At 54.4% G+C, this 919,657-nt stretch carries 823 protein-coding genes, 15 tRNA genes, 2 rRNA genes and 4 pseudogenes (1 of these 844 running past the window's edge); 494 read left to right on the plus strand and 350 right to left on the minus strand.

Annotated features, from left to right (window positions below; translation table 11 throughout):
* The first annotated feature begins 17 nt into the window (after positions 1-17).
* Positions 18-299, plus strand: coding sequence for a hypothetical protein (locus M5M_RS00520; protein WP_015045512.1), 282 nt, complete (start codon positions 18-20; stop codon positions 297-299).
* A gap of 74 nt (positions 300-373) precedes the next feature.
* On the opposite strand, the gene M5M_RS00525 is transcribed toward M5M_RS00520, so the two are convergent.
* Both M5M_RS00525 and M5M_RS00530 read right to left on the minus strand, forming a co-directional pair.
* Positions 374-907, minus strand: coding sequence for a hypothetical protein (locus M5M_RS00525; RefSeq protein ID WP_144062359.1), 534 nt, complete (start codon positions 905-907; stop codon positions 374-376).
* A gap of 103 nt (positions 908-1,010) precedes the next feature.
* On the minus strand, positions 1,011-1,373 hold the full coding sequence (locus M5M_RS00530) for an HPF/RaiA family ribosome-associated protein (RefSeq protein ID WP_015045514.1): 363 nt from the start codon (positions 1,371-1,373) through the stop codon (positions 1,011-1,013).
* A 302-nt stretch (positions 1,374-1,675) separates the two neighbouring features.
* Here M5M_RS00530 and M5M_RS00535 point away from each other — a divergent pair, with 302 nt between their 5' ends.
* Both M5M_RS00535 and M5M_RS00540 read left to right on the plus strand, forming a co-directional pair.
* Positions 1,676-2,122, plus strand: a complete 447-nt coding sequence (locus tag M5M_RS00535) for an Hsp20 family protein (RefSeq protein ID WP_015045515.1) — start codon at positions 1,676-1,678, stop codon at positions 2,120-2,122.
* A complete protein-coding gene (locus tag M5M_RS00540) occupies positions 2,123-2,761 on the plus strand; it encodes a class I SAM-dependent methyltransferase (protein WP_015045516.1) in 639 nt (212 codons plus the stop codon).
* On the opposite strand, the gene M5M_RS00545 is transcribed toward M5M_RS00540, so the two are convergent.
* A complete protein-coding gene (locus M5M_RS00545; RefSeq protein WP_015045517.1) occupies positions 2,748-3,734 on the minus strand; it encodes a GlxA family transcriptional regulator in 987 nt (328 codons plus the stop codon). The genes M5M_RS00540 and M5M_RS00545 overlap by 14 nt on opposite strands.
* A gap of 266 nt (positions 3,735-4,000) precedes the next feature.
* On the opposite strand from M5M_RS00545, the gene M5M_RS00550 reads away from it, so the two are divergent.
* Entirely contained in the window at positions 4,001-5,932 is a 1,932-nt protein-coding gene (locus M5M_RS00550) for a beta-ketoacyl synthase (RefSeq protein ID WP_015045518.1), read from the plus strand.
* An 86-nt stretch (positions 5,933-6,018) separates the two neighbouring features.
* Here the strand turns inward: M5M_RS00550 and M5M_RS00555 are convergent, their stop codons facing one another.
* On the minus strand, positions 6,019-6,723 hold the full coding sequence (locus M5M_RS00555; RefSeq protein WP_015045519.1) for a TIGR04219 family outer membrane beta-barrel protein: 705 nt from the start codon (positions 6,721-6,723) through the stop codon (positions 6,019-6,021).
* Between the two features lie 79 nt (positions 6,724-6,802).
* The gene (locus M5M_RS00560) at positions 6,803-7,696 is read right to left on the minus strand and encodes a LysR family transcriptional regulator (RefSeq protein WP_015045520.1); all 894 of its coding nucleotides are present in this window, start codon (positions 7,694-7,696) and stop codon (positions 6,803-6,805) included.
* A 169-nt stretch (positions 7,697-7,865) separates the two neighbouring features.
* Here M5M_RS00560 and leuC point away from each other — a divergent pair, with 169 nt between their 5' ends.
* The 19 genes from leuC (at position 7,866) to M5M_RS00655 (ending at position 30,771) form a co-directional block, all read left to right on the plus strand.
* Positions 7,866-9,284, plus strand: a complete 1,419-nt coding sequence (leuC, locus tag M5M_RS00565; RefSeq protein ID WP_015045521.1) for a 3-isopropylmalate dehydratase large subunit — start codon at positions 7,866-7,868, stop codon at positions 9,282-9,284.
* Between the two features lie 9 nt (positions 9,285-9,293).
* On the plus strand, positions 9,294-9,950 hold the full coding sequence (gene leuD / locus M5M_RS00570; RefSeq protein WP_015045522.1) for a 3-isopropylmalate dehydratase small subunit: 657 nt from the start codon (positions 9,294-9,296) through the stop codon (positions 9,948-9,950).
* 18 nt (positions 9,951-9,968) lie between these two features.
* Positions 9,969-11,042, plus strand: coding sequence for a 3-isopropylmalate dehydrogenase (gene leuB, locus M5M_RS00575; RefSeq protein WP_015045523.1), 1,074 nt, complete (start codon positions 9,969-9,971; stop codon positions 11,040-11,042).
* 40 nt (positions 11,043-11,082) lie between these two features.
* Positions 11,083-12,192 (plus strand): aspartate-semialdehyde dehydrogenase, encoded by a 1,110-nt coding sequence (gene asd, locus M5M_RS00580; protein ID WP_015045524.1) that lies wholly within the window; start codon positions 11,083-11,085, stop codon positions 12,190-12,192.
* Between the two features lie 477 nt (positions 12,193-12,669).
* Positions 12,670-15,666 carry a motility hub landmark protein FimV gene (locus M5M_RS00585; RefSeq protein ID WP_015045525.1) on the plus strand — a complete coding sequence of 999 codons (2,997 nt, stop codon included), beginning with the start codon at positions 12,670-12,672 and terminating at the stop codon, positions 15,664-15,666.
* 129 nt (positions 15,667-15,795) lie between these two features.
* Entirely contained in the window at positions 15,796-16,629 is an 834-nt protein-coding gene (gene truA / locus M5M_RS00590) for a tRNA pseudouridine(38-40) synthase TruA (protein ID WP_042455248.1), read from the plus strand.
* Between the two features lie 88 nt (positions 16,630-16,717).
* Positions 16,718-17,365 (plus strand): phosphoribosylanthranilate isomerase, encoded by a 648-nt coding sequence (locus M5M_RS00595; RefSeq protein WP_015045527.1) that lies wholly within the window; start codon positions 16,718-16,720, stop codon positions 17,363-17,365.
* Between the two features lie 42 nt (positions 17,366-17,407).
* Positions 17,408-18,658, plus strand: coding sequence for a tryptophan synthase subunit beta (gene trpB, locus M5M_RS00600; RefSeq protein WP_015045528.1), 1,251 nt, complete (start codon positions 17,408-17,410; stop codon positions 18,656-18,658).
* A gap of 30 nt (positions 18,659-18,688) precedes the next feature.
* On the plus strand, positions 18,689-19,498 hold the full coding sequence (trpA, locus tag M5M_RS00605) for a tryptophan synthase subunit alpha (protein WP_015045529.1): 810 nt from the start codon (positions 18,689-18,691) through the stop codon (positions 19,496-19,498).
* A gap of 39 nt (positions 19,499-19,537) precedes the next feature.
* Positions 19,538-20,401, plus strand: a complete 864-nt coding sequence (gene accD, locus M5M_RS00610; protein WP_015045530.1) for an acetyl-CoA carboxylase, carboxyltransferase subunit beta — start codon at positions 19,538-19,540, stop codon at positions 20,399-20,401.
* On the plus strand, positions 20,401-21,675 hold the full coding sequence (locus M5M_RS00615) for a bifunctional folylpolyglutamate synthase/dihydrofolate synthase (protein WP_015045531.1): 1,275 nt from the start codon (positions 20,401-20,403) through the stop codon (positions 21,673-21,675). Before accD ends, M5M_RS00615 begins: the two co-directional genes overlap by 1 nt.
* Positions 21,676-21,725: 50 nt before the next feature.
* A complete protein-coding gene (locus tag M5M_RS00620) occupies positions 21,726-22,286 on the plus strand; it encodes an SPOR domain-containing protein (protein WP_015045532.1) in 561 nt (186 codons plus the stop codon).
* Between the two features lie 114 nt (positions 22,287-22,400).
* On the plus strand, positions 22,401-22,907 hold the full coding sequence (locus M5M_RS00625; protein ID WP_015045533.1) for a CvpA family protein: 507 nt from the start codon (positions 22,401-22,403) through the stop codon (positions 22,905-22,907).
* A gap of 102 nt (positions 22,908-23,009) precedes the next feature.
* Positions 23,010-24,539, plus strand: coding sequence for an amidophosphoribosyltransferase (gene purF / locus M5M_RS00630; protein ID WP_015045534.1), 1,530 nt, complete (start codon positions 23,010-23,012; stop codon positions 24,537-24,539).
* Positions 24,539-25,777, plus strand: a complete 1,239-nt coding sequence (locus tag M5M_RS00635; RefSeq protein WP_016389128.1) for an O-succinylhomoserine sulfhydrylase — start codon at positions 24,539-24,541, stop codon at positions 25,775-25,777. The genes purF and M5M_RS00635 overlap by 1 nt, the downstream gene beginning before the upstream one ends.
* Positions 25,778-25,781: 4 nt before the next feature.
* On the plus strand, positions 25,782-26,693 hold the full coding sequence (locus M5M_RS00640; protein WP_015045536.1) for an AAA family ATPase: 912 nt from the start codon (positions 25,782-25,784) through the stop codon (positions 26,691-26,693).
* A gap of 140 nt (positions 26,694-26,833) precedes the next feature.
* Entirely contained in the window at positions 26,834-27,682 is an 849-nt protein-coding gene (locus M5M_RS00645) for a hypothetical protein (RefSeq protein ID WP_016389129.1), read from the plus strand.
* Between the two features lie 61 nt (positions 27,683-27,743).
* Positions 27,744-28,718 (plus strand): DUF58 domain-containing protein, encoded by a 975-nt coding sequence (locus M5M_RS00650; protein WP_015045538.1) that lies wholly within the window; start codon positions 27,744-27,746, stop codon positions 28,716-28,718.
* Entirely contained in the window at positions 28,675-30,771 is a 2,097-nt protein-coding gene (locus M5M_RS00655) for a transglutaminase TgpA family protein (RefSeq protein ID WP_081640074.1), read from the plus strand. The genes M5M_RS00650 and M5M_RS00655 overlap by 44 nt, the downstream gene beginning before the upstream one ends.
* On the opposite strand, the gene M5M_RS00660 is transcribed toward M5M_RS00655, so the two are convergent.
* Both M5M_RS00660 and M5M_RS00665 read right to left on the minus strand, forming a co-directional pair.
* Positions 30,718-31,494: a TrmH family RNA methyltransferase gene (locus tag M5M_RS00660; protein WP_029879799.1), complete on the minus strand. Its 777-nt coding sequence runs from the start codon at positions 31,492-31,494 to the stop codon at positions 30,718-30,720. The two genes, M5M_RS00655 and M5M_RS00660, sit on opposite strands and share 54 nt — an antisense overlap.
* Positions 31,487-32,392 carry a Rossmann-like and DUF2520 domain-containing protein gene (locus M5M_RS00665; protein WP_015045541.1) on the minus strand — a complete coding sequence of 302 codons (906 nt, stop codon included), beginning with the start codon at positions 32,390-32,392 and terminating at the stop codon, positions 31,487-31,489. The genes M5M_RS00660 and M5M_RS00665 overlap by 8 nt, the downstream gene beginning before the upstream one ends.
* 286 nt (positions 32,393-32,678) lie before the next feature.
* Here M5M_RS00665 and M5M_RS00670 point away from each other — a divergent pair, with 286 nt between their 5' ends.
* Together M5M_RS00670 and M5M_RS00675 are read left to right on the plus strand one after the other, a co-directional pair.
* A complete protein-coding gene (locus M5M_RS00670; protein ID WP_016389130.1) occupies positions 32,679-34,064 on the plus strand; it encodes an SEL1-like repeat protein in 1,386 nt (461 codons plus the stop codon).
* Between the two features lie 9 nt (positions 34,065-34,073).
* Positions 34,074-34,880, plus strand: a complete 807-nt coding sequence (locus tag M5M_RS00675) for an ankyrin repeat domain-containing protein (RefSeq protein WP_015045543.1) — start codon at positions 34,074-34,076, stop codon at positions 34,878-34,880.
* 51 nt (positions 34,881-34,931) lie between these two features.
* On the opposite strand, the gene M5M_RS00680 is transcribed toward M5M_RS00675, so the two are convergent.
* From M5M_RS00680 to M5M_RS00705, 6 genes are all read right to left on the minus strand, one after another.
* Positions 34,932-35,351: a CBS domain-containing protein gene (locus M5M_RS00680; protein ID WP_015045544.1), complete on the minus strand. Its 420-nt coding sequence runs from the start codon at positions 35,349-35,351 to the stop codon at positions 34,932-34,934.
* Between the two features lie 108 nt (positions 35,352-35,459).
* Positions 35,460-36,224, minus strand: a complete 765-nt coding sequence (locus M5M_RS00685; RefSeq protein ID WP_015045545.1) for a pyridoxine 5'-phosphate synthase — start codon at positions 36,222-36,224, stop codon at positions 35,460-35,462.
* 29 nt (positions 36,225-36,253) lie between these two features.
* Complete coding sequence (locus M5M_RS00690; protein ID WP_015045546.1) at positions 36,254-36,805, minus strand: peptidylprolyl isomerase; 552 nt, start codon at positions 36,803-36,805, stop codon at positions 36,254-36,256.
* 13 nt (positions 36,806-36,818) lie between these two features.
* A complete protein-coding gene (locus M5M_RS00695) occupies positions 36,819-37,505 on the minus strand; it encodes a TIGR04211 family SH3 domain-containing protein (protein ID WP_016389131.1) in 687 nt (228 codons plus the stop codon).
* Positions 37,506-37,577: 72 nt separating this feature from the next.
* A complete protein-coding gene (locus tag M5M_RS00700; protein WP_015045548.1) occupies positions 37,578-37,877 on the minus strand; it encodes a YciI family protein in 300 nt (99 codons plus the stop codon).
* Positions 37,878-37,901: 24 nt separating this feature from the next.
* The gene (locus M5M_RS00705) at positions 37,902-38,609 is read right to left on the minus strand and encodes a VC0807 family protein (protein WP_015045549.1); all 708 of its coding nucleotides are present in this window, start codon (positions 38,607-38,609) and stop codon (positions 37,902-37,904) included.
* Positions 38,610-38,667: 58 nt separating this feature from the next.
* Between M5M_RS00705 and M5M_RS00710 the strand changes: the two genes are divergently transcribed.
* The 7 genes and pseudogenes from M5M_RS00710 (at position 38,668) to M5M_RS00740 (ending at position 45,811) form a co-directional block, all read left to right on the plus strand.
* Positions 38,668-39,558 (plus strand): PHP domain-containing protein, encoded by an 891-nt coding sequence (locus tag M5M_RS00710; protein ID WP_042454793.1) that lies wholly within the window; start codon positions 38,668-38,670, stop codon positions 39,556-39,558.
* A gap of 9 nt (positions 39,559-39,567) precedes the next feature.
* Positions 39,568-40,194: an L-threonylcarbamoyladenylate synthase gene (locus M5M_RS00715; RefSeq protein WP_015045551.1), complete on the plus strand. Its 627-nt coding sequence runs from the start codon at positions 39,568-39,570 to the stop codon at positions 40,192-40,194.
* An 85-nt stretch (positions 40,195-40,279) separates the two neighbouring features.
* On the plus strand, positions 40,280-41,239 hold the full coding sequence (locus tag M5M_RS00720) for a segregation and condensation protein A (protein WP_015045552.1): 960 nt from the start codon (positions 40,280-40,282) through the stop codon (positions 41,237-41,239).
* A gap of 1 nt (position 41,240) precedes the next feature.
* A complete protein-coding gene (gene scpB / locus M5M_RS00725) occupies positions 41,241-42,152 on the plus strand; it encodes an SMC-Scp complex subunit ScpB (protein ID WP_015045553.1) in 912 nt (303 codons plus the stop codon).
* Positions 42,149-43,042 (plus strand): 23S rRNA pseudouridine(2605) synthase RluB, encoded by an 894-nt coding sequence (gene rluB, locus M5M_RS00730; protein ID WP_015045554.1) that lies wholly within the window; start codon positions 42,149-42,151, stop codon positions 43,040-43,042. The genes scpB and rluB overlap by 4 nt, the downstream gene beginning before the upstream one ends.
* A 6-nt stretch (positions 43,043-43,048) precedes the next feature.
* Positions 43,049-45,281, plus strand: a pseudogene (locus tag M5M_RS00735) (YgiQ family radical SAM protein).
* A complete protein-coding gene (locus M5M_RS00740) occupies positions 45,281-45,811 on the plus strand; it encodes a YaeQ family protein (protein WP_015045557.1) in 531 nt (176 codons plus the stop codon). Before M5M_RS00735 ends, M5M_RS00740 begins: the two are co-directional and overlap by 1 nt.
* Here the strand turns inward: M5M_RS00740 and M5M_RS00745 are convergent.
* From M5M_RS00745 to M5M_RS00755, 3 genes are all read right to left on the minus strand, one after another.
* The gene (locus M5M_RS00745; protein WP_015045558.1) at positions 45,798-46,508 is read right to left on the minus strand and encodes a diguanylate cyclase domain-containing protein; all 711 of its coding nucleotides are present in this window, start codon (positions 46,506-46,508) and stop codon (positions 45,798-45,800) included. The two genes, M5M_RS00740 and M5M_RS00745, sit on opposite strands and share 14 nt — an antisense overlap.
* A gap of 83 nt (positions 46,509-46,591) precedes the next feature.
* Complete coding sequence (locus M5M_RS00750; RefSeq protein ID WP_015045559.1) at positions 46,592-47,980, minus strand: ATP-binding protein; 1,389 nt, start codon at positions 47,978-47,980, stop codon at positions 46,592-46,594.
* Positions 47,977-48,666, minus strand: coding sequence for a response regulator transcription factor (locus M5M_RS00755; protein ID WP_015045560.1), 690 nt, complete (start codon positions 48,664-48,666; stop codon positions 47,977-47,979). Before M5M_RS00755 ends, M5M_RS00750 begins: the two co-directional genes overlap by 4 nt.
* Positions 48,667-48,841: 175 nt before the next feature.
* On the opposite strand from M5M_RS00755, the gene M5M_RS00760 reads away from it, so the two are divergent.
* Positions 48,842-49,333 carry a Spy/CpxP family protein refolding chaperone gene (locus M5M_RS00760; RefSeq protein WP_015045561.1) on the plus strand — a complete coding sequence of 164 codons (492 nt, stop codon included), beginning with the start codon at positions 48,842-48,844 and terminating at the stop codon, positions 49,331-49,333.
* A 63-nt stretch (positions 49,334-49,396) separates the two neighbouring features.
* Here the strand turns inward: M5M_RS00760 and M5M_RS20900 are convergent, their stop codons facing one another.
* Positions 49,397-50,695, minus strand: coding sequence for a polysaccharide lyase family 7 protein (locus M5M_RS20900; RefSeq protein ID WP_016389134.1), 1,299 nt, complete (start codon positions 50,693-50,695; stop codon positions 49,397-49,399).
* 752 nt (positions 50,696-51,447) lie between these two features.
* On the opposite strand from M5M_RS20900, the gene M5M_RS00770 reads away from it, so the two are divergent.
* Positions 51,448-53,052: an AbgT family transporter gene (locus tag M5M_RS00770; RefSeq protein WP_015045563.1), complete on the plus strand. Its 1,605-nt coding sequence runs from the start codon at positions 51,448-51,450 to the stop codon at positions 53,050-53,052.
* 43 nt (positions 53,053-53,095) lie between these two features.
* On the opposite strand, the gene M5M_RS00775 is transcribed toward M5M_RS00770, so the two are convergent.
* On the minus strand, positions 53,096-54,466 hold the full coding sequence (locus M5M_RS00775; RefSeq protein ID WP_015045564.1) for a DEAD/DEAH box helicase: 1,371 nt from the start codon (positions 54,464-54,466) through the stop codon (positions 53,096-53,098).
* 374 nt (positions 54,467-54,840) lie between these two features.
* On the opposite strand from M5M_RS00775, the gene M5M_RS00780 reads away from it, so the two are divergent.
* Complete coding sequence (locus tag M5M_RS00780) at positions 54,841-55,320, plus strand: YbjN domain-containing protein (RefSeq protein WP_015045565.1); 480 nt, start codon at positions 54,841-54,843, stop codon at positions 55,318-55,320.
* A 330-nt stretch (positions 55,321-55,650) separates the two neighbouring features.
* Here M5M_RS00780 and M5M_RS00785 read toward each other — a convergent pair whose 3' ends face one another.
* Genes M5M_RS00785 through M5M_RS00795 form a run of 3 tightly spaced genes read right to left on the minus strand, consistent with a single transcriptional unit; the run spans position 55,651 to position 60,126 of the window.
* The gene (locus tag M5M_RS00785; protein ID WP_015045566.1) at positions 55,651-57,231 is read right to left on the minus strand and encodes a phytoene desaturase family protein; all 1,581 of its coding nucleotides are present in this window, start codon (positions 57,229-57,231) and stop codon (positions 55,651-55,653) included.
* A 43-nt stretch (positions 57,232-57,274) separates the two neighbouring features.
* The gene (locus M5M_RS00790; protein ID WP_015045567.1) at positions 57,275-59,122 is read right to left on the minus strand and encodes an ABC transporter transmembrane domain-containing protein; all 1,848 of its coding nucleotides are present in this window, start codon (positions 59,120-59,122) and stop codon (positions 57,275-57,277) included.
* 44 nt (positions 59,123-59,166) lie between these two features.
* Entirely contained in the window at positions 59,167-60,126 is a 960-nt protein-coding gene (locus M5M_RS00795) for a tRNA dihydrouridine synthase (protein ID WP_016389135.1), read from the minus strand.
* A gap of 170 nt (positions 60,127-60,296) precedes the next feature.
* Between M5M_RS00795 and M5M_RS00800 the strand changes: the two genes are divergently transcribed.
* The 3 genes from M5M_RS00800 to M5M_RS00810 are packed head-to-tail and all read left to right on the plus strand — an operon-like array spanning position 60,297 to position 63,666.
* Entirely contained in the window at positions 60,297-60,530 is a 234-nt protein-coding gene (locus M5M_RS00800; RefSeq protein ID WP_024330349.1) for an OadG family protein, read from the plus strand.
* Positions 60,531-60,566: 36 nt separating this feature from the next.
* The gene (gene oadA, locus M5M_RS00805) at positions 60,567-62,351 is read left to right on the plus strand and encodes a sodium-extruding oxaloacetate decarboxylase subunit alpha (RefSeq protein WP_015045570.1); all 1,785 of its coding nucleotides are present in this window, start codon (positions 60,567-60,569) and stop codon (positions 62,349-62,351) included.
* Positions 62,352-62,361: 10 nt separating this feature from the next.
* On the plus strand, positions 62,362-63,666 hold the full coding sequence (locus M5M_RS00810; RefSeq protein ID WP_015045571.1) for a sodium ion-translocating decarboxylase subunit beta: 1,305 nt from the start codon (positions 62,362-62,364) through the stop codon (positions 63,664-63,666).
* Between the two features lie 67 nt (positions 63,667-63,733).
* Here the strand turns inward: M5M_RS00810 and M5M_RS00815 are convergent, their stop codons facing one another.
* Positions 63,734-64,675, minus strand: a complete 942-nt coding sequence (locus M5M_RS00815; protein WP_015045572.1) for a DegV family protein — start codon at positions 64,673-64,675, stop codon at positions 63,734-63,736.
* 141 nt (positions 64,676-64,816) lie between these two features.
* The gene (locus M5M_RS00820) at positions 64,817-65,275 is read right to left on the minus strand and encodes a chemotaxis protein CheX (RefSeq protein WP_024330348.1); all 459 of its coding nucleotides are present in this window, start codon (positions 65,273-65,275) and stop codon (positions 64,817-64,819) included.
* A 137-nt stretch (positions 65,276-65,412) separates the two neighbouring features.
* On the opposite strand from M5M_RS00820, the gene M5M_RS00825 reads away from it, so the two are divergent.
* Together M5M_RS00825 and M5M_RS00830 are read left to right on the plus strand one after the other, a co-directional pair.
* Complete coding sequence (locus tag M5M_RS00825; protein WP_015045574.1) at positions 65,413-66,297, plus strand: MBL fold metallo-hydrolase; 885 nt, start codon at positions 65,413-65,415, stop codon at positions 66,295-66,297.
* Entirely contained in the window at positions 66,297-66,911 is a 615-nt protein-coding gene (locus M5M_RS00830) for a glutathione S-transferase family protein (protein WP_015045575.1), read from the plus strand. Before M5M_RS00825 ends, M5M_RS00830 begins: the two co-directional genes overlap by 1 nt.
* 43 nt (positions 66,912-66,954) lie before the next feature.
* Here the strand turns inward: M5M_RS00830 and M5M_RS00835 are convergent, their stop codons facing one another.
* From M5M_RS00835 to M5M_RS00855, 5 genes are all read right to left on the minus strand, one after another.
* The gene (locus M5M_RS00835; RefSeq protein WP_015045576.1) at positions 66,955-68,328 is read right to left on the minus strand and encodes an HD-GYP domain-containing protein; all 1,374 of its coding nucleotides are present in this window, start codon (positions 68,326-68,328) and stop codon (positions 66,955-66,957) included.
* Positions 68,329-68,417: 89 nt separating this feature from the next.
* The gene (locus M5M_RS00840) at positions 68,418-68,876 is read right to left on the minus strand and encodes an Lrp/AsnC family transcriptional regulator (protein WP_015045577.1); all 459 of its coding nucleotides are present in this window, start codon (positions 68,874-68,876) and stop codon (positions 68,418-68,420) included.
* Positions 68,877-68,910: 34 nt separating this feature from the next.
* Entirely contained in the window at positions 68,911-70,161 is a 1,251-nt protein-coding gene (locus tag M5M_RS00845; protein ID WP_015045578.1) for an HD-GYP domain-containing protein, read from the minus strand.
* Positions 70,162-70,249: 88 nt separating this feature from the next.
* Complete coding sequence (ppnP, locus tag M5M_RS00850) at positions 70,250-70,531, minus strand: pyrimidine/purine nucleoside phosphorylase (RefSeq protein ID WP_015045579.1); 282 nt, start codon at positions 70,529-70,531, stop codon at positions 70,250-70,252.
* A 76-nt stretch (positions 70,532-70,607) separates the two neighbouring features.
* Positions 70,608-70,682: transfer RNA gene (locus M5M_RS00855), tRNA-Asn, on the minus strand.
* Positions 70,683-70,874: 192 nt separating this feature from the next.
* On the opposite strand from M5M_RS00855, the gene M5M_RS19220 reads away from it, so the two are divergent.
* Positions 70,875-71,519 carry a DNA-J related domain-containing protein gene (locus M5M_RS19220; RefSeq protein ID WP_144062360.1) on the plus strand — a complete coding sequence of 215 codons (645 nt, stop codon included), beginning with the start codon at positions 70,875-70,877 and terminating at the stop codon, positions 71,517-71,519.
* Here M5M_RS19220 and M5M_RS00865 read toward each other — a convergent pair.
* Genes M5M_RS00865 through M5M_RS00875 form a run of 3 tightly spaced genes read right to left on the minus strand, consistent with a single transcriptional unit; the run spans position 71,488 to position 73,961 of the window.
* Complete coding sequence (locus M5M_RS00865; RefSeq protein ID WP_015045581.1) at positions 71,488-72,537, minus strand: class I SAM-dependent methyltransferase; 1,050 nt, start codon at positions 72,535-72,537, stop codon at positions 71,488-71,490. The genes M5M_RS19220 and M5M_RS00865 overlap by 32 nt on opposite strands.
* A 28-nt stretch (positions 72,538-72,565) precedes the next feature.
* Positions 72,566-73,258, minus strand: a complete 693-nt coding sequence (gene rsuA, locus M5M_RS00870) for a 16S rRNA pseudouridine(516) synthase RsuA (protein WP_015045582.1) — start codon at positions 73,256-73,258, stop codon at positions 72,566-72,568.
* On the minus strand, positions 73,248-73,961 hold the full coding sequence (locus M5M_RS00875; protein ID WP_015045583.1) for a TetR/AcrR family transcriptional regulator: 714 nt from the start codon (positions 73,959-73,961) through the stop codon (positions 73,248-73,250). Before M5M_RS00875 ends, rsuA begins: the two co-directional genes overlap by 11 nt.
* 100 nt (positions 73,962-74,061) lie before the next feature.
* Here M5M_RS00875 and M5M_RS00880 point away from each other — a divergent pair, with 100 nt between their 5' ends.
* The gene (locus tag M5M_RS00880; protein ID WP_016389136.1) at positions 74,062-75,498 is read left to right on the plus strand and encodes a coniferyl aldehyde dehydrogenase; all 1,437 of its coding nucleotides are present in this window, start codon (positions 74,062-74,064) and stop codon (positions 75,496-75,498) included.
* On the opposite strand, the gene M5M_RS00885 is transcribed toward M5M_RS00880, so the two are convergent.
* Together M5M_RS00885 and folD are read right to left on the minus strand one after the other, a co-directional pair.
* Positions 75,495-76,283 (minus strand): pseudouridine synthase, encoded by a 789-nt coding sequence (locus tag M5M_RS00885; protein WP_015045584.1) that lies wholly within the window; start codon positions 76,281-76,283, stop codon positions 75,495-75,497. The two genes, M5M_RS00880 and M5M_RS00885, sit on opposite strands and share 4 nt — an antisense overlap.
* 36 nt (positions 76,284-76,319) lie before the next feature.
* Complete coding sequence (gene folD / locus M5M_RS00890; protein WP_015045585.1) at positions 76,320-77,165, minus strand: bifunctional methylenetetrahydrofolate dehydrogenase/methenyltetrahydrofolate cyclohydrolase FolD; 846 nt, start codon at positions 77,163-77,165, stop codon at positions 76,320-76,322.
* Positions 77,166-77,390: 225 nt separating this feature from the next.
* On the opposite strand from folD, the gene M5M_RS00895 reads away from it, so the two are divergent.
* The 3 genes from M5M_RS00895 to M5M_RS00905 all read left to right on the plus strand — a co-directional run bounded on the left by M5M_RS00895 (position 77,391) and on the right by M5M_RS00905 (position 77,697).
* A tRNA-Pro gene (locus tag M5M_RS00895) sits at positions 77,391-77,467 on the plus strand.
* A 38-nt stretch (positions 77,468-77,505) separates the two neighbouring features.
* A tRNA-Arg gene (locus tag M5M_RS00900) sits at positions 77,506-77,582 on the plus strand.
* 39 nt (positions 77,583-77,621) lie between these two features.
* Positions 77,622-77,697, plus strand: a tRNA-His gene (locus M5M_RS00905).
* A 128-nt stretch (positions 77,698-77,825) separates the two neighbouring features.
* On the opposite strand, the gene M5M_RS20295 is transcribed toward M5M_RS00905, so the two are convergent.
* The 4 genes from M5M_RS20295 to M5M_RS00920 are packed head-to-tail and all read right to left on the minus strand — an operon-like array spanning position 77,826 to position 79,744.
* Entirely contained in the window at positions 77,826-78,002 is a 177-nt protein-coding gene (locus M5M_RS20295; RefSeq protein WP_016389137.1) for a hypothetical protein, read from the minus strand.
* 19 nt (positions 78,003-78,021) lie between these two features.
* Positions 78,022-78,444: a hypothetical protein gene (locus tag M5M_RS00910; RefSeq protein WP_015045586.1), complete on the minus strand. Its 423-nt coding sequence runs from the start codon at positions 78,442-78,444 to the stop codon at positions 78,022-78,024.
* Positions 78,441-78,956, minus strand: coding sequence for a hypothetical protein (locus M5M_RS00915; protein ID WP_015045587.1), 516 nt, complete (start codon positions 78,954-78,956; stop codon positions 78,441-78,443). Before M5M_RS00915 ends, M5M_RS00910 begins: the two co-directional genes overlap by 4 nt.
* On the minus strand, positions 78,953-79,744 hold the full coding sequence (locus M5M_RS00920) for a hypothetical protein (protein ID WP_144062361.1): 792 nt from the start codon (positions 79,742-79,744) through the stop codon (positions 78,953-78,955). The genes M5M_RS00915 and M5M_RS00920 overlap by 4 nt, the downstream gene beginning before the upstream one ends.
* 386 nt (positions 79,745-80,130) lie before the next feature.
* Between M5M_RS00920 and M5M_RS20905 the strand changes: the two genes are divergently transcribed.
* Positions 80,131-80,259, plus strand: coding sequence for a hypothetical protein (locus M5M_RS20905; RefSeq protein ID WP_016389139.1), 129 nt, complete (start codon positions 80,131-80,133; stop codon positions 80,257-80,259).
* A 184-nt stretch (positions 80,260-80,443) separates the two neighbouring features.
* Here the strand turns inward: M5M_RS20905 and M5M_RS00930 are convergent, their stop codons facing one another.
* Complete coding sequence (locus tag M5M_RS00930; RefSeq protein ID WP_015045590.1) at positions 80,444-81,892, minus strand: ATP-binding protein; 1,449 nt, start codon at positions 81,890-81,892, stop codon at positions 80,444-80,446.
* Between the two features lie 1,169 nt (positions 81,893-83,061).
* Between M5M_RS00930 and M5M_RS00935 the strand changes: the two genes are divergently transcribed.
* The 3 genes from M5M_RS00935 (at position 83,062) to M5M_RS00945 (ending at position 86,594) form a co-directional block, all read left to right on the plus strand.
* A complete protein-coding gene (locus M5M_RS00935; RefSeq protein ID WP_015045591.1) occupies positions 83,062-84,375 on the plus strand; it encodes a hypothetical protein in 1,314 nt (437 codons plus the stop codon).
* A 17-nt stretch (positions 84,376-84,392) separates the two neighbouring features.
* Complete coding sequence (locus M5M_RS00940) at positions 84,393-85,352, plus strand: 1-aminocyclopropane-1-carboxylate deaminase/D-cysteine desulfhydrase (protein ID WP_029879783.1); 960 nt, start codon at positions 84,393-84,395, stop codon at positions 85,350-85,352.
* 129 nt (positions 85,353-85,481) lie between these two features.
* A complete protein-coding gene (locus tag M5M_RS00945; protein WP_015045593.1) occupies positions 85,482-86,594 on the plus strand; it encodes a cyclic nucleotide-binding domain-containing protein in 1,113 nt (370 codons plus the stop codon).
* A 1-nt stretch (position 86,595) separates the two neighbouring features.
* On the opposite strand, the gene M5M_RS19225 is transcribed toward M5M_RS00945, so the two are convergent.
* The gene (locus M5M_RS19225; protein ID WP_015045594.1) at positions 86,596-87,456 is read right to left on the minus strand and encodes a DUF1853 family protein; all 861 of its coding nucleotides are present in this window, start codon (positions 87,454-87,456) and stop codon (positions 86,596-86,598) included.
* Between the two features lie 90 nt (positions 87,457-87,546).
* Here M5M_RS19225 and M5M_RS00955 point away from each other — a divergent pair, with 90 nt between their 5' ends.
* From M5M_RS00955 to M5M_RS00985, 7 genes are all read left to right on the plus strand, one after another.
* Entirely contained in the window at positions 87,547-88,428 is an 882-nt protein-coding gene (locus M5M_RS00955) for an NAD(+) kinase (protein ID WP_015045595.1), read from the plus strand.
* 12 nt (positions 88,429-88,440) lie between these two features.
* Positions 88,441-89,412, plus strand: a complete 972-nt coding sequence (locus tag M5M_RS00960; RefSeq protein ID WP_016389141.1) for a metallophosphoesterase — start codon at positions 88,441-88,443, stop codon at positions 89,410-89,412.
* Between the two features lie 8 nt (positions 89,413-89,420).
* Positions 89,421-90,302 (plus strand): rhomboid family intramembrane serine protease, encoded by an 882-nt coding sequence (locus tag M5M_RS00965; RefSeq protein ID WP_016389142.1) that lies wholly within the window; start codon positions 89,421-89,423, stop codon positions 90,300-90,302.
* Positions 90,299-90,568 carry a YeaC family protein gene (locus tag M5M_RS00970; RefSeq protein ID WP_015045599.1) on the plus strand — a complete coding sequence of 90 codons (270 nt, stop codon included), beginning with the start codon at positions 90,299-90,301 and terminating at the stop codon, positions 90,566-90,568. Before M5M_RS00965 ends, M5M_RS00970 begins: the two co-directional genes overlap by 4 nt.
* Complete coding sequence (locus tag M5M_RS00975) at positions 90,568-91,407, plus strand: DUF2797 domain-containing protein (protein ID WP_015045600.1); 840 nt, start codon at positions 90,568-90,570, stop codon at positions 91,405-91,407. Before M5M_RS00970 ends, M5M_RS00975 begins: the two co-directional genes overlap by 1 nt.
* On the plus strand, positions 91,408-94,020 hold the full coding sequence (pepN, locus tag M5M_RS00980) for an aminopeptidase N (RefSeq protein WP_015045601.1): 2,613 nt from the start codon (positions 91,408-91,410) through the stop codon (positions 94,018-94,020).
* A 175-nt stretch (positions 94,021-94,195) separates the two neighbouring features.
* The gene (locus M5M_RS00985) at positions 94,196-94,864 is read left to right on the plus strand and encodes a DUF4124 domain-containing protein (RefSeq protein ID WP_162141165.1); all 669 of its coding nucleotides are present in this window, start codon (positions 94,196-94,198) and stop codon (positions 94,862-94,864) included.
* Positions 94,865-94,867: 3 nt separating this feature from the next.
* On the opposite strand, the gene M5M_RS00990 is transcribed toward M5M_RS00985, so the two are convergent.
* Positions 94,868-95,359: a pilin gene (locus M5M_RS00990; RefSeq protein WP_029879781.1), complete on the minus strand. Its 492-nt coding sequence runs from the start codon at positions 95,357-95,359 to the stop codon at positions 94,868-94,870.
* Positions 95,360-95,421: 62 nt separating this feature from the next.
* The gene (locus M5M_RS00995) at positions 95,422-95,973 is read right to left on the minus strand and encodes a hypothetical protein (protein ID WP_016389144.1); all 552 of its coding nucleotides are present in this window, start codon (positions 95,971-95,973) and stop codon (positions 95,422-95,424) included.
* A gap of 124 nt (positions 95,974-96,097) precedes the next feature.
* Between M5M_RS00995 and M5M_RS01000 the strand changes: the two genes are divergently transcribed.
* Both M5M_RS01000 and M5M_RS01005 read left to right on the plus strand, forming a co-directional pair.
* On the plus strand, positions 96,098-97,822 hold the full coding sequence (locus M5M_RS01000; RefSeq protein ID WP_015045605.1) for an HDOD domain-containing protein: 1,725 nt from the start codon (positions 96,098-96,100) through the stop codon (positions 97,820-97,822).
* A gap of 63 nt (positions 97,823-97,885) precedes the next feature.
* Positions 97,886-98,641, plus strand: coding sequence for a sulfite exporter TauE/SafE family protein (locus M5M_RS01005; RefSeq protein WP_015045606.1), 756 nt, complete (start codon positions 97,886-97,888; stop codon positions 98,639-98,641).
* A gap of 34 nt (positions 98,642-98,675) precedes the next feature.
* On the opposite strand, the gene M5M_RS01010 is transcribed toward M5M_RS01005, so the two are convergent.
* The 7 genes from M5M_RS01010 to M5M_RS01040 all read right to left on the minus strand — a co-directional run bounded on the left by M5M_RS01010 (position 98,676) and on the right by M5M_RS01040 (position 106,331).
* Positions 98,676-99,200, minus strand: a complete 525-nt coding sequence (locus M5M_RS01010; RefSeq protein WP_015045607.1) for a cytochrome b — start codon at positions 99,198-99,200, stop codon at positions 98,676-98,678.
* 104 nt (positions 99,201-99,304) lie between these two features.
* Positions 99,305-100,978: a BatD family protein gene (locus M5M_RS01015; RefSeq protein ID WP_015045608.1), complete on the minus strand. Its 1,674-nt coding sequence runs from the start codon at positions 100,976-100,978 to the stop codon at positions 99,305-99,307.
* Positions 100,965-102,974, minus strand: a complete 2,010-nt coding sequence (locus M5M_RS01020; RefSeq protein ID WP_015045609.1) for a vWA domain-containing protein — start codon at positions 102,972-102,974, stop codon at positions 100,965-100,967. The genes M5M_RS01015 and M5M_RS01020 overlap by 14 nt, the downstream gene beginning before the upstream one ends.
* Positions 102,971-103,975, minus strand: coding sequence for a vWA domain-containing protein (locus M5M_RS01025; protein WP_015045610.1), 1,005 nt, complete (start codon positions 103,973-103,975; stop codon positions 102,971-102,973). The genes M5M_RS01020 and M5M_RS01025 overlap by 4 nt, the downstream gene beginning before the upstream one ends.
* Positions 103,968-104,444 carry a DUF4381 domain-containing protein gene (locus M5M_RS19230; protein ID WP_015045611.1) on the minus strand — a complete coding sequence of 159 codons (477 nt, stop codon included), beginning with the start codon at positions 104,442-104,444 and terminating at the stop codon, positions 103,968-103,970. Before M5M_RS19230 ends, M5M_RS01025 begins: the two co-directional genes overlap by 8 nt.
* Positions 104,441-105,364 carry a DUF58 domain-containing protein gene (locus M5M_RS01035; RefSeq protein ID WP_015045612.1) on the minus strand — a complete coding sequence of 308 codons (924 nt, stop codon included), beginning with the start codon at positions 105,362-105,364 and terminating at the stop codon, positions 104,441-104,443. The genes M5M_RS19230 and M5M_RS01035 overlap by 4 nt, the downstream gene beginning before the upstream one ends.
* Positions 105,365-105,371: 7 nt before the next feature.
* A complete protein-coding gene (locus tag M5M_RS01040) occupies positions 105,372-106,331 on the minus strand; it encodes an AAA family ATPase (protein WP_015045613.1) in 960 nt (319 codons plus the stop codon).
* 265 nt (positions 106,332-106,596) lie between these two features.
* On the opposite strand from M5M_RS01040, the gene M5M_RS01045 reads away from it, so the two are divergent.
* From M5M_RS01045 to M5M_RS01055, 3 genes are read left to right on the plus strand one after another with little or no spacing between them, the layout of a single operon-like run.
* Positions 106,597-111,471: an NAD-glutamate dehydrogenase gene (locus M5M_RS01045; RefSeq protein ID WP_016389145.1), complete on the plus strand. Its 4,875-nt coding sequence runs from the start codon at positions 106,597-106,599 to the stop codon at positions 111,469-111,471.
* Positions 111,471-111,707: a DUF2835 domain-containing protein gene (locus M5M_RS01050; protein WP_015045614.1), complete on the plus strand. Its 237-nt coding sequence runs from the start codon at positions 111,471-111,473 to the stop codon at positions 111,705-111,707. Before M5M_RS01045 ends, M5M_RS01050 begins: the two co-directional genes overlap by 1 nt.
* A 42-nt stretch (positions 111,708-111,749) precedes the next feature.
* Entirely contained in the window at positions 111,750-112,766 is a 1,017-nt protein-coding gene (locus M5M_RS01055) for a quinone-dependent dihydroorotate dehydrogenase (protein ID WP_015045615.1), read from the plus strand.
* Between the two features lie 135 nt (positions 112,767-112,901).
* Here the strand turns inward: M5M_RS01055 and rmf are convergent, their stop codons facing one another.
* Positions 112,902-113,105 (minus strand): ribosome modulation factor, encoded by a 204-nt coding sequence (gene rmf, locus M5M_RS01060; protein ID WP_016389146.1) that lies wholly within the window; start codon positions 113,103-113,105, stop codon positions 112,902-112,904.
* 477 nt (positions 113,106-113,582) lie between these two features.
* Here rmf and rlmKL point away from each other — a divergent pair, with 477 nt between their 5' ends.
* Positions 113,583-115,751, plus strand: coding sequence for a bifunctional 23S rRNA (guanine(2069)-N(7))-methyltransferase RlmK/23S rRNA (guanine(2445)-N(2))-methyltransferase RlmL (gene rlmKL, locus M5M_RS01065; protein WP_015045616.1), 2,169 nt, complete (start codon positions 113,583-113,585; stop codon positions 115,749-115,751).
* Here rlmKL and M5M_RS01070 read toward each other — a convergent pair.
* Entirely contained in the window at positions 115,724-117,097 is a 1,374-nt protein-coding gene (locus M5M_RS01070; protein WP_015045617.1) for a pyridoxal phosphate-dependent aminotransferase, read from the minus strand. The genes rlmKL and M5M_RS01070 overlap by 28 nt on opposite strands.
* 106 nt (positions 117,098-117,203) lie before the next feature.
* Here M5M_RS01070 and uvrB point away from each other — a divergent pair, with 106 nt between their 5' ends.
* The gene (gene uvrB / locus M5M_RS01075) at positions 117,204-119,192 is read left to right on the plus strand and encodes an excinuclease ABC subunit UvrB (protein ID WP_024330340.1); all 1,989 of its coding nucleotides are present in this window, start codon (positions 117,204-117,206) and stop codon (positions 119,190-119,192) included.
* Between the two features lie 18 nt (positions 119,193-119,210).
* On the opposite strand, the gene M5M_RS19235 is transcribed toward uvrB, so the two are convergent.
* Together M5M_RS19235 and M5M_RS01085 are read right to left on the minus strand one after the other, a co-directional pair.
* Positions 119,211-121,628, minus strand: a complete 2,418-nt coding sequence (locus M5M_RS19235; RefSeq protein WP_015045619.1) for a bifunctional serine/threonine-protein kinase/formylglycine-generating enzyme family protein — start codon at positions 121,626-121,628, stop codon at positions 119,211-119,213.
* A 9-nt stretch (positions 121,629-121,637) separates the two neighbouring features.
* On the minus strand, positions 121,638-122,489 hold the full coding sequence (locus M5M_RS01085; protein WP_015045620.1) for a PP2C family protein-serine/threonine phosphatase: 852 nt from the start codon (positions 122,487-122,489) through the stop codon (positions 121,638-121,640).
* A gap of 197 nt (positions 122,490-122,686) precedes the next feature.
* Between M5M_RS01085 and M5M_RS01090 the strand changes: the two genes are divergently transcribed.
* The 3 genes from M5M_RS01090 to M5M_RS01100 all read left to right on the plus strand — a co-directional run bounded on the left by M5M_RS01090 (position 122,687) and on the right by M5M_RS01100 (position 125,068).
* Positions 122,687-123,556: an FHA domain-containing protein gene (locus M5M_RS01090; RefSeq protein ID WP_015045621.1), complete on the plus strand. Its 870-nt coding sequence runs from the start codon at positions 122,687-122,689 to the stop codon at positions 123,554-123,556.
* A 98-nt stretch (positions 123,557-123,654) separates the two neighbouring features.
* A complete protein-coding gene (locus M5M_RS01095) occupies positions 123,655-124,731 on the plus strand; it encodes a DUF5610 domain-containing protein (protein WP_015045622.1) in 1,077 nt (358 codons plus the stop codon).
* 52 nt (positions 124,732-124,783) lie between these two features.
* Positions 124,784-125,068 carry a glutaredoxin family protein gene (locus M5M_RS01100; RefSeq protein WP_211216997.1) on the plus strand — a complete coding sequence of 95 codons (285 nt, stop codon included), beginning with the start codon at positions 124,784-124,786 and terminating at the stop codon, positions 125,066-125,068.
* On the opposite strand, the gene M5M_RS01105 is transcribed toward M5M_RS01100, so the two are convergent.
* Entirely contained in the window at positions 125,052-126,293 is a 1,242-nt protein-coding gene (locus M5M_RS01105; RefSeq protein ID WP_029879775.1) for an EAL and HDOD domain-containing protein, read from the minus strand. The genes M5M_RS01100 and M5M_RS01105 overlap by 17 nt on opposite strands.
* 116 nt (positions 126,294-126,409) lie before the next feature.
* Between M5M_RS01105 and M5M_RS01110 the strand changes: the two genes are divergently transcribed.
* On the plus strand, positions 126,410-127,348 hold the full coding sequence (locus tag M5M_RS01110; RefSeq protein ID WP_015045625.1) for a chemotaxis protein CheV: 939 nt from the start codon (positions 126,410-126,412) through the stop codon (positions 127,346-127,348).
* A gap of 1 nt (position 127,349) precedes the next feature.
* Here M5M_RS01110 and M5M_RS01115 read toward each other — a convergent pair whose 3' ends face one another.
* On the minus strand, positions 127,350-129,404 hold the full coding sequence (locus M5M_RS01115; RefSeq protein ID WP_015045626.1) for a transglycosylase SLT domain-containing protein: 2,055 nt from the start codon (positions 129,402-129,404) through the stop codon (positions 127,350-127,352).
* Positions 129,405-129,499: 95 nt separating this feature from the next.
* On the opposite strand from M5M_RS01115, the gene M5M_RS01120 reads away from it, so the two are divergent.
* Entirely contained in the window at positions 129,500-131,398 is a 1,899-nt protein-coding gene (locus tag M5M_RS01120; RefSeq protein WP_015045627.1) for an ATP-binding cassette domain-containing protein, read from the plus strand.
* 36 nt (positions 131,399-131,434) lie between these two features.
* On the opposite strand, the gene M5M_RS01125 is transcribed toward M5M_RS01120, so the two are convergent.
* The gene (locus M5M_RS01125; RefSeq protein WP_015045628.1) at positions 131,435-131,875 is read right to left on the minus strand and encodes a universal stress protein; all 441 of its coding nucleotides are present in this window, start codon (positions 131,873-131,875) and stop codon (positions 131,435-131,437) included.
* A 143-nt stretch (positions 131,876-132,018) separates the two neighbouring features.
* Between M5M_RS01125 and M5M_RS01130 the strand changes: the two genes are divergently transcribed.
* Complete coding sequence (locus M5M_RS01130; RefSeq protein ID WP_015045629.1) at positions 132,019-132,420, plus strand: hypothetical protein; 402 nt, start codon at positions 132,019-132,021, stop codon at positions 132,418-132,420.
* 157 nt (positions 132,421-132,577) lie between these two features.
* Here the strand turns inward: M5M_RS01130 and M5M_RS01135 are convergent, their stop codons facing one another.
* On the minus strand, positions 132,578-133,342 hold the full coding sequence (locus M5M_RS01135) for a hypothetical protein (RefSeq protein WP_015045630.1): 765 nt from the start codon (positions 133,340-133,342) through the stop codon (positions 132,578-132,580).
* A gap of 342 nt (positions 133,343-133,684) precedes the next feature.
* Here M5M_RS01135 and topA point away from each other — a divergent pair, with 342 nt between their 5' ends.
* The 3 genes from topA to M5M_RS01150 all read left to right on the plus strand — a co-directional run bounded on the left by topA (position 133,685) and on the right by M5M_RS01150 (position 137,179).
* Positions 133,685-136,375 (plus strand): type I DNA topoisomerase, encoded by a 2,691-nt coding sequence (gene topA, locus M5M_RS01140; protein ID WP_015045631.1) that lies wholly within the window; start codon positions 133,685-133,687, stop codon positions 136,373-136,375.
* A 3-nt stretch (positions 136,376-136,378) separates the two neighbouring features.
* Positions 136,379-136,840 (plus strand): DUF6586 family protein, encoded by a 462-nt coding sequence (locus M5M_RS01145; RefSeq protein WP_015045632.1) that lies wholly within the window; start codon positions 136,379-136,381, stop codon positions 136,838-136,840.
* A gap of 81 nt (positions 136,841-136,921) precedes the next feature.
* Positions 136,922-137,179: a hypothetical protein gene (locus M5M_RS01150; RefSeq protein ID WP_015045633.1), complete on the plus strand. Its 258-nt coding sequence runs from the start codon at positions 136,922-136,924 to the stop codon at positions 137,177-137,179.
* Positions 137,180-137,324: 145 nt separating this feature from the next.
* On the opposite strand, the gene M5M_RS01155 is transcribed toward M5M_RS01150, so the two are convergent.
* The gene (locus M5M_RS01155; RefSeq protein WP_144062362.1) at positions 137,325-137,735 is read right to left on the minus strand and encodes a cell division inhibitor SulA; all 411 of its coding nucleotides are present in this window, start codon (positions 137,733-137,735) and stop codon (positions 137,325-137,327) included.
* On the minus strand, positions 137,732-138,340 hold the full coding sequence (gene lexA / locus M5M_RS01160; protein ID WP_015045635.1) for a transcriptional repressor LexA: 609 nt from the start codon (positions 138,338-138,340) through the stop codon (positions 137,732-137,734). The genes M5M_RS01155 and lexA overlap by 4 nt, the downstream gene beginning before the upstream one ends.
* 143 nt (positions 138,341-138,483) lie before the next feature.
* Between lexA and M5M_RS01165 the strand changes: the two genes are divergently transcribed.
* Positions 138,484-139,134 (plus strand): LOG family protein, encoded by a 651-nt coding sequence (locus tag M5M_RS01165; RefSeq protein ID WP_015045636.1) that lies wholly within the window; start codon positions 138,484-138,486, stop codon positions 139,132-139,134.
* Between the two features lie 9 nt (positions 139,135-139,143).
* Here M5M_RS01165 and M5M_RS19240 read toward each other — a convergent pair whose 3' ends face one another.
* Positions 139,144-139,464, minus strand: a complete 321-nt coding sequence (locus M5M_RS19240; RefSeq protein ID WP_015045637.1) for a DUF6763 family protein — start codon at positions 139,462-139,464, stop codon at positions 139,144-139,146.
* 132 nt (positions 139,465-139,596) lie between these two features.
* Here M5M_RS19240 and M5M_RS01175 point away from each other — a divergent pair, with 132 nt between their 5' ends.
* From M5M_RS01175 to M5M_RS01200, 6 genes are all read left to right on the plus strand, one after another.
* A complete protein-coding gene (locus M5M_RS01175; protein ID WP_015045638.1) occupies positions 139,597-140,226 on the plus strand; it encodes a TetR/AcrR family transcriptional regulator in 630 nt (209 codons plus the stop codon).
* Positions 140,227-140,247: 21 nt separating this feature from the next.
* Positions 140,248-141,267, plus strand: a complete 1,020-nt coding sequence (gene nagZ, locus M5M_RS01180) for a beta-N-acetylhexosaminidase (RefSeq protein WP_015045639.1) — start codon at positions 140,248-140,250, stop codon at positions 141,265-141,267.
* Between the two features lie 5 nt (positions 141,268-141,272).
* Positions 141,273-142,373 (plus strand): mechanosensitive ion channel family protein, encoded by a 1,101-nt coding sequence (locus M5M_RS01185; RefSeq protein WP_015045640.1) that lies wholly within the window; start codon positions 141,273-141,275, stop codon positions 142,371-142,373.
* A complete protein-coding gene (locus tag M5M_RS01190; RefSeq protein ID WP_015045641.1) occupies positions 142,363-142,917 on the plus strand; it encodes a hypoxanthine-guanine phosphoribosyltransferase in 555 nt (184 codons plus the stop codon). The genes M5M_RS01185 and M5M_RS01190 overlap by 11 nt, the downstream gene beginning before the upstream one ends.
* Complete coding sequence (locus M5M_RS01195) at positions 142,917-143,657, plus strand: S-methyl-5'-thioinosine phosphorylase (RefSeq protein ID WP_015045642.1); 741 nt, start codon at positions 142,917-142,919, stop codon at positions 143,655-143,657. The genes M5M_RS01190 and M5M_RS01195 overlap by 1 nt, the downstream gene beginning before the upstream one ends.
* Before the next feature lie 316 nt (positions 143,658-143,973).
* Positions 143,974-144,186 carry a cold-shock protein gene (locus M5M_RS01200; protein WP_015045643.1) on the plus strand — a complete coding sequence of 71 codons (213 nt, stop codon included), beginning with the start codon at positions 143,974-143,976 and terminating at the stop codon, positions 144,184-144,186.
* A 28-nt stretch (positions 144,187-144,214) separates the two neighbouring features.
* Here M5M_RS01200 and M5M_RS01205 read toward each other — a convergent pair whose 3' ends face one another.
* Together M5M_RS01205 and mfd are read right to left on the minus strand one after the other, a co-directional pair.
* Positions 144,215-145,162: a CsiV family protein gene (locus tag M5M_RS01205; RefSeq protein ID WP_015045644.1), complete on the minus strand. Its 948-nt coding sequence runs from the start codon at positions 145,160-145,162 to the stop codon at positions 144,215-144,217.
* Between the two features lie 4 nt (positions 145,163-145,166).
* Positions 145,167-148,595: a transcription-repair coupling factor gene (gene mfd, locus M5M_RS01210; protein ID WP_015045645.1), complete on the minus strand. Its 3,429-nt coding sequence runs from the start codon at positions 148,593-148,595 to the stop codon at positions 145,167-145,169.
* Positions 148,596-148,857: 262 nt separating this feature from the next.
* Between mfd and M5M_RS01215 the strand changes: the two genes are divergently transcribed.
* The 10 genes from M5M_RS01215 (at position 148,858) to sthA (ending at position 159,289) form a co-directional block, all read left to right on the plus strand.
* The gene (locus M5M_RS01215; protein ID WP_016389148.1) at positions 148,858-150,309 is read left to right on the plus strand and encodes a glyceraldehyde-3-phosphate dehydrogenase; all 1,452 of its coding nucleotides are present in this window, start codon (positions 148,858-148,860) and stop codon (positions 150,307-150,309) included.
* 405 nt (positions 150,310-150,714) lie between these two features.
* Positions 150,715-152,061 carry a Na(+)-translocating NADH-quinone reductase subunit A gene (locus M5M_RS01220; RefSeq protein ID WP_015045647.1) on the plus strand — a complete coding sequence of 449 codons (1,347 nt, stop codon included), beginning with the start codon at positions 150,715-150,717 and terminating at the stop codon, positions 152,059-152,061.
* A 1-nt stretch (position 152,062) separates the two neighbouring features.
* Complete coding sequence (locus tag M5M_RS01225) at positions 152,063-153,268, plus strand: NADH:ubiquinone reductase (Na(+)-transporting) subunit B (protein WP_015045648.1); 1,206 nt, start codon at positions 152,063-152,065, stop codon at positions 153,266-153,268.
* Complete coding sequence (locus M5M_RS01230) at positions 153,261-154,022, plus strand: Na(+)-translocating NADH-quinone reductase subunit C (protein ID WP_015045649.1); 762 nt, start codon at positions 153,261-153,263, stop codon at positions 154,020-154,022. Before M5M_RS01225 ends, M5M_RS01230 begins: the two co-directional genes overlap by 8 nt.
* 3 nt (positions 154,023-154,025) lie before the next feature.
* A complete protein-coding gene (locus M5M_RS01235; RefSeq protein WP_015045650.1) occupies positions 154,026-154,682 on the plus strand; it encodes an NADH:ubiquinone reductase (Na(+)-transporting) subunit D in 657 nt (218 codons plus the stop codon).
* A gap of 3 nt (positions 154,683-154,685) precedes the next feature.
* Positions 154,686-155,300, plus strand: coding sequence for an NADH:ubiquinone reductase (Na(+)-transporting) subunit E (nqrE, locus tag M5M_RS01240; RefSeq protein ID WP_015045651.1), 615 nt, complete (start codon positions 154,686-154,688; stop codon positions 155,298-155,300).
* Between the two features lie 18 nt (positions 155,301-155,318).
* Entirely contained in the window at positions 155,319-156,542 is a 1,224-nt protein-coding gene (gene nqrF, locus M5M_RS01245; RefSeq protein WP_016389149.1) for an NADH:ubiquinone reductase (Na(+)-transporting) subunit F, read from the plus strand.
* A gap of 136 nt (positions 156,543-156,678) precedes the next feature.
* Positions 156,679-157,593 carry an FAD:protein FMN transferase gene (locus M5M_RS01250; protein ID WP_162141164.1) on the plus strand — a complete coding sequence of 305 codons (915 nt, stop codon included), beginning with the start codon at positions 156,679-156,681 and terminating at the stop codon, positions 157,591-157,593.
* A gap of 34 nt (positions 157,594-157,627) precedes the next feature.
* Positions 157,628-157,861, plus strand: a complete 234-nt coding sequence (gene nqrM / locus M5M_RS01255; protein ID WP_015045653.1) for a (Na+)-NQR maturation NqrM — start codon at positions 157,628-157,630, stop codon at positions 157,859-157,861.
* A 27-nt stretch (positions 157,862-157,888) separates the two neighbouring features.
* On the plus strand, positions 157,889-159,289 hold the full coding sequence (sthA, locus tag M5M_RS01260) for a Si-specific NAD(P)(+) transhydrogenase (RefSeq protein WP_015045654.1): 1,401 nt from the start codon (positions 157,889-157,891) through the stop codon (positions 159,287-159,289).
* A 48-nt stretch (positions 159,290-159,337) separates the two neighbouring features.
* Here the strand turns inward: sthA and M5M_RS01265 are convergent, their stop codons facing one another.
* Positions 159,338-159,673, minus strand: coding sequence for a hypothetical protein (locus M5M_RS01265; RefSeq protein WP_015045655.1), 336 nt, complete (start codon positions 159,671-159,673; stop codon positions 159,338-159,340).
* 2 nt (positions 159,674-159,675) lie between these two features.
* Positions 159,676-160,293 carry a PilZ domain-containing protein gene (locus M5M_RS01270; protein ID WP_024330336.1) on the minus strand — a complete coding sequence of 206 codons (618 nt, stop codon included), beginning with the start codon at positions 160,291-160,293 and terminating at the stop codon, positions 159,676-159,678.
* Between the two features lie 291 nt (positions 160,294-160,584).
* Here M5M_RS01270 and M5M_RS01275 point away from each other — a divergent pair, with 291 nt between their 5' ends.
* The 3 genes from M5M_RS01275 to M5M_RS01285 are packed head-to-tail and all read left to right on the plus strand — an operon-like array spanning position 160,585 to position 163,737.
* On the plus strand, positions 160,585-161,823 hold the full coding sequence (locus tag M5M_RS01275; RefSeq protein WP_015045657.1) for a lipoprotein-releasing ABC transporter permease subunit: 1,239 nt from the start codon (positions 160,585-160,587) through the stop codon (positions 161,821-161,823).
* Positions 161,816-162,514, plus strand: a complete 699-nt coding sequence (gene lolD, locus M5M_RS01280) for a lipoprotein-releasing ABC transporter ATP-binding protein LolD (protein ID WP_015045658.1) — start codon at positions 161,816-161,818, stop codon at positions 162,512-162,514. The genes M5M_RS01275 and lolD overlap by 8 nt, the downstream gene beginning before the upstream one ends.
* Positions 162,511-163,737: a lipoprotein-releasing ABC transporter permease subunit gene (locus tag M5M_RS01285; RefSeq protein ID WP_015045659.1), complete on the plus strand. Its 1,227-nt coding sequence runs from the start codon at positions 162,511-162,513 to the stop codon at positions 163,735-163,737. The genes lolD and M5M_RS01285 overlap by 4 nt, the downstream gene beginning before the upstream one ends.
* Before the next feature lie 9 nt (positions 163,738-163,746).
* On the opposite strand, the gene M5M_RS01290 is transcribed toward M5M_RS01285, so the two are convergent.
* Together M5M_RS01290 and M5M_RS01295 are read right to left on the minus strand one after the other, a co-directional pair.
* On the minus strand, positions 163,747-164,283 hold the full coding sequence (locus tag M5M_RS01290) for a DUF2062 domain-containing protein (protein ID WP_015045660.1): 537 nt from the start codon (positions 164,281-164,283) through the stop codon (positions 163,747-163,749).
* A 138-nt stretch (positions 164,284-164,421) separates the two neighbouring features.
* Positions 164,422-165,039 (minus strand): coiled-coil domain-containing protein, encoded by a 618-nt coding sequence (locus tag M5M_RS01295; RefSeq protein WP_016389151.1) that lies wholly within the window; start codon positions 165,037-165,039, stop codon positions 164,422-164,424.
* Between the two features lie 348 nt (positions 165,040-165,387).
* On the opposite strand from M5M_RS01295, the gene adk reads away from it, so the two are divergent.
* The 14 genes from adk to M5M_RS01370 all read left to right on the plus strand — a co-directional run bounded on the left by adk (position 165,388) and on the right by M5M_RS01370 (position 180,758).
* Positions 165,388-166,032 (plus strand): adenylate kinase, encoded by a 645-nt coding sequence (gene adk / locus M5M_RS01300; protein ID WP_015045661.1) that lies wholly within the window; start codon positions 165,388-165,390, stop codon positions 166,030-166,032.
* 121 nt (positions 166,033-166,153) lie between these two features.
* On the plus strand, positions 166,154-167,137 hold the full coding sequence (gene hemH, locus M5M_RS01305; protein WP_015045662.1) for a ferrochelatase: 984 nt from the start codon (positions 166,154-166,156) through the stop codon (positions 167,135-167,137).
* A gap of 56 nt (positions 167,138-167,193) precedes the next feature.
* On the plus strand, positions 167,194-167,883 hold the full coding sequence (gene tsaB, locus M5M_RS01310; RefSeq protein WP_015045663.1) for a tRNA (adenosine(37)-N6)-threonylcarbamoyltransferase complex dimerization subunit type 1 TsaB: 690 nt from the start codon (positions 167,194-167,196) through the stop codon (positions 167,881-167,883).
* 44 nt (positions 167,884-167,927) lie between these two features.
* Positions 167,928-168,716, plus strand: a complete 789-nt coding sequence (locus M5M_RS01315; protein ID WP_015045664.1) for an undecaprenyl-diphosphate phosphatase — start codon at positions 167,928-167,930, stop codon at positions 168,714-168,716.
* 25 nt (positions 168,717-168,741) lie between these two features.
* Positions 168,742-169,623: an NAD(P)-dependent oxidoreductase gene (locus M5M_RS01320; RefSeq protein WP_015045665.1), complete on the plus strand. Its 882-nt coding sequence runs from the start codon at positions 168,742-168,744 to the stop codon at positions 169,621-169,623.
* Between the two features lie 31 nt (positions 169,624-169,654).
* On the plus strand, positions 169,655-170,047 hold the full coding sequence (locus M5M_RS01325; RefSeq protein WP_015045666.1) for a VOC family protein: 393 nt from the start codon (positions 169,655-169,657) through the stop codon (positions 170,045-170,047).
* A 16-nt stretch (positions 170,048-170,063) separates the two neighbouring features.
* Entirely contained in the window at positions 170,064-171,350 is a 1,287-nt protein-coding gene (locus M5M_RS01330; protein WP_015045667.1) for a M18 family aminopeptidase, read from the plus strand.
* A gap of 18 nt (positions 171,351-171,368) precedes the next feature.
* Positions 171,369-172,382, plus strand: a complete 1,014-nt coding sequence (locus tag M5M_RS01335; protein ID WP_016389152.1) for a cyclic nucleotide-binding domain-containing protein — start codon at positions 171,369-171,371, stop codon at positions 172,380-172,382.
* A gap of 9 nt (positions 172,383-172,391) precedes the next feature.
* On the plus strand, positions 172,392-173,471 hold the full coding sequence (locus M5M_RS01340) for a tRNA-queuosine alpha-mannosyltransferase domain-containing protein (protein WP_015045668.1): 1,080 nt from the start codon (positions 172,392-172,394) through the stop codon (positions 173,469-173,471).
* 873 nt (positions 173,472-174,344) lie between these two features.
* Positions 174,345-174,959: a hypothetical protein gene (locus M5M_RS01345; protein WP_015045669.1), complete on the plus strand. Its 615-nt coding sequence runs from the start codon at positions 174,345-174,347 to the stop codon at positions 174,957-174,959.
* A gap of 282 nt (positions 174,960-175,241) precedes the next feature.
* Positions 175,242-175,886, plus strand: coding sequence for a transposase (locus M5M_RS01350; protein ID WP_276324574.1), 645 nt, complete (start codon positions 175,242-175,244; stop codon positions 175,884-175,886).
* 656 nt (positions 175,887-176,542) lie between these two features.
* Complete coding sequence (ptsP, locus tag M5M_RS01360; RefSeq protein ID WP_015045671.1) at positions 176,543-178,189, plus strand: phosphoenolpyruvate--protein phosphotransferase; 1,647 nt, start codon at positions 176,543-176,545, stop codon at positions 178,187-178,189.
* Between the two features lie 109 nt (positions 178,190-178,298).
* Positions 178,299-179,186 carry a hypothetical protein gene (locus M5M_RS01365; protein ID WP_015045672.1) on the plus strand — a complete coding sequence of 296 codons (888 nt, stop codon included), beginning with the start codon at positions 178,299-178,301 and terminating at the stop codon, positions 179,184-179,186.
* A 564-nt stretch (positions 179,187-179,750) separates the two neighbouring features.
* Positions 179,751-180,758, plus strand: coding sequence for a tryptophan--tRNA ligase (locus tag M5M_RS01370; RefSeq protein WP_015045673.1), 1,008 nt, complete (start codon positions 179,751-179,753; stop codon positions 180,756-180,758).
* Positions 180,759-180,807: 49 nt separating this feature from the next.
* On the opposite strand, the gene bioA is transcribed toward M5M_RS01370, so the two are convergent.
* Positions 180,808-182,091 carry an adenosylmethionine--8-amino-7-oxononanoate transaminase gene (gene bioA / locus M5M_RS01375; protein ID WP_015045674.1) on the minus strand — a complete coding sequence of 428 codons (1,284 nt, stop codon included), beginning with the start codon at positions 182,089-182,091 and terminating at the stop codon, positions 180,808-180,810.
* On the opposite strand from bioA, the gene M5M_RS01380 reads away from it, so the two are divergent.
* Complete coding sequence (locus M5M_RS01380; RefSeq protein ID WP_015045675.1) at positions 182,090-182,896, plus strand: DUF547 domain-containing protein; 807 nt, start codon at positions 182,090-182,092, stop codon at positions 182,894-182,896. The genes bioA and M5M_RS01380 overlap by 2 nt on opposite strands.
* Before the next feature lie 6 nt (positions 182,897-182,902).
* On the opposite strand, the gene M5M_RS01385 is transcribed toward M5M_RS01380, so the two are convergent.
* Positions 182,903-183,679 (minus strand): flagellar brake protein, encoded by a 777-nt coding sequence (locus M5M_RS01385; RefSeq protein ID WP_015045676.1) that lies wholly within the window; start codon positions 183,677-183,679, stop codon positions 182,903-182,905.
* Between the two features lie 249 nt (positions 183,680-183,928).
* Between M5M_RS01385 and ttcA the strand changes: the two genes are divergently transcribed.
* Complete coding sequence (gene ttcA, locus M5M_RS01390; protein ID WP_015045677.1) at positions 183,929-184,849, plus strand: tRNA 2-thiocytidine(32) synthetase TtcA; 921 nt, start codon at positions 183,929-183,931, stop codon at positions 184,847-184,849.
* A gap of 88 nt (positions 184,850-184,937) precedes the next feature.
* Here the strand turns inward: ttcA and M5M_RS01395 are convergent, their stop codons facing one another.
* Positions 184,938-185,426 carry an Lrp/AsnC ligand binding domain-containing protein gene (locus M5M_RS01395; protein WP_015045678.1) on the minus strand — a complete coding sequence of 163 codons (489 nt, stop codon included), beginning with the start codon at positions 185,424-185,426 and terminating at the stop codon, positions 184,938-184,940.
* A 176-nt stretch (positions 185,427-185,602) separates the two neighbouring features.
* On the opposite strand from M5M_RS01395, the gene ald reads away from it, so the two are divergent.
* Both ald and M5M_RS01405 read left to right on the plus strand, forming a co-directional pair.
* Positions 185,603-186,721, plus strand: a complete 1,119-nt coding sequence (gene ald, locus M5M_RS01400; RefSeq protein ID WP_015045679.1) for an alanine dehydrogenase — start codon at positions 185,603-185,605, stop codon at positions 186,719-186,721.
* Positions 186,722-186,964: 243 nt separating this feature from the next.
* Positions 186,965-189,391, plus strand: coding sequence for a putative bifunctional diguanylate cyclase/phosphodiesterase (locus M5M_RS01405; protein ID WP_015045680.1), 2,427 nt, complete (start codon positions 186,965-186,967; stop codon positions 189,389-189,391).
* On the opposite strand, the gene M5M_RS01410 is transcribed toward M5M_RS01405, so the two are convergent.
* Both M5M_RS01410 and M5M_RS01415 read right to left on the minus strand, forming a co-directional pair.
* Positions 189,380-190,102 (minus strand): 16S rRNA (uracil(1498)-N(3))-methyltransferase, encoded by a 723-nt coding sequence (locus M5M_RS01410; protein WP_015045681.1) that lies wholly within the window; start codon positions 190,100-190,102, stop codon positions 189,380-189,382. The genes M5M_RS01405 and M5M_RS01410 overlap by 12 nt on opposite strands.
* A gap of 102 nt (positions 190,103-190,204) precedes the next feature.
* A tRNA-Arg gene (locus tag M5M_RS01415) sits at positions 190,205-190,281 on the minus strand.
* Positions 190,282-190,332: 51 nt separating this feature from the next.
* Here M5M_RS01415 and arsS point away from each other — a divergent pair.
* Genes arsS through M5M_RS01430 form a run of 3 tightly spaced genes read left to right on the plus strand, consistent with a single transcriptional unit; the run spans position 190,333 to position 192,626 of the window.
* A complete protein-coding gene (gene arsS, locus M5M_RS01420; RefSeq protein WP_016389154.1) occupies positions 190,333-191,307 on the plus strand; it encodes an arsenosugar biosynthesis radical SAM (seleno)protein ArsS in 975 nt (324 codons plus the stop codon).
* Complete coding sequence (locus M5M_RS01425) at positions 191,300-191,998, plus strand: TIGR04283 family arsenosugar biosynthesis glycosyltransferase (protein ID WP_015045683.1); 699 nt, start codon at positions 191,300-191,302, stop codon at positions 191,996-191,998. Before arsS ends, M5M_RS01425 begins: the two co-directional genes overlap by 8 nt.
* Positions 191,991-192,626 carry a TIGR04282 family arsenosugar biosynthesis glycosyltransferase gene (locus M5M_RS01430; protein ID WP_015045684.1) on the plus strand — a complete coding sequence of 212 codons (636 nt, stop codon included), beginning with the start codon at positions 191,991-191,993 and terminating at the stop codon, positions 192,624-192,626. The genes M5M_RS01425 and M5M_RS01430 overlap by 8 nt, the downstream gene beginning before the upstream one ends.
* A gap of 333 nt (positions 192,627-192,959) precedes the next feature.
* Here M5M_RS01430 and M5M_RS01435 read toward each other — a convergent pair whose 3' ends face one another.
* Complete coding sequence (locus M5M_RS01435; protein ID WP_244431051.1) at positions 192,960-193,448, minus strand: flavodoxin family protein; 489 nt, start codon at positions 193,446-193,448, stop codon at positions 192,960-192,962.
* Positions 193,449-193,526: 78 nt separating this feature from the next.
* Here M5M_RS01435 and M5M_RS01440 point away from each other — a divergent pair, with 78 nt between their 5' ends.
* The 18 genes from M5M_RS01440 (at position 193,527) to M5M_RS01520 (ending at position 210,848) form a co-directional block, all read left to right on the plus strand.
* Positions 193,527-195,845 (plus strand): DNA internalization-related competence protein ComEC/Rec2, encoded by a 2,319-nt coding sequence (locus M5M_RS01440; RefSeq protein ID WP_015045686.1) that lies wholly within the window; start codon positions 193,527-193,529, stop codon positions 195,843-195,845.
* A gap of 67 nt (positions 195,846-195,912) precedes the next feature.
* On the plus strand, positions 195,913-196,539 hold the full coding sequence (locus M5M_RS01445) for a MotA/TolQ/ExbB proton channel family protein (RefSeq protein WP_015045687.1): 627 nt from the start codon (positions 195,913-195,915) through the stop codon (positions 196,537-196,539).
* A gap of 1 nt (position 196,540) precedes the next feature.
* Positions 196,541-196,978 carry an ExbD/TolR family protein gene (locus tag M5M_RS01450; RefSeq protein WP_015045688.1) on the plus strand — a complete coding sequence of 146 codons (438 nt, stop codon included), beginning with the start codon at positions 196,541-196,543 and terminating at the stop codon, positions 196,976-196,978.
* Between the two features lie 3 nt (positions 196,979-196,981).
* A complete protein-coding gene (gene lpxK, locus M5M_RS01455) occupies positions 196,982-197,992 on the plus strand; it encodes a tetraacyldisaccharide 4'-kinase (protein ID WP_015045689.1) in 1,011 nt (336 codons plus the stop codon).
* A 43-nt stretch (positions 197,993-198,035) separates the two neighbouring features.
* The gene (gene kdsB / locus M5M_RS01460) at positions 198,036-198,797 is read left to right on the plus strand and encodes a 3-deoxy-manno-octulosonate cytidylyltransferase (protein WP_015045690.1); all 762 of its coding nucleotides are present in this window, start codon (positions 198,036-198,038) and stop codon (positions 198,795-198,797) included.
* Positions 198,794-199,267: a low molecular weight protein-tyrosine-phosphatase gene (locus M5M_RS01465; protein ID WP_015045691.1), complete on the plus strand. Its 474-nt coding sequence runs from the start codon at positions 198,794-198,796 to the stop codon at positions 199,265-199,267. Before kdsB ends, M5M_RS01465 begins: the two co-directional genes overlap by 4 nt.
* Before the next feature lie 5 nt (positions 199,268-199,272).
* Positions 199,273-200,316 carry a UDP-N-acetylmuramate dehydrogenase gene (gene murB, locus M5M_RS01470; RefSeq protein WP_015045692.1) on the plus strand — a complete coding sequence of 348 codons (1,044 nt, stop codon included), beginning with the start codon at positions 199,273-199,275 and terminating at the stop codon, positions 200,314-200,316.
* Positions 200,282-200,887, plus strand: a complete 606-nt coding sequence (locus M5M_RS01475) for an alpha-ketoglutarate-dependent dioxygenase AlkB family protein (protein ID WP_015045693.1) — start codon at positions 200,282-200,284, stop codon at positions 200,885-200,887. The genes murB and M5M_RS01475 overlap by 35 nt, the downstream gene beginning before the upstream one ends.
* Before the next feature lie 297 nt (positions 200,888-201,184).
* A complete protein-coding gene (locus M5M_RS01480) occupies positions 201,185-201,760 on the plus strand; it encodes a response regulator (protein WP_015045694.1) in 576 nt (191 codons plus the stop codon).
* Positions 201,761-201,841: 81 nt separating this feature from the next.
* Complete coding sequence (uvrC, locus tag M5M_RS01485) at positions 201,842-203,668, plus strand: excinuclease ABC subunit UvrC (RefSeq protein ID WP_015045695.1); 1,827 nt, start codon at positions 201,842-201,844, stop codon at positions 203,666-203,668.
* Positions 203,669-203,702: 34 nt separating this feature from the next.
* Entirely contained in the window at positions 203,703-204,263 is a 561-nt protein-coding gene (gene pgsA, locus M5M_RS01490; protein ID WP_015045696.1) for a CDP-diacylglycerol--glycerol-3-phosphate 3-phosphatidyltransferase, read from the plus strand.
* Positions 204,264-204,395: 132 nt separating this feature from the next.
* Positions 204,396-204,469, plus strand: a tRNA-Cys gene (locus M5M_RS01495).
* Positions 204,470-204,526: 57 nt separating this feature from the next.
* Positions 204,527-204,613 (plus strand) — tRNA-Leu (locus M5M_RS01500).
* Between the two features lie 921 nt (positions 204,614-205,534).
* Positions 205,535-206,263, plus strand: a complete 729-nt coding sequence (locus tag M5M_RS20045) for a hypothetical protein (protein ID WP_016389156.1) — start codon at positions 205,535-205,537, stop codon at positions 206,261-206,263.
* 412 nt (positions 206,264-206,675) lie between these two features.
* The gene (locus M5M_RS01505) at positions 206,676-206,960 is read left to right on the plus strand and encodes a DUF2784 domain-containing protein (RefSeq protein WP_015045697.1); all 285 of its coding nucleotides are present in this window, start codon (positions 206,676-206,678) and stop codon (positions 206,958-206,960) included.
* A gap of 360 nt (positions 206,961-207,320) precedes the next feature.
* Positions 207,321-207,683, plus strand: a complete 363-nt coding sequence (locus tag M5M_RS01510; protein WP_015045698.1) for a helix-turn-helix domain-containing protein — start codon at positions 207,321-207,323, stop codon at positions 207,681-207,683.
* Positions 207,677-208,990, plus strand: coding sequence for a type II toxin-antitoxin system HipA family toxin (locus M5M_RS01515; RefSeq protein ID WP_015045699.1), 1,314 nt, complete (start codon positions 207,677-207,679; stop codon positions 208,988-208,990). The genes M5M_RS01510 and M5M_RS01515 overlap by 7 nt, the downstream gene beginning before the upstream one ends.
* Positions 208,991-209,570: 580 nt before the next feature.
* Entirely contained in the window at positions 209,571-210,848 is a 1,278-nt protein-coding gene (locus tag M5M_RS01520) for a DUF1996 domain-containing protein (RefSeq protein WP_211216998.1), read from the plus strand.
* 33 nt (positions 210,849-210,881) lie between these two features.
* Here the strand turns inward: M5M_RS01520 and M5M_RS01525 are convergent, their stop codons facing one another.
* On the minus strand, positions 210,882-211,652 hold the full coding sequence (locus M5M_RS01525) for a substrate-binding periplasmic protein (RefSeq protein ID WP_042455286.1): 771 nt from the start codon (positions 211,650-211,652) through the stop codon (positions 210,882-210,884).
* Positions 211,653-212,041: 389 nt separating this feature from the next.
* Here M5M_RS01525 and hutC point away from each other — a divergent pair, with 389 nt between their 5' ends.
* From hutC to M5M_RS01550, 5 genes are all read left to right on the plus strand, one after another.
* Positions 212,042-212,758, plus strand: coding sequence for a histidine utilization repressor (gene hutC, locus M5M_RS01530; RefSeq protein WP_015045702.1), 717 nt, complete (start codon positions 212,042-212,044; stop codon positions 212,756-212,758).
* A 66-nt stretch (positions 212,759-212,824) separates the two neighbouring features.
* A complete protein-coding gene (gene hutU, locus M5M_RS01535; protein WP_015045703.1) occupies positions 212,825-214,498 on the plus strand; it encodes a urocanate hydratase in 1,674 nt (557 codons plus the stop codon).
* Between the two features lie 62 nt (positions 214,499-214,560).
* The gene (gene hutH, locus M5M_RS01540; protein ID WP_015045704.1) at positions 214,561-216,084 is read left to right on the plus strand and encodes a histidine ammonia-lyase; all 1,524 of its coding nucleotides are present in this window, start codon (positions 214,561-214,563) and stop codon (positions 216,082-216,084) included.
* A 108-nt stretch (positions 216,085-216,192) separates the two neighbouring features.
* Positions 216,193-217,530 carry a serine hydrolase domain-containing protein gene (locus M5M_RS01545; protein WP_162141162.1) on the plus strand — a complete coding sequence of 446 codons (1,338 nt, stop codon included), beginning with the start codon at positions 216,193-216,195 and terminating at the stop codon, positions 217,528-217,530.
* A 9-nt stretch (positions 217,531-217,539) separates the two neighbouring features.
* Complete coding sequence (locus M5M_RS01550; protein ID WP_015045706.1) at positions 217,540-217,830, plus strand: hypothetical protein; 291 nt, start codon at positions 217,540-217,542, stop codon at positions 217,828-217,830.
* A gap of 309 nt (positions 217,831-218,139) precedes the next feature.
* Here the strand turns inward: M5M_RS01550 and M5M_RS01555 are convergent, their stop codons facing one another.
* Positions 218,140-220,950 carry a DUF748 domain-containing protein gene (locus M5M_RS01555; RefSeq protein WP_162141161.1) on the minus strand — a complete coding sequence of 937 codons (2,811 nt, stop codon included), beginning with the start codon at positions 220,948-220,950 and terminating at the stop codon, positions 218,140-218,142.
* A 189-nt stretch (positions 220,951-221,139) separates the two neighbouring features.
* On the opposite strand from M5M_RS01555, the gene M5M_RS01560 reads away from it, so the two are divergent.
* A complete protein-coding gene (locus M5M_RS01560; RefSeq protein WP_015045708.1) occupies positions 221,140-221,679 on the plus strand; it encodes an ATP-dependent zinc protease family protein in 540 nt (179 codons plus the stop codon).
* 37 nt (positions 221,680-221,716) lie between these two features.
* A complete protein-coding gene (locus M5M_RS01565) occupies positions 221,717-223,303 on the plus strand; it encodes a glycerol-3-phosphate dehydrogenase/oxidase (RefSeq protein ID WP_015045709.1) in 1,587 nt (528 codons plus the stop codon).
* Here M5M_RS01565 and M5M_RS19245 read toward each other — a convergent pair.
* The gene (locus tag M5M_RS19245) at positions 223,288-224,091 is read right to left on the minus strand and encodes a spermidine synthase (protein ID WP_015045710.1); all 804 of its coding nucleotides are present in this window, start codon (positions 224,089-224,091) and stop codon (positions 223,288-223,290) included. The genes M5M_RS01565 and M5M_RS19245 overlap by 16 nt on opposite strands.
* A 158-nt stretch (positions 224,092-224,249) precedes the next feature.
* On the opposite strand from M5M_RS19245, the gene M5M_RS01575 reads away from it, so the two are divergent.
* From M5M_RS01575 to M5M_RS01585, 3 genes are read left to right on the plus strand one after another with little or no spacing between them, the layout of a single operon-like run.
* Positions 224,250-225,962, plus strand: coding sequence for a M28 family metallopeptidase (locus M5M_RS01575; protein WP_015045711.1), 1,713 nt, complete (start codon positions 224,250-224,252; stop codon positions 225,960-225,962).
* Between the two features lie 52 nt (positions 225,963-226,014).
* Complete coding sequence (locus M5M_RS01580; protein ID WP_015045712.1) at positions 226,015-226,773, plus strand: TSUP family transporter; 759 nt, start codon at positions 226,015-226,017, stop codon at positions 226,771-226,773.
* Between the two features lie 6 nt (positions 226,774-226,779).
* Positions 226,780-227,241 carry a hypothetical protein gene (locus M5M_RS01585; RefSeq protein WP_016389157.1) on the plus strand — a complete coding sequence of 154 codons (462 nt, stop codon included), beginning with the start codon at positions 226,780-226,782 and terminating at the stop codon, positions 227,239-227,241.
* 27 nt (positions 227,242-227,268) lie between these two features.
* Here M5M_RS01585 and M5M_RS01590 read toward each other — a convergent pair whose 3' ends face one another.
* The 6 genes from M5M_RS01590 to M5M_RS01615 all read right to left on the minus strand — a co-directional run bounded on the left by M5M_RS01590 (position 227,269) and on the right by M5M_RS01615 (position 234,134).
* Positions 227,269-227,952 carry a 3'-5' exonuclease gene (locus tag M5M_RS01590; protein WP_015045714.1) on the minus strand — a complete coding sequence of 228 codons (684 nt, stop codon included), beginning with the start codon at positions 227,950-227,952 and terminating at the stop codon, positions 227,269-227,271.
* Positions 227,949-229,814, minus strand: a complete 1,866-nt coding sequence (locus M5M_RS01595) for a putative nucleotidyltransferase substrate binding domain-containing protein (protein WP_015045715.1) — start codon at positions 229,812-229,814, stop codon at positions 227,949-227,951. Before M5M_RS01595 ends, M5M_RS01590 begins: the two co-directional genes overlap by 4 nt.
* Before the next feature lie 78 nt (positions 229,815-229,892).
* Complete coding sequence (locus M5M_RS01600) at positions 229,893-230,606, minus strand: DUF1223 domain-containing protein (RefSeq protein WP_015045716.1); 714 nt, start codon at positions 230,604-230,606, stop codon at positions 229,893-229,895.
* 169 nt (positions 230,607-230,775) lie between these two features.
* On the minus strand, positions 230,776-232,482 hold the full coding sequence (locus M5M_RS01605; protein WP_015045717.1) for a sodium:solute symporter family protein: 1,707 nt from the start codon (positions 232,480-232,482) through the stop codon (positions 230,776-230,778).
* 10 nt (positions 232,483-232,492) lie between these two features.
* Complete coding sequence (locus M5M_RS01610) at positions 232,493-232,759, minus strand: DUF4212 domain-containing protein (RefSeq protein ID WP_015045718.1); 267 nt, start codon at positions 232,757-232,759, stop codon at positions 232,493-232,495.
* A gap of 100 nt (positions 232,760-232,859) precedes the next feature.
* Positions 232,860-234,134 (minus strand): DcaP family trimeric outer membrane transporter, encoded by a 1,275-nt coding sequence (locus M5M_RS01615; RefSeq protein ID WP_015045719.1) that lies wholly within the window; start codon positions 234,132-234,134, stop codon positions 232,860-232,862.
* Positions 234,135-234,347: 213 nt separating this feature from the next.
* Here M5M_RS01615 and M5M_RS01620 point away from each other — a divergent pair, with 213 nt between their 5' ends.
* Positions 234,348-234,989 carry a response regulator gene (locus tag M5M_RS01620; RefSeq protein ID WP_015045720.1) on the plus strand — a complete coding sequence of 214 codons (642 nt, stop codon included), beginning with the start codon at positions 234,348-234,350 and terminating at the stop codon, positions 234,987-234,989.
* Between the two features lie 7 nt (positions 234,990-234,996).
* Here the strand turns inward: M5M_RS01620 and M5M_RS01625 are convergent, their stop codons facing one another.
* A complete protein-coding gene (locus tag M5M_RS01625; protein ID WP_015045721.1) occupies positions 234,997-238,509 on the minus strand; it encodes a PAS-domain containing protein in 3,513 nt (1,170 codons plus the stop codon).
* 144 nt (positions 238,510-238,653) lie between these two features.
* Here M5M_RS01625 and M5M_RS01630 point away from each other — a divergent pair, with 144 nt between their 5' ends.
* The 8 genes from M5M_RS01630 to M5M_RS01665 all read left to right on the plus strand — a co-directional run bounded on the left by M5M_RS01630 (position 238,654) and on the right by M5M_RS01665 (position 245,343).
* Positions 238,654-239,157: a PaaI family thioesterase gene (locus tag M5M_RS01630; RefSeq protein WP_015045722.1), complete on the plus strand. Its 504-nt coding sequence runs from the start codon at positions 238,654-238,656 to the stop codon at positions 239,155-239,157.
* Positions 239,154-239,594, plus strand: coding sequence for a PaaI family thioesterase (locus M5M_RS01635; protein ID WP_015045723.1), 441 nt, complete (start codon positions 239,154-239,156; stop codon positions 239,592-239,594). Before M5M_RS01630 ends, M5M_RS01635 begins: the two co-directional genes overlap by 4 nt.
* Positions 239,595-239,700: 106 nt before the next feature.
* A complete protein-coding gene (gene htpG, locus M5M_RS01640) occupies positions 239,701-241,623 on the plus strand; it encodes a molecular chaperone HtpG (protein WP_015045724.1) in 1,923 nt (640 codons plus the stop codon).
* 137 nt (positions 241,624-241,760) lie between these two features.
* Positions 241,761-242,819, plus strand: coding sequence for an NAD(P)H-dependent glycerol-3-phosphate dehydrogenase (locus M5M_RS01645; protein ID WP_015045725.1), 1,059 nt, complete (start codon positions 241,761-241,763; stop codon positions 242,817-242,819).
* Positions 242,816-243,130: a DUF4389 domain-containing protein gene (locus M5M_RS01650; protein ID WP_015045726.1), complete on the plus strand. Its 315-nt coding sequence runs from the start codon at positions 242,816-242,818 to the stop codon at positions 243,128-243,130. Before M5M_RS01645 ends, M5M_RS01650 begins: the two co-directional genes overlap by 4 nt.
* Positions 243,127-243,588 (plus strand): phosphohistidine phosphatase SixA, encoded by a 462-nt coding sequence (gene sixA, locus M5M_RS01655; RefSeq protein ID WP_015045727.1) that lies wholly within the window; start codon positions 243,127-243,129, stop codon positions 243,586-243,588. The genes M5M_RS01650 and sixA overlap by 4 nt, the downstream gene beginning before the upstream one ends.
* A complete protein-coding gene (locus M5M_RS01660) occupies positions 243,575-244,435 on the plus strand; it encodes an alpha/beta fold hydrolase (RefSeq protein WP_015045728.1) in 861 nt (286 codons plus the stop codon). Before sixA ends, M5M_RS01660 begins: the two co-directional genes overlap by 14 nt.
* Before the next feature lie 14 nt (positions 244,436-244,449).
* The gene (locus tag M5M_RS01665) at positions 244,450-245,343 is read left to right on the plus strand and encodes a DUF4892 domain-containing protein (protein WP_015045729.1); all 894 of its coding nucleotides are present in this window, start codon (positions 244,450-244,452) and stop codon (positions 245,341-245,343) included.
* Positions 245,344-245,359: 16 nt separating this feature from the next.
* Here the strand turns inward: M5M_RS01665 and folE are convergent, their stop codons facing one another.
* Positions 245,360-245,899, minus strand: a complete 540-nt coding sequence (gene folE, locus M5M_RS01670) for a GTP cyclohydrolase I FolE (RefSeq protein ID WP_015045730.1) — start codon at positions 245,897-245,899, stop codon at positions 245,360-245,362.
* Between the two features lie 131 nt (positions 245,900-246,030).
* On the opposite strand from folE, the gene prmB reads away from it, so the two are divergent.
* The 16 genes and pseudogenes from prmB to M5M_RS01750 all read left to right on the plus strand — a co-directional run bounded on the left by prmB (position 246,031) and on the right by M5M_RS01750 (position 265,956).
* On the plus strand, positions 246,031-246,936 hold the full coding sequence (prmB, locus tag M5M_RS01675; RefSeq protein ID WP_015045731.1) for a 50S ribosomal protein L3 N(5)-glutamine methyltransferase: 906 nt from the start codon (positions 246,031-246,033) through the stop codon (positions 246,934-246,936).
* 62 nt (positions 246,937-246,998) lie between these two features.
* Positions 246,999-248,093, plus strand: coding sequence for a chorismate synthase (gene aroC, locus M5M_RS01680; RefSeq protein ID WP_015045732.1), 1,095 nt, complete (start codon positions 246,999-247,001; stop codon positions 248,091-248,093).
* Positions 248,090-249,239: pseudogene (locus tag M5M_RS01685) on the plus strand (MFS transporter). Before aroC ends, M5M_RS01685 begins: the two are co-directional and overlap by 4 nt.
* Before the next feature lie 113 nt (positions 249,240-249,352).
* Positions 249,353-250,303, plus strand: a complete 951-nt coding sequence (locus M5M_RS01690; RefSeq protein ID WP_016389158.1) for a hypothetical protein — start codon at positions 249,353-249,355, stop codon at positions 250,301-250,303.
* Positions 250,304-250,325: 22 nt separating this feature from the next.
* Complete coding sequence (locus tag M5M_RS01695) at positions 250,326-251,105, plus strand: amidohydrolase (RefSeq protein WP_015045734.1); 780 nt, start codon at positions 250,326-250,328, stop codon at positions 251,103-251,105.
* A 229-nt stretch (positions 251,106-251,334) separates the two neighbouring features.
* Positions 251,335-253,485 (plus strand): fatty acid oxidation complex subunit alpha FadB, encoded by a 2,151-nt coding sequence (fadB, locus tag M5M_RS01700; protein WP_015045735.1) that lies wholly within the window; start codon positions 251,335-251,337, stop codon positions 253,483-253,485.
* Positions 253,486-253,500: 15 nt separating this feature from the next.
* Positions 253,501-254,679, plus strand: coding sequence for an acetyl-CoA C-acyltransferase FadA (fadA, locus tag M5M_RS01705; RefSeq protein WP_016389159.1), 1,179 nt, complete (start codon positions 253,501-253,503; stop codon positions 254,677-254,679).
* The gene (locus M5M_RS01710) at positions 254,680-256,101 is read left to right on the plus strand and encodes a hypothetical protein (protein WP_015045736.1); all 1,422 of its coding nucleotides are present in this window, start codon (positions 254,680-254,682) and stop codon (positions 256,099-256,101) included.
* 26 nt (positions 256,102-256,127) lie between these two features.
* Positions 256,128-257,024 (plus strand): TraB/GumN family protein, encoded by an 897-nt coding sequence (locus M5M_RS01715; RefSeq protein ID WP_016389160.1) that lies wholly within the window; start codon positions 256,128-256,130, stop codon positions 257,022-257,024.
* A gap of 120 nt (positions 257,025-257,144) precedes the next feature.
* Positions 257,145-257,229 (plus strand) — tRNA-Leu (locus tag M5M_RS01720).
* Positions 257,230-257,284: 55 nt separating this feature from the next.
* Complete coding sequence (gene tig / locus M5M_RS01725) at positions 257,285-258,604, plus strand: trigger factor (RefSeq protein WP_015045738.1); 1,320 nt, start codon at positions 257,285-257,287, stop codon at positions 258,602-258,604.
* A 193-nt stretch (positions 258,605-258,797) separates the two neighbouring features.
* Positions 258,798-259,424, plus strand: coding sequence for an ATP-dependent Clp endopeptidase proteolytic subunit ClpP (gene clpP / locus M5M_RS01730; protein ID WP_015045739.1), 627 nt, complete (start codon positions 258,798-258,800; stop codon positions 259,422-259,424).
* An 89-nt stretch (positions 259,425-259,513) separates the two neighbouring features.
* Positions 259,514-260,812 (plus strand): ATP-dependent Clp protease ATP-binding subunit ClpX, encoded by a 1,299-nt coding sequence (gene clpX / locus M5M_RS01735; protein ID WP_015045740.1) that lies wholly within the window; start codon positions 259,514-259,516, stop codon positions 260,810-260,812.
* Positions 260,813-260,992: 180 nt separating this feature from the next.
* The gene (gene lon / locus M5M_RS01740; RefSeq protein ID WP_015045741.1) at positions 260,993-263,401 is read left to right on the plus strand and encodes an endopeptidase La; all 2,409 of its coding nucleotides are present in this window, start codon (positions 260,993-260,995) and stop codon (positions 263,399-263,401) included.
* A gap of 262 nt (positions 263,402-263,663) precedes the next feature.
* Complete coding sequence (hupB, locus tag M5M_RS01745; RefSeq protein WP_015045742.1) at positions 263,664-263,939, plus strand: nucleoid-associated protein HU-beta; 276 nt, start codon at positions 263,664-263,666, stop codon at positions 263,937-263,939.
* Between the two features lie 139 nt (positions 263,940-264,078).
* Positions 264,079-265,956 (plus strand): SurA N-terminal domain-containing protein, encoded by a 1,878-nt coding sequence (locus M5M_RS01750; RefSeq protein WP_015045743.1) that lies wholly within the window; start codon positions 264,079-264,081, stop codon positions 265,954-265,956.
* A 119-nt stretch (positions 265,957-266,075) separates the two neighbouring features.
* Here the strand turns inward: M5M_RS01750 and M5M_RS01755 are convergent, their stop codons facing one another.
* From M5M_RS01755 to gloB, 3 genes are all read right to left on the minus strand, one after another.
* Complete coding sequence (locus tag M5M_RS01755) at positions 266,076-267,098, minus strand: TRM11 family SAM-dependent methyltransferase (protein ID WP_015045744.1); 1,023 nt, start codon at positions 267,096-267,098, stop codon at positions 266,076-266,078.
* 25 nt (positions 267,099-267,123) lie between these two features.
* A complete protein-coding gene (locus M5M_RS01760; protein ID WP_015045745.1) occupies positions 267,124-268,707 on the minus strand; it encodes a lytic transglycosylase in 1,584 nt (527 codons plus the stop codon).
* Positions 268,708-268,823: 116 nt separating this feature from the next.
* Entirely contained in the window at positions 268,824-269,603 is a 780-nt protein-coding gene (gloB, locus tag M5M_RS01765; protein ID WP_015045746.1) for a hydroxyacylglutathione hydrolase, read from the minus strand.
* A gap of 72 nt (positions 269,604-269,675) precedes the next feature.
* Between gloB and M5M_RS01770 the strand changes: the two genes are divergently transcribed.
* From M5M_RS01770 to M5M_RS01795, 6 genes are read left to right on the plus strand one after another with little or no spacing between them, the layout of a single operon-like run.
* Positions 269,676-270,533: a class I SAM-dependent methyltransferase gene (locus tag M5M_RS01770; RefSeq protein WP_015045747.1), complete on the plus strand. Its 858-nt coding sequence runs from the start codon at positions 269,676-269,678 to the stop codon at positions 270,531-270,533.
* Positions 270,534-270,569: 36 nt separating this feature from the next.
* Positions 270,570-271,010, plus strand: a complete 441-nt coding sequence (gene rnhA, locus M5M_RS01775) for a ribonuclease HI (RefSeq protein ID WP_015045748.1) — start codon at positions 270,570-270,572, stop codon at positions 271,008-271,010.
* 5 nt (positions 271,011-271,015) lie between these two features.
* Entirely contained in the window at positions 271,016-271,741 is a 726-nt protein-coding gene (gene dnaQ / locus M5M_RS01780; protein WP_015045749.1) for a DNA polymerase III subunit epsilon, read from the plus strand.
* Positions 271,708-272,427, plus strand: a complete 720-nt coding sequence (locus M5M_RS01785; RefSeq protein WP_016389161.1) for a TIGR01621 family pseudouridine synthase — start codon at positions 271,708-271,710, stop codon at positions 272,425-272,427. Before dnaQ ends, M5M_RS01785 begins: the two co-directional genes overlap by 34 nt.
* Positions 272,427-273,977 carry an alpha/beta fold hydrolase gene (locus M5M_RS01790; RefSeq protein WP_015045751.1) on the plus strand — a complete coding sequence of 517 codons (1,551 nt, stop codon included), beginning with the start codon at positions 272,427-272,429 and terminating at the stop codon, positions 273,975-273,977. The genes M5M_RS01785 and M5M_RS01790 overlap by 1 nt, the downstream gene beginning before the upstream one ends.
* 41 nt (positions 273,978-274,018) lie before the next feature.
* On the plus strand, positions 274,019-274,861 hold the full coding sequence (locus M5M_RS01795) for a hypothetical protein (protein WP_015045752.1): 843 nt from the start codon (positions 274,019-274,021) through the stop codon (positions 274,859-274,861).
* A gap of 40 nt (positions 274,862-274,901) precedes the next feature.
* Here the strand turns inward: M5M_RS01795 and M5M_RS01800 are convergent, their stop codons facing one another.
* Positions 274,902-275,831 carry a GGDEF domain-containing protein gene (locus M5M_RS01800; protein ID WP_015045753.1) on the minus strand — a complete coding sequence of 310 codons (930 nt, stop codon included), beginning with the start codon at positions 275,829-275,831 and terminating at the stop codon, positions 274,902-274,904.
* Between the two features lie 265 nt (positions 275,832-276,096).
* On the opposite strand from M5M_RS01800, the gene imuA reads away from it, so the two are divergent.
* Genes imuA through M5M_RS19250 form a run of 5 tightly spaced genes read left to right on the plus strand, consistent with a single transcriptional unit; the run spans position 276,097 to position 282,880 of the window.
* Complete coding sequence (imuA, locus tag M5M_RS01805) at positions 276,097-276,837, plus strand: translesion DNA synthesis-associated protein ImuA (RefSeq protein ID WP_015045754.1); 741 nt, start codon at positions 276,097-276,099, stop codon at positions 276,835-276,837.
* Positions 276,838-276,843: 6 nt separating this feature from the next.
* On the plus strand, positions 276,844-278,328 hold the full coding sequence (locus M5M_RS01810) for a Y-family DNA polymerase (RefSeq protein ID WP_015045755.1): 1,485 nt from the start codon (positions 276,844-276,846) through the stop codon (positions 278,326-278,328).
* 3 nt (positions 278,329-278,331) lie between these two features.
* Entirely contained in the window at positions 278,332-281,457 is a 3,126-nt protein-coding gene (locus M5M_RS01815) for an error-prone DNA polymerase (protein WP_015045756.1), read from the plus strand.
* An 11-nt stretch (positions 281,458-281,468) separates the two neighbouring features.
* Entirely contained in the window at positions 281,469-282,191 is a 723-nt protein-coding gene (locus M5M_RS01820; protein ID WP_015045757.1) for an SDR family NAD(P)-dependent oxidoreductase, read from the plus strand.
* 2 nt (positions 282,192-282,193) lie between these two features.
* Entirely contained in the window at positions 282,194-282,880 is a 687-nt protein-coding gene (locus tag M5M_RS19250; protein WP_016389162.1) for a serine aminopeptidase domain-containing protein, read from the plus strand.
* A 368-nt stretch (positions 282,881-283,248) separates the two neighbouring features.
* On the opposite strand, the gene M5M_RS01830 is transcribed toward M5M_RS19250, so the two are convergent.
* Both M5M_RS01830 and M5M_RS01835 read right to left on the minus strand, forming a co-directional pair.
* Positions 283,249-284,037, minus strand: a complete 789-nt coding sequence (locus M5M_RS01830; protein WP_015045759.1) for a queuosine precursor transporter — start codon at positions 284,035-284,037, stop codon at positions 283,249-283,251.
* Entirely contained in the window at positions 284,034-284,534 is a 501-nt protein-coding gene (locus M5M_RS01835; protein WP_016389163.1) for a 6-pyruvoyl trahydropterin synthase family protein, read from the minus strand. The genes M5M_RS01830 and M5M_RS01835 overlap by 4 nt, the downstream gene beginning before the upstream one ends.
* 249 nt (positions 284,535-284,783) lie before the next feature.
* Here M5M_RS01835 and M5M_RS20050 point away from each other — a divergent pair, with 249 nt between their 5' ends.
* The 4 genes from M5M_RS20050 to M5M_RS01855 are packed head-to-tail and all read left to right on the plus strand — an operon-like array spanning position 284,784 to position 303,798.
* Positions 284,784-285,551 (plus strand): hypothetical protein, encoded by a 768-nt coding sequence (locus M5M_RS20050; RefSeq protein WP_016389164.1) that lies wholly within the window; start codon positions 284,784-284,786, stop codon positions 285,549-285,551.
* Positions 285,514-286,431, plus strand: a complete 918-nt coding sequence (locus M5M_RS01845; RefSeq protein WP_081640086.1) for a transglutaminase-like domain-containing protein — start codon at positions 285,514-285,516, stop codon at positions 286,429-286,431. Before M5M_RS20050 ends, M5M_RS01845 begins: the two co-directional genes overlap by 38 nt.
* A gap of 16 nt (positions 286,432-286,447) precedes the next feature.
* Entirely contained in the window at positions 286,448-299,458 is a 13,011-nt protein-coding gene (locus M5M_RS01850; RefSeq protein ID WP_016389165.1) for a fibronectin type III domain-containing protein, read from the plus strand.
* 35 nt (positions 299,459-299,493) lie between these two features.
* On the plus strand, positions 299,494-303,798 hold the full coding sequence (locus tag M5M_RS01855; RefSeq protein WP_162141155.1) for an RHS repeat-associated core domain-containing protein: 4,305 nt from the start codon (positions 299,494-299,496) through the stop codon (positions 303,796-303,798).
* A 15-nt stretch (positions 303,799-303,813) separates the two neighbouring features.
* Here M5M_RS01855 and M5M_RS01860 read toward each other — a convergent pair whose 3' ends face one another.
* Positions 303,814-304,293, minus strand: a complete 480-nt coding sequence (locus M5M_RS01860) for a hypothetical protein (RefSeq protein WP_015045764.1) — start codon at positions 304,291-304,293, stop codon at positions 303,814-303,816.
* Between the two features lie 357 nt (positions 304,294-304,650).
* Between M5M_RS01860 and M5M_RS01865 the strand changes: the two genes are divergently transcribed.
* From M5M_RS01865 to ggt, 3 genes are all read left to right on the plus strand, one after another.
* Positions 304,651-305,175 carry a transposase gene (locus tag M5M_RS01865; RefSeq protein ID WP_211217001.1) on the plus strand — a complete coding sequence of 175 codons (525 nt, stop codon included), beginning with the start codon at positions 304,651-304,653 and terminating at the stop codon, positions 305,173-305,175.
* A 59-nt stretch (positions 305,176-305,234) separates the two neighbouring features.
* The gene (locus M5M_RS19255) at positions 305,235-312,827 is read left to right on the plus strand and encodes a putative Ig domain-containing protein (RefSeq protein WP_015045765.1); all 7,593 of its coding nucleotides are present in this window, start codon (positions 305,235-305,237) and stop codon (positions 312,825-312,827) included.
* A gap of 119 nt (positions 312,828-312,946) precedes the next feature.
* On the plus strand, positions 312,947-314,683 hold the full coding sequence (ggt, locus tag M5M_RS01875) for a gamma-glutamyltransferase (RefSeq protein ID WP_016389166.1): 1,737 nt from the start codon (positions 312,947-312,949) through the stop codon (positions 314,681-314,683).
* Here the strand turns inward: ggt and M5M_RS01880 are convergent.
* The 9 genes from M5M_RS01880 to M5M_RS01920 all read right to left on the minus strand — a co-directional run bounded on the left by M5M_RS01880 (position 314,664) and on the right by M5M_RS01920 (position 326,336).
* Positions 314,664-315,557 carry a substrate-binding periplasmic protein gene (locus tag M5M_RS01880; protein ID WP_015045767.1) on the minus strand — a complete coding sequence of 298 codons (894 nt, stop codon included), beginning with the start codon at positions 315,555-315,557 and terminating at the stop codon, positions 314,664-314,666. The two genes, ggt and M5M_RS01880, sit on opposite strands and share 20 nt — an antisense overlap.
* Positions 315,558-315,639: 82 nt before the next feature.
* Positions 315,640-317,655: a GGDEF domain-containing protein gene (locus M5M_RS01885; RefSeq protein ID WP_144062368.1), complete on the minus strand. Its 2,016-nt coding sequence runs from the start codon at positions 317,653-317,655 to the stop codon at positions 315,640-315,642.
* Positions 317,656-317,791: 136 nt separating this feature from the next.
* The gene (locus tag M5M_RS01890; protein WP_015045769.1) at positions 317,792-318,961 is read right to left on the minus strand and encodes an acyl-CoA dehydrogenase family protein; all 1,170 of its coding nucleotides are present in this window, start codon (positions 318,959-318,961) and stop codon (positions 317,792-317,794) included.
* The gene (locus M5M_RS01895) at positions 318,951-320,969 is read right to left on the minus strand and encodes an acetyl/propionyl/methylcrotonyl-CoA carboxylase subunit alpha (protein ID WP_015045770.1); all 2,019 of its coding nucleotides are present in this window, start codon (positions 320,967-320,969) and stop codon (positions 318,951-318,953) included. The genes M5M_RS01890 and M5M_RS01895 overlap by 11 nt, the downstream gene beginning before the upstream one ends.
* Positions 320,966-321,781 (minus strand): enoyl-CoA hydratase/isomerase family protein, encoded by an 816-nt coding sequence (locus M5M_RS01900; protein WP_016389167.1) that lies wholly within the window; start codon positions 321,779-321,781, stop codon positions 320,966-320,968. Before M5M_RS01900 ends, M5M_RS01895 begins: the two co-directional genes overlap by 4 nt.
* Positions 321,782-321,791: 10 nt before the next feature.
* Positions 321,792-322,952, minus strand: coding sequence for an acyl-CoA dehydrogenase family protein (locus M5M_RS01905; RefSeq protein ID WP_015045772.1), 1,161 nt, complete (start codon positions 322,950-322,952; stop codon positions 321,792-321,794).
* 10 nt (positions 322,953-322,962) lie between these two features.
* The gene (locus M5M_RS01910; RefSeq protein ID WP_015045773.1) at positions 322,963-324,567 is read right to left on the minus strand and encodes an acyl-CoA carboxylase subunit beta; all 1,605 of its coding nucleotides are present in this window, start codon (positions 324,565-324,567) and stop codon (positions 322,963-322,965) included.
* A complete protein-coding gene (locus M5M_RS01915) occupies positions 324,564-325,454 on the minus strand; it encodes an SDR family oxidoreductase (protein ID WP_015045774.1) in 891 nt (296 codons plus the stop codon). The genes M5M_RS01910 and M5M_RS01915 overlap by 4 nt, the downstream gene beginning before the upstream one ends.
* Positions 325,455-325,481: 27 nt before the next feature.
* Entirely contained in the window at positions 325,482-326,336 is an 855-nt protein-coding gene (locus M5M_RS01920; protein WP_015045775.1) for a beta-keto acid cleavage family enzyme, read from the minus strand.
* A 114-nt stretch (positions 326,337-326,450) separates the two neighbouring features.
* On the opposite strand from M5M_RS01920, the gene M5M_RS01925 reads away from it, so the two are divergent.
* From M5M_RS01925 to M5M_RS01945, 5 genes are all read left to right on the plus strand, one after another.
* The gene (locus tag M5M_RS01925) at positions 326,451-327,038 is read left to right on the plus strand and encodes a TetR/AcrR family transcriptional regulator (RefSeq protein ID WP_015045776.1); all 588 of its coding nucleotides are present in this window, start codon (positions 326,451-326,453) and stop codon (positions 327,036-327,038) included.
* Between the two features lie 53 nt (positions 327,039-327,091).
* Positions 327,092-327,487, plus strand: a complete 396-nt coding sequence (locus M5M_RS01930) for a hypothetical protein (RefSeq protein ID WP_015045777.1) — start codon at positions 327,092-327,094, stop codon at positions 327,485-327,487.
* 129 nt (positions 327,488-327,616) lie between these two features.
* Positions 327,617-328,873 (plus strand): hypothetical protein, encoded by a 1,257-nt coding sequence (locus M5M_RS01935; RefSeq protein ID WP_015045778.1) that lies wholly within the window; start codon positions 327,617-327,619, stop codon positions 328,871-328,873.
* On the plus strand, positions 328,824-329,558 hold the full coding sequence (locus M5M_RS01940) for an OmpA family protein (RefSeq protein WP_015045779.1): 735 nt from the start codon (positions 328,824-328,826) through the stop codon (positions 329,556-329,558). The genes M5M_RS01935 and M5M_RS01940 overlap by 50 nt, the downstream gene beginning before the upstream one ends.
* Complete coding sequence (locus tag M5M_RS01945) at positions 329,555-330,025, plus strand: hypothetical protein (RefSeq protein ID WP_016389168.1); 471 nt, start codon at positions 329,555-329,557, stop codon at positions 330,023-330,025. Before M5M_RS01940 ends, M5M_RS01945 begins: the two co-directional genes overlap by 4 nt.
* A gap of 6 nt (positions 330,026-330,031) precedes the next feature.
* On the opposite strand, the gene M5M_RS01950 is transcribed toward M5M_RS01945, so the two are convergent.
* Positions 330,032-330,247 carry a hypothetical protein gene (locus M5M_RS01950; RefSeq protein WP_016389169.1) on the minus strand — a complete coding sequence of 72 codons (216 nt, stop codon included), beginning with the start codon at positions 330,245-330,247 and terminating at the stop codon, positions 330,032-330,034.
* Between the two features lie 228 nt (positions 330,248-330,475).
* Here M5M_RS01950 and M5M_RS01955 point away from each other — a divergent pair, with 228 nt between their 5' ends.
* The 4 genes from M5M_RS01955 to M5M_RS01970 all read left to right on the plus strand — a co-directional run bounded on the left by M5M_RS01955 (position 330,476) and on the right by M5M_RS01970 (position 333,552).
* A complete protein-coding gene (locus M5M_RS01955) occupies positions 330,476-330,778 on the plus strand; it encodes a BolA family protein (protein ID WP_015045781.1) in 303 nt (100 codons plus the stop codon).
* A gap of 66 nt (positions 330,779-330,844) precedes the next feature.
* Entirely contained in the window at positions 330,845-331,789 is a 945-nt protein-coding gene (gene trhO / locus M5M_RS01960) for an oxygen-dependent tRNA uridine(34) hydroxylase TrhO (protein ID WP_015045782.1), read from the plus strand.
* A gap of 13 nt (positions 331,790-331,802) precedes the next feature.
* Positions 331,803-333,083 carry a hypothetical protein gene (locus M5M_RS19260; protein WP_015045783.1) on the plus strand — a complete coding sequence of 427 codons (1,281 nt, stop codon included), beginning with the start codon at positions 331,803-331,805 and terminating at the stop codon, positions 333,081-333,083.
* A 184-nt stretch (positions 333,084-333,267) separates the two neighbouring features.
* Positions 333,268-333,552 (plus strand): hypothetical protein, encoded by a 285-nt coding sequence (locus M5M_RS01970; protein ID WP_015045784.1) that lies wholly within the window; start codon positions 333,268-333,270, stop codon positions 333,550-333,552.
* Positions 333,553-333,591: 39 nt separating this feature from the next.
* Here the strand turns inward: M5M_RS01970 and M5M_RS01975 are convergent, their stop codons facing one another.
* The 7 genes from M5M_RS01975 to aptA (M5M_RS02005) all read right to left on the minus strand — a co-directional run bounded on the left by M5M_RS01975 (position 333,592) and on the right by aptA (M5M_RS02005) (position 339,792).
* A complete protein-coding gene (locus tag M5M_RS01975; protein WP_016389170.1) occupies positions 333,592-334,122 on the minus strand; it encodes a hypothetical protein in 531 nt (176 codons plus the stop codon).
* Between the two features lie 164 nt (positions 334,123-334,286).
* Positions 334,287-335,198, minus strand: coding sequence for a recombination-associated protein RdgC (locus M5M_RS01980; protein WP_015045786.1), 912 nt, complete (start codon positions 335,196-335,198; stop codon positions 334,287-334,289).
* Positions 335,199-335,202: 4 nt separating this feature from the next.
* Complete coding sequence (locus M5M_RS01985; protein ID WP_015045787.1) at positions 335,203-335,583, minus strand: SirB2 family protein; 381 nt, start codon at positions 335,581-335,583, stop codon at positions 335,203-335,205.
* Positions 335,580-336,158 carry a DUF4202 domain-containing protein gene (locus M5M_RS01990; protein ID WP_015045788.1) on the minus strand — a complete coding sequence of 193 codons (579 nt, stop codon included), beginning with the start codon at positions 336,156-336,158 and terminating at the stop codon, positions 335,580-335,582. Before M5M_RS01990 ends, M5M_RS01985 begins: the two co-directional genes overlap by 4 nt.
* Before the next feature lie 8 nt (positions 336,159-336,166).
* The gene (gene fnr / locus M5M_RS01995) at positions 336,167-336,901 is read right to left on the minus strand and encodes a fumarate/nitrate reduction transcriptional regulator Fnr (RefSeq protein WP_015045789.1); all 735 of its coding nucleotides are present in this window, start codon (positions 336,899-336,901) and stop codon (positions 336,167-336,169) included.
* Between the two features lie 68 nt (positions 336,902-336,969).
* Entirely contained in the window at positions 336,970-338,460 is a 1,491-nt protein-coding gene (locus M5M_RS02000) for a CoA-acylating methylmalonate-semialdehyde dehydrogenase (protein WP_015045790.1), read from the minus strand.
* Positions 338,461-338,475: 15 nt separating this feature from the next.
* A complete protein-coding gene (gene aptA, locus M5M_RS02005) occupies positions 338,476-339,792 on the minus strand; it encodes an omega-aminotransferase AptA (RefSeq protein WP_015045791.1) in 1,317 nt (438 codons plus the stop codon).
* Positions 339,793-339,878: 86 nt separating this feature from the next.
* Between aptA (M5M_RS02005) and M5M_RS02010 the strand changes: the two genes are divergently transcribed.
* Entirely contained in the window at positions 339,879-340,835 is a 957-nt protein-coding gene (locus M5M_RS02010; protein ID WP_015045792.1) for a LysR family transcriptional regulator, read from the plus strand.
* Positions 340,836-341,034: 199 nt separating this feature from the next.
* Here M5M_RS02010 and M5M_RS02015 read toward each other — a convergent pair whose 3' ends face one another.
* Positions 341,035-341,361 carry a hypothetical protein gene (locus M5M_RS02015; protein WP_015045793.1) on the minus strand — a complete coding sequence of 109 codons (327 nt, stop codon included), beginning with the start codon at positions 341,359-341,361 and terminating at the stop codon, positions 341,035-341,037.
* Between the two features lie 55 nt (positions 341,362-341,416).
* Positions 341,417-342,265 (minus strand): acyl-CoA thioesterase, encoded by an 849-nt coding sequence (locus M5M_RS02020; RefSeq protein ID WP_015045794.1) that lies wholly within the window; start codon positions 342,263-342,265, stop codon positions 341,417-341,419.
* A 217-nt stretch (positions 342,266-342,482) separates the two neighbouring features.
* On the opposite strand from M5M_RS02020, the gene M5M_RS02025 reads away from it, so the two are divergent.
* From M5M_RS02025 to M5M_RS02035, 3 genes are read left to right on the plus strand one after another with little or no spacing between them, the layout of a single operon-like run.
* Positions 342,483-343,118, plus strand: a complete 636-nt coding sequence (locus M5M_RS02025) for a TetR/AcrR family transcriptional regulator (RefSeq protein WP_015045795.1) — start codon at positions 342,483-342,485, stop codon at positions 343,116-343,118.
* Positions 343,119-343,168: 50 nt separating this feature from the next.
* Complete coding sequence (locus M5M_RS02030) at positions 343,169-343,765, plus strand: DUF4823 domain-containing protein (protein ID WP_015045796.1); 597 nt, start codon at positions 343,169-343,171, stop codon at positions 343,763-343,765.
* Between the two features lies 1 nt (position 343,766).
* The gene (locus M5M_RS02035) at positions 343,767-344,297 is read left to right on the plus strand and encodes a DUF1285 domain-containing protein (protein WP_015045797.1); all 531 of its coding nucleotides are present in this window, start codon (positions 343,767-343,769) and stop codon (positions 344,295-344,297) included.
* 52 nt (positions 344,298-344,349) lie between these two features.
* Here the strand turns inward: M5M_RS02035 and M5M_RS02040 are convergent, their stop codons facing one another.
* Positions 344,350-345,984 carry an electron transfer flavoprotein-ubiquinone oxidoreductase gene (locus M5M_RS02040; RefSeq protein WP_015045798.1) on the minus strand — a complete coding sequence of 545 codons (1,635 nt, stop codon included), beginning with the start codon at positions 345,982-345,984 and terminating at the stop codon, positions 344,350-344,352.
* 360 nt (positions 345,985-346,344) lie between these two features.
* Between M5M_RS02040 and M5M_RS02045 the strand changes: the two genes are divergently transcribed.
* From M5M_RS02045 to M5M_RS02065, 5 genes are all read left to right on the plus strand, one after another.
* Entirely contained in the window at positions 346,345-347,094 is a 750-nt protein-coding gene (locus M5M_RS02045; RefSeq protein ID WP_015045799.1) for an electron transfer flavoprotein subunit beta/FixA family protein, read from the plus strand.
* Positions 347,095-348,024: an FAD-binding protein gene (locus M5M_RS02050; RefSeq protein WP_015045800.1), complete on the plus strand. Its 930-nt coding sequence runs from the start codon at positions 347,095-347,097 to the stop codon at positions 348,022-348,024.
* A gap of 129 nt (positions 348,025-348,153) precedes the next feature.
* Positions 348,154-350,940, plus strand: coding sequence for an RNA polymerase-associated protein RapA (gene rapA, locus M5M_RS02055; RefSeq protein ID WP_015045801.1), 2,787 nt, complete (start codon positions 348,154-348,156; stop codon positions 350,938-350,940).
* 8 nt (positions 350,941-350,948) lie between these two features.
* Positions 350,949-351,233, plus strand: a complete 285-nt coding sequence (locus M5M_RS02060) for a hypothetical protein (RefSeq protein ID WP_015045802.1) — start codon at positions 350,949-350,951, stop codon at positions 351,231-351,233.
* A gap of 2 nt (positions 351,234-351,235) precedes the next feature.
* Entirely contained in the window at positions 351,236-352,183 is a 948-nt protein-coding gene (locus tag M5M_RS02065) for a lysophospholipid acyltransferase family protein (RefSeq protein ID WP_015045803.1), read from the plus strand.
* 29 nt (positions 352,184-352,212) lie between these two features.
* Here M5M_RS02065 and M5M_RS02070 read toward each other — a convergent pair whose 3' ends face one another.
* Complete coding sequence (locus M5M_RS02070; RefSeq protein ID WP_015045804.1) at positions 352,213-354,051, minus strand: DEAD/DEAH box helicase; 1,839 nt, start codon at positions 354,049-354,051, stop codon at positions 352,213-352,215.
* Between the two features lie 153 nt (positions 354,052-354,204).
* Between M5M_RS02070 and M5M_RS02075 the strand changes: the two genes are divergently transcribed.
* The gene (locus M5M_RS02075) at positions 354,205-355,023 is read left to right on the plus strand and encodes a hypothetical protein (protein WP_015045805.1); all 819 of its coding nucleotides are present in this window, start codon (positions 354,205-354,207) and stop codon (positions 355,021-355,023) included.
* Between the two features lie 212 nt (positions 355,024-355,235).
* The gene (locus M5M_RS02080; protein ID WP_015045806.1) at positions 355,236-355,841 is read left to right on the plus strand and encodes a hypothetical protein; all 606 of its coding nucleotides are present in this window, start codon (positions 355,236-355,238) and stop codon (positions 355,839-355,841) included.
* An 11-nt stretch (positions 355,842-355,852) separates the two neighbouring features.
* Here the strand turns inward: M5M_RS02080 and M5M_RS02085 are convergent, their stop codons facing one another.
* Positions 355,853-356,356, minus strand: a complete 504-nt coding sequence (locus M5M_RS02085) for a DUF3806 domain-containing protein (protein WP_015045807.1) — start codon at positions 356,354-356,356, stop codon at positions 355,853-355,855.
* 87 nt (positions 356,357-356,443) lie between these two features.
* On the opposite strand from M5M_RS02085, the gene M5M_RS02090 reads away from it, so the two are divergent.
* Positions 356,444-357,451, plus strand: coding sequence for a nucleoid-associated protein (locus M5M_RS02090; protein WP_015045808.1), 1,008 nt, complete (start codon positions 356,444-356,446; stop codon positions 357,449-357,451).
* A 3-nt stretch (positions 357,452-357,454) separates the two neighbouring features.
* Complete coding sequence (locus M5M_RS02095; RefSeq protein WP_015045809.1) at positions 357,455-357,814, plus strand: hypothetical protein; 360 nt, start codon at positions 357,455-357,457, stop codon at positions 357,812-357,814.
* A 21-nt stretch (positions 357,815-357,835) separates the two neighbouring features.
* On the opposite strand, the gene M5M_RS02100 is transcribed toward M5M_RS02095, so the two are convergent.
* From M5M_RS02100 to nhaB, 3 genes are all read right to left on the minus strand, one after another.
* On the minus strand, positions 357,836-358,456 hold the full coding sequence (locus M5M_RS02100; RefSeq protein ID WP_016389171.1) for an acyltransferase: 621 nt from the start codon (positions 358,454-358,456) through the stop codon (positions 357,836-357,838).
* Positions 358,453-358,713, minus strand: coding sequence for a hypothetical protein (locus M5M_RS20055; RefSeq protein WP_016389172.1), 261 nt, complete (start codon positions 358,711-358,713; stop codon positions 358,453-358,455). Before M5M_RS20055 ends, M5M_RS02100 begins: the two co-directional genes overlap by 4 nt.
* 63 nt (positions 358,714-358,776) lie before the next feature.
* Positions 358,777-360,270 (minus strand): sodium/proton antiporter NhaB, encoded by a 1,494-nt coding sequence (gene nhaB / locus M5M_RS02110; RefSeq protein WP_015045812.1) that lies wholly within the window; start codon positions 360,268-360,270, stop codon positions 358,777-358,779.
* Between the two features lie 318 nt (positions 360,271-360,588).
* Here nhaB and M5M_RS02115 point away from each other — a divergent pair, with 318 nt between their 5' ends.
* The 4 genes from M5M_RS02115 to sohB are packed head-to-tail and all read left to right on the plus strand — an operon-like array spanning position 360,589 to position 364,980.
* A complete protein-coding gene (locus M5M_RS02115) occupies positions 360,589-362,301 on the plus strand; it encodes a FimL-related protein (protein WP_015045813.1) in 1,713 nt (570 codons plus the stop codon).
* Positions 362,302-362,318: 17 nt separating this feature from the next.
* Positions 362,319-363,140: an NAD(+) diphosphatase gene (gene nudC, locus M5M_RS02120; protein ID WP_024330275.1), complete on the plus strand. Its 822-nt coding sequence runs from the start codon at positions 362,319-362,321 to the stop codon at positions 363,138-363,140.
* 50 nt (positions 363,141-363,190) lie between these two features.
* A complete protein-coding gene (locus M5M_RS02125) occupies positions 363,191-363,844 on the plus strand; it encodes a hypothetical protein (RefSeq protein WP_015045815.1) in 654 nt (217 codons plus the stop codon).
* 44 nt (positions 363,845-363,888) lie between these two features.
* Positions 363,889-364,980 (plus strand): protease SohB, encoded by a 1,092-nt coding sequence (gene sohB / locus M5M_RS02130; protein WP_015045816.1) that lies wholly within the window; start codon positions 363,889-363,891, stop codon positions 364,978-364,980.
* A gap of 81 nt (positions 364,981-365,061) precedes the next feature.
* Here sohB and M5M_RS02135 read toward each other — a convergent pair whose 3' ends face one another.
* The 3 genes from M5M_RS02135 to M5M_RS02145 all read right to left on the minus strand — a co-directional run bounded on the left by M5M_RS02135 (position 365,062) and on the right by M5M_RS02145 (position 368,483).
* A complete protein-coding gene (locus tag M5M_RS02135; RefSeq protein ID WP_015045817.1) occupies positions 365,062-366,228 on the minus strand; it encodes a cation:proton antiporter in 1,167 nt (388 codons plus the stop codon).
* 112 nt (positions 366,229-366,340) lie between these two features.
* On the minus strand, positions 366,341-366,835 hold the full coding sequence (locus M5M_RS02140; protein ID WP_015045818.1) for a DUF934 domain-containing protein: 495 nt from the start codon (positions 366,833-366,835) through the stop codon (positions 366,341-366,343).
* On the minus strand, positions 366,819-368,483 hold the full coding sequence (locus M5M_RS02145) for a nitrite/sulfite reductase (RefSeq protein WP_015045819.1): 1,665 nt from the start codon (positions 368,481-368,483) through the stop codon (positions 366,819-366,821). Before M5M_RS02145 ends, M5M_RS02140 begins: the two co-directional genes overlap by 17 nt.
* Positions 368,484-369,120: 637 nt before the next feature.
* Here M5M_RS02145 and M5M_RS02150 point away from each other — a divergent pair.
* Positions 369,121-369,600 carry a MarR family winged helix-turn-helix transcriptional regulator gene (locus tag M5M_RS02150; protein ID WP_015045821.1) on the plus strand — a complete coding sequence of 160 codons (480 nt, stop codon included), beginning with the start codon at positions 369,121-369,123 and terminating at the stop codon, positions 369,598-369,600.
* 57 nt (positions 369,601-369,657) lie between these two features.
* Here the strand turns inward: M5M_RS02150 and M5M_RS02155 are convergent, their stop codons facing one another.
* Positions 369,658-369,891 (minus strand): DUF2970 domain-containing protein, encoded by a 234-nt coding sequence (locus tag M5M_RS02155; protein ID WP_015045822.1) that lies wholly within the window; start codon positions 369,889-369,891, stop codon positions 369,658-369,660.
* A gap of 114 nt (positions 369,892-370,005) precedes the next feature.
* Positions 370,006-373,698, minus strand: a complete 3,693-nt coding sequence (gene metH, locus M5M_RS02160) for a methionine synthase (RefSeq protein WP_016389173.1) — start codon at positions 373,696-373,698, stop codon at positions 370,006-370,008.
* A 230-nt stretch (positions 373,699-373,928) separates the two neighbouring features.
* On the opposite strand from metH, the gene nfuA reads away from it, so the two are divergent.
* Both nfuA and M5M_RS02170 read left to right on the plus strand, forming a co-directional pair.
* On the plus strand, positions 373,929-374,513 hold the full coding sequence (gene nfuA / locus M5M_RS02165; protein WP_015045825.1) for a Fe-S biogenesis protein NfuA: 585 nt from the start codon (positions 373,929-373,931) through the stop codon (positions 374,511-374,513).
* 166 nt (positions 374,514-374,679) lie between these two features.
* The gene (locus M5M_RS02170; protein WP_015045826.1) at positions 374,680-375,060 is read left to right on the plus strand and encodes a hypothetical protein; all 381 of its coding nucleotides are present in this window, start codon (positions 374,680-374,682) and stop codon (positions 375,058-375,060) included.
* Here M5M_RS02170 and M5M_RS02175 read toward each other — a convergent pair.
* The 4 genes from M5M_RS02175 to flgA form a co-directional block, all read right to left on the minus strand.
* Positions 375,057-375,776: a flagellar regulator YcgR PilZN domain-containing protein gene (locus M5M_RS02175; RefSeq protein ID WP_015045827.1), complete on the minus strand. Its 720-nt coding sequence runs from the start codon at positions 375,774-375,776 to the stop codon at positions 375,057-375,059. The two genes, M5M_RS02170 and M5M_RS02175, sit on opposite strands and share 4 nt — an antisense overlap.
* A 9-nt stretch (positions 375,777-375,785) precedes the next feature.
* On the minus strand, positions 375,786-376,262 hold the full coding sequence (locus tag M5M_RS02180; RefSeq protein WP_015045828.1) for a flagella synthesis protein FlgN: 477 nt from the start codon (positions 376,260-376,262) through the stop codon (positions 375,786-375,788).
* Between the two features lie 114 nt (positions 376,263-376,376).
* Positions 376,377-376,673 carry a flagellar biosynthesis anti-sigma factor FlgM gene (flgM, locus tag M5M_RS02185; RefSeq protein ID WP_015045829.1) on the minus strand — a complete coding sequence of 99 codons (297 nt, stop codon included), beginning with the start codon at positions 376,671-376,673 and terminating at the stop codon, positions 376,377-376,379.
* Positions 376,674-376,884: 211 nt separating this feature from the next.
* On the minus strand, positions 376,885-377,592 hold the full coding sequence (flgA, locus tag M5M_RS02190; protein WP_015045830.1) for a flagellar basal body P-ring formation chaperone FlgA: 708 nt from the start codon (positions 377,590-377,592) through the stop codon (positions 376,885-376,887).
* 198 nt (positions 377,593-377,790) lie between these two features.
* Here flgA and M5M_RS02195 point away from each other — a divergent pair, with 198 nt between their 5' ends.
* From M5M_RS02195 to flgL, 13 genes are all read left to right on the plus strand, one after another.
* A complete protein-coding gene (locus M5M_RS02195) occupies positions 377,791-378,744 on the plus strand; it encodes a chemotaxis protein CheV (RefSeq protein ID WP_024330273.1) in 954 nt (317 codons plus the stop codon).
* Positions 378,745-378,787: 43 nt separating this feature from the next.
* A complete protein-coding gene (locus tag M5M_RS02200; RefSeq protein ID WP_015045832.1) occupies positions 378,788-379,621 on the plus strand; it encodes a CheR family methyltransferase in 834 nt (277 codons plus the stop codon).
* Between the two features lie 321 nt (positions 379,622-379,942).
* Positions 379,943-380,347, plus strand: coding sequence for a flagellar basal body rod protein FlgB (flgB, locus tag M5M_RS02205; protein WP_015045833.1), 405 nt, complete (start codon positions 379,943-379,945; stop codon positions 380,345-380,347).
* Between the two features lie 2 nt (positions 380,348-380,349).
* The gene (gene flgC, locus M5M_RS02210) at positions 380,350-380,787 is read left to right on the plus strand and encodes a flagellar basal body rod protein FlgC (protein WP_015045834.1); all 438 of its coding nucleotides are present in this window, start codon (positions 380,350-380,352) and stop codon (positions 380,785-380,787) included.
* A 15-nt stretch (positions 380,788-380,802) separates the two neighbouring features.
* Entirely contained in the window at positions 380,803-381,513 is a 711-nt protein-coding gene (locus tag M5M_RS02215; RefSeq protein WP_015045835.1) for a flagellar hook assembly protein FlgD, read from the plus strand.
* 14 nt (positions 381,514-381,527) lie between these two features.
* Positions 381,528-383,990, plus strand: a complete 2,463-nt coding sequence (locus tag M5M_RS02220) for a flagellar hook-basal body complex protein (protein WP_015045836.1) — start codon at positions 381,528-381,530, stop codon at positions 383,988-383,990.
* A 118-nt stretch (positions 383,991-384,108) separates the two neighbouring features.
* The gene (flgF, locus tag M5M_RS02225; protein WP_016389174.1) at positions 384,109-384,852 is read left to right on the plus strand and encodes a flagellar basal-body rod protein FlgF; all 744 of its coding nucleotides are present in this window, start codon (positions 384,109-384,111) and stop codon (positions 384,850-384,852) included.
* A gap of 29 nt (positions 384,853-384,881) precedes the next feature.
* On the plus strand, positions 384,882-385,667 hold the full coding sequence (gene flgG / locus M5M_RS02230; protein ID WP_015045838.1) for a flagellar basal-body rod protein FlgG: 786 nt from the start codon (positions 384,882-384,884) through the stop codon (positions 385,665-385,667).
* Between the two features lie 9 nt (positions 385,668-385,676).
* The gene (gene flgH / locus M5M_RS02235; protein ID WP_015045839.1) at positions 385,677-386,360 is read left to right on the plus strand and encodes a flagellar basal body L-ring protein FlgH; all 684 of its coding nucleotides are present in this window, start codon (positions 385,677-385,679) and stop codon (positions 386,358-386,360) included.
* A gap of 32 nt (positions 386,361-386,392) precedes the next feature.
* Positions 386,393-387,451 carry a flagellar basal body P-ring protein FlgI gene (locus tag M5M_RS02240; protein ID WP_338057816.1) on the plus strand — a complete coding sequence of 353 codons (1,059 nt, stop codon included), beginning with the start codon at positions 386,393-386,395 and terminating at the stop codon, positions 387,449-387,451.
* Positions 387,452-387,459: 8 nt separating this feature from the next.
* Positions 387,460-388,365: a flagellar assembly peptidoglycan hydrolase FlgJ gene (gene flgJ, locus M5M_RS02245; protein WP_015045841.1), complete on the plus strand. Its 906-nt coding sequence runs from the start codon at positions 387,460-387,462 to the stop codon at positions 388,363-388,365.
* 69 nt (positions 388,366-388,434) lie between these two features.
* Positions 388,435-391,605, plus strand: coding sequence for a flagellar hook-associated protein FlgK (gene flgK / locus M5M_RS02250; RefSeq protein ID WP_015045842.1), 3,171 nt, complete (start codon positions 388,435-388,437; stop codon positions 391,603-391,605).
* A gap of 19 nt (positions 391,606-391,624) precedes the next feature.
* Positions 391,625-393,226 (plus strand): flagellar hook-associated protein FlgL, encoded by a 1,602-nt coding sequence (gene flgL, locus M5M_RS02255; protein WP_015045843.1) that lies wholly within the window; start codon positions 391,625-391,627, stop codon positions 393,224-393,226.
* Here the strand turns inward: flgL and M5M_RS02260 are convergent.
* The gene (locus tag M5M_RS02260; RefSeq protein WP_015045844.1) at positions 393,204-393,536 is read right to left on the minus strand and encodes a hypothetical protein; all 333 of its coding nucleotides are present in this window, start codon (positions 393,534-393,536) and stop codon (positions 393,204-393,206) included. The genes flgL and M5M_RS02260 overlap by 23 nt on opposite strands.
* Positions 393,537-393,798: 262 nt before the next feature.
* Between M5M_RS02260 and M5M_RS02265 the strand changes: the two genes are divergently transcribed.
* The 46 genes from M5M_RS02265 (at position 393,799) to M5M_RS02490 (ending at position 439,412) form a co-directional block, all read left to right on the plus strand.
* Positions 393,799-395,934, plus strand: coding sequence for a flagellin N-terminal helical domain-containing protein (locus M5M_RS02265; protein ID WP_015045845.1), 2,136 nt, complete (start codon positions 393,799-393,801; stop codon positions 395,932-395,934).
* 323 nt (positions 395,935-396,257) lie between these two features.
* Positions 396,258-398,348: a flagellin N-terminal helical domain-containing protein gene (locus M5M_RS20915; protein ID WP_015045846.1), complete on the plus strand. Its 2,091-nt coding sequence runs from the start codon at positions 396,258-396,260 to the stop codon at positions 398,346-398,348.
* 67 nt (positions 398,349-398,415) lie between these two features.
* Positions 398,416-398,796, plus strand: coding sequence for a flagellar protein FlaG (locus tag M5M_RS02275; protein WP_016389175.1), 381 nt, complete (start codon positions 398,416-398,418; stop codon positions 398,794-398,796).
* Between the two features lie 95 nt (positions 398,797-398,891).
* Positions 398,892-400,913, plus strand: coding sequence for a flagellar filament capping protein FliD (gene fliD, locus M5M_RS02280; RefSeq protein WP_015045848.1), 2,022 nt, complete (start codon positions 398,892-398,894; stop codon positions 400,911-400,913).
* A gap of 93 nt (positions 400,914-401,006) precedes the next feature.
* On the plus strand, positions 401,007-401,393 hold the full coding sequence (gene fliS / locus M5M_RS02285; protein ID WP_015045849.1) for a flagellar export chaperone FliS: 387 nt from the start codon (positions 401,007-401,009) through the stop codon (positions 401,391-401,393).
* Between the two features lie 73 nt (positions 401,394-401,466).
* Entirely contained in the window at positions 401,467-401,838 is a 372-nt protein-coding gene (fliS, locus tag M5M_RS02290; RefSeq protein ID WP_015045850.1) for a flagellar export chaperone FliS, read from the plus strand.
* A 56-nt stretch (positions 401,839-401,894) separates the two neighbouring features.
* Positions 401,895-402,146, plus strand: a complete 252-nt coding sequence (locus tag M5M_RS02295; RefSeq protein ID WP_015045851.1) for a hypothetical protein — start codon at positions 401,895-401,897, stop codon at positions 402,144-402,146.
* A gap of 69 nt (positions 402,147-402,215) precedes the next feature.
* Entirely contained in the window at positions 402,216-402,605 is a 390-nt protein-coding gene (fliS, locus tag M5M_RS02300; protein WP_015045852.1) for a flagellar export chaperone FliS, read from the plus strand.
* Between the two features lie 312 nt (positions 402,606-402,917).
* Entirely contained in the window at positions 402,918-404,348 is a 1,431-nt protein-coding gene (locus M5M_RS02305; RefSeq protein ID WP_024330271.1) for a sigma-54 dependent transcriptional regulator, read from the plus strand.
* Positions 404,349-404,621: 273 nt separating this feature from the next.
* Complete coding sequence (locus M5M_RS02310; RefSeq protein WP_211217002.1) at positions 404,622-405,842, plus strand: sensor histidine kinase; 1,221 nt, start codon at positions 404,622-404,624, stop codon at positions 405,840-405,842.
* Positions 405,835-407,250 (plus strand): sigma-54-dependent transcriptional regulator, encoded by a 1,416-nt coding sequence (locus M5M_RS02315; RefSeq protein ID WP_015045855.1) that lies wholly within the window; start codon positions 405,835-405,837, stop codon positions 407,248-407,250. Before M5M_RS02310 ends, M5M_RS02315 begins: the two co-directional genes overlap by 8 nt.
* 201 nt (positions 407,251-407,451) lie before the next feature.
* A complete protein-coding gene (locus tag M5M_RS02320; RefSeq protein ID WP_015045856.1) occupies positions 407,452-407,640 on the plus strand; it encodes a PA3496 family putative envelope integrity protein in 189 nt (62 codons plus the stop codon).
* 179 nt (positions 407,641-407,819) lie between these two features.
* Positions 407,820-408,185, plus strand: a complete 366-nt coding sequence (gene fliE / locus M5M_RS02325) for a flagellar hook-basal body complex protein FliE (RefSeq protein WP_015045857.1) — start codon at positions 407,820-407,822, stop codon at positions 408,183-408,185.
* A gap of 11 nt (positions 408,186-408,196) precedes the next feature.
* The gene (gene fliF, locus M5M_RS02330) at positions 408,197-409,882 is read left to right on the plus strand and encodes a flagellar basal-body MS-ring/collar protein FliF (protein WP_015045858.1); all 1,686 of its coding nucleotides are present in this window, start codon (positions 408,197-408,199) and stop codon (positions 409,880-409,882) included.
* Positions 409,879-410,919, plus strand: a complete 1,041-nt coding sequence (gene fliG / locus M5M_RS02335; RefSeq protein WP_024330270.1) for a flagellar motor switch protein FliG — start codon at positions 409,879-409,881, stop codon at positions 410,917-410,919. The genes fliF and fliG overlap by 4 nt, the downstream gene beginning before the upstream one ends.
* A gap of 15 nt (positions 410,920-410,934) precedes the next feature.
* Positions 410,935-411,738: a flagellar assembly protein FliH gene (locus M5M_RS19265; RefSeq protein ID WP_015045860.1), complete on the plus strand. Its 804-nt coding sequence runs from the start codon at positions 410,935-410,937 to the stop codon at positions 411,736-411,738.
* Entirely contained in the window at positions 411,728-413,083 is a 1,356-nt protein-coding gene (gene fliI / locus M5M_RS02345; protein ID WP_015045861.1) for a flagellar protein export ATPase FliI, read from the plus strand. Before M5M_RS19265 ends, fliI begins: the two co-directional genes overlap by 11 nt.
* Complete coding sequence (fliJ, locus tag M5M_RS19270) at positions 413,080-413,508, plus strand: flagellar export protein FliJ (protein ID WP_015045862.1); 429 nt, start codon at positions 413,080-413,082, stop codon at positions 413,506-413,508. The genes fliI and fliJ overlap by 4 nt, the downstream gene beginning before the upstream one ends.
* A gap of 192 nt (positions 413,509-413,700) precedes the next feature.
* Complete coding sequence (locus M5M_RS02355; RefSeq protein WP_015045863.1) at positions 413,701-414,006, plus strand: STAS domain-containing protein; 306 nt, start codon at positions 413,701-413,703, stop codon at positions 414,004-414,006.
* A 12-nt stretch (positions 414,007-414,018) separates the two neighbouring features.
* Complete coding sequence (locus M5M_RS02360; RefSeq protein ID WP_015045864.1) at positions 414,019-415,734, plus strand: ATP-binding SpoIIE family protein phosphatase; 1,716 nt, start codon at positions 414,019-414,021, stop codon at positions 415,732-415,734.
* Between the two features lie 18 nt (positions 415,735-415,752).
* Positions 415,753-416,085: an Hpt domain-containing protein gene (locus tag M5M_RS02365; RefSeq protein ID WP_015045865.1), complete on the plus strand. Its 333-nt coding sequence runs from the start codon at positions 415,753-415,755 to the stop codon at positions 416,083-416,085.
* Between the two features lie 162 nt (positions 416,086-416,247).
* A complete protein-coding gene (locus M5M_RS19275) occupies positions 416,248-417,675 on the plus strand; it encodes a flagellar hook-length control protein FliK (protein ID WP_015045866.1) in 1,428 nt (475 codons plus the stop codon).
* A 209-nt stretch (positions 417,676-417,884) separates the two neighbouring features.
* Complete coding sequence (locus M5M_RS02375) at positions 417,885-418,394, plus strand: flagellar basal body-associated FliL family protein (protein WP_015045867.1); 510 nt, start codon at positions 417,885-417,887, stop codon at positions 418,392-418,394.
* Positions 418,395-418,402: 8 nt separating this feature from the next.
* Complete coding sequence (fliM, locus tag M5M_RS02380) at positions 418,403-419,401, plus strand: flagellar motor switch protein FliM (RefSeq protein ID WP_015045868.1); 999 nt, start codon at positions 418,403-418,405, stop codon at positions 419,399-419,401.
* Between the two features lie 26 nt (positions 419,402-419,427).
* Complete coding sequence (fliN, locus tag M5M_RS02385; protein WP_015045869.1) at positions 419,428-419,862, plus strand: flagellar motor switch protein FliN; 435 nt, start codon at positions 419,428-419,430, stop codon at positions 419,860-419,862.
* A 97-nt stretch (positions 419,863-419,959) separates the two neighbouring features.
* Positions 419,960-420,265: a flagellar biosynthetic protein FliO gene (gene fliO, locus M5M_RS02390; RefSeq protein WP_024330269.1), complete on the plus strand. Its 306-nt coding sequence runs from the start codon at positions 419,960-419,962 to the stop codon at positions 420,263-420,265.
* Positions 420,265-421,032 carry a flagellar type III secretion system pore protein FliP gene (gene fliP / locus M5M_RS02395; RefSeq protein ID WP_015045871.1) on the plus strand — a complete coding sequence of 256 codons (768 nt, stop codon included), beginning with the start codon at positions 420,265-420,267 and terminating at the stop codon, positions 421,030-421,032. The genes fliO and fliP overlap by 1 nt, the downstream gene beginning before the upstream one ends.
* Position 421,033: 1 nt before the next feature.
* Positions 421,034-421,306, plus strand: a complete 273-nt coding sequence (locus M5M_RS02400) for a flagellar biosynthetic protein FliQ (RefSeq protein ID WP_024330268.1) — start codon at positions 421,034-421,036, stop codon at positions 421,304-421,306.
* Entirely contained in the window at positions 421,303-422,079 is a 777-nt protein-coding gene (gene fliR / locus M5M_RS02405; RefSeq protein WP_015045873.1) for a flagellar biosynthetic protein FliR, read from the plus strand. The genes M5M_RS02400 and fliR overlap by 4 nt, the downstream gene beginning before the upstream one ends.
* A 3-nt stretch (positions 422,080-422,082) precedes the next feature.
* Complete coding sequence (gene flhB / locus M5M_RS02410; protein WP_015045874.1) at positions 422,083-423,219, plus strand: flagellar biosynthesis protein FlhB; 1,137 nt, start codon at positions 422,083-422,085, stop codon at positions 423,217-423,219.
* Between the two features lie 26 nt (positions 423,220-423,245).
* Positions 423,246-424,334: an SMP-30/gluconolactonase/LRE family protein gene (locus M5M_RS02415; RefSeq protein WP_015045875.1), complete on the plus strand. Its 1,089-nt coding sequence runs from the start codon at positions 423,246-423,248 to the stop codon at positions 424,332-424,334.
* 146 nt (positions 424,335-424,480) lie between these two features.
* Positions 424,481-426,664 carry a flagellar biosynthesis protein FlhA gene (flhA, locus tag M5M_RS02420; protein WP_015045876.1) on the plus strand — a complete coding sequence of 728 codons (2,184 nt, stop codon included), beginning with the start codon at positions 424,481-424,483 and terminating at the stop codon, positions 426,662-426,664.
* A 20-nt stretch (positions 426,665-426,684) separates the two neighbouring features.
* Positions 426,685-428,142: a flagellar biosynthesis GTPase FlhF gene (gene flhF / locus M5M_RS02425; RefSeq protein ID WP_015045877.1), complete on the plus strand. Its 1,458-nt coding sequence runs from the start codon at positions 426,685-426,687 to the stop codon at positions 428,140-428,142.
* Between the two features lie 30 nt (positions 428,143-428,172).
* On the plus strand, positions 428,173-428,997 hold the full coding sequence (locus tag M5M_RS02430; RefSeq protein WP_015045878.1) for a MinD/ParA family protein: 825 nt from the start codon (positions 428,173-428,175) through the stop codon (positions 428,995-428,997).
* Complete coding sequence (locus tag M5M_RS02435; protein WP_015045879.1) at positions 428,997-429,746, plus strand: RNA polymerase sigma factor FliA; 750 nt, start codon at positions 428,997-428,999, stop codon at positions 429,744-429,746. The genes M5M_RS02430 and M5M_RS02435 overlap by 1 nt, the downstream gene beginning before the upstream one ends.
* Before the next feature lie 117 nt (positions 429,747-429,863).
* Positions 429,864-430,247: a chemotaxis response regulator CheY gene (cheY, locus tag M5M_RS02440; protein WP_015045880.1), complete on the plus strand. Its 384-nt coding sequence runs from the start codon at positions 429,864-429,866 to the stop codon at positions 430,245-430,247.
* 53 nt (positions 430,248-430,300) lie between these two features.
* Positions 430,301-431,077, plus strand: a complete 777-nt coding sequence (locus tag M5M_RS02445; RefSeq protein WP_015045881.1) for a protein phosphatase CheZ — start codon at positions 430,301-430,303, stop codon at positions 431,075-431,077.
* 45 nt (positions 431,078-431,122) lie between these two features.
* A complete protein-coding gene (locus tag M5M_RS02450) occupies positions 431,123-433,372 on the plus strand; it encodes a chemotaxis protein CheA (RefSeq protein WP_015045882.1) in 2,250 nt (749 codons plus the stop codon).
* A gap of 118 nt (positions 433,373-433,490) precedes the next feature.
* The gene (locus M5M_RS02455) at positions 433,491-434,453 is read left to right on the plus strand and encodes a protein-glutamate methylesterase/protein-glutamine glutaminase (protein ID WP_338057835.1); all 963 of its coding nucleotides are present in this window, start codon (positions 433,491-433,493) and stop codon (positions 434,451-434,453) included.
* Positions 434,454-434,456: 3 nt separating this feature from the next.
* Positions 434,457-435,203: a flagellar motor protein gene (locus M5M_RS02460; RefSeq protein ID WP_015045884.1), complete on the plus strand. Its 747-nt coding sequence runs from the start codon at positions 434,457-434,459 to the stop codon at positions 435,201-435,203.
* A gap of 2 nt (positions 435,204-435,205) precedes the next feature.
* Complete coding sequence (gene motD, locus M5M_RS02465) at positions 435,206-436,189, plus strand: flagellar motor protein MotD (RefSeq protein WP_015045885.1); 984 nt, start codon at positions 435,206-435,208, stop codon at positions 436,187-436,189.
* Between the two features lies 1 nt (position 436,190).
* Complete coding sequence (locus tag M5M_RS02470; protein ID WP_015045886.1) at positions 436,191-436,979, plus strand: ParA family protein; 789 nt, start codon at positions 436,191-436,193, stop codon at positions 436,977-436,979.
* Positions 436,976-437,869 (plus strand): chemotaxis protein CheW, encoded by an 894-nt coding sequence (locus tag M5M_RS02475; RefSeq protein WP_015045887.1) that lies wholly within the window; start codon positions 436,976-436,978, stop codon positions 437,867-437,869. Before M5M_RS02470 ends, M5M_RS02475 begins: the two co-directional genes overlap by 4 nt.
* 91 nt (positions 437,870-437,960) lie before the next feature.
* Complete coding sequence (locus M5M_RS02480; RefSeq protein ID WP_015045888.1) at positions 437,961-438,446, plus strand: chemotaxis protein CheW; 486 nt, start codon at positions 437,961-437,963, stop codon at positions 438,444-438,446.
* 1 nt (position 438,447) lies between these two features.
* Entirely contained in the window at positions 438,448-438,891 is a 444-nt protein-coding gene (locus tag M5M_RS02485) for a DUF2802 domain-containing protein (RefSeq protein ID WP_015045889.1), read from the plus strand.
* Positions 438,891-439,412: a hypothetical protein gene (locus M5M_RS02490; protein ID WP_015045890.1), complete on the plus strand. Its 522-nt coding sequence runs from the start codon at positions 438,891-438,893 to the stop codon at positions 439,410-439,412. Before M5M_RS02485 ends, M5M_RS02490 begins: the two co-directional genes overlap by 1 nt.
* 7 nt (positions 439,413-439,419) lie before the next feature.
* On the opposite strand, the gene M5M_RS02495 is transcribed toward M5M_RS02490, so the two are convergent.
* From M5M_RS02495 to M5M_RS02510, 4 genes are read right to left on the minus strand one after another with little or no spacing between them, the layout of a single operon-like run.
* The gene (locus M5M_RS02495) at positions 439,420-440,175 is read right to left on the minus strand and encodes a YciK family oxidoreductase (RefSeq protein WP_015045891.1); all 756 of its coding nucleotides are present in this window, start codon (positions 440,173-440,175) and stop codon (positions 439,420-439,422) included.
* Positions 440,172-440,855 carry an HAD family hydrolase gene (locus M5M_RS02500; protein ID WP_015045892.1) on the minus strand — a complete coding sequence of 228 codons (684 nt, stop codon included), beginning with the start codon at positions 440,853-440,855 and terminating at the stop codon, positions 440,172-440,174. The genes M5M_RS02495 and M5M_RS02500 overlap by 4 nt, the downstream gene beginning before the upstream one ends.
* On the minus strand, positions 440,848-441,567 hold the full coding sequence (ubiG, locus tag M5M_RS02505; protein WP_016389177.1) for a bifunctional 2-polyprenyl-6-hydroxyphenol methylase/3-demethylubiquinol 3-O-methyltransferase UbiG: 720 nt from the start codon (positions 441,565-441,567) through the stop codon (positions 440,848-440,850). Before ubiG ends, M5M_RS02500 begins: the two co-directional genes overlap by 8 nt.
* The gene (locus tag M5M_RS02510; protein ID WP_015045894.1) at positions 441,564-442,892 is read right to left on the minus strand and encodes a TRZ/ATZ family hydrolase; all 1,329 of its coding nucleotides are present in this window, start codon (positions 442,890-442,892) and stop codon (positions 441,564-441,566) included. Before M5M_RS02510 ends, ubiG begins: the two co-directional genes overlap by 4 nt.
* 271 nt (positions 442,893-443,163) lie before the next feature.
* Here M5M_RS02510 and gyrA point away from each other — a divergent pair, with 271 nt between their 5' ends.
* The 40 genes from gyrA (at position 443,164) to M5M_RS02715 (ending at position 488,932) form a co-directional block, all read left to right on the plus strand.
* Complete coding sequence (gyrA, locus tag M5M_RS02515) at positions 443,164-445,725, plus strand: DNA gyrase subunit A (RefSeq protein WP_015045895.1); 2,562 nt, start codon at positions 443,164-443,166, stop codon at positions 445,723-445,725.
* Positions 445,726-445,750: 25 nt separating this feature from the next.
* A complete protein-coding gene (gene pheA / locus M5M_RS02520; RefSeq protein ID WP_015045896.1) occupies positions 445,751-446,860 on the plus strand; it encodes a prephenate dehydratase in 1,110 nt (369 codons plus the stop codon).
* Positions 446,861-447,478, plus strand: coding sequence for an adenylyl-sulfate kinase (cysC, locus tag M5M_RS02525; protein WP_015045897.1), 618 nt, complete (start codon positions 446,861-446,863; stop codon positions 447,476-447,478).
* Positions 447,475-449,697, plus strand: a complete 2,223-nt coding sequence (locus M5M_RS02530; RefSeq protein WP_016389178.1) for a bifunctional prephenate dehydrogenase/3-phosphoshikimate 1-carboxyvinyltransferase — start codon at positions 447,475-447,477, stop codon at positions 449,695-449,697. The genes cysC and M5M_RS02530 overlap by 4 nt, the downstream gene beginning before the upstream one ends.
* Positions 449,698-449,743: 46 nt before the next feature.
* On the plus strand, positions 449,744-451,099 hold the full coding sequence (locus tag M5M_RS02535; protein WP_015045899.1) for a phosphohexomutase domain-containing protein: 1,356 nt from the start codon (positions 449,744-449,746) through the stop codon (positions 451,097-451,099).
* A gap of 147 nt (positions 451,100-451,246) precedes the next feature.
* Entirely contained in the window at positions 451,247-452,125 is an 879-nt protein-coding gene (gene galU, locus M5M_RS02540) for a UTP--glucose-1-phosphate uridylyltransferase GalU (RefSeq protein ID WP_015045900.1), read from the plus strand.
* A 422-nt stretch (positions 452,126-452,547) separates the two neighbouring features.
* Positions 452,548-452,757, plus strand: coding sequence for a ComEA family DNA-binding protein (locus M5M_RS02545; RefSeq protein WP_016389179.1), 210 nt, complete (start codon positions 452,548-452,550; stop codon positions 452,755-452,757).
* A 280-nt stretch (positions 452,758-453,037) separates the two neighbouring features.
* A complete protein-coding gene (gene cmk / locus M5M_RS02550; RefSeq protein ID WP_015045902.1) occupies positions 453,038-453,709 on the plus strand; it encodes a (d)CMP kinase in 672 nt (223 codons plus the stop codon).
* A gap of 169 nt (positions 453,710-453,878) precedes the next feature.
* The gene (gene rpsA / locus M5M_RS02560; protein WP_015045904.1) at positions 453,879-455,561 is read left to right on the plus strand and encodes a 30S ribosomal protein S1; all 1,683 of its coding nucleotides are present in this window, start codon (positions 453,879-453,881) and stop codon (positions 455,559-455,561) included.
* Positions 455,562-455,886: 325 nt separating this feature from the next.
* Positions 455,887-456,183, plus strand: a complete 297-nt coding sequence (gene ihfB, locus M5M_RS02565; protein WP_015045905.1) for an integration host factor subunit beta — start codon at positions 455,887-455,889, stop codon at positions 456,181-456,183.
* A gap of 8 nt (positions 456,184-456,191) precedes the next feature.
* Positions 456,192-456,464: a LapA family protein gene (locus M5M_RS02570; RefSeq protein WP_015045906.1), complete on the plus strand. Its 273-nt coding sequence runs from the start codon at positions 456,192-456,194 to the stop codon at positions 456,462-456,464.
* 7 nt (positions 456,465-456,471) lie between these two features.
* Positions 456,472-457,653 (plus strand): tetratricopeptide repeat protein, encoded by a 1,182-nt coding sequence (locus M5M_RS02575; protein ID WP_015045907.1) that lies wholly within the window; start codon positions 456,472-456,474, stop codon positions 457,651-457,653.
* Positions 457,654-457,873: 220 nt separating this feature from the next.
* Positions 457,874-458,578, plus strand: coding sequence for an orotidine-5'-phosphate decarboxylase (gene pyrF, locus M5M_RS02580; RefSeq protein WP_024330264.1), 705 nt, complete (start codon positions 457,874-457,876; stop codon positions 458,576-458,578).
* Between the two features lie 253 nt (positions 458,579-458,831).
* Complete coding sequence (gene cysD / locus M5M_RS02585; RefSeq protein ID WP_015045909.1) at positions 458,832-459,743, plus strand: sulfate adenylyltransferase subunit CysD; 912 nt, start codon at positions 458,832-458,834, stop codon at positions 459,741-459,743.
* A 94-nt stretch (positions 459,744-459,837) separates the two neighbouring features.
* Complete coding sequence (gene cysN, locus M5M_RS02590; RefSeq protein WP_015045910.1) at positions 459,838-461,256, plus strand: sulfate adenylyltransferase subunit CysN; 1,419 nt, start codon at positions 459,838-459,840, stop codon at positions 461,254-461,256.
* Between the two features lie 69 nt (positions 461,257-461,325).
* Positions 461,326-463,068, plus strand: coding sequence for a glycosyltransferase family 2 protein (locus M5M_RS02595; protein ID WP_162141154.1), 1,743 nt, complete (start codon positions 461,326-461,328; stop codon positions 463,066-463,068).
* 45 nt (positions 463,069-463,113) lie between these two features.
* On the plus strand, positions 463,114-463,995 hold the full coding sequence (locus M5M_RS02600) for a glycosyltransferase (RefSeq protein ID WP_162141153.1): 882 nt from the start codon (positions 463,114-463,116) through the stop codon (positions 463,993-463,995).
* A gap of 2 nt (positions 463,996-463,997) precedes the next feature.
* On the plus strand, positions 463,998-464,861 hold the full coding sequence (locus M5M_RS02605; protein WP_015045913.1) for a glycosyltransferase family 2 protein: 864 nt from the start codon (positions 463,998-464,000) through the stop codon (positions 464,859-464,861).
* A gap of 29 nt (positions 464,862-464,890) precedes the next feature.
* Positions 464,891-465,412, plus strand: coding sequence for a hypothetical protein (locus M5M_RS02610; RefSeq protein WP_015045914.1), 522 nt, complete (start codon positions 464,891-464,893; stop codon positions 465,410-465,412).
* 51 nt (positions 465,413-465,463) lie between these two features.
* Positions 465,464-466,270, plus strand: a complete 807-nt coding sequence (locus tag M5M_RS02615) for an ABC transporter permease (RefSeq protein WP_016389181.1) — start codon at positions 465,464-465,466, stop codon at positions 466,268-466,270.
* Positions 466,267-466,995: an ABC transporter ATP-binding protein gene (locus M5M_RS02620; RefSeq protein WP_015045915.1), complete on the plus strand. Its 729-nt coding sequence runs from the start codon at positions 466,267-466,269 to the stop codon at positions 466,993-466,995. The genes M5M_RS02615 and M5M_RS02620 overlap by 4 nt, the downstream gene beginning before the upstream one ends.
* Before the next feature lie 67 nt (positions 466,996-467,062).
* A complete protein-coding gene (locus M5M_RS02625; RefSeq protein ID WP_015045916.1) occupies positions 467,063-468,469 on the plus strand; it encodes a hypothetical protein in 1,407 nt (468 codons plus the stop codon).
* Between the two features lie 138 nt (positions 468,470-468,607).
* Positions 468,608-469,741, plus strand: coding sequence for a hypothetical protein (locus M5M_RS02630; protein WP_015045917.1), 1,134 nt, complete (start codon positions 468,608-468,610; stop codon positions 469,739-469,741).
* Between the two features lie 2 nt (positions 469,742-469,743).
* The gene (locus tag M5M_RS19280) at positions 469,744-471,012 is read left to right on the plus strand and encodes an FkbM family methyltransferase (protein WP_015045918.1); all 1,269 of its coding nucleotides are present in this window, start codon (positions 469,744-469,746) and stop codon (positions 471,010-471,012) included.
* 69 nt (positions 471,013-471,081) lie between these two features.
* Entirely contained in the window at positions 471,082-472,299 is a 1,218-nt protein-coding gene (locus M5M_RS02640) for an exostosin domain-containing protein (protein WP_024330260.1), read from the plus strand.
* Positions 472,296-473,321 carry a hypothetical protein gene (locus tag M5M_RS02645; protein ID WP_015045920.1) on the plus strand — a complete coding sequence of 342 codons (1,026 nt, stop codon included), beginning with the start codon at positions 472,296-472,298 and terminating at the stop codon, positions 473,319-473,321. The genes M5M_RS02640 and M5M_RS02645 overlap by 4 nt, the downstream gene beginning before the upstream one ends.
* A gap of 12 nt (positions 473,322-473,333) precedes the next feature.
* The gene (locus tag M5M_RS02650; protein WP_016389182.1) at positions 473,334-474,335 is read left to right on the plus strand and encodes a GSCFA domain-containing protein; all 1,002 of its coding nucleotides are present in this window, start codon (positions 473,334-473,336) and stop codon (positions 474,333-474,335) included.
* Positions 474,313-475,350, plus strand: coding sequence for a hypothetical protein (locus tag M5M_RS02655; protein ID WP_144062370.1), 1,038 nt, complete (start codon positions 474,313-474,315; stop codon positions 475,348-475,350). Before M5M_RS02650 ends, M5M_RS02655 begins: the two co-directional genes overlap by 23 nt.
* Before the next feature lie 67 nt (positions 475,351-475,417).
* Positions 475,418-476,533, plus strand: coding sequence for a GDP-mannose 4,6-dehydratase (gmd, locus tag M5M_RS02660; protein ID WP_015045923.1), 1,116 nt, complete (start codon positions 475,418-475,420; stop codon positions 476,531-476,533).
* Positions 476,534-476,588: 55 nt separating this feature from the next.
* Positions 476,589-477,548 (plus strand): GDP-L-fucose synthase, encoded by a 960-nt coding sequence (gene fcl / locus M5M_RS02665; protein WP_016389183.1) that lies wholly within the window; start codon positions 476,589-476,591, stop codon positions 477,546-477,548.
* Positions 477,549-477,553: 5 nt separating this feature from the next.
* On the plus strand, positions 477,554-478,009 hold the full coding sequence (locus M5M_RS02670; protein WP_015045925.1) for a GDP-mannose mannosyl hydrolase: 456 nt from the start codon (positions 477,554-477,556) through the stop codon (positions 478,007-478,009).
* 1 nt (position 478,010) lies between these two features.
* Entirely contained in the window at positions 478,011-479,420 is a 1,410-nt protein-coding gene (locus M5M_RS02675; RefSeq protein ID WP_015045926.1) for a mannose-1-phosphate guanylyltransferase/mannose-6-phosphate isomerase, read from the plus strand.
* 12 nt (positions 479,421-479,432) lie between these two features.
* Positions 479,433-480,320, plus strand: a complete 888-nt coding sequence (locus M5M_RS02680) for a hypothetical protein (protein ID WP_015045927.1) — start codon at positions 479,433-479,435, stop codon at positions 480,318-480,320.
* Between the two features lie 128 nt (positions 480,321-480,448).
* Complete coding sequence (locus tag M5M_RS02685; protein ID WP_015045928.1) at positions 480,449-481,342, plus strand: glycosyltransferase family 10 domain-containing protein; 894 nt, start codon at positions 480,449-480,451, stop codon at positions 481,340-481,342.
* A 47-nt stretch (positions 481,343-481,389) separates the two neighbouring features.
* Positions 481,390-482,556, plus strand: a complete 1,167-nt coding sequence (locus M5M_RS02690; RefSeq protein WP_015045929.1) for a nucleotide sugar dehydrogenase — start codon at positions 481,390-481,392, stop codon at positions 482,554-482,556.
* Positions 482,557-482,682: 126 nt separating this feature from the next.
* Entirely contained in the window at positions 482,683-483,696 is a 1,014-nt protein-coding gene (gene rfbB / locus M5M_RS02695; RefSeq protein ID WP_015045930.1) for a dTDP-glucose 4,6-dehydratase, read from the plus strand.
* 1 nt (position 483,697) lies between these two features.
* Entirely contained in the window at positions 483,698-484,570 is an 873-nt protein-coding gene (gene rfbA, locus M5M_RS02700) for a glucose-1-phosphate thymidylyltransferase RfbA (protein WP_015045931.1), read from the plus strand.
* An 11-nt stretch (positions 484,571-484,581) separates the two neighbouring features.
* The gene (gene rfbC, locus M5M_RS02705) at positions 484,582-485,130 is read left to right on the plus strand and encodes a dTDP-4-dehydrorhamnose 3,5-epimerase (RefSeq protein ID WP_015045932.1); all 549 of its coding nucleotides are present in this window, start codon (positions 484,582-484,584) and stop codon (positions 485,128-485,130) included.
* Complete coding sequence (locus M5M_RS19285; protein WP_144062371.1) at positions 485,102-487,972, plus strand: glycosyltransferase; 2,871 nt, start codon at positions 485,102-485,104, stop codon at positions 487,970-487,972. The genes rfbC and M5M_RS19285 overlap by 29 nt, the downstream gene beginning before the upstream one ends.
* 12 nt (positions 487,973-487,984) lie before the next feature.
* Entirely contained in the window at positions 487,985-488,932 is a 948-nt protein-coding gene (locus M5M_RS02715; protein ID WP_081640091.1) for a sulfotransferase family 2 domain-containing protein, read from the plus strand.
* A gap of 23 nt (positions 488,933-488,955) precedes the next feature.
* Here the strand turns inward: M5M_RS02715 and M5M_RS02720 are convergent, their stop codons facing one another.
* The 3 genes from M5M_RS02720 to M5M_RS02730 are packed head-to-tail and all read right to left on the minus strand — an operon-like array spanning position 488,956 to position 492,807.
* Positions 488,956-490,908: a polysaccharide biosynthesis protein gene (locus M5M_RS02720; protein ID WP_081640092.1), complete on the minus strand. Its 1,953-nt coding sequence runs from the start codon at positions 490,906-490,908 to the stop codon at positions 488,956-488,958.
* The gene (locus M5M_RS02725) at positions 490,862-491,875 is read right to left on the minus strand and encodes an MraY family glycosyltransferase (RefSeq protein WP_015045936.1); all 1,014 of its coding nucleotides are present in this window, start codon (positions 491,873-491,875) and stop codon (positions 490,862-490,864) included. The genes M5M_RS02720 and M5M_RS02725 overlap by 47 nt, the downstream gene beginning before the upstream one ends.
* Positions 491,869-492,807 (minus strand): NAD-dependent epimerase/dehydratase family protein, encoded by a 939-nt coding sequence (locus M5M_RS02730; protein WP_015045937.1) that lies wholly within the window; start codon positions 492,805-492,807, stop codon positions 491,869-491,871. The genes M5M_RS02725 and M5M_RS02730 overlap by 7 nt, the downstream gene beginning before the upstream one ends.
* A 154-nt stretch (positions 492,808-492,961) precedes the next feature.
* On the opposite strand from M5M_RS02730, the gene M5M_RS02735 reads away from it, so the two are divergent.
* Positions 492,962-493,402 (plus strand): REP-associated tyrosine transposase, encoded by a 441-nt coding sequence (locus M5M_RS02735; RefSeq protein WP_015045938.1) that lies wholly within the window; start codon positions 492,962-492,964, stop codon positions 493,400-493,402.
* Positions 493,403-493,711: 309 nt separating this feature from the next.
* Here M5M_RS02735 and M5M_RS02740 read toward each other — a convergent pair.
* Positions 493,712-493,788: transfer RNA gene (locus M5M_RS02740), tRNA-Val, on the minus strand.
* A gap of 198 nt (positions 493,789-493,986) precedes the next feature.
* Here M5M_RS02740 and thrS point away from each other — a divergent pair.
* From thrS to M5M_RS02795, 11 genes are all read left to right on the plus strand, one after another.
* Positions 493,987-495,903: a threonine--tRNA ligase gene (gene thrS / locus M5M_RS02745; protein WP_015045939.1), complete on the plus strand. Its 1,917-nt coding sequence runs from the start codon at positions 493,987-493,989 to the stop codon at positions 495,901-495,903.
* 114 nt (positions 495,904-496,017) lie between these two features.
* Positions 496,018-496,578, plus strand: a complete 561-nt coding sequence (gene infC, locus M5M_RS02750) for a translation initiation factor IF-3 (RefSeq protein ID WP_015045940.1) — start codon at positions 496,018-496,020, stop codon at positions 496,576-496,578.
* Between the two features lie 63 nt (positions 496,579-496,641).
* Positions 496,642-496,836 (plus strand): 50S ribosomal protein L35, encoded by a 195-nt coding sequence (gene rpmI / locus M5M_RS02755; protein WP_016389186.1) that lies wholly within the window; start codon positions 496,642-496,644, stop codon positions 496,834-496,836.
* Positions 496,837-496,868: 32 nt separating this feature from the next.
* Positions 496,869-497,225 (plus strand): 50S ribosomal protein L20, encoded by a 357-nt coding sequence (rplT, locus tag M5M_RS02760; protein WP_015045941.1) that lies wholly within the window; start codon positions 496,869-496,871, stop codon positions 497,223-497,225.
* A 136-nt stretch (positions 497,226-497,361) separates the two neighbouring features.
* Entirely contained in the window at positions 497,362-498,375 is a 1,014-nt protein-coding gene (gene pheS / locus M5M_RS02765) for a phenylalanine--tRNA ligase subunit alpha (protein ID WP_015045942.1), read from the plus strand.
* Positions 498,376-498,472: 97 nt separating this feature from the next.
* Positions 498,473-500,857: a phenylalanine--tRNA ligase subunit beta gene (gene pheT, locus M5M_RS02770; RefSeq protein ID WP_015045943.1), complete on the plus strand. Its 2,385-nt coding sequence runs from the start codon at positions 498,473-498,475 to the stop codon at positions 500,855-500,857.
* A gap of 27 nt (positions 500,858-500,884) precedes the next feature.
* Complete coding sequence (ihfA, locus tag M5M_RS02775) at positions 500,885-501,190, plus strand: integration host factor subunit alpha (RefSeq protein WP_015045944.1); 306 nt, start codon at positions 500,885-500,887, stop codon at positions 501,188-501,190.
* Positions 501,174-501,542, plus strand: a complete 369-nt coding sequence (locus tag M5M_RS02780) for a MerR family transcriptional regulator (protein ID WP_015045945.1) — start codon at positions 501,174-501,176, stop codon at positions 501,540-501,542. The genes ihfA and M5M_RS02780 overlap by 17 nt, the downstream gene beginning before the upstream one ends.
* Positions 501,543-501,687: 145 nt before the next feature.
* Positions 501,688-501,764, plus strand: a tRNA-Pro gene (locus M5M_RS02785).
* A 193-nt stretch (positions 501,765-501,957) separates the two neighbouring features.
* Complete coding sequence (locus M5M_RS02790; RefSeq protein WP_015045946.1) at positions 501,958-502,158, plus strand: DUF2788 domain-containing protein; 201 nt, start codon at positions 501,958-501,960, stop codon at positions 502,156-502,158.
* Positions 502,159-502,224: 66 nt separating this feature from the next.
* Entirely contained in the window at positions 502,225-503,502 is a 1,278-nt protein-coding gene (locus tag M5M_RS02795; RefSeq protein WP_015045947.1) for a Xaa-Pro dipeptidase, read from the plus strand.
* Between the two features lie 68 nt (positions 503,503-503,570).
* On the opposite strand, the gene M5M_RS02800 is transcribed toward M5M_RS02795, so the two are convergent.
* The 4 genes and pseudogenes from M5M_RS02800 to M5M_RS21040 all read right to left on the minus strand — a co-directional run.
* Positions 503,571-507,029: a chitinase C-terminal domain-containing protein gene (locus tag M5M_RS02800; protein WP_015045948.1), complete on the minus strand. Its 3,459-nt coding sequence runs from the start codon at positions 507,027-507,029 to the stop codon at positions 503,571-503,573.
* A 67-nt stretch (positions 507,030-507,096) separates the two neighbouring features.
* A complete protein-coding gene (locus M5M_RS02805; RefSeq protein ID WP_276324575.1) occupies positions 507,097-508,752 on the minus strand; it encodes a glycosyl hydrolase family 18 protein in 1,656 nt (551 codons plus the stop codon).
* Between the two features lie 19 nt (positions 508,753-508,771).
* Positions 508,772-508,993, minus strand: a complete 222-nt coding sequence (locus M5M_RS20565) for a hypothetical protein (RefSeq protein WP_015045950.1) — start codon at positions 508,991-508,993, stop codon at positions 508,772-508,774.
* An 11-nt stretch (positions 508,994-509,004) separates the two neighbouring features.
* Positions 509,005-509,295, minus strand: a pseudogene (locus M5M_RS21040) (hypothetical protein); the annotation flags it as partial.
* 1,487 nt (positions 509,296-510,782) lie between these two features.
* Here M5M_RS21040 and M5M_RS02810 point away from each other — a divergent pair.
* From M5M_RS02810 to M5M_RS02820, 4 genes are read left to right on the plus strand one after another with little or no spacing between them, the layout of a single operon-like run.
* Positions 510,783-511,193, plus strand: coding sequence for a MerR family transcriptional regulator (locus M5M_RS02810; protein ID WP_015045952.1), 411 nt, complete (start codon positions 510,783-510,785; stop codon positions 511,191-511,193).
* Positions 511,194-511,195: 2 nt separating this feature from the next.
* Entirely contained in the window at positions 511,196-511,516 is a 321-nt protein-coding gene (locus tag M5M_RS19795; protein WP_016389188.1) for a heavy-metal-associated domain-containing protein, read from the plus strand.
* Positions 511,517-511,545: 29 nt separating this feature from the next.
* Positions 511,546-513,891, plus strand: a complete 2,346-nt coding sequence (locus M5M_RS02815; protein ID WP_016389189.1) for a heavy metal translocating P-type ATPase — start codon at positions 511,546-511,548, stop codon at positions 513,889-513,891.
* Positions 513,892-513,928: 37 nt separating this feature from the next.
* Positions 513,929-514,282: a cupredoxin domain-containing protein gene (locus M5M_RS02820; RefSeq protein ID WP_015045954.1), complete on the plus strand. Its 354-nt coding sequence runs from the start codon at positions 513,929-513,931 to the stop codon at positions 514,280-514,282.
* Positions 514,283-514,314: 32 nt separating this feature from the next.
* On the opposite strand, the gene M5M_RS21085 is transcribed toward M5M_RS02820, so the two are convergent.
* Positions 514,315-514,689 carry a hypothetical protein gene (locus tag M5M_RS21085; protein WP_476712817.1) on the minus strand — a complete coding sequence of 125 codons (375 nt, stop codon included), beginning with the start codon at positions 514,687-514,689 and terminating at the stop codon, positions 514,315-514,317.
* Here M5M_RS21085 and M5M_RS20920 point away from each other — a divergent pair.
* The 6 genes from M5M_RS20920 (at position 514,668) to M5M_RS02845 (ending at position 516,807) form a co-directional block, all read left to right on the plus strand.
* A complete protein-coding gene (locus M5M_RS20920) occupies positions 514,668-514,952 on the plus strand; it encodes a DUF2933 domain-containing protein (RefSeq protein WP_015045956.1) in 285 nt (94 codons plus the stop codon). The two genes, M5M_RS21085 and M5M_RS20920, sit on opposite strands and share 22 nt — an antisense overlap.
* A 26-nt stretch (positions 514,953-514,978) precedes the next feature.
* Complete coding sequence (locus M5M_RS02830) at positions 514,979-515,632, plus strand: methyltransferase family protein (RefSeq protein WP_015045957.1); 654 nt, start codon at positions 514,979-514,981, stop codon at positions 515,630-515,632.
* A gap of 10 nt (positions 515,633-515,642) precedes the next feature.
* Positions 515,643-515,837 (plus strand): hypothetical protein, encoded by a 195-nt coding sequence (locus M5M_RS20575; RefSeq protein WP_244431052.1) that lies wholly within the window; start codon positions 515,643-515,645, stop codon positions 515,835-515,837.
* Positions 515,834-515,968: a hypothetical protein gene (locus M5M_RS20925; RefSeq protein ID WP_276324569.1), complete on the plus strand. Its 135-nt coding sequence runs from the start codon at positions 515,834-515,836 to the stop codon at positions 515,966-515,968. The genes M5M_RS20575 and M5M_RS20925 overlap by 4 nt, the downstream gene beginning before the upstream one ends.
* A gap of 175 nt (positions 515,969-516,143) precedes the next feature.
* Complete coding sequence (locus tag M5M_RS02840; RefSeq protein WP_015045958.1) at positions 516,144-516,509, plus strand: hypothetical protein; 366 nt, start codon at positions 516,144-516,146, stop codon at positions 516,507-516,509.
* A gap of 46 nt (positions 516,510-516,555) precedes the next feature.
* On the plus strand, positions 516,556-516,807 hold the full coding sequence (locus M5M_RS02845; protein ID WP_015045959.1) for a DUF5676 family membrane protein: 252 nt from the start codon (positions 516,556-516,558) through the stop codon (positions 516,805-516,807).
* A gap of 182 nt (positions 516,808-516,989) precedes the next feature.
* On the opposite strand, the gene M5M_RS02850 is transcribed toward M5M_RS02845, so the two are convergent.
* Genes M5M_RS02850 through M5M_RS02870 form a run of 5 tightly spaced genes read right to left on the minus strand, consistent with a single transcriptional unit; the run spans position 516,990 to position 521,146 of the window.
* Entirely contained in the window at positions 516,990-517,454 is a 465-nt protein-coding gene (locus M5M_RS02850; RefSeq protein ID WP_015045960.1) for a YybH family protein, read from the minus strand.
* 24 nt (positions 517,455-517,478) lie between these two features.
* Positions 517,479-518,069 (minus strand): c-type cytochrome, encoded by a 591-nt coding sequence (locus M5M_RS02855; protein WP_015045961.1) that lies wholly within the window; start codon positions 518,067-518,069, stop codon positions 517,479-517,481.
* A 23-nt stretch (positions 518,070-518,092) separates the two neighbouring features.
* Positions 518,093-518,392: a hypothetical protein gene (locus tag M5M_RS02860; RefSeq protein ID WP_015045962.1), complete on the minus strand. Its 300-nt coding sequence runs from the start codon at positions 518,390-518,392 to the stop codon at positions 518,093-518,095.
* 55 nt (positions 518,393-518,447) lie between these two features.
* Positions 518,448-519,311: a copper resistance protein B gene (locus M5M_RS02865; protein ID WP_015045963.1), complete on the minus strand. Its 864-nt coding sequence runs from the start codon at positions 519,309-519,311 to the stop codon at positions 518,448-518,450.
* Complete coding sequence (locus tag M5M_RS02870) at positions 519,308-521,146, minus strand: copper resistance system multicopper oxidase (RefSeq protein WP_015045964.1); 1,839 nt, start codon at positions 521,144-521,146, stop codon at positions 519,308-519,310. Before M5M_RS02870 ends, M5M_RS02865 begins: the two co-directional genes overlap by 4 nt.
* Before the next feature lie 210 nt (positions 521,147-521,356).
* On the opposite strand from M5M_RS02870, the gene M5M_RS02875 reads away from it, so the two are divergent.
* Together M5M_RS02875 and M5M_RS02880 are read left to right on the plus strand one after the other, a co-directional pair.
* Positions 521,357-522,034 carry a heavy metal response regulator transcription factor gene (locus tag M5M_RS02875; RefSeq protein ID WP_015045965.1) on the plus strand — a complete coding sequence of 226 codons (678 nt, stop codon included), beginning with the start codon at positions 521,357-521,359 and terminating at the stop codon, positions 522,032-522,034.
* Between the two features lie 4 nt (positions 522,035-522,038).
* Positions 522,039-523,454, plus strand: a complete 1,416-nt coding sequence (locus M5M_RS02880) for a heavy metal sensor histidine kinase (RefSeq protein WP_015045966.1) — start codon at positions 522,039-522,041, stop codon at positions 523,452-523,454.
* A gap of 257 nt (positions 523,455-523,711) precedes the next feature.
* Here M5M_RS02880 and M5M_RS02885 read toward each other — a convergent pair whose 3' ends face one another.
* Positions 523,712-524,179 (minus strand): MerR family transcriptional regulator, encoded by a 468-nt coding sequence (locus tag M5M_RS02885; RefSeq protein ID WP_015045967.1) that lies wholly within the window; start codon positions 524,177-524,179, stop codon positions 523,712-523,714.
* A gap of 67 nt (positions 524,180-524,246) precedes the next feature.
* Between M5M_RS02885 and M5M_RS02890 the strand changes: the two genes are divergently transcribed.
* The 7 genes from M5M_RS02890 to M5M_RS02920 all read left to right on the plus strand — a co-directional run bounded on the left by M5M_RS02890 (position 524,247) and on the right by M5M_RS02920 (position 532,298).
* Entirely contained in the window at positions 524,247-524,882 is a 636-nt protein-coding gene (locus M5M_RS02890; RefSeq protein WP_016389190.1) for a cation efflux transmembrane domain-containing protein, read from the plus strand.
* A gap of 123 nt (positions 524,883-525,005) precedes the next feature.
* On the plus strand, positions 525,006-525,365 hold the full coding sequence (locus M5M_RS02895; protein ID WP_015045969.1) for a hypothetical protein: 360 nt from the start codon (positions 525,006-525,008) through the stop codon (positions 525,363-525,365).
* A gap of 84 nt (positions 525,366-525,449) precedes the next feature.
* Positions 525,450-526,790: a TolC family protein gene (locus M5M_RS02900; protein WP_016389191.1), complete on the plus strand. Its 1,341-nt coding sequence runs from the start codon at positions 525,450-525,452 to the stop codon at positions 526,788-526,790.
* Complete coding sequence (locus M5M_RS02905; RefSeq protein ID WP_015045971.1) at positions 526,787-527,728, plus strand: efflux RND transporter periplasmic adaptor subunit; 942 nt, start codon at positions 526,787-526,789, stop codon at positions 527,726-527,728. The genes M5M_RS02900 and M5M_RS02905 overlap by 4 nt, the downstream gene beginning before the upstream one ends.
* An 83-nt stretch (positions 527,729-527,811) precedes the next feature.
* Positions 527,812-530,952 carry an efflux RND transporter permease subunit gene (locus tag M5M_RS02910; protein WP_015045972.1) on the plus strand — a complete coding sequence of 1,047 codons (3,141 nt, stop codon included), beginning with the start codon at positions 527,812-527,814 and terminating at the stop codon, positions 530,950-530,952.
* Positions 530,953-531,028: 76 nt separating this feature from the next.
* The gene (locus tag M5M_RS20580; protein ID WP_015045973.1) at positions 531,029-531,205 is read left to right on the plus strand and encodes a nitrogen regulatory protein P-II; all 177 of its coding nucleotides are present in this window, start codon (positions 531,029-531,031) and stop codon (positions 531,203-531,205) included.
* 211 nt (positions 531,206-531,416) lie between these two features.
* Positions 531,417-532,298: a cation diffusion facilitator family transporter gene (locus tag M5M_RS02920; RefSeq protein ID WP_015045974.1), complete on the plus strand. Its 882-nt coding sequence runs from the start codon at positions 531,417-531,419 to the stop codon at positions 532,296-532,298.
* 32 nt (positions 532,299-532,330) lie between these two features.
* On the opposite strand, the gene M5M_RS21045 is transcribed toward M5M_RS02920, so the two are convergent.
* The 3 genes from M5M_RS21045 to M5M_RS21095 all read right to left on the minus strand — a co-directional run bounded on the left by M5M_RS21045 (position 532,331) and on the right by M5M_RS21095 (position 533,684).
* Positions 532,331-532,780, minus strand: a complete 450-nt coding sequence (locus M5M_RS21045; protein ID WP_081640093.1) for a putative metalloprotease CJM1_0395 family protein — start codon at positions 532,778-532,780, stop codon at positions 532,331-532,333.
* 197 nt (positions 532,781-532,977) lie between these two features.
* On the minus strand, positions 532,978-533,112 hold the full coding sequence (locus M5M_RS21090; RefSeq protein WP_476712816.1) for a hypothetical protein: 135 nt from the start codon (positions 533,110-533,112) through the stop codon (positions 532,978-532,980).
* Positions 533,113-533,450: 338 nt separating this feature from the next.
* Positions 533,451-533,684 carry a site-specific integrase gene (locus tag M5M_RS21095; RefSeq protein ID WP_244431053.1) on the minus strand — a complete coding sequence of 78 codons (234 nt, stop codon included), beginning with the start codon at positions 533,682-533,684 and terminating at the stop codon, positions 533,451-533,453.
* 100 nt (positions 533,685-533,784) lie between these two features.
* Between M5M_RS21095 and M5M_RS20590 the strand changes: the two genes are divergently transcribed.
* The 3 genes from M5M_RS20590 (at position 533,785) to M5M_RS20600 (ending at position 534,709) form a co-directional block, all read left to right on the plus strand.
* Positions 533,785-533,940 carry a hypothetical protein gene (locus M5M_RS20590; RefSeq protein WP_244431110.1) on the plus strand — a complete coding sequence of 52 codons (156 nt, stop codon included), beginning with the start codon at positions 533,785-533,787 and terminating at the stop codon, positions 533,938-533,940.
* A gap of 27 nt (positions 533,941-533,967) precedes the next feature.
* Entirely contained in the window at positions 533,968-534,264 is a 297-nt protein-coding gene (locus tag M5M_RS20595; RefSeq protein WP_024330255.1) for a hypothetical protein, read from the plus strand.
* Between the two features lie 250 nt (positions 534,265-534,514).
* Entirely contained in the window at positions 534,515-534,709 is a 195-nt protein-coding gene (locus M5M_RS20600) for a hypothetical protein (protein ID WP_244431054.1), read from the plus strand.
* A gap of 212 nt (positions 534,710-534,921) precedes the next feature.
* Here the strand turns inward: M5M_RS20600 and M5M_RS02935 are convergent, their stop codons facing one another.
* Positions 534,922-535,722: a SprT-like domain-containing protein gene (locus M5M_RS02935; RefSeq protein ID WP_015045975.1), complete on the minus strand. Its 801-nt coding sequence runs from the start codon at positions 535,720-535,722 to the stop codon at positions 534,922-534,924.
* Between the two features lie 231 nt (positions 535,723-535,953).
* On the opposite strand from M5M_RS02935, the gene M5M_RS02940 reads away from it, so the two are divergent.
* Positions 535,954-539,049, plus strand: a complete 3,096-nt coding sequence (locus M5M_RS02940) for a Tn3 family transposase (protein WP_015045976.1) — start codon at positions 535,954-535,956, stop codon at positions 539,047-539,049.
* Here M5M_RS02940 and M5M_RS19815 read toward each other — a convergent pair.
* Positions 539,018-539,254 carry a helix-turn-helix domain-containing protein gene (locus M5M_RS19815; RefSeq protein WP_015045977.1) on the minus strand — a complete coding sequence of 79 codons (237 nt, stop codon included), beginning with the start codon at positions 539,252-539,254 and terminating at the stop codon, positions 539,018-539,020. The genes M5M_RS02940 and M5M_RS19815 overlap by 32 nt on opposite strands.
* A 129-nt stretch (positions 539,255-539,383) precedes the next feature.
* On the opposite strand from M5M_RS19815, the gene M5M_RS02945 reads away from it, so the two are divergent.
* Positions 539,384-539,908 carry a hypothetical protein gene (locus tag M5M_RS02945; protein ID WP_015045978.1) on the plus strand — a complete coding sequence of 175 codons (525 nt, stop codon included), beginning with the start codon at positions 539,384-539,386 and terminating at the stop codon, positions 539,906-539,908.
* Positions 539,905-541,269 (plus strand): DEAD/DEAH box helicase, encoded by a 1,365-nt coding sequence (locus M5M_RS02950; RefSeq protein ID WP_015045979.1) that lies wholly within the window; start codon positions 539,905-539,907, stop codon positions 541,267-541,269. The genes M5M_RS02945 and M5M_RS02950 overlap by 4 nt, the downstream gene beginning before the upstream one ends.
* A gap of 138 nt (positions 541,270-541,407) precedes the next feature.
* Here M5M_RS02950 and M5M_RS02955 read toward each other — a convergent pair whose 3' ends face one another.
* Positions 541,408-542,040, minus strand: coding sequence for an HAD family hydrolase (locus M5M_RS02955; protein WP_042455342.1), 633 nt, complete (start codon positions 542,038-542,040; stop codon positions 541,408-541,410).
* 253 nt (positions 542,041-542,293) lie between these two features.
* Here M5M_RS02955 and M5M_RS02960 point away from each other — a divergent pair, with 253 nt between their 5' ends.
* The 6 genes from M5M_RS02960 to M5M_RS02985 all read left to right on the plus strand — a co-directional run bounded on the left by M5M_RS02960 (position 542,294) and on the right by M5M_RS02985 (position 549,773).
* Entirely contained in the window at positions 542,294-543,031 is a 738-nt protein-coding gene (locus tag M5M_RS02960) for a tyrosine-type recombinase/integrase (RefSeq protein WP_015045981.1), read from the plus strand.
* A gap of 47 nt (positions 543,032-543,078) precedes the next feature.
* Positions 543,079-543,381 (plus strand): hypothetical protein, encoded by a 303-nt coding sequence (locus M5M_RS02965; protein WP_015045982.1) that lies wholly within the window; start codon positions 543,079-543,081, stop codon positions 543,379-543,381.
* Entirely contained in the window at positions 543,378-544,415 is a 1,038-nt protein-coding gene (locus M5M_RS02970) for an endonuclease/exonuclease/phosphatase family protein (protein WP_015045983.1), read from the plus strand. Before M5M_RS02965 ends, M5M_RS02970 begins: the two co-directional genes overlap by 4 nt.
* A gap of 168 nt (positions 544,416-544,583) precedes the next feature.
* Positions 544,584-546,536, plus strand: coding sequence for an ATP-dependent nuclease (locus M5M_RS02975; protein ID WP_015045984.1), 1,953 nt, complete (start codon positions 544,584-544,586; stop codon positions 546,534-546,536).
* A complete protein-coding gene (locus tag M5M_RS02980) occupies positions 546,537-548,417 on the plus strand; it encodes a UvrD-helicase domain-containing protein (RefSeq protein WP_015045985.1) in 1,881 nt (626 codons plus the stop codon).
* 18 nt (positions 548,418-548,435) lie between these two features.
* Positions 548,436-549,773, plus strand: a complete 1,338-nt coding sequence (locus tag M5M_RS02985) for a hypothetical protein (RefSeq protein ID WP_015045986.1) — start codon at positions 548,436-548,438, stop codon at positions 549,771-549,773.
* 972 nt (positions 549,774-550,745) lie between these two features.
* Here the strand turns inward: M5M_RS02985 and M5M_RS20060 are convergent.
* Positions 550,746-552,608, minus strand: a complete 1,863-nt coding sequence (locus tag M5M_RS20060; RefSeq protein WP_016389192.1) for a hypothetical protein — start codon at positions 552,606-552,608, stop codon at positions 550,746-550,748.
* 797 nt (positions 552,609-553,405) lie between these two features.
* Between M5M_RS20060 and M5M_RS02990 the strand changes: the two genes are divergently transcribed.
* Complete coding sequence (locus tag M5M_RS02990) at positions 553,406-553,636, plus strand: hypothetical protein (RefSeq protein WP_015045987.1); 231 nt, start codon at positions 553,406-553,408, stop codon at positions 553,634-553,636.
* Between the two features lie 119 nt (positions 553,637-553,755).
* Here the strand turns inward: M5M_RS02990 and M5M_RS02995 are convergent, their stop codons facing one another.
* From M5M_RS02995 to M5M_RS03005, 3 genes are all read right to left on the minus strand, one after another.
* Positions 553,756-554,529, minus strand: a complete 774-nt coding sequence (locus M5M_RS02995; RefSeq protein ID WP_015045988.1) for a site-specific integrase — start codon at positions 554,527-554,529, stop codon at positions 553,756-553,758.
* A gap of 489 nt (positions 554,530-555,018) precedes the next feature.
* Entirely contained in the window at positions 555,019-555,252 is a 234-nt protein-coding gene (locus M5M_RS03000; protein ID WP_015045989.1) for a hypothetical protein, read from the minus strand.
* 559 nt (positions 555,253-555,811) lie between these two features.
* Entirely contained in the window at positions 555,812-558,046 is a 2,235-nt protein-coding gene (locus M5M_RS03005; protein WP_015045990.1) for an NADP-dependent isocitrate dehydrogenase, read from the minus strand.
* A gap of 476 nt (positions 558,047-558,522) precedes the next feature.
* Here M5M_RS03005 and M5M_RS03010 point away from each other — a divergent pair, with 476 nt between their 5' ends.
* Positions 558,523-560,622: a carboxy terminal-processing peptidase gene (locus M5M_RS03010; protein ID WP_016389194.1), complete on the plus strand. Its 2,100-nt coding sequence runs from the start codon at positions 558,523-558,525 to the stop codon at positions 560,620-560,622.
* A 61-nt stretch (positions 560,623-560,683) separates the two neighbouring features.
* Positions 560,684-561,496, plus strand: coding sequence for an exodeoxyribonuclease III (xthA, locus tag M5M_RS03015; protein WP_024330254.1), 813 nt, complete (start codon positions 560,684-560,686; stop codon positions 561,494-561,496).
* Here the strand turns inward: xthA and M5M_RS03020 are convergent.
* Positions 561,493-563,694: a response regulator gene (locus tag M5M_RS03020; protein ID WP_015045993.1), complete on the minus strand. Its 2,202-nt coding sequence runs from the start codon at positions 563,692-563,694 to the stop codon at positions 561,493-561,495. The genes xthA and M5M_RS03020 overlap by 4 nt on opposite strands.
* Before the next feature lie 137 nt (positions 563,695-563,831).
* Here M5M_RS03020 and M5M_RS03025 point away from each other — a divergent pair, with 137 nt between their 5' ends.
* Genes M5M_RS03025 through M5M_RS03035 form a run of 4 tightly spaced genes read left to right on the plus strand, consistent with a single transcriptional unit; the run spans position 563,832 to position 565,413 of the window.
* Complete coding sequence (locus tag M5M_RS03025) at positions 563,832-564,350, plus strand: RNA polymerase sigma factor (RefSeq protein ID WP_015045994.1); 519 nt, start codon at positions 563,832-563,834, stop codon at positions 564,348-564,350.
* Positions 564,347-564,706, plus strand: coding sequence for a hypothetical protein (locus tag M5M_RS03030; protein WP_144062372.1), 360 nt, complete (start codon positions 564,347-564,349; stop codon positions 564,704-564,706). Before M5M_RS03025 ends, M5M_RS03030 begins: the two co-directional genes overlap by 4 nt.
* 28 nt (positions 564,707-564,734) lie before the next feature.
* On the plus strand, positions 564,735-564,911 hold the full coding sequence (locus M5M_RS20300; protein ID WP_156025697.1) for a hypothetical protein: 177 nt from the start codon (positions 564,735-564,737) through the stop codon (positions 564,909-564,911).
* On the plus strand, positions 564,904-565,413 hold the full coding sequence (locus tag M5M_RS03035) for a DUF3106 domain-containing protein (RefSeq protein WP_015045996.1): 510 nt from the start codon (positions 564,904-564,906) through the stop codon (positions 565,411-565,413). The genes M5M_RS20300 and M5M_RS03035 overlap by 8 nt, the downstream gene beginning before the upstream one ends.
* A gap of 6 nt (positions 565,414-565,419) precedes the next feature.
* Here the strand turns inward: M5M_RS03035 and M5M_RS03040 are convergent, their stop codons facing one another.
* From M5M_RS03040 to M5M_RS03075, 8 genes are all read right to left on the minus strand, one after another.
* Positions 565,420-565,656: a hypothetical protein gene (locus M5M_RS03040; RefSeq protein ID WP_015045997.1), complete on the minus strand. Its 237-nt coding sequence runs from the start codon at positions 565,654-565,656 to the stop codon at positions 565,420-565,422.
* A gap of 28 nt (positions 565,657-565,684) precedes the next feature.
* On the minus strand, positions 565,685-567,304 hold the full coding sequence (locus tag M5M_RS03045) for a methyl-accepting chemotaxis protein (protein WP_015045998.1): 1,620 nt from the start codon (positions 567,302-567,304) through the stop codon (positions 565,685-565,687).
* A gap of 99 nt (positions 567,305-567,403) precedes the next feature.
* Positions 567,404-568,786, minus strand: a complete 1,383-nt coding sequence (cysG, locus tag M5M_RS03050) for a siroheme synthase CysG (protein WP_015045999.1) — start codon at positions 568,784-568,786, stop codon at positions 567,404-567,406.
* Positions 568,786-570,063, minus strand: a complete 1,278-nt coding sequence (gene serS, locus M5M_RS03055) for a serine--tRNA ligase (protein ID WP_015046000.1) — start codon at positions 570,061-570,063, stop codon at positions 568,786-568,788. The genes cysG and serS overlap by 1 nt, the downstream gene beginning before the upstream one ends.
* 28 nt (positions 570,064-570,091) lie before the next feature.
* Positions 570,092-570,466, minus strand: a complete 375-nt coding sequence (gene crcB / locus M5M_RS03060) for a fluoride efflux transporter CrcB (protein ID WP_015046001.1) — start codon at positions 570,464-570,466, stop codon at positions 570,092-570,094.
* Positions 570,463-571,812: a replication-associated recombination protein A gene (locus M5M_RS03065; RefSeq protein WP_015046002.1), complete on the minus strand. Its 1,350-nt coding sequence runs from the start codon at positions 571,810-571,812 to the stop codon at positions 570,463-570,465. Before M5M_RS03065 ends, crcB begins: the two co-directional genes overlap by 4 nt.
* The gene (gene lolA, locus M5M_RS03070) at positions 571,805-572,464 is read right to left on the minus strand and encodes an outer membrane lipoprotein periplasmic chaperone LolA (protein ID WP_015046003.1); all 660 of its coding nucleotides are present in this window, start codon (positions 572,462-572,464) and stop codon (positions 571,805-571,807) included. The genes M5M_RS03065 and lolA overlap by 8 nt, the downstream gene beginning before the upstream one ends.
* Before the next feature lie 9 nt (positions 572,465-572,473).
* A complete protein-coding gene (locus M5M_RS03075; RefSeq protein ID WP_015046004.1) occupies positions 572,474-574,804 on the minus strand; it encodes a DNA translocase FtsK in 2,331 nt (776 codons plus the stop codon).
* Between the two features lie 229 nt (positions 574,805-575,033).
* On the opposite strand from M5M_RS03075, the gene trxB reads away from it, so the two are divergent.
* The 4 genes from trxB to infA all read left to right on the plus strand — a co-directional run bounded on the left by trxB (position 575,034) and on the right by infA (position 577,731).
* A complete protein-coding gene (trxB, locus tag M5M_RS03080; protein WP_015046005.1) occupies positions 575,034-575,981 on the plus strand; it encodes a thioredoxin-disulfide reductase in 948 nt (315 codons plus the stop codon).
* Positions 575,982-576,012: 31 nt separating this feature from the next.
* Positions 576,013-576,702, plus strand: coding sequence for a leucyl/phenylalanyl-tRNA--protein transferase (gene aat, locus M5M_RS03085; RefSeq protein WP_015046006.1), 690 nt, complete (start codon positions 576,013-576,015; stop codon positions 576,700-576,702).
* Positions 576,703-576,712: 10 nt separating this feature from the next.
* The gene (locus M5M_RS03090) at positions 576,713-577,417 is read left to right on the plus strand and encodes an arginyltransferase (protein ID WP_015046007.1); all 705 of its coding nucleotides are present in this window, start codon (positions 576,713-576,715) and stop codon (positions 577,415-577,417) included.
* A gap of 95 nt (positions 577,418-577,512) precedes the next feature.
* Positions 577,513-577,731 (plus strand): translation initiation factor IF-1, encoded by a 219-nt coding sequence (infA, locus tag M5M_RS03095; RefSeq protein WP_015046008.1) that lies wholly within the window; start codon positions 577,513-577,515, stop codon positions 577,729-577,731.
* A gap of 52 nt (positions 577,732-577,783) precedes the next feature.
* On the opposite strand, the gene clpA is transcribed toward infA, so the two are convergent.
* Both clpA and clpS read right to left on the minus strand, forming a co-directional pair.
* Positions 577,784-580,069, minus strand: a complete 2,286-nt coding sequence (gene clpA / locus M5M_RS03100; RefSeq protein ID WP_015046009.1) for an ATP-dependent Clp protease ATP-binding subunit ClpA — start codon at positions 580,067-580,069, stop codon at positions 577,784-577,786.
* An 11-nt stretch (positions 580,070-580,080) separates the two neighbouring features.
* Positions 580,081-580,464 (minus strand): ATP-dependent Clp protease adapter ClpS, encoded by a 384-nt coding sequence (clpS, locus tag M5M_RS03105; RefSeq protein WP_015046010.1) that lies wholly within the window; start codon positions 580,462-580,464, stop codon positions 580,081-580,083.
* A 307-nt stretch (positions 580,465-580,771) separates the two neighbouring features.
* On the opposite strand from clpS, the gene cspD reads away from it, so the two are divergent.
* Positions 580,772-581,023 carry a cold shock domain-containing protein CspD gene (cspD, locus tag M5M_RS03110; RefSeq protein WP_015046011.1) on the plus strand — a complete coding sequence of 84 codons (252 nt, stop codon included), beginning with the start codon at positions 580,772-580,774 and terminating at the stop codon, positions 581,021-581,023.
* Between the two features lie 31 nt (positions 581,024-581,054).
* Here the strand turns inward: cspD and icd are convergent, their stop codons facing one another.
* Positions 581,055-582,314 (minus strand): NADP-dependent isocitrate dehydrogenase, encoded by a 1,260-nt coding sequence (gene icd, locus M5M_RS03115; RefSeq protein WP_015046012.1) that lies wholly within the window; start codon positions 582,312-582,314, stop codon positions 581,055-581,057.
* A gap of 125 nt (positions 582,315-582,439) precedes the next feature.
* On the opposite strand from icd, the gene M5M_RS03120 reads away from it, so the two are divergent.
* The 9 genes from M5M_RS03120 to M5M_RS03160 all read left to right on the plus strand — a co-directional run bounded on the left by M5M_RS03120 (position 582,440) and on the right by M5M_RS03160 (position 589,718).
* Entirely contained in the window at positions 582,440-583,042 is a 603-nt protein-coding gene (locus M5M_RS03120; RefSeq protein ID WP_015046013.1) for a pseudouridine synthase, read from the plus strand.
* Entirely contained in the window at positions 583,039-583,491 is a 453-nt protein-coding gene (locus M5M_RS03125; RefSeq protein WP_015046014.1) for an NUDIX hydrolase, read from the plus strand. Before M5M_RS03120 ends, M5M_RS03125 begins: the two co-directional genes overlap by 4 nt.
* 13 nt (positions 583,492-583,504) lie before the next feature.
* Positions 583,505-584,620, plus strand: coding sequence for a tRNA 2-thiouridine(34) synthase MnmA (mnmA, locus tag M5M_RS03130; protein WP_420804917.1), 1,116 nt, complete (start codon positions 583,505-583,507; stop codon positions 584,618-584,620).
* A complete protein-coding gene (gene hflD, locus M5M_RS03135) occupies positions 584,613-585,242 on the plus strand; it encodes a high frequency lysogenization protein HflD (protein ID WP_015046016.1) in 630 nt (209 codons plus the stop codon). The genes mnmA and hflD overlap by 8 nt, the downstream gene beginning before the upstream one ends.
* Before the next feature lie 66 nt (positions 585,243-585,308).
* The gene (gene purB / locus M5M_RS03140) at positions 585,309-586,673 is read left to right on the plus strand and encodes an adenylosuccinate lyase (protein ID WP_015046017.1); all 1,365 of its coding nucleotides are present in this window, start codon (positions 585,309-585,311) and stop codon (positions 586,671-586,673) included.
* A 49-nt stretch (positions 586,674-586,722) separates the two neighbouring features.
* Entirely contained in the window at positions 586,723-587,874 is a 1,152-nt protein-coding gene (locus tag M5M_RS03145) for a cupin domain-containing protein (RefSeq protein WP_015046018.1), read from the plus strand.
* A gap of 28 nt (positions 587,875-587,902) precedes the next feature.
* Entirely contained in the window at positions 587,903-588,334 is a 432-nt protein-coding gene (locus M5M_RS03150; protein WP_015046019.1) for a GNAT family N-acetyltransferase, read from the plus strand.
* Between the two features lie 11 nt (positions 588,335-588,345).
* Positions 588,346-588,891, plus strand: a complete 546-nt coding sequence (locus tag M5M_RS03155; protein WP_015046020.1) for a DUF7931 domain-containing protein — start codon at positions 588,346-588,348, stop codon at positions 588,889-588,891.
* A gap of 11 nt (positions 588,892-588,902) precedes the next feature.
* Complete coding sequence (locus tag M5M_RS03160) at positions 588,903-589,718, plus strand: NolW domain-containing protein (RefSeq protein WP_015046021.1); 816 nt, start codon at positions 588,903-588,905, stop codon at positions 589,716-589,718.
* A 33-nt stretch (positions 589,719-589,751) separates the two neighbouring features.
* On the opposite strand, the gene M5M_RS03165 is transcribed toward M5M_RS03160, so the two are convergent.
* On the minus strand, positions 589,752-591,926 hold the full coding sequence (locus M5M_RS03165) for a malate synthase G (RefSeq protein ID WP_015046022.1): 2,175 nt from the start codon (positions 591,924-591,926) through the stop codon (positions 589,752-589,754).
* Between the two features lie 136 nt (positions 591,927-592,062).
* On the minus strand, positions 592,063-593,013 hold the full coding sequence (locus tag M5M_RS03170; protein ID WP_015046023.1) for a LysR family transcriptional regulator: 951 nt from the start codon (positions 593,011-593,013) through the stop codon (positions 592,063-592,065).
* Between the two features lie 254 nt (positions 593,014-593,267).
* On the opposite strand from M5M_RS03170, the gene M5M_RS03175 reads away from it, so the two are divergent.
* A complete protein-coding gene (locus tag M5M_RS03175) occupies positions 593,268-594,863 on the plus strand; it encodes an isocitrate lyase (RefSeq protein WP_015046024.1) in 1,596 nt (531 codons plus the stop codon).
* A gap of 180 nt (positions 594,864-595,043) precedes the next feature.
* On the opposite strand, the gene rraA is transcribed toward M5M_RS03175, so the two are convergent.
* The 4 genes from rraA to M5M_RS03190 all read right to left on the minus strand — a co-directional run bounded on the left by rraA (position 595,044) and on the right by M5M_RS03190 (position 596,857).
* Complete coding sequence (gene rraA, locus M5M_RS03180) at positions 595,044-595,535, minus strand: ribonuclease E activity regulator RraA (RefSeq protein ID WP_015046025.1); 492 nt, start codon at positions 595,533-595,535, stop codon at positions 595,044-595,046.
* An 81-nt stretch (positions 595,536-595,616) separates the two neighbouring features.
* The gene (locus tag M5M_RS03185) at positions 595,617-595,928 is read right to left on the minus strand and encodes a Rieske (2Fe-2S) protein (RefSeq protein ID WP_015046026.1); all 312 of its coding nucleotides are present in this window, start codon (positions 595,926-595,928) and stop codon (positions 595,617-595,619) included.
* A 1-nt stretch (position 595,929) separates the two neighbouring features.
* Positions 595,930-596,274 carry a hypothetical protein gene (locus tag M5M_RS19290; RefSeq protein ID WP_016389197.1) on the minus strand — a complete coding sequence of 115 codons (345 nt, stop codon included), beginning with the start codon at positions 596,272-596,274 and terminating at the stop codon, positions 595,930-595,932.
* Positions 596,252-596,857: an alpha/beta fold family hydrolase gene (locus M5M_RS03190; protein WP_016389198.1), complete on the minus strand. Its 606-nt coding sequence runs from the start codon at positions 596,855-596,857 to the stop codon at positions 596,252-596,254. Before M5M_RS03190 ends, M5M_RS19290 begins: the two co-directional genes overlap by 23 nt.
* A 284-nt stretch (positions 596,858-597,141) precedes the next feature.
* Between M5M_RS03190 and pabB the strand changes: the two genes are divergently transcribed.
* The 3 genes from pabB (at position 597,142) to M5M_RS03210 (ending at position 599,919) form a co-directional block, all read left to right on the plus strand.
* Positions 597,142-598,512 (plus strand): aminodeoxychorismate synthase component I, encoded by a 1,371-nt coding sequence (pabB, locus tag M5M_RS03200; protein WP_015046029.1) that lies wholly within the window; start codon positions 597,142-597,144, stop codon positions 598,510-598,512.
* A gap of 330 nt (positions 598,513-598,842) precedes the next feature.
* Positions 598,843-599,568: a phosphoadenylyl-sulfate reductase gene (locus tag M5M_RS03205; protein ID WP_015046030.1), complete on the plus strand. Its 726-nt coding sequence runs from the start codon at positions 598,843-598,845 to the stop codon at positions 599,566-599,568.
* 15 nt (positions 599,569-599,583) lie between these two features.
* Positions 599,584-599,919, plus strand: a complete 336-nt coding sequence (locus M5M_RS03210; RefSeq protein ID WP_015046031.1) for a hypothetical protein — start codon at positions 599,584-599,586, stop codon at positions 599,917-599,919.
* A 38-nt stretch (positions 599,920-599,957) separates the two neighbouring features.
* Here the strand turns inward: M5M_RS03210 and cysB are convergent, their stop codons facing one another.
* The 4 genes from cysB to M5M_RS03230 form a co-directional block, all read right to left on the minus strand.
* On the minus strand, positions 599,958-600,932 hold the full coding sequence (gene cysB / locus M5M_RS03215) for an HTH-type transcriptional regulator CysB (RefSeq protein ID WP_015046032.1): 975 nt from the start codon (positions 600,930-600,932) through the stop codon (positions 599,958-599,960).
* A gap of 124 nt (positions 600,933-601,056) precedes the next feature.
* Positions 601,057-601,569 carry a universal stress protein gene (locus tag M5M_RS03220; protein ID WP_144062374.1) on the minus strand — a complete coding sequence of 171 codons (513 nt, stop codon included), beginning with the start codon at positions 601,567-601,569 and terminating at the stop codon, positions 601,057-601,059.
* A gap of 66 nt (positions 601,570-601,635) precedes the next feature.
* On the minus strand, positions 601,636-602,538 hold the full coding sequence (locus M5M_RS03225; RefSeq protein ID WP_015046034.1) for a 5'-nucleotidase: 903 nt from the start codon (positions 602,536-602,538) through the stop codon (positions 601,636-601,638).
* On the minus strand, positions 602,535-603,536 hold the full coding sequence (locus tag M5M_RS03230; protein ID WP_244431055.1) for a quinone oxidoreductase family protein: 1,002 nt from the start codon (positions 603,534-603,536) through the stop codon (positions 602,535-602,537). Before M5M_RS03230 ends, M5M_RS03225 begins: the two co-directional genes overlap by 4 nt.
* Positions 603,537-603,600: 64 nt before the next feature.
* Between M5M_RS03230 and M5M_RS03235 the strand changes: the two genes are divergently transcribed.
* On the plus strand, positions 603,601-603,828 hold the full coding sequence (locus M5M_RS03235) for a hypothetical protein (RefSeq protein WP_015046036.1): 228 nt from the start codon (positions 603,601-603,603) through the stop codon (positions 603,826-603,828).
* Here the strand turns inward: M5M_RS03235 and M5M_RS03240 are convergent.
* Both M5M_RS03240 and M5M_RS03245 read right to left on the minus strand, forming a co-directional pair.
* Positions 603,807-604,523, minus strand: a complete 717-nt coding sequence (locus M5M_RS03240; protein WP_015046037.1) for a TetR/AcrR family transcriptional regulator — start codon at positions 604,521-604,523, stop codon at positions 603,807-603,809. The two genes, M5M_RS03235 and M5M_RS03240, sit on opposite strands and share 22 nt — an antisense overlap.
* A 134-nt stretch (positions 604,524-604,657) precedes the next feature.
* Positions 604,658-605,956, minus strand: a complete 1,299-nt coding sequence (locus M5M_RS03245) for an NAD(P)/FAD-dependent oxidoreductase (RefSeq protein ID WP_016389199.1) — start codon at positions 605,954-605,956, stop codon at positions 604,658-604,660.
* A 182-nt stretch (positions 605,957-606,138) separates the two neighbouring features.
* Here M5M_RS03245 and M5M_RS03250 point away from each other — a divergent pair, with 182 nt between their 5' ends.
* The 3 genes from M5M_RS03250 to M5M_RS03260 are packed head-to-tail and all read left to right on the plus strand — an operon-like array spanning position 606,139 to position 610,355.
* Entirely contained in the window at positions 606,139-607,476 is a 1,338-nt protein-coding gene (locus tag M5M_RS03250; RefSeq protein ID WP_015046039.1) for a glutamine synthetase family protein, read from the plus strand.
* Between the two features lie 21 nt (positions 607,477-607,497).
* Entirely contained in the window at positions 607,498-609,492 is a 1,995-nt protein-coding gene (locus M5M_RS03255; protein WP_015046040.1) for an amidohydrolase, read from the plus strand.
* Between the two features lie 14 nt (positions 609,493-609,506).
* Entirely contained in the window at positions 609,507-610,355 is an 849-nt protein-coding gene (locus M5M_RS03260; RefSeq protein ID WP_015046041.1) for a hypothetical protein, read from the plus strand.
* On the opposite strand, the gene mazG is transcribed toward M5M_RS03260, so the two are convergent.
* The 4 genes from mazG to cysM are packed head-to-tail and all read right to left on the minus strand — an operon-like array spanning position 610,342 to position 615,649.
* Positions 610,342-611,142, minus strand: coding sequence for a nucleoside triphosphate pyrophosphohydrolase (gene mazG, locus M5M_RS03265; RefSeq protein WP_015046042.1), 801 nt, complete (start codon positions 611,140-611,142; stop codon positions 610,342-610,344). The genes M5M_RS03260 and mazG overlap by 14 nt on opposite strands.
* Complete coding sequence (gene relA / locus M5M_RS03270; protein ID WP_015046043.1) at positions 611,139-613,385, minus strand: GTP diphosphokinase; 2,247 nt, start codon at positions 613,383-613,385, stop codon at positions 611,139-611,141. The genes mazG and relA overlap by 4 nt, the downstream gene beginning before the upstream one ends.
* Positions 613,386-613,403: 18 nt before the next feature.
* Positions 613,404-614,744: a 23S rRNA (uracil(1939)-C(5))-methyltransferase RlmD gene (gene rlmD, locus M5M_RS03275; protein ID WP_015046044.1), complete on the minus strand. Its 1,341-nt coding sequence runs from the start codon at positions 614,742-614,744 to the stop codon at positions 613,404-613,406.
* Positions 614,741-615,649, minus strand: coding sequence for a cysteine synthase CysM (cysM, locus tag M5M_RS03280; RefSeq protein WP_015046045.1), 909 nt, complete (start codon positions 615,647-615,649; stop codon positions 614,741-614,743). Before cysM ends, rlmD begins: the two co-directional genes overlap by 4 nt.
* 139 nt (positions 615,650-615,788) lie before the next feature.
* Here cysM and M5M_RS03285 point away from each other — a divergent pair, with 139 nt between their 5' ends.
* Positions 615,789-618,593, plus strand: a complete 2,805-nt coding sequence (locus M5M_RS03285) for a response regulator (RefSeq protein ID WP_016389200.1) — start codon at positions 615,789-615,791, stop codon at positions 618,591-618,593.
* On the opposite strand, the gene recO is transcribed toward M5M_RS03285, so the two are convergent.
* The 11 genes from recO to rpoE form a co-directional block, all read right to left on the minus strand.
* The gene (gene recO, locus M5M_RS03290) at positions 618,583-619,296 is read right to left on the minus strand and encodes a DNA repair protein RecO (protein WP_015046047.1); all 714 of its coding nucleotides are present in this window, start codon (positions 619,294-619,296) and stop codon (positions 618,583-618,585) included. The two genes, M5M_RS03285 and recO, sit on opposite strands and share 11 nt — an antisense overlap.
* Positions 619,293-620,180, minus strand: a complete 888-nt coding sequence (gene era, locus M5M_RS03295; protein ID WP_016389201.1) for a GTPase Era — start codon at positions 620,178-620,180, stop codon at positions 619,293-619,295. Before era ends, recO begins: the two co-directional genes overlap by 4 nt.
* Positions 620,173-620,847: a ribonuclease III gene (gene rnc, locus M5M_RS03300; RefSeq protein ID WP_015046049.1), complete on the minus strand. Its 675-nt coding sequence runs from the start codon at positions 620,845-620,847 to the stop codon at positions 620,173-620,175. Before rnc ends, era begins: the two co-directional genes overlap by 8 nt.
* Position 620,848: 1 nt before the next feature.
* Positions 620,849-621,274 carry a DUF4845 domain-containing protein gene (locus tag M5M_RS03305; protein WP_015046050.1) on the minus strand — a complete coding sequence of 142 codons (426 nt, stop codon included), beginning with the start codon at positions 621,272-621,274 and terminating at the stop codon, positions 620,849-620,851.
* A 20-nt stretch (positions 621,275-621,294) separates the two neighbouring features.
* Positions 621,295-622,134, minus strand: a complete 840-nt coding sequence (lepB, locus tag M5M_RS03310) for a signal peptidase I (protein WP_015046051.1) — start codon at positions 622,132-622,134, stop codon at positions 621,295-621,297.
* A gap of 15 nt (positions 622,135-622,149) precedes the next feature.
* The gene (gene lepA / locus M5M_RS03315; protein ID WP_016389202.1) at positions 622,150-623,949 is read right to left on the minus strand and encodes a translation elongation factor 4; all 1,800 of its coding nucleotides are present in this window, start codon (positions 623,947-623,949) and stop codon (positions 622,150-622,152) included.
* 131 nt (positions 623,950-624,080) lie between these two features.
* Positions 624,081-625,466: a DegQ family serine endoprotease gene (locus M5M_RS03320; RefSeq protein WP_015046052.1), complete on the minus strand. Its 1,386-nt coding sequence runs from the start codon at positions 625,464-625,466 to the stop codon at positions 624,081-624,083.
* Positions 625,467-625,496: 30 nt separating this feature from the next.
* On the minus strand, positions 625,497-625,958 hold the full coding sequence (locus M5M_RS19295; protein ID WP_015046053.1) for a SoxR reducing system RseC family protein: 462 nt from the start codon (positions 625,956-625,958) through the stop codon (positions 625,497-625,499).
* The gene (locus tag M5M_RS03330; RefSeq protein ID WP_015046054.1) at positions 625,958-626,830 is read right to left on the minus strand and encodes a MucB/RseB C-terminal domain-containing protein; all 873 of its coding nucleotides are present in this window, start codon (positions 626,828-626,830) and stop codon (positions 625,958-625,960) included. Before M5M_RS03330 ends, M5M_RS19295 begins: the two co-directional genes overlap by 1 nt.
* Before the next feature lie 63 nt (positions 626,831-626,893).
* Complete coding sequence (locus tag M5M_RS03335) at positions 626,894-627,580, minus strand: sigma-E factor negative regulatory protein (protein ID WP_015046055.1); 687 nt, start codon at positions 627,578-627,580, stop codon at positions 626,894-626,896.
* Positions 627,581-627,704: 124 nt separating this feature from the next.
* Positions 627,705-628,298: an RNA polymerase sigma factor RpoE gene (gene rpoE / locus M5M_RS03340; protein WP_015046056.1), complete on the minus strand. Its 594-nt coding sequence runs from the start codon at positions 628,296-628,298 to the stop codon at positions 627,705-627,707.
* Positions 628,299-628,487: 189 nt separating this feature from the next.
* Between rpoE and nadB the strand changes: the two genes are divergently transcribed.
* On the plus strand, positions 628,488-630,119 hold the full coding sequence (nadB, locus tag M5M_RS03345) for an L-aspartate oxidase (protein ID WP_015046057.1): 1,632 nt from the start codon (positions 628,488-628,490) through the stop codon (positions 630,117-630,119).
* Here the strand turns inward: nadB and M5M_RS20065 are convergent.
* Together M5M_RS20065 and M5M_RS03350 are read right to left on the minus strand one after the other, a co-directional pair.
* Positions 630,098-630,484: a ribosome maturation factor RimM gene (locus tag M5M_RS20065; RefSeq protein ID WP_024330245.1), complete on the minus strand. Its 387-nt coding sequence runs from the start codon at positions 630,482-630,484 to the stop codon at positions 630,098-630,100. The two genes, nadB and M5M_RS20065, sit on opposite strands and share 22 nt — an antisense overlap.
* A gap of 37 nt (positions 630,485-630,521) precedes the next feature.
* The gene (locus M5M_RS03350) at positions 630,522-630,767 is read right to left on the minus strand and encodes an FAD assembly factor SdhE (RefSeq protein WP_024330244.1); all 246 of its coding nucleotides are present in this window, start codon (positions 630,765-630,767) and stop codon (positions 630,522-630,524) included.
* Positions 630,768-630,897: 130 nt separating this feature from the next.
* Here M5M_RS03350 and ygfZ point away from each other — a divergent pair, with 130 nt between their 5' ends.
* Positions 630,898-631,848 carry a CAF17-like 4Fe-4S cluster assembly/insertion protein YgfZ gene (gene ygfZ / locus M5M_RS03355; RefSeq protein WP_042454866.1) on the plus strand — a complete coding sequence of 317 codons (951 nt, stop codon included), beginning with the start codon at positions 630,898-630,900 and terminating at the stop codon, positions 631,846-631,848.
* A gap of 23 nt (positions 631,849-631,871) precedes the next feature.
* On the plus strand, positions 631,872-632,708 hold the full coding sequence (locus M5M_RS03360) for an HDOD domain-containing protein (RefSeq protein ID WP_015046060.1): 837 nt from the start codon (positions 631,872-631,874) through the stop codon (positions 632,706-632,708).
* Position 632,709: 1 nt separating this feature from the next.
* Here the strand turns inward: M5M_RS03360 and ung are convergent, their stop codons facing one another.
* From ung to M5M_RS03395, 7 genes are all read right to left on the minus strand, one after another.
* Positions 632,710-633,402, minus strand: coding sequence for a uracil-DNA glycosylase (ung, locus tag M5M_RS03365; protein WP_015046061.1), 693 nt, complete (start codon positions 633,400-633,402; stop codon positions 632,710-632,712).
* Positions 633,403-633,458: 56 nt separating this feature from the next.
* Positions 633,459-634,949 carry a lysine--tRNA ligase gene (lysS, locus tag M5M_RS03370; RefSeq protein WP_015046062.1) on the minus strand — a complete coding sequence of 497 codons (1,491 nt, stop codon included), beginning with the start codon at positions 634,947-634,949 and terminating at the stop codon, positions 633,459-633,461.
* Positions 634,950-634,969: 20 nt separating this feature from the next.
* Positions 634,970-636,065, minus strand: a protein-coding gene (prfB, locus tag M5M_RS03375; RefSeq protein WP_144062377.1) for a peptide chain release factor 2 whose coding sequence is annotated in 2 segments (ribosomal slippage) — positions 634,970-635,992 and positions 635,994-636,065 — 1,095 coding nt in all. Because the reading frame shifts where the segments join, the coding sequence is not laid out codon by codon here.
* A gap of 99 nt (positions 636,066-636,164) precedes the next feature.
* Entirely contained in the window at positions 636,165-637,346 is a 1,182-nt protein-coding gene (locus tag M5M_RS03380; protein ID WP_015046064.1) for a permease, read from the minus strand.
* A complete protein-coding gene (locus tag M5M_RS03385; RefSeq protein ID WP_015046065.1) occupies positions 637,339-637,746 on the minus strand; it encodes a MerR family transcriptional regulator in 408 nt (135 codons plus the stop codon). Before M5M_RS03385 ends, M5M_RS03380 begins: the two co-directional genes overlap by 8 nt.
* Before the next feature lie 85 nt (positions 637,747-637,831).
* The gene (locus M5M_RS03390) at positions 637,832-640,321 is read right to left on the minus strand and encodes an ABC transporter permease (RefSeq protein ID WP_015046066.1); all 2,490 of its coding nucleotides are present in this window, start codon (positions 640,319-640,321) and stop codon (positions 637,832-637,834) included.
* The gene (locus M5M_RS03395; protein WP_144062378.1) at positions 640,315-641,031 is read right to left on the minus strand and encodes an ABC transporter ATP-binding protein; all 717 of its coding nucleotides are present in this window, start codon (positions 641,029-641,031) and stop codon (positions 640,315-640,317) included. Before M5M_RS03395 ends, M5M_RS03390 begins: the two co-directional genes overlap by 7 nt.
* A 91-nt stretch (positions 641,032-641,122) precedes the next feature.
* Here M5M_RS03395 and M5M_RS03400 point away from each other — a divergent pair, with 91 nt between their 5' ends.
* Positions 641,123-641,728 carry an arylesterase gene (locus M5M_RS03400; protein WP_015046068.1) on the plus strand — a complete coding sequence of 202 codons (606 nt, stop codon included), beginning with the start codon at positions 641,123-641,125 and terminating at the stop codon, positions 641,726-641,728.
* Here M5M_RS03400 and recJ read toward each other — a convergent pair.
* Positions 641,710-643,431: a single-stranded-DNA-specific exonuclease RecJ gene (gene recJ, locus M5M_RS03405; RefSeq protein WP_015046069.1), complete on the minus strand. Its 1,722-nt coding sequence runs from the start codon at positions 643,429-643,431 to the stop codon at positions 641,710-641,712. The two genes, M5M_RS03400 and recJ, sit on opposite strands and share 19 nt — an antisense overlap.
* Positions 643,432-643,797: 366 nt before the next feature.
* On the opposite strand from recJ, the gene M5M_RS03410 reads away from it, so the two are divergent.
* Entirely contained in the window at positions 643,798-644,148 is a 351-nt protein-coding gene (locus M5M_RS03410) for a cupin domain-containing protein (RefSeq protein WP_015046070.1), read from the plus strand.
* On the opposite strand, the gene M5M_RS03415 is transcribed toward M5M_RS03410, so the two are convergent.
* The 10 genes from M5M_RS03415 to ffh form a co-directional block, all read right to left on the minus strand.
* Positions 644,139-644,594, minus strand: a complete 456-nt coding sequence (locus tag M5M_RS03415; RefSeq protein ID WP_024330241.1) for an acyl-CoA thioesterase — start codon at positions 644,592-644,594, stop codon at positions 644,139-644,141. The genes M5M_RS03410 and M5M_RS03415 overlap by 10 nt on opposite strands.
* A 45-nt stretch (positions 644,595-644,639) precedes the next feature.
* Positions 644,640-646,034 carry a threonine synthase gene (gene thrC, locus M5M_RS03420; RefSeq protein WP_015046072.1) on the minus strand — a complete coding sequence of 465 codons (1,395 nt, stop codon included), beginning with the start codon at positions 646,032-646,034 and terminating at the stop codon, positions 644,640-644,642.
* 24 nt (positions 646,035-646,058) lie between these two features.
* Positions 646,059-647,363: a homoserine dehydrogenase gene (locus M5M_RS03425; protein ID WP_015046073.1), complete on the minus strand. Its 1,305-nt coding sequence runs from the start codon at positions 647,361-647,363 to the stop codon at positions 646,059-646,061.
* 167 nt (positions 647,364-647,530) lie between these two features.
* Positions 647,531-648,295 carry a DsbC family protein gene (locus M5M_RS03430; protein ID WP_015046074.1) on the minus strand — a complete coding sequence of 255 codons (765 nt, stop codon included), beginning with the start codon at positions 648,293-648,295 and terminating at the stop codon, positions 647,531-647,533.
* Positions 648,296-648,385: 90 nt separating this feature from the next.
* Positions 648,386-649,249 (minus strand): site-specific tyrosine recombinase XerD, encoded by an 864-nt coding sequence (gene xerD, locus M5M_RS03435; RefSeq protein ID WP_015046075.1) that lies wholly within the window; start codon positions 649,247-649,249, stop codon positions 648,386-648,388.
* Positions 649,250-649,327: 78 nt separating this feature from the next.
* Positions 649,328-649,678, minus strand: a complete 351-nt coding sequence (rplS, locus tag M5M_RS03440) for a 50S ribosomal protein L19 (RefSeq protein ID WP_015046076.1) — start codon at positions 649,676-649,678, stop codon at positions 649,328-649,330.
* Between the two features lie 51 nt (positions 649,679-649,729).
* Positions 649,730-650,530: a tRNA (guanosine(37)-N1)-methyltransferase TrmD gene (gene trmD / locus M5M_RS03445; RefSeq protein WP_016389204.1), complete on the minus strand. Its 801-nt coding sequence runs from the start codon at positions 650,528-650,530 to the stop codon at positions 649,730-649,732.
* Between the two features lie 8 nt (positions 650,531-650,538).
* Positions 650,539-651,078, minus strand: a complete 540-nt coding sequence (rimM, locus tag M5M_RS03450; protein WP_015046078.1) for a ribosome maturation factor RimM — start codon at positions 651,076-651,078, stop codon at positions 650,539-650,541.
* Between the two features lie 23 nt (positions 651,079-651,101).
* The gene (gene rpsP / locus M5M_RS03455) at positions 651,102-651,350 is read right to left on the minus strand and encodes a 30S ribosomal protein S16 (RefSeq protein ID WP_015046079.1); all 249 of its coding nucleotides are present in this window, start codon (positions 651,348-651,350) and stop codon (positions 651,102-651,104) included.
* Positions 651,351-651,535: 185 nt separating this feature from the next.
* Positions 651,536-652,915 (minus strand): signal recognition particle protein, encoded by a 1,380-nt coding sequence (gene ffh, locus M5M_RS03460; protein ID WP_015046080.1) that lies wholly within the window; start codon positions 652,913-652,915, stop codon positions 651,536-651,538.
* 168 nt (positions 652,916-653,083) lie between these two features.
* On the opposite strand from ffh, the gene M5M_RS03465 reads away from it, so the two are divergent.
* Both M5M_RS03465 and M5M_RS03470 read left to right on the plus strand, forming a co-directional pair.
* The gene (locus M5M_RS03465; RefSeq protein WP_015046081.1) at positions 653,084-653,890 is read left to right on the plus strand and encodes a cytochrome C assembly family protein; all 807 of its coding nucleotides are present in this window, start codon (positions 653,084-653,086) and stop codon (positions 653,888-653,890) included.
* A 69-nt stretch (positions 653,891-653,959) separates the two neighbouring features.
* Complete coding sequence (locus M5M_RS03470; protein WP_024330239.1) at positions 653,960-655,246, plus strand: HlyC/CorC family transporter; 1,287 nt, start codon at positions 653,960-653,962, stop codon at positions 655,244-655,246.
* 4 nt (positions 655,247-655,250) lie between these two features.
* Here M5M_RS03470 and M5M_RS19820 read toward each other — a convergent pair whose 3' ends face one another.
* Genes M5M_RS19820 through M5M_RS03480 form a run of 3 tightly spaced genes read right to left on the minus strand, consistent with a single transcriptional unit; the run spans position 655,251 to position 656,595 of the window.
* Positions 655,251-655,436, minus strand: a complete 186-nt coding sequence (locus M5M_RS19820; RefSeq protein WP_016389205.1) for a DUF1289 domain-containing protein — start codon at positions 655,434-655,436, stop codon at positions 655,251-655,253.
* Positions 655,433-655,963, minus strand: a complete 531-nt coding sequence (locus tag M5M_RS03475; protein ID WP_015046083.1) for a gamma carbonic anhydrase family protein — start codon at positions 655,961-655,963, stop codon at positions 655,433-655,435. Before M5M_RS03475 ends, M5M_RS19820 begins: the two co-directional genes overlap by 4 nt.
* 23 nt (positions 655,964-655,986) lie before the next feature.
* Positions 655,987-656,595 carry a CoA pyrophosphatase gene (locus tag M5M_RS03480; protein ID WP_015046084.1) on the minus strand — a complete coding sequence of 203 codons (609 nt, stop codon included), beginning with the start codon at positions 656,593-656,595 and terminating at the stop codon, positions 655,987-655,989.
* Between the two features lie 119 nt (positions 656,596-656,714).
* On the opposite strand from M5M_RS03480, the gene M5M_RS03485 reads away from it, so the two are divergent.
* Entirely contained in the window at positions 656,715-657,041 is a 327-nt protein-coding gene (locus M5M_RS03485) for a DUF3135 domain-containing protein (protein ID WP_015046085.1), read from the plus strand.
* Positions 657,028-657,573: an NUDIX hydrolase gene (locus tag M5M_RS03490; RefSeq protein ID WP_024330238.1), complete on the plus strand. Its 546-nt coding sequence runs from the start codon at positions 657,028-657,030 to the stop codon at positions 657,571-657,573. The genes M5M_RS03485 and M5M_RS03490 overlap by 14 nt, the downstream gene beginning before the upstream one ends.
* A gap of 4 nt (positions 657,574-657,577) precedes the next feature.
* Here M5M_RS03490 and M5M_RS03495 read toward each other — a convergent pair whose 3' ends face one another.
* From M5M_RS03495 to purL, 8 genes are all read right to left on the minus strand, one after another.
* The gene (locus M5M_RS03495; RefSeq protein ID WP_015046087.1) at positions 657,578-657,889 is read right to left on the minus strand and encodes a YqfO family protein; all 312 of its coding nucleotides are present in this window, start codon (positions 657,887-657,889) and stop codon (positions 657,578-657,580) included.
* Positions 657,890-659,062, minus strand: coding sequence for a 3-phosphoglycerate dehydrogenase family protein (locus M5M_RS03500; protein WP_015046088.1), 1,173 nt, complete (start codon positions 659,060-659,062; stop codon positions 657,890-657,892).
* 88 nt (positions 659,063-659,150) lie between these two features.
* Positions 659,151-660,266 (minus strand): phosphoserine transaminase, encoded by a 1,116-nt coding sequence (locus M5M_RS03505; protein ID WP_015046089.1) that lies wholly within the window; start codon positions 660,264-660,266, stop codon positions 659,151-659,153.
* A 71-nt stretch (positions 660,267-660,337) separates the two neighbouring features.
* On the minus strand, positions 660,338-661,201 hold the full coding sequence (locus M5M_RS03510; protein WP_029879473.1) for a D-hexose-6-phosphate mutarotase: 864 nt from the start codon (positions 661,199-661,201) through the stop codon (positions 660,338-660,340).
* A gap of 3 nt (positions 661,202-661,204) precedes the next feature.
* A complete protein-coding gene (gene trxA, locus M5M_RS03515) occupies positions 661,205-662,080 on the minus strand; it encodes a thioredoxin (RefSeq protein ID WP_024330237.1) in 876 nt (291 codons plus the stop codon).
* Between the two features lie 3 nt (positions 662,081-662,083).
* Entirely contained in the window at positions 662,084-662,932 is an 849-nt protein-coding gene (locus tag M5M_RS03520; RefSeq protein WP_015046092.1) for a Dyp-type peroxidase, read from the minus strand.
* A gap of 8 nt (positions 662,933-662,940) precedes the next feature.
* A complete protein-coding gene (locus M5M_RS03525; RefSeq protein WP_015046093.1) occupies positions 662,941-663,735 on the minus strand; it encodes a DUF3014 domain-containing protein in 795 nt (264 codons plus the stop codon).
* 67 nt (positions 663,736-663,802) lie between these two features.
* The gene (gene purL / locus M5M_RS03530) at positions 663,803-667,678 is read right to left on the minus strand and encodes a phosphoribosylformylglycinamidine synthase (protein WP_015046094.1); all 3,876 of its coding nucleotides are present in this window, start codon (positions 667,676-667,678) and stop codon (positions 663,803-663,805) included.
* A 417-nt stretch (positions 667,679-668,095) separates the two neighbouring features.
* Here purL and mltF point away from each other — a divergent pair, with 417 nt between their 5' ends.
* Positions 668,096-669,556, plus strand: coding sequence for a membrane-bound lytic murein transglycosylase MltF (gene mltF, locus M5M_RS03535; RefSeq protein ID WP_015046095.1), 1,461 nt, complete (start codon positions 668,096-668,098; stop codon positions 669,554-669,556).
* A gap of 161 nt (positions 669,557-669,717) precedes the next feature.
* On the plus strand, positions 669,718-671,025 hold the full coding sequence (gene aptA, locus M5M_RS03540; RefSeq protein ID WP_015046096.1) for an omega-aminotransferase AptA: 1,308 nt from the start codon (positions 669,718-669,720) through the stop codon (positions 671,023-671,025).
* Positions 671,026-671,076: 51 nt separating this feature from the next.
* Here aptA (M5M_RS03540) and M5M_RS03545 read toward each other — a convergent pair whose 3' ends face one another.
* The 10 genes from M5M_RS03545 to M5M_RS03590 form a co-directional block, all read right to left on the minus strand.
* Complete coding sequence (locus M5M_RS03545) at positions 671,077-672,414, minus strand: alanine/glycine:cation symporter family protein (protein ID WP_015046097.1); 1,338 nt, start codon at positions 672,412-672,414, stop codon at positions 671,077-671,079.
* Complete coding sequence (locus tag M5M_RS03550) at positions 672,411-673,475, minus strand: D-cysteine desulfhydrase family protein (protein ID WP_015046098.1); 1,065 nt, start codon at positions 673,473-673,475, stop codon at positions 672,411-672,413. The genes M5M_RS03545 and M5M_RS03550 overlap by 4 nt, the downstream gene beginning before the upstream one ends.
* Positions 673,476-673,530: 55 nt before the next feature.
* Positions 673,531-673,863 (minus strand): preprotein translocase subunit YajC, encoded by a 333-nt coding sequence (gene yajC, locus M5M_RS03555; protein WP_015046099.1) that lies wholly within the window; start codon positions 673,861-673,863, stop codon positions 673,531-673,533.
* An 84-nt stretch (positions 673,864-673,947) separates the two neighbouring features.
* Positions 673,948-674,661: a helix-turn-helix domain-containing protein gene (locus tag M5M_RS20610; RefSeq protein WP_244431056.1), complete on the minus strand. Its 714-nt coding sequence runs from the start codon at positions 674,659-674,661 to the stop codon at positions 673,948-673,950.
* 626 nt (positions 674,662-675,287) lie between these two features.
* Positions 675,288-675,752: a thioredoxin-dependent thiol peroxidase gene (bcp, locus tag M5M_RS03565; protein WP_015046101.1), complete on the minus strand. Its 465-nt coding sequence runs from the start codon at positions 675,750-675,752 to the stop codon at positions 675,288-675,290.
* A gap of 88 nt (positions 675,753-675,840) precedes the next feature.
* Positions 675,841-676,821, minus strand: coding sequence for a malate dehydrogenase (locus tag M5M_RS03570; RefSeq protein WP_015046102.1), 981 nt, complete (start codon positions 676,819-676,821; stop codon positions 675,841-675,843).
* Positions 676,822-676,969: 148 nt separating this feature from the next.
* The gene (locus M5M_RS03575; protein WP_015046103.1) at positions 676,970-677,596 is read right to left on the minus strand and encodes a dUTP diphosphatase; all 627 of its coding nucleotides are present in this window, start codon (positions 677,594-677,596) and stop codon (positions 676,970-676,972) included.
* 9 nt (positions 677,597-677,605) lie between these two features.
* The gene (locus tag M5M_RS03580) at positions 677,606-678,385 is read right to left on the minus strand and encodes a TatD family hydrolase (protein ID WP_015046104.1); all 780 of its coding nucleotides are present in this window, start codon (positions 678,383-678,385) and stop codon (positions 677,606-677,608) included.
* A 90-nt stretch (positions 678,386-678,475) separates the two neighbouring features.
* The gene (locus M5M_RS03585) at positions 678,476-678,826 is read right to left on the minus strand and encodes a PilZ domain-containing protein (RefSeq protein WP_015046105.1); all 351 of its coding nucleotides are present in this window, start codon (positions 678,824-678,826) and stop codon (positions 678,476-678,478) included.
* Positions 678,827-678,882: 56 nt separating this feature from the next.
* On the minus strand, positions 678,883-679,881 hold the full coding sequence (locus tag M5M_RS03590; RefSeq protein WP_015046106.1) for a DNA polymerase III subunit delta': 999 nt from the start codon (positions 679,879-679,881) through the stop codon (positions 678,883-678,885).
* Between the two features lie 64 nt (positions 679,882-679,945).
* Here M5M_RS03590 and M5M_RS03595 point away from each other — a divergent pair, with 64 nt between their 5' ends.
* The gene (locus M5M_RS03595; RefSeq protein WP_015046107.1) at positions 679,946-680,602 is read left to right on the plus strand and encodes an RluA family pseudouridine synthase; all 657 of its coding nucleotides are present in this window, start codon (positions 679,946-679,948) and stop codon (positions 680,600-680,602) included.
* Positions 680,603-680,617: 15 nt separating this feature from the next.
* On the opposite strand, the gene tmk is transcribed toward M5M_RS03595, so the two are convergent.
* From tmk to M5M_RS03645, 10 genes are all read right to left on the minus strand, one after another.
* Entirely contained in the window at positions 680,618-681,244 is a 627-nt protein-coding gene (tmk, locus tag M5M_RS03600; protein WP_015046108.1) for a dTMP kinase, read from the minus strand.
* Between the two features lie 10 nt (positions 681,245-681,254).
* Positions 681,255-682,280: an endolytic transglycosylase MltG gene (gene mltG, locus M5M_RS03605; RefSeq protein ID WP_015046109.1), complete on the minus strand. Its 1,026-nt coding sequence runs from the start codon at positions 682,278-682,280 to the stop codon at positions 681,255-681,257.
* Entirely contained in the window at positions 682,281-683,126 is an 846-nt protein-coding gene (locus M5M_RS03610) for an aminotransferase class IV (RefSeq protein WP_015046110.1), read from the minus strand.
* 167 nt (positions 683,127-683,293) lie between these two features.
* Positions 683,294-684,532, minus strand: coding sequence for a beta-ketoacyl-ACP synthase II (fabF, locus tag M5M_RS03615; protein WP_015046111.1), 1,239 nt, complete (start codon positions 684,530-684,532; stop codon positions 683,294-683,296).
* Between the two features lie 112 nt (positions 684,533-684,644).
* Positions 684,645-684,881 carry an acyl carrier protein gene (gene acpP, locus M5M_RS03620; RefSeq protein WP_015046112.1) on the minus strand — a complete coding sequence of 79 codons (237 nt, stop codon included), beginning with the start codon at positions 684,879-684,881 and terminating at the stop codon, positions 684,645-684,647.
* Between the two features lie 190 nt (positions 684,882-685,071).
* Positions 685,072-685,809, minus strand: coding sequence for a 3-oxoacyl-ACP reductase FabG (gene fabG, locus M5M_RS03625; RefSeq protein ID WP_015046113.1), 738 nt, complete (start codon positions 685,807-685,809; stop codon positions 685,072-685,074).
* Positions 685,810-685,832: 23 nt separating this feature from the next.
* Entirely contained in the window at positions 685,833-686,774 is a 942-nt protein-coding gene (gene fabD, locus M5M_RS03630; RefSeq protein WP_015046114.1) for an ACP S-malonyltransferase, read from the minus strand.
* A gap of 16 nt (positions 686,775-686,790) precedes the next feature.
* On the minus strand, positions 686,791-687,822 hold the full coding sequence (gene plsX / locus M5M_RS03635) for a phosphate acyltransferase PlsX (protein WP_144062379.1): 1,032 nt from the start codon (positions 687,820-687,822) through the stop codon (positions 686,791-686,793).
* Between the two features lie 10 nt (positions 687,823-687,832).
* Positions 687,833-688,015 carry a 50S ribosomal protein L32 gene (gene rpmF / locus M5M_RS03640; RefSeq protein ID WP_015046116.1) on the minus strand — a complete coding sequence of 61 codons (183 nt, stop codon included), beginning with the start codon at positions 688,013-688,015 and terminating at the stop codon, positions 687,833-687,835.
* A gap of 43 nt (positions 688,016-688,058) precedes the next feature.
* Entirely contained in the window at positions 688,059-688,496 is a 438-nt protein-coding gene (locus tag M5M_RS03645; RefSeq protein WP_244431057.1) for a YceD family protein, read from the minus strand.
* Positions 688,497-688,788: 292 nt separating this feature from the next.
* On the opposite strand from M5M_RS03645, the gene M5M_RS03650 reads away from it, so the two are divergent.
* Positions 688,789-689,394 carry a Maf family protein gene (locus M5M_RS03650; RefSeq protein WP_015046118.1) on the plus strand — a complete coding sequence of 202 codons (606 nt, stop codon included), beginning with the start codon at positions 688,789-688,791 and terminating at the stop codon, positions 689,392-689,394.
* Here the strand turns inward: M5M_RS03650 and M5M_RS03655 are convergent.
* Positions 689,354-690,010: an HAD-IA family hydrolase gene (locus M5M_RS03655; protein ID WP_015046119.1), complete on the minus strand. Its 657-nt coding sequence runs from the start codon at positions 690,008-690,010 to the stop codon at positions 689,354-689,356. The two genes, M5M_RS03650 and M5M_RS03655, sit on opposite strands and share 41 nt — an antisense overlap.
* Complete coding sequence (gene rluC / locus M5M_RS03660; protein WP_015046120.1) at positions 690,001-690,966, minus strand: 23S rRNA pseudouridine(955/2504/2580) synthase RluC; 966 nt, start codon at positions 690,964-690,966, stop codon at positions 690,001-690,003. The genes M5M_RS03655 and rluC overlap by 10 nt, the downstream gene beginning before the upstream one ends.
* A gap of 678 nt (positions 690,967-691,644) precedes the next feature.
* Here rluC and M5M_RS03665 point away from each other — a divergent pair.
* The 7 genes from M5M_RS03665 to M5M_RS03695 all read left to right on the plus strand — a co-directional run bounded on the left by M5M_RS03665 (position 691,645) and on the right by M5M_RS03695 (position 696,989).
* Entirely contained in the window at positions 691,645-694,458 is a 2,814-nt protein-coding gene (locus M5M_RS03665) for an Rne/Rng family ribonuclease (protein WP_024330234.1), read from the plus strand.
* 246 nt (positions 694,459-694,704) lie between these two features.
* Positions 694,705-694,792: transfer RNA gene (locus M5M_RS03670), tRNA-Ser, on the plus strand.
* A 149-nt stretch (positions 694,793-694,941) separates the two neighbouring features.
* Positions 694,942-695,604, plus strand: a complete 663-nt coding sequence (locus tag M5M_RS03675; RefSeq protein WP_015046123.1) for a Bax inhibitor-1/YccA family protein — start codon at positions 694,942-694,944, stop codon at positions 695,602-695,604.
* 58 nt (positions 695,605-695,662) lie between these two features.
* Positions 695,663-696,049 carry a sulfurtransferase complex subunit TusD gene (gene tusD, locus M5M_RS03680; RefSeq protein ID WP_015046124.1) on the plus strand — a complete coding sequence of 129 codons (387 nt, stop codon included), beginning with the start codon at positions 695,663-695,665 and terminating at the stop codon, positions 696,047-696,049.
* A 4-nt stretch (positions 696,050-696,053) separates the two neighbouring features.
* Positions 696,054-696,401 carry a DsrE family protein gene (locus M5M_RS03685; RefSeq protein ID WP_016389209.1) on the plus strand — a complete coding sequence of 116 codons (348 nt, stop codon included), beginning with the start codon at positions 696,054-696,056 and terminating at the stop codon, positions 696,399-696,401.
* A 1-nt stretch (position 696,402) separates the two neighbouring features.
* Entirely contained in the window at positions 696,403-696,675 is a 273-nt protein-coding gene (locus M5M_RS03690) for a hypothetical protein (protein WP_015046126.1), read from the plus strand.
* Positions 696,675-696,989 carry a TusE/DsrC/DsvC family sulfur relay protein gene (locus M5M_RS03695; protein WP_015046127.1) on the plus strand — a complete coding sequence of 105 codons (315 nt, stop codon included), beginning with the start codon at positions 696,675-696,677 and terminating at the stop codon, positions 696,987-696,989. The genes M5M_RS03690 and M5M_RS03695 overlap by 1 nt, the downstream gene beginning before the upstream one ends.
* Positions 696,990-697,008: 19 nt before the next feature.
* On the opposite strand, the gene M5M_RS03700 is transcribed toward M5M_RS03695, so the two are convergent.
* Positions 697,009-697,416, minus strand: coding sequence for a secondary thiamine-phosphate synthase enzyme YjbQ (locus M5M_RS03700; RefSeq protein ID WP_015046128.1), 408 nt, complete (start codon positions 697,414-697,416; stop codon positions 697,009-697,011).
* 73 nt (positions 697,417-697,489) lie between these two features.
* Here M5M_RS03700 and trmA point away from each other — a divergent pair, with 73 nt between their 5' ends.
* Positions 697,490-698,581 carry a tRNA (uridine(54)-C5)-methyltransferase TrmA gene (gene trmA / locus M5M_RS03705; RefSeq protein ID WP_015046129.1) on the plus strand — a complete coding sequence of 364 codons (1,092 nt, stop codon included), beginning with the start codon at positions 697,490-697,492 and terminating at the stop codon, positions 698,579-698,581.
* On the opposite strand, the gene M5M_RS03710 is transcribed toward trmA, so the two are convergent.
* Together M5M_RS03710 and M5M_RS03715 are read right to left on the minus strand one after the other, a co-directional pair.
* On the minus strand, positions 698,565-699,020 hold the full coding sequence (locus tag M5M_RS03710; RefSeq protein WP_015046130.1) for a DUF2489 domain-containing protein: 456 nt from the start codon (positions 699,018-699,020) through the stop codon (positions 698,565-698,567). The two genes, trmA and M5M_RS03710, sit on opposite strands and share 17 nt — an antisense overlap.
* Positions 699,017-700,555 (minus strand): DNA recombination protein RmuC, encoded by a 1,539-nt coding sequence (locus tag M5M_RS03715; protein ID WP_015046131.1) that lies wholly within the window; start codon positions 700,553-700,555, stop codon positions 699,017-699,019. Before M5M_RS03715 ends, M5M_RS03710 begins: the two co-directional genes overlap by 4 nt.
* Positions 700,556-700,658: 103 nt before the next feature.
* On the opposite strand from M5M_RS03715, the gene M5M_RS03720 reads away from it, so the two are divergent.
* Both M5M_RS03720 and M5M_RS03725 read left to right on the plus strand, forming a co-directional pair.
* On the plus strand, positions 700,659-701,096 hold the full coding sequence (locus M5M_RS03720) for a tetratricopeptide repeat protein (protein ID WP_162141152.1): 438 nt from the start codon (positions 700,659-700,661) through the stop codon (positions 701,094-701,096).
* 168 nt (positions 701,097-701,264) lie between these two features.
* Positions 701,265-701,552, plus strand: coding sequence for a hypothetical protein (locus M5M_RS03725; protein WP_015046133.1), 288 nt, complete (start codon positions 701,265-701,267; stop codon positions 701,550-701,552).
* A 5-nt stretch (positions 701,553-701,557) separates the two neighbouring features.
* Here the strand turns inward: M5M_RS03725 and M5M_RS03730 are convergent, their stop codons facing one another.
* Complete coding sequence (locus tag M5M_RS03730) at positions 701,558-702,175, minus strand: NUDIX domain-containing protein (protein ID WP_015046134.1); 618 nt, start codon at positions 702,173-702,175, stop codon at positions 701,558-701,560.
* A gap of 82 nt (positions 702,176-702,257) precedes the next feature.
* On the opposite strand from M5M_RS03730, the gene M5M_RS03735 reads away from it, so the two are divergent.
* From M5M_RS03735 to M5M_RS03745, 3 genes are all read left to right on the plus strand, one after another.
* Positions 702,258-704,900, plus strand: coding sequence for a PD-(D/E)XK nuclease family protein (locus tag M5M_RS03735; RefSeq protein ID WP_162141151.1), 2,643 nt, complete (start codon positions 702,258-702,260; stop codon positions 704,898-704,900).
* Complete coding sequence (locus M5M_RS03740; protein WP_015046136.1) at positions 704,897-708,358, plus strand: UvrD-helicase domain-containing protein; 3,462 nt, start codon at positions 704,897-704,899, stop codon at positions 708,356-708,358. The genes M5M_RS03735 and M5M_RS03740 overlap by 4 nt, the downstream gene beginning before the upstream one ends.
* A gap of 133 nt (positions 708,359-708,491) precedes the next feature.
* On the plus strand, positions 708,492-709,559 hold the full coding sequence (locus M5M_RS03745; RefSeq protein ID WP_015046137.1) for a 3-deoxy-7-phosphoheptulonate synthase: 1,068 nt from the start codon (positions 708,492-708,494) through the stop codon (positions 709,557-709,559).
* Positions 709,560-709,628: 69 nt separating this feature from the next.
* Here the strand turns inward: M5M_RS03745 and M5M_RS20935 are convergent, their stop codons facing one another.
* On the minus strand, positions 709,629-711,980 hold the full coding sequence (locus M5M_RS20935; protein ID WP_015046138.1) for a pre-peptidase C-terminal domain-containing protein: 2,352 nt from the start codon (positions 711,978-711,980) through the stop codon (positions 709,629-709,631).
* Positions 711,981-713,044: 1,064 nt separating this feature from the next.
* Here M5M_RS20935 and M5M_RS03755 point away from each other — a divergent pair.
* From M5M_RS03755 to M5M_RS03770, 4 genes are read left to right on the plus strand one after another with little or no spacing between them, the layout of a single operon-like run.
* Positions 713,045-714,061 carry a proline racemase family protein gene (locus tag M5M_RS03755; protein ID WP_015046139.1) on the plus strand — a complete coding sequence of 339 codons (1,017 nt, stop codon included), beginning with the start codon at positions 713,045-713,047 and terminating at the stop codon, positions 714,059-714,061.
* Positions 714,058-715,227, plus strand: coding sequence for a M24 family metallopeptidase (locus tag M5M_RS03760; RefSeq protein WP_015046140.1), 1,170 nt, complete (start codon positions 714,058-714,060; stop codon positions 715,225-715,227). Before M5M_RS03755 ends, M5M_RS03760 begins: the two co-directional genes overlap by 4 nt.
* 5 nt (positions 715,228-715,232) lie before the next feature.
* Positions 715,233-716,177: a bifunctional Delta(1)-pyrroline-2-carboxylate/Delta(1)-piperideine-2-carboxylate reductase gene (gene lhpI / locus M5M_RS03765; protein ID WP_015046141.1), complete on the plus strand. Its 945-nt coding sequence runs from the start codon at positions 715,233-715,235 to the stop codon at positions 716,175-716,177.
* A complete protein-coding gene (locus M5M_RS03770; protein ID WP_015046142.1) occupies positions 716,174-717,856 on the plus strand; it encodes an MFS transporter in 1,683 nt (560 codons plus the stop codon). The genes lhpI and M5M_RS03770 overlap by 4 nt, the downstream gene beginning before the upstream one ends.
* A 34-nt stretch (positions 717,857-717,890) precedes the next feature.
* Here M5M_RS03770 and M5M_RS03775 read toward each other — a convergent pair whose 3' ends face one another.
* From M5M_RS03775 to M5M_RS03790, 4 genes are all read right to left on the minus strand, one after another.
* Complete coding sequence (locus M5M_RS03775; protein WP_015046143.1) at positions 717,891-718,811, minus strand: collagenase; 921 nt, start codon at positions 718,809-718,811, stop codon at positions 717,891-717,893.
* A gap of 63 nt (positions 718,812-718,874) precedes the next feature.
* Positions 718,875-719,531 (minus strand): GntR family transcriptional regulator, encoded by a 657-nt coding sequence (locus M5M_RS03780; protein WP_015046144.1) that lies wholly within the window; start codon positions 719,529-719,531, stop codon positions 718,875-718,877.
* A 158-nt stretch (positions 719,532-719,689) separates the two neighbouring features.
* Positions 719,690-720,691, minus strand: coding sequence for a 4-hydroxyproline epimerase (locus M5M_RS03785; RefSeq protein ID WP_015046145.1), 1,002 nt, complete (start codon positions 720,689-720,691; stop codon positions 719,690-719,692).
* Positions 720,692-720,725: 34 nt separating this feature from the next.
* Positions 720,726-721,637, minus strand: a complete 912-nt coding sequence (locus M5M_RS03790; RefSeq protein WP_015046146.1) for a dihydrodipicolinate synthase family protein — start codon at positions 721,635-721,637, stop codon at positions 720,726-720,728.
* 122 nt (positions 721,638-721,759) lie between these two features.
* Here M5M_RS03790 and M5M_RS03795 point away from each other — a divergent pair, with 122 nt between their 5' ends.
* The 5 genes from M5M_RS03795 to M5M_RS03815 are packed head-to-tail and all read left to right on the plus strand — an operon-like array spanning position 721,760 to position 728,216.
* The gene (locus M5M_RS03795; RefSeq protein WP_024330233.1) at positions 721,760-723,016 is read left to right on the plus strand and encodes an NAD(P)/FAD-dependent oxidoreductase; all 1,257 of its coding nucleotides are present in this window, start codon (positions 721,760-721,762) and stop codon (positions 723,014-723,016) included.
* Positions 723,017-723,066: 50 nt separating this feature from the next.
* Positions 723,067-724,266 carry an imidazolonepropionase gene (gene hutI, locus M5M_RS03800; protein WP_015046148.1) on the plus strand — a complete coding sequence of 400 codons (1,200 nt, stop codon included), beginning with the start codon at positions 723,067-723,069 and terminating at the stop codon, positions 724,264-724,266.
* Entirely contained in the window at positions 724,266-725,273 is a 1,008-nt protein-coding gene (gene hutG, locus M5M_RS03805; protein WP_015046149.1) for a formimidoylglutamase, read from the plus strand. Before hutI ends, hutG begins: the two co-directional genes overlap by 1 nt.
* A gap of 43 nt (positions 725,274-725,316) precedes the next feature.
* Positions 725,317-726,744 carry an alanine/glycine:cation symporter family protein gene (locus M5M_RS03810; protein WP_015046150.1) on the plus strand — a complete coding sequence of 476 codons (1,428 nt, stop codon included), beginning with the start codon at positions 725,317-725,319 and terminating at the stop codon, positions 726,742-726,744.
* Positions 726,741-728,216: a Ppx/GppA phosphatase family protein gene (locus M5M_RS03815; protein ID WP_015046151.1), complete on the plus strand. Its 1,476-nt coding sequence runs from the start codon at positions 726,741-726,743 to the stop codon at positions 728,214-728,216. Before M5M_RS03810 ends, M5M_RS03815 begins: the two co-directional genes overlap by 4 nt.
* A gap of 36 nt (positions 728,217-728,252) precedes the next feature.
* On the opposite strand, the gene M5M_RS03820 is transcribed toward M5M_RS03815, so the two are convergent.
* Positions 728,253-728,600 (minus strand): helix-turn-helix domain-containing protein, encoded by a 348-nt coding sequence (locus tag M5M_RS03820; RefSeq protein ID WP_015046152.1) that lies wholly within the window; start codon positions 728,598-728,600, stop codon positions 728,253-728,255.
* A 40-nt stretch (positions 728,601-728,640) separates the two neighbouring features.
* Here M5M_RS03820 and M5M_RS19300 point away from each other — a divergent pair, with 40 nt between their 5' ends.
* Entirely contained in the window at positions 728,641-729,318 is a 678-nt protein-coding gene (locus M5M_RS19300) for a J domain-containing protein (protein WP_015046153.1), read from the plus strand.
* On the opposite strand, the gene M5M_RS03830 is transcribed toward M5M_RS19300, so the two are convergent.
* From M5M_RS03830 to M5M_RS03865, 8 genes are all read right to left on the minus strand, one after another.
* On the minus strand, positions 729,313-729,972 hold the full coding sequence (locus tag M5M_RS03830) for an HAD family hydrolase (RefSeq protein WP_015046154.1): 660 nt from the start codon (positions 729,970-729,972) through the stop codon (positions 729,313-729,315). The genes M5M_RS19300 and M5M_RS03830 overlap by 6 nt on opposite strands.
* Positions 729,973-729,987: 15 nt before the next feature.
* Positions 729,988-731,358, minus strand: coding sequence for an ATP-binding protein (locus M5M_RS03835; RefSeq protein ID WP_015046155.1), 1,371 nt, complete (start codon positions 731,356-731,358; stop codon positions 729,988-729,990).
* Positions 731,358-732,029 carry a response regulator transcription factor gene (locus M5M_RS03840; RefSeq protein ID WP_015046156.1) on the minus strand — a complete coding sequence of 224 codons (672 nt, stop codon included), beginning with the start codon at positions 732,027-732,029 and terminating at the stop codon, positions 731,358-731,360. The genes M5M_RS03835 and M5M_RS03840 overlap by 1 nt, the downstream gene beginning before the upstream one ends.
* Before the next feature lie 14 nt (positions 732,030-732,043).
* On the minus strand, positions 732,044-732,295 hold the full coding sequence (locus M5M_RS03845; protein WP_015046157.1) for a PepSY domain-containing protein: 252 nt from the start codon (positions 732,293-732,295) through the stop codon (positions 732,044-732,046).
* A gap of 52 nt (positions 732,296-732,347) precedes the next feature.
* Positions 732,348-732,839, minus strand: a complete 492-nt coding sequence (locus M5M_RS20455; RefSeq protein ID WP_162141150.1) for a hypothetical protein — start codon at positions 732,837-732,839, stop codon at positions 732,348-732,350.
* Between the two features lie 26 nt (positions 732,840-732,865).
* Positions 732,866-733,402, minus strand: coding sequence for a glycine zipper 2TM domain-containing protein (locus M5M_RS03855; protein ID WP_015046159.1), 537 nt, complete (start codon positions 733,400-733,402; stop codon positions 732,866-732,868).
* Positions 733,403-733,474: 72 nt separating this feature from the next.
* Positions 733,475-734,305 (minus strand): methyltransferase domain-containing protein, encoded by an 831-nt coding sequence (locus M5M_RS03860; RefSeq protein ID WP_015046160.1) that lies wholly within the window; start codon positions 734,303-734,305, stop codon positions 733,475-733,477.
* Entirely contained in the window at positions 734,302-734,613 is a 312-nt protein-coding gene (locus M5M_RS03865) for a MazG-like family protein (RefSeq protein WP_015046161.1), read from the minus strand. The genes M5M_RS03860 and M5M_RS03865 overlap by 4 nt, the downstream gene beginning before the upstream one ends.
* On the opposite strand from M5M_RS03865, the gene M5M_RS03870 reads away from it, so the two are divergent.
* A complete protein-coding gene (locus M5M_RS03870; protein WP_015046162.1) occupies positions 734,612-734,905 on the plus strand; it encodes a GIY-YIG nuclease family protein in 294 nt (97 codons plus the stop codon). The genes M5M_RS03865 and M5M_RS03870 overlap by 2 nt on opposite strands.
* Here the strand turns inward: M5M_RS03870 and M5M_RS03875 are convergent.
* Entirely contained in the window at positions 734,862-735,596 is a 735-nt protein-coding gene (locus tag M5M_RS03875; RefSeq protein ID WP_024330232.1) for a DUF599 domain-containing protein, read from the minus strand. The two genes, M5M_RS03870 and M5M_RS03875, sit on opposite strands and share 44 nt — an antisense overlap.
* 163 nt (positions 735,597-735,759) lie before the next feature.
* On the opposite strand from M5M_RS03875, the gene M5M_RS03880 reads away from it, so the two are divergent.
* Both M5M_RS03880 and M5M_RS03885 read left to right on the plus strand, forming a co-directional pair.
* On the plus strand, positions 735,760-738,675 hold the full coding sequence (locus M5M_RS03880; protein WP_015046164.1) for an insulinase family protein: 2,916 nt from the start codon (positions 735,760-735,762) through the stop codon (positions 738,673-738,675).
* A 7-nt stretch (positions 738,676-738,682) separates the two neighbouring features.
* Positions 738,683-739,078 (plus strand): acyl-CoA thioesterase, encoded by a 396-nt coding sequence (locus tag M5M_RS03885; protein WP_015046165.1) that lies wholly within the window; start codon positions 738,683-738,685, stop codon positions 739,076-739,078.
* A gap of 16 nt (positions 739,079-739,094) precedes the next feature.
* Here the strand turns inward: M5M_RS03885 and M5M_RS20460 are convergent, their stop codons facing one another.
* Positions 739,095-740,075, minus strand: a complete 981-nt coding sequence (locus tag M5M_RS20460; RefSeq protein ID WP_016389210.1) for a fibronectin type III domain-containing protein — start codon at positions 740,073-740,075, stop codon at positions 739,095-739,097.
* Positions 740,076-740,311: 236 nt separating this feature from the next.
* Here M5M_RS20460 and M5M_RS03900 point away from each other — a divergent pair, with 236 nt between their 5' ends.
* From M5M_RS03900 to M5M_RS03915, 4 genes are all read left to right on the plus strand, one after another.
* Entirely contained in the window at positions 740,312-741,145 is an 834-nt protein-coding gene (locus M5M_RS03900; RefSeq protein WP_015046168.1) for a 23S rRNA (adenine(2030)-N(6))-methyltransferase RlmJ, read from the plus strand.
* A complete protein-coding gene (locus M5M_RS03905; protein WP_015046169.1) occupies positions 741,145-741,789 on the plus strand; it encodes an RluA family pseudouridine synthase in 645 nt (214 codons plus the stop codon). Before M5M_RS03900 ends, M5M_RS03905 begins: the two co-directional genes overlap by 1 nt.
* 88 nt (positions 741,790-741,877) lie before the next feature.
* Positions 741,878-742,165 (plus strand): YebG family protein, encoded by a 288-nt coding sequence (locus M5M_RS03910; protein ID WP_015046170.1) that lies wholly within the window; start codon positions 741,878-741,880, stop codon positions 742,163-742,165.
* A gap of 75 nt (positions 742,166-742,240) precedes the next feature.
* Positions 742,241-742,777 carry an outer membrane beta-barrel protein gene (locus tag M5M_RS03915; protein ID WP_144062381.1) on the plus strand — a complete coding sequence of 179 codons (537 nt, stop codon included), beginning with the start codon at positions 742,241-742,243 and terminating at the stop codon, positions 742,775-742,777.
* Positions 742,778-742,874: 97 nt separating this feature from the next.
* Here M5M_RS03915 and M5M_RS03920 read toward each other — a convergent pair whose 3' ends face one another.
* Positions 742,875-745,067, minus strand: coding sequence for a TonB-dependent receptor (locus tag M5M_RS03920; RefSeq protein ID WP_015046172.1), 2,193 nt, complete (start codon positions 745,065-745,067; stop codon positions 742,875-742,877).
* Between the two features lie 237 nt (positions 745,068-745,304).
* Here M5M_RS03920 and M5M_RS03925 point away from each other — a divergent pair, with 237 nt between their 5' ends.
* The 3 genes from M5M_RS03925 to M5M_RS03935 are packed head-to-tail and all read left to right on the plus strand — an operon-like array spanning position 745,305 to position 752,050.
* Positions 745,305-746,606, plus strand: a complete 1,302-nt coding sequence (locus M5M_RS03925) for a GntP family permease (RefSeq protein WP_015046173.1) — start codon at positions 745,305-745,307, stop codon at positions 746,604-746,606.
* Positions 746,607-746,613: 7 nt separating this feature from the next.
* The gene (locus M5M_RS03930; RefSeq protein ID WP_015046174.1) at positions 746,614-748,635 is read left to right on the plus strand and encodes a 3-hydroxybutyrate oligomer hydrolase family protein; all 2,022 of its coding nucleotides are present in this window, start codon (positions 746,614-746,616) and stop codon (positions 748,633-748,635) included.
* 19 nt (positions 748,636-748,654) lie between these two features.
* Positions 748,655-752,050: a hybrid sensor histidine kinase/response regulator gene (locus tag M5M_RS03935; RefSeq protein ID WP_015046175.1), complete on the plus strand. Its 3,396-nt coding sequence runs from the start codon at positions 748,655-748,657 to the stop codon at positions 752,048-752,050.
* An 82-nt stretch (positions 752,051-752,132) separates the two neighbouring features.
* On the opposite strand, the gene M5M_RS03940 is transcribed toward M5M_RS03935, so the two are convergent.
* From M5M_RS03940 to M5M_RS03955, 4 genes are all read right to left on the minus strand, one after another.
* Positions 752,133-752,759 carry a response regulator transcription factor gene (locus M5M_RS03940; protein WP_029879456.1) on the minus strand — a complete coding sequence of 209 codons (627 nt, stop codon included), beginning with the start codon at positions 752,757-752,759 and terminating at the stop codon, positions 752,133-752,135.
* Between the two features lie 41 nt (positions 752,760-752,800).
* Positions 752,801-753,589: a 3-hydroxybutyrate dehydrogenase gene (locus M5M_RS03945; protein WP_015046177.1), complete on the minus strand. Its 789-nt coding sequence runs from the start codon at positions 753,587-753,589 to the stop codon at positions 752,801-752,803.
* Positions 753,590-753,665: 76 nt separating this feature from the next.
* Positions 753,666-754,361 (minus strand): sensor histidine kinase, encoded by a 696-nt coding sequence (locus tag M5M_RS03950; protein WP_015046178.1) that lies wholly within the window; start codon positions 754,359-754,361, stop codon positions 753,666-753,668.
* Position 754,362: 1 nt separating this feature from the next.
* Entirely contained in the window at positions 754,363-756,015 is a 1,653-nt protein-coding gene (locus M5M_RS03955; protein WP_015046179.1) for a tetratricopeptide repeat-containing response regulator, read from the minus strand.
* 112 nt (positions 756,016-756,127) lie between these two features.
* On the opposite strand from M5M_RS03955, the gene cmoA reads away from it, so the two are divergent.
* Both cmoA and cmoB read left to right on the plus strand, forming a co-directional pair.
* On the plus strand, positions 756,128-756,862 hold the full coding sequence (cmoA, locus tag M5M_RS03960; protein WP_015046180.1) for a carboxy-S-adenosyl-L-methionine synthase CmoA: 735 nt from the start codon (positions 756,128-756,130) through the stop codon (positions 756,860-756,862).
* A complete protein-coding gene (cmoB, locus tag M5M_RS03965) occupies positions 756,859-757,836 on the plus strand; it encodes a tRNA 5-methoxyuridine(34)/uridine 5-oxyacetic acid(34) synthase CmoB (protein WP_015046181.1) in 978 nt (325 codons plus the stop codon). Before cmoA ends, cmoB begins: the two co-directional genes overlap by 4 nt.
* A gap of 34 nt (positions 757,837-757,870) precedes the next feature.
* Here cmoB and M5M_RS20940 read toward each other — a convergent pair whose 3' ends face one another.
* The 3 genes from M5M_RS20940 to M5M_RS03980 form a co-directional block, all read right to left on the minus strand.
* Complete coding sequence (locus M5M_RS20940) at positions 757,871-758,371, minus strand: methylated-DNA--[protein]-cysteine S-methyltransferase (protein ID WP_042454885.1); 501 nt, start codon at positions 758,369-758,371, stop codon at positions 757,871-757,873.
* The gene (locus M5M_RS03975; RefSeq protein WP_015046183.1) at positions 758,368-759,771 is read right to left on the minus strand and encodes an Ada metal-binding domain-containing protein; all 1,404 of its coding nucleotides are present in this window, start codon (positions 759,769-759,771) and stop codon (positions 758,368-758,370) included. The genes M5M_RS20940 and M5M_RS03975 overlap by 4 nt, the downstream gene beginning before the upstream one ends.
* 61 nt (positions 759,772-759,832) lie before the next feature.
* A complete protein-coding gene (locus M5M_RS03980; protein ID WP_015046184.1) occupies positions 759,833-760,375 on the minus strand; it encodes a flavodoxin in 543 nt (180 codons plus the stop codon).
* A gap of 247 nt (positions 760,376-760,622) precedes the next feature.
* Between M5M_RS03980 and recQ the strand changes: the two are divergent.
* A pseudogene (recQ, locus tag M5M_RS03985) lies at positions 760,623-762,413 on the plus strand (DNA helicase RecQ); the annotation flags it as partial.
* Between the two features lie 45 nt (positions 762,414-762,458).
* On the plus strand, positions 762,459-762,740 hold the full coding sequence (locus M5M_RS20640) for a helix-turn-helix domain-containing protein (protein WP_338057837.1): 282 nt from the start codon (positions 762,459-762,461) through the stop codon (positions 762,738-762,740).
* 9 nt (positions 762,741-762,749) lie between these two features.
* Here M5M_RS20640 and fghA read toward each other — a convergent pair whose 3' ends face one another.
* The 3 genes from fghA to M5M_RS04000 form a co-directional block, all read right to left on the minus strand.
* Positions 762,750-763,589: an S-formylglutathione hydrolase gene (gene fghA, locus M5M_RS03990; RefSeq protein ID WP_024330229.1), complete on the minus strand. Its 840-nt coding sequence runs from the start codon at positions 763,587-763,589 to the stop codon at positions 762,750-762,752.
* Between the two features lie 11 nt (positions 763,590-763,600).
* Positions 763,601-764,707 carry an S-(hydroxymethyl)glutathione dehydrogenase/class III alcohol dehydrogenase gene (locus M5M_RS03995; RefSeq protein ID WP_015046187.1) on the minus strand — a complete coding sequence of 369 codons (1,107 nt, stop codon included), beginning with the start codon at positions 764,705-764,707 and terminating at the stop codon, positions 763,601-763,603.
* A 501-nt stretch (positions 764,708-765,208) separates the two neighbouring features.
* Positions 765,209-765,285 (minus strand) — tRNA-Arg (locus M5M_RS04000).
* A gap of 286 nt (positions 765,286-765,571) precedes the next feature.
* Here M5M_RS04000 and M5M_RS04005 point away from each other — a divergent pair.
* From M5M_RS04005 to M5M_RS04030, 6 genes are read left to right on the plus strand one after another with little or no spacing between them, the layout of a single operon-like run.
* Complete coding sequence (locus M5M_RS04005; RefSeq protein ID WP_015046188.1) at positions 765,572-766,063, plus strand: gluconokinase; 492 nt, start codon at positions 765,572-765,574, stop codon at positions 766,061-766,063.
* Positions 766,060-767,316 (plus strand): ABC transporter substrate-binding protein, encoded by a 1,257-nt coding sequence (locus M5M_RS04010; RefSeq protein WP_015046189.1) that lies wholly within the window; start codon positions 766,060-766,062, stop codon positions 767,314-767,316. The genes M5M_RS04005 and M5M_RS04010 overlap by 4 nt, the downstream gene beginning before the upstream one ends.
* Positions 767,317-767,318: 2 nt before the next feature.
* Positions 767,319-768,227, plus strand: a complete 909-nt coding sequence (locus M5M_RS04015; RefSeq protein ID WP_211217005.1) for a carbohydrate ABC transporter permease — start codon at positions 767,319-767,321, stop codon at positions 768,225-768,227.
* On the plus strand, positions 768,224-769,081 hold the full coding sequence (locus tag M5M_RS04020) for a carbohydrate ABC transporter permease (RefSeq protein ID WP_029879450.1): 858 nt from the start codon (positions 768,224-768,226) through the stop codon (positions 769,079-769,081). Before M5M_RS04015 ends, M5M_RS04020 begins: the two co-directional genes overlap by 4 nt.
* Positions 769,082-769,084: 3 nt before the next feature.
* On the plus strand, positions 769,085-770,152 hold the full coding sequence (locus tag M5M_RS04025) for an ABC transporter ATP-binding protein (RefSeq protein WP_015046192.1): 1,068 nt from the start codon (positions 769,085-769,087) through the stop codon (positions 770,150-770,152).
* Entirely contained in the window at positions 770,142-771,464 is a 1,323-nt protein-coding gene (locus tag M5M_RS04030; RefSeq protein ID WP_015046193.1) for a GH1 family beta-glucosidase, read from the plus strand. Before M5M_RS04025 ends, M5M_RS04030 begins: the two co-directional genes overlap by 11 nt.
* Positions 771,465-771,484: 20 nt before the next feature.
* Here the strand turns inward: M5M_RS04030 and M5M_RS04035 are convergent, their stop codons facing one another.
* Complete coding sequence (locus tag M5M_RS04035; protein WP_016389211.1) at positions 771,485-773,863, minus strand: Lon protease family protein; 2,379 nt, start codon at positions 773,861-773,863, stop codon at positions 771,485-771,487.
* Between the two features lie 229 nt (positions 773,864-774,092).
* Here M5M_RS04035 and M5M_RS04040 point away from each other — a divergent pair.
* A tRNA-Ser gene (locus tag M5M_RS04040) sits at positions 774,093-774,180 on the plus strand.
* A gap of 153 nt (positions 774,181-774,333) precedes the next feature.
* Here the strand turns inward: M5M_RS04040 and M5M_RS04045 are convergent.
* Positions 774,334-774,888 carry a nitroreductase family protein gene (locus tag M5M_RS04045; protein ID WP_015046194.1) on the minus strand — a complete coding sequence of 185 codons (555 nt, stop codon included), beginning with the start codon at positions 774,886-774,888 and terminating at the stop codon, positions 774,334-774,336.
* 113 nt (positions 774,889-775,001) lie between these two features.
* Between M5M_RS04045 and M5M_RS04050 the strand changes: the two genes are divergently transcribed.
* Both M5M_RS04050 and M5M_RS04055 read left to right on the plus strand, forming a co-directional pair.
* Positions 775,002-776,159: a coiled-coil domain-containing protein gene (locus M5M_RS04050; RefSeq protein WP_015046195.1), complete on the plus strand. Its 1,158-nt coding sequence runs from the start codon at positions 775,002-775,004 to the stop codon at positions 776,157-776,159.
* 158 nt (positions 776,160-776,317) lie between these two features.
* On the plus strand, positions 776,318-777,679 hold the full coding sequence (locus M5M_RS04055) for an adenylate/guanylate cyclase domain-containing protein (protein WP_015046196.1): 1,362 nt from the start codon (positions 776,318-776,320) through the stop codon (positions 777,677-777,679).
* An 18-nt stretch (positions 777,680-777,697) separates the two neighbouring features.
* Here M5M_RS04055 and queF read toward each other — a convergent pair whose 3' ends face one another.
* From queF to M5M_RS04070, 3 genes are all read right to left on the minus strand, one after another.
* The gene (gene queF / locus M5M_RS04060) at positions 777,698-778,537 is read right to left on the minus strand and encodes an NADPH-dependent 7-cyano-7-deazaguanine reductase QueF (RefSeq protein ID WP_015046197.1); all 840 of its coding nucleotides are present in this window, start codon (positions 778,535-778,537) and stop codon (positions 777,698-777,700) included.
* A 79-nt stretch (positions 778,538-778,616) separates the two neighbouring features.
* A complete protein-coding gene (locus tag M5M_RS04065; RefSeq protein ID WP_015046198.1) occupies positions 778,617-779,390 on the minus strand; it encodes an ABC transporter permease in 774 nt (257 codons plus the stop codon).
* Between the two features lies 1 nt (position 779,391).
* Positions 779,392-780,315 carry an ABC transporter ATP-binding protein gene (locus M5M_RS04070; protein ID WP_015046199.1) on the minus strand — a complete coding sequence of 308 codons (924 nt, stop codon included), beginning with the start codon at positions 780,313-780,315 and terminating at the stop codon, positions 779,392-779,394.
* Positions 780,316-780,387: 72 nt separating this feature from the next.
* On the opposite strand from M5M_RS04070, the gene M5M_RS04075 reads away from it, so the two are divergent.
* Entirely contained in the window at positions 780,388-780,783 is a 396-nt protein-coding gene (locus M5M_RS04075) for a PA2817 family protein (protein WP_015046200.1), read from the plus strand.
* A 404-nt stretch (positions 780,784-781,187) separates the two neighbouring features.
* Here the strand turns inward: M5M_RS04075 and M5M_RS04080 are convergent.
* Positions 781,188-781,263: transfer RNA gene (locus M5M_RS04080), tRNA-Gly, on the minus strand.
* A 3-nt stretch (positions 781,264-781,266) separates the two neighbouring features.
* Positions 781,267-781,342 (minus strand) — tRNA-Glu (locus tag M5M_RS04085).
* A 232-nt stretch (positions 781,343-781,574) separates the two neighbouring features.
* Between M5M_RS04085 and M5M_RS04090 the strand changes: the two genes are divergently transcribed.
* Positions 781,575-782,348, plus strand: a complete 774-nt coding sequence (locus M5M_RS04090; protein WP_015046201.1) for a hypothetical protein — start codon at positions 781,575-781,577, stop codon at positions 782,346-782,348.
* On the opposite strand, the gene M5M_RS04095 is transcribed toward M5M_RS04090, so the two are convergent.
* From M5M_RS04095 to msrB, 3 genes are read right to left on the minus strand one after another with little or no spacing between them, the layout of a single operon-like run.
* Positions 782,336-783,082 carry a DUF1499 domain-containing protein gene (locus M5M_RS04095; RefSeq protein WP_015046202.1) on the minus strand — a complete coding sequence of 249 codons (747 nt, stop codon included), beginning with the start codon at positions 783,080-783,082 and terminating at the stop codon, positions 782,336-782,338. The genes M5M_RS04090 and M5M_RS04095 overlap by 13 nt on opposite strands.
* A 29-nt stretch (positions 783,083-783,111) precedes the next feature.
* A complete protein-coding gene (locus tag M5M_RS04100) occupies positions 783,112-783,783 on the minus strand; it encodes a DNA-3-methyladenine glycosylase I (protein ID WP_015046203.1) in 672 nt (223 codons plus the stop codon).
* Entirely contained in the window at positions 783,783-784,193 is a 411-nt protein-coding gene (msrB, locus tag M5M_RS04105) for a peptide-methionine (R)-S-oxide reductase MsrB (protein ID WP_015046204.1), read from the minus strand. Before msrB ends, M5M_RS04100 begins: the two co-directional genes overlap by 1 nt.
* Positions 784,194-784,278: 85 nt before the next feature.
* On the opposite strand from msrB, the gene M5M_RS04110 reads away from it, so the two are divergent.
* On the plus strand, positions 784,279-785,496 hold the full coding sequence (locus M5M_RS04110; RefSeq protein ID WP_015046205.1) for a pyridoxal phosphate-dependent aminotransferase: 1,218 nt from the start codon (positions 784,279-784,281) through the stop codon (positions 785,494-785,496).
* Positions 785,496-785,960 (plus strand): hypothetical protein, encoded by a 465-nt coding sequence (locus tag M5M_RS04115; RefSeq protein ID WP_015046206.1) that lies wholly within the window; start codon positions 785,496-785,498, stop codon positions 785,958-785,960. The genes M5M_RS04110 and M5M_RS04115 overlap by 1 nt, the downstream gene beginning before the upstream one ends.
* Here M5M_RS04115 and M5M_RS20645 read toward each other — a convergent pair.
* Positions 785,923-786,858 carry a class I SAM-dependent methyltransferase gene (locus M5M_RS20645; RefSeq protein WP_015046207.1) on the minus strand — a complete coding sequence of 312 codons (936 nt, stop codon included), beginning with the start codon at positions 786,856-786,858 and terminating at the stop codon, positions 785,923-785,925. The two genes, M5M_RS04115 and M5M_RS20645, sit on opposite strands and share 38 nt — an antisense overlap.
* Entirely contained in the window at positions 786,855-788,012 is a 1,158-nt protein-coding gene (locus M5M_RS20650) for an ATP-NAD kinase family protein (RefSeq protein ID WP_015046208.1), read from the minus strand. The genes M5M_RS20645 and M5M_RS20650 overlap by 4 nt, the downstream gene beginning before the upstream one ends.
* Before the next feature lie 87 nt (positions 788,013-788,099).
* Here M5M_RS20650 and M5M_RS04130 point away from each other — a divergent pair, with 87 nt between their 5' ends.
* On the plus strand, positions 788,100-788,303 hold the full coding sequence (locus tag M5M_RS04130; protein ID WP_015046209.1) for a hypothetical protein: 204 nt from the start codon (positions 788,100-788,102) through the stop codon (positions 788,301-788,303).
* Here the strand turns inward: M5M_RS04130 and M5M_RS04135 are convergent.
* On the minus strand, positions 788,271-789,413 hold the full coding sequence (locus M5M_RS04135) for a 4-phosphoerythronate dehydrogenase (RefSeq protein ID WP_015046210.1): 1,143 nt from the start codon (positions 789,411-789,413) through the stop codon (positions 788,271-788,273). The genes M5M_RS04130 and M5M_RS04135 overlap by 33 nt on opposite strands.
* Before the next feature lie 4 nt (positions 789,414-789,417).
* A complete protein-coding gene (locus M5M_RS04140) occupies positions 789,418-790,335 on the minus strand; it encodes a 5'-3' exonuclease (protein WP_024330226.1) in 918 nt (305 codons plus the stop codon).
* Positions 790,336-790,602: 267 nt separating this feature from the next.
* Between M5M_RS04140 and M5M_RS04145 the strand changes: the two genes are divergently transcribed.
* A complete protein-coding gene (locus M5M_RS04145; protein ID WP_015046212.1) occupies positions 790,603-791,298 on the plus strand; it encodes a hypothetical protein in 696 nt (231 codons plus the stop codon).
* Positions 791,299-791,346: 48 nt separating this feature from the next.
* Here the strand turns inward: M5M_RS04145 and tusA are convergent, their stop codons facing one another.
* Positions 791,347-791,616: a sulfurtransferase TusA gene (tusA, locus tag M5M_RS04150; RefSeq protein WP_244431059.1), complete on the minus strand. Its 270-nt coding sequence runs from the start codon at positions 791,614-791,616 to the stop codon at positions 791,347-791,349.
* A gap of 90 nt (positions 791,617-791,706) precedes the next feature.
* Between tusA and M5M_RS04155 the strand changes: the two genes are divergently transcribed.
* Entirely contained in the window at positions 791,707-791,988 is a 282-nt protein-coding gene (locus tag M5M_RS04155; RefSeq protein ID WP_015046214.1) for an antibiotic biosynthesis monooxygenase family protein, read from the plus strand.
* 6 nt (positions 791,989-791,994) lie between these two features.
* Here the strand turns inward: M5M_RS04155 and rlmM are convergent, their stop codons facing one another.
* From rlmM to M5M_RS04175, 4 genes are all read right to left on the minus strand, one after another.
* Positions 791,995-793,053 carry a 23S rRNA (cytidine(2498)-2'-O)-methyltransferase RlmM gene (rlmM, locus tag M5M_RS04160; protein WP_015046215.1) on the minus strand — a complete coding sequence of 353 codons (1,059 nt, stop codon included), beginning with the start codon at positions 793,051-793,053 and terminating at the stop codon, positions 791,995-791,997.
* On the minus strand, positions 793,047-793,685 hold the full coding sequence (locus tag M5M_RS04165) for an alpha/beta family hydrolase (RefSeq protein ID WP_015046216.1): 639 nt from the start codon (positions 793,683-793,685) through the stop codon (positions 793,047-793,049). Before M5M_RS04165 ends, rlmM begins: the two co-directional genes overlap by 7 nt.
* 64 nt (positions 793,686-793,749) lie before the next feature.
* Positions 793,750-793,983 carry a YheU family protein gene (locus tag M5M_RS04170; protein WP_015046217.1) on the minus strand — a complete coding sequence of 78 codons (234 nt, stop codon included), beginning with the start codon at positions 793,981-793,983 and terminating at the stop codon, positions 793,750-793,752.
* Between the two features lie 3 nt (positions 793,984-793,986).
* A complete protein-coding gene (locus M5M_RS04175; RefSeq protein WP_015046218.1) occupies positions 793,987-794,793 on the minus strand; it encodes a class I SAM-dependent methyltransferase in 807 nt (268 codons plus the stop codon).
* Positions 794,794-794,921: 128 nt separating this feature from the next.
* Between M5M_RS04175 and M5M_RS04180 the strand changes: the two genes are divergently transcribed.
* Positions 794,922-795,461, plus strand: a complete 540-nt coding sequence (locus tag M5M_RS04180) for a glycine cleavage system transcriptional repressor (protein WP_015046219.1) — start codon at positions 794,922-794,924, stop codon at positions 795,459-795,461.
* 23 nt (positions 795,462-795,484) lie between these two features.
* Here M5M_RS04180 and M5M_RS04185 read toward each other — a convergent pair whose 3' ends face one another.
* From M5M_RS04185 to pilM, 16 genes are all read right to left on the minus strand, one after another.
* Positions 795,485-799,138: a LamG domain-containing protein gene (locus tag M5M_RS04185; protein ID WP_016389212.1), complete on the minus strand. Its 3,654-nt coding sequence runs from the start codon at positions 799,136-799,138 to the stop codon at positions 795,485-795,487.
* Positions 799,135-799,482 carry an MSHA biogenesis protein MshP gene (locus tag M5M_RS04190; protein ID WP_144062383.1) on the minus strand — a complete coding sequence of 116 codons (348 nt, stop codon included), beginning with the start codon at positions 799,480-799,482 and terminating at the stop codon, positions 799,135-799,137. The genes M5M_RS04185 and M5M_RS04190 overlap by 4 nt, the downstream gene beginning before the upstream one ends.
* A 73-nt stretch (positions 799,483-799,555) precedes the next feature.
* Positions 799,556-800,341 carry a prepilin-type N-terminal cleavage/methylation domain-containing protein gene (locus M5M_RS04195; RefSeq protein WP_016389213.1) on the minus strand — a complete coding sequence of 262 codons (786 nt, stop codon included), beginning with the start codon at positions 800,339-800,341 and terminating at the stop codon, positions 799,556-799,558.
* Entirely contained in the window at positions 800,341-800,808 is a 468-nt protein-coding gene (locus M5M_RS04200; RefSeq protein ID WP_015046223.1) for a type IV pilus modification PilV family protein, read from the minus strand. The genes M5M_RS04195 and M5M_RS04200 overlap by 1 nt, the downstream gene beginning before the upstream one ends.
* Positions 800,798-801,211, minus strand: a complete 414-nt coding sequence (locus tag M5M_RS04205; protein ID WP_015046224.1) for a type II secretion system protein — start codon at positions 801,209-801,211, stop codon at positions 800,798-800,800. The genes M5M_RS04200 and M5M_RS04205 overlap by 11 nt, the downstream gene beginning before the upstream one ends.
* 18 nt (positions 801,212-801,229) lie before the next feature.
* Entirely contained in the window at positions 801,230-801,694 is a 465-nt protein-coding gene (locus M5M_RS20945; protein ID WP_015046225.1) for a type II secretion system protein, read from the minus strand.
* Between the two features lie 243 nt (positions 801,695-801,937).
* Positions 801,938-802,474 carry a type II secretion system protein gene (locus M5M_RS04215; protein WP_015046226.1) on the minus strand — a complete coding sequence of 179 codons (537 nt, stop codon included), beginning with the start codon at positions 802,472-802,474 and terminating at the stop codon, positions 801,938-801,940.
* The gene (locus tag M5M_RS04220; RefSeq protein ID WP_015046227.1) at positions 802,471-803,694 is read right to left on the minus strand and encodes a type II secretion system F family protein; all 1,224 of its coding nucleotides are present in this window, start codon (positions 803,692-803,694) and stop codon (positions 802,471-802,473) included. The genes M5M_RS04215 and M5M_RS04220 overlap by 4 nt, the downstream gene beginning before the upstream one ends.
* A complete protein-coding gene (locus M5M_RS04225; protein ID WP_016389214.1) occupies positions 803,691-805,430 on the minus strand; it encodes a GspE/PulE family protein in 1,740 nt (579 codons plus the stop codon). Before M5M_RS04225 ends, M5M_RS04220 begins: the two co-directional genes overlap by 4 nt.
* Positions 805,430-806,857, minus strand: a complete 1,428-nt coding sequence (locus M5M_RS04230) for a tetratricopeptide repeat protein (protein ID WP_144062385.1) — start codon at positions 806,855-806,857, stop codon at positions 805,430-805,432. The genes M5M_RS04225 and M5M_RS04230 overlap by 1 nt, the downstream gene beginning before the upstream one ends.
* Positions 806,854-807,762 carry an ExeA family protein gene (locus tag M5M_RS04235; RefSeq protein WP_015046230.1) on the minus strand — a complete coding sequence of 303 codons (909 nt, stop codon included), beginning with the start codon at positions 807,760-807,762 and terminating at the stop codon, positions 806,854-806,856. Before M5M_RS04235 ends, M5M_RS04230 begins: the two co-directional genes overlap by 4 nt.
* A gap of 2 nt (positions 807,763-807,764) precedes the next feature.
* On the minus strand, positions 807,765-809,447 hold the full coding sequence (gene mshL, locus M5M_RS04240) for a pilus (MSHA type) biogenesis protein MshL (protein ID WP_015046231.1): 1,683 nt from the start codon (positions 809,445-809,447) through the stop codon (positions 807,765-807,767).
* A gap of 19 nt (positions 809,448-809,466) precedes the next feature.
* A complete protein-coding gene (locus M5M_RS04245; RefSeq protein ID WP_015046232.1) occupies positions 809,467-809,772 on the minus strand; it encodes a hypothetical protein in 306 nt (101 codons plus the stop codon).
* Positions 809,765-810,424, minus strand: a complete 660-nt coding sequence (locus M5M_RS04250) for an FtsB family cell division protein (RefSeq protein ID WP_015046233.1) — start codon at positions 810,422-810,424, stop codon at positions 809,765-809,767. Before M5M_RS04250 ends, M5M_RS04245 begins: the two co-directional genes overlap by 8 nt.
* Positions 810,421-811,029, minus strand: coding sequence for a hypothetical protein (locus tag M5M_RS04255; protein WP_015046234.1), 609 nt, complete (start codon positions 811,027-811,029; stop codon positions 810,421-810,423). The genes M5M_RS04250 and M5M_RS04255 overlap by 4 nt, the downstream gene beginning before the upstream one ends.
* Complete coding sequence (gene pilM / locus M5M_RS04260) at positions 811,026-811,952, minus strand: type IV pilus biogenesis protein PilM (protein WP_015046235.1); 927 nt, start codon at positions 811,950-811,952, stop codon at positions 811,026-811,028. The genes M5M_RS04255 and pilM overlap by 4 nt, the downstream gene beginning before the upstream one ends.
* Positions 811,953-812,120: 168 nt before the next feature.
* Between pilM and trmL the strand changes: the two genes are divergently transcribed.
* Genes trmL through fldB form a run of 3 tightly spaced genes read left to right on the plus strand, consistent with a single transcriptional unit; the run spans position 812,121 to position 813,592 of the window.
* The gene (gene trmL, locus M5M_RS04265; RefSeq protein WP_015046236.1) at positions 812,121-812,585 is read left to right on the plus strand and encodes a tRNA (uridine(34)/cytosine(34)/5-carboxymethylaminomethyluridine(34)-2'-O)-methyltransferase TrmL; all 465 of its coding nucleotides are present in this window, start codon (positions 812,121-812,123) and stop codon (positions 812,583-812,585) included.
* A 42-nt stretch (positions 812,586-812,627) separates the two neighbouring features.
* A complete protein-coding gene (locus tag M5M_RS04270) occupies positions 812,628-813,074 on the plus strand; it encodes a flavodoxin domain-containing protein (protein ID WP_015046237.1) in 447 nt (148 codons plus the stop codon).
* Complete coding sequence (fldB, locus tag M5M_RS04275; protein WP_015046238.1) at positions 813,071-813,592, plus strand: flavodoxin FldB; 522 nt, start codon at positions 813,071-813,073, stop codon at positions 813,590-813,592. Before M5M_RS04270 ends, fldB begins: the two co-directional genes overlap by 4 nt.
* 12 nt (positions 813,593-813,604) lie before the next feature.
* Here fldB and M5M_RS04280 read toward each other — a convergent pair whose 3' ends face one another.
* Positions 813,605-814,006, minus strand: a complete 402-nt coding sequence (locus M5M_RS04280) for an MAPEG family protein (protein ID WP_015046239.1) — start codon at positions 814,004-814,006, stop codon at positions 813,605-813,607.
* Between the two features lie 58 nt (positions 814,007-814,064).
* Here M5M_RS04280 and mnmC point away from each other — a divergent pair, with 58 nt between their 5' ends.
* Positions 814,065-816,083: a bifunctional tRNA (5-methylaminomethyl-2-thiouridine)(34)-methyltransferase MnmC2/FAD-dependent 5-carboxymethylaminomethyl-2-thiouridine(34) oxidoreductase MnmC1 gene (gene mnmC / locus M5M_RS04285; RefSeq protein WP_015046240.1), complete on the plus strand. Its 2,019-nt coding sequence runs from the start codon at positions 814,065-814,067 to the stop codon at positions 816,081-816,083.
* 51 nt (positions 816,084-816,134) lie between these two features.
* Complete coding sequence (locus M5M_RS04290; protein ID WP_042454899.1) at positions 816,135-816,437, plus strand: late competence development ComFB family protein; 303 nt, start codon at positions 816,135-816,137, stop codon at positions 816,435-816,437.
* On the opposite strand, the gene M5M_RS04295 is transcribed toward M5M_RS04290, so the two are convergent.
* Complete coding sequence (locus tag M5M_RS04295; RefSeq protein WP_015046242.1) at positions 816,434-817,045, minus strand: DUF502 domain-containing protein; 612 nt, start codon at positions 817,043-817,045, stop codon at positions 816,434-816,436. The genes M5M_RS04290 and M5M_RS04295 overlap by 4 nt on opposite strands.
* A 25-nt stretch (positions 817,046-817,070) precedes the next feature.
* Here M5M_RS04295 and M5M_RS04300 point away from each other — a divergent pair, with 25 nt between their 5' ends.
* Positions 817,071-817,850 carry a glutaminyl-peptide cyclotransferase gene (locus M5M_RS04300; protein ID WP_162141149.1) on the plus strand — a complete coding sequence of 260 codons (780 nt, stop codon included), beginning with the start codon at positions 817,071-817,073 and terminating at the stop codon, positions 817,848-817,850.
* Here the strand turns inward: M5M_RS04300 and M5M_RS04305 are convergent.
* Positions 817,847-818,932: a GGDEF domain-containing protein gene (locus M5M_RS04305; protein ID WP_015046244.1), complete on the minus strand. Its 1,086-nt coding sequence runs from the start codon at positions 818,930-818,932 to the stop codon at positions 817,847-817,849. The genes M5M_RS04300 and M5M_RS04305 overlap by 4 nt on opposite strands.
* A 119-nt stretch (positions 818,933-819,051) precedes the next feature.
* On the opposite strand from M5M_RS04305, the gene trhP reads away from it, so the two are divergent.
* Positions 819,052-820,362 carry a prephenate-dependent tRNA uridine(34) hydroxylase TrhP gene (gene trhP / locus M5M_RS04310; protein WP_015046245.1) on the plus strand — a complete coding sequence of 437 codons (1,311 nt, stop codon included), beginning with the start codon at positions 819,052-819,054 and terminating at the stop codon, positions 820,360-820,362.
* Here the strand turns inward: trhP and M5M_RS04315 are convergent.
* On the minus strand, positions 820,301-821,968 hold the full coding sequence (locus M5M_RS04315; protein ID WP_015046246.1) for a phytoene desaturase family protein: 1,668 nt from the start codon (positions 821,966-821,968) through the stop codon (positions 820,301-820,303). The genes trhP and M5M_RS04315 overlap by 62 nt on opposite strands.
* A gap of 108 nt (positions 821,969-822,076) precedes the next feature.
* On the opposite strand from M5M_RS04315, the gene M5M_RS04320 reads away from it, so the two are divergent.
* Positions 822,077-822,631 carry a PadR family transcriptional regulator gene (locus M5M_RS04320; protein ID WP_024330219.1) on the plus strand — a complete coding sequence of 185 codons (555 nt, stop codon included), beginning with the start codon at positions 822,077-822,079 and terminating at the stop codon, positions 822,629-822,631.
* Between the two features lie 153 nt (positions 822,632-822,784).
* Here the strand turns inward: M5M_RS04320 and M5M_RS04325 are convergent, their stop codons facing one another.
* The 5 genes from M5M_RS04325 to nagK all read right to left on the minus strand — a co-directional run bounded on the left by M5M_RS04325 (position 822,785) and on the right by nagK (position 829,512).
* A complete protein-coding gene (locus tag M5M_RS04325) occupies positions 822,785-823,660 on the minus strand; it encodes a glycerophosphodiester phosphodiesterase family protein (RefSeq protein ID WP_015046248.1) in 876 nt (291 codons plus the stop codon).
* A 54-nt stretch (positions 823,661-823,714) separates the two neighbouring features.
* Entirely contained in the window at positions 823,715-824,785 is a 1,071-nt protein-coding gene (locus M5M_RS04330) for an acyltransferase family protein (RefSeq protein WP_015046249.1), read from the minus strand.
* 69 nt (positions 824,786-824,854) lie between these two features.
* Positions 824,855-826,201, minus strand: coding sequence for a sugar MFS transporter (locus M5M_RS04335; protein ID WP_015046250.1), 1,347 nt, complete (start codon positions 826,199-826,201; stop codon positions 824,855-824,857).
* 21 nt (positions 826,202-826,222) lie between these two features.
* Complete coding sequence (locus M5M_RS04340) at positions 826,223-828,595, minus strand: beta-N-acetylhexosaminidase (protein WP_015046251.1); 2,373 nt, start codon at positions 828,593-828,595, stop codon at positions 826,223-826,225.
* Positions 828,596-828,615: 20 nt separating this feature from the next.
* Entirely contained in the window at positions 828,616-829,512 is an 897-nt protein-coding gene (nagK, locus tag M5M_RS04345) for an N-acetylglucosamine kinase (protein ID WP_015046252.1), read from the minus strand.
* A 378-nt stretch (positions 829,513-829,890) separates the two neighbouring features.
* Between nagK and M5M_RS04350 the strand changes: the two genes are divergently transcribed.
* Complete coding sequence (locus M5M_RS04350; RefSeq protein WP_015046253.1) at positions 829,891-830,598, plus strand: DUF6445 family protein; 708 nt, start codon at positions 829,891-829,893, stop codon at positions 830,596-830,598.
* Here the strand turns inward: M5M_RS04350 and M5M_RS04355 are convergent.
* The 6 genes from M5M_RS04355 to M5M_RS04380 form a co-directional block, all read right to left on the minus strand.
* The gene (locus M5M_RS04355; protein WP_015046254.1) at positions 830,595-832,112 is read right to left on the minus strand and encodes a tryptophan halogenase family protein; all 1,518 of its coding nucleotides are present in this window, start codon (positions 832,110-832,112) and stop codon (positions 830,595-830,597) included. The genes M5M_RS04350 and M5M_RS04355 overlap by 4 nt on opposite strands.
* Before the next feature lie 123 nt (positions 832,113-832,235).
* On the minus strand, positions 832,236-834,893 hold the full coding sequence (locus M5M_RS04360) for a TonB-dependent receptor (protein WP_015046255.1): 2,658 nt from the start codon (positions 834,891-834,893) through the stop codon (positions 832,236-832,238).
* A 172-nt stretch (positions 834,894-835,065) separates the two neighbouring features.
* Positions 835,066-835,923 carry a type 2 periplasmic-binding domain-containing protein gene (locus tag M5M_RS04365; protein WP_015046256.1) on the minus strand — a complete coding sequence of 286 codons (858 nt, stop codon included), beginning with the start codon at positions 835,921-835,923 and terminating at the stop codon, positions 835,066-835,068.
* 63 nt (positions 835,924-835,986) lie between these two features.
* Positions 835,987-848,523, minus strand: coding sequence for a filamentous hemagglutinin N-terminal domain-containing protein (locus M5M_RS04370; protein ID WP_015046257.1), 12,537 nt, complete (start codon positions 848,521-848,523; stop codon positions 835,987-835,989).
* Positions 848,524-848,582: 59 nt separating this feature from the next.
* Positions 848,583-850,571 (minus strand): ShlB/FhaC/HecB family hemolysin secretion/activation protein, encoded by a 1,989-nt coding sequence (locus tag M5M_RS04375; RefSeq protein ID WP_024330517.1) that lies wholly within the window; start codon positions 850,569-850,571, stop codon positions 848,583-848,585.
* Between the two features lie 6 nt (positions 850,572-850,577).
* Positions 850,578-853,139, minus strand: coding sequence for a bifunctional serine/threonine-protein kinase/formylglycine-generating enzyme family protein (locus M5M_RS04380; RefSeq protein WP_015046259.1), 2,562 nt, complete (start codon positions 853,137-853,139; stop codon positions 850,578-850,580).
* Positions 853,140-853,520: 381 nt separating this feature from the next.
* Between M5M_RS04380 and tagH the strand changes: the two genes are divergently transcribed.
* The 14 genes from tagH to tssH all read left to right on the plus strand — a co-directional run bounded on the left by tagH (position 853,521) and on the right by tssH (position 873,200).
* On the plus strand, positions 853,521-855,095 hold the full coding sequence (gene tagH, locus M5M_RS19310) for a type VI secretion system-associated FHA domain protein TagH (RefSeq protein WP_015046260.1): 1,575 nt from the start codon (positions 853,521-853,523) through the stop codon (positions 855,093-855,095).
* A 19-nt stretch (positions 855,096-855,114) separates the two neighbouring features.
* Positions 855,115-855,618 carry a type VI secretion system lipoprotein TssJ gene (tssJ, locus tag M5M_RS04390; protein WP_016389216.1) on the plus strand — a complete coding sequence of 168 codons (504 nt, stop codon included), beginning with the start codon at positions 855,115-855,117 and terminating at the stop codon, positions 855,616-855,618.
* Between the two features lie 42 nt (positions 855,619-855,660).
* Positions 855,661-856,986, plus strand: a complete 1,326-nt coding sequence (gene tssK, locus M5M_RS04395; RefSeq protein ID WP_244431060.1) for a type VI secretion system baseplate subunit TssK — start codon at positions 855,661-855,663, stop codon at positions 856,984-856,986.
* A 3-nt stretch (positions 856,987-856,989) separates the two neighbouring features.
* A complete protein-coding gene (gene icmH, locus M5M_RS04400; protein WP_015046263.1) occupies positions 856,990-857,811 on the plus strand; it encodes a type IVB secretion system protein IcmH/DotU in 822 nt (273 codons plus the stop codon).
* Positions 857,812-857,837: 26 nt separating this feature from the next.
* On the plus strand, positions 857,838-861,374 hold the full coding sequence (gene tssM / locus M5M_RS04405; RefSeq protein ID WP_015046264.1) for a type VI secretion system membrane subunit TssM: 3,537 nt from the start codon (positions 857,838-857,840) through the stop codon (positions 861,372-861,374).
* Positions 861,371-862,033, plus strand: a complete 663-nt coding sequence (gene tagF / locus M5M_RS19315; protein ID WP_015046265.1) for a type VI secretion system-associated protein TagF — start codon at positions 861,371-861,373, stop codon at positions 862,031-862,033. The genes tssM and tagF overlap by 4 nt, the downstream gene beginning before the upstream one ends.
* Before the next feature lie 225 nt (positions 862,034-862,258).
* On the plus strand, positions 862,259-863,500 hold the full coding sequence (gene tssA / locus M5M_RS04415) for a type VI secretion system protein TssA (protein WP_015046266.1): 1,242 nt from the start codon (positions 862,259-862,261) through the stop codon (positions 863,498-863,500).
* A gap of 48 nt (positions 863,501-863,548) precedes the next feature.
* The gene (gene tssB / locus M5M_RS04420) at positions 863,549-864,067 is read left to right on the plus strand and encodes a type VI secretion system contractile sheath small subunit (protein WP_015046267.1); all 519 of its coding nucleotides are present in this window, start codon (positions 863,549-863,551) and stop codon (positions 864,065-864,067) included.
* Positions 864,068-864,069: 2 nt separating this feature from the next.
* On the plus strand, positions 864,070-865,557 hold the full coding sequence (tssC, locus tag M5M_RS04425) for a type VI secretion system contractile sheath large subunit (protein WP_015046268.1): 1,488 nt from the start codon (positions 864,070-864,072) through the stop codon (positions 865,555-865,557).
* A gap of 63 nt (positions 865,558-865,620) precedes the next feature.
* Positions 865,621-867,132, plus strand: coding sequence for a type VI secretion system contractile sheath large subunit (tssC, locus tag M5M_RS04430; protein ID WP_015046269.1), 1,512 nt, complete (start codon positions 865,621-865,623; stop codon positions 867,130-867,132).
* Position 867,133: 1 nt separating this feature from the next.
* Positions 867,134-867,607: a type VI secretion system baseplate subunit TssE gene (tssE, locus tag M5M_RS04435; RefSeq protein ID WP_015046270.1), complete on the plus strand. Its 474-nt coding sequence runs from the start codon at positions 867,134-867,136 to the stop codon at positions 867,605-867,607.
* A complete protein-coding gene (gene tssF / locus M5M_RS04440; RefSeq protein ID WP_015046271.1) occupies positions 867,604-869,433 on the plus strand; it encodes a type VI secretion system baseplate subunit TssF in 1,830 nt (609 codons plus the stop codon). Before tssE ends, tssF begins: the two co-directional genes overlap by 4 nt.
* Positions 869,397-870,539, plus strand: coding sequence for a type VI secretion system baseplate subunit TssG (gene tssG / locus M5M_RS04445; protein WP_015046272.1), 1,143 nt, complete (start codon positions 869,397-869,399; stop codon positions 870,537-870,539). The genes tssF and tssG overlap by 37 nt, the downstream gene beginning before the upstream one ends.
* Positions 870,540-870,548: 9 nt before the next feature.
* Positions 870,549-873,200, plus strand: a complete 2,652-nt coding sequence (gene tssH, locus M5M_RS04450) for a type VI secretion system ATPase TssH (protein WP_015046273.1) — start codon at positions 870,549-870,551, stop codon at positions 873,198-873,200.
* A gap of 85 nt (positions 873,201-873,285) precedes the next feature.
* On the opposite strand, the gene M5M_RS04455 is transcribed toward tssH, so the two are convergent.
* The 10 genes from M5M_RS04455 to M5M_RS04495 all read right to left on the minus strand — a co-directional run bounded on the left by M5M_RS04455 (position 873,286) and on the right by M5M_RS04495 (position 882,967).
* On the minus strand, positions 873,286-874,140 hold the full coding sequence (locus M5M_RS04455; protein WP_015046274.1) for a Tfp pilus assembly protein, major pilin PilA: 855 nt from the start codon (positions 874,138-874,140) through the stop codon (positions 873,286-873,288).
* A 44-nt stretch (positions 874,141-874,184) separates the two neighbouring features.
* Positions 874,185-874,478: a PAAR domain-containing protein gene (locus M5M_RS19830; RefSeq protein WP_015046275.1), complete on the minus strand. Its 294-nt coding sequence runs from the start codon at positions 874,476-874,478 to the stop codon at positions 874,185-874,187.
* Positions 874,471-875,085 (minus strand): DUF6931 family protein, encoded by a 615-nt coding sequence (locus M5M_RS04460; protein WP_024330520.1) that lies wholly within the window; start codon positions 875,083-875,085, stop codon positions 874,471-874,473. Before M5M_RS04460 ends, M5M_RS19830 begins: the two co-directional genes overlap by 8 nt.
* Before the next feature lie 8 nt (positions 875,086-875,093).
* Positions 875,094-876,980: a type VI secretion system Vgr family protein gene (locus tag M5M_RS04465; RefSeq protein WP_015046277.1), complete on the minus strand. Its 1,887-nt coding sequence runs from the start codon at positions 876,978-876,980 to the stop codon at positions 875,094-875,096.
* A gap of 126 nt (positions 876,981-877,106) precedes the next feature.
* The gene (locus M5M_RS04470; protein ID WP_015046278.1) at positions 877,107-877,595 is read right to left on the minus strand and encodes an Hcp family type VI secretion system effector; all 489 of its coding nucleotides are present in this window, start codon (positions 877,593-877,595) and stop codon (positions 877,107-877,109) included.
* 364 nt (positions 877,596-877,959) lie between these two features.
* Positions 877,960-880,539: a DUF2339 domain-containing protein gene (locus M5M_RS04475; protein WP_015046279.1), complete on the minus strand. Its 2,580-nt coding sequence runs from the start codon at positions 880,537-880,539 to the stop codon at positions 877,960-877,962.
* A 31-nt stretch (positions 880,540-880,570) separates the two neighbouring features.
* Positions 880,571-881,074 (minus strand): tRNA adenosine(34) deaminase TadA, encoded by a 504-nt coding sequence (gene tadA, locus M5M_RS04480; protein WP_015046280.1) that lies wholly within the window; start codon positions 881,072-881,074, stop codon positions 880,571-880,573.
* Complete coding sequence (locus M5M_RS04485; protein WP_015046281.1) at positions 881,064-881,885, minus strand: putative RNA methyltransferase; 822 nt, start codon at positions 881,883-881,885, stop codon at positions 881,064-881,066. Before M5M_RS04485 ends, tadA begins: the two co-directional genes overlap by 11 nt.
* The gene (locus M5M_RS04490) at positions 881,867-882,112 is read right to left on the minus strand and encodes a DUF1653 domain-containing protein (RefSeq protein WP_015046282.1); all 246 of its coding nucleotides are present in this window, start codon (positions 882,110-882,112) and stop codon (positions 881,867-881,869) included. Before M5M_RS04490 ends, M5M_RS04485 begins: the two co-directional genes overlap by 19 nt.
* Before the next feature lie 78 nt (positions 882,113-882,190).
* Positions 882,191-882,967 carry a ferredoxin--NADP reductase gene (locus M5M_RS04495; protein WP_015046283.1) on the minus strand — a complete coding sequence of 259 codons (777 nt, stop codon included), beginning with the start codon at positions 882,965-882,967 and terminating at the stop codon, positions 882,191-882,193.
* Between the two features lie 105 nt (positions 882,968-883,072).
* On the opposite strand from M5M_RS04495, the gene M5M_RS04500 reads away from it, so the two are divergent.
* Positions 883,073-883,960 (plus strand): LysR substrate-binding domain-containing protein, encoded by an 888-nt coding sequence (locus M5M_RS04500; RefSeq protein WP_024330522.1) that lies wholly within the window; start codon positions 883,073-883,075, stop codon positions 883,958-883,960.
* On the opposite strand, the gene M5M_RS04505 is transcribed toward M5M_RS04500, so the two are convergent.
* The 3 genes from M5M_RS04505 to groES form a co-directional block, all read right to left on the minus strand.
* Positions 883,945-884,313, minus strand: a complete 369-nt coding sequence (locus tag M5M_RS04505; RefSeq protein ID WP_015046285.1) for a hypothetical protein — start codon at positions 884,311-884,313, stop codon at positions 883,945-883,947. The two genes, M5M_RS04500 and M5M_RS04505, sit on opposite strands and share 16 nt — an antisense overlap.
* Before the next feature lie 152 nt (positions 884,314-884,465).
* Positions 884,466-886,094, minus strand: a complete 1,629-nt coding sequence (gene groL, locus M5M_RS04510; RefSeq protein ID WP_015046286.1) for a chaperonin GroEL — start codon at positions 886,092-886,094, stop codon at positions 884,466-884,468.
* Entirely contained in the window at positions 886,091-886,405 is a 315-nt protein-coding gene (gene groES / locus M5M_RS04515; RefSeq protein WP_015046287.1) for a co-chaperone GroES, read from the minus strand. Before groES ends, groL begins: the two co-directional genes overlap by 4 nt.
* Positions 886,406-886,434: 29 nt before the next feature.
* Here groES and M5M_RS04520 point away from each other — a divergent pair, with 29 nt between their 5' ends.
* Positions 886,435-887,226, plus strand: coding sequence for a hypothetical protein (locus tag M5M_RS04520; protein WP_144062387.1), 792 nt, complete (start codon positions 886,435-886,437; stop codon positions 887,224-887,226).
* A gap of 30 nt (positions 887,227-887,256) precedes the next feature.
* Here M5M_RS04520 and M5M_RS04525 read toward each other — a convergent pair whose 3' ends face one another.
* The 4 genes from M5M_RS04525 to purU all read right to left on the minus strand — a co-directional run bounded on the left by M5M_RS04525 (position 887,257) and on the right by purU (position 891,568).
* Positions 887,257-887,739: an Lrp/AsnC family transcriptional regulator gene (locus M5M_RS04525; RefSeq protein WP_015046289.1), complete on the minus strand. Its 483-nt coding sequence runs from the start codon at positions 887,737-887,739 to the stop codon at positions 887,257-887,259.
* A complete protein-coding gene (gene nhaC, locus M5M_RS04530; RefSeq protein WP_015046290.1) occupies positions 887,736-889,262 on the minus strand; it encodes a Na+/H+ antiporter NhaC in 1,527 nt (508 codons plus the stop codon). The genes M5M_RS04525 and nhaC overlap by 4 nt, the downstream gene beginning before the upstream one ends.
* Positions 889,263-889,373: 111 nt before the next feature.
* On the minus strand, positions 889,374-890,573 hold the full coding sequence (locus tag M5M_RS04535) for a pyridoxal phosphate-dependent aminotransferase (RefSeq protein WP_015046291.1): 1,200 nt from the start codon (positions 890,571-890,573) through the stop codon (positions 889,374-889,376).
* Between the two features lie 131 nt (positions 890,574-890,704).
* Positions 890,705-891,568: a formyltetrahydrofolate deformylase gene (gene purU / locus M5M_RS04540; protein ID WP_015046292.1), complete on the minus strand. Its 864-nt coding sequence runs from the start codon at positions 891,566-891,568 to the stop codon at positions 890,705-890,707.
* Between the two features lie 162 nt (positions 891,569-891,730).
* On the opposite strand from purU, the gene M5M_RS04545 reads away from it, so the two are divergent.
* The gene (locus M5M_RS04545) at positions 891,731-892,501 is read left to right on the plus strand and encodes a gamma-glutamyl-gamma-aminobutyrate hydrolase family protein (protein WP_015046293.1); all 771 of its coding nucleotides are present in this window, start codon (positions 891,731-891,733) and stop codon (positions 892,499-892,501) included.
* On the opposite strand, the gene M5M_RS04550 is transcribed toward M5M_RS04545, so the two are convergent.
* Positions 892,498-893,037 carry a DUF924 family protein gene (locus M5M_RS04550; RefSeq protein ID WP_015046294.1) on the minus strand — a complete coding sequence of 180 codons (540 nt, stop codon included), beginning with the start codon at positions 893,035-893,037 and terminating at the stop codon, positions 892,498-892,500. The two genes, M5M_RS04545 and M5M_RS04550, sit on opposite strands and share 4 nt — an antisense overlap.
* 151 nt (positions 893,038-893,188) lie before the next feature.
* Between M5M_RS04550 and M5M_RS04555 the strand changes: the two genes are divergently transcribed.
* The 15 genes from M5M_RS04555 (at position 893,189) to M5M_RS04625 (ending at position 911,043) form a co-directional block, all read left to right on the plus strand.
* Positions 893,189-894,451: an MFS transporter gene (locus M5M_RS04555; RefSeq protein WP_015046295.1), complete on the plus strand. Its 1,263-nt coding sequence runs from the start codon at positions 893,189-893,191 to the stop codon at positions 894,449-894,451.
* A 400-nt stretch (positions 894,452-894,851) separates the two neighbouring features.
* On the plus strand, positions 894,852-896,138 hold the full coding sequence (locus M5M_RS04560) for a hypothetical protein (protein WP_015046296.1): 1,287 nt from the start codon (positions 894,852-894,854) through the stop codon (positions 896,136-896,138).
* Positions 896,135-897,334, plus strand: coding sequence for a hypothetical protein (locus M5M_RS20305; RefSeq protein ID WP_015046297.1), 1,200 nt, complete (start codon positions 896,135-896,137; stop codon positions 897,332-897,334). The genes M5M_RS04560 and M5M_RS20305 overlap by 4 nt, the downstream gene beginning before the upstream one ends.
* Positions 897,335-898,498: a hypothetical protein gene (locus M5M_RS04570; protein WP_015046298.1), complete on the plus strand. Its 1,164-nt coding sequence runs from the start codon at positions 897,335-897,337 to the stop codon at positions 898,496-898,498.
* 83 nt (positions 898,499-898,581) lie between these two features.
* On the plus strand, positions 898,582-900,036 hold the full coding sequence (locus M5M_RS04575; RefSeq protein ID WP_015046299.1) for a tetratricopeptide repeat protein: 1,455 nt from the start codon (positions 898,582-898,584) through the stop codon (positions 900,034-900,036).
* Positions 900,037-900,055: 19 nt separating this feature from the next.
* Positions 900,056-902,161, plus strand: coding sequence for a PEGA domain-containing protein (locus M5M_RS04580; RefSeq protein ID WP_015046300.1), 2,106 nt, complete (start codon positions 900,056-900,058; stop codon positions 902,159-902,161).
* Positions 902,162-902,166: 5 nt separating this feature from the next.
* Positions 902,167-902,364 (plus strand): hypothetical protein, encoded by a 198-nt coding sequence (locus M5M_RS04585; RefSeq protein ID WP_015046301.1) that lies wholly within the window; start codon positions 902,167-902,169, stop codon positions 902,362-902,364.
* 17 nt (positions 902,365-902,381) lie between these two features.
* The gene (locus M5M_RS04590) at positions 902,382-903,179 is read left to right on the plus strand and encodes a MotA/TolQ/ExbB proton channel family protein (protein ID WP_015046302.1); all 798 of its coding nucleotides are present in this window, start codon (positions 902,382-902,384) and stop codon (positions 903,177-903,179) included.
* Positions 903,179-904,432 (plus strand): hypothetical protein, encoded by a 1,254-nt coding sequence (locus M5M_RS04595; protein WP_015046303.1) that lies wholly within the window; start codon positions 903,179-903,181, stop codon positions 904,430-904,432. The genes M5M_RS04590 and M5M_RS04595 overlap by 1 nt, the downstream gene beginning before the upstream one ends.
* On the plus strand, positions 904,422-905,504 hold the full coding sequence (locus tag M5M_RS04600) for a vWA domain-containing protein (RefSeq protein ID WP_015046304.1): 1,083 nt from the start codon (positions 904,422-904,424) through the stop codon (positions 905,502-905,504). Before M5M_RS04595 ends, M5M_RS04600 begins: the two co-directional genes overlap by 11 nt.
* The gene (locus M5M_RS04605; RefSeq protein WP_015046305.1) at positions 905,501-906,511 is read left to right on the plus strand and encodes a VWA domain-containing protein; all 1,011 of its coding nucleotides are present in this window, start codon (positions 905,501-905,503) and stop codon (positions 906,509-906,511) included. The genes M5M_RS04600 and M5M_RS04605 overlap by 4 nt, the downstream gene beginning before the upstream one ends.
* A gap of 27 nt (positions 906,512-906,538) precedes the next feature.
* Positions 906,539-907,207 (plus strand): hypothetical protein, encoded by a 669-nt coding sequence (locus M5M_RS04610; RefSeq protein WP_015046306.1) that lies wholly within the window; start codon positions 906,539-906,541, stop codon positions 907,205-907,207.
* The gene (locus M5M_RS04615) at positions 907,204-907,851 is read left to right on the plus strand and encodes a hypothetical protein (RefSeq protein ID WP_015046307.1); all 648 of its coding nucleotides are present in this window, start codon (positions 907,204-907,206) and stop codon (positions 907,849-907,851) included. Before M5M_RS04610 ends, M5M_RS04615 begins: the two co-directional genes overlap by 4 nt.
* Positions 907,852-907,863: 12 nt before the next feature.
* Positions 907,864-909,303 (plus strand): M48 family metalloprotease, encoded by a 1,440-nt coding sequence (locus M5M_RS04620; RefSeq protein WP_015046308.1) that lies wholly within the window; start codon positions 907,864-907,866, stop codon positions 909,301-909,303.
* A gap of 108 nt (positions 909,304-909,411) precedes the next feature.
* Complete coding sequence (locus tag M5M_RS04625; protein WP_016389219.1) at positions 909,412-911,043, plus strand: 3-(methylthio)propionyl-CoA ligase; 1,632 nt, start codon at positions 909,412-909,414, stop codon at positions 911,041-911,043.
* Between the two features lie 74 nt (positions 911,044-911,117).
* On the opposite strand, the gene M5M_RS04630 is transcribed toward M5M_RS04625, so the two are convergent.
* The 4 genes from M5M_RS04630 to M5M_RS20950 all read right to left on the minus strand — a co-directional run bounded on the left by M5M_RS04630 (position 911,118) and on the right by M5M_RS20950 (position 916,662).
* Positions 911,118-911,552: a hypothetical protein gene (locus tag M5M_RS04630; RefSeq protein WP_144062391.1), complete on the minus strand. Its 435-nt coding sequence runs from the start codon at positions 911,550-911,552 to the stop codon at positions 911,118-911,120.
* Positions 911,553-911,686: 134 nt separating this feature from the next.
* Positions 911,687-913,048, minus strand: coding sequence for a DUF4397 domain-containing protein (locus tag M5M_RS04635; protein ID WP_015046311.1), 1,362 nt, complete (start codon positions 913,046-913,048; stop codon positions 911,687-911,689).
* 206 nt (positions 913,049-913,254) lie between these two features.
* Complete coding sequence (gene olsF, locus M5M_RS04640; RefSeq protein ID WP_015046312.1) at positions 913,255-914,967, minus strand: bifunctional ornithine lipid synthase OlsF; 1,713 nt, start codon at positions 914,965-914,967, stop codon at positions 913,255-913,257.
* A 135-nt stretch (positions 914,968-915,102) separates the two neighbouring features.
* On the minus strand, positions 915,103-916,662 hold the full coding sequence (locus M5M_RS20950) for a S8 family serine peptidase (protein WP_015046313.1): 1,560 nt from the start codon (positions 916,660-916,662) through the stop codon (positions 915,103-915,105).
* Between the two features lie 237 nt (positions 916,663-916,899).
* Here M5M_RS20950 and M5M_RS04650 point away from each other — a divergent pair, with 237 nt between their 5' ends.
* A complete protein-coding gene (locus M5M_RS04650; RefSeq protein ID WP_015046314.1) occupies positions 916,900-917,949 on the plus strand; it encodes a methyltransferase domain-containing protein in 1,050 nt (349 codons plus the stop codon).
* 683 nt (positions 917,950-918,632) lie between these two features.
* Here the strand turns inward: M5M_RS04650 and rrf are convergent.
* Together rrf and M5M_RS04660 are read right to left on the minus strand one after the other, a co-directional pair.
* Positions 918,633-918,748: ribosomal RNA gene (gene rrf / locus M5M_RS04655) — 5S ribosomal RNA — on the minus strand.
* A gap of 186 nt (positions 918,749-918,934) precedes the next feature.
* Positions 918,935-919,657 (minus strand): 23S ribosomal RNA (locus tag M5M_RS04660) (it continues 2,164 nt past the right edge of the window).

The raw sequence follows: 919,657 nt of genomic DNA on the forward strand, positions 1-919,657 counted from the left end.
CGCCAGGGAGCAGGGCTATGTCTTACAATGATACAAATTACGGTTTGACGGTGCGCGAAATCTTCCATCGTCACTTCGGACTATCACGTCTTATTTATTTTGCCGCCGGTCGTTTGTGGCTGGGGTTTGGCGAGAAGGGTGAGCTATTAAGCGCCCCGGATGTACGCGGGTACCCGGATTTGTCCAAGCTGTTTTTGGCCACTTACCTTGATGAAGACCAGTTGACCTACCTGCAAGTGCTGGCCCCCGGCTATCAGCCTGAGTGTATGGTATTGCCCAATCGCCGCGCGACGGCCTGAGGACTCTCCGTCTCATTTTTGCCCGGGTCGGTTAAGGGCTCTGCTCCCTTGATTGGCCCGTGTTGGCGCCCGGTCTATTTCTGCATTTCAATCAGCAAGGCAGTTGCGGCCTTTCGGATTTCTTCAATGCCTTCCTGATTTGGCTTAATAATCAGCCAGGGGTCGCCGTTGTGCGGACCTTTGATCCAGCACGCGGGAGAATAGGTGGCCTGCTTACCGCATTCTGATTTGACATAGGGATTCAGGCCATAAACGCTGAACAGGCTGCTGATCTCCCGGCTGTCACCACTGCGCCGATGAGTCACCAGTTCCGTCCCTTTGATTTTCAGTTGGTAGTGGTGGGTCTCTTCGCCGTATGCATAAAACTGGAGCAAGCTATTAATGTGACGGCTCAATGCCAGTTTGGCGTCCTTTGTTTTATACAAGGTTTTCAGATGTGCCACATAGGCTTTGGTGGGATTGGGGCCCAGAATATCCTGGCTGCTGCTGGCCCAGCCGGTTGTCGCAAAGCCGCTTGCCAGCAGGCACAGCATTAGGCGGCAGGTATTGAGGTAAGATCGCATACGGGGTAACAATCGGGCACCATCGGGCATGGGCTTTGGTCTCATACTTTTGCTCAGGCAATGACACGGTGTCATTACCTTAGCATTCAGTATTAAGTCTGTTCCAGTACAGGTTGGCAGATAAGTGAAGGGGCAGAGCCCCTTCTGATCAGGACGCTATGTCCAGGTCTTGATCCAGCAGATCGTCCTTACCCACATGGCGCTTGGCGCGGGTCTTGGCGGATTGTTCTTTGACCACGCGCTCCGCCGCGTTGAACAGATCGCGTACGGCCATATGCACGTTATCGTTGGCATGGCTCAGGCTGGTTGCCTTACCGTTCTGGATCAGCTCAAGGCTGGCAGAGAACTGGCTGCCCTTGTGCTGGTGGTGATGGGGAGCGTTGATAACGACCCGCTGGACGCTGGCGCGATTGCACAAGCGCTCCAGTTTCTGAATCTTTTTATTGATGGTCACATTGAGAGCATCAGAGGCTTCCAAATCTCTGTAAACAATTGTTGCAGCTGACTTCATAGAAGTGCTCCTTCTTGTTTCTAGGCATGTTTTTGGACGTCCTGTCATTCATATTGTCACTCTGGATAAAAAAAACAAGCACTATTTTTCACTTTTTTGATCTGGCTCAGGGGAACTCCCGGGCCAGCCGGTTGTCCCGAAAAAAAATGACAAGTCACCCTTGAAAGGATTTGCCAAGGACCCTATCTAATCAATACGCCGCCTGAATCAGGGGCGTTTTACGGCCATTCGCCAAATGACACCTGGGTGTGTTTAGCGACAGCCAATTAACCCGTTATTGCTCTGAATTGAGGATACAACCCATGCGTAATATCGACTTTACTCCTTTTTACCGTTCATCCATCGGCTTCGATCGTCTGGCCAACGTGCTCGACTCTTTATCGCGTGCCGATCAGGGACCGAGTTATCCGCCCTACAATATTGAACTGACCGGCGAAGACCAATATCGCATTTCCATGGCAGTTGCGGGCTTCGTTGAAAACGAAATTACCATTAACGTGGATAACAACAAGCTGGTCGTTACCGGGCAGAAGAAAAGCGATGAAAAACAAAAACAGTTTTTGCACCAAGGCATAGCTGAGCGCAATTTCGAGCGTCGCTTTCAATTAGCAGACCACGTGCGTGTACAAAACGCGACCATGGAGAACGGCTTGTTACACATTGAATTGCTGCGCGAACTGCCAGAAGCAATGAAGCCCCGTACCATTGCGATTAATGGTGCAAAATCCGCGCAAATTGAAGCGGCTTGATTGACTAATCGTTGTCCGCTGTGCGCCAGTGCGCGCACAGTGTTTTACTTACAGGATAAGAAACGCGAGTACCGGCAGTGTGAGCGCTGCCGGTTTGTGTTTGTGCCCGAACGTTTTTGGCTGTCGGCCGACGCTGAAAAACGTGAGTACGATCTGCATGAAAATAGCTTGCAGGACCCGGGTTATCTTACCTTTCTTCGTCGGTTGGCCGATCCTTTGGCAGAGCAACTGAAACCCAGTTCGAAAGGGCTCGACTTTGGCTGCGGTCCGGCACCGATGCTGGCAAGCTGGTTGACGCGGCTGGGGCATGATGTCGCGGTCTATGACAAATTTTACGCGCCCAATGGGCGGGTGTTTGCGTCCCGCTATGATTTTATCTGTGCAACCGAAGTGGTTGAGCATTTGCGTAATCCGGGGCTGACCTTGAACGGTTTGTGGTCGTGTTTGACCTCAGGCGGGGTCATGGCGTTAATGACCAAACGCGTGCAAGACCAGGAGGCGTTTGGTCGTTGGCACTATAAAAATGACCCCACCCATATCGGATTTTTTTCCGAGCAAAGTTTCCAATGGCTCGCGCATCAATGGCGAGCCGAAGTGGATTTTCCCGCTGCGGACGTGGCGATATTTACACGGCGCTGAACAATTTGGCGCGCACGGTTGTTCGGTACTCCGACGGTGTGGTGGCCAATAATTTTTTAAACAATCCCGTGAAGTGGCCCATGTCATGGTAGCCCACTTTGAATGCCACTTCGCTGATGGAAAGGTTGGTGGTTTTCAACAGATCCTTGGCGGTCTCGATCCGTATTTCCTGCAGGTATTGCAATGGCGATTGTCCGGTTGCCGCTTTGAACCGGCGGTTAAACGTACGCACGCTCATGTCAAAGCGCTCGGCCACGAGGCTGAGTTTGATTTCGCGACCGTAGTTGTCTTGCAACCACATTTGCGCCTGCATGACTTCTTCATCCGGATGGTGGCGGGTGCCTCCATCAAAATAACTGGTGGTTTCGTAGCTGCGGCGGATTTCGTGAGAAAAGTGTCGCTCAACATGAAGTGATACCGGCTTGCCGTACATACGCTGAATAAAATGGACGGTCAGATCGGCCAGAGCGTTCACGCTCGCGGCGCAGTAGAGGTTGCCGGCCTGGGCAATAAAGTATTGGCGTTTAAGCTGCACCTGTGGGTAATCGCGCTGGAACTGATCAAAATAGTACCAGTGGGTGGTTGCCGCCTTATCGTTGAGCAGGCCTGCTTCAGCCAGAAAACACACCCCGGTGCCAACAGCGCTGATGATCACGCCGTTTTCATACTGCGTGCGTAGCCATGCGAGCAGGGCTTTGTTTTTACGGATAATCGGCCGAGGATTACGCCACAAGCTCGGAATGTAAATCATATCCGGCTTGGGCGCATCGTCTAGCGTGAACTCCGGCATCAGACTAAAGCCTGCACGGGTTTCAACCGGTGCCTTGTGCGCAGCGACGGTATTGATTGCCAGGCGTTTTATCTGGCGGTCGTGGCTGAGCGCCGCGCTTTCAGCCGCTTTCAGCATTTCAATGGGCAGCGTGGTTGAGGTGGCGAGCATGTGCTCGCACAGAACAAACAGTATCTGGTGCATGTGTGTACAAGTGTTCCGCAGATTAAAACAAGCGTTTGGCTGATATGCCAAATATTTTGACCGAAGCGACGTGCATCCTATGTCCTTAAAATGGTCACAGGCAAGGGATAAACTGGAAATTTGGCTAAAAATAACTAATTTATGACCACTATGGCCGACTTTGGCTGCTTACTGAGTCGTACACTGGCCACATTGGGCAGCGTCGGGCTGCATTAACCGTTTTATCCATGCCGTGGCGGGAAGCCCGGCGTAAGCAGAGGCGAAACATGGTCAGGTTGCCAGTCATTGTGGGTTTTGGTGGATTCAGTGCGGCGGGGCGCAGTGGTGCCCATCACGCCTATCGTCGGACCATTATCGACAGTCTTGATCCAGACAGCCGGCGTCAGACGCTGGTGGCACTGGCGGCTATGATGAAGCTGGTGCGCCATGATGCGGCATCCGGCGAATGGATTGACCTACAGGCCGAGGGGCAGCCGGTCATCGATGAAGCCACGCTGGTCGAGCGCTACGAGGCCCGTATTCTCGCAGGCAGCCTGATCCGGAAAATTGAACCCAGTTACTTTGATGTGGACGCGGTGGAATGGCACAAGAGTGTCGAGTTGGCGCCCTGCGAGCAGCCGGTGCGTTTCGTCACCCGCGAGCGCGATTTGCCGGAACCATTACCCGCCAGTTGGCAGGTCAAGCCGCTGGCGGACGAGCCTGGCCGCGTGCAAGTGGTTATCGGCGACACGCTTCAGGTCAAAATTGATTCCCGTCGGGAAATGCCGGTCAAAGCCGCGGGGCAATTACCGACGGGCTACGATCCGGCTGATCATTACAACGCCCGTTTCCATCCCCGCGCATTGCAGTTGGCCATCGTAGGCGCGTCGGACGCGGTGCATTCGCTCGGCATCGACTGGCAGACGGTGGTGGATGCGGTTAACCCGGATGAAATCGGGGTCTATGCCAGTAATGCCATGAGTCAGCTGGATGAAAATGGCTTTGGCGGCATGCTGCAGCAGCGTCTGAAAGGCGGGCGGGTGAGTGCCAAGCAGTGCCCCTTGGGCCTGAATACTATGCCGGCGGATTTTATTAACGCTTATGTATTGGGCAGTGTCGGGCAAACCGGTGCCATTGTCGGTGCCTGTGCCACCTTTTTGTACAACTTGCAGGCTGCGGTAAACGATATTACCGCGGGCCGTCGTCGGGTAGCGGTGGTGGGCAACGCTGAAGCGCCGCTACTGCCGGAAGTGATTGACGGCTATGCCGCCATGGGCGCGCTTGCCAGTGATGACAATTTGCGAAAACTCGATGGGCAAAGCGAGACTGACGCACCCGATTACCGGCGTGCGAGTCGGCCGTTTGGCGATAACGCGGGTTTCACGATTGCTGAGTCGACCCAGTATGTGATTCTCATGGACGACGAGCTGGCGGTGTCATTGGGTGCCGACATTCATGGTGCGGCTACCGATGTGTTTGTGAATGCCGATGGCTTCAAGAAATCCATTTCTGCACCGGGACCGGGCAATTACATCACCATGGCCAAAGCGGTGGCCAGCGCCATCGATCTGTTCGGCCCCAAGCTGGTGCGCGAGCGCTCGTTTGTTCAGGCCCATGGCTCGTCTACGCCGGCCAACAGGGTCACAGAGAGTGAGATTTTTGATCGCCTGGCGGGCGTGTTCGGCATCGAGCAATGGCCGGTGACGGCGGTGAAAGCGTTTGTTGGCCACTCGCTGGCGCCGGCCAGTGCGGATCAGTTGGTGTCGACCCTGGGTGTGTTCAAATATGGCATCATTCCGGGTATCAAAACCATCGATAAGCTGGCAGACGATGTGCATCGTCAGCATCTGGATATTTGTGTGGCCGACAAAACCTGCGAACAAGGAATGGATATCGCTTTTCTGAATTCGAAAGGCTTTGGCGGCAACAATGCAACGGCCACGGTGTTGTCGCCGCGCCTGGTAGAACAGATGCTCAGCGCCCGTTACGATGCAGAAACCCTGCAGGCGTATCGAACCAAACGGGAGGGCACGCGTGAAGCGGCAGCGCGTTATCACGCAGAAGCGGATTGCGGGCGGTTCAATACCATTTACAAGTTTGGCGAGGGAATGATCGATGAGGCTGCACTGCACATAACGCCAGACAGCCTGGCGCTGCCGGGCTTTGCCAACGCGGTACCTTTGAAAGTGAAGAGCCCTTACAAAGACCTGGTGAAATAATTAACCGGCAGGGCGGTGTCTCTTGTGGACACTACCCGGAGTGAAGGCTCAGATCAAAAAAAATGGCGCCGATTGGCGCCATTTTTTCAGAAGTGGGCTTTCAGTGTCAGGTAGGGGCCCGAAAAATCGCCATCGAGGTCCAGCCCATCGATGCGGGTCAGATCCTTTTGCTTGTAACCCAGTTCTGCGCCCAGATCCGCAACGCCATCAAACATGTAGCTGATGCGGGCGCTCATTTCCGAAAACTCGGTGTCATTCATGCTGCCTGCGGTCAGGTTGGCACCCACCGACAAGCCGGTGAACGGCAGATCAAAGTTTGCATCGGCGTACACGGTGGGCAGGTAAACGTCCACGGTTCTGTCCTGCACTGTGACACCGCCCGCCGACAGTGTGCTGGTGCCGTCGTAGCGGCGGATGCCCAGACCCAGGTCGAAGCTGATCCAGTTGTCCAGCAGCTCATAGTAGAAGGTGGCGTCGGTATGGCTGATATCGATTTTGGGTTGAATCTGCACCGATCCGCCTTGCGGGAAAAAACTGCCTTTTTGCTCGAGCACCTGATACGCCAACCGCACGTTAGGCAGCAGCGGGATGGGGTGTTCTACCGCAAGATACATGTGGCCGTTATTGGCTTTCTTGAAGTTCTGAATGTCGGTTGAGATGCCACCCAGGCTGCCGGAAATATCAGATTGCCATTGGCCCAGGCCCATGTGGATGCCAGCGGTATCGGCAACGGCTGCCGTGCTGCCAACCAGGCAAAGGGTCATTGCAGAAATAAAACGGGAAGCGGTCATGTGTATCTCCTGATGAACGTGCTTCAGAGGCGTCGGCGACGCGGTTGGGCGGCATTATAGCGGTAAACCCTGTGTAGTTTTAAAGCCCCGGTTCACGCTCGGGCATTTTATTGGCCAGGGTCAGAAACGCGCGGGCGGCGTTATTGAGGCTCCGGTCTTTGTGCCGGATGCAGCCCAGGTCCCGGTGCAGGGGCGCATTAAAGGAGGTGACTTTAAGGGCGGTCAATTGGTCGGTTTTTAGTCTGTTGGGCAACACTGTCCAGCCCAGACCTGCTTCGGCAAGCATGCGCAGGGCGTCGAGTGATTTGGTGGTGTTGGCAATGCCGGGTTCAAGGCCCTGCTGGTTGAATGCCTGCAAGATCAGGCGCGTGGTTTCACTGTAGGGATCGGGTAGCAGGGCTGGATAGGTCACCAGATCCTGTGCCAGGATATTTTTTCTGTGGGCGAGCGGGTGATGATTGGCGCACATAAACACCATGGGATCAGGCCACCAGCGTTCGGTCACAAGGTCCTGACCGGGGTCGGTGGAAAGTGTCACCAGTGCCAGGTCGTGGCGGCCATGCCGGATATCGTCATAGGCCGCTTCGGAATCCAGAAAACTCACCTGGATATCCACCTCCGGGTAGGTCTGGCGGTAACCTTTCAACAGCGCCGGCAGGCGGTGCAGGCCGATGTGATGACTGCAGGCGAGGCGCAGCTGGCCGCCCACGCCGCCTTTCAGGTCAATCAGTGCCTGGCGGGAATCTGCCAGGGTTTGCAATATGTGGCGGGCGTTAGGCAACAGCAGCTGGCCTTCGGCGGTCAGTTCGACCGAGCGACCGATGCGATCAAATAAACGGCAATCCAACTGGTTTTCGAGGTTCGCAATGCGCTTGCTGATCGCCGGTTGGGTGATGAACAGTCGCCCGGCAGCCTCCGAAAATGAGCCGCAGTCGGCCACCGCGCAAAACGCGGCCAGGTTCTGAGTGTCCATAGAGAGCTCCTGCTTGGTCGTCCAGTGTAGCAAATAGATAACCATATGGAATCGATTGAATAAAAAATATGAATTTGAGTAATGGTAATGCCCTGATTACAATCCGCTCAGATAAACAGAGGGGTCCGGTCCGTGATCCCGGTGCGAGATACGACAACAGAGGTTAGCCATGACAGCCAGAACCCTTTACGACAAGTTGTGGGATGCGCATTTGGTCAAGCAGCGCGATGACGGTTCCGCGTTGATTTACATAGACCGGCATATCATCCATGAAGTCACCACCCCGCAGGCGTTTGAGGGCCTGCGTCTGGCGGGGCGCAAACCCTGGCGGGTAGATTCGATTCTGGCTACACCGGATCACAATGTACCGACAACGCAGGTCGAGCGCGCCGCCGGTGTTGAAGGTATTGAAGACCCGGTCTCGCGCATCCAGGTAAAAACCCTGGACGACAATTGCGATGAGTTTGGCATCCTGGAATTCAAGATTAATGACCGGCGCCAAGGGATTGTGCACGTGATCGGGCCCGAGTCCGGTGCCTGCTTGCCCGGCATGACCATTGTGTGCGGTGATTCCCACACCGCGACAAACGGGGCTTTGGGCGCGCTTGCTCATGGCATTGGTACCAGTGAAGTGGAGCATGTGATGGCAACCCAGTGTCTGGTGGCCAAAAAAATGAAAAACATGCGGGTGCAGGTCGATGGCGTGCTGGGCCGCGGTGTGACTGCGAAGGATGTGGTGTTGGCCATTATCGCTGAAATCGGTACCGCCGGCGGCACGGGTTACGCGATTGAATTTGCCGGTCAGGTGTTCCGGGATATGTCCATGGAAGGGCGCATGACGGTCTGTAACATGGCCATTGAGGCCGGTGCACGCGCGGGCATAGTGGCGGTCGATCAGACCACTATCGACTACGTCAAAGGTCGCCCCTATGCGCCCACGGGAGACGTGTGGGAGCAAGCCGTGGCGGCATGGTCCGATTTACATTCGGATGCTGGCGCTCAGTTCGACAAGGTGGTCACCCTGGATGGCGCGCGTATTCTTCCGCAGGTGAGCTGGGGCACGTCGCCCGAAATGGTGGTGTCGGTGGACGCACATGTGCCCGACCCGGAGCAAGAGGCCGACCCGGTCAAGCGCGAAGGCATGAAGCGCGCGTTGCAGTACATGGGGCTGCGCGCGGGGCAGGCAATCACCGACATCAAAGTGGATCGGGTGTTTATTGGTTCCTGCACCAATTCGCGCATCGAAGATATCCGCGCAGCGGCAGCGGTGGTGAAAGGCAAGCGTGTGGCAGCCAGCGTGAAGCAGGCGATGGTGGTACCTGGCTCCGGATTGGTGAAGGAGCAGGCGGAAGCCGAAGGGCTGGATAAAATTCTGATGGAGGCCGGGATTGAATGGCGTGAGCCCGGCTGCTCCATGTGTCTGGCGATGAATGCCGACAAGCTCGGAAACGGCGAACATTGTGCGTCTACTTCCAACCGCAATTTTGAAGGGCGTCAGGGCTACGGTGGAAGGACCCATCTGGTCAGCCCAGCGATGGCGGCGGCGGCCGCTATCGCCGGTCATTTTGTCGATGTGCGTGAGTTTTAAGGAGACACCATGAAAGCATTTACCGTTGTTGAAGGCGTGGTGGCACCCATGGACCGTGCCAATGTGGATACGGACATGATCATCCCGAAGCAGTTTCTCAAATCCATCAAGCGCACGGGGTTCGGCAAAAACCTGTTTGATGAATTACGTTACCTGGACGAGGGGCAGCCCGATCAGGACTGCAGCACTCGCCCGCTGAACCCGGATTTCCCCTTGAACCAGGCCCGTTATCAGGGTGCCAGTATTTTGTTGGCCCGCAAAAACTTCGGTTGCGGCTCCAGCCGTGAGCATGCACCCTGGGCGCTGGATGATTACGGTTTTCGCGCTGTGATCGCCCCCAGTTTTGCCGACATTTTTTACAACAACTGCTTTAAAAACGGCTTGCTACCGATTGTGTTGAGCGATGCAGAAGTGGATAGCCTGTTTGCGGATTTGTACGCCAATGAAGGCTTTTCCCTGACGGTTGATCTGGCGAAGCAGCAGGTGTTGTCGCCATCCGGTGCGGTGTTCCACTTCGAGGTGGATGAGTTCCGCAAGCATTGTCTGCTCAATGGGTTGGATGATATTGGTCTTACACTGCAGGATGCGGACGCCATTCGGCATTACGAACAGCAGCGCCGGCAATCCGCGCCCTGGTTGTTTGATGCCGTGGTAGCCGGTCGTTAATTTTATCAGGACAGTAATGTGACAAAGAAAATTCTGATTTTACCCGGTGATGGTATCGGCCCCGAAATCGTAGCGGAAGCCCGCAAAGTGCTGGACAAAGTCAACGCGCAGTACGATCTGGGGCTCTGTTTTGAAGAGGACCTGTTGGGTGGCGCGGCCATTGACCAGCACGGCGTGCCGCTGGCGGACTCGACGTTAGACAAGGCGCGAGCCGCTGACGCCATTCTGATGGGGTCGGTGGGCGGGCCGAAGTGGGACAAACTTGATCGCGCCATCCGTCCCGAAAAAGGATTGCTGAAGTTGCGCTCCTCGCTGCAATTGTTTGCTAATTTGCGCCCGGCGATTTTGTATCCCCAGTTGGCGGATGCGTCCAGTCTGAAGCCCGAGGTGGTTGCCGGTCTGGATATTCTGATCGTGCGCGAGCTCACCGGCGGCATTTATTTTGGTGAGCCGCGTGGCATTCGCACGCTGGAGAATGGTGAGCGCGAAGGCTTTAACACCTATAAGTATTCCGAAAGTGAGATTGAGCGCATCGGTCGCAATGCATTCGAGATGGCCATGAAGCGCAACAAGCGTTTGGTCAGTGTGGATAAGGCCAATGTGCTGGAGGCCACGGTGTTGTGGCGGGAAGTCATGGACCGGCTGGCGCCGGACTACCCCGAGGTGACGTTATCACATATGTATGTTGATAACGCCGCCATGCAGCTGGTGCGTGCGCCCAAACAATTCGATGTGATGGTTACGGGCAACATGTTTGGTGATATTCTCTCCGACGCGGCGGCCATGCTCACAGGTTCCATTGGCATGCTGCCTTCAGCATCGCTCGATAAGAACGGTCGGGGTCTGTACGAACCCTGTCACGGTTCGGCGCCGGATATTGCAGGTCAGGGGATTGCCAATCCGTTGGCAACCATATTGTCTGCCTCCATGATGCTTCGATATACCCTGAATCAGCCCGCTGTGGCGGATGCGATCGAACTCGCCGTGTCGAAGGTGTTGGATCAGGGCTTGCGCACCGCCGACATCATGTCGGCCGGCATGGTGCAGGTCAGTACCGCCGCCATGGGCGATGCGGTGGTGGCCGCACTTTAATTTTTACAATGAAACTTTTATCACAGGTTGAAATAGAACAATGCGTGTTGGATTTGTAGGTTGGCGCGGCATGGTGGGCTCTGTACTGATGGAGCGCATGGTGGCCGAAAATGACTTTGCCGATATTGAGCCGGTATTTTTTACTACCTCTAACGTAGGTGGCAAAGGCCCGTCGATTGGTAAAGACATTCCACCCCTCAAGGATGCCAACAGCATTGACGAACTGAAAACCCTGGACGCGATTATTTCCTGTCAGGGAGGCGATTACACCAACGCGGTTTTCCCCGGCCTGCGTGCGGCTGGTTGGGACGGTTACTGGATTGATGCTGCATCCAGTCTGCGCATGGCAGAAGACGCCATCATCGTGCTCGACCCGGTCAATCTGGATGTGATCAAGGACGGTCTCGCGCGGGGTGTGAAAAATTACATCGGCGGTAACTGCACCGTGAGTCTGATGTTAATGGCCATTGGTGGCCTGTACCGCGAGGGTCTGGTGGAGTGGGTCAGTTCCATGACCTACCAGGCTGCCAGTGGTGCCGGTGCGCAGAATATGCGTGAGTTGATTGGTCAGATGGGGGCGATTCATGGGGCGGTTAAACCCCTGTTGGATAATCCGGCTTCGGCCATTCTTGAAATTGACCGCCAGGTGGCCGATACCATGCGCGGTGCGGATTTCCCTGTCGACAATTTTGGTGCACCCCTGGCGGGTAGTCTGCTGCCCTATATCGACAAGCAGCTGGATAACCTGCAAAGCAAGGAAGAGTGGAAGGGCAATGCCGAGACCAACAAGATCCTCGGTCGTTCGGCCAACCCGCTGCCGGTGGATGGCTTGTGTGTGCGCATCGGCGCCATGCGTTGCCATAGCCAGGGTCTGACCATCAAACTCAATCGCGATGTGCCCATGGCAGACATCGAGCAGATACTGGCGTCGGCCAACGATTGGGTCAAAGTGATCCCCAATACCCGCGAAGCCAGCCTGAAGGACCTGACGCCAACGGCGGTCACCGGTACCCTGAGTGTGCCGGTTGGCCGGTTGCGCAAAATGAACATGGGGCCGGAATACCTGTCTGCCTTTACCGTCGGTGACCAGTTGTTGTGGGGCGCGGCTGAACCACTGCGCAGGATGCTGCGGGTATTGCTGGCTCGCTGAGTCCGGCGTTGTAAAAAAAACCGCGGCAGTTTCCGCGGTTTTTTTATGCCTGCAGGGTCGGCCTCAGCCGGTCCGGTCCGGTCTGCTGGCGAAGCTGGCGAGGTGTGCTTAAATCCAATGGAAATCAATCGCTTAGCGCGGGGCCCGGGCTGTGATCAAACACGCAGATTCTGCGCAATCGATGCACTATAGTGCCGCTCCGCGTTGCCCGAACCACGGTTTTGGACGATTCCGGTGCCATCTCAGGGCTTGGTCTGCCCCCGAATTGTTGATAAAAAGCTATTTATAATGCAGACTTACGAGCACTATTGAAGAAATATTCTAGGTTTGCAGTCTAACTTCATGACCGTTGTGGCTCCCCGGGGTGATGTGCCGTCGATCAGGCGAAGTACCCCGGGTACGGAATATCGGTTGCCGGAACCTGAAGGCAGTTCCGGTACTGTTCCGGAGTCGGGGAGAAAATAAAAGGATCGTCATATGCGTCTTCGTAAGTTGGCTTTGGCAGTTGGGGCAACCGCCGCGCTGTGCTCCAATCTGGCTTTGGCTCTGGGACTGGGTGAAATCACCCTGAATTCATCCCTCAATCAACCGTTGGATGCTCAGATTAAACTGCTGCAAGTCCGCGACCTGAGCGAGCAGGAAATTATTGTCAAGCTGGCCAGTCGGGAGGCGTTTGAAACCGCCAATGTCGAACGGTTGTTTTTCCTGTCAGGCATCCGGTTTGAGGTGGTTCTGGATGACCCGGCCAACCCCCATGTCCGGCTGACCACGCAGGAAAACGTTCGCGAGCCTTACCTTAATTTTCTGATTGAAACCCAGTGGCCCACGGGCCGGATGCTGCGTGAATATACGGTGCTGATGGACCTCCCCACCTTCAGTGAACGCAATCAGCGCGCAGTCACTGCGCCCGCCCAGCAACAGGCACCCGTAAGTCAGGCCGCCCCACAGGTCAAGCCCAGACCCACCGTCAAAGCGGCTCAGCCCGCGCCCGCCGCACGCCCTGAGCGTCCGATGCAGGGCGGCGCTGGAACTTATGCCGTTGGTGCGGGCGACACCCTTTGGGAAATCGCATTGCAGGCGCGTCCTGATCGCAGTTATTCGGTCCAGCAGACCATGTTGGCGATCCAGCGTCTGAATCCGGACGCGTTCATCAATGGCAACATCAACCTGCTGCGCAAGGGGCAGGTATTGCGCTTGCCGGCGGCGGACGATATCGCCTCTCTGAGTACCCGCCAGGCCATCAATGAAGTCGCTTATCAGAACAGCCAGTGGGATGGTGGAGCAGCGTTGGATGCCAGCCGCCGCAGCGGACGGGTAACCGACGGCGCCGGCAGCCGTGAAGGCCGTGTGCAGTTGTCGTCTGGTGGTGCCACGGAAAATGCCGAAACCGGTCGTGGCAGCGGTCGTGCTGCCGCACTGGAGAACGAGCTGGCCATTACTCAAGAGCAACTGGATGCAGCCCAGCGTGAAAACAGCGATTTGCGTTCGCGCATTGGCGATCTGGAAGAGCAGATAGCAACCATGGCGCGCCTGATCGAGGTGAGCAACGATGAAATGGTTGCTCTGCAGCAGGCCATGGCCAAAGGCGAACCTTTACCTGAGTCAGCACCGGTTGAAGAGACCGCCGAGCAGCCAGCGCCTGAAGCAACACCGGCGCCCGCTGCCGAACCCGAGCAACCTAAGCCGGCCGCCACAACCGTAGTCCGGCAAGCGCAGCCTGAGCCTGGCATCGTGGACATGCTGATCGACAACATTCTCTACATTGGCGTTGCCATTCTGGCTTTGCTGGGTGGTTTGTTGTTCTGGCGCCGCAAGCAGGCCCAGGAGGCTGAAGAGCAGGCCGCCTTCGATGCGTTCCTCGAAGAGGACGAACCCGAGTCGGAAGAGCAGGACTTTGATCTGGCCCACGAGCCGGATTTCGAAGAGCTGCCCGAGGCCGATGAAGAGCCCGAAGAATCGTTTGAAGAGTTGGAAACCGCCGAGGCAGAAACAGCCGATGTGGCTGGCGAAGCCGATATTTACATTGCCTACGGAAAATACGATCAGGCCGAAGAGATGCTGCTCAAGGCCCTCGAGCGCGAGCCCGGCCGGACGGATATCACGCTGAAACTGCTTGAGGTGTATGCCGAAACGCAAAATCTGGAAGCCTTTGACCGCCACTTTGCCGGTGTAATGGATGGCGATGATATGGCGGCCCAGCAGCGCGGAGAAGAATTGCGCGCATCGATCCCGGGCGCCGGTGAGTTTGATCGCACCCAGGTGCAGCCCTTGGCTGCGGCCGGCGCTGCAGGCGTTGCCGCGGCAGTGGCGCTGGATGACGAAGACCCGTTATTGAGCTTGGCGGAAGAGGGTGCAGAGGATGAGGTTGATCCCCTGCTCAGTCTTGCGGAAGAGGGCGCCGAGGATGATGAGTTCAGTGCCTTGCAGGGCCTGGAAGAAGAGGATCTGGCGTTGGATCTGGATCTCGATGCAGAGGACAGCGCTCTCGATGACTTGGATTTCTCCCTGGATGGTCTGGACGAGACTCCGGCGCCCGCCAGCGATGCCGATCTGACCGAGGAATTCTCGCTCGATCTGGATGACAGCGATAGCGCGACTGAGACCGAAGAATTTTCTTTGGATCTGGATGACTCGGGCGCTGACAGTGTTGAAGAAGAGTTCTCCCTGGATCTGGATGAGGCAGTTTCAGCCGACGATGAATTGGCGCTGGATCTGGGCGATGACGACCTCAACCTGGATCTGGGTGATCTGGATGAAGCCGGTGAGCAGCCTGCAGAAGAGGCCTTGTCGCTGGATGATGAATTTGAATTGAGCCTGGATGCCGAGCCTGAGACTGAACTGCCGGCAGCCGATGAGAGTTTCGATTTATCCCTTGAGGACGAAGTGGCTCTCGAAGCCGAGGCGCCAGCCGAAGAGGCATTCAGTCTGGACGACGCACTGTCGCTGGACGAGCCTGTGGCAGACGCTGCGCCCGAGACGCTGGATGATCTGGATGCCGGTGACGCCGACACGTTGACGGTAGAGGCCGATGATTTTGAAGCCGATGCCAATCTGGGCGATATGGATCTGGAGGCGCTGGATCAGGAAATGGCCTCGTTGTCGGCCGATCTTGATCTGGATGATGACTTGTCCGCATTGGATATGGGGGCCGAGGAGCCTGCCACCGACGAGCCGGAGGAGTTTGATATTTCCGCCGATTTGGGCATCGAAAATGGCGCAGATGAATTGCCCCCCCTGACCGATGACGACAGCTTTGATGAAGCCATGATGGCGGACGACGAAGCGGCTGACGAAGACGCGGAATTGGGTTTCCTGGCCGATTCCGATGAAGTTGCCACCAAGCTCGACCTTGCACGTGCCTATATCGATATGGGTGACAGCGAAGGTGCACGCGACATCCTGAGCGAAGTGCTCGAGGAAGGCGACGACAAGCAGAAAGGTGAAGCGGAAGAATTGATGGGCCGTATTGGCTGAGGATTCAACGCTTGAAATCGGGCCCTGCAGGCGTTAGCGTGCAGGGCCTTTTTTATTGTGGCTGCAGAGAGAGATTGCGTGCAGGCTGATCAGAAAATATACACGCCCAACGGTGAGATTCTGCCCGGGATGGCCTTGCCGGAAGGGGTGCGCCGCGTGGCCCTGGCGCTGGAGTATCACGGTGGCAGCTTCCGGGGTTTTCAGCAGCAGGAGGAGGGTGTGCCCACGGTGCAGGCAGCGCTGCAGCAGGCGTTGTCGAAAGTGGCCAATGAGCCCATTACCCTGGTGTGTGCCGGGCGCACGGATGCCTGTGTACACGCCACGCATCAAGTGGTGCATTTCGATACCCGCGCACTGCGGCAGCCCAAGGCCTGGACTCAGGGGGTCAACGCCCATCTGCCAGCCGGGGTCGCGATCAAATGGGCTGGCGAAGTGCCGGGGGAATTCCACGCGCGCTTCAGTGCCCGCGAGCGCACCTACCGTTATGTTATTTACAATTCGCCCACGCGACCGGCGCTGATGCACGATCAGTTAACCTGGTGCCGCGAGCCATTGGATCTGGCGCGGATGCAGGCCGGTGCCGCCCACCTGATCGGCGAGCACGATTTCAATGCGTTTCGCGCGGCCCAGTGTCAGGCACGCCATCCGGTACGGGAAATCAAGCGTATAGACCTGGCGCGACGCGGCGATTTACTCGTGATGGAGATCACCGCCAATGCCTTCCTGCATCACATGGTGAGAAATATCGCGGGCGTGTTAATGCGGGTGGGCAAAGGTTGGGCCGAACCCGGTTGGGTGGCCGAAGTACTGGCGTCCAGAGACCGGACCCGGGCGGCAGAAACGGCGCCGCCCTATGGATTGTACCTGGTGCATGTGGCCTACCCGGACACTTTCAGCTTGCCGGTTTTTGCGCCTGGCCCGAGTTTCTTCCCCGAAGGTCTCGGAGAATTCGGGCACAAGTGAGCAGAATTTTCTGGTAGTATCGCCAATCCTTGCGCGGCAGGCCCCTTTTGCGCCGCCGGGCACTGACAAGACAACAGATAAGTAAACCATGTATCCCAATTCCCGAACCCGCATCAAAGTCTGTGGTCTGACTCAGCCCGACAATGCGTTGGCCGTGGAGGCCTGCGGTGTCGATGCGATCGGGTTGGTTTTTTACGCAGCCAGCAAACGTGCCGTGACACCCGAGCAGGCCGCAAAAATTGGCGAAGTACTGGGCCCTCTGACACACCGGGTGGGCCTGTTTGTGGACCCAGAGCCCGCGTTGGTTGAGGCGGTGTTGTCCACCGGACACATTACCAGCCTGCAGTTTCATGGCGATGAGCCCGAGGCGTTTTGCCGTCGTTTCGGGGTGCCTTATTTCAAAGCCCTGCGTATGCGGCCAGGACTGGATTGTGAGCAGGCAATTGCTGCCTATCCGTCGGCGTCAGGGTTTTTGTTAGACGCCTTTCAGCCCGGGCAGCCAGGTGGGACCGGAGAGCGATTTGATTGGTCGAGGGTGCCCTCACACTGCGGTAGGCCCTTGATTCTCGCTGGCGGGCTCAACCCCGACAACGTGGCTCAGGCGATCCGGCAGACCAATGTATACGGTGTGGATCTCAGCGGTGGCGTGGAAAGCGCGCCTGGCGTAAAAGACGTGGCGCGCGTGCGCGCGCTGGTGGCCGCGGTGGCGGCTGCCGATGCAGCCCGTTCGGGCTGAATCGATTTGTGTAACTGACAAGCTTCCGCCCTGGTGGCGGCAATGGAGTTAATCGTGTCAAAGGGTGAAAAGCAAACCGTGGATTTTGACGCAGTACCTGATGCCAAAGGCCGGTTCGGCGAATTTGGTGGCCGGTTCGTGTCCGAAACCCTGATTCATGCATTGGATGAGCTGGATGCCATGTATCGCCAGCTCAAGGTTGACCCGGATTTTCAGGCAGAATTTGACCGGGATCTGGCGCACTATGTGGGGCGTCCTTCGCCGCTGTATTTTGCGGAGCACCTCACCCGCCACGTGGGCGGCGCACAAATTTACCTGAAGCGCGAAGACCTCAATCACACCGGTGCGCACAAGGTGAACAACACCATCGGTCAGGCCCTGCTGGCCAAGCACTCCGGCAAAAAACGCGTTATTGCCGAGACCGGCGCCGGTCAGCACGGCGTGGCCACGGCCACGGTAGCGGCCCGGCTGGGGCTGAAATGCCAGGTCTACATGGGTGCCGAAGACGTGCGCCGACAGGCGTTGAATGTGTACCGGATGAAGCTGTTGGGCGCGGAAGTGATCGCGGTGAAGTCCGGCTCCAAAACGCTCAAGGATGCCATGAACGAAGCCATGCGCGATTGGGCGACTAACGTGGACGATACCTTTTACATCATCGGTACTGTTGCGGGCCCGGCGCCGTACCCTGAACTGGTGCGGGACTTCCAGTGCGTTATCGGTCGCGAAGCGCGCGCCCAGTCACTGGCGCAAATCGGGCGCCTGCCTGATGCGCTGGTGGCGTGTGTGGGCGGTGGCTCCAACGCCATTGGCCTGTTCCATCCGTTCCTGAAAGATCAGGATGTTGCGATCTACGGCGTAGAAGCGGGTGGTGATGGCGTTGAAACCGGGCGCCATGCGGCGCCGCTGAACGACGGTATCCCGGGCGTTCTGCACGGCAACCGCACTTACCTGATGGAAGATGAGAACGGCCAGATTATCGAGACCCACAGCGTATCTGCCGGGCTCGACTATCCCGGTGTGGGTCCAGAGCATGCATTCCTGAAAGACACCGGCCGTGCGAACTATGTGGCGATCAACGACGCCGAGGCATTGGCCGCGTTCCGCACCCTGACCCGGGTAGAGGGAATTATGCCCGCACTGGAGTCCAGTCATGCGGTGGCTTATGCCATGAAACTCGCCAAACAAATGGACAAGGACAAAGTCATCGTGGTGAACCTGTCCGGCCGTGGCGACAAAGATATCCTCACCGTTGCCGACATTGACGGCATCGAAGTGGAAGGCATTAACCGATAGTGCTCATCCGATAGAGCAGGGAATGTTTGCATGAACCGAATTAATCAACGTCTCTCCCAACTGAAGGCGGAGGGCCGAAAAGCACTGGTCACCTATATCGTCAATGGCGACCCGGTACCGGGCGCCACACTGGCTACCATGCACGCGCTGGTGGCGGCCGGGGCGGACATCATCGAGCTGGGTGTGCCATTTTCCGATCCGATGGCGGATGGCCCGGTAATTCAGCTGGGCCATGAGCGCGCGCTGGCGCATAACACCAGCCTGCGCGATACCTTTGCCGTGGTGCAAGCCTTCCGCGACACTAACCGGGACACGCCAGTGGTGCTGATGGGCTATGCCAACCCGGTGGTGCGCATGGGCTATGACGCCGTGGCCAAAGCCGCGAAACAGGCGGGCGTGGATGGCTTTCTGACGGTCGATCTGCCACCGGAAGAGGCCGCTGATTTTAACCAGGTGCTGAAAGCCTCTGAGTTGGAAAACATTTTCTTGCTGGCACCCACTACCCAGGATGACCGTATCGCCCATGTGGCCGAGTTGGCATCGGGATTCCTCTATTATGTGTCACTCAAAGGTGTCACTGGCGCTGGTCACCTGGACGTGGCCTCGGTGACCGAGAAAACCGCCCAGATCCGCCGTCACACCCCGCTGCCCCTGTGCGTGGGATTCGGTATCAAGGATGCCGATTCAGCCAAAGCAGTGGCCAAGGTGGCCGATGGCGTGGTGGTTGGTAGCCTTCTGGTGGCCAGAATGGGTGATTTGGCCAGCGAAAGTGTGGATACTATCGCCTCTCAAACCGCAGGTCTGATTGCGCCCATGCGCGCAGCGCTCGACAGCCTGTAACCTGCGGCGACACAGAACAACAAAATTGGTGAACGAATCATGAGCTGGTTGGACAAAATCGTAACCAACGTGGTGCGCAAAGAAGGCAAGAAGGGCGAGAGCAAGGTGCCCGAAGGCCTGTGGAAAAAGTGTCTGAAGTGTTCCGCGGTACTCTACCGGCCGGAGCTTGAGCGTAATATGGACGTGTGTCCCAAGTGTGACCACCATATGCGCATCGGGGCCCGTCGCCGGCTGGATATTTTCCTGGACCCACAGGGTCGTGAGGAAATTGCGGCCGACGTGTTGCCCGTAGACCGTCTGAAATTCAAAGACATCAAAAAATACAAAGACCGCCTGACCCAGGCGCAGAAAGACACCGGCGAGAAAGATGCATTGGTGGCTATGAAAGGCCAGCTCAAGGGCATGCCCGTGGTGGCTGTGGCGTTCGAATTCGCTTTCCACGGCGGCTCTATGGGCTATGTGGTGGGCGAGCGCTTTACCCGCGCAGCCCAGGTGGCCCTCAAGGAAGGCATTCCGCTGGTGTGTTTTTCCGCTACCGGTGGCGCCCGTATGCAGGAAGCATTGATCTCGTTAATGCAAATGGCAAAAACCAGTGCGGTGATTGAACGCCTGAAGATGGCCGGTATTCCCTATATCTCCATCATGACCGACCCGGTGTACGGTGGCGTGTCCGCAAGTCTGGCGCTGCTGGGCGATATCAACGCTGCCGAACCCGGTGCCCGCGCCGGTTTTGCCGGCCCCAATATCATCGAGCAGACCATTCGCCAGAAGTTGCCCAAAGGCTTCCAGCGTGCAGAGTTCCTGCTGGATCATGGCGCCATCGACATGATTATCCCGCGCGCTGACATGCGCGACCGGGTCGCCGGTTTGCTGGCCAAGTTCACCAAAAGCCACGCCGCTTAATGCGATTTGCCTGTCTTGATGATTGGCTGAACTGGCAGACCTCCCACCACCCCAGTGCCATTGATCTGGGGTTGGCCCGGGTTGCCGAAGTGGCAACCCGATTGGGCCTTCAGCAGGCAGCCGCCCGCGCCCGGGTGCTGACCATTGCCGGTACCAATGGCAAAGGCAGCGCCGTCGCCACTTTGGAAAGCCTGATGCTGACGCTCGACCAGTCGGTGGGCGCTTATACCTCTCCCCATTTGCACCGCTACAACGAGCGTATCCGCGTCAACGGGGTTGAGGCCGATGACGGTTTGATTTGTCGCGCCTTCGACGCCATCGATCAGGCGGCGGGCGATATCAGCCTGACCTACTTTGAATTTGGCACGCTCGCGGCCCTGTGGATTTTCGCTCAGCTGAATCTGTCGGTGTGGGTGCTGGAAGTGGGGCTGGGCGGACGGCTCGATGCGGTCAACATTGTCGATCCCGACGCCGCGCTGGTGACCAGTATCGGACTCGATCACCAGGATTGGTTAGGGGACGACCTGGAGGGTATCGGGCGGGAAAAAGCCGGCATTTTCAGGCCTGAACAGGTGGCGATTTACATGGATGCCGAGCCGGTAGCGTCGGTGCGCGCACTGGCCGATACCCTGGGCACTTCGCTGTGGGTGGTCGGCACAGAATTAGCGCTGATAGAGCAGGGCAAACAGATTCGGGTGAAGGCACCCGACATTGCGTTAACCATTGCGCGGCCAGCGCTGCCGCTGCCGAGTGTGGTGGGCGCCTGTTTGCTGGCGCATCGGCTGGGGTTTGCGCTACCGCAGTCCTGGCTGGAGGTGACCTTGCCGGCACTGCAGCTATCGGGTCGTCATCAGCACGTGCTGATTAGTGGCCGGACGCTGTTACTCGACGTGGCGCACAACCCGGCCGCTTGCCGTTTTTTCCTGCAGAAAGCCGGGCAGGCGCAGGGCACTGCTGCCGTCAAGCAGATCGTGTTGGCGATGATGGCCGATAAAGACACGGAGGCGGTATTGTCTGTGTTGGCAACGGCGGGGAAGGTGCAGTTGCATTTGGCCGCGCTGCCCGAAAATCCGCGCGCCGCCACGCCCGGCCAGTTGGCAGCACAGGCCCAGGGGCTCGGCTTTGCGCAGATTCAAAGCCACGCCAGCGTGGCCGAGGCCTTGAACGCCTGCTTGCGGGATCACGAGGCCACGGGCGATATCTGGGTACTCGGGTCTTTCTTTACGGTGGCCGCGGCACAGGATTGGCTGCACAATAGCGGTGTGCGCGGTTGACCCCCTGATCAGACCCGACGCAGGCGGAATGTGGAATTTGGAGCAGAGTTTTGGACGATAATGTAAAGCAGCGCTTGGTAGGCGCTGTGGTATTGGCTTCGGTGGCGGTGATTTTTTTCCCCAGCCTGTTCGATGAGCCGGATGATCGTTATATCGGCGGGCAATCCCAGATTCCGGCAGCACCCGAAATCAAACCTGTTCAGATTGCCGAGCCCATCCGCCCCGAAGGTATCGCCCCGGCGCCAGAGCCTCAGGCCATGTACCAGTTGGTCGAAGAGCCCGAGCCTGTCACCCCGTCGGTTGCCACACCGGCGCCGGAGCCCAGCCCCGAACCGCCGACGCCGGTCGGTCTCAATGACCAGGGCGTGTTGCGCGGATGGGTATTGCAGGTGGCCAGCTTCAGCGACCAGGCCAAGGCGGAAGACCTGCAGAACCGCTTGATCAAGGCTGGCCATACGGCTTTCATCCGCCCGCTGGTCAATAGCAAGGGCCAACAGGTGGTGCGGGTCTTCGTGGGCCCGAAGGCGGAGCGCCAGGCCTTGGTTGCCATCAAAGCCGAATTGGACCAAAGCCTTAAAGTCAATTCGCTGATCCGGGAATTTAAACCCTGACAACCCTACCTTTGACTGGCGCCAGTTGTTAGAATGCGCGCCTTGTCACAGCGGACCGGTACAGCCGGCTGCCTGTTAACGGGAAGTGGCAAGCCACTTTAATTGAGGCGAGGCATGAACTGGGCTGACTGGGCCATCTTGGCCATATTGGTAGTATCTAGCCTGATCAGTATCTACCGGGGCTTTGTGAAAGAAGCGCTGTCCATGGTGATATGGGTTGTCGCGATCATGGTGGCTCTCTGGTTCGACGACCGCCTGGCGCCTTTACTGGATGGCGTTTCAGATACCCCTTCCGTGGTCCACTCCCTCGCCTTCGCAATTCTTTTCATTGGCACCCTTGTGGTTGGTGCTATGGTGAATTATCTGATCAGCCAGCTGGTGAAGATGACTGGCCTGACCGGTACCGATCGTCTGTTCGGCATGATATTCGGCCTCGCCCGTGGGCTGGTGGTGGTCATGGTATTGGTGATCTGGCTGCCGCATGTGTTACCTGTTGAACAAGACCCCTGGTGGAAAGAATCGGCGTTGATTCCCCAATTTCAGGGTTTTGAAGAATGGGCGCGGCACCTGGGCAGTGAAGTGGCCGATATGTTCGGCAAACTGTTTAACAAAGTTTCTTAACCCGCGGGCGGATTCCGGCGGGTTCTAATCAGTGTTACCTGTGTCAGTCTGGATGGGATGTTCAGGCGGCGAATGATTTTTTTGTGCTAAGGTGGTCAAGCTATGTGCGGTATTGTAGGAATTGTCGGAAAGGGCAACGTCAACACTCAGTTGTATGACGCACTGACGATGCTTCAACACCGCGGCCAGGATGCCGCAGGAATTGTGACCTGTGATGATGGTCGGTTGGCACAGGTTAAAGCCAATGGTCTGGTGCGCGATGTGTTCCGCACCAGCCACATGTTGCGACTGAAAGGTAATATGGGTATCGGCCATGTGCGCTACCCCACCGCGGGCAGTTCCGGCCCGGCATTGGCGCAGCCGTTTTATGTGAACTCGCCCTACGGCATTGCCCTGGCGCACAACGGCAACCTGACCAATACCGAAGAAGTCAGCCAGCACGTTTACCGGGCTGATCTGCGTCATATCAATACCGATTCTGATTCCGAAGTGTTGATCAACGTGTTTGCGCACGAATTGCATCGCCTTAATAAGCTGAACCCAACGGCCGAGGATTTTTTCACCGCGGTGAAAGAAGTCCATGCGCGGGTGCGCGGCGGCTATGCCTGTGTTGCGCTTGTGGCAAATTACGGTCTGGTGGCGTTCCGCGATCCCCATGGTATCCGCCCGATTGTGTATGGCAAGCGCGATACCGAACAAGGTGTAGAGTACATGGTTGCCTCCGAGAGCGTGGCGCTCGACACCCTGGGCTTCACTCTGGTGGGTGATGTGGCGCCGGGCGAAGCAATTTACATTACCACTGATGGTGAGCTGCACCGCCGTCAATGTGCCGAACAGGCCGATCTGCGTCCGTGTATTTTTGAGCACGTGTATTTTGCACGTCCCGATTCCATCATGGACGGCATTTCCGTGTATAAAGCACGCCTGCGTCAGGGCGAAAAACTGGCAGAAAAAATTCTGCGCGAACGACGCGATCACGACATCGATGTGGTGATTCCTATCCCGGATTCGTCCCGCGTGGCCGGACAGGCACTGGCGCAAACCCTGGGTGTGAAATTCCGCGAAGGGCTGGTGAAAAACCGTTACATTGGCCGTACCTTTATTATGCCCGGCCAGCAACAACGGAAAAAATCTGTGCGCCAGAAGCTCAATACCATTGAGTTGGAGTTCAAAGGCAAAAACGTGTTGCTGGTGGACGACTCCATCGTGCGCGGTACCACCTGTCAGCAGATTATTCAGATGGCCCGCGAAGCGGGCGCGCGCAAAGTGTATTTTGCCTCTGCCGCACCGGCGGTGGCCTATCCCAACGTGTACGGTATTGATATGCCCACGGCCAAAGAGTTGATTGCCCATGGCCGGACCACGGAAGAAATATGCACTGAAATCGGCGCCGACTGGTTGATTTATCAGGATCTCGAGGACCTGATTGCCGCCTCAGCAGAGGGTAACCCAGATGTAAAGGCATTTGATTGTTCAGTGTTCACCGGCGAATACATCACCGGCGATGTGAGTACCGATTACCTGGCTAAAATCGAGGCTGCCCGCAACGATGCGGCCAAAGCCGGCAAAAGCAAAAAGCCGGATGGCGACACGGTTATCGGTTTGCACAATGATATGCAGGAACTCGGTTAATGACCAAAAAGGATCTTGGGGCCGCAGCCTGGCGTGACGCCCAGCGCGAGATTATGGATGAAGCCCTGGCCGGTGCCGGCCTGGATACGCTGGCGGTGCGCGCGGGGCAATTGCGCAGTTTTGAAGGCGAACACACCGAGGCCATGTTCCTGACCTCCAGTTATGTGTTCGATTCGGCGGCTGCCGCTGCGGCGCGTTTCAGTGGTGAAAATCCGGGTAACGTTTATTCCCGCTATACCAATCCAACCGTGCGTTATTTTCAGGAGCGCATGGCGGCGTTGGAAGGCGCTGAAGCGGCGGTAGCCACCTCGTCTGGCATGGCCGCGATTCTCAGCACCTGTATGGCCCTGCTGAAAGCGGGCGATCACGTGGTGTGCTCGCGCAGCGTGTTTGGTACCACCAATGCATTGTTCCAGAAATACCTGGGCAAGCTGGGTATCAGCACTACGTTTGTGTCCCTGACCGACCACGACGATTGGCGCAAAGCGGTGACGCCAGCCACCAAAATGCTGTTTCTGGAAACGCCTTCGAACCCGTTGTGTGAAGTGGCAGACCTCGGCGTAATCAGCCAGATTGCCCGTGCGGCTGGCGCGTTGTTGGTGGTGGACAATTGCTTCTGTTCGCCGGCGTTGCAAAAACCTCTGGCGCTGGGTGCCGATATCGTGGTGCATTCGGCCACCAAATACCTGGATGGCCAGGGGCGTTGTGTCGGTGGTGTTGTGGTTGGCCGGCAAGAACACATGGACGAGGTGCTGGCCTTTGTCCGTACGGCAGGACCCACCATGAGCGCATTCAATGCCTGGGTGTTCCTCAAGGGGCTGGAAACCTTGCGGCTGCGAATGGACGCTCACTGTGCCAACGCACAGCAGCTGGCAGAATGGTTGAACGCGCAGCCTCAGATAGAACAAGTTTATTACGCCGGCTTGCCGTCCCATCCGGGGCATGCGCTGGCGGCCGCACAGCAGCGCGGCTTTGGCGGAGTGTTGTCGTTCAAAGTGAAGGGGGGGCGCGACGCCGCCTGGCGCTTTATCGATGCTACCCGGGTATTTTCCATCACCGCCAATCTGGGCGATGCAAAAACCACCATTGTACATCCGGCTACCACCACGCATGGTCGCCTGTCGGATCAGGACAAGGCCCAGGCCGGCATCACTGAAAATCTTATTCGCTTGTCGGTGGGGCTGGAGGATGCGGCCGATCTGATTGCAGACCTTGAGCGGGGGATTCGTGCACTTTAAAGGCATGGTAGAACCCATTGCGGCTGCCTGTGAGCAAGTGGCCAGTGTATTGCTGGGCAAAGAGCAGCAGATCAAGCTGGCAGTGACCTGCATGTTGGCCCGCGGCCATCTCCTGATAGAAGATTTGCCCGGCATGGGCAAAACCACCCTGGCTCATGCACTGGCCCGGGTGATGGGGCTGGAATACCAGCGGGTTCAGTTTACCTCCGATCTGTTGCCTGGGGATATTCTGGGCGTGAGCGTGTACCAGCAGGGCAAAGGCGAGTTCGTTTTTCATCCCGGCCCCGTGTTCACTCAGGTGCTGCTGGCAGATGAGATCAACCGGTCTACGCCAAAAACCCAAAGTGCGTTGCTGGAAGCCATGGAAGAGGGGCAAGTGACGGCCGAGGGCGAGACCCGCGCCTTGCCCGATCCATTTTTCGTCATTGCGACCCAGAATCCCCAGTCCCAGGCCGGTACGTTTCAATTGCCCGAATCCCAGTTGGACCGGTTCCTGATGCGTATCAGTCTTGGCTACCCCTCAGCAGAGGCCGAGCGGGCCCTCTATCGTGGCGAAGACAGCCGCAAGTTGCTGACCCGTCTAAAGCCTTGCCTGAATCCCGCGCAGATGAAAGCGATTCAGACCAAAGTGGAAGAGGTGCAGGCCTCGGATGCTTTGCTCGACTATCTGCAACGGCTGGTAGATTATACCCGCCATAATCCGGCGTTCAGTTACGGCCTCTCACCACGCGGTGCCCTGTCGCTGCTGCGGGCGGCGCGCACCTGGGCATTGATCCACAAGCGTCGCTATGTGGTGCCGGAGGATATCCAGCTGCTCATGCCTTATGTAGCCGGCCATCGCGTGCGTGGCGCGGGCGAGCATCAGGGCGAAAGCCTGGTCCGCTCCACACTCGACAGCGTGGATGTGCTGGGCTGAAGCCCCGAGCCTTTCTGGCTTATACCTTCTCACCGTCCAAAAGATGATTTATATGCCAAACCCGCGGTCGACACCGTGGGCCCGTTTGGCTATACCTAATACATCGGTGTGTGGCTTGCAGCAGTCGGAGGTCAGGTAGCATGTCAGCAACTCTGTTCGGACAATACCTTCGAGAGCGCAACGTGATATCGCCTGAGCGATTGAAGGCAGCCAGCGATGAAGTTCGTCGGCGCAACCGGTCCTTGGGGCAGCTCGCTATTGATAGCGGCTACCTCACTCAGGCCGAGGTAAGTGAGCTCAATCATGCCCAGCGCACTACCGATATGATGCTGGGTGAATTGGCGGTCAAGCGTGCATTGCTCAGTCAGGATGACCTCGAGCGCCTGATTATCCTGCAGAAAGCCACTCAGGTTTCATTGGCGCAGGTGCTGGTGGAATCGGGTGATTTCAGCGAAACACATATTCGCGAGCTCGAGCTCGACTACCTTGAAAAGCAAAAACTCACGCGCAAACTGTGTGAGCGAATTCTCACCGAAATCCCGCAATCTGAAAGCGTACAACTGTGTCTGAACGAATTGATCAAGGGCCTGCAGCGCATCTGTAAACAGGTGGTGGCGGTGAATGCGATTGAAAAGGAGGGCCAGCTCAAGCAAAGCTTGCCTTACGTGGTTTTGCAAAAAGTATCGGGGCCTAGCAGTTTCCATTTCGGGTTTGCGGTCTGTTCTGATCAAGTGCAAAAAATATCCACTGCGCTCACAGGGACGGAGCAAAACCAGGCCTATATTCCGGTAAAAGCCATCGAGCATTTTTCCGATATAGTGGTTAAAAATGCCTGCGCAAAAATGCAACAAGAAAAGGAAAATGTTGTATCGCATCAGCCCAAGGCTTTTTTTATCGGGGAGCAGATGCCCGCGTACCGCGATATGGTGGGGGTCAATATGGTGACAGAAGACGGCAGCTTCGAGGCCATGTTCTTCACCGACCCATAAGGCTTCATTTTTACCAGCCGGTACAGTAGGGTAGCGATTCAGTCCCTCAGGCTATGGCTACATGAAGTATTGGCTTTCCCGCTGGCAGCAGGCGTTTCGTCGCTGGGTTAACAAACGCATTGCAGGCGCGACGCAGATTCAACTGGGTCAGCGCAATCTGTTTGTATTTCCGGGCAAGACGGGTTTGGCATTTATTGTTCTCCTGTTGCTGCTGTGGCTGCTGGGCACCAATTTTGAAAATACCCTGATACTTTTACTGGCATTCTTGCTCACCGCATTGTTTGTCATCGCCATATTGCACTCTTATAACAACCTGGCGTCCATCAAGGTCAGTTTTCTCGATGCCGCGCCGGTTTTTGCCGGTGATCGGGCTGCCTTCCGGTTGCGTTTCGAGCGCCAGCCCAAATCCCTTAAAGGCTTGATGCTGCAGGTCAGTTGGCCGGGGGGCGGCAATGCCGAAGTGAGCCTGTACGACCCGGTTGAAGAGGTGGTGCTGTGGTTTCCTACAACCCGGCGGGGCTATGTTCAGCCCGGACGTTTGCTGATCGAAAGTTATTACCCCCTCGGCATTATCCGGTGTTGGACCTGGCTTGATCTCTGTTGTCGGGCACTGGTCTATCCCGCGCCGATCGAGACCCAACAGGCGCCCTGGGCGAGTGCGGACGGTGAACTTGATGACCATGCCCAAGCGGATGGCGCCGAGGACTTCATCGGCCTGAAAGGCTACCAGCCGGGCATGTCCCTCAATCGCATTTCCTGGAAGCATCTGGCGCGCGAGCAGGGGTTGCAGGTGAAAGCCTTTGCCGATCCGAAAGGCCAGGCCCAGGCGCTGGATTATGATTTTTTTGCCGGTGTGGATGTGGAGCGGCGATTGTCTTATCTGTGCTACTGGGTACTGTTTCTCGATCGGCGGGGGCTGCCTTACTCGTTGAATCTGCCCGGCTGGCAGGCGGCCATGGGGCAGGGCGACCGTCACCGGGAGAACTGCTTACATGCGCTTGCCCGCTTTGGTGAGGGGGCCGGCCATGCTGATTGACCAGATACCCCGCAACAGTCTGCTGTGGATGATCGGCGCGGTGGTGGCGGCCTGCTTGCCGCACTGGCCGCATGCTCCCGGTTGGTTATGGTTGGCCATGGCGTTGGTGTTTGGCTGGCGGGTGCAGATCTATCGGGGCCGGTTGGCGTTGCCGTCGTTCTGGATAAAGGCCCTGCTGGTGCTCATTTGTGGGTTGGCGGTTTGGCGCGCGTTTGGCAATTTGCGGGGACTTGAGCCCATGACCGCACTGCTGATTGCGGGACTGGTGCTGAAATGCCTGGAAATGCGCAACCGGCGCGATGCCCTGTTGGTAGTGATGCTGGGATATTTTGTCACCGCCGCACAATTACTGTATTCCACCCAATTATTGGCCTCCTTGTACGCGTTACTGTGCATCTGGGCGCTGCTCGTGGCACAACAGCTTCTATTCAGTGGCGCCGGAAATTCGTTCAAGGCCATTGTCAGACACAGCGCGGTGATGTTGTTACAAGCGCTGCCGGTCATGCTGGCACTGTTTATGTTAATGCCCCGGCTGGCCCCGCTCTGGGCAATGCCCAGTCAGCAACACGCGGCGCGCACCGGTATCAGCGACAGTATGGCGCCGGGTGATGTGGTGGATTTAACCCAGTCCGGCAAGCTGGCATTCCGGGTCAGTTTTGAGGGCGATGTGCCGCCGCCGGAAGCGCGTTACTGGCGTGGATTGGTGATGAGCGAGTTTGATGGCCGAACCTGGCGCCGGCACGATTACGATTTTCTGCCGGGTGAGCGGGCGGTGGATTTATTCCGTGATCGACCATCATCGTGGCGCATGAGCAATCTGCTCATGGGCGAGAATGTACCGGTTTACCGGTACGAACTGTTGATGGAAGAAACCCATCAATCCTGGTTGTTTACGCTTGGGTTACCCGTCACAGTGAGTATGTCGCAAGCCTGGGGTATTACCCGAGATCACACGCTGTTTACCCTCAAGCCTATGCGTGAGCGCACGGCGCTGTCGGTTACCAGCGCCGATCTGCCTATGCCCCAATCGACATTGCATGCGTTTGTCCAACGGCGCTATCTGGCCTTGCCGGAGGGCTATAATCCACGCACGCTGGCGCTGGCAAAATCCTGGATGGCGGAGCGCGACAGCGCGGATTTTTTTGTCGAAAAATTTCGTCAATGGGTTGCCAGCCGATTTGTCTATACCCTGCAACCACCCGGTTTAGGACGGGACAGTGTGGATGAATTTCTGTTCACCACACAACAAGGGTTTTGTGAGCATTTCGCCAGTAGTTTTGTGGTGATGGCCCGGGCAGCCGGGATTCCCGCGCGGGTGGTTACCGGCTATCAGGGCGGCGAGCTGAGTGTGGACGGGCAGTATCTGTTGGTGCATCAGATGGATGCGCACGCCTGGGCTGAATTGTGGATTGATGGTCAATGGCGGCGGATTGACCCAACCGCCTTTGTGGCACCGGAACGCATCCGGATGGGGCTACGTGATTCCATGCGCGAGCAACAGGCCTTGCTGGGCGAGCCCATGTCGCTGATGCGGTTCAGTTACATTGCAACGCTCAACCAGCTGCGGTTGCAGTGGGATTATGTGAACTATTTGTGGCAAAGCCGGGTAGCCGGGTTTGATCGAGATGCCCAGCAAGGTCTGCTTGATCAATGGCTTGGCGGCCGGGATCCGCTGCAATTGGCGTTGGTCTTTCTGGCGTTAGTGCTGGGGCCGGTCATTCTGGTCGCGGTGTGGATGATGTGGTCCGGCCGGCCCGCTCCGGAACCGATGATCAGACGCCTGATGCGCCAGGTAACCAAGGGCCTCGGGCCGGAATTGCAGCGCCGACCGGGTGAAACCCTGGGTGATTTTTTCCGTCGCCTGGCACAGGCAATGCCTGAACGGGAGCAGGAATGCCTGAATCTGGCGCGCGTTTTTGATCATCGACTGTACGGCGCAGGGGCAGAAGATGTACGTGCCGAGCAACTATTGCGCCAGTGGGTGGCGCGTTTCAGCAAATCACAGGGCGTGGCGAAACGCGATCAAACTGGCAGTAATCGCCACATTGAGTGATTCCACCCCGTTGTGCATGGGAATGCGAACACCAAAATCGCTCAGTTGCTGAACCTGCTCCGATACCCCGTGAGTTTCGTTGCCTAACACAAACACGCATTTGGATTGAGGCGGCAGTTCGCCGAGTGTGTGTTGTGCATGCGAAGACAGAGTGCCTATGCGGGACCCCGTTTGTTGCAACGTGCGCAGCGCGTCCACGAGTTTTTCGCAGCGGATTATCGGGCAGCGGAACAGGGCGCCCGCACTGGCTTTAATCACCAATGGATCAATTTGCGCGCAGCCCTGGCTTGGCAGTAATACGCCCGCGATACCACTGGCGGCCACCGAGCGCAGAATCATACCCAGGTTTTGCGGGTTGGTGATGCCGTCCACCGCGAGTAACTCAAATTGCGCCGGTTGGTTTGCCAGAAAGTCATCCAGGGTTTGGTACTGCTGCAGGCGCAGGTCGGCCGCAACGCCTTGGTCCTGTTTTGCATTCTTTGAAATACGCGACAGTGCCTGGCGACTGTGGTGCAGTACTTCTGCATTTTGATCTCGGGCGATACCTTCGATCTGATCGAGTATGCCGGCTGGCTTGTTACTGTCTGCCAGGTGCAGGCGATGAATTTTCACACCGGGTTGCTCGAGCGCCTCCAGCACCGGTTTGCGGCCATAGATCGTAAGCAGGCCGTCAAAAAATTGTTTGCGTGCCCGGTAGGCGGCGGAGTCCTCGATTTTATTCATGATGGTTTGATGTAATGTCTGAAAGGGTTGGTTGCCATTGGTCCAGTAACGCATCGATGGCGGCCAGTGCAGCGGTATTGGCGGCAGGTTGCTGTTGCGCCAATGCCAGCGTGGCGCGCGCCAGCGCATGATACAGCGCCTGCGCGGGCTTGTCCTGTGCCAAAGCCTGCCAGTGACTTTGCAGTGTTGCCGCGTCCGCCCGGCTGATGGGCCCTGTCAGCGCCGCTGTTGAAGGCATGGTCAATACGTTGTCCAGGGCCTGCGTCGCCAGCGGCGTTAACAGTGCGCGGGTATGGGCCTCATCCAGGCCAGCATTCGCGGCCAGTGTTTTGGCATAGTGCAGGGTCGTCACCAGATAGTTACTGGCGGCCACCGTGGCTGCGTGGTAGAGCGGTTTACGGTCTGCATCCAGCGTCTGCCACTGACCGCCAATGGCGCTGAACAGGGGCTCAAGCTGTGCCAATGCTTCGGTATCGCCTTCCGCGCAACACAGGCTGCCGGCAAAAGTGCCAAGGGATTTTGCCGGATCCGCAAATGAATGCGCCGGGTGTACGCTGGCCAGTTGAGCACCTTGGGTCGTAAGTGGCGACAATACTCTGCTGTTCAGACTGCCGGAGCAGTGAAACACCAGATTGCCGGGCTCAATGATCTGCCGTTGCGCAAGCCACTGCACAGCCTGTGGGATCTGGTCGTCCGGACAGGCGAGTAGCCAGAAATCCGCACCACGCGCTTGCTGATTGAGGGTGCAGGCCTCGCCGGTACCGATGAACGCAACGGCGTCGTGCGGCGGGTTGCGCGCGAATACCTGTTGGATGGAAAGGATATTTTGCCGGGCCCACACTGCAGCCAGTGTCCGGCCCAGTTTGCCTGCGCCTAGCAGATTTAATGTGGTGATCATTCGGCGATCCAAAAACCACTATTGAACATCAATTCGTTCTGTGTGTTAAGGCTTATTGGTATTGCCGGTAGGCAGTAAGAACAGATTGATGCGAAGCCAGAGTGGACTAAAGCAGCCATAGTCAAAATGACAGAAAAGTGCCGAAAGCGAAAGCTTCTTGTTAATAGTTGTACGTTTGTTTGATATGCTTGCCACTTTGGTTGATTATTCTTGGTGAAGTCTCAAAAGCGTGTGCATGAAGCATGCTGACACGCGGGTATTTGGGAGGTTCTGGGTGGAACGGTTTATGAGACGATTTATTCTATTGGCAGCAATTTTTAGCAGTTCCTTAGTGGGAGTAAAATTGTGGGCGGCTGATGTATGCAGTGATGCCAAGGATATGTGGTCTGTTGTTGCAGAGAGTGGTTCTGAATCGCTTCTTAAAGGTTATCTTCAACAGTATTCTAGTTGTCCCTTGTTCAAAGCTTTGGCGCAAAAAGAGCTTGATGCGCTGGCTGAGCTTCGGGCCCGTGGGCAAGCTGATTCCAACTTAACTGAAGTTGCGGGGCCTGATAGTGACGGTTCGGCGGATCTCGCCAAATGCTACAAAAGTGGCGCCATGCTGGGCCAGTTCCCAGATTACGATCCTGTTGAGTTCTCAAAATTAGACGTTGTTGAAAGCTTGTATTTTTGTCAGATGGCGCTTGAACAATTTCCCGATAATATCGATGTCAGAACCTTGTATGTAAGGGCACTGTTGAAGAAAAAAGACTACGATGGTATCGATAAGATTCTCAAGCCCGGTGTGGATGCCAATGATGGTTATGCCTTGTCCTTAATGGGAACCTACTACCGTGATCTTGGAAAAAATGAGATTGCATTCGATTATTTTTCCCGCTCTGCTGCACAAGACAATGTTTATGGTTATGTCAATCTTGGTTTGGTTTACGATTTTGGAAGGGGGGTACGCCAAGATTATCAAAAAGCCAGAAAGAACTATGAAATGGCTAACTCAAAAGGCGCCATGATGCATTCCAATCTGGCGTTGCTTTATATGAATGGGCAGGGCGTAGAGAAGGATTTAAATAAGGCGATAGCAATATTTGAGGCGCACCTGGCTGCTGGTGGTGTTGATGTGGCCAATTTAGGGCATATTTATCACAAGATGCTGCCCAAGAAGAATATCAAGAATGCGATTAAATACTACACGTTGGCAGCGGAAAAAGATGCCTCTGATTGGTCAATGAATCGGTTGGGAAGTATCTTCGCGAATGAAGTTGGTTTTCTCAGTGCGGAAAAAGCGATCCATTGGTGGGGTAAAGCCGCGGAAAAAGGCAGTTCAACGGCAGCTTATAATCTTGGGTTGTTATATCAGGGTGATTTTCAGGTTGGCAGTGTGGATCATGAAAAGAAAATCCGCTACTTCAAATTAGCGGCAAAGCTGGGTAGTGACGATGCCTACAGGATGCTGGGCTATTTCTATTTTAATGGAGAAGGTGTGGTGCCGAATGTCGATATTGCGAGGGAGTATTACGAATTTGCTGCCAATATGGGCAATGTCAAAAGTCAGAGGGCAGTAGGCAGAATTTATTATGAGCAGAATAATTTTAAAAAAGCCCGTTATTGGTACGAAAAAGCTGCTGAAAAGGGCGATGAAATAGCGCTTAAGCTACTGGCGCAAATGGATGAATAAGGGGGTGTCGTGTTAAGGCTTAGCTTGGTTTTTATTGTTTCGATGTTCTGTAGTGATGTTGTCGCAGATTTTTCTGAGGTGCGACGCCAGCAGGTTGCTGAAGGGTTTGCGCTGGCGCTAACAGATGAGCAGGCTGAGTTGGATGTCTGGTTAGATGCTTCTCAGACACTGGTGTTTGATAGTGTGGAAATGGGGGATTACGGACTACCACTAACGCTTGTCGAACCTCTGGCGAAACTGAATATCGACCAGCCTGCCCTCACGGTAATTGCCCTTTATGTCACTATGGCCACCTATCATGCAATCTATATTGAAACTGAACTGCCGGTTTACCGATTGAAGGCTGCAGCTTATTTGGAGCTTTGGCAGGAGTTTGCAGCTGAGTTTGTCGGTGGTAGGGTCGCCGGTTTGATTGAGCCAGATGTGACAAAACGGAAACTGGGGTGGAGCGAGAGTCTGTTCATTGGGGAAGATTATGTGGCCGATAGCGGTAGCCCCAGCGATTTATTTCAGCTTAAGAAAACCATCCGTGAAGACATGAAGACAAAAGCAATCATGTCATACATCAAAAATGATCGATTGCCCTTGGTTATGCGGTTTATTTATGATCTTCCCCGAAATCACGGTCTCAGCGAGAGTGGGGTAACCTTGCTGATGACGAGTATTGCAGAGAATAAGCCCGAAGCCGTAAAGCTGTTTGCGGCGCTTTCAAATTGTAACCAAACTGATTATCAAGGCGATGACGCCTATGATTATATTGCAAAGCTGGGTCACGAGCATTTGAGGTCCATTCTGGAAAGCAGTTGTAAGTCATAGAACACGCTATGTGATCTAGGTTGTTATAACCGCTTCTGTCTATGCCCTGGGTTAGGCAGGGATTTTCAGATGGCAATCATCGTCGTTTTCCAGCAGGGCGCGCAGTATGTCGCGCCGGTTAATCAGTCCCACCAGCTTGCCGTGTTGGATCACGGGGTAATTTTTGGGTTTGTTGCCCATCATGGTTTGAGCAACTTCCACCACACTGGTGTCGGGTGTCAGCGTCAGAACGTTGGTTTGCATAACCTTGCTCACGTTGACCGCCTCTTCGCAGAAGAAGGCTTCGTTGAGCATTTCCTGGATGCAGTCCTGCTCCGAAACAAAGCCTGCCAGTGCGCCATTGTCATCGAGCACCGGTGCGCCGGTGACTTTGGCGTCAATCAACCGCGCCACCACATCCCGCACATTGTCGCGGGTGCTGAGCACCAGCGGTTGTGGATTCATATAGTCCTTTACCAGAATGGATTTCATAGTATTCCCCCGTATCCGAGACCTTTTCATAGCCTAGAACAGAATCCGGGGGCTGTCTTATAGCAACTTGCTATAGTGCTGATTTGCAGATTAATAATGGTAGGCTGGTCACGACTTGATGCAGGCATCCAGATAGGCGCTCATTGCGCCGGCAATGCCCATCTGGATGCAGTCCACGGTAAATGCGTGGCCGATGGATACTTCGAGCAGGTGTGGAATGGCATTGCGTAACGCGGGCAAGTTATCGAGATTGAGGTCGTGGCCGGCGTTAACCCCCAGGTTAACGGATTTTGCCACCTCGGCTGCATCGGCAAAGCGGGTGATCACCTCCGCCAGCGAGCCATCCTTAGCCTTGTGTGCCCAGGCATAGGGGCCGGTGTATAACTCAATGCGGTCGGCGCCGATATCCGCTGCCCGCCGGATCTGCTCTGCATCGGGGTCCATAAACAGGCTGACGCGAACGCCCAGGTCTTTCAGGCGCCGGATAATCGGTTCGAGCGTTTTGCCGCTGGTTGACAGGTCGAAGCCGTGGTCCGAGGTGAGCTGGCTGTCGGTGTCAGGTACCAGCGTGGCCTGGTCGGGTTTGCTGGCTTCTACCAGCGCCATAAAGCCAGGGTAACTGCCTTGCGCATCGGCAAACGGGTTGCCTTCGATATTGAATTCTACGTTCACCAGTGGCTCGCATAGCGCTGCCAACGGGGCGATATCGCTGGCGCGGATGTGCCGTTGGTCGGGGCGCGGGTGTACGGTTATGCCCGCCGCTCCCAGATCAATGCATTGGCGCGCATATTCAATTAAATCGGGGTAGTTGCCTTCGCGTGAATTACGGATCAGGGCAATTTTGTTGATATTGATGCTGAGGGCGGTGTTCACGGCGATTCCTTTAGGACTGCGGGGCAGGCTTAAAGCCTGCGCGCTTTCAAAATGCGTATTGCCACGTTGGGTGCTTCCGGAAACGCTCTGATGTTTCCGCGTGGCTCGCGGGTAATGGCGTCGACAACGTCGATACCTTCGACGACTTTGGCAAATACCGCGTAACCCGGTTTATTTTTCTGCGGATCCAGGTGAGGGTTCCCGCGCACATTCACATTGATGAAGAACTGGCTGGTGGCGCTATTGGGGTCGGACAGACGAGCCATGGAGAGGGTACCGTAGTTATTCAGCAGGCCATTGTCGGACTCGTTTTTAATCGGGGCTTTGGTTTCCTTGCGTTGGAAGTCAAATGTGAAACCGCCGCCCTGAACCACAAAGTTGGGGATAACCCGGTGAAAAATAGTGCCGTCATAGAAGCCGGAATCCACGTAATCCAGGAAATTCTGTGCCGTGATCGGGGCCTTGTCCTCAAAAACTTCGAGCACGATGGTGCCCATATCGGTTTCCAGTTTGACTTTCGGGTTCCCCGCTAAAGCCAGTGAACTCAGTAATAACAGGCCGATGCCGAAAAGGTTTCGCACAGTGATTGTCTCCTCAGTTAATCCATTCAGACCGACGTTTACGACCACCAAATCCCTGGATGATCAGGGTGATAATCATGCCTGCACCTAAAATGCTGGCACCGTAAATCCATTGGTCGTAGGTTTTTTCTTTGCGCAGGCGTTCGTTGTCGGCTTTTACGATATCGGATTCCGTTTGCAGCATCTGGTGTTTTTCCAGTAAATCCTGATAGCGCTGGTTGAGCTCAATCGTACCGCTGGACAACTGCTTGAGTTCGTTCAGTTCTCTTTCCAGCTGGTCGCGTTGCTCTGACAGGCTGGAAATATTGTTCAATGCTGAACTTTTGTCGCCGCTCAGTGCGCGGTAGTCGTTCTGCAGATTGGCGTACTGGGTGCGCAGTTTTTCCAGCTCGGCTTGCGCAGACTTCAGCTGGATGCCCGCGGTGGGCTTGTCCAGCAGATACTGTGTGCGAATCCAGCCCTGCTCTCCGTTGCGCATTTCCACCAGCGACCATTCGTTGTCTTCGCTGGCTTCAATGAATTTCAGCTCGGTGCCCGACGGCAAGCCACGGTGCACAATGCGGTATTGGTTGCCCTGACCGCTGCGCAATGGCACGAACAGCTCATCGGAAACGTACCGGGTGGTGGTTTGGGCGTTGGCGCCGGATGCCAGTGTGGCAAAGACGGCAAATGCGATGCAGGCAATGAGATATGGTTTCATAAAATGTCTTAGCGCAATTTTTATTTTGATCATTGTAAAGCAGCCGGTGGCAAAATGCCTGTGATGCCGGCCTCAGGGCAACACTTTTTTATAGGGCTTAACCACGACGGATTGATAGACCCCGGCGGTGATGTAAGGGTCGGTATCTGCCCATGCCTGGGCGGCGGCCAGGCTGTCAAATTCGGCAACCACCAGACTGCCACTGAAACCGGCTTCACCAGGATCTTCGCTGTCGATTGCCGGGCAGGGGCCGGCTATCAGTAATCGGCCCTGATCGCGCAGGGCTTCAAGGCGGGCAATGTGTGCGGGCCTTGCTTGTTTGCGCAGCGGCAGGGAGTTGGCGACGTCTTCACTGATGATGGCGTAAAACATAGAAATTCCTTTGTGGGCTCGGCATCAGCCGTGCATGATATCTTCAATATCCAAATGGGTAAGCTGTTTGATGTTTTTGAACAAATAATAAAAGGTGAACATCATAATCACCATCGCTGGCAAGGCAATCACCGGGTAGCTGAGGGCGGTCATTTTACCCAATTCTTCGTTAAAAGCTTCGGTGCCGGGCTGGCTGACCACGATCCACTTGGCCAAGACGTAATTCAGGAATGAGCTCAGGAAAAACGACGCCGCCAGCATATAGGTGGCGTTTTTCAATACGGTTTCGAAAGCCGCATGATTGTTGAATTGATCCAGCGCCGCGTCCACTTTATTCACCTGCAGTACCTGGTCGTTGTACAGAAAGGTGCGCACCAATGGATAGCGCGTGCGCAGTGAAAACAGTGTGGCGAGGCCAATGATGCCGGGAATGGCGGCTTCTTTAATCGCGATGTACTTGGGATCCAACTCCAGCAGGCCGATGCCGCCCGTGAGCAGAACGCTGAAGGTGCCAAGGACAGAAATGAAATTGACTTTGCCGCGCTTAAAGTAGTCCCGTGCACCATAGGCGAGAGGAAACAGCAGCGCGACCACCAGCCCCATTTTGGTACCCAACCATTGCTCATTACTGAATTTGGTCAGGATCAGCGTGGGGATGACAATGTTGAACAGCAGGTTAACCAGCAGGTTTTCACGTTGCGGCGCTGAATCGGTGGGTTTCGCTTGGGTCATTGGCTACTCAGTGGCAAAATGGGATGTTCAGGCCGATAACCGGCCTTGTATAGGGTTCATGGCGGTAGTTTTGTACGATTTGCATACCCATTCAACCGCGTCCGACGGTATTTTAAGCCCAGAATCGCTGGTGTCGAGTGCTGCCAGGGCGGGCGTACAGTTTCTGGCGTTGACCGATCACGATACCCAGCAGGGAATCGCCGCCGCCCGCATCCGTGCCCAGGAGGAAGGTATCACCCTGATTCCGGGGTTGGAACTGTCCTGTGTCTGGCGCGGGCGAGGCGTCCATGTGGTGGGTCTTGGCATAGATCCCACGTCAGACGTCATGCGCGTGCGCTTGGCTGCTATGGCAACCGCGCGGGCCGAGCGCGCTGGTCTCATTGCCCGGGCATTGGCCAGGGCAGGCCTGAGTGATGAAAACACCATTTACCAGCGCGCCCTGGCTCTGGCCGATGGCGGCTCGGTCGGACGGCCGCATTTTGCCCGTGCACTGGTGGAATTGGGCAAAGTCAAAAGCCTGAATCAGGCGTTTAAGAAGTATCTGGGCGCGGGTAAACCCGGCGATATCAAACAGGCATTCCCGGAGTTGGTCGATGGGGTGGCATGGCTGAATGAGGCCAGCGGCGTGGCTGTGCTGGCACACCCGCTGAAGTACAATCTCACCCGCACCAAGCTCAGGGAGTTGCTGGCTGACTTTGCCGATGCCGGTGGTCAGGCAGTGGAAGTGATCAGCGGGGTACAGGCTGTAGCCGACACCCGTGATATGCTCCAGCTGGCACAGGCGGCAGGCCTGGCAGGTTCTCTGGGCAGTGATTTTCATGTGCCGGAGCAGGGATGGCAGGCCTTGGGGTGCGCCGGTGAGCTGCCGGCGGGCATTACGCCCGTGTGGCAATTGGCCGAATTGGCGCCCTGGGTGCAGGGCGCCCGAGCCGAGAATAACCAAGTATAAGGAGGCCAGGTGGCCCAGTTTTTCCAGATACATCCTGAAAACCCGCAACACCGGCTGGTGGTGCAGGCAGCCGAGATCATCAGCAAGGGCGGCCTGGTGGCCTTTCCCACCGACAGCGCCTACGCGCTGGGCTGTCATATTGGCGATAAAAACGCGGTTGAGCGCATCCGGGTTTTACGTCAACTCGATAAAAACCACAACTTCACGTTGGTATGCAGGGACTTATCAGAGCTGGCCACCTACGCCAAGGTCGATAATCAGGTATACCGGATGCTCAAACACCAGACCCCTGGGCCTTACACTTTTATTCTGGAGGCCACCAGCGAGGTGCCTCGCCGGCTCCAGCACCCCAAGCGCAAAACCATTGGTATTCGGGTGCCCGACAACAACATTGTGCGCGAGATTCTCAGCCAGTTGGGCGAGCCCTTGATGAGCGTGACTTTGCAGATGCCGGGTGAGGAATACCCCATGACCGATCCCTACGACATCCGCGATACCCTTCAGCACCAGCTGGATCTGGTCATCGACGGCGGTTATTGCGGCATGGAGGCTACCACAGTGGTGGATCTGACCGGCGATTTGCCCACATTGGTGCGGCAGGGACTGGGCGATTTCAGCCCGTTCGAGCCCGCTTGAGTGCTGGCAGGTCGCGGACAAACGGGGCTATAATGCCCCGTTTTAGCCTGCTGAGAGAGCAACCCGTGCTGAGAGATGTCACCCCGTGAGCCAAGATCCCGAAAACCTGACCCTGTTGGACCCCGCGACCGCGGGTGAGCCTGCCGACCCGAACGGGGTCAGCGATGAGGTTGCCGAAGGTGCCGCCTTAGTCGGCGAAGGCGCAGAGCCTGACCCCCATACCGATGAAAACCCGGATTCCCAGGAGCCGGTCGGGCATCCCGATCAGGCGGAAATGCCGTTTGCCATCGTGCAGGGCAAAGCTTTTACCGATCTGCCCAAAGACCTCTACATTCCGCCAGATGCGCTGGAAGTGATTCTGGAGGCTTTTGAAGGTCCGCTGGATTTGCTGCTGTATCTGATCCGCCGCCAGAATCTGGATATTCTGGAAATCAACGTGGCCGAAATCACCCGCCAGTACATGGCTTACGTGGAAATGATGAGCGCCATGCAGTTTGAGCTGGCGGCCGAATACCTGGTGATGGCGGCGATGCTGGCGGAAATCAAATCGCGCATGTTGCTGCCGCGGTCCAACGAGGGTGAAGAGGAAGAGGAAGACCCAAGGGCCCAGTTGATCCGTCGCTTGCAGGAGTACGAACGCTTCAAACAGGCGGCCGAAGATCTGGACGAAATCCCGCGCGTTGGCCGCGATATATTCCACGCCAGCGCACAGGCGCCGGACCGCAATCTGACCCGGCCCGAGCCCGATGTGGATCTGAAAGAATTGTTGTTGGCGCTGTCCGAAGTATTGCGCCGGGCCGACATGTTCGAAAGTCATCACGTGACCAAAGAAAAACTCACCACGCGTGAACGCATGGGCCAGGTGCTGGATATGCTCAGCCATAAACAGTTCATGCCATTCGTCAAACTTTTTAAAGTGGAAGAAGGGCGACTGGGCGTGGTGGTGACTTTTATGGCCGTGCTGGAATTGATCAAAGAATCCCTGGTGGAGATAGTGCAGAACGAAAATTTTGCCGCCATCCACGTGCGAGTGAGAACCCAATAACATGACAGACGTTGTTGAAACCCCCGAAGCGGAAACAGAAGAAGTCGTCGAGACCGCAGTGGCACCGCTGGACGATGCCATGGTGCGCAAGGTCATTGAAGGCGCTTTATTGGCTGCCGGTCAACCCATGACCGTGGCCAAATTGTTAGAACTTTTTGCCGTTGACGAAGACCGCGAGCCGCCGGCCAAAGACCTGGTGCAGGCGATGCTCGAAGATATCGCCGCCGATTGTGACGGCCGTGGTTTTGAACTGGTGGAAGTGGGTAGCGGTTGGCGCTTTCAGGTGCGCGCCGAAACTGCTCCCTGGGTGAACCGCTTATGGGAAGAGAAACCGCAAAAATATTCGCGCGCGTTATTGGAAACATTGGCATTGATTGCCTACCGTCAACCCATTACCCGGGGTGACATAGAAGAAATCCGTGGCGTGGCCGTCAGCTCGCACATTATCAAGACCCTGACCGAGCGCGAATGGGTAAAAGTGGTAGGGCATCGCGATGTGCCCGGCCGCCCGAGCCTGTATGCCACCACCCGGCAATTTCTGGATTATTTCAATCTGAAAAGCCTGGAGGATTTGCCGTCTTTGTCGGAATTGCGCGATTTTGAAGAATTGAATCAATCGCTGGATCTGGACGACTCTGAAAAAGAAGCGCTGGCTGAAGCGGAAGAGCGCGATGGCATAGAAGAAGCGCAAACCGAAGTTGCAGAGGCCGCCGCTGAAGGCAACACTGAATCAGCAGAAGCAGAAGCAGAAGCAGAAGCAGAAGCAGAAGCAGAAGCAGAAGCAGAAGCAGAAGCAGAAGCAGAAGCAGAAGCAGAAGCAGAAGCAGAAGCAGAAGCAGAAACATCAATAGAAAGTACCGGGCACGACAACCCCGTTGAACACACCGAATCAGAGCAGACGCCACAATCATGAGTAACCCGTCCGAACCAAAAACGCTGCACACGGACAGTGGCGAAAAATTGCAAAAAGTACTCGCACGCGCGGGCGTTGGCTCTCGCCGTGAAATGGAGCGGATGATCGAGGCTGGCCGCGTAGAGGTGGATGGCAAAGTGGCAACACTGGGCGACCGGGTGCAGGCCGATGCGCGCATCCGGGTCGATGGCAAGCCCGTAACCACATCCGATGGTCAGGTGACCCGGCGCGTGCTGCTCTACAACAAGCCGGAAGGTGAAATCTGCTCCCGCTCCGACCCCGAAGGTCGCCGTACCGTGTACGATCGGTTGCCGCCGCTGCGCGGGGAACGCTGGATATCCGTGGGTCGGCTGGATTTCAATACCAGTGGGTTGTTGCTGTTCACCAACGACGGCGAGCTGGCCAATAAGCTGATGCACCCGTCCTCGGTGATCGATCGCGAATACCTGGTACGGATTCAGGGCGAAGTGGATGACGATATGCGTCAGCGCCTGCTCGATGGCGTGCTGCTGGAAGATGGCGTGGCAAAGTTCACCGATATCGTAGACGGTGCCGGTGAAGGTCGTAACCGCTGGTTTTATTGTGTGGTAATGGAAGGCCGCAACCGCGAAGTACGGCGCCTGTGGGAATCCCAGGGAGTGCGTGTCAGCCGCCTGAAGCGGGTGCGCTATGGTAACTGCTTTATTCCCTCGCACGTGCGTGTGGGGCAGTGGATTGAGCTGAACGACAAAGAAATCAAAGATTTGTGCGATACCGCTGGCATCAAGCACAAACGTCAGCGGGAAACCGTGGAGCACAAGGAAACCCGCGAGCGCCACGAACGAAAACTGCGTAAATCCCCCGGTCGTAAACCGCAAGCGCGGCAATTGAAGAAGGCGCGCCCGGAGTAAGCTGTGATCTATCCGACGCAACCGGCTGGTCTGTTTTCATACCCCCGCTTCTGGGCCGAGTGTTACGGCCCGGCGCCATTTTTACCCATGTCCCGGGCCGAGATGGATCAATTGGGCTGGGACAGCTGCGACATTATCATCGTGTGCGGCGATGCCTATGTGGATCATCCCAGTTTTGGCATGGCGGTGATTGGCCGCTTTCTGGAAAGCCAGGGCTTCCGCGTGGGCCTGATTTGCCAACCTGACTGGACCCGAGTTGATCCGTTCCGTGAGCTCGGTAAACCCAACCTGTTTTTTGGTGTCAGTGCGGGCAATATGGATTCCATGATCAACCGTTACACCGCCGATAAAAAAGTCCGCAATGACGACGCCTACACGCCTGGCGGGGTGGGCGGCAAGCGGCCAGACCGTGCCGTGCTGGTGTATTCCCAGCGCTGCAAGGAAGCCTACAGCGATGTGCCGGTGGTCTTGGGGGGTATTGAAGCCAGCCTGCGTCGCATTGCCCAGTACGACTACTGGAGCGATCAGGTGCGCCGTTCGGTGTTGGTGGATGCCACGGCGGATATTTTATTGTACGGCAATGCCGAGCGCGCGATCGCAGACATTGCCCATGGCCTGGCGGCCGGCAAAACCATTGATCAGTTAAGCCATCTGCGCGGCACGGCGGTGGTGCGCAGATCGCCCCCCGGTGGCTGGACCGAAATTGATTCCTCGCGTATCGATTGGCCCGGGCATATTGATCAGCTGCCCAACCCCTACGATTATCAAAGTGGCGACGACAGCAACGACACCCAGGCCGGGAAAAAAGCGGGCGAGTTATCGGGGGCTGTGATGAACACGGCGCCCGCCTGCCAGCAAAATGTGTTGGCTTCGCAAGATGACGTGCAACCGGTGCGCATCATTCCCATGCCCTTAGCCGGGCGTTCGGTGAAAGATGAGAATACCTATATCCGCTTGCCCAGTTTTGAAAAGGTCCGCAATGACCCGGTACTCTACGCCCATGCGTCGCGTGTATTGCACCAGGAATCCAATCCCTACAATGCGCGTGCATTGATTCAGAAGCACGGTAACCGGGAAGTGTGGATTAATCCGCCGGCCATGCCGTTGAGTACGGAAGAGATCGACGGCGTATTTGATCTGCCCTATGCGCGGGTGCCACACCCCAGCTATGGCAAGGCAAAAATTCCCGCCTATGACATGATCAAAACCTCGGTCAATATCATGCGCGGGTGCTTTGGCGGTTGTACTTTCTGCTCGATTACCGAACACGAAGGCCGCATTATCCAAAGCCGTTCCGAAGCCAGCATCCTGCGCGAAATTGAAGATATGCGCGACAAGGTGCCGGGCTTTACCGGCCATGTATCGGATCTGGGTGGCCCCACAGCCAATATGTACCGGCTGGAATGCAAATCAGAAAAAATTCTCGCCAGCTGTCGCCGGTTGAGCTGTGTTTACCCGACAGTGTGCAAAAACCTGATCACCAGTCATAAGCACACCACCGAGCTCTACCGCAAAGCGCGCGCAATCCCGGGGGTGAATCGCATCAGTATTGCCTCCGGGCTGCGTTACGATCTGGCGGTGCTGGACCCGGAGTACGTCAAGGAACTGGTCACCCATCACGTGGGCGGCATGCTGAAAATCGCACCCGAACACACGGAAGAGCGGCCGCTGTCGATGATGATGAAGCCGAAAATGAGCAGTTATCAGGCATTCAAGAAAATGTTTGATAAGTACTCAAAAGAGGCGGGCAAGACCCAGTATCTGGTGCCGTACTTTATTGCCGCTCACCCCGGCACTGAAGACGAGGATATGCTCAATCTTGCGCTGTGGTTAAAGCAGAATAATTTTGAAGTGGATCAGGTGCAGACGTTTTATCCGTCGCCCATGTCGCTGGCCACGGCCATGTATTATTCCGGGCGCAATCCGCTGAAAAAAATTGCGCTACAAAGGCGATAAAATCACCATTCCCAAAGATAAGGATCAGCGCCGCTTGCACAAGGCGCTGTTGCGCTACCACGATCCGGACAACTGGGGCTTTCTGCGCGAATCGTTAGTGCGCATGAACAAAGCTAATCTGATCGACAAATTGATTCCCGCTGAGCAAACCAAAGGGCGTAAGCCGTTTGTGCAGGGCGGAGCACGTCAGAAAGCCAGCGCAAATAAATTTGACAAAATACCTGCCCGCAGCCCCCGGGGCGGCAAGCCGGCCGGCGGGAAACGTAAAGGACCCCGGCGTTAATGGCCCTGAAACCCACCATCTATAAGTTGCAACTGGATGTGGCAGACAGCGATCGCCATCATTACCAGAGCTACAATCTCACCTTGGCCCAGCATCCGTCGGAAACCCTCGAGCGCATGGCGGTTCGCATTCTGGCGTTTGCGCTGAATGCGCACGAGGATCTGGCGTTTACCAAAGGGCTTTCAACCGATGATGAGCCCGACCTGTGGCAACAAACCCTGGATGGCCAGATTGCAATGTGGATTGAAGTCGGGCAACCCAAACCCGAGCGCCTGAAAAAAGCGCAGGGCAGGGCGGCAAAGGTGTTGCTCTATCCGTTCGGAAAAACGGCAGATACCTGGTGGTCGTTAGAACAAAAACACATTGCCCGCTCAGATAAACTGGCCATTGCGCAGTTTGATTGGGCCCAGGTCACGGCGCTCGCTGGCGCCGTGGAGCGCACCATGCACTGGAGCGTGAGTGTGGCCGGGGGTGAGTTGTTTGTTGATACCGGGGCTGCGCAATATCAGCTTCAGCTTAAGACGCTGTGAATAGCCGCTGGTACAGTTTATCTTCCAGATGTTCCAGTGCGCCGGTGAAGTCTTTGTTTTGAGCCAGGCACAAAGCGACCGCCTGATACGTCAACAGGCCTTGCACAATCGGAGAGTGGATTTCAGTGTGTTCCAACTTTCTGGCCAGTTGATCGGCCGCTGCCTCGTCGGTACCCGGGCTGTAAATCAATAACTGGTTCATCCCGTATATGCTCAGCAGTTGCCGGTCATTGAGCACATGCGCGCATTGGTACAGGTAACGCAACAAGGTTTGCTCTGCCACCTGGGCGCCGTAGCGTTGTTGCAGGGCTTCCATTCCGCTCAGATTGACCAGAATTAAACTCAACGGCAGTTCATCCTGGTGTTGTGCCGGGTGGGACAGCAGTCTTTCGATGGCGCGCCGATTGGGCAGCTCGGTGGCCGGGTCGATCATGGAGAGCTCTTCGCAATAACGTTGCAATCGACGGACATCCTGCCAGCGGCGCCAGGAAAAGCCCGCGAACAACAACGCGATCACCAGCGAGGCCGACAGCACTTCGTCTAACTCGTAAAGCTCCAGCTCTTCCAGTGTCAGGTGGAGTAACTCAAAAACATCCAGGCTGGCAAATACCAGAAAGGTGCAAACAGACAGGCCGGCGAGTAGCAGAGAGTCGCCTATGGCGCGCCGGCGCAGGTTTTTTTTAAGCTGGTCAATCAAGGTGTTACAGGGCTTCTTCTGGTCTTGGTTTGCAGTCTACCAGTGTAAAGCACCTGCTCAGCTCTGTAATGGTCTTTTTTTGTTCAATCCGGCACCCGGGATCTGGGCAGGCAAATACGCAGGGCGAGCCCGCCCAGTTTGGCCCGGTGCGCGCTGATCGCGCCGTCATGCAGCTCAACCGTACGCCTCGCAATGCTCAGGCCAAGACCGACCCCGCCACTCATCCGGTCGCGCGCCTCATCTGTGCGGAAGAAGGGGGTGAACAGTTTATCGAGTTCCGAATCCGCCACGCCTGGCCCCGAATCTTCCAGCGTGATCTGCCATTGGTTTTTTTGTTCTTGCAGGTCTATGTGGATGCGCCCACCCTTGGGTGTGTGGCGAATTGCATTGGTGAGGATGTTATCGAAAACGCCCACCAGCGTATTGCTGCGGGTATCCACCAGCGCTTCTTTAAAGCTGCCATGATCAAAGGTCAGTTGAATCGTTTTGGCGGATGCTTGCGGCATAAACTCTTCCATCAGTCCCGACAGCAGCGGCACCAGGTCCACCACATCGTCGCGCGGCCATTCGTCGGTTGGATTCACCGGTAGCGACAAAATATCGGAAATGATGTTGTTCAGGTAATCCGCGGCCTGACGAGCCTTGTTGATATGGTCGTTAGCTGCCTCTCCTGCGTGTTGCTGGGCAAGGCCCAGCGCGAATTGAAGGCGCATCAGCGGCGAGCGCAATTCATGGGAGACATCCTTGATCAATCTGTCTTGGGCGGCGCGTGCCGATTGCAGTTGCTCCGTCATCAGGTCAAAATCGATAGCCAGACTGCTCATTTCATCCTTACCCCGCGGCATTTGCGGCGACACGCGATAATCGAAATCCCCGGCGGCGACGCGTCGTGTGGCTTGCTTCAGTGCTTCGACCGGACGCGTGAGGTAGCGGGCCATCAGATAGCACACCGAGCCGCTCACCAGCACCGCCATCAGTAAAACCGGCCAAAGATTCAGCAAAAACATTTGCAGAAGCATGTTGCGCTGGCCGTCATGTGCCGCGACCACCATGCGCACGTACTGGCCGTCCTCAAGTTGTATCAGGCGGCCGTAATAGGTGCGGTTTTTGCGCTCGAGCTTTTTGAAAGGCCGGTCCAGGTCCAATTTCCGCATCAGGTCTGCCACCGGGCTAGGCAATTCGCGGTCAAATATTTCAAAGCCCTGGGAATCCAGTACAAACACATTGCGTCTGGCCCAGTGCGGCAGGGTGCGGATGCGCTCGGTGAATTCCCTTTCGGTGGCGTTGACTGCGTCGCGGGTTGCAAAGTGGAGTAGCCGCATGGCCTCGGGGTCTTTGCTGAACAGGGGGGCGCGTGGAGGCCGGGGGAAGTTGCTGGGTTCGAGTTCGTGCATCACCCACGCGGTGCCGGCCAGAATCACAATGGTGGCAAGCCAGAAACCAATAAAAATTTTCCAGAATAAGCGGATCATGCATCAACCTTGAGCATATAGCCGGCACCACGAATATTGATGATCAGATCTTTGTCTGCGCCCGTGGCCTGAAGCTTTTTGCGGATGTTGCTCACATGCACATCGATGGAGCGGTCGTAGGCTGTGAGCTTGCGGCCCAAAGCTTGTTCAGTGAGTTCATCCTTGGAAATCACTTCACCGGCTTTGGCCATCAACAGCTCAAGTACCGTGAACTCGGCGCCCGTAAGCTCCAATGGTGTCTGGCGGAACAGTGCGGTACGGTTGCCTTTGTTTATCTGGATACCGCTGACCTCCAGCTTGCCGCCACTGGCAGGGACACTCTGGGTCCGACGCAGAATCGCCTTGATCCGGGCCAGCAATTCGCGCGGATTACACGGTTTAGCCAGATAGTCATCTGCACCCAATTCCAGCCCGAGGATGCGATCCACCGGATCCCCCTTGGCAGTCAACATGAGGATAGGGGTCTGGTTGGCTTGTTGATTGCGCAGGGTTTTCAGCAGGGTCATGCCGTCCATTTCGGGCATCATCACATCCAGCACCAGCAGGTCGGTGACGTGGCGGGCCAGATAGTCGACAGCGGCAACGCCATTGGGGCAGTGGTGCACGGCGAAGCCTTCGGCGCCCAGGTAGTCCCTCAATAACTCCGCCAGCTCCAGGTCGTCATCCACCAGCAAAATACGGTTCATAGTATGAGTCCTCTGCAATTGAGGCTATTGTGGCGAAAAAGCGACACCTTTGTGAACCTGCGATCCCATGAATAACCCTTCTTAACAGTATTTAACCTGCCCACAGCCCTTGTTTACCCGGTCTGGTTCTAGGATAACCCTGTGGTTTGAAAACAGACACTTAGAAGGAGTTCCTATGAACGTACAAGGCAATGTAAAACGTTGGGTGGTAGCGGCGACTTTGGTTGCGCTGGGTGGGATGGCATCGGTGGCGGTGGCCAAAGGTGACCCCTTTGGCATGCACGGGCCGGCCTTGGGTGAAAAAATGATAAAAAAGCTTGAGCTGACCGAGGCTCAGCAGGAGCAGGCGCGCGCAATGCGCGACAAGTACCGCGCTGATCACAAGGCGGCGCGCGAGCAGATGAAGGCGCAGATGAAGCAATTCAAAGTGTTGGAGCGGGCCGGTGCAAGCGTTGCGGAGCTTAAGGCCCAGGCCGATGTGATGGCTGCGTTGATGAGTGAAAAGATGGTTGAACGTGCAGTACAAATGCGTGAGTTCAGGGCGATTCTCACCGCCGAGCAGCTAGTCAAAATGGATGAACTGATCGAGCAACGCCACCAAAAGCATGAAGCAAAAATGAAACAGCGGCATGAAAAAATGGCGGAGCGGGAAAAATCCGCCGAGTAATGGTGAGTGAAACCCGGTCTGCAGACCGGGTTTTTTATTGGCTTGTTTTAGGTTCGTACCGTATTACTTGTGCTCGACCCAAAAATCGTACACAACCACTTCGCCGTAGTTATTGGCATTGCCGGTCTGACTGCCTTCCTTGTCGGGGTTGCTTTGGGTATAGTTTCCTACCTTGAAGTAGGCCTGATCGTAGCTCTTGTTCATCACGTAATTGTTGGAACCGTCTTTCACCAGATAGGCGCTGGCATTCCCGGCTTTGTACGCCGCTTCTAGTTTGCCGTCTTCGCTGTAGTACACATAGTGTTTGCCGTTGATAACTTCAAATATTACCTCGTGTACTTTACCCAGACTGTAGTTGGTTTTGATGGTGTGATCGCTGCGCAGCACGCCGCCATTAAAACTCAGGAACAGGTGCTGGTTTTCCAGCCGCAATACCATGGCGTCATCGATACCGGCGCTCTTGTCACCGTGGATCTGGGTGGCAACCAGGTGTGGTTTTACGATAGGCAGGTGGGTAATGGCCTGTTTAACATAGATAACGTGTGTGCCGCTGGTGGTCCAATAAATATCTGAACTGCCATCCGTTGTGCGTTCGCGCAGTTCCGAGCGGATATAGCTGGAGTTGGGCGTGGTGCCATTGCTGTTTCTGATCGGTGCGAAAAACACGATGCCGTCTTTGTTGTCGTTTACGTGGAAGTATTCATTGTTGTATTCGTCACACAGGGTTTTATCTTCTGCGCCGGTAGGGTAGGTAATCTTCCACTGTTTGCAATTGCGCATCAGGTCTGACGGGATTTCGGCATTGCCGCCAGTGCCACCGCCGGTGTCACCACCGGGTGTGCCACTGTCGGCGACATTTTTGTACTCCCAGTGCTGATTGACATTGCTGTCGGAAGAATTCCACAGATAGATCATCTGGCGCTTGGCAGCGCCATTATTGCCATCGATTGAGTAAGACACACCACGTTTCTTGACCCGGTAAACCTCGGTGCCGGCATAGATTTTCACTTTGGAAAAGTGCTGGTTGTAGTCGTTGTTGTCGCAGGTTTGCAATGTGATAGCCTGGCGCTTGGCGCCGCCATTGCCGCCGTCCCAGCACAGGTTTGTGCCTTCTTTTTTATAAGAGTAATAACCGTTGCCCTGGTCAATCTGGACCCATTTCTGGTTTACGTTGCCGGTATTAGTCGGCCACAAATAAATTTGCTGGCCTTCAATGGCGCCGCCATTGCCATCGATGGAGTAGCCGGTGCCGTATTTTTCGATTACAAACGTGGCTGCGCCCGCAAGGGAAGCCATACCGGTGAAGGCAAAGAGGCTGAGATACTTTGTTACTTTCATTGCGCTTGGAAATGTTATTTTCATTATGTTGTTCTCATGGTTATACCCGCCAGGTCAGCTGCAACTGGCATCGGGCGATTGCAATAACGGCCGTCATTACCTCGGTATTCACCTCTCCGTCGGCTGGCCAGGCAGGCGGGACTGCAGGTACCTCTGAATCTGGATACTCGAGCAGAGCGCGTCGAGCAGGGGCGTTTCGTTATATATAATTGGGCGCCCAAAATACTTTTTGTGTCTGATTTTATCTTAGGGTTGATCGGGGGTTTGCGCAATTGGTTGTCTCTATCTTGCTAATTGGTATGACAATGTTTTTTTGCCTGATTAGATTAAATATATTTAAAAACAGATATATAGGTTTAAATTGCTCATCAGATGCGTTGTTTTTTACACCCTTATTGGTCTGAACTATCGTACCTGTTTTTATTATTGGTCAGATGGTTTGGGCGGAGAGGTTAAAAGTTGGTGGGGTCGTCAGGGGCGTTGGTACACGCTTGCCCAGTGCCTGCACAGTCCGGTATTCATGTTGATTCTCTACAGGGTCAGACATTCAGGGCGTGGATTTCATCGGGCTATGTGGGATACCGCTTAATGCCAAAGCGGCTTCAAGTTGTGGTACATTTTCGATCCTCAAATTCTGGTTGCCGTCTTCATTTCCCGTTTGAAATGTTCGTTTGGTCTTCGCACTTCAGTTAATGAATTGTTGCTGTGAAGGGCGCATTTTTAGCAGGTTTGTCATTTGGTGCCGGTTATAAAACAGCGTGAAAAAAGGAGCCAAAATGGCTGCGAATGAAAAAGCGGCAGTAGTTGATGCCGAAAACGGAAAGCGCGGCTGGTTTACCCGTTTTCTCGATACCGTTGAATACCTGGGTAACCTGCTGCCACATCCTGTGACCTTGTTTGCCTGTTTCGCGGTAGCCGTGGTGTTTGGCAGTGGGATTGCGTCCTATTTTGAGGTGAGTGCCGTCGATCCGCGGCCAGAGGGCGCTGCGGGGCGTGCGGCAGATGGCGTCATCCGGGTGGTGAACCTGCTGAGCGTTGACGGGCTGCAGCGGATTGTCTCCAACCTGGTAACCAACTTCACCGGCTTTCCCCCACTGGGCGTAGTGTTGGTGGCATTGCTGGGCGTGAGCCTGGCCGAACATTCCGGACTCATTTCTGCCGCCATGCGCGGCTTGGTCATGGGCGCGTCCCGTCGCATGGTGACAGTGACGGTCGTGTTCGCCGGCATTGTGTCCAATACCGCATCTGAGTTGGGTTACGTGGTGTTGATCCCCATGGCGGCGGTGATCTTCCACTCGCTCGGCCGGCACCCGTTGGCGGGGCTGGCAGCGGCGTTTGCCGGCGTGTCCGGTGGTTACAGTGCCAACCTGCTGATCGGAACGGTTGATCCTTTATTGGCCGGTTTTACCCAGTCTGCCGCCAATCTGATCGATCCCAACTACACCGTCAGCCCCGATGCCAACTGGTTTTTCATGATTGTGAGTACTTTCGTTATTTCGGCATTAGGTGCCTTTGTGACGGAAAAAATCGTGGAGCCCAAGCTTGGAAAATACGACCGCTCCGAGGCCAGTGTTGATCTGGAAGAACAGAAGTTGGAAGGCTTGCTGCCGATCGAAAAAAAAGGCCTGGCCTGGGCCGGCGTGGCCTTTGCCGGTGTCGCGGTGATGTTGGCACTGAGCGTGGTGCCCGAATGGGGGCCGCTGCGTCATCCGGATACCGGTTTGGTGGAGGGCTCGCCCTTCCTGAAGGGAATTGTGGTATTCATCTTCATCAGCTTTGCCATTCCCGGTTTTGTGTATGGCCGCATTGTCGGCAGCATGAAAAACGAGCGCGATGTGATTAACGCCATGTCCAAGAGCATCAGTGCTTTGGGGCTTTATATTGTGCTGGTGTTTTTTGCCGCGCAATTTGTGGCATTTTTCGGCTGGTCTAACCTGGGTTCCATCATCGCGGTAAAAGGCGCGACCTTTTTGCAGACTATTGGCCTGACCGGGCCGGAATTATTCGTTTTCTTCATCGCCATGTGCGCCATTGTGAATTTGTCACTCGGTTCGGCTTCGGCCCAGTGGGCCATTTTTGCGCCCATCTTTGTGCCCATGCTGATGATTGTGGGCTACTCGCCGGAAGTGATTCAGGCGGCCTATCGCATTGGGGATTCGGTCACCAACCTGATCACGCCCATGATGAGTTATTTCGGGCTCATTTTAGCGGTAGCGGCGCGATACAAAAAAGATCTGGGGATAGGGACATTGATCGCCACCATGCTGCCTTATACCCTGGTGTTTTTTGTGGGTTGGGTGACGTTGTTTTATTTGTGGGTGTTTGTATTTGGCCTGCCGGTGGGGCCGGGGGCGCCGACCTATTATCAGTTTGGTGGTTGAGCGCACTGAATGAAAAAACGCCTGGCATTGCCAGGCGTTATTTTTAATCTTCGTCTACCCCAGGGCCTTTTTTCTTGATGCCCGTAGGTGGCGCAAAACCATCACCCAATTGCACCGCACTGGGCTTGCGCCGCTTGCCGATATTTTTCTGGTCGCGTTCGCGCAGTTTGGGTTTGTTGTCTTTGGCCGCTTTTTTCGCCGCGCGTTCTTTGGCGGCTTTTTTATCGGCTTTTTTCGGGCCGCCGGCTTTGCCGGAGGCTTTGATTTTTTCCGGGCCCTTGTAGCGCGATTCAAAGCCGGGAATTTCGATTTGTTCGAAGCGGGTGCTCAGGTAGCGCTCCACACCGGCCTTCAGGTTCCATTCCTGCGGCGTGATAAAGCTGATGGCGGTGCCTTCGGCGCCCGCGCGGCCGGTGCGGCCGATGCGGTGGGTGTAGTCGTCGCCATTGCGCGCCATGTCGTAGTTGATGACCAGCTCAATGCCGCCAATGTCGATACCGCGGGCGGCCACGTCGGTGGCCACCAGTACCTGCACATGGCCCTTGCGCATCAGTTCCATTACCTTGTTGCGGTCTTCCTGCGCCATTTCACCGTGAATGGCACCGGTTTTGATTTCCTGCGCGCGCAGATACTGGCACAGATGATCCACCTGGGTGCGGGTATTGGTGAATACCAGTGCCTGCTCGTAGCTCAGGGTTTTCAGCAGTTGGGTAATGGTTTTCTGTTTGTGGTTGGCGCCGTCAGACAGGATCACCTGCTGGCGGATATTGGCCTGGGATTCACGGCCGCTGCTCAGATTGATTTTTTCCGGCTCGCGGGTCAGCTCTTTCGCCAGGGTATTGAAACCCATGTGCGATAAGGTGGCAGAAAACAACCAGGTAGAGCGGGTGGCGGCGAGCTTGTTGCAAATAGACACCATGTCATCGTGGAAACCCATGTCCAGCATGCGGTCGGCTTCATCCAGAATCAGTACCTGCAAGTCGTCCATGGCCGGTAGATTACGGTTGAAGTGCTCCAGCAAGCGGCCGGGGGTGGCGATCAGGATCTCCGGGTTTTTGCGCAGCTGCGCGGCCTGGAATTTGTAGTCATCGCCACCGGACACAATACCCACCTTCAGGTGGGTGAATTTCAGCGCGGCTTTGGCTTCCTTCAGGATCTGCTTGGCCAGCTCGCGGGTGGGCGCGAGAATCAGCGCCAGGGTGCCGGTGTTGCGATTGTCATTATTGAGAAGCTTCTGTGCCAGGGGCAATAGGAAAGCCAATGTCTTACCGCTGCCGGTTTCCGACATCACCAACAGGTCTTTGCCTGCCAGGGCTGCAGGAATGGCGGCATTCTGTACCTGGGTGGGATCGGTGATGGACTGGGCGTCCAGGGCCTTGATCAAGCGTTCGTCCAGGCCTAATTCAGTAAACACGGCATTTCCTCGTTGTGGCGCCAGCATTCGGGGGCGCGAGTATACATGAATACACGGTTGAAGCTTAGCAGGCTGTTGATAAACCCCTTGTATTCTCAGCGAGGCATGAAGCGCGCAGATGTTGTGTTTTGCCTCGACGCACAGGGTGGTTCCCTTTGCTAGAGGCAAAGCGCAGCAGGTGTGCGCTTCAGGCCTCGCCCTTCGGGGATTTCAGGCTGGTCCGTACTTGTCGTTGCCGTTTTTCGGTGGGTGGACACACACCTTCAAAACGGCGCCTAAATTACAAGCCAGCCTGAAAACCTGAGCATGCAAGGAGTTTTTCAATAGACTGCTCGTGGTTGCGGGCGTATCCTGCCCGCCCGGAAGGAGGTCCCATGTCTGAATTGCAATTACCCGATATTGATACCATTGAGCAGTGGCTCAAGCGCATGGGCCAGGTGTGTTACCTGTGCGGCCAGTGCCCGGGCCTGCATCTGGAGGCCGTGCAATCCGAGGAGGGCGTGCTGGATGCCCGCCTACTGATGGAGCCGGAAGGGGTGTTGCTGAGCGTGGAGCTGGAAATCCGGCCCTCCATCCTGCTGGGCATGAACGCCGAGCTGAGTTTCCTGAACATGGGCTTCCCCACCATCAAGGCGTTTCTCGACGTGGTTGATGAAGGCATTCCACGGCTGGTGCTGTGCGATACCTTAATGACCGGCGCCGGCGTGAGCTACGAGCAGTTTGCCCACTTCGTGACCGCGTCCCTTGAGCAGATTCACAAGATTATTGTTGATTGCCAGCAGCAGGGTTACCTGATGGGCGACCAGATGGGTGCGCCCATGGGTGACGGGGATGGGGCGGGGAAGTTTCATTGATGGGTGATGGTGGAATGCGCTGCGCTTATTCCACCCTACAGCACACCATAGGTAGGGTGGAATAAGCGCAGCGCATTCCACCATTCGTGTCTGATTACAGATCCCGCAAAATCTCCCTCGCCGCATTGTGTCCCTTGCAGCCCGTGACACCACCACCGGGATGTGCGCCCTAGGGTGGAATAAGCGCAGCGCATTCCACCATTCGTGTCTGATTACAGATCCCGCAAAACCTCCCTCGCCGCATGGTGTCGCGGGCAGCCCGTGACACCACCGCCGGGATGTGCGCCGTAGGGTGGAATAAGCACAGCGCATTCCACCATTCGTGTCCGATTACAGATCCCTCAAAATCTCCCTCGCCGCATTGTGCCCTGGGCAACCCGTGACGCCGCCGCCCGGATGGGTGCCTGAGCCGCACAGGTACAAGCCTTTGATGGGCGTGCGGTAATCTGCGTGGCCCATGAGCGGGCGGTTGAGCCAGAGCTGATCCAGACCCAGCGCGCCGTGAAAAATGTCGCCATTCACCAACCCGAATTTGCGCTCCAGATCCAGTGGCGAATGGATCTGGCGGGCGATCACGCTGGCTTTGAAATTGGGTGCGTAGCGGGTCACGGTATCGATGATGGTGTCGGCCGCGGCTTCGCGGTGGTCGTCCCAGCTGTCGCCATTGGGCAGCTGCGGTGCGAATTGCTGGCAGAAGAGGCTGGCCACGTGCTGGCCCTTGGGTGCCAGCGTATCGTCCACCACCGACGGAATCAGCATTTCCACAATGGGGTGTTTGGCGTAGCCGGATTGCTTGGCGTCCAGATAGGCCTGTTCCAGGTACTGCATGGTAGGGCCGATCACGATGCCGGAGGTGTGGTGCGGCTGTTGCTGGGTGCCCGGGCGGCACAAGAAGTCGGGCAATTCCGACAGGGCCACATTCATGCGGAAGCTGCCGGAACCGGTTTTGAAACTGGCGAGATGGCGGCGGAAGTCCTCGGGCAGATGCTCGGGCGCCATCAGCCGCTCAAACAGCAGCTTGGGGCCCATGTTGGCCACCAGACAGTCACTGGTGTATTCACGGCCATCCTCCAGCTTCACGCCGCGGGCGCGACCGTTATCGACCAGCACCTCACTCACACTGGCGTCGGTAATGATGTCCACGCCCAGGCGTTTTGCCTCGGCCGCCATGGCCTGGGTGATCGCGCCCATGCCGCCGATGGCATGGCCCCAGGCACCGGCCACGCCGTTGGCTTCACCAAATACATGGTGCAATAACACATAGGCCGAACCCGGTGTTGAAGGAGCGGCGTAGTTACCTACGATGCTGTCGAAGGCGAAGGCCGCCTTGATGGCATCGTGCTCAAACCAGGCATCCAGCACCTCGGTGGCGCTCTTGGTGAACATGGCCATGGCCCAGCGGCGCTCATCCATGGTCATGGCCTTGGCGCGCCAGCCCACTTTGCCGGCACGGATCAGGTCCACGATACCGCCACCCACATTGGGTGGGGTTTGCAGCAGCAGATCCTTGATCAGGTCGGCCACGGAATCCAGCATCCGGTAAAAGCCGGGCAGGGCGTCGGCATCTTTCTGGCTGAAGCGGGCGAACTCTTGCTGGTTGGCGGCGACGTTGCCGTAAAAACTCAGACTGTCGCCATTTTCCTGCGGGAACAAATTGGACTGGCCGCGCAACACCACCTTCAAGCCGTGTTCCGCCAGATTCAGATCCTTGATGATTTTCGGATTCAGCAGGCTGACCGTGTAACTGGCGGTGGAATTGCGGAAACCGGGATGAATTTCTTCGGTAACCGCCGCACCGCCTACAATGTGGCGGCGCTCCAACAAGGTCACCTTGTGGCCCGCGCGGGCCAGATAACAGGCGCATACCAGGCCATTGTGGCCGGCGCCCAGGATCAGGATGGGTTGTTTCATGGTGATGCCTTATTCATTATTCTGGCTCCACCATGGAGCCGGCTCAGGCGTCTGTCAATGGCTCAACCGGGGCTGGCGGTTTATCGTTGAACTGCAATTGCGCCAGCCGTTTATACAAGGGGCTGGACTGTATCAGCTCGGCGTGGGTTCCCTGCGCCACCAGTTTGCCCTGATCCAGCACCAGTATGCGATCCGCATGCAATACCGTGGCGAGCCGGTGGGCAATGATCAGGGTGGTGCGGTTTTGCATCAGATTATCCAGTGCTTCCTGAACTTTCTTTTCAGAATCGGCATCCAGGGCACTGGTGGCTTCATCGAGTAACAGAATTTCCGGGTTGTTAAGAATCGCGCGTGCAATGGCCACGCGCTGGCGTTGTCCACCGGACAGCCGCACACCCTGTTCGCCCAGATAGGCACCATAGCCACCGGGCAAGGCCTCAATGAATTCATGGGCGTAGGCGGCTTTGGCGGCGGCGATGATGTCTTCGTCCGAGGCATCGGGGCGGCCATAGGCAATGTTGTAGCGCACGTCGGCGGTAAACAGGCTGGGCTGCTGGGGTACCAGTGCAATGCGGCTGCGGAATTGTGTAGGCGCGAACTGGCGCAGGTCTTCGCCCGCGACGCGAATGCAGCCGCTGGAGGGATCGTAAAAACGCAACAGTAATTCAAACAGGGTGGATTTGCCGGCACCACTGGGGCCCACCAACGCGACAATCTCGCCCGGTTGAATGGTGAGCGTCACATCCTGCAGGGCAGCCACTTCGGGCCGGGAAGGGTAGTGGAAACCGACCTGATCAAACGCAAGGGTGAGCGGGGTTGTGGGGAGCGACCTGGGTTCTGCGGGCGCGGCAATCTCGCTTTCCGCCGCCATCAGTTCCAGTAACCTTTCGGTGGCGCCGGCGGCGCGTTGCAGATCGCCGTACACTTCGGAAATGGTGGCCACGGCACTGGCCACCATAATGGCGTAAAACACAAAGGCGCCCAGATCACCGCCACTCATGCGGCCTTCAATCACATCGGTGCCGCCCACCCAGAGCATGGCCGACAGGGCACCAAAAATCAGCACAATTACCGCCGCAATCAGCACCGAGCGCTGCTGGATGCGCGCGCGCGCCATCTGGAAAGCCGACTCCACTTCGCCCTCAAAAGCGCGGCTTTCGTGGGCTTCGCGGGTGTAGCTTTGCACGGTTTTAATTTGCCGGACGATTTCACCGGCGTAGGTGCCCACATCGGCAATGGAGTCCTGACTCTTGCGCGACAGATCCCGCACCTTGCGGCCGAAATACAGCAGCGGGCCTATCACCAGGGGCACGCACAACAACACCATCAACGACAGTTTCAGGTTGGTGACCAGCAATAAAATCAACGCGCCGGTAAAGGTGAGGCTGGAGCGCAGGGCCATGGAAATGGAGGAGCCGATAATGGTTTCCAGCAGCGTGGTATCGGTAGTGAGACGCGACATGATGTCGCCGCTCTTGTTGGTTTCAAAATAGCTGGGGTGCAACGTGAGCAAATGATTGAATACCTTGCGGCGCAAATCGGCCGTCACCCGCTCGCCCAGCCAGGACACCAGATAAAACCGGGCAAAGGTGCCCACCGCAATCAGGCCGGTGATCAGGCTGATGAATAAAATGGCCTGATTCAACTGGCTGACAGAATCGCCGCCAAAGCCCTGATCGATGAGTAATTTGACGCCCTGGCCCAGCAGCAAGGTAGAGCCTGCGGTAAACAGCAGCGCCAGCAGCGCGCCGAGCAGGCGCCAACGATAGGGCGTAAGAAACGGCAATAGCGCGAGTAAGATGCGCAAGTCTTTAGCGGGTTTTTTCTGTTCTTTAGCGTCCGCTGAAGAAGACGAGGTAGCGTTTGCAGCCGTGTCCTGCGTTGCACTCATGCTGATGTTCCTTGGCATTGATAAGCGGCCACAGTGTGACAGCTTCAGGCGGCGGGTTGCGTGTGCTCAACGCGGCCGTTGGTGAATGGGTCGAAAGCGGCATCGAGCGTGGCCTCATCATTGACCCGCTTGATCTGTTCAAACATCAGGGCGGCGCCCGCGTAATTCAAGCGCAGGTGCGAAAGCCATTGCTTGAGCCGGTTGCCCAGGTATTTGCGCGGGTAGAGCGGTTTGCCCATGTCAAAGTGCAGCTTGACCCAGCCTGCGACAGTGGGCCAGTCCATAGGCGTGTAGTGTTCGCCAGTGATTGAAGCCTTGATCTGCAAGGCCAGATCCGGGCAGCGCAGCAGGCCGCGGCCGATCATCACATCGCGGCAACCGCTCTCCGACAGCGCTTTGTGGTAATCGGCCACGGTGAATATGTCGCCATTGACCACAATGGGAATGGACGCGCGCTGCTCAATCTCTCCCACTTGATGCCAATAGGCCGGCGGCTTGTAGCCATCCACTTTCGAACGGGCGTGAACCACAAGACGAGCGGCGCCGGCGTCTTCCACCGCGCGGGCAATGTCCAGGTAACCGGTGCGGGCGCCAAAGCCCAGGCGGATTTTAGCGGTGACCGGAATGTGGGCGGGCACCTCGCGGCGCACGGCGCTGACAATGTCGTAAATGCGCTGCGGCGTTTGCAGCAGGCAGGCGCCACCGTCGTGGTTGTTGACGGCCTTGGCCGGGCAGCCGAAATTGATGTCTACCTCGTGCGCGCCCAGATAAGCGGCGCGCTCGCCATTCACCGCCATCCATTCTGGTTTACCACCCAGCAATTGCAGCGCCACCGGGGTACCGGCCGCAGTGCGGCTCTGGCTGTCCAATTCAGGACACAGGCGCCTGAATACCTTGTGCGGCAAGCGTTGGTCGGTCACCCGTAAAAATTCGGTGACGCATTGGTCTATGCCGCCAATGGCCGTGAGGATCTGGCGGAAGGGGGCGTCGACCACGCCTTCCATAGGGGCGAGATAAAGCGGGTTGGTGGATTTCACGGTGGCTTAAGTGCGCTAAACTGAGTGGAATTTGGTTTCCTATGATACTGAATTTTGAGGAATTTCCGGAAATTTGGTTTCATATGCGCCGCCAGCCCCATCCGGCTGGTCAATATTTCTATTCTGGAGACAGGCAAATGCAGGAAAGTATCGTCCAGCAGGGCGTCGACCTGATGCTTTTTGGTATGGGCACCGTGTTTGTGTTCCTGACCATTCTGGTGATTGCCACAGTGATAATGTCGGGCCTGGTGGGGCGCTTTTTCCCCGAGGCAGAAAAGCCCGCTGCACCGGTCGCCGTAGCGCCGGGTCAGGTGGATGCGCGCACCCGCGCCATTATCAAGGCCGCCATCGATAAACACCGGGCCGGCTGAGCCGCCCCCGAATAATGCAGATCAAAGGGTAACCCCATGACCACCAACAACAAAAAACTCGGCATCACCGATGTGGTACTGCGTGATGCGCACCAGTCGCTGTTCGCCACCCGCATGCGCATCGATGACATGCTGCCCATTGCCGAAAAGCTCGACAGTGTGGGCTTCTGGTCTTTGGAGTCCTGGGGCGGCGCCACCTTCGATGCCTGTATCCGGTATCTGGGCGAAGATCCGTGGGATCGCATTCGCGAGCTTAAAAAAGCCATGCCCAAGACCCCGCACCAGATGTTGTTCCGCGGGCAGAATATTCTGGGCTACCGCCACTACGCCGATGACGTGGTGGAAAAATTTGTCGAGCGCGCCGCCACTAACGGTATCGACGTGTTCCGCGTGTTCGACGCCATGAACGATGTGCGCAACCTGCAGACGGCGTTGAAGGCGGTTAAGAAAGTGGGCAAGCACGCGCAGGGCACCATCTCCTATACCGTGAGCCCGGTACACACACTGGATATGTGGGTGGACCTTGGCAAGCGTCTGGAAGACGAAGGCGCCGACTCCATTGCCATTAAAGACATGGCTGGTCTGTTGCGTCCTTACGAAGGCTATGAGTTGGTGAAGCGCCTGAAGGCGAGTGTGGATATTCCGATCCAGCTGCATTGTCACGCCACCACCGGTCTTTCCACCTCCACCATTCTGAAATGCGTGGAAGCGGGTATCGACAATGTGGATACCGCCATTTCCTCCATGTCCATGACCTACGGTCACAGCCCGACCGAAGCGGTAGTGGCCATGCTGAAGGGCACCGAGCGCGACACCGGGTTGGATATTGATCTGCTGGAAGACATTGCCAACTACTTCCGCGAGGTGCGGAAGAAATACGCAAAGTTCGAAGGTTCACTGCGCGGTGTGGACAGCCGCATTCTGGTGGCCCAGGTGCCTGGCGGCATGCTGACCAATATGGAGAATCAGCTGCGCGATCAGGGTGCGTCTGACAAGTTCGATGAAGTGCTGGCCGAAATTCCGCGCGTGCGTGAAGACCTCGGTTACATCCCGCTGGTCACGCCCACGTCCCAAATAGTGGGCACTCAGGCGGTACTGAACGTACTCACCGGCGAGCGCTACAAGTCGATTTCCAAAGAGACTCAGGGCGTATTAAAAGGCGAGTACGGTGCCACACCGGCGCCGGTCAATAAAGAGTTGCAGGCGCGCGTGCTGGATGGCGCTGAAGCCATCACCTGTCGCCCGGCCGACAATATCGCGCCCGAAGTCGACAAGCTGGTGGCCGAGCTGCGAGACGTGGCGAAAACCAAAGGTATTAAGCTGGCCGAGGGCGAGCGCGAAATTGACGACGTGCTCACTTATGCGCTGTTCACCCAGATCGGCCTCAAGTTCCTGGAAAACCGCGGCAACCCGGATGCGTTTGAACCGGTGCCCACCGGCAAAGAATCCGCTGTGGTGAAAAACGACAAAGGTGAAGAAGTTTATACCGTCACCGTTGAAGGCAAGCAGTACACTGTCAACGTGGCCAACGGTGGCGATCTGACCGCCATCGTGCCCGTGGGCGCTTCTGCGCCGGCGGCCGCAACCGCTGGTGCGCCCGTCACTGGCGGCGAGCCTGTGCCCGCGCCACTGGCGGGTAATATTTTCCGCGTACTGGTGAAGCCCGGTCAGCAAGTAGAAGAGGGCACACCCATCATCGTGCTGGAAGCCATGAAAATGGAAACCGAAGTCAGCGCACCGAAAGCCGGTGTGGTGGGTGAGATCAGCGTCAAGGAAGGTGATTCCGTGGCGGTGGGCGACACCCTGTTGAGCATAGCGTGAGGGCTGACTGATGGATGCTTTATTAACGCTGTGGCGTGACTCGGGAATTTTCCATATGCAGTCCGGCCAGTTCTTCATGATTCTGGTGGGGGTGGGGCTGCTGTTTCTGGCCATCCGCAAAGGTTTTGAGCCGTTGCTGCTGGTACCCATTGGGTTTGGTGGCATTCTGGCCAACATTCCGGGCGCGGGCCTGGCCATGTCGTCGGTAGAAAACGCCATTTATTTCGCCAAGCCGGCGGTGATGGCGGCCATGGCGGCGGCACTGGGTGTGACCTATGAAGACCCGGCGCAATTGCTGGAGGCCTATCACGCAGCCGATGCCGCGGCCCACGTGGCGGCGGTGCAGGTGGCGACGGACAACAACTATGCCGACGGCATGTTGTATGTGTTTTACAACGTGGCCATTGCCAGCGGCATTGCACCTTTGCTGATTTTTATGGGCGTGGGCGCGATGACCGACTTCGGCCCGCTACTGGCCAACCCGCGCACCTTGTTTCTGGGTGCTGCGGCCCAGTTCGGTATCTTCGCCACTGTACTCGGTGCGGTCGGTTTGTCGGCGCTGGGGGTGATGGATTTCTCCATCAAGGAAGCGGCGGCCATCGGTATTATCGGTGGCGCGGACGGCCCGACGGCGATCTACGTGACCAGTATGCTGGCGCCGAATCTGTTGGGCGCCATTGCAGTGGCGGCCTATTCCTACATGGCACTGGTGCCGTTAATTCAGCCGCCCATTATGAAGGCGCTGACCACCCCGGAAGAACGCAAAATCAAAATGGTGCAGCTGCGCCAGGTGTCGGTGCGCGAGAAGATTGCCTTCCCTATTGTGCTGGTTGTGCTGGTGGCGCTGGTGTTGCCTTCGGCGGCGCCGCTGCTTGGGATGTTCTGTCTGGGCAACCTGATGCGCGAATGTGGTGTGGTAGAACGTCTGAGCGATACTGCCCAGAACGCACTGATCAACATCGTGACGATCTTTCTGGGCCTGTCGGTGGGTTCCAAACTCGCTGCCGATAAGTTTCTTGACCCGAAAACCCTGGGCATCCTGATCCTTGGTATTGTGGCTTTCTGTATCGGCACCGCGGCTGGCGTGTTGATGGCGAAACTGATGAACAAGTTCAGCAAAATGCCCATCAACCCGTTGATCGGTTCTGCCGGCGTGTCGGCCGTACCTATGGCCGCGCGGGTTTCCAATAAAGTGGGCCTGGAGGCGAATCCGCAGAACTTCCTGCTGATGCACGCCATGGGGCCAAACGTTGCAGGTGTGATTGGATCGGCGGTCGCCGCCGGCGTGATGATTTCGATGGTGTCCGGTATGTAATGTTTTACCGGCTGAAACGAAAAAAGCCCGCATAGCGGGCTTTTTTTTCGTCTGAAACCAGCGGCGATCAGTGTTCTTCGCGGGCAAACGCCAGAGAGAATGCTTTTGGCCCCACATTGACTGCGGCGGTGGCAGACATCATGGAGAGCATGGTGCGCACGCCGTGTTGACGGGCGAATTCCCGAAACGCCACCAGATCCGGGTTGTCATGAATCTCGGATAACACGCCACCATAGCTCATCACGATGGTGTCGGTGGCGAGGCCAGACAGAATGGAACTTTTGGCGTGTTCAAACAAATCGCGCAGGGCTTGTGGGTAGCCTTTGCTCTTTTTAAACGAATGGGTTTCGCCCTGGTGCAACTCGATGATGGGATTAATGCCAAAGGTTTCTGCGAGTTTGTAGCTCAGCCAGGAGATTTTGTGGTCGCCTTTGCGCAGGTTGCGTCGTTCGCGCATGTATGAAAGATCAAACGGCACTATGTAACCATAAACTTTGTCGCGCAGTTGATTGATGCGAGCGATGGCCTTGGCCTGTGGTTGGCCTTTGTCGTGGACCAAACGGGCAAATTCACACACCAGCACTGCATGGCCGCTGAACATGGAGTAGCTGTCGAGCATGCGGATGCGGAAGGGTGTTTGGCGCTTGTCGCGGAATTTGGGCTCATTGATCATCGCCGCTTCAGTCACGCGGTTATAGACCTGACTTTTACGGCTGTTGATGGTGATGACGTTAACCCTGTCGTACTTGGGTAAAAACTGCTGTTCGAAAATATCAGACACATCATTGACAGACAGCGGCTCTGATTGCGCGCTGCTGTAGCGCTGGCGCGAGTGCTCCTGATAGAAGCGCGTCATAGCCCCATCGTCGCGGTTGTCCTGATAAGTACCGTCCGCATGATGGATGTAAATAGGCAGAATCTCGATGCCATGTTTGCGAATGAATTCTGGCGAGAGATCGCAGCTGGAGTCTACGGCAATGCCGATCCGGTCAGAGGCTGATTGGGGCATCTTGAGGTGTCCTTTATTCCTGCGTTGATGTTACAGCCAGTGTATGTTCAGCGCGGGAATGGCACTATCAGCCGTGGCGTCAACCGCTGAGCGTTTGTGTCGCAACGCGTTGTACGAAATGTATTACAGGGGCCGGCGGGGTCAAAAGCACAGCTCGAGGGTGGCATCGCCGAGGGAGGAATGAATCCGTTGCGCCAGCACAGTGCCGCTGCCATTGTGAAGAATGTCGTGCGGATTGCCGCTGAAGGTTTGCGGTCTGGTCAGGGCCAGGTCAAAACCGAGCTCCACTAACCTGGGTTTGGCCGCCCCGGTGACCATATTGGTTATTTCACCCGCCAAATCGCAGATTTCGGCGTCAATTTCCGTGTGGGCTTCCCCCAGCATCCGTTCGAAAATAGCCATAATCAGTGGGCCGGAAAAGCTGATGGCCATGCTGCCCTGCTGCTGGTTACACACCAAAGCGATCACCCCGGACACTTCGCCCTGGGCGCTCAGCCCCTGTTTAACGCCTTGTTCCCCCAGCTCAACGTCCAGTTGGGCCATAGTGCTGAGTACGTCCTGCAAGGCCGCGCAAAAAGGCGTGAGAAGGGTATTGTTCATTATCGGGCGACTACCAATGCATCCAAGGGAGGGTGAATTGAGTATAGTTAAGCTCTATTGCACCGGCCTTGGGTCTGGCCTTGGTGTAAGATCAATCGAGAGTAAGAGAATAACTGTATATAACAAAGGATTATGCAATGTTCAGACTGAATCATTGGCTCGGCATGGGCTTACTGTTGATGGGCAGCGCCGCTGTGGCGCAGGAAACGCAAGTGGAGATTGTTGCGACACCGGTGGCGGATCAGGTCTACATGCTCACCGGCAGTGGTGGCAATATGGGGTTGTCCGTCGGTGAAGACGGCGCTTTTCTGATTGACGATCAGTTTGCACCTTTGTCGGACAAGATTCAGGCCAGCATACGCACAGTGACAGACAAACCGGTCAAATTCCTTGTTAACACCCATTGGCATTTTGATCACACGGGTGGCAACGAAAACTTTGGCAAGTCGGGCAGTGTGATTGTGGCGCATAACAATGTACGTACGCGCATGGCGGCCGGTGGTGTTATCGAGGCATTCAAGCGCACGGTGGAACCCGCATCGCCTGCGGCATTACCGGTTATTACCTTCGACACCGCAATGACCTTTCATTTCAATGGCGATGCAATCCGCATCGAGCACCCTGCACCGGCCCACACGGACGGTGACGCAATCCTCTATTTTGAAAAAGCCAACGTAGTGCACATGGGGGATATTTTTTTCAACGGCATGTATCCCTTCATTGATGCCGGCAGTGGCGGCAAGATGAAAGGGGTGATTGATGCCGTGGCTGGTGTGCTAGCCAAGATTGATGACAACACCAAAGTTATTCCCGGACACGGAAAGCTCAGCAACAAAGCCGAGCTGCGTGAGTACCACCAGATGCTGACCGCGGCCTATGAGCGGGTGGCCGCGATGAAAAACGCGGGCCGTTCGGCGGAGGAAGCAGTAGCCGCCAAACCGACCAAAGACCTGGACGCCAAATGGAACGGCGGTTTTTTAAAGGCTGATCAGTGGGTCGCCCTTATCTACGAGGCAATCTGATGCGTATTTTTGAAACCAAAACCGCGCCCAATGCACGGCGGGTACGCATGTTTCTCGCCGAAAAGCAGTTGCTGGACAGTGTGGAATTCGTGCAGGTGGATATTCAGACCGGTGAAAATCTTTCGGCCGATTATCGCAAGCGCAATGTAACCACCAAAATTCCGGTCATGGAGCTCGAGGACGGCACCTGTATAGGTGAGTCGGTTGCTATCTGCCGCTATTTCGAGGCGCTTTACCCCACACCTTCTTTAATGGGGCAAACCCCCTTGGCCCAAGCCACAATTGAGATGTGGCAGCGGCGGGCAGAGTTTCATCTGTTGTTGCCAGTGGGCATGTGTTTTCAACATACCACGGGCTATTTCAAAGACCGGATGACGCCGGTGCCGGCCTATGGTGAGGTGTGTGGAAAACAGGCGCTGGAGTTCATGGCTACGTTGAATGACCATCTGGCGGCCAGCCAGTATCTGGCGGGCGACACCTTCTCTATCGCCGATATCACTGCGCTCTGTGCCCTGGACTTCGCTCGTGTGGTCAAATTGCGCCCGGCGCCGGAGCTGACGCATTTGCTGCGTTGGCATGCCGAGGTGTCTGCGCGCCCGAGCGCTAAAGTCTAGGCAGTTCACCGCAGGCTGATAAAGCCGTGGCGATGACCCTGTTTTAAGGCGTCATCGCCAAAGCTGGCGTTTTACTCACAGGAAATTGACTGAAGGTGGCCTGCGCATCTTCTTTTATTGTCTGCTGTTCTTCAGGGATATCCTCAATAACCCTGTGCAGCAGGTTTTTCAGATGGTTGAGCTGGACGTCGACCTGGTCATACATGACGGCAGTTTCGGTCAGCTGTTCGGTTTCTTCATGGGTGTTTTTGCCTGCCAGCTCAGTCAGCCAATCAACATGTTCATCCTGCATGATCCCGGCGCGCACGATGGAAATGGCCAGGCGGCCAAGCATAGAGGCGATTGACCGATTCAACGGGTGTTTGGTCTGCGCAATCAGCTTTCTGGCCAAGGTTCTGATGGATTCAAAATAACTCACCAGCGATTGATGCCGGTCCAGCAATTGGCGTGCGCTGTTCAATGCCGGTACCGGTGTTGTGGGCTTTGGTGTGCGGCCAAACAGCACGGCAGTGGCTTTGAATACCTGTTCGAAATGCAAGTGATCGTTCAATTTCAGTGCAACGAGAATCATCCGGTGGGTGTGCTCGCCGAACGCGGCGTACTGCCTGAAACCATCGACAATGTCATCGGTAATACCGATGATCTGCGAGGCGATTGTCAGCTCATCACCAAAGCGTTGATGCGGATAACCCGTGCCGTCGGTGCGCTCGTGGTGGTCCAATACGGCTTGGCCTACCTCTTTGGGCAGATGGGGAACCGAGTCCAGGAAGCGTTTGGCAATAATCGGGTGGGCGAGCAGCGAGTGCCATTGGTCGGCACTGAAATCGGTTTTCTGGGTGGCTAATTCATGGGGAATGTAAAGAAAACCGCAGTCATGGGTCAGCGCCGCCATAAATATGATTTGCTGTTCGCGTTCCGAGCGTTGCATCTGCAGCGCAATGGCTAATCCGGCAATGGCGGTAAACAGAGCGTTGCGATAAATATCGGGGAGTCGGTTGGCCAGCACGGTCAGGTTTTGCTTGATGAGCGGAAACTGGCCGTAGTATTTGCACATCTTCCTCAGATTCTGGTCAAAGGGCTCTGCCCCGGCCACCGATTGCAGGCCCGGCACCGTGCGGGCAAATTTTTTCAGGTGCTGGTGCAGTTGCGCAGCATCAAAGGTCTCAGACAGTTGGATGCACTGCTCAATGGGCTTGATCAATTTGTGTTGCACAATGATCTGTGCACGGCGTTCGGTAAAATCTTCGCCTTTCTTGAGTACCACCGCGCCCTGGCGATTGCAGATATCTTCGCTGGCCACCACCTTCTGGGTTTTGTTTAGTGTGGACAGGTGCTGGCAGAAGAACGGATTGCCGTCCTGTTCGCTGGCGGCCTGTACCGCTTTACGCTCCAGTAAGTAGTGTGCGCCGAAGTCCATAGATGCGTCCCTGATACTCGCTGCGGGTCAATTCGCTCCCCTAAGAGTGTAGCCAAGACTTGTAGGGTGGCTAGCAGGACACCGGAGATTCAGGTGGGGAGAACGCGGGACTGCTTGATGGCCTGCAGGCTGAAAGTCGATACGATGTTTTTGACGCCAGGAAATTTGAGGATGCGGCGCATGGAGATATGGGCAAAGTCGTCGATATTGCTGGCCACGACTTTCAGCATGAAATCGTATTCGCCACTGGTTGCATAGCACTCCATGATGCTGCTTTCGGCTTCTACGGCATCCAGAAAGCCCTGGGTTGCGCTCTCCGAGCGTTGGTCCAGTGTTACCTGGACAAAGGCGGTGACATCCAGCCCGAGTTTGCGCTGGTCCACAATGGCGGCATAACCGCTGATGACGCCGGCTTCCTCCAGTTGTTTAACGCGACGGAAACAGGGGGATTCGCTCAGTCCTACCTGTTGGGCGAGCTCTACATTGCTGGTGCGGCCATTTTGTTGAAGCAGTCGTAAAATACGTCGTTCACTGTCGCTGAATTTCATGCTTGGTATCCTTGCAACCCAGCGCATTGTGGCCTCAGCCGATGGCAAAACTCAAGCCGCGGGCCTTAAAATCCCGAATGAAAATCCCGAAACTGCCGTCTACGTGTAGCTGCCTGATCAGGTGGTCCCGGCCCAGTTCGCCCGAGCGTGTGAGCGACAAATCGAGAAACTCCTGCTCGCAGGGTTGTTTGTCCGGACCGCATACTTTGATGATTTTCGGGAGGTGGTGTGCTTCTTCGTTGGTCGCGATGACCAGACCGACCATGCCGTTTTCAAGCTCAACGATACTGCCGGGCGGGTACAGACCGATAAACTGGATGAACTCCAGCACAAGGGCTTCATCAAATTGGCTGCCGCGGGCTTCATAGAGAATCCGCAACGCTTCGGTGACAGGCCGTGCGGGTGCATAACAGCGATGGCTGGTGATGGCATCGAAGGTATCCACAATAGAAATCAGGCGGGTGATTTTACCGATGTCGGTGGCGTCCAGTTTGCGAGGATAGCCCCCGCCATCCAGCCTTTCGTGGTGCGCATGAGCGGCTTCAATGACCTGCTTGGCGATGTTGGGGGTCTGTTGCAGTAAGTTACGCCCATGCACCACATGCGCGCGCATGGCGCGCATTTCCTTCTCGGACAACTCGCCGGGTTTGTTGAGGATCTCTGACGGGACCCTCATCTTGCCCACATCGTGAAGCAACCCGGCCATGCCCAATTGAAATAGCTGTTGTTCGGCCAGTTGCAGATGGCGGCCAAATGCGATGGCCAGAATGCACACGTTGAGACAGTGCTCTGCCGTGTATTCATCCTGATCGCGTATCTTTGACATCCACAGCAGGGCATCGGGGTTGCTCAGGATACTGTCCACGCAGTGCTGAACAGTGCTTTCTGCCTGATCAAAAGCGATAGGGGGGCCGGAGGACGCTTTGGTCAGCAGGTTTTTGGTGACAGTCCGGCTGGTGTCGTAAATCTTGCGCGCCCTGGCGTGCTCAGCCTGCGCCGATTGCTTGATGGCGTGGATTTGTCGTCGGCCAGGATCCTGCGGATGGGTGGATTCATGGCCAACGCCTTCCCACACCTCTTCGGCGACATCGATCCACACGTAACGGCAGTACTCTCTGAGCTTGGCAATGTCACTTGCATGCTCGATGCGAAAGCCCTGAAGCAAGAAGGGGGTTTCGAGCCAGTCACGATCCAGTTTGCAGACAAACATGCCTGGTCGCAGGTCGTCCACCGCGACTTTGCGGCTGCCAAGGCGGGTGGACTTACGGGTGGTGTCGGCGGGCATGAGGACGAGATCTGACTCCGGTAACGCTTGTAGTCGTTGGGAATATCTTACTGCCCGGCCTCATGACTGACCAGTTCCGATCGGCAGTTTATTCGTATTTGCACAAATAGGCGGTTTGCACAGCCACTTTGAGGTGAAATTGCTGGTTGGCTTCCACGATGAAGGTTTCACCGGCATTAAATGTTTGCCAGTCCTCGCGACCGGGCAGTTGCACGGTAAGGGCGCCGCTGACAACGGTCATGTATTCCTTCTGGCTGGTGCCAAAGGTGAACTCGCCGATATCCATCACGCCTACGGTGGCGGGCAGATCGGTAGTCTGAAACGCAATGGAAGCGACTTTGCCGTCGAAATACTGGTTAGTTTTGAACATGTTTATACCTGTGACAGAGTTTGTTGTAGTTAAACGAAAAAAGCCCTGAATACAGGGTATTCAGGGCTTTTAAATATGGCTCCGGTGGCTGGGATCGAACCAGCGACCAACGGATTAACAGTCCGCTGCTCTACCGCTGAGCTACACCGGAAAAACGGCTTCCTCTGTGGAAGTGGCGCGTATCTTATTGTCAGAGTTTTAAGTGGTCAAGCGATTTTTATAAAAAAATTCATGGGCTTAGCGAAAGCCGGCTCTTGCTGTTCACAGGCTATGCAGCTTGGCTAAATCGCGCACAGTGTGGGCAGGTTTTGCATCTGGCAGTGCGTCAGTGCACACTGCAGGCATGACTGCTGTCTCGACTCGCCCGCCCCAAACCAACCCCCTGCTGGGCCCCATTGGCGCCCGCCTGGACATGCTCACGGCGTCGATGCCGTTGGCCGGAGAATTGAAAGAAGGGGACCTGCTCGGTTGGTTGCGCGCAGAGGGATGGGTTGAGGACCGGCTGGCTGACAGCGCCTTGTACAAGGTGCACTTTCTGATGCGCAACGCCCTTTACCGGCTCATGCCGGAATACCCAGGCTTTTCCTGGCATCTGGATGTATTGGGTGTGCGCTGGCAGGCGCTCGACACCGGCACCGGACAGGAGGGGCGGTCACTGGCGCACGCGCCGGGCAGTGCTGCCTTGGCTGAATACTACTTGAACTGGGCCAATCTGGATCTGAGTGCGGACGACGTCGAGCGGTTGCTGGACAGCTTTTGGCGTCGGTACGCCGGGTTTACTGCCGAAGACCAGATCGCGCCGGCATTGGCTGCCTTAGGCTTGTCTGCACTGCCGGAAGACCTCGGTGCGCTCAAACACCATTACCGGCGTCGGGTGGCGTTGGCGCATCCGGATAAAGGTGGCGCGCAGGCCGACACGGCTGAAATGCAGCGCCTGAATGATGCCTACGCCAGGCTCAAACTCGTTCTGAAAGCAAAAGAACCCTGAAGCTGCCGTTATCGGCCAGCGTTTGACACTGCCGGAAACGGCCTGCCAGGCGTTTTTCCACACCGACAAAGCGGTTCACTACCCAGATGGCGCGGCCGTCGCGCGTCAGCCACCGGTGGGTGGCCTGCAGGAATTTATCGGTCAGGTCGCCGGTGGCATCAAATCCCTGGTGAAACGGGGGGTTGCAGAGTATCAGGTCTACCGGCGCGGCCAATGGCGACCCATTGGTGTCCAAGCCGCGATCGCCCGCAAACACCTGGGTGGTCGGGTCGCAATTGGCGGTGGTGCAGGCGAGGGCGGCGGCACAATTGTCGGTGGCAAGCCATTCGATGCCCGGCTCTTGCAGCAGCGCTTGCGCGCCCGCGGTCAGCAAACCATAGCCACAGCCCAGATCGAGGATGCGCCGGGGCTGAATCGTGTCCCGGTGTTCCGCCAGTGTCGCCAGCAACAGCAGGCTGCCCTCATCCAGCTTTTGCCAGCCAAAGGTGCCCGGTTTGCTGCGCAAGGTTTGCCCCTGATAAGTCAGTATGGGGCGCACGCGGGCGTAATCCATGTCATCCACCGGTGGGGAGCCGGCCTGTGCCACCGCGAATGTAGCTACGTAAAGGTTGCCGGTCTTTTTGAGTTTGCCGCCTTGCAGGCGCGCTGCCGCGAGTGTGGCCAGCGTTTTTATGCCCTCGTTTTTCCGCCCGAGCATCAGTATCTCGGTGCCGGGCGCCAGCCGGTCTGCGATTTCGTTGATCAGGTGCGCCACCACCGCTTTTTCTTTAGACACCTGGTACACCACGCGCTGGATGCGCGCAGGCTCTGAGAGTGCGGTCAGATCCCAGTCGCTGAAATGGCGCTGTGGCAGCTGCTGCGCGCGCGCCTGGATATCCCAGCGGTTGGTCAGCAGGGTCACGCTGTCGGGCGCGCGGTGAACCAGGTGCAGCACGTTTTCATCGGCCAGCCACAGGGTGTGTTCCGGTGAGTGGGTCAGTAAGTCCAGCAGCAATTGATCTTCCGATGCGTGGCTCATGCAGTGTCCGTTGGGTGTGAATAGGGGATTATTGCACGCTTGCAATTTCTGCCGCAGTCAGCGGCCGGTATTGACCGGGTGTCAGTGTCGGGTCCAGCAATATCTCGCCGATACGCTCACGGTGCAGGCTGACAACCCGGTTGTTGACCGCGCCCAACATGCGTTTGACCTGGTGATAGCGGCCTTCGGTAATGGTGATGCGGCAATAGTTGTCGGGCAGGCTTTGCACCTGCGCCGGTCGGGTCGGGTGCTGTTCATTGCGCAGCAGGATGCCTTCGGCAAACAGCGCGGGCGCTTCGCTGGCGAGCGGCTCGGCGAGCCCCGCCAGATAGGTTTTTTCACACGCGCGGCGCGGACTGGTGACACGGTGATTCCACTGGCCGTCATCGGTAATCAGTAGCAGTCCGGTGGTGTCTATGTCGAGCCTGCCTACAATCTGCAGGCCGTGCTTATTGGCTTCATCCAGCAGATCCAGCACGGTGGGGTGGTGGGCGTCGGTGGTGGCACACAGGTAGCCAGCGGGCTTGTGCAGCATGAAGTAGCGCGCGCCCGGGGCTTTCAGCAAGTGGCCGTCCAGTGTCACTTTGTCGTTGGCGCGCACGGGAAACGCCGGGCTGTTGATGGCTTTTTCATCCACCTGAATGCGCCCTTGTTTGATGGCAAGCTGAACGGCTTTTCTGGACAGATCGGTGGCCTGTGCCACCCAGCGGTCAATGCGCATGGTCGGGCTCGTGCAGTTCGTCCAGAGCCGTGTAATAGCGATCGGCCCAGGCATCCACCTGCGCGCGCGCTTCGGCGGTCATAAACGCTTTTTCCAGCGCCAACACCTGGTATACCCCTCGATTGATCAGTGCCTGGCTGGCCTCATCACCCACATCCACCTGCGCCGTGGTGCGCAAAAAGCCGATCCAGTTGGTGAGAATGATCCACGCATTGTAGGTGAGGTCGCGCTGTTCCCGGGGCGTGGCGACTATCAGGCCCGCCTGCTCGAGCGCGGTATGCAGTTCCAGCGTCTTGGCAAATACAGCGTGAAAGGTTTGTTGGTGCAGGGTCGCGATGGCGTCTGAAGCGGACAGTATGTGCTCCAGGTCGCGGTAGATATAGCGGTCCTCCCACATAGCCTGGGCCAGCTTGGCCATCAGTTCCGCTTTCAGGGCGATGCTGAACGGGGTTTGCGGGGGCAGGCTCAGCATGGCCAGCATGCGATCGCGGTGAACGCTATAGAGTTCCAGCAAGATGTCGCTCTTGTTGCGAAAGTAGTAGTAGAGGTTGCCTGGCGAGATGTTCAGACTGGCGGCGATGTGATTGGTGGTGACGTTGCGCTCGCCATCGCGGTTAAACAGGCTGCGGGCGGCCGCAAGAATACGGGCGCGGGTGCTGTTGGGCTTGGCGGCTTTGCTGGCAGCTGGCTGTGTTTTTGGCATGGGTCTACTCGCTTGAAGGCGCGATTATAGCGGCTTGACAGGTTAGAGCAAATACTCTAAAAATGCAGCATCCTTTTTCTCAGCTCAAGCTGGAGGCACCATGAATACCGCGGCAAATGCCATTCTCGACCAGGAAATCTCCTCACAGGCGTTGGCCGATCTGTTGGCCGCACAGCGAGCGTCTTACGCGCAAAATCCTATGCCTTCTGCGGCAGAGCGGCGCGCTAATCTGGCCAGGTTGCGCGCGATGGCACTGGATAATCAGGATGCGTTGATGGAGGCCATGAACGCCGATTTTTCTGCGCGTTCACGGCACGAAATGCTATTGGCAGAGTTTCTGAGCGTGTCGGAGCTGACCAAGTATTTGTCTAAGCGCCTGGCTAAGTGGATGAAGCCTGAAAAGCGTCACCTTGCCCTGCATATGCAGCCGGGTAAGGCGCGGGTTTACTACCAGCCGCTTGGGGTGGTGGGTATTATGGTACCGTTCAATTACCCGCTGTTTCTGGCGTTGGGGCCGTTGGCCACGGCGCTCGCAGCAGGTAACCACGCCATGATCAAAATGCCGGAAGCCACGCCGAAAACCTCGGCGCTGTTGGCCGAATTGATCGCTCAGACGTTTTCGCCTGCGCACGTCACCGTGATCAACGGCGGGCCCGCAGTGGCGGCGAATTTTTCAGCCTTGCCGTTTGATCATTTGTTATTTACCGGTGCCGGCAGCATCGGCAAGCATGTGATGCGCGCGGCAGCCGAAAATCTGACGCCGGTGACGCTGGAGTTGGGTGGTAAGTCGCCGGTGATTGTGGCGGACGATTTTCCTATTGAAGAAGCTGCGCGCCGTTTGTGCTTCTCCAAAACCATGAATTGCGGCCAGACCTGTGTGGCGCCGGATTATATTTTTGTGCCGCGCGCAAAAATGGATACCTTTCGTGCGGCCTACAAAAAAGCGTTCAGCACCTTTTACCCCACGGTCAACAATAATCCTGACCTTACCGGCGTGATCAGTGAGCGCCACGCCCAGCGATTGCAGGGTTGGGTTGAAGCTGCAAAAGCCCAGGGAGCCTTGGTTGAGCCGGTAACGGACGAAGTGGTTAATGATGGCAGTCGGCGCACGGTGCCTTTGCTGGTGACCAATGTGAATCGCGATATGACATTGATGCAGGAAGAAATCTTTGGTCCGGTCTTGCCGCTGATCCCTTACGACTCCCTGCAGGAAGCCATTGACTACATCAATGGGGGTGATCGGCCGCTGGCGCTTTACTATTTCGGATTCGACAAGCAGCAGCAACAGCAGGTGCTGGATCGCACTCACTCGGGTGGTGTGGTGTTTAACGAAACCATGTTTCATGTGGCGGTGGACGATCTGCCTTTCGGCGGTGTTGGTCCATCCGGCATGGGTCATTACCACGGTAAGGAAGGATTCCTGACTTTCTCCAAGCCGAAAGCCGTGCTGTATAAACCGAAATTTAACGGCATGCAGATGTTATATCCGCCCTATGGTGGGCTGGTGAACAAGATTCTGAAATTTTTGGTCGGTTAATCGGCGCCCGTTTCAAACCAGACGGCTGGCAGGTTTTTCCGCCAGCCGTTTTCATTCCAGGGCAGGCGATCGATCAGCTGGCAAAAAGCCGGTGCGGCAGGGCAGCTCAACGAGAGTTGTTCGCCTGTCACCGGGTGAATAAATCCGAGGCCCACGGCGCTCAGCAGTAAGTGGCCGGCGTTCAGATGCTCACTGAAGTAGTGGTTGTGCTTGCTTTTGCCGTGCTTGGCATCGCCAATAATCGGGTGACCCAGGTGTTTCAGGTGGCGACGGATCTGGTGTTTTCTGCCGGTCTCCGGCTCGCACAACACCAGCGAATAGCGGGATTGCGGGTAGCGATCGATTTCTACCGGTAACTCACAGGTGGCGAGAGTGGTGAATCGCGTGGCTGCCTCCTGCGCATCTTTATCTTGCTGTCGATGTTTATCGGCAATGCGATCCAGTTTGACCGACAGTGCATAATCCAGCCGCTGGCTCGGCACATACCCGCGCGCCAGCGCCAGGTAGGATTTGTGCACGGTGCGGTCGTTGAATGCATCACTCAATTGGCGTGCTACGTCGCTATTGAGCGCGAACACCAGCAGACCTGACGTGGGTTTGTCCAATCGGTGAATCGGGTAGACATGCTGGCCTATCTGGTTGCGCAGTTCCTGCACGGCAAAACGGGTTTCGCGTTTGTCGATGGGGCTGCGGTGCACCAGTAAGCCGGTGGGCTTGTTGATCACCACCAGGTGTTCATCCTGGTAGACGATGGGCAGGGGCGTGGTAGTTGTTGGTTCCGTCATGCAGGAGTGCGGGGCGGCAATGCCGCCCCGGTACCATCAGCCCAGCGATTTTTCGCCGGAATCCACGGATTGGTAAATCAGGGTGTTGATGGTCATGGGGCCAACGCCACCGGGTACCGGTGTGTACGCGGCCGCGCGCGCTTTCAGGGGTTCGAGTTCAATGTCGCCCACACCGCCTGGATGATAGCCGGCATCCACCACAACGGCGCCGTCTTTGATCCACTCGGCTTTAATGAACTCAGGCTTACCCACGGCGCCCACCACAATATCCGCCTGCTTGATGTGCTCGGCCAGGTTTTGGGTGCGCGAATGGCAGATGGTGACTGTCGCGTTGGCACCCAGCAGCATCATGGCCATTGGCTTGCCCAGAATGGGGCTGCGACCCACCACCACGGCGTGCTTGCCAGCGATTTCGATGTTGTAGGCTTCCAGCAGGCGCATAATGCCCTTGGGGGTTGCACAACCATAGGCTGATTCGCCCATGCTCATACGGCCAAAACCAAGGCAGGTAACGCCGTCCACGTCTTTTTCCAGCGCGATGGCATCGAAGCAGGCGCGCTCGTCAATTTGCTCGGGTACGGGGTGTTGCAACAGGATGCCGTGCACGTTGGGGTTGGTGTTCAGCTCGTCGATTTTGGCCAGCAGCTGTTCGGTAGTGGTGGACGAAGGCATTTCCACCCGGATGGATTCCATGCCAATGCGCTCGCAGGCTTTGCCTTTCATGCTCACATAGGTGGCAGAGGCTGGGTCGTCGCCCACCAGGATGGTAGCAAGTATGGGCGTCTGGCCGTTGGATTTGGCTTTCAGGGCCGCTACGCGGGCGCTGAGTTCTTGTTCGGTTTTCTGGGCAAGGGCTTTGCCGTCGAGTAGCAGTGCAGCCATGGCAGTGCTGGTCCTCTGGTTATGGGGTGGGTGTCATTCTGCGGGGCGCATTGTCCCACAGGGGCTACAGAGCGCCAATAGCCCGTGCGGGCAGCTACCATTGTAGTCGTTGATTTCTATGGCTAATTAATTGAAAAAAGGGCTGTTTTTCCCGTTGACGAGGGCAGGGGGCATGGGTATGATGCGCACCACTCGAAAGGCAGGTGACTGCCGGTTTGGGTATGTCGGAGTGTAGCGCAGTCTGGTAGCGCGCCTGGTTTGGGACCAGGATGTCGGGGGTTCGAATCCCTCCTCTCCGACCAATTTTACTCCTTGTTTGCCATGTCGCCGGCAAGAACAGGCGCCCGTAGCTCAGCTGGATAGAGCAACGGCCTTCTAAGCCGTGGGTCGCAGGTTCGAGCCCTGCCGGGCGCGCCATCTACCGATGGCAGAGAGGCAAGCAAGCACCGCGTTATGGTGGGCGTAGCTCAGTTGGTAGAGCCCTGGATTGTGATTCCAGTCGTCGTGGGTTCAAGTCCCATCGTCCACCCCATTTCCCCTTTTACTTTTCTCAGTATTCTGGCAGTTGATGCAGGTGTCCGCGTATTCCGCTTGCGATGAATCGGTGTACAACGTGAGCCACGATTTATTACCTGGGTAATGCGTTTCGCCTGAATGGCGTCAATGACCAGTCAGAAAGCAGTAGATCCCATAAAGCAATCCTGGAAGTGCCAGGCCAAGTTGTACTGAGTACAAAACAATAATGGCGCGATCAGACCACGCTAAAAACTCGCAAACCACATAGAGTTCCAGTGCCATCGCCAGCAGGATAAAGACGATAATTCGTTTGAAATACATGGGCCGGCGCTCGTGTGTTTTACTGCCAGGGCGTTGTTTGCAGTGTTTTAATGTATTGTTTGTGCTTTTCGGTCAGTGGGCCGCTGGGGTCGCAAGCTGAAATATCAATCAGTTCCTGAGGGTTCTGATCCGCATTGACGAATACAATGTAAGCTTGCTCTGTGTGTAGCGAGACTCCGCAGTAGCTGCTATTTGCCGGCGTAGTCAGGTTAAGGCCGGGCAATTGCTGGCCTTTGATGACCTGTTGCACTACCAGCTTCGCCTGATAGGGCGAGTCCTTGTGTTCGTAGGCTCTGACGGCGGCGTGCTCCAAAATTCCAATGTAAATATGTGTGGCTTCCGCAAACGGGTTGCTGCTGGGTTCCGCACAGCTGCAGGCCCAGGTATTGGGCGAGAAAAGCACGGGGAGCAGTAGATAAAACGCTGATAACTGATATTTCATTGATTTAGCTGCGGTGTGGGCAGAAGCGTTGGTGCGGTGTGGTTCCAGCACGCCAGCCAGTGTGTGTTGGAAAGCGCCTCGATCGTTTCTGCGGCCGGCGAATTCAGGAAGGCAGTTGCCTCTGTCAATTTACACTGGTGTGGGTCTGATTCCTTTTCTTCAATTTCGCTTTGTGGGTGTTTGCTACTCTTCGGATAAGGCACCAACGGCAATGTTTGATAGCGGTTCAAAACCAATGGCGTACAGCTGCCTTTGGTTTGCCGGCTGATACTTGCCCTAACATAGCGGGTGTCAGTGAGGTGCGCCGATTTTTTAACGGCCACAGAGCCTTCTGTGGTTTCAATAAACCATCCTGAGGGTGAGGGCTGTAGTAGGCCGGGTAATTCCAGATGGACGTAGTCACAGGCCCCGCCGGTTTTTTCATAACCCAAACTTGTGTCCGGAGCCGCAATAGTCAGCAATCCAAGTAGCGTTAGAACCTGTGGTAAGGCCTTTGCCTTGGAATTGTTCATTCCTGTTCTCCTGTTGCCGAGAGTGGGTGGGTGACGACTTCGGGCCAGTGACCCACTTCTGCAAAGATTCGTTCAAAAACACGGTCCAAGTGGTTTGATTTCACAGGGGGGCAGCTGGCATAGGTGGCGGCCCAGAGGTGGGAGGCATAGGCCTTTCCCGCTTGGCTATATTCCGTTGTAAAGGTTGAACGTGGCATTTGATTCAGCTTGCGAAAGCTGTTGGTATACGCCAGCGCGGCCTGGCTTAGCTGTTGATCGCATTCACCTAATAGATGATGCGGGTACAGGTAGTTTTGCAATTCGTGGTGGGGTATGCCTTCCGGTGTGCTGGGCGGGGCGATGCTATTGGGTTCGCTGTCGAGAAAAAGCGTACCCATGCTGGCCATTTCAGAGGTTCGCATGTTCTTTGTGCCGTAGGCCGCCAGCAGCAAGGTGCCGTGTTCTGGGTGCCAGGTTTCTGCGCGGTAAAGAGTAAGCGCATGGCCGGGCATGAGTAAAATGGGCGAGGTCAGCGTGGGTGGTGAGGTTTGGAACTTACCCGTGCGATCGGTTTGGCCTATGATTTCAGCTTCGGTGCCCATTACGGCGGCCGCAGTGGTTGATGTGAATACAACCCGGTGGAGGTGAATACTAACACCGCCAACCGGCTTTAATGTTTGTACGGAAAGTAATTGCCCTTGAAATACCGGCCCTGCGGGCCTTGTGCCTATGGAGGGTATACAGCCGGCGACCGCCCAAAGTACAGCGATTATCGGTAGTTTTCTGCGCAGGCTCAGACGATGCTTCATGGGCAAGTGATCAGTGCTCAAAGCTGAAGACTATAGCCAAATAAGTTGGTATTGTCTGCGGATAATTGCATGTTTGTACAGGAGGCTGTGATGGCTGAAACTTCTGGCGATAAACTCTATCTGGGTTTTTTGTTATTGGTGTATTTTGTTATATGGGTGGCGGTATGTTCGCTCTGGTTTAAGCCGGTGTTATTGCTCCAGGCTTCGATTTTTGCGGGCTTTTACCTTGTGTCGCATGCGATTGGTGTTTTTGGGCGCGGAAAAATCGGCCTGTCTGCTGATGGTGTGCAAACCTTGTTGTTGGTACCGGCTTTTTTATTGGTCCGATTGTTAACGAATGGTTTCTGGGCTACCGCCCGGAAGATGCTGCGATGGGGATGCTGGCTATGGCGCCGGCGTTTTTAGCGGGGCATGTTGGCGCCATGTTATTTACGCTGCTCTGGTCTTCAGCGGAAGAAAATTTAAAAAAAGAGCGCGAACAGGCAGCAAAACGCAATAATCCTTATCCGGATTAATGACTGTGATTGGCGTTTGGCTGGATTTTGAAAAAAAGCTGTGTAGTTTGTGTGGCCTTTAATCCAGCTTTTGAGCATTGATTTGCGTTGTATTCATGTCTTTTTTCTGCGCAAACCGCCTGGCAGACGATGGATCAACGTAATTGCAAATAATCGGATATGGCACGGATTTTAGGTCCGCGGCTTAACCAACCGGTAGCCGGATGGAAAACTCTGTACCCTCCCCAGGGGTGGAGTCTACGTGAATACTGCCTCCGTGATGTTCTGTAATAATAAAATAAGAGACCGATAAACCCAGCCCCGTGCCTTGGCCAACGTCTTTGGTGGTGTAAAAGGGTTCGAATATATGCCGGCGCACGTCTTCGGGCATGCCAGGGCCATTATCGACAAACCTCAACAAAAACCAGTCTCCGTCAGTTTCTGCGTGGATGGCGATCGTGGGGTTGCTGGGCGCACCATAGTCCGCATGGGTGAACGCCTGGAATGCGTTACGCAGCAAATTCAGGATGACTTGCTGGATCTCTACCGCGGAGCAGGTCAGTGATGGGAGGTTGGTCTGATAATGTTTTTCAATTCTTGGCAAGGTGATTTCATCGCCCATGTCCAACTGCATACTGTTGATGGCGAGTTCGAGCGAGTTATCCAGCAGGGTGGGAATGTGGGTCGCGGTGTGATCCCGATGGTGTGAGCGGGAGAACTCCAGCATGTTGTTGACAATGCGCGATGCGCGCTCGCCGGCCTCCCGTACATGGGCCAATAGTTTCGGCAGTTCCCTGCGTTGCCAGTAGGCTGAAAACTTTTCCGGATCCAACGCCATTTCTGCGGCAATGTCCAAGCTGGCCTTCAGAGTCATGTCGGTTCGGCGTTGTACGTTCTGGATGTTGCTCAGAATGGCGGCCAGCGGGTTGTTGATTTCGTGGGCCATGCCGGCCGCAAGCTCGCCGAGTGACAACATCTTCTCATTTTGAATCATCATGTTTTCCACTCTTACGCGCAGAGTGACGTCGTCTATACGGATAACGGCGCCACCCGCGGCATTGGCCACCAGAGGGTAAACGGTAATGTCCGAGTAGGTGGCCTGGCTGCCCTGGCCTTGCTTGAGGTTTTCGAGGGTTTGCGGCAATTGCTGGTCAATTGCGGCTTCTACCAGGCTTAGACTGATCGGCAGGTCTTCATAGATTTCGGTAATGATTTTGCCGAGTGCGACTCGCGAAGAAACGCCTATCTGGCGCTCGGCAGCGGCATTCCACAGTGTGATGTGGCCCGAGCGACTCACACCTATCAGAACGGAAGGCATGGAATTGATTATCGAATGCAAGTAGTCCTGGGTTTCCTTGAGGAGGTCCTCTGCGATTTCGCGACGGGCGAGGGTATCGCTTAATTGTGAGTTGATGTCGCGCAGGGAATCAGTTCGTTCTTGTACCCGGCTTTCCAATTCGTCTTTTGCACGTTTCAGTGCTTTGCGTGCTGCTTTGTACTTGAGCCGGCTTTTTTGCAACAGCCCGATCATGAGTGCCTGCAGTGCGGAAAGGACGCCCAAAATCCATAGCAGTGTGTCCATGGAGTTACTTTCGCTGGCGTGCGCCGGAGCCGTGAAGCAGGCGCTCAGAATCAGCAGGGTAAGGGGGTGCAAGGCGGGCGACTCCTTTATGGTTATGAGCCTATTGTACGCGGGCTTTATAAGATTGCCATTTGGCTATAATTTGGTCAAAAAGCGCTTTTAAATCAATTTGTTAGCATTTCAAACAAATTCGTTGACAGGGCCCCTGAAATCGGTAGAATGCGCGGCTTCTGAACAACGGGTGGTTAGCTCAGTTTGTAGTACAGAGTGAGCGGACAAGAACCCGCGCTCGGGTTCGACAAAATCGCCGGGAGCGATTTTGGGCATCGGCGATAGCCGATGGGGCGAAGCCCCGAGGGCCAGGACGGCCCGAGTCACTAATCGCCGGGAGCGATTTTGGGCATCGGCGATAGCCGATGGGGCGAAGCCCCGAGCACATGGGTGAGGCAAGCGTTTACAAAGCGATGCTTTGTGCACAACCGAACGCTATCAATCTATGATTGATAGCCGGCCCCGAAGGGTGCGAGTCATTCCCGTCCGAACCCACCGAGCCATCTAGCGCACCATCCAAATCCCAATACCTACCGACCGCGAAACCGCAGCGCCCCCACCGCCAGCTCACAGGTCCAACCCCACCCCACGCTTTGCCGCTCAACGATACGTCCTGAACCCGTTCGCTCGCAGGCCATCCATGGTCTTTGCAAAGCGTGTGGTGGTGTTGGTCAATCACGTTGGTGCTATTTGTTCCGCGACAAGGCAGGAGGGCTTGCTGGCGAAGACGCTTAGCGCGCCATTAGGCCAACCTGACCCCAATCAGGGAACTTCCCGTTACATTTGCGATCTATTTCGATAATCAAGGAATTTGTGACCCGGTCGGGTCATTCGGTCGTAATTCAGTGATAGTCGTCATCAATTTGTAACTGAATGAGATAACACTAACCCTGAATATCAAAGGAGATATAACATGCAGGACTATCTGGAAGAGTTGTTGGAACAAGGGCAGTTGGATGAGTTGGACGAAGTCTGGGAGGTGGAAATCCTGGAACTTTGACCGATGCCGGTATAGCACCGGTTAATTTGCTACCCCCGTCACACCGACTCCCGCCTTTGTGGATCATACTTTAAGCTTCTATAGTTACAGTCTGCCGGCGTATGCTGGGCAGCTGGGTTTCTACCCACTCGACGCCGGGTGAACAGAAAGCGCACAATCGAACCATAAACAGGCAGGACTACCTTTTTTTATGCCCCTTGCTGAAAATGAACAGGCAGAGGCCATCTATATTTTCTCCGGCAATAAAATTATCCGGGAAATGCTGTATTCCGAGTTTGAGGCAATCCTGGATGGTTACGTTCCAATTCCGGATTTTGCCCGCAAACAGGTTCGGGCCGTCTATGTGCGTATCAATTCTCGTTTGGCGATCGTGGCCGCGGTTTTTTTTCTGATCGAATTTGATGCCGAGGGTTTTCCCGATCGGCGCTGGAATATCCCGTTGGGTCAATTGGCAGATACCGCAAGCAGCGGCCCGGATTTGGGGGCTGGTCCTATTCGCCTGGCTTGTGCATCCCAATGTGCTATCGACTGGCATCAGCCCAAGCTCTGGGATCCCAACCTGCAAACCGGCAGGAATAATTTTTCGCAGCTCAAAAAATGTGCAAGTGCCAACCGGTTGGGGTTGATTTTCAAGCGTGACGAAAAAGCCATCGAGCAGGAGACCATCCAGCAAACAGCGCAACAGCAAACCATGGAAGCCCGTTTGCATATGGCGCAGCTGATCAAAGATCAGCGGTTCAAAATGAGCGTGTTGAAAAACCAGTATCAGCAGCAAGTGGATAGTCTGAAGCTGGAGCATCAACAGCGGCTCGGGCATTACCAGTTGCAGCTGGAGGCGAAAAATCATGAGCTGCAAAGAATTCAGCTCGCCAACCAGCAATTAAAAGAGAAGACCGAAGCGCAGCTGGAAAAAATGGCGGGAATTCGCGAGTATTTCGAGCATAAGCTTCAGTCCGCACAGGCGGGTGAGCAGGAATCATTGCAGAGCCTTCAGGCTCAATATCAGGCAGAAATGCAGCTCAAACTTGATTCTGCCACGGCGGAGCTGGAGGAGCAGGTTCAGCTGCTGAATATGGAGCTTACCTACCGCAACGAGCAGGAAGCCAGTCTGAATGAAGAAATTAACCGTTTGAAAGCCGAACTCCAGAATTTGATGAACAACAGTGGCAACGAACTGTTGAGTCAGCTTCAGGAGCAGGGCATCAATTTTGTATCTTATCAACCGGGTGCCGGACACATTACCATTCCGGTATCCGATCTGGCCGATTTCATGGAGAGCCCGGAAGAGTACGCAGCGCGCAAAATTGGTCTGAGCGGTACCCAATACCGCAATTGGCTTGCGCACTACCACAAACCCAATTGCTGCGCATTGAAATCTGATGGCAGTGTGTGCGGCGCCGTTATCGAGCGGGTCCATAATCCCAGAGACTTTCACCCGGGTGAAAATGATCGTTGCGCGGATCACCGTGCACCCGTTACCCAGACGTTTGCCGTCCTTTCGTGAACCGGTCAGGGTCAGGTTTGCCTCCGTTGTCGGCGGTGGCCGACGGTGTTCCGTGTGAATTGCTGAATTGGTCTGTGGCTCGCGCCGCCGGTGTCGAGATATTTGTGCGACGCGACGATCTGTTGCCGGCCTGGGGGCAGGGCAACAAATTCTACAAGTTGTATTACAACCTGCAGGCGCTGCCCAGCGATGCGGTCTGCGTCAGCTTTGGCGGCCCATACTCCAATCATTTGCACGCACTGGCGCTGGTTGCGCAGAAAATGTGTGTGCACTCGGTGGGCATTGTCCGTGGGTATGCCGGTAAATCCCTGACCCCAACGCTGGCGGATGCGCAGGCGGCGGGTATGCAGCTGGTGTTTGTTTCGCGTCGGGATTACGCACGTTACAGTGCGCCGCAAGTGGATGCTGGGCGACATGCCTGGTGCCAGGATAAGATCGGGATCAGAGATCGCCCTTTGCATATCATTCCAGAAGGGGGGGCTAATGCCGAGGGGTTGTGTGGTGCGCAGGTGTTGGCAGAGCGCATTCTGGCGCAACCCATAGTGGGCCCCGGACGCGCGCTGCATGCATTGTGGTTAGCTGTCGGCACGGGCACGACCTTGGCCGGACTGGTGAACGGCATAGGGGGCGATGCACGAGTGCAACAGGTGGTGGGTGTTCCGGTGATCGGGCCGCATCCGGAGCAGGGTTATCATCCGCTTTCAGAGAGCATTAAAGACCGCTGTGGTATCAACAGCCGCTGGCGACTCGAGACGGGATTCAGTTTGGGCGGTTACGCCAAAACCACCCCGGAATACCTTGCATTTTTGCAGGATTTCTATCGGGAAACTGGTGTGCAGCTCGATCATGTATATACTGGGAAACTGTTTTGGGCACTCCGGTCCGGACTGATATCGGGTTCGATTGAGCGCGGCACGCGTTTGCTGGCAATGCACACGGGGGGGTTGCAGGGCTTACGGGGGCTGCAGGGGCAATAGAGGCTGACGGCAATAGAAATTTGGCCTGTGAAAACACCTTGCGCTGAATGTGCACCGGGATTGTGAGCGCGCCGGATTTTGAATCTGGTCGCGCAAAAGTAAGATGGCGACGTTTTTTTGGAATCGGTTATGAATACAGGTGCAGCACTGGATTTTGGATGGGTGAAAACCCTGGTGCCATTGAAGTCCATGGGTGACCCCCATTTGCTTGAGTTGCTTCAGCATTGTCCTGTACAGGCTGTATTCAAAGGGCAGCGTCTGTTTGAAGCGGGTAGTTACGATCGTCAGCACATTTATTTGTTACACGGCGATGTTGAATATCGTTGGAATGATGGCCGGACAGAGCTGGTAAAAGGTCGGGCGACACTGTTTCCATTAATGCATGAACAACCCAGACCTTGCACGGCGACCGCGCTGACGGATTGCTCTGTGTTGCGAATCAATAGTGAGCAGCTGGATAAGCTGCTGACCTGGAGTCAGGTCGCAGAATACCTGCAGATCGATGTGGCGTATCAGCCCGAACTCGATGAAGATGCTGATTGGATGCTGACTGTGCTCAGATCCAATTTGTTTTTTAAGGTCCCTCCCACCAATATCGGTGATATTTTTTCTCGCCTCAAACCGGAAACGGTGGATGCAGGGCAGGTCATTCTGCGTCAGGGAGAGGTCGGTGACCGTTGTTATTTCATCAAAGAGGGGCAGGCGCAGGTGCTGCGCTCACCCGACGGTGTGCAAAAGCCGCAACCCATTGCAGATATCGGTCCGGGGCGTTGCTTTGGTGAGGATGCCTTGGTGCATGAAACAGTGCGCAATGCCACGGTGAAAATGACCTCGGACGGCGTGCTCATGGTTATGTCCAAACCAGATTTTATCCACCTGTTAAAAGAGCCCGAGGTCAATTCATTGCCCCTGTCGGCATTAGAGACGGCAACGGGCGATGCCACCTTGATCGATGTGCGCACAGACGAAGAGTACAGTCGCGGGCATTTGCCGGCAGCGGTTAATATTCCTGTCAGTTTGCTGCGCCTGAAAACCCGGCAGTTGGTCAAAGATCACACCTATCTATTGTACTGTGACACTGGCCGCCGCTCCCATGCCGCGACCCACCTGTTGCAAAAACTCGGCTACAAGGTCAGTTATTTGCAGCGGGGAGTGGGGCAGGATTTGGCTTTGTGGCGTTCGCTTTCAGAGGAAACGGGCGACTATATTTTGCGGGATGGGGTTTCTCAGCGCTCGGCGTGATTCAATAACCTTCGAGTTCGGGCCAGCTGTCAGGTACTATAAACAACCGTTGCTGGCCGCTGGCGGTACTGTACTCATACAAGTGCGCGCGCGGGTGCGCGCGATGCCAATCGGCAATGCTTGATTTGTCTATGACGACTGGCGTTTCCGGTATCTTTCCCTTCGCATGCCCGGCGGCATCGAATTTCGTCTCCGGTGCGCCGGCTATCCAATAGAACTTAGGCAGCCAAAGCAGTTGCTCAGGCAGTTGTGCGGCCAATGCCGCCAGCTCTGACAGACGGCACCAGTGGCCCGTATGGGTGTGATGGTGCGGTTGTGCATTCAGGGCGGGAGTGAACAACCAGCCCTGCATCATGATGCGTGCATCCAGATTGTCTTGTGTGAGTGCCGGATACGGCGGGGTGATCAGATCCTGGTTCAGCAGTGCCCGCGTGTCTGCATGGGCAAGTAGCCGGGATTGAGCATGCCGCATGTGATCCAGCTTTCGGCCCAGTCGATCCTTGGCGTTCGGGCCGATCCAATCCATGGGATTGCTGGCAGAACCGGCCAACAGATAGAATTTTATGGCCACCTCCAGATGTGTATAGCGTTTGCTTGCGCTATCCCAGAGCAAAAAGTCCAGCGCGCCAAGGGTTTTGCCCTGGCGGTTCAATTGAAAGTCACAGGCGAGTAACGTGGTGGATTGATGGGATTCGATCAGCACCTGCCACAGCATTTCGTAGTAGTGTCCCAGTCGATGGCTGGTGCGCTGGCGCCAGATCGCCTCGACCCGCGCGATTAACGCTTCATCGGACGTCGGCGACGCACAGGGGCGTTGCCCAACCAGCGGTTCGCTGGTTCTGCACCAATGCAGATCGCGCATTATTTGTTCCGGGGCGAGGCGGGGTGCCATGGTGGGCCTTTTGGGTGCTCGGCGTTATACTGTGTTTCCAAGGTAGTCGAGTGTCAAGGTATGGCGGAATTTTCCACAATCGGACTCATCGGTCGTTTAGGCGGCGATAGGGCGGTATATACGTTAAAGCGCCTGATTAAATTTCTCGAGCGCGAAAACAAGCATGTGCTACTCGACGATAGCCTGAGCCGGGTCCTGCCCGATCACGCCTGTGAATCGGTGTCCCGCGAGCAGTTGGGCCAGCGTGCCGACCTGGTGATTGTGGTGGGCGGTGATGGCAGCTTGCTTGGCGCTGCGCGTTCGTTGGCGCGCTACAAGGTACCGGTTCTGGGTGTAAACCGCGGTCGTTTGGGGTTTCTCACCGACATCTCCCCCGACGATATCGACGAAAAAGTCTCTGAAGTGCTGGCCGGCAAGTTCATGATGGAGTCGCGTTTTTTGCTGGATATGGCGGTGACCCGCAACGGTAAACCGGTAGGTCAGGGCGACGCGTTGAATGACGTGGTGCTGCATCCCGGGCAGTTTATCCGCATGATCGAATTTGAGCTGTATATCGATGGTCAATTTGTGTACAGCCAGCGTTCCGATGGTCTGATTGTGTCCACGCCAACCGGCAGCACAGCCTATGCACTCAGCGGCGGGGGGCCCATCATGCACCCCCGGTTAGAAGCCATTGTTCTGGTGCCCATGAACCCCCACACATTATCCAGCAGGCCGATCGTGGTCGATGGCAATAGCGAAATTAAAATTTTGATTGGCGATCACAATACCACGTCACCGCATGTCACCTGTGACGGCCAAACGCATGTGGTTGCCGAACCGGGTGATGAAATTCATATCCACAAAAAACCACATCGGTTGCAATTGATTCATCCGCTCAACCACAACTTTTACGAAACCTGTAGAACTAAACTGGGATGGGGTAGCCACCTGGTGGATTAATGCGGTAATACCATGGCAGAGGTCTGTGTCCAGAGCCCGCAGGGCTACGATATTATCGGTGATGTGCACGGTTGCGCAGATGCGCTGGTGCGCCTGCTGGATAAGCTCGGCTATCACGAAATAAACGGCGTATTCTGTCATCCCCATCGTCAGGCTATTTTCGCGGGCGATATTCTCGATCGCGGTCCCGGTATTCGTGAGGCCTTGGCCATCGTAAAGCGTATGTGCGATGCAGGTTATGCGCGCATGATAATGGGTAATCATGAATTTGACGCGATCGGTTATCACACCAAGGCGCCGGCCGACTCCGGTCGTAATTATCTACGGGAACACACTGAACGACATACGCGCCTGATTGCAGAAACGCTGGCCCAATTCGAAGATCATCCGCAAGAATGGCAGGATTATCTGGCGTGGTTTAAATCCCTGCCGCTTTTTATCGAGCATCCGAATTTCCGTGTAGTGCACGCCTATTGGGATCAGCCCTTGATCGATGAAATGATCACGCGTTACGGCGGGCCCTGCATAAATGATGATTTTATTGCCGCTACGGCCGATCAGACCTCATTTGAATGGCGCTGTATTTCGCGCCTCACCCGGGGTGCGGATCTACCGCTGCCCGAGGGCCACGCTATGGTCAGCGCAGAAGGATTCGAGCGTCGCTCGTTTAGGGCCAGATTCTGGGGCAGGAAACCCAAAACCTATGGAGAGCTGGCGTTTCAACCCGATCCTTTGCCAGAGCACATCGCCAGTCAGCCTCTGGAGCCTAACGATGATTTTCAATTGGTCCGTTACGGGCGCAATGAACGCCCGCTGTTTGTTGGCCATTACTGGCTGTCTGGCAGGCCGGCACCGGTGACGGATAATCTGGCCTGCCTTGATTACAGCGCCGTTAAATACGGTCGTCTGGTGGCTTATTCCTTCGACAATGAAACCCAGCTGGATGCCAATAAATACACTTGGGTCCACGTGGACAATCCCTAGGTTTTATTGTGAATTGGTATCCCGCTAAGCGGTTTGCATTGCAGCAGGATCTGCGGCCTTATTTGCAGGCCTTTCAACGCCGTGGATTTCAGGTGCACGTCACCGAAGACGCCGGAGATCAGGTTTTGTGGTTAAACCAGCCCGTGACTGAAGATGAACTGAATGAGGTGTTGCGCACCGCTGAGCCACATTACACCCCACCTGAAACCGAACGCCGACGTGGTGTGTCGCCTCTGACTATTGCCAGGCTCTTGCGAGGTCAGCCGCTCACATTGTTACTCATTCTTTGCAGTGTTTTGGGTGCGCTTCCGACCGCGTGGGACGGAGGCTGGAGTCTGGTGCGGATTCTGAGTTTCACCGATATCGGAGCATCACAAGGCAGGTTGTATTTTTCCGATCTGACCAGTGTATTGCGCCAAGGCGAGTGGTGGCGGCTGCTTACGCCGATGTTTTTACATTTTGGTGTGTTGCATGTGCTGTTCAACAGCTTGTGGGTTTGGGAATTGGGTCGCCGTATAGAGCGAATGCAATCGTGGCGCCGGTTGCTGTTAGTGGTTACCGTCACCTCCCTGGGCGCTAATCTGCTGCAGTATGCGCTCTCCGGTCCTTCGCTTTTTGGTGGCATGTCGGGCGTGGTGTATGGGCTGGTGGGTTACATCGCACTTTGGCAACGGCTTGAAGGTCAACACAGCTTCAATGTCAGTCCGGCGCTTCTGGGATTTATGCTGTTGTTTCTGGTGCTTGGTTTTACCGGTACGGTGGATATTTTTATTGATGGCGCCGTAGCCAATGGCGCACATTTGGGCGGGCTCTTGTCCGGTGTGGGTTTGGCGGCGACTCTTCTCCTGATTAAACGAATAGTGCTAACGCGTAAAGGTAGCGAACGATGAATTATGAGCAATTGTTGGATTCACTGACGCCCGAGATTTACCAGAATCTCAAACGGGCGGTTGAGCTGGGCAAGTGGCCGGATGGCCGGGTGTTGAGTGCAGACCAAAAAGAGACGTGCATGCAGGCCATCATCGCGTACGAGCATAAACACCTGCCTCCCGAGCAACACACGGGCTACATCCCGCCAAAGAACCATGATCATTGTGGTGGCGAAGGTGATGTCGCTGAGCCCGAGGCCGAAAAACCGTTAACCTGGAAACATTGATGGAAGTAAAGCTGAAAGGCTGCATTGAAAAAATGCGGGCTGAATTATCGAGCGATGGCAAGGTCAGCTATTTTTTTCGTTTGTCCGCAGGCGAGTTACCGATGGCCGATCTGTTGGGTAAGTCAATACAGCTGGAATTCAGCGGGCAGATAGCCTGTATTCATTGCGGTGCCGGCACCAATAAGAGCTTCAGTCAGGGCTACTGCTTTACCTGTTTTAATCAATTGGCTCAATGCGACCGCTGTATAATGAGCCCCGAGTTGTGCCACTTTCATGCCGGTACCTGCAGGGAGCCGGATTGGGCCCAGACATTTTGTATGACCGATCATTTGGTTTATCTCGCAAACGCGTCCGGGGTGAAAGTGGGTATTACCCGGATCAATCAGATTCCCACCCGCTGGATTGATCAGGGGGCCATTGAGGCTGTGCCGCTGTACCGCGTGGCTACACGGCAACTCTCCGGCTTGGTTGAGGCCGCTGCCAAAACCCACGTGGCAGATAAAACCAACTGGCGGCTCATGTTGAAAAACGCCCAGCCGGACACCTGTTTAAAGACTGCGGCCGCAGACTTGCAGGCAAAGCTGATGCCGGCGGTGCAAACCTTACAAAGCCAGTATGGGTTGCAGGCGGTACAGGCCGTACGTAATCCAGACAGTGTTTCCCTGAGTTATCCGGTGTTGCAATACCCGGACAAAGTGTCGACCCTGAATCCGGAAAAAACACCGTTGGTGAGCGGCCGACTGGAGGGTATCAGGGGGCAGTACCTATTACTGGATTCAGGTGTTATCAATATCCGAAAATTTTCCGGCTACGAGCTGGCATTGAGTGTAGGGGCCTAAATGAGCGAGCCAAAAGTCATTTATCTGAAGGACTATCAACCACCTGCATTTGCCATTGAACAAACCCAGTTGAATTTTGACATCGGGCCTGACAGTGTCATCGTGTCGTCCCGGCTGCGGGTAGTGCCCTGTGGCTCAGACACTGATCTGGTTCTGCAGGGGGAAAATCTGACCACGCTGGCTGTCAGTCTGGATGGGGTGCCCGTGGACGCGGCACGCATGACCGAAACGGAGTCCACGCTGACTGTCAGAGGCATTGACTCCGCCTGCTGGCTTGAAACCCGGGTAGCAATAGACCCCTGGGGCAACAGCTCTTTGGAAGGACTGTACAAATCCCGAACCATGTTTTGTACGCAGTGTGAAGCTGAGGGATTCCGTAAAATCACCTGGTTTCTGGATCGGCCCGATGTGCTGAGCGTGTACACCACGCGGGTAGAAGCCGACAAGTCTGACTGTCCGATCTTATTATCCAATGGCAATTGCATTAACCGGGGGGATTTGTCCGATGGCAGGCACTTTGCCGAATGGCATGATCCTCATCCCAAACCCAGCTATTTGTTTGCCTTAGTGGCCGGCGATCTGGAATGCGTGACGGATGAATTTGTCACCGTTTCAGGCCGGCGTGTGGTCATAGAGGTCTATGTAGAGCCCAAAGACCTCGATAAGTGTGCACATGCCATAGCTTCGTTGAAACGCGCGATGCGATGGGATGAAGAAAAGTATGGGCGCGAATACGATCTGGATTGCTACATGATTGTGGCCGTCGATGATTTCAACATGGGGGCGATGGAAAACAAGGGACTCAATATTTTCAATACTTCCTGTGTCTTGGCGCATCCTGCGACCACCACTGATGCTGGTTTTCAGCGCGTAGAAGCAGTCGTTGCCCACGAGTATTTTCACAACTGGTCGGGCAATCGGGTGACGTGCCGGGATTGGTTTCAATTGAGTCTGAAAGAAGGCTTTACGGTGTACCGCGATGCCTGTTTTTCGGCGGATATGAATTCTGCCACGGTTAAACGCATCGAGGATGTCAATCTACTGCGCAGTGCCCAATTTGCGGAAGACGCCGGTCCGCTGGCGCATGCGGTGCGACCGGCATCGTTTATTGAAATCTCCAATTTTTATACGCTGACTATTTATGAGAAGGGCGCTGAAATCGTCCGCATGCTTGCAAATATGCTGGGCCCGGAAACGTTCAGGCAAGCCACCGATCGCTACTTCGAGCGATTTGATGGTCAGGCGGTTACCTGCGATGATTTTCTCTCGGTAATGGAGGAGGTCAGCGGCAGGGATTTGTCCCGCTTTGCTCGCTGGTATTCTCAGGCCGGTACGCCGGTGATTGACGTGCAGGATGAGTATAATGCCGAGTCGCAAATCTACCGGATGACGTTGCGCCAAAGCTGCCGACCAACCCCTGAAACACCCGATAAACAACCCTTTCATATACCGGTACGCATAGGGTTGCTGGGCGAGGCGGGTGCTCTGGCACTGTATTGTGACCAGTTGGCCACGCAGGAGTTGGCGGATAACACCGACGTTGTTCTGGAGCTCACTGATACTGAGCAGACCTTTGTGTTTACCCGGGTACCCGAGCGCCCGGTGCCGTCACTGTGCCGGAATTTTTCGGCGCCCGTGCATGTGCGTTATCCCTATGATGAGCCCGCATTGGTCCAGTTACTGGCCCGGGATGATGACCTGTTCAATCGTTGGCAGGCGTCGCAGGAAATTGCAATCCGCCACATTGCGGCTGAACTGGATGGCAATCCCCTGTCAATGGATCGCTGGACTGGCGCGCTGGAGCAATGTCTTGCAGATGCCGCTTTGGATAGTGCGGTGATGGCGGAGCTTCTGCATTTACCCACCATGAGTTATCTCATTGACCGGTTGGAAGGCCATGATGTTCTGGCATTGCATGCGGCGCGAAAGACGGTTGAGGAAAAGCTGGCCATCGCGTTAAAACCAAGACTGCATAAAGCGCTACAGGCCTACCATCCGCCCGCACAATATCAACCGGAAGCTGGCCAGATCGCGCGGCGTTCTCTGCGGAATGTGGCGGCCAGGCTTTGTGTGATTGCCGGGTGGGAGCAGGCGGCAGATTGGATCGAGGCCCAGGTGCGTGCGGCAACCAATATGACCGATCAACTGGCTGCTTTGCGTATGTCGTTACTATTGCCCGATGCCGATGTGTCTGCACGCTGTCTGGATTATTTCTTCCAGCAGTGGTCGCACGAAGCGCTTGTGGTTAATCAATGGTTGGCCGTTCAGGCGGCCGATGAGCGCGGCGATACTCTGGTCCGTCTCCAGCGCCTGACCGAAACCGCAGGGTTTCAATGGGGGAACCCCAACAAGGTCAGGGCGTTGGTGGGCACCTTTGCCGGTCAGAATTATCCCCAGTTTCACCGCAATGACGGCCAAGGCTACCAGTGGCTGGCCGACGTGGTGGGTAAACTGGATCAGTCCAATCCCCAGCTGGCATCGCGCCTGGTGACGCCTTTGACCCGGTGGAAGCAGTATGGCGCGCGCGGCACTGCAATGCGCAATGCCTTGCAGGGGTTGGCGGGACAGGATCTGAGTCGGGACCTGTACGAAGTGGTGCATAAAGCGCTCTAGGGTTTTAGTTGGTACCTTGGTGCATGGAGCGGCATTGGGGTCAGAGGCTGTGGTATATTGCTTAGTTATGGCAAGTTACGCGCAGACGGAACTGCTGATCTGAAGGATTTGATGTGAGGGGAGATAGAAAGTGGGCAAGAAATTCCTGCTTGTTATGCTTTTAGGGAGCCTGGCTTTGCCTGCTTTGGCCGGTAAGTTATATAAAATTGTGGATGAAAACGGCAATGTGACGTTTTCCCAGTTTCCGCCTAAAGAAAAAAGCGAGAACACCACGGTCGAAGGTGTGGAAGTCAATTCCGGTGGAAAAGCTGCGTTGAGAGAAGTGGGCAACCGGGTTTATTGTGGCGATATGGTCGTGTCTTACCGTTCCACTTCGAGCTCAGATCGCTATGCGGAGCGACGGGCGGAATCCTTAAGGGAAGATGTGCGCTACTGGCAGGAACGGCTCAACCGGTTGGAGCGCAATGCCAGCGAGCGGTCGAGAGATAAGCTCTCTTCCGGCGGAGGCTATGGTATTTCCAGAACTGCTGAGCGCAACAGCAATTATCAGGAACAAATGCAGGAAGACATAGAAGAGATGCGTGAGCTGCGCTGCGCGCTCGCGTGGGCGCAAGACAGCCAAAGCACCCAGGTTACCGCAGCCACCGAAGGCCGGTCTGAAACCAGTCGTCTGCAGGATGTGCGCGCGGGCTTGGAGCGGGACATGGAGCAGACCTGTGGCCGTGAACCCCTGCTGGATCCCACCGACTCAACCAACGCGCTCAAACGCCGGCAATGGCGTGCCTGCACGAAAAAATTCCGCAAAGGGCTTGATGACGTAGATAACGAATTGCGGTATCGATAAACGTCAGAATTTGCAGCTGTTGGGCAAGTAAGCCGGCTCAATATCAGTCAGGTTCTCCCCCGCAGCCCGCATGCCATCGGGAATGCGGCTCACGCCGCACACCCACGACACCGGGCTTTTGGGCGAGCCGGGCACGTAAACCGGTGTCAGCGATAACACTCTGCCGGTCAGGCCTTCGCCAATTTTATTGCCCAGTTCTATATGCAACGCGCCCTGACTTAAGGTGACTGCCACAACATAGTTGCCAATAATGCGCTCGGGGTCCGGCATATGCAGCGTGTTGTTATTCTCCGGCCACTCGCCACTCATACGATAGTAAGCCTCTACCTGAGATTTGAAATCTTCGGTCAGTGACAAACTCTCTTCTATTTGCACCCGGCTCAGCCGGCCTTTGGTGTTGGGAATGGCCATCATAACCAGGATGGCGATGATCGAGAGCACCACCATCATTTCGATGAGGGTGAATCCAGTGTGTTTGTTGGGTGGCAATTTCATGGCCACAGCATAGCGGGCGGGCTGAAAAAAAAACAGGGCTCCGAAGAGCCCGAAAACTAGCGTTACGCACACATAAGATACTTGTCCATTTTCGCGCGGATGGTTTTTTGTAAACTTCCGGCGTCAAAATGTGAGAGGTCTTTTAACAGGTCGGGGCGAACCCGATGCAAATGGAGAATGGGGGCGTGTTTGTTTAACTCCCGCAAATCATTGTTGGTAATGACCGGTAAAAAAGGTTCATTGGCCGGCATCTGTTCCGCAACCTTGCGTAAGCCCGAAGCCAGAGGGGCAAATTGCAGCTTGCCGGTGGTCGCCTGGCGCTTGGCCAGATAAAGACCGGTCTTGCCAATGGCTTCGCCCGGAACAATAAACAGGCCGGTTTTTACCACGGCATCTGCACTCACAGCCTGGTAGGTGTCGTGGTGGTTGTTGGGGTTCGGCAATACCAGCAGTTTGCTGTTGTCGGCAGTGACAGGCCAAATGTTGTAATTTGCATATACTTGTTCAACAGAGCCTGAAAACACGCACAGTGAGGCTTCAAAGCGCTTCAGAAAATTGACCGCTTGCTCCTTATAGACAATTCCGGCCAGGTTCCATATGAGTTGTTGAGACATAGCAAATTCCTCTTTGATGTTGCCAGTATCGGGCATTTGTACAAGGATGTGCATGACAGGTAACGCCGCGTTTATGATGAAACCGGCCATTTGGATGACTATTAACGATGACGGAGTCACGTAATTGATTGCACGCGAGCTGTTGGCGAGCACTGATATCGCCCAACCCGGGGCCGAGCGGGTGGCCGTTGACGAGCTGTTCTCAGTGCTGGGGACACGGGGCTGGGGCGACTACTTCAGCCATCTGCAGGCTGCACAATTGGGGATTGCGGGTTACTGGTTTCTTGCCAATGCCAGCCTGGAGCCCTGTCTGGTGCAGCAGGCCGCGGTATTGCGCCACTGGATTGATGGATTGAGGGTGACCGGAGGAGGGACCCGCCACCTATTGATTGAGCATCCACAGATAGAGCTGGCAGCTTTTGCCGCCGCACTGCTGTGGCGTTTGCATAATCAGGCCGCCAGCCGGCGCATTCCTATTGATCGCGTGCTGGTGCCAGAGCTGCCGGCGGGTATCAGGGCGTATTTGGAGGGCCAGTGTCTGAACCTGGTCGAAGATCCGGCAGCCACCGGCGTTACGCTCGATATTGGCGAGGATGCCTGGCAGGCGCCTTTTGTCACTCACAACCGGAAATTGCTGCCGCTGTTATCCGAGAGCCTGGTTTTTTTGCAGGGCGATGAGGATGACAGTGTGGCGGGCAAAGTCTATCGGCAGCTGGAGTCCATGGTTTCGTTGGCAGAGGTGAATCAGGCCCAACTAGCACAATCCCTGGCCATGAGCGATCGCACCCTGTCACGCCAGCTGGCCGACGAGGGCACAAATTTCAGGGAACTACTGACGCGTCAGCGCAATGCGCGTGCGGTGGCGGGGCTTTGTCAGGGCGATGCCATCGATGTCTTGAGTGCGGCACTGGGCTTTTCTGAACGGGCAGCGTTTGAGCGTGCCTTCAAGGGCTGGCAAGGGGTGACGCCGGCCAAATTCCAGGCGCAGTACCGTAGATTATCCCGGGACGTGGATATTGAACGTCTGATTTCGCCGGAGCAGTTGCCGGCATTGCCCGCAATTGCATCCGAACTACTGGCGATGGCTCAGGATGATCAGGCCAGCCTCGAGGACATGGCAGCCTTGGTGGAGCGGGACCCTGTACTCACCGCCAAATTGTTGAATATCGCCTGTAGCGCCTACTACGGGTTGCCGCCCGGGACCCGGATTCGCGATGCGGTTATCCGCGTTTTTGGTGTGGATCGGCTGCGCTATCTGGCACTCTCGGTGCTGGCAGCGTCGGGCTTTTCCACCAGCCATTGTCCGGCTTTTTCTATGGCGCAGTTCTGGGTCGTGTCTTTGTCGGTCGCGCAACTCGCCTGTGAGTGTGTTCGGTTACAAGGTCAGCCTCAGGAACAACAGGCGGATATCTATCTCGCCGGCTTGCTGCACGCCATTGGCCGCTTGGTCTTGGTGCAATGCTTTCCGGTTAAAATGCAGCAACTGCTGGCACAGCTCAATCAGGCGCCTGCGCCGCAGGAAATGCTGGCGATGGAAAAACTCCGCTTGGGTGTCGATGCCAGTGAGGCAGGTGCGTTATTGGTCGCCAAATGGCAGCTGCCGCGCGCGGTCAGCGTATTTATGCGGCAATTGGCGAGCGAAAAAAACAATATGAGTGCTCAGGCGGGGCTTATTCTGGTATTGCATGAATATGTACTGGCCTGCTTAGCCGAAGACCAGGAGCGCACTCAGGTTGCCAGCAGTCAATTGATCCAATTGCTAGGCATTGATGCTGGAAAAATCGAACGCATGCTGGAGGCATTCAATCAAAAGCTGCCCGGGTTGAACGCTGCGGCCAATGCGATCTGAAGCACGGAATTGGTTGAAAGACCAAATTTCTGTACACTGCCCGCTTTCCTGAGGGGCAGGCCTGTGGCAATTGAGTGGTTTTATCTGTTATTGCTGATCACCGGGTTTATTGCAGGCATTATTAATACGCTTGCCGGCGGAGGCAGTAACCTCACGGTGCCAGCGCTGATGGTGTTAGGCATGCCCGCGGATGTCGCCAATGCCACCAACCGGGTAGGCGTGTTCTTTCAGTCGCTGTCTGCCAGCGCAGGCTTTGCCAAACGCGGTAAGCTACCGCGCCAATCTATAATCCCCGTGTTATTGCCCACCTTGTGCGGTGGATTGGTCGGTGCCGGCATAGCAGCGATTGCGCCTGTCAGTATTCTCAAACCTTTGCTGCTGGGTACCATGATTACGATGGCGGTGGTCATGTTGGTCAGCCCCGGATTGGTGGCGCCTGAGCCACATGAGCAACCGCGACGGGTGACCGAGTCACCGCTGGCATTGTTTGGTCTGTTTGCTGCCGGTGTATACGGTGGCTTTGTTCAGGCCGGAGTGGGATTTGTATTGTTGGCCGCGATTGCAGGAGGTCTGCGCTATGACCTGGTGCGAGCCAATGCCTTGAAAGTATTGTGTGCGCTGGGATTCACCGGGGTCGCGTTGGTGGTGTTTATTGCCGATGGGCTGGTGCAGTGGTTGCCGGGTTTGGCATTGGCCGCGAGTGCTTCATTGGGTGCTGCCGTCGCTGTCAAATGGAGCCTGAACGTATCGCAGCGGACGCTGAAGTGGTTTCTACTGGTTATGACACTGGCCGCCAGTGCGGCGGCCATGCTCAGCTAGAGTGTATTATCTGCCACCTGTCAGCTGACGTCGCTCAAAGCATACGGCGGAGAATGTCTTTTTCGCCACCTTCCAATTTGTGATAAATCACCGCCGTCAGGTGCGCGACAACAAGTGCCAGCAATACCCAGGGCGCATATTCGTGGATCTCGTGGAAAAGGTCGGCCAGCCCCTCGTGTTTGCCAAAAACCAACGGCACGGCGAAGTCGCCGAGCTTGATCGGGTAGCCGTTAAAATTACTCATGCCCCAGCCACTCAGCGGCACCAATACCAACCCCAGGTACAGAAGGTGCTTGGTGCTTTTTGTCAGCTTGCGCTCGGTGTTGCTGAACGCGGCGGGTAACTCGGGTGCCTTGACGAAGGCCAGCATCGCCACACGGATAAATGCCAGGCAAAGAAAGATAAAGCCGGTGGCTTTGTGCCAGCCGAACAAAGTGCCCCGCAAGGGGTCTTCGCGCGGAATATCGCCCATGGTATAGCCGATTGCAATCAGGCCAAAAAACATCAGGGCCATCAGCCAGTGCAGAATGCGCGTACTCAAGTGATAGCGATTGTTCATAGTCTCTCTCTGGAATTATTAGAAGCGTAAACGCGGCCAATGTAACCACTGCCGCGCGGGCCTGCAAGTCATTACGGGCTGTGCACATTCCCGCCCGGTGGCAGTCAATGCGGGTAGCAGTCAGGTACAGGTTCGTCTGTGCCAGCCGCCAGTGGCTGAGTTTCAATCAATTGGCGAATTGTCGAGACCACCGCAACCAGGTTCCGGCTCTCAATGTCTTTAGCGGCATCGCCTGCGCGCCAGACCTGTGCCTGAAACGCTTGTAATGTCTGCAGGCAGGATTGCGACTGGTATTGTTGCAGGACGGCGGTTGCATCGGCATATCCCGCGGCGCGCACCAACGCATTCAGATGATTCAGGCAGCTTGCCAGATCGGATGGGCTGTCGACCCGACCTGCCCGGTTCATCAGCGCCGACCAATCGCGGGTGTTACTCGGGATCGCAGGCGATTCAGCGAGCCCGGTGCTGGGCTTGCGACGCCAAAACAGCCAAAGGCTCAGCAGGTTGGTTAACAAAAGCAATGCGGTGAGCCAGGGCCAGAACCCCGCGTGGACTGATGCGGAGCTTGTATCAATAGCGGGTGTGCCCACCGCAGCAGGCGCTGAGTTTGCAGGGGCGGGCAGTGCGGATTGTGGCAAGCTGCCTTCTACGCTGATGGTTCTTGCAGGCAGGGTGGCGGTGCGCGGTTGTTGTGTATTGGTATCCCACCATTGCAAGGTGACGGCAGGCAATTGCATTTGCCCGGGGGCGGTGGGTACCAATGCGACGGTTTCAGTGATCACCGCGTTGACCCCATTCAGATTTTTTTGCTCGCTCTTGTCCGGTGCTTCGCGGTATTGCTTAATCTGGCTCACTTCGGGCAGTGCGAGTACGGGCAGCTGGTCGGCGGTAACGCCCTCTGCGCGCAGAGTGATTCTTCGTGTGATGGGTTCGCCGACCTGCCAGGTCAGGCTGTCATTCAGGTTATCTTCCAATTGGACATTGCTGGCGGGCAGCCAGTGTTTGCCTTGAAACTGGCTGGCCTGGGGTTTGACTTCGAGCGTCAGGGGCTGGCTTCTGATGCGTTTGATCTGGCCTCGGTTGAAACCGCCCCAGTTATTGCCTCCGCTGGTCACCGTAAAGGTTTGAATGGGGATTTCCAGCTCGCCCGATTGCTGCGGGAACAGTGCATAGCGCAGTTCACTGACCGAATAGACCTTGTCGTCAACGCGTTTCTGAAACTGGCTTTGGTTGAGTGGAATCACCAGAGCACCGGGTACGTTCAGCTCCGGCGCGTCTTCGATCCGCAGCGCAACGGCGGTGTACAAGGTGAGCGTGGCCAGCACCTGTTGTTGCACATAAGGTGTTTTCAGGTCGGCAGTGAGTTCCAGAAAGATATCGGGTTTGATCCCGCCGAGTGCGCTGTTGGTGTCGTGGACCTGAATTTCAATGGCGTCACTGAATTGATTACCATACTGGAAGGAGGGGATGAGCAGTTTGCCCGCGTTTTTGGGGGCGAGTATCAGTTGCCACTCGGTGAACGCCTCCACCTGACCATTGAAATTCCGGTACTGACTGCTTTGGTTGCGACTCAGGACATCAAATTGGTTTTCCAAAAGACTGAAATCCGGTGTCTGGTTCGCTTGCGGGGAAACCCTGACCAGTAAACGCAAGGTTTCATCGAGATTCAGTTCGCGCCGATCCACGGTCGCGCTGATGGTGTCGGCCAATGTTACTGCGCTGCACAGCAGCAGTGCTAAAGCCGCCAGCCAGCGTAATCGGTATTTACCAACGTTCATGGGCATTGTTCTCGGGCGCTGTCCATTCATCATTGCGAATTGCCTGTTTTCTCTGGCGATATTGGTACTCGAACTTTCGTTTCAACAGATTGGAGGGGTCGTCCTCAATTCGGTTCAACCACTGTTCTGCGGCCTGGCGTTGCTCGTCATTCAGGTCTGAGAACGCATCAATGGCCGCTGACGACTGATCGCCGTCGGCTTGTTGAGGTTCATCGGGCGCGGATTGCGGAACAGGATTTTCCGCCGAGGGCCTGGGCTGTTGCTCTGGCAAAGCGTCCTGTCTGCGGCGATCGGATTCATTGCCCCGGCGGGCATCGAGTTCACCCTGGTCCTGCTCACCCTGGCTGTCACCGGCTTGATCATTAGCGGGATCAGAATCGGTTGGTGGTATTGAATCCGCTTCCTGGCTTTTCGGTTTTTGCTGCTGTCCAGCCGTGTTGTCGCCCTGTTCCTGCGACGGCTGACCATCGCCTTGTTGACCGGCGTCGGATTGGTTCTGTTGCTGGCCGGCTTGTGGCTGGTTCTGATCCTCGCTGTGATCCTGATCCTGATCCTGATTTTGATTTTGATTCTGCGATTCCTGCTGTTGCTCAAGCGCCTGTTGCACCACCTGTTTGTTGTGAAGCGCGTCTGCCATATCCGGATTGATTGCAAGCGCCTGATCGTAACTGTTCAGTGCGGCTTGCAGGTTGCCGGCCTGTGCTTGCGTATTACCCAGGTTGTACCAGTCACTGGCAGAACCCGGTTCTACTTCACTCAGTGCGGATTGTGCCGCCGGGAAATTGCCGGCCTTATATTGCGCATAGGCTTTCCAGCGCGGATCAGTAAACGCGTCGGCCGCCGCTGCCGGATCGTCGTTTTCGAGCGCCTGAGCACCGCGCTGATTGTTGTTTAGCCAAAGCGACGGCCATAGCGCAGAGGGCTGGTTGGCGCCGGCCGGGTCCTGCGCAGACGCGTTCGGACTGACCACGGCAGAGACCATTATCCCGCACAGCATCAGACTCAGTAGTGCTTTCTGCCGGAATGCCATAAACGCCAGTGGCAGGGCAATCCATACCAGCCAGTGACCGCGGTCGATCCACTGATCAAACTCCCGCTCCACCTGGCGCCCGTCGGCCTTGGGAGTCTGATGCTTGCGTTGCAGAAAAATCAGGTCGCTGTCATCCAGCGTAATGTCGCGGTATTCGCCACCGGTCGCGCTGGCGAGTTCCCGCAGTAATGCGCGATCGTTGCGCGCGATCACCACTTCGCCGTCGGGCGTTTTGGCAAAGCCTTGTTGGCCTAAGGGAATCGGGGCGCCGGACTCATTGCCCAGACCAATAATAAACAGGGGATAGCCCGCTTTCAGCAAGGCACTTTTGGCGGCGTTCAGGCTATCGGGTGTTATGCCGTCCGTCAGTAGCACTACTTGCCCGTTCTTGATCCGGCTGCTGGTCAGGGTGTCATTGGCGAGTGCCAGTGCCATTTCAATATTACTGCCGGTCAAAGGCATGATGCGTGGACTGAGTGACGGAACCAGTGATATTAAGGTGCGTGCATCATCGGTGAGGGGGGTTACCAGGTGCGCTTCTCCCGCATAAACCACCAGCGCTTTCAGGCCTTCCGTGTCTGCCTTCAATGCGTCGGATAATTTCTGGCGGGCCCGAACCAGCCGGCTTGGTTTCACATCTTCGGCCAGCATCGAGGGCGATAAATCCAGTATGTAAACGGTGGCCGCCTCACTTTTCATCACCGGCAGGGGTTTGCGCTCCCAGCTGGGGCCGGCCGCTGCAATCACCAGCAGTACCATAACTGACGCCAGTAAGGGCGCCTGCAGCTGCGAGCTGCGGGTGTTTGATGGCATTGCCAGAAAAGGCAGCAGCGACGGGTCGATATAGCGATGCCAGTGACCGCGGCGCTTCCGGGTCCGGACAAACAACCACAGCACCAGCGGGATCACGAGCAGCGCAAGTAACCACAAGGGGCGGGCGAAGTGCAGGGCGTCGGGCATTGTCATACCTGCGCCTCCCGCCATTGTGTAAACCATTGGCCCAACAGCTTCAGGATCATCAGGCACAGCGCCAGGCCGATTGGCCAATGGGTTAACGTCCGGGTGGGCCTGAAGACTTCCTTGTCGTGTTCATTCGGTTCGAGTGTATCGAGCAGTGTATAAATGGTATCCAGTTCCTGCGGGTTGCGTGCACGGAAATAACGGCCACCGGTTTTTTCGGCAATGTCCTGCAGGCTCTTTTCATCCAGATCCTGCGAGGGATTGATCACCCGAGAGCCAAACTGCGAACCGAACAGGCCGGGTTGGATTATCTGTTCTGCGCCCAGACCGATGGTGTAGATTTTCAAACCCGCCTGCTGCGCCAGCGTGGCCGCCTGCGCCGGTGTTATCGCGCCGGCGGTATTTGCGCCATCGGTCAGCAGAATCAACACCCTGGATTCGGCCGGCCGTTCGCGCAAGCGCTTTATCGCCAGGCCAATGGCATCGCCAATGGCGGTTTTTTCCCCGGCAAAGCCAAGTTGCGCTTCTCGCAGAAGCTGGCCAACGGTCGCGCGGTCGAAGGTCAGTGGCGCCTGTAAATACGCGTGGGTACCAAACAGAATGAGGCCCAACCGATCGCCGGCCCGGCGCTCGACAAAGTCGCTGACCACGGCTTTGACCACCTGCAGGCGATTGGCCTGCTGATCGTTAAACACCATATCCGGGGTTTCCATCGAGCCGGATATGTCTACCGCGAGCATCAGATCGCGACCGCTGGCAGGCAGTTCAATCGCCTCACCCTGCCAGCGGGGTACGGCGGCCGCGGTCAATAGCAGCGCCCACAACAGCAGGCTGAATAGCCAGGGCAGGAGCCGGGTGGCGTGTTTGTCTGCCTGGCTCACCGGCTGGGTATACCAATCGGATGGAATGACAATGGCCGCTTGTTGTTGGCTTGAGCTACGTGCCAGCAGCCAGATCAACGGCAGGGGCAGGAGCCAGAAAACCATTGGCCAGTCAAAACTAAACACCGGTGAACTCCCGCGAGTGAGCTGTACGGGCAAAACGCATCAATGACGCTTCGATATCCTTGAGCGCTGCAGCGTCGAGGAGTGGCTTCGTCTGATAGGCCTGTTCAGTTAAAAATAGGCCCACCGATTGCTCCAGAGGCTGGGGGCTGTGCTGTTGCAGGAAGGCGAGCCAGGGTTTGCCCTGCAGTCCGGGTGCGGCACCCTGACTCAGGGCCCAGCGTTTCAGTAAGCGGTTGCAGGCCTGCGCAGTAGCGTGAGCGTCGAGTTGCTGTTCAAACAGCGCCTCGAGCTGATGTCTGAGCCAGCGATTGGGTGCCTGCCTCCGTTGACGGCGACGCCACGCGCGCCAGCCCAGAAAAAGACCCGACAACAGCAACGCCAGCAGTATCCACCAACCGGGTGCCAGTGGCCAAAGTCCCACGTCAGGCGGCAGATGCATAGGCTTGAGGGGCAGGGGCGTTGCACTCATCGATGGGTCCGGCTGCCAAAATGTTGTTGAACGAAGGGGGCCAGCGGAGTCGCCGTGTCCAGTAAATAATACCGGATGCCCAATCGAGCACAGCAGGCTTCCACAGCTTGTTGTCTCGCTAACCAATGTCGGTTAAAGGTTTTGGCCAAAGCGGGATTCAGCGCAATGGCTTCACCGCCGGCGCTGACAGACAGCTCGCCATCGCCGGGCCAGTGACGCTCCAGTGGGTCGTGTATCTGAAACACCAGGGTGTCGTTGTGGCGCTGGATCAATGCCAGCGACTTTTCACAGTCCGCATCCCAGTCATGAAAATCGCTGATCAACACCAGGGTGGCGCCCGGTTTGGCTGCACGCCGTGCATCAGACAGCCAGCTGGCGAGACTCGACTCTTGGTCACTGGCGGTGGGCGAGTGCAACTGATGGTTGCATTGGTGCAGCCGATGAATGAGGGCCAGCGCCGCGTGTTGGGAGCCTTGTGCCCGGTCGTCCTGGACGCCGCTTGCGTGTGCGATCAGGCCGCCAACCTTGTCGCCGCTGGCGCTTACAGACCAACTGAGTAATGCGCCCAACTGGGCCGCGTAGACCGATTTAAAGCAGCGTCGGGAACCAAAAAACATCGCTGCCCGCTGATCAATCATAAAAAACACCGGGCGCTGGCGCTCTTCCACAAATAATTTGGTGTGTGGTTTCTGTGTGCGCGCGGTCACCCGCCAGTCGATACTGCGGACATCATCGCCGGGTTGATAGGGCCTGACCTCGGCAAATTCCATGCCCCGACCCCGCAACCGGCTGGCGTGGCCACCCGCCAGGGCTGAACGCGGTTGGCGCCGGTGGAACAGCGACAAACCCTTGGCGGCTTGGCGGGTGGCCAGCAACAGAGGCAACTCGGTGTAGGCGCCTTTCGGCTCTAACGTATCCATAGTGAACTCAGGCCGCAGTCACAACCCCAAGCAGCTTTTCAATGACCTGATCAGCATTGATGCCTTCGGCCTCCGCTTCAAACGTGAGGATAATACGGTGTCGCAAAACATCGGTTGCCAGCGCCTGGACGTCATCGGGGGTGACAAAGTCCCGACCTTGCATCCAGGCCCGGGCTCTGGCCACGCGCTCAAGCGCAAGTGTACCCCTTGGACTGGCGCCATATTCCAACCACTGGGCCAATTGACTGTCGTATTTTGCGGGTTGGCGGGTGGCGTCGATCAGGTGCACGATGTAGTCCTCAATGGCCTCGGCCATGTGGATTTCCATCAGTTCGCGGCGCGCCTGCAACAGCGAGGTCTCAGAAATTTTGACCGGCGGCTGTGCGATCTGTGCCAGGTTTTCATTGCGCACCAACCGCAGGATCTGGCGCTCGGCCTCGGGACTCGGATAGGCCACCTTGACGTGCATGAGGAATCGATCGAGTTGGGCTTCGGGCAGCGGGTAGGTCCCTTCCTGTTCAATCGGGTTCTGGGTTGCCATGACCAGGAACAGTCCCGGCAAAGGATAAGTCTGCCGGCCCACAGTGATTTGCCGTTCCGCCATGGCTTCAAGCAGCGCTGACTGCACTTTGGCGGGCGCACGGTTGATTTCGTCTGCCAGCACCAGGTTGTGGAAGATAGGACCTTGCTGGAATTCGAAGGTTCCGGTCTGGGCCCGGTAGATATCGGTACCTGTGACATCGGACGGCAGCAAGTCGGGCGTGAATTGGATGCGGTGAAAACTGCCTTCGATGCCATCGCTCAGAAGCTTAATGGCTTTGGTTTTGGCCAATCCGGGCGCACCTTCCACCAACAAATGACCATCGGCCAGCAGTGCAATAAATAGCCGGTCTACCAAGGCCTCTTGGCCAACAATTTGATCGTTCAGCCAATTTCTTAAATTCAGTACATGCGCTTGTGTGGTCATGGGTCCTTCGTTCGTTATAGCTGTCAAAATGGCCCATCGGTCACGTTGGGTCCCTCAAAGCTAATGTTGGGTCTTCAAAGCCGGTTACAAGGTCTTGAATTCTCTTAAGTGGTCTATGCTTTGTAAAGCGCGAATCTGGGGTTGATTTGTGGTTAATTTCCACCTCCGTAGGCGCCAGGGACCTGCAGTTCAGAACAAGCAGGGCAGGTCAACTGCCAAAATCAGGTGCAACTACGGGGTGATGGACACCCTCTGGAGTCGATTCGTGGATACAAGTTTGGTGGCAACCGACAGCAAGCAAGCCTTTATGGAGCAATTGCTTGGATTGATCAAGCAGCGCTACAGCGCCGAGGAAGCTGAGCCCCTGGCTGCCTTTGCAACCGATTATTACGACTTATTCCCCATTGATGAGCTTGAAGGCCGCAAAATCAGCGATATCTGCGGGTGCCTGTACGGTTGGTGGAGCATGATCGCTGATCGGCCGGACGACGGCAAAGCCAAGGTCCGTGTGTTTAACCCCAATCTTGATGAGGACGATTGGCTGTGCCCGCACACGGTGGTGGCGGTGTTGCAAAAGGATATGCCGTTCCTGGTGGATTCCTTGCGCATGGAGCTGAACCGTCGCGGCATTACTGTGCACGGGGTGTATTCCAGTATTCACCTGATCGGGCGCGACAAAAAAATGCAGCGGGTGGCCACCTTGCCGCGCGCGGCAAAGGCGCCCAACACCAAGGGTGTGGAGTACCACAAAGAGGCGTTGGTTTACTTTGAGGTCAATCTGCACACCGACCCCAAGGAAATGGCCGAAATTGCCGGTAGCTTGTCCGATGTGCTGGAAGATGTATCTGTCGTGGTGGCCGATTACAAACCCATGCTTGCCGCGGTTGCCAATGTGGTGGCAGAGCTGGAGAAAGTGCCCGACAGCGAGCACGTGGTGGACCTGGAGGAAAGCCGCGAATTTGTGCGCTGGCTGGGTGAAGGCCATTTCACCTTTATGGCCTATTCGGAATACGAATTTTTTGACCAGGACGGTAACCGGGCGTTGCGTGAAGTCACCGACAAGCGTTTGGGGCTGTTCCGCCATCACGCCAAAGATACCGGTCCGGTCTCGATTGACGACTTCAACCCCGGTATGGCCCGCTTCCACCTCACACCCAAGGTGTTGGCGTTTTCCAAGTCATCGGTGCGCTCGCGTGTGCACCGTCATGCCTACTCCGACTATGTGGTGGTCAAGCGTTATCAAAAAGGCAAAGTGGTGGGCGAGTGCCGTTTTATGGGCTTGTATACCTCGCCGGTGTATACCTTGAGCCCCACCCGTATTCCGCTGATCCGCAAAAAAGTCGAGCAGGTCGTGAGTCGTGCCAACCTCGACCCACAAAGCCACGACTGTAAAGCGTTGAAGCAGGTGCTGGAAACCTTTCCGCGCGATGAATTATTCCAAAGCAGTGGGTCCGAGTTGTTTGAAACCGCTGTCGGCGTGGTGCGGATCAATGAGCGCTATCGCGTGCGGCTGTTCATGCGCCGCGATCCCTATGGCAAGTTTGTCAATGCACTGGTGTATGTCCCGCGCGATATTTTTTCTACGGCCATTCGCGTGCGCATTCAGGACCTGATCAGCAAAGCCATCAACGCCAAAGAGTGTGAATTCACCACCTATTTCAGCGAGTCGATTCTGGCGCGGGCGCACCTGGTTTTCCGGGTCGATCCAAATAAGCCCATTGAGTACGACGTTAAAAAGCTGCAGGATAAAATTGTCGACATCACCCGCACCTGGGAAGACCACCTGCATTCCGCACTGGTCGAGAATCATGGCGAGGAAAAAGGTGCAAGCCTGTTCAAGGCCTATCAGCATGCGTTTTCGAGTGCTTATAAAGAGCACTTTGATGCGCGCGCCGCGGTGTTTGATATCGAAACCATGCGCAAAATCGACAGCCCCGAGTCGCTGGGGATGAGTTTCTATCAGCCTGTGGGTTCCGAGAAGCACGAGTTCCGGTTCAAAGTCTTTCAGCGCAACAAGACGTTGGAGCTGTCCGAGGTTATTCCGGTGTTGGAGCGCATGGGTATGCGTGTCATCGGCGAGCATCCCTATCTGATAGATTTGGGAGAAGAACGCTATTGGATGCACGATTTCGAACTGGTCTATGATTTGCCGGCAGATGTCGACATCCAAAGCGCACGTTTCTTGTTTCAGGAAGCGTTTGCAGCGGTATGGTCCGAAAAAACAGAGAGCGACAGCTTTAACCAGCTGGTGTTGGGTGCGTCCCTCAATTGGCGCGAAGTGCTGGTGCTGCGGATTTATGCGCGTTACATGAAACAGACCGCATTCAATTTCAGCCAGAGCTACATTGCCAACACGCTGGCCAATCACATGGGGATAACCCGCAATCTGGTGGCTTTATTCAAAGCCCGGTTTGATCCGTCTGAAACTGAATCGCTTTCGGCGTCGAAAAAACGCTGTGCGGAATTGCAGGCCAATATTCTCGATGCGCTGGATCAGGTGGATAACCTGAACGAAGACCGCATTATTCGCCGCTATCTGGATATGATCAACGGTAGCTTGCGGACCAATTTCTTCCAGGTCAGTCAGGACGGTGGATTCAAGGATTATGTGTCCATTAAGTTTGCGCCGCGCACCATTGCCGAGATTCCCGAACCGCGGCCAATGTATGAAATCTTCGTCTACTCGCCGCGTATAGAAGGCGTACATTTGCGAGGGGGGGCGGTCGCCCGCGGTGGCCTGCGTTGGTCCGATCGCTTACAGGATTACCGCACCGAGGTGCTTGGGCTGGTCAAGGCACAACAGGTAAAAAATGCGGTCATCGTGCCGAATGGTGCAAAAGGCGGTTTTGTTTCCAAACAGAAACCCAAAGGCGGTGACCGCGAAGCGATTCAGCGTGAAGGTATTGAGTGTTACAAAATTTTCATCCGTGGTTTGCTGGATGTCACCGATAACCTGATTGACGGCGAATTGGTGCCGCCCAAGGCTGTGGTGCGTCACGATGGTGACGATCCCTACCTGGTGGTGGCGGCCGATAAAGGCACGGCGACCTTTTCCGACATTGCCAACAGTATTTCTGCCGAATACGGCCATTGGTTGGGCGATGCTTTTGCGTCTGGCGGCAGCCAGGGATACGACCACAAGGGCATGGGCATTACTGCCCGCGGCGCCTGGGTGGGTGTGAAACGCCATTTTATGGAGAAGGGGATCAATACCCAGACGACGGATTTCACCGTGATCGGTATTGGCGACATGGCCGGCGATGTGTTTGGTAATGGCATGCTGATGTCTGAACACATTTGTCTGACGGCCGCCTTTAACCACCTGCACATCTTCATTGATCCTACGCCGGATTCGGCCAAGTCGTTCAAGGAGCGTAAGCGTTTATTTGAACTGCCGCGCTCTAGTTGGACTGACTACGATCGCAAACTGATTTCTGCTGGCGGTGGTATTTTTGAGCGATCGGCCAAATCGATATCGATTACCCCAGAGATGAAAAAGGCGTTCTCGATCAAGGAAGACAAGCTTACCCCCACCGAATTGATTTCTGCGTTGCTGAGGGCACCCGTGGACCTGATCTGGAACGGAGGCATTGGTACTTATGTCAAATCCGGTACTGAGTCACACGCCCAAGTGGGCGACAAGGCCAATGACGGCTTGCGTGTGAACGGTGGTGAGTTGCGCTGCAAAGTGTTTGGTGAGGGCGGCAATCTGGGCATGACACAGTTGGGCCGGATTGAATTCTGTCTCAATGGCGGGGCCTGTAATACCGACTTTATAGATAACTCGGCCGGCGTGGATTGTTCCGACCATGAGGTTAACGTCAAGATTCTGCTCAACGAAGTGGTGTCTGCCGGCAATCTCACGGAAAAACAGCGTAATGCCTTGTTGGAACAAATGACCGACAACGTAGCCGACCTGGTGTTGTACAACAATTATCGCCAGACTCAGGCAATCAGTATTGCCCAGTTCCAATCGCGCCAGCGCGTGGGTGAATACCGTCGCTTTATCAATGCACTGGAAGCCAATGGCCGCCTGAACCGCGCGCTGGAGTTTTTGCCGCCGGATGATGTGTTGGTAGAGCGCCAGTCACAGGGTAAATCCCTGACCCGGCCTGAATTGTCGGTATTGGTGTCCTACGCCAAGGTTCAGCTTAAAGAGGAGCTGGCGGTACCCGAAATTACCGAAGATGTATTCATCGCCCGTTTGGTGGAAACCGCGTTTCCGCTGGCCGTGCGCGAACGCTACAGCGAGCAGATGTACAACCACCGTCTGCGGGCAGAGATTATTGCGACCCAATTGGCCAACGACATGGTCAATATCATGGGCATTAATTTCTGTCAGCGGCAAATGGAGTCCACCGGTGCCAAGCCTGCGGAAGTGGCGCGCGCTTATGTGGCCGCTCGCGAAGTGTATGCATTGGATGATTTCTGGCGCGACATTGAAGCACTCGATTTCAAGGTTGATGCTCAGATTCAGCTGGAGGTGATGAGCCGCATGATGCGCCGTATCCGGCGCGCTACCCGCTGGTTCCTGCGCAATCGTCGGGCCACGCTGGATGTCACGACCGAGGTCAAAGCGTTCGGTGAACCGCTCACCAAACTGCGCAAAGCGTTACCCGGCATAGTCCGGGGTGAGCCGAAAAAGCAGTGGCAGCGCGAGTCCAAGCGCCTGAAGGCGGCCGGCGTTCCCGAAGATGTGGCAGCCCGCGCGTCCATTCCCATTAACGTGGCGCCCGGTCTGAGCATGGTGGAAGCCGCAGTGCAATCCGGCACCGATATTCTGCGGGTGGCCGAAATTCATATGGCGGTCAGTGATTATCTGGGACTGGATTGGTTCGCCGACCAGATTTCCGACGTCAAAGTGGAAAACTACTGGCAGTCCATGGCCCGGGAGGCATTCCTGGATGATCTGGACTCTCAACTACGCACGATTACGGTTTCGCTTATCAAGGGCAGCGATGCCAAGCAGGCAATTGATACGACTATTGAGACCTGGGCAGAAAAGCATAAGGTATTAGTGGATCGCTGGCGCACCATGATTGCCGACCTCAAGGGCAATACGGGAACCGATTACGCGATTTTCTCCGTAGCCCTGCGCGAACTGCTGGACCTGGCGCAAGCGAGTCACTTTTCCAACTGATGGCGTCGGTGGTCGTCGATCTTCAGATCGGCCCTGAGGCACTGAAAACACTCTACCGGGGCGGTGCCCCGGTGGTTGTGGCGCGTGCTCTGGACGGCCGCCGAATCCGTTTTCCCGCCAGCCACTTGCGCCCCTATATATCGGCGCACGGGGTGGCGGGGCGTTTTTGTCTCGAATTCGACCACAATTTCCGTTTGACCCGGTTCTATCCGGTGGATCCCCAGTCGCACCCCTGAACAGATTCCAGTATCCTTGCGCGGTCCAACGAGGAGATATTCATGTACGCTCTGGCCCGTAAAGTACTTTTTGCTATCAACCCTGAATCATCCCACCATCTGGCACTAGACATGCTTGGTGCGCTTGAGCGCATGCAGCTGCTGGGCGTATTTGCGCCGGCTGTGGCCGCCAGGCCAACCGAGGTGATGGGCCTCCAGTTTCCGAATGCCGTGGGTATGGCCGCGGGCCTGGATAAAAATGGCGACTACTTCAACGCGCTCGGCAAGCTGGGATTCGGCCATGTGGAAATCGGTACAGTCACCCCACGGCCACAGCCTGGCAACCCGAAACCCCGCCTGTTTCGTTTGCCCGACCAGCAAGCCATCATCAATCGTATGGGCTTTAACAACAAAGGTGTGGACCACCTGGTCAGCCAGGTAAAGCGTCGCCGCTTTGACGGCATACTGGGAATCAATATCGGCAAAAACGCTGACACGCCCGTAGAATCCGCGGTAAACGATTACATTATCGGCATGGAAAAAGTGTATCCCTATGCCGATTACATCACGGTGAATATCTCCTCCCCGAACACGCCCGGCCTGCGCAATCTTCAGTACGGTGAAACGCTCACCGCATTGTTGAGTGAGTTGAAAGAACAGCAGGCCATGCATGCGCAGACGGTGGGTAAATACGTGCCGGTGGCCGTTAAAATTGCGCCGGATATGACCGCAGAAGAAGTGGGACAGGTGGCGGAGACCCTGTTGGCGGTAGAGGTGGATGGCGTGATTGCCACTAACACCACCATAGGCCGCGAAGGCGTGCAGGGGGCGTTGCATGCAGAAGAGGCTGGTGGGCTGAGTGGTGCCCCCGTGCGAGAGAAATCCACTACCGTGGTGCGGTTGCTCAGTGCGGCATTGGACCAGCAGATTCCGATTATCGGCGTTGGCGGTATTTGCTCGGGTGAAGATGCGGCGGAGAAGATTGCCGCAGGCGCGGCCTTGGTCCAGATTTACAGCGGGTTTATTTATCGGGGACCCGAGCTGATCGCCGAAGCGGCGGATGCCATTGCATCGCTCTGATCGCTCCGTCGATACCGACGGCGACCCCTGGTGCACGTAATTTGCTGAATGTCAGAGCGGCATCAGCGTTTTTCAGCGGTGTCCTGGAAAAAGGGCGAACCCGTGTTCGCCCTGTGAATGAATAAGTTCAGCGTTTTACAGGTTGCTGAGTTTCTGCGCACAGGCTGCGCGGTTGTAACCGTTCCACTGATCTTCTCGCGCTTCGCGCCACCCGCTCATCCATTCCTGTCGTGCCTCGCCGGTGAGATGGGGGCAACCGTCGCGTGAGCGGCCTTTGATAGCAGCGCTATAGCCTCTGTTGAAGGCATGTTCGATCTGGCTACGTTTTTGTCTCTTCATATAAACACCTGTGCTTGTGGAAAGTTGGAGTTCTGGTGTGCGCAGACGCACAGAGAGCCTGTGTCCTCCGGGACGGCCTTAAGCGAGTGTTGTGTGAATAGGCACGCACCGGTCATTGGTGCGGGCAATGAGAAGTCGTCTGTCAGTATCCTTGTTGCTAATGCTGCTGTCCCCGACCATAGCCCTGGGTGCGAGTGACCGTCGGGCAGGCTTACCTTGATTAACTCTGGCGACAGCAACCACGACCGCGAACGCGGGGGCTGCTTCGCCAGAGGGGGTGTCCGTCATGACCGGCCACCAAGTCTGCTTTACGCAGGCATAGCGGGCGTTAACCCGTTACAATGGCGCCTTTTGACGGCGCGGGGTTCAGTACACCAAATTGCCGTCGGCTTGTGAATGAATTTAATGGTCTATGCTTAGCGCCTTTTATGGCATGTGAGCATAAACTCGGAGCTTAGAGGCTCAGGAAGTTAAAACATGGTTTCTTATGAATTTTTTGCCGCTTGTCCAAAAGGCCTGGAATCACTCCTGTTAGAGGAATTGACCGGCCTTGGGGCCAGCCCTGTGCGAGAAACAGTGGCAGGAGTGTACTTTACCGGTGGCTTGGAGCTCGGCTATCGGGCCTGCCTCTGGTCCCGTCTGGCAAATAAAATTTTGTTGCCATTGGCCAATTTTGATTTACAGGACGCCGAGGATTTGTATGAGGGCGTCAGTGCCATTGCCTGGCACGAGCATCTTTCGCCCAGCAGCAGTTTTGTGGTGGATTTCGTGGGGACTAACGCGGCGGTACGCAACAGCCAATTCGGCGCGTTAAAGACCAAGGACGCTATCGTTGACGTAATCCGCAATGCGACCGGCGAACGTCCATCGGTTGCGCGCGATAATCCCGATCTGCGTATCAACGTACGGCTCAGTCGCGGTAAGGCGGCGGTCTCGCTGGATTTATCCGGCGACAGCCTGCACCGGCGGGGCTATCGGCAGAAACAAGGGGCGGCGCCACTGAAGGAAAACCTGGCCGCGGCACTTTTGCTGCGTGCCGACTGGCCCGCCATCGCTGCCCGGGGCGGCGCGTTACTCGACCCCATGTGCGGTTCCGGCACGCTGCTGGTTGAAGCGGCGATGATGGCAGCCGATATTGCGCCGGGTCTGTTGCGCGCGCGTTTTGGTTTTGAGCGCTGGTTGCAGCACCGCAATGATGTCTGGTTGACGATTCGGGAAGAGGCGATCGAGCGCAAACGAGCCGGTCTTGCCAGAACGCTGCCGGAAATCCGCGGCTATGATGCCGATATTCACGTGATCCGAAGCGCAGAGGCTAATGTGCTGGCGGCCAAGCTGGACCATTGGGTACGCCTGAGCCGTAAAGAACTGAAGGATTTCACCCTGCCCACCCACAAGCAACTCGAGGCGGGCCTGGTGATCACCAATCCGCCCTACGGCGAGCGCCTGGGCGATGCCGATGCGTTGCGCTATCTGTATGCCTACCTGGGCGATCGCATGCGTTCGGCATTTCCGGGTTGGTCGTTGGCGGTGTTTACCGGCAATCCCGATCTGTGCCATGAAATGAAACTGAAGGCGCACAAGAAGTACAAGTTCTTTAACGGCAAGTTGCCGTCTGAATTGCTCTTATTTGATATTCGCGAACAGCAGGCTCAACCCGAACGCAAGCCCGATGCGCCAATCGAATTGCGCCCAGTGGTTTTGTCGGCCGGCGCGGAAATGTTTGCTAACCGGTTAAAGAAAAACCAGAAGCAGTTGGCCAAATGGATCAAGCGGGAAAATATTCACTGCTATCGCCTGTATGATGCAGATATGCCCGAATATGCCGTGGCGGTGGATGTGTACGAAGGCTATGCCCATGTGCAGGAGTATCAACCTCCGGCAAAAGTGGACGAGACCGCAGCACGGCGCCGGATGGAAGAGGTGCGCGATGCGCTGCCGGGCGTGCTTGGCATCAGCCAGGATCACATCAGTTACAAAACCCGTCGCCGTACCGCCGGCAAACAACAGTATGAGAAACAGCAGGTGCGCGCGGTCCACCCGCTGGTGCCAGTGCGTGAAGGGCAGGTCCGGCTATTGGTGGATCTGTGGCAATACCTGGATGCCGGCTTGTTCCTGGATCATCGCCCGTTGCGGCTGCGCATTGCCAACGAGTCGCGCGGTAAACGCTTCCTGAATCTGTTTTGTTATACCGCAACGGCTTCTGTGCATGCGGCGGTAGGCGGCGCGCGTTTTACTCACTCGGTGGACATGTCGCGCACCTACCTGGATTGGGCCCGCAAGAATTTTGCCGAAAATGGCCTGGGTGAACAGCAGAATCGCCTTGAGCAGGCGGACTGTTTGCAGTGGTTGGCAACGGCCAAAGGCGAGTACGACATCATCATGCTCGACCCCCCGAGTTTTTCCAATTCCAAACGCATGGAGGGCGTACTTGATATCCAGCGCGATCAGGTTCAGCTGATTGATGATGCCATGCGCTTGCTGGCGCCAAAAGGCGTGCTGTATTTTTCCAATAACCTGCGCAGCTTCACCCTGGCACCGGAGATCGAGACTCGCTATCGGGTGGAAGATATTACCCGCGAGACACTCGACCCCGATTTTTCACGCAACAGCAAAATCCATCACTGCTGGTCGATCCGGCACTCCTGACGCAGGGCGCTGGCAAAGGCATTGCTGGCATCCAGCAATTGCTGCCTGCGCGCCGCGCCTTCGCCTTCGCTGAAGCAGAAGGACAGGCGCAATTGGTTCAGTCCAGCCATCGGGTTGCGTGCACGGGCATCGTCCGGATAAAAACTGAAGGTGGGAATGGTGACCACGCCATAGTCTGCCACCAGTCGCTCGGTAAAGGCGGTATCACAGTGCAAGCTCGGGTGATTGAGCGTAAACACGGAAAAAAAGCCGGCGCCGGGCTCTGTCCATTGAAACAAATCCGGGTGGTCGCCCAGGCGCTGTTTCAGCGTCGACAGCAACAGGTCGCGGTTCTCGCGGTAGAGCGCAATTTTTTGCTCGGCCATGGGCCAGAGGCTGGCGCGGGTGGCGAAACTGTCATCGCCCAAAAATGCGGCAAAGGCCATCAGCGCTTCCGGATTGTGCAGCAACGTCTGGCTGCTGGCTTCTGTGAGCAGCAAGTCGGTTAAAGCCTTATTGCTGCCATCCTTGAGTGTGATCCGGGCCTGGGTGAAGGCAAAACCGATACGCGGGCCCGGTAGACCGACTTTGGACGCGGTAAACAGATGTACCGTCTGCTCTGGCGCCAGGCTGTAAAAAATGTGCGGGCGGTCTTCCGGCGCATCAAAACTGATGTAGTTGTAGGGTGCATCTTCAACCACTAACACATCTTCGTCTCTTAGCACCTCGAGAATCGCGCGGCGACGCGCGTTGCTGAAGGAGATGCCGCCCGGGTTGTGACCATCGGGCACCGTGTAGTAGAAGGGGACAAAACGGCCTTCTGCGCGCGCGCGGTGGATCTGGGCGCGCAGCTGTGCCGGGTCTGGCCCTTCCGCATCCATATCCACGCTGTAGATTCTGGCTTGTTGACACAGACCAGCCCGGGCCAGAAATCCAGCATAGGTCGGGGCGTCGGTGATGTAGCCTATTTTTTCCCCGGCCCGTTCGAACAAGGAGCACAAGAGGTTGATGCCGCCGGTGGAGCCGATGGTGGGGATGCAGCTGTCGGGGTCGATGCTGGCGTTGAAATCGCGACCATAGACCTCGGCAAAGCGCTCGCGGGCAATCCTCGGGCCAAGCGTATCCGTATAGCCGTAGAGTGGCCGCATCACGTCCCGCAAGCTGGTGTCCTGGGCCAGATGGTCAAACCAGGCCTTGCTGCGCGCAATGTAATCCGTGGGGTCTGTGACCTCCGGGTGCGGGTAGCCTGCGCCCAGGTGATGCAGTTGCAGGCCTTTTTCGGCGGCGAGTTTGGCCAGTTTGGGCAATGCCGCCGCCATTTTACGGGTGACACTGACGGGCTGGGCGACGAGGTGAGGCGCTTTCATCGGGGGTATCCTTGTGGCTTTGCGGTATTGTCGCGTGCGGCTTGGCCGACTACAAGGAGGCCGGGGCTGAATTTGTTATGATGCGCTCTGGTGAATCGGGATATAGATGATGAAGCAGTTCGAGGTACACAGCGCGTTCGCGCCGGCTGGCGATCAACCCAATGCAATTGCGGCCCTGGTCAAGGGGTTGGAAGCGGGCTTGAGTCACCAGACCTTGTTGGGTGTTACCGGCTCGGGAAAAACGTTCACCATTGCCAATGTGATCGCCGCGTTGCAAAAGCCCACCATGATCATGGCGCCGAATAAAACGCTGGCTGCACAACTCTATGGCGAGTTCAAGGAGTTCTTTCCCAATAATGCGGTGGAGTACTTCGTGTCTTACTACGATTACTATCAGCCGGAAGCCTACGTACCGTCGTCTGATACGTTTATTGAAAAAGACGCATCCATCAACGAACACATTGAGCAAATGCGGCTATCTGCCACCAAAGCGCTGATGGAGCGGCGCGATGCCATTGTGGTCGCCACTGTCTCGGCGATCTATGGTCTGGGTGATCCGGATGCCTACCTGAAAATGGTGATTCACCTGGATCGCGGCGACCCGATGAATCAGCGCACCTTACTGCGTCGATTGGCCGAGCTGCAGTACACGCGCAACGACGCGGCGTTTCACCGAGCCACCTACCGCGTGCGCGGCGAGGTAGTGGATATTTTCCCCGCCGATGCCGACGATCTGGCTGTGCGGGTGGAATTATTCGACGATGAAATTGAACAAATCAGCCTGTTTGATCCGCTCACCGGGCGGGTGCAATCGAAAGTACCGCGATTCACTATTTACCCGAAATCTCACTACGTCACCCCGCGCGAACGCGTGCTGGAAGCGGTAGAGCAGATCAAGGCGGATCTGGCTGAACGATTGACGTTTTTACGCAATGAAAACCAGCTGGTTGCCGCTGAACGGCTGGAGCAGCGCACCCGTTACGATATTGAAATGATGGTGGAGCTGGGTTACTGCAACGGCATTGAAAACTATTCGCGCTATTTGTCCGGGCGGGAGCCTGGCATGGCACCGCCCACCTTGTTCGATTACCTGCCGGCCGATGCTTTGCTGGTGGTGGATGAATCTCATGTGGCAGTGCCACAGATCGGGGGTATGTACCGCGGCGATCGGTCGCGCAAAGAAACCTTGGTGGAATACGGTTTTCGACTGCCATCGGCGCTGGATAACCGGCCCATGCGCTTTGATGAATGGGAAAAACTCGCGCCCCAGACGATATTTGTTTCCGCCACACCCGGAGACTACGAAAAGCAGCATGCCGGTCAGACAGTGGAGCAGGTGGTGCGTCCCACTGGTCTCGTGGATCCGGTGGTGGAGGTGCGCCCGGCCGGCAGCCAGGTGGATGATGCGCTGTCGCAGATTCGGCAACGCGTCGGCGCCGGCGACCGGGTATTGATTACCGTGCTGACCAAACGCATGGCCGAAGACCTGACCGATTATTTACAGGAGCACGGTGTCAGGGTGCGTTATCTGCATTCCGATATCGACACGGTCGAGCGCATGGAAATCATCCGCGACCTGCGCCTGGGCGAATTTGACGTGTTGGTGGGAATCAACCTGTTGCGTGAAGGTTTGGATATGCCAGAGGTATCATTGGTACTGATCATGGATGCCGATAAAGAGGGTTTCCTGCGTTCGGACCGTTCCTTGATCCAGACCATCGGGCGCGCGGCCCGCAACTTGAACGGCAAGGCGATTTTGTATGCGGACAAAATCACTGGCTCCATGCAGCGCGCGATTGACGAAACGGATCGCCGGCGGGAAAAGCAGTTGGCGCACAATGAAAAGCACGGCATTACCCCGGTAGGGGTTAAAAAATCCATCGCCGATATTCTGGAAGCCGGGCAGGCACCTGGTAAGAAAAAACGTCAGAAAGTGGCCGAAAAACCTGCCGATTACGCATTGGCTGAGGGCGAAGATATTTGGAAAACCATTGCTGAGCTGGAGCAAAAAATGTTTCAGCATGCCAAGGATCTGGAGTTTGAGCAGGCGGCACAATTGCGCGATGCGATTCACAAGCTCAAAGCTCGCGCCTGACGCGAGCGTGAGCTGTGGTTAGTAAAGCTCGACGACTACTCTGAAGCCAACATCGTTATAGGCTTTGCTGGCATCGCGGCCTTCCCGGTGATGGACGGTAATATCTTTGGCGGAGTCCTTCATGGATCCGCCGCGCACGCTGCGCAAATCACATTGGGCTAATTTAACTGCACTGGCGTCCCTGGGGGCGCTCAGATAATGATTCTGGAAACAATCCTCAACCCATTCTGCCACGTTGCCGGCGGTGTCATGCACACCAAATGCATTGGGGTTGTAACTGCCAACCGGTGCTGTTTTGGTGGTAAACAAGCCGGCGTAATCACTTTGGCAGCCGTTGCGGCAGTTTGCACGCTTTTTGGCGTCGCCGGTCCACCAGTAATCGCCTTCACTGTTGGCGCGCGCCAGAAACTCCCATTCAGCCTCGGTGGGCAAGCGGTATTTCTTTCCGGTGGATTCAGACAGCCATTGCGTGTACGCGCGCGCCTGCTCCCAGCTGACATTGATGACCGGTCGGCTGCCTCGTCCCCAGCGTTCATCGTCGGGTTGCCCCAGATTATTGGCACTGAGGAATTTGTCGAAATCGGCAAAGGTGATTTCAAATCGGCTGACGGCAAAGGGCTGATCAATGGTCACGCGTCGCTCGGGCATGGTAACGCTCGACCCTTTATCACCCATGGTGAAGGTGCCGGCAGGAATGATCACCATTTCCGGCCCTTGGTCACCGTTGGCGAGCTCGTTTTTAAACAGAGTCCCGGGCACCACTACCTTGCGTAAACTCACATCCAGTGACCGGTCCTGTGTGCCAAGGCGCACCCATTCCTTGTAGGTGTGGTAACCCTCCGCGGTAACTTCGACCAGATAGCGATCAGGCAGTAACGCTATACCGGGTTGATACTTTTCTTTGATATTAAGAATGCGCACGCGTGCTGATACCGGCTCTGGATTAACGGTCAACGCAAATCGAGGGGCGGGCGGCGGTTCAGGTATGGGTTCAGGCGCAGGCTCTGCTACCTCGGCTTCAGGCGTGTCGGTATCGGGCAAGGTATCCGTTGGAAGTGCTTCAGATTCATTGATTTCAGTCTCAGCGACTTCTGGTTCTGGCGTGCGCAAAACGGGTTGGGGTGTCGAGGTCATCTGTGCCAGGGGTTCAGGTTCACTGGCTTCGATGATAATCGGGGCTGTCAGGTCACGTTGATTGAGCAACGCTGCACTGAATATTGCCGCATTGCGCAGTGCAATCGGGTAGTGATTTTCACCCGGTAAGTGAAATCGGATCAATGCAACACTGAAGGTAAACCAAAGGCTGCCGACCACCAGCACAATCGACAGCACGCGGGCAATGCTGAAACCCGTCCGGTGATTACCCGCCTGAAAATAGGCCGCCTTCTGAATGCGGGTGGATACCACGGTGGTCCGGTCGTTTTCGCCACTGTCCGGATTGGTTCTGATTTCTGTGACAGTGGAGTCAGGCCGACGATAAAAACTGCGCTTCGGTGACCAGCGCCAGCGGGCTATCTCGGTGACGGCGGCTTTGGCCTGGGCTGACAGTGCCGCGTAGCTGGTCAATACCAACGCCTTGAACAGCGATGCAATATGCATGGCGGAGGGCTCGGTATTCGACATATAGCGTGGCCGGCTGCCGCTGAGTGTGGCATCAAGCTCGTCGATGGCATTGACAATCTCGCGACCACGCTGAAACCTGTCGTCGGGATCTTTGGCCAGCAAAGTATTCAGTAATTTCTGATAAAGCGAGTATTGCGGGGGTAACTTGGGAATCGGTGCCGTCAGGTGTTTGATGGCGATGGCAACCGCTTCTTCGGCCTTATAGGGCACGGTGCCGGTGAGCATTTCATAAAAAACCACGCCCAGGCTGTAAATGTCGGAGCGGCCATCAATGGCCTTACCGCGTGCCTGTTCCGGGCTCATGTAGTGGGGCGTGCCCACGACCATGCCGGCGTTTGTCATTTGTGACGCGCTGCTGACAGTTTTCGCCACGCCGAAATCCGAGAGCACGGCTGAATTGTTTTCCCTGAACAGAATGTTTTCGGGTTTGATGTCGCGGTGGATGTAGCCTTTTTCATGGGCCAGGTCCAGCGCGAGCGCCATTTCACGCACGATCCGTAAAATTTCCGATGTGCTCAGACCGGTGGCCATCTTGTCGTGCACCGAACCACCGGGCAGGTAGTCCATGGCAATGTAATTCAGGTTTTTATAGCGGCCAATATCGTAGATAGAGACGATATTCGGATGTGACAATTGGCCAACAATATTGGCTTCCCGTTGAAAGCGCTCACTGAAAACCGGGTCGGCGTTGAGGGCAGGGGACATCACTTTGAGTGCCACCTCGCGTCCAACGCTGAGTTGGATTGCAAGGTACACGGTCGACATGCCGCCCTGATTAATTTTGCGAATAATGCGGTAACCGGGAATTTGCATGGCGTGTGATTAACCTATCACCCAGAAACACAGCAACGCCAGCGAGGCAGTGGCCAATGTGTATAAAGAAAAGTCCAGTCCGGCATTGCCCGTGAGTGCGGGCAGCCAATCGGTGATGGGGGTATAGAAATAGCGTTTGGTCAGAGGCGACTCAATCACCTGTAGCGTGATGTTGTCGTTGCCACCCTCATCCAGTGCGGCATCCATCAACTTGGCGGCGGCGTCGCGAGGAGAACGCGCACTGCACAAGAGGCGGGCCAGGGCTTCGTCATTCAGTTCATCCGACAATCCATCGGAGCAAAGCAGAATCCACTGGTTTTTCTCCCAGATACCGTGGATGGTATCGACTTTCACCCGTTGTAAATCGGTTGAGCCCAGACATTGGGTAATGACATTTTTATCGGGATGCTTGTCCATATCCGAGGCGCTGATAGCGCCCGTGTCTACCAGCATCTGGACGTAAGAGTGGTCCAGCGTCAACTGCTCAAGGCTGCCGCCTTCATCGGTAAACGTCCATAAATACGCCCGGCTGTCGCCTACCCAGGCAATTTCGTATTCTTGGCCAACACACTTCAGCGCCACCACAGTTGAGCCCATTCCGGCGGCACCTTCGCCGCGGGCGCTGGCCTCCAGAATTGCTTTATGTGCCTGTTCGATTGCGGTGGCGAGCGGAACCTGGGCCCGGGTCTGAACACTGATCACGTCGCGGGCAATAGCGCTTGCCACCTCTCCGGCTTCGTGGCCTCCCATGCCATCTGCCACCAGCCAGACACCGGCATCGGGACCGGCAAAGTAGGTGTCTTCGTTGTTATCCCGGCAATGGCCTTTATCGGAAGCTGCGCTATAGTTCAGTGGTGGCATCTAGGCCCCTGTGGCAGTTGTTATCGTTATCATCCTTGCCTGTTTAACGGCATTCAGTGGATGGATTCACAGTTTACCGGTTAAATGTAAACGGTAAAGCCATTTTTCGCTAACCTATTGAAACGCTTTGCTCTTTTGCGGCATTATCCACTAGAAATCGACCCTTATGCTCAGCATCAGGTATGGGATAGCAGTTTATGTTAAAACTCCGCTTTAAAAACAATAAGCACAATGCGGTTTGGCTCGTGGAGCCCAAGGTTACAATCGGGAAAGCAGCGAAAAACGATCTGGTAGTTGACGATGCTGATGTGGCCGAATTCCACGCAGAAATTCTCGTAGACCATGAGCAATTGACGCTCAAAGTGGTGGATGCCGCGTCGCCTGTTTCAGTAAATGGGACGCAGGTCACATCCGAACAGCCGTTGAGCGTGAACGACGTATTGGTCGTGGGCCGCGCGCAGTTGCAAGTGGTCGATCCCAAGCAAGAGCCCAAAGCAGCGCCCACACTGGTGCGGGCCGAGGCCACTGGCTGGAGTTTAAAAGCCAATCATCCGGCGTTATCCAGCAAGGTCTTTAATCTCGGGGTTAACACCGTAGTCGGACGAGCAAATGATTGCGACATCGTGTTGGCTGCGGCGCACCTCTCCCGTCGGCATGCACAGTTAACGGTGAAAGATGGCTTGCTGTACGTTAAGGATCTGGGCAGTGCCAATGGCACATTCGTCAATGGCAGTCAGGTGAACGAAGCCCGGGTCAAGCGTGGAGACGAACTCAGGTTCGACACCTTGAGCTTCGGCGTAATGGGGCCTGCGGACGACCTGGATAAAACCACGGTTCGGGAAATGCCCAAGAAGGTCGCCGGACAGAAGCCGGCGGCAGCGGCCGCCAACAAAGCGCCGCGCAAGCCCGACCTCAAATTCCGGGAGGAGCTGAAGGCCAGCATGGCGTCATCAGCAGAACCGCAGGTTGAGGATAAACCCCGCTCATCGGCGTTCACCGGCCTGTCTGTGTTAGTGCTGGTGCTGGCCGGTGTGGGCTACTGGGCGTGGCAGCAGGGCTGGTTCTGATCCCAGGACAGGGCAGATTTAGCCTGAAATTGCGCTAAAGTTTTCCGGATATCGGTCGATACCCCGGCATGGCCCACATGCCACAGGAGGTACTCACCATGTTCGCTGCACCTTTTGCCCCGCTGAACCAGTTCGCTCCCGGACTTCCCCCCGCGCCCAGAATGCCGACCTTCACGCCCCCTGTGGAGGTCACCAGGCCAGCGGAAACCCAAGCCACCACCGCTGTGGGGCAGGATGCCCGCGTTAACAGGGCGGCCGGCACCATCCTCAATTTTGTCCACAATCAACTCAAGGTTGACGCAGAGGCCGGCAGGTCGTCAGAGCAGCTGCAGTCCCGCTTTGATGCCGGTGCCGAGGGCTTTCTGAAAGGCTTCAATGAGGCGCTGGAGGAATTGGACGCCAGGGGCCTGCTATCGCCTGAACTGGAGGCAGAATTGGGCGCCACGCGCGACAAAGTTCTGCAGGGTTTGCGCGATATGGCACAGGAATTTGGTTTGAATACAGATGCGCTACCTGCAGAAGAGGCGCCGGCCCCGGTTGAACCGCCAGTAACGCAGCCCCCGTCTGCGATGAGTGGTGTGGTTTTCGGTCGCAACAGCTTTTCCTTTTCGCTCACCACACAAGAGGGCGATAAGGTCACCATTTCCAGTGTCAGCCGTTTTGGCCAGGCTGCCAGCGTATCTGATCAGGGCTTCGGTTTTTACCAGCAGCAATCGCAGCGCTTCAGTTTCAATGTCGAGGGTGACCTGAACGAGAACGAGATGGCCGCGCTCAATGATCTGCTGGGTCAGGTCAACGATCTGAGTGAAATGTTCTACAGTGGCGATCTGGAGGGTGCGTTCGATGCAGCGCTGGCGCTCGATTTTGACGCCAATGAAATCGCCGGCTATGCCCTCGATTTGCGTCAGACGATGGTCACCAAAGTGCGTACTGTCTATGGTCAGCCGGCCGCAGAGACCAGTCCCGTGCGCCAGCAGATGCAGCCTTTTGCCCAGCTTGCCGATCAGATTGAACAAGCGCTGGAAAAAGCAAAGGAATTCCTGCAGCCGTTGGCTTTGCTGGGCGATTTGATGGAGCAAACAGCGCCCGGTATTGACCATGAGGGCCGGGCGGGCAAGCATAAACTGTTTTCAGATGTTGGGCAGGCGATGGCCCAAAAACTGCTGAATGGCTGAGCACGCGGGAGCGGCCTGAGGTAAACTATCGCCTTTTAGGGTGGGCCTGAACGTGCGTGTTGAATTATTGGGTACCGCTGGTTGTCATTTGTGCGACGTGGCAGAGAGTCTGATTTACCACTGCATAGAAACCGACGCCAGTGGAGTGCTTCGCCAGCATTGCACGGTCGACATTATCGATATTGCGGATGATCAGGTCCTGATGGAACGTTTTGCCACATCGATCCCGGTATTGCGCACAAGTTCCGGTGAGTCCTGGTGTTGGCCGTTTCCCGAACCGGCAGAGCTGCAAGCGGACTTATTGGCGTTGGTTGGGGCTGTCAGTCAAACACCATAGACTCCAGCGCGCTGGTCACCCACACCAGACTCTCGGTGTAAAAATGGCTCAATGCCGATTCATCTACGCCGCGTTGTTCCAGAAACTCCCAGTTAATTGCGTCCCAATCAGCCTTTTCATATTGCATCACAATACGCAGCACTTCGCCTTCGTTGCCCCGATAATGCAGTAATGCCTCGGAAAGGGTCTCGCTGATGGAGATTTTCTTCAATAGTTCTTCAAGCGGGCTGTCCATGAAGGCGTCGAGTGTGGAAAGCAGACCTGCAGTGAAGTAGGTGTCGCCGCGTTTGGTACCGGTGACGGCCTCTCCCAGAGTCTGACAGAATCGCGCGCGGACCATGGTGGTTACGCACAGTTCCCGGGGTTTGTCGTCGATATTTGCCATTGACAGCAGCGTCACCCAGCTGCGGATCTGAATAAGCCCAAGCAAGGTGATGGCCTGACGCAGGCTCTCGATTTTGCACACAAAATGAAACGCGGCCGAGTTGATTAATTTCAGCAGCTTGTAGCTGATCACCGGGTCCTGAGCGATCAGTTGCTCGACCTTGTCAATTTCAGTTCGCGGATCGTTCAAGGTGGCCAGAAGCTGGATGATTGTCTGCCGGTTCTCGGAATAACTCTTGCCCGACATGATCTGAGGGTGAGACAGAAAATAGCCCTGAAACAGTTCAAACCCAAGATCTTTGCAGTGTTCAAGCATTTCATGGGTTTCGATTTTCTCGGCGAGTAGTGTGACGCCTAACGGTTGCAGGTATTTGATGTGATAACGCAGTTCCTGGTCATTCAGGGCCAATACATCCAGTTTGATGATGTCGGCATATTCCAGCATCTTGAAACTGCTGGAGTTCAGTGTGAAATCATCCAGAGCGATGGTGTAGCCCTGTGCGCGGATTTGCCCCAACGCCGCCAGTAGGCGGTTGTCTACCAACTGATCTTCCAGTACTTCTATCACCAATTGATTGCGGCTGAAGGGCGGGGGTGTCAACAGCAGGTTGCGGGTGAAGTTGATAAAAGCTTTATGCGGGCCCACCACATCGGTAATGGTCAGGTCGGTAAAGGTGCGCAACAAGACCTGCGAGCTGGCCTGATCTCCATCTTTGATAATGGCCCGGTTCTCTCTGCTGTCCCGGCAAAGCAGCTCGTAGGCAATAACGGCCATGGAACGGTCAAAGATCGGTTGCCTTGCCAGCAGAGGCTGGTTATTTGTGGGGTCGTCAGCGGCCATTCCTAATTCACTAATACAGGCTTAAGGGTAAGTGTAGCTGTTGTGGAGTGTGTTGCAGGCCACGCTTGTGTTGGCGGCTGCTAAGCTCTTTACATGGTCCTGAAAGGTGGATGTGCATGTCCAAGCTGTTAGAGAGTGTAGATGCGAGAACGCAACTGGTGGGGGAAAACCGGCTTGAGCTGTTGTTATTCAGGTTGGCGGGGCGCCAGGTGTTCGCGTTGAACGTATTTAAGATCCAGGAGGTGGTGCAGGTGCCACCGGTAACCGCCATGCCGCACCGGCATTCGGTGGTTGTCGGCGTCACCCATCTGCGGGATCAGACCATATCGGTCATTGACCTGAGTGCCGCCATCGGGCTGAAGCCACTGGGCGATATAACAGGTTGCAATATGATCGTCACCGAATATAACCGCTCAATACAGGGTTTTCTGGTTAAGTCAGTGGACAGGATCGTCAATCTGAACTGGGAAGTGATTTTGCCGCCACCGTCGGGTTCGGGCCGGTCACACTTCCTGACCGCCATCACCCACGTGGACAACCAGATTGTCGAGGTGTTGGATGTGGAGCGGGTACTGGCAGAAATTATCCCCTATGACACGTCGGTTTCGGACGAAGTGCTGGATCAGGATCTTGCCCGTATGGCGCGCCAGAGGCATTTGCGGGTGTTGATGGCGGATGATTCCCCCACTGCCATGAGCCAGGTGCGCGACACCCTCAAGCACCTGGGCGTGGAGGTCATCGGTGTGCAGGATGGCCTGCAAGCGCTGAATTTACTGAAGCGCTGGCAGTCGGAGGGCATCAATCCGCTGGAGCACATATTCATGCTGATCACCGATGCCGAAATGCCGGAAATGGACGGCTACCGGTTAACCTATGAGATCCGGAAAGATCCCGGCCTGCGGGATCTCTACATAGTGCTGCACACATCGCTGAGCGGCAGCTTTAACAAGGCAATGGTGGAAAAGGTGGGGTGCAACGGCTTCCTGTCCAAATTCCAGCCAGACCAGTTAGCTGATCTGGTTCAGTCGCGCGTGCGCGATGTGCTTCAACGCTGACTCAGGGAGACGCCTGAAGCTCTGGCGGCCGCTGACCCTGGAAAGAGCTGACAGGATTGGTGGGCAGGTCCAACGATACCGGCATCCGGCCTTTGAGTGACTCAGGCTCAACGCCACCCCGATAGGCATAGATGACACTGAATACCATGACGTTTTGCACGTATCCCCGGGTTTCAGTGAACGGAATGGTTTCGATCCATACATCTGCCGGCAATTGGTCCCTGCCATCGGCTAACCAGCGATCAACCCGATGGGGCCCGGCATTGTAGGCCGCTGCCGCGTGGGCTGCGTTATTCTCGAACCGCGACAGCATTTCTTTGAAATAACGGCTGCCCAGCGCGATATTGGTCTCAGGCGTCAGCAGGTCAGGCGTGTTGTAGCGGATGCCGGCTTTCCGGGCGGTTTGACGTGCGGTAGCGGGCATGAGTTGCATCAGGCCCATGGCGCCGGCACTCGAGCGGGCATCTGGTGCAAAGGCACTTTCCTGTCGTGCGATGGCAAATAACAAATTAGGGTCCACATCCTGACTGTGAGCCTGGCGCTCGACAATGTCCTCGTAAGCACGTGGAAAGCGCACTTGCAGGTCGTTCCAGGCCTGAGCATCGATCATTGCCTGGATACCGGAGCGGTGCCAACCCCATTGAGCGGCCAGATTGCCGGCGGCCTGCAGCTGAGCCGGCGAGAGGCTGCGCGAAGCATAGAGCCACTCCTGACGTGCTTCGTGTACCTGGTCTAGCGCGTAAAGCTCGCGCGCGCGCGCTAAACCATCATGATTGGCGACCCATTCCTGATCGGCGCGTTCAACCATGGAGGGTTCGTCTTCCATGGCGTAGCTCAGGCCCAGGCGATCTGCCGCCAGAAATCCGTAGAAGCTGCGTTTTTGCGCCAGTTGTTGCCATTCGTTTTCAAGTTTGGCGAAAGGGGGGTGGTTCTGCCCCAATTGTTCGGCTGCCCGCAGTTGCCAGTAGCGCCAGCGGTCACTGTCCTGAAGCGGCGCCGGTAATTCTCGGATGCCCGCCTGCACACGCTGCCAATGACCGTTTTCCAGCGCCTGACGCAGCAGGGTTTCCTGCAATTTTTCACTGCTGCCATCAGTCATGCTGCTCGCCAGTGCGTGGGCGTGATCGTCATGGCCCTGACGGCTCAGGTAGAGCGTCAGTTGTTCCTGCAGTTCACGCCTGGCCTGGTCCGGATAGAGACCATTGGCATCGTACCTTTCCCAAAGCTGAAGTGCCTGTTTGGCATCCGTTCGCGCCAGGCGGGCAATGGCATGCATCACCACATACTGGCTGCGGGAATCATTGCCGCCGTATTTCCGGGTATGCCGTATTTCCGAAGGATAGCGGTCCAACCACACCAGACGTTCAATGTCGGCCTTTGCAGGTTCAGGGGCGTATTTGCCAATGAACCTTGCCAGGCTGCGGTTGCGCGATTCAATGGCTTTGACGGCGCGGCTCCAGGCCAGTGCCGGGGTGTAATGCACAGATGCCTGCCATTGCTTGAACAGTGGATCGCAAACCTTGGGTTGTGAGCGCCCCACGTTCCAGAGCGGTTCAACCTCGGCCAACGCAGCTTCTTCACCGGTGTTCAATCGGGCCATCAGCCAGGTACAGGTTTGCGCTGTATCTGCGCGGGCGGGGTCAAAATAACTCTGGTATTCATGCCAGCGTTTGCGCGCCGCGAGCAGGCTCAACCACTGCCGTTGCAATCGGTCGCCCAGATAGGTGTTGCGGTGTTGATCCAGAAAGGCGTCCACCTCTGGGTAAGGCAGGCTGCCGAGTTTCCGGCTGAGCTGGTAGTAGGTCAGGTAAGGGTAGAGCGGGTACTGCGTCAGGGCGGCCATGTGCTCAAGCGCATCGGCTTCGCGATTTTGCTGGATAGCCTTGCGGGCATCGATGAAACGCTGGCGGTCATCCGGGGCTGAATCAGATTGCGCCTGGGCGGGTAGCCCACCACAACATAATAAAAAACACAGCAGCAGCCCATTGCCTTGTCGGGAATGCCACGATTGGTGCAGCTTTTTTGATAGAATGCGCGCCGTTGAAAACAGAACCATAGATACCCCTGTAGGCCCACTGCAGATGCTCATCTGTTATATCACCATACCTGTTTACTATAGAACAGCCAAGCCCGGCCGGAGATGTTTGAACCATGCCCCTGATAAAACTGGATAACGCCGCGTTGCATTTTGGCGTCAATACCATCCTTGATGGAGTCTCTTTGCAGGTGGATGCGGGTCAGCGGGTGTGCCTGATTGGCCACAACGGTGCCGGCAAATCTTCTTTGCTCAAAGTTATCAGTGGCGATCTGGCGTTGGATGATGGTGAAGTATGGCGTCAGCCCGGGTTGCGCCTTGCTCGCCTTGAACAGGATCTGCCCGACCCGGATCACCTGACGGTATTCGATGTGGTCGCGCGTGCCTTTGCCGACGTTGGCGAACGCATCGCCACTTATCACCGGTTGCTGGCAACGGGGTCGGATGATCTGGAGCAGATCGGTCGTCTGCAATCGGAAATAGAAGCCAAAGATGGTTGGTTGATCGAGCAGAAAGTGACCGCGATCCTGACCCGGTTGCAATTGCCTGCAGATGAGTCCATGGGCTCACTCTCCGGCGGTTGGCGGCGGCGGGTGGCGTTGGCGCGCGCGCTGGTAACCGAACCTGATGTGTTGTTGCTCGACGAACCCACCAACCATTTGGATATCGAAGCGATTGAGTGGCTGGAGCAACAAGTGCTGGCCTACCGGGGCGCAATTGTTTTTATCACCCATGACCGCGCGTTATTGCAAAAGCTTGCCACCCACATCATAGAGTTGGATCGTGGGCATCTGCGTTATTGGGAAGGGGACTACGCCAGCTTTCTGACCTTTCGCGAAGCCCAGTTGGCGGAAGAGGCACGCCACAATGCCCTGTTTGACAAACGCCTGGCCGAAGAGGAGGTGTGGATCCGACAGGGGATCAAGGCGCGCCGGACGCGCAACGAAGGTCGGGTAAGGGCACTCAAGGCGATGCGGGTTGAACGCAGCGAGCGGCGTGAGCGCCACGGTCGGGCGCAGTTTGAAGTTCAGCAAGCGGATAGCAGTGGCAAACTGGTCGCGGAGCTGCACAACGTGTCGCACAGTTGGGACGAGAAACCCGTGATCAGGTGTTTATCCACCCGGATTATGCGTGGCGATAAAATTGGCATCCTCGGACCCAATGGGGCAGGAAAAAGTACCTTGCTCAAAATTTTGCTGGGTGAATTGGCGCCCCAGCAAGGCCAGGTGCGACTCGGGACCAACCTGACCGTTGCGTATTTCGATCAGCTGCGCAATCAATTGGAACTCGATAAACACGCGGTGGACAATATTGCCGAAGGGCGCGAGTTCATCGATGTCAACGGCAAGCGCAAACACATCATTTCTTACTTATCCGATTTTCTGTTTACCGGTGAGCGTGCCCGCACGCCCCTGTGTGCGTTATCCGGTGGCGAGCGCAACCGGGTATTGCTGGCCAAGCTGTTCAGTAAGCCTGCGAATCTGCTGGTCATGGATGAACCTACCAATGACCTTGACGTGGAAACCCTGGAACTGCTGGAAGAGTTGTTACTCAACTACGAAGGTACGCTGTTGTTGGTGAGTCACGATCGTGCTTTTCTCGATAATGTCGTGACCTCCTGTCTGGCGTTTGAAGGTGAGGGGGTTGTGAACGACTATGTGGGCGGTTATCAGGATTGGTTGCGACAAGGTGGCAGCTGGCACAAATACGAGAGGGATGAGTCCGGATATTCCGGCTCGGAGTCGCCCGAGGTGCCAGAGGCGAGCGTAAAATCGGAGCCTGAAAAAACAGAAAAACCGAAAAAGCTGAGTTACAAATTACAGCGTGAGCTCGACCAGCTACCCGGGCTTATAGAGTCATTGGAGAGTGAAATCGAAGGCTTGCAAGGTCAGATGGCCGACCCCGCGTTCTTCAACCAGGATCGATCGGTAACCGAGCCGTTGCTGTTGCAGCTGGCAGAGAAAGAAGCTGCGTTGGAACAGGCCTACGAGCGTTGGGCGGAATTAGGCGATTGAGTTGGCGTTGATCTGGCCGGCTGCCCAGGGGTTTAATTAATCTGCTTCGTTCACGCGCACGGCAAGCACATCGCAATTGGCACCATGCAGAACGCCATTGGCGGTGGAGCCTAAAAGCAACGCAAGGCCCTGCCTGCCGTGGCTGCCAACAACAATCAAATCGCAGCCCTGTTGTGCTGCCAGTTGATGTAACTCCGCCGCCGGTTGGCCAATGAGTAACTGACAGTCGTCCTCTGAGATTTGTGTGCGCTTGGCCAGCTGCTTGAGTTGTTCGTCGGCTTGTGCCTGGAGTTGCGTTTGGACTTCGGTGAGATCCATTGGGATGTCACCACCATAAGCAAAGGTCAGCGGTTCAAGCACATGCACCAGCGTGAGCCGGGCATTGTGATTTCGGGAAATCTGCCGGGCCCGCTCGATAATCTGGGCTGATTCGGGCGACAGATCTACGCCGACGAGCAGGTGAGAATAGTTATTCATTGGCATCTCCTGATAAGCTCAGTCTCAGTCCATACTAGCCTGCGCAGATCCGCAGAAAAAGGCAACTCATATTTGGGGGTAGCGTGAGCTATACAACCTGGCTTGTAATTTTAGCGGTCATCGCGCTTTGCATAGGGCCTGTGATGATGTTTCAGCCCAGTGCGCGCGATAAACGTCTGGCCAGCCTGCGCAGCCAGGCCATTAGCCGTGGCGCCCGTGTATCACTGGGTTCGGGCCAGGCGCAGGGTTTTACCCGCTATTCGATGCCGTGGCAGGCCAAGCGTCGCGATCGGAATTTCTGGCGTCTGATGCGGAAAAACTACTCGCATCCGGTGCATTTAGCGGAGTTCTGGTCGGTGGAGTCTACGTCCGAACCCGACCCGTCGGAGCGCGAATGGCTGACCCAGCAATTGCATGCATTACCTGCGTCCATAGGCTTTGTGGAAGCTGCGCCCGACGGCGTGGCGCTATTCTGGTCTGAACCGGCAGGCAAGGAGGAGTTGGCGTTTATTCTGCAATGGCTTGAGGTCGCGGCCGGTCGTTGACTTGGCGCTTCAGGCCTTGCCCTCCGGGGCTTACAGGCTGGCCCGTACTTGTCGTTGCCGCTTTTCGGTGGGTGGATACACACCTTCAAAACGGCGCCTAAATTACGAACCAGCCTGTAAGCCTGAGCATGCAAGGGGTTTTTCAACAGCCTGCTATCTATCGGTGCTGGTCGTCATTATCCGCAAGCATATCGTCCAGCATGGGCTCTGCTGTGTTGGCCTGTTTTTCGGGATTGAATTGAGATTCAGGCATGAGCGTTTCGCTGATTGACTGTCGATTGCTCTCGATAATTTCCACCAGCTGTCGGCTCATCTCGTGCCGTCGCGGATCTGAATGGGTCGACTGTACCAACATCTGGCGCGCCTTTTTGTAGTAGGCCTGGGCCGAAAACAGATTGCTTTTGTTGGTGGCCTTGTGACCTTGCGCCACCATGGATATCACGTCCACCATCAGGTGTTGGTAGGCCAGTTCTTTCAGAAACGCCTGCATTTCCTCGAGTGTGATTTTATTGTGACTCTGACGGTGCCGGATCACTTTGGCTGCTTCCGTCAAATGCTTTTGTGCCATGGCGATTTTTACGTCAGACTCCATGATCCTGTTGGGGCGCGTTTGTCTTTCCGTGATTTGCTGGCTGCGGGCTTCAGCGGAATTGAGTGCCGATTCCAGATAAGGCAGGGAGGAATCCAGTTCTATCATCATTTTGTACATATCGATGATTTCATCGTTGATTTGGGTGAGGATATCCGGGCTCTCCACCAGTGGACTCACCTGGAGCAACAAGGATTCCAGCTCGTCGACCCGGAGCTTTAATTTGTGCAGCCGGATCCGCCGCGAGCGGAGTCGTTCCTCGCGTTGGTTGGCAATGCTGACCACGAGTAAGGAAAGCAGTGCGATAGAGCAAAAAATGATCAGGTAGGCCAATTCTGGGTCCTGAAGCTAAAAATTTTCACAAGGCTGTCGGCCGGTTCCGCTAAAGCTTGAAGGCTTGCGGGATAAATTTTATAAAAATCAGTAGGTTAAGTGCCGTTTTGTGTAGTGACTCCAGACTCAGTTTAGACCCTGATTCTGGGCTTTTTGTGCCGATGTGCTAAACACTTATCACTTGACCCTGTGAGTTTCAGGTTTTATATATGCGCACCCTGAGTTGCTGCCAATGGCGTTTGCGGGGCCTGTTCGCCTTGTACAAGTCCCGATGGGGTCTTATAAATAGTTTTGTCAGTTGCGCGTATATAAAGAACAAAGAAGCAAAATTCGAGAATTTTTATGGCTAAAGCACTTGTCATCGTGGAATCCCCGGCCAAGGCAAAAACGATCAATAAATACCTGGGCAGTGATTTCGTCGTTAAGTCCAGCGTGGGGCATATCCGCGACCTACCCACCAGTGGCAGTGCAAAGGGTGCCGTAGACCCAAAGGAGCGGGCCAGGCAAGCCGCCATAACGCGCAAAATGTCGCCGGAAGAAAAGGCCAGGCACAAGGAAACCAAAGCCCGGGAACAACTGATCAACCGCATGGGCATCGACCCTGAGCATCATTGGCAGGCCCAATACGCAATCTTGCCGGGCAAGGAAAAAGTGGTTGCTGAATTGCGCTCACTGGCGGCCAAAGCCGATGAAATTTATCTCGCAACGGACTTGGACCGCGAAGGAGAGGCCATTGCCTGGCACCTGCGGGAAGCCATTGGTGGTGATGAATCACGCTACAAGCGCGTAGTGTTCAACGAGATTACCAAATCCGCTATTCAGGAGGCGTTTTCGGAACCCGGCTCGCTGGATATGGACCGCGTAAACGCACAGCAGGCCCGCCGCTTTCTGGACCGGGTGGTGGGTTATATGGTGTCTCCCCTGTTGTGGGAAAAGGTTGCACGCGGGCTGTCTGCCGGGCGGGTTCAGTCTGTTGCGGTGCGTTTGTTGGTCGAGCGTGAACGTGAAATCCGCGCCTTTGTTCCCGAAGAATACTGGGATATTTTTGCCAATCTGACCAACCAGCAACAGCAGTCATTGCGCTTTGAAGTCAAACGCCATGCAGGGCAGGCATTCAAGCCGTTGAACGAAGCCGATGCCATGGTGGCGGTTAAGGCTTTGCAGCCGGCCGAGTTCAGGGTGGCAGAGCGGGAAGACAAACCCACAAAATCAAAACCGTCGGCGCCGTTTATCACCTCTACTTTGCAACAGGCTGCCAGTACGCGGCTTGGCTTCTCGGTCAAGAAAACCATGATGATGGCGCAACGGCTGTATGAGGCGGGCTACATCACCTACATGCGAACGGACTCGACCAATTTATCTGCGGAAGCCGTGAACGCCTGTCGTCACTACATCCAGTCACAGTTCGGGGATCGTTACCTGCCCGAAGCGCCTAATACCTACGGCAGCAAAGAGGGTGCACAAGAGGCTCACGAAGCCATCCGGCCGTCCGAAGTAACCTTGATGCCCACGCAACTCAAAGGCATGGAGCGGGATGCCGAGCGCTTGTATGCCTTGATCTGGCAGCAATTTGTGGCCTGTCAGATGACGCCAGCTGAATTTACATCGACCTCCGTTGTGGTACATGCGGCGGACTACGAGTTGCGCACCCGCGGGCGCGTGATCCGGTTTGATGGTTTTATGAAAGTCATGCCGCCGCAAGCCAAAAAAGACGAAGACGTGGTATTGCCCGACGTGAAAGTGGGCGAGCTGTTGAACCTGGTCAAACTCGAGCCAAACCAGCATTTCACCAAGCCGCCCGCACGATACTCGGAAGCGGCGTTGGTGAAAGAGCTTGAAAAGCGCGGTATTGGCCGGCCTTCAACCTACGCTGCGATTATTTCCACCATTCAGGATCGGGGTTACGCGCGTCTGGAAGGGCGGCGGTTCTTTGCTGAAAAAATGGGGGACATCGTCACCGAGCGCCTGGTCGAAAGCTTCGATGATCTGATGGCTTACTCCTTTACCGCAGAGTTGGAGCAATCGTTGGATCAGATCGCGACCGGTGAGCGCGGCTGGCAGGACGTACTGGACGAGTTTTACCAGAACTTTTCCAAGAAACTGGCAGAAGCCAAAGCGGCCGACGGCGGTATGCGCGCCAATGATCCCACCGATACCGATATCGCCTGCGGTCAGTGTGGCCGCCATATGCAGATTCGCACTGGCTCGACGGGTGTGTTTCTGGGTTGCTCGGGCTACGGTTTACCACCCAAAGAGCGATGCAAAAATACCATGAATCTGGTGTCCGGCGATGAAGTGATCAGTGCCGATGACGAGGACGCAGAGACTCAGGCATTGCGCAAAAAGCGGCGCTGCAAATTGTGCCGTGCGGCCATGGACAGCTACCTGCTGGATGAAACGCGCAAGCTGCACATCTGCGGCAACAACCCCGATTGTTCCGGTTTTGAAGTGGAAGCCGGTAGCTTCAAGATCAAAGGTTACGATGGGCCCACGCTCGAGTGCGATAAGTGTGGCAGCGAAATGCAGCTCAAAACCGGCCGCTTTGGCAAGTACTTTGGCTGCACCAATGAGGCCTGTAAGAACACCCGCAAGCTGCTTAAAAATGGCGAAGCGGCACCCCCCAAAATGGATCCGGTGCCCATGCCGGAACTGGCTTGCCAGAAAGTGGACGACACCTACATCCTGCGCGATGGTGCTGCAGGTTTGTTCCTGGCTGCCAGTCAGTTTCCGAAAAACCGCGAGACCCGGGCACCGCTGGTGAGCGAATTGCTACCGCACAAGGATGAGATCGATTCCAAATATGCGTTTCTTATGAAGGCGCCTGTTGTGGACGACGAAGGTAATCCCACGCTGGTCCGGTTCAACCGGAAAGAAAAAACCCACTACGTCCAGTCTGAAGTGGATGGTAAGGCATCGGGTTGGAAAGCCGTGTACGAAGGCGGCAAGTGGGTGACCGAGGTGGCACGTAAAGCCAAAAAAGCCCCGGTCAAGAAAAAGGCAACCAAGAAAAAAGCCCCGGCCAAAAAGGCCTGAGCCATGGCCGCCAGCCTGAATCAACAATTTGCCTGGTGTGAGCTGCTGCTGGCCCAATGGGGCGCTGACAGTCTGCCGTGGCGACAGGACGCGTTGGTGCAGTCGCTCAGCTGGCACCTGCACATCGCCTATTGTGCGTTGCTGCGCGATATGGCGGGCGCTGCGCGTTTGCCGCTGACGGTGGCGCCTACCAGTGTTCTCGCCCTGATCGAACGAATCCCGGACGGCCGTAACTGCCCTGCCGAGTGGGAAGAGCTGGCGCAGCTGGAGTCCGGGGATAGTTGGCTTTCGGCTTTACGCTCACAGCCGGCGACGCCCGCCCAGGTATTGGACACAGGACAAGCGCAAAACGCCTTGATTGCCTCGAGCCAGGGTGCGGCTCTGGATGTGAATGGTTGCCGCGAGGCGCTGGTGGCGCTCAAACGCTTCACCGAGCGCTGGCGAGAACTCGGGCAGGAGTACTAGCGGCTTTCGCTGCCTCCAGACCGGCGCGCATGATATGCAAAATACTGTTAGACTAGCGTCTGAATGCAGTCAGGAGTAAGCATGTCCTCTGATTTATACGAAATCATTGAGCTCTCAACCGGTGAAATCGCATTGCGGCGGGCAGCGGAAGAGGGTGAGCCGCTGGTGGTGATTAAGTTCTCCGAGGAGTCCTTGTATTTCTTGAAGGATGCTAAGTACGAAGTTGCCAAGGCCATGATTGAAGCCGGTATGGAAGCCGCCGGTGAGGCAGCTATAGCGTCCGGCATAGAGCCTGACGGTGGCGATATCACCCGCGATCAAACCAAAACACTGCATTGATCTCAAGGGGCTGATGGTGACACGGCTGGCCAGCCGCAATGGCCGGCATTAAAACCACCCAAGCCTTAATTAATCCCGGGATTCGCGATCCCAGTTCGTGCGGCTTACCTTTCAATATTGCCCTGACAGGGTTTTTAACCGTGTTCTAGTGCAAGTTGCCTTTTACCAGGAGCGCCCTGCAATTCCCAATGCTTGCGGCTTGCTCCATTTCCGCCGTAATGGCCGATTCAGCGTTGATTTCAGCAACCACCGTATGGCTGTTCCCTGCGGCGAGAGCCTCCCAGGTCATCCACAGTGCACTTTCGGGCGAGTCGGCCCGGATTACCCTGATGCTGCGAGGGTTTAATCCTTGCTGTCGTAACCACGCCTGGCTGATGCTGCCGTGGCTGATGATGGTAAGCCAGCGCTGGTCATCTTCATTGCCCAGAAAGCGCAGCATGGGCAGTAATAGCGCCGATTGCTGGCTCCAGGGAATGATCAGCTCGGTGACCCGATGCTCTGGGGCATGGGGCTGGGTAAAGGCGTTGGGGGATTGTTGCAGCGCCAGATTCATCACAGTTTACCCCGGCGCATGACACCCACGCTCAAGCCTTCGATGGCAAATTCTTCCGATTTAAGGTCGACTTCAATGACCTCAAAGTCCGGGTTTTCCGGGTGCAGTCTCACGCTGGCACTGCCGCGCTTGTGCTCAAACCGTTTGACCGTCACATCATCGCCAATGCGCGCCACCACAATATCGCCATTGCGGGCGTTCTGTGTGCTGTGTACCGCTAACAGATCCCCATCGAGTATGCCGATGTCTTTCATACTCATCCCATGTACGCGCAGCAGGTAGTCGGCGCGGGGGCTGAAAAAATTGGCGGGCACTTCGCAATACTCTTCGATATTTTCTTCGGCCAGTATGGGGTTGCCCGCGGCCACCCGGCCCACCAGAGGCAGGCCGGTTTCTGACTCCGGTAACCGGATGCCCCGGGATGCGCCGGCCACCATCTCAATGGCACCTTTGCGCGCCAGCGCCTTCAGGTGTTCCTCCGCGGCATTGGCCGATCGGAAGCCCAGTTCTTGTGCGATCTCGGCACGGGTTGGCGGGTAGCCGGTTTCATCAATGCAGCGTTTGATCAGGTCGAGCACTTCCTGTTGACGGGCGGTGAGTTTGATCATCCGTAGCTCCTGAGGCTGGTCTGTTTATTTGTACAGTTGCTGTGATTATATACAGTAAAATTTATTCGGCAAGCAGTTGCGGGGAATAGCTATACTGAATTGGAAGGAAAAGAGAATAGTGCATTGATATATAAGGAGTTTTTATGTTTGATGCAAAAATGCCAGAAGCCTGGCGGGTGCTGCGAATTCAATCTGAACTGGTGGATGGGATAGAGCAGCTGATCAAAATCAAAGGTGCTGTGACCGTATTCGGCAGCGCCCGTACGCCGGAAGAACATCCCTATTATGCGGCGGCGGAAACCCTGGGTCGCCTGATGGCAGAAGCCGGGGTGCCGGTGATTACCGGTGGCGGACCCGGCATCATGGAGGCGGCCAATAAGGGCGCGAAGGACGCCGGCGGCGTCAGTATCGGGCTCAATATCACTTTACCCATGGAGCAGGCGCCCAATCCCTACCAGACCATCAGTCTGACTTTCCGGTATTTCTTTGTCCGCAAGCTCATGTTTGTCAAACACGCGGTCGGGTTTGTAATCATGCCGGGCGGTTTTGGTACCCTCGATGAGCTGTTCGAAGCTCTCACCCTGGTTCAGACCGGCAAAGTGGCCAGCTTTCCGATTGTGTTGGTGAATCGTGAATACTGGGCCGGGCTGGTGGACTGGTTAAAAAACCGGATGTTGGCCGATGGCAATATCAATCTGGAGGATATGGCGCTGGTGCAGGTGGTCGATACGCCGGAACAGGCCGCCGATATTATCAAAGCCCACCTGGTGGCACGCAATGCGGGGTCCAGTTAAGGGGGTGTTTCAGGCATCGTCAAAGCCCTCGAACGTATCGCCCTCTAGCAGGTCGATGACGCTGTCGGGATCAAACGGTGTGGTGGAATCATTATCTGGCGCGTTGGGTAGGGTTGCGGTGTCACCAAAGCCCGCCATCGCATCTTCGGGCTCTGCGGCGTATTGCAGCGCCAGTGCCTGCCAGTTTTCTGCATCCAGCTCGTCGAGGTCGCCATCAACGTACTGGATGGCGATGCTGGCGGTATGCTCGTCGATCGCCACAATCTCAAAATGCTGACCGGTTTCGACGTTCAGATACCATTGTCCGGTGCGCGCCAGTATTTTCATCATTGCCACCTCCTCAAACACTATACGCCCACCGGTGATTTTTTACACAATGGGTATCCTTGACAGAAAATTAATGTAAACGTATGTTCGAAAGCTTATATTGACTGCCACGCCTGAACATTCAAGAGACTGTCCATGTCACAACCCGATACCGTAGCCCGCATTCTCGATGCAGCCGAAGCGCTGTTTGCCGAGCGGGGTTTTGCGGAAACATCACTCAGAACCATTACCAGCACCGCCGGTGTCAATCTGGCTGCGGTTAACTACCACTTTGGGTCGAAAAAAGAACTGATTCAGGCGGTTTTCGCCCGCTTTCTCACGCCATTCTGCCAGGAGCTTGAGCGTTCATTGGTCAAGCTGGTTGACCGCAAGGGAACCGAGCTGTCGCCGGAAGATTTGCTCGAATGCCTGTTTTCCACCATATGTGACGGTTCGGAGGAGGGCAGTTATGCCGCCCAGCGCTTTATGCGGTTGTTGGGGCTCGCCTATGCCCAGTCGCAAGGCCATATCCGGCGGTTTATCATTGCCCGTTATGGCGAGCACTATCAGCGATTCACCGGCTTGCTGAAAAAAGCGGCGCCTGAAATCGACCCGGTGACTTTTTACTGGCGATTGTATTTCATGCTGGGGGCCACCATTTTTACCTTGTCGAGTTTTGATTCCATCAGTGGCATCCTGAAAGAAGATTTTGGTCAGGACAGTACCGTACTCGGCACAACCCAAATGATGGTGCCGGCACTGGCCGGTATGTTTACCGTAAAATAATTCAGTATAAGAGATCATTTCATGACGGTTGGTGTTGTCATGCTCGACGTGGCGGGCCTTGCGCTTACGCCGTACGATAAAGCCCTGCTGAAAAATCCTCAGGTTGGCGGCTTGATCCTGTTTTCCCGCAATTACCGCGACCGTGAGCAGCTCATGGCGCTGGTTACCTCAATCCGTGCTTGCAGTCCGGACATTGTGATCGCTGTGGACCATGAGGGTGGGCGCGTGCAGCGGTTTCGCGACGGCTTTACCCGGATTCCCGCTATGCAAAGCTTTTTGCCCGCCTACCGGACGGCGCCGGCAGCGACACTTGCGCGAGTGCGCGATGTGGGCTGGCTGATGGCGAGTGAATTACTGGCGTGCGGGATCGATATCAGTTTCGCACCGGTGCTGGATGTGGATGACCATCACTGTCAGGTCATTGCCGATCGCGCGTTTTCGCCCGACCCCAGTGAGGTGGTTGTGCTGGCAGGAGCGTTTATGGATGGCATGCATGAAGCGGGTATGGCGACCACGGGCAAGCATTTTCCTGGCCATGGCTCTGTAACCGGCGACAGTCATTTGGTCCAGCCGATAGACGACAGGCCCCTGGCACAAGTGACCGCGCATGATTTGATTCCTTTTGCCCGGCTTGCACCAAAGCTGGACGCCGTTATGCCTGCACATATCGTTTTCAGTCAGGTGGATGACCAGCCAGTGGGATTTTCCGCGCATTGGTTAAAAACCGTTTTGCGCGGGCAGTTGAATTTCAATGGGGTCATTTTCAGCGATGACTTGTCAATGGCTGGTGCCGAGAGTGCGGGCAGCTATGCCGCGCGCGCGGATGCCGCGTTGAAGGCGGGCTGTGACATGGTGTTGGTGTGCAACCAGCGCGAGGCGGCGCAGGAAGTGGTGCAGCATTTGTCCGAGCTTGCTCAACCCGGCTCTGAACGTTTGCCTGCGATGCGCGCGCGCAAGCGCTGTCATTGGCAGGATCTTCACGATAATCCACGCTGGCAGCGCATGGCTGCCGAACTTTCACCCGAGACTATGGAAGGCTAGTGGCCATGGAAACGTTTAATCAATGGATCAGGTCCTGGGCCGGGCATGCGGATGCCTGGATGGTGCAGGTGTTTTTTGTTGTGACGGCGACCTTGCTGGTGGCGTATCTGGTGCGCCGGCTGCTGCGCCGTTTGGTTAATCACGCAGGCGCCACTAAAAGCTTGTGGGACGATGCATTATTTTTGTCGGCACAAAAGCCGCTTGAGTGGCTGTTCTGGCTGTTGGGTTTGAGTCTGGCGGCCGAAATTGTTGAGCGGGCGTCCAGCTCAGAAATTCTGGCTTTGGTGGGGCCTGTGCGCGAGGCCGGTCTGATCGTACTGCTCACCTGGTTTGTGGTGTCATTTATCAAACGCGCCGAACAAAACCTCATGAGTCCGGAATTCATGGAGGCGCCCATTGATGAAACCACGGTCATGGCGCTGGGCAAACTGTTGCGTCTTTCCGTCATTATCACTGCCGTGCTGGTGGGCTTGCAGACCTTCGGTTACAGCATTTCCGGTGTGCTCGCGTTTGGTGGTATCGGCGGTATCGCGGTTGGCTTTGCTGCCAAAGATTTGCTGGCGAATTTTTTTGGTGGCTTGATGATTTATCTGGACCGCCCCTTTGCCGTGGGTGACTGGGTGCGTTCGCCGGACAAATCCATCGAAGGCACCGTGGAGCATATCGGCTGGCGCCTGACCCGTATCCGCACATTCGACAAGCGGCCCTTGTATGTGCCCAATTCCGTGTTTACCCAGATTGCGGTGGAAAACCCCTCGCGCATGACCAATCGGCGCATCTACGAGACCATCGGCATCCGTTACGCGGATGCGGCGGCCATGCCCGCCGTGGTGCGTGACGTGGAGGCCATGTTGCGCGCGCATGAGGCCATCGACACCGAGCAAACGCTGATAGTGAACTTCAATGCCTTTGCCAACTCCAGCCTCGACTTCTTTGTTTACACCTTCACCAAAACCACCAACTGGGTTGAGTTTCATCAGATCAAGCAGGATGTGTTGCTGAAAATTCTGGCGATCATTGAGCAGCACGGCGCTGAGTGTGCCTTCCCGACCCGCACGCTGCACATTCAATCGGATGCGGAGCCCGAGGCTAGCCATGCAGGCTGAGGCGGGCTGGGCATTACCCGAAGGCGCGCTATGCCTGCTGGACGCAGATGCCATGCAGCGCCACATTGAGGCTGCTGCACAGGCCCTCAACGCCCGTTTTGCCGGCATCCAGGAGCCGGTGCTGATGCTCGTGGTGATGAATGGCGGGCTATGGTTCGCCGGCCAGCTGCTGGGACGTTTGCACTTTCCGCTGGAGCTCGATTACGTGCACCTGAGCCGGTATCGCGATACCACCCGTGGCAGGGAGCTTGAGTGGCGAACCTTGCCGTCCAAATCACTCACCGGTCGGCGGCTGCTTTTGATTGACGATATTCTCGATCAGGGCGTTACCGCGCAAGCGTTGGTGGAGCACTGCCGGCTCCAGGCCGCCACCGAGACCACGCTGGCCGTGATGTTGGAAAAGCCGGCGTCCTGCCGGTTGGTGAATGTGCAGGCGCAGATTGTGGCCTGTCAGATACCGGATCACTATGTGTTTGGCTGTGGCATGGACCTCAATGGTCTCTTGCGCAACCTGCCCGCGCTTTATTATTTGCCGGAGGCCTGATGCTGGCAGTTATTGGTGGCAGTGGCTGGGAGGCGCTGCCCGGGTTCAATCCGCGTGGGCAGCATCGCCCTGACACTCCCTATGGCGAGATCGCCGGCGACATTGTGGAAGGCGAATTGGCGGGGCGGCCGTTGATGTTTCTGTCCCGGCATGGTCAGGGGCACCGGCTGGCACCTCATCGGATAAACTACCGGGCCAACCTGTGGGCGCTCAAACAACTAGGGGCCAGAGAAATTCTGGCCATTAATGCCGTCGGCGGCATAGGGCCCGATTCTGGCCCGGGCCAGCTGGTATGCCCAGATCAGTTGATTGATTACACCTGGGGCCGGGAGCAGACCTTTTTTGCAGACCCGGTTGAGCATATCGAGTTTGCCGATCCGTTTGATACCGCTTTGCGTCGGCGTCTTTTGCAAGGCGCGAAAGGGGCCGGTATAGCGCTGGTTGACGGCGGCGTGTACGGGTGTACCCAGGGTCCCCGGTTGGAAACCCGGGCTGAAATTGAGCGCCTGCGTCGCGATGGCTGCACGCTGGTGGGGATGACCGCCATGCCAGAGGCCGCGCTCGCGCGGGAACTTGGGCTTGCCTACGTCAGCCTGTGTATCTCGGTCAACTGGGCGGCGGGTTTGTCAGACCTGCCTATCACCATGGACGCGATATTGGCGGTGCTGGCGCAAAGTCGTACGCCGGTTTTAACCCTGATTAGCGCGCTGGCCGCGGCCGGATCGGTGACACCCGAATAAGGTGTCGGAAAAATAGACAAGCTGGCGTTTTTTCTTTACAGTCGGTCAAATATGTCGGATCGATTCGTCAAGTGTTGATCCGCCTGCATTGGGGCAGGTATAGCGGGCGAAAGCCACTGCATAGAAGAGTATTCGGGGTATTGTCCTTTGGGGGTTATACCCGTTTTTTTAGGGATGGCAGTGTCGGTATCACACTGTTCTCTAAAACACGTTCAGGCCTGGGCCTGAACCACTTGGGGCAAGGTCGATCCTGCGTCGACTCGATTACCTTGACCGGCAAGCGTTACACACATAACAATAATGAGGTTTTATCACAATGGCTGATCGCGCAGTCGGTGTTGTTAAATGGTTTAACAATGCCAGGGGCTATGGCTTCATCTCTTTCGGCGAACAACAAGAAGACGTGTTTGTTCACTACCGCAATATCCGTGGCGAAGGTTATCGCTCGCTGGCCGAAGGTCAGAGCGTCGAATTCGATTTGCTCAAAGGCGACAAAGGCTTGCAGGCTGAAGACGTCGTCTGCGTATAAAAAAATACCGGCCAGTGGCCGGTATTTTTTATTGCAAACCTGAGGGCGGTTCGCTCTCGGGTGTTACCTCCAGCGCCGGCTTTTCATACGGCGTAATCAGTACCATTACCCCGATTTTGGGGTGATCGATGTAGTGCACCTCGCCACTGCGCATTCTGCGCGTTTGTTTCAGTGTTGCCAGCTCGCTGATCACAAACGGTTTGGTCAGAATACTTTGGTAGGTGTTGTCGATCGCGACCTGCTGGTTCCACAAATCCTGTCCCTGGCCATTGAATGTCTGACTCGCCATGAAATTGAATGCGCTTTCTTCCTGTTGGGCTTTTTCCAGGTGAGGCTTAACAGGCAAGGGAGGCCAGCCCTGGTCTCCCTGACCGAAGTTTTCGGCGAAGGAGGCCATCCAAAGGTCGGTATCGAAGTGCAGGTAGCGCGATACGCCAACGCCGATTTGTCCGGACAATTCGGTGTCTTGATCAAAACTGTCCCCGCCTTCAACGACAATGGCCTGCGGTGTTTCATTGACTGGTTGTCGCCAGGCCTGATGAAACAGAATCCGTTGCCGGTTGCGCCTCGCCAGTGCGGCGATGGTGTCATTCAGCCCCCGCTCGGCTTCGGGGAGCTGGATGTAAGGTTGGTGTGCCAGAATCTGCGCCAACTCCTGCTCTGAGGGTGCCAGAGGTGCAGTGGGTGCCGATTCCAGCGGCAAGGTCCCATCGACCGTCTGGGCCGGTAATGCCGGCGTCTGTTGCGCTTCGAAATAGGCTTCAGCGGTTTTGAGGTAGCGGGCGCCCGGACGATACGCCAGTGTTACGTCCTTGCGGAATGTTTCTATGCCTGAAACCAATTGACTGTTGGCCGGTTGGGTAAAGATCGCCACTTCTACCTGATACCAGCGCGGCTGGTCTGGTGCCGCTGTCTGGGCCCATGCAACATTGGCGAACAACAGCATTCCGAAGGTGATAACGCGAAAAAAAATCATAGTGTTAAACCAGGTTGGCAAGTAAGGCCTCGGTGGTGGCCAGTCGGATTTCAGTGCTTTCCATATCATGCAGGAATTTCAAACCATTGGCACCGTGCATTTGGTATTTTTGCGGTTGAGTTTGCACCAGCTTGATGATTTTCAACGGGTCGACCTTGGGCTCTTTGTTGAAACTGATTTTGCCCCCGGTGGGGCCCGCCTCGAGTTTTTCGATGCCCATTGCCTCTGCGGTGAGTTTCAGGCCGGTAATGCGGAACAGGTTTTTGACCGGGTCAGGCAAGAGCCCGAAGCGGTCGATCATTTCCACTTGCAGTTCTTTTAACGCGCCTTCATCGGCGGCGTTGGCGATGCGCTTGTACATGATCAGACGGCTGTGCACATCGGGCAGATAGTCGTCGGGGATCAGTGCCGGTATGCGCAGGTTGATTTCTACTGCGCTGCCTAATGGCGCATCGAGGTCAGGGGTTTTACCCGCCTGAATGGCTTTGACCGCGCGATTGAGCATGTCCATGTACATGCTGAAACCGACCGCTTCAATTTGACCGCTTTGCTCGTCGCCGAGCAGTTCGCCGGCGCCGCGGATTTCCATGTCGTGGGTCGCAAGGGTAAAGCCGGCACCCAGGGTGTCGGCCTGAGCGATTGCCTCCAACCGCTTGGTGGCGTCGCTGGTCAGGGTTTTCGGATTGGGGGTCATTAAATAGGCATAGGCCTGATGGTGCGAGCGACCCACGCGCCCACGCAATTGGTGCAACTGCGCAAGCCCGAATTTATCCGCGCGCTCAATGATGATGGTGTTTGCGCTCGGAACATCAATGCCGGTTTCAATGATCGTGGTGGCCACCAGTAAGTTGAACCGTTTGTGGTAAAAGTCTGCCATGACTTTTTCCAGGTCCCGTTCGCGCATTTGTCCATGGCCGATACCGATGCGGGCCTCGGGAACCAATGCCTGCAATTCGCGCGCGGTTTTTTCGATGCTTTTGACTTCGTTGTGCAAATAATACACCTGGCCGCCGCGCAGGAGCTCCCGCAATATGGCCTCTTTGATCAGTGCATCGTCATGCACGCGCACAAAGGTTTTGATGCTCAGGCGTTTGTTCGGCGGCGTGGCGATGATGGACAGGTCGCGAATGCCCGCCATGCTCATGTTCAGCGTGCGGGGAATTGGCGTTGCGGTCAGGGTCAGAATATCCACTTCCGAGCGAATGGATTTCAGTGCTTCTTTTTGACGAACACCAAACCGGTGTTCTTCGTCAATAATCAGAAGACCCAGCGACTGGTAATTGAAGTCGGGCTGCAATAATTTATGGGTGCCGACAATGATGTCCACCTTGCCGTCTTTGAGTTTGTCGGCAATGGCATCAATTTCTTTGCCGGTCTTAAACCGTGAGACCACTTCGATATTTACCGGCCAGTCGGCAAAGCGGTCTTTAAAGCTTTCATAGTGCTGTTGTGCGAGCAGGGTGGTGGGCACCAGCATGGCCACCTGTTTGCCACTTTGCACGGCGATGAATGCGGCGCGCATGGCCACTTCGGTTTTGCCAAAGCCCACGTCGCCGCACACCAGACGGTCCATGGGTGTGGAGGCGAGCATGTCCTTGCGCACGTTGGCAATGGCCTGTTCCTGATCGGGGGTTTCCTCAAACGGAAAGGAGGCTGCAAACGCCTGGTAAGCAGCGCCGGGGTCGGCAAATGCGAAGCCCTTGCGTGCGGCCCGCCGGGCATAGATATCGAGCAGTTCTGCGGCGGTATCGCGGACTTTTTCAGCGGCTTTGCGTTTGGCTTTATCCCAGCTGTCGCTGCCTAATTTGTGCAGTGGTGCCAGGTTGTCATCGGCGCCCGAATAGCGGCTGATCAGGTGCAGGTTCGCAACCGGTACATAGAGTTTGGCGTCGTTGGCGTAGCTGAGCTGTAAAAATTCCTGTGGCTGACCATCGAGGTCCAGCGTAATCAGACCCTGATAACGGCCCACGCCATGATCGATATGAACCACCGGCGCGCCCGGGTTCAATTCGCTCAGGTTTTTGACCGCGAGCTCATTTTCCTGTGTGACCCGCCGGCGCCGGCGCTGCTGAACCCGCTCACCGAACAATTGGTTTTCGGTGATGATTTGTACCGCTGGCGTGCTCAGCGCCAGGCCCTGGTCGAGGCCGGCGATGGCAATGCAGGGTGAATTTTCGGCCGCGATAAAATCGGACCAACCGTTGACGGCAGTAGGTTTTATGCCTGCTTTCGCCAACATTTCCAATAAGATTTCCCGGCGGCCGGCGCTATCGACTGTAAACAGGGTTTTGCGGTCCGAGCGCAACAGATCCAGCAGCGCCTGCAATGGCTGGTCTGCTTTGGCGTCCACCGGCGCTTGGGGTGGCGTCAGGGCCGGAATGACGGGAGCATCATCATTGAGTTCGGTGCGTGGCAGGCTGTTGATATGTTCGAACAGCTCGTTGACCGGCACAAATACTTTGGCCGGTGGCAGCAGGGGGCGCTCGGGGTCCACGCGCCGGCTTTCATAGCGGTTGCTGGCTTCAGTCCAGAACCGGTCAGCCTTTGGAATCAGGTTGTCGTAGGTAAGGACACGGCTGTTCTCGGGCAGGTAGTCGAACAGGGTGGCGCACTGGTCAAAGAACAGGGGCAGATAATATTCGATACCGGCCGGTGCAATGCCATCGCAAATATCCTGGTAAACGGGACAGGCTTTGTGGTCCACATCAAAGGCGTCATGCCAGCGCAAACGGAAGTCGCTGATGGCGGCTTTGGTGAGCGGAAATTCCCGCGCAGGCAACAACTCGATGCTGTCTATCTGTTCCAGTGTGCGCTGGGTATCGGGGTCAAAACTGCGCAGGCTTTCGATTTCATCATCGAACAGGTCGATGCGCAGTGGCCAGTCGCTGCCCGCCGGGTAGATATCCAGCAGTGCCCCGCGAACGGCAAATTCGCCGTGTTCATACACAGTGTCTACCCGGTGGTAGCCGTTGGCCTCCAGCACCCGGGCCTGAGCATTGAGATCGAATGTCTGGCCTTTGTTGAGCACCAGGCTGTGGCCCGCCACAAATTGCTGAGGCGGCAGTCGGCACATCAGGGTGGTGAGCGGGGCCACCAGAATGCCCTTGCGGGTAGTCGGCAACCGGTACAGCGCTTTGATCCGCTCGGAAATAATGTCCTGGTGAGGGCTGAACGTATCGTAGGGCAGGGTTTCCCAGTCCGGCAGGGTCAGTATCGGCGTGCTATCGCCACAGAAGAACCGCAATTCATCCTGCAGTGCCAGGGAACTGGCAGTATCGGGTGTGATGACCAGCAGCAGGCCGTCGAAAGCCCGGGTGGCCTGGCTGACGGCGAGAGCGACTGCGGCACCGGGCAGCTTGCCCCAGCGCTGATTGAATTTGGGTTTGTTTGAGAGAGGCGGAGATAGCTGGCCCAGGGGCTCTGTAAGATCCATGCTGCCTTGTCTGGTGGTCCAAAAAGCCGGCTATTGTAGCGTCTGGCGCCGGCTTTGGCAGCAGGCGTGAAAAAATAGTAAAAATTGTAACTAAACGGCCGTTTGAATCTTGCTCAATGGGCGTGCAACCGCGATAATGGCGGCCTCTGTCACATTTCGGTGGTAGGGGTTAAAAGAATGACGGAACCCGCCAAAAGAGCAGGTACAACGGTATGGCGTCGACCATACTGAAACTTTCTTTTACTTTAAAAGGTGCATATCTGTGAATCGTCCTAAGCCCGTAGACTTCTTCAAGGACTGGAAAGAGCGCGAAGCGCTAGCCGAAGCCATGATTCCCATGGTGGGTAAGCTCAATCGTGAGCAAAACGTCAGCGTCTATATATACGGCCGCTCGTTGGTGAACAGCTCCGTCATTGACATCATGAAAACCCACCGCTTTGTTCGCCAGGTTGAGGCTAACGAACTGTCCGAGTTCGAGACCTTCCCGGTGCTGCAGGCGATTGCCGAGCTGGATCTGGGGCGTGCCCATATCGACATCGGCCAGATTACCGTCAAATACATGAAGGACTCGCGCGGTCTTTCGGTGAAAGATTTCGTCAAGCAGGAGTTGTCGAGCGCGATCGGCTCCGAATTCAAGCCGCTGCCGCAGCCCCAGGACGTGGTGCTTTACGGCTTTGGTCGTATTGGTCGCCTGGTGGCTCGCCTGCTGATCGAAAAGGCGGGCAGTGGTGACGTATTGCGCCTGCGAGCGATTGTGGTGCGCAAAAGCAAGTTGGACAACGACCTCGAGAAGCGCGCCTGCCTGTTGCGCCGCGACTCGGTCCATGGCCAGTTCAAGGGCACTATCCGGGTCGATGAAGAGACCCAGAGCCTGATCTGCAATGGCAACGTGGTTAAGGTGATTTACGCCGATAACCCGGCAGAAATCGACTACACCGCCTACGGCATCAACAATGCCACCATCGTGGACAACACCGGTGTCTGGCGCGACGAGGCCGGTCTTGGTCAGCACCTCAAATCCAAAGGTGTTGCCAAAGTGATGCTGACGGCGCCGGGTAAAGGCGATATCAAAAATATCGTTTACGGTATCAACAACAAAGATATCACTGCCGACGATGCCATTGTGTCTGCCGCTTCCTGTACCACCAATGCCATTGTGCCGGTGTTGAAAGCGGTCATGGACAAGTTTGGCGTACAGCATGGCCACGTGGAAACCGTGCATTCCTACACCAACGACCAGAACCTGATCGATAACTTCCACAAGGGCGAGCGGCGTGGACGCAGTGCGCCGTTGAACATGGTGCTGACCGAAACTGGTGCCGCCAAGGCAGTCGCTAAGGCCCTGCCGAGCCTGGCCGGCAAGCTGACCGGCAATGCGATCCGGGTACCTACACCCAATGTATCTATGGCGATCCTGAACCTGGTGCTGGATAAGGAAACCACCAAGGAAGAGCTGAACGACTACATGCGTGAAGTGGCATTACACTCGCCTCTGCAGCAGCAGATTGACTTCACCAACTCGACCGAGGTGGTGTCGTCGGATTTCGTGGGTTCGCGTCACGCCTGTGTATTCGACAGTGTGGCCACCATTGCTGATGGCAACAACGTAGTGCTCTACTGCTGGTATGACAATGAATTCGGCTACAGCTGCCAGGTAGTGCGCTGTCTGGAAGACATGGCCGGTGTCAAATACGACATGTATCCCAAGCTCTGATTGAGCTGAGTGAGACCGAAGCCCGCGCAAGCGGGCTTTTTTATTGGGTTGGGATGGTTTTGGTTAAAAACTGGTCAAATTGCCGGCGTGGCCCGTAAGGAGTTGAGCGCAAACGTTTTTTTACCCCAATTATGCCCAGTTTCCGGGCGTGATGACTGGCAAGTATCAGACCGCCTCTTTATAATGCCGCCGTTTATCTACCGGCCAATGCGTTTTTGGGGCTTTCGTCTAAACTACAACGGGATTTGTAGCTCAAAAAACACCCAGATCTGGTGTGCACGACGAAGCGACGCAAAGGACAGAAGTATTTATGAGGGCCCGGTGATCCGGGCTTTCACGCAGATTTCGAACGAAAACGTACTTTTAACCACTACTTATAAACTACCAAGTAACTAGGCAGGACGTATGATCAAGATCCGTCGGGGATTGGATTTACCTATATCCGGTGCTCCCGAGCAGACTATTCATGACGCCCCTAAAGCCAGGTCTGTTGCAGTGATTGGCGTGGATTACCACGGCATGAAACCGACCATGGCGGTAAAGGAGGGCGACAAGGTCAAGCTTGGGCAGCTGCTGTTTACTGACAAAAAGACTGAAGGTGTGCGTTACACGGCACCGGCAGCGGGTACCGTGGCCGCGATTAATCGCGGTGAGCGCCGCATGCTGCAGTCCGTTGTCATCGACGTGGAAGGCGATGAGGCTGAGCAATTTGCCAGCTACCCGGCTTCCGAGCTCGCCAGTCTGTCGGCTGAAAAAGTCGAAGAAAATCTGGTGGCCTCCGGCCTCTGGACCGCGCTGCGAACGCGACCTTATTCCAAGGTGCCCGCGCTCGGCAGCCGTCCCAAGGCGATCTTCGTGACCGCCATGGATACCAATCCGTGTGCCGCCGATGCCGCGCTGATCATTGCAGAACAGTCCGAGGCCTTCAATCAGGGGCTGGTGCTGCTGTCCCGTCTGACCGACGGCAACGTGAATGTCTGTAAAGCCGTTGGCGCCAATGTGGCCGTAAACAACGCTGACCGTATCGTTGTCCACGAGTTTGGCGGCGTGCATCCGGCGGGCAACGCCGGCACCCACATTCATTTCATCGACCCTGCCAGCGTCAACAAAACCCTGTGGAGCATTGGCTACCAGGACGTGATCGCCATTGGCAAGTTGTTTGAAACCGGCACCCTGTACACCGATCGCGTGGTGGCGTTGGCTGGCCCACAAGTCCAGCAGCCCCGTCTGGTGCGTACCCGTCTGGGCGCGAACCTGGACGAGTTGACCGCCGGTCAGCTGAAAGAGGGTGAAAACCGGGTGGTATCTGGCTCTGTATTCGGCGGGCGCACCGCGCGTGGTGCCTACGCCTACCTCGGCCGTTACCACCAGCAGGTCACCGTATTGCTGGAAGGTCGCGATCGGCCTTTCCTGCATTACCTGCGCGCCGGTTTCAACCTTTTCTCGACTACCGGTATCTACATCTCCAAGTTGCTGGGCGGCGGTAAGAAGTACGACTTCACTACCACCACCTCGGGCAGTGAGCGTGCCATGGTGCCCATCGGCACCTACGAACGCATCATGCCTCTGGATATTCTTCCGACGCAGCTGCTGCGCGCCATAATCGTGGGCGACACAGACACTGCGCAGAAACTGGGCGCTCTGGAATTGGATGAAGAAGATCTGGCGCTGTGTACTTATGTTTGCCCCGGCAAATACGAGTACGGCCCGATCCTTCGCGACAACCTGACCCGCATTGAGAAGGAGGGCTAAGGTGAAAGCATTACGCAACTGGTTCGACAGCCTCGAGCCTCACTTCCACAAGGGTGGCAAGTACGAAAACTGGTACGCCCTTTACGAAGCCATTGACACCGGTTTGTTCCGTCCTTCTGACGTGACCAAGACCACTTCACATGTGCGCGACGGTATCGACCTGAAGCGCATCATGATCACTGTGTGGGCCTGTACTTTCCCCGCCATGTTCTACGGTATGTACAACCTCGGTTTCCAGGCCAACACGGCCATGGCAGACCTGGGCATTGCCGCCGTTGAAGGCTGGCGCGGTGGCCTGATCGAGTTGTTTGCCGGCTACGATGCCGCCAGCATTTGGGACAACCTGATCCACGGCGCGGCGTATTTCCTGCCCATCTACATGACCGTGTTCGTGGTCGGTGGTTTCTGGGAAGTGTTGTTCGCCATGAAGCGCGGCCATGAAGTGAACGAAGGTTTCTTCGTAACCTCCATTCTGTTCGCCCTGATTTGCCCACCAGATATCCCTCTCTGGATGGCGGCGTTGGGTATTTCCTTTGGTGTGGTGATTGCCAAGGAAGTGTTCGGCGGTACCGGCAAAAACTTCCTTAACCCCGCACTGGCGGGTCGCGCGTTCCTGTTCTTTGCCTACCCGGCCGAGTTGTCCGGTGATCAGGTATGGACTGCAGTGGATGGCTTCTCCGGTGCCACCGCACTGTCTGTCGCTTACACCGACGGCATGTCAGCGCTGACCAGTCAGATGACCTGGCTCGATGCCTTCTTCGGCAAGATGCAGGGCTCAATTGGTGAAGTGTCGACATTGGCCATCCTGCTGGGTGGTGTAGTGCTCGTCGCCTGCAAGATTGCTTCGCTGCGTATCATTATCGGTGTCATGGCGGGCATGATGGCAACGTCCTTCCTGTTCAATGTGACCGGCAACCCCGAGACCAACCCAATGATGGCCATGCCCTGGTACTGGCACCTGGTCGTCGGTGGTTTTGCTTTCGGCATGATTTTCATGGCAACCGACCCCGTGTCTGCAGCCATGACCGAAACCGGCAAATTGTGGTTCGGTGCGCTGATCGGTTTCATGGTGGTTGTGATCCGTGTTGTGAACCCTGCCTTCCCGGAAGGCATGATGTTGGCCATTCTGTTTGCCAACCTGTTTGCGCCGCTGATCGACCACTTTGTTGTTCAGGCTAACATCAAGCGGAGGTTGGCACGTGGCTAATAACGATACAATCAAGAAGACAGTTATTGTTGCCTTGTCCCTGTGTATTGTGTGCTCCGTTGTGGTGTCTACCGCGGCGGTCATGCTCAAGCCCATGCAGGTAGCCAACAAGGCGCTGGATTTCAAACGCAACATTCTGTTGGCCGCCGGCCTGATGGAAGAAGGTAAGTCGGTTGATGAGCTGTTCAAGCAAGTGAACACCCGTCTGGTTGACCTCAACACCGGTAAATTTACCGATGCGGTCAATGTCGACACTTACGATCAGCGTAAAGCTTCAAAAGACCCTAAGCAGTCTGAGAAGCTGTCCGCAGATACCGACATAGCCAAAATCGGCAGCCGTGAAAATATCGCCAAAGTTTACCTGGTGGAAAAAGACGGCCAGCTCGACAAGGTTATTCTGCCGATTAAAGGCTACGGCCTCTGGTCTACCCTGTACGGCTTTATCGCACTGGAAGCAGACCTGAACACGGTTGTTGGCTTGGGCTTTTACGAACACGCTGAAACCCCCGGCCTGGGTGGTGAAGTGGACAATCCCAAGTGGAAAGCACTGTGGGTTGGCAAAGAAGTCTATGACAACGGTGACGTAGCGCTTGATGTGATCAAGGGCCAGGCACCTGCAGGCGACGCGCACAAAGTAGACGGTATTTCCGGTGCTACCTTGACCAGCCGCGGCGTGGGCAATCTGGTGCAATTCTGGATGGGCGAAAATGGTTACGCCAGTTTCCTCACTCACCTGAAAAACGGGGAGGCTTAATTCATGAAGACTAAAGAGCTTCTGTTTAAACCGGTCATCGAGAACAACCCCATCGCACTGCAGATTCTGGGTATTTGTTCCGCGCTGGCAGTGACCACGTCGCTGAAAGTAACGCTGGTAATGTGTGTGGCCCTGACGCTGGTAACGGCGTTCTCCAACCTGTTTGTGGCGCTGGTGCGCAACCACATTCCCAACAACATCCGTATCATCGTGCAGATGACGATTATTGCCTCGCTGGTAATTGTGGTAGACCAGATCCTGAAGGCCGTGGCTTACGACATCAGTAAGCAGCTGTCGGTATTCGTGGGTCTGATCATTACCAACTGTATCGTGATGGGGCGTGCCGAAGCCTTCGCCATGAAGAATCCGCCACTGCCCAGTTTTCTGGACGGTATCGGTAACGGGCTTGGCTACTCTGCATTGCTGATTGTGTTGGGTGTGATCCGGGAGTTGTTTGGCGCGGGCTCATTGCTCGGCTACAAACTGCTGCCGCTGGCTACCGAAGGTGGTTGGTATATTTCTAACGGCATGCTGCTGTTGGCACCTTCTGCATTCTTCCTGATCGGTTTGATCATCTGGGCAATTCGCGCTTACAAGCCTAACCAGGTTGAAGAAGAAGAGTTCAAAATCTGCCCTAACACCAAAGCGCAGGAGGCTTAATCGATGGAAGCATTATTGGGTTTATTCGTTAAGTCGATCTTTATCCAGAACATGGCGTTGGCCTTCTTCCTGGGTATGTGTACCTTTTTGGCAATTTCCAAAAAGATTGAAGCTGCCTTTGGTCTGGGCGTGGCAGTTGTTGTGGTGCTGGGTATTACCGTGCCCGTCAACAACCTGCTTTACACCTACCTGTTAAAAGACGGTGCGTTGGTGTGGCTGGGTCCACAATTTGCCAGCGTTGATCTGAGTTTTCTGGGTCTGATTACCTACATCGGCGTGATCGCCGCCATGGTACAGATTCTGGAAATGCTGTTGGATAAATACGTGCCGGCGTTGTACAACGCGTTGGGCGTGTTCCTGCCGCTGATCACCGTTAACTGTGCCATCATGGGTGCATCACTGTTCATGGTAGAGCGCGATTACAACCTGGTGGAGTCGACCGTTTTCGGTATTGGTTCCGGTATTGGTTGGGCGCTGGCGATTACCGCATTGGCGGGTATTCGCGAAAAAATGAAATACAGCGATGTGCCAGAGGGCCTGCGTGGCCTTGGCATTACCTTTATCACCGTTGGTCTGATGTCGCTTGGCTTTATGTCATTCGGCGGCATCGACCTGTAAGCGAGGTAAGGACTACAGATGGACATTACAATTATCGCTGGCGTAGTCATGTTTACAGTTATCGTGCTGTTGCTCGTAGCTGTGATCCTGAGCGCTCGCGCAAAACTGGTTAACTCGGGCGATGTGACCATCATCGTTAACGACGAAAAAACCATTACCGTGCCCGCGGGTGGCAAATTGCTGCAAACCCTGGCAGGCAGCGGGCTGTTTTTGCCCAGTGCCTGTGGTGGCGGTGGTAGCTGTGCCCAGTGCAAGTGCATTGTGAATGAGGGCGGCGGCGAAATGCTGCCCACGGAAGAATCCCACTTTACCAAGCGCGAAGCCAAAGAAGGCTGGCGCTTGTCCTGCCAGACGCCCGTCAAACAAGACATGAAAGTGCATGTTGAGGAAGACGTATTCGGTGTTAAGCAGTGGGAGTGTGTGGTTGAATCCAACCCCAACGTGGCCACCTTCATTAAAGAGCTGACGCTGCGTCTGCCCGAGGGCGAGAACGTGGACTTCCGCGCTGGTGGTTACGTTCAGCTGGAAGCGCCACCCCACCACGTAAAATTCAAGGACTTCGATATTGAAGAGAAGTTCCGTGGTGACTGGGAACACTTTGGCTTCTTTAACCTTGAGTCCAAGGTAACTGAGCCGGTGATCCGCGCATACTCCATGGCTAACTACCCCGAAGAAAAGGGCATTGTGAAGTTCAATATCCGTATTGCAACCCCACCGCCACGCACGCAGGGTTTGCCGCCAGGTCAGATGTCGTCTTATGTGTTCAGTCTGAAGCCCGGCGACAAGATTACCGTGTACGGTCCCTTCGGTGAGTTCTTCGCCAAAGAAACCGATGCCGAAATGATCTTTGTTGGTGGTGGTGCGGGTATGGCGCCCATGCGGTCGCATATTTTTGACCAGCTGCGCCGTCTTAAATCCAAGCGTAAAATCAGTTTCTGGTACGGTGCCCGTTCATTGCGCGAGCTCTTCTATAAAGAAGACTACGACATGCTGGCCGCGGAGAACGATAACTTTACCTGGAACATCGCGCTGTCCGACCCGCAGCCGGAAGATAACTGGAATGGGCTGACCGGCTTTATCCATAACGTATTGTACGAGCAGTATCTGAAGGACCATCCGGCGCCGGAAGATTGCGAGTTTTATATGTGTGGCCCGCCCATGATGAACGCGGCGGTGATCAAGATGCTGAAAGATCTGGGCGTAGAGGATGAAAATATCCTGCTCGACGACTTTGGTGGCTGATTTGATTGCAACGTGTTACACAAAAGCGAGGGCGCTTCGGCGCACCTCGTTTTTGCTTTTTGGGCTCTGCATTTTTCTGCTGGGCTGCAGCGATACGGTATCGGTTCTGCCGCACGTCAAGGTCGCCGGACAGACCATGGGTACCCAGTACCATGTTACGCTGGTGGCCGAGACGGATGCGGATGCACTGAAAGCGGCGTTTGACAAGCGCCTTGCGGAGATCAACAAGGTCATGTCTACCTACGATCCCGAATCGGAGCTTATGCAAATCAATCGCGCGCCAGTGGCACAACCCTTACCTATCTCCGACGATCTGGCCGCGGTGTTAGCGCTCAGTTTGCAGATATATTCGCAAACCGCCGGTGGATTTGATGTCACCGTAGGCCCGTTGGTGAATCGCTGGGGCTTTGGCCCTGTAGAGGCCAAGGGCAAGCCCGATGAGGCTGAGGTGGCAACGTTGCTGGCATCGGTCGGCAGCGATGCCTTGACGCTTGAACAGGCTGACAGCGGATGGCAACTGGTCAAACACAAACCGGTATTCATCGACTTGTCTGCCATCGCCAAGGGGTGGGCGGTTGATGAGCTGGCCGGGATGCTGGTCGCGCGTGGTTACCAGGATTTTCTGGTGGAAATTGGCGGTGAGCTCCGGGTATCCGGCAAAAACGCGCGTGGCGCCAACTGGTCTATTGCGGTAGAACGACCCAGCCTGGCCCAGGGTGGCGTGCAGGCAGCCATCGGTGTCAGTAATCTGGCGGTGGCCACCTCCGGCAGTTACCGGAACTATCAGATGTATAATGGTGTTCAGTATTCGCACACCATTGATCCATCAACCGGGCAACCCGTGACCCACAATATGGTGTCGATCACTGTGCTGGCGGACACCTGCGCCGAGGCCGATGCGCTGGCAACCGGTTTTAATGTGATGGGGCCTGAGGCAGCGCTGGCCGAAGCCGAGGCCAGAGGCCTGGCAGTATTTATATTGGTGGATGAGGGCGGAGAGATCCGTGAATTGTCATCCAGTCATTTTTTGCCTTACCTGTCTCAGCACTGAGCAGGCGGGCTTTCGACTAAAGAGGTAATTACCCATGGCAACCTTATTGGTAACCTTTGTGGTGTTGGGATTGGTGATTATTGCGATGTCTGTTGGTGTGTTGTTGGGCCGTAAGCCCATCAGCGGTTCCTGCGGCGGCATGAGTGCACTGGGTATGGAAGTGGCCTGCGACATCTGTTGCGGTGACAAGCAGAAGTGCGAAAAAGAAACCAAAAAGGCAGACAAAACTGCTGCTGAAGATCTGGCCTACGACGCCACAAAAGACTAAACAGAATTTCGCGTGGGAGTGAACGCAATGGCGAAGAAGCATCACTATGATGTATTGGTGATCGGTGCTGGCCCCGGGGGCGAGGGTGCAGCAATGGCAGCGGCGAAGGCCGGCAAGCGCGTGGGTGTTATCGAAAACCGACCCGGCGTAGGTGGCGGTTGCGTCCACAAGGGCACGATTCCTTCAAAGTCTCTGCGGCATGTGGTCAAGCAGGTGATTCGTCACAAAGTTTACCCCTTGTTCCGCGCCATGGGCGATGCCCAGCGTCTGAGTTACCCCGAGGTGCTGGCAGAAGCGTCACGCGTCATTCCCCGCTATGTTGATTTGCATACGGATTATTACATTCGCAATCGCGCCACTATTCACATGGGTGAGGCAAGTTTTGTGGATGCCAACACCGTCTCGGTGAAACTGCCCGATGGCGCCCGCGAGCGCTTGACCGCCGAGCACATTGTCGTGGCTACCGGCTCGCGCCCTTACCGGCCCTCGGATATCGATTTCGGCCACCCGCGCGTGTACGACAGCGATACCATCCTCAATATGAAACACACACCGCGCAACCTCATTATTTATGGTGCCGGTGTGATTGGTTGTGAGTATGCATCGATTTTCTCCGGTCTTGGTATCAAGGTGGATCTGATCAACAGCCGCGAGCATCTGTTGACCTTCTTGGACGATGAGATTTGTGATGCGTTGAGTTATCACCTGCGTGATATGGGCGTAACAGTCCGCCACAACGAAGAATACGAATCGGTTGAAGCCACTGAACGGGGCGTAACGCTCAAGTTGAAATCCGGTAAGCGCATTCACGGCGACGCGTTGCTCTGGTCTAACGGGCGCACCGGCAACACCGACACGCTGGCGCTGGATAAAATTGGCCTGAAGGCCGATGGACGGGGTCAGCTGGAGGTGAACGAACGCTACCAGACCAATGTGGAAAACATTTACGCGGTTGGCGATGTCATTGGCTGGCCCAGCCTGGCCAGTGCCTCCTATGATCAGGGGCGTGCTGCCGCTTCCAACATTCTTGGGCAGGCCAGCCGCTATGTGACCGATGCGCCCACGGGCATTTATACGCTGCCGGAAATCAGTTCAATCGGAAAAACCGAAAGTGAATTGACCGCGGCCAAAATACCCTATGAAGTGGGCCGGGCCTTTTTTAAGAATACTGCCCGTGCGCAGATTTCCGGTGAAAAGGTCGGTGTACTGAAAATATTGTTCCATGCGGAATCTTTGGAGATTCTCGGCATTCATTGCTTCGGTGCTGAGGCGTCAGAGATTATTCACATTGGTCAGGCCATCATGAATCAGGACGGTGAGGCCAACTCCATCGCCTATTTTGTGAATACCACCTTTAACTACCCGACCATGGCTGAGGCCTACCGCACAGCGGCACTGGATGGGTTAAACCGCGTGCAGCGGATTTAATTGCCAGTCCTTGTCGCGCAATGGATTGCGCGACTGGACCCGGATAAATCAGTTCTGACCATCTTCTATCGGGGCGGTCGGCTTCTGGTATTGGGCTTTGGGCTTGTGGCGCAAGACCGAGTGAATCACGTGTTCACCCTCGAAGTACACCACGAAATTTTCGTATTCCCAGCGTGTGATGGGTGGCGTGCCGCGGGCGGGCAGCGCTTTGGCAGGTTCGCCGAAATTGTCGCGGACCTTGGTCATGGTCAAGCCTTTGACCGGCATCTGCAGTCCATCAATACCCTGTTGTCCCACGGGAATAGCAATCTCTTCGGCATGTGCAGCGGTCACAAGCAGTACACATAAGCTCAGGCTGGTGCCGATCGCTGTTATCTTGTTCATGTCTAAGCCCCACGTTTTCGCTGGGATTGAAGCACCTGGCGCGCAATCATGTCGCGCGTGGATGCACTGATATCCACAAAGCCTACCGCTACCAACGAAGACTGTCCACGTGTGTCGGTCCCGGGTGTGATCCTCACCACCTGACCATAACAGAACAAGGGTAGCGCGGTGGTGTTCAGCAGTATCGCCAGGGCCAGCATTTGCCCTGGTATCAGGGTTGCGTTGGTTTCGAAAGACAGGCCGCCTTCGCTGAGGTTGGTTAAAGTCAGCTCTGGCTGCACCTGACTTTTCATGAGTGCGCCTGCCAACAACTCGTTTTGTCGTAGCAAAAGTTTAATAGCGTTGGCAGTATCCGTGCTCAGCGAGACTATTTCGCGTTGCAAATCGCGCTGTAGCGCACGGAATTCTTCCAGCCAAATCGGCGCATTCAGATCGGGGAACCATTCATTCGGCAGCCGATCGGTGTCGGCATCGGGCGGCAGGGGAACCAGATGTAAACTCAGGGTCTCAGAGACCCGGTAGTAATTGCGTTTTTCATCCGCCTGATCCATCGCGTTGGCCCGTGTGAATTTGCTCAATTGAGTCGGTGTATTAACAGGCTGTTGAAAAACCCCTTGCATGCTCAGGCTCTCAGGCTGGTTCGTAATTTAGGCGCCGTTTTGAAGGTGTGTGTCCACCCACCGAAAAACGGCAACGACAAGTACGAGCCAGCCTGAAAGCCCCGCAGGGCGAGACCTGAAGCGCACATCTGCTGCGTTTTGCCTCTTGCAAAGGGAGCCACCCTGAGCGTCGAGTCAAACCACAACATCTGTACGCTTCAGGTCTCGCTGAGCATGTAAGGGGTTTTTCAACAGCCTGTTAAAGTATAGCGCCCACTTGTGGTCACCGTAGAGCTCAGGTTTAATGCCCGGATGAATTTTACGCCTCTGTTTATTGGTCTGCGCTACATCCGCGCGCGCAGAAGGAACCAGTTTATTTCCTTCCTGAGCGGCTTTTCCATGCTGGGCATGCTGTTGGGCGTGGCCGCGTTGATCATCGTGCTGTCGGTGATGAACGGCTTTGATCGCGAGCTCAAGGGCCGCTTGCTGGCAGCAATTCCACACGGCGTCCTGGAAGTCGAGGCTGGCATCGAAGACTGGCAGCCGCTGGCCGATCAGGTGACCCAGCATCCGGGAATCGTGGCTGCTGCCCCCTATATTGATGGCTTTGCCATGGTCGGTTTTGGTCGGGCGCTGCAGGCGGTCGCTTTTACCGGGGTGGAGCCTGAACCCGAAAAAGCCATTTCAGATCTCGCCAGTCATATGGTCATGGGCGATTTTGATGAATTGCAGGCGGGTACCTACGGCGTTGTTATCGGGCGGTTGTTGGCCCGCCAGTTAGCGGTAGTCCCCGGCGACAAGATCCAGCTCACACTGCCGCAGTTAACCATCACGCCGGCGGGCATTTTTCCTCGCGTCAAACGGTTCACCGTTGTGGGTGTGTTCGAGGTGGGTGCAGAAGTGGATCAATCCTTGGTGGTGATGCACCGCGCGGACGCGCGCCGGTTGTTGCGGTATCCCGCACAAGCCCAGGGGCTGCACTTGCGTACGCCCGATATGTTCAGTTCCGCTTCGGTGTTCAGGCAGCTTCAGCTTTCCCTGCCCGAAGGGCAGGTGGTGCGTGACTGGACCGACACCCAGGGCAGTTTGTTCCAGGCCATTAAAATGGAAAAAACGGTGGTGACTGTATTGTTACTCATCATTGTTATGGTGGCCGCATTTAATATTGTGACCAGTCTGGTATTGATGGTGGCCGACAAACGCGCGGATATTGCCGTGCTGCGCACGCAGGGCATGAGTGCGGGCCAGATACTGTGGATCTTTCTTGTGCAGGGTGTGAGCGTAGGGCTGGTGGGCATACTCATCGGCGTGCTGATTGCTTGTCCCGTGGCGTTTTATCTGGGACCAATCGTGGCCTGGTTTGAAACCATTACCGGCCTGTATGTGTTTGATCCCGCGGTCTACTTCATCAGTTATTTGCCGTCCCACCTGCAATGGGCGGACGTAGCCCTGGTGGCCTGTGCCGGTGTGGTCTTGAGTTTACTGGCGAGCCTTTATCCTGCCTATCGGGCTTCCCGCGTGGAGCCTGCGGAGACTTTACGATATGAATGATCATGCACCTGTGCTGCAAGCCCGGGCACTGGGCAAAACCTATAGCGAAGGGCCGGAACCGGTGGTGGTACTGGAGCAGCTGGATTTTGCACTTTATCCGGGCGAGCGGGTTGCCGTGGTCGGCAGTTCGGGATCCGGAAAATCCACACTGCTGAACTTGCTGGGTGGTCTGGATAAACCCACCACCGGCGAAGTCGATCTCATGGGGCAACCGTTTTCTTCCTTGTCTGAAACGGCGCGCGGTCGATTGCGTAATCAGCATATGGGGTTTGTGTATCAGTTTCATCACCTGTTGCCGGAATTTACTGCGCAGGAAAATGTGGAAATGCCGTTGCGTATCGCGGGTCAATCCCGCAGCCAGTTTCAGGCACGAGCCGCGGAATTGCTGGCGCAAGTGGGATTATCCAAGCGTTTGCAGCACAAGCCAGCTGAATTGTCCGGCGGCGAGCGTCAGCGCGTTGCCATCGCCCGTGCGCTGGCCATGCAACCGGCCTGTGTTTTGATGGACGAGCCCACGGGCAATCTCGATAAGGACAACGCGCTGGCGATCGAGCAGCTGATGCTGACATTGACCCAGCAGCACAAGGTAGCATTTGTGGTGGTGACCCACGACCCGCAACTGGCGAAGAAAATGGACCGCGTATTGCGGCTGGAATCCGGTCGCCTGCAGCCAGAGAGCGTCGGTACATGAGCCTGCCCTGGGTCATCGGTTTACGCTACACCGCCAGCAAGCGGCGCAACCAATTGGTGAGTTTTATTTCGCTGCTGTCCATGCTGGGTTTGGTCATGGGTGTTGCATTGCTGTTGATTGTGTTGTCGGTGATGAACGGCTTTGACCGGGAATTACGGGAGCGCATTCTGGGCGTTATGCCCCAGGCGACGGTGTTTCATCGTCAGGGTATTACCGACTGGCGCACGCATGCCCAGGCGTTCAGTCAGCACCCGGATGTATTGGCGGCCGCGCCGTTCGTGCAGCTGCAGGGGTTGGCATCAAAGGCCGGGCAGGTCACGCCGGTGTCACTTTATGGTGTCGATGCCAGCCTGGAGCACCGCGTGTCGCGGCTGGATGAATTTATTACCGGTAAAACCCTGCGGCAATTGAGCGCCGGGGACCTATTGCTTGGTGCTGGTGTGGCGCGGCAGTTGGGTGCAAACGTAGGCGATAGCCTGACCTTTGTTGCGCCGAGCCGGGAAGATGCCAGCGCCATGCCTGCGGTGGCCACTTTTATCGTCGCAGGTATTATCCGCACCCGCACAGAGGTGGATAACGGCTTGGCGGTTGTGCGTCTGGTGGATGCCCAGCAGGTGGCTGATCTGGGTGAGGCAGTCACCGGGATCCGATTGAAGATTGCCGACCTGTTCAACTCGCGTCAGGTATTGCGCGATCTGATGGCCAATCTCAGCTACGGTTTTTATGGTTCGGATTGGACTCGCAGTCACGGTAACTTGTTTCAGGCAGTGCAAATGTCGCGCAAGCTGGTGGGCTTGTTGCTGTTTTTGATTATCGCCATCGCCGCATTCAACGTCGTGTCTACCCTGGTCATGGTAGTGGTGGACAAACAGGGCCAGATTGCCATTTTGCAGACCCTGGGGGCCAGTCGCGCCACAATTATGGGTATTTTTGTGGTTCAGGGCGGCCTGATCGGTCTGGTGGGTACCGGTGTGGGGCTGGCATTGGGTGTGCTGGGGGCTCATTACGTGACCGATGCTGTGGCCGCATTGGAAAGTGCGTTGGGTATCCACTTTCTGGCATCAGATGTCTATCCGGTCAGCTATTTGCCGAGCGATTTCCGTTGGTCGGATTGCCTGGAGATTGGCCTGGTGGCACTGTCCATGAGCCTGGTGGCGACCTTGTACCCCGCGTGGCGTGCGGCAAGAGTTCAGCCAGCCGATGCTTTGCGTTACGACCGCTGACGCAGACCGCTATTTCAACTGTTTGAGTTTTTCCAAACGCAGCGCAATGCGGCGCTGCCAGCTGCGGGCCACATGCCAGCGCCAAAGCTGATTGACCACTAAAAAGCTGAGGCAGCCAAAGAACGCCGCACTCATCAGCGAACCCACCAACAATGGCGGCACCAGTGCGCCGAGTTCGGCGATAATCCAGTCGAGTGAAAGCTCAAATTCGAACGGGCGGCTCGGTGCGCCCAACACCCACAGGCCGAGCTGATAACAGGCATAAAACATGGGTGGCATGGTGACCGGGTTGCTCACCCACACCAGGGCGGCGCTGATAGGAAGATTGGCCCTGAGCCAGAGTGCGCCAAACGCGGCAATCGCCATTTGCCCGGGCAGCGGCAGAAAGCAAACAAAAATGCCTACAAAAAACGCCCGGGAGACGGACGACCGATTCAGGTGGAACAGGTTGGGGTCGTGGAGCAGGGTGCCGAGAAATTGCAGGGATTTATGATTCCGGATCTTGTAGGGATCCGGCATCAGCCGCTTGAACAATTTCTTTGCCATGAATACGTCTCGCACCTTTGCTGGCGCGCATTATGCCTAACCACGTCAGTAAAGACTATGGTTTAACTTTGGCGGGCTTGCAAATCGTTGTGGGGCGGAGGGCCGGGCGCCCGCTTAACAGGGCGCCCGCGGGGCGTTTCAGTGGGGCAGGGGATTACCTGATCCGGGGCCGGGTTTGGTTGCTGTGGGTTCGGGGCGTGCGCTGGCAGGTTGCGCATCTGGTGCCGCTGATTTGGGTGCAGCCGCACTGGTTGCGGGGTTGGGCGCTGCCGGTTTAGGTGCCTGCTTGGGTTTATCCAGATTGATCGCCAGTTCCAGTCGCTCGCGCACGCTCACGGTTTCCTTGTGATCTTCCAGCAGGGCTGCAATTTGCGATTTGCGATCCGCAATTTGTTGTTGCAGCTGTTTTATTTCCGTTTCAAGTTGGGTGTTCTTGTTCAGCAGGCGCGATTCTTTATCGGTGGCGTCCGCAATGATGTCCTCCACGCTGATGTGCGTGGACTCCAGTGTCTGTTTGACCACCGACACGACAATTTCCTTGTTGTCGGCAGGCAGTTTCCGCATCAGGTCAATGGCGTCCTGAATGCCGTAGGTAGGGCTGCGTTTGGGGGCCGCGGCCTTGGGGCTGGCGGCTACTACCGGCTCGTTCTCGGGCTCAAACAGTTTGTGATCGAGATCGCCGCTGTTGGGCAGCTCGTCGCTGTCGAACAAGTTGGTGGTTTCTTCCTCTTCTGTCTTGCGGGAAAACAGACCCATGGTGCACTCCTTTCCTGTTGATGGTTGGGGGGCAACGCCCCATATAACAGCATAGTTGACTTCAATGGCTTGTTTACTAACCTTTGGGAATAACTACTCGGAAGATAGTTCGCAAACGCTATATATACTGCGATGCTGAGCAAATTTTATGCAAAAGGGGCGAGTTGGCTGCAAAATAAGCAAGAAAAGGCCCCAAAACACCCCCGACAATAGTCTGGCTTGAGTGGTCTGGCTGCTGCGTGTATCTTATGCCACCCAAAATCCCAAGGTGTTCCTGCGGCGACTGCGATCGTGATTGGTAGCGGCATCTGGCACAAAAATTAGACGAGAACTGTAGGAGCGAGACAAATGCGAGTGATACTGTTAGGCGCCCCCGGCGCTGGGAAAGGCACTCAGGCAAAATTCATCATGGAGCAATTTGGCATTCCCCAGATCTCCACGGGTGATATGCTGCGCGCGGCAGTAAAAGCCGGCACCCCATTGGGTTTGAAAGTAAAAGACATCATGTCCAGCGGTGGTCTGGTATCTGACGATATCATCATCGCGCTGGTAAAAGAGCGTATTGCCCAGCCCGACTGCGCCAAAGGTTTCCTGTTTGATGGCTTCCCCCGCACCATTCCGCAGGCAGAAGCCATGGTCGAGGCCGGCGTGGACATCGACTATGTGCTGGAAATCGACGTTGCTGACGAAGAAATCGTCACCCGCCTGAGTGGCCGTCGCGTGCACGAAGGTTCAGGCCGTGTGTACCACACCGTATACAACCCGCCCAAGCAGGCTGGTGTGGACGACGAAACCGGCGAGCCTCTGGTGCAGCGCCCCGACGACCAGGAAGACACCGTGCGCAAGCGCCTGGCGCTCTACCACGAGCAAACCAAGCCACTGGTGGGTTTCTATGCCGATCGCCAGGCCACGTCGTCCGTTAAGTGCGCGAAAGTTGCCGGTGTCGGCAGCGTGGATGAAATCCGCCAGCGGGTGCTGAACGTACTCAGCTGAGTGTGTATCAAGAGTGTCAAACACCCGCTTCAGCGGGTGTTTTTTTTAGCGCCCGCGGTGTTGCCCTGAATCTACAGGGCGATGCGGCGGGTGTTCAGCAACGGATTTTAAGCGGAGCAATATGAACAAGTCTGCCACGGGGGTTTTGCTGGTTAATCTGGGGACGCCGGAAGCGCCCACGCCTGGCGCGGTCCGTGCATTTCTGCGCGACTTCCTGAGTGACCCCCGGGTGGTGGAGATTCCCCGGCTGATCTGGCTGTGCATTCTCTACGGCGTGATACTGCCGTTTCGCCCCCGCAAAGTGGCCCATGCCTATGCCTCGATCTGGACAGAGCAGGGGTCGCCCCTGCGGGTGTTGACGGAATCTCTGGCCGCCCGGCTGCAAGCGCGCCTGTCGGCAGAATCCGGCGAAACCGCACCCAAGGTCGCCGTTGCCTATACCTATGGGGAGCCTTCTGTGGCGCATCAGCTGTCGGTGCTGCGCGAGGCCGGAGTGGAGCGGACGTTGGTCCTGCCGTTGTATCCGCAGTACTCGGCCACCACCACCGGCTCCGTGTATGACCAATGCGCGGCGGTGATGAAAGCCAGCCGCGATATCCCCGATCTGGTGATCCAGAAGCACTATTATTCCCGCCCTGATTACGTACGAGCGTTGGTTAACAGTATCCGCACGCATCGCGCCCAACACCCGGGTGCCGATTGCCTGTTGTTTTCGTTTCATGGGATTCCACGTCGCAATGTGGATCTGGGCGACCCTTACGAACAGCATTGCCTGCACACCGCGCGCGACGTGGCCACCATTCTGGGGCTGGAAGAGCACCAATGGCGGGTCAGCTTCCAGTCCCGTCTGGGGCGGGCTGAATGGCTCAAACCTTATACCGACGAAACTCTGCGCCAGTTGCCGTCCGAGGGTATTAAGCGTCTGGATGTGATCTGCCCGGCCTTTGCGATTGATTGTCTTGAAACGCTGGAAGAAATCGACGTGGAAAACCGCGAGGTGTTTCTGGAGTCCGGCGGCGAAGATTACCAATACATTCCGTGCCTGAACGATTCCGAAGATCAGGTGTTTTTCCTGGCCAATCTGGTGGCCGAACGTTTGGGTTGATGCTGCGCAGGCGACGCATTTCTGGGACAATAGCGGCTTTTACCTAAGCGATTGAAATGAAAAATCTACTCGCGCTCGATAGTTCCTCCAACGCCTGTTCCGCCGCGCTGTTATGCAATGGCTCGGTCACTCATCGCTGGGAGTTGGCGCCGCGTGGCCACATGCAACGGCTGCTGCCAATGGCGGACGAATTGTTGCAAGCAGCGGGGCTGGCTGTGAACCAGCTGGATGCAATAGCCTTTGGCCGAGGCCCTGGTTCGTTTACCGGCTTGCGGGTGGCAACCGGCATCGTGCAGGGCCTGGCGTGGGGTGCAGATCTTCCAGTGATACCGGTGTCGACCCTGCGGGCAATTGCGGCGGGCTTCCAGCGTACCCAGCCCGACGTTGACGGCAGATTACTGGTGGCGGTGGATGCCCGCATGGGCGAACTCTACGCGGCCCATTTCAGGCTCGAGGGGCAACGTCTGGTGAACGACGGTGCCGAGCAATTGGTGCCGCTCGCCGATGCGGCTGCCTTGCTGGAAAACGTCGATGCTGGCGCGGGCAGTGGCTGGCAATTGGCCCCGTTAAACCAGCAGCGGCCTGCAGTGTGCCTGCCGGAATTGGAGCCCGATGCGTTGGATATACTTCACCTCGCCCGGCAGGCGGATGCTGTGCCAGTGCAAGCCCATGAAGCCAAGCCCGTGTATCTGCGCGACAGCGTGAACTGGCAGAAGCGCACACGCATTCGCACCGAAAGTTTGTAAATTTCTGCGGGCACTGCCCGCACTCTTTGTTCAGAAGGATTCCCATGGATTGGCTTCAAACGCTCATACTCGCCCTGATACAGGGCTTGACTGAGTTCTTACCCATTTCAAGCTCTGCCCATCTTATTTTGCCGTCCGAATTGTTGGGCTGGCAGGATCAGGGCCTGGCGTTTGATGTGGCGGTTCACTTTGGCAGCCTGCTGGCGGTTATTCTGTACTTCCGTCGCGATCTGACCCAGTTGGCAGGCCAGTGGTTTGCCAGTTTTGGCGGCAAAACAAACCACGAGAGCCAGTTGGTGTGGATGATCGGCTTCGCCACCATTCCCGCCGGCTTGGCCGGTTTACTGGGCAAGGAATTCATAGAAACCCACCTGCGTTCGGCCGAAGTGATTGCCTGGGCCACCATCGGGTTCGGCCTGCTGTTGGGCCTCGCCGACCGGCAGGGGCGGGGCGTTAAGACACTGATCGACATGACCTGGCCTCTGGCGTTGGCCATCGGCATCGCCCAGGCGTTGGCGCTGGTGCCGGGTACTTCGCGCTCGGGCATCACCATGACCGCGGCCTTGCTGTTGGGCTTCAGCCGTACGGATGCGGCCCGGTTTTCGTTTTTATTGTCCATCCCCGTGATCGCCTTGAGCGCGGGCTATCTGAGTTACAAATTGATAGGGGTGGCGGATGTGGACTGGGCCACCATGGGGCTGGGCTTTGTACTCTCGGCCCTCAGTGCCTATGCTTGCATTCATTTTTTCATGCAATTGATTGAGCGCATCGGCATGATGCCTTTTGTGATTTATCGCTTGGTGTTGGGTGTCGCCCTGTTGTGGTTGTTATAGCCCGGACCTGTAGGAGAAACGAATAATGAATCTTGCGTTTATCGGCTTGGGTGTTATGGGCTTTCCCATGGCAGGGCACTTGCAGCAGGCGGGTCATTCGGTACGCGTATACAACCGCACCACCGCGAAAGCATTGGATTGGGTGGCCCGCTACGGCGGTAGCCACGGCGAAACCCCCAGAGCCGCCGCTCAGGGGGCGGAGATCGTGTTCTTGTGCGTGGGCAATGACGAGGACCTGCGCTCGGTGGTGTTGGGTGCCGATGGTGTGCTGTCCGGCATGGCGCCGGGTTCTGTCATCGTGGATAACACCACGGCCTCGGCGGAGGTGGCGCGCGAGCTGTGCGGACTGGCGGCAAAACAGCAAATCGCTTTTCTCGACGCGCCGGTGTCCGGCGGCCAGGCCGGCGCTGAAAAGGGCCAGTTGACCGTAATGGTGGGTGGCGATGCCGTCGCCTTTGCGCGCGCCGAACCGGTGATTGCGCATTTTGCGCGTTCAGTGAAATTGCTGGGCCCGTCGGGCAGTGGTCAGTTGTGTAAAATGGTTAACCAGATCTGCATCGCCGGGCTGGTACAGGGCCTCGCGGAAGGCCTGCATTTTGCCGGCAAGGCCGGGCTCGATGCGGCGGCGGTGGTCGAGGTGATCTCCAAGGGCGCGGCCCAGTCCTGGCAGATGGAAAACCGTTACGCCACCATGCTGGCGGGCGAATACAACCACGGTTTCGCGGTGGACTGGATGCGCAAGGATCTGGGTATCGTTATGGATGAATCCCGTCGCAATGGTGCCCGTCTGCCGGTAACGGCACTGGTGGACCAATTTTATGGCGAGGTGCAGGACCTGGGCGGCGGTCGCTGGGATACTTCCAGCCTGCTGGCCCGCTTGGAAAGCGCGGGCAAAACTAGCAGGTAAGGATCGATCATACAGACGGGGGCGACAGCCAATGTCACATCAGCAGGGCAGGGTACTGGGCTTGGGCGGCGTGTTTTTCAAAACTGCCGATCCCGCAGGGTTGCGGGCCTGGTACAAACAATGGCTAGGCCTGCCCATGGACGAGTACGGCGCTTGTCTGCCCGTAGCGAGCTTGCCGGCTGACGCCTATAGCGTGGTTTCGCCTTTCAGTGACAGTACTGATTATTTTGCACCTTCACAGCAACCGTTCATGATTAATCTGGTTGTTGATGATGTGCAGGCCTGCCTGGCCCGCCTTGCGGGTTCGGGTGCCCAGATTCTGCCCGAGACCGAAAACGGTGAATTCGGGCATTTCGGTTGGTTTATTGATCCGGCCGGCAACAAAATTGAATTGTGGCAGCCGCCGGTTGCCACTGGCGCGTAGCCTAACAAGGAATTCTATGGACCAGACAACATTGCTCAACGGCCTGGCAGACTTTATTGCCAGTTCACCCACCCCATTCCATGCGGTCGATACCATGGCCAGGCGCTTGCGTGCCGAAGGCTATCAGGCGCTGGCGGAGGGTGAGCGCTGGCAATTGCAGGCCGGCGGGCGTTATTACGTGGTGCGCAACGGCGCCTCACTGATTGCCTTTAAATACGGCAAGGATCTGGACAAAGGGATCCAGATGGTGGGTGCCCATACCGACAGCCCTTGCCTGAAAGTCAAACCCAATCCGGTGGTGAACAGCCAGGGTTATTTACAGCTGGGCGTGGAAGTCTACGGTGGTGTGTTGCTGGCGCCCTGGTTTGATCGCGACCTCAGCCTGGCCGGCCGGGTCAGCTACCTGACCAAAAAGGGCGAGCGCGCCAAAGCCCTGGTGAATTTTTCCCGCGCCATTGCCTTTATTCCGAGCCTGGCGATTCATCTGGACCGGGAAGTGAATAAGAACCGTACCATTAACCCGCAAACGGATATTCCGCCGGTGCTGGCGCAGTTGCCGGGCCCGGATGCCGGCGCCGATTTCGGGCAGATACTGGCCGATCAGCTGGCCGCCGAAGGCGTCACCGATGTGGCCAGCGTGCTCGACTACGAACTGTGTTTTTACGATACCCAACGGCCTGCCGTACTGGGCTTGAACAACGAATTTTTCGTGGGTGCTCGGCTCGACAATCTGGCCAGCTGCTATGCCGGTCTGGAGGCGCTGTTGGCGGCGCCCGAGGGTCAAAGCCAGCTGCTCATCTGCAACGACCATGAAGAAGTGGGTAGCAGCTCTTGCTGCGGTGCGGCCGGCCCCATGCTGCGCCAGTTCCTGGAGCGCCTGGTGCCGGATGTGGAGCGCCGCAACCAGATTATTCACCATTCCCTGCTGGTGTCGGCCGACAATGCCCATGGCATCCACCCGAACTACGCTGACAAACACGAGCAGAACCATGGTCCTTTATTGAACAAGGGTCCGGTAATTAAGATAAATGCGAACCAGCGCTATGCAACCACCGGTGAAACCAGTGCATACTTCCGCCACCTTTGTCAGCAGTTGAACGTGCCCGTACAGGCCTTCGTGGTCCGCACCGATATGGCGTGCGGCAGCACCATCGGGCCGATTACAAGCGCCGAAATCGGTGTATCCACCATCGATGTAGGCTTACCCACCTGGGGCATGCATTCCATCCGTGAAACGGCCGGTACCGCTGACTTAGGCTATTTGATTGCCATTTTGCAAAAACATTTTGCCGAACCGGCCTGATGGTTTTTTGGAGTTAACATGTCGTTTGATCTTGCCCAGCTTGCCAAATATGAACCCTTCTGCGACCTCAGCGAGGAATACCTCCAGCGCTTGATGGAGCATATGGACCTGTTTGAGCTTGAGAAGGGCACCTTGGTGTTCAAACGCGGCAAGCCTCTGTCTGAAAATTTTTATCTGGTGTCGGGCACGGTGGATCTGATTGCCGCCGATTTTGAATCGGAAGAAATCATGGCAGGCAAGCCGCGCAGCTATCAGCCATTGAATTTACAGTCTCCTTCGCCGGTCTCTGCGGTGGCCAAGGAGACCGTCATCATCATGCGCATCGACAAAGAGTTTGTCGATCTGGTGCTGGCTTACACCGAATCGTCGGATGATGACATTCCCCAGGACCCGACCACCGAAGAGCATCAGGACTGGATGTCGTGCCTGCTGGAGTCTCCCCTGTTTACCAAAGTGCCGCCGGCCAACCTGCAGCAGCTATTTGCCAAATTCGAGTACGTTGAATTCGAAGCCGGTGAAGTATTGATTCAGGAAGGCGCGCCCGGGGACTTTTTCTATGTGCTGGAAAAAGGCCGGGTGGCCATTGAGTCGCGCGGGCAATCGTTGGACGTGGTGTTGCGTCCCGGCAGTTACTTCGGCGAAGAAGCGCTGGTGGGTGATGCGGTGCGCAATGCCTCGGTGATCGCGCAAACCAAAGGCGGTGTTATGCGCCTGACCAAAGAAGATTTCAAAACCCTGTTGCAGGAGCCCGTGATCCGCTACGTGGATGCCGCCGAATGGACCAAAATGGAAAAGCAGGGCGGATTCAAATTGGTGGATGTGCGGTTGCCGATGGAATTCAAATGCGGCCATGTGGCCGGTGCTGCCAGCATGCCATTGGGTGCACTGCGCAAACGACTCGACGGGCTGGATTTCAGCCAGCAATACCTGATCACCGGTGACGGCGGTCGTCGCGCCGAGGTCGCCGCTTACCTGTTTAATCAGGCTGGACTGGACTGCGCTATCCTGACCTGTGCGGCAGAACTTTACTGATCTGCGATCATGCGGTGCCTGCTGTTATCGGCCTATGATGCACCCAGTCACCGCTATTGGCGCGAAGGCTTAATCGCCGCCTTTCCCGAATGGCAATGGACCTGCCTCACCGAACCTCCCCGGTTTTTCAATTGGCGCATCCGGGGCAATGCGTTGTCGCTCGCGGAAAAAATCAACGGGCTGGGTCAATCGTTTGATTGCATTATCGCCACTTCCATGACCGATCTGGCAGGCATTAAAGCATTCTGCCCACAGCTAGCGTCAGTCCCTACGTTGCTGTATTTTCACGAAAACCAGTTCTGTTATCCGGCCAATGAAGTGCAGCGCAACCGACTGGAACCGGCCATGATGACGCTGTTCAGTGCCCATGCCGCCGATAAATTGGTATTTAATTCCCGCTACAATCGCAACACCTTCATGGCCGGTGCCCGCGCACTGCTCGGCAAATTGCCGGATGCCGTGCCCGCCGGCCTGGTCGAGTCATTGATCAACAAAACGTCCGTGCTGCCCGTGCCGCTGCGGGACGAAGCGTTTAGGCTTGCCGCAAAGCGTAATGACTCAAAGCCTGGAAGGCGAACGTTTATCTGGAACCACCGCTGGGAACACGATAAAGGCCCCGAGGGATTGCTCGCTGCGGTGAGATTGCTGTTGGCGCAAACGCAAAACTTCACCCTGCATGTGGTAGGCCAACAATTCCGACAGCGCCCCGCGTGTTTTGATGCGTTGAAAACCCTGCTTGAAACTTCCGGCACGCTCGGTCGCTGGGGTTTTATTGAATCACGCGCTGAATACAATCAGTTGCTGGTGGAATCCGATGCGGTCATCTCGACGGCACTGCATGATTTTCAGGGGTTGGCCGTACTCGAAGCGGTGGCGGCGGGGTGTTATCCGCTGGTGCCGGACCGGTTGGTGTATCCGGAGTGGTTTCCCGTTTGCTATGCGGCAGCTACGCCGATACAGGAAGTTGAAGCCTTGGTGCAGGCGATGTCGGCAATAATCGATCGGGGCCCGGAAGCCGCGCCGCCTGTGAATTTTTTACGTTGGTGCGAGCTTGGGCAAAAGTATGCTGCGTTAGCCAGACCTATGTGATTTCACTGTTGTGCGCATCTGGATGCCAATCGGCGGGGTAGGGCAGCGTGAGCCGTTTTCCTGAGGCTGATCCTAGTTCTGGCTGAACGCTAATTATCTTGCTGCTAAGGGGCTGTATGGTGTTTTGAGGATAATAACCAGGCTGAACTTGATAATTCATAGGTCGAAATATTCAGCTAATTCCCTCCGAACCCTCTATTTTCTTGAGAAATAAATTGAATGAAAGAGCAATAGAGCAACATGGCGTGGGAAATAGATTTATGATCAATTACAAATGCAGGGGCTTGGATTTTCTATAATGAAATTTGTATATCCATTATCGGTAGTAACTTATTTTGTTCTAATCTAGGGGTGCTTTAGCTCCAAGTATGAGCTGGATTTTTCCGATGACGAATATAGAGGGGTCAGGGATATAGGTACCGGTGAGCTGGTTGTTGAACCCGCTGTGATTGAGTTTTAGAATGAGGAAAATCATTATTTTGGTTATAGATTTCCTAAGCATGATGTCGATTGTGATTGGATAAAAAATGGCCGAAGTAAGAAGTTCACTGCTGCGAAGTTAGACTTAATTCCTGTATTTTTTTCCCTTAGCTTGGAAGCTGGTTTGGTTGCTGAATTCACCGATAGGTCTAAATTTGATGAGCATCTTGAACTGTTAAGTATCGATCTTGGGGGTAAGTTTGTAGATATTGAAAATAGTTCGTTTGTTTTACATTATAAAAGAATATATGAAGACTACGATTTTTCGAGGTGTTTGCCCTTGAATAAAGCGGATATGTAAAAGAAGGGCGATAAAATGGGTTGGTGGCAGTGATTGACATGCCATAAGTTTCATCTGACCCCACTTATTCCTAAGACTGTGGAGGGTTAAGCATGAATATGAAAGAAAAGAGCTATGAAATGTGTCGCGCTCTTGCTGCTGAATACGACGGTTGGGAATTTCAAGGAGGAGGGTTCGTCTGCAAGAGACATAAGCCATTTGTTCTGGGGTTAGATGTGTTCGCTAAGGTGGCAATGAGTCACGTGAGTTTGCAGGCTATTGAATGGGTTAAGGTGGGGCCTATAGTGAGGTCAATAAAAGTTCTATTTCCAAAGTACAAAATTCCATGTCACTTTACTCGGCAACCAAAAAATGAGGACGGTTCAATTTTTGTGGGGGTCTATTCCGATATAAGTCAACTGGAGCCGGTAATCGAAAAATTTGTTAGGTCAGCAATCCCGAATGCTAGTACGCGATATTGTCTAGATGGAATCGAAGAATTTGCTGAGCAATTTCCGCAAGATAATCCATTTAACTTTATTGGGATGCAGGGTGTCCATTACTGTTTGCTGAGGATGTTGGTTGGTGATTTTGACTATATCAAGAAGTGCTACGAAGAGGCTTTGGCTGGAAACAACGATTATCGATTTGATGAGCTTGGTCAGATAATGCCTTTGCTGGAAGAAATGGAATCAAACTTGAAGAGGACTGGACGCTTGATGAAATAAGTGGGGTCACCTATAAGTCGTTCTCCGTCAACAGGGCGAACGCGTTCGAAGCGTTGACGCCCCTAGTAAATTACTTGCTCTGCCTTTGGGTGCACCCGATTTCTACGTGCTGTTTTCACTGGCTAAGAGAATTAGTGGGGTCAGATGAAACTTAAGGCGCGCAATTCATCCTTGTATAGGGCGCCGGTGCCCCTCTAAACTTCAGTTCTCTGTTTCGGTTAAAAGGACTTAACCATGGCAAGACTTCCTCGTATCAGCCCTTTGGGCGTTCCTTAACATATTATCCAGCGCGGCAATAATTGGCAGGTTTGCTTTGCCTCAGAACAAGATTTGGCTGCATATATCCACTGGTTGGATGAGTACGCTCGCCAATTCTTTGTGTCGGTTCACGCTTGGGTTTTGATGACCAACCATGTGCACCTGCTGGTCACGCCCAATAGGGAAGGCGGCGTTTCAAGCATGATGCAGGCTTTGGGGCGGCGATATGTCAGGTACTTTAATCGCGAATATCGCCGAACCGGTACGTTATGGGAGGGCCGTTTTAAAGCAAGTCTGGTTCAATCCGAGGTCTATCTGTTGGTCTGCCAGCGATACATCGAATTGAATCCCGTAAGAGCGGGTATGGTCAGCGATCCGGCTGACTATGTCTGGTCTAGTTATCAAGCACACGCCTTGGGCAAATCGATAAACGTGCATACGCCGCACAGTGAATATCTGAAGTTGGGTGAAGAGCCTAAAGAGCGCCAGTGCTCGTACAGAGCGCTATTTGATGCGCATGTTGATTGCAGCTTAATAAAGGATATCCGTGCAGCGGTAAACAAGGGTATGGCGTTGGGTAGTGCACGCTTTAAAGATGAAATTGAGTGTCTGCACGGGCGACGGGTTCGGCCTGCCGCAATGGGCAGACCAGTGATTGACGTGCCATAAGTTTCATCTGACCCCACTTATGCATACACGCTTACGAGCAATTGATCTAAGAATGCGCGCGCGCCCGAATCATTAATCTGCTATGCTCTGAATCTTAGCAGCGTTTTTGGCAAATTCATGCCCCGGCTGATTCCTTGTGTATAGGCGATTTTTCGCTGGTTGAGTGGTGTTCTCAGTAAGCGATAGACATCCAAGGGGATCTCTCACGGACCACTGTCTGCTGTGTTTTTATTTTTTATAATAATAATTTATGTCAGAGGCGCTTATAGGCTAATTCATATTCCCAGCAAATCGATGCGAATGGGTCGGTTGCGTGGATAACATGAGTTGGCGCCTCGTGCTCCAGTTCTATCTGGCAGCAGAATTCATCTATGAAAGCCTGGTTAAATTTTCCCTTCTGTCTGTACATGATGGCGTCTCGATTTTTTCTGTGCATTTTTTACTCATGATTTCTGGTTTGAAGTTATCTGCATTCAAGAAATTCAGGGTTTAGGTTGACCTTCTGAGCGCGCTGAATTATGTCCCGATGCCTGACATTTCGAGTGTTTTATGGCTGGATATCTCATTGCCCTGTGTCTTGGTAATGTTTGTCGGTGGTCAGATTAAACTAATTTTATCTGTTGGTCAGCTTTGTTGGTCGATGAGGAATGACAGTGATGGTAAGTGCAATTGATACGAACAAAGCTGCGATTTTACTTAGAGGGAAATCTATCTCAAGAGGGCTTTCAAGCGGCATTCTTTATAGTAATCCTGGCATTAGGTTTCACTCTAGTAGGCAGGTACCGAGTGGTGGCGTAGAGTATGAGTTGGCAAGATTGGAAGTTGCAAATGGTCAGGTTTTTGATGATCTTTCAGTTCTTTCCGAACGGGTAGAGAGGGAAATTAACGGGAAATACGCCGAGATATTTGATGCTCAAATTGCGATGATAGGCGATACCTTGTTGCAGAATGAAATACGCAAAGAAATAACTACCAGTTTGGTTAGCGCATCCTGGGCGGTTAAAACTGTGTTGCTTAGATGGGAAAGTAGGTTGTTGTTGTCTGGATCGCAGATGGCCAAAGATAAATGTGATGATATGAAGGATATATCCTATCGTTATAGGGATGTTTTTTCTGGGATTAGTGTCAATTATCTGGATAATCTTCCAGTAAATTGCGTGTTGGTTTTAGATCGATTGCTGCCTTCAGATGCGATAAATCTAACCGCCAAATCTGTCTCTGCAGTGCTATTGCAATATGGTGCGCCAGGGTCTCATGCAGCGTTATTTGTCCGGGAAATGGAGTTGCCCGCAATATCCGGAATTCCTAATCTGACATCTACTATTGTTGGTCGGGATTGGGCGTTGGTCGATGCAGATCGTGGCGAGGTAACGGTTAATCCCAGTTTGACAGAGAAAAAGGCCTTTAAAATAAGGTGTATTGATCGGTTGGCTGAAATGGAGTTGGCGCGAGCGAATGCTCACCAGAAGGCAGCTACAATTGATGGAATGTCAGTGCATGTTGAATCCAATATCAGTGGCGTTGATGAGGCAAGGAAGGCTGTACATTATGGAGCAGACGGTATTGGGTTGTATAGGACAGAAAGACACTATTTAGGCAGGAGTACTCCTCCTTCCAGAGGGCAGCTCATTGATGAGATGCGGAATGTGCTCTTTGCAACGAGAAAGCTTACAGTTAATATTCGGCTCCTGGATTTTGGTGCAGATAAATCATTGAGCTATTTGTCATTTTTATCTGAAAAAAATCCTGCGCTCGGTCGGCGTGGTGTCAGGTTTCTTTTTGATAATCCTGAGCTTCTAGAAACCCAGCTGTCAGCGATATTGGAAGTTTCAAAGTCATTTAATGTGAGAATTTTGATTCCAATGGTAACTGTGCCTGGAGATGTTCAGAGAGTAAAGGAGGTGGTACATAAGATTGCGCGGGAAATGGGTGTAGATGAAGTTCCTAAAATCGGTGCCATGATTGAGGTGCCGGCGGCGGCTTTGTCAGCTTGTGAAATTTCAAAGCATGTGGATTTTATGTGTTTTGGTACAAATGATCTCGCGCAATATTCGTTCGCGGCTGATAGGGATAGTGTGGCGGTTGAAGAGTACTTCGACGATTCGTCTGATGTGATTTTCAGGTTGCTTAGTATAGTGCATGGTGATGTTAGGGGTATGCCTCTCTCTTTGTGTGGTGATCTTGCGGCAAGGCCGGAATTTGTAGCCAGACTACTGCAGTGTGGTATTAAGTCGTTTAGTGTTTCTCCAGCATTAGTGCCGATCATCAAGCAAGTTGTAAGGGGAAGTAAATGGATATCGTAGGTTTCTATATTGGCTGTCATTCGAATAGTGATTCTCTGATTAAAGCCGATGTTCGAACTCTGTTTGTTGTTAAAATCCATGTTTTGAACGCTCGGTGTTGGTCTTCTTCATGAAGATCTGGTGGATTATTATTTTTGGTATTTTATGGGCTTTGATTTTTACCTCTTTTTCATGTGGGAACGTTCTGGCTGCTAAAAAAGATCAAATTCCTGAAAATTCTTATGTAAAGAATGCTGGCGATGGTTGGCGCTGCGTGTGGGGTTATATAAAGCGGAGGAATCATTGTGAGGCAATCCGCTTGCCGGCAAATTCATTTTTAGACTCCGATGGATTTGAATGGCAGTGCGAGCGCGGTTTTCTGAGAGACAAGGAAGATTGTATAGAGATTGTTGTTCCTAAGAATGCTTACTTGATTGAAGAGGAATATGGCAGAGGCTGGGCTTGTGAGCGAGGCTTTCTTGTATATAAGACGGCGTCTTCAATGTATGAGTGCATAAAAATTGCGGTTCCGGAAAATGCCGTTTTGATTTCGTCAGCTATGGGTGACTATTGGCAGTGTCATAGTGGATATGTCGAGGGGGATAACGGTTGTGAGGAAGAGGACGTGCCGTTGTCTGGTGCCGCTTCCAGAAATAAGTTCGATGATAATTTGTATTGTGCCTGGGGGTTCATGGATAGTGGCTCTGATTGTGTGGCGATTGATCTGCCCAGTAATGCATATATGGATAAAGATGGCCGGCGTTGGCGTTGCAGTCGTGGCTACAGAAAGTTAGATCGCCAGTGTGTCGAAGTTACAGTGCCAGAAAATGCCTACTTGAAGGACAGTGGGGACGATTGGCGCTGTCTTAGAGGGTATAGAAGGGATCACGATTCTTGCCTGCTAATTCAAATACCGGAAAACGCCCACCTCAATACCGCTGGTACTCGATGGTTATGCGATAAGCCCTATGTTAGCAGTGGAAAAACCTGCGATTTAATTGATAAAGGGACGAAGTGATTTAACCTTAAATCCCATACTCCTTCCCCATCACTCAGTCCTAATTCTCATCGTTTCCGGGCCAAGGCCTGGCCCGGTTTGCATTGGTCAAGTTTGCGTTGAATGGCGGCTTTTAATTCAGCATTAAAACGTACATTGCCCATAGGGTAATTGTGTTGAATACAATTGCGGATTGCATGTAGCTGATCATCGGGAATCGTGCTGCTGAATAGCTCCCGGTAGGCATGTCGCTTTTCATCATCAGTCTGGCCCAGATTGAGATAACTGGGGTGCGGCTGAATGCACTTTATCTTTTTAATGCCCGCGTTTTAGGGATAGCTGGACCAGCGGTAGTCACCCGGGTGGTCTACCATGCCCGCCCTTACCGGATTCAGGGTTGTCTGGTAGGTAATAGCGGGGCTTTCTAGGCATTTTCCTTCCTTGGTCGCTGGCTAGTCTGGTGATGTTAGCATGAAATCTCGCCATGTAATTCACTCAGACCCCTTTAGGAGAGCGGGGAATGGGGTATCATACTGGCCCCTGAGTGCAGGGCGTTGATCAAAATATAAGCAAGGCAGAGGCAGTATGAAAAAGCAGCGGGTTCTCACCGGTATTACCACCACGGGCACGCCCCATCTGGGCAATTATGTGGGCGCGATCCGGCCGGCGATTGAGGCGAGCCATGATACCAACAACCTGGCGTTTTACTTTCTGGCCGATTTCCATGCGCTGATCAAGTGCCACGAGCCCGATCTGGTGCATCAGTCAACCCGCGAAATTGCCGCTACCTGGTTGGCGCTGGGTCTGAATACGGACAACGTGGTGTTCTATCGTCAGTCTGACGTGCCCGAGATTCCGGAACTCTGCTGGCTGCTCACCTGTATGGCCGCGAAAGGTTTGATGAACCGCGCGCACGCCTACAAAGCGGCAGTTGCGGCCAATGAAGAAGCCGGTGAAGACCCGGATTTCGGCGTCACCATGGGGTTGTTCAGTTACCCGGTGCTGATGGCGGCGGATATTCTGATGTTCAATGCCAATAAGGTGCCGGTGGGTAAAGACCAGATCCAGCACGTGGAAATGGCGCGCGATATCGCCGCCCGCTTCAATCACCACTATGGTGAGCATTTCGCATTGCCAGAAGCGCAGGTGGATGATCACGTAGCGGTGCTGCAGGGCCTGGATGGCCGCAAGATGAGCAAGAGCTACAACAATACCATCCCCCTGTTTCTGGATGAAAAGCCGCTGAAAAAGCACATCAACAAGGTGAAAACCAATTTGCTGGAGCCGGGCGAGCCAAAAGACGCGGATGACTCCACCGTATTCCAGCTGTGGCAGGCGTTTGCCACGCCCGAGCAAACCGCTTATATGCGCGAGCAATTCGCCGCCGGTATTGCGTGGGGTGAGGCTAAGAAGCAGTTGTTCGAGCTGATCAATGGCCAGTTGAGCGAGGCGCGCGAGCGTTACCGCGAATTGATGGCTAACCCTTCCCATGTGGAAGCGGTATTGCAGGCAGGTGCAGAAAAAGCGCGCAGTTACAGTACGCCGTTTTTGCGGGATTTGCGCAGTGCGGTGGGTATCAGGCCCATCAAGTAATAAAAAACGCGGGCAATGCCCGCGTTTTTTTTGGTATTGATGAAAGGTATCACGCAACCCCGGCGATCACCTCAATCATTGCAGTTGTCAGCTTTTCCAATTGGGCATCGGTAATCACCAGCGGCGGCATCACGTAAATGAGTTTGCCGAACGGGCGCACCCAGATGCCTTTGTCCACAAACGCTTTCTGGATCACGGCCATCTGCACCGGTTGCTGCATTTCTACCACACCAATGGTGCCCAAGACCCGCACTTCAGCCACACCGGGCAAGTCACTGGCCGGAGCCAACCCCTGTGTTAATCCTGTTTCAATGCGCTTCACCACTGCCTGCCAATCCTGTGATAACAATACGTCAATACTGGCATTGGCCACGGCGCAGGCGAGTGGGTTGCCCATGAATGTGGGGCCGTGCATGAACACGCCGGCTTCGCCTTCACAAATGCCGCGCGCCACTTCATCGTTGCAAAGGGTGGCGGCGAGTGTCATGTAGCCGCCGGTTAGCCCCTTGCCCAGGCACAGGATGTCGGGGCTGATGCCCGCGTGTTCACAGGCGAAGAGTTTGCCGGTGCGGCCAAAGCCGGTGGCGATTTCATCGGCAATCAGCAATACACCGTATTGATCGCACAAGTCGCGCACGGCTTTGAGGTAATCCGCGCTGTAAAACTTCATGCCACCTGCGCCCTGTACAATGGGCTCGAGAATCACCGCCGCCAGTTCGTGGTGGTGTTGCTCAATCAATGCGCGGATGTCGGCCAGATCATCTGCTGTGCAAGGCTCGCCAAAGCGCGCCGCCGGGGAGGGCGCGAACAGGTGTTGTGGCATCACATCGGCAAACAAGTGGTGCATGCCGGTCACCGGGTCGCACACCGCCATGGCGCCGAACGTATCGCCGTGATAGCCATTGCGCAGGGCCAGCATGCGGTGTTTTTCCGGCTTGCCGCAGGAGCGCCAGTATTGCAATGCCATTTTCAATGCCACTTCCACGCTCACCGAGCCGGAATCGGCCAGGAACACGCGGTTCAGACCCACTGGCGTCACATCCACTAGCTTTTTGGCCAATGTCACGGCGGGCGCGTGGGTGAATCCACCAAACATCACGTGCGATACTTGGTCCAGCTGCGCTTTGGCGGCAGCATTGAGGGCCGGGTGGTTGTAGCCGTGCAGTACCGACCACCAGCTCGACATGCCATCGATCAATTGCCGGCCATCGGTGAGCGTGATGGTGACGCCTTCGGCGCTGGCCACCGGGTACACCGGTGGCGGGTTGGTAAACGAGGAGTAGGGATGCCACAGGTGTTGGCGGTCCAGGTTTAATAATTCGGAGTCTTGCATGGGAAATTATCCGGCCGTTGTGCGCAAACGGGTATTTTACGGGGCGGGGGCGTTACTCGCCAGATTGGTTGTGCTCTTGTGCCTGCTGGGCTATGCCACTTTGTCCTGCGCCAATGAACACATGGCAGAACTCAACGCCGGATTTGATCGCTGGCTCGCCGAATACTTGGTGCAAAACGATGACGGTATCAACCGCTTGCCCTACGGGCGGATACCCAAGGATTCCCTTGATGCATACGTAAACGCCATGGCAGCGCTCGAACCTTCCGCCATGTCACAGGATGAAGCCTTCAGCTACTGGGTGAATCTCTACAACAGCCTGATCATCCGTCTGGTGCTGCGCGAGCAGCCGGCGTCCAGTATCCGGCAGATAAAGCCGGGGCTCACCGGCTTGCTGGCGGGCGGGCCCTGGAAACAGGATCAGGTGGTTGTGGAGGGGAAATCGCTCAGTTTTGACGACATAGAGCACGGCATCCTGCGCGTGCAATGGCGCGAGCCGCGGGTGCACTTTGTGCTCAATTGCGCGAGCCTGGGTTGCCCGAATCTGCCGGCCGTCAGCATCAAACCGGCGCAGCTGGAGCAGCAGTTGACCGAGGCTGCCGCTGCATTTCTTCAGCATCCACGCGCGATCCGTCTGGAGCAGAAGACGCTGGTGGTGAACCAGATTTTTAATTGGTTTGCGGAAGACTTCGGCCGTAATGAGACCGAGGTACTGGACTGGATTGCGCAGTTCAAAGGCCAGCCGCTACCGGCACATGCGTCGGTTCGCTACGAATACGATTGGGCGCTCAACCGGGCGCCCTGAGCGTGTTCAGGCCGCCACCGCCATGGCCAGCAGCCGGTCTACGTACTGGCTCAGCAAACTGTACTTCTCGGGCGTAAGGCCCACAAACTCCACCGAAATTTCCGTCTGGCGCGATGGCCGGCGCAAAAACCGGAAGCTTCGTACCCGGCCTTCACACTGAAACGGCAAGTTATTGCCGAGTGTCAGGTCGATACTGGGCAAGCGACTGCCGCGATTGAGTTCGCCGGTCTTGTCGCCATTGATCTGCAGGCGGATGCCGCTGGCGGATAAGTTGATCACCCGGGCAAACCAATGGGCGCGGTTGGGCGACTGCAGGCGCACCGGCACGATGCGGTGTTCCAGCGCAAGACGCGGATGCCGGCGACGCTGGCGGTAGGCCAGGGTATCGGGCAGTGCCACCAGGTAGCAGGGGCTGCCGCCAATGCTTTGTTGGTTGAGCAGGGTGCCGGCGAAATGCAGTACCTGGCCGTGGCGCTGATGGTTAAAGTGCAATACCTGGCCTTGCGCAGGCCGGGGTTGGGTGGGAAACAGTTCGTCGATAATCAGCAGGTTCTGGCTGAAGTTAATGTCCAGCACCAGGGTCTGAAAGGTTTGCGGATGGCCGTCCAGCTGTACGCTGATGAGCTGGCGCCGCTGCTGCAACTCAATCAACGGGGCAAAGTGATCCATCACGCCTGACAGTCGCCAGTCGCTGTCGCCATTGGCGGCATCCTGTTGTTGGTTGGGTGTCGCCGGGGGCGTTTCAGGGGTCAGTTTTTGCATAAATGCGTGCAAAAAATTCATGGCGTTGGGGCTTCCGCTACTGAGTCTGTAAGGCCTGCAGATAGGCGCTGCTATCTGTTTTCCTAGGAGACAAGAGCAAGGGCTGTGCCAGTTTTCATATGGCCGGATTGTCGGGCTTCCCGCAGGTCAAAGCCCTGCGGCGGATGGTGTAATCGGCAGACCCTTGCCGGCATTGCCGCCGAGATTTCCTCTGGCGGCCAAAATCCGTACAATGGCGCCCCTTTTCCATCCAGATGCACCGGACTACCCATGGCGACCACAGGCGAACGCAAAGACAAGTTGGAATTCAACAAGTTGCAGAAGCGGCTGCGCCGGCTCACGGGCAGCGCCATTGTCGACTTCAATATGATTGAAGAAGGCGACAAGGTCATGGTGTGTCTGTCCGGTGGCAAGGATTCCTTCGCCATGCTGGACCTGCTTATGAGTCTTCAAAAGACCGCGCCGGTGAATTTTGAGCTGGTGGCCGTCAATCTGGACCAGAAACAGCCCGGCTTCCCGGAAGAGGTGCTGCCGGCTTATTTGCGCGAGGTGGGAGTACCCTTCCATATCCTTGAAAAAGACACTTATTCGGTGGTGAAGGAAAAGATCCCAGAGGGTAAAACCACCTGTGGTCTGTGCTCCCGCCTGCGCCGGGGCACCTTGTACAGCTTTGCGGAAAAGATCGGCGCCACCAAGATCGCACTGGGGCACCACCGCGACGACATGGTGGAAACCCTGTTCCTGAACATGTTCTACGGTTCCAAACTGTCGGCCATGCCACCCAAACTGCGCGCGTCCGATGGTCGCAATATCGTGATCCGCCCGTTGGCTTACTGCAAAGAATCTGATCTGGAAGCCTATGCCAAGGCTAAGCAGTTCCCCATCATTCCCTGCAACTTGTGCGGTTCGCAGGAAAACCTGCAGCGGCAGGCCATCAAGCAGATGTTGCACGATTGGGAGCGGCGTTTTCCCGGGCGTATCGAGCAGATCTTTGGTGCCATGCAGAATGTGGCGCCCTCGCAACTGGCCGATCGTGGCCTGTTTGATTTTGAAGGGCTGACGCTGGACCGTACCGGCGAACGCGATCCTTACGCGTTTGACGAGGCCTCGGTTACCGATTGGAGTGAGGGGGTTGCTGCTCCTGTCGCACCTGCCGGAGTGCAGATGATTGAGGCGGTGGAAATCCAGTGATTTTCACTGGGTCTTTGTCTGGCTGCAGGCTCCCCAGATTGGTGACTGGGAACCGGGGGGCTGGCGCCCAATCCCGCATCTCTTAATCCTAGCCCCGTTGGTATTTCACCGGTACCTCAAGGGTTTCCTTTACCTGCTCCATCACCACATAACTGGTACAGTCCTGCACGCCCGGCAGGGTGAGCAGCGTTTCGCCATAGAATTGGCGATAGGCGGTCATGTCGGCCACCCGGGCCTTGATCAGGTAGTCGAAATTACCCGATACCAGATAACACTCCTGAATCTCGGGCAGCGCGGCGGCGGCCTTGCGGAACTCATCAAAGATATCCTGTGACGAGCGGTTCAGACTGATCTGCACAAACACCACCAGCGCGGCATCCAGAAACTCCGGGTTTACCAGGGCGGCATAGCCCTGGATGACCCCGTCGCGCTCCAGTCGCTTTACCCTTTCCATACAGGGGGTCGCACTCAGCCCCACCTGCCGTGCCAACTCGGCATAGGTGGTCCTGCCTGCCTTTTGCAGTACCCGGACAATGTTCTTGTCGATGGTGCTCAGCTCTTTGGCACGTTTTTTCATAATGAATGGCCTGCGTATTACCAAAATAACCAGTGAAAACCTCTGTCGAAATTATAATGGCAGATGATTCAACTTTAAAAGTTAAAAAATAGCCAAGGAATCACCTGTGTGCTCTGACTATACTGCGCCCATAAACCCCACCCCAGAGTGGACAGTCGTAACGAGAGGCAAGAGCTATGTTGATTGGTGTACCTAAAGAGATTAAAAACCACGAATACCGCATTGGTTTGACCCCGGCGGGCGTGAAAGAGCTGGTGATGAATGGTCATCAGGTGATGGTTGAAAACAATGGCGGCGCCGCCATCGGTTTTGACAACGATCAATACGTTGCCGCAGGTGCCACCATCATCGATACGCCGGAAGAAATCTTCGCCAAGGCCGAGATGATCATCAAGGTGAAAGAGCCTCAGCCAAACGAATGCCGCATGCTGCGCAAGGGCCAGGTACTGTTCACCTACCTGCACCTGGCACCCGATCCACAGCAGACCGAACTGCTGGTGGCATCCGGCGCAACCTGTATTGCTTATGAAACAGTGACCGACGCCCGCGGTGGTCTGCCGCTGTTGGCGCCCATGTCTGAAGTGGCTGGCCGCATGTCTATCCAGGCCGGTGCGCACCACCTGGAAAAAGCCCAGGGCGGTCTGGGTGCGTTGCTGGGCGGCGTGCCTGGTGTAGCCCCTGCCAAGGTATTGGTTATCGGTGGTGGTGTAGTGGGAACCCAGGCCGCGCGCATGGCGGTAGGTATGGGTGCTGACGTGACCATTCTGGACCGTTCACTGCCGCGTCTGCGCCAGCTGGACACCGAATTCGACGGCCGTCTGCGCACTGTTTACTCAACCGCTGATGCGGTAGAGCAGTACGCCATTGAAGCCGACCTGGTGATCGGTGCGGTACTGATCCCCGGTGCCGCTGCACCTAAACTACTGACCCGTGACATCCTCAAGCGCATGAAGAAAGGTGCGGTTGTGGTGGACGTTGCCATCGACCAGGGTGGTTGTTTCGAGACCTCCCGTGCCACTACCCACCAGGAACCCACTTACGTGGAAGAAGACGTGGTGCACTACTGTGTGGCTAACATGCCCGGCGGTGTTGCCCGTACCTCCACCATGGCTCTGACCAATGCCACGCTGCCTTTCGCGGTTGCGCTGGCTAACAAAGGCGCCAAGAAAGCGCTGCTGGACGATGCCCACCTGCTGAATGGCCTTAACGTGCATGAAGGCAAGGTGACCTACAGCGCGGTAGCCGACGTGCTGGGCTACACCTTTGTTGACCCCAAGCAGGCCCTGGGCGCTTAAGTTTTAACCCCTCCTGAATCTGTGAGACTTTGCCGCCCCTTTGGGGCGGTTTTTTTTGTCTTGCCGTTTACCTGCTAGCCTTTGTCATCCCGCCATAAGCCAGCTACTCTTATAAGCACATCTTCTAAGCCATTGATAACCGGTGTCTTATTGAAAAGCCGGTAGACAAGACCGGGCACGGCAGGCATGGCATTCGGGTCGCCTCATATACAAAGGATGAGTCAGTAAGCAGTGAAACCTTCGATGGCTGAACAACCCTTCAGTGGAATTTCATTCCGCCTGGCGAAGGTCGGCGTAGTACTGGCGTTTATGCTCGGTTTGTTCATGAGCACCGTTCAGCTGTATCTCGATCTCAAGGGCAATGAAGCCGAGCTGGAAAACTTGGTGAACAGGGTTATCGAGGTGACGACGCCGCCGGCTGCACGCGCGGTTCATACCCTGGATGATGATCTGTCTCTGGAAGTGGTCAACGGCCTGCTTGCCTATGACTTTATCTATGAGGTTACTATTTCCGATGAGCTGGGCAGTGTGCTCGCTTCGGGCACTGAACCCCGGCCGGCATCCTCCACCCGTTGGTTGACCAAATTCATTGCCGAAGACAGTAAAACCTACGTGGCGCGGCTGACCATTCCCGGTTATGGCGAAAGCGTGGCCGGCAGTATTCAGTTTACTGTCGATGTGGATTCTGCGCTGGCGCCTTTTTTTGAGCGCTCGGGCCTCATTCTGGGTGCAGGCATGTTGCGCAATACCTTGTTGGTGTTGCTGCTGTTTGTGGCATTTCATCTCATGCTTACCCGGCCATTGATTCAGATTGCCCGGGAAATGGCTGACATCGATCTGGACAAGCCCGGCAGCTCGCGCCTGAGTGAATTACCGAACCATAAGCACGACGAGGTCGGGCAATTGGTGGGCACCACCAATAAGATGCTCGATCTGATGGAGCTGTCGCTGGCCAAGCGCCGAGCCGTTGAGCTGGCGCTGCGTCGCAGTGAAGAACATATTCGACAGATCATCGACAGCTTGCCGGTGATGGTGGGAGCCCGCAACCGCGAGGGGCAGTATATTTTCGCCAATAAGGCGCTGGCCAAGTTCGTGGGCCGTAAAACCGATGAAATGCAAACCTGCCACGTAAGCGAACTGTTGCCGTTTTACCTCAATGATGTGTCCAGGCTATTGGAGTTGGACCGGCGCATCATCGAAGGCGAAGTGGCCGGTGAAATGCTGGAAGAAAGCTTCCGCGGTAACGATGGCAAACCGGTCTATTTGCAAACGCACATCATGCCCATGGAATTTTATGATGAGCGGGTAGCGTTGATTGTTTCCACCGATATCACCGAGCGCAAACAAGCCCAGTTCAAAATGGAGCACATGGCCTACCATGACTCCCTGACCAATTTACCCAACCGTGTCCATCTGGTGGAGCGGTTGGAGCACGAAATCCGCCGCGCCAAACGCCATGGCTATCATGGCGCTTTGTTGTTTATCGATCTGGACCATTTTAAAACCATCAACGATTCGCTCGGCCATCCGGTGGGTGACGAGGTGTTGATTCAAGTGGCTGCGCGATTGCAAAATGCCGTGCGCGAAGAGGATCTTGTGGCGCGCCTTTCCGGTGATGAATTCGTGGTGGTGCTGACGGTGCTTGACGCCGACATTTCGGCCGCCGCCCTGCGCGCGGCTGAGGTAGCCGATAAAATCCGTCAGAAAATTTCCGAGCCATACCTTTACGATGAAATGGAACTCCGCGTCAGTGGCAGCGTGGGGGTGGTGGTTTACCCGGACGATAACAGTAGCGTGCACGAACTGATCCGCTTCGCGGATACAGCTATGTATCAGGTGAAAGAGCGGGGCCGCGACGCCATCGAATTTTTCAATACCGATATGGCCGACAAGGTCAGTCAGCAACTCCTGATGGAAGGGGATTTGCGCCGGGCATTACAGGAAGATCAATTCGAACTCTATTACCAGCCCAAGATTGATTGTAAAACCGGTGCGGTTGTGGGCGCTGAAGCCTTGTTGCGTTGGTTGCATCCCGAGAAAGGGCGCATTTCGCCAGCCGATTTTATTCCTGTGCTCGAATCATCCGGGCTCATTGTGGAAGTGGGTGAGTGGCTGTTAAAAGAGGCCTGTAAGGCCCTTGGGCGCTGGTATAAAAAAGGCTTGTGGCCGGCCAACATGAAATTGTCGGTCAATATCAGCCCACGCCAATTCCGCCGTAAAACCTTTGTTGAAGATGTGAGCCGCATTTTGCATGAGCATCCCATTCCGGATGCCTCACTTGACATGGAAATTACCGAAGGCGTAGTGATCCAGAATATGGAGGAAACCATCAACACCATGGTGAGGTTAGAGTCCTTGGGTGTGAGTTTCTCTCTGGATGATTTTGGTACCGGCTATTCGTCCATCAGTTATCTCAAATCGCTGCCGGTTAGTACCTTAAAAATCGACCGCAGCTTTGTGCGCGATATTGTAGAAGACCAGAACGACCGGGTGCTGGTGGAAACCATTGTCACCATGGGGTGTTTGTTGGGCATGGATGTGGTGGCCGAAGGCGTGGAAGAGGAAGCCCAGTTGCGCCTGTTAGTGCAATACGGTTGCCATTCCTACCAGGGATTTCTTACCAGCCCGGCCGTGCCCATCGAAGAATTTGAAGCGTTTTTAATTAAATAGACGGGCCAGTGCCACGGGTACCGCCGTTTCCACTCTTAATATCCGTTCGCCCAGGCTGACCGCCGAGAAGCCCTGGGCTTTCAATAAATCAATTTCGAACGGAACATATCCACCTTCCGGTCCAATGGCCAGTGCCACCGGTTGATTGCCCGGCAAGCCAACGGGGCAGGGGATGGCATCATAAGGGTGCGCCACCAATGCGCGGGTATCCTTCTCCAAAAAGTCGGGTAACCGATCTTCCACAAACGGCCGGAAGCGTTTTTCTACCACCAGTTCCGGCATCACCGTGTCCCGCGCCTGTTCCAGGCCCAGTACAAATTGCTCGTGTACAGACGCGGGCTGCAAAAACGGAGTTTGCCAGAAGCTTTTTTCCACGCGCGCGGCATTGTGCAGAACCAGTTTTTTTACCCCCATGGTGGCCACGGTTTGCAGCAGCCGGCGCAGCATTTTCGGTCGTGGCATGGCCAGCAATAAGGTGAGAGGCAAGGCCGTGGGCGGGGGTTGGTCGAGACTGATGTGTGACAGCGTGACGCAGTCTGCACTGATGTTTGTAACAATGCCTTGTCCATGGCATCCATTCACACGGCCCACGCGTAAGCGTTGGCCCAACTCGGCCCGATGAATCTCAACAATGTGCCTTGCCTGACGACCGCTTACCTGTGCGGTGTCATCGTTCAGAAATTGGTCAGCTGTGAGTAGCAGCAGGTTCATGAGTCAGGTTTTGATTGGCTGGCGCCTGATGAGGCCGCGCAAAATGGGACAAAGCGTGTGCTGATGGCTTACTATCGGTACAAGGCTATGGGTCAAAAAACTTGGCGTCCCCGAGACGATTTGAACGTCCGACCTGCCGCTTAGGAGGCGGCTGCTCTATCCAGCTGAGCTACGGGGACCCGGCGCCAATTGTAATTAAAATGCCCGTGGGCAACAACCTGAGGATTGATATGCAAGACACCACGCCATTGCTGCGGCCAACGGATTTCCCCGCCATATCCCGCTCTGCTCTGACTTTGCTTCAGGTCAATCTGGGCTATTTGTGTAACCTCAGTTGCACCCACTGCCATGTCAATGCCGGGCCCAAGCGCACCGAGCTGATGGATAAAGACACTCTGGCTCTGGTGCTCGAATTTGTGGATCAACACCAGATTCAATGTGTGGATATGACCGGCGGCGCACCGGAAATGAACCCCCATTTCCGTGCCTTGGTTAAAGCGCTGTATGAGCGCGATGTGGCCATGATTGACCGTTGTAACCTCACCATCCTGAATGAGCCTGTCTACGAAGACATGGCTGAATTCCTCGCCCGGCACCGGGTCAATGTGGTGGCATCGCTGCCGTGTTACTCGGAAAAAAACGTCGAACAGCAGCGTGGTAAAGGTATTTTCAATAGCTCCATCAACGCCTTGAAAAAATTGAATGCCTTGGGTTACGGCCGTGACCCTGCGTTGAAACTCGATTTGGTCTACAACCCTAACGGCGCTTTTTTGCCGCCGTCTCAACAAATGCTGGAGCGCGATTACAAACAGCAGTTGAAAGACAATTTTGCTATTGATTTCAATCAGCTGCTCACCATTACCAATATGCCGATAAGTCGTTTTGGTGCGCAATTATTGGCCAAAGACGGTTTTGATCAATACATGCGTTTGCTCAAAGAAAATTTTTCCGAGGCAAACCTGGCCTCACTCATGTGCAAATCACTGATCAGTGTGGATTGGCAGGGTTTTGTTTACGATTGTGATTTCAACCAGATGCTGGCTATGCCGATGCACAATCCCGCGATGATCGCATCCAGCGAACAGCGATTGCATCTGCGCGATTTGTTGGCAGCGGATACTGAAGGTTGGCCCATTGCCATTGGTGAACACTGTTATGGTTGCACTGCCGGCCAGGGTTCCAGTTGCGGGGGCGCGCTTGGTTGAGCAACCGGTCTTAAGCCTGGTTATTCCCACCTGGGATGAGGGCGATTCTCTGCTCGCGCTGTTACAGAGCTTACAGCCCTTGCGCACGCAAGGCGTTGAAATCCTGGTGGCTGATGGCGAAGGCAGCGATCTGGCGCGATTTGCCGGCTTACCGCTGGCCGATCACTGGCTCGCCACCAAACCGGGCCGCGCCTTCCAAATGCAAGCCGCGGCAACCATTGCCCGCGGCAACACTCTGGCGTTTGTGCACGTGGACACCCGGGTCGATCTGGCGTTGTTCCAATTGTTGCTCACTGCGCCCGACGGCTGGGGGTTTTTTCCGGTGCAATTACTGCCCGAGACTTCCGCCATGCGACTGGTGGCCTGGAGTATGAATCTGCGTTCTCGCTTGAGCGGGATTGGTACCGGGGATCAACTGTTGTGGGTGAGCCGTTCCCGGTTCTGGCAAGTAGGGGGCTACCCCGCACAGAAATTGATGGAAGACATCGCCCTTTGTCGGAAACTCAAACGCACGGGCGCGCCGGTGTTTTTACCGGGCAGGGTGGGTAGTTCTGCAAGGCGCTGGCAACAGCGCGGCTGGTTGCGCACGATTGTGCTGATGTGGACGCTGCGAGCGCGCTATTGGCTGGGTGCAGACCCGGATCACCTGGCGCGTATTTACTACCCGGAACACAAGCAGCTCAATGAATAAATCTGTCATCACACCCACCGGTGGCGTGCTCCAGTTCGCCAAGGCCCCTGTACCGGGTCGGGTGAAAACACGCATGCAACCTGTATTGAGTCCGGCGCAAAGCCAGGCACTGCACGAGGCTTTGTGCCAGCACGCCGCCACTCAGTGCTCGCAAGCGGGCGAATGGCGCTATCGCTTGTGCGTCACCGAACCCGGACACGGGTTCTGGCCCGAGACGTTGGCTCGTTATCAGACTTGGCCTCAGGCCGAAGGTGACCTTGGCCATCGGATGGCGCAGGCCATTGGCCAGGCTCTGGGACAGGGCTGGCGATGGGTGGTGGTGATTGGCAGCGATTGCCCTGAATTGGATCGTGAGTGTATTCGGGCGGCCCGGGACCAACTGGCAGCGCATGATCTGGTGCTGGCGCCGGCCCACGATGGCGGCTATGCACTCATTGCCATGACCCGCCCGCTACCGGTCTTTGATGGCATTGATTGGGGCACGGAGCAGGTGTTGGCGCAAACCCTGGCATTGGCTGACCAGCGGGGGCTGTCTGTGGCCTTGTTACCCACGGTCAGCGACATCGACCGCCCCGAAGATCTGCCACTGCTTGGGCAATGGCCAGCATTGCGTCAATTTGTACGTTAACTGTTGGCTTTGTACACGGCGTGATCTGTTACCTTTATGCACATGCAGTCCAGTTGATCATATCTTCGCCATATTGTGCTTGGAATAGCCGCAATCTTTGTGGGGGATATGATAACTCCATGATAAATAAAGAAAAATTGACAGGTCAAAAGATCGGCAATGTGTAGGGGTGCCAGAGCTGGCGCGGCTTGGGTGCATGTGTCCCAAAAACATCCCCAGACTTATCCACAGCTTCTGGGGACAAGTTTTGGCGAGTGTTACGTGACTTGCTGGTCACGTTACCAATCTGTTGCATAGCCAATAAGCGGTACCATCAAGTCTGATGGGGGATGATCAGAAAATACCCAAGGCCAGACCTGCAGCCATGGCTTGGCCCAGTGCCTCGGCCTCTGCCAGGTGCTGCGGAGTAATTTCGCCACGGCAGATCAAGGGCTCGGCCACCGGCACCAACGGGTAGCCTTTGGCAATGCGGGCGACTTCGCGGGCAGCACCGGAGCCGTCGTTACCGGCCGAAATAAACAGCGCATAGGGTTTGTTGAGTTGGTAGGGCTCCGCCGGGTAATAGGTGCGGTCGAAAAAATCTTTCAGCATTCCGCTCATGTAACCGAAGTTTTCCGGCGTGCCCAGTAGTACGCCATGGCACCACAGCAGGTGATCAAGGCTGGCATCGGCGGCCATGAGGCATTGCACCGCACAGCCCGGTTCCGCCTGCACCCCTCGTTCTGCTGCTCTGGCCAGCTGTCCGGTATTGCCGGTTTGCGTGTGGTACACGATTAGGATATTTTTCTGTTCAATCGCCATGCGCGCTTTGTCTGAGTCCAATCATTTCAGCATATCGCAAGCGCTCTGGCAGTTGAACCGGCGCGTGCCGGTGACTCACACAGCACAACAGGGATCGTTATGCGCTGGGTTTTTCTCGCTGCCAATGGCTTGGCACTCTCGTTTATTTCCTGGTCACAGTTGCCCACCACCGTGCAGTGGCTGGGGTTGTTACTGGTGCCCGGTTTTGCCGCCGTGCGTTGGCCGGCCTTGCGCCCAGCCGCCGGCGTATTGGCGGTAACCCTGGCAGTGCTCTGGTTGCAGGGCATCCGATTGCAATCCGCGCAGTTACCGCATCCGTGTGATGAGGTGGAGCTGCAGATGACCTTTCAGGTTGAGCGACTGCTATCGCGCGAAAATCTGCCCCATGTGCAGGGTATCCGTTTTGATGCGATACCAATCAGCAGTGCACATCATTCGGTGTGCGGGTCTTTGGCATTTGCCGGGCGTCGTGTGCGAATGGGCTGGTGGCATGCATCGCTGCCCGACCTTCAGGTAGGTGAAGTCTGGCGTGCGAATGTGACACTCAAACGCCCGCGCGGGCAACGCAACTGGTATGCCGATGATTATCAGTTGTGGCTTTTGCGCGAAGGCATCTACGCGAACGGCAAAGTCGCCACCGCCCAAAAGCTTGATGGCGAAAACCGGCCATCCTTGCGCGCGCGTTGGCAGGCGATGTTACTCGATCAGCTGCCGCTGGATCAGGCGGCCATTCTCATTGCGCTCAGCACCGGCGACAGGCTTTGGCTCAGCGATGCATTGAGCGAAGCGTTGATTCATTCGGGCACTGCCCATTTGCTCGCCATCAGCGGTCTTCATATCGGGCTGGCAGCCATGCTGGGCTTTTGGTTTGGTCGGCTTTTTTTTGCTGGCTGGGTTCTTTGTTTGCCGCGGATTTGGCGCAGTGAATTCAACCAGATTCATGCCGCGCGTTGCTGTGCAGTGTTGGCCGCCGCAGCCTATTGCTGGTTTGGTGGTGCAGGCGTATCGACGCAGCGCGCGTTAATGATGTTGTGCCTGTATTTTATCGTGCAGCTGTGTTCGCGACAGTGGCGGGCATTGGATGTTTGTCTGGTTGCCATGTGGGTCTTGCTGCTGGTCAACCCGCTCGAGGCCAGTGCGCCGGGTTTTTATCTCTCGTTTTTTGCCGTGTTCTGTTTGTTGTCTGCGGCTCCTGCAGGGCGCGGTGCGTGGCAAAAATGGGTTGCGCTATTGCGATTGCAAGTGTGGTTAGTGTTCGCCATGTTGCCACTGTCATTGTGGTTTTTTTCGGGTTTCAGTTTAGTCAGCTGGCTGGCTAACATTGTCGCCGTACCCTGGGTTTCATTGATTACTGTGCCGGCCACTTTGATCAGTGTTGTGTTGCACTTGTTGGGTTCTGATGCTCACATTTTTACGCTCTGGATAGCAGCCAGCAGTGTGCAGTTTTTTTTGGATTTTCTGGCGCTTCTCAGTAAGGGGATGACCTGGTTTGGGTTGCCGCAATGGCACGCGTTGCCGCTATCGCCCTGGACATTGTTTTTGGGGGCGGTGTGTTTGTTGGGGTGGGTAGCCCCGCTACCTGCGCGGATAAAATGGCTGGGTGTTGGTGTTTCTGTTGTTTTCCTCAGCTGGAGTTGGCAGCAAGAGATCCGCTTGGCCGATGGGCGTGAGCGCATTCTGGTGTTCGATGTCGGGCAGGGGCTGAGTGTGCTGGTGGAGTCGGGTGGTCAACGCCTGCTGTATGACACCGGTCCGCCCTTCGGTCGCCGCACCTCGGCCATGGCCCGTATTATGTTGCCGTTTTTTTATCGCAGCGCCGTAACCGGGTTGGATTACACCGTGGTCAGTCATGCGGACCTGGATCACGCGGGCGGCGTGGCTGATTTGCGTGCATTGGGTCCGTCGGTAATGCATTGGATCGCCGGGGAGCCAATAGACGGATTGAGTGCAACAGGTTGCGAGCAGCCGCGCACTTTGCCTTTCGGGCAGCGTGGCCAACTGCGTTTCATTGCCGCCGGCCGCACCCAGGAAGGCAATGACAGTTCCTGCGTGATCGAGGTGCGTTTGTCCTGGGCGTACTTACTGCTGACCGGCGATATTTCAGTGGCGCGCGAATTGATGCTCAGCCGGCGCCTGTCGCCCTACAGGCCTGCCTATGTAATGGCAGGGCATCACGGCAGCCAGACGTCCTCGAGCTTTGGTCTGTTGAGTCGTTTTGCCGGTGCCCAATTTATCATCAGCGCGGGCTACCAGAACAGTTACGGTCATCCGCATCCCGCTGTTGTGCAGCGTGCGCAGGCGTTGGGTTTGCAGCCAGTCAACACAGCAGATGCGGGCGCCATTATCTACCAGCCTGACGGGGCCGGTGGGGTGGACGTCATCCGGTTGCGTGAAGCCTCGCCCAGGTTTTGGCAATAGGTATGCTCTGGTGTGAAACCTTATGGTAGAGTGGGCGCGCAAATTACCGGTTTCTCAGGAGTAGTGTGTGTTAGAAATAATCCAGGCTGGCGGTTGGTTAATGGTGCCGATCATTCTTTGCTCAATGGCGGTCGTGGGAATTGCGCTGGAACGCTTCTGGACGTTGAACCCGGCCAAAATTGCGCCGCGCCATTTGCTGGCGCAGGTGTGGGGCTGGATAAAGAATAACCAGCTGGACGCGCAGCGCCTGAAAGAGCTGAAGCAGGGCTCAGAGTTGGGCAAAATACTGGCGGCCGGTCTCAGTAATTCCCGTCACGGCCGCGACGTGATGAAGGATTCCATCCAGGAGGCGGCCAGCGAAGTGATCCATTCGCTGGAGCAATACCTGGGCGCCCTGGGCACCATTGCCGCGGTGGCACCGTTGCTGGGCCTGCTCGGTACAGTGATCGGTATGATCAAGGTGTTCACCACCATTACCTTGCAGGGCACCGGCAATGCGGGCGCGCTGGCCGGTGGTATCAGTGAGGCATTGGTGACCACGGCCGCGGGCTTGTGTGTGGCGATTCCGGCCATGGTGGCGCACCGCTACTTCACCCGCAAAGTAGATTCCATTGTGGTGATCATGGAGCAGGAGTCCATCAAGCTGGTGGATGCTTTGCATAGCGACCGTCGCGTGGAAGGGAAGGGCAACTAAGGTGAGTGGTGCCGTTCAGTTCCGGCGCAGTAAGCGCGAAGAGGAGTCGGTTAATCTCACGCCGCTGATCGACGTGGTGTTCCTGCTGCTGATTTTTTTCATGGTGTCTACCACTTTCACCAAAGAAACCCACTTGTCGGTGGACTTGCCCGAGGCCAAAGGTGAAGCCGGGCCTGCACCGGAGACCACCTATGAAATCCTGATCCATCCCGATGGCAGCTATGCGCTCAATGGTGAATCGCTGGTAGATAAAAAGATCGCCACCTTATTGCGCGCATTGCAGGCTAACCCCGTGGATGCGGCCAACACACCCTTGATTATCACCGCCGATGCCAACGCGCCGCATCAGGCTGTGATCACCGCCATGGATGCCGCCGGTCAGTCGGGCTTCGTGAATTTAAGCCTTACCACGCGCCGGCCGGAAGGTCAGGCAGAGTAATCGGTGCGGGCATTTGCCGAAGCCGGTTGGTACGGCAAAGACAAACGTTGGTGGCTGCTGTGGCCGTTGCTGGCGCCGCTGACCTTGTTATTCATCGCCTTGGCGCGCGTCAGCAAGTGGCGCACGCAGGCCCACAGTAAACCGCTGGCAAAGCCTGTGTTGGTGGTGGGTAATATCACCGTGGGCGGTACCGGTAAAACCCCACTCATGGTCAGTCTGGTCAAAGGGCTGCAGGCCCGTGGCTGGAACCCTGGCATTGTCAGCCGGGGTTATGGCGCCAGACCGGATGCGTTTCCCTACCGTGTTACCCTTGATTCTCCCGTGTTTGAAGCAGGCGATGAGCCGCTGATGCTGGCCCGGGCCACCGGTGTGCCTCTGGTGATCGATCCCGATCGCCGACGTGCGGCAGTGCAATTGTGCGAAGAGACACGCTGTGATGTCATTCTCTCTGATGATGGTCTGCAGCATTACCGCTTGTGGCGCGATGCTGAGATCTGTGTGTTGGATGCCGGTCGCGGTATTGGTAACGGCTGGCGCCTGCCCTTCGGGCCGCTGCGGGAATCTGCGCGCAGGCTTTCGCAGGTAGACTGGGTGGTGCTCAATGGCACGCCAGCGCAGGATCTTACCGGCGTGAAAGACAGAGCTCCCTTGCAGTCAATGCAGGTTGTACCGACAGCGCTGGTGAACCTTGCCACAGGTGAAACCCGGTCTTTGTCGGCGCTGGCCGAAGGCCAATGGCAGGCCATTTGTGGCATCGGTAACCCCGGCCGTTTTTTTGACAGCTTGGGTGCACTCGATTGCCGGTTTCACGCTGAGGTTTTTGCCGATCACCACGCATTTGCGCCGGCTGATTTTTCCGGACTGAATCCGGCGTTGCCGGTCGTGATGACAGAGAAAGATGCGGTAAAATGCCGCGCTTTTGCCAAAGCCCATTGGTGGTATCTGGCCATCGAGGCGCAGGTAGACAGTGCCTGGCTGGATGCGGTGAGCGACCGGCTGCGCAACGCGCGCTGACCGTTTACATTATCAACAACAGATTATTGAGTTCGGATAGTCCATGCAATTTACCGTCATTATTCCCGCCCGTTACAGTTCTTCACGTTTGCCTGGCAAACCTTTGGCCGATATTGGCGGTAAGCCCATGATCCAGCGGGTGGTAGAGCAGGCGCGCTTGAGCCAGGCCGCGCGCGTGGTAGTGGCAACCGATGATGCCCGTATCGCCGATACCGTGCGCGCGTTTGGCGCCGAAGTGTGCATGACCAAAGCTAGTCATGTGTCCGGTACCGACCGCCTGCAGGAAGTGGCAGAGCAGCTGGGCTTGGCGGACGACGCCCTGGTGGTGAACGTGCAGGGCGACGAACCGTTGATTCCGCCCGAGGTGATCAATCAGGTGGCGGGCAATCTGGCAAGCAACCCGGCAGCGCGCATGGCGACTTTGTGTGAGCCCATTGAACACTTGGCCGATGTGAAAAACCCCAATGTGGTCAAGGCGGTATTCGATCGCAACGGTATGGCGCTTTATTTCAGCCGCGCCCCTATGCCCTGGGCCCGGGATGCCTTTGCCAGCGCGCCCGATGACATGCCGGCGGGTGTGGAATTCTATCGTCACATCGGGCTCTACGCCTATCGCGTTGGTTTGCTGAACGATTTTGTGACCTGGCCCCAGTCAGCGCTGGAGAAAACCGAATCCCTGGAGCAGTTGCGGGTGTTGGAGCAGGGCGAGCGTATTCACATTGCCCCGAGTCTGTTGCCGGTGCCCGGTGGCGTCGATACCCCGGCGGATCTGGAGCGGGTGCGCGCCCGGTTGGCTGCCTCATGACCCGGGTGTTGCTGGTATGTTTGGGCAATATCTGCCGGTCGCCCACGGCCGAAGGGGTGTTGCGCGCGCGCCTGGCACAAGCGGGCTTGGAGCATCGGGTTGAATTGGATTCCGCCGGCACCGCCGGTTGGCACCAGGGCAAGTCTCCCGACAGCCGTAGCCAGGCTGCTGCCGCCAGGCGGGGTTATGACCTGAGCCCCCTGCGGGCGCGCCAGGTCATTGCTGCCGACTTCGATCATTACGACCATATTTACGCCATGGATGCGAATAACCTTGCCGACCTGCGCGCGATCTGTCCGGCGCATGCCGAGGGTAAGTTATCTCTGTTTCTCGCGCTGATCCCCGGCGCCGATTGCCTGGAAGTACCGGACCCCTATTACGGTGGTGGCGAGGGTTTTGAGCGGGTATTGGATTTATGCGAACAGGCCTCCGATGCGTTCATTGCCGGATTCCAGCGTCGCCATGGTTGAGCGAAATGATTGAGCGAAATCCGGAAAAAAACTGGCCTGCGTGCCTTGAGCACAACAAACCTCTGGGGCCTTTGATCAGCATGGCCACGCCCGCCACTGCCCGGGCTTTCTGCCGGGTGGAATCGCTGGCTGACCTGCAGGCAGCCCTGGCCTGGGCAAACGCCGAATCGCTGCCCTATATGGTGCTGGGGGGCGGCAGCAACCTGTTATTTGTGGACGACTACCCGGGCCTGGTGATTCAGCCGGGCTTCAGTCAGCTTGCGCTGGCGCCCGGGGCAGAGGGGCAGTATCAGCTGGTGGGGGGTGCCGGTGTGCCCTGGCAACAGGTGGTGGATTTTGCCGTTGCCCGTAACTTGTGGGGGCTGGAAAATCTGACCCGCATACCGGGTTCTCTGGGGGCCGCACCAATCCAGAATATCGGCGCCTATGGCGTAGAGCTGGATCAGGTATTCGACTCGCTCACCGCGCTGGATGTACAGCGTGGTGAGGTGGTGGCGTTCAGCCGGGAGCAATGCGGCTTTGGCTATCGCCAGAGCGTGTTCAAAGGTGACGGCAAAGGGCGCTATATCGTGCTGGAGGTGCGCCTGAACCTGAGCGCGGAGCCGCGGCCGGTACTGAGTTATCAGGGGTTGGAAGACCTCGCGGGTGAATCCGCCTTGACGCCCGCCAAGGTCGCGGCCCAGGTAGCGGCCTTGCGAGGTCAGAAGTTGCCCGATCCCGCGGCGTTGCCCAATAGTGGCAGTTTTTTCCACAACCCCCTGGTCAGTCATGCTCAGGCCGACCGCCTGCGCGCGCGTTATCCCGCCTTGGTGAGTTACCCGCAACCGGATGGCCGGGTTAAGCTGGCGGCGGGCTGGTTGATCGAGCAGGCGGGTTTCAAGGGCTTTGCCGAGCAAGGGGTGGGAGTGCACCGCGCGCAGGCGCTGGTGCTGGTCAATCCCGGGCGCGAAAGCGGGGCGCGGGTATTGGCGTTAGCGGTCCGGATCCAACACAAAGTCAGGGAGCTGTTTGACGTTGAGCTCGTTATTGAACCAGGCGTTTACCCCTGAACCGTTGTTGCTCGGCGGCCACAGACTGCTGTACCAGGCGGATTACCTCAAACCTGAAGCCGCCGACTGGTTGCTGGCCTATTGCAAAGGCTTACCATGGGTGCAAAGCCGCATACGGCTGTATGGCAAATGGCACCCTATCCCACGGTTGAACTGCTGGTTTGCCGATCCGGGTCTGCGCTATGCCTACTCCGGCGCGTCGCTGGCGGGCAATGGCTGGACTGAACCACTGGCGCGGGTACGCCAGGCGCTACAGCAACATGTGCAACTGGATTTTAACAATATGCTGGCTAACTACTATCGCGATGGTAATGACAGCATGGGCTGGCACAGTGATGACGAGCCTGAATTGGGCGCCGACCCGGTCATTGCCGCGGTGAGTCTGGGCGTGGAGCGGCCAATCCGGTTCCGCCCAAAAGGAGGCGGGAAAAGTGTAGGGCTGGCGATGGCCCATGGCAGTTTGCTGGTGATGCCAGCCGGTTTTCAGGCCGAATGGCAGCATGGCCTGCCTAAACGGCAAGGCTCGGGGGAGCGGGTTAGTCTTACTTTCAGGTATATTGCGCCACAATGATTGCAAAATGTGAACCAAGTCACATTTGCTGGTCATTTCAAAACCGGAGTGATACATTATCCTGTCGCGGGACGGCGAGCGCCGCTAATCTTGCATAGTGTGACCACTATTGCGAAATCACGTGCGGCCGCTGTTTAGGGGTTTTATAAGCCCCGGGCAGTCAATGACGCAAGGGTAGGCAGAAGAAGAACACAAGCGCAAAGCCAGCGCGGTCTTTGGGGACACTATCTTGATCAAAGTACTGGTAGTCGACGACCATGATTTAGTGCGTACCGGAATTGTACGCATGTTGTCGGATTGGAAGTCGTAGGCGAGGCAGACAGCGGGGAAGCTGCCATTAAGCTGACCAAGGAACTGGCACCCAACGTAATTCTGATGGATGTGAAAATGCCCGGCATTGGCGGTCTTGAGGCCACCAAAAAGCTGTTGCATTGGCATCCCGATGTGAAAATTGTCGCCGTTACAGCCTGTGACGACGACCTTTACCCCCAGCGCTTGTTGCAGGCGGGTGCGGCCGGGTATATCACCAAGGGTGCAGACCTCAATGAAATGATTGAGGCGGTGCGAACGGTGACGCGCGGCGATATTTATATGAGCAATAATATTGCTCGCCAGCTGGCCATGAAGAACTTCGGCGGCCGCAAGGGTGAGCAGTCGCCCTTTGAGTTATTGTCCGAGCGCGAGCTGCAAACAGCGCTGATGATTGCCAACGGTCAGAAAGCGCCGGATATCGCCAATACCTTCAATGTGAGCCCGAAAACCGTTAACACCTACCGTTACCGGATTTTCGAAAAGCTGAATATCAACAGTGATGTGGAGCTGACGTTGTTGGCGGTAAAGCATCATGTGCTGGACCCGGAATCAGTGGTGTAACGCCTGCATTTGCTTTTAAAATAACGCCCGGCAACGCCGGGCGTTGTTGTTTTCAGGTTCCAGCAATTTTGTAGGAAAGCTATGACCGCACCGGTCGAATTTGACAGCAAAGCCTTTGTTAAAAGCCTGCCGGGCCATCCTGGCGTTTATCAGATGTTCGATGCGGACGGCAAAATCCTGTATGTGGGTAAAGCCAAGAACCTGAAAAACCGGGTGGCGAGTTATTTCAGGGCCACCGGCCTCACGCCGAAAACCGAGGCGCTGGTGGCTCGCATCCGTTCGATGCAGGTCACGCTTACGGAAACCGAGGTGGAGGCTTTGTTGCTGGAGCAGAGCCTGATCAAGGCCCAGCGCCCGCCCTATAACATTCTGCTGCGGGATGATAAATCCTACCCCTATATATTCTTATCCGATCGCGACGACTTTCCTCGCATTGTCGCTCACCGTGGCAGCAAGCGAAAACGTGGCAGCTACTTTGGGCCTTTCCCCGGCGCGGCGGCGGTGCACGAATCGATCCAGTTCCTGCAGAAAACATTCCGCCTGCGCAGCTGTGAAGATTCCGTTTTCGCCAATCGCTCGCGCCCCTGTTTGCAATACCAGATCGGTCGCTGCTCGGGCTCCTGTGTGGATTTAATCAGCAAAGAAGACTATGCAGAGGATCTCAAGCATGCGGTGGATTTTCTCAAGGGGCACAGTTCGGCACTGATTGTTGAGCTGGCCGACCAGATGGAACAGGCGTCGAACAATCTGGCGTTTGAGCGGGCCGCGATGTTGCGCGACCAGATCGCAAATCTTAAAAAAGTCCAATCTGAATCCGCCGTGGATAATCAGGCGGGCGATGTGGATGTGATTGGTTGCGCGCTGCGGGACGGGCGATTGTGTGTGCACTTTTTGTTTGTGCGTGCTGGCAGGGTGCAGGGCAGCCGGAGCTTTTTTGTCAACGCCGGCCTGGATGAATCGGAAGCGGAATTGTTGCTCGCGTTTCTGGCTCAATGGTATCTGGCGGGCGGTGAACGGGACTGGCCTAAGGAAATCCTTGTGCCTCAGCTGCTCACCGAAACGGATTTATTTGCCCAGGCGGTCAGCCGGCAGGCAGAGAAAAAGGTGGCGGTGGTGAATCAGGTACGCTCACACCGGGCCCAATGGCAGCAGTTGGCTGCTCAGGCTGCGGAGCAGAATCTGGCGTCTGAAGCGGCCAATAAGGCCAATATGCTGGATCGTTTCGAATCGCTCCAGCAGTTGTTGAACCTGGAGGCGGTGCCTGAGCGATTGGAATGCTTTGATATCAGTCACACGGGCGGTGAGCGCACCATCGCGTCTTGCGTGGTGTTTAATCGCGAGGGCGCGCTCAAGTCCGATTACCGGCGTTTCAATATTGATGGTATCACTGGCGGAGATGATTATGCGGCCATGTCACAGGCGCTAAACCGGCGGTATTCGAGGGTATTGGAAGAAGGCGCGCAGCTGCCGGATTTGTTGATCGTCGATGGCGGTAAAGGCCAGCTGAGTATGGCGCGGGAGGTGCTGGCCGAGCTGGGCCTCTCGGACCTGCCTTTGCTGGGCATCGCCAAGGGCACCACCCGCAAAGCGGGATTCGAGACGCTGCTGTACGCGGGTCGCGAGTTCGCACTCGATAGCCGCCATGCGGCGCTGCATCTCTTGCAGGCCATTCGCGATGAGGCACACCGGTTTGCAATCACCGGCCATAAGCAGCGCCGGGATAAGGCCAGGCGGACGTCGAGACTTGAGGATATCGAAGGGGTGGGTCCTAAACGCCGGCGCGAGCTGCTGCGTCATTTTGGTGGCTTGCAGGGGGTGCAGGCGGCCTCGGCGGCGGATCTGGCCAAAGTGCCGGGAATCAGTAAAAAATTGGCCGACGATATTTACAGCGCGCTGAACAGCAGGTAACGTCCCCCGATTGATTTTGTAACAAGTTGTAGTTATGACACTGGCCAACCAGTTAACCCTTGCCCGCATTGCACTTATTCCGCTGTTTGTGGTGGTGTTTTATTTACCCTATAAGTGGAGCTATCCGGCGGCGGCTCTGATTTTCTTTTTTGCAGCCCTCACCGATTGGCTGGATGGCTACATTGCCCGCAAATACCAGCAATCCACGCAGTTTGGTGCATTTCTGGACCCGGTGGCGGATAAGCTGATGGTGGCAGTGGCGTTGGTGTTGTTGGTAGGTGCGCACAAGAGCGCGCTGATGGCGTTGGCCTCAGCGGTGATCATCGGCCGGGAGATCGTGATCAGTGCGCTGCGGGAATGGATGGCGGAGCTGGGCAAGCGGTCGTCGGTGGCGGTGTCGTTTCTGGGCAAAGTAAAAACGGCGGCGCAGATGGCTGCATTGATTACCTTGCTCGCATTCGAACCTGAATCGCACCCCACTGCGCAATTGGCGGGTTACTTTTTGCTCTATTTGGCGGCAGGATTAACACTCTGGAGTATGTTCCTGTACCTGAAGGCGGCATGGCCTCTCATGATGCAGGAAAAATCCCAATAATCCCTTGACTCCTACTTCAGTCCCCATAGAATAGGCCGCCCTGAGAGAGGGCAGCCAGCATGGCGGCAATTTTCTCTAAGTGTCAGAAATCATTGCGTTTTTTGACCAAATACGGCTAAAATGCCGGCCTTTGGCGCGATAGCAAAGCGGTTATGCCACGGATTGCAAATCCGTTGAGCCCGGTTCGACTCCGGGTCGCGCCTCCACTTTTCCTCCCGAAGCTTTCAAGCTCCGGATCTGTCTGAACCCCGGTTCCAGACCCTGCCCGAGTGGTGAAATTGGTATACACAGGAGACTTAAAATCTCCCGACCTTTAGGTCGTGCCGGTTCAAGTCCGGCCTCGGGCACCATTTATACTTCGCAAATAATTCCGCAGTCCAACCCTAATCAATGCACTGTTGTCCGCCGGGGACTTGAACCGGTGAGGTTCAGCATTTGTGCATACAAATGCCAACAAGGAGCGGAGCGACGACAAATCGTAGGAAACGATTTGAGCAGCTTTGCTGGCCGAAGGCCGAGCTACGGGGATGTGGCGAGTTCACCCCGAAGGGCGCTAATAGCCCTTAGGCTATTAGCGTTAACCCGGCCACGGATCCTGGCACCTTTCTCTCTGATTTAGTTAGGCGAATCACTGTATTCCGCGAGTAAGTATTCAAGCTCATAGTACGTGCCACGCTCCCACTCCCATGTACTTTTTGCCGCTTAATCAGCCCGTCCCTGGGCTGAATCGCTAGTCGGGCGTCCTGCCCTTTGCAAAAAGCACATGGGAGCGTGCGCTTCACTGGCGAGATGGCTCACGCGATTGGGTGTTCGGGGGAAAATTTGGTCTACTAAAACGTTAGGAGTTTCTGATTTTGGGAATTAAAAAAGTTTTCCCCGGAATTTCCCATGTACTTTTTTCCGCTTAATCAGTCCATTCTCGGGCTGAATCACTAGTCGGGCATCCTGCTCTTGGCAAAAAAGCACATGGGAACGTGCGCTTCGTGGGCGGGTTAGCGACCGTGGAGTATTTTCTACGATAACTTGGGAGTGGTAATAGTAATAGGTTGGGCGTTACCAGTGGAGGGTATTAAGCAGGCTGTGCTTGGAGCTGGGAATAAGTCTGAATATATATGTGAAATTTGCTTTTATATGTCGATTTTACTTACAGATGAAATGTGCGGAATTATCTACCCTATTGAAAATTATACATTTTTTTGTTATGGCATTAATTTTGCTGAAAACTCTGGTTGAAGCATTGACAATGTTAATTTCGAAAAGGGATCTTAAAAATGTTGAATAATTTTATACGGTCAGTGGTGTTAGCTTTTGGTTTTTTGTCTGTAAATGCCTCCGCAGGAACCATTTTGTTTAATGATCAAAGTGCAGGTTCTCTGGGTGATTTATCTGCCACAAACTTAAATGTTTATAATGCTGTTATAGGTGCGGGAAACACCGTATCGACAGGATTATTAACGGATGTTTCAGCTTTAGATTCTTCTGACTCGCTGTGGCTATCAACATCCACATTTAATGACAATTTGTCTGGGGGCGAGCTGTCTAACTTAAATGACTATATAAATTCTGGTCGTCGAGTAGTTCTGCATGGTGAAAACTCTAACTGGTCAGGATGGAATACCAGCTTGTTGGACTTGCTCGGTGGAACATGGGGAGTTGGATGTGATAGTTGGTTAACGCCTGTTGTTGGTAACAGTAACGGTCTGACAAATGGTGTTTCAGAAATTAACATTCCATGTGATGCTCATGTTACGTCTGGTGATCGAATCGATTTGGTTCTCGACGGAAGTATTTCGGTTTGGGGTGCGCATGAAAATGTTCTTTTGATTTTGGATGGTAACTGGCTTGCAGATGGATTTTCGGCCCCCAATCTGGATTTTGCCAAAAACATAGGTAATTGGCTCGCCGATAGCTCGCGCGTATCTGTTTCTGAGCCATCTGGTCTCGTTATTTTCTGTATTGCTCTGTTGGGTTTTGGTATTTCAAGAAGAAAATTAATTTAGCAGTAATTCGGAATCCGGGAATCCGGGGACAGTTTACTTAACAGTCAACTATCGGACCTCCGAAGTCTCTGAGCTTTTTGTGGAATCCCTATCGCGGACGCCGCTCCGCCCGTGGAGCTCCCGCCACCCTGTGCTTTTTGCAAAGGGCAGGACGACCGACTAGCGATTCAGCCCAGGGACGGGCTGATTGAGCGGCAAAAAGCACAGGGCGGCGGGAGCCTGGCAGTTAGCTCAATCACAAACCACTTCCGCGGAATCAACCGCTCTTAGACCTCTCCTCAGTGCAGCCATGAATCGCTCTCTGAATAATTCCAAATTTAGAATGAGGGCGGCTAGGAGTAGGCTAAATTCATCCCAACCTGTGCGGTTGGTAAACTTCATCCCGCACCCGAGCAACCCAGCCAGGTAAAAAGTGTCCGAACAATCCCATCTCATCTTACTCGCCGACGCCATACTCATCACCCACGTATTGTTTGTCTGCTTTGTGGTATTGGGCCTTTTTGCCATTTACCTGGGTAAGTGGCTTGCCTGGTCGTGGGTCAGGCATCGGGTATTTCGCATAGTCCATTTGGTCGCGATCGGGATTGTGGTGTTGCAGTCCTGGGTTGGTGTGGTTTGCCCGCTGACTACCTGGGAGATGATGCTCAGGGAAAAAGCCGGCGGTGCGGTTTACTCGGGTTCTTTTATTCAGCACTAGCTGCACGATTTACTTTATTACAGCGCGCCGGACTGGGTGTTTGTTTTGGTGTATTCGGTGTACTTTTCTCTGGTTGTTCTGAGTTGGCTGTGGGTGCGTCCCGACTGACCAGGCGGCAAGGGCGGGTCGCGCGATGTTTGGGCGTTTGCGTGCGTTGCAATAGTGTGTTGGCTATCTTGATTGGTTTTTTAACGCACAATAAAGTATGCATAGAGATAATATTAACTTTCTAATGCACAATATTTTGATCGTTGACACTTTCTGCTGGTAAGGCTAATCTTTAGTCAATTCTACAGTGCTCATAAATTTGTGCATTACTACTCGAAATTACATATAAGCCCAATATATTGTGTGTTATCTATGAAGCCAAGCTACGAACTATCCGATCAGGCACTGCTGCGTCAGATCGGGGAGCGGATCAAGCAGGAGCGGTTGCGGCGTGACTGGGGGGCGGAGTTTCTGGCCCAGCGGTGTGCGATCAGCCGCAATACGCTGGGCAATATCGAGGCGGGGCGATCCAGTAACACACTGAACCTGCTGGCGGTATTGCGGGAGTTGCGGTTATTGGATGTGATGTTCAGTCTGGCCGAGCCAGCGCCGGAAAGCCCGATGGCGCTGGCCGCCAAGCAGGGGTCGGTGGCGCGAAAGCGAGCGTCGGGCACTCGCACGCGCAAGCCGACAGCTCGGGTGAAAAAGCCGGCCAGAGGGGAGGCTGAATGGTGACGCCATCCACGCTGGCAACTGTGCACCTTTGGGATCGTTTGGTGGGCGCCGTCAGTTGGGACCCTAAGCGGGATGTGGCAGCGTTTGAATTCAATCCCGCGTTTCTGGCAGAAGGGCTGATTGATCTGGCGCCCATCACCATGCCTGCCGAATCGTCCGAGGGGGTGGTGTACGCGTTTTCTGCGCTCAACCCAACCACCTTTCGCAAGTTGCCGGGAGTGTTGGCGGATGCTTTGCCGGATAAATTCGGCGAGGTCTTGATCGATACTTGGCTGGCGCAACAGGGGCGGCCGGCGGGTTCCATGAATCCGGTCGAGCGCCTGTGTTACACCGGCAATCGCGGTATGGGTGCGTTGGAATTCAAGCCGGTGATGGCTGCCGATGATATGAATGCGTCTTTGCAGGTGGATATCAATGCGTTGGTGAATCTGGCGGGGCAGGCGATTGCGCGTTACCAGAATCTGGAGGCCACATTGGATGGCGCGCAGGATGCCAATGCCTTGCAGGATATTTTGCGGGTGGGCACCAGTGCGGGAGGTGCGCGGGCAAAAGCGATTGTTGCGATTGATGACAAAGGTGAAGTCCGCAGCGGTCAGGTGGCGGCGCCGCCAGGCTTTACCCACTACCTGTTGAAGTTTGACGGGGTGACAGATCTGGAGCTGGGCCGGCCGCAGGAATTTACCCGCATTGAATACGCCTATTACCTTATGGCACAAGCCGCTGGTATTCACATTATGCCGTCCAGATTATTGGAAGAAGGGGGGCGGGCACATTTTATTACCGAGCGGTTCGATCGCCAGCGGGGTCGGAAAATTGCCATGCAGTCCCTGTGCGGCATGGCTCATTTCGATTTTAACCAAGCGGGTGCCTACGGGTATGAGCAGGCGTTTGCGGTGATGCGCAAACTGGTTTTGCCCAAAGAAGATGCCGTAGAACTGTACCGTCGCATGTTATTCAATGTATTGGCGCGCAATCAGGACGACCACACCAAAAACATCAGCTTTGTGATGGATAGTCAGGGGCCGGATGCCTACGCCTGGCGCTTGTCGCCGGCCTATGATGTGACCTATGCCTACAACCCGGCCGGGTCCTGGACGTCATCGCATCAGATGACCATTGCCGGTAAGCGCGATGGGTTTACCCGGGAAGAGCTGATTGCAGTGGGGCGGTCCATCAGTTTGCGCAATCCCGCAGAAGTCATTGATGAAGTATCTCAATCCATCGGTGATTGGATGGTCTGTGCAGAGCGTGCGGGCTTGTCAGAGGAAATGGCTCTTTCAATCATGCGCACATATCGGAAAATATAAAGGGATAGAGCGGTTGGAGTGAATTGATCTTTGCTCTTACCAGCTGTGCCTGCAGTTATCCGGTACTCACTCACTGAATAATCCCTCGCCGGGCGGCAACAATTTCATCCATCTCTTTTTCTCATCTAATACCGACTTTTTTCTTAGCGAAACTTTACACAGTCTTCGGTCAACTGGCCTGCCTCTATCGCGTTAAAACACCTGAATTCTTGTTTTTCAGGATTAACCATGAAATTGCCCATCATTCTATTTGGTCTGCTTGGCGCTGCAAGCGTCGGTAGCGGTTGTGCTTCACAACCACAACATAATAGTCATGTAGCCCATCCTGTGCATCTTGTGATACATGCTAAAAAACCACCGGCACAACGCGGGTGCTTCCGCCATCAAAATCATTGGGATTGTAAGCGCTGAGTGAGATCTAAATATGAAAATAAAATACCAAAAATCAGTACATTATTCAGTGAGGCTGGCCATCCAGTGGATCTTGCCGTTCTGGTTGGTTGCTTGTGGCGGAGACGAAAGTAATGGCGAAAATACAAGCGAGAGCGATGGGCTCGTCATATCGGTTCCGACACTAAGTTTGCTTGAAACACCAGCTGCAAATAACACTGATGGTTTTGCTCGCATCACGTTTGAATCCTCCGCTGCCACCCAATGCCAGCTTAATGGCGACGCTGCATTTGACTGCACGTCACCGCTGTTTCTCACTGATATCGGTGCCGGTGATCAAACGCTTGTCATTCGGACTGCTGAAAGTGAGCCCGAGACTGCGGTCACGGTTCAGTGGACGGTGGCCAATATCTTCGATGCAGGGCATGAGGATCTGGTGCTTACCAATCAATCGCCTGAGCCGGTGGAAGCCTACAGTTGGCGCGGTATCGTGCGGATTAACTGCGATTTTTCGCACAGCAGCTATAACGACCCTATTGTGTATCCAGGCCAGGAAAATGCGGCGCATCTGCATCGGTTTTACGGCAACATGCTGGTGGATCATATGCTCACAACGGAATCATTGCTGAGCAGTGGGGATTCATCCTGTCAGGGTGGCGAATTGAACCGGTCGGCCTATTGGGTGCCCGCGTTGCTGGCCCCACTCTATGATCCGGATACGGGCGAACGCGCGTTGGATGCAGATGGTGAACCCGCCTGGCAAACCGTGCCTGCGGTGGTGGGTAATGATGAAGAGGCTCACGAAATTTTTTACTACTCTGCCGGCATCGATGATTTGAGTGCTATTCAACCTGTGCCTGCCGGACTCAGAATGATTGCAGGAAAAGCCACAACTCAACCGGAGGCACCTCAGGACACCAGCATTGTGCGGTGGCATTGCCAGAGTTGGGAATCTGATGATGCGGAAAATCCACAGTTCAGCGCTACAATCCCGGAGTGTGTTGCGCCTGACCGGGTGCGCATGGATATTTTCTTTCCCAGTTGTTGGAATGGCGAGGATCTGGACTCGGCGGACCATCAAAGCCATATGGCGTACCCGATAAGCGAGGGTGGTCCGAACGGTACCCGATGCCCGGAGTCTCATCCCGTTGCGGTAGTCCGCCCAAGCTATCACTATGCTTTTGGGGTAAAGCCTGAGGTTTTTGATCCGGTAACCCAATCCAGCCGCGGTTGGCGCTTGGCTTCAGATATGTATGCAGTAACCGTCAGTACACCGGGAGGGCTCTCTTTGCATGCAGACTGGATTAATGGCTGGCACCCACAAATCATGGCGGCTTTATTGGATGTATGTATTAAGTCCGGTTTTGATTGCCATGACGGCAATCTCGGCAATGGCTTACGGCTCTCTGGTACGCAGCCCGGGTCACAGTTTGAGCCAGAAATCATTAATCAGGGAATGGGGTACTAACAGCGAATAGTGTTCGAATAGGGGCGGAGTGAATCAGTCTTTGCTGTCGTTGCTTGATTTGATCCGGCCCTCGATCACGGCATCAATCCCGCGCTGCATGGCAGCCACCACTTTGTCGTCGATATCCAGGCTGAACGCGAAGTAATAGTCGTTGGTTTTTAACACGTACACCACTTCGTAGTTCTTGGAATCAATACCGGAATCTTCCAGCGCCTGCTGCCAGCCATCCTCGCCAAAGGCCCACATATCGATGCGGCCGGCTTTGAGCATTTTGCCGAGGTAATTGACGTTGTTGGCAAGCGTAATCACGTGCTTGGGAATCTCCAGCTCGCGCAGGTAGTACTCACCGGCATCATCGCGAATAGCGCCGATGCGATATTGGCTGAGCTCGGCCGCTGTTTTGATATGCAAATTGTTTTTTCTGGGAGCAACGATGACGTAACGTTCGGTCCCGGTGGGGCCCGCCCATTTGAACAGGGTTTCGCGGCTTTCTGTGCGGATGGTGTTGAATAAAACGGTATTCGGTCCTTCCAGTGCGTTGCGATAACCGCGCGCCCAGGGTTGCACCAGAATGTCGCTTTTATTGAGCGGGCTGCCGGCCTTGGCTGTGGCGGCCAGTAACAGATCGACAGCGGGGCCCTGTAGTTCACCGTTTTCCACAAAGTTGTGGGGCGGGCTGTGTTCGGTGATATAGCGCAGCTGGTTGAGCGGCAGTGGCTCGGCCATACCCGTGGCGGCGTGCAGCGGGGCGATCAGCGCGACGCAAACGCTTATTAGTGTGCAAAGGGATCTGAAAGCCAGCATGACAGTTTCATTGCAATGTACTTCGCCGGAGTATATCGCAAGGCTTTGCTGAGATTGGCGCTTTGCGTTGAAGTTAATCAGCATACGGGGTCTGTCTAGCACTTTGGTACCAGGTTCAGTGCTGTTGTCGAAGTGACCTACAGGCGTGTGGTTTACAGGGGCGCCAAGGCGCAGCCTGAAGCCGGCTTTCTCATCGCGGCGAGCGATGCACCTCGCAGATGCCTTTCCCCACATGAAGCACAGTCCAGCGGTAGCCTGGACGAGCTGAACGACAAGCCTGTCGTTTAGGAATGTCAGCCACGCCGCGAGCTTCCCCTAGGCTTCCTGCAGCAGTCGGGTCCTTCATTATCTCTCTTGTATATACATGTATATACAAGTAGTATGCCCTCATGAACAACACGACTCAGCCTCGTTATCTGGCCATTAAGCAGGCCCTGCTCACCCGCATAGAAACCGGGCGGCTGCCCTCTGGCAGCAAGGTGGCGTCTGAGAATGCGCTGGCGCAGGAATTCGGCGTCAGCCGGATGACTGCCCGGCGGGCGTTGGATGAGCTGGCGGATGAGGGGGTGTTGGTACGTAGCCAGGGGCTGGGCAGTTTTGTGGCAGATGAGCGGCCCACCGGCAGCCCGGTGGAAATCCGCAATATTGCCGATGAAATCGCTGCCCGGGGCCACGCCTGGCGCTGTGAGGTGTTGGTGTTGGAGTCACAGGTGGCTCTCGCCAAGCGCGCGCGTCAGCTGGGCGTAGCGGAAGGGCAGACGGTGTTCTTTTCCAGCTTGTTGCACTTTGAGAACGATGTGCCGTTGCAGATAGAAGACCGTTGGGTGAACCCCCAGGTGGCGCCCGATTACCTGCAGCAGTTGTTCGGTGAAGACAACAATACGCCCAGCGCTTATCTCTCGCGCGTGGCGCCGTTAACGGAAGCCGATCATTTGATCGAAGCGGTTGCCGCCAGTGCGCGCCAACAGGCGCTGCTGCAAATAGCTGCGTCCGAACCCTTGCTGAAGGTCAGTCGCCGAACGTCCGCCGCGCAAGGTGTGGTGAGCTACGCTCAGTTATTTCATCCCGGTTCGCGCTTCCGCTTGGGCGGGCACGTGAATTATTGAGTATTGATAAAAACCGATTGCCACAAGCAATCCCTCGTTTAACTGCCGATGGAAGGAGACCCCGCCATGGCCGATTCCCGTACCGATAACAGCCGCGTGATCCGCGCGCCCCGTGGTAACCAACTTACCGCCAGGAGCTGGTTGACCGAAGCGCCGCTGCGCATGTTGATGAACAATCTGGACCCGGAGGTTGCCGAACATCCGCAATCGCTGGTGGTGTATGGGGGCATTGGCCGCGCGGCACGGGATTGGGCCTGTTACGACAAAATTGTTGAAACGCTCACCCGTCTGAACGACGACGAAACCCTGCTGATCCAAAGCGGCAAACCGGTGGGTGTGTTCAAAACCCACGAAAATGCCCCTCGGGTTTTATTGGCCAATTCCAACCTGGTGCCGCATTGGGCTAACTGGGAACACTTCAACGAGTTGGATAAAAAGGGCCTGATGATGTACGGCCAGATGACCGCCGGCTCGTGGATTTACATCGGTTCGCAGGGCATTGTGCAGGGCACTTACGAAACCTTTGTGGCGGTAGCGAAACAGCATTTTGGCGGCGAAGCCAAGGGCCGTTGGATCTTAACCGGTGGTCTGGGTGGCATGGGTGGCGCTCAACCGCTGGCCGCCACCATGGCGGGCTTTTCCATGCTGGCCGTTGAAGTGGATGAAAGCCGCATCGACTTCCGTTTGAAAACCGGTTACGTGGATAAAAAAGCCACCAGTCTGGATGAAGCGCTGGCCATGCTGGATCAGGCTAAAGCCGAAGGCAAAGCGATTTCTGTTGGCTTGCTGGCCAATGCGGCCGACGTATTCCCCGAGTTGGTGGCGCGTGGTATCACGCCCGATGTGGTGACCGACCAGACATCGGCGCACGACCCGCTCAACGGTTATTTGCCACGGGGTTGGTCGTTGGAACAAGCCAAAGCCGAACGCGCCCGCGACGAAGCGGCGGTAGTGAAAGCGGCCAAGCAATCTATGGCGGTGCAGGTGCAGGCCATGCTGGATCTGCAAACCCGAGGTGCGGCCACGCTCGACTACGGCAACAACATCCGCCAGATGGCGCTGGAAGAAGGCGTGAAAAACGCATTTGATTTCCCGGGCTTTGTGCCGGCCTATGTTCGCCCGCTGTTCTGTGAAGGCATTGGGCCCTTCCGTTGGGTCGCGTTGTCCGGCGATCCCGAAGATATTTATAAAACCGATCAGAAAGTCAAAGAGCTGATTCCCGATAACCCGCACCTGCACAACTGGCTCGACATGGCGCGCGAGCGCATCCAGTTTCAGGGTTTGCCTGCGCGCATTTGCTGGGTAGGCCTGAAAGACCGCGCGCGATTAGGTCAGGCATTCAATGAAATGGTGGCCAAGGGTGAACTGAAAGCGCCCATTGTGATAGGCCGCGATCACCTTGACAGTGGCTCTGTTGCGTCGCCGAACCGCGAAACCGAAGCGATGAAAGATGGCTCTGATGCCGTGTCCGATTGGCCGTTGCTGAATGCGCTGCTTAATACTGCCGGCGGTGCAACCTGGGTGAGTTTGCATCACGGTGGTGGTGTAGGTATGGGTTTCAGTCAGCACTCCGGTGTGGTGATTGTGTGCGACGGTACTCAGGCTGCCCATGAGCGGGTAGGGCGGGTGCTGCGCAATGATCCGGGCACCGGTGTGATGCGCCACGCGGATGCGGGCTACGACATCGCCATTGATTGCGCGAAAGCGCAGGGGCTGGATCTGCCGATGATTGGCAAGTAATAAAAAAACATCTGTTGCGCGCCAACGGCGCGCGTTGATAACCACATTTACCAGGCAAAAATATGGACAATTTTGAAATCAAACCCGGCAAATTAACTTATGCCGACCTGCATCGCATCCACAGCCGCCCGCATACCTTTTCATTGCATTCCGATTGTGTCGAAGCAGTGAATGCGTCTGCGGCCGTGGTGCAGAAAGTGATTGATGACAACCGCGTGGTTTACGGCATCAATACCGGTTTCGGGCTACTCGCTAATACCCGCATCAAGCCCGAAGAGCTGGAAGACCTGCAGCGTTCTATTGTGTTGAGCCACGCCGCCGGCATCGGCAAGTTCATGAAAAACGCCACCGTGCGTCTGCTCATGGTACTGAAAATCAATGCGCTGGCGCAGGGATTTTCCGGCATCCGCCTGGAAGTGATTGAGGCGTTGATGACGCTACTCAATCACGAAATTTATCCCTGCATCCCTATCAAGGGTTCCGTGGGCGCATCCGGCGACCTGGCGCCACTGGCACACATGAGCGCTGTGCTCTTGGGCGAAGGCGAAGCGTTTTATAAAAAAGAGCGGGTGTCGGCCAAAACGGCGCTGCGCATTGCCGGTCTTAAGCCCATGACACTGGCGCCCAAGGAAGGTCTGGCCCTGTTGAATGGCACCCAGGCGTCCACCGCGCTGGCGGTAGAGGGTTTGTTTTACGCTGAAAACGCACTGGCCTCTGCCACTGTGATTGGTGCGCTCTGTGTGGAAGCGGCCAAAGGTTCGCGCAAGCCGTTTGATGAACGTATTCATCTGGCCCGTGGTCACGCAGCGCAAATTCATATGGCGGCAGCCTATCGCGATCTGTTGGAACATTCCCAGATTGAAGAAAGTCATGCCAATTGTGAAAAGGTACAAGATCCGTACAGCCTCCGCTGTCAGCCGCAGGTGATGGGAGCCTGTTTACAGCAGATGCGCAACGCGCGCGATATTATTATTACCGAAGCCAATGCGGTGTCCGATAACCCGCTGGTATTTATTGACGATGGCGACATTATTTCCGGCGGTAACTTTCACGCCGAACCGGTGGCCATGGCAGCCGATAATCTGGCGTTAGCATTGGCGGAAATTGGCTCTTTGTCCGAGCGCCGCATGGCATTGCTGATCGACAGCAAATTGTCCGGTTTGCCGCCGTTTCTGGTCAATAATGGCGGTGTGAATTCCGGCTTCATGATCGCTCAGGTAACCTCGGCGGCACTGGCCAGTGAAAACAAATCCCTGGCGCACCCGGCCAGCGTGGATTCGCTGCCCACCTCGGCCAACCAGGAAGACCATGTGTCCATGGCCACCTTTGCAGCCCGTCGCCTGCGCGATATGTACGAAAATACCGTGGGTATTCTGGCGGTGGAATGGCTGGCGGTGTGTCAGGGACTGGATTTCCTGGAAGGGCTGTCTACCTCCGGGCCGCTGGAAAAAGCCCGTGCTGAGTTGCGTGCTCATGTGCCGTTCTACGACAAGGACCGCTATTTTGCGCCGGATATCGAGCGGGCGGCTGAGTTGATCAGCTTGGGTGTGCTGAAGAATCTGGCGAGTAAAACGATTCATCTCTAAGACCTTATCCCCTGATCCCGTGGGTGGCCGGCCGGTCACCCACATTTCCTCCTTTCCTGCTCACCGTTTCGCGTTATGATGCCCAAAAACCAAAATGGGGTAGGGCAAGTGGTAAAAAAAGTTTCCATTGTGTTGGCCGTGCTGGTACTGCTGAGCGCTGTGGCAATCATCGCTATCGGGCCTGCGTATGTGACTCACGCCCCCAAAATGGCAGCGGGCATGGCCGCCAAACTGGCCTGTTCCAGCCGTTATGTGAGTGGCTTCAGTGAACATCTGGCCGCGGCAGATCTGGAAAGCTATTCGCCGATTCTGGCACAGGTATCGCTCGATTTTAATGATACTGACCATGCCGTAACGGCACGCTTTCTGGGCGCATCGCCTTCTGCCCACTTTGTGCCAGGCCTTGGCTGTGCGCTCGATTATGCAGATAAGTCCATTCGTGAAGCGGTGCAAGTACCAGCGCTGCCTGTGTCCGATGCCCTGTGGCCCGCTGGCGATGGGGTTAACCCACCGCACCCGCAGGCACAAACCCTTCTGGACGAGATACTCAAACAGGATAACGCCGAGGGCCTGCAAACCCGTGCTCTGGTTTTGATAAAAGAGGGCGAATTGGTGGCCGAGGCCTATGCCGAAGGTATCGATCCGCAAACCCCTTTGTTGGGTTGGTCCATGGCCAAGAGCATGACGGCTGTGGCCATTGGTCGATTGGTACAACAGGGGCGGGCTTCGGTGGCATCGCAAACACTGTTTCCGGAATGGCAGCAAGACGTGCGCGCACAGCTGTCGCTGGAACATCTGCTCACCATGACCGATGGATTGGATTTCGCCGAACGTTACGAGCCTGGCACCGATGCCACCCGCATGTTGTTCACGGAGGCCGGCAGTGCCCACTATGCGTTGACCCGACCGCAGATTCATCCGGCCGGGCGCCGTTTCAATTATTCCTCGGGCACGGCAAACCTATTGGCGTTGTGGTTGATGAATCAGGTGGGTGGCAGTCCGCAAGCGGTGCAGTCGTTTTTGTTCAATGAGCTGTTTATTCCCATGGGAATGCAGCACACGGTTTTTGAAACCGATAGCCTGGGTGTGCCGGTAGGCAGTTCTTACGTATACGCCTCCGCGCGCGATTGGGCGCGCATGGGACAATTGCTGGTGAATGGTGGTGAAATCAACGGTGAGCAATTACTGGCACCTGACTATGTTCGCCATGCGTGCAGTCCGAATCCATCCGATAACGGCCGCGCTTACGGTTACCAGTTGTGGCTGAATGAGGGCGATGCGGCCTTGCGCTGGCCTTCGTTGCCTGTCACGGCTTGCGCCGCCATGGGTAACCGGGCGCAAATGGTGATGATGATTCCAGAACGCAAGATCGTATTCGTACGGCTCGGTTGGACCGCCGGGGATTACCCTACCGATGACCGCGTCAGTCGCCTATTGGCGTTTTGAGGTAATAGCATGGACGCATTGAGAACATTGTTGGCCCTGTGTTTGTTTTTGCTGGGCTGCGCCTGTTTGTTTTATTTTTTCCGCGGCGATGCAGGTTGGAGTGCTGTCGCGCTGGCACTCGCGTTTTTTGTGGTTGCCCACTGGGTCATTCCCAAAGACCGCCGGCGGCGTGAAGAAGGCTGGGATTGGCTTGAAGTCGCGTGTGAAATTTCTGACCTGCCGTTCCGGGTCCTCTGGTGGTTTTTTCGCTCGCTCGGGCGATTGCTCAGCAATAAAGTGGATCTGGATATTGATGTCTGATCGGTTCAGCCTGCTAGGGAACCTCTGAATAACTCTGGTGCCGCTCTGGCTACCAGCAAGTTTCGTGCACTAGGCGCGGCTTCGAAGGCATACCGGGGTCTGTCGAGAAGTCGCAACACCGCGCACGGAATTTGCTGGAAGCCCCGAAGGGCGTGTCCTGTAGCGGCCATCAGCTGGGGCCGGCCATCCGGCGTTGAGCTTCTTGCTAAGGGCTATCGGAATGCCGCCCAGACCATTAACTACGAAACTCGCCTTGCGGCTGACCGCTACAGGTCGCGCAGAGCGGTACCAGAGTTATTCAGAGGTTCCCTAGTTACTGATCTCAAATTTTGCCATAGGCCCTTCACAGCGCGCTTTTTCGCTGCAGTCGATTGAAACTGAATGAACAAACACGCGATCGGGCGCCAGGCCGAGTTGATTCAGGAAGTGTTGCTTGGTGGCCAAGGCGCGGGTTTGACTGAGTTCGTTCAGTGCCGCCACAGGCATGGGCTGGCTTTGCAGCAACGCTTTCTGTAACGCCGCTGGTGTGTCCGGTACGGCCAGGTTGCGCTCCGACAGAAGGGTTGCAGCGCCGCTTGCCCAGCGATTGTTCAGCGCGTCGGTATCGGCGGGGCTGACCCCTTTTTCGGTCAGCATCGCTTGCAATGCCTGCGTGCGCAGCTGACGCATCTCGGCTGCAGACACGTCACCGACAATGCCAATACGCAAACTGGGGCGTTGGTCCAGCGCGTTTTTTAGCGCGTCCAGTTTGTTGGCCGCGTCGGGGGTGATGGACGAGGACAGTTCGGCAAATTCGATAAACCCTAAGTCTTCTTCGCTATCCACAAGCGATGCCAGCAGATTAAACGGTGCAGTCACCAGCTTCATAATACTGTTGCGTAAGGCAGCCCAGATAATACTACCCACACTGAAGTCCGGGTCGTCGGTTGTGCCAGAGACCGGTACCGCCAGATCTGCCACACCGTTTTCATCGGTAAGCAATGCCAGTGCAAGCCGCAGCGGAATATCCACCAGACGTTTGCTGTTAATGCGCTCACCCAGTTCTAGCTGGTCGAGCACCACGCGGTTGTTGCCCACGATACGCTTTTGGTCGAGGCCATAATCCATTTCTACGGTGAGCAGCCCTTTCTCAATTTGCCAGCCGGTAAAGGTAGTGGAGTAGGGATTGAATACGCCCAGGTCCATGGCGGCAAATTTCAAGGACAGATCAATGGCCGGATCGGCCAGCAGTGGTTTGGCCCAGCCTTTCAACGTGACCGGCGCATAGCCATCGACGTTACCTTTGAAATTGACGGCGATAGGTTGGTCGGCATTGCTGCTGACGGGCGTTAATTCACCGGTAAAGTTTTGTATCTGCGCGCTGAAGGGCGACAGGGGTGTTTCATCGGTGAAGCCAATCGCGGCATCCTTTAATGCCACGCTGTTTATCTGCCAGCGCCAGGTGGGTGCAGGCGCGTCTGGTGGGGTTTGTTGGGTTTCCGGTGGCGTGTCATTGCGCACCAAGGCATTCAGGTTGGTGGTGCCGTCCTGATTGATGGTGAGACGGCCGGAGAGTGAGTCAATAGCGATCTGTTCAATCGTCAGCTCGCGCTCGGCAAGGCTGACCTTGGCGCCATTCACCGCCAGTTGACTGAATCCGGTCAGGGCGCGCCCGCGTGCGTCGGAGGTGCGCAGTTGGTTGATCAGCGCCTCGGATTGGATTTGCTTGAGTTCTCCGCCCTCTATCTGCAGATTCACCTGGGTTTCGAGTTCGCCGTCGGTCACTTTGAGTGCCAGATGATCGTCAATCACCGGATTGGCCCAGGCGAGTGGCAACCGATCCATCTGTAGTTTTAAATCCAGCTGTTGTCGGGGCGTTTGCCATTGGCCGGTGGCCGCGAGCCGGGCGGTGTTATCCACCAGAAACCCCAGTTGAATGTCGGCCGGTTCCTCGCCGCTGTTGAGCGCGCTTACGCGAAGGTTAATGGGCGCAAGCTTCAGCACCCGCTGGTCCAGTTCGGGCACGCGCCATTGGACTTCGGCATCGGTTACAGCCAGCTGATTGATACGCCATTGCCAGGGTTGCGTTGCAGGATCTGCAGTCTCAGCCGCCGTCGCTTGTGTGGCGGGCAGGGCAAACATTTGGATCAGTCCAACGGTTTGGTTTTCGTGCCAACTCTGTAAGCTGAGTTTTTCCAGCGTCACCTGCTCGAGCACAGCTGACTGCAAACGGTTGCCCAGCGATTGCAATCGGACGGAAAACCGGTCGAAACCAAGTTGGCTGTCATTGCCGGTATCACGGGCAGAAAGGGCCAGTTGGTTAACATCAAGAGCGCCCTCGCTCAACTGCCAATGCAACTGGTCTTTCCAGTTCACCGTGTAGTGGCCATTCAGATTGAATTGGCCGCGGTGGAGTTCAAACGCCAGTTGTGGTTCGGCAAACTCCCACAAGGGCATGAGTGACATATTGTGAATAGAGAATTCGCCCCAGGTTCGGGTGCCGGCCGCGGAAATGTGACCGCGCCACTCAATCACGCCGCCGGCAACACCTTCGGCGCGCAGGGCGTAGCCGTCGCCATCATCGGATAATGTAGAAAAATCCTCTAATACGAAGGCGATGTCGCGCAGCCCATTAACATAGGGTTTCGCCCGGGTGGCATCGGTGTACTGCAGTAATTTGGCCTGCAGGGATAAGGTATTGATCCTGACCCGCGGCAAACCTGCCGCGGCGTCATCGGCGGGCGTAGCGGTGGCCGATGATTGCGCAGCGCGGAAGTCGATAATATCGCTGAAGTTAAACCGGGTCTCGCCGGTTTTCTCGGGTTTTAACTGCAACCCGGTCAATGCTATGGCGTCAAAGGTAATGGCCGCTGTGGTCAGTGTTTGAAGCAGGGAGAGATTGACGGTCGCGCTGTCGAGCCGCCACAAGACGCTGCCATCCGGGTTGCGATCCTCGGCGCCATATACAAACACGGACAGGGTCAGGGGGTTAAATCCTGCCAGATCGTAGTGCAATGCCCTGTTAGTCTGGCTTTGGTAAGCGGGTGCCAGGAAGGCATTGAGCAGTGGCCAGACAAGGGCCAGGGAACCAAAGAAGTAAACGGTGGTCAGTTTAACCAGCCATTTTGCTATGGTTTGCAATCTCGAGCTCATAAGGTCGCTTGTTCCCTGCGTGTACGTCACCGGCTGCGTCCCAGTTTACGGCAGCGCCGGCAGAGGTGCCACCGTTGCTCACCATCGCAAGGCTATTGAGTATGGCAGGTTAAGCTGTTTATAGTGGGCGCCGTGCCGTGTGGCGTGCCGGTGATGATCATTGCGTGAGGTTGTTGAATGAAGTATCCCTTTTTGGCTGTAATGGGTGTGTTGCTTTGTATTTGCGCCAGTCCGCTATGGGCGGCCAAGTCGCCCAAAATGATACTGGGTTGGCTGGAGTCCGTGCGGTTGCAACAGGCCGACATGCGCATTAAAACCAAGCTGGACCCAGGCGCCAAAACCTCTTCCATGCAGGCCAGCAATATCGAGTATTTTAAAAAGGGATCCAAAACCTGGGTGCGGTTCGATTTTACAGACACCAACCTGGATACCAAGAAAGAAGAAACGCACCGTTTTGAGGCGCCCTTGACCCGCGAGGTGATTATCAAGCGCCACGGCGCGCCCAATATCACCCGTCCGGTGGTGGCAATGCAATTTTGTTTGTTCCATCAGGTCTACCGCGCCGAATTCAGTCTTGCCGATCGGGACAAATTCAACTATTCAATCCTATTGGGGCGGTCGTTTTTATCCACGGTGGCGTTGGTGGATTCCGGTGAAATTTTTTTGAGCAGCCCCCAGTGTGAAGGCAATACACTGATCCAGGAAGCGCTCGAATAAGGTGCCATTCATCAAGACAGGGAATTGGAGATAAGGATTGCAAAGCCGCACTGCTATTTTGGAAGCGCTAGCCGGGGATCAGCAATGGGATCTCGTGGTTGTTGGCGGGGGTATTACCGGTGCAGGGGTGTTGCTTTCGGCGGCGCGAGCGGGGCTGAAGGTGCTGCTGGTTGAGCAGCAGGACTTTGCCTGGGGTACCTCAAGCCGGTCTTCTAAAATGGTTCACGGTGGGCTGCGTTATCTGGCTCAAGGTGATATCAGTCTCACCCGCCATTCGGTACAAGAGCGCGAATACCTGCTGAAAAGCCTGCCCGGACTGGTGCGACCGCTGGAATACCATTATGTGCTGGGCGCTGATACCCCACCGAGAATCGGCGTCAAACTGTTGTTACTGGGATATGACTGGTTGGCGGGGGTTGCAAACCATCGTTACCTTAACCGGCAGGCATTCGGCATTGCCAATCCGGGTTTTAACCTTGCGCATACGCACGGTGCTTATGCTTACTATGATGCGGGCACTGACGACAGCCGTTTGGTCATCAGGGTATTGCAGGAGGCGGTCGACCAAGGCGCCCGGTGTCTCAATTACTGTCAGGTAACCCAACTTCACTGCGAGGCCGGGCAGGTTTCCCAGCTTGAACTGCTTGATCAGGTTTCAGGTCAGGGTTTTAAGCTGAATGCGAAGGTGGTGGTCAATGCCACCGGTGCCTGGGCCGACCGGCTGCGCAATGTGCTCAATCCTGAGGTGCGTGTACGACCCCAGCGGGGCAGTCATATCGTCCTGCCTATCAAGCGCTTGCCGGTAGACCATGCGTTAACCCTCCGGCACCCGGATGACGGCCGCTACCACTTTATCTTCCCGTGGGCGGGCCGCACGATCGTGGGCACAACCGACCTCGATCATCGCGCGGATCTGGACGCAGAAGCCCACATAACCGCGGAAGAGATCGACTATTTGCTGGCCTCGGCCAACCATTTTTATCCCCAGGCCAGACTCACGCGCGACGATATCTTGTCCACCTGGTCCGGTGTCCGCCCGATCATTGGCTCGGAGAATGCGGTTGATCCGTCAAAGGAACGACGGGATCACGCGGTATGGGTTGATGGCAACCTGGTGACAGTGAGTGGCGGGAAACTGACCACTTTCCGCTTGATTGCCGGGGATGTCCTGGCCGCGATTGGCCCGCTGATCGGTCGTGAGCAGGTAAACGAGCAGACCTCGGGTGCCGACTGGATATCACCGGTGGATATGGATCCCACCTCACTCTATGAGCAGGGCGCCGAGTTGGCACCTCAGTATCTGGCGCGCTATGGCGCACATGCCGCTGCATTGGTGCAGGGCGCGTTGGATGAGGGCAGGGTAGAGGAGCTGCTACCCATCAGTGATACCGGCTACAGCCTGGCCGATTTACGTTGGGCGCTACGCCATGAGCAGGCTCTGACGCTGGCCGATGTATTGTTGCGCCATTCCCCTTTGGGGTTGGTTTTACCGGACGGTGCAGAAAGCCTGATGGAATCCCTGGCGGGATTGTTCGAAGACGAGTGCGGCGTTGGCAAAACCGAATTCGCCAAGTTGGTGATTGCCTATCGCGATACTTACCGCCAGTCCTATTCGGTTTCGTGAAAAAAACTCTTTGCCTGTTGAGCTTGCTTCAGTTGCTGCATCAGGTTCACCTCAAGCAATTCACCCATGTTGCGCACCTGCGGTGCAAAGCCCATCAAGGGTCGTGTTAGACGGGTTTTGCCGGCCAATATCACGTAATTAAGCGCATCTACCGACACCACAACCAACTCTTCGAAATGACGTTTCAGACTTTCGAACACCGGGTCCCGGTATCCTGGCAGACGGGTAAAATTAAGGGCTAACCAGCCCTGTTCAGACAGTGCGCTGGCACAGGCTCTGATGTAGCTTTCGCTGGCCTGTTTAATATCCATGCCTGAGGCAAGGTATAGATCCGAGCTGATGTAATCGAAGCGACCGGCCTCCACAGCCTGTATATAACGGAAGGCATCGTCTGCCACCACCTTTACAGCCAGAGAAGGATCGTCAAGGAAGTAGGTGGCGCACACGCGCCTGACACCGCCGCGCAACTCCACAGCCGTTTGCTGGCAGGTGGGGGCCAGCTTGTGCAGGCTGCGCACCAAAGCGCCGCCGCCCAGCCCCAAATGCAGGGCGCGGCGACAGTCGTCAAATGCCAGCGGCAACAACATGGCGCGAATATAACGGTGCTCCGGCCGGTGAGGACGGCGCAGGTCCATCACGCTTTGCTCGAATTTTTCATCGAAGGTCAGCAGGCGCTTGCCATTTTGCTCATACACATACAGGTCGCCTTGCTCATCCCGGGTGTGAAATACCTGGGTCCTGCGCAGGCGGTCAATGGCGTACTTAAGCTGGGCGGCAAGCTCTGACATGGGGTATGCGGCTTTGTGGGTGAACTCGCTATTGTAGGCATTGGGGTTGTTAACGCCAGCACAGATTGCCCCCTCAACAGGTGAAACGGGTTGCCCCGTATGAGGCACTTGCCGGTTGAACCGTCTAACAGGCTCAACATAAGAAAAGAGGTTCTCCCATGAAACTACGCCTATGGGCTGCACTGGCTATGTCTGCGCTCGGGCTGGTGGCTTGTGACCGCGCCGAACAAGCGGAATCCGGTGACAGGCCCGTGGATGCTCGCGCCGCACAAGTGCAGCAATTTGCTGATCGCCTGCACCAGCATGTGGCCGTGTTGGCTTCCGATGAGTTCGAAGGCCGCGCGCCGGCGACGCCCGGTGAGGAAAAAACGGTTAATTATCTTGCACAGGAGTTCGCCAAACTGGGGCTGGTACCCGGTAACGATGGCAGCTGGTTCCAGAATGTACCGGTAGTGGCCAGTACGCTGACCAACACGCCTGTCCTGAACCTGACCGCAGGCGAGCAAACACTGGCGCTGCAATACGGCACCGACATGATGGCCTGGACCAAGCGCGAAACGGAGTCAGCTGGTCTGGCGGATAGCGAGCTGGTGTTTGTGGGTTACGGTATCGTGGCACCGGAATACAACTGGAACGATTATCGGGATCTGGACGTCAAGGGCAAAACCGTGGTGGTGCTGGTGAATGACCCGGGTTATGCCACCCAGGACGATAACCTGTTTACCGGCAATGCCATGACCTACTACGGGCGCTGGACCTACAAATACGAAGAGGCCGCCCGCCAGGGTGCATCCGGCGTATTGATAGTGCATGAAACCGGCGCAGCGGGTTACCCGTGGGAAGTGGTATCCGGCAGTTGGTCGGGCGACCAGATCAGCCTGGCGAGTGACAGCAAGGGTGCAGAGCGGGTCGCGGTAGAAGGGTGGTTGCACAACGATCAGGCGCGAAAGCTGTTCGCTATGGTTGGTCAGGACTTCGATGCTTTGGTAAAAGCTGCCGCCAGCGCAGAGTTCAAACCCGTGCCTCTGGCGGCGAGTGCCAGTATCCGCCTGGAAAACGAACTGCGTTATTCAGAATCCCGCAACGTGGTAGCACTGGTACCCGGCCACAAACGTTCGGATGAAGTGGTGATCTATACCGCGCACTGGGATCACCTGGGTAAGAAGCCCGGAGCCGAAGGCGAAGACCATATCTTCAATGGCGCAGTCGATAACGCCACCGGTACCAGCGCATTGCTTGGGCTGGCGGAAGCCTTTATGGCGGTTGAACAATCCTTGCAGCGCAGTGTGTTGTTTGTGGCTGTAACCGCAGAAGAGTCCGGTTTGCTCGGCTCTGCCTATTATGCGCAGAACCCGGTGTTTGCCGCCTACAAAACAGTGGGTGGCATTAATATGGATGCGATGAACGTCAATGGCCCCACGCGCGACGTGGTGGTGATTGGTTATGGTGCCAGCGAAATGGACGACTTGCTGAAAGCCGCCGCCGACAAACAGCAGCGGACCCTGGTGCGTGAACCCACGCCGGAAAAGGGCTTCTTCTACCGTTCAGACCATTTCAATCTGGCCAAAGTCGGCGTGCCGATGCTGTACGCCAAAGGCGGTAACGACAATCGCGACCACGGTCACGATTATGGCAAGGCCCAGGCTGCCGATTATGGTGCACACCGTTACCATAAGCCGGCGGATGAATACGATCCTGAATGGAATCTGTTGGGCGCCGCTGAAGACATGCAGTTGTACTACGATATCGGTTACCGTTTGGCAACCGGCGCAGAGTACCCCAAGTGGCGGGCAACCAGTGAATTCAATGCACCCCGTGCATCGTCAATCGAGGCTTGCAAGGCCGCAGGTGAAACCCGCTGCCCTCAATAGGCAAGCGTAACGTAAGGGCCCATCGGGCCCTTTTTTATTCCGAGAGCAATAGATGGAAATTGACAGCCTTCTGGCCATCAGTCTGGTGTTGGTGGCGTTTCTCGCAGGTGCGATTGATGCCATAGCCGGAGGGGGCGGATTGTTGACCGTGCCTGCGTTAATGGCCGCGGGTCTTTCACCGGCACAGGCGTTGGCAACCAACAAACTGCAGGCCAGTTTTGGCTCGTTCTCGGCGGTTTTCTTTTTCTGGCGTCGGGGTTTGCTGCAACTGCCTGCGCTCTGGCCGCTGGTGGCCATTACCTTTTTGGGCAGCGTATTGGGTACGTTGCTGGTGCAACGTATCGACCCGGGATTTCTTGCCTGGTTGTTACCGGTATTGCTGATTGCCATGGCGGTATACTTTACGTTTTCGCCGCGCATGAGTGACCAGGATGTGGCGCCCCGGCTTACTGGCTATGGGTTCGCCTTTGGTGTGGCTTTGCCGCTGGGATTTTACGATGGTTTTTTCGGCCCCGGTGTGGGTAGTTTTTATGCATTGGGTTTCATTGCATTGGCCGGAATGGGGCTTCGCAAGGCAACCGCGCACACAAAACTATTGAATTTCAGCTCCAATGTTGCCTCGCTGATCTTTTTTGCCTTGGGCGGTCAGGTGGTGTGGACGATTGGTTTACTCATGGCCTTAGGGCAGTTTGCCGGCGGGCGGGTCGGGGCGAAACTGGTATTTTCCAAAGGCGCGGCGTTGGTGAAACCGTTGCTGGTGACCCTGTCGCTGGTACTATCGGGTAAACTGATCTGGGATTTGTGGAGTTAGGTCTTTATGTGGCTATATTTCCGACGCGCAATGATACCGCTGGTGGCGATGCTCACTGCCTGCAGTCAATCGGGCGCGCCGTCGCTGGATACTGCCAAATGGCTCGCATTTCAGGCGCGATTTTGCACTGAATCCAGCGAGCTGGAAATCTGGGAAACCCGGGATACCGACAAACTGGCGCTGTTGCAAAGCGCGTTTGTTCAGGCCCAGCCGATCGCCCTTGATTCCGTCATCAAGAGCCCGAACCACGCACTGATTGTGGTGGTGAAGGGTGAGGAGGCGCCTGAAACCTGGCACCTCACCTTGCGTCTGGACCAGGAAACGATGGCGCTGTTTAACGTCAAACAGCCCGAGCGAAGCTTTCAGATAAGCACTGATCCCATGTTGTATCGCACGCTCAATACCATGCTGTTAACCCACATGGGAGACAGTCTGGATATCTTCCGGCGTTGCGAAATGACCCGGTGAGCCTTAGCAGGTTTTTTCAACAGCCCGTCAGATGGCTTCGTCCCAGCAAAAGCTTTCGCTGCCAGCCCGATGGTTGGCCCAGGCCAAAAACAGTTCTGCCGTTGCCAAGGCGTCTTCCAGTGCGTTGTGAGCGGGCGCATCGGGTAAGCCGTAGCGACCGCGGCAGGCATGGAGTCGCAAACTGCCGGGCCCGATGAGTGCGGTTTGGGCCAGCAATTTCTCTTTTTCCAGCTGCAATGTGTCGATAAACGGCGTGATAAAGGCGTTATTGAACGTGCGTAAACAGGCGTTGTTGATAAACCCCATATCCAGATTGGCGTTGTGAAAGATGGGAATCTTGCCGGCGCAATCAGCCAGCAATTCGGTCAGCACCTGTTCAATGCGCAGCCCTTCGCTGACCTGGGTGTCTGTCAGGTGGTGGATAGTGGCGCTTTGGCCCACGCCGCGCTGGGTTTTCACCAGGCGGTGTTTTGCGGTACTGAGTCGGATCGCACCGGCGTCGATACAGACCCAGCCAATACTGGCAATTTCATGTGAGACCGGATTCAATCCTGTGGATTCGAGATCAATGGCGATATATTGAACCGCATCCCAACTTTTGCCCCGGTCTGGCAATTCACGCTGCAGAAATTCGGTCAGTGCGTTGGTTTCGCCTTTATTGCATGCGGCAGACCGCTTCCAGGTCAGCCAGTGGTAGCTGATATAGTTCATGCGCTCAGCCCTCTGCCGAATTTCAGAATTAACGCTTCCTGGGCCTCATTGACCGCAGTGAAGGCATCGCGTAACTGCTCCCGCTGCAATTCGGGCAAACTGGCCGGATCCAGATAGTTACTGGTTTTCTGGTGATTGCTGAGCTGTCTGGCCTGCGCTAGCAGCCTCAGGCTCTGGATGTATTCCAGCGCATCTGAAATATTGCGACTATCGGCCAGGGTGAGGGCCTGGATTTCGCCCAGCTTGCGAATTCTCTCTCGCGTGTTGACCGCCGAAACCCCGTGCGCGAGCGCGTACACGCGCGCGAGATCCACGATGGGAATAATGCCCCGGTGCTTGAGGTCTAATTGGTGGGCGTGTTCGCCATTGCGTTCCAGCACGAAGCGACGGAAAAAGCCCAGAGGCGGCCTGTGCGTGCCTGCATTGCGGGCGAGCGCCGCCAGGAATATGTCGTTGCTGCCGGCCATTTTGAGCATATGCGATTGCAGTGATTGAGCCAGCGCCTGATCGCCGTGAATCGCGCGGATGTCGAAAAAAATACTCACGCGCATGACGGCATCAAGCGTCGGTTCATCAGTCCATTGGTTGACGGTTTGTTGCCACTTCGCCAACGGCTGTCGCCAGGTATCGGTAGTGGCCATGATGCCGCCCGGGCAGTAGACGTAGCCGCAGGCGTTGAGGCCATCGCACACCTTGTGCGCCAGAGCCTTGAAATAAGTGTCTGCGTCTTTTGGCGCGTCATCGGCATAAACCAGCGCATTGTCCTGATCGCCGCCCAAGGCCTGCTCGGCCCGGCCTTGTGAACCAAACCCCAACCAGGCAAAGGCGGCGGGTGCCGGTCCCAGTTCTTCCTGTGCCAGTGTAATCAGCCGTCGGGTGATGGCGTCGGACACGCTGGTAAAAATCTGCGCCAATTGGTAGGCCCGTACGCCAGAATCTGTCCACTGAGTGAGCAGACCGGGAAGGCTTGCGGCGGCGCGCTGTAAGCCGGCCAGGCTGGTTTGTTTGTGAATGAACTGGACCAGGTAAACCGGGTCCTGCTCCCGGTTCCTGATCAGGTCGCTCATGGTCAGCATGCCTTTGGGGCGGCGATCGTGATCGGCGTCCTCAACCACTGGCAGGTGGTGAATACCATGCTCACTCATCAACAGCATGGCGTCAAACATACTGGCTGTTCTGGAAATGGCGGTGGGCGCCTCGGTCATGATGGCGCTGATCGGCGTATCGTAGCTTAAACCTTGCGCCAGTAAGCGCGAGCGCAGGTCGCGATCGGTGGCAATGCCAACCAGTTGGTCGTGCTCGCAGATCATGACTGACGACACCCCTTCGGCCACCATGGTTTGTGCCACCTTGCGCGCATGCGCCTGCGGCGCCACACAAATGGTTTTATGGCTCATCACATGGTCTATGGGGCCCATCAGCAGGTTGTTGGCAGGTGTCAGCATCACCGCCCGGCGCAAGCGTCGGTTGCGCTGGGAGTGAAAAAAACGGTCGAAATTACGGTTTTGCGTGCGCAACTGGCTGTGGATGTCATTGTCGAGCCGGTAGATCAGGCTGTCTTCGATGACAATGGCCCGGATGTCGGGTTCTTCTGCAGCCAGGTTACACAGGTTGAAGTTTTCTTTTTCGCCCAACCGGTCCAGAAGCTGGTCTGCACCTGACCGCAACTCGAGCGCGCCCGAGCGGATGATACGAATATCCTTGTGGTTGAAATCCGGGTGCAACTCCGAACCGGCACGCAGGTAAAGGATTTCCATCTGGTGACAGGCAAATGCCAGCTGTTCATCCGACAACTCATTGAATGGCAGGCATTTTTGTACAAATGCTTGTATGGCACTGATTTCGGGCGATACGTCAGGCATGTGAGTTACCGGTTTACGAGCATGCAGCATTTATAGCAGCCCGATCGAGGCCAGAACTTGTGTTAAATCAATCGGTGCTCAGTTTTTAAGTTTTCCGCCCGCAATGGCCAACGGCGTCGGGTTACCGGGGGCGGTGACCCAGATCACAACGGCGTCTGCGGCAATTTCAGCGGTTGTCGCGGGCAGGGGGGATTGCCACAGGCCGTCCTGGCTCGGGACCTGGGTATAGCCCAACACCACAAAGGGTTGCTGCAAGCGCCGGCCCGCGTTTTCACCGCGGTAAATCCGTTGCGAATAATCGGTGCGCACCAGCGCGATATTCAAAAGGCCCTCGCCCTGTGCGGTTAACACGCGGTCGCTGATTGTGGCTTGGAATGCCGTGCCGGTGAGGGCGCCGACCAAGGGCAGCTCCGCGCGAGGAGTCGTCAGCAGACCTGTCCATTCCTTGCCGTCCACAATGATCTGAGGCGTGTAGACCGATTTCGTGTTGCCCTGATGGTGATACAAATACTGGCGGCGCGAAAACGCCGGCTGGGAAAACTGATCTTTCCAGCCCAGGTGGTCCCAGTAATCCACGTGCCAGGCGAGCGGAAAGAAGGTTTGCCAGAGCGCAGGATGCTGCTGGTACTCGCTCAACCAGCGTTCTGCCGGCGGGCAACTGCTACAACCCTGAGAAGTATATAACTCAATAAACTGGGCCTGCCCGGGTGCAGCAGAATGAAACACTTGCGGCTGCTTTGTTGCGGCAAACGTCAGAAGGGGAGTCAATAGCAGTAGTACGGCAAGGCGCATGAAAAAAATCCCGTGAGTGCTCCCGCAAGTATGACAAAGGCCGGACCCAAGCTCCAGTGCCCGAGTGCCTGATATCAGACCGCTGTCAGGGACTGATATAAGACACTATGCAAGGATCATTTTTGGCGCAAAAAAAGCGGCCCGAAGGCCGCTTGTGATGGAGCTTGCTTCAGTGACCGGTAGCGCCGCCCGCACCTTTGGGGTAGCGGATAGACTCAACCAGATCCTGCACCTCTTCCGGGGCATCTTTGGTCATCTTGTTGACCGCGATAGCGACTGCGAAGTTGAGCAGCATACCCAGTGTGCCGATACCTTCTGGCGAAATACCAAACAGCCAGTTGGCGGGCACGTTGGCACCGGGATTGACGAACTTGAAGTAGATAATGTAGGCGGCGGTGAAAACGATACCACTTACCATACCGGCGATTGCACCTTCTTTGTTCATCTTCTTGTAGAAGATACCCAGGATAATGGCAGGGAAGAAGCTCGACGCTGCTAACCCGAAGGCAAATGCCACCACCTGGGCCACAAAGCCTGGTGGATTTATCCCCAAGTAACCGGCTACACACACACCCACCGCGGCGGCCAGTCGTGCGTAGAACAGTTCTTGTTTGTCGGTGATTTGTGGCATCAGATTCCGCTTGAGTAAATCATGCGAAACCGATGTGGAGATCACTAACAACAAGCCTGCTGATGTAGACAAGGCTGCGGCAATACCACCGGCTGCTACCAGAGCGATAACCCAGGCTGGCAAGTTGGCGATTTCGGGGTTGGCCAGTACCATGATGTCGCGGTCAACGCTCATTTCGTTGCGCTCATCTTTGGCATAGAAAATACGGCCGTCCTCGTTTTTATCTTCCCACTTGATCAGACCGGTTTGTTCCCAGTTGGTGATCCAGCTTGGTGCTTCAGTGTACAAAGTGCCCTGACCGTCAGCGCCGTTGATGGTTTCAATCATGTTCACCCGGGCGAAGCCCGCTACTGCAGGCGCCGTGGTGTACAGAATGGCGATGAACAGCAGCGCCCAGCCCGCGGATTTGCGCGCATCGCGCACCTTGGGTACGGTGAAGAAGCGAACAATCACGTGGGGCAGACCCGCAGTACCCACCATCAGGGCCGCGGTGATGAAGAACACGTCCACGGTACTCTTGGTGCCGTCCGTATAGGCCGCGAACCCGAGTTCCTGACTGAGCCCGTCGAGTTTATCGAGCAGATAGACCCCCGGTTCATTGATCAGCTCGGCACCAAAGCCCAGTTGCGGGAACACATGCCCGGTCATCATCATGGAGATGAACACCGCCGGTACCATGTAGGCGAAAATCAGTACGCAGTATTGCGCCACCTGGGTGTAGGTGATGCCTTTCATGCCGCCAAGAACAGCATAGAAAAACACAACGGCCATACCGATGATGACACCAGTGGTGATGTCCACTTCCAGGAAGCGCGAGAACACCACACCTACGCCACGCATCTGCCCGGCCACATAAGTGAAGGACACGAAGATGGCACAGATTACCGCTACGGTACGCGCTGTCTGCGAGTAGTAACGATCACCAATGAAGTCAGGCACGGTGAACTTGCCGAACTTGCGGAGGTAGGGAGCCAGACACAGCGCCAGCAATACATAACCGCCGGTCCAGCCCATGAGGTACACACCACCGTCATAGCCCATGAACGAGATGAGACCCGCCATGGAAATGAACGACGCCGCACTCATCCAGTCGGCAGCCGTTGCCATACCGTTGGCAACAGGGTGTACGCCACCGCCGGCAACGTAGAAGTCCGTAGTAGATCCCGCACGAGCCCAGATCGCGATGCCGATGTAGAGCGCGAACGACAGGCCGACGATGATTAACGTCCAGAGTTGAATATCCATCGTCGTCTCCTCAGTCTTCGTGAACGTGGTATTTGCGGTCGAGTTTGTTCATGAGTGATACATAAACAAAGATCAACACCACAAAGGTGTAGATGGAGCCTTGCTGGGCAAACCAGAAGCCGAGTTTGAAGCCGAAGAACTTGATGGCATTCAGTGGTTCAACCAACAAAATGCCAAAGCCGTAAGAGACCACGAACCAAATGGCGAGGAGAATGAGCATGAGTCGCACATTTTCCTTCCAGTAGGCCACCTGATCTTCTTTGGTTTTGAAAGCCATAGTGAAATCCTCATTGTTATTGTCAGAATCATCTTCCACCCGTGTCGCGACCGCCGCCATTGGACATTGGTCTAGGCCCGGGTGGGAGTTGAGGTGATCGTCAGAAGGAATACATCGCCATAAACTGGAGACGGGTCATGTCGCCTTTGGCCCCGCTTTCCAGTGTTTTTTCGCCGTAGATCACTTCACCGCCCAGATTCAGTTTCTTGGTGGGCGAGTAGATCAGGTTGACGTGCATGCTTTGGTATTCCTTGGGCGAGGAAGGGTCAGCCCACTCGGGATTGTCCGAAGCGGTTGCAGACACGACGAGACTGGAGCGCCAGGTGCTGTTCCAGGCGTGTTTGTAGGCGATGTAACCGCCCATTTGGTCGGCCAGTTCTATGCTGCCATCGGTATCAATGAAACCGTCACGATAGGATTGCAGACCCATGTAGCGGCCCAGATTGCCGTAGTTGAGCATGACTTTCAGATCGTCGGCGCCGAATTTCCAGATGGCCGAGCCCGACAATCCAAATCCGAATTCCGCTTCGTCAACATTGGCACCATTGTTTTTGTAGCGCAGTTCGCGGCCGACTGCTGCGATGCTGTAGCTGGCATCACCGGCCGACATGTCAAAGCGGGCGGTCACGTCGGGCAGGTTGCTGCTGTCGATATCACCCGCGCCGCCTGCGCCATTCAGGCTGGTGGACGGGTTTTCCAGGCCAATATGGAAACTGTTGCCGCCACTCAGTTTATGGCTCCAGCGCACCATGGCCTGACGCTGGAAGATGGTGCCGGCTGGGCCCACGAAATCCACGGTGTTAGGCAGCGCAGCGACGTTGAAGAAGGTGGACCAGGTCTGGCCGGCCAGGAAGCTTGAGCTGTCGGAGTAGTCCCAGCTCAGGAACGCGTGCCGGACGCGGGGCGCATAGGAGTTGCTGATGCGCTCGTCACCCTGGCTGCTGAGTTGGAAATCTATTTCAAGAAAACCGGTGATTTTTCCCGCGTCGGTATTGCTTACGCCTTTGACATTAAAGCGCGACTGCTTGGCGTGCATGTCAAATTTTTCGCCACTGTTTCCGCCAATGGGTACAGTGGAGGGGATGTAAAAGTCATCACCGATGGATGCAGTGGCACGATCGCCATCGGAATACATGGAGTACATAGCATCCAGCTTTATGAAGCCGCCAAAGGAGAATTCTGTTCCACTGGCGTTGGTGCTGGTGGATTTACTGGCGGCGACTTCGGTTTTGAGTGCGTTTATCTGTGCTTCAAGATCGGCTACTTTCTGATCGACAGATTGAGCTTGTACAGATTGGGCTGCCAGTCCCAGCGCGGCGGGAGCCAGAGCCAGTGCGAGCAGGGTTTTTCTGGGTGTGAGCGTCTTGCTTAGCATAGAGTTCCCCTCTTGTTATAGTGAAATGCTCACGGTAGAACATAGGCCAAGCGAGGCGGGGGCTGTATTAGCGAATAGTCGAATATCGACTAAAGTCTAAGGAACCTTTAATCTGCAAGAGTTGATTTTTTGCCGTTGCGCGGCATGATAAAGCGTGGGCGGATTCATACTACTGCCTGATACTCTAAAACAATAATGAAGGCGAAACGCCCAATGCGAGAGCACACCATCATCATTGCAGATGATCATCCCTTATTCCGTGCTGCACTGTCTCAGGTCATCAGCACCGATTTACCCGATGCCATTGTGCTGGAAGCCGAAGATGTCGATGCGCTGCAGCAGCAGGTGGCACAACACCCCGAGGCTGCATTGGTGCTGCTGGATCTTCACATGCCCGGCGCACAGGGGTTTTCCTCATTGATCCATCTTCGCGCCTGTTATCCCGCATTGCCCGTGATGATGGTTTCCGCTGACGCAGCACCCGACGTACTTACCCGGGCACTGCGTCATGGCGCGGCCGGCTTTTTGCCCAAAAGCTGCAGTATGGAGCAAATCAGCGATGCAATCAGAGCGGCGCTGGTCGGTGAGCGCTGGATGCCGCAGGATTTTGAACCGGTTGATATTGATACCGAGGGTGAACAGGCGGTGGCGCATATACTGGCAACGCTGACCCCACAACAGTTCCGGGTAGCCACATTGATATCCCAAGGCCTGCTCAACAAACAAATTGCCTATGAAATGTCGGTGACCGAGGCCACGGTCAAGGCCCATGCAACCGAGATCTATCGCAAGCTGGGTGTGAGCTCCAGAACCCAGGCGGTATTGGCACTGCAGCAACTTGAAGTGCGCTGCTAGCAGCCCGCTAGCTGCACAGTGCCCGCATGGCGGCTTTAAGTGCTGCTGGCTGTACCGGTTTGTTCAACAGAGTAAAGCCCGAGTCCCGGACTGCGCTGCAGACCTCGTCCGTATTGTCTGCGCTGATGATTATGGCTTTGAGGGGTTGCTGCCAGTGCAGCTCTAAGGCTTGTAACAAGTCCAGCCCGTTTTCGCCCGCGTCCAGGTGGTAGTCCGCCAGAATAATGTCCGGTGGCGACGGCTGTCTCCATTGGCCCAATGCTTCACCGAGGTCTGGCGCGATAGTGACCTGACAATCCCATTGTGAAAGCAATGCCAGAAGCCCTGCACGAATTTGCGCTTCGTTATCGATACACAGCACCCGCACGCCCGAGAGTTCGCTGCCCGAATCAACGGGTTTGATGGCGTGCAGGATTTCTTCGCCTACCGGCACTGCCACTCTGAAACAGGATCCGTGCCCGGGCCAGGATTGAACGTCGATTGCATGGCCCAGACGCTGTGCCATCCGTTGGGCGATGGATAGCCCCAGGCCCAGTCCCTTGCCGGCATCGTGCTGGGTGCCGGGCAGGCGTTCAAATTCATGAAAAATGCGTTGCAGATCATTGTCTGCAATGCCCGGTCCGGTATCCCACACTTCAATCCACACATTGTTTCCTGCGCGGCGGCATCCCAGCAGTAATTTGTTCGGCCGTCCAGGCGAGCGTCGTGTGTAGTTCACCGCATTCGACAGGAAGTTCTGCACAATGCGGCGTAATAATTGTGGATCGGTGTAGAGCCACAATCGGGTGTCTACGGTTCGGAGTTGCAGTTTTTTTTCGGCTGCAATGGCGCGGAATTCGTGGGCCAAAGGCTGCAACAGGCTTGCTGCAGATACATGCTCCCGTTTGGGTACCAGTTTGCCGCTATCAAGGCGGGAAATTTCCCGCAAAGATTCGATCAGCTTTTCACTGGATACCAGTGCATCGCCAATATGGCGTACATCTTTGAGCAGGTCTTCATCACCTTTTTTGCGGGCTTTTTGTTCAAGCGCGGCGACAAACAATCGCGCCGCATTGATAGGCTGTGCCATGTCGTGGCTGGCGGCGGCGAGAAACCGGCTTTTCGACGCGTGCACAAGGCTGAGCTCCCGTTCAACCCGGGCGCGCAGCTGGTTTTCCCGGGACAGAGATTGGTTTGACTCTATCAGTTCGGCGGTGCGTTCGGCGACACGATCTTCCAATTGATCGCGTGCCTGTTTCAGCTCGGATTGAACCCGGTGGTATTCGGTGATGTCTGTATAGGTGGTGACATAGCCGCCGTTGGCAAGTGGAATGCCGCGGATTTCAATAAACACCTGATTGGGCAATTCGCGCTCGAGTCGGTAGGCTTTTCCATCTTTCAGCCACGACAATCTGCGCGCGATTGCGGCATCGAGGTCTGCATCGGACTGCGCGAAAATTCCGCGCGCCGCATTGAATTCATAAACCCGGGAAATGGGGCAGCCTACGTAAAGCAGCCTGGGCGGATAATTAAAAATGTCTTCATAGCGGGAATTCCAGGCCACTAACTGCAGGTTCTGGTCCACCACGCTTACGCCTTGTGGAATGGTCTCCAGAGTTGTTTGCAGAAGTTCTTGACCGAACTGCACCTGGCGGGAGGTGTTGCCCACCAGCGAGACCAGATCTTCCAACTGCAATGGCTGTTGCCGGCGCAACAGCTCCATGGTTTTGTGCGCACTCACGGCGCCCACAATCGCAGCCAGTGCGGATTCTACTTTCCGGAGAATGAAGCGCGGCGCCTTGTCGTGTGGCAACAACCGATGCCCTAGGCTTTGTTCAAATTCCTGCCACAACACGCGCGCGCGGTCTTCGCCCATCAGCGGTGTGATCACCTGTTGCAATTGCCGCACCTCGATACCGCTCAGGTCAAAGTCCTGCTGATGGGAATGAAAGCGTTTGTGCAATTGGGTGAAGGCATTGGCCTGGCGTATGTCCAGCGCTTTGAAACGGCTGAATTGGGATACCAATACAAACATCATGATGTTGACAGAGAGAGACAACATAACACCCAGTGTTAACGGATCAAACCAGGTGATTCCCAGCAGTTGGGTCGGTGCCAGCCATTGAATACCGCCCGGCCCGGCTGTCAGCCAATCGTGGTTAACCCCAAGTAATGTGGGCAACAATAAGCAGTAAAACCAAACCGCGGCACCGCCCATTAATCCCGCCAATACACCGTTGCGATGGCCGCGCTGCCAATAGAGTGCCGCCACGAGGGAAGGCAAAAACTGCGCCGCTGCAGCAAAGCTGATGAGACCGATCGACGGCAGTGAATTGTCATTGGAAATCAATTGCTCCAGTACCCAGCCCAGTAACAGGACGCCGGCAATGGACAAGCGGCGAACAATGCGCAGGCGCTGCGCCAGGGTTTCCGCACGGAAGCCCTTGTTGTGCGTGATGCGTAACCACAAGGGCACAACCAATTCATTGGAAATCATTATGGACAGGGTGATGGCTGCCACAATGACCATGCCCGTTGCCGCCGAAATACCGCCCAGGAAAGCCAATGCCGTGATGCCCACCCGATCCTGCGAAATCGGCAGCTGCAGCACCAGTTCGTCGGTGTTGACGCCGGTGCCGGCAAACAGGCTTTGCCCCGCCAACGCGATAGGGACTACCAACAAACTGAACGCCACCAGATAGGCAGGCAGTAACCAGCGAGCGGTACGCAGACCCTTGCGATCGTGATGCTCAACGAACATCAGATGAAACTGGCGCGGCAAACAGATGATGGCCGCCAACGCCAACAGGGTTTGCGTGACAGCATTGGGTGTAATGGACGGGGGAGATTGCAGGCTGGTGCTTTGGGTGAGGGCGGCGGCCAGTCCCCCGTTGTAACGGTTGAGCACTTCCATGGCGAGCCAGGCCACCAGCACGAACGAGAATAGTTTGACCAAGGATTCGACCGCGATGGCGGATATCATGCCCTGGTGCCGATGCGGGCCGTCGAGCGTGCGGGTGCCGAAGAGAATGGCAAACCAGGCCATGATCAGCGCGGCGATGAGCGAGTTGCTGGCCTGCAGGTCGCCGGTCATGGACGGTAGCTGGGAGTCCACGGTTTGCCAGGCCATGGACACCGCCTTCAACTGCAGGGCGATATAGGGCAGGGTACCTATGACCGCCAGCAGGGTAACCACGGCCGCCAGTGGTTGATGTTTGCCGTAGCGGGAACCGATGAAATCGGCGATGGAGGTAACGCGATTGCGCTGGCTGATGACCGAAAGTTTGCGCAGAAAGGGCCAGCCGAACAAAAACAGCAGCACCGGGCCAAGGTAGATGGGTAAATAATCCCAGCCCGATTCAGCGGCGCGGCCGACAGCGGCAAAATAGGTCCAGGAGGAACAATAGACGGCGAGCGAGAGGGCATACATGGCGGCCTTGATGGCCGGCGATAGTTTCTTGATGCGCTCGGCTTTCCACGCCACCAGAAACAACAGGCCGGCGTAGACAAAAGCCAGAAGCAGGATAAGCTGGCTGTTCATTATTGTTCCTTTTGTTGCCGCTCAGTCTACCGAAAATCCGGCGCCTTGGCTGTTGGCGATTGTTCGACTTTGGTCGAACCCGTAGCAACCGCCGATCAGATCGCTATAATCTAAACAGTTGTTTGAATAATGGAGTACAGAGCCATGGTTAGGTTTACCCCCGAAGATGGCCGACGGCTGTTTGACCTGATGCTCACCGCCAACCCCGGAGATCATTTCCATCAGTTGGGTATGGCGCTTGAAGATGTGGGTGCGACCACCTGCAGGATTAGTTTGCCCTGGGCTGAGCATCTGATCGGCAATCCCGATACAGGCGTGGTGCACGGCGGTGTGCTGACCACCATGCTGGACACCTGCTGTGGCTTCGCCGCGGTAATGGCGGCCGGGCTGGGCGAGTTGTGTCCGACTATGGATCTGCGCATTGATTACATGGGCGCGGCGACGCCGGGCGAGCCCCTGATTGCCGAAGGCGAGGCCTATCGGGTGACGCAACACGTGGTGTTTACCCGGGGCACAGTATACCAATCAGACCCAAACCGGCCGGTGGCGCATTGTGTCGGTAACTTTTCCCGCCTGGACCCCGCATTGGCGGGCCCGATGGCGCAGCAGATTGCCGCTCTGTTGGGTAAAACGGAGGCCGGTGCATGACATCCCCCTTTGCAGAAACCGTGATCAGGGCCCGCGATACCGGCGACAGCCGCCTGATTACGCAAGCCATTCCCTACGCCCGCATGTTGGGTCTGACGCCAGCACCGGCGGATTCCGGTGCTGATTTTCTGGTGCCTGCCAAACGCAGCAACGTGGGTAACCCCACGCTGCCGGCATTGCATGGCGGGGCAATCGGCGGTTTTATGGAGTTGTCCGCCGGCGTCCACCTGTTGATGCACATGGACACGCTCAAATACCCGAAAATCGTGGATTTCTCCATCGACTATGTGCGGGCGGGCAAGTTGCTGGACACCTGGATCAGCTGCGAGATTGTGCGCCAGGGCCGGCGCCTGGTGAATATGGGTATGGTGGCCTGGCAGGCTGACCCCGAACAGCCCATCGCCAAGGCCCGTGCGCATTTTTTGCTCAGCGATTGAGGCTTGAAAAGCCGACGACAGCCCCCATCTCTGGTTCATCTGGCCGGCCCGTAAGTTTCGGGCCGGTATCGACACTGTACGCCAAGATTGAAGGAGCTTGTAAACAATGAGCGTAGCGGCCAACAAAGAAACCCGGGGGTTTCAAACCGAAGCCAAGCAACTGTTGCACCTGATGATCCATTCCTTGTATTCGAACAAGGAGATCTTCCTGCGTGAGCTGGTGTCTAACGCGTCGGATGCGGTGGATAAGCTGCGCTTTGAGGCTCTGTCTGACGATAGCCTGTTCGAAGGCGATTCCGACCTGCGTGTGCGGGTAAGCTTTGACAAAGACGCCGGCACCCTCACCATCGCTGACAATGGCATTGGTATGTCGCGCGATGAGGTCATTGAGAATCTGGGCACCATCGCTAAATCGGGGACCGCTCAATTTCTGGAAAAACTCACGGGTGATCAGAAAAAAGACGCGCACCTGATCGGACAGTTTGGTGTGGGTTTTTATTCTTCCTTTATTGTTGCGAAAGAAGTGGAAGTATTTACCCGCCGCGCCGGCCTCGATAAGTCCCAGGGTGTTCACTGGCAATGCACCGGCGAGGCGGAATTCACGGTAGAAGACGTGGAGCTGGAAAACCGCGGCACCCGTATTGTGCTGCACCTGAAAGACGAGCAGCTGGATTTTGCCGATAACTGGCGACTGCGTTCGATCATTAAAAAGTATTCCGATCACATTTCCATCCCGGTGGAAATGCAGAAGGTCGATTATGATGTCTCGGACGATGAGTCTGAGAAAAAAGCCGACGCTGCGGCGCCAGAATGGGAAGCGATCAATAGTGCTACCGCGCTCTGGACCCGCTCGCGTTCCGACGTGTCAGACGAGGAATACAAAGAATTTTACAAGCACGTGTCCCACGACCATTCCGACCCGCTCGACTGGAGCCATAATCGGGTTGAGGGCAAGCTCGATTACACCAGCTTGTTGTACGTGCCGGCGCGCGCGCCTTTCGATATGTATAACCGCGATGCCGCGCGTGGCCTGAAACTTTATGTGCAGCGCACATTTATCATGGATGACGCCGAACAGTTTTTGCCGCTGTACCTGCGTTTCATCAAGGGTGTGGTGGATTCCAACGACCTGTCGCTGAACGTATCGCGCGAAATTCTTCAGAAGGAAGCCAATATTGATGCGATGCGCTCGGCTCTGACCAAGCGCGTACTCGATATGCTGTCGAAAATGGCCAAAAATGACGCTGAGAAATACGCGACATTCTGGAAAGAATTCGGTCAGGTGCTGAAAGAGGGACCGGCAGAAGATTTTGCCAATCGCGAAAAAATTGCCAAGTTGCTGCGGTTTGCCACCACACATAACAACACGGCAGAGCAAAACCAGTCGTTGGAAGATTACGTCGCGCGCATGAAGCCAGAGCAGAAGCATATTTACTATGTGGCGGCCGAGAATTTCAATACAGCCAAGAGTAGTCCACACCTGGAAGTGTTCCGCAAAAAAGGTATCGAAGTCCTGCTGTTGTCCGATCGCGTGGATGAATGGCTGATGGGTCACCTGATGGACTTTGATGGCAAGTCCTTCCAGGATGTGGGTAAGGGCGCGTTGGACCTGGGCGACCTGGATACCGAGGAAGAGAAAAAAGCCCAGGAAGAGAGCGCCAAGGCGCACGCTGACCTGATCGATCGGGTGAAAAAAGCCCTGGATGCCCATGTATCCGAAGTCCGCGTAACGCACCGCCTGACCGAGTCGCCTGCGTGTCTGGTCGTGGGTGAGCACGACATGGGGGCACAGATGCGTCGCCTGTTGGAGCAGGCGGGCCAGAAGGTACCGGACAGTAAGCCGATTTTTGAGATCAACCCCGAACACCCGTTAGTGACCAAGCTGGATCAGGAACCGGATGAAGACCGGTTTGCAGATCTGGCCATGGTGTTGTTCGATCAGGCTCACCTGGCAGAGGGCGGGCACCTGGAAGATCCGGCTTTGTATGTGGCACGCCTGAACAAGCTGTTGTTGGAGCTGAGTCATTAATACCCGGTAACACGGGGTGCGTTAAAGGCCATAAACCCTGCGTTTATGGCCTTTGTTTTTTCTGCCGACTTTTGCTTGAATGTGAAAGTCTTATTCATTCTGTAACAGACGAAGTATCAAAGAGACAACAATAAATCATGAATGCTGAGCATCAGGCCGGTCAGGTGCAGCCGGTAAGCGAGAAGGTGAGGGTGGCGGTGTTGGGTGGCGGCAGTTTTGGTACTGCCATTGCCAATATCAGCGCCACTAACGGCAACCCCACCCGGTTATGGATGCGCGACAGTGCGCGCGCGGCGCTGTGCCAACAGGAGCGGGAAAATCGCCACTATATTCCCGGTTATCGATTTGCCGAATCACTTACCGCCACTGCCGATCTGACTGCTGCCGTGGGTGATGCTGACATCGTGTTTGTTTCGGTGCCCAGTTCCGGGTTCCGCGAAGTGGTCAACCAGATTAAGCCACTGGTGCGCTCCGATGCGCTCATGGTCAGTACTACCAAAGGCATTGAAGGGCTTGGGTTTACACTGATGAGTGAAATACTGGCCGAGTGCATGCCGGGTCACAAAATTGGTGTGCTGAGCGGACCTAATTTTGCCAAAGAGATTGTAGAGCGACAGCAGACCGGTACCGTGATCGCATCGGACCATGCAGACCTGATTCAACGGGTTCAGAAAACCTTGTCTTCCAGCTACTTCCGGGTTTATGCCAATGCAGATCGGCGTGGCGTCGAGCTTGCGGGTGCGCTGAAAAATATTTATGCGATTATTTCCGGGATGGCCTATGCGCTGGGCGCCGGCAGTAATACACATGCCATGTTGATTACCCGTTCACTGGCGGAAATGAGCCGATTGGCGGTACAGTTAGGTGCCAACCCCATGACATTTCTGGGACTGGCGGGCGTGGGTGATCTGATCCTCACGTGCACCAGCGATCTGTCTCGTAATTACCGGGTAGGGTATGCCCTTGGCAAGGGCGAGGCATTGGAGGATATTGTGGCGTCTTTGGGGCAAGTGGCTGAAGGCGTCAATACGCTGCAGGTGGTTGCAGAAAAAGCCAAGGCCATGGGGGTTTATATGCCCTTGGTAGCGGGGCTTTATGCCGTGATTTTCAAAGGAATCCCTATTTCAGAAGTGGCACACAAACTGATGGTTGGGGAACAAAACACTGACGTGGAGTTTATGGGGAGCGCATCATGAGCGAGAACGAAACAGGCGAGAAAATAAAGCAGAACCTGCTGACAGTGGATCACTGGATCCGCTTGGTGTACATGATTCTGTTTGCTTTTGTGTTGCAGATTGCGAGTATCGTGATTGGTGCAGTGGTAATTCTGCAATTCATTTTTGCGTTGGTCACAGGCAGTTCCAATACCAATCTGCGACAGCTGGGCGCCAGCCTGACCTGCTACATCAGCGATACGCTCCGCTTTCTGACCTACAACAGCGAAGATAAACCCTTTCCGTTTTCTGATTGGCCCGAGCCGCCTGCTGATCAAGACCCGACCGCATGAAGCTCTACGTGCTGCGCCACGGTCAGGCGGCGATGCAGGCAGGGTCTGATTTTGAGCGACCCTTGACCCGCCAGGGGGAAGCGCAGGTTGCAGGGCAAACCGAAAAGTTTGCAGGCGCCTGGTCTTCGCTCAGCGCCGTTTACGTGAGCCCCTTGGTGCGTGGCCAGCAGACCGCGGCGGTGGTGGCGCAGACCTTGTCTTTCTCGCCGGGCGTTGTTTCGACGGTAGAATGGTTGCGACCTGAAACGCCTCTGGCCCATGTCTACGAGCAACTTTTGCACTGCACTGGTGACGTGTTACTCATCAGTCATCAGCCGTTGGTCAGCACCCTGAGTGCAGGTCTGGCTGGCCGCTCACCCTGGCAGCTCGGTATGGATACAGCCAGTGTCGCGGTGCTGGAAGGCGATTGTGTGACCGCCAATGGTATGGTGCTGGAGGCCGTTTATGACGCCCGTTGACTGCCGGTTTCCCCTGCGTGATGGCCGCCACCTCGCGGCCCGGCATTGGCACAAGCCCGGTCGGCCGTTAGTGCTGGCGTTGCATGGCTGGTTGGACAACTGCGCCAGTTTCGATAAATTGGCGCCCTTGCTCGATGTGTCCTTGTTGGCGCTGGATCTGGCGGGCCACGGCCATAGCAGCCACCGTTCTCCTCAGGGCCCTTATCACATCTGGGACGACCTGCTGGATCTGGATCAGGTGATTGCCCAGTTGCCCGAAGCCCCCGTGGGTCTGTTGGGCCATTCGCGTGGCGCAATTATCAGCACTTTGTACGCGTCGGCTCGACCAGAACAGGTACCCTTGCTGTGGTTGATTGACGGCATTTTTCCGGAGCCCGTTGAAGCCGATGGTACACCGGCACAATTGCGTAAAGCGTTGGACGAATTTCCCCGTCACGCCAACCGCCGCTTTGCGGTTTACGATTCGGTGGCTGCTGCCGCCAGTGTGCGCCAGGAAGGTATGTTCCCTGTAGGGCCTGACGCCGCGTTGGCGCTGGCTGAACGCGGTACTCAACAGGTAGAGCAGGGTTATTCATGGCGTGCCGATCCGGTATTGTTGGCGCCGTCCATGTTGAAACTGACGCGCGCCCAGATGCTATCGTTTCTCCAATCCGTACGATCCCGGGGGCTGTTGATTGTGGCCAGTGAGGGATTGCCGCGGTTTTTCCCCACCGTAGTGAGCTCGGTGTGTGAATTAAACGTAATCAGAGTGGAGCAGTTGGATGGCAGTCATCACCTTCACATGGAAGCGCCTGCAGCGGAGGTTGCGGCACTGTTCAACCGCGAATTGGAGCACCACCTCAAGTGACAGGAAAATTATTGATGCTTAATGGTAACGCCCGCTTCTGGCGCGTTAGTTGGCTTGGGTTGTTGGCTGCGGGCATGTCAATGGCAGTGCAGGCGGCACTCGATTTGCCGGTGCCCGATAATGTGCGCGTGGTTTATCAGACTCAGGTAGAAGCCCCGGATTATGTTTTGGTGCTGGGTACCTACCGGCGTATCAACAACGAATGGCGCATACAGAATCAATCGCGCGTGACCGGCATATTGTTGAGCAAAACCCTGGAGTTTCCGCGCAACAGTTCAGAGCGTTCCGCTTACGTCCAACTGCGCGATGCGATACCGGCGGAGCGGCGCCGGGAGTTGTTTTCCTGTCAGGGGCTTTTGTGTGGCAGCAGCAATGCCTGGGCGAACACGCATTTCAAAAAAGCCACGCTTTATGGCATCGATGCCAATCAGTCCTACGGCGTGTATGAAACCATCAGCGAGTCGGGGCAGCAGATTTTTACTGTGATCTACACCACCCAGCGGGGCAACGGTAGCGTGTTTGCGCAAGTGGATCGATTGCAGTCGCTGGCGCAAACCAGTCAGGCGCTGGTCACGCCAGCAGCCTCCATAGCCAACAGCCTGGCGGAGACCGGTGCATTTAATGTGCCCTTGCGGTCAAAAGACGATCATTGGGTGCTGGGCGCAGATCAGGCGCGTGAGCTGGTTGAGTTTATCAATGATCAACCCACCCGGACGCTGGTGTTGGTAGGGCATTGGGATGAGCCGGGTGAGGCGTCGGTGGTACGCAGTTCGGCATTGGCCGAGCGTATTCTGGCAGACCTGAAAACCCGTGGCCTCAAGCGTGAAGTGTTGGTGCTGGGGGTTGGAAACAGGGCGCCGGCGGGCAGGGAAGTGGCGCCGGCCAGGGTGGTGCTGGTGCGCAATTAGCGCACCGGGCAGGCAGCTACCGGATCAGGCTCAGAAATTCGGCCCGGGTCGCGTGTTCATCGCGGAAGGAGCCGAGCATTGCCGACGTCTTCATCGCGGAATTCTGTTTCTCCACTCCGCGCATCATCATGCACATATGTTTGGCTTCAACGATCACGCCAACACCTTCTGCGCCGGTAACAGATTTAATGGTTTCCGCAATCTGAACCGTCAGTTGTTCCTGAATCTGCAGGCGACGGGCAAACATATCCACAATGCGCGCCACTTTTGACAACCCAAGTACTTTACCGGTGGGGATATAGGCTACATGCGCTTTGCCGATGAACGGCAGCAGGTGGTGTTCGCACATGGAGTAAAGTTCGATGTCTTTGACGATAATCATCTCGCTGGAATCGGACGGGAACAGCGCGCCATTAATGACTTCATCCAGATCCTGATGGTAGCCGCGGGTCAGGAATTCGAACGCCTTGGCTGCCCTGGCCGGTGTGTCCTGCAGGCCGGGTCGGTTCAAGTCTTCGCCAATGGCGCTGATGATCTGTGCGAACTGCTCTTTCATGGTGCCTTTCTGCCTCGGTCAGTCGGGTGGCTATTATCGCCATTCTCGCCATAAGTACCAGCGCAAAATGGTTTTTCCCTCGCTTTAGCGAATACAATAGCCCGGCTACCGACTCAACGCAGGAATACTGAGTGAACGAATTAACCAGCCCCCCCATAGATGATTTAGTGAGCGTACAGGACTGGGTCCGTTGGGGTGCCAGTCAGCTGCACGCCGCCGGTGTTTTTTTCGGGCATGGCACCGACAATGCGTGGGACGAAAGCCTGCAGCTGGTGTTGCATGCGATTCATATGCGTTGGAGCGAAGACCCGCGTCTGTTGAGCTGCCGTTTGTCCCGGTTCGAACGCGAAGCGGTGGCGGCATTGGTGGCCCGGCGTATCAACGAGCGCATCCCCGTGGCTTACCTGACCGGGGAGGCCATGTTTGCTGGCCTGCCTTTCAGTGTGGATGAGCGGGTGCTGGTGCCTCGCTCACCCATCGGCGAGCTGATTGAGCGGGAGTTTCAACCCTGGCTGACACAATCGCCGGCGCGAATACTGGATTTGTGCACGGGCAGTGGTTGCATTGGGATTGCGTGCGCGCTGGCCTTCCCGAATGCACAGGTGGTACTGAGCGATATTTCATCGGACGCCCTGGCAGTTGCAGAATCCAATATCGACCGTTATCAGCTTGACGGCCAGGTCTATACCGTGCAATCCGATGGATTTGCGGGACTGAAGGGGCAGGTGTTTGATCTGATTGTGTCCAATCCTCCCTATGTGGATGCGCAAGACTTAGCCAGCATGCCGCCGGAATACCTGTGCGAGCCGAGTATCGGCTTGGGGTCGGGCCATGACGGTCTGGACTTTACCCGTCAGATATTGGCCCAGGCAGCCAACCATCTGACGGATCAGGGCGTATTGATTGTCGAGGTGGGCAACAGCTGGGAGGCGTTGGAGCAGGCGTTCCCGCATCTGCCTTTTACCTGGCTCGAGTTTGAGCGCGGAGGGCACGGTGTATTCATGCTCGCGGCGGGCGATCTGCGCGCATCGCAATAATCGTTTTATTTGGCTTATAATTCGCGCCCTTTGTTGCGCTAAAATCGATTTTTGGAAAGTCTATGTCTGGTAATACCCTTGGCAAACTGTTTACGGTCACCACCTTTGGCGAAAGTCATGGACTCGCGTTGGGCTGTATTGTGGATGGTTGTCCGCCTGGTCTCGTTATTTCGGAAGAGGATATCCAGTCAGAGCTGGACCGCCGCAAGCCGGGTACTTCCCGTTACACGACCCAACGCCGCGAGGCTGATCAGGTGAAAATCCTGTCCGGGGTGTTTGAGGGCAAAACCACCGGCACCCCAATCGGTATGGTGATCGAGAATACCGATCAGCGGTCGAAGGACTACGGCAACATCAAAGACCAGTTCCGCCCGGCGCATGCTGACTATACCTACATGCATAAATACGGTACGCGCGATTACCGCGGCGGTGGGCGGAGCTCTGCCCGCGAGACTGCAATGCGGGTAGCGGCAGGCGCCATTGCCAAGAAATACCTGCGTGAGCAGTGGGGCATAGTGGTGCGCGGCTTTCTCTCACAATTAGGTCCGATCAAAGCCGAGGCGTTCGACTGGGCGCAAGTGGCTGAAAACCCTTTCTTTTGCCCCGATGCCGTCAAGGTGCCGGAAATGGAGGCCTATATGCAGGCGCTCAACAAGGAGGGCAACTCCATTGGTGCGCGCATCAACGTGGTGGCAGAAGGGGTGCCACCGGGTTTGGGAGAGCCTGTGTTTGATCGCCTGGATGCGGATCTGGCGCACGCCCTGATGAGTATCAATGCGGTCAAGGGCGTTGAGATCGGCGCCGGTTTTGAAAGCGTTATCCAAAAGGGCACGGAGCACCGGGACGAACTCACGCCGGACGGTTTTTTATCCAATAACGCGGGTGGCATACTCGGGGGCATTTCCTCTGGCCAGCCCATTACCGCCAGCATCGCGCTGAAGCCCACCTCAAGCCTGCATTTGCCGGGACGTTCCATTGACGTGCACGGCAACGAGGTGGAAGTGGTCACCAAAGGGCGTCATGACCCCTGTGTTGGCATACGCGCAACGCCCATTGCGGAAGCCATGATGGCCATTGTGCTTATGGACCACCTGCTGCGCCATCGCGGCCAGAACGGTGGTGTACAACACTCAATTCCAGACATCACCCGCCGGTGAGTCCAGCTGCGCGCCCCTACGGGCGCCTCGCTTTTTTTTACCTCTCTTACTTTGCCTTGGTCGGCGTTTTGCTGCCTTACTGGAGTCTCTATCTCCGGTGGCTGGGTTACAGCGCCTCGGACATTGGTTGGGTTGCCGCCGTATTGATGGTGACCCGCATGGGTGCCCCCAATTTATGGGGTTGGCTGGCAGATCATCATTATTCCCGGCTCAGCCTGATCCGCTGGGGCAGTTTCGGTGCCTTGCTGGCGTTTTCCGGTTTGTTGGTGTCGCAAGCGCTGGTCTTCATGCTCGGCCTGGTATTCGTTTTTCGTTTTCTGGAATGCGGTGCTGGCGCAATTTGAAGTGTTGACCTTGCAGCACTTGTATCCGCACACAGGCCGCTATGGTCTGGTGCGCATATGGGGATCTGTGGGCTTTATTGTCGCGGTTCTGGGGCTCGGATTTGGCCTGGAGTTTCTGTCACCGGCCTGGATTCCACTCGTTGGTTTTGGTTTGTTTTTAAGTCTTTGGCTGGCTTCGCTCTGCTTGCCGGTCGCGCCCGGCACAAGCGATGCCTTGCGAGAACCGGCACCGGTGAACATGGGTTGCCGGCAGCTGTGGTTGTTTATGTTAGTGATGTTTTTGCTGCAACTGGCACACGGCCCTTATTACACTTTTTACACCCTTTACTTGCAGGATGCCGGCTGGGCAGAAGGCGAAATCGGCGTTTTGTGGAGTTTGGGCGTGGTGGCGGAAATTCTGGTGTTTCTGGTCATGCATCGCTTGCTGGACGGGGTATCGTTGCGTCTTTTGCTGTGGATCGCGGTGCTCCTTACCGCCGTGCGTTGGTTATTGATCGGCTGTTTCCCAGGGCTGCTGTCTGTGCTGGTGCTGGCGCAAGTGTTGCACGCGGCCAGCTTCGGTGTTGCCCATGCCGTTGCCATCGAGTGGGTCAGGCGACGATTTCCCGCCTCGCAGGCAGGTCAGGGGCAGGCTCTGTATTCATCGGTCAGTTTCGGCGCGGGCGGCGCTGCAGGTGCCTTGCTGAGTGGGCTGGTATGGGACTATTCACCCGCCGGCGTGTTTCTTGGGGCCGCACTGATATCGGTTTTGGCCCTGTTTTTTATTCCAAAGCTGCAGGAACCCCTGCTTCAAAAGAAATAAAAAATTGGTTTTCTCATAACCTGTTGCGATTCCAATGTGCATTCTTTAATGTGATAGAAGAGACACAGAAAGTGTGCTCCCCATCATAAAATGTTCAAAAACAGGGGCCTGCCATGAAAACCAAGTGTGAAACATTCGCCCGGGGGCTGTTAGCAAAAGGACTGGGTGCGTTTGTATTTTTTGGTACATTGTTACTACCTTTGCACGCCAGTGCCAACCAATGCGATGCGATCCAATGTGATTGCGACACCTTGCTGCAAGCATCTGATCATGCACTCTGCCTGAAGCAGCAGGCGGAATTGCGCAAAGACTGTAATCTTGCGGGCAGTCATACCGGCTATTGCCGGGTCGCGGGATTAAAAGCCTATCCGTTACCCTTCTCAATTGATTCCAGCCTGGATCTCATTGCCCGGAGCAAAGACATCGAAGCCAGCCTGGCGCAACGCGAAGCGCTGAATTGGTCGGCAGAGCAGGATTTGGCGACCGCGGTCAAATACCAATCCCGGTCGGCCTATGGCAACGCGCTCACGGCCTACAAAAACCTGGCTGCAACCCTGGACAAGCTCTACGCCTTGCAGCGCCAGGCGGTGGACAGTTTCATCGCCAAGGATGACGCAGGCGAAGCTGAGGATGTCGCCGGTGATGCGTGGGAGCCCTTGAGCGAATGGTCTGACAAGCTTTACGTGCAAGCGCGTGGGCTCTGGGCGGATAAGCCCGAATCCGACCCTAAATTGCAGCGTAAGCGTCAGGTATTGGCCATGAATGTCATGCGCTATGCCAGTTCTGCAACACAGCAGGCGGCGGAAATGGCGGCGCTGGCGGACGAGCCGGAGGATGCGGCCACATTGTGGCGTAAAGCTGCAGAAAATGCTGAATTGATGTTGGGTTGGCGAAAACAAACCCGTTCTAAAGCGCAATACATCAACTATTTTCAGCAGCAGGGAATTGCTGCCTGGCACCGCGCGGCCATGTACTACGACCAGCTCGAAGAGCCGGAATTGGCGGCTGAGTCGAGGTTGAAAGCCGACCAGCTGGCTAAAACTGACGTGGCATCCCGTTCATGATCGGGCCGTTGAGTGGCGCTCTATGAGAGAGCGGCTGGCAGTTGGGTTATTGCAGGCCGATCTGGTGTGGCAATCGCCGGCCGATAATTATCTGCAACTAGCCGATTTGCTGGCAGAACAGGCCCTGGGTTTGCACCTGGTGTTGTTGCCGGAGACGTTCACAACCGGGTTTACCCAATCAACCCAGGAGTTTGCCGAAGCTTTCCCGGGGCCAACCCTCCGTTGGATGCAGGCCCAGGCCGCGCTGCACAATTTCACGCTTGCCGGCAGTTACCATGTGCGTGAGGACGGTCGCTACTATAACCGCTTCGTCTGGGTACATCCCGATGGTGATTACGGTTATTACGACAAGCGCCACTTGTTTTCCATGGCCGGTGAGCATGAGGTGTTCACGCCCGGGCACGCACGCAAAATCTTCGAATGCCAAGGGTGGCGTTGTCTGCCTCAGATTTGTTACGACTTGCGGTTTCCTGTCTTCTCCCGTTCCCGGGGCGATTATGACCTGGCGATATACGTGGCCAATTGGCCGGAAGCGCGGACGGCGCAATGGCAGCGCTTGTTGCCCGCACGGGCCATTGAAAACCAGGCTTTTGTGGCCGGGGTGAACCGGGTTGGTATCGACGGCGAGGGGTATGTCTATCCCGGTGACAGCCAGATATACGATCCCTTAGGCGAGCCTATGTGTGAGAACGAGGGTGGGGTAACGCTACTGCGGGCAGAGTTATCTGCGCTGCAGTTGGCCAGGCTGCGGGATCGATTCCCCGTGCATGATGATGCCGATGAATTTACTTTACGGCTTTAATGGGTTTTCTGCTTTATTTGTGTGTCCCGCCTCTTGTTTTAATGTCATAAGCGACTGTTGATCTGCTGCTAAACTCTTGGCTGAATCTTATCCAGTGCCGCGCGAGGCTGTTATTTAAGGGGCTGGCGTCGGTGTCTGAAAGTGGTTATAGTAAATCAAACATACGTTTGAACGAATGCTCGCGAGACCATTCGTTCTACTCATTTCAGTTATCTAGCAAGAGGTTTCCATGGTCTACCAGGGCAAATCGGTATCTGTGCAAATGCTTGACGACGGTATCGCGGAGCTGTGTTTTAACGCTTCCGCCGAGTCGGTTAACAAATTTGACGTGGCTACGGTCAATGAGCTTTCAGAAGCCATCACCGCGCTGGAGCAGTGCGAGGGCCTTAAGGGTGTGATCGCGACATCGGTCAAAGGCGTGTTTATCGTGGGTGCCGACATTACCGAGTTTGGCGGTGTGTTTGGTGCCGGCGAGGATGCCGTGATTGGCCATCTGGCCAAAAATAACGAGAACAACAACCGCCTGGAAGACCTGAAGGTGCCCGTTGTGGTGGCGATCAATGGCTATGCCTTGGGTGGTGGCCTGGAGTTCTGCCTGGCGTGTGATTACCGCATTATGGCCTCCGGTGCCAAGATCGGCCTGCCGGAAACGAAATTGGGGCTGATTCCGGGGTGGGGTGGCACCGTGCGCTTGCCGCGTATTGCCGGTGTTGATACCGCCGCCGAGTGGATTGCATCCGGTAAAGAGCAGCGTGCCGATGCCGCGCTCAAAGCCGGCGTGGTGGATGCCGTGGTGGAAGCCGATCAGGTTCGCGACGCCGCGCTGCACACACTGGCGCAATGCATCAGTGGCGCATTCGACTATCAGGCCCGTCGCGCGCAGAAAACCGGCCCCATGGCACTGAACGATACCGAAGGTCTGATGGCCTTTGAAACCGCCAAAGCTTTTGTGGGCGCGCAAGCGGGAAAAAACTACCCGGCGCCGGTTACGGCGATCAAGTGCATGCAGAAAGCCATGAAGCTGGACCGTACCGGCGCACTGGCGGCTGAGGCCGCGGGCTTTGCCAAACTGGCGGCCACCACGGCGGCGCAATCCCTGGTGGGGCTGTTTTTGTCGGATCAGTTGATCGGTAAGAAAGCCAAAGGGTGGGAAAAACAGGCTGATAAGCGTATTGAGCGTGCGGCGGTATTGGGTGCAGGCATCATGGGCGGTGGTATTGCCTACCAGTCTGCGCTCAAGGGTACGCCGATTAAAATGAAGGATATCGCGCAGGCGGGTATCGACCTTGGACTATCGGAAGCCTCCAAACTGTTGACCAAACAGGTAGAGCGCGGGCGCATGAAGCCGGCTCAAATGGCAGAAGTACTGACCCGCATCGAGCCGTGTCTGGCATACGACGGTTTTGACCAGGTAGACATCGTGGTCGAGGCGGTGGTGGAAAATCCGAAAGTCAAACACGCGGTGCTGGCCGATGTGGAGACGCGCGTAGGTGAGGATGCCATTATTGCGTCAAACACTTCCACCATTTCCATTTCCTATCTGGCGCAGGCACTCAAACGCCCGGAAAATTTCTGTGGCATGCATTTTTTCAATCCGGTACACGCCATGCCGTTGGTGGAAGTGATCCGGGGTGAAAAAACCTCCGATAAAGCCGTCGCACGCACAGTGGCCTACGCCAATGCCATGGGCAAGAAAGCGGTTGTGGTGAAGGATTGCCCGGGCTTTTTGGTGAACCGGGTACTGTTTCCCTATTTTGCCGGTTTCTCCATGTTGCTGCGCGACGGTGCCGACTTCCAGCAGGTAGACAAGGTCATGCAAGCCTGGGGATGGCCCATGGGGCCGGCCTATTTACTCGATGTGGTGGGTATTGATACTGCGGCCCATTGCGAGCAGGTGATGGCGGAAGGTTTCCCCACGCGCATGGGCAAGACGTTTAAAGCGTGTACAGACATCATGTATGAAGCGAAACGCTTCGGGCAGAAAAATGCCAAAGGGTTTTACCAGTATCAGCCCGATAAAAAAGGCAAGCCGGCCAAGTTGGTGGATGACGAAACCTACGCCTTGCTTGCGCCCCATGTGGCAGAACGCAAGGATTTTTCAGAGCAGGAAATCGTTGCCCGGATGATGATTCCCATGCTGACAGAAATGGCGCGCTGCCTGGAAGAGGGTATTGTGGATTCGGCGGCCGAAGCCGATATGGCATTGATTTATGGCCTCGGTTTTCCGCCCTTCCGCGGCGGTGTTTTCCGTTGGGCCGATAGCCTCGGGTTGACAGCCGTTGTGGAAATGGCGAAGGCCTATGAAACGTTGGGCGAACTGTATCAGCCCACAGAAGGCATGCTGGCGTTAGCCGGCGCTGGCAAATCTTATTACGCGTGAGTTGGGGGCAAAGCAATGACGATTAATCCAAGAGATGCAGTGATTGTCGATTATGGACGCAGTGCCATGGGGCGATCCAAAAATGGTTGTTTCCGCAATGTGCGCGCTGATGATATTTCAGTGGCTGTTATAAAGGGGTTGCTGGCCCGCAATCCCGAATTGAATCCGGCGGAAATTGACGACGTGATCTGGGGTTGTGTGTTGCAGCGCGAGGAGCAGGGCTTCAATATCGCCCGCAATATTGTTCTGCGTGCAGGTTTGCCACACTCGGTACCGGCACAAACAGTGAATCGCTTATGCGGTTCTTCCATGAGCGCGTTGCACACAGCCACCGCTAACATTCGCGCGGGATTGGGCGATGTCTATCTGGTGGGGGGCGTCGAGCATCTGGGCCATTTACCCATGTACGAATCGGTCGACCCCAATCCGTTATTGGGTCTGTCGGTCGCAAAAGCGGCGGGCAATATGGGTATGACAGCTGAATACCTTTCGCTGCTGCATGGCATTCAGCGCGAACAGATGGATGCCTTTGGTGCTCGCTCGCACCAGTTGGCCGCCAAAGCCACCGAGCAGGGTATTTTTGCCCGGGAAATTATTCCGGTAGCCGGTCACGACAGTCGCGGATTTCCCACGCTGATCACCGCCGATGAAACCATTCGTCCGGAAACCACGGTAGAAGCACTGGCTGCACTGAAGCCCGTGTTTGATCCGAAGAACGGTACGGTAACGGCCGGCACCTCTTCGCAATTGTCCGATGGTGCTTCTGCCATGCTGGTGATGAGTGCCGAGCGCGCCCAATCCCTGGGGCTCACGCCTATCGCCCGGATAACCTCGCTGGCACTTGCCGGCGTTGATCCGAGTATCATGGGTTATGGTCCGGTACCGTCAACTGAAAAGGCGTTGAAGCTTGCCAATCTGAGCATGGACGACGTCCAGATGGTAGAGCTGAACGAGGCGTTTGCAGCGCAGGCATTGCCGGTGTTGAAAGATCTCAAGTTGATGGATGTGATGGACGAAAAGGTCAATATCTTTGGCGGTGCCATCGCCTTGGGTCATCCGTTCGGCTGTTCAGGCACGCGCATTACCGGTACTTTGTTGACCGCAATGAAACACAAGGATGCCGCCATCGGCGTGTCCACCATGTGCATCGGTTTGGGGCAGGGTATCTCTACCGTCATCGAACGCCTGAATTGATTGCTGCAGACCGGCGGTTTCTGGCCCGCCGCCGGTCTGGTAAACTCCGCCGGTTTCGAGTTTGTGGGCCTGTCCATGCATGTAATCAATTCTCTCGCTGCTGATTCCGTTGAAGCCTGCTTGTTGGAGGCTTTGGCGCGTCCCGGTGTCGGGATTTTTGAGTATCGGCTGCAGCAGGATTTTCTACCTGGCAGGCCCCCGCAGGACGTGTTGGTGGTCACATTGTCTGAGGCTTCGGTCTCACGTCTGGCGGTATTGCCTGACGATCAGGATGCCAGACAGTTTTTTGCGCTCACACGGACAATCGACGAAATTCAGGCGTGGTTGGCCGCGCGTGGTGTGGGTTGTTTTTCTATCGCCGACGCCTGGTGTCTGGGGCCGGTAATCATCGCCAAGCCCTGGGGCCGTGAAGTCTGGTTTACCGGTGTTGAGGCGAGGGGGCAGTCTGCATTCGTGGATCCTTGTGGGTCTGAAACGCCCTTGTCCTGGTTGCTCTCTTTGTTGCCCCGGTCTTTGTTGGGCGCGCGCCAGCCTGCGCTGACCTTGTTAAAAATTCTCGACCCTTTGCCCGAGCCCGTATTCGGCGATCTGTATTTCGAGATGCACGAGCAAAAGCAAGAGGTTTACGTGGTGACCCGGGTTGATGCGGCTGCCTGGCCGGGCGGGCAAGGGGGCATTCGATTTGGTTTTAACCAGCAGGTTCGCGACCAGTACGATTCGGATGACACTTTCCGGTTGGCTTACCTTGAAGCCGTTCGCGACTACGAGGCAATCAGGCGCAGAATCGATGGCCAGGTAGATGCTCTGCGGCTCAAGGATGGCGTGGGTGTGAACGAGCCAGTGGCAGCCGATCAGCAGAAGGCCTGGCTGGCGCAGCTCCCGCCTGCGTTGATGCAAGAGGAGTCAGAAGCGCGCGCGAGAATGGACGGTTTTGCTCACGTACTGCCTTTGCAAGTGGGTGATGTCGTCAAGGTACCGTGTTACACGCCGCATTCATTGATGCACGGCGTCACGACCGTAGAGTTCCAGACGCCGGTGTACGAGCGCAAAATTCTGTCATTTGCCCAAAAAGTATTAACCCAGGATCACTGGGATACCGCCGAAGCGCTGGAAAAAATCAACCTGGATACACCGGTAAATCCACCCTTGGCGTGTGTATTTCAACGCGACGGCGTGTTGTGTGAGCAGGTGGTGCGTTTTGATGATTTCAGGGTATTACGCCTGCGGCTGGACGCCGGTTGCAGTTTTCCGTTGACCGGTGATGAATATGCCCTGCTTATGATTGTTACAGGCAGTGCGCAGTTGGATGACATGATACCGAAAGAGGGCGCTGCTTACTTTTTACCGGCGGCGAGTGGCGCGCATACACTGAAAAACCGGGGGCTGTCGCCCTTGGTCGTATTGTTATCAGAGCCTGTGTGAGTGGGCCAAACCGGACGGACAACGTAATGGTGAGATGGATACTGCTTCTCCCTCTGTTGGGGTGGGTCTGGCTTGCGCAGGCAGAGCCCCTGTCCTGGCAATTAACGCGTGGTGATGCCACGGTGACATTGTTTGGCTCGGTGCATGCCGGCGCGGCTGATTTTTATCCGCTACCCACTCCCATCGAGCGGGCTTATGCGTCGTCCAGTCGTTTACTGGTGGAGCTGGATATTACCCGGCTCGATGTGTCGGCCTATAACCGACTGATTGCTGAATTGGGTTTTTTTGGTGAAAGCACCGGGGAGGAGGCTGCGCTGGCTGCGTTTCATCAAAGCCGGGGCTGGCAATCGTTCAAATCCCTGTGCCAACGAAAGCCGGCCTTGTGCGGGCCTCATCAGGAGAGAATGAAGCCTTGGTTGCTCAGCCTGCTGCTGGCCAATCGGATGGTGGCGGAGTCCCGTTTCAGCGCAGCCTTAGGCGTAGACAGCTACTTCCTCAATCGCCGTGGTCAGCGGGAGGTGGTTGAACTGGAAAGCCTTGGCCAGCAAATCAAGGTGTTTGCTGGTCTGAGTGCTGAGGACCAAGAGGTGTTGTTCAGCCAATCGGTGCAGGATTATGCTGATGGAGACGCTGCGCTGGCGCGCTTGATGAACAGCTGGGTAGCCGGTGATGCCGCCGATTTGAGCGCGCAGGCGCTGGCGCCCCTGCAGCAGAACCCGGCGGTTTTCGACGCGCTTTTTGTCGAGCGCAACCGCGCCATGGCGCGCAAGATCGGGCTGGCCAGTGAAGCGGGCGGAGCGATATTCGTGGTGGTGGGCGCCGGTCACCTGCTGGGCCAGCAGGGCTTGGTACAGCTCCTTTCCCACATGGGGTTTTCGGTTCGGCAGTTGACCGGTGAAGAGTGTGTTGAACCGGCCTGTTGACTGTGGCACAATCTGCACCCCTTGAGCGCTGCCACTGGAAGATTTATATAATATCCCCAGTAAAAACAAAGGCTTAGCGCTGATATTTGAAGCTTTTGCAGAAAACTGCGAAGCAGCCATGCGAAAGTGGTGAAATTGGTAGACACGCTGGATTTAGGTTCCAGTGCCGCAAGGCGTGAGAGTTCGAGTCTCTCCTTTCGCACCATTAATTATGATTTATCCGGATGCGGGTCATCCGCCCTGAGTTCACGAGGACAAAGATGCAGGTTTCCATCGAAACGACTTCCGGCCTTGAGCGTCGCCTGACTGTTGGCGTTCCTGCCGAGCAGATTGATACAGAAGTCAATAAGCGCTTGCAGCAGGCTGCTAAAAGCGTGCGCATTAATGGTTTCCGCAAGGGCAAGGTGCCGTTGAAGGTCGTTAAGCAGCGCTTTGGCGCCGGCGTTCGCCAGGAAGTTCTGGGCGAAGTGATGAGCCGCAGTTTCTACGAAGCTGTGCAGAAAGAATCCGTTAAGCCAGCCGGTCAGCCCGCCATTGAGCCTAAGCAAATGGAAGAGGGCAAAGATCTAGAGTTCGTGGCCACTTTCGAAGTGTACCCCGAAGTTGCATTGGCCGATTTTGCCGATCTGGAAGTGACTCGCCTGCAGGCCGAAGTGACTGATGCCGATGTGGACAAAATGATCGAAGTGCTGCAGAAGCAGCAGGCAGAGTGGGAAGACACCAAGCGCAAAACCAAAAAGGGCGAGCGCGTAAACATCGACTTTGAAGGTACCATCGACGGTGAGGCTTTCGAGGGCGGTTCTGCCAAAAACCAATTTCTGGTACTGGGCTCCGACTCAATGATCCCGGGCTTCGAAAAGGGCCTGATTGGCTGCAAGACCGGTGAAGAACACGTGCTCGACCTGACCTTCCCCGACGACTATCACGCCGAAGAATTGCGCGGTAAGGCCGTGCAGTTCAAAGTGACTGTGAACGGTACCTCAGCGCAGAAGCTGCCCGAGCTGAACGACGAATTCTTCGCCAAATACGGCGTGGAAGAGGGTGGTCTGGAAAAATTCCGCGAGGAAGTTAAGGCCAACATGGCGCGCGAGCTGAAAAATGCCCAGCAATCCAAACTGAAAACCCAGGTAATGGATGCGTTGGTTGCCAAGCACGAGCTGGATCTGCCAAAAGCCCTGGTTCAGTCTGAAATTGGTGCCTTGCGCAATCAGATGATTCAGCGTTTTGGCGGTGCCCAGAATGCGCAATTGGATTTTGCTTCCATCCTGCCAGACGACATGTTCAAAGAGCAGGCCGAGCGTCGTGTAAAGCTGGGCCTGGTAGTGGGCGAGCTGGTAAAAGCCAACGAAATCAAAGTGGATGCCGATCGCGTTCGCGGCATGGTAGAAGAGCTGGCCTCGACCTATCAGGAGCCCGAAGAAGTGATTCAGCACTACATGAGCAACCGCGACCTGCTGGCATCAGTTGAGTCGGCGGTACTGGAAGACCAGGTTGTGGACTTCCTGCTGGCCAAAGGCAAGGTGGTTGATCAGGAAAGCACCTACGATGACGTGATCAAACCGGCGGAAAAAGACGCCTGATTACGCAACGTTAATACATTTCCGAAGCCGCGACGTAAAAACTCGCGGCTTTCTTTTCTCGGCTATGCTATTGATGCTAGCGAACAAGCCGCGCTCAGGGTAAGCTGAGCCCAGAACTGCATCGCCTGTTTTGGTCAAAAAATAGTCGATAGCCACGGATTTCCGGAACTAAAAATAAGGATTTAGTATCCCAATGGCAAAAATTGATACTGCCCCCGAACTCATTACCAACAGCTTAGTGCCTATCGTGGTGGAGCAGACTGCCCGCGGTGAGCGCTCCTACGATATTTATTCACGCCTGCTGAAAGAGCGGGTGATATTCCTTGTGGGTCAGGTAGAGGACCACATGGCCAACCTGGTGGTTGCGCAATTGCTGTTTCTGGAGGCAGAAAATCCGGACAAGGATATTCATCTCTACATCAATTCTCCCGGTGGTTCAGTGACGGCGGGCATGTCGATTTACGACACCATGCAATTTATTAAGCCAGACGTAAGTACCATGTGTCTGGGGCAGGCCTGTTCCATGGGCGCTTTCCTGTTGGCCGCCGGCGCGCCGGGCAAGCGCTACTGCTTACCCAATGCCCGCACCATGATTCACCAGCCCAGCGGTGGTGCTCAGGGGCAGGCCAGCGATATTCACATCCAGGCGCAGGAAATTCTCAAGATCCGCGAGCGCCTGAATACCCTGATGGCAGCGCATACCGGGCGCAGTGTCGAGGAAATTGCCCGCGATACCGAGCGTGACAATTTCATGAGCGCTGAAGAATCCATGAAGTATGGGCTTATTGATAAGGTGCTGAGCAACCGCCCAGGCGCTTGATCCATAACCCGTTGGGGTGCATTGGGCTTGAAATATCGGGCTAAAGCTTGCATCTTGTAACCTATTAGACGTTGTATTGGAGTGGGTCGATGACCGATCGCACAAAAGAAGGCGGAGAAGACAACGGGAAACTGTTGTATTGCTCTTTCTGTGGCAAAAGTCAGCACGAAGTGCGCAAACTGATTGCCGGACCTTCTGTGTTTATCTGTGATGAGTGCGTGGATCTTTGTAACGACATTATCCGCGAAGAAATCCAGGAAGCCGTATCCGAGGGTGATAGCAGTAAGCTGCCGACGCCCCAAGAGATATCTGAGACGCTGGATCAGTATGTTATTGGCCAGAAAGTGGCTAAAAAAGTGTTGGCGGTCGCGGTTTACAACCATTACAAGCGGCTGCGCACCAGTGATAAGGGTGGTAAGGACAAGGAGCCTGTCGAGCTCGGCAAAAGCAATATTCTGCTCGTGGGGCCTACCGGAAGCGGTAAGACACTGCTGGCTGAAACGCTGGCCCGCATGCTGAACGTGCCCTTTACCATCGCCGATGCGACCACGCTGACCGAAGCGGGGTACGTGGGTGAAGATGTCGAGAACATCATCCAGAAGTTGCTTCAGAAGTGTGACTACGATGTCGAGAAGGCCCAGCAGGGCATTGTCTATATCGATGAGATCGACAAAATCTCGCGCAAATCCGACAACCCATCAATCACCCGCGATGTGTCCGGTGAGGGCGTCCAGCAGGCGCTGCTGAAGCTGATTGAGGGTACCGTCGCCTCTGTGCCGCCTCAAGGTGGTCGCAAGCACCCGCAGCAGGAGTTCCTGCAGGTCGATACTGCCAATATTCTGTTTATTTGTGGTGGTGCTTTCGCTGGACTGGACAAGGTTATCCGCGACCGGTCCGAGAAGGGGGGTATTGGGTTCGGTGCCGAGGTCAAGAGCAAGGATGACAAGCGCAATGTGGGTGAAGTCCTGCGCGATGTCGAGCCGGAAGACCTGGTGCGTTACGGTCTGATCCCCGAGTTTATCGGTCGTCTACCGGTCATCGCCACGTTGGAAGAGCTCGATAAGGACGCGCTTATCACGATTCTGACCGAGCCACGCAATGCCCTTACCAAGCAATACAGCAAACTGTTTGAAATGGAAGGCGTAGAGGTGGACTTCCGCCCGGACGCGCTGTCGGCTGTGGCCCAGAAAGCCATGGATCGCAAAACCGGCGCGCGCGGCCTGCGCTCCATTATGGAAAACGTTCTGCTCGACACCATGTACCGGATTCCGTCCGAGAAAGGCGTGAGCAAGGTGGTTGTGGACGAAAGCGTCATCAAGGGCGAATCCGAGCCCCTGTTAGTCTATGAGTCCGCCGAAAAGCCGGCCAAGGTCGCGCCTCAGGACTGACTTTTTATAATGTGCTGGAATATCAGCCTGTTCGTTCAAAAAAGGAGCCTTAAAGGCTCTTTTTTTGCCTTAAAGTGGCTGCAACGCTTGTAAAAGCGAGGTTTCGCCCCCACTCTTGAAGCATTCCCAGACAAATCGGGCCCGGCGCCTAGACCCGGACCCAAGGTATACGAGGCTCCCATGGATTCTGATGTAAACGTGGTCAATGCCACTGAATTGCCCCTGTTGCCCCTGCGTGATGTGGTGGTTTATCCCCACATGGTGATTCCCTTGTTCGTTGGTCGGGCCAAGTCCATTGAAGCGTTGGAGGCGGCCATGTCCGCCGACAAACAGGTACTGTTAGTGGCCCAACGCAACGCGGCTGACGACGAGCCGGATGCGAAAGACCTTTACAGCATAGGGACGGTGTCCACCATTCTGCAATTGCTGAAGCTACCCGACGGTACCGTTAAGGTGTTGGTGGAGGGCGGTGAGCGCGCCCAGCTGGATACGATTACCGACATGGGCGACTACTTCCAGGCGTCAATCACACCTTTGGCTGCTGAAGATGTTCCGGAGCGTGAAGCCGAGGTGCTTCTGCGCAGCGCCATGTCTCAATTTGAGCAGTACGTGACCCTGTCCAAGAAGGTGCCTGCCGAGGTGATGACATCGCTGTCGGGCATTGATGACCTGGGGCGTCTGGCCGATACCGTTGCTGCCCATATGTCGCTTGAGCTCGCGCAAAAGCAGGAAATCCTGGAAATGGTGTCCGTGCGGGAGCGATTGGAGCATTTGCTGGGGCTGATGGAAGCGGAAATTGACCTGTTTCAGGTGGAAAAGCGCATTCGCGGCCGGGTCAAAAAGCAAATGGAGAAAAGCCAGCGCGAGTATTACCTGAACGAGCAGATGAAAGCGATCCAGAAAGAACTGGGTGACATCGGCGAAGAAGGTAATGAATTTGACGACCTGGAAAAGAAAATCGCCGATTCCGGTATGCCGGAAGATGCCGCGAAAAAGACTAAGTCAGAATTGGCAAAGTTGAAAATGATGTCGCCCATGTCTGCCGAGGCATCGGTGTTGCGGTCCTATATCGATTGGATGGTGAATGTACCCTGGACCAAACGTTCCAAAGTGCGTCACGATCTCGAACGTGCGGAGCAGATTCTGGAAGCGGATCATTACGGTCTGGAAGAAGTTAAAGAACGTATTCTTGAATACCTGGCCGTGCAAAAGCGGGTGAAAAAAGTCAAAGGACCCATCCTGTGTCTGGTGGGCCCGCCCGGTGTCGGTAAAACCTCTTTGGGTGAATCCATCGCACGTGCCACCAACCGCAAGTTCGTGCGCATGGCATTAGGCGGCGTGCGCGATGAAGCGGAAATCCGCGGCCATCGCCGTACCTATATCGGTTCGCTGCCCGGTAAATTGGTTCAGAAAATGTCCAAGGTGGCGGTCAAGAACCCGCTGTTCCTGTTGGATGAAATTGACAAGATGGGCATGGATCACCGCGGTGATCCGGCCAGTGCGTTGCTGGAAGTGCTCGATCCGGAGCAGAACAGCAAGTTCAACGATCATTATCTGGAAGTCGATTACGATTTGTCGGACGTGATGTTTGTGTGCACATCTAACTCCATGAACATTCCAGGTCCATTGCTCGACCGTATGGAAGTGATCCGCATCCCGGGTTACACCGAAGACGAAAAGCTCAATATTGCCAAGCGTTACCTTGTGCCCAAGCAAATGAAGGCCAATGGTCTGAAAGAGCAGGAAATGAAGGTAACCGACGACGCAATCCTCGGCGTGGTGCGCTACTACACCCGTGAAGCGGGCGTGCGTGGACTCGATCGTGAGATCGCCAAGCTGTGCCGGAAAGTAGTTACCGAACACGTAAAAAACAAGTCGGTAACCTGCGTCACGGTCGACGCGGAATCGTTAGAAAAATATCTGGGCGTAATGAAATACGACTTCGGTCGCGCCGATCAGGAAAACCAGATCGGCCAGGTGACCGGACTGGCGTGGACTCAGGTGGGGGGCGAATTGCTCACCATTGAATCGTCTGCGGTGAAGGGCAAAGGCCGTATGGTAAAAACCGGTTCTTTGGGCGATGTGATGCAGGAATCGATTCAGGCGGCATTGACCGTTGTGAAGAGCCGCGCGCAGGCCCTGGGTATCGCACCTGATTACCATGAGAAAACGGATATTCATATCCATGTACCGGAAGGCGCTACGCCAAAAGATGGTCCCAGTGCCGGTATTGCCATGTGCACAGCGTTAGTGAGTGTTCTGACCAATATTCCGGTGAAAGCCGAGGTGGCCATGACCGGTGAAATCACTCTCAGAGGTGAAGTGTTGCGAATTGGCGGCTTGAAGGAAAAGTTGTTAGCGGCGCACCGTGGTGGTATCAAGACCGTTATCATCCCGGCGGATAACGAGCGTGATTTGAGGGATATTCCCGATAATATCAAAGCAGATTTGCAGATTGTGCCTGTCAAATGGGTCGATCAGGTGTTGGAAGTCGCATTGGCGGATATGCCCAAGCCCTATACCGATGAGGAATATCAGGCGCTTGAGCAAGCCGCTCAGGAAACCAGCAAGCGAATCAGCACGCATTAATGGCGGTTAAAAATCATTCAAACTGGCGAGCCTGTGCTCCAATCGGCAAAAAACAGCCGAATGTGCTGCAGGCCGCGTCATTTCTGCGATTCACGCCTTGACCCTGCTCAGTTCAGTTGGTATAAATCGCAGTTCATTACGTGATGAAAGGCGGTAGTCGGCAAAAGCCGGTAGGTTTGTGTAATTGCGTAGCACGTTGATTTTTGGCTGTGACAGTTTTCGTAGTAAAAATTGGAACTTGCAATAATAAAAGGGGTTTAGTGTGAATAAATCTGAATTGATCGAAGCGATTGCTGCTTCTGCGGACATCCCAAAGGCTGCCGCCGGTCGTGCACTCGATGCAATGGTTGACTCAATCACTGGTGCGCTGAAGCAAGGTGATCAGGTTGTTTTGGTAGGTTTTGGTACCTTCGCAGTGAAAGATCGTGCAGCGCGCACTGGTCGCAATCCGCAAACCGGTAAGGAAATTCAGATTGCTGCTGCTAAAGTTCCAGGCTTCAAAGCGGGTAAGGCACTGAAAGACGCGGTTAACGGTTGATGTAATCGCCGGCGCTTGCGGCTGTTGCCGCATTCGCAAGAAGGGCGCATCTCTGATGCGCCTTTTTCGTATAAGAGAACTTCATTTTTGTTTACACCGGTATGTTTCGAGCATGCCGATAAGAAAGCAGGGGAACACCATGCTGCAGAACTTCCGCGACAACCTGAAAGGTACCGTTGCGATCTTTTTGGTTGGGATTATCTCAGTACCGTTTATATTTTTTGGTGTCGATAGTCTTTTCACCGGTGGCGCACAAGCGGGTAAGGCGGCTGAAGTCAATGGCGAAGCCATTGCCAACACCGATGTTGAGCGAGCCATTCGCATTCAGCGCGATCAGATGACGCAGCGTTTTGGCGATCAATTGCCTGCCGACTTTTTATCCGATGAAAAGCTGCGTGGTCCTGCACTTGAAGGTCTGGTGGATCGTCAGCTGAAGATTCAGGCGGCGCGAGATGGTCGCATGACGGTGAGCGACAAGGTGCTCGATGATCTGATAGTGTCTGCACCGACCTTTCAGACCAATGGTCAATTCGATGCGCAGCGGTTTACCTATATGGTGCAATCGATGGGCTATACCCCTGCGGGCTACCGTGAAATGATCCGTCAGGAAATCATTGCCCAGCAGTATGGCAGCGCCGTCGCATTTTCCGGTTTTGTTACCGATCAACAACTGGCCGATTTCGTAAAAATTTCCGAGCAAACGCGCGATTTCTACTACGTGACTTTGCCCGTAGCCCCCGTGCTTGAAGCAACTGATGTGAGTCAGGACGAGGTGCAAGCCTACTACGATGCCAATCAGGCGCGCTTTCAGGAGCCGGAAAAAGTGGTTGCCAAAGTGGTCGAGCTGAATGTGGCCGATCTGGCGGCAAAGGTGGAAATTACCGATGCACAGGTTGCGGCCCAGTACGAACAGAACATGAAAGCGTTTGAGTCCGCACCGGTGCGCCAGGTGGCACATATTCTGGTGGAAGCCGAATCGGAAGATGCTGCCAAAGACAAGTTGGCAGAAGTCCGTGCGGCGCTGGATGCCGGCGAAGAGTTTGCCGAGGTTGCCAAGCGTTTGTCAGACGATATCGGTACCAAGGAGTTTGGTGGCGACCTGGGCTTCACATCCGGTGATACATTCCCTGAGCCGTTTGAGCAGGCAGTGGCTGCGTTGGCTGTCGGTGAGGTGTCTGCTCCGGTACAAACCGATGCAGGTTTTCACGTCATTAAGCTGATCGGCATCGACGAGGCCGAAAAGCCCAGTCTCGAAGAAGAGGCGCCTTTGATTCGTACGGCACTGGCTGATTCTACTGCTCAACAGCGATTTGTGGAGCTGCTTGAGGAACTCAAGGAGAAGGCCTATAACACGTCCGACATCAATGAGGTGGCTGAAGATCTGGCGTTAACCGTACAGTCATTTCCGCCATTCACCCGCAGTGGTGGTGAAGGTTTGGCAGCAGATCCGCGAATCGTTAAAGCAGCCTTCAGCGCAGACGTGCTGAAAGATGGTCATATCAGCCCCGTCATTGAGCTGAATGAGACCAGTGTTGCGATTGTAAGTGTAACTGAGCATATCCCCGCCGCGGTTAAACCGCTGGATGAGGTCAGCGATCTCATCATGGCGCAACTCAAAGATGAGAAAGCCAAAGCCGCACTGGCCGAACGTAGTGTGACTGTAATGGCCCGCCTGCAGGCCGGTGAAGATGTGGAAGCTGTGGCAAAGGACGCCGGGCTGGAGTGGCAGGTCAGCTACGGTGTGAAGCGAGCTGACGCCCGCTACGACCGCGCACTGCTGCAGCAGGTTTTCGATTTGCCGCGTGTGGATGACGCCCCGGGCTTTGGCCAGGTAACCGTTGCCTCCGGCGACCTGGTACTGGTCAAACTGACCAAGGTTGCGGATGGCAGTCTCGACCAGTTGCCGGAAGAACAGCGTCAGGCGCTCAAAAACCGGTTGGCCTATCAGTTGGCCGGCGCGGAAATGGCTGCTTTTGACGAAGCACTGAAAGCTTCGGCGGAAATCAGTATTTACTGATTTGCAGACCGAAAAAAAGCCCGCTTTTATCCGATAAAAGCGGGCTTTTTTTTAGGTTTGGCGTTTCCTGGCCGGCAAAAACGACTGTCTTGGCACGGCGTCCACCATGGCAGATCTCGTCAGTCCTGCTTTACCGCGACGATCAGGTCGCGCCGGATAGCGTTGTCCACCCGATGTATGAGTTGGTCGTAAGGCGAGTGGTGCAGCACCCGAAAACCCGTTGCCTGCAATGGTTCAGCCAGCGCCTGGCGGGAAATCAGGTGCGCGTTCCAGGCCAGTGCCAATACGCCGCCAGTACGCGTGACCCGGTGCCAGCCGGGGGCGGCGCTTGCGACCAACTCGACCGGATTGCGGCTGGTGTGTACCTGGCCTTTGTTGCCATGGGCAATGCCGTAGGGCAGGTCGCCTACCAGCAGGTCAAATTCATTGGGTTTACAAAATTCCGCCGCACGCAGTGTGTCGCCCTCAATGAGGCTCAGGGTCTGCGGGGATTGTGCGAGTGATTTTTTATCCCCCGCAAAACTGAACTGCTCTGCGAATACGGCTTCCTGTTTGTTTTTACCGGCCACCCGTTGGCGTTTGTGGGCATGCTTGATCCGCTCTTGTTCCAGGAATTTTTTGAAAAACACCTGGGTTTCATGTACTGAGCGTGACTCCAGCTCTATGCCGGTGGCGTGCATGCCCAGTGTGAGTGCTTCAAACAGGGTGGTGCCGCGACCCGCGACAGGGTCGAGCAGGCGCAGGGGGCGATCATCGACAGTGGGCTCCAACGCATAGCGCGCCATGTTGATCATCAGCCGGGTGAAATGTTCATTGGTCTTGCCTGCGTATTTCTGCAGGCTGCTGATTTTGTCTTCAATGAGGTGGGTATTGCCAAATGGCTCAGGAGTGAGCTGCTTGCCGTCAGTGGAAAAGAGAGCGTAACTGGCGGACAACTGGGCTATCGCCAGCCGGTCTGCTGCGTTGAGCGGCTCAGGGGTATCAAATTGAAGGTAACGAATGCCGGCCAGCTCACAGTCGGTGGGCGCAGGCCAGTGACGGGATTGGCACAATACCGACAGTTCCGCCGTCGCCATGCCAAGCGAGGCGTTGAAATAGACCCGGTTGTGTCCCGGGTCTTGCAGTATCAGGTAGCGTGGCATCGGTCCGGGCCTATTCTGCCAGGCCTCAGTTGACCCGGGTCACATCAACGAAGAGGGTGATTTTCTGGCCGGGGTGGATATAACCTTTGGTATCCATTTTGTTCCATTTGAGGATGTCGGATACGGTCAGATTGAATTTGCCGGCAATCCGGGCCAGCGAGTCGCCCCTGCGCACCCGGTAGTTGACCTTGCGGATTACCCCGTTGCTCTGGGCCGTCTTGTAGCTGGCCTGGGGATTCTCCGACCAGATCACCAGGGCCTGGCCGGGTTTTATCGGGTCTTTGGGTGCCATGCCGTTCCAGCGCGCAATATCGCGTACGCTGACGCGGTGCATGCTGGCAATTTTCCACAAGCTGTCACCGCGCTGCACGGTATAGGCGGACTTACTCGTGCCGGCTTTGCCTTTGGATCGGGCCTGTTTGGACTTGATGCGCTGGTCGTGGCTGTAGGCATAGCTGTCTACCGGTTGGCTGGCGACCGGAATGACCAGCGTTTGCCCCACCCGAATCGTGCTGGAGCTGAGGTTGTTGGCGGATTTGAGCGCGCTGACCGAGGTGTGGTGGCGCTTCGCAATCAGGTTCAGGCTGTCGCCTGAGCGCACTTTGTAGCTGGACCAGCTGACGCGCTCGGTGGCTGGCAGGTCATCCAGGTTTTCGACAAAGGTCTCAACCTTGTCCACCGGCAGCAGGAAGTGATAGGGGCCGTCGGGGTCAGTGGCCCAGCGGTTATAGCCTGGGTTCAGGTGGTATAGGTCATTCAGCTCCATACCGGCCAGCTCGGCGGCCTGAGCCAAATCCATCTGGCTGTCCAGATCAACCCGTTCGAAATAGGGCTGGTTGGGGATTTCGGCGAGCGTAATGCCGTATTGGTCCGGGTTTTTCACCAAGGTCGCCAGTGCCAGCAATTGGGGCACATAGGCACTGGTTTCGCGCGGCAGTTTCAGCGACCAGAAGTCCGTGGGTTTGCCTTTCTGCTTGTTGCGGCGGATGGCTTTGCGCACGTTGCCGCCACCGGTGTTATATGCCGCCAGAGCCAACAGCCAGTCGCCATCGAATTGGGCGTTCAGGTTGGTGAGGTAACGGATCGCGGCATCGGTTGAGGCTTCAATATCGCGGCGGCCGTCATACCAGTAATTCTGCTTGAGCCCGTAATGTTTACCGGTGCCGGGAATGAATTGCCAGATGCCAGACGCCCGGCCATGAGAGTAGGCAAAGGGATCAAAGGCGCTTTCCACAATGGGCAGCAGCGCTAATTCCAATGGCAATTCGTTGGCGTCCAGCTGCTCCACAATGTGGAACATGTAGCGGTTGGCGCGCTCCGATACCCGCTCCATGTAGGAGGTGTTGCGGGAATACCATTTGATGTAGGTTTCGACCCGTTCATTGGTCACGGTGTCCAAGGCAAAGCCCCCGCGCATCCGCTCCCATAGGCTGATGTGATCAGCCGGTGCAAAATTCGACCAGGCGTCGTCATCGACGGGGCAGTAGGCGTGGGAAACGGCGGGCGCCGGAACGGCGACCAATTGCGATTCAGTGGGGGTCTGGCTGCAGCCAAAAAGCAGCCCCGTGGCGGCCGCGAGGGTGGCCACGTACAAATTCTTTAAGCTCATTAATACCTGGAAGCGATTGCGAATCTGGGTGAATTTTAGGTGGCCGGAGGGAAGCCGGTCAACAAATGATCATAAAACCGGCGCACAATTATAGCTTTTTGCTTGATAAGGCTGCCTCAGCCCCGGAAGTTATCCTTCCAGCGGCGCAGTGCAGCCAGTGTTTCCAGGGCGTTTTGGGCGTCGGCTCCGGTCATGGCGTTCACCTGGCGCTGGATTGCGGGCTCATGAGCGCGCATAAACGGGTTGCTGGCCAGTTCATCTGCCAGGGTGGAAGGCAGGGTAGGTAACCCAGCTTCGCGCTGACAACGGGCACGCTGCAGGCGCTCATTGATGGCGGGGTTGTCGGGTTCGGCGGCCAGTGCAAAGGCCAGATTGGCCAGCGTGTATTCGTGCGCGCAACACACCAGTGTGGCGGGCGGCAGGGCGGCAAAGGCTGCCATGGCGTTCGCCAGCTGGTCGGGGGTGCCTTCAAACAGGCGGCCACAGCCTGCCGCAAACAGGGTGTCGCCACAGAAAAGCGCGCCCGGGTGGTCGTCAGCCGGTTCCAGGTAATAGGCAATGTGGTCGAGCGTGTGTGCCGGTACTGCAAGTATCTGCAGGGTCATATCGCCCAATGCGAGGGTCTGGCCACCGGCAACGGGGTCGGTTATGCCCTTGATCGGGCCCGGGCCAAACACCTGCAGCGCCGGCCAGTGTTGCTGCAGATCCGCGATGCCGCCCGTGTGATCGGCGTGGTGGTGGGTGATCAGCAGTCCCTGCAGCTGTTTGTTATGGCTGTTCAGCCATTGTCGGGCAGCCTCGCCGTCGCCGGGATCTACCAGCCAGACCTTGTCGTCGATCCCCAGCGCCCAGATATAGTTGTCCTGGAATGCCGGAATGGGCGTGATATGTAGCATGTGGACCTCAAACTGGTGTGCGCGCGGATTTTGTGCCCATAATTATACCTCCGAGCCTGCAGGATTCATCCCATGAGCTACCTGACGCCGCCCGAACGCTTCAAGCGCTTGCCTGGTCTGACCCATTGGGGTCGGGGGCTGCCGCCTCTGGGGGATGCCGTGCCCGCCATGGAGCGTTGGTTCCGGACGCCAGCGGGGCGGGAGTTGCTCAGCCGTGAGTTGGTGCAGGTGGACGAAGTCTTGTCCTGCCTGTTTGGCTACCACCTGTGTCAGATGAGCGTCTGCCGGGATCTCGAACTCACTGCCACCAGCCGGATTCTGCACCGGTTCAACCTGAACCCCTTGGGCGCCGACCCGGGCGGGCGGGGCCCCACTGCGCTGGCGCGACCGGAACAGCTGCCATTGCCTGCCGAATCCATTGACGTGGTCTTACTGCATCACATCCTCGAATTCGCCAACCAACCGCACCAGGTCCTGCGCGAGGCAGCGCGGGTGTTGATTCCGCGCGGGCACCTGGTGATTGTCGGTTTCAATCCCTGGAGCCTGTTGGGTATCTGGAAAACGCTCGCAGCCCTGGGCGGGCAGTCGCACTGGCGTTACCAGGCGCTCAGTGTCAGGCGCCTGTCCGACTGGTTGCGCTTGCTTGAAATTGAACCGACCAACCTGAGCCGGGGTTTTTATCGCTTGCCCGTGCAGGGGCAGCGCCTGTTGTCGAGTTTTGGCGGTTTTGATGATTGGTGCGAGCGCTGGCAATGGGCCGGGGGGGGCTTCTATGTGCTGGTGGCCCGCAAGGAGATTATTCCGCTCACACCCATCCGCCCACTCTGGAAAGCCCGCGAATTGATGCCCGGCCTGGGGGCCGTTAAGCGTTCGGTTCCGGCCAACCAGCGGGCACATAAAAACACCCACAGGAAAAATCCCCCCGATTAATCTGGTATTCTTCGCTCCTTGGTTTGAGGAGTCAGAGTGAAAAAGGTCGAGTTATTTACTGATGGAGCCTGTAAAGGCAACCCCGGACCGGGTGGTTGGGGCGTATTGATGCGTTATGGTCAGCAGGAAAAGGCCCTGTGCGGCGGCGAGCCGGATACCACCAATAACCGCATGGAACTGATGGCGGCCATCGAGGGGCTCAGGGCACTCAAGGAACCTTGTGAGGTACTGCTGACCACCGACTCGCAATACGTACGACAGGGCATCACCAGCTGGTTGGCCAACTGGAAAAAAAATGGCTGGAAAACCGCCAGCAAGCAACCGGTAAAAAATGCTGATCTGTGGCGCGCACTGGATGAACAGAATGGGCGGCACAAGGTCAGCTGGGCTTGGGTCAAAGGCCATGCCGGGCATCGAGAAAATGAAATCGCCGATAGCCTGGCCAATCAGGGTATCGAGCAAATGCAAAAGGTCTGATCGCCATGCGCCAGATAGTATTGGATACCGAAACCACCGGTCTGGAACCCGCGCAGGGGCACCGGATTATTGAAATCGGTTGTGTTGAACTCGTGAACCGCAAACTGACTGGTAGGCACTTTCACGTGTACATCAATCCCGACCGGGAAGTGGAGCAGGGTGCCATCGAAGTTCACGGTATCACCAATGAGTTCCTCGCAGACAAACCCAGGTTCCATCAGGTAGCCGATGAATTTCTGGCCTTTGTGCAAGGCGCAGAATTGGTGATTCACAACGCACCATTTGACGTGGGTTTTATCAATCACGAGTTCGCGTTGTTGGCAGATGGTAAACAGCCCATTGGTCATTATTGTGGGATTATTGACACCCTGGCCATGGCGCGTGCCAAGCACCCGGGTCAGAAAAATAATCTCGATGCGTTATGTAAGCGTTACGGCGTAGACAACTCCCAGCGCGATCTGCACGGCGCCTTGTTGGACTCGGAAATTCTTGCCGACGTCTATTTATTGATGACGGGTGGCCAGACCGATTTGTCCCTGTCTGCCGACTCGGAAGATAAAAAGGCCGGCGGGGTCACGGGTATCCGCCGTTTGCCGGCCGGGCGCAGGCCACTGACGGTGGTGATGGCGTCGGAGCAGGAATTGGCGCTGCACGAGGCCAAGCTTGATGGTATCGATAAAAAATCCGGTGGTGCTGTGTGGCGCAAGTCAGCGCAAGTTTCTCCCTCCTAACGACCGATCCTGATTTTTTCCTGATTCACAAAGCCCCGGGCGTTAACTTTCACACGGAAGGTGATGTCCCGGGCGTTGTTACGCAGGCAGAAGCGTTCCTCGGTGAATCCCTGTGGCCGGTTCACAGGCTCGATAAAATGACCTCGGGGCTGCTGTTGTTGGCCCGTTCGGCATCGGCCGCGGGCGAGTTCGGCCGTCTGTTTGAGCAGCGTGCCATGGAAAAATACTATCTCGCTATCGGGCGTGGTAAACCCAATAAAAAGCAAGGACTGATCGCCGGTGATATGAGTAAAGCCCGGCGGCGCGGTTGGAAACTGTTGCACGCTAAAGCGAACCCGGCCCTGACGCAGTTTTTCAGTGCGGCCTGTGGGGAAGGGCATCGGTTATTTGTATTAAAGCCTCACACCGGTAAGACTCATCAGTTGCGCGTTGCACTCAATAGCCTGGGTTGCCCCGTGGCGGGCGATGATATTTATGACGCCGCTCACGCCAGCGCGTATGACCGCGGGTATCTGCATGCCTGGCAACTGCAGTTTACCTGGCGTGGTCAGCCGCGCCTTTTCACCTGTGCGCCCTGCGCGGGTGAACGATTTGCCGGACCTGCCTTTGAACAGGCGCTGGCCGGTTTCGCATCGCCGGAAACGCTGCCCTGGCCGGCGCTGAAATATTCGGGAGTCAGTTTGTGATGAAATGGTTTGTGGCGCTGGTGTTGGCGCTGGGTTGTGCGCTTTGGGTGTTCCTGCGGGGGCCTGCGTCTGTTGCACCTTTGCCACCTGATCAACGTGAATTGGTCTCGGTTGCCTGTTGGTTTGAAACCGATCAGCGCTGGCCCGAACAGTGTTTTCAATTGCATGTGACAGATGCCGGTTTCGAATTTGAGTTGCCGTTAGTGGTATTGCCCGGCCGCATGGCGTCGGCGAATTCAGAAGCCTTGCTCTACCTCTCGGGCGGCCCCGGCGGCAGCGTGTTTATTTCATCCGATGACATCGACTATTGGCGAGGCCTGCAAGACCGGTTGAATGGCCCTTTGGATCTGGTCCTGGTGGATCGGCGCGGTACCGGTCTGTCGGCGCCATTGTTGCAATGTGATTTTGCCAGCCGCGAATACCGCCGGGCGTTGTCGGAAGATCTCAATGCGTTCGAAGAGAGCGGTCGCCTGTTTCAGGCCTATCAATGGTGTTTTGAACGCCAGTTGGCGCATGGGCCAGATGCACAAAAAGTGCCCCTGCAAACCCTTGGCACCCGTGCCGATGCAGACGATATTCAATCTTTACCAGCCTTACTGGGCTACGAGCAATGGCATTTATGGGGCGTGTCTTACGGCACCCGGCTGGCCATGCAGGTGGCCCTTGATCAACCCGCAGGCCTGACCAGCCTGGTATTGGATTCGGTCTACCCGCCAGGCTTTGGCAAAGCCGAAGAGTGGCCCGGGCTTATGCAGATGGCCATGCACCGGTTTTTTCAATGGTGCGACAATAATGCCTGTATAAGCGATACGGACATGAATGCGGAAACGGTGTTCCAGCAGGCGTTGCACCATCTCAGCCAATCGCCCCGTCGGCTGGAATTGCCCAGTTGGTATGGTGATGCCCCCTTTGTGTTGATGGCCAATGATCAGCGCTTTTTGCAAATCGTTTTTGGCGCTATTTACGACCCCTATCTCTGGCCGGACATCGGTGCCAGCGTGGGTGATATTTATCGCGGTGATTCATCGCCTGCTTTGCGTGGACTGGCTGAAAACTTTGTCAACAATGCGTTTGATCCGAGTTTTTCAGATTTGGTGTTTTACGCCGCGGAATGTAAAGACAACGCGTTGTCGGATCCCGATGCAATCGATACGGCAGTACAGCAGCATCCGCGCTACCAGCGTTACATGGAAGGCCTGGCGCAATGGGATGTGTGCCAATTGCCGTTGTTTGAATCCCTGCGCGGATCTGAATCCATGACGCTGGATAATCTGGCCCGGATCGAGCAGCCGGTATTGCTGATTGCCGGTGAGATAGACCCCATTACACCGGTGGAGTGGTTGGCGCCGGTGCGCGCGTTGCTTCCGCGCTGGCAGCAGGCCCTGTTCGCCAACGAAGGCCATGCGGTGGTGGCATCGAGTCTGTGTGCCGAACAATTATTGGCACAATTCATCCGTTCATCTGCGGGTTTTTTGACCAATTCCGATGAAAAGTGTACCGGCGAATCCTTTGTGTTGTCCCGTGCTGTTGATGCGTTTGCCTCGCCCTGATTTCCCGTTAGAATTGCCGCCTTTTTTCAATAGTCCGTAGCATGAAGTTAGTTGTAGCCATTCGCGAGCAGTCTGCCAGTAAAGCCCGGGATTATCTGGAGCGGCTGGGGGCTGAAATCATCAAGAGCCGGTTTGAAACGCAGGACCCGGCGCTGCGCAATCTGGTGGATGGGCTGGGTGCGCGCGGGCTTGAATTGGAGCGCGAAGGCACCAGCCTGTATTGGTACCTGGTGGCCTCGCCGCTGGCCGCTGAACATTGGCTGGCACACGAGTCGGTCGCTGTCTGTTTCACCCACGACTGGTTTCATCAGCAAGCCATGGGCATCCGCTACCTGAAGGGTATGGCCTATTGTGATGCGGCCGCGTCCTGGGCGGATTTTTTACCCTTTGATCAGTGTCCGGCAACGCAGCAGGCCTGTCAGGGCGATATCGATTGGCGCGGGTTACCGGTGATCAGTGCAGTTGCGCCAGATGCGGTTGTACCCGATGCAGTTGTACCCGATGCAATTGTATCTGATGCGGTGGAGCCGGTTGCCGACAAGGGCGGGCTCGAGGAGACGCGGCAGAAAGATGAGACTCGCCAGAAAAAAGTCCGCTCCGGGCGTCAGGCAATGGCGAGCGGGCTTTTACTTCCGGATGCCGCAGAGCCTTTGGCTGCGCCTTCGGAAACCGCAGTGGAGATTCAGGTTAAACCCGCGCGTAAGCTGTCGCTGAAAAAGAGCCGCGCTGGTGGGCCGACCGACGGTGCAGGTGATTCGTTGTCTACCGGTGCGTCTGAGCCCCTGAACACTGCCGCAAAGCCTGCCGTAAAACCGGTATCAAAAACACGCTCACGCAAGCCGCCAGCGCGTGAGCGGGAAGAGCAACTGGATCTGTTTGGCTAGCAGTGCTCGCCGCGCCTTTAAGGGGTTGATTAACAACCTGTTAGGCACTTGCCTGCGCTTCGGTCTCCGGTGCCGTGACCACGCAATTGCGGCCCCGGCGCTTGGCTTCATACAAGGCCCTGTCGGCTTGGCTGAACAGGTCTTTGGCCTGGGTGGCGGGCAGGTATTGCGCCAGCCCAAAGCTCGCAGTAATGGCCAGTTTCTGGTTGCCCTGTTCGATCTCCAGCGTTTCCAACGTTTCCCGCAGTCGTTCCGCGATATTTGCCGCCCCTTCCAGGTTGGTATTGCTGAGCAGTAAGGCAAATTCTTCGCCGCCGTACCGGAACAACATGTCGGTCGTGCGGGCCACCCGCATCAGGGTTTGCGCCACTTCGTGCAGGACTTCATCGCCCATGGCGTGGCCATAGGTGTCGTTGATGTGTTTGAAGTGATCGATGTCGATCATGACCAGACTCAGCGGCTGGCGGTAGCGGTTGGCCATTTGCAGCTCCCGCCGCACGGCGGTATCCATAGCCACGCGATTGCCGGCACCGGTCAACGGGTCCTGCAGGGCCGCCTGCAACGCGTCTTTGTAGCGCAGGCCGTTGTGCAAAGGGTGTATCAGGGTACCCAGTAAGGACTCTATACAGGCCAGTTCGGTTTCGCTGAACCGGCGTGTGCGGTTAAAGCGGATCTCGCCCAGATTGTCCCTCGGTGTGATCAGGCGGTAGTCGCAGTGGTGCAGGTTGTCGTTACCTAAGTGCAGTTGAATGGCGCGCGCCGGGTGGCGGTAATGCAGACCGCCAATGGGCACTTGCCGGTTCAGGTGCTTGAGAAATATTTCCAGCAGCTCGCGTAAGTCCAGCGTGGTTTGCAATTCGTGTATCAGTTTATGGCGCAGGGCCGGGTCTTCCTGCACAGCAAGTCGGGTGGCTTTGCGCGTGGGATTGCTGCGCACCTGCAGTGGTGTCACCTGATTGGATTCCTGCATCTGTTGCCTCTCTCATGGCGGGTGCTCGGTATGCACCGTAATTTGTTGAGGTTTAGCGATATTCGTGCCACTTTTTGCCATCCCTATAAAACGTTTTAAAAACAATGGGTTACGTGTTAACAAAATATTTTTGATGGTTTTTTAGTCAATTTTATGGCGCCGCTCCCCGGCAAAGCGGCCGTTACAAGCGGCGGTTTTTTGCCGCTTGCAATACTGTATATAAATACAGTAATCTGGTTGGCCCGGATAGATTTTGGTGTCCTTCATGCCGTCTGCCAACGTGATTGATCAACTGCTCAGCACCCGTCGCGATTTGTGGCGTGCCCGTACCCAGGGCGCGGGACGACAGGTGCTGCCCACCGGATTCAGCCTGCTGGATGAAGCCCTGCACGATGGCGGCTGGCCACTGGGCGCCAGTACCGAGCTCTTGGCTGAGGGCCTGAACTGGCCGTTGTTATTGCCGGCCTTGCGGCAACGTTTGCCCGGTTGGGTGATGTTGATTAACCCCCCTTGGTTGCCGGGGGCGCATTGGTTGGCCGGACAGGGGCTGGTGCCCGAACAATTACTGGTGCTGCGCGACGTAAGTCCGCGCGATGCCCTGTGGGCGGCGGATCAGAGTTTGCGCGCGGGCTGCTGTGCGTTGGTCTGCCAATGGCTGCCGGCACGGGGTATTACCGACCGGGATTTGCGCCAGCTGCAACTGGCTGCCGCCAAGGGGGGGGCCTGGCATCTGTTGGTGCGCTCGCCCGCGGCGGCGACGCAAGCGGCGCCCGCAGCCCTGCGTTTGCAGCTGGCCGTGGATGCCCGGGGATTGCAGCTTCAGGTGTTGAAACAGCGGGGGGGCTGGGCCGGTCAATCCCTGCTGCTGCCGCTCTGGCCTGAGCTGGCGGGTTTGCAACGGCAGCCGGTACAAACGTGGCCGGTACACCTGACCGAACTGCCTCAATTGCGTCGTGCACGGCCCTTGTCGCGCAGTGCCAGTGTGGCAGCCCTGGCGCGGGCATGAGTGGCGATGACCCGTTGGCAATCCACCGGCCAGTGTTGGCTGTGCCTTCGTTTCCCGGCGCTGGTGCTGGATTACTGGCTGAGCGGCAGTCCCGATGCCTGCCTGGCTTTGCACCATCAGGACCAACTGGTGTCCGTATCGCCCGCGGCGGAAACCGTGGGCGTGCAGGTGGGGATGGGCTTTACCAGTGCGCTGGCCCTGTGTCCGGATTTGCAGCTGCGCAGCTACGAGCCGGCACTGCAGAGTCAGTTACACACTCAGCTCGCGCACTGGGCCTACAGCTTCACGCCGCATATCCACACCGAGCCGGAACTGTTGTTGCTGGAATTATCGGCCAGCCTGCGCCTGTTTCATGGCTTGGATCAGTTAATGGCGCAGATCACCGCAGCGCTGGATGCGCGTAATCTCCGTTGGCGGGCGGGGCTGGCACCGACAGCGGCGGCCGCGCGTCTGTTGGCGCAAACAGACCTCCCGTTGATGCAACAGCTGGCCCGCTGGCAACAACCGGGTGAGCTGATAGAGCCGTTGCCGTTGGCCTTGTTGGATAGCCCCGAACGCTGCCGGCAGCGATTGGCGCGGGCCGGTTTCCAGCGCATTGCCCAGGTACTGGATCAGCCCCGCGCGGCGTTAGGCAAGCGCTTCGGTGAAGGCCTGGTATTGGCACTGAATCAACTCACCGGTGCCCAGCCCATGCCCGTGCCCACCTTGCCCATGCCGCAGGCGTTTGAGGCCAGCCGGGTATTCATGTACGGCCTGTCCGATGTGGCGCACCTGCAGCCAGTGATGCAACAGCTGCTGGATGAATTCCGCCAGTACCTGCTGCGCCATCAGCAGGTTTGCCAACAGTTGTGCTGGCGTTTTGTGGCGGAAGACAAGTCGGTACAAACCTTGTCGGTAGCCGTGCAGCAGGCCCATGCTGACACGGGCGAGTTTGCCGGCCTGAGTCAGTTGCGCATGGAGCAGCTGACACTGACTGCCGCAGTGGAAATTGTCAGTTTGCAGGCGCCCCTGTTACAGGCGGCACACAATCGCACGGGCAGCTTGTTCCGCGAATTGCAGGACAACAACGAAGATCTGGCGCGCCTGGCGGATCGGTTGTACCAGCGCTTTGATGAGCACCAGTTGTACTGCCTTGGCCGGTTGGCTGAACCGGTGCCCGAATACAGTCAACAACATCAACGGGTGCAGGCGTTGACTCAGGCCCGTGTTGCGCGCTTGCGGCCCACGCCGGCGCAAGGGCCGCTGGACCCTTTGCATTGCCCTTGGTTGTTTCCGGCGCCCGAGCCTGTTGCATTGCGGGGTGATGCGCTTTACTGGCGGGGGCAGCCATTGGAACCTGTCACGGAACATCGGCGTATTGATAGTCGCTGGTGGACCCGGGAGCGGGTGCGGCGGGATTACTGCATCGCCCGGCAGGCATCCCGGTTTTATCAGTGTTTTTTTTGCCACCGCCAGCAGCGCTGGTTTGTGTCTGGCTGTTATGTGTGCTGAGCCATGTTTGCCGAATTGCATTGCCTGAGTAATTTCAGTTTTTTGCGCGGTGCCTCGCGCCCGGAAGAGTTGGTATTGCGTGCCCATCAGCTCGGTTACCAGGCGCTCGCCATTACCGACGAATGTTCGTTTGCGGGCATCGTGAAGGCTTACGTGGCAGCGCGCGCGCTCAATTTTCATTTGATTGTGGGCAGTGAGTTTATTGTGCACGATCAAACCGATCAGTTGCCGCCGGTCAAGTTAGTCTTGTTGGCCACCAGCCGGGCTGCCTACAGTGAAATTTCCGCGCTCATCACCCGCGCCCGCCGGCGGGCAGAAAAGGGCCACTATCAACTGTTTTTGCAGGATCTCCAGTTTGGTACACAACAATGCCTGGCGATCTGGCTGCCGAATACTGAACACACCGAAAGCGGGTGGCAGGCGCAGGGGCAATTATTACAACGGTTTTTCCGGGGCCGGGTCTGGCTCGGCGTTGAGCTATTGCAGGATTTTTCTGCGCAGGCGCATTACGCACAGCTTTTGGCCACGGCACAAGCGCTGAACATCAGCATGGTGGCTTGTAACGATGTACACATGCACGCGGCCACGCGCAAGCCGTTGCAGGATGTGCTGACGGCCACGCGACACAATTGCTCGGTGATGGAATTGGGTGAACGGCGTCAGTGCAATGGCGAACGCTATTTGCGGCCGCTGGAAATTTTATCCCGGTGTTACCCCGAAGCACTGTTGCAGGAATCGGTACATATTGCCGGTCTGTGCCAGTTTTCCATGGATGAACTCTGCTATGAATACCCGCCGGAAGTGGTGCCCGATGGATTGTCGTCGGCGGACTACTTGCGCGATCTCACTTTCAGCGGTGCGCACAGGCGTTGGCCTGCGGGCATAACCCCGGCCATGCAGGCTCAGCTGGAAAAAGAATTGGGGCTGATTGCCGAGCTCAACTACGAATATTATTTCTTAACCGTGTACGACCTGGTGCGTTACGCCCGCAGCCAGCATATTTTGTGTCAGGGTCGCGGCTCGGCGGCCAATTCCGCCGTGTGTTTTTGTCTGGGCATTACCGAAGTGGATCCGGCCCAAAGCGACCTGTTGTTTGAACGGTTTATTTCCAAAGAGCGCAATGAGCCGCCCGATATCGATGTGGATTTTGAGCACGAGCGGCGCGAGGAAGTGATCCAGTATATTTACCGTAAATACACCCGCGAGCGGGCTGCGCTGGCGGCCACGGTGATCACCTACCGGCCCAAAAGCGCCATGCGCGATGTGGGCAAAGCACTCGGGCTCGACAGCCTGCTGCTTGAAAAAATGAGCAGTCAGTTGAGCTGGTGGGACAAGTCCGGCCAGATGATGGAGCGGTTGAAAGCGGCGGGGGTGGCCATTGAGGGCCAGGTGGTGCAGCAGTTTGTGGATCTGGTGCAGGAAATTCTCGGTTTCCCGCGCCACTTGTCCCAGCACGTGGGCGGGTTTCTCATTACCAAAAGCCCCGTGAGTACGCTGGTGCCGGTGGAAAATGCCAGCATGCCCGAGCGCACGGTGATCCAGTGGGACAAGGAAGACATTGAAGCGCTGGGGTTGTTGAAAGTGGATGTGCTGGCGCTCGGCATGCTGTCGGCCATCCGCAAAACTCTGGATCTGATCAACACGTATCAGACGCCACCAATGACCGTGGCCCGGATACCGCCTGAAGACCCGAAAACCTATGCCATGTTGTGCCGGGGCGACAGTGTGGGTGTATTTCAGGTGGAGTCGCGCGCGCAAATGGCCATGCTGCCACGGCTGAAACCGCAGACGTTTTACGATCTGGTCATTGAAGTGGCCATTGTCCGGCCCGGGCCGATTCAGGGCGATATGGTGCATCCCTATTTACGCCGGCGTAATGGCGAAGAACCGGTGACTTATCCCAGTGAGGAAATCAAAGCCGTATTGTCGCGCACCCTGGGTGTGCCGATTTTTCAGGAGCAGGTGATTAAGCTCGCCATGGTGGCGGCGGGGGTTTCCGGCGGTGAAGCGGATCAGCTCCGGCGTGCCATGGCCAGCTGGGGCCGCAATGGCAACCTCTACGGTTTTCGCGACAAGCTCATGCGCGGCATGGCCGAGCGCGGCCACAGCCAGGATTTTGCCGAGCGCCTGTTCCGGCAGATGCAGGGCTTCGGCGAGTACGGCTTTCCCGAATCCCACGCCGCCAGTTTTGCACTGTTGGTGTATCAGTCGGCCTGGCTCAAGTGTCATTACCCGGCGGCTTTTTACTGTGGCCTGTTGAACAGCCTGCCCATGGGATTTTATTCACCGTCACAGCTGGTTCAGGATGCCCGTCGTCATCAGGTGGATGTGCGCGCGCTCGATATCAATGCCAGTCACTGGGATCACAGCCTGGAGCTGGATGACGCAGTGGCGGCGGTGGAATTTTCACCGGCAGTGCGTTTGGGGTTCCGGTTGGTCAAAGGCATGCGTGAAGACACGGTGGCTCGCTGTGTGGCCGCCCGTGCCGAGGGCCGCTTTACCAGCCTGGCCGATCTGCAGGCGCGCGCCCGGGTGAGTCAGGGCGAGTTGGAGTTACTGGGCGCTTGCGGTGCGCTGCGGGTGTTCAATGAAGACCGTTTCCGGGTGCAGTGGGATATTCTCGATCTGGACGCCGCGCCACTGTTCAGCGCAGACAGGGAGCCGGGCGATGAAACACCCGCGCCGTCGCAGTCAGCGTTACCTGCGGCTACCGACCGGGACAGTCTCATACTCGATTACCAGACCCATACACTCACCACTGGCCGGCACCCCATGGCGTTTTTGCGTGCCGAGTCCTTGTACCGGCAGTGCAAAACCGCACAGGATCTGCTTGGCATCAATCACGGCCGTTTTGTCCGGGTGGCGGGTCTGGTCACCGGGCGTCAGCGACCGGGTACGGCCTCCGGAGTGTTGTTCATGACGCTGGAAGATGAAACCGGCAATACCAATGTGGTGATCTGGCAGGCACTTCAGGAACGTTACCGGGCTGCTATCATGCACGGGCGCTTGCTGTATATTAAGGGCGTTGTGGAGCGCGAGGGCAGGGTGGTACATCTGATTGCCGGCCACGTAGAAGATCACAGCGATAAACTGCCCGAGCTGTTGCAACGCTCGCGCGATTTTCATTGAGGGGGTAAAAAATGAGCACAAAAATTCTGGTGATTACCGGGGGCAGCAAGGGCATCGGCCGGGCTGCGGTAGAGCAATTCCAGCGCAAGGGCTATCAGGTGCTCAATATTTCCCGTAGCCCGTGTGATCTGGCGGAGGTCAAGAACCTCGCCCTCGATATGAGCGATGCAGGCTGGGATACCCGCGCGAGTGCGTTGATACACGATGCGTTGAGCCCCTGGATGCCGGAAGGTCGCGCACGCATAGCATTGGTCCACAACGCCGCGCGACTGGACAAAGACAGTGTGGAAAACGTCACGGCCCAGGCGTTTGCCGACGTGATGCAGATCAACGTGATTGCGCCCAGCCAACTGAACCAGATTCTTCTGCCGGTAATGGCCAAAGGTTCAGCGATTGTCTACATAGGTTCTACCCTGAGTGAAAAAGCCGTGGCGGGCAGCTGCACCTACGTCACCTCAAAACATGCGCTGGTAGGCCTGATGCGCGCCACCTGCCAGGATCTGGCCGGCCGCGGTATCCACACCAATTGTATATGTCCGGGCTTCACCAATACCGAAATGCTGCGGGCACACGTGGGCAACGACCAGTCCATTCTGGATGCCATCGCGTCAGGTGTGACTTATGGGCGTTTGATTGAGCCGAAGGAAATGGGCAAGTTCATCTATTCTGCCGCCACACAGCCGGTGCTGAATGGTGCAGTGTTGCACGCGAATCTGGGGCAAGTTGAGCGCTGAGTTTGAAATATGTCCTGTTGCCCGGCATGGATGGTACGGGTTCGTTATTTGAACGGGCGCTCAATAAAATGCGGCACTTGGACGTGCAGGTTTTGCCATTGCCTGAGCGCGTTTTCTCAACCTACTCAGCATTAGCGCAGGCTATTAGGCCTGAACTGCCCGATACGCCCTATATTCTGATTGCTGAATCTTTTTCTGGCCGGGTGGCTGCTGAAATAGCAGGGTCAGGATCTGAAAATCTGAAGGGAATTATCTTCGTTAATTCATTCTTGGATCCGCCTTCTAAGGCTTTGCTGAATCTAACAACACTATTGCCATTGAATAGCGCATGGCTGTGGACAATTGCCAAGCCGTTGATTAGTTATCTGTGTTTGCACGGCAAGGGCGGAGAGATCTATCAACGACTGAAATCAGTGGTTGCTGGTGTGCCTGTTTCAGTACTGAACTCACGCTTGCGTATGATGGCTGACATGTCTCCACCCAGTGTTAACCTGGCTCTGGAAGTAAAGGTGTTAATCGGTAAACAGGACAGGCTAATTTCGCTCGCCAAATCTGAACGGATTTCAGCATCTTATGATGTGAGTGAAATTCAGGTGTTGGATGGGCCGCATATGCTTTTGCAAACCTCGGATGAGGCGTGCGAGGTGTTGGTTGAGATGTTAGGCCATGGGTTTGGTGCCATGGAGTGAGAAATTACTCAGGAAACAGGTAGGGTGGATTAGCGCCAGCGTAATCCACCAAAAGTAACGCATTTCATCCCTGTTGCTTGCGAGGCAGACGTCTTGAAGGCCCTTTCAACTTAGCGCGAAATCCCCCGAGTAACTGATTCTGAGGTTAATAGAGGAGGATAGCCAGGTAGCGAGAGGAGCATAAATTAAGACAGCCCAAAGAATCTGATAAGGTACATCATCTGCCCAACTACGTGTGGTGGTTCGCTGGGGTAACTTGCAAGCCACAGGGATGTGGCGGGAGCGAATCGGTACAGGACGTATCGTTGAGCGGCAAGTTACCCCAGCGAACCGCCACCCAGCGTGCGGTCTGATCATTCGATTACCTCCTACAAAGGAATCTCATCCTCAACCCGCAAATACCGCCGTAAATAATGCACCGCGGCATAAAACGGCAAGGTATCGGCTAAGGCTACAACCATCTTGAACAGATAGTTACTGCCCATCAGCACCATGAGTTGCGCCAGGGTGATACCACCGGCCAGGTAGGTGGCGCCGAAGGTGACGCCGATGACCATGAAGGAATCCACGCCCTGGCTTACCAGCGTGGATAAATTATTTCTTAACCACAAATGTTTCCCGTGGGTCAGGCGCTTCCAGAAATGGAACAGTTGCACATCGCAATATTGTGCCGCCAGATAAGCCAGCATGGAGGCAAATACGGCCCCTGAAGTACAGGCAAAGATCAGCTGGAATAATTCCACCTGACCGGAGACCACCTCACCGCTGGGCAGAATAATATCTTCCGAAATCTGCAACACCTGCCAGGGTGGCAGGGCTTCGGGCGCGACGGCAGGCATTTGGCTGCCGAGCCAGAGTACCCCGATGACAAAAAAATTCATCACCAATCCCAGCGTAACCATAAAGTTGGCGCGCCGCTTGCCGTAAATCTCGCTCACAATATCGGTACACAGAAATGTCAGCGGGTAGGGCAATACGCCTATGGCCAAAGCCATGGGGCCCATTTGCACAAACCGGGTGATACCGATGACATTCAAAAGCGTCATGGCACACAGGAAAAAACCGGCCAGCAGCATAAAGACTTTTTCGCGCCGCCAATTCAATTCGCTGTCACTCAAGCCGGCGTCCGCTGACGGGTTTTGTGCAATCACACTCATATGTCAGACGCTTCACGCCAGATGCAGGAGCCCCACTGACCCGGGCCGGAAGAAACTTTCATCTCAACCTGGGCGATATCGTAGCGCGACACAAAATCGTCGTCGTGCAGGAACCTGTCCAGTAAATAGGTGGCAAAGGCTTCCACCGTGGTATTGGGGATTGGCAGCAACTTGCAGTCGGACTTGGCAAACCAGAGCGTCTCGCCGTTGAAGTGTGCAACGATGGCATCGCCTTCGTGTTTGAGTGCCAGATATTGGGATTGGGCCGGCAGCAGAGTGTATTCATCCAGCTCGTCACACAGTGCGCGCATTTTGTCTTTCAGAATCTTGTAGCTGAAAGCGAGGCCATTGCGATTGGCGGGTGAGCTGATGCTCATGGATACCCTGAAATTGTGGCCGTGCAATCGTTCCCGCTCGGTGGCAGAAAAAATCGTGAAGTGAGCGGCGGAGAACTTCATGTCCTCCTTGTTAACTTCGATGGTAATCAGGCTGCTCATTTTATGATCAATTTGTCCGGCTGATGTTGAGGGATTATATACACAATCGTATTAACCGTGGTTTCGATGCGTGTTGGGTAGACAATAACCCCATAAAAATCAAGGTCTATAAAGGTTCTATCGTACCAATTGTCGGGTTGAAGAGAGGATGTAAGGCGATGAAAGCCGCATTCTGACCACAAAAGCTTGTTACGGTCATAAATTGCATTTAGATTTCGCGATGGTTGTAAATATGGCTAGGTCTTTAGTATGAAGCGGCGCGCGCGATTAGGGCTATTTGCCGTAGTTCTGGCATTTGCGCCGACTGCACTGAGTGACTCGGTGATGACCAGTGAGTCTGGTTTCGCCTCTACCAACGCCTGCCCGCTAGTGTCCCAATACCTGGCGGCATCAGGTGCTACCGAAAGCCATGCTCACCGGAGTTGTCGTCCGGTATCTGCAGTCCAGCCACCGCGCGACGCTGCTTGGAAAGTAAAGTTATCGGGGGTTGGGAGCAGCAGTTTCGATCAAAGCTTGCCCAAAGATACCCAGGTGCTGCAGTTAACGCCCAACGAGTTATTGGTAACCCGGTTTTTGAAGGGTAAACCTATAGATATTGCTTGGAATCATAGCCTGCATAGCGCCCTGCATTATTGCCAGAAACTTGAATGGGCGGGATTTACAGACGTGATTGTTTATCTGGAGTCGCCAACCGTCAGGCCCGGTTTGTTGGCTCCAGAGGTTGTATTGGCTGAGTGGTTCGCGGGTGCGGCAATCCTCTATACGTCCGACGAGTCAGGTATTGCATCGCTTGGAGATTATGAAGGGGTTCCTGAAAAGGCATCACTCGATCCTGCATTTCGATTGCTTATGCAGGGTACATCAGCTGAGATACCACTGAACGGTAAAAAGGGAATCGGTCGACAATTTCAATGGAAAGGCGGAATGACAGCCTTGCAGCAAGAGTTGTTGAAAACACAATGGACGAATTTCAGGCGAAATGCGACTACTGAACGCTATCTTTGCTCATCTTACTAAGCACATGTTTCTAGTGGTGCTGCTGATTATTTCAGTTGGTGGCGTTACCTATTGGCTATTGCAGAAGCCCACAGGCACGAATTTTCTGGGCAAGAAACAAATATTGCTTTCCTATCAGTTTGAGCTCGCCAATAACAGCGACCAGCTGGTCAGTTCGGCATATTTTGATGTGTTTGCGCCATTAAAACAAAGTGCTACTCATCAAGTGTTGGACATTAAGACCGATGGTGAATTTGAAGTTGTTTCAGATCACTACGGGCAACAACTAATCCGGTTCAAAAATCTGACGCTTCCTCCTAATGGTGCCCGAATACTCACAGTCAGGGTGCTGCTTGCCGTTAATGCTGTGGGTCAAGGCCAGTGGCCAAAGGCTATTGTTCAGGCAGCCCGCGAGAAAAGCAGAAACAGTTGGGCGGGTCCGGAAGTATCGCGATTGATATCAATTTTGCAACATCAGCAGCAAGACTCACTGCGGGACATCAGCGAATGGCTATATACACACGTCGAAAGTGTTGATTATATGGCCCAGGACCGCGGCGCCGAATATGCGCTGAAGTATAAGCGTGGTGATTGTACTGAATTTATGTCTGCTTTTAGCGCGCTTGCACAAGCTGCCGAGTATCCAGTGTTCGGTGTTGGTGGGTTTGTTGTGTCTGAGTCATCAGGTGTTCTGCTTAAAGCTGATGCCTATCATAACTGGAATCAGGCTTTCGAAAATCAGTCTTGGGAATTATTCGATTCGCAGCGTAATCTGCGTTCGGCGCACAACACAAGCTATGTGGCATTCAGGCTGTTCGGGTTGCCAGAAACAAATTTGAAAACATCTTCCTCTCAGCGCTTTGTTGTTCATGACGAGCGCCTGACAGCAAAAATGATTTAGTTTGGGATAACTATCAATGAATTTGCGTGCTTTCTTCGTGGTGTTAATGGCTCTGGCAATCGCGTCGCAGGCCTTTGCCGATGAAATAACCATTACTGAAGACACCTATATTGGCGTTGACAACCAAACTTATGATGGTCACATATTGATCCTCAGTGGTGCCAAGGTGACGCTGGATGGCTATCACCAGTTTGAAGAGTTGCGCCTTATCAATGGTGCGCAAATCACCCATACTGAAGCGGCATCAGAAACTTCCCCATTCGTCAATATAGAAGCCAATCTGATAAATCTTGCCTACGGAACACGTATCTATGTAACAGGAAAAGGGCGTAACCCAACCCCGGAAGTGTCTGCCAGTGGCTCGGGGAGTCACGGTGGTGCGGCGGGGAGTCTCAATGGCAGTGTATCCAATGCTGTATTTGGTCACTATAAGGAGCCTTCCAGTTTTGGTATAGGCGGTCGGAGCGGTGGTGTTGCGGATGACAGTATTTATAACCACAGGGGTGGCGGCAAAATTAAGCTGGTGGCAAATACCCTTGTTTTGGATGGGGAGTTGCACGCCGATGGGCTTGGGTACTACTACGCGCATGATGGTGCTGGTGCGGGTGGTTCTATCTGGCTGGATGTGGGTGTACTTAAAACCACGCGAACGGCTGGAGATTATAGAATTCATGCCAATGGCGGCAATGGCCACATTAACGGTGCTGCTGGCGCAGGTGGGGGTAGGGTTGCTATCTATTATGAAACGCTGGATGGATTCAGTATTGCCGGTATGGTGTTAGCCAATCCAGGAATTGCTGTTGGTGGAAGCGTAAATCCTGAAGCTAATGGTTTGTCAGGTACGATTTATCATAAGAACAAACAAACGCAATCAGATGAGTTGCGTTACGTGTTGAATAGTCAAACGCCCGATTCCATCAGAGCGCAATCCTTGTCCGGCGATTACGGCAACACAAATCTGGCCGTGGTGGGCCAGCGCGTGCATTTGGATAATGTTGTATTCGGTGGCTTATCTGTTACCGGTGGTTCACGTATCACCAGTAGCGGCAGTGTGCAATTCTCAGGCGCGATCAATGTGAAAGGTGCCACCTTGATCAATGTGAAAGGTGCCACCTTGAATGGCATGCGCCATTGGATAACGTCACTCGGCGATGACTTGGTGATTGACGGCTTTACTTATGAGATGCAGGGCGATGAGAGCTGGAATTCGGTCACTGTTCAGAATGCCGGTGTACTGACTCACGCCATTGGTGCAACCACCAATGCTGGTGCTGAAGGTGTGGTACTCACCGCCAGCCTGATCGATATCAAAGCCGGTGCGAAAATCGACGTATCGGGCCGTGGCCATTTGCCCAATGCGGATGTGACCTTCAGCGGTTCGGGCAGTTACGGTGGCGCAGCAGGAACGTTTAATGACAATGCTACCAATGCCACCTTTGGCGATTTCCGAGCACCTCAGCACTTCGGCATTGGTGGGCGCCGGCTCGATCAACCAGATGACTCAATTCACAGTAAGCGCGGTGGCGGTGCCATCAAGCTGATTGCTGACGATCTGGTTGTTGATGGTGGTATTTACGCAGATGGGCTCGGTTACTATTACGGTCAAGATGGCGCAGGCGCTGGCGGCTCCATTTGGATTGATGCAGGGGTGCTTCGCACCAATCGATCAAACCTGGATAACAGAATTCATGCCAATGGCGGCAATGGGCATGTCAGTGGTTCTGCGGGCGCGGGCGGTGGCCGTGTCGCGCTTTATTATAATGTGCTGGATGGATTTAACGTCGCCGGCATGGTACTTGCGAATGCCGGCATTTCATCCAGTGGTCCATCGGGTTCTGACAGTCACGGGCAGCCCGGTACCGTTTACCATAAAAACAAACAAACGCAAGCGGAAGAGCTGCGTTATGTGTTGAGTGGGCTCACTTCAGATTACATCAAACCACTCACTGTGTCCGGAGACTACGGCAATATGAATCTGGCCGTGGTCGGCCAGCGTGTGCATTTGAATAATGTTGTGTTCGGTGGTTTATCTGTAACCGGAGGTTCACGAATCACCAGTAGCGGCAGTGTTGAATTTACGGGTTCGCTTGATATCAAAGGCTCGACGCTTTATGGCATGCGCCATTGGATAACGTCACTCGGCGATGACTTGGTGATTGACGGCTTTACTTATGAGATGCAGGGCGATGAGAGCTGGAATTCGGTCACTGTTCAGAATGCCGGTGTACTGACTCACGCCATTGGTGCAACCACCAATGCTGGTGCTGAAGGTGTGGTACTCACCGCCAGCCTGATCGATATCAAAGCCGGTGCGAAAATCGACGTATCGGGCCGTGGCCATTTGCCCAATGCGGATGTGACCTTCAGCGGTTCGGGCAGTTACGGTGGCGCAGCAGGAACGTTTAATGACAATGCTACCAATGCCACCTTTGGCGATTTCCGAGCACCTCAGCACTTCGGCATTGGTGGGCGCCGGCTCGATCAACCAGATGACTCAATTCACAGTAAGCGCGGTGGCGGTGCCATCAAGCTGATTGCTGACAATCTGATTGTAGATGGTGGTATCTATGCAGACGGCAAAAGCCACCAGGCGGGCTACGATGGCGCCGGTTCAGGCGGCTCTATTTGGATTGATGCAGGTGCAGTGCGCACCTCTCGGTCAAACCTCGATTATAGAATTCATGCCAATGGCGGCAATGGGCATCTCAGTGGTTCTGCGGGCGCGGGCGGTGGCCGTATCGCGCTTTATTATAATGTGCTGGATGGATTTAACGTCGCCGGTATGGTTCTGGCAGATGCCGGACTTTCCTCAAGCGGTGCAGCGAGCGCTGAAACTCACGGCCTGCCAGGGACTATTTATCACAAAAACAAGCAAACGCAGAAAGAAGAGCTGCGCTACGCCCTGAAAAGCGCTGCGGCTGATTACATCGGTACGCTCACCTTAAGTGGTGATTTCAATACACTGGATTTAGCCTTTTCTGGTTTAAATGTTCATTTGGAAAATTTGGCGTTCGGCAACTTAACGGCTTCAGGTAGTGGCAGAATCAGCAGCGGTGAAAATGTCACCATGGCGGGGACGCTCAACGCAAATAATGTAATCCTCACCAGTATTGGGGCATGGAATAAACCACAACTAGGGGCAGAGCTCACCGTCGATGGTTTTACCTACGAACTGAACCAAAACGAAAGTTGGTCAAAGCTTGTAATTAAAAACCAGGGGGTGGTTACCCATACGGCCGGATTGGTTAAGTCAGATGGTACTGAAGGCGTTACGCTGAGTGCGGATACATTAACCATCGAAAAAGGATCTAGCATCAATGTGTCTGGTAAGGGGCGACTGTATGCTCCTGAAACCAACAATCGCGAAGCCGGAAGCCATGGTGGTAGAGCCGGCGCAAGCGAAGGCCAACAACCCATAGCAGCATACGGCAGTATGAAACAACCCGCGAATTACGGTACGGGAGGGCAGGGAAGTTCGGATGCAAATCATACCCGCGGTGGCGGAGCAATTAAGATAATCGCTAAAGACCTCACGTTGGATGGTGTAATCCTTGCGGATGGAATGGCAGGTACCAACACTAACCGATCAGCTGCTGCGGGTGGTTCCATTTGGTTGCAGGTAGATAATCTGATTGCGACGCAAACCCACAACGGTTTCCGTCTTAGGGCCGATGGCGGGGCGGTAAATGCGAACCCTGGTGCAGGGGGTGGGCGCATCGCAGTTTATTACAAGCAGTTGCATGGATTTAATCTCGCTGGCTGGGCTAACGCTCAAGGTAGCGGCAGTACTGTTTATCTGCCACCGCCCGGTGAACCAGGTACGGTGTATTTCCATAATGCCATTACCGGCAAAGAATCTATGATATTTGCCGTTTCCAGTGGCGATGCAGGCTATTGGCCAGAGGTCAGATTTTCAGGCGATTACGGAAATTTGGATTTACATGTCCGGGGATTGAAACTCATCCTGGGGGATAGTTCGCTTGATAATGTCTTTCTGGAAAGTGGCGCAATTCTGCAAACCGCAGGGGAGGTCAATCTTACGGGCAGAATATTTGCCAGTAACTCAACCGTTGCTTCTCTGAATCAGTGGAACTTACCTGCGGGTCGACACCTTGTTGTAGACGGCTATACCTACGAAATGCAGGGTGATGAAGTCTGGGACTCTGTAACCATTAAGGCGGGTGGTACTCTCACCCATGCCATAGGCACCAAGACCTCCGGCGGAAAAGATGGTGTTGAACTGCAGGCGAACCTTTTTAACCTTGAGCGATATGGGCGTATAGATGTAACGGGCAAAGGCCGTCTGCCACTGGAAACCATGATTAACAAAGAGTCAGGCAGTCACGGTGGTCGGGCCTGGCAAGTGGATGGTCAGCTGGTTCCTGATGCCTACGGGGACTACCAGCGGCCCCAGGAGTTTGGGATCGGCGGCCATCACCTCACCGCAGGCAGCGAAGTCCGCGGTGGTGGTTCGATAAAAATCGTAGCCGATGAATTCCTTCTGGATGGTCAGATTGCCGCTGATGGTAAGGTTGGCAACAGCGGCGGGGGCGCGGGTGCGGGAGGCTCCATTTGGCTCGATGTGAAAACCCTGCGTTCGACCCATAATAGTAATGGCCGTCGACTGAGCGCGGTAGGCGGGCATGTCTCCTCAAATCTGGGAGCCGCGGGTGGCGGACGTATCGCAGTATATTATGACCATGCTGAAGGTGTGAGCTTGGCGAGCTGGAGCTCTACAGAAAGTGGTAGCTACTACACGACGTTGATGGGCGAGCCCGGTACTCTATTCATTAAAAATAATTTAACCGGTGACACACAGCTTCATTTCAGCCGACAATCCAAGAACCCCTCGATACAGCCGGTGTTTAATATTTCTGGCGACTACAGCAACGTAGACCTTTGGTTGGGCGGCATCAACGCACGTTTAACTGACGTGAAGCTGACAAACCTGATGCTTTATGGTGCCAGTACCGTTGACAGCGGGCTTAGCGTAGAGCTGAGCGGTGAAGTTAATAGCCAGAGCACTACGGCGGTCCTGCAAACCATGGCGCACTGGGATTTTCTTGCGGGTCGCCATCTGAACGTTAATGGTTTTATTTATGTACTGAGCGGTGCTGAGCATTGGGATACCGTTAAAGTCAGCAACTCTGGCCGAATCACCCATAATCCCGGCGCGGCCGTGCATGAAACGGCAGACGGTGCAGAACTACACGCAAAAAGTATCCATGTGGAATACCCCAGCTGGATTGATGTCAGCGCTAAAGGGTTGCTGCCCAATGACGAGGTGACTGGCAATGCATCCGGTAGCCATGGTGGTTTAGGCGGTGCTCCAGCGGGCGATGCCACCAACAGTGTTTATGGCAATGAGCTGGAGCCGCAGCAGGCAGGTGTAGGCGGTCGTTATCAGAACATGGACGATTCGCATACCAATAATGCACGTGGCGGTGGTGCTTTGAGGTTGGTGGCCGACGATGTACTTATTAACGGATTTGTTTATGCCAGGGGTGAAGGTGGCAAGTACGGTGGTGGTGCCGGTGCCGGCGGGTCTGTCTGGATTGAAGCCGGTCAGCTTCGTACCAACGGCGGGGTAGGCAATTCATCGCTTATTGATGCCAGCGGTGGCGCAGCGTCATCTCGTCCTGGCGGCGGCGGTGGCCGTATCGCAATTCATTACGACAGTCTCCAGGGCTTCACCGAGAATCATGCCAAAGTTGTTGCCAATGGCAATAACGGCAGTGGCGTCGGCAGCGTGCAGTGGGTAAAACGGGAATCGGCTCCTTTCGTCTTGGGGCAGTCCATTGGTCCTGTTGTTTCTGCCTGGCCGGGTTCATTTACCATCAATTTCAATGTGCCACTGAATGTCGATTCTGTGGATATAAACGACGTGCAATTACTGGGGGCAGATGGCGAGCCCTTGCAGGTCATCGATGGCGTGTCCTTGATAACCGAAAGCAGTTTGCAAGTCTATACCCAGGCCAATTTCAGCCACGGCGTTTACACCTTGTTGGTCGGACCCTATCTGAACGGCCAGAACGGTCGGGGTATGGATCAGAACCGGAACGATATTGAACAAGAGCCTGAGGCCGATGTTTATCAGTTCAGTTTTGAAATTGACAGTGCCGCGCCGCTTTCACCGGTGATTGATCAGTTACTTGCCCCAGCGGTAAACCCCAGCAAGTACAAATCCTTCTCATTAAGTGGTCCAAGGTCTGAGCCACTCGCGGTCTATGTGAACAACGCGGAAGTGGCACCGCTGGGCACTGGCGCCTGGACTTACGCTTTCTCAGTATCAGAGGGCATGAATAACCGCACCCTCTATGTTAAAGACAGTGCAGGTAATGTGAGCGACACGGTCACCGTGCTGATCAATGTGGATTCTGTAGCGCCCGTCATCGGCAGTGCGCAACCCGGTGGCTACATCAATCAGTCACCCGAATCCATTGTGCTTAACTTTACCGAAGACGGCAGTGGTGTGGACTGGAACGCAAGTGTGCTCACTGTTTCTATGAATGGTTCAGTGCTTGTCGGCGACTGGGTCAACGAAAGTAACAGTGCCAGCTTTACGCCGGCTGCCAGCCTGCTGGATGGCGACTATGTCATTGATGTAGTACTGCAAGACAAGTACGGCAACAACAGTGGTGCTAAACAATTCACATTCAGCCTGGATCGTATCGCACCTGCTTCGCCTACCCTGGCAGTACATCCTGCCGTCACCGCGATCAACCAATATGAATTCAGTGGTACCAAGCCGATTAACACTGGCATCTGGCTGGGTGACCAACAGTTGGTGCCCGCATCTACAGCCTCTAATTGGTCTTACACACTGCCGTTAACAGAAGGCCAGAACCATTTTGAGTTCAGTGCCGTGGATCTCGCGGGTAACCGCAGTGTATCCGTGCCGGCGGATATTCGCTTCGATAACACAGCGCCCGGTATGGTGCCTGTGAGCATCAATGCGCAAGGCAATGGCACCGAAGCCTGGTTGAATTGGACCAGCTACAACGAAATAGCCAATGGCAACGACATTGCCGAATACCGCGTTTATCTGAGCAGCAGTGCGTTTGCCAATGTGATGCTGATGCAACCGGCCTACACGGTGGCCGGTGGAACGCAACAACTGCATCTGCAAGGTTTGGTGCGCAATGCACAACGCTTTGTGGCCGTAGTGGCGGTTGATGAGCAAGGGCTCAAGCTCGACAATGTGCTCGCACAGGCATTTACACCGGTAGATGTGCAGGCACCGGAAGATGTTTCGGCCTTCAGCGTAACGCCCGGTGCAACCAGTCTGCACCTGCAATGGCTGCCGTCTGTAAACGCTGCCGGAGACCTGGAAGCCTATGTTATTGAAATTCAGGATGCGGTTACCGGTCTGCGGGAAATTTCCCTGCCGCACGATCCGCAAGCGGAACCCTCTGCACCGATTGCATTCACGGTTGACAATCTGGCGCCCGCCTCGGGCAATGCGCTGCGCGTTTACACCCGCGATCTGGCGGGGAACAAGAGCAGTGGCCGCAATAATCCCGGTGTCACCTGGCTGGCCAATCCCATCCCTAATGAAATAGAAGAATTGAGCGCACAGCTGCGCCTGCATTGGCCGTCGGCCGTGCCGAATAATCTGGTCAAACACTACCTGGTTTATGTGAGCACGTCAGATTTCAATTCGGTGCAGGGCTTGCAACCTGCATTGCAAGTCAACAAATCATCTAATGGCAGTGTGCTGGTGCAGGCTATTTCAGGTCTCACCAACGATACGCCTTACTATGTGGCCATTGTTGCGGTTGGCATGTCAGACGGTTATTCGCCACAGGTGCAAACCGTGATGGCAACGCCCACGGAAGACAACACGCCACCGGCGGTGGAACTGGTGCAGTTCAAAACCAGTCTGGATCAAACCAGTTTGTTAACGCCAGCCACGCTCGACCGGGCCGGCAAATTGCAAGTAGCTGCGACCGATGTATCCGGCGTTTCACGGATTGAACTGCAGCTCGATGGGGTGCTCCTCTCCAGCCTCTATACCAAAGATGCGGAGGGTTTCTATAGTCTGGCGATGAATTGGGACGGCGTGGTCGAGGGTGAGCACACCCTGAGCATCACCGCCGTCGACAACTGGGACAACAAAGTCACGCACCAATATCCCTTTACGCTCACCATGGCAGCGCCTGCTGCACCTCAGTGGTTGGCGCCGGCTGCGCCCGCATTAACCAGTGCCGCCAGTGTCAGTTTGGTGGCCAAAGCGGCGCTTAATACTCAGGTGCAATTACTGAATAACGGCGTGGCGCAAGGGGCGGCTAAAGCGGTTGATGCCAGTGGCACGGTGAAATTCAATGCCAGTCTCGCTGAAGGCGATAACGTCTTTACATTGGTGGCCAATTTCACTGGCCGAACGGCGCAGAGTGTGCCCAGTGCCCAGGTCAGCGTGCGTCGCGACAGCAGTTTGCCGGCGGCGCCCGGTCAGCTCAGCGCCCAGAGTGGCAGCGCAGGCCAGGTGTTCCTCAACTGGAATAAGGTCACCAGCAACAGTGCCCAAAACCAGATAGTGGGTTATAACGTCTATCGTTCAACCGCCGAATTCAATCAGGTTGGTGTGGAGGGCGTGGTTAAAATAAACACCCAACCGCTCGCGACCAACCAGTATAAAGACATGCCGGTTGAGGATGCGCAATATCTTTACAAAGTCACCACGGTTAATCAGGCCGGTGCAGAAAGTCCGTTGTCCGCTGGCGCCACGGCAATTGCCGATAGTACAGCGCCAAAAGCATCGGCCATTCGTTACCAGAGCCTGGGTCAGGTGGATCAGGTCAGTGGCCGGCATGCGCCAGCCAAAATCAATGTGGAAGTGGATTTCTCCGAGCCGCTGCGCAACAAGCCTTACCTGGCCATAGCTCCGGTGGGTGGTGTGCCCATGGTGGTAGAATTGGCGTTGGCCAGCAACAGCGAAACCCGCTACCTCGGCAGTTTTAATCTGTTGGATGGCACGCCGTCAGGCACGGCATACGCGGTACTCTCTGCACACGACAAAGTGGGCAACCGCGGCACAGAAGTCGAGCAGGGCGCAACGCTGCTCGTGGATGCGCAAGGACCGGATCTGGTATCGCTGGTGTTATCCCCTGCGCAGCCACTGCAGGTCGATCCGGTAGAAGGCCTGGCCGTACAACTCCAACTCCAATTGAACGATGCCACGGCGGGTCAGGCCGCGCCGCTGCTCATACCGCAAATCAATGGCGTGCCACTCCCCGGCTATAGTCAGGGCATCAGCCTGACACTGGCCGAAGGGTCGCCGGTAGATGCGCCTGTCTATTTGGGCAGCCTGCAACTCCCAGTGAGCGCGGGCCAGGATGACCAAGGTGCCGCCGCAGTAGAAACCCTGAGTTTCAGTTACAACGCCGAAGATACGTTGGGCAATGTGGGCAAAATCAAGCCCGGTATCAATCAATTCCAGGTGTACCAGGGCGATCTGCCGCCGCTGGCGATACCCCATGGGTTGAGCGCGCGCGCGCAATCCGGTGGCAAAGTGGCGTTGGCCTGGCAAGCGGTAAATGCTGCGGCCGGTTATCAGGTCTACCGGAAAACCGCGTTGGAAGCCACGGGCGTCTGGTTGGAAAGCACCACTGGGCCGGAGTATCTGGATACACCACCGGCCGATGCCACCTACTACTATGCGGTGTCGAGCCTGCGCCAGGATAATGGCCAGAGTGCCGAGAGTGCACAATCTGACTGGGTACAGGTCAGCGCCGATTCGGTGGCGCCGGCTCAGCCAGCCAATTTAGACGCCCAGCTCAACGGTCAGGGGATTGTATTGCGTTGGGATACCCCGCTCACCGATGCGCTCGGTCAGCCGGAAAATCAGGCCCAGCTGCAGTACGCGCTCTACCGCCTGAACCTGGCAGAAGGAGAGCAGGCCACAGCGGAAAATCTGGCCGGACTCCAGGCCTTGCAGGCCGACATTGTTGGCAACCTGGCACTGGATACCAGCCCCAGCGAAACCGAACATGCTTATGTACTGGTGGCGTTGGATCAGGCTGGCAACACGTCGGCGCCATCCAATACGGTGTATCTGAATGTGGATTTGTTGCCGGTACAGCAATTGTCTGTACAGCTGGCCGAGGCCGGTCATCCGTTGCTGCAATGGTTCCACAACGGCAGCAGTGTGGAAGGCTTCCGCCTGTTCACCGGCCCGGATGACGCCTTAGTGCCACTCACCACTGAGCTGGTGGCTGCCACCGGTGGCGCGGTGGCATTCACCGATGAAAGCCTAAGCGGCAATGCCACCGAACGCCGTTATTCGGTGGTGGCCGAAGACGCCAATGGCGCGCAGAGCATTGCCAGCGGTATCACCCTGCCGGCACTGTCGGTGGAACTGGTTGAACAAAACGAGCCGCAATCTTTGCTGCGCGGGGTGATGAACCGCTTGGTCTTCCGCGTGTTCAACAAAGGCCAGGCCGACGCCACAGCGCTCACGCTTTGGGTGGATGCCCCCATTGAAGGTGAAGTGTATCGCCACAGCTCCGCAGCCTTTGCGGTGGCGGCGGGCAGCTTTACCGATGTGCCCGTGATAGTGGGTGGCTACGATGCGCTTACAGGTTATGCGCCACTGAATTTGCAACTGGTGCAAACGCCAGCCGCCGGCCAGCAGGTCAGCCTGTCACAGTCCACCGACATTCCCGTGGGCAATGCCAGCCTGCTGGCGCAATTGGAAGTGGGCAATTTCACCCGTGGTGGTGTGGGGCAGGCTCGCTTCCGGCTGGAAAACACCAGCGCGGTCGAGGCCGAATTGTTAATGGCCACCGCCAGTGGCAAGCAGGCGTCAACCGAACTGCGGTTTGTGCTGCGGGATCTGGCGGGCAATTTACTGGCCAAAGCCCCGGTGCACCAGTTCACCGGCGATGTGCTGACGGTTAACGATGGCAATACGGTTGCGCGCATTCAACCGGGCGAACAATTTGTTTCCGAGTGGTTCGAGCTGGCGGTGCCTGAGGCCGCACCCGATGTGGTAACACTCGCGCTGGAAATCGATCGCTACCGCTATCATTCAGGCCGCAACGATCAGGTCATCATCGAGGGTACAGGCACCAGCACTGAGGTATCGCTGACTGAAACGCCCTACGTGGCAACGGTCAACAGCGTGTCGCCGTCGGTGGTGTTTGGTCGCTCGGCAGAAGTGGTGATCACGGGGCAGGCAAGCGCGCGCGACTCCGGTGAGCTTATGTCGCAGGTGCCGGTGGTGCTGGCGCTTTACGTCAACGGGTTTGAGCGCTTGATCAATGTCTCCACCGACGTGGACGGCAACTTCACCTACACCTACCTGCCCAATGGCATTGCCGGTCACTATCAGGCAGTCGCACGCCATCCGGACAGTCTGCTGCAACAGAGCCAGGCCCAGTTTACCGTGCAGGGCGTCAAGGTCAGCCCCACTGAGGTTAACGTTAAGTTGCCACGCAATTACACCCACAAGGTGGACGTAAAAGTGGAAGCGGCCGCTGCAACGCCGTTAACCAATCTGCGCCTGCAAGCGGTAGACGCCAACGGCGAGGTCACCACGGTATTGCCCGAGGGCATCAGTGTCTCCACCCCACAAGCGCTGGCTGTTGCCGCTGGAAAAACCGGCTATGTGTCGCTGTCGTTTACCGGCAATAACCTGGCGGCGGACACCGGAACCCTGCGGTACCAGTTGCTGGCCGATACCGGTGTACAAGCGGCACAAGCCATTGCGGCGGTTACGGTAAATTACCAGCTGGTGGAATCAAAGCCGGCGCTGGTACTGGCCAAAGGTTTTGTGCAAACCGGCGTGGGTTTGGGCAAGCAGGTGCAGGAGTCGGTCACCTTGACCAACAAAGGCCTGGATCAATGGATCAATCCACACATCAGCCTCACTGGCCCCAATGGCGAGGCCGCACCGGCCTGGGCCTATCTTGCGTCGCCGGCCCAACCTGGCACGGTGGCCATTGGTGCGGCGCTGAATATCCAACTGGGCTTTGCGCCACCGGCCGGCACGGCACAGGGCAGCCATGAGCTGCGCCTTAAAGTCACCGGCGATAATGCCGCCGATGCCGAATTCCCGGTGTTTGTGCAGCTGGTTTCCAGTGAAGTGGGCAGCGTCTTCTTCCATGTGGCCGACATTTACACCGCCACTCTGGATGAAAACAATCAGCCGATTCCGGGCCTGGCAGGCGCCAAAATTGAACTGCAAAACGAACTGGTACCCGATCTGACCTACGCGCTCAGTTCCAATGCCCAGGGTGAAGCGCTGTTCACAGACTTGCCTGCCGGTCGCTACAGCTTCCGTGCCACCGCGTTTGAACACGACAGCCAAACCGGCCGCCTGTGGATCAAGCCCGGCCTCACCGAGGCCCAGGATGTGTTCCTGCTCAACCGCCTGGTGAGTGTGGAGTGGGAAGTACAAGAAGTCACGCTGCTCGACCGGTACGAAATCAAACTGGAAGCCACTTTCCAAACCAATGTGCCGGTGGCCGTGGTGATGTTTGATCCGCTCAACGTCAACCTGCCCACCATGACCAAAGGTCAGGTGTTCCAGGGCGAGCTCAGCCTTACCAACTACGGCCTGATCCGCGCCGACAACGTGAGCGCCAATCTGCCCACGGAGAACGAGTTTGTCCGGTTCGAATTCCTGGCCGGGGTTCCCGATACCCTGCAAGCCGGTGAAGTGTTCTTCTTGCCGTATCGCATTATTGCCAAGAAGGACTTCACCCCTGGGCTGGATGCCGATGCCACCGGTGGCGGCAGTTGCGGCTTCTCCGCCTGGGCCAGCGTTAACTATCAGAGCGAGTGTGCCAATGGCAGTACCGCCGGTGGCAGCGCGCAATCGGGTTGGTATTACTCCGGCACTATTGCCTGCGGGGGCGGTGGTGGCACTGGTGGTTCGGTGAGCCAACAGATTTCCTGGCCGCAGGGCAGTGGCGGTGGCGCCAGTTGGGCACCGGCGGCTGCAGCAACCATTGGTGAGGCCGGCTTCTGTGAAGCGCCGCCACCTTATTGTCCCGAGTGTAATGCCGCGCGAGGGAAACAGTAATGCAATCTATTGCTCAAACCAGAGAAAAAATTTTAATGAACGTTGGTTTTATTAATAGCCTCAAGCAGTCCTGCATTGGCTTATTCCTGCTGATCGGGCTTGGCCTGCTGTCGGGCACTGCAGCAGCAGCCCCAGGTATTCATGAACAGCAAAATATGCCATCCGCTATGGATGGTTTTAATCAGGATGAATTCCAGGATATGGTCGTGACAGCGCAGGGCGGTAATGTACGCCTAACCCGGCGCTGGCAATACAATCAGTGGGTTTGGAATCCACGCTGGGAAGATCTGAAGTTCCTTCGGCGTAGGTCAACATTACTCGAGTATTTTAAAACCGGAGAATATAGCTACGAGGAATTCAAGCAGTCACTAGAGATAAGCTACGGTAACGTAGGTACCAGCGGCGCCAGCATCCCGGTGGCGCAATATACCATTGTGGTTGCCCGGGATATGTATGTGCCTCGGGGTACAGATCAGTGGGAAAACCAACAACGTTTTACCATCGCACGCAACAGCGATAAAACTTTTACCTGGCGGGATCGCGAGGGCAATGAGGCCCGCTATAGCGAAACCGGTGTTCTGCAATGGTACACCGATGCCAGTGGCAATAAAGTCAGCCTTTCATACAATTCCGACGGTAACCTCCAGTACGTGAAGGATGTCGATGGCACCGTATTATTTGAATACCACTGGCAGGCTCTGCCACTTCCCGACGGAGAGCCAGCGGAAGGCGAAGAGACGCCCACCCCACAGTACCAGCTAACATCCGTGTCAGACTACCAGGGTCGTAGCGTGCATTACGCCTACAACCCAGACAGCGGCTTGCTTGAACAGGTAACAGATGTGAACGGTAACCTGTGGCGCTACCAATATGGCGGTAATAATCTTCAAAAAATTATTGATCCGCTAGAACGTGAAACCAGCGTAGCTATATCGGCCCAAGGCCAACTGATCCGTCGGGTAAATCAGGATGGCGTGGGGCAGTACTTCAGCTATTCCCGCAATGCCGATGAGGAATTATTTACTCTCTCTGTACGGGATGGTGCCGGTACTGTGACAGAAACTGTGTATAACGGATTTGGCATGCCTGAGCGAAAAGAGCGCCAGGGCGATCTGCTGTTTACCGCCGAATACGTGCTGAATAGCGATAAAGACGTGTATTTTGGCCAGGGTAGAGCGCCTGGTGTGGCTGCTGCCGCGCGTACCTATGCGCCAAGCAGTGGCGGTGGCGGGGGAGGCAAAGGTGGGGTCTCTGGTTCGGTCAGTATGGGCAGTCCCGAGCCGGATTATGTTGAGATTGGTGTGCGTAAATACCCGGATGGCAGCGAAGAAAAAACCACCTACGACCGTTGGCGCAATCCACTGAAACAGGAATACAAAGACGGCAGCGTAACAACCACCAGCTACAACAATCGCAGCCAACCCTTGCTGCACACAAACACACGCGGCATCAAAACCCGCTACGCATACGATGCTAAGGGCAACTTGCTGACGTTAATCGAAGCCGAAGGCCTGCCCGAAGAGCGCACCACCCGCTACGAATACAACGCGGCCTCGCAGCTCATTAAGCTCACCACCGGTGAATCGGCGGCCGGCAATACGGCGCTGGCTGTGACCCAATGGGATTACGATGATTTTGGCAATGTCACCAAAATCACCGATCCGCTCGGCCACGAGACCCTTTACACCGATTACAATGCCCTGGGCCAGTGGCGCACCATGACCGATGCCAATGGCAAGGTCTGGACCCGCACCTACGATAACGCGGGTAACCTGCTTACCGAAACCACGCCCGAGCAAAGCGTTACCCAGTACCAGTACGATGCGGCCGGCCAGATGGTCAGCATCATTCTGCCGAGCGAGCGCAGTTTCACAATTACCTACAATGCCTCGGGCATGCCGCTGACGGTGACCGATAACAACGGCAACCGCCAATTGCTGACCTACGATGCCGCCAACCGGTTGACCAAAGTCACCGACCCCAGCAATCACAGCCACCAGTTGGTGTTCGATGAGCAGGGCAGGCTGGCGCGCCAGATTGATGGCGAAGGCAATGCCACCCAATTCAGCTACGAACACCAGTTGCTGAAAACGGTCGCTACACCTGGCTACACGGTAACGCAAAGTTACGATCAACGCCGTCGGCCGGTGAGCGAAACCATCAGTGCGGCGACTATCAACCAAAACCGCGCCACCCAGTACGATAAAAACGGTAACCCGGTGCAGTGGACCGATGCCAACGGCAAAGGCTCGGGCGCGCAATACGATGGCCTTGGCCGACTGGTGGCCAGCACCGACACCGCGGGCCATACCACCCGCTATGCCTACGATGCGCGCGACAATCTGCTGAGCGTGACCGATGCAGAAAACCGCACCACCTATTTCACGTACACGCTGCGCGATGAAGTCGCATCGGAAACCAAGCCCGCCTATGTCGGTACCGAAATGCAGCGCCGCTACCAATACGATGGCAACGGCAACCTGATTCAGGTGCTCACGCCCGAACAGGAGCGGTTGGTCTACGCCTACGATGGCCAGAACCGCTTGACCCGCCGCCAGGTGTTTGCCCACAAAGACCGCGAACACCCGGTAAAAGTGGTGACCTACCATTACAACGCCAAACAACAGTACGCCGGTTACACCCAGGCAGCCGGCGCCGATACCGAGCGGCTCACGGTCGATATTATTGCTCTAAGCGAAAGTATCAGCTACGACAGCAATGACCGTATCAGCAGTGTGACTGTCTCACTGGGCGGTTTCAGCAAAAGCTACGGTTACACCTATTACCCCAACGGCCAGAAAAAAACCTATACCAATCCCGAGGGCGTGACCTACAGCTACCAATACAACAAAAACAGCCAGCTCACCGGGGTGGAAATTCCCGGCGAGGGCCAGATTGCCTGGGCCAATCACCAATGGCTGGCGCCACAATTGCAACTATTGCCGGGCGGTGCCCGCATCAACAGCCAATACGATGGTCTGTTGCGGTTGAAAGAACGTGAATTCCGCGATGCCGCCCACAAGCTCCTGGGCAGTGCCGGCTACAGTTTTGATGCAGAAAGCAATATCACTGCCATCGATACCGAGCACGGACGCTACAGTTTTGGCTACGATGATGCCTACCGGCTGACCGATGCCGACTACAACGCCCAAGCGGAAGCGCCAGAGGCGCAGGCCACCAATCCGAATCCGCCTGCGGCCAATCCGTTTGCCGCCGAGGCCTTCAGTTACGACGGCGTGGGTAACCGCCTCACGCGTGCGCGCGGTGGCGAGAACCTGAGCTACAGCTACAACAACCACAATCAGCTTACCGCTATCAGTGGCGATCGCGCAGAGAGCTTTACCTACAACGCCAACGGCCACACGGTCAATCATGTGGCGGCAGGTATCAGCACGGACTACCGCTTCAACGCGGAAGAGCGGTTGATTGCGGTGGAAAAAAACAGCGCTGTGGTGGGCCGTTATGCCTACAACCCCTATGGTCAGCGGATCTATAAATATGCGGGTGGGCAGGCGACTTGGTTTGTGTATAACGATACCGGGCTGGCGGCCGAATACGACGCCAGTGGTGCATTAATTAAGGAATACCATTTTCATCCGCAATCCACCTGGATGACCGAGCCGTTGTTTCAGCGCGTGGATGGTCAGGTGTATTACTACCAGAATGATCACCTGGGCACGCCACAGAAAATCATCGGCAAAAATGGTGCACTGGTGTGGGAAGGGCGCTGGAGTGCGTTTGGGGAACTGGCAGTGGTTGATGGGGCCACTGTGGAGAATTTATTGCGCTTTCCTGGGCAGTATGGGGATGAGGAGAGTGGGTTATATCAGAACTACTTCAGGGATTATTGGAGTGGGTTGGGGAGGTATTTGCAGGAAGATCCTATTGGGTTGAGGGGTGGGGTTAATTTTTATGGGTATGTGGGGGGGAGGCCGCTGATCTTTATCGATCCCCTTGGGTTAAATAATGTTCGACCGCCCAATAGATGGAATCAGTTTCAACGTAGAGTTTCCGGCCAAGGGTTAACCAGAACTGAAGTCAGGCAAGCCTATCAACAATACTTGTCGCAGCTCCGTCAGGGGCAACTTAAAAAACTAGGTGGCCCTAGAAACCCTGAGTTGCACAATATGCTTTCAGAACTACCAGATGAAATGCCGGATGCATTCAAAGAAGCCTTAGATCGTATGGACTGTAACTCTTTTGGAACTTGTGAATTTTTGGATCTTGTGTGTGAGTGCGATGGACCTAAATACTGCCCATCTGGCCCCGAAATGAAAGTAATGTCAGAAGATGATGAAAATTGTTATTGTTACTATGTTACAAGAACAATAAATACGTGAGTTCTCATTGTTGCTTCATGGATGGTCATTTGGTTGGCTTTGGATCTGATTGTATAAGTGCTCTATGAAATCATGAATTATTAGAATTGAGATCCCTAGTAAAAACAGAGATAAAGGGATGAGCCAGTCGAATCCGCGCTTTAATACGGATACTTCAGGGATGTGCTTAAAAACATATGCTGTAGTTTTGTCGCCGATTTTTGGAGGGGAGTTATCGAAATTTTTGTAAAAATATATTCCATAAAATTTAGAATCGTATGTCTTATTGAAAATATCGTATTGATATTTTATAGCAATTGATGTGGGCGGTTTTTTATGGGTGTGGTGAATAATCGGGCCTCTTGTGATGGGGGTTCCAGGTGGCGCATTGACTGTGATCTTTACTTCAATAATGGTGGCATCAGTCGCGATGAAGCCAAATGTAGAAAAGCCTACCGCTACAACTACGAGTGAAAGTATGATTAGGAGTAGTCCAAATATTTTAGCTGTACGCATCTGAATTCCAAGATATGAAATCATCAAAAAAGAAGGTGGATGGTTAATTTTCCGGTGGCGGTCAGTAATAATCAAGCCAAATGGAAAAAATGGGGGAAAGGGGACAGATTTATTTTCTGTCTTTAGTCCCCAGTTGACCCTGTTATAAAGGCAGATAAATAAATCTGTCCCCAATAAAAGGAGAGAACCATGCCAAGGAAGGCAAGACTGATTCTACCTAACACCCCGCACCACATAGTGCAGCGTGGGCATAACCGGAATGCGGTGTTTGTAGAGGAGGGGGATTACCAGTATTACCTGGACAATCTCATTGAGTGGAAAACGGCGCTTGGTCTACAGGTATATGCCTACTGACTGATGACCAACCATGTGCACCTGGTAGTGGGTGTGAGCGACTATCCCACTGATGTTGGCGCGCTGATGAAACGATTGGCGGGGCGCCAGACCCGGTGGGTGAATAAACAAGAGCGGCGCACCGGGTCTCTGTGGGAGAGCCGCTACAAAATCAGCCCGATAGATACCGATGCCTATCTATTGCAGTGCTGCCGCTACGTGGATCTGAATCCGGTAACGGCAAAGATGGTCTCCGCTGCCGCGCAGTATCCGTGGTCCAGCGCGGTCTGGGCCACGGGTAATGCGTTGGCCGATTGGTTGGACGAAAGCCCGGTTTACCGGGCGCTGGGTGGCACGACCCGATCGCGCCAGCAAGCCTACGAACGGTATCTGGGTTTACAGGGCGACGCGCAAAATGCGCACGGTTTTATTCAGGCTGCGGTGGAGCGCAATCAGCTCACCGGCGGCCAGCGATTTATAGACGAGGTCGCCAGACGCACGGGCATTCGCATTGAATGCCGTGGTCAGGGGCGACCGGCAAAGCCCTGAATGGGTAAGAAAAGAATCAAGTTTATCTATGCCGGAGCATAGGGTCAGGAGATAAAGGAATGCAGGTTGGGGTTATGGGCCGCTGGTTAATGGTGGCATCGCTTGTGCTGTTCAATGCAAGTGCGCAGGCGCAGGACGAAGCCTTATGTGCTGAAGTCAAGATTGAGATTGCGCAGGAACTCACTTTGGAGCGGCAAGGCTTCGAAGCGGTAATGCGCATCACCAACCCGTTGGACACTTTCGCGCTGACCGATGTGAGTGTAAACGTATTGTTTACCGATGCCGATGGCAATCCGGTGGTGGCTACCTCTGATACCCAGGCCAGTAGCGCTGCTTTCTTTATCCGCGTTGATGATTCCCAAGGTTTCAGCGTATTGCATACTGCCGACGATGGTCGTGTAGAGGGCGGTGAAATTGCTGCCAAATCCGTGGGTGAGCTGCGCTGGCTGATTATCCCCACTGCCAATGCGGCTGCGCAAAAGCCAGAGGGCAAACTCTACTATGTGGGTGCTGAGCTCCGTTACAGCTATGGCGGCAAAGATGAACTGGTGACCGTGGCACCCGATGGCATTACGGTGAAACCCCAACCCAAGCTTGCGCTGAATTACTTCCTCACGGAAGAAGTGATTGCAGACGACGCATTTACCCAGGCCATTGAGCCGCCCGTTCCCTATACATTGGGTGTGCGTTTGCTCAACAGCGGCCATGGGCCGGCAGGCAATGTGAGCATAGAATCCGCACAGCCCACCATAGTAGAAAACGAACAAGGCCTGGCCATCGATTTCCGGATTACCGACAGCTATGTTGGCAATGCACCGGCGGTTCCCAGTTTGCTGATGAATTTTGGTGATATCGCCCCCGGTGGTGTGGTGGTTGGCCGATGGGTCATGGAATCCAGTCTGTCGGGTAAGTTCACGGCCTTTAATGCCAGCTTTGCTCATGCCGACGAGTTCGGCGGGCAGTTGACGTCGCTGGTGACCGGATTGAATACCCAATTGTTGGTGCGGGATGTGCAGGTAGACCTGCCCGGTCGCGACAATGTCCGGGATTTTCTCGCGAGTTCTGGCGTGGGCGGCCTGCGGGTTTTTGAATCGGAAGCCACAGGTCTGGATGAAGTGGATTGTTCCCACTGCATTGCGGTGGAAACGCTGGATGGTCAGTTGGGCGGCGGCAATAGCGGCGTTCATTCGCTCACTGCCAGTAGCATCCAGACCGCGGCCTACATCAAAGTGGCCGACCCCTATGCCGGGGCTCAGGCTTTGGTTCGCGTTCAGCGCAGCGACGGTAAACTGTTGCCCGCCGCCAATGCCTGGCTGTCCAAAGAACGGGCTGATGACAAGATTAATTTCAACTATTTCATCAATGTGTTTGACACCGCCGGCCCCGGCAATTACACGCTGACTTTTGGTGATCTGACCGAGCAACCTGCCGCACCCGTGCTTCAGGCAATTAATGACCGCACCAGTTATGAAGGTGGTCAGGTGGGCTTTCTGGTACAGGCATCCGATCCCAATGGTACCGTGCCCGCATTGACTGCCAAGCAATTGCCAGCGGGTGCGAACTTTAATGACAAAGGCACGGGCACCGGGGTTTTTCAATGGTTTCCAGCCGTTGGGCAAGCGGGTAGTTATCCCATTACGTTTGTGGCGTCTGATGGCAAGTTGCAGGCGGAGCGTTCCCTGCTTATTCAAATTAATCCTGCGGATGATAAAGACGGCGACGGTCTGAATGACGCCTGGGAGCTGAGTTATTTTGGCGATCTGAGCCGCGATGGCAACGGCGATTACGACGGTGACGGGCTTACCGACAGGCAGGAATCTGAGCTGGGTACTGACCCAACCATCGCGCAATCGGTCCCGGGTGAGCCAGGGTTGGTATCGCCCGAATTCAATCAGGAAATTCTTGCAGGCGCGCAATTACCTTTGTTGCCGCTTCTGACAATCAGCAATGCACCTCATGCACAGGATGCAGTGGTCAGCTATCAGTTTGAGATGTATAGCGATGCGGCTTTAAGTCAAAAGGTGGCGGCTGCCGCAATCCCTGAAGGCGTTGTGCAAACCGAATGGCAATTGGCCGCGGAGCACTTTGAGGAGGGGCAGAGCATCGCCGATAATCAGCGCTATTATTGGCGTGTGCGTGCCTTTACTGCTGAGCAGGTGCCAGGGCCTTGGGTGCCGGGCCAGTTTTTTGTCAATACACAAAACGATGCACCCACTGGACCGGTGATTGTCAGCCCGGTGCATGGCGCTACGGTAGCAACACTCAAACCCACGTTACTTGTTGCGAACGCGACAGATCCCGATGGCGATACGCTCAGCTATCGGTTCGACCTCTATCTGGCCGGTGACAATGACCCCATGCAATCCTTAGCGGGCGTGTTACCCGGCGCTGAAGGTCAGACCCAATGGACACTGCCAAACAGCCTGGCAGAAGACAGCTACTATCGCTGGCAAATCACGGTGACCGATGAGCATGGTGCCAGCAGTCACGCCAGTGCAGAATTTCTGGTGAGCACGGCTAACCACGGTCCTGCCGCCCCCGCGGTATTGGCCCCAGTGGATGGCGCCCGGGTCAATAGCCTGCCGGGTGGCGTTTTGCTATTAACCGCGGTGCCGGTCAATGATCCCGAAGGTCAACCGGTCAGCTATGTGTTTGAGCTGGATACCCAGACCGATTTTACCAGCGCTGGCAAACGTCAATCCCCCTCATTGTCGTTGCCCGAATGGCAAGTGGATGCGCTGGAGGAAAACCAGCGTTATTTCTGGCGGGTAAAGGCGAGCGATGGCGCATTGGATTCCAGTTGGCAGCAAGCACAATTCCAGCTGAATCTGGTTAATGAGAAGCCCGGAATCCCCACGCTCAATAATCCGGGTCAGGACCAGGTGGTTGAGACGTTGCAGCCCACCTTTGATGTGAATCCGGTGATTGATCCCGATGGTGATCTGGTGCAGTACCGCTTTGCCTTGTACGACGATGCGGCGCTGACCTCGCCGTTGTTGACCGTGGTAACCAGCAGTACCCAATGGCAACCGGATTTTAATCTTGCTGATAACAGCCACTTCTATTGGCGTGTTCAGGCGCAGGATGAATTTGGCCTGGCGGGGGATTGGAGTGCGGCCCAGCATTTTATGACCAATTTAAATGGCATCGACGACGCGCCCCAATTCAGTTTTGTGAATCCAGACAGCGACCAGCTACTGGGGAATGAGTTGCTCATTCAATGGCAGGATCAGGACCCGGATTCCGCCGCCACGATTGCACTTTACTATTACTTCGCGGGCATAAAGGGATTGATTGTGGCTGGTTTGCCAGAGGACGGAGATGGCGCAGCGGACCAATACTTGTGGGATACCAGTGGACTGCCGTCCGGCAGCTATCAATTGTCTGCAGAAATTACCGATGCCAGCCAAACAATAATCGTGAACCATTGTTGTACGCTCACTAAACCGGGCGCTAATAAAACCGTGGTGGCCAGCCTGGCCAACGACGGTGTGATGGATGAAGCCGATAGTCGCTGGGCAGCAGTGGACGTGGTGCTGTCTGAAGCTGTGGCTGCGGGCGAGCAGGTGACGCTGAATCTGCAGCTGAGCAATTCCGCCAGTGCGCGCATTGTGGGGCTGCAATACCTCTATTTTGATGCCAATAACTGGCAGATACCGCAGCGGGTATATGTTGCCGGCAAAGACAACTGCAGCGTCGAAGGTGATCGGGCGCTTCAATTGCAGTTTTTACCCGCCATCAGCGGCGATGCTGCCTATGATGGGGTCGAAACGGAAGCCATCGACCTGACGCTTGTGGATAATGAACTCGCGGACCAGTCACTCTATGTGTGTGCGCCAGAGTTGGTCGCACAGTCTTTGCCGGATGCCGATGGCAAGGTGGTAAGCAGCTATCGGGTCCGTATCAAAAACCAGGGTGTGAGTGTGACCGGCGCCAGTGCGCAAGCCAGCTTGCTGTCAAATACACACGACCCTGTCCTCGCGACCCTTGTTGAAGGCTCTGATACCCTGTCATTTGGTGCACTGCCAGCCAATAGCGCGGCTTACAGCAGCGATCTGCTCAAGGTTCAGCACCCGGCGGGTGTGGTCTGGCCCGCAGCGCGAACGGCCTACTTTGTGTTGGCGGGCTCGCCAACCGATGAACAGGAAGGCAGTGAAAGCAACAATGTTCTGCATGGCACTGCCGGCAATGACATCATCAATGGGCATGGCGGCAACGATACCATTTACGGGGGCGATGGCGATGATCTGATCGTGGGTGGCAGCGGCGCCGACACCCTTTATGGCGAAGCGGGCAACGATACCTTTGGGATCGAAGGCAATGACCCTTATGCCGACAAAATCTCTGGCGGTGATGGTTACGATCGCATTGTTGGCGCGGCAGGTGACGACAGTATTCGTCTGTCGACGTTTACCGGCGACTGGACGGTGGAAGAAATTGATGGTGGCAGTGGCCTCAATGTAATTTATGGTACCGACAGCAATAACACGCTCGATTTCAGTTTAACGTTATTGCGCAATATTGATCATATTGATGCGCTGGCAGGCAACGATACGGTAATTGGCAGCGCCGGTGATGATCGCATTGTGGGTGGGGCAGGCAATGACACCATCAATGGCGGCGCAGGCAATGATGAGTTCTGGGTGGCAGGTAGCAACCAAGGGTTCGACCAGTTTATGGGTGGCGAGGGCGTTGACCGGATAATCGGCAGTGCCGGCGATGATGTCATCGGTTTGAGTCGCTTTGAAAACGACTACACGGTTGAAGTGATAGATGGTTCTGGCGGGGTGAATACGCTGATTGGGACGAATAGCAACAACCGCTTTGATTTCAGCGCGACAGAGCTCGTGAATATTCTGCACGTGGATGGCGCTGGCGGCAATGACACGATCAGAGGCAGCCAAGGTCCGGATACCCTCATTGGGGGTATGGGCAGTGACAAACTCTATGGCGAGGCGGGTGATGATGTTTTCGTTCTGACACAGGGTGACGAAGGCTTTGATCGCTATTCGGGCGGTGACGGTACCGATAGAATTCTGGGCAGTGGATTTGATGATGTTATTCGTTTGGTCGAGTTCAACGGCGCGGCGTCGGCAGAAATTATCGATGGTGACGGCGGCTATAACACCATAGTTGGCAACGATAGCCGCAATATTCTCAAATTCCATGATGTAAGCTTAATTGGCATCGCCATGATCAATGGTGGTGGCGGGAATGATCTGATCCATGGCTCGCAAGCGGATGACGTCATAGAAGGCGGCGCCGGCAGCGATACGCTTTATGGGGAGGGCGGTGACGATCTGTTTCTGGTGACCGCAGGCGATGAGGGTTTTGATAAATATTTTGGTGGCGATGGGGTTGATACCCTGCAAAGCCCCGCGACAGAAAGTCTTATCCGCATTGCCCGGTTTGAGGGCAGTGGCCGCGTAGAGCGCATAGTTGCACTGGGCTCACCTCAGTGGATTGTGGGTAAAAGCGATAACACGATTTTCGATTTTGGCGGTACGGAACTGATCAATATTGCCGGCATTCGAGGCGAGGCCGGTAATGATCAACTCTACGGCAGTTCAGGTAATGATGTGCTGGTAGGCGGTGATGGCAGTGATTGGCTTTATGGTCAAGAGGGTGATGACACCTTTTTGCATGTTAGCGAGGAAACCGGATTTGATCGGTTTGACGGTGGTCCCGGATACGATCAACTGTTGGGTACGGATGCTGATGATCAGTTGCTCATGTCGTCACTCTACCCATCCAACGCATTGGAACTCATTGATGGGCGGGCCGGCCACAATGAAATTGTGGGGAACGACGCTAACAACCAATTGAACTTTACCGATACCGAGCTTCGCAATATCCATTTGATTGATGGCCGCGGCGGCAACGATACCATCCGTGGAAGCCAGGTCGATGACATCATTCGGGGAGGGGTCGGAAGTGATTTCTTGTCTGGCCAGGGGGGGGACGATACCTTCCTGCATGACAACGATGACGCGCATGCCGATACCTACAATGGTGGTGATGGCTTTGACCAGTTGTTGGGTACCAGTGGCGATGACCTCATCCGCCTGAAGAAATTCGTGGCAGATGATAGCGTTGAGCGCATAGACGGCCAGGGCGGCAATGACCTGGTTCTGGGTACCAATGCCAATAATCAGTTGGATTTCACTTTGACGGAAGTCATCGGTATTAGCCGGTTTAATGCGCTGGATGGTAACGACACATTAAAAGGAACAGCCGGTGATGATTGGCTCGAAGGCGGTATGGGAGCCGACTGGGTAGTAGGAAATGCCGGCGATGATGTGATAGTCCACACTGCTGGCGACCTGAGTTATAACCGCTACAGTGGTGGCGAAGGGACAGATCGCATACTGGGAACAGATGAGGATGATGTGATTGGATTATCCGTATTCAGCGGTGCGGATACAGTGGAGATTATTGATGGCGGCGCCGGCTCGAATATTATCCAAGGGAGCAGCAGCAATAATGTCTTCGAATTTGGTGGAACCCAGCTGATCAGCATACAGCGCATTGATACGGGCGCTGGGAATGACTATCTGGAAGGCTCCGAACAGGATGATGTGTTAGAAGGTGGGTTGGGGTCCGATCGGGTTTATGGCCGTGCGGGCGATGATACGTTTCTTATCACTGCGGGTGATACCGGTGCAGACAGCTACTTTGGTGACGAAGGCTTTGATCAGATACTGGGTACCGAAGGAGATGATGTTATCCGGTTGTCTGGTTTTGCTCCTGCTCGCAGTATTGAGCGTATCGATGGCGGAGCAGGAGTGAATACTATACAGGCTCCCGATAGTAATACTGTGTTGGATTTCAGCGCGACAGCTCTGCTCAATATATCGGCTGTCCTTGGCGGAGCCGGCAATGACTCGCTTACCGGGTCTGTCGCTGATGACATCATGGCAGGCGGGGCCGGTGCAGATTATCTGAAAGGCCACGATGGAAATGATACGTTCCTGCTGAGCGGCGCAGACGAGCAAGCCGATCGCTATAACGGTGGGGAAGGAATAGATAGCGTTCTTGGCACAGAAATCGACGATTTTTTGATACTGTCACACTTTGCTGGCGACGATTCTGTCGAAGTGATTGATTTGGGTATTGGCACTAATTTCATTCGCGCAACCAGCGGCAATAATACGCTCGATTTTTCCAATACCCAATTATTGGGTATTACCGGTATTTATCTGTTGGAAGGAAATGATCGCTGGACGGGTAGTGCCGACGCGGATACCGTCGTCGGGGGCAAAGGCAATGATTATCTGGTTGGCGGTCAGGGTGATGATGTCTATGTGTTCGAGCCTGGGGACGGTCAGGATACGATGGTGGAAACGGGATCAGGTAATCGGATTATACTGCCATACCATGCACCAGAAGATGTGTGGTTAGTGGCTAATGGCGCGGGGTTGACGGTTTATCTTCTCGGTTCGAACGATCAGATTAAGGTAGCCGATTGGACAGCATCCTCTAATGCGCTGATTAGTGCCATTGATGTGGGTGGGCGTTTGTTGGATGCGAGCGGGATTGAGCAGTTGGTTACCTGGATGACCGCACACGGAGTGCCAACAGGCGGAGTTGTGAATCTGACACCAGAACAGCTGACGGAACTAACGGCATTACTGGACACTGTGTTTCAATAGGCTTTGTAATAATCAAATGGGCCCGCACGGCCCATTTGATTAAAGCTGTCCCTTTGCCTTTAAGTCCTTTTGTTTAGGCAGTATTCTTAGACCATCCAATAATTCAAGGGGTTGTTTGAATGCCTGTACTCACTGGCCTCCGTCTGCTTTTTTGCCTCGTGTTGTTGTTATGGTGCACTGTTGCCCATAGCCAGCCAGCAGATGAACCTGCATATGCCCAAGCCAATACCCGCGGCGCCGTCGCAACGGTACATCCATTAGCGACCCGAGCGGGCATGGATGTGCTGGCCAAAGGTGGCAATGCCGTCGATGCGGCGGTGGCTGCAGCCGTTGCGCTGGGCGTGGTGGATGGTCATAACTCTGGCATTGGCGGCGGCGCATTTGTACTGATCCGCACCGCCGATGGCAAACTGCTGGCTTTGGATGGGCGGGAAACCGCACCCGCCAAGGCACACCGCGATATGTATGTGGTGGACGGCGAGGCCGATACCAGCCTGAGCCAGATGGGTCCGTTGGCGTCGGGAGTGCCGGGCTCGGTACTGGCATACGAGATGGCGATTGAACAGGCCGGCGCCAAAGTCTATGCCGATGTGCTGGCGCCCGCCATCCGCCTGGCGGAAGAAGGCTTTGAAATAGACAATATTTTTGCCGGGCGCCTGGCGCGCTCAGCCGATCGACTGGCCCGCTTCGATGGCAGCCGGGCGGTATTGCTGGGACCAGACGGCAATCCCTGGCCGCGCGGTCATACCCTGGTGCAAAAAGACCTGGCCAACACCCTCAAAGCCATCGCCGATGAGGGCAGTGACTACTTTTACCAAGGGGGCTTTGCCCGTGCGGTGGATCAATGGATGGCTGCCAACGGCGGACTGTTAAGTGCCGCTGATTTTGCCGGCTACAAGGTGATCGCGCGCAGCCCGATTCTGTTTGACTACCGTGGCTACCAGGTGGTGGGGTTTCCGCCGCCCAGCAGTGGCGGCGTACACACGGCCCAGATTCTGGGCATGCTGGAAGGCCATGACCTCAAAGCCCTGAAAGACGGGGAGCGTTACCACCTGATCGGAGAAGCCATGAAGCTGGCCTTTGCCGATCGCGCTCACTGGTTGGGCGATCCGGATTTTACCCAGGTGCCGAAGGCATTGGTGAGTCGCGACTATATTGCGGCGCAGGCGGGGCGTATTTTGCTGAACCGCGCATTGGATGTGACCGAACCGGGAGATCCGCTTGCTACTGCCGAGGGTGAGCCGGCTATAACCGACGAACCTGCATCCGAACAAGATTTGTTTTTCAAGCATACGACCCATATTGCCGCTGCAGATGCCGCCGGCAACTGGGTGGCAATCACCACTACGGTCAATACGGATTTTGGCTCCAAAGTCATCGTGCCTGGTACCGGCGTGGTCATGAACAATCAGATGGATGATTTTTCGGTGCAGCCAGGTGTGCCGAACGCCTATGGCCTGGTGGGCACGGAGGCCAACAGTGTTCAGCCCGGCAAGCGCCCCTTGTCGTCGATGTCGCCCACCATCGTATTAAAGGATGGTAAACCGGTGATGACGGTAGGCGCAGCAGGTGGGCCAACTATCATTACCCAGGTGGTGCAGGCGATCATTAATCATCTGGACCTGGGCCTGCCTCTGGAGGAGGCCTTGGCAAAAAGCCGGATTCATCAGCAATGGCGACCGGACATGTTGTTTGTTGAAGCCAATATGCCGGCCGGTGTCAGACAAGAGCTGGTGAGCCGGGGGCACAAACTGAAGGAAATGGGGCCCTATGGTTCGACTCAGGCGATTGCGTTGGATGCGCAGGGAACCCTGATCGCTGTTTCAGAGCCCCGGCTCAAGGCGCGCAACAAGTAATCCATAGCCGTCTATCATGCAACGGCGTTTGTTCTGGCAGGGTGGGATTGTTAAGCATGAACACCCGCCTGTTCGTGAGCGCGGCGCTTTCCAGTACGGGCTTGATGGAGGGGTGGTTGAGAAACAGCGTGTCCATCTCACCACTGTCAATGATCATGTTCAGTCCCTTTTCAATACGCTGGGCCAACGCGCTGTCTTCGTGCTTGACGAAAAAGTACATGGGGGCAGGGTACTGCAACAGCAATTCGCTTTCGATTGCCAGGCCCTCATCTGGGTGGGCAGCAAGTTCCGGCCAGGCCTCGTTAATGCCCCGTGGGAAATAATCAAAACGCCCCCCTTTGAGCATGGTGAACAGCAGCTCATAGTGAGGTGAGGTATGCACATTGAGGCCATTGGCCCGCAGTATTTCGGTATCGGGCCAGTGACTGCCCTGGCCCGCTCTGAGTTGCGCCAGCTGGGCGATGGTTTTAATGCGCGAAAATTCCGCCTGCCGGTCAGCCCGGATCAGAAAGACCCGTTGACCAAGCAAACCTTTCAGTATCGGAATCCTGATTGGCCGTATCAGCGCTTCCCGTTCGCGGGATGTCATGGTCCAGATGACGTCCAGGTCGGGGCTGCGAATCAGCTCGGCAATTAACCGGGCCTGGGTGAGATCCTCCTCGATAGGCACCAGTTCAATGCGTTCGTGCGGTTGTTTACTCTTCTCCAGCGCCAATTGAAGCAGTGCAATCACGTAACTGAGGTGACCGCTGTTGCTGATTTCGCCGCGTGGAATATTCACTTCCAGGGTGACCTGTGGCGGGCTGTCGCTGGCAGCGGTCGTGGCCATGGCAAGGCAAGGAAGGAGCAGCAAGGTTTTGAGTAGCTGGCGCAATCGTCAGGTCCGGTCGGGTGTATCGCTGTAAGTCTAGCAGGCCAGGCTGGAAACTGGGCCTAACTCACCAAGAAAAGGGGCCTCAGGTTCGCTCAGGCCCTGTTATTGTGGCGACCTGAATTTTGGCAGTGTCAACCAGGGCCTGGAAACGCTCGGTGAGGTGCTGACAGTCCTGCTCATTCAGCTGGTGGCTCAGCACGGCGATTGCCCGGTTCCGCCCCTGATTTTTGGCAAAATACAGCGCTGCATCCGCCACCGCCAGTTGCCGTTCAAAGTCCGACTGGCTTGCGTTTGCCCCAAGGGCGGCGAGCCCCATTGAGGCGCTCACCTGCAGGCTGCGATGGCCTACCAGCGTTTCGCGGGCGTGGATGGCATGCAATAGCTTGTCTGCTAAAACCAATCCCTGTTGCAAATCGGTGCCGGGTGTCACGACAACAAATTCTTCACCGCCCCAACGGGCGATATAGTCTGTTCCGCGCATGCAGTCTGTCAGAGAAGCCGCAAGCTGCTTGAGCACGCTATCGCCGGCAGCGTGTCCCCAGGTGTCATTTATCTGTTTGAAATGATCGATGTCGATGAGGAAGAGAATGCCGTCTTCCGTGTATTGGTCATCGTGTCGTCGTTGGCGATCATTGGCAAACAGGGTTTCCAATAAGGCGCCGCGATTCAGCAGGCCAGTGAGTTTATCAATCCTGGATTTTTCTGTGAGATTACGATTGGACATGTGCAGTCGTTGGTTGCTGAGGCGCAGTCTTTGTGCCACCAGCACCAGTAGCATGACACTCAATAACAGCAGCGCAGCAAACAGCAGCAGCCGTTGTTGTTGTAAGCCGGATTGCTCCAGCGCCGATTGTTTTAATTGATTGCGCAGTATCAATTCTGCAGCCTGTTGACGCAATCGATTGGTTTCCAGTTGTGTTTGGTATTGGTTGAGTAGCCAGCGATGGTTGGTTTGCTGCATTTCATCACTGACTTTCCGATACTCCTGCATTGCCCAATTGGCTTGCTCGAAAGCACGTTGATGGGCAAGTATGTCGGCCAGCTGACCCAGTATACGCAGTTTGATCCGGTAGCTATCCGTTTCCGCTAGTGCATCCAGTGCTGGCGCAATCGTACTCAGGCCCGCAGCGATGTTGCCGCTCTGTATTTCTGCCATGCCCTGATGGCTGGTGGCGATCCAGAACGGCAGCCACAGACCGGCGCTTTCGGCGACAGACTTGGCACGCAGACTGGCTGTCAATGCTTCGGCTGCCTGATGTTGGCGCAGGTAAAGATCGGCAAGGACCGCAAGGACATGTAATTCGGACTTGGTGCTTTGAACGCCTTTGGCCAACACCAATGCCTGCTGTAAATGATTGGCTGCCGATTGGTTTTCGCCCATGGCTAAGTGGAGTTGGGCCAACTCAACCAGTGCTTCGACTTCATCCATTCGGGCACCTGATGCGCGCGCCAGATTCAATGCCGATTGTATGTTCAATCGCGCTTCCGAAAAGCTTCCGCTGTGACGCAGTAAAGCGGCTGCGCTGATGAGTAGACGGGTGCGGCGGTATTCCTGTGACGAATCATGCTCATCCAGCCAACTGAAAGCACGTTCCAGCGCAACACCTGCCTGATCTAATTGGCCCAGGTCTTTGTGCAGCTCGCTGGAAACTTCGTGTACTAAAAAGAGAATGTAGTCGTTTTTCCAATCAGAGGAAGATCGCTGCAATTGTTCAATTTGGTATTGCGCACTGAACAGCTTGCCGGCCAACCGCAACTCTTCTATCTCGATGAGTTGAATCAGTGCACTCAGAGAAGGCGTGGGCAACTGTGACTGAAACTGCAGAATCTGTGCGCGCAGTTCAGCGATTTCACTCGGTTCGCCTTGATTGCGCAACAACATATAGCCTTTGGCAAAATAGCGTGGGATTTCCTGTGCCGGCAATTGTTCAGGATCGATTTCACGCCAATAGGCCAAGGCCAGCTGAGGTTGGCTGCGCGATGCATTTTCTGATGCCTGGAGCGAATGCTCGTCCGATCCGGCGGAAGCGCAGCACGCCCCGGCAAGCAGGCCACCAATGGCCAGCAGGAGCGGGATAATTACAATGTGCCTAACCAAAGCGGACACCAGCCTACCTTGTCATTCTGCATCAGAAGTACACAGTATGGCACCGTTTAGGCTACTTAGAGGATGTGGATGAAACGTGAATGGCTGGTTGCCGCCGTGACCCGACGGGTCTGCGACACGCTGCCGGTCAGCGCCCAAGCCACTGGCGCCAGGCCAGATCGCGCATGATCTCCTCCGAGCCACCGCCAATGGCATTGACCCGTACCTCCCGGTAGATGCGCTCAATCCGGCAATCGCGCAGATAACCCGCACCCCCTAAGATCTGCATGGCTTCACGGGCGCAGAATTCCATGGTCTGGGTGGCCTGTACCTTGAGCAATGCCAGATCGGCAGGGCGGCTGCAGTGGTGTTTTACGGCCCAGGCGCAGGCGTCCAGGTAGCCTTGTGTGGCATTGATCTGGCGCGCCATCTCGGCAAATTTGTGGCCGATGACCTGATGCCGGATGAGGGGCTTGCCAAAGGTTTTGCGCTCGTTGGCCCAGGCCCAGGCATCTCCAAAACACACGCGTGCGGCTTCCAGGGCACTGGCGGTAAGCGCGATCCGCTCATTATTGAAGTTGTGAACGATGGGCAAAAATCCGCCGTTTTCCGTGCCGATCAGCCGGCTTTTGGGCACCCGGACATTATCGAAGTAAATCGTCGCGGTATCGGAGCACCACCAGCCTTGTTTTTTATCCAGTGGCGTGCGGCTCACACCCGGTGTGTCGGCATCAATTAACAGCAGGGAAATCCCGCCAAAGCCAGGCTCGCCGGTGCGCACGGCAGTGGTAAACCAGTTGGCGCGCATGCCGCCGGTGATAAAGGTTTTGCTGCCGTTGACAATAAACGCGTCGCCATCGGATTCGGCCCGGGTGCTGACATTGGCCACATCGGAGCCGCCGCCAGGCTCGGTAATGGCCAGACTGATGTGCTTCTCGCCCTTGAGTACCGGGGGAATTACCTCGGCCTTGAGGGATTCGTTGGCATAGTGCACCAGTGGCGGCAGGGCGATACCGTGAACCAGCAGCGTGGCGTAAACACCACCGGCGCCACAGGCGGAAATTTCTTCTGCGGCCACAATCATGTGATGGATGTCGGTGTCTTCCAGCATACCGCCATAGGCTTCCGGGTAGCCCAGTTGCAACAAACCGATATCGGCAGCGTCGCGCCAGAGGGTTGCGGGCAGTTCACCAGCCTCATCCCACGCATTGACGTGCGGCATAATTTTTTCGCTGACAAATTTCCGTAATTGGGTGCGCCAGGCGTGATGGGTGTCATTGAGGTGCGGATTGGGTAGCCGCAGGTCATCACGATGCATGGGTGGCTTCCTCAGGGGATTGTGTTTCTGTGTGATTGGTGTGAATCACCGCCAGTGCCTGGCCGGTGCGGATCTGATCGCCTGCGTTGCATAGCAGTTCCACGCAACCGCTTGTGTTGGCCCGAATGGGCATTTCCATTTTCATGGCTTCAATAATCATCAGGGTATCGCCTTCTGCTACCGTGCTGTCCGGCGCCACCAGACAAGCTACCACCCGCCCATCCATGGGGGCGTTCAGGCCACCGGTTTTGGTGTGCGTTGTGGCTAATGGATTACTCGGGTGTATTTCGAAACTCTGTCCGTTCAGTTGCAACCAAAGGCCGTTGCCTTGTTGTGTTATCCAGGCCTTATACGAAACGCCATCGATACGACAGTGCAATAATATGGCCTTGTGGTTCTGGTATTGGTGAATCTGATCAATCTTGTATTCAATGTCGGCGTCAGTGAGCAAGAGCTCGCCCTTCGGCCAGTTTTTGCTATCTAACGTAATCGTTGTGTGTGCATCATCCGCGTGCAGTTTAAGTTTGTAGCGTGAAGGGAAGGCGAGGGCGGACAGGTTTTTATACCAGTTGCCAGTGCCTGAATCCTTTGAAGGTTGCGCCTGCAAGAAAAAATTCAGTGCTGCCAGCTGCAGGGCGGCTTTCTTCTCCGCGCTTTGGGAGAGTATTGCCGCATGGCGACTGAGAAAGCCTGTTCCGAGATCGGCGGCTTTGAACGCGGGTTGCGAAAGAACCGAGCGTAAATAGCCCAGGTTGTGGTGTAAGCCCAGTAGCGGAGTCTGTTCGATCAGTTGGATCAGGCGCTCAATGGCTTGTTCGCGTGTAGCACCATGCGCGATCAGTTTACCGAGCATGGGGTCGTAGTGATTGCCGATGGTCAAACCCGTAAACAGGCAATGGTCAATTCGCGCGTCGCGAGTCTGGCCGTTGTCGTCAGGCCAGTGCAATATTTCGCCCGTTTGCGGCAAAAAATCGTTCAGTGGATCTTCGGCGTAGAGCCTGACCTCTATGGCGTGCCCCTCAGGTCTGAGCGCTGCCTGCGAAAGCGGCAGGGGGGTTCCTTGTGCGACAGCCAATTGCCATTGCACCAGATCCAGCCCGAATATTTTTTCGGTGACCGGGTGTTCCACCTGCAAGCGGGTGTTCATTTCCAGAAAGTAAAAATTCTGATCGTGGTCTAACAGAAACTCCACGGTACCTGCGCCCACATAATTGCAGGCCTGTGCCGCGCGTACGGCGGCTTCGCCCATGCGTTGGCGCAAGTCGTCAGAAAGCCCGGGCGCGGGCGCTTCTTCCACCACCTTCTGGTGCCGGCGCTGCAATGAACAGTCGCGATCACCCAAGTAGACACAATGGCCCTGCTGATCGGCAAACACCTGGACTTCCACATGCCTGGGGTCGATCAGGGCGCGCTCAAGCAGTAATGTATCGTTGCCAAAGGCCGCTAAGGCTTCGCGTTTGGCGCTGGCTATGGCGTCTTTCAGCGCCTGTTGATCTGTTGCCAAGCGCATGCCTTTACCGCCGCCACCTGCAGATGCCTTGATCATCAATGGCAGGCCGATGTCAGCAGCCTTGGCCAGTAAGGTATCAAGTGATTGATCGGCACCGTTATAGCCAGGCAACAGGGGAACAACCACGGCTTCAACCGCCTGCTTGGCTGCGCGTTTATCGCCCATGAGCTCGATAGCATCAGCCGGAGGCCCGACAAAAATCAACCCCGCATTGCAGACAGCGCGCGCAAATTCCGCATTTTCTGACAGGAATCCGTAGCCGGGATGAATGGCATCGGCCTGGGTTTCGCTGGCAGCTGCGATGATTGCGGGGATGTTGAGGTAAGACTGCGCGGCTGCCGCAGCGCCGATACACACGCGTCTGTCGGCCAGCTGGGTATGCAGTGCATGTTGGTCTGCCTCGGAGTACACGGCGACGGTTTCAATGCCAAGCGATTTGGCGGTGCGGATAATCCGGCAGGCGATCTCGCCCCGGTTGGCAATCAATAATCGCTTCATGCGTCAACCTCGGCCCACTGGGGTTTGCGTTTTTCCATAAACGCGCGGCTGCCTTCGGGGCCGTCGCCGCGGGTAATGGCATAGGAAAACGCCTGCGCGGCATGATCCAGTAACTGTTCGCAATCCTCACCGGCAAACCGGGAGAGGCTAAAGCACAATTGTTTTGTGCTTCTGAGCGCTGCCGGCGAAGCAAATTGAACGGTATGAAGTGCTTGTTGCAGTCGATGCTCTGCTTCCGAGGCGCCGGAGAATATTTCATCCACAAGACCCAGTGCCTGTGCGTCGCGGCTGCTGAGCTTTTTGCTGAATAGCGCCAACTGACGGGCTTTGACCAGGCCAATTTTGTCAGCCACAAAGGGCGTAATTTGTGCGGGCGGCAGTCCCAGGGTGACTTCTGGCATGGCAAGCTTTGCCTGCTCGTGTGCAATCACCAGATCCGATACCGCCGCCAATCCCAGACCACCACCCATGGCTGCACCTTCCACAAGGGAAATCACCATGCAGGGCAAGCGGGTCAGTGCCAGCAGCAATTCGCCGTAGCGGCGGTTGACGGAAAAAAAGGCCTCTTTGTCGCCGTTTTCAAACGCTTGTGCTGCCGTGAGCATATCGGCCAGATCGCCACCGGCACAAAAATGACCGCCATTGCCGCGCAGCACCAGCACGCGGCAAGCAGCGTCTTGTTGAATTTTTTCCGCCAGTGCCAGCAGTTGTTCCACCATTGCAAGGTTAAGTGCATTGCGTTGGGCCGGGCGGTTGAGGGTAACCTGGTAGCCCAGTGCAATGGGTTCAATGATCAGGGCGTTGTTGTCCATAAAGCGCCGCCTATTGTTTCTTTTTCTTGGGCAGGATGCCCATGAGTTTGCAGATAATACCGAGCATGATTTCATCGGCGCCGCCGCCGATAGACGTCAGCCTGAAATCGCGATAAAGGCGGTTGACCAGACTCGATTCCATATAGCCCATACCACCCCAGAATTGCAGGCATTGGTCCGGCAAGGTGCGCGATAGCCGGCCCGCCTTGAGCTTGGCCATGCTGGCGAGCAGACTGGCGTCTTGCCCTGCCAGATAATTTTCGGCTGCGTGATAAACCAGCGCGCGCAGGGATTCGATTTCCGTGGTCATTTCCGCCAGGGCAAAGTGAATGGTCTGGTTGTCCAACAGAGGCGCACCAAAGGCTTTGCGTTCGCGGGTATAGTCGATGGTGCTGTGCACACAGGCTTCGAAGCCTCTGAGCGTGAGGGCTGCGCCAAACAAACGTTCTTCCTGAAACTGCAGCATCTGGTACAGAAAGCCCGCGCCTTCATCACCGATGCGATAGCGTTGGGGAACGCGCACGCTGTCGAAAAAAACTGGCGCGGTATCAGATGAACGCATCCCCAGTTTTTCGAGCTTGGGGCCTATGCTTAAGCCAGGCGTGTTGGCTGGCACCACAATCAGGGATTTATTGCTGTGGGGTTTGTCATCGCTGGTATTGGCCAGCACGCAAAAATAGTCTGCCTGCGGTGCGTTGGTGATCCACATTTTACTGCCGTCAATCACATAGTCGTCACCGTCTTTGCGGGCGCGGGTTTTGATGGCCGCCACATCCGACCCAGCGTCGGGTTCGGACACCGCAATGGAAAACACGGCATCACCGCTGATCGCCGGCGTGAGAAATTCGCGGCGCAATTCATCGCTGCCAAACTGCGCCAGCGCCGGTGTAGCCATGGAAGTCTGGACGCCAATGGACAGGGGCACGCCGCCGCAATGAATCGCACCCAGTTCCTCCGCCAGCACCAGTTCATAACTGAAATCCAGCCCCATGCCGCCATAGGCTTCAGGCTTGCTGATACCCAATAAACCCATGTTACCCAAACGCTTCAGCACGTCATGCATGGGGAAATGCCCGGCGGCTTCCCAGGCCTCAACCTGCGGATTGAATTCGACCTCAACCAACTGTTGGATGCTACGGCGCAGGGCCTGATGTTGTTCGGTAAATTGCATAGTGGCTCCGTTACAGGCGGGCGACGCCAAATTGATTGGTTCGGGTTGTGACCTTGTCTGCGTGTTTACACAGGTGAAACAGCAAGCCCAGCAGGTCGCGGGTGTGGCGCGGGTCGATGATGCCGTCATCCCACAGCCGGGCCGTGCAGGCGAGCGCCGTGGAAGCATCATCCACAAAGGCGGCGGTGTCGGATTCAAGTTTTTCAAGCATGGCCGCGTCGGAGGCAGCGCCCATTTTTGCTTCAGTGACAATGCGTAAAACCTTGCCCGCCTGGGCGCCGCCCATGACTGCTGTGCGGCTGTTGGGCCAGGCGAAAATAAAGCGGGGATCAAAGCCGCGGCCACACATGGCGTAATTGCCGGCACCGTAGGAGCCGCCCATGACGATGCTGATTTTCGGCACGGTGGCATTGGCCACCGCCTGAATCATTTTGGCACCGTGTTTGATAATGCCCGATTGTTCCGCATGGGTGCCTACCATGAAGCCGGTGGTATTGTGTAAAAACAACAAGGGTGTGCCCGATTGCTCGCACAGTTGGATAAACTGCGCGGCCTTGTTGGCACCCTGGGCCGTGATGGGCCCGTTGTTGGTGATAATGCCTACCGGTTCACCATAGAGTTGACCATGCCCACACAGAGTCTGGTTGTCGAAACCCGCTTTGAATTCCAGAAATTCCGATTTATCTACCAGGCGCGCAATGACCTCGCGCGCATCGAATGGCGTTTTTGTGTTGGCCGGAATCACGCCTACCAATTCCTCGGGCGAGTAGCTGGGTGCGGGTATATCCTGCTTTATGTCTGCCAGCAGCGAAGACCAATTGAGTGAGGAAACAATCGCACGCGCCATGGCAATGCCTTGCGCATCGTCGTCGGCCACATAATCGCCGGTGCCGGCGCTGGCGTGAATGTCACTGCCACCGAGCGCTTCATCCGTGGCAATTTCGCCGGTGGCCGCTTTTAACAGGGGCGGGCCGGCCAGGTACATGGTGGCCTGGTTTTTAATGAGTACCACATAATCGCTGAGTGCGGGCTGATAGGCGCCGCCGGCGGTGGCGCTGCCGTGCACCACGGTGATCTGGGGAATACCGGCGGCAGACATGCGTGCCTGATTGGCAAAGCCACGGCCGCCCGGTGCAAAAATTTCATTGGCGTAGAGCAGGTTGGCGCCGCCACTTTGCGCCAGGGTCACGAAGGGTAGTTTGTTTTCCAGTGCGATGGTCTGCAACCGCAGGGCTTTTTCCATGCCCGCCGGAGAAATAGTGCCGCCTTTGATGGCGTAGTTGTCCACCCGTACCATGCAGGCGACGCCTTCAATAAATCCGATGCCGGCAATGCAGCCGCCACCGGCGCCGGAGCCGTCTTTGTCATCGTACATTTTGTAACCGGCCAGTGCGCCGATTTCTACAAAGGGGCTGCCCGGATCGAGCAGCAACGACAACCGTTCACGTGGCAGCAGCATGCCGCGCTGGGCGTATTTTTCGCGCTTGGTTTCGGCACTGGTTTGCTGATGCCGGCCCACGGCTTCAACCGTGGCGAGTTGCGCCAGCAGTTGTTCGCGGTTGGCCGCAAATGCCTCGCCGTTTACATCAAGTTGACTGTGCAAACGTGGTTTCATTCGTTCGCCTCATCGTCGCGTAACATCGCCGGCAGCTCGGCGCGATGAAAGCCATTGTAGGGACTACTGTTTACGGCATTGCCCTCGGGTAAGGGCCATATAGCGGGTGCTGAGCCGAGTGATGAACCGCCATCAATGCGCAGGGTGTGGCCGTTGATAAAGGCACCGCCGGGGCTCAGTAAAAAACAAATGACCGAGCTGATTTCTGCTTCATAGGCGAGACGTTTCAGTGGTACGTGATTTTTCACGCCTTTGATCAGCGATTGAAAATGCGGGTCATAGGTATCAAAGCCGGAAGAGGCCACCCAGCCGGGCGCTACGGCATTCACGCGCACACCGAAAAAGCCCCATTCCCAGGCGCAGGTTTTAGTGAGGTTTTCCATGCCGGCCCGGGCTGCGCCCGAGTGGCCCATGGCGGGCATGCCGTTCAGGTTGTCGGCGGTGATGTTGACAATGGCGCCGCCGTGGGCCTGAAAACAGTGCTTGTAAAATTCGCGCGACATGAGAAATCCGCCCACCAGATTGGACTTTACCACCGCCTCAAAGCCTTTCAGGGATATCATTTCCAGCGGCGCCGGGAATTGGCCACCGGCGTTATTAACCAAGCCATGAATACGGCCGTGGGTGTTGACGATATCGGCCACCGCTTTTTCAACTGCGGCTTCATCGCGGATATCAAAGGCATAACTTGTGGCAGATCCGCCGTCTTCGGAAATTTCGGCCACCACCTTGTCGAGCTTTTCCTGCTTGCGCCCGGTGATGATGACTTTGGCGCCGAGCGATGCGAGTTCGTGCGCGGTGCAACGGCCAATACCACTGCCACCGCCGGTCACCACATAGGTTTGTCCGGAAAAAATGCCGGGTTTCAGTACCGATTGGTAAGTCATAATAATTCCTTTATTGGGTTTGCCGGCTTACAAAAACAGCTCGCGTGCCTGAGCAGGCGTGGCGACGGTCCGGCCGGTCTCGTGCGCGATACTGGCGAGCGCGGCAATCAGTTCACCATTGGAGCGCGCGCGCTCGCCATTGGGTAAATAAAACGTGTCTTCCAATCCGGTTCTCAAATGCCCGCCCAACTCGGCGGCTTTGCGGTGTACGGGCCAGATGGCTTCCCGGCCAATCAGTGTGGTTTGCCAGGGGTTGTTCTGGGGTAGGTAGCGCAACAGCAGTGCCAGCAGATCCGCATCGGCAGGCATGCCGGAATCCACGCCCATGACAAAATTGAAACTGGCGCGGTCGATCATTCCCACCTGTTCGAACATGGCCACCGAACGCACGATGCCGGTATCAAAGCACTCAAATTCCGGCCGGGTATTGGTTTGCCGCATCACCGCCAGCAGTTCTTCGATTTTTTCCACGGTGTTTTCAAACAGCATGGGCGGCCAGGCCCATTGGCCGTTACTGCGGGCCTTCAGGTAGTTGAGGCTGCCGGCATTACAGGCACCGATTTCCGGTTTGCAGCGCTCCAGACAGGCAATGGGGCCGGATTGATCTCGGCCGATGGTGCCTGTGGAAAAATTAAGCAGGACGCCGGGGCAAGCGGCCCGTATGGCATCGGCCACTTCGGCTGCCACCTCCGGCTCCCAGCTGGGCAGGTGGCCCAGTTCTGGCGCCTGTTGGCGGAAATGCACATGCATAACGGAGGCGCCTTCATCAAACGCGGCTTTGGCTGATGCAGCCATTTCCGCGGCGGTAACCGGTACCGGGTGCTGCTTGGGGTTGGTCAGTACGCCGGTGAGTGCGCAGGTGATGACGGCCAGATCGCTCATATCCAGGCTCCAGTGAAAATTGTGTTGGAATGAATCTACCAAGCAAGCGCTTGGTTGACAAGTGCCTGGTGGATTCTATGTAATGACCGCCAGTCCACAGTTTAGATACCGACCATGACCGCGTTACTCAATGACCCCAATTCCGCCAAAGGCAATATTCTGCGTGCCGCTGCTGCCCTGTTCCGGGAAAAGGGCTTTAACCGCACTACGGTGAGGGACATCGCCGCCGATGTGGGTATCCTATCGGGAAGCTTGTTTCATCACTTTCCCAACAAGGAGGCCATTCTGGCGCAGTTGATGGAGGAGCTGATTCTGTTGGTGGATGCCGAAATGCAGAAGCAGATGGCGTCTGTGGACGATCCGGGTGATCAGCTGACCGCTTTGGTGCACTGTGAGTTGCGGGCCATTTATGCAGAAATAGGCACCGGCCTCAGTATTCTGGTGACTGAATGGCGGGCGCTCAGCGAAGCCAGCCAGGCCCGTATTCTCGGCCTGCGGGCGGACTATGAGGCACGCTGGCTGTCTGTGCTGAGCCAGCTGGCGGAGCAGGGCAGGCTGACCACGGAGCCTTTTCTGGCCCGGCAGTTTATCCGGGGGGCCGCCATGGAAACCTGGCATTGGTACAAGCCGGATGGTCGTTGGAATCTGGCTGAACTGGCGGCTCAGTTAAGCGGAAGTTTTATGACGCCTGTCAACGCCTGAGCCGGGACTGCGTTTTAAAGGGTACAGATACCAATAAAACGCGGAGACATCCCATGAAAACCCCATTGATCGCAGCTTGCCTGTTTTGTTTATCTGCTCCCCTGGCCACGGCTGACAACCTGAGCGATCGTGCCGACCGGCTGGAGCAGCGTCTCGACAAAAAAGGTGACCGAATCGAGACCCGTCTGGACAACAAGGGCGATCGCATCGACCAACGTCTGGATAATAAGGGCGATCGTATAGACCAGCGTCTGGATCGACGTGCAGATCTGGCCGAGGCCAATGGCCATGAGCGCAAGGCTGATCATCTGGACGCCAAGGGTGACCGCATCGATGCGCGCCTGGATCGCAAGGGCGACTGGATTGATCAACGGCTTGACAATAAAGGCGAGCGAATCGATCAGCGACTGGATAATCGCGGACAGCGTGCCAAACGGCGCGTCGATTGATCAGACGTCGATTGTAAGTAGGGGGAACCTGGTTCCCCTCATGGCAAAGGCCTTGGCTGAACCGCCTGACAGATGTTGTAAGTTAAATGGCAAGTAGCTATAAAGGTACCTAAACAATAAGGTACCGCCATGGATTTCTGGGCCCAGTTGCCGCCTTTGACCACCGGTTTGCTGATTCTCATCAGTTGCCTCTCACTGTACTTTGCCGGCCCCGGCTACAACAGCCACAGCGCCGCGCAGTCGCCTGCGATACTCACCAGCACCGGTATTTTCGGCACCTTTCTGGGTGTGGCACTGGGTTTATTGCATTTTGATACCGCCGATATCAGTGCCAGTGTGCCGCAACTGATTAACGGGCTGAAAACGGCGTTCTGGACGTCCATTGCGGGCCTGCTGGGCGCGTTGATGGTGAAGTTCAGGCACCTGTTTGCCATCGCCCGCCAACGGCGTCGGGCTGAAGCGTTTCAGGCGGCCAGCCTTACCGATGTGGCGAATTTACTGACTGATATTCACCAGGCACTCACCACCGATGAAGTGCAGGGCGTGCGTGCCCAGTTGTTGTCCCTCAAGCAAGAACAGAAAGCCAGCTTCAATCAGCTGGTGAATCAACTGTCGGATTACCAGGCGGGCATGGCCCGGGCCAATGCCGAAGCGCTGGTTAAGGCAGTAGATAAGGTCATGCGGGATTTCAACGCGGAGATCAACACCCAATACGGCGAAAACTTCCAGGCCCTGAACGACGCCGTGGGTAAGCTGTTGCACTGGCAGGAAAGCTACCGTCATGAACTGGATGCCTTGTTGCAAGCACAAAAAGCTAATGGCGAATTGTTGGACAAGGCAGCCAGTGCCTATGGCGACATGGTGGCGCACGCCGATGTATTTACCAAGGTGTCCCAATCACTGGGCGATATGTTGGCCGGGACTGAGTCACAATCGAAACAATTGGCGCATCACCTGGAATTACTCGCCGAAGTATCAAGTCGGGCCGCCGAGGGTTTGCCTGCCATGGGTGAAAAACTCCGGCACATGACCGACGAGCTGGCAGACAACCTGGCGCGCAGTCAGCGCGAAGTGAGTGAGAATCTGCAAGCGGCAACCCAGGCGTTGGCGAATACGTCGCAACAGGTGCATGCCACTCTGGCCGAGCTGGCCAGTGGTACAGACCAGCGGGTGGCTGATCATCTTGCCCGAATTGAGCGGGGACTTGAGCAGGAACTGGTGCAGGCACTCAAGACTTTCGGTTACCAGATGACGTCCTTGTCGGAAAAATTTGTTAACGATTACACGCCGCTCACCGAGCGATTACGCACATTGATTCAACTTGCGGAACAGGCCAATGGCAGTCGTACCGGAACCAAACCCAGAACTGGCGTCCTCGCCGACTGATTTTACCGAACAGGAAGAGCATTGGGTTTCTGTCAGCGATCTGATGGGCGGGCTCATGATGGTGTTTCTGTTGATTTCCGTGATCTACATGGTCCAGTTGGAAATTGAGTCGCGCAAAATAAAAGATGTTGCCATTCTGTACGATCGCTTGCGTACGCAACTGTATCAGGACTTACAGGCGGAGTTTGAAGCGGATCTGCCCCGTTGGGGGGCTGAATTGAACCCTGATTTGAGTTTGCGTTTTTACAATACGGAGCTTTTATTTGAACGGGGTGATTCAGATCTTAACCCTGCGTTCGCGGAAATTCTGGCCGATTTCTTTCCGCGTTACATCAGAATTCTCACCGCCGAACCCTATCGCAACGATATTCTGGAAGTGCGCATAGAGGGCCATACTTCCAGCGATTGGGGGCAGGGCGCACCGGTGGATGAGGCCTATATCAAAAATATGAACCTGTCCCAGGCGCGCACGCGATCGGCGGTGGCGTTTCTGTTGGCGTTGGACGCCGTGCAGACAGAAAAGGCCTGGCTGATCCGTCACCTGACGGCGAACGGATTGTCCTCCTCCAAGCCCGTTTTGCAAGCCGATGGCGCAGAAGACGAGGTGCGTTCGCGCCGGGTGGAATTCAGGGTGCGGACCGATGCGGATTCTCGTATCGCGACCATTTTGCAGGACGTGCGATGAACCTGCCGGACTTCGATAACTTTGCCCCGCTACAAGCACTGCGGGAAAAAATGCAGGCGGTGGCCCTTGGTCATTACGAGTTTTTTGACCCTAAACGCCATCTCACGGGAGACGAGCGTCTGGCGTTGGTTCAGGGGCTGCGCTTGCCACTGCAGGCGATCCGGCCTTTGGATGACAAAACCTTTGCGTTCAAAAACGCCCGGGTCATTCTCTGGTCCGCCGATGTGATGCAACAAAGCGTGTATCACCTGTGTTTTTGTGACCAGATGACATTGAGTGGCGATGTCGTGGTGGGAACCCAGCCGCCTGATGTCGCCCAGGTCTGTGCCGCCTGTCTGGATCATTTACAGTACGAGGGCCACAATTCACATCGTCACCGGCATCAGGATTACTATGCCCAGGTAAGGAAAAATTTCAGCGCGCAGGATTTTTTCAGCCGGTTTGTCCACTACCCGGTAGATGGTTAATGGTGTTCAGTGCACCGGGGTATCTTTGGCTTCCGTTTCCTGGGCTGAGTAAAACGCCACTATATCCTCGGTAAGCGAGCGGCCGACGGCGCGCCGATCTTTGGAGCGACGGCGTTTGCGGTGGTAGAGGTCAAATGTCATACCGGCGCAGCGGTCAGGGTCTTTTCTGCGGTCAGCGCCAGACCGGCGCTCCACGAACAGCGGTTTGTGTTTATCGTTCATTCCTACACCTAAGACAGAGTTTTTTTAGTTACACCTTGTCCTTGGTGTTGCCGTATCATACGTTTTTCCGGTTCCTAAACTGGTACCTGCGTCGCAATATTGGCGATGTGCGCGCCGTTATCGGGACGTACGGCATCGTAGTTGGTTCTTGCGTGCCATTATGCTGGCGACCCGCGGGGCTCCAGAGCCGGGTGATCGGCGGATTCATTGGATGTAACGAAGGTAGATATGACCAAGCAACAGCGTTTAATCGACAGCCTGACAGCGGCCTTTTCACCCTCCCACCTTCAGGTGGCAAACGAGAGTCATATGCACAATGTACCGCCCGGGTCGGAATCTCACTTTAAGGTGCAAATGGTTTCCGAGAAGTTCTCCGGTAAGCGTCCGGTTCAGCAACACCAGATGGTTTATGCGGCGTTGGGTAGTCTGATGCAGGAAATCCATGCGCTGGCCCTGCACACCTGGGCGCCAGAACAATGGGCTGGAGAGCAGGCGGCAGCCTCGCCCCAATGCCTGGGTGGCAGTAAGTGAGTTGTGCATTTATTGCTCAATCACTACAATGCGCGCCTTTTTAAGATTTAACCATTTGGTAGACCAATGACCGCCGTAGTTTGTGCCCTCTATAAATTTGTCACCTTGCCCGAATATGAATCGCTCCGTGAGCCACTGCGCCTGGAAATGGAGCGCTTGGGGGTCAAGGGCACCTTATTGCTGGCATCCGAGGGTATTAACGGCACGGTTGCTGGGTCCCGTGAGGCCATAGACGGGCTGTTGGCGTATCTGAAGGCCATACCGGCCTTTGCCGAGCTCGACTATAAAGAGTCCTATGAAGACGCCGTGCCTTTTTACCGTACCAAGGTCAAACTCAAGAAAGAAATCGTTACCATGGGCGTCGAGGGTATCGACCCGCGCCAGGTTGTGGGCACGTATGTTGAGCCTGAAGACTGGAATGCACTCATCTCAGACCCCGATGTGACCCTGGTGGATACCCGCAATTACTACGAGTATGAAGTGGGCAGTTTCAAGGGCGCTATCAACCCTGAAACCGAGAGTTTCCGGGAGTTTCCTTCTTATGTTGCAAAAACCCTCGATCCGGCCAAACACAAGAAGGTTGCCATGTTCTGTACCGGAGGTATCCGCTGCGAGAAGTCCACGGCGTTACTGAAGCAGCAAGGCTTTGAAGAGGTGTATCACCTGAAAGGCGGCATTCTCAAATATCTGGAAAAGGTGCCGGCCGAGCAAAGTCTGTGGAATGGCGAATGCTACGTGTTTGATAACCGGGTTACCGTGAACCACGCCCTGGAAAAGGGGTCGTTCGATCTGTGCCACGGTTGCCGCCATCCCATTACCGATAAGGACAAGCAGTCACCTCATTATGAGGAAGGGGTTGCCTGCCCCCGTTGCCACGATAGCCTCAGCCCGGATCAGCGCAGACGCTTCAGCGAGCGCCAGCGCCAGATCCAGATAGCCAAAGCGCGCAACGAGGCGCATATTGGCCGGGCACCCACCGAGCGCCAGCTCAAGTCGGGCCAGCGGGGCTGACGGCGCGGTGGCAGTGCGCTGTACGCTTCTTTGCCTGTCACTGCTGCTACTGAGTGCCTGCTCGGACCTGCCGGTTAAACATCCTTCCTGTTCAGATCTGTTACTGAAAGATCCCGTTTATGCGCCTGTGGACGCGCATGGGCGCTACGCCGTAAGCCGTTATCTGGCCTCCATTGCTGACGGTTCTGAGGCTTGGTGGGATTGGAGTGCTGCGATGGCAACCGAGGCTACCAGCGTGCACGACCAGTCCGCCGATTGTGCTTATGTCGGGCCACTGACGCTTGCCGGACATACACCCCGATACCCCGATGAATACCGGCTTACACTGAGGGCGTTGGGCGTTTATCCATTGACCCGGATTCCTTTTGTGATGGGGGTCGAGCGGGAGTTGATTAAAACCGAACAGCACTATTCGGCGTTTGCGCAGGCGGCGTTGAGCGATGAGCGTTGGTCGGTATTCGGTATGGATACGTCCTCCCTCGGGCTGATCGTCAGTAATCCACTGTTGGCGCCCCCGTTCAGACAGGCGTTAACGCAGGATGTATTGCGTCAGTTCGCCCCGCAATTTGCGGTTGAAAAGGGCGCTGATGTCTCACTGAACCGGCCCGGATTACCCGTGCGTGACCCGGCGGGCGAGTTGCAATGGCAGGCGCAACCGACCCTTTTGGTGTTCGCCTCCGTGGGCGAATTCCAGGGCCGGCAAACGCTGCAGTTAAACTATCAGGTGTGGTTTGCTCAGCGCCCCGCCAATGGCCGCTGGGACCCGCTGGCCGGCACGCTCGACGGCTTGCATTGGCGAGTGCATCTGGACCAGTCGCTGGAGCCGCTCGCGTTTGATGTGATGCACACCTGCGGGTGCTGGTATCAGGTTTTTCCGGCCTCGGGTTATCGCATAACTGCCGAGGACGGCTATTGGCAGGAGCCGGTGTATGTCGGCCCGTCGCTGAGCCACCCGAATCCGCTGTTACTGGTTACGGCGGATAGCCACAGTGTGGTGGGCGTCCGGGCGCCAATCGATAAGTATGAGCCGATGGCGGCTTTGCAGTTGGCACCCGCCATGATTGGCAGTAAACAAGGCCTCTCCCAGCGGGTTAAAGCGCATCGGCGTTTGTTCAATCCGCAAGGCTATATTCCCGAGTCCGGGCGACTTGAGCGCTATTTCTTCTGGCCCATGGGCATACCTTCCGCTGGCAGTATGCGGGCACCGGGACGCCATGCCATTGCGTTCACCGGCCGGCGACACTTTGATGACCCCAACCTGCTTGATCAGCTGGGGTTGGTGTCTGTCAGGTGAATTGTGGCGCATGTGGTTGAATTTGATGCCAAATTCAGGGACTCAGTTGGCGTGGTCGGCGCTGTTAGGCAAAGGTCTAGTATCGTCTTATGGGTATCTGTGGTCTAATGCCCCCACTGATAAGCGGTAGCCAGTTCGAAGGCGGTAATGTGACCCTGTGCGATCAGAAGGGAAGGTGGTATTGATGGACTTTGATGATTGGAAAGTGGGTGGCGATGGTCGCTCGGCTTCGCACCCGAGTGGGTTTACGCTCACCATTGAAGGAAACCCTAAAGATCCTTCGGCCGTAAATCCTGGCCGCTTTCCGCCCGGTTTAAGTGCAATTGAACAGGTTCGTTTATTGCGCCATGGTGTTGAGGCGATAGCCAGTGCCGCCAAGCGGGTGGCGCCGGCAATGCCCAAGTCACCCTCTGACCGACCGGTGTTGAGCATAAAGCGAAAAAGCCCGGACGCAAAAACGCCAGCATAAGCTGGCGTTTTTATTTGTGCTGTAAAGTGAAATCAGGCGTCAGCGAGAGGTGATCATCTGGCCTTTCAGCAGCAGGCGGTTCTTGTGATTCTCCACCTGGGTAAAAAGTTGCTGGAACTTCTGTGACGCTACCGCCGTGTCCGACTCCTGTCCTGCATAGGTCACGCCACTGAGCAGTGAATCGAGCTCGGTGTTTACTTCGTCCATCGCAGTGAAAATCGTATTGGTGGTCTTGTCGTCATTAAACACCCGGCCGCGATTGGTGGCCTGCATGTAGCCATCGCACTCGCTCAGCCAGTCTTTGCGCTGTCCCAGGTAATCTTTGATATTGCGCATGCTCTTACGGTAATTCATGTCCAGGCGGGAATCTGCATAGGTTTGCAGGCTCTTCATGGAGGAGGTCATGAATTCGTTCCGGATGCTATCGCAATACTTCCAGCTCAGGTATCCGGGAAATTCAGTGCCGGATGCTTGTTCTGCTTTGTCCCTAAGGCAGTCTTCGTTGCACGCTAAGGTGGCGGGGGCTGAACACAGTCCTATGAGCCCCAATGCAAAAATTATCTTTTTCATGATTAGCCGCCGCAGTTATTATTCTCTGGCGTTATTTACGCCGCTGACTTTCAGTGTATACGTCAAGCATTAGCGAATGTCAACGGGTAAAGGTGTGACCTGCTAGTCAAATGGTATGAGCAGCAGGCCGCAGTTTGGCTCATATAGTCGAACTAAAGTCTCATTTATACGGCGTTTTGTTTCAGATCGCCCAGGGCACTGGCCATTTCCGGTAAAAGCTGGCGCAAGCTCAACAGCAGCAACGAGAACTCCGCATCCAATTGGCTGAGAGGGTCTTCCGCGCTGTCTCGGGCCTCTTGCTTGAGGTCGTCACCCAGGCTCAGTCGTTTGATGGTGCCTTCCTGGGTCAGCAGGAACTGGAGTTGTTCGCGCCAGTTCAGGGCCAGTTGAGCGACTTGCTTGCCGGCGGCTAAATGGCTTTGAATCTCGTCGCACAGCAGGTCGTGCCGCCGGCAGCGCAATATGGCCCCTTCTTCACCGGGTTCACGTAATTCGCACTCCTGTCCCAATTTCCACTCCTCTGGGAGAGGCTCACCATTAACCCATTGGGTCATCACGGTGGCGGGACTGTAGTTGTACTGAACCGGTGTCAGCGGCAAGCTGCCCAGCGATTGACGCAGCGTACTGGTCAGCTCTTCCGCCCGGTTCGGGCTGGCGGCGTCGACGATGATCAGCCCGGCCTCCAGGTCGATGATGGCCTGGGTTCTGCGGCTTTTGCGCAAGGCTCTGGGCAGGCATTCAAACAGAATCTCTTCTTTAAACTGTTCTTTTTCCTTGCGGTAAACGCGGCGTTGCTCTTCGGCTTCAATCGCGGCGGCTTTCTCTTCGACCATTTCGCGGATGACGGCGGCAGGGAGCACCTTGTCTTCACGGCGCAGGCTGATGAGGGCTGCATTCTGGCCCAGGTGAGCCAGGCCGGGGTGGTGCTTGCCATAGGGTGATGCCCAGCCCAGGCTGAATTGTGCCTGTTGGCTGCAGGGGGCAAACCGGTCTTGTTCCAACTGTTCAGCCAACGTTGATAAATCGATGCTGTGACCATCGCCAAGGCGATAGACCTGTAAATTTTTGAACCACATAGTTTTAAATCAATAACAGCGAAGGGGATTTGGTGAGGGCCACTCCAAGCAGGTAGCCGATGATTACGACGGCTGTTGCAACAGCCAGCACTTGCTCGCGTTTGTTGCGCGCCAGCCGAAAGGCATAGATGCCCGCACCGATGTACGCGAGCAGGGCAAAGATTTTTGCAATCAACCAGGCATGATCCAGCGGGTTCCAGTGGTACAACACCAGTAACGTAATGGCGCTGCCCAGCAGGGCGGTATCAATGACATGGGGCAGTATTTTAGTGAGCCGGGCCGAGAACCAGCGGGACTCATTCAATAACCAGTAGCTGCGCAATAAAAAACCTGCAATCGACAGCATAGCGAGGCTCATGTGCAGATGTTTGATGGCAATAATCATGCTTGCAGTGCCTTGCCGACCAGTGTGCTCAGGTGCGCTGGCAACGTCAGTGCCAGGGCCGCTTTCTGGCCGTTGTCGGACATCTTGCGCCAGGTTTTACGCAGAATATCGATCACTTTTTCTTCTGGGTGTTTGGCGCTGAAGTCGGCGAAATAATGGGACAGAAAAACCAGACAGGCTACGTCTTCCAGGCACTGGGTGTCGGGATTGGTTTTCAACTTTTCCTTTCGCAGCAGGGCGCTGGTTTGTTCGATCAGCGTGGCGGGTGCATCAAACTGTGCCAGGATTTCCGCGCAGCGGTCCGCGTGGTGTTTACCGAGCTCTGTGCGCCAGCGATGGTAGCCCTGACGATCCATTGGGTAGTCTTTGCGCGCGATAACCCAGCGCTCCAGGTGCTGGGCCCGGCAAGCGATTTGCAGCGCGGTGCCGGCAGCGGGATACAGGGCCTGTTGGCATTGGGTCATGCGTATGCCATACAGCTCACAGGCGCCCAGCGGCTTACCGTCGTGGGTTACTTGTTCGGGATCAGCGTGGTTGGCAGCGTCGATGGCTGCAAAGAGCGCGTCTGTATTCACGGTAGGCGTTACTGTGCGGAGGCGGCGCTTTTCAAGGCGTCGAGATCGGCAATTTCGATCTCTTTTTTGTCCACCTCGATAATGCTGAGTTTTTGTAATCGGCTGAAGACGCGGGACACGGTTTCAACCGTTAAACCGAGAAAGTTTCCGATATCCGCACGGGACATGGACAGCCGGAAGCGGGTGCCAGACAAATGCCGGCGCTGATTGCGTGACGAAATACTCAATAACAGAGAGGCTACGCGTTCTTCTGCCGTGTTTTTCGACAGTAGTGTGACCAGCTGCTGCTCATAGGTAATCTCTTTGCTCATCAACTGGAAAAAATGCTGCTGCAAAGAGGGCAGTTGCAGGCTGAGCTCTGTCATCTGAGTAAAGGGAATTTCGCACACTGCACAGGTTTCCAATGCGATGGCGGAGTTGGTGTGCTTGCTGTGACCGATGCCATCCAGGCCCATGACTTCACCCGGCAGGAAAAAGCCGGTGATCTGCTCGTCGCCATTGTCTGTGATGGTGAGGGTTTTGAGGCTGCCTGAACGCACGGCGTAAACCGAACTGAATTCTTCACCGGCGCGGAACAGGTATTCGCCTTTCTGCAGGGGGCGACCGCGCTTGATAATGCCGTCGATGCGATCGATATCATCAATTTTGACACTGATGGGCAGACAGATTGAGCTGAGCCTGCAATCGCCACAGGATACGGCGTTGTTGTGGGGGCAATGATGATTGGCAAGGCTGGCTGTCATGGTTGCTTGGTCTCTCCCTTATCAGGCGATTATAACCATGCCAGCCAGTTTTCGATACCTCGGCGCAATCAGCTGGGGAAGCTGAACTGGGCGCCTTCGCGTACCCCGGCGGATGGCCAGCGTTGAGTCAGGGTTTTGCGGCGGGTGTAAAACCGCACTGCATCCGGGCCGTAGGCCGACAAATCACCGAACAGCGAACGCTTCCAGCCGCCGAAGCTATGGAAAGCCATGGGTACCGGCAATGGAATGTTGATGCCCACCATGCCCACCAGGATGTTGTCGCCAAAGTAGCGCGCGGCCTCGCCATCGCGGGTGAAAATGCAGGTGCCGTTGCCGTACTCGTGGGCATTGATCAGGTCCATAGCTTCCTGCATGGTCTTGACCCGCACCACACACAGTACTGGCCCGAAGATCTCGTCGGTATAGATGCTCATGTCTGACGTGACATGATCAAACAGGCAGGGACCCAGGAAGTAGCCTTGTTCATGACCATCCACGGCGAGCCCACGGCCATCCACTACCAATGACGCGCCCGCAGCAACGCCCGCGTCGATGTAGCCGGATACCCGTTGCTTGTGTTCAGCAGTGATCAACGGGCCCATATCGTTGCTGTTGTCCAAACCGTTGCCCACTTTGATAGCGGCCATTTTCTCCTGCAGGCGGGCCACCAGCTCGTCGGCGGTTTTATCGCCCACCGCCACGGCCACGGAGATGGCCATACAGCGTTCACCACAGGAGCCGTATGCCGCGCCAATGAGTGCATTGACGGCGTTGTCCATGTCCGCATCAGGCATCACGATGGCGTGGTTTTTGGCGCCACCAAGCGCCTGTACGCGTTTGCCTTTGGCGGTGGCGCTGGCATAAATGTATTCGGCAATGGGGGTCGAGCCCACAAAGCTCACGGCCTGCACGCGGTCGTCCTGCAGCAGGGTATCCACGGCCTCTTTATCGCCATTGACGAGATTGAGTACGCCGTTAGGCAGGCCGGCCTGGTGCGCCAGCTCTACAATAAACCGTACCGCGCTGGGCGCCCGCTCGGACGGTTTCAGCACCACGGTATTGCCGCACACCACCGCCATGGGCCACATCCATAGGGGCACCATGGCCGGAAAGTTGAACGGGGTAATGGCAGCAACAACGCCGAGCGGTTGGAATTCAGACCAGCTGTCGATGTTGGGGCCGGCGTTTTTGCTGTGTTCGCCTTTGAGCAGCTCGGGCGCCGCAGTGGCGTATTCCACGTTTTCGATCCCGCGTTGCAGCTCGCCCATGGCATCGTTCAGCACCTTGCCGTGCTCGTCGGTGATCAGGGCACAGATTTCGTCGGCGTGCTGCTCCAGCAGGGCTTTAAAGTTGAACATGACACGTGCGCGTTTCAACGGGGGTGTCTGGCGCCAGGCCGGGTAGGCGGCCTGGGCGGCGGCAATGGCCTGCTCAGTGGTAGCCTGGCTTGCCAGCGCCACGGTTTTGGTGCTGACGCCGGTGGCCGGGTTGTACACCTTGGCGGTGCGCTCGGCGGGGGTATGGGGTTCGCCGTTGATGATGTGTCCGATAACTGACATGGGAAATCCTGTTGCTTAGATGGAATTGAGTGTGTCCGACAAGGCGTTCAGTAGCTCGTCTATTTCGTGTTTTTCGGTAATGAACGGCAACCCGAGCTGGACAGTGTCACCGCCGTAGCGCACGTAAAAACCTTTGGCCCACATGGCGCTGGCCACTTGCCAGGGGCGTTTGGCGGGCTCGCCGGGCGCGTGGGCCAGCGATAGGGCACCGGCAAAGCCATAGTTGCGGATGCCGGCCACATGGCGGCAATCCCTGAGCTTGTGCAATTCGTTTTCGAAGTAGGGCGCGTACTCGGCAACCCGCTGCACCAGTTTTTCTTTTTCCAGCAGCTCCAGTGCGGCCAGGCCAGCAGCACAGGCCAGCGGGTGGGCAGAGTAGGTGTAGCCATGGGGAAATTCGAGCAGGTACTCAGGACCACCGGCGGCCATGAAAGTGTCATAGATCTCGGCTTTGGCGACCACCGCGCCCATAGGCACGGCGCCATTGGTGAGTTGCTTGGCGATATTGATGATGTCGGGCGTAACACCAAATGCCTCGGACCCGGTCATGGCGCCGCAGCGCCCGAAGGCGGTAATCACCTCATCAAAGATCAGCAGGATATTGTGCTGGTCACAGATTTCTCTCAGTCGCTGCAGGTAACCCACCGGCGGAATAATCACCCCGGCACTGCCGGCAAAGGGCTCGACAATGACCGCAGCAATATTGGATGCATCGTGCAGGGCGATAATTTCCAGCAGCTCATCGGCCAGTTCGGCACCGGTTTGCGGCTGGCCTTTCACGAAGGGCTGGTCTTTGAGCATGGTGTGGGGCAGGTGATCACTGGCAATCAGATCGCCATAAAGCGCGCGATTGGCACCGATACCGCCTACGCTGATGCCGCCAAAATTAACCCCATGGTAGCCCTTAGCGCGCCCGATCAGGCGGGTTTTGGAGGGCATGCCTTTTTTGCGCCAGTAGGCGCGAGCCATTTTCAGTGAAGTGTCAGCGCTTTCAGAGCCGGAGCCGGTGAAAAACACATAGTCGAGCCCGTCGGGCATCAGGCTTTTGATTTTGTTGGCCAGCTCAAAACTCAGTTCGTGGCCGAACTGGAAGGCGGGGCTGTAGTCCAGGGTTTTGGCCTGCTTGGCGATGGCATCGCTGATTTCAGTGCGGCAGTGGCCCAGACCGCAGGTCCAGAGTCCGGACAGTCCGTCGAAAATTTTCCGGCCATCGGCGCTGGTAAACCACGCGCCTTCGGCTGAAGCGATCATGCGGGGATTGGATTTGAACTCACGGTTTGCCGAGAACGGCATCCAGTGCGCTTCGAGCGATTCGGGCGTGTAATTGGCCATGGGGTATCCTCTATCTGGTTGCGGCCAGTCTAGGGGCTTTGTATAGTTTCATAAATGACAGAATAAACACCTAAAGTGTGATAATTATGAAACAAAAGGCGCTGTTGGGGCAGTTGGCGGACCCGGATATCCGGCTCCTGAGGGTCTTCAAGGTGGTGACCGAATGTGGTGGAATTTCGGCGGCGGAGCTGGAGCTGAATATCGGCCGGTCTACCATCAGTCGTCATATCAAGGATTTAGAGCAGCGCCTCGGCATCACCTTGTGTCGCCGGGGGCGTTCAGGTTTTGGCTTAACGGCCGAAGGGCGCGAGGTGTATGCTTCTACATTGCGTTTGCTGGGCTCGTTGGATGATTTCCGCTCGGATGTGAATGACATCCAGCGCAAGCTGACCGGCACCCTGACCATTGCCTTGTTCGATAAGATCGCCACCAATCCCGAGTGCCATCTGTCGGACGCGCTGTCGGAATTCCATGCGCAGGCGCCTGACGCCGGTATCGAAATTTTTGTGGAACCGTTGAATGAAATTGAGCGGGGTGTGATCGAAGGCCGCTTTCAGTGTGGCGTGATTCCCAGCCACCGACCATCAGCGAGCTTGTCTTATTTGCCGCTTTTTAACGAGCAGATGTATCTCTATTGCAGTAAAGCGCACCCGATACTGGCACTGCCCCTCATCGATCGTACGGCGATACTGCAAGCGGCCTATGCCGGTTTGGGCTATCACTCGCCCAATATGGAGGTCGCGCACGCCACCGGGCTTCGTCGACAGGCCACCGTGTATGATCAGGAAGCCATTGTGCACTTGCTTTTATCCGGTGCCTACATCGGTTATCTGCCGGATCACTATGCGCAACAATTCGAAACGGCCGGTTTACTCCAGCGCATTGATCATGACGATTTTAATTACCGCTGCCAATTTGAAGCTATCTGGCGACTGTCGCCCAAGCCTTCGCGTTTATCGGCGCTGTTTATCGAATGCCTGCGCAACGCGCATAAAAAAAACCCGGCGTTTCTGGGGGAGAGCGCCGGGCCAAGACCATTATAGGAGTGAAACATAAAGGATAAAATCCTAGAAACCAGCTATTCGCATAGCCACCGGCATTGCTGTTCAGGTTGGGGGATTAGCGCCGCCGGTAAATTAAGTATTGTTGAAAACGGTGGCTTTGCCAGTGTGCGCCGGGTGTTTATTAAACAAATTTGTTCTGGATATGGAAGCCATGCGTTTGCTTCTGGTATATGGCGTTTCAGTTAATCAGCTGGCGCAAGCTTTTCAGTGCTTCAGCCAGTCGCAGGGCCGTACGGGCACGCAATACTGAGTCTTCTAACCCTTCCTCCAGATCCCCCAACTTGTGCACAGCCATCTGGAATTCCCGGCTGACCAGTTCATAGGTAAGGTCGTGGTCCTGAATGCTCAGCTTTCCCAATTCCGACATTTCATGGTTGGTTGCACTGATCAGGCTGTAGAAACGGTCTTTGGTATCGACGGATGACGCTTCCCAATAGGCGTCGTCAAGGCTGCTGTACAGCTCTTCCAGAACGGAAATGGCGTCGGCAATGCAACGGTCAGACATATAAACGGCTCCTGCACTCATGCTTATCTGCAATTGAGTATAGAAGCCGCTGGCGTTATTGGCTTTTTATTGGACGGATTAATCCTTCCTGTGCGGTGGAGGCGACCAGATGACCTTCGCGGTTATAGATCAGCCCCCGATTCAGGCCACGGGCACCGCCGGCCCAAGGGCTGTCGGTGCTGTACAGCAACCAGTCATCAATTCGGAATTGGCGATGAAACCACATGGCGTGATCAATGCTGGCGGGCATAAGACCGGCAGACATGATGTGGGTGGGGTGGGGCAGGGTTGAGGTTGCCATCAGGCCAATGTCGCTGGCATAGGCGAGTGCCGCGCAGTGAATCAACGGGTCGTCGGGTAATTTGCTGGCGGCGCGCATCCAGAACTGGCTGTGCGCCGGATACTCATCCTCGGAAAAGTACATTTCCGGCGTGGCCGAGCGCAGGTCGAAGTACATGGCGTGGGCGTCCGGCGATTGGTCTTTGTCGGAAACTTCGCCTTTCACAAAACCGGTTTTAGATAAGGACTCTGGCGCTGGCGGCATAGGGTCGAGGGCCTTTTCGTGCTCGAACCCGGATTCTTCAATATGGAAGCTGCAGGCCATGTTGAATATCGGGCGCCCTTTTTGCCGTGCGACCACCCGCCGGGTGGAAAAGCTGCCCCCGTCGCGCACGGGTTCAACGTCGTATATTACCGGCATTTCGGATGTGCCGGCGCGCAGGAAATAAGCGTGCATAGAGTGGGGCTGACGACCGCTCACCGTGCGCGCTGCGGCCATCAGAGCCTGCCCGAGCACCTGGCCGCCAAATAAATGGCGCCGGTGGTTCTCCTGGTGCTGACGGGAACGGAACAAATTCAGATCCAGTTGTTCGATATCCAGAATGTTGAGCAGGGGGTTGGTCATAAATGCAGTCACTTTTCGCTATGAATTCGGTGAATGGGCGCGGGTAGGACCCTGCGTCAAAGTGCGCTGAGGCCTCTGTTTTATAGCCGGCAGGCTAGCCACGCGCTCAAGCTTGGCTATGCTTGACAGACTGATTGCGACTCGGTGGTCAGAAATTTAGAAGTTTTGCGACTTATATATTACTATTAGTCACGTTTACGAATCGAGAGTGTGAAGCATGGATAAGGCCCGCGAGAAAGTCCAGAAATTCCGCCAGCGCGAACAGCGCATTCTGGATGCCGCTTTGCAGTTGCTGTTGGAGCACGGCGAAGAAAAGGTGACGGTGGAACAAATAGCCGAGTCGGTGGATATCGGTAAAGGTACTATCTACAAGCACTTCACCTCGAAAGTCGAAATCTATATGCGCCTGCTGTTCGATTATGAGCAGGCGCTAGCCGACCGTCTGAAAGAAAGCTTTAAGCTTGCTCAATCGGGCGATTTTGCGGCGACAGCGAGGATTTATTTTGAATCCCGTATTGCCGATCCGCAACGCGACCGGTTGTTCCAACGCTTGGAAGAAAAAATCATTTCGCTGAATCTGGCGCCGGACGCCATTGACGAGTTGCATGCAATCCGCAATTCCACCAAAGATACGTTAAACGAGATGTTTGAAAAACGTATCGAGGAAGGTCGCCTGAAGCGTGTGCCGCCTTACTACTATTACGCGGCCTACTGGGCACTGACTCAAGGTGCTGTCGAGTTGTACCACTCCCGTTCGTTCCAGCCGCTGGTGGAGGATATGGAAGGGGTTATGAACTTTATCAAGGATATCGGGGTTCATATCGGCAATCTGGATAGCACCCGTAAACTCTGAGCCGGCACAGTCTTTGCGTATCGCTTTTCACATGCTGAAGGAAAGCCGTTATGCGTTGGTTATTGTTACTGTGCTTCCCCCTGTGGGGCTGTACCTTTCATCACACGGTGGACACCACCCGCTCGGTGCTCACCGATCTGCAAATGCTGGACGGCGCGCAGATTTATGGCGGCCGCGATTGGGTCGTGCCACGCACCAGTCATTGGCTGGTGGTGCCGCCCGAGGCCAGCCCAGAGCCCGCCGCTGATTTGCGTCTGACGAAAAGTCTCGCTGCCGCCTTGCGGCAGGAATTTGCCGTTGTGTCACTCGCCGCCGAACCGGTTTCGCTGGCGGGCGCGCTCAGAGTGGCGCGTACGCAGGGCGCGTCGATCGTGATTGTGCCGTCACTGCTTTACCACGGCGATGGCGCCTATTCCTGGCAGGAATGGCGTGCGGATACGCCGGACCAGGCGTTTGGTCGGGACAGGCTGGGTGTCCAGCTCAGGGTCTACGATGCCTTGTCAGGCAGAATGGTAGATACAGTGCGGGTGCTGGCCAAGGAAAGCTGGTTGCCGTCTTTGGATGACGATAAATTTGAACTGTTTGATCGGGGGTTTCAGACTTTTGCCATGAATCATGCCTACCAACAACGGGAGCTTCCCCGCTGAAATGACGCAATCACCTGAGTCCCTCGAGCAACAGGTCGAGGCTTATAAGAAGGCGCCGCCGGTGCACAAGTGGTCGCCACCGATCAGTGGCGACATCGACATCCGTATTGACCGCGAAGGGCGTTGGTTTCATCAGGGTGATGAAATCCGGCGGCGTCCTTTGGTCAGGTTATTCGCGTCTATTTTGTGGTACGAACAGGGTGAATATTTTCTTGTGACGCCGGTGGAAAAATGGCGTATTCAGGTGGACGAAGCGCCGTTACTGGTAATCGCCATGCGGCGGCAAGGGCAGGGACAGGAGCAATCGGTCAGCTTTGAAACCGCGACCGGCGACAAGTTAGTGCTGGATAAATCGCACCCGCTGGTGGTGGAGCACAATGCCAAAGGTGAGCCGCTGCCCAAAGTCCGTGTGCGTTACGAACTGGATGCGCTGATACATCGCAATGTGTTTTACGAGCTGGCTGATTTGGCAGACGAGCACCCGGAAATGGGCTGGGGCGTGTGGAGCGCGGGTGAATTCTGGCCGTTATAACCTAGCGCAGGAAAAGTTAACGCAAAAAAAGGGGCCGTTGGCCCCTTGTTTTTTACATGTTCGGATAATTCGGGCCACCGGTGCCTTCCGGCGCTACCCAGGTAATATTCTGGGTAGGGTCCTTGATGTCGCAGGTTTTGCAGTGCACGCAGTTCTGAGCGTTAATCTGCAAGCGGCTTTCCCCGTTGTTTTCCACAATTTCATAAACACCCGCTGGGCAGTAACGCTGGGCCGGTTCGTCATATTGCGCCAGATTGATCTTGATTGGCGTATCCGAATCCTTCAGGCGCAGGTGGCAGGGCTGATCCTCTTCGTGGTTGGTGTTGGATAAAAACACCGAGGACAGTTTATCAAAACTGAGTTTGCCATCGGGTTTGGGGTACACCGGCTTTTTGCATTCGGCCGCGGGTTTCAATTGCGCGTGATCGGGGACCGGGTCAGACAGCGTCCAGGGCAGATTGCCGTTGAAAATGTTGATATCGATAAACGCATAGGCCGAGCCCAGAATATTGCCCCACTTGTGTTGGGCCGGGCCGAAATTGCGCTGTACCCACAGTTCTTTATAGGCCCAGCTGGCCTGGTAGGCGCTGGCGTAATCCAGGTCTGTACCAGACTGCCCAGCGGCCAGAGCCTGCGCAACCACTTCTGCACCGATCATGCCGGATTTCATTGCGGTGTGTGAGCCCTTGATCTTGGCAAAATTGAGTGTGCCGGCGTTGTCGCCCAGCAGCAAACCGCCCGGGAAGGACATTTTGGGTTGCGACTGGATGCCACCTTTGGCAATCGCGCGTGCACCATAAGATACCCGTTCGCCACCCTGCAGGTATTGGGCAATTTTGGGGTGGTGTTTGTAGCGCTGGAATTCGTCAAACGGGCTCACGTGCGGATTGGAATAGGACAGGTCGGTAATCAGTCCCACCACCACCTGGTTATCTTCAATGTGGTAGAGGAAGCTGCCACCGGCACTGCCGGTTTCGCTCAGTGGCCAGCCGGCGGTGTGAACCACCAGACCCTGTTCGTGCTGTTCGGCCGGAATGGTCCACAGCTCCTTGATGCCAATGCCGTAATGCTGGGGCTCTTTGCCCTGGTCCAGGCTGAACTTTTCAATCAGTTGTTTACCCAGCTGACCGCGGCAGCCCTCGGTAAACAGGGTGTATTTGGCATGCAGTTCCATGCCGGGCATATAGCTGTCTTTTTGTTCCCCATTGGCAGATACACCCATATCGCCGGTGGCAATACCTTTGACACTGCCGTCCTCATGGTAGAGCACTTCGGCGGCGGCAAAACCGGGGAAAATTTCCACGCCCATGGCTTCGGCCTGCTCGGCCAGCCAGCGGCACAGGTTGCCCAGGCTGATGATATAGTTGCCTTCATTGTGCATGGTTTTGGGCACAAACAGGCCGGGGATTTTGCTGGCGGCCTGGTCGTTTTTGAGCAGGTAAATATCGTCTCGCTTTACGGCGGTATGCAGTGGCGCGCCTTTTTCTTTCCAGTCGGGAAACAGTTCGTTCAGGGCCTTGGGCTCAAATACCGCGCCGGAAAGAATATGGGCACCCACTTCCGAACCTTTCTCCACCACACAGACGGTGATGTCTTCGTTGAGCTGACGCAGTCGACAGGCAGCTGCGAGGCCGGCGGGACCTGCGCCTACGATCACCACATCGTATTCCATGTATTCTCTTTCCACGTGCGTCTCCTCGTGTCTGGCGTTCGCGCGCCTGTATCGGCGCCGCGATTGGCTGGTTGTTAGGTGAAATCTGCTTGGCAGTATAGAGCCATAGTATCAATAATACCAATGATTAAAACAAGTGTTTTAATTCGTGTGTTTGTCTGCAGGCCTTGAAATCCGTGGCTTATGGAGAATTCGGTAGGGTTGGTCTAGGCTGTAGGCGGTCGCCTCAAACGTGCGTTCGGCTTGATTTTACGCGCGATAGGGGTCAGTATAAGCGCCATCCTCAAACGCTTGTTCGAATCCGGGCAGGCACCGAGTTGGTGAGCAGGGTAGGCACCTTGCTCGTGTTCTCATCAGCAGAGCGAATGGAAATCCATGAAAATTTTAGTAGCTGTGAAGCGCGTTGTTGACTACAACGTCAAGGTTCGCGCCAAGGCAGACGGCACCGGTGCCGACACTGCCAACGTGAAAATGTCCATCAACCCCTTCTGTGAGATCGCTGTAGAAGAAGCGGTTCGCCTGAAAGAAAAGGGTGTAGCCACGGAAATCGTTGCGGTATCCATCGGCCCGAAACAGGCGCAGGAGCAAATCCGCACCGCGCTGGCACTGGGCGCCGACCGCGGCATTTTGGTAGAAACCGATGCAGAACTGGAACCGCTCGCCATTGCCAAGACATTGAAAGCGCTGGTGGAGAAAGAAACGCCCGATCTCGTCATTATGGGCAAGCAGTCCATCGACGGTGACAACAACCAGACCGGTCAGATGCTGGGTGCGCTGACCTCTATGCCACAAGGTACCTTTGCATCCGAAGTCAGCGTTGCTGACGGCAAGGTCAACGTCACTCGCGAAATTGACGGTGGTCTGCAGACCGTTGCACTGAACCTGCCGGCGATTGTGACCACCGACCTGCGCCTGAACGAACCCCGTTACGCGTCGCTGCCCAATATCATGAAGGCCAAGAAAAAGCCGCTGGACACCATGTCTCCGGCTGACCTGGGTGTGGATACGGCTGCGCGGGTAAAGCTGCTGAAAGTTGCGCCGCCGGCCGAACGCCAGGCTGGCATCAAGGTGGCTGACGTGGCTCAGCTGGTGGAGAAACTGAAAACTGAGGCGAAGGTGATTTAAATGACAATTCTGGTTATTGCTGAACACGACAACGCCAGCCTCAAGGCCGCAACCCTGAACACCGTGGCGGCTGCTCAGGCTATCGGTGGCGATATTGATCTGTTGGTAGCAGGCAGCGGCTGTGCCGCCGTGGGCGAAGCCGCGGCGAAAGTCGCCGGTGTCGCCAAAGTGCTGGTTGCCGACAACGCTGCCTACGGCCATGCGCTGGCGGAAAACCTGGGTCTGCTGATTGCGGAGCTGGGTAAAAACTACAGTCACATTCTGGCACCTGCGACGACCACGGGTAAAAACGTTTTGCCGCGCGCAGCAGCACTGCTGGATGTGCAGGCGATCTCCGATATTATTGCGGTTGAATCGGCCGATACGTTTCAGCGCCCGATCTACGCAGGTAACGTCATTGCCACCGTGCAGAGCAGCGATGCGATCAAAGTCATTACCGTGCGCACCACGGCGTTCGACGCGGTAGCCGCTGAAGGTGGTTCCGCGGCAGTAGAGCAGGTGGCCTCCGCCCACGATGCCGGCATCTCTGCTTTTGTTGGCGAGGAGCTGGCCAAGAGTGATCGTCCCGAACTCACCAGTGCCAAAATCGTCATCTCCGGTGGTCGTGGCATGCAAAACGGCGACAATTTCGAGATGTTGTATAAAGTGGCCGATAAGCTCGGCGCGGCTGTAGGTGCCTCACGTGCCGCGGTTGATGCGGGCTTTGTTCCCAACGATATGCAGGTCGGTCAGACCGGCAAGATCGTTGCGCCTGATCTCTACATTGCGGTGGGCATTTCCGGAGCGATTCAGCATCTTGCTGGTATGAAGGATTCCAAAGTCATTGTTGCCATCAACAAGGACGAGGAAGCACCGATCTTCCAGGTGGCCGACTATGGCCTGGTAGCCGATCTGTTTGACGCGGTGCCTGAGTTGGAATCCAAGATCTGATTCAGCCTTTGGCGATAAAACCGGCTCCGGCCGGTTTTTTTTCGCCTAAGCTGCCGGCCGGCAGGTATAATGCCGACCCTTTTTCGCCAGTACAGCAGAGGTTTTTGGGTGTCCTTGCAAGAATTCGAGATGGGTCAACGCTGGATCAGCGATACAGAGGCTGAATTGGGCCTGGGGTTGGTGCTGGATGTGGCCGACCGGTTGGTGACCCTGAGCTTTCCCGCCGCCGGTGAGCGCCGCACTTACTCAATCAATAATGCCCCCATCACCCGCGTTCGCTATCAGAAAGGCGACACCATCCGCTCGGCCGACGGGCTCAAGTTGCAGGTCACCCGGGTGGAGGACCTTGACGGCATATTGATTTATCACGGTCTGGACAACCAGGGTCGGGAGCGTTTACTGGAAGAAATCGAGCTGGATTCGTTTGTCCAGTTTTCCACGCCGGCAGACCGGTTGTTCTCGGGCCAGGTAGATTCCCAAAAGCGCTTTGATCTTCGGCTTGAAACGCTCGAGCAGGTGCGCAAGCAGCAATCATCTCCCACTTATGGCTTGTTGGGCGCGCGCGTGCAGATGTTGGCACACCAACTCTACATTGCCCATGAAGTGGGCAACCGCTATGCACCGCGCGTGTTGTTGGCCGACGAAGTGGGCTTGGGCAAGACCATTGAAGCGGGTCTGATTGTGCATCAGCAGCTGGTCAACGGCCGCGCCAGCCGGGTATTGATTCTGGTGCCGGATTCACTGGTGCATCAGTGGCTGGTAGAAATGTTGCGTCGCTTCAACCTGCGTTTCACGCTGCTGACTGAAGAGCGTTTGCGCGCTGAGCCAGATGAACTGGACGTTGATGAAGCGCCGACACAGGAAAACCCGTTTGAATCGGCTCAGCTGTTTATTTGCCCGCTATCACTGATGACGGATCACCCAGCGCACCTGGCGCAGGCACTGGCCTGTGACTGGGATTTGTTGTTGGTTGACGAAGCGCACCACCTGACCTGCGATGCCGGCAATGAAAGCGATGCCTATCGGGTGGTTGCTGCACTGGCTCAGCAAGCGCTCGGACTGCTGTTGCTCACGGCTACGCCAGAGCAACTGGGTGTCGAAAGCCATTTTGCCCGCTTGCGTTTACTGGATCCCGATCGTTACCACGACTTAGCGGCATTTGTTCAGCAGGAGTCGGATTATCAAAAGGTGGGCGACCTGTTGCAGTCGGTGCAAGCAGGTGAAGCACCAGAACCGGAGCAGCTGGTGCAATGGGTGTCGCCCGAACTGCTGCAGGCCTGGTCGACCGCCGAATCGCCTGAAGAAAAGTCGGAAGTAACGCAAAAAATAATTGACCGCGTGCTGGATCAGCATGGCACTGGCCGGGTGTTATTCCGCAATACCCGCCACGCAGTAGAAGGTTTCCCTTCGAGAATATTGCATGCCGTTGAACTCACAGGTGATGTGGCCGATACGGACCAATCCGATTGGGCTCGCCAATGTGCCAAAGTCCATTGGCTGGCTGGCTGGTTAAAACAACACCCGTCAGAGAAAGTGTTGGTGATCTGCCACAGTGCCAACACCGCACTAGACCTAGAAGCACACCTGCGGTTTGAAGAGGGCTTTGCGGTGAGCGCCTTTCACGAAGGCCTGAGCCTGGTGGCGCGCGACCGCGCGGCGGCGTATTTTGCCGATCAGGAGGCGGGGGCGCAGGCGCTGATTTGTTCGGAAATCGGCAGTGAAGGTCGCAACTTTCAGTTTGCCAGCCATCTCATCATGTTTGATCTGCCGGACAATCCCGACCTGCTGGAGCAGCGCATTGGTCGCCTGGACCGGATTGGCCAGCGCCGGGATGTGAATATCTGGGTACCCTTTGTGCCCGCAAGCGAAACCGCGCGGTTGCTGGAATGGTACCATCAGGGCTTAAATGCATTTGAGCAGGTGTGTCATATCGGCGCGGGTGTTTATGCCGAATTAGGTGATGCATTGCGTTCGGCATTGCAGTCCGATAGCAGCGGCGACTGGCAAACATTACTGGAACAGACGCGTGTGCGGGCTGGTGAGCTGCGTGAAAAAATGGAGCAGGGCCGCAACCGTTTGCTGGAGATGAATTCTTGCCGGACTGAAAAGGCCGATCAGGTGATCGAATCGCTTATTGAGCAGGAAAACCGGATTGAGCTGGAAGATTACATGAGCCGGGTGTTTGATGCCTACGGCGTCGATCAGGAAGCGCACAGCTCGGTCAGCCAGGTATTGGTGCCCAGCGATCATTTACAATGTGCGCATTTTCCCGAGCTGCCAGCCGATGGTGTCACGGTAACCTATCAGCGTGAAATGGCCCTGTCGCGGGAGGATGTGGAGTTCCTGACCTGGGAGCATCCCATGGTAACCGGCGTCATGGATATGATCCGCAGCAGCGGTTTCGGTAATACTGCAGTCGCTACGGTGAAGCTTGGTCCGATCAAGCCGGGTACTCTGCTGCTTGAAGCGGTATTTCTTGTCAGCGTTGCGGCACCGAGCGCTTTGCAGCTATTCCGGTATTTGCCGGTCACGCCTCTGCGGGTGCTGGTAGATTCCCAGGGGCGGGATTTGTCCGCCGTTTTACCCCAGGACAAATTGCAGCCACTGTTGCAGAAAATTCCGCGCAATACAGCCCAGCAAATTGCCAAGCAGGCGCGCGATCCCATCGCGTTGCTCATCAAGCGCGCTGAGCAGGTGGTAGAAGGCGCGCGCACAGGTCTGATGTCGCAGGCGGTCAGCGCGGTGGAGGAAAAGCTGGGCGCAGAAATTGAGCGATTGCAGGCTTTATCAGTGGTGAATCCCGCGATCCGACCGGTAGAAATCGAGCGTTTGTCTGAGGACAAGTCGTTACTCAAAGAATACTTGGCCAGCGCATCGCTCAAACTGGACGCCTTACGCGTCATTCTTGCAACCTAGGTTAGTGTATGTACGTATTTTCGATTTCTGCGAAAGCCGTTAAGCCCCGTGAAGGGATTGTTGCGGGTCAACAAGTCCCTTTTATCGTTTACATTAATTTTCTGGACCTTTTCGGTGCGGAAAATCTTGCCAAAATCTATTTGATGCGCGCGGGTTTTGCCGAGGCTGTCATAGAAAACCGGAAAAAACTGCCCGCTAATGTGGCGGCGGACAAGCGTGTGCTGGCCGCTGATAAAGCCCTGCGCGACGCCGTGGAATCTGGTTATCACATTCAGTTGTTTGATGAGGCCTGATTGTGGCGAGTGGTATTCAATCCAATACCAGTGAGCAACACCTCGCCAACCAGGTGTTTCGTTGGCGCTACATGTTGCCGCAATTCTGGTTACTGTGGCTTTGGTTTTTCCTGCTTTGGTCTGTTACCCGGCTGCCATACCCGGCTATTCGGGCCGTCGGGCGTGGCATCGGTGTCGCGCTGTTTTATCTGATAAAGAGCCGGCGGCGCATCGCGTTGCGAAATCTGGAGCTGTGCTTTCCCGAAAAATCCGAAGCAGAACGTTTCAGAATCGCGCGCGACAGTTTTGCCGGCGCCGGGCTGACGCTGTTTGAGTCGGGACTGGTGTGGTGGCCCAGGTTCGGCTCTCCTGGAAAATTTATCCGCGTGGAAAATGGCGGTCTGTTGGAGGATCTCGCAGGTAAGCCGGTATTGTTTTTCGGGCATCACAACACCTGTGTTGAGATGGTGTTCGCTTATATGGCGACGCTGCGCCCGTTCCATGTGTTGTTCAGAGTGAATAACAACCCCTTGTGGGAATACATGGCTACGTGCAGCCGCAAACAATACGGGGTCACTTTGGTGCCGCGCAAGCAAGTGCCGGAGTTTCTTTCACATTTACGCGCAGGGCAGGCAGGTCTGTTGGCGGCTGATCAGGATCTGGGCCGCAAGCGCAGTGTATTTGTACCTTTTTTCGGCGTTAACACGGCAACGGTCACAAGCGTGCACGATTTTGCGGTGGCGACGGGGGCTTCGGTGGTTTTCGCCGAGGCATTTCGTGAGGGGCAAAAAGGCTATGTATTGCGACTGACGCAGCTGCAGAACTACCCCACAGGTGATGCAGTGGCGGATACTGCAATGATGAATCAGATGATTGAGCGGGCGGTGCGGGAGCATCCCGACCAGTACTTGTGGATGCATAATCGCTTCAAAACCCGGCCGGACGGCGAGCCCAGTTTGTATAAAAAATAAGCCCGCGTTGCGGGCTTATTTATAGGGGCCTATTCGCCTTTCGGTTTGCGCTTGCGCGGACGAGGTGCATCGTCGTTACCGCGGCGTTTTCCCTGCGGCTTATCTTTGTAGCCGCCGGCGTCACGATCCCGTGGTGGGCGTTTGCCACGTGCAGGTCGCTCATCATGATACGCGGGCCCTTCGTCCGGCGCCATGCGAATTGCCTGGCCGCGTATAAAGACTTTATTGCGCATGTGGTTCAGCGTTTCCGGCGGCATACCCGCTGGCAGCTCTACCGTTGAAAACCCGTCAAACAGTTTAATGTTGCCGATGTATTTGCTGTCGATATTGGCTTCGTTGGCGATGGCACCGACGATGTCGCCGGGGCGAACGCCATGCTCTTTGCCCACCTGCAATTTGAAGCGTTCCATCGGGACATCGGGTTCTGGTCGACGGCCGCGCGGGCGATCACCGCGTTCGCTACGCTCGCTGCGCTCGTCGCGCGGGCGGCGATTGTCGCGGTCACCTTTGTTGCCACGTTCCTGAAACTTGGGAATATCCGGCAGTTCAACCTGGAGCGGGCGGTCTTTCTGGCAAAGATAGGCCAGCGCGGACGCGATTTCTTCTGCTGACACATCCTGACTGACACTGAACTCGGCCAGCAGGTCGTAGAAAAATTCCAGCTCTTCGCGTTTTTCGGCCAGTGTGTCGGCTAATTGCTTTTTGAAATGATCGATGCGGTGCCGGGTGACGGTATCGCCCGTGGGCAACTCCATCATTTCAATTTTCTGCTGAGTGGCGCGCTCGATCGCAAACAGCAGTCGCTTTTCTCTCGGTGCGACAAACAAAATCGCCTTACCGCTCCGGCCGGCGCGGCCGGTGCGGCCAATGCGGTGCACGTAGGCTTCACTATCGTAAGGAATGTCGTAGTTCATCACGTGGCTGACGCGTTCGACGTCGATACCGCGTGCGGCCACGTCGGTGGCGACCAGGATATCCAGGCTGCCGCGCTTGAGTCGGTCGATGGTGCGTTCTCGCAGATTCTGGGCCATGTCGCCGTTAATCGCGGCCGCAGAAAAACCACGGGCTTCGAGTTTTTCGGCCAGTTCCACGGTGGCGGTCTTGGTGCGCACGAAAATGATCATCGCATCAAAGTCTTCCACCTCCAGAATGCGGGTCAATGCATCCAGTTTGTGGTGCCCGCTGACCATCTGGTAACGCTGCTCAATGTTGCTGCCGGTGGAGCTTTCCGGAGAAATCTTTACTTCTTTGGGCGCATTCAGGTAGCTGTCAGCGACTTTTTTGATGGGCGGCGGCATGGTGGCTGAAAACAGCGCAGTCTGCCGCTGTTTTGGCGTGTGCTCGAGAATCCACTCGACGTCGTCAATAAACCCCATGCGCAACATTTCATCTGCTTCATCGAGTACGATGGCCTGCAGCTGATTCAGTACCAGGCTTTCACGGCGCAAGTGGTCCATCACCCGGCCAGGGGTGCCCACGATGACTTGTGCGCCACGCTGCAATTGGCGCAGTTGGGCACGCATATCCTGACCGCCGTAAAGCGGCAGAACATGGAATCCGGGCATGTGGCAGGCATAGCGTTGGAACGCCTCGGCCACCTGAATCGCCAGTTCGCGTGTGGGCGCGAGCACCAGCACCTGGGGGGCCTGGATGGCCGGGTTGACGCGGGTCAGCAAGGGCAGGGCAAAGGCGGCGGTTTTTCCGGTGCCGGTCTGGGCTACACCCAGGATATCGTGGCCTTCCAGCAGAAGGGGGATGGCTTGTGCCTGAATAGGTGAGGGTTGTTCATAGCCGAGTTCGGCAACGGCTTTCAGAATGGCAGGGGTGAGCGCGAGCTCGGCAAAACTGGTGGGTAGGGACATGTACATTCTCGGTGATGTCGGTAGCCCATCCAGTATTGCGGGCCTCCAACGAAAAAAGGGCGCGCATTGTACAAAAAATGCTCGGCAATAGCGATAGCTTTGACCCATTGTTTGTGAGTGCGTATTGTGTCCGGCAAATATCCCGGCGAGTTGCCCTGTATGAGTCACCCAGGCCCGTTTTTATCGACCACTGCACTGGCAAAAGCATTGCAAAAGGAGCCCAAAGAGGTGTTTGCATTGCTGGCCCGCGCACATTGGATGGTCAAAGTGGATGGGCGCTGGCATTTAACTGAGAAAGGGCGGTTTGAGGGCGGCATTTACCAGCAGCACCCCAAATACGGTGATTATGTGGCCTGGCCCGAAGCGGTGGCCAATCATCCTATCTGGGCGGGTTTGCCGGAGGCGCCGCTTTCTGCGACCCAGCTTGGCAGGCATTTCGAGCTGCCTGCCAGACTTGTCAATCTGTTACTGGCGTACCTGGGTTGGCAAACACGGGGACTGAAAGGATGGCTGCTGACAGATTTCGGGCGATTGCAGGGTGGGGAGCAGCAACGAACGGAGGGCGCCAATGTGCCTTTTGTGACCTGGCCGGAGCGGCTCAAGGAGGATGGCGAGCTGGTCGCGCTAGCGCAGGCTCTGCACAGCGGCCCGGCATTCGATGGGCGGCAATACCCTGATCGACGCCATATTGATGTAGCTAACTGGTTGTATTTACACGGATTTGTGATTGCTCCGGAAAAAAAGATGGCTGGGGCGCCTGGTTTGGTCAGTTTTTGGATCCCTGCCGTTGCGGTCCTTTTGCACCTTTGGCCATCGGCTAAAGGGCCGGATGACATACAGCAACGTATGGAGATGGATACCTGGTTGAAACGGCAGCGCGCAATAGTGCTTCCAGATGACTTCTGTCAGGGTATCACGGCACTGGATGAGTGGTTGCCAGGACAGTTGCTCCTGCAAGGTGTCGATAGCCACCACTGAGGCGCACTGCCGGGCGCTTGCGGAGTGTTAAAGGACGCTGGTACTATGGTGCTTAATATGTCCCGGCACATAGTGTGATAGTCTGAATTTGACGGGATATCTGGAATTAGTTGTAGTCCTGGCGCTGGCGGGGGCTATCCGGTACCGGAATCCTCGTTATAATGATGACGCTGGTTCCTTAAATTGGGCTTTACAGTTGCAGGCATAAGGAAATGACCTTACTCATTCCCCACAACAAGCAGTTGGGCTTGCTGTCTGAAGCAGAGTCTCAGTGCTTCCAAATCGCGCGCAGACACCAGCGTCGCCAGTTGGTGGCTAACCTGTTTAACCTCAAACGACTGTTCTGGTCTCCCAGTTTTGAGCGTCTGGTGTGGTCCGGTAATGTGGGCCGCTTTATCATGCAGTGCCTGATACTACTGGTTTATATACCCGTTAATTTCCTGGTGGAACTGGTCCGGTTTCTCCACAATCTGGTGTTGTTCCCAGCGCGTTTTATCCTGACGTTTTTTAACCCTTCCGGGCTGCATGCCCCGGGTGAAAAGAATCTGGTTGGCCTGTACAACGCTTTTTTCCCGTTCCTTGAGCTCAGTGTAGAACGTACCCAGCGCTGTCTTGAGGATTGGGTGCCAGTGTTGTACGGGGCGGATAAAGCCAAGCGTCATCGCCTGGCTTATTACGTGGAAGATGAACGTCAAAAGCAGCAGCGAGCGGCTTCACAAAGCGGTGTCATGGCTGCATCGTTCCGATCCTATCGGGCGATTGCCCGGGAGCGACTGTCAAAAGACCTTGGTCACTACACGGGCGCACGCTGCGACTAGCGTTTGTCTTGTCAGGCGTCGTAAGGGTTTTGAGGTAATACTGGCGCCACCATCTCTAACGCTTCGTTATAAATCTTGTTGACGTCAGGATAGAGGCCTACGGCCATGCGTCGGGACAGCATTGTCACCGGAAACAGGCAGTGCTCGGTTTGGGGCACGCACAAGGCTCGACTTCTGCCGTCGCCATCTTCATAGACAAACCATTGCATGCCAGTTTCCTGCGCCAGCACATTGCCTAAAACCATACCCAATGCTTGCTGCCGTCGGGTATCCGTTTTATCGATCAGTCCCCGATTGATAATGCGTTGCAGATAGTCCAGATCGGTCTTGGATTGCCGGAGTTGGCCACCAAACTCATCCCGCACCAGTTCCTCAATATTGGCGACTTGCGCCGCCATATACTGCTTGTCTGTCCAGCCCAGGTCGGAGACAGGAGAGGACTCAGCCATGGCGGGCAGTGTGGTGCAAAGGGTGCCCATGGAAATGAGGCGTACGAAGCTTTTGAAATGCGGCATAATAGGCGACCTTGAATGCAACTGAAGGTTTCAGGACTATAGCGGCTGAAGCCTTTGGTGTGAACGATTTTACGAGATGATGTTTGAATGACCATTAATGCGGTATCGCTTTTACGATTCAAAACCGATGGCGACAACACCAGTTTTCAGGCCCGGCCTGAAGCACACCCGGTCACCGGCTTGGTTCAGGCGCTGGGCCAGGAGTTGAAGCTGGCGTTTATCGGTAAGGCAGGTAAGCAATTCGGGTTCTTTTCCAGTGACACTGGTGCCTGTCCTTTTCCGGCGTTATTGCGCGATTACCTGGAAGGGCGGCAAGGGTTTGAATCGCTTGCTAAACGCTATGCTGAGCAATTGCAGTTGGCCCTCGCCCAGTCGGATGCCCAATACGACGGCTATGTTCTGCTCATTCATGAAACTCTGGCAGACATGGATCACGTGTACATCTATCTGGTGCAGCACGAAGGTGGGCTGTGGATAGATTCCTCCATGACTATCGCTGAAAGCAAACTGGTGGATGTTCGGGGTCTGAGAGCCGGCATTAAAGTGGATGTGCCCGCTTTTCTGGCGCAATCTACCGAGCCCTATCTGGCTCAGCTGAAAGCGCGTGGAGACAAAGCGCTGGCGGATGCGTTTGAAATGGCCTGTGGTTTTGTTGACCCGGTAGATAACGCTGCCCAGACCAGCGCGTTTTTGCAGCTGGTTGAGCGGTACAGTGCAAACCTTGAGCAGGAGCGTGCGGTGGCTTGTCGCAAGCGCGCCGCAGAATACTGTATTGAACAGGACAAGGTCGGGAATGCCGTGGACATTGCGAACCTGTCTGAAGAGCTGGATGAGGAGTCACCTGCGGCCTTTGAGCAATTTGTTCACTCTGCTGCGCCGGATGCGCCTGCTCATTTTTTTGCTGATCGCAAGCAGGTGCGACAGTTCGTGCGTATCTCCGGTCGCTCGGATAATCTCAGCCTGAGCTTTTCTTCCGAGTGCCTGGGCCAGACCATCGTGTACGACTCCGGAACTGATACGTTACTGGTAAAGGATATCCCCAGCGCTTTGAAAGCCCGGTTGATAAAGTTTATGAAAGAGTCTCAGGAGGGCTGACGTATGAACAACCGGTTATTGTTGTTGCTGATGATGCTGGTGGTCATGGTATGCGGTTGGCAGTTGTATGAAGGGCACAAACGCGAGCGATTGTTGAGTCAACAGGTGCAGCAACTTACACAAGATGTAAACCGGCTTGAGCAGCGATTGCTGGTGGTAGAGGCAGAGGCTGAACAGCTGCGCAGCGAAAGCATGGGGGAGGTTGTTCGTAAGGCCAATGGCGCTTTGCTCGATGCCTGGAAAGGATTGTTACAAAAGCTAGATCAGGAAGTGGATGAAGCGCGTGAGGAAATTGAGCGCCGCTATCAATCGCCCGAGGAATCACCCGAGGAAACGTCCTCGGATACGTTGAAGCGCACCTGATAACAGCGGGTGAAAATGAAATTATTTAGAATCTCGTCTGTCTCCGATTTTTCTGGCGGGTGAGCCCGCCATGATTGACCATGGTGCCACATTGCGGGTTACGGTAGAGTTCATCCCGATAATGGCGTGATCCCCGATCTGCACGCCGTCAGTAATACCGCAATGCGCACCTATCCAGACGTCTTTGCCGATAGTAATGCCCTTGGATGTGATGGGTTGTGTCGAAATCAAGTCCAGAGCGCTCGTGCCATGGTTGAACGCGTAAAGAGCGCAGCCAGCGGCAATGCGCGTGTAATCGCCTATAACGATGCCGCCTCTGCTGCCCTCAAGTTTGCAGTCCTGATTGATGGAAACCGATCGCCCGATTTGAATCGGACCGTGAAGAAAACAGTTTGCCGCAATGAAACTACTGTCGCCCAGTTGTATCGTTCGTCCCGGTTCCGCAAACAGGTTGGCGTTTTCTGCGACAAAGCAATGCTCACCAAACGTCACGGTTTCTAGAGCTGCCAGTCTTTGCTGGAGCGCATTCTGCCATTCGGTAGCCCAAAGCTTATGCTTGTCTTTCAGGGTGAAATACAGCCACGGCATGAAGTTCAACCGTTGTTTATGCTGCTCGCGGTAGGGGGCGTTGTTGTCAGTCAATGGCTGTGCGGTTCATCAATAATGACTTCACCGTCCATGCACGTGATACGGATTTTATCCAGCCGGGGATGGGCGTGGCTGGACAGTCTATGGATCATGTCATTGCGGTCGAGGGTCATGGTGCCAAGATGCAATACACGTACGCATACGCCTTTGCACTGAGCGTGAGTCAGCAGGCTTTGTAGTTGAAAACTGTCGACCTGATAGCGACCTACAGGGAATTGCGGATGGATTTCGGTAAAGTCATCGTATTTCACGACATGTCTCCAAGTCTAAATGCCTTAGCCTAATCCATCCGGGTGTTTATGCATTGATCTCGATCAGCCGAGCGCCACCGTGTAAAGGCCTACACCGCCCAATACAATGGTGTAAGGAAGTGCCATTACCACCATTTTTCCGTAAGACAGGCGAATTAAGGGGGCCAATGCAGAGGTTAGCAGGAACAAGAAGGCTGCCTGTCCATTGGGCGTGGCCACGCTGGGCAGGTTAGTGCCGGCATTGATCGCGATGGCAAGGTTCTCGAAATGCGGTCTGTCGATGGTGCCGGCAAGCAACGCATCCTTAACTTCATTAATGTAGACAGTGGCAACAAAGACGTTGTCGCTGATCATTGAAAGCACGCCGTTGGCGATGAACAGCATAGGTAATTGATCGTCTGGCTCCAGGCTTAGTACCCACTGGGTGATGGGCGTGAACAGGTGGAGCTCGTGAATCACTGCCACGATGGCAAAAAAGACCACCAACAGCGCTGTGAAGGGCAATGCTTCTTCAAACGCATGACCGATCTGGTGTTCTTCAATGATGCCGTTGAAGGCTGTAAGGAATACGATAATCATCAGGCCTACCAGGCCGACTTCCGCCACGTGGAAGGCCAGTGACAGCATCAGGATAATGGCGCCGATACCTTGCACCCATAGTTGGGCTTTTTCTGCCGGAGTACGCTTTGCATCCATTTCATCTGAGTAGGATTTTAATACGGTGCGTACATTTTCAGGCAGTGTGGCGCCGTAGCCGAACCAGCCGGTTTTTTCGAGTACAAGGCAGCACGCCAGGCCGGCTGCGAGAGTTGGCATGGTGACGTGGGCCATCTTCAGGAAAAATGTCACAAAATCCCAGCCGGCTTTTTCCGCAATCAACAGATTCTGGGGTTCGCCTACTAGCGTGCATACACCTCCGAGCGCCGTGCCGACCGCGCCGTGCATGATCAGCGAGCGCAGAAACGCGCGGAATTGATCGAGGTCGGTACGGTGATATTCGACGACACTGCTGTCATCGCCGTGGTCGTGTTTGGAGGCAGTGTTGCCCGAAGCAACCTTGTGGTAGACCGCGTAAAACCCGACGGCCACGCTGATCAATACGGCGGTGACTGTAAGTGCGTCCAGGAAGGCTGAGAGAATCGCGGCGACCAAAGAAAACAGCAGCGACAGGATCATCTTCGAGCGCACGCCTATGAGTATCTTGGTGAACAGAAACAGCAGCAGATTCTTCATGAAATAGATGCCAGCTACCATGAACATCAGTAGCAGGATAACCGGGAAGTTGGCCACTACCTCGGCGTAGATTACCTTGGGGCCAGCCATGCCCAGTATTGCGGCTTCAATTGCCAGCAGGCCACCCGGTTGCAAGGGGTAGCACTTAAGTGCCATAGCCAGGGTGAAGATGAACTCGCCGATTAACAGCCACCCCGCCGTAAAGGGGTGCAGGGAATAGACAAGGGGATTGATTAAAAGGAAGCCGATAATGGTGAGCTTGTACCATTGGGGGGCTTGGCCCAAGAAGTTCTTGAGCAGGGCTTGGGGTACCGTTTGCGACATGTTGAATCCTCGTGTGCCAGGGGGGCTGGCAGTTCTCTCCTGATGGGTATTGATCGAGCCGGTTGGCTCTTTTCAGGCTTCGTATGGCCTTTATTCGCCCTGATGATCTTGACTATCGGGTCTGGTGCTTCGCTGGCACCGACGAGAGCCTACTCATTTTGTTAAAAAATTCAATATTTTCAACAAGATCGCTGGCGAAATGAAAGCATTTGCTTGATTATAGTCAAGTTAATTCAGAGCCATACTATAGTTGAATCTGGCCCCGGCGATGACGCCCGGCGTACGTCCAAGGCTCAAGCATGCAGAGTAGGTGAATTTGTGACCAATACAGCATCCAATACGATAAATCTGACGTCTCTGAAGCTGGTGCGAGATGAACTTCTGGCAACCATTGAGGGCGCTGCCAGTAAATTAGAGCAGTTTGTGGGCGACCGGGAGAACGGCGAGTTGCTGCAGGGCTGTATCGATGGCATCAAACAGATCAGCGGCACGCTGGCGGTTGTTCAACTGAAGGGCGCCGATTTACTGGCTCAGGAGATTCTTGCCTTGGCGCAGGAGATCACCACGGGGGTCAATCAGGAATCGGACGACCTGATTTCCGCACTGACCTCGAGTTTCTTCCTGCTTCCGAGGTACCTGGAGTATGTTCTCCAGACCAAGCGCAACATGCCGGTATTGTTGATCCCTGCGATCAATGAACTCCGTCAGGCCAGAAAAGCGCCCCAGCTGCCTGAAAGTCACTTTTTCAGTGCTACTTTAAACCTCAAGCAAACCAATGCGGGGTCCGCGTCGGTGCTGTCCGAGGATGTGTCCGCGTTGGCCCGTCGCCTGCGGCATATGTACCAAGTGGGCTTGTTGGCGGTTTTACAGGGGCGGCAGGTTAAGCCTTCGCTGGGCATGATGCAGCGTGCATTGGAGCGCATGGATATCATTTGCGCGGGCCGCCCGCTTTCCAAAATGTGGCATCTGGGTGCGATGGCGATCGGTACGATTGCGGAAAAGGCCATGGATGTCAGCCGGTCCCGTAAGTTGCTGTTGAGTGCGCTCGATAAAGAATTCAGGCAGCTGCAGAAAGCCGGCAATAAAGGTTTGGACAGGGTACCCGATGAAGCGCTGCTGATGGAGCTTTTATACCTTATTGCCGTATCCGGTAGTGAAAACGCCGAAGTGATGAAAGTACTTCAACAATGCAATGTGTCCTCCCTTGGGTACAACGACGCTGAGCTACGGCGGGAGCGGGAAGCGCTGCGTGGCCCCAGTGCAAATACTATCAGCTCCATGGCTGCAGTGTTGAAGGACGAGCTTAACAGCGTCAAAGATGTCATGGAGCGCGCCTCCCAGGCCGGTGGCTGGAGCCCGGAGGAGGGTGCCGAGTTGGCGTCTAATCTGGGTAAAATTGCCGACATCCTGTCTGTTGTGGGTTTGGTAGCCGCATCCTCCACGCTGCGTGAAGAAATCAACCGGATCAATGGTTGGTTAGAAGCGAAAAAGAACCCAGAAGGACAGGAATTGTTGTCGCTTGCTGATGCGCTGTTGTACGTAGAGAGTACGGTATCTGGTATCGGAAACCTGAATCTGTCAGATGATCAGCTCGCACGTATCAATGCCGGTTCGCGCAATGAAATCATTGCCACTAACCAGTTAGCGGAAGCAGAACTGTTGGTTTTCCAGGAGGCCGAGGCAGGCCTGGCACTGATAAAGCGCGCGCTGAGTTCCTTTTCCGAGTCAGGGTTTGATCGCGGACATATTAAAAATGTGTCGACCACATTGGCCACCATCCGTGGCGGCATGGGTGTGATTGGCCTCAAGCGCGCGTCTGCAGTTACCGCAGCCTGTCAGCAATTCGTGTCGGACTCGCTACAAACCAACGAGCACCCTGAAATGTTACAGCAGATGCTGGAAACCTTTGCCGATGCCATTATCGGCCTCGAGTACTATCTGGATGCCGCTAAAGCGGATAAAACGACCGATGATGGCGTGCTCCAGTTTGCCGAAGAGAGCCTGGAGGCGCTGGGTTACCCGGTACACTGAATATGTTTGTACCAGGAATGGAACACCCACAGGTTGCGACGTCCAGCCGTTGGCTCGGTGTTTGGCAGGGGCACATCTTGGTGCGCGAAGGCGAATATTTGTTTGCCGATAAACCGGAACCTTTGTCCGGTCTCACGGTGTTTGGCACGCACAAGGTCGGCCAGCTGGATGGCCAGGATGTTTTTGTTCAGTGTTATTCCGGTCGGCCGCAAGACTGCCTTTTTGAAAAAGGCCAATCGAGCCGGTTAATTGGCCTGCGTAGTTTTCTTTCCAGCACGAGCGCTTCAACGTTCCAGATGCTGGGTGCCGCCTGCCAGCTGTATGCCTGGGAGATTGATCACCGCTACTGCGGGCGTTGTGGTAAGGAAACCGTTCTGCGTACAGACGACCGTTGCCGCTATTGCCAGCCGTGTAATCACCGTTACTATCCTAAGGTTTCACCCTGTGTCATCATGCTGGTAACCCGGGGTGATCAATGCTTATTGGCAGTTCATGAGCGCTCAACGGTGCAGATGTTTACTGCGTTGGCGGGGTTTGTGGAGCCCGGGGAAACCCTTGAACAAGCGGTTGTCCGGGAAGTCGAGGAAGAGGTCGGCTTGCAGGTTCAGGGCGCTGAGTACATCGACAGCCAACCCTGGCCATTTCCCGGCCAATTAATGGTGGGATTTCTGGCCGAATATAAAAGCGGTGAGATTAGTCTTCAGGATCAGGAAATCACCCGTGCCGAGTGGTTTCATTTTAACGAACTGCCCGAACTCATTCCTCCGCCAGAAACCCTGTCGGGACAGTTGATTCGGGCCTATGTTGCTCGCCGGCAGGGCGGGCAACAATATGAATAATTTGAATCAGAAGCAGATTAGCTTGTGTTTGTGTTAGCAAAGGACTCGCTATGTTTTATTACATTATTGCGCTGTTAGTGGTTTTAGCCGGAGCGGCGTCGCTGGTTTATTCCTCTCGTTTGTTGTTGGACGGCAGTTGGTGGCGAGGTTTCTTGCGCGGGTGCGGGGGCTTGTTGCTGGTTGGCGTTGGTGTCATAGCGATTCTTATCGCGCTCGATATCCTCGGCTATAAGCATGCTTATACCGATAGGCCTGTGGCCACAATCAGTTTCGAGCGTTTGGGTGAACAATCCTACCGCGCTGTGCTGGTGGAAACCGATGGCACTGAACAACGTTACGATATTCTGGGTGATCAGTGGCAAATGGATGCCCGTATTCTGCGTTGGAGCAGTTTTTTCGCCAGTATGGGCGCGCAACCCGCTTATCGATTAGATCGTTTGGGGGGGCGGTATTTTTCGTTGGAAAAAGAGCGTCAGGCGAATCGGTCAGTCTATGCGTTAACTGAGCACGAAACCCTCGGTATGGACCTGTGGCCATTAATGCAATCCGTGAGCAACTGGTTACCGATCAGTGCCCAATACGGGAGTGCAACCTACATGCCGATGGAGGACGGTGCACTTTATTCCGTTTCTTTGACTTCCTCCGGCTTGATAGCCAAGCCGATGAATGAGCCTGCGAAAGCGGCGCTCAAACGCTGGCAATAATCTGACGTCCAGTAATTGAAATTAAACTGTTTGAAGGTAAACCATTGGAATTTTTAACTGACTACGGCCTTTTTCTCGCTAAAACCTTAACGCTGGTCGTTGCTGTTGTGCTGGTGATCGGATTTGCCGTCGCCGCCGGCATGAAGAACAAGCGGCAGCCTGAAGGGCAGGTTGAGGTTCGTCGGCTTAATGATCACTACGATGACATCAAGGATATGATGGAATCGGCATTGCTGGATGAAGAAGAATATAAAGCGTTTATAAAGCAGCGAAAGAAACAGGAAAAAGCCGAGGCCAAAGCTAAAAAGGCGGCTCGCAAATCGGCTGCAAGCAGTTCAGAAGACGGCGGTCAGTCGCCAGAATCGAAATCTGGTGATGAAAAATCGCGCGTTTTCGTGCTGGATTTTGACGGTGATATCCGCGCATCGGCCACCGATGCCATGCGGGAGGAAATTACTGCACTGCTGTCGGTGGCAGAACCCGGGGATGAGGTTGTCATACGGCTGGAAAGTGGCGGCGGCATGGTACACAGCTACGGTTTTGCGGCCAGTCAATTAAAGCGGATCCGCGATGCAGGACTCACATTAACCGTCTGCGTGGACAAAGTGGCTGCCAGCGGCGGTTATATGATGGCTTGTGTGGCGGACCGGATTTTGGCAGCGCCTTTCGCCATCATCGGTTCCATTGGCGTTTTGGCGCAAATGCCTAATTTTCACCGGTTGTTGAAAAAGCACGATATCGACTACGAGTTAATTACCGCTGGAGAGTACAAGCGTACTCTGACCATGTTCGGTGAAAATACCCGTAAAGGCCGCCAGAAGTTCACCGAAGAAATCGAGGATGTACACGGCTTGTTCAAAGCTTTTGTGGCCGAGCATCGGAGCCAGGTCGATATTGCCGAAGTGGCGACCGGTGAGGTGTGGTTTGGTCAGCAGGCGATCGATAACAAGCTCGTGGATGAGCTTAAAACCAGCGATGAATACATCACCAGTAAATATGCGACCGCTCAGGTGTTTGAAATGCGTTACGAGCTGCCCAAAACCCTGCCGCAAAAACTGGGGGTTGCCGCAGAGGCCGCCGTGGACAGGCTGCTGGTCAAAACCTGGAGTCGGGCGACGCAACGGTTTTACTCCTGATATAAAAAAAGGCTTTCCTCGGAAAGCCTTTTTTTTGACGGTGACGATTGCTGTGTTTTCGATCCGGCGGCCCGCTTTGGTTCAATCCCGCCGCAATTTGTCTGACACCGCAATGGGATTCGGGTAGTTAAATATCACAATATAGCTTGAGACGAGAAAGGTAATTATCGCTGTGGCTTCAATCAGCGTTGACGCCCGCGCGCCGATCAGGCCGGCATTGAGTGCCACAAACGCGATCAGCAGGCTGAATTCACTGATCTGGCCTAGCCTGAACCCTATGTCCCAGCTTAAACGGTTTTGCTCGCTGTGATGACGCAAGAGCAGGCGATAGGTGACGGGCTTCAGCGCGAGTACGATTGCTGCCATAACCAGCGCCGCGAACGCCACTTCGGGTAATAGCGATAGGTCAAAGCGCGCACCGATTGCAAAGAAGAATATGATCAGGAAGAAATCCCTGAGCGGTTTCAGGCTGATGGCGATGTATTGTGAAATCGGGCTGGTTGCCAGCGTAATACCCGCGATAAAGGCGCCGATTTCAGCGGACAAGCCCAGGTATTCGCACAGCTCTGCCAGTCCCATGCACCAACCGATGGCGACCAGAAAAATGTACTCGTGAAAACGGTCAAAAGTTTGTATCAGCCTCAACAATATCCATTTGACAAAGGCCCACGCGGCCAGTGCCACCAATGGCAGCGCCGCGAAGGTTTTACCCAGCGTGGGCAGGTCTACGCGCCCGAGGTCACCGCTCAGCAGGACCATCAGGCAGATGATGGCAAGAAAGTCTTGTAACAGCAGCAGACCAACCATGAGATCGCCGGTGTGTTTGTGGTGAAGCACGGTGGTTGGTAACAGTTTGATGCCGATGATGGTAGAGGAAAACATCATGGCCATGCCGATAATCAGGTTTTCCAAATGGCTGAAACCAAACAGCCAACCCACGGCATAGCCTGCACCAGCGAAAATCGCCGAGCTGATCAGACCGATATGGGTAGCCTGTTTGAGCACTGCAAACAGTGCTTTGGGCTGCATGTCGAGCCCCAACAGGAACAACAGAAAAATAATACCTACGCGGGAAATCTCGCTGATGACTTCTACGTTGGTGATGAAGGCAAAACCAAAGGGCCCCAGTAGCATTCCCAGTAAGATATAGGCCACCAACAGGGGCTGGCGGGTATACAGTGCCAGTGACGCGACGATGGCAGCGCCTGTAAAAATCAGGAAAAAAGACTGAAAGAGCGTGGGTTCCATGGTGTTCCTTGATTCAGTGCAGTCTTAAGTGTAAACAAGATTTGTGCCGAGCGGGTGAGGGTCGGGTGAGAAGGCACAAAAAAGCCCGCCTAGGCGGGCTGTGATCTCGGCATCAAGCGCTACGCCGCAGGAACAGGGGTTTATCCTGAACGACCGCCGCCTGATAGTGCTCGGTAAAGTCCTGCAACGAAATGAGGGCAGATTCAAGGTCTGTGCCCTCGCGCAGCGCAAAGGCATTGAATCCGCACCGCAACAGGTAGTGCATCTGATCCTGGATGACATTGCCGAATGCACGGATTTCGCCCGTGAATCCCAGCCGCTCGCGCAGAATCCGCCCGGTTGAAAAGCCCCGGCCATCCATAAATGTGGGGAAGTGGATGGCCACCAATGACAGCTCTTCAAGGGAAGGAGCCAGAGGCTCCGTCAATTCATCACTGTCCACCCACACGGCGTCAATGCCGCGCGCTTTGCACTGGTCGAGGTGTTCGAGCCACAGTGAGAGGGGCACGACATCATTGCTGCGGGTAATCGAGTCCAGCGTGGCGTCCTTGGCAAGGAAAGCACGCCCACAGTCAGCGAGTGCATTGTCTTTAACCAGCTTTGGCATAAACGCGCTCCTTAAAAGGGGTTACGCCTATGCGGCGGTAGGTATCAATAAACTGTTCTTCCGGGGTCCGGTTCTCAACATACACGTCCAGAATCTTCTGGATAACAGCTGGCATGTCATCGCGCCCGAACGAGGGGCCCAACACCGTGCCCAGGCTGGCGTCATTGGCGGCAGACCCGCCCAGCTGGACCTGATAAAACTCTTCGCCTTTTTTATCCACACCCAGTACCCCGATGTGACCAACGTGGTGGTGTCCACAGGCGTTCATACAGCCGGAAATGTTGAGCGTGAGATCACCCAGATCGTAAAGGTAATCCATGTCGTCAAACTTGCGTTGTAATGCTTCTGCGACCGGAATCGATTTGGCATTCGCAAGAGAGCAGAAATCGCCTCCCGGGCAACAAATCATGTCGGTCAACGTACCGATATTGGGCGTGGCAAAACCGTGCGCTTTGGCCTCTGCCCAAAGCGAAGGGAGGTCCGCTTTTCGCACATCGGCCAGAACCAGGTTCTGCTCATGGGTGGCGCGGATTTCGCCGAAACTGTATTTGTCCGCGAGCTCTGCAACGGCCTCCAGCTGTTTGTCTGTGACGTCGCCCGGGGCTACCCCGGTTGGCTTAAGCGAGAGCACAACGGCTGCATAGCCTGGCTGACGATGGCCTTTGACATTGCGCGCGAGCCAGCGTGACAGCGCCAGGTTGTCCTGTGCCGCTTTTGCCAGTGCGTCGCTGGCGGCCAGGTCATCAATCGCCTCATAGGCGGGCAGGGTAAAGAAGCCTTTCGCGCGTTCAATTTCGTTTGCCGGTAAGGTGCTGGCGTTGTCCTTAAGGTGCAGCCATTCGGCCTCAACCTTTTCGGCAAATACTTGCGGCCCCATGGCCTTTACCAGGATTTTAATCCGGGCTTTGTATTTGTTGTCACGGCGACCATAAAGGTTGTAGATCCTTAATATGGCGTCCAGATAAGACAGAATGTGGCGCTCCGGCAGGAATTCACGAATCAGGCTGCCGATGACCGGGGTCCGTCCAAGGCCGCCCCCCACAAAGACTTTGAAGCCGGTTTCACCTTGGTTGTTGCGCACCAGTTGAAGGCCGATGTCGTGGACCAGGATGGCCGCCCGATCCTGCTCAGACCCGCTGACCGCAATCTTGAACTTGCGCGGCAGGAAGGCGAATTCAGGGTGAAAGGTGGACCATTGACGGATGATCTCACAGTAGGGTCTGGGGTCGGTGACTTCGTCTTCGGCAACGCCGGCATACTGATCAGATGTCACGTTGCGGATGCAGTTGCCCGACGTCTGGATTGCGTGCATTTCAACGTCCGCCAGCTCTGCCAGAATATCGGGCACCTGCTCGAGTTGTGGCCAGTTCAATTGTACGTTCTGGCGAGTGGTGAAATGGGCGTAACCTTTATCGTATACGCGGGTAATGTGTGCCAGTTTGCGCAGCTGTTTACTGTTCAGCAGGCCGTAGGGGACTGCAATCCGCAGCATCGGCGCCACGCGCTGGACGTAGAGTCCGTTCTGTAACCGCAGCGGCAAGAATTCTTCGGGCTTCAGGTCGCCGGCCAGGTAGCGCTCGGTTTGACGGCGAAATTGTGCCACCCGTTCGCGGACTATCTGGTGATCATGGGCGTCGTAAACGTACATGGTGTATCACTACCTTATATCTCCGCCAAAGGGCGGACTGGGTTATAGCGCAGGGTTATTTGCACCATTCTTGCAAATAGCCCGAAAATGGCTGCGCAGATTACCTTAAAAGCGTCTGTTGATCGAGCTAACCCCCTGTATTTAAAGGGGTTGCGCGAAGGTATCAGAGTTACGCGGGCGCGAGATTACCAAGCATTTAGGGTGCTTGATACTAATTGTTAGCGCTATCGTAATATGTTTTTGGAATAAGTGTGTTGTAGGCGCTTGATTCCTTGCTTATTAATGTGGTTAAAATCAGTCTCGCACTAACGCGAACCCCCTCCCCAAAAAAAATAACAGAGGAGTAGTACCATGCACGATGAAATCCAAATGCAAGAACAAGGTGACAGCATGGCCGATGCGGTTGCTGCAATCGCATTGATCGCTATTTTTGTGGCGACATGCGTGTTTTGGGTTAGCGGTCAGTAGTAACACCCTGAAGCCCATCGCAGGATGCGGTCAGGAGTGTGGTTAAACTACATCTCCTCTGGAAGCCAGGGCTTGGGCCCTGGCTTTTGTGTTATTGGGTTCTACATATGTGTACCGGGGCATTCCCCAGAGGGACTGCATACGGCATGATGTAGCCTTGGCCCGTTTCATGGACATCAATATGCCTGACAAGGATTTCCACCTGCACAACAGCTTCGCGTTTTGGATCGGAAGGCTGGCGCAACAAATGCAGGAGCAATTCAACCGAGACCTGAAAGAGCATGATATTAGCTGGCACCAATGGGCACTGCTCAATGTAATGCTGCACGGCGTCGCCAAGACGCCAGCGCAAGCAGCCGATGCGATTGGTGCAGACCGATCAACGGTAACCCGGATGCTGGATCGACTGGAAAAGCGCGGGTTGACCACAAGGGAGCATGATGGTCTTGACAGGCGGGTGGTTAAAATTGCCTTAACTAAGGACGCGATGGCGCTGATGACACAGCTTAATCAATTGGCACAGGCTCACCAGACCCAGTTTCTGTCTGAGTTGCCGAGTACGGAGTACCGCAGTCTGCGTGGTAGTCTGGTAAAGATGCTGCGAGCAGGCGGCGTCGATGCCACTAATCTGTGGCAGCGGGTGAATTGACTACAGTTGCTTTTTTCACTATGGCGTAAGCAATTATATTATCTGTAACGACTGCCTCTACAGCCCACTGGTTTCAAGCACCTTTTGGACAACTAAAACAAGCCCTACTACGAAAGCCACTGTGAAGATGATTCCGGCGGCGATGTAGTGGCCCACTTTTCCCTGACTGAAATCCCTTGCCTGGTTACGTCCGGACTGTACGCCCACTGCGGCGGCCAGGGTACTGAGTGCAATGGCAAAAAAGCCGGGCGGAGTGTCTTTATCCTGGGTTTTGGCGTTATTGGCATCCATCTGGTGTTGCTCCTCTAAAGCCTGAAAGGCTAACAGATCTTTGGGCCGTGGATAAATGCGGTTTGCTCAGATTTGGAAGGGAAGGGCTGGTGGTTACGCCAGCCCCTGCAGTCCTTAGCTTGGATCGTAATCCAGTACCGGCGACAACCAGCGTTCCATTTCGGCAAGAGTCAGATTTTTGCGTGTGGCCAGGCTTTCCACCTGATCTTTGCTGATTTTACTGGTGTTGAAATAGCGGGAGTCCGGGTGCGAAAAATACCAGCCGGAAACTGCAGCCGCCGGGAACATGGCGAAATGCTCGGTCAGGGTCACACCGGTGGCATGGGTGGCATCCAGTACCTGGAATAACGTGGCCTTTTCCGTGTGATCCGGGCAGGCTGGATAACCCGGAGCAGGGCGAATTCCCTGATAGGCTTCCTTGATCAGGGCTTCGTTGTCCAGCGTTTCATCTTTAGCGTAACCCCAGAACTCCTTCCGCACCCGCTGGTGCATGTGTTCGGCAAAAGATTCGGCCAAGCGGTCTGCCAGTGCCTTGACCATAATCGCGCTATAGTCGTCGTGGGCTGCCTCATATTGTTTGGCCAATTCTTCCGCGCCAATGCCGGCGGTTACCACGAAACCGCCGACGTAATCCCGGTAGCCAGCGGGTGCCACATAATCGGCCAGGGACAGGTTGGGGTGGAGATCGCCGGGTTTTTTATTTTGCTGCCGGATGTGGTGCTGGGTGGCGATCGGACGGGTGCGGCTTTCGTCCTCAAACAGCGCGATATCATCGGCGCCGGCCCGATTGGCCGGCCAGAATCCGATCACAGCCCGGGCTTTCAGCAGTTTTTCGTCAATGATCTTCTTCAGCATGGCTTGTGCGTCAGCGAACAAGTTACGGGCCGCTTCGCCCACGACGTCATCTTCCAATATGCGGGGGTATTTGCCAGCCAGATCCCAGCTGATGAAAAAGGGTGTCCAGTCGATGGTGTCCACCAGTTGTGCCAGCGGGTAATCATCGAATATACGGGTGCCGGTAAATGCAGGCACCGGCGGCGTGTAATTGTCCCAGTCGGTTTTGAAGCCGGCTTTTACAGCATCGGGATAGGCGAGGGTGGTGCCCCGGGCTTTTCGCCCGGCGGTGCGTTCACGCACCGTGTCGTATTCGGCACGGGTCTGGTTTACCAGTTCCGGTTTAAGGGTGGGAGACATCAACTTGGTGGCCACCCCCACTGCACGCGAGGCATCGGCCACATAGATGACCTGGTCACACTTGAATTGGGGTTCAATCTTAACCGCGGTGTGGGCCTTGGAGGTAGTGGCACCCCCAATGAGCAATGGCAGGCTGATTTGCTGACGCTCCATCTCGCGCGCGACGGTGACCATTTCATCCAGCGATGGAGTGATCAGGCCGGACAGGCCGATGATGTCGCATTGTTCATCCTGAGCCACCTGCAGGATTTTTTCACAGGGGACCATGACCCCCAGGTCGATGACCTCAAAGTTATTGCATTGCAAGACCACGCCCACGATATTCTTGCCGATATCGTGCACATCGCCTTTCACCGTCGCCATCAGGATTTTGCCGTTGGGCTTGGCGCCTTCACTCTTTTCAGCCTCGATAAAAGGCTGCAGGTAGGCTACAGCCTGTTTCATGACCCGGGCAGATTTGACCACCTGTGGCAGGAACATTTTACCGGCACCAAACAGGTCGCCTACGACGTTCATGCCATCCATCAGAGGGCCTTCAATGACCTCGATGGGTTTGTTGGCGTTTTGGCGGGCGGCTTCCGTGTCTTCTTCAATAAAGCTGGTAATACCCTTGACCAGCGAGTGTTCAAGGCGTTTTTCCACCGGCCATTCGCGCCAGGCCAGATCTTCTTTTTTGGGGCCACTGCTGCCGTCGCCGCGGTAGTTGTCGGCAATGGCCAACAGGGCATCAGTGCTGCCTTCATGCCGGTTCAGGATGACATCCTCAACCTTTTGTTTAAGCTCTGCTGGCAGGTCGTCGTACACGGCCAACTGGCCCGCATTGACGATGCCCATATTCATCCCGGCCTGAATGGCGTGGTAGAGGAATACCGAGTGAATGGCTTCGCGCACGGGGTTGTTGCCCCTGAATGAAAAGGACACGTTGGATACACCACCGGAGACGCCCGCATGCGGTAAATTGGCCCGGATCCAGCGGGTGGCCTCAATAAAGTCAACCGCGTAATTGTTGTGTTCTTCAATACCCGTGGCGACCGCAAATATATTCGGGTCAAAAATAATGTCCTCGGGTGGAAAACCGACTTTATTCACCAGCACGTCATAGGAGCGCTGGCATATTTCAATCTTGCGGGCGGCAGTGTCGGCCTGACCGTCTTCGTCAAAGGCCATTACAATGATGGCAGCACCATAGAGGCGGCACAGTCGGGCCTTTTCAATGAAATCAGCTTCGCCTTCTTTGAGCGAAATGGAGTTCACCAGAGGTTTACCTTGCACGCACTTGAGCCCGGCCTCAATCACGTCCCACTTGGACGAGTCCACCATGATAGGCACGCGGGCGATATCCGGTTCGCTGGCAATCAGGTTCAGGAAACGGACGATGGCTGCTTCTGCATCAAGCATGGCTTCGTCCATGTTGATGTCGATAATCTGCGCACCGTTTTCCACCTGCTCAAGCGCAACTTCAAGTGCTTCGTTGTATTTTTCTTCGAGAATCAGGCGCTTGAATTTAGCCGACCCGGTGACGTTGCAGCGTTCACCCACATTCACAAACAGGGAGTCGCGTTGGATGTTGAAGGGCTCCAAACCGGCCAGCCGGCAGGCGGGTTCAAGCGCCGGTAGCGGGCGTGGCGGGTATTTGGCCATGGCGTCGGCTATGGCGCGGATGTGAGCGGGTGTGGTGCCGCAGCAGCCACCGATAATGTTCAGGAACCCGCTGGCGGCAAACTCTTCCACCACCGCCACCATTTCCTCTGGTGTTTCATCGTATTCGCCGAATTCATTGGGAAGACCGGCATTGGGGTGAGCCGACACATTGCAGGCCGCCACCCGCGACAGTTCCTTGACATAGGCGCGCAGTTCTTTGGCGCCCAGTGCACAATTCAGACCGATGGAAATAGGTTTGGCGTGCGCCAGTGAATTGTAAAAGGCTTCTGTGGTCTGGCCGGACAGGGTGCGGCCCGAGGCATCGGTAATGGTGCCGGAGATCATGATGGGCAGTTCGATACCTTCGCGTTCGAAATAGGTATGAACGGCAAACACCGCGGCTTTGGCGTTGAGTGTATCGAAAATGGTTTCGATCAGAAGAATATCCGCGCCGCCCTTAACCAGACCGTCAATGGCTTCCAGGTAGTTGTCTACCAATACATCAAAGGTAATATTGCGCGCACCCGGGTCGTTGACATCGGGCGAAATCGAGCAGGTGCGGGAGGTCGGACCCAGTACACCGGCCACGAACCGGGGTTTATCCGGTGTTTTGGCGGAGTATTCATCGGCGACTTTGCGGGCCAGTGCGGCGGACGCCTGGTTGATCTCCCACACCACAGATTCGAGGTGATAGTCCGCCTGAGACACCTGGGTGGCGTTAAAGGTGTTGGTTTCAATGATATCGGCGCCCGCTTCCAGGTAGGCCGCATGAATACCGCCGATAACGTCCGGGCGGGTAATGGATAGCAGGTCGTTGTTGCCTGCCAAGTCATAGGCAAAATCGGCAAACCGGGTCCCCCGGTAATCTGACTCGCCCAATTTATGGGATTGAATCAGCGTCCCCATGCCGCCATCCAGAATCAGGATGCGTTGTTTGAGGGCTTGGTAGAGGAGGGTGCTGCGATCTGCCATGGAGCTGCGGGTCCGGTAGTTGACGGTTGTTTGATTCAATCTATATCAAAATATTTTGATGTAGGTTGGCCATTCTAACAGAATTGTGAGATTTGGGGGCCGTTTTTGCCCATTTATATCCGGCCGTTACGCTGTCAGAAGATTTGTGTTCATCTATTTAGCTTGCGCGCGCGTTCCATTAGAATACCCGACCAGTTTGATCAGGAATTATCCAAAGGCAGTTGCAACCCATGGTAAACGTCAATATTACCGAGTCCGCCCAGCAGTACCTGCGCGAGTTATTAGAGAAGCAGAATACGCCCGGTATCGCCATTCGCATGTTCGTGTCCAATCCCGGCACGCCCCAGGCGGAGACCTGCATCGCGTATTCTCGCCCGGGCGATGACCGGGATGCGGACGTGGAAGTGCAGTATGAGGGGTTTAATGCCTATTTTGAGGAGCGCAGCCTGCCTTACCTGGATGAGGCCAAAGTGGATTACTCGCCAGACAAGATGGGCGGTCAGCTGACAATCAGGGCGCCCAACTCCAAAATGCCAAAAATCAGTGACGACAGCCCGATCGAAGACAAGGTCAACTATGTGCTGTATAACGAGGTGAATCCGGGGTTGGCTTCTCACGGCGGTGTAGTCAGCCTGGTTAAGATCGATGATGCAGGCTATGCCGTGCTGAAATTCGGCGGTGGTTGTCAGGGCTGTTCGGCAGTGGATATCACGCTTAAAGAGGGCGTTGAGAAGACGCTGATAGGTAAGATCCCCGAATTAAAAGGCGTCAAGGACATGACCGATCACACGGACAAATCGAATGCCTACTATTGATGGTGTTCAGGTAATGAAAAGCGGGTTCAGGCCCGCTTTTTTTGTCTGCGGTATTAGCCTTGGCGACATTTACCGTCGTTAAGCAGCGATTAACCGAAATGTCCGGCAGCACTGATAGCGGCAGGGTAGACTCCAAACACGTGAATTTTCGCTCGGGATTTAGCAGATGATTACCTATACCTATTGGGTGTTGTTTTTCGCGCTCGCCGCCGGCGCGCTGTATCAATTTGGTAAACGCGGGGCTTGGAAATGGGGCTTTATTTCCGCTTCTGTCGTGATGGTCGCGGGCTGGTGCGCCTACTTTTTCCATTTTGAACAGGTCTTCGTCAAGCGCTTTGGTGGCGTAATGACTATCAGCGTCCCCAAGGGGCAGCAGCACATCGCGACTACCTGGAAGGACGACAATCTGTGGGTGGAAAATTACGACCCGGCCACCAATACCTGCTATTTCTATGAGTATTCCAAGGGCAATCTGTTAGAGGGGAAGGTGGTCATCAAACACTGTAATCCGGTGGGCCGCCAGGCCACTGTGCCGTCTGCCCCTTAGCGTCGACGGCTCATTCGTTGCTTGCGCTGCTCGGCCAGTACCCATTGGCTGATCCGCTTGGCATCGGCCGCGTTCATATCGACAAGGCTGAAGCCGCACCGGTATTTGTCATTCATCTTGTCATATTGCGGGTGCTTGGCCATCAGCTGCCAGTGCTGTTGGGGCAGTGCGGGGTGCAACTGGGCGCAACTGAACAGTTCGCCGGGTTCGATGGGTGGCCGGATAAATTTGTCAAACAGCACGCCCACGCCGTCTGCCGAGATGTCAAATACCTGCCCGTGTAGCGGTTCCGGGCGTTGATTGGATTCCAGCTGTATGTGGGGTCTGTCGGCGGCGGCAATATCTGCCCGGAATGCGGCGCGCCGTTGCCGGTGCAGCATTTTTTGCGGCAGCGTGAGTTTAACGGCAGGTAAATAGTCCCACTCTACCTGGTCCTGAACCTTTGCTTCACAGGATACCTGGATGCCGCCATAGGCCGCGCGAATCAGAATCGTTTGCCCCGACCTAAGCTGATGTTGCAGTGTTTCGTCCGATAACGCATCAATGAGCCAGTAACCAGTCTGGTCGTCTATGGCGACAACCATGCTTGAAGCCAGTGCCTGGGTACCCGGTTGCGCCACGGTGAGCAGGCTGCGGTTCAGTAACAAGGCCTGCAGTACCCGGAGAATGTCTTCGGGATTACTCAGATGCTGGCTTTCGGCTAATTGTTCATCCATCAGGTTTTATCAGGCCTGAGTGTAGGTAAGGGCCGCGCGCTGGGCCTTGTATGTACCTTTGGCGGTGTACAGGTTCTCGGCGGGTTTTTGCCCCTTAAGTAACTGCGTCAGCTGGCTCAGGCTGCGCTGGCTGCGGTTCAGTAGTTTACCGTTAGTTTCGTTTGCCGCTTTACATTGCTTAATGAGCTTTTCCAATTTGGCCCAGTTCTGCATGAGGGCCTGATCCCGACCTTTAGCCATGAGGTTACGCCATCCCACATCATTGGGTGGCAGCTGATTGGCGTCAAGCAGGGCCTTGCGTTTGCCTCCCGCTTGTTCCAGCGCCACCAGTAATTGGCTCTTCTGTTCGATAATCTGGCCCAGTTGATCCAGTTTGCGCTGCGCCAGCATGCCGGCTTCCTGCTGGAGCAACCCCAACAGCTGCCCGGCGTCCTTCAGCTCGGCCTGAATCAGGGACATGATTTGAAAACTCAGGGGTGTGGCCATTTCTCTATCCTGCATGTGATTCTGTCAGAACAAAGAAAGCAATATGAGTGCCATCAAAGAGGGGGATGTGGAGGGGCGTTCAAATACCGGCCGTGGAAGAGGGGATTACAGCGGTCAGATCCCCTCTGCGCCTAAAATGCGCTCTGCCAGGCGCTCCGGATCGATTTTATAGCTGCCGTCGGCAATCGCCGCTTTCAGGCTGGCGACCTTGTCCTGATCTACCACAGGTGCCTTTGCGATATTGTCTTCCAGCTTTTTGAGGCTGAGCGCCTCTTTGCTCAGATTAACGCTATCGACCGGGTTTGCTGGCGCATCGGCCTGGTTTGCCCGGTTCTCAGCCACGCGGTTATTGCCCCGTTGGCTCTGCTGAGTTGCCAGATTACCAAGTCCGGCTTTGGGATCAATCATCATAATGTGGCCTGCTTTATCGTGAGTGCGCACTGTGTTTGGGTCATATGACCCGCTGGCGTGCGGTTTGTCATACCCGGAAACAATACTATCAATTTAGTCGTTGTACACCGGAATCACTACTGTACATTGGGTTGTCGGCGGGTTTCGCAGAAGCTTTAGGCTTTTTTTACCCTCCGCAGGAATTCCTTACCCCGAACCCTTACCATGCCCCTTACATTGGTACTTCAACACGTCCCTCAGCCACCACCTTTGCCCGTATCTTTCGCTCCGAACGCAGGTTCTCTATGGGAATCTGCTGGCCTAGTCGGCCATTGCTCAAGGCGGTACCCGGTGCAATCACGGTTAACCCACCGATATTGGCGGCGACTACCACTCTGTCACCCCGCTGGATAAGCATTGGTTCAATCAGATCCCGCGCGCGGAGTGCCTGTTGCGGGCGTAATGAGCGCCGCGTCTCCATGCCGATGGCCTCTTCTTTAAGCAGTAAAAAGCCCCTTGGCGCCTGATCCAGTGGCACTTCAATCAGCACCAGGTCGGCGTCCGTCAGTTGCTCGCCCTTGGGCAGACTGGTCGATGCATGAACCACAGGGGCCCGGATAGTGACGTCGGCGGAGACATACAAGTTCCAGGGGTGCGCGCCATTGCAGCTGACTCTGACGGTGCTTTGCCCCCCGGCTGGCGAGAGCGAGGAGTGCGATGGTGTCAATTCTTTGTCGCAACGACGCAGTTTCAGCCGGTCGTCTGGTTGATTGACCCTGATGCTCAGATTGTATGCAGGATAGAGCCCCTGATAGTACGCCGTCAGGTAGTCCTGCGCGGTCCGGGATACCGGCTCTAATGCTTGCCACTGTTCCGTAGCCACACACACCTGTGATAGCACTGCCAGTACACCGAAAGTCAATGTACGCAAACAGGTCATAGGGGCGCCTCTCGCTATTGTGTAACTAAAGTAAATGCCGGGTTCGCCGACAAGCTTTCTGGTAGCTATCCTTGTCAGAGCTTTGACAGTACCGGCTTTGTTAAGGGTTGATGCAACATACATGCCGGGCGGCGAAAGCATTGAACATGGGCTATGTTTAATGGCAGCGGTAATATCCGGCTAGTTTTGGGGGCCAGAATGGCAGGTGTTTTAGACAGTGTTAACCAACGTACACAGCTGGTAGGCCAGAATCGCCTGGAGCTGTTGCTGTTCCGGCTCGCAGGCAAGCAGCTGTATGGTATTAACGTGTTCAAAGTCAAAGAGGTGCTGCAATGCCCACCTCTGAACGAAATTCCTAAGCGCAACCCCGTCGTTCGTGGTGTGGCGCACATCCGCGGTGGCACCATTTCCATAATGGATATGAACCTGGCCACGGGTCATGGGCCCTTGCGGAATCTTCAGGAATGCTTCGTCATCATTACCGAATACAACCGTTCAACCCAGGGCTTTCTGGTCAATAAGGTCGAGCGGATTGTCAATATGAACTGGGAAAGTATTCATCCGCCACCCAAAGGTTCTGGGCATGAAAACTACCTCACTGCGGTTACCGAGGTCGAAGGCCAGCTGGTTGAGATTATCGACGTTGAAAAAATTCTGGCGGAGGTGTCGCCAATCAACGAAGAAATATCTGCCGGGGTTATCGAGGACGGCATTGCTGAACGCGTAGTGCAGAAGCACGTGTTAATTGCCGATGATTCCACCATTGCGCGCAAGCAAATTCAGCGTGTGATCGAGTCCATGGGGCTGAAAACGACGCTGTGCAAGGATGGCAGGGAAGCGCTGGAATTTCTGGAGGGTCTGGCCAAAGAAGGCAAAAAGGTTTCTGAGGAACTGCTGTTGGTTATTTCAGATATCGAGATGCCTGAAATGGACGGTTATACCTTTACTGCGGAAGTCCGTGCCAACCCGGCGCTGAAGGATTTGCACATCATTCTGCACACCTCCCTCAGTGGTGTCTTTAACGAGGCGATGGTGAAAAAGGTGGGTGCCAATGACTTTCTGGCTAAATTTCATCCCGATGACCTTGCCCGTAGGGTGAATGACCGGGTCAAAGAAATGTGTGGTGAAAGTATCCTGGATGAGGAGCCATAAGGCTCCTCGTGTGGATTGATTGACTGTTGCTAAGGGGTAGCACGTGAGTGCACAAAGCAGTTTAGATCCAGAGCATTTCAAAAAATTCCGTGATTTCCTCCATGCTGCCTGTGGCATTTTTCTTGCCGAAAACAAACAGTACCTGGTGACCACGCGGGTGTTGCCCTTACTGTCACACTTTGGGGTGGCCGATCTGGGCGCGCTGGTAGCCGAACTGGAACGCCAGCGTTACTCGCCCATGCGCGATGCTGTTATCGATGCCATGACCACCAATGAAACCTTCTGGTTTCGTGATACTTACCCTTTTGATGTACTAAAAGACCAGATTTTGCCTGAGCTCTGTAACAGCGCAACGTCGGTCAAGATCTGGTCTGCCGCGTGCAGTTCAGGTCAGGAACCGCTGTCCATCAGTATGGCGGTAGATGAGTTCCTGCAAGGCTCGCCTGGTGCATTGCGCGCGGGCGTTGAAGTGTTGGGGACAGATCTTTCCCCCTCCATGCTGGAGGTGGCCCGGCGAGCTGAGTATGACCGGGCTTCGGTATTGCGCGGTTTATCCAGTCAGCGGTTGCAGCAATACTTCGATGCAATCGACGACAATCGCTGGCGCGCCAAGCCTTCGATAGCCCGCAGGATCCAATACCGGGCGCTCAATCTTCAGGAGAGCTATGGCGGATTGGGGCGTTTTCATGTGGTTTTCTGCCGTAACGTGCTGATTTATTTCAATCACGACCTGAAGCACGACATACTCACGCGCATACACCGTTCGTTAGAACCTGGCGGGGTACTGTTTTTGGGTGCCTCCGAAGGGTTGGCAGGTGCTTCAGATCTCTATGACATGGTGCATTGCAATCCCGGTATCATGTACCGCGCAAAATAGCAGAGCGGCCAATAGTTGCCGCTTTGCTTGCCGCCACCGGTTCCTTTTTCCGCACTTTGCGCTCCGCGAGGGTCCATTTACTTTGCGGTAGACGCTCGCCTGAGCTTTTTTTTTGGCTTTACAAAAGCAGCAAAATACTGAATTTTCGCCAGTGAATTACGCTTTCCCCTGTGTTTTTCGTGCGAAAACACGCTATCCGACTCAGCGTTGCTGTCGCTGTAAACGCCCAGCCGGGCCGCACACCGTACAACTTTATTAATCTGGCATAGCTATTGCAAAACAGAACCAGTGAAAAGTGTTAACACGTGGTGGACTCAAGCAATGGCTATCAGTTTCAGTAATGCTACCGGGTATTTCGAGCACACCTTGGGCTTGCGTGCCCGTCGCGCCGAAGTGCTTGCAAACAATCTGGCCAATGCGGATACGCCGCACTACAAGGCGCGCGATATCGACTTCGCGGCCGCATTGCAGCAGCGTTTGGAGGGAAGTCAGCGGCAACGCTTTGACCTCAAAACCACCTCAGACAAACACCTGGAAGGCAGCACCATTGTAGCGCTCGATGACCTGCTGTACCGCACGCCAAATCAACCGTCGGTCGACGGCAATACGGTAGAAGAGCAGGTTGAACACGCGGCTTATATGAAAAACGCACTGGCTTTTCAGGCCAGCTTCACCTTCCTCAACAGCAAGTTCAAAGGCCTGACATCGGCAATTAAAGGAGAGTAATCATGTCTCTTGACGCAATTTTTGGCATTGCCGGCTCCGGTCTGAATGCGCAGAGCCTGCGACTGAATACAACCGCCAGTAATATGGCCAATGCCCAGTCGGCCAGTAGCAGCTACGACGAAGTTTACCGGGCGCGCCATCCGGTATTCACCGCTGCGCTGAATCAGGCGAGAGGCGGCATGATGCCGGTCTCCAGCGCGCGGGAAAACACCGGTGGTGTGCAGGTATTGGGTATTGTGGAAAGCGATGCGCCACTGCAACCGCGCTATGAACCCGAACACCCGCTGGCCGACGATGACGGCTATGTCTACTACCCCAATGTCAATGTGGTCGAAGAAATGGCCAATATGATCTCTGCGTCGCGCAGTTTTCAGGCCAACGTGGAAGTGATGAACTCTGCCAAGCAAATGATGCAGCGTGTTCTCACCATCGGACAGTAAAGAATAGGTGTCGCTATGACTGGCATATCAACCACCGGCAACGTACTCGACCATCTGACTTCCACGTCAAAATACGCGGAAGAACCGAAGACTAACGAATTGGGGCGGGCAGAATTCCTGAACCTGCTGATGGTCAAAATGCAGAACCAGGACCCACTCAATCCGCAGGATGATACTGCATTTATCGCTGAGTTGGCCCAGTTCAGTGAGCTCGAGGAAATTGAGAAGCTGAATAAGAACTTCTCTGGTTTTTCCGCGTCGATGATGTCGAACCAGGCATTGCAAGCCTCATCGTTGGTCGGCCGCAAAGTGACCGTGCCGGGCGATGAGTCCTACCTGGCGATGAACGATGTCATCAGTGGCAGCGTGACGTTGCCCGCCACCACCACCGATTTGCAGGTGGATATTTATGGCGAAAATGGCTCATTGCTTGAGTCTGTGCCATTGGGACTGCAGACGCGCGGTGATGTGGTGTTTCGCTGGGATGGCAAATTCATGGAGGTCAATGGCGAGTTGCTGGACTGGCAATCAGGCGAAGAGAACGGCCGTGCACCGGGTAAATACCGATTTGAGGTCACCGCCAGTATCGATGGAGAGCCCACGCGGATCGAAACAGCCCTGAGTGCCAACGTCAATAGCGTTACCTTGGGGGCTGATGGAAAACTGACTTTGAATTTAGCGGGCATTGGCCCGGTCGCCATGAGCGATGTGAAGCAATTTAACTGAGGCGGGAATAGATTATGCCATTCAATACAGCACTCAGCGGCATCCGTGCTGCCAATTCCGACCTGAAAATTACCGGCAATAACATTGCCAACGCAAGTACGGTAGGGTTTAAAAGTTCCCGTGCGGAGTTTGGCGATGTCTATGCCACCACGATTCTGGGCGCCGGTGTTAATACCATTGGTGGCGGAGTCCGATTGCAGGATGTGTCCCAGCAATTTTCCCAGGGCAATATCAGTTTTACTGAGAACGAGCTTGACCTCGCGATCAGCGGTGCGGGTTTCTTCATTCTGAATCAGAACGGCGATGCCTTCTATTCGCGGGCAGGCACCTTCTCGCTTGATAAAGACGGATATATTGTCAATAACGTTGACGCCCGACTGCAGGGGTTTGCAGCGGACATTAACGGAGTGGTAGGGGGGGTTATCGGTGATCTGCAGATCCAGACCGGCAATCAGCCGCCGCGTCAGACTACTCTGGTGGAATCGGCGCTTAACCTGAATGCCAACGCGCCGGTATTACAACGCTCTGGCTCCACCCTGATAACCGATGGCAATGCCATTGCCGTGACGCAGGTGGGCTTACAAAACGACACTACGTCCACGGCTAATTCAACCAGCTTTGCACTGCCGGGTGCCGGTTTTGATTTCAATACCAACACCATTACTTTTGATGTCCAGATTGCCGGTGCGTCTTCGGGGAATAACGGCACCGTCAGTATCACGTTGAACACAGCCAATGGCGTTCCGGCCAATGTTAATAACTTCAATGATTTGCGTACGCTGGAAGGCGTTATTAACGGCCAGATCTTTTCGCCCACGCTACCGCAAACTGCAATCGACGTCATCGCTGTTGCGGTGGATGACGGGGGTGGCAATTACCACCTTGAATTTCAGGCGCTGCAAAGCGGTGAGCCCGCCCAGGTGACGCTGACGAATGCCAGCGGCAATGCCGGTACCATCGGACTGGCAGGGGCTATTGGTGCGGGTACTATCCAGGACAATTCCGGTACCCCGGCAGTCACCAATGGCTATCCGCAACAGTCCATCGATGTGGTCGGTCCGACCCAGACAATCACCTATACCAGCCCGGCCGGTTCCACCGCGTCGGAAATAGCATCGGAAATGAATGCGCTCGCCGGTGTCACCGCCACGGCTACGTCAACAGCCTCCATTATTGCCGCGGGCTACAACAACAGCGCCGGCAACATGATTATTTCGCTGAATAACGTTCAGTTGACTGGTAACGACCTGACAGCGCTTGAAGCCGAAATTAATAATCTGTCTTCTTCAACGCTGCCCGGCATCACTGCCCAGTTGGATCCTGTAACTGGGAACCTGCAGATTACCTCGAGTATCGGTGACGATTTGCGGTTTACCATCTCGTCACCCAATGACGGTGACACGCTGGAAGTGCAGGGTAACCCGGCGGTGCCATCGCAAACACTCGAGGCGGATCCCTCCAACAACGGGGTGGGGGCCGGCAACAGCGATGCGGCGCTCAATGCGATCATGGTAGGCGGCGAAATCGATATCGTTTTGGACCAGGGTTATACACTGACCAATCCCAATCCGCCGGCCATCGGCCTGTACAGCCCCTTTACCGCTGGGACATTTCAGCCTTTTGTGATTAACCAGTTTGATCCAACTGATCAGGGGACTTACAACCACGCGACATCGGTTACCGTGTATGACTCGCTGGGCAACAGTCATGTCATGACCCAGTACTTCGTGCGCCAGCCGTATGATACGACGGATCCATTGACGTCACCCAACCACTGGCTGATGTACGTACAGATCGACGGCGAAGATGTGGGCGATCCGGATACCACATTGCCGCCGCCCGGCAATCTTTTGCCGACCCAGGCCTCATTCAATCTGCATTTCAACTCAAACGGCAGTCTGGACCCGCTCTTGAGCGACGATATTCTGGTGTCGAACTGGGTGCCGTTGGACCGTAATGGCAATCCTAACGGCGCTTTACCGCCCTTGAATGTATTGCAGGGCGGAGCCTTGCCGGTGGTTGAGCCGCCAACCAGCAGTAACTTCGAGATCGATATGGTGGGAACCACCCAGTTTGGCAGTGACTTTGCCGTGAATAACGTCGATCAGAACGGCTACGCCACTGGCCGGTTGTCCGGTATTAACATTGATGATGGCGGTGTGATCTTTGCTCGTTTCACCAATGGTGAGGCGCAGGTACTGGGTCAGCTGGGGATTGCCGATTTCGCCAATGTGCAGGGCCTTCAGCCGGTTGGAGACACCATGTGGGCGGAGAACTTTGAATCGGGCATTCCCCAAATAGGCACGCCTGGCACGGCTGCCTTGGGCGCGATTAATGCGGGCGCACTGGAAGACTCCAATGTGGATCTTTCGCAACAGCTGGTGAATCTGATTATCGCGCAGCGCAACTTCCAGGCCAGCGCGAAAACCATCGAGACTGCCGACACCGTCACTCAAACCATCATCAATATCCGTTAATTGATTTATGCCCCGCCTGTGCGCGGGGCTGTTCTTTCCCCGCTTTAACCTTGGCATTGTCCTTGCAGTACTAATAACAGACGTTTAGGCCGACTGTTTTTTGGCTCTGGGAGGCATGATGGACAAGGCTCTATATCTGGCAATGACTGGCGCGAAGCACAATATGCGCGCGCAGACTGCCCATTCCAATAATCTGGCAAACATAAACAGCACCGGGTTTAAGGCTGACTTTGCCCAGGCCCGGGCCATGCCGGTGTTTTATGGTGAAACACATCCTACCCGAGCGTATGCGCTGACGGAAAATCCGGCATCTGATTTTTCTGCCGGCGCGATGCACGAAACTGGCAGAGAATTGGATGTTGCCATCAATGGCGCCGGTTTCTTTGCTGTGCAATTGCCAACCGGCGAAGAAGTCTACACAAGGGCGGGTGAATTTCAGATTGATGCCGAAGGCGTACTGCGCAATGGCGAAGGGTTGGCTGTGCTGGGCAACGGCGGCCCGATTACCATTCCGCCACAGGAAAAAGTCGAAATCGGATTGGATGGCAGTATATCCGTCATCAATGCCGGTGAGGGGCCGCAAACGCCTGCCCAACTCGACCGTTTACGATTGGTAAACCCGGATTTAGCTAACCTGGAAAAAAATCCACAGGGTTATTTTGTGACCCGCGATGGCAATGTGCCTCCCGAGGACGCCAACATCACCGTCACGTCCGGGTTTCTGGAGACGAGTAACGTCAATGCAGTCAATGAATTTACTCAGGTATTGAGCTTGTCCCGTCAATACGAATTGCAAGTAAAAATGATGAGTACCGTACAGGGGAACTCGGAAGCCAGTGCACGCATGTTGCAAATTGGCTAAAGATACCGGTAGTCGGTAGGGAGAAAACCATGCATTCAGCACTATACGTGAGCAAGACCGGCCTCAGCGCCCATGATAAGCAGCTCACCACGATTTCCAACAACCTGTCCAATGCCTCCACGGTGGGTTATAAGCGTGATCGGGCGGTCTTTGAGGATCTGCTGTATCAGATCCAGCGTCAGCCAGGCGCGCAAACCACGCAAGACACCCAGCTGCCCTCGGGCTTGCAATTGGGCACCGGCGTGCGGGTGGTGGGCACTCAGAAACAATTTACCACCGGCAGCCTGCAAGTGACTGACCAATCCCTGGATGTGGCTATTAATGGCCGCGGATTCCTTCAGATTCTGAGACCGGATGGCACTATCTCATATTCCAGGAATGGCCAGTTACACCTCAATGCAGATGGCCAGCTGGTGAATGCCAATGGCCTGCTGCTGGAACCTGCCATCACTATTCCCGATGATGCCAATCGTATCACCATCGGCACTGATGGCGTAGTGAACGTGTTTGTACCGGGTGACCCCAACCCTCAGCAGGTGGGCGATATTCAGTTGGTGGACTTTATTAACCCCGCAGGCCTTGAGGCCATCGGTGGCAATCTGTTCCTCGAGACAGCCGCCAGCGGTAATCCACAGCCGGGCACGCCGGGCGAAAACGGTTTGGGTGAAGTGTTACAGGGTACTTTGGAAAATTCCAACGTCGATATCGTGGAAGAAATGGTCAATATGATCACCACCCAACGTGCCTATGAAATGAACTCAAAAGTCGTGTCCACTGCGGATCAGATGTTGCAGTTCATTACCCAGAGTCTGTAGGTGAGCGCTATGGTTAATCGATTCCTTAACACCGTGTTGGTGCTGACGCTGTTGGCGACAAGCGCCGCCTGTACCGTTCAGGCGCCGCCAAAACAAAATGATCCGTTTTATGCACCGGTGATGACCCATACACCACCCGCACCGGTACCGGAAAGCGGGTCTCTGTACCGCGGTGATTACAGTCTCAGCTTTTTTGATGACCGCAAGGCCACGCGTGTGGGCGATATCATCACCATTGTGCTGTCGGAACGAACCGTCGGCAGTAAAAGCTCCGGCGTGTCGGTTAAGAAGGAGTCGGACAACAGTTTTTCGGGCACCATACTGGGTCGAACACCCATGGCCGGTGGCTTTACGTTAGATACCGAAACGCAGCACGACCGGGATTTTTCCGGTGAATCCGACGCCGACCAGAGCAATAGCCTGCAAGGCAATATCACCGCTACCGTCACCGACGTATTACCCAATGGCAATCTGGTGATACGCGGCGAAAAATGGATCACGCTCAATAAAGGTGAAGAGTTTATCCGGGTCAGTGGCATCGTCCGGCGAGAGGATATCGGGCTGGACAACAGCGTCGAATCCACGCGTCTGGCCAATGCCCGCCTGAGTTATGCCGGCACCGGTGCTCTGGCTGACTCCGGTGAAATGGGCTGGCTGCAGAAATTCTTTAACTCCGGGGTGTGGCCGCTATGAGACTACTACTTGCCTTATTACTGCTGCTAGGGATGCAGTCAAGTTACGCTGAGCGGGTGAAAGACATAGCATCAGTTGAGGGCGTGAGGAGTAATCAGCTCGTGGGCTATGGCCTGGTGGTTGGTTTGAACGGTACAGGTGATCAAACCAATCAGACACCGTTTACGGTGCAATCCTTCCAGAATATGTTGAATCAATTTGGCATCGCCTTGCCCCCGGGCATCAAGCTGCAGCTTAAAAATATCGCCGCAGTGACGGTGCATGCGGATATGCCCGCGTTTTCAAAGCCAGGGCAAACACTGGATGTCACTGTGTCCTCCATTGGTAACGCCAAAAGCCTGCGCGGTGGCTCGCTGATCATGACGCCATTGAAAGGGATCGACGGGAAAATTTACGCCATCGCGCAAGGTAATCTGGTTGTCGGCGGGTTTGGTTCCGAAGGGATAGATGGGTCCAAAGTCACCGTCAATGTGCCAAGTGTCGGCCGGATCCCGGGCGGTGCCCTGGTAGAAAAAGAAGTCCCTACTGCATTCGACAATGGCAAGGCCATTGTATTCAATTTGCACCGGGCCGACTTCACCACAGCCAAACGGTTAGCCGAGAGTATCAATAATAAACTGGGTCCGGATGTGGCTTCGCCGATTGATGCCGTATCGGTTTCAGTAAAAGCACCGCTGGATGCCGCCCAACGCGTCAATTACCTGTCGCTGTTGGAAAATATTGACGTCGTGCCTGGGGAAGAGCCGGCAAGGGTCGTGATCAACTCCCGTACCGGCACCATCGTGGTCGGGCAGCATGTGCGCGTTTCGCCGGTGGCTGTGACCCATGGCAGCCTGACGGTTACGGTGTCGGAAGCCATACAAGTCAGTCAGCCCAATGCCCTGGGGGGCGGGCAGACCGTGGTGGTCCCGCAAAGTAACGTCAATGTGGAGGAAGACATAAACCCCATGTTCAAATTTGACGCCGGAACCAGCCTCGATGACATCGTCAGAGCCGTCAATCAGGTCGGCGCTGCGCCCGGTGATTTGATGGCAATACTTGAAGCGCTTAAACAGTCCGGTGCACTGCGCGCAGAACTGATCGTGATCTAGGGGGCGCCATGGGTCCGGATATTTCATTTCGCGATAATTTCACCGATCTCAATAGCCTCGATGCGGTCAAAAAAGCGGGCAGAAAAGGCGACAAGCAAGCGCTGCGCGAGGTGGCCCGCCAGTTTGAGGCGATGTTTGTTCAACAAATGCTGAAAACCATGCGCGCTACCGAAGACGTATTTGCCGAAGGTAACTTCACCCAGTCCAGCGAAATGAAGTTCCACCGTGACTTGCTGGACCAGCAAATGTCTCTGCAGTTGACTAAAGGTCGGGGCATGGGGCTGGCGGAAGTGTTGTACAGAGAGTTGGATCGTAGTTACGGCAAGATGTTGCCGCAGGCCGGCAAGTCGTCCACAGGAATTTCTGCAGCCGAATCTTCGCCGAAGACCATTGCCCCGGCAACAGCTGCCACCATCGACACTGAAACTACGAAGCCGGCAGACAAGGACGGTTTCATCGACCGGATTTTTGAACAAGCCAGGCAGGCTGCAGAAAAACTGGGTGTTGCCGTTGAGGGGATTCTCGCTCAGGCGGCGTTGGAAACCGGTTGGGGCAGGGCCGTCATTCATAACGAAAAGGGTGAAAGCTCCAACAACCTGTTCAATATAAAAGCCGGTGGTGACTGGCAAGGCGATGTGGTATCGCGTAGGGTCAAAGAATTCCGGGGCGAAGAGGCTTATCAGGAACAGGCCCAATTTCGTGATTATCCGGATCTTACCGCGGCTTTTGAAGATCTGGTCCAGTTCTTGTCCAAACCGCGATACCAGCATGCAGTCAATACCGGATCGGCGGCCCATTACGGGCAGGCGCTGCAGCAAGCCGGCTACGCAACAGATCCCCACTATGCAGAAAAGATCGCCCGCATTGCTACCGATCCGGAATTCAAGCAAGCAGTGGCCCGCAATTTGCTTTAAATGAAGATGAAACGTGGCGTTTGTCAGATTGACGCTTGCCACACATTTAGCTTCAGTGGCGATTAACTTATGGCAGATTTACTTGGCATCAGCATCAGTGGCCTACGCTTCAGTCAGGCAGCGCTTAAAACCACCAGCCATAACATTACCAATGCTGATACCGCGGGCTATTCGCGGCAGCGGGCGCTGGCCGGTACCAATGGCGCGACCTTTCTCGGGGGCAGTTATGCAGGCAACGGTGTTAATCTGCAAACCATTGAGCGGGTTGCCAGTCAGTTCGCCATCGATCAGCTGCGCACCGACACCACGCTGTTCAATGAGCTGGAAACATTTAATGACAGCATCCGGCAAATAGACTCGCTGTTGTCAGATCCGGCTACCGGTGTGGCTACGGCGATGCAGAGCTTTTTTGCGTCTGTGCAGAATGGTGCGAATGACCCCACGTCCATTCCCAGCCGTCAGCTGATTGTCAGCGAGGCGGAAAATCTCGCTACGCGTTTCAATACGCTGTACGACCGGCTAGACGCCATCAATATCGGGGTCAGTCAGCAATTGAATACTGCGATTTCACAGATCAATTCACTGACCACCGTGATTGCAGATCTTAACGACAAGATCGCGCTCGCAGTGGGACAGGGGCAGGGCGCACAACCTAATGATCTGCTTGACCAACGTGATGAAGCCTTGCGTCAGTTGGCAGAGTTCGTTTCAGTCAGCACGTTTCAGCAGGACGGCAGCCAAATCAATGTGTTGGTGGGGAATGGGCAACCGTTGGTGGTTGGCAACCAGTCCCGCCAGTTACGGCTGGAAGATGGCCTGTTTGATGCTTCCAAGTCCGACATTATTTTTGACGGAGAAAAAGGTGCCCAACGGATCACCGATCTGATTTCCGGTGGTCAGCTAGGCGGTTTGTTGACCTTTCGTTCGCAGGTGCTGGATCCGACCATTAACGAACTGGGCCGTTTGGCAATCGTATTGGGGGAGAGTTTCAACGAAGTGCATTCCCAGGGCGTAGACTTAAACAGCCTGTATGGTAAACAGTTTTTTGCCGATGCAAACCACCCGGATTATCTCAGTACCCGGATCAAAGGCAGTGCCAATAATGCACTGCCGGACGACCGGCGCTTGTCCCTGCAAATCACCGATGTGAGACAGATGACCGCCTCAGATTACGAGCTGTCTATCACCTCAAACGGTGTGTATACGGTTACCCGTCTTTCCGATGGTGTGGTGTCCGAACAGGGAATCATGGGTAGCACCTTTCCTTATTCTGTGGAGTTTGACGGCTTGACCCTCAGTTTCGAGGGGGGCAGTTTTCGTTCTGGTGACAAGTTCCTGATACAACCCTCTCGCCAAGGCGCGAGAACCTTCAATAACGAAATCTCCCGCACGGAAGATATCGCTTTCGGTTCTCCTCTGCTAACAGACATGAGTCTGAGCAATAAGGGCTCGGGTGAGATTTCCGCGGGCGAAGTCCTGGCGACAAGGGATGCAAACGGCGATTTGTTGCCTTTGTTTGCCAATCAGGGCAAGTTTTCGCCGCCGTTAATCGTCAAATTCACATCGCCCACAAGCTACGACATTCTGGACAATTCTGATCCGGGTAACCCGGTTCAGTTGGATCCGCCCTTGCGCAATCAGCGTTATGTCCCCGGGTTATCCAATTCACTGTTTGGTACCGATCCCGGCGCGACCCAGGCCAGTACAAATGGTCGCGCAATCGGGTTGCCGGCCGGTAGCACCCCATTATTACAAGCGGCACTTAAACCCACGGGTGCGGCGCTGCCTAACTATGCGGTGACAGATTTCTCCGGTTCGGCAAATCAGTTTGCATTTGATGTAGTGGTGTCCAATACACTCAATGGCGCATCTGACGGCACATTTACGGTATTGATTAACAGCCCGGGGATCGTCGATAACGCTACGCTTTTGGCGGATATTAACGATGACCTCGCGTCCACCGCAGCTGAGGCGTATATAGACGAGAACGGGGAGCTGGCATTCCGGCTCCGGTCCATGGGTTACGGTGATATTACGCTGCAAAACTATGATGCCGATCCCGATGGGGGATTGGATCCAGCGCCGGCGGGGCAGGCGAACAACCTGTTAGGGTTTAATGTTGAGGGCGCCAGTTTTACCACGGTGGGCGGATCAAGTGGTGTCAGTGGCCAGGGTGTTGTGGGTAACCGTTACCCGGCTGAAATATTGCGGGTGATTCACACCAGCCCGACAACCGGGCAGCCGGTAACGCAGCAGATTACCACCAGCCAGAATGGCAGCGCCCGTTTACTCGCCAGTAGCCTGTCGAATATCCCGGGCGTGACGGCGAATGCCCATACCAGCGCATTATTGGATAACTTCAACCTGAGCCTGGCTGAGCCGTTACAAATAACGCTGAACGGTGAAAGTCTGTTGCCTTACACCACAAACCCGGTCACCGGCCAGCTGGAACTGGATCCGGCCATCCCGGATCCGGCGTCAGACCTCGTTGGTTTTTTAACCTTTGTCGCCAAACAGGTTAACGACAATACCACCCTCGATCAGAGTGGCACTTACGCGCAGGTCACTGTAGACCAGGCGACGGGCAGAGCCGGCTTAAGGATAATTTCCAGTCTGGGCGATGATCTGGATGTCCGGCTTACCGCTCAGCCGGGCGAATACATGGATGTGGGCGATGGCACTAATCCTCAGGTTCGCATCACTGCTAATGGTCCCGCGGTACAGACCGGTGTGGTCATTGGTGGCCGGGTCGATGTGACCTTGGCTGACGGTTACCGGCTGGAAACCTTGCCCACCGTCAGTCAGTTGTTTGGCAATAGCCAGGCTGTGGATTTCCAACAAAGTAACTACTGGGGTATTCAGGCCAGTATTGATGGCAGCCCGCAAACGGGTGACACATTTACGCTCGACTTTAATCAGAATGCCACGGCCGATAATCGCAATGCGCTCGATCTGGTCGATCTGGAACTGGAGAAAACCATCGATGGGGGCAACACCTATGCCAATGCCTACGGCCGTGTGGTGGAGGAAGTGGGTACCCGGACGGCAGCGTCACAGATTAATCGGGATGCAGCAGAAAAAATATTGATTCAAAGCCAGTCCCTGAGGGATTCCATCGCGGGTGTGAATCTGGAAGAAGAGGCCGCTAATCTGATTCGCTATGAGCAGCTCTACAATGCCAACGCGCAGGCTATCTCAGTTGCGCGCCAACTGTTCGACCGTTTGCTGAACAGTTTCTAACCTATTGAGGCTAAAAAAAATGCGTGTTTCTACCTCGGAGATTTTCAATGTTGCCAACCGGGGCATCAGCGATGCCAATTCGGCCATGGTAAAAACGCAAGAGCAGCTATCCACCGGCCTGCGCGTATTACGGCCATCGGATGATCCGGTCGCATCGACAAAAATTATGCAGTTAAACGACACCATCGCGCGTATCGGGCAATTTACCAAAAATATCAATTCTGCCGAAAACGACCTTCAGCTTGAGGAAACAACGCTGAACGGTGTGCTCGAACTCATTCAGCGGGTCCAGGAGCTGACGGTGCAGGCCGGTAATACAGCGACGCTGACGCCTTCGGATTACAAAGCGCTGGCGGCGGAAGTCGATGCGCGCCTGGAGGAGCTGCTTAATCAGGTCAATACCCGCAATGCCAACGGCGACTACATCTTTGCCGGCTATAAAGGTGGCACACAACCGTTCGAACGGCTGGGACCTGGTCAATTTACCTATTCGGGTGACGAAGGACAGAAACTGGTGAAAATCAGTGAGAGCGTCAAAGTGCCTGTGAGCGACAGCGGTAAGGCCCTGTTTATGGATATTGCTGCGGTTGAAGCCACATTGCGGACACACGTAAGTGCCGCCAATAAAAGCGTACCACCCATTACCGTAAGTGTCGGGCAGGTTTACGATCAGGATGTGTTTGATCAGTTCTACCCCGGCAATATGGTCGTCACGTTCAATCATGAATCGGCGGTAACGCCTGCGGCGAAAAATTTTACCATTACGGAGCGGGATACGGGCAAGGTACTGCTCTCTAATCAGCCGTTCATCAGTGGTGCATCGATTCAGGTGGCGGGCGCGAGCTTCACCATCACCGGTCAACCAGCATCGGGAACACCGCCGGTGCCTGCCACGCGACCTTTTGGGGCCGACGCCCCGGTCGCATTGCCGTTTGATTTTACGCCGCCGGCGAACGAGAGCCTGATTGTTGAAGTGAATGGTCGGCGGGAGACTCTGGTACTGGATGCGAACGTGACCAGTACGGCTGATATCGCCGCGATTCTCAATAATGCCGGTAATGGCAACGCGGCACGGCTGGCAAATCTGGGTGTAACGGTGACTGCGGCCGGATTCAGCATGTCTGCTGGCGTGAATTTTACGGTTTTGGGGGGCACAGGGAATATTGATGCTGTCATGGGGCTGAATACCAGCCTGGGAACATCTTCGGTTAATGGCCAGCGGGCGATTGGCGGAGATCAGGTGTTTGTTGACAGTGCAGACAATCAGGACCTCTTGCTTACACTGGCACGCTTGTCGGATGCAATGAAGACCGTGGGCTCAGATGCGCAATCCAAAGCGGTGCTTAAATCGGTAGTGGATCTGACGCTGGGTAACCTTACCAATGCACAAACCAACTTATTGGAAGTCACCAGCCGTCTCGGGGCACGTTTCAATACCATCGCCAGTACCAAGGATCTGCATTTGGATACCGAATTGGTGGGAAAAGAGGTCTTGTCGGAACTGCAAGACCTCGATTATGCCGAGGCCGCCAGTCGGTTATCCAAGCAAGAATTGGTTCTGCAAGCGGCGCAATCCACGTTTGTACGAATCAGCCAACTCAGTCTGTTTGATCGCCTTTAGGCGATTGATAGTGTTTTAAGTTTTTCCGGGCTTTAGCACTGGTCGAGACGTTTTGTTTCGCACTGGCCGCCTGCCGGTATTTTTTCAGAGCTGCTTCCAACTCATGCTCCAGTCGGCGGTAACGTTCCCACGCATCCGCCAGCGCCGTTGTTGCTTCTTCATCTGTCAATACGATCTGTAGCGCGGTGGCTTGTCTTTGCGTAGACAACTGCTGAGCCAGCACCCAATCGCCGTCATTGATCGCACCAATCAACTGAGCCGAGGCTTCATTGACCTGATTCAGTAATTGCAAATTGCGTGTGGTTTTCATCGACACTCTCCTTACGTAACAGGCTAGCCTGTTGCCGCTTTTGCGGCAACGAATTGCCGCCATAATTCTGACACCGGAGGACGATTCGGGCGTTTCCTGGATAAACCGTGAAATGATGAGTGAGTAATTCCTTGTAAGTGTTTAAAAATCAACAGCTTACAATATGAATAGAAAGTTGGCATGGCTGTTGCTCAACCCAGATTAAGTTTCCTCGGGGATTATCCCGAAACGACATAGTCTGTGAGTTAACAGGAGAAGCAAGATGCCATTAGTCATCAATACCAATGTGCAGTCATTGAATGCACAACGCCAATTGGTGAAGTCCGGCAATGATATGAGCCAAGCCATGGAGCGCTTGTCTTCGGGCAAACGCATTAACACGGCTGCGGATGATGCGGCAGGCTTGTCCATTTCTAACCGGATGACATCACAGGTTCGGGGCCTGAACCAGGCCATACGAAATGCCAACGATGGTGTGTCACTGATACAAACTGCAGAAGGTGCGTTGGATGAAACCACCAACATCCTGCAGCGTATCCGAGAACTGGCGATTCAATCGTCGAACGGGATTTACGATGACAGTAACCGCAAAACGCTGGATGCGGAAGTGCAACAGCTGAAGGCGGAACTGGATCGGATCTCTGAAACGACGTCGTTCAACGGGCAAAAGCTTCTGAACGGCAGCCTCGGCCAGGTGACATTGCAGGTTGGTGCGCAGGCAGGTGAATTTATTGACCTGAATGTTGGCGAATTGTCGACCGATACTTTGGGCGCTGCCCAGGATGCGGGGCTCAGCAATACCAGCCGCTTCTATGATAACCCCACCGCAGGCGCCCAAGGCTTAACGGTGGGTGACCTCACCGTCAATGGCATCGCGATCGGCGGCACCAGCTCTGCAGACGATTCTGCGTCCACTTCGAACGCCGATGCCAGTGCCATTGCACTGGCCGCTGCAATCAATAAAGTGTCTGATCTCAGTGGTGTAAAGGCCACGGTTAATTCAACGGTGATGGCCGGCGCCAGCATGACACCAGCGGCTGGCACCAGCGGAACCTTCACCATAAACGGGGTAACCACGGCGTCGATCACAACCACTGCAGATGGCGCAACCACGCGTTCGGCGGTTGTCGCCGCGATTAACGCGGTAGCAGCGCAAACCGGTGTAACCGCGATCGATACCGGTGAGGATGCCACCGGTGTGAAATTGGTCGCAGAAGATGGCCGGAATATTTCTCTGACCGCCAGTGCCGCTGGTTTAACGCCAGCTATCACTGGCTTGCGACTAGCCGCTACGTCTACGAACGAAGCGCTGCAGATTGGTTCCGTGACCTTGCAAAGCGTGAATGGCGCTGAGGTGGTTATCGGTGGCGACACCAGCCTGACACCGCAATCCGGATTTGTCGCCGGTACTTTTTCCGGCGTTCTGGCCCAGGCCACCAGTGCGTCTCATGAAGGCGCAGACGATGCAACCACCCAACTGCAAGCCGGTGATCTGGTGATTAATGGCATCCAGATTGGTGGCGCAAAAGCATTGGATGATACCGCCAGCACGGTCGGTAAAACCGGTAGCGCCATCGCCATTGCCGCCGCCATTAACCGGGTGGCGGAAGCCACGGGTGTGACCGCCGATGTGACGGGCACGACCATTAAAGGTCAATCCTCGACAACCGCGGAAACCTTGGGTAATACCCTGACGTTTACAGTCAATGGTATTTCCATCGGCACCGTAACGTCTGTGGGCGAAATCAGTGCTGACCGGGTTGCGCTGGTAGATGCTATCAATAAAGTCTCTGGCCAGACCGGCGTGGTTGCTCGCGATACGGGCAGTGGCGTTGAAATGTTTGCTGAAGACGGCCGTAATATTACCCTGGGTGCTGCAGGTGGTACCGGTGCCGCGCAGAACTTCGGACTGGGTAACGCCGCGGGTACTGCCGCCAGTACAGCCTTCGGGCAAACGACCTTCGGTGCGGTGACCCTGGGGTCCGGTGCGCAAATTGAAATCACAGCAGGTGCCAACGGCGTTGCCGGATTGGAAGGCGTTGGCTTCCGTGCAGGCACGTTTGGGGCGACAGAAAGCGGGCAGTTACTGAAGGATGTGAGTATAGCCACGCTCAAAGGCGCGCAGGAAGCGATTCAAGCCGTGGACAATGCGCTGGAAACCATTAATGCGGTCAGGGCAGATCTGGGTGCGATCAACAACCGGCTGGACTTTACCACGTCCAACCTGATGAACGTGGTGGAAAATACCGCCGCTGCGCGTAGTCGGATTATGGATGCGGATTTTGCCGCTGAAACAGCGAATCTCAGCCGGGCTCAGGTGCTGCAACAGGCGTCGCAGGCGATGCTGGCGCAGGCCAACGCGTCAACCCAACAGGTGCTGCAACTGCTGAATCAGTAATCCGTTAACTGCCTCCGTCTACAAACCCCGGACTATCCGGGGTTTTTTGTTACATCAACAGTAAGTAGCAAGAATCCTCTGCATATAAAAAACTGATATAAGAGAAAAGTGTGGTTGGCAGCCCCGTATAATGGCGATTGTGCAATAAAATCAACAAGTTAAATATAGAATCTAAAGCGGCAAATCATTGCCGCTGGGTGGCTAAAGGTTTCCGCTACAGGGTCGATAACCCTGTCAGAAGTGCTTCGATGTGATCGGGCCTTTACGACAGGCTGGTATCTAACCGGTCCCAACATCATGTGGAACTGTGATAGGAGGCAAACATGCCCTTAGTCATTAACACCAACGTTCAATCGCTGAATGCACAGCGGCAATTGGTGAAGTCCGGTGCAGATCTGGCCCGCGCGCAAGAGCGTTTGGCCTCCGGTCTTCGTATTAACAAAGCCGCCGACGACGCCGCCGGTCTGGCAATTTCCAACCGACTCACCTCGCAGGTACGCGGTCTTAACCAGGCCGTACGTAATGCCAACGACGGCGTGTCTATGATTCAGACTGCAGAAGGTGGTTTGAACGAAATTACCAACATTCTGCAGCGTATGCGCGAGTTGTCGATCCAGTCTGCTAACGGCATTTATTCCGATGCCGACCGTTCGACCCTTAACGCGGAAGTACAGCAGCTGAAGACGGAAGTTCAGCGTATTGCGGATACCACTTCTTTCAATGGCCAGGCGCTGCTTGATGGATCGCTGGGTAATGTTGCTTTACAGATTGGCTCACAAGCCTTTCAAACTGTTGACGTCAATATCGCCGAAGTAAACAATCAAAAGCTCGGCGTAAGTGCTAAAGCTGGATTGAGTTCATTCTCGCAAACCGACTTAACCGCAAACTTGAATGGTTTGGGCACCGGAGATCTTGTATTAAATGGCGTAGCCATTGATGCTGCGAAAGCCAGTGCCGACACGGCATCGAGTGTCAATAAGACCTCCAGCGCGATTTCCATCGCAGCTGCTATAAACGAGAAGTCTTCTTTGACTGGTGTGGTCGCTGAAGTTGAAGGTACAACATTGCAAGGTGCCGCCGCCTCTACTGGTACTGCGGTATCTGGTGCGCTGACAATCAACGGTGTTTCCATCGGGACGCTTACCTCCACAACATCAACAACCGCTGCTGAAGGGCGCGCGATAGCGGTTGCTGCAATTAACCAAAAATCGGATTTGACTGGCGTTGTGGCAATCGACACCGGCGACGATAATGGTGGTGTTACGCTTTACGCCGCTGATGGTCGCAATATCTCTGTTTCAGCAACCTTTGCGGCTGGTTCTATGGCAGCGTTCGGATTGTCTACAGGTGCAACCACTACCAACACTGTGACTACGGGTACAGTGGCCCTTCGCTCTGTCAATGGTGGTGATATAACCATTGATCAAGGTGCTACAGGAAATACAGAAGATGCTGGATTTTCGATAGGTACTTTTAGCGGCGTGCAGGCCCAAGTATCAAGTGATCTCAACAATAACACTGCCATGGCAGCGGGTGATGTGAAGATCAACGGCGTTATTATCGGAGCTTCGGTAGCTTCAGATGATACAGCGTCGTCCGGCTCTAATGCATCCAGTGCAATTGCGAAAGCAGCAGCTATTAATAAGGTTGCGGATCAGACAGGTGTTACTGCAGTAGTTCGGGAAAACGTCGCGGTTAACAATGTGGCTCAGGATGCCGCTTCAGATGCCGTCAGCGGTACTGTAAATGGTGTTTCAATCACCGGATTTACAACGGTCGCAAACGATACGTCCGGAAGCCGGCAAGCATTTGTAGCGGCAATCAATGCAATCTCTGGCCAAACTGGAGTTACGGCAATTGATACTGGTGAGAACGGTTCGTTGACCGGTGGTGGTATCAGGTTGATTGCAGAAGATGGCAGGAATATCGAAACCAACTTTACTAATGCTGATCATGCCGGATTCATTAACGGTGCCCAGACGTTTAATGGCGAGTTCACCTTGGTTTCGGATAAGGAAATCGTGATTGAGCGTGGCACCACTGCGAATATTGCGAACTCGGGCCTTAAGGTAGGTACTTACGGTAATGCAAAAGATGGTATTTCGGTTGCAAATATCGATATTTCAACCGAAGCAGGTGCTCAGCAAGCGATTCAGGGCCTGGACAATGCCATCGACGCAGTAAACGCCACTCGAGCCGATCTGGGTGCGATTAACAACCGGCTCGATTTTGCGGTCGCCAACCTGCAAAACGCCTCCGAAAATACCGCGGCCGCACGGTCACGTATTCAGGATGCGGACTTTGCAGCTGAAACCGCTAATCTGAGTCGTGCGCAGGTACTGCAGCAGGCCTCCACCGCCATCCTGGCGCAGGCCAACGCAGCACCCCAGCAGGTACTGTCACTGCTCCAGTAATGGAACAGGGCAGCATAACAAAGCGCGGGCGGGGTAGCCCCCCGCCCACTAGCTGAGAGGTGAACCCATGAATGAAGTTAGAGCAACACAAGTGGCTATGACGATAGCTACCGGGTCTGCTTCATCAAAAGGGGCTGCTGGCGCACCAAGCAGGGAAACCGGCAAGCAATTGCCGGTGGAACAACCCGAAAAACCGCAAGCCGAGGTAAAGCCGCAACCTGAAGTGGATTTGAGGGAAGCGGTAGCCGATATGAACGACTATATTCAGTCTGTTCAGCGGGACCTGCACTTCGCGGTAGATGAAGATCTCGATCAAACGGTGATCAAAGTCGTAGATCGTGATACAGGTGAACTGATTCGCCAAATACCCGAAGAGGTATTCCTTGATCTGGCACGAAAAATGAAAGCGGAACAAGAGCCCTTTCATTTGGTTAACGCCCAGGGCTGAGGAAATGACCTTCAGGGACGACAGGGTGCTTCGGCACCCTTTGTCGCACCTGTAAAGCAGCCAAGGCTGCCCACCGAATACTATGAGGTACTGCCATGATCGATTCGAATATTCCGTATCTTCTGGGTGCTGGGTCGGGCGTGGATACCAAAAGTCTGGTTGAACAGTTGGTGTCTGTTGAGAAATCCGTACGCCAGGGCCAGATTGATACCAAGCGTGAGAATTACGAAACCCGTCTGTCAGATTACGGGCTGTTCAAAAGTGCATTATCAACACTGCAAAGTTCGCTTGCCGCACTGAAAAACCCTGAAACATTTACCGCAAAATCCGTTTCCTTCCCCGACAGTGAAGTGGTCATACCCACTGCGATAGAGGCGGGCGCCGCCAGCGGTACCTACAGCATTGAGGTTACCAATATTGCCAGCGCTCAAAGTTTATCTTCCGGCGTATTTGCCGCCGTGACGGATGAAGTGGGGAAAGGCGTATTGACCTTTGATTTTGGTGCTTGGGATACCGGCGTGCCACCATCGGTATTTACCCAGAATACCAACAAGTCTTCCGTGCAAATCACCATTGATGACAGTAACAACAGCCTGGAAGGGCTTAGAGACGCGATTAATGGTGCCAACATGGGTGTTCAGGCGTCGATCGTAAATGATGGATCCGGCTTCCGGCTGTTGATGAAGGCGGAATCCGGTTTGAATAATCAACTGAGTATCAGTGTGGCGGAAGATGAAACTACGCCCACTAACAATGATGCGAACGGGCTTTCACGTTTTACCTTCAATGAAACGGCTTTACAGCTGACACAACAACAGCAGGGCCGAGATGCCAACTTGTTAATGAACGGCTTGGCCGTTACTCGCACAACTAACGAGATTTCCGATCTGATAGAAGGCTTTACTTTCACCATAGCGAAAGACGCGCCGGGTCAGGTGGTGAATATCAACATTCTTGATGATAAGGCCACCAGTGAGGAGGCTATCCGTGGTTTTGTTGATGTATACAACGAGTTCCTGACGGCGACAAAGAATCTAACTGGGTTTAACGAAGAATCGGGAGACTATGGCAGCCTGGCACGAGATGCATTGGCAAAATCCATGCTGACCAAAATCAAGAATACAATCACACAACCCGTGGCCGGTAACAATGGGGTGCTGAATGCATTGACCAATATTGGTATACGCACCGAGTTGGACGGCAGCATGGCCATTGACGAAACTGTATTTAAAAAGGCTTACGCTGATAATTTTCCTGCAATCAAAGGTCTCTTCGCGCCTGTAACCCAATCCAGTGCAGACAAGATCAAGGTCACCGGGTTTGGTAACGATACCATCGCGGGTGATTATGACGTGGTGATTACCCAGGCGCCGGAAAAGGGCTATTTTACTGGCGCTACTATTGGCAGCTTCCCGGTTGACACCACCGGGAAAGACTATGGATTGGTTTTGGAGGTGAATGGTAAAGCGAGTGGTACCATCAACCTGCCTGCGGGGCAGAGCTACGCCAACGGCACTGATCTGGCTGCGGCCTTGCAGCAGGCCATAAACAGTGACCCAGCGTTGAGTGCCAATAAGGTCAAGGTGAGCTTTGATACCGATCACCTGGTGATTACCAGTGACGCTTATGGCGCTACATCATTAGTCTCGTTAACGTCCGTGGGCGCGGATGTGGCTGAACTGGGGCTGTCGGCCGGTACCGGCACCAACGGCAAAAATGTGGCGGGGACAGTCAATGGTGAGGAGGCGTTTGGTTTAGCAGATGTGCTGTTGCCAGCATTTGGCAGCAACGCTTACGGTCTCAAGCTGCGCATATTACCTGGCGCTACCAGTGGGACGGTAAGTTTCAGCCGCGGCATCGGCGACACCCTCGATATGTTGGTTGCGGATTTTCTTGGTAGCCAAGGGCCCGTCAGGACCCGGGAAGACGGCATCAACAAAGAACTGAGTGAGCTTGATGATGCACAGGATGCGCTGGATCGTCGAATGGAGGCCTATCAAGCCCGCCTTCAGGCGCAGTTCACCGCCATGGAGGCCATCGTCGATCAGCTCAATAATACCCGCGACTACCTGGAAGGCGCCTTTGAAAACATGCCGTTTACCGCGCAACGGCGTTAAGACGATTGCCAGACTAAAGTTGACCGGTTGCCGGCCGATACAATGGATAGAGCCGCTAATGGCAGTTTTATCCGGGATACAGAGGTGAGCAACATGATTGGCCGCAGTAATATCAATGCATACACCAAAGTCAAAAACGAAACATCGGTTGAATCCGCTGATGCTCATCGCTTGATCGAACTCCTTTACGACGGTGCGCTTGAACGCATTGCGCAGGCGAAGGGTGCGCAAACGCAGGGGCGTATCGATATACGCGGAGCAAAAATTTCTCACGCAGTAAATATTGTCATGGGACTACGCGATGCACTTGACCCCGATCAGGGAAAAGACATTGCCGATAACCTTGATGCCTTGTATGACTACATACAACGATTGTTGCTTTCCGCCCATCGTGAATCCAGCCTCGAAAAGCTCGATGAGGCGGCTGGTTTGTTGACCCAGCTATCTGCCACCTGGAAAGAAATTTCCCCCACCCACTGATTTTTGGCATTATCTTCGCATTAATCCTCTGTAGTCCGGTACATGCCGGTAATTTGACGCAGAGGATTTTTTTATGGGCGTTCAACAAACCCAAGCGGCGGTGTCCATGGCGAAGGCCGGTGACGATATTTCACCGCATCAGGTCATCTCATTATTGCTTGAAGGGGCATTGGAGCGGATCCATCAGGCCAAGCGGAGTCTGGAAAACAGCGACCAGGAAAACTTTGATCTGTTGGTTCTGAAAACCATTGGTATCCTGAATGGTTTGAGGGCGAGCCTTAATTTTGAGCAAGGCGGTGAAATCGCAACCAACCTTGATGCCCTCTATGATTATGTGGCGGCGCAATTACAGACGGCGCCCGATGAGGATAAGTTGGTTGAAGCATCAGCCTTGCTGAGCCAGGTAAAATCCGGCTGGGACGGGATTGCGCCCTCGGCTAACTAAAGTTATCTGAATCGTGCCGATAACCTGTGTGATCAACCTTTGCACTGGAGTTCGGCATGGCAGTTATTCCTCATTCACAGATGCGTCTGGCACGGATGCGTCGTTCCCTTGCTCAGGCGTTAAGCACCCAGGACTGGGATCAGATAAAGGCGTTTGACCTGGAGTTAATGGATGCGCTCGACGCCGCCAGTGAAGACGAACAACGTGATTCAACCTCCTTGTTGGCCGAGCTGAATGCTATAGTGTGTCTCTACAAAGATATTGTGCTCAGCAGCGAACTGCATACCCGCCGCAATTCCGGACTGTAGTCCCGCCCGGTCCGCGCATGAATCCTGTCGTGAACAGGGCTGCATTTACGGGTTTGCATTGGAGGTCCGATGTTAAAACCCAAGTCAGCTGAACTCTATCGCCAACTCGGCCTGGAGGCTCAGATAACCGGCGCGAGTCCCCATCGCCTGATCGGATTACTCTATGCGGGCGCCATTGGCGAATTGAATCGGGCTATTGCTTGTGAGTCTCAGGGCCAAAGACAAGCCCGCATCAACGCCATCGCCAAATGTGTCGATATATTAAATGGCTTATTGGAAAGCCTGTCTTTTGAGGTGGAGAGCGATCTTCCATATCGCCTTGAAAGCCTCTACGTCTATATGATCCAACGCTTGTTGACTGTTCAGGCTTCCTTTGATGGTGAAACCTGCAAAGAAGTGCAGGGGCTCTTAGAGGTACTGGCAGACGGCTGGCAGCAAATGACCCCGGATTCCGCCTGACTCCACCAAAGTCTGTTCACTGACGGCTTGAAAGCCTATTTATATATGCGTTTAAACCAGCTGTTTTGGCGTTTTTATTCCTTATGCACCAAAGTCGGTAACTCCCCGATTATCTATAAATAAATGTTCCAACGTTATGGGTGCCAATAGTTTGACCCCTGACGATGTTTTGACTATTACTTTGTTCAAAGTGTCAGAAGTTTTGACTCTGGCAAAAAAATGGCGGGTAGTGGTCAGGTTTATTGAGAATCTTCGCGCCCGGTGTAATAAACGGATTGCAGTAATCCCTAGCGTTATCAGGAAATCCTCATGTTGCTTGACCCCATTAAAATTCTGGTTATTGATGACAACCCAGACCGCCGACGGGATCTGAAGGTCATATTGGACTTTATGGGCGAATCAGCCCTGAGTGTGGAGACCAGCCATTGGGAGCAGGAAGCTGATGTGGAGAAGGTGGCGCACGGCTTCAGTGCGGTGTTCCTGGGTGAAAACGCACAAACCCCCAATTTGCTATCCCGCTTAGAGCGTGTGCACCAGTGGGACCAGGGTCTTCCGGTGGTTCTGGTCGCCCAGGAGGCGGACCTGCCTGAAGATACCAACCCCTATCTCAAACACAAAATCATCGGCACCTTGCCCGAGCATCCCACCTATAACCAGTTGCTCGATATCCTGCACAGGGCCCAACGGTTCCGCTCCATGCTGAGCCGGAATGCCCGCGCAGGGCTTCGCCGAGCGCCCCATTTGTTCCGTAGTCTTGTGGGGTCCACACCCGCTATGGAAAAGATGCGCGAAATGATGACCCGCGTGGCAGACCGGGATGTAACCGTGCTGATCACGGGCGAATCGGGCACGGGCAAGGAAGTGGTTGCACGTAACCTGCATTACCATTCCGACCGTCGCGACATGCCCTTTGTGCCTGTCAATTGCGGCGCTATTCCGGCGGAACTACTGGAAAGTGAGCTGTTCGGCCACGAGAAGGGTGCCTTTACCGGGGCGATTACTGCCCGCGCGGGGCGATTTGAAATGGCGGAAGGCGGTACTCTTTTTCTGGATGAAATCGGCGACATGCCGCTTAACATGCAGGTGAAAATTCTGCGGGTACTGCAGGAAAAATGCTTTGAACGGGTTGGTGGCAATAAAAGCCAGCCCACCAATGTGCGCATCATTGCGGCGACGCATCGCAATCTTGAAGACATGATTGAACAGGGGAATTTCCGGGAAGACCTCTATTACCGGTTGAATGTGTTCCCCATAGAAGTACCTGCACTGCGGGAGCGGGCGGAAGATATACCGGCCCTGATCAGCGAGCTGGTCAGCCGGTTGGAAGTTGAACGCCGGGGCACGGTGCGCTTTAACTCCCAGGCCATAGTATCGCTCAGCCGACATAACTGGGCGGGTAATGTGCGGGAGCTGGCCAATCTGGTGGAGCGGATGTCAATCATGTATCCAACGCAAGTGGTCGGCGTTCAGGACCTGCCGCCCAAGTATCGCCATGTGGATGTGGTAGAGGATGAAACGATTGAAATGCCCGAGGCGCCTGCAGGCCTTGTCAGTCTCAGCGATAACCCCTTGCTGCCAGAGGCCGGTATCGATCTAAAAGAGTATTTAACGAATCTGGAGTGCAGTCTGATACAGCAGGCACTCGACGATTCCAATGGCGTGGTGGCCCGCGCAGCAGACCGGCTGGCAATCCGTCGCACAACCCTGGTTGAAAAAATGCGTAAATACGGTTTGAACCGTTAATCGTTCACCGCTAGCCCTTTAAAGCCGCCTTCAGGCGGCTTTTTTTATGACTCTTCCAATGACCTCCCGGCAGTGTTCAAAATGCTGACGCGACAGGCAGGGTTTATCAGCAGTCTGCCAGATCAGAATCTTATCCCAGCCAGGAAAGCCAACCTGTGTGTGTCTGAATTGGGCCTTGGCGGCAGTTTTTTGCCGTATTGGCATTGGCCTTGCAATAACCGGTTAACGTTGCAAACAGTGCGGAAATTTTGACGCATTAACCGGTGAGGATTCATGAACCCAATGGCAGAAACCATGAGCCAACCTATTCCCCCGGAAGGGCTGCGCTCGGCTTTCGAGCAATTTAATGCCATGTCGGCACAATTAGCAGAGTCTTACAATGCACTTCAGGACCGGGTAAACCAGCTAAACAATGAACTGACAACCGTCTCGGAACAACGGCTAAAGGAACTGGCGCAGAAGGAAATTCTGGCTAACCGCATGGAAACCCTGCTGAATCTTTTGCCCGGCGGGGTAGTGGTGATCGATGCGCAGGGTAAGGTTTCCCAGGCCAATCCAGCCAGCAGGGAGCTTTTGAACGGTCCCTTGTTGGGGTGTCCATGGCGGCAGGTGATTGAGCGGAATTTTTCACCCAAAGCGGATGACGGTCATGAAGTTTCAACCCTGGATGGTCGCTTGTTTTCGATCGCGACCCGCTCTTTGGAGGCCGAGGGCCAACTGATTCTGTTAACCGACCAGACCCAGACCCGCAAACTTCAGGCGGAGGTGAGCCGCAACGAGCGTCTATCGTCCCTTGGCAAAATGGTGTCTGCGCTGGCCCACCAGATTCGCACGCCCTTATCTGCCGCCTTGTTATATAACAGCCATATTGTCAAACGGGCCGATCAACCTGAAGCGGTATTGTATTCGGCGGAAAAGACCCGTGGCAGGCTGCTTGATATGGAACGGCAAGTCAGGGACATGTTGTTTTTTGTCCGCGGTGACCTGGTGTTGTCCGATTGCATCAGTGTGGCTCAACTTTACCGCGCATTGCGCGAAGCCACCGACGCCACCATTAAAGACCAGAATGTAGAGTGCCGTTGGCATATCGAAGCGCACGATAAAATAGTCAGAATCAATACCCACGCACTGGTCGGTGCGGTGAGCAACCTGGTGGAAAACGCCTTGCAAGCCGATCCGCAAAAGCAGCCCATACAAATCCGTCTGGAAGTGTTCCTGAATCGCTCCCTGGCCATTTCGGTTATCGATCAGGGGCCAGGAATCCCGCAGGAAATTGCAGAGACCTTGTGCGATATCTTCGTTACCACCAAACCGCAGGGCACCGGCATCGGACTGGCGGTGGTGCAACAAGTGGCCAAAGCACACGGCGGTAATTTTGTTATCCGGTCTATGGCAGAGCGGGGTACAAGAGCCTGCTTGCTTTTACCTGTCATTCAGATTGAGGACAGCGCCCCATGCGCTGTCGCTACAGCTTCAGGAGAGAACAATGAATAATCTGGCATCAGTGTTGCCTAGCTCTGATCATAAGGCCCAAAGTCCCGTGCTGATCGTTGAGGATGATCCCAGCCTGCGTGAAGCCATTGCCGATACCCTGAGCATTGCCGGCATAGACAACCTTGCCGTAGACAGTGCTGAAACCGCAGCCCATACGCTGGGTTCCGGTCAGTCGGTGAGCATGATTGTGTCCGACATCAACATGGGCGCTATGTCCGGCCATGACCTGCTCAGGCATGTACGCCAGCAACATCCGCAAATACCGGTGTTGCTGGTGACTGCCTACGGCAGTATTGCTGACTCAGTGCAGGCTATGCGCGAGGGCGCCGTTGACTATCTGGTTAAGCCTTTTGAGCCGGAGGCGCTGGTGGAACTGGTTACCCGGCATCAGGGCCGCAACAGCAATAACGACGAGCTACCGGTAGCGGAATCGCCCCAGTCCCGGACGTTGCTACAATTGGCGGACCGGGTGGCCCAGTCAGATTCCACAGTGTTGATACTCGGCGAATCGGGCACCGGTAAAGAAGTGTTGGCGCGCTACATCCACACCCGATCACCGCGGGCGGACGGGCCTTTTGTGGCGATCAATTGTGCTGCCATACCTGAAAACATGCTGGAGGCGGTGTTGTTTGGTCACGAGAAGGGCGCCTATACGGGTGCCCATGCGGCCAGCCCGGGCAAGTTTGAGCAGGCCAATGGCGGTACCCTGCTGCTGGATGAAATCTCTGAAATGGCGCTCGGTTTACAAGCCAAGCTGTTGAGAGTACTGCAGGAGCGCGAGGTCGAACGTCTGGGGGGCCGGAAAACCATAAAGCTGGATGTCCGTGTCATTGCCACTTCAAACCGGGCCATGGCTGAAGAAGTCAGTGCCGGCCACTTCCGGGAGGATCTTTACTACCGGCTCAGTGTATTGCCCATGCAATGGAAACCCTTGCGCGAGCGGGTTGAAGATATTGTGCCGTTGGCCGAGCGATTGCTGGCCCGGCACGCCAGCAGGCAGGGTAGGCGTCAGGTGAGTTTGACGGCCGCTGCAGCCCGGGCGCTGCAAGCCTATGCCTGGCCGGGTAACGTGCGCGAGTTGGACAATGTGATGCAGCGGGCGCTGATTCTTCAAGCGGGGCAACGTATCGACGAGGCCGATCTGGGGCTGGAATTTGGCCTGGGTCGGGTTAAAGCCCCGGTCAAAGAGCCGGAACCAGCGCCCTTGGCCGTGACCGATGGATTATTGGGTGACGATCTGAAGCGTAGGGAGTTTGAAGTGATTGTAGACACCCTGCACAAGGCCCGCGGCAGCCGGAAGGACACCGCAGCAATGCTTGGTATCAGTGCCCGCACGCTGCGCTATAAGGTGGCCAGGCTGAAGGAAGATGGTCTGGATGTGGATGCTGCATGGCGTACCGGGCCCTGAAGCCTGCGAGGTTAAACGTTGCGTCAAAAAGTTGTTGACCTGGGCGCCTCGCAGGGTTTATTTTCCGCGCCAGAGGCTCAGGTCAGTGCCCTTGGTTGGGGAATAGTCAGTTGGCCCGCTTCTTATAACCAATGTGGCCGCTTTTCCTAAAGAAACGGTCTGTTTAATAACCAGATTTTATTTCTATGAATGAGGTAGGTTATGTCTGGTATTGAATTAGCGAATTTCGAGTCCGACGACGATATCTATGTCATGGACTCAGGTGACACCGAAGTTGAAACCAAGGCGGTGGCCGGCATGACCGATCCTCGCAGACGACTGGAAGACCGGCTTGAAGAAATGCGCCTCAAGCGGGAGTTACGCGAGCTGGAAATGGATTACAAAATCTGATTGCAGTTGATGTCACGACAAAAAGCACCTTCGGGTGCTTTTTGCGTTTAAGGGGCCCCTGATTCAATGTCGCGGTCCCGCGCTCAAGCGGCAAATATTCTCCGGCGGCAATTTTTGGCCTGATTTGTGCAAACCCTAGAGGTGTGCCATTTGAGAGTCAAAAAACTGTCGGAGTACCTATGGTGGATCGCGTTGATATAAATCGTTTGTTGGTTGAAATGCGTGCTATGAAGCAGCAAACCATGCCCACCCGCGCCCGAGAATTGGATCAGGTCAGTCATGCGCTGAAACCGGGCCAGGTAATCAATGCGCCCGAGTCAACAGACAACTTTTCGCACTTGTTCAGTCAGGCGATTGATAAGGTCAATGCAACCCAACAGCAAGCCAATCAATTGGCAAAGGCCTATGAAACGGGCCGCGAAAACATCGACATCACCGACGTGATGATTGCCTCCCAAAAAGCCTCTGTTTCCTTTCAAGCCATGGTTCAGGTTCGCAACAAACTTGTTGAGGCCTACCGTGACGTCATGAACATGCCCATCTGAGATCTGACTAAATGGCTTCTGCAGCAACCGATATTGATGAGCTGAGCACCGGTCGGGATAAGCCCACGAACGATCTGGTAGAAGGTTTTAACAATCTCAATCTGATTCGTCAGGCCGGCCTCATGGTCGGACTGGCCGCCTCCGTTGCCATCGGATTTGCGGTGGTGCTCTGGACACAGGGCGAAGACTATCGCCCCCTGTATGGCAGCCTGGATCGACTGGATTCATCAGAAGTGGCACAGATTCTTGAACAGGCGGATATCGCGTTTAAAGTCGATGGCAGCACCGGTGCGCTATTGGTAGAGGCAGACCGGATACATGACGCGCGCCTGAAACTCGCCGAGGCAGGTATACCCGGCGATAAATCCGTGGGATTTGAATTGCTCGATCAGGAGCAGCCACTGGGAACCAGTCAATTCATGGAAGGCGCGCGTTATCACCGCGGTCTTGAGGGTGAACTGGCGCGTACCATTACCAGCATTAACGCTGTGCGCAGCGCCCGTGTTCACCTGGCACTGCCCAAGCAGTCGGTATTTATCCGCGATGCGCGAAAACCCACTGCGTCTGTGTTTGTGGAACTCTATCCCGGCCGGCAATTGAAGCCCGAACATGTGAAAGCGATGGCCAATCTCGTGGCTGCAAGTATTCCCGAGCTGCGACTGGAAGACGTCACGATAGTGGATCAGCGCGGCAATTTGCTCAGTACCGGCGAAGAATCTGAAGAGCTGGTGATGGCAGATAAACAACGCAATTATACCCGTAAGCTCGAAGGCGACCTGGTGGCCAGGATTAACAGCATACTCGAGCCGATACTGGGTGCAGGAAAATTCAGGGCGGAAGTCGCAGCCGAAGTGGACTTCACTCAGGTTGAACAGGCGGACGAGGTTTACAACCCGGATTTGCCCGCACTGCGCAGCGAACAAACCATGGATGAGGCCACCGTTGGGCAAGGCATGGTGGCCGGGATTCCGGGCGCGCTCACCAATCAACCCCCCAACGATGGCGCAGCGCCGGAAGATGCCGGACCACAAAATGAAGGTGGCGCTCAACAACCCAAGCGCAACAGTAAACAAGCCACCCGTAACTACGAACTTGATAGAACCTTAAGTTATACACGGCACCAGACAGGTACCATAAAACGTCTGACGGTTGCCGTCGTGGTTGATGATAAACTGGTACCTACAGAAGGTGGCAGTCAGCATCAGTTGTGGTCAGAGGCCGAGCTCGAACGATTCGCGATTCTCGTGAGGGATGCGGTGGGTTTCTCGGCGGCCCGCGGTGACAGCGTCAATGTGATTAATTCGCGATTCCACGGTGTGGAAGAGTTTATTCCTGAAACTCAGGAAATCTGGGAACAGGCCTGGTTCCAGAAATTGGCGAAACAGCTGGTGGGGCTGTTAATCGTCGTTATCCTGATTACCGGTTTACTGCGTCCGGTTCTGAAAAATCTCGCAATCGCCGGCCAAAAGGCAAAAGAACTGGAGAATGCCCGTGAGATGGCCGCCTTGGAAGACGCAGGCCTCAGTGGTTTCGAAAATTTATCGGATGAGACAGTGACGTTAACCGGTGGTGATGGTTTGGCGCTGCCCAGCCCCGAAGAATCGTATGAACAACAGATCAATATGATCAAAGGCTTAGTGGCAGAAGATCCCGGGCGCGTAGCGCAAGTCATTAAACGTTGGGTAAATGAAGAATGAGTGATCCAAAAGCGGCCGGCGCACAGGGTGAACAAAAACCTGAACTGAAAATGTCAAAAGTTCAGCAGGCGGCAATCCTCCTCATGTCCATGGGCGAGAACGATGCGGCGCAGGTGCTTAAACATATGGGCCCCAAAGAAGTTCAGAAAGTGGGTACTGCGATGTCCCAGCTGAACAATGTGCAGCAGTTTGAAGTGGAAGGGGTCATTTCCAATTTTCTGGACGAAGTCAGAACCCTGACCGGCCTGGGCATGGGGTCTGATGGCTATATCCGCAATATGCTGGTCAGCGCGCTGGGCGAGGATAAAGCCAATGGCTTGATTGATCGCATTCTCCTGGGCGGCAATACCACTGGTTTGGATACGCTTAAATGGATGGAATCCCGTTCGGTGGCCGATATTATTCGCAATGAACACCCACAAATTCAGGCGATTGTCATGGCTTACCTCGACAGTGATCAGGCTGCCGAAATCATGAGCTATTTCCCCGACAAGGTTCGTCTGGATATTATGATGCGGGTTGCGTCGTTAGATACAGTGCAGCCCAGCGCCCTGCAGGAACTCAATGATATTCTCGAAAAACAATTCTCGGGTAATGCCGGCTCACAAACCAAAGCGATGGGTGGTGTGAAAGTTGCTGCAGAGATCATGAATAATCTCGAGAGCAGTATTGAAGCCGAGTTGATGGAATCCATTAAAGAAGTGGATGAAGATCTTGGTACCCAGATCCAGGATCTCATGTTTGTGTTTGACAATCTCAAGGATGTGGACGACCGGGGCATCCAGGCGTTGCTGCGCGAGGTGAGTTCGGAAATATTGATTGTGGCGCTCAAAGGTGCCGACGAAGGACTGCAGGAAAAAATCTTCAAGAATATGTCCAAGCGCGCCGCCGAGCTGCTGCGGGACGACCTGGAAGCCAAAGGACCTGTGCGATTGTCTGAAGTGGAAGGTGCCCAGAAAGAAATTCTTACCATTGCCCGTCGCATGGCCGATGCCGGCGAAATCATGCTGGGCGGCGGTGGCGAGCAAATGGTTTAACGGGTTCGCGTCCCCATGGCTGATAGCAAAGTATTGATCAAAGCCGAAGAGGCAGATCGGGTTCAGCAATGGCACCTGCCAGATTTTTCGACGCGCGCTAACCGTGTGGCCAGCGCTGAGAAAGAGGCCAGGGAGGCCGAGAAAAAAGCCCGGGCCGCCGCCAAAGAAGTGATTGAGGATGTCGACATTCCGGTCCCACTCAATGCGGAAGAGGTTGAAACCATTCGTGCGGAAGCAGAGGCTCAAGGCTTGCAGGAAGGCAGGGCATTGGGATATGAACAGGGTCTTGCAGAAGGGAAGGAAGCGGGCCGGTTGCAGGCATTGGAAGAATACCGTTCCCAGCTAGATGCACAAATAACGCAATTGGCCGAGATCGCAGCCTCGCTCGGAAAGCCCAGGGAAGATCAAAAAAACGAGCTGCAACAACAGCTGGTGCAATTGATTTCCCGTGTCACCCGGCACCTGGTCAGGGCAGAACTGGCGACACCTGGTGAGCATATCGAAAATATGGTCAAGTCGTGCCTGGATACATTGCCCGCAGTCAAACACCCAACTCGTCTATATTTGCACCCCGATGATCTGGCTTACCTGAAAGGTGAGGCGATGATCAGCCAACAGCTTGAGACAGTAGAGCTTATAGCAGACGATTCTTTGACGCCCGGCGGCTGTCGTGCGCTGCGCGGTGCCAGCCAGATCGATGCCAGAGTAGAGACACAGCTGGACGATATTCTATCGGCGCTCGCCATCGGTTCGGACGACGAGCCCGGCACTGATGAAGGTGGCGTCCAGCCAGATCAGGATAATCAGCATGTGGAGTGACCTGACGGGCTGGACCGCATCCCTGATACCGCCTTTGCCACCGCGCGCGCCTCTGACGGTACAGGGCCGGTTGACGCGCGTGGTGGGTATGACTCTGGAGGCCGAGGGCATCGACGTGGGTATCGGGCAGCCCTGCGAATTACTTACCCTGTCAGGTCCGGTACGTGCGCAAGTGGTGGGTTTTAACGAATCGCGGGTTTTTCTGATGCCTATGGGGCCTGCACAGGGGCTGAAAGTAGGGCTGCCCGTAAAACCACTGGCACATGCGCAGGGTATCCCGGTCGGCCCGGGCTTGTTGGGGCGTGTCATCGACGCCAATGGCAAGCCTTTGGATAACCGGGGGCCTTTGACCCAAATAGCCTTTGCAGAGCCGGACGGCAGGGTGATCAATCCGCTGGACAGGCACCCCATCTCTGAACCGCTGGACGTGGGTATCCGCGCCATTAACGGACTACTGACGGTGGGCAAGGGCCAGCGCATTGGTTTATTTGCCGGTTCCGGTGTGGGAAAAAGCGTCCTGCTCGGCATGATGACCCGATTTACCAAAGCTGATGTGGTGGTGGTTGGGCTGGTGGGTGAACGGGGACGGGAAGTAAAGGAGTTTGTCGATCATATTCTGGGTGAAGCCGGCCTGCGGCGCGCGGTGGTTGTGGCGTCACCGGCCGACGACGTGCCCCTGTTGCGGCTGAACGCATCACACCTGGCCACGGGAATCGCCGAGTACTTCCGGGATCAGGGTAAAGATGTGTTACTGCTGATGGACTCGCTGACCCGCTATGCCCAGGCGCAGCGCGAAATTGCGCTGTCCATTGGCGAGCCGCCGGCAACCCGTGGTTATCCGCCATCGGTGTTCGCAAAATTACCGCAATTGGTGGAAAGAGCGGGCAACGGGCGCGCGGGCGGCGGCTCGATTACCGCGTTTTACACGGTGCTTACCGAAGGCGACGACCTGCAGGACCCGATTGCCGATGCATCCAGGGCTATTCTCGATGGACACGTGGTGCTCAATCGGCGCCTGGCCGACGAGGGTGTCTACCCGGCCATCGATGTGGAAGCCTCTGTGAGCCGGGTCATGCCGTCGGTTGTTTCGGAGTCCCAGCTAGCGATGGCACAGACATTCAAGGGCCTGATGGCAAACTACCGCCAGAACCGGGACTTGATCAGCATGGGAGCCTATCAGGCTGGCGCCGACCCGGCACTGGATGAAGCCATTCAAAAGCAACCGGCGCTCAAGCGTTACGTCAGTCAACGCATGTCTGAAGCCGTCGATATGGCCGCTGCGCAACTGGGGCTGGGTGAATTGCTGGTGAAGTCAGATCCGCCCCGTAACGGCGCTAAGGCATGAACAGTAGCGCCCGGATAGCGCAGGTGATCCGGTTGGCCAAGCGAAGGGAAGATCAGGCGGCCGCCCTGCTGCGCGACTGGCAGACCAAGCTGGCGTCGGCGGAGCAGCAGGTCAGTCAGTTACAGCAGTACCGGCAAAGCTACATGACGCCGGCCAATCAAGGGCATACGCCCCAATCGTTGGCAAACCGGGCCCAATTCGTGGCCCATTTGTCCGATGTCATCCAGGCGCAGGAGCGGATTGCAGAACAGCTGGCAGTCAAGCTCGGGCACTATCAACAGCAATGGCGACTTCTGCACCGTAAGCGTGAGTTACTGGAGGAATACGGCGAAAGACAGGCCCTGGAAGCAATGCGCCAGTTGGATAAATTGTGGGATCGGCTGTGTGATGACCTGGCCTCGCGTAAATACACGCAACCTGATTGAATTCTTATACTAAACTGTCATTAGTGTTGATAAATCCCTTGCGTACTCAGGTTTACAGGTTGGCTCGCCATTTCGGTGCCGTTTTGAAGGTGTGTGTCCATCCGCCGAAAAACATAGGCTAGGCCAGCAAGCGACTGCGTGATAGGGTTTCAGCCAGGATGGGTCTCATTTATAAGGTCTTAAGGAAACAGTATGGGAATCCGCACCGCTTATTCAGCTGATACAGGCGTGCTAACCATCGCCGTCGAAGGGCGATTCGATTTTTCTGCGCATCAGGAATTCAGGGCGGCCTATGAGGGGGCTGATACCAAACCCATGTCTTACTGTGTGGATATGAAGGATACTAATTACCTCGACAGCTCAGCCCTGGGCATGCTGCTGCTGTTACGCGACCATGCCGGTGGTGATGGCGCCGAAATCGTCATTGCTAACTGCAGCGCCGACGTAAAAAAAATCCTGACCATCAGCAACTTTGAACAGTTGTTCACCATCAAGTAACGAGTCAGCGCGATGACCAGCGCACACCCCCTGACCATTCTGGTTGCTGATGACACCAAAACGGATCGGTTGATCCTGGAGACCATCGTCAAAAAGGACGGTCACCGGGTAATCAGCGCCGAAAACGGCCTTCAGGCGGTAGAAAAGTTCACTCGCGATCGACCCGACCTGGTATTGCTGGACGCACTTATGCCGGAAATGGACGGGTTTGAGGCTGCCCGGCAGATTAAGGAAATTGCCGGCGACGAGTTAGTGCCCATTATCTTTCTGACCTCGTTGAACGATACGCAGTCTCTGGTTCGATGCCTCGAAGCGGGTGGCGATGATTTTTTATCCAAACCGTACAATCGGGTGATTTTGCAGGCAAAAATCGGCGCATTCAGCCGCATGCGGGATATGCACTCGATATTGCGCGATCAACGCAACCAGATTCAACTGAATAACCAGCACATGCTGCAAGAGCAAGCAGTTGCCAAACAGGTGTTTGACAATATCGCCCATTCGGGCTGTTTGCACGCGAGCAACGTGCGGACTTTTATGTCACCCCTGGCCGTTTTTAACGGCGACGTACTGGTGGCCGCTATGCGACCCAGCGGCAGTATGTTTATTTTATTGGGGGATTTTACCGGCCACGGCTTGCCAGCAGCCATTGGGGCAATGCCCTTGGCGGCAACATTTTACGGTATGACCCCAAAGGGCTTCTCTCAGGGTGATATCCTGCAGGAAATCAATCAGAAGCTGAAAAGTACCTTGCCTGTAGGCCTGTTTTGTTGCGCTGCAATGGTGGAAATGAATTTTGAGCGCAAATATATTCGTGTATGGAATGGCGGTTTACCCGATTGTTATCTGTACAGAAATAGCGAGAAAAGAATAGAGCGCATCGCGTCAACCAATTTGCCGCTGGGCGTTGTGGCCGGCAAGTCCTTCCGCGAACAGAGCCAGTTTATAGAGCTTGCCGAGGGCGATCGGTTTTTTATGTGGTCAGATGGCATCCACGAGGCCCGCAATGCCACCGGCGAAATGTTCGGCGAGGAGCGTTTACAAGCCGTATTCGAACAAGCGAAGGATGGCAGTGAAATTTTTGACAGCATCCTCAAGGCTGTGCAGGCGTTTGTCGGTGAGGGTGAAAAGGATGATGATCTGTCGTTAGTTGAACTGTGCATGACAACGCCAGACAATGTGGAGCTACTGCAGCAGTTACAGAGTAACTCCGTGCGTAAAGGGTTGAGTGAGTGGAAGCTTTCGTTCGAAATAAAGGCGGCCAGCTTCAAGTTTTTCGATCCGTTACCCATGCTGCTGGATATCTTGCAAAGTGTACCGGGCCTCAGGAAATACGGAGGCAATCTCTACACCATCCTGGCTGAACTCTATTCGAATGCGCTGGAGCACGGTGTTTTGGAGTTGGATTCTGCGATGAAAGACAGCCCGGACGGATTTGTTCAGTATTATCAATTACGCGCTGAGCGTCTGGAAACCACCCAGGGCAGTGTGACCTTTGGCATCAGCCACAAGTTGACATCCGATGGCGGTGCGCTGATTATTCGGGTAAAAGACAGTGGTAAAGGCTTCGATTACCGTGCCGTCAAGCCGCAAAAATCAGGCGATGGCTACTGCGGGCGCGGCATTGCATTGCTGTCTGAACTTGCCGATAGGGTTGAATACATCGGTTGTGGAAACGAAGTTGAATTGGAGTTTCAATGGCACTCCGATGATCCGGTACAAAAATAATCTGGCAGGTTTGGTTATATGGCAAGGCTCGATCAAGATACGATCAATATGTTGAAGGACGTCATGGAAGATGAATTTGTGGCGCTACTGGATACCTTTTTCGAAGACTCGGTCGGTCGGATAGAAGAGCTGGAAGCAGCACTTGCCGGGCAAGACCCTGAGGCGTTCCGCCGAGCCGCCCACAGTTTTAAAGGCAGTGCGGGAAATCTGGCGGCGCAGGACCTTGCCGGTCTTTGCCTCAAAGCCGAAAACATGGGGCAGGGCAAAGACCTGACGGCCGCGACAGAATTGATTGCGGAAATCCGCACCGAATACGACGCGCTTGTTCCACTTCTTAATCAGCATCGTTAAGCTGCAGTCGTTTTAACTCGCCCGAGTTGGCCTTCCTTTTGCAATTACTTGTATAGAACGGAAAAAGCAGCCCCGAAGGCTTGCTTTTCACGCACCGGGATTCATTTATTGCCATCGTGCGGCAACCTTTTGCCGCCGGGGTGCCAGCTATACGAGGCGACTATGCAACAGGACCTGACTTCGGTTACTGCGGGAATATCACTGTTTCTGACCATGGGGTCCAAGCCGGAGCGCGGGTCTGCGCCTGACGACGGTTTCAGGTCGTCCTTGCGCACGGAAACCGACAGGTTGAACAGATCCGCAGCCACAGCGCCTGACCAGAAGCACGCACAACAGGAAGTACGACCCAAGCAAGATGACGTCCAACGCAATGCCGCAGTGCAGCAGGACCGGGTGGACACCAGCGCCCGCGCCGACTCAGAGCATGAATCTGCAACAGCGGTGGATGCGCGCGAACAAGAGACCAGTCTATCTGATGACAGGCCAGTACCGGTGTCCGATACTGCCAGCACAGAGCCGGCAGTAGCTGAGGACGTCGGTTCTGCTGAAGGCGTAGAGGCGGGCATTTTACTTGTGCCCGTCGAAACGCCGATGGCGGGTGGCACAGATACTTTACTTCCAATGCAATCCGGTCAACCCCTGAATCCGCAGGCGGGCGTGCTCGCAGCCGCCGCCGCATCCTTGGCGCAGCCTATTGGCCCGACAGCCGGTATGCAGCGCATTACACCGCTCGCAGACGGCACCCTCAGTCTGATACCGCAAACCGACAAAGTGGGCACCACGGGGTTCGCGGCGCAGCAGAACCAGACCGGCAATTTGCAGACCCAGCTGCTGGCCAGCAACATCTCAGCCGACGGTGACGCAGACGTGAAGACTTCGGTCGATGAATTGCTGGTTCAACGGGAAGTCTCGAAAACCACCGTACCAGCACCCATGCTTAAAACCGGAGATCTGTCTGGCCAACATTCGCAAATGAACCCAACAGCGTTATTGCAGGGGCTCGTCAGCGGCGAACGGTTGCTGCAAGAGCGCTTTTCGGCGCTGGGGCAGGGGCGGGAATCGGGAGCTGCCGGCCCGCTCTTAAAAACACCGTCGGTTGAAGGGGCATCGGGTCTTCCGGGGTCGGTTGCCGTTAACACCGCGCAGGCCGGCGCTGCAACTGCAAGGTCCTCACTGACGGTGCCTTTCCACCAGCCCAATTGGGGGCAGGGCGTTGGCGAAAAAGTCGTGTGGATGGTTTCTCAGAAACTCCGGTTTGCCGAAATTCAACTTGATCCACCTGAGCTCGGGCCGCTGCAGGTAAAGGTCAGTGTGGTTAATGATCAGGTGAGCGTCAGTTTTACCAGTCAACACGCACCTGTACGTGAAGCACTCGACAGTCAGGCGATCCGTTTGCGCGAAATCCTGGAATCGCAGGGCCTGAATCTGGTCGATGTAGATGTGTCGGACCAACAGCAGGCAGATCAGCGGGGCCAGCGCAGCTATGCCGGTGACGTTGATGGCGAGACTGCGCAGGGCGAGCTCGCGGCAGACGATCAACACAACACCGTGAGTTATGTGTCCCCCAATCTGGTCGACCATTTTGTGTAGCAGGCGGTAGGCACAGGGCGTAACGCAAATCTTACAACGGCGACACCCGTTGCCTGTTGTTGCCAAGGTGCCAAACCTTTGACGCAAGCGACTGAATCGCCATCTATACTAGCCCGTAAGGCCTTGATTTACGGGCGTCTTTCGGCAATGGCACGGCAATTGCTGCCCGTAAAACAGGGGAATTGAAACCTGTTTTAGCGGAATGTGTGATGGCTGAAGAAGAAACGCCTGTAGAAGAATCCTCCGGTGGTAAAAAGAAGCTGATCCTGCTTGTAGTGATTGGCCTGTTGCTGGTGGGCATCAGCGTTGGCGGCACCTTGTTTGCCCTGAAAATGATGGGCGGTGAGAGTGCGCCCAGCGCCGATGGCGAAACCGAAGAGGCAGCCCCCGAAGTCAAACTGCCCGCAGTCTATTTCCCACTCAAGCCACCCATTCTCGCGAACTTCAATGTCAAAGGCCGGCAGCGGTTTCTTCAGGCAGATATTACCCTCAAGTTGCGCGAACCCGATGCAGTCGCAGCGGTTGAACTCCATATGCCGATGATCCGCAACGCCTTGGTGATGATCATCAGTGGGCAGATTTATGAAGAGTTGCAAACACCGGAAGGGCGCGAGTTACTGCGTCAACAGGCGTTGGCAGAGATCCAATCGATTCTTGAAACGGAAATTGGTAAGCCGGGCGTAGAGCAGGTGCTGTTTACCAATTTTGTTATGCAATAGGGGGCAGGGTGCAGGACTTACTGTCACAAGACGAGATTGATGCGCTCCTTCATGGTGTAGATGACGGTGACATCGACACCGAGTCGGATGACGATCCCGGTTCGGTCAAATCCTATGACCTGACCAGCCAGGATCGAATTGTTCGTGGGCGTATGCCCACGCTCGAAATGATCAATGAACGCTTTGCCCGTTACATGCGCATTTCCATGTTCAATTTGCTGCGCCGTACTGCCGACGTGTCAGTGGGCGGCATCCAGATTCAGAAATTTGGTGAATACGTTCATACCCTTTACGTGCCCACCAGTCTGAATATGGTGAAATTCAGGCCATTGCGCGGAACGGCTTTGCTCATCCTCGATGCCAAGCTGGTGTTCAAGCTGGTAGATAATTTTTTTGGTGGCGATGGCCGGCATGCAAAGATTGAGGGACGTGAATTCACACCCACTGAACTCCGCGTCGTTCAGATAGTCTTGCAACAGGCGTTTGTGGACCTGAGGGAAGCTTGGAAAGCGGTGATGTCGATTGACTTCGACTACATCAATTCAGAAGTTAATCCTTCCATGGCCAATATTGTCAGCCCAAGTGAGGTGGTTGTAGTGAGCACCTTTCACGTAGAGCTTGATGGCGGCGGCGGCGAGTTCCATATCACGCTTCCCTATTCAATGATTGAGCCAATCCGTGAAGTACTCGATGCCGGCCTGCAAAGTGACTCTGACGATCAGGACGAACGTTGGGTCAAATCGCTGCGCGAGGATGTGATGAGCGCAAAGGTCCGGTTGGAATGTGATCTGGCCCGTAAGAAAATCACCCTGCGGGATATTGTAGAACTCAAAGCCGGGGACATTATTCCGATCGAAATACCGGAGCAACACGTAATCACGGCTAACGGTGTGCCCTTGTTCCGTGCCAAATTTGGCCAGTCCCGCGGAAATCTTGCCTTCAAAATCAACGAATTTATTGACCGGACACAGCCTGGGTATCTCAGTGATATCGGGTTTGATGACTAATTGTGTAATGCATCAGGTGGTATGACATGAGCGACGATATTGACGACCTGCCAGAGGAAGAACCCGATCAGGAGGCGATGGCCGATGAATGGGCCGCCGCGATGGCGGAACAAGGCGTAGAAGAGGATGAAGACGAGCCAGAGGTCGCCGCGCCAATGCCGCTCGATGAGTTCGATGAAAAGCCGTTGGCGGCAGCTGCTTCACAGGATCTGGATGTGATTCTCGACATCCCGGTCAACATTTCCATGGAGGTGGGTTCTACCAGTATCAGTATCAGGAACCTGTTGCAGCTGAACCAGGGTTCGGTGATCGAGCTGGATCGGTTAGCCGGTGAGCCCCTTGACGTACTGGTGAACGGTACGCTCATTGCCCATGGTGAAGTAGTGGTGGTGAACGAGAAGTTTGGTATCCGGATGACCGATGTGGTGAGTCCTTCCGAGCGCATTAAGCGTCTGAAGTAAGAGGCCAGCTATGCCCGAGAAAGATCCAGTTACGCCCTTGCTCACTGCCAGTCAGACTGTTCAAGGTGTCCAACCCCAGGCCGCCGATTCAACGGCTATGGCGTTGCAATTGATCCAGGTGGTGGGGGCGCTGGCGTTGATTGTCGGTTTGATTTTTGCGCTTGCGTGGCTGGCCCGTAAAAAACAGGGCTTTTTGAACCGGGGCATGATGAATGTGGTTGAGCGCTTGTCATTAGGACAGAAAGAAAACCTTGTCCTTGTGAGGGTTAATGGTGAACTATTGCTTCTCGGCGTCACCGCCGGGTCGATTAGTCTGCTCAAAACGGTGGATGTGAACGCGCCCGAAAACATCAGCGCAGACCCCGGTTTTGCACTTCAGCTCGCGAAGGTGCTGGGAAATTGATGGCTAATTTCGTCAACCGTTCAGGACCTGCCATAGCCTTTTTGTTGCTCTCCTTTGCGCCCATTTTAGGGTTTGGTCAGGAGTCCGGCACAGGTATTCCGGCATTATCCCTTACCACCAATCCGGATGGATCACAGGAATACTCGGTGACCATTCAGATACTGGCATTGATGACCGGGCTGACGTTTTTGCCCGCGATCCTTATGATGATGACCAGTTTTACCCGGATTATTATCGTATTCGCCATTCTCCGTCAGGCACTGGGCCTTCAGCAGTCCCCAAGCAACCAGATTATGGTTGGTCTGGCGTTGTTTTTGACGTTGTTCATTATGAGTCCGGTATTCAATCAGGTGTATACCGATGCGGTTGAGCCCTATATGAATGAGCAAATGGACTCAAAAACGGCGCTCGACAGTGCCTTGGTGCCCATGCGTTCCTTCATGATTTCTCAAACGCGCGAATCCGATCTCAAGCTTTTTCTGGATATAGGACGTTACCCGTCGCTCGACTCAGTGGACGATGTGCCCCTGGCGGTCTTAATGCCGGCATTTATTACCAGTGAATTGAAGACGGCATTTCAGATCGGGTTTATGATTTTTATTCCATTTCTGGTCATAGATCTGGTGGTTGCCAGCGTGCTAATGGCAATGGGTATGATGATGTTGTCACCGCTCATTATTTCGTTACCCTTCAAGTTGATGCTATTTGTATTGGTGGATGGGTGGGCGATGATCATCGGCTCTCTGGCCGCGAGTTTCGGGGTGTAGCATGACGCCAGAAGTGGTCATGGACCTGTTTGCCAATGCTTTTTATCTGGCTGTATTGGTCATTGCTGTGATCGTCGGACCCAGTCTTGCCGTGGGTCTTTTGGTGAGCATGTTTCAGGCCGCGACACAAATCAACGAGCAAACACTGAGCTTTTTGCCCCGTCTTTTGGTCACGCTGATTACCATAATGATTACTGGTGCCTGGCTGATCGAAAAGTTCAGTGGTCTGTTTTTACAGATCTTTGCGCAGATTCCCTTGCTGGTTGGCGCATGAATTTTCTTGAGGCCGAAGTCTTACAATGGGTGACGGAAACGTTACTTATTCTGACGCGCGTTGGCGCGTTTTTTCTTGCAGCGCCAGTATTCGGTTCGAAGCTCTTTAACGCCCGGGCGCGGCTGTTTCTCGCGCTATTGATTGCACTGCTACTCAAGCCCCATATACAGCTTCCCTCCTTGCCGGATGCATTGAGCCTGCAATTGTGGGTGATGGTGTTACATGAGGTGGTAATTGGTGTGACCGCGGCCTTTGCCATGCAATTGGCTTTCCAGGTGGCAGTACTTGCGGGTCAATACATTGCCATGAAAATGGGGCTGGGCTTTGCATCCATGAACGACCCGAGCAATGGCGTCTCGATTACGGTGATTTCACAGTACTACCTCATGCTTATTACCTTGCTTTTTATCGCAGGCGACGGTCATCTATTGTTAATCAGGCTTCTGGCCGAGAGTTTTGTGGCCATGCCCTTGGGTAGCTCTGTCATGTCGGCTAAAAATTTCTGGTTGCTGGTGTCTGCCGGTAGCTGGCTGTTTTCGGCGGCACTGCTCATTGCGCTGCCTGTGCTGGCATCGTTGATGATCGTCAATATAGCGTTTGGTGTTATGGCCCGATCGGCGCCGCAGATGAACATATTTGCGGTCGGCTTCCCGATTACGCTGATCATGGGTATGTTTATTGTTTACTTCGGTTTTACGACATTTCTGGGTAACTACAATCGCTTTATCCAGGAAGGCTTCAATCAATTACGAACGCTGCTTAATCTGGGGTGATGTATGGCCGAGGAAAATGACAGCAGTCAGGAAAAGACGGAAGAGGCAACCCCCAGGCGACTTGAAAAAGCCCGTGAGGAAGGCCAGATTCCCCGGTCGAAGGAACTGACAACCACCGTCATGTTGCTGGCCGGTTCGGTGGCGCTCTTGGCCAGCGGCCCCTTTATGGGTTCTCAGCTGGGTGGCGTGTTTGAGTCTTCTATGCGCCTCGATCGGGCCAGTGCGTTTGATCCCTCCCAAATGCTCGCGATTCTCACCAGTAGCCTGGCCGATAGTCTGCTCGCGCTACTGCCACTTTTTTTTACCCTGGCCGTTGCGGCCTTCGTCGGCCCCATATTGTTGGGCGGCTGGTTGGTGAGCAGTAAAGCAATGGAACCCAAGTTGAGCCGGATGAGTCTGCTGGCCGGTTTGAAACGGATGTTCTCGGTAAAATCACTGGTAGAACTTTTGAAGGCCGTGGCCAAAGTGGGTGTAATTTTACTGTTGGCGGTGGGATTACTGCGAATGTTGAGACCGGAGTTGCTAGGTCTGGCCAATGAATCGGTAGAGACGGCAATCAGCCACGCGGTCTGGCTGGCAATTATTTCCGCATTGATACTGTCTGCAAGTACTGCACTGATCGCCGCGGTTGATGTGCCGTTTCAGCTGTGGGAGCACGCCAGGAAGCTGCGGATGTCCATGCAGGACATTAAAGATGAATACAAGGAGTCCGAAGGCAAGCCCGAAGTAAAAAGTAAGATCAAACAATTGCAGCGGGAAATGGCGAATCGTCGGATGATGGCGGCGGTACCCGATGCTGATGTGGTCATCACCAACCCGACGCATTATTCCGTTGCACTGAAATACGACCCGAGCCAGATGGCCACTCCGGTGTTAGTTGCTAAGGGGGCAGATGAAATAGCCCTGAAAATCCGTGAAATTGCTAACGCGCACGGTGTGGAATTGGTCGCGTCTCCTGCGTTGGCGCGGTCTGTATTTCATACCACTGATGTAGATGAAACCATCCCCGCGGGTTTGTATATGGCGGTCGCACAGGTGCTGGCTTACGTGTTTCAATTGCGCAATTATCGCACCGGCCGGGGCAAAAAACCTTACCTACCCACAGACATCCAAATTCCCGCAGATTTACGTTACGATTAGCGCTTTTTGGGACGGTGATTCATCCTATGCGGAAATACATCATTCTTTTGCTGGTACCCATTCTGTATCTCTTGTTCTGGCCCACGGCGGTGGACCCCAAATCCTGGCAGCCACCGTTGGACGAGGGTTTCAATGGCGTCTTTGCTCCAAACACCCTGTTGCAGGGCGGTGAGGCTATAGCGTTACCGGAAGGCTACTCGGGACCGGAAGCGGTGTTGGTCAGCCGGCAAGGTGATGTGATCGTCAGTACCCATGAAGGTGCGCTGCTCAGGATGCCGGTGGGGAAATCCCAATTTGAATTGCTGGTCGAGACGGGAGGGCGCCCGCTGGGCATTACTGAGACCGAGACCGGCGACATTCTGATTGCCGACGCCTATCGCGGCCTGTTGAGTTATTCCGGTAATCGCGGTTTGGAAGTTCTGGTTAACGAGGTCGATGGCGAGCCCCTGGGCTACGTTAACGATGTGGCCTATCTCGACGATGGCTGGGTGTTCTTTACAGACTCCAGTGCCAAATTCCACGCGCAAGCCAATGGTGGAACCTATCCTGCAAGCCTGCTGGATATCATGGAGCACGGAGGCCATGGTCGGTTGTTTTCCATGGATTTGCGTACCGGTGTTGTTCTCGAGGTGGCCCATGGATTTAACTTTGCCAATGGGGTGGCCGCAAAAGCCGGCAACTCTGAAGGCTTGGTCACAGTCTTCGTCAACGAAACCGGAAACTACCGAGTGCTGGCATTCGATCTTCTGGATGGGGTGGTGCAAGCCCAGCGCACGGTGATCGATAATCTGCCGGGTTTTCCGGACAACCTTTCTTTGGCTCCCGATGGTGATTTATGGCTTGGTTTGGTATCACCGCGCAGCGCACTGCTCGACAAGCTCGCCGATAAACCGTTTGTCCGTCAGGTTGTGCAACGTTTACCCGCGTTTTTGCGGCCGAAAGCGCAGCATTACGGTGCAGTAGTTAAAGTGTCTGGCGATGGCACTGTTGTCACCCAGATGCAGGATCCAAGCGGCGCTATCTATACCACTACAGGCGTTGCCGAAACCGAAGATCGGTTTTATATCAGCCGGCTGCACGGGGATTTTCTGGTCGCGTTGAGCAAGCGTGACTGATTATTGAACGCAATAGCTGCCCCGTACATTCAAGCATAGCTGTACAGGGGCAGCTGCACTCAGGCGCATCTACCGCCGTTTCTGATTTGTCGGCACGCTTTTTGCGACTCTCGTCCTGAAACTAAAGCGAGTGTCAAAAAAGCGTTATGGCCCTTCCCGGTTTAAGTATCTTTTCCGGTGTTAACCGGCAGTCCCTTGCAGCCGGTGTGACCCAGCTGAAACACGGCAGTATTGGTATTCCAATCCTGCTGCTGATGCTGTTGGGCATGATGACTCTGCCAGTACCGCCGTTCCTGCTGGATGTCTTCTTTTCGTTCAACATTGCGCTGAGTATCGTGGTCCTGCTCGTGGGCGTATATGCGCTCCGGCCTTTGGACTTTGCGGTATTTCCCACCATTCTGTTGGTGGCAACCTTGCTCCGGCTGGCACTTAATGTGGCGTCTACCCGCGTGGTGTTGTTGTATGGCCACGAAGGTGGCGATGCTGCCGGTAAGGTAATCGAAGCGTTCGGTGAAGTGGTTATTGGCGGTAACTACGCGGTAGGCTTGGTGGTATTCCTGATTCTGATGATCATTAACTTTGTTGTGGTCACCAAAGGTGCCGGCCGGATTTCCGAGGTCAGTGCGCGTTTCACTCTGGATGCCATGCCCGGCAAACAGATGGCGATTGACGCCGACCTGAATGCCGGTCTGATCGATCAGGAAGAAGCCAAAATCCGACGTGCCGATGTGGCCTCTGAAGCCGATTTCTATGGCGCCATGGATGGTGCCAGCAAGTTTGTGCGCGGCGATGCTATCGCCGGCATCCTGATTTTGATCATCAACGTGGTGGGCGGACTGGCTGTGGGTATGGCCCAACATCAGCTCGAATTTCAGGACGCCTTACAAAAATATATTTTGCTGACTATCGGCGACGGACTGGTTGCCCAGATTCCGTCTCTGCTGCTGTCTACCGCCGCCGCAATTCTGGTGACGCGGGTTAATTCTTCCGAAGACATGTCGCGTCAGGTGATGCGCCAAATGTTTGACTCGCCCAAGGCATTGGCGGTTTCGGCCTGCGTCCTGTTTGTGATGGGGTCAATTCCCGGTATGCCGCATCTGGCTTTTTTGGGGCTTGGGCTCATCGCCGGCGGGCTTGCCTGGATGATTCACCGTCGTCGGAGTCAAGGCGAACTGGTGGCCGATGTGCCTCCTGGTACCAAATCGGCTGATGCTAAAAAAGCGCCAGTTTCCGCCAAGACCGACCAGACGCCGGCGCTCGAACACCAGCCGGCACCGGTAGAGGTGAGCTGGGAGGACGTAAAACCGGTGGACGTTATCGGGCTGGAAGTGGGTTATCGTCTGATCCCGATGGTGGACAAATCCCAGGGCGGCGAACTGCTTGGCCGGATAAGGGGCGTACGCAAAAAAATGTCGCAGGAAGTCGGCTTCTTAATCCCCACGGTACACATCCGCGACAATCTGGATCTGCTACCCAACCAATATCGTGTGACATTGATGGGGGTTACGGTGGCCGAGGAAGAGGTGCACCCGGATCGCGATCTGGCTATTAATCCCGGCCAGGTATTTGGCGATGTGGATGGGATCAAAACCAAAGATCCGGCTTTTGGTCTGCCCGCCATCTGGATTAAAACCAGTGAGCGGGATCATGCGCAAACGCTGGGCTACACCGTGGTAGATGCCTCAACCGTGGTGGCCACACACATCAATCAGTTACTCAGCCAGCACGTCAGCGAACTGCTTGGTTTGGAGGATGTGCAGAAGCTGGTGGATCTGCTCGCCAAAACCCATCCCAAACTGGCGGAGCACCTGATACCCGATAGCGTTACCCTCAAAATGCTACTGAAAATTCTGCAAATGCTGCTGGCCGAGCGCGTCAGTATCAAGGATATGCGCAGTATTGCCGAAGCTATTGCTGCCAATAGCGAAGGCTCTCCCGGGCCGGTGACTTTACTCACAGCGGTCAGGCAATCATTGTCGCGCCAGATCATTCAGGGCTTGGTAGGCAATGCGGTGGACATCCCGGTCATCACGCTTGATCCGGCGTTGGAACAGTTATTGCTGAAGACCTATCAGCAGAGTCAGAAATCTGGCGATGCATTGGGTGCGTTGGAGCCGGGGCTTGCGCAGAAGCTGAGAGAATCAGTGACGCAGGCCGCACAAAAACAGGAAGCCGCTGGCAACAGCGCAATCCTGTTGGTGGCAACGCAACTCCGGTATGAGTTGTCGCGTTTTCTCAGGACCTTTGCACCGGACCTCAACGTGCTGGGCTACAACGAGATACCCAACAACAAGCAGATTACGATTGTTGCGTCCGTGGGCGCAGACTAAGTTAGGCGGGAGAATCGAATATGGCGACCAAGCGTATTGTGGCAGCCAACATGCGGCGCGCATTGGAAATTGCCCGTGAACAACTGGGCGAAAGCGCCATTATTTTGTCGACCAAGCGTCATCCCGACGGCGTCGAGCTGCTTGCCACACAAGAAACTGGCGGCCAGGTCCCGGAAGACCAGCGGGCGTTTGCGACTCAGCCCCAGCAACCTGAGGAGGCAGCAGCACCGCTTGCCAGCGACAATGCCTGGCAATTTCAGGATACGCTCGACAAACTGATCCGGGAAACGCCATCTGAAGATCAGCCTGCAGGGCTGCAACGGGCGGCAGAAATCGAACGTGCCCGGCGCAAGCTGGAGGCCAAGGCCACCGCACCTAAGCTGAATGTATTCGGCCAGCCCGTCAGTGAACGTTTCAGCGCAGATCAGACCACACAATCGCTTGGGCAGCCCGGTGATCTGTGGGCATCGCAATTGAGTCATCCCGGTCGTGAGCCCGAGCAGGCAGCGGCGTCGGTTACACCGGTTGCGGTCGATGAGCCCTACGTACGCAAACGCTACGATGCCGACGCGGCGACGGAACAGATGGATCAGCTTAAAAATGAGCTGGCCCAGATGCGGCAGCTGTTGGCAGAGCGCCTCTCAGCCGATACCGCCACCCCGGCAACCCAATCCCTGAAAACCAAACTCGGTCACCTGGGGCTACCAGCGTTTCTGTGCGAGCGACTGGTGGCGGGTGTTAATACCGAGTCCGGTTCAGAACAGATGTGGGCAGAGGCACTCGCGTTGCTGGCACAACGGTTACCGGTCAACGCAAAGGACTGGGTTGCACAGGGTGGGGTATATGCCTTTGTGGGGCCCACTGGCGTCGGCAAAACGACTACATTGGCCAAAATGGCAGTACGTTATGCAATGGTGCACGGTGTCGAGTCCATTGGCCTGATCAGCATCGATCAATACCGACTTGCCGCGCATGAGCAATTGAATGCACTTGGTCAGATTCTCGGAATACCGGTTTCCGTTCCCTCGGCCGGACAAACGCTGGCCCAATTGGTGAAGAGTCTGTCCGGTAAGTCCCTGATTCTCATTGATACCGCGGGATTGAGGCCCGGTGATGAACGATTGACACGTCAACAAGCCGCCTTGGCCGCGGTCAAGGGCATGAACACCCTGCTGGTCATGGCGGCAAATAGCCAGATTCAGGCGCAAAAAGCGTGTTTTCATGCCTATTTACCGAAAGAAGGGCGCCAAGGGTTGGTTTTAACCAAATTGGATGAGGCCATTTCCCTGGGGGAAACCCTGGGACTGGTCATGAACAAAAGGACACCAGTGCTCTATACCACCGCGGGACAGGAGATCCCGCAGGATCTGGATGTGGCCAAAGGACACAAACTGGTCGCCTGTGCCGTGCAAAAGCTGGCCGAAGCTACCGCCACACATAAAGCACAGGGGCAGCAGCTTCGGGCTGAGCATCTATAATCAAAGCAGTAACCAGTAGTGGGAGTCATTATGGGGCATCAGCCTGTTCAGGTCATCGCGGTAACCGGCGGAAAGGGCGGTGTAGGCAAGAGCAATATATCCGTCAATCTGTCGATAGCGTTGGCCCAATCCGGCAAGCGCGTCATGCTCTTGGATGCCGACCTCGGGCTGGCCAACATCGACGTATTGTTGGGGATCAGGGCCGACAAAACCCTGTCTGATGTGCTGAGTGGTGGCTGCAGCCTGCGGGATGTACTGATTACGGGCCCTGGCGGTATCCGTATTGTGCCGGCTTCCTCAGGCGTGCAGAAGATGGCCTCACTCAGCCCACAGCAACACGGAGCATTGATTCGCGCCTTCAGCGATCTGTCTGACCAACTCGATGTCCTCGTTATCGACACTGCGGCTGGGATCAGCGATACCGTGATCAGCTTTGTCAGGGCCGCCAATGAAGCGCTGGTGGTGGTGTGCGATGAGCCGTCTTCGGTGACCGATGCCTACGCCCTCATCAAGTTGCTCAATAAAGATGCGGGCATGCAGCGATTCCGGGTTGTGGCCAATATGACCCGGTCTGCTAATGAAGGCAAACAACTGGTCAACCGGCTGCAGTTGGTGTGCGATAAATTCCTGAACGTGACATTGCATTTTGAAGGCGCAGTCCCGTTTGACGAAAACCTCCGCAAAGCTGTGCAGCACCAGCGTGCGCTGATCGAATACGCGCCTTCCAGTAAAGCCGCTACCGCCATCCGTTGCTTGGCAGAGCGGGTCCTGAGCTGGCCTTTGCCCAAAGCGGCCAGCGGTCAACTCGAGTTCTTTGTGGAACGCCTGTTGGCGACCTCAACGGCAGATGTTTAATGGCAGCGCTTGAGGGATTGGCCATGTACCAGCAGGACCCGACGCCAGCTGAGTCACAGATCCGGGTAGAGGACTACGCACCGTTGGTAAAGCGTATTGCCTACCATCTGATGCTGAGAATGCCGGCCAGCGTACTGGTGGATGACCTGATTCAGGCCGGCATGATTGGCTTGCTGGAAGCAGCACAGAAATTTGACGCATCCAAAGGGGCCAGTTTTGAGACCTATGCCGGAATCCGTATCCGGGGTGCCATCATGGATGAAACCCGTAAGGGCGACTGGGTTCCCCGTTCGGTGCACCGCAATGCGCGCAAAATTGCCGAGGTCACGCGGCAATTGGAAGCCAGTCTAGGGCGCGATGCAGCGGAAAAGGAAATCGCCGATGCGATGGCGCTGTCGCTGGATGACTACCGTGCCATGTTGACCGATACGGCGCACAGCAGGCTATTCAGTTATGAGGAATCTGCCGGTGATGATGAGGCTGGCATTGCGGAAGGCGCAGGCAGCATGGGCCTTGAAGCGCCGTCAGACGCCTTTGAGCGACAGGCGCTAAAGCAATCGCTGGCGCAGGCGATAACCCAACTACCGGAACGCGAACAACTGGTACTCAGTCTTTATTATGACGAAGAGCTCAATCTCAAAGAGATTGGCCAGGTACTGGGTGTGAGCGAATCCCGGGTTTCCCAGATTCATTCCCAGGCTGCCGGTCGCCTCCGGGCAAAGCTGACAGGCTGGAAGGGTGGACTTTAGCCTGTTTGGCTACTATTTCGCCGTTCTTATAACGAAATGATAAACAAAACTGGTAGCCGTGATTTCAGCTACTAGACTGATGAAAAGAGCGTCCAGCAGGGTACGACGGAGGTTGCTTTGGACAAGAACATGAAAATCCTGATCGTTGATGATTTTTCCACCATGCGGCGGATTATCAAGAATCTGTTGCGCGATCTGGGCTTTAGCAACACCCAAGAGGCCGATGACGGGGCTACGGCGCTGCCGATGCTCAAGTCTGGCGACTTCGATTTTTTGGTGACTGACTGGAATATGCCCGGGATGACCGGAATCGAGCTGCTTAAGCAGGTCAGGGCAGACGAAAAGCTGGCGTCTTTGCCGGTGTTAATGGTGACTGCAGAAGCCAAAAGGGATCAGATTATTGAGGCTGCGCAGGCCGGGGTCAGTGGCTATGTAGTCAAGCCGTTTACCGCCCAGGTACTGAAGGAAAAGATCGACAAGATTTTTGAGCGCGTAGGCTGATTCTTCACGCAACCGGCTGACGCCGGCGACTTTTCCCTAATGGCATCGATTTCATGGCAAAAGAGCAATACCAAAAAGGCAATGACGAATTCGTTGCGGAGCTGCGGGACTGCGCCAAGCTCCTGATTGAAAAGCTTCAGGGCGATCAATTCGATGAGGCGTCCCGCCTGATCGAACAAATCATCGAAAGTCGCGACCGTCATTTGTTCCATAACGTGGGCAAACTGACGCGTGGACTGCACGATGCGATTAAAAACTTCAATGTCGATTCTGGTGTAACGGATTCCGATGCGATCTCTGACGCTAGCGATCGTCTCAACTATGTTCTGCGCCTGACGCAGGACGCTGCCAATAAAACCATGGATAAAGTGGAGGCCTGTGCACCCATCGCGGTGGAATTGGGTCAGGAAGCAGCGACGCTGGGCGAAAGCTGGCGCGCTTTAAAACGCCGGGAGCTGAGTGCAGATGACTTCCGCGATTTGTATCAGCGAATTGACCAGTTTCTCGGGCAGATCGAGGCCAGCGCCGGCATTCTGAATGGCAATTTGCAGGACATTATTCTGGAGCAAGGGTATCAGGATCTCACCGGCCAAGTGCTGAAAAAGGTGATTGATCTGGTTTCGGATGTGGAAAGCCAGCTGGTTGGTTTGGTGCGCATCGCAGGGCAAGTTGAAGAAATTACAGGAATCGACTTTCCGGCCGATAAACAGGAGGCCAGCGGGAAATCTGGCAGCGAAGCTGAGGGGCCGCAGATTCACGCCGACAAGCGCGAAGATGTGGTGTCCGGGCAGGATGATGTGGACGATCTGCTGTCCAGCTTAGGATTCTGAAATTATCAGACCAGCTATATAACGTTGGTCAACGAGGAGCGCTGAATGGGTTTTGGCGATGACGAAGATATTTTGCAAGACTTCCTGGTGGAAGCCGGCGAGATATTGGAAAAATTGTCTGAACAGCTGGTTGAGCTGGAGCGTCAGCCCGACGACCGCGACCTGTTGAATGCGATTTTCCGGGGATTTCATACCGTTAAGGGTGGTGCCGGTTTTTTGCAGTTGGGCGCCATGGTCGACTGTTGCCACGTAACAGAAAATTTATTCGACATCTTGCGCACAGGCAAACGGTCGGTAACTCCGGAGCTGATGGACGTGGTGTTGCAGGCTCTGGATGCGGTTAACCACCAGTTTGAGGAAGTTCAGGCCAGAGAAGCGCCCACGCCGGCAAATCCGGAATTGATTCACCAGCTCGAGCGTTTGGTCAATCTCGAAGACCTTAACGAATCGAGTGACGGCGCAGATTCCGAGCCGGCAGAGCCGGATCAGAGTGACTCAGATGTCGAAGCGGTGCAGGCAGAGGCTCCAGCACCCGGTGATGATATTACCGATGCCGAATTTAACGAATTGCTGGACGCTATTGATCCGCCATCATCTCCTGCGGCGAAAGATCCGGCGCCAGCGTCGGCTGCCACTGACGATATCACTGAAGAAGAGTTTGAATCTATCCTGGATCAGTTGCACGGCAAGGGCAAAGGCCCGGGTGCTACAGCGCCCAGTGCCAGCCCGGCACCAGCCAGTCAAAGCGACGATATCTCCGAGGATGAGTTCGAAGCTTTGCTCGATCAGCTTCATGGTAAAGGCAAGGGGCCGGGCAAAACGGCACCGCCTCCACCCAAAGCACCCGCTGCTGCAGCCGGGGGCGGAGACACTATCACCGAAGATGAATTTGAAGCGCTGCTCGACGAGTTGCACGGCAGCGGCAAAGGCCCAGGGGCCAAAGGTGGCGCGGTAGCGGCGCCCGCGGCCAGCGCTGCACCAAAACCGGGTCCCACGCCAAAACCGACGCCTGCAGCGGCGCCAAAACCGGCGGCCAAGCCCACTCCTAAACCCACTGCGGCAGCAACACCCGCGCCTTCGGTACCAGCGAAGGCCCCGGCACGGGATAACAATCCACCACCCGCTGCGGAAACCACGGTTCGGGTCGATACACAGCGGCTCGACGATATCATGAATATGGTGGGCGAATTGGTGCTGGTACGAAACCGACTGGTGCGGTTAGGCGCTAATACCAACGACGAATCGCTCAGTAAGGCCGTGAGCAATCTGGATGTGGTTACTGCAGACTTGCAGACATCGGTAATGAAAACCCGGATGCAGCCAATCAAGAAAGTGTTTGGTCGCTTTCCCAGGGTAGTACGGGATCTGGCGCGCAATCTTAAAAAAGAAATCAATCTCGAGCTTCAGGGCGAAGAAACCGATCTGGACAAAAACCTGGTGGAAGCACTGGCCGATCCCCTGGTTCACCTGGTGCGTAATTCGGTTGACCACGGTATCGAGCTGCCCGACGTGCGCGAGAAAAGCGGAAAGTCCCGGGTTGGTAAAGTCATACTGGCCGCCGAACAGGAAGGCGATCATATTCTGTTGTCTATCACAGATGACGGCGGCGGTATGGATCCCGAGAAATTAAAGGAAAAAGCGGTAGAGAAGGGCGTATTGGACGAGGACGCAGCACAGCGCCTGAGTGACGTAGAAGCGTTTTCTTTGATCTTTGCGCCGGGCTTCTCCACTAAAACCGAGATCTCTGATGTGTCCGGCCGCGGCGTCGGTATGGACGTGGTGAAAACCAAAATTACCCAGTTGAATGGCTCCATTGAGATACGTTCAAAACTCGGTGAAGGCACCCGCATTATTATTAAGGTACCGCTTACACTCGCCATTATGCCCACACTGATGATTATGCTGGGCAAGCAAACATTTGCGCTGCCACTGGTGAGCGTCAACGAGATATTCCACATGGACCTCACCCGCATCAATGTGGTCGACGGTCAGGAGTGTGTCACAGTACGGGATAAAGCTGTTCCGGTGTTCCACCTGAAACGCTGGCTGGTCAAAGGCGCAACCAAAGAAGCCCAGCCGAAAGAGGCCCATGTAGTAATCGTCAATGTAGGCACTCAACGCATGGGGTTCGTGGTTGATCAATTAATCGGCCAGGAAGAGGTGGTTATCAAGCCTCTGGGCAAAATGTTGCAGGGCACGCCGGGTATGGCTGGTGCCACCATTACCGGGGACGGCACAATTGCGTTAATTCTCGATGTGCCAAGCATGCTCAAGCGGTATGCCGGTCGCCGGTAATGCCTGCATCTCACGCGAGAAAAGCAGTAGCGTAATAGGATACGGGGGTATTAATGGTCATCAAGGTTCTCATCGTTGATGACTCTAACGTTTTTTTCAGCAGCGGTTAACGGAAATCATTAATGCGGATGCTCGCTTTAAGGTAGTTGGCAAGGCGTCCAACGGCAGGGAGGGCGTGGAGAAGGCTAGAGCACTGAAGCCCGACGTAATTACCATGGATTACGAAATGCCGATGATGGATGGCGTAACCGCCGTTCGCCAGATCATGGCAGAAAATCCAACACCGATTCTTATGTTTTCCTCCTTGACCTACGAGGGTGCGCGCACGACGCTCGATGCGCTTGACGCCGGTGCCGTGGATTTTCTGCCGAAAAATTTCTCCGAGGTGTCCAGTAACTCAGCGGCACTCAAAGCAAAATTGCACCAGAAACTGGCTCAGATAGCGCGAAAAACGGCTGCAACACAGACACCGATGGTGAAGCCGGTGGACGTCCCAAAAGTGGCCAATATCAAAGGCCAGATTCGATTAGTGGTGATTGGTGCTTCAACCGGCGGTCCGCTGGCAGTCACTGAAGTTGTGCGCAATCTGCCCGCCAATTTTCCGCTACCGGTCATTCTGGTGTTGCACATGCCGGAGAATTTTACCCGAGCGTTTGCCGAGCGGTTGGATAAACAGTCCCGGGTTAAAGTAAAAGAGGCCACGGATAATGACCTTTTGGTACCCGGTACGGTGTTGTTGGCACCCGGTGGTAAGCAAACCATCTTGCACCCGGTGAACAAGCAGACCATCAGCGTTATCGATGGTGATGACCGGGTGAATTATAAACCCTGTGTCGATATCACGCTGGCCAGCGCAGCCAAGGCTCAGGGCGCCGGCCTGTTAGGTGTGATAATGACCGGCATGGGCAGTGACGGTCGCGATGGTGCCCGGCTGGTTAAGCAGCAACGCGGGCACATTTGGACCCAGGACGAAGACAGTTGCGTTATCTACGGCATGCCGCAGGCGGTAGTGCGCGAAGGGTTGTCGGATCGGGTATGCAAGTTAGCAGAGCTCAGTCGGCTTCTGAGTACGGAGCTTTAACCTATGGACTTGTTGACCATTCTGGGTGTCATTATCGGCTTTGCAGCGCTGATAGGCGGGAACTGGTTGGAAGGCGGCTCCTGGACCAGTTTGCTCAATGGTCCCGCCGCCATTATTGTCATTGGCGGCACCGTTGGTGCGGCATTGTTACAAACACCGCGCAACCGTTTACGCCGATCGTTGTCTATGCTGCCCTGGATTCTGAAGGCCCCGGCAACCCCGTATCATACCGGCGTCAAGCAGGTGGTACGCTGGGCAGCCGCAGCGCGCAAGGAAGGGTTATTGGGTCTGGAAGCGTTATCTGAATCCGAGCGCAATCCGTTTGCACGCAAAGGGCTGCAGCTGTTGGTCGATGGTAGCGAACCGGAAGACATCCGGCGAGTGCTCGAAAACGACCTGGATATCCTCGAGTCGCGGGATATTGATGCAGTTCGGTTCTTCGAAAGCATGGGGGGCTACGCGCCAACCATCGGGATTCTGGGGGCGGTTATGGGGTTGATTTCAGTCATGCAAAACCTGGCCGATCCTTCCCAGCTTGGGCCGGGTATTGCGGTGGCTTTTGTCGCCACCATTTACGGGGTCGCCCTGGCCAACCTGCTTTTGATTCCGGTTGCCAATAAGCTGTCACAGTGTGTTTTGGAACAAAGTCGTTACCGCGAATTGATGCTCGAAGGTATCGTGGCCATTGCCGAGGGCGAAAACCCCAAAGCTATTGAAATGAAGCTTAACGGCTACACCCAGCAGGCCTGACCGTGGCTCGCCGCAAACATGCCAGTGCTCACATGGCCATCAACCACGAACGCTGGCTGGTGTCTTATGCCGATTTTATAACGCTGCTGTTTGCCTTTTTTGTCGTCATGTATTCGGTGTCGCAGGTGTCGGAAGAAAAATACCGGGTACTGTCTGACACCTTAATGAGCAGTTTTAAGTTTCAGAATCAGACCCTTAACCCCATACAGGTGGGGGAACCAAGCCGTTCGCCAGAAGCCTCCGCCATTGATACCCAAACTCCCGAAACCGGCGAACAGCCGGGCAATGGCGCTTTTGATCGCCAGGTTGATCTGCCGCATATGGCAGAACAACTCCGGGAAACCTTCGGAGACCTGATTAACAGAGAATGGGTGAGTGTAACCGCCAACGAAGATTGGCTTGAAATCGAATTGAAAAGCCAGTTGCTGTTTGGTTCTGCCAGTGCTGAGCCCAATGAAGATGCCCGTGTTATTTTTACCGAACTGGCCAGGGTGCTTGGCCAGGCCGATAATCCGGTACAGGTTGAAGGGCACACAGACAACGATCCCATTGTGACCGACCGTTATCCCTCAAACTGGGAGCTGAGCGCCGCGAGAGCCAGTGCTGCTGTCAAATTATTGGCAGAGTCCGGGGTGGATTCGCGCCGTTTAGCCGCTGTGGGCTATGGAGAATTTCAGCCTATTGCCGATAACAGCACAGAAGCCGGGCGAAGCCAGAATCGCAGAGTGGCGATCATGGTTGCACGCGCGCCAATTAATCGGCCTGTACGAAACCTCGCAGACGCAAACATCGAGCCACGGCCGGCCCAACCTGAAGAGGATCGCCAACCGGAGGTTTCCGAGTCTCAACAAACCGGGCCGGAAGAACCGCCCGCCACCAGCAATGGCTTGCGGGCGATCAAGCTGAAAAGTGGTGGGCTATTGTTTACCAGTGATCCTGAACGTATTCGGGAAGCACAAGATCCAGAGGCTGATCAGCAGCAATAACGTGGAAATTTGGACCGTTGCCAATCAGAAAGGTGGCGTGGGTAAAACCACCACCGCAATTACCCTGGCCGGTTTGCTGGCGGAGCAGGGCCGTCGCGTTTTGCTTGTTGATATGGATCCTCACGGTTCTCTGTCGGCCTATTTCGGGCACAATCCGGATCAGCAGTCACTCAGTAGCTACACCCTGTTTGAACAGCGGGAATCCCTTAATCCTAATCTGGTTTTATCTACTTGCAAGCCTACCGACTTGGACAGTGTTCGTGTTATTCCTGCCTCAATGGCGCTTGCCACTCTGGAACGCCAGGCGATTGGGCGCGACGGTATGGGGCTGGTGATCGGCAAAGCGTTGGCAATGATATCTTCAAATATTGACGTTGCAATTATTGATTCTCCACCATTACTGGGTGTATTGCTCGTAAATGCGATTGCCGCCTGTGAAAAGCTGGTGATTCCTGTGCAGACTGAATACCTGGCATTAAAAGGGCTTGAACGAATGCTGCACACGCTTGAAATGATGGCGCGCTCCAGAAAAAGCCGATTGCAACCCGTGATTCTGCCAACCATGTTTGACCGCAGAACGCAGGCGAGCGTCAGCAGCTTACGGCAATTGAGAAACCAATACGGCGACCAGGTGTTTCCGGGCAAAATACCGGTAGATACCCGGTTTCGCGACGCATCCAAAATGGGGCGGTTTCCCCATCGCATGAATCCCGTAGGCCACGGCGTCACCGATTACCGTCAGTTTCTGAAATGGTTTGCCGGATCTGCGCCACTGGAGCAGGTGTCATGAGCCTGAATAACCCGCAAGACAGCGTGTGCGATTATCTGGCAGAGCTGCTCTACGACGCTGAGGACGTACCTCTGGAAACCGGCCCGGATCGGAACAGTCGGGAGAGCCCACAAGCCGGGTCGGTAGAGACGGATTCCGACACAAAGCCAGTTACCCAGGCTAAACCCGTAGTACGCGAAACACGAGAACCAGATCTGGCGGAATCTGACGCGGTTGATCGGGAAAAACTGAACCGATTATTGAATTCAGCACAATTTGCCAGAACCGCATTGGCCTCTGAAGTCAAGGCCGCGCCACTCACCACCGTAAACCCGCCAGCTGCTCAGGAACCTGTCGATAAAGTCATTGAGACCCCCGACGAGGACACCCAGTTGCTCGTTGAACCGCATGAGCAAGCGGTTTTACAGTGGTGTGAAAACGGCCGACCACAATGGGCCCAGGAACGATTCGATGTGCTCTTGTTCAAGGTTTATGGGTTGACATTGGCGGTGCCTTTGATTGCCCTGGGCCAGATACAGCCTATAGATGAACAGTTGACGCCACTGTTCGGTCAGGCCGACTGGTTTATGGGCATTCAGCCAACCCCCATGGGAAAAATCAAAACGGTTAATACTGCGCTATTTGTTATGCCCGAAAGATATAACAAAGCCTTTCTGGACACGGCTAAATACGTCATCTCTATTCACGGGGTGCCTTGGGGGCTGGCGGTTGACTCGGTGGAACAGCCCAAAACCTTGTCGCCGGAGGATGTGAAATGGCGATCGGGGCGCACGCAAAGGCCATGGTTGGCCGGCACAGTGAAGGAATACATGTGCGCACTCATTGATATTCCCAATATGGCTGAATTGTTGAATGCGTCCGACAAGAACAGCCGCAAACCGCGTCTATAAAGCTGTTGAACTGACTGGCACAGATGCTGCTTTAAACTATATTTAAGAAACAGTCGTTAGTTTTTTGACGCTTTAGCTGAGGAATGTCCGCATGGCTACCAGTTCTACCAAAACCAAGTCCAGTGATGACCCCATTCTCCAGTGGGTGACGTTCAAGCTGGCGGGCGAAACCTATGGCATCAATGTCATGCAGGTGCAGGAAGTCCTGCGCTATTCGGAAATAGCGCCGGTGCCGGGTGCGCCTTCCTATGTGCTGGGGATCATCAATCTGCGCGGCAATGTGGTAACGGTCATTGATACCCGTCACCGTTTTGGTCTTGAGTCCGGTGAAATAAACGACAATACCCGGATTGTCATCATTGAAGCCGACAGTCACGTGGTGGGTATTCTGGTAGATAGTGTGGCGGAAGTGGTTTACCTCCGGCAATCAGAAATAGAAACCGCACCCAATGTGGGTAACGATGAAAGTGCCAAATTCATCCAGGGCGTTTGCCATAAAAACAATGAGCTGTTGATTCTCATTGAACTGAACAAGCTGCTGTCTGATGGTGAATGGGCAGAGCTGGAGAGCATCTGACATGATGGCGTCTATTCTTGCGGGTCTCTCGGATCTCAATTGGATACTGGTAGGGGCGGTGATGGTCAGCTGGATGGCCACCGCATTTGCTTTGATGAGCCTGCGTCAGACCCGCTTGCAGGAGCAGAAAACCCAGGCATTGCTCGCCAGTTTGCAGCACGATCTGATGGCGAACAGCCATGGCTTGGTGGGCATGGGCAAAAAACTGTTGACCATTGAAAAGGCGATAAAACCAAAAACCGATAAACCTCTACGACAGACGGCACCCAAAACGGCTGATAACGTGGTTTCGCTTTCTGATAAACAGGAGAAGCGCTACCGTCAGGCACGTCTCATGCTGGGTCAGGGATTAAGCGTTGAACAGGTCGCCAATGCTTCCGGTATTTCGCTGGCTGAAGCATCGTTGATTGCCATGTTGCGTGAACCGCGACAGGCTATGGTCTGATGTTGCGTGCAACCGGAGTTGCGTTTGTTATCTGTGTGCTGGCCGGCTGCAGTTTTGTCGATCGCCAGAAGACCACTGAGACCCGCTATCAGGAAGTTTCTGTTAACCCGGCTGTCTGGGCCAGTATCATACCTGGTGTGACTGATGAGCAATGGCTTTTGCGCCATCTCGGCCCACCCGCAACCATCGAAAAGAAGCAGCAGACCCAAATTTTTGTTTATCCCTTGGTGGCTCAGACTACCGACCGGTTAAACGTGTTTTTATTTTATAACCGGCGTTCTGTGGACCAGGCCTATTTCCAGAAGCACATCTATTTGGAAGCGGGTAAAGTCAGCCGCATAGAAACGGTGCAGCCTGTGCCTGCCATGGTAGCTACTCAAATCGTGAACGTAGCGCAACAGCAGGCCAGTCCAGTAACAGAGCCGGTCACACCGTCTGCACCGGCTGCAGAACAAGACCCCTATACCGACGGTCAGACGGATCCTTTTGAACACCCGTGGCCATTTGGCAGCTCACGCTGAACCGATTTTAAATTTCGCTATCCCAATCAAATTGCTTGCCTGAGTGCACAGCCGAATCTGGCCCCAACAGCCATAGGTAGGCAGGCATTAACGCATCGGCGGGCTTTACGTCTTCCGGATTTTCCGCCGGGTAGGCCGCAGCTCGCATCGCGGTGCGTGTAGCGGCGGGGTTAATGCTGTTAGCCCTGACCTGGCTGGTTCCATCTTCCTCATCGGCCAGTGTTTGCATCAGGTTTTCTTGCGCGGCCTTACTCGCTGCGTAAGCGCCCCAATACGCGCGTCCCCGGTAGCCCACGCTGGAGCCTGTGAACACTACGCTTGCGCTGGGCGCTGCGCGCAATAGTGGTAATAGCGACTTGACCATCAGAAAGGGGGCTGTGGCATTCACCTGCAGTATTTTCTGCCAGGTGTCGGCGGCATAATTTTCTAATGGCGTTCGTTCACCCAGTTCAGCTGCATTAAACAAAATGCCGTCAATTCTTCCGAATGCGTCGTCAATTTTGTCGGCCATGTCGATGTAGTCTTTTTCCACCGCGCCTTCAAAATTAATTGGGTAGATAGCGGCCTGAGGCAAATTTTCAGCGTCTATGGCGTCGTACACCTGCTCAAGCTTAGCGATGGTTCTTCCCATCAAAACCACGGTTGCGCCGTGACGTGCAAACGTGAGTGCTGCCTGTTTGCCGATGCCGGAACCTGCACCAGTTACAATAATAATTTTGTCTTTGAGCAGGTCTTTTGCAGGTGCGTATTCGGATAATTTCATGAGGCGTATTTCAACAAATTGGGGTGTATGGCATTAATGCTGCTGCGGATAAGCACGGCTAACTCATTGCTGGTATGGGCCACGGCTTTGGCTTGCCATTCGCTGGGTCGGGTGTCAATTTCAAGATAGCCGTAGCCAGCCGCATAGGCAACCATGCCGGCGCGCAATGCGGCCTGGATATCCCTTTCATGATCACCGCAATAAATACAGTTTTGCTCATCGGCACCGAGCAGCGCCGCCGCCAGCTGTAAAGACTCGGGGTGTGGTTTTGGGCTTTTTACCTCATCGCCGCACACCAACACATTCGGTGTCAGGGATAAGCGAGCGAGCAGGTTGTCGGTAAAGCGCTTGGGCTTATTGGTGACAACGCCCCAGGCGATTCCATGGGCGGTCAGGTCGTTGATCAGGTCTGACAGTCCTGCGTAGACCGCTGCCCGCTCACCAATGCGTCGGGTGTAGCCCTCGAGAAACGCTTGCTTCTGGGTCTCGGTCGCCTCGGTCACGTCAAAGGTCAGCGCCGCCATGGCGGCCGCGCCACCATTGATCCGATCGCGCATGTTAACCGGGTCAACGGCGGGCAAGGATAAGGTCTGGCGTAATTCGTCGGCAACGGCAATAAAGTCCGGAGCGGTATCGACCAGCGTGCCGTCGAGATCAAACAGTACTGCTATTTCAGTCATGGGGTTTCCGTGCTTGTACCAGATAATTCACGGACACATCTTGGTCATCGAGCTTGTACTGGCGCGTAAAAGGATTATAGGTCATGCCTGTCATATGGCCGATCTGAAGTCCAGCGCTGCGTAACCAGCCTGCGAGCTCAGAGGGCCTGATAAATTTGGCGTATTCATGGGTGCCTTTCGGCAGCAGCTTCAGGACGTACTCTGCACCAATGATTGCGAAGGCGTAGGCCTTCGGATTGCGGTTAATGGTGGAGAAAAACAGGTGACCACCAGGCTTTACCATCGCCGCACAAGCGCGAATGACAGAAGCGGGGTCGGGGACATGTTCCAGCATTTCCAGGCATGTTACTACATCGAAACGGTTGGCGTTTTCGCTGGCGTAGGCCTCCGCTGTGGTCTGGTGGTAATCGATATCGAGGTTAGATTCCAGCGCGTGCAGCCTGGCCACTTTCAGCGGGGTTTCACCCATATCAATGCCGGTCACCGACGCGCCCCGTTGGGCCATGGCTTCGGTTAACAGGCCGCCACCACAGCCCACGTCCAGTATTTTTTTGCCGGCAACGTTAGCGTGTTTGTCGATGTAATTGGCCCGCAACGGATTGATATCGTGCAGCGGTTTGAATTCACTCGAGGGATCCCACCAGCGATTGGCCAGGGCCTCGAATTTTGCCACCTCGGCCGGGTCAACATTGGTTGAGGTGTGGGTTTTCATGGTTGTCGTCCTGTTACTATCTTCTTCTGCCATTGTTGCGCCCGCTGCGCCAGCTGATCGACGTCCAGCGTTGTGAGGGCGTGATCGATGAGTAGCGCGTTGCCGTCAACCCACAGGTGTGAGGCCGAATGGGCATTGTCGTTGTACACCAACTGGGCGACGGGATCATAGCAGGGCAGGTTGCCGATGCCGGTCAGCGGGAAAGCGGCGATGTCTGCGCGCTTGCCTTTTTCAATACTGCCTGTCTCGTTGTCGATACCCAGTGCCTTTGCGCCATTAATGGTGGCCATGCTCAGGCATTCGTGGGCCGAAAGACTGGCAGGGTTTCCGGAGGCGATTTTCGCCAAAAACGCCGCCGATTTCATCTCTCCGGCCATATTCAGATCGTTGTTGCTGGCGCAGCCGTCGGTCCCCAGTGCGACATTGACGCCATTCTCAATCAATTTTGTCACCGGGCAGATGCCGGAGGCGAGTTTCATGTTGCTCTCGGGGCAATGCACCACATGGCATTGCCATTGCTGAACCAGTTCAATATCCCGATCGGTTAATTGGGTCATGTGCACCAATTGGGTCCTGGGGCCCAGCACGCCCAGCTGCGCCAGTCGCTCCAATGGGCGGATGTCGCCTGCGTTGGCAATCTCGGTGGCGGTTTCGTGCGCGTGAATCTGAATACCTGCATCCAGTTCGGATGCCAGCGTCGCAACCCGGCTGAGTGCCTGGTCATTTACGGTGTAAGGTGCGTGCGGCCCGAAGGCGATGGCGATACGGTCGTAGTTGCGGTAGTCATCATGAAGTTTCAGGCCCTTGCTGAAATACTCGTCTTCGGTCGCTGCCCAAGGGGTAGGGAAGTCTATGATCGGGAAGGTGATCTGGGCGCGCAAGCCCGCCTCGCGCACAGCCTTGGCGGCCGCGTCCGGGTAGAAGTACATATCGGAGAAACAGCTCGTGCCCGAGCGTATCATCTCGGCTGTGGCGAGCAGGGTGCCGTCGTAAACGAAGTCGAAGCCCACATGGCGGCCCTCTGCCGGCCAGATATGCTGTTCCAGCCAGGTCTGTAGCGACAGGTCGTCGGCGTAGCCCCGCAATAGCGTCATGGCCGCATGACCGTGCGCGTTAATAAAGCCAGGGGTGACCAGGTGATGATCCAGGTGGTGCTCAGTCTCTGCCAGGTATTGTCGGGTCGCCTGCGTTTGGCTGGTTATGTCCACGATTTTTCCGTCAGAGATCACCAGAGCGCAGTCACTGAGTACGCGACCCTCTGGTGCCGCCGGTGCTATCCACTTCGCATTGATCACCAGATCGACGGTTTGTTTGCCTGAATTCATGGAATTTCTCACCCTCTATTCTGGTTGCTTTTTGACCAGTTCGTGTGCCGCTCGGGCTCCGGTCGGGCAGTATACCTAGGATGTTCGCTCAGCATCAGGGGCAGTGCCTATGTAATTGAATTTATGGTAGTATCCGGCGATTGTGCGGGCTGTAAAGCCGCGCCTGACTCTGCCAGCGCAGAGGTGCTCGAAAAACCACCTTTGCAGCCTACTTTTTGAGCTGCGCGGGGTTGCAGGGCTAAGACCAACAAGCAAAGGATAAAGAGCCTCCATGGGTGAAATAGCGAAAGAAATATCACCAGTCAATATCGAAGACGAACTCAAGCAGTCATACCTCGACTATGCCATGAGCGTCATCGTTGGCCGTGCACTGCCCGATGTGCGCGATGGCCTTAAACCTGTGCACCGGCGCGTGCTGTTCGCTATGAGCGAGCTCAATAACGATTGGAACAAACCTTACAAGAAGTCGGCCCGTGTTGTCGGTGACGTGATCGGTAAATACCATCCTCACGGCGACTCTGCTGTGTACGATACGATTGTGCGGATGGCTCAACCATTCAGTCTGCGTTACATGCTGGTAGACGGCCAGGGTAACTTCGGTTCCATTGACGGCGATTCCGCAGCCGCCATGCGATACACCGAAATCCGCATGGCCAAAATTGCCCACGATTTACTGGCTGATCTCGATAAAGAGACGGTTGATTACGTCCCTAACTACGACGGTACCGAGCAAATACCCGCGGTACTGCCCACACGCATTCCGAATCTGTTGGTCAATGGCTCTTCCGGTATTGCGGTGGGTATGGCGACCAATATCCCGCCCCACAACCTGACCGAGGTGGTCAAGGGCTGTCTGGCGTTGATTGACAATGCCGATATCACCATCGACGAGCTGATGGAGTACATTCCGGGGCCGGATTTCCCCACGGCGGCCATCATTAACGGCCGTGCGGGTATTATCGAAGCCTATAAAACCGGACGTGGTCGTATTTATATCCGCGCCCGCGCGGAAGTGGAAGTGGATGCAAAAACCAGCCGCGAGCGCATTGTCATTTCAGAAATTCCCTATCAGGTGAACAAAGCCCGCCTGATTGAAAAGATCGCGGAACTGGTAAAAGAAAAGAAAATCGAAGGCATCAGTGAGCTGCGCGACGAGTCCGACAAAGACGGTTTGCGCGTGGTGATTGAACTGAAGCGGGGTGAGGTGGGCGACGTTATTCTCAATAACCTCTACGCTCAGACCCAGCTGGAAAACGTTTTCGGTATCAATATCGTCGCCTTGGTTGACGGTCAGCCGCGCATCCTGAACCTGAAAGAGATGCTCGAGTATTTTGTTCGCCACCGGCGCGAAGTGGTGACCCGGCGTACGGTCTATCTGCTGCGTAAAGCGCGCGAGCGCGGCCATATTCTGGAAGGCCTGGCGGTGGCCATCGCCAACATTGATCCTGTGATCGAGCTGATCAAGGCTTCTGCGACACCGGCGGATGCAAAAGATGCCTTGCTCGCCCGTGGCTGGGAGTCTGGCACCATCAGTCAGTTCCTCGAGCGAGCGGGCAGCGATGCTTGTCGCCCGGACGGTTTACCGGAACAGTTCGGCATGCGCGACGGTCGTTATTATCTGTCGCCCGAGCAGGCTCAGGCCATTCTGGAATTGCGCCTGCACCGCCTCACCGGCATGGAGCACGACAAGCTGTTGGCGGAGTATCAGGAAAAACTCAACCAGATCGCTGAATACCTGGAAATTCTCGGGTCTTCCGTCCGCTTGATGGAAGTGATTCGCGGCGAATTAGAACAGGTACTGGTGGATTTTGGTGATGAGCGCCGGTCGGAAATCGTCACGTCACGTCGCGACCTGACCATTGAGGATCTGATCACAGAAGAAGATCGTGTGGTAACCATCTCCCACGGTGGCTACGCAAAAAGTCAGCCGCTGACCGACTACCAGGCGCAGCGCCGGGGCGGGCAGGGCAAGTCTGCCACTGCCGTAAAAGACGAAGATTTCGTTGAGCATTTGTTGATTGCCAATACCCACACCACCATATTGCTGTTTACCAATGCCGGTAAGGTGTACTGGTTAAAAGTCTATGAAATTCCATTGGCGGGTCGCCAGTCACGTGGTCGTCCAGTGGTTAACTTGCTGCCACTGGCTGAAGGTGAGCGGGTGACATCGATTCTGCCTGTTGATGAATACGACGACGATCATTTTATCTTCATGGCCACGGCTAACGGCACAGTCAAGAAAACGGCGTTAACCCAATTCTCCCGTCCCCGCAGTGTCGGTCTGAAAGCGATTGAGCTCGATGAAGGGGATCAGTTGGTAGAGACGGCCATTACCGATGGTAAGCAAACCATTATCCTGTTTGCTTCTACTGGCAAAGCCGCTCGTTTTGCCGAAGACGATGTACGTTCGATGGGCCGCGTTTCCCGCGGTGTGCGCGGCATCCGTATGCCCGAAGGTGCAACCGTAGTGGGTATGGTTGTGCCGCAAGAGAATGGCTACGTGTTGACTGTCAGTGAAAATGGCTACGGTAAGCGTACTCAGGTAGATGAGTTCCCGACCAAGGGGCGTGGTTCGCAAGGCGTGATCGCAATGGCAAGTTCTGAGCGCAATGGCGCGCTGGTCGGCGCTGTTCAGGTCATGGACGGTGAAGAAATTATGCTCATTTCCGATTTGGGCACGCTGGTGCGCACGCGGGTTGATGAGGTGTCGGTACTGAGCCGGAACACCCAGGGTGTTCGCCTGATTAAAGTCAAAGACGGCGAACAATTGGTAGGAGTCGAGCGCATTGCGGAGTCTGAAGAAGACGAACCGGAAGAAGGCGGCGAAGAGTAAGCCCGTTAAAATAAAGAACATTTGTATGAGTCACGATCCACAATCGGAAACGAAACAGAATCTGATCGCGCTGCGCGACCGGATAGACACTATCGATGAACAAATCGGCGAGTTGATCAGCGAGCGCGCCCGCTGTGCCCAGGAAGTTGCTGAGGTCAAAAAAGCCGCTGGCGAGCCGCAGGTGACGTTTTACCGGCCAGAGCGCGAGGCGCAAGTGTTGCGGCGTGCCATGGAGCGCAATAAAGGTCCGCTTAACGATGAGGAAATGGCGCGGCTTTTCCGGGAGATAATGTCTGCCTGCTTGGCCCTGGAAGAGCCCATCAAAGTGGCGTTCCTCGGCCCGGAGGGCACGTTCACTCAACAAGCGGCAATCAAGCACTTTGGCCATAGTGCGGTTACCCGCCCGATGTCGGCCATCGATGAGGTGTTCCGAGAAGTGGAGGCGGGTGCCGTAAACTACGGCGTCGTTCCCGTTGAAAACTCCAGTGAAGGTGTTGTCACCCACACCCTGGACAATTTCATCGGCTCCAATCTGAAAATTTGTGGTGAAGTTGAGCTTCGTATTCATCATCATCTGATGATTTCCGATGTCACCCACAAGGATGCGATTACGCGCATTTATTCCCACTCGCAATCGCTGGCCCAATGCCGAAAATGGCTCGATGCACATTACCCTAAAGCCGAGCGCGTAGCGGTTAATTCCAATGCTGAAGCCGCCAAGCGGATCAAGGGTGAGTGGAATGCGGCGGCCATTGCCGGTCGCATGGCAGCAGAGCTGTATGGCCTCAATATGCTGCATGAAAAAATTGAAGATGAGCCGGATAATTCCACCCGGTTTCTTATCATTGGTACCGAGCGCGTACCTGCCAGTGGCACGGACAAAACGTCTATCGTCGTCTCGGTGAAGAACTCTCCCGGTGCCTTGCACGATTTGTTGGCGCCTTTCCAGAAACACAAAGTGGATCTTACGCGCGTGGAAACGCGCCCGTCCCGTACCGGTGCCTGGAACTACGTGTTCTTTATTGATTTCAAAGGACATACCGACGATGTGCCGGTGCAGACAGCTCTCGCAGAAGTCGCAGAACGCGTAGCCGATCTGAAGGTATTGGGTTCTTATCCTAAAGGCGTGCTGTAAATGGCTGGGGATTTTCTGACCTGGCACAGCCACAGTGTCGACCAGGAGCAGCATGCCCGTCAAAAAGGCCAGCGCCCTTGTCTGATCTGGCTCACGGGCCTCAGTGGCTCAGGCAAATCCACCATTGCCAATGCGCTGGAACTGGAGCTGCTCAAGGCTGATAGGCACAGCTATCTTTTGGATGGCGACAATGTGCGCATGGGTTTGAACAAGGATCTGGGTTTTTCCGATGCCGACAGGGTTGAGAACATCCGCCGGATTGCCGAGGTGTCCCGGTTAATGGTGGATGCTGGTCTTATTGTGATCAGTGCCTTTATCTCGCCGTTTAATGCCGAGCGCCGACTGGCAAAAAGCCTGTTTCCGGAAGGCCAGTTTTTTGAAGTGCACGTCAACGCACCGCTGGCGGTCTGTGAGACCAGGGATCCGAAGGGCTTGTATAAAAAAGTCAGGGCGGGAGAAATCCGGCAGTTTACTGGCGTAGATTCTCCCTATGAAATTCCCGATTCACCCGATCTTGTATTGAATACTGCAGAGCATGATGTACAAGGCTGTGTAGATCAACTACTGGCTTTTTTAATTGCGCAGGGCGTATTGCCTGCGCCTGAGGGCAGAGTGTGAACGTCGTCAACACACTGGTTGTGGTTGGCCTGGGGTTAATCGGGTCCAGCCTGGCTGCCGGATTAAAACAGCGCGGTAGGGTCGGGCGTGTGTTAGGCGTTGCGCGCCGGACTGAGACGCTGCAGGAAGCACAGTCGATGGGTATCATTGACGCTGGTGCGCTGTCCTTGTCTGAATTGTCAGGTGAGTTGGTGCCGGGCGATGTGGTGTTTATTTCTGTGCCCACGTTGGCCGTCGAATCGGTGTTAGACGAATGCAAAGCCTGCTTACCAGCCGGCATCATTATTACGGACGGCGCCTCGGTCAAAGGCAGTGTGCTTGATGCTGCACGCCGGGTATGGGGGGTTGTGCCCCCCGAGCTGGTGGCAGGCCACCCCATCGCGGGTTCGGAAAAAAGCGGCGTCAGCGCCTGTAACCCGGATTTGTATGTCAATCATCGCGTCATTCTTACGCCGGTGGAAGAGACCAGCATCGGAGCGCATCAGAAAGTCACAGCTTTGTGGCAGGCTGTTGAGGCGGAAGTACTGAATATGCCGGTAGACCTGCATGACGACGTGCTGGCCGCCACCAGTCATTTACCTCATGCCATCGCCTATTCGTTGGTAGATACGCTGGCTCACGATTCCGATAACGAAGATATTTTCCGGTATGCGGCGGGTGGATTCCGGGATTTTACCCGTATCGCGTCCAGCGATCCGGTTATGTGGCATGACATTATGCAGGCCAATCAGGCCAGTGTGTTGGACGCCATTGATTTGTTCAGCGCAAACCTTGGTCGTTTGCGTAAAGCTATCGCGACAGACGATAGCGAATATATGCTCGGCGTGTTCACACGCGCCAAAGAGGCGAGAGATCACTTTACACGGTTAATAAATAAACAGGCGTTTGTTCCCAAAATGCAAAGTAAAGAAGTCACATATGTCATGCAACCCGGTGGTCAGGTCAACGGCCAGATTCGTGTTCCGGGCGATAAATCCATTTCCCATCGCTCCATCATGCTCGGCTCGTTGGCCGAGGGTGTGACCGAAGTCGAAGGTTTCCTCGAGGGTGAAGATGCACTGGCCACCCTGCAGGCCTTCCGCGATATGGGTGTCGTTATCGAAGGCCCCAATAACGGCCGGGTAAAAATCCACGGTGTCGGACTCCACGGTCTGCAAAAACCGGCTGGGCCACTCTATCTAGGCAACTCGGGTACCTCGATGCGCCTGCTCGCCGGAATTCTGGCCGGCCAACCCTTCGATACAGTGTTAACCGGCGATGAGTCATTGTCCAAGCGGCCTATGAACCGCGTTGTGAAACCCCTGCTGTCCATGGGTGCCAGGATTGAAGCCGAAGGTGAAAAGGGTTTTCCCCCTGTGAAAATCACCGGTGGCCAATCGCTTAGAGCAATGGATTACACCCTGCCGATGGCCAGTGCACAGGTTAAATCCTGCGTATTGTTGGCAGGTCTGTATGCGGACGGTGAAACCTCTGTAACAGAGCCTGCACCCACACGCGATCATACCGAGCGAATGTTGCGCGGCTTTGGTTACAAGGTGAGCAGTGAAGGCCCAAAAGCGAGCCTGAAAGGCGGAAGTTCGCTTTTTGCAACGCAAATTGACGTGCCGGCTGATATTTCCAGCGCTGCATTCTTTATGGTGGCTGCATCTATCGCCCCGGGCAGTGATCTCACGCTCACCCATGTAGGCATCAACCCAACCCGCATAGGCATTATCAACATTTTGCGTCTGATGGGTGCTGACATTACCATCAGCAACGAGCGGGAAGTAGGTGGCGAGCCGGTCGCAGACATTAGGGTGCAGCATGCACCATTGAAGGGCATTCAGATTCCGGAAGACCAGGTACCCCTGGCTATTGATGAATGTCCGGTGCTGTTTGTGGCCGCCGCCTGTGCCGAAGGCACCACAGTACTGACTGGAGCCGAAGAGCTGCGGGTCAAGGAGAGCGATCGCATCCAATGCATGGCAGACGGCTTAATTACGCTTGGTATCAAGGCTGAGCCTACGCCAGACGGTATTGTAATCGAAGGTGGGCAGCTGGGGCAGGGCACCGTGGAAAGCTATGGAGACCATCGCATTGCCATGGCGTTTGCCGTTGCCTCACTGCGCTCATCCGGCCCGATTACCATTCTGAATTGTGCCAATGTGGGCACGTCATTCCCTAATTTTGCCGAGTTGGCACAGAATGTGGGTATAAAACTAACAACGCAGGCCCAATAGTCGCGAAAGCCAGGGCTGGCGATGATGTAAATTGATGGAGTAAATAATGACTGCAGCGTTAACCTGCTTTAAGGCCTACGATATCCGTGGCAAATTGGGCGAAGAGCTTAATGACGATATTGCTTATCGCATTGGTCGTGCCTATGCGGAATTTCTGAAACCCGCGCAGGTGGTTGTGGGCGGCGATGTCCGCCTTACCAGCGAGTCACTGAAACTGGCGTTAGCTGAAGGCCTGCGTGACAGTGGCGTGAACGTACTGGACATCGGCCTGTGTGGCACCGAAGAAATTTATTTTGCCACGAGTCACTTGGGTGTCGATGGTGGCATTGTAGTAACGGCAAGCCATAATCCCATCGATTACAACGGCATGAAAATGGTGCGTAAGGATTCGCGCCCCATCAGTAACGATTCCGGTTTGCTGGATATTAAACAATTAGCGGAACACAATGCGTTCGGCGAAAAAGCTCCTACCCGTGGAAGCTATGAGCAGGTGTCTGTGCTGGAGGATTATGTACAGCACCTGTTGTCTTATGTGGATGTCAGCAAGCTAAAGCCGCTTAAGTTGGTGGTTAACGCCGGTAATGGCGCCGCGGGTCATGTTATAGATGCGCTGGAAAAACACCTCCCGTTTACTTTTATCAAAGTGCACCACGAGCCGGACGGCACTTTCCCCAATGGCATTCCCAATCCGCTTGAGCATGACAATCGTCAAGACACCATTGATGCGGTATTGGCGCATAAGGCGGACATGGGTATTGCGTGGGATGGCGATTTTGACCGCTGCTTTTTGTTTGATGCCAGTGGGCAGTTTACCGAAGGTTATTATATTGTCGGTTTGCTCGCAGAAGCTTTCCTTGCCAAAACACCGGGTGCCAAGGTTATTCATGACCCGCGTCTGACCTGGAATACCGTTGAGATATGTGAATCCTCCGGCGGCAAGGCAATCCAATCCAAAACCGGCCATGCGTTCATCAAAGAAATCATGCGGGCGGAGGATGCAGTGTACGGCGGTGAAATGAGTGCGCATCATTATTTTCGCGATTTTTTCTACTGTGACAGCGGCATGATCCCCTGGTTGCTGGTGGCCGAATTGATTTCGGTGAAGGACCAGCCTCTGGAGTCCATGCTGGCCGAGCGCATCGCGAAATTCCCATCGCCGGGTGAAATCAATAGCAAAGTTGTGGATGCCAAAGCGGCGATTGATCGCGTTGCAGCCGCCTACCAGAATGATGCAGTTGCCATTGATAAAACTGATGGTGTCAGTATGACGTTTGATGAATGGCGTTTTAATCTGCGTATGTCCAATACTGAGCCAGTAGTGCGGCTTAATGTGGAAACGCGTGGAGATAAGGCGCTGATGGATAAGGTTACGCAAGAGATTCTCTCGTTAGTAAGGCAGTAGTTGGCATATATATTTCAACCTTGCTATTCGCAGCTGGGAAGCGGATGGCCGCGCCGCCGATCCCACAGTTTTTTCCTGATTATGGTGTAAAGCTGCCTTGTGGGAGCGGCTTCCCAGCCGCGAACTTCCTGAACAAAGGAATAAATTATGAACAATAAACCCGTCACCAAAGCCGTATTTCCCGTCGCTGGCATGGGCACCCGCTTTTTACCCGCAACCAAGGCGATTCCGAAGGAAATGCTGCCTATTGTGGATAAGCCTTTGATCCAATATGCGGTTGAAGAGGCTTATGCCGCCGGCATTCGTGAAATGATATTTATTACCGGCTATCACAAGCGGTCGATTGAAGACCATTTTGATAGCGCCTATCAGCTAGAATCGGAACTCGAAATCGCCAACAAGCTAGAACTTCTCGATACGGTTCGCTCTGTAAAGCCGGATGATATGGAGTGTGTTTATATTCGTCAGCCAAAAGCCTTGGGGTTAGGGCATGCTATATGTTGTGCCGAGAGGTTGATCAATGATGAATATTTTGCCGTGCTGCTTGCGGACGATTTAATGGTAGGAGAAGGCAAACCGATTCTTGCTCAAATGGTTGATGTATATCATCAGACGGGCGGGTCGGTGATGGCTACGCAGGATGTGCCACGCGAAGAAACCTATAAGTACGGTATTCTGGATGTAGCTGGAAGTGCGGAGCAAACTGCGCGCATAGTGGGCATGATCGAGAAGCCTGCCGTTGAGGACGCGCCTTCTACCTTGGCAGTATCCGGTCGTTATGTTCTGTCATCCAGCGTGTTCGGGTACATCAAATCCCAGCCTAAAGGTAAGGGCGGAGAAATTCAGCTCACCGACGGCATAGCCGCCATGTTGAAAGATGAAGGTGTTTATTCGTATCGCTACAACGGTCGCCGCTATGATTGCGGCAGTAAGGAAGGCTACGTAAAGGCCACTATCGATATGGCATTGGCAAGTAACGGTTTGTCTGCGGCAACGCGTGAGCATATAAATAGTCTTAATATCTGAGATTCGCGGCTGGGATCGGAAGGCCGCCCCGCGCTCCCACAGTAGAAGCAAAGTATTGTGGGAACGCGGGTCGGCTTCCCTGCCGCGAAAAGGCTCAAAAAAGCCATAGTTTTAATGCACTCTCGTGCCACCCATCCTCTGAATCATTGACAAATTTTCGCACCCCTTTACTTGGTACAAATGAAGTAGGAAATTCACCTACACGCTTTGACGTATTCACCCACAAGACATTCGCTCGCCGTTTACCTACTCTGTAATCGCCGGTAAGTAATACGGCGACTTAAAGAATGGATTCTTAACTACTGAAAAGGAATTTGGTATGAAGCGTACTACTGCATTGCTGCCGGCATTTTTTTCTCGCCGCGCTCACATCCGCTGTTGTCCCCACCGCATATGTCTCTGCTGACGAAAAACCCCTTGTTGTGGCACAGACCTCTACTGTAAATATCAACACCGCCAGCGCGGAGGAGTTGTCGGCCTCCCTTAAGGGGATTGGCACATCTAAAGCGCAAGCCATTGTAGATTACCGGGAAAAGGTGGGTAAGTTTGTCTCCATCGATCAGCTTGCTGAAGTTAAGGGTATAGGCGCTGCCACGGTTGAAAAAAACCGCGCGCTTATCCGGCTGCAGTAAACCGTTTCCGTACTACCCATAGCCCTGGGTATTTTTACCGTTTGTTAAGGTTTCGGAGGCGGGCAGGGAGCCATTGCCAGTTCATGATGAGTCGGCAGCCTCCTTTAATCTTAGCGAGCGGTCTTTTTTTATAATGCATTCGCGGCTAGGAAGCCGCTCCAACAGTTAGGTGTAGGAGCGGCTTCCCAGCCGCGAATGGCCTGGCACCCAACCCGAGTCCCCATACCCCTGTTTTCCCCGTATAATCCGCCCTCAGTTTTATCAACATCCGGCGCAGTACATGGAAAACACCCCCCTCATCATCACTATCGATGGTCCCTCCGGTTCCGGTAAAGGCACTATCGCCCAGCGTGTCGCTAAATCACTCGGGCTACAGTTGCTCGATAGCGGCGCCTTATATCGTCTGGTCGCTTTAGTTGCCCTGCGTAATAACATCAATGCAGACGACCACGTCGCTCTGGCCCACGCTGCACGGGCTCTGGATATCCGCTTTGAACCTACCGATACCGGCGTGTGTGCCTGGCTCGCCGGTGAAGATGTCAGTTTGGCGATCCGTCAGGAAGAGGTCGGGCTCATGGCATCACAAGTGGCCGCTGTACCCGCCGTTCGGGCAGCGTTGTTGGACCGTCAACGCGCTTTCGCTCAAGCCCCTGGGGTAGTCGCCGATGGTCGCGATATGGGCACCGAAGTCTTCCCGCAAGCAACCGTCAAGGTCTACCTCACGGCCAGTGCCGAGGAAAGGGCCAATAGGCGCTATAACCAGTTGAAAGCAAAGGGGGAATCTGTTAACCTCCGCCGCCTGCTGGAAGACATCCAGGCACGCGATGAGCGGGACATGAACCGACAGGTCTCACCCCTCAAGCCTGCAGCGGACGCGGTGATAATCGACAGTTCGCAAATGGGTATTGATGAAGTGCAGGATGCGGTGCTGGCGTTAGTCGACAAACGCTGACCCAACCTTCGCCTCGCCGAACGTGTTTTCCAGCCTACGGCGTCCCGCTGCTTTGCCAGAAATGAGCAGTTGGCGCTTTATTTTTAACTGGCCCGTGTCACTGGCGATACGGTAAGCAGCGAATCCATAACAACCCCGGATTCCTGTGTCCTCATTATTAGGTAGCCTCATGAGCGAAAGCTTTGCAGAACTCTTTGAAGAAAGTTTGAAATCCGTTGATATGATCCCCGGCACCATCGTGACCGGTGTGGTAATCGATATCGACAAAGACTGGGTGACTGTTCACGCCGGTCTGAAATCCGAAGGCGTGATTCCCGCCGAGCAGTTCAAGAATGAAAACGGCGAGCTGACCCTGTCTATTGGTGACGAGGTTCAGGTTGCTCTGGAAACCGTTGAAGACGGTTTCGGTGAGACCCGTCTTTCCCGCGAGAAGGCCAAGCGTGCCGAAGCCTGGAAAGTACTGGAAGCTGCGCATAATGCTGACGAAGTGGTTACCGGTGTTATCAATGGCAAGGTTAAGGGTGGTTTCACCGTTGACGTGGCCAGCATCCGTGCGTTCCTGCCAGGTTCTCTGGTAGACGTGCGCCCCGTACGCGAAACCGCGCACCTGGAAGGCAAAGAGCTTGAATTCAAAGTGATCAAGCTGGACCAGAAGCGCAACAACGTAGTTGTATCCCGTCGTGCCGTTCTGGAGCAGGCCAACTCGGCTGAGCGTGAAGAACTGCTGGCAAGCCTGCAGGAAGGTATGGCCGTTAAGGGTATCGTTAAGAACCTGACCGACTACGGTGCTTTCGTAGACCTGGGCGGCGTAGACGGCCTGCTGCACATTACCGATATGGCCTGGAAGCGCATCAAGCACCCAAGCGAAATCGTTGCAGTTGGCGATGAAATCGACGTTAAAGTGCTGAAGTTCGATCGCGAGCGCAACCGCGTATCTCTGGGTCTGAAGCAGCTGGGCGAAGATCCATGGGCCGCTATCACCAACCGTTACCCCGAAGGTGCCAAGGTTAAAGCCGTGGTGACCAACCTGACCGACTACGGCTGTTTCGCCGAGCTGGAAGAGGGTGTAGAAGGTCTGGTGCACGTATCCGAAATGGATTGGACCAACAAGAACATCCATCCGTCCAAAGTTGTAAACGTGGGCGACGAAGTGGAAGTGATGGTTCTGGACATCGACGAAGAGCGTCGTCGTATTTCTCTGGGTATCAAGCAGTGTCAGGAAAACCCCTGGGATGCGTTTGGTCGCCAGTACGCCAAGAACGACAAGATCTCCGGTAAGATCAAGTCCATCACCGACTTCGGTATCTTCATCGGCCTGGATGGCGGCATCGACGGTCTGGTTCACCTGTCCGACATTTCCTGGAACGAGAATGGCGAAGAAGCCGTTCGCAAGTACAAGAAAGGCGACGAGCTGGAAACCGTTATCCTGGCCATCGATCCCGAGCGCGAGCGCATCAGCCTGGGTATCAAGCAGCTGGATCAGGACCCCTTCAGTGACTATGTTGCCACCAACGACAAGGGCACCATCGTTACCGGTACTGTGAAAGAAGTTGATGCCAAGGGTGCTGTAATCACTCTTGCCGACGACGTAGAAGCTACTCTGAAAGCGTCTGAAATCAGCCGCGATAAGGTAGAAGATGCGCGCAACGTACTGAAAGAAGGCGAGTCTGTTGAAGCCAAGATCATCAACGTGGATCGCAAGAACCGCGTGATCAACCTGTCTATCAAGTCTAAAGATGTAGACGACGAGAAAGCAGCGATCAAAGAGCACAGCAACAAGTCTTCTGAGTCTGCTGCTCCTGCAACCCTGGGTGACCTGATCAAGGCCCAGATGCAGAGCCAGGACAAGTAATCGCAAGATTACAATGTCTGTAGAAAAGGGCCGCTTATGCGGCCCTTTTTTGTTGGAGCGGCGGGGCGGCCATCCGCTTCATAGCTGGAATGCTCAGCTGTGGGAGCGGCTTCCTAGCCACGAATGAATCCGGCACCAACCCATTCGCGGCTGGGTAGCCGCTCCTACAGTCAAAATCAAACCCTAAACCCTATAAAAAACAGCAACTTACCCTTAATTTTGGTTGCAGATTCTCCAATGCTGGTGTAAAAATAACGCTATGTGATTGAATTTTGGCGATTTTTCGCCGTTCGAGAGCGTAAATCCACCGCCTGGGGGCCAGAAAATGACCAAATCCGAGCTTATTGAGCGTATTGCTCAGCGGCAGGATCAGTTGTCTGCCAAGGATGTTGAGCTTACGGTTAAGCTGCTTTTGGACTATATGTCAGAAGTGCTGGCTGCGGGCGACCGGATTGAAATCCGGGGGTTTGGTAGCTTTTCATTGCACTATCGCGAACCTCGTATTGGCCGCAATCCAAAGACCGGCGATTCGGTAGAATTGGCAGGTAAATACGTCCCGCATTTCAAGCCAGGTAAGGAAATGCGCGATCGCGTTAACCAAAGCCTGCATGAATACCCCTAAGGGGCACCATGAGCGCCATAAAACGTATCATCGTACTGTTTCTACTATTGCTGTTCGGCATTCTCGGCGCCTGGTTCGGCTGGGTGAATCGCACTCAGGTGGAATTGAATCTTCTCGGCGTTACCTCTGTCGAGCTCAGTTTGGGCATTATCGTATTGGGGGCGCTGTCTTTTGGTGTGTTTGCCGGATTGGCAGTCGCACAAATCAGCGTGTATCAATTGCGGTTGAAAAACCGCTCACTCACCAAAAAGCTCAGTTATAACCAGGGCAAAGCGGACTAAAGCCTGAATGACCACTGGCAGCATATTTCTCATGGTGCTGATAGCCTTAATTATTGGCTATGTCATGGGTATTTATCAGCGCCGCGCAGAACCCGAAGAGCTGGAGGAGCAGCGTTCAGACGAGCAGGCGCTGCTGAAAAGTCTGGGCTTGATACTGCGCGATGAGTCAGACGCGGGGCTCGATCAATTTATTCACCGGCTCGATGTGACGCCAGCCACCCTCGATACACACCTGGCCGTGGGCACCTTGTTCCGGCGCAAAGGTGAAGTCAGCCGTGCCATCAAAGTGCATCAGAACCTGATATCCCGCCCGAGTCTTTCCAAGGCGCAGCGACTTAACGCCCAGCTTGAGCTTGCCCGGGATTTCTATCAGGCGGGGTTGCTGGACCGTGCCGAACGGCTGTTGTTGGAGCTGTTCGACGCCGATGACGTCTCGCGCGACGATGTAGCGAATCTCCTGGTGGAGATTTATCAGGACGAAAAAGAATGGCCTAAGGCAATTGATATTGTCGACCGGTTGGGCAAGGGCTGGTTTACGAAGCTGTCGGAGGAGTGGCAGCTCATACGTGCCCACTTTTGCTGCGAGCAAGCAACAGTTGCACTTAAGGCGGGCGATATGCTTGAAGCCCGGCGGTTACTAAAGCAGGCCAGGCTACAGCAAAAAGGACTTGCCCGGGCCTGTTTGCTTTTGGCTGATATTGAAATGCAGGCGGGCAATCGTGCAGCAGCGGTGGGTGCTATTAATCAGGCGGTGCTCAGTGGATTCGATTACGTATTCCCGGCTATCCCTTTGCTGTCTGAGCTGGCACAGGACCCCAAGCATCGCGCGAGTGCTATTGAATTACTGCGCCAAGGCTGGCGGGAATCAGCGCTGGCCGCGTGCCTGCTGAAAGAGTCCGAGCTCGAAGCGTCTCGTGACCTGGAGGAATCACTGAATATTTTGCTGCTGGCGTTGCGCGATCGGCCGAACCTGAGATTGTTGCACCGCTACCTGACCTTGCTGCAGTCTCGCTCGTCAGACGTGGCAGAGCTCAATGAAACGCTCGATAAAGTCGCAGCGCGGCTGGATGCAATGCCCCAGTACCGGTGTGGGCATTGCGGTTTCACTGCAAAACAGCTGCACTGGCTTTGTCCTAGCTGCAAGCGCTGGGGCGGCCTTGCGCCAATCAAAGGCCTGGAGGGCGTATAGCCTCTTCCATTGTTAGCGCGACTTCCATGTAGGAGCCTCGAGCCCCTTCTCTGTGGGAGCGGCTTCCCAGCCGCGAATACCCCCAAGCAAATAGGCGCCCTCCGTTGGCGCGATGGGCGGCCATCTGATTCCTGTCCGAGAAGTCCTGTGCAACCCCCTTAAACCACCCCCCAAAATCCCCTACAATACGGCCTCGTAAAAAAATCACCCGGTTCACTAAATGTCCGTCCCAAACTCCCCCGTTATCGTCGCACTGGACTACCCCAATGCAGAGTCCGCCCTCGCCATGGCAGACAAGCTCGACCCCACCAAATGCCGGGTCAAAGTTGGCAAAGAGCTCTTCACCGCCGAGGGTCCGGCACTGGTAAGAACCCTGGTCAAAAAAGGTTTTCAGGTGTTCCTTGATCTCAAATTCCACGACATCCCCAACACCGTCGCCAAAGCCGTAACTGCCGCCGCTGAGCTGGGCGTTTGGATGGTCAATGTGCACGCCTCGGGCGGCAAACGAATGATGCAAGCCGCGCACGAGGCACTAAAACCCTACGGCGCCAACGCGCCCTTGTTAATCGCCGTCACCGTGTTGACCTCAACGGAAGAGGGGGAGTTGAACGATATTGGGCTGGATTGTTCAATCAATGGACAAGTGTTGCGCCTGGCAACGCTGGCGAAAGATTGCGGGCTTGATGGCGTGGTGTGCTCCGCCCAGGAGGCAGAGATGCTGAAAGGCGCTCAGGGTCCGGAATTCCAACTTGTCACCCCGGGTATCCGCCCCGCATCCGCCACAGCCGATGATCAGCGCCGCATCATGACGCCAAGTCAGGCATTGAAAGCCGGAGTGGATTACATGGTAATCGGGCGCCCCATTACACAGGCAGAAGACCCGCAACAAGCCCTCAATGAGATCCTCAAAGAGTGTGGCGCGTAAAACAACATCGGGTCTAGATTATACATGTGCTCAGACATTTGTCCGGTCAATTTGTTGGGGCCCGCTTCTTGGCCTGCATAACCTGGTTCAACGGTTAACCACCTTTCCAGTTCACGCATACCCTTATTCCCAAATATTCTCCTACCCTAGAGACTAACCTACTGATTTCCCATATAATTCCGTCACATTTTTGACATAAGTTGGCACGAGTGTACAATGCCTGCCAGCCAAGGATAGCGAACCTCCCAAGACCATGACCACCAACTACAAAATGACCCACCTCCAGCAGTTGGAGGCAGAAAGTATTCATATCATCCGCGAAGTAGCCGCAGAGTTTGATAACCCGGTAATGCTCTATTCCGTAGGCAAAGATTCCGCCGTTATGATGCACCTCACCATGAAGGCGTTTTACCCGGGTAAACCACCATTCCCGCTCATGCACGTGGATACTACCTGGAAGTTCAAGGAAATGATTGAATTCCGCGACCAGCGGGTAAAGGAACTTGGCTGGGATTTGATTGTCCATATCAATGAAGAAGGTGTTAAAGCCGGGGTAGGGCCGTTCACCCACGGCAGTGCCAAGCACACCGACATTATGAAAACCCAGGCGCTCAAGCAAGCGCTGAACAAATACGGCTTCGACGCGGCATTCGGAGGCGCACGCAGGGATGAAGAAAAATCCCGCGCTAAAGAGCGAGTATACTCATTCCGCGACAAAAACCATCGTTGGGACCCTAAAAACCAGCGTCCAGAACTGTGGAATATTTACAATGGCCGAGTAGATAAAGGCGAAAGCATCCGTGTATTCCCGCTCTCCAACTGGACCGAGCTGGATATCTGGCAATACATCCACTTGGAAGGCATTCCCATCGTCCCACTCTATTTCGCCGATAAGCGACCAGTAGTCGAAAAAGATGGTGTGCTGATCATGGTGGACGACGACCGTATGCCCATCGGACCAGAAGACAAGGTGGAAGAAAAAATGGTCCGCTTCCGTACGCTGGGATGCTATCCGCTGACCGGAGCAGTAGAGTCACAAGCAACCACACTGCCCGAAATTATCCAGGAAATGTTGCTCACCAAAACTTCCGAGCGACAGGGCAGGGTCATCGATAACGACAGCGCCGGATCGATGGAAAAGAAAAAGCAGGAAGGCTACTTCTAAATCAACTTTAAAAGTCACAGCAATACCTGCCCGAACATAGTCGGGCAGGTTGCGTTTTAGGGGATAGAAAAACCCCACGCAATGCGAGGAAATTATGTCACATCAGTCCAGTTTAATTGCCGAAGATATCGACGCTTACCTTAAGCAGCATGAAGATAAAGAGCTTCTGCGCTTCTTAACCTGTGGTTCGGTTGATGATGGTAAGTCCACATTAATCGGACGCTTGCTGCACGATTCAAAAATGATCTTTGAGGATCAACTGGCAGCGATAGAAAAAGATTCAACTAAGCACGGAACAACCGGTAACAAAATTGACCTGGCGTTGTTGGTGGACGGCCTGCAGGCTGAAAGAGAGCAGGGTATTACCATCGATGTAGCCTACCGTTACTTCTCCACCGAAAAGCGCAAGTTCATTATTGCAGATACGCCCGGCCACGAGCAGTACACGCGCAATATGGTCACCGGGGCCTCAACGTGCGACCTGGCCATCATTCTGATCGACGCCCGTTATGGTGTGCAAACACAGACCCGTCGCCACAGCTATATCGCTTCACTGCTTGGTATCAAGCACATTGTATGTGCCATTAATAAAATGGACCTGCTCGATTTCGATCAAGCCAAGTTCGAATCTATCAAAGCTGATTACGCCCAGCTTGCGGAAAAACTTGGCATGAGTGACGTCAACTATGTACCCATATCTGCGTTGGATGGGGATAATGTGGTTGACCGTAGCACTCGTTGCGATTGGTATATCGGTCAAACGCTAATGGAAATACTGGAAAGCGCACCCATAGCGGAGGATCGCAACCTTTCCGATTTTCGCTTTCCTGTGCAATATGTTAATCGCCCGAACCTGAATTTCCGTGGATTCTGTGGAACTGTTGCCAGTGGTGTTATCGCCAAGGGTGACGAAGTCAAAGTCTTACCTAGCGGTAAAACAAGTACCGTGAAGGCCATTATTACGGCAGGCGGTGAAATTGATGAGGCTTTTGTGGATCAATCCGTCGCCCTTACCCTTGATGATGAAATCGACATCAGCCGTGGCGACATGATTGTAAAAGCTGCAGATCCGGTAAGTGACGTAAATGCCATTAATGCTCATCTAGTGTGGATGAGTGAGAGCACACTCGAAACCAGTAAGGAATACCTGTTTAAATTTGCAGGTAAAACAGTCTCTGGCCATGTCAATGCTATTGAGCACCGTATAGACGTAAACACACAGCAAACCCAAGCTTCTGATGCATTGGCACTCAATGATATAGCCTTGGTAAACATAGAGCTCAGTCAGCGCGTGGTGGTAGATCCCTACGAGCAAAACCGTGCAACGGGTTCATTTATTGTGATTGATCGGCTGACCAACGTCACCATTGGTGCCGGTATGGTGGTATCCGCTGCAGAGCGTGAAAGCCGAGCTGATAATCCGGCTTATAGCCAATTTGAAATCGAGCTTAACGCGTTAGTTCGCAAGCACTTCCCACATTGGGGTGCTAAAAACATTGCCAAAGGCCAATAAAGGTTAACGTCTGTAATGTCCCGGGTCGCGTTGTTTGTTGGAGCAGTGCTTTCCAAGGTGCCAGAAGGCATGAAGGATGTGCTGCGCGCGAGCGCCCGAACCCGGGCGCTATACCTCCGATGTATGGGAGTACTGGGCGTTTTTCCTGGTGTGCCAACTCAGGCAGAAACAGCGGGTCTTTATGCTCGCCAGCTTCAGCGTCGAAGTGAAATGTTCGCACGATTGGGAGACAAGCAGGCGTCCGCTAAGATTGCTGTGGTGATTATTGATCGACCCGAAGATCAAGATTTTACTCGAAGTACTCTTGCGTCGATCGGTGAACAGTCACGTCAACCTGATGCTGTAGTTGTCTGGCGCCAAGGAGACCAAGAACAAAAGGTTACGCCTGAAATAAGTGAAACAAACGCATTCTCGCTGGTATGTGGCGACGCCAAGGCGCTGGCAGCCACACTATCAAATGTCGTTGGTGATGATTGCGGCGGCTTTTTCATCAATGCTGGAGATCAACTGAAATCAGACTCCGTCGAAATGCTGGCGCGTTTGGCCAAGGACGATTTGTCTTGCATCTTTTATGTGGACACAGACTCAACAGGTGAGGCTGGCGAATTAACCCCAAAATACTATCCCGCCTGGAACCCAGATTTGCAGCTCAGCACTGCATACGTACGTACCGGCCTGTGGTTGCCCGCCACTGAATTGCAAAGCCACCTGCTTGATGTGACCGAAGGCCCGGAAGCAATCGCGTTACTGCTCATTCGCACTTATCTGCAAGATCGATATAAAGTAATCCGCCACCTGCCATTAGTACTTGTAGCGCAACCTGAAACTGTTAGCTTTGGATTGGATCGGTTTAATGAAGGCGTGGATCGTGCATTGGTAAGTGCGGGTAAAGCGGAGCTGGCAGAGCAGGGCAATCGCTTGATCGTTCATTGGAATGTTTCGCCTGAACCGTTAGTCAGCATTGTAATTCCTACGCGCAATGCAAAAGATTTGGTGCAAACCTGCATTGATTCCATTGTTACTAAAACCACTTACCCCAACTATGAAATCATATTGGTAAGCAATAATACCGACGATCCAGCGTGTGCTGAGTATTTCTCTGCCCTGGCAGAGCGCGGCACTTTGAAGCTTCTGCATTACAACAAACCATTCAACTATTCTGCTATCAATAATTTTGCAGTTAGTCACGTGAAAGGCAGTGTGCTCGCATTTCTGAATAATGACATAGAAGTAATTTCACCCGATTGGCTGACCTTTATGGTAGGTCATGCTCTGCGGTCTGACATAGGTGGTGTCGGTGCTAAACTTCTGTACCCTGACAACCGGGTTCAACATGCTGGTGTTGTGATGGGCTATGGTGGCGGCGCCGGACATGCGCACAAGTACTATCCCCGGGATCATCAGGGTTACCTACAGAGATTAGCTGCGACCAATAACTACTCTGCGGTCACGGCAGCCTGTATGCTCATTGAGCGCAACAAATTTGAGGCGATAGGTGGTTTCAACGAGCAAAACCTTGCGGTGGCGTTCAATGATGTTGACCTATGCCTGCGACTCACCCAGGCAGGCCTGAGAAACGTTTATTGTGCGGAAGCCGTGCTGTACCACCACGAATCCATCAGCCGGGGTGCGGAAGATACCGCGGAAAAACAGCGCAGGTTCCAAGGCGAAGTAGACTTTCTTAAAACGCAATGGCAATGCATTATCCAAGCAGACCCGGCTTATCATCCAGCATTGACTCTGATGAACGAGGGTTTCGGCCTTGGTGAGCCCGAAGCGATCAACTTCAATTCGCTAGTGAGGCTGCGCTAGATGCAGATTTCACACGCCATATCACACATAACCCCTAGCGCTCCGATGTCTAGTAAGTCGGGGGCCAGCCTGCTGAGCCAGAAAGCTCTGCCTGATCAAGTACGTGCCGTTTGTATCATGGCAGTTTATGCGGGTGATACGCCTATTCAAGTAAACCGCGCGATTGTCAGTATTCTGCGGCAGTCCTCTTCGGCCTGCCTGTTTATTATAGTTATTGACGGTTCCGTTTCGGATGAGATCAATGCGGTATTGAAAGCATGCGATCAATCGGAAGCCAGCGTAATCCTGATTCAGCAGCATGAAAATCGGGGCCTGGCCCACAGTCTGAATCTGGCGATTGACTGGGCCGAGCAGTTTTCGCCTGACTTTTACTTTCGTATGGACGCTGATGATGAAGCGCTGCCGGAGCGATTTAGCCGGCAGCTGGCTTTTTTCAAGGAATCGCCCAATGTCGATGTACTGGGCACTGGCATGATTGAATTGGACGGCAATGGTAAGCAGATTGTCCGCATCCCTCCAACGGCCGGCGATGAAATTGTGGGTGCATTAGCGAGACGATCCCATCTTTACCACCCTACAGTCGCATTTCGCGGCCGGATATTCAGACGTGGTTTCCGCTACCCAACAGCCTTTTCCTATGTTGAAGACCTGAGATTCTGGGCTGAGCTGGCAAAGGCAGGCTTCCGGTTTGCCAACCTACCTGAGGCTCTGCTTAAGTTTACCGTCAATAAGGACTTCTACCGCCGAAGGGGATTACAGCGTAACTTCGCAGAGCTTCAGGCCCGGCTCTATGTGATGAGGGAGTTGACGCAATACAGCACGTTTAACCTGCTTTATGCGCTAGCTGTATTTGCTGTCCGACTTATGCCCGCATGGCTACTGAGGTCTGCCTACTCCTTTGACCGGCAAAAGGGTGGGGGGAGATAATCATGGTTTACGCCGTGGTGGTGCTCTACAACCCGGAATTGACTCTGGCCTTGAGACTTTTAAGGACATTACTCGATCAGGTATCCAAGGTTGTGGTAATAGACAATTCACCGGAAAGTCACGCGCACGATTTTGAGCTTGATTGTGTTGAGTACATCTTCCCAGGGAAAAATACCGGCATTGCCTCTGCTCACAACGTCGGGTTAAAAATGGCCTTGAAAGAAGGGGCGCAATACTGTGCGCTATTTGATCAGGATAGCCAGATTGAATCGGACATGATCGCCCTGCTGGCTGATGATATGCGCCAACTGACAGAGCAGGGCAGAAAGATTGCTGCGGTCGGACCCGTAGTTATAAGCGCCCGTAATGGACGTAGAGATCAGGCCCTGATAGCCAAACCTAGAAATGCAAATGAAGGGTTTGTCTCCCAGCTCATCGCCTCAGGCATGTTGATTAATACCGCTGCCCTCGATGACGTTGGCATTATGGATGAATCGTTGTTTATCGACGCTGTAGACCATGAATGGTGCTGGCGGGCCCGGGCCAAGAGCTATGCTTTGTTTCAAAGCCCTGGTGTCGTTATGCTTCACCATCAAGGAGAAGCTGATAAGCAACTGCTTGGTTTTCGCTACCGGGTGAGCGCACCCTTCAGGCTTTACTACCAATTTCGTAACGTACTGTTGTTGTGTCGCAGGTCTTATGTGCCTTTGTATTGGAAGCTACGCAATCTAGCGCTAATGCTTCCCAAGCTTTTGGTCAATGCAGCGAGGCGTGGAGATGGCGTACAGCGCTTTCGGTGGGGCCTCAAAGGTATATGGCATGGTCTTTTAAACCAATCTGGTTGCGGCCACGCTTTTTCGAAATAGCAGTTAACAAGTTACGAAACTTTGAAATTATGAGCGAGAAATATATGAACATAGCTTACGCGTTAAGGTCCTTGGTGGTAATTGCATCATTTGTAACTCTCGCCGGCTGCGATAGCAAACCAATGACGATTGAAGAGCAATTTGAAGGCAGCTATCGCGTTATGTTCGACGATAACTTTTCAGAGCTTACAACAAATGATCAGGCAAAAATGGGGATTTCCGATGACGGTACTCTGGAAATTGAAGCAACGGACAGGGATCCCATGTTGGTCTTCCCTGTCTTGCCAATCGAATCTGGTGGCAAGTATGTCGTTAAAGTAGAAGTCTGGTCCGAATTTGATGGGATGGCACAGCTGTTCTATTCCAAAGACGGTGGGGCAGAGGGAGCACGCTTTTCAGAGGCTGCATCTATTCGTAAGCAGATTATGAAAGGTGATAATACGTTGTACTACTTATTGGACGATAATGATCTTGGTAAGTGGATTCGCTTTGATCCCAACAATAGGCCGGGACGGCTTGTGATCCAGCGTTTTACTGTTAAGCGAATTTGATAATCTGCCAGTGTTATCGCTAGTGATCTAAATCAAACCATGACTAATTCCATGAAAAACAAAAGCCTATCAATGTTCGTAAGACTGAAGCGGTTTTTGTCCTTAGTAGATACTCAGGCAAAAATGTCGTTACGGGCGAATGCCTCACGCACCTACCTAAATTACATGTGGTGGATACTAGAGCCACTGTTATTCGTTGGCATGTTCTATTTGGTTTTCGAATTATTTCTTCTCCGCGGAAAGCCGGGGTTCTTCTATTTTCTAATTGTTGGCTATGTGCCCTATATGTGGGTGAGTAAAGGTCTTAGTCAAGCATCTGGGAGTGTAGCCAGTAATAAAGGACTGATAAGTCAAACAAGTCTTTCTATGTTGTTGTTTCCGTATATTGCATTTTTGGAAAGCTTTTACAAACAGCTGGTTGTTTTTTTTGTACTGATTGCATTTTTGTTTGTTGTAGGAGTGACAAATTTTAGCTCAGCATGGTGGTGGTTGCCTGTGGTGGTGGCAGTCAATCTTCTATTTGTCGTGGTTATTTCTCTCCCATTTGCATGGGCTTGCGCAGTAGTGCCTGATGTAAAGATGGTTGTAGGTATGGTGACCATGTTTCTAATGTTTACATCTGGCGTCTTTTTTGATGTTCGCGAAATTGCCAACCCTGAAATTCAGGTGTTCGTATTCTCATATCAGCCACTAGCCTTCATCTTAGATTCTTACAGACAGATACTACTTCTAGGTGTAGCTCCCAATGTGATGCATTTAGGAATTTTGGCTGGTACTTTTGTGGCTATGATTGCTTTTTTACATTTTGTATTTCATGTGACGCAGCACTATTTGGCAGAAAAGGTACTGAATTCATGAGTGAATGTTATCCGCAACCGTTAATCATGGCGAAAAATATCGGGCTAAAATATTCTTCGTTCGGTCTATTTAATAGGTTTTACCATCATGCTATCAAAGATTTAAGCTTCGAGGTATATGCGGGCGAAACATTTGGCATTATGGGTAGAAACGGATGCGGAAAGAGTTCAGTTCTTCGCCTCTTGGCTGGGATAATTAAGCCAACTAGCGGTAATGTTCTAATGGCCCAGCCTTTAACTTCAGCACTATTGACCTTAGGGTTAGGGTTTAATCCGCAGTTATCCGGCCGTAATAATGCAATGCTAAGTTGTATGCTTCAAGGCGCGAGCAAGGATTACGCCAGAAGCCTTCTTGATGATATTAAAAACTTCTCGGAGTTAGGCGCGTTCTTTGAACGCCCTGTTAAAACTTACTCTGCTGGCATGCGTTCGAGGCTTGGGTTTTCAACAGCACTCACATTGAAAGTGGATTTACTTCTAATAGATGAAACTCTTAGTGTTGGCGATGCGTCGTTCAATCAAAAGGCTGAGGCCGCACTTTTGGATAGGGTTCAGGGTTCGCAAACAGTGATATTTGTGAGTCACAATGCGGCACAAGTATCTCGCATTTGTAGCCGCGCGATGTGGCTTGAAGGTGGATGTCTAAAGGAATCTGGTGATGTTTCTGTTGTCGCTGATGCATATAAGAATTTTATGGCCCGTCTAAATACGGTTGGTCCCGTGTAATCCATTTTTCCATTAGTTAGCGATATCACCAAGTAGTCGAAACCTGTTTCCGGGGTGGGGAAGGACAATGAAACTAATTATAAGCGTTGCTAGTGTGCCAGCTTGGAAAGATTGGGTTTGTGCCATCAACATAAATACTATCGATAGTATTGACGTTGTTGAATTTCCGCCCAAAACTGACATGCTAGTTGAAGATCCAATAGATGTATTCAGTTTAGATTCGCGTCTAGATGAGCTGAATGTTTTTGATGAGGTGTTTGTTTTTTATCAAACTGCCGAATATTTTATTGTGAACACATTGAAATCCGGTTCAGATATAGAGAAAGCATCAAGGTTGTGGTCCAAAGAGATCAAGCAATTGCTGGATATTCAACGTTTGCAACGCCACAGGATTAAACTTGTTGATATACATTCTCCATATGAAGATTTAGAAAAAACCAGAAGTATTTTGGTTAACCAAGGTTTGAAAATTAGTGGAGCAGAGTTTTTAAAGAAAGGCAATTCTTACGAGCTGTTGCTGGCAAGCCAGTACGTTTCGCAGTGCCAGTACATAAGTGACATGTCATCCATGGTTTATGCTTGCAGTATTCCTGTTAGGGATGATATGGGTTATAGCTTTAACATTTCTGCTTTATTTGACAATCTAAGATTGAAGTCTCAGAAGGTTATCCTGCTCGAGGAGCAGATTTCCTGTTTGCAAAAAGAAGCCGAACGCCATTTTTTTCAGAGTAAGAGACAGGCTGAAACTTGGAGGAGGAATCATGAAGCTTTTAAGCTGGTCGATGAGCGTTGGGTCAAGAGGCTTGAAAATAAAGAAAACGAGATCTGTAAGTTGGATGCAAAACTAAAAGAAAGTTACTCGTACAAGCGACAGCTAACTAAGGTTGAGTCAGAAAAAGCTATCCTATTGGAACAGCTACAATTAGTGCAGGAGGAGCTAGAGTCTTACTTCATCAGGTTTAATTCTTTGGAACAACAAAGAGATAGGCTCCATTTGCTTAAAGAAGCTAATGATTCAAAAAATCTACGACATGAAATTAAGCAGCTAAAGTCAAAGTTGGCTGCTACGGCTTTTCAGCTTTCTATGCAAAGCAAAGAGATGGATTCAGTTAAAAGCTCCTTTGTATGGAAAGGCTTTGCGCCAATTCGCATGGTGAAAAAGGCGCTAAGAGGAGATGGTTATGAAAATATTCTTAGTGATTGCGCTCTGCTACTTACCTCTGAGTACTTTGATGTTCAGTGGTACCTGGAAGCTTACAAGGATGTGGCCGAAGCAGGAATAAACCCCGCCGAACACTATATTAAGTATGGCGCTTCCGAAGGGCGATATCCCAGTCTAAAGTTCGATGGTAATTGGTACTTGAGTCATTATCCAGATGTCGCGAACTCAGGTATGAACCCACTTATACATTTTATAAAGTTTGGTCAGGCTGAGGGTCGACAGCCCTCGTTGCTACGATTGCCTAGATCATAAGGCGGGATATCTAACACTATAGAAAAGAGCAGTCAAACTAGAGTTCTGTTGCCGTTGAGTTATATTTAGCCTGTAATGCAAATTTGATGCTCTAAGATAGCTACCAGTAACAATGTGTATTTCGTTTGGGAGGGAACAATGACCCGGAAAGTTAATTTGGTTCTTTGGATAGGTTCTGGATCCGTAACACGAGACGATGTATGCATCGAAGCTTCAGAGTCAATTTTACTTGTTGACTCGAATGAGGCTTTTTGTAATACGCTCACCAAACGATTCGGAAACGAGGAGCGCGTAAAGGTTCTCCATGCATTAGTTGGTTTCGATGACAGAGAGTGTGATTGGTATGAATATAATTTGAGCCAACTTAGCAGCACATCACCTGCGACCAGTAAGTTATTACAGCTCTACCCAGGTTTAAAGCTAGTGCAAACGAAAAAAGTCTCTGCGTTGCCGATTAGGCGTTTGCTGGAGATTGAGGGTATAGGTAGTGGAAATAACAGGCTAGTTTTAGATTTTATTTCTGGAAGTTGTGAAGTATTGGAGTCTTTGTTCGACGCACCAAAAGTTAGGTTCTCCGAGATCTATGTGCTTAGTGCGCGCAGCAATGTTTACGAGACGATGCAAACCGGAGAAGAACTAGAAGGCTTAATGATGAGGAACGGTTACGAACTTATCGGTTGCATCAGCAAAGATCCAGATTTTCCTCTCTATAAGTTTAAGTCGAGCGCACTTTGGACTCGATTGCAGAATGCCGAGGAACGATACAGTACTTTCTTAACGGAAGCTCAGTTAAAATCCAATGAGTATGAAAAGGAAATAGATTACTTAAGGTTGACAATTTCTAATCTTTCAGAAGAAAAAAAAGATTATGAAAAAAAACTAGAAAGGACAACATCAGATTTAGAGAAGTCCAGAACTGTCACCAGAAGCGAAATGGAAAGACTAGAAAGCGAAGCTAAAAATGCGCGGGATGCTGCGGAAGAATTTCAGGCTAAGTGTAAAGAGCTGGCGAAGGAGCTTGAAAACAAGGTAAGTCTGTTGAGCGAGCATTCAAAATGGAACTCAGGGTTAAAGTCTGAAATTAAATCACTTAACGAAAAGTTAAGTAAATCACAAGCAAATTCCGAATTGCTCGAGTCTAGACTTGAGGAAGTAAATGCTAAAGTCGAGGAAAAAAACTATCGGAACAGCAAGCTTGAGCTTGAAATAGCAAGTTTAGAAGGGCAAGTTGACTTTATCAAAGATTTAATAATTCGCGAAAAGGTTTTTTAATCATGCCTGAAGGTGAATTTTTCCAAGAATTGGCTTCCATTGTGGATGCTGAAGAGAACGTCCTGAGTCAAGCGAAAGCCTATTGGCTGTTTGGTAAATGGGAAGAGCTCGTCAAAATGTCCGCATTAGATTTGCTAGGCTGTCAGGACGGTGCGGCGATTAGTGTATTGATAGGTTCCGCTTACTTTCATTTGTTGGACTGTAATAACGGTCAGCGCTACTTTCGTCAGGGGCTAGCGTTAAACGCAAATAAAACAATGGTGGCTAGAATACTGGTCTCAGGATTGTATAACTCATTGGGTCGAATTTCAGCACTGAGGGAGGATCGAGACTCTTCTAAAGACTACTTTAAATTGGCAGTTGACGTTGGTATACGTAATGCTGAGCTGGTCTCCCATTCTAGGGCTGTAAGTGAGCTGTCTGCACTTGGGCTTCTACCGCAAGCATCAGAATTAGTAGCCGGTAAGTTGAAGGAGGTAAAAAGAGGTGATCAAAAATCTAAAGACCTTCAAGCTCATCTCTTAGTGCTTGAAAGTGAGATATCTCTGCTGAATCATGAACTTAGTTTAAGTTATACGAAAGGACAGTTATACAACACGGATTCTAACGAAAGTTCTTCGATCTATAGCTTAGGATCTGATGAGTGCATTCGTGATTTGCAGAAAAAGTCGCCGTCTCAACTTGGGCAAGACCTATGGGTATTGGAGAGAACAAACTATAAGCGCAATGGCTATTTTGTAGAGTTTGGCGCAACTGACGGTGTACTGCTAAGCAATACATTCTTGCTCGAAAAGGAGTTCTCTTGGTCGGGACTTTGCTCCGAACCAAATCCAAAGTTTTTCAGCAAGTTAAAATCTAACCGAAACTGTGAAGTATCCGACGCCTGCATAAGCGCAACTACCGGCGAGTTGGTCGAGTTTGTGTTTGCGGATGAGTTTGGCGGATTCAGTAAGTATGCTAGCCAGGACGGGCACTCGGATAAAAGGTCTGCTTACCAAAAAGTCAATGGTCTAGTAGAGATTGAGACCATTAGTTTAAATGATTGGCTGGTAGAGCATAATGCTCCAAAAAACATAGATTATATGAGTGTCGACACAGAAGGGAGCGAGTATGAAATACTCTCTAGTTTTCCTTTTGAAGAATGGAACATTCAATTGATCACCGTCGAGCACAACTTTACTCCGCGGAGAGATGATATTTTCAAATTGTTAACTACTCATGGCTATAAAAGAGTAGAGGCGAAGTTTGATGATTGGTATTACAAGAGTTGATCATATTTTAAGTTGAGCTTATAAAATTCAGAATTATACGGTATGACGAAATGTTTTGTGGGTTTGAAAATGACTAATAGTGGTATAAGAATCGTTGGTGTCGACCATAGCTGGCAGTACCCAGCCATTACTGAGTACCACGCATTTAAGAAAGTTCGCGAACTTTGTCCTGCTCGCAATGGAGTAGTTTACTTCGCGTTTCCATGGGCTACCTTGATCGATCGAATAGATAAAGGGGCTAAGGATAAAGACGAGCTTTTAGAGGAGCTCTATTCTTTCAAGGAAGAACTTGCAAAGTTTGATGTTGTGATTTCTGTTTGCCAACATATTAGGATGCTAAAGCATCTATACCTGTTTAAAGATGTAGGTATAACCACTGTATTTTGGAGTCACGCAACTATTTCATCTCTATCTCCTGCCGTAGACGAAGGCGTTGACATATTGCCATTTCCGCTGTATCCAACTCAGGTTGCGTATGAAACCCCTGCCTGGGAGGAAAAAAAGTATCTATTTTCCTTTGTCGGTGCGAGGGCAAATAAATGGTACTTGACGGAATCTAGAAATATTATTATCGATTGCCTGTCGGATTCTAAAGGCGGATTAGTTATAGGTCGTGATTCATGGCACTATAACAATGTTGTTTATAAAACCCAGATTAAAGGTGAAGAACAAACTAAAGAGGAGATTGAGCAGGAGAAAAATAGGAGTGAGGAATATTTACAGGTCATGCTAGATACTAAGTATGCATTGTGTCCTTCAGGAAGTGGGCCAAACTCTATTAGGCTTTGGGAGTGCGTAGAAATGGGGGTGGTGCCTGTTATACTTGCAGACGATTACAAAGTGCCAGGCGACATATCACTCTGGAAGTCAGCGGCATTTTTTATAGGTGAAGATAAGGCCAGCATTGAGCAGTTGCCTGAAACACTTGCAAAGTCTGATAGCAAGGACCTCTATGAAGACAAGCTAAATGCTTTGAGGCTCTTGAAGTTCAAATATGGTCGATCTTCATTTATTACAGATATAATTTCTTTCGTCCTGGAAATTCCTGCACCATTGGGCGATTCTGCCTACGCACTTCTGGCATCTAAAGTGACCGGTAGAAGCGCTGCAGATCTTCATTTTATGCTAATCAGCTTAGTCTCTTACTACTTTAATCATAGTCAGCCTATTGAACAGGGTTTGGGTGTTTTAACGCGCATGGGCTTCTCGCTTCCCGACGGAGTTTACGACTTAGAAACCTTGACGAATTATTTAAAGAGCAATGAGAACTCTGAGGTATTGTCGTGAAAAAAGTTTATTTGATCGGAAAGCATTCAGTAAGGACCCCCTTCTTCTATAAATGTTACCTGCCGCATTTTGCGAACTATGGATATGAGGTTGTCTCGAATGCCTCTTCTGTCGACTATTTAGTGCTAGGATTTAAAACTGATTTCTATTCTTGCGCTGACAAAATCTCTCAAGTTTTAGATGATAACCCAAATGCGAAAATTGTTGTTTTAAGTGAGGAGCCACTTTGGGATTCATTGTGGTCAGATGGTTTCAGTAGTTCTACATGGAACATTACTATTTCTGGAAAAGAGTTTCATTATTACAACATAAACCACTTCACTAGCGACGCTTTTGAATATATTAATATCCCATATTTTATTACTACTGAGGATAAATATTTTCTTCAGTATTGTATGGCATTTAGAAGGAACGCAGCATTAAAGGAGCGTGAAATTATTGAGTCCTGGTCACGCGCAACATCGGTTTTTGCGTCGATTGCAGAAAAAAGATTGGATGATAAATATAACAAGTCATTTCCTGAATTAAATTGCTTTGCGCAAAGTGTTTATAGGTCTAAATTGTCCGAAAAGCTATTTAACCGTAGTGGATTTTTTATTCAGGGTAAAGGTTGGCACTCCGATTTGCCAAGGCAGAAGCTGCATGATTGGCACGCAGATAAGCTGCAAAAACTTACGGGAAATGTAAGGTACGTTAGCGCCATAGAAAATACTGCTGCACCGTTCTATTGTACTGAAAAGCTATTCGACGCCTATGCAGTTCTAGGTGTACCTGTTGTGACAGAAAAACAATTTGAATTGTCGTTGGTCGATATAAGTCGTGACTCCATGCTAATTACATCTGGTGTAGATGTCGATACGGATATCTCTCGTATAAATCGGAAAGTAGAGGACTCAGTATCAGCGCTAAGCTACAAAAATCAAATAGAAAAGTATTCGGACTACTTTTCTAAAGTCGAAAACCTACATGTCGCTAGAGATTATTTTGCAAAACGCTTTTCAAGTGCTATATCAGAACTCTAAATAGGAATAATTATGAATAGTAAGCAAGCCTTGCAGGTGGCATTTAAGAATCGAGCAAAAAGATGGGTCCCTGTGGTTGAAAAGGAAAAAAACAATCCATTAGTCGCAATGAATCGATTTAAAACAGGCGAATATTTTTTTGTTGATTCCAGTCCTAGCTTTAAAATTGGGAGTGATAGTTCTGTCTATACTGTAGGTTCTTGCTTTGCAAGAAACGTAGAAAGATCTTTATTGGAGTGCGGCGTCGATCTAATAGGGCAAGATTTCTCAATTGATTCCAATTATCTACTAGAGTCGGTTGGCTTTATGGGTAATCAAGTGAATAACCGTTCTGCGCTTAACAAATACAGTACATTTTCAATCTGCGAAGAGTTTGAGCGCGTACTCCTACACAAAGAAGTCCTAGATTCTGGCTTTATTAGGATATCTGAGGATGGATGGATCGACCCTCAGTTGGCAAGCGTTCTAAGGCCCTTGCCATTCTCTGAACTGCTAAAGGTTCGACAATCTGTTGACTCATTAGTTGGAGAAGTAGTTAAGGCCGATGTTATATTTATAACGTTAGGGCTAAACGAAGTTTGGTTTGATAATCATACTAAAACCTATCTTAACTCGAGCCCACCACCTAGCTTGCTCCGTTCAGATGACTCAAGATTTACGTTCGCCGCACCGGACATTATAGAAGTGTACGAAAAACTTTCGAGCACTGTGGATCTTATATCAAGAATGTCTGAAAAAGACCCGAAATTCGTGGTTACTGTCAGCCCCGTTCCTATGTCGACCACCTGGACTTCTAGTGATGTCGTTGTGGCGAACACGATATCGAAATCATCCCTCCGTGTCTGTGCGGAAAAGCTAACTAATGATTTTGGTAACGTAGATTACTTTCCAAGTTTTGAAATGGTTTTGAACTCACCCAGAGCATTAGCGTGGGGAGATGACGAGCTACATGTTCGACCGCAGATGGTAGATTTTGTAATAGGAAATTTCGTTGAGCGATATGTTGACCAGTAAAAAGAGAAAAGTGCTTATTTATGGCTTCAGTGTAACTGCAGAAAGTCCCGGCTATGTTGGTCCGCTAATTAAGTTGCTATCCGATTTTGATTTGGTCAAGGTTGGAAATGGCGGAATTCAGCCACACCACGCACTATTTTACATAGTAGACGAGATCAAGAAGCATGCTCCCGATGAGTTAATTCTCGAATTCTCAACTGCTGCGTTTAGAAGTTTCTACGATAAAAACGAGTATAAGAAAATACTATTCTTTATTTGTAGCGCAGCAATCAAGCTTGGTGTTCGGCCGCATATTCTCGACCTTCCTAGGTCGGATGTTTCCTACGACAACGATTGGGTGCTGAATTTTCATAGATGTTTATCGCAACAATATGGTATCGGCTGGGTAGACGTTTGCACTGAGTCTTTCCGTAGTGGAGCTATCTCTGGATACTTAAGAGATGGTATCCATACTAATGAATTGGGGGCCAATTATTATTCAAGTGTGCTTTCTGAATATTTTTTAGATTCTATCGCGACGAATGCTTCAAGCCTGCCAGTTTCGCCAATCTCCAACTTTGGTGCCGATATGCTGGACTGTGCTCGCGCAGTTTCTTTGGCCAGTTTGGCTGAGAATTCTAGTTTAGAGTATTTTGAGCGATCAGGATTTGAAGGAACGTTTTTGCCAATAGATGTGGGCCAGGAAATTCGCGTGTCATTCTCAGAGACCCTGAACGTCAAGGGAGTGTCATTCTTGATGGGCCCTCTCACATCATCATTTCATCTGGATTTTGGTGGATGCACAAGATCAGTGAACGCTTACGATAGGTTTTGTTACTATACACGTTTTAGTGTTCAATGCTTCGATAATCTAAGTGCAGCAAGTGTCATAATTCGTTCAGATGAAAATCGATCCGATGTAGTGCTACTGAAGGGGGTTGAAGAATCTCCTGTAAAAAATTATCTCGGGGACATTTTGGTTCTATCCAATCAATATGATGAGATTAAACTACCCAATGATTACTTGGCCGCTTAATAGCGAATCGTTTAAGTTTGCAAACGTTATTTAGGCGTCTGTTAGACATGAATAGGAAGGTAAAAAATTGAAAAAAGCATTAATTACGGGTGTGACTGGTCAAGATGGATCATATCTAGCGGAATTTCTATTAGACAAAGGATATGAAGTGCATGGAATTAAGCGTCGAGCTTCACTCTTTAATACGCAGCGTGTCGATCACATCTATGAGGATCCTCATGTCGATAATCAGCATTTTATCTTGCACTATGGCGATTTGACTGATACCTCTAATTTGGTACGGATTATCCAGCAAATTCAGCCTGATGAAATATACAATCTTGGTGCACAAAGCCACGTTGCGGTCAGCTTTGAAGCACCTGAGTATACTGCTGATGTAGATGCCATGGGTACTCTTCGCATTCTAGAGGCAATTCGTATTTTAGGCCTTGAAAAGAAAACCCGTTTCTATCAAGCGTCTACGTCAGAACTCTACGGATTGGTACAAGAAACGCCACAGAAAGAGACCACCCCGTTCTATCCTCGCTCACCTTATGCAGTAGCAAAAATGTATGCCTACTGGATTACTGTAAACTACAGAGAAGCTTACGGTATGTACGCGTGCAATGGCATTCTGTTCAATCATGAGAGTCCACGTAGAGGCGAGACATTTGTTACTAGAAAGATTACTCGTGGCCTTGCGAATATAGCCCAGGGTTTAGAGGCATGTTTGTATATGGGTAATATGGATGCACTCCGCGACTGGGGTCATGCAAAAGACTACGTTCGCATGCAGTGGATGATGCTACAGCAAGATCAGCCCGAAGATTTCGTTATTGCTACCGGTGTCCAGTATTCTGTTCGTGAATTTATTTCTTGGTCGGCCAAAGAATTGGGGGTAAGCCTTCGGTTCGAGGGTGAGGGCGTCGAAGAGGTTGCAATTGTAGCATCTATTGAGGGTGATAATGCTCCAGCGTTAGCGGTAGGTGACGTTGTTGTAAGAGTTGATCCGCGCTATTTCCGTCCGGCTGAGGTAGAAACTCTTCTTGGCGACCCTGCAAAGGCCAAGGAAAGGCTGGGCTGGGTACCAGAAATAACCACACAGCAAATGTGTGCTGAAATGGTTGCAGAAGATTTGAAAGCAGCTAAACGTCATGCGCTACTGAAACAGCATGGTTTTGAAGTGCCAGTTTCAGTTGAATAGATTTTGACCATATATCCCGGCCTGGCAAGGTCGGGGTTCTACATACGAGATTGATATGAAAAAGATTTATGTTGCCGGGCATAATGGTATGGTTGGTTCTGCCATCGCTCGCCAGCTTGGAAGGCGCACTGATTGCACTGTGATTACTAGATCTCGCAGTGAACTTGATTTAACCAATCAAGCTGCTGTTCTGGAGTTCTTTTCCAAAGAAGGTATTGACGAGGTCTATCTGGCTGCGGCAAAGGTGGGAGGTATTGTAGCAAATAATACATATCCTGCTGACTTCATTTACGAAAATATCATGATTGAGGCAAATATAATAAATGCCGCGCATAGGCACGATGTCCAGCGGCTTCTTTTTCTGGGGTCAAGCTGCATATACCCAAAGCTTGCCGAACAGCCAATGGCGGAGTCGGCGCTGCTGACTGGTAGACTCGAACCGACAAACGAACCCTATGCAATAGCAAAGATTGCAGGTATTAAACTCTGTGAAAGCTATAATCGTCAGTATGGAAGGGACTATCGTAGCGTCATGCCAACGAACTTGTATGGTCCCAATGACAATTTTCATCCGGATAACAGTCATGTGATTCCGGCACTTTTACTTCGTTTTCATGAAGCAAAATTAAATCATTCAGATGAAGTACTCGCTTGGGGTACAGGATCACCATTGCGTGAGTTCCTTCATGTAGATGATATGGCTGACGCAAGTGTGTTTGTAATGGATCTAGACCGAGAGCTCTACTGTAATAATACAGAGCCTATGTTAAGTCATATTAACGTCGGAACCGGCGTTGACTGCACTATAAAGCAGCTAACGGAAACCGTAGCGAAAGTCGTCGGTTTTGAGGGTGAAATACGTTGGGATACGACTAAGCCTGATGGCGCCCCGCGTAAATTGATGCAGGTTGAGCGATTGAACAAGCTCGGCTGGCGTTTCTCTATATCGCTAGAATCTGGCCTTAGAGATACCTACCAATGGTTTCTTGATCATCAGGAAAGTTTTAGAAAGTAGATGTAATGTTTTTAGATAAAGATACATTTTCTGTAGTAGTGGACAGCACCCCCTTGGTATCTATTGATTTTATAATTGAAGATGGGTTGGGGCGTGTGCTACTTGGACAACGAAAGAACCCGCCGGCTAAAGGTTTTTGGTTTGTTCCAGGGGGGAGAATTCAGAAAAATGAATCAATGAGTAATGCATTCTGCAGGCTTGCAAGGCAAGAGCTGGGCGTTGATTCTTCTTTGGCAGATTCGAGGTTTTTGGGTCCTTATGAACACTTTTATTCTGATAGCGTTTTTCGGAATCATATTTCGACGCATTATGTTGCCTTGGCCTATCGTGTAGATACAAAAATCCCCTATAAGCTGCCTGAAGATCAGCATAGTGCTTTTCGCTGGTTTGAAATAGATCAATTGCTTGAGAGTGCAAGCGTGCACCCGCACACCAAAGCCTATTTTATTAGTAAGGATTAATATGATTCTCCCCGTAATTTTGGCTGGTGGTACCGGCACTCGGCTTTGGCCCTTATCCCGTGATCTGATGCCCAAGCAGTATCTAAATCTGGATCGCAAGCAGACGATGCTTCAAGCCACAGTATCTCGATTGGAAAAGATCAACTCGCTACCTCCATTGGTGATTTGTAACGAGGAGCATCGATTTATTGCAGCCGAGCAACTAAGACAGATCGGCTCGTTAGACCACAATATTCTGCTTGAGCCGGCTGGTAAGAATACCGCACCGGCTATTGCCCTGGCTGCGTTTTCGGCGCTTGCAAAGGGTAATGATCCCCTAATGTTGGTTTTGGCAGCTGACCATGTGATTACTGATACCGTTGCATTTAAGAATGCAATTGAAAAAGCCGTAGAACTTGCTAGCGAAAATAAACTTGTCACTTTTGGAATAGTGCCTACAAATCCCGAAACTGGGTACGGATATATACGGCGTGGCGAACCTGTCAGAACGGGGTTTCATGTCGCTGAATTCGTTGAAAAACCAGATAGAGTTACCGCGCTAAAGTATCTGGAGAGTGGAGAGTTCTACTGGAACAGTGGCATGTTTATGTTTAGGGCCAGTCTCTTTCTTTCTGAGTTGAAGAAGCACAGGGCTGATATCTTTCATGCTTGTGAGCTTGCGATGGCAGATGTCGATCCGGATATGGATTTTGTTCGTGTTAATAAAGAAGCATTTATGACTTGCCCGGCAGAGTCTGTCGATTACGCTGTCATGGAAAAAACAAACGCTGCCGTCGTGCTACCGCAGGATATTGGATGGAACGATGTTGGGGCCTGGTCTTCACTATGGGAGATAAGTAAAAAGGACGCCAACTATAATGTGCACCATGGCGATGTACAAGATGTTGAGTGCACCGGTAACTTTGTTTATGCCGAGAATAGTCTTGTTGTTACTCTGGGTCTTCATGATTCGGTGGTGGTACAAACAAAAGATGCTGTATTGGTTGCAGCGAAAGATCAGGTGCAGAATGTTAAGAGCGTAGTTCAGAAGTTAAAGTCTTTAGGTCGTGATGAATATAGAGTGCATCGCGAAGTGTATCGCCCCTGGGGTAAGTATGACTCGATTGATCGAGGTCGACGTTATCAGGTTAAGAGAATTACAGTTAATCCAGGCGAAAAGTTATCAATTCAAATGCATCATCACCGTTCTGAACATTGGATAGTGGTTTCCGGAACCGCAAAGGTAACAATTGATAATCTTGAAAAGCTACTAAGCGAAAATCAATCGATATACATTCCTTTGGGGTCTGTCCACGCGCTTGAGAATCCCGGAAAAATTCCTCTAGAACTAATTGAGGTTCAGTCTGGTGCATATTTAGGCGAGGATGATATTGTTCGATTTTCTGACCGCTATGGCCGCACTCAAAGCTAAAAGTAGTCTGGTATGATTTTTGAGGTTTTATCATGCAGAGAGTATGCAACTGAGACGGAACTTCTTTCACTTGCAAAGTGTAGAGATTACTTACCATTTTCATTTTGTTACAGCTACATCTTTGTCCCTTGGAATGTTTTTCAACTCGGAACGGTAAAAGAGGTGCAGTTGGTTTCGGATGAAATGCGTGAATTGAAAAATACTATTGAAAAGCATTTTTGCACAATGACTGTGTGTGATGTTGACCGCATGGACAATTTGATTGTTGATCACTTAAAAAAGTTTGAGATTAGTGAGGTCTTCCACCCGTGCCTCGGGGGCGAAAATTTACGAAGTAATGCCATTGGCTTTGGGTTGCACCCATTTCCGCTTTCCCCAGACTGCTCGTCAGATTATGAGCGTAGAGCCCAGCTCTTGAAGATTTGGAGGTCAATAAATAGTTGTCTTAACGAAGAAATATCGGTACCTCAAGACGTTGTACTTCCTGGAAATAGGGCGATTTGGAGCCTTTACTCGGAAGCGCTTTCGAATGCCACAAATGACATTCAGTGCAGCCTTTATCGTAAGCAAATATCAATGCTTTACGGCGTTGACGTGCTTGTTACAGATATTTTGAGTGTTGCTTTGAGGGTTAGTGGTGAATTTGCTCGCCGAACTGCTCGCCTTCGTTTTATAGCAAACAAAGTGAATCTACAAAGAGGGCGTATTCCTGAGGATCTAAAAAGATTTTTTTTGGCAGAATGTATTTTAGCTTATTGTCAGATTGAATTGCCCTTTGATTCGTTGCTTAGGGAGATATATTCGGTCAGGCAAGCTCTACAGAAGATCTTTCCGGAAATGCCACAGCATATACGATTGTTGCTACAAGACTGCGTCAGCCAGGGTCTTATCAAAGCATGACTTATAAGCCTAGATGTTATCTATTTGGTGAGCACTCTTGCCGGACTCCATTTAGCTATCCGGCATATAGAGCGCTATTGTCAAGGTATTTTACATACTCGAATAGTAGTGCAAATGCTGATTTTTTTGTGTTGGGTAGCGATTCAGACATCATAAAAAACCCGAGGGAAATCGAAAATGCGTTGGACGTAAATCCAAACCTAAAATTGTTGGTTATTTCAGAGGAGCCTTATTGGGATTTGGTTAACAGTGTCAGCGGTAGCGATAAGACTACAACCATATATAATTTTAGAGTAAATAAAATTAATCACTCTACATCAAATTTGTTTAAGTTCAAAAAGTTACCATATTTTATAACCACAGAAGATCACTACTTTACTAGATTTAGCATTCTATTTGGAGCTCTTGCCAAATTGAAGGCAAACGAACTAAAGAATCTATGGCGTAATGCTGAATATAGGTATGCTTTCATGGCTGAAAAGCGATCTGATTCTAGGTATGACATATCTAACCGGCAGTTAGAGAGTGTCGGGCTTATGTATTATCGCACAAAAATTATGTCAGCATTTTCTGAAGGGAATAATTTGGTTAAAGGTAAAGGTTGGGCAAACCTTGAGCGGCGACAGAGCTTGCCCGATTGGCACCTAGATAAGTTGGCGAGATTAGACAGAAGATGTTTTGTGATATCTGGCTTGGAAAATACTCACCACAAGTACTACGTTTCAGAGAAGATATTTGATGCCTTCTCGTGCGGCGCTGTCCCAGTATATTACGCTTCAGATGAACATTTGGTTTGGAACATTGTTCCCGATCGTGATTCGGTCATTAATGTCTACGGTCTTAGTCCGGCTGATGCTGAGCGAAAAATTAAGAGTTTCTGCATAACAGCAAGTGTTCTGGAAGCATACCAGCAATCCATTCATAGCATGTGTGAAATTTTCAGCTGTCCTGAAAACCTGATTAGAGAAAGGTGCGAATTTGTTGAGAAATTGGTTGTTGAGATTATGGATCAATTGAATTGAGCTCTCTAATATTTATATTTTTTTGAAGCGCGAGAATTATGAAAAAATTGAAAATTGCCGTAGCAGGTACTGGCTACGTAGGACTGTCTAACGCATTGCTTATGTCTCAGCAGAACGATGTTTTCGCGCTAGATGTATGTAAGGATAGGGTTAAGATGCTATCGGAGAGGAGATCTCCAATTGATGATGGAGAAATTATATCTTTTTTGGAAAGGTCAGATCTAAGCTTTAGGTCTACGACGAATAAATTTGAAGCCTACTCCGATGCGGATTTTGTCGTCGTGGCTACGCCTACTGATTATGATCCAGAAACAAATTACTTCAATACTAGCAGTGTGGAATCAGTTATACAGGACGTCTTGAGTATTTGCCCAGCAACTACAATAGTAATTAAGTCAACTGTTCCAGTTGGTTTTACGAAAGATGCCAATCATAGATTTTGCGTCGATAATATTATTTTTTCTCCAGAATTTTTGCGAGAAGGAAAAGCTCTTTACGACAATCTTTACCCTTCAAGAATTGTTGTGGGTGAACGCTCGGAAAGAGCGAAGCAATTTGCATCTCTGTTAAAGCAAGGAGCTCACAAAAAAGATGTTCCTATGCTTTTCACAGACAGCACTGAGGCCGAAGCAATTAAACTGTTCTCCAATACCTATCTTGCAATGCGAGTGGCTTATTTTAATGAGCTCGATAGCTATGCAGAGAGCCACGATCTTGATTCCCGACAAATTATTGAGGGTGTTGGTCTGGATCCTCGTATCGGTAATCACTACAACAACCCGAGCTTTGGTTATGGTGGTTATTGTTTGCCAAAGGATACCAAGCAGCTTTTGGCAAATTATCGGGACGTGCCAAATAACATGATACAGGCGATTGTTGACGCAAACCGAACGCGAAAGGATTTTATTGCCGACGCGATCTTGAAGCGAAAGCCAAAAACAGTTGGGGTCTTCCGTCTGGTTATGAAAAGTGGATCTGATAACTTTCGGGCGTCTGCCATTCAAGGCATTATGAAGCGCATTAAAGCGAAAGGAGTTAATGTTGTAGTTTACGAGCCGGAGCTTCATGAAGAGGAGTTTTTCAACTCACGAGTAGTTACTGATCTTGAGGAATTCAAGCGGCAGTCTGATGTGATCGTAGCCAATCGTGCTTGTGAACTGCTTAAGGATGTAGTAGACAAAGTGTATACGCGAGATCTGTTTGGTAATGACTAGATTGGCTCTTCCAGCTCTTTCCTTGGCGGATTGGTCTGATCTGATTGTACGCTAATGGAAGGTTCGGCGCTCTAACTGTACAATGCGTCGAATCCTTAGTCCCTAAATCCAGGTTTTTGGATGGTTATGAAATTTTTAGTCACTGGTGGCGCCGGATTCATCGGGTCGGCGGTTATTCGACACCTGATTAATGAGTTTGGGCATACCGTAGTTAATGTCGACTGTTTAACTTATGCAGCCAACTTGGATGCCCTTGCAGGTGTTTCCAAATCCGATCGGTACACATTTGTTCAGGAAGATATCTGTAATGCCAAGGCGATGGCGGCAGTTTTTAGCGAACACCAGCCGGATATCGTACTCCACCTAGCCGCAGAGAGTCATGTAGATCGGTCTATTAACAATCCATCGAAGTTTATACATACCAATGTGCTAGGCACTTACACATTGCTGGAGGCTGCCAGGTGCTATTACCAGGTAGCGCCATTATCAAAACAGGCCAGATTTCGATTCTTGCATGTATCAACCGATGAGGTATTTGGTGATCTTGCAGACTCTAATACGCTATTCACTGAAGAGACGCCCTACGCGCCAAGTAGCCCCTATTCGGCAAGCAAAGCGGGTTCAGATCACTTGGTGCGTGCCTGGGGGCGGACGTTTGATCTTCCAATACTGGTTACCAACTGCTCAAATAATTATGGACCGTACCAGTTTGCCGAGAAATTAATGCCTTTGGTCATCTCGCGGGCTCTCGAGGGTAAGCCTTTACCCATCTATGGCGATGGCAAGCAAGTACGTGACTGGTTGTACGTAGAGGATCATGCCATGGCGTTGGTTTTAGTTGCCACTGAGGGCGTTGTCGGCGAAAGCTACAATGTGGGCGGCCACAATGAGATGACCAATATAGACGTCGTAAAGGAGATCTGTCGGCTACTTGAAGAGTTCGCGCCGGACAAACCTTGTGGTGTTGCACGCTATGAAGATTTAATTACCTATGTGACCGATCGGCCTGGTCATGATACGCGCTATGCCATAGATGCTGGTAAGATAGAGCGCGAGCTTGGATGGCGACCACAGGAAACCTTCTCAACGGGCTTACGCAAAACAGTGGCTTGGTATTGCGCGAACCGGGAGCACAAATAGTATGCGCAAAGGCATAGTGTTAGCTGGTGGTAACGGTACGCGGTTGCACCCCATCACGTTAGGCATTTCAAAGCAACAGTTGCCTATCTACGACAAGCCTATGATTTATTATCCAATCTCGGTGCTTATGTTGGCGGGTATCAGGGACATCTTGATCATATCTACCCCTGAAGACTTGCCTGCGTTTCGGAGGCTTCTAGGCACAGGCGAGGAGTTTGGTCTTAGTTTTAGCTATGCCGTTCAGGACTCTCCAGAAGGGCTGGCGCAGGCATTCCTAATCGGAGAGCAATTTATCGGCAATGATTCAGTTTGCCTGGTTCTCGGCGACAATATCTTCCATGGCCAACATTTTACCGGCCAGTTAAAGAAGGCTACTGCAGCCCAGGAAGGCGCGACGGTGTTTGGCTACTATGTCAAGAACCCGGAGCGCTTTGGCGTTGTAGAGATAGATGCGGAGGGCAGGGCGCTTTCTTTGGAGGAGAAACCCGTTCAGCCAAAGTCCCAGCTCGCGGTTACCGGCCTCTACTTTTATGATAATCAGGTGGTGGATATTGCGAAATCTGTTCAGCCTTCAGACCGTGGAGAGCTTGAAATAACCAGCGTAAACTTGGCCTATATGGAGAATTGTCGACTAAATGTAGAAATACTCGGTCGTGGTTTCGCATGGCTCGATACAGGAACTCATGACAGTCTGCTCGAGGCTAGCAGCTATGTTCAGACAATAGAGCATCGTCAGGGGCTAAAAATTGCCTGCCTGGAGGAAATTGCCTGGAACTCTGGTTGGATTTCAGCGGAGATGTTGCAGCGACGCGGCGAGTTTTTTGGAAAAACACAGTATGGGCAGTATTTGCTCGGCCTGCTTGGTCAGGTGTAGGTATCTGCGTCATGGAATTTGAATCACTAGCTATACCAGAGGTCGTAGTGATACGGCCCAAGGTCTATTCAGATGCGCGCGGTTTTTTCATGGAAACCTTTCGTCAGGAACTTTTTGAGCGGTACTGCGGTGCCTATCAATTTGTTCAGGACAACCACAGTAGATCTTCACAAGGGATTCTGCGCGGCCTTCACTATCAATTGGAGCAGCCCCAAGGCAAGCTTGTTCGCGTAACTAAAGGTGAAGTTTTTGATGTGGCGGTTGACCTCCGAAAGTCTTCGCCAACTTTTGGGCATTGGGTAGGCAGGACGCTCAATGAGGACAATAAAGAACTGATGTGGGTGCCTCCTGGGTTTGCCCATGGATTTTATGTGATCAGCGAAACTGCGGATTTTCAGTACAAATGTACAGACTATTATGCGCCGCATGATGAAAAAGTTTTGCTCTGGAGTGACCCTGATTTGGCCATTGATTGGCCTTTGTTATCGGAACATCCTCTAATGTCAGAGAAAGACTTGCAAGGCTCTTTGCTTGAAAACTGTATTACCTATGGATGCTAGAAACCTCCTAACAAACGAAGCCTTACGATCGAAAATAGAATCTATTTTCGACTCTGAGTGGTATCTCGAGGAGTATCCTGACGTTCGAAGAGCTAAAATATCGCCATTCCAGCATTACTTGGAATATGGGCGCGCAGAGGGCCGATTCCCCTGTGCTTTGACCGCAATAGAGCTCGAGAAAAGACTTTGGTCAGCCGCAGATATAGATGCAGTACTACACGCTCTCAAAGAACTCATATCCGAACCAGGGCTGCAAAATGATTTGGCTGCCTGGGTTCTAGCACGTTGGCACGGCAGCTTTGAACGCTGGGTGGAGGTACAAAATTTTACTGAGACTTTGCTATCGAACTCTAGTGCTTTGACATTGTTGGCCCATCATGGGCCCTACCTTTTGGCTTTTGCCGCTGCTTATAGGCTTGGTGATCTCGAACGGGCAGGGGCGATTTTGAGTCTGACAGGTTGGCCTGAGTCAATGGATAAGTATTTGGCCAGGTCTATGCTGGCAGAAGATACTAAAAAGCCTTCATACTTTTCACTGCTTTGGCAAAACAAACTGGCTAATGTTGTCAAAAAAATTGACGCTAACAGCCCGATATCACTTGATAATTTAACTCTTCATGCCCCACCAGCAGAAAAACAACGAAATATTTTTCGAAGCACGTTGGTTACTGTTATTGTTCCACTGTTTAATGCAGAAGCTACTGTGTCCACAGCATTATATTCGCTATCGAGTCAATCCTGGAAATATTTGGAGATTCTTGTTGTTGATGATGCATCAACGGATGCCTCAGTAGATGTTGTTCAGCGGCATATTCAACAAGATCCTCGTATAAGACTAATTCGACATCACACGAATCAGGGCGCGTATGCAGCCAGAAATAGTGCACTGCAAGTGGCGAAGGGTGAATATATTACCACTCACGACGCCGATGATTGGTCCCACCCTCAAAAAATTGAAATGCAGGTAACAGCACTTCTGAAAAGACGACACTACGCAGCAAGCGTTTCACATTGGGTTAGGTGCTCAACGTCGCTGGAATTTGGAAGCTGGCGCGCTGAACCCTCCTGGGTACACAGGAACGTCTCTTCGATTATGGTTAGGCGCAAGGTTCTGCGAAAGATAGGTTACTGGGATTTAGTTTCAGTAAATTCTGACACTGAATACTACTATCGAATAAAAAGATATTTTGGTGAAAACTCAATTATTGAAGTACTGCCTGGCATCCCGCTGTCTTTTGGACGTACCGAATCGACTTCACTGACGCAATCAAAACTTACACATCTTCGAACACAGTATTCAGGCGTACGGAAGACATACCATGACGCCGCCATGGCGTGGCAGGCAGCGACTCCCAAACGCAAGCTTTATGTGCCTGCATTCCCTGACAGGCGGCCGTTCCCTGCCCCTGAATTGATTATCCGGGGAAATGATAATCAAAAGTCCGACAACCGACGATTGCTCGCGGCCGCATCAGGACATTTTGATGCCGAATACTACCTGTTACGTTACCCTGATGTGCAAAAATCCAAGATGGATCCCTTGGTTCATTATGTTAGTTTTGGTGAAGCAGAAGGCCGTGATCCGTCACCTCTTTTTAGTAGTAGCGGTTATTGCTACTTGAAAGAACTCAGCCCGACAGAGTCGCCGCTCATACATGCTATTGAAAATGGGTGGAATTTTAGCAAGCCGGTCGCTTTTAAAGGTGAACTCGACCCTCGCGATGGAGTCACAATCGCGGTATTCGGACATATGGTGTCAGAACAGCAGTTTGGCGGTGAACGTAGCCTTATGGACATGCTGCGGGCTTTGAATGCCCCAGGCATTAACGTCATTCTTTATTTGCCATCCGCTGGCTCAGCAAATTATATCGATGCCGTGAAGCCTTATTGTCACCAGCTGGTGATTCTACCTTTTCGCTGGTGGGTTAAGGGTAGGGCACTAGATGAGAAAATCATCGATTATCTGGTGAAGACGTTCGACGAGCAGCAGATAAGCTTGGTTTACGTCAATACACTGGTTGTCTACGAACCCCTTTTGGCTGCCAAAGCAAGCAACATTACGGGTGTTATGCATGTGCGTGAGCTGCCAGCCGCAGATGAGGCATTATGCAACGTTTTGGGCGCCTCCGCAGAGGATGTGAAGCAGCATGTTCTGGGCCTGGCGGACGGTTTTATCGCCAACTCCCGAAGTGTTGCTGACTGGCTAGGCGAAGCTGCTCGTTGCTCTATCGTACCCAACTGTATCAATCTCACTGAACAGGTCGCACCGCTACCCAATGGTGAGCGTCTCCAGGTTGCCATGTTGAGTAGCAATCTGGCCAAGAAAGGGCTAGACGACTTTATCGAAGTAGCCAAGCGATGCGCACAGTCCGAATTGCCCATAGATTTTCTTCTTTATGGACCTGAGTCAGTCGACCTGAAGGTTCATATGAGCAACAATTCGCTTCCAGATAGCCTGAGCGTATGCGGCTATGTAGCCAACCCCAACATTGCTTTAGCAAAGGCTGATGTCGTCGTGAATTTGTCACACTTTCAGGAATCTTTTGGTCGCTCGGTATTGGAAGCGATGGCCTTTGGTCGTACCGTGATTGTCTACAATTGGGGAGCATTGCCAGAACTAGTCGGTGAGGATGTGGGATTTGTGGTGCCTTACAATCAGCTTGGCGCCGTTGTGGATAAGCTAGCATTGCTTGCTCATGATCGATCTTTGCTGAAGGCGCTTGGCGCAAGTGCAAGGGAAGTTGCTGAGAAAAATTACGGCTTTGAGCATTATTCGAATTTACTCAGGGCATGCCTTTTTAAATACAGTCAACGTACAGTTGCCTGGCAAGTAATGTATTAATCTAGATATAGTATGCATATAGAGAATTCGCGTTTTTTTATACACATTCCAAAAACTGCTGGAACGAGCCTAAGGGTTGCAATGTATAAACAATTTGGCGAACGGAGAATCTGTTCTGACTATGAGCTGAAAGCTCCCGAAACACATAAATTGGTGCGACATTACATATATGAGCAGGCAGACGTTTTTGGCTTGAAAAACCAGCTCGAGCGTGAACGATTCAATGTTTTGGTTGGCCATATGCCATATAGAAAATATAAGGATATTTTCTATGCTGATGCTGTTTTTACCGTTTTGCGAAATCCTTTCGATAGGGTTGTGTCCGAGTTTAAACATTTCAAACGGCATAACGGTTACACAAAAAGCTTGTTGGATTTTGTGAAAGAAAGAAGAAATATTAATGTGCAATATAGATTCTTGCAGGGTTTGCCTTTACACAGTATTGGCTGTATTGGTATTTCTGAGGATTATGACAACTCAATTCGTCTGCTTAACGCAACATACGGATGGAAGCTTCCTGCTTTGGCATTGAATTCGGCACCAGAGATGCAGAGTTTGGAGACGCAAGACAATGGAGAAGCAGTCAGCGCGTTCTATGAATTAAATAAACAAGACGTTTTGCTCTACGAAGAGGCGAAGGTCAATTATACCCTGCGACTATCCTGCTTATCCAGAAATGTGTCCTACACCTGTGGGTCATTCTCTGTTGACGAAAAAGGAGTTGTTAGAGGAGTGGCATTCAGGCCTAACTCTGCGATGCCAATAAAAGTTAAATTGTGTATAGATGGTGAGGAGAAAGAGTCTTCCCTTGCGAAAGATTATTCCGCTCAAGCAAGACTATCGGGATACCCTAGGATGGGTCACGTTTGTTTCACGTTTGGCTATAGGGTCCCTCCCGACCTGATAGATAAGGCTACGGTAGAAGTAGTCGATTCGGGTCAAAATCTTCCAAAAGATTGATGTTAACCTAGTGAACTTGGAAGTTACGAATTGTAATTGCTTATAGGGTAGATGTTCGATGGTAGGCTTTGCTCACTACTAGCAGCGCGCGAATAGCCGGTGATATCAGACATAATCATAGCCTCCAGTATTGGAATGTCTTTTTCCAAAATCGCTTTTTCTAAGGATTCGGTAGCTCTTAGCCCTGCTTCGTTGATAGCTTGAGGCGAAGAGTCAATCCAGATCCGAGGATGCTCTGTGCCGCTGCAATCTTTCGTCAACAGCAACTCCTCGTACAGCTTTTCCCCAGGGCGAAGACCAACAATTTCTATTTTAGGTTGATTGCCCGGTTTTCCATTTCTGGAAGAAGACAGCGCTATCATTTCTTTGGCGATATCTATTATTTTTACAGGCTCCCCCATATCTAGCACGAAGATATTTCCACCGGTACACATGGCGCCAGCTTGAATAACAAGTTGAGCGGCTTCTTGAAGGGTCATAAAGAATCGAGTGACATCCGGATGGGTCACGGTAATTGGACCACCATTGGCTATTTGTTCTCTGAATTTCGGGATAACCGAGCCAGAACTATCCAATACATTGCCAAATCGGACAGCGGAAAAGCAGGTGTGTGTATTATCACTGGATGCCTGAAGCTCTTGGATGATGATTTCAGAAAAACGTTTTGTGGCGCCCATAACGTTTGTAGGTCTTACCGCTTTGTCCGTTGAGATAAGTACAAAGCTTTTCACTCTGTGCTTCATGGCAGCGCGTGCAGTAAGTAATGTGCCATAGGCATTGTTGCGAATACCTTCCCAAATGTTAGCCTCTACCATCGGAACATGCTTGTAGGCGGCTGCGTGGTATACGGTATCAGGCTGATAGCGGGCAATGGTGTCGCCAATGCTTTTTTCGTTGCGAATATCCCCCAATACAATTTCTAGTTTGTTGGAGGCGGGGTGCTTACTGAAACTCTCGCTGAGTTTGTAGAGGTTGTATTCACTGTTATCAAACAGAATCAGTCTAACAGGGCTGAGCGCCAGAACCTGTCGTGATATTTCCGCACCTATAGAGCCTCCAGCTCCGGTAACCAATACTGTCTTATTCTTAACATTACGCGACAGCAATCCAGGAATAGGGTCCACCGGATCGCGACCCAGGACATCTGTTATTTTTACCTCTCTTAGTTCGGTAATGGAGGTTTCACCGTTAATGATTTCTCCTATTTTGGGGATGGTCGCAATTCTTAGTCCAAAAGGAGAAACGGCCTTGAGGATTTTGGCTAGATGGGTTTTATCGTTGTCGCCAAGCGCTAAGAGCAATGTGGTAGGGCGGTAACGTTCTATCAATTTTTCCAGGCGCTTTGGCGAATGGACGTGCAGGCCCCTGATAGTGCTTTTTTGGACAGATTTGTCATCATCTAAAAACGCGACCGGGTTGTATTCTTCGCCCATTTGTAACGCTGCTGCTAAATGACTCCCGGTATTACCAGCACCGTAGATAATAACAGCTTCTTTATTGCCCGGATTTAACCAATGAATCAGGCTTCTGAAGATTATCCTTGGAGCGCCCAGTGTAATAAATGCGATACTGGCATAAATAATGGGAACCGAGCGTGGCATTTTTCCGCCCAGCATAAAACTGGTCGCGGCAAGAACCGTGGCAGAAAGCGCAACGCCTAACGCGATTGTGATGAAGGCTTGGTGCGTCATGTACCGCAGCACAGCGCGATAGAGCCCTAATCTTACAAACACAATAATTGAAGCACATGCCGCGATTGCTAATGCCAGAAGATCGTAATAGGTGTATTCGTAATCCATTTCTCCTATGCGCAATGCCCATGCCGCCAAAAACGACAGATAAATAGCCAGCAGGTCGTAGGCAACGGAAACCGAGCGCTTGAGCCAGCGTGGAGAGCTGAGGAAGGGGTGAATCAACAGTGTCATCCTTTTACTGAATTCCAGTTCCAACACGGATGGTTGGGTTGGCACAATCATCCGGGCATCCGGCCTTATAGATCACGCAAAACAGGCCATGCACAGTTATAGCTCCAGCCAGGTATAAGATCCAGATCTGGCTTTCCGCCCTCATGGCCAGAAACGCCAGCGGCCATTGTACTAGCGCCCCAATAATTAAGTAAGACAGTAAAGGAGCATAATGAGTTCCTTTGCTGAAGGCCATTTTTTGATAGTAGTGGGTACGGTGTGCTTGTGAGATCCGCTGGCCGGTTATAAAACGTACGAATAGTGTGTAGCTTGCGTCGGTAATGAAACCAGCGAGCAAAATTAACCCGCCTATTAGTGTGGTTATATTTTCGGCAATTAATATAAGTATTATGCCGAACACAAGTCCAATAACCGTACTCCCCACATCACCCATGAAGATCCGGGCCGGTGGCCAATTGAAAACCAGGAAGCCAGAGGTGGCTGCACAGCCGGCAATCAAAAGAAGCTGTAGCGGCAGGCTCGGAGACGGTAGGACTAGCAGAGCACCCAAGCAAAACACCAGTGCCTGTGCAGCGGCGAGACCGTCAGTACCGTCCATGAAGTTATAGAGATTAATCAGCCACATCATGGCCAATACAACGCAGGGCCACCACCAGTGGTTGACACCAAGTTCGTAAAGCAGGGGAAGTGTGCTTGATGCGGCGATTGCCTGTACCAGCAAGCGGGTCTGAGCACTTAAGGGAGTCTGGTCGTCCAGCCAGCTGACAAAGGCAAGAAGCGTTATCCCAGCTGCACAAAGCGCATACACAGCGGAATACTGACTGGCGCCTATATAAAGCAATGTGCATAGGAATGCCAACACTATACCGAGACCGCCCCCGGTGGGGGTTGGGGTGTGATGCGAACTACGATGGTTGGGCTGGTCGAGTCTGGCGAGTTTTTTAACGGCATAAGTCACCAGCAAGCTAAGCAAGAAAGTGGCTGCCCCCAATGTCACGGCTTCCAGTGTGGTTAGCATGGCGGAGTGTGCTCCTTTCGTAGGGGTACTTGCTCCTGCTGGGCTGGCGCGGGCTGCCAGCCGGTAAGCTCGTTAGTTTGGGTGGCATCAACTTCTAGGTTGCCGCTCAGTTTACGCGCTGAATTTCGAGCAAGCGGTATATGTTGCAGTATTTTCCATGCCCGCATGGATAGCGAAAACATTTTAAGCGGCACATTGTTGGCGCGAGCCATTTTTTGGATGGCGTCGCTCGTGCTTAAAGGGGCTGGGTCTGCAATCAGCAGCGGAGGGAGCTCAGCCAGGTTTTCTCGACTGATTGCGAGGTAAGTCAGGAATTCGCACAGCAGGTCAATCGATACCCAGTGGCGTTGATTTTGAATCCCGGCCAACGGCAAGGGGATTCCTCGTTTAGCCCACTTCAATAGGCTGGCAAGATTGCCTTTCGGGTTTTTACCCCAGATTAGCGGTGGGCGAACGATGATAAGTTCGACTGCTGTGTCCTTGAAGAATTGCTGCAATTCGTGCTCTGCTGCCAGCTTGGATTTGCCGTAATTATCCTGTGGGTGAGGCGTGGTTGCATAGTCAAATGGCCGCCCTTTAGGCGTGTTTTCGCCAAGCGCTTTGATGCTGCTCAGGTAGATAAAGCGTCGAGCCCCAGCCATCAGCGCTGCCGTTGCTATCTCAAGCGTCAGATCCACGTTGACGGCACAATAGTCTTGCCATGCATTGGCACTTTTTGAGTGGGCTTTTCCGATCAGGTGAATTACCGTGTGGCAACCACTAAGGTGAGCGCGGAGTTGGTTTTTGTCGCGGTAGTCGGTTTGTCTTAGCGTAGCGACACCGTTGTGTCTGCCGGGGCGAACGAGCCCGATAGTGTCGACATGATTGGCTTCAAGCCGTTCTGTTAACGCTTGGCCCACAAAACCATTGGCACCAGTAACCGCCACGCGCATAAGGAAAATAGCCGTAAATCAATAAGTTGGCTTATTGTACTCAAGTTTTTGGGTAGGTATAAGGTGTTGGTGGGAGCGAAATCATGTAGGAGCGGCTTCCCAGCCGCTGACTGATCTAACTGAATAAGCAAAAGCCAGAGAAAGGATGCTCTGTATGAACCACTTTCACACGCAGGATTTGCGTAAAGGCCGACGTTCGACTGTTGGCCAGATTTATCACGTGACAACGACTACCAAAGCCAGAGAGCCGGTGTTTGAGCGCTTTGATTTGGCGCGCGGCGTAGTGCGTAGTTTGCGGTTTGCTGATGAGCTGGGATGGGTGAGCTCTTTAGCGTTTGTTGTGATGCCGGACCATTTGCATTGGTTGTTCGAGTTGCTGGGGGACAGGTCTTTGCCGGATGTTGTTAAAGGGGTTAAGCAGTACAGCAGCAGGTTTGCCGGAGTCAGTATCTGGCAGTCCGGATTTCATGATCGGGCATTGCGACGCGAGGATGATATCCTTGAGGCCGCCCGGTATATTGTTGCCAATCCAATGCGTGCTGGTTTGGTTGAGAGGATTGGGGATTATCCACATTGGGATGCGGTGTGGGTTTGATTGTTCGCGGCTAGGAAACCGCCCTCGCTACTGGTGGCACTATTGTAGGAGCGGCTTCCTAGCCGCGAATTCCAGATCAGTGCCACACCCTTCGCGGCTGGGAAGCCGCTCCTACAAAAAAGCCAACCTGATCGGCTGACCTCCGGATGGCCGGACCCTTTATTTGGGACACTGGTAGGACTACCCGGATGCGCTCCCGATGGTCGCCCCGATGGCGGTCCCGCGCTACGCGTCGAACCTGCGGTTCGGTGGCTGCGCCACTCCATAAAAAAGGCCAACCCGATCGGCTGGCCTTTTTTATGGAAATCCTGGTAGGACTACCCGGATTCGAACCGGGGACCTCTACCATGTCAAGGTAGCGCTCTAACCAACTGAGCTATAGTCCTGAAGAGGCGCGTACTCTACCACAGGTTTTCGGTAAATCAATAGGTTATGAGGTTTCTAGTAGGCGGCAACTAGTCGCCAGGAACTCATGGCTTGCAGCTTCCCCGCCATTCCTTATAATCCACGGTCCCACCGGCGGTAAGCCGCCAGACATACACGTGGCCTTTGGTAGGGGTCACCACTGGAACCAGGAAGTACACATGCCTGTTATTACGCTCCCCGACGGCTCGGAACGCCGTTTTGATCAGCCCGTTTCTGTTGCTCAGGTTGCCGCCGATATCGGTCCCGGCCTGGCCAAGGCCACTATTGCCGGCCGTGTGGACGGTGTGCGCGTTGATGCCTCTGACCTGATTGAACAGGACGCGCGGCTCGAAATCATCACCGCCAAAGACGAAGATGGCCTTGAGATTATTCGCCACTCCTGTGCGCATTTGTTGGGTCACGCCATCAAGCAGATGTGGCCCGATGTAAAAATGGCCATTGGGCCCACCATTGAGAACGGCTTTTATTACGATATCGACCTCGACCACTCGCTCACCGATGAGGATGTGCAGGCGCTCGAAGCCCGGATGCTGGAGCTGGCTAAAACCGAATACGACGTAATAAAGAAGAAGGTGAGCTGGGAGGAAGCGGTTGCGGCGTTTGAAGCCCGTGAAGAGCCCTACAAGCTGGAAATCCTTGAAAGGGATATCCCCAAGACCGACAAGCCCGGCCTGTACCATCACGAAGAATACATCGATATGTGCCGCGGCCCGCACGTCCCGAACATGCGATTCTGTCAGCATTTCAAGTTGATGCGGGTATCCGGTGCCTACTGGCGCGGTGATTCCAGTAACAAGATGCTGCAGCGCATTTACGGTACTGCATTTGCCGATAAAAAGGCCCTGAAAGCGCATCTGGCGTTTCTGGAGGAGGCGGTAAAGCGCGATCACCGCAAATTGGGCAAGAAATATGACTTCTTCCATATCCAGGAGGAAGCGCCCGGCATGGTGTTCTGGCACCCGCGTGGCTGGGCTATTTATACCGCTGTCGAAGAATATATGCGCAAGGTGCAGCGCGATAACGGCTACCTGGAAATCAAAACCCCGCAGGTGGTAGATCGCACCCTGTGGGAGCGTTCCGGCCATTGGGATAAATTCCGCGACAACATGTTTACCGTGGAATCCGAATCCCGGGATTATGCCGTCAAACCCATGAACTGCCCCTGTCACATTCAGGTGTTCAATCAGGGCCTGAAAAGCTACCGCGAACTGCCGATCCGTTTGGCAGAATTCGGGTCCTGTCACCGGAATGAAGCGTCTGGCACGCTGGCGGGCCTGATGCGGGTGCGCGCCTTTACCCAGGACGATGCCCATATCTTCTGTGCGGAAGAACAGATTCAGGAAGAAGTCAGCACGTTTACCGATCTTCTCTACAAAGTCTATGCAGACTTCGGCTTTACCGAGGTGATTATCCGGCTTTCCACACGCCCTGAGCAGCGCGTGGGCAGCGATGAGGTGTGGGATAAGGCCGAGCAGGCGCTGGCCCAAGCGCTGGACGCCAAAGGCCTGGCCTACAGCCTGCTGCCGGGCGAGGGCGCTTTTTACGGGCCGAAGATCGAATTTTCCCTGAAAGATTGCCTGGGCCGGGTCTGGCAGTGCGGCACCATTCAGGTGGATTTCTCCATGCCAGGCCGCCTGGGTGCCCAGTTTGTGGCCGAAGACGGTTCCCGCCAGGTGCCGGTCATGTTGCACCGGGCGATCCTGGGCTCATTCGAGCGTTTTATCGGGATTCTGATCGAAAACTACGAAGGCGCTTTCCCGCTTTGGCTGTCGCCGGAGCAGGTCGGCGTACTGAATATTACCGACAACCAGGCGGAATATTGCCAAAAAGTCGAAGAATCCTTAAAAAACAAGGGGTTCAGGGCGTTTTCTGACTTGAGAAACGAGAAGATCGGCTTTAAAATCCGCGAGCACACCATACAGCGGGTCCCGTACCTGCTGGTCGCTGGCGACAAAGAGATGGAAACCGGGACTGTCACTGTACGTGACCGCAACGGCAACGACCTCGGCGCCATGACGGTGGAAGAACTGGCAGAGCGCCTGAATGCTGAGATAGCGAACAAAGGCGCTCAATAAGACCACCAGGATCTGCACTATGCCTTCCAGGCCAACGGCGCAAGCCCGAGCGGAAGGCATAGCCAGCGGGTCTGGCGTGGTCTTTTGCTGTTGTAGCCCGTGTGGGCATTCTGAATGGAGGCATTAGCCATCAAACGAGATAGCGCGAAAACCGGCGGTAAATCAAAGAAAAACCGCATTAACGACCAGATTGACGCAAAAGAAGTTCGATTAGTAGGTGCAGATGGGGAGCAGGTAGGCGTAGTCAGCCTGCAGCAGGCACTCGACGCCGCCCAAGCCGCATCGCTTGATTTGGTAGAAATCGCGCCCGACGCCACGCCACCAGTGTGTAAGATCCTGGATTACGGCAAGGAGTTGTTTGAAGCTAAGAAAGCCAAAGCTGCAGCCAAGAAGAAGCAAAAGCAACAGCAGGTTAAAGAAATCAAGATTCGCCCAGGGACGGACGTTGGTGACTATCAGGTAAAACTGCGCAACCTGATACGTTTCCTTGAAGACGGGGACAAGGCCAAGGTTTCATTGCGATTCCGCGGTCGCGAGATGGCACACCAGGAGCTGGGCATGGAGATGCTGAAACGCATCGAAATTGACCTGGCTGAGTACGGTATTGTCGAGCAGCATCCGAAGATGGAAGGTCGGCAGCTGATGATGGTTCTCGCCCCCAAAAAGAAGAAATAGCCGGGCTTTTTTAGCTGCCTTGTTATTTTTATTTATTAACATCCGAATGCGGAGTGTAGTTTTATGGCAAAAGCTAAAGTACACAGTGGTGCTTCCAAGCGCTTCAAAAAAACCGGCGCTGGTTATAAGCACAAACATGCTAACAAGAGCCACATCCTCACTAAAATGACTACCAAGCGTAAGCGTCAGCTGCGCGGTACCAACATCCTGGATAAGGATAACGTGGTATTGGTAGATCGTATGTTCCGCGCCAAGTAATTGGCAGTAACCTTTAAGTAGAGGATTGAATTATGGCGCGTGTTAAGCGTGGTGTCGTGGCTCGTCGTAGTCACAAAAAAGTTCTGAAGGCTGCCAAAGGTTACTACGGTGCACGTTCACGTGTATTCCGTGTTGCCAAGCAAGCCGTTATTAAAGCCGGCCAGTACGCCTATCGTGACCGCAAGGCCAAGAAGCGTAATTTCCGTGCACTGTGGATCACTCGTATCAACGCACAATCACGTGCGGAAGGTCTGAGCTACAGCCGCCTGATTGCCGGCCTTAAGAAAGCCAATATTGCACTGGACCGTCGCGTGCTGGCAGATATTGCCGTGCATGACAAAGCGGTTTTTGCAACTATCGTTGAGAAGGCTAAAGCAGCTCTGGCTTAAGTCGCACGATAGCGGGTCTTAGCGGGCCCGATTGTGTTTTGGAAGGGAAGGGGCGCAAGCCTCTTCCCTTTTTTGTTAAAAAACACGCAGAAAAGAATTTATGTACTGCCGCTTGGCGGCAAACCGGAGACAGACAATGGATAACCTGGGCGCGCTCACACAGGAAGCGCTGGAACTGGTTGAAAAGGCGCAAGATCTGCAAGCGCTGGATTATGTGCGGGTGGAATACCTGGGCAAGAAAGGCAAAATTACCGAGCTGTTGAAAGGCCTGGGTAAACTGAGCGCGGAAGAGCGCCCCGCCGCCGGTGCCGAAATCAACAAAGCCAAACAAGCCGTGCAGGATCAGCTTAACCTGCGTAAACAGGCACTGGAAGAGGCCGAGATTAACGCCAAGCTCGCCAGCGAGACCATCGATGTCACCTTGCCCGGACGCGGCCAGGAAACCGGTGGCCTGCACCCGGTAACCCGCACACTCAACCGCATCTCCGATATTTTCAGCAAAGCCGGTTATAAAGTGGCGGAAGGCCCTGAAGTTGAAGACGATTACCACAACTTCGAGGCGCTGAATATTCCCGGTCATCATCCGGCCCGCGCCATGCACGATACGTTTTACGTGGATAAAACCCATGTCTTGCGCACGCACACGTCACCCGTGCAGATCCGCACCATGGAAACCCAAAAGCCGCCCATCCGGGTGATCTGCCCGGGCCGGGTTTATCGTTGTGATTCCGACCTGACTCACACACCGATGTTTCATCAGGTGGAAGGTCTGGTGGTGGATAAAAAAATCAGTTTCGCGGACCTGAAAGGTACCGTCGACCAGTTTCTCAAAGCATTTTTTGAAGCCGATGTGCCCGTGCGCTTCCGGCCCTCGTACTTTCCATTTACTGAGCCTTCAGCCGAAGTGGACATCCAGTGTACCCAGTGCGGCGGTAAAGGCTGCCGGGTGTGTAAGCAATCCGGCTGGCTGGAAGTCATGGGTTGCGGAATGGTCCACCCCAATGTATTCAGTGCATCCGGTGTTGACCCAGAGGTGTACACCGGTTTTGCCTTTGGCATGGGTGTAGAGCGCCTTGCCATGTTGCGGTATGGCGTCAATGACCTGCGATTGTTTTTCGAAAACGACCTGCGTTTCCTGAAACAGTTCTGATTATTTGAATTTACGCAGGCGCTCTGCCTGCACGCACAGAAATCTTGTAGCTGCCGGCTTATAGCTTGCAGCTTGAAAAACTGGAAAGTTTTTAACCATGAAAATCAGTGAATCCTGGTTGCGGGAATGGGTTAACCCGCAAGTCAACACAAGCGAACTTTGCGAACAACTCACGATGGCCGGCCTGGAAGTGGATGGCATTGAGGCTGTGGCGGGTGAATTTACCGGCGTGGTTGTTGGCGAAATTGTCGAGATTGAGCAACACCCGGATGCGGACAAGTTGCGTGTCTGCAAAGTGGCGGGCAATGGCGACGAATTGACCCAGGTGGTATGTGGTGCGCCCAATGCCCGCGTCGGCATCAAGGTGCCGTTTGCAACCGTGGGTGCTGTTCTGCCTGGCGATTTTAAAATCAAAAAGGCCAAGCTTCGCGGCGTTGAATCCTTTGGCATGCTGTGCGCACAAACCGAGCTTCAGGCGGGCGACGATGATGACGGCCTGTGGGAGTTGCCTGCAGACGCGCCAGCGGGTGTGGATCTGCGCGAATACCTGAAACTCAATGACAAAATCATTGAAGTGGACTTAACACCCAATCGCGCAGACTGTCTCAGTCTTGCCGGTGTTGCACGCGAAGTAGGGGTGCTAAATCAGGCGGCGGTCACGCCTGTTGCCATAAACCCGGTCAAGGCCAGTATTGATCATGCCGTGAGCGCCAGTATCGATACCGATGGCTGCGGCCGCTACAGTTGCCGGGTGATCAAGAATATCGACCTCAGCCAACCAACGCCCCTGTGGATGGCGGAGCGTTTACGCCGCGCCGGCTTGCGCTCCATCGATGCTGTGGTCGACGTGACAAACTACTTGTTACTGGAGCTGGGTCAGCCCATGCACGCATTTGATCTGGCCAGAATAGACGGCGGGATTCAGGTGCGGATGGCGAAAGCCGACGAGCAGCTGAAGTTGCTGGATGGCCAGGAAGTCAAACTCAATACCGACACACTGGTCATTGCCGATAACAGCAAAGCCCTGGCGATGGCCGGTATTATGGGCGGCGACGCTTCGGCCGTGTCGGAATCGACAACCGATATCCTCTTGGAATCTGCGTTTTTTACGCCGGAAATGATCGCCGGCAAAGCCCGCAGCTACGGTTTGCACACAGATTCCTCCCATCGCTTTGAGCGCGGCGTAGATCCTGCGCTGGCCACTCAGGCCATCGAGCGTGCCACCGAGCTCCTGCTCGCCATTGTGGGCGGTGAAGCCGGACCAGTTGTCGTTGCAGAGCGCCCGTCAAGCCTGCCGGAAGTCGCGCGCATCCGATTGCGCCGGGCTCGCATTGAAGAGGGGCTGGGTTTTGCCATCGAGGACAGCCGGGTGCTCGATATCCTGAACCGCCTGGGTCTGGAGAAAGTTGCGGAAGACGCTGATGGCTGGACATTTCAGGCACCCAGCCACCGGTTCGATATGGCCATTGAAGCGGATCTGCTGGAGGAGCTGGCACGCATCTATGGTTACAACAATTTGCCCGTCACAAGCCTCAAGGCAGACTTGCCCATTGAGCCTCAGGCAGAGACACAGACACCCTTGTCGCGCGTTCAGCAGACCCTGACGGCCAGGGGCTATCAGGAAGCAATCACCTATAGTTTCATTGAACCCAAGTTGCAGACGCTGTTTGATCCTGATGCAGAGGCGGTCAGTCTACTCAATCCCATCAGCAGCGACCTGAGTGTCATGCGGACCAGTTTGTTAGCTGGCCTTGCCAATGCACTGGTACACAACCTTAACCGGCAGCAAACCCGCGTGCGTTTGTTCGAGACCGGATTATCCTTCGTAAAAGGCGGTTCAGGGCCTGCAGGCCTGACCCAGAAGCCAAAACTGGCAGCGCTGGTGTATGGCACACGAGATACCGAATCCTGGGCCCATGCTAAAGATCGCGTTGATTTTTATGACATCAAGGGCGATTTGGATGCCATTTTGTCCTTGGGCGGCGCAAGCGCGCGCTATAGCTTTGTGCCCGCACAGCATCCGGCACTCCATCCCGGCCAGACTGCACATATCATCAAGGGCGGGCAGGTCATTGGCGTGATTGGCGCCTTGCACCCGAATACCCAGAAGGCGCTCGATCTGGATCACCCTGCCTTTGTTTTCGAACTGGATCTGGAGGCGCTGCTCAGTGGTGTGCAGCCAAAATTTGCACCACTGTCTAAATTTCCTGAGGTTCGACGTGATCTGGCGGTGCTGATTGACCGCGAAATTGGCGCTAAAAACCTCCTGGAAGCCGTTAAATCCGCGGCCGGAGACTACCTTACTAACTTAAAGGTGTTTGACGTATATAGCGGCAAAGGTATTGATCCACATAGAAAAAGTGTGGCTCTGGGCTTGACGTATCAGCATCCTTCACGCACTCTTAACGACGATGAAATCAATGCTTCTGTCGCTGCAGTGGTAACTGCGCTGGAAGCCCAGTTCAACGCGACCTTGAGGTAAAAGGGCACCGTTATAAGGGGTGATCAGATGCCTGATGGGGCATTAACGAAAGCTGATCTGGCCGAAAAACTGTACGAAGAGCTCGGGCTCAACAAGCGGGAGGCGAAAGAGCTGGTGGAATCCTTTTTCGAGGAAATCCGCCATGCACTGGAAACCAACGAACAGGTGAAGTTGTCGGGTTTCGGCAATTTCGACCTGCGCGACAAGAGTCAGCGCCCTGGGCGCAACCCCAAAACCGGGGAAGAGATCCCAATCACCGCCAGGCGCGTAGTCACCTTCAGACCTGGCCAAAAGCTTAAGGCGAGAGTAGAGGAACATGCTCGAACCGAGTAATAACGATGAATTACCGGTAATCCCGGGGAAGCGTTACTTCACGATCGGCGAGGTGAGCGAACTGTGTGCGGTTAAACCTCACGTACTTCGCTACTGGGAGCAGGAATTTCCACAGCTGAATCCCGTGAAGCGGCGCGGAAACCGCCGCTACTATCAACGCGAAGACGTTCTGACCATTCGCCAGATCCGGTCTTTGTTGTACGATCAGGGCTTTACCATTGGTGGTGCCCGGCAACAAATGTCCGGTGACACTCCGGTGGCAGCGGAATCCGCTGACGACAGCAAATTCAGGGCAATGATCCAACAAATGATCAGCGAGCTCGAAGAGCTGCTGTTGGTATTGAAACCCTGACGTTTCAGCAAGGGGTCTGGCCCCTTGGTACTTAGGTTAGGGTTACAAAATAAGGCTTGCAATCCACTCTGAACAGGGTATTATGCCGGCCTCAGTTGAGCGGAATTGCTGACTTTTATAGTTAAATCAAACGCTTAGCGAGTTTCGGAGCGTAGCGCAGCTTGGTAGCGCACCATACTGGGGGTGTGGGGGTCGTGGGTTCAAATCCCGCCGTTCCGACCAATACGATAAGAAAGCCTGGGCAATGCCCGGGCTTTTTTATGCCCGCAATTCCTGGCGGCGCAGCGTAGGCTTAAAGCCCTGTACAGGCGCGGGAATCCATCCTCAAAGGAGAAGGCGCCACCTTTGTTGACGCGTATTCCCATGGCTGAAGCGCGACAGGTAATCACTAACGCTACCGGAGGTACGAAACCCAATGGATCCAGAAACGTTCGACAACCTGACCATGATTGTGGGTATCTCCGCGCTCATCGGCTTCATGCTCTTTATCGTGTGGGATCTGGCTAAACAGTCCAAAGCGGGGAGATTCGGCACCATCATTCTCTTTATTGTGCTCGGCCTTTGCCTGCTCGGTTTTGTGATCAAAGCGGTGCTCTACGAATTCATTGGTGGCTGACGCAGGTTCGTCTCATACATAAGACTGGTGTAAGCTCAGGCCACATTCGCTCTGAGTAAAAAGCCCATGCACACCGTGTTCAAATCCCTGTTTTTCGGTCTGGCTACCATTATGGCGAGCCAGGCCAGCGCCGATCTGACCTACCTCACCGCCGCAAAAGCCCTTGATGTTGCGTCTGGAACATTCACCGAGCAGCCCGCCCTGATTATCGAAGCCGGACGAATCACCCATGTTGGCACAGCGAAAAGCTTGCCTGCGCCAGCTGGCGCCACGTCGATTCACTTAGAGGGCCTGACACTGCTTCCTGGTTTAATGGATATGCATGTCCACCTGACAAGCGATGCAGAAGACAACTTCCTCGCGTCCATGAATTACTCTATTCCTCGCCAAACGGTTAAAGCCGTCAAGAATGCACATAAAACCCTGATGGCCGGTTTTACCAGCGTGCGCGATCTGGGCGATTCCGGCTATGCGGTGATTGCCGTGCGCGATGGCATCAGGGCAGGAGAGATTGAAGGCCCTCGCGTATGGTCTGCTGGTCACTCGCTCTCGGTAACCGGGGGCCATTGCGACGATAATTTTTCAGCCCCCGAAATGAAGTCGGTAGCCGCCGGTGTGGCCGATGGCCCCTGGGCAGTTAAAGCCAAAGTGCGTGAAAATATTAAGTACGGCGCCAATACCTTGAAAATCTGCGCGACCGGTGGAGTTTTTTCAAAAGGTACCCAGGTAGGTATCCAGCAATACACAGAGGAAGAGCTACGTGCTGCGGCAGAGGAAGCTCACCAGCAGGGCATGATTATCGCGGCCCACGCTCATGGCACCTCCGGTATTAAAGCGGCCATTCGCGCGGGTATCGACAGTATCGAGCATTGCAGTTTTCTCGACGATGAAGCGATAAAACTTGCAAAAAAAGCCGGCACTTTTCTTTCTTGCGATATCTACAATACGGAATACACACTCGCGTTTGGCGAGCAAAACGGTGTGCCGGAAGAAAACATCAACAAAGAAAAGCAGGTGTCGGCGGCACAACGGGAGAGCTTCCGTCGTGCAGTTAAGGCCGGACTGAATATGGTGTTTGGTTCAGACGCGGCAATTTATCCCCATGGCGATAACGGCAAGCAGTTTCACACCATGGTGACTTTTGGCATGTCGCCATTGCAAGCGCTTCAGGCCGCTACAATCAACAGTGCTGCGCTGCTTAAACAAGCGGATTTAGGACAGCTCAAAGAGGGATTTCATGCCGACATTATCGCCGTCAACGGTGATCCGCTGAAAGATATCCGTGTGTTGGAAAATGTGGCGTTTGTGATGAAGGCAGGCGTGGTTTACAAGCGCGTAGAGTGATCGCGAGGAATTGAGAATGGAATCGGGTGTTGTACACCCGATTCCTGTTCTCTTAAGGTGCTATCCGGTCAGAAACTACACACCAGATCCCAATCCGACGTGCCCGGCTCCGATGCCGTCCACCATTTGGCTTGGTACACCGCATTGTTGTGCGTCATGCGGTCACCGCCGTTGGCATGGCTCGGGTTACCGGCCCAGTCTTTTTGCGGGAAGTCAGGGTAGGCCGGGTAAATCACCGGATCCACGTTGGCACTTGCACAGCTTCCGCCGGTGCCGCCACCGGAACCGCCGCCAGTGCCTGCATCAATACTTCCCAGCGGTAATTCCGGGTATTCCTGCAGCAAGGCAAATTCCTGAGCGCCCACTTTCACCACCCAATTGGAAGGCATGGAAACAGGCAAGTAGTATTTCAGGACCACCTTCCATTCCTCGCCTTGGGCCAGGGTCAGGTAGCTTGGGGTACTGATTTTCACCCGATGGAAATTGTTTTCCAGTCCACCCACATTGTTTCCGGCAGCGTTGGAGCCATTGGTAATAACCGTTAAACCTGCCGCACTCTGGTCTGCCATGTTATCCGGCGTAGACGTGGCAAAATCAAAGGTAAACTCGGTGCCACCGGGAAGATCCACACCGGAATTATTGGTGATAATCAGATCGGGGGTAATGGGATAGTTTGAATCACCCAACGCATAGTTGGTGAGTTTTACGCCGATATCAATGGCCTCTCCTGGCATCGCGATTTCTGCCCGCTGATTGCCATAGGGTGTGGCCGCGGCAAACTTCTGAGCAATGGCTTTTGTTAACGTATGACCCATTTCATACTGGCCTTTGGCCGCGTTGAAATCGTAATCACCGGCCAACTCCCAGAACATAATGCCACCGATGCCTTGGTCGATAACATACTCGGCTTTCCGGTTAATGGACTGCTCATCTTCAGTGGATATAAAGACTTTTTTATCGGCATTCCACAGCCAGGGCGCAACCATAGTAGCGTCGTAATGGCGGGTGTAGGTGCCAATAAGTTGGTGCGCGGGATTGTTCACAGGATCCAACCCGTAAGCTGTCAGGTAATCACCTGCGACGCCGTTTTCGAGGTTTTTGGCGTGCCACATGGGGTTAGAGCCTGCACCCATTTCGTTGCCGGCGGTGTCTTTATCGTGCCACAGGTTATCGATACCCATTGCACCGTTGCCGCATTTGTTGGTTTCCCCGGCGCCGGTGCCTTCCGGACATTCAGCCTGATTGGGTAACGCAGCCTGGCCCCACAATCCGTTGGTGCCCCCGGTCACATTCTGCCAACCACGGGTGTAATAGGGCACACCGATATTGATACGGCCTGCAGGCAGCGAGCCTCGGAAGTAATGGTAGGCCCAGTCGGTATTCAGGTAACCAATATTTTTATACTGGCCGCCATAGGCGTTCCACTGCACCAGTTCGGCATCTTCACCATTGTCGAACAAAGCAGCATTTGGGCCCACAAACTGGTTCCAGGCGCCGTGCAGGTCGTAGGACATGATGTTGACGTAATCCAGATACTGCACCGATTCAAACGCTTCCATGCCGCGCAGCAAATAGCCGGAAGAGGGCGACGCAATGGTGAGCATGTAATGCTTGCCGTCGGCTGCGCCCGCCGCATCCAGTTTTTCGCGCAGGGTTTTCATCAACACATTGTAAGACGCATTCAATCCGGCACGGCGCGCATTGGAAATCGCAAAATCGGCTGGATTACCTGCATCCTTCATTGAGGTGGGATATTCATAGTCTATGTCCGCACCATCAAAACCGTATTCACGCAGAAAAGTGACCACAGAATCTGCGAAGGTATTGATCCCGGCGGTATTGACCGAGCCATCGGCATTGGTGGTCATAGTGTAGAAACCCCCTGAAGCCACCCGGCTGCCATCGGCACCAAAATAACCGCCGGTCTCGGCCCAGCCGCCAATGGAAATCAGGGTTTTCACGTGCGGGTACTGCTTCTTGTATTTATTCAGCAGATTAAAATGGCCTTTGTAGGGCAGTGTCGGGTCCATTTCCGCGCCGGCAACACCCGGCCACTCCATATCGGTTGCCGCATTTCCGGCAACGCTCGCGCCTACTGATACCCGGTTGTTACCATCCACATGCGCGAAGGCATAGTTGATGTGGGTCAGTTGCTGCCAGGGTATTTGGTGCGCAAGATAGGCTGGACCGTTAGAGCCGGTACGCCAGCTGGTGAAGTAACCAATAATACGACGTTTGGCGCTGCCCATCAGTTCCCGACCGTCTGCATCGTAGACGGTGCAATAGGGCGTTTGGACCCCGGGCGTGGAATAGAGGCCATCCGGTCTGCAATCTGCATGATTCACGGAACCATCCGGTGTTACGTCAATCGTTGCGCTGCTCTGTGCGGACTTGCCGCCGTTATCAATGGCCTTGGCGATGACCGTCTGCGTACCCGCAACAGCGGTCCAATTGGCTTCATAGGGCACGGAAGTGTCGCTTGCGAGCAATTGTCCGCCCACATAAAACCCCACTTTGCTGATGCTGCCATCGGTATCGCTCGCGCTCGCACTTAACAAAATGGATTCACCCGCCAGTGCCGTGGCAGGCAAGGCGCCCAATGACACGCTGGGAGGAACATTGGTGTCGGCTGCAACCGAGAAGCTTTGCGTGCTGATTTCACTTTCAGCGTTTTTGTCATCAATCGCAATGACAGATACCGTGTGGTTACCTTCTACTGCAATCCAATTTGCGGTGAAGGGTGCACTGGTATCGGTATCGATAAGCGAACCATCAACATAAAATCTCACGCTGTTAATAGTGCCATCTACATCATTCGCGTCAGCAGAAAACGCGACGCTCTGACCTGCCTGCAAATCGGCTGGCACAGTAGCCATCGATACTGTCGGCGCCTGATTGGGCAAGGAAGCTACATTGATCGTTGCCGAGGCAGAATCAGTACTGGCGCCTTGATTGTCAGTGGCGCGAGCCAGCACGTTGTGGGTGCCGGCACTGGCGGTCCAGTTAACACTGTAAGGCGCCGCGGTGTTAACGCCGACGGACTGGCCGTCCACAAAAAATTCAACTTTGACGACATTGCCATCGGCATCCGACGCACTGGCTGACAGCGAAACGGTGTCGCCAGTAGTCGCTGTAGAAGGAGCCGTAACCGATACTGACGGCGGTTGATTCACGGTACCCCCATTAACCACATTGATGGTTACCGTGTTTCCGTCCGTACAGCCACTGGTATTGCACAGCGCAACCTGCAGTTTGTTCTGACCGGCGGGGTAAGCACTGGTGCAACTGCCGCTTTGCTGGTTCTGGCCGTTTGGCGTCAGGCTACCCTGACATTGGACATTGCCGTTGTTATACAAGGTCCAGGTGGTGCCGTTTTCACCCCACCACATATTCCAGTCCACTTTGATGGCACTGCCGGATTGTTGCGTCGCTTCAAGCCACGCGATATTAGGCGTGCCGGGCGCTGCAAACACAGGCGCAGCCAGTCCCGACGCTATCGCCAGCGCGAGAAATTTTTTCGTTAACATGATTGTGTCCTTTTATTGTTATGGCAAAAGCGGGCCAGGCCTTTGTGGCCCGCTTGTTTACACTGAATTACTTTGCCGGATGGCCAAGACCTTCGTGCATGGCGTTCAGCAAGTTTCCGTTGTCTGCATCAATCTCCCAGGCGAAGACGCCCCCCAGGTTGTGCTGCAAAACGAAATTGCCTTTGGCTTTGACAGAGCGTTGGGTGTCGAGGGTCACAAAACGCCCGGTAGCGGCATCCCAGAGATAGGAAGCCTTGGCGGCATCATCCCAGAACAAGGTGAAACCGTTGATGCCGGTGCCGTTAGCGCCGCCCATCATGTGAGCCTCAGCCCCTTTGTAATCCATGATGCCCTTTTCCCAGAAACCTTGTTCCTGACTGCCGGTAATTGCGGTGCCGCCAGTGGCACCGAAAGGACCTGACTGATCGCCGCCTTGAATGCCTTCCCAGCCACGACCGTACATGGCCACGCCGATGGCAATTTTGCCAGCCGGCACACCGCGGGCGATGATGTGACTCACTGCATCGCTGGCATTAAATCCATCCAGTGGTGTCAGGGCATCAGCAGTATCGTAAATACCGGTTTGATGACCGTAAGTCGTACTCCAGGCGCCGTAGTAGTCGTACGTCATCAGGTTGATGTAATCCATCGCCGGATGCGCTTGCTCCCAATTAACTTTGGACAGTTTCTCCACACCGCCACTCATGGCAGCCGTTAACTCGTACTTCCGATTGTTCTTGAGCTCGAGTTCATCCAACGCAGCCCTCAGTTCTATCATCAACGTCGCGAAACCATCTCCATCAGCCGGTGTACCCAGCGCCGGGTTTGCACCACCGCCACCAGGGAACTCCCAATCGATATCGATGCCATCGAAAAAGTCGTAGGTATCAATTAAATCGATAATCGATGCGATAAATGTTGCCCGTGCGGTGGGATTAATGCCGATCTCATACAGCGGGTCAGACAAGGTCCAGCCGCCTACAGATGGCAGGACTTTGATGTGAGGGTAGGTTTTTTTCATGCGGTACATTTCCGCGAAAATACCCTTCACGTCATCATCCCACTTTGCCGTGCCATCAAAATCATTTTTTTCCAACGCGGCAAATTTATCGTGAACAACTACGGTGTAATCCGGTTTTCCGGAACATTGAGAGGTAAGTGCGGATTTGGCGGATCCGGTAAGTGATTCGTTAGGCCCGCATACAGGAATAAAGCCGTAAAAAATATGGGTGAGGTTCTCTACCGGAATATCTTTTGGATAGAACTTTCGTCCGTAAACGCCCCATTCGACGAAATACGCGCCCACCATCTTATTGGTGGTGTTGTCGTAAGGCAGGTTATTGGCGCCCATGCCAGCGGACTTTCTGGCCAGCCATTCGCTGTTATCCAGGTAATCCCAAGGGGAGCTGCCGGCATTGCAATCTGTGGTGCAACCGGGGTCGGTAACGCCACCGGAAACATTGACCGTTACGGCAGAAGAGGGCGTACACACTTCGTTGGCGCCATCACTGTTGCATAATTCGACCACCAAGGATCGACTACCGGTACCGGTAACCTTAATCGTGGCCGATGCACTTTGGGCATTGGGAGAATTAGCGGCGATGGATTGGGTATGTATAACCGCACCATTATCTTTCACCTTCCACACGGTGCCGTTTTCACCCCACCAGAGGTTCCAGCTGAGCGGAAAACTGGTGCTGGACTGATCACCTAACCATGCAATTGCAGGTGCAGCGGGGGCATTAGCCGGTGCTGGAGTAGGTGCTGGAGTAGGTGCTGGAGTAGGTGCTGGAGTAGGTGCTGGAGTAGGTGCTGGAGTAGGTGCCGGAGTAGGTGCCGGAGTAGGTGCCGGAGTAGGTGACGGAGTAGGTGCCGGAGTAGGTGCCGGAGTTGGTGTAGGTGTCGGAGCCCCACTTACAGCAAACGACACGGTATTTGAGCTGGTGCAACCATCGGCATTGCATAGGCTAACGCTCAATTGATGGTTACCCGGTGCGAAATCTGTGGTGCAAGACCCTGATTGTTGATTCTGTCCATTTGGTACCAGGCTACCGGAGCAAATGGCAGAACCATTGTCGGTGAGTTGCCAGCTGGTACCGTTTTCGCCCCACCACATATCCCAGCGGGTGGTTATGTTTGCACCAGAATCTACATTCGAAGGCATCCAGGCAATCGCTGGTTTAGCGGGCGCAGCGGCCCACAATGGAAAGCTGAACGCCGTGGCGACTATTGCCAGCGCGAGCTTGGTTTTTCTGTTTGTGTACATCGTGTCGACCTCGTCAGTTGCTTATTGTTATTGGTTGAAAACAATCTGCCGGCACATACCTCCTCCCTGTGACTACAACAGCCCGCAGAAAGACAACGTTGTATAATGCTAGAGACTGCAGGACAACGTTGTCAATTTTATTTGCGCAATCTGTTAAGTGGTTGGCAAGAAACTACAGTATTTGGTTATAAGGGAAAGCAGGCAGGAAGTTCAGGCAAGTTGCAGCAGATAAATATTTCTTAATTTAAACAGTGTGTTAACCAGGCTTCTTAATGTTAGTAAAAACTAATATTAGTAGACTGGTCGAATTTTCCTTCAGTGTCTTATTCAGAATTGTATTAAAAGAACCAGACAGAGCCGAGTCCAAATGATTCCGTTTCATCCTTAAAACACCCAAGCAAGCGTTTCAACGTATACACCCGAGCGCGTTGGATCTTGAGCAGCCCGAGACAAAACATCCAGTGCTGTTTGTGCTTAATCTCCAGATTGTCGACGTGATTCAGTATCAGGCTTGAGGCTTGAGGCTTGTTGGTGTTGCCTTGTAAGCACAGCGATGGCTCCTGAGGGATCGGGTTTCATACAGTTCAGAAGTACGTGAATCTCTGAGTCAAATAATGATGGGTCTTTCGACATAATCCGCCATAAACTTCCATCATGGCGCTAACATATTGTTTTTATTATAAATAATAGAATTTTGAGCTATTCAGTCCTTCCGCTGGAACACAATGAAGCTTTAGCGACAATTGAAGCTGTCTATAGCCGGGTTTAGGCCAAAAAAGAAGCTCAAACATCTTTACTGTGTCGAAAATGGAATGGGATAAAAACAACTGGCCGATACGCTGGGAGGTTTGTCGCCAACCTGTAATTTCTATGGCGCGGTCGAAATAAGCCCTCTATCTTTCGCTGGCGTTCAAAGCAGCGGCGTCATTCGGCGCCAAAAATTGATAAGAAGTTTAAGCAATAAAGCTTCTGCCTCCCTAGCAGGCTTGTGAAAATTACCAACCGAGTGCAACTTTTAGTCATCTATTAAATTCCCATTGGGCCGATAATGTATGACACCGGGACCGGCTCGGAGGTGATGAGTCGTATTGCCGCGCCCATGGTCGGTGGGATGCGGAGCGCGGTCATTCTGACTCTACTCGTGTTATCAGCCGTTTACCTCCTTTGGAGAAAGCCCTGAGAAAGTGATCTGGCCAGATGTCATTCGAGTTGATCTGGATCAAATAATCTTCCCCAACATTACAGGTGTGTAATGTTGGGGTCATCCAGGTGTCAGTCTCCCCTCAATAACATAGCCAATAGATGGCATGAATCCACGCACTAAAACTGCTTGACCTGTGTCCATGACACAGGTGTATAACTTTCTACAGCACACGGTTATAAAGCAGGGTGTTACTCCTTGGTATATAACCAGTGACTGACTCAGATCAAGGTCCTGATTCCGGCTGAAGCTTAGGGTGGCATGACTGGATCAAGAGGAGGGTGGCATGAAAGTCATCGAGGTTGCCAGGCTATTGGGCATTACGGCAGACACGGTAAGGTTTTATACCCGCATCAATATCCTAAATCCCACCAAAAGCAAGGCCAATGGTTATCGGGAATACAGCGACAACGACGTTAAGCGTTTGCGGTTTGTGTTGAGCGCCCGGCAGTTGGGATTTTCGGTCGAGGATATTCAGGAGATTATCGGCCATGCGGACAAGAAAAAAACACCTTGCCCGACCGTGCGTCGCCTTATTGATCAGCGATTGCATGAAACCGAAGAGCGGCTCGCTGAAACGCTGAAGCTAAAGAATCGCATGCAACAAGCTGTGTTGGAGTGGAATCAAAAGCCGGATAAATCACCGACAGGCCATATGCTGTGCCATTTAATCGAAGAGTTCACCGCGGAGGAATGAATATGAATGCACACCCAATAGCAAACGCCAATCAACAGAAAGGTGGATGCTGCTGTTCCGGAAGGTCATCTATTTCCACTGCGGAAACGGATGCCAGAAGCGTTAGAGAATCATCGCACCCCCTGCACCAATTACAAGTGCAGGGAGCCACCTGTGGTGGTTGCGTTAAAAGTATAGAACAGACGCTGAAATCCGTTTTCGGGGTCAGTGAGGCCTCTATGGATCTGGCAACCGGTGTCGCTTCAGTTGTTGGTGCAGTCGATGCAGATCATCTAGTTGAAGTATTGCAAGTCGTTGGCTTTCCTGCGGCGGTCATCCGATAAAAGTCCTAGAAAATTACTGGGAGTAGGGTATGAGTACAATGAAAACGGAATCTGGCGACGTCTCTTGCCATGAAGGCGGTACGACAACTACGCCTCATGATCATCATGCACATAAGGCTCATCACCACAGTTCAGAGAATAACCCAGGCCCTCAGGAACTTATTATTGAAGGTGCAGGTTGCGCCAGTTGCGTTGGAAAAATCGAGTCGGCGTTAAAGGCGGTTCCTGGAGTAGAAAATGCCGAGATGAATTTCGCTCAGCGCACTGTGAGTGTGACGGGTAATGTCGATGCTGCTGATCTGGTAAAGGCGGTGGAAAAATCCGGTTACAACGCCAAGATCGCGGCTGCTGAGAGCGAAGATGATGCGCTGGCGGAAAAAGAACAAGCAGATTGGGCTTACTACAAACGACTAATGCGTGAGATGACCATCGCATTGTCACTGGGTGTGCCCTTGATGATCTACAGCGTTGTTGTTGGCGAGATGACGGTAAGCACAACTGGAGAGCGTATTGCGTGGCTGGCCGTTGGACTACTGACACTTGGCGTCATGGTATTTTCTGGCAAACACTTTTTTGTGGGGGCCTGGCAGTCCTTTAAAAATCATTCAGCCAATATGGATACACTGATTGCATTGGGTACAGGAACCGCGTGGGTGTACTCCATGGTTGTTGTGTTCGTTCCATATGCCGTCCCTGAAATGGCGCGCCATGTCTATTTCGAGGCCACTGCCATGATTATTGGTTTGATCGATCTGGGGCTGGCTCTCGAGCTCAAAGCCCGCGGGCGCACGTCGGAAGCGATTAAACGGCTAATCGGCCTACAGGCCAAAACGGCCAGAGTCATACGTGACGAAAAGGAACTGGATGTCGCCATCGAACAGGTGCTGATGGACGATGTGGTTCGTGTACGTCCGGGTGAAAAAATTCCCGTGGATGGTGAGGTCATCGAAGGCCATACCGCTATTGATGAGTCCATGTTGACGGGTGAACCCATGCCCGTGGAGAAAACGGTGGGCGATACGGTAGCAGCAGGCACCATCAATAAAACCGGCTCCATTTTGTTTAAGGCCACTCGTGTCGGCAAAGATACGGCCCTGGCGCAAATTATCAACATGGTCAAACGCGCACAGAATTCCAAGCCGCCTATTGGTCGTTTAGCTGATGTGATTTCCGCGTATTTTGTACCCGTCGTAATGATTATCGCCGTCACCAGTGCGTTGGTCTGGCTCAACTTTGGCCCAGATCCCGCTGTGGCGTTTGCCATCGTATCGGCCACCACGGTACTGATTATCGCCTGTCCTTGCGCGTTGGGCCTGGCAACGCCCATGTCGGTCATGGTGGGTGTGGGCAAAGCGGCAGAAGCTGGTGTGCTTATTCGCAACGGTGAAGCCTTGCAAACCGCATCGAAAATATCAGCCATGATTCTGGATAAAACCGGCACCATCACCCTGGGAGCGCCGAAGGTCACCGATATTTTGGTCGCAGGCGAGCAGCACGAGGACACTATCCTGAAACTAGCAGCCACGCTCGAATCGGGTTCTGAGCATCCCCTGGCGCTGGCAATTGTCGAGTCGGCCCAGGAGAAGGGTATCGAAACCGGGAAAGTCTCCAATTTTAACGCTATCGCCGGCCACGGCGTGCAAGCGGAGGTGGATGGCAAAACGTTGCTGTTCGGCAATGAAAAATTGATGCGTGAGCGCAATATTGAACTCGGCGATTTTGTTGAAAAAGCGCAGGGCTTGGCCGCCGAGGCTAAAACACCCATGTATTTCGCCGTGGATAACCAACTTTCCGCGATTATCGCTGTGGCAGACCCCATCAAGGAGGACTCCATCGCCGCCATCAAACGTTTGCAACACAACGGTATTCGCGTCGTCATGCTGACGGGCGATAACCGCGCCACGGCAAAAGCGGTCGCCGAAAAGGCGGGCATTAAAGAGTTCTTTGCCGAGGTGTTACCGGAGGAGAAATCCAAAAAGGTTCAGGAACTGCAGATGGAAGGTGAAGTGGTCGGCATGACAGGCGATGGCATCAACGACGCGCCAGCGCTGGCAATTGCCAATGTGGGTTTCGCCATCGGTACGGGAACCGACGTGGCCATAGAGAGTGCCGATATCACCTTGATGCGCGGATCGCTGCATGGGCTTGCCGATGCCATTGCGGTCAGCAAGGCTACATTACGCAACATCAAGCAAAATCTATTTGGTGCATTTATTTACAACGTGGCAGGTGTTCCTTTCGCGGCAGGTGTGCTGTATCCATTTTTCGGTTTGTTGCTAAGCCCTGTAATCGCCGGTGCCGCGATGGCATTTTCATCGTTGACTGTTGTGACCAATGCCAACCGCTTACGTTTTTTTAAGGCCCAAGAACACTAATGGCAGTCTCGACAGTACCTTTTTTAGGAGAATAGACATGTTATTGATCAATATCGCCGGCATTATTCTAATTGCGCTCATCGTATGGTGGTTTTGGTTGTACAAACCAATAGAGGCAGAGCTGGGAGAAAATGATCTGGTGATTACCGTGGAAAACGGCACCTATTCACCATCCCGAATTAAAGTGCCTGCGGGTGAGCCGGTTGAGCTGAAGTTCATACGTAAAGATGAATCACCCTGCTCAGAAACGTTACTGATCCCCGAACTGCAAATCAGTGACACCTTGCCCCTCAATAAACTGAAGTCCATACAAATACCTGCACTGAAATCTGGTGAATACGCCTTTCATTGTCAGATGCAGATGTATCGCGGCCAACTCACGGTGAATTAGAGAATGTTCAAAAAAGAAAGTAAGGATTGAAATCAGTATGAATATTCAAAAAAGTGACCGCCATTTTTGACGAATTTCGTTAGAAGGACGTAGAAGAAGCACTGATTAGGCATGGGGTTAAAGGCTTCACCCTGCATCCGGTCCGCGGTCGTGGAGAATACTTCAACAGCTTCAACGAGAATCATTTGATTAAGCACATTCAAATGGAGATATACACCAAGTCTGAACAAGCCGGGGATATCGCGCAACTGATTGTGGAAACGGCACACGTCAATGCCGATAGCGAAGGGCTGGTATGTTTTGTTCCGGTGAATGACTTGCTTTGGATTCATGATAAACGCAGTGCGATAGACAGCGATTTTCAATTTCATCCGTGAGGTGTGATATGGCAGCGCAAAAATCATCATTCTGGTTAACACCCAAAGGGCTGGCGGCATTGGGACTTATCGGCGCAGCGACTTATTTTCTGTTGATTGAACACCGCCAGCATGTCTGGCAGTTTTTACCCTATCTAATTTTACTGGCATGTCCCTTTATGCATCTTTTCATGCACGGAGGCCACGGGGGGCATGGTGGGAGCCCTCAGCATGAGGGTGAGTCAGATCAAGATGCTTACCAGCGTGGATTAGAAGATGGGCGCCGGGATAGCGAACATCGGCACCACCATTGACCCGGTAGAAAATAGGAGGGCGACAAATGCACGGTGATTCAGCTTATGGTCTCTGGACTCTGGTGATACTGAATTCGGCAATATTTATTTTCTTTGCGTTCAGTTTTGCCAAGCCACAAACCAAAACCGACTGGCGCAGTTTTGGGGCTTTCTCAGCCTTTATTATTGCGCTCTTTACCGAGATGTATGGATTTCCGCTAACGATATATTTTCTGTCTGGATGGCTGGTGGAAAAGTACCCTGGTGTGGACTTCCTCTCCCATGAAAATGGCCATTTACTGCACACCATGCTCGGTTTTGAAGGTGATCCGCACTTTGATCCACTGCATATTGCCAGCAATGTCCTGATCGTGCTCGGCTTCTTTCTGCTCGCGGCGGCGTGGAACGTGCTGCACAAAGCGCATCAAACTCACTCCCTGGCGACCACTGGTTGGTATGCCCGCTGCCGACATCCTCAGTACATTGCTTTTATCATGATTATGTTTGGCTTTCTATTGCAGTGGCCGACGCTGCCGACATTGGTCATGTTTCCCATATTGGTCGTTGTCTATGTGCGACTGGCCAATCGTGAAGAGCGTATGGCGATTGAGGAATTTGGCGATATGTATCTTCGCTATATGGAATCGACCCCTGGGTGGATACCAAAATTTGCTACCGAAAAAACCATTTCAAACTATTGAGGATATACCAATGAAACGTAATTCTATGAGAACCCTGATTTCCGCCGTCGTTATTGCTACGGCAATCGCTTCACCGGTATTTGCAGAAAATTCCCATGATCACGGTGATAAAAACCAAGGCGCTAGCAGCGGCATGATGATGGGGAAGATGAATCATGAGCAGATTATGCCGATGCATGATCATATGAAAAAATGCATACTATGATGGCAGAAATAAAAGCCGAAACCGATCCTGAGAAGCGACAAAAATTAATGGATGAACATATGCAGGCTATGCAGGACGGTATGAAGATGATGAACAAAGGTATGCGGATAAAATGGAAGAAATGGACATGATGAAACGCATGGAGATGATGGAAGGGTGCATGGGTATGATGCAAATGATGATGGGGCAAATGATGGATCATCAGTCTGAAGCCAAAAAATCTCGCGTGCATAAGCACAAAAAATAGAATTTTGAGTGGCGGAATAGGTTTTACAAAAATTGTAATTTATATGAAGGAGGCAAACGATGAGTAAAAAAGAGCACCGTTTAGGCGTGTCCGAAGTTAACCTCGTGGTTCGCCATTTGAAGATCGACTCTGGAGGTGTTGGCAATATCCAAGAGGCGATAGGCGAAATCGATACGTTGTACGGTCTGGACGGGGTGTCATTCGACGAAAAATCGCAGGTCTTGAATCTTGCCTACGATGCATCGCGGCTTTGCTTGGATGGTATAGAAGACGTATTAGCTAAGCATCACATCGGCGTCGGTCACGATTGGTGGACGCAATTTAAAGAAGATTATTACAAGTTTGTCGATGGAAATGTGAAAGATAACGTGAGTCACGAGGCGTGGAGTTGTCATCAATCACCAATTCCAAAAAAACGTAGGTAGGTCGGTTTATAATAATGAATTGAGTTATGATAGAGAGGATGTTTTTATGAGGCTTAATGAGACTAAATTTGGCATCGCATGGGCTATCAGTGCGTCTGTTTTTTGGATTATATGCAGCGCATTGGTATGGGCAATGCCGAATATGATGATTTCCATGTCTGGTGATATGTTACACATGCAATTACAGGGTATGGGTTGGCACCTTTCTCTCGCTGGTGTGTTACTGGGTTTGGTTGCCTGGGTAGCGGTGGCAGGTTTATTTGGATGGTTGCTTGCGCTGGTTTACAATCGTCTTTAATTCTACGATGTATCATCTGGGTCTGGTTGTTTCGCATTGTTATGAAGCTGATAGAAGAGAGGGAATGCAGGCGAGGGCAGAGCACCCTTGCTTGCAAGTCCCTGTAGATAGCAGCTGGTTTAGGCTGTCGGGTGCACTCGAAATACTTTTCTCATATTTCAGGAATTGCTGAGTAAAGTCGATCAATTAGACCAGTGGATATGTTTTATCTGCCAGTTTCCACCTTTGTTTTCTAACACCATTGTTTCCATTCCCTCATGCTCACGGGGCTTATCCTTGTAGACACCCTTGGTGTGGCTGCGCGACATGGACACCGCGCTGTTACCGCTGATAATGACCTGGTGTTCGAGGGTTTGGGTTTCCATGTGCTTGAGATATTTCATATCTGCCTGCATGTGATGGTGGGCATATTCATCCGCGCTGCGTTCTACTCGCCCACCTTCGAATATGATGACATCGTCTGCCAGCAGGGATCTCGCTGTTTTTGTATCACCACTTTTCAATGCCTTATGGAAAAGGGTTACGACTTTCCCTGGGGCTGACTCTGTGCCTGTCATTGGCCCTGCGGTTTTCGGGCCGTTGTTGTCTGCGAATACGGGGAAGGCGAACAGGGCTAAGGCCATGGCTGCCAGTTGTATTTTCTTCATTGAATTATTCTCCTTATCATTGGTTCAATGGTGGTGAGACTGATCGTCGGATCGTGCCGTTAAAATCTGATATTGCTGTGCGGACAGACTGGGTAGGCGCTGAAGAAAAGCCACCATATTCCATATTCGCTGGTCATCATGCGTCGGCCCCCAGGCTGGCATGCCAGACGCTTTGATACCGTGTTTGATGATCCAGAATTGGCGTTTTATTGCCGCCGCACTTGCATACTCATCATCAGCCTGATCTGCGGCCTGTTGACGGGGATGCAGGGATTCAGTGATCGTGAGATTCGGTGGGACGGGGTATAGGCCGAGCGTGAAATCGCTGCTTTCTTTACCAGGTTTCAGGTGGCAGCCAGCACACATATCATTGTAATCTGCGCCGCCTGCCAACAAGCGATCTGACGTATTCAAATCACCAGGTATCTGGATGTCTGTTGCCGATCTTTCAATGGAACGCTCGCGCAGGGTTTCCAATAGCCAATAGGTGAGCTGATTATGTGGCACGTCTGCGCCCATGGGATAAGAACCCGAATAGATAAATAGCCCACCGCCGATAAGCGTTGTCACAACGATGATAAGAAAGCTTTTTAAAAATGCAGTGGGCGTTGGCATAGACGAGATCCTATTTGGCGGACTTAGTGTTGGTGGCCGGAATGTTCATCGGTTTTGGGTTGCGAATCAGACGCATCACCCGTGTTGCCATCCAGGCTCTTGTGAGGGTTGTCCTTTTTGTGCATGTCCTGCATGCACTGCTTCATCATTGCCTGCATTACGGGATCTTTCATGTCCATTTTGCTGTGATCCATATTTTGCATGGCGGCACAGTCGGGTTTCTCTGCATCCTTCATATGTTCTTTCGGGTCGTGGGCCTGCGCCGTCACGGTGAGTCCTAATCCAGCGATAGCGATCAGGGAAATTGCGAGTTGCTTTTTCATTTCAGTCTTCCTTTCGGATTGATAATTTGGCTTGAATTCTTGAACTACACCAGGGTCAGAACCAGAATCTCAAGCCAGCCACAAACTGGGTGTCGGCAGGTTTTTTGCCGCCCACACGCCGGTAATCTGCTGTACCACCATAGGTATTGGTCCACTCAACGCCAATATAGGGCGCCAGCTGCCGGTTAAACTCGTAACGAAGGCGCACTCCGAGTGCGAGGTCCGATAGCCCGGAACCCAGGCGATTCTCCGGATCCGCCTGGCTGTAGGCGTTGAGTTCTGCGCGGGGCTGAAGGATCAGCCGTTGAGTGAGTAATAATTCGTACTCGGCCTGGGCAGATAGAGCGGCCCGACCGTTATTGCCAATATAGGCTGCCACATCGAGTTCGAACCAATAGGGCGCCAGCCCTTGTACGCCGAGCGCCAACCACTCCCGGTTTGTGCCTTCGTCATATTGATCCAATCGGACACCGAGCTGGGTATCAAAATACGCACTGATTGCATGCCCCCACAGCAAATCGGTTGAGCTTTCTTCAAAAGCCCCGGAAACGATATCGCCTTCGGCCTTGATCACCAAGCGATCATAGGTGGTGCCATACCAGCCTTGCAGATCGTAAACGGTGGCTTGACTCTGCGCCTGATACTCAAGCCGATCACCGAGCACCGACCAGAAGCTGTGTTCATCGGCGAGCTTTAATTGCCGTGGCCCTGGTTGCGCGTAGGGGCCTTCAGTCAAGGTGTAGCCGTCCGCGTAAGCATGCGGATCTCTCGCATCGGCCGGTGCACTGCCGCCTTGCGCGTTCATATTACTGTGATCCATCTGCGCCATCGCTGCGTCCGCGAAGGCGAAACTTGCGCACAGTAATAGGGCGTTCAGTGGCACCCGGATTGATGGCAAATCGACGTTAACCAGCTTCATGACACCACCACCTCGCGGAACATGCCCGCGTCCATGTGAAACAGTAAGTGGCAGTGCCACGCCCATCGGCCCAGATCATGGGGGGTGGTCAGGTAGCTGATGCGCTGCGCCGGTTGCACCGGAATGGTATGGCGACGTACCCGGAGCTCGCCCTGATCGGTCTCAAGTTCGCTCCACATCCCATGCAGATGCATGGGGTGCGTCATCATGGTGTCGTTTTGTAAAATAATCCGGATGCGTTGGTTGTGTGGTAGGGAGACCGGTGTACTTTTGCCAAACTCCAAGCCATCGATCGACCAGCTGTAACGCTCCATATTGCCAGTGAGGTGAAGCTCGACTTCCCTTGACGGTTCACGATCATCTTCGAGAATGCCTGCAACGGATTTAAGATCCGCCAGGGTCAGGACGCGGTGCCCTTTGGGGCGCAGCCCTTTCTCACTTAAGTCACGCAGGCCAATTCCCGGGTCGTTCAGTCGGGTGCTGGGCATATCCACCCGCATGTCTACTGAAGGGCCATACTCTGAGCTCGCATGGCGAACGGTGGAGGAGGGCTTGGCGAGCGCGCCAGGCATCGCGTGACCGCTGTGCTGGCTATGATCCATGGACATGCCACCGTGCATGTGGCTAGTGTGCTTACCGCTCATATCCATGTTACCCATGTCCATCCCACTGTGATCCATGCCATCGTGGTTAATGGCGCCCATCATATCTGCCATGGTCAACCACTCAACCGGGTCGAGTGTTGGCAGGGGGGCCGTCAACCCCTGGTGTGTGGCCAGTGTGCCGCGAGCGTAACCACTGCGGTCCATGCTCTGCGCAAAAACGGTGTAGGCATCATCTTTGGGCTCTACCAACACGTCATAGGTTTCGCCAGGACCAAAGCGGAATTCGTCAATCGCGACGGGTTCAACGTCCTGGCCGTCGGCCTGAATCACGGTCATTCTGAGGCCCGGGATCCGCACATCATAAAAGCTGTTACTGGCGGCATTGATGAATCGCAACCGCACCCGATCGCCTGCCTTATACAGGCCGGTCCAGTTGCCTGCCGGCGCTGTGCCATTCATCAAATAGGTCATGGTTGCCGCCGACAGATCCGCAAGATCGGTTGGGTTCATGCGCATTTGATTCCACATCTGGCGCTTTTCAAGCGCGGCGGCAAAACCCGTGTTTGATACGTCCTGTGCAAAATCAAAGAAGGTGGGCTGGTTAAAATTGTAAATATCGCTCTGTACCTTGAGCTTGCGGAATGCCCGCATGGGGTCTTCATCGGTCCAATCAGACAGCTGGATCACATGATCCTGATCGGCAGGGTGTCGCTCAACTGCGCGTGGCTCGACAATCAATGCACCGTACATCCCGGTCATTTCCTGGAAGCCCGAATGGCTGTGATACCAATAGGTGCCACTTTGGCGGAGCTTGAAGCGGTAGACAAAGGTCTCACCGGGGGCGATGCCCTTGAAGCTGATGCCGGGTACGCCGTCCATCTGGTAGGGCAAAAGAATACCGTGCCAGTGGATGGAGGTGGGCACTGAGAGGCGATTGGAGACTCGAATGGTGACCTCATCGCCCTCACGCAGGCGCAGGGTAGGGGCGGGAATCGAACCGTTAATGGTCGTGGCCATCCGTTGCGCGCCGGTAAAGTTGACCGGTGACTCGGCGACAACGAGGTCAATCACCTTGCCGCTGAGAACGGGGGCCGCCCCTTGGCGAGAAAGGCCACCGACGCCGGCGTTTAACCACGCAGGTGTGGCCGCGAGCACACCACCAACGGCTAAACCCTGCACAAAGCGGCGCCGGGAAATGTTAGGTGGGATAATTTGACTACGGCTCCTCATGGATGGATTTCTCCTGACTAAGATAGGGGCTTGCCTGAAATAGATCTTCCAGATGTCTGGATTGGCTAATTTGTTGGTAAAGAGTAGCGTTAGCCGCCTGTCAGCAGCATGACTTCAACATGACAAAGTTGTAATCTTTATGTCATCTGTTTGATTGCAGTGCTTAAGTATCATGAATTACACCAAGGTACCGGAATAGGGCAAAGTGCCATGCGCTTGTTAGTGGTTGAAGATGAAGTGAAAACCGGTGACTACCTGAAGCAGGGCCTGACGGAGGCAGGCTTCATGGTAACACTGGTACGCAATGGGCTTGATGGCCATCATCTGGCCATGACGGAGTCCTACGATTTGTTGGTGCTTGATGTCATGCTACCGGATGTTACCGGGTGGCGCATCCTGCAATCGATCAGGGAAGCCGGCCATCAAACCCCGGTGCTTTTCCTCACTGCCCGCGACAGCATCGATGACCGCGTCAAAGGCTTAGAGCTGGGCGCAGATGACTATCTGGTTAAGCCGTTTGCCTTTGCAGAATTACTGGCGCGGGTACGCACATTGCTTCGCCGGGGGGCTACTCCAGCATTGACGGATCAGATTAAAGTGGCCGATTTAACTCTTGATCTGCACCGCCACCGAGCGGTTCGGGCCGGCCAGAAAATCAACCTCAGCCACAAAGAATTTTGCTTGTTAGAACTGCTGGTTCGCCGACAAGGTGAGGTGCTGCCGCGTTCGCTGATTGCCTCGCAGGTGTGGGATATGAATTTTGACTCAGACACCAATGTCATCGATGTGGCCATTCGCCGTTTAAGAAGCAAGGTGGATGAGGGATTTCAATCCAAGCTGATCCACACCGTACGTGGAATGGGTTACAAGCTTGACGTTGAGGAGTAATCGCGTGTCGCCGCATGATTCCCTCATCCGTAATTTGTCACTCAAAAATCGGGTGATGGTGTTTGTCGCAATGGTTATTGTCATCAGTTTTATTGCGGTCGGGCAGTTAGTCCTGCATGCCGTTGATCAACATTTTATTGAGCAGGATGTCGAAGAGCTGGTTGTAATTACCCAAGCTGTTGCAAAAAAATTGGAGCTTGAGTTTGACTCAACTGGAGATACAGACCATTCGCTTGCCCATGCCATTACAGGGCATCACGGTGTCTATTATCAGATTTGGAGCGAGTCTGGTAAATTGATCTTTCGTTCACCCGAGATCTCACTGCCTGAATCCCTCGCGCACGATCCTGTTTTCAGGAAAATTCGACCCCAAAACGTGGCAACGTGGGTGATCGGTCAGACCACTTACCGTGGTGCGATAAGCCTTGTCGATATCAATGGTAAAATGTATCGAATCGCGTCTGCTATCTCGATGGAATCTCACATGATATTTCTGAGAGATTTCAAGCGCAATCTTTCGCTGATATTAACGATGACAGGCTTGTTAACCCTGTTTGCCGCTTGGCTTGGTGTTCACCGCGGGCATGCACCATTACGCCTATTGAGTGAATCCATTCGTTCCATCAAGGCAGACCAGCTTGATTTTCGGCTTGAAACCACAACGCTGGCGCCGGAATTGAAACCGCTGGCCGACGCCTTTAACCAAATGATCAGTCGACTCGAAGACAGTTTTTCTCGTCTTTCTCATTTTTCAGCGGATATAGCGCATGAACTCCGTACGCCTTTAAGTAATCTTGCAACTCAAACACAGGTTGGACTGGGACGGGCGCGTTCATCTGAAGAATACCGGGAAATTTTGTACTCCAATCTGGAGGAGCAGGAACGATTGACGAAAATGGTCAATGATATGCTGCTGCTTGCCCAGAGTGAAAATGGATTGTTGAAATACACGTGGGAAACTATTGAGCTGATGGAGCAGGTGCAGGCAGCGGTAGAGTTTTTTCAAGCACTAGCTGATGAATGTAATGTGAAGATATCTGTGCAGGGTGAGAAGACCTCTATTTTGGCGGACAAATCAATGTTGAGGCGTGTGATTTCTAATCTGCTGTCAAACGCAATCCGATACACCCCGGAAAATCAGACGATTGACATAGCCGTCAGGAGCGAAGGTGGGCTTGCTAGGATGACCATTGCTAACCCGGGCTTACCCATTGCGCCGGAACATTTGCCGAAACTATTTGATCGATTCTATCGGATTGACCCATCGCGACAGCGCCATAGCGATGGCGCGGGATTGGGCTTGGCTATTGTGAAGTCGATCGTCGAGGCGCATGACGGTACCATTAGCGCCTCTAGTGAATGCGGTTATACGATTTTTACTGTGCTATTGCCTACCAATTCTTTGGCCATTGACCGATAAAGACGAACGAATCCTGCTACATATACGAATATTTCAGATGTCCAAAGTATTTTGGTGCCGGGTCCTCTGCATTCGTGTTTAGAATAGATTGTCTTCGACATAATTATCTTCTTCCATGCAATCCTGAATGACTGCAAAATAACTCTGCAAACGCACAGATATAGCGATTTGAGCTTTTTCCGAAAAGTGAATACTGGGTGCGATGGATGATGCCTGCCACCGGCATCAAACTTCTATTCAGACGTATTTAAACCACTTCAAACGATACTTTGCAACGCCCGCACATGATGTCCAGACCGGCTTTCCCCCAAACATTGGTTCGTTCTTTCACTTTCTTCACGTCCACTGAGCGAACGCACGATACGACACTCGGACACCGTATCGTAGCGACAGCACTGTGCCAACTCATTCAGGCTTTCTTCCAGGCGCATCAGCTCCTGAATGGTACTGCGAATTTTTTCCAGCTGATCTCGGATAATTTGATCAATTTCAGCGCATGGCGCTTGCTTATCCATTTGCAGCCTAACCAGCACCTTGAGCTCATCCAGCGGAATTTGCAATTCGCGACAGCGACGAATAAACACCATGCGCTCGACATCCCTTTCGCCGTAGTCGCGGTAACCATTTGGGCTCCGGTGTGCTTCCGGCAGCAGGCCTATATCCTCGTAGTAGCGGATGGTTTTGCTGGCCATCCCGGTGCGTTTGGCCAGTTCATTAATCTTCATAGGGTTTGACCTTCCAGTAGGTTGAAGGTTTAGTATAACAGCCTTCAATTTGGAAGCGACCCTTTGTATGTCTGAGTGCTGTGCCGCCGAAGCGAGAAACTGCCAGGAACGTATCCTTCTTTGGATCGTTCTATTATTGAATGCAGTGATGTTTGTTGTCGAATTCGCTGCTGGCTGGCTGGCGCGTTCAAGCGGTTTAATGGCCGATTCCCTGGACATGCTGGCTGATGTGCTCGTGTACTCGGTGAGTCTGTATGCAGTCGGTAAAGCCCTTGCCCAGAAAGCCAAAGCCGCCCTGCTGAATGGGAGCTTGCAAATGCTATTGGGCATCGGTGTGTTTCTGCACATTGGCTGGCGAATCGGGGAGGGAAGTACACCCCAAACGGATATCATGGGCTGGATCGCTGCGCTGGCGTTGGTTGTGAACACGGCCTGCTTTGCGCTTCTGTATCGGTACCGAAGTGGTGATGTTAATATGCGCGCAAGCTGGCTGTGTTCGCGCAATGATATGTTAGCCAATGTGGGTGTGTTGGTTGCTGCCTGGCTGGTGGAGGCTTGTTCGTCCGCGTGGCCGGATTATGTGATAGCGGCGCTTATCGCTGGGGTTGTCGTGCATTCCTCCTCCGGTATATTGATTCAGGCGAAAAAGAGTTTGAAAGAAGGAACTGAGATGAAAGCTGACGGCTGTTGTGATGTGAAGTAAACATTTAAGCCTATGGTGCTAAGGGGTAACGATTGACTACACCACTTTGGAAGTTTACTGTAATCTAATAGTCTATCGAGACTTGTATTTGAATCCTTTTGCAATAAGAAGTCAGCCCGACCCATGATGATCCGCCACGCCATTACATACCTGATGATCGCCCTGCTTGCGGTGCAGTCGGTGGTGGCCTCGGCGGATGCGCACCAATTACATCAATCGGGTACTGAACATCTAACATTTGACCACGAACAAGAACCGACTCATAACCCCGAGACAGACCAAGAAATTAAATCAAGTGCTACATTGGGTAGCATTTCCTTTGATTGCCACCATTGTTGCCATTGTCATGGGCATGGCGCCATGATTTTTGCAGAATCTGAATTACACTTGGTTGCCTTGTTTTTAGGAAATGGACCTGTCAGCTATAACGCCATCTACACCTTGGGTATCCCCCCCTCGCTGTACCGCCCTCCCATCGCCTGATTTTACTGATTAAGTCTTTCCTCGTGTTGCGGTTTTTTCTGCAACGCTCGGCTTGAATTACCTTAAATAAGTAGGATCTACCACATGTTACCAATATGTACTGCGCTTCGTTTAAGCGCATGGGATCGGCGGAATATCAGAAACCGCTGTTTTCTGTTCAGTTTACTATTATTTATTTTTTCTTCGGGGCTTAACGCCGCACCTGGGGACTCAACGATCACGCTGGCCCATGCGGTGCAGCGTTCTTTGTCACAAAACCCGTCTCTTCAAATTTTTCCCTACCGCTATGACGCACTTCAAGGGCTGGCAGAAACGGCCCAGTTGCGGCCAGCCTATGAAGTGGGCTTTGACGCAGAAAATGTCGGAGGCAGCGGGGATTTCACGGGCGTCAGTGGTGCCGAGCTAACCGTTGCTCTGTCTTCGGTAATCGAAATGGGGGATAAGCGCTTGGCTCGGCAGGGTGTGGTATCTCACCGTCGGTCACTTCTCGACGCCCATCGACAAGTGGAATCCCTGGCCCTGTTAGGTGAAGTCACACGCCGCTACGTTGATGTGCTCGCAGCACAGGCGCAGGTTGAACTGGCAAAAGAAGCTGCCCAGCTGGGAAACGAAAGCTTACGCATTGTGCAAAAGCGGGCTGCTGCAGGAGCCACGCCCGAGGCTGAAGTGAAACGTGCGCAGGCCGCTGCTGAGCAAGCAAAGCTCGCTTTATTCGCGGAGCAACAACGACTTACTTATTTGAAAGTGGCATTGTCTGCCCTCTGGGGATCGACCAATCCAGAGTTTGACAAAGTGGAAGGGGATCTATTCCAGTTCGGCGAGGATGTTGCTTTTGAAAGGTTGTATGCAAAAGTGGAAAAGAATCCAGCGATACAAATTTTTGCGGCTCAGTCCCGCCTGAAAGACGCTGAATTACGCCTTGCAAAAACCCAATCCAGCGCCGACATCAGTTGGTCGGTGGGCGTTCGTCGAATGCAGGAAACAGATGACACCGCTCTGGTTGCTGGCTTCAGTATGCCGCTGTTTTCAGCTAAGCGAAATGCCGGCGCCGTTTCCACCGCATTGGCTGAGAAAAATCAGGTGTTAGCAGAGCGTGAGGTGATGTTACTCGATTTGCACACGCAACTGTTTCGAGCTTTTCACAACCGCAAGCAAGCCATTGTTGCGGTAAAAGCCCTGCGTACCGCCATCATCCCAGCCCTTGAACAGGCACTGGTTGAAACTCAAGCGGCGTATCAGCGAGGCCGGTACGGGTACCTCGATTATGTCAGTGCACGGCAGGAGCTATTGAGCGCCAGACGCACTCAGATCGAAGCAGCCGCAGCCGCCTTAACCTATGGCGCAGAAATTGAGCAGCTGACAGCAGAGCCTCTGGCCCTGACCCAGTATGGGGAAGACGACACATTTTCAGGATTACCACAATGAACTCCAAAACGCATATTAAAAAATCCATCACCCATCTTCTTATCAGTTACTTAGCGATCGCACTGCTGTCTGTACAAACCTTTGCAGAGACTGGCCACGAAGAAGAGACAGAGCACGACGAAGAAGGCCACATAGAACTGACACAGGAACAGATGCTGCATGCTGGTATTACGCTGACAACCGCTACCTCGGGGACTATCCGCGATGTCTTACCGGTGTATGGCGTCGTGGCTACCAACGCAGAGCGCGAACAGTCGGTGACAGCACGCTTCGATGGCATTATTCGGGAAGTCAAAAAAAGTACGGGTGATACGATTCGTAAAGGCGAAACCTTGCTGACCGTAGAAGCGAATGAAAGCCTGAAAACCTATTCGATAACGTCCGCACTCGATGGTGTCGTTACTCAGCGTAATGCGAACGTTGGCGAGCAAACTACCGATACACCATTGTTAGTTATTCAGGATCTCTCAACGGTTTGGGTGGAACTGTCGGTTTTCCCCAAAGATGTTAGTCAGGTGAGTTTAGGCCAAAAAGTTCGCGTGCTCAGTCTCGACTCAACCCAAATCGCAGAAGGAGAAATTTTCTATATTGCACCACATGGCCAGGGTGGCAACCAGGCCATTACAGCTCGCGTTTTGATAGACAACCCCAGAGGCCGATGGAAACCCGGGCTGTTTGTCAATGCGCAAATCACCCGTGATGAAGTCCCCGCTCCGGTAGTGATCCGTAACGAGGCCCTGCAGATCGTGGAAGATAACCCCGTCGTGTTTGTTCAGGGTGAGGAGGGTTTTGAACCACGTGCGGTGACGCTCGGACGTACCGACGGCGAATTGAGCGAAGTCTTGTCTGGCCTGGCTGTTGATGAAGTGTATGTCAGCAAAAACAGCTTTGTCCTGAAATCAGAATTGGGCAAGGAGGATGCTGAACATGGACACTAATCAATCTTTAATCGCTCTAACTAGGGTAACGGACAGATCCTTCCCACTGCACGGGTCTCATGAACTCAACTCGGGAGTTCATCATGATTGATAAACTGATTCAATTTTCCATCGCCCGGCGTTGGGTTGTGATGTTTCTGGTGCTAGTCGTTGGCGCCTTAGGCGTCTGGAACTATCAGCATTTACCCATCGACGCGGTGCCCGACATCACCAACGTCCAGGTACAAATTAACACCGAAGCGCCTGGTTATTCGCCACTGGAAGTGGAGCAACGCGTCACCTATCTGGTGGAATTAGCCATCACTGGGCTGCCCCACGTGGAAAGTACCCGATCCCTGTCCCGCTATGCACTCTCGCAGGTGACAGTGGTGTTTGAAAAAGGCACGGACATCTATTTTGCCCGCAACCTGATCAATGAGCGACTGCAACAGGCCAAGAGTGAAATGCCTGCCGGTATCGAACCGGTGATGGGACCAGTAGCAACGGGGCTTGGTGAAATATTTCACTATGCAGTTCATGCCAAACCAGACGCACTGCAGGCCAGCGGAGAGCCGTATGATGCTACTGCGCTACGGACCTTGCAGGATTGGGTAATCCGGCCACAGTTGCGCTTAGTCCCGGGCGTCACTGAGGTTAACACCATTGGAGGCTTTGAACGGCAGTTTCACATTACGCCGGAACCGTCAAAGCTGTTGGCCTACCAGCTCAGCTTTGATGACCTGGTGGCAGCACTGGAGAAGAATAATGCCAATGTGGGAGCGGGCTATATTGAAAAAAATGGCGAACAATACCTGATCCGTGCTCCTGGACAGGTGGCTGACATTCCCGCAATTGAAAAAATCATCGTCGCTCTTCGGGCGGGGGTGCCAATCACGGTTGCCGATGTGGCTGGAGTAGGGTTCGGCAAAGAATTGCGAACGGGGGCCGCAACCCTCGATGGTGAGGAAACGGTATTGGGTACCGCCGTCATGCTGCTGGGCGGTAATAGCCGAACGGTGTCTGAGGCCGTATCGGCCAAACTGAAGGAAATCAACCAAACACTGCCTGAGGGCGTCATCGCTGAACCCGTTTACAACCGCACGGTACTGGTCGATAAAACCATCGCGACCGTACAGGCTAATCTGGCCGAAGGTGCCATATTGGTTGTTGTAGTGCTCTTGATCATGCTTGGTAATGTCCGAGCCGCACTGCTAACAGCCATGGTGATCCCTTTATCAATGCTGATGTTAATGACAGGCATGGTGCAAACCAAGGTGAGTGCCAATCTGATGAGCTTGGGCGCGCTGGATTTCGGATTGATCGTGGATGGTGCGGTCATTATTGTCGAAAACTGCATATTGCGCCTGGCGGGGCGCCAACACCATCTTGGGCGCACCTTGAAATTGGACGAGCGCTTTCAAACGGTGTTTGCGGCGACTCGTGAGGTCTTCACCCCGAGTTTGATCAGCGTGCTGGTGGTCATTCTGGTGAATCTGCCGATTCTGGCGCTGACCGGCGTGGAGGGAAAAATGTTTACTCCCATGGCAATGGCGGTGATCATGGCGCTGTTGTCCGCATTGGTGTTGTCGCTGACCTTCGTTCCTGCGGCTGTGGCCCTCCTAATGCGTGGACACATCGAGGAGAAGGATAACCTGATCGTCCGTTCTTCCAAGCGGCTGTATTCCCCGATATTGGCCTGGGTTGTCCGGTTTCGCGTCTGGGTGCTATCCGCAGCACTAATATTTGTGTCCATCATTGGAGTACTGGCAACCCGGATGGGGACAGAATTTATTCCGAACCTGGATGAGGGCGATATTGCCGTCCAGGCGTTGCGAATTCCCGGCACCAGCCTCAGCCAATCCCTGGATATGCAATTTCGTCTGGAAAAAGCCGTGCTGGAAATGCCTGAAGTTAAAACCTTCTTCTCGCGTGTGGGAACCGCCGAAGTCGCCAGCGATCCCATGGGGCCCAATATCTCTGATGGCTATGTCATGCTGAAGGACAAAAGTGAATGGCCTGATCCCGATAAAACTAAAACCCAGCTGTTGGAAGAAATGGGTGAGAAACTTTCGTTGTTGCCTGGCAATGCCTATGAGATCAGCCAACCGATCCAGCTTCGCTTTAATGAATTGATTTCAGGTGTCAGGTCGGATTTAGGGATCAAGGTATTCGGCGATGATTTGCAGCAACTGCTGAAATCCGGAAGCGATATCGCCGCTGTACTGAACGGTATAGAGGGCGCTGAAGGCGTCAAGGTGGAACAGGTGTCGGGCTTACCCATTTTGTCAGTCGAAGCGGATCGCTCCGCCCTGTATCGCTATGGCTTGAACGTTGCCGATGTGCAGGACGTCGTCGCTGCCGCCACAGGCGGCGAAGAGGCCGGCCTTATCTTCGAGGGTGACCAACGTTTCTCGATCGTCGTGCGCTTGGCAGAACGGTTACGGGCCGACCTGAGCAGCCTGGAGCGTTTGCCCATCCCCTTACCGGACGGTGGTTATGTACCGTTGCGTGAGGTCGCCAGCCTGACGCTGGCACCCGGCCCCAATCAGATCTCCCGAGAAAACGGTAAACGCCGATTGGTGGTCAGCGCGAATGTTCGCGGTCGCGATTTGGGAGGGTTTGTGGCTGAAGTACAAGGCAAAGTGGCGCAACAGGTCAAGCTACCGCCCGGCTATTGGCTGGCATACGGCGGTACCTTTGAACAGCTTCAGTCTGCGTCACAACGGTTAAGTCTGCTGGTGCCTGTGACACTGGTGATGATCTTTGCGTTGCTGATGATGACTTTTAGCTCCGCTAAAGACGCCGCACTGGTATTCAGTGGCGTTCCTCTCGCGCTGACCGGCGGCGTCATCGCTTTGTGGCTGCGTGACATACCGCTGTCAATTACTGCCGGTGTCGGTTTTATCACCCTGTGCGGAGTATCGGTGCTGACGGGGGTTATGATGGTATCCGCTTTCCGGGACGCGCTTAATCGTGGCGAAGCCATCGAGTCAGCGATTCAGAGTGGAGCAATGCTCAGATTACGCCCGATATTGATGGTCGCTTTGGTGGCCGCGCTCGGCTTTTTGCCCATGGCACTCAACACCAGTACGGGTGCTGAAGTACAAAGGCCCTTGGCCACCGTAGTTATTGGCGGAATCATTTCTTCAACTCTACTCACATTGTTGGTGTTGCCTGGCTTGTATCGTCTTGCATGGCGAAAACCGAAAAGAATGAATGGAAATGGCGAACCGGTTGCACAATAACTGACTTGAGCGCGCGGCATGTGATTCATGCCGCGTGTCGTCTTACGTAACAGCTACACTTTATAGGAATACGCACATGAAACTAATCACAGCCTTTATTCATCATGTACGAACTTCAGACGTAATCAATGCGCTACACGATTCAGGCTACAAGAACATGGCAATGCTTGATGTCAAAGGCACCTTGAAACCCTTAGGTGAGCAAGAGCTGGCCTATACGTCTGAAACTGGCGCGGTGATTTCAGAAGTTTAACTATCATTGGCCTGCGAAGACGACCAGGTTGATGCGGTGACAACTATCATCCGTAAAGCTGGAAAAATCGGCGATAACATATCCGGTTGGGTCTACGTCAGCCCCATTGAGCAGGCGCTACCTATAGACGGTCATTAACCCTCCCGGTGTTGTGCGCGCCGGCTGCGTCCTTACCAGCGCCACAGCACTGGAATCGCCTGGTGGAAGAGCCATGCATAATCACGATCACACCAACAGTTCAAAACGTATTGGCTGGGCCTTTTTCCTCAACCTGTGTTTTACGGTCATTGAATTTATTGGGGGCTGGCTGACAAGTAGCACCGCCATCATGGCGGACGCAGTCCACGATCTTGGAGACAGCCTATCTATAGGTCTTGCCTGGGTGCTGAGCAAGGTCAGCGAGAAGGGCTCGAATAATGATTTTACTTACGGATACCGCCGCCTGTCGTTATTAGGTGCGTTGGTCAATGGCTTGGTACTTATTGCCGGTTCAGTTTGGGTCTTGTCAGAGGCTATCCCAAAACTGTTGCAACCTGAAATGCCCCTCGTCGAAGGAATGCTGGGCTTGGCTATTCTGGGTGTCATAGTCAATGGATTTTCTGCCTATAAACTTAGCCATGGAAAAACACTTAACGAAAAAGTCTTGAACTGGCATTTATTGGAAGATGTACTGGGCTGGGTGGCTGTCCTGATTGTATCCATTGTGCTGCTCTTTGTAGATTGGCCTATTCTAGATCCAGCACTGTCTATCGTTTTTACCCTTTATATCGTGTTCAATGTAGGAAAGAACCTTTGGAGTACCACTCGATTATTTCTTCAGGCAACACCTGACAAAACGCTGTCGGAGTCACTTCATCGGAGCCTGTCCTCGCTTGAGGATGTCCGCAGTGTTCATCACCTTCACCTGTGGTCACTGGATGGTGAGCACCATGTGCTTACCGCACACCTGGTATTGCAACGCGCATTAACCTTGGAGCAGCAACTTAGTTTGAAAAGGGCAATTGCCGATCGCCTCGGCGAGTTCGAACTCGCGCATACGACCATTGAATTCGAATTTGAGGAGGAAGCCTGTCGAGATGCAAGCGTTATCTGAAACCGCTGAATTTCGTTAGGAAACTCAAGTTGTCACACAAGTACATCGATGTGTCTACCCAATGGCTCAACCGAAGCGGAGTTAATCTCACCTTTTGCTTGTACTGCCATCATTATTGCTTGTAGAGAGGCGTTACGATCTTGCAGTGTGGGACCAGCGGGTGCCATAGACGCCATTCGTATTAGTTGGGCTTTTTTCAGCGTTGCTTGGGGATTATTGGGCTCAGCTGACGTATCAAACACGATATCACCTGAGACGACAAAAAGTTCTCCATCGAAAGGCCTATAGTGGTAATTGGGTGGTGAACTGTGCTGTGTCGTAACCGCGAGATGAGATTCGACATGACGCTGAATATGAGCCTGAGAAAGCTCTAATCGTTTGCGCTCGTTAGAGTTGCCTCCTGACCTAGTCTCTGTGTCGCGCGCTGAATTGTTGGATGAAGCGCTCAATGACGCTGTGGGTATAGACAAAACTGTTGTCATCGCCCCTCTCCACAAAAATCGGCAATAGCCTCAGTATATCGAAATCTTTAACGACTGGCTTATTTCCAATACTTTCTGCGTTATTCGATTTAAGATTAACTGGAGATTCCCATAGACAACATCATATTAGTCAGCGCAGAGCAAGTATGTTGAGCAGGTAAACCTAATTGCTTCTGCACATCGTTCAGCATGCTGCCTCAACACTCTGGTGACAATAGCGCGGCCATTTTTTCCATCAGGATGATCGCTGCATCGTCGGATAGTTGCTGGCCTTCCTCGATGTATTCCCACACTGTAGCGTCGCTCTTCCAACCACCTTGTTTCTTAATCAACTCAAAATCGACCTTCTCCCGTCCTGCCGACGTGGAGAGGCCTCGCCGAAAGTGTGGCGACTCAACTCAGGCACAAAATCAAACAAACAGGCCCGACCCAAGGTTTTAAGCAAGTCGTTGATGGCCCCAGGATTGAGTTGTTTGGTTTGCACCTGATCCCAGCAATTGACAGGCCGAAACACTGGGCCATTAACAATATCAGCCGTATCTATCCATTGCTTGATTGCCCTGGCTGGGCAACAGACCGGATTCCCTGCAAAGGGCAGGGCTCGCGCTAAGCCGCTCGCCTGCTGATCGGTCCTGGAACGGGGCAGGCTAATGATCAAGCCCTCCGGCTCTCACATGAGATCGCTGACTTGAATAGCAATCAGTTCACTGCGTCGAAAGGCCCCAAAAAAGCCGGTTAACAGCATCGCCATATCCCTATATTTCTTTTTACTGCCTGGCAAAAACCGGAGGCGATTCACCATCTGGGCAATGTGCTCCAGAAGCAGTGCCTTGGCTTTGCGTTTGGGCTGGCCATGGGTGCGCCGAATGCCTTCCATTGCCTTTCGAACCAAGGGATCTTTCACGGGGTAAACAATGCCCTGATAGTGGTGCCACTGGCACTGGCCGTTAGATGGAGATCAGGGTTCGAGAGTTGAGCGACTCGGCACCGGCAGCAAAATCACCATCGCGCCACAGCTTAAACGCTGGCGATCAGATAACGGAGAGGCGGTCGATATCGGCGGGCTACCGAACGACTTGATCGAAGTGGTAAAATCACTGCATGAGGGGGTACAACAAATAGCCGACCATCGTATCGAGCAGGCCCGTCAGGAATTTTAAGGTTTCAATCAAGAGCTACGAAAAGAGTTGACCGATACCAAAAACACTATCGTGCAGCTTACCGCTCGACAACAAGATCTTGAAAACCAGATTGAACGGAAAAACAAGAAAAAAGGTGAAGTAGAAAAGTCTCTGGAAGATGCGCGTATCAGCCTGGTTAAAGCCGAGTCCCAACGAGACGAAGCGATTGCGAGGACTACTGAACTGAAAGGAAGCGTTTCTGAACTCAAGCAGGAAAACAAGGATATTCGAGAACAATTTAATCACTATCAGCAGCGCACTTCGGAAGACCGTCAGCAGGAGCGCCTTCAGTTCCGTAGGTAACCCAAGGATTAAAAGAGCAGATCCAGGATCTACAACACCGGCTTACCCAGGCTGAGTCCAAAGCTTCCGAGTTACTTGATGGTAATGCACAGTTACTCAGCAGCGCCGGTAAACTTGAACAGGCCAATATAACGCTAAACAGGGAGCTCAATGGAAAGATAGAAGATGTCCAGGATCTGAAACGCGATTTTTAAGACGCCGTCAAGAAGTATCTCGATTTCCAGCAAAAAATGAAAAATTGGCGGAAAACGTGGCAGTGATGACCATTCAGAAAGCAGACGTGAGCAAGGAATTGGCTGTGTTATCTCAAGTATTGGAGACCACCAAAGCCGAACTAAAAGCCAGCCAGGACAAGATTGCATTTCTGACTGACGAGAATAAGGTAATACTTCAGGAAAAGGCGATGATACAAGGACAGTTTAAGCAACTACAGGGCTCGCTGTGATCGCGTTAGAGCCAATCTTGTCAAATTTGTCGGTTCTTCCACAGGCACCCATAGAGACTCCGTGGCCATTGACTGATAGAAACGAATTAACCTTGCTACATTACTTATATTTCTGGAGTCTATAGTATTTTGTGCTGGAAGCCTGACATTCACATCTAAGAGGAAATTGTCTTTAACCTAGATGTTGGCATCAAATGTCTATTCAGACATATTCAAATCACATCAAACGGTACTTGGCAACGCCCGCACACGATGTCCAGACCGGCTTTCCCCCAAACGTTGGCCTGGCAACCAGGACATTGGTATTTTGACTTGGTTTTGGGCGCTGGTTTAAGTTGAACTAGAGTGTCCTTCGGTAATATGTCCTGGTAACTGGAATAGAGGTACTGGGTTACGGCTTCGTCACTTAACGCCTCAGGATTGAAGTCCGACATTACAACCGCGGTTTCAGTTTTGATCCGCTCCAGATTGGTGTTAAGTGGCGAGCTCTCTACTGCTTGATGTGCAATTGCATAGGAATTGGGCAGCATGAAACGGTAAATCCAAGGGAAATTGAAACCATTGCTCTTAACCAATGCGTGGCAAGCTAGCAAAAATCGTCCACCCTCGATGGGATAGTCATTCATATGTTGGCCGGTAATCGCGCCACCTGGCAGCCCGGTATCGCTGGGTTGAAGGCCAACATCGATCATTTTGTAAGCCCACTCGGTATTGTGATAGCAACTGCGACTGGGCTTACCGTAGATGTACTGCCAACAATGCACCATCTCGTGGACCAGTGTCTGCAACACCTCAACAACGCGTGATCGCCCCATGTTGGCGGGATTAATCCCTATCTCATGACACCGGGTACCTTCTAATGAAGTCCATCGGTCAGGGGCGAAATAGCCCATCAATTCTTTTTGTCGCTGGACGGTAAACATGACAGGGGGGAGTTTTCCGTCAAACAGCGCGGTATTGAAATGGCCGTAGGCATCTAACAACGATTGATAGAGCGCATTAGTAGGGTTCATAGCGATATCGACGGGAGACACTAAGCGTAAATATACAGAATTCTAGGTACTATTTAATGTTTTCCACGTACAAACTTCCAATTTCGATCAATAAATAACCAAATTTTGTATCGTACGATACAAAAATAGGTTATTTATTGATCAGTTTGGTGGAGTGCCAGACGATGCGGGTCAACAGTTGACGATTTCTGGTACAAGACGAGCTTCAATAATCACAAAAAAGGAAGCTCCATGTCAACGCAACGTGCCATCTTACCTGCCGCCGACGCCCGCGATTTCGATGCAGTCCCCACATTGGGGGAGGCTGATCGTGCGGCGTTGTTTGATTTGCCACAGGCTGCGAAAGCGCACCTAAATTCGCTGAAAAAGCCAGTGAATCAATTAGTGTTTATCGCCAGCTATGGCTATTTCCGTGCCCGGGGGAAGTTTTTTGAGCCCGTTCAGTTTCGCCTGAAAGACCTACAATACATTGCACAGACCTACCATTTGCGGGGAGTTCTACGCAATCTCAGCAAACCCAAAATGAAAACCATGCTGTCATCATTCGGTGGCGCAACGGCAAGCCGATACCGCGCAAAGATCCTAGAACTCACCGGCTGGCGCCAGCCTACCTCCGCGGACTGGCTAACAGCACAGACGCATGCCAAGTGGCAGGCTCGGAAGCAATCCGGCCAGGACACGTTGTTCTGGTCCATGTTGTCATTTTTCGACCAGAATCACTGGGTGATCCCCAGCTACGGGCGACTCTGCGAACTAGTGGCGCAAAGCTATGGTGCCGTCGAGGACGGCCTACTGTCTGTTCTCGGTGAACATATCAATGATTCACAAGCAAACGCGCTCATGGCATTGCTCAATACCGATGAGGACGGCAATACGCCTTTGACGCTCGCTAAGTCGCTGGAACAGTCCGAGAAAACACGAAAGATTCAGGGCGCGGCCAAGCAATTGACTCACGCGCAAACCCTCTATGATGAGGTCAAGCCGGTGCTCGATCAGTTGAATTTGACAGAGCAAGCCACACACTACTATGCCCATTGGGTATTGAAGGCCCGCCCCGCGCAGGTCCGACAATTAAGCGACCGTCGTTTGGCGCACCTACACCTGATGGCGTTTACTAAATACCAATACTTTAAACGGGTAGATCACGCGATGGCGCTGATACTGAAGTCAATTCAGCGTGCCCGCAATACTGCCGCCAATAAAGCCCAAGAGTTACAGCTCAAGGGGCGAAGTGAAAGCCTGGCCGCTATTGGTGCTGTGCATCAGTCACAATCCCGGCTTGCTCAAGTGGCACAGGATCTGCTCGGTATCGCTGAAGACAGCCGATTATCCGATGCACAAAAGTTGCAGAGAATCCGGTCACAACTGATGGATATATTGCTGGAAACGGAAGCGGTGGCCGGCAAGTCTAAAGCCGTCGCACAATACTTGGAAGACAGCGAGGACACGGCAATGTTGTATGCCATGTTGGCAGAACAAGCGAAAGGCCTGCACCAGCGTATCGGTGGTTTGGTGCGGCGCCTGCGTTTCGATCCCGACACCGACGACGCGCCACTACTTAGTGCGCTACAAGCATACCAAGCAGGACGGCCGCTGCCGCTAGCCTTTCTGTCTAAGAAAGAGCGCGGGATAGTAGAGGTCGACGGAGCCGTTTGCCCGGATCGGTTATTTATGGTGCTGATGATCCGATTTTGGGAGGGCATTCGGGGGGGCACAATCAACCTTGAAGAGGGATTCAACTACTTGCATATCAACCGGTACTTGATTGACAAGGCCATCTGGCAGTCCGATCGATCGAGCCTGTTAGAGGCCGCGCAACTCACCCCGTGGGCCGACGGAGAGCACACATTAGGGAACCTGTCAGCCACGCTGTCCAAAGGCTATACGGATATTAACCAAAGCATTGCAGAGGGCAGCAATGGGTATTTAATCGCGCGGCCCGATGGCCGCTACCGGGTGAAGACACCACCGCTAGAGCGAGGGCCTACGGGCTATATCGGGCAACGATTGAAAGAGGAGGGCAAGGTCGCCGTACTGAAAATATTGAGGGACATGGAACACGCGCATCCCTTTTTACACTTGCTAAAACACCAAAGCGCACAGAAAAATACTGAATCCGATCCTCAGGTATTGTTTGCCGGTCTGATAGCGTTGGGCTGTAACATCGGCGTACCCGCCATGGCCGATATGTCCATTGGGATTAATGAGAACACGCTCAAAACGGCCGTCGATCAACGGTTTACCAATGAGAACCTACGCGCCATCAATCAGTATTTAGTGGACACGATTCAGGCACTGCCGTTAACCCGGCTGTACCGCGTGGAGAATAATCGCTTGTTTTCTGGCAGCGATGGCAAGAAAGTGACGGTCAGCGTTGACTCGGTATTGGCCAATTATGCCTACAAGTACTACGGCCAGAAGCGGGGTGTTGCAGTCTATAGCTTTGTGGATGAAGCGCAGCGCCTGTTTCACTCCACGGTAATCAGCGCGGCTGACCGAGAAGCGGCCTATGTACTCGACGGTTTAATGAATAACACGAGCGATATTCAGCGGATTCATGTGACTGATACCCACGGATTTACACACGCGTTGTTCGGCACAGCGTTTCTCGCCGGCATTGGCTTTGCGCCACGCATTAAACGGGTCGAGGAGCAGGTGCTGTCTTCTTTTTCCGCCAAGAAAACACTGCAGGGCCAAGGCTATCGGTTCTTACCCGGGCGGTTGGTCAAGCGACAGCACATCCTGGACCAGTGGGACACGATGTTGCGGCTGGTGGCAACCATCAAGCTCGGCTACTCATCAGGTTCGAAAATTTTTAACCGGTTGAATACGTACAGCCGCCATCATCCGTTGTACCGTGCGCTAACGGAATTCGGCCGGATTATCAAAACCCATCATATTCTGCAGTATTACCAGAACCTGGACCTGCGCCAGTCAATTCAGAAGCAACTCAATCTGGTGGAACTATCCAACAAATTCCACGATGCGGTGTTCTGGGCGCGAGGCAAAGTCTTTCATGTGGCGGAACAAGGAGAGCAGGAGCAGCAGACCCTGTGCCGGTCGATAATTCAAAATGCCATCTTGCTGTGGAACTATTTGACACTCTCAACCCAAGCGCTGGGTTTGGACGATCCTGATCTGAAGGCGGAGATGTTTGAACAGATTCGTGCCGGTTCGGTGTTGACCTGGGGGCACGTAAACTTCACGGGTGAATACGATTTCAGCAAAGGAAGGCGGGCGTTCACGCGTTTTCCGCTAAAGCGGATCGCCAAATTGGCGGTCCCGGAGGCGCCGGTCAAGCCGACGACGGATCTTGCGATGGGCTAGGAGGTAACAGGTCGGCGGGCGCACAGTGCAAGGCGCCCGCCAGGTTATAAAGCTTATCTATAGTGATGCTGACTAATCCGCGCTCAATGCGACTCATATAGCTGCGGTCAAGCCGCGCGAGGTGCGCCAGCTGCTCCTGCGATAAGCCCCGCTGCTTACGTAACCGACGGACGTGTTGTCCCAGTGCCACGGCAATATCGTGCATAACCAATCCCACAGAATGGTGGGTATTGTTATGGCGTTGAGGATTATGTGACCACGGACTATAATCCTCATTTTTAGCAGTCTCTCTCCTTGGTTCTCCATGTCTCTCCCTGATAAATCAGCCCTTTTGATGGCCTTGGTAGCGGCGCAGGGCGCATCGCCGTTTACGGTGACGGCGCTGCGCGATGCCCTGATCGAACAAGCCCCGGCATTAAGTGATGACCCGGCAAATTTGCGCCGCTGGATCAATACGCGTATTCGGGATTGGGTGCGGCGGGGCCTGGTCGTAGCGTCCGCAGGCTCACAGCGTAAACGACAATTCCAGGCGACTTCCGCGTTTGACCAACTGACCTCAGCAACACGTCAACCGGAAAGTAGCCCGCCAGCACCGAGTACGCAAAAGGCGCCCGGTACAACAGCCCCCAGTGGCGAACGGGATGAGAGTCTGGTACTGCTCAGTCGGGAACTGGAGCAATATCGTTTAAGAAGCCTGAGCCAACTGAGTGAGATTGAGGAATACAAGCGCGTGCGCGACCAGTTCCCAGCGCTGCAGTCCCAGGCAACGGCTCGCTTTCAGGCGACACTGGATGCGAACTACCGTTTGCTGGGCAAAGTCCGCGCGCTCGAGGCCTTACTGGCCGAATCGACCCAATGAGACATCTTCGCGCCTGGCAGGCAGAATGCGTCGCCCACGCCCAAGCACGTTTCCTGGCCGGTCAACGGCAGTTTTTGGCGGTCGCCACACCCGGCGCCGGCAAGACGGTGATGGCGGCTGAATTGGCGCGGCGATTGGTCGCCGAGGGCGACATTGACCTGGTGTACTGCTTTACGCCGTCCGTGGCCGTGGCCGCCGGCTTTAGCCAGACGTTGTCACGCCATACCGGTCGCTCCATGGCCGGCGTGGCCGGCGCATTGGGGCGAACTTTCACCTATCAGCAGCTGCCATTTCTGGGGGAAGATTGCTGGCAAGCGTTCCGTCACCACCGGGTGCTGGTGATTCTTGACGAGATTCACCATTGCGGTGGACAGGGGCCTGAGGGCAATCGGTGGGGGCAGCAGGTCATGGCGCAGATCCTGACCGGCGCGCGCTTCACCCTATCACTATCCGGGACCCCGTGGCGGTCCGATAAACGCCCTGTGACGTCGGCACATTATCACGACTCTCAGGTGGTGCCCGATTATGTCTACGATTTACGCCGGGCAATCGCGGAAGGGGTCTGCCGTGCACCACGCATCGTCGCCACCGACTGTGCGGATATTCAGGTTGAAAGTACCCGCGGCCCCACCCAGCATTTTGCAAGTTTTCGCGAGGCGTTTGCTGAATCGCCGTTGGCGTACCGTCAGTTATTGACCCACCCTGGGCTGACTCGGCACCTGCTGGGGCAGGCCGTGGACCGTTTGGCTGTGTTGCGGCGTCGTACCCCTGATGCGGGTGGACTGGTGGTGGCCACCTCTATCGCCCATGCCCGTCAGCTAATACGGTGTTTACGCGACGACCATGGCCAACGTGCCACCCTGGTCGCGAGTCATCAGCCCGATGCACAGGCGCGCCTGGCCATGTTTGCCCAGGGCGACAGCCCGTGGCTGGTGGCGGTGGGGATGGTGAGCGAAGGCACTGACATACCGCGGCTGCAGGTGTGCTGCCATCTGTCCGCAATCAAGACGGCACTGCATTTCCGGCAGGTCCTGGGGCGTATCATTCGGTGCCGGCAGGGGGCAGGGGAAATTGCAGACCTGTTTATCATCGCCGAGCCCACACTGGTGGGTTTTGCACAGGCGTTGGCGCAAACCGTGCCTGAACAAGAGATCTTGGTGCAGGCGCATTTTGAGTCAGTGACATCAGCAGGGCACCCATCACCACCGACCGTCTCAGCGGGTATTGACGTGGTCGAAGAAACGCTTCCGCCACTCGTGTCGTTGAGCGGGGAAGAGTCATCACGCCGCGTCAGCCTGACATTGGCCGATCGTTTTTTTCAAGAAATGGTCGCGCTGCAATCCGACCTCCAGCGTGCGTGAGAAGCGATCGCGCGTCCGACCCAATTTTTTGCCGCCAGTTGGTCAATAGGTAAGGCCACACGGATGGTTCTTAGAGCGCAGGACCGGGTGGTTGATGCCATCCCGAGCCGAGCCACCCATCAGGTGAGCGCTCTGGGATCAGTAGTCGTCTTGAAAAAGCTGGGTCAGGTGCTGCAGCCGTTCGCCCGGCACACCCGGCTGCTGCCGGTCAATGAGACGGACACCGAATCCCGCGCTACGCGGCCCGTCTACATCGGCGGCAGGCGTGTCGCCCACAAACAGTATGTCCGAAGGCGGACACTGCAGCACCTCACTGCAGGCGGCGTAAATAGCGGGCGCCGGTTTGATTGTTCCAACCGCAAAACTCCAGATCTCGTGTTGGATACCGGTTCTGATCAGCCGGTGCAGCGGCGCGCGGTAGGGATGGGCAGCATTGGAGCAAATAGCCACCGGTAGCTTCCGCCGACTGAGCCCGTCCAGTGTCGTCTCCACGTCTTCAAATACCGTGACCGCGGCCAAGTCGTTGTCCAGCGCGGCTGCCCAGGTTTCTATGAGGGGTGCCGGTACTCCCAGCGATCGCGCAAAGTCGTCGAAGGGCAGGTTCTGAGTCATGACCCAGACGGCGTCCATTGCGTTTGGCCGGCGCCCATGGGCAGCAAGCCAGCGCAACAGCGCGCGATAGGGTGCGCTGCGTTGCTCGGGGATGCGCAACAGGGTGCCGTACACATCGAACACAACGGCGCGGTAGCGGCCGAACAGGGGCTTGGACATGGTGATTTCCGATTCCGGGGCGCTCATTATGCCGATCGGGGCCAGTGAGGGCCATCGGCGTCTGTGTGCTCTAAATGCACCATTACCGCCTAGTTTGGAACAGCTCGTTTAAACTGCATTCTCCGGTGCGTTTTTTTGGTTTTTAGGCTAGTTTTTAGGCGCTTTGGCGCCTTAATCATCTTTTTAGCACGGCTGTACAGGGCGCCGCCGGCCGCCTAGAATAGGCCTCTTCTGCACCGAAGGACTGGCGCAAATGGGACAATATTCAATCAGTGACGGGGCATTTCCGGCCCCGCCCAAAAGCCTATTTACCAGCCGCGAATCGCCGGCCGTGCGCTTTCCCATCCAACGGGTCGAGATCGACTGGGCCCGCCTGCAAGCCAAACGCCCGCTCGTGCTCGACACCGTCCAGGCCATGCCCGCCTATTTGCTCTACCCGGAAGTGGTGGGGCTGCTGGCCCAGGCCGACAACCCGGCCCAGCGCCTGGTGCTGGACCTGATGTGGTCTACCGGCGCCCGGGTCTCGGAAGTACTGGCGTTAAAACCCACGAGCTTTGTGGACGACGGCTACGATTTCGGCGTGATCCTGCAGACCCTCAAACAGAAAAGCGGCCGGCCGTCGAAAAAAATGCTGGCGCGCTCGGCCAAGCGCTATGTGCCCATCCAGGACCGGGTGTTAAAAGACCGCATCCAGAGCTTTCTCTGGGCGGGCCATTTTAAAAAAACCGATCGGATTTTTCCGATGTGCCGCCAAACCGTAAACCGCTACATCCATAAGCTTGTCGACCGGGTGGGAGGAGGGGACGTGCCCTTTAATATTACCGCCCATACCTTCCGGCACAGCTTTGCCGTGCATCTGTTGCTGCACGGCCGGCCGCTCAAAGCCATCGGGCAACTCCTGGGGCATCGGTCCCTAAAAAGCACGGAGATTTACACGGAGGTGTTGTCGGTGGATGTGGGGCATTTTCTGGACGGGGTGGCGTTTCACTGATGGAGCGGCCCAACGCATGCTGAAAGGAAGACAACGGAGAATAAAGTATGGACACACGATTCAAAGTTTGGGGATGGGGTCTGATGTTGGGGGCAGTCATCCCGTGGGCGGCTGCAGCGCCCACTGACGCGGAGATCCGCGCACTACTGATTCAGGCATCGATCGCCGCCTACCCGGGCAACTGCCCCTGTCCGTATAACGTGGCACGCAATGGCAGTCGGTGCGGTAAGCGCAGCGCCTGGAACCGGGCCGGTGGCTATGCACCGTTGTGTTTCGACAGCGACATCACCGACACCCAGGTGGCGGAGTACCGCCAAAAACACGGTCTGGCCAAGGCGCGCGCACAATGAGCCGCGCGTTTCTACGACGGGTACTGCTGGGATGGTTGCTGGTGGTCCAGGGCGTCTGGGCCGATGTCATTACGCCGTCTGATCGCGTTACCACCGGTCTGAATGTCCGGGCGCTGGCCTCCGACACCGTGATCGCGGCTCTCGCGCCCGGCGAATCCGCCACCTACGTCGCCACCATCCCGCAATACTACGTGATCGAATTAGCTGATGGCCGACGGGGCAGGGTAGCCAAGGCCTGGGCCCGCTATGTGGAAGGGACCACCCAAAGCATCCTCAAGATCGCAAGCTTTAACATCCAGATATTTGGCATGACCAAGGCCGGTAAACCCGCGGTCATGGCGGAGCTTGCCGACATTGTCCGCCAATACGACGTGGTGGCCGTGCAGGAAATCAAAGACGCCAGCCAACAAGTACCGACATTGTTCCTGAATACCATCAACGCCGATGGCACCCACTACGCATTTTTACTGAGCGAGCGGGGCGGGCAACAACCGGATGACCAGGGCTCGCAAGAGCCGTATGCGTTTTTCTACAACACCGACACGGTCAAACCAGTCGATGCCGGGCAGCTGTTTGATGACGCAGCCGATGACCTGTTTCAGCGTGAACCGTTTATGGCGCGCTTTGCCAGTGTCCAGGGCGGATTAACGTTTGTCATGATTACGGTGCACACCAAGCCGGAAGAGGCAGTGCCCGAGATCAAAGCGTTACACAGGGTGGTACAAACGGCACAAGCGCACTACCTGGGTGAGGACGATTTTGTGGTGTTGGGCGACTTTAATGCGGGCTGTGACTATGCAAGTCCAGCTGAATTTGTGGGCCACGCCATTGCTAGTGAGTACCACTGGCTAATTCCGGACGATGCCGACACCAATGTGTCCACCAACAGCGCCTGCGCGTATGACCGCATCCTGATTACCGAAGGTATGGTGGGCGATTATACGGGGGAGTGGGGTGTCGGGACGGTATCCAGTAAAACCGTGTCGGACCATTTTCCGGTGTGGGCGGAGTTTAAGGTAGGGCACCACAATTAAATAGGTCAAATCCGGTATAGGGTCTGTTAACGACCCAAAGCGGACGTTGGTTGACCCCTTGAGAGAAGTGCAGTTTGGTCATAGAAGCTGACGTTACAAGCAACATCCATGCTTCTAACCGTGAACCCAATAAAACAGACGATGTGATTAATAATAGGAATATCGGTAATGTATGTTTCTGAGCTACATATTCAGAACTTTAGGATATTTGAAAGTTTAAAATTATCTTTGAACCCGGGGCTTAATGTGCTTGTTGGCGAGAACAATTCCGGCAAGACAGCGCTAATAGATGCCGTACGGATCACTCTGGATACGAATTCCGCTGAATGGACCCGCATAACTGAATCCGATTTCCACAATTCTTCTGATACGTTTTCAATCAAACTAAAGTTTGACGGAGTTACGCCGGATCAGGCACGTACCTTTGTAGAACATCTTACACATGAAGAGCGATATGAAGGTGTAAGGCATTCTGTATTGTATGTGACCTTGACCGCCCGACGTACCGATGTGATTAGGCGGGGAAGCCGCTTAATCAGGACTGAACTGAGGTCAGGAATTAATGGTGACGGTCTCCCTATCGAAAGAGAAATTCGGGATTATCTTTCGTCAACGTATTTGAAACCACTCAGAGATGCCGAGGCGGAGCTGTCCTATGGTCGAGGCTCCAGGCTAGCACAAATACTCTCCTCTTCGAAGCACTTCAAACGTGATGGAGTTCATTTCGAGGCATTGCTTAAGGGATTGATAAAAGCAAATAGTGAAGTAAAGAATAATCAGGGGCTAAAAGATAATCGGTCGGATATTGACCGCTACGTTAAAGAGCTTACATTCAATACAGATAAGTTTGATTTGTCTATTCAAATGCTCGGCAGTCAGGAGTTTGACTCGCTGAACACTCTAGAGCGAGAACGTGCGTTTCAGGATATTTTGCAACGCTTGAGTCTGGTGCTTGATGAGTCAAAACCCATGCAAGGGCTTGGATATAGCAATATCCTCTTCATGGCTACAGAGCTGATATTGCTTGAGCAGGAGAATAGTGACTTCCCGCTATTGTTAATCGAAGAGCCCGAAGCTCATTTGCACCCGCAGTTACAAATGAAGCTTTTAAAATTTATCAGAGATACCTACTCGGACACCAAATCGGCCACATTCCAGACGATCCTTAGCACCCATAGCCCTAATTTGGCGTCCAAAGCGCCCCTAGAAAGCATGATCCTTGTTTCAAATGGGTCCGCGTTTCCGCTAACAAAAAGCGAGACATTGCTCGATTCGGAAGACTATGTCTTCCTTGAGAAGTTTCTCGATGTAACAAAGTCTAATTTGTTCTTCGCGAAGTCCGTTCTCATTGTCGAGGGTGATGGCGAGAGCATCTTGCTCCCCACTATTTCAAACTTGCTCGGAAGGCCTTTAGAGAATTACGGGGTAAGTGTGGTCAATGTAGGCAACACTGCTTACACGCGATATGCAAAAATATTCCTCAGAAGGGAGGCTCTTAATGGCAGTATCTCTAAGATACCAATTCGCGTTGCCTGTCTAAGAGACATTGATCTTTGGCCTAAGGATGCCGATAGCAACGTAAATGAGGTGGGATTCAAGACGCTCAAGCCACGGAACAAGCATTTCTGGTTGCCTAGGTCCGACCCCGATGGTGAGACATTTGGGACTGCCGCATTTGACAAAAGAAAGTCACTCCAGTCATTCGAAATCATGCATGAGGATGTAAAGCTCAATCTCGTAGATTTACAAAATACGCATGTCTTTGTGTCAGATGAGTGGACATTTGAATACTGCCTTATCCGAAGCGGTCTTGCAGAAGACATATATGACCTCGTGAAGAGCAAGGATGATCCGGCTTTCGCAGACCTCCCTACTGAACCGGAAATTCGGGCCATAAAAATATACGGGCTCATTGAATCAAGAAGTCTCAAGACCGATGTGGCGTACCGTCTAAGCCAGAAACTGATTGAAGACTATTCCGGCACGGAAGGTAAAGATCGGCTTCTGGAAAAGATACCTGCGTACATTAAGGCCGCTATCGCTTATGTTACTGAGCCGTTCAGCTCGTCTCCCGTTGTTGACGAAACTGCTACGGCAGCAGCCGGTACAGGAAGCGAGTAGATGTCCGAACTAGGGATTACTGATAACGATATCGACGAGTTCCTCCTGGACTACAACCAAAGGCTTTCAGACCCGTTGATGGCCCTCGAATTTGACGAAGTCAGGCGGGCTATTATCAAGTCTTGGGACGATGTTCAGGCCTGCCCGGGCAGCGGTAAGACGACGATTGTTGCGGCCAAGCTCCTCATTCTTGAAAAGAAGCTAAGGTCTGCGGGCTTAGGAGTATGCGTTCTGACGCATACCAACGTTGCCCGTAATGAAATTATCGCTAGAATTGAGACTTATCCTTCGGGCTTTCGGCTCACGCAGTACCCAAACTTTATTGGGACCATTCAGGAGTTTGTTAACAGATTCCTGGCATCACCCTATTTGCGATCAATAGAGATGAATCCTGTCCGGATAGATGATGATGCCTGCGCGGCGCTGATGAGCAGCAGGATTAGTTATAGAACGAAGAACTTCTTAGCTAAAAACAAACACGCATCTATATTCGAGCTAAAGATTCACCATGAGACGGGAGAGATTCAGGTTCCAGGCTTTAAAAATGAATCGAACTCACCTTCTTATAAAAATCTTACGGAAGTATTTCTTGAACGCGTTGATAGAGGATACTTCTTTTACTCAGAGATGTACTATTTCGCAAAGAAGTGCATTCAGGAGAATGCCGAGGTTGTAAGCGCGCTCAGAAAACGCTTTTCCTTTGTCCTTGTGGACGAAATGCAAGATACACAAAAATTTCAGGACGACCTCATTAACGAATTGTTCCTTTGCAATGATGTTATGCTGCAAAGGCTAGGGGATCCCGATCAGGCCATTTTCGACAATATAGGTGGAGAGAGTCCGAATGAGACTTTCAATGCCAATAGCGCGCTCGTTCCCCTCAAGAGCACACATAGATTTACGGCGGATATAGCTGCCAAGATATCCGGTCTGAGCGTTACCGGGATAGGCGAACTTCAGGCGTTTAAAGAAGCCTCACATGACACGCCTCACACGATATTTCTCTATACAGATGCTACAAAAATAAATGTGTTGGAGAGATTTTGCGAGTTGCTCGATGCGTTGGAGATAAACAATCAATCTCGTTATGCAAAGGCTGTGGGGGGCACAGAAGGCCAGGGAGGCTTTATCAGCGAGTATTGGCCCAGCTACGATAGAGCAAAATCCGTTAAGACACCGAGGCCCCAGTTGCTCATTGAGGCAGTATCACGCGAGTGGTGGGCGACGGAAGCTGATGCGGCCTTTCAGTATGCACTACTCATGCAGTGCATACTGGATTTGCTACGTCGAGGCGGCGTTACTGAAAACGTCGGAGCCTATACAAGGCACTATTCCGCGACCAGTCTTGATAGCCATCTAAGGACCATGGGAGCACACGAAGAGTTTAAAGGTCTGCTCACGTCCTGGATTATGGATGGAACCCCCTCTAAGGAACTCTGGAAGACACAATGCACTAAGTTGTTGTCTGTACTGGGAATTGACGGTGAAGAGGGGCTGGTGAAAGAATATTTGGTCTATTCAGAGAGCAATGGCGACGATAACGTTATCTCCCCGGCCGGAACGGCGAATGTATATCGCTCAGCTACCGGGCGTGAAATAGAAATCGGAACGATCCATTCTGTGAAAGGTGAAACACATGATGCGACGTTGGTACTGGAGACAAAAAATCACCAGTTTGATATAGAGACGCTATCCGGAAGGTTGGCCTTCACGGAAAACGGGTCAATTTCCGGAACACGGAAGCAAAAATTTGCCAGACAATTGTACGTAGCCGCTAGCAGACCTCGTAGGCTCCTTTGTATGGCGGCACACCAGGACCGGATTCAGCCTAATGTAAGGGCGCAGCTAGAGCGGCATGGGTGGATAATTCAGCTAGTATGAACATGAGTATTCAAGGTAATGGATGTGCTGAATAATAGGGAATGGTCAATATTGATATGGTTTACGGCCTTAGCACTTTATGTAGGGCTGTCGCCTAGAATGCAAGAAGTTAGGGCTTCATTGATAGATGTTATCCAATCCTTCTTTGTCTGGAAGATTCAGTCGGTACTCTTCTTGGCATTATCTTATGTTTCTATTGTGGTCTATTTTCTCCATGAAATGGATATGTGGCATATAGGGCAACTTAAAAGTACATTAATCTGGTTTTTTGCTGTGGCCTTCTTGTCATTTTTCGATATTGAAAATTACAAAAAAGATAGTGGACTATTTAAGAAGACCTTATTAGACAATATAAAACTTATTGCGTTGGTCGAGTTCTTGATCGGGTTTTATGTGCTGCCATTCTTGGCTGAATTAATTCTGTTTCCAGTATTGGTTCTTATCACCATGCCGCATGCTTATTCTCAAACAGATGAGAAATATAAAAGTGTTGAAACCCTCTTTGGAACGATTTTGGCAATCTTCGGATTTTCTCTTATTATTTATGCGCTATATGAATTAGCCACAAATTTTTTTGTGTTTACTAAACCGGAAACAGCTGAAGATTTTTTGCTCCCGCCTTTTTTAACACTAGCCTACCTGCCGTTCATATTTGCTCTGGTGATTTACACGACCTATGAAAATATATTTGTGAGGCTGCAATTTTCTATAAAAAATAAGTGGGTAAAACGATTTACTAAAGCTTTTGCTCTTATTGTGTTCAACTTCCATATTAAAGACCTTGAGCGTTGGGTATGGATGCTTCAAGTTAGGGATACCAATAATCTTCGGGATGTATTCAAAGCATGGAAGGATTTCAGAGCCATGCGCAAGGTTGAGAAAACCCCGCCCTCTATTTCAAAAAATGAGGGATGGTCGCCATATGAGGCGCAAGGATTTCTCAAAGAACATGGTATTGAAACAGGGTATTATAAGGAATTGCAAGGAGACTGGTTTGCTTCATCCCCATATGTGGAATTTGGGGATGGGCTCATAAAAGCAAATATCGCTTACTATATTGATGGAAATAGCCGCTCTGCCCGGTCTTTGAGAGTGACCGTAAATATAAATGATGGCAAAGATACAGATTTAGCCAGAAACAAGATGCTTGATGCTGTCGAGACATTATTTCAGAAAAGCACCAACCATATCCTTCCTGAAAAGATAAAAGAAGCGATTATCAATGAAAAAAATATTGATGATATCTATGACCTCTATAGCGTGTCTTTTGAAAATGAAGTTTGCGCTAATCATCGTTTAAATGGCTCTACTCTCCGGTTTTGTATCGCTATGCTGGAAGATTCTCAGAAACATTAGGTAGCATAAGTTATTTGGGTACCAATGTCCGCTTCTGGCCAAGGGGAGAGATGCGCCTCTCCTGCAATATTTCGGTTTCGCCCTAAAAAGCTGGTTTTCGATAAACTGATTACGCTAAACCTTACAAATATACGAAAAGGTGCGACGAGCGCTAAGATGAAATCCTCTGATGAGCGCGAGCAGGACAAATCGCCTTTTTATAATTTTTATTAATGTCCGCTCTTGGCCGAAAGAAGACTAATTAATGTTATTTAGAACATCTCAATGTTAGCCGCTCCTCACTAACTGAGGGTGCCGTCGATCCGGTAACCGTGCTGACACGCATATCGACTAGTGCGTGCGCCGCATACTGCAGCACATTTCAGCTTTTTAGGCCATTGCGGCCAATCGGAGTGGCTAAATTAGGAGTATTTTTTCAAGCAGTATAAGGTATGAAGAAGTGGGCCTCCTAGGATCCACTTCGTTGCAATATTCAGTGTGTGTAAAGTTGTTAATCGCAAAGATATCTTTGGAAATAGCTCGCGAAAGATAAATTGCTGCATCCTACTGAATTGCATGAACTTATTTTGACATCGACGTCAGCGGAGTTTTCAGTTAAATGAGGTGATCCAAATACTGTAAAGGAATAGACAAAATTGCTTCCATCTATGCTATACCAATGATCGTATGCGTTGGCATTAGAAGCTTCTTCCCATTCGGAGGTGTATACGGATTTATTATTCTGGCAACTGTACAGCGGAGTGGCTGAAATCCAGCTGGGTGCTGCCGGTGATCCAGGGGCGCCATTAGGGTAGCTTGTTGCACCACTTGCAGACCCTACACTTGCCGCTGCGGTTATTCCTGTTTCTTCGAAAGCGGATCGTATCGCATCTTGCTCTGAAGCGATGTTTGTGCTGGATAGCATGGATATTCTAAAGTCATTAAACATTACTAATCCATCCCCATCTCTATCTGAGAGTACGGTTAGACCTTCTATGAACAGCTCAGCGGCCCTTCTGAATGTAATGCCATTATATTGGTGACCAGTTTATAAAAAAAGTGGGAGCCTATCTGGGAGCTAGCGTGCCAGTCTCCAGTTACCATGTCCTCAGGATAGTGTTTTGGGGTGACCGCGGATCTGTTATCGGGAAGTGTCCAGGTTGGATTGCTGAAAGGTGGAGTTTTGTCGTAGTTTTGAAAAATCAACGTGTGAATGTCGGCAATTACTTCCTGTACCGTTAAATGTTCTAGCTTCTCACTAGTAGAAGCGTTGACTCCATCCAGCCAAATGGTATATACATCTTGAGCCACACTTGCATTAACTGCATGGCCAAGTTCGTGCCCCATATTTACCTTTGAGCTTTCCGTGGTTGGACTCAGCAAAATTGACGCGACTCTTTGGTAAGTATTATTTCTACCTGGTACATATCCAAGGCGGTATGCGGCATTCCCTGCACCTACGTCAGTTGTATTGGGTATTACATGAAGTGATTCCGTTTGGTTGGCTCCCGCATCGCAACATCCTGGGTGCTTCAAATCCTCCCACATCAACGCTGCTTTTCTTGTGTACTCGTAAGCCTTTACAAATTTGTCGGCCGTGCATCTCGGGTCCGTTGGAGTTACATTACATGTGCCCTCTGGAGTAAAAATTGACGTACTCCTACCGCAGCTTAGTGTGTCGCCAAAGGTAGAGTTGGCTGTTTTTCCGTCATTGTAGTCACACACTCTGGGTGCGGTTAGGTGTGAGCTGATATCTGTGGATTTTACTTCGCCGGATCTTACATTAAGGGTGAGTAATTCGGCTTTATCTGTAGGTGAGTTGTCGAAATAGAGAGAATAGTATTCGGCATAAGGTTTCGCGGAGTTGAAAGTTGGCCGAAGTTGTTTTTCCACCCTGTATCTAGGGTCGCTTAGGTCTACAGATTTTCCGTGTTTTAGGAAGAAGTTGTAGAATTTTGTCCTTGCTTCATTCTCGCTAATAAACTCTAGATTGGAGCTTGGTTCATTTGTTGAAATGTTGGATACTATTCTTTTCGGTTTCTTATTTTTGTCTAAAATTATTCTTACTTTTGCTGATCTTATTTTTATACTTTTATAGTATTGTTGGAATACGTATTCGTTAGGGCTTTCACTTTCTAATGAAAATGTCATTGTGTCTGGAATTGGGTTGTATGATAGGAATCGGTTGAGGTTTTTGGTGGCATCATTTTTTGTTTCTATTCTTGTATCAATTCCCAATTTTTCTGGTTTTGGTACGAAGGTAAGTGTTCCGTTTTTTCCGAGTGAATAAGATTCGGGTTTGTGCTCCCCTAAAGCGTCAAAAATTAGCCCTATTTTATTTATTCTTTCTTGTTCATGGCTTTTGCTTTTTTGTTGGGCTGTGTCTCCAAATATATTGGAGATTGTGGAGTTTTCGTTGGATTCTATGGTGATTATTTTATTTTCGTCCACTATTGATCCAGATAATGGTTGATCGCTCGAATCCAAGTTGTTGCCGTAAATCGCAATTGATTTTTGTGGAATTGTTAGCCTGATTTTATTGGATGGCTTATTGTCTAAAAACCCAACGAAGTGGACCGTGGATGTTGTATTATCATAATATGATTCTGATATTCGAAAGGATCTAGATAATCCGTTGACTGTATAATAACTTTCCTTCCTGGATTTTACTGCCTTTATTAACTCATTAAAGTTTAGATCTAAAATTTCACGTGTTGCATCAGAGGGTTGAGAGGAGTCTTTTGAGCTACTGTCTTTTGGTGGGGCATGTGGTTTGGTGACCTGTTCAGCATGCGTGGTAAATGATGCTGTCAGGAGGAAGGCTGAAACTAGGTGTAGAGTTTTCCTGATTATCATAGATCTAGTCCTTAGAGTATTGGTTCTATTCTATTAGAACTTATTTAGCTTGATGTCAACCCCGCAGCTTATTTGATCTCGGTGTTTGTGAGTTTTCTCTCAATGACCAAGTTCTTGTTTTGTAGGGGTTCTAGTGAATCTCCTTCTAGAAAGACAAAAACCCTATCAGTGCCCGTCAATTCTAGCCTGTGGTGGGAAGGTGCATTAATTCTCAGAAAGTGGCACTTACTCCTCGAACGACACCATCAGATGTTCAAATTCTGGAGCTCCCCAATCTGTCAGAACAGGTACTTCCCCTTCAGATTGATATTTTGCCATGCGACCGATGAAGCTCGGTTGATGGCTATCGCCAGCTTGACTTTTCCGTGAGTCATAAAGCTTTGGAATAGATAGTTCAGCACCTTGCTACAGCAAAGTGCTGAACCGAACAACAAGAGGTTCTGATATTTTTGTTGCCTACAGAGTACTCAAGTGGATCAAAGCTTCGGGTATAGATCCGAATCTTCGCAACATGGTTTTCGATTAAATGGTCACCGTCTCGAACCGGCCATATAAACCGCCATGGTGATAGTACCGTTGACATGAACCGGAAGGTGCAGCGGCAGGATTGTCGGATATAGAACGCTTGGAAATAGCTGTAGATTCAATAGGTTATCTGAATTTTTGTGAAAATTTTCAGAATGCCGATTGACCTTCTACGTAACAGCGTAGCCAAATCAGACTTCGGAACCTAGAATGTGGTGTTCTAGCGGGCTCATTTTTCCCGTTTGGCATGGAATTAGATTTAAGGAGGAACTATGGACGATAATATGATTAATAAATTAGTTGAAGAAGCTCAGCGCCTTGCTGAACCCTTAGATTTACAAAGTTTGATAGATCAAGGATTAATTCTGAAAAAAGGTAAATGCTATTACCTAAATTGCGATCCGGCAGAATTGCCAAAACTCGCCAGAAGGAGGATTGTAGGAATAGAGAAAAATAAAAATGGGGTGAAGGTGAACTTCTCTAGGATACAAAAGCAGCTGTAAATGCTACAAAAGTTATAAGTAATATGGGTAAAGAAATTTAAAAACCGCATCTATCGCATCCCATAGATGCCTGTGGGAGAGCTAACTTAATTCAATGACTGGATTTGACCGATGGAAGACTAATTTAGATCATTTAGAGCATCCTCTAAAACTGCCTCAGGCGGATCCTCATAAATCAAAGTGGTTGAAGGGTTTACGTGTCCAGCAATCTTCTGTGCGATTTTCACTGACTTCCTTTGTTTATGAATGATATGGGTGATCAATGCTCGACGCCCACTGTGAGAGCTGGCTTTCTCAATACCGGCCCAGTCTCGTAACATTAGCGCCATGTGCTCCTGAAGCGTATTCGGCGAATATGATCCACCTTTCTGTGTAATGAAAAGAGGGGAGGAGGGCTTTAATACCTCGCCTTTGGCGATGCGCATTTGTATATAGTTCGTCAACGCCTCCCGAAGGCTGCCGTCCACCATGGGTAAATCTCGGGATTTGCCTTTATGCTTCTTAAGCGGCGGATAGAAATCTTCCGGATTAACGGCAGCACCTGATTTGGCCAGAATTTCCACTTGTTTAATAATCTTGTTGAAGGTCTCCACATCAAAGCTGACCGTTCTGCGCTGGTACACCGTTTTGGAACGGTTCATGGCGTCAGCACCTTTGGTGTAGGCAGCCGGCAAGCTCATTACTTCCAGGAGCTTGAATCCCGAACCCAGGGAGTTCAGTTTGGCCACTTCCTTGATCTGCAGTAGGGCAATTTCTTGAGCCCGCAGACCGAGCTTGAAACTGATCTGCATGATCGCCGTATTTTTCTCAGGGTGCCGATGTTCCTGGATGACCTGAAAAAGGTGTTGTTGCTGCTCAGCCGTAGGGACCCGAGCCTGGCCAGATTTTGCCATTGTAGGCCTCAAAATAGGGTACGTTAATAATCCGTAATAATGGTATTTTAACGGATTACTGGCCAAATAGGAGATAGAACTGTCGGAAAATGACGTATCACGCGTCTGATATGGGAGCCTTTGAAAAACCTTCCAGGCAATTGGCAGTATCCACTCGAAGCCCGATACAATGCGTTCTGAAACGAGGCCTTTCCGAATACCGAGCTACGATCATCGCACTAAAGCCAGAACCCAAATTAGCGAAATTCGATCCGAATTTTCTTCCTGCGAGCCCTTACAAGTGCTGCGATGGGAGAAGCTTCGGGTCGTTTGAAATCGTAATCCTGTGCATCAGCGATCTCGATAACACGGCGATCACGCTCGTTCTGTTTTTCAAGTTTCAATCTGCGGATATCCATCATCAACACCTTGGTAAAATATTGTACTACTGAGGCATGCAAAAGAAGACGGCTCGGCTAGCTAGTATTGACTCTGAGATTGCAACCACCCCTAAAGATCAGTGATGGGTACGTCTATTGAAATTGCACTCTCCGTGACCACATGGATATTTGTTAGGTCATGCGCCAGTGCTAATTCAGCTAAATCTATAAATGGAGTTCTGTAACCCTCAGCTTTGACCCTAGGTTCGAGCCAATAAAAGCCATCCTCATCCTGCAGTACTCGAATACCTTGCTCCGGCGGCGTCTCGCTACATTTGCACTGAATTAGCTTAACGAGCTTCATGAGGAGGCCTCCTTATTGGTGCAATTTCAGATCATACCACTGAACGGCGCACCGAGAGACTTACCCAGACAAAGAAGTCGACTGAAGTAACTCGTATCCACGCGCGGCTTCATTGCCAAGGCCAGATATCGTAGTTTTACTAAAATATCAAAAAAATGAAATCAAAATTTCTTGTTAATATTCAATATCTTAGAAAGGTAAATGGAACAAAAAAGCAGATTATGTCGGACAACCCACTTACGTTTATAACGTCCGGTATCCATCCGATCCCGAGCCATCATCCCAGCCTGACCAAGTAGCGACAGCCCTTTGATGGTTACCGGGTGGAAGGAGGAGATCCGACGACGCACACCCGGTAACCATCCAACCCCCGTAAAAGCCTCTGGCAAGCCCTAGGATCGACTTTCCCCACATTGCGCATAATCTATATTATGTTAAATTATATGTTATTCAGTTGCGGTCAAGACAGACAGTCCCCCACGTACACTATCGGTTAACATAGGCCATATGGACATACAAAAAAGCCCGCTTGCGCGGGCCTTATCTTATCGTTGAACTATCAGGCGTTAATATTGCCCAACAACTGATTCAACGTCTGGCTCGGGCGCATGGCCTGTTCCAGCTTCTTGGCATCCGGATAGAAATAACCACCCATGTCTACCGGTACGCCCTGGCAATCTGCCAGTTCTTTCAGGATTGCTTCTTCTTTGGCAGCCATGTCTTTGGCCAGCGGCGCAAAAGCTTTCGCCAGGTCGGCGTCTTCGGTTTGCGCTGCCAGCGCTTCTGCCCAGTACATGGCCAGGTAAAAATGACTCCCGCGGTTATCCAATTCCCGAACCTTGCGTGACGGCGACTTGTCGTTTGCCAGCAACTTTCCAGTAGCAGCGTCCAAAGCGTCGGCCAGGACTTTCGCTTTCTTATTGCCGGTTTTATTGGCAACGTCTTCAAACGACACGGCCAGTGCCAGGAATTCGCCCAGGGAATCCCAACGCAGATGGTTTTCCTCAGCAAATTGCTGTACGTGCTTAGGCGCAGAGCCACCAGCGCCGGTTTCGAACAGACCACCGCCATTCATCAACGGCACAATTGAAAGCATCTTGGCACTGGTGCCCAGTTCCAGGATCGGGAAAAGGTCGGTCAGGTAGTCACGCAACACGTTGCCGGTAACGGAAATGGTGTCTTTGCCTTCTTTCATGCGCTCCATGGTGAGACGCACGGCGGCTTCTGGCGGCAGAATCTGGATGTCCAGGCCGGTCAGATCGTGATCTTTCAGGTAGGTTTGCACTTTCTGGATCATCTGGCGGTCATGGCCACGCTTGGGGTCCAGCCAGAAAACAGCGGGCATGCCAGACAGGCGCGAGCGGTTGACGGCTAACTTTACCCAGTCCTGAATAGGCGCATCTTTGGCGGTGAACATGCGCCATACGTCGCCCTGTTCAACCTTGTCGTGTTGCAGCACCACTTCGCCGGCTTTGTTCACGACGCGAACGGTGCCATCAGCAGGGATCACGAATGTCTTGTCGTGTGAACCGTATTCTTCAGCTTTCTGCGCCATCAGGCCCACATTGGGTACCGTGCCCATGGTGCGCGGATCGAAGGCATCGTGGTGCTTACAGAAATTCAATACTTCCTGATAAATAGTGGCGTAGCAGCTGTCGGGAATAACTGCTTTGGTATCCTGCAGCTTGCCATCGGAACTCCACATTTTGCCGCCAGCACGGATCATTGCAGGCATAGAGGCGTCAACAATGATGTCGCTTGGCACGTGCAGATTGGTGATGCCTTTATCGGAATCCACCATGGCCAGCATCGGGCGCGCTTCATAGCACTTGCGCAGGTCGTACTCGATTTCCGAACGCTTGGAGTAGCCCAGGCTATCGATCTTCTGCAGCACGGCGCCCAGACCGTCGTTGGGGTTAACGCCCAGCTCCTTCAGGGTTTTTTCGTGCTTTTTCCACGCGTGTTTGAAGTAAACCTCAACCGCATGACCGAACACGATAGGGTCAGACACCTTCATCATGGTGGCTTTCATGTGCAAAGAGAACAGCAAACCGGCGTTGCGCGCGCCTTCCATCTCTTCGTCCAGGAACTTACGCAGGGCCTTGGTGCTCATAAACTGGGCGCTGACCACTTCCTTATCCTGAACGGGGACTTCCTTCAGCAGCGTGGTCTTACCACCCTCTTCCACCAATTCAATTTTCAGGCTGTCGGCCTGCGTCATGGTGGTGGAAATATCGGAGGCGTAAAAATCGCCTTCGCGCATATGAGCAACATGGGTACGGGATGCCTGACTCCACTTGCCCATGGAGTGCGGATTTGCACGGGCGTATTCTTTAACAGCCCGCGGCGCACGACGATCGGAATTACCCTCACGCAACACCGGGTTCACCGCAGAACCAAGCACTTTGGCATAGCGGGCTTTAATGTCCTGCTCTTTTTCGTTTGCCGGGCTGTCGGGGTAATCCGGTAAACCATAGCCTTGGCTCTGCAATTCCTTGATCGCAGCCTTCAGCTGAGGAATTGAAGCGCTGATATTGGGCAATTTGATGATATTGGCATTCGGGTCCTGAGTCAGAGCGCCCAGTTCTGCCAAGGCATCGGGGACACGTTGTTCAAACGTCAGGCACTCAGGGAAATGCGCAAGTATACGGGCAGCAAGCGATATATCGCTGGTTTCTACCTCAATGCCAGCGGCCGCCGCAAACGCATTCACAATGGGCAAGAGTGAATAAGTCGCAAGTGCCGGCGCCTCATCCGTCAAGGTGTAGATAATTTTTGATGTTTGACTAGTCATTTGAACCCCGTATTTCGTTAAGTGACCAACCTATCAAACGTGGTCACCATCCTTTGAATTCTGCGTGCGGATCATACAGAAACCTGACCAAAATTTATAGGTTGTAAAAAAACAACAAACCATAATTCACCGAATAAATAGTGGGTATTTGCTGTGAACACCCTTAATCTCGCTGACATCCCGACCATTTGCATATTTTCTAACCAGCCCGCTGGCTTAGCCATACTGCGGATCCGGCAATCAGGCACCTGCGCTCACGACATTCTTGTTCAAAATACGAGCAGGTTGGAGTAAAACTACCTGGGTCTGGTGTATTTGCCGCGTGAAGGTGTTGCAAAGGTCGCAATAAACCGGCGCTCTACCCCGGCAAAGGTGTCGTAATCCCTTGTATTTGCTAAGCTCCGCAGGTGGGCAGAAATTTTCTGCCGTTGTCGAGAACTGACGCTCCCCTCGGGGCTCCGGAGTACCGAGTCATAATGAGATACCTAGCCTTAACTCTAGCATTGGTCATCGCCTGTACCGGCACACTTCAGGCTTCAACAAACACCAAAGATCCAGAGCTGCGATATACCGAAAGCCAATCGCGTACCGCAGTTGAAATAATTGAAAAGCTATCGACACGGCATTATCGCAAACTCAGCCTGGACGATAACCTCTCCAGCGCCTATCTCGATAAACTGCTGGAGACGCTCGATCCGGGGAAAGCGTATTTCTACGCCTCCGACGTCAATAAGTTCGAGAAAAACAGAAAGAAATTTGACGATTTTTTCAAATCCGGCGACCTGTCAATTGGTTACCAGATTTATGGCCTATACCGCGACCGTGTTGCCAACCGGCTGGATTCAATCATTGCAGAATTGGAAGATCCCGAGACCAAATTTGATTTCACGCGGGATGAAGCACTCGACAACGACAGGGAAAACGCAGCCTGGCCGAAGGATAAGGCTGAGGCAGACGAACTCTGGCGCCAGCGGGTAAAAGCGGCGGTATTATCGTTGAAACTGAGCGGCAAAACCGTTGCAGAAGCAAAAACCACGCTGATCCGGCGCTACAAGAATCAGGCAAACCGCCTGGCGCAGCAGGACGGCGAGGATGTGTTTGAGACACTCATCAACGCCCTCACCCTCCTCTATGATCCACACACCAACTATTTGTCCCCGCGTACGCTGGAAAATTTCAACATTAATATGTCGCTTTCACTGGAAGGCATTGGTGCGGTTCTGCAAACGGAAGATGAATTCACCAAAATTGTCCGGCTGGTGGCCGCAGGACCGGCGGAAAAGTCTGGTCAAATTAAACCCTCTGATAAGATTCTCGCCGTAGGCCAGGGTAAAGATGGTGAAATGGTGGACGTGGTTGGCTGGCGGCTGGATGAGGTCGTTCAGTTGATTCGCGGCGAGCCCAGCACCGTGGTCCGTTTACAAATACAGCCGGCTAACGAGGATGCCACTGGCGTAAAAATTGTTTCCATCACCCGGGAACGCGTCAAGCTTGAAGAGCAGGCAGCCAAAAAAGCAGTCTTTGAACTCAAGCGTGGTGACGAAACTTATCGCCTGGGCGTCATTGATGTCCCGGCCTTTTATCTGGATTTTGAGGCCTATCGCCAGCGCGATCCGAATTTCAAAAGCACGACCCGCGATGTGCGCCGGCTTTTGTTCGAGCTGGAACAGGAAAAAGTAGACGGAATCATTCTGGATTTGCGCAATAATGGTGGCGGCTCTTTGCAAGAAGCCACCACACTGACCGACCTGTTTATTGATCAGGGGCCGGTTGTTCAGATTCGTCAGTCGAACGAAACCATCTCCCGTTACCACCGTTCACGTGAACGCGCCATGTATCGCGGGCCACTATTGGTACTTATCAATCGCTTGAGCGCATCGGCCTCTGAAATTTTTGCGGGTGCCATTCAGGATTATGGTCGTGGCATTATTGTGGGGTCTCAGTCTTTCGGTAAAGGTACTGTGCAATCACTGACCGGTTTACAGGAAGGTCAACTCAAGATCACTGAGTCCAAGTTCTACCGCGTGTCAGGTGACAGCACTCAACACCGTGGCGTCATTCCTGATATTACATTGCCCAACCTTATCGACGACACAGAAGTAGGCGAAAGCGCATACGATAACGCCCTGCCCTGGGACAAGATCCACCCGGTGGCTCACGATCGCTATTTTGATATCAGCAACTTCATGGCACAGATTAATCCTGCCCACGAAAAACGGGTAGTTGCCAATCCAGATTTCAACTTTCTGGCCGATCAGATGCAATTGATGAATGAGCTGAAACAAAAAAAGACGCTGTCATTAAATGAAAGCCAGCGACTGAAAGAAAAGGCACAGCTTGACGCACGCAATCTGGCGGCAGAAAACATGCGTCGCAAGGCCAAAGGTGAGGAACCCTACGCCAGCATCGAGGCGCTAAAGGAAGCCAATGATGCCGAAAACGAACAAGCGCTCAGCGGTCCGATCCAAATTGACACTGAGAAAGACAGCCTGCTGTTAGAAGCTGGCGAAATTCTGGCCGATTTCATTGTGACTCAGCGTGAGGAAAGTGCTAACAAAATTGCGAATTTTAACTGATTCGTTCTGCCGTATTTATCAAGCCCCTCTTTAGGGGCTTATTTTTTGCTTGGGGGAAGTTTTGAAGATCGTTTCTTTTAATATCAATAGCATCCGGGCGCGCATGCATCAGCTTGAAGCAATCATTGCACGGCATCAGCCGGATTTCATCGGGTTACAAGAAACCAAGTGCCAGGACAAAGACTTCCCCGAGGAAGCCATACAGGCGTTGGGTTATCATGTTATTTTTCACGGGCAAAAAACCCATTACGGCGTTGCTCTGCTCTCACGCCAGAGGCCTGAAGCGGTTATCAAAGGTTTTCCAACCGATGAGGATGATGCGCAACGTCGTTTTATTGGTGCGAAATTCCAATTCCGCGATAGTCCATTATGGGTCTATAACGGCTATTTTCCGCAGGGCGAAAACCAGGGTCACCCTACCAAGTACCCCGCAAAAGCCCGTTTTTATAGCGATTTAACCAATCTGATCGGCAATAGTCATACCCCATCAGACCAACTGGTGATTATGGGAGACCTCAATATTTCCCCAACGGATGCCGACATTGGCATTGGCGATGCCAACCGGAAGCGTTGGTTGCGTGATGGTAAGTGCAGCTTTTTACCGGAAGAACGTGAGTGGCTGTCAACTTTACTGGCGCAGGGACTGAGCGATAGCTTTCGTGCACTCAATCCCGCTGTGGATGACCAGTTCAGTTGGTTTGATTATCGCAGTCGTGGTTTTGAGGATACGCCTAAGCGAGGGCTGCGTATCGATGGGATTCTGGTCACCGACTCTCTGCTTAATCTCAGCGAATCTGCAGGGATAGATTACGATATCAGGAGCATGGACAAACCGTCGGATCACGCCCCTGTATATCTGCACCTGAAAGATTAATCCTGATCGGTGTTTTTACCTAGCCAACGCCTTAGGTTTTGCTCGAGCTTCTCAAAACTCACGGGCTTGGCCAGGTAATCACTCATACCTGCAGCATAACATTTGGCCTGATCAGATTCGCCGGCATGGGCCGTCATTGCGACTACCGGCAAGGGCTTTGATACGCCCTGCGCCTGTTCCTTACGTCTGATTGCCTGGGTGGCTTCATAACCATCCATTTCCGGCATCTGGCAATCCATCAGAACAAGATCAAACGGCTGCTCTTCAAGCGCCGCGAGTGCTTCGCGGCCATTGTTGGCAATCACCACCTTGTAACCGAGTTTGCCCAACATGCCCTTAGACACCATCTGGTTGACACGGTGATCGTCCACCAGCAGCACGCGCCGGCCATTGCCCTGCGGTCCGCTTTTGTCTTTCTCCAGCGTAGCTTCATCGGCTTTTAACAGGGACTGGCACACAGCCTGATGCAGGTTTTTGCGCAAAACCGGTTTTAACAAGACTGTTTGCCCTGCCGCAATCCGATCAACGCGTTCATCTGCCCGTTGCGCGAGCGTACAGGCAATGACAAAGGGCGTCGCCTGAAAATGCTGATGCTGCGCGAGCTTTTCGGCCAATACTAAACTATCCAGTGACTTAACCAGTGTATATATTAAGAGGCCATCGAAAGGCTTTTCATCTTTTTCGGCATCCTCCATGAGTTGTATAGCCTGATCCGGGTCCTGGGTCATTTCAATATCCATGCCCCAAGCTTCCATTTCAATGTGAAACGACTCTTCTATAGAAGGCGGGATGCCTACGAGCAGCATTTTTTTATTGCGAAGCTGTGGATTCACAGCCAAGGCTTTGGGGGATTTGCTGGTTAATTCAAGCGTAACGTTGAAAAAGTACTGCACGCCCTTCCCCGGCTCTTCATAAACTTGTAAGGAGCCATTCATAAATTCAGCGATACCTTTACACAAGGTGATGCCCAGGGGCTCTTCTGGATCAGCATCCTTTACGTTTTCCTGTTTTTTGTTGGGTTGCGCCGGAAGTGTTGCGCCTTGGTACTCATCGATGATGGTTATCTGCAATTCACCTTGCTGATCATTTTTTAATACAAATTCGGACTTAAACAGGATACTTCCAAACGCTGAATGTTTTATTGCGTGAGAGAGAAGATTGATCAAAACCTGCTCAAGGCGTTGATTATCGCCTTTCACCCGGATCGGGGTGTCCGAATCGAGCACATGATTTAACTCAACATCCTGCTGATAGGCATCGTGTGCGACGTCTTCAACCACATGCTCAATCAGTTTCCATAAATTGAAAATAGACTTTTCAAGCACAAGATTCTGATTGGTCACTTTGGAGAAATCGATCGCAGCGTCCACCATGTTGAGTTGGCGCTCGCCTGCCTTTACCGCCAACGCAATAAATTCTTTTTGCTGCGCCGTGAGTGAGCTATCAGCCAGTAAACTCAGCGAACCCAGTATGTCGTTAAGTGATGTCCGGATTTCTGTACCGAACCGACTGAGAAACGTGTTTTTGAGTTCTGCCGCTGCTTGTGTATCGCGTTTCTCAATTTCAAGATTACGGGCGTGCTGGTCCAGGTTGTATTGTGCTTCGAGGCGATCCCAATAGATGCGGGAATTCACCTCGCCCTGATGATCCAGCAAGAGATAAAACACCAGCATCATCACGCCATAAATATAACCTTCCCAGGTGCCCAGCATGACCGCTGTAGCGCCAGCCGGAATCTGACCGATAAAAAGGTACATCCCCAGAAATTTTCTGTAGGGCGACAGGACACTGGCCACACTGGAATAAAATACGACGGAGTAAAGCCAGATCAGCAACGTATCATTCTGCATGCCAATCGTATAAGTGATGCTGGCAACGATCAGGCTCCACCAGCCGGCTCCGACAAAAGAGGCCCAAAAGTAATGGCTTCGCCAGCGACCAGGCGCTCTTGGGTACAGGCTGTCAAACCGGAACAGGAAATAGCCACGCCACAAGGTAATGATCAACAAGCCGATAGCCAGCGTCAGCGCGAAATTCGGCGCCTCGGTATAAAAATCACCCAATGCGAGGCACAGGCCAAATGCCACCAGGTTCAGAATCAGGCCTCTGCGGCTGTATTTCGCCATGCGCGCATCAGTTTCACGCATGATTTTACGGTCTTTCTGGACCTTGTTTGCCGGGATGAACAACTGCAACATGCGGAATATCCTGGTTGGGCAACGAGCACTGTTCACGGCATTGTAGTGTCAGACCACTAATTAACAAGTCCCTGTCAACCAATTGGTCATCTATGCGTTATATTGGCTAAGAACGATGAAAATCCATAGGGGCTATTTTGAAATCACGGGCACTTGACCAGTTCCTGCAGGCGCACGAGCGTCAGGCATTTGGTATCGCCCGTGCGGCTGTCGGCAATACCGACGATGCGCTGGATCTGGTACAGGACGCCATGATGCAACTGGTGAAGGCCTACAGCGATAAAACCGAAATCGAATGGAAGCCGTTGTTTTACCGGATTCTGAACAATCGCATCATGGATCACTTCAGGCGGCAGAAAACCAAAGGCAAGGTATTGGTCGAGACCGAGGAAAGCCAGAATGCAGAGACCTGGGTCGCCGGAACCCTGCCCGATGGCGCCCAGCAGTTAAAACACGATCGCCAGATGAAGGCCCTTCAGCTCGCGCTGAAAGCACTGCCAGAACGCCAGAAAGAAGCCTTTCTGTTGCGTTGTTGGGAGGGCCAGGATACGGCACAAACCGCAGTCCACATGGGCTGCAGCGAAGGCAGTGTAAAAACCCATTACTCACGTGCCCTGCAGGCACTTCGCAAAGCGTTAGGAGATCTATGGCCATGAGCGATAAACCCGCACCACGCGAAGACGGGATTGATCCCGGCTTTGAACGGTTTTTGCGCCAACTGCCGGAAGAGCAGACGATTTCCGACGAAATCGCCATCCGACTTGCCCATGCGCGAGCCAGTGCGGTTGCGTCACATGCCAGGCACCGCGGTTATTGGCCTTACCTGGCCATAGCGGCAAGCATTCTTCTGGTGGGCGTGATGGGGTTAATAAATTTCTCGAATGTCCCACACAACACAGAACTATCGGTAGAGCTTGCGGCTGAGTTGGATATGATAATGGACGAAAATGAACGGGAATTGATTGATGACCTTGAGTTCTATCAGTGGCTCAGTGAAATGGAGGCTGGTTAAGTGGCTTTTGAGCACTTGGCTTTTGGCAATGCCCGCCTTGGCGAGTCAGGAAGAGGCTGCTTTTCTGGCCTTTTTAGGCACCCTGGAAGACGAGCAGGAGGCAGATTTGACCCCGCTCGACTGGGAATGGCTGCTGGACGACATATCGGCCCCCTCACCTTCAGGCAGTGTAATCGAACCAAAGGAGGAAAAAGCCAATGAATAAATCCCCATTGTTTGCACTTCTCCTCGTTGGCTGCCTGCATTATTCCCCCCTCCTGATTGGCGCGCCGGTGCCCTGGGATCAGCTGTCCCAGGAACAGCAACAGGTACTTTCTGGTGTAAAGGATGACTGGGCGTCATTACCTGAAGCCAAGCAGCAACAGCTCCTACGCGGGGTTGAACGCTATAGCGCCATGACTCCAGAGCAACGGGCCGACGCAAGAGCGAAGCACGAACGCTGGAAAAGCCTGAGTGAGGAACAAAGAATTCAGATCAAAGAACGCTATCAGCGCTTCAAGGCCTTGCCTTCGGATCAGCAGAAAAAAATCAGGGATGCTCACCAACGCTTCAAGGCGTTGCCGCCAGAACAGCAGGCGCGCATAAGGGAAAAATGGTCCGGTATGTCGCCGGAACAAAGACAGCGCGTTATGCTGAGGTTACGAGAAATGACGCCCGAGCAACGCGAAGCCTTCAGGGAGCGGATGCGCCAACGGCGGGATCGATAACCGGCGTCAGGCGTCGGTATCAACCAGGCTGTTGTGTCGACGGTCTTCGCCGCTGCGCAATTCAACCAGGGGCCGCCGATAAGCGCGGCCTTTACGTCGCTCACGCTTTCTGCGCTCTTGGTTGGGCGATTCTGCAGGCAACTCAACCTGCTGATCGACTGGCACTGCTTTCGGCAGTGTCTGGCTAACCGGCTCAACCTTGGTACGGGCCGCCGCTATGGGGGGTATTCGCATGTCGGCCATAGCAATACCTCTGTTCTCACATTCAGACTCACACCTTAAATTGCGCCGCCACAGTTTTCAACTGATCTGCCAATCCCTGCAGGTTGGTACTGAGATTGGCCACTTGCTCCGTGTTTTCCTGCGCCACTTTTGATGCATCCCGCATATTAATCACGTTGCTTTGAATTGACTTGGCAAAGGTCTGCTGCTCTTCAGTGGCAGCCGCAATACGCTTGTTCATATCGGTAATGGAAGTCACTTTGTTGGTAATGGCCGCAAGCGACTCCCCGGTTTCACCCGCCTGGGCTACACTGCGACTTGCGCCGGTTTTACCGGTTTCCATCACTTGCACCGCTTCTCGGGCCGCAGTTTGTAATTGTTCGATTACCGTTTGAATTTCGTGCGTAGACTCCTGCGTACGAGACGCAAGCGTCCTGACCTCGTCGGCCACCACGGCGAACCCCCTACCCTGTTCGCCTGCCCTCGCAGCCTCAATGGCGGCATTCAGTGCCAACAGGTTGGTTTGCTCGGCAATGCCTTTGATGACGTCAAGGATCCCAGCAACACTGTCGGTATCAGATTCGAGTTTGGCAATCACCTCAGCCGCGCGTTCTACTTCGTTCGCCAGACTATTAATGGTTTTTACGGTGTCCTGCACCACGTTGAGGCCAGCTTTGGCTTCCTTGTCGGCATCCTGCGCCGCCTGCGCGGCCGAGCCTGCGTTTTGCGCGACATTATTCACGCTGCGCATCATATCCGACATGGCATTGGTAACTTCTTCGGAGGACGAAGCCTGTTGATTCGACAGGCGTTCAGTCTCATGCGATACGCCGTTCAGGCGTTTGGCCACATCGGTCAGAGGCGAGATTACCTGAATGACTTCGCCAATGGTATTGTGCAACTTATCGATGAAGGTATTAAACCAATGCACCAGATCACCCAACTCATCCTCAGACTTGCGTTGCAGACGCTGGGTTAAGTCACCTTCGCCCTGTGCAATATCCTTCAGGCTTTCGGTAATCACCTGCACATTGTGGGTAATCAGGACGGCAATGCTGATTGAGATCAGCAGCAGTAATGCCACGGTGACGACACCAACCACGAGCCCTACTTTCAGGTTGTCCTGTTCAGTCTCGGTTGCCTGTCGAACGGTTTCGGTGAAGCTGCGATCACTTTGATCCCGGAACTGCTTGAGCGAATTATTGACCTGCTCCAGCGCGCGGTTACGACGTTCGGCGATCTCGGCCAATTTGGAAAAATCAACAGTGCCGTCGATCATACTGGCAGTGAGGCCGTAGGAAATCTCAAGGTAGGTGTTGAGCTGGCTTTCCAGCTGGTTGACCTCAGTGGTTCGCTCTGGCTGCAATTGACGCGCACGATTGAGGTTTTCGGTCAGATTTGCCCCCATGCGTTTAGCGCTGTTGAGCATATCCTCCTCGCCGGTACTGGCGGCGGTGCTCATGGTCTCATTCATGCGATCAAGGGTGACAATGTTGTTGCCCGCGATCTCCAGTACCGGAAAATACACATTCTGAATGAGATTCAGCCGGTTTACGTTCTGGGAACCCGAATTGATGGTAAACAGCAAATACAAAACGAACCCTGTAATGCCCACCGCGGGAATCAATAAGATCTTGTATTTAATACTAATTTTGCTCAACCAGTTCATGGGACCTTGCCTGTGGGGTCAATATTTAAAGCATAGCTAATAACCCCGCGCTTGCTAGGCGTGTGGTTATAAGCGCTATCGACCTGAAACAAGGATTCTTTAACGGGTTGGGCGGTACCAGGCGAGGGATTCGGCCAGGGAAACCACTCCGCCGATGATCAACAGGGTGGGCGCCTGGACCCCGGCAGACTGGGCGATACCCGGCAGTGTCTTCAGCGTCCCCCGGTGTACACGTTGGTCGGGGGTGGTGCCCCGTTCTACCAGGGCTGCGGGCGTTTCCTCCGGGCGTCCATGGGCAATGAGGCCGTCACAAATGGTGGGCAAGCCCTGCAGACTCATATAAAACACCAGGGTCTGATCTTCGCGTACATATTCAGACCACTGTACGTGCGGGGCGTCCCCCTGCAGGTGGCCGGTAATAAAACGGACACTCTGGGCAAAATCACGGTGGGTCAATGGAATCCCGGCATAGGCACTGCAGCCAGACGCGGCGGTGATACCCGGCACCACTTCGAAGGGGATCTGATGCTGAGCCAACAAGGCGATTTCCTCGCCGCCACGGCCAAAAATGAAGGGGTCGCCGCCTTTCAACCGCAATACCCGCTTGCCCTGCTGCGCCAAATCCAGCAACAACTGGTTTATCTCCTGCTGAGGCACAGCATGGTCGGCCCGGCGTTTTCCCACGTAAATACGGTCTGCATCGCGCCTGACCTTGTCCAGAATGGGCTCCGACACCAAACGGTCGTACAACACCACGTCTGCCCGCTGCATTAATTGCAGGGCGCGGATGGTGAGGAGATCCGGCGCACCGGGGCCTGCCCCAACCAGATAGACCTCACCGGCACTGGATTGCGCCTGTTCGGACAACAAGCGTTCTACCTCTACCTCTGCCAGATCCCGCTGGTCGCTGGCGACCCATTGTGCAGCTCTTCCCTCGATCAGAGCCTCCCAGAAATACCGGCGCCGCGCTTCCGGTAATCGCTGCTTAACCCTGTCCCGTAAACTGCGGCAGAATTGCGCCAATTTACCGGTGGCCTCTGGTAGCTGCACTTCCAGCATCTGCTTGATCTTTCGCGCAATGACAGGCGCCGCGCCACCACTGGAGATTGCCACCAGGATCGGACTGCGATCAACGATGGCGGGGGTGATAATGCTGCAAAGTGCCGGATCATCCACCACATTGACGGGTAGAAACCGCGCCTGGCACAGGCTGGCAATGCGGTCGTTTAACGCACGATCGGCGGTGGCACAGATAACCAGATGAACGCCGTCCAGATCATTCTCGGCAAAGCCACGTGCGGTCCATTGACCATCATTCTGTTGCAACAGAGCCTGCAGTTCGGCCACCGCATCCGGTGCAACACAACGGATATGGGCACCAGCACTGACTAATAACCGTGCCTTGCGCAAGCCGACACTGCCGGCGCCCACAAGGAGCACCGGTTTGCGTTTGAGGTCAAAAAAGAACGGAAAGTATTCCATCAGCCAAGATGGGTTTTGCCACCCAGGTAAGACTGGAGCACCTGAGGAATGGCAATGCGGCCATCGGCTTGCTGATTGTTTTCCAACACGGCCAGCAGCGTGCGGCCAATGGCGAGGCCAGAGCCATTCAGGGTGTGCAGAAGCTCGACCTTATTGGTCTCAGGGTTACGGTAACGCGCCAGCATTCTGCGCGCCTGGAAATCCCGGAAGTTGGAGCAGGAAGAAATCTCGCGGTACTTTTCCTGGCTCGGCAACCAGACTTCTATATCGTAGGTTTTTGCGGCAGAAAAGCCGATATCCCCGCCGCACAAAATGACTGTGCGGTACGGCAGTTCAAGCAATTTAAGGATATTTTCGGCGTGGCTCAGCAGCTTCTCAAGCGCCTCATCCGATTCCTCGGGGCGCACAAACTGGACCAGTTCAACTTTTTCAAACTGGTGCTGACGAATCATGCCGCGGGTATCACGCCCGTGTGAGCCGGCCTCACTGCGAAAACAGGGCGTATGACAAACGTACTTGAGCGGCAGCGGTTGTTTGGCGTCGAGGATTTCATTGCGCAACAGATTCGTCACTGGCACTTCGGCCGTAGGAATCAGGTAGAAACCGCGCTCGTCATTAAGCTTGAAAAGATCCTCTTCAAACTTTGGCAATTGTCCGGTGCCGTACAATGAATCGGCATTCACAATGAAAGGAACGTAGATTTCTTCGTAACCGTGCTCGTTCTGGTGTACGTCCAACATAAACTGGATCAACGCACGGTGCAGGCGCGCGATGTCACCCCGCATCACGGCAAAACGGGCACCGGTAAGCTTGGTAGCCGACTCAAAGTCGAGTCCGCCCAGGTTTTCCCCCAATTCCACATGGTCCTTGACCGGAAAATCGAAGGCTCTGGGTGTGCCCCAGCGGCGGACTTCCACATTGTCGTCTTCCGACAGCCCCTCTGGCACCTCATCTGCCGGAATATTCGGCACGCCGGCCAAGAGCTCGTCCAGGGCGGCCTGAACGTTGCTCAGCTCAGTTTCTGCGGCACTGAGCTTGCCCTTCAGGTCTTCCACTTCGGCAAGCAACGGCGCTATGTCTTCACCTTTGGCCTTGGCCTGACCGATGGATTTGGAGCGGCTGTTCCGTTCCTGTTGCAGACTTTCGGTACTGGACTGAATTGCACGGCGCTGTTCTTCGAGGCCTTTGATGGCAGCAACATCGAGGCTGTAGCCTCGCTTGGCCAGTTTTTGTGCAACTTCTTCAGGGTTATTCCTGACGTATTTGGAATCCAGCATGGGCCTAGGTATCTCGTAAATCGGTGTTTTAAAGGAAATAGGCGGTGAATTTGATCGCCAGCAGGGTCGCAATGATACAGGTGCAAACACTCAGTAGTACATAGGCGGCACTGGTGAGCAGGTCGCCATTGCGCAACAGCGCGACGGCATCCATGGAAAACGCGGAAAAGGTGGTCAGGGCACCGAGGAAGCCGGTCATCAAAAAATGCCGTAAGTCGGGGTGAAAGCTGCCCCGCTCTATGAGCAACACATAGGCCACGCCCATCATCAATGAACCGACGAGATTGACCGCCAATGTAGGCAAAGGAAACCGCTGTTCAAATACCGGATACAGCCACAGGTTTACCCCATAGCGGGATACAGCCCCCAGGGCGCCACCTAATGCGATCCAGAGCCAGATCACAGTTTGAGCTCCGGGTACCGTTTCTGCTCGCTTTGCTGGTCGAGATCGCGCAGGCGCTGTAACTTATCGGCGATCTTGATCTCCAGCCCCCTCGGCACCGGTTGATAGTAACGGCGATTGGCAATGGCCTCAGGCAAATAGTTCTCTCCGGCTGCATAGGCATCGGGCTCGTCGTGGGCATAGCGGTATTCTGCACCATGCCCGAGCTCATTCATCAGCTTGGTCGGCGCGTTTCGCAAATGCACCGGCACGTCAAAACTGGGGTCTGCTTTCACATCCGCCATCACTTGCTTGAAGGCAGAATACACCGCATTGGACTTAGGCGCGGACGCCAGGTACGCCAACGCCTGGGCAATGGCCAACTCCCCTTCCGGACTGCCGAGACGGGTTTGCACATCCCAGGCAGACAAGGCTATGTCGAGCGCGCGGGGATCGGCGTTGCCGATATCTTCGCTGGCCATACGCACGACCCGGCGGGCCACATACAGAGGATCACAGCCGCCATCGAGCATGCGGGCAAACCAATAGAGCGCGCCGTCCGGACTGGACCCCCTTACGGCTTTATGCATCGCAGAGATCTGGTCATAGAAATGGTCGCCGCCTTTATCAAACCGGCGCACATCCTGCTGGACAATTTCATCCACAATCGCAGCAGACAACCGGAAGTCAGTTTCGGCATCCACCAGATCCGACGCGATTTCCAATAAATTCAATAATCGCCGGGCGTCACCGTCTGCAGCACGAATCAGCAGATCACGGGCGTCCGCGTCTAATTTAATGGCTGGTAAAGCGGCGGCGGGGTTTGCCAGACAATGATCGATCAGTTCACTGAGGTCCTGGTCATTCAGGCTTTTCAGCACATAAACGCGGCAACGGGATAACAGCGCATTGTTCAGTTCGAAAGAAGGATTTTCTGTGGTGGCACCCACAAAAATAAACGTGCCATCCTCGATATAGGGTAAAAACGCATCCTGCTGGCTCTTGTTGAACCGGTGGACTTCATCCACAAACAGCAGCGCTTTGGTATTGTTGGTTACGCGTAGTTGCTTGGCCTGTTCCACCAGACTGCGGATATCCTTGACGCCAGCCATTACGGCTGACAAGGAAAAAAACCGGGCATCCACACGATGCGCCAACAGCTGCGCCAGCGTGGTCTTACCCACACCGGGCGGCCCCCAGAAAATCATTGAGTGAACCTGCCCGCTCGCCAGTACTTTCTGCAATGGCTTGCCTTGCCCCAACAGATGCGACTGGCCTACATAGTGTGCCAACTCTTGCGGTCTGACTCTGGCAGCCAGCGGCTGCCAGGCAGTGCTATGTTGCACGTCGTCAAACAAATCAGTCATTGTGAATGACATCTGTTCCCGGGGGTGGGGTAAATTCGAACAGGCTGTCTTCCAGCGCTGGATTTACTGCGACCTGTTCAAAGACAAACTCCGTTTGGTTATTCAGCTTATCTTCGAAGCGCATTCTGACCAATGTCTTACCTTTGAAGGTTGCACTGATGTGCCCGAAATTCGCTTGCCCGTCCTTTGCCCGCAAATCATAAACCGCGAGGCCATTGGCTTTATCTGCCGCGCGTTTGACCGAAAAGCTGTCACTTATTTTCGCCGGGTCACCGGACAGCAACAACGCTGGCGTTTGCTGGGCCTTCTGATCAACTTTACTCAGACTGGCCTGCTCCAGATCAGGGTCATATAACCACAGGCGCTTGCCATTACTCACCAACAATTGGGGAAACGGGGATTGAGTATCCCACAGAAATTTACCGGGTTTTTTAACCAGAAATTTTCCCTGACTGGCTTGCAGCAATTTGCCTTCACCGTCGCGCAGACTTTGCTCAAATTGACCGGAGGCGGATTGCATATTAGTGAGTAAGGCTGACAGCTCTACCACAGGCTCAGATGCCAAGGCCGTAACAGCAAGCCCGGAAAGCAACAGGCCCTTCATAGCAACGCCCAGTGCGCGCCAGGCAGGTAAACCTAATACATGAGTCATAGTGTTATCCTAGTGTTTAGGTGGCGGCGGCGCGAGTACTTCCCGGTTGCCATTGGTGCCCATAGCGGATACCACGCCCGCCTCTTCCATTGTCTCAATCAGTCGCGCGGCGCGGTTATAACCGATCCGCAACTTGCGCTGCACCGATGAAATCGATGCTTTACGGGTTTCTGTTACAAACGCCAGCGCCTCGTCGTACAAGGGATCAGATTCGGAATCACTGCCCTCTTCCCCACCTTCTGTGGGTAATCCGGGCACGGGAATCGAGTTAGCGCTCTCATCAATAATGTCATCCAGATAATTGGGTTTTCCGCGTTTTTTCCAATCGTCCACAACCGCATGAACCTCGTGGTCATCCACAAAGGCGCCATGCACCCGCACAGGCACCGAGGTGCCGGGCGGCAGGAACAGCATGTCGCCATGCCCCAAAAGCTGTTCGGCGCCGCCCTGATCGAGAATGGTGCGGGAATCAATTTTTGAAGACACCTGGAACGCCATGCGGGTGGGAACGTTAGCCTTGATCAGCCCGGTGATCACATCCACCGAGGGCCGCTGGGTTGCCAGAATCAGGTGAATACCAGCCGCACGGGCTTTTTGTGCGATACGGGCAATCAGCTGTTCTACTTTTTTGCCCACAATCATCATCATGTCGGCAAATTCATCGATGACCACCACGATGGACGGCAGGGTTTCGAGATCCGGTGCGGGCGCCACTTCTTCGCCGGCGACAAAATTTTCCTCCGGCACCCACAGAGGGTCTTTTAACGGGGTGCCGGCTTTAATGGCGTCCTCTACTTTGCGGTTAAAGCCAGCCAGATTACGAACGCCCATGGCCGCCATCAATTTATAGCGGCGCTCCATCTCACCGACGCACCAGCGCAGACCATTGGCGGCGTCTTTCATGTCGGTGATTACCGGGGTCAGAAGGTGAGGAATGTCATCGTAAATCGACAACTCCAACATTTTGGGGTCTACCAGGATAAGCCGGACTTCCTTGGGGGTCGACTTATAGAGCAGACTCAGCAGCATCACGTTCACCCCGACGGACTTACCGGAACCGGTGGTACCGGCAACCAGTAAGTGAGGCATCTTTGCGAGGTCTGCAATGACCGGCTCACCGGCAATATCGTGACCGAGCGCCAGGGTCAGGTGAGACTTGGCTTTGTCATAAGTGTCCGACGCCAACACTTCACTCAAGCGCACCATGGCCCGATGCTCATTGGGTATTTCAATCCCAACCACCGACTTGCCCGGAATGACTTCGACCACGCGCACGCTGATAACCGCGAGCGACCGTGCCAGGTCCTTGGCAAGGTTAGAAATGCGCGACACCTTCACACCGGGCGCGGGCTGTATTTCAAACCGGGTCACAACCGGGCCGGGCAATACGGATACCACTTCCGCCGTGATGCCAAAGTCTGACAGTTTCAGCTCCAGCAGTCGGGACAGTGCCTCCAGGTTCTCCTTGGAATAGCCCTTATCATTGCTGTGATCGGCCTCATCCAACAGGCCGATCTTCGGCAGCTCGCCATCGACCGTGGTGTCCACAAACAGCGACCGTTGCTTTTCTTTTTCCACGCGTGGGCTGGGCACCGGTTTCTTTACCGGCTGCTCAATCAGAATGGGCTCCCGCTTTTCCTGTTTCTCTACTTGCGCGGCAATGGCTTTACGACGCGCTTTCTGATTGGCCTGAACTTGTTCTTTTTCAGCTTTTGTCTTGCGCCATTCGGTCCACCGGGTCGCGGCTTTGTTTATGCTATCCAGCGTAATCCTGCCGGTGGCGTCCATCAGCCTGATCCAGCTGAGGTCAGTAAATACCGTCAGCCCGAACAGCAAACAGGCCAGCAGAATCAGTGTCGCGCCAGAAAAGGAAAATGCCGTATCGAGTGACGCCGATACAGAAGCGCCTAACAGCCCCCCATGGGAAAATGGCAGCCCACTATCTCCGCTTTGCTGCAATGCGATCAGGCCTGTGCCGCCGATCATCAGCAGCACCAGCCCCAGCGTCCGCAATGCCATCATGAGCCCGTCAAAGCCCCGGCCGGATTTCCGGTCCCGGAAAATGACCCAGGCACGCCAGGCCAGCAATAGCGGAAACACATAGGCCATGTAACCAAACAAAGACATACAGACGTCCGCAAGCCAGGCACCAAAAGGTCCACCGGCATTGGCGACGGCCCGGTTCATACCCGTGCTGGACCAACCGGGATCCACCGGGTCATAAGTGGCCAGTACCATGGTCAGAAAGGTGCAAATAACAACCAACGCAATAAGGGAACCTTCAGTGGCCGCCCTGCCCACGAGTCTGTTTACCGGCTGAGTCTGTTCAGCTGCTTTCAAACGGTTCTCACTCCCGCCCCATCTTGTGAAGGAGCTATTATTACTTAATAATCAGCACGTTATACGCCTTTCTTAATGTAAAGAAAAGCCATTGTTTGAGCCTATAGGCTGCTGCAATCCAATAGATAAGGCCAGACAATTGGCCTATTTTGCTCAAGGCCCTAGAATTCTGACCCTATCGACCCAATCTAAACTTCAGACCTCATTTACTGCCAATCAGGACACATTCATGAGCGACATCAAGCACCATCGCCTCATCATTCTGGGCTCTGGCCCAGCCGGTTACACTGCTGCCATTTACGCAGCCCGCGCCAACCTAAAACCGGTGGTGATTACCGGCATGCAGCAGGGCGGCCAGCTTACCACAACCACCGAAGTGGAGAATTGGCCGGGTGGTGTTCACGACCTCCAGGGCCCCGATCTGATGGTCCAGATGCAGCAACACGCAGAACGCTTCAATACCGAGATCATTTTCGACCATATAGATGAAGTGAAGCTGAACGAACGCCCTTTTCTGCTGAAAGGTTCGTCCACCTACAGCTGCGACGCGTTGATTATTTGCACGGGTGCCAGCGCCCAATACCTTGGCCTGCCTTCCGAAGAGGCGTATATGGGCCGCGGTGTTTCCGCTTGCGCCACCTGCGATGGATTCTTCTACAAAGACCAGAAGGTTGTGGTGGTTGGTGGCGGTAATACTGCCGTCGAAGAAGCCCTGTATCTTTCCAACATAGCCTCTGAGGTGACCCTGATTCACCGTCGCGACACGCTCCGCTCTGAGAAGATTCTGCAGGACAAGCTGTTCGAGAAAGCCAAAAATGGCAACGTCAAGTTGCTTTGGAACCACACGCTGGAAGAGGTGCTTGGCGACGATGCTGGCGTCACCGGCGTGAGGGTAAAATCCACACAGGATGGCAGCACTCAGGATCTGGACGCCCAGGGCGCCTTCATCGCTATTGGTCACAAGCCCAATACCGACATATTTGCCGGCCAGCTGGAAATGAAAGACGGCTACATCGTGGTCAAATCCGGTTTGCACGGCAACGCCACAAGTACCTCCGTGCCCGGTGTTTTTGCTGCCGGCGACGTGGCAGACCACATCTACCGCCAGGCGATCACTTCAGCCGGTGCAGGTTGTATGGCCGCGCTGGACGCTGAAAAATACCTGGACGACCTGTAAAACCTCTTGGGCGCTGGCGTGGAGCTGACATTTGATCCCCTGGCTTGAACCTGGCGCCCCCCACTTTCCACCGGTCTCCAGTGCACTCGATGAACCCAACGGCCTGTTGGCCGCGGGCGGAGAGCTGAGCCCCGAATGGTTGATTGCCGCCTATCAGCGCGGCATTTTCCCTTGGTTTGACGACGAGTCGGTAATCCTTTGGTGGTCCCCTGCCCCGCGCATGGTCCTGCTACCTTCGGCCATTCACCTGAGTCGTTCACTGCGCAAACTCATTCGTCAACGCCGCTTTGAGATTCGGTTTGATACCGATTTCCAGCAGGTAATAAAACACTGCAGTAGTGCTCGCCCGGAAACCTGGATACTGCCGAGCATGATTGAAGCCTATGTGCGCTTGCATCGTCAGGGTATAGCCCATTCGGTGGAGGTCTGGCAGGACAACCAACTGGTGGGTGGACTTTACGGTGTGCATCTGGGGGGCATGTTCTTTGGCGAATCCATGTTTTCCAATGTACCTAACGCCTCAAAGCTCGCACTGGCGGCCCTCGCCCGCCATGCACAGCACTGGGGTTTACACGCGATCGATTGCCAAATGCATACGGAACACCTAGCCTCCATGGGGGCGACGCTTCGGTCGCGTCAGGAATTTAACGCTATGCTTAAAAGCTGTCACCTGCCGTTAAAGCCCGACTGGGTGTACAGTGAACAATTGATGGACGTTTGAATTCGCCAACATGAGCAGTTCTGTAAACCTGAAGCTTTTTGCAACCCATCCGCATGCGTGCAGCTATCTCGACGAGCGCGAAGCCACTACGGTTTTCATCGACCCGGATGCCAAGGTAGACAAATCACTCTATTCGCGCCTCTCTGCACTGGGTTTTCGGCGCTCGGGCCAGCATGTTTATCGACCCCACTGTGCGCAGTGCAACGCCTGTATTCCCATGCGGATCCCCGTGACCCAATTCAGTCCCAGTCGAAGTCAACGGCGCGTACTCAAACGCAATCAGGACCTGAGGCTTGAAGTATTAGAGTCTGGCGATTCCGACGAGTTTTACGCGCTGTATGCTCGCTATATTGCTGCCAGACATAAGGATGGCGACATGTACCCCCCAAGTCGCAGCCAATACGACGGATTTCTGACCAGCCAATGGCAAATAACCCGGTTTCTGGCAGCCTATTTGGATGATCAGCTGGTCGGCGTTGCAGTTTGTGATCTGTTAGACGAGGGGCTATCCGCGGTGTATACCTTTTTTGACCCCGAACTCGATCAGCGCAGCCTTGGCACCTGGTTTATCCTCCAGCAACTGCGTTGGGTCGGGCACCTTGGTCTACCGTACCTCTATCTGGGTTACTGGATCAATGCTTGCGACAAAATGAGCTATAAAGCCAAATTTCAGCCTCAACAGCGCCTGATTGATGGTGTGTGGGTCTTTTCTTAGTCTCCCCTTGGCGTAGACCGCTATTTAGGGCACAATTGCGCCCACCTTGAACTAGGCCTCTCCGGCCGCAAGTGTATTACAGAGGATTCTGCCGGATGGCACGTGAAGATCATATAGAAATGGAAGGTGAAGTGGTTGATACACTTCCCAACACCACCTTTAAAGTTAAGCTTGAAAATGGCCACGTGGTCATTGCCCATATTTCCGGAAAAATGCGTAAAAACTACATTCGCATCCTGACTGGCGATAAGGTAAAAGTTGAGCTCACGCCCTACGACCTGAGCAAGGGCCGCATCACTTATCGCGCGCGCTGATCGTCGACAGGTATGAAAAAAGGCAGCTGTTACGCTGCCTTTTTTGTTGCGGTCAATCGGTCATAGCTGCCTCTTCGTGCGACTCGGTGGTCACACAGAGCTCGCCATCAATGACATCCACGTGCACGGTGCCGCCGCTGTCTGCCAGCTCACCAAACAACACCATCTCGGCCAAGGGTTTCTTGATCTTTTCCTGAATCACGCGCGCCATCGGCCGGGCACCCATTTTTTCATCGTAACCGTTTTCGGCCAGCCACAGGCGAGCCTCATCGGATACGTGCAGCTGCACGCGTTTGTCATCCAGCTGAACTTGCAACTCAACCAGGAATTTGTCCACCACGGTTTTGATGACTTCGACACCCAGAGAGGCAAATTGGACAATGGCATCAAGGCGGTTTCGGAATTCCGGCGTGAACACCTTGTTTATTTCCTCAAGGCCATCCGTACTGTTGTCTTGCTTGGTGAATCCCATACTGCGCTTGCCCAACACCTGAGCGCCTGCATTGGTGGTCATCACCAGAATAACGTTACGGAAATCTGCCTTGCGACCGTTATTGTCCGTGAGGGTGCCGTGGTCCATCACCTGCAGCAGAAGATTGAATACTTCGGGATGCGCTTTTTCTATTTCATCCAACAGCACCACACTGTGCGGATGCTTGGTTACCGCATCGGTCAGCAAACCGCCCTGATCAAATCCCACGTAGCCGGGTGGCGCACCGATCAAGCGCGACACGGTATGACGTTCCATATATTCGGACATGTCAAAGCGAAGCAATTCAATACCGAGTATTTTGGCTAACTGTCGGCAAATCTCGGTCTTGCCCACGCCGGTAGGTCCTGCCAGCAAAAACGAACCAATTGGCTTGTCGGCTGAACCCAAGCCTGCGCGCGCAAGCTTAATGGCAGTGGCGACGGTGGATACTGCTTTATCCTGTCCGAACACCACCATCTTCAGTTGGTCTTCCAGAGTACGTAGCTGCTCCTTGTCTGATGTGGACACGTTTTTCGCTGGAATACGCGCAATCTTGGCAACCATGGCTTCAATGTCTGGCACGCCAATCTGTTTTTTACGTTTGTGTGCGGGCTGCAGCTGCTGGAACGCACCGGCCTCATCGATCACGTCGATGGCTTTATCGGGCATGAAACGATCATTGATATAACGCCCGGCCAATTCCGCCGCGGCGCGCAATGCGGTGTCGGTGTACTTGAGCCCGTGGTGTTCTTCAAAGCGGCTTTTCAGGCCTTTCAGAATGTAATAAGTGTCTTCGATGCTGGGTTCATTCACGTCGATCTTCTGAAACCGGCGGGACAGCGCGCGGTCTTTGTCAAAAATACCGCGATATTCCTGGAATGTCGTAGAACCAATGCAGCGCATTTCGCCTGACGTCAGCAAAGGCTTCAACAAATTAGACGCATCCATCACGCCACCAGAGGCTGCACCGGCACCAATAATGGTGTGGATTTCGTCGATGAATAAAATGGCGTTTTCCTGCTTGCGCAGATCAGCCAGCAAACCTTTGAAACGTTTCTCGAAATCCCCGCGGTATTTAGTGCCGGCCAACAGGGACCCCAGATCCAGTGAATAAACCACTGAATTAAGCAATATTTCCGGAACTTCACCGTCGACGATTTTTTTCGCCAGGCCTTCGGCGATCGCGGTTTTACCGACGCCGGACTCACCGACTAACAGCGGATTGTTTTTTCTGCGCCGGGCAAGTACCTGGGCAACCCGCTCTACTTCGTCGACCCGGCCGACAAGCGGGTCAATTTTGCCGCTGGCAGCCAACTCATTGAGGTTGGTGGTGAAGTTTTCCAGCGGGCTTTGTTGACTGTTGCCTTCAGCCACCATTTCTTCATCAGCCTGGTCGGGCTGCTGCTCTGCGGCATGACCGGAATGCCCGGATACTTTCGAGATTCCGTGGGTAATGTAGTTAACCACATCGATGCGAGCGATAGATTGCTGTTTCAGGTAGTAAACAGCCTGACTTTCCTGTTCGCTGAAAATCGCTACCAGCACGTTTGCACCAGTCACCTCCTTCTTGCCAGAGGACTGGACGTGAAATACAGCGCGTTGCAATACCCGCTGGAAGCCCAGCGTGGGCTGGGTTTCCCTTTCCGGGTCATTTTCTGGAATCAGCGGCGTGGTGGAATCGACAAATTCGATCAGCTCTTTGCGCAGCCGGCTGAGGTCGGCAGCACAGGCACGCAGGACGTTAGCGGCAGATTCATTGTCGAGCAGAGCCAACAACAAATGCTCTACAGTCATGAACTCATGGCGCTTTGACCGGGCGCTTTTAAACGCCAGGTTCAAGGTAACTTCTAAGTCTTTGCTTAACATCTTTGTAACCTCTAAGCCTCGTCACCTTCACCAGCAGCTTCAATCTCGCACAACAGTGGATGCTGATGCTCTCTGGCGTACTGATTCACCTGCGCTGCCTTTGTTTCAGCGATATCGCGGGTGTATACACCGCATACGCCCTTACCCTGCGTATGGACCTGCAACATAACCTTGACCGCCTTCTCCCTACCCATGCCAAAGAAGGATTCCAGCACCTCCACCACAAAGTCCATCGGGGTGTAGTCATCATTCATCAGTACCACCTTGTACATGGATGGCCGTTTCAGTACAGGTTTGGCCTCCTGAACGGCTAATCCATGGTCATGACCCGGATAATCTTCACCTTCATCATGATTACTACTTAATGTTAGTTGAAGAATTTTGAGATTTCCCATGTACACCGGCCGTTGAACTGAAAGGGTTAAATATGCCGCTCCACTATATACCGGTGGAGCGACCAGTGTCAGTAAGGGCCGCGCCATCCCTTGACAGCGACCGCCCAGTTGGTTAAAAGATGGTAACTTGTGTCAAAAATTAACCGTTTAGTATGCTTGCTGTCCTTCGGTTATGAACCGGAGCCGCCTTATTGATATGGGGCTTGCGACCGCAACTACAAGGTGCCCACTGGCCATCCGACACATCCACGGGCGCGCAATAACGATAAAAAGCGTATATTTTTCAAGGCGATAGAAGGATTTAGCTATGCCGACAGGAACCGTAAAATGGTTTAACAATGCCAAAGGCTACGGGTTCATCCTGCCCGACGGCGGCGGCGACGATCTGTTTGCGCACTACTCAGCCATCGAGATGGAGGGGTATCGCACGCTGAAAGCCGGACAACAGGTCTGCTTCGATATCGTAGAAGGTGATAAAGGGCTGCATGCGACCAACATTCAGGCAGCGTCAAGCAATGTTGCCTCATCGCCTGCCGAGCTGAAGGTCGTTGCGAACTAAAAAAGCCCCTTTCGGGGCTTGATTCAATCGTTTAGCCGTTAATTTTTGCCACGATCGCATCACCGAACTCGGAGCACGACAGCAGTTTGGCATCGGTCATCAGCCGTTCGAAATCGTAGGTGACCGTTTTATCTGCGATAGCACCCTCCACCCCACTGATAATCAGGTCGGCAGCCTCGTTCCATCCCATGTGCCGCAGCATCATTTCCGCTGACAGAATCAACGAACCCGGGTTCACCTTGTCCTGACCGGCGTATTTAGGTGCAGTACCGTGAGTCGCTTCAAACAGCGCAACCGCATCGGAGTTGTTGGCACCCGGGGCAATGCCGATACCCCCGACCTGCGCCGCCAGCGCATCTGATAAATAGTCGCCATTCAGATTGAGTGTGGCAATAACGCTGTATTCATCCGGCCGCAGCAGGATTTGCTGAAGCATGGCATCGGCGATGACATCCTTAACGAGAATCTCTTTGCCGGTACGTGGGTTTTGAAAGCTGTGCCAGGGGCCGCCATCCAGAGCTTTGGCGCCGAATTCATCCCGGGCAATTTCATAACCCCAATCGCAGAAGGCACCCTCAGTAAACTTCATGATGTTGCCTTTATGTACCAGGGTCACTGACGGCAGGTCCTGATCCACGGCATATTGCAATGCCTTGCGCACTAGACGCTTGGTGCCCTCGGCTGACACGGGCTTAATACCGATGCCCACGTGGTCCGGGAACCGGATCTTGGTAACGCCCATTTCCTTTTGGAGGAAATCCACCACTTTCTTGGCTTCGGGACTATCGGCTTTCCATTCAATGCCGGCGTAGATATCTTCGGAGTTCTCCCGGAAGATGACCATGTTAACCTTGCCGGGTTCTTTTACAGGCGATGGCACACCTTTGAACCAGCGCACCGGACGTTGGCACACGTAAAGATCCATTTCCTGCCGCAGCGCCACGTTCAATGAACGGAAGCCACCCCCTACTGGTGTGGTTAACGGACCTTTAATGCCAACCACAAACTCCTTGATGGCTTCGAGCGTTTCGGCTGGAAACCAGTCCCCTGCGTACTTTTCGGCGGCCTTTTCACCGCAGTAGACTTCCATCCAGGCGATTTTGCGCTTGCCACCATAGGCTCTCGCCACCGCGGCATCCGTCACTTTTCGCATTACCGGAGTAATATCAACCCCAATGCCGTCACCCTCTATAAAGGTGACTATCGGATTCTCCGGAACAGTGAGGGAAAGGTCTTTATTAACGGTAATTTTTGCGCCATCGGTTGGCACAACGACGTGTTGATACGCCATAAACATCACTCCTTGAGCAAATGTCTGAAGGGAAATTGGCCCAGAGCCAAATTAAAAGCATGATAGCATGCGTGTTCTGACGCATTAGCCTGAAAACGACTTCATAGTCACTATTCATTTCCTCTATGGCCCGATTGATCCTCTTTAACAAACCCTTCCAGGTCCTGTGCCAGTTTTCTGACAAGGAGGGGCGCTCCACGTTAGCCGACTACATAACCACACCCGGGGTCTACCCGGCCGGTCGTCTCGACTACGACTCAGAGGGTTTACTGTTGCTGACCTCCGATGGCCAGCTTCAGCACCGTATCGCGCACCCTTCTCAAAAGCTGCCGAAAACCTATTGGGTGCAGGTAGAGGGCATGGCTGACCAACAGGCGTTACAGCAGCTGCGAACTGGCGTCGAGCTGAAAGACGGCATCACAAAACCTGCGAAAGTGGATATTATCCCGCCGCCCAACATCTGGCCCCGTACGCCACCGGTGAGGTACCGCGCCAACATTGCAGATTGCTGGCTTCAGATCACGCTGACCGAAGGCCGCAACCGGCAGGTGCGAAGGATGACCGCGGCCGTCGGCTTACCTACTCTGCGACTGGTCAGGGCCAGTATCGGACATTGGACTCTGGACGACCTTGCGCCAGGTCAAAGCAAGACCCTGGAAGTCCACCTTCCGAAGACGTCGGGTCGCAGCGCCACTGCACGCCCACAACAAAATCGGAGGCGATCATGACAACTGCCCACTGGCCACCCCACGTCACCGTTGCCACAGTGGTCGAAGACCAAGGCCGATTCCTGTTTGTGTATGAACAAACCGATCAGGGGCCGCGTATCAATCAGCCGGCCGGCCACCTGGAGCCCGGCGAATCACTTACCCAGGCCGCCATTCGGGAAACCTTAGAGGAAACCCGCTGGCGGGTAGAACTTACAGGGTTTCTGGGTGTGTCGACCTACAGTGCAGCCAATGGCGCGCTCTACGTCAGGTCAACCTTTCTCGGCCGCCCGTTGGCGGAAGACACAGCGCTGCAGCTCGATACCGGTATCATCGAGCCGCTCTGGCTGACCCCGGACGAATTACGGACGCGGCAGGCGCAATGGCGCAGCCCCTTGGTCGGCGATGTTATCGATCTGTTCCTGCAGCATGGCGCTGCACCGCTGGAGCTTGGCAGCCTGCACAGGTAAAATCCCCGACCCTTTGACCAAGAACACCGTGGCTATGTCCAAACAGAAAGTCGTGGTCGGCATGTCCGGCGGCGTTGATTCCTCCGTATCCGCTCTACTCCTTTTGCAGCAAGGTTACGCTGTTGAAGGGTTGTTCATGAAAAACTGGGACGAGGATGACGGCACTGAGTACTGCACCGCCAAGGAAGATCTGGCCGACGCGCAAGCCGTGTGTGATAAGTTGGGCATTATCCTGCACACCGCCAATTTCGCGGCGGAATACTGGGACAATGTTTTCGAGCATTTTTTAGCGGAGTACCGCGCCGGGCGGACGCCCAACCCCGACATCCTGTGTAACCGGGAAATCAAGTTCAAAGTCTTTTTACACTACGCCGAATTGCTGGGTGCCGACTTTATCGCCACCGGCCACTATGTGCGCCGCCTGGAAAAAAATGGTCATACCTGGTTACAAAAGGGCCTGGACAACAACAAAGACCAGAGCTATTTCCTCAACGCCGTAGGCGAAGCAGAAATCGCCAAAACCCTGTTCCCTGTTGGTGAACTGGAAAAGCCTGAAGTCAGACGGCTGGCGGAAGAGCACGACCTGATCACTCACAACAAAAAAGACTCTACCGGCATCTGCTTTATCGGCGAGCGGCGGTTCAAAGATTTCCTGGAACAATACCTGCCGGCACAACCCGGTGAAATGGTTACTTTGGAAGGCCACACCATCGGGCAACATCAGGGCCTGATGTACTACACCCTGGGCCAGCGTCAGGGGCTGGGCATCGGGGGGGTAAAAGGCTACCCGGAAGAGCCCTGGTTTGTGGTGGCCAAAGATCTGGACGCGAACCGGCTGATAGTGACTCAGGGCACGGATCACACCGCCCTGTATACCGATGCCTTGACCGCAAGCCAGGCCAACTGGATCTCCGGCATGCCCACGCTGCCCATGAGCTGCAAAGCCAAAACCCGTTACCGCCAGCCCGATCAGGGTTGCCGGGTGGAACTGACCCCGGACGGTTTGCTGCAGGTGGTGTTTGACCAACCCCAACGAGCAGTGACGCCGGGGCAATACGTGGTGTTTTATCAAGGTGATGTTTGTCTCGGCGGCGCCGTTATCGAAAGGAGTTTTAATCTCAATGTCTGATCTGAACCGGATCGATTTTCAGGCTATCGCGTTGGCAGCCCTGTTTGAAGCAGCCCTGCAGGTGGAAAAGCTGGCCACCCAAGGCAGTCGGGACAAGGCCGTGTACACCAATCTGATCGACAGCCTGTTTGTACAAAACCCCAGACAACCCGGCGATATTTACGTCCAACCTTTGCCCGACGGTCTGGCGACGCTGGATGACTTTCTGGCCCGGGGCAAACGCCCCGGCAGCCATGTGGATCGCTATGTCCACGGACTGCTGTATCTGCAGAAAAAACTGGCCAAATCGCCGGGCATGCTGGAGACCATTGGCGCAAGGCTGGCCCAGGCTCAGCATCAGAAAGAGCACTTTGGCAGCGAACACGATAACCTGGCCGCTAATCTGGCAGGCATCTACAGCGACACACTCAGCACATTCACCTTCCGAATTCAGGTGATGGGAGAAATGACCTATCTCCAGCAGACCCGTATCGCCAACCAAATCCGCGCGTTATTACTGGCCGGCATCCGGGCGGCCACCTTCTGGCGCCAGATGGGGGGCAATCGCTGGCAGCTGCTGTGGACCCGCAAGAAACTGCAGGCATCTACGCAAAAGCTGCTGCAACAGGCCCGTAACGGCTGATTTTGGCGGGAATTTCCGGTAATATTCCCGCCCCTGATTTTTACCTTCAACACCTCTGGAGTCCCCATGGAACTGTCTGCGCTGACGGCGGTATCGCCCATTGATGGCCGTTACGGTAGCAAAACCTCAGATTATCGTTCAATTTTCAGTGAATTCGGCCTGATCAAATGCCGGGTTGAAGTGGAAATTCGTTGGCTGCAAAAACTCGCCGCCCATCCCGGCATCCCGGAGGTCAGCCCGTTCTCAGCATCCACCCAAACGTTGCTGAACGATATTGTGGCCAATTTCTCCGAAGCAGATGCAGCCCGGGTAAAGGCGATTGAGTCCACCACCAACCACGACGTCAAAGCGGTTGAGTATTTTATCAAGGAATCTTTCGGCACCAACGAAGAGCTGGCGGAAATCAAAGAGTTTGTACACTTTGCCTGTACCTCAGAAGACATTAACAACCTGTCTCACGGTCTGATGTTGGCCCGTGGTCGCGACGTGTTGTTGGCACAGATGCGCTCGGTAGAGGCCGCCATCGCCAAAATGGCACACGAATTCGCCGCCGACCCGATGCTTTCGCGCACGCATGGTCAGACCGCATCGCCCACGACCGTTGGCAAGGAAATGGCGAACGTGGCCGCACGGCTGCGTCGCCAGATCAGCCAGATCGAAAAAGTCGAGCTGCTCGGTAAAATCAACGGCGCCGTTGGTAACTACAATGCCCACTTGTCGGCCTACCCTGATGTTGACTGGGCTAAAAATGCGGAAGAATTCGTTGAAAGTCTGGGCCTGACGTTCAACCCCTACACAACCCAGATCGAGCCGCACGATTACATTGCCGAATTGTTCGACGCCATCGCCCGCTTCAATACCATCATCATCGATTTCGATCGCGATGTGTGGGGTTACATTTCGCTGGGTTACTTCAAACAAAAAACGATCGCCGGCGAAGTGGGTTCGTCCACCATGCCGCACAAAGTCAATCCCATTGATTTTGAAAACTCCGAGGGTAACCTGGGCATTGCCAACGCGGTGTTCAATCACCTGTCTGCCAAACTCCCGGTGTCCCGCTGGCAGCGCGACCTCACGGATTCCACTGTGCTGCGCAACATGGGCGTTGGTTTTGGCTACTGTGCCATTGCGTTTGCATCGACACTGAAAGGCATCAGCAAGCTGGAAATCAATCGCGCCCGCTTGAACGAAGACCTGGAAAACGCCTGGGAAGTATTGGCCGAGCCCATCCAGACTATCATGCGCCGCTATGACGTGCCGGAGCCTTACGAGAAGCTGAAAGCACTGACCCGCGGCCAGACCATCAGCAAACAGGTGATTCTGGATTTTGTCGAAACCCTCGACATACCCGAAGAAGCCAAAGCTGCCATGCGGGCGCTTACACCTCAAAACTATATCGGCAATGCAGATGCGCAGGCAAAAGCGCTCTGATCCACCACCCAACGGCAGCAATCGCTGCCGTTTTTATTGATGCAGCCCTATGAAACTTACCCGCCTCGGCCATTTATCCCTCGACCAATTTTTTGCTGAATACTGGCAGAAGAAACCCCTGCTCATCCGACAGGCACTGCCAGATTGGCAATCGCCCCTGTCGCCCGATGAACTCGCGGGCCTCGCCATGGAACCCGAGGTGGAATCGCGCATTGTCCTTGAGCAACACAACGCCAAACCCTGGCAGCTCAGGCACGGCCCCTTTACCGAATCCGATTTTCAAACGCTGCCGGAAAACGGTTGGACCCTGTTGGTTCAGGCAGTGGATCATTGGGTCCCGGAAGTCACCGCGCTGCTGGACCAATTCCGCTTCATTCCCAACTGGCGACTGGACGACATTATGGTCAGCTACGCGCCCGACGGCGCCAGTGTCGGGCCCCATTTCGACCAGTATGATGTATTCCTTATTCAGGGCACTGGCACGCGTCGTTGGCACCTGGGCCAGCATTGCGACGAGCAGACCGAGCGCCTGGCGGACACACCATTGAATATCCTCGCTGATTTTAAAACGGCCGAAACCTACGATCTGGAGCCAGGTGATCTGCTCTATGTGCCACCCGGGGTTGCCCATTGGGGCATCGCCATCGGCGAGGCCATGACCTATTCAGTGGGTTTCCGTGCGCCCAGCGCGCGCGAGCTGCTTGACGATTATGTCGCAGAGATTTGCACCCGGCTGACCGAAGACCAGCGCTTTACCGATGCGGCACAACCTTCCGAACGCGCAGGCCACATCGACGCCGTCACGCTGGCGCGGGTGCGCCAGTTGATGCTTGAGGCCTTTGAGCAACCAGAGATGCTCGGCCGCTGGTTTGGTCAATACATGACCGCAAAAAAGTATGCCCTGGATGAGGAGCCTGGCCTGAGGGAACCCTCTGACGACGAGCTGGAGGAGGCGGCACTGGTTCTGTCTACCGGGCCGGTCCTATACCAGGCGCCAGACAGCCGGTTTGCTTATATCGACGGCGCGCTCTTCGTTAACGGCGAGCAATTTGATTGCCCAATGGGTCTGGCCAGTGCCTTGTGCGACAACCTGGAAATCGCCCACTGGGCGGAACAGGTCACAAACGAGCAGCAACACCGGTTGGTCGCCCGTCTGGTTGCGCTAGAATGGTTGTGGACCGAAGACCCGCGCCAGCCCTAGGCGCGCTCAAAACCGAAAGGAACATCCGGTGGCAGCGATACTGAGAGCGAGCCTGCTCAACCAAACAGAATTCGAACGCCTGTCTCAACCCCTGCGCCACGCCGTTTTTGTGCAGGAACAAGGGATCGACGCCGCGATCGAATCCGACGGTAAAGACGCCGAGTGCCGTCACTACGGGCTCTGGTACAACGAACGGTTTGTCGCAACGGCGCGCGTAAGCACCGGTGGTAAGCTCGGTCGCATGGCAGTTGAACGCACTTTTCGCCGCCAGGGGCTGGGTGCCGCGCTGGTGAGGCAGATTATCGAACTGGAAAAGTCGTCGGGCACGCCCGTGATTTATCTTCACGCTCAGGCCGGCGCCATTGAGTTTTATCGGACGCTGGGGTTTACTGACAAAGGCGAACGGTTCATCGAAGCAGGCATCGAACATCAGGCAATGAAAATCGTACTCAATCATTGAGGCCATCAGGCATGGTTAACACCGAAGAATTTAATATTGAAGGTATAACGCCCAGCCAGACCAGTGAGAGCTTATTCCTGACCGAAGATGTCAACGGGCTCATCAGTCTTTCCAGCGCATTGGTTCAAAACGCCAGCAGGCACGTCGCTATCTACAGCCCGGAGCTGGACATCAATCTGTTTGCCAATACCGCCATCGTCGATGCCTGTTCGGCGTTTGCGCGCAGCGATCGAAACGCTACACTGCGTATCCTCGTCAATAACAGCCGCCCCCTATTGGAAATCAGCCACCCGCTCATTCGGCTGCAACAACGCTTGTCCGACAAAATTCAATTGCGCTGTCTGCCAAAGGATTTTGACCCGGAAAACATACACCACCTCAACAGAACCTTTATTGTCGCCGATGACGTCGGATTAATGGTTCAGCATTCGCCAGAAAGTTGGCGAGGATTCGTCAATTTTGACGAGAAACCCAAAGCAAAAGAGTTTGAACAACACTTTTCTTTGTTATGGCGCCACAGCGAAGCGATCATTGAGCTGCAGCGCTTAGGGCTATGAGGGTGCATACAATGAAAGGTTTGATACTCGGGCTACTACTGGCTTTGATGTCCACCCCACTGGTCGTCCCATCGAGTTATGGCGCAGATGGCCAGATTATCTATACGGTCCCCATCCGCCATCGCAGCGCAGAATCGGTTGCCGCCAGCGTCGCCCCGCTGGTAGACCAAGGAGGTCACCTTTCGGTCACGGGCAATAAGCTGATCATTAAAACCAGCCGCCAGAATTTTGAGCAGCTATCACTGTTGATTGACGAATTGGATACACCGGTCAAACAACTGTTGATCAGCGTAAAAACGCTCAGCGCGGGCAATCAATCCAGTGGTGGTCTGAGCACACACGGCAATATTACCCGGGGCACTATCACGCCTGATGGCAAGCCAGTGCAAAAACCCGCAGGCTCGGTGACCGTCACCCGCTCCACCGGCTGGGGGTCCGGCGAAAGCAACTATCAGCTTAGGGCCGAGGAAGGTCAGCGGGTCTACATTCAAACCGGGCAGGAAATTCCGGTTCAAACCCGATACGGCGTTGTCGGCGGTGTCGCTACCTCCGATCACTACCAACCGGTCATGAGCGGTTTTGGCGTTACGGCCCGACTGCAGGGCGATCGGGTAGTACTGCAATTGGATCAACAAGCCAAGCAGCTGGAAGGTCGATATATCGATTCACAATTGATGAGCACGCAACTCACGGGCCAGCGAGGCGAATGGATTCAGGTGGGCGGCGTTACAGAGCAGGACAGCAGCAGAAGCCGCGGCATCGTTGACCGACACAGCACCAGCAGCAAAAGCGACAAACAAATCTTTATAAAGGTCGAGGCATTCTGAAAAAAGCCCCGCGATGCGGGGCTTTTTTTTACGTTAGTGAGCTGCTTTAAATTGTTTCCGGTAGCTGTGCAACAGTGGCTCGGTGTAACCATTGGGCTGGGCTTTGCCCTCCAATACCAGGGCGAGCGCCGCTTTGTAAGCAATGCTCTTTTCCAGCTTATCTGCCATGGTGATGTAGGCAGGATCGCCCGCGTTCTGCCGATCAACGACGCCGGCCATACGCTCAAACGTTGCTTTAACCTGCGCTTCACTACAAATGCCATGATGCAGCCAGTTGGCAATATGCTGACTGGAAATTCGCAACGTTGCACGATCCTCCATCAACCCGATGTTATTGATATCTGGCACCTTGGAACAACCGACGCCCTGGTCAATCCAGCGCACCACGTAACCAAGGATCCCCTGCACATTGTTGTCCAACTCGCGCTGCACCTGAGCATCCGTCAGTTTAACGCCGTCAGCCATCACGGGAACCGTCAGAATGGCATCCAGGGATGCAGGCGTGCGCTTCAGGATTTCCAGCTGTCGATCCCGGACATTGATCTGATGGTAATGGGTGGAGTGTAACGTGGCACCGTTTGGCGAAGGCACCCAGGCAGTATTCGCACCGGATTTAGGGTGACCGGATTTTTGCGCCAACATGGCAGCCATTTCGTCCGGCATTGCCCACATGCCCTTACCAATCTGCGCCTTGCCGGCCAGCCCACAAGCAAGACCGATATCCACGTTCGCATCTTCATAGGCATTAATCCAGGCCTGCTGCTTCATTTCACTTTTTGGAACAAAAGGGCCTGCCAGCATGCTGGTGTGAATTTCGTCACCGGTGCGATCGAGGAAACCAGTGTTAATAAATACCACGCGATCCTTTGCCACCTGAATACACTTTTTCAGGTTGACCGTTGTACGCCGCTCTTCATCCATGATGCCGACCTTCAATGTCAGTGCCGGTAAGGCAAGCGCTGATTCGATTGCGGCAAATAGATCACAGGTAAACGCAACTTCTTCGGGGCCGTGCATTTTTGGTTTTACAATGTACACACTGCCAGTGCGCGAGTTACTGATCGGCGCCGTATTAAGCAAATCATGTTTAGCCGCCAATACAGTGACCATACCATCCAGAATGCCTTCCGGGATTTCATTGCCATTGGCATCCAACACAGCGTCAGTAGTCATCAGATGCCCGACGTTACGCACAAACAGCAAGCTGCGGCCATGCAAGCTCAGCTCACCACCTTTTGCTGCAGTGTAAATGCGATCCGGGTTCAGCTGACGGGTAACGGTTTGACTGCCCTTCTGGAATGTTTCCTGCAAATTGCCTTTCATCAGGCCGAGCCAATTGGCATAGACCTCTACCTTATCTTCCGCATCGACCGCCGCCACCGAATCCTCGCAATCCATAATGGTGGTAATGGCCGCTTCTACCAACAGGTCCTTAACACCGGCCTTGTCGGTCTTGCCAATCGGAGAGTTGGGGTCAATCTGGATTTCAATGTGAAGCGCGTTGTTTTTGAGCAATATGGCATCCGGGCTTGATTCAGCGCCGCGGTAGCCAACAAATTTTTCCGGCTGCGCCAAGCCCACTTCGGTCCCGCTCTCCAGTAAAACCCGGAGCTCTCCAAAGCTAACTTTATAGGCCGTCGCCTCCGCATGACTGCCGGCAGCCAAAGGGGCAGCCTGATCAAGGTGGGCGCGCGCAAAGGCAATAACCTTAGCACCGCGCGCGGGGTTGTAGCCCCCGGCCCTCTCAGCGCCGCCCTCTTCACTGATCGCATCGGTGCCATAGAGCGCATCGTACAGGCTCCCCCAACGGGCATTCGCTGCATTCAATGCGAAACGCGCATTCTTAACGGGTACCACTAATTGAGGGCCTGCCTGAAGCGCGATCTCGTCATCCACATTGGTGGTAGTAATGGCAAAGTCTTCCGGCTCGGCTTCGAGATAACCTATATCAGTTAAAAACCGCTTGTAGGCGCCCATATCGCGAATGGCACCGGGATTGTCCAGATGCCATTGGTCAATCTTGGCCTGCAAGTCGTCGCGCTTTGCCAGCAATGCCTGGTTACGGGGCGCAAAAGACTTCAGGATACCGGCCAAAGAATCCCAGAATGCAGCGGGCTCAACACCCGTGCCCGGCGCGATTTCATCTGCAACCAAGCGGTACAATGACTCTGCGATTTGCAATCCACTGTGTTCAACTCTCTTGGCCATACCCTTTCCTCAACCTGGTATAAAAATCATTCAAGCCAACAATGGCGTATTCGCCAACTGCCTTTTTGCTGAATAGTCATTCTATTGGGAAATGCTTAATTTATGTAATTAATAGTCATAATTACCGGTATATTTTTCATGAATCCCACTTATCCGGGTTTTGGGCCACATCAGCGATCAGTCGACGCATCCACTGGTGGGCGGCATTGTTCTGCAGAAGCGGGCTCCATGCCATCTTCAACTCGAACTGAGGCACCTGGAATGGCGGCTCGGCAATGACCACCCTGGGATTGTTTGCGTGCAATTTGGCCGCCTTCGATGGAATGGTCACGATCAGATCCTTCTGTTCGGCCAGCAACATGGCGGCTTGATAATGACGGGTAAACACACTGATCCGGCGTTTTTTGCCCTGCTTTGCCAGCGCCTCGTCAACCCAGCCGAGTCGCTGCACATCGCGCGGATTCACGCCAACCCCCACGCCCATGCCGGTTTTGCTCACCCAGACATGCTGAGCCTGCAGATAAGGCTCCAATGAAAAGCGGTCTTTAATGGGGTTATCGGCACTGAACATGCAAGAAAACCCGTCCTTCCAGAGTGTTGTCTGGTGAAATGACTGGGGCATGGAATCGAACCGGTTGATGACCATATCCACCTTGCCCTGCTCCACGTCGAGAAAGCTCACGTCACTTGGCGTCATAATATCTAGGGTGACGCCCGGTGCCTCCCGTCGCAGGCGCGTCAGCACATGGGGAAACAACACCGCCTCTGCATAGTCACTCGCCATGATGCGAAAAACCCGGTCCGAGGCTGCGGGATCGAAGTCACTTTGAGGTTGAACCGCCTTTTCGACATTTGCCAGCACATCGCGAATCACCGGCTGTAACCCCAAGGCCCGCTCGGTTGGTGTCATGCCTTCACTGGTGCGCACTAACAAGGGATCCTCAAACAGGTCCCGCAGACGCCTCAGGCCATTACTCATGGCGGGCTGGCTCAGGCCAAGGTGGCTGGCCGCCTTAGTAACATTACGCTCGCGCAACAAAACATCCAGATATACCAGTAAGTTCAGGTCAATTCGGTTAATATTCACGGAGCTCCCCCTCGTTCTGTTTTATTACCGCGCCACCATCCGGCACCACATCAAAGACCCCAATGACTGACCGCATAAGCCTGAACGGTCACACACATTCATAACTGTGATGCCGGGGATAACAACTATAAATTAGGCAAATCATGGCACAGGTCCTATCCTGATCTCAAGCAATAGATGCTTGATGGGCGAAAATTTAGTCAATACTGAAGAGGCGCTCAGATTCATTAACCCGGACGGGAAGGATTTACACCATGTCTCAATACACCAACGACATTGCCGCAATTGCCAAGCTGCGCGACACCCAGGGCAGCAAGTGGGAAGCAATCAATCCAGAATACGCCGCACGTATGCGCGCCCAGAACCGCTTTAAAACCGGTCTGGATATCGCCAAGTACACGGCCAAAATCATGCGTGAAGACATGGCAGCCTACGATGCCAATACCGCTGAGTACACCCAATCGCTGGGTTGCTGGCACGGTTTCATCGGCCAGCAAAAGCTGATCGCGATCAAAAAACACCTGGGTAATACCAAGCGCCGCTACCTGTACCTGTCCGGTTGGATGGTTGCCGCACTGCGCAGCGAATTCGGCCCTCTACCCGACCAGTCAATGCACGAAAAGACTTCGGTAGCGGCACTGATTGAAGAGCTCTACACCTTCCTGCGTCAGGCCGATGCACGCGAACTGGGCGGTCTGTTCCGCCAGCTGGACGAAGCCCGCGCCCAGGATGATCAGGCCAAGGCCAAAGAAATACAGAGCAAGATTGACAACTTCGAAACCCACGTTGTGCCGATCATTGCCGATATCGATGCAGGCTTTGGTAACGAAGAAGCCACTTACCTGCTGGCCAAGAAAATGATCGAAGCTGGTGCTTGCTGCATTCAGATCGAAAACCAGGTGTCTGACGAGAAGCAATGTGGGCATCAGGACGGCAAGGTGACCGTACCGCACGCCGACTTCCTGGCCAAAATCCGCGCTGTGCGTTACGCCTTCCTTGAGTTGGGCGTAGAAGACGGCGTGATCGTTGCCCGCACCGACTCCCTGGGCGCCGGCCTGACCAAGCAAATCGCCGTCACCAAAGAGCCGGGCGATCTGGGCGACCTGTACAACAGCTTCCTGGATGCAGAAGAAGTTGATGCAGCCGACATGAAAAATGGCGATGTCATCATCAACCGCAATGGTAAGTTGCTGCGACCCAAGCGCCTGGCCTCCGGCCTGTTCCAATTCCGCAAGGGCACCGGCGAAGACCGTGTGGTTCTGGATTGCATCACTTCTCTGCAAAACGGCGCCGACCTGTTGTGGATCGAGACCGAAAAGCCACACGTTGGCCAGATTGCAGCCATGGTAAACCGCATCAAAGAAGTGGTACCCGACGCCAAGCTGGTGTACAACAACTCGCCGTCGTTCAACTGGACGCTGAACTTCCGCCAGCAAGTATTCGATGCGTGGAAAGAGGCTGGCAAGGACGTGTCTGCTTACGATCGCGCCAACCTGATGAGCGAAGAATACGACAACACCGAGCTTTCCAAAGAAGCCGATGCCCGTATCCAGACGTTCCAGAAAGATGGTTCACGTGAAGCCGGCATTTTCCACCACCTGATCACACTGCCCACCTACCACACCGCGGCCCTGTCTACTGACAACCTGGCCAAAGGTTACTTCGGTGAGCAGGGTATGCTGGCCTACGTTGAAGGCGTACAGCGCAAAGAAATCCGCCAGGGCATTGCCTGTGTTAAACACCAGAACATGGCAGGCTCTGATATGGGCGACGATCACAAAGAGTACTTCTCTGGCGACGCAGCCCTGAAGGCCTCAGGTAAAGACAACACCATGAACCAGTTTGGTTAAGTGCCAACTTAGATAGCCAAAGGTGTAAATTTCAGGGCTGCTCATGCAGCCCTTTTTTTGCACAAAAATCAGCGTCAAAAAAACCAGCGCGACCAACGAGGACGGGGGCGCACTGGCGATGCCTATAGATAAAGAGGATGTCCGATAGCACAGCCACTGGCCGGCCTGAACAACAAGCAACTATAACTCGACGGCGTGCTCGAGAATCAGAATGCCGCTTTGATCGGCGTAGAGGTATTGACCCGATTTAAATTCCACCCCGGCGAAAGCGATAGTTACGTTGGTTTCACCACGGTCAAGTTTTTCGGTTTTTACCGGGCAGGCATGCAGAGCCCGAACCCCCAAGGGTAACGTTTTCAGGATTTCAACATCGCGCACGCAGCCATTAATAACAAAGCCGGCCCAACCGTTTTTCAACGCATTGGCGGCAATCTGATCACCTAACAAGGCACGACGCAGCGAACCTGCACCATCCACCACCATCACCCGACCAGCACCAGGCTCTGAGGCCAACGCTTTAACCCTGGAGTTATCTTCAAAGCAGCGCACGGTAATCACTTCGCCGCAGAATGCGGTGTGACCACCGAAACACTGAAAAATGGGATGCAACACGCGTATCGCGTCGGGGAATTGATCGGCAATATCGGGGGTGGACCATTGGCGCGGGTTCATTCATGGCTCCTGCAATAGAGTTGAAACGCGGTATTATGCCAACCGGTCGGGCGCGCACATCATTCAGGGCACGGATAGCGGCTATAGCTCAACACCCACGCCACTGCCCTGGTAAACCAGGGGCAAGGTTTCTAACTGCTTCAGGCAATGGGCCATCGGTCCCTCTGCCATGCCGGAGGATAAACTGAACGCAATGCCGTGTACCGGGCAACGTATATGGCCGTTAGCCACCTGTCCGCGATCCATTCGCGCATCCATATGAGGACACCGGTTTATTAACAAACGGGGCACGCCGTCATCCTGCACCAGCAGTAACGGATGTCCATTCAGATCGAAAGCGCGGATATAACCATCGTGCATCCGATGTAATTTTTCCAGCTCCCGATAGGCCAACTCAGTTTTCCTCTGGTTTGAAAAAGCGTTCGAGTTTGTGGGTGATCACCGGCAAAACCAGTGATAACGTGTCCGGCAGACTGAGCCACGCGCGCGCCGTTGCACATTGCTCATTGGCGTCGACCACAAAGTCAGTAGCGACACCACTTAGCCCCTGCCACCGAAGCAACCGGGACGCGAAATGGGCGGGAGCAATTATGTGCATTGCCTCTTTGCCGGTATTGAGGTACGCGCACAAGCCTTTCACTGGCCGATTACGCCAACGGCTCAACAAATCAAAACGCTTGCGCCACACGTTTATCCAATCCCGACGTTCATACTCATCACCGCCAGATTCCTGGCGCATCCGCTTGCGCATGGCCGGCATCAACCAACCGCTGCCCGAGGCTGATGGCGTCCTTATCACAGGGTCCGCCCAATGAGATAAAGCCAGAAACAAGATTTTCGGACAACAGACCGTGGTACAAACCATAGAGAACAGACAAAGCACCGACATCAATACTGATCCATGCGGGTGCCCTCCCGGATTGCTCACGCACAAACAAAGCGAGCGCGGGAATATCAAAGTGGGCGATATCATGGGGCTCATCGATGCGTGGATTTGTTCGCAGCGGCGAACTGCCATGCTCGCGCAACTCCGGCAGCCAGACATCGTAGCCCCGGTTAAGCAACTCTATCGCCAGGCCTTTACCGGAGTCGATCCATTGCTGACGATTGCGATAGAGCCCGTGCAATAACACCACCGGCGCACCGCAGGCCTGCTGGTCGGGCCGGGTCAGTCGCGTCACCGCAAACTGAGTCTGCGGGTCCAGACTGTTGCCAGGCCTGAGGAGATATACATCTTCCGCATAGTCGCCCTTAAGCTCCGCTTCGGTCAGCAACGCTGAAAATAAGCCACTACTGCTTTTTACGCCTAATTGCGCCGGCATTACTACCTATTCCTTTCTTAAAAACGCCTATCGCTCTCGAACGATTCCGGCAAACTCTTGCTCTGCGCTTTACGCGCGACAAACCTTAATGCAATCAGGATGTCGGGCTCGCGCGTCGGCTGTGCAGGCATTAAACCCAAAAACACTAAGGCACTGCTGACTCGGCCTGTAGGGGCAATGGACACGAACCAAAGCCCATTCCGTGCGTGCTGACTTACGCGCTGGTGGTAGGCCTGCGCGAAGAGTAGAATGCGCATCCCAGCACCGGAGACACATTCTCGCCAATGCCATTGGAAATACACCACATTCCCTATCAATCAGACCCTGGCGTCTGGTTATCGGCACTGGCTGATGAACCCTACCCGCTGATGCTGGACAGCAATGACCCCAATCTGGGCCGCTATCATATCATCACCGCCAATCCCAGCCAGTGGCTGACGCTCAATGGCACCCAACTGAGCTGCAATGGCGCCAGTGTTGGCCATTTTACCCAATCCGACGCCAGCCCGGATATATGCTGGCAGGCCATTGATGCATTACGCCAATCCCTTGACCCAGCCAAATCTGAGCTGCCTTTTCCAGGTGGGCTGGCGGGATTTTTGGGCTACGACTTCGGCGTTTGGGAACACCTGGGCACCCCACCCGCCCGCGATTCAATTGCCCCAGCACTGTGGGTTGGCAGATATGATTGGGCGTTGATTGCCGATAAAAAACAACGTAAATCACACCTGCTATTCGACTCCGACCTGAGCGCGACATTCAGAAACAGGATCAGGGACTTATTCACTGAACTGTCCGTTCACCAACGCTCGCCGGTCACTGCCAGCCTCAACCTGTCTCCCGACACCGCCTGGCCTGAGTACCAGCAAGCCATCGAGCAGATCAAAACTTACATAGCTCAGGGCGACAGTTATCAGATTAATTTCACACAGCGGTTCAGCGGTATCTGCCCGACTTTGTCACGGGGCATTGCACTGTATCGGGATCTGAGATCCAAACAGACCGGGCCCTTTTCCGCCTTCCTTGGCCTCAATGATGACAATCAGATTCTCAGCTTTTCGCCTGAACGGTTAGTATCCTGCGATCAGGAAGGCCTGGTACTCGCCCAACCCATTAAAGGCACTATCCGACGCGGCGAACGACCACAAGACGATCAACAGTTGGCGCAAGCACTTTCAGCCAGCGAAAAGGATATCGCTGAAAACCTGATGATCGTAGACCTTTTGCGCAACGATCTATCAAAAGTGTGCCAACCGCACAGCGTCAGCGTGCCGAAGCTGTTTGAATTACAGAGTTTTTCTACCGTCCATCATCTGGTGTCGTCCATCAAAGGAAGGCTTTGTCCTGACAAACAGCCCCTGGACCTGTTGCGGGCCTGCTTTCCGGGCGGCTCCATAACCGGAGCGCCAAAAAAGCGGGCCATGCAGATTATCCAGGAACTCGAGCAAAACAACCGATCGGTCTATTGCGGCTCAATGTTCTATTTGGGCAGGAACAACTGTTTTGATGCCAGCATCACCATTCGGACCTTGATCCGGCACAAAGACAACCTGTATTGCTGGGGGGGCGGCGGTATCACCATCGGCTCCGAAGCTGAGGCTGAATATCAGGAAAGTCTGGATAAAATCGCTCGCCTGACAAATCACCGCGCTTAGCATGTCCCCATGTTTCCCGTGGAACATATAACCCTGAGAGAGCGCCAAAACCGTATTGATACTGATTAAATCTAAGACGTTTCGGTCAATTACAGCGCTTTTCAGTCCAATAAAACACCACATAGGGTATACATCGTTCAACAAAGCACTAGATGTGGTGTAAATTTAACCATTGTTCCACGGCCGCTGCCGTATGGTTATTTATAGTTATATGGCTATAAACAATCATTGTTTATAACCGAACATTCGATTTGCTAGAATCGCGCGTCTAAAAGTCACAGCCAGCAAGGGAGCTCAGCGCCCCATTGCCACTATAAGGAAACGCCCGCCATGACGGATGCCCTGCCCTTGGTCGATCTGAATGCCAGTCTCGAAAAGCAGACACCTTTCGAGATTTTGGAATACGCCATAGATCACTACGCTGATCTGGCCATTTCCTTCAGCGGTGCCGAAGACATCGTGTTAGTGCATATGGCCAAACAGATTGACCCGCAGATACAGGTTTTCAGCCTGGATACCGGTCGACTGCATCCCGAAACTTATCAATACATTGAGCTGGTGCGCAAAACCTACAAGCTTAACCTTGAGATCCTTTTCCCCGATGCGGGACAAGTCCAATCGCTTGTGAATAAAAAGGGATTGTTCAGTTTCTACGAAGACAATCATCAGGAATGCTGCGGCATACGGAAAATTCTACCGTTACAACGCAAGCTGCAGACTCTGGAGGCCTGGGTTACCGGCCAAAGAAAGGATCAAAGTCCTGGCACCCGAGCAAATATTCCGGTTATTCAGGACGACAAGCATTTTGCCGGTGCGGGCAGAGAACTGACCAAATTTAACCCTTTGGCCAATTGGAGTTCGCGCGCGGTATGGGACTATATCCGGGCAAACAACCTACCGTACAATCCATTACACGACCGCGGCTTTGTTTCGATTGGTTGCGAACCCTGTACCCGCGCCGTCGGCCCCAATCAGCATGAGCGAGAAGGCCGCTGGTGGTGGGAAGAAGCCACTAAAAAAGAGTGTGGCCTGCACGCCAGTAACATAGACAAATAAACGAGGTATCTGCGTTTGAAAATTACACTGGTTAAAAAAATACTCGCCGATGGCAGTCCCTGTAAAAAATGTGCAGATGTATTGGAAAAACTGGAGCAATCGGGGCATATGGCCCGAATCGATGAAGTCCTGATTGCCGATGAGAGAGATCCTCAATCGCCAGGTATGGCGTTGGCCACTGAATTAGACGTCAATCGCGCGCCGTTTTTTGTGGTTGAGACGCCGGGCGAAGATACGCAGGTCTACACCGTGTATCTCAAGTTTTTGCGCGATGTGCTCGAGCAGAAAACAACGGACACGGACGTGGCTACCGAGCTGCTCAAAAACAGCCCGGATCTGGACTTCCTATAAAAAAAGGGCCTTACGGCCCTTTTTTTAACGCGCTGCAATCAGTAAGTTGGCAGTTCCATGCCATCGAACAGATCATCCAATTCTGCTTTCGAATGCTTTTGGTAAGCCTCTTCCACCACTTCACGGGTTAAATGAGGCGCAAATTGCTGAATAAAGTCGTACATAAAGCCGCGTAAAAACGTACCGCGCCGGAAACCAATCTTGGTGGTGCTGCTCGAAAATAAGTGACTGGCATCAAGTGCCACCAGGTCTTTATCTGTTTCTTCGTTATAAGCCATTTTGGCGATAATGCCGATCCCAAGTCCAAGCCGCACATAGGTTTTTATCACATCGGCGTCGGCCGCGGTAAACACTACTTTGGGTGCTAAACCTTTCTCGATAAATGCCTCATCAAGCTTCGACCGGCCGGTAAAGCCAAACACATAGGTCACAATGGGGTGCTTGGCGACAGCCTCCAGCGTCAATTGGCTGGATTGTGCCAAAGGATGATTGCGCGGCACCACCACACACCGGTTCCAGCGATAACAAGGCATCATCACCAGATCGGAAAACAACTCCAACGCTTCAGTGGCTATGGCAAAGTCTACCGTGCCGTCTGCAGCCATTTCGGAAATCTGCATGGGTGTGCCCTGATGCATGTGCAGGGACACCTCCGGGTAGGCTTTTATAAACGACTCGATGACTTTGGGCAGCGCGTAACGCGCTTGCGTGTGCGTCGTCGCAATGGACAGACTGCCTTTTTTCTCGTTAGAAAACTCCTGGGCAACCTGCTTGATGCTCTCGACTTTACGCAGTATTTCACCGGCCGTTTTCAGAATGGCCTCACCTGCCGGCGTAATCCTGGTCAGGTGCTTTCCGCTGCGTGAAAACACCTCTACCCCCAACTCATCTTCGAGCAACCTGATTTGCTTGCTGATACCAGGCTGGGAGGTATAGAGGCTCTGCGCTGTGGCTGATACGTTCAGGTCGTGGTGAGCCACTTCCCAGATATAGCGCAGCTGTTGCAATTTCATACAAGCCCTCCAGATGGCTTCCGAAACCGACGTTATAAGAAACTCAAAAAATATTCTAATGGAGAATAGATAGGTTTACTGATATTTGCCAGTCAAGGCCCCCTATTTTGTCGATGGTCGGGCCTTACCACAACTTCATCTGCGGGTTTTCACTCACCCCCGGGTCTTCATGATTGACAAAGGGAACCGTGAACACCGGCTGACGCGCCATTTGTAACACCCGGGCGGTACAGGAGCCCAACAAACTGAAACCATGGCGTGGCCCGGCGCTTGAACCCATGACAATAAGGTCTGCGGAAATCGAATTGGCGCGGCGGACAATCACATCAGCCGGATGGCCCTGCTCTATTACCACATTACACACGGCCCCCAAATCATCCAGGCCGGACATATACTCATCGGCCAGGCGCTCGACCACCGAGTCCTTGATGGATGCCAGAATCTGGTCGGTCGCCTGTCCGGTGGAGGGATTCAGGTCATAGCTTTTGAATAGCGCCATCCCGAAGGGGTTTATGGGCTCAACTGCATGGACTATTTCGACACTTGCACCACACTGGCGCGCCAGATAAACAGCGTGATAAACGATATAGGAGGTGTTGGGCCCCAAATCAGTACCGCAAACTATACGCTCGATCATGCCGACATCGCCGCGCAACCACAGACTCCTAGAGCATAGCAGCCGTGCGCAGAAGCGTGTGCTGAATCAGCCTTCGTTGGCAACCCCATGGGGCACATGCCCGGTGGGCACGTGGCGGCTCGCTTCGCTGCAATGGACTTCCTGGTCGTCAAAAAATACGTCTGCACCATAGGCCTTGAGGAAAGCCGCTTTGGTAAGCCCGCCCAAAAATAGGGATTCGTCAATCCGTATATCCCAAGCCCGCAAGGTCCGGATAACACGTTCGTGTGCCGGTGCAGATCGGGCGGTGACCAACGCCGTGCGAATGGGCGACTGGTCGCGTGGAAACTCGGATTGAATGCTGTGCAATGCGGCCAAAAACGCTTTGAAAGGACCACCCGTCAATGGCTGGCGGGCCGACTGCTGTTCGTTTTTACTGAACGCAGCCAGGCCCTGGGATTTGTAAATCCGCTCCGACTCGTCTGAAAAAAGTACTGCATCGCCGTCAAAGGCGAACCGGAGCTGATCACCGTATTCCCGTTTGTGTCCGCCGGCCAAGAGCGTAGCAGCGGCAACGCCCTCGCTGAGTGCACGTCGGACATCCTGTGGATCGGTACTGAGAAATAACTGGCACCCAAAGGCATTGATGTAACGATAGGGGTCCTGCCCGCCGCAAAATGCCGCGCGCGTAATCGGGAGTTGGTAATGCTGGATGGAGTTGAATACCCGGAGCCCCGTGTCCGCACTGTTACGGGACAGCAAGATAACTTCAACCTGATGGTGCTCCATGTGGTCGTTCAGGCGCAAAAGCTTTTCAACCAGAGGATATGCCTCACCTTTCTCTAGTACCTGCTCTTCATGATCTATCTGGTATTGGGCGTAGGCATCCAGGCCTTGCTCCATGAACACACGGTGGCTGTCGTCCAGATTGAACAGAGCCCGGCTGGAAATGGCGATCACCAATTGTTTTTTATCGGCGGTTTTACTCACTTTTCCTCCACCGTCAGAATGACTGAGCCCGTAGTCTGTCCGGATTCCAAAAGCCGGTGCGCTTCATCTGCCTGGGCAAGCGGCAGCCTGTGTGAAATCGCCGGCCTGACCTTCCCGGATTGCAGCACGTCGAACAATGCGGACCCCAGGGCTTTAAACTCCGCGGGGTCGCGCACATAGTCCGCCAGCGTGGGGCGGGTCAGAAACAACGAACCGTACTTCGCCAACAGCAGCGGGCTGAATCCCTCAACGGCCCCGGAGGCATTACCATAGCTGACCATCAATCCCCTGGGCATCAGACACCGCAGGGAATCTTCAAACGTGTCTTTGCCTACCCCGTCGTAAACCACACTCACCCCCTGCCCGTTTGTACAGGTTCTTACCCAGTCGACCCAAGGTGAAGTACGGTAGTTAATCACACGTTCACAACCCAGCTGCTGAACCACCGCCATTTTTTCGTCCCGCCCGACAGTGGCGATAACCCTGAGATTCAGCGTCAGAGCCCATTGGCAGAGTATCTGCCCGACACCACCAGCGGCGGCATGGATAAGAACCGTGTCTCCCGCCTGATTCTGGCTTGTTTTCAACAACAAATACGCAGCCGTCAGGCCTTTAAGCAGGCTGGCAGCGGCAAGTTCCTCGCTGATCGAATCCGGCAATGGAAGCAGGTTTGTAGCCGGCACAATATTGGACTCGGCATAGGCGCCAATGGGGCCGCTGCAATACGCCACGCGTTGCCCCACAGAAAACTCTGTTACACCTTCGCCGACTGCATCGATCACCCCGGCCGCTTCCAGACCCAGCCCGGATGGCAATGCCAACGGGTAGAGCCCGGTGCGATGATAGGTATCGATAAAATTAACGCCAACAGCCCGGTGCTGCACGCGCACCTGACCTGGCCCAGGCGCGACTAAGGGTACGGATGTCAAAACCAGTTGATCGGCCCCGCCGTGTGCATTTATCTGGATTTTACGTTGTTGCATAGGTTCCTTTGCCATTTGCTGATCGGGGATTGGGGAAAGCTGCTAGTCTGAAAATTCCTGGCGTTACCGGAGCAACCACATGTCCAACTCTTACAGCACCACACAGGCGCTGGCCGACCTTGCCGCCCTGCTTTCGAATCGTTGGGTTGCGATTCCCCTGATTGTGTTACTGAGTGCGAAAGTAGCCACTATAGCCCCGATAACCCTTGTTTACCTGGTGCCATTATTGCTGCTAACAGTGCTTTTCAGCATCAGAACCACTGCGCTTCTGGCGTTGCGTGAATATCAATCCGACAAACGCGATTGAGCGGGCAATAAACCGTCCGGCCCTTCGATATCGTTTTGCCCGGCCAACACCACATCGTCCCGGAAATGGGGCCTCAATAGCTGCAGCACCATTTGTTTCACATCTGCCAATGTACGCTCAGAACGGCGACCCACCTGGTTTACCACCACCAATAACAAGGCGTGGGTAGATTCCAGATAAACCCGACCCAGCCGGTTGAGTTCATTATCGCTGGATACAAACCCCAGTCGGCGGAACATGGCCATCATCCGATCGATTATCATCTGGTCATGCCGCTCATCCAACTCGCGCAATTCGGGCACCGCCCACATCGCCTGGGCGAGCGGCAGTATGGCACGCTCGTCCCGATAGACGATCACCATGCGGTCTATTGCCTGATCGACGAAGCGGTCAAGGTCCAGTTGTTCAAGGGGAAATTGCTCAATGTCACCAAGCGCCTGAGACATGGTCTCCAACCATCGATCGCCCAGGGCATACAGGATGGATTGCTTGTTAGGGAAGTAGTGGTAGAGAGAGCCCACCGAGATGCCAAGCTCTTTGGCAATCAGGATCGTGGTCAGCTCATCAAAACCTGCCTCGCCCAACAAGCGCGCGGTGACATCCAGAATCTGGCGCGTGCGCTGCTTGGCGCGCGCCTGTATGGGCTGGCGACGGGGATTTACGGAGTTAACACGTTTTTCGGGTTTGCTGGTCAATGCTGGCTCCTAACCAAGTGCATATAGCGCACAAACTGATCCACAAACCCGATTATAACCTAAAGGAATCTGAGCGAAGGGTTAAACGATATGTTCATTTTCCCGACACTCTGCGACCGGCACAAGCGAAGGCCTCATAGTTTGTCGAGTAAACTGTAAAACAACATACCTGCCACAAGCCCCGGCCACCTGAGCAAGGTGCCACCCGGGAAACCCGGTTTGGGCAATGAAGCCATGATGTCAAAGCGCTCAGCCGTACCCGAGACTGCTTCGGCCATCAACTTGCCAGCCATCGTCGCCGTGGGTACACCGTGGCCGGAAAAACCCTGTGCGTAGTAGACATTCGGGCCCAGCTTGCCAAAACAGGGCAACCGATTGAGCGTAATGGCCAGCGTGCCACCCCAGGCATAATCAATGCCAGTGCCGGCCAGCTCCGGGTAGACCCGCAACATGTATTTGCGGACAAAACCTTTCATATCAGTGGGAAAACGACTGGTATAGTTTTCTCCGCCACCAAAAATCAGGCGGTTATCGCCGGATAACTTCCAGTAATTAATGACAAACAGCGAGTCCTGCAACGCATAGTCATGGGTAATCAACTTGCGTGCTTGCGCTGGCGACAGCGGCTCGGTAGCCAAAACAAAATTATTGATGGGCATGATTTTCTTCGCCAGACCCGGCTCAAGGCCGGCCAGGTAACCATTGGTGGCAAAGATCAGGTGGTCGGCGCTCACCTGCCCCTTTTCGGTGCGTACTACAACCTTCTGGCCCTGGCTGTAGTCCAGCACGGGCGAATCCTGATAGAAAACCGCACCGGCTTTTTCAGCGGCATTCGCCATGCCCAACAAATAGTTCAACGGGTGCAGATGGCGTGAACCCAGATCGAGGTAGCCTGCATGGTATTGGTCCGAACCGACCTCCTGATCCACCGCAGCCTTATCCAGATAGCGGGCCTGATCATAACCGTAGACCTTTTGAAGGTGCTCTACCCCTGCGCGGAATCCGTCCGCTTCGCGGGCTTTTGACGCGAGATGCAGAATGCCGTGCTTGAGATCGCATTCGATGCCGTGACGCTCGATAATCGACTCAACCGTTTCAACTGCTTCCAAGCCCAGATTCCACAGCGCTTTTGCTGTATCCATCCCCAGCATCTGCTCAAGGTCTTCCTGCTCCTTGCGCTGACCGGTCCCCACATGGCCACCATTGCGACCCGAGGCGCCCCAACCCAGTTTATTGGCCTCCAACAGAACGACCTTGTAACCCTTTTCTGCCAGGTGCAGTGCGCTTGAAACACCTGTATAGCCACCTCCGATGATGCACACATCGGCGCGTACCTCACCCTCCAGTACCTTGACAGGGGGCGCAGTGATGGCCGTAGCAGCATAATAAGAGTCAGTGTGCGGTTGTTTGGTTTGTGGCCAGATCTGCTTCACAGGCACCTCTTGCCCCATTCGGGGTTATTGAGATTAATGACACTCAGCATTAGACTGAATAATAATTCGGTTTTATGTTAGGCATAGCCGGCGTCACAGGCAAGCCCCAATTGGGGCAGTTGCCAAACGGTGACCGGTCGCTCTAGTCTGAATACACAATCCAACATCGCAACAGGTGGCACATGGTTGATTCCATAGATAAATGGTTAAAGGAAAACGGCATTACCGAGGTAGAGTGTCTGGTCCCCGATATGACCGGTAACGCACGCGGTAAATTTATCCCTGCACACAAGTTCATCAAAGAGGATAGCCGACTGCCTGAGAGCATCCTGGTGCAAACGGTGACCGGTGAGTACGTGGATGAGCACTGGGACCTGGTTCAACCTCTGGATTCGGACATGCTACTGGAGCCCGACCCGTCCTCTGTCCGCATCGTGCCTTGGGCGGAAGAGCCCACCGCGCAGATAATCCATGACTGCTACCTGCGTAACGGCGATCCTCACCCTATGGCCACCCGCAACGTGCTCAAAAAGGTCCTCGCACTCTACGAGAAAGAAGGATGGACCCCGGTAGTGGCTCCTGAGGTCGAGTTCTACCTGGTCAGCCAGAATACGGACCCGGACTATGAACTGAGCCCGCCACCGGGCCGCTCAGGTCGTCGGGAATTTGTCCGTCAGTCTTATTCCATTGATGGTTGCAACGAGTACGAACCCATCATCAACGACATGTACCGTTACTGCGAAGCACAAGGCCTGGATGTGGATACCCTGATTCATGAATCGGGTGCGGCTCAATTGGAAATCAACTTCCTGCATGGCAATGCCCTTGATCTCGCCGATCAGGTATTCACGTTCAAACGCACCATGCGCGAGACCGCATTCCGACACGGCATCTATGCCACGTTTATGGCTAAACCCATGACCAATGAGCCCGGGTCCGCCATGCACATTCACCAAAGCGTAGTGGATAAAAACGGCAACAATATATTTGTTAATGCAGACGCTAGCGAAAGCGACTTGTTCCGTTACTACATTGGCGGACTGCAGCGCTATATACCTAATACCATTTCGTTTTTCGCACCCAATGTGAATTCCTACCGGCGTTTCGCCAAGGACATTGCTGCACCGGTCAACCTGGAATGGGGCTATGACAACCGCACCGCCGGCATCCGGGTACCGGACAGTTCACCCGCGGGCAAACGTGTCGAAAATCGCTTTCCGGGTGTCGATGTAAACCCCTACCTCGCGTTTGCCGCATCGCTTGCCTGCGGCTATCTCGGCATGAAAAAGAAGATAAAACCCACACCGCCTTGCGAGGGACATGCCTCGGAAGACGGTGAAATCGAATTGCCGCGAAATCTGTTGCAGGCCCTGAATCTGCTGACCGAATGCCCGGATCTTGACGACGTTTTTGGTGCTGACTTTATCCGGGCCTATGCAGCCGTCAAAATGGAAGAATTTGAAGCCTTCAACCGGGTGATAACCTCCTGGGAACGGGAATACCTGCTTCTGAACGTATAATTAACGCAGCGGAGGCCGGTAATGGCACGCGGAATGTTTTTGGCGGTAATCCTTACCGCCCTGGTGGCTTGCAATTCAAACAATCCACCAGCGGCGGATTGGATAATCATTAACGCGGAAGTCTACACCGCTGACCCGCAACAATCCTGGCGCCAGGCGCTGGCAATCAGAGGTGACAAACTGCTGGTTGTCGGCACCAACGAAGAGGCTCTGGCTTTTAAGGGCGGCCAAACCCAGGTGATTGACGCCAAAGGTAATGCAGTACTCCCCGGCTTGCATGACATTCATATACATCCCTTTGGTCTGATCGCCAGTTCCGCCTGCGACTTGCAAAGCAAAGCCCTCAGCCTGGAATCGCTTGCACAGACCGTTAAAGATTGCATAGCCGATGCCGACCTTGCCCCCAACGAATGGTTGACCGTGGAGCAATGGAACTTCACCAAAGGCAACACACCGAATGATCAATTCAGCACGATCCGCGCTGCACTGGACGCCGCCAGCCCACTGAATCCGGTGTTTTTACGGGGCAATGATGGACATCACGGCGCCGCCAATAGTCTCGCACTGGCCAGCGCCAAAAACGCAACCGGTAACACCGTTGGCATCACTGTCGAGACGATCGAGACAGACTTTGCTGAAATGAGCGCCTACATCGGCACCGACCACAATGGCGAACCAGACGGCAACCTTTCTGAAGCCGCCCGCTATCTTCTTGACCTACCAGGTAATTTGTTGACAGGCGATGGTTCGCCCGAGCAACTGCTGCACAATATGCCGGCCATCGCACACATTCTGGCAAAAAGCGGGATCACCAGCATTCAGGATGCCGCCGCCGATATAGCCTTATTCCCGGTCTACGAGCAATATGCGCAATCCGGCCAACAAACATTCAGACTCACTGGAGCACTGTTTGCCGACTTTTCCGCTTACACAAATGCAACCGGCATTGAGCGCTGGCCCGGGCAACGCGTCGATCTGGACCGACTGATTAATGACTTTCAGACAATCAAAAAGCGTCAGAACAACACCGAATTACTCAAGGCCAGCGGAGCAAAATTATTTGTCGACGGCGTACTCGAAGGTAATCCGCTCTCCATCCCCCCCGGACTGCCCAATGCAGCAGTTTTTGCCGACTACAAACAACCCCGTTTCGCGCTTCAAGACGATACACTGACTTTACTGGGCTATGTCGACCCCAACAGCGAATCGTGCAAGAGCAGGGAAAAGCATACGCAACAGGCATTTATTGAACAATTTGGTTATCACCCGGCACAATGCACACAAAGCCGGGGCGTATTAGAGCATAACGAAAACTTCATTCGCGAATACATTTTCCGCATGGAACAGGCCGGCTTCGCCGTGCATGCTCACGCCATTGGCGATCGTGCTGTGGATCTCGCGGTTGATGCACTGGCTGACTCCCGCGAAAAACTTAATCATACGCGCCCACAGACCATTACTCACATCCAGCAAATGCATCCGACCACACTGGAACGTCTCGCGCAAAACCCCTTGTATCTGACCTTTACGTTTGCATGGGCCGTCCCGGACTATAACTACGACGTGACCGTCACACCATTCATTGATGAGCTACAAAGCCTGGACAAGCTTTACGAACCGACCAACTACGCAATGGTAAATCACTACCCAGTGGCCAGCGCCAAATCGCGCGGCGCCGTTATCACAGCGGGAAGCGACGCTCCTGTCGATACTCGCGACCCCCGGCCTTTTATTAATCTGGCCGGCGCAATCACCCGGGAATCGGAGGGCCATGTGTATAACGCCACCGAGCAACTCAATCTGGAAGATGCGCTGGACGCTTTTACCATCAATGGCGCAAAAGCGCTGGAGCAGGACAGCCTTACCGGTTCGCTGGAAGCGGGAAAAAAGGCAGACCTGATCATTCTTGATCGACCTATTAAAACCGCCGGGCATGAAAAAATACGCGACCATATCGCCAACACTGAAGTTCAAACCACTTTCTTCGATGGCACCCGGATCTATGAAAAACAATAACGATAAATTTTACTATGACAGCAATCAGCCAACATAACAGCCTCCCCTATCTCGCTTATCAGGCGTTCAAATACGTCATTTATAGTTTGTTAGTGGTCAATCTGTTTCTGTTTCTGCAGGAAAACTATGCTGCGGCAGCACACACTTTTGCCAACGGCATACCGCCAGGGCAAATTATTGAAGCCTACTCAGACAGTATTGATACCGCCAGCTGGGTATTGCTTTTACTGTTATTTGAGCTGGAAACCTATGTAATTTCCGACAAATACCTGACACGACGACTGACCATCGGCCTTTTTGCGGTAAGAAGCCTGGCCTATCTATTTATACTTTATTCACTATACGGCTACTTTTCGCGCTATCTCTCTGTGTTGTCGGTTGAGCCGTTTACGGGCGACGCCTGCGCACTGGTAGGCAGCGACTTTACCCGCATCATAACGCTCAATGAATACGTACCGATTACGCTGGAGGACTGTGCTGCCTTACAGGGACCGGACTTAGTTAAACTGACTGGAACACAGATAATCGGCACAATTGACGAGTATCAGGTAATCAATAACCTGGCGCTCGTTGATGTGATAAATGCCAGCACTTGGGTGCTTATCGTCGCAATTCTGGAGGTCGATGTATTTGTACAGTCCAGACATACCATTGACCATCCGTTCATCCGGATCAGCAACTCAATCAAGCTGGTGCTATACAGCACTCTATTGGCATGTGCCATTTACTGGTGGATCGATGGCGATTTTCTGGATTTCTGGGACGCATTTTTGTGGCTGATTGCCTTCGTGTTTATCGAAATGAACATTTTCGAATGGCAAAAAGAAATAGCACAGAACAAAAAAGAAGTTAGCGCTGCTTAATATTTATCCAGGCAGCCTCCATTTGCTCAAGGCTGGCATCTTCAAGCGCCAGCCCTTCCTGGGCCAGCTTTGCTGCCATCTTCTCAAAGCGATGGGCAAATTTTTTATTTGTCCTACGGACCAGGCTTTCTGCATCATACCCGGCAATACGCGCCACATTTACGACTGCAAATAATAAATCACCCAACTCATCCGCCAATGCATGGCGATCACCCGCAGCCACTTCCACCTCGACTTCCGCCAACTCTTCGCGCACTTTATCCATAGCAGACTCAACGGTAGAAAAGTCAAACCCCACAGTACTCGCACGCTTCTGCAGCTTTTGGGCTCGCTGAATAGCCGGAAGCGCCATTGGCACATCGTCCAGAACAGATGCGTAACCCTTCTTCTCACGCTCCATCGCCTTCAGACTTTCCCACTGACCCGACACATCAGTGTCAAACCCTCCCTCCTCCGTACGTACTGATTGCAAATTACCAGAGGGGAAAACATGCGGGTGACGCGCAATCAACTTGCGGGTTAGCTCGTCGACCACTGCATCGAAATCGAAATGATCTGCCTCTTTCCCTAGTTGGGCATAGAACACAACCTGAAACAGAAGGTCTCCCAACTCCTCTTTCAGATGCGCCATGTCGTTACGCTCGATCGCATCTGCCACCTCGTAAGCTTCTTCGAGGGTGCTTGGTACTATTGAAGCGAAATCCTGTTTGAGATCCCAGGGACAACCGGTTTCCGGATCGCGCAACCGCGCCATCAGATACAGCAAATCCTTCAGTGAATAGGTCATGCCCGCTTCCTCCGCGCGGAAGCGATATTGGGCAACTGATTGAGCCGGGTAAGGGCACGACTCAAAGCATTGAAGTTTTGCACTTCGATGGTGACCTGCATATCCACAGTATTAAGATTTTTATTGGACAGTGTCTGCATAGCGATAACATTGATCTTTTCCGCATCAAGCAGTGCTGTCACATCACGTAACAAGCCATGTCGATCAAACGCCTCCACCAATATCTCGACACTGTACACCTTGTGAGGCGCTTCACCCCAGGAAACCTGGATAATTCGCTCCGGCTCGTCGTTTTCCAACTGCAGAATATTGCTGCAGTCCTGACGGTGAATGGAAACACCCTTCCCTAACGTTATATAACCGGTAATTGCATCACCAGGTACCGGCGAGCAGCACTTCGCCAAATGCGTGAGCAGATTACCCACACCTTCTATATATACATCGGCCTCTCCGGAAATGGACGAGGGCTTTGCCAGGGTAATTTTTTCATCTGCAGGTGACTGATCATCCTGCAGTCGCTGCGCCACATTGAGCACCTGAGCAACACTGATATCACTGGCTCCGACGGCGATGTATAAATCTTCGAGCGATCGGCAATTCAGGCGCTTCGAAAGCTCAGCAAAATCAATTTCAACAACACCTAATCGTTTAAATTCTTTATCGAGCAATGCGCGACCGTCGGCAAGGTTAGTATCACGCGCCTGCTGCTTAAACCAATGTTGGATTTTTGATCTTGCCCGTGAGGTGTTGACATAACCCAGCGCCGGACTTAACCAGTCACGGCTGGGGGACTCCCGCTTGCCGGTCAGAATTTCTACCTGGTCGGAAGTGTTGAGCAGGTGGTTCAAGGGCACAATTCTGCCATTCACTTTGGCACCACAACAGCGATGGCCTACATCCGTATGGATCCGATAGGCAAAATCCAGCGGGGTGGCATTGCTAGGCAAATCGATCACATGCCCTTCAGGTGTAAATACATAGATGCGATCTTGATTGATACCGTGAATGAGATCATCAGCCAAGGGATTTTCGCCTTTGGCGCCTAGCTCCTCATGCCACTCGAGTACCTGGCGCAACCAGGCAATTTTTTGGTCATAGCCATTCTGGCTTTCTTCTTTGTCCGTACCTTTGTATCGCCAATGGGCACAAACACCGAACTCAGCATCCTGATGCATACCGTGCGTGCGGATCTGGACTTCAAGGACTTTTTGCTCCGGACCAATGACTGCCGTGTGCAATGAGCGATAACCGTTTTCTTTTGGTGAGGCAATATAATCGTCGAATTCATTGGGAATATTACGCCACAAGCTGTGCACGATACCCAATACTGCATAACAATCGCGTACGGAAGGCACCAAAATCCGGACCGCACGAATATCGTAGACCTGCGAAAAGCCGATATTCTTGCGGCGCATTTTGCGCCAGATGCTGTAAATATGCTTGGCACGCCCAGTTATTTCACCCTCGATGTGCGCCGACTTCAATTCACCTCTGAGCACTTCCAGCACATTGTCTATATATTGCTGACGCCCCATGCGCTTTTCATCCAACAAACGCGCAATGGTCATGTAATCGTCAGGCTCAAGATAGCGAAACGAAAGATCCTCCAACTCCCATTTAATATGGCCAATACCTAACCGATGGGCCAAAGGCGCATAAACATTGGCAATTTCTTTCGCTACGCGCTGCCGACGCTCCTCTGTTGCAGTCTTAAGCGCGCGTATCGCACAGGTCCTTTCGGCAAGCTTTATAAGCGCGACCCGCACATCGTCAACCATAGCCACAAGCATCTTGCGGACATTTTCAGCCTGCTCTTCTGACTCACGCCCTAATGCGATGGACTCATCCAGCTGGGTTGCACTGATGGCGGCCATTCGCAAAACGCCCTCAATCAATTTGCTGATGGTATTGCCAAATGCTTTTGCTACCCGGTCAAGACTGAGCTTGCCCTCTCTGACGGCCCGGTACAGGATGGCTGCGATTAATGATTCATTATCGAGATTCAGGTCCGCAAGAATTTCTGCCATTTCCAGGCCAGTGCGAAAACTGCTTATTCCGGTAACCCAGATGTTTTCTGCCGCTATCGCTTCCTGCTCGGCTTGATTTGCCATCTGGCAGGCTTGCTTGAGACGCGCATGGGCTTCAGTACTGATTTCCACTTGCTTGGACAGACGCGTCAACCACGCATCAATATCGATGTGCCCTTCTGCGGTTGTCGGTTGATCTTCCCGTACCTTTACCATACCAATCCTGAATTCCGATTAACGACGCACAAACAACGCCAGAGTTTCCAGATGCATCGTCTGGGGAAACATATCGTGCGGCTGTAACCGCGCCAAACGATAACCTTGCTGGATAAGATAGGTTGCATCGCGCGCAAATGTGGCTGGGTCGCACGACACATAAACGATGCGCGCAGGGTTCAGTGCGACAACCCTGACCAATGCCTCCTTTGCGCCCGCCCTGGGCGGGTCCAACAAAACCCCATCAATCCGATCTGGTAGCTTTTTGAGCTGTTGTTCATCCTGCAAATCGGCGACCAGAAATTCAGTGTTTGCAACCCCCAACCGAACCGCATTGGCGCGCGACTTTTCGATCATTTCCGGAATCGCCTCTACGCCCCACACCCGCTTCACATAGGGCGCCAATGCAAAAGTAAAGTTACCCATGCCACAAAACAAATCCAGCCAGCTCTCATGCTTTTGGGGCTCAGCTAACGCCATGGCGTTAGCTATCAAATGATGATTGATCGTGGCGTTAACCTGAATGAAATCATCCAATGAAAACGTCAGTGACTTACCGTAGGAATCGATGGTCAATGTCTCGGCCTGATCAGCGGCCTGCTCATCAATATCCTGAATATCCCGCGACCCCGGCCATTGGAAATATAGCTTGGCTTCAGTGAAGGCAAGAAAAGCTTCCCTTTCGTCAGCGTTGGGTCTGGCCGTTAATCGGATCAGACAGGAAGGACCGCCGCTGTGATCAGTAAGCTCCACATGCCCAATGGTTTTCGATCGCATGCGTGCCATAAGACCTTGGAGCGAATTGAGCACCCGATCCAGCACGGGCGAAAGCACGGGGCAGTGATTAATCCGCACGAGATCCGAACCCGCCATTGTTCGAAATCCTGCAAAAACGGGGCCTTTGTGATTAACAGCCAAACGCGCCCGCCGCCGGTAGCCCCATTCGCCGTCCGCAACCAAGGGCTCAATGTGGGTGCAAGCCAGATCCACCCCGGCGCGCACCAATTGGTCGGTCAAAAGCGATTCTTTATAATTGACCTGCGCGGCTTGGGACATGTGCTGCAATTGACAGCCACCGCACACACCATAGTGCGCACACTCAGGAGTCACTCTGTCGGAGGAAGGCTCGCTTTCAAGGGAATGACTTTTGCCAGCCTGATAATTTCGCTTGGTTTCGGTAACCCAGACCCGGTGAGTTTCCGCTGGCAATGCGCCGGCGACAAAAGTAATTTTACCATCGCAGTAACCGATACCCCGGCCATCGTGCCCCAAGCGCTCGATGGTAACCGGCGAGCTTAAACTAAAACCTGTACCTTTTTGGGCCGGCTTGCGACGGCGCGATACCGGCGCGCGAGTCATCCAAACACTCCACTCGATAAGTAGCGATCACCCCGGTCGCAGACAATGGCTACAATAACGGCGTTTTGCAGTTGTTCACTCAAACTGAGCGCAGCAGCCACCGCGCCCCCAGAAGATACGCCACAGAATATACCTTCTTTCCGCGCCAGATCCCGCATGGTTTGTTCTGCCCGTGCCTGATCCATATTGACAATCTGATCTACCCGGGATCGGTCAAATATGCGCGGAAGGTAAGCTTCTGGCCAGCGTCTGATACCCGGAATGCTTGCGCCCTCTTGCGGTTGCAATCCGATGATCTGAATCTCAGGGTTCTGCTCTTTAAGGTATTGCGATACGCCCATGATGGTTCCGGTTGTCCCCATGGAGCTGACGAAGTGCGTTACTTTACCGCCGGTCTGCTGCCAGATTTCGGGCCCGGTAGTTTCATAATGTGCACGGGGGTTATCCAGATTGGCAAACTGGTCCAACACCAGCCCCTTGCCTTGTGCAGCCAGGCTGGCGGCCAGATCCCTGGCACCCTCCATGCCCTCAGACTGCGTCACCAGTATCAGCTCTGCACCGTAGGCCGTCATTGCGGCCTTGCGTTCTGCAGTCGCGTTGTCCGGCATAATCAACGTCAGAGCATAGCCTTTGATTGCAGCGGCCATAGCCAGCGCGATACCCGTGTTACCACTGGTGGCCTCGATCAATCGGTCGCCCGGTTTGATCTGGCCCCGCTCTTCCGCCCGTTGAATCATGGACAACGCGGGCCGGTCTTTCACGGAACCGGCAGGATTCGTGCCTTCGAGTTTCAGCAAAACCAAATTGGAGGTATTGCCAGGTAGCCTTTGCAGTCGAACCAGCGGCGTCTGGCCTACCAGGGCCTCCATCGTTGGAAGCGCGTGCAAATCGGCCGATGACGACATAATGGGGTCCTTTTGAACGTTTTTTGCTCAATATATTGCGCGTACGACCACTGCGGAGGCCGCACTCGGGCTAGGCATAAGCGCGCTATTCTACCGCTGATTGTGGTATCGTTAAACCACTGCCAAGATGGACGCTGGTATGCCAACGATCACTCGAGCGGTCAAGACCCGCTCTCTTAAATACGCACTGATTCCCATTGCAGCAATAACACTCTGCCTGTCGGCCATGCTGACGGTGTTGTATGTCATGCAGCTGGAGGAGTTTGCAAAGGAGCGCGGGCACCACGTAAGTCGCTTGCTATCCCAATTGACCTACCAATCAATGCATAACCGATTATTGCTGCAATCAGTGGTGCATACTGCGGTAACCGACGGCGACATTCTGGCCGTGCGGGTCTACGACCTCAATCGCAATCCGATCATCCACTCAGGCCCCCGGTTTTCCGAAGACTTTCAGCTCGATCCCAACCAATTCGGGCTCGACCCGCAACACCAGGTTGAAAGAAAGAGTTCGCTTTTCACTGTCCCGATTCACGCAGACCACGATACATTTGCTCCCTTTGGTTGGTTGGTGGTTGAAATAGCCTCGGACGACTACACCCTCCTGCAATACAAGACACTGTTAATTGCTTTGCTATTGGGTGCCATCGTCGCCGTTGCCAGCGCATGGATTTCGCTCTCTTTTAGCCGGGATCTGGCCGAAGGCTTACGTTTAGTCAAACAAGGGATGGCCCAATTGCGAAAAGGCCAACTGGACACCCGCGTAAACGCCGACCAGTTTGTTGAATTTGACGACCTGGCCGTCGCATTTAATCAATTGGCCGAAGGGCTGAAACAACAGCAGGAAGACATTCAGCGCAATATGGATCAATCCATTGAGGATTTGCGCGAAACACTTGAAACGATCGAGATCCAAAATATCGAACTTGATCTGGCACGCAAGGAAGCTGTTGAGGCCAGTCGGGTTAAATCAGACTTTTTGGCAAATACCTCGCACGAAATACGTACCCCCCTGAACGGCATTATTGGCTTTACCAGCCTGTTGCTGAAAACCCAGGTCAGCGACCAACAACGAGAGTACTTGCGAACCATACAACACTCTTCACAGGGTCTGCTTACCATCATTAATGACGTGCTCGATTTTTCCAAAATCGAATCTGGCAGGCTCCAGCTTGACTATATCCCCATGCAGTTGCGCCAGGTTATCGAAGAGTCGATGCAGATCATGGCGCCGGCAGCGCATGAAAAAGGCCTCCAGCTTATATTGCATGTGGATCCTGGCCTTCCCGCTAACCTGTTAGGCGATCCCCTTCGGATGAAACAGGTAATGACCAATCTGATCAGCAATGCGATCAAATTCTCCAGCGGGGGCAACATTGAGGTCACCGCGAGTCTTAAGACACAATCCGAAACGCAGGTGGAAGCCAATATCCATGTGAAAGACACCGGTGAGGGAATCCCTGAGTCTGATCGCAAGAAACTGTTTCAGGCCTTCAGCCAACTTGATACCAGTAACAGCCGTAAGCATGGCGGAACTGGGCTCGGCTTAGCTGTTTCCAAAGGGCTGGTGAAACGAATGAAAGGTGAAATTGGCGTAGAGAGCAACGCCGAGGGTGGTTCTTTATTCTGGTTCACCGCCACCTTCGGAGTTGACACCCAAGGCGACGAAGAAAATAAACAGCACCTGCTCGAAGGCAGCCACTTTGTCGCACTTTCCAACAATATGCCTCTGGCACACCAATTGCAGGAAATTGTAGGGTCAGAACGCGGTAAACTCCAGATCATGACCGGCATTCCCGAGCTCATCGGCCTGGTTAAAAACCACATGCAGAATAACCAGCCCATCGAAGCGGTTTTTTACGACATAGATCCGCACCAGGAAAAACTGTTGGATCTGCATAATCTCCGGGAGCTGGTAGATCAGCTCAAACGCTTTTACGCGTGCAAGACTATCTTTCTATGTACGCCATCTGCACGGCGGCAATTAGAACATCACCTGACACCGGATTCGCAGGAATACCTGGAAAAACCCGTCACACTGAATCGCACGCTGCACCTGCTCAGAAAAGAACTTGCACCGCTGAAAGAAGAAACCAGCATCGGCAGAAACAGCTCCCCTTATGAAAACAAACCCAGAATACTGGCGGTGGACGACAACCCCGCTAACCTGCAACTCGTCGGCGAATTATTAAACGGACTTGGTGCTGAGGTCGCGCTGGCATCCGACGGGAAACAGGCTATAGAACTGGCAGAAAACAAACTCTTTGATATGATATTCATGGATCTGCAAATGCCAGTCATGGATGGTCTGGAAGCAACCAAAATTATCCGCAGCCGGGAAAGCGGAAAACGCCGCACTCCTATCGTCGCGCTTACCGCGCACGCCATGGCGGAGCAAAAATCCCAGCTGTTATTGGCCGGCATGGATGATTATTTGAGCAAACCGGTCAGTGAGGCGCAACTCGCTCACATCATTAATCGTTGGCTGAAAACCCGCAAACAGCTCCCCAAAATCGCTGAAAAACCGGAGCCAGAACAGCCACCGACGGATTCATCAGGTCGCGTGGTGGATATCCAGCAATCGCTGAAATTGGCCAACGGCAAACCCGGCCTGGCAAAAGATATGCTGTCCATGCTTTTGGCCAACCTTCCCGCAGATAGCGCAAAAATCCGTAATAGTGCCGACTCCAACGATTACGCCACGCTTGAGGCAACCGTTCACCGCCTGCACGGCGGCTGCTGCTATTGCGGTGTTGCCAGACTGAAAAGTGCAGCGCAGGCTCTGGACAAAGCGCTCCAGAACAAAGATCACTCCCAGCTCGCGGCGCAACTGGACAATCTTTACAAAGAAATAGATACACTGATCGCCTGGTCCCGCGATCATGATCTGGATGCGCTATTTGAAACAGATACCAGTGAAAAGAGCGCCAGTATTACTGGCTAAACAGTGCGCGAGAAGCGAGCGGTTTTCGCCCCAACAAAGGTGCCAGTACCTGCCTCATGAAACGCTTGAGATCGGTACGCGCAGCCTCCGTAAGCTCAGGTGCCGAAAGAAAATTGAGTATGGCATCGCCACCCACAGCGTTTTCAGCATCAATTTCAGCCGCAACCAGGCCCAACCCGTGACGATAAGCATAACGTTGGCCTGGCACCAACGGGCGCTGGGTGTCCGCCTCCTGCTCCAATGAAAAACTGACACCGGCCGCTTGAATCAACTGCCATTCAAATCGTCGCAGATAAAGTTCATGGGCCGGCAACTCCCTGTCGTCAATATTTGCAAGCCTTCCTATGAGCTGCATATAGGACTGAAAAATCGTCTCCTGTGACTCCTGCTCCGGCAACACCCGCATAAGCAGTTCATTGAGGTATAAACCGCAATACAGGCACCTGCCAGACAACTTAAAGGGCGTTGCGACAGCATCAATCATCGTCAGGGACTTGAGTGCGCCACGCCCCTGTGTGGAGACGATCAAAGGGATGAAGGGTGCCAAGGGGTTGGACGCTGATTTTTTGGAGCGCTTGCGTGCGCCACGGGCGTAGGCAGCTAAACGTCCGTGGCTACGCGTGAATAAATCAACGATCAGGCTGGTTTCGCCGTAGTGGCGGGAATGCAGTACAAATGCGGGTTCGCCATCCAGCACGATCACAAATCGTCATACCCAAGACTTTTCAACGCACGCTCATCATCCGACCAACCGGACTTCACTTTTACCCAAAGCTTGAGCATTACCTTGGTATCAAACAATTTTTCGATATCAATTCTGGCCTGTTGACCAATCTGTTTAATCCGATCGCCTTTATCACCAATCAGTATGCGCTTTTGACCGTCTCGCTCAACCAGTATCAACGCGCCAATGTGCAAAACACCGCGATCCTGTTCGAACTGCTCTATTTCCACTGCCATCTGGTAGGGCAATTCTGCACCTAACTGGCGGGTGATCTTTTCCCTGACAATTTCCGCCGCTAAAAAGCGTGAACTTTTATCAGTAATCTGGTCTTCGGGGTAAAAATGCTCTGACTCGGGCAAGTATTTGGCGATGATCGACTCCAGCCGATCAAGCTGCATGCCGCGCAATGCAGAGACGGGAACGATGTCGTTGGGCGATAGGCGTTCTGTCAGTACCTGCAAATGCGGTAGCAACACATTTTTATCGTCCAGCTGATCACATTTATTGACCGCTACGATAAGCGGGAGTTCCAAACCCTCCAACCGACGGGCCACTGCCTCGTCCTCATCTGTCCACACCAAACGATCAACCAGCATCACCACCACATCGACATCGCGGATGGCCGTGCTCGCCGCTTTGTTCATGTACTTATTCATTGCACCCTTCTGGTTGAGGTGCAAACCGGGAGTGTCGACAAACAAAAACTGGTTTTCCCCTTCGGTTTTGATACCCAGAACGTTATTGCGGGTTGTCTGTGGCTTTCTGGACGTAATGCTTATTTTTTGCCCAAGCATATGGTTAAGCAACGTAGATTTTCCCACATTGGGCCTTCCCACCAATGCCACATAGCCGCACTTAGTCATTTTTTTCTCTCAGTTGGTTCAGCACCAGTTTGGCTGCAGCTTTTTCTGCCTTCTTACGGCTGGTCGCGCTCGCCGAAGCAGACAGGCTATGCAACAAGATGGAACACCGCACATGGAACACCTGGGCGTGCCCCTCCCCTTCGGTAAGCTCCACAGAATAATCGGGCAAGGGCAGCTGACGGGCCTGCAGTATTTCCTGCAATTCGCTTTTGGGATCTTTCGCACTGGTGTCCGCGTTGAGCTCAATAATCCGGCTGCCCAACCAACGGTGCACTGCAGCAGAAGCGGCTTCAAGACCACCATCCAGGTATATTGCACCAATCAATGATTCGACCGCATCCGCCAGTGTAGAAGCACGATCGCGCCCGCCGGTTTTCAGCTCACCATCACTGAGTATCAGCTCTGGCTGCAAACACAACGCGCGCGCCACTTCCGCCAATGTCTCACCTTTAACTAAGCGCGACCGCAAACGGCTCATTTGCCCTTCGCGGGCTTCGGTCAGGTGACGATAAAGATATTGGGTTACCACCCAACTAAGAAGACTGTCGCCGAGAAACTCCAGCCGCTCATTGTTCCTTGCACTCACACTGCGATGTGTCAGGGCAAGCTTGAGCAAAGATACGTCGTTAAACTGGTATCCTAGCCGGTGCTGCAACTCGGTAAACATACTACTTCTTGTCTGCTTTCGGGCGGTAATCTTTGGGGGGTTTACAACACTCTTCCGGCTTGGTGGTGTCCATATAATTCTGGAAATCCAACAATACTGAAATGTTGTAAAACAATGGGATAGTTAACTGGTAGTTAATCGTGATAATGGATCGATTACGCTCGCTTTCAATAACGATATTGTTAGCTTCGGGAATGCGGACACCATTAATGGTATAAAAACTAGTCAGATGCTTACGAATTTCCGCGGCCGTCATCTGTGACACAGGTTTATCCCGATCGCGCAAGGATTGCAACGCAGACTGAATATAGCGATTCTCCGCATAGGCAGGAATCAATTTAAAGGCCAGCAAAAGGAAAAAACCGCTTACCACTAACACGATCAAAAGATTTAACGTACTGATACCGGCTTGCTTTCTAAACATCATGTCGCTTGGCTCCATACCTGTTATTGGATAGTACCGACCCGATGAAAACTGGGCACACTAAAAAAGGTTTCCCAATGCATCCAAATGGCGAACGCTTTGCCGACTATCGCCTCTTCGGACACAGGCCCCCATTCCCGGCTATCCGAACTGTTGTCACGGTTATCACCCATCATAAAATAGTGACCGGCCGGAACTTTCCAGCGCCCGGATTGAGTATAGCGACCCAGATGAATATTCTGATGAACAATGTGCTCAACACCGTCCAAATCCTCTTCCAGAACATTAATCTGCGGATTCGACACTGGCAGGGACGCAACAAAGGACTGCGGCATTTTCTTGCCATTAATATAGAGAGCGCCCTTATCGATAATAATTTCATCACCCGGCAAGCCCACTACACGCTTGATATAGTATGTATCGGGTTTATGCGGAGGGAAAAAAACCATCACATCGCCGCGTTCGGGCTCGTTAACGGAAAAGATTTTGGTATTGGTTACGGGTAACCGGATACCGTAGGTGTACTTGTTGACCAGGATAAAGTCTCCAACCTCCAGCGTTGGCACCATGGAAGCGGAAGGGATCTGGAAGGGTTCCACCAGAAAGCTGCGCAAAACCAAAACAAAGGCTAAAACCGGGAAAAAAGATTTGGAGTATTCCACCGGCACAGGTTCTTTAGCCGCGACGGACAAAGCTGTCTGGTAGGCCTCATCCGTTTCCTTCAAGCTGGTCTGGGACAACTGTTGCAGGGCCTGTTCTACCCTTTCCCTTCTGGGCTTGGCCCACAAAAAGATATCCAGCAACCAGATGGCGCCGGAAACCGCAACCAACAGGACCAATATGAGTGGAAAATTAATATCCAAGGCAATTCCTTCTATTTATCCATCAACCTTAAGCACAGCCAGGAAGGCTTCCTGGGGAATCTCTACCCGCCCCACCTGCTTCATCCGTTTTTTACCGGCTTTCTGCTTTTCTAACAACTTACGCTTACGGCTGACATCGCCACCATAGCACTTTGCAGTTACATCCTTGCGCAGGGCTTTCACTGTTGTACGGGCTACCACCTGGCCACCGATAGCGGCCTGAATCGCCACATCAAACATTTGCCGCGGTATCAGCTCCTTCATTTTCTCGGCGATCGCGCGGCCTTTGTAGGCTGCGTTATCGCGATGAATAATCAACGCCAGCGCGTCGACTTTTTCGCCATTAATCAGCAAATCCAGCCTCACCAGACGCGCTGGCTCAAACCGGAGGAAGCTGTAATCCAACGATGCAAACCCACGACTGACAGACTTCAGGCGATCAAAGAAATCCAACACCACCTCATTCATGGGCAGCTCATAACGCACCTGTACCTGTGAGCCAGTATACTGAATATCCTTTTGCACACCGCGTTTTTCAACGCACAGAGTGATCACTGCACCGAGATATTCCTGAGGCACGAGGATATTGGCCTCTACAATCGGCTCTCTCATCTCCTGAATCAAACCAACGTCGGGCAGTTTGGACGGGTTGTCCACGTAGACAACCTCACCATCGGTCTTCAGAATCTCGTAAATAACCGTAGGCGCCGTTGTGATCAGATCGAGATCATATTCGCGCTCGAGCCGCTCCTGGATAATCTCCATGTGCAGCATGCCGAGGAAGCCGCAACGAAAACCAAAACCGAGCGCATCTGAACTTTCGGGCTCATAAAACAAAGACGCATCATTCAACGTCAGCTTTGCCAAGGCTTCGCGAAAACTTTCAAAGTCATCTGACGAAACCGGGAAGAGTCCGGCGTAAACCTGTGGCTTCACTTTTTTGAAGCCGGGCAAGGCCTTGACTTCCGGTGTATTGGCGTGGGTGATGGTATCGCCGACAGGCGCGCCGAGAATTTCTTTGATGCCAGCGACGAAAAAACCAACCTCTCCCGCTTTCAGCTCTTTGGTTTCAGTGAGCTTCGGCGTAAACACACCCACTTTATCGACCACGTGCGCCTTGCCGATGGACTTGGTAATAATTTTGTCTTTCGGCTTCAGGGTGCCTTGGGTAACCCGCACCAATGAAACCACACCCAGGTAGTTGTCGAACCAGGAATCAATGATCAGAGCCTGCAACGGCGCATTCACATCGCCTTTGGGTGGCGGCACGAGACGTACCAGGTCTTCCAGCACATCTTCAATACCAACGCCGGTTTTGGCACTACAACGCACCGCATCGGTTGCCTCAATACCAATAATATTTTCAATTTCTTCGGCAACGCGTTCAGGTTCTGCCTGCGGCAAATCCATTTTATTCAGAACCGGGATCACTTCGAGCCCCTGTTCAATAGCGGTATAACAATTGGCTACCGACTGTGCCTCAACACCCTGGCCGGCATCGACCACCAGAAGCGCACCTTCACACGCTGCCAGAGACCGGGATACCTCATAGGAAAAGTCCACGTGACCGGGCGTGTCAATAAAGTTGAGCTGGTAGGTTTTGCCGTCCCGTGCCTGGTAATGCAGCGTTACGCTCTGCGCTTTGATCGTGATACCCCGCTCACGCTCAATATCCATGGAATCGAGCACCTGCGCCGCCATCTCCCGGTCAGTCAGACCACCGCACAGCTGTATAAAACGGTCGGCAATAGTGGATTTGCCATGGTCAATGTGGGCGATAATAGAAAAATTGCGGATATGGCTTAGGTCAGACACGATAAAAAGACACAAATTAGGTTGAAAAACGAACGGCATCCGTTGGCTGGAGCCATAAACAACAAGAGCCCCTGAAGGGCTCTTGAGGCGCGGCAATTCTACCGCATTTCAATGACTTGGGCTATTTTTCCCTACTTTTTGATCATAAACGACCGATAGGCTGGACGGCCATCGCGATAGAATCGGATGGGCAGTAACGTGTCTTCGGGCAATTCCGCCTGCAACTGCTGGTAGGTATCCACATCCGTCACAGGCTCGAAACCAAGCTGAGCAATCACGTCTCCAGGCCTGATTCCAGCTGCGGCAGCCGGGCTATCCGGGGCCACCTGGGTCACCAGTACGCCACCATCCAGGCGCCAGGCCTGTTTTTGCCGGTCATCCAGTGCTTCCACCACCAGACCTAACCGATCCCCCTGGCTAGCGTCCGGCCCACTGGCCACGTGTGGCTCGTCGCCCACCGGCAGCTTGCCAACGGTCACCGAGACCGTCTTGCGCTTACCGGCCCGCATCACCTCGGCTTTAACTTTGGAACCAGGTGGCAGCAAGCCGACCACATGGGGAAGATCGCCACTACGCTCAATGGCTTTACCATCAAACTTCAAAATCACATCGCCCACCTTCAAACCGGAGTTATCCGCCGGGCTGCCGGGCTCGATCTGCTGGATCAGTGCGCCCGCAGGCTTGCTCAGCCCAAAGGATTGAGCCAGGTTACGATCCACCTCCTGAATCGCCACGCCCAGCCACCCCCGGTCGACGCGGCCTTTTTCCTTGAGCTGGCGTATCACATCCCGCGCCACATTGGCTGGAATCGCAAACGACAAGCCGATAGATCCACCACTGCGGGTATAGATCTGGCTGTTGATGCCAACCACCAACCCATCCAGATTAAACAACGGTCCACCTGAGTTGCCGGGGTTGATTGCGACATCCGTCTGAATAAACGGAACGTAGTTTTCATTGCGCTCGGTGGGGATAGAGCGTCCGATTGCACTGACAATACCGGCACTGGCCGTAAAATCCAGACCAAAGGGCGACCCGATAGCCAATACCCATTCACCCACTTTCAATTTGTCTGAATCTGCGAACTTAAGGGCCGGCAGACCTTTGGCGTCGACCTTTAACAGCGCTAAATCAGAACGGCTATCTGTGCCGACCACGCTGGCTTCAAATTCGCGATGATCGGTTAAGCGGACGGCGATCTCATCCGCCCCATCAATGACATGATGATTCGTGAGAATGTAACCGTCTGTGGAAACAATGAAACCCGACCCCATAGAGCGCTGCTCGCGCTGACGCTGCTCGGGCATTTCGAACAAATGCCTGAATATCTCGGGAATATTTTGCGGCGGCATCTGGCGCTGGCTGTTGCGCTTGGCATGCTCCAGGGTATTGATTTTCACTACCGCGGGCGACGTTTCTTCAATTAACTGAGTGAAATCGGGCAGCGAACGCGCCTGCGACGGCACCGCAAACGCGCACAAGACCAATATGCTCAGCAATAAACCCTTAAAATGCATAGGTGCTACTCCTTAACTTGCTGAATTCAACTAGCGGGATAAATGATTGGAATGATCGGCAAAACCCGATTCAAGTGCGGGGGCGTAATCGGCATTATCTTTCAGCCGCGCAGTCAAACAGCGAACGGCTACACAGCCAGCGATCAACCCGATTCCGGCGCCGATCGCGGCAAAAACGTCCTGTCCAAAAAGAGTCTCGGCGACAAACAACCCCGCCAACAGGCCTGATAAGGGCACGAGATAAACCAAAAGCGCAGCCTTGGCCAACGCATCGGCCGGAACGGATAGCGAGACGGTTTGCCCGACTTCGGGCGGCTCCCCGTGAACAGAAACAGGGATCACGTCTGATGTTTCAAACCAGGACTGTAAACTCGATTGCCCGCAACCGTGTCTGGCCTGACAACTGGCACAACTGCTGCGCTGTATGGTTTTCACCCAAGCGGTGGATTGATCGCAGCGAACCACTACCCCCGATTCAGCAATGCGCTCCATCAGTAAACCCTGGTCATCCCCAACGCCACTCGCTCGAGCGTTGTAATCGGTGCTTCGCCCACCGCCGTTACGCGAAATGACTGGCTACCCGACTGCAGGCGCCCGAGGTAGGCAACCGTTGCGCCGCGCTGGGCTTTTCCTTCGAGTGCTGCGGGCGATTCGATCGACTCGATAAATACCGAAAAAGCAGCCATTCCATCGGTAAACATCAGCATTTCACGCTGCTCTGTGGTTTTGGCCCCCACATAACGAAATCCCTTGGGCAACCAGCCCGCCTGCCAGCTGACCTTCATCAGGGTATCCGGGCAATCTTCAATCGGCCCGGCAGTCTCACCTGAGCCCAGGTTATTAATCTGCACGAATTGAAATCGCTCCAGAACCCGGTTACCGGGACCAACCAGCAGAATTTTTAATGCGAGATAATCGCTCTGATCGATGGTAATTACATAGCCATAGCGATACTGGTCTTTTGGCATTACCTGAACTACGTAACCAGCGCGGCCTGCGACCCGTTCCTGACCAATCAATGAAACATGGTAATAGTCTTCGAGTGCGACATTGGCCTCCAGCCCCTGCAGGAGCCGATCGGAGGGCGTCGAACAAAACGCCTGTTGACGACTCACGCCGCGCAATTGGCCATTAAGGTGCAACAGACGCTCCTGTCTGCCTTGATCAGTGACCTGTTGTTCTATGGCAATGCTGGTGAGATGTGCGCCAAACTCGTAGGTGAGTACGCCCGAATAACTATGGCTGGAGGACGCTTTGGAGAATTGTCGTAACAGGTCTCTGGCATCGGGTGGATTTGCGTCAGACCGGGCGGACGTCGCTACCACCAAGAGAGCAATTAGACCCGCCAGTGTTAAATATCGCATGAGAGCCTTAGGGCGTTACCGATAGCGTTCCACGCATAGAGTTGATCCACAGGTACGGAGCGACTACTTCTGCTCAGGGGCCACAGCGGGCTCCGGACGCAACTCAACTTCAGGCGCCACCCTCGCATAGGGCAACAATCCCTGAGCACTGTTTTCGGCAGCATTACTGGCATGTTCAAGCATCAACTGATTGAGATGCTCCTCCACAACCTGATTCTGAATCTGCTGTTCTGCTGCCGTAGGTACGTAAATGAGCCGCTGGTTTTGCTCAAGTTCGGCCGCTAACGGACTCGCCTCGGACACATTCACAGTACGGGCCGTCAGATCCGGCGAGGCGAAGCCCTCTGGCACTGCCCCTGCGGGCAAGCTGGCCGCAGGCGCTTCTGCCACCAGGGCATGCTCCTGATCGGCAAATTGCTGTGCACCAATAACCACCGCGCCGGCAACACTGGCAGCAACGGCAAACTTGCCTGCCAGCCCCCAGAAGCCCTGTTTTTTGGCGGGTGTCATGCGGTGTGCCGGTTCGGCTTCCAGCGCCGCCATAATGCCGGCTGAATAATCCACTGGCACCCGTGGTGACAGCTCGCCGCGCATGGCAGAAGCCGCCAAATGGTAATTGGACCAGGATTCAGACAGGGAATCCCCGTCCTTCATAGCTTTAAGCAACCGCCGCAGCTCCAGCTCGCTGGCCTGATCATCCATGAGCGCCGAGAGACTTTCCTGCAACTTCTGGTTTGCCTGTTCTGCCATCTGAAACTACCACACCTGTTAAATTCGATTGTTATTGGTTCGGTTTTGACTCTGCAACAGAGGCTAAAAACCGGGCATGTGCCTGAGACTACCGTCACACACAAAAGTTCAAAGATTTGTAAATTTATTTGCCACCCGGGTCCATATAGGCCCGGATCCGGGCATCCAGCGCTTCCCGGGCCCTGAATATTCTGGACCTTACGGTACCCACGGGACACCCCATGATTTCCGCAATCTCCTCGTAGCTCTTGCCGTCGATTTCCCGGAGAGCAACAGCGGTGCGGAGATCTTCTGGCAATGCTTGTACCGTCTTGTCTACCAACGCCTCCAATTCAGTTTTGAAATGGAGCCCCTCCGGGGTGTCGGCATCCTCCATATACTCGGTCGCCAGGTACTCGGCCTCCTCTGCGTCAACACCCTGCGAAGGCGGGCGTCGGGACCGGGAAACCAGGTAATTTTTGGCTGTGTTGGCTGCGATGCGATAGATCCAGGTATAAAACGCACTTTCTCCGCGAAAATTGGGCAGTGCTCGGTATGCCTTGATAAAGGTTTCCTGAACCACATCCTCGATATCTGCTTGATCTCGCAGATATTTTGCTACGTTCGCGGCAACCCGATGCTGGTATTTCAGCACAAGCAAATTAAAGGCATTTTTATCCCCTTTTTGTACACGCTCCACCAACAACTGATCGTTGTCCGGCGCCTGGGGTTCTGCCATACATTCTCCTAAAGACCTGCCTGATCATCCCGGCTCGGATTGAGCCCGGTGTTTAAGTTTGGTGGCCAAGTCACTGTAAAACCGGCGATTTTGTACAGTTTCAGACAGAATGGCAAGGCCGATATGGACTGGTTAGCCCTCATAATTCCGCTATAATCGCGCACTCTTCAGCGGTTGGATTAAGGATTCATGACCAGACTGCACCAGTTTGACGTTCTAGTGATTGGCAGCGGTGCCGCCGGCCTGTCACTGGCTTTGCACCTGTCTGAACATGCCAGCGTGGCAGTATTAAGCAAGGGTGAGCTGCACGAAGGCTCTACCTGGTTTGCCCAAGGTGGTATCGCGGCAGTCCTTGATAATCAGGACACGATCGACGCCCACGTCAACGACACATTGGCCGCCGGAGCCGGACTTTGCCACCCGGACGCCGTTCGATTCACCGTAGAAAGGTCCAAAGCCGCAATCGAATGGCTTATCGCACAAGGGGTTGATTTCACCCGCGAAGCCGACGACCAGCAATACCATCTGACCCAGGAAGGCGGCCACTCCCACCGGCGCATCATTCACTCTGCCGACGCCACCGGCAAGGCCGTGCTCAGCAGCCTGATCGAGCGGGTCAAAGAGTCCGAAGGCATTACGCTGTTCGAAAACCATGTTGCGCTGGACCTGATCACCCAGCCAGATCCCGACAGCCGTAAATTGCGTTGCACCGGCGCTTACGTTTACAGCAAACAGGATGACCACGTGCATACCTTTCAGGCCAAATCCGTGGTCCTGGCCACAGGTGGCGCCAGCAAGGTCTATTTGTACACCTCTAATCCGGATGGTGCTTCCGGCGACGGCATCGCCATGGCCTGGCGTGCAGGCTGCCGGGTGGCCAATATGGAATTCAACCAGTTTCACCCCACCTGCCTGTTTCACCCCAAAGCCAAATCATTTCTGATAACAGAAGCGTTAAGGGGCGAAGGTGCGTTTCTAAAGCTGCCCGACGGCCGGCGCTTCATGGAAAAATTCGATGCCCGTGCCGAACTCGCACCGCGCGACATTGTTGCCCGCGCCATCGACCACGAAATGAAACGCCTTGGCGCGGATTGTCTGTATCTCGACATCAGTCATAAACCGGAAAGTTTTATTGCCAGCCATTTTCCGACCGTAAAAGCCAAGTGCCTTGAGTACGGCATTGATATCACCAAAGAACCCATCCCGGTGGTACCTGCTGCCCATTACACCTGCGGCGGTATTGTTGTAGACAATGCTGGCAGAACGGACCTGAACCACTTGTATGCCATTGGCGAAGCATCTTTTACAGGCCTGCACGGGGCCAACCGCATGGCATCGAATTCGTTACTGGAGTGCATCGTCTATGCACAGTCTGCAGCGGAGCACATCAGCAGCCAGATCAATCAGATCAGCCCTTCATTTCCACCTGCCAGCTGGGATGAATCTCGTGTCACTGACTCAGATGAAGACGTGGTGATATCGCACAACTGGGATGAATTGCGCCGCTTTATGTGGGACTACGTCGGCATCGTGCGCACCCAAAAACGTCTCGAGCGGGCTGCACATCGGATCAAACTGCTCAAGCGGGAAATTGCAGAATACTATTCCAATTACAAAGTCAGGGGCGATCTGATCGAACTGCGGAATCTGGCCATGGTGGCAGAACTGATTATTCGCTCAGCCATGGAGCGCAAAGAAAGTCGTGGCCTGCACTATTCGCTCGATCATCCTGATGCGAACCACGTTGCCAGAGATACAATCCTCGTACCTACCAATTACGCGGCGCAGGAAGTCTTTGTTCAGACCCTTTCTGAAGAGTGAGTAGAGAGTTGTAACCGCATCCGCCTGTGGCTGCCACAGGCGCGCGACGAGGGAAACAGCCAGAGCGTCTCCACACCATCGCGATGGCGAAATTGCGCAACCACCAGAAAGGTACCAAAGCGGCGATGCGAACGCAGCTCGAGCCGACGCCACAACTGCCCGCTGCCCAACCACCAAACAGCGCCATCAAACCGGATGAGCTCGCCTGACCAGCGCCCATTAAGCGGGCACAGCAAAAGCCAGACTAATGGTGCATACAAAGCCAACGCAGACAGAAACATGACCTGCCAATCAGGCCTATACCGCACGATGGCCAATGCCGCTAACAATGACATGGCCAGCAGGATGCCAAAACGATAACGCAATTCACAGGCGCCTGGCGCCAGTGCTATCTGAAAGACGTCAGCTCTGCTTGCCTGTGTTGTCGCGAATGATCTGGACAATCTGAAGAAGCTCCTTATCTTCGGGATCCTGGCGCTTAAGAAACCAGGCAAACATGTCCTGATCCTCGCACTCCAGCAGTCGCCAATAACGTTCCTTGTCGGCCTGTTCTAACGTGGGGTAAACATTCTCCAAAAAAGGCAGCAAGACCAAGTCAAGCTCCAGCATGCCCCTGCGGCTTCCCCAGAATAGTCGATTTCTTTCCACGCTTTTCTCCGCGTCAAATGTGCGCCTGCCATGAGCGGCGCATGCGCCCGTAACTGCACATCGGGCTTGCCAAACAACAGGCGTCCGGCATTATAGCGGCCCAAGCAGAGAAAACCACACGGGCACGTAAATGAACCAACCATGGCCAGAATTCCTGACAAAGCATCAGATGCTATTAGCACCCGAAGGCTTTGCACTGCACCACCAGGCGCACCCGGAACCAGACCTGCAACAGCCGCTATTGCTGAGCCTTGACTGTCTGGCCATATTGCGATTGCAGGGTGAAAAGGTCATCCCTGCCCTGCAAGGCCAGATCACACAAGATGCAAAATTACTGACTCAGGGTAAATCCGTATTCACGGACATTTGCACTCCGAAGGGCCGGGTCATCGCCAGCGCACTGCTGGTACCGGCCGATGACGGCGATGTACTGATGCTGGCAGATACACTGCAGGGACAAAAGCTATGTGATCACCTGAATAAATACCTGATGTTTCACCGCGTTAGGGTAGCACCGGACTCAGCATTGGTGTGCCTCGCAGAAGCCAATGGCGCCATCCTGTCCGACGAATTTCCGTCCGCAGCGCTGAGCCCGCAGCTGACACTGCAACTACTCCCACAAACCACTGCTGAAGCGATCTGGCTACAGGATACGCGCACCAAGGGCGGAGCCCATGCCTGGCAAACCCTGTTGATGCTGCATGGCATTTGCTGGGTAGGCGCCGACCTTAGCGAGCTTTACACCCCGCATCATCTGAACCACCCCGCACTTGCATTTGTTAGCTTCAAAAAAGGCTGCTACATCGGTCAGGAAATCATTGCCCGCATGGAGTACAAGGCCAAGCTGAAAACCCGGTGCGTGCTGCTATCTGGCGAAAGCCAGCCTGAAACCGATGTACTTACCGATACACAGGGAATCCCCTCAGGCAAGATCATCAAGCAACACCGGGCGGAGGCCAATCAATGGCTTGCCTTTGCGGAGGTCCGCACGGACGCCCTCACTGAAGACACCATACTTCAAGCAGGCGATAAAATACTCAGGCCCATTCAGCCTCCCTATGCTATAAACAATGAGTCATAGTCAGATTTAACAAGGACGCCTGCATGAGCCAGCTGGTCGAGAAAGTCAGCCAAGACATCATCACCGCACTCGAGAAAGATCAACTGGTGCTACCAACGCTGCCAGAGGTCGCCTTGCGCGTACGGGAGGTCGCCGAGGACCCAGACGCCTCGATCGACCAGCTGGGCAAAGTCATAGGCTCCGACGCAGCACTTACCGCCCGCCTGATTAAAGTGGCAAACAGCCCACTGCTCAGAGGCTCAAAAGAAATCACTGACCTGAAAATGGCACTGGCGAGATTGGGTATCGAGTACACCTGCAATATTGCCACGGGCCTCGCCATGTCGCAGATGTTCCAGGCCACCAGCGATCTGATAGACCGGCGCCTGAGAGAAGTGTGGACCCGCTCGAGTGAAATCGCTGGCATCTGCCACGTGCTGTGTAAGCACCGCACCCGGTTACGGCCCGATCAGGCGACCCTGGCTGGCCTGACGCACAAAATCGGCGTTCTGCCCATTCTGACCTACGCAGAAGAGCACCCTTCGCTGCTGAAAGACAGTTTTACGCTGGATACAGTGGTAGAACAATTACAGGGCACATTGGGCGATAGAATCCTCGCCCACTGGGGCTTCCCCGAAGCGATTCAGAAAGTGCCCAGCCAACACATGAATTTTGCCCGTGAAGCACCGGAAGCTGACTATGCCGATCTGGTAACAGTGGCCATGCTGCAAAGCTATATGGGCAGTTCACACGCATTGGCACAGGTCGATTATGGCACTGTCAAAGCCTTTGCCCGCCTCGGGCTGGACTCCGACATGGAAAGCGCCGAAGCAGACGATCTGAGTGCCGAAATGGAAGCCGCCATGGCCATGCTGCAATAAATTACCGCCGCCACGCCACGGTTGGCTTGCCCCACTGGCTCAGCTGACGGTTGGCTTCGCCAAAGCAATCCGAGCCCAAAAACGCGACAAAATCACGACCCGCCTTGGTTGCACCCAAGGGGCTCGGGTGTGACGTTTTAATCACCCGATGACGTTTGGCATCTATCGATTCGCACACCTTGTGAGCAAATCGCCCCCAGGCCAGAAACACCACATGCTCACACTGCCGATTGACCGCCTGCAGACAAGCGGCAGTGAACTGCTCCCAGCCTTTGCCGGCATGACTGGCAGCCTGCCCCTGCTCTACCGTGAGCGATGCATTCAACAGCAATACACCTTGTCTGGCCCAATGGCTCAGGTCGCCATCGGGGTATTCCGCCGGCGCTGCATAGAGTTCTTTGTAGATGTTTTTCAGACTGGGCGGCAAGGCCTGACCCACCGGCACACTGAAGCTGAGGCCATGGGCCTGGCCGGGGCCATGGTAAGGGTCCTGCCCGACAATCACGACCTTTACGTCTGCCAGCGGTGTTGTCAGAAACGCATTAAACCACAGCGCATCCGGCGGATAGATCTCAGCACCCGACCGCTTACGGGTTTTAAGAAAGTCCCTCAGCGATTGCATGTAAGGTTTGGCCAGCTCCTGCTCAAAAACAGCGCGCCAGCCGGCATCCAGTTGTTCGACAATGGTGGCCAAAACGTTAACCTCTTTAGTTAGCGTCAAACAAAAAAGGCCGCAGAGCGGCCTTTTTGTTACTCGGGTCGCATGTGCGGAAACAGCAACACGTCACGAATCGAGGGCGAGTTTGTCAGCAGCATCACCAGGCGGTCGATGCCAATGCCCTCGCCCGCTGTCGGTGGCAAGCCATACTCCAGCGCACGCACATAGTCGGCATCGTAATGCATGGCCTCATCATCGCCCGCATCCTTTTCCTGCACCTGCTGCATGAAACGATCGGCCTGATCCTCAGCGTCGTTTAACTCCGAGAAGCCATTGGCGATTTCACGGCCGCCCACGAAAAATTCAAACCGATCGGTGACAAACGGATTGTCGTCGTTGCGACGCGCCAGCGGCGACACTTCGGCGGGGTACTCAGTGATGAACGTCGGCTGGATCAGTTTGTGCTCAGCGGTTTCTTCAAAGATTTCGATCTGTACCTTACCCAATCCCCAGGTTGGCTTAACGTCGATACCCAGTTTATTGGCGATAGCGGTTGCCTGCTCCATATCTTCGAGCTGCGCGCGTTCAATGCCGGCATTGTATTTCAGAATGGCGTCAACCACGGAAATACGGTCGAACGGCTGGGCAAAATCAAACGCCGTGCCCTGATACTCAAACGCAGTTGAACCCAACACTTCAATGGCCAGCTTGCGCAGCATATCTTCGGTGAGGTCCATCAGGTCTTTGTAATCCGCGTAAGCCTGGTAGAACTCCAGCATGGTGAATTCCGGGTTGTGCCGGGTAGACAAACCTTCGTTGCGGAAATTGCGGTTAATTTCGTACACCCGCTCAAACCCGCCAACCACCAGACGCTTCAGATACAGTTCAGGCGCAATGCGCAGGAACATATCCACATCCAACGCATTGTGATGGGTCACAAACGGGCGCGCCGAGGCACCGCCGGGAATCACGTGCAGCATGGGCGTTTCCACTTCCATGAAGTCCTGCTGATTCAGGTAATTGCGGATAAAGCCGATCACCTTGGTGCGGGTGCGGAACACATCGCGCACTTCCGGATTCACAATCAGATCCACGTAACGTTGGCGATAACGGATTTCCTGATCACTCAGGCCGTGGAATTTATCGGGCAGCGGACGCAGGGATTTAGTGAGCAGCTGGAATTGTTCCAGGTTCACATACAAGTCGCCTTTGCCGGATTTGTGCAGCTGGCCAGTCACACCCACCACATCGCCGATATCCCAAAGACCGGAGGTCTCTTTCAATTGTTGCTGTGCGGCTTTGTCGGCGTACAGCTGAATCTGGCCGGAACCGTCCTGCATCAACATGAAAGGACCGCGCTTGGCCATCACCCGGCCAGCCACGGTCACCTGTTTACCCAACGCCTCCAACTCTTCCTTGGATTTATCGCCGTATGCTTTCTGCAGATCAGCCGCTTTGTGCTCGCGACGGAAATCATTGGGAAAAGCATTACCCTGCTCACGAATAGCAGTCAGTTTGGCGCGACGCTCAGCGATCAGGCGGTTTTCATCCTGTTGAGCGGCAGAGGCGTTTTCGTTACTCATGTGATTACTCGTATGGTGGTTTACAGACCGGCCTTAAGGCTGGCTTCGATGAATTGATCCAGGTCGCCATCGAGTACGGCCTGGCAATTGCTCGTTTGTACGCTGGTGCGTAAATCTTTAATGCGCGAATCGTCCAGAACATAGGAGCGGATCTGGCTGCCCCAACCGATATCGGCTTTACCATCTTCCATGGCTTGCTTGTCGGCGTTGCGCTTTTGCATTTCCAGCTCGTATAGACGCGCGCGCAGCATTTTCCAGGCTTTGTCGCGGTTCTGATGCTGGGAACGTTCCGACTGGCACTGCACCACCGTATTGGTGGGCACGTGCGTTAATCGCACCGCCGAGTCGGTTTTGTTCACGTGCTGTCCACCCGCACCGGAAGCCCGATAAGTATCGGTGCGCACGTCGGCGGGATTAATGTCAATTTCAAAATTGTCGTCAATTTCAGGCGACACAAACACCGAACTGAATGACGTATGACGACGATTACCGGAATCAAACGGCGATTTGCGCACTAAACGGTGGACACCGGTTTCTGTGCGCAGCCAACCAAACGCATACTCGCCTTCAAAATGGATGGTGGCACTCTTGATGCCGGCCACATCGCCGGCCGAGGCTTCTTCCAGCGTGGTTTTAAAGCCTTTGGCCTCGCCCCAACGCAGATACATGCGCAGCATCATTTCCGCCCAGTCCTGCGCCTCGGTGCCACCGGAGCCGGCCTGAATATCCAGATAGGCGTTGTTGGCATCCATTTCACCGGAAAACATGCGGCGGAATTCCAGATTGGCCAACTGCGATTCCAGCGACTCGATGTCGGCGGCTACCGCATCAACCGAATCCTGATCGTTTTCCTCGGCGGCCATGTCCAGCAAATCACGACTGTCAGCGATGCCGCTGTCGAGATTTTCGATGGTGGCAACCACCGCTTCTAACGACGAGCGCTCGCGGCCCAGTGCCTGTGCCCGTGCCTGATCATTCCAGACATCGGGTTCGGCGAGTTCAAGTTCTACTTCCGCCAGCCGTTCTTTCTTGGCAGCGTAGTCAAAGATACCCCCTCAGCACGTCGGTGCGCGCTTGCAGATCTTTGAGGGCATTGATGAAAGGATTGATTTCCATGGGGTTTCCAATTTAACAGCATCTGCCGACCCTGCCGATTGCACGGCCGGGCCGGACGAAAGGCGCGGATTGTAACCCAGAGAAGTGCTGTTTTTCCAATCAATTCAGGCTGTTAAGCAACCAGCCCACCACCAGGATTTGGGGCAGCGTATAAAGCGGCAATGCCAGCGCCAGCCGCCATTGACCGGTGGTGTCCTTGAGCGACATGATCTCGGTGTAATCGGTGGAAACGCCCGCCATCATGAATGTAAAGGCATTGCCGGGCGCACCGCCACGGGTCATCAATTCAGCCGCCAACGGGGTTGAGCCCTCGGAGCACACTTCGATGATGGTGGCGGCCACAAGCGTGGCCGCAAGCCCCAGCAACGTGGGCCCGAACCATTGACTGAACAACGCCGGGTCCATCAAGGCCCGCACTAGCGCGGCCAGCAAGACACCTACGAGTAACCAGCGGATGACCATGGCAGAGCCGGTGAGCCCACGCCAGAGCGTCTCCGGTACCAGCCCCCAGCGCCACTCAATCCCGGCCCAGGCAGCCTTGATGGCAGGCCACAAACGGAAATCCGCCGGCAGTGGCTCGTGGTGGGGGTTTGCCGGTAACCGCCCGGTCGCCACCAGACGATCAATCCATAATCCGGTGACTAAACCAATCAGCAGCGAGAGGCCGATGAACGCCAAGGTCCAGGGCAGACCTATGAGTGCAATCATGATGATGGTGAGCGACAAAGAGTTCCAGGGCGTGGCAATCAAAAACGCCATCACCTGCCCAAGACTCGCCCCCCGCTTGTACAACTGCATGCCCACCATCAGCACACCGTGACTGCACAAATCCAGCAATAAGCCGGCAGCGGTGGCCCTGAACACGCCGCGTTTGCTGCCGCCCTGCCCCAGAATACCCATAATGAGCGATTGGGGAATGGCTGCCAGCAGCCCCACAAACAGGGCGGCGATCACCACGCCCCACCACATGGTATTGATCAGCTCAAAAACCGTATGCGCGGCAATGCCGAGGCCATCGTGTGGCAACAGTGCGCTGAGATGCGCACCGTATAGCAATACCACCAGGCATAAGCCGCCCCACAGCAAATAATCCCGGCGCTTGGTTTCCGGGCAACAGCCGGCCGCCTCGGGTGCATGGGTGTGTACGGCGGTCTCCGTTTTGGCCGGCGCACAGCAACCGATTGCAGGCTCTGCTGGTTTCGCCGCCGATTCACAGCAACGGGTTGGTGCAACGTTTGTTTCATTGACGTCGGAATGGCAAGACTTAGGATGATCAGACATGGTGAAACTCCTCTCCCGCGAGCCGTTCAAGAATGGCGCAGCGGTGACAATCATCCCCATCACAGGAGGCCCAGAGATCAGACAAGACCGATTCCAGCCGCTCCAATTCGGCGCGCTTGGCAGCCAGGATCTGCAGTTTGTCCGCCACTAACGCCTTAACCTTGGCGCTGTGGGACTGGGTTGAGCGGTACAGTGCCAACAGCTCACCCGCTTCTTTGACGGAGAATCCAACGCCGCGGGCATGCTGCAAAAAGCATAAATGACTGAGATTCTCGCGACTGTAAAGCCGATAGCCATTGTCCGGGCACTTTTCCGGGACAACCAGTGCCAGCTGCTCGTAATAGCGAATCGCTTTAGGGCTGAGTCCCGTGCGCTCGGCCGCCTGATGGATATACACCATAAATCCCCCAAATGTTGTACTGCCGACAGTATCAACCTTGCCCCTGGGGCAAGGTCAAGTGTCAGCAGACCTCGGGGAATTTACCCTATACCGTTCGCAATACCTGTGCCGGTTCAATTCGCAGCAGATGCTGGCAACGCAGGATACCCAGAGCGCCAATGACCAGTGCCCCGAACAACGGCGTTAAACCCCATACCACCGGATGCCACTGGGGCGCCATTTTGAAAATGAAGGTTTGCAAGGCGAACAAGAAACCTTCGGCGCCGAATGCTGCCAACAGGCCGGCAAGCCCGCCGAGGGCCGCAAACTCGATTACCAGGCGCCAACGCAACAACCCCGGGCTGGCGCCCAAGGCCCGCAACAGACCCAACTCCTGGGTACGGGCTTCCATGCTGGCACTGACCGCTGCCAACAACACCAACAGGGAGGCCACCAGCACAATCCAGAAGACCAACTCCACTGCCCCGCTCACCTGCTCCACCACCTGGCGGATCTGATCAAAAATTTTATCCATTTCGATCACCAGCGCCGTCGGGTGCGCCTTGATGATGGACGCCACAAAACGCCCGCCATCATCCGGTGCATAGAAGCTGGTCATATACATGGGGGCAAAGTTCTGCAATGCGCCCGGAGAGAACAACACATAAAAATTGGGGGTAAAAGAGTCCCACCGCAACGACCGAGTGCTGGCCACCCGGGCATTGAGCTCAAGGCCACCAATGGAAAAGGTCACTGTGTCACCCAGTTCGAGACCGAGATTTTTCGCCAGTTCCTGTTCTACCGAAATGGCAACATCCCCCTCAGCTGAATCTCCCCACCATTCGCCCGATACCAGCTGATTGCCCTCCGGCAGAGATTCGCTCCAACTGAGATTCAGTTCGCGGGTTAACGCCTCCGGCCCTTCACGGTCCTCGCGTTCAGGCCTCAGGGTTTCCACGCCTTCACCGTTAACCGCCGTAATGCGCCCGCGCACCATCGGATAGAGCCCACGGTGTTGCCGGCCCGCTTCAGACAATAGCTGCTCAAAGCCGGTCAACTCATGGGGCGCCACGTTAACCACAAAGTGGTTGGGAGCGTCTTTTGGCAACTGCATGCGCCATTCATCCAGCAAGGAACCGCGCATCACCAACAGACTGGCGAGCAGCATCAGTGCACTGCCGAAAACCACGAGTTGCAATAGGGTCTCGGCTTGGCGCGAGCGCAAAGACGCCGCCGCCAGCCGCCATTGGCTGCCCAGGCGTGAGGCCGACCGGTGCATCCAGCGCAGCCCTAGCAAACACAACCCCACAGAAACCAACGCCACCAGCACCCAGGCGGAAACTACGATCAGCGACAGGGTGATATTCTGGGTGTAAAACCAAAGCAGTGCGAAAAAGCTCGCCACACCCAACAGCAATTGGATTTTGCCAGGCGTGGTCGCCACCGGCGTTTCCCGCCGCAGCACTTTGATCGGAGCCACAGTGGGCAAAGGCCAGAGCGGTGGCAATGCAAACAACGCGAGGCACAAAAAGCCGGCACTGGCACCCAATAAAAACGGCGCTAAGCCGGGCGCAGGCAACACTACATCCATCAGCCGGACCAGACTTTCGGCGATAAACCAATGCAAGGCCCACCCGGTGAACAAGCCTAATCCGGTGGCAATCAGGCACAGCCAAAGTATCTGGGAAAAATAAAGCGCGCGAATGCGATTAGAGACGATGCCCAGACTCTTCAACAGGGCCACCTGATCCACGTGGCGCGCGCAGAATCGCTGCGCCGCAATGGCCACCGCAATGCCTGCCAACAGCAACCCGAACACACTGGCCAACATTAGAAAGCTGCGCGCGCGCGCAAGGTTTTCCGCTACCCGGCCTTGCGCTTGCTCCAGCGTCACCACCCGTTGATGAACGGTAAGCGCGGGATCCAGCGCTTTGATCAACTGGTCGATAGATTCTTTCTCACCCGACAATAGCCAGCGATAGCTCGCCCGACTACCATCCTGGATCACTCCGGTAGCAGGCAGGTCGGCCAGATTCATCAGCACACGGGCGCCAAAACTGGCAAAGCTCTGGCCCCGGTCCGGCTCTTTAACCAAAACCCGTCTGACGATCAGTTCACTTTCGCCAACTTCCAGCCGGTCTCCGAGTTGAATCCCGAGCAAGGGAAACAAGCGCCCTTCTACCCAGACTTCACCGGGCGCAGGCCCACGGGTGATCACTTCCGGCGCTACGGGACTGAACGGCGCGCCGGCGATTTCAAGCTCACCCAATAACGGATAATCATCCGATACCGCTTTCACCGAAGCCAGATGCGCGTGATCGCCGTTGAACACCATGGAGGCAAACTCCACCGTATCGGCCTGACGCACACCGGCAAGATCGGCTTGCAGCCGCCAATGTTCAGGGATCTCGGCGTTGGAACGGACTTGTCGATCGGCGGCAAGAAAATGATTGGCGTTCGCCACCATGGCGGATTCGAGCCGGCCGGCAAACAGCGAAATCGCGGTGACCAACGCCACCGCGAGAATAACCGCCAAACCAAGAATTTGTACCTCTTGCGCACGGGCATTCCTGCGCAGCATGCGCAAACTCAACACGGTTGCAAACTCCCGGTTTCATCAACCGCTTGCGCCACCTTGCCGGCTTCAATCACCAACTGCTGATGACAACGGGCCGCCAGTCGCTGTTCGTGGGTCACCAATACCAGCGTGGTGCCGGATCGCTGATTCATGTCGAACAGCAAATCAATGATCCGCTCGCCGGTCTGCGCATCCAGATTACCTGTGGGCTCGTCGGCAAACAAAATACGGGGTTCATTGGCAAATGCGCGCGCTACCGCTACACGCTGTTGCTCACCACCCGACAATTGCGGCGGGAAATGATGCAGCCGGTCGGCCAGGCCCACCTGGGTCAGATAATGTTCGGCTTTATCCCGTGCGTTGGCGACACCCTTGAGCTCAAGCGGCAGCAGCACGTTTTCCAGCGCGCTCAGGCCCGGCAATAGCTGGAATGACTGAAATACGAATGACACACTCTGTAACCGGATTGTGGCCCGCTCATCTTCCGTCAGCGCTGTGATCGATTGGCCATCCATGATCACATCGCCTTCCGAGGGCGTATCTAGACCGGCCAATATGCCCAGCAGCGTGGATTTACCGGACCCTGAAGCCCCCACAATGGCCAGGCTTTTACCTGCAGCCAGCGAGAGATTGACGTTATCCAGAATGGTAAGCGGGCCGGACTGGGTCATCACGGTTTTACTGATGCGGGTTGCCGATAACAAATGACTGCTCCTATCATAAAACATTCGGTTTACCGGGAGAGGCTTGCAGGGAGCATGTAACTCCCACAAGATGGCCCTCATACCTATTACGTTGAAAGGAAGGGTATCAGATTCCATGAAGTGGTTCTTATCATTGCTCGCGGGCTTGCTGCTGTCTGTCTCAGTTTCAGCGGAACCAGCCCCCCGCCTGTTAGTACTGGGTGACAGCCTGAGTGCCGGCTATGGTCTTGAACACCCGGATCAGGGCTGGGTCTCGCTGATGGCACAGGATCTGAAAAATGATTACAAGGTGATCAATGCCAGCATCAGTGGCGACACCACCGCGGGTGGCCTTGCCCGTCTGCCGGCTTTGCTGGATAAATATTCGCCCGAGATACTGATCATCGAATTGGGTGGCAACGATGGCTTGAGGGGTTACTCACTGGCAACCCTGCGCCAAAACCTCTCCCAGATGGTCAGCCTGGGCCAAGCCGCTGGTGCCGAGGTGGTCGTTATGGAAATCCAGATTCCACCCAATTACGGCAAGCGTTATACAGAAAAATTTACCGCGATTTTCAGTCAGGTGGCGGCCGACAAAAACGCTCGCTTAATCCCTTTTTTCCTCACAGAACTGGCACTGGTTGACGGCATGATGCAAGCCGACGGCATTCACCCCACCGCGGCGGCGCAAAACACCATGAAAGACCAGGTGCTGGACGCCCTTCAACTGGCGCAGAGGTAAGTCACCAACAGCTGCGCCGATTGCTGCCCGCGGAATTCGTTGACGTCCAGCTTATACACCAAACGCACACGCTCAACCGATGCATCGGGCCAAACTGCCACATCCACATTAAACGCAATGGCATCCAGCTGCAGCGTCGGCGTTTGGGCGGGTGAAACGGTCATTTTCAAATGCTTGTTGCCCACAATGCGCGCCTGGCGCAGAATGAACTCACCCTCGAACTGGGGCTCGGGGAACTGTTGCCCGAACGGGCCTGCATCTGCCAGCAAAAATGCCGTATCCAGATTCAGCTCGGTTGGCAGTAACTCACCGTCCGTGAATATCACTGCCTGCAAGTCGGCTTCGGTCAATAACTGCCGGCACACCTGATCGAAAGCGTTTGCAAAACGCTCGAATTCTGCGCGCGCTATGGTCAAGCCCGCCGCCATGGCGTGGCCACCGAATTTTTTAATGAGCCCTGGATTCTTTACCGACACCCGATCCAAAGCATCCCGCAAATGCAGTCCTTGAATGGAGCGACCGGAACCCTTGATCAGCCCATCCCCTGCATCGGCAAAAGTGATAACGGGACGGTGTAATTTGTCTTTGACCCGCGACGCCAGAATTCCAATCACGCCCTGATGCCATTGCTCGTGAAATAAACTCACGCCCCAAGGATTGTGATCATCATCCTGCATCCGGGCCAAAAAGGCTTCCGCTTCTTTTTGCATACCGGCTTCTATCTGGCGTCGGTCCCGATTGAAATCATCCAATTGCTGCGCCAATCCCAGAGCCTCTTCATAATCCGGGGCGAGCAAGCACCGGATACCTAAGGACATATCATCCAAGCGGCCGGCGGCGTTTAATCGCGGACCCACAAAAAAACCCATGTCCTGGGCCGCCACCCGCTGATAATTGCGCCCAGCCACCTGCAACAAGGCGATGATACCGGGCCGACAACGACCTGCACGTATCCGGGCCAATCCCTGCGCCACAAGGAGACGATTATTGGCATCCAACGGCACCACATCGGCCACCGTACCCAATGCCACGATATCGAGAAACTCGCCCATGGCAGGAGCCGAAATACCCATCCGCGAAAACCAATCCGCTTTCTGAAGGGCTGTTCGCAAACAACTCAATACGTAAAAAATTACACCCACGCCCGCGAGATTTTTACTGGGAAATTCACAGCCGCGCTGATTGGGATTGACGATGGCGTCAGCATCAGGCGATTCATCGGCGGGTAGATGATGATCGGTGATCAGCAAGCGGATGCCGGCGGCCTTAACCGCGCTGGCCCCCTCAATACTGGAAATGCCGTTATCCACAGTCACGATCAACCAGGGGTCAAAGGTTTTTGCCACTGCGGCAATCTCAGGCGTCAGACCATAGCCGTAGTCGAACCGGTTGGGTACCAGATAGTCCACCGTCTGCAGGCCCATGGCTTTCAATGCCAATACCGCCAATGCAGAACTGGTGGCACCATCGGCATCGAAGTCGCCCAGAATAAGCACTTTCCTCTGATCGGTTACGGCCTGGGTCAATAACGCAACTGCCGCATCCATGCCCTTCATATTCGGGGGCAACAACTCACTGAGCTTGTCTGGCAATTGCTGTTCGGAACGAATGCCCCGGGCCGCATAAACACGCTGCAACACAGCGGGCATAGCAGGCGAAAACTGACAGTCGTCTGGGGTGTAATGTCGGGTCTGGATTTTCATAGGCAGGACCTGGTCACACTATTTTGATTGTCGCTGCTGGAGCCCAGTTTTGTGCTCAGCAAGGCGGTGGGGGCGCCGTGTAGCAAAAGCTACATAAGCGACCAACAACGATGCTGGGCGCAAAAATGGGGCCAGCCCTCCGGGTTGCGGCTAGAAAAGCGCCACTTGTCGTTGCTCGTCACTTATTTGGAGTAACCAAACTGCGCTTCTCGCGTCGGAATGCCGCATCACTCAATTGACGCTTTTCTAGCCGCAACAGCGGCAACCAAAATAGTGTGAACAGGCCCTAGCATACCACGTCTGGGGCAAAGCACTGGGCGGAGTCTTGCTCTACACTGGCCTTGGAAACACGAAAGAGAGCAAAAAATGACCATTCAATTGTTAACCATTGCCGAAGGCCTCGGTGCACACAGTACCGCACCGGTTGCGGCAGAAAAACGCATAGCAGGCAATCCGCACACGGAAACTTACCACCAGTTCACCAACAAGGCGGGCAACTTTCATGTGGGCACCTGGTCATCGGATGCCGGAAGTTGGCACATCAGTTACAGCGAGGATGAGTTTTGCCATATTCTGGATGGCGAGGCCATTATTACAGATGAGCAAGGCCTACAAAGCCGGGTGAAAACCGGAGACAACTTTGTTATACCGGCAGGCTTTAAAGGGACTTGGGAGACACCCGAAAAAGTCACTAAAATCTACGTGATTTATGAATGAGTGCGCTTGCGCACTCTCGCTGCCCTGCGCTCTTCCGCTTGCTGCCAGCGCCGACGCTGTTCATCGGTTTTAACCTCAAGCGGCTCGACCGGTATCGCCTTGCCATCTGAGTCTACCGCCACCATGGTGAAATAACAGGTATTGGTATGGCGCACCACACCGGTTTCGAGATTTTCTGAAACAACCTTGATGCCGATTTCCATCGAACTGGTGCCGGTATAGTTCACAGAAGCCATCAACGTCAGCAGGTCGCCGATAGCGACTGGCTGCTTAAACAGTACGTTATCCACAGACAAAGTCACCACATAAGATCCGCAATACCGGATGGCAGCGGTATACGCCACTTTATCCAACAGTTTGAGCAGTTCGCCGCCGTGCATCTTGCCCCCGAAATTACTCATTTCCGGTGTAACAAGAACTGACATTTCAGTGGTATGGGTACGCATAATTCACTTACCAATAATAAAAAAGGGAGCGGATGCTCCCTTATATTAGCTCAATTGTCCGCTGATATACTGATGGACGCCGGCCAGGTCATTCGCCAACACCTGGTAGCGCTCTTCTCTGTCGAAAAGATCGGCCATGTGGTGTGGTAAAGCGGGCGTATCGGTAACGCCCGCTTTAGCGACCGCTTTGGGAAATTTCGCTGGATGGGCCGTGGCCAGACACACCATCGGCGTTGAAACATTTGCACGGCACTTGCGCGCAGCCTCGACGCCAATGGCAGTATGCGGGTCGAGCAAATAGCCGGTCGTGTCGTAAACACCAGCAATTACCTTGGTCATGGTTTCATCATCAAGGCGATAACTGCTGAATACTTCTCTCGCCTTCTGCAACGCAGACTCGGACAGGGTCATACTGCCTGACTTAAACGACGCCATCAGTTCTGCGATGGCCTTGCCATCCCGCCCATAGAGATCAAACAATAAACGTTCGAAGTTACTGGACACCATAATATCCATGCTTGGCGACAGACTGTGTATCAATGGCTTTTTGCTGTGATCATTTGCGCTGATACAGCGGTGCAGTATGTCGTTGGCGTTTGTGGCCACAATCAACTGTTCAACGGGCAGCCCCATTTTCCGCGCCAGGTAGCCCGCAAAGATGTCGCCAAAGTTACCAGTAGGCACTGAAAACGAGACTGCCCGGTGCGGTGCACCCAAAGCGACGGCGGCGTAAAAATAGTACACAATCTGAGCCATGATCCGCGCCCAGTTGATGGAATTCACTGCCACCAATTGCCGGCCATCGGGCAGGAAAGATTGATCGGCAAAACTGGCCTTCACCATATTCTGACAATCATCGAAATTGCCTTCCAGCGCGATGTTATACACATTGTCACTCAGAACCGTCGTCATCTGACGGCGCTGCACTTCACTGACGCGATTATGGGGGTGCAGTATGAAGATATCGATATTTTCACAGCGCGAGCAACCTTCAATCGCGGCCGAACCGGTATCCCCCGAGGTCGCACCCATCACCACTACCTTCTGTTTGCGGCGGGCGAGAATGTGGTCGAGCAGATGTCCCAAAAACTGCAGTGCGAAATCCTTAAACGCCAGCGTTGGCCCCTGAAACAATTCCAAGATCCATTCGTTGTGCCCGGTCTGTACCAAAGGCGCGATAGCCTGGTGGCGAAAACTGCTATAGGCCTTCTGGATAATGGTACGCAGCTCTTCGTCGGTCAAAGCGCCTGCCACAAATGGCTTGATCACCTCAAACGCCAGGGCGTCGTAGGATAAACCGGCCCAGCCGGCAATAGTGTCTTTACTGAACTGGGGTAAATTCTCCGGCACATACAAGCCGCCATCACTGGCAAGCCCGGTAAGCACAGCGTCTTCGAAAGACAACGCGGGCGCTTGCCCGCGGGTACTGATGTATTTCACAGTTGAATCCAATTGGTTAAAACGTTAGCCGAGTGATTCCACACGGATATGAGTCACACCACCGTGCACTTCGGACAGCGCTTCGATTTTATCGATCGCCAGCATCAGCTGACGCTCACGTCCGCGTGAGGTCAACAGAATCAGCGGTACTTCTGCAGCACCGTTGATGGGTTCTTTCTGAATCAATGCTTCTACGCTGATGTGCGCTTCCGCCAGAATGTTGGCGATTTTTGCCAGGACACCCGGCCGGTCTTCCGCCAGTAAACGCAAGTAGTAGGCTGTTTCCACTTCATCCATGGAAAGAATGTTGGGATTTGGATTTGCCAAGGCGTGAAAACCCAAATGCGCAACGCGCTGCGACGTGCTCACTGACAAGGTGCGCGCCACATCGACTATATCGGCCACAACGGCTGACGCTGTGGGTTCAGCGCCGGCGCCCGCGCCGTAATAAAGTGTCGGTCCAACGGCATCGCCTTTCACCAGAACGGCATTCATCACACCATCCACATTGGCGATCAGACGCTTGGCAGGAATCATTGTAGGGTGCACTCGCAATTCGATGCCGGCCTCGGTCTGCCGGGCTATCCCCAGATGCTTGATCCGATACCCCAATTCCTGAGCGTAATTGACATCTTCCGGCGCGATCTGGCTGATACCTTCTGTAAACACCTTGTCAAATTGCAGCGGCATCCCGAACGCCAAAGACGCCAGGATGACCAATTTGTGCGCGGCATCGATCCCCTCCACGTCGAACGTCGGATCCGCCTCTGCATAGCCAAGTGCCTGGGCCTCTTTCAATACATCGTGGAAGTCACGGCCCTTGTCCCGCATCTCGGTCAGGATAAAATTACCCGTGCCATTAATAATGCCGGCCAGCCATTCGATCTGGTTTGCGGCAAGTCCTTCGCGCAAGGCTTTGATGATAGGAATACCGCCGGCCACTGCGGCCTCGAACGCAATGCTGACGCCCTGCGCTTGCGCCGCTGCAAATAATTCATTGCCGAACTCGGCAATCAAAGCCTTGTTCGCGGTAACGACATGTTTACCGTTGGCAATTGCCGTTGAAACCAGTTCCCGGGCGGTGGTTGTGCCACCAATAAGCTCGACAACAATATCGATTTCAGGGTCGCGGGCCACATCAAAAATATCGCGGCTGACTTTTACACCGGCCAGGTCACAGGCCGGATTATCGCGACGCGCGCCCACATGGACGATTTCAATCGGTACGCCCGCGCGAGCACTGATGGCTGATTGATTTCGTGAAAGCACAGCAAAAGTACCGCTGCCAACAGTACCGAGGCCACACAGGCCTACTTTGACAGGTTTCAAAATAACTTCCTCTGAAAGGCAAATTGCACAAGAAATTGTTGCGACAATAGGACAAAAACAGGCTTATTCTTGCAAAAGCCGCAACCTTACTGACCCGGGCAGCAACTGTCAATCAGGCTGCCGGGTCAGCTGGGGTATTTACCCCTGGGATTGAGGACAAACCTTGCTCAGGAATCGATGCCAAGCATCTTCAGCAACTCTGGAGCAGGTTTATAGCCGGGAATCATTTCACCAGATTCAAGAAAAATAGCAGGCGTACCACCTACCCCCATCTCCGCTCCCAGCTGGTATTGGGCAGCAATCGGATTGTCTGAGCAGACAGTGCCGCTTACCTGCTGCCCCTGCTTGAGTCGGGTCAGGGTGGCATTGGGGTCATCGGCACACCAGGCGTGAGCCAATTTGTTATAGGATTCACTGGCGATACCGGCGCGGGGGTACGCCAGATACCTTACCTCAACGCCCGCTTTGTTCAGCGCCGGCACCTCCTGGTGCAGCTTCCGACAATAACCGCAATCCACATCCGTGAAAATATAGATTGCCCCTTTTTGCTTTCCTTCGGCGGGGAACACAATCATGTCGTCCTTATTAAGCGAGGCCAACATGGGTTTGCGTACTTTTTGCAGCTCCAGCTCCCGGACGTTGACCAGTTTCTGACCTTTGATGCTGTAAAGATCACCGGCAACCAACATATCGCCCTTTGCGTCCGTGTACAGGGTCGGACCATTGGACAGGGAAACGGCATAGATACCCGGGAAAGGCCCAGGTTGTATACCAGTGACTGCCATATGTGGAATCGCAGCACCAATCTTGCGCTTGAGATGCGCTTCAACGTCAGGTGATACGGGCAACGCCGAAGGCGCGAGCTGGGCTGTTACCTGTCCTGACGCCAGAGCAAGACCGATTCCCATGGCAATCAACATAGGCTTCAACATGATGGTTCCTTATAAAACTGATAATAAACGTCTGAATAATACCTGCTTATGCGCACCTGCGCAGTGACTCCGAACGCGAAAACCTGCGCCCTAACCTCTTGGATGATGCAAACCATGCAATTGTTTCATCCGCTCGCGGGCAATATGGGTGTAAATCTGGGTAGTAGACAAATCTGAATGTCCCAGCAGCAATTGCACCACACGCAAATCAGCACCGTGGTTTATCAAATGCGTTGCAAAGGCATGACGCAGAGTGTGTGGCGACAGCGGCTTTGAAATACCGGCAACCTTGGCCCAGTGTTTAACGCGGTACCAAAAGGTCTGGCGTGTCATTTGCTCCCCACGATTACTGGGGAATACCACCTCGGATTGCCCTTTCAGCAAATCAGGCCGCGCCTCTTTCAGGTAACGCTGCAGCCATTCAATGGCTGCCCTTCCAAGCGGCACCAAACGCTCCTTTGATCCCTTACCCATTACCCGCACGACACCCTGGCGCAAATTGATCTCGGATAGTGCAAGGCCTACCAGCTCACTTACCCGCAGCCCCGTTGCATACAACAACTCGAGCATCGCCTTGTCGCGCAGGCCAACGGGCTCATCAAGGGCAGGGGCTGCCAAGAGCGCCTCTACATCCGCTTCTGTCAGTGACTTTGGTAAAGGGCGCCCCAGCTTGGGGCTGCTGATTGTGGCCACGGGATCGTCGCGCCGAAACCCTTCCCGTACCAGCCAGGCAAAAAAACCTCTGTAACAGGACAGCTGACGCGCGCTGGAGCGGGCGCTGGCGCCCTGTGCGAACCGATGCGCCAAAAATGCCTGAAGCGCCGGGGTTTGTGCATGCTCCAGATTGCCTTGCAGGAATTCCGCTAGTTGACTCAAGTCTTTCCGGTATGCGGCCAACGTGAGATCACTTAACCCTTTTTCCATCCAGATTGCATCGAGATAACGATCGATCATACAGTCTCCTGACTTATGCCCTTATTCTACAGGCATAAAAAAACCGGCCAAAAGGCCGGTTTTTCAGAAACACCCAACTTAGTTGAGCTTTTCCTTGATGCGTGCAGCTTTACCAGCCAGATCACGCAGGTAGTACAGCTTGGCCTGACGCACGTCGCCGCGACGCTTGACAGTAACTGAATCTACCAGCGGGCTGTGCAGCTGGAAAGTACGCTCAACACCAACACCGTAAGAAATCTTACGCACGGTGAACGCTGAGTTCAGGCCGCGGTTACGCTTGCCAATCACAACACCTTCAAAGGCCTGCAGACGTGAACGGTCGCCTTCCTTTACTTTAACCTGTACAACCACAGTGTCGCCGGGTGCAAACTCGGGGACTTCCTGCTTCAACTGCTCGTTTTCGAGGGCTTGGATAATCTTGTTAGTCATGTTGTTCTCCGAAATAACAAGTGTGTAGCTTCACAGCTAGATAGAAAGGCATCAATTACTGCCTTTCGCCTCGAGGTCCCGACGAAAGTCCGTCAGCAGCCGTTGCTGCTCCTCGGTCAGGGTCTTACCTTCCAACAGGTCGGGACGCCGCAATGCAGTGCGCCCCAATGCCTGCTGTAACCGCCAAAGGCGGATTCTTTCGTGATCCCCGGAACGCAAAACGTCGGGTACCACATGTTGTTCTTCACCTGCCGGATAAACCTCCGGGCGGGTGTAATGCGGGCAATCCAACAAACCATCGGTAAAGCTGTCCTGTTCTGCCGATTGGGCATGGCCCAACACACCGGGCAACAGGCGCGTGATCGCATCCAGCATCACCATGGCACCTAACTCCCCGCCACTCAGCACATAGTCGCCAATGGACCACTCACTGTCGACGTCGAGCTCGATGAAGCGCTCGTCCACGCCTTCATAGCGGCCCGCCACCAGTATCAGGTTGCGTTCGCTACTGGCAAAAGCCTGCGCTGCCGGCTGATCGAAGCGCTTGCCCTGGGGTGACAGATACACCACCTCAGCTGCCTCACCGGCCCACGCCCGAGCAGCTTTCACTGCCCGGCGCAGGGGTTCCACCAGCATGACCATGCCGGGGCCCCCACCGTAAGGACGGGCATCCACAGTCTGGTGCCTGTCCTCGGTAAAATCCCGCGGGTTCCAGCACTGGATCTCAATCCGCTGCTGCTTAACCGCACGCCCCGACACACCGTAATCGGTGATCGAGGCAAACATTTCAGGAAACAGTGTAATCACCGCCACCCGAAGTGGTGCCTGTACCGCTGGTGCTGTGCCGGTCATAACCTGACTCAGAAGTCCGGATCCCATTCAACGCGGATGAGGCCTTCCACAAGATCCACCTGCTTCACGAACTGACCTGGTACATAAGGCACCAGCCGTTCGCGATCATCGAGGCTGTCTTCCGTGGGCGCCACGACCAACACATCGTTGGCCCCGGTTTCCAGCAGATGCTTAACGCATCCCAGCACCTGAGGTTCGCCCTCATATTCGTTGATCACTTTCAAACCCTCCAATTGGTGCCAGTAGTATTCCTCTGGCGCCAACGGCGGCAACTGCGATCGCTCGATGGCGATGGTGACACGCGCCAAGGCTTCAGCCCCGTCGCGGTCATCGACCCCTTTAAAGCGGGCGATAAAGCCCTTGCCGTGCGGTTGAAACTCTTCAACCTCCATCGCCTTCACCCCGTGGCGGGTTTTTAACCACCAGGGTGAGTAACCGGCAATGTTCTCCGGCGGCTCGGTATCGGAATGCACCTTTACCCAACCTTTAATACCAAACACCGAGGTAACCCGCCCTACATCAATCAGATTCGACTGTTTGTCGACCATAGCGGCGGCCCCGGAAAGCGCGATTAAGCGGCTTTTTGCGCGTCTTTCAGCAAAGCGGCAACACGGTCGCTCACTTGTGCGCCCTGACCTACCCAGTGCTCAACACGGGCCAGATCCACACGCAGACGCTCTTCCTGACCACGGGCGGTGGGGTTGAAGAAACCTACGCGCTCCAGGTAACGGCCATCGCGTGAGCTGCGGCTGTTGGTTACGGTCAGATGATAAAACGGACGCTTCTTAGAGCCACCGCGAGATAAACGAATGCTTACCATGTAAGTCTTCTTCCTATTTGTTAATTACGTGCGTCTTAAAGACGGCACACGACAAAATGCAGACAGAGCCTGCGAAAGGCGCGGTATTCTAGGGTAAAAAATGCACCCTGTATAGCCAAAAAGCCCCTGAAACCGGGTTTTTTCGCCGGATTTCAGGGGCTTAGCGCGAATTGGGTACTGATAAATCAGCGGAATCCCGGTGGCAGGCCGCCCATGCCACCGCCCGGCATCATACCTCCAAGGCCGCGCATCATTTTGGCCATACCACCACCTTTCATCTTCTTCATCATCTTGGCCATTTGCTTGTGCTGCTTGAGCAGACGGTTCAGATCCTGCACCTGGGTGCCTGAACCCAGCGTGATACGCCGTTTGCGCGAGCCGTTCAACAGGTCTGGATTTTTACGCTCGGCTGGCGTCATGGAGTTGATGATGGCGTCCATCTGCTTGAACTGCTTGTTCATGTCGGCGTTCTGAGCCAGCTGGGACACACCCGCCATGCCCGGCATCTTGTCCAGCATGGCGCCCAAACCGCCCATATTCTGCATTTGCGCCAACTGATCGCGCAGATCCTCAAGGTCAAACCCTTTGCCCTTGGCCACTTTCTTGACCAGCTTTTCAGCTTTTTCCTTGTCGATGGTCTGCTCGGCCTGCTCGATCAGCGACATCAGATCGCCCATACCGAGAATGCGGGATGCGATCCGGTCGGGATGGAACGGCTCCAGCGCATCCACCTTTTCACCCACACCAATGAACTTAATCGGCTTGCCGGTTACCTCGCGCACAGACAGCGCAGCACCACCGCGGGCGTCGCCGTCTGCCTTGGTGAGAATCACACCGGTCAACGGCAGCGCATCATTAAAGGCCTTGGCGGTATTCACCGCATCCTGACCGATCATGGCGTCGATCACGAACAGGGTTTCCACCGGGTTGATCGCCTTATGGACGGCCTGAATTTCCTCCATCAGGGCCTCATCCACATGCAGGCGACCGGCAGTATCCACCAATACCACATCGACAAACTGCTTCTTCGCGTGCGCCACCGCATTGCGGGCGATGTCCACCGGCTTCTGGTCTGCACTGGACGGGAAAAACTCTACGCCCACTTCGCCGGCCAGCGTCTCGAGCTGCTGAATCGCGGCAGGACGATAAACGTCGGCACTGACGACCAATACCTTCTTCTTCTGGCGCTCTTTCAGGAACCGGGAAAGTTTTGCCACCGATGTGGTTTTACCGGCACCCTGGAGTCCTGCCATCAGGACGACGGCGGGCGGCTGTTGAGCCAGATTGAGCGACTCGTTGGCCTGCCCCATCAAGTCGACCAACTCGGCCTGTACCACCTTGAGGAATTGCTGACCGGGATTCAACGCCCGGGCTACCTCTACCCCGACCGCGCGTTTACGCACACGCTCAACGAAGGTCTTAACCACCGGCAAGGCGACGTCAGCCTCCAGTAACGCCTTGCGCACTTCGCGCAAGGTATCTTTGATATTGTCGTCGGTGAGGCGCGCTTTACCGGTGATATTGCGCAGGGTTTTTGATAGGCGTTCGGTTAAATTATCAAACATCGCGTGGCCAAAAAATCCGTATTACTGGGCGTATCCGCCGAAAATTGGCGCACAGTATACCGCAGCCGAGCGGAACTGCGGAAGATTGATGCGCTTGCTTCTCATTGCGCGCAGGCTATGACAAACTGCATGACCACAGGATCAGACCCAGTACACAGGCATAACGGAATGCTGATTTACACGCTTGCAGCCAATCTGGCGGCCATTGTGCTTTACCTTGCCGCAACCGGTTTTGGTGTCCGCCAATTCAGCAATAAACGGCCCGTAGGCGGCCGCACGTTTTACAGCCTGACCCTGACCGCGGTTGTTTTTCACTGGTCGGGCCTCCTGCCGCTGCTGTTTTCGACCAACGGCATCAACCTCAGTTTTTTTGCCACAGGCAGTCTGGTGGCCGCGGTAATGAATGCGCTGGTGCTGATTTCGAGCTTCCGCAAACCCGTGCACACACTCCTGCTCATACTTATGCCGCTGAGCATTGTTTGTGTGAGCCTGTTACTCGGATCGCACCACCCCGATCACTTCACCCCGCTAACCGAAGGTCTGGCGCTGCATGTCATCCTATCCTTACTTGCCTACAGCCTACTGACCATTGCAACCGCCCAGGCCGTCTTACTGGCGTACCAGACGCACCAGCTCAAGAATCATCAGCCCGGCGGCCTGATCAAGGCATTGCCGCCACTCCAGTCCATGGAATCACTGTTGTTCGAACTGCTTTGGCTGGGTTTCATTCTGCTGACCACCGCCCTGGCCACAGGCTGGTTCTTCGTGCAGGACTTGTTAGCACAGCACTTGGCACATAAAACCGTTTTCTCGGTGGCGGCCTGGTTGATCTACGGCTGCCTCTTGTGGGGACGCCATTATCTCGGGTGGCGGGGTTACACTGCTGTCCGGTTCGCTCTGGGAGGCTTTGCGGCCCTGATGTTGGCTTTTTTCGGCAGCAAATTCGTGCTTGAACTGGTTTTGGGCATTCAATAACAATCGGTATTTGCCTATTTTGGCCTTCTACTGCAAGATACCGCCTTTAAAGATACATGGACCCCTCCGTTGAACGATATACCCCTTAGCCTGCTCTTCTGGAGTCTGGCTGGTCTTATACTTCTTTCCGCGTTCTTTTCCTCCTCTGAGACGGGCATGATGTCGCTTAACCGTTATCGGTTGAAGCACCTGGTTAACAAGAAGCACCGCGCCGCACTGCGTGCGTCAGAATTACTGGCGCGCCCCGATCGCCTTATTGGCGTAATCCTGATTGGCAACAACCTCGTCAATGTGCTGGCCACGTCAATCGCGACCATTATCGCCATGCGCTTGTACGGCGATCTGGGTGTGGCCATTGGCAGTGTTTTGCTGACACTGGTGCTACTGATCTTTGCCGAGGTGACCCCCAAAACCGTGGCTGCCATCAAGCCCGAAAAAATTGCCTTTCCTGCCAGCATAATCCTCAAGCCATTGCTGTTTATACTCTATCCCGCTGTCTGGCTGGTCAACACCGTATCCAACGCGCTGGCCCGATTACTCGGGGTAAACCCGGAAGCAGAATCCAATAGCGAGCATCTGCACCCGGACGAGCTCCGGACCGTGGTGGATGAGGCCGGCGATCTGATTCCTGATCAACACCAAGGCATGTTGCTGAACGTACTGGACCTCGGCAAAGCCACCGTTGAAGACATCATGGTGCCTCGCAACGACGTAGTGGGGCTCAATCTGGAAGATGACATTCCCACGCTACTGAAACAGATTCGCACCAGCGACTACACCCGACTGCCTGTGTATGAAGGCGACATCAATAACGTGGTCGGCACGCTGCATCTTCGCAACGCGGCACGCTTTATTTTCGGCGATGACAGCACCATTACCCATGCCGACATACGCCGCTTCTGTCGCAAACCGTATTTCGTGCCAGAATCGACACCCCTGCATACCCAGTTGCTGCATTACCAGAAAGAAAAGCGCCGGATGGCCTTTGTGGTTGATGAATACGGTGACGTGCAAGGCATCATTACGCTGGAAGATCTGCTCGAAGAGATCGTCGGGGACTTTACCAGCGATAAGGCGCGGGAACACGAAGAAGAAATCACCGACAACGGTGATGGCTGGTACATTATCGGCGGCAGTGTTTCGCTACGTGACGTGAATCGTGAACTCGATTGGGAACTCCCCACCGAAGAGGCCAAAACCATCAATGGCTTACTGGTGGATATTTTTCAGGGCGTTCCCGCCACCAACATGAGTATGGCAGTAAAAAATTATCGCTTTGAAGTACTGAGCACTAACACCAAAATGATCGAGCGGGTAAAAGCTACGCGCATCCCGACTGACGACGAAATCGAATAACGCTTCAGCCGGCAAACGGATTATTTTCCCGCTGCCGGTGCCTGACCCGCTCCATCACCTCTGCCCTCTCCCGCTCCGTCATGCTTCGCCAACCGGTAATTTCTTCAACGGTTCGCATGCAGCCAATACACACATCGTCGTCATTCAAAGCGCACACAGAAATACACGGAGATTTAACTACTTCGGTCATTTTTCGACTGGCTTCAGCTCGGCGTTGTAGCGCGCGCCGTGTTTGACATACACATCCGCATTCAGCGATAGCATTTCTGCCATTTTATCATCGAGCGTACGCACAACTTTAGCCGGACTCCCGACGACCAATGAATTGTCGGGAATGTCCATTCTTTCCGTCACCAGTGCATTCGCGCCCACGATACAGTTGCGCCCTATTTTGGCGTGATTCAACACCACCGCACCGATACCAATCAGAGTATTACTGCCCACCTCGCAACCGTGCAGCATGGCATTGTGGCCCACCGTTACATCATCTCCCAAGGTCAGCGGCAGACCAGGATCCGTATGCAAAACGGCGCCATCCTGCACATTGGTTCTGGCGCCCAGAGTAATGGTGGCATTGTCGGCACGGATAACCGCGTTAAACCAGACACTGCTGGCATCATTAAGTACTACATCACCAATCAGATTGGCGCTGTCCGCAACAAAATGACCAGTCCCGATAAATACAGGGCGGGCCTTGCCCAGTTGGTAAAGCGTCATAAAAATACCTGCGAAGAAACCATTCAGTTCCGAACAAAGTGGCGCACGGGTGCACTCGGATGATCGCGGACTATACCGCCTCCCAACGTTTTGTTGAGCAAGTCAATCAGGACGCCCGCGGTGAACCCCCAGATCTCAAAACCTTGGTACTGATAGGCTGGAATCCAACGTTCGACACCTGACTCCTGAAAAACGTCTGTTCGGAAACGTTCGTCTTTTAACAGGTAACTGACCGGCACCTTGAACACATCGTCTATTTCATCGGGATTCGGTGTCAACGGCAAATCAGGGTCAATCAGTCCTACAATTGGCTGAACACGAATACCACCCCGGGCATAACGCGAACGCCAGGGGCCCAGCACCTCCACTGAAGCAGGCTCCACGCCCAGCTCTTCATGGGTCTCCCTGAGCGCGGTAGACAGTAAACTGGTGTCCTCCGGGTCGAGCCAACCACCGGGGAATGCCACCTCACCAGAATGACGCTTAAGTTCCACTGACCGACGGGTCAACAATACCTGCGGATCGGGTTCACGGGTAAAAGCAATCAGGACCGCAGCCTGGCGCGGGAAGGCCCCTTTGGCGTCCAACGTGTAGTCCCGGGCCTGTAAACTCTTCGAGAGCTGCAACAACATAATCTCACCTCAACGGCCATTATAACCACGAGCCCCGAGAAAAATAGCCCACTGCACCCCACCGGCCGGGGCTTCTGGTAGTATAGGGTTAATGCCCAAGCACAACCGTTGTACTGACCATGAACCTGCCGGAATTTAACGACTTATTGGCGCTTTCCCGCGAAAATCCGGAGGCTCTCGAGCGCTTGCGCCGACAACTGGTAGATCAGGTGATCAGTGGTGCGAATCCCGATACACAGGCCCGGTTACGGGGGCTGCAATTCCAGATCGACGCACAGCGCCAGCTTTCCAGCTCGGCCATGGGCGCCTGCGTCCGACTTTCGCGCATGATGAATGCGTCCTTTGCCGAATTGATGACCCAGCTGAACCAACCATCCGACACCCCACCTCAAACTAACGCCAAAATCATCCCGTTTGCCCGGAGCGTGAACGATGAAGTTTTGTAGTAGCTGCGGAGAAGGCGTTGCGTGGTTGATTCCAGAAGGTGATAACCGACACCGGCATGTGTGTAACACCTGCAATACGATTCACTACCAGAACCCCCGCATTATTACCGGCACCCTGCCCATCCATGAGGACAAGGTTCTGCTGTGCAAACGTGCGATCGAACCACGTTATGGGTTATGGACCTTGCCAGCGGGGTTCATGGAAAACGGAGAGACAACGGAACAAGGCGCCAGCCGGGAAACCTGGGAAGAGGCTCGCGCCAACATTGCATTGAGCGGTCTCTACACACTGTTTAATCTGCCGCAGATTAATCAGGTCTATTTTTTCTACCGGGGTCATCTCACGGACCTGGATTTTGGCCCCGGGCCTGAATCTCTGGAGGTTGCGCTTTTTGAGGAACACCAGATACCATGGGAACAGCTCGCTTTTCCCGTGATTACCCGCACCCTGCAACATTATTTTTCAGACCGGAAACACGACCACTACCCGGTGCGGACCGAAGATATTATCCGCCCGCCACGGGCGCGCTAGCGCCTCAGAACTCACACAAGGCCACCACATCATAAGCCGGCTCCTCGTATGGATGCGAGGCCTTCAGAGCTGCGACTGCCGCCTTAATGAATGCATCCGCCACCACCATTTCGACCCGGTACTCCGCAAGTTGTTCCAGCTTGCCTACCGTGCCTATATGTGGATCAGCACCAGTACCGGGGCGGAACTGCCCAGTACCGAGCACCTGCCAGCAACAATGTTCGTATTGGCCGATACGCCCAGCTCCAGCAGCAAACAGCGCCTGTTTCACTGCATCCAAATGACTCTCGGGCACATAGAATCCAAGCTTATACATTCAGATCAGTCGCACACTGGTGACATGCTCGATCTGGCCAATCAGAAATTCGATGTTTTCAGGTACATCGCCTTCCATATCGATGATGTTGTACGCCACATCACCATGGCTTTTGTTCATCATGTCCACCACATTAAACGATTGCTCTGCAAGCACTGACAAAACCTGACCCAATACACCGGCGACATTGTCATTGATGAAGGTCAGCCTTCGGGTATTAGGCACCCGCGGCATAGATACCTCAGGTAAATTGACCGCATTTTTAATATTGCCATTCAACAAATAGTCGGCAAGCTGTTCAGCAGCCATTACCGCACAGTTTTCTTCGGCCTCCTGTGTGGAGGCACCAATATGCGGCATTGCGGTTACGTCTTGCCGATTACGAAAAGCGGGTTCGGGGAAATCGCAGATGTAATGCCTGATCGGACCGCTGTCCAGCGCATTCAGCACTGCCTTGTAATCCACAATCGCTTCACGGGCGAAATTCACCAAAACCGCGCCCGGCTTGAATGCCGGCAGATTGTCGGCGTTGATAAGATTCAGCGTGGCCTCAATTGCGGGCACGTGCAGGGTGACATAGTCTGAAACAGATAACAGATTATTGAGTCCTTCCATACGCTCTACCTGATTGGGCAGGCGCCAGGCCGCTTCAACCGACAGCGCCGGATCGTAACCGACCACCTTCATACCAAGTCCCAGTGCCACCTCTGCGACCATAGAGCCGATTGCGCCCAAGCCAACAATACCCAAGGTTTTTCCGAACAGCTCATTGCCCGCAAACTGCTTCTTTTGTTTCTCCATCAGCGCATGCAAAGCAGCACGATCATCAACGGCTTGCTCACGTGCAAATTGAATTCCGGGCAAAATACCCCTTGAACTCAGCAAAAGGCTGCAGATAACCAACTCTTTAACCGCATTCGCATTCGCGCCCGGGGTATTGAACACCGCGATCCCGCGCGCACTGCACAACTCTACAGGGATATTGTTGACACCCGCACCAGCCCGGGCAATTGCACGCACGGACGGAGGAAAGTCCACGCCGTGAAGCTTTTCACTGCGCAGCAAAATGGCGTCAGCACGGTCTAACGATTCGACGCAAAGAATGTCCTGCTGTGCCAGTCTCGCCAAGCCTCGCTCTGCAATCTGATTATAGGTTTTGATGGAAAATCCCATGTCTGCAACTCCTGTGTTCTGAATTCGGGCAGTTTCTTTGTGACTGCCTTCCAAACAAAAAGACCAGCATTGCTGGTCTTTTCATGTATTACTTTACCACTTGTTCGTATGCCCAGCCGATCCAGGGCATCAGCGCGTCTACATCCGCAGGCTCCACGGTTGCACCACACCAGATCCGAAGACCCGCGGGCGCATCACGATAAGCGCCAATATCAAAGGCAACCTGTTCCTGCTCAAGCAATTTGATGATTTGTTTGACCTGCTCTGGTTCAGCATCCAATGTCAGGCAGACTGAAGTATTTGAACGCAACGCAGGGTCTTCAGCGAGAAAGTGGATCCATGGATTTGACGCAACATAGCGCTCAATCGCAGCCAGCGACTGATGTGATCGTGCGATCGCGGCCTCTACACCACCAATCCCCTCAAGCCAATCCAGCGCATCCAGGTAATCCAGTACGCACAGCATTGAGGGCGTGTTAATGGTTTCGCCCTGAAAAATCCCTTCGATCAACTTTCCGCCCTTGGTCATGCGGAAAATTTTGGGGAGCGGCCACGCCGGCGTGTAGGTTTCCAGTCGCTCAACCGCGCGAGGACTCAGGATCAACATACCGTGAGCGCCCTCACCGCCTAACACTTTCTGCCATGAATAGGTCACAACATCGAGTTTGTCCCAGGGCATTTCCATTGCAAATACAGCCGATGTGGCATCACAAATCGTTAAGCCCTTGCGGTCATCTGCGATCCAGTCGCCATTGGGAACGCGCACACCCGAGGTCGTGCCATTCCAGGTAAAGACGACATCGCGATCAAAGTCCACCGAATCGAGGTCGGGCAACTGCCCGTAGTCCGCGGAGATTGCCCGCGCATCGGGAAGTTTAAGTTGCTTGGTAATATCGGTCAGCCAGCCTTGGCCAAAGGATTCCCAATAGACCACGTCTACCGGTCGCTGCCCCAACAACGACCAAAGGGCCATTTCAACCGCACCGGTATCGGAGGCCGGGACTATGCCAACACGGTACCCTTCCGGCAATCCGAGTAACGACGCCGTTTGTTCGCAGGCACGCTTAAGAATCCGCTTTCCGAGCGACGAACGGTGGGACCGCCCCAAGGACTCGGTGGGCAGTGCCGCCAGATCATAGCCCGGGCGCTTACTGCATGGCCCAGAGGAAAAATTGGGATTGGCTGGCTTGGTTTCCGGACGCATAGATACTCTCAGGCTCTGAAAATCGACTAAAAATTGCGCTCAATCTGAGCAAGGGTGGGAATTATGCCACTTCAGGGGGAATTTGCCAGCGGCAAATAGCTGTATTCGACGGCCATTACGTGCTGCTGACCCGGCTCAAGCAGACGGCTGTCAGCACCGCAATTTGCGGTTTCCACACACAACATACGGAGGTAGTCATCGGGATTAAAATGGCTTAGCCGGGCGGACTTTTCTATCCAAGGATTCCACACTACCGTACTGCCTGAACCCTCGCTTTCAATGTTCAGGCACAGCGTTGGGCTGCACAGCTGCCAGGGTGAGGAACCGTAGTAGATGCGATCCACCTCCTGATCAAAAACCAACTGCTGTTCCGATTCGGTACTCTGGGCTGAGCTCAAAGAATCGGTGTACTGGCGACCGGCCGCCCCAGAAAGCAGCGCTTGCCGGATGTCTCCCACCGGAAAATAACTGTGCAAAGCACTGGAAAACGTGAGCCGCTTCTCTGAACGATTGTGTGTGATCAGCGTCAATCGGAGACGATCGCTCAACTCAAACACCAGCTCTGCACCAAGGCCGGCCATGGACGACTCTGTGATTTGAAATCGGAATCCAAGACAGACGCTACTGTCGGTTTGCTGCGCAAGATAAAGCTGCCAGGTCTGCGTTCTCGCCAGACCGTGCGCCGGTCCAATGCCCTGCGGATCTGGACCAAACCACGGCCAACAGACCGGAATCCCGCCGCGAATCGCTGCGCCCGGCTTGAAAGGTTCGGCTTCGCTGACCCAAAGCATCGGCGGTTTCCCAACCGACTGAAACTGAACAAGTTGTGCACCCTGCTCAAAAATCCGCGCAGACAGCAACGGATGCTGCACCTCAAAATAACGCAGGCCAGATGCGGTATGTGCCACTGAAACACTAGAGGGAAGTGAAACCATGATTCAATATAACAATGTGTATAGCCGACGCTGGTACTGCACACCGATGGCATGCCCCTTACCCAGCGAAGCAATAATGTCGGTAAAACATTTCTTGACTGCACCGTCACCGGCGTTGATATTCTTTTGCAACAGCCCGAACAGCAATGCCAGCGCTTCATCGGGATGCTGATCCTCTGCAAGTGCAACCGCCAGTTGTTGAGTCAACGCCAGATTTTCCGGGTCTGCTTCCAACGCTTGTTCAAGTGCGACAATAGCAGGGCTTTTTCCCGCCTCACGCTTGAGTGCTATTTTTGCCTGTGCAGATTGCCAGGCACCGCCCCGATCTTCCAACTTTACCTGCGCCAACAAGGATTCAGCAGCATCAAGTTGCCGGGACTCTGCCAACGCATCAGCGTAATCAGCAGCCACCAGCGGATCACCAGACGCGTCCCATGCGGCCTTGAACAGCGCCAGTGCCTCGACCCATTTCGAATCATCAGCCATCAACTGTTTCGCAGATAGCCAGTCATCCTTCCATGCTGGCGTGACGTACTTATCCAACATCGCCCTGATTGACTGGGCAGACTGTACGCCCACCAGACCATCGACCGGCTGCCCCTGTTTCATAAGGATAAGCGTTGGTAAACTGCGGACCCCGAGCTGACCCGCGATGGGACCCAATTCATCGGCATTCACTTTGGCCAATAAAAACCGACCCTGATATTCCTTGGCGATGCTATCCAATATTGGCGCGAGTGATTTACAGGGCTCACACCAGTCAGCCCAAAAGTCGATCAAAACCGGGCGTTCGCTGGACGCATCAATCAGAACGGATTGGGCGTTTTCCATGGTAACGTCGACCGTACAAGTCGGCGTGGATTGAACATCTTCTAACACGGTCTATTCCAAATTCAGCCTGCCACCAACACAAGGTGGACAATAAAAATACACACCGGTCATCGGCTCAGAAATTGCGAACAGCGCATCCTCTATGCCGTCATCGCGACCCAACATGCGCCACATCTGCGCTTCAAATGCCTGGGTATCGCAACCAAAAGCGGCAAACATCAGCCCCATATTACCAGATTGAACCCAGGGCATGGAGCGACGCAGTACAAATCGGTGAGGTTCAAACGCTTCCTGCTCGGTGCGCTTGACGTGCGCACTGGCGGGCGCATCCGTCAGCTCGCGGTTCGACGCCTGATCGCGCCCAATGATGTGATTCATTTGCTCTCGCGAGCAATGCTCCACCTCATCCATCCGGTGTCGCCATTGTTGCAGCGCCAGATAACTGGCTCCAGACCCATCCAGTGCTGCCTCAGCTGCCGCAGCACCGTCTGGATTTTCAGTACCATCCTCATAACCGGTGAGATCACGCCCATCGCGGTGTAAAAAAGCATCGACTGATGAAACCAGACTGAAATGCGGTACCAGCCTTTGCTGCCACTGGCGGATTTTCAGCGCCACTTCACCTGCATCGGCACCTCGCACCCATACCAGCAAATCAAACGGTGTTTGCGGCAGGCAGCGTTGGCTATTCGCAAATGAGGGATAATCCAGCGCGTCCGCAACCGTCAGCCCCAATGTCATGGCCAAGGGCTGACCTATCCCCACCAGATCATCACCGGGCGACAACCGCATCAAACACTCAAACAACTGTGCTTTTGTACTTTGGCCTTTAAAAAACACATAGCTGGCAGCCTGAGGCAAAGGTGCAAGAATGGCGGTCTGGGCCTGCGTTTTCTGCATAACAACTCCTAGGATTGGCGGTAAAGCGCGAGCTTGACCTCAGTCAGGTACTGCTTGATACGCGACTGATTATCCGGCCCTAAGCGCCACATCCACTTATGCAGAGCCGGGGCCTTTTCAAATTTCGGATCGATATACTTGTACATCACAGGCTTCATCGCCAGCTGGGCATCCACCGGCCCCGGTGGGACGCTCTGAAGCTGCCGGATCGCCTGCACAACACGATCATCAAAAGTGCCCGGCTTACCCAACTCCTGATAGGCATCCTCAAACAAGGGCTGCCACAGCCGATAATAACGCACCATCGTTTCCGGTTTGATTTTGGTTACTGCATTGATCAGCGCATTGGCACGGGCATAGTTTTCCGCACTTGCCACTGCCGCATCTTTATTGCCGGTTATCGCAAACGGTGCCATAGGGTAATTAATCGGCAAATGTTTGTTCGACACATCGCCATCGGCAATCTGATCAACCAGAATCACCCATTTGCGAATGTGCTCAGCATCTACCATCCACTGGACCAGGGCAGGTGCCACCTCTGCAACCACTTGTTGCCACACCGCATCAGAGTCCGCCAAAGCATCTGGGGGAGCAATCAACGCAGGAGAAGGCACTGGCGCAGGCTCAACAGGTTTTTGCACAGGCACAGGCTCAGGTGCTTCACGCACCACAGGCTCGGGCGCTACAGCTTCAGGCACCGGCACTGCCTGCGTTGCCTCTTTTGCAGGCCGCAATAAAACAAACAATACACCGGCCAATAACACTAAGCCGACACCAATCGAAACAAGTGCTTTCTTATTCATAAATCCTTGACCATCAAGCTCTACAAAAGTTCAGGCAAAAAAATACGGGGGCGTGCCCCCGCATTACTCAACCCACAAAAACCCGCGCATTGCGGAACATTCTCATCCAACCGGAATCCTCACCCCAATCGGCGGGGTGCCAGGAATTGGTCACAGTCCGGAATACACGCTCCGGATGCGGCATCATAATGGTGGCCCGACCATCCTCTGAGGTGACCGAGGTGATACCCAACGGAGAGCCATTGGGATTCGCAGGATAAGCCTCGGTGGCGGACAAATTGTTATCGATAAATCGCAATGCAACCTGGCCACTGGACAGTAGCGCCTGCGGAGCAGAGCCATCGGCAAACTCTGCTCTGCCCTCCCCGTGAGCCACCGCAACCGGCAAATGAGACCCCTGCATACCGCTGAACAGGACAGAAGGAGAGTCGGGAATCTGCACCAAACTGAAGCGCGCCTCAAACTGCTCCGATTCGTTGCGCACAAATCGTGGCCATAACTCAGCCCCCGGTATCAGATCTTTGAGATTGGACATCATCTGACAACCATTGCAGACACCAAGCGAAAAGGAGTCTTTGCGATGGAAGAATGCCTCAAACATATCCCGGGCCTGATTATTGAACAGCACGGTTTTGGCCCAACCTTCACCGGCACCAAGCACATCACCGTAAGAAAAACCCCCACAGGCAGCCAGGCCTTTCATGGTAGCAAGATCAAAGCGGCCAGAAAGAATATCACTCATGTGAACGTCGACCGCGTCGAAACCGGCGCGGTCAAACGCCGCCGCCATTTCCACATGACCATTTACCCCCTGCTCGCGCAATATCGCAACACGCGGGCGCACACCGGTACCGATAAACGGGGCGGCCACATCTTCTGCCGGATCGTAGCTGAGCGCCGCGGATAAACCAGGATCACTGGTCATCAACAGATCGAACTCCTGCTCTGCACAGGCCTCGTTGTCGCGCAGTGCCTGAATACGATAACTGGTCTCGCTCCATAGCGATTGCAAATAAGCGCGCGACTGCTCAAACAGCCAGGCACCGTCTGCCCCTTTGATTCTGACCAGGTCTTCTTCGTTGGGTTTACCGATAAAATGGACAGCATCGACCAGACCGGCAGATTCAAAACGGGCAATGACTGAAGCGCTGTCTTCTGCGCGCACCTGAATCACCGCACCAAGCTCTTCGTTAAACAACACGGCCGCGACGTCGTCACCCAAACCAGCCACATTGGCATCAATGCCGCAGTGACCGGCGAAACACATTTCAGCCAGCGTGGCAAACAGGCCGCCATCACCCTTATCGTGATAAGCCAGCACCTGATCGTCGGCCAACAGTGATTGCATCACGTCAAAAAACGCTTTCAGATACTCGGGTTTATCCAAATCTGCCGGCTTTTCGCCCATCGCATTGTAGACCTGGGTCAGGATTGAACCACCGGTACGGTTTTTACCCATACCGAGGTCGATCAGCAACAAATCGGTATCCGCATCCTGATACTGCAATTGCGGCGTAACGGTTTTTCTTACATCCAGCACTGGCGCGAATGCTGAGATAACCAGCGACAGTGGTGCAGTGACCGCTTTATCCTCTCCCTGTTCCTGCCAGGCAGTGCGCATAGACATCGAGTCCTTGCCCACCGGAATGGTAATACCCAAAGCCGGGCACAGCTCCATACCAACAGCCTCAACGGTCCGGAACAGTTTTTCATCCTCGCCGCGATGGCCTGCTGCACACATCCAATTGGCAGACAACTTGATATCGGAAATTTTTTCTATCCGGCTCGCGGCAATATTGGTAATCGCCTCTCCCACCGCCAATCGACCGGACGCGGGGCCATCAAGCAGCGCAACCGGCGTTCGCTCGCCCATGCTCATAGCCTCACCGGCATAGGTGTCATAAGCACTGGTGGTGACTGCACAATCGGCAACCGGCACCTGCCACGGGCCCACCATCTGATCGCGTGCCACCATACCGGTGACAGAACGATCGCCAATCGTGATCAGGAACTGCTTGCTTGCCACCGCAGGGTGTTTGAGTACGCGCTCGGCGGCATCATTGATATCGACTCCCGTAAGGTCGAACGCCTGGGTGATTGGCGCATGAGCCATGGCTTCGCGATGCATTTTTGGTGGTTTGCCAAACAAAATACTCATTGGCAAATCTACCGGGTTGGCATCAAACACCGTGTCATTTACCCGCAGGTGCTTTTCACTGGTTGCCTCACCGACAACGGCATAGGGTGCGCGTTCGCGTGCGCAAATTGCTTCGAAGCGCGGCAACTGCTCTTTAGTGATAGCGAGCACATAGCGCTCTTGAGACTCGTTACACCAGATCTCCAATGGGCTCATACCCGGTTCATCGTTGGGGACCTTGCGCAAATCAAAACTGCCGCCGCAGCCGCCATCTTTCACCAGCTCCGGAAATGCATTGGACAAACCGCCCGCACCAACATCGTGAATAAAGGCGATGGGGTTCTGCTCACCCAGTTGCCAGCAACGGTCGATGACCTCCTGACAACGACGTTCAATTTCCGGGTTCTGGCGTTGCACAGAAGCAAAATCCAGATCTGCGGACGAGCTGCCACTGGTAACCGATGACGCGGCGCCACCGCCCAAGCCAATCAGCATCGCAGGGCCACCCAGTACGACCAATTGTGTGCCGGCCGTAAACGGAGGTTTATCCACGTGCTCTTCGCGGATGTTGCCATAGCCGCCGGCCAACATAATGGGCTTGTGATAACCCCGCCGCTCGCCGTCAAAGTTCTCCTCAAAGGTCCGGAAATATCCGCAAATATTCGGCCGACCAAATTCATTATTAAAGGCCGCGCCGCCAATGGGGCCTTCTATCATGATGTCGAGCGCTGTCACGATCCGCTCAGGCTTGCCGTAGTGCTGCTCCCACGGCTGAGTGAAGCCGGGAATCTGCAAATTGGAAACGGTAAAGCCGGTTAAACCCACCTTGGGCTTGGAGCCCCGACCGGTGGCGCCTTCGTCGCGGATCTCACCACCGGCGCCGGTGCCTGCACCGGGAAATGGCGCAATCGCAGTCGGATGATTGTGGGTTTCCACTTTCATCAGAATATGAATATTTTCCTGGCTAAAGCCATAGACCTGATTTTCAGGATCAGGGTAGAAGCGACCTGCCTTGTGGCCACGCATCACCGCCGCGTTGTCTGCATAGGCGCTAAGCACATTGTCGCCTGCCACCTCGTAGGTGTTTTTAATCATTTTGAACAGTGACCGGCTTTGCTCGACACCGTCAATAGTCCAACTGGCGTTAAATATTTTGTGACGACAATGCTCCGAGTTGGCCTGCGCAAACATCATCAGTTCAACGTCAACCGGATTACGGCCAAGAGCGGTAAAACTGTCTACCAGATAATCAATCTCATCCTCCGCCAGGGCCAGACCCAGACTGACATTGGCGGATGCCAGCGCTTCGCGCCCGCCTGCCAGTACGTCGACGCTTTGCTGCGGCTTGGGTTGATGCTGTTCAAACAATGCAGATGCTGCATCGAGACTCGGATGCAGCTGTTCCACCATGCGATCGTGCAGCAATGCGTCAACAGCGGCACGCTCGTCGTCTTTGACGGAGCCATTGATGTAATAAGCTACGCCTCGCTCAATCCGTTTGATGGCCGATAACCCAGCATTGTGGGCGATGTCGGTAGCCTTGGATGACCAAGGCGAAATGGTGCCGCCACGCGGCAATGCCAGACGCAACTCACCGGTCAGCGCTTCGTTCCGATCCGACGGACCATAATGCAGCAGCTGCTCAAGCACCTTGTGCTGGGCTTCGCTCAGTGGCTCGTGCACATCGACAAAATGCACATACTCGGTTTGCAGTTCACTGACACCTGGCGCAACGGCCTGAATGGCTGCAAGTAAACGACGATTTCGGAATGGCGAGAGGGCTGGTGCACCGGCAAGTGTCAGCATGGGTCAAAAATACCTGTGGTAACAGTAAAGGTTGATCGGCAAAACCCTGCGGCGCGATAGAGGGAAATGTGGGCCTCAAGGCTCATAAGCACGGGCAATTTGCCTGATTTCGGAAAGGCGGCAATTGTACTCGATTCTGCGCGCTAGAACAGCACGAATCCTCAACCACCCCGATATCTTGCGATGACGGGGCCATAACACAGGGCGCTTGGTCTGAAATACCGTGGGGCACGTACCGCCTCTACTGTATATGGCGCTTACGGAATGAACTGAACACTACATATAGCAGGTAAATATAATGATTTAGGCGCCAATCGAACAATCCCCTACTACAATTAACAGACGCAAACAAGCTATCGGTTAACAGATACGGCCGTTAGAATTGCGCACAATTTGAGCAACCCAGACCCTCGAAGTATGGCTAACCTGTTGATTACACTGACCAAATTGGCGGCATTCGCGGCGATCCTCGCCTCGAGTCTGCACTTGGCTGTGAGTGGTGAACCCAGTCAGCTCGAGCGCGTAAAGCAGGACGGCGTGCTCAGGGTGGGCTCAATCAACGGCCCGGAAACCTATTACGAGACCCAGGACGGCGGCCTTGACGGCTTTGAATATCAGCTGGCCCTGGGCTTTGCCGAAAGCCTAGGCGTCGAACTCGAACTCGTGCCTTTCACCAATCTTGGTGAATTACTGAAAGCCAGCGCAAAAGGCAAAATACACTTGGCGGCCTCCGGGCTGATCGTGACCGACAGCCGTCAGCAGCAGGTGGCGTTTACCACGCCCTACATGGAGATCTCCCAGCTCCTGGTGTACCGCAATGGCACTGGTAAGCCCACCGAGTTGAACCAGCTGTACGGCAAGACCATCATGGTGATGGAAGACTCGAGCGAGGCAGAACGCCTGGCCGTGATCAGCGCCCAGTACCCAGAGCTGACCTGGTCGGCGTCGCCCGAATACAACAGCATGGACCTGATCGAACGGGTTCACAGCGCGGAACTCGACTATGCACTGGTCAAATCCACCACCTACTCCATTACTGAGGCCGTTTACCCCCGGGCTCGCATCGCGTATACCTTTCCCGACCAGCAAAAACTGGCCTGGGCGATGCCGCACCTGAAAGATCAAACGCTTCTCAATGCCGCCAACCGCTATTTGTCAGACGCCCGTGATCAGGGTTATATCAACCTTCTGGCGGGCAATTTCTTTGAGCCCCAGACCACAGTCACCACCGGTGGCGCCCTGGCGTTTACCAACCGGATTCAGGATCGCCTACCCCAATGGGAAGACCTGCTAAAAGACGCAGCCCGTAAATATGACCTCGACTGGATGCTGTTGGCGTCGGCCGCCTACCAGGAATCTCACTGGAACCCCAGAGCCCGATCGCGCACCGGCGTGCGAGGGATGATGATGTTAACCCTGAACACGGCGCGTGAGCTGGGCGTGGATAACCGGCTCGATCCGGCACAGAGCATTGACGGCGGCGCCCGCTATCTGTCAGAGCTGCTCAACCGCATCCCGGAAACTGTCACCGGTGATGATCGCATGTGGATGACACTCGCAGCCTACAACGTGGGCTTCGGACACCTTATGGATGCACGCAAGCTGGCTGTGATTCTCGATAAAAATCCTGACAGCTGGGACGACGTTGCCGAAATTTTGCCCTTGCTGGCTAAACGGAAATATTACACGGGCACCCGCCATGGGTATGCGCGAGGCTGGGAGCCGGTGGAGTATGTGAACAATATCCGACAGTTTTACACGATATTGGCCTGGCACAAGCATGCCGAACAGCGCCGACTGGCCATGGCTGATACGGCCGAACTGAACCCGGTGAACAACGACACTGCCACCGGCCAATCCCTCTCTTCTTCGCTGTAATCCCTTCCTGACTGCTTAGGTCGCCTATGGTCGACCTTAGCATCAACAGTTTCTGATTTATCGACCTGCGTACGGTTTGCTATAACTGTCGCAGTAAAGCCCTGCGCGTGACAACCGGACACGCCCCGGGCGCCCTCAAACAGGACTCAAAGGAAGCCCAAATGACACTCCCCAACAAAGATCAGATGCAAGCCTGGTGGATGCCTTTTACCGCCAATCGCGCGTTTAAGGACAACCCCCGCTTTTATGTTGCCGCCGAAGGCATGTATATGACCATGGGAGATGGGCGCCAGATTCTGGACACCAACGCTGGACTCTGGTGCTGTAACGCAGGTCACGGCCGCAAAGAGATTGCCGACGCGGTCCATGCACAGCTGCTTGAGATGGATTATGGCAATCCATTTACCTACGGCCACCCCAAGGGTTTTGAGCTGGCCAACCGGCTCGTCGCGGATATCGCACCCGAAGGGCTGAACCGGGTCTTTTTCACCAACTCCGGCTCAGAGTCTGTCGACACCGCCTTGAAGATTGCCCGGCAATACTGGCGACTGAAGGGACAAGGCACCAAAACAGCGTTTGTCGCAAGGGTAAAAGCCTACCACGGCGTCAACTGGGGCGGCGTATCGCTCGCGGGATTGACCGGCAACCGCAAAAGCTTTGGCCAGGGGCTGGAAGCAGATTTTCTGCGTCATACCCTGTTGCCGGAAAACGCCTTCAGCAAAGGCTTGCCAAAACAAGGCGCCGAACTTGCTCACGAACTCTCAGACATCATCGCCATGCGCGATGCCAGTAATATTGCCGCGGTTATTGTTGAGCCAATGGCCGGTGCAGGCGGGGTCATTGTGCCGCCGGAAGGCTATCTGCAAAAGCTCAGAGAAATCTGTGATCAGCATAATATCCTGTTGATATTTGATGAAGTCATTGCCGCCTACGGTCGTGTAGGCGCAGCTACCATGGCGGGCAAAGTGGGTGTCACACCGGATATGATCACCACCGCCAAAGGGCTCACAAACGGCGCAGTGCCCATGGGGGCGGTGTTCTGCAAACAGGAAATTTACGACACTTTCGTAAACACTGGTGATGCGTCTGCGGTACCCGAGTTCCTGCACGGATACACCTACTCTGCGCACCCGGTCGCCTGTGCCGCTGCGCTGGCAACGTTGGACATCTATAAGAACGAAAAGCTATTTGAACACGCCAATACCATCAGCCAATATTGGGAGGAAGGCGTACACTCACTCAAAGGACTTCCTGGCGTGAAAGATATCCGCAACTATGGCCTGCTGGCAGGCATCGATTTACCGGCGGGCATTGCCGGAAAAGTTGCGGCGAAAACGCTTGAAATGGGCGTCACAGTGCGGCCAGCCGGTGACACTATTGTCATGTCGCCGCCGCTGATCATCCAGAAAGAACACATTGATACAATCGTCAATACATTGCAGGAAGCGATTCCCGCAGCGCAAAAATAAGCAACCAAAAAAAACGGCAGCCTTTGGCTGCCGTTTTTCCTTCATAGACTATCAATTATTTTTAGGGTCATTGAAATAGTCTTTCGCCAATTTAATCACCACACCTGACAAGGCTAAAACGGCAATCAGATTGGGAATGGCCATCATACCATTGAGCGTATCGGCCAGTAGCCAGACGAATTTCAAATCCATGGTTGCGCCGAACGGCACCGCTATAATGAACAGAATACGGTAAGGCCAGACAAACTTTTCACCAAGTAAAAACTGCGCACAACGCTCGCCGTAGTAAGACCAGCCCAATACCGTTGTGAAAGCGAACAACACCAGCCCCACCGTGATAACCCATTGCCCGCCGGTAATGGCACTACTGAAAGCCGCAATAGACATTGCCGCTCCCTTAGCCTCGCCATTCCAAACACCTGAGGCAACGATTGCAAGCCCGGTAATACTGCACACCACAATGGTGTCGATAAACGTGCCCAACATTGCAATCACACCCTGACGAATCGGGCTATTGGTTGCTGCCGCCGCATGCGCAATAGGGGCACTGCCCAGACCCGCCTCATTGGAAAAGACACCGCGGGCAACGCCAAACTGAATAGCCATCATCAGTGTAACGCCGGCGGCCCCACCCAATGCCGCTTCAGGATTGAACGCACTTTCAATTACCAGCGCAATCGCTGCGGGAAGCTCGGCGGCATGGTAGATCAATACAAACAGGCCACACAAAATATAGGTGACCGCCATAAACGGGACCAATTTACCGGCCACATCGCCAATGCGTTTAATACCGCCTATCAAAACCAACGCAACCAACACCAGCACCACCAAGCCGGTAATCCAGGGCTCAACCCCGGCCGAGTCCTGCACCGCATCTGCAATCGAGTTTACCTGTACTGTGTTGCCAATACCGAATGCCGCCAATGCGCCAAATAACGCAAAGGCCATACCCAACCATGTCCAGTTTTTACCCAGTCCATTTTTAATGTAATACATTGGGCCACCGACGCGCTTGCCCTGGCCATCCGTTTCTCGGTAATGAACCGCGAGGGTCGCTTCGGAAAACTTTGTTGCCATGCCAAGCAAGGCACTGCACCACATCCAGAACAACGCCCCCGGGCCACCGATACCAATGGCGGTCGCCACACCCACAATATTGCCGGTACCGATGGTTGCTGCCAATGCGGTCATGAGCGCATTAAAAGGCGAGATGTCCCCTTCTGCACTTGCAGCCCTGCCCTTAAACAATTGCTTAAAGCCATACCCCACTTTACGCAGGGGCAGCGCCTTGAGCCTGGTCATCATGTACAAGCCTGTGCCCAAAAGCAGCACGAGCATGACTTTGCCCCAGACAAAGCCGTTTACAATTTCTACAGTATTTTCAATCACTTTTTAGTCTCGCCATTGTTATTGTTAAACGCGAACTGTGCCCGCTGTGGAAACACACCAAAGATGCCACCCGTATGCACGAATACCACATCACGTGCGTGGCGCAAGCTGCCAGCACGTAATTCCTGCAACAGGCCGTGAAACGCCTTACCTGTATAGACGGGATCAAGCACCAACCCCTCCAGGCTTGCTGCCAGCTGGATGGTTTCAAACACGTCAGGATCTGCCACTGCGTAGGCAGGTCCCACATAGTTGTCCAATGTAATCGCCTGAAGATCCGAAAGACTCACGCCGGCTACCTCCAGATTGCGCTCAGCCAAAGGCGTGAACTGCTGAAACCACTCGGCCATATCTTCTGCAACTTTACGGTTGAACCAGGCTGCGTCATCACATACGGCCATCCCCAGCACCTTGCAACCCAACCCGGTCAGCGCCGAACCCAACGTCAGGCCGGCTTGAGTTCCCCCGGACCCGGTGGCGGTGACAATGTGGCTTGGCACCAACCCCTGGCTGACACATTGGCCATGCAATTCTTCGGTGCCCGCAATGTAGCCCCAAAGACCAGTGCCATTGCTCCCACCCGTGGGAATGCCATAAGCGCGCAATCCTTGTTCGGCGTAATAGGCTTGCCAGTGCTTGAAATAACTGTCGAGATTGCGCTGAAAACCCGCCGATGGATAGTAGCTGATTGACGCGCCCGACAAGCAGTCGAGCAACACATTGCCGTCCTTTTCCGCGGGCTCTTCTCCGCGCAATAAAAGGTGGCATCGCATACCCAGCTGTGCTGCCAGCAACGCCGTTGCTCTGCAGTGATTGGATTGAACGCCACCGCAGGTAATCAGCACATCAGCGTTCTGTGACTTGGCCTCTGCAACCAGAAATTCAAGCTTGCGGATTTTGTTACCGCTCAGATGCGAGCCAGTGAGATCATCCCGTTTAATCCACAGCCCGCCGTCAAAACCGACATGCCTGGCGATACGGGATAACGGCTGCAGAGGCGTGGGCGCATGAGCCAATGCCATGCGCGCCGGATAGACAAGTGTGTTGGCCGGATTCAGCATGCAATGTGTATCCTGCGTTAAAAAAGAAAAGGCCGCGGGGCGGCCTTTGGATCAATCAGATATTCTTTATGGTGCCTTTGGGCAGTACTGCGTGCACAGCGACCTTCTGAAATTTCAGTTCGATGTTTGTGCCGGTTTCCAGAACGATGTAGTTTTCATCGACTTTGGTGATTTTGCCCAACATGCCGCTGGTCATGACAACCTCGTCGCCTTTATTCAATGCACTCACCAGCTCATTGTGCTCTTTCTGGCGCTTGCGCTGTGGACGGATAATAAAAAGGTACATAAACAGGAACAGGCCGCCGAACATCAGCAGGGTGACGATAGGATTGGCCTCGGGTGCAGCAGCCTGAGTTTGCGCTACGGCTTCGGGAATAAAGAACGACATGAGAGTAGTAACCTCAAGATAATCAGGAACTTAAGGCGGCAACTCTACAGTGTTTGGCAGAGGCAGGCAATTAGCCCTGCCCCATCAGGTGTAATCGCGGAACAGCTTTCTGAACGTAGACGGCGAAAGCCCGGTCCACCGTTTGAACGCATTGGTAAAACTGGTCCGGTCAGAAAAATCCAATGCGTTTGAAATTTGATCAACGGACAAATTTTGATCAACGAGATAACCGATGGCGTAGTGAAATCTGACCTGATCGCGCAACATGGCAAAATTGATCTCTGCCTGCTGCAGCCGACGCTGCAGTGTTCGCTTGGACATACTCAGTTCGCTGGCGATATCATCGATCGACAAAGAAGACTGACCGACCCGGCGTGAAAGTGAATCCATCACGCGACCAGGCACACCAAATACAGCGGGTAAACTCGCCAGCTCTACGTACTCGGGCAATGAACGGATACCTGCTACGGCAAACCCTTCCTGAGCCCTGAGAATTTTGTCTGGTGACGCATTTAACTGAACCATGCGGGCGACTCCTTCTGCCAATAGTGCCAAGACTTCACTATCTTGTGCAGTCAATTGACCGGTTTGTCCTGCCCGGTCATTTTGCGCGTGCAGCGGGGCTTCCTTGACGCTACCCGCCCTTCGGCGAATCAACATCAATACGGCACTGGTCGCCGGTAATGGCGCCACCAGTGCCTGTAGATCAGCTGCACTTTCAGGAGTATATGCTAAACCCGGCAGGTTGCCGGTAATATCAGGCAAAAGTACAAGCATCTTCGGGTTCTTCAGGCACATGAGTGCGTGTAACTCTGCATCCAGAGCGCCCTCGCCTACTTGAAGCGCTTCTCGCCGGGCACCCGCAATGTGACTGAAGTACTGGCACCCGCCCAATGCTTGCTGGTAAAGAATGGCCTGGTCGGCCTCAAACATGGCACAGGCAGCCCCCAGATACGACCAAATCTGTGCATTGAGCCCACCCGATGGCTCATAGGCAAGACGCAATAATAATCGCAGCCTGTCGCTGAACGAATATAGCGACATGCGCTGCCAGGGCGCCGCCGTTAATGCCTGTATCGATTCCGCAGAAGAAATGACCTTTTCCCCCAATCACCCCAAGACGTTTAGGGACATTAATGTCCTCTATTGTGGCCGTCTAACTTATTTCTTATAGCTATTTATCGCCAGTTCCCAGAGCGCCAGCAGGTGGCAATAAGCGACAATAATTTCATTTGCACGGGTTTTAACGCCCAATCGACACTGGTGTGCAATTTACAACTTAATATAATCGTTAGTTATAAGAAATGCCAGTTGTTGTTCTTTATGGCACAAAAAAGCCCGCCAAGGCGGGCTTATCCCATTCGGAAATCCAGAGACGCAAAAGGCGAACGTTCTTACACATCAGCCCTTCGAGATACAGAGGATTACTCTGCCAACAGCTCCGCGATAACGTCGTGATGGTTCGAGGTTTTGAACTTGTCCACAATATGGCTGAGCTTGCCTGCTTCATCCACCACAAAACTGGTGCGGATCAACCCCATAAATTCCCGTCCCATGAATTTTTTCATACCCCAAACACCATACTTGTCGGCAATCTTATGATCTTCATCGGACAACAAGTCAAAATTCAGCTGGTGCTTATCTACAAACTTCTGCAGCTTTTCTACCGGGTCAGGGCTTAGCCCCAACACAACGGTATTAGCATCTGCCAACATTTGCTGGCTATCCCGCATTCCACAAGCCTGTGTGGTACAGCCTGGTGTCAACGCTTTGGGATAAAAGAACAACACCACTTTCTTGCCTCGGAAATCCTTCAGGCTGACTTTCTCGCCCTTGTGGTTTTTCAGGCTGAATGCCGGCGCCAGATTGCCAATTTTCGGGTATGACATGGAAACTCCTTGTGACTGAAGCTGAAAATTGTAGCAGACATAAAAAAGGCGCGATAACGCGCCCTTTTAAACCATCAGCGGGTGCCTATCAAGGCAGCAGCGCTTTCACAGCGTCACGCTCTTCCTGCAACTCTTTTTCGGTTGCCAGCATCTTGGCCTTGGAGAACTCGTTGATCGAAACGCCCTGAACTATTTCCCAATCGCCGTTTTTGCAGACGCAGGGGAAAGAGTAGATCAGGCCTTTTTCAATGCCATAAGAACCATCGCTGTAAACACCCATGCTCACCCAATCACCTTCAGTGGTGCCCAGGGCCCAATCGCGCATATGGAAAATAGCGGCGTTGGCGGCAGAGGCGGCGGAAGAGGCGCCACGTGCTTTGATGATGGCAGCGCCACGCTGTTGTACCACAGGAATAAATTCGTTTTCGTACCAGCTCTGCTCAATCAGACCCATGGCGTCAGCGCCATCAACGGTGGCCTGATGCAGATCCGGATACTGGGTAGACGAGTGGTTACCCCAGATAGTGAGTTTTTTCACATCGTTGATGGTTTTACCGGTTTTTTGGGCAATTTGCGTCTGGGCACGGTTGTGATCCAAACGTGTCATCGCGGTAAACTGACGCGGGTCGATGTCAGGGGCATTGCGCTGAGCAATCAGTGCATTGGTATTGGCGGGGTTACCCACCACCAGAACCTTGATGTTTTTGTTGGCATGGTCGTTAATCGCCTTGCCTTGGACGGAAAAAATCGCCGCGTTGGCTTCCAGCAGGTCCTTGCGCTCCATACCTGGGCCACGTGGACGGGCACCGACCAACAGTGCGTAATCAGTATCTTTAAAAGCCACATTGGCGTCATCAGTGCACACCATGCCCGCCAGCAATGGGAAAGCACAATCGTCCAACTCCATCGCCACACCCTTCAGTGCTTCCAGGGCCGGGGTGATTTCCAGCATCTGCAGGATCACGGGCTGATCTTTGCCGAGCATTTCGCCGGCTGCAATGCGGAACAGGAGGGAGTAGCTGATCTGACCAGCGGCGCCGGTCACGGTAACTCGTACAGGTGCTTTCACGATGTATCTCCGTATCGTTGGTTCTTGTGCCTAATAAGCGGCGCACATTATAGGCGCTTGGGGGGAAAATTCACCTTAAACTGGCTGAATACCCCTATTTACAAAAAGAATACCCTTTATTCTTCCCATGTATATGACTGATGGTTACTCAGGCCTGCTGGTAGCGCGCCGCCAGTGCTTTGTATAACGCATCGGCAAAATCCGGCGCATTAGCGTCCAACCCGGCGACCGCTTCAACCAGATGCTCATTATCCTCTCTGCCAGACCAAAGCTTTTTATAACTGCCATCCTTGTAGCCATGATCCTGCCGGAAGAAGTTAAGCACGTTTTTTCCCACATAGCCGGTATACAAGCTTTCAAAATCCAGTCCGCTGGCGTTCATCAGGGCCGCAAACCCCTCGACGCTGAACTTGCGGGTGTTAAGCGTGGCGCCCGCAAAGGCTTCTACAGCCAATCTGAATTGCTCTTCGCTGCCTTGGGCGCTGCCCAACCCCGCCAGCCCCTGCACCAGATCTTCCAGCAGTGCCTCGCGCGATTTTTCGTCAACCAGTAGCTGACTAAGGCCAAAGTGCCAGATGTCTATCAATTCCAGTTGCACCTGCGCCAGATCTGGCGCCTGCTTTTTCCACCACTTCCAGCCGAAATGATCCAACAACTCAGCGCATTCCACCCAAATTGCCCGATACCACGCAAATCCCTGTGTTCGCCATTGTTCGTTTACTTTGGTGTTCATGCTGTCCTGAAGATCAAGCATGGTGCTCAGTTGCTGACGCATTATGTCTCCCTATACCGTGCGCTCGGCGCGGTTGAATAATCGGTAAAAATTTTCTGTGGTCTTTTGAGCGAAGGCCTCAAAACTCAGGCGTTTCAAATCGGCAAGAAACTCCGCGACTTCGCGAACATATTGCGGCTCATTGGGCTTGCCTCGAAATGGCACCGGCGCCAGATAAGGCGAATCGGTTTCCACCAGTAACCGGTCCATCGGGACGTACTCTGCCACCTCCCGTAATGCATCGGCATTGCGGAAGGTCACAATGCCCGACAATGAAATGTAATAGCCCATATCCATCGCGGACCGGGCCATAGCAACATCCTCGGTAAAGCAATGCAATACGCCGGCACTGTCGTGACGTCCGTATTGTTCGATCAGATCCAAAGTATCTTTACGTGCATCGCGCGTATGCACCACAACGGGCAAACCGGCTTGCCCGGCTACGTCCAGGTGCATGGCAAAGCTTTCGCGCTGTATCGCTTTGGTGTCTTCGGTGTAATAATAATCGAGACCGGTTTCTCCAACCGCCACCACATGGGGCCTGCGCGTCAGCGCCAACAATTGCTCGCGGGTGATTGCACCCTCCTCCACATCCAACGGGTGTGCCCCCACAGACGCCGATACTTGAGGGTATTGCCCGGCAATCGACAATACGGCCTCCACGTTCTGGCTGGAGATGGCAATACACAACAAATGCGAAACACCGCGCTCTGCTGCCGCTTCAATAGCCTGGGCCAAACTCCGGTCGCCCAGCTTCAGGCGATCGAGGTGGCAATGAGAGTCCACTAACACAGGAACATCCTCTCGGTATTTTTGGGGTGATCTTTCTCGCGCACACAAAAAAGGCCAGCATGCTGGCCTTTGGCGCGCGAACAAAGCATTTTACATGGTATGGGTTGGTCTGTCCGAGGTCAGAGAACCCGCCAAGTAGGTCTCGATTTTGCTGACGGCCATGTTGTCCTGATCGTTGAACTGGACACCAATGCCAGACGCCCTTGTCCCCTGCGCACCTTTAGGCGTGACCCACACGACTTTACCGGCCACCGGAATTTTTTCACCTTCATCCAGCAAACTCAGCAACATGAACACTTCGTCGCCAAGCTTGTACGCGCGTGTTGTGGGGATAAACAGGCCGCCATTCTTCACAAAGGGCATGTAGCTCGCATACAACACCGCCTTGTCCCGGATGTTCAGGTTCAGGATTCCGTTACGGGCGCCGCCAATTGCTGCCATGTGACTGTCCTTATTGGGTCAATAGTGCAAGTCTAGTGGTAATTGCCGTCAACTGTCTAGCGCAGCCCGGCACGACACAGTGCCTGCCAATCCAGCGCCAGCTCCTCCAGCAATAGCTGCGCGTTGGGATTGGCGCCACTGGTCAATGCCCTCCGCGCACGCGCCAGTTTGTCATAGTAGCGATGGATATGAGGTACCGCCGCGGCCCCAAGCCGTTCACCGGGAATATCGGCGTCGCCAATGCCCAGCTGTAATTTACGCAACAGGGCGCTTAGCCAGTATTGCAGCCACTGCAGCATTTGCTGATGGTCCATACCGAGCCATTGACCCGCTACGTCCAGCGCAGTTACCTCCCCCGCTGTCAACGACCGCATCAGCGCCATTAATGCGGCATGTTGCTCCAGCCGGTCATCATCTAACAGATCCCGCGCCTTAAGAGGGGCTCCGCCTGCCAAGCGCAACAGCGCTTGGGCATCTGCCCTACCCGTGCATTGAGGCTCAAGCCAGGGTAAGACCTTATCTTCCGCCGGCTCAGGCAGCAGCAACATCCGGCAGCGACTTTTTATGGTGGAGAGCAGTGCACTGGGTTGATGGCTGACCAGAATAATGTGGGCGTTGCCAGCCGGTTCTTCCAGATTTTTGAGCAACGCGTTAGCCGATGCGGTATTCATCGCTTCGGCGGGCTGGATGACTACCACCTTGCGACCACCCTGCTGGGCAGTTTGACTTAAAAAGTGATTAACCTGCCGGACCGGATCAATACGGATGGCTTTGCCCGGGGATTCAGGCTCGACCAATAACAGATCCGGGTGGGTATGGGCTTTCAGCAACAGGCAGGATTTACATTTACCGCAAGCGCTGAAGGCAGCCTGAGTCTGACATATGAGCCGGTGCGCCAGCACCATGGCCAGCTGGGACTTGCCCACTCCCGCCCCTCCGGCGAGGAGGAGCGCATGGTGCAGCCGGTCCGCTTGCAACGCGCTGTGCAGATGCTCCCATTCGGCGGCTTGCCAGGGCAACGGACTCAAATCAACGGGGTAGTCTTCCAGCGCCATTGGTATCTGCTTGTCTGTTCATCAAGGGGGTATTTTGCCATACTCGCGGCTCGCGAGGTAAACCATGCACCACACCCAGTTTCCACATCCCTGGCAGCCAGAACCCTTATTTCTGGACGAACACATCATCGCAGTGAACAAACCCGCCAATATGCTGAGCGTTCCGGGCAAGGGGCCAGACAAGCAGGATTGTCTGGTTGCCAGAGTGAGCGCTGTATACCCGGATTCACTCACAATTCACCGGCTCGATTACGCGACCTCGGGCGTTATTTTACTGGCGCGCAATACAGTCGCCCATCGGGCAATGAGCCGGCTGTTCGAAACCCGCAACATCGAAAAACGCTATGTCGCGGTGGTGGCAGGCCTGGTTGCACAGGAAACCGGAGAAATCAATCAACCGCTGATATGCGATTGGCCCAACCGTCCGCTGCAGAAGGTGGATCACGCGCAAGGGAAACCGGCCACTACCCGTTACCAAAGGATTGATATCAATCCCCATGTGCCCTGCTCCCGGCTTGCACTGACACCCATTACCGGCCGTTCGCATCAATTACGCGTACACCTGCAGTGGTTAGGGCATCCGATTCTGGGGGACGAGTTTTATGCACCTTCAGAAATCAGACAGTTATCGAGACGCTTGCTGCTGCATGCCGAGCGCGTGGCGTTTACCCACCCAATTACCGGTGCAGCAATAGCGATTGAATGCCCTGCTGAATTCTGAACCGGGCACGGTGATTCAACGGGCCAGTAATTGATCGAGCACAGCAGCCAGCTCGGCCTGAACCTGCTCGAGCGACTGACCTGCATCCACCACCCGAAAGCGATGAGGTTCCGCCTGTGCCCGCGACAGATAACATTGCCTGACACGCTCAAAAAACGCCTGCGCTTCCGTTTCAAACCGATCCAGAGCGCCCCGTCGACCGGCGCGCGCAAGCCCTGCAGACACATCGATATCCAGCAACAAAGTGCAATCGGGCCGTAGCGGTCCTTGCACAACCTGCTCTAGCTGGGCAATCAACGACACATCCAGCCCTCTGCCTGCACCTTGATACGCATAAGTTGCATCGGTAAACCGATCGCAAAGTACCCAGTTCCCTTCGGCTAACGCCGGGCAAATGACCTGATTGAAATGCTGCGCACGGGCGGCAAATACCAACAGGAGTTCGGCAGTGCTATCCACCGTTTCATCGCGCTGGGCCAACAATAATTCGCGAATATTTTCGGCCAACGGGGTGCCACCGGGTTCACGGGTTCGCAATACGTTTATACCCCGTGCTTCAAGGTATTGTTGAACAAACGCCATATTGGTGGTTTTACCCACGCCTTCGGTGCCTTCAACAGTAACAAATAAACCGGACTTCACTGAAACTCCTTTACGGATTTTTTGGAACCGAACGGTAGTCGGCCTTGCGCTTTAACTGGTAGTTTTTTACTGCGCGATTATGTTCTTCAAGCGTATCGGAAAACTGGTGATAACCATCACCTTTAGCGACAAAATACAAACTGCTGCCTGCATCTGGATGCAACGCCGCGTAAAGTGATCGGGCGCCGGCCAGCGCGATAGGTGTTGGCGGCAGCCCTTTAATAACATAGGTGTTGTAGGGTGTCGCGGTCTGCAAATCTTTTTTGCGTAAATTACCCTGATAGCGGCTTCCCATCCCATAGATAACGGTGGGGTCTGTCTGCAGCCGCATATTTTTTTTCAGCCGCCGGACAAAAACGCCGGCAATTTCTTCGCGCTCTGCATCAATGGCGGTTTCTTTTTCCACAATCGACGCCATAATCAATGCCTCATAGGGCGACTGATAAGGCAGATCCGGCGCGCGGTCTTCCCATAACTGGTCCAACAGGGTCGCCTGTTTGTTGTGAGCCTGTACCAGAATATTCACATCCGAATCACCGCGCTGGTAGTGATAAGTATCCGGAAAAAACCAACCTTCCGGATGTGCCGCCCACTCCATCCCGAGCAGCTGTCGCTGTGCCTGCCAGCTGAGCCCCGATAATTTTATCTGCAGATAATCCAGGCTTTGCAAATAATCGAGCGTTTGCGCATAGGTCCATCCCTCGAGAATCTGTGCACGGTATTGCACTACATCGCCGGCAATCAGCTTTTCCAGTAACGCCAATCGGGACAGCGCCGGCTCAATTTCATATTCTCCCGCCTTGATCGCAGTGCGGCCGTTCAGGCGTGCATAGATCAACCAGAGCTTCGCCTCCAGAACACCCTGCGCTTCCAGTCGGTTGGCCAATGCGATAAGGGATTGTCCGGCGGGCACCTGGATAGTGGCCTCCTGTTTCAGACCGAGTGGCTGAGTGATCCACCACTGCAGGTAAAAATGTCCTGCCATAACGAGGACAAAACCCACCACCACTAACGATGCCAGCCATCGCTTAATCACTTAGCTTTGCTCCTTTGCGTCGAATACACCGCTTGCGTGCTGCACCAACGCCTGCATTAAATCGTGCTGTCCGAAAGCCACCGCCCGGCCACGCAGATTAACACTGTGGATTGGCAGCACACCATAGTTACTGTTGACCAGTGCCGCTGCCTGCATTGTCTCGAGCGCACCAACGCTAACCGGGGCAATAGTGAGAGCCGGGACATTTGCCAACAACCACTCACGCATAACCCCTGCAACGCCACAGGATTCTACCGGCGGTGTGACCAGTTGATCATTGATCACACACACCAGATTGGCACTGGTGGCTTCTACCAGATTGCCCTGACTATCGGCCACCAACCCCTCAAACACATCGGCACCCAACTCCGCTGCGGCGGCAATTTGTTCAAGCCGATTACAGTGCTTCAAGCCACCGAACATTGTGGGCATCAGACGGGTATTACACAGCGCAACGATCACATTGTCAGGTCTGACAAAGTGCCGTGCAAACCATTGGATAATACGGGTAGGCGCAATCTCCGCAGGGGGCCGGTAACCTCTTGGCCCTTCTCCACCGGTCACGGTAATGCGTACCGTCGCGTCCACTGAACAAAAAGGCGGCCGGTTCAACAGTTGCAGAAACTCCGTTTCGATCTGGACTTGAGCTAACCCAGCGTCGTGGCCACTGTGCAGTCCCAATGCCTGCATACCTTTAACCAACCGCGCCAGGTGCAAGGACCACAGCGGCGCGTACCCCTTAACGACACGGACGGTTTCAAACAACCCCTGGCCGTACAGCAAGCCCCGATCAAGAACAGACACAGCAGAGGCTGGCGCGCCATTAATGAGCGTAAATTGCTGCAATGCCGGCCTCCAGATGAAGTTGACAGGTGTTTAGCGATGAACAAAGTATGTCAGACACGCTATAACAAGGTGTATTAAGAGACAAGGCCTGCCCAGAATGCAGGCAATTCCGAATATGGCAACCACAGCGGGAAAACAGCGCGGCGGGCATGCCCGCCGCGCAATTGCTAAACGCGCTTAAATACCAGCGTGCCGTTGGTGCCACCGAAACCAAAGGAATTGGACAGGCTGACCTCGATGGGCATTTCCTGTGCGGTGTGCGGCACAAGATTTATGTCACAACCATCGCTGGGATTATCGAGGTTGATTGTGGGTGGCGCCACCTGATCGCGGATCGCCAGAACACTGAAGATCGCCTCAACGGCACCGGCTGCACCCAGCAAGTGACCAATCATGGATTTAGTGGAACTAACGGCCACCTTGTCCTGCGCGGCGCCCATCACCGACTTCACCGCCATACACTCGGCGATATCACCGGCCGGTGTCGACGTACCGTGCGCATTGATGTATTGAATCGCATCGGCGTTGAGGCCGGCGTCTTTGAGCGCATTGCGCATAGACATGGCAGCACCCGCGCCGTTCTCGGGTGGCGAGGTCATATGGTAAGCATCACCGCTCATACCAAAACCGATCAGCTCTGCATAGATCTTGGCGCCCCGTGCCTTCGCGTGCTCGTACTCTTCCAGCACCAACACACCGGCACCGTCGCCGAGCACAAAACCATCGCGATCGCGATCCCATGGCCGGCTTGCGCGCACTGGGTCATCATTGCGGGTAGACAGCGCCCGCGCGGCGGCAAAACCACCCAAACCAACCGGCGTGGTGGCCATTTCGGCGCCACCGGCCAGCATAACATCGGCTTCACCGTATTGAATGGAGCGGGCGGCCAGACCAATCGCATGAGTACCGGTGGTACAAGCGGTGACTACCGCCAGATTGGGACCTTTAAAACCGTATTTGATACTCAGGTTACCCGCAATCATGTTGATGATAGCGCCAGGTACAAAAAACGGAGATATACGCCGCGGGCCCTTTTCCTGGATGGTCAATGCGCCATCGGCAATAGAACCAATGCCGCCAATGCCGGAGCCGATAACCGCGCCGATGCGCTCAGCATTTTCATCCGTCACCTCAATGCCGGCATCTGCCCAGGCCTGAATACCGGCGACCATACCGTACTGAATAAATGGGTCCATTTTGCGCGCGTCTTTCACGGGCAAATAGGGCTCAACATCAAAATTTTTTACCGACGCACTGAAGTGCGTGCTGAAGGCGGCGGTGTCAAAGGTGGTAATGGGTGCAACGCCACTTTTGCCTGCCAGGATGGCAGACCAGGTTTCAGATACCGTGTTACCTACCGGTGACACCATACCCATGCCCGTCACTACTACTCGTCTACGCGACACAATGAAGTCTCCAATCAGACGGCAGCGCCGCCGTTATGACAATCCATAAAACAAAAGCCGTACTATCGCGAAATAGTAACGGCTTTTGCGAACCAGAAGTTCTTAACGTTGATTACGCGAGGTGCTCGTTGATGTAATCGATCGCCAGTTGAACAGTGGTGATTTTCTCTGCTTCTTCATCAGGAATTTCAGTTTCGAATTCCTCTTCCAGAGCCATAACCAGCTCTACGGTATCCAGAGAATCTGCGCCCAGATCTTCAACGAAAGAAGCGTCGTTTTTAACTTCTTCTTCTTTTACACCCAGCTGCTCGGCAACAATCTTTTTTACGCGCTCTTCAATGCTGCTCATAATCGTATTCAACTCCTAGTTGGTAAAATCGGTTAAACCGCTGTCGTACATCTGACATCGGACAAATGTTCTGGTGCTACGGCCAACACGGGTCGGCATTTTACATCTATTTTTGAACCGTTGTAACGCAAACCGGCCAAAAAAATACTCAAACACCAATTAACTCAATAAAAACAATAGCTTACATAGCTTACGCCATGTACATTCCACCGTTTACATGAATCGTTTCGCCAGTGATATACGCGGCGGCATCACTGGCCAAAAAGGCCACTACAGAAGCAATTTCCTCTGGCTGGCCCAGGCGTGCCAGCGGAATATTGGCCAGCATCATTTCTTTCTGACTGTCGGACAGCTCTTTGGTCATATCTGTATCAATAAAACCAGGCGCTACCGTGTTGACCGTGATATTGCGCGACCCCACTTCCTTCGCCAAGGCACGGGCAAAACCACCCACACCCGCTTTGGTGGCCGCATAATTGGATTGACCCGCGTTGCCCATCGCACCCACGACCGAGCTGATATTGATGATGCGCCCCCAGCGCGCTTTCATCATACCGCGCAAACAACCTTTACTCAGGCGATAGATTGCACTCAGATTGGTATTGATCACATCAAACCACTCGTCGTCGCCCATGCGCATCAACAGGTTATCTTTGGTGATACCTGCATTATTAACCAGCACCTGGGGTGCGCCATACTTTTCGCCCACGGCTGCCAACAGCGCAGCAACGGAGTCGGCATCGGTGACATTCAACACCATCCCCTCGCCTTTCAGGCCCTTTTCCGCAAGGCGGGCAGAAATGGCGGCAGCGCCTTTTTCACTGGTGGCCGTACCGATAACTGTAGCGCCGTTTGCACCCAGCTGATCAGCAATTGCGGCACCAATACCCCGACTGGCACCAGTTACCAATGCAATTTTGTTTTCCATAGCAGTATCCTCTCTGGGCAGCATTAAACTTCGGCCGCCAATGCTTTTTCAAATTCGGCGACAGAGCCCGTTGTCGTCGCCGATAAACTTTTATCAATGCGCTTGGCCAGACCAGCCAACACGGCACCAGGCCCGCACTCCACGAGCTGTGTCACGCCAGCGGCAGCCAACGCCTCGACACAGGCAACCCACCCTACCGGGCTGTAAATCTGCTCAATCATCAAGGCCTTGATTTTGGCCGGGTCCGCTTCAGTTTTTGCGTGGACATTGTGCACAACGGGTATCTGTGGCGCGGTGAAGGTTGTGGCTTCAATCTGAGCGGCCAGCTTATCGGCTGCCGGTCGCATTAAACTGGTGTGGAATGGCGCACTCACCGGCAAAGGCAGCGCGCGCTTGGCGCCCGCATCCTTACACAGCGCCATCGCTGCTTCTACTGCCGGCGCCTGACCCGCGATCACCACCTGACCGGGCGAGTTAAAATTCACCGCTGACACCACGCCTTGTGCGGACGCCTGCTCACAGGCAGCGACAATGGCTGCATCGTCCAAACCAATGATTGCCGCCATGGCGCCTTCCCCGGCCGGCACCGCGGCCTGCATAAACGCGCCACGCTGCTGTACCAATTTAACGGCATCTTCAAACGCCACCACGCCGGCACACACCAACGCAGACCACTCACCCAGGCTGTGTCCCGCTAACAGGCTGGGTGCTGCACCCTGTTTTTCCTGCCACAGACGCCAAAGGGCAACACTGGCAGTGAGCAATAAAGGCTGGGTCCGCTCAGTGAGGTTGATATCTTCCTGGCTGCCATTTTGTACAAGGTCCCACAAGTCATAGCCGAGCACACCCGATGCCTGGGCAAAGGTTTGCTCGATAACGGGGTTTTGCTCCGCCAGATCGGCCAGCATGCCGATTTTCTGGGAGCCCTGACCGGGAAATACAAATGCGAGATGCGGGTTAGCCATAGGTATATTCTCTTCTTTATTTAATCTGGTCAGCGAGGGGATCTGCAACCGGATTAGGGGAATCGGGGTTTGAAAAATGCTGCGCCAATGCGGTACTGAATCCACTCTCGGCCTGCGCGATAGCCACCGACAGGGCATTGGCAAACGCCGCCGCATCCGCACCACCATGGCTCTTTATCAGCTGACCAGACAGTCCCAAAAAACTGGCGCCATTATAGCGGGCGGGATCAAACCGTGTTCGCCATTTTAGTAAAACAGGTTTGGCTAACTGGCCAACTAATTTGCCGTACCAACTGCCGGAAAAAGCGGCCTTTAACTGCTCAATCAGAAACAACGCGGCACCCTCGCTGGCCTTGAGCGCAATATTGCCGGTAAAGCCGTCAGTCACCACCACATCCACATTGCCGTCGAGCAATTGGTTGGCCTCAATAAAGCCCTGAAAGTGTATCTGCGGCTCTGCGGACAAGGCCGCTGCGGCGGCGCGAATGGATTCACCGCCTTTATTTGACTCGAGCCCGATATTCAACAGAGCCACTGACGGCGCCTCGGCAGGCGACAATACACTGGCCATGCGGGCAAACTGACACAGCTGGGCCGGTGACACATCCACATTGGCACCCAGATCCAATACCAGGGTATGTCCCTTGCGCGTGGGCCAACGCTGACAAATGGCCGGTCGTTCGATGCCGGGCAGCATACCCAGCAATCGTTTACCCGCCACCATTAAGGCACCGGTATTGCCACCGCTCACACACGCATCAGCCTGACCAAGCGAAACGGATTCAACTGCCCGCCAAAGGCTGGCGCTTTTATGACGCAGTATATCTGTGGGCTTCAGGTCAGAATCAATCGACGCACAATCAGATACCAGCTGCACACGCACATGGGAACGCAACTGATCAGGCAACAGCGGCAAGGCGTCTGGAGTGAAAAAAATTGTGAAAAAAAGCTGAGGATGCTGTGCCAAAGAGATTTCACAGGCACGAAAAACAGCGCGGGGACCTAAGTCCCCGCCCATAGCGTCTACGGCAATTCGTAGCTTGGTCAAGCGCGAAAATTTATTCGTCGCTGCCAGTGTCGATCACTTTCTTACCACGGTAGAAACCATCGGCAGTCACGTGATGACGACGATGCTTTTCACCGCTGGTTGGGTCGATGGACAGGGTTGGGCCTGTCAGCGCATCGTGGGAACGACGCATATCGCGACGGGAACGAGACTTTTTGTTTTGCTGTACAGCCATGATAGCTCCTACTTACCAAATGGACTGAAGCCGGGGCGCCTCGTTATTTCGGCGAGCCCTTAAGTTGCTCCAGCACTTTAAACGGGTTGTTTGATGTATCTTCGCTCTGCTCCGGCTCAACTTCGCCAGCTTGCAGCATTGATGCATCGATACACTTCTCTTCGTGATAGGCCACCATTGGCAAGGCCAATAACAGCTCCTCTTCAATTGCCTGATAAAGATCCGCAACACCCTCATCAAGAATCCAGGGATCCAGACTTTTGGGCAGATTTTTTGCCTGATCTTCATTCCACACCACGGCAAGCGCGATGGGGGCAATCAATTCGTACTGCGTTGGCTGCAAGCAGCGCTGACACATCACAGACACCTCTGCTCTGGCCTCGCCCACCAGGGTTTTCGCGCCCTGCTGATCCCGGCCAAAATCGAGGTGCACCTCAATTTCCTTCGCACCACCTTCTACTGCCTCCGCCAGGCGGGGCATGTCAGTCAGCAGTACATAACCAGACAGACTAACCCCCTTCTGCGCGAATTTTCGCGGATCAACCAGCCTTGGCAGGCTCTGTTTTGAGGGGGCATCTGACATAAGCGCGCAATTCTAGGGATATGGCCTATAGCTGTCAAAGGGAAAAAACGGTTTTTTTCAGTAAAATCGGGGGTTTAAGGGCTGTTCAGGCTCATTGGCCGGGCAAATACTGCCATCCACACCCAACCCGTGTGCACAGTCCCTCAACAGCGCCTATTATAGAGCCCTTTTCCAGACCCATTAAAACTCCATGCCCAACAGTACCAACCCGCCCCTGATTCTGGCCTCCAGCTCACCCTATCGCAGGGAATTGCTGGCCCGCCTGCAACTGGCCTTCGATTGCCACAGCCCCGACATTGACGAAACACCGGAACCCGGGGAAACAGCCACCGCCCTGGCCGGCCGGTTGGCCAGGACAAAAGCCCACGCCACCGCCAAGCACTACCCCTACGCATTGATTATCGGCTCCGATCAGGTGGCAGAATGCGAGGGCCGGCTACTGGGTAAGCCGGGCGATGCCGCCACCGCTCGTGAACAATTGCAGTTTTGCCGCGGTAAATCGGTCACCTTCCACACCGGACTTTGCCTGTACAACGCCCACCAACAACGCTTTGCCTGCCAAGTGGTGGAATACCGCGTGGAATTCCTGCCTCTGAGCGACGAGCAGATTGCCTACTATATTGACGCCGAAAGCCCACTGGATTGCGCCGGGTCCTTTAAATGCGAGGGGCTGGGCACCGCCTTGTTTGTACGACACCAGGGCTCAGACCCCACGGCACTGGTGGGCTTACCGCTCATTGCTCTGTGCGCATTGCTCAGGGCCGAGGGTGTTGATCCGCTGTCAGCCAATCCCTGAGCTCGACAAACCGATCCATACACAACACTGGCTCATAGGGTCTTAGCCTGTCGATATGATGGGCGCCGTAGCTCACCGCAGCCCGATGCATGCCGATTGCGCGGGCCATCGCCATATCGTACTCGGTATCCCCTACCATCAATGCCGACCTGGGGCCTTCGCCAAAATACGCCAACAACTCCTGCAACATCAGCGGTTCAGGCTTGGAAGCCGTTTCATCGGCACAGCGCGTGGCATCAAAATAGTCCTGCCAGCCATGCGCCGCCAGCACGCGATCCAAACCACGGCGGCTTTTACCGGTTGCCACCGCCAGCCGATAGCCCTGGCGCTTGAGCTGATCCAGCACCTGCTCCACGCCAGGATAAAAAGGCGACAACTGTTCCTGATCGTCGAGAAAATCGCGGGAATACTGCTCGGTCAGCCGGCGCGTATCAGCGTCACTCAAACCGGGAAACAAGCGGGCCATGGCGACCGGTAGCGCCAACCCGATGATATCCTTCGCCGCCTCATCACCTGGCGCTTCAATGCCGAGCTTATTCGCCGCCGTCTGGATGCAGCGCACGATTTTCCCGGTCGAGTCGCTCAAGGTGCCGTCCCAATCAAATATCAGCAGCACAGGGCCTCCACAAGCTGTTGCATATCCACTGGCAAGGGCGCGATCAACGTTTGAACACTATCACTTTCCGGATGCTTGAATACCAGCTCTGCCGCGTGCAGACACAAACGTTTGAGCCCGAGCGGCTTCAGCCGGCTGTTGACGGAATCGATGCCATACTTCTCGTCCCCCAGCAGGGGGCAGCCGGCGATTCGGGCATGCACCCTTATCTGATGGGTTCGGCCGGTCACGGGCCTGGCCTGAACCAGCGTAGCGCCACGCAACACCTGAACGACAGAGAACTCTGTCCGACTTGGCTTGCCCTCATCCGACACTTTGACCAGACGATCACCATTGGGCAACTCGGTGCGCAGCAGTGGCGCATCAATGCGGCTTTTTTCCAACGGCCATTGGCCATCCACCAGCGCAAGGTAGGTCTTCAGCACACCTTTGAGCGACAGGTTCTCTGATTTTTCCCGGAATTGCGCCTGCAAATGCTTGAGCGCAGTGCGTTTTTTGGCCACCAGAATGACGCCGCTGGTCTCCCGGTCAAGCCGATGCACGAGTTCGAGAAATCGGCAATCCGGTCGCATCTGACGCAAACCTTCAATCAAGCCGAGCTGCACTCCGCTACCGCCATGCACCGCCAGCCCGGGCGGCTTGTTGACCGCCATCAGCCACTCATCTTCATAAAGAATGGCCTGCTCCAGCTTATCCGCTAACGCCGAGCCAATGGGCACCTGATCACCGGCTTGCGCCAACCGGATGGGCGGCACCCGGACCAGGTCGCCCGCTGCCAACTTATATTCCGGCTTGACCCTGCCTTTATTGACCCTTACCTCTCCTTTACGTAAAAGGCGGTATAAACGGGACTTTGGCAGCCCTTTAAGCCTTGCCAGCAGGAAGTTATCCACCCGCTGCCCGGCAAAATCCGGCTCAACGGTAAAAAATTGTACCTGGTGAAAATCCTGCATCATGCCCCTAACCCCATCTGAGGCCGCCATTCTACCCGCTCGCAGCTTGTTTTTCTTTCTAATTGAAGGGCTTAGGGAAGCTTGCTATAGTTCAGCCCGCTGGATGGGCTGGTTTCCGGGCATTGCGAGTTAGGCAAGCCTTGAGGAAATACCGCCAACCAGCCGGCAAGCCGCCGCCATCCCTGCGCGCCTGACCCCGAATGGGCAGCCGGCACGGACGCTCGGCAAGCCGATGTTACCCAATAAACGGAGAAGATTTGCCAGAGCAATTAGCCGGCAACCAACTCCACAGTGACAACGCGCGCGAACAGACGCGCTTTGTACTGGACTGAATGTTTAGAACTCACTCTCTGCCGCCAGGGATGATCGCTCACTCAGCATGCCGCAGCCAGTTGCTGCCCCGTGATGAAAGCCCCCTGTGCCGCAGCGTCAGCAACCGAACTGACAAACCATGTCTGCCAAAAAGCAGACCAATAAAAGACCTGCCGGGTTAACTCGGTACAGGAAATGAGTTTTGAAGAGAGCCGCGACAGACAATCAGGCATGCATCACATCGCACAAGGCGCGATGGGCAGGCCTGCATCTGACTGTTGCACTCTTTGCGACAGCCATTCGCTGCGCAACATAAACACAGCCAGACACAGCAAAACTGCTCGCTGCGCCCTGTAAATTAGGCACAGCATGAAAAGAATGCTCATCAACGCAACTCAACCCGAAGAGTTGCGCGTCGCGCTCGTAGACGGCCAATGGCTGTACGATCTCGACATCGAAAACCGCAATCGCGAACAGAAAAAAGCCAATATCTACAAAGGAAAAATTACCCGGATCGAGCCCAGCCTCGAAGCGGCATTTGTGGACTATGGTGCTGAACGTCACGGTTTTTTACCCCTGAAGGAAATATCCCGTGAATACTTTGGCAAATCACCCAAAGAGCTCGACGGCCGCGCAAAGATCAAAGATCTGCTGAAAGAAGGCCAGGAAGTCATTGTCCAGGTCGACAAGGAAGAACGCGGCAACAAAGGCGCCGCACTCACTACCTTTATTAGTCTGGCCGGCCGCTATCTGGTATTGATGCCAAACAACCCGCGCGCCGGTGGCATCTCGCGCCGCATTGAAGGCGAAGAACGCGCTGAACTGCGCGATGCGATCAATGGTCTGAACGTGCCCCAGGGCATGGGCATCATCGTCCGCACGGCGGGCATCGGCCGTAGCTCCGAAGAATTGCAGTGGGACCTGGACTGGCTGGTTCAACTGTGGGGCAACCTGTCAGACGCTGCATCCGGCAATAAGGCACCCGCCTTCCTGTTCCAGGAAAGTAATGTCATCATCCGCGCCATTCGCGACTACCTGCGTCAGGACGTGGGCGAAGTTATCGTGGATACACGCGAAGCCTATGACCTGGTCAGCACTTTCATCAACCAGGTAATGCCCAACTATCACAGCAAAATCAAGCTGTATGAAGACGACATTCCGTTGTTCAACCGCTATCAGGTTGAAAGCCAGATCGAAACCGCGTTTGAGCGCGAAGTGAAACTGCCTTCGGGCGGCTCCATTGTGATTGACCCCACAGAAGCCCTGGTTTCTATCGACATCAACTCCTCGCGCGCCACCAAAGGCGGCGACATCGAGGAAACCGCGCTGCAAACCAACCTGGAAGCAGCGACGGAAATCGCCCGTCAATTAAGGTTGCGCGATATCGGTGGTCTGGCTGTTATCGACTTTATCGATATGCAAAATGCCAAGAACCAGCGCGAGGTGGAAAACCGCATTCGCGAAGCACTGGAAATGGATCGCGCCCGTGTCCAGGTGGGCCGCATTTCAAAATTTGGCCTGCTGGAAATGTCCCGCCAGCGCCTGCGCCCATCCCTGGAAGAAACAATGTCCAAGGTATGCCCGCGCTGCTCTGGCCAAGGCACGATCCGCTCCACCAAATCACTGGCGCTGTCAATTTTGCGCCTGGTGGAAGAAGAAGCGCAAAAAGAGCGCAGCGCAGAAATCCGCGCCATTGTTCCGGTCAATGTTGCCACCTACTTGCTGAACGAAAAACGCAAAACCATCAGCAAAATCGAAGCGCGCAACAACATTCGCGTAACTGTTGTGCCGAAATCGGAGTTGCAAACACCGCACTTCGAAGTCCAGCGTCTGCGCGATGACGACGAAGGCACGTTCGAGACCAGTTACAAGATCCATACCCCGGCGGAAAAAACCGAAACCGATAACGACATGCAACCGGCCAAGCCCCTGCCACAAGCAGCGGTACAATTGGTTGCGCCGTCTCAACCAGCACCGGCCCCGGCGCCTAAACCCGGCCTGATTGCCCAGTGGATTGCGGCCATCATCGCCCTGTTTACACCCAAGCCAAAACCCAAAAAGACCAAAGCCCGGGATAACGACCGTCGTCGCCAGGGCCGTGGCCGCAACACCAACAATCGCCGTCGCGGTCGTAACAAAGGCGACCAAGAGACCGAAAACAAAAACGACAATAAAACCGACGCCAAGTCCGACAAGCCACGCAACAATCGCAACGACGATAGCGACGGCAATCAGGATGAACAGCGCGGTCGCCGTCGTCGTCGTCGCCGTCGTAACAACGACAATGACAACGCAGAGAGCAACAATCAGGAGAGCAACAACCAGGAACAATCGGTCGCTGCCAACGAAAACGAAGCTGACGACAACAACGGCAACTCGGAAGACAAGCCGCAGCGTCGCCCCAGCTCCCGTCGTGGACGCAATCAGGAGCGCCGTCGTGGCCGCCGCTCGGATCAGGTGGAGCAATTTGAGCAGCAATCCGATGATGAAATTTCGTCGGAGTCTACCGCCAGCACCGAGTCGCCTGTAAGAGAAACGCAGGAGAATAGCGAGCCACAGGAAAATCGCCGCCGCAATCGTCGAACGCCTAAACAGGAAAAACCTGACAACGGCGAAAGCAACGACACGGCAGAGCCGAAATCTGAAACCGCATCAACAGAAGAACGCAAGCCTGAACCGGCAACCCGCGAAGTATCACCTGAAGCGGAAGTAGTGCAGACTACGCCAGCAGAGCCGGTCGCCGCGATCGACGCAGCAGAGACCGAACCTGCCGCCAAGGCCCCTCTTACCGGGGAAGCTGAAGCAAAAGAAGTGATCGAAACACAGCCGCAGGCAACGCAAACCGCCGCTGCTACCGAACCGGACACTCAGCAATCCGCCGAGCAAACCGACGGTGACGCCAGGGTGGAATCTGCAGATGACAACACTGTCGTCCAACAGGACGAGGTTGACGCAGCAGAGACTGTTGAAGCAACCCCGGAAGCGCAACCTGCAAGTTATAGCCGTGCAACTAATGATCCGCGCGCTAACCCAAAACCGGTAAGCAGCGTGCAGATCACCACCGAGACACGCCCCAAATCCGGTGCCCGACCGCTCAACACGGCGCTGCCTGCTGCAGTTGAACGCACACCACGCGACTTGAGCCGCCCGGCCAACGATCCGCGTAACAAACGCCAGGCTTAAAACACCTGACTTGCTGAAAAGACCGGCCTTGAGCCGGTCTTTTTTTGTTTGCTCAAACACTACATTCATAACCCGGTATGGGCCGACGGATGAGCCAGCCAGCGGATTCAAGGCACCGCGCTGCGCTTTTTTCAGCCATACAGCGCGACGATTGATCAGTCTGCGAGTAAAGGGATTTTTTTCATAAAAAATAAATACTTACCGCTTGCCAACTGGCCGGCGGCCTGTATAATCTGCGCCTGCTACGGAAGGGTGGCAGAGTGGTCGAATGCACCGGTCTTGAAAACCGGCGATGTGCGAGCATCCGTGGGTTCAAATCCCACCCCTTCCGCCACTTCCCCCCCCTCGTATTACCAACCACCCCATTGATGCTTTTGGCTTGAAATTCAGCCGCTTAGCCCCAATTTACTCGCTAAATACCTTGCAAACGCCTGCGGCCTTTGTAAGATTGTGCTCATCAACTTGCCTTTCACGGAGATGACCATGCAAGAGCTTTACAACCAAACTGCGACGGCAGAAGCCCAGAGTGCAGAAGTCAGCAAAGTCCTGCGCAACACCTACATGTTGCTGGGTATGACCTTTGCTTTCAGCGCATTGATGGCCGTTGTGGCAATCGCACTGAGCGTGCCCTACCTGGGCTTGTGGATGTTGCTGCCCTATATTGCCTTTCTCTGGTTGACCGAGAAAAACAAGAACAGCGCGATGGGTCTCGTTTGGGTCTTCGCATTGACCGGCTGGCTGGGCTTTACCGCGGGCCCCATCGTGGGCATGGTATCCGCTACCGCGGGCATTCAACCTGTGCTGATGGCACTGGGCGGCACCGCGCTGATTTTCTTCGGTCTGTCCGGCTATGTACTGACCACCCGTAAAGACCTGTCCTTCATGGGCGGCTTCCTGATGGTGGGCTTACTGGTAGCGTTTGTGGCCGGTATCGCCAATGTGTTCCTGAATATCTCCGGCATGCACCTGGCTGTTTCTGCCATGTTCCTGCTACTGTCTTCCGGTGTTATTGCCTGGTACACCAGCGTAATCATTCATGGTGGCGAAACCAACTACATCTCCGCCACCGTGACCCTGTTCGTGGCGCTGTACAATATTTTCATGAGCTTGCTGAGCCTGATCATGAGCTTCGGCGGTGATGACTAACCCCCGCCGTTGATGATAAAAAGCCCCTGACGGGGCTTTTTTTATTTACACTGCAACTATGAAATACGCTCTGCTCATCAACGCATCACCATTCGGCCCGGGTCAACGCGCTGCGCTGGCTTTTGCACAAGCACTGCACCGCCGTGGACACAGCCTGACCCGCGTGTTTTTCTACGGCGAAGGCGTGCTGACTGCCAATCGGTTGCAACAACCGCCGCAGGGCGAAGTGCAGACATACCGCCAGTGGCAGGCGCTCGCCACCACAACCGGCTGCGAACTCGTCGTCTGCATTGCCGCCGCACTCCGGCGCGGCATTGTGGATCAACGCGAGGCCGAGCGCTACGAGCTGAGCGAACATAATCTGGCCGAAGGCTTCACATTGAGTGGGCTGGGCCAGCTGGTCGAGGCCGGTGTAGAAAACGACCGGCTGATCACCTTTGGTTAACACCATGCAGAAACCCTGGCTGTTTATTTTTACCCACTCCCCGTTTGACGGCCGCCAGGCTAAAGAAGGGCTGGACGTGTTGCTCGCCACCGCGGCCTTTGATCAGCCCATTCAACTGGTGTTCTGGGGTAACGGGGTCTACCAGTTACACAAGCACAACCAGCCGGAACAATTTGGTCTGGCACCCGTGAACAAGCAATTGGCCGCGCTACCCATGTACGGAGTAGACGAGATTTACGTGGATAACAGCAAACACCCTGTAGCAGAAAGTACGTTACCGGACGCCAGAGCCCTGGACAAAGACGGGCTCCAGGCGTTGATTCAATCCGCCCTGCAAGTATTGGTATTCTGACATGAGCCGGTTACACCTTCTCAGCCGCCCCCTGCCAGAGGCCTGCGCTCAAAACTGCCTCGATGCGTGCGCAACGGGCGACAGCGTTTTACTGCTGGGGCAGGCACTGCTGTCAGACGCCTTACCACTGCCCGCGGGTGTCAATGTTTACGCCCGCCAGGAGGAGCTTGACGCTTTCGATCCGGCACTGATTAAAACGGCCTGTGAGGCGGTCACCGACGACGTTTTTGTGGCGCTCACTGAAACTCACCAAAGTGTTGTGAGCTGGTACTGATGCAACCCGCCGCACTGGATAAAGACGGTTTTTTGCGCAATCTGTCGGATTGGGATGAGGCCGTGGCACAACAACTTGCCACCTCTGAAAGCATCGAGCTATCCGCCGCCCACTGGGAAATCATCCATTGCCTGCGGAAATTCTATGCTGAATTTGAATTATCTCCCGCAATGCGCCCACTGGTGAAATACGTGGCACAGGAACTGGGCCCTGAAAAAGGCAACAGCATTTACCTCATGCGTTTATTTCCGGGCAGCCCTGCCAAGATCGCGGCCCGCATTGCCGGCCTGCCCCGGCCAGAAAACTGCCTCTGATCACTCCCTTGCAGTCGACTTAGCCACCTATATGAATCAGCACTTCACGCTGCTGGCGGCCGTGACGATGCTCCCACAAATAAACCCCCTGCCAACTGCCCAACGCCAGCTGCCCATCAACAATCGGAATCCCGATCGATACGGCCGTCAGCATTGCTTTAATGTGCGCCGGCATGTCGTCCGGCCCCTCGAGGGTATGGGTATAGAGTGGATCGTTTTCCGGTACCAACCGGTTTAACCAGGCCTCCAGATCACGCTGCGCGCTGGGGTCGTAGTTTTCCTGTATAAGCAAGCTGGCGGACGTGTGGCGAATGTAAAGGGTACACAGGCCCTGATCTGGCAAGCGGCCAGACAGCGCAGACCGGAGATTGCGGGTGATACTGTGTAAGCCCTGACCGGGGGTGGTGACGGACAGGCGTTCAATCATCGGATCATTCCTCCACTTGAGCTGCTATAATCGCGCCCACTATTTATCAGTTCAGCGCAGTATATAAAACAGCATGGCAGTCCACCTAGTCTCCCCCGAACACTACGACGATCAACTGGCCGACAAAGTCGCTACCATCGAGCGCGCGTTCGCGCCACTGGACATACCGGCCATCGAGGTTTTTGACTCCCCCAAATCGCACTATCGTCTGCGGGCAGAATTTAAAATATGGCAGGAAGACGGCAGGGCTCACTATGCCATGTATGAAAAAGGCGAATACAAAAAGCCGTATATCATCGACGGCTTCCCCGTGGGTGCTGAACGGATCAATCAACTGATGCCCCGCCTGCTGGCTGAAATCAATGCCAATGAAACGCTGCGTAAAAAGCTGTTCAGCGCCGAATTTCTGACCACTTTAAGCGGCGACGCACTCATCACCCTGCTCTACCACAAGCCCCTCGACGAACAATGGGAGCAAGCTGCCCGCGTCCTCAGAACCAGCCTGGGCGTGGATCTGATTGGCCGGTCAAGAAAGCAAAAAATTACCCTTGAGCGTGATTACGTCAACGAAACGCTGAGCGTCGACGGCAAGCCTTTTCATTACAAGCAAATCGAAGGCGGTTTCACTCAACCAAACGGGGCTGTCTGCGAAAAAATGTTGGCTTGGGCCGTGGCCGCCAGCAAAGGTTGTTCCGGCGACCTGTTAGAGCTCTATTGCGGCAACGGCAATTTCACCTTGCCACTGGCCCAAAACTTCGATCGGGTACTCGCCACAGAAATCTCCAAAACCTCTGTTGAAGCAGCATTACACAACGCGGAACTGAACCGGATTGAAAACGTTGCCATCGCCAGAATGTCGAGTGAAGAATTCACTCAGGCTATGGACAAAGTCCGTCCGTTCCGCCGCCTGGCCCACATTGACCTGGATAGCTATCACTTTTCAACCCTGTTTGTGGACCCTCCCCGGGCGGGCCTGGACCCGGATACGCTGGCCTTGGCCCAACGCTTCGAACGGATTATCTATATTTCCTGCAATCCACACACGTTACTCGACAACCTGCAGGGGTTATCAAACTCTCACAAGGTTGACCGCTTTGCGGTATTTGACCAATTCCCCTATACAGACCATTTAGAGTGCGGCGCCATCCTCAGCCGTCGGGATTAAACTGCACCAGCTCGCGGGCGGACGCCACCACGAAATCGCGGTACTTTTCTTCCGACTGCAGACGCTCCGCTTCGTAACGGCGCCGGTCCTTAGCCGCCAGATCTTTCCACGCCTGTAATCGCGGGATGTGCAAGGTTTCGTCCGCCAGCTGATAGAGACCTGCGAATTGCTGCCGGCCTTGCGACCCATACCCGAGCACATCCATGAGAGCAGTAATGCGGATAGCCGCTTCGGTGAGCGTCAACTGATCATCCACCACACCCTGTGCCAGAATGCGTATGGAACTGATGCGCTTGGCGCGTTCATCGGTCATCAAGGCTTCAAATTCAGCCAGTTTTTCTTGCTGACGTTGTTGTTGTGTGCGCACTGCCAGCAGCAAATAGACGGCATAAACCCCTAAACCAAGCACGATACCCGCGCCCACAATGACCCAAATCACGATTCAACCTCTTCGTTTTCCGTAGTTAGTTCAGACCCGGCCTGATCTTCCAGCGCCTTGATATCGTCCGCGGCTCCGAGCGCAGAATCTGTCAGCGCGCCCTTCAACTGCTTTTTGGTTTTAGCACCCAGCTTGCGGATATCCTCTACCCGTTTGATCAGGTTCCCACGACCACTGGCAAGCCGCCCCTGCGCCTTAGTGAATGCATCTTGTGAACGGTCAATGGCTTTACCCACCTCATCAAAGGCATCCAGCAACAGGCAAAACTGGTCGTACAGCCCACCGGCCTGCTGGGCGATGCGCTCGGCATTCTTGTTCTGCTTTTCGTAGCGCCAGATATTCTCAACCGTCCTGAGCGTCGCCAGCAAGGTAGTTGGACTGACCAGAATGATATGTTTGTCATAGGCCTCGCGAAACAACCCCGGCTCTTCCTGCAATGCCAACATGAACGCGGCCTCGACGGGAATAAATATAAAAATAAAATCCAGGGTGCGAACCCCTTCCAATTTCTCGTAATCCTTAAAGCTGAGCCCACTGATATGCGCGCGCATTGATTGCAGGTGTGCCTTCAGGTGGCGCTTTTTTTCCTCCGCATCGTCCGTGCTGCAATAGCGTTCGTAATCCACAAGACTGACCTTGGCATCGATGATAATGTCTTTCTGTTCAGGTAACCGGATGACCACATCCGGGTTGCGACGATTACCGGTCTCGCTCTTAAACGCCAGTTGGGTCTCATATTCCCTGCCCTTCTGCAAGCCGGATTCCTCCAACAGCCGCTCGAGCACCACCTCCCCCCAGTTGCCCTGCGCCTTGTTGTCACCCTTCAGCGCGTTGGTCAGATTAATTGCATCCTGGCTGATTTTTTGTGTTTGCTTCTGCAGCTCGGTAATTTGCCCTACCAACCGGTTGCGCTCGGCCGCTTCCTGACCGTAGACCTCATCCACACGCTTGCGGAAATCACTCAACTGCTGTTTCAGCGGGTTGAGTGTGAGTTCCAATGATTCCTTGCTACGATCACTGAATTTTTGCGATTTATCTTCAAATATCCGGTTGGCGGTATTTTCAAACTCCTGCACCAACGTCGCTTTTGCGTCAGTCAGCAACGCAATCTGTTCGGTCATGCGCAAACGCTGTTGCTCTAACGCCGTGTTCAACCGGGCATTTTCTTCCACCGTGGCCAACAACTGTTTACGGTCCGCTTGCCATTGCGTGCGTTCAGATTCCAGTTGCAGGACCTGCTGTGACTTGGAGGCCGCCTGTTCGCGGCTTTGCTGAGCAGATGCCCGCTCGGCATTGAGTTCGCTGCGCAAATCGGAGAGCTGCTGCCGGAATTCATCGCACCGCCGCTCAATCGTGAGCATTTCATGCCGCGACAAACTCAGCGCTTGCTCAGACTCGGCCAGACGCTGCATGGTTTGCTGGGTCAGTAAACTCACGCGATGACGAAAAAACAACCAGGTGATCAACCATGCGATTGCGCCGGCGCCCATGGCCACTGCCGCTAACCACTGCCACTCCAGAGGAAGAACTGCCATTCCTTTACCCTTATGAAAATACCTAATTTCAGTACGTGCCCGGCTGCAGCACAGAAAAAGATTTTGCTATCATGGCCCTACCCATCATCCACATATGGCCGATATGACAGCAATCATCGGAACATTGGACACCGCCCTGGAAAAGAAGCTTAAAGCGCTCTGTGCTCAGGGTTATTCGTTGTACGACCAGGGCGATTTCAATGCTGCTGTGCGCGCATTCTACCAAGCCTGGCTGGTGTTGCCTAAACCCCAGACACAATACCCTCAGGCCAGCTGGGTACTCACCGCACTCGCCGACGGTTATCACCGGGCCGGCAAGCCCAGACAGGCATTGGAAGCGGCCCAGTCAGCGCTGTGCTGCCCGGGCTCTGAAACCAACTTCATCGCCCTGTTGCGCAAAGGTCAGGCGCTGCTGGACCTGGGTGATACGGCAGCCGCCCGCATCGCGCTTTACAAGGTGTTCAACCAGCAAGGACAAACAGCCTTTAGCAACGAACCCCCTCGTTATCTAGAGGCCATTGATGACCTGGTAGTCTCCTGAGGCGAAGTTACAAAAGCCGGCAACCACTGACCAAAAGGTTTTAAGCAGACTTTTTCTCATGTGCTAAATTTATCGGTATAGAGAGTAAAACCCGCCACCCCCCGGGCTGGAAGGCGAGCTCCGACATTCACTACGAGATGTAATACCAGGACCTGCAGGAACATGACTATGAAATCCGTCTATACCGGTTTCTTTATCGCCGCACTTGGCTTCAGCCAGCTCAGCTTTGCATGCACGCGCCCGGATGCCCCGGAGATCCCGGATCCGGCAACTGCGGTGACGCCACAGATGATCAAGGCCAAAAACGATGTGCAAGCCTATGTGGATGCTGCCGAGAAATACCTGAAGTGCAATATCAGCACCACTCAACACAACAAAATGGTTGACGAAATGCGAGAAGTCGCCGACAAATTCAACCAGGCAGTACGGGACTATAAGGCCCGCATGGCAGGCTGAGCCCGCTAACGCGACACCCGCCAGCGCCGCAATGGATATTGCGGCGCATCTATTTCCAGCCACTGCTCCCCGCTTTCCTCCGTTAACCGGGGGCATACAACGGGTAATGGCCCTTCAGCCAACGCATACAAAACCCCCGCAACATCATGATATGCAGCCAGCCAGGCTAGTATTGCCGCCGTGGGAAACATCATTGACGAGATACAATCCCTCAGGGCTAACGCGGGTTGCGACCAGATAACATTGATCAATTCATAGCCATCTGCTTTCAGCGGTCCGTACCCCGCCACGGCCAGATAAAAACGGGTATCAAACCGTTTACTCAGAAATTCCGGCGTGTGCCATTGCCCCAGGGCAAGTAGATCATTCGCGTCGCCCTTCCAGGGGTTATCGGGCACCTCTTCTGCCAATTCACGAATGGCGGCCAGGCGATAGCCGGTTTCGCCGAGCGATCTTTCCGCTGACGTGAGGCCTCCGCCAGGAAACACCCACATGCCCGACGCCACAGGCGTGGTCAACGAGCGCCGGCCTAACAGGACCTGCAACCCCTGCGCCGAATCCTGCACCAATACGATTGCGGCAGATGCCTGTAATGGCGTTTTTTGCTCTGAAATTTCAGTCACAATGCCCCCTTCTTCGTGGCTGCAGGTTACACTCGCCGGGCCATGTTAACCAATGACAATGCAAACGGAATCCGGTGACAACTTGATCAATCTAGGCCCCTTATTTCCATCGCTTTCGTCCGACACTCTGATACTGACCCCGAATAACCGGCTCAAACTGAAAATCTGTGCGGCATGGGGCGAGCAGCAGGCAAACACCGTCTGGCACCAACCTGAGGTACAGAGCCTGGACGAATGGCTGGCCCAAAACGTCGACCAGCAGGCGCGCCTCAACCCCGAGTGGCCACTGGCACATAAAGTTCCTGCCTCTGCGCCAGTAAGACGGCGTTTGTGGGCCAAAACCCTGGCCCATTTTGATGCGACCCACCCGTTGGTCCACCCCGGCAAAACCGCCGAACACCTTGATCAGGCCTACAGCTATCTGACCTTATGGCAGGTCAACGCTGCCCACTTTGAAGCTCTGGGGCTTGACCAGGAACAGCTACGGCTGGCCAGCTGGATTGAGCATTTTCAGGCGCAAATGGACTCACTCGGGCTATACACCCTCGAACAGTCATGGGTTGCTTTGTTGGAACAAGGCCAGGCGGGCCAGTCGTTACCCGATGTGGTGCTTGTGAATGCGGAAACTGTCAGCCCTTTACATCAGTGCTTGCTGGACAGGTTCAGCCGCCAATGGCGAATATTGCACACCAACGATAAGGCCGCCGCACGCATTGAGCGTCAACCGTGCATCGACCGGGACACCGAGCTTGCAGCGGCAGCGCGTTGGGCGAATGACATACTGACCCGCGAACCTGGCGCCCGCGTCGCCCTCGTTGACCCCAACCTGGGTAACCGCCGTGCGCAGGTGGAACGCGCGTTAAACCGCGTCTTTGAACCGCGTGCACACCTGCCGGGCACGCCCCGCTATACGCCGCCTTACAACTTTTCTGCCGGCACCCCCTTGTCCAGCCTGCCAGCGATTCACACCGCGTTATTGGCACTTGGCTGGCACCGGGACATCAGCCTGGACCAGGCCACCCAATGGTTGCTGTCGCCCTTTGTTGGCTGGCCCGGTGACCAGCCACTGCGGCATTGGCTGGCAAGTTGGCTACGCCAGCGCCAAACCGACACGGTCAGCCGCGCCCTGATCGCCCAAGGGCTATCGCTGGCGGGTCAACAGCCCCAATTTGAATCCTCGGCCCACCCCATTGCGCAATGGCAGGCATGGATGAACGGCAATTTTGGGGTAGCCACCTCCGGCGCCAACTGGGGTGCGCGCTTTCTTCAAAGCCTGCAGGCCTGCAACTGGCCAGGTCCGCGCCCGCTCGATTCGGAAGAGCATCAACAAGTGGCCCAGTTTTACCAACTCATGGAGCGGCTCCGTGAGGCTGATTGGCTGGGACAGCATTTATCGCTGAGCGATGCCCTTGGCTGGCTGACGGAGCTGGCCAGCCGACACCCGTTTCAGCCACAGACACCGGAGTCGCCGGTACAGGTTTTGGGCGTATTGGAATCGACCGGATTGCATTTCGACTACGTGTGGATCATGGGGATGGACGATCATCAATGGCCACCCGCACCTGCGCCTAACCCTTTGTTGCCAGCGACACTTCAGCGTCATTTGGGCATGCCGCATGCCAGCGCAGAGCGCGAGCTGCAGTATTGCCAGTCCATCACCCGGCAATTCACCTGCAGCGCCCGACACGCGGTGGTATTCAGCCACCCATTGCGCGATGGCGACCGGGAGCTTGCCCCCAGTCCCCTGATTGCCGCGCTGCACGAGAAAGAAACCATCTCGCCCGAACCCGTGCAATGGCAGCCGGCGGCATTGGAATGGCTGAGCACCCTGTGCGCGCCGCCTGTCAGCGCAGAGGAGTTAGCACAACTGCGCGGTGGCGCTGCGCTGCTGCAGAAACAATCACGTTGCCCGCTGGCGGCGTTTTTTGAAATACGCCTGGGCGCGCGCCGGCCCGATCCCCACAATCCCGGGCTAAATCCTTTGGATCGGGGCAATTTACTGCATCAGGCCCTGTACTATTTCTGGCTCGAAAAACCGGCACTATCTTCCATCACTGCAGAGGAACAGGACCAACGGATCAATGCCGCCATCGACAAAGCCATTGCCGAGGCTATGCCTGCCAATCGCCAGCGTCTGTATCAAATTGAACGAGGTCGGATTCGTTTACTGCTGCAACAATGGTTGGAAATTGAACGCCAACGGCCGCCTTTCTCGATTCAGGCGCTGGAACAGGCACAAGAAATCAAACTGGGGCCTTTGCCCTTAAAGCTGCGCATCGATCGCATCGATCAGGTGAACGGTCAATGGCTGCTAATCGACTACAAAAGTGGCAGCACCAATACCCGACACTGGTTGGCACAGCCGGAAGAGCCCCAGCTACCCCTCTACGCCATTGCACTGGCTGATCAGGGCAAACCCGTGGCTGCTATTGCATTTGCCGAGCTGCGGCAAAAAAATCAAGTACTGAACGGGCTCGGCGCCAGCTTACCCGAAGGGGAAATCGCACCGGGCATTGCCAGCGTCAATGAAAAAACCGCTGGCGCGGCAGACTGGTCGGCACTATTGGATCACTGGCGCCAAAGCCTCTTGGATCTTGCACTCGCGTTGACAGAGGGCGATACGCAACACACCTACAGCAGCCAGCAAAGCAAGGATTACCTCAACCACCTGCAACCCCTGCTGCGGGATGCGGAACAGGCCACAATGGCACAGGAGGCGCCATGACCCTGCCCGTTGATCATTCTGCCCGCGAGCGGGCGCTGGACCCCACCTGCTCCTTCGCCGTGTCGGCACCCGCCGGTTCCGGTAAAACCGGACTGTTGACCCAACGCCTGCTCCGCTTGCTGGTCACGTGTGAGGCACCCGAAGAAGTGCTGGCCATTACCTTTACCCGGAAAGCCGCCGGTGAAATGCGTGACAGGATACTGTTAGCGCTGCGCGAGGCCGCCACCAAAGATTGCCCTACCGATCCCCACGCGGCCGTTACCTGGCGCCTCGCACGGGCGGTGCTGGCACACAATGAAGAAAAACAATGGGCGCTGTTGGATAACCCCAACCGCCTGCGACTGCTCACCATCGATGGCTTATGCCGACAACTGGCGCGCCAACTGCCGTTTGAATCGGGCCTTGGCAGCGTGCCAGAGCCGGTAGAGCAACCCACCCCGCTTTACCGCCGCGCGGTGCGGGCCGTATTCGCTCTGTTGGAAAGCGACCATCCGCTTGCCGATGACCTGGCGTTGATTCTGGCCGAGTTAGACAACCGCTACGACACCTTTGAAAATCTATTGATCAATTTGCTTGCCAATCGCGACCAATGGCTCGCCCTGGCCCTGGCCAGTGGCCAACCGGAAGCGCGGGAAGAATTGGAGGCAACGCTTAAAACGCTGATCTTTAACAATCTGATGGCGATATACGAGGTCTTTTCCGAAGACCAGGCCACCCTGACCTGGCTGGCTCAATACGCTGGCGCGAATTTAACCGCAGACGGCAAAACATCGCCGCTCACGGCGCTGTCAACCACACTGCCATGTCCTTCACCCGACGAGGCAGATTTACGCCTGTGCTGCAGGCACTATTGCGCGCTGGCAGACCTGTTCCTGACCAATTCCAACACCTGGCGCAAACAGGTCAACAAAAACAACGGTTTTCCGCCGGCGCGACTCCCCGAGGTTTCGAAAAAAGACGCGAAAGCGGCGAAAGACACGCTGAGTGGGCTGATTGCACGCTACGCGGAACGCGACGGCTTGCTGGCTCTGCTGCAGACCTTGCGCCAGCTACCGGCTCCCGCTTACGACGAAAATCAATGGGCGCTGCTCAGCGCGCTCAGCCGCCTGCTGCCACGGCTGGTGGCAGAATTAACGTTGGTGTTTGCATCCGAAGGCGCCGCTGATTTCATCGACACTACCCAGGCGGCCTTGCGCGCGCTGGGCCAGTTTGACCAACCCACCGATCTGGCGCTGCGGCTCGACTACCAGATCCGTCACCTGCTGATCGACGAATTCCAGGACACCTCCGCACCCCAGCGCACGCTGGTCGAGCACCTGACGGCGGGCTGGCAACCCGGCGATGGACGCACCCTGTTTATCGTCGGCGATGGCATGCAATCCTGTTACGGATTCCGCAATGCCAACGTGGGCATTTTTCTGCAGGCGCGGCAGGGCGGCATCGGCGACGTGGCGTTGGAGCCCCTCGATCTGACCGTAAACTTCCGCAGCCAGGCCGGTATTGTCGATTGGGTCAACCACACCTTTTCCCAGGCCTTCCCGTCCCGGGATGATATCGCCCGGGGGGCGGTCGCCTACTTACCAAGTCAGGCAGCCAAGCCAGCGCTTGAAAACCGCGCGGTACGCACGACCCTGATCAGTGCAGACAACGATGACGACAGCCACGCCCTGCACGAGGCCGAAGCCAATGCGGTGCTTGAGCGCATCAAACAGCTCAAGCGAGAGGCGCCCACCGAATCCATCGCACTGTTAGCGCGAAACCGCCCACATTTGCGCGCCACCCTGCGCTTGCTCGACCAACACGGCATCCGCTACCAGGCGGCCGAGCTGGATAAGCTGGCGGACCGGATGGCAGTACAGGATCTGGTCAGTCTGTTGCGCGCCCTGCTCGATCCCACCGATCGCATCAGCTGGCTGGCAATACTGCGGGCGCCCTGGTGCGGGCTTGGCAATGATGCACTCCTGCAGCTGGTGCGCCTGCCGGCACACACGCAGTTAGCCGATGGCTGGCCCTCCATCCCGTTGTCGCTGCGCGAACCGTCCCTGCTCGAGTCCTTGCCGGCAGAGACCGCCAGCCGGTTGGCGAGGTTGCTGGATTGTGTGGGGCAAACCCTGGACCAATGGGGCCGGCGCCCCTTGCGCGATGCGCTCGAGGGTTGCTGGCAACAATTGGGCGGCCCACAAACCCTGCGCAGTGCTGCCGACCTCACTAACTGTCAACGCCTGCTCACCCTGGTGGAAGCCCACACAGACGGCGCCGGCATCCGCGATTGGGCTGCATTTGAGGAAGCTATCGAACAGCTCTACGCCGCCCCCGATGCCCAATCCGACCCGGGATTGCAGGTGATGACCATTCACAAATCCAAAGGCCTGGAATTCGACCATGTACTCATCCCGGGCCTGCAGCGCAAGCCACGGCAGGATGAGCGCGAACTTTTGATCTGGCTCGAGCAGATTGATGAAGCGGGCCATTCACATACCTTGCTCAGCCCCATCAGTAACTTTGAGGAAAGTGCACTTTACCAATACATCCGGGAAGAGAAAAAGGCGCGCAACCGGGCCGAAGCTGTGCGCCTGTTTTATGTGGGCTGTACCCGCGCCATCCGGCAACTGCACCTGTTCGCCTGCGTAAAAGCCAAGGACGGCGAACTGCAACCACCACCGACAGAGAGTCTGCTGGCCCCCGTTTGGGAAAGCCTGAAACAGGAAGCGTTGGTGCAGCAGGCTTCAAAGGTAAGCGCAGATCAGTCTGGCCTGCCCCGGCTTCAGGGCACCAATACCATCGCCCGCCTGGGCGATGAATGGCGCTTCAGCCTGCCCGCGGAAAATCCGCTGCTAGCGCAATACCGCGGTCGATATGGCCAGGTCAGCTCAGATCCGCAAGAACACAACCGCATTGTTCAGGATGCGCTCAACCGACCCGAGGCCAGCCTCTATGAGGCCGATGCCCGTTGCCTGGGCACTGAATTGCACCGGATCATTGAACATTGCATTCAAACCAATTCCTTGCCAACACCCGACTTTCTGACCCGGCTGGCGCCCCTGAGCCAGGCCCGTCTGCGTGCCCTGTGCCACAGCCAACCTCACTTTGCCTGGCAGCACATCGAGCAAGCGCTCCTGACCATGGCTGCGAGCGAAACCGGGCGCTGGCTGCTCGATGGCAGCCATGCCCAATCCGCCACCGAACTCGCAATCTGGTCGCGCCCGCGGGCAGCCGGCCTGTCGCCCCGGCAGTTCATTATCGACCGGACCTTCGTGGACAAGGGCGTGCGCTGGGTGGTGGATTTCAAATCTGCCACCCCTGGCGAAGCGCAAACGCAGACGGATTTTCTGACCGAACAACGCGAACGCTATCAGGGACAGTTGGCCAACTATGCCCGGCTGATGTCTGAACTGGGCCCGGAGCCCGTCAAGAGCGCGCTCTACTTCCCCTTTTTGGACGCGTTTTTCCCGCTTTAGCGACACAAAATCACCCGACAAGGGCAGACTTTTGTCTTTTATGCCAAAAGTCTGCCCGCTCACCCTAAAAACTCGCTAGAATGACCGGCCCAAAATCCGCCAACGGCGTGAAACAAACCAGAGATTGAGTTCCATGACTAACCGTGCAGTAGACGATTTAAACGTAGTTTCGCAGGAAGTCCTGATAACCCCGGACGCCCTCAAAGCCGAACTGCCCATTACCGACGCAGCCCTGAAAGCAGTGACCGAAGGTCGCCAGACCATCCGCAACATCCTGGACCGCAAGGATCACCGGGTATTTGTGGTGGTGGGCCCCTGCTCCATCCACGATGTGGACGCCGCGCTGGACTATGCGCGTCGCCTGAAAGTGCTGGCCGAAGAGCTGTCGGACACCCTGTATATCGTCATGCGCGTTTATTTTGAAAAGCCCCGCACCACCGTGGGCTGGAAAGGCCTTATCAACGATCCTTACCTGAACGACTCGTTTAAGATTCAGGAAGGTCTGCACATCGGCCGCAAGCTGTTGCTGGACGTGGCAGAAATCGGTCTGCCCACTGCTACCGAGGCGCTGGACCCTATCTCCCCCCAGTACCTGCAGGATCTGATCAGCTGGTCCGCCATCGGTGCCCGCACCACCGAATCGCAAACCCATCGCGAGATGGCATCGGGCCTGTCTTCAGCCGTGGGATTCAAAAACGGCACCGACGGCTCATTGACCGTGGCGATCAATGCGCTGCAGTCTGTTGCTAACCCGCATCGTTTCCTGGGTATCAACGAACAAGGTGAAGTATCCATTATCCACACGGCCGGCAACGCCTATGGTCATGTGGTGTTGCGTGGCGGCAACGACAAACCCAACTACGATTCCGTCAGCGTGGCCATGTGTGAAAAAGAGTTGGAATCGTCCAAGATCCCCGCCAACATCATGGTGGACTGCTCCCATGCCAACTCCAACAAAAAGCACGATCTGCAGCCTTTGGTGCTGGATAACATTGCCAATCAGATTGTTGAAGGTAACAAGTCCATCATTGGCGTGATGATTGAATCCAATATTGGTGCCGGCAACCAGAAAATGACCGCCAATAAAGCGGATTTACAGTACGGCGTTTCCATTACCGATGCCTGTATTGACTGGGCTACCACAGAAAAATGTTTGCGCAGCATGCGCGACAAACTGAAGACAGTATTGCCTAATCGCTGATTTCAATATCCCATAAAAAAAGCCGGCAGATCACTCTGCCGGCTTTTTTATTGCGCGCTGGTCAGCGACTTATTGCCAATCCAGGTTCAGAGAAACACCGGAGTAAGCACGGTAGCCATAAATGCTGATGTGCCAGGTACCTGCAGTCGGGTTGTTCATGACACACGACTCGGCATTTCCACTCTTGTACGGACGGCAATCGTACGCACTTGATGTGGGTTGAGCACCATAACGCACGTACATGTCAGCATCACCTGTTCCGCCAGCCATGTTGATATTCAACACGCTCATGCCCGCGGGGATTTCAACGGTGTAGTGTGTCCAGGAGCGACGCGCACCTGACACGTCAGTCACTTCCGCGCTGCCCGCACCGCCGTTACCACCACCACCGCCGGTGGAATCGTCGTAGGAACCGGTCAGGCTCACACCCGAGAAGCTTGAGTAAGCGCGAACCATGACGTGGTAAGTGCCCGCCTGTACATTGGAAATGGCACAGGTTTCAGCGTTGCCGGTTTTGTAAGGACGGCAATCGTAAGTGCTGGTGGTTGGCTCTGAACCGAACCGCACGTACAGATCCGCGTCGCCCGAACCGCCGGACATGGCAAAGTTCAGATTGCTGGCACCTGCAGGCACTTCCAGTGTGTAGCGCAACTCGCCACCGGTCGCAGCGCTAAGGCCGGTTTTAGCCACGCCGTTTTCCAGCGCAGTATCACCGCCGCCACCATTGCCACCGCCGGTATCACCATCACAACCAAAGGTGGTGAGGTAATCGCTGGCCGCCTTGGCTTTTACGATACCGTTGCCGAAATACACATCGTGGCCGGCAGCACCGGAATCTTGTGCAGTCGCTTTGAGCGCGTTACGGATTTGGGTACCGGTACACGCCGGGTGGTTAGACCACACCAGTGCAGCAACACCGGCAACCGCTGGTGTCGCCATTGAGGTACCGCTCATGTAGCCGTAGTCACCGGATTCAACCGACACAGTGGCAGAACCGGAAGCCATCAACGCAGCGCGATCTTCAAACGCCGCACCAACGGCAGGAATGGAGGTCGTGTTGGTATCGCCCAGCGTACCGGACAAAGTGCCGGCCACGTTGTTCACGATAATCGCACCAATACCACCGCTGTTCTGACAGTTCTTCACTTTGTCGTGGAAAGAAATGTTGCCGCGATCAATCAGGCATACTTTTCCGCTGGCAGCGGAGTGTGTGGTTTCTGCCGTGCCCATGAAATACAGCGAACCGGACGCGGAACCCACGTTTTCAAATGCAGACGAAGAGTAGCTGATGCCATCGGCGGTCAATACCGGCAGCGTCGCACCACCTGAAGGATAAGTGGACAAGGTGTTAACGCCACCTGCAGTCACTTCCACACAGTTGGTTTTTGCCGTGTTACAGGACGGGAACTGGGAGAAATCAGCGATGACATCGTTGGCGTCGTTCGCGCCCACCATCATTACGCTGTCATAACCGGCCGGGTAAGAACGCACGCTATTGCCGTCGTTACCGGCAGCCGCGAGAACCAGACCACCATTCTGGGTGAAGTTCTTAAACGCGTTTTCTTCTGTTGTGTTGGCAGCACCACCACCGAGGCTCATGGTAATGATATTCGCACCGGCGGCGGCGCAAAGGTTTGCGGCCTGTGCCAGATCAGAGGAGTAACCCCAACCCGCATCGTTGAAAACCTTGATGATATGCATGGGCACACCAGGCGCCATACCGACTACACCAAAGCCATTGTCGACTGCACCGACAGTGCCCGCAACGTGGGTGCCGTGAGGACCGCCGTCGGCATACCAGTTGCCTGTACCTGAGTCGTTATCGCCGGTAATGCTGTTCCAATCAAAATCGTTGTTCAGTCCGCCGGTTTCACCATTGGAGCCGGCAATACCCGAGTCAATTACGCAGACTTTCTGGCCTGATTGCAGCGCCAGTTGATTTGCCTGTGACTGATACACCGCGTAGGGCGTCAGCTGCATCTGCGTAGGGTTACCAACGTCGTCATTGTAGAGCGCCATGAATTTACGTGGCACGTCTTCTTCAACGTATTCAACGCTTGGGTCCATCGCCAATTCAGCAGCAGACTGCGCAGACATTTCAGCCGCAAAGGCCGCTGCCTGTGACATTTTGAGTTTGATTTTGGCGCCTTTGGCGAGGAGCTTGTCCTTGGCCTTGGCGAGATCGCGCTCGCTGAATGAAGCAAAACCCGCGCCTGCCATTGCAGCGTTGGGGTTAGTGTTTTTGTATTTGACGATGTAACGTTTTGGCAGATGCGAGCCGTCGTTCGCAACTGCGTTTGACGCTGCATTGTTCAATGACATGGCCTGGGTTTCATTTTGCGCCGCTGCCTGCGAAGACAGAGCAACACCTAACACGCTGGCGGTAACGGCTGCCGCGATTTTTCTGACAGGGTATTTCATAGAGGTATAGTCCTACTTGAGCTTGTCTTTATAATTATTCCGGCGCGTACCTGCGCCACAAAAAACGAGCAAGCCGACCAGTCCATGGCACGCAAAAAGACCTGAATAAAAACCTTACCCACAAAATCGCACCCAAGTGGTACGATAGCCCCAATGCGTGTGTTTGTGGTTAGGCCGCAACCCTGCGTTTTTATTCCGGCTTCTCAATCGCCCTGAGCCTGAGATACATCGCGTCGATGCCACTCCTTTTTTTGCCGCTCAAATATAAGAAATTAAACCCTGACGAAAAAGCAAAATTCAGAAATTGAATATTTTTAGCATCTTTTTATAACTTAATTGGCAGCTATGATATTAGTTTCGCCCTTTAGAGCAACATAAGCGCAATTGACCGCCTAGTCTGACTAAAAAGTCTGCAACACAAGTCATAAAAAAGCATAAAACCGAAATATAATTCAAAGCACAAAAGTACAATTAATAGGACAGTTATTTTCAAAACTGATAAATATCTAATACTTTTACATCAACGTTTAGAATAAAAACCATCCACACTCTACTTTTAAACTAGCCGTAACCCTTGATTGGAAGGCAGCAAACTCAGGCCTCTTTTTGGCGCGTCCGACCACTCTTTTGCACCAGTAACAGGTAGTCCCGGGGCTACCGATCAACGCCTGCAATTCGCCACCACTTTGCCCTTTTACTCTGCACTTTTTCTCTGCCTGGCAACAAAGCACAGCAGAGATCTCAAGATTCAGTTTTTTCCTTCGCACCTGAAATCGCCAACACAAAAAACCACAAGCGTTGTGCACACGGGCGAACGTCACTTTCCCCCTGGGAAAGACAACACGAGCCGGCACCATTCTGGGGGGACGCCTTTTCTGAAATCCGGCCGGCCCATTGTGCGCATTCCGGATTACCCCCACCTTCAGACCCGCGTCAGGTACCAGCCGCTTGATCGGTGGATGCGCCTTCCAAACCAACCTTTTAAAACCCCGCTCATCCCGATGGCTCAGCATTGAGATTCGAACATAATCGATGTATATTGTATATCTTATACGGAGATCCACATGCCAGCCCAGTTTGATGCCTTTCAAGCCCCACCGCACTACCAATCGATCCGCTGTATCGACATGCACACCGGCGGAGAACCATTGCGGGTGATCCTGAGCGGCTTCCCAGCGCTTAACGGATCAACGCAGCTCGCCCGGCGGGCGGACTGTCTTGCTCGCTGGGATGGTCTGAGGCAAGCCCTCATGCTCGAACCCAGAGGGCACGCCGATATGTACGGGGCGCTGATTACCCCGCCAGAGCGCGCGTCGAGCGATTTCGGGGTTTTGTTCTTACACAACGAAGGTTATTCCACTATGTGTGGGCATGCGGTGATCGCGCTCGCCCGTTTGTCGGTGGATTGCGGAATGGTCCCACCAGGCTTGCCGTTGCGAATCGACACACCGGCCGGCCAGGTGTGTGCCATCAGCGACGAACGGGGCAATGCCTCGTTTATCAACGTGCCGTCGTTTGTAGAATCCACCCAGCTCGCATTACACCACCCCGAATACGGCGATATCAGTGTCGATATTGCTTTTGGAGGCGCTTACTACGCGTTTGTGGATGCCCGCCGGTTCAATCTTACCTTGGTGCCGGCCAATGCCCGACGGTTGATCGACCTGGGCAGCCAGATTAAATCCCTGGCTGCCGCGGCCATCAAACTGAGACACCCCGATCACCCGGACTTGTCATTTCTTTATGGCGTGATTTTCACCGATGACTCGCCCGTTGCGGGGGTCCATTCACGGCACGTTTGTGTATTTGCCGATGGCGAACTGGACCGCAGCCCCACGGGTACCGGCGTGAGCGCACGTGTGGCCTTGCTCCACCATCGGGGCCTGGTCTCGCAAGGTGAATCGATTGTGATCGACAGCATTCTGGGCAGCCCGTTTACGATAACGCTGGAGCAAACGACTCATCACGCCGCCCGGGTCGCGATTATTCCGCGCATTGCCGGATGCGCGCATGTAACCGGCCGGCATGAATTTCTCATTGACCCCGACGATCCACTCGCTACAGGATTTTTTCTCCGATGAACAGGCTCAACATTGCAGTGTCAGACACCCTCACACCGCGCGCTGGTATATCAAAACCGGGTAATGCGACGCCCCCTCTTGAAAATCTCCGGCAACGACAATCAAAGCTGCGCGAACAACTCGCGGCCCAGCATTGTGACGGGCTGCTGGTTTTTTCTGAACAGAATATCCGCTACCTGACAGGTTACACCGGCGAAGCGGCTACGGTTTTGGTGACCCCGGTGGCGGTGCGATTGATCACCGATTACCGGTTCACCGAAGAGGCACGCGAAAGCTGCAAGGCCACGCGCATTTACGAACGCGATCGGGACCAGGAAACACTGGCAAGCTGTGTTAAACGCTGGGCCAAAGAAGACGGTTGCCGCGCACTGGCATTCGAGCCTGAAAAAGTCAGCGTTGCACAATGGGCACCGATAGAGCGGGCGCTCAGCCACTGTACGTTAAAGTCCATACAGGGGCTGATTGAATCTTTGCGAAAAATAAAAGATGACTGGGAACTTGCGCAATTGGTTCTTGCCGCGCAAATTGCCGACTTATCTTTGGCGCAATGCCTTCCTTTGCTAAAGCCGGGCATCACCGAAGCGCAGTTCGCTTTAGAACTGGAATACGCCATGCAGAAAAACGGTTCAACGGGCGTATCTTTTCCTACCATTGCCGCTTTTGGCACTAACACCTCCAGACCGCACGCGATTCCCGGCCGGAAGACGCTACGCGAAGGTGACCTGATCACCGTCGATTTTGGTGCGGTGGTGAATGGCTATCGCAGCGACATGACCCGCTCCTATGTGCTGGGCAACGCCAGTACAAAACAGCAGCGTTTGTTCGACACCGTTCGCGCAGCACAATCCGCCGCGTTGTCTGTCTTGTGTCGCGGCACAACCGGCGCTCAGGCATCTGAAGCTGCCCATGCGGTTCTGCGCCAATCCGAATTCGCACCATTTGCCGGCCCCGGGCTCGGCCACGGACTGGGTTTGTTTTTACATGAACAGCCCTGGCTGGGACCGCATTGCGACGAAACCTTGCAAACCGGCTATGTGGTCACTGTCGAACCCGGTATTTACATTCCAGACTGGGGTGGGCTTCGCATTGAAGACGACGTGCGCATCACGGACACAGGATTCGAACGGATTACTCACGCGCCCACTCTATTTGAACTCATCGGATAACACGCATGCACACGATCAATGGATCAACAGTTGAACAAAGCCTGACATTTCCGAGCCTGATATCGGCACTTGATCAAGGTCTGGCGGCCCCGTTCCATATGCCGCAGCGCCAGCTTTTTCACCTCAACAAGCACGCTGCGTACAATCAAGACTTTGCGTTATTGCCGTGCTGGTCAGAGCGTTTAATTGCAGTAAAAGCCTTCACATATTTTCCGGGAAATGCCGAACGTGGCTTGGGGGGCCTGCACTCACAAGTATTACTGTTTGACCGGCGCACAGGCGAAAGCCTGGCCTGCATTGACGGTCGGTGCCTGACACACTGGCGCACCGCGGCAGTATCGGCACTGGCTTCCCGCTACCTATCCAATCCTGACAGTAAAACCCTTTTGGTCTTAGGCACTGGCAATCTGGTGCCGTACTTGGTGCGGGCACACTGCCATATCAGACCACTGGATAAAGTGATTATCTGGGGGCGCAACGAACAAAAGTCGGCCAGACTGGCAAATCTATTGAACACTGAGCTGGAAAAGGTGGCGGTATGCAGCCATCTGGATATCGAACAGGCCGCGCAGGATGCCGACATCATAGTGTCTGCCACCGGCAGTCCCCTACCACTGCTGTTCGGAAACTGGATTCAACCCGGCACCCATGTGGATCTGCTCGGCAATCACAACCCTGACCAGCGCGAATGCGACACGGCGCTGATCAAACGAGCCCGTTGCTTTGCCGACAGTCTCGACAACGTGCGCCACGAAGCAGGCGAATACCTGTTAGCGTTAAATGAAGGCGCCATAGAATCCACACATTTTTCATCCGAGCTTGCGGATCTGGTACGTGGCAAGTGCCCGGGCAGAACCTCACTGCAGGAAATAACCCTGTTTAAAAGTGTTGGTATGGCTATCGCCGATTTGCTTACCGCCGGCTTGGTGCTGGAGCGTCAGTTCAAATGACGTCGTTTCCTCGCGCCTTTTACGTGGCCAATACGTTGGAGATTTTCGAGCGCCTGGCCTGGTACGGCTTTTTTACCCTTTCTTCCCTGTATATGACCAGCCCTGTGCATCAGGGCGGGCTCGGTTTTTCGGACGCAGAACGCGGCTTTTTACAGGGTATGATCCCCTTTTTACTCTATCTTTTTCCTGTGATTACCGGCGCTCTGGCTGACCGCTACGGCTACCGACGCATGTTCTGGATCAGCTTCATTATTTTGTGCCCGGGCTATTACCTACTCGGACAGGCGCGCGATTTCTGGTGGTTTTTCTTCGCGTTCCTGGCGGTAGCGGTGGGCGCGGCCTGTTTCAAACCGGTAGTGGTTGGCACCGTCAGTCGCAGCACCCATGCGGGTAACCGCGGGCTTGGGTTCGGCATCTTTTATACCATGGTCAATCTGGGTGGTTTTATCGGTCCGTTTGTGGCCGGCTACTTGCGCGCCATCAGCTGGGATTGGGTTTTCATCGCGTCAAGCTGCTGGATTGCACTCAACATGTTGATACTGGCAGTGTTTTTTAAAGAACCTGTATCGAATGCCGACGCAACGCACGAAGACTCCCGGAGCCTTCAACAGGTGCTGGCAGAATGCCAGCAAGTTTTGGGCAATGGCCGGCTGGCCCTGTTAGTACTGCCCTGCCTGATTGCACTGATGCTGTGGGGCAAAGGCAGCTTAAATGCGATCCAGTTCTGGAGCTGTGTCGCGCTTTGGCTGCTGCTCAATGGTTTCTGGAGCCGTCTCTGTCGGCAGTCAAGCCACCCACAGCCCTGGTATAAACAGCCTGTGCGCGTAGGTGATAAGCGCTTTGTTACTTACCTTCTGATTCTCGCCGGCTTCTGGACTGTCTATAACCAATTGTTTTTTACCCTGCCGCTTTATATCCGGGATTATGTGGATACCACCGATCTGGTGCAATGGCTGAATGCGGTTCACCCGCAACTCGCGGCGTTTTTGGCGCCGGTAAATCTTGTTCAGCTGACCGAATATTTACAGCAGGCCGGCAACATGGATGTGGCAAGCTGGCAGGATCAGCTGGTCAATTTTAAAGTGGCCGTGCCCGAAGCGATCAGCGCTGCAGCTCACCAACGCTTAAGCGCCGGTGATATCGACGCGTCTGCCCTTGCACTTCAGTGGCAGCAGGCATTTCGTCAGATCAATCCCGAATACATAATCAATCTCGATTTTGGTGCGATTATTCTGTTTCAGATTTTTGTCAGCCGTGCAGCCACCCGGTTTGCCAGTATGCCGGTAATAATCGCGGGCACAGGCCTGCTCACATTAGCGTGTCTGTTGGGAGGAATACTACACGCCAGCGTCATGGGCGGATTTGTGGCCTGTGCCTGGGTATTGGTCTGGGCCGCCGGCGAAATGCTGGCCTCACCAAAAAGTCAGGAGTATGTGGCCGCCATCAGTCCACCGCACCAGTGTGCGCTGTATATGGGGTATTATTTTATTTCCATGGCCGTGGGGATGCTCTTTGCCGGACTTTTGTCGGGTTGGAGCTATCAGTGGTTTGCCCGCGATTTGCACCAACCGCAATGGATGTGGGTGTTTTTTGCCGCCATCGGTTTGCTCAGTTCGTTGGCGCTGGCGATCTACAATCGGAAGCTCCCCCAACGTATCAGCCTGCCAGCGAGCTGTTGAAAAACCCGGCGCGGCGCGCCGCGCCGGGTAAACATCAATCGAGTGCGGACAACCAACGCGCGAACTCTGCATCCATGCTGGTACCCCAGCCCTTAACCAAGGCCTGATAACGGGCAAAATCACCTTTCCGGGTAAAACTCAGCATCTGCTCAACTTTTTCCGGTTGCTGTTCAATCATAAAACGTACCGCCAGATAGCCCCAGCGGTATACCCGGTCCGTGCCCCTTTCTGTGGTGTTGTTGAACACTTCACTCAATGGCAGTTGCTCACGCCCGGCCAAGGCCAATGCGCCCGGATTGTGCGTTCCATTGGCCACGTATTCCGCCACCCCTTCTGTCCACCAGGTCAGGTGCGGTAACAGCGGCGCAGGTTGTGGACAGTACTCCGGCGCGGCGTGATTATTGTGCAAGCCTGCACAGAAATCGCCGTAAACGTTAAAACGCCCATCCAGGTAATGCACCATCTCGTGCCGTAAATTCCAGATAGTGTCACCACGCTGATAGGCGATAAAGTTGGCAGAATTCTTGTGCCAGTCCGGATAGCCTTCCAGATACATACCGCCATTGTCGGTGTCGATACCAAAGTCTTTGCCAGCGTGGCGCTGGTATTCTTCCGCCGAGGCATAGATATTCGCAACCATGAATTGGTTGTGGTCATGCGCGACCGGTTGACGTTGGGTATTAAACAACTGATGAAACAGCGTTTCATTTTTCGCCATCAGCTGGCAAGCATCTGCAACCTGTTGCTCGCTCAGGGATTGATGACGAATCGCCCAGGCCTCATTGCATTGATGGTAATTGACCAACACACTGTCAATCGGGGCCGGCGCAGGCCGCCAATCACCGGGAAAGGCGTAGTCTGGCGAATCGGGCGGAGAGTGGGTGCAGGCTGAAAAAAAACTGACGCCGACGAAAGAAACCGCGACTGAAAGAGAACGACGAACGTGTTTTGGCATTGAGGCCTCCGGTTAATACGCCGGCTCCTGTAGCCGGCAATCTCTGGAGACCGCCCGAGAAAGTTACAACTCTTGTTCCCGCAAAAGCGCTTTGATTTCATCCTTTGCCCCCAGTATATGGTCTGTGAGCAAGCCGCAGGCTTTCGCAATATCGCGCTTTTTACACGCATCCAGTATGTCGCGGTGTTCACCGCCGGCCTTTTTAATACCGCCGGCCAGCAGCAAGTGCATGCGGATGTAGCGATCAGCGTTCTTATTGAGGTTTTCTACCAGCTCCCGCGTTTGCGGACGATCCACTTTATACAGACCCATGTGGAAACTGGTATTCAGCGATGACCAGCGATCGGCTGCGTTGTCCTCGTGCAGCGCCCTCTCAAGCGCCTCCAGCTTTTCTTCCGCGGCGGCAAAGTCCGCATCCGTCAACGAGGGAATCGCGCGCTTCAGTAGATCGGCTTCCAGCAACGCTCGAAGTTCAAACAGCTCATCAACAAGGTTGAGGTTTAACTCTGTGGCGGTGGCTCCTTTATGGGGTTCAAAACGAACCAGACCTTCGGCCTCCAATTGCAGCAGCGCTTCACGTACCGGAATCCGGCTCACGTTCAACTCTTCCGCCAAGGCCGCCTGCCGAAGAGGCTCACCCGCTTTGATTGCACCCGACAGGATGCGCTCGCGAATGGCTTCTACCACAATCTGGGTTCGCGTTTTGTACTCTATCGCCATGAAACTCAATTCCTGTTGAACTGGCGGCTAGTGTACCTTTTGTCTCAAAGGGTCACAATTGCGCTTCCCGACCTGCAGCAAGGGAAAAAACGGGCTGGAAAACCAGCCCAAGTGCAGAATGGACTGGATATCCAGCCCCAGGGAAACGGTCCGGCGGATCAGATCACCTGAAAACCAAAGGCATAAGGGTCCTCATCGTCCACCGTTATCTGGTTGGCCCCATACACTTTGGCCCAACCTTCAATACTGGGAATAATTGCCGTGCGCCCGGCCACCTCCGTGACGGCTTCCACCCGGCCGGTAAATTGACTGCCGATAAAACTTTCATGCACAAAGCGGTCACCGACCGACAACAATCCTTTGCTGAACCGCTGCGCCATCCGCGCCGAGGTACCGGTGCCACAAGGCGACCGGTCAATGGCCTTATCCCCATAAAACACCGCATTGGCGCTGTCCGAGCCCGGCGTTTTGGGCGCGCCGGTCCACAACACATGGGACAGGCCCCGGATGCCGGCATCCTCGGGATGCACAAAATCCATCAGCTTTTGGCCCGCAGCGCGCAAGCGGGGACTGAAGCGCAGCACCTGGTCCGCAGACCAATGCTCAACCCCGGGAAAATTCGGTTGCGGCTCCACGATGGCGTAAAAATTTCCGCCATAGGCCACATCAAAAACAATGGATCCAAGGCCCTCAATCTCTGCCACCAGCCCTTCGGCATAGAGAAAGGACGGTACATTGGTCAGTTTGACCGACAGCACTTTCTGGCCCTCCTGGCGATAGCTCACCCTGAGTTGGCCCGCCGGTACATCGACGGTCAACTCGCCCGGCACGCGGGGCTGAATCAGGCCGGCTTCAAGCCCGGCGGTGAGCGCACCGATGGTGCCGTGTCCGCACATGGGCAGGCAGCCGGAGGTTTCGATAAACAAAATGGCGCAGTCAGCATCAGCATTCACAGGCGGGTATAAAAATGCGCCCGACATCATGTCGTGCCCTCTGGGCTCAAACATCAACGCCTGACGAATCCAATCAAACCGGTCCATGAAATCGAGCCGCTTTTCTCCCATGGTCCGGCCCCGCAGCACCGGGTGACCCGAGGTCACCAGGCGCACAGGGTTGCCACAGGTGTGGGCATCAATGCAAAAAAATGTTCCCCGTTTCATCGGCTTTGTCTCAATTGCGTGGGCTTCATGCAGATCAAAGGCCGAATTTATTAAGGTCGATGCGGCGATGCATGGCTTCGCCATAAACGGTTTCCACGTAGGCCTTTTCTTCACTGGTCAGCGCCAGTCGGGGAGCGCGGGTGCGTTCGCTGCCGCGACCGGCCAATTGCTCCGCGTACTTGATGCATTGCACCAAGGTCGGAATGGTGTCGAGCCGCAACAAAGGTAAAAACCAACGCCAGATTTCCAGTGCTTCCTGATAGCGTCCCTGCTGGGCCAGGGTATAAATCGCCACCGACTCCTTCGGGAACACATTGGTCAATCCGGAGATCCAACCGGTGGCCCCCAGCATGAGGCTTTCCAAAGCAATGTCATCGACGCCGGTAAACACGGTGAAGCGATCGTCAAACCGGTTGTGCAGTTCGGTGATTCTTCGCGTGTCGGTCGTGGATTCTTTGATAGCCACGATGTTCGCTTCATCGGCCAATACCGCCATGCTTTCGAGGCCGAGGTCGACACCGTAGGTGACCGGATTGTTGTACACCATGATCGGCAGGCCCGTGTTGCGCGCCACCGTTTGAAAATGATGAATGGCTTCCCGTTCGGTTGAGCGATACACCATGCCGGGCAACAACATCAGACCATCCACGCCCGTCGCTTCCGCCGCCCGGGTGAACTCAACGGCAAATGCCGTGGTGGTTTCCGCAGCGCCGCTGATCAGCGGTACACGGCCATTCACGACTTCTTTTGCTGCCGCCAGCACCTGTTGCTTCTCGGTTACCGACAGCGAGCAATTCTCACCCACCGTGCCGCACACAATGATGCCGTGCACGCCCTCATTAATCAGGTTGTCCAGCATGTTCTGGGTTGCTGGCAGATTCAGACTTTCATCGTCGTTGAACTGGGTAGTAACGGCGGGATACACGCCGGACCATGGGCTTGGCATAACAATTCTCCAAAAACTCAGCCACAGATGCACTGAGCAACAAACTGCTCAGTCAGTGATTGCAGCTTACGGTATATTGTATACAATTGTAAACACCTAATTGATTACGTGAGCGAAACAAGGTGCAAAACAAAACGTCAGACGTGTCCGAATTCGTGGTCGCAGGTGCGGGAATTGTTGGGCTGTGCACAGCAATCCGGGCCCAGCGCGCCGGCTACCAAGTTACCCTGATAGACCCCAATTCACCGGGAACCGGCTGCTCTAAGGGCAACGCCGGACACTTTGCCACCGAACAGGTATTTCCACTGGCCGACCCGGCCCTGCTGCCCGCGCTACCGGGCATGCTGCTTAACCCGCTTGGGCCACTGAGCATCCGGCCCCGTTATTGGCTGCGTGCCCTGCCCTGGTTTGCCCGTTTTCTGTTGCAGATGCGTGCATCGCGCCGGCAGCACAACACACGAGTTCTGAGCGCACTGTGCCAGGACGCTATGAACAGCTGGCAGGCGCTGTTGGCCGGGTGCAATTTGCTCCACCATTTACAGCGCGCCGGCAATCTCCTGGTATTTGAGCGGGCAGACTCAGCCACAGTGGCGCGTCAGGCCCGACAATACCAGTCGCAGGGAGTAGACCTCGCCGTGCTCAACCGCGCTGAACTGCGGAGCCTGTGTCCGGGTATCGCAGACTCTGTCACCGCTGCCATCTGGTTCAAAAACACCGGCCACTGTACCGATCCCTTCGCTTTGTCGCGGGCCTTGTTTCAACAGTTTCTGGCAGCGGGTGGCCACTGGCTTGAAACCGGTGTGAGCCGCATCGCCCCGGGGACTCCGCACCGCCTGACACTGCAAAACGGCGCTGTGCTGAACGCAGATCAACTGGTCCTGAGTGCCGGCATCCACAGTCAAGGCTTATGCGAACAACTCGGGTACCGGGTGCCTCTTGAAGCAGAACGGGGCTACCACCTCAACACCCGGCCGACCACAATGCCGCCGATAGCGATTGCCTCCTACGATCGGAAATTCATCATGACGCCAATGGACCGCAAACTCCGCCTGGCAGGAACGGTAGAATTTGCGGGTGCTGATGCAGCGCCGGATTATCGTCGCGCGGATCAGCTCTACCAGCATGGTGTGGCGCTGTGGCCGGCTCTCGCCCAGGCGCCCGACCCCCGCGTGCGCGAAAACCAATGGATGGGCAACCGGCCCAGCCTGCCGGACTCCCTGCCGGTGATCTCTGGCAGCCGTTGGCCCGGGCTCTGGTTTAATTTTGGTCATCAGCATTTGGGGCTGACGCTGGCGGCCATCAGTGCCGAACACCTGATGGCGCTTATTCGGGGGAATGAATCGCCGTTGGCCCGGGCACTCTCCATAGACCGTTTTTGAGGGCGGCCTGCCACTGGTCGTCCTACACTGAACAAAACAGTGAAGATGCCATGACCCAGCCCGTTTCCGCAGATCTTGTGATAACCCATGCCCGCCTGGCGGCACCCGGCGCCGAGGCACAGGCGCCGCTTCAGGCGTTGGCAGTCAGCGCTGGCAAAATCAGCTGGGTCGGTGCCATTGACGCAGCACCCTCAGCCCGCCAAACCCTCGATGCCCGGGGGCAATGGCTCACACCGGGGCTGATCGACTGCCACACCCACCTTATTTTCGGCGGCAACCGGGCGCAGGAATTTGCCTGGCGCCAGCAAGGGGTGAGCTACCAGACCATCGCTGAACGTGGCGGCGGGATTCGCAGCACTGTGACAGCAACGCGTAATGCCAGCGATGCCGCACTGCTCGAGTCGGCCGGCCGTCGATTGCAGACGCTGATCGATGAAGGCGTGTGCACGGTGGAAATCAAATCGGGTTACGGTCTCACGCTCGAGCAGGAGTTGCGCATGTTGCGACTCGCCCGCCAGCTCGGCCGGGATTATCCGGTGAATATCCACACCACCCTGCTCGCCGCGCACGCACTGCCGCCCGAATTCAGCGATAAAGATGCCTATATCGACCACATCGTGCAGCAGATACTGCCCGCCGCGGTCGATGAAGGGCTGGCAGACGCAGTGGACGTTTTCTGCGAAGGCGTGGGTTTTTCGCCGGCGCAATGTGAGCGGGTGTTCAGTGCCGCCTGCGCGCTCGGGCTACCGGTCAAGGGCCATGTTGAACAGTTATCGGATTTAAAGGGCGCGCGACTGGTGGCGCAGTACCAGGGCCTGTCGGTGGATCACATTGAGTATTTGCAGGCCGAAGATGTCGCTGCATTGAAACCTTCGGGAACCGTGGCGGTGCTTTTGCCGGCGGCGTTTTATTTCCTGCGCGAGACCCAATTGCCTCCCATTGCCGCGCTGCGCGAACACGCGATACCGATGGCCGTGGCCACCGATTGTAATCCGGGCACCGCGCCACAGGCATCGCTGCTGACCGCCATGAACCAGGCCTGTATTTTGTTTGGACTGACGCCGGACGAAGCCCTGGCGGGCGTGACCACCCATGCAGCGAAAGCGCTGGGCCTGCACACCACCGGTGAACTCCGGGTTGGCCATGATGCAGATTTGCTGTTGTGGGATATCGGCTCACCGGCGGAAATCAGCTACGGCATTAATCTGGTCAAACCGGTCCGTCGCTGGCTGGCCGGTGTGGAGCAATAATGAGCACGCAATTTTCTGATACAGACCCGCACTACCGTCCGGCCGACCCAGCCCTCTGGAACGGTCGCATCGACGACGAAGAAGCCTTGCCCGCACTGCGCTGGCATCAACAGACGCAATGCATTTCGCTGGCTTCGCTGCCGCCGGTAACGCACCAGCTGGTGCAACTGGGCTTTGCCTGCGACGCCGGCGTGATGCGCAATAAAGGCCGTCCGGGTGCAGTCGCCGGCCCGGATGCCCTGCGCGGCGCACTGTGCAACCTGGCCTGCGACCAAACGCTTTTGTTTGATGCCGGTACCATCGCCTGTGAGGGCGACCAGCTGGAGCCAGCGCAGGCCAGCCTTGCCAGCGCCGTCGCCCGACTCCGTGCCGCCGGCGCAGCGCCGGTGGTGTTCGGTGGCGGGCATGAAATCGCCTGGGGCAGCTTCCAGGGACTGATGCCCGAACTGAACCAGTATCCGCACATCGGCATTGTGAATTTTGATGCACACCTGGATCTGCGCCGACCCGAGCCGGCCGGCTCCTCCGGTACCCCGTTCCGGCAAATTGCCGAGTGGTGCCAGCAGCACCAGCACCCTTTCCATTACCTGGTGGTGGGCGCCAATCAAAGCGCCAACACCGATGCCCTGTGGCAATTTGCCAGCGCGCAGGGGGTGCAATGGCTGGATGACATCAGCGCAGAAACAGCGCCTGCGACCGAATGCTACGCCGTGCTGGATCGCTTTCTCGCCGGTGTGGATGCGCTTTACATTACCGTCTGCATGGATGTATTCAACGCTGCCTTCGCGCCCGGCGTCAGCGCGCCCGCCGCCATGGGTTTATCGCCCGGCCGGTTTTTTCACCTGTTCAAACACTTGCTGAAACTGGCGCACCGTCATCAGAAGCCGGTGCTGCTGCTGGACATTGCCGAGCTCAACCCACACTACGACCGTGACCATCAAACCGCTAAACTGGCAGCCCGGATTGTGTGGGAATACCAAACTTGGCGTAGACAAGCGGCGCCGTAAACGCCACACTCAAACACTTATAAAAACAAAGACTTATCTGACCATGGAAAATTTTGAAGCAAGCCTTGCGGCCACCGTTGGCGCCATTAACGGCGTCCTTTGGGACAAAATTCTGATTGTCATGCTGATCGGTGCCGGCCTCTGGTTCACCCTGCGCCTGGGCGCGGTGCAATTCAGGTTGTTCGGCCATATGTTCGGTGTGATGAAAGGCTCGCTCAGATCCAACAAGCTCGGCATCTCGCCTTTCCAGGCGTTGGCCACAAGTCTCGCGGCCCGCGTAGGTACCGGTAACCTTGCCGGGGTTGCGGTGGCCATCACCTTGGGCGGTCCCGGCGCCGTGTTCTGGATGTGGGTGATTGCACTGATGGGCATGGCCACCGGCTTTGCCGAATCCACTCTCGGACAATTTTACAAAGTCAAAGATGCCAACGGCGAATACCGTGGCGGACCGGCCTATTACATCCAGATGGGGCTGAACAACCGTTGGCTGGCGATTCTTTTCTCCTTGTGCCTGCTGTTCGGTTATGGCTTCGTTTTTTCTGCGGTTCAGGCCAACACCATTGGTGACGCGCTCAATAACGCTTACGGCATTTCGCCCTTCCAGTCCGGTTTGGTGATGACGGTGGTGGCCGGTCTCGTACTGATTGGCGGTTTGCGCGCCATCGCCACCTTCGCCGAAATCACCGTGCCGTTTATGGGCTTGGGCTATGTACTCATGGCGCTGACACTGGTTGCCATCAATATTGCCGAAGTACCCGACATTCTCGCCCTGATTGTTAAATCCGCGTTCGGCCTGGAAGAAGCCGCGGGCGGTTTTCTGGGCGCGGCCATTAACGGCATCAAGCGCGGCCTCTACTCCAACGAAGCCGGTTCCGGCAGCGTGCCGCACGCCGCCGCTGCCGCGGTGCCCTATCCCAATCACCCGGTATCCCAAGGTCTGGTGCAAATGCTGGGCGTCTTTGTGGACACCATTATTATCTGCTCCTGCACGGCCATCATTATTTTACTGGCGCACGACAATCTGGGCTCCGATCTCGCGGCCATCCGCGTGACGCAGGAAGCCATGGTGCACCATGTGGGTAGCTGGGGTATGGATTTCATCGCAGTGACCATCGTGTTTTTCAGCTTCACGTCGGTGATTGCCAATTACGCCTACGCCGAATCAAACCTGCACATGTTCAAACTCGATAACCGTCTGGGCCGGCTGTGTCTGATTGCCGGTTATCTGGTAATGGTTCTGTGGGGGTCAATGGCAAAATTGCAAACCGTGTGGGACCTTGCCGATATGGCATTGGGTCTGATGACAGTGATTAACGTCATCGCCATTGTCTGGCTCACACCCACCGTGAAAGCGCTGCTGAATGACTATCTGGCGCAGCGCAAGGCCAATAAACTGCCGGAATACACACTGGAAAAATCCCACCGCTACCAGGGCGAACCTGAAGCCGGGGTTTGGAGTAAAGCCGATTGAGTGAACACCATTACGCCGCGGTAGACCTGGGTTCTAACAGTTTCCATTTGCTGGTCGCCGAATGGCGAGACGGCCGACTGGAAGTGGTCGACCGCTACAAGGAAATGGTGCAAATAGCCCGGGGCCTGGACGGCCACGGCAAGCTCAGCAAAGACACCCAGACTGCCGCGCTGGATGTGTTGGCCCGTATGGGTCAACGCCTGCGCGACATTCCGGCACACCACATCCGCGCGGTGGGCACAAAAACACTGCGGGCGGCGCGCAACAGCGATAAATTTTTGCGCAAAGCACAAGCCGCCCTTGGCCACCCCATCCACATTATTTCCGGGTTTGAAGAAGCCCGATTGGTGTATCAGGGCGTGTGCTCAACGCTTGAGCGCAATAACCAGAAACGGCTGGTCATCGATATAGGCGGCGCCAGCACAGAGTTTATTATTGGTCAGGGTGACACACCGCGTTTACTGGAAAGCCTTAACCTCGGCTGCGTGGTGCTGGCCGAGCGATTTTTCAAATACGGCCCGGTCACTGAACGCGCGATGCAATCCGCGTACACCGCCGCCTGCGCCATCATCGAGCCCATCGCGCGCGCCTACCGCGCCGAAGGTTGGGAGCTGGCCATCGGCACCTCGGGCACCATGCGTGCAGCCGCCGAACTCATGGACGCCAAAAACAAAGGCCTGATCAGCCGCGAAAGCCTGACCCGGGTAGTGGAACAAACCATCGCCGACGGCGAGGTACTGCACGCCAGCGTTCCGAAACTCCGGCGCGATGTATTGCCTGCGGGTTTAGCCATTATCAGCGCTATTTTTGATCAATTGAAATTAACCGAATTGCACGTGGCTGACGCTGCACTGAAAGAAGGCCTGATTCAGGAACTGTTGGGTCAGGGCGCTGCAACCGATACCCGCGACACCAGCGTCATGCACCTGGCAGAGCGTTACGGGTGCGATCTTCAGCAAGGTCAACGGGTGGCCGGAGTGGCCAGCCAGCTGATCAATCAAATCCCCCTGCCGCCGGTGAATGGCATCCCGCCCGCACAATTCATGCACTGGGCCGGTATCCTGCACGAGATCGGTTTGCATATCAGCCACAGCGGCTACCACAAGCATGGTCACTACCTGCTGAAACACCACGACATGGGTGGCTTTTCGCGGTTCGAGCAACACTGGCTGGCCAGCCTTGTGCGCATGCAACGCAATAACATTAAACAGGCGCTGATCATTGAACAGAGTCAATCGTTACAACCGGTGCTGTTGTGCATGGTCGCCGTTTTCCGGTTGGCGTTAATTTTCTGCCGTGCCCGTAAAGACCCGGACATCATCCCCCAACTCGCGATGCAATCCGCTGGCGACCTGATGCAGCTGCGATTGATACTGCCAGACCAATGGCTCGATAATCACCCGCTGACAGCACTTAACCTGCAACAGGAAGCCGACCTGCTGGCGGAAGCCGGTTTGACCTTAACATTCTGAGGCAGCCGCCTTGCCGGCTGCGCAATCCATACGCGTCTAATCCAACAGGTCGTCGGGTTTAACCGACAACGCCTGCGCCAACCCGCGGATAATCGCCGGACTCGGCGCGCGCTCGCCCTGCTCAATCTGGGCACAATAAACCGGCGATATGCCCGCGTCTTTGGCAATCGCCGCCGTATCCTTGCCCTTATCAGTTTTAATGGCGTTATAACGGGCAAGACTGAATACATGACCGGTTTTGGCTGCCGTTACCGCAGAGTCAGGAGACGCAACGGCTTCCTCCTTTACCGCTGCGCCCGCCCGCGCCAACAGCGCTTCGTATTCCGCATAGGGAATCACGGCCCATTCAGGCCTGCCATCTTTCATAATTACCTGTACACTCATAACCACCTCAGGTTGAATTTTTTGCCTATTGTAACGCCTTATGATTCGTCTGCTGCCCTTTATTATTCTTATAGTCTTGGCCTGGTACGGCTACCGCCGGTTCATGCAACTGCCCGCAGAAAGCCGCGAGCGCCGTCTGTGGCAGGCGGCCGTGGTGGCATTTTTGCTGCTCACACTATTTGCGCTGGTAACCGGTCGGCTTAACTGGCTTGGCGCACTGCTGGTGGGTCTGATTCCCTTTGTCCGTGGTCTCTGGCGACTGTTCACCCACGGACTCACATTGCTGGGCTGGTGGAATACCTATCAACAGGCGCGCGCCATGCGCACCGAATACCTGCGATTGTTTGTGACAAACGGCAAGATGGACGGTGAAGTCCTGCAAGGAGAATTTCAGGGCCAGACCTTAAATGCGCTGGATAAAACCCAACTGGATCGTTTGCATCAATGGCTCAAGCAGCAGGACCCGGTGGCAGCCCGGCTGCTGCACAGCTACCTGCTCAGCCGGTTTGGCGATCAACCCGACACGGACGCCGGGGCCGACAATATGACGTTGGCAGAAGCCCGCACACTGCTCGGGGTTGACGAGACAGCCGATAAGAAAACCATCGTGTATGCGCACCGAAAAATGATGCAGAAATTTCATCCCGACCGGGGCGGGAGTCATGAATTAGCGGCGCGTATCAACGCCGCCAAGGACAAGCTGCTGGAACACTTATAGCGGACGATTCAGCAACCACTGACAAAACTCACCCATGTGGGCGAAGCGTTGATCTGCGGCAGTAAAATCCTGGTGGCCTGAAAAGCGATTGGGTATGACACACGTCACCAAACCGGCCGCTTTGGCGGCCGTAAGCCCGCTGCAGGTATCTTCCACTGCCAGGCAATCGGCTACCGGCAATTGCAACTGCGCCAGCGCATGCTGATAGACATCCGGCGCCGGTTTATTCTCGGCCACTTCTTCGCCACTGGCAATAAATTCAAAATAATGCCGTAGGCCGGCCGCCTCCAGGTTGGCCTCAAGGGCAAAACGCGCGGAACCCGAGACCACGGCCATGCGCACGCCATTAGTCTTAAGCGTTTCCAGAGTTGCTTCAACAAATGGCAAGGTCGGGTAGTGTTTGTGCGCATGATACGCTTTCGCGCGCTCGCGTTTCGCCTGCACCAGGCTGTCTACTGAGGGTGATAGCGCAAAGGTCTGCCGCAGGTGCTGAGCAGTAGCAAGCTCCGACACGCCAGTGTAATGGGTTCGGTAATGCGCTTCGGGAAAGGCTACTCCGAGCTCTGCCAGCACATCGGCCCAGAATTGGTAATGCACCACCTCCGAATCTGCCAAGGTCCCGTCGTGGTCAAATAAAACCGCTTTGTATTGCATTGCGCACCACTTTTGTCAGACAGGAAACCTGCAGCAGACTGCAAGCCCACCCATGTCACTGGTTTCCAATGTGAGCTCGCCGCCCTGTGCGAGCACAATATCCTGCACAAGACTCAGGCCCAGTCCCTGTCCGGCTTTGCTTTCGTCGGCGCGCAAGCCTCGCGCCAGCACCCCGGCGCGCACAGATTCGGGCATACCCGGGCCATCGTCGGACACAATCAGCGACTTGTATTGACCGCCCCGGTACAGGCTATCACCCCCGCTTATTTTTATGGTCTCCGCGCCATATTTGCAGGCGTTTTCCATGACATTGCCCAACAGGTCGAACAAGTCTTTTTCATCCACGGGCAGCATCAATTTATCGGCGCCAAGCTCGATGGTGACATTGGGAAACAGTTTCTTCAGACTGGCGGCCAATCGGCTCGCCACTTGCATCGCGTTCTGGTGATGCCTGATTGCACCGTGTGCCAGTGACGCGCGGGCGAGCTGGCGTGACACTATGTCTTCCAATCGCTGAATTTGCTCGACCATCAGCGCATCATTTTTGGTGGTCTCGTGCATTTCGTTGCGCAACACCGCCAGCGGGGTTTTGACTGAGTGGGCCAGATCCGACAATGCATTGCGGTAACGCTCACGACCGGATTTTTCCTCAACCAATAACTGATTCAGATTATCCACCAACGGTTGCAGCTCGCCGGCAAACTCCCCTGTGATGCTCGCCACCTCGCCGCGATTGAGCGCGGATAACTTACCACTGAGCCAGTGCAAGGGGCGCAAAGACCAGTACAACAACAGCCACTGCCCTAACAGCAACAAGACGCCAACGCCACTCAGCCATCGCCACAAGGTGGTGCTGAAGGCCTGCAATTGCTGGCGGTATTCTTCACTGGCGTGATACAGACTGAAGACCAGACTGAGATCCTCGCCCTCTTCCTGCTCCCATTGAATCCTATAGCGCAGCACAAAAAAATCATCTGAAAAGGGTGCGAAATAGCTCACCACAGGCGCCAGTGCCTGCTGCTGCATAAGCCCCAGATCACGCAGATCCAACCAACGCGACGAGGGCGATTGCCACAACATCTCGGCAGGTTGTAAAACGCCGCTGCTTTCGCGATGAACAAAGGCATAAAGATGACTGCCCGGCTGACTGAAACGGGGCTCGGTGAAGGCAGCAGGCATCTCCAGTTGACCGTTCTCTGTTTCAGCGGCGGCCAGCAGCAGGTAGGTCCAGGTTGTCAGCTGCTGCTCTTCGGCCCGGAGCAGGCTTTGCTTAAAGGCCCGGTCGATGCCCAGACCGGTTGCAAGAATCAACACCGGCAGGATCAACACACTGGCGAAGGCCGACCGGCCGGCAATACTGCGAAAAAAACGTTTAATGGAGTGCATCAACCGCCCACGAATTGATAGCCCTGACCGCGCAGGGTTTTGAGCGGCAGGCGATTCCCTTCAGGGTCCAGCTTCTTGCGCAACCGCGCGACCAGCACTTCAAGTACATTGCTGTCCCGGTCATGGTCCTGCGCGTACAAATGCTCTGTGAGTTCGGTTTTTGAAATCACCCGCGCGGAATGCATCATCAGGTATTCCACTATACGGTATTCAAAGCTGGTCAGCGCGATCACCTCGCCTTCCCGCGTCAGGACTTGCGCACCGGTATCCAGCGCGTAGGATTCCACTTTGATCACCGGGCTGGTTTTACCCGCCGCGCGGCGCGCCAATGCATTGACCCGCGCCAACAATTCTTCTGGATGAAATGGCTTGGTCAGGTAATCATCCGCGCCTGCCTCCAAACCTTCCACCTTCTGCTGCCAGTGATCGCGCGCGGTGAGCACCAGAATCGGCAGCGGGTTATCTTCTTTGCGCCAGGTACGGATCACGTCGAGCCCGGACATCAGGGGCAACCCGAGATCGACGATGGCCACGTCGTAGGCATACTCCCTGCCGAGGTATAGCCCTTCTTTACCGTCGGCGGCCAGGTCCACCGTCCAATGCCGATCGGCAAACAGTTTTTGGATCTGGGACTGAAGCGCGGATTCATCTTCAATGACTAACAATCGCATGGCATATGTCCTGTTTACTTGGCAGCCACTTTGACTTCTTTGACCCGGCCATCGGCGGTGAGCAAACGCACTTTGTAGTGCTTACCGGCTTTCTGAACCTTAAGCACTTCGCCACCGTGGCGCCGGACCGCGATGGCAGCCGCTTCAGAAGGGCTGCCGGCTGCCTGATCCTGGGCTTTCTGTACCGGCACTGGAATGGCTGCCTGCAGCCCGCCGGTAGGCAGGGTAAAACCAAGCATAAAAATCAGAATCCAGAGCCTTAACATGAGTCGTTACCTTTTTGGTTCAGCCAATTCATTCATCGTCGCGATGGCCGGTTCAGTCGTCGCCTCGGTGACGACCCCGATCGTCACCCCTGTGTCGTCCGCGATCATCATGCCCCCGGCCACGGTCATCGCCCCGGTGGCGACCGCGATCGTCATGGTGCCGGCCACGATCGTCGCCCCGGTGCCGGCCGCGATGGTGATCATCGCGATGGCGATCGCCGCGCGGATGGCCATGGTGATCACGACGATGATGGTCGCGTCCGTGCCAACGCTTGTAATGGTGCCAATCATACCGTTTATAGGGGCTGTAGTGGTATGGCACCGGCTTGCCCCAGTAGCGGCCATCCCAACGGTGCCCACAGCCGTGGTGGTGACGGTGATGGCTGTTGTAGTGGCGTGGCTGGTAGTTGCGATAATGCACATCGGCATAGACGCCCGACCAGCGCACATCAATACGGGGCTCATCGTGTCGGTGTCCTGCGTAACTGTTGAGTGTCAGTGTCAATCCCAACAACGCGGCGCACAAGGTCATGAATCGTTTCATCTCAGGCCTCCTGTAAAGGGCGTTTTTCAGTACAAGGGAGTCACTTCAACAGCAACTTTCAGGCGCTTGCCAGGGTCGCGGTCCATGCGGGTGTAATAGTTTTCACCCTGATAGCGGTAGGTCACGTCATAACCCATCAACCGGTCTTCGTAGTGCGTCACATTGCGGGTTTCGCACCGCTGTTCATCCCGGTATTCAACACTGCGATGGCCTTGCTTTTTGCCTATGTCGTGGCCGATGGAGCCCCCCAGCACCGCCCCGATGGCCGTGCCCGAACGGCGGTCGTTTTTACCCACCGCATGGCCGATGGCACCACCGATCACGGCGCCCAGCAGTGTCGGGGTGGCTGAATTACTGCCGTGATTACGCTCATAGGCCACGGTTTCAGTCCAGCATTCCTGCTGCGGGCGGCTGATGGACACCTGCTCGTAAATCGGGGTCGCGGAAATGACCTTGGCATAGTCGTGCCGGCTGTTGTCGTGGCGATTCTTGCCATGGCCTGCACTGGCGGGCAGCGCAATCAACGCCGAGAGAGTAGCTACTGCAAAAAGAGTGGTTTTCATGTCAGTTTTCCTTTGTTGCCCGGTCGTATCTGACCTTGAGCTCAGATTACAAAGGTGAAACTGAATCGATCCTTAACCAACGATTTTTTCCAGCAGCATGTGCTGGTAACGCCCCAACGACCGATAGGGCTCCTGCCTGGAAAGCGTCAGTTCCCATTCCAGCCGTTGCTCAGGCGCCATCGCCTTACCTTCCGGTGTCAACAGATAGTCACTGAATACCCGGATGCCGCTGTGACACACCGGCGTCCAGCGATCCTCGCCCAACCATTGCATTACCTGTGCCGGCGTCACCGGCCGGTTGGGCGTCAGGCTGCCCCGGTGGGGCCGGAATTCTCCGGTCAGAATGGTGGGCGGTTGGCCCCGCAACAGGCTCTTGAAGGCCAGGCCGTGGGCGTTGTAAAAAGTCAGACTGAGGTGACCACCCGGCCGGACCAGACAATAGAGCGCAGTCAGCAAGGCTTCCTGCTCTACCACCCATTCCAGAACCGCATGGCAGATCACCAGGTCGTATTGTTCCCGATGTTCAGGCTGTGCAGCCAGAGACTGAATACTGGTGTGAATAAAACGAATACGTTCGGCGCCGGGCTGTTCTGCTGCCAGCGCCAGCATGCCGGCAGAAATATCGCACAACGTCAGCTGATGTTGCTCAGCAAAGCCGGCCGAAAACTGCCCTTGCCCTCCCCCGGCATCCAGAATCCTGCGCCCGGGAACGGAGCTATCTGTCGCCAGATAGCCCGGTAAGCATTGCTCGAAATCGCGTTGCAGCACTGCCAGGCGCAACTCACCCTTGTGCCCTCCATAAACATTGCGGGCGAAGCGAGGCGCCAGATCGTCAAAGTTTCTGTCGGCCGTTGCCAGCGGTGGGCGCTTGCTGCCGGCTGGATTTTGGTGCGGTTTTTTCATTGCGGGCCATACCGACGTTCATTGGCTTCCATTTTGGACGCCAGCACATTGCCGAGATCAAGACCCAGCGATTGCGACAACGCAATGCTGTACAGCATCACGTCGGCAAGCTCCGCGGCCACCCTGGCCTTTTGCTCGGGCGCCAGCCGGGCCGATTGCTCGTCGGTCATCCACTGCATTTCAGCCACCAGCTCAGCGGATTCCAGCATCACTGCCTGTGCCAGATTGCGTGGACTGTGCAAGGACTGCCATTGATTGTGTGCCGCGATAGCGGTAAAACGTCGGTACAAAGCAAGGTAATCAAGCATGACAACTCCCGGCGACACGCCCTGGACGGTTTATATTATCGAAGCCAGCGACGGTAGATTATACACCGGCATCACCACCGATCCCGACCGGCGGCTGGCTCAACACAAACAAGGCAAAGGGGCAAAGTTTTTCCGGGGCCGCACGCCCAAAGCGATGCGATACACGGAGAGCCAGCCCGACCATTCATCGGCGTTGAAGCGCGAAATGACTATCAAGCGATTAACCCGTAGCCAGAAACTGGCGTTGATCAACGATCAACCACAACCGAATAATCAGCCAGATCCCGGGTAACCTGGACCAAGGTCTTCAGTGCCTTGGACCGGAATTCCCGGTGATACAACATGGCCACGACCGCCATCACAGACAAAATAAAAAGCCAGGGGCTGACTATCCAGGCGAAAAACGACAGGGCGAAGTAATAGGCGCGAAGACCGGCGTTATAACTGTGGCCCGCCTGATCGATAATGCGCGCGGTATTGACCGCGTAACTATCGCGCACCGCCTCGTTGACCTCCTCGTCCACCAGTGGAAATGCGCCCACCAATACGGCGCAGAACCCGTATTTACGCATGGCCCAGGTAAAGCTGAAAAACGCATAAGCAAAGATCGCAAACAACACAATCAGTTTGATTTCCAGGTCATGGGGGCCTGCCTGGCCATGTATATTGAGATCACGCAACAAGCTGCCGGCCTCACCTATACTGCCCAGCGCAGTGACGATACCGGCCAGAACCAGAACGGTGATATTGGCGAAAAAGCTGGTATTACGTTCAAGACTGGCCAGTAAGGATGAGTCTGTGATGCGATTTTCCCGCCGGATAACCCGCTTCATCCAAAGGATGCGCAAAGCGTGCAATTCAGACGCCAGACAGTGGGTTTTCTTGGCCTGTGACTTGGCAAATAACGCATAACTGATCCAAACCACCAACAACCAGACAACACATGCCCCGGTAAGGGCATAGCCTGTCATCCAATCAGCCATAATGTACATCCCCGGTCCATACTGTGTGCGGATGCCATTAAACCGCAAACCGCCACAAAATGCGCCTGCCGGTTACCATCCAGCCAGGTTAATTTTTGACCGCCTCGCGCCCGCTTGCGGGTAGGGGTACAATGAGCCTAATTGAACAGAGATGCTGTAGTCCATGAAAGCACACCCCGCCTTTGAATTTATTAAGCGCCAGACAATCGATTCCCTGAATGTAGAATTGCAGGAGTTCCGCCACCGGGTTACCGGCGCCCAGCACATTCACATCAGCGCCGACAACAATGAAAACGTTTTTCTGGTAGCCCTGCGGACAGTGCCAGAAGACTCCCGCGGCGTCGCCCACATTCTGGAACATACCGCACTCTGCGGCTCTGCCCGTTTCCCCGTGCGCGACCCGTTTTTCATGATGATCCGGCGCAGCCTCAATACGTTCATGAACGCCTTTACTTCTTCAGACTGGACCGCCTATCCGTTCGCCAGTCAGAACAAAAAAGATTTCATGAATCTGCTGAACGTTTATCTGGATGCGGTGTTCTTTGCCAATCTGGATCCGCTCGATTTTGCCCAGGAGGGTCACCGGGTCGAATTCGAACAGCCTGACAACAGCGAGTCTCCACTCGTTTATAAGGGTGTGGTGTACAACGAAATGAAGGGTGCCATGAGCTCGGTGCCCTCACAGCTGTGGCACACCTTGTGTTCGCATCTGTTTCAGACCACTACCTACCATTTCAACTCCGGTGGCGATCCCAAACACATCCCCGAGCTCACCTACGAGCAACTGAAAACGTTTTACCAGACGCACTACCATCCCAGTAACGCCATTTTCATGACCTACGGCGATATGGATGCAGAAACACTGCAGGCCGAGTTCGAAACCAAAGCCCTGTCACGCTTTGAAAAGCTCGACAAAATCATCGCGGTTAATGACGAAACCCGATTCGACGCGCCAAGAATTGCACAGGCCAGTTATCCCCTGCCAGAAGATGAACCGGCAGAGGAAAAAACCCATATCGTTATGGGATGGCTGTTGGGCAAGAGCACCCGGCTGGACGACGTACTCGAAGCACAATTGCTGTCGAGCCTGTTATTCGACAACAGCGCCAGCCCGTTGCAGCACCTGCTTGAAACCACACCCCTGGGCAAATCCCCGTCGCCCATGTGCGGCCTGGATGACTCCCAGAAAGAACTCACCTTCCTGTGCGGGATTGCCGGCAGTGAAGCGTCCCACGCTGATGCTTTTGAGCAATCCGTTATGCAGGTGTTTGAACGGCTGGCCACCGAAGGCCTGCCACAGGCACAAGTGGAGGCGAGTCTGCATCAATTGGAATTACAGCAACGGGAAGTGGGCGGCGATGGCTACCCTTATGGACTGCAATTGATTCTGACGGCGCTCACCGCGGCCACCCACCGCGGCGACCCGATGACGCTACTGAACCTTGAACCCGCCCTCGCCCGCCTGCGCGAGCACATTCAGCAACCCGGCTATATTCAGGGCCTGGTGAAAAAGTGGCTGATTGATAACCCGCATCGCGTACGCCTGACCATGACCCCTGATCAAGCCCAGGCCGAGCGCGAAGCCAAACAAGAACGCGAACGGCTGGACGCCATGCAATCCGCACTGTCTGACGCAGATAAGACACGCATTATCCAGCAGACTCAGGATCTGTTAGCACGTCAGGCGCAACAGGACGACCCATCCCTGTTGCCTAAAGTCGGTCTTGAGGATGTGCCCGCCAGGATGCATTACATCGGTCGCCACCATCACTACGCCGACCAGACACCGCTGACACTGTATGCGGCTGGCACCAATGGCCTGGTTTATCAGCAGGCCATCATGGATATGCCCGCGCTGACGGCCGAAGAACTCGACTTGCTGCCCATTTATACCTATTGCGTTACCGAACTGGGCGTTGCCGACAAAGATTATCTCGCCACGCAACAGTGGCAGTCGGAAGTGGTGGGAAGCCTCAGCATGTATTCCAGCCTGCGCTCCGGCACAGATTCCGTCGAGGGCATCAAGGGCTATCTCACCCTGTCGGCCAAATGTCTGGCGCGAAATCACCCGGGTGCGACGGACCTCATGCGTGCGACGCTTGAGCAGGTACGCTTTGACGAGGTCAACCGGTTGCGTGAACTGGTGGCGCAAATCCGCGCTCGACGCGAGCAATCAGTGACCGGTCAGGGCCACTCGCTCGCCATGGCTGCCGCCAGCAGTGGTCATTGCGCGGCTGCGTACCTGACCAACAAAATGTCCGGTCTTGAGCGCATTCCGTTCATCAAACAACTCGATGAAAAACTGAAGGATGACGCCACTGCCCATGCCACGTTACAAACGCTCGCGCTGTTGCACGCAAAAGTCGTGAGTGCACCGCGGCAGCTTTTGTTAGTAGCCGAACCGCACCGCCTGAACGCATTGACCCAGCAACTGAACGAATGGCGCGCACAAGCGCCGGGCACTAGTGGCCAGGAACACTTCAGCTGGCCATCAACCAGCGAAACCATACAGCAAGCCTGGATTGCCAACAGCCAGGTGAATTTTTGCGCCCGTGCTTACCCCACCGTTGCGATGCAACACGCCGACGCACCGGCGCTATCGGTTTTAGCCGGATTCCTGCGCAACAATTTCCTGCACCGCGCCATCCGCGAACAAGGTGGCGCCTATGGCGGCGGCGCCAGCCACGACAGCAACATTGCAAGCTTCCGTTTCTACTCCTATCGCGACCCGCGTTTGAGCGAAACCCTGGCCGACTTCGATCGCGCACTCGAATGGTTGGCCGAACAAAAGCCCGATGAGCGTCTGGTGGAAGAAGCGATCCTCGGTGTCATTGGCTCCATCGACAAACCCGGATCACCTGCAGGCGAAGCGCGCCAGACTTTCCATGCCGAACTGTTCGGCCGCACCCGCGAAATCCGCGAAGACTTCCGCCGGCGGATACTGGATGTGTCATTCCATGATTTACAGCGCGTAGCCAGGGTCTATCTCACCCCCGATCGGGCCTCCACCGCGGTTGTGTCCCACGCCGCCAAAAAAGACGAGCTGGCCGCACTGGGCCTGTCTATCCACACCTTGTGAGCACCAGATGTTTGAGAAAACGATTGCCCCGCGATTTTGTGAAACCGATGCCCTCGGCCATGTGAGCAATACCACCCTGCCCATTTGGTTTGAGGATGCGCGTCAACCGGTGTTTGAACTGTTTACGCCGGATCTAGATCTGTCTAACTGGCCGTTAATTCTGGCCCGCTTCGAGATCGATTTCCGGGCACAGATTTATTACGGCCAGGACGTGACCCTCAAGACCGGTATTTCAAAACTGGGCAACAGCTCGTTGGAGGTCTATCAGGAAGCCTGGCAAAACGGCATTCTCGCCGCGACCGGTAAAACCGTGCTCGTGCATTTTGACTATCAGAATCAAAGCAAAGCGCCAATTGAGGGCCAGCTCCGGACCTTGTTGGCGCAACACCTTGTCGAGGTTTAATGCCAGTCAATGAGCCTTATGGTTCATTGACCCGCCCGGGCACAAACTGACTGTACAAGCCGTTATTATCGTACACCGCGACTTCAAACTCGTAGCTGCCATACAGGTCACCGACGTATTTGGATAACGCGTAACCATCCTCGACCAATACGTAGGTGTAATCGGTGGCGCCTTCCTCACGATAACGGATTTCATACCCGCCCAACTCCGAGACATCGATAGGATCTCCGTTTTCCCGCGTCGCAGGCGCATCCCAATTGACGGTAACGGGTCCGGCGACAGACACAGGCCCTTCAGGCGCCGGGCTGGGAGTCGGCTCGGGTGTAGGCGTCGGTTCCGGCGTGGGAGTCGGCTCCGGCGTGGGAGTCGGTTCCGGCGTGGGAGTCGGTTCCGGCGTGGGAGTCGGTTCCGGCGTGGGAGTCGGCTCCGGTGTGGGAGTTGGTTCCGGTGTAGGCGTCGGCTCGGGTGTTGGCACAGGCGCAGGTGTTGGCGTGGGTTCCGGGGTCGGCGCCGGTGGTAACCCCACGGGTGGTGGTGTGGGTGTCACGGTAGGCGCTGGAGTCGGCGTTGGCTCCGGCGTAGGCGCCGGGCTCGGTGCAGGCGCTGGAGTCGGCACCGGGCTGGGTGTAGGTTCCGGTGTCGGCGTGGGCGAGATGCCCGGTTTAGGCGGCGCAATGGGCGACTCTATTGCGCCCTTGCCGCCCTCACCACTACCACCACCGCCACCACAGGCCGTGTTCATCAAGGGCGACGCCAGCACCATCACCATGGCGGCTTTGCGCAGAACAATCTGCCAATTAAGGTTGCGTCGCAGTTGCCAGCGGCTGACATAGCCCATATCAACCAGAATGGCACCCAATGCGGTGGATGCATCTTCTGCACCGGCGGCCCGACGACGCACCTGCTCCGCGATGGCATAGCGTAACTGTTGGCGATCAATTATGCCCTTTTCGAGCAGCAAGTCGCCTAATCGGGTTCCCTGTGCACCGTAGACCACAACGCTTACCTCAATACGTTTAGAGAGACCTTCAGTGTAGTGGTTTTCATCGTCCGTCCGACTATCAGTTACTTATTTAAAACGCCCAAAACCTGCAACCTCTGGCATAAGCAGCAAATCAGAATCACATTTTCAGTATTTAGTACCAAATAGCCCCTGAGGGATAATGGGCACAAGTCATTAACAAACAGAAAAGTGGCACGTAGAATAGGTACCCCGCAATAAGTGACTCCCCCATGCTCAGTTACCGCCATGCCTTTCACGCCGGCAATTATGCCGATGTGATAAAACACGCCACACTGGTTGCGCTTATCGACTATCTGGCGCTTAAGGATAAGCCCTTCGTTTACTACGAAACGCACGCGGGTGCGGGCAACTATGACCTGGCCTCGGCAGAGGCCACTAAAACCGGCGAATACCAGCAGGGTTTCGCCAGCCTGGCACGCGCCAGCGGATTGCCCGACTGCCTGCAACGCTATGTATCGCTCATCGATACCTGCCAACAAAGCAACCCGGGTCATTACCCCGGCTCACCGCGGATTGCCAGCCTGCTGGCCCGCCAGCAAGACCAGCTCAGATTGTGCGAATTGCACAGCGCCGACAGCCAAAAGCTGGCGTCGCTTTTTTCCCGGGATAAGCGTGTGCAATGCTTCGCACACGATGGCTATGAAAAAATAATCAGCTTGCTCCCCCCCGCCTGTCGGCGAGGACTGGTCATGATCGATCCTTCTTACGAGGTCAAAACCGAGTATCTTTTGCTGGTCAGACAGTTGGAAAAAATGGTCCGGCGTTTTGCCACAGGCATCTATGCCATTTGGTATCCAGTGGTGGACGAACGCAGAACAGAAGACATGCTTGACGCCATTGCCAACACCGGAATAAAAAATATTCAACGGTTCGAGTTGGGGCTGACCCGGGACCACCAACAACCCGGTATGACCGCAACCGGCATGCTGATCATCAATCCGCCCTGGACATTGAAAGATACACTGGGCGAAAGCCTGCGCTGGTTGAGCACGCAGGTATACACGGGCGGCTACTGGCGTGCCGACCAATGGGTTGACGAATAATGCCGCAGAAGTTTATTTACCGCCCACCCACTGGTGTGCCGCCGCTCGTTTACCAGGATGATCACCTCCTGGCCGTGGACAAGCCGACAGGACTGCTGAGCAACCCCGGCCGGGCGCCGGAAACCCACGACTGTGCCCTCTCCCGCCTGACCGACGCCTACGGTGAACTCTGGCTGATTCACCGACTGGATTGCGACACTTCCGGACTGTTGTTATTGGCCAGAACCAAACAAGCCGAGCGGGAATTGAAAAAACAGTTACAGGCCCGTCAGATCCAAAAGACCTATGAGGCCATTGCCCAGGGCGAGCTCAAACAGGACACAGGCGAAATCCGGGAGCCGTTGGGCCCACAAACGGATAATCCGCCGTTCCAGCAGGTTAGTGCCAACGGCAAAACTGCCCTCACCCGGTACCGTGTATTGGCACGCGCAAATGGCAATACCCGTCTCGCACTCTATCCACACACGGGCAGGACCCACCAGCTGAGGGTCCACATGGCATGGCTTGGGCATCCGCTCCTGGGCGATGCCTTTTATGGCCGTGCCGAAAGCTACACACGCCTGTGTCTGCACGCCAGAGCACTGCAGTTAAACCACCCCACAGACATGACCCCACTGTCGCTGGAGACAGACTGCCCGTTCTGAACCAACCACGCCACAAACCATAATACTGTTTATTAATACAGTAATATGGTTTACAGTACCGGCTTCACACATACCGGAGACCACAGCGATGGCAATTGAAATTGTTTACCGCGTAATCAAACGAAACGGGGAACAGGCAGGAGAATACATGGACAAGAAACTGGCAGACGCACACGATCAGCGCCTGGACTGCGTTTACACCATCGTTGACCTGATCAGTGACGTCGAGACCGGTCTTGGTGAAGACAAGGTAGAAATGATCGCTGAAAAATTGATCGACAACCGCCAGGATCTGATGGCCGCACTGAAAAAGGTGAAAGACCTGCCCACCCCTGCCGAAGACGAAAACGTCACCCCAATCAGCGCAGTGGGCTGACTTTTAGCAGGCCGACGTTTTTTTACCACGCCCCGCCTGTCTTTTCGATTAATCCCCTGTATTATTCGGTGGAAATTGCACTGGGCAATTTCCACATTACTTATAGGGATATTTATGAAAGCGATCGTGGCATTTGGTTTTGTCAGCCTGCTCAGCAGTGCCGCTGTTCTGGCTGAAGACAGTCCATATTACGTTGGCACCTCTGCATTTGCCGCAACGGGCGGCAAACACATCGATACAATCGGCGCTGGGCTGGCACTGCAATTCGGTTACCGTATCTCACCCAATTGGGCAATCGAAGCAGACCATCATGAAACTCTGCAAAAGCTGAAATACAGTGATGATACCAACACCTTCTGTTGCGGCTCAGGTCCCGAATTCGACGTCAATACCACGGCAGTTTTTGGCGTCTTCCGGACTAATGACGACCTTTACTTCAAAGCCAAAGCCGGCTTTAACTTACAAGATTCCAATTTCCAGAACTCTTTGGCACCCGCTTTTGGCCTTGGCGGCGGGTACAAAATAACGCCGAATACGCACCTGGAATTGGAGTGGGAAAAATACAGCAGTTCATTGGACCACTTTTCCCTGGGCATTAAATTCAGCTTTTAAAAAAAGGCCCGCAATGCGGGCCGAGAACTGTAGTCTTAACTACGAGGGAGAGCGGTAACGCAAGGGGTTTATCCTTGCGTTATGGCAAAGGGCTGGTTCAGAAGTTGTAGTTAGCCATCAGCGCAACCGTACGGGGAGCGCCATAAAAGCCGGTGGTGAATGGCGCACCGAAGCTGTAGCCGGCAATGCGATACTCTTTATTGGTCAGGTTTTTACCGATCAGGCCCACATTCCAGTTACCATTTGCGCCGTAGTACATGGCACTCATATCAAACAGGGTATAGGCTTCCTGGTCCAATTGACTGGGCGTTTCAAAAATTTGTGTGTCAGACCGATAGGCAAGCGTCGGATTAATCACGAATTCAGCGCCATTATTGAATGGCAAAGAGTAATTGAGTTGGAACATCGCCGTGGTATCCGGGGTATTCTGCATGTCCCGTTGATCGGACACATCCTGCCCTCCACTGATGAATTCAATGAACTCCGCATCCACGAGCCCCAGCGTGAGATTCGCTTGAAGGTTTTCTGTCAGCGCGGCAGACGTTTCCAATTCAAAGCCCTGAATTCTGGCTTTACCCGCGTTCAATACGGCACTGGCAAACCCGCCGCCGGGCGTAAAGGCCTGCACGGTCACCTGCATATCGGTGTAGTCGGCGTAGAAGGCAGCCGCATTCACCCGCACACGGTTTTCGAACAGGTCCGCTTTCACACCCAACTCATAGGAATCGACGGTTTCGGGATCAAATCCATCAACAGTAGACGGAAGCGCAACGGCGTCGCCGCGCATATCAAAGCCACCGCTCTTGAATCCTGAACTGTAGGTCGCATATACCATCACATCAGAATTCACCTGATAGTCCACGCCCAGATGCGGGGTGAATTTGCTCCAGGTGTCATCGTTGGTGTAATCAGTCAAGGTATTCAGGTAGACCGCCGGCGGCTGACCGGGGTTGTATTTATCGGAAAACAGCGGACTGTATACGCCGATGAAATTGGCTTTGTATACATCCGCTTCTTTTTCGTCCTGAGTATAGCGACCGCCCAGGCTCAAATTCCAATCGGGTGCAAATTGCCAATTGTAGTGTGCATAGACCGAGGTGCTGGTGGTATCAACGGACCCGGCCACCTGCTGGGTTAACCCGGCACCACTCAATTGGAAACCAAGCACCGCGTCAAAAGCGCCAGCCGCGCTACCGGTGTAGTAGTAGACACCGCTCACCAGGTTGGCATTATCGCCTTCCCAGATCAATTGAAATTCCTGCGTTGTCTGATCGTCTTCGTAAAAAGCCGGCACATCAAAATCGGGACGATCGATACTGTCAAAGTCGATGGCCGTTTCGGTGCTTCCTTCGCGGTAGGCGGTGATGGACTTCAGCACCACGCTATCAGACACCGCCCATTCAGCGGTAAGCGAAACCCCGGAGGATTCCACTTTGTTTTCGTGCAGCATATTTGATTGGGTATCATAGACACTGTCGAGCACTGGGGCACCAGTTAAATCGCCATTCAGACGATAACCATGTTTTGGCGAGGAATTGTCTGTGGTCTGATCGGCCGCCAGTCGGATCCATAGCGCATCGGAGGGCTCAAACTCCAGACCGATACGGGCGCTGACCACATCTTTATCGTATTGATCTTTTCCGGTGATCACGTTTTCGCCATAGCCATCGCGCTGGAAGCTGGCAATGGCACCCCCCAGGTACAGTCCATCGGTGAGCTCTGCACTGCCCGCCACTTTCACATCGCGTTGATTGTAACTGCCCAGGGCGCCGCTGATATTGAGCCGGTTGTCGCCGGACATGCGCTTGGTGACGTACTTGACCGCACCGCCGATGGTATTTTTGCCGTACAACGTACCCTGTGGACCACGCAATACTTCAATGCGCTCTACGTCGAGAATATCCATGACTGCACCTTGGGGCCGACCGATGTACACATCGTCCACATAAATGCCCACGCCTGGCTCAAAGCCCCACAAGGGGTCCTGTTGGCCAATGCCACGGATAAACGCGGTCAGCGTCGAGTTAGTGCCGCGCCCGACCTGCAATGTGGTGTTGGGCGAAAGTTTCTGAATGTCAGTTAAATCACTCACGCCATTCTGCATCAGGGCATCTTCGCCAATGGCGGTAACCGCAACCGGCACCTCTTGCAGCGACTGTTCCCGTTTTTGTGCGGTAACGACCACTTCTTCCAATGCCACATCAGCGGCCATCAGAGACTGTGAACTCAAGCTTGCGCCTACGGCTACTGCCAGCGCAAGGGGGTGCAAAGCGAGAGGATTGCGGCTCATGGGATTTCACCTTCTTTATTTGTTATATCTGTCCGTTTCTCTGATCGTTGCTCTCGATCATCTGCTTCCGGGAAGTGCCATCGACTACTCCCATGGAATGAACTCCAGTCTAAGGGTTAATTGCCCTTTTGCCTGCAAGACCTTGGTATGACATGCCTACATACCAAGGTCTAGTTCTGTGGATCCGCGGCATCCGGATAATGAGCTGGCGCTAATAAAAAGATTATGGAATTCACTATGTTAAGCCTGCTCGGTTTGCTGTTTGCCTTGGGTCTGCTGATTTACCTGACCATTAAAGGCATGAACCTGATGATTGCGGCCCCGCTCACCGCCTTGCTGGTGGCCCTGGCGGCTGGCCTTCCACTACTGCCGGGTACGGCCGACGACAGTTTTGTTCAGGCTTATATGCTGGGCTTTACCAATTTTATTGAAGCCTGGTTCTTTATGTTTTTACTGGGCAGCCTGTTCGGCAAGTTCATGGAGGCCAGCGGCGCCGCCGATAAAATTGCCTCCGATATTGTCGGCTGGCTCGGCCTTAAGCACGCGACGGCAGCGGTTGTATTGGCCTGTGCCCTGCTCACCTACGGCGGCGTCTCGGTGTTTGTGGTGGCCTTCTCGGCCTACCCCATGGCGGTGAGCCTGTTCAAAAAAGCCAACCTCCCGCGCCGCTTTATCCCGGCGGTCATGGCCTTTGGCTCGGTCACGTTTACCATGACCTCCGCCGGCAGCCCCGAAATCCAGAACTGGATTCCCATTAAATATCTGGGCACCTCACCTTATGCGGGTTGGCAGGTGAGTCTGGTGGTGGCCGCGTTTATGGCGGTGGCCGGATTTGTCTGGCTGAATATCATGATGCGGCGGGCCACAGCGCGCGGTGAAGTCTTCCTCGCGCGCGCGGACGATCCGGAGCCGCTGGACAAACCCCTGCCCTCGGGCTGGGTCGCGGCCAGCCCGATTCTGGCGGTTTTGGGAGTCACCTTTTTCTGCCACCAGATTTTTGCCCAATATGCACTCATCGTGGCGCTGCTGGCGGGTTGTCTCACCGCCTGGGGATTGACCTTCCGTCAACAATATAACCTCGACACCCTGGTCACAGCGGGCACAACCGGCGCACTGCTGGCGATTGCCAATACCGCGGCGGTCGTCGGCTTTGGCGCCGTCGCCAAAGCGAGCCCGGCCTTCGACCTCGCCGTGGGTGCTATCACCAGCTTACCGGGCAACGAACTGGTGGGCGCGGCTATCGCCGTCACCGTGATTGCGGCCATGACCGGCTCCGCATCGGGCGGACAATCCATCGCACTGCCCGAGCTTGCACCCCACTACCTGGATGCAGGCGTCAACCCGGACGCCCTGCACCGGGTGGTGGCCATTTCATCGGGCGCACTGGATTCGTTGCCACACAATGGTTACGTGGTCACCACCATCCGCTCCATTTGCGGTGAAACCCATCAGGCGGCGTATGCACCCATGGGCGCACTCACAGTCGTGATACCCTTGTTTGGCACCCTGCTGGCGCTGGCATTATTTATTTTATTCTGAGGTCGACATGCACAGGATCATTAGCTGTCTGATATTTCCACTGGCGTTGGCGGGCTGTCTGGAATCCCTGAACCCTGCCAACCTGCAGCCGGCAGAACTGACCAAACCCCCGTTTATGGTGGATGACCCCTACGCACTCCACACCGACGGCAGCACCAATGATCTGGTCAGCGCCGGGCTTGGGCTGGCCGGATTGCGCGCACCGATGCCGGCGCTTACACCGGACAGCACCGAATCGCTCAGACGGCACGCGATCCATCAGAATTTCAACGCCCTGCTGGCCATGAAAGAACAGGATGGTTACGGCACCTTGTACGCAACTCACATGGCCACCGGGGGGCCAGTTGCCGGTACCGAATACCGCCTGCCGGTACGATACAGCGATCACGCCATTGCCGCGATTCTGATGCTTCAGGTGCCGGCAAGCTTCAATGCCCAATCACCGTGTATCGTGGCTACTGCATCCTCGGGTTCGCGGGGCATCTATGGCGCGGCGGGTGTGGTGGGCGCCTGGGCTTTGCATCAGGGTTGTGCGGTGGTCACAACCGACAAGGGCACGGGCACGGGATTTCACCTGCTGGGTGAAAACATGGCCAGCCATTGGCTCGGTGCAGCACTCCCGGCCAACACAGAACATCATCGCGAGCTCCATTATGCGGAAGACATTGCGGCGCTTTCGCCATTCAACGAAAAAAACCCGCACCGCATCGCGACCCGCCACGCCCACAGTGGACGGGTTCCCGAAAAAGACTGGGGTCGGTTCGTGTTGCAGGCGATTCAATTCGGCTTTTATCAGCTCAACCAGCACCACAGACCATCGGAACAACCCGATTTCAGTTTTCTGAGGAACAACACCACCGTCTTGGCCGCCGCGATTTCTAATGGCGGTGCGGCTGTGCTTGCTGCTGCCGAACAGGATGATGGCGGTTGGATTGATGGTGTGGTGGTGTCGGAACCCAACGTGTTTTTACCGGGCGGTACCCAATATCTGCACGGCAACCAAACCCAGAACGTCAACAGTCTGCTAACCACCGCCGCCCGCACGGCCCTGCTCGCACCCTGTGCCGCACTGGCCGAAGATTTGCCCTCGCCACTCGCGGCATACCAACTGCCGCTGTTTCAAGCACATTTCAAGCAACGCTGTGCGGATCTGAAAAAAGACGGCCTGATTACAGGCGATTCGGTTGCAGACCAAGCACAGGATGCATTGGCCCGATTACAGGCCGATGGATTAAACGAGCGCGCACTGCCACTACTCACCACAAGCAGCGCCATCCATTTGTGGGAAGCCATTCTGGTCAACTACACCAACAACTTTACCCGTGCCCGCGTGGAAAATGCCCTGTGTGGATTGAGCTATGCCTACACCGATAGCACCGGTAACCCAACTGCCATGCCACCTGAAAAGCACGAGCGCTTGTTTGGTAACAGCGGTATCCCCCCGGTGGATGGCATCAGTATTGTGAACAATCGCAATCAAAAAGCGCTGGCGTTTTCCGTCAATAATGCACTGCAGCCGGATCTGGCCTACGACAGCATCCGCTGCCTGAGTGAGCAGATCCAGTCTGCAACCCTCCGGCAAACAGAAGCCGACATCGCGCTCACGGGTGCGCTCAAGGGCCTGCCCACCCTAGTGGTACAAGGCGGTGCAGACAATCTGATTCAACCCGCTCATCACGCCAGGGCCTATGCCGTACTCAACCAACGACAGGAGCCCAACAAAAGCCAGTTGCGCTATATCGAAGTCAAACAGGGGCAACATTTTGACGCCTTCCTCAATCTGCCACCTTTGCGCCCGTATTTTGTGCCCTTGCATCCCTATTTTGAACAGGCCATGGACGCGATGCTGGCTCACCTGCGGGATCAGGCGCCACTGCCACCCAGCCAGCTGATTGACGCTCCACCCGCGAAGGATCCAGTCGCCCCCCTTGTCAGCCTGCCCTCGATTGCGTTTAATGCCGAGACTATCGCCGCATCGCCTCAGCATCAGGCGCTACTTATAACCGGTGGCGGTATAACCGAAAAATAACAACGAATAGCACCGCGCCATGCTCAGTTATCTGGCGCTGCTCGCCATATCGCTGACATACCTGCTCGTCCTGTTTGGCATTGCCTGGTGGGGCGACAGTCTGGCCGAGCAGCGCGTCAAACGCATCAAGCCCTATGTGGTCGCCCTCGCGACAACGATTTATTGCAGCGCCTGGAGCTTTTACGGGACCACGGCGCAAGCGGCCATCAACGGCTGGTATTTTCCGCCCACCTTTCTCGGCGCGATTATCCTGTTGGTATTTTTCGGACCCACGCTCAAACGACTGCTGGCCCGGGCCAAGCAAGGCAGCGCCACGTCGCTGGCAGACTTTCTCGCCAATCACTTCGGCCGCTCCCGGCGGCTCGCGGTGGTGGTTTCCATTATTTGTCTGATCTTGCTGGTGCCCTATATCGCGCTGCAGCTCAAAGCCATTACCGAGAGCTTTCATCTGCTGACCGACAGTTGGGTCCAATCCCACTACCTTCTGAGTGTGCCGGTACTCGAAGACACCGCATTTTACTTTGCGATTATTCTGGGCCTGTTTGCCATTGCCTTCGGCACCCGCCACATGGACAGCCGCGAACACCACAATGGCCTGATGATTGCCATTGCCTTTGAAGCCGTGATCAAACTCATGGCGTTCATGGCCATTGCACTGTTTGTGGCTTACGGACTTTTTGATGGATTTGATGATTTGTTATTGGCCGCCGCACAGACGCCCTCAGTAGCGGCACGCATTGCCGGCAACGAGGGCGACCAGGGTTTCATGGCCGCGGTGGTGCTGGGAATGATTGCGGTTGTCTGTCTGCCACGGCAATTCCATGTCCTGGTGGTGGAAAGTGAATCCAAGCGCGACCTGGATACGGTGCGGTGGGTCCTACCCGCCTATCTGATATTATTCGGCATCTGTATTCTGCCGATTGCCTACGGCGGCCTGGTGGCGTTCAGCGGGCAGGATATCAGCGCAGACCATTTTGTCCTGCGTTTGCCACTCGCCAATCATCGCGAAGACCTGGCGTTGCTCGCCTACCTGGGTGGACTTTCCGCCGGCTCCAGCATGGTCATCGTCGCCTGTGTGGCGATGGCCACCATGATCAGTAACGAGCTGGTGGTGCCGCTATTGATCCGCAAACGTTGGTTGCGCGGCAAAGCCCCCAATGACTTTACGCCTCAATTGCGCAACACCCGGCGCCTGATCATTCTGGCCATCATGTTGATTGCCTATGGCTACTACCATTTGTTCGCCAACAACAACGCGTTGGGCGCCATTGGTTTGTTGTCTTTCGCGCTCGTGGCTCAATTTGCACCCGCACTGTGGCTCGCCTGTAACCATGGCCACCAAACCGATCGCGCGGTGCTTGCCGGCATCGCGGCTGGCTTTTTGGTGTGGAGCTACACATTGCTTTTGCCAATGCTGTCACGCGCAGGCTGGATCGCACCCGAACTGATAGACCAAGGCCCATGGCAGCTGGATTGGCTGAAACCAACGGCGCTTTTCTATTGGACCGGCCCGGCAGAAATCACCCACGGCGTGGTCTGGAGTTTGTTGGCAAACCTGCTCACTGTCGCCCTGCTCTATCGCCCCAGCCACCAGCCGTCTTCAAGACACAGAGCGCCGCAGATGAGCGCGAGACAACTTCATCAACTGGCGGTGCGCTTTCTGGGCAGCGAGCAAACACGCTTGGCACTGGCGCAGTTTGAAGGTGAAACCGAACACGGCGACCTGGCCAGCCCGGCATTCACCGACTTTATCGAAAACCTGCTCGCCGGCGTTATCGGCAGCACTTCCGCCCGCCACCTGCTTGAGTACGCCAACCAGACCGATACCCAACCGCTGATTGAAGAAACCACCGAGCTGTTTCATTTTTCCAGGGAATTGCTGCAGGCCAGCATCGACAATATCAGCCAGGGCATCAGTGTGGTGGATAAAAACCTGCGCCTGGTGGCGTGGAACAGGCCTTATCTGGCCCTTTTCAATTACCCGTCAGAATGGGTGCACGTGGGCAGACCGGTGGCCGACTTACTGCGTTTTAATGCCGAACAATTCGATCGCGTTACCGCCGGGGAACTGGATGATTATGTGGCCCGCCGGCTCGAGTTCATGGCCAGTGGCAGCCCCTACGTAGTGACACGGCACCTGGGCGACCAGGTGATTGAACTGCGCGGCAATCCCATGCCCGGTGGCGGCTTCGTGACAACCTTTACCGACATCACGCAATATCACAATACGCTGAATGCATTGGAAGAACACAAGAAATTACTTGAACACAAAGTGGCGGAACGAACCCAAGCACTGGAGCAAGTCAACAGTGAACTGAAACAGGCCAACGAAAGCAAAACCCGGTTTTTAGCGGCAGCGGGACATGACGTGATTCAACCACTCAATGCAGCCAAGCTTTTTGCCAATGCGCTTTTGCAGCAACCGCTGCCGCCGGAGCAAAAACAATCACTCGAGCAACTGGATACTGCACTGGGTGCGGCCGACAACATTATCAGCGAATTGCTGGCCATCGCCAAACTGGATGCCGGCGCCGTTGAACCCCAATGCCAGGCATTTGCACTGGATCAACTCGTCAACCTGCTGGCCCGGGACTACCGCCCGCAAGCGTCGCAACAAGCGTTGAGACTCAACACCCGGACGCGATCGGCCACGGTCTTTACCGACCCGAAGTTGTTGCGTCGCATCGTGCAGAATTTATTGGCCAACGCCTTGCGATACACCAGCAAAGGCGGCGTATTGCTCGCGATCCGCCCCAAAGGTAATCGTTGGCTGCTGCAAGTTTGGGATACCGGCCAGGGCATCCCTGAACCGGATCAGCAGGTCATTTTTGAAGAATTCAAACGCCTGGATCAACATCGTCAGGACGGCGGATTGGGCCTTGGATTGGCCACGGTCAAGCGCTTGTGCAACCTGCTGAAACTCGATCTGACGCTTTCGTCTACGCCCGGCAAGGGCAGCTGCTTTTCGTTGTCTATACCGGCCACAGAGGCGCCTGCGCGGAGCTTCCTGCCCAACAAATCCACTGCCATACCTGCAGCGGCTGCGTTCAAAGGATTGCGCGTGCTCTGTATTGATAATGAACCCACTATTCTGCAGGGACTGTCAGCACTGCTGTCGCCCTGGGGCTGTGACGTTCTCATCGCACAAAACCGGCAGGATGCATTGCAGAAGGTTGCCAACAGGCCAGCGTTGATCCTCGCCGACTATCATCTCGACAATGGCGACAATGGTGTTGCCGCTGTGGAAGCCATCCGACAAGCAATGAAAGAATACGTACCGGCCATTATTCTGAGTGCCGATTTTCAGGATGATGTGAAGCAGGCAGCCAAAGCCGCTGGCCACTATTTTCTTAAAAAGCCGGTAAAGGTGGCAGCACTCAGAGCTCTGATGTCCAGGCACTTCAAACGCGCCTGACCGCCGGTAAAACAAGGCTATGCAGTAATCGAACTACGCATTAAAACCACGCCGGTTCAGCGCGAACTGGCACAACCAACGGTCAATTGAGTTGCTGTGCCAGCAGGATCACTTCGGTGCGCTTGCGCACACCGAGCTTACGCATGATGGCAGTAACGTGGGATTTTACCGTGGGTTCGGCAATCGACATTTCATAGGCAATTTGCTTATTGAGCTTGCCCTCACACAGTTTGGAAAATACCCGGAACTGGTGCGGCGTAAGACTGCCAATACGGCTGGCCACATCGTCGAGCCCAACGCCCTGTGCGTGGCTGGTATCGAGTTCAAACCATTCATCGCCGGCCAACAAATGGCTGATTGCCCGGGCCAGCTGCTCCGGCGTTGCCTGCTTGGAAATAAACCCACTGGCGCCCAACTGCTCAGCGCGCCGGATTTGTTGCGAGGAATCATCGCCGGAAACAATGGCAACCGGGATTTCCGGGTAACAGGCCCGCAAATTGACTAACCCGGCAAAACCCTGCGCACCTGGCATGTGCAAATCCAACAGAATCAGATCTGGCTCCAAGCCCTGTTCCAGCTGGGTCATCACAGCACCGATGTCTTCACACTCAGTGCATTGATCAACCCCGCCCGGCAATGCCATGGACAGGGTCTGGCGCAATGCAGCACGGAACAATGGGTGATCATCGGCAAGCAGTAAATGAGGCATAAATTTATTATAGGTATCGGGATATGGCCTCATCATAACGGTCATTGGGCCGTCCATCCACCGTCAATGGGAATGCTGGCGCCGGTCAGGGTAGCGGCCTGATCCGAGCATAAGAATTGAACCATGGCACCGATGGATTCAGGCGCGGTCATTGCGTGCATCGGCTGTTTGTTCGCCACCAATTGCTGACTGGCCTGAGCGAGTTCCAGCCCTTCCTGTCGCGCCAGATCAGCTACCTGACTCTGTACGATGGCGGTATCAACCCAACCGGGACAAATCGCGTTGCAGGTGATACCGGCATTGGCCGTTTCCAACGCCGTGGCTTTGGTAAAACCGATTAAACCGTGCTTGGCGGCAACATAAGCCGACTTATTCACCGAAGCCACCAAGCCATGCACTGAGGCAATATTGATAACGCGGCCAAAACCTGCAGCTCGCATCGCGGGCAACGCCGCTTGCGTCGCGATAAAGGCAGCCGTGAGATTAATCGACAAAATGGATTGCCAGCGCTCAACAGGAAAGCTGTCGACGGGCGCGGTGTACTGAATACCGCCATTATTCACAAGCACAGCCAGGCTACCCAACTGGCTTTGAGCCGAGGCTACCATCTGCGCGACTTGTTCGGGTACGGCGAGATTGCCGGGGACGAAGCAACAGGTCACGCCGTAGCGCTGTTCGGCTTCGCGGGCCAGTTGCCAGCCATCCGTCTCATCGACCAGGCCATGCAAGGCAACGCTGTATCCATGCTGCATCAGCACTTTCGCGCAAGCCATGCCAATGCCCGAAGTGCTGCCGGTAACCAGTGCGGTGCGATTGTTATTGGCGTTCATAACGATCCGATTGTGGAGATAAGAAACGCCTAGGCTATCAAACCCCCTGCAACCGCGCCCTCATACCTTGGTCGCATCAGGGCAACGTCAAGGTAAATATGCCACCATCCAGTTCGCCCCCATTGGCAAGCGATATGAACCCTTCCTTACCGCCTGAACGGTGCAAACTGGCCACCCGTTGGGCAAAAAACAGCCCCAGGTTGGTGCTGCCGGTTTCGAACGAAATCCCCCGTTGGGCATTGACCGGTTGATCGATCATCACTTGCGGGTAGCCACCGCCGTCGTCGGCAATCTGAATCACCAAGGTTTTTTCTTCGATGACCGCCGAAACCAGTAGCTTACTGCGTGTATAGCGCGCGCAATTGACCAGCACATTGTGTATGACACCACCAATCAGTTCAGCATCAAAGTACCACAGGAGATCTTCATCACAACGCAGCTCGACATCGATATGCCGGCTGGTCAGCAGCAGATCGTTGCGCGCCAGTTGCTCATCGATGAGATCGCGCACGTAATGCTCTTCCACATGTACAGGCATGGACTGTAAGTTAGTGCGGTAAAGTCCAAGTAACTGGATCAGTTCACCGTTGATGCGGGACACCTCATATTGTAGCGTCGCGTACCGACTGGCTTGCGCCGGCGTCTTGGGTGGCATTTCACGCATGGTGTCATCCAGCGTATTTATCAGCATCCCCAAAGAATTCTTCATGTCGTGCACACTGCTGGCGAGTATCAGCGAAAACTCAGCCTGCAGATCTTCCCGCTGACTCATATCACTTCCCCTTTCGCTTCGACTGATTGGCACGGATTTCCATGTCTGCCTGGCGCAACATATCCTGCAATTGCCGGTAGCGCTGGAATTGAGGGTGAGTGCCATTGATGGACGATTCGACCCCCTTCAGGCATTGAATGGCAATGTCCATCCACTGGGGATTTTCATCGCCTGTACGCATCTGGCCCACTAACGCCTGCACCAGATTTAATTGCACGCCTAAATGGCGTGGAAACAATCGGCGCGCCCGCTGAAAACATTCAATCGCGCGCATATACGCCTGCTGCTCATACAGGCGAATACCCTCTTTATTGATACTGGCCACTTGCTTGCACGCGGCTTCGCTGACCGGGTCATCCAGCAACCGGTCAATTTTTTCCAGTGCCGATTCGTCGTCTTTAAACGCTTCCACCAATTCCACCAGACGATCATTCGCTTTCGCGTTCTGTCCCAATGCCTGCAAGGTCATCACCCGATCCAATTCGGTGTCAATGTCCATCAGGCCCAAGGCTTCGATTGCCTGATTTGCCGCCATAAACAATTCGTTGGCGCGCTTGGTATTGCCTTGCTTGAGTTGCAACTGGGACTCGATCAGTTGCAATTGCAGTTTGCGCGTGTCGTCCTTGCCAAACCGGCTTTCCACCTGATCCACAACTGCCAGGGCTTCACGCAATACATCGCGGCCCACTGTTTCATCTTCGGCAAACGCCGCCACTGCTGCCCGGGTAAACGCCATGTGGTTTTCAACTTTGTCGTGTACGGAGTTCTCGGACAACTTAACCACTTTTTTATAGGTTTGCGCGGCCACAATACTATCGTTGTTGGACTGCGCCACCTGCGCCAGTTTTTCCTGCCTCAACAGGGCCACTGGCGACACGGCGACCGCCTGCTCAAGGACTTTCTGACGCTCCGCTTCCTTGCCTTGCCGGCGATACAGTTCTGCCAGTTCATCGTATGCCGGCATGCACAGAGGTTGCAGTTGAATTATCTGCTGAAGCCAGTCCTCGGCCCGGTCATCATTTCCACGTGCCGCCTCCACCTGCGCCATACCGACTTGCGCCCAATCCAGTTCCCGCATTTCCAGCACCTGTCGATACAGCTGCTCAGCCAGATCGTATTGCTGGGTTTTGATATAGAGAGCGCCCAGCAGCTTCTGACACAACACGGCATAGCGCGAGTTCTCGTCGAGTTTGGTCAGGCAAAGCACGATAGCGCGATCCAGGTAGTTATCCTCGATTGCGCGATACACAGACTTCATGGATTGGCGCTGATGCAACACCCGATCGAGTCGCTGGCGCAAGGTTTTGGCGGTAATGGGCTTGGTGAGGTATCCGTCGGGCTCGTAATCCGACGCTGCCAGGACAATATTGCGCGACGACTCGGCACTGACCAGCAAGAACAGATTACTGCGCCGCAGGAGATTTTTGTGGCGCATTTCCTCCAGCAATTGCAAGCCGTTACGGCCTTTGCCAAGGTTGTAATCGCACAAAATCAGGTCGTAATCATTCTCCTCGCACAAGCGCAAGGCTTCATTACCATTGACGGCCGTGTCGACCGTACGGCAACCGAAATCCGACAACATCCGGCTCACCGTCATGCGGAAGCTGTCGAAATCGTCCACCACCAAAACTTTCACTGCAGCGTAATTAACCAAAGATTCCCTACCCTTGACCGTCCTGCCCCCGGAAAACTGCCACTTCAAGCTTAGACCAGTTTGCTAGACCCGCACCCGCTGGCTAGAATGGCGCGTTTTGAGGGGCCTAGCCATGACCGACCAGCGCGACAACATATATGCGAGCCCACTGGCCGAACTGGCCAGCTTCCGGTTTGACCAGCAGGTGGTCAATGTGTTCCCCGATATGATCAAGCGGTCAGTCCCGGGCTACACCACCATCATCAGCATGATTGGCGATCTGGCCGAGCGCTATGCCCGGGCCGATTCCCGTTGTTATGACCTGGGCTGCTCCCTGGGTGCGGCCACACTGGCCATGCGCCATCGCATCCGGGCCGCCAACTGCCGCCTGATCGCGGTGGATAACTCCAAGGCCATGATCGAGCGCGCCCGCCAGGTTATGGCCGCGGATAGCGCCGAAGTGCCGGTTGAGCTGGTGTGCAGCGACCTGCAACAGGTGGCGATTGAACAGGCCTCGGTGGTGGTGCTTAACTTCACCCTGCAGTTTATCGACCCTGCCCAGCGTGACCAGATAGTCAGCAAAATCTATCAGGGCTTGGTCCCGGGTGGCGTGTTGATTCTGTCGGAGAAAGTGGCATTCAAAGACCAGCCCCACCACGATCTGATGATTGAGTTACACCACAACTTCAAGCGCACCAATGGCTACAGCGATATGGAAATCGCGCAAAAACGCACGGCGCTGGAAAATGTCCTGATACCCGAACCACTCGAGCACCACCGCCAGCGGCTGAAAAATGCCGGCTTCACGTCGGTGGATGTATGGTTCCAATGTTTTAACTTTGCCTCACTGATCGCTATCAAAGCATGAACTATCTCGATCTCTACGCCGATCTGCTCGCCTACCTGCGAGACGACGCCCGCTTCAGTGAATGGGCTGCAACACTGCCCGCACAAATCCATGAGGGCCTTTCGGAAACGCGCTTTGGCGACTTGCCGCAATGGCGCGACAGCTACCTGAAACTGCCGGCCATCAAGGCCACCGTAATGGACTTCAAACACGGCATGACGCTGGACGGGCCGATTGAGCAAACGACCCGGGACGCGATAGAGGCCACCTTGCGGGAACTGATCCCCTGGCGCAAAGGCCCGTATTCTGTGTTTGGCACTCATATCAATACCGAATGGCGCTCGGATTGGAAATGGGACCGGGTATTGCCACACCTGGATTCCCTCGCCGGCCGGCATATTCTCGACGTAGGCTGCGGCAACGGCTACCACTGCTGGCGCATGTTGGGCGAAGGCGCACGCCGGGTGATTGGCATAGACCCCTCGCCCCGGTTTGTCATGCAGTTTTACAGCCTGAAAAAATTCACCGGCCCCAAACCCGTGGACGTCCTGCCCATCGGTATCGAACAGCTGCCGGCCAACCTTGGTTGCTTTGACACGACATTTTCCATGGGTGTGTTTTATCACCGGCGATCGCCCATGGATCACCTGCGCGAGCTGAAAGACACTCTGCGACCCGGTGGTCAACTGGTGTTGGAAACGCTGGTAATCGAAGGTGGACTGGGCGATGTATTGGTGCCCGAAGGCCGCTACGCCAAGATGAACAATGTGTGGTTTCTGCCGTCGCCCGACACACTCATCAGCTGGATGCGCAAATGCGGTTTGAAAAATCCGCGCCTTGCGGAAATGAACCGGACGAGCCTGGATGAGCAACGCACCACCGACTGGATGCTGTATCACTCGCTGCGGGAATTTCTCGATCCGGATGACCTGTCAAAAACTGCTGAAGGTCACCCGGCGCCGATTCGGGCAACCTTTATCGCCGAAGCCCCGTAAAACGTTGCAGGCCTGAACCGCAGATCAGTGAGCCCTACAACAACGGCCTTTGCCCAACGCCCTCATGGGCCAGCAACCATTGTTTGCGCGCGAGGCCACCGGCATAGCCGGTCAACGTGCCGTTGGTACCAATCACACGATGACAGGGCACGATAATCGCAATCGGATTGCGGCCATTGGCCGCACCCACCGCACGCACCGCTTTCTCGTTACCAATCGCGCGGGCGATATCCCGATAACTGGCGGTCACACCAAAGGGAAGCTGGTAAAGTGCGGTCCACACCTGCGTTTGGAACGCGGTACCGCGGGCGGCAAGCGGCACAGTAAACGCCTGCCGTTGGCCGGTAAAATAGTCGGTTAATTCAGCCATCGCCTGCGCGAGATGCGCTTCTGCACTGTCACTTGTTGGCGCCGATGTTTGAATCGGCAGTGCATCAAAGCTGACCGCGGTGATACCCCGCTCGTTAGCCTGAATCCATAACTCACCCATGGGCGTTGAAAGCCGTGCCGTCGATGCTGTCAGTGCGTGGGTCATACCAACAATTCCCAAAGTTGCAATGTGAGGTAACTGCGCCAGGGCGCAGCAACGTCTGGCGAAATCTGTGGCCACTGGGCCAACGCATGTTTAATACCGAGATCACCCGCCAGCCAGATATCCGTGTGCTGGGCCCCGCGCATTTGCGCGTAGCTGACCGTCCAGGGCCCGATGCCCTTTATCGCCAACCAGCGCGCCACATCCAATTCGGGAAACTCCGAACAACACGCTGCCAGTGCGCGCAGGCTCGCCCGCCGACTGGCAGGCATCCCGAGAAATAGCAGCTCGTCCGCGGCCACCTGCGCAGGTGCGGGAAACAAATGGTAGTGGCCGCCCCCTTCGCCGAGTGGCCGGGTTTCACCTAGCGTGTGCACCAGCGTCTCGGTCATTTTCCTGGCCGCCGCCACACTCACCTGCTGGCCCAATATGGCCCGGACCCCGGCTTCAAATGCGCTGCAAAATTGCGGCACGCGCATGCCCTCCGTCAATGCGGGCGCGGAGGAAGAACCCTTGAACGCCGCGCGCAGCGCCCGGCCTATCGCGAGGCTGTTGGCGTCCAGATCCAGAATCCGCCGCACCATCGCCACCGCAGCTGACAACCGGCTGGGATCAGCCAGCGTAAATGTGACCCGAAAACCATGGCGCGAAGGCTCATGCACCGCATCAAACCAACCGCCGCCGGGTACAGACAAAGACCGCGAATAACTGGCTTCGGTGACCCGCTCCAGCCCCTCCACCTGGCGTTTTGCTAAAAATGCCTGCACCGAAGACCAGGCATAGGGCGGCCGGTAACTCAGAAACAGCGTAATTCCGTGCGAAGTGACCCGGTCTTGGGCCGATCGCCGGACCTCGCTCGGCGTCAACGCCAGGCGGCGTTTAAACGCATCATTGAAACGCCGTACGCTTTGGAATCCGCACGCGAGCGCAATGTCGGTAATCGGCATCGGCGTTTCATGCAGCAACTGCTTGGCCAACAAGCAGCGTCGGTAGATTTGGTATTCCTTCGGGCCGACGCCCAGGCTCTCAGCAAACACGTTGCGTAAATGGCGATCGGTAATCCCGAGCTCGGCGGCAATGTCCGTTAACGACAAACCCTGCTCCAGCAGTGCGATTGCGCGCGTAACCTGCGCGTTTGCGGGCGAATAACCGGGTGCGGCATCCGGGCGGCAACGCAAGCACGGCCGGTAGCCCTCGGCGGCACAGGCGGCTGCGCTGGCAAAATAGCGAACATTGTCTTCCCGCGGCGCTCTCGCCGGGCAGGTGGGACGGCAATAGATACCGGTACTGAGAACGGCCGTATAGAACAGGCCGTCAAACCGACTGTCGCGCGCCAACCGCGCGGCCTGGCAGGCCTCGGGAGTCAGCGCGGGCGTGGTGTGAATTGATGATGTCGTTTGCATGGCCACTATTATTGCCCGTGGCCGGGTTGGAGACTAGCCAGAACCGGAACTGGCTAAAAAACTAATCGTCGAGATCCTGGATGGGCGAGGTTAGGCCAAGCTCAGCGTGGATCTGCCGGCACCAGCGGTTCAGCCGACCGGCAGTCAGGTCTTCCTGCTGATCCTGATCAATGCCGAGACCCACGAACAGATTCTCACCAGCAACCTGGGCTTTGGAGGCATCAAAATCGTAGCCGTCAGTGGACCAATAGCCGACGATGCGGGCGCCGTTAGGCACGATCACATCGTGCAGCATGCCCATGGCATCCAGGAAGTAATCGCCGTAGCCAAACTGGTCGCCCAGGCCAAACAGCGCCACCGTTTTACCGGTGAAGTCCACCTGACCGACGTCGCCCCAGAAATCCTCCCAATCGGACTGGATCTGGCCGAAGTCCCAGGTGGACAGGCCGAGGATCAGGGTGTCGTAATTGTCGAAGTCCAGCACCGTGATATCAGCCACATCCAGCACATCCACCAGATCAGCTCCCAGGCGGGCCTGAATACGGTAGGCGATTGCCTCAGTATTGCCTTCATCACTGCCAAAAATTAAACCGATCTTTGCCACAATCGCCCCGAATCAGAACCAATAACCGCCATTGCGGTAGCCTTGCACCTGCAAGGAAGCGCCCAATTTGCCTCGGGCAATGATGCGGTGGTTGCGCACCACCCAACGTACAGCCACTTTCACGCTAACCTCGTACTTCTCTACATCTCATAGCGGGCGCGCATTATACCTGTCCCGGGCCAAATTTTAAGCGCCAATTGTTCATTTCAACTCACACCCGGATGACCGGGGCCCGTATAATGCGCCAATGAGCCACGAACCCCTGCACATACTCCAACACACGTTTGGCTATAGCGCCTTCCGCCCCCCACAGGACGAGATTATCGACACGGTGACCCACGGCGGTGACGCCCTGGTCATCATGCCTACCGGGGGCGGTAAATCCCTCTGCTACCAGATACCCTCGCTCGCCCGCGCAGGCTGCGGCGTGGTGATTTCACCGCTGATTGCGCTGATGCAGGACCAGGTCGACGCGTTGGCTCAGCTGGGCGTCAGCGCCGGTTACCTGAACTCTACGTTGAGCCCGACCGAACAGGCCAGTATCGAGCAGGCGCTGGTGGCGGGTGAGCTCGACTTGCTGTACATCGCGCCCGAACGCCTGAACCAGGCGCGCACAATCAACTTGTTGCACCAGGCCAGGCTCGCCCTGTTCGCCATCGACGAAGCCCATTGCGTGTCCCAATGGGGCCACGACTTCCGGGCCGATTATCTGCAGCTGGGCCTGCTGGCAGAAGAATTTCCCGACGTGCCGCGCATCGCGCTCACCGCCACTGCCGATGCCCGCACACAACAGGAAATCATCCATCGCCTGCACCTAGAACAGGCCCGGGCGTTTATTGTGGGTTTTGATCGGCCCAATATTCAGTACCGCATCACGCCCAAGAACAACCCGAAAAAGCAGCTGGTACAGTTTTTACGCAATGAACACCCGGAGGACAGCGGCATTGTGTATTGCCTGTCGCGCAAAAAAACCGAGGAAATTGCCAGCCACCTGCAATCGGAGGGGTTTAACGCCCTGCCCTATCACGCCGGCTTGCCCGCTGAAGTCCGCGCCAGTAACCAGGCCCGGTTTTTACGCGAAGATCAGATCATCATGGTGGCTACCGTTGCGTTTGGTATGGGCATCGACAAACCGGATGTGCGCTTCGTTGCCCACCTGGATTTACCCAAAAGCCTGGAAGCCTATTATCAGGAAACCGGCCGCGCCGGCCGCGACGGCAACCCCGCCACCGCGTGGATGACCTACGGCTATCAGGATGTGATTCTGTTGAGTCAGATGATGGCGCAATCGGACGGCAGTCTCGAACACAAAATTGCCGAGCGGCAAAAACTCGATGCCATGCTGGGTTTGTGTGAGGTCACCAGTTGCCGACGGCAGGTGTTGCTGAATTATTTCGGCGAGCGTGACCACGCGCCCTGTGGAAATTGTGACACCTGCCTGACCCCGGTGGACACCTGGGACGGCACTGAAGCAGCGCGCAAAGCGCTTTCTACCGTGTACCGCTCGGGCCAACGCTTTGGCGTGAGTCATCTGGTGGATATTCTGCTTGGCAAAAGCAATGACAAGATTATCCAGTTCGATCATCAGCAACTGAGTACCTACGGGATCGGCGCGGAACTCGATGCCAACCAATGGCGTTCGGTATTCCGGCAACTGGTGGCCCGTGGTTATCTCGCGGTAGACACCGCAGGCTTTGGCGGACTGAAACTGGATGAAAAGTGCCGGGCACTGCTCAAGGGCGAGGAAACCATCGAACTGCGCCGTGACGTCAAAGACATCAAACAACGCAAAAGCAGCAGAACACAACAACTCGCGGCAGCCGACGAACGCCTGTGGAATGCGCTGCGTGCCACGCGCAAGCGGCTGGCGGAAGAGCACGGCGTGCCTCCCTATGTGGTATTCCATGACGCCACATTGATGGAAATGGTCCGCTATCATCCCACCAGTGAGCAGGCCATGCTGGCCATCAGCGGCGTGGGCGAATCAAAGCTGGCAAAATTCGGCCAAGCCTTTCTCGACACCTTGTGCGAGTTTGACGCACCGGACGACGACAGCAGCGACACCCTGGACGGCACGCTGACATTGCTGCGCTTACACATGACCCCCGCGCAAATTGCTGCGCAACGGGGGCTCACGGAAAACACCATTTACAATCACATGGCAGAGCTGATTCAAAGCGGTCAGATCAGTCTGCGCGAAGCACTCGACATCAATGACGCCGATCTTGCCCGCATGCAGGATGAAATTCTTGCCTATGATGGCGGCGATGAAGGCTTCCGTTTCAAACCTGTGTATGAGGCACTGGACGGCGCGTTTGACTATGGCACATTGAAATGCGTGCGCGCCGCCATCCTGACCGGATAATTTTTCGCTTTATAAATGCGTGTTAAGAAATGCCAGCTGTTCACCCACAAAACTGGCAATGAAAAAATAAGAGTGGTCGTAACCTTCGTGCGCAAAATAATGCAGGGGGTAAGCCTCCGGTGCAGCATCCAGCAGTAACTGTGGCTTGAGTTGCGCGTCCAGAAACTGATCCGCCAAGCCCTGATCAATCCGGATCGGCACGGCTGCCTGATGGTTGCAGGCCAGAATCAATTCGCGCGCATCCCATTGCCTCCAGGCGGCTGAGTCTTCCCCCAAATACGCCGTCAACGCTTTGGTGCCCCAAGGGCACTGACCCGGTGCCACGATCGGCGCAAAGGCGCCAATGGCGGCATAGGTCTGAGGGTTGCGCAGGCCGATAATCAGCGCGCCATGGCCACCCATGGAATGGCCGAAAATCGCCTGCCGGCTGAAGTCCAACGGCAGGTCGCTGTTGCGCAACAGAGTCGGCAGTTCCGCGACCACGTAATCATACATTTGGTAATGGGCAGCCCAGGGTGCTTCACTCGCATTCACATAAAAACCCGCGCCCAACCCCAGATCATAGGCAGCCGCTTCGTCATCCGGCACGCCCTCTCCGCGAGGACTGGTATCGGGCGCCAGAATCGCCAACCCTAACGCGGCAGCGTAGCGTTGCGCGCCGGCCTTGGTGACAAAGTTTTCATCCGTACAGGTTAATCCCGATAACCAGGTGACCAATGGTACCGGCGTAGAAACGGCCTGCGGCGGCAAGTACAGCGAAAACACCATGTCACAATCAAGCACCTGCGACCGGTGACTGAACCGTAGTTGCCTGCCGTCAAAACAGCGTTGTTCACTGATCAGTTTCAAAACACTCTCCATCAATACAGCACCACCGAACGAATACTCTTGCCTTCATGCATCAAATCAAACGCGGTATTGATCTGGTCCAGGGGCATGGTGTGAGTGATCAATTCGTCAATTCTGATCTTGCCTTCCATGTACCAATCGACAATTTTGGGTACATCGGTGCGGCCACGCGCGCCACCAAAGGCCGTGCCCCGCCAGCTGCGACCGGTGACTAACTGAAATGGCCGGGTACTGATTTCTTGTCCGGCGCCGGCAACGCCAATAATACAACTCTGCCCCCAGCCCTTGTGACAACATTCCAGCGCATCGCGCATGACCTTAACATTGCCAATGCATTCAAAACTGTAATCCACACCACCGCCGGTCATTTGCACAAGATGATCAACCAGATTCTCGCAGTCTTTCGGATTGACAAAATCGGTCATGCCAAACTGGCGCGCCAACGCCGCTTTCGCCGGGTTGGTATCCACCCCGATTATGCGCGTGGCGCCCACCATTTTTGCGCCCTGTATGACATTGAGCCCGATACCACCCAGACCGAACACCGCCACCACCGAACCGGGTTCCACTTTCATGGTAAAGGCCACAGCGCCGATACCCGTGGTCACGCCGCAGCCGATGTAACACACCTTATCGAACGGCGCGTCCTCGCGGATTTTCGCCAGGGCAATTTCTGGCAAGACGGTGTAATTGGAAAATGTTGAACACCCCATGTAATGCAGGATGGGTTTGCCGTCGAGGGAAAACCGACTGGTGCCATCCGGCATTACGCCGCGCCCCTGTGTCGTGCGAATGGCCTGACACAGATTCGTTTTCGGGTGCAGACAGTATTCGCACTGGCGGCACTCGGGCGTATACAAAGGAATCACGTGATCACCCGGTTTCAGCGCCTTCACGTCGGGGCCCACATCCACCACCACACCAGCGCCTTCATGACCAAGAATCGCCGGAAATGCGCCTTCGGGATCGTCACCGGAAAGCGTGAACGCGTCCGTGTGGCACACGCCAGTGGCTTTTAACTCTACCAGCACCTCACCGGCCTTGGGGCCTTGCAGGTCCACATCGAGGATTTCCAGGGGCTTGCCAGCGGCTAACGCGACGGCTGCACGGGTCTTCATGACTTTTCTCCTTGTTCTGTTATGGGATACACCATAACGGGTAATAACGCTTAGCGTATAGGGGAAAGGCATGAGATTGCTTGGTGCACAGGGCCGGGAGGAGTTGGTGCTTGCGCGCTGGAGGAAAAGGCGGAAGGCGTCAGTACCACGCCGGCTTGATAGGTGAATCCAGAGGGGTTGATGCGCATGGATGCGCGAATGCCGCGGAGGCAGGACGCCGAGAGCGGCCTCATCCCCGCGGTGTGCCAGCCTATAAACAAAAAGGTGCGACTGGCGTCAGCACCACGCTGTCCTCAGTACCACGCGAGCTTGGCTGGTGCATCGTGAGGGATTGACCGATAAAAGCCTAGGGGCTTTTATCGCCCCTTCGGGACTCGCTTTGCTCGGTCCCAAACGCTGGTCGCGTTTGGTCGAACCCGGAGGGGTTCTCATCCCCGCGGTGTGCCGGCTTAAAAACAAAAAGGCCCCACGCAGTCGCGTGGGGCCTTTTTGTTTTTAAGATGGCGCACCTGAAGGGATTCGAACCCCTGACCGCTCGGTTCGTAGCCGAGTACTCTATCCAGCTGAGCTACAGGTGCGTGTTCAAGCGACGTCGTCGTCTTGAGGCGCGTATACTAGGGATCTGCCCTAGCCGAGTCAAGCACTTTTTTATGGAAAAACTACGTTTTGTTTCAATAGCTTAGGGGCAGATCAAAACACAACCAATCTGGCTGAGCTGCAGCCGGGGTTGCTTGCTTATAGTCTTTATGACATTATGAATACAGAGACTCTCTGCTGCCTTTACAGTCCATAAAACGGTAGCATCGCGGGAATAATCATAAAACTTAGTCGCAGAAAATGGAAAAACCAGTCATAGGGATAGTTATGGGCGTCAGTGGATGTGGAAAGTCCACTCTGGGCGCCGCGTTAGCCGCACATTGGCGCGTACCCTTTTATGAGGGCGACGACTATCACCCGCCAACCAATATAGAGCGCATGCAACGGGGCCAACCGTTGGAAGACTGCCACCGGCTCCCTTGGTTGCATAACTTACGGGAAATCATCCAGAAACACCTGGACCAAAAGTCCTCCGCCGTCATCAGTTGTTCCGGACTTAAACGGATTTACCGGGAATTATTGGGTCGCGAATCCAACCTGTGGTATCTGTGGCTGGACTTGCCTCAACCACTGTTGTCGACACGTCTGCAAAACAGGCACGGGCACTTCATGCCGGCGTCATTACTGCACAGCCAACTAGCCACGCTTGAAGCCCCGACACCGGATGAACAATTCCTGCAACTGGATGCGAGCCAACCCACGCCATTGATGCTTGCCCGTATCGACCAATTGCTGAAGCCCGTCGGGAGCCCATTGTGAAAGCAGTTTTGATTGCGTCGTTTCTGTGCGCACTCGCCGGCTCTTTTTCCTTCGTTGCGCCAAAGCAAACGCAAACAGACACCAGACCCGTGGCCGAGGTAGTCCACTGGTGGACGTCGGGGGGCGAATCGGCGGCCATTCGATCCCTGGCAAGTGCCTATAACACCCGAGGGGGGCATTGGGTCGATACAGCCATAGCCGGTGGTTCAGCCGCGCGCACTACCGTTATCAACCGCATTCTTGGCGGCAGTCCACCCACTGCCATGCAATTTGTTGTAGGCAATGAATTGGACGATCTGATTCATGCGCGCATGGTCAATCACATTGATCGGGTTGCTCGTCAACAGCGCTGGGACCAGGTGCTTTATCCACTATTGGTGGAAAGCGTGGTGCGCAATGGCAAATTCTATGCAATCCCCGTCAATGTGCACGGCGCAAACTGGTTGTTTTACAATAAAAAACTGTTTGATGAACTGGGATTAAAAGAGCCCCGCTCTTGGGACGATTTTTTCCATGCCGCGCGCGTGCTGAAAGCCAATGGTCATATCCCGTTGGCCTTTGGCGGCGAAGCCTGGCAAGAACGCATGACATTCCTCAATATCCTGCTCAGTTACGGCGGCCGGGAATTATATGAAGATGTGCTGAGCTATCGCCGCCCCAGCGCGGTAACCAGTCCCGAATTGGAAAATGTGTTCCGCGCGTTCGCCCGATTGCGGGACCTGGTAGACGAAGGCCATCCGGGGCGCAATTGGAATGATGCTACCAATATGGTGATTACCGGACGCGCCGGCATGCAGTTCATGGGCGACTGGGCAAAAGGCGAGTTCCGGGCCGCCGGCCAGCAAGCCGGCATTGACTATGGGTGTGTGTTGAACCTGGGCAACCAACCGCTGTTCATGGTGGGTGGTGATGCGTTCGGGTTCTCACGCTCTGACGATCCTGCGGTTATACAGGCCCAGGAACTGCTCGCGCTCACCATGATGGACCCACAGACACAGCGCGCGTTCAATCGCGCCAAAGGGTCGCTGCCGGCACGCATGGATATCGAGCCGGAAGGGCTGGACTATTGCGACAAAAAAGGTTTGGACATACTGCGCGATCCAAGCAAACAGGTCCCGGATGTGGTCATGCTGATGACACCGGATCAAAAAGGATTACTGACTGATATCGTGACAGAATTCTGGCACCGGCCATCGATGACGCCAAAAGAGGCGACAGAAAAATTGGCCGCCGCACTGGCAGCGGTAATCTGATCATGCAAGGACCAACATCGCTCCAACGCTGTTTACTTGGCCTGCGCAGAAACCCTGCCTACTGGCTCATGCTGCCACTTTTCGGCATCGCACTGACGGTATTTGTCGGCTGTGTCCTCTACTCGCTGTTATTGTCCTTTACGGATTCGAAACTGCTCCCGAGTTACGTATTTGTCGAGTTCAAACAATACGCGCGGCTGTTTATTTCGTCCAGGTGGACTACCTCGCTGCAGAACCTGATCATTTTTGGTGCCTTGTATATCGTTGGTTGTCTGGTGCTTGGCACCCTGCTGGCCATAGCACTGGATCAGAAAGTCCGGGGAGAAAATTGGTTCCGCACCCTCTTCCTCTACCCGCATGCACTGTCCTATGTGGTAACCGGTCTGGCATGGCAATGGCTCCTGAATCCCGCATTCGGCATACAAGCATTGGTGCGGGATACCGGCTGGGAAAGCTTTACCTTTGACTGGCTGGTTAACAGCGAAACCGTCATTTTTGCCATCATTATCGCCGCGCTTTGGCAGGGCAGCGGTTTTATCATGGCGTTAATGCTCGCCAGTTTGCGCAGCGTCGATCCGGAGATCTGGCGCGCCACGCGCATCGATGGCGTGCCGGCCTGGCGCACCTACTGGTCGGTCGTGCTGCCTTCGCTCGCACCGATGATTACCTTTTGTATTGTACTGCTTGGCGTCTCGGTGGTGAAAAGCTATGACCTTGTGGTTGCCATGACAAATGGTGGACCTGGCATTGCCAGTGAGTTGCCCGCGAAATTTGTGGTAGATCATTTGTTCGAACGCAACAATATCGGCCTGGCCATGGCCGGTGCAGGCATGTTGCTGGTCTCGGTCCTGTGTGCCGCCGCGCCGCTATGGGTATTGGCGGCGATCAGAAAGCGGGGAGCAAACCAATGACAGGCTTTCCACGAATGGGGCGCGTTGGGCTCTACGTTTTTCTATTAATTTCCGCGCTTTACTTCATTGCGCCCTTGTATGTGATTGTCGGCACATCCATGAAAACCATGGCAGAAATCCGTTGGGGCGATATGCTCGCGCTACCGGAATCATTCAATGTCCAGTACTGGCAGCACGCATGGTCCTCAAGTTGCACAGGTCTGAATTGTGATGGTCTGCAGGCCGGCTTCTGGAATTCGGTCAGAATTCTGATTCCCAGTGTGCTGCTATCTGTTTTCATAGGCGCACTGAATGGTTATGCACTCAGCTTCTGGCGCCCGCGGGGTGCCAACTTCCTGATGGCCATTCTCGTGTGTGGCGCCTTCATTCCGTACCAGGTTTTGCTCTACCCATTGGTCCGTATCACCAACGCACTGGATGTTTATGGTTCATTGCAAGGCATCGTACTCGTACACCTGATTTTCAGCCTCCCCATGACCACGCTCATTTTCAGGAACTACTATCTCACTCTGCCGCAGGAGCTGTTTAAAGCAGCAAGGGTCGATGGCGCCGGTTTTTGGCGCATTTTCACCAGTATCGTACTGCCCCTCTCCATCCCTATGCTGGCAGTAGCGACCATTTTACAAGTGACCAACATCTGGAATGACTTTTTACTGGGCTTGATTTTCGCGGGTAAAGAGAATCTGCCCATGACAGTTCAATTGAACAATATCGTGAATTCTCAGTTGGCCGAGAGAACCTACAACACCGATATGGCAGCAACCTTGTTAACCGCTGCCGTTCCTTTGCTGGTTTACTTTTTTTCCGGCAAGTATTTTGTACGCGGCATCGCCTCGGGCGCCGTTAAGGGATAACGCATGACGAACCAGGTCACCATCGAACACCTCTCCATTAAGCACGGCGACCAGTCCATTGTCAGCGATTTATCGCTGACCATCGACGACGGGGAGTTTATCGTTCTTTTGGGACCGTCCGGCTGCGGCAAGTCAACATTGCTGAATGCGATTGCCGGTTTGCTGGATGTAAGCGAGGGCCGGATTTTCATCAGCCAAAAGGATGTGACCCACGCACAACCCAAAGACCGCGGATTGGCCATGGTGTTCCAGTCCTATGCACTCTACCCCACCATGACCGCCGGGGAAAATCTGGCATTTGCATTAAAGGTTGCAGGCCTTAAAAAAACCGACATCAAAGCGCGAGTGGATAAAGCCGCAAAAATACTTCAACTGGAGCCGCTGTTGCAACGCAAACCCAGCCAACTGTCGGGCGGACAACGCCAACGTGTCGCGATAGGCCGGGCACTGGTCAGGGAAAAAGGCGTATTGCTATTTGATGAACCCCTGTCAAATCTGGACGCAAAATTAAGGACCGAGCTTCGACTGGAAATCAAAAAACTTCATCAACTGTTAAAAAATACGTTGATCTACGTAACTCACGACCAAATTGAAGCCATGACGCTGGCGGACCGGATCGCGGTGATGCACAACGGGAAAATAGAGCAGATAGCCACGCCGGCCGTCATTTATCGGGAACCGGCCACCCGCTTCGTTGCGGAGTTCATTGGTTCGCCGGCCATGAACTTTGTTACTGGCGAGGTCTCCGCAGGCAACCCAGCAAGCCAGTTTAATGCTGACGAATTGCAGCTCACGCTCAATGCCGCATACCCGCAAGGGCCTGCGGAACTGGGCATTCGCCCGGAGTCCATTACACCAGAGCTGGATACCCAGGGCGAGTTTACCCTGGAAATTATTGAATACACTGGTGCGGATTGCATTTTATGGTGCAAAAACAACCATCACACCTGGGTCGTCAAAACCCATAGTCAATTCCCAGGCAAAGCCGGCGACAAATTAACCCTGTCATTTGATAACAGCCAGTTTTCCCTTTTCTCTCTCACCACAGGCAAACGGATTTATGCGAACTGAATTTCCGGAATCGTTTCTTTTTGGCGCCGCCACTTCGTCCTATCAAATTGAGGGAGCAACCCATCTGGACGGCAGGGGTGCTTCGATTTGGGATGCTTTTTGCACCCAGCCCGGCAATATCATTGATGCCAGCAATGGCGATATCGCCTGCGATCATTACCATAAAATGGCGACCGACGTCGCGCTGATGCGCGAGCTGAATCTGCAAGCTTACCGCTTTTCCATCGCCTGGCCACGCATCCAACCGGAGGGCAAAGGTAACGCCAATGAGCAGGGCCTGGCCTTTTATGATCGACTGATCGATACATTACTCGCGCACGGCATTGCGCCCTACTGCACGCTTTACCACTGGGATTTACCATTGGCCCTGGGTGAAGCCGGCGGTTGGCTCAATCGCGACACAGCCTACCGCTTTGCTGACTATGCCCACATCATCGGCCAACGATTTGGTGACCGGATTCATACCTTTGCCACGTTAAATGAACCACGCTGTGCCGCCTTCGTCGGGCATTTGGAGGGTCGCCACGCACCGGGTTTAACCTGCCTGAAGAGCACGCTCGTAGCTGCACACCACATGATGCTGGCACACGGAATGGGTATTCAGGCATTAAGGGAAGAAACCCCGGCCAAACTCGGCATTGTGCTCGACCTCAAGCCCTATCACCCCATCGATGACCATCCCGATAATCAGCGCGCGGCTCGCTGCGGTGACGGCATATTCAATCACTGGTTTGCCGACCCACTGTTTGGCAAAGGCTATCCAGAAGAACTGGTGGCGGGATTTGGCGACAACATGATGGCGTTTGATGACGCAGACCTGAAAACCATCGCCCAGCCCATGGATAGCCTGGGTATCAACTACTACACTCGCAGCTTGACGCGATTTAATGACAAAAAGCCCTTCCCTCATGCAGAGGAAGTACGCAACCCAGGTGCAGCCTATTCCGACATGGGATGGGAAATTTATCCCGATGGCTTAACGGAAATGCTTACCCGTTTTCATCAACGCTACAAAGTGAAAGACTATTATATTGCCGAAAACGGAGGCGCCTTTCCTGACCACAGAATTGTCGACGGTCAAGTACAAGACAACGACCGCACGGAATACATGCAGCGTCACCTGCAGGCGCTGGCCGCAGCAATGGGCAAAGGAGTGCCGGTATCGGCCTATCTGGCCTGGTCATTGATGGATAATTTTGAGTGGGGCCTGGGCTACACCAAACGCTTCGGCTTGGTCCATGTGGACTACGACACCTTGGCTAGGACCCCCAAATCAAGCGCTATTTGGTACCGCAATTTTATTGCCGGATAACCGGCAATAAAGCGACAACATTACTTTGCCAATGCCGACAGCGCCTTCAACCTCGCAAGCGCTGCGGCATGGATACTGCCCTTTGTAAATCCGCCAGCCGGCAGGAGCTCACCGGCATCCTTATCAAGTAAAATGGCCAATGCCTGATCAATATGATCGACGGCATAAATGGCAAACCGGCCTTCCGACACCGCCTGACATACGTCATCATCCAGCTGAAGATTAATCAGATTGGTGCGCGGAATTATCACACCTTGCCGTCCGGTCAGACCACGGTCTTCACACAAGCGATAGAAGCCTTCTATTTTTTCGTTGACGCCTCCGATGGATTGCACTTCGCCATGCTGATTCATGGATCCTGTTACTGCCAGGGACTGATCAACAGGTAAGCCGGTAGCCGCTGAAATCAACGCACAGGCTTCGGCCATGGATGCGCTGTCTCCATCCACCAGGCCATAGGACTGTTCCAGCGCAATATTGGCAGAGATAGAAAGTTGGAAGTGCTGACCGTAGGTGTGGCCTAAAAAGCCGGTCAGAATCATGACGCCTTTGGAGTGTATGGCACGCCCCAATTCAGCTTCGCGTTCAATATCGGTCACACCCTGTTTGCCCGCATAAACGGTAGCGGAAATCCGCGCCGGGGTACCAAAGGAAGTGTCACCAACAGATAGCACGGTCAGCCCGTTGATCTTACCAACCGCCCAACCGTCTGTACTGATCAGAATCTGGCGTTCCTGTATTTCTTCTAACATTGCCTCGCTGATACGCCCGGTGCGATTGCGCTTTGCCAATTGTGCCGCCCGGATATGATGAGACCGGATGTCGCCGGTACCGCCTTGCTGTCGCCACAAATAACAAGCCTCGTCCAGCAACTCGTTCCATTGCTGGATATTCGCCGACAGTTTTTTCTGGTGTTCGGCGTGGCGCAATGCCGTTTGTCCCAATACAGCCACCGCGTCATCCGCAATAGGAGGATAATTCAGCCGTTTGCCTCTTTCTCGCACGAGGCTACTGAACGCGGCCAGATTGGCATCATCACATTTCAGTGTGCGATCAAAATCCGCCAGCACCCGGAATAACTCGGAGAACTCTTCATCGTATTGTTGCAACGTGTAGTAGATTTCCGGGCTACCCAATAAAATGACTTTGACTTTCAAGGGGATTTTTTCGGGTTGCAGATTGTAACTGGCACCCGCCGACAATTCCGACAGCGGGTGCTCTATCTGCACCTGCTGGGTTTTCATTACCAATTTGAACTGTTGCCAGATATGGGGCTGAGCTAATAATTTTTCCGCATCAAGCACCAGGTAGCCGCCATTGGCGCGGTGAAATGCACCCGGGCGGATCATCCGATAGTTGGTGTGCAACATGCCTTGCGCCATGGCGTAATCAACCGCCCCGAATAAATTCTGAAAACTCGGGTTCTGTTCATAGATAACCGGCGCACCACCGTGTACATCCCGTTCCTCCAACAGATTGGGAAGGAATTTCCGTTCCAACTTGCGACGGAACTTGCGGTCATCCGGGTCCTCATCCTCCTCATTGGCGAGAATTTCCAGCAAGGTGTCTGCGATATGTTCTTTAACGTTTTTCAGGTACTTCTGGACACCCAGATGGCTACCCCACTCACGGCCCAACTCCTTTAACAAGGGTTTGACCACCTGATCAATGGTGGCGTATTTGAGTTCGCGCAACTGATCGACTGCCTCGCGCTTCCAGAGAGGAAGCTCCAACAGTTGCTCGGTTAAGCGTTCTTCCAACTCGGCCAAAAGGCGGTAAAAATGCTCCCGCTCCTCCTCTGACAAGGCAGCAAACTGGGCGTCATCAATAGCCTGGCCATCCACCAGCGGGGCAAAAGTGACATTGCCCTCCTCCTCGTACAGGCCCACATTGTTAGCCAACGCCAATTGCTCCACGCCGGCAATTGCCTCTTCGTAACGACGCTGAAAATGGCGGTCGATTTGTTTCTTCTTGCGCTGGTAGGCCGGGTTTTCGAATACCTCAGGGAACAACGCAATGAGCTCATCAATAAACCGGTTGATCCGGGTGATCAGCTGTTTGCCCTCACCGGGGTTAAGCCAAAGCGCGAGCGGCGCATGGGGATTGTCAAAATTGTTGATATAACACCACTCGGCGCCGGCTGGCAGATTGGCAGCGTGGGCCTCCAGGGATTGCTTGATCAGCGTTCGCCGCCCGGTGCCGGATTCACCTACCGCGAAGATATTGAAGCCCTGGATGTCCATAGATAGCCCGAACTCAAGCGCCTCCCGCGCCCGCTGGTGCCCAATGACCCTGAGATCCGCCGGCTCGGTTTCCGGCTGTGCTCCACACAGGGAAGGCGTTATGGTTCGTCCTAATTGTTCAGGTGTCAGGAGGCACTGCTGCTTAGCCTTCGACATGGGGCATCCTTATGCGATCACAATAGCCTAAGCATACACCCATCAAGGGCCAGCTTGGCAAGCCCGGCCCCAACAGCACCATTGCACGCTAAGTGTTTATTTTTTAACCCATTTTCATCATTTCATTGATGTAAGTCCGGGTGCCAAGAAGCCTTGCTTTCGCCCCGACCTTTGTGTAGAGTTGCGCCCTCTTTGACAAGGGCCCCATCCGGCCTGGTCAGACATCTTCGGTGAGGTGTCCGAGTGGTCGAAGGAGCACGCCTGGAAAGTGTGTATATCGAAAGGTATCGAGGGTTCGAATCCCTCCCTCACCGCCATATAAAAAAAGGCCCGCCTGCAAAGGCGGGCCTTTTTTTATATGGCGGTGAGGGCGTGATAAGAAACCTCGCAGGGTTCGACTGATTCGCCCGGAGCGAATCAGAGCAGCGGCAACCGCCGCTGGGGCGAAGCCCAGAGCCCACCCTCAAAAATCACCAGGACTGAAAGAAATCCCCAGCATCCAGTGAAGGGGCCTCTCTGAAGCCAGATTCCGGTGTTCCCAAATACAAAAAACCGACAATCTGATCGTCCTCCGCGAGGCCTAATGCCTTATGCAAAGGCCGGCTGAAAGCCAGATCGCCCGTGCGCCAGTAGGCTCCCACACCCAGCGCATAAGCGGCGCTGAGCATGTTTTGTACAGCACATCCCGCAGAAATGAGCTGTTCATCACGTGGCACTTTCGGGTGATCCACGATTCTGGCAACGGCAATGGTCACCATCGGCGCGCGCAATGGCATCGCGCGAAATCGCTCCTGCTGGGCTTCGCTGAGTCCAGGATCACTTTCCAATGCGGCCTGGCAAAACAGATCGCCCAGGGCACTCAACCGATCACCACTGACCTCAAGAAAGCGCCAAGGCCTCAGATTCGCGTGATCTGCCGCTCGCAGGGCCGCCCGACGCAATGCGTCCAATTGCTTGTCATCCGGCGCAGGTGCTTTCAGCTTCCCCACCGATACCCTCTGCGTCAGCGCCCTAATCGCATCCATCATCGCCTCTTGGTTGTTTGGCTCAAAACCGGCATCTTACCAGCGCAAAAAGTGGCTGCGCGACACCTTATCTACCATAATGGAATAAAGCGGCCGTTTTTAAGGTTGGCACAATGGCCATAGACAACTGGATGATATACACAGCTATCGAGGTAATCCTCGTGCTGCTCGTCCTGTGTGGGCTGTTACTGTTTCACGCCAAAGGCCTCAAAGCCGCGATTCAGGCCCTGCAAAACCGGCTGTCTCAGGCCCTCAGTGAGCTGAAGGCGGCAAAACTTGCCCAAAATAGTCAACCTGCTGACATAGATGAGTCTCTGCAAGCCCAGATTGCCGATACCGAAGCGTTTCATGCTCAACAAAACCCCGATCGATCGATCGAGGCTGATCTGGCGCCAGATAGCCCCCCTGCCCGACTCGCCGCGGCCCTGAGACATCGCTTCCTGAAAACGGAGCAAGCGGCGCATCGACAGGGCGTACACGATTGGGACCAGTTGGTCCAGGCTTACCAACCCATGCTGGACAGCAAAAAAGCCCCCTCCCAGGAACCCTTGCAAGATAACCCCACACCTGACCCCGGTGCGTTGAGTTACGAAGAACAGCGCCATGAAATCGCGCGCTTCAAACGACTCTTCACCACCATGGAGGGCCAGTGGAAAGAGGCCAAAAACAAGGCCGAAGGCTATTATCAGGAACTGATCCGTTTGATTGGCAGCACAGAGGACCCGGCACAGCAGGCGCTCAAAGCCCTGGCCGAATCCGAACTGGCCCAGCTGAGCCAACAACAGGTACCTGTGCCTGCCCGATCGGCCGATGGACCCAACCGGGATGACCTCGACCACCTGAAATCAGAAAATGCCGCCCAACGCGAACAAATAGAACAACTCAAGGCCCGACTGGCTGACCTTCCAGAAGGCGATCAGACCGGGCTTATCGGGGATCTCGAGCGACAACTGGAGAAACAGCTCCGCCTGATGCAAGAATCAGAAGTGTGTATAGAACTGCTCGAACAAGAGATAGCCGGGCTCAATAAAAAACTGGCTGAGTCCAAATCCGATCTGCCAGACTCACCCAACATAGACAAATTATTCAAAGAAAAACAACAACTTAGCAAAAAAATCCAACAACTTGAGGGAGAGAACGAACAACTTGTGGGGCTGGCAGAAGCCGCCGATGCAGAACAGCGCCGGCGATTAGCTGAAAAAGACGCTGAAATAGGGAAATTGAAGAAAAAGCTGGTGCAAATGATCAAGGCCAATAAATCGGAAAATTAACGCGAATAACGCATTAAAGCTGCCAGTGCTTATTTCACCAAGCAATAGACTTTTGACGCCAAAACCCATTTAATAGGCGATTGAATAGGGGAAATTCACCAGGGATAGGCGACTCCGGAAAAAACAACTATATTCGGGACTTAGGGCCAACCTGCTTAATGACCAGCTCAGAATCAACGCCGCTGTTTCAGTATTATTTCCGTGCACTCATCTGTTTTGCCGCAGCCGGAACACTGGCCGCCGAAATCGATTGGAATAGCATTGATGTCCTCAAGCCCCTGTTTGTGGTCGTACTCCTCGCCTACACCTACGGCGCCTACTACCTGACCAAGCGCTTCAGCGGCGATCAACTGCTGACCCTGACCAAAGCATTAGCCTGGACCGACGCAGGCCTGATTGGCGTCTCTCTCAGCCTGGTTAACTTCAGCCTGTTACCCTGCATCCTGTTTCTCACCATGATTCAGTTCAATGCGCTACTTAATGGCGGATTGAGAAAATGGGGCGAAGACAATGCGGCCTTTCTTGCGGGCATTCTGCTCAGCTTTCTGATTTACGAACCCCAATGGGTTCTGTCTGGCACCCTCGAAATCAGCGCCGCCAGCCTGATCGGCGTCATCACTTATTTTTGTGCCTACGCCCTGTTCACCCATTCGCGCATGAGCAAGCTTGGCCTTGAGACCCAACGCCTGGAGCAGGAACAACAGCTGCACAAGATGCGAACCTATAAGTTGTCCCGCTACCTGCCCCCGCCCGTATGGAAAGCCATCAATGAAGGCAGAGATAAGTCACTACAAACCGAGCGCAAACGCCTGACAGTATTTTTTTCCGACATCAAGGACTTCAGTGAGCTGGCGGAAGAGATGGAAGCGGAAGCGCTGACCGACCTGCTGAACACCTACCTGACGGATATGACCAAAATCGTTCAGCAGTTTGGCGGTACCATCGACAAGTTTATGGGCGACGGTATTATGGTGCTGTTCGGCGACTCGGCATCTAAAGGTGTAAAACAAGACGCCCTGCGGTGCGTTGCTATGGCCATTGCCATGAAAAAACGCATGAAGACTTTGCAGCAACACTGGCATCACCAGGGTGTTAAACGGCCCCTGCAGATCCGCATGGGCATCAATACCGGTTACTGCACCGTTGGTACATTCGGTACTGCCAACCACCTGGATTACACGGCGCTCGGCGCCCACGTAAACCTCGCCAGCCGGCTTGAATCTGCCGCAGAACCCGGTGAAATCCTCGTCTCACATGAGACCTGGGGCCTGGTGAAAGACACGATCATGTGTCGCGACAAGGGCAACGTATTGGTGAAAGGTTTCAGCCACCCAATAAAGGTGTATCAGGTGGTCGATCTGCGTAAGAATCTGGGCGCCAACCAGAGTTACTTCGAACAGAATCTCGAAGGATTCACCATGTACCTCGACATGGAAAAAATCCGCAACTTTGACAAGGAAAAGGTGCTGGAAGCCCTGGCGGAAGTGTCTGAAAAACTGCGCGACAAAATCATCCCCTGATTGCCACGGCAGTGAATATCACTGACGCACTAACCGCAAAACCTCGGGCTGCTCTCCACAATTGCTTCGCCAGGGATTTATATCCAAGCCGCCCCGCCGGGTATAACGGGCGTAGACCGTGAGTTTTTCCGGCGTACAACGGCGCAGTATGTCCAGAAAAATTCGTTCGACACAATGCTCGTGAAAATCCCGGTGCTGGCGATAGGATACGATATAACGCAGCAGTGAAGTCCGATCAATGGCCGGCCCGGTATAGTGTACGTAGAGACTGGCCCAGTCGGGCTGACCAGTGACCGGGCAATTGGACTTTAGCAGATCCGAACATAGCGCTTCTTGCACGGTTGGTGCGTTCTCAACCCGCGCCAGCAAACCCGCATCCGGCTGATAAACATCACAGTCCACCGCCAGCTCATCGATGGACTCGGCAGCAAAATGCCCCATCCCCATCGACAACCCCTGCTTCATTGACAGGCACCGCACCATGACCGGCGCGCCGCAAGCGTCGGTTAAATCCTTTTCCATCAGCTTCGCCACAGTCTGCATGGAAGAGAATCGCGACTGATTGAAACTGTTCAGATAGAGCTTGAATGATTTGGACTCAACAATAAATTCGCTGGTGCAGGGAAACTCGAACTCGGCCATGGCCACACACGGTTTTCCTCTGTCATCCAGCCATGAAAGCTCATAGGCGGTCCAGCGATCGGCACCCTTGAACGGCAGCAAGTCTCCCTCTAACTCAAGCGCCTGACGGGCAAGCGCGCGGGGAATAGGATCCAGCAGTGACGCGTCGTAACTATCCTTGTAATCCGAGGATTTCCCCAAGTGTGACGGACCGTGGTTTTCAATAACACCAGACATGACATTCCACTCTGTAAACCGGCTATTGCACCAGTAAATCGGCACAATGAACCAAAGTAAAGTAACTTGGGATTAACGGCTAACTACGCAGACGCTTACCATGGTTCAACAACCACAAAGACCAGACAAACAGCCCAAGAATAAACACCAGCACCCCCCCTATGGACAAGGCCACACTGACATCGCTCACGCCCAGAATACCGTAGCGAAAACTATTCACCACATAAAGAATCGGGTTCAGCTGCGACACACCCTGCCAGAACTCAGGCAATAAATCGATGGAATAAAAAACACCACCCAAATAAGTAAGAGGTGTAAGAACAAACGTCGGTATAATGGAAATATCATCAAAGCTGTTGGCAAACACGGCATTGATCAGCCCCATCAGACTGAATAACACACTGGTTAACACCACAATGGTAACCGTGACCCCCACATGATGAATTTTCAGGTCGGTAAACAGTAATGATAACAGCGTAACAATCACACCCACCGCCAGACCACGGCTGACACCGCCGACAATATACCCAGCCAGAATGACGTAGTTCGGCGTCGGAGATACCAACAGCTCTTCAATACTGTGCTGGAATTTGGCACTGTAAAAACTGGACACCACATTGGAATAACTGTTGGTCAGAACCGACATCATGATCAGACCGGGCACCACAAACTCCATGTAGGAAAACCCGCCCATCTCGCCAATCCGCTCGCCAATCAGGGCCCCAAAAATCACAAAATAGAGCGCCATGGTAATCGCGGGCGGCAATAAAGTCTGGACCCATATGCGGGTAAAGCGGCGAATCTCTTTGCGGACGATGGTTGAAAAACTGATCCATTGGGCTTGAGCCTGCATGTCATTGGCCCCCTTTTGCAATCAAGGATACAAACATTTCTTCCAGCCGGTTGGCCTTATTGCGCATACTCAACACCGTAATCGAATGTTGCTCCAATGCGGCAAACACCGCATTCAGCGACTGTCCTTTTTCGACTGCCACCTCAATACTGTGCTCATCGCGTAGTTGAGTACCGTAGCCCTCAATGACGGGCGCAGCAGTCAGCGTCTCTGCCACATCAATAATAAACACCTCTTTATTGAGTTGTTTAAGCAACGCTTTAATGCTCGTCTGCTGAACGATTTCGCCCTTATCGATGATCGCCACATTACGACAAAGGCTCTCCGCCTCCTCCAGGTAATGAGTGGTGAGAATGATCGTGGTGCCCTGCGCATTAATACCCTCCAGGAATTCCCACATGGAGCGTCGCAGTTCGATATCAACGCCCGCGGTCGGCTCATCGAGGATTAACAACCTGGGTTCATGGATCAGTGCTCGGGCAATCATCAGCCGCCGCTTCATACCACCCGACAAATTGCGCGAAGGCTCGTCGCGTTTATCCCACAATCCGAGTTGACGCAGGTATTTTTCTGCACGCTCGCGCGCGAGCCTGGCGGGCAACCCGTAGAAACCGGCTTGATTAATGACAATATCCTGCACTTTCTCGAACTGATTGAAATTGAACTCCTGCGGCACCACACCCAGCAACTGCTTAGCACCGGAGAAATTTTCGTCGATATCGATACCAAACACCTTCACCGAGCCCGCAGACTTGCGCACCAAAGAACAGAGAATACCGATGGTGGTGGACTTGCCGGCACCATTGGGCCCCAGCAGCGCATAAAAATCACCAGGCTGAACCGATAAACTGATTCCTTTCAGAGCCTGAAACCCATTAGGATAGATTTTCTGCAAGTTGTCGATGGTCAATGCGGACTGTGTCAAAATAGCTCCTTTGGCCGCAAGGTATTTGCAACCTTGAATTAATGCCTGAACGCTCCATCAGAGGATTCAAAATTGGAAACCCGGCTAGATTACCTGGCGTACCATAAACACCTGATCGCCCAACTTGCCCAAAGAGCAACTGAATTGCTTGAATCCGCGCCTTTTCGCGAAGAAGCTCACAGCGATCTGTCTAAACGTCTCACCGCACTGGTCAACGCAAGCCCGGATGATGCATTTTACACCGAAGGCCAAGCCTGTCTCTGTAAAATCATTGCGGCCTGGCCACAGTTGACGTCCTCTGTTGCCCGGGATTTGCTGTGGTTTTTCGGCGGAGATTGTCTGCAATTCATGCCGGACGATGAGATCAGGCAATTCCAGACGTTAGACGAGGCCCGTTTCGAGGCCGAGTCCACAGGTGATACGCCGGATTATGGCAAACTACGCCAACAGATATTTGGGCTGCATTGAGAATATCAAGGATCAAAAAGGCGGCTGGTCACTCGTGACCCGTTGCTGACAGATTTGAGGGTACAGCGCTGGTGCGCCCTTTCGAACTGGTCGGCCCGAGAGCGTGATACACAATTTGTGAGAAGGAGATCGAAGTGGAAAACACGGTCGCGGCACGTAGCCGTTGTACGTCGCCACGAACTACCAGGCCAGCAGCCTGATACCCAATTTCTGTAGGAAAATTGGAGCGGGTAACACGGTCGCGGCGCGCAGCCTCGAACTCGTCAGGCCCAGGGCCTGATACCCCATTTCTGTAGGAAAATTGGAGCGGGTAACGGAAAAACCGTTCCTAGGAACACAAGTACATTCTGGCAATGTACTCAGGGCTTTCGCCCTACCCCCTGCACTACGGCCTGGAGTTAAATTGGAGCGGGTAACGAGGTTCGAACTCGTGACCTCGACCTTGGCAAGGTCGCGCTCTACCAGCTGAGCTATACCCGCAAATGGCGTCCCCTAGGGGAGTCGAACCCCTGTTACCGCCGTGAAAGGGCGGTGTCCTAGGCCTCTAGACGAAGGGGACCCTGGACCTTCCACAGCAGCCTCTGCCGTCGAAGTGGGGCGCATTCTAAGTAGGTGGTGCGAACCTGTCAACTCCTTTGTAAAACTTTTTACACTTTTGGAAACAATGACTTACGGTGCACAGCCAAACAGGAGTATGGCGCGAAATCCCACCAACGCGCCAGAAAATGACTATACTGACAGGCAAAGTCTGCACAGACCGCTCAGAGCGCCAAAAAGGAACCCCCTACCGCATGTCAGCTATCTATATTGTTGCGGGCATCATCGCCGTCATCGGGGCGATCATCTGCTACCTGTTCATCACCCAGAGTCTGGAGAAAAAGCGCAAGCAGCGCGAACGGCTGATTCGGGCACTGCACCAGCGCGCAAAAGTTTTCCGCTATATCCTGAGCGGTTTTCCGCCCAATTTCCTCACCAAAGAACTGACGCTACTGGTGCAACGGTGTCTGACCGACGTGCTCCAGCAACTGGCGCAGCTGGAACCCAAGGAAAGGTCCCATGTGGAAGAAATCGCCATGGTGGCCAACCTCATGCAAACAACCCAGCAGCGGCCCGATGATGGCAAGCGCCCCACCCTGCAAAGTCAGGCCCAGGTGAAGGATGTTAAAACCCATTTACAGGAATTGTATAAATTTCTGATGCACCTGCAAAAACGCGGAACCATTAAAAAGGTAGAGGCAGACGATTTTGGCGAGCAGATAAAATTATTGGTACTGCAGATTTCCATTGACGCTTATATTCTGCAGGCGAAAGCCGCCAAGCAAGGCGATAAACCCAAGCTCGCGCTACATTACTTTGGCTTAGCTAAAAAATTGATCGAAAAAGACGAAACCGGCAAATTCCAGACAACGCTGCTTAAGCTCAACAAGATTATGGCGGAACTGGAAGCCGTGGCAGCGCCGGATGGAGCCCTGCCGACCCCCGATGAGGAAGCCGGCGAAGACAAAGCCTGGGATGAGCTGAAAAGCCAGGACAGCTGGAAAAAGAAAAACGTTTACGACGAATGAGCGGCTTTCAGCGCAGCCAGCAATCGCTCGATGCGCGCTGCGTTGGCGCCCAGGTCGCTTCTGCCAACACGGGATACTGATCGCACATCCACACGGGTTCCCAGATCCGTCGCAGCCAGCCGGATAACCACATCGTCTTTAAACCCAAACAGCAGGGTCTCTTCATAGGCCTCGATACGCCCCACTTCGCGGTCGGCCTGAACCAAATGCCATCCGAGCGACTCGATAACGGACAGTGTTGTGTCAAACACCTGGGCGGGTGGAGCGGCAAGCATCAAGGGTTGCAGTTGCGTGTAATAAGCTTGCTGCTGGGCACGGACGTCGGGCCCGGGCACATCCAACGAATTAATCCGCTCAACATCCAGGCCATAGGCAGCCACGAACTCCGGCGGATTCTCCAGATCAGTAGAGATATTATGGATTTGAGGCACACCCAACCCCTTGCCCACCATCGCCAGCACAGCCACCACCGGCAACGCGCCCAAAGCCAAAGTTAAGCCCAATGGCTTCAATTGCGCTTTTTTTCCCATCAAGGCGCAAATCACCAATAACACCAGCGCAACGGCGGTTAACAGGACAACAGCCTGAATGCCGTAGTAAAAAGACATAAACGCGGGCCGGAAGGAAAGCAATTCGAACTTATGGGTCAGCATACCCAACAGTAATACTGCCAATAGCAGCAGCTGCAGCTTCATAACCCAGTTTGCCCAGGGGCGTTGCGATGATTCAGACATAATGTCTCCTTGAGTGGCGTTTTACGCCGTTAACTGAATACCGTCATGGACAATATCCGGCTCAGGTGAGCCAGCGGCAATCCGGTTTCTTGCTGCCAGGTATTAAATACTTCCTGTACTTGAGCGAGTGCCTTTTGCGAACTGGGCTTCTTATCGACCACCTGATCATAGACCAGAGCCGCGACCACGTCGTTGGTCAATATAAAGGTGTCTTTGCCGACCATGCGCAAAAACCGAGCAGCGGAATCCCCGCCGAGCTGGGCGCCGTGCTTTTTCAGATAGCCCCAAAGCCCGACAATATTGTCCGTTGGCCATTCAGCTAAAAAACCACCAACGCTGCCCGCTTCCCTGCTGATTTGACGCACAATCATGGCATTGGTCCGCACCGCGCGGATTTTTCCCAGATGGCGAATAATCGTCTTGTCCGCCGCTAACCGCTCAAGCTGCTCGTCGGACAGCAACTCCAGCTTGGCGGGATCAAAATGCCAGAACGCTTTTTCAAACGCCGGCCAGCGCGCGTCCACAACGCTGTGCTTGAGTCCCGCACGGAATATACGCCGGCTCATTTCTGAAAGATACCGGTCATCGGAGACCGCTTTAAGCGCGGCCTCGGTTTTAACCTCCGGTAGCAAGGCGTCAACGGCCGATGCGCCCCCTTTATGCAGCTCGGCAATAGCCATTATTTCGCCAAATGATCGCATCAGCTATCCGCCTGCTTGTCGTCGGCATGCAATACAGATGCAGAATTAATACAGTAGCGCTCACCGGTGGGAGCAGGACCATCGGGAAATACATGCCCCAGGTGACAGCCACAGGCTTTGCAAGTCACCTCAGTTCGCACCATGCCGTGACTGGTGTCCATGATTTCCTTGATCACCCCCTTGTTGACCGGGGCATAAAAACTGGGCCAGCCACAGCCGGCATCGTACTTGGTCGAGGCGTCAAACAATCGCTCCCCACAACACCGACAGAGATATTCACCCGGGCGCTGGTCGGCCCAATACCGACCGGTAAAGGGTCGCTCGGTGCCCTTCTGGCGACAAATGGCAAACTCTTCAGGTGTGAGCTTGTCGCGCCAAAAATCGTCGTTATTTTTGCTATCTTCTGCCATAATCCGGCCCCTTAAAGAACAAATGCGCAACAAAGCGCTAACCTTTACTCACTCACAGACGCGTAATACGGGCAGTTTACTGCATATGGACCACATCTATAAATCTGACAAGCTTCACGGTGTTTGCTACGAAATTCGCGGCCCGGTGCTCGAACATGCGCACCGTCTGGAAGAAGAAGGCCATCGGATTCTTAAACTCAACATCGGCAACCCGGCCCCCTTTGGCTTTGACGCGCCTGACGAAATTATTCTGGATGTGATTTATAACCTGCGCAATGCCCAGGGATATACCGAGTCCAAAGGCCTTTTCGCTGCCCGTAAGGCAATCATGCAGGAGTGTCAGACACTCGGCATACCCAACGTGGAAATTGATGACATTTATCTGGGCAATGGCGTGTCTGAATTAATTGTCATGTCCATGCAGGCGCTACTCAATAACGGTGACGAAATTCTGGTACCGGCACCCGATTACCCGCTCTGGACCGCCGCGGTCAAATTAGCCGGCGGCAACCCTGTTCACTACCTGTGCGATGAACAGGCCGACTGGTTTCCCGATATCGACAACATCCGCTCGCGCATCACCGACAAGACCCGCGGCCTGGTGATTATTAACCCCAATAATCCGACTGGTGCAGTGTATAGCCAGGATTTGCTCGAACAGCTGGTGGCGTTGGCCCGCGAACACAATCTGATCGTTTTCGCCGACGAGATCTACAGCAAAATCCTCTATGATAACGCCGCTTTCGTGCCACTGGGCCGGCTCGCCGACGACATTGTCTGCCTGAGCTTTAACGGCTTGTCAAAAAATTACCGTCTGGCCGGATTCCGCGCAGGCTGGATGACCATCACAGGCGCCAAACATAAGGCCCGGGGATACATCGAAGGCCTGAATATGCTGGCATCCATGCGCCTGTGCGCCAACGTACCTGCCATGTTTGCCATTCAAACTGCGCTGGGCGGTTATCAGAGCATCAACGAACTGATTGCCCCGGGTGGGCGTTTGTACGAGCAACGCGAAGCCGCTTACAATGCGCTATCGCAAATACCGGGCGTCAGCTGTGTTAAACCCAAGGGAGCACTTTACATGTTCCCTAAAATCGACCTCAGCCAGAAAGCCATCAAAGATGACCAGCAAATGGTATTGGACTTTTTGCTTCAAGAAAAAATACTGATCGTCCAGGGTACCGCGTTCAACTGGCCGACACCGGATCATTTCAGGGTGGTTTTTTTGCCGCGTCAGGATGAAATCACCCGCGCAATGAAACAGTTCGGCAAATTCATAGCCAAGTACAGTCAAGCCTGATGAGCGACATTCATATTGATGACTTCTATCGCGATGCGGCCAAGGCGCTGAGTCAACTCTATGCGTTTTTCCCTCGCCCCAGCGCGGTTTATGTAGAAGATATCGCCGGCCCCGATTCACCGGATGAATTCGGTTTGCACTCCACCCGCCACATGGCGGCCTTCAGTGCGTTGTTATGGCTGGCCAATGCCGGCTACGTCACCTACGCCGACACCATCCGCCAGGAGGCCATCGACCAGGCCTGCCTGAGCCACAAAGGTTTCACACTGTTGTGCGCCCCCTGTAATTGTATTGAGAGCATTGCCTGGCTGAACCGCCAGCAAGGTGAAGCTGCGCTGCCCGATTCGGTACAACAGGAACGACTGAGCAATATCTATATCATGCGCCAGCTCGTCGCCAAAGGTCACTCTGGCGATATACGTCAGTTTATGCTTCAGCTACTGAACGATGGACGCCAACACTGAAGTGATGCAGTTTAAGCGCGCGCTCGGGATCAACATCGGGAAAATCCGCTGACTGAGGCAGTCGACCTCGCCATTGCGCCTCGGGACAATGCTCGTGGAATAAATCCAGTAAAAATTCGCTATCGAGCTCCGGCGCATTCAAACAGGCCAGGATATCGCCTCCATCAGGTAATAGTTCCGGCAAACGACGCAGCACCTTAAGGTAATCTTTGGTAGCGACAAAACTGCCTTTCTGAAACGACGGTGGATCGATGATAATTAAATCGTAGGGCCCTGCCCGTTTGATTCTGCCCCAGCTTTTGAGAATATTTTCGGCCAGAAATTTCACCTGACCCAGGTTCTGCTCATTCAAACGGTGGTTTTCCCTGCCCCGTGCCAGTGCCGCACTGCTCATATCCACATTCACCACCTGCCGGGCACCTGCGGCCAACGCCACCACAGATAATGCGCAAGTATAAGAAAACAGATTCAACACCCGTTTATCCCGCGCATGTCGTTCCAGCCAATGCCGGCCGGGCTCCATATCCAGGAAAAAACCCAGATTCTGTGCACCGCCCACCTGCAAGCCAAATCTCAAAACGCCACACACCGCATGGAATGCATGGGCTTTTTGCCTGAGCCATTGAACTGGCGCACCGGACTGAAAGCGGAACTGAATAGCAATTGAATAACCCGAATCCGGCAGTTGATTCAGCAGGTCATTCAACTGCGCTCTCGCAGCGTCACCGGGATCTTTGTACAGAGTCGCGATAATCAGATCCGCAAAACAGTCCAGCGTAAGGGCTTCCAGCCCCGCAAAGCATCCCCCGCGGCCATGAAATAACCGCCGGCTGTCTTTGCCGGGAGATTGCAACCAACGCTCGATTGACGCCGCGACCGGTGATAAATCCCAACTCACAGCGCCATCCCCAGCGGATAAAGCACTGCATCCCGGTAACCCGTGATAACCCGGATGTGACCCGCCCACTCGCGATCCAGTATGGGATCATTGGTATCGAGTAACAGCGGGCGCCCCTGCAGCGCTTCCAGTTTGGTTTTGGTGGCAATAATCCAGATATTGTCGCGCCCGATCCGCTTCAGCACGGCAGGCGATAATTGCTGATTACCACGACCAAACACGTGCCCTTGTCCGCCAATCGCCGTGACCACCAGCACCACCTTACCCCGATGCGCCGCCAACCGTTGCTCCAATGACACCGCATCCACATCCTTGGCCACCAGCGATTCATTCTGAACCACGTCCACACCGAGCAACGTGGCGTCAAGCCCCATCGCCTCGGTGACTGCAAAGGTGGTTGAACCCGGCGCAAAAATATAGAGGGTATCGGGCTCCATCGCTTCGCGGATGTCAGCGGCAATGTCGTCAAGCACCAACGGCTCGGATTCAACCCCACCTTGCTTTACCGCCTGAATATACCTGGGCTCGGCCGGCACCTGGAGTTCTCCGTAATAACGCGATTGCACCCGCCCGGCACGGAAGGCGTCTTCATCGATATCGCGCACCTCGCCGAGATCGAGCGCCACCAGACGCCCCGCTACCATGGCACGTACAATTTCTGTGGCCGCTTCGGGCACGATCGCATACACCGATGAATGCATTTTAACGCCGCTGGGCAGGCCCAATACCGGCTGGCTATCACCCAGCGCGGCATAAATATCCCTCGCCGTGCCATCACCGCCCACAAACAAAATCAGGTCTACCTGCTGCTGTTTCAGTGCCTTTGCCGCACGGCGGGTATCTTCGGCGGTACTGGGTTCGCTGGCTGCTTGCACCACAACCGGCGCAAAGCCGGCGGCACGCGCAATCGCTTCGCCCATCGCCCCCCCGATGGTGTAAAGATCAATCGGCAATGCCGCCAACGGCTGCAAACAACGAAGTGCCCGGTCTGGCGCTCTGGGTGTCTGCCCCAGCGCCTGCGCCTGCGCAACAATATCGCTGCCGTCACTACCCTTCAGACCGGCGGGGCCACCCATGCCGGCAAACGGATTAATGATTAAGCCCAGGCGAAAACGCCGGGCTTGCGCTGACGTGCCTGATTCGTATTGAGTCATAACAAATCACAATTTATTAAAAGGTTGAACTAAACCGACCTGCCACTCTCTAACTGGCGATCATGCAGTATTAGAGCAGGAGTCAGTATGACAGAGCATCGCATTTCGCCCTTAGCCCTTCGTAAGCCGCTGCCGGCCATTCCCCGCACTCTGCCGCGCAATGTCAGCAGAGGCCTGATGCTCGCGTTGACCAACGCGAAAATGGTCAATCAATTTGGAAAAGAGATTCCGCTCACTCAGGCGATGATCGAATCCGTCTTATCCAAGCTGACCAAAGCCGAACAAGTGTAACCACTGTCTTGCAGCGTCGGACAGTCCGCACGCTGGCAGCGGATGAAAACGGAATTCGCGACGCTCGGGATAGCTCCGGCGCAGCTGGTCAAAGCCCTGCTTGATCTCTGTTTCGTTTCCGGCCTGCGCCACCATCGCGCGCAGGCGTGCATCATCGTCGGCAATCGGGTACGCGCTGAGCAGTTGCTCGCGCACATCCGCCCAGTCCCCGGGGCTCAATGGCGGCAGAGGACCTGTGGCATTCGCAGCGTCAAACTGTTCCGAATCGGCCCATTCTGCCATCGACCAATGCCGGCACATGGCCTGAAATACCATGCGCGTACCCGCCAACTTACCATCGAGCGAATAACCGGCAATGTGGGGGCTTCCGATTTCTGCCAGGTGCAGCAAATGCGGGTCAACCCAGGGTTCATATTCCCACACATCCAGTACCAGCAAAACATCCGGCCGGCGCCGTTTAAACGCCAACAATAATGCATTGTCTATGACCGGACCGCGCCCGGCACTGATCAATACCGCCGATTCCGGCAGGCGATCCAGCAGCTCCTCACCGATCATATGGTAGGTGGGAAAAACACCATCACGGGTAAGGGGCGCGTGCATACAGACAATCGGTTGCGCAAAAACCTCTGCCAGTGAAACCAGACGGGAATCCTGCTGATCCAACAGCGGATCGTAGGCGCAGGCAGATATGCCCAGTGCGGTACAGCGATCAAGCAGCCGGCCTCCCACATTGCCCGCACCCACAATGCCAAATGCGCTGGTGGTAAAATTGACGTTCAACTGTGCCAGTGCAGCGAAAACATACTCTACAACGGAATTTGCGTTGCAGCCCGGTGCATTGCTGAAACCAATGCCCCTGCGCTCAAGCAGCGCCTGATCCACATGATCACAACCAATAGTGCAGGTACCTACAAAATCCAGGCGACTTTCTGCTAACAACGCTTCGTTAACCTGGGTCACCGAACGCACGATCAGCGCATCAGCGTCGCGCAGAGCATCGGCCTGCAGCTCGCGACCTTTGAAGCGCCGGACCTCACCCAAGCGGCCGAACCAGTGCTCGGCGTCGGGAACATTTTCATCAACCAATATCCGTTTTTTGTCATTCATAAGGCTAATTCCCGGCTGATGCGCACACGCGCCGCAGCTTTTTTTCCAGGCGCCCGATGCCAAAGGCGTTCAGCGTCGCCACCGCATCGTCCATGTCAATCCGGCCTGGCAACAGCTGATCCCGGTGACGTATGATTGGCTGATCTACCACTATCGCAGCCAATTGTCGGGCCAGAGCAATTTGCTCTCGCGCCCCGGTTAATTTGTGTACCAGGTTTTTTGCGCCGCGTAACGGCAAGCTGGCCAGCACATCCGGATGCCCGAGGTGATGGGCGATATCACCTGCAGCCAGAATACCTGCTGCCGTTTTTGCACCGATACCGGGGACCCCGGGAATGTCGTCCGAGCTGTCGCCCACCAATGCCAGGTAATCCACCATTTGTTCAGGCCACACACCAAAACGTTGATAGATGTCCTCTGCATAGCTTTTTTTATCAGCGGCATAATCCCAAAGGTAATCCTGCGGGCGCTTCAGCAGCTGCCCCAGATCTTTATCCCGGGTGAGGATGGCCACAGGATCGGGTTCACCGTGTAACTGGGTCAGCAAACAGCCGATCAGGTCGTCAGCCTCGTATTCTTCGCTGGCAAAGCAGGCAAAACCCAACACTTCTGCCACTTCTCTGCACGCGGCCAGTTGAAAAGCCAACGCCGCGTCCGGCAAGGCCCTGCTGCATTTGTATTCTGGGTAAAGTCTGTGTCTGAAACCCGTCTCCAGGCTTTCATCAAAGCACATACCCACATGGGATGGCTGAGCGGCGAGTAAATCCAAAAGGAAACTGGTAAAACCATACACCGCCTCGGTACTGTAGCCATTCTGGCTTTCCCAATTAGGCGGCAAAGAAAAATAAGCGCGGAAGATATAGATGGAAGCGTCCACCAGCCAGCGTTTAGCGGGACCGTTAGAATTTTTAGCTATATCCATGATTTTTTGAGCGTAGAAGGCAAACACGAAGCAAAATGAGGGAACATTTGCCCCAAGGCTGCGCTTAAAAAAGCGCCAATTTGGCCAGCTTGCGGTCAGAGCCAGGTTGCCATAGGCCCCCGGAACCCTGCTGTTAGACGCAAGTGGAATAACAGCAGTATGGCCTAATCCGGACCGCTTGTGTAGCGGTTCTAAACCCCGTAACGTAGAATTGCCCTACCCATTAAACCCTTGAGCCCGAAAGGCCAACGCAGTTGGAGGTGTTTTATGAGTGACGCATTATCGCGACCGAACAGCAACGTCATCGATTTGTTCACCGGCAGGCCGCTTCTGGAAGCTCAACGCGAGCGCTTCATCCGCATTTCCCCAGAGCTCGACGGATTGGAAATGCTCTACTCCAACGACACCCACAAAAACAAATTATTCAGCCTGAAAATACTCTGCTGGGCCTTGCGGGAGAATGGCGAAGTGGTCGGTCTGGTACCCTGGCTGAACAAGCTGGTTGCGTGTCCGGCTATTAAAGACCCACTCAACGGCACCTTTGAGGGTTACTACGACCCCGGTATCGAGGAAATATTTTTTGATCCGCCTATTCACAAAATCGTTGAACTGGAATCGGCGGCGGAGTATTACGAAGCCAGCAGCCCTGATCCGAAAGCGTTAGTGCAAGAAATCCCCGACACAATTGGTACACATGCTGTGTTGTCCGAGCGGGGCTCGCACAGCCTGACCCTGTCCGAGGTGGTAAGTTGGCGACTGCTGAACGACGGCACTGTTGAAGGCATGCTGGTCGACCCCGATCTGGTCATGTCTACGCCTGTTTTGCCCGGCGATGACTGCCTCTTTGCTGCGGAAACCTGCCCTGATTTCCGCTATTACTTCCAACACATGATCGCAAACAAGATCAAATCGCAGGACCCGGAAGCCATGGCCGCCATCTCTGCCCTGGTGGACGAATCCTGACAAAGCACCTGAATTAACGCTCAATTGAGCGGGGCCTCTCCCGCTCGATCAGGCCTTGCGCAGCAAGTAGAAGTAGGTACCGTCTATTTCGGTACGCTGTTCCAGCGCGTGCCCCAGAAACTGACAGAATTTTGGAATATCCCTTTCGGTGGAGGGGTCAGTAGCAATCACGATGATGCCTTCCCCGCTGGTGGCATCGCGCACGACGTTGTGCAGCAGCATCACAGGCTCCGGGCACATGAGGCCACTCGCATCCAGGGTGTGTTGGGCTAACGCCTGCCAGTGTTCGGGAATCGTACTCATGGCGCTTTTTCTCATTGCAAACTCCGCGCGCATTCTACCCCAGACTGGCGCTTGAAAGCTGCCGGTTTCCGGCTTATGGTGTCGACCGGAACATAAGGAAGCACCATGATTCGCGTATTGATTGAGCGGCTGATTGCCGACGATATGGCGGAAACCTACGAGCGCGCCGCCCGCTCGACATTGCACCAGGCATTTCAGGCCCCGGGTTTCATCAGCGGTGAAACTTTCAGCGACCTGGACAACCCCATGCGTCGGTTTGTTCTGTGTAAATTCCGCACTGCGCGGGATTGGCAGGTATGGGCTGAAAGCGAGGAGCGTCGCTCGATGCTCAACCAAATCAACCCCACCTTAGCCGAACCAGAAAAAGTTACGCTGCTAAGCCACTGATAACGGCTAATCCGTCACCTGTGCGTAAACGGTGATCTCTTCCCGGTCGTGATAAAGTTGACGGGCCCGCACCTGCAGCGGCACCCCAGCTGCTGCAGATTCATCGGTCAGGCGCGCCAATAGTTTCTGCACTTCCTGATAACGCTGCTTCATGGGTAGTTTCAGGTTGAAAATGGCCTGCCGGCAATGCCCTTGCACAAACCAGTGCAATACCATGGCCAATGTCCGCGCGGGCTTATCAACGATATCGCATACCAACCAGTCAACCGGCTTGCGCGGCTCAAACACAAAGCCGTCTTCCCGCTGGTGAACAACCTGTCCTGAGTCCATCAGCGCCTGTTGCATGGGGCCATTATCCACCGCCTGCACGAACATACCGCGGCTTACCAGCAGCCAGGTCCAACCGCCCGGTGCCGCGCCCAGATCTACAGCGGTCATGCTGGCCGCCAAACGAAGATCCCATTGATCCCGGGGAATAAACTGGTGCCAGGCTTCTTCAAGTTTAAGTGTGGCCCGGCTGGGTGATTCCTTGGGTAATTTAAGACGCGGAATGCCCATCAGCCAGGGAGAATGGTTGTCGAGCGGCGACAAGCCAACCCAGGCTTCATCGGTGGCAGTAAATAACAAGTGCAGCGACCAGGGACTCTTGCGTCGCAACAGATTACGCTTTTCCAATAGCCGGGTAAGCGGCTGGGCCAATTTTTTGGTCAGGCTGTTCAAGCCTTTTCCCTCGTTGGTATCCACGGTTTCGAGTTGCCAGGACGCCGCAAAAGGCAAGGTTTTCACACAATCCAGAATAGGTGTCAGCCGATCATCAGGCGCAAGTTGTACCAGAGGTGCAGGTGCGGCGAACCATTGACGTGCAAAAATCAGACTTTCAAACGGCATCTGCTCTATCAATGTCTGCGCACCGTCTGGTGCCTGCGTGACGAAAATAACGTGGGCCGTATGGGCCTTGCTTTTGACGTAACCAAAGATACCGAACGCCGCAGCCCGGTCGGTGATTTCTGCCGCGCATTCGCTTTCGAAGCCGCCGCGACAGTGAATAAACAAATGATTCAACATTGGGATAATTGCCGTCCGATAAAAGCCCGTGTGATGTCCGCCGCACGGTGAATATGATCCAGATGGGTATAGCCCGTGCGCACGCGTGGCTTCAGGTCGTGATCCCCGTCAGGCAGCCATTCGATACTCACTTGCGGCCAGGGGCCGAGCGCTTCAAACCGGGTTTTATCGCCCAGCTTATCGCGTTCACCCTGCACGATACACAGTGCACTGCTCCGATCGATTAAAGGCGCCAAGCGCAAAGACTCGGGCTTCGCAGCTGGATGCAACGGGTAGCCGTAGGCCAAAGCACCTACAACCCCCGTGTTGCGGATACTGGCAGCTGCCCTGCCGCCCATGGATTTACCGGCGACAAATAACGGGACCGGGTCCCGAAGCCAGTGGTCCACTATGCCTTCGTAGCACTCGACAATCCGGGCAAACGGATTGGGTGGACGACGCGTCCCGGTCGCCCGTCGTTCGGTCATATAGGGAAATTCGAAGCGCACCACCGCCACATCCCGCTCGCACAGCGCAGAGGCCAGGTGATGCATGAACTCGCTGTCCATGGCTGCACCAGCACCATGCGCCAACAACAAACGGGCCACCGGCACATCTGGCGTGTTCAGGAGATAGTGATCAGTGTGACTCACAGGCTTATCGACTCAACTAACAAGGCGGGCATTATAGCCCGCCTGGTTGAATCAAACCCAACAATCAACCGTCTGACAGTGACTGGTATTGCTCCAGGGTCAGGATGTTGGCCTGTTCCGAAGCCGGATCAAACACGATCAGCACTCGCTTTTGCTTGAGCTGGTCACGAACCTGCTCGACCTTGCGCGCCAATACCACCTCTTCCACGCCATAATCCGTACCATCGCGGGTAACGAACTCTTCTATGAGCGCATCCAAGGTGTCCTGGTTGAGTTGTTCGGGGGGAATGATGATCAAGCGTTACTCCGGCTTCTTGAAGCGCAGCGTCATGCGGTCACTTTCGCCGATGGCCAGATAGGCATCCCGGTCTTCGTCACCCAGAGCCAAGGTGGGCGGCAGCGTCCAAACCCCTTTGGGGTGGTTTGCCGTATCTTTTTTGTTGGCGTTGATCTCGCTTTTGGCATCGAGTACAAAACCAGCAGACTGCGCCAGACGGATCACTTCAGCTTCTGTCATATAACCGGACACTTTCATGGTTTCCAATGAGGTGCCAGGCTTGGCCCGGTGCTCGACCACACCCAAAACACCACCCGGTGCCAACATGTCATAAAAGCTTTTGAAAGCTTGCTCACCAAAGCCGCCTTTTACCCAATTATGTACATTGCGGAACGTCAGCACTTTGTCTGCCTGACCGAGCGGCACAGCCTTGGACGCGTCTGACGGCACGAACTCTGTGACTTTTACCTGGTCGTAGACGGCAGGCGTAGCAGCCAGCTTTTCAAGGAAGCCTTTGCGTGAACGCTGGTAGTAACCCACGTCCGAATCGGCCGGAAAATGGGCCGCATACAAGGCCCCGCCATTGCGTAAATAGGGCGCCAGAATTTCGGTATACCAACCACCGCCGGGTGAAATTTCGACCACTTTATCGGTCGCTTTTACCCCAAAGAACTCGAGGGTCGCTTGCGGGTGACGGAAGTCGTCGCGTGCAGCATTGGCCTCGGCACGATGCTCCCCTGCCACCGCATCAGACAGGGACTGGGCCAAGCCCTGCAAGGGTAATACAGTCAGTACAGCGGCGGCGCAAAGGCCTTTAATAACCAGATTCATAGCAATCTCCATGCAGGTTTCTGATGACGCACCACACTAATCGCGTCACGGACTCAAGTCAAAGACCTGATTTGTCATACAGCTTACGTTACACTCAGATTATCGGTTTCACAGCCCAAGGACATCGCATGAAACGCCAACTGATCATTACCGTTATCGCCAAAGATAAACCCGGTATCGTGGAAACCCTTGCCAAAGTCGTCTCAGCCCGCGACGGTAACTGGGAAGAAAGCCGGATGGTGAGTCTGGCGGGTAAGTTTTCCGGCCTGCTGTTGGTCTCGGTAGGCTCGGAACAGCTCGACGCGCTCCAGGCCGACCTGGCGGCACTCAACCAGCAAGGTATCAAAACATTGGTGGACGTGGCTGAGGAAGCGCCAGTCACGGAGGCCATGCGGCTGGTCAGCATCAGTCTGGTGGGCGCTGACCGCCCGGGCATTGTGCGCGAGGTGGCCAAAGCATTGAGCAGCCGCAACATCAATGTTGAAGAATTGAATACCGACTACTCCAGTATGCCCTGGTCCGGCGAACCCATGTTCCAGGTCCACGCTGCCCTCCAGGTACCTGCCGACAGTGACCTGGATGAATTACAGGACACCTTCGATCAGATTGCAGACGAATTGGCAGTAGACATTGAGCTGGAGCAACCGGACGTCGCCCTCACCCACTGAGCCTGCACACACCCGGCACACACTCACGGCGTGAGCTGTTCACGCCAGTAGATCACCCGGTCATGTCCGCGATAGCTCTCGAAATTCACCGTAAAGCGCGGATGGCTGGCGTCACTGTGATCGCCATCCGCATTCCAGTCGAACCGCAGGTGCGGGTAATTGGCCAGGTTAATATCGATCGGATAATCCACCGTGGCGCCGGTAGCGCCATACCAACGTCCGGCATTGCCCTCACACATTTCGATCGCAGTTGCCGTCAGCCCACAGGCGCCAGCACCCCATGGATTACCGAAATCAAACACTGAACTGATACCTGAGCCCGAATGGGTAACCGTTAACGTATCCGAAACCGGATCGACGCTGTAACTGGCGCCGACAAAACTGACCTGATCCAATGCAATCTGGGTGCAACTGTCATCGCCGTTGCGCAAAAACTGGCTGCCGTTGTAATACTCCGTTTGCCAGAACATGGGAATGTTGGCCGATTCAGGTCCGAACGCATCCCGCGCGCGCAACCGGCCATAACGCTGATCGGTTTGTCCAAGCAGGGCATGATCGTCGGCGCCGTTATTATCCACGTCAATATCAAGGCTGGCATCAGTAAAGGTCGCGCCATCGGCATCCGCCACGGCTAACCCGATTTGTAATCCGGCCAAGGGCGCCTCGGGCGCAGACGAAGCCTGCCGCTTGAACACCAGACTGTTTATCGTGAACTGGCCCAGACCCGCGCTCCACCCGACTAATTGCGTCACATCATTGGTATTGTCCAGCCTGGGCGACTGATTGGCGGTGCCCAGCAAGCCGCCATATTCAAGCGTGCCCATTGATTCGGACAAGCGGGCGTAAGCGCCTTGATAGTTGGCTGTTGTCGCCGGGGCTGGCCGGCCATTCACCGCGGTGAGACTGAACGAGCCGGTTAACGGTTGTTCCATATAGGTAAAACTGCCACACGCCTCGTTCAGCAGTGCCCCGGTTAACTGAAATCCGGCCGGTATGAACCGACCCACGTAGGCAGAACCAAGAATCTTGTCGGTCCGGCTGCCCGAAACCAGATAATCCCCGTCAGCAACAGCGCCGTTCAGCTCAATCGCGCCCACATCAGCAAAATACACCTCAGTAGTTTGGCCCACACCGGCACCAAAGCTCTCAACAAGGCGGCCATCACCGGCAGACGCGCCATTGCCGAGGCCCGGGTCATTACCACCGGACGGCGCGATTAACACCGATGACAGGCGCACGGCTTCTGCCGGGTTTTCCAAACCGAAGGAAGGCGCCACAGCATTGTCACTCAAATTGGCACCCGTCGACGGATTGCCATCATTGTGACCGTCTGCCCGACCATCGTCATCAAAATCGTCAGAGGCCTGCCAAAGCACAGCGCGCACGTTGACCGTAAAATTGATGCCAGCCGCCATGAAGGCCGGATCGGTTGGGGTCACCCCGGCCGGATTGCCCACAGCCGTGACATCAAAGGCAAAGGGACGGACAACACGGGTGCCGGAGTCACCGAGAATCGCCTGGTCCGAATAGGAGGACGCATCGTCCTTAAAATTCAGCCGCCACTTACTCACATCACCGCTGACCAATTCGAAATCGGCCACACCCGATGCAAAATTGAGTGCCGTGTTGGCTGCGCTCGGCTCAGTCTCGGGCAGGGTGATCAGTGCCCCCACCGAATTGCGAATGACCGGCAGCGCGCCGCCTGGGTCCTGCCCATTGCGCTCCCACCAGGCCTTGATCGAAACAACGTTATAATTTTGCGCCGGGCCGCAATTGCCATCAGGCACACTGGCGTCCCGGCGTAGCATACTGACCCGGGCGTCGTGATCGCGGCCGGCCACCACATCATTGCCGAGAGAATCCGTGTAAGAAAAATCAAACGCGTTTTCGGCAAAGGTCAGCACTGTACTGGTAGAACTGACAGCGCCGGGCCCGGTCACGGTCACTGTCAAAGACTCCGCATGCTGATTACTCAACATCAGAGCGACGCTACCCCCGTCGGCTGACACAAACTGATAACTGGCCACGCCGGAATCAGCACTGCCAGGCAGCAATGTACCCTGAGCGGGATCGGGACTGGCGGGTCCGGTTGACCAATCGCCGTTAGTGGTGGATGTAGTAATGGATACCTGTTGACTGTAATCGGGGATGACATTATTGCCGTCCATCGCGCTGATACTGATCGAGCGCGGTGCACATACGCTGGCATTGCCTGCGCCCACGTCAATCAAAAACCCGGTTAATTGTGGCCCCACCCCACAGGCATGCCGACGGGTGGCCAGCAATTGGACCTGGGCCGCACTCAGGGTTTCCCGGAAAACCACTACTTCATCGATACGGCCACGAAAATTTCGCGAATTAAAATTAAGATCGGTGCCGATTAAAAGCGGGTCACCATTTTGGGTCATATTGCCATTGTAGTTTGTAACCGCTGCCTGAACCCCATTGATAAAAATTTTCTGCTCACCCACTTCGTAGGTGATGGTGATATGAGACCATTGGTTCAACGGTACTGAGGCCGACGTCGTCAGCGAACGTGAACCACCGCCCCACCACCAGAACACCCGACCCGCTGAATTCAGATGAAATTCAAAGTTTTCATCCTTGGATACAATGGTGTACAAACCGCCACCCGAGGGCAATGCCGTGGGGTACACCCAAACACCAACCGATAAATTGGTGGGTATATCCAACAGTGCATTGTCTTCAATCCGCAAATGACCAGATGATGTACCGTTGAAAATGCCGTAGCGGCAGGTACCAGGATCACCAGACAAAGCTGGGTTGGCATTATCGTTGGATGGCAGGTTTCCTGAATAAGCTACGGCCCGGCCGTGCAAATCATTGCCACTGCTGTCAATCACATCACCGGGGCTCGCGGTCCACAGCGTTTCCAATTGATACTCGGCTACCGGCGCAGGCAACACAACGGAGGATGTGCAAAAACTGCCAAAATCCGTGAGCTGAATTCGGTCGGGTTCAAAAATCACGTAACTGGCACTGCCAAGATCAATAGTCGATCTGGCCGTTACGGCACCGTTTATGCGCGTCTGATTACTGGTATTCACATTGCGCTTTGCGTAAAAAATCCCGTAAGACTGCGACGGTGAAGAAAAAACCATATCCCTGTCCGAATAGACAAAAAAGGTTCTTTGCAAATTATTGGTTCCAACCTGGGCCTGACTCGCAACCGTAAAATCCTGTTTAACCCAAATCCGCGCACTGCCATCAGCGGTCATTTCAAGACGGCTTAAATAGGCCATGGAAAAACTGCCTGAAAAAGTGTAATCACCTGGCTGAAACCGTAAAACAGATTCGGAACCCATATTGACACTACCATAGGCACCCGGCGACAGCGTCCTCACCTCCCGGTAACCCAGATTGACGTTCGAGGCGTTAGGCATTGAGAGAGCCGTGCCCTCTGGTACAGTATTGTTGGACTTACTGCAAATGGAACCGTTACAACTCAATGTATTGTATGTAGGTACCGAAAGATTACGGGTATCGAGGATATTATCCGGCGAGTTATACAGAATGGACGAGTCTCTGAAAATGATATTGCCACTGTTATGACTGCTCGACACACCGTCCGGGAAAATAGCGGTACAATCCTGCGCCACAACCGCTGGCGCGACAAACAATAACCAGAAGTAAAAAAATCGGCTTGGTATTTTCATCGCATATAACTCGATACTTGTACCGTGCGTTCAGCCATTACGGGCGCGGTACCGCATACCGCACTACTGGTCACCTGGTAATAACTGGTGGTATTCGCGGGGTCATTTGACAGACTGCACTGCAACTGTGTTTCACACCCACTCAAGCCAGGTGCAGAAAATGCCACAGAGGCACCGGCGAGACCGGCACACGCAGCGTCGACACCGGCTCGGGTTAACGGCACAGCCTGATAAAACAAGCGATTTAACCCCCACTGCGCGCCAGAGTCTGCTGCATAAAATGCCTGCACACTGATGGCGGTCTGTATCACGCTGGTATTGGATTGGGCAGTTGTCCTTGCCATCGCAATTGCGAAGCCGGCCATAATCACAATGATAAAAATGGCCAAAGGCATCAGAAAACCACGCTGCCGCTGTCTATGGAACATTGCGAATAAGCATCTGTTGATTGAATGACACAGTTTCTCCGTTGCGGGAAACCCCGAAATTGACATCGACCAATGCACTTCTTGACTCGGTGGCGGGAGACAAACTGAACGTAGGCGCACCCGCGTTGATATCTTCTGACAACAATGCACGCTGTCCACCCGGATCTGCATCGGTCAGCAGCCCGGTCAACAGCCCGTAGCCACTGTAGTGCAACAGACTATTGCCCTCGAAACAAAACCGCTCGGGATCTTTCATCAGGTACACCCGCTCGTTGATAGAGTTACGGATAAAACGGTGCGCCGATGCAAGACTGATTTGTGTCGCTGGCGACCCGTTTAAACCACTGATACCGGTGCGGGACGCCACCGTTGCGGTAGTATAGATTTCACTGGCTGCCATCGCGCCAACCGCCACATGGCTCGCATTGCCCAAGCCAAGCACAAAGGGCGCGGTATCAATCACACTGGTCGCCGGCGCGCCATTGCTGGCGTCAGGCAAGAGCCCAAGATAATTCGCACCTGCCGTGAGCTGCATAAATTCGAGACAATTACCGCTGGCCGAAATGCGTACCGAATAGGGCAACGCAATGCGCAATTGCCGGTGCATCCGCTCAATCACGGCGCGCCCTCGCAGAATCAATTTATTGCGTTCTGCTGCCTGGTTATAGGCGGTGACGGCAGTCACCACAAAACTGCTACTGAGTGCAGCGACGATACCCAGAACCACCAGCACAATAACCAGTTCCACCAACGTGGCTCCCGCTGCCCTACGCATCAGAAATTAACCTTGTAGGCGGACAGCTGTATGGACTCGCCGCCAGGCAAATCCACCTGAACAGTAATGCGCCTCGCTTGAGGATTTGCCAAGCCGATTTCAGCACCCGCTTCGACCACCTGGGTGGTTAAGGTGTAACCGGGTTCGGGGACAAGCACATCGCCATTAAAATCTCCCACATCATCGAAAGCGGTATCGGGCACAATACCGGCACAGGGCACTGCGCCCGGTTCCGCCGACCCACAGGCGGGTACGCCGCCGGTAGGCGTATTGGCATCAAATTTACGAGCCAATACTCGGTCCAGCTGCGCTTGCGCCATCTCGATGCCCTTGATATTGATCATAGGATCAACACTGGCGCGAATACTCTGATTGAACACATTGAGTATCGCGACCAGCGCTATCCCGACAATGGCGATAAAGACCACCAATTCAATCAGTGATATGCCTGACTGATTAGTTCGCATAACCGGAGGCCGACACATTCACCGTTACCGTTGCGCCATCGCTATGACTGAGCACCAGTGCCGCAGCGCTTGTCTCGCCCAGGCGGTTATAAGAAAAGCTGGCCGGGGTAAGAGAAATGCCTGCAGGCAGATTAACCGGAAATGCATAGCCCCCGGACCGGGCATCGACCCCATCTAAGGTCACCGTAAATTGGTTACTACTGGTGACAAGCTGTACGTTACCTGAGCGATCCATTGCTAACTGCTGGGCAAAAAACAAAGCCGCAACCAATTGGTCGCGGCTTTGTTGAACTTGGGACTCATAACCAGCATTGAAACGCGTAAAGGCTACAGTGGATAACACACCCACGAGCGCCAAAACCGCTATGAGTTCAACTAGCGTGAAGCCGAGAGCCGATTTCATCGCAAGCAAGCATAGACACTAATTTGCAAACGACAGAGTAAATGTAGTAATTGCCGTAGTACTATCATCCAGGGTCAGTGTGCATAGGAGCGTATCACCAGTAGATGCAGTAGCTGGGAATGCACCTCCGGTTATTACATACTCGCCATTAGCAGACGTATTAGTAGTGACGAGTTTACTGACAGCTTCCCGTAACAATCCTGGATTAGATGCGTCGCCATTCACTGTCGCAGGCACACAACCTGCCGATGTATCAACGATAGTGGTACTGCCAGCAGACACCCCTGCATCACGTGTACGTGCTGCGGCCACGTTCAAGTCACTCGCGCTGGCGATAGCGCCCGCAACACCCTGCATAGCCGCAAAGCTCGCATCATCCTGCAAGCTGATAAAACGCGGTACGGCTGTCGCAGCCAGAATACCCAGAATAACAATCACCGCGATCAGTTCGATCAAGGTAAAACCGGATTGCATTTTTTTCATGGACTATCTCCAAATCATGTCATTCGGACCTGTCGGTCCCGTTATTCACCCCTGTAAAACAAGGTTCAGACCAATGATCAATGGGGCCTCCGGCCCTCGGGCCACCATGCCTTTGAATAAGCATAGCGGTTATGCGACGTTATTCCATATAACTTAAGAGTCTACATTAAGAATCACGCCCTACCAACCGGAATCCCTCGACTTTTGACGCATTAGTTCGCCCCCTTTTGTGGCCTTGCTATGCTAACGACCGCTGACCACGTCAATTCGCCCGCTGATCACATCATAGTCAAACCAACTGTGAATCCCGCCGGGGCTCAGTATTTCGTACCGGCATCGCCTGGCGTCGACCACGCTCACATTGATTATACCGTCGGGGCTCGTGTGCTCTGCTTTAACCCGGGTATTGCCGGGATTTTGCATGATGGTATCCCATACCTGACGACAGCCCTCTGCCCGCACGGGTTGGAGGCTCAGGTTTTCACTGGCATGGGTCGGCCAACCGTAACGATTCACATACAACGGCTGCTGATCAATGAGCACCATCGCATCCCGACTCTGGGTTGCGGGCTGCATATTGGTTCCACCCGCAGCCCAGCTCCAATGGATCATTGCCACCACAGAAGTGAAAGCCCTGGCTTGCGCTTCAAATCCGGTCCGGCGGGCATCGTCCATGACCAAACCGTAATAACGTGCGCCGGCAGCCCACAGTACGCCTATGAGCGTCACCACCACAATCAGCTCAAATAATCCAAAGCGCCCAGACAGATTCAGGTTCATTGTTTTTGTACGCTGTACATCTCCCACATAGGCAGGAATATGCCCAATGCGAGCACCAGAACAAAGCCAGCCATAACCACAATAAGAAGGGGTTCAATGCGGTCGCCGATTTTTTTCAGGTCGTAGTCCACCTCACGCTCATAATAGCCGGCCACTTCAGCCAGCAACTGATCCACCTGGCCACTGTCTTCTCCCACAGCAATCATCTGCATCACCAGCGGAGAAAACATGCCACTGGCATTATGGGTTCGGGTCAGCGAATCACCGCGCTCGATGCCCGAGCGGATTTTCTGAATTTTTTCTGCCAGGTAAGGATTGTCGATCGCCTGCGCACAAAGGTCGATAGCCTTGACGATCGGCACACCGGATTGCAACATCAGGGCAAGCGCGCGACAGTAGCGGGCAATGGTGGCTCGCTCAAGAATATCTCCCACAATCGGCAAGCGCAGGCTCAATCGACCCCATTTTTTTGCGCCTTCATCGGTCTTGAGGTATTGCCGGGCGGCCACTGCAACAGCAATCACCACCACCAGCATGTACATCCAGTAGGCAACAAAAAAGTCAGATACGCCCACCAGAATCCGCGTCGGTAAAGGCAACTCGGCGGCAAACTTGGTAAACATGGCAGCAAACGCCGGAATCACCCAGATATTGATCACTACCATCGCCACGGCCAGGGCAATCAATACAAAGGAAGGGTAACGCAGCGCTGACTTCACCGACTTCCGGGTTTCCAGGTCGCGCTCAAGATAGAAACTGAGCTGGTCAAACACTTCCTCAAGCCGACCGCTGTTCTCGCCCACCACAATCATGGATAGAAACAACGAATCGAAAATGTCGCCGTGGTGGCGCATGGCGCTGGAAAGCTCCACACCGGATTCGAGTCGTTTTACGATATCTTCCAGCGCCCGCCGGAAATGCCGGTGTTTCATGGCCCGGGCCAGCCCCTGGATACCCTTCATGATGGGAATGCCGGCCTTGGTAATGGTATACATCTGCCGGCAGAACATGATCAGGTCCGACGTTTCAACCCGCTTACTGGCAAGTGCCTCTTCCAGGGTTTCCGTCCAGGCCTCACCCTGAGTGGTCTGATGAATGTCGATGGGAATAATCCCGCGATTCAACAAGGATGTCGCAATCGCCTCACGGCTCACGCCCTCCAGTTCGCCGGTAATTTTGGTGCCATCCGCATCGCGGCCGATAAACCGGAAAGCCGTCATTGACTGACTACCTCCGGCACCTCGTCGACCTCATCTTCTACTTGTGCTGAGACTCTCAGCACCTCCTCAAGCGTGGTGATGCCCTCTAAAGCAAAGGCCAAAGCGCTGAACATAAGCGGTTGAAAGTCAGGCCTTTCGTGTGCCACCCGGTTGAACGCGCGCACGTCATTTTCGCGCAATGCATCAGCCATTCCATGATTGATTTCCAACAACTCAAACACACCAATGCGCCCGCGATAACCGGTATTGAAGCAGTGTGGGCAGCCCGCGCCTTTGCGCAAATTATCGCCCTGCATCCCATAGCGTCGCTGACCGATTTTAATGAGTTGAGTTTCATTGGCGTTTGGCGTGTAAGGCGCGCTGCAACTTTCGCACACGCGCCGCACCAAGCGCTGCGCGACGATAGCCTTTAAGGACGCCGCAACCAGATAAGGGTCTACCCCCATATCGATTAGCCGCAACGCCGATGTGACCGCGTCGTTGGTGTGCAAAGTCGACAACACCAGGTGACCGGTCATGGCCGCCCGCAGGGCGATTTCGGCCGAGGCGCTGTCGCGGATCTCACCCACCAACAATATATCCGGATCCTGGCGGAGAGTTGCCCGCAACACCCGTTCAAAATCCAGTCCGATTTTTTCGTGCACCTGCACCTGATTGATACGTGAAAGCCGGTATTCAACCGGGTCCTCTACAGTAATAATTTTCTTATCCGGCGTATTCAACTCAGACAAGGCGCCATAGAGTGTCGTGGTCTTACCGCTACCGGTAGGACCGGTCACCAGAATCAAGCCGTTGGGTCGCTGGATAAGTTCGCGGAATTTCACCAGCATGTGCGCCGGCATTCCCACCTGCTCCAAAGACCGGACACCTTCGGTGTGATCGAGTAAACGCATCACCACTGACTCGCCAAACTGAACAGGCATGGTCGACAGGCGGACGTCAATATTGCGGCGTTTCACCCGTAAGTTGAACCGTCCGTCCTGTGGCAGACGCTTTTCCGAAATATTCAGGCCGGACATGAGCTTCAGTCGCACAACCAACGCCGCGGCAATGCGCCGTTCATTCATGACCTGCTCGGTGAGGACCCCATCGATACGCAACCGGATTCGCAACACGGTTTCGTCAGGCTCAATGTGAATATCCGAGGCCTTGGCATTAATGGCATCTTCAAAAATGTGCTGCAGTAATTTGACGACCGGGGCTTCTTCCAGACCGGCATCGGTGACCACATCGGCCAGATCGACAGCATCATCCTCCAGCTCGGTGTCCAATTCCTCGGCCAGGTTGGCGATTTCTTGCTTGTGGCTGTAGGCAATATCGAGCACATCAAGCAGCTCAGACTCCCTGACCACGGCAGGATTAATAGGCTTTTTGATAAACTTCTGCAGTTCATCAAGGGCAAAAATGTCCGTTGGATCCGCCATCCCCAACAATATGCCATCCGCATTTTCGCTCAACGGCATAACCCGGTATCGTCGAGCCTGGGTTTCCGGCAGGGTCTGGATCAACTCACGATCAAAACGGAACTGTTTTAACTCCACAAAGGGAATTTTCAGCTGGGACGACAATAAGTTGAGCATGGCATTCTCGTCCACATAGCCCATCTCAACCAGGGTCCGGCCCAGTTTGCGGCCCGACATTTTCTGTTCCTGCAGCGCCTGTTCCAACTGGGCTTCGGTAATCATGCCCTTGGAGACCAACAAGTCCCCTATTCTGATTCTCTGCCGTGTCTGCATCAGTTAAGCCCCTGCTTACCGGACAATTGACTCACCCGCTGTTCGGCGTACTGTCGCGCGGAATCGGTTTTAAGCAAATACTTCAACGCGCCCTGATAAGCCATCAATGTGTCTGTATGGTTGAGCGCATCAGAGGCAACCGCATAACCGAGCCACCAACGTCCATTACGGGTATCCTGCTTGAGCAACTCCCGGTACAGATACTGGGAATCCTGATGCCGCCCGGTCTCATAATAGAGCCCGGCCAGTAAGGTAAAGTATTCAGGGTTATCTGACGGAGCCGGTGGTGCCATCTCCAACTCTCCTATCGCCGACGCATAGTCATTATTGGCCACCGACTGCTGGGCGCGCATCAGACTGGCCACATGCGAAGGCATCCCGGCACGTTGCGCGAGCGCCTGCGCCTTGTCTGCATTGCCGGTGGCAAGATAAGCAGCATGCAACGCCGACAACAGCGCCACATCCGTCTTGTCGTTATCCGCCTGCGGCTCCAGCAATGCCACAACGGCCTGATGTTGCCCCCGCTGACTCAGAGACAGTACCTGATTCAGCAACTGCGCGCGCTGGCTGGCGGCGGACAGCGTAACCGCTGGCGCACGCTGCACTGCTGCCGGACTATTGCGGGCCACGACCTCCGTCGATCGGGCAAGCCTGACCGGCGTGCGCCCGGCAGCCGGCGTTGCCAATAACGCCGAACTTCCCGGATAAACCTGTTCCGCTTTGGCCAGCATATCGGCAGCGGCTGCATCATCTCCCCTTGCCAATAAAGTTTCAGAAAGCTCTATGTAACGTGCAGCCACTGCGCGCAAGCCGTCTTCAGCCACGACGTTGGCCTTATCGAGCGCCAGCATGGATTGGTAATAAAACACCGCGTTGTCATGGGCCGGCGTCAATAATCGGTCGCGCTCCAACGCGGCGGCTGCATTGCGCTGCAGCAATGCCAACTGCATCTGCATAAGCGTTTGCTGATCGTTTGACTTAACGTCGGGCTGCAGCTCTTGTGAATTAACCTCTACCGTTGAGGGCGCTGGTTCAGCCTGCCCAATCACGACTGAGGGTTCTTGCGACGGGGTATTGCTTTCTGAGGTATCGACTAGGGTCCGCTTTGCGCCTGTCGAGGTCTGGGTGCGCTGGCTCTCCGCAACCACCTTGACCTCTTGGGTTGGAGACGACCCCATTGCCAGCACTTTTTCACTGTGCGCTTGATGTGATTCGTTGGGCACCGGCGCCTGAGCAACGACCGGAGCCGACGTCAGCTGAAGGAAAAATTGATGACCGGCAAAGCCCAGGCAAAAAACCAGCAAGGAGAATACACTCAGCCAGAATCGCCCACGCCCCCGGTAGCTCAATTCAATCGGCGCAACGTATTGGCTCTGCACAGTGCGCTCCGATTGCTGTAACGCCGTCAACGCTGCTGTATCCATCACAGTAACGTCCCAAGCTGGATTGACGCCATGACACCGGCACCGGCACCGGCCAGTGGCAACAACCACAAACCGCCCAGTGCGATGGCACGCCCTAACGGTTTTGCCTCGGGCGAATCGTTTATCGCAGCGCGCACATGCCGATAACCCACTTTCTGGACGCCCGCGCTTGCCGCGGCAATCAAACCCTTATGCGCCAGCAAATTGACCAACCTTGGTACACCACCGGACGCTAAATAGAGCAGTCGCTTGGCGGGACCACTGAACAACTCCGACTTGGCGCCGGCTGAATCCAAGCGAAAATCCACATACTCGGCAACACCAGCTGAACTTAAAGGCGACAATGTAGCGGAAAACGCAATGCGCTGACTGAGCTGCCGAAGATCAGCGCGAGCCAAAAGCTGGTCCAGTTCCGGTTGTCCGATCAATACTGTCTGCATTAGCTTGTGTTTGTCTGTCTCCATGTTGGAGAGCAAGCGCAGCGCTTCGAGTGTATCCCTGGGCATCGCTTGTGCCTCATCCACTACCAGCACCACTTGCTTACCCTTTTTAACCAGCTCCAGCAAGGCGCGATAAATGGATGACATCAACTGATAAGCCGGCATATCGGGTTTGGTATGCGCGCCGATTTCCTGCGCAACAAGACCTTTCAATTCATTCGGCGTCAGATAGGAATTGGCAATAGTAATAACGTGAAAGGACTCATCGAGCTGGGCCAACAACTTGCGGCTGAGCAGGGTTTTGCCAGTACCCACCTCACCCACAATTTTGACAAATCCTTCATTATTCTTGATCGCGCTTACCAGCATATTGAGCGCAGATCGGTAGCTCAGTTTATTAAAAAAAAACTGAGTGTCGGGTGTCAGGGAAAACGGGCTTTCAGTCAAGCCAAACTGATCCAGGTACAAGATCACTCCTTTTTAAACATATCGCGGTACTCACCACCCAGCGCTTTCACCCGTTCACGACTGGCATTGACATCATTGGCATAAGTACTGGGATCCACCACGGTGGGCTTCAGCATAATGACCAACTCGGTTTTGACTTTGCGGTATTCGCGCCGGTTGAACATGCCCCGCACAACGGGCACATCACCCAACAACGGCGTTTTCCCATCAACTTCCAACAGCTGTTCCTGCATGAGACCACCCAGCACCACCACCTGTCCGCTTTCAGCCCGCACAATACTGTCGGCTTCGCGGATATCACGCACCGCCAATGGGAGAGAAAACTTCTGATCGCCCAGGGTGAGGTTTTTTTCCTGATCCTTTACGCTGGAGACCACCGGGTGTATATGCAGTACAATGTCACCGGATGCGGCTATCTGCGGCGTCACGTCCAGCGCAATACCGCTGAAAAAACTGGATAGGTCGATATTGGGCGTATTGGTGGTTGAAGAGGCATTGGACACGGTATTACTCGACAGCCCTGTCACAAAAAACTCGTCGGTACCCACCCGGATAACGGCTTTCTGGTTATTAACGGTGGAGATTCTCGGACTGCTCAACACCTGCACATTACCCTGCTCTTCCAGCAGGTCCAACAGCTGAGATATATCGTTGACCTTTAACAGAGAGGCGAAAATTTCCCCACTCTCAGCCGCCGTGGTAATGGTATTGGGGGCTTCGAACTCGGTGACATTACGACCCAACAGCAACTGCCCGCTGATGGCATCCCAATTAATACCCGCAGCAAATTCATCGCTCAGACGCACTTCCAATATTTTTGCTTCAATAATCACCTGACGCTTGACAGTGATTTCGGAGCGCTCGAGAAATTCCCTGACCGCAAACAACTCGCCCGGCAACGCTTTAACAATGACCATACCGGCCTGAGGCGAAATCATCACGCGCCGTTGATCAGACTCCCCCCCTATGATTGCCACCAATGTTTCCCGCAATGAATTCCAGAAATCGGTCTTGGACAAGGTTTGAATATGGGAGCCCGCAGCAATACTGCTGCCGTTGCCGGACTTGCCATCACCAAACATGCCAAGCAAATTGGGGTTTTGGGTCTGGCCTCCACTATTGCCGCTGCCATTGCTACCGTTGTTGCTATTCGACGACCCCGAATCCAGGCGCCCCACCGGGACGGAAATATCTGAAACCCCTACACGGCGCACATCCAGATAGTTGATTGGAAACAGCTCGGTACGAAACTCCAACGGATAAATGGTAAAAATGCCGTTGCGCTCTTTGAATTCGTAGCCATACACATCTCTGGCCACTTCCAACACTTCTCTCACGCTCACATCTTTCAGGTTAAGCGAAAGCTTGCCCTCAACGCCTGGGTGCACCACGACGTTTGTGCCAGTGCCATCAATTAACCCAAGAAAGAAATCCTTTGCGTTCACCTGATGAACAGAAACATCAAACCTCGGCACTGCAGCAACCACTTCGTTCTTGCCTCCCAGCAAGGCGTTACTCACGCTTTCGGGCACCGCAGTTTTTGGCGGAGCAGAATCAACTACCTCCAGGGCATTTTCAATAGGAAACTCTGCTTCGCGGGTGGATGATGTACAAGCCACCAGCAACAGTGTTACCAACACACCGACCGGAAAACGTGTACACCTGGCAAAACCGACTTTGTTCATCAACTGATAACCCTTTTTATCAACGCTTAACCGCGCGATGCATCGTTAAGGTGCGAATACCCGAATCTGTTTTAATGGTGGCACTGGACTCACCCACACTGATCAATTCCACGCCATCCACCGTTTGCCCGACCGAAATCAGGCGACCATTGATTATGGCGGCACTGCCCGCTGGTTTTCTGAATATCGAGGTCAGCGCAAATTGCTTCACCTGAGGACTGGCGGCAAAATTCAATGGGCGCGTCGGGTCAGATAACGCCGTTTCTGCCAGGGATTCCGCCCCAGCGAGCATCAATACGCCAAACACCAACACCGCATTATTCACCCACAGCTCCCCGCTCGGTAGACAAGGTATACACGACCAATCTGGCCACGCCGGCAGGATAAATATCCACCTCGTATTCCAAACTGTCCCAATAAAACCGCCAGTCCAGCGATTGCAACGCTTGCACGTACTGTCGCACGGCGAAATAGGTTCCCTTCAATTCCACCTGTACAGCGTGACGAAAAACCCCGGTACTCGGCCCCGTAGCCTGTGCCTGCGTCACCTCAACCAACTGCAGCTGTTCTATCGGCAGCGTTTCCAATCGCAGCAGTTTCAGACCGCTGGTCTGACTCACCATGGCCTCCAGTATGCGCGGCAATTCTGCTGCCGGCACCAGCCCCACTGCGGCTTCACTCAAGCGTTCATCCAATGCATTCAGATCGGATTGGAGCTGCGCCACCTGGCGCTTTAACTGAGCATCCGGATCAGCATTTACGGTGACCTCGGCAAGCGCCAGGGCCGATCGCTGTTCTTGTAATTTTGTGTGGGTTGCCATGAGCTGCTGATTAAGCTGGACGTATTGACGGCTTTGCGAATCATCAATTAACAATGTCCACAATGCGTAGATCAACGCTATCGCGACAAACAGCACCAACACGCGCTCACGCATCTGAAGCGCATCGAATTTTTCACGGTACTGTTGATAACTCACTTCCTCGCCCCCGCAATCGCTGGTTCAGGGCCGGTGTTGAACCGTACTTGCCTGGCGTTTTCTCGTTCTATCACCAGCCGGCCAAAACGGGCACCTTGTAAACTGGGCTCAGTTTGCAAACGCTGAATATACTGGGGCAGTGCCTCCGGATTGATGGCGTTGCCCGCCAGATACAGTTGGCGACCGCCGTGGGCCAAGGCGAACCGATCAATACTGAGGTTACTCTGATGCTGGCGGGCCAACGCGAGCAGGGGTTCGCCAAATCCGTCACTGTTGCCCAGATTCTGCTGATGAATCAAGGTGTAAATCCGCTCACGGGAAGCGAGCTCTGCCTTAAGCGCGGCGATCTCCTGCTGAATTAACGCAGACCGGCTCGGTGGAATTTTTGCGCTCATGGCCACTACTGCAGCCTCAACCTCTACCAGAGATTGCTTGGCCTGCCGGAGCTCACGATCCAAATCGGCATTTTTAATGCCGCCCCACACGGAAAGCAGCAGCAGAAGAACGACAAATGCGAGCGCAAAAAGCAAAGCCTGAGAAGACAGCAGCCATTCGCGGCGCGGCCTCAGTTCCGGCAGGTAAAGATTGACCTGCTGAGCACTCATACGGCCTCCTCTGATCGCAACGCTGCGCCCAGGGCACTGGCACATTGCTGCAGCACCAGCTCGTCGTATCGCTCGTTGTCTTCGAGCCAACGTGCAATGTCCAGGGTCTGCACCTGGGCACCAAAGGCGTCGGCCAATTGCCCCTGCAACTTATCCGATGTCACGTGCTCCCCCATCAGAACAATTGTCGCGGGCGGGACTTGCCCCAATTGCCGTTCGTAGTAATCGAATGAACGTTGTAATTCGAGAATCAATGCCTCTTCGGGGATGTCGTCCAGCAGACCACCGGCATAATTAATGGTGAAAGAGCGGGAAAGATAGAGCTGCTGCTCTTTGACCAATGCGAGACTGCCTTGCCCCTGGCGCAAAACCACCAATGCCACGCCGCGTTTATCAGCAGCCAGCCGAACGCCCAGATTGCGAACCGCCATTTCGTCAATATCGATGCTTTCCAGTACCAAGCCCGATTTTTCCACCAGAGCAATCGCCGCCTCGATAAATTCGCGCTTGGCCACCACGGCATATATCAGTCGCTGACCTGCCCGGCCACAATCGTCGGCCAGGGACATGACATCGATAACAACCTGATCCAGAGGCTCGCTGACCAGGTCCTTTACTTTCCATTTAACAGCCTCCCGCAATTCTTCCGCGGGGACTTTGGGCGCTTCCATCATAAACAGCTGGTACTGCTCCGGCGTTAACACCAGATTGCATCGCGCCTGAGCCAAGCCCGACTCCCTGACTTTTTGCGCCAACAATTCAGCCCGGCCAGACCAGGAATCTCCGGCCTCCAACACCTCGCAACAGTCGAGCGCAATACGCTCTCCTGCGCCACTGACAAACGCGAGCAGCAGATTGCCGCCCTGGATCTGAAGACCACACAGGCCTGCGGGGCCTTTGCGACTGAACAGCGATTTAAACAATCTCTACCCCCGGAGTTGTGGCTGGCAGAACATAGAAAAACAACGCTTTGCGTCAATGTGTCCAAGAACAGCGGTTATTTCAGGTAATATAGCTGACGATTAGTTATAAATGTAGTTTTATCAATAACTTCCCGCAAGGTTGTCAGGCTTTTTATAAGAAAGGTAAAGATGCTGAATATCGTGCTTTTTGAACCGGAAATTCCGCCCAACACCGGCAACATCATCCGCCTTTGTGCCAACATCGGGGCCAAGCTGCATCTGATCGAACCGCTGGGTTTCGCCCTTGACGACAAAAAGCTGCGGCGTGCGGGCCTCGACTACCACGAATGGGCCAATGTCACCCGACACGCCAACTGGGAAGCCTTTTGCCAGCAGCGCGAATCGGGGCGGGTTTACGCCCTGTCGACCAAAGGCTCCCGGACCTGCACCGACGCCCGCTTCAAGCCCGGTGACTGGTTGCTGTTTGGCCCTGAATCAAGGGGGTTACCGGCAGATATCAGAGACAGCTTACCGCCGGAACAGGTGCTCCGGATTCCCATGTGCGCCAATTCACGCAGCCTGAACCTGTCGAATGCTGTCGCCATCATGGCCTTTGAAGCATGGCGGCAGCTGGGTTTTACGGGCGCGCAATAAAGATTAAAATGCCTGCCCTTTGAACACGGCAGAGTAGTAAAAGTGGCTGATATTACGATATTTGTTGGCACGGTCATGGGCACGGCACAAGGCGTGGGCGAAGCGCTGTCGAGAGCGCTCAATGACGCCGGGCACACCGCAAGGGTTGAGATGAGCCCGCGCATCAGCGACCTGACAGACAGGCCGCAGGACTATTGGCTTTTTTGCACATCCAATACCGGTGCCGGAGACCTGCCCGACAACATCCAACCCTTCTACGAGGCTCTGACCAGCCAATTCCCCCGCATCGCCGGTCGCCACTACCGCTTAGTGATTCTGGGTGACAGCTGCTACCCAACATTTGCAGAAGCCGGCCATCGTCTGGATACCGCACTGGCCGACATAGGCGCAGTACGCGACGGAGACCCTCTCATTCTGGACGCCATGTCAGGCACAGACCCGCAGGCCGACGCCCTGCAATGGCTGAGCACCTGGAGCGATCAGCTGTGAGTGCCACCCCCATTGCACTGGTTTACGGCAGCTCCACCTGCTACACAGAAATGACCGCCGAAAAAATCCGCGATTATCTCGGCGCAGACCGGGTTACCCTGATCAATCTCGCTGACAGTCCTCTGGCAGACGTCCAACCCTACCCCTACATAATTATGGGCATCCCCACCTGGGACTATGGTGAACTGCAGGAGGATTGGGAAGAGCGGTGGCCAGAACTGGATACGGTGGATTTTACCGGCAAACCTGTCGCCCTGTTCGGGCAGGGCGATCAAGTCGGCTACCCTGAGTGGTTTTTGGATGCTATGGGATATCTGCACGACAAGTTGGTTGTGCGGGGTGCGCTACCCACGGGCTACTGGCCCAACCAGGGCTATGAGTTTGAAGCGTCAAAAGCGTTAACGTCTGACGGCCAGCTTTTCTACGGCCTGGCACTGGACGATGAAAATCAATTTGAGGAAAGCGAGGCGCGCATTCAAACCTGGTGCGATCAGCTCAGGTCTGAATGGCAACTGTGAAGCCGGATTCAATCAGGCGCCCGACAGCAGGCGCCAGAGCACCAACATGGACGACACCAGAATCACCAGCCAGTTAAGCAAAATGCCCAATTGGCGCGGTTTGGAAGGACCGGCACTGTGCCCCAGCCCCCATACGTGCAGCAAACGGCCAGCGAACAGCATGCTCCCCATCAGGTGAATCAACCAGGCGGCGCCGCCGGTGACTTCCAGCGCGACAATCAGTAACAGTGACATGGGGATATACTCAACGGCATTGCCGTGCACCCGGATAATCCGCTCCAGTTCCGGATGCCCGCCGGCGCCAACGCCTACGCGGAATTTAAGCCGGGCGCGCACCACCAGAATGGCCAGAACCAATACCAAAAGACCACACAGCGCTATGTATAACGGAGACACTACGAGCGGATAAGACATGAACACCCCAACGGTTATTGTTTTTAATGGCCCAGAATCTACCCTATAAGACGAACAAATGCAGCCTCCCCATAAATCCCAGAACGCCAACCCCGTCCCAACCGTGGACTATGCAGACCTGCGCTGGCATCAGGGCCAGCCGGTATCCGGGCAATTTGACGATGTGTATTTTTCGCAGGAATCCGGCTACGAAGAGACCCGCTACGTTTTTCTGGCACAGAATAACCTGCCCGAACGTTGGCGAACGCTACCAGACAACGGGCGCTTCACCATCGGAGAAACGGGGTTTGGCAGCGGCCTCAATTTTTTAGTCGCTGCAGCGCTGTGGCTGGAAACCGCGCCCGCAACCGCAACGCTGCATTTTCTCAGCGTGGAGAAATACCCGCTCAGCAAGGCAGATCTTACCCGCGCACTGAATCTCTGGCCGCAACTGGCGGGCCTGGCAGAAGAACTCATCCGCGGCTACCCGAGCCACTTTGAGCCGGAGATTTACAGCCTGCAACTCGTCGATGGCCGGATCCACCTGACTTTAATGATTGGTGATGCCGCAGACCAGTTATCCAATCAGTTATACCTGGCGCACCCCGACTGTATCGAAGCCGCCACCCGTGTAGACGCTTGGTTTCTCGACGGCTTTGCACCCAGCAAAAACCCTGGCATGTGGACCGAAGCCCTGTTTACGGCCATTGCAGGTTTATCACACCCCCACACCCAGTTTGCTACCTTTACCAGCGCCGGCCTGGTCAGGCGGGGCTTACAAGCAGCGGGATTCGAATGTGAAAAAGTCCCGGGATTTGGGCGCAAGCGGGAAATGCTGCGCGGTCAGTTCCGTGCGCTGCCGGATACAGGTCTCAGCAAACTGACCCAGACGACCGCTACTCCCTGGTATCAATACCACAGCCTGCTGCCAAGCGGGCGCGCCGCGGTGATAGGCAGCGGTCTCGCCGGCGCTCACACTGCGCGCGCACTGGCCGAATCGGGCTGGCAGGTAAGTGTATTTGAACGCCACCCAGCACCCGCGCAGGAAGCATCCGGCAATCGGCAGGGCGTGCTTTACGCCAAACTCTCGCCTCAACGCCACCCGCAGGGGCGCATCAATCTGGCCGCCTACCAAATGGCCACCCAGACCTATCAGAAACACTGGCGCGCGGGGCTGGGTGAGCAATGCGGCGTGCTTCAATTGGAAAACGATGAGGACCGGGCCCGGCGCTTTACACGCAATCTGCCCGCCGCTCTGGCACAGGCAGTGGATCAGGCGAACGCCAGTGCCCTGGCGGGGGTGCCCGTTAGCCAGGCGGCGGTCTGGCTGCCCGAGGCCGGCTGGCTGAACCCTAAAGCCGTGTGCCAGGATTTACTGACTCACCCGGCCATACAGTGCCAGTTCGGAACCGATATACGCCAATTGACCCAAGCGCCCGACCAACGTTGGCAACTCGAGGGCGAAGTACAACACGGCCCATTCGAGCTGGTAGTGGTTTGCTGCGGTACCAGTGCCAACCAATTCGCACAAACCCGGCATTTACCGCTCAAACCTATTCGCGGCCAGGTCAGTCATACCAACGTGCCCCCGGCGCTGACGCCATTAACAACCGTGGTTACCGGCGATGGCTATGTGGCACCGGCGCTGGATAGCACCCTGTGTACGGGTGCCAGCTTCACGCTCAGAAATCACCACCCCGCGCTGACTGACGCGGATCACGAGGCAAACGTAGGACAATTGCGCGCCCTGTTCGATGTGGCGCTGGAGGTTCAGGTGCAATCGGGCCGCGTGGGCTTCCGGTGCACAACCCCGGACTACCTTCCGGTCGCCGGACCAATACCCAACATCAATCAACTGGCAGACCATTTTGCGGGCCTCAGGCGCAACGCCAAAGCCGCGATCGGCGTCAGCGGCTGTTGGCATCAGGGCTTGATGGTCAATACCGGGCTTGGCTCCCGCGGTCTGGCCTATGCACCACTCACCGCCCGCCTGGTCGCCGCTCTCGCCGGCGGCCTGCCCCTGCCCGTCCATCAGGATCTGTTAAAAGCATTGTCGCCAGCGCGCTTTGCGATCCGTGACCTGATCCGGGGTAAGTGATCTACACTCAGACAATGACCACTATTTGAGGACTGACGCCATGCTGTTGCACTGCAGGACGCCCGCCGCACCGAGCTACCCGCCGGAGTTGATTCTGTTCACAATTACTACGAACTCCAGGTGTTTGATGAAATCGCCCGGCGGGACGAACGCGCGCGAGAAGATGCCGATTTTCTGGCCGATGTGGCCTGTGTCGCACTCAATCACCTGCCGCCACGTTACATCCGTCACGATGTGGACATGAGTTTTTTCCTTTCGCCTCAAGAGCAGGAAGAAATGCAGAAAAAAGTCCGCAAGGCAGTCAAGGATGCCTTGCGCTATGTGGCCGAACGCAGCAACCCGGACGGCGCTTAGGCCTTGTCAAATAACTCCGGCGAGCCAGCACCGCAGGCGATAATGGTTTTCATGGCCGCCTCCACCGTCACCGCCGGCAACAATGTGATGCAGCTCGCCGGCAGGTGATAGACAACACCCGAGGTCGGAATCGGGGCCGTAGGCATAAAAACGGTAAAATCCCCGTTGGGGTGCCTTGCCGTGACAATCACGGTCACAGTCACGGGTGAAGCCTCACCGTATATCCGCGCCAATGCCACTTCACCGGACAGCAGACTGCTGGAAGCTCCACCGCCAAAAAATTGCGCCACTACATCGCTGATCGTTTTATAGCCCGGCGCCACGCGTTTCAATACCCGCTCCACCTGCGAGTGCAACCAGGCGCCAACACTGGTCATCACCAATAATCCGATCAGGCAGAATAAACCCAACATCAGGAAAAAAACTGCCATATCGGCAATCCCCTGCGGCCATTGGGTCTGGGCGACCAGCATAGCGGTAATCGGTTCCACCAGATCACTGAAAAAACCATAAAACCAGCGCACCAGCAAAAACAGGATGGTGATGGGCAGCACCACAGTCAATCCACCTAGTAAGGCCAGCCACAGAAATGATTTAATACGCGACAAGACAAATGCTCCCCAGAGAATGCGCGTGCCTACTTTAATTGCCCTGCTGATATTTGTCATGAGTGCGAGCACATTTGCCGCACCTGTCCCGCTCGAATACCAGATACTGCACGAACGCGCGCACCCTCACAGGGCGTTTACCCAGGGCCTGCTGATTCACCGTGGGCAATTCGTGGAATCCTCGGGCCTGTATCGACAATCCTTTGTTCAACGTTACCCGGTGACAGACGGCGAGCCCGGATTGGTACGCCACCAATCACGCCGCGACTTCAGCGAAGGTCTGGCGTTTACCGGCAAGCATTATTGGCTGCTCACCTGGCAGCAGGGGCTGGCGCGCAAGCTCGACGCCGAACTGCGGCCGGTGTCGATCGCGCGCTATCAGGGCGAAGGCTGGGGCCTGACCTTTGATGGCCGGCAGTTGATCATGAGCAATGGCAGCGCCGAACTGAGCTTTCGCGATCCGGATAGTTTTGAACTCACGCAACAGCTGGCGGTAACGTACAAGAACCAGCCGTTAAACGCGATTAATGAACTGGAGTTCGCCGAAGGCCTGATCTGGGCCAACGTGTGGTTTTCACCGATGATCTACGCCATAGACCCTGCCAACGGCCAGGTTGTCTCTACGGTGGATCTGAGCGCGCTGGTGGACACTGAAAACAAGAGTCCGGACGCCGTACTCAACGGCATTGCCTACGACGCCGACGATCGCACCTTCTGGGTGACCGGTAAACGCTGGCGCAAACTCTATCAACTGCGCATTACACCCGGACCCGGCGCCATCACACAGGCCACCGACGCCCGCTAACGGACCACGAGCGGTTGCCAACGCACGCCGTTGCGGCCGGCTTTCTTAACCCGGTACATGGCGGCATCAGCCTGCCTTAACAACGCATCACTGAGTTCCGCCAGTGGAATACGGTATGCCTTGGGCTCCCAGCTACACACCCCGATACTCACTGTCAACGGCATGCTTTGTCCCGCCCGGGTTTCCAGGGTGAGCGCTTCAATCTGCTCGCGCACACGCTCCGCGGTTTCCATCGCCTTGGTCGCATCACAGGCGGGCAAAAGTGCCACAAATTCCTCGCCGCCAAAGCGGGCCAGAAGGTCAGTCTTGCGCAAGGCCTGCCGGAGCACGCGTGACACTTCACGCAGGCATAAATCTCCGTTGGCGTGACCGTAGTTATCATTGATTTGCTTGAAATGATCCAGGTCGACAAAGAAGCAACTCAAGGGCTGACCACTGCGCTCTGCGCGGGCCAGCTCAATCCCGAGATCCTGCTCAAACGCGGTTCGGTTGCCCACTTGTGTGAGCGGGTCCTGCCTGCCCTCATGGCGCAGATGCTCCTGCGTCAGACCATGATTGAGACACAGTGCCAATACGGCACCCAGATGCTCCAGAAAGTCAGTGGCCTTGTCGGCACTGAAGCGCTCGGGATCAGCCGCGGCCAGGTGCAAACTGCCTTGCAACTGGCCCTTGCAGTAAAGCGGAATGATCGCGGTAGAGCCGACCTCCGCTGCACCACTGAACAGGCGCGCCTGTGTCAACGGGTCCATCTGCCCCAGAATTGGTGCCCGACTGGCAGCAAAGAGATCATCGAAAAAAGCCTGCTGATGGCGGACCTGCACCTTCGGCAACCATTGCCTCAGATTCAAGGCCTCGGTTAACTGCTCCCATTCATACTCGGGGTCGAACAATACCAGGCTGATCGCGGCCAGATCGAAATGCAAAGGGCCCTGCTTGACCAGCAAATCGAGCAACTCCGGCAGCCGGTCAGCTTCCAGCATACGGAACTCGAACGCATGGAACCGCCTGGCAATCGCCTGGTTCTCTTCAATTCGTCGGACCAGGCGCTCAATAATTGCCTGTAGCCGCTGAATCTCGCTCATTTATGCCTGACTCCCGATGCCATGACCTGTTCACTGATTCAGTTATCGGCCAGGCCTGCAACAGTCTGAAGTGATTGAGGTAGAATAGCCGGCAATTGGTATTTATGTATGAGCGCTAAATGACTGAACTACTCTCCCCTGCCGGCACCCTGAAAAGCATGCGTTTCGCGTTCGCCTATGGCGCCGACGCCGTCTACGCAGGCCAGCCGCGCTACAGCCTGCGGGTGCGCAACAACGAATTCAACAAGCTGGAAAACCTGGCAGCTGCCGTGGAAGAAGCCCACGGCATGGGTAAGCAATTTTATCTGGCCAGCAATATCGCCCCCCACAATGACAAGGTCAAAACCTATTTGCGTGACCTGGAACCGGTGATCGCCATGCGCCCGGATGCCCTGATCATGTCCGACCCGGGCCTGATCATGCTGGTCAAAGACCGCTGGCCAGAGCAGGAAGTCCACTTGTCTGTGCAAGCCAATGCGGTGAACTGGGCATCGGTCAAGTTCTGGGGTAAACAGGGGATATCCCGGGTGATCCTGTCGCGCGAACTGTCCATCGATGAAATCGAAGAGATCCGCCAACAGTGCCCGGAGATGGAACTGGAAGTGTTTGTTCACGGCGCCTTGTGCATTGCGTATTCGGGCCGTTGTCTGCTGTCGGGCTATATGACTCACCGGGATTCCAATCAGGGAGCTTGCACCAATTCCTGCCGCTGGGAGTACAACGCCCACGACGCCCGTGAAAACGAACTGGGAGACCTGATCGCGGTCGACAAACCCCAGCTGTTTGATCCCAATGACGAAGTCCAGCCAGTGCTGTTGCAAGAGCGCTCGCGGCCGGGTGAATACATGCCGGCCTACGAGGATGAGCACGGCACCTATATCATGAACTCCAAAGACCTGCGCGCAGTACAGCACGTGGAGCGCTTGGTGAAAATGGGCATCCACTCGCTCAAAATCGAGGGGCGCACCAAAAGCCATTATTACGTGGGCAGAACCGCACAAGTCTACAGACGCGCCATCGACGATGCCTTGGCAGGCAAGGCGTTCGACATGTCACTGATGGGGGAATTGGAGCACCTGGCCAATCGCGGCTACACGGAGGGCTTTTATCGCCGCCATGTGCCGAGCGAGTACCAGAATTACACCGAAGGCAATTCCGCCAATGTGAACCAACAGTTTGTTGGCGAGGCGCTGGATTTCAACGGCGAATGGCTCACCATCGAGGTAAAAAACCGGTTCGAATCCGGTGACACCATGGAGCTGATTACACCCCGTGGCAATCATCGCTTTACTCTGCCGGCAATCGAAAACAAGCAAGGCCAGGCAATCGACGCGGCACCCGGCAGCGGACACCGGGTGCGCATTCCGGTCAATCCGGATTGGGTACCGGCTGAGCAGGTGCCTTATCTGATGCTGATGCGCTACCTCTGATCAACTGCATGATCTTGTAACCCCGCCAGCCGGCCATCCGGGTGGCGGTCATCACCCCCGCCATCAACGCGCCACCCACACCCGCAGTCACCACGTCAGCACCGGTGAGGTACAGATTTTTGATGGGCGTTTGCGTGTGCAATCCAATCGCTTTGAAGCGTGCCGGCGTGTGATCCAGCCCGTAAATCTCGCCCTGCTCGTTCCACTGGAACCATTGGGTTGAGAGCGGGGTCGACAACTCATAAAAATCCAGCGCATCGCGCAAGGCGGGCCGGTGTTTGTACAGCACGGCCAACAGCCGCTGGCTGATGAATTCTTTCAGCGCCTCATAATCGTCCCCACGCTTGCCCCACTCGGTACCCAGCCACGCCCTGAATTGTTCCATGCTCCCGATGGTGACGATTTCGACAGTGGATTTGCCCGGGTAATGCTTGTTCCATTCCGGGTCCTTGGTGGAGGGAAACGAAATATAGATCAGCGGAAAATCGGCTTCGGGCCTGGCCCGACTGGCTTGCATCTGGGCATCGTGATCGCTGCCCGGGTAGATCCACAAATTGGTGGAGTCCAGTCCCAGTGCTTGGGCGTCGCCTCTAAAGCCTGCGTAAATACAAAGGTGTGCAGAGGACAGGGGTACCCCCTGAAAATCCTGCTCAAACCGGGCCCGGCTGGCAGCCGGAATCAGACGGTTACGGGTGGGCATATAACCGGCGTTGCTGACCACCTTGTCGGCGCGGATGACATCGCCGTTAACCAATTTCACCCCGCGCGCTTCGCCTTGCTCGATGAGGATCTGGTCTACCCCGGCATAGGTGAACACCTCGCCACCCGATTGCTGAATGACCGGAATAATCGATTTGGCAATGGCCCAACTCCCGCCCACCGGATAAGCACCGCCGGCCAGATAATGCTTCGCCACCATGGCGTGCATGATAAAGGCAGACTCGGAAGGTGGCAGGCCATAATCACCCCATTGCCCCACCAACACCGCTTTGAGCTTGTGATTTTGCGTCAGCCCATCCAACACCTCTTTGGTGGACTGGAAGCATTCTTTAGGCAGAAACCAACGGCGCAACCGGGCATAAAACCGCCCCAGTGGCCGGGGCAACGTCAATCCCAGGAAATAGGTCGGCGTCGACTGGCTGAGCCGGGTGATCAGTGCGACATATCGCTCGATGGTTGCGCGCTCTTCGGGAAAATGTTTTGCCAGCCGGTTAATAAACTCGGATTTTCCGCTCACAAAGTCAAAGCTTTCATCGCCCAGATGAATCTGATCATACACCTTGCCCATTTCTGCCCACTGCAGTGCGCCGTCGCTGATGGTATCGAACACCTTGCGCAGCAGACTCCAGGGGCGGTGCACCTCGCCTACGTAATGCACACCCACATCCCACTCATAGCCCTGATTTTCATAGCTATGGGTATATCCACCCGCGGTATAGTGCTGCTCTAGGACGCACACTTTCTGGCCGAGCCTGGACAACAAGGCCGCCGTACAAAGCCCCCCGATACCGGACCCGATCACAATGGCATCGTAATGCTCAGCAGCTCGCCCCGTACGGTAGCGACGCCCGGTACGGACATTACGTGCAGCGGCTTTCTTGGTCATAGTCAGGCCCTTTCTGGCGGAATGGATATGCAAGTTTTTGCATAAGATAGCGCTGACACAGCTTATATGCAACAATTTGCATATCTGAGACGTCACCGCCCGAGTACCATGAGCCTCAAACACAGCCTTCTCGTCATGCTGAGCGCCGCACCCGCTACCGGCTACGAACTCAGCCAGCAATTCAAAGGGGGTATCGGCTTTTTCTGGAATGCCAGCCATCAACAGGTTTATCAGCAGCTGGCACAGATGGCAAAAGACGGCTGGGTGCAATATGAAACCCAAAGCCAAACCGATAAACCGGACCGCAAAATATACGCCATCACCAACAAAGGCAGAGAGGCCTTATCACGCTGGCTGAGCACCCCTGTTGCACCCAGCAAATCCAAAGATGCCCTGCTGATCAAACTGTTTGCCGGCGAAACGTTGGTATCTGTTGCAGTCCTGCAGGAAGAGCTCAGGCGCCACCGGGCCATTCACCAGAAGAACCTGGACAAGCTGCTAGTGATCGAACAGGAGTACCGGTCCAAGAGTGCCGCCGAACAACGCGCTCTGCAATTGCCCTACCTGACACTGAGGCGCGGCATTACCGGCGAAACAGCCTGGATTGCCTGGGCAGATGAAGCCCTGGCCGCACTCAGTGAACAAAAAAACGAATCCCCCTGAGTCAGCCGATACCAGACCAAGCGCCTGGGCATTGCCTGCTGACAGATAGAAGACAAGGCAAGGGCTTGCGAGAAACCATCAGATTACGGCGATGGGCAGGCTTGTGGCATGCACCAGATCTGGTACCCCACTGTCAGAAGCGTTACCTGCATATTACTCGGTGAGATTATCCCGTAAGCGAATCAAGCGGTCGGGGTAGTCGGTGATAATGCCGTCAACCCCCATCGCCATCAGCTCACGCATATCGTCCAGACTGTTGATCGTCCAAATATGCACCTTCACACCGCGCGCTTGCATTGCCGAAAGAAACGAATCAGTCACAATCGTAATGCTACCGCTGGTCATGGGCAGCTGTAGCGCCACACCGGGTAAATCATAAAGATGTGACAAGCCGATTTTTTCCAACAACACCAACCGGGTCACTTCGCCCTGAGACATGGACGTGGCCACCTCAGGACAGGCACTGCGGAAAGCCTCGAGCGGCTCGGTAAAAAAAGACCCCACTAACACCTGGTTTTGCAGGCCGCGCTCGCGCACTAATTGGCATAAGGCGGTATGAATCGGCGGCTCTGGCTGTTTGATTTCAATTATATAATGGGCATCGGGCAGTGCATCGAAGACTGCAGACAGTGCTGGAATACGAATACCTTGCCCTGCCAAGGGGCTGTTTTTTTCCCGCAAAAAGCCGTGCGCTGCATCGAGCGCCTGTAACTGGGCAAAATCCATTTCACGGATCAGCCCCGAACCATTGGTCATATCGTCCACTGTGTCATCGTGGCTCAGCACTAAAACACCGTCGCGGGTGGCGTGGATATCGATTTCGATAATATCTGCGCCCACCCGATTGGCCATGAGCGCCGCTTCCAGCGTATTTTTAGGCTGTAATCCTTGCCCGGCACCGTGGGCGATCACCTCAAAACCGCGCCCCTCAAAATAAGCATGAGACTTTTGCGTCGGCGCAATACCCCAGCGCAAACCGGCATAGACCAGTGCGAGTGCCATCAGGATGTAAATGGAAATTCTGGCCATGTGCCTGCCCCTTATCGAGAAGGCGACATGCTAACACTGCCAGACTGCGGGGCTCTAGAGTTTTATAAAAATCTGTCGACGGGCGAGATACGCGGCAATCAACCAGAGCACCGCAAGATGACAGAGCGCAAATGCCAGCGATGCGGCCTTGGGTTCTAGTACGTGAGCAAAGACACCGAACAGCGTCTCATAAAGGGTCCCCTCCTGGGTTGGGAATAGCTGGTAACTACGCACCCACAACCAGGACAACACATAAATGAATAGCGGGTTCTGCCCCAGGCTGACCAGCGGCCGCTGGATAGCAGCACCCAATCGCCACTGCTCCATCAACAGCATCAGTGCCAGCGTCCAGCAAGCCAGGCCCGCCGTCAGCAATACAAAGCCCGGTGTCCACAAGGATTTATTGATTGGCAACGCCAGCGCATAGGTCATCAACAAGACAACCCCACCTGCACCCCATAACCCGAACTGCAAATACCGTAGCTGGCGCCCGGAGCGCAACCAACGGGCGGTTTCAAATCCGGCCAACACGGTGGCCACGGAGGGCCAGGTGCTGAGTAATCCCTCGGGATCAAACGCCAGCCCTTTACCCGCCCACAGGTGGGACTCGCCAAACACCCAAAGATCCACCTGCCGGACCAGATTATGCTCCAGACTGTAGGGTTCGTGAGATAGCCACAGCAAGACCTGATAACTGGCCAGAATCGCGCCAATGCAAACAAGATTAAAGCGCGCCGGAACAAACACAACCAACAGCGCCGCAACCCCAAACGCGAGTCCAATCCGTTGCAACACACCGGGCAAGCGTAGCTCATGAAGGGAAACAATAAATGGGTAGTATTCCAGCAATACACCCAACACTATCAACAGCAGGCTGCGACGAATAATTTTACGTAGCTGATCTGCACGCGTGAGTGACGCCATACCTTTCTGGGAAAAGTACAGCGATGCACCCACAATAAATAGAAAAAACGGAAACACCAGATCGGTAAATGTCCATCCCATCCAGTCTGCGTGCAACAATGGACCATACACATGAGCCCAGGATCCGGGCGTGTTCACCACAATCATCAATGCCAGCGTCAGACCACGCAGGGCATCCAATGCAATATAACGCTGTTTCAACTCACACCCCGGAGGCGCACCCACACGCGACAAGATCTGTGCGTGTGGTAGCAGAATAAAGAAAAACGACTACTTGCCCCAGCTGCGAAGCTTGTGACCCCAGAGTGCGTAATAGAAAATAAAGGCATAACACGGAAGCATTATCCAATAGGCGTGTTGGCTGCTACCACCTTCTGCCAAAGCGCCGTAAACGAGTGGAATGATGGCGCCACCGGCGATACCCATGATCAGCAATGCTGAACCGATGCCGGTATATTTGCCCAGACCCTCTAGCGCAAGCGGCCATACTGTCGGCCAAACCATGGCATTTGCCAACCCTAATAACGCAAGAAACAATACCGTGTTGGGTACAGGGTCAATAGAAAATTCAAACCAGAATATTTTTATATTGATCCACCCATACAATACTTCACTCAGCAGCTCCGACTCGCGCGATGCAGTCATTACTCCCACAGTGAAGAGCGCACCCAGGATTGCACTTAGCAGCAGTGCGCGGTCCTGCGAAATAAACCTGGGAATAAGCACCACACCAAGCGCGTAGCCGATCACCATAAAGCTCATGGTGTAAGATGTCAGCGATCCAAAGTTAGATAAGCCCAGCCCCTGACCGTACATACCGATCGTATCGCCAGCGATCACCTCAACGCCAACATAAACAAACAGCGCAACCGCCCCCAAAATAACCTGCGGAAAGCCCAATATACCAAATTTATCAACAGCCCCATCATTGCCAGACTCTTCCTCTAAATCCGCCAACGGACTGAGATGAATAAATAGTGCAAGAATTACCAGCGCAGCAGTCATATAAAGATAGGGCGTTACCAGCCGCCCGGATAACTCACTTAAACGCGCTGTCCGCTCAGATTCGGACAGAGCCGCCAGAACAGTGCTGTCAAATTGATCCATTCCAGTCAGAATCCAGGTTGCAAAGACAGCCGGCACAACAATACCCGCCGCCTTATTCACTAATCCCATAATAGAAATACGCATCGCCGCACTTTCACGTGGTCCAATGCATACAATGTAAGGATTGGATGCAGTCTGCAATAACGTCAAACCACTTCCCAGCGCGGCAAGAGCAACCAGAAACATAAAATACTCGGTGCTTATCGCTGCGGGAATAAACAGCAGTGCACCGATGGTCATGACCACCAACCCGTACACCATGCCTTTTTTATAGCCCGTTTTTCGCAGTATCCATGCCGACGGCAACGCCATTAATGTATAGGCGATATAGAACGCAAAAGTAACGAACATCGCCTGGAACTCATTGAGCTCACAAACAATTTTTAAAAACGGAATAAGAGATCCATTCAACCAAGTCACAAATCCGAACATGAAAAACAAGGCGCCGATAATTATCATCGCCTCAATTGTTTTCGACCGAGAATGTGACACTGCAACTGTGCTGCTCATACGAATTACCAATGATTGTTATTATTTAACGATTATTTCATCAAAATACAAAGTAACGGGCACCGGGGCGCGATGCTCGGTTGAGTACCGCTGCGCACCGTTTTCTGCAGTTACACGCACATAGCGGGCTGCCTGAGTATTAAATGTTACGGTCGCAGAAAGTGACTCTGCAGCCAGCTTGGCCTGACCCAACTCGCCCACCTTCTGCCACACGTCACCCGCTTCACTCAGCTCAACGGTTAACTTAGTCGGCGCATAAAAATGACGGAATCGTCCTGCGTTAAATCCGATATTGACCAGACTCAGCTGTTTGACCTGCAGTAAATCCAACTCGGCGACCAACCCGCCCTCATTAAAGGTGGCCCAATCATCCAGCTGGAATATCTGGTCGCGCGATAACACACCATCGACCAAGGTCTGCTCAGGCTGCTTGTTCCAGGCCCGGTCAGCGTCAGTACTCAACACAACCTTGGCGCCCCGAGCCAGATGATCCACCAGGGTGATACGCCGTTCATTAAACAGCCGGCCGGTTTGCGGGTCTTGCGCTTTTGCCCTAAGCAGACCGGCTTTCACCCGAATGGGTTCACGGTATACAGGGCTATTGATGCCAGGCAGGCTGCCATCGGTAGTGTAGCGGATCACCGCATCGGGCATATCGCTGTCGAGACGGACCAGAAAGCCGTCTGGTACCGATTCAATCTGCGCATTGACCGCATAGACACTGGTCGCGTAGTTGAGACCAGCCGCCTCAAAACGATCAAACATTTTGGGCAGCCGGCGGGCAAAATCCGGCCAGGATTTTTGCGATGCATCGGTCCACACTACTTCGGCCAGCGCACTCATGCGAGGCAGTACCATGTACTGGGCTTTGGCAGGTGTTCTGACGTATTCGGTCCACAAATGCCCCTGTGCACCCAAAATACGTTTGGCCGCCGGGTCCTGTGCGAGCTCTTCCGGAATCACGCTAAAGCTATAGGTTTCGCTCACAGGCGTCAGGCCATGAATGGCGAGCGGCTCATCGATTGAGCGGGACTGGTAGTGATCAAAGTACAAATGCGACCCGGGTGCCATAATGGCATCGTGCCCTTCTCTGGCCGCATGGATAGCGCCTTCAATGCCACGCCAGGAGGTAATGGTGGCAGACGGATTAACGTCGCCTTCAAGGATTTCATCCCACCCAATGATTTGCTTTCCGAGCTTGTTAATGCTGGCTTCAACCCGCTTGATTATATAGCCCTGTAAAGCCATGTAGTCCTTCAGGCCCTCGCGCTCCATCAGCGCATTGCAGCTATCACAACTCTGCCACTGTTCGGTTTTAACCTCATCGCCACCTACGTGAATATAAGGTGAAGGAAAAAGCCCGGCCACTTCAGCAAAGACCTGATCCAGAAATGCAAACGTCGTTTCAGTGGGACAAAGCACTTCAGGAAATACGCCAAAGTTACTTTGTACGTCGGCCATTTCACCAGTACAGCCAAACTCCGGATAAGCCGCCAATATGGCTGAGGCGTGACCGGGAATATCAATTTCCGGGATGATGGTAACCTGACGAGCCTGCGCATAAGCAACCAGCTCGCGAATCTGGGCCTGCGTATAAAAACCACCCAGCGATTGATTGTCATAAAGCCCGTCGCGATCATAGGTGTGGCCGACCACCGTTGCCGTGCGCCAGGCGCCGATGCTGGTCAATTTTGGAAACGCTTTGATCTCAATGCGCCAGCCCTGATCATCGGTCAGATGCCAATGCAGGTAGTTCAGCTTATGCAGTGCGAGCAAATCAATATACTGACGAATGAATTCAACAGGGAAAAAGGTCCGGCTCACATCCAGATGCATACCCCGGTACGAAAAGGCGGGCTCATCCTGAATCTCCAGCACCGGCACCAACCATTGGGATCGATTAATCGGGGCATTGATTTCAATATCAGCGGGCATCAACTGGCGCAGGCTTTGAACGCCCCAAAACAGACCGGCCTTGGACGCGGCACTGATTCGGATTTCTGACAGGGAAACGGACAGTTTATAAGCCTCGCCGTTAGCTGACCCCACATCCGCGAGCTCCAGCCGGATCACATTTTGGGTCTCAGAGGCATCTGCCAGGGGAAATGTGTAGCCTGTTGCGGGACTGAACTGCTGACGCAGATAGTCTGCCAGATCCTGAACATCGGGGTGAGCAACCAGGCGGGTGCCGGCATTGATCGCAAATGCCCCCTGCCCCCGAATCATTTCCCGCGGCTTGGGAATGATCGCAGCACTCACGCTCTCTTCAGCCAACAGAAAATCACTGTCGAGTTTCTGCTTAACAGCGGCTGGTTTCGTTGCGGTGTTATCTCCGCCGCAGCCTGCGAGCATCAACACCAGTGCAATAGCCGTCAACAACGTTCGATTGATCACGAATAACCCTTATTTTGTTTTTAAGCCGTTTTTTCAAGCAGCGCCAGCTGCTTACGTGCAAACAGAAATGCGCCCATTTCCGGGGCGGCAATCGCCGGTTGAACCGACGCAAGAATGGCTTCGGGCATCCACGCCTGCAGCGGGCCGGCAACACCACCAATCATACTCAGCCTGCCTGGCTTAAGCGCCAGCAACTTTTCTGCCACCGCAGCAAGGTAATCGGCACCATCCTGAACCAACGCAAGACTCGTGGGATCTCCGGCTTGCGCCAGTTCAATCACGATGGGCGCGAGTCGCGCATAATCCCTTGAGGTCGCACCCGCCATACGGCTGACCATATCGATACCTTGTGCATCCAGTGCAGTCTCAATGCGGTGTTTGAGAGGGCCGGCTGGCGCAAGACCATCGGATGCCATGAGTGCATGCTTCAATGCTTCCAGTCCGAGCCAGGCGCCACTGCCTTTATCACCGAACGGAAATCCATGCGCACCAACAATCAGACTCTTGTTGCCCGTATGTGCATAGCCACAGCTGCCCGTACCTGAAATGATCACGGCGCCGTCTTCACCGTTATGAGCACCCAGACAAGCTATATGTAAGTCAGTGGTTAGGTGGAACTGGCCGAAAGGGTGCACCCACTGCTCGACTACCTGATACAACTCGGGAAGATTGACCCCCGCGAGTCCCGCGCCAGCCACCAGTCGGGGCAGCTGGTCAACGTCTAAACCAGCATCTTCCAATGCCAGCTCTGCGGCCAATTTGATCGAGGTAAATGTCTGTTCCACGCCATGCAGAGGGTTGGCGGGCCCGGCGACACCTTCACCCAGAACCTGCCCTTGCTGACTCAACAATATGGCCTTGGTTTTACTACCTCCACCGTCAATGCCAAGGTACAGCTGACCTTCTCCTATTGGCATTTTCCCCATTATTCACCTCGGCCCATTTCACTTTATTCTGTTTGGGAAGCGTATGCTTCAACCCTGTAAAGCCTCAATCGCAGCGGGAAAAAGAAGGGTTGGGACTGACAGGACACCAACCCGCAAGAGAGCATAGCTACGAGAGGAAAGAGCCAGAACCATGGAGCGGTTGCGGTGCACCATGGCTTTGGACCTCACATTGCCAATACCATGACTGACAACGTTGTCTAACAGTAAGCAATTGGGACAACGTTGTCAAGCCTTTTAGCGTAATCTGTTTTTCGGCAGAAATAAGGCGCAGTTTTCGTTTGACAACGTTGCCATTATTTCTTTAGTTTACTGTTTACCTGAACAAATAGCACCCATACCGCAGCAGCCATGTCCGGACTTTTCAGCGTTAACAAACATTGCACCATCCACACAATTCCCTTGGCTGATAGCAAACTGATATGTATCGATGACTTTCTTGCAGATCCTGATACGCTGGTTGCATACGCCAAAACCCAACCCTTTACACCCTACCCCGGCGTGAGGGAGCGCAAGGGTTATCCTGGTGTGCGTGCGAAAGCACCAGATGATTACTCCTACAATATGACAACGTTTGTAGAGCCGTTGATAAAATCAACCTTTGATGTGCCGGCACATCTCGACATACGCAAAAGCATCTGTGCCATGTCACTGTTGACCATCCCGGGTGAACTTTTAGGCCCGCTGCAGCGCACGCCACATTTTGACTCAAGTACACCGCATCATATTGCCGCAGTACTGTATTTATGTGGTCCTGAGCACGGCGGAACCGCTTTCTATCGTCACAAAGCTACCGGACTGTCCCGGATTACCGAATCGGATGTAGACAACTATCTCGACCGTTATTACCAAGAAATCAATCAGAATAAGCCTTCCAATGCGTATTTTTCGGACGAAAATCAATTTTTTCAGATTTTTCACAAGGTAGATGCCAAATTCAATCGGCTGGTGCTTTATCGTGGCTCCCACCTTCATAGCGCCTACATCAATTCAAACGACAGCATTTGCGACGATCCGGACACAGGCCGGCTCACAGTCAACACTTTTTTCGATTTTTAATATTGACCTTTCGCGTGCGCTGCAGCATAGGCCGCATTAAACCGGTTTAGCCACTCCCTGTGCGCTAGTAACTGGCTGATCCACTGACCTGCCTGGGATTGATGTGCCACCAATTGCTGCCTCAAAAACTCCTCTTCGTAGGGTGTGGACGTTTTCAGGTTAGTGGGGTATTTCATGCCGTAAAGCACGTACAGGTAATTATCCACGTCAAACAAATCGAAACGACTGAAAAAATCGGATTTCAACGGTGTTCTGGAACGCCAAATCGAAAGCCTCTCGGCCAGCGTGTCAGACATGGCTGACGGTGCTGTCACAGCGCGCCAAAAATCTGTATCACGCCGATCAGATATACAATAGTGCAGCTGAACGAAATCAATTATTCGCTCCCACACGTATCGGACGACCCGGTTACAATATTGAGCAGCAGCGTTCATACCATCAGCACCGAAATGGATATTCCTGGCCAGCAGTTCTGCTGAAAAATCGGTAACCAGGATAGATGTGGCTTCCAATGGTTCAACAAAGCCCTGGGATAATCCCAGCGACGCACAGTTTTTTGACCAGAATGCGTTCCTGTAGCCAATACGCATCGGAAGCATGCGATACGTCAGGTCTTCAGGCACCACCTGACAATAGTTCGCCAACGCCACAACCGCCTGGTCACGATCAATAGACTGACTTGAATAGACAAAACCCACCCCACGACGGCTTTGCAATGGAATATCCCATAACCATCCTGCTTCATGCGCCTTAGCCAATGTGAAACAAGGGATATGCTCAGGCGTGGCGAGCTGCTGTGTGGCCAATACCGTATCAGTTTGGATCCTGCTGGACTGGTCCATAAAAGGGATCGAAAGCGCCCCCCCCAATAGCAGAGCACTGAAACCTGAACAGTCAACAAAAAAATCGGCTGTAAACACCTTGCCGTCAGCAGCCACCAGGGATTCGATCTCACCAGAGTGACTGAGCCGGACTTCCCTGACGGTTGCAGTGTGTCGTTTTACACCCAGCCGGCTAACCGCATTGTCAGCCAACAACTCACCAAATTTCTTTGCATCAAAATGGTAGGCGTAATCAACTACGCCCTCATACTCGGACGAAGATATTAATTTAGGGGATCGGCCAGACTCCATCAAAGGCGCAGCAGCGCTGACAGAATCAAAACGCACATCCGGTTGACTCAATAGGCAACTGGTGGCGTCATAGCCGTTGGGAAAGGGGGACGCAAATGGATGGAAATAACTGCTGTCAGTGCCTGACATCCAGCCGTCAAACCGGATACCTTGCTTAAATGTCACATCACAACGCGCAAGCAGCTCTGATTCAGGAATGCCAAATTTTTTCAGCGAACGGCGAATGTGAGGTACAGTACCCTCACCCACGCCGATAATTCCGATCTCATCGGATTCAATCAACATGATCTCAACCGGCTCGCCCCGCAGCTCTACCGCCAGATGGTTTGCAGCAAGCCAACCTGCCGTACCCCCGCCAACTATGATGATGCGTTTTGTCATGGCTCCCCCCTTAATCGCTGAGCATGCACACAGATTGTTCGAACTAACGGACCGGATGAAAAACTATCAGCTAAAAAAAAGCCCAGTATACACTGGGCTTTTTTGACTAATAATGTTTAGTCATCAGAAGCGAACATTCAAGCCTAGCTTGTATGAAGCCTCACCCATGAAGGACCAGGCTGGATAACCCTCCTTCAATGGATCCTTCACCGTCGTGTTTGCGGCCGCAGCACCATACTGGACATCATCAGCCTCCAGAATGTTGTTGGCCTCGAAAGTGAGGTTGATCATATCAGTCACATTCCAGCCAAAGCTCAGGTCCAGTGTACCAAAGTCATCGTGCATACGGTTACCGTACCAACCGGTTTCACGAACCATGTACTCAGAACGGTAATTATAGGCAGCACGCGCTGAGAACTGATCGTTTTCCCAGTAACCCACGATATTGGCTACATGCTGGGAAGAAAGGGTGAATACACCGATATTATCCTGGAAGCTTTCAGCTGGCGCGTTGCCATTGGCGTAGGTGTAATTCACCGACGTACCAAATCCATTATCGAATGCATGATTTACCTGGAATTCGAAACCATCAATTTTACCGCCACCGGCATTGATATACTGGTTAACAGTCCAGCTATCCAGACCACTGTCGGGACTGATGACGCCGATTTGTTGGTCCACTTCAGTAACAGTACTGATGAAGTTTTCGATGTCTTTCTTGAAGTAGGCTACAGAGATCACATTACCGTCACCGTAGTAGTACTCAACGCCAAGATCCGCTTGACTGGATTTCTGTGGCAGCAGACCTGGATCACCAAATGTTACTGTTTCATTTCCGGCTACAGTATCCTGAAAACCGGCCATCTGACCGCGGAACATGTTTTCATAGTTAGCCCGCGTGATCGCCTGACCCGCTGAGAATCGCAACAACAAATCTTCAGTCAGATCAAACACTACGTTTACGCTTGGCAACACATCGCTATAGCTTGATTTGTCGGTAACCAGCGCGGTTCCCCAACCGTTGTTCTGCGCAACGTCTCCGGGTGCCAGTGGAGTGCCATCCAAATCATAGCCGGTCGCGGACGCATCGGTCTGCACATAGCGCAGGCCAAAGTTACCGCGGAAGCCTTCGCCTTCAAAGTTGGCCATGACATATGCCGAAAGATTGTCTTCTTTCAACAAACCGAAGCCTGGACGCTCTTCAACAAATGAATCAATGTTGTCCAACGTATTGGCCATCATCGCGCCGATATTCGGACGTGGGTTGGTCCAACCGTTGGGGCCGGTTTTGATAGTGCCACTGTAAAGACTCTCGGTCGGTACCGAAACTATATCAGCTGCATCTACAAACACTGACCGCAGGGTTTGCTTCTTAAACTCATGCTGGGTAGAGCGAACACCGGTTTTGATCGAGGAAATAGCGCCAAAATCAACATCGAAGGTAAAATCCAGTTGCGCAAAGGTCTCTTCGTCTGAGTTCGGACCTTTGGTTGTCGCCCATGAACCAGCAGGCGCGACAGTTGGACCAAGATCGGCAACACTGACGGATTGATCAGATGAAGGATTGATATCGATCACTTTTCCTGTTGCATCGATAGTACCGGTCCACTGAGGAATACTTGAACCAGCGGTCCACCAGCCATAAGAATAGTTGGTTGTTAAACTGGTGCCACCCTCAGCCTTGGTACTGCCAATAACCGCTTCGGCTTTGAAACCGTCCAGCTCGTAAGTACCGTCCAGGCTATACGTATCTGACGTCATTTTGCCGGAACGGGCCCAGGTCTGGATAAATGCATCAGTAGCATTGGCTGCGGTGGTTTCACTCTTCAGGCAAACACCGTTAGGGTTAAATCCTGAGGTCACATTATCATTGCGCAATGTGCAGTTTGCATCGGGGAAAATGTAGTGACTGGTATTGGAGTTATCGCCAACAAGTTCCATGCTCAGAATGTGAGCACCAAACTCCAGATTCTCGGTAGGACGCACCTGCGCATTGATGTCGAAAGCTGTGCGCTCGCGCTCCTGAACAAACGTGGTTGGCGCCACGTCAGACGACCAACGGGTATCGGCTTCAACACCACGGCGTACGTAGTCGCCCTCGGCACGTGCAGCCGCGACCAGAATCCCGAATGTTTCCGAGTCATCTTTCCAGCTGTACAGACCCGAGACTTCTGGCGCGAAATCATCACTGACAGTTCCCATACCACCTTTGAGGCTCAAAAACGCTTTGTTCGCCTCCAGTTCAAATGGGCGACGGGTTTTCACAATAACGGTTCCGCCAATGCCGCCCTCGGCCAGGTCCGCCTGAGTGGATTTGTACACATCCATACCGCCAATCAGTTCGGACGGCAGCAGTGAATAGTTGAACGAACGATCCTGTGCTTGCTGGTCAAACCAACCGGTAGAGGCCACTGATTGACCATTCAGGGTTGTGTAAGTCATTTGTGGATCAGATCCGCGGATGGATACAGAGGCACCCTGGCCAAATGCACGACCAACACTCACACCGGGGATACGACCCAGCGCCTGCCCCACATCGGAGTCCGGAAGCTTGCCGATATCTTCGGCGGTAACAGCGTCCACTACCGCATTGGCGTCGCGCTTGATGTCTGCAGCAGCTTTCAATGAGCCACGAATTCCCAGCACCTGAATTTCTTCAATTTCGCTGGCCGCATCCTGCGCAAACGCAGGTACCGCCACCATGGACAAAGCACCCAGAGACCCAACGGTTACCAGAGCGCGATTCACCTTTTTGATTGCATCGCTTAGTTTTGTAGACATGTCTGTCCCCTTCTTGTTCTAACACTTGTTTTTTATATGACCTAGAACCACAAACAACCGCCCAGAGCCTCTTTGAGCCATTCAGACAACGTTGTCGGTAGGCTGACATTATGACGATTGGACAACGTTGTCAACTATTTTTGAGCCTAATCTTGGTGTCAGATTGCGCATTTCAGGGATTAATCAGTGTCCAGGCGGCCACGGCGGGGTTAAAAAAGCCGCATTGTGTGTAAGCCCGCTCAATTTCGCCTTGCTCTCTCAAGATCTTAAGCCCTTTTTGCAAGGCTGAGAACGTTGCGTCTGCAGAGGGGTAATTTTTGGCAACCGCGATAACCCGCTCGGCGGGAAATGCCACCTTGATGCCCGGGACCGGGACCAGGTAGCGACCGTCCTCCGCTACAATTCTCAGATCATTGCCTTGAGGAAACGGTGCGAGAACGATGTCGGCCCGACCGGCCAACACCATGCGGACCATGGACTCCCAGCTGCTCGCATACTGTATCCGGCTGAAGCCCATCTGTTCCAACAGGCTCCAATCCATCTTCCAGTTTCTGCTGGTTACCGGGGTGTATTGAGTGAGGGCTGAAAGGTCCTGCGGTTGAGAGAGGATGGGATGCCCCGCCCGGGTGTACACACCAACCACAAACTCCCCACGACGTATCAGGGGGCTGCTGACCCAAAGGTGTTCAACCATGTCGCGGGCGTCGAAGTCCCAGACACTGGTGCCGCTAAGCGCAACCTTACCTTCTGCCAACTGCTGCAAGATTCGCAGGTAACCATCCATCGGACGCAAATCAGCCTCAGCGACACCGCCCTCTCGAAGCGCCCGTTGCACCAGAATAACCTCGACGACGTCCCGGCGGCTGCCCGGAAAATCATAACGGACAGGCTCAGGCTGTACGCCAAAGCTGGATTGATAGTCTTCGAGAACATCCGTTGGCACCGCTAAAGTTACGTCTGCTGATGCAGAGATAACGTAAGAAGAACCCAAAAGCAGGAGTAAGAGCGCTGGTATGATTCGATTAACCATGGCTCCCCCTTGTTTGCTACCCATTGGATAAGACTAGCAAAGGACGGGGGAGCCAATGGAACACTAAACGCCTATTTCATCGGAAATCTGAACCCACTGCAGCGGCCGCATATTGACTGCGGCCATGCCTGTTTCATCCTGATCGGGTTTTCCTGGCTGGGGACGGCCAAGGGTAATAAAGGCCTTGCCTTTAATAACTATTACCTTGATAACGTCGCCGATATAAATCTTGTCAGGGTTCTTGATGCCCGGGTTCTGCTGCCACAGCTCTTTCCACCGGAATGGGTCCTTCAGAAACTTGTTGGCGATATCCCACAAAGTGTCTCCCTCAATGACCTGGTAACTCTGCTCATAACCATCTTTTAACTCAGGTACAGCTGCCTCCTCGGGAATCAATAACAAGGTTTCTGCCGGCTGGCGCTCATCCGACTCCTCTTCTTCCTCAGTTTCCCCTGCTGCTGTCGCGTCTGCGGGTAACAGCACACCGGCCACCAACCTGAACTCCCCGCCGGCGACAGAGTCAACGCTGGCGCTGTAGGGACTGACCGCTTCAAAAATAGCCGGATCCACCTGCGAGAAATCTTCGACTGCAGTTTGTACCGCACTTTTCACCCCTTGAGCTGCCTGGGTACCGTACACGGATTCAGTGCGGTTACCGGCAAACGCTGTGCTCGCAGGAATTGAGCCGATATACAAAGGCTCGACGTAGGTCAGCGCATTAAACGATAACGCGCCCGACGCATTGATGGCCGCCGGATTCAACTCATCGCCAATTTCGAGGAAAGGTTGAGCACCGGTACCCACGGTCACGTTGGTCCCGGTCAGATTGGTACCACCAGCGGCAAAGAACAGCGAATTTCCGTTCGCCGACGTCAATATCACGTTGCCGTTTCCGGCATTGATAGCATCAACTGTCGTGTCAGTCTGGGTGACCACCGAGATATCCTCGTTAGCACTACTGGTATCAATACCTAACAGGCTACCGCTGAACACCAAATCTACCGGCCCGGTCGCTTGCAAGGACAGCTCGGCAAAGGCCACATTGCCGGAAGCAGATCCCAGAGAAATCATGGCATTTTCTGCATTTGCAAAGTTCAATGTCATGCCGTTCGCTGTCACACCACTACCGGCAAAGGCGCCGGCGGCCGTAGAGGACAACACTAAACTGCTGCCTTCGTCCGTCAACAACTCGAAACCCGCAAACTCATAACCGCCAAGCTGACTGATACCGTCACTTAATTGCCAGTTCAGTCCACCAGCCGAAATCAGCTCGTCCTGCCCGGCAGAGCCTTCCAGTGAAAGCGGAGCGAAGCTGTTGTTCACCACCCGAACGGCATCGTCACCTGCACCCAGATTAAGATTCGCGAGTCCTCCGGCTTCCAGCAACACTGTGTCATCTCCGGCGCCCGTCACCAAACTGGCAATACTGCCCCCTGCAAAAACAACCTGATCCCGGCCGCCGCCCAATGTCATGGACTCGACTCCGCTGAACACCAAGGTGTTCGTGCCATTGGTTACACTGGAACTAGTACCTGTCAATGACCAGTCCAGATCGCTATCGGGCCCCACTAGAGAATCTTGCCCGGAGCCACCGAGAAATGCCTGTACGCCGCTGTAGGTAATACTGCCGTAAACCAATTGGTTAAGACTCTCGAGCCTGACCTGTGAATTCACATCCGCGCCATACAATGTCCCCGTGCCGGCGACCTGTTCAATACCGGTGAAAAGCACTGAAACACTGTCCAGCTCTACGCGCGCACTGTTGTCAGCTAACACACCATTCGACGTTACCGCACGCCAAAGACCATTAGCTGACGTTACGCTATCCACACCATTGCCTGCCGCCACTGTTTCTACGCGGGCAAACGCAATGCCTGCGGTTTCAATTTGTCCGGCATCAGTGACGATAAAATTATTGCCTGAGGCACTACCTTGAATGCTGTTGTCACCTGCAGCGCCATCAACATGACTGACACCAGAAAACGCGACATCCATAACGCTCACTGCGTTATTCTGGTTACCGAGAAGAAAAACATTTGACTGGCTATTGCCTACGAGTGTCAGCGACGCGCCGGTGATACTTCTGACGCCGCTTACCAACAGATCACTGACGGAATACTCACCGCCAGTTTCCGACAAGCGAATCTGATCAGCCTGCGTCAGGCTCAGAACATCATTACTCTGAGCATTGAACACTGCTACTTGCCCGAATGACGTGCCGCCGACTACCAATGTCTGGCTGCCGCTGTCAAAAGTAAACGTCTCACTTACACTGGCATTCGCCAGTACTGTGGCATCCTGAGCAGAATATCCGGCGAGACCAGAAAAACGTATGCCCGATGCATCGACACCATCGCTCTGGATCTGCCACTGCTGCTGGAAATCCCCTTTTACGGTCACGTCATCGGCGCCAGTGGTCACGGCAACCAAATCAGAGAAATCGAGCGCATTGATTGATACCCGGCCGCCGCTCAACACCAGGGAAGTTCCGTTTTCTTCAATCAGCAGCGATTCGGCGCCTCTGAAGGTTGCTATGCCAGAGACGGTCAGGCCTGAAGTTGTAACGACATCTGCGCCTTGGTAAGCCCAACTGCGCGAGTCGGTTGCCTGTATTGTCTGGGCGCTCGCAAGCCCCTGCAAATGCATAACGCCACTGTATTGAATTCCGCTATGACTTATTACACCTGCTCCGGACAGGGAAAGCAGTGCGCCCTCTTCGGTTACCGACAGTGCGTCGGCATTAACGCGCTCCAGACCACCGATCAGCATCTCACCCGCGCGTACCTGTTGATTACCCTGTGCGGTTATCGTGGTAATGCCATCCAGCGAGTCGAGGTTGCCTCCAAATGCGGCTTGGGAAACACCATCAATCAATACCCCGTCGGTAAGCAGACTATTGGCACCAACATACTGAATTTGATTGCCCGCAAGGGAACCGAGAACAGACGACGCTCCGGCCGTTTCCAACCCGGTAAACTCGATGCCGGCTACCTGTACTTTTTGCGTATCACCGGTCAATTGCAGATCAAAATTACCCGCGTTGACTCGATCTTCACCACCACCCAAATCGATCGAGCTAAATCCGGATGTCTGGCTGGTAGTAATGGTCATGGCGTTGGCAGAAATGGAATGACTGCTTTGCACAACAAGCTCATCCGCCAACCCGGAAGCAGCGAAAACGGATTCAGACAGGGTTACAGCCTCAACACCATTGAAACTGATTCCCTGAGTACTGAAACCTGATGGAGTACCATCCAGCGACAATGTAGTAGTGGATACTTGATCAGACACACCATTGGCGGACCACTGGTTCACACCGGTAAAGTGCATGTCGAACACATCAACAGTGCCAACAGCCGTTACTTGATAGTGACCACTAGTCTGGCTCTCCACTGTTGCCACGTGAACGTTGGTTGCGCCGGTCACTGAAAAATTTTCATGACTAAGTGCACCAGCCTGACCATTTACGCTGGCACTGCCGCCCAGCAGAGATAACAGATTTGCATTACCATTCAATGCGAGCACGATACTGTTCGCGCTGGAATCAATTAGCGTGGTTCCAATCGATACCTGACCTTGCTGATCGACTGTGAGCAATGCAACCGCCTGGTCCACATCAAAGGCGTTTACATTCCCCGCAATTTGCGCGAGACCTGATAATGCAATGCCAGCGCCTGCAGATGCAGTAAAATTATCCGAATCGTGAACGGTGAGTTGAGTCGGACCTGAAAATTCAACACGATCATCCTGCCCAGTGCCGACAATTGAAGCCAACCCACTGAAATGTACTGCGTTGATACTGACACTTCCGTCCGCAGACACAGATACATTATTGGCCGCACTGGTATCCAGTAGAAGATTGCCGGAACTTGCTGTTTCGATGTTTGAGATTCTGATGCCGCTGGCATAAACCTCGGAACCGTCCAGTTGGAATTCGGTTGAGGTATCGGCGTTAAAATGATCCGTTGCACCTGCACCATCCACAATCCATGTTGACATATCGCCAGCGAGCTGGACCGTCATGCCATTGGCAGAAAGGCTATTAGCAGACAACGCAAATGTATCTGAACCGGCGCTCCCCTGAAGCCGATTGGTAAGACCGATAATGAGTTCCACGTTTTCGAACAACAAACCATTATTGATGGCACTGTTCTCACCTGCGAGCAGCCAGTCCTGACCTGCAATGCCTGTCACGCTATCGTAACCGTCACCACCGTCAAAGCCGGAATAACCGTCAAAATCGATACCGTTCACTCTTATGGTGTCATGATCCATGACAAAAAGTACGTCATCTTCTCCACTGCCAACAACGGCAGCATTCTCTATTACCTCAACATTGGAAATCAGCATGCCATCGGTAAATACTGTACCCGACTGACTCTGCAACTCGACATCTTTACCTGCACGGGCGATTAAAGTATCAACTCCGTCGGCCATGTTAACGGAGGTCAAACCGCCGTTTTCAGCAGTCACTGTCATCCCTGCTACGATTACAGAGCCTGCTGCTGCAATTTCCATCACATCAGCATTTTGGGTTAATACAAGGCTTTTGCTGACGCCTGATAACGACTCGACCGCGTTGAAGGTGATGCCATTGCCGATCGCGGACTGGTTGCCTACAACCTCCCAGCTACCAAGTCCGAATACCTCATCGTTGCCATCACCGGCATTCACATCGGTAATACCGTCAAACAAAACACCATTGGCCTGAAGATAATTTTCCGATGGAATACTGAAAGTATCACCACCAGAGGAGCCGGTAAGCACTACGCTGGCAGAACTGACTGCATCCAGTCCGGTAAAGCTGATGCCGTTACTGAACGCCGCCTGATCGACTCCGGTTAAGGTCCAGCTGCCACCATTGGCCGCCAATGTGACCGCTGCATCCGCAGTCACCGCACCGATACCGGTAAACACCAGCTCACTCGTGGTGAAGTTACCGTCCACACCACCAAGGATCGCGGTCAAGTCTGACACCGCACGTACATCCCCATTGGTGACCGTGTGCAGATCAAGGAAGTTAACGCCATCGCGTGCAACTTCGCCGCCGTTTACTGCCACCTCTGCCCCGGCGGCATTGAGTTGATCGTCGCCGCCTGACGCCGCCACGGTGGCTATACCGTTAAAGGTCATGCCATTCACTGACACACTGTTGGTGCCGGCCACTTGATAATTGTCTTGCGATGCGGAACCGGTCAGCGTGTGTGTACCCGCGGCGTAGTTTGCCGTTTCAATGCCGACAAACTCCACAGCACCCAGGCGGGCGCCAACACTGTCACCATCACCGGTGCCCAGGGTCCAGCTTGCAGCATCCATTACCAGCACCGTATCGTTCGGACCGGCACCGGCGTTGACGCGGGTGACGGCCATAAAATCGATACCGGTGGTGGTATCTGTCAGGGTGGTCCCTGCCATCTGGAAACTGTCACTGCCCGAGGTGCCGTTGACAATACCGTTGCCGGTAGCCTCTTCGATGTTCAGGAACGAGAGACCGTTGCTGCGGGCACCGCCCGTAATCAATGTCCATTCGGCACCGGTGCTGGTAACCGTATCATCGCCCCCGGCGGTGTTTACCTGGCTCAGGTTGGTGAACTCGAGCGCGCCGCCCGCCAAGGTCAGGCGCGTACCATCCCAGGTCAATTGCTCGGCTACATCGGAGCCCAACACACTGCCATTGCTGTACTGCACAATACCGCTGACAGCGGGGCCCCCGGTCAGGCTGACATTCTGCCCGTTGTCGAGCACAATTTCGGCACCGGACACATCCAGCACGCTGGCGGCGTTGCCGGTCAGGCTGGTAAGGGCCGAGTCGCTGTCAAAGCGGATAGCGCTCCCGGCAATATCAACCCGGTTCTGGGTGCCGTTATAGGTCAGGTCTGCCGTGGTACTGCTGAGATCCAGGGCAGTAAAATTGCCACCGGCGGTTTCCAAACCAGTGAAGGTAATGTTGCGCGTCTCCGCTTGCTGCGCTGATGCGTCGACCAGTGTCCAAACGGCGCTGCTGTTGGCCGCGTCGGCCGTGCCAACAGCGTTGACACTGGCGAGCCCGTCAAAATCAATCCCGCGCACAGTGAGCAACTGATCGCCGGTCACCACATACTCTTCAGACTGACCGGCTTCGCCGGTAAGCGCTCCGACGGATGCGTCAGACACACCAGTGACCAACAAGTTGGTGACCCACAAGGTATTGTTGTTGCCGCTACCGGCAAGTGCCGCCTGAGCAGCGGACACCTGACCGCTACTGAGGTTAACCTGCGCAAACCCGCCGGCCCGGTTAAAGCCGATCCCGTTCAAGGTGAAGCTGAGGTTATCGGTCCCGGCAATAAAACTGTCTGTAGCACTGCCGCCATTGACGTCAGTGGCAGCGGATGTGACCTGGCTGAAGCCCACAAACTCGGTCGTGGTCGCGCCGGTTAATTGCAACGCGCTGCTACCGCTAAAACCCCAGAGGCTTGCACCGTTCGTGCTGGTAACCTGACTCCCGTTGGTCGCTGTCAGACGTTCTGCATCGACAAAGTTGATGCCGGCATAGGTGAAGTCGTCGTTAGCGTCCAACAGGATATTTTGTGCACCACTGTCAGCAACTGTGATCGCGCCACCGGTCGCAGTGGTCAGGTTAACAACCGTCAGACCGTCGGTCAGAGCCAATCCACTCAGGCTGGAGACAGACGCGCTATTGCCGGTCAGATCCAGCTGATCGCCGCCGCCCTGCAAATCCAAGGTGGTGTAACCCGCACTGTTGGCAAACGCCACGCCGTTGAGGGTGATAAGATTTTTATCAAACCCAGCAGCCAACACATCCAGGCCGGTGGTCGCGATCAGGGTCGCGTTTGCACGATTATCTTCCACGGCCTCAATCTGATTGAACACCAGGCTGTCGTAACCGGCTGATTGATCGCCCAACGATACCCAGTTAATCGCGCCTGCAACGGGGCCAACAACCGTGTCGGTGCCGCCGCCGGCATTGATGGTGTTTACACCGGTAAATGCTATGGCATTGGCCATTATGGGGTCAGTGTTACTGGCAACACTGAAGTCATCGTCCAGCACGGAACCCGTGAGCACTGCGTTTGAGGAGGCAACCGTATCCAATCCGGTAAAGCTGATGCCGTTACTGAACGCCGCCTGATCGACTCCGGTTAAGGTCCAGCTGCCACCATTGGCCGCCAATGTGACCGCTGCATCCGCACTCACCGCACCGATACCGGTAAACACCAGCTCACTCGTGGTGAAGTTACCGTCCACACCACCAAGGATCGCGGTCAAGTCTGACACCGCACGTACATCCCCATTGGTGACCGTGTGCAAATCAAGGAAGTTAACGCCATCGCGTGCAACTTCGCCGCCGTTTACTGCCACCTCTGCCCCGGCGGCATTGAGTTGATCGTCGCCGCCTGACGCCGCCACGGTGGCTATACCGTTAAAGGTCATGCCATTCACTGACACACTGTTGGTGCCGGCCACTTGATAATTGTCTTGCGATGCGGAACCGGTCAGCGTGTGTGTACCCGCGGCGTAGTTTGCCGTTTCAATGCCGACAAACTCCACAGCACCCAGGCGGGCGCCAACACTGTCACCATCACCGGTGCCCAGGGTCCAGCTTGCAGCATCCATTACCAGCACCGTATCGTTCGGACCGGCACCGGCGTTGACGCGGGTGACGGCCATAAAATCGATACCGGTGGTGGTATCTGTCAGGGTGGTCCCTGCCATCTGGAAACTGTCACTGCCCGAGGTGCCGTTGACAACACCGTTGCCGGTAGCCTTTTCGATGTTCAGGAACGAGAGACCATTGCTGCGGGCACCGCCCGTAATCAATGTCCATTCGGCACCGGTGCTGGTAACCGTATCATCGCCACCGGCGGTGTTTACCTGGCTAAGATTACTGAACTGCAGCGAACCACCGGCCAGCGTCAGGGTTGTGCCGTCCCAGTTGAACTGCTCCGCCACCGAGGAACCCAACAAGCTGCCATTACTGAAAAGGCTAATCCCGGTCACTGACGGACCGCTGGCAAGCGCGACATTCTGGGCATTATCTAATTGGATTTGTGCACCGGACACGTTCAACGAACCGGCACCATTGCCCACCAAACTGGTGAGCTGGATATTGCTGTCAAACCGGATGCTGGCACCAGCTATATCAATGCTGTGCTGGCTGCCGTTATAGGTGAGATCGGCTGTGGTTGCACTCAGATCAAGCCCTGTGAAGTTCCCGCCGGCGGTTTCCAATCCGGTAAAGGTAATCCCTTGGGTGCGGGCTTGTTGGGAAGCGGCATCCAATAAGGTCCAGTCACTGCTTGTGGTGGCGGCATCTGCACCGCCAACGGCGGTAACACTCGCAAGCGAGCTGAAATCAATGCCACGCGTGGTCAGTAAGCCACTGCCTGTAACACTGTAAGTTTCTGATTGCCCTGACTCACCGGCGAGTGAAGCCACGGCAGCGGTTTCCACGCCATCAATTTCAATGCTCGCAACCAACAAACGATTGTCGGCTCCCGTGCCCGCCAGTGTGGCCTGATCAGCCACCAGGTTGCCGTTGTTCAGAATAACCTGGTCAAAACCCGCAGCGTGGCTGAAGCTAACGCCGTTCAATACAAAGCCGAGGTTATTGGCACTGGCAGTATATTGATCAGCGACTGCCCCGCCGTTTACAGAATCGGCCGCCGAGGTGACATTATTGAACCCTTCAAACACCGTTGTGATCGCGCCCACCAGCTGAAGGTCATCGCCGCCAAAACCCCAGATGCTCGATGCATTGGTACTGGTGATACTGCTGCCATTACTGGCAGCCAGGCGCTCGGCATTAACAAAAGTAATGCCGGCATAGGCAAAGTCATCGTTCAGATCCAATGTCAAACTCTGCACATTAACATCAGTCAGGGTAATGGCGCCGCCGATGGCACTGGTCAGATTGGTAATAGCCAATCCATCGGCCAGTGCCAACGCCCCTGCTTCAGAAACGCTAACCGTATTGCCTGCAAGATTCAGCTGATCACCGCCGCCGTTAAGATCGAGCGTGGCATAATCCGAGGCGTTTTCAAACGTCACACCATTAAGTGTAATGAGATTTTTGGTGAAACCCACCGACAATGCATCTATGCCATTGGTAGCGGTTAACGTTGCCCCCGCACGATCATCAACCAGTGTTTCAATCTGATTAAAGACAAGGCCATCGTACCTGGCAGCCTTGTCCCCCAGTGACACCCAGTTAATGGTGCCACTGGTTGGACCAGTTACTGTGTCACTGCCGTCGCGGGTATTTACCGTTGTGACGCCGGTAAATGCGATACCGTTTGCGGTGATGGGGCCGGCAATGCTGGTAAAACTGTACGCATCGTTGCCATCCGATCCGGACAGCACACTGCCGGAGGAATCAACATTGTCCAGATTGGTAAAACCAATACCATTACTGGAGGCCGCGCCGCTGGCGCCGGACAAAGTCCAGCTACCTCCCGTGACTGAGAGGTTGACCGCCGTCTCGGCGCTTACTGCGGTGATCCCGGTGAACACCAGCCCAGCCGAGGTGAAGTCGCCATCGGCAACGCCCAAGGTCAGCGCCAAATCCGTTTGAGCATGCACAGTGGCATTCGCTATCGTCTGCAGGCCAGTGAATTCAATACCGTTTCGTTCAGCTACAGCAACACTTACATTAACCTGTGCGCCGCCTGCACTTAACTGGTCATTGCCGTCGAGCGCCACTACCTCGCCTATGTTTTCAAAGCTCATGTCATTGGCTAACAGAGTATTGGCGCCAGTGACCTGATAATTGTCCACCGAGGCGGAACCGGTAAGCGCGTGGTTGCCTGCGCTGTAGCTGGCGGTATCAATACCGACAAACTCCACGCCACTTAATGTCGCGCCAACAGCAGCACCGTCGCTGGTGCCAAGCGTCCAGGTGCTCGTGTCGTTTACCACCAGGGTATCGCCAATCGCAGCGCCGGCATCGACCCGACTAACGGATAGGTATTCAATACCTGTGGAAGTATCGGTCAACGTTGAGCCTGAAAATTCAAGGCTATCAGCACCCACCTTGCCAAAAACAACGCCTGCTGACGCAACGGAATTAACGCCTAAAACGGTGACAGAAGCCCCACTCACACTCGCTATGGCGCCGGCGTCCGTTAACTGCCAAGAGTCACCACCGATAATAGTATCCCCACCGGACACACCATCGATTTCTTCCAAATCATCCAGATTGAAATCGATCGAATTAAATTGATTACTCGCGTCAGTGGACAAGTTAATACTTTCGAACTCAGAGCTCAATCGCAAACGCCGGAACCCACTTGCGGCCGCCACCCGCTCAAATAAAATACCACCAGTACTGTCATTTGGCAGCGCGGTCACTCTTACCTGTGTAGAGGCCAGCTGGCTACCAGCATCATTGGCCGTTGTAATCCACACAGCCTCCTCGCCCTGCAGATCCACTACCTGATACGTCAGGTTTGCCCCGCTGACTGTTGCGACGCTCGAAAAGCCTTCAAAACTCTGACCTGAGGCACTCAGCGCTAGTGCGGTGCCGTTTTGCTGAACCGTGATATCGGTTACACCCGCCAGATCAAGTGCTACATCCGATGCACTCGTAAAAAACCCTTCAGCATCGGCAATTCGCACGATAGATGTAGAACTAACTTGCAAACGCAAACGGCCATTGCCATTGTTTCGATTCCATACACCACCGGGCAAACTGATCTGACTAATATCAAACGTATCAAGCCCGTCACCGCCATCCACATCCAATGAAAATTGATTACCGGTGTTATAGTAAAGCTCTCCCAATATGTTGGTACTTCCATTTCCGGAAAGACCCACATTAATTTCTATTTCATCTGCCGAGATTATTCCAAAATTGGTAAAACTACCTTGGGCGCTGGCAACAAAAATTCCGTCATTTAAGTCAATCTGCATGCCCGCAGCAATATCAATATTGGCATTAGAAATTAATTCAAGAGTAGGATTTTCGCCGGCAATAGCTTGAATATTGCCACCAATATAAATCCCCGCTTGCTGCCCGACTGGTGTGCCGGTTGCCTCTAACGTTAAGGTGTGGCTACTGGCAATGGAAATATCTGTCAACAAACGAATACCACTCGCCGTATTATCCTGACCGTTCAGGCTACCATCTGAGGCCAGTGCATTGCTGGAAATGGTGACGGAACCATCCGCAAGCTCATTCTGCAGAGTCCCTACATAAAGGTAATTTGCCTCAATTTTGTTCTCGTTTCCGATCTCAAGATATCCCGGATTTATCGTCCACTCTCCAGCATTTCCATTCGCACCACCTTCGGTCGCTACCACGCCACCAAGTAACACAGATTGCTGACCAGACGTCTCTACCTCACCGCCGTTACCATCTTCGCCAGCTCCGGTTGCCCTCAGCTCTCCCAAAAATTCCAGGTTTTCGTTCGCCCAAGCAACAACCAACCCACCGTCACCGGAGCCAGTTGCTGATGCCGACACCACAGCACCGGATTCAATTACAGTGGTATTGGCCGAAATTTCGCCTTGAGATGAATCTACTGAGCCTCGGTAACCACCACCCAACAGGACCGCACCTCCCGCATCAGTACCATCCGCACTGATAGTTGAGGCAGATCGTAAAGTCACCTCCGAACCCAATACTTTTACCGAACCACCGCTCGAGCCTTCTGCCTTAATATTACCGATTACTTCAGAGCTATCAGACTGAATGAATACCTCACCGCCAACACCGGCAGTACCGCTCGCGTCCAGCAAACCCGACACGCTGACCGCTCCACCTGTGGCGGATAACCGGATCACACCGCCAGTGGTATTAATGCCCTTGGCTACAACTGTTCCAGTATTATTCACCGCAGCATCAAATAAATCTTTGGCTACAGACGCGTCCAGCAACACCCGCTGGCCTTCAATACTCCCAGCATTAAGCACCGCCGAATCAACACCGCTTTCCTTTTCCAACACTGCACGGGAAATCTGAACACCCAGCATATTATCAGCGTCGAAGCTAATCACTGCCTCATCTGCAGCAGAAAGCGAAACCACATCCGCTTTTATCAATCCATGGTTTTCGACGCGCTTACCAACCAGCGCGGCGCTCGACGCGTTAATGGTGCCGTAGTTAATGACGCTCCCCCCACTATCGGCGAGCCCCATTAATTTATACTCGCCATTCATAAAGTCAGCAGGATTGATATCCAAGCCGGAAACCGCGATACCGCCAACATCTACAGACGCTGTTTCGGTAAAGAGCACGCCATTGGGATTTACCAGTAACACGTGACCATTGGATTCAATAGAACCATGAATAGTTGAGGCGTTATCGTCAAGAATCCGGTTTAGCACCAGCGCTGAAGCAGAAGGCTGCACGTACAATACTTTTTCATCTGCGGCCAGATTGAACGTATCCCAGTTTATCGCCATCAGATCAGACGTTTGATTAACCTGAGTAGTGCTGCCGTTCTGCGAAATATCGCCGTCGCCGCCTACAATGTTGCCACCCGTAGGCTCCGCTATAGGCAAGGATGAGTAGGTCACCAGTCCCGTGACCAATCCACCCATCATCAAGCGGTGCAGATTAATTGCTTTCGCCAGGGCTTTTCTTACATTGAAGGCGTTCATTATCCCGTATTCCTTAACAGATAAAGGGTTTAGTTCTGTTGTCATCCGTTTCTTGCGGGTTAGCGCAAAAAGAGAGTAAAGTCCGCAAATACCTGCGCGGAGTCGGCATCGGCACCAATCAATTCATTGGAGGACACAGCTTCCAATGGCTGCGCCACCGACACCTGGGCCGCAAAGGACTCGTTCCAGCTGAATTTAAAAATCAGACCAGCGCTGGCAAGGCGAGCCCAGGAATCAGATCCATCGGGCTCAAAATTTACTACCGAACCATAACCTGCATCAGCTAAAAATCCCCACTGAAACACGTCATTCAGTCTGTTACCGCCACCCACATTGGGATTGAGCGATTCGGGGAGGTTGAAAAACCATTCAGCACTGACCAACCCGGCTTGATCAGCGGAATAGTCGCGCACGCTATACCCGCGCACACCGTTAGCACCACCCAAGGACAGCTGTTCAAATGCAGGCAGCAAACGATCTGCATATTGCCAACGGGACTTAAACACTAAACGCGACTCGGTATCTGTGAATGGCAGCGGGACAAAGAACAAACTATTGGTATCCAGAGCAAACTTATAAAAATCTTCGCCGCGGCCTTCCACCACTGGATTCTGATGCAGACCATACTGAAGTTTGGCATTGGCAATATTCAGCATCCGGACACTGGAGCCAAGGCTATCCACATACAGGCCAAGCTCTCCACCGCGCACATGATCTCCACCGCGATAGGTTTCCACTACTGAGTCCATGTCGGTTTCTTTATCAGTGAGGCTTAAACCACTGCTGAGGTTGAAATCCCGCGAACGATGCCATTTATGATCAATACTGGCAGCAAAGGTCTTGTTGACACCTTCCAATTCCAGGCGATTGATTATGTCGTCATCATCTCCGGTAAGCTTAAATACATTGTAATCGGCTGACAGTTCAACCCGTGTCCGGGGAGATAGCAGTGGGAAACTATAGCGAACCTGACCCAGGTTGGAATTACCTGGTGTATGGGACTTCAAAAAGCCGAGTGTCAAGGCGTCGCCATAGCCCAATGGGTTCATCCAATCAAACAAAGCGTAGGTGCGCTTGTCGCCGGTAAACGTTGAGCCGTGATTGTCCGCGCGCAATGCAAACTTCCAAGCCTGCTCGTCACGCACTTTTAAATTCAGGGCGGTTTCGCCGGGGTTGTCACCCGGGCTGAAATAGCCGGTAACATTCAAACCCGGCAAATCATTGAGGAGATACATCCCCTCCTCTACATCAGCATGATTGACCAGTTCACCCAAATGCTCTTCAAAGGGCGAGGCCAGCGTCGACTCCCGGTAACGTTCGTTATCATGGGCCACCACCTTGCCCAATCGCCCTTCCTGCACAGTCAATGACACCACGCCATCAACCACGTCCTGAGCTGGAATCTGGACCTGTGCCAGAAACAAACCCTGACGGCGATAGTAACCGGTAATTTCTGCGGCGATTTCTTCCAAATCACCGTAGCTCATTCCCCGCTCCGCATTTTGCAGCTTGATAATATTAATGAGACGCTGCAGGTTTTTTGGTGTTACCCGATCGGGCATGTCCTGCGCCCCGATTTCTGAAAGGTAGCCTGCAATTTCCTCTAGGTTTTCACGCGTAAAACCATGCGCCACGACCTGATCTTCCTTCATGTACTTTACGCGAAGCTGTTCAGCCATCTGGCGTACTTTATCGGCGGTAATACCGTGATCAGGAAATTCTTCCAAGCGGACAAAATCGAACCGTTTGACTGCAATCCGCGGCCCTTCATCCCTCAATCGCTGCAGCGGAATTTCTGTATCGAGTTGTGGCGCTGCTGTATCAATGGTTCTCAGCAAAAACTCTTTGGTAATATCCTGACCTGCATCTGGCGTCACATCGGATTCAAATGCTGAGCGAACAGAACTACGAAAACTAGACTCGGCCTCAGTTGTTTGAGCTTCTACACCCATGGCAGCAATTGTATTTGCCAACAAAACAGCGCAAGCCAATCGTTTGGAATCTTTTATCACACCTGATTTACACATTAGATTTTCCACTGAATACATCCCTGTTTAACGACGGGCTTCACGTACCAACCGAAACCCCACCAAGGGATCGGCACCACCGTCGTAGTTGACTTTTGTAGTTGCCAGACAATTGCTCATGGCATCCAAATGACTCCCCCCCACTGCCAGCAGGCCAACAGTGTCTTTTACCATTTCCGAGGCATTGCCAACGCCATTGACCAGACCGTATTTATTAGCCTTTCCTGATGTAGCACTGACTAACTCACCGCCTTTTTCGATACCACCATATTTAAGGTAACAATTTCGGTCTGGCGCCTCGCGCTCGCCACCAGCACTCACTGCGGAGAACCATTCCGGATAGGTGGGCAGCCGATATTGATACCCCGTTTGATTACTCAACCAATCGAGATATTGATAAACTTGTGCTCGGGAAACATTGGTCACAGGAAACCGCGCCTCCGCGCGCGTCTGACAGGCACCGCTAATATCACACCAAGCCTTGAGGTCACCCCAGCTTACCTCGTATTTTGATATAGCTATGGATTGTGCGCCCTCGCCTTTTACCACCACCAGAGAAGGTCCAATATCACCATTTTTCATGGGGTCGGCACAGACAAAGCGACTGCCGCGCCCTCCGCTCCCTGGTTCAAGATGTCCGCAATAGTCAATGGTAAGCCCGGCAATCATGGCTTGATCCGGTAAAAGCGTTTGGGCCTGCTCCAACAAAGGTGTTGCGCGACGCGGATTTTCCCGGGCTAACCCAGAGATACACCGGTGTAACTCGCTGGCTACCACAGGCCTGATCTGGTTTGATTTCTTTGCGTCCAACGCTTTCATGGTAGCGAGAGAACCGGCGATGTCCCGATCGATACTCATACTGAAACCGCAACGCAATTGACGCTCCAGGTCAGATACAACAGCGTCAATTTTTTTTGCGTGCTCACGCGCTTTTTGCTGGGCTTCTGCTCTGGCGGCCGCGCGCTGCTCCGCCTCAATCCTCGCTTCTTCGGCACGCTGCTCTGCGGCCAGGCGTGCCACCAGTTCAGTGCGACCCAACTCTACTTCCGCTTTCAGCGCCAGATAATCCTTATCCTCACCGCTACCCCAGGCTTCGGCACGCACAATGGTTCGTTCGCCATTCTCGAGTTCACCTCCAGCTACATATTCCTTTGCAGCCTCAAGAAATTTTTGCGCCATACCGTCGCGAATTTCTTGCTCGAACACCGGATCGTTCGTCAGCTCACCGTACTCTGCCAGTTCCTTCCGAACGTCACGCTCCCAATCAACTGACAGGCTACCCAATGCCAACAAGCGCCTGAGGCTTTCTTGCTTATCGGCTATTCGACTGACCAGCAGCTCCTGCTGCAATTGCTGCTCCAACTCTGCCTTGTAGGCCGCATCGACAGCTGCCTGCTCCCTGTACTGCACAACAAACGCCGCGCCCAATGCGGAAGCGCTCAATACCGACACGGTCAATGCCAGCCATAGCGCCCGACTGCGACCAAAAAACTGACGCATAAACTCGGCAGCATCAGGGGTCCGCTGTATCCGCGAAAACTGCAATGCCGACTCCAACGCTCGCCACTGCCGCCGGGTTAACCCTCTGATACGCTTGGGTCTTAATTTCTGTGCCTGCGCTTTATCCGCCGGTAATTTGTTAAATGGATGGCGACCCGCAAATAACTCATACGCTACGCACCCCAGCGCATAGACATCGTCGCTTTGGCAAGGATCCTCACCTTTAAGCATTTCCAGACTGGCATACGCAGGGGTCAACGCACCCAAAGACCCGGCATCGAACAGGGTTTTTTCACCAACCTGACCTTGCATACCGCCGGCCACAGCCCGCGCGATACCGAAATCAAACACCTTGGCGCCTTTGGTCTTGGTGACAAAAATATTGCCGGGCTTGAAATCGGAGTGCACTATGCGCTGAGAATGCGCATGTATCAGCGCTGATGTTATATCCCTGAGGATCTTTTCCGCCTGCTCTTTATCCAGCCCTTTACCGGCGAGCTGGCGGATAAGTTTATCCAGCGGCGTACCATCGAGGTATTCCATGGTCATGAACACGATGTCACCATCGCGATCAAAATCATAGACAGTCACAATGTTCGGATGCGCCAGATTCTGGCTCTTCCTCGCCTCGCGCTGCAAAGAAATAAAAGCATCCGGATGCTGTCTGAAATCATCATTCAACAGCTTTACTGCAAGATAAGGATCGCTGTCATTGGCCTCGACCTTTCTACGATCCAAAGCACGGTAAACAGCACCCATCCCGCCAGAGCCAAGCAGATTGACCAACTCAAACCGGTCTTTAATCAGGGTTTTATTTGTCGCTTGGGTACTGATGGATTGAGGTATTTCTGTTGAAACCGCCAGGGGCACCTGACCAGAAATTGCTGCACTGGCGGAAAAAACGGTTTTATCGAGATTAGTTATGGATTTGGCGACTACGTTTGGACTGCGCGACTCCTGTACTGGAACTCTGGCACCCACAAACACCGTAGCATCGTCCGCTGGAACCTGATCAGGCTTACCACTTCTGGCTTGCCTTCTGCCGTCTGCCAGCGAAGGAACCACGCGGGTTTTATCTTCAATATCCATATTACGACCCACTTATTCGTAGTAAAAGCCTTCCATGCTTTTATTCTGTTGAGGCAATTTGCTGTTGCAATGATAAACAGTTTGCCACCGCATATTTCATTGGTACGAGTGTACCTTGCATGCGTAAACCGGGTGACCGGCAGGATTCTACTTGAATCGCCAAACGCCTACCAAGAAAGACTGATTTTTAATTACTCAATAAATACGCATGTACCAAGTTGAGTTTTTTTTGATCTGCTTCTACCACGATTGATTAACGCTTTCGGGAAAACAACTACTAAAGCACGAACCCCTGCGTTAGAATCCGACGCCTCTCAGCTGGTAAAACTGGCTGCTCGTTGCAGACAATACTGCTCGACAAAAATGTGACACGGTAGACAAATGGATTTAATACTGACGATCATCGCCGATCCCGACGGCACCAACATGATAAACCACACCAAGGTATTCACTCAGTCCGGTGGCGCCATAGGACGGGCGGATAAAAATGATTGGATTCTGCCCGACCCAGGTCGCATAGTCTCATCCCAACATGCTGCCATCAGCTTCAAAGATGCTCACTACTGGCTTACAGACACAAGCACTAACGGGCTCTTTCTGAACGATGGTACCACCCCTCTTGGGCCAGGCGCGCCGCATAAAATGGTAGATGGCGATATCTTCGCAATGGGTGAATACAAGGTGCGTGTCAGCATACGCCCGCCGAAACACGACCCTAACCACATTCCCGATGGTCTTGGAACGGTTGACTTTTTAGATGAATCAGACAAAACGCAATTCAGCGCGGGCATGGCAGGAGCCCTCACCGCACAAAAGCAAGCGAGCCAATTTGACGACCTGCTAGATTCACCGTCAACGCCAGCACATAGTCAATCTCAACAATGGGGCTTTGTTAATCAGGAAGAGGCCAGCACACCAAGCCATGAGGCAATAAGTGACCCAATGGCCTTATTCAGCTCCCCAACGCCCACACCAGGAAACTCGGATTGGGACGATGACTGGTGGAAAGAAGGCAGCACTGCCGACAATGCGGTGGCGACTTCACACGCAGTTCAGACACCGCACATCGTTAAGCCCGTCCCGCAGCCGTCGTCCCCACCTGCCGCCATACCAACAAGCGCTTTGCAGGCCGCCGCCGGGCGGCAACCCATGACCGGACAATCGATGGAACACAGCCAGGCTGCCACACTCAGCCAGGAAGCCAACCCTTTTGCGGCGTCGCGCCAATTACTTGATGGTGCCGCGCCGCCCCCTACCCAACCGGTGCCGCCAGCAAAACCTGTTCAGCAGTCATCCGCCCCGGTAACCACAAATCCGCAAGCCAGCCAGGCCCAGCGAAAAGTGGCAGACGCTGGCGCTGCGGTGAGTATCGCGCAGGCACTTGGGCTCACCGATCTACCCGCTGCCGCTCAAGTCAATATTCCGACCCATGCAGTCGGCATTATCCGGGAGACGGTAAATCGGCTTATTGATTTACTCAGAGCCCGTAACACCATTAAAAATGAACTGCGCGTTCAGCGCACGATGATTCAGACCACCGACAATAACCCGTTAAAATTTTCGGCCAATGAAGATGACGCCCTGAGAACACTTTTCGGTCAGAACACGTCAGCATTTCTAAGCCCGGTTGCTGCAGTTCAAGACAGCTTCGACGATCTATCAGATCATCAGGTGGCTGTCCTGGCAGGAACACGGGCGGCCTACAAAGCAATGCTCAATCATTTTGCACCTGATCGACTGGCATCGCGTTTTGGTCAATCCGGATCGCTTTTGGCCAGTAAAGGCGCCAAAAACTGGGCAGCCTATTGCGAACACTACAAAGAACTTTTGCGCGACACAGAGACCACGTACGACGACCTGTTTGGCGAGGAGTTTGCTGCTGCTTACGAAAAGCAGCTGACCGACCTTAAAAACGCACGCGCATTGTCTAAACGCAATCGCAGTACATCCGCATAAACAACGTCGAGAGCAACCTATGAAAAATATCGCTCGCCTACTTTTATCAGCAGGCATCTCGTTAATAACAGTTTTGATCGTGTCGGGCTGTCAAACCACCCGCGAAACGCTCAACTTGGACACTAACGCAGAGGTCCACTTATACGCAGGTGAGCATATAAACCCAGACCAGGACAGCCGTGCCTCACCACTGGTTATCCGACTTTTCAAACTGGCGGATGATCGTCAATTTGGCCGGGAAGATTTTTTAAACCTTTATGAAAACGCGGAAAATCGATTAGGTAAGGATCTACTGGATACGATTGTGCTTAAGGAATTGGCGCCTGGTGAGCACCGCGTTGAAAACCTGTCTCTGACCCCTGAAGTGGCCTACATTGGCGTTCTCGCTGAGTTCGTCCAATACCAGGACGCCAGCGCAGTAACTATATTCCCGATCACGGCACATACTAGCAACGAAATTCATCTGCAAATTGAAAAACTCGCGCTGAAAGCTGGTAAACCCATCAAAAAATCTCGTCGATAACACCCTGCCACAACCGGTAAATAAGGAAATTATATGTCGGCAATGAATAAAGTTATCTGGTCGGAGGGAATGTTTCTCAGGCCACAGCACTTTCAGCAACAGGATCGTTACTGGGAGCGATTTATTGAAGGTCGATTAGCCAGCTTCACGGAGCACAGCTGGGGCATACACAGCCTGAGCATCGATGCCGAACCATTGACGTTAGGCAAGCTGTCATTGACTGAAATTAAAGCAGTGTTTCCGGATGGCACCCCTTACCTGGCACCGGATATAGAAATGCCGCCACCGATTCTGGAGATTCCCGACAATACTCAGGATCTCACCATATTCCTTTGCGTTCCCCTAAAACGTCCGGGCAGCCAGGACTCTATTCGCTCAGAGGAAGACTTGCCACAGGCACGTTATCAGACATACAACTACGACATCCGCAACAGCACCTCGCAGTCGAGCGAACCAGCCCGGATTCAGATTGGCAAGCTCCGGGTCTGCCTGAAAACCGGCAACGACGATTTGAGCGGTTATGCCAGCATTCCGGTCGCACGCGTTATAGAACGAATGCCGGACAAGCCGGTAAAGCTGGACCGGGATTTTATCCCGCCGGTGGTCCGTTGCAGTGCATCGCTCAATCTCAATAGCTACCTACAAGAGGTGGCCGGCCTGCTCAAACAAAGGGGTGACGCACTGGGAAACCGACTGGCGGATAGCGGCCGCGCCGGAAGCGCGGAGATTGCTGACTATATGTTACTGCAGGTAATTAACCGATTTGAACCGCAAATCCGGCAGTTTATCGACGAGGATCACCTGCACCCCTATAACCTCTACACGAGCCTGATTCAATTGGCTGGCGAGTTAGCAACCTTCACCGCCAGCGAAAAACGTGCACCTCAACTGTCGCCGTACAGGCATGACGATCTGCGCAGCACTTATGGCGATCTGTTTGGCGCTTTGCGTCAGTCGCTCAGCACAGTTTTGGAACAAACTGCAACGCCGCTCGCGCTGGTTGAACGGAAATACGGAATACATGTCGCCCCCATCACTGATCCTTCAATGATGGTGAGCAGCTCATTTGTACTGGCAGTCAAAGCTGATGTCCAAACTGAGCTGCTTCGGTCACGCTTCCCAACTCAGGCCAAGATTGCACCCGTTGAAACCATTCGGGAATTAATTACAACACAGATGCCCGGCGTGAAGATACGCGCACTACCGGTGGCGCCAAGACAAATTCCGTACCATGCAGGCTTTATCTATTTTGAGCTGGAAAAATCAGGGGCTGTCTGGCAGAGCTTCCAACGTTCAGGTGGATTCGCAGTTCATCTGGGGGCGAACTTCCCTGGACTGGCAATGGAACTCTGGGCGATAAGGAACTAAGTCATGCAACAAGACCGTACTATCATGGTGCCCACGCCCGGTGCACGCAAAGGCTCAGCACCCAGACCGCAATCCTATGCCGGCACACCTTTGGCCGAACGGGTTCATATTCGCAAAGGTCTTAATCCATTGGTGAATACTGCAACCACATTACTCGCAGTGGCTACCAAACTTCGTACGACCCCACAGCATTCAGATGTCCCTGATCTGCACCGTAAACTGACCGAAGAACTCAAAGACTTTGAACAAAGGGCCCGGGCACAGGGGTGCGCAGAGGAATCCGTCGTTACCGCTCGTTACTTGCTCTGCACGCTGGTGGACGAAATCGTCCTCAATACACCATGGGGCGCCAATAGCGGGTGGAGCCAACACTCATTGCTCAGCCTGTTTCACCACGAAACTTTCGGTGGCGAGAAGTGCTTTTCCATCCTGACGCGATTACTGGAAAGCCCTGGGCGAAACCTGGATCTTCTGGAATTATTTTATCTTTGCCTGAGCCTTGGATTTGAAGGTAAATATCGCCTGGCACCTCGTGGTCACGAGCAACTGGAACAGGTAAGAGACAACCTATACCAGACGCTGGAAAACCAACGACCATTTCCAGAGCAAGATCTATCCCCTCACTGGGAAACAGACACCGTTAAACCCAAATACCGGTTTGATCTTATCCCGTTGTGGGTCATTGCAGCTACCTTCGGCGCAATACTACTGCTTAGCTACTCCGGCCTGCGGTGGTGGCTGCATGACACTACGCATCCAGTTGCGGCAGATATCGAAAGCCGGATAGCACTGGATTCAACCATTATTAACCAACAACCACAGTAAAAATTCTGGGCACAAGGGAGATTGGCATGAAACGCCTGGCGGACTTTTTTACCCATAAATGGACTTTGGGGATACTGGGATTGCTCGCGCTGTCCTGCGTTGTTTGGTTTGGTGCTGACTACATCAAATTCGGAGAGGACAACCACACATTAAGCAGTACGACGCGAATCGCGATTATCGGGGTCTGCTGGCTGATATGGATTGTCTGGCAAATAGCCACTCTGGTACTCGAGCGTCGTCAGAATGACGCACTCATAGCGTCTATTCAGGAAGAGCCGGAGAGCGTATCCCCCGATGAAGAGCGCAGCCGCGAAGAGTTAGAGACCATTGCCCAGCGGTTCCGCGAAGCAATGGTGACCCTCAAAAAAGCACGCTTCAAAAAGGGAGGCCGGGCCCTTAGCCTTTATCAACTTCCCTGGTATATCATCATCGGCCCGCCGGGTGCCGGCAAAACCACAGCCCTGATAAATTCCGGCCTGGAATTCCCACTCGCCAAACAATCCGATCAAAAACCCCTGGCAGGCGTTGGCGGCACCCGTAACTGCGATTGGTGGTTTACCAACGATGCCGTGCTGATCGATACGGCCGGCCGATACACAACCCAGGACAGCCATCGCGCCATCGACAACACTGCATGGCGAGCGTTTATAGACCTGCTTAAAAGACATCGTCGCCGGCGGCCGATTAATGGCGCAATCCTCGCGATCAGCCTGCAAGACCTGATGGTCCAGACTGCTGAGCAACGCACTCACCAAGCTAAAACGCTGCGCACACGTATTAACGAGCTGCATCAGGAGTTTGGTATCCGGTTCCCCATTTATCTTACCTTTACCAAATGTGATTTAGTCGCTGGATTCGCCGAGTTTTTTTCCAACCTATCGCAGGCCGAGCGAGAGCAGGTATGGGGCGTAAGTTTCCCCTACTCCACAGACGCAGATGTTGATCAAGCCATCGCCGGGTTCAGCGGAGAATTTGATCTGTTGATTGAACGCCTAAACCAACGGGTACTGTGGCGGGTTCAGCAGGAGCGAAATCTGGACCGCAGAGCAGTACTGCAGGCATTTCCTGCACGCATGGAGGCGTTATCGGAAGTTATCAGCGAATTTGTGAAGCAGACTTTTGCGGGCAATCGTTATGACACACAACCGCTACTGCGTGGTGTTTACTTCACCAGTGCAACACAGGAAGGCTCCCCTATTGATCGGATGATGGCCAGCGTCTCCGCCAATTTTGGCCTTGATCGTGACATGGGCAAGGTCCAAAACAATTCCGGCAAAAGCTTTTTCCTGCACCGACTCCTTAAGCACATCATATTCCCAGAATCGGAACTGGTTGGCGTAAACAAGAAAATCGAAACCTCGCTCTTGTGGGGCAGAAGAGCCGCCATGGCAGCATTAACGCTGGCGACCGCCGGCACATTGCTACTGTGGTCCGGAAGCCTCGCTCAGAATAAAATCAAGATGGCCGAAGTCAGCCAGGCCACCGACGCGTTTCAGACATTGGAACCCGCCCTTCGCCAAGCTACCCCTGACCTGGAAACCGTCGCCAAAGCATTTGAACATCTCGCACATGCATCCAGTGTTTATGACCAGGACGATCATCCCTGGCTGCAAAATCTTGGGCTTTACGATCCCAGTGTAGATCACGCTGCCGACCGCCTCTACAGCGCCAAACTGAGAGAGTATTTCTATCCGTTACTGGCCAAAACCCTTGCTGCAAAGGTTCGCGAAGATCAGTATAAAGACGCCGAACTTATCGACAGTCTGAAGCTCTATCTTATGTTATTCGACAGCGAACGACGGGATTTGGCTGCGATCGGTGAAAAAACCAACAAACTCTGGACCGAACAACTTACCGGCAAAGCAACGGTACTTAAGGCGTTGAATACGCATTTATTGAAAGCGCTTCAGGAGCCAGTGCCACAGGACTTCGTATCGGACACACGACTGGTACAACAGAGCCGACGCCAATTGGCTCGGATGCCGGTGGCGCAGCGTATCTTCGGCCGCCTCGAATCTGGCAACCTTGGCCAGACGGAGGTTTCCATTACAGAAGCCCTCGGCCTTGGCTCACCAGAGGACCTGGGACTTGATAGCAACAGCGAAAGCGCTCGCATCCCCCTGCTCTACACTAAAGCGAGCTACAAAGAGCTGGACTTCACGGCCGAATCCCCTCTCCTGGACCAGTTGGATCAGGACCGCTGGATCTACGGTGGGAATCTCGCAAGCCAGGATCTGACCGAAACCGATAGAGAGCAGATCATTGGTCAGGTCAAAAAACGTTACATGACTCGCTATGCAGACGAATGGAACAAGCTACTGGCGGCGGTACAATTAACTCGCCTTAATTCAACTCACCAGGCAATTGACTTGCTCGACCAGTGGGCCGATCCGATATCCTCGCCCTTACTCGCGCTGATCCAAATTACTGCCGAGAATACTGAGCTTACACCAAGTCTGGATTTGGACATCAACACGGGTGCGGCAGCAAGAATAGCGGGTGGGCGGGCTGCCACCGTGGCTAGCCTGGGTGGTCAGGCACTGGGCTCCTTAGCATCCAGACTTCCGCCTACGCCGGTTGATCTGCAATTCGACGAGATACACCGCCTAGTAAAGACCGCTGATAATCGACCCGCGAAAATTCAGGATTACCTCGCAGCGCTGGATGAATTGAAAGAGTTTCTGATGGAAATTGACAGTGCTCCTGACTCCAACGAAGCCGCGTTCGTGGCAGCGAAAGCGCGGTTTGGCAACGGTGGCGGCGGCCAAATCAAGCAACTCAGGGTAAAAGCGCAAGGCGCTCCAGAGCCACTGAACCTATGGATAAACGCCATTGCCGATCAGACATGGGGCCTTCTACTTGCGAAAACGAAATTGCATATAGATCAGATTTGGCACGAGCAAGTATTCAGCAGCTATCGCAGTAATTTACAGGGGCGCTACCCCATGGCTTCTCATGTAGAATTTGAAACACCCGTCGGTGAATTCAATCGTTATTTCAAACCTGGCGGGATAGAACAACAATTTGTGAATAGCTACCTGTCCCACTTTATCGATGTTCGCCGTTGGACCGTGAAAAGTCTTGAAGGCCAATCACTCAAAATTTCCAATAAAAGCCTGCGACAATTCAGGCAGGCCGATGATATTCGACGCGCCTATTTTTCTGGCGGCCCGAACGCGAGCATGCAATTCAAAATTGAGCCCACAAAGCTTGACTCAGGTGTTCGCTTATTTGCACTTGAGCTAGGCGAAAACCGGGTGAATTACTCCCATGGCCCACGCACACTCAAGCCCATGAAGTGGACAGGTGGCGAAGACATGCGGGTCAGGGTTATCTTTGAAGATCTCAATGAAACGGTGCACCGCAAGCACTACGAAGGCGACTGGTCGTGGCTTAGATTGCTGGATGACTCACATATCGATGAGACCGGCAACAAAAGCATTAAACATATCGTGTTTGAGGAAAATGGGCGCCGTGCCGAATTTCGCCTGGTTGCCAACACTGGCGTCAATCCATTCGATCGTCAACTTCTGAAAAATTACGACTGCCCACAGTACCTGTGAAAAAATTAGCTTTTGGTTTATACGGGAAACTACCCGCGCACGGCGACTTCATTGAGCGCAACCTGCAGAGCCAGTTCATTCGTCACTGGGATGACTGGTTGCAGCGCGCGATCAGCGACAGCAGGGACCAACTCGGCGAAAACTGGTTGGACAACTACCTCACCAGCCCCATGTGGCGATTTTCCCTAGGCCAGGGCATTATCGATGCCAACAGCTGGATCGGTCTGCTGGTACCAAGCGTGGATTCTGTAGGTCGGTACTTTCCATTGACCATAGCAACAACGGTCCCAGCTGATCAGGATCCATTTTCCCTGCTGATCAACAATGCCGTGGCGTTTGAAACGATTGAGCAAACGGCAATTGATGCACTGCAGCAGGGGCTGAGTGTTGACGAACTATGGGAACGCCTCGATAACGCCGTGCCACCGCTGTCCCCTGCGCCTTACACTTCGAGCTTTTTCGAACAGTCTCAACTGCTTGTGAGCAACCAGAACAGTCTACGGGCAGCAGCATCGGGTTTGCTTTATGGCCTGGCACGATGCAGCTTTTCCAGCACAAGCTATTGGTACGCAAGTACAGATGAAGTGACAGAATTTATTTCATCACGCCTTCCTGAAGGGGAATATTTTTCATCAATGCTAACCGGTCACTGGCGATAAATGCGACGCACAGCACGCAAAAATTCACGATGAGAACGAGTGTACCAACTCGGGTCGCGGGGCGCCTGAAAAATAGCCGCTTTTACTGAAAATACTTCTAAAGAATTAATACAGCGTGTAGTCTAGCGCCCTGCGATGGAGAGTCACCGCAACGGACAAAATTCCAACAAGGACGAATGGACACGCTGGAAAACTGACGCCAGCCATCTTCGAAGGAAACGATTTATGTCTATGGAGCACGTAATAGATCTCGACAGTTTGCTCACGCCCATCAGTGAGAACGAGCCTCAAGGTTCAGATTTACGCGCAGATCGCTCGCCCAACTCCCTTTACTATGCCATCAAAGACGCGCGTAACAACGCCCGCGCGGCTGAACGCTCAGCTATGTTTGATGAAGACGTAGATCTGATGTCCCCCTGGAAGCAGGTCGCTGACCTGGCCCCCGCAATTCTCCGCGAAACAAGTAAGGATCTGGAGGTAAGTTGCTGGTACACCGAGGCATTGATCCGCCTGCACGGTTTAAGCGGCCTGCGCGACGGCTTACAACTGATCAAAAAGCTGATCGAAGATCATTGGGAGGGCCTCTATCCGCAACCCGATGAGGATGGGATAGAAACTAAGGTCGCCCCCTTAACCGGCCTCAATGGCGATGGCGGTGAAGGCACGCTGCTCGCGCCACTCAGAAACATGCCGATTACACTGGAAGAAGCCGGAGGCGCTTTTTCACTGTGGCAATACCAGCAAGCGCGTGATGCGGATCGCATTGTGGATGAGGACGAAAAAGTCAGTCGTTTTGACAGCCTCGGTTATAGCCTGAAGAGTATCAGCGATACCATCGCCGCCACCGCTGTGCCGCAAGCAGTCAGTGTGGTCGAAACTCTCGAAGAATGTCTTGACCTGTTCAAATCCTCACAGGCTTTACTGCGCAGCCACTGCGACCATGAGGCGCCGCCCAGCTCAAATATTTCCAACTTACTGGAAGAGCTTCTGCGCACGGCGCGATTCATCTACAAAGAAAAACTCGAAGCCGCACAGGTAGCACAGGAAGCGACCCAAAATGCTGCTGCAGAAAGCGAAAGTGCGGACGCAGCCGGCACAAGCGGATTACCCGTCACGGGCATTAGCGCCCCTTCCGGTGCCATCAGCGACCGTGAAGATGCTCTTAAGCGTCTGGAAACCGTTGCCGAGTACTTCCGACGTTATGAACCACACTCCCCCATTGGCCCTGGGCTTGAGCGGCTGGCAACATGGGGCCGTATGACCGTCGCGGAACTCATGATGGAGCTCCTGCCAGAAGATTCGGCCAAAGGTATTTTTTCTCAACTCACCGGGGTCAAACTCGATGGGTCAGATACGGCAACTTATATCGCTCCGCCCAAAGCGGCTGCGCCCCAAGCTGCCAACCCACCCAGTCAGGCGGCACCTGCTGCCGAAGCTGAACAAAACGAAGCAAGTATGGGCTGGTAGCCTGAATAACGTTTAACGCTCTCTATCTTCAGGAAAGGAGATCCAAGTATGTCAGAAAGTATTCACAATAAACTGAAGCGTGTACGCAAGCCACGCGTTCATATCACCTACGACGTAGAGACCAATGGCGCAGAAGTCAAAAAAGAACTGCCTTTTGTAGTTGGTGTAATGGGCGACTACTCAGGAGACAACGCCGAGTCCCGCAAAGCGTTGAAAGACCGTAAGTTTGTTCAAATTGATCGCGACAACTTCAACGAAGCCATGGCCAAGGTCAACCCAAAGCTTGAACTCCAGGTGGAAAACACGCTGGCCGGCGATGGCAGCAAAATGGGCGTCAACCTGGACTTCAAAAGCATGGATAGCTTCAGCCCAGAAGCCATTGTCGACCAGGTGGAGCCTTTAAAACAGTTACTGGAGGCTCGCAATAAACTGCGGGACCTGCTGAGCAAAGCTGATCGATCCGAAGAGCTTGAAAAGGTGTTGGAAGAAATCCTTAAGAACGCCGATAACGTTACTGACATTTCCAAAGAGCTTGGCATTTCTGAAGAGGCCGAAAAGGGAGAGTAAGAATGAGCACTGAAGCCGTAGTTGAAAATGCAGCCGCTGAGGAAGCGGGCTCCGCCAGTTTGCTTGAGCAAGCACTCAGCCATACCAAACAGACGTCTCGCGAAGAAGCGCAAGACCTGCTCTCAAACCTGACCAAGCAGGTCATGCAGGGCACCGTTACCTGGGATAAGAATCTCACTAAAACCATTACCGCAGCCGTCTATGCCATCGACGTGGCCATGTCCAAACAGCTGTCCGCCATTCTGCACCAGGAAAAACTCCAAAAGCTGGAAGGTTCCTGGCGCGGCCTGAATCATCTTGTGATGAATAGCGAAACAGGCAAGACACTCAAAATTCGTATGCTTAACCTGTCAAAGCGCGAGCTGTTCCGCGATCTGGACAAGGCCGTTGAGTTTGATCAAAGCCAGATTTTCAAAAAGATGTACGAGGAAGAGTTCGGCACGGCTGGCGGTGAGCCCTATGGTGCCATGATCGGGGACTTTGAATTCAGCAATCACCCCGAAGACATCGAACTCCTGACCAAAATGTCCAATGTTGCAGCTGCCGGTTTCTGCCCATTCATTTCGGCCGCAGGCGCAGAGATGATGGGTTTTGACAGCTTCACCGAACTGTCCAAACCACGTGACCTGGGTGCGATCTTTGAGTCGGCTGAATACATCAAATGGCGCTCATTCCGCGACAGCGATGACTCGCGCTTTGTTACTCTGGTAATGCCGCGGGTATTATCCCGCCTGCCATATGGCGCTTCTACCAAGCCGGTGGAATCATTCAATTTTGAGGAGTTTGATCAGGATGCGTCAGGCATGTCCAAGGCTGCCGAGCACGATCAATACTGTTGGATGAATGCGGCCTACGTTATGGGAGCAACACTCACCAAAGCGTTTGCAGAAAACTCCTGGTGTACCGCTATTCGCGGTGCAGAAGGTGGCGGCAAGGTCGAAGGCCTGCCTACCCATCTGTTCAAAAGCGACGATGGCGATACAGATATCAAGTGTCCAACTGAAATTGGTATTACCGATCGCCGTGAAGCCGAGCTGTCTGCGCAAGGGTTCCTGCCACTGTGTCACTACAAAAACACTGACTACTCGGTTTTCTTCGGCGCACAGACCGCCCAGAAGCCAAAGAAATATGACAACCCTGATGCTACGGCCAATGCGTCCATTTCAGCACGCCTGCCCTACCTGATGGCCACTTCCCGTATAGCCCATTACCTGAAAGTAATGGCACGGGACAAAGTTGGCTCATTCATGGAGGCAAGCGACTGCGAGCGTTGGCTCAACAAATGGATCGCGCAATATACAAACTCCAACCCTGAAGCTTCTGCCGAAATGAAAGCCAAATATCCATTGGCCGAGGCAAGAGTGGAGGTCAAAGAGATTCCTGGCCAGCCAGGCTCATACAGCGCTGTTGCCTACCTTAAACCATGGTTGCAAATGGAAGAGCTGACCACCTCCATGCGTATGGTAGCCAATATTCCAACGCCAAGCTAAAGCATTCACCCCGGCGCACCTGCGCCGGGGTTGCTTCACCACCCAGTTCCCAGGATTGGAACCTTGTCTGCACTTACCGACGCCATAGACGCCAGCAAAGGCCAGCTTGCCCGTAGGGACGACATTCGCATCGGCCTTCACCCTGACCAGCTGAGCAGGTTTCTGGCAACGGAAAACAGTCGTGACGCATTCACCCATTGGCTTGCAGTCTGCCCTCCCGGTTACCGTGGCGCACGTCTACGGAACTACCTCAATGCACAAATTGCCCAGATAGACGAATTGATTTGCGAGCAACTGAACGCGATCATCCATCATGGACGCTTTCAGGCACTGGAGGCACGTTGGCTTGGCCTTTGGCAGCAAGTAGATGCCAGTGGGATAGCCGAGAACATCAAAATCAAGCTACTGGACGTGAGTTGGCGAGAATTGGTCAGGGATATAGAGCGCGCCCCTGACATTGATCAGTCAGCACTTTTTCATCTGGTGTACAACCTCGAATTTGGCACCCCGGGTGGAGAGCCATTTGGCGTGTTACTGGGTGACTACGAGGTTAGCCATAAACCAGATGCAGACCACCCTCACGACGACATTGCGACACTGCAGGGCATTAGTCGCACAGCGGCTGCCGCGTTCGCGCCATTTATATGCGGAGCGTCACCCAGGCTATTCGGACTTGATAGCTTTCAGGCTCTGGGCCAGGCAATCAACATCAGCTCAGTATTTGAACACAAAGAATACACCCGGTGGCACGCCATGCGTAGTCAGGATGACACCCGATTCATCGCGCTTGCCTTACCCAAGGTATTGATGCGAAGGCCATACAACAGAAAGTTCCAGTCTTTTCGCGGCATCCGGTTTCAGGAGTATCATCAGGCCCATAGCACCGACTACCTTTGGGGCAACGCCTGCTTTGCTATCGGAACCGTACTGATTCGGGAATTTGCGGAAGTGGGTTGGTTCTCGCACATCCGTGGAGTCGCCAGAGATTATCACGGTGGCGGACTGGTGAGTCGTTTTCCGTGCGAGACCTTTGCCACGGATACACATCCGGCAAGAGTCCGTATGAATACGCAGGTGCTGATAACGGATTTTCAGGAACGAGAGCTCACAGAACACGGGTTAATCAGCCTATGCCACTGTTACGACACACCCTATTCGGCTTTCAATGCCATGCCTTCACTTCAGGCACCAAAACGATTTAACCACAAATCGGCGGACGCCAATGCCAGAATAAGCGCGATGTTACAGCAAGTAATGTGTGCATCACGTTTTGCCCAATACATAAAGGTAATGATCCGTGACAAGGTGGGCGCCTACATTAGAGCAGACGAGTGCGAACGCCTGTTACAGCAGTGGCTGGATCGCTATACCACCGGGCGTGATGATCTGTCGTGGGAAATGCTTGCGCGTTATCCATTGCGGGAGGCGAGAGTCGAAGTACACGAAGAACCCGGCAATCCGGGCATTTACCAAAGCGTCATTCACCTAAAAACCCACTACAACGTCGACCAACTGGTTTCCGAATTAAGACTGACTACATCTTTGTCAGCGGGATCTGTAGGTACAGTAAAGTAACATGATGCAAAGTGCAGATAAAAAATTACTGGTTCCGGTGCTTGATCGATTAATGGATCAGGCGAGCATCAACGCACAGCCGCACCAGCTATTGAAACAATTACGAGAAAGCGTCCGAAGGGATCTTGAAATACTGTTTAACACCCGATTCCGTTGCGTTTCACCACCGGACGGATGCAATCACCTTAAATCCAGTCTTGTTAATTTCGGACTCCCAGACCTTTCTACGATCAATCTTGCCGCACAAGAACAACGCAAACGTTTTTGCAGGGATATTGAAAAGGCGATACTCACCTTTGAACCCAGAATCAAGACCGTAAAGGTTCAATCCGATAGCAAGATTGACCCGGAAAACCCGTTTATTACTTTCCGAATTGAAGCTGTACTTCACACCAACCCGGCACCCGAGCTTATTATCTTCGATTCTGCCTTGGATTTAATAAAGCAAAGCGTTGATATTTCCGAGATTCAATGATGAGTGACGAACTACTACTACAATATGAGAAAGAGCTGGCCTTTATAAATCAAAGTGCTGGAGAGTTTGCCAGAAAACATCCTGCAGCTGCGTCTCGCCTTCAACTGTCATCTGATGCAGTGGATGACCCGCTGGTAGGAAAACTACTATCAGGATTTGCCTACCTCAATGCCCGGGTACAACAAAAACTGAATGACGACTTTCCCGAATTAACAGATGCAATTCTGGATACGGTTTACCCTCACTATTTACGACCGTTTCCCAGCGCCTGCATCGTCCAATTCGAACCATCGGCCCAACTGGATGAGTACATCCCGGTTAACCGTGGGTTGGCGATAGAATCTGAAAGTTTTCAGGGGCAGACATGTCAGTTTCAGACCACGGCAGACGCAGATCTGTTACCTGCCACCGTTACGCACGCAAGCCTTATGCCGAGGCCTTTTATTGCACCAGGATCAAACGATATTGCCGGTGCAGGCGGCGTGTTAAAAATTTCACTCTCTACATTGTCAGAAAAAATATGCTTTTCCGATCTAGGCATCCATCGATTGCGGTTTTTCCTGAGAGGCCTGCCACAACATGTGAATCCGCTGTACGACATGCTATTTACCAAGACCTTAAGACTGGTATTAGCTAAAAGCGAAACTGACCCCAACCCTGTATTCCTTCCGTCCACTGCACTCCGACCCGTGGGATTCAGCGAGCACGAGGCCTTAATCCCCTACCCGCAAAATGCGTTCGAAGGCTATAGAATACTCACCGAGTATTTCTGTTTTCCAGAAAAGTTCTTATTCATTGACATTGTGGAAATTAAGGAATATGTACGCAATTACAACAACGACCTGAATCTTTATATCTATTTTTCTGAATCAGACACTGAGCTTGAAAATCAGATCAACGCCAGCATGTTTTCGCTGGGTTGCACGCCCGCAATCAACCTGTTCAAACAAACAGCAGACCCAATTCCCTTAAACCATACCGAGTATAACTATCGGATTGTCCCGGATGCACGCAGAGCTGACGGACTTGAAGTGTATAGCATTGATAAAGTTACAGCCACGAACAGCACCGGACAAAGTATCAGCTACAAGCCGTTTTATGGACTGAACCACGCAGACAGCGAGTCTCAAATTGCTTATTGGTTCACCCGCAGGGTGCCTGTGGTTGAAGGCGAACACCTCAATGAGCCCGCATCTGAAGTGGACATCAGTCTGGTGAACCTGAATTACTCGCCGTTTTCCATCACCGACCACACTCTGGAGATTCAAACTACCAGCTCAAACCGGAACCTGCCAAAGAGATTACCAACAGGCGGAGGCCAACCCTATATGCAGGTGATCGAAGATAGCCTGCCTGCCGAGCGGATCAGCTGTGTAGTAACACCAACAGCAGCCATCCGCCCGCCTCAACGAGAAGCAGGATACTGGCGCCTGATCTCTCACCTTAACCTTAATTACCTTTCCCTGTCAGACGGCCAGGGTTCAACGGATGCTTTGAAAGAAATACTGCGATTGTATGACTTCAAAAACTCTTCATCGACACGCAAAATTATTGAGTCTATCGCTCGGCTTAAAACCAACAGTATGACTGCGCCAATTCAGGTCGACGGCATGGTATCTATGTGTCGGGGCACCGCCGTGCACATAGAATTTGACAAATTAATGCTGAACGGCGTTAGCGTACTCTTGCTTGCCAGTGTTTTAGAACACTTTCTTGGCCTTTATTGTTCCATTAATTCATTTACCCGTCTAAAAGCGAGTTTCACCGGGCATGACAAGGAGTTTAAGCGATGGCCACCCCGCGCCGGCGAAAAGACCTTGCTCTGATCGATCAGTTAAAACAGGAACCTCATCGCTTCGAATTTTTTCAGGCGGTAAGAATTCTTGAAACGGCCAGTGCTCAGGATCACTCCCAGCAATATGCCAGGGCGCCGGTAGCTGCATTGGCTCAGCCCGGCAAGGAAGCCATTCGCTTCACCTGCTCTGAAAAACTGCACTTTATCGGGGAGGACATTCTTTCCATCGGAACTGAACCCAATGGGGAGGAGTCTGCTTCTGGGGAGCAACAGATACGCTGGCTGATGAACGTAAGCTTTTTTGGCTTAGCTGGCGCTCAAGGTGTCCTGCCCTATCGATTCAGCGAAATTATTCAGCAAGAACAAAAAAGTAAAAATACCGCGCTTAAGGATTTTTTTGACCTTTTCAATCACCGTTCCACATCTCTGTTTCATCAGGCCTGGCACAAATACCGCCTACCAGTAAACTATGAACGTGCTCGACAGTCAGGTAAATCTCACAAAGATCTATTTACCAATGCAATACTGAGCCTGGCTGGACTGGGCACATCGGAGCTCCATTACCGACTACCCTTCCCGGACGAAATGATTGCCGGCCTTACATCCGGCTTCGCGCGTCAAACGACTACGGCCAGCGATTTAAAGGGCATGATCCGACATGCGTTTGGACTGGATGTCGACATCAGTCAATTTCAGGGTCAATGGCAACCTTTAGATCCGGAGGTGGCGTGCCGCTTACCCGATGAAGAAACGGGTTTGGGGATCAACAATCAATTGGGTGTCAATACAGTCATCGGCAGCTATTGTTATCACGCGCAAAGCAAGTTTTCAGTAGTGATAGCGCCACTCCCATACAAGCGTTTCATGGAACTGGCCCCCGGCACGCGCAAGCTGGAAGCCCTGAAGTCAATGATCAAGCTTGCAGTAGGAACAGAACTTGAATTTGACATTGCCATAACCACTACACAAAGCAAAGTTCCACCTTGCAGGCTAGTACAAGAAGACGATTATCAACCCACCCTGGGATGGAATACCCATTTACACGCGGACAAGATTGACGCCATCGAGTCCATCGACATCCACCTGTCTCAATCCATCGAACAGCCAGAAGAAGGCTTACAGCTAGCGAATACATAGGGATATAACATGATCAACATCAATCTGAAATCATTGGTTGACCGGATGGCACCTGCGTTGCGGGATGCACTCGAAGGGGCCGCCGGTCTGTCTATGGCGCAAAGTCACTACCATGTAGAGCTTGAACACTGGCTGATTAAAATTCTCGATAACGGCCAGTCCGACCTGCAATTGGTATTGGAAAAATTTGAAATCGACGTGCCACAGTTCGCACGCGAATTGGGCACGGCTATCGGAAAATTCAAAACCGGCAGCAGTCGACCTGCAGCACTGTCCACCAGTCTGGTGGATGCTGCCAAATATGCGTGGATGCTTGCATCTGTGGAATATGGCCACGGCGCTATCACCTCGGGCCATCTGATCACTGCAGCATTGCTGGATGGGCAGCTCAAAGATCAATTGTTCACCGGCTGCAAAGAGTTACGCTCTATCGCTCCAGAATCATTAAGGGAGGCAGCTCGCGCGCTAATTGGTGCCGGTAAAGAGCTACCACGGACCGAGTCCAGCAGGTCTGCTGTTGACCCTGCAGGTATCGAAGTCTCCAAATCGCCTGCGCTGGACAAATACACCATCAACCTCACAGAGCGCGCAAAAAAGGGAGAGATCGATCCTGTATTAGGACGTGACGATGAAATCAGGCAATGCATCGATATCCTTACCCGCCGTCGCCAGAACAACCCAATCCTGACCGGTGAAGCCGGCGTTGGGAAAACCGCCGTTGTAGAAGGCTTCGCCTTGCGCATTGCCCAAGGCGATGTACCTGAACCCCTCAGAAACGTTGCGGTCCGAACACTCGATCTCGGGCTATTACAGGCAGGCGCAAGCGTTAAAGGTGAATTCGAAAATCGCCTCAAGAGCGTCATTGAAGAAGTACGCGCTTCGCTAACCCCGATTATCCTGTTCATCGATGAAGCGCATACCATGATTGGTGCAGGCGGAAAAGAAGGTCAGGGCGATGCGGCAAACTTACTCAAGCCAGCACTGGCCCGCGGCGAGTTACGCACCATTGCAGCCACAACCTGGGCGGAATACAAGAAGTATTTCGAACGGGATCCAGCCCTGACCCGACGCTTTCAGGTGGTCAAGGTGGAAGAACCCGACGAGGCCACAGCTATCGATATGATGCGCGGTATCGCCACAAGCCTTACAGAACATCATAAGGTCCGGATACTGGACGAAGCCATAATCGCATCGGTCAGATTATCCCATCGCTATATCCCCGGCAGGCAACTTCCAGACAAATCTGTCAGCTTACTGGATACCGCTTGTGCCCGCGTTGCACTCAGCCAGTCTGCAACACCCGGCGCAATTGAAGATTGCCGTCGGCAGATAGAACGCGCCGAAACCACGTTAAAACGCCTGCAAAGAGAACATGCGGCCAGTAACACTCAGCAAGAAGATATTGATCTATGGCATAGCCAAAAGCAGGCCGCCGAATCGCGATTGTCTGAACTCGAGCAGCAGTTAGTTGAAGAAACCGCCCTAATTGATGAAATCAAAGCAATTCATCAACGCATCGATGCCCATTTTGCCGGTAAAGAAGAAGACTTGATCAGCGATGACAGCTTCTCAAACCTGCAACACAGCCTGGTAGAGCTTTCCACTAAGCTCAAAGCTCTGCAGGGCAACACCCCACTGATGCAAGCGGCCGTGGATGAGCAGGCCATCGCCGAAGTCATTGCGAATTGGACCGGTATTCCCGTTGGAAAAATGGTTGATGATGAAATACGCGCGGTCCAATCGCTCGCAACACGTCTGGGTGAACGGGTAATCGGTCAACCCCATGCACTGGAGGCTGTAGCGCAAGCAGTCCGCACTTCTCGTGCCGGCCTCACAGACCCACGCAAACCCGTGGGCGTGTTCCTGTTCTGTGGTACCAGTGGCGTCGGAAAAACTGAAACAGCCCTGGCATTGGCAGATCAGCTCTTTGGAGGTGAGCAAAATATTACGACGATTAACATGTCGGAATTCAAGGAAGAGCATAAAGTTTCTATGCTGCTAGGCTCTCCACCCGGTTACGTTGGCTATGGCGAAGGTGGCGTACTCACAGAGGCAGCGCGTCGTAAACCCTATTCCGTTATTCTGTTGGATGAAATGGAAAAGGCACACCCCGGTGTACAGGATATTTTCTACAACCTGTTTGATAAGGGCACCATTAAAGACGGTGAAGGTCGTGACATTGACTTCAAAAATACTGTCATAATCATGACGTCAAATGCTGGTGAAGATGCAATTCGGGCTATTTTCCAGCAAGTGGAAGAAAAACCTGAACCGGATGTACTTTTGGACAATATCCGCCCGCATTTATTGCGCAGCTTCAAACCAGCGTTTTTGGGTCGAGCGAATGTCATCGCATATTACCCCCGTGGATCGACGACGTACCTGATGAAGATTGCGGCAATTAACATGAGAAAGATTGAACATCGTGTCAAGAGTCATTACGGCGCAGCGTTCAGCTACGATGAAGATGTTCTGCTGCATATTGTCGCCCGCTGCCAGGAATCTGACACCGGCGCCCGAAATATCGAAAACATTCTCAACCGGACATTGCTTCCTACGATGGCAGCCGAGTGTTTGGAAAAGCTTGCCAATGGTGAGCTGATCCAAAAACTCCATATCGGTGTTACAGAGGAAGGTGATTTCACCTACCAGCTGAGCTGATCAGACGACCACTAAAAAGCCCGCCTTCGGCGGGCTTTTTAGTGGATTAGCCATCAAACCTTCGGCCAACTGCTTTTTTCTGATATCAACTCGCGCTAAAACTGTTGGCCATAGCGCTGAAAAGCAACCGATAACGCGAAAACTGGTCTGTGGTGGTCCAGCCGTAACTGCAAAAAAAGTGCTTTTTGGCCTCGTGCACACCGATATGATAACTCACGTCTTTATCACCTACCCTACCCGTAAGTCGTGCATGTATCGCAGATTTCCCTTCCACTATTTGTATTTCGCCTTGAATACGACCGCTGTCAACCCAATGTTTCGCTGCTTCACAAACTGCCTCAGCGTATTGTTTCAATGGCACCAAGACACCCACACTGGGTTTACTTTGGCGGATAGCAATCCAATAGAGTTCCGTCTCACAATCACCAAATGCCAAACAAGCATTTGGATTAAGCTGCGGGAGCGATCGCCAGTGCACTGGCACACAAAAGGAGCCGAAACCATCAGGATCGACGTATCGCTTGAGTTTTACTCTGGATGTTTGAGGAGAGCGCCGGAGAGTGACCGCGGTCGCCGCCTTTCCGGCTCGTTGAATAGGCGTATTATCACGATTATCCGACCGCACCGGACTCCGATAGCAAATATTGCCACCACGCACCAAAGCCACTTGCCACCCGGCAGACTGAACTTTTTTTACCCAGGATCGGGCTTGCTCCGATGTAACACCCTTGGCTATCCGCGTAGTGGTGCGATCTAACAGCAATCGAGCACGAGCGCGGTTCTTCCCAACCAGAGCAAAAAGCCCTGCATTACGTTGACGTTGATCCAAGTCGCCGAATGGCCTGCCTACAAAATAGACATCGACCAATGTTTTTAATGGATCGACTGCGTCAGTTTTATTGATTTTTGATAATGTCGCCTGAGTTTTCACCCTTTCCATGGTAACCATTCCTAGATCGCAACTTTTATTATTTACTCTGGTAGTTAACCACCAATCAATACCGTTGGGCAGCCAACGACAATTTTGCCTCCATGATTACAAGAATCACCCATGCGGGCTGCGGGCTTATTGGAGATAAGCACCGTACCGCTGCCACTGGCGATACCATCAGGTGGACCAACACAAACACACATACTGCCAACAGTGGCGGAGGGAAGACCACCGATAATCACTGTTGGTCCACCAGGGGTTGCTATGGGCCCTCCCACATGAGGGACTGTGCCCGTGACAGCCGGACATACATGCATATCAGTAATCCGTGACGCCGGTTTACCCATGAGCCACCGCCTCCTTGATACTGGTTGATACCGGTGCAATTCCGTTGCCACCACAGGCTATATTGATACCTTGGGCCAGAAAGGTTTTGTAGGCATTCTCTGGGGCATCCTCATCCTTCGCCACCGCGGCCAAACACACCGCGCCAGCGACGGCATGGGCATACAAATATTCTGGTGGCGAAATCGCCGGCTCACCGTCACCTGCCATACTGCCGGCGCTCCAGGATGCCGCTGTAGCGGCCCAACTTGAAGGCGTGCGAAATTTGGTTTTCTCGCCTAACATCTTCGCCCGAAGTCGGTTCGCTTCGGTGGGCTTCTTTGCCCAGGCTTCTGCAGCCAAAAGGGCCTGCTGATTATTCTCATCCGTTTCCGGTGTCTGGACGGCACGTGCAGCCAGGCACGCCCACCAGACGGCTTCACGCTTTGGCAAAGCATGCGCCATCAATTTGACTGCATCGAGGTAATAACCTTTCTCGGTTAAACGCTCTATGGAAATACGAGGCGTCGTATCCAACACCACTTCAGACTCAGCATCCTCTTCGCTGATCTCGAAATGCGCGAGCAACTCCCTTGCAGTATGTGCCTGAATTTTTATCCACTCATTCATAATTTCAATCAGTTAATTTTAGTTAGACTACCTTTGATGGTCAGCATTCCACCCGCCTTCACCTCAGCAGTTGCATCACCTTTTGCCTTCAGCGTGGTGCCTTTGATTTCAATTCCCGAAGGAGTCAACTTGATCGAAGAGCCTCCCACTTTCAATTCTATTGAGGCTTTGGACGTAATCTTTACTGCACCTTTGACATCGATTGTTTGCGTACCCTTTTTAATCGTCAGCGCCTGATTGCCACTATCAATACTGATCGTCTGATCACCTTTTTTAACCGTGTGCGTCTCATTCCCTTCGGCTACTGTTAGCGTCCGGTTTTTAATCACTTCAATCGTTTGGTCATTCTCGATTTTGCCTTTCTGGTCATTATGGACGATAAAGTTGTGATCCTTGCCCGCCTCCATAAATATCTCTTCGGCGCCCTTTTTATCGTCAAACCGCAATTCATTAAAAGCGCTGCCGTCCCACTCTGTCTTCCACCCCGACTGCGTCGACGTGTAATTCGGCCCGGTATTGGTTGCGTTATAGACTGCACCGGAGACAATCGGTCGATCAGGATCGCCATTAAGGTAGGTCACAATCACCTCTTGTCCAATCCGAGGAACAAAGTTTGCCCCCCAGTTTTTACCTGAAAATGCTTGCTGGACTCTTACCCAACAAGAGTTTTGCTGGCTATTCCAAGGAAATTTAACTTTCAGTTGCGTATACGCATCTTGCGAGCTATCGGCGCCGGTAGCCTTCACCTCCAGTACCGTTGCCACCATAGGGTAATTAACCTTTCGCTGATAACGTAGAGGATGAGGACGAGGCATGATATCAACAGGTACCGCACGAAATTGGTTTTGGAAACCGCTCACAACGCCATTGCCATCAGCCGCACTGATAGATAAGGCAACGATGAGATACTTACCCTTCTCCGTATCCAGAGAATGCTCTAATTCGAAGCGCCCGCCTGCACAGAATGCCGCGCAATCACTGGTCGCATCCGCCAGTTCATGACCGCTTTCAATAGACTCCATGGCCATCTTTGCCCGGTGCCTGTTGGTTTTGTCTGTTATTTTATGTTTAGGATCTGCGTCCTGCTCAAAAGTATAACGCCCAAAAGTACGCAGCTTGTATGCTGCTACGTCATTCAATTTATTACTGGTCTTGATTTCAAGCTTGTGATCTTTGTCGGGTGTAAATTCGTTGTAGTCTTTAAACTCAAAGCCACCGGTGTGGTAAGCAAATTGTTTTGACCAGGCGTGAATAGTGCTTTTCGCTGGATGGGAACCGCCACCGTCATATTCCACAACACTATCAGGCAGATCGTAGAAACCTTGCGCATCGTCTGTGACAACCAGCTCGAGACTGCCTTCGGAATGCACAAAATAATAGGCAATCCCCTCCTCTGCCATCAATCTTGAAACAAAATCGAAGTCGGTTTCGTCAAACTGAACGCAGTATTCTCTCACCGCATAACTCGCATTGAGTTTAAGACTGAGCTTAACGACCTTGCTGTACTCGCCCAGAACATCTTCCACTATTTGCTTTGCGGTCTTGTTGTGGAAAACTCGGTTATTGCTACCGAGTGACGCGAACCAGAGCCCTGGCACCAGGATTGCACGATACTTTCTCAGCCCTTCGGCATTCACATCAAGCATCGCAAATTGGTTTACGTAGCCATGAATGAAGCGTCGCTGTTCTTGCCCATCCCGGTTTAACGTCAGCGTCAAAGGCTTACCCACTAAATCTTTTTGGGTGATCGCGTGATTCTCAGACCACAATTCAATCTCATAGCGGAACAGCCCAGATATCGATTCTTCGCCATTAAGGGATGTTGCGATAAGCTGGTCGGCGCCCAGCGGGGAATTGACGTGAATTAAACGGTGCTTTTGCGTGAGATTTGCCATGACCCGGTACGTATCCTTGTATTTTCCAAGCAGAATCACTGACGAAGCTTTCAGGTAATACTGAAAACGCCAAAAGGCCGGGGCCCTGCAATTGCAAGGCGCCGACCCTCAACCCTGTAAAATGACTTACAGAGGTGTAGCTTTGGTGAGATCGTAACCAACACGCATATTTTTGGTGTTCTTGTTGGTCTTGTCTGCGTGAGTCAGATCCGCTTCAATTTTAGCGAAGCTCAGAGAGATCGACTCAACCGGAGCTCCACCAGTGCTGGCAGACACGCTGTAAGAGGCAATGATCACATCTTCGAGTGTGTAAGTAGCGTACTTCTCAACTTTGTTCGCACCGGTTTGAACCACGTGAATCTCTACCTTCACGCCTTCGTCACCAGTTACGGAAGCCTTGAACAGACCACCGGATGCGGCATCCAGCGGCTTAGTCACAGTGACTTCAGACAGGCTTGGGCGGGTCGCCTCACGGTTAGCCATTGCACCGGCTTCCATGGTGATTGCGCGGCCAACGCCAAAGTGGAAGTTATCCAGCTCAATCCAGTTAGCGTAACCTTCTGCGGTTACGTTGCCAGCGGGTGAATTGCCATTGAAGTTCATGTAAATCGCCATGTCAGAATTCCTCTTTCGTTAGGTCGATAAAATAGACAACGTCTTATTACTTTCCAGCAGTCCCTTATGGAAAGGATCAACTGCCTGCTCTTGCTCTTAAGCAATTGGCAAGCATTTAAGCAAACGGAAGGATTCAAGAAAAGTGAGATAGCGGAAGGGAATTTCGACTCTGGCACGAATTTTAAATTTCACTCTGACCCCATTTTTTAGCGAACAGAACAGAAGTGTGATCCGTTTGGCAAAACCCGCATTATCCGGCGATTTTTTACTCACAACGGCCGTTACAAACCCAATTCAACACCTCTGTCGGCAATTGACTCTGACACCTTTTTGAACGCATTTTTTCGCAACGGACGTACCAGTTTTAGGGTTTATCCGGTGCTTTAACATGATCCGACAAGCGCTGATGCAAATAGCCCAACGCCAGCAGGGCGAACCCGAGCCCCATAAATGACGCCACTCGCCACAAGCCCTCAAGACCGGCCATGTCCCACAAAAATATCTTGCCGATCACCAGACTCAATAACACCATACCCGTGCGATATAGGACGGATTGCCTATGCCAGACAATACCGATCATCAACCCCATCGCCCCCATAAGCCAGACGATGGAGTAGCTGTAAAGCTCGCCGTTACCCGTGGGTTGGACCAGCGAAATACTGCCCTGCCACAGGTGCCTGATTTCAAAATTAATGGTCAGAAACAGAGAAAGCGCCGCCGTAACCCAGGGCCACTGCGCTGCCGGCACAACACGCAGCTTGCGCGCGAGCAGCAATAGCGCGACCGGGGCACCCAGCGCTGGCATCAGGAGATTAAACACAGGCCGCGCGGAAATGGCATCGACTAACCAAGCCGCGGAATCCAACGCCGCCAGCACAAGCACCACATAATGCAGCGCAGCGATAGCAAGCTGAAGCCGGCTATATACGCTGTACCAGCGCTTGAGTGCGGAATCCAGTAAGGCCTTGCGCTCATACAGGCATGCCATCGCGCCAAACAACCACACATTCACCACACATTCCTCGGCGCTGAAGCGGGTGGCAAATGGGTCGCCGCCATTGAGGCAATATCGCGCGAATAACCAGACACTCAGCATCGCCAGATGCAGGGTGGCAATTTCGCTCCATCGCCGTAAATCCTGAAGGACGCTAAACAGTTTAGAGGCAACAAAACACGCGACTGTCGCCAGCCCAAAACTCAGCAATAGCCATTCGGGCGCCGAATCATAGAAAACGATAAACGGATTGACCGATAAACGGACAGTAACGAGCAATACCAACGACTTGAACACCCAGGCCAACTCCGGCGCATCGAAACGCCTGATTACCCAGGCGACCGACACCATCACTACCGCGAAGGCAAGCGTCAAGCCACTTTCAGCCAGCAACATGGCGGCGGCCACTCCAACACCGAAATGCCCTGCAATGAATAACCACAACGCCACGACTCGCAAAGAGGCCAGAACACGAGGCGCCAGCCCGAGATACAAACAGCCAATGCCAAGCCCAAGTAACGCCCACTGCCACGTGGGCATGTCTGACGACAGCAACCAATAACCGATACTCAGCGCAGCAAGCGGCGCCATCAGCGTTGTACCCGCACGCCAATGGCAATTGCGATAACGGTAAAGTCCGAATGCACTCAAACTGAAAAACAGCACCAGCGAAAAAACCAAATGCCACTGCAAATCCACTAACAATGGCTCGACTAACGGTGCCAATTGCCAGCGGCTACCGTCCCAATAACCGTGGGAGAGCAGCCACGGCAACCACACAGACGCAATAGCGAGTAATACCAATGGCCCCCAATCGCGCCTGAAACCACAGAGCGCCAACACCAATATGGGCATCGCCAGGGTATTGGCAAACTGGTTATACCAGCCTTCGGCAAAGCTGTTGAGCGTCACCGCAAGCAGCAGCAACGCCAGGGTTAACCCGAGTTTGTCGCTGTACCATTGAGGCCCTGGCCAGTAGCGCTGATAAGACGCTTTCCAATCCAAAGTCCCAATAAACACGGAAGCCAGCCCGACCAGGGCCAGATAGAAGCCACGCCACCCGTTCACAAGCGGGTAATCCAGTGACACCAGCCACCAGAAAGCCGCACCGGCTATTGCTCCCCACCACAGCCAATCGCGCTGTACCCGCCGATACAAGGACAACACCATTGCCAGAATGATCAGGCTGTAAACCAGTGCCACGTGAATAGCGCCGCTGCCAGTAGACACCAGCGCGGGCACGCTATAAGCACCCAGCATACCTATCGCGGCCAACAGCGGGCCGTGCAACAGCGCAAGCCAGAGCGTGGCGATCGCCACCAGCGCCAGTAACACGAAAACCACTGGCACACTGAACATCTGATACCAGTGCAGTGCAGCCAGCAAAACGGCAAACAGCGTGATACTGGCCCCGCCGGCGAGTGCCGCAAAGCTGGCATGGGCACCGCGCTTAAACCTCAGCCACAATGCGATCAGGTGCAGCACCAAGCCGGTCAATAGCCCTGCTGAGACCCGGGCGGCCGGCCCAAGCACCCCCTGCTCCACTGCGTAACGGGCGAGAAAAATTCCCGCCAACCCCACGCAAGCGCCGCCCAACCAGATCATCCAATGCGTCCTGGCCGACGCGACCAGCGAATCCAGCCAGGATGCTGGCGCGACAACCTCAACACGTTCAGGCGCAGTTCTGTCCACGGGCTTGGCCTGGGGCAAGGGGTCCAGGTCAAGATCCAATGTCAGGTCAGCCGTGTCGCTGACTTCATTGCTGGATGCCGGAGTTTGTCGCGCCGATTCGGGAGTGGATTGCTCTTTGGACTGGGGACCGATTTGCAGTTTAAGCGCGCGGATTTCCGCTTTGAGCTCACGGGTTTGTACAAACGCCGCAACACCCATGACCATGCTGGTCAACGCAAAGGCAATCAATAAAAATCCGACCAAACCCCATACTTCCATGCCGGGCTCCTGTGAATTAGCTGAGACTGGTTTACTTCAGGGCTTTCTTTTTTCTTCGTCTTTCGGCAAAAAACGATGATAGCTGCGCGGCTGCCTGATCAGCCAACACCCCGCCTTGTACCAACACCCGATGGTTGAGAAACGGGCTTTGCAAAAATTGCGACTGGCTCTCCACAACCCCGGCTTTCGGTTCCGTGGCGCCGTACACCAGCCTTGCCACCCGCGCATGCACCAACGCACCGGCACACATGGCACAAGGCTCCAATGTTACATACAAGGTAGTGTCCGGCAGACGGTAATTGCCCTCGCGCAGCGCCGCCTCACGCAGCACCGCAATTTCTGCATGGGCTGTGGGATCGAAGGCTTCGATCGGGTGGTTGTAGGCCGACGCAATGAGCTGATTGTCACGCACCAAAACCGCCCCCACCGGCACCTCGCCGATGGCGGCAGCCAATTCAGCTTGCGCAAGCGCCTGCCGCATCCAATGCGCGTCCCAACCCGCCTCGTCCTCCAACGCAGGCAAATCAGGCATCATGATTTAACTCCAGCACACGCACCCAAAAGTCGGCCTGAACGGTAAACGTCCGTCGCGCCAACAGCTGCGCCCGCTTTGCCGCATCCAGGCGGTAAGCCAGAGGCGTCATCGATAATAATCCGGACAGTGACGCCGGATCTTTAAACACCATTGGAAATTGCACGGCCACCTGCTCCGACACGGTGAAACCGGACAGCGCCTCCGGCACAGGATGCAGACGGGGTTCGGAATAGATCTCGGCTTTTAATTCATATAAATGCTCGGGCCCCGGTGCCACTTGCAGGACGCAACCACCCGGTCGCAATACCCGTTGCAACTCGCTCACATCGACCGGGGCAAAGATCGACACAAGGGCATCAATACTCCTGTCACTGACCGGAATCCTTTTGCTGCTGGCAACCGCCCATTCAGCCCACTGGCCGCGCTTTGCCGCCATGCGTATACCGATGCGAGAAATATCCACGCCGGCCAGGTGCCAACCGGGTAGCTGATCAGACATTTGCGCCAGGTAATAACCTTCACCACAGCCAAGGTCCAGCAGCTGGCCCGGCGCCCGGCGGGCCAGCTGGGCTACCAGCTCTTCCACCAGCGGCAGGTACCAACCGGCCTCGAGGAAAGCCCGGCGCGCGAGCAGCATGTCGGCATTGTCGCCTGGATCGGGACGGCGTTTTTGATTGGCCAACAACAGGTTGGTGTAGCCTTCCCGGGCGCGATCGTAACGGTGATTATCCGGGCAACAATAGCCCGCAATGTCGGCCGACAATGACTGGGAACAAACCGGACAACTCCACATCAGGCGGGTACCGGCCAATCCAGCAATGATTCTCCCGGCTTGACGAACTCAAACCGCGGCACCCGTTCACCGGCAACATCCACCTGCTCCTGGAACATCGATAGCGGTCGCACCCACCAGCTGTGGTCACCATAAAGACAGCGATACACCACCAATGCTTCTTCTGTTTCACTGTGGCGGGCAACCCCCGCCACCTGATACAAAGCGCCTTTATAATGCCGATAGATACCCGGAGAAATGCGCATTGCCCTGCCCTGCAACAAAAAACCGCAGTCTACCAGAAATCATCCTGACAGCCGCGGTTCATGTGTACAGGCCAAGGGTTATTGTTCGACGAAGGCCCGCTCGATCACATAGTTACCCGGATTGCTGCCACGCACTTCCGTAAAACCCAGGTCGTTGAGAATGTTGCAGGTGTCTTTGAGCATGGACGGACTGCCGCAAATCATGAACCTGTCACGTTCTGGCGAGATGTCGGGTAAACCCAGATCCCGGGTGAGCTGCCCGCTGGTAAGAAGATCCGTTAACCGGCCCTGATTCCTAAAGGGTTCGCGGGTAACCGTTGGGTAGTAAAGCAACTTATTGCGCACGTCTTCGCCAAAAAACTCGTTATTGGGCAACGCCTGTTCAATTTCCTGTTGATAGGCAAGCTCAGACACATAGCGCACACCGTGGGTCAGGATCACTTTGTCGTACTGAGCATAGACTTCGGGATCTTTGATAATGCTCAAAAACGGCGCCAGCCCCGTGCCGGTGGCAAACAGCCACAGGTGCTTTCCGGGTTGCAGGTAGTCGGTCACCAGGGTGCCCGTGGTCTTGCGATTAATGATGATCTGATCACCGGGCTTGACCTTTTGCAGCTGGGAGGTCAGCGGGCCATCGGGCACCTTAATCGAGAAGAATTCCAGCTCATCTTCGTAGTTGGCACTGGCTATGGAATAGGCCCGCAGCAACGGCCGACCGCCCTCCTGCTCCAGCCCCATCATGGTGAAATGCCCATTGCGGAACCGGAACCCGGGATCGCGCGTGGTTTTGAAGCTGAATAAGGTGTCGTTCCAGTGATGGACTGCCAATACGGTTTCTTTGATCAGGTTGCTCATGGCCCCTCCTCGATGAGAGTGCCAAATATAGCGATTGGCGAAATACAGGTAAAACAGATAATATAGATTTACTTTATCTGTTTTACCGATATAAAAATGACACCACTGCATTTCACCCTGCGCCAGCTGCAGGTCTTTGTCGCTATCGCCCACCACCAAACGGTGACCCAGGCTGCGCAGGCGCTGGCCATGTCACAATCCGCCTGTTCGGGGGCGCTCAAAGATCTGGAGACCCAGTACGGCATTCAGTTATTCGATCGGGTGGGAAAACGGCTGCAGTTAAACGAACTGGGCATGCGCCTGCGGGTCGATGCGGAAGCATTGCTGGCGCAGGCGGCGAATTTTGATCAACAACTGGAGCAGCGGCCTTCCGGCGGCCAGCTGAATGTGGGCGCGACCCTGACCATAGGCAATTACCTCGCAGTGGGTCTTATTCAAGCCTACCGGCAATCAGACCCCGAGGCGCGAGTCGCCTTGTCTGTGGCCAATACCGCCAAAATTACTCAGGCGCTGCTGAATTTTGACATCGACGTGGGGTTGATTGAGGGTGAGATCCATCACCCGGACCTGGACGTCAGTCGCTGGCGTAGCGACGAGTTGATGTGCTTTTGTGCGCCGGGCCATCCACTTGCGGGCGTGACGCATCTGACGGATGAGCACATTCTGGCGGCGCGTTGGATAGTGCGGGAAACCGGTAGCGGAACCCGCCAGACGTTTGACCGCGGAATGCACGGTCTATTGCCGGGCCTGCATGTAGAGCTGGAACTACAGCACACCGAAGCGATAAAGCGGGCGGTGGAGGCCGGTCTTGGCGTGGGCTGCTTGTCGGGTATCAGTTTACGGGATGCCTTCGCGCGCAAAAGCCTGGTGCCACTAGCCACACCACAGCGGGACTTTACCCGCGACCTTTACATCGCCTTGCGCCGTCAGAAATTCATTGGCCCGGGACTTCGCCGCTGGTTGAATATTTGCCGGGATCAGGCGAACAACTGATCTTTTAACGCCTCGATTTCCTTTTTATCGGCGGTTGCCTGACGGCGGTAGACTGCAAGTTGAGCCTCGAGGTCCAGAACCTGCGCTTTTAACTCCTGCTCGCGCTTAGCGGCCAGATAGTTGGCATTGCTGACCAGTTGCAACCGGGTTTCCAATTGAACCGCGTGGCTTTTCAGCTCAGCGTTTTCATCTGCGGTTCGCCCGAGCACCTGCTCCATATTATTCATGCGCTCGCGCATTTTACTCAGTGTCTGACGGACTTTTACATCCAGATTTTGTCTCGACGCCGCCACCTCGACAGGGTAACGACCAATAGCGTTTACCAGGGATTGCTGCAAATTTTCATAGATCATTATCAGGGCGCCTCGAAGACTGGATGACATGCCAACATTGTAGGGAAATCGGTAAAAGTCCCAATCCGCCAGAGGAGCTAGTCAATGGCCTAAGCCGTTGGAATTAGCTGAGTAATAAAAAGGGGGGCCAAAGCCCCCCTTGCAATGACGCATCAGCCAAAGTCGGGCATTGGCGCCTGCGCGGCTTTGGTATCACTGGGCTTGTCGGTCACCATAACTTCGGTGGTCAACATCAGTCCCGCGATAGACCCTGCGTTAGTCAGGGCAGTACGGGTCACTTTGGCCGGGTCGATAATCCCCATCTCCAACATGTCACCGTAGGCTTCTGTCTGCGCATTGTAGCCATAAGTGGCCTGATCCTGATTACGGACTTTTTCCAGCACGACACTGGGTTCTACGCCGGCATTGGAGACTATCTGGCGGAAGGGTTCTTCCATTGCACGCAGAGCAATATTGATACCCAATTGCTGATCCTCGTTGGCCCCTTTCAATCCAGCACTGCGCACCGCTTCAGCCGCGCGGACCAGGGCGACACCGCCACCGGGCACAATCCCTTCCTCAACCGCTGCACGGGTTGCATGCAAGGCATCGTCTACCAGGTCTTTTTTCTCCTTCATTTCTACCTCGGTGGCCGCGCCCACTTTAATCACGGCCACACCACCGGCGAGTTTAGCCAATCGCTCCTGCAGTTTTTCGCGATCGTAATCAGAGCTGGTGACGTCGATTTCGGATTTGATCTGGTTGACGCGGGCCTCAATGGCTTGCTTGTCGCCGGCGCCATCTACCACAGTGGTATTGTCTTTACTGATAACCACACGTTTGGCTGAACCCAACTGCGCCAGTTCGGTTTTTTCCAGACTCAGACCCACCTCTTCGGCAATGACGGTAGCACCGGTCAATGTCGCTATATCCTGCAACATCTCCTTGCGACGATCGCCAAAGCCCGGCGCTTTTACTGCAGCGACTTTCAGAATGCCGCGCAGATTATTCACCACCAGGGTTGCCAGCGCTTCGCCTTCCACATCTTCAGCAATCAGGAATAAAGGCCGCCCTGCTTTGGCTACCGCTTCGAGTACCGGTAACAACTCACGGATATTGCTGACCTTTTTGTCTACCAGCAGCAGGTACGGATTGTCGAGTTCCACCTGCATTTTATCCTGATTGGTAATGAAGTAAGGCGACAGATAGCCTCGATCAAACTGCATACCCTCGACCACATCGAGTTCGTTCTGCAGCGACTTACCCTCTTCAACGGTAATCACCCCGTCGCGGCCCACTTTATCCATGGCCTGCGCCAGTATTTCGCCAATGTCTTCGTTCCAGTTCGCAGACACCGTCGCCACCTGGCGAATAGACTTGGTATCGTTGCAGGGTTTGGACACAGGTTTCAGGTGTTCGATAGCAGCTGCAACCGCCGCGTCAATCCCACGCTTCAGGTCCATGGGATTAATACCGGAGGCAATCGCCTTGTGCCCCTCGCGCACCAATGCCTGCGCCAGCACGGTTGCGGTGGTGGTACCGTCGCCTGCGATATCAGCGGTTTTTGAAGCCACCTCTTTTACCATCTGGGCACCCATGTTCTCGAACTTGTCGGCCAGGGTTATTTCCTTGGCAACGGAGACTCCGTCCTTAGTCACCCGCGGCGCACCGTAGCTCTTATCCAGAATCACGTTGCGACCTTTAGGGCCAAGGGTGGCCTTTACTGCATCCGCCAGAATATTCACGCCCGTCAACATGCGCTCGCGTGCGTCTTTAGAAAATAAAATGGCTTTTGCACTCATGCTGCTTTCTCCTTAACGTCAGACTGTTCAACCACGGCCAGTACATCGGATTCGCGCAAGATGACAAAAGTTTCGCCATCGAGCTTGATTTCTGTACCGCCATACTGGGCAAAAAGTACCCGATCACCGGTCTTCACACTGAGCGCGCGGCAATCTCCGTTATCCAGCAGACTGCCAGGCCCCACGGCAACGACCTCACCCTGCTGTGACTTTTCAGCAGATTTATCGGGAATCACAATGCCGCCTTTAGTGGTGGTTTCAGCGGCGAGGCGCTTGACCACCAAGCGATCGTACAAGGGGCGTAAATGCATAGGATTTTCCTCCCATTGGGTTACACAAAATGCGTCATGCAATGAATGAAAGGAAGGTCAGGAAGCAAACATTCCTATTACCTCCGAAGCGCAAAATAGGTGCAGCTCAAGCCTTTTCAAGAGGGGTCAAAACCGGTTTTTATATATTTTTTTATTATTTTAAACGCACTTTTTATACCTTGAAAAAGGCGCCACTTAGGGATAAATATTATTGCAGCAGTATTTGGCAGTCTGGAGGCATGATGGATTTTCACACCCCGTTTGAAGCGCAACTGGTGGACTATTTTCGCCACCGGCTCAACCACCAAGCCGAAAAATACCCGACACACACGCAGGAAGAAACGCTTTGGTATCTGAGCGGCTTACTGGCGCGCTATGGTCACAGCCACCAGTTATTTGATTATGAAGATCAGCACCTGACCTTGCGCCCCCTGGCCTTGATTTACCAGGATGCGCGCCATGCGGCGACCGAGTGGGAGCGCTGTATGTTGTTGAGGAAACTTGGGGATACTGCGCTTTTTATCGGCGCGCTCTTTCCGCAGTCCTATCGCAGACGAGGTCTGAAGCAAGACTATTTCTCTGGCATGGGCCGCAGTGCTTACAGCTATCTGGGCGAGCACGACAAGGCCAATCCCGGTCTGTTCCAGCGCCTGGCAGACAGGTTTACGGAATTATTATCACTGGTCGCCGACGCCTGCCAGAAAGAACAGCTGTTCGACATGACGGATCAACTGCAGGCTTACATACGCTGGCAGGCCACTGGCGACCCGGCACTGGAAAGGCAATTGGCCAAAGAAGGATGGTTCGACCAACGCCATTAGCCGCGCTACGCGACTTAGGCTATGCGTGTGTCAATCCTCGTCCAGCTCAAATAACTCGTCTAAGGGCAGCCCCTGAAAAGGCTTGGTGTCTTCGATCACCAATTGGGAGTGCATTTTCTCGATTCCCAGATCCTGCTCCAACAACCCCTCGCTCAGGCGATTGAACTGGGCTGCATCAACGCACAAGAATTCGAGAATGTAATCGTACTCGCCGGAAATTTTGTAGCAGCGAATCACTTGCGGCATGGCACCGATAGCCTGTTTGAAGTCTCGATTCACTTTAGGGTCCTGCGAGATCAATGACACATTGACCAGAAAATGAACATGGCGCAGCTTGGTTAAATTGATATCGGCGGCAAAACCCGCAATCCAGCGCTGAGCCTGCAGCTTTTTTACGCGAGACAAGCATGCAGATTCAGACAAGGCCACTTTTTCCGCCAGGCGCGCATTGGAAATGCGCGCGTCGGCCTGCAATGCATTGAGAATTTTCAGGTCTATCTGATCGAACTTCATACCTGGCTACGGGCGCCTTCTGTCAGGTGGTGATCGGTGTCTTTACCTTGTGCAGCCTGCTCCAGCTCGGCAGCAAGCTCCGCGGTTTCTTCGGGCGACAAGGGCACGATTTTAAACTGAGTGTAGCCGTAAATGGCGGAAATCAGCGGGTTGACCAAATTGAAAAAACAGTACGGCAGGTATGCCAGCGTTGCCACCCCCAAGGTGCCGGCCATGTAAGCACCGCAGGTATTCCAGGGTATCAGTGGCGAGGTGATGGTGGCCGAGTCTTCCAGCGTGCGGGACAAGTTAGTGGCACTCAGGCCGCGCTTGGCAAACTCCAGACGGAACATACGCCCGGGCAGCACGATGGCAATGTACTGATCGGCCGTCACGATGTTGGTGCCAATGCAGGTCAGAATGGTAGAGGCCACCAGGCCACCGGTGGTTTTGGCAAAGCGCAGGATCGCTTTGATCAGCGCCTCCAGAATCCCCACCCGCTCAATAATCGCGCCCATCACCATGGCGGTGACGATCAACCAGACGGTGGTTAACATGGAGCTCATGCCACCGCGCGAGAGCAGGCTGTCGATCTGTTCGTTACCGGTATTGGCCACATAACCGTCGGCAAAGGCCATCCAGATACCTTTGAATAAGGCCAACCAGGAAGCCAGGTCTTCACCGCCGGCATAAGCAATCACCACGTCCGACTGAAAACCAATGGCAAAGGGCGCCGCCACCAGCGCACCCAGCAGGATGGCGACCATGGCCGGTACTTTTTTGTAAGCCAGAAAAAATACGAATAACAGGGGCAACAACAACCAGCCGCTGATCACGAAGTTGTCGTCCAGAAGCGTCAGCATCGCTTGCATTTGCTGATCTGACGCTGGTGCCTCAGCGCTGATACCGATAAACAAAAACGCTGCCAGCGCAATAATAATTGACGGAGTGGTGGTCCACACCATGTGACGGATGTGCGCGAACAAATCTGTGCCCACAACCGCCGGCGCCAGGTTGGTGGTATCGGACAAGGGTGACATTTTGTCGCCGAAATAAGCACCTGAAATGATGGCACCGGCGGTAATCTCCACCGATAAACCGAGGCCCGCCGCGGTACCGATCAGGCCGATACCGATGGTGCCCGCGGTAGTCCAGGAGCTGCCGATACTCACGCTCACCAGCGCGCACACAAGGCAAGCGGCCGCATAAAACCAGCTCGGGTCCATCAACTGCAAACCAAAATAAATCATGGTCGGCACAGTGCCCGAAAGAATCCAGCTGCCGATTAACATGCCCACCAGAAACAGGATGAGAATCGCGCCCAGCGCCACACTGATGCCCTTGAAAATAGCCGCTTCAATGTCCTTCCAGCCCAGTCCCGCACGCCATCCCATGATGGCAGCCACCGCAGCACTGAGCGACAGGGCAATCTGGTTGGCGCCTTGCGATGAACTATCGCCAAACAGAAATACAGACAGGCTCAACAAGCCAAACAAGGTCAAGGTGGGCAGTGCAATTTCCCACGCCGTCAGTGGACGCATCATAAAAAGGATCGCTTCTTGTATTATTGGAATTATGGGGTGGCTTGTGGCCCCCGCAAAGCGCTACATGGTAGCGATTGGGGGGCCTGCGCGCCAGCGCTGAGTGCGGCGATGTCAGCCTGCCGCGGCCTGCGTGACAGACAGCATGGTCTCGAGCCGGTCCATGGCGTCGGTCAATACCGGGATCGGCTGGGCCAACGTAATGCGCACATAGTGCTCGGTCACCTCGCCAAACCCGGCACCCGGCACCACCGACACACCGGTCTGCGCCAACAGCTGCTCGGCAAAGGCCTGGCCGCTGGTGGCGACCTTGGCGGTATTCATCATCACAAACATGCCCGCGTCGGGCATATCGGCGCTCACTCCCGGCATGGCATTGATGCGCTGCACCAGAAAATCACGGCGCTTCTGGTATTCATCGCGCATTTGCGCCACATAGTAATCGTCATAGCGCAGTGCAAAGGCGGCTGCGTCCTGAATGAACTGCGGGCAACCAAAGATACTGGCGCCGGCCATATTGGTGAGGTGCCCTACCAGTGCCGGTGGTGCCACCACCCAACCAATGCGCCAACCGCTCATGGCGTGGGACTTGGACAAGCCGTCCACCATGATCACATTGTCGAGCGACTCTGCACTGGCGCGCAGGCTGCGGTGGCGCTGCTTGAAGGTAATCATGGAATAGACTTCGTCCGAAATCAGCCACACGCCCCGCTCCCGGGTATAGGCCGCCAGTTCGCGCAATTGTTCCTGGGGGATCATGTTGCCACAGGGATTGCCCGGCGTATTGACGATCACGGCCACGGTTTTATCGGTAATGGCGGCCTTCATGGCGTCCATATCCAGCGCGAAATTCTGTGCCGCCAACAAGGGCACCGGCACGGTTTTCACCCCCACTGCATCAAACACGCCGCAATAGCCCACGTACATAGGGTCTGGAACCACCACCTCGTCACCCGGGTTACACAAGCAGCTGAACACGCTGAACAGCGCGTTGGTGGCACCGGGAAACACCACCACGTCATCGGCACTGCACGGGTGCGGCGAGGTTTTGCTTTCCAGATCGGCAATCGCCTCGCGCAGCCCCAGCTCGCCTTCCGCCGGCGAATAATGGGTGCGGTCGCGCTTCATGGCGGCCAGTGCCTGATAAAAAATCGGTTCCGGCGTGGGAAAGTCCGGGTCGCCAACACACAACAGGATAATGTCGTCGCCCGCCGATTTACGCTCCAACGCCTTGTCGTGCACCGCCCAGACTTCGCTGGCTTCACCGTCTAACCGGTGAGCCATGGCACTCACGGATAATGGTTTTGCAGACATGATTCAACACCTTAAATAATGCTCGATAGATGCCAGAAGCTTAGCGGTGTTGAGTCGCAGGGGTTATTGAACTTGCAGGGAAAACCGCACACCCCTGCGGAGTCAGGGGTAATGCATCGAAGAATCTGTGGTCAGCGGGAGAAAACCACCGTTTTGTGGCCATTCAGCAACACCCTGTGCTCGGCGTGCCAGCGCAACGCCCGGTTCAGCACAATGGATTCGATATCCCGACCGATGGCGGTGAGCTCCTCAGGGGTATTCACATGCGACACCCGCTCCACGGCCTGCTCGATGATGGGCCCCTCATCCAGATCGGCGGTGACATAGTGGGCGGTGGCGCCGATGAGCTTTACCCCGCGTTCATAGGCCTGATGATAGGGCCTGGCTCCCTTGAAACCGGGCAGGAATGAATGGTGGATGTTGATCGCCCGCCCCGACAGCGCCCGGCACATGGCATCGGACAGGATTTGCATGTAACGGGCCAGCACCAGGCATTCAGCCCCGCCCGCCTCCATCAGCGCCAGCATCTGCTGTTCCTGCTGAAGTTTGGTGTCGGCACTGATCGGCAGATGATGAAACGGCAATTGGTACCACTCCACCAGGTTCCGGAGACTGTCGTGATTGGACACCACACCGACAATATCCACCGCCAGGCTGCCCTGCTTCCAGGCATTGAGCAGGTTATGCAGGCAATGGTCCCATTGGCTTACCGCCACCAATACCTTGAGGCGGGCATCGGCATCCACCAGTTCCCATTCCATCGCGTAACGGCGGGCCACCGGCAGGAAGGCCGCCTTGATTTCATCGAGCGACAGCTGCTGGGTCGTGGCATCCAATACCGTGCGCATGAAAAATCGCCGCTGCTCTACGTCCTCAAACTGCTGCGACTCGCGGATATTAAAACCCTGGGCCGCAAACAGCGCTGCCACGTTTGCCACAATGCCGGGCTGGTCTTCACAACTGAACTTTAAAATGATTTCCCTGACGGCCGACATGGCTCCCCCAACACAATAAAAACCGGATTCTGCACTCGTTGCGCACAAATCATCCAAATAAGCGGCAATACTACCACAAAGCTGTCGTCCGCCCTCGCTGGGTTATGCACACTTTCAACCAAAGCGATTACACTCAGAGGGAGTTAACGCAGAGGATTTTTCATGCGCCGTCCCGTTATTGCCATCACCGCTGAAACCCTGGACAAAACCAAGGGAGCAGATACCACCCGCTATTACCAGGTCATGGCCAAATATGTGGCCCCGGTGGCCGAGATTATGGGCGCCCTGCCGCTGATTGTGCCGCCGTTGGCGGACAAGCTGGACCGGGAGACCCTGCTCGCCAGCGTGGATGGCATCCTGCTCACCGGTGGAGTGTCCAATATCGAGCCACATCACTACCAGGGGGGTGCCAGTTACGCCGGTTGCCCGCACGACCCGGCGCGCGATGCCACCGTGCTCCCTATGATCAAAGACATTGTCCAGCGCGGCATTCCGTTGTTCGGCATTTGCCGTGGTTTTCAGGAAATGAACGTGGCCTACGGTGGCGACCTGTTCCAGCAACTGCACGTGGAAGCGGATTTCGCCCTGCACAATACGACCGTGGATTTTGATGCGCCTGCCGACGGTCTCTATGCCGATGTGCACGACCTCAACCTGGCACAGGGCGGCCTGTTGGCACGCATCGCCAACGGCCCCGTGCAAAAAGTGAACAGCATCCACGGCCAGGGTATCAAAACCCTGGGTGCAGGACTGCAAGTTGAAGGCACTGCACCCGACGGGCTCATCGAGGCCTTCAGCGTGACCGACGCCAAACAATTCGCGCTGGCAGTGCAATGGCACCCCGAGTGGAAGCCGGCCAACAACCCCCTGTACATGGCCATGTGGCAAGCGTTTAAAACTGCTGCAGAGACCTACGCGGCCAACCGGGGTTAAAACCGGCTGCCAGGCGTCTGTAAAAAGGCTAACTCCTCGGCCGTGGACACCCGCCCCAGCGCTTCGTTGCGGTGGGGGTAACGGCCGAATCGCTCGATAATATCCCGGTGCCGGCGCTCAAAGGCGGCCGGGTCTTCGCCCTCCAAAGCACTGAACAATTGCAGCGCCCGGTCGTGCAAGGCAAGTGATTCGCTGTGCATAAACGGCATGTATAAGAAATGTTTCTGTGCGTTGTTTAACTGCTGATCCCAACCCGCATCCACCGCGACACTCGCCAATGCCAGAGCGCGCGCATCCCCGGCAAATGCTTCAGCACTGTCGCGATAGATATTGCGGCTGAACTGATCCAATACAATTACCAGCGCCAGCGTACCCCATGCATCCACCGCCCAATGGTCCAGCTCGCCTGTGCGTGCAGCCAACAACCATTGGCCAAATCGACGGCGGATCTGCTGGTCAAATGCGGGCACTTTTTTCCACCATTGGGCGGGTTGGATTTCATCAAACCAGAAATCCAGTATTACCTCCGGGCTCATTGCACTCTCCTGTAACATTCGACTGTTCAATCCGGACTGCTCACATCGGCCTCGCCTGAGCCTGAACACGAATCATACCGATAAAAGGTAGGCAGTTTCGGCAAGGGCCGCTAGACTGCACCCGATACCCTGTCCCGACCCGGAGTCTTCCTTGCGTAAAAAGCTCACCAGCATCTGGCCATTATTTTTCGGCATGCTTCTCATCGGCTTGTGTGTGGGCGCACAAGGAACGTTAATCAGCCTGCGCGCCGCGTTGGAGGGTTTTCCCAATACACTCACTGGGCTGATCATGTCAGCTTACTACCTCGGCTTCCTGCTGGGTGCACACCGTGGTCAGAAGGTGATCAAGCGGGTAGGTCACGTGCGAACCTTTGGCGCACTGACTGCGCTTTCTTCATTGTGCGTGCTGCTGCACTCACTTTATATCAATCCGTGGGCGTGGTTTGCCACGCGCTTTTTAACCGGCTTTGCCATGTGTGGCATTTACCTGGTAGCCGAATCCTGGCTGAATCAGGCCGCCGACGACTCAAATCGCGGAAAGATCATGTCTCTGTACATGATTACCCTGCTCGGTGGCATACTTGGCGGCCAATTCCTGCTCAACCTCGCCGATCCACGCAGTTTTGAATTATTCAGCCTGATATCCATTCTGATGAGCGCGGCCGCAATCCCTATTCTGGCCACCGCCACCCCCACGCCGGTCGTTACCCCTACGCCGAGTATCAGCCCGCTCAAGTTATTTCAGTGGGCTCCGTTTGGATTAATGGGGGTGTTCCTGATTCAGATGTGCAGCGCCATGGTGTTCGGCATGGCACCGGTGTACGCCAATATGGTCGGGCTTGGCACCCATCAGGTGGCCTGGTTGATGGCCGCCATTGTCGCCGGTGCCCTTGTGTTGCAATGGCCCCTGGGTATGCTGGCCGATCGTTTTAACCGCCGCCTGGTCGCCACCACGCTGACCGCAATTGCCGGCGCCCTTGCGCTGACCGCCAGCCTGTTGCCTACCGAGAACTTTATTTTGTTACTGGTGAGTGTGGGGATTTTTGGTGGCTTCGCGTTACCCCTCTACGCCGTATTCAGTGCATTGGTGAACGACTATATGAGACCGGAAAAAATTGTCGCGGCGTCGAGCACAATCTTACTGGTGGGCGGCGTTGGTGCATCAGTTGGACCGTTAGTGGTTGCTCCGTTTTTGGACGCCGTAGGGCCTCGGGGATTTTTCTGGAGTTGCGCGATCAGCCTGTTCACCATCAGCCTTTACGGCCTCTACCGCATGGCACGTTTCCCTTATTCAGCACGTCAGGATGTGCATGGCATGAGCGCGCAATCCGTCGGAACTGTGGGCACAGGTCTGGTACCACCGGCCGCGGTAAAAACAGAGACCAAAGCCGATATCAATCGAGACGACTTCTAATTTTTTTGAATAGTCAGCATCAGCCTTATAGGCCGTTGGGATAAAAAGCCTGAAACCACGTAGTTCTCGCGGCTTGTGGTGTGCGCCGGCACACAATTGAGTCACTGCACCCAATCCGCCTTTCTGGCTATTAGCTATACTCCTTTGTAGTCAGAATTTTTATCTGGCACTTGAACCCCCCTTGCGTCCGCGTTAGGCTGACCAGATAGTCATATTCAGTCACCGCAAGGCAGTGTCGGTGCCAGTCGCCAGCCCCGCCCCCGAGGCACATCTGCTGGCAGGGATCATGTGTTCCACAGCACACTGTGGCCAGCTCTGAAGGAATTCCGCCCCGACCAGGGAGGATGAGCCGGGAAGGTAGGAATGGATCTGTTTGGCACAATCTGACACGAGCGGCGTAATGGTGAAAACACGTTTACTTTGTATCTGCGTCTTTCTGTTCAGCCCGTTACTCACTGCCGAAGAGCAGCTGGAGCAACCCGCTACAGATTATCTCATTTCTCCCGATGAACGGGGCGAAGACAATCTTAAACGCATCGGTAAAAACCAATCACACGACACCCGCGTAACTCCCAGACAATACCTGTCGGCCATTGAAGAAATCGAAGCCGATTACGGCGCCTACGACCTTCAGCTTTCCCAGCATTTGTCCGGTTTGGGCACTCAGTACCAGGCAATTGGTGAACACCAGGAAGCGATCGAAGTGTTCAAGCGCGCCATGCACATCCAGCGCGTCAATCTCGGACTGTACGACATGGGGCAAATTCCCATTCTCGAAAACATCATCGAAAGCCAGATTGCACTGGGCGAATGGGAAGATGCGAACGAGCGATACCAATACCTTTATTGGCTTCATCGCCGGAACTACGGCAATGATGATCCCCGGATGTTGCCCATTATCAACAAGCTCAGCGATTGGCATCTGCAAGCCTACGCGCTCAATGTCAGTGGCGGATTGTTTCACCACCTGCTCGCCGCACACAATCTGTACCAGATTGCTGTGGATCTGGTGGGCACAACCTACGGGGCCAATGATTTACGCATGATCGATCCGTTGCGGGGCCTCACCGCATCCAACTATTTCCTTGCCACCTATCAACAGGAAAACCAGAACAAACTCGCTGTTCAAAACGGCTCCATGCCCGCCTCCGAAGATGAACGCGCGCGCTTGCAGGCCTACATCAGCCGCAGCTTTGACAATGGCCGCTCTGCCATCAATCGCATGGTGCATGTCTACAGCAACAATCCCGAAGCCAGCCCCGCCGATGAAATCCGGGCGCAGGTTGCACTGGCGGATTGGTACCTGTTATTTGGCAAATGGCACTCGGCCATGGATCTCTACCGGGATGCCTACCAGCGCGCCATAACAGTCGATAAAGACGCCAGCCTGGAGGCCGAACTGTTCGGGCGACCGGTTGCATTACCCGATATGCCCCTGATCGATCTGGACCAAAACAACACGATCAACACCAACCACTATGTTCTGGCACAATTCAACGTCAATGCTTACGGTAGGGTCACAAACATTGATATTCTTGAGACTTCACCGGCGGATGACTCGCGCATGAAATCACGGGTGAGGCGCACGCTGAAAGCCGCCAAATTCCGTCCGAGATTCCAGAACGGTGAAGCGGTAACCACCAAGGACATTACCCATCGGTATTTATTTTCGGACAAATCATCATGAAACCGATAAAACTGAATGACGGAATGATCATCGGCGCATTAGTTACCTTGCTGTCGCTGGCAGGCTGCAAGCAGGAGAGCCAAAGCCAGCAGGAACCACAACCGCCAATACCGCCCAGCCCAAGCAGCTCCAGCGCCAGCACCCCCAGTCAGTCGTCTTCATCCAGTTCGTCTCAGTCGCAGTCGCAGTCGCAGTCGCAGTCGCAGTCGCAGTCGCAGTCGCAGTCGCAGGGACAACAAAGCGCACAAAACCCGTCTGGGCAACAGGGTTCACAGTCCTCGGGCCAGCAAAGCAGCCAGGCCGGACAACAATCCGGTGCCAGCGGCGAACAGTCGGGCAGTCAGGGAACCCCGGTATACAGCCAATCGAAATCGGGAAAGACCGGAAGTGCGGGTCAGACTGCAGATGCCCAACAAGCGCAAGCCAACCAGGGGAGTCAGGGCGAAGCCAGCAACGACCCGCAAAGCGCGAGTGCCAGTACCGGCCAACAAGGCGAGATTGATTTCTCTGAAGAAGAAGCCGCCGCGGCCGCCGCTGCGCAACAGGCAGCCAACGCCGGCCAGTCTGGCGGTGCACAATCAGCCATTGGTCAATCGGGCGCCAAACCGCCCTCCGGCCAGCAACAGTCAGCAGGCGTTGCCACCAGCCGTTCAGGCTCAAACGCCATGCCGGGGCGCGATACCGGTTATCCCACCAGCACCGCCTCATCCGCTGGCAATAACGGCTCCATGACAGAAAGCGCCGATGCGCGATTTGAGGCCAGTATTGCCGGCTATGACGGAATGATTTTGCGCGAACGGGACTACATCGCGAACCGGCGCAATGAGCGCGGCAGTGAAGACAAGGTGGCGCAGGTCGACGGCCCCATATTTGATGAAGGCGATCTCGCTGACACCGGAGGCCAGGGGCAACAAGGACAAGGTGGCCAGGGCCAGGCGCAGGGCCTGCCGGGTCAAGGAAACGGCCAGGGCAATGAACCCGTGGGTGCCGGCGAGGAGCGTCAGGGCGACTACAGCGGCAGCACCACGGTTGCCGCGGCCGCAGCGCCCGCCGATATTCCTTCCGGGGATGACGACGATGTGGTGGCACGCCAGATTCGCGAGGCAGCACTGCGGGAAAAGGACCCGGTTTTGCGCGAGAAACTGTGGGACGAGTATAGGAAGTACAAAAACCAAGCGGCAAAGGAGTCGTCTTAGATGATCAAGCACGGGCTATGGGTACTGTTACTTAGCGCCTTGGTTGCAGGCTGCAGCTCACACAAAGTGAAAACCACCAACCACGTGCCTATTGATCGGGTTACCGCAGAGATTCCCGAGCACCTGCTGTTGGATGTGGGGGTGCAATTATTTGACCCCGGCATTGATGACGCGGCCGACTCGGACGGATTGATCTTCCCCGAAGTACGCAAGGCCGAGTCCCGCTATATGGCGGTGGTTCTGGCAGAAACGCTGCAAGTCTCCGCCGCCTGGGGCGCGGTACGGGTGGTTCCGCCAGCCAGCTCCAGTAGCGATGTAACGGTCAAAGGCAAGATACTCCACTCCGATGGCGAAACCTTATCGCTCGCCATCAGCGTACACGACGTATCCGGCAATCACTGGTTTGATCGCATTTACCGGGAATCCGCCAGCCACTACGCCTACAACGATCGGTTAGTCAATGGCGCCGATCCGTTCCAGGGAATTTACAACCAGATTGCCAATGACCTGCTCGACCACAAGCAAACGCTGAAAGACAGTGATATCACTAACCTGCGCACCATTGCCGAGTTGCGCTTCGCCCGGGATTTTTCCCCCAGCGCGTTCAGTGAACACCTGTCACAAACCCAGGACGGTCAGTACGCCGTCATTCGCCTGCCGGCAGAAGATGATCCGATGCTGAACCGGGTGCGCAGAATACGCGAACGGGACTACCTGTTCGTGGACACCTTGCAGGATTATTACGGCACGTTTGTACGCGAGATGGACGGTCCCTATCAGACCTGGCGCGCGGAAAGCTATGACGCCGTAGTGACCCAACGGGAACTGGAAAGCGAAGCGACCATGCGCACCATCGCCGGCGTCGCGTCTATCATCGGGGGCATTGCCGCTGCGGGTAACAACAGCGGCGCGGGGCGCGCAGCTGGCCAGGTCGCCATTGCCGCCGGTGGCTACATGGTCAAAAGCGGCTTTGATAAACGCGAGGAAGCAAAAATGCACTCCGAGACCCTGATTGAGCTTGGGGACTCATTGGAAGCCGCAATAGAACCGCAGATTATTGAACTGGAGGATCGAACCATCACATTGTCCGGCACAGTGGAAAACCAATACGACCAGTGGCGCGCATTATTAAAAGAAATCTACAAAGCCGAAACCGGCTTATAATAAAACTACAGGACCCCGGTATTTTTAATACCGGCTTTTCAGGACCAGGTGTGGCGCGGCCAGACTAAGGACAACCAAACAACATGAACGACAACCAAGCCCTGCCTTGGTGGCAGCAATCGCGAGTCCAGTACGGCGCCATTGCCGGTCTGATCGCCTTATTGGTTTTTGTGGTTTTTATCCTGCCCTCACTGGTTGAACCGGTCGCACTCGATCAAACTGAAATCGAAGCCGGCATGCAGGCGCCCACGAGCGCGCCGCAGACGCCTGCCGACTCACCCTTTGCCGATGCTCAGTTAGCCCGCGAACGCAAGCAGGCCCAGGAAATCCTCAGCAAGGTAATCCAGCTGCAGGACCAACTGGAAGGCATGCGCGTACGCGACTGGGCCGGCACCGCCTACCAGGCTGCGCTCGACACTGCGGTCAGGGCCGACGAGTTCTATCGACAGCGAGAATTCGCAGTTGCACAGGAAAACTACCGCAGCGCCCTGACCCAACTGGAGCAATTACAGCAACGGTCCAGTAACATCCTCACCCAGCAGTTATCCTTGGGCGACGCCGCGCTGCAGAACAAACAGACCGACGAAGCCCGGACCGCATTTGAGCTGGCGCTGGCGATTGATCCGCAGAACAATGATGCCCAACAGGGATTGGCCAGCGCCGAAGTTCAAACCGAATTACTGGCCCTGCTGCGAAAAGGCCGGCAGGCCGAAAAAACCGACCACTGGGACGAAGCACTGAGTCACTACAAACAAGCTTACGCACTGGATCCCCGATCGCCGCTGGCCCAGGATGCGGTGACGGCGCTGACCGGAAAAATCCAGGACCGGGATTTCAATCAGGCCATGAGTGAGGGCTTCAAAGCCCTGGATGGCGGAAATTTTGAGACAGCCCGGAAAAGCTTCAAGCGCGCAGATAACATCCGTCCGGGAGACGATTCAGTCACCCTTGCACTGCAACAGGTCGCCAACCAAAGCACCCTCGCCTCCATCCAGCACCGGGTACAACAAGCCATGAAAGCCGAGCAGGAAGAGCGATGGATTGACGCCAATACACTCTACCGCGGCGTACTGGAAACAGACGCCACGGTGGTTGAAGCGCTGGTTGGCAAGCTCCGCACCGATGCCAGAGCGGATCTGGAGAAGCGAACGTTGAATCTCCTGGCACAACCACTGCAGCTCAACAAACCGGAAAAGCTGAATCAGGCCCAAGCAATTCTGCAAGAGCTCACGCAACTCGGCGATGCCGGCCCGAAACTCATTCAGCAGCGCCAGCAGGTCAACACTTTGCTCGAGCAGGTCACCCAGCCGCGTCAGGTTGTGTTCAGATCCGATAATCTGACCCAGGTGACGGTGTATCACGTGGGTAAACTCGGGGCCTTTGCCGAACAAACGCTGGCGCTCAAACCCGGCAACTACGTCGCCGTAGGTAGCCGGCAAGGTTTCCGCGATGTACGCGAGGAGTTCACCGTAGCCCTCGATGCCACCCAGGTGATTGTGGACGTACGCTGCAAAGAAAAAATCGCTCTGGGTGGATGAAGCTGGAAAAGGACACAGAATGAATTCACAGCACAATTCTGAACTGCCTGCATCGTCTGCGTCTGATGAAAGCCTGATTCAGCCCGTCGAATTTACCCCACACAACGCAGCCTCAGACCGGCGCCACTGGCGTCCCAGTCGCAAACAATGGCTCATTGGCATTCCGCTCGCCACCGGGTTGTGTTTGGTGCTGCTGTTAATGCTTTCGCGCTCGGTCAGCTTTATCACGCTGCCAGCGAACAGCGCTATCACCGTCGACAGTCCTGCCAGCATCAAACTGGCCGACACCTGGCTCCTGTTTCCGGGTCAATACCAGGTTAGCGCCCGGCATCCGGGCTACTATCCACTGGAAACCCAGATTGAGGTCACGCGCGATGCGGAGCAGCAATTTACGCTCGAGCTGAAAAAGCTGCCGGGCCGACTCGCCATCTCACTGAGTGATCCCAATATCATCGCCGATGTACTAATTGATGGCGACAAACGGGGCACCACCGCCGCTGAAATCGCCGACTTGCCCCCGGGCCAACACAGCCTCAGTCTGGTACACCCCCGCTATCTCACGCACGAACAAAATCTGGTGATTGAAGGTCTGGACCAACTGCAACACCTTGAACTTACCCTTCAGCCCGCATGGGCCGACGTCAGCATCTCCACAGAACCTCCCGGCGCAACTTTGTCTGTCGCCGACCAGGTGCTGGGACAGACACCGGGCACCTTCCAGATTCTGCAAGGCGAACAACAATTAAGCCTTGCACTGCCGGGACACAAACTGTGGCAGGATCTGTTCGAGTTTCAGGCCGGCGAAAAGCTGACCTTGCCTGCAATCAAGTTGGCTAAAGCCGACGGGGTAATCAACCTGAGCACGCGACCCAGTGGCGCAAGTGTCACTGTCAACGGCAGCTTCCTTGGGGAAACCCCCGTCGCCCTGTCACTGGCGCCCGGGCGCGATCACGTGATCAAAGTATTCAAAGACGGCTATCAGGATTTGCAAACCCGGCGCGCCATTGCATCCGGCGACCAACAAGACTTAATGCTCGCACTGCAGCCGGCGCTGGGTAAGATCAATATCAGCACCGACGTAAGCGATGCCGAATTGTATGTGGATGGCCGACTCATGGGGCGACCTAACCAGATACTCGAGCTCCCTGCCCGCCCCCACAAAATCGAAGTCAAAAAGAGCGGCTACCAGACCTTTGAAGCGGAAGTTACGCCTCGCCCTGCACTGGGACAAAAACTGAGCGTTAAATTGCGTACGCTGGATCAGGCCAAGTGGGACAAAATTCCGCAACAAATCACCACAGCAACGGGCCAGCATTTAACCCTGTTCAAGCCCAATGCCCGGTTCACCATGGGCAGTTCGCGCCGGGAACAGGGCCGCCGTTCCAATGAAAGCCTGCGCCAAGTGGCGTTAACCCGCCCGTTTTACGTGTCCCCTCTTTTGGTCACCAATGCCGATTTTGTCCAGTTCGAACGCTTCCACAGCTCCAGTCACGTAAACGGAAACAGTTTATTCGGCAATGAACAGCCGGTGGTGAATGTCACCTGGGACCAGGCGGCGCGGTTTTGCAACTGGCTCTCGGAAAAAGCCAAGCTGCCGCCGTTTTATCAGGAAACCGACGGCAACATTACCGGGTTTAATCCGGATGCCACCGGGTACCGGTTATTAACGGAAGCCGAATGGAGTTGGTTGGCGCGGGTGCAGGACAATGACGGTTTGCGCAAATACCCGTGGGGGAACCAGATGCCGCCACCCACCGGTGCCGGAAACTATGGCGACCGGAGCGCGGCCGCATTATTGGGGCTGATTATCCTCGACTATCAGGACGGTTACCCCGTGACATCGCCGGTGGGTAAATTCGCCCCCAACGATAAAGGCCTATACGACATGGGCGGCAACGCATCAGAATGGATCAACGATTTTTATGGCGTTGGCACTGGCCTTAATATGAAAACCGAGACAGACCCATTGGGCCCGGAAAAAGGTGATTATCACGTTATTCGGGGATCCAGCTGGGCCCACGGTGGCATCACCGAACTGCGCATGGCGTACCGCGACTATGGCGCAGAAAAACGCAACGACGTGGGCTTCAGAATCGCCCGTTTTGTCGAACCCCGAAAGGAATGAACCCCATGAAACACTGGTTATGGATCACACTGCTGACAACGGGCCTCGCCTCCTGGGTACTCGCGCAGGAGCCCGAGCAAACCACGCCAGAGCAACCTGCCGTGGAGAGCGAGCCCGTTAATACTGCGCCTGAAAATGCAGGCTATTTACCCAGCGAAGAAATATCAGACGATTTATCGGTTTCTTTTCCGGTCGACATTTAACGCCACAGGACAACTGCATGAAACGACAAACCGGCTCTGAATTCATCTTCCAGTTATTTGCGCTCCTGGTGTCTGTCATCCTGGTGCACGCTATTTATGTCTCCATGATCAGGCCCACAGCCAATGCCCTGCTGGAAGAACAAATGGCGCGCCAGGCCGCGGGTGAAAACTACGTGGTACAGCGTTCGATGTATGTGGTTTTACGGGACTATGAACAGGAAGCCTGTTTCATTCTCATGTTCTGGGCGCTCGCGATCATGGGTATGAAAACTGCCAACGGCATGAGTGAACGCCGTCTGCTGGAGCAAAAATTATTACCCATCGACAACAGCACCAGTGTGCTGCCAGAAGATACCCGGGGTCTGTCCCGCAGCCTGGAGCAGCTGCCCGCCGCAGAACAAAGCCGCCTGTTGCCGCGCGCCCTGAAAGCCGCGCTTCAGCGCTTTGGTTCAACCCACAAAATCAGTGATACCGCCAATGTGGTCAAGGAAGTGTGCGAAGCGGAATCCGACCGGCTCGACAGCGAACTGGCAATGGTGCGGTACATCGCCTGGGCGATTCCATCCATAGGCTTCATTGGCACGGTGCGTGGTATTGGCGAGGCCCTGGGGCAGGCCCATCGCGCGGTTGAAGGTGACATCGCGGGCGTTACCGTAAGTCTTGGCGTGGCTTTTAACTCAACCTTTGTGGCACTGGTCATCAGCATTGTCATCATGTTTTTCACCCACCAGCTACAGCTGTTGCAGGAACGTCTGGTGCTCGACACCCAATCCTATTGCGATGATTATTTGCTGAAACAATTAAAGGCAGACTGATGAATCCGGGCCTGCTGTACCTGAACGATTACCGCACCCAATTATTCGACGGCGACCAACAGCGCCTGTCGGAGCCGGCGTTGTTGTTCACGGGCGATAAGCAACTGCTGAGCGGTAGGGACGCACTTGCACGAGCCCGACTCGAGCCGGCAAAAGTCTCCAGCCTGCACTGGCAACAACTTAACCAGGCACCCCTGACACCCGCCCGCGACGGCTTTCGCCACCACGCCGACCTGGCCTATCAACAACTCACACTGTGGTTACAGCAAGCCCAACATTCAGGGCCGGTGGCAGTCGCGACCAGCCTGCCCTATGACACCAACCAACAGGCGCTATTGGCGGGACTGCTGAATGCCAATGGCACCCCCATGCAAGCATTGGCGCCGGTGGCGTTATTGCAGTCGGCAGGTTATTTACAACGCACGGGATTGCATCCGGACGCACCCTTCTTTCACCTTGAAATCTGTCAGCACAATGCCGTGCTCACAAAGCTGTCCTGTCGGGACGGGCAGCTGGTGGTCCTGCAACAAACGCCACTGCCAGACCAGGGCGCAACCCCCTTGTTAAACCAATGGCTGAATTGTCTGGCGCGCGAATGCGTGCGCCAAAGCCGGTATGACCCTTTGCACAGCGCCGACAGCGAGCAGCGCCTGTTCAACCAGTTGCTGCCCTCCATCAAGCAAATCCGCGCGGGCAATCTGGACCTCGACATCGACGGCAACAAAATAAAGTTGGACCCGGCCTGGTTGACGGCCATCGCCCGACCCCTGAACGATCGCATTGCAGGCCAGGTCAGCGAAGGCCCGCTGCTGCTGAGCCCGCTAGCCGCCAATATTCCGGATCTGCCGGGCACCTTGCTCTCGGACACTGACCTACCGCTGGGCTTTAGCTTACTCCAGCCCGCGCTCGCCGGTGCGCCCCTGAAGGCACATCAATCCATCAGTTTCCGCGCGCCTTCAACCGACGCCACACCCTTACCGGCCACTCACCTGCTGGCGGGCGATCAGGCGTTTGCACTGGAAGGCCAGCTTCATCTTGTGCGTCGCGACAGCCTTTGGTACCACAACACAAACGGCACCACACCCGACCTTTCATTGATCAGTAAGTCCGCGATCATTGAGCGCCTCAGCAATGGCTGGAAATCACTGCCGCTGCGTCAGAATGCATTCGTGCGGCCAGGTGACCGACTGATTCACCCCACGCTCGGCGAGCTGCGTTTTATCCGCCTGGAGGCCTCGCCAGATGGCTCGTAAGAAACGCGGCTTCTCCACTTTTTCGCTGTCCTTTCTGGACATTATGTCTTGTGGTTTTGGCGCCGTAGCCTTGATCTTTCTGATTATCAAGCACGACGTAGACAACCGCGCAGAAGTACAGACCGATTACCTCCATGCCGAGGTTTCACAACTCGAGGAAGAAATACGTATCGGTCAGGAAAACCTCGTAGCCCTACGCAATACTTTGTCAGCACTGGACCAGGAACACGTGCAAGCCCAGGGGCTTGCACGCCGGATACAGGAAGACATCAATATCGCCCAGGGCAAACTGGGGGAATTCTCTGCACGTGATATCGAAGAGGAAATCCAGCGGCTGAAGAAAGAGCGAGAGCGGCTGCAGGCGGAAATAGAAAAACTCAAGGCCGAAGACCAACAACGGGGCCAGGACGCGCTGCGCTACATGGGTGACGGCGATCGGCAATACCTCACCGGCCTGAAACTCGGGGGCACGCGGGTACTGATATTACTCGACAGCTCTGCCAGCATGCTGGATGAACAGCTCATCAACATCATTCGCATGCGCAATATGGACGACAAGGTGAAACTGAACGCTCCCAAGTGGCGGCGGGCGGTGTCCACCGTCAAATGGCTGGCAGCCCAACTGCCCCAGGAATCCTTTTATCAGGTGTACCATTTTAATACCGACGTAGCGCCGGCACTGAAAGACACGCAGGGTCAGTGGCTCAGGGTGTCCGATCAAAAGCAGCTGGAACTGGCCATGCTGAATCTCAACAAACTGGTGCCCGGCAACGGCACCAGTCTGGAAAAAACCTTCCACGCCATCAATGCGCTGAACCCCCGGCCCGACAATATCATTCTGATTACTGACGGCCTGCCCACCCAGGGCATGAATAAACCCAAACGCAATACCATTACCGGCCCGGAACGGGAAAAACTGTTCCAGAAGGCAATTACCCTGCTGCCCAAAGGCGTGCCGATTAACGTGATTCTGGCCCCTATGGAGGGTGATCCCATGGCCGCGGCGCATTTTTGGTATCTCTCGCAATTTACCCGCGGCTCGTTTATCAGCCCGTCCAGGGATTGGCCATGAGCAGACGTTCACGCAGACAAACAGACGAATTCAACGTGTCTTTTCTGGACGTCATCTGTTGTGGATTCGGGGCCATTGTATTGCTGTTGATGATCACCAAAACCGTGCCCACCGCAGTGCTCGAAGAATCCCAGACTGACCGCAGTGAACTCGTGGCCGATCTTCAGCGCCAGTTATTCACTATCCGGGGTGAGACCGAAATTCTCAATCGGGACCTGAACGCCAAACACGAACAACTGGACGAGGAAACCCAACGAATCGCTATTTTGCGCGGCAAGCTCGCCACACTGGAAGCACGCTATGCATCGCTCGCCCGCCAGGCCAGCAGTGAAGACAACGAGCTGGGTAAACTCGCGCGCGCAACCCAGTCGTTAACTGAGGAAATGCAACGCCTGCTGGGTGACCGTTTTGAACGCAAGAACAGCGTCATCGGCGGAATCCCGGTGGACAGCGAATACATTATTTTTATCATCGATACCTCCGGTTCAATGTTCAACTATGCCTGGCCCCGGATGATGGATGAACTGATCAACGTACTGGACATTTACCCCACGGTAAAAGGTATTCAGATCATGAACGATATGGGCGGATATATGTACACCAGTTATCGCGACGATTGGATACCCGATACCCCGTCGCGCCGCCAGACCATTATTTCGCGTCTGCGCACCTGGAACCCGTTCAGTAATTCCAGCCCGGTGGAGGGTATTCAGAAAGCCATACGTACTTTTTATGACCCGAATAAGCAAATCAGTATCTACGTGTTTGGCGATGAATTTACCGGCAATTCCATCACCCAGGTGGTGAATGTGGTTGACCGGCTCAACCATGCCCGCCAGGGTGAAACAGCCCGGGTACGCATTCACGCGGTTGGGTTTCCGGTGCAATTCGATCCACGGGCGTCCAGCCAGTTAACCGGCATCCGATTTGCTGCGCTCATGCGCGAGCTGACCTACCGCAATGGCGGCACCTTCGTCGGATTGAACGATTACCGGCGCTTGCGCTAAGGTTAAAGGTAAAGTGAGGAACCTATAATGACATTTACCGGCCTGCCCTCTGCCCTGTTTTATTTCGTGATAGGCGCGATAGTACTGACGGGTTGCGCAGGCAAGGTCACGGTGCAAGGTGAGTTTCCCACCCCACTGGTAGATCAGCACGATCTGCGCATTGGCGTGGTCAACAATCCCCGCTTTCAGACATTTCAATACGAAGAAAAGTCCAAAGACCGCCTGAAATGGACCATTGGTACCGGCGGCGCCCAGCAAAAGCTGCTGGATACCTTGCTCACCGCCATGTTCCGGGAAGTGACACCACTGGCGGATTTACCCGAAACCAATACACCGGCCGATGTGGACCTGGTCATACTGCCCAGAATCAGGGAATTCCAGTACGCAATGCCGCGCGAAACCAAAGTCAATATTTTTGAGGTCTGGATCAAGTACTCGATTCAGGTCTACACCAATGAGGGCGCGATGCTCGCCGACTGGGTGATGCCCGCATACGGCAAAACCCCCACGGCATTTCTGAAATCGGAAGATGACGCGTTAAACCAGGCGGTGATCATGGCCTTGCGCGATGCGGGCGCAAGTTTTATCACCGGTTTTGAGCGGGTGCCTGAGATCAGGGCCTGGCTCGACACACCGCGCCAGGCCAAAGCGCCGCTACCGGCCAACGACAATGCCCCACAGGAGTCAGCGGAATGAGATGGCTGTGTTTATTGTTGCCCCTGCTGACCATTGCCTGCACATCCGTTACGGTGGATGAATTCAAACGTGGCAATGCCAATCTGGATGCCTCCGACAGTGTGGTGATTCTTGGGCGTCGTCACTCCAGTGACTATGAAACGGAACCGGATCTCGTGCAGTGTATCGGCGAGGAAATTGCCTCCGGCGGATCGGGCATCCGGGTGATTCCCGAGTTGGAGTTCGTCAACCGGTTGTACCCCTGGTTTGAACCCAGAATTGCACCCATGTCGGTGCGTTCATTGAACCGTGTGGCCCAGCGGGACGACGTGGCGCGCGTTTTACGCGACTACGGTGTGCACTACATTATCTGGATTGACGGCCACACAGAAACCACAAACAGTGCGGGCTCCATTGGCTGCTCCGTTGGCCCCGGCGGGGCCGGTTGCTTTGGCTTCGGTACCTGGGATAAAGAGTCCGATTATGAAGCGACCATCTGGGATTTCGATACTGGTAAAGTGGTGGGCAAAATCAGCGCCGATGCCTCCGGCACGTCCTACATGCCCGCCATCGTAGTACCGATTCCGTTAATCGCACGGGTACAGGCAGGCGCCTGCGAAGGCCTGGGCACCCAGCTGCGCAAATTTTTAAAGCCCGATAGCTGAAGGATAAACGCTATGTTCACCCGAGCTACCCGCCCACTTGTGTTAATTGCCCTGCTAGCGGGCATCGCCGGATGTGCAATCAATCCCGCCACCGGCACCCCTGACTTTGTGTTCATGAGCGAAGAGGGAGAAATAGAAAAGGGCCAAGAGTTACACGAACAACTCATGGCCTCGATGCCGATCTATCAGGACCCGGCGCTGCAGGCGTACATTGAAAATATCGGTCAGGCGCTGGCAAAAGTCAGCGATCGCCCCAACCTGAACTACACCTTCACCATCATCGACAGTCCCGACATCAATGCCTTTGCAGCCCCCGGCGGATTTATTTATATCAATCGCGGACTGATCGGTTACCTGCAAAACGAAGCCCAGTTGGCGGCCGTATTGGCGCACGAAATCGCGCATGTCACCGCACGGCATACCGTCAGGCAGGATGCGGCACAGAAAGGTGCCGGCGCAGTGTCCATTGCCGCTGTCATCACCACCGGCAGTATGGTGGTGGGCGACACCGCTGACCTGGTCACCGGTGCAGCCGTGTCCGGTTACGGCCGGGACATGGAATTAGAGGCCGACAGTTTTGGTGCCAAATACCTCTATGCAGCCGGCTATGACCCCCAGGCCATGATCGATGTTATCGGCGTACTCAAAGACCAGGAGAAATACGCCCGCCGCAAAGCCCGTGAAGACGGCAAGAAACCCAAGAGCTATCACGGTGTGTTTTCCACCCACCCGCGCAACGATCAGCGCCTGCAGGAAGTCATTGCCACTGCAGGCACACTTCCGGATGATCAACAGGGTTCGCTCAATACCACCGAGTTCCGTCAACGCACCAACGGCATGGTGGTGGGCGTCAACTACGACATGAAAATTCCCGGGCAGGAAAATCGCTACATTCACAGCAAGCTGGGTTTCACCTTTGTCCACCCGGAGGGCTGGTCGGTAGAGAACCAACGCAACGCGCTGGTCGTGGCCCCGTCTGACAAACACACGGCGCTCACACTCGGGATCGCCGTGCTCAGGGTGCCCATGGAACCCAGCCAGTACCTGCGCGAACAGCTGAATGCAGGGCTGTTACACGAGTCGGAGCCGCTCCAACAGTTCGGCCTTGTGGGCCATACCGGCGTTGTTCCTGCTTCGGAAGGCAAGGCGCCACAGCGCGTCGCCGTCCTGTTTCAGGGTAACCGCGCCTATCATTTCGAGGGCGCGGTTACCGATAAACCCGACGATGAAGGCTTTAAGTCCATCATCACCAGCTTCCAACCCGCCATAGCGCCGCCTAAAGGCAGCTCCAAGCGCATTCGTTATGTGGTCGCCAATGCCAATACGAGCTATGAAGCGTTGGCCCAACACGGGCGTCTGGGGCCCGATGGTGCCGATCAACTCAGACTCCTCAACGGGGACTACCCCCGCGGCCAACCCAGCCCCGGCGAATGGGTGAAACTGGTGGAGTAATATTTAACATTTGATGCCAAAACCCGCGGTCTCACTTGTGAGCAATGAATCCTGCCAGTACTTTCTGGTCAAACCTATAACAAACAGAGCAAAAAGCGAGGACCCCCAATGCTAGGCCAGATGATGAATATGCCGCTCACCACCACATCGATTCTGCAGTTTGCCGAAAAGGTGTATGCCAGATCGGAAATCGTTAGCGTCACCGCAGATAACCCCCTGCACCGTTACACCTATGCGGACGCCTTCCAACGGGTGCGCAAGCTGGCCAACGCGCTGAAGAAACTGGGCTGTGAAGATGGCGACGTCATCGGAACGCTGGCCTGGAATGATTACCGCCATCTGGAACTCTATTACGCGATCTCCTGTTCCGGCATGGTGTGCCACACGGTGAACCCCCGCCTGTTTCCCGAGCAGTTGCAATACATCATCGATCACGCCGAAGACAAGTTCGTATTTATCGATGTTATGTTTGTGCCCTTGCTGGAAAAACTCGCGCCGGCTCTGCCGCGGGTGAAAGGCTATATCGTACTCACCGATGAAGCCCACATGCCCACCGCCAGCACGCTACCCAACCTGCACTGCTATGAGACCCTGATCGGTAAGGAAAGCACCGAATTCGAGTGGCCGACGCTGGATGAAAACCAGGCCAGTGCACTGTGCTACACGTCCGGCACCACCGGCAATCCCAAAGGTGTACTGTATTCCCATCGCACTACCATTTTGCATACCTACGCCACGGCCATGCCCGATGTGTTCGGCATTTCGGTCCGCGACGTGGTGCTGCCGATTGTGCCCATGTTTCACGTCAACGGTTGGGGCCTTGTCTACACCTGCCCGATGATTGGCGCAAAATTAGTCATGCCGGGGCCGAAAATGGGCGACGGCGAAACCCTCTGCCGGTTGATTAACGAAGAAAAAGTCACCACGTCCGCCGGAGTGCCGACAGTGTGGCTGGCACTGCTCAATTATCTGGATCAGAACAAGCTCAAGGTCCCCACCCTGAAGCGTGTCACCACCGGTGGCGCAGCTTGCCCACAACCGATCTTTGATAATTTCCGCGAGAAATACGGCGTGGAAGTGCACCACGCCTGGGGCATGACGGAAATGAGCCCCCTTGGCACCTACAACACGTTAAAGCCGCATATGTTGGAATGGAGCGAAGACGAAAAAACCAAAGTCAAACTGAACCAGGGCCGCCCGGCCTATGGCGTAGAGATTAAAATTGTCGATGACAATAACAATGAACTGCCTTGGGATGGCAAGTCTTCAGGCAGCGTAAAAGTACGCGGGCCCTGGATTATCCAGCGCTACTTCAAGGCAGAGGCGGATGCCACCGATGCCGATGGTTGGTTCGAAACCGGCGATGTGGCCAGCATGGATCCCGAAGGCTATATGACCATTACCGACCGGACCAAGGACGTGATCAAGTCTGGCGGCGAATGGATATCGTCCATAGAGCTCGAAAATACTGCGATGCTGCATCCGGCGGTCGCAGAGGCCGCGGTGATTGGCGTCAGCCACCCAAAATGGACCGAACGTCCGTTACTCGTGGTAGTACCAAAAGCCGGTAGTCAGCCCGACAAAGCCGAATTGCTGCAATTTTTTGAGGGCAAAGTGGCCAAATGGTGGATACCGGAAGCCTGCGAATTCGTGACGGAGCTCCCCCATACCGCCACCGGTAAAATCAGCAAAAAAGATTTGCGAACACAATTTACCGATTACCTCTGGCCAGACGCGTAATCCCGCTCGCGCCGCAAATTGCACCAAATAAAACCGCCCCGCACCATTGCGGGGCACTTTTTGCTAGGCGAAACTCATCTCAGGCCAAATTCAGCCACACCGCGCTCAGCCAGCTTTAACAGACCACTGCTATCCAGTTCCGCTAATTGGTTATAGGTCCGGTCACAAATCAACGCCACATGGTCGGCTTTTTCAGGCCGGGACACGGGCAATTGGGCCAAGCCGGTGCGATAGCTTTGCTTGGCACGCTCAATCATTTGCGTGGATTTCACCGGCAATACATCAGTGCGACGAGCGCCTGCAAGGCGCAGCGCATCGTACAAACCCGCCATGTTCTTTGCGCCCATCTTCTCGCACTGGTCTACGCGGTTTTCGAACTTGATCAGCATAAGATCTGCAGCCAATGACAGTGCCTCTTCTTCAGACAAGCCATTGGCGGCCATTACCGTTGGCGTCGCCAACACCAGCATCATTGCGCTGAGAACTGCACTGCATTTTATTAATCTCACACCCTTACCCCATAAATCATTACTTGGACACTGAAGTCAAAGCAATTACTGCGCCATAAAAAAAGCCGACGATCACGTCGGCTTTTTGTGTGTAACAACGCGCCCTTTTGGGGGAAAGGACACAGATGCTTGCGTTAGTTGGCCAGACCATCCAAACCGATAACGGACAATGGCGTGGTGAGCCCTGCCCCATCCCGGGCGATAGCGGTATAGATTTCTCCGGCTGTCAGGTTCACCGTTACCCGAATGGCCTCTGACGTGGGCTGGTCGGCTGGGGTAATGACCACATCATATTCGCCTTCCGCAAGGCTGACATAACCCGTCTCCGCCTTGAAAGGTACATCCTCAAACGCGGGGGTCGCTGCGGTGATGTCTGCCATGGGGGCAACCACGTATATGTCCACATCGCCCGCCAGGGTAGAACCGTGAATCAGACGCACCCGCGCTTCGGTGGCCACGCGACGCTCGTTGTCTTCCAACACTAAAGGTTCAATGGCGCTCAACTCACCCAGCGCGATAACCGTGTAGCTTGCGCCATTGGCTAGCGCTACCCCGTCTGCATCGATCACGGTAGTGGTGGTATTCGCCGCATTAACGGAGATATCGTAGCTCCCTGCCGCAAGGTTCACATAACCAACAACATCGGGAAACGCGAGATCTTCAATTGCGGGCGTCATGCTGTCGTTCAAAATAACGTCCACGGCCGGCGCATCGGCGGAATCGTGCACGACCCTGAGGTTAGCACCATCGTTCGCATCGTGAATAATGACCACATCGTCGCCATCCAGCACCGCTAACTTGATGGGCGCATCACCTGAACGGAAGGTCGGGATGGCACCGATCAGCAAATCCTTGCCCGCAGCCAAGGCCACAGTACCGGAGTCATACACGACGGTGCCGTCGGTCAACGCCACGCGGACCTGGTAATCAGCCGCCGGGACTTCGACAGGGCCTAATACTTCTTTGAACGAGAAGCGCCCCAGCGGGTCTGCAGCCGTAAGATCAGCGCCGGGCTCGGTAACAAAGACATCCACTTCGGGTGCCGCTGCAGCCAGGTGTGCCACGCGCACGCGCACTGCGGTGCTATCACTTAACTCGCCTTCGTCCGCAATGACCAGCGGCTCAATCTCAGCCACGCTGTTCACTGCAATGACGTCGTAACTCACCCCTTGCGCCAGATCCAGATCCACGGGGCCGATAACGGTCGCCGTGCCCGCTGGTAAAATACCGTCGACTGCCACGCTGTAGGTACCTGCATCAAGCGATAACACACCGGTCGACTGGGAAAAATCCAATCCGCCCGCCGCTTCGCTGCCGGCCACTATCAGATTTACAGCAGGGGCATCCGGAGATGCGTGAAAAACCCGGACTGCAGCTGGTTCGGCGGGTGCTTCCACCGGCACTTCTGTAATCTCATTATCGTCGTCATCATCGAAAGGACAGCCGGCCAGAACCAGCGGCAATGCTGCCAGTGCAACCACGTGTTTTATGTTCATTGTCTCGTTCCCTTGTTTGCGCCCGCAGGCATTGAAATGCACTGCCTCATACGCTCCGGATTTTTTACACAGACCATGAACCAGGATTGGATTTCACAATAGATCCAATAGCAGGCACTCGCGCGTACTAATCCGCTTAGATTAAAAAAGGAGCCGCAGCTCCTTTCGAATACCCTGTGCTCCCCTTAAGAACACATTCTTAAACGCTAATCACCCAGATACCGATGACGCTTTGCCGGCTTCAGTTTCGTGAGATCCGCAATAAATAAACCATCAATGCAGTCGCCAAAGCTGGCATCAACACCAAAATCCAGCAATTCAAAACCGCCCTCATCGAACAACGCCGCATACTGTTTAAAAAGTACGGGCAGTTTACAATTCTCCTGCTGAAACACTGCTTGCAAACGCCGAAAGCTCAGCTCCCGGTCACATTCCGCCATTTCCAGATCGAGCGCATCCTGAATGGTCCGATCCAACCGGTAAGGTGTTTTACTGATGGCCAATGGATTCACCGAGGCGTGAAAATGACGGTAGTGATACACCAAGCGATCGCGCAGGTGCCTTGGAATATCCGCACTCATGGATACCGGCCCAATCAGGTAACGCACGTCATCGCGCTGTTTGAGCATCGCGCCCAATCCTTGCCACAGATAATCCAGACTGTTTTTACCCCAATAAGCTGGCGCCACAAAACTACGGCCCAGCTCAATGGACTGATCCAATAGCGGCAGTGCCGCGGTCTGGAAGTTGAATAATTCACTGGTATAAAGACCAGACACGCCCTGCTGTTTGATAATCGAACGGCAGTCGCCAAAGCGATAAGCACCAGCGATCTGTACCTGATGGTTATCCCACAAAATCAAGTGCTGGTAATTGCGATCATATTTATCCAGATCACGCCGGGACCCCGTCCCTTCACCCACCCGGCGAAATGTCATTTCACGAAGCCGACCCAGCTCCCGGAATAAGCTGGAATCCTCGTGATAATCACTCAGATAGATTATTTTTTCATCCCGGGTTTTACCCAACATCACCTGTGCTTCCAGCTCCGATTTAACTTTATGCTGGGACTCCGGGTGTGCCACCGTTTTCTCCGTTACAAAGCCCGTTGCTTTTCCTTTGCCCAGTTTGTACAAGTACTTTTTAAGGCGCTTACACAAATGACGATCTGCCACCTGGACAGAATCTACTGCCGACGCGAGAATCGGATCCCCTACGGTGAAATGGATATCCGTGTGGTGCTTGTTGAACATTTCCCTCGCCAACCACAGGGTGCTCAAAGGCTTATAAATAGCCGAGAGACTATAGAACAATGCCGAATTCTTGGCATCGATATGAACCGGAAGAATATTTGCACCGGTTTTGCGCACGAAATGCAGGAACCCGGTTTGCCATTTTCCATCTTTGATACCCGTCGGGCTCACCCGGCTGACTTCTCCTGCAGGAAACACGATAACGGCCTGATCTTGCTCAAGCGCCTGAACGATTAAACGGTAGCTTTTCCGATAACCACTGCGACCCATATTGTCGAGTGGCAGCAGAAGATCCTGTAATTGGTCAAACGATGTCAGTACATTATTCGCGACAATTTTTACATCGGACCGTATCTCGCCTACTGCGCGTAAAAGGGCCAGACCATCCAACGAACCAATGGGGTGATTGGCAATTATGACGACCCGGCCCTCGGCCGGGATATTGGATCGACTTTTTGCCGACAGCGAATAACTGAAATTGAAGTAGTCAAAGATCTTGTCGATGAAACTGAAATTACGGAGCGCACTGTGTTGCTCAAGAAACTGATTTATTTCATTTTCATGAACCAGTCTGCGAAGCAATCCGAACGCCGGTTTTTTAACGATGGCCGTACTATTCGCAATCCAGGGCACCCGTGCGCCAACCGATTGTTCGATGTTGATCATATTGGAATCCTGCACTCTTGGAGTCTGGATACGCTAGATCATCAAGATGACGTTTTCTTGACCGAAAAATGACAATCCAATAACAAAAGAGGCGCCAGGGCGCCTCTTTTGTGACTGACTCAAGTTGTTAAAGGTTTAACCACACTTTTTGGGGCCACCTTTACAACCGCCGTTGCCGCCACCATTGCCACCACCCGAGCCATCACCACTACAGCCGTGAGTATCCAGGTAGGTCTTGGCAGCGAGCGCTTGTACCAGGCCATAGCCGTAGGCATTATCGCGACCAGCAACACCCAGGTCCTGCGCGGTAGCGCGCAAGGCTGAACGTATCTGCTCATTGCTGCAGCTGCTGTGGTGGCTCCAAACCAATGCCGCTACACCGGCCACATGGGGTGTTGCCATCGACGTGCCATCGTATGCGGCATAATCGCTGGGCGATACGCTGACACTGGCATTGGCGCCCAGTTGGTTTTTGAGCGACGCGCCATCCGCTGCTGTAATCCCTACCGACGGAATGGATGTGGAGGTTTCACCCAAGGTTCCACTCAACGGTCCGGTGGTATTGTTGTAGATAATGGCCGCCACTCCGCCGCCATTTTCACACGCCAGAACCTTGTCAGCGAAGGCAATATTGCCGCGCTCTATAAGACAGACTTTGCCATTGGCGTTGCTGCACACGGCCTCCCCCAGACCACAATCCATCAACGCGCCGGATCCGGTCCCTTGCGGTGAGCCATCCATGCCCAGGCTGTCTACACCTGCGCCCGCCACGGTCACCGCCGTCTCAGTGCCCGCCTGATCAGGCACTGTAGAGACCACACCCACGCCGGGTGCCGCCAGCTCGACCTGGTCCGTTTGTTGGGAAAAATCAGCGACTACTTTGTTCTGGTCTATGGCTGCAACCGACACCACAGAACTGTAAGACGCCGGGTAGGAATGGCGGGTATTGCCGTCATTGCCTGCGGCCGCAATACTCAGAACACCGCGGCTGTTGGCATCATTGAAGGCCCGCTCCTCGGTCCGGCTTTTAAAGCTGCCACCAAGGCTCATGTTAACCACATTGGCGCCAGCGCTTTCACACCGGTTTAATGCGTCCACCAGACTGGAAGAATAGGCCCAGCCGTTGGCATCAAAAACTTTAACGATGTAGAGCTTGAGGTTGCCGTTAGGCAATACGCCTACCACGCCTTCGTTATTGTTGAGCGCGGCTATGGTGCCGGCGACGTGGGTGCCATGGTGATTTTGGTCTTCGTACCAGTTTCCTGCGCCACCCGGATCACTGTGACCACTGACCAGGCTGGTCTGCAGGTCCGGATGCCCTAAGTTATAACCCGAGTCGATAATACACACGGTGCGGTTGCCCGCCAGGCCATCGCTCAGTTGATCCGCCTGCACCATGGCAATGCCATAGGGCGCGGCTTGTGCCATCGGGAAGCGCTTTACGTCTTCTTCGACAAACTCCACCAACCCGCTTTTTGTAAGACCGTTCATGGCGTTAGTCGGTAGTGTCATTGCCATGGCGTTCTGACGCTCAAGGCCTACCAGCTTTTTACCGCCCATTTTCTCAGCCAATACCTGCGCTGCTTTACCTTTGCCTTCTTTGAATTTGACGATGTAGCGCTCTTCCGCGCTGGCAGCCTGGGTGATCAGTGCTGCCGCAATACAGGTCGCAATTGCCAGAGGTTTCTTTGTCATAGGTAAGCCCCACTATTGTTTTATTGTTATCATCACCATAGTGATGTTGATCGAAGTGCCAAGTTGGCACTTAAGTCTAGACGTGACCTTGCCGATCAAACCCCATAGTTTTCCGACATAAGAGCAAAAACCATGCTTTTTCACTAGATATGACCACCCATTGCTCGTGTCATTTTGTAACAACACCCCAGCGAGGGGCTCTTTCGCTACCTAAAGCACATCGATTCCGGAGCATGAATGAAGGACGCCGTTAAAGACTACTATGGCCAACAGCTGAAACACTCTGACGACCTGCAAACCAATGCCTGCTGCACCGACGAAAGCATGCCGGGCTACCTGAAGCCTATCCTGGGCCTGATTCATGATGAGGTTCACAGCCGCTACTATGGCTGTGGCCTGGTCGCGCCCGAACACATCAGCGGATGCACCATCCTGGACTTGGGATCGGGGGCCGGCCGGGACTGCTATGCCCTGTCGGCTTTGGTGGGTGAGGCAGGCCAGGTAATCGGCGTGGATATGACCGATGAACAACTGGCCATTGCCAACCGCCATATTGAATTCCACCAACAGGCATTCGGTTTTTCTGCCCCCAATGTCCGTTTTATCAAGGGTGAGCTAGAACAACTGGACCAGCTGGATTTACCCGAAAACAGCGTTGATGTGATCGTTTCCAACTGCGTTATCAACCTGTGCGAAGATAAGCCAGGCGTATTGAGACAAGCCTATCGCCTGCTGAAACCCGGCGGTGAAATGTACTTTTCCGACGTCTATGCCGACCGGAGAATCCCGACGGACTTGGCTCAGGACCCAATACTCTACGGTGAGTGTTTATCCGGCGCGTTTTACTGGAACGATTTTCATAACACCGCCAAAGCCTGCGGTTTTACCGACCCCCGGCTGGTAAAGGATTCGGTCATCACCATCGATAACCCTGCACTGCAGGCCAAATGTGGTGATATCCGCTTTTTCTCAGCCACCTACCGCCTGTTCAAAATCGACGGTCTCGAACCCTTCTGTGAAGACTACGGCCAGGCCGTCATCTACAAAGGCACCCTCGACCACCATCCCAACAGCTTCACCCTCGACAAACACCACCACATACCCAAGGGCAAAGTCTTCCCCGTCTGCGGCAACACCTACCGCATGCTGCACGACACCCGATTCAAAACACATTTTGAGTTCATCGGAAACTGGGATACCCATTACGGTATTTTTGATGGCTGTGGGACGGCGTTGCCTTACGATACTGAAACAACCAAGGCGGGTACCGGTGGGGGTTGTTGCTGAGGGATAGTCTCTAGTCTCTAGTCTCTAGTCTCTAGTCTCTAGTCTCTAGTCTCCAGAAAAAGGAAAGCCCAACCGGGTAACGGCTGGGCTTTTTTGTTTTTGTGGTCTTTGTTATCGCGTGCAATCTGCAAGCTTGATTGGTGGGTTACGCTATCGCTCAACCCACCCTACGGGTATGCACCCTGCTTCCGCCAGCAGCGCAGGCTGCGAGGCGTGATTACCATCCAAACCATCTAATGGCACGCTCTCACATGGGGGCGGAACAATGTGTTTAGGCTGCGATTAGCAGCCTGCATTGTGGAGCGCCGGAGGCAATGCGGGGCGGCCATCCGCCGACGGCCGGACCGCGTCAGCGGCCCCACAAGGTAAAGAGAGGGGGTTCCCCAGGCGGGAGTAGGACATCGCCCACCTTTTTCGCAGACAAAGAAAAACGCCCGATAGGATCACCTATCGGGCGTTTTAATTAGAACGGTTCGCCGCTGCGACTTGACGAGGTTCGGGGCGGCCATCCGCTACATTGGGTTGCGAGCAGTGCTCGCAATCGCTTCGCGACGCTGGGGCGCCCCTCCGCCGTGCCTGCGGCACAGGCTGCGTCACATGAGCCTTTGTAGTGAAACTAAAACAACGTATTCTAAAAAACAAAACCCCCGCTGGTGTCCCAGCGGGGGTTTTCTTTTTTAGAAGCTTGACGATGTCCTACTCTCACATGGGGAGACCCCACACTACCATCGGCGCTAAGTCGTTTCACTACTGAGTTCGGAATGGGATCAGGTGGTTCCAACTCGCTATGGTCGTCAAGCAAACTGGTTTGATCTGTGGCTGGTCTTATCTGATATTTCAGGGCCTCATCACACAATCAAATAGGGTTGTAAATGCAAAGTCTTTGCTGACTGAGACAGATGTTTCTCTTCACTTGGCCTCTCAGCTTCGCGACATCTTATCCAGCTTTGTTGAAGGATTAAATCCATACAATCATCTCTGTTATATGGTCAAGCCTCACGAGCAATTAGTATTGGTTAGCTCAACGCCTCACAGCGCTTCCACACCCAACCTATCAACGTCGTAGTCTTCAACGGCTCTTTAGGGGGCTCAAGGCCCCAGGGAGATCTTATCTTGAAGGAGGCTTCCCGCTTAGATGCTTTCAGCGGTTATCCCGTCCGAACATAGCTACCGGGCAATGCCATTGGCATGACAACCCGAACACCAGAGGTTCGTTCACTCCGGTCCTCTCGTACTAGGAGCAACTCTTCTCAAATCTCCAACGCCCACGGCAGATAGGGACCGAACTGTCTCACGACGTTCTAAACCCAGCTCGCGTACCACTTTAAATGGCGAACAGCCATACCCTTGGGACCGGCTTCAGCCCCAGGATGTGATGAGCCGACATCGAGGTGCCAAACACCGCCGTCGATGTGAACTCTTGGGCGGTATCAGCCTGTTATCCCCGGAGTACCTTTTATCCGTTGAGCGATGGCCCTTCCATACAGAACCACCGGATCACTATGACCTACTTTCGTACCTGCTCGACGTGTCAGTCTCGCAGTCAAGCTGGCTTGTGCCATTACACTAAACTCCTGATTTCCGACCAGGATTAGCCAACCTTCGTGCTCCTCCGTTACTCTTTGGGAGGAGACCGCCCCAGTCAAACTGCCCACCATGCACTGTCCGCAACCCGGATAACGGGCCGACGTTAGAACCTCAAACATAC

The sequence above is a fragment of the Simiduia agarivorans SA1 = DSM 21679 genome (assembly GCF_000305785.2).
Lineage (GTDB): Bacteria > Pseudomonadota > Gammaproteobacteria > Pseudomonadales > Cellvibrionaceae > Simiduia > Simiduia agarivorans.

Excerpts from the sequence above, each read along its gene's own strand:
- M5M_RS01120 (WP_015045627.1), top strand. The coding sequence starts at position 129,500 with ATGCCCCTGATAAAACTGGATAACGCCGCGTTGCATTTTGGCGTCAAT.
- M5M_RS04635 (WP_015046311.1), bottom strand. The coding sequence starts at position 913,048 with ATGAACATAAAACACGTGGTTGCACTGGCAGCATTGCCGCTGGTTCTG.
- M5M_RS04200 (WP_015046223.1), bottom strand. The coding sequence starts at position 800,808 with ATGCGAACTAATCAGTCAGGCATATCACTGATTGAATTGGTGGTCTTT.
- M5M_RS01695 (WP_015045734.1), top strand. The coding sequence starts at position 250,326 with ATGAGAGAGCGGCTGGCAGTTGGGTTATTGCAGGCCGATCTGGTGTGG.
- M5M_RS03010 (WP_016389194.1), top strand. The coding sequence starts at position 558,523 with ATGAGATACCTAGCCTTAACTCTAGCATTGGTCATCGCCTGTACCGGC.
- M5M_RS02075 (WP_015045805.1), top strand. The coding sequence starts at position 354,205 with ATGAGTCACCCAGGCCCGTTTTTATCGACCACTGCACTGGCAAAAGCA.
- M5M_RS02790 (WP_015045946.1), top strand. The coding sequence starts at position 501,958 with ATGGATCCAGAAACGTTCGACAACCTGACCATGATTGTGGGTATCTCC.
- tssM (WP_015046264.1), top strand. The coding sequence starts at position 857,838 with ATGAAACGCCTGGCGGACTTTTTTACCCATAAATGGACTTTGGGGATA.
- M5M_RS02640 (WP_024330260.1), top strand. The coding sequence starts at position 471,082 with ATGACTAATAGTGGTATAAGAATCGTTGGTGTCGACCATAGCTGGCAG.
- fliN (WP_015045869.1), top strand. The coding sequence starts at position 419,428 with ATGAGCGACGATATTGACGACCTGCCAGAGGAAGAACCCGATCAGGAG.
- fliG (WP_024330270.1), top strand. The coding sequence starts at position 409,879 with ATGAGTGATCCAAAAGCGGCCGGCGCACAGGGTGAACAAAAACCTGAA.
- M5M_RS20565 (WP_015045950.1), bottom strand. The coding sequence starts at position 508,993 with ATGCAATGCCGATGGTTGCACCAGCTCAAATACCGTGTCGTTTGCTGT.
- trpA (WP_015045529.1), top strand. The coding sequence starts at position 18,689 with ATGAACCGAATTAATCAACGTCTCTCCCAACTGAAGGCGGAGGGCCGA.
- pheT (WP_015045943.1), top strand. The coding sequence starts at position 498,473 with ATGAAAATCAGTGAATCCTGGTTGCGGGAATGGGTTAACCCGCAAGTC.
- ptsP (WP_015045671.1), top strand. The coding sequence starts at position 176,543 with ATGGTAAGTGCAATTGATACGAACAAAGCTGCGATTTTACTTAGAGGG.
- M5M_RS20060 (WP_016389192.1), bottom strand. The coding sequence starts at position 552,608 with ATGATAATCAGGAAAACTCTACACCTAGTTTCAGCCTTCCTCCTGACA.
- M5M_RS01185 (WP_015045640.1), top strand. The coding sequence starts at position 141,273 with ATGGAAACGTTTAATCAATGGATCAGGTCCTGGGCCGGGCATGCGGAT.
- hflD (WP_015046016.1), top strand. The coding sequence starts at position 584,613 with ATGTCTGATCTGAACCGGATCGATTTTCAGGCTATCGCGTTGGCAGCC.
- M5M_RS02865 (WP_015045963.1), bottom strand. The coding sequence starts at position 519,311 with ATGAAGCTGGTTAACGTCGATTTGCCATCAATCCGGGTGCCACTGAAC.
- M5M_RS04560 (WP_015046296.1), top strand. The coding sequence starts at position 894,852 with ATGGTGAAAACACGTTTACTTTGTATCTGCGTCTTTCTGTTCAGCCCG.
- M5M_RS02275 (WP_016389175.1), top strand. The coding sequence starts at position 398,416 with ATGAATGAAGTTAGAGCAACACAAGTGGCTATGACGATAGCTACCGGG.
- M5M_RS01830 (WP_015045759.1), bottom strand. The coding sequence starts at position 284,037 with ATGAGTGTGATTGCACAAAACCCGTCAGCGGACGCCGGCTTGAGTGAC.
- M5M_RS02870 (WP_015045964.1), bottom strand. The coding sequence starts at position 521,146 with ATGAGGAGCCGTAGTCAAATTATCCCACCTAACATTTCCCGGCGCCGC.
- flgG (WP_015045838.1), top strand. The coding sequence starts at position 384,882 with ATGCATTCAGCACTATACGTGAGCAAGACCGGCCTCAGCGCCCATGAT.
- M5M_RS01835 (WP_016389163.1), bottom strand. The coding sequence starts at position 284,534 with ATGAGCAGCCTGATTACCATCGAAGTTAACAAGGAGGACATGAAGTTC.
- M5M_RS02460 (WP_015045884.1), top strand. The coding sequence starts at position 434,457 with ATGGACTTGTTGACCATTCTGGGTGTCATTATCGGCTTTGCAGCGCTG.
- ihfA (WP_015045944.1), top strand. The coding sequence starts at position 500,885 with ATGCCTGATGGGGCATTAACGAAAGCTGATCTGGCCGAAAAACTGTAC.
- M5M_RS19245 (WP_015045710.1), bottom strand. The coding sequence starts at position 224,091 with ATGTCAGAGCTTGCCGCCCAGCTTAAGTACGCCATTGACCGCCTGCGC.
- mshL (WP_015046231.1), bottom strand. The coding sequence starts at position 809,447 with ATGAACAAAGTCGGTTTTGCCAGGTGTACACGTTTTCCGGTCGGTGTG.
- M5M_RS04475 (WP_015046279.1), bottom strand. The coding sequence starts at position 880,539 with ATGGAAGTATGGGGTTTGGTCGGATTTTTATTGATTGCCTTTGCGTTG.
- M5M_RS00815 (WP_015045572.1), bottom strand. The coding sequence starts at position 64,675 with ATGCCCCAATCAGCCTCTGACCGGATCGGCATTGCCGTAGACTCCAGC.
- M5M_RS03935 (WP_015046175.1), top strand. The coding sequence starts at position 748,655 with ATGCTCAGTTATCTGGCGCTGCTCGCCATATCGCTGACATACCTGCTC.
- lon (WP_015045741.1), top strand. The coding sequence starts at position 260,993 with ATGGATTCTGATGTAAACGTGGTCAATGCCACTGAATTGCCCCTGTTG.
- fliE (WP_015045857.1), top strand. The coding sequence starts at position 407,820 with ATGGTGGATCGCGTTGATATAAATCGTTTGTTGGTTGAAATGCGTGCT.
- M5M_RS02025 (WP_015045795.1), top strand. The coding sequence starts at position 342,483 with ATGGATAAGGCCCGCGAGAAAGTCCAGAAATTCCGCCAGCGCGAACAG.
- truA (WP_042455248.1), top strand. The coding sequence starts at position 15,796 with ATGGCCTTGCCGGAAGGGGTGCGCCGCGTGGCCCTGGCGCTGGAGTAT.
- M5M_RS03385 (WP_015046065.1), bottom strand. The coding sequence starts at position 637,746 with ATGGTGTATATCCATCAGGCGGCCGAGCGCACGGGACTCAGCCCTAAA.
- M5M_RS04495 (WP_015046283.1), bottom strand. The coding sequence starts at position 882,967 with ATGAGCAACCTGATCAAAGAAACCGTATTGGCAGTCCATCACTGGAAC.
- M5M_RS01950 (WP_016389169.1), bottom strand. The coding sequence starts at position 330,247 with ATGAACGATAAACACAAACCGCTGTTCGTGGAGCGCCGGTCTGGCGCT.
- M5M_RS02510 (WP_015045894.1), bottom strand. The coding sequence starts at position 442,892 with ATGAATTCAGGCAAACAAACCGTCGATCTGGTGATCAATGCGAAGTGG.
- M5M_RS01220 (WP_015045647.1), top strand. The coding sequence starts at position 150,715 with ATGATCAAGATCCGTCGGGGATTGGATTTACCTATATCCGGTGCTCCC.
- M5M_RS01015 (WP_015045608.1), bottom strand. The coding sequence starts at position 100,978 with ATGAACGTTGGTAAATACCGATTACGCTGGCTGGCGGCTTTAGCACTG.
- flgM (WP_015045829.1), bottom strand. The coding sequence starts at position 376,673 with ATGATGATTGATCCCAAAGCCGGACTTGGTAATCTGGCAACTCAGCAG.
- M5M_RS20455 (WP_162141150.1), bottom strand. The coding sequence starts at position 732,839 with ATGAAACGATTCATGACCTTGTGCGCCGCGTTGTTGGGATTGACACTG.
- M5M_RS03675 (WP_015046123.1), top strand. The coding sequence starts at position 694,942 with ATGCAAGAGCTTTACAACCAAACTGCGACGGCAGAAGCCCAGAGTGCA.
- M5M_RS00520 (WP_015045512.1), top strand. The coding sequence starts at position 18 with ATGTCTTACAATGATACAAATTACGGTTTGACGGTGCGCGAAATCTTC.
- M5M_RS01090 (WP_015045621.1), top strand. The coding sequence starts at position 122,687 with ATGTTAAAACTCCGCTTTAAAAACAATAAGCACAATGCGGTTTGGCTC.
- M5M_RS01925 (WP_015045776.1), top strand. The coding sequence starts at position 326,451 with ATGACCGCGTTACTCAATGACCCCAATTCCGCCAAAGGCAATATTCTG.
- M5M_RS19220 (WP_144062360.1), top strand. The coding sequence starts at position 70,875 with ATGACTGCTGTCTCGACTCGCCCGCCCCAAACCAACCCCCTGCTGGGC.
- M5M_RS04255 (WP_015046234.1), bottom strand. The coding sequence starts at position 811,029 with ATGAGTGCTCAGCAGGTCAATCTTTACCTGCCGGAACTGAGGCCGCGC.
- groL (WP_015046286.1), bottom strand. The coding sequence starts at position 886,094 with ATGAGTGCAAAAGCCATTTTATTTTCTAAAGACGCACGCGAGCGCATG.
- M5M_RS01190 (WP_015045641.1), top strand. The coding sequence starts at position 142,363 with ATGCAGGCTGAGGCGGGCTGGGCATTACCCGAAGGCGCGCTATGCCTG.
- M5M_RS01985 (WP_015045787.1), bottom strand. The coding sequence starts at position 335,583 with ATGATTATTGCCATCAAACATCTGCACATGAGCCTCGCTATGCTGTCG.
- M5M_RS01410 (WP_015045681.1), bottom strand. The coding sequence starts at position 190,102 with ATGAACCTGCTGCTACTCACAGCTGACCAATTTCTGAACGATGACACC.
- M5M_RS02320 (WP_015045856.1), top strand. The coding sequence starts at position 407,452 with ATGTCTGGTATTGAATTAGCGAATTTCGAGTCCGACGACGATATCTAT.
- M5M_RS02035 (WP_015045797.1), top strand. The coding sequence starts at position 343,767 with ATGACGCAATCACCTGAGTCCCTCGAGCAACAGGTCGAGGCTTATAAG.
- M5M_RS01070 (WP_015045617.1), bottom strand. The coding sequence starts at position 117,097 with ATGAAAGCGCCTCACCTCGTCGCCCAGCCCGTCAGTGTCACCCGTAAA.
- M5M_RS01815 (WP_015045756.1), top strand. The coding sequence starts at position 278,332 with ATGTTTGCCGAATTGCATTGCCTGAGTAATTTCAGTTTTTTGCGCGGT.
- M5M_RS02435 (WP_015045879.1), top strand. The coding sequence starts at position 428,997 with ATGGCAGCGCTTGAGGGATTGGCCATGTACCAGCAGGACCCGACGCCA.
- M5M_RS04550 (WP_015046294.1), bottom strand. The coding sequence starts at position 893,037 with ATGAGCCCGGAGGTAATACTGGATTTCTGGTTTGATGAAATCCAACCC.
- M5M_RS02815 (WP_016389189.1), top strand. The coding sequence starts at position 511,546 with ATGAGTACAATGAAAACGGAATCTGGCGACGTCTCTTGCCATGAAGGC.
- M5M_RS04525 (WP_015046289.1), bottom strand. The coding sequence starts at position 887,739 with ATGAAGTTCGATCAGATAGACCTGAAAATTCTCAATGCATTGCAGGCC.
- M5M_RS02715 (WP_081640091.1), top strand. The coding sequence starts at position 487,985 with ATGCATATAGAGAATTCGCGTTTTTTTATACACATTCCAAAAACTGCT.
- M5M_RS01510 (WP_015045698.1), top strand. The coding sequence starts at position 207,321 with ATGAAGCCAAGCTACGAACTATCCGATCAGGCACTGCTGCGTCAGATC.
- rimM (WP_015046078.1), bottom strand. The coding sequence starts at position 651,078 with ATGGTCGACAAACAGTCGAATCTGATTGATGTAGGGCGGGTTACCTCG.
- M5M_RS03745 (WP_015046137.1), top strand. The coding sequence starts at position 708,492 with ATGACTAACCGTGCAGTAGACGATTTAAACGTAGTTTCGCAGGAAGTC.
- M5M_RS01915 (WP_015045774.1), bottom strand. The coding sequence starts at position 325,454 with ATGACTTACCAATCGGTACTGAAACCCGGCATTTTTTCCGGACAAACC.
- pepN (WP_015045601.1), top strand. The coding sequence starts at position 91,408 with ATGAGCGAGCCAAAAGTCATTTATCTGAAGGACTATCAACCACCTGCA.
- M5M_RS03740 (WP_015046136.1), top strand. The coding sequence starts at position 704,897 with ATGACCCTGCCCGTTGATCATTCTGCCCGCGAGCGGGCGCTGGACCCC.
- M5M_RS00840 (WP_015045577.1), bottom strand. The coding sequence starts at position 68,876 with ATGAAATTCAGCGACAGTGAACGACGTATTTTACGACTGCTTCAACAA.
- M5M_RS20905 (WP_016389139.1), top strand. The coding sequence starts at position 80,131 with ATGGCGCCGGCGTTTTTAGCGGGGCATGTTGGCGCCATGTTATTTACG.
- M5M_RS00640 (WP_015045536.1), top strand. The coding sequence starts at position 25,782 with ATGGTAGAACCCATTGCGGCTGCCTGTGAGCAAGTGGCCAGTGTATTG.
- M5M_RS03360 (WP_015046060.1), top strand. The coding sequence starts at position 631,872 with ATGAGCCAGCTGGTCGAGAAAGTCAGCCAAGACATCATCACCGCACTC.
- M5M_RS01860 (WP_015045764.1), bottom strand. The coding sequence starts at position 304,293 with ATGCGTACAGCTAAAATATTTGGACTACTCCTAATCATACTTTCACTC.
- M5M_RS03685 (WP_016389209.1), top strand. The coding sequence starts at position 696,054 with ATGCAGAAACCCTGGCTGTTTATTTTTACCCACTCCCCGTTTGACGGC.
- M5M_RS01110 (WP_015045625.1), top strand. The coding sequence starts at position 126,410 with ATGTCCAAGCTGTTAGAGAGTGTAGATGCGAGAACGCAACTGGTGGGG.
- era (WP_016389201.1), bottom strand. The coding sequence starts at position 620,180 with ATGACTAAGTGCGGCTATGTGGCATTGGTGGGAAGGCCCAATGTGGGA.
- M5M_RS03930 (WP_015046174.1), top strand. The coding sequence starts at position 746,614 with ATGCACAGGATCATTAGCTGTCTGATATTTCCACTGGCGTTGGCGGGC.
- M5M_RS03190 (WP_016389198.1), bottom strand. The coding sequence starts at position 596,857 with ATGCCGGCGCAATTAGGCGTAAAAAGCAGTAGTGGCTTATTTTCAGCG.
- flgB (WP_015045833.1), top strand. The coding sequence starts at position 379,943 with ATGGCTATCAGTTTCAGTAATGCTACCGGGTATTTCGAGCACACCTTG.
- M5M_RS03820 (WP_015046152.1), bottom strand. The coding sequence starts at position 728,600 with ATGAGTGTACAGGTAATTATGAAAGATGGCAGGCCTGAATGGGCCGTG.
- tssG (WP_015046272.1), top strand. The coding sequence starts at position 869,397 with ATGGCCACCCCGCGCCGGCGAAAAGACCTTGCTCTGATCGATCAGTTA.
- M5M_RS01405 (WP_015045680.1), top strand. The coding sequence starts at position 186,965 with ATGGCTGAACAACCCTTCAGTGGAATTTCATTCCGCCTGGCGAAGGTC.
- M5M_RS00755 (WP_015045560.1), bottom strand. The coding sequence starts at position 48,666 with ATGAACCGTATTTTGCTGGTGGATGACGACCTGGAGCTGGCGGAGTTA.
- M5M_RS02650 (WP_016389182.1), top strand. The coding sequence starts at position 473,334 with ATGAATAGTAAGCAAGCCTTGCAGGTGGCATTTAAGAATCGAGCAAAA.
- M5M_RS04180 (WP_015046219.1), top strand. The coding sequence starts at position 794,922 with ATGAAACGCCAACTGATCATTACCGTTATCGCCAAAGATAAACCCGGT.
- cmoA (WP_015046180.1), top strand. The coding sequence starts at position 756,128 with ATGACCGACCAGCGCGACAACATATATGCGAGCCCACTGGCCGAACTG.
- rsuA (WP_015045582.1), bottom strand. The coding sequence starts at position 73,258 with ATGCGCATTGACCGCTGGGTGGCACAGGCCACCGATCTGTCCAGAAAA.
- fabD (WP_015046114.1), bottom strand. The coding sequence starts at position 686,774 with ATGGCTAACCCGCATCTCGCATTTGTATTTCCCGGTCAGGGCTCCCAG.
- trmL (WP_015046236.1), top strand. The coding sequence starts at position 812,121 with ATGCTGAATATCGTGCTTTTTGAACCGGAAATTCCGCCCAACACCGGC.
- nfuA (WP_015045825.1), top strand. The coding sequence starts at position 373,929 with ATGGTAAACGTCAATATTACCGAGTCCGCCCAGCAGTACCTGCGCGAG.
- M5M_RS20305 (WP_015046297.1), top strand. The coding sequence starts at position 896,135 with ATGAAACCGATAAAACTGAATGACGGAATGATCATCGGCGCATTAGTT.
- pabB (WP_015046029.1), top strand. The coding sequence starts at position 597,142 with ATGCCATTGGAAATACACCACATTCCCTATCAATCAGACCCTGGCGTC.
- M5M_RS02355 (WP_015045863.1), top strand. The coding sequence starts at position 413,701 with ATGGGAATCCGCACCGCTTATTCAGCTGATACAGGCGTGCTAACCATC.
- M5M_RS02995 (WP_015045988.1), bottom strand. The coding sequence starts at position 554,529 with ATGGCAAAATCTGGCCAGGCTCGGGTCCCTACGGCTGAGCAGCAACAA.
- M5M_RS00635 (WP_016389128.1), top strand. The coding sequence starts at position 24,539 with ATGACCAAAAAGGATCTTGGGGCCGCAGCCTGGCGTGACGCCCAGCGC.
- M5M_RS01980 (WP_015045786.1), bottom strand. The coding sequence starts at position 335,198 with ATGTGGTTCAAAAATTTACAGGTCTATCGCCTTGGCGATGGTCACAGC.
- M5M_RS04090 (WP_015046201.1), top strand. The coding sequence starts at position 781,575 with ATGTCAGCTATCTATATTGTTGCGGGCATCATCGCCGTCATCGGGGCG.
- M5M_RS03875 (WP_024330232.1), bottom strand. The coding sequence starts at position 735,596 with ATGGCTGATTGGATGACAGGCTATGCCCTTACCGGGGCATGTGTTGTC.
- flgC (WP_015045834.1), top strand. The coding sequence starts at position 380,350 with ATGTCTCTTGACGCAATTTTTGGCATTGCCGGCTCCGGTCTGAATGCG.
- M5M_RS01660 (WP_015045728.1), top strand. The coding sequence starts at position 243,575 with ATGACGCCCGTTGACTGCCGGTTTCCCCTGCGTGATGGCCGCCACCTC.
- M5M_RS01040 (WP_015045613.1), bottom strand. The coding sequence starts at position 106,331 with ATGACCACACAAGCGCATGTACTGAATTTAAGAAATTGGCTGAACGAT.
- M5M_RS02720 (WP_081640092.1), bottom strand. The coding sequence starts at position 490,908 with ATGATTGTGCCAACCCAACCATCCGTGTTGGAACTGGAATTCAGTAAA.
- M5M_RS02265 (WP_015045845.1), top strand. The coding sequence starts at position 393,799 with ATGCCATTAGTCATCAATACCAATGTGCAGTCATTGAATGCACAACGC.
- M5M_RS01515 (WP_015045699.1), top strand. The coding sequence starts at position 207,677 with ATGGTGACGCCATCCACGCTGGCAACTGTGCACCTTTGGGATCGTTTG.
- M5M_RS02500 (WP_015045892.1), bottom strand. The coding sequence starts at position 440,855 with ATGACTGAAATAGCAGTACTGTTTGATCTCGACGGCACGCTGGTCGAT.
- rlmD (WP_015046044.1), bottom strand. The coding sequence starts at position 614,744 with ATGACTCGCGCGCCGGTATCGCGCCGTCGCAAGCCGGCCCAAAAAGGT.
- M5M_RS03320 (WP_015046052.1), bottom strand. The coding sequence starts at position 625,466 with ATGCATTTTAAGGGTTTATTGCTGAGCATATTGGTCTTGTGCGCGTTT.
- xerD (WP_015046075.1), bottom strand. The coding sequence starts at position 649,249 with ATGATCGATCGTTATCTCGATGCAATCTGGATGGAAAAAGGGTTAAGT.
- trpB (WP_015045528.1), top strand. The coding sequence starts at position 17,408 with ATGGAGTTAATCGTGTCAAAGGGTGAAAAGCAAACCGTGGATTTTGAC.
- M5M_RS01370 (WP_015045673.1), top strand. The coding sequence starts at position 179,751 with ATGAAAAAGCAGCGGGTTCTCACCGGTATTACCACCACGGGCACGCCC.
- M5M_RS03720 (WP_162141152.1), top strand. The coding sequence starts at position 700,659 with ATGACAGCAATCATCGGAACATTGGACACCGCCCTGGAAAAGAAGCTT.
- M5M_RS02360 (WP_015045864.1), top strand. The coding sequence starts at position 414,019 with ATGACCAGCGCACACCCCCTGACCATTCTGGTTGCTGATGACACCAAA.
- M5M_RS02895 (WP_015045969.1), top strand. The coding sequence starts at position 525,006 with ATGATGATCCGCCACGCCATTACATACCTGATGATCGCCCTGCTTGCG.
- trxB (WP_015046005.1), top strand. The coding sequence starts at position 575,034 with ATGAGCGACATCAAGCACCATCGCCTCATCATTCTGGGCTCTGGCCCA.
- M5M_RS03995 (WP_015046187.1), bottom strand. The coding sequence starts at position 764,707 with ATGAAGACCCGTGCAGCCGTCGCGTTAGCCGCTGGCAAGCCCCTGGAA.
- M5M_RS01580 (WP_015045712.1), top strand. The coding sequence starts at position 226,015 with ATGGAAATTGACAGCCTTCTGGCCATCAGTCTGGTGTTGGTGGCGTTT.
- M5M_RS00655 (WP_081640074.1), top strand. The coding sequence starts at position 28,675 with ATGCGCTTGCCCGCTTTGGTGAGGGGGCCGGCCATGCTGATTGACCAG.
- accD (WP_015045530.1), top strand. The coding sequence starts at position 19,538 with ATGAGCTGGTTGGACAAAATCGTAACCAACGTGGTGCGCAAAGAAGGC.
- M5M_RS00665 (WP_015045541.1), bottom strand. The coding sequence starts at position 32,392 with ATGATCACCACATTAAATCTGCTAGGCGCAGGCAAACTGGGCCGGACA.
- M5M_RS01920 (WP_015045775.1), bottom strand. The coding sequence starts at position 326,336 with ATGAGCGATCTGGCCGTCATCACCTGCGCACTCACCGGCGTACTGACC.
- M5M_RS04050 (WP_015046195.1), top strand. The coding sequence starts at position 775,002 with ATGGCCATAGACAACTGGATGATATACACAGCTATCGAGGTAATCCTC.
- M5M_RS04600 (WP_015046304.1), top strand. The coding sequence starts at position 904,422 with ATGGCTCGTAAGAAACGCGGCTTCTCCACTTTTTCGCTGTCCTTTCTG.
- aroC (WP_015045732.1), top strand. The coding sequence starts at position 246,999 with ATGTCTGGTAATACCCTTGGCAAACTGTTTACGGTCACCACCTTTGGC.
- mfd (WP_015045645.1), bottom strand. The coding sequence starts at position 148,595 with ATGGATCTTACAGAGCCCCTGGGCCAGCTATCTCCGCCTCTCTCAAAC.
- murB (WP_015045692.1), top strand. The coding sequence starts at position 199,273 with ATGATTGAGCGAAATCCGGAAAAAAACTGGCCTGCGTGCCTTGAGCAC.
- M5M_RS03840 (WP_015046156.1), bottom strand. The coding sequence starts at position 732,029 with ATGCGATTGTTAGTCATTGAAGATGAATCCGCGCTTCAGTCCCAGATC.
- M5M_RS02145 (WP_015045819.1), bottom strand. The coding sequence starts at position 368,483 with ATGTACGTTTACGACGCCCATGATCACCAGATAGTCCGCGAACGGGTG.
- M5M_RS00915 (WP_015045587.1), bottom strand. The coding sequence starts at position 78,956 with ATGAACAATTCCAAGGCAAAGGCCTTACCACAGGTTCTAACGCTACTT.
- M5M_RS01900 (WP_016389167.1), bottom strand. The coding sequence starts at position 321,781 with ATGGACAACAACGCCCTGATCATTGAACCCATTGCACTGGGCTACCAG.
- M5M_RS19240 (WP_015045637.1), bottom strand. The coding sequence starts at position 139,464 with ATGATGAAAATACTGGCGCGCACCGGACAATGGTATCTGAACGTCGAA.
- M5M_RS02430 (WP_015045878.1), top strand. The coding sequence starts at position 428,173 with ATGGGGCATCAGCCTGTTCAGGTCATCGCGGTAACCGGCGGAAAGGGC.
- M5M_RS04190 (WP_144062383.1), bottom strand. The coding sequence starts at position 799,482 with ATGGCAAGGACAACTGCCCAATCCAATACCAGCGTGATACAGACCGCC.
- M5M_RS04505 (WP_015046285.1), bottom strand. The coding sequence starts at position 884,313 with ATGATCTATGAAAATTTGCAGCAATCCCTGGTAAACGCTATTGGTCGT.
- M5M_RS20610 (WP_244431056.1), bottom strand. The coding sequence starts at position 674,661 with ATGTGCCTGAAGAACCCGAAGATGCTTGTACTTTTGCCTGATATTACC.
- M5M_RS01650 (WP_015045726.1), top strand. The coding sequence starts at position 242,816 with ATGAGCGAGAACGAAACAGGCGAGAAAATAAAGCAGAACCTGCTGACA.
- M5M_RS20650 (WP_015046208.1), bottom strand. The coding sequence starts at position 788,012 with ATGACTCAATACGAATCAGGCACGTCAGCGCAAGCCCGGCGTTTTCGC.
- groES (WP_015046287.1), bottom strand. The coding sequence starts at position 886,405 with ATGCATTTACGCCCCTTGTACGATCGCTTGGTGGTCAAGCGCCTCGCC.
- tusD (WP_015046124.1), top strand. The coding sequence starts at position 695,663 with ATGAAATACGCTCTGCTCATCAACGCATCACCATTCGGCCCGGGTCAA.
- M5M_RS01550 (WP_015045706.1), top strand. The coding sequence starts at position 217,540 with ATGGACGCATTGAGAACATTGTTGGCCCTGTGTTTGTTTTTGCTGGGC.
- aptA (WP_015046096.1), top strand. The coding sequence starts at position 669,718 with ATGACACTCCCCAACAAAGATCAGATGCAAGCCTGGTGGATGCCTTTT.
- M5M_RS00880 (WP_016389136.1), top strand. The coding sequence starts at position 74,062 with ATGAATACCGCGGCAAATGCCATTCTCGACCAGGAAATCTCCTCACAG.
- mltF (WP_015046095.1), top strand. The coding sequence starts at position 668,096 with ATGGCTAACCTGTTGATTACACTGACCAAATTGGCGGCATTCGCGGCG.
- M5M_RS02295 (WP_015045851.1), top strand. The coding sequence starts at position 401,895 with ATGGCAGTTATTCCTCATTCACAGATGCGTCTGGCACGGATGCGTCGT.
- fadB (WP_015045735.1), top strand. The coding sequence starts at position 251,335 with ATGGTCTACCAGGGCAAATCGGTATCTGTGCAAATGCTTGACGACGGT.
- M5M_RS04360 (WP_015046255.1), bottom strand. The coding sequence starts at position 834,893 with ATGTCTACAAAACTAAGCGATGCAATCAAAAAGGTGAATCGCGCTCTG.
- M5M_RS04535 (WP_015046291.1), bottom strand. The coding sequence starts at position 890,573 with ATGTCTGCAAAACCATTATCCGTGAGTGCCATGGCTCACCGGTTAGAC.
- cysN (WP_015045910.1), top strand. The coding sequence starts at position 459,838 with ATGTCACATCAGTCCAGTTTAATTGCCGAAGATATCGACGCTTACCTT.
- M5M_RS04185 (WP_016389212.1), bottom strand. The coding sequence starts at position 799,138 with ATGAAAATACCAAGCCGATTTTTTTACTTCTGGTTATTGTTTGTCGCG.
- M5M_RS03415 (WP_024330241.1), bottom strand. The coding sequence starts at position 644,594 with ATGCGTACCCATACCACTGAAATGTCAGTTCTTGTTACACCGGAAATG.
- tsaB (WP_015045663.1), top strand. The coding sequence starts at position 167,194 with ATGAAAAATCTACTCGCGCTCGATAGTTCCTCCAACGCCTGTTCCGCC.
- M5M_RS20945 (WP_015046225.1), bottom strand. The coding sequence starts at position 801,694 with ATGAAAAAAATGCAATCCGGTTTTACCTTGATCGAACTGATCGCGGTG.
- M5M_RS02680 (WP_015045927.1), top strand. The coding sequence starts at position 479,433 with ATGATTTTTGAGGTTTTATCATGCAGAGAGTATGCAACTGAGACGGAA.
- M5M_RS01525 (WP_042455286.1), bottom strand. The coding sequence starts at position 211,652 with ATGCTGGCTTTCAGATCCCTTTGCACACTAATAAGCGTTTGCGTCGCG.
- M5M_RS02840 (WP_015045958.1), top strand. The coding sequence starts at position 516,144 with ATGAGTAAAAAAGAGCACCGTTTAGGCGTGTCCGAAGTTAACCTCGTG.
- M5M_RS02450 (WP_015045882.1), top strand. The coding sequence starts at position 431,123 with ATGGGTTTTGGCGATGACGAAGATATTTTGCAAGACTTCCTGGTGGAA.
- M5M_RS03500 (WP_015046088.1), bottom strand. The coding sequence starts at position 659,062 with ATGGGATTTTCCATCAAAACCTATAATCAGATTGCAGAGCGAGGCTTG.
- M5M_RS01890 (WP_015045769.1), bottom strand. The coding sequence starts at position 318,961 with ATGCATCGTGATGACCTGCGGCTACCCAATCCGCACCTCAATGACACC.
- M5M_RS02900 (WP_016389191.1), top strand. The coding sequence starts at position 525,450 with ATGTTACCAATATGTACTGCGCTTCGTTTAAGCGCATGGGATCGGCGG.
- M5M_RS02415 (WP_015045875.1), top strand. The coding sequence starts at position 423,246 with ATGCGGAAATACATCATTCTTTTGCTGGTACCCATTCTGTATCTCTTG.
- M5M_RS20295 (WP_016389137.1), bottom strand. The coding sequence starts at position 78,002 with ATGTATTTCAAACGAATTATCGTCTTTATCCTGCTGGCGATGGCACTG.
- M5M_RS01585 (WP_016389157.1), top strand. The coding sequence starts at position 226,780 with ATGTGGCTATATTTCCGACGCGCAATGATACCGCTGGTGGCGATGCTC.
- hemH (WP_015045662.1), top strand. The coding sequence starts at position 166,154 with ATGAACAAGTCTGCCACGGGGGTTTTGCTGGTTAATCTGGGGACGCCG.
- M5M_RS01795 (WP_015045752.1), top strand. The coding sequence starts at position 274,019 with ATGAAGTTAGTTGTAGCCATTCGCGAGCAGTCTGCCAGTAAAGCCCGG.
- uvrC (WP_015045695.1), top strand. The coding sequence starts at position 201,842 with ATGACCGCACCGGTCGAATTTGACAGCAAAGCCTTTGTTAAAAGCCTG.
- M5M_RS04350 (WP_015046253.1), top strand. The coding sequence starts at position 829,891 with ATGTCCGGACTTTTCAGCGTTAACAAACATTGCACCATCCACACAATT.
- M5M_RS01630 (WP_015045722.1), top strand. The coding sequence starts at position 238,654 with ATGGTTAGGTTTACCCCCGAAGATGGCCGACGGCTGTTTGACCTGATG.
- M5M_RS00945 (WP_015045593.1), top strand. The coding sequence starts at position 85,482 with ATGAATACAGGTGCAGCACTGGATTTTGGATGGGTGAAAACCCTGGTG.
- M5M_RS01625 (WP_015045721.1), bottom strand. The coding sequence starts at position 238,509 with ATGAACAGCCAGCTTATCCTGCTTCTGGCTTTTGTCTACGCCGGCCTG.
- M5M_RS01165 (WP_015045636.1), top strand. The coding sequence starts at position 138,484 with ATGTTTGATGCAAAAATGCCAGAAGCCTGGCGGGTGCTGCGAATTCAA.
- fnr (WP_015045789.1), bottom strand. The coding sequence starts at position 336,901 with ATGACAGCCAGCCTTGCCAATCATCATTGCCCCCACAACAACGCCGTA.
- M5M_RS01010 (WP_015045607.1), bottom strand. The coding sequence starts at position 99,200 with ATGAACAATCGCTATCACTTGAGTACGCGCATTCTGCACTGGCTGATG.
- M5M_RS00525 (WP_144062359.1), bottom strand. The coding sequence starts at position 907 with ATGAGACCAAAGCCCATGCCCGATGGTGCCCGATTGTTACCCCGTATG.
- M5M_RS02570 (WP_015045906.1), top strand. The coding sequence starts at position 456,192 with ATGAGCGCCATAAAACGTATCATCGTACTGTTTCTACTATTGCTGTTC.
- M5M_RS00955 (WP_015045595.1), top strand. The coding sequence starts at position 87,547 with ATGGCGGAATTTTCCACAATCGGACTCATCGGTCGTTTAGGCGGCGAT.
- M5M_RS02085 (WP_015045807.1), bottom strand. The coding sequence starts at position 356,356 with ATGCCGCATTTCAAAAGCTTCGTACGCCTCATTTCCATGGGCACCCTT.
- M5M_RS01865 (WP_211217001.1), top strand. The coding sequence starts at position 304,651 with ATGACCAACCATGTGCACCTGGTAGTGGGTGTGAGCGACTATCCCACT.
- adk (WP_015045661.1), top strand. The coding sequence starts at position 165,388 with ATGCGAGTGATACTGTTAGGCGCCCCCGGCGCTGGGAAAGGCACTCAG.
- M5M_RS03065 (WP_015046002.1), bottom strand. The coding sequence starts at position 571,812 with ATGACTGATTTGTTTGACGACGTGCAACATAGCACTGCCTGGCAGCCG.
- M5M_RS04490 (WP_015046282.1), bottom strand. The coding sequence starts at position 882,112 with ATGCGCATTTCTCCGGGTATCTATCGGCATTATAAAGGCGCTTTGTAT.
- M5M_RS04280 (WP_015046239.1), bottom strand. The coding sequence starts at position 814,006 with ATGTCTTATCCGCTCGTAGTGTCTCCGTTATACATAGCGCTGTGTGGT.
- M5M_RS04460 (WP_024330520.1), bottom strand. The coding sequence starts at position 875,085 with ATGAATGAGTGGATAAAAATTCAGGCACATACTGCAAGGGAGTTGCTC.
- M5M_RS01910 (WP_015045773.1), bottom strand. The coding sequence starts at position 324,567 with ATGAAACCACGTTTGCACAGTCAACTTGATGTAAACGGCGAGGCATTT.
- ubiG (WP_016389177.1), bottom strand. The coding sequence starts at position 441,567 with ATGAAAACCCACACCTCAACCAATGTTGACCCGGCCGAGGTGGCAAAA.
- M5M_RS02155 (WP_015045822.1), bottom strand. The coding sequence starts at position 369,891 with ATGGATGCCAATAACGCCAAAACCCAGGATAAAGACACTCCGCCCGGC.
- M5M_RS01105 (WP_029879775.1), bottom strand. The coding sequence starts at position 126,293 with ATGGCCGCTGACGACCCCACAAATAACCAGCCTCTGCTGGCAAGGCAA.
- trhO (WP_015045782.1), top strand. The coding sequence starts at position 330,845 with ATGACCGCCGTAGTTTGTGCCCTCTATAAATTTGTCACCTTGCCCGAA.
- M5M_RS00695 (WP_016389131.1), bottom strand. The coding sequence starts at position 37,505 with ATGAAACCATATCTCATTGCCTGCATCGCATTTGCCGTCTTTGCCACA.
- M5M_RS03430 (WP_015046074.1), bottom strand. The coding sequence starts at position 648,295 with ATGTTGAAGCCTATGTTGATTGCCATGGGAATCGGTCTTGCTCTGGCG.
- M5M_RS03120 (WP_015046013.1), top strand. The coding sequence starts at position 582,440 with ATGGCCCGATTGATCCTCTTTAACAAACCCTTCCAGGTCCTGTGCCAG.
- oadA (WP_015045570.1), top strand. The coding sequence starts at position 60,567 with ATGACCACCAACAACAAAAAACTCGGCATCACCGATGTGGTACTGCGT.
- M5M_RS04380 (WP_015046259.1), bottom strand. The coding sequence starts at position 853,139 with ATGGATATTGAAGATAAAACCCGCGTGGTTCCTTCGCTGGCAGACGGC.
- M5M_RS03465 (WP_015046081.1), top strand. The coding sequence starts at position 653,084 with ATGCTGATTTACACGCTTGCAGCCAATCTGGCGGCCATTGTGCTTTAC.
- lhpI (WP_015046141.1), top strand. The coding sequence starts at position 715,233 with ATGCACACGATCAATGGATCAACAGTTGAACAAAGCCTGACATTTCCG.
- M5M_RS04335 (WP_015046250.1), bottom strand. The coding sequence starts at position 826,201 with ATGAGCAGCACAGTTGCAGTGTCACATTCTCGGTCGAAAACAATTGAG.
- nhaB (WP_015045812.1), bottom strand. The coding sequence starts at position 360,270 with ATGTCGCAAACGGTACCCCAAGCCCTGCTCAAGAACTTCTTGGGCCAA.
- bcp (WP_015046101.1), bottom strand. The coding sequence starts at position 675,752 with ATGTCATACCCGAAAATTGGCAATCTGGCGCCGGCATTCAGCCTGAAA.
- ihfB (WP_015045905.1), top strand. The coding sequence starts at position 455,887 with ATGACCAAATCCGAGCTTATTGAGCGTATTGCTCAGCGGCAGGATCAG.
- M5M_RS00645 (WP_016389129.1), top strand. The coding sequence starts at position 26,834 with ATGTCAGCAACTCTGTTCGGACAATACCTTCGAGAGCGCAACGTGATA.
- M5M_RS02935 (WP_015045975.1), bottom strand. The coding sequence starts at position 535,722 with ATGAACCCTACTAATGCGCTCTATCAATCGTTGTTAGATGCCTACGGC.
- M5M_RS02135 (WP_015045817.1), bottom strand. The coding sequence starts at position 366,228 with ATGGAACCCACGCTCTTTCAGTCTTTTTTCCTGATTTTTACAGGCGCT.
- M5M_RS03810 (WP_015046150.1), top strand. The coding sequence starts at position 725,317 with ATGGAAAATTTTGAAGCAAGCCTTGCGGCCACCGTTGGCGCCATTAAC.
- M5M_RS04605 (WP_015046305.1), top strand. The coding sequence starts at position 905,501 with ATGAGCAGACGTTCACGCAGACAAACAGACGAATTCAACGTGTCTTTT.
- cysD (WP_015045909.1), top strand. The coding sequence starts at position 458,832 with ATGACCACCAACTACAAAATGACCCACCTCCAGCAGTTGGAGGCAGAA.
- cmk (WP_015045902.1), top strand. The coding sequence starts at position 453,038 with ATGGAAAACACCCCCCTCATCATCACTATCGATGGTCCCTCCGGTTCC.
- M5M_RS01600 (WP_015045716.1), bottom strand. The coding sequence starts at position 230,606 with ATGCGCCTTGCCGTACTACTGCTATTGACTCCCCTTCTGACGTTTGCC.
- M5M_RS02795 (WP_015045947.1), top strand. The coding sequence starts at position 502,225 with ATGCACACCGTGTTCAAATCCCTGTTTTTCGGTCTGGCTACCATTATG.
- M5M_RS03945 (WP_015046177.1), bottom strand. The coding sequence starts at position 753,589 with ATGAACGCCAATAACAATCGCACCGCACTGGTTACCGGCAGCACTTCG.
- M5M_RS00660 (WP_029879799.1), bottom strand. The coding sequence starts at position 31,494 with ATGAATAAAATCGAGGACTCCGCCGCCTACCGGGCACGCAAACAATTT.
- M5M_RS00670 (WP_016389130.1), top strand. The coding sequence starts at position 32,679 with ATGAGACGATTTATTCTATTGGCAGCAATTTTTAGCAGTTCCTTAGTG.
- ald (WP_015045679.1), top strand. The coding sequence starts at position 185,603 with ATGTTGATTGGTGTACCTAAAGAGATTAAAAACCACGAATACCGCATT.
- M5M_RS02910 (WP_015045972.1), top strand. The coding sequence starts at position 527,812 with ATGATTGATAAACTGATTCAATTTTCCATCGCCCGGCGTTGGGTTGTG.
- M5M_RS04455 (WP_015046274.1), bottom strand. The coding sequence starts at position 874,140 with ATGGAAAGGGTGAAAACTCAGGCGACATTATCAAAAATCAATAAAACT.
- tadA (WP_015046280.1), bottom strand. The coding sequence starts at position 881,074 with ATGATGCCTGATTTGCCTGCGTTGGAGGACGAGGCGGGTTGGGACGCG.
- acpP (WP_015046112.1), bottom strand. The coding sequence starts at position 684,881 with ATGAGCAGCATTGAAGAGCGCGTAAAAAAGATTGTTGCCGAGCAGCTG.
- nhaC (WP_015046290.1), bottom strand. The coding sequence starts at position 889,262 with ATGATGCGTCCACTGACGGCGTGGGAAATTGCACTGCCCACCTTGACC.
- M5M_RS03305 (WP_015046050.1), bottom strand. The coding sequence starts at position 621,274 with ATGATGTTTAGAAAGCAAGCCGGTATCAGTACGTTAAATCTTTTGATC.
- M5M_RS02080 (WP_015045806.1), top strand. The coding sequence starts at position 355,236 with ATGACCTTACTCATTCCCCACAACAAGCAGTTGGGCTTGCTGTCTGAA.
- rfbC (WP_015045932.1), top strand. The coding sequence starts at position 484,582 with ATGGAATTTGAATCACTAGCTATACCAGAGGTCGTAGTGATACGGCCC.
- M5M_RS03330 (WP_015046054.1), bottom strand. The coding sequence starts at position 626,830 with ATGCGATATTTAACACTGGCGGGTCTAATTGCTCTCTTGGTGGTAGCG.
- M5M_RS03905 (WP_015046169.1), top strand. The coding sequence starts at position 741,145 with ATGCCGCAGAAGTTTATTTACCGCCCACCCACTGGTGTGCCGCCGCTC.
- serS (WP_015046000.1), bottom strand. The coding sequence starts at position 570,063 with ATGCTGGATTCCAAATACGTCAGGAATAACCCTGAAGAAGTTGCACAA.
- M5M_RS02920 (WP_015045974.1), top strand. The coding sequence starts at position 531,417 with ATGCATAATCACGATCACACCAACAGTTCAAAACGTATTGGCTGGGCC.
- M5M_RS02010 (WP_015045792.1), top strand. The coding sequence starts at position 339,879 with ATGAAACAAAAGGCGCTGTTGGGGCAGTTGGCGGACCCGGATATCCGG.
- M5M_RS02535 (WP_015045899.1), top strand. The coding sequence starts at position 449,744 with ATGACTGCAGCGTTAACCTGCTTTAAGGCCTACGATATCCGTGGCAAA.
- M5M_RS04115 (WP_015046206.1), top strand. The coding sequence starts at position 785,496 with ATGAGCGACATTCATATTGATGACTTCTATCGCGATGCGGCCAAGGCG.
- nudC (WP_024330275.1), top strand. The coding sequence starts at position 362,319 with ATGGAACACCCACAGGTTGCGACGTCCAGCCGTTGGCTCGGTGTTTGG.
- arsS (WP_016389154.1), top strand. The coding sequence starts at position 190,333 with ATGCAAGACACCACGCCATTGCTGCGGCCAACGGATTTCCCCGCCATA.
- M5M_RS04305 (WP_015046244.1), bottom strand. The coding sequence starts at position 818,932 with ATGAGCGAGATTCAGCGGCTACAGGCAATTATTGAGCGCCTGGTCCGA.
- M5M_RS04610 (WP_015046306.1), top strand. The coding sequence starts at position 906,539 with ATGACATTTACCGGCCTGCCCTCTGCCCTGTTTTATTTCGTGATAGGC.
- M5M_RS03785 (WP_015046145.1), bottom strand. The coding sequence starts at position 720,691 with ATGAAACGGGGAACATTTTTTTGCATTGATGCCCACACCTGTGGCAAC.
- M5M_RS03950 (WP_015046178.1), bottom strand. The coding sequence starts at position 754,361 with ATGAGTCAGCGGGAAGATCTGCAGGCTGAGTTTTCGCTGATACTCGCC.
- M5M_RS02890 (WP_016389190.1), top strand. The coding sequence starts at position 524,247 with ATGTCTGAGTGCTGTGCCGCCGAAGCGAGAAACTGCCAGGAACGTATC.
- M5M_RS03090 (WP_015046007.1), top strand. The coding sequence starts at position 576,713 with ATGAGCAGTTCTGTAAACCTGAAGCTTTTTGCAACCCATCCGCATGCG.
- M5M_RS00710 (WP_042454793.1), top strand. The coding sequence starts at position 38,668 with ATGGCGGTAGTTTTGTACGATTTGCATACCCATTCAACCGCGTCCGAC.
- rplS (WP_015046076.1), bottom strand. The coding sequence starts at position 649,678 with ATGACTAACAAGATTATCCAAGCCCTCGAAAACGAGCAGTTGAAGCAG.
- M5M_RS02960 (WP_015045981.1), top strand. The coding sequence starts at position 542,294 with ATGGGACAATATTCAATCAGTGACGGGGCATTTCCGGCCCCGCCCAAA.
- M5M_RS03205 (WP_015046030.1), top strand. The coding sequence starts at position 598,843 with ATGACGGATGCCCTGCCCTTGGTCGATCTGAATGCCAGTCTCGAAAAG.
- M5M_RS02140 (WP_015045818.1), bottom strand. The coding sequence starts at position 366,835 with ATGCCAAAGCTGGTTAAAGACAATGCACTCGCTGACTGTGGGCGTGCT.
- M5M_RS02945 (WP_015045978.1), top strand. The coding sequence starts at position 539,384 with ATGGCCTTGGTAGCGGCGCAGGGCGCATCGCCGTTTACGGTGACGGCG.
- M5M_RS01385 (WP_015045676.1), bottom strand. The coding sequence starts at position 183,679 with ATGAATTTTTTGCACGCATTTATGCAAAAACTGACCCCTGAAACGCCC.
- M5M_RS19275 (WP_015045866.1), top strand. The coding sequence starts at position 416,248 with ATGCAACAGGACCTGACTTCGGTTACTGCGGGAATATCACTGTTTCTG.
- M5M_RS03380 (WP_015046064.1), bottom strand. The coding sequence starts at position 637,346 with ATGTCTGATCATCCTAAGTCTTGCCATTCCGACGTCAATGAAACAAAC.
- cysB (WP_015046032.1), bottom strand. The coding sequence starts at position 600,932 with ATGAAATTGCAACAGCTGCGCTATATCTGGGAAGTGGCTCACCACGAC.
- M5M_RS04315 (WP_015046246.1), bottom strand. The coding sequence starts at position 821,968 with ATGACCAAGAAAGCCGCTGCACGTAATGTCCGTACCGGGCGTCGCTAC.
- M5M_RS01945 (WP_016389168.1), top strand. The coding sequence starts at position 329,555 with ATGAACCTGCCGGACTTCGATAACTTTGCCCCGCTACAAGCACTGCGG.
- M5M_RS02400 (WP_024330268.1), top strand. The coding sequence starts at position 421,034 with ATGACGCCAGAAGTGGTCATGGACCTGTTTGCCAATGCTTTTTATCTG.
- M5M_RS04545 (WP_015046293.1), top strand. The coding sequence starts at position 891,731 with ATGCGCCGTCCCGTTATTGCCATCACCGCTGAAACCCTGGACAAAACC.
- M5M_RS19795 (WP_016389188.1), top strand. The coding sequence starts at position 511,196 with ATGAATGCACACCCAATAGCAAACGCCAATCAACAGAAAGGTGGATGC.
- M5M_RS04575 (WP_015046299.1), top strand. The coding sequence starts at position 898,582 with ATGAACGACAACCAAGCCCTGCCTTGGTGGCAGCAATCGCGAGTCCAG.
- M5M_RS04065 (WP_015046198.1), bottom strand. The coding sequence starts at position 779,390 with ATGCAGGCTCAAGCCCAATGGATCAGTTTTTCAACCATCGTCCGCAAA.
- M5M_RS03920 (WP_015046172.1), bottom strand. The coding sequence starts at position 745,067 with ATGAGCCGCAATCCTCTCGCTTTGCACCCCCTTGCGCTGGCAGTAGCC.
- asd (WP_015045524.1), top strand. The coding sequence starts at position 11,083 with ATGCGTGTTGGATTTGTAGGTTGGCGCGGCATGGTGGGCTCTGTACTG.
- M5M_RS03145 (WP_015046018.1), top strand. The coding sequence starts at position 586,723 with ATGAAACTTACCCGCCTCGGCCATTTATCCCTCGACCAATTTTTTGCT.
- M5M_RS02260 (WP_015045844.1), bottom strand. The coding sequence starts at position 393,536 with ATGAAAACCACACGCAATTTGCAATTACTGAATCAGGTCAATGAAGCC.
- M5M_RS00970 (WP_015045599.1), top strand. The coding sequence starts at position 90,299 with ATGAATTATGAGCAATTGTTGGATTCACTGACGCCCGAGATTTACCAG.
- M5M_RS03155 (WP_015046020.1), top strand. The coding sequence starts at position 588,346 with ATGGTTAACACCGAAGAATTTAATATTGAAGGTATAACGCCCAGCCAG.
- M5M_RS04135 (WP_015046210.1), bottom strand. The coding sequence starts at position 789,413 with ATGAATGACAAAAAACGGATATTGGTTGATGAAAATGTTCCCGACGCC.
- M5M_RS02170 (WP_015045826.1), top strand. The coding sequence starts at position 374,680 with ATGATTACCTATACCTATTGGGTGTTGTTTTTCGCGCTCGCCGCCGGC.
- hutH (WP_015045704.1), top strand. The coding sequence starts at position 214,561 with ATGGACAATTTTGAAATCAAACCCGGCAAATTAACTTATGCCGACCTG.
- M5M_RS01770 (WP_015045747.1), top strand. The coding sequence starts at position 269,676 with ATGAGCTACCTGACGCCGCCCGAACGCTTCAAGCGCTTGCCTGGTCTG.
- infA (WP_015046008.1), top strand. The coding sequence starts at position 577,513 with ATGGCACGTGAAGATCATATAGAAATGGAAGGTGAAGTGGTTGATACA.
- M5M_RS04355 (WP_015046254.1), bottom strand. The coding sequence starts at position 832,112 with ATGACAAAACGCATCATCATAGTTGGCGGGGGTACGGCAGGTTGGCTT.
- pyrF (WP_024330264.1), top strand. The coding sequence starts at position 457,874 with ATGTCCGTCCCAAACTCCCCCGTTATCGTCGCACTGGACTACCCCAAT.
- M5M_RS03220 (WP_144062374.1), bottom strand. The coding sequence starts at position 601,569 with ATGATCGAGCGTATAGTTTGCGGTACTGATTTGGGGCCCAACACCTCC.
- M5M_RS00550 (WP_015045518.1), top strand. The coding sequence starts at position 4,001 with ATGGTCAGGTTGCCAGTCATTGTGGGTTTTGGTGGATTCAGTGCGGCG.
- M5M_RS00960 (WP_016389141.1), top strand. The coding sequence starts at position 88,441 with ATGGCAGAGGTCTGTGTCCAGAGCCCGCAGGGCTACGATATTATCGGT.
- M5M_RS01940 (WP_015045779.1), top strand. The coding sequence starts at position 328,824 with ATGGCAGTCGTACCGGAACCAAACCCAGAACTGGCGTCCTCGCCGACT.
- fliO (WP_024330269.1), top strand. The coding sequence starts at position 419,960 with ATGGCGTTGCAATTGATCCAGGTGGTGGGGGCGCTGGCGTTGATTGTC.
- M5M_RS02855 (WP_015045961.1), bottom strand. The coding sequence starts at position 518,069 with ATGCCAACGCCCACTGCATTTTTAAAAAGCTTTCTTATCATCGTTGTG.
- tssJ (WP_016389216.1), top strand. The coding sequence starts at position 855,115 with ATGAAAAATATCGCTCGCCTACTTTTATCAGCAGGCATCTCGTTAATA.
- M5M_RS01265 (WP_015045655.1), bottom strand. The coding sequence starts at position 159,673 with ATGAACAAGATAACAGCGATCGGCACCAGCCTGAGCTTATGTGTACTG.
- M5M_RS01430 (WP_015045684.1), top strand. The coding sequence starts at position 191,991 with ATGAATAAATCTGTCATCACACCCACCGGTGGCGTGCTCCAGTTCGCC.
- M5M_RS04045 (WP_015046194.1), bottom strand. The coding sequence starts at position 774,888 with ATGGATGCGATTAGGGCGCTGACGCAGAGGGTATCGGTGGGGAAGCTG.
- M5M_RS20925 (WP_276324569.1), top strand. The coding sequence starts at position 515,834 with ATGATGGCAGAAATAAAAGCCGAAACCGATCCTGAGAAGCGACAAAAA.
- fliS (WP_015045850.1), top strand. The coding sequence starts at position 401,467 with ATGGGCGTTCAACAAACCCAAGCGGCGGTGTCCATGGCGAAGGCCGGT.
- M5M_RS03690 (WP_015046126.1), top strand. The coding sequence starts at position 696,403 with ATGAGCCGGTTACACCTTCTCAGCCGCCCCCTGCCAGAGGCCTGCGCT.
- rlmKL (WP_015045616.1), top strand. The coding sequence starts at position 113,583 with ATGGTTTCTTATGAATTTTTTGCCGCTTGTCCAAAAGGCCTGGAATCA.
- M5M_RS03175 (WP_015046024.1), top strand. The coding sequence starts at position 593,268 with ATGTCTCAATACACCAACGACATTGCCGCAATTGCCAAGCTGCGCGAC.
- M5M_RS03410 (WP_015046070.1), top strand. The coding sequence starts at position 643,798 with ATGACCATTCAATTGTTAACCATTGCCGAAGGCCTCGGTGCACACAGT.
- M5M_RS01935 (WP_015045778.1), top strand. The coding sequence starts at position 327,617 with ATGGATTTCTGGGCCCAGTTGCCGCCTTTGACCACCGGTTTGCTGATT.
- M5M_RS03870 (WP_015046162.1), top strand. The coding sequence starts at position 734,612 with ATGACAACTCCCGGCGACACGCCCTGGACGGTTTATATTATCGAAGCC.
- M5M_RS01690 (WP_016389158.1), top strand. The coding sequence starts at position 249,353 with ATGAAAACCAAGTGTGAAACATTCGCCCGGGGGCTGTTAGCAAAAGGA.
- rfbA (WP_015045931.1), top strand. The coding sequence starts at position 483,698 with ATGCGCAAAGGCATAGTGTTAGCTGGTGGTAACGGTACGCGGTTGCAC.
- M5M_RS00885 (WP_015045584.1), bottom strand. The coding sequence starts at position 76,283 with ATGACGGAACCAACAACTACCACGCCCCTGCCCATCGTCTACCAGGAT.
- purF (WP_015045534.1), top strand. The coding sequence starts at position 23,010 with ATGTGCGGTATTGTAGGAATTGTCGGAAAGGGCAACGTCAACACTCAG.
- M5M_RS03645 (WP_244431057.1), bottom strand. The coding sequence starts at position 688,496 with ATGCCCCGCCTGGCGGAGGCAGTAGAAGGTGGTGCGAAGGAAATTGAG.
- tusA (WP_244431059.1), bottom strand. The coding sequence starts at position 791,616 with ATGAGAAAAAGCGCCATGAGTACGATTCCCGAACACTGGCAGGCGTTA.
- msrB (WP_015046204.1), bottom strand. The coding sequence starts at position 784,193 with ATGGCAGAAGATAGCAAAAATAACGACGATTTTTGGCGCGACAAGCTC.
- flgF (WP_016389174.1), top strand. The coding sequence starts at position 384,109 with ATGGACAAGGCTCTATATCTGGCAATGACTGGCGCGAAGCACAATATG.
- M5M_RS03650 (WP_015046118.1), top strand. The coding sequence starts at position 688,789 with ATGCCCAACAGTACCAACCCGCCCCTGATTCTGGCCTCCAGCTCACCC.
- rfbB (WP_015045930.1), top strand. The coding sequence starts at position 482,683 with ATGAAATTTTTAGTCACTGGTGGCGCCGGATTCATCGGGTCGGCGGTT.
- M5M_RS02850 (WP_015045960.1), bottom strand. The coding sequence starts at position 517,454 with ATGAAGAAAATACAACTGGCAGCCATGGCCTTAGCCCTGTTCGCCTTC.
- trmD (WP_016389204.1), bottom strand. The coding sequence starts at position 650,530 with ATGACCGGCACAGCACCAGCGGTACAGGCACCACTTCGGGTGGCGGTG.
- M5M_RS01395 (WP_015045678.1), bottom strand. The coding sequence starts at position 185,426 with ATGAAAAAACGTGCCAAAGAGCTGAGCACCATCGACAAGAACATTGTC.
- M5M_RS00785 (WP_015045566.1), bottom strand. The coding sequence starts at position 57,231 with ATGAAACAACCCATCCTGATCCTGGGCGCCGGCCACAATGGCCTGGTA.
- fliI (WP_015045861.1), top strand. The coding sequence starts at position 411,728 with ATGTGGAGTGACCTGACGGGCTGGACCGCATCCCTGATACCGCCTTTG.
- M5M_RS03250 (WP_015046039.1), top strand. The coding sequence starts at position 606,139 with ATGGTTGATTCCATAGATAAATGGTTAAAGGAAAACGGCATTACCGAG.
- recJ (WP_015046069.1), bottom strand. The coding sequence starts at position 643,431 with ATGAAAATCCAGACCCGACATTACACCCCAGACGACTGTCAGTTTTCG.
- M5M_RS02845 (WP_015045959.1), top strand. The coding sequence starts at position 516,556 with ATGAGGCTTAATGAGACTAAATTTGGCATCGCATGGGCTATCAGTGCG.
- M5M_RS02060 (WP_015045802.1), top strand. The coding sequence starts at position 350,949 with ATGTACGTATTTTCGATTTCTGCGAAAGCCGTTAAGCCCCGTGAAGGG.
- M5M_RS03880 (WP_015046164.1), top strand. The coding sequence starts at position 735,760 with ATGAAAGCACACCCCGCCTTTGAATTTATTAAGCGCCAGACAATCGAT.
- M5M_RS19265 (WP_015045860.1), top strand. The coding sequence starts at position 410,935 with ATGGCTGATAGCAAAGTATTGATCAAAGCCGAAGAGGCAGATCGGGTT.
- flgJ (WP_015045841.1), top strand. The coding sequence starts at position 387,460 with ATGGGTCCGGATATTTCATTTCGCGATAATTTCACCGATCTCAATAGC.
- queF (WP_015046197.1), bottom strand. The coding sequence starts at position 778,537 with ATGTCTGGTGTTATTGAAAACCACGGTCCGTCACACTTGGGGAAATCC.
- M5M_RS01295 (WP_016389151.1), bottom strand. The coding sequence starts at position 165,039 with ATGGGTCTGTTTTCCCGCAAGACAGAAGAGGAAGAAACCACCAACTTG.
- M5M_RS04015 (WP_211217005.1), top strand. The coding sequence starts at position 767,319 with ATGCAAGGACCAACATCGCTCCAACGCTGTTTACTTGGCCTGCGCAGA.
- M5M_RS03485 (WP_015046085.1), top strand. The coding sequence starts at position 656,715 with ATGAACCTGCCGGAATTTAACGACTTATTGGCGCTTTCCCGCGAAAAT.
- M5M_RS02970 (WP_015045983.1), top strand. The coding sequence starts at position 543,378 with ATGAGCCGCGCGTTTCTACGACGGGTACTGCTGGGATGGTTGCTGGTG.
- M5M_RS01465 (WP_015045691.1), top strand. The coding sequence starts at position 198,794 with ATGACCCGGGTGTTGCTGGTATGTTTGGGCAATATCTGCCGGTCGCCC.
- htpG (WP_015045724.1), top strand. The coding sequence starts at position 239,701 with ATGAGCGTAGCGGCCAACAAAGAAACCCGGGGGTTTCAAACCGAAGCC.
- rpsA (WP_015045904.1), top strand. The coding sequence starts at position 453,879 with ATGAGCGAAAGCTTTGCAGAACTCTTTGAAGAAAGTTTGAAATCCGTT.
- M5M_RS01365 (WP_015045672.1), top strand. The coding sequence starts at position 178,299 with ATGAAGATCTGGTGGATTATTATTTTTGGTATTTTATGGGCTTTGATT.
- M5M_RS02780 (WP_015045945.1), top strand. The coding sequence starts at position 501,174 with ATGCTCGAACCGAGTAATAACGATGAATTACCGGTAATCCCGGGGAAG.
- M5M_RS03475 (WP_015046083.1), bottom strand. The coding sequence starts at position 655,963 with ATGACGCTTTACCAACTGGGCAAGGCCCGCCCTGTATTTATCGGGACT.
- M5M_RS03525 (WP_015046093.1), bottom strand. The coding sequence starts at position 663,735 with ATGAATAAGAAAGCACTTGTTTCGATTGGTGTCGGCTTAGTGTTATTG.
- flgH (WP_015045839.1), top strand. The coding sequence starts at position 385,677 with ATGGTTAATCGATTCCTTAACACCGTGTTGGTGCTGACGCTGTTGGCG.
- cmoB (WP_015046181.1), top strand. The coding sequence starts at position 756,859 with ATGAACTATCTCGATCTCTACGCCGATCTGCTCGCCTACCTGCGAGAC.
- tssB (WP_015046267.1), top strand. The coding sequence starts at position 863,549 with ATGTCAGAAAGTATTCACAATAAACTGAAGCGTGTACGCAAGCCACGC.
- M5M_RS03855 (WP_015046159.1), bottom strand. The coding sequence starts at position 733,402 with ATGAAAACCACTCTTTTTGCAGTAGCTACTCTCTCGGCGTTGATTGCG.
- M5M_RS03160 (WP_015046021.1), top strand. The coding sequence starts at position 588,903 with ATGAAAGGTTTGATACTCGGGCTACTACTGGCTTTGATGTCCACCCCA.
- rpoE (WP_015046056.1), bottom strand. The coding sequence starts at position 628,298 with ATGGCAGAACCCCAGGCGCCGGACAACGATCAGTTGTTGGTGGAGCGT.
- hutC (WP_015045702.1), top strand. The coding sequence starts at position 212,042 with ATGAACAACACGACTCAGCCTCGTTATCTGGCCATTAAGCAGGCCCTG.
- pheS (WP_015045942.1), top strand. The coding sequence starts at position 497,362 with ATGGATAACCTGGGCGCGCTCACACAGGAAGCGCTGGAACTGGTTGAA.
- clpS (WP_015046010.1), bottom strand. The coding sequence starts at position 580,464 with ATGGGAAATCTCAAAATTCTTCAACTAACATTAAGTAGTAATCATGAT.
- M5M_RS03510 (WP_029879473.1), bottom strand. The coding sequence starts at position 661,201 with ATGGTTTCACTTCCCTCTAGTGTTTCAGTGGCACATACCGCATCTGGC.
- M5M_RS00800 (WP_024330349.1), top strand. The coding sequence starts at position 60,297 with ATGCAGGAAAGTATCGTCCAGCAGGGCGTCGACCTGATGCTTTTTGGT.
- M5M_RS01205 (WP_015045644.1), bottom strand. The coding sequence starts at position 145,162 with ATGATTTTTTTTCGCGTTATCACCTTCGGAATGCTGTTGTTCGCCAAT.
- rpmF (WP_015046116.1), bottom strand. The coding sequence starts at position 688,015 with ATGGCTGTACAGCAAAACAAAAAGTCTCGTTCCCGTCGCGATATGCGT.
- M5M_RS02490 (WP_015045890.1), top strand. The coding sequence starts at position 438,891 with ATGTTGCGTGCAACCGGAGTTGCGTTTGTTATCTGTGTGCTGGCCGGC.
- dnaQ (WP_015045749.1), top strand. The coding sequence starts at position 271,016 with ATGCGCCAGATAGTATTGGATACCGAAACCACCGGTCTGGAACCCGCG.
- topA (WP_015045631.1), top strand. The coding sequence starts at position 133,685 with ATGGCTAAAGCACTTGTCATCGTGGAATCCCCGGCCAAGGCAAAAACG.
- M5M_RS02985 (WP_015045986.1), top strand. The coding sequence starts at position 548,436 with ATGGATGTGCTGAATAATAGGGAATGGTCAATATTGATATGGTTTACG.
- M5M_RS02070 (WP_015045804.1), bottom strand. The coding sequence starts at position 354,051 with ATGTACATGTCCCTACCCACCAGTTTTGCCGAGCTCGCGCTCACCCCT.
- cysM (WP_015046045.1), bottom strand. The coding sequence starts at position 615,649 with ATGTCGTCATCGGCCGATTTGCACGCGCTTCCAACGATGGAGGCCCTG.
- M5M_RS04325 (WP_015046248.1), bottom strand. The coding sequence starts at position 823,660 with ATGGCCAGAATTTCCATTTACATCCTGATGGCACTCGCACTGGTCTAT.
- ppnP (WP_015045579.1), bottom strand. The coding sequence starts at position 70,531 with ATGTTCAAAACTAACCAGTATTTCGACGGCAAAGTCGCTTCCATTGCG.
- M5M_RS02730 (WP_015045937.1), bottom strand. The coding sequence starts at position 492,807 with ATGCGCGTGGCGGTTACTGGTGCCAATGGTTTTGTGGGCCAAGCGTTA.
- M5M_RS19830 (WP_015046275.1), bottom strand. The coding sequence starts at position 874,478 with ATGGGTAAACCGGCGTCACGGATTACTGATATGCATGTATGTCCGGCT.
- M5M_RS00820 (WP_024330348.1), bottom strand. The coding sequence starts at position 65,275 with ATGAACAATACCCTTCTCACGCCTTTTTGCGCGGCCTTGCAGGACGTA.
- M5M_RS02095 (WP_015045809.1), top strand. The coding sequence starts at position 357,455 with ATGAACAACCGGTTATTGTTGTTGCTGATGATGCTGGTGGTCATGGTA.
- galU (WP_015045900.1), top strand. The coding sequence starts at position 451,247 with ATGAACAATAAACCCGTCACCAAAGCCGTATTTCCCGTCGCTGGCATG.
- M5M_RS21085 (WP_476712817.1), bottom strand. The coding sequence starts at position 514,689 with ATGATGATTTTTGCGCTGCCATATCACACCTCACGGATGAAATTGAAA.
- rnc (WP_015046049.1), bottom strand. The coding sequence starts at position 620,847 with ATGTTTACCGAGTTGCAGCACCGGCTAGGATACCAGTTTAACGACGTA.
- M5M_RS04205 (WP_015046224.1), bottom strand. The coding sequence starts at position 801,211 with ATGAAATCGGCTCTCGGCTTCACGCTAGTTGAACTCATAGCGGTTTTG.
- M5M_RS04620 (WP_015046308.1), top strand. The coding sequence starts at position 907,864 with ATGTTCACCCGAGCTACCCGCCCACTTGTGTTAATTGCCCTGCTAGCG.
- M5M_RS00875 (WP_015045583.1), bottom strand. The coding sequence starts at position 73,961 with ATGCCAAAAACACAGCCAGCTGCCAGCAAAGCCGCCAAGCCCAACAGC.
- M5M_RS00825 (WP_015045574.1), top strand. The coding sequence starts at position 65,413 with ATGTTCAGACTGAATCATTGGCTCGGCATGGGCTTACTGTTGATGGGC.
- M5M_RS03900 (WP_015046168.1), top strand. The coding sequence starts at position 740,312 with ATGCTCAGTTACCGCCATGCCTTTCACGCCGGCAATTATGCCGATGTG.
- M5M_RS03035 (WP_015045996.1), top strand. The coding sequence starts at position 564,904 with ATGAATAAATCCCCATTGTTTGCACTTCTCCTCGTTGGCTGCCTGCAT.
- M5M_RS01050 (WP_015045614.1), top strand. The coding sequence starts at position 111,471 with ATGGCGTCGGTGGTCGTCGATCTTCAGATCGGCCCTGAGGCACTGAAA.
- M5M_RS02175 (WP_015045827.1), bottom strand. The coding sequence starts at position 375,776 with ATGGATGAACAATTAGCCGAAAGCCAGCATCTGAGTAATCCCGAAGAC.
- M5M_RS03775 (WP_015046143.1), bottom strand. The coding sequence starts at position 718,811 with ATGCCAAAACACGTTCGTCGTTCTCTTTCAGTCGCGGTTTCTTTCGTC.
- fliJ (WP_015045862.1), top strand. The coding sequence starts at position 413,080 with ATGAACAGTAGCGCCCGGATAGCGCAGGTGATCCGGTTGGCCAAGCGA.
- M5M_RS00810 (WP_015045571.1), top strand. The coding sequence starts at position 62,362 with ATGGATGCTTTATTAACGCTGTGGCGTGACTCGGGAATTTTCCATATG.
- M5M_RS02310 (WP_211217002.1), top strand. The coding sequence starts at position 404,622 with ATGAACCCAATGGCAGAAACCATGAGCCAACCTATTCCCCCGGAAGGG.
- M5M_RS03940 (WP_029879456.1), bottom strand. The coding sequence starts at position 752,759 with ATGCCTCATTTACTGCTTGCCGATGATCACCCATTGTTCCGTGCTGCA.
- sixA (WP_015045727.1), top strand. The coding sequence starts at position 243,127 with ATGAAGCTCTACGTGCTGCGCCACGGTCAGGCGGCGATGCAGGCAGGG.
- M5M_RS02940 (WP_015045976.1), top strand. The coding sequence starts at position 535,954 with ATGTCAACGCAACGTGCCATCTTACCTGCCGCCGACGCCCGCGATTTC.
- trhP (WP_015046245.1), top strand. The coding sequence starts at position 819,052 with ATGACTGAACTACTCTCCCCTGCCGGCACCCTGAAAAGCATGCGTTTC.
- kdsB (WP_015045690.1), top strand. The coding sequence starts at position 198,036 with ATGCAATTTACCGTCATTATTCCCGCCCGTTACAGTTCTTCACGTTTG.
- M5M_RS04650 (WP_015046314.1), top strand. The coding sequence starts at position 916,900 with ATGAAGGACGCCGTTAAAGACTACTATGGCCAACAGCTGAAACACTCT.
- M5M_RS02375 (WP_015045867.1), top strand. The coding sequence starts at position 417,885 with ATGGCTGAAGAAGAAACGCCTGTAGAAGAATCCTCCGGTGGTAAAAAG.
- olsF (WP_015046312.1), bottom strand. The coding sequence starts at position 914,967 with ATGATCAACATCGAACAATCGGTTGGCGCACGGGTGCCCTGGATTGCG.
- tssK (WP_244431060.1), top strand. The coding sequence starts at position 855,661 with ATGAATAAAGTTATCTGGTCGGAGGGAATGTTTCTCAGGCCACAGCAC.
- fliD (WP_015045848.1), top strand. The coding sequence starts at position 398,892 with ATGATCGATTCGAATATTCCGTATCTTCTGGGTGCTGGGTCGGGCGTG.
- M5M_RS00975 (WP_015045600.1), top strand. The coding sequence starts at position 90,568 with ATGGAAGTAAAGCTGAAAGGCTGCATTGAAAAAATGCGGGCTGAATTA.
- ggt (WP_016389166.1), top strand. The coding sequence starts at position 312,947 with ATGCCTGTACTCACTGGCCTCCGTCTGCTTTTTTGCCTCGTGTTGTTG.
- aptA (WP_015045791.1), bottom strand. The coding sequence starts at position 339,792 with ATGGCCAATTACACGCCCGAATCGCTCGAAGCGCACTGGATGCCGTTC.
- M5M_RS00845 (WP_015045578.1), bottom strand. The coding sequence starts at position 70,161 with ATGCCCGCCGACACCACCCGTAAGTCCACCCGCCTTGGCAGCCGCAAA.
- M5M_RS01290 (WP_015045660.1), bottom strand. The coding sequence starts at position 164,283 with ATGGCAAAGAAATTGTTCAAGCGGCTGATGCCGGATCCCTACAAGATC.
- icd (WP_015046012.1), bottom strand. The coding sequence starts at position 582,314 with ATGGCGTATCAACACGTCGTTGTGCCAACCGATGGCGCAAAAATTACC.
- M5M_RS03770 (WP_015046142.1), top strand. The coding sequence starts at position 716,174 with ATGACGTCGTTTCCTCGCGCCTTTTACGTGGCCAATACGTTGGAGATT.
- flhF (WP_015045877.1), top strand. The coding sequence starts at position 426,685 with ATGGCGACCAAGCGTATTGTGGCAGCCAACATGCGGCGCGCATTGGAA.
- M5M_RS01810 (WP_015045755.1), top strand. The coding sequence starts at position 276,844 with ATGACCCGTTGGCAATCCACCGGCCAGTGTTGGCTGTGCCTTCGTTTC.
- fadA (WP_016389159.1), top strand. The coding sequence starts at position 253,501 with ATGACGATTAATCCAAGAGATGCAGTGATTGTCGATTATGGACGCAGT.
- M5M_RS04100 (WP_015046203.1), bottom strand. The coding sequence starts at position 783,783 with ATGCGATCATTTGGCGAAATAATGGCTATTGCCGAGCTGCATAAAGGG.
- flhA (WP_015045876.1), top strand. The coding sequence starts at position 424,481 with ATGGCCCTTCCCGGTTTAAGTATCTTTTCCGGTGTTAACCGGCAGTCC.
- M5M_RS20915 (WP_015045846.1), top strand. The coding sequence starts at position 396,258 with ATGCCCTTAGTCATTAACACCAACGTTCAATCGCTGAATGCACAGCGG.
- M5M_RS00790 (WP_015045567.1), bottom strand. The coding sequence starts at position 59,122 with ATGAGTGCAACGCAGGACACGGCTGCAAACGCTACCTCGTCTTCTTCA.
- M5M_RS03165 (WP_015046022.1), bottom strand. The coding sequence starts at position 591,926 with ATGGCCAAGAGAGTTGAACACAGTGGATTGCAAATCGCAGAGTCATTG.
- M5M_RS00750 (WP_015045559.1), bottom strand. The coding sequence starts at position 47,980 with ATGATCCGCTTATTCTGGAAAATTTTTATTGGTTTCTGGCTTGCCACC.
- M5M_RS00770 (WP_015045563.1), top strand. The coding sequence starts at position 51,448 with ATGGCTGCGAATGAAAAAGCGGCAGTAGTTGATGCCGAAAACGGAAAG.
- fliS (WP_015045852.1), top strand. The coding sequence starts at position 402,216 with ATGTTAAAACCCAAGTCAGCTGAACTCTATCGCCAACTCGGCCTGGAG.
- M5M_RS02090 (WP_015045808.1), top strand. The coding sequence starts at position 356,444 with ATGACCATTAATGCGGTATCGCTTTTACGATTCAAAACCGATGGCGAC.
- M5M_RS01035 (WP_015045612.1), bottom strand. The coding sequence starts at position 105,364 with ATGGATACGTTAGAGCCGAAAGGCGCCTACACCGAGTTGCCTCTGTTG.
- mazG (WP_015046042.1), bottom strand. The coding sequence starts at position 611,142 with ATGACCTATTCACTGAAGGATTTGCTGTATCTGATGGCGCGGTTGCGC.
- tssF (WP_015046271.1), top strand. The coding sequence starts at position 867,604 with ATGATGAGTGACGAACTACTACTACAATATGAGAAAGAGCTGGCCTTT.
- M5M_RS01955 (WP_015045781.1), top strand. The coding sequence starts at position 330,476 with ATGACCAAGCAACAGCGTTTAATCGACAGCCTGACAGCGGCCTTTTCA.
- M5M_RS03480 (WP_015046084.1), bottom strand. The coding sequence starts at position 656,595 with ATGTTGTTGCAGCTCTCGAAGAGTTTACAGGCCCGGGACTACACGTTG.
- hutU (WP_015045703.1), top strand. The coding sequence starts at position 212,825 with ATGGCCGATTCCCGTACCGATAACAGCCGCGTGATCCGCGCGCCCCGT.
- M5M_RS01095 (WP_015045622.1), top strand. The coding sequence starts at position 123,655 with ATGTTCGCTGCACCTTTTGCCCCGCTGAACCAGTTCGCTCCCGGACTT.
- M5M_RS04005 (WP_015046188.1), top strand. The coding sequence starts at position 765,572 with ATGGGCGTCAGTGGATGTGGAAAGTCCACTCTGGGCGCCGCGTTAGCC.
- M5M_RS04520 (WP_144062387.1), top strand. The coding sequence starts at position 886,435 with ATGCGTCATGCAATGAATGAAAGGAAGGTCAGGAAGCAAACATTCCTA.
- pheA (WP_015045896.1), top strand. The coding sequence starts at position 445,751 with ATGAGTCACGATCCACAATCGGAAACGAAACAGAATCTGATCGCGCTG.
- M5M_RS03020 (WP_015045993.1), bottom strand. The coding sequence starts at position 563,694 with ATGTTGCAGTTGTTCATCCCGGCAAACAAGGTCCAGAAAGACCGTAAA.
- folD (WP_015045585.1), bottom strand. The coding sequence starts at position 77,165 with ATGGCTGCACTGCTACTCGACGGCAAAGCCCTTGCCCAGAAAACCGAA.
- hutG (WP_015046149.1), top strand. The coding sequence starts at position 724,266 with ATGAGCACGCAATTTTCTGATACAGACCCGCACTACCGTCCGGCCGAC.
- flgL (WP_015045843.1), top strand. The coding sequence starts at position 391,625 with ATGCGTGTTTCTACCTCGGAGATTTTCAATGTTGCCAACCGGGGCATC.
- M5M_RS01715 (WP_016389160.1), top strand. The coding sequence starts at position 256,128 with ATGGTGAGATGGATACTGCTTCTCCCTCTGTTGGGGTGGGTCTGGCTT.
- infC (WP_015045940.1), top strand. The coding sequence starts at position 496,018 with ATGGAGGCATTAGCCATCAAACGAGATAGCGCGAAAACCGGCGGTAAA.
- cspD (WP_015046011.1), top strand. The coding sequence starts at position 580,772 with ATGCCGACAGGAACCGTAAAATGGTTTAACAATGCCAAAGGCTACGGG.
- trmA (WP_015046129.1), top strand. The coding sequence starts at position 697,490 with ATGGCAGTCCACCTAGTCTCCCCCGAACACTACGACGATCAACTGGCC.
- M5M_RS00910 (WP_015045586.1), bottom strand. The coding sequence starts at position 78,444 with ATGAAATATCAGTTATCAGCGTTTTATCTACTGCTCCCCGTGCTTTTC.
- M5M_RS04195 (WP_016389213.1), bottom strand. The coding sequence starts at position 800,341 with ATGCGTAGGGCAGCGGGAGCCACGTTGGTGGAACTGGTTATTGTGCTG.
- M5M_RS02860 (WP_015045962.1), bottom strand. The coding sequence starts at position 518,392 with ATGAAAAAGCAACTCGCAATTTCCCTGATCGCTATCGCTGGATTAGGA.
- rmf (WP_016389146.1), bottom strand. The coding sequence starts at position 113,105 with ATGAAGAGACAAAAACGTAGCCAGATCGAACATGCCTTCAACAGAGGC.
- M5M_RS19300 (WP_015046153.1), top strand. The coding sequence starts at position 728,641 with ATGATTCGTCTGCTGCCCTTTATTATTCTTATAGTCTTGGCCTGGTAC.
- M5M_RS01750 (WP_015045743.1), top strand. The coding sequence starts at position 264,079 with ATGCTGCAGAACTTCCGCGACAACCTGAAAGGTACCGTTGCGATCTTT.
- M5M_RS02800 (WP_015045948.1), bottom strand. The coding sequence starts at position 507,029 with ATGTTAACGAAAAAATTTCTCGCGCTGGCGATAGCGTCGGGACTGGCT.
- M5M_RS01320 (WP_015045665.1), top strand. The coding sequence starts at position 168,742 with ATGAATCTTGCGTTTATCGGCTTGGGTGTTATGGGCTTTCCCATGGCA.
- M5M_RS01590 (WP_015045714.1), bottom strand. The coding sequence starts at position 227,952 with ATGAACTATATCAGCTACCACTGGCTGACCTGGAAGCGGTCTGCCGCA.
- M5M_RS01345 (WP_015045669.1), top strand. The coding sequence starts at position 174,345 with ATGAATATGAAAGAAAAGAGCTATGAAATGTGTCGCGCTCTTGCTGCT.
- M5M_RS01275 (WP_015045657.1), top strand. The coding sequence starts at position 160,585 with ATGAATTTTACGCCTCTGTTTATTGGTCTGCGCTACATCCGCGCGCGC.
- M5M_RS02475 (WP_015045887.1), top strand. The coding sequence starts at position 436,976 with ATGAGCCTGAATAACCCGCAAGACAGCGTGTGCGATTATCTGGCAGAG.
- purL (WP_015046094.1), bottom strand. The coding sequence starts at position 667,678 with ATGCTGACACTTGCCGGTGCACCAGCCCTCTCGCCATTCCGAAATCGT.
- M5M_RS01150 (WP_015045633.1), top strand. The coding sequence starts at position 136,922 with ATGTCCTCTGATTTATACGAAATCATTGAGCTCTCAACCGGTGAAATC.
- M5M_RS02365 (WP_015045865.1), top strand. The coding sequence starts at position 415,753 with ATGGCAAGGCTCGATCAAGATACGATCAATATGTTGAAGGACGTCATG.
- M5M_RS03235 (WP_015046036.1), top strand. The coding sequence starts at position 603,601 with ATGTCCAACTCTTACAGCACCACACAGGCGCTGGCCGACCTTGCCGCC.
- M5M_RS01855 (WP_162141155.1), top strand. The coding sequence starts at position 299,494 with ATGAACGTTGGTTTTATTAATAGCCTCAAGCAGTCCTGCATTGGCTTA.
- M5M_RS01285 (WP_015045659.1), top strand. The coding sequence starts at position 162,511 with ATGAGCCTGCCCTGGGTCATCGGTTTACGCTACACCGCCAGCAAGCGG.
- M5M_RS04155 (WP_015046214.1), top strand. The coding sequence starts at position 791,707 with ATGATTCGCGTATTGATTGAGCGGCTGATTGCCGACGATATGGCGGAA.
- M5M_RS03665 (WP_024330234.1), top strand. The coding sequence starts at position 691,645 with ATGAAAAGAATGCTCATCAACGCAACTCAACCCGAAGAGTTGCGCGTC.
- tssA (WP_015046266.1), top strand. The coding sequence starts at position 862,259 with ATGTCTATGGAGCACGTAATAGATCTCGACAGTTTGCTCACGCCCATC.
- M5M_RS04580 (WP_015046300.1), top strand. The coding sequence starts at position 900,056 with ATGAATTCACAGCACAATTCTGAACTGCCTGCATCGTCTGCGTCTGAT.
- M5M_RS02725 (WP_015045936.1), bottom strand. The coding sequence starts at position 491,875 with ATGCTAACCACACTGGAAGCCGTGACATTGGGGGCAGCCACTTTCTTG.
- M5M_RS03230 (WP_244431055.1), bottom strand. The coding sequence starts at position 603,536 with ATGGCAAAGGAACCTATGCAACAACGTAAAATCCAGATAAATGCACAC.
- M5M_RS01605 (WP_015045717.1), bottom strand. The coding sequence starts at position 232,482 with ATGGATATTCAACTCTGGACGTTAATCATCGTCGGCCTGTCGTTCGCG.
- flgK (WP_015045842.1), top strand. The coding sequence starts at position 388,435 with ATGGCAGATTTACTTGGCATCAGCATCAGTGGCCTACGCTTCAGTCAG.
- M5M_RS00585 (WP_015045525.1), top strand. The coding sequence starts at position 12,670 with ATGCGTCTTCGTAAGTTGGCTTTGGCAGTTGGGGCAACCGCCGCGCTG.
- M5M_RS03975 (WP_015046183.1), bottom strand. The coding sequence starts at position 759,771 with ATGCAAACGACATCATCAATTCACACCACGCCCGCGCTGACTCCCGAG.
- M5M_RS02955 (WP_042455342.1), bottom strand. The coding sequence starts at position 542,040 with ATGTCCAAGCCCCTGTTCGGCCGCTACCGCGCCGTTGTGTTCGATGTG.
- M5M_RS04220 (WP_015046227.1), bottom strand. The coding sequence starts at position 803,694 with ATGACGGCTTTCCGGTTTATCGGCCGCGATGCGGATGGCACCAAAATT.
- M5M_RS01850 (WP_016389165.1), top strand. The coding sequence starts at position 286,448 with ATGAATTTGCGTGCTTTCTTCGTGGTGTTAATGGCTCTGGCAATCGCG.
- M5M_RS01820 (WP_015045757.1), top strand. The coding sequence starts at position 281,469 with ATGAGCACAAAAATTCTGGTGATTACCGGGGGCAGCAAGGGCATCGGC.
- M5M_RS02030 (WP_015045796.1), top strand. The coding sequence starts at position 343,169 with ATGCGTTGGTTATTGTTACTGTGCTTCCCCCTGTGGGGCTGTACCTTT.
- fliP (WP_015045871.1), top strand. The coding sequence starts at position 420,265 with ATGGCTAATTTCGTCAACCGTTCAGGACCTGCCATAGCCTTTTTGTTG.
- M5M_RS01595 (WP_015045715.1), bottom strand. The coding sequence starts at position 229,814 with ATGCCTGACGTATCGCCCGAAATCAGTGCCATACAAGCATTTGTACAA.
- M5M_RS04095 (WP_015046202.1), bottom strand. The coding sequence starts at position 783,082 with ATGTCTGAATCATCGCAACGCCCCTGGGCAAACTGGGTTATGAAGCTG.
- M5M_RS02950 (WP_015045979.1), top strand. The coding sequence starts at position 539,905 with ATGAGACATCTTCGCGCCTGGCAGGCAGAATGCGTCGCCCACGCCCAA.
- M5M_RS19295 (WP_015046053.1), bottom strand. The coding sequence starts at position 625,958 with ATGGAGCGCATTGCTGAATCGGGGGTAGTGGTTCGCTGCGATCAATCC.
- M5M_RS04590 (WP_015046302.1), top strand. The coding sequence starts at position 902,382 with ATGAAACGACAAACCGGCTCTGAATTCATCTTCCAGTTATTTGCGCTC.
- M5M_RS04470 (WP_015046278.1), bottom strand. The coding sequence starts at position 877,595 with ATGGCGATTTACATGAACTTCAATGGCAATTCACCCGCTGGCAACGTA.
- M5M_RS04320 (WP_024330219.1), top strand. The coding sequence starts at position 822,077 with ATGAGCCTCAAACACAGCCTTCTCGTCATGCTGAGCGCCGCACCCGCT.
- M5M_RS02480 (WP_015045888.1), top strand. The coding sequence starts at position 437,961 with ATGGCTACCAGTTCTACCAAAACCAAGTCCAGTGATGACCCCATTCTC.
- M5M_RS04225 (WP_016389214.1), bottom strand. The coding sequence starts at position 805,430 with ATGCAGACACGGCAGAGAATCAGAATAGGGGACTTGTTGGTCTCCAAG.
- M5M_RS00995 (WP_016389144.1), bottom strand. The coding sequence starts at position 95,973 with ATGTCTCAACAACTCATATGGAACCTGGCCGGAATTGTCTATAAGGAG.
- yajC (WP_015046099.1), bottom strand. The coding sequence starts at position 673,863 with ATGTCGTTCTTTATTCCCGAAGCCGTAGCGCAAACTCAGGCTGCTGCA.
- M5M_RS02990 (WP_015045987.1), top strand. The coding sequence starts at position 553,406 with ATGGACGATAATATGATTAATAAATTAGTTGAAGAAGCTCAGCGCCTT.
- M5M_RS19225 (WP_015045594.1), bottom strand. The coding sequence starts at position 87,456 with ATGCGCGATCTGCATTGGTGCAGAACCAGCGAACCGCTGGTTGGGCAA.
- M5M_RS03255 (WP_015046040.1), top strand. The coding sequence starts at position 607,498 with ATGGCACGCGGAATGTTTTTGGCGGTAATCCTTACCGCCCTGGTGGCT.
- M5M_RS20575 (WP_244431052.1), top strand. The coding sequence starts at position 515,643 with ATGAAACGTAATTCTATGAGAACCCTGATTTCCGCCGTCGTTATTGCT.
- M5M_RS19255 (WP_015045765.1), top strand. The coding sequence starts at position 305,235 with ATGCAGGTTGGGGTTATGGGCCGCTGGTTAATGGTGGCATCGCTTGTG.
- ffh (WP_015046080.1), bottom strand. The coding sequence starts at position 652,915 with ATGTTTGATAATTTAACCGAACGCCTATCAAAAACCCTGCGCAATATC.
- M5M_RS20300 (WP_156025697.1), top strand. The coding sequence starts at position 564,735 with ATGCCCGCCTTGGCGAGTCAGGAAGAGGCTGCTTTTCTGGCCTTTTTA.
- M5M_RS04625 (WP_016389219.1), top strand. The coding sequence starts at position 909,412 with ATGCTAGGCCAGATGATGAATATGCCGCTCACCACCACATCGATTCTG.
- M5M_RS01665 (WP_015045729.1), top strand. The coding sequence starts at position 244,450 with ATGCTTAATGGTAACGCCCGCTTCTGGCGCGTTAGTTGGCTTGGGTTG.
- M5M_RS20580 (WP_015045973.1), top strand. The coding sequence starts at position 531,029 with ATGAAACTAATCACAGCCTTTATTCATCATGTACGAACTTCAGACGTA.
- M5M_RS20940 (WP_042454885.1), bottom strand. The coding sequence starts at position 758,371 with ATGACCCACGCACTGACAGCATCGACGGCACGGCTTTCAACGCCCATG.
- M5M_RS00545 (WP_015045517.1), bottom strand. The coding sequence starts at position 3,734 with ATGCACCAGATACTGTTTGTTCTGTGCGAGCACATGCTCGCCACCTCA.
- M5M_RS01845 (WP_081640086.1), top strand. The coding sequence starts at position 285,514 with ATGCGACTACTGAACGCTATCTTTGCTCATCTTACTAAGCACATGTTT.
- M5M_RS02445 (WP_015045881.1), top strand. The coding sequence starts at position 430,301 with ATGGCAAAAGAGCAATACCAAAAAGGCAATGACGAATTCGTTGCGGAG.
- flgA (WP_015045830.1), bottom strand. The coding sequence starts at position 377,592 with ATGACCTGTTTGCGTACATTGACTTTCGGTGTACTGGCAGTGCTATCA.
- M5M_RS19815 (WP_015045977.1), bottom strand. The coding sequence starts at position 539,254 with ATGCACGATATTGCCGTGGCACTGGGACAACACGTCCGTCGGTTACGT.
- lolD (WP_015045658.1), top strand. The coding sequence starts at position 161,816 with ATGAATGATCATGCACCTGTGCTGCAAGCCCGGGCACTGGGCAAAACC.
- nqrF (WP_016389149.1), top strand. The coding sequence starts at position 155,319 with ATGGACATTACAATTATCGCTGGCGTAGTCATGTTTACAGTTATCGTG.
- gyrA (WP_015045895.1), top strand. The coding sequence starts at position 443,164 with ATGGGTGAAATAGCGAAAGAAATATCACCAGTCAATATCGAAGACGAA.
- M5M_RS03755 (WP_015046139.1), top strand. The coding sequence starts at position 713,045 with ATGCCAGCCCAGTTTGATGCCTTTCAAGCCCCACCGCACTACCAATCG.
- leuC (WP_015045521.1), top strand. The coding sequence starts at position 7,866 with ATGACAGCCAGAACCCTTTACGACAAGTTGTGGGATGCGCATTTGGTC.
- M5M_RS02830 (WP_015045957.1), top strand. The coding sequence starts at position 514,979 with ATGCACGGTGATTCAGCTTATGGTCTCTGGACTCTGGTGATACTGAAT.
- M5M_RS00595 (WP_015045527.1), top strand. The coding sequence starts at position 16,718 with ATGTATCCCAATTCCCGAACCCGCATCAAAGTCTGTGGTCTGACTCAG.
- clpA (WP_015046009.1), bottom strand. The coding sequence starts at position 580,069 with ATGTTAAGCAAAGACTTAGAAGTTACCTTGAACCTGGCGTTTAAAAGC.
- M5M_RS03590 (WP_015046106.1), bottom strand. The coding sequence starts at position 679,881 with ATGGCGCTGGAAGACTACCCCGTTGATTTGAGTCCGTTGCCCTGGCAA.
- M5M_RS03715 (WP_015046131.1), bottom strand. The coding sequence starts at position 700,555 with ATGGCAGTTCTTCCTCTGGAGTGGCAGTGGTTAGCGGCAGTGGCCATG.
- M5M_RS00780 (WP_015045565.1), top strand. The coding sequence starts at position 54,841 with ATGTCTGAATTGCAATTACCCGATATTGATACCATTGAGCAGTGGCTC.
- M5M_RS04570 (WP_015046298.1), top strand. The coding sequence starts at position 897,335 with ATGATCAAGCACGGGCTATGGGTACTGTTACTTAGCGCCTTGGTTGCA.
- M5M_RS00835 (WP_015045576.1), bottom strand. The coding sequence starts at position 68,328 with ATGGACTTCGGCGCACACTACTTACTGGAGCGTAAAGCGGTACAGGCC.
- M5M_RS03030 (WP_144062372.1), top strand. The coding sequence starts at position 564,347 with ATGAGCGATAAACCCGCACCACGCGAAGACGGGATTGATCCCGGCTTT.
- M5M_RS20950 (WP_015046313.1), bottom strand. The coding sequence starts at position 916,662 with ATGACAAAGAAACCTCTGGCAATTGCGACCTGTATTGCGGCAGCACTG.
- M5M_RS03040 (WP_015045997.1), bottom strand. The coding sequence starts at position 565,656 with ATGGCCGACATGCGAATACCCCCCATAGCGGCGGCCCGTACCAAGGTT.
- M5M_RS01905 (WP_015045772.1), bottom strand. The coding sequence starts at position 322,952 with ATGCAATTTACCGAACAACATCAGGCCCTGCGCCGTAGCATCCAACAG.
- M5M_RS01975 (WP_016389170.1), bottom strand. The coding sequence starts at position 334,122 with ATGAAAAAGATAATTTTTGCATTGGGGCTCATAGGACTGTGTTCAGCC.
- M5M_RS00700 (WP_015045548.1), bottom strand. The coding sequence starts at position 37,877 with ATGTTTTACGCCATCATCAGTGAAGACGTCGCCAACTCCCTGCCGCTG.
- M5M_RS01635 (WP_015045723.1), top strand. The coding sequence starts at position 239,154 with ATGACATCCCCCTTTGCAGAAACCGTGATCAGGGCCCGCGATACCGGC.
- thrS (WP_015045939.1), top strand. The coding sequence starts at position 493,987 with ATGCCTGTTATTACGCTCCCCGACGGCTCGGAACGCCGTTTTGATCAG.
- gloB (WP_015045746.1), bottom strand. The coding sequence starts at position 269,603 with ATGCTACATATCACGCCCATTCCGGCATTCCAGGACAACTATATCTGG.
- M5M_RS03910 (WP_015046170.1), top strand. The coding sequence starts at position 741,878 with ATGGCAATTGAAATTGTTTACCGCGTAATCAAACGAAACGGGGAACAG.
- cysG (WP_015045999.1), bottom strand. The coding sequence starts at position 568,786 with ATGGAATACTTTCCGTTCTTTTTTGACCTCAAACGCAAACCGGTGCTC.
- M5M_RS00795 (WP_016389135.1), bottom strand. The coding sequence starts at position 60,126 with ATGGAAGGCGTGGTCGACGCCCCCTTCCGCCAGATCCTCACGGCCATT.
- nqrE (WP_015045651.1), top strand. The coding sequence starts at position 154,686 with ATGGAAGCATTATTGGGTTTATTCGTTAAGTCGATCTTTATCCAGAAC.
- M5M_RS03520 (WP_015046092.1), bottom strand. The coding sequence starts at position 662,932 with ATGCAGAAAACGCAGGCCCAGACCGCCATTCTTGCACCTTTGCCTCAG.
- M5M_RS02050 (WP_015045800.1), top strand. The coding sequence starts at position 347,095 with ATGACAATTCTGGTTATTGCTGAACACGACAACGCCAGCCTCAAGGCC.
- fcl (WP_016389183.1), top strand. The coding sequence starts at position 476,589 with ATGAAAAAGATTTATGTTGCCGGGCATAATGGTATGGTTGGTTCTGCC.
- M5M_RS02600 (WP_162141153.1), top strand. The coding sequence starts at position 463,114 with ATGTCTAGTAAGTCGGGGGCCAGCCTGCTGAGCCAGAAAGCTCTGCCT.
- M5M_RS03760 (WP_015046140.1), top strand. The coding sequence starts at position 714,058 with ATGAACAGGCTCAACATTGCAGTGTCAGACACCCTCACACCGCGCGCT.
- M5M_RS01330 (WP_015045667.1), top strand. The coding sequence starts at position 170,064 with ATGGACCAGACAACATTGCTCAACGGCCTGGCAGACTTTATTGCCAGT.
- M5M_RS01250 (WP_162141164.1), top strand. The coding sequence starts at position 156,679 with ATGGGTACCCAGTACCATGTTACGCTGGTGGCCGAGACGGATGCGGAT.
- M5M_RS04020 (WP_029879450.1), top strand. The coding sequence starts at position 768,224 with ATGACAGGCTTTCCACGAATGGGGCGCGTTGGGCTCTACGTTTTTCTA.
- M5M_RS00535 (WP_015045515.1), top strand. The coding sequence starts at position 1,676 with ATGCGTAATATCGACTTTACTCCTTTTTACCGTTCATCCATCGGCTTC.
- nqrM (WP_015045653.1), top strand. The coding sequence starts at position 157,628 with ATGGCAACCTTATTGGTAACCTTTGTGGTGTTGGGATTGGTGATTATT.
- M5M_RS00615 (WP_015045531.1), top strand. The coding sequence starts at position 20,401 with ATGCGATTTGCCTGTCTTGATGATTGGCTGAACTGGCAGACCTCCCAC.
- M5M_RS01560 (WP_015045708.1), top strand. The coding sequence starts at position 221,140 with ATGAAGTATCCCTTTTTGGCTGTAATGGGTGTGTTGCTTTGTATTTGC.
- M5M_RS01115 (WP_015045626.1), bottom strand. The coding sequence starts at position 129,404 with ATGGTTCTGTTTTCAACGGCGCGCATTCTATCAAAAAAGCTGCACCAA.
- M5M_RS01440 (WP_015045686.1), top strand. The coding sequence starts at position 193,527 with ATGCGCTGGGTTTTTCTCGCTGCCAATGGCTTGGCACTCTCGTTTATT.
- bioA (WP_015045674.1), bottom strand. The coding sequence starts at position 182,091 with ATGCAAGACTCCGAATTATTAAACCTGGACCGCCAACACCTGTGGCAT.
- metH (WP_016389173.1), bottom strand. The coding sequence starts at position 373,698 with ATGGCAGATCGCAGCACCCTCCTCTACCAAGCCCTCAAACAACGCATC.
- M5M_RS00990 (WP_029879781.1), bottom strand. The coding sequence starts at position 95,359 with ATGAAATTGCCACCCAACAAACACACTGGATTCACCCTCATCGAAATG.
- M5M_RS04370 (WP_015046257.1), bottom strand. The coding sequence starts at position 848,523 with ATGAACGCCTTCAATGTAAGAAAAGCCCTGGCGAAAGCAATTAATCTG.
- M5M_RS03495 (WP_015046087.1), bottom strand. The coding sequence starts at position 657,889 with ATGTATAAGCTTGGATTCTATGTGCCCGAGAGTCATTTGGATGCAGTG.
- M5M_RS03700 (WP_015046128.1), bottom strand. The coding sequence starts at position 697,416 with ATGATTGAACGCCTGTCCGTCACCACCCCCGGTCAGGGCTTACACAGT.
- M5M_RS03575 (WP_015046103.1), bottom strand. The coding sequence starts at position 677,596 with ATGCGTCAGCAACTGAGCACCATGCTTGATCTTCAGGACAGCATGAAC.
- tssE (WP_015046270.1), top strand. The coding sequence starts at position 867,134 with ATGATGCAAAGTGCAGATAAAAAATTACTGGTTCCGGTGCTTGATCGA.
- pgsA (WP_015045696.1), top strand. The coding sequence starts at position 203,703 with ATGACACTGGCCAACCAGTTAACCCTTGCCCGCATTGCACTTATTCCG.
- rluC (WP_015046120.1), bottom strand. The coding sequence starts at position 690,966 with ATGATGCAGGATTTTCACCAGGTACAATTTTTTACCGTTGAGCCGGAT.
- mnmC (WP_015046240.1), top strand. The coding sequence starts at position 814,065 with ATGCAGCCTCCCCATAAATCCCAGAACGCCAACCCCGTCCCAACCGTG.
- M5M_RS01055 (WP_015045615.1), top strand. The coding sequence starts at position 111,750 with ATGTACGCTCTGGCCCGTAAAGTACTTTTTGCTATCAACCCTGAATCA.
- M5M_RS00865 (WP_015045581.1), bottom strand. The coding sequence starts at position 72,537 with ATGAGCCACGCATCGGAAGATCAATTGCTGCTGGACTTACTGACCCAC.
- M5M_RS04615 (WP_015046307.1), top strand. The coding sequence starts at position 907,204 with ATGAGATGGCTGTGTTTATTGTTGCCCCTGCTGACCATTGCCTGCACA.
- fliR (WP_015045873.1), top strand. The coding sequence starts at position 421,303 with ATGAATTTTCTTGAGGCCGAAGTCTTACAATGGGTGACGGAAACGTTA.
- M5M_RS03780 (WP_015046144.1), bottom strand. The coding sequence starts at position 719,531 with ATGGCGATAGAGTACAAAACGCGAACCCAGATTGTGGTAGAAGCCATT.
- M5M_RS03505 (WP_015046089.1), bottom strand. The coding sequence starts at position 660,266 with ATGCGTCCGGAAACCAAGCCAGCCAATCCCAATTTTTCCTCTGGGCCA.
- M5M_RS00650 (WP_015045538.1), top strand. The coding sequence starts at position 27,744 with ATGAAGTATTGGCTTTCCCGCTGGCAGCAGGCGTTTCGTCGCTGGGTT.
- M5M_RS02875 (WP_015045965.1), top strand. The coding sequence starts at position 521,357 with ATGCGCTTGTTAGTGGTTGAAGATGAAGTGAAAACCGGTGACTACCTG.
- M5M_RS04035 (WP_016389211.1), bottom strand. The coding sequence starts at position 773,863 with ATGTCGAAGGCTAAGCAGCAGTGCCTCCTGACACCTGAACAATTAGGA.
- M5M_RS00830 (WP_015045575.1), top strand. The coding sequence starts at position 66,297 with ATGCGTATTTTTGAAACCAAAACCGCGCCCAATGCACGGCGGGTACGC.
- M5M_RS02625 (WP_015045916.1), top strand. The coding sequence starts at position 467,063 with ATGAAACTAATTATAAGCGTTGCTAGTGTGCCAGCTTGGAAAGATTGG.
- M5M_RS02735 (WP_015045938.1), top strand. The coding sequence starts at position 492,962 with ATGAACCACTTTCACACGCAGGATTTGCGTAAAGGCCGACGTTCGACT.
- lysS (WP_015046062.1), bottom strand. The coding sequence starts at position 634,949 with ATGAGTAACGAAAACGCCTCTGCCGCTCAACAGGATGAAAACCGCCTG.
- M5M_RS01790 (WP_015045751.1), top strand. The coding sequence starts at position 272,427 with ATGAAATGGTTTGTGGCGCTGGTGTTGGCGCTGGGTTGTGCGCTTTGG.
- M5M_RS03000 (WP_015045989.1), bottom strand. The coding sequence starts at position 555,252 with ATGAAGCTCGTTAAGCTAATTCAGTGCAAATGTAGCGAGACGCCGCCG.
- M5M_RS00935 (WP_015045591.1), top strand. The coding sequence starts at position 83,062 with ATGCCCCTTGCTGAAAATGAACAGGCAGAGGCCATCTATATTTTCTCC.
- M5M_RS02015 (WP_015045793.1), bottom strand. The coding sequence starts at position 341,361 with ATGTCTGACCGTTGCATTGCCGACGCCATTTCCGTTCTGGAAGAGCTG.
- M5M_RS02495 (WP_015045891.1), bottom strand. The coding sequence starts at position 440,175 with ATGAAATTATCCGAATACGCACCTGCAAAAGACCTGCTCAAAGACAAA.
- M5M_RS01325 (WP_015045666.1), top strand. The coding sequence starts at position 169,655 with ATGTCACATCAGCAGGGCAGGGTACTGGGCTTGGGCGGCGTGTTTTTC.
- M5M_RS02670 (WP_015045925.1), top strand. The coding sequence starts at position 477,554 with ATGTTTTTAGATAAAGATACATTTTCTGTAGTAGTGGACAGCACCCCC.
- M5M_RS03550 (WP_015046098.1), bottom strand. The coding sequence starts at position 673,475 with ATGCTGAATCCGGCCAACACACTTGTCTATCCGGCGCGCATGGCATTG.
- M5M_RS03695 (WP_015046127.1), top strand. The coding sequence starts at position 696,675 with ATGCAACCCGCCGCACTGGATAAAGACGGTTTTTTGCGCAATCTGTCG.
- M5M_RS01645 (WP_015045725.1), top strand. The coding sequence starts at position 241,761 with ATGAATGCTGAGCATCAGGCCGGTCAGGTGCAGCCGGTAAGCGAGAAG.
- M5M_RS00680 (WP_015045544.1), bottom strand. The coding sequence starts at position 35,351 with ATGAAATCCATTCTGGTAAAGGACTATATGAATCCACAACCGCTGGTG.
- M5M_RS01610 (WP_015045718.1), bottom strand. The coding sequence starts at position 232,759 with ATGGCTTTCAAAACCAAAGAAGATCAGGTGGCCTACTGGAAGGAAAAT.
- M5M_RS03260 (WP_015046041.1), top strand. The coding sequence starts at position 609,507 with ATGACAGCAATCAGCCAACATAACAGCCTCCCCTATCTCGCTTATCAG.
- M5M_RS02615 (WP_016389181.1), top strand. The coding sequence starts at position 465,464 with ATGAAAAACAAAAGCCTATCAATGTTCGTAAGACTGAAGCGGTTTTTG.
- M5M_RS04055 (WP_015046196.1), top strand. The coding sequence starts at position 776,318 with ATGACCAGCTCAGAATCAACGCCGCTGTTTCAGTATTATTTCCGTGCA.
- M5M_RS02125 (WP_015045815.1), top strand. The coding sequence starts at position 363,191 with ATGTTTTATTACATTATTGCGCTGTTAGTGGTTTTAGCCGGAGCGGCG.
- M5M_RS20920 (WP_015045956.1), top strand. The coding sequence starts at position 514,668 with ATGGCAGCGCAAAAATCATCATTCTGGTTAACACCCAAAGGGCTGGCG.
- tig (WP_015045738.1), top strand. The coding sequence starts at position 257,285 with ATGCAGGTTTCCATCGAAACGACTTCCGGCCTTGAGCGTCGCCTGACT.
- M5M_RS02195 (WP_024330273.1), top strand. The coding sequence starts at position 377,791 with ATGGCAGGTGTTTTAGACAGTGTTAACCAACGTACACAGCTGGTAGGC.
- M5M_RS03005 (WP_015045990.1), bottom strand. The coding sequence starts at position 558,046 with ATGACTAGTCAAACATCAAAAATTATCTACACCTTGACGGATGAGGCG.
- M5M_RS03925 (WP_015046173.1), top strand. The coding sequence starts at position 745,305 with ATGTTAAGCCTGCTCGGTTTGCTGTTTGCCTTGGGTCTGCTGATTTAC.
- M5M_RS03845 (WP_015046157.1), bottom strand. The coding sequence starts at position 732,295 with ATGTTAAGGCTCTGGATTCTGATTTTTATGCTTGGTTTTACCCTGCCT.
- M5M_RS02485 (WP_015045889.1), top strand. The coding sequence starts at position 438,448 with ATGATGGCGTCTATTCTTGCGGGTCTCTCGGATCTCAATTGGATACTG.
- M5M_RS04110 (WP_015046205.1), top strand. The coding sequence starts at position 784,279 with ATGGACCACATCTATAAATCTGACAAGCTTCACGGTGTTTGCTACGAA.
- sthA (WP_015045654.1), top strand. The coding sequence starts at position 157,889 with ATGGCGAAGAAGCATCACTATGATGTATTGGTGATCGGTGCTGGCCCC.
- M5M_RS03830 (WP_015046154.1), bottom strand. The coding sequence starts at position 729,972 with ATGCAATACAAAGCGGTTTTATTTGACCACGACGGGACCTTGGCAGAT.
- M5M_RS03885 (WP_015046165.1), top strand. The coding sequence starts at position 738,683 with ATGTTTGAGAAAACGATTGCCCCGCGATTTTGTGAAACCGATGCCCTC.
- M5M_RS20045 (WP_016389156.1), top strand. The coding sequence starts at position 205,535 with ATGTTGAATAATTTTATACGGTCAGTGGTGTTAGCTTTTGGTTTTTTG.
- ttcA (WP_015045677.1), top strand. The coding sequence starts at position 183,929 with ATGGCGACCACAGGCGAACGCAAAGACAAGTTGGAATTCAACAAGTTG.
- M5M_RS02595 (WP_162141154.1), top strand. The coding sequence starts at position 461,326 with ATGAAGGATGTGCTGCGCGCGAGCGCCCGAACCCGGGCGCTATACCTC.
- M5M_RS04025 (WP_015046192.1), top strand. The coding sequence starts at position 769,085 with ATGACGAACCAGGTCACCATCGAACACCTCTCCATTAAGCACGGCGAC.
- M5M_RS03725 (WP_015046133.1), top strand. The coding sequence starts at position 701,265 with ATGAAATCCGTCTATACCGGTTTCTTTATCGCCGCACTTGGCTTCAGC.
- M5M_RS04375 (WP_024330517.1), bottom strand. The coding sequence starts at position 850,571 with ATGTATTCAGTGGAAAATCTAATGTGTAAATCAGGTGTGATAAAAGAT.
- M5M_RS03045 (WP_015045998.1), bottom strand. The coding sequence starts at position 567,304 with ATGAACTGGTTGAGCAAAATTAGTATTAAATACAAGATCTTATTGATT.
- fabG (WP_015046113.1), bottom strand. The coding sequence starts at position 685,809 with ATGGAAAACAAAATTGCATTGGTAACTGGTGCCAGTCGGGGTATTGGT.
- M5M_RS02905 (WP_015045971.1), top strand. The coding sequence starts at position 526,787 with ATGAACTCCAAAACGCATATTAAAAAATCCATCACCCATCTTCTTATC.
- ygfZ (WP_042454866.1), top strand. The coding sequence starts at position 630,898 with ATGAACCAACCATGGCCAGAATTCCTGACAAAGCATCAGATGCTATTA.
- clpX (WP_015045740.1), top strand. The coding sequence starts at position 259,514 with ATGACCGATCGCACAAAAGAAGGCGGAGAAGACAACGGGAAACTGTTG.
- M5M_RS02020 (WP_015045794.1), bottom strand. The coding sequence starts at position 342,265 with ATGACCAACCCCCTGCTCAACATTCTGGATATCGAACAACTGGATCTG.
- M5M_RS02220 (WP_015045836.1), top strand. The coding sequence starts at position 381,528 with ATGCCATTCAATACAGCACTCAGCGGCATCCGTGCTGCCAATTCCGAC.
- M5M_RS02575 (WP_015045907.1), top strand. The coding sequence starts at position 456,472 with ATGACCACTGGCAGCATATTTCTCATGGTGCTGATAGCCTTAATTATT.
- lexA (WP_015045635.1), bottom strand. The coding sequence starts at position 138,340 with ATGATCAAACTCACCGCCCGTCAACAGGAAGTGCTCGACCTGATCAAA.
- M5M_RS19235 (WP_015045619.1), bottom strand. The coding sequence starts at position 121,628 with ATGCAAATTCCCGGTTACCGCATTATTCGCAAAATTAATCAGGGCGGC.
- M5M_RS01175 (WP_015045638.1), top strand. The coding sequence starts at position 139,597 with ATGTCACAACCCGATACCGTAGCCCGCATTCTCGATGCAGCCGAAGCG.
- nagK (WP_015046252.1), bottom strand. The coding sequence starts at position 829,512 with ATGCCAATAGGAGAAGGTCAGCTGTACCTTGGCATTGACGGTGGAGGT.
- M5M_RS01615 (WP_015045719.1), bottom strand. The coding sequence starts at position 234,134 with ATGCTAAGCAAGACGCTCACACCCAGAAAAACCCTGCTCGCACTGGCT.
- M5M_RS04030 (WP_015046193.1), top strand. The coding sequence starts at position 770,142 with ATGCGAACTGAATTTCCGGAATCGTTTCTTTTTGGCGCCGCCACTTCG.
- rraA (WP_015046025.1), bottom strand. The coding sequence starts at position 595,535 with ATGAACCCGCGCCAATGGTCCACCCCCGATATTGCCGATCAATTCCCC.
- tagH (WP_015046260.1), top strand. The coding sequence starts at position 853,521 with ATGGATTTAATACTGACGATCATCGCCGATCCCGACGGCACCAACATG.
- M5M_RS03835 (WP_015046155.1), bottom strand. The coding sequence starts at position 731,358 with ATGCACTCCATTAAACGTTTTTTTCGCAGTATTGCCGGCCGGTCGGCC.
- M5M_RS04595 (WP_015046303.1), top strand. The coding sequence starts at position 903,179 with ATGAATCCGGGCCTGCTGTACCTGAACGATTACCGCACCCAATTATTC.
- M5M_RS01200 (WP_015045643.1), top strand. The coding sequence starts at position 143,974 with ATGGCTGATCGCGCAGTCGGTGTTGTTAAATGGTTTAACAATGCCAGG.
- M5M_RS01575 (WP_015045711.1), top strand. The coding sequence starts at position 224,250 with ATGAAACTACGCCTATGGGCTGCACTGGCTATGTCTGCGCTCGGGCTG.
- M5M_RS01235 (WP_015045650.1), top strand. The coding sequence starts at position 154,026 with ATGAAGACTAAAGAGCTTCTGTTTAAACCGGTCATCGAGAACAACCCC.
- M5M_RS00920 (WP_144062361.1), bottom strand. The coding sequence starts at position 79,744 with ATGAAGCATCGTCTGAGCCTGCGCAGAAAACTACCGATAATCGCTGTA.
- nagZ (WP_015045639.1), top strand. The coding sequence starts at position 140,248 with ATGACGGTTGGTGTTGTCATGCTCGACGTGGCGGGCCTTGCGCTTACG.
- M5M_RS01130 (WP_015045629.1), top strand. The coding sequence starts at position 132,019 with ATGATGTTTCAGCCCAGTGCGCGCGATAAACGTCTGGCCAGCCTGCGC.
- M5M_RS20900 (WP_016389134.1), bottom strand. The coding sequence starts at position 50,695 with ATGAAAATAACATTTCCAAGCGCAATGAAAGTAACAAAGTATCTCAGC.
- M5M_RS00740 (WP_015045557.1), top strand. The coding sequence starts at position 45,281 with ATGGCCCTGAAACCCACCATCTATAAGTTGCAACTGGATGTGGCAGAC.
- M5M_RS01800 (WP_015045753.1), bottom strand. The coding sequence starts at position 275,831 with ATGCAGGAATCCAATCAGGTGACACCACTGCAGGTGCGCAGCAATCCC.
- M5M_RS01930 (WP_015045777.1), top strand. The coding sequence starts at position 327,092 with ATGAAAACCCCATTGATCGCAGCTTGCCTGTTTTGTTTATCTGCTCCC.
- M5M_RS01315 (WP_015045664.1), top strand. The coding sequence starts at position 167,928 with ATGGATTGGCTTCAAACGCTCATACTCGCCCTGATACAGGGCTTGACT.
- M5M_RS02820 (WP_015045954.1), top strand. The coding sequence starts at position 513,929 with ATGTTATTGATCAATATCGCCGGCATTATTCTAATTGCGCTCATCGTA.
- M5M_RS19280 (WP_015045918.1), top strand. The coding sequence starts at position 469,744 with ATGCCTGAAGGTGAATTTTTCCAAGAATTGGCTTCCATTGTGGATGCT.
- icmH (WP_015046263.1), top strand. The coding sequence starts at position 856,990 with ATGCAACAAGACCGTACTATCATGGTGCCCACGCCCGGTGCACGCAAA.
- M5M_RS04175 (WP_015046218.1), bottom strand. The coding sequence starts at position 794,793 with ATGAATCTGGTTATTAAAGGCCTTTGCGCCGCCGCTGTACTGACTGTA.
- M5M_RS19290 (WP_016389197.1), bottom strand. The coding sequence starts at position 596,274 with ATGCGCCAGGAATCTGGCGGTGATGAGTATGAACGTCGGGATTGGATA.
- scpB (WP_015045553.1), top strand. The coding sequence starts at position 41,241 with ATGACAGACGTTGTTGAAACCCCCGAAGCGGAAACAGAAGAAGTCGTC.
- rlmM (WP_015046215.1), bottom strand. The coding sequence starts at position 793,053 with ATGTTGAATCATTTGTTTATTCACTGTCGCGGCGGCTTCGAAAGCGAA.
- M5M_RS04130 (WP_015046209.1), top strand. The coding sequence starts at position 788,100 with ATGACAGAGCATCGCATTTCGCCCTTAGCCCTTCGTAAGCCGCTGCCG.
- M5M_RS01270 (WP_024330336.1), bottom strand. The coding sequence starts at position 160,293 with ATGCAAGGGGTTTTTCAACAGCCTGTTAATACACCGACTCAATTGAGC.
- relA (WP_015046043.1), bottom strand. The coding sequence starts at position 613,385 with ATGGTAAAGGTACGGGAAGATCAACCGACAACCGCAGAAGGGCACATC.
- M5M_RS20050 (WP_016389164.1), top strand. The coding sequence starts at position 284,784 with ATGAAGCGGCGCGCGCGATTAGGGCTATTTGCCGTAGTTCTGGCATTT.
- M5M_RS20935 (WP_015046138.1), bottom strand. The coding sequence starts at position 711,980 with ATGAAATACCCTGTCAGAAAAATCGCGGCAGCCGTTACCGCCAGCGTG.
- lolA (WP_015046003.1), bottom strand. The coding sequence starts at position 572,464 with ATGACTCATGTATTAGGTTTACCTGCCTGGCGCGCACTGGGCGTTGCT.
- M5M_RS03865 (WP_015046161.1), bottom strand. The coding sequence starts at position 734,613 with ATGCTTGATTACCTTGCTTTGTACCGACGTTTTACCGCTATCGCGGCA.
- rpmI (WP_016389186.1), top strand. The coding sequence starts at position 496,642 with ATGGCAAAAGCTAAAGTACACAGTGGTGCTTCCAAGCGCTTCAAAAAA.
- M5M_RS00560 (WP_015045520.1), bottom strand. The coding sequence starts at position 7,696 with ATGGACACTCAGAACCTGGCCGCGTTTTGCGCGGTGGCCGACTGCGGC.
- M5M_RS21045 (WP_081640093.1), bottom strand. The coding sequence starts at position 532,780 with ATGACAACAGTTTTGTCTATACCCACAGCGTCATTGAGCGCTTCATCC.
- M5M_RS02610 (WP_015045914.1), top strand. The coding sequence starts at position 464,891 with ATGAGCGAGAAATATATGAACATAGCTTACGCGTTAAGGTCCTTGGTG.
- fliS (WP_015045849.1), top strand. The coding sequence starts at position 401,007 with ATGATTGGCCGCAGTAATATCAATGCATACACCAAAGTCAAAAACGAA.
- M5M_RS02620 (WP_015045915.1), top strand. The coding sequence starts at position 466,267 with ATGAGTGAATGTTATCCGCAACCGTTAATCATGGCGAAAAATATCGGG.
- M5M_RS01620 (WP_015045720.1), top strand. The coding sequence starts at position 234,348 with ATGCGAGAGCACACCATCATCATTGCAGATGATCATCCCTTATTCCGT.
- M5M_RS01895 (WP_015045770.1), bottom strand. The coding sequence starts at position 320,969 with ATGAAGCGATTATTGATTGCCAACCGGGGCGAGATCGCCTGCCGGATT.
- M5M_RS01760 (WP_015045745.1), bottom strand. The coding sequence starts at position 268,707 with ATGAGCTTAAAGAATTTGTACGTGGCCACCCTCGCGGCCGCCACGGGG.
- M5M_RS01755 (WP_015045744.1), bottom strand. The coding sequence starts at position 267,098 with ATGCCACGCTACCTGATACTGCAAGACCCGGGACACAACCGGGTCTAT.
- M5M_RS04215 (WP_015046226.1), bottom strand. The coding sequence starts at position 802,474 with ATGAACCTGAATCTGTCTGGGCGCTTTGGATTATTTGAGCTGATTGTG.
- fliF (WP_015045858.1), top strand. The coding sequence starts at position 408,197 with ATGGCTTCTGCAGCAACCGATATTGATGAGCTGAGCACCGGTCGGGAT.
- flhB (WP_015045874.1), top strand. The coding sequence starts at position 422,083 with ATGGCCGAGGAAAATGACAGCAGTCAGGAAAAGACGGAAGAGGCAACC.
- M5M_RS02605 (WP_015045913.1), top strand. The coding sequence starts at position 463,998 with ATGGTTTACGCCGTGGTGGTGCTCTACAACCCGGAATTGACTCTGGCC.
- M5M_RS02885 (WP_015045967.1), bottom strand. The coding sequence starts at position 524,179 with ATGAAGATTAATGAACTGGCCAAACGCACCGGGATGGCCAGCAAAACC.
- purU (WP_015046292.1), bottom strand. The coding sequence starts at position 891,568 with ATGTCGGCCGTCAGGGAAATCATTTTAAAGTTCAGTTGTGAAGACCAG.
- M5M_RS02000 (WP_015045790.1), bottom strand. The coding sequence starts at position 338,460 with ATGTCAGTTATCGGACACATCATCAACGGCGAACCCCATACCCCCGCC.
- rapA (WP_015045801.1), top strand. The coding sequence starts at position 348,154 with ATGGGTCAACGCTGGATCAGCGATACAGAGGCTGAATTGGGCCTGGGG.
- M5M_RS01335 (WP_016389152.1), top strand. The coding sequence starts at position 171,369 with ATGTCGTTTGATCTTGCCCAGCTTGCCAAATATGAACCCTTCTGCGAC.
- M5M_RS03125 (WP_015046014.1), top strand. The coding sequence starts at position 583,039 with ATGACAACTGCCCACTGGCCACCCCACGTCACCGTTGCCACAGTGGTC.
- M5M_RS01380 (WP_015045675.1), top strand. The coding sequence starts at position 182,090 with ATGGGAAATTATCCGGCCGTTGTGCGCAAACGGGTATTTTACGGGGCG.
- leuD (WP_015045522.1), top strand. The coding sequence starts at position 9,294 with ATGAAAGCATTTACCGTTGTTGAAGGCGTGGTGGCACCCATGGACCGT.
- rluB (WP_015045554.1), top strand. The coding sequence starts at position 42,149 with ATGAGTAACCCGTCCGAACCAAAAACGCTGCACACGGACAGTGGCGAA.
- M5M_RS00705 (WP_015045549.1), bottom strand. The coding sequence starts at position 38,609 with ATGACCCAAGCGAAACCCACCGATTCAGCGCCGCAACGTGAAAACCTG.
- purB (WP_015046017.1), top strand. The coding sequence starts at position 585,309 with ATGGAACTGTCTGCGCTGACGGCGGTATCGCCCATTGATGGCCGTTAC.
- M5M_RS04365 (WP_015046256.1), bottom strand. The coding sequence starts at position 835,923 with ATGGTTAATCGAATCATACCAGCGCTCTTACTCCTGCTTTTGGGTTCT.
- clpP (WP_015045739.1), top strand. The coding sequence starts at position 258,798 with ATGGCAAAAATTGATACTGCCCCCGAACTCATTACCAACAGCTTAGTG.
- M5M_RS01195 (WP_015045642.1), top strand. The coding sequence starts at position 142,917 with ATGCTGGCAGTTATTGGTGGCAGTGGCTGGGAGGCGCTGCCCGGGTTC.
- M5M_RS02215 (WP_015045835.1), top strand. The coding sequence starts at position 380,803 with ATGACTGGCATATCAACCACCGGCAACGTACTCGACCATCTGACTTCC.
- M5M_RS02965 (WP_015045982.1), top strand. The coding sequence starts at position 543,079 with ATGGACACACGATTCAAAGTTTGGGGATGGGGTCTGATGTTGGGGGCA.
- M5M_RS01340 (WP_015045668.1), top strand. The coding sequence starts at position 172,392 with ATGCGGTGCCTGCTGTTATCGGCCTATGATGCACCCAGTCACCGCTAT.
- M5M_RS04140 (WP_024330226.1), bottom strand. The coding sequence starts at position 790,335 with ATGGATATAGCTAAAAATTCTAACGGTCCCGCTAAACGCTGGCTGGTG.
- cysC (WP_015045897.1), top strand. The coding sequence starts at position 446,861 with ATGGCTGGGGATTTTCTGACCTGGCACAGCCACAGTGTCGACCAGGAG.
- M5M_RS02240 (WP_338057816.1), top strand. The coding sequence starts at position 386,393 with ATGCAGTCAAGTTACGCTGAGCGGGTGAAAGACATAGCATCAGTTGAG.
- M5M_RS02975 (WP_015045984.1), top strand. The coding sequence starts at position 544,584 with ATGTATGTTTCTGAGCTACATATTCAGAACTTTAGGATATTTGAAAGT.
- M5M_RS00530 (WP_015045514.1), bottom strand. The coding sequence starts at position 1,373 with ATGAAGTCAGCTGCAACAATTGTTTACAGAGATTTGGAAGCCTCTGAT.
- M5M_RS02045 (WP_015045799.1), top strand. The coding sequence starts at position 346,345 with ATGAAAATTTTAGTAGCTGTGAAGCGCGTTGTTGACTACAACGTCAAG.
- M5M_RS03395 (WP_144062378.1), bottom strand. The coding sequence starts at position 641,031 with ATGTTTTATGATAGGAGCAGTCATTTGTTATCGGCAACCCGCATCAGT.
- M5M_RS01970 (WP_015045784.1), top strand. The coding sequence starts at position 333,268 with ATGGACTTTGATGATTGGAAAGTGGGTGGCGATGGTCGCTCGGCTTCG.
- M5M_RS02675 (WP_015045926.1), top strand. The coding sequence starts at position 478,011 with ATGATTCTCCCCGTAATTTTGGCTGGTGGTACCGGCACTCGGCTTTGG.
- M5M_RS01125 (WP_015045628.1), bottom strand. The coding sequence starts at position 131,875 with ATGAATAACTATTCTCACCTGCTCGTCGGCGTAGATCTGTCGCCCGAA.
- M5M_RS02810 (WP_015045952.1), top strand. The coding sequence starts at position 510,783 with ATGAAAGTCATCGAGGTTGCCAGGCTATTGGGCATTACGGCAGACACG.
- M5M_RS19230 (WP_015045611.1), bottom strand. The coding sequence starts at position 104,444 with ATGAGTGCAACGCCCCTGCCCCTCAAGCCTATGCATCTGCCGCCTGAC.
- M5M_RS04145 (WP_015046212.1), top strand. The coding sequence starts at position 790,603 with ATGAGTGACGCATTATCGCGACCGAACAGCAACGTCATCGATTTGTTC.
- uvrB (WP_024330340.1), top strand. The coding sequence starts at position 117,204 with ATGATGAAGCAGTTCGAGGTACACAGCGCGTTCGCGCCGGCTGGCGAT.
- M5M_RS02630 (WP_015045917.1), top strand. The coding sequence starts at position 468,608 with ATGACCCGGAAAGTTAATTTGGTTCTTTGGATAGGTTCTGGATCCGTA.
- M5M_RS03490 (WP_024330238.1), top strand. The coding sequence starts at position 657,028 with ATGAAGTTTTGTAGTAGCTGCGGAGAAGGCGTTGCGTGGTTGATTCCA.
- nadB (WP_015046057.1), top strand. The coding sequence starts at position 628,488 with ATGACCAGACTGCACCAGTTTGACGTTCTAGTGATTGGCAGCGGTGCC.
- M5M_RS03585 (WP_015046105.1), bottom strand. The coding sequence starts at position 678,826 with ATGGCAGCAATTGGCGGCGCCCGTAACGGAATCCTGAACCTGAACATC.
- M5M_RS00555 (WP_015045519.1), bottom strand. The coding sequence starts at position 6,723 with ATGACCGCTTCCCGTTTTATTTCTGCAATGACCCTTTGCCTGGTTGGC.
- M5M_RS01145 (WP_015045632.1), top strand. The coding sequence starts at position 136,379 with ATGGCCGCCAGCCTGAATCAACAATTTGCCTGGTGTGAGCTGCTGCTG.
- hutI (WP_015046148.1), top strand. The coding sequence starts at position 723,067 with ATGACCCAGCCCGTTTCCGCAGATCTTGTGATAACCCATGCCCGCCTG.
- M5M_RS00760 (WP_015045561.1), top strand. The coding sequence starts at position 48,842 with ATGAACGTACAAGGCAATGTAAAACGTTGGGTGGTAGCGGCGACTTTG.
- M5M_RS01020 (WP_015045609.1), bottom strand. The coding sequence starts at position 102,974 with ATGACAATGCCCGACGCCCTGCACTTCGCCCGCCCCTTGTGGTTACTT.
- M5M_RS03285 (WP_016389200.1), top strand. The coding sequence starts at position 615,789 with ATGCCAACGATCACTCGAGCGGTCAAGACCCGCTCTCTTAAATACGCA.
- M5M_RS19820 (WP_016389205.1), bottom strand. The coding sequence starts at position 655,436 with ATGACCGAAGTAGTTAAATCTCCGTGTATTTCTGTGTGCGCTTTGAAT.
- M5M_RS02315 (WP_015045855.1), top strand. The coding sequence starts at position 405,835 with ATGAATAATCTGGCATCAGTGTTGCCTAGCTCTGATCATAAGGCCCAA.
- rplT (WP_015045941.1), top strand. The coding sequence starts at position 496,869 with ATGGCGCGTGTTAAGCGTGGTGTCGTGGCTCGTCGTAGTCACAAAAAA.
- M5M_RS03400 (WP_015046068.1), top strand. The coding sequence starts at position 641,123 with ATGAAGTGGTTCTTATCATTGCTCGCGGGCTTGCTGCTGTCTGTCTCA.
- M5M_RS02980 (WP_015045985.1), top strand. The coding sequence starts at position 546,537 with ATGTCCGAACTAGGGATTACTGATAACGATATCGACGAGTTCCTCCTG.
- M5M_RS02150 (WP_015045821.1), top strand. The coding sequence starts at position 369,121 with ATGGACATCAATATGCCTGACAAGGATTTCCACCTGCACAACAGCTTC.
- M5M_RS01085 (WP_015045620.1), bottom strand. The coding sequence starts at position 122,489 with ATGCCACCACTGAACTATAGCGCAGCTTCCGATAAAGGCCATTGCCGG.
- M5M_RS03335 (WP_015046055.1), bottom strand. The coding sequence starts at position 627,580 with ATGGCAGAACAGGCAAACCAGAAGTTGCAGGAAAGTCTCTCGGCGCTC.
- tssH (WP_015046273.1), top strand. The coding sequence starts at position 870,549 with ATGATCAACATCAATCTGAAATCATTGGTTGACCGGATGGCACCTGCG.
- folE (WP_015045730.1), bottom strand. The coding sequence starts at position 245,899 with ATGAAAGAGCAGTTCGCACAGATCATCAGCGCCATTGGCGAAGACTTG.
- M5M_RS03790 (WP_015046146.1), bottom strand. The coding sequence starts at position 721,637 with ATGCCAAGCCCATGGTCCGGCGTGTATCCCGCCGTTACTACCCAGTTC.
- M5M_RS00625 (WP_015045533.1), top strand. The coding sequence starts at position 22,401 with ATGAACTGGGCTGACTGGGCCATCTTGGCCATATTGGTAGTATCTAGC.
- imuA (WP_015045754.1), top strand. The coding sequence starts at position 276,097 with ATGCCGTCTGCCAACGTGATTGATCAACTGCTCAGCACCCGTCGCGAT.
- M5M_RS04465 (WP_015046277.1), bottom strand. The coding sequence starts at position 876,980 with ATGGCAAATCTCACGCAAAAGCACCGTTTAATTCACGTCAATTCCCCG.
- M5M_RS04585 (WP_015046301.1), top strand. The coding sequence starts at position 902,167 with ATGAAACACTGGTTATGGATCACACTGCTGACAACGGGCCTCGCCTCC.
- tssC (WP_015046268.1), top strand. The coding sequence starts at position 864,070 with ATGAGCACTGAAGCCGTAGTTGAAAATGCAGCCGCTGAGGAAGCGGGC.
- rpsP (WP_015046079.1), bottom strand. The coding sequence starts at position 651,350 with ATGGTAAGCATTCGTTTATCTCGCGGTGGCTCTAAGAAGCGTCCGTTT.
- M5M_RS02180 (WP_015045828.1), bottom strand. The coding sequence starts at position 376,262 with ATGGCCACACCCCTGAGTTTTCAAATCATGTCCCTGATTCAGGCCGAG.
- M5M_RS03860 (WP_015046160.1), bottom strand. The coding sequence starts at position 734,305 with ATGAAAAAACCGCACCAAAATCCAGCCGGCAGCAAGCGCCCACCGCTG.
- M5M_RS03595 (WP_015046107.1), top strand. The coding sequence starts at position 679,946 with ATGCACCACACCCAGTTTCCACATCCCTGGCAGCCAGAACCCTTATTT.